This window comes from Saliniramus fredricksonii, from assembly GCF_900094735.1.
Taxonomy (GTDB): Bacteria; Pseudomonadota; Alphaproteobacteria; order Rhizobiales; family Beijerinckiaceae; genus Saliniramus; species Saliniramus fredricksonii.
Genome location: NZ_FMBM01000002.1, coordinates 1,304,546 through 2,217,500, shown reverse-complemented (window position 1 = coordinate 2,217,500; position 912,955 = coordinate 1,304,546). Strand labels below are relative to the sequence as shown.

Below are 912,955 nucleotides of genomic sequence, written 5' to 3'. Positions count from 1 at the left end.
TGCGGGATGGACCGGGCGCGTTGAAGCATGAGGTGCGGATGTAGTGATGCATCCGCAACCATGGTCTTTGAAGTTCTGATCATGCGGACGACTGCCGAGTAGTCCGTATGGAGGGCTGCATGCGCCGGCTTGATGGCGTGTGTGGTTGATATGATGTGTGCGTACTGCCTTGCGGCGGCGCGCGTACAATTCTGGTTGATACGAACCGCCTTGCGGCGGCGCGTATGGATCATGAGAGCAATCAAGTGTGATAAGGGCATCTGGTGGATGCCTTGGCGCTAAGAGGCGATGAAGGACGTGGTACGCTGCGATAAGCCCTGGGGAGCTGCGAACGAGCTTTGATCCGGGGATTTCCGAATGGGGCAACCCACCTTCAGTGACCAGTGAACAGTGGGCAGTTGCCGGAGCGATCTGGTGGCTGGTTACTGTTTACTGGTTGCTATGAGAAGGTATTTGATCCTGAATACATAGGGGTCAAAGGCGAACCCGGGGAACTGAAACATCTCAGTACCCGGAGGAAAGGACATCAACGAGACTCCGTCAGTAGCGGCGAGCGAACGCGGACCAGGCCAATGCTCACATTCTTCTCAACCGGAACCGTCTGGAAAGTCGGGCACTATGGGTGACAGCCCCGTACGGGTTCAGGGAGGTGTGGGATACGAGTAGGGCGGGACACGTGAAATCCTGTCTGAACATGGGGGGACCACCCTCCAAGCCTAAGTACTCCTTAGCGACCGATAGCGAACCAGTACCGTGAGGGAAAGGTGAAAAGCACCCCGACGAGGGGAGTGAAACAGTCCCTGAAACCGGATGCCTACAAACAGTGGGAGCCCAAGGTTTGTCCTGGGTGACCGCGTACCTTTTGTATAATGGGTCAGCGACTTGAAGTAGCGAGCAAGCTTAAGCCGTGAGGTGTAGGCGCAGCGAAAGCGAGTCTGAACAGGGCGTTCAGTTCGTTGCTTCAGACCCGAAACCGAGTGATCTAGCCATGAGCAGGTTGAAGGTGCGGTAACACGCACTGGAGGACCGAACCGGTGTCTGTTGAAAAAGCCTCGGATGACTTGTGGTTAGGGGTGAAAGGCCAATCAAACTCGGAGATAGCTGGTTCTCCGCGAAAGCTATTTAGGTAGCGCCTCGCGTTTATGCTCCAGGGGGTAGAGCACTGGATGGGCTAGGGCTGTCCACAACGGTACCAAACCTAACCAAACTCCGAATACCTGGAAGACTTGCGCGGGAGACACACGGCGGGTGCTAACGTCCGTCGTGGAGAGGGAAACAACCCTGACCTACAGCTAAGGCCCCCAATTCGTGGCTAAGTGGGAAAGGATGTGGGAACCCCAAAACAACCAGGAGGTTGGCTTAGAAGCAGCCATCCTTTAAAGAAAGCGTAACAGCTCACTGGTCTAAACAAGGGTTCCTGCGCCGACAATGTAACGGGGCTCAAGCCACGAGCCGAAGCTTAGGATCTGGTGACCAGTTATCAGTGAACAGTGAACAGAATGAACTTTGATGCGCGTAGCGGCAAGCGTTGGGACGCGGAAGATCTGGAGGTCTTTCGTCGTGCTTATGCATTGTCGCTGGAGCTTCATGGCGTGAGCCTGGAGTTTCCCAAGAGTGAGCAATATGGCGGTCTCGCCGATCAGCTCAGACGATCTTCGCGATCGGTCTGTGGATTGATTGTCGAGGGTGCCGGTCGACAGCAGGCCTCTCCCCGGGAGTTCGGGCGCTATCTCGTGATGGCGATCGGCTCTGCCGAGGAGACGCGTCTGTGGTGTCGGTATTGCGCGGATCTCGGGTTTGTTGCGCATGAACGTGCGGAAGACTGGCGCGACGAGTTGCGTCAGATCGTGCGGATGTTGCAAGGTTTGAAGAACAGTCTCGCCGACCGCTGACGGTCTCGAGGCATCTGGTCACTGATTACTGATAACTGGTCACCGGGTGGTAGCGGAGCGTTCCGTAGGCCTGTGAAGGGATACTCGTGAGGGGTCCTGGAGGTATCGGAAGTGAGAATGCTGACATGAGTAACGACAAACAGCGTGAGAGACGCTGTCGCCGAAAGTCCAAGGGTTCCTGTGTAAAGTTAATCTGCGCAGGGTTAGCCGGCTCCTAAGGCGAGGCCGAAAGGCGTAGTCGATGGGAATGCGGTGAATATTCCGCAGCCTGCGGGTGGTGACGGATCTGAAGTGTTGTGCATCCTTACTGGATTGGGTGTGCTTCTGGATGGTCCCTGGAAACAGCCCCCGTATTATAGACCGTACCCGAAACCGACACAGGTGGACTGGCAGAGTATGCCAAGGCGCTTGAGAGAACGATGCTGAAGGAACTCGGCAAATTACCTCCGTAACTTCGGGATAAGGAGGCCCTGTCATCGGGCAACCGGTGGCGGGGGGCACAGACCAGGGGGTGGCGACTGTTTAGCAAAAACACAGGGCTCTGCGAAATCGCAAGATGACGTATAGGGTCTGACGCCTGCCCGGTGCCGGAAGGTTAAGAGGAGAGGTGAGAGCTTTGAATCGAAGCCCCGGTAAACGGCGGCCGTAACTATAACGGTCCTAAGGTAGCGAAATTCCTTGTCGGGTAAGTTCCGACCTGCACGAATGGCGTAACGACTTCCCCGCTGTCTCCAGCATCGACTCAGTGAAATTGAATTCCCCGTGAAGATGCGGGGTTCCTGCGGTCAGACGGAAAGACCCCGTGCACCTTTACTGTAGCTTTGCGCTGGCATTCGTGTCGGCATGTGTAGGATAGGTGGAAGGCTTTGAAGCATGGGCGCCAGCCTGTGTGGAGCCGCCCTTGAAATACCACCCTTGGCGACATGGATGTCTAACCGCGATCCGTTATCCGGGTCCGGGACAGCGCATGGCAGGCAGTTTGACTGGGGCGGTCGCCTCCCAAAGAGTAACGGAGGCGCGCGACGGTGGGCTCAGACCGGTCGGAAATCGGTCGTTGCGTGCAATGGCATAAGCCTGCCTGACTGCGAGACGGACATGTCGAGCAGAGACGAAAGTCGGCCATAGTGATCCGGTGGTCCCGCGTGGGTGGGCCATCGCTCAACGGATAAAAGGTACGCCGGGGATAACAGGCTGATGATCTCCAAGAGTCCATATCGACGAGATCGTTTGGCACCTCGATGTCGACTCATCACATCCTGGGGCTGGAGCAGGTCCCAAGGGTTCGGCTGTTCGCCGATTAAAGTGGTACGTGAGTTGGGTTCAGAACGTCGTGAGACAGTTCGGTCCCTATCTGCCGTGGGTGTAGGAGATTTGAGAGGATCTGTCCCTAGTACGAGAGGACCGGGATGGACGTACCTCTGGTGGACCTGTTGTGGCGCCAGCCGCAGTGCAGGGTAGCTATGTACGGACGGGATAACCGCTGAAGGCATCTAAGCGGGAAACCCACCTCGAAACGAGATCTCCCTTGAGAGCCGTGGAAGACCACCACGTCGATAGGCCGGGTGTGCAAGCGCAGCAATGCGTTGAGCTTACCGGTACTAATCGCTCGATTGGCTTGATTGCCTCTCATGATCCATGCGCGCTTTTTGATGAGCCTCAAACGCCGGCGCGGACGTCCGTCCGCTTGGCTTTCCGCGCCACGCGGCGCGGCGGCCGTTCGGCCTTGCGGGCCTGACGGCCCGACGCTCATCACAAACGTTGCAGGATCACTCGTTTATTGTTGGCCTCAAACGCCGGCGCGGACCTCCGTCCGCTTGGCTTTCCGCGGAACGATCCGCGACGCGCGTTCGCGCTTGCGGCGCTGCGCGCCGGGGCTGATTAAAAAACGTCAGATCCAGAAAGACCGTCACCAACCTCATGCTTCACCTCAGACGGTTCAGCCCGACCCGGCGCAACGCGCCGGCAAGGCCGAACGGCCGCCCGCGCTCATGCGCGGAAAAGCCAAGTGGGCGGACGCCCACGCCGGCGCTTGAGGCCTGCGTAAAAACCAGGCCGAAGGCCCAAAGCGCGAACGCGCGTCGCGGACCATTCCGCGGAAAAGCCAAGTGGGCGGACGCCCACGCCGGCGCTTGAGGCCTGCGTAAAAACCAGGCCGAAGGCCCAAAGCGCGAACGCGCGTCGCGGACCATTCCGCGGAAAAGCCAAGTGGGCGCACGCCCACGCCGGCGCTTGAGGCCTGCGTAAAAACCAGGCCGAAGGCCCAAAGCGCGAACGCGCGTCGCGGACCATTCCGCGGAAAAGCCAAGTGGGCGCACGCCCACGCCGGCGCTTGAGGCCGACCAGAAAGTCGGCGTCTGAGGCTAAATCAATCAATCAAGTTTGCTGCGCAAACTTGTCTTTCGCCGGCCCGGTGGCTCGAGCGAGGCGCATAAAACCCGATCCCATCCCGAACTCGGCCGTTAAACGCCTCAGCGCCAATGGTACTGTGTCTCAAGACCCGGGAGAGTAGGTCGTCGCCGGGCCCGCAAAAGACAAGACAATCACGCAAAAAAGCAAAAAACCATCATCCTCTCACAAGCCCCCACAAACAACACACCTCACGCGGGGTGGAGCAGCCCGGTAGCTCGTCAGGCTCATAACCTGAAGGTCGTAGGTTCAAATCCTACCCCCGCAACCAGCTTTAATTGCCTCTGCGCATCCTGCGCCTTCGCGCCAGCCGCAAGCGCCAGGATCCCGGCAAGATCCCCTTCCAGATCAATCTGATAGCCGTGCGTGGCGCCGTCATCCGGCGTGAGACGCACGCGGGTGATCAATGCACGGATGCGCTCACGCGCCGCGTTGTTCTCGTGCGGTGCGTCTGCCTGCGCCGCGAGGCCGTGCAAAAGTTCGCCGACACGTTCACGATAGGTCTCCGAGAGGCGCGGGTGCAGGCGGACCGGTTCGGGCCTCGCAGAGGCCGCGATCTCGGCTTCGAGCTCGGCCTTGCGGCTGTTGGCGGCTTCCATCCGTGCAGAGACCGTCGCGTAGGGTGCCCCGTCGGCAATCGCCTGCACGATGTTGTCGATCTGCCGGTTCACCCGCCGCAGTTCGGATTCGAGGGCGTCGATCCCGGCACTCGCCTCACGCATAAGCCGGTTGCGCTCGCGGGTGTATTCCTCACAGAACGTCTTTACCAGCTCGGGTTCCATCAGATGATGATGCAGGGCATCGAGAACGGCTGCCTCGACGACCGCGTACTTGATCGTGCGGCGGTTGCTGCAGACCGCCTCACCCTTGTTGCGCGTCGTCGAGCATCCGATCCTGTCGGCAGAGACCTTCGAGAAGCCACCGCCACAGCAGCCACAGGCGATCAATCCGGACAGGAGATGGACCGGGCGGCGCCTTGTTCAGGGACCGGCATCTGGCGTCCCCTCATCACTTCGCTTCAAGGCCGTCGCCTCCTGACGCTGCTTCACGGCTTCCCAGAGCTCGTCGGGAATGATGCGCAGATGCGGGACATCTGTGATCACCCATTCTTCCGGCGGGTTCGCCCGCGAGATCCGCTTGCGTGTTCTCGGATTACGGACATAGCGCAGACGGTTCCAGACAAGGCGTCCGATGTAAAGCTCGTTGTTGAGTATGCCTGTGCCACGGGTCTTGTTGCCATTGATCGTCGAATGCCCCCAAGCGGAACCGCGTGGACCTTCAATGCCCTCTGTGTTGAGGCGACTCGCGATCGCTCTGGGTGAAACGCCGCTGGCATATTCCTCGAAAATCCGGCGAACGATCCGGGCCTCGTCGTCGAGAATCGCCCGCTCACCGTGGATTGGATCACCGCTGTGCGGACATGTCCGGTTCACGACCTGGTAGCCATACGCATTGCCGCCTCCCGACGCCCCCTGCTCGACGCGTCCGCGCAGGCCCCTGTAGGGGAATCGCATTTGAGAATTTTGTGTGGCGTGTTGGGATAAAATGGATTCTTGAGGGGCTTTCATGCATTGGGAGCCTTCGATGTCAGGATCGTGGTTTGAAGCGGCTTTTTCGGCTCTGCCGGACCCGCGAACCGGAAATGCCAAGCGCCATGAGCTTCTTGAGGTCTTGACGATTGCACTGACTGCGGCGGTTTGCGGGGCGGAGCATTGCTCGGACTTCGCGGATTTCGCGGTTGATCGGGAAGCGTTGTTCCGGGAGTTTCTGGAGCTGCGAAACGGTGTTCCGAGCCACGACACGTTCTCGCGGGTGTTCCGGCTTCTCGACCCGAGCGCCTTTGCGATGTGCTTCGGGCGGTTCGTAGACGAGTTGGGCGCGGCGGGCGAGGGCGTGGTGGCGATTGACGGCAAGACGCTGCGCCGGTCGTTCGACGCTGCGGCGGGGCGCTCGCCGCTGGCCGTGGTGTCCGCCTTCGCCTCGGCGACCTCAACCGTGATCGGCCAGACGGGCTTTCGCGCCGCCGACGGCGACAGCGAGATCGTCGCGGCGCGCGCATTGTTGCGCTGCCTCGATTTGACAGGCCAACTCGTGACTGCGGACGCCATCCATTGCCAGAGCGAGACCGCGCAGACGATCCTTGATCGCGGTGGAGACTATCTCCTGCGGTTGAAGGCGAACCGACCGGCGCTGCACGAGATGGTCGCGACATACTTCGCCGATGGACAGATCCGGGCCGCGCTCCCGACATGCGCCACGACGGATGCCGATCATGGCCGGGTCGAGACGCGCCGCGCCTTCGTTACCCACGACCTCGCCTGGCTGCGCGGCTCCAGATCCGCGTGCACCGAGCCGGTTCTCCTGCCGGGGCTTGCCTGCCTGGGAATGATAGAGAGCACCGTGACGCGCGGCGGCAAGACCACGACCACCCGCCACTACCACGTCGCCTCCCGCCAACTCACCCCAGAAGCCTACCTCGCTGCCGCGCGATCCCACTGGTCAATCGAAAACGGTCTCCATTGGGTCCTCGACATGACTTTCGACGAGGATCGCGCCCGCAACAGAAAGGATAACGGCCCAGAAAACCTCGCCATCCTCCGAAAACTCGCCCTCAACGTTCTCAAACGCGCCAGACCCAAAATCTCTATCCGACGAAAAAGAAAACGCTCCGGATGGTCCGACGACTTCGCACGATCCGTCATCGGCCAAATGCGATAGCCCTACAGGCCCCTGCGTGTCTTCTTGCCGAGATCATCGATATAGTAGGCGTTCATGGTGCCCTTGAAGCCGACATGCATACGCGAAACTGGCCCTTTGGCGACGGTGACGATCTCGCTTCCCAGAAACTTCACCTCATCGTAAAGGTCCGCAATATGGCCTTGCCCGCAGCTGAGCCGATCCAGCGCTTCGGCGACGAGGACCGCACGCGGGTTTGCGCTCAGCGCTTCGATCGCAGCGTCGAGCCCCGAACGCGAAATCTGCGTCCCCGAGGTTGCTGCGTCGCTGAACGTCGCGACCACCGCCATACCGAGACGTTCCGCATACGCGCGACACTCGCGGATCTGATCATCGATCGAGTGCGGACGCTGCAGATCGCTCGAATAACGCGCATAGATGATTGCCAGTTCATGTGTCATCGTCGTTCTCATGATCGTGGGGTGACCCGATATCGGCTCCCGCGTCGTCGCATTCAAGGCCACGGCCTTCAAGGTCACCGCATTGGCGAAGATGCTTGGCATGATCGCGCCGTGCCGCTTCCCGCGCAAGCTCCTTGACGAGGTCGCGGATTGCGTCGCGCCCTTTCTTGTGCAACGATGTAACCGTGCCGTCAGGATCAGTGTTCAAGTCGGGGTGACTTGATGGTTCGTCATCTGCAATAGACATCGTATCGGCTCTTGATCAAGAAAACGCCGCTGCAGAACGCCATGCGCTCCCGCTGACCTGAAAAGCAAAGCTGAAATGCCCACAGAGAAAGCATCAGCTGAAATTAAGAAAGTTGCAAATACATTAATTTAGAAAATTAATGATAAAACGAAAATTCGTAAGGGTCACGGGACTGAGATCCGCGCTCCGTTAATCAGTACAACGTGCCATGATGTGTATGAAGCGGCAGGTGGATTAGGTCGAAGGCGTCACAGAAAATGGTTATTACAATCGGTACAGGTGGGGATAAAATATTCCGGGATCAATCGCTGTATGACTGCTACGCGCCCCTGTGCAGACGTTCACAGTCCGGAGCGTAGCGCCTGTTACCGGTCGGTCAGCTTTGTCCGTTTTTCGCTGAATTAAACATTCGGTGGTTTGTTTGTGATGGCGGTCTCGTGATGCTGCAATCCCGAACCTGTCGATGCATCGACCACCCACGGCGCGCAGACCGCACTTCCCGATTCCGTTCGCTCGACCCTGACTGGAACACCATACACATCGGTCAGCCGCGATGCGGTCAGAACCTTCTCCGGCGGGCCATCGGCGAGGATAACGCCCTCGTGCATCAGGATGACGCGGGCATCGAGCGCGAAAGCCTGGTCGGGGTCGTGTGTGGACAGGATGACGCCATGGTCGCCGGCTCGGGCGAGATCGGCGATCCGGGTCAGGACCCTTGCCTGGTTACCGAAATCGAGACTTGCGGTCGGCTCGTCCATGATGAGCAAGGGCGCCTGCTGGGCGAGAGCCCGCGCGATCATGACCATCTGGCGTTGCCCGCCGGACAGGCGAGAGTAATCCGACTGCGCCAGATCGGCGATTCCCAATCGTGCGAGTGCTGCGCGCGCGATGTCCCGGTCGCCCGCCGACGGCGCCGATAGCGGGCCGATCCGGGCGGTTCGCCCCATCAGCACGACTTCTTCCACCAGATACGGAAATGGGGGCACATGGGCCTGCGGCACATAGGCCACCGCCCGCGCGATATCGCGCCGTCTCAGAGCTGCGATATCGCGCCCACCGATGGCAATGGCTCCGGTGATCGGCGGTATCAGCCCGAGAAGTGTGCGAAACAGGGTGGTTTTGCCGCAGCCGTTCGGCCCCAGCAGGCAGATGACTTCGCCGAGGGATATGCTCAGCGATAGGCCCTGGCCAACCACGGTCGCACCATGTCCGATCGTGAGTTCCCGGGCCGTTATCATGTCCAGCCTCGCCTTCCGCGTGCGAGCAGATAGAGAAAGAACGGCGCTCCCAATACTGCCGTCAGAATGCCCAGCGGAATTTCGATCGCTGCGAGGGTACGGCACAGGGTATCCACCAGAAGAAGATATCCGGCGCCGATGATGGCCGCCGCCGGGAGCAAGGTGGAGAAGGAGGGGCCGACGATCATTCGGGCGATATGCGGAATGACGAGTCCAACCCAGCCGACCACCCCGGCGATCGCGACGACCGAGGCCGTAATCAAGGTCGCCGCCGCAATGACCAGCATGCGCAGCCGCGGAGCATCGACCCCGAGGGCACGCGCTTCGTCGTCACCGAGGGAGAGCAGGTTGATGCGCCAGCGAAGCAGGATCAGCGGAACGAGGCCGATCAGCACCGCCGGCAGGACCGGGGTCAGATCCGCCTGCGTGGTGCTGGCCAGGCTCCCCAGAAGCCAGAACGTGATTGCGGGCAACTGATCATAGGGATCCGCCATGACCTTGAGCAGCGAGGTCGCGGCGCCGGCCAGCGCCCCGATGACGACGCCGGTCAGCACCAGAACCAGCGTCTGGTCGACCCCGCGCACCGCCCGCGAGATGAAGATCACCAGCGCGACGGCGCCCAAGCCGCCGAGAAAGGCGAATCCCTGTATCGCGATCACCGGAAGAGACAGGAATATGCCGATCACCGCACCGAGGGCGGCCCCGGACGACACGCCCAGAATATCCGGCGAAACCAGCGGATTGCGAAACAGGATCTGATACGAGGCCCCCGCGGAGGCGAGCGCCGCTCCGACCAGCATCGCCGCGAGCACGCGCGGCAGCCGGATGTTCCAGATGACGATTTCGCCCATACCGCCGGACGGCATCAGCAGTTCCGTCACCACCTGGGTGACGGGAACAGGATAGGGGCCGATGGTCAGTGCGAGTCCCGCCCCGGCGAAAAGAAGGAGCCCCAGTCCCGCGATGACGGAGAACCGGCGGATCACCGCATGATCATGGGGACCGGCGATGCTCTTCATGGCAACAGCGTGTCGAGTTGATCATCGCTGAGATCGAGATGATACCAAAGCTGGTAGAACTCCCGCGTGCGGGCCCGGAGGTCGATCGCATAGGTATCGGGAAAGAAGGTCGCGGCGATCCAGTCCAGCCCGATCAGACGGTTGATCGATGGTGGTCGGTCGATCCAGCCGAAGGGCAGGATAGGTGACAGATGGACACGCCCCTCCCGCACGGCCCGCATCCGTGCCCAGAGCGGATCATCGCGGTGGGTTTCGTAGAACTGGCGGTCCCAGGTGACGATGATGTCCGGATCGGCTGCAAGCAGGGCCTCGAAATTGACCCTGACCAGACCGCGTGCCGCATCGCTGCGTCCGAGCACATTGATCCCGCCGGCCCATTCCAGGATTTCGGTATTGATAGACCCGACGACTCCGCTTTCCAGCCCGTCCGGACCCCGCGCCAGATAGGCGCGAGGGCGTTCGGCATCGGCAATGCGCTCGTTCAGTTCATCGATACGGGCAAAGCTGGCCTCGGTATCGCGTGCCAGCGCTTCACCTCGCTCGGGGATGCCCAGCGCCTCGCCCAGAAGGCGCAAGGCCGCCGGGGTGTTTTCGAAACGGCCGTCGATCAGCAGATAGGGAATCCCCGTCTGTTCCTGCACCCTGTCGGCCAGATCGACATAAGTGTCGCGCACCGAGCCGAAATCGATGATCAGATCGGGGGCGAGGGCGAGGACCCGTTCGAGATTGGCCTCTCCGCCCTGGCCGGTCAGGGTGCCGAGCTCGGGCAGATCGGCATAGGGGCGGGCGAGGAAATCACGTTCGTTCGCCCGATTGGCCTGCGGCCAGCCGAGCATCCGTTCCGGCGCCATGACGTAAAGCAGGATCGCTGCCGGCGGGCCGGCGGCAACGACGGTGTCGATCCGGGCAGGCAGATCCACGGTTCTCCCGGCGCTGTCGGTGATGCTCTGCGGCGTCCCGGCAATGCCGGGCGCCGCGATCAGAAGAAGGCCGAGAATGGCCATCAGGATACGCATCATGGTCTGGTTCCCTCTTCTGCGATATTGCCCACCGGTTCGAATCCATACGCCGCGAGGCGGGTCTGGATCTCTTCCGAGAGAAGTGCTTCGGCAAGTTCCTGCGCCTCGGCGACGTCGGGCCTGAAGGTGAGGGCGTAGCTGGCAAGGACCGAAAGGTGTCGCGGCAATGCAAGCATGTGCAGTGACGGTGTGTCCGCGCGGGCCGCGATCGCGTTGCTGCGATAGGTCAGGAAAAGATCTGCCATGTGTTGCGTGATCAGCCAGGCATAGGGATTGCGGTCGCTCGGCGTCACGGGGCTGTCAGGCGCGCCTGTCAGCGCTAATGCACGCAAGGCGGCATCGCCATCCGGGGATCGGGCATCGAGCCGGCGCAGGATCGCCATCGCATAATCGCCCGAGGGGTCGTTGCCCGGTGTCGAGATGCCGAGGCGCAAATCCGCGCGTTGAATCAGGGCGACCGGATCGGCGTCTTCGAACCGATCCGGAACGATGAGACAGAGTTGGTTGTGGCAGAAGTGTTGCGGCGATGCCCCCAATCCTGCTTCGGCAATCGCGGCCGGATGACCCTTATCGGCGCTGATGAAGACGTGCCAGGGCGCTCCGGCGAATATCTCCGCCCGCAACAGGCCTGAGGGACCGAAACGGGCTGCAATGCGATATCCTGCCACCGGCGCGATGCCACCGAGAGGCTCCTTCAGGCTTCCTGCCGCGAGGAGATGCAGGGTCTCAACCATTCCACTGCACCTTGCCGAGATCCGCAATGTCGTAGCCGCCGAGATAGGCGGCTCGGCGGGCGAAGGCCTCGCTGCGGGCGAAGGTGAGCAAGGTCTGGATCGCCGGCTCGAAATAGTCGCGCCGGGCCATGGCGAGGTCGAAGCTTTCGTCCGCGATCAGCGGCAGGAAGCCGAGATGGGCCGCCGCCGATTGCAGGCCGAAGCCGCAATCGGCCTCCCCGCTCTCGATCAGTGCGGCGAGATCGGCATGGGTGTCGACCGGGGGCGCGGCCATGTTCAGATCGGCGGCGGACAGGCCGTGGCGCGCCAGCAGGATGTTCAGGAGGCGTTGCGAGCCGGCCGCATCGGTGCGCAGCGCGAAGCGCAGGCCGCGTGCGGCGGCGTCTTTCAGATCGGTGATACCCAGCGGATTGCCGGGAGCGCAGATCAGCCCCTGCGTCCGGCGCGCCCAGTGGATCAGGATGTGACGCGCCCCAGGCAGATGCGCCTGCACCGCAGGCAGATTCCAGGTGCCGCTTTCCGGGTCCATCAGATGGCAGCCCGCGAGGACCGCCCGCCCGGCAGCGAGTTCCGTGAGCCCGTGGGCCGAGCCCGAGGCGAGCACCGCGAGGCCCGAGCCGGATTGCCGCAGGGCCCATTCCAGCAACGGATCGTTCGAGCCGGCATAGATCGGCGGCGCTGGGGCGATCCCCGCCTGCGGCAATTCGGTCTGGGCCTCGAGCCAGGTATCGATAAGCCAGCGGGGAAACAACAGCTTGCCGGTAGCGCGGGTGAACGGGATCGTCTGGCGCGAAACCATCTCATAGATCGTGCGCTCCTTCACCCGCAGATATTCCGCGACTTCCGCAGTCGTCATGAGGGATGAAGCGGAGCCTGTCGCAGCGGCATCGTCGAGATCGTCGGAGGAGGTCAGGGTTTCCATGCTGGCTCTCTGCATTATCATGCATAATACTGCAAGAATTATATATTTGAATTGTAATCTGTTTTTTGCTTTCCTTCCAGCCGATTTATGAGGATTCCTCGTGGGCGGCCCCTTCACGACAGCCTTTGCGCTGATCACCTCCGGCGATCCGGCCCTGATGCAGATCATCGGGCTGTCTCTGCGCGTGACGGTCACCGCCGTGCTGATTGCCTGTCTGATCGGATTGCCGCTCGGCGCCGGGCTGGCACTGGCGCGATTTCCGGGGCGATCGCTGGCGATCATCCTGTTCAATGCGCTGATGGGGCTTCCCCCTGTGGTCGCGGGCCTCGTCGTCTATCTTTTGCTCTCGCGCTCGGGGCCACTCGGATCGCTCGCGCTTCTGTTCACCCCCACCGCGATGGTCATCGCCCAGACCATCCTGATCCTGCCGATCCTGATCTCGCTGACCCGCTCGGTCGTCGAGGATCTGTGGGGAGAGTATCGCGAGCAGCTGCGCTCGCTGGGTGCCAGCCGCCTGCGGGCGGTGCCGACACTGCTCTGGGATGGCCGCGTCAGCCTCCTCACCGGCGTGCTCGCTGGCTTTGGGCGGGCGAGCGCGGAAGTCGGGGCGGTCCTGATCGTGGGCGGCAATATTGCAGGCCATACCCGCACCATGACGACAGCCATCACGCTGGAGACCGCGCGCGGCGAGCTCGGCCTCGCCGTGGCGCTCGGCATCATCCTGCTCACGCTGACGCTGAGCCTGAACGCGCTCGCCTGGGGCGCCGGCCAATGGGCGAAGGGGAGGCTCGGATGAAGCGCGAAGGCGATCTGCATCCCCCGATCCTGCCATTGCAGCTTGAACAGGCCGGCTATGCCGTGGCCGGGGCGGCACTGCTGGAGGAAATTTCGCTCGCCATTCCCGCCGGGCGGCGCCTGATCGTGATGGGCGCAAACGGCGCCGGCAAGAGCCTGTTGCTACGGCTTTGCCACGGGCTGATCGAGCCGACGACGGGGCGACGCATCTGGGCGAATGGCGAAAGGCGTCCGCAAGCGCAGGCGATGGTGTTCCAGCGCCCCGTCCTGCTCCGGCGCTCGGTCGCGGCCAATCTCGCCTATCCCTTGCGCCTGCGTGGCATGGGTCGCTCGGCCTGCCGGGACATGGTGGCCCGGACGCTCGAGCGGTTCGGATTATCCACTCTCGCCGAGCGCCCCGCACGCCTGCTTTCCGGAGGCGAGCAACAGCGGCTCGCCCTCGCTCGGGCCTGGACCATGCGTCCGCAGATCCTTTTTCTCGACGAGCCGACCTCGGCGCTCGATCCCTCCGCCACCCGCACCATCGAGGCGATGATCGAGAGCTTTTCTGCGGAGGGCATCACCATCGTGATGAGCACCCACAATCTCGGCCAGGCCCGGCGCCTTGCTCAGGACATCGCCTTCCTGCATCGGGGCCGCCTGATCGAGCACGGCCCGGCCGACATTTTCTTCGAGGGGCCCAAAGCCCCGGAAGCGCGCGCTTTCCTGGCGGGCGACCTGATCTGGTAAGAGCAATCTGGAGGAAACAATGACGACCAACCGACGCACTCTGCTTCTGGGCTCCGTGACGGGCCTTGCATCCGGCATCGCCATGCTGGTGGCGCTGCCGCTCGCCACCCCCGCCCAGGCCCAGGACTTCATCACCGTGGCCTCGACCACCTCGACCGAGAATTCCGGCCTGTTCGGCCATATCCTGCCGCTTTTCCAGGAAGAGACCGGGATCGAGGTCCGTGTCGTCGCGCAAGGCACCGGGCAGGCGCTTGAGACCGGGCGCCGGGGCGACGCGGATGTCGTCTTCGTCCATGCCCGTGAGCTCGAGGAGGCCTTCGTTGCCGACGGTTTCGGCGTGGAGCGCCTCGACGTGATGTATAACGACTTCGTCATCGTCGGTCCGGGCGCGGATCCCGCCGGGCTGGAGGGTGCCGATGATGCGGCTTCGGCCATGGCTGCGATCGCTGAGGCCGAGGCGCCCTTCGCCTCGCGTGGTGACGACAGCGGCACGCATGTGGCGGAGATGAACCTGTGGAAGGCCGCCGGTGTCGCACCGGAGGGTCAATGGTATCTCTCCACCGGCTCCGGCATGGGCGCGACCCTGAACACCGCCGCCCAGGTGCCCGCCTACGCCCTGACCGATCGCGCCACCTGGCTCTCCTTCGCCAATCGCGGATCGCTGGAGATCGTCTTCGAGGGTGATCCGGTGCTTTTCAACCCCTACGGCATCATTCTCGTCGATCCCGAACGCCATCCGCACGTCAAGGCGCAGCAGGGGCAGGCCTTCATCGACTGGGTGGTCTCGCCGGCAGGGCAGGAGGCGATCGCGAGCTTTACAGTTGCGGGTGAGCAATTATTCTTCCCCAACGCCGAGTAATACCAACCCGCAATGATCAGAACCGATGAGCCCAGTCTCGCAGCCCGATGGCCATGATGCGCCATGGCTGGTCGATGATGGCGTTCCAGGCCTGGCAGCACAGGTCGAGGAGTTGGTCATAGGAGGCGAAGACTCGGTTGGAGAGGAGATTGTCGCGCATGAACTGCCAGAGGTTTTCGACCGGATTCAACTCGGGCGATTTTGGCGGCAGCGGCAGGAGGGTGATGTTTTGCGGGATCTCGAGGCCTTTGGCCATGTGCCATCCGGCCTGATCGAGAATGAGGATGGCGTGTTTGCCCGGGGCGACTGCGGCGGCGATCTCCACGAGATGAAGGTTCATGGCTTTTGTGTCGCAGCGCGGCAGGACGAGAGCCGCCCCTTTTCCCTCCTGCGGGCAGATCGCCCCGAAGATGTAGGTCGAGGCGGTGCGCTGATCGTGCGGCGCCGAGGGGCGGGTTCCGCGCTTGGCCCAGCGTCGGGTGATCTTGTTCTTCTGGCCGATGCGGGCCTCGTCGGCGAACCAGACCTCTATGTCATCGGGCGCGAGGCTCTGGTGGGCGGCGATTTCGTCCAGGCGGGCGGGGAAACTTTTTTAAAATCCTCGATGGTATGCGTGTCCTGCGCATGATGGCGCGGCCTCGCCGAGAGCTTGCGATAGCCCATCTTGCGCAGGGCCCGGCTCACCGTGTCCTCGCTCGCTGCGATGCGGAACTCCTCGTAGAGCCATTGCGCGAGATCGACGATCCGCCAGCGCACCACGCCATGGACGGACGGGATCGGTCCTTCGTCCACCCGCCGTGCCAGGGCCGCCAGATGATCGGGGCCGAGCAGAGGAGCCTTGCCCGGCGCCTTGCGGTCGACGAGCCCCTCCGGTCCCTCTCGGTTGAACCGCTCAACCCAGTCGCGGACGATCTGCGCCGTCACGCCGCCGAGCCGGGCCGCCTCCGCCCGGCTCGATCCCTCATAGATAGCCGCGATAGACAGAAGCCGGCGCGTTTGCGCCCCATCCTTCGAGCGCCGCGCCGCCGCACGGCAGCGTTCCGCGTCAAAATCATCCCGCAAGGGCAAAGCAGCCATGGCGAACTCCTCCGTTCGCCACCTTGAATCTGATTTGCGCCTCGGAGGGAATCCCCCGAGTCAATTTCAATGCGGATTGGTATAAGGGCGCTGCGCATTGCGGGGGGGCATGTATTGATTCGCATTGCCTGCCCGCAACACTTCCTCCAGGCTCTTGCTGGAACGCTTCAGATCATTCGACCAAGGTTGCGATCATGTCCCCTTGCGTGGTTAGCTGACGGTCGGCCAAAAACGATACAGCGCAGCGTGTGTAAAACCCTACAATAATACGGCAGCTATCCAGCTCTCGATCGCCGGCAGCCGAATTTCTCCTTGCGGCCCCCAATCTGACGGATCGCTACGCGACCCATTCCGGTCATTCATCGCCAATTCCACATACCCTGAAACCCGGCGGTCTGCTTCATACGAAAATTCCGCAGTCGGGTGAAATGCGGTGATTGCCCCAATTCAGGCGTACAGCTGGAACTATTACTATTCTGTATCCCCATCGGTGGATCGGCATTGGGGCGGCATCGACCGGCGTCGTTAGAGGACAAGCAAGGATCCGTTATCAATGCATAATTGAAGTGGGCCTTGGGTCCCGTCGGAAACGTTTCCGCAATTAACCACCGGATTCCCCCTAAGATCTTTCGCCAAAAAGTAAGTAAAATTTCAAAACTGGCAAGTATACAGAAAATTTATTTAGCCAACTTATCGTATCAATTGATTAATATATCGTAAAATATGCGTCACGCTGCTGTAACATTGAGATATTAATTGGTCGCTCAAAGAGTATGTATCTCCGAACAAATCGTACCGATGAGGCTGACATGTTTCGCCGGGTAACCTTTGCGCTCATTGCAGCGTCAGGAACTATCGCGTTGTCCTCAAACATCGCTCACGCCGATTGGCGTGACGAGATGCCCACCTTCCGTGTCGGCCTCCTCGGAGGCGAGAACGAAGCGGATCGCTTGCGCAATAACGAGTGTTTTCGTGTCGCCATGGAAGAGCGCCTCGGGGTGCCGGTAGAAATGTTCCCGGCCCCTGATTATGCCGGTGTCATTCAGGGGCTCGTTGCCGGGCAGCTCGATTATGCCAGTCTCGGCGCTTCTGGCTATGCCGCAATCTATCTGCAAGATCCGGAAGCAGTGGAACCGATCTTCGTTTCCGCCGAAGCGGATGGGTCGCTCGGCTACATCGCCGCGATGTATGTCCGGTCCGACAGTGACATTCATTCTCTTGAGGGGATGGAAGGCTACAGCCTCGCCTATGCCGACCCGAACTCAACCTCTGGCTATCTCATTCCGCGGGCCGAGCTCAGGGCTGCAGGTATCAATGATGCGGAGTTCTTCTCTCGCACTGGCTTCGGAGGCGGTCATGAACAGGCCGTCATCGCCGTACTCGAAGGGCAATATGATGCCGGTGTGACTTGGGTTTCCGGTCAGGGTAATCCGGCTGACGGCTACACTCGGGGCAATCTGCGCCGGATGATCGACAACGGACTTCTCGATATGGCCGATTTGCGCGTGATCTGGGAATCCAATCTGATCCCCAATGGCCCCGTGGTCGTACGCAAATCGATGCCGGATGAAGCCCGCGAGATCATCGTAGACTATCTCGCCAACCAGCTCGAAACCGATCCGCAGTGTTACTATGATATTTCCTTCGGCGAGGGGCAGGGCTGGCAGCCCGTCGATCATTCGTTCTTCGAAGGTATCGTGGCTATGCGCCGCGCCGAGCTGGAAGGCTCGCGCTGACGACAGTGAAAGGCGGCCTTTCGCGGTCGCCTTTTTCTTTTCGCGAAGAAATCTCTAGCCCTGTCGATCGCGATTGATCGACGCTCATCCCATATCGGAGTTCAAACATGAAAAGCGCCCTTGGTGCAGCCGCGTCGATCGTGCTGCTTGCCTCCTTCGCCATGCCCGCCGAAGCCGATTGGCGTGCGGATTTCGGCACCTACAACATCGGTCTGCTCGGTGGTGAAAACGAAGCCGACCGCCTGCGTCGCTACGATTGCTTCGCAAATCTGATGTCGGAGGCGCTCGGCGTCCCCGTCGAGCTTTTTCCGGCGGCTGACTATGCTGGCGTGATGCAGGGGCTCCTGTCCGGTCAGTTGCATCAGGCGGGCATGGGTGCCTCAGGCTACGCCGGCGTCTATCTGCAGGATCCGGATGCGGTTTCCCCGGTTTTGGCGACCAAGAACGTTGACGACTCCCTCGGCTATTACGCGGTGATCTACGTGCGTGCCGATAGTGATTTTCACAGCCTCGAAGATCTCGAGGGCGCGTCTCTCGCCTATGCCGATCCGAATTCGACATCGGGTTACCTGGTCCCGCGTGCGGAGCTGGCACAGTCCGGAATCGACGATGAAACGTTCTTCGCGCGCACCGGTTTCGGCGGTGGCCATGAGCAGGCGGTGATCGCGGTTTTGAACAACCAGTATGATGCCGGTGTGACCTGGACCTCGCTGATGGGCGACGTGGAAAGCGGTTATACCCGCGGAAACCTCCGCCGCATGGTGGATAACGGCCTCCTCGACATGGCGGATCTTCGCATAGTCTGGGAATCGAACCTGATCCCGAACGGGCCGACCGTGATGCGCAACGACTTGCCGCAAGAGGCCCGTGAGCTTGCGCGTGACTTCATGCTCGGCATGAAGGATAGCCACCCGGAATGCTATGCCGATACGGTTGGCGGCGACGGTAACGGCTATGCGACGGTCGATCATAGCTTCTACGCGGGCATTGTCGCCATGCGCGAAGCGGAACTCCAGGGGTCACGCTGACGGGCCGGACCAAAACCTTGCGCCCTCCCGTTTTCGGGGGGGCGTTTCATCTTGCCGGACTGCGTTTCTCGGCTTTTCGCCTGCTGCTGAAAAGGGGCATCCCATGCTCGACTTTGAAAACGTGACCAAGCGGTTCGGGACGACGACCGCCGTCGATGGCGTGACTCTGTCCATTCCCCAAGGGCAAATGGTCGGCGTGATCGGTCGATCCGGTGCTGGAAAATCCACGTTGTTGCGCATGATCAACCGACTGAATGATTCAAGTTCCGGCAAGATCCTGTTCGGTGGACGCGAGATCACTGCGCTGAAAGGGAGCGATTTGCGCCGGTGGCGAAACGAATGCGCCATGGTTTTTCAGCAGTTCAATCTCGTGGGGCGGCTTCAGGTGGTCACGAACGTCATGTCCGGGCGTTTGTTCCAGCATGGCTTCGCCTCGTCGATGCTGGGGCTTTTTTCAGCGAGGGAACGGGCTTTCGCGATCCGCGCGCTCGACCGTCTGGGAATGGCGCATGCGGCGCTTCAGCAGACGGATACGCTTTCAGGCGGGCAGCAACAGCGCGTAGCCATCGCGCGGGCACTCGTCCAGGAGCCGAAAATCATGTTGGCTGACGAACCAATCGCCTCTCTCGATCCGCTCAACGCGAAGGTCGTTATGGATGCCTTGCGCAGCATCAATCAGGAAGACGGTCTCACGGTCATCTGCAATCTCCATACCCTTGATACCGCACGTGCATATTGTGACCGGATCATCGGCATGCAGGATGGTCGTGTCGTCTTCGACGGACCGGCGCGCGCGCTGACTGACAGCGTCGCCCGCGAAATCTACGGTGCCGAAGCCGAATCCGCATTCTCCGAAGCCGTAACCTCGACAGCGCTCAATGGGCACGGGCCGGGGCAACCGAAGATGCCGGAGCCGCAAGAGCAAGCAGAGGAACAGCTTGCAGCGGCGCGGGCGGCGCTCTGAGCCATGATTACGGCAATTCAACCCGCCCGGTCGCTGGAGAGTGATCCCGTCAGCCAGTTCGAGAGTCACCGTCGTCAGCTGATCCGGGACAAGCTCGCCGCGAATATCACGCTGTTCGTCGTCTTCCTCCTCTTCCTTGGCTGGTCGATATATATCTCGCGTTTCTACCCCGACCGCCTGGCGACGGGATTGCCGCGAATCTTTGAGTATTTCGGCTCCGTCATGCCCTCCTTTCAATGGGAGGTTCTCTTCGAAGGGCGCAACGAGCAGGGGAGTTTTCCGCAAGGATCAATAGGCTTCTGGTACTCCGACTTCTGGAAGTACCTCGCACTGATATGGGAAACGATCCTGATGGCGGTCACAGCCACGGTACTTGGGACGGCGTTGGCTGTTATTCTCAGTTTCACGGCTGCGAGAAATTGTACGCCATTCCCTTGGCTCGGTGTTGCTTCACGTCGATTTCTGGAGTTCTGCCGCGGAGTTCCGGAAATACTCTTTGCTCTGATCTTCGTCTTTGCTGTCGGGATTGGGCCGCTTGCGGGTGTGCTCGCCATCACGATCCACGCTACAGGTGCCTTGGGGAAACTGTTTTCCGAAGTGGTCGAAAATGCATCGATGAGGCCGGTCGATGGTATCACGGCCGTAGGTGGAGACTGGTTCGAGCGCATGCGCTACGGGATTCTGCCTCAGGTCCTTCCGAATTTCACATCCTACGCCCTGTGGCGATTCGAGATCAACGTGCGTGCTTCGGCCGTCGTCGGCTTCGTCGGCGCGGGCGGGATCGGCGCCGAATTGAACCACGTCATCAGCTTTTATTCGGATGACCGTGTTACCGCAGTGCTTCTGCTCGTCGTGCTCACCGTGACCTGCATCGATCTGATTTCGGAACGCGCGCGTCATTCGCTCATCGGTAAGGAGGCCTTGAGATGAGTACGCTGCGTTTCGATGCCATGACGGATGCTGACATAGCGCGCATCCGCGAAAGCCATCCGGGGGCCTTCAGGAAATCATTCGTCGATGTGCTGAAGGTAGGGAGCTGGGCGGCCCTGGTCGCCTATGTGGTCTATTCGTTGCATCTTTTCGAATTCGTCAAACTGCTTGACAGTTCAGAGCGTGCGTTGCGCCTGATGACACGCATGGTCGTATGGGAGGACATGGCGGGTTGGAATTACTCTGCGATTTATACAGGGATTGCCCAAACGATCGCGATGGCTTTTCTGGGAACGCTGCTGGGAACGATCTTTGCTCTGGCGCTGGGTTTTCTGGCAGCCAAGAATACAATGCCGATTGGCGTCATACGCCACGCCGTACGCCGCCTTCTCGATGTCTTTCGCGGAATCGACGGGGTCGTGTGGGGGCTCGTCTTCGTGCGGGCGGTCGGGCTTGGTCCCCTCGCGGGCGTTCTGGCCATCTTCATCTCGGATATGGGCAACCTTGCCAAGCTCTATTCGGAGGCAATCGAGAACATTGATCGCAAACAGGTCGAGGGTGTGCGAGCGACCGGGGCTGACGGCGCCCGCGTGATCCGCTTCGGCTACCTGCCCCAGATACTTCCGGTATTCGTCTCGCTCTCCCTTTACAGTTTCGAGAGCTCGACGCGCTCGGCGACGATCCTGGGGCTCGTCGGTGCAGGGGGAATTGGCATGATCATCATCGAACGCTTCCGTGCCGGCCTGTTCGATCAGGTCGCCTTTGTCGTGCTCAACGTGCTTGTGGTTATCGCAATCATCGACTGGGCCTCCGGCCTCCTGCGCAGACGATTTATCGGCGAGCGCGGCCATTGATGGCAGTTCCAGGCGATTGCTGTGTATCGGATAGCCCAGACCGGCAAAGCGTGAAGGCATCGGATAGCCGGATACAGACCCTCGAACTGAAGAAAGCCGATGAAGAAGCTCTCACCCGACCGTCCGTTGCTCCATCCCGGCGCTCGAATCACGCAATCGGAATTTGGTCCCTACACGGAAGTCGGGCCGGACTCGGTCATCCTCAATACGACTTTCGGCGCCTATTCCTATTGCACACGCCTTTGTGATATCGCCAACACGACGCTGGGCAAGTTCGTCAATATTGCCGCAATGGTGCGCATCGGCCCGACCGACCACCCTATGTGCCGCGCAAGTCAGCACCATTTCCTGTATCGCTCGGCTGATTATTGGCTTGATGCAGCGCACGACACAGCTTTCTTCGCCGCACGAGAGGCCCGGCGCACGACAATCGGGCATGACGTCTGGATTGGCCACGGAGCCATTATACGGCCTGATGTTGCTGTTGGTGATGGGGCCGTCATAGGCGCAGGCGCCGTCGTCACCCGCGATGTTCCCGCCTATACTATCGTAGCCGGTATACCGGCTACGCCCCTGCGGCGGCGGTTTCCAGAAGACATAGCCGCCCGCCTACAGGCGCTGGCATGGTGGAGCTGGGACCATACGATGATTCGCGCCGCTCTGGATGACTTTCGCACACTTTCGGTTGAGGCTTTCCTTGAAAAGCATGGAGGATGATCGAAAGATTTCGTATTTCTGTCAGGGCTGCAAATGTCAATGAAATTGATATATGCACAAATGCTGTCGGGAGACCCTTTATCCATGCATGGACCCGTTGAGAAGACGGCACGTACTTCATAGTGCCAACGCCTTTCGGGGCCGAACGCCTACTGTTATTCATGCTCAACTTTCCGCATGAAGCGACCGGGTATCATGCCGCGTCACTATGCTGATAAAGCGTTTATTGTGCTCTAGCGAACGGCGTTGTCCTTCTGGCCAATGGTGGCCAAAGGAGACGTGTTATTGGACATTCACGATTTGATCCTGCTTCTCAGGGGCGGCGAGCCTCGAACGCAGGAAAGAAGGTTGGTGCGAAACGGGCCTTGAAACCGCGGCAGGTATGGGCGATCCGCTTCTTCCTCGATCGAGAGAGGCGGTTGCGAGATCGCGCGCTGTTTGATCTCGCCATCGATAGCAAATTGCGGGGTTGCGATCTCGTAAAGATCAAGATCGGTACCTTGGTCAGTGGACCGGAGATACGAAAGCGTGCGCTCGTGATCCAGCAAAAGACCGGCCGCCCCGTTCAGTTCGAACTGATGGCTGACGCACGAGCGAGCCTTCTCGCCTGGCTGGAGCGGCGTGGTGGAACGATAGACGATTATGCGTTTCCCAGCCGGATCGACCATACACCTCGATGGCCACCCAGGATCACACCGTTGACGGCACTGAAATTACACCAGCTCCTTGGACGCTACCTTTTCTTGCCCGCGTCATAGCCAGAGATCCCGCCGCTTTCCGTGGTTTTGACCGACTGACTGTCGATGACACCGGCAGTTGGAGAGGCCTCGCGTCCTTCCAGTTCCCGCGTGGCTGCGACAAGGATGTGGTTTATCGTCTGCCAGAGGTCGGTATCGCGCCAGGAATAGAAATAGCCTCGCACGGTGGAGGCTGGAGGAAAGTCCTTCGGCAGTGCCCGCCACTGACAGCCGCTGCCCGCGATATAAAGGATCGCGTTCACCACCTCTCGCATATCGGTCTTGCGTGGACGACCGCCGGATTTGGCCGGAGGGATCAGCGGCGCCAAAATCGCCCATTCCCGGTCCATCAAATCACTTGGATAACGCAGATGGTCCCGGTTATGCTGCCGGCGAGTGATATCATCCCAGGGCATTCGATCCTCCATCTTCTCGACAAAGACGGTTGAATCACAACCCTTTGATATCACTCAACTACTTTTAGATCCGGCTCTCAGGTGTCGGGTGATGGCGGCTCGGGCGCGGTAGAATTCCGAAGTCCCGTGCGTGGCCTCACCGATTGCGACAACGCGGGCATCCCTGATCCGGTCGAACATTGCCCCAAAGCCGGAAGCTCCGATCTCTGGAAGCGGCTCGGCATGGCGCGCGATCAATGCGGCAGGATCGGTCGGGGCATTCGGTGCCCCCATCTGGACCGCGCGCGCTGCGGCACCCCCGACCGCGCGCGACGTACCTTTCCCCTCCGTGGGGTGCACGATTTCCTCGCAAGCTGGGTCGCGCCATCCACCGACGCCTATCAGCGGTACAAAAGCGACAGGGCCAAGATCCTCCTGCTTGATGCGATTATCGCCGGTCTTGCGAATTCGCAGCAGATGCTGGTAACGATGAACCGGCCCAACGGGGATGATCATGCGTCCGCCCGGTGAGAGCTGTTCGATCAGGATCTCGGGGATTTCGGGTCCTCCTGCAGCGACGAGGATCACATCGAAAGGGGCTTCATCCGCAGCGCCCTGCGTGCCATCGCCGATGCGAAGGTCGATATTGTCGTAACCCAAAGTGTCAATGGCCTTGCGCGCAGCTTCAGTGAGTTCGGCGTGGCGTTCGATTGACACAACCTTTCCGGCGATGCGGCTGGCCAGTGCCGCCGCGTAGCCTGAGCCGGTTCCTACATCCAGAACTTTCTCGCCAGGAGCAATTTCGGCTGCCTCAAGCATCATGGCAACGATATAGGGCTGGGATATGGTCTGGTCCGCGCCGATGGGCAGAGGCGTATCCTCATATGCGAACTCGGCGAGTTCGGCTGGCACGAAAACTTCCCGCGGTACCGCCAGCATCGCCTCGCGGACGTTGGGATCGCTGACGCCCCGTGCCGCGATTTGGCGCGACACCATGTATTCGCGTTTGGCTGCCATGCTTTCGCCACCCGCTCCTGATGACCGTCCCCGCGCGATCTGCATACCAGAACCTCTTTTCCCGCCCCTTTCAAAAATCAGATTTCGTCCTCCAAACGCCACCCGCCACGCGTTGTTCCATGGCGGAGGCAATAAACACACTGGATGGCAGTCGATCGTGCCCACCGTCCTGGTCCAGAATGTGAGTTCATGGATGAAATTTCGGGTTGAAGACTTTAACAGTGAAAGACAAGTATAAATTCAGCGTAAATTTCTGATAAATTTACTACAGAGAATACATCAATAAATCTTATAATATTATAGTCATTATTTTGCTTAATTCATCGCCATATAATATTTTGATACTTAGATTTATTGATCAAATTCAAATCAGAGCTACTACAAGTTTTACTTTTTGTGGTGAGAGAAAATCGATACGATCACCATTCTCGTTGGCGGACTTCACTCTCGCTTGGAAGTGCTGCCAATGGCTTTCTCAGCGAATTGACGACCTGCTGCACAGGGTGGTGGGCGATATTCCGACCGAGATGCCCGAACTGCGATAATCGTACAGCCCTGCCGTCCCCATCATCACCAGCGTGTCTCCGGCAGCGATCTCGCCCGGGCTTCAAGGTCTGCGTATTCGACCGCAGGAACAATATCACGCCGACGGCTTTGAATATTTCAGGTCGAAGTTTTTTGCATGAAAAAGCAGCGGGGGGTCCATGAGCGCGGACATCAGGAACATTTTCGTCGTGGGTCTGGATCCTTTCAATCTTCAATTGCTACGCGGCGTCCGCAACGCCGATGAGTATGTCTTTCACAGCTTGCTCGATTACGAAGAAATCGCCGCTGCACGCAGCTTCGATGTGGAGGCCCTGCTGACCAAAGCGCGTCAGATTCTGGATGCATTTCACGACGAGGTCCACGCCATTGTCGGCTACTGGGATTTTCCGACGATTCTGATGATGCCGATCCTGCGCGCGGAACGCGGCCTGCGCGGCCCAAGCCTCGAAAGCGTGCTGCGGTGCGAGCACAAATATCTCAGTCGCATCGTGCAAAGGAACGTCGCACCCGGTCTGGTGCCGCGCTTTGTCCTGGTTGACCCGTTTGAACCGCAGACGGAGGCGGGGATCGACATGAATTACCCCTACTGGATCAAACCGGTGAAGGCGCATTCCTCCCGCCTGGGATTTCGGATCGACAGGCTGGAAGACCTGCAAGGCGCTCTCCCGCATATCCGTGCGGGCATCGACAGGTTTGCCACCCCCCTGGACGCAATCATGCGCCATGCGGATCTGAGCGCGGACGAGGCCCGGGTTCATGGCGCCTATTGCATTGCCGAAGCGATCATCTCGAAGGGTCGCCAATGCACGCTGGAAGGATATGTCTTCGAGGGTAAGGTGGAGGCCTATGGTATCGTCGATACGCTGCGCGGCCCCAACGGCGCGAGCCTCGAGCGTTATGAATACCCCTCCAGCCTTCCCGATCCAGTCAAGAGGCGCATGCGCGACGCGGCGCGCCGAGTTATTGAAGCAACGGGTCTGGATGACAGTCCCTTCAACATGGAATTCTACTATCGAGAGCACGATGACAGTATTGCCCTGCTTGAAATCAATGCCCGTATCTCGAAATCACACAGTCCGATCTTCGAGAAGGTTGAGGGGGTCCCGCACAAGGAGGTGATGATCGACGTGGCGCTCGGGAAATGCCCGGATTACCCGGCCCGCCGCGGGCGCTTCACCATCGCCGCCAAGTTCATGCCGCGCGTCTATGGTGAACGCGATGCGAAGTGCGTCACCCATGCCCCGGATGAAGACGCCGTTCGGGAGATTGCTTCAGGCTTTCCCGGCACCGACATCACGCTGCATGTTCACGAAGGCATGCAATTGCGCGAGCTGAGCGACAATCACCGTGATTCCTACAGTTATCAGATCGCAGATATTTTCATGGGCGCGGATCAGCACCAGGCTCTGGAAGAAAACTACGCCGCCCTTATGGAAGCGCTCGACATTCGCATCGACGGCGAAAGGATCAGCCCGGCATGAGTGATATGCTGCAGACCAGAGCCGATTTCCCTCACCGGGTCCGGCATGAGGAAAACCTCTTCATCACAATGCGCGACGGCACCCGCCTCGCTGCACGGCTGTGGCTTCCCGAGGATGCCGGCGAGCACCCGGTCCCGGCAGTGCTGGAATACATTCCCTATCGCAAGCGCGACATGACCCGCCACCGCGACTCGATCATGCATCCTTATATTGCCGGACATGGCTATGCCTGTCTGCGGGTCGATATTCGTGGCAGCGGTGATTCCGAAGGCGTGCTGACCGACGAATATACCGCTCAGGAACTCCAGGACGGCTACGACATCATCCAATGGATCGCCGCGCAGCCCTGGTGCAGCGGAAATGTCGGGATGATCGGCATTTCCTGGGGCGGATTCAACGGTCTCCAGATTGCCGCCCTGCAGCCACCGGCACTGGCGGCCGTGGTCACACTGTGCTCGACCGATGATCGTTACGCCGATGACATCCACCATATGGGCGGCTGCCTGCTCGGGGACAACCTCTCCTGGGCGTCGGTTATGTTCTCCTACAATTCGCTGCCGCCCGATCCCGAGATCGTCGGTGAGGGATGGCGCGAGATGTGGCATCAGCGTCTGAACGGCAGCGGTCTGTGGCTGGAAAACTGGCTGCGGCACCAGCGCCGCGATTCCTACTGGCGCCATGGCTCCATCGCCGAAGACTATGCTGCCGTGACCTGTCCGGTCATGGCGGTGAGCGGCTGGGCGGATGGCTATTCGAATGCGGTCTTCCGCCTGATGGAAAATCTGAAGGTGCCGCGTCAGGGGTTGATCGGCCCCTGGAGCCACAAATATCCGCATATCGCCGTGCCCGGCCCCGCCATAGGTTTTCTGCAGGAGGCCTTGCGGTGGTGGGATCACTGGCTCAAGGGCATCGACCGGGGCGTTATGGAGGAACCGGTCCTGCGTGTCTGGATGCAGGATTCAGTGCCGCCCACCACGAGCTATCGTCACCGTCCCGGGCGGTGGGTCGCCGAGCCATCATGGCCATCGCCCAACGTCACGACCAGATCTCTTGCGCTCGGGCGTCGGCATATCCTTTCGGCTGAGGCTGATGCCGGCAAGGATGAGCGATTGCGCATCCGCTCGCCGCTGACCGTGGGGCTGTTCGCCGGGAAATGGTGCTCCTATGCCGCCGGGCCCGATCTGGCGCACGACCAGCGCGAGGAGGATGGTGGCGCGCTTGTCTTCGACAGCGAGCCGCTACCGGAAACCCTGGAGATTCTGGGCGCCACCGTTGTCACGTTGGAGATATCGTCAGATCAGCCTCTGGGCATGGTCGCAATACGCCTGTCGGACATCGCCGTGGACGACAAGATCACCAGGGTCAGCTACGGAATGCTCAATCTGACGCACCGCGATTCGGCCGAACATCCGGCGCATCTGGTTCCCGGTGAGCGCTATACGGTGTCTGTATCGCTGAATGGCGTGGCGCACAGCTTCCCTCAAGGACACAGGTTGCGGATCGCGGTCTCGACATCATATTGGCCGCTGGCATGGTTGCCTCCCGGTCCGGTCGGCCTGACTGTGCATACTGCGGGAAGCCGGGTGGCACTCCCGGTCCGCAAGCCCCGCGCGGAAGATGCACGCTTGCGCGTCTTCGGCGCCCCCGAGGGCGCGCCGCCGGCACCGCGCCGTCAGCTCGAACCGGGCAGGCATAACTGGCTTGTTCATCGTGACCTTGCCAGCGATTTGTCCACGCTCGAAGTCATCAATGACAACGGCGTGGTTCATCTGGAAGATATCGATCTCATCGTCGAGAACCGCGCTTTCGAATGGTATCGTACCCATGCCGACGATTTTCATTCCGGGCGAGGTGAAACCCTGTTGCAGCGCGGGTTACGCCGGGGCGACTGGTCGATACGCACCAGGGCTCATACCGTTCTGACCGCAACGGAGACGGCGTTTCACATTACTGCCGATCTGGATGCCCATGAGGGTGACAAGCGCGTCTTCTGCCGTAGCTGGGACGTCACCATCGCGCGCGACTTCGTCTGATCGGCCTGGACAGGCTTGTCGGGTGGCGCGCCCCGTCTCAGGCTCATGCTGCAAGAGCTTCGATGCGGAACCCGGGACGACCGCTTCGACTGTGCCGTCCCAAGCCTGTAATTCAACTCTTTACGAAACCGGTCTCATCGATGACCAGAACGCCGTTGTCCCCCAACGCATCGACTGCCTGATCGCGGATGAGGGTGCAAAGCTGATCACTGTCCCAACTGCTTCGACCGAGAAGGGACTGGATCCGGTAGGGACGCTCAAGACCCGCCTGCTCCGCCAGCATCCAGCCCGTCTTGCGTTCGACACCGGACAGCACACCATCAATGAAGGCCCCTGCCGATCGCCATGTTTCCACACGCGGAAAAATCGGCGCCAGCGCTTGCTTGAAAGCCACCAACGCCGCCGCCCAGTTCACCGATGTTCCAGACCAGTCCGAAATACCCATGCCCGAACCTCCTTGATTCGGACACAGAATCAGAATGCAAAGGAATACGCAACTGTAGTACTAGTACTACAGTTGCTTTTTATTCTTCCTGCGTCGTTTCCTGTGGCTGATGGCCGCCTGTTTTTGATGCTGCCTTCGCCAGAGGGACCATGCCCATATGAATGCGGTGGCGATAGGTTCGGTCAGGATGAGGCGTGCGATCAGGCGGCGGATTTCCGAGGTGGACATCAGCCCGGCAATGGCGCCGATCATGCGGCTGTTCGGTCCGGACTCGTTTTGTCCCGTTTGCTCTCAGCATCGGTGGCGTAGGCGGTCTTTCGTTGTTCTGCGGCGATCTGTGCGAGGAACAGGGCTGCGGCCATGACGAGGGCCATGTGTCGGTGCCAACCATGCCAGGAGCGGGCCTCGCAATGATCGAGGCCAAGATCGTCCTTGGCACGCAGGAAGCATTCCTCGATGGTCCATCGCAACCCGGCAGCGCCTGCCATGTCGGCAAGGCTCGTTCCCTCTCGGACGAAAGCGAAGTAGTAGGCGATTTCATCGCGATTGCGCAGATTACGGCGCATGAGAAGCCACCTCTCGAACCCCTCCGGCGTGGCCCAGCCCAATGAGACCCGTGCCCAATGATACAAACGGGGGCCCTTGGCACCTTCGCCCGCACTGAGCGCCGTCCAGGCTTTCTTGGGAAGTTCCGCCGCAATCGTTGCCGGATCTGTCTGGATCAGGCCCCAGTCGGCCTGCAGGAAGCGCAGGTGTTGGTTGGATCGGACCGCGAGAACATACGGCTGCCCGCGATCCTCCAGCATTCGGCGAAGCGTGTAATCGCTTCCATAGACTGAATCGGCGAGTACGAACGCACATTGCAGGCCGCTATCGAGAGCGCTTGCGATCATCTCGCGGGCGATGGCCGGCTTCGTGGAGAAGGCAATGTCGTCGGGAATCCCGACACGCCGACGACGCTCGATATCCTCCGCCCAAGCCTTCGGCAGATACAGCCGCCGGTCGATCAATGTCTGGCCGTAGCGGCTGGCATAGGCGCAGAAAACGCCGATCTGGCAGTTCTCGATCCGGCCGGCAGTTCCGGAATACTGACGCGCCACCCCGACCGAGCGATCGCCCTTCTTCACGAAACCGGTCTCATCGATGACCAGAACGCCGTTGTCCCCCAACGCATCGACTGCCTGATCGCGGATGAGGGGTCGCGTCCGTCAAGCTGGTGTAATTTTCTGGATGGCCTGAGGTCATGATCAGGCGGCTTTTGTGGTTATGCTGAGGATGGGATCGATCTCTTCCTTGTCGATCTGTGCGAATGCCTCGACCATCATGTAGCGGCTTGATGTCTGCCATTCGTCATTCTGCTCGAAGAGCACGGCGCCGATCAAACGCATGATGGATGCTTCATTGGGGAAGATCCCGACGACGTCGGCGCGTCGCTTGACCTCCTTGTTCAGACGTTCAATTGGGTTCGTGCTGTGCAGTTTGGTGCGATGCTGGCGCGGGAATGACATGTAGGCCAGCACGTCGTGCTCGCTGGCATCCATGAGATCGGCCAGTTTTGGCCAGCGCGGGCGCAGTTGCTCTGCGACCTTGCGCCAGGTTTCGCCGGCATGGGTGCGGTCGGGTTGATCGAAGGCCTGTCGGATGGCAGCGGCGACGACAGTATGCTGACCACGCGAGACATGGGCCAGGGCGTTGCGCATCCAGTGGACGCGACAGCGTTGCCAGGTTGCTTCGAAGACCCGGGCGATGGCGGCTTTGAGGCCTGTATGCGCGTCGCTGATGACCAGTCTGACGCCCCCCAGGCCGCGAACGCGCAGGGATCGAAGGAACTCGGTCCAGAATGTCTCGGCCTCGGACGGGCCGATACCGAGGCCGATGATCTCACGGCGTCCCTCGGTGTTGGCGGCCACGGCGATTATTGCGGCGACTGGTACGATCCGTCCGCCCTGGCGCACCTTCAGATAGGTGGCGTCGAGCCAGAGATAGGGCCATTCGCCGGTGAGCGGGCGGTTCAGGAACTCGCCGACACGTTCGTCGATGTCCTTGCACAGCTTCGACACCGTGCTCTTCGAAATGCCGCTCAGCCCCATGGCCTGCACCAGCTCATCGACGCGACGGGTCGAGACACCACTGATCCACGCCTCCTGGATGACGGCCACCAGCGCCTGTTCCGAGGTCTTGCGCGCTTCGAGAAAGCCCGGGAAGTAACTGCCTTGACGCAGCTTGGGGAGCTATGCGGGATTTTGGGTGATACGGCCTGATCAGGCGGCGCGGTTTTCGGTACCGTTTACGGCGACACCGTTGGTGAATCTGACACCTTCGATGACCATTGGCAACTGCTTCGCGCCCTTCAGGCGGCGCCATGTCTTTGCGGCGGCCTGAACGAGCTTGAAGACCATGAGCTTCGCGGTCTTCTGCGACAATGCTCCCTTGGTCCGCACGGTTCGATGCCTGACGGTGGCGAACACGCTCTCGATCGGATTGCCGGTGCGCAGGTGATCCCAGTGATCGGCGGGGAAACCGTAGAATGCCAGCAAGGCTTCGCGGTCTTTGGTGAGACAGGTCACGGCCTTCTCGTATTTGGCGCCGTATTTCTCGGCGAAGGTGTCGATGGCGGTTTCCGCCGCGGCGCGGGTTTCGGCCTGCCAGATCTCGCGCAGATCGGCCTTCACCGCCGGCTGCATGGATTTCGGGAACTTGTTCAGGACGTTAGCCGTCTTGTGAACCCATGTATGGATGCCCCCGTTCGTGCAAGAGGTTTCTGCTCGGCTCAAGCGCGTGATCGGGTGCGGTCATGTATCAGGCCTTGAGATGCGGCTCTGAACGGACCGCGGGCCAGTATGGAGATACGCGGATCGAGTGCACATCAACAGCGCGAGCTCGAGGCTCTTTGGGTTCAAATGCTTTTCTCGATCCCGATCTGACCGATCGTTTGCCCTTACCTTGCTGTCGACTTCCTCACACGCCCAACGGCCCGGCTGCCTCGGCTGATGTCGTCATCAGACCGCGGCGACCGGACCCCTGAAGTTCTCTCCCCGCGTCGACATCGCCCAGATCCCGCGCGCCATCTTATTGGCCAGCGCGATGGCGACGACCATGCGTGGCTTGCGGGCCAGCATGCGTGCGAGCCAACTGCCTTCCGGCGCGCCCTTCCTGACGGCCCAGCGGACCACCGACATCGCGCCGATGATCAGGAGACGCCGTATGTCGCGCTGCCCCATCTTGGACGTTCGTCCGAGGATCTGCTTCCCACCGGTCGATCGCTGGACAGGGACGAGCCCCGTCCAGGCTGCGAAGTCGCGTCCACGCCTGAACGTCTCCATCGGCGGGGCGAAGGTCTGGACCGCCATCGCAGTCAGCGGGCCCACGCCAGGCATGGTCATCAGTCGTGCGGTGTCTTCTTCCCGCGCCGCTTCGCGCTTCAGCACCTTGTCGAGATCCGCGATCCTGCCGGAGAGCAGTTCGATCTGCTCGAGATAGAGGCGCCCCAGCTCGATCACGAGCGTCTCGAGACGCGAGCCGGCTGCCTCCAGCGCGTCCGCCAGCACCTTGACATGAGCCGGCCCCTGCGGCGCTATGAGGCCGTGCTCGGCGAGGTGGCCCCGCAGTGCGTTGATGAGCTGCGTGCGCTGCTTGACGAGGAGGTCCCGCGTCCGGAAAGCCATCGCCTTCGCCTGCTGCGCCTCGGATTTGACCGCGACGAAGCGCATGGTCGGGCGACCCGCCGCCTCGGCTATCGCCTCTGCGTCGGCCGCGTCGTTCTTCTGCCGCTTGACGAACGGCTTGACGTAGATCGGCGGGATCAGGCGGACCTCGTGACCGAGCTCGCCGATCGCGCGGCCCCACTCGTGGGCCGTCGCACACGCTTCCATAGCAACGATGCAGCGCGGCTGCTTGGCAAAGAAGCCGAGAACCTGCGAGCGACCCAGCTTCTTGCGGAAGCCGACGCTACCGTCCGCTCGCGCGCCGTGCGCCTGGAAGACCCGCTTTGCGAGGTCAAGGCCGATGATGCTAATGTTGTCCATGGATGCTTCCTCCTCTCGTGAATGACCTGCAGATCACCACGTTGGCACATTGCGATGCCGTTGGGAGGGGGCATCCAATCCATCAACAGCGCTGATGATGCGTTCCCGGGAAGACCTCGTCGAGGGCCTTCCAGAACCCCATGCCGCCATCGCCCACGGCGATCTCGGGCGGCACCTTGAGGCCGCGGGCCTTGATGTCGACCAACAGTTCGCGCCAGCTCTGCGCGCTCTCGCGCATGCCGACCTGGAAGCCGACGAGCTCCTTCTTCCCCTCCGGCGTGGCGCCGAGAATGACCAGTATGCACTCGGCCTGCGGTTCCATGCGGGCCTGCAGATAGACACCGTCGGCCCAGATATAGACATACCGCCGGGCCGAGAGATCACGGCCCTGCCAGCGATCGTATTCCTGCTGCCAATCGCCCGTCAGACGGGAGATGACACCAGGCGACAGGTTCGGTGCATCTACCCCGAGCAACGCTGACAGCGCTTCCTGGAAATCGCCGGTGGAGATCCCGCGCAGATAGAGCACCGGCAGCAGGGCATCGAGGCTTTTCGACCGCCGGGCCCATTTCGGCAGGATGCTTGAGGTGAAGCGGACCTTCTTCTCCGCGGGCATATCGGTGGCCCGGTCGCGGACTTTCGGGCGGCGCACGTCGAGCGGACCGATGCCGGTCTGAATGCTGCGCTGTGGCCCATAACCATGCCGGACGATCCGTTGCCGGCCATCCGGCAAAGCCTCCTCGGCATATTGCTCCACAAAGGTATCGGCTTCGGCCCGAAGTGCCGCCGCAAGCATCCTGCGGGCGCCGTCACGGGCAATTTCTGTCAGAGGATCCGCAACAGATCCGGGCTGGTACAGCGGGGTAATCGTGATATCATCTTTCATAGGCGTATCGTTCCTTTTGGAAGTTCTGGCAGGCTTCAGCACCCGCCACGATACGCCACCTCCTCAAACTGCGTCACCCAGATTCGCGTATAGCTCTATGCACTCGGCCTGCGGTTCCATGCGGGCCTGCAGATAGACACCGTCGGCCCAGATATAGACATACCGCCGGGCCGAGAGATCACGGCCCTGCCAGCGATCGTATTCCTGCTGCCAATCGCCCGTCAGACGGGAGATGACACCAGGCGACAGGTTCGGTGCATCTACCCCGAGCAACGCTGACAGCGCTTCCTGGAAATCGCCGGTGGAGATCCCGCGCAGATAGAGCACCGGCAGCAGGGCATCGAGGCTTTTCGACCGCCGGGCCCATTTCGGCAGGATGCTTGAGGTGAAGCGGACCTTCTTCTCCGCAGGCATATCGGTGGCCCGGTCGCGGACTTTCGGGCGGCGCACGTCGAGCGGACCGATGCCGGTCTGAATGCTGCGCTGTGGCCCATAACCATGCCGGACGATCCGTTGCCGGCCATCCGGCAAAGCCTCCTCGGCATATTGCTCCACAAAGGTATCGGCTTCGGCCCGAAGTGCCGCCGCAAGCATCCTGCGGGCGCCGTCACGGGCAATTTCTGTCAGAGGATCCGCAACAGATCCGGGCTGGTACAGCGGGGTAATCGTGATATCATCTTTCATAGGCGTATCGTTCCTTTTGGAAGTTCTGGCAGGCTTCAGCACCCGCCACGATACGCCACCTCCTCAAACTGCGTCACCCAGATTCGCGTATAGCTCGCCGCCGGGTGGGGGGGCGCAGATCTGTTCCGGAACCGGCCTCTGTTCGCACGTGCGCGATTCACTTCCCGTTCGGCGATCGCGTCAGCGGCGGGCCTGAGCAAGCTGATCGTTAACGGTGGCTTGCTCGCTGTTTCGTCCAGCGCCGCCGGTCTCTTGCCGGCCCCAAACCCGAAGTGCGGTGACATCACCCCTTCCTGCATTTTCCGACACAGTACCTGTCCATCCAGTTGTGCGATGAATTTTTACTGCACTCTTGGCTCCGCAAGCCTTCGCGAGGACCGTGCCCAGTTCCGCCACGCGGGCTCGCATGGTCACCGCATCCATTGCCGCCAGCGATCCTGCCAGCGTGGCAGTACCCAGCGTCCTGAAGTCCAAAGGGCGCGGACCAGCTTCCAGCCCCGTTATCCGCCTGCCCCGGAAGGCCCAAGCACCAAAGAAGGGGATGACTTTCAGGGTAGCCCCTCACGCAGCCCCGCCGCTTCCTTCCTGCTCCTCCGTGATGGCCGGCTGCACTTGCCCGTGGCAGCAACTGGTCATGCGGCGCGCTGGCCCGGAAGAATACGCGAGGGCTCACACCCGCTTCACCGATTGCACCGTCCTCGACGGTGAGCCGACTTCGCATGCCGGTCATTTCGAGTGCCTCCACGATCACCCGCCTCATTGAGAAGCCAGACCATCAGGGGATGCACCTGCCTGGGCCGCCCTCCCGGGTCGGCGTTTGCGCGTCTGCCCTGTCAGTTGCCGATTGTGGAATGCCCGCGTCGTCGCCTTCACTATCGGCGGGCGGTTCTGCCCTGCCATCCCTGCTTACGGGCGTGAGCCGCGCGCGCGATCTGTGTTGGGATACGCTCACGCGCCGCGCTGCGCTAGCTTTGGCGGTGTGCCGGGTGTCGCAGCGGCATCTGCCATGGCGCGGCATCGCGACCTTCGATATTGCCGCTGTGGGTGTATCGAGCGATGTGATGCGGGACGTGCTGCGCTTCGATCGCGACAAGAGGCGTGCTGCCATCGCCATGGCTCTTTCCCGTGCGTCGACCCGTGCGCCCGGCGACGCGCCGGGTCCAGACGCGCCGACGGCGCACGTGACGCTTCGTCATGTCATATGCTTGTAGCAAAATCCGGATAGTTAGCCGGGCGCTGGATAGGCTGTGCAGGTGAGCGGTTATGGATATGAAAACCGGCGAAACGCATTCCGGACGTGGGGAGCCGGCCCTCGAAGCGATCGGAATCGGCAAGACCTTCGCGACGACGCCGATCCTCAAGGGCATCGATCTGCGCATCGCACCGGGCGAAGTCGTGGCTTTGCTCGGCCCGTCAGGCTGTGGCAAGACCACGCTCCTGCGCATCGCTGCCGGACTGCTCGCACCGTCTGCGGGGCGGATGCGTATCGCGGGTCAGCTCGTCGCGGATGGTGCGCATCATGCGCTTGCGCCGGAGGCGCGCGGCATAGGCATGGTGTTTCAGGATTATGCCCTCTGGCCGCATCTGAACACGCTCGCCAATGTGGCTTTCCCCCTGCGCATGCGCGGCCTCCCCAAGGCCGAGCGTAACAAACGTGCGCATGACGCGCTCGCACGGGTCGGGCTCGCCGATATGGCAGAGCGCTTTCCGGGTACGCTTTCGGGCGGGCAGCAGCAGCGTGTGGCGCTCGCACGCGCGATCGTCGCCGAGCCACCCCTCGTTCTGTTCGACGAGCCTTTGTCGAATCTGGATCGCGAGTTGCGCGAGAGCCTTGCGCTGGAAATGGGTACGTTGCTGCGCGAGTTGAACCTGTCGGCGGTCTACGTCACCCATGATCAGGCGGAAGCCTTCACCATCGCCAATCGTGTGGCCGTGATGCTGGGTGGCGAGATTGCCCAGATCGCGACGCCGGAGGCGTTGTTTTCGGATCCGGCGACGCCCGAGGTCGCACAGTTTCTCAATATCGGCGCGCTGATCGACGGCGAAATCCGCGCCCGCGAATTCCGCTGTCACGGGCGGATGGTGCGCGTCACCGCGCCGGGCGAAGACCATGCGGACGGGCCGGCCCGGTTGCTGATCCCGCGCACGGCGATTGCCAGGTCCGATCACGGGCCGCTCAAGGCGCGCGTGGCACGCTGCCAGTTTCAGGGCGATCGCTACCTGCTGCATCTCGATTTCGGCGAGGGCGATCGCAGCCTCGTCTGCCCTTCCGATAGTCCGGTCGCTCAGGGTGAGATGATCAGTCTCGCTCTGAACGCCACGCGCCTGCGTCTGTTTGCGCATGCGTGAACCAACCACTCACAAAAGGAAACCTCCCATGATCCGCAGATTCATGCTCGCCGCCTCAGTCAGCCTTGCCGCAACGCTCGGCTTTGCGGCGCAGACGGTTCAGGCCGATACACTGACCTTCTACACCGCCGGCCCCGGTGGTCTCGCCGATGCGCTGGCTGAAGCCTTCACCGCCGAAACCGGTATTGCCGTCAACGTATTCCAGGCCACGACCGGGCAGGTGATGGCCCGTCTCGAGGCGGAGGAAGCCAATCCGCAGGCGGATGTCGTGGTCTCGGCGAGCTGGGGTTCGGCGCAGGACATGCACGAGCGCGGCCTCCTGATGGAATATGTCTCGCCCAATGCCGAAATGGTTCCCGATTTCCTGAAGGACAGCCATTACGTGGCGCAGGGTGTCTCGGCTCTGGCGATCGCCTGGAATACGCAGAGCGGCACACCGCGACCGAACGAATGGGCTGATCTCGCGGACGAGGCCTATCGCGATCTCGTCACCATGCCCGATCCGTCGCAATCCGGCTCGGCTTTCGATCTCGTCGCCGGGCTCGAAGCCGCGATGGGCGAAGAAGCCTGGACTTTGCTGGGAGATCTCGCCGAAAACGGCATGATCGTGCCCGGTCCGAACGCGGCGGCGCTCAATCCGGTCCTGCAGGGCGCCAAGGCCGTCGTCTTCGGCGCCGTCGATTACATCAGCTATGGACGTGCCGCGAGCGGCGAGACCATCGAGGTGATCTCGCCGGAGAGCGGCACCGTGATCGCCCCGCGTCCGATCATGATCCTCGAATCGGCGCAGAATCCGGATGAGGCAAAGGCCTTCGTCGATTTCGTGCTTTCCGATGCGGGGCAGGCGCTCGTTGCCGAGACCTTCCTGATGCCGGCGCGGACGGATGTCGAGGGCCGTCGTCCGGGTATCAATGACCTGACCATCATTGACGTCGATGCCGATGCCGTCTCTGCACGGCGCGACGAGATGATCGCGCGCTTCAACGAAACCGTGATGGCGCGCTGATCGTTCTCGTTCCCGCTTCCCGGTCCCCGGCATGCCCTGCCGGGGACCTTTCTCTTTTGATGGCAGATAAACGGCATGCCGAAACCCGCATCCTTCCTCACGGCAGCGGCGGCGCTGGCGCTGATCGTGCTGGTCGGTCTGCCGGTTCTGTTCATTCTGCTGCAGGCGATTTTCCCCGAATTCGCGCGCGGCTCCTTTGCGGGGCCGTTTTCCAAGCTCGCCCTGATCACCGAGAACGAGCGGCTGCTGACCCAGGCGCGCAATACGCTCATGCTCGCCTTCGTGGTCATCATCGGCTGCCTGATCTTCGGCCTGCCGATCGGCATCCTGCGCGGGCTCTATGACGTTCCCGGCGCACGCATCTGGGATGTCATCTTCCTCGTGCCGTTCCTGATCCCGCCCTTCATCGCGGCGATCGCCTGGATGATGACGCTGCAGCCGCGCGGCTATCTGGAACAGCTGACGGGCATCGATCTCGGCGGCTTCCTCTTCAGCTTCGTCGGTGTCGCCTTCGTGATGACGCTCAATCTGTTTCCGCTTGTGTATTTCGCCGTTTCACGCGCCTTCGAAGCCGTCGGTGGACGCTTTGCCGCTGCGGCGCGGGTGCATGGAGCCGGGCCCTGGCGGGCTTTCTTCATCATCACCCTGCCGCTGAGCATCCCGGCGATCGCAGCGAGCCTGCTGATCGTCTTCGCCATGTCGATCGAGGAATTCGGCACCCCGGCGGCGCTCGCCGCGCGCACGGGTTTCGAAGTGCTGGTGACGGGTATCTACACCCGCCTTTCCGACTGGCCGATCGATCTGTCGGGGGCGGCCCTCGGCTCGGTGATGCTGATGGCGCTGGTGCTCGCGGCCTTCATCCTGCAGAACTGGATCGCCACGCGCCGCTCCTATATCAGCCAGGGCGGCAAGCCCGCCGATATCGAGAAGGCGCGGCTCGGCACATGGCGCTGGCCGGTTCTGGGCCTGTTCTGGCTGGTGGCGTTGATCGGCGTGGTGATCCCGCTCGCGGCGATCAGCGTGACGTCGCTTCTGGGAACGATTTCCGGCGGGCTCAGCTGGAGCAATCTCGACCTGCGCCACTACACCCCGCTCGTCGCGCCGGGTTCCCGTGCCGCGCAGGCTCTGATGACGAGCGGCTGGCTCGCGCTGCTGACGGCGCTCGCCACAGCGGCGATCGGCGGCATTGTGGCCTATATCGTGGTGCGCGGGACGGGGCGCGGGCGGGCCGTGATGGACGGCCTGTCGGTCCTGCCCAATGCGATCCCGGCGATCGTGCTGGCCGTCGGCGTAATTCTGGCCTGGAACAGCCCGTTCCTGCCGATCACGCTCTATGGCACGGCGGCGATCCTGCTCGTGGCCTATATCGGCATTCTGCTGCCCTATCCGATACGTTATGCCGTGGCCCGGCTGCGTCAGATCAGCGGTTCGCTCGATGATGCAGCGCGTGTGGCGGGCGCCAGCCGGGGGCGGGCCATGCGCCATATCACCCTGCCACTCATGGCTCCTTCACTGATCGCGGCGATGATGCTGGTCTTCGCCATCGCGTCACGTGAACTCGTCGCCTCGATCATGCTGGCGCCGGCCGGCATGCGCACGGTGGGGACCTTCGTCTTTGCGCAATTCGAGCAGGGCTCTGTTCAGACCGGCATGGCGATGAGCGTGATCGCCATCACGATCACCTCGGGAATCCTGCTCGCTGTCAACCTCTGGCTGGCGCGCCGGGGCGGCAACGCCTTTACCGGCTGATGCCGGTCAGGGTGCGATGATCCGCGCGCGTGCCTTTGCGTCAAGGTCGCTCACCTCATCCGGTCGCGTCATGCGCTCGACAGGGTCACGCGGGGCGAGGGCGAGCGTATGCGTCACGGCACCATGCCCATCGAGGTGATGGATCTGCATGGCAGGTGCTTCGGGCGTATGGGCGTGGGGGGCATCGGGCACGAGCGCCAGAGCCAGTGTATAGCCCAGAGGCGGGGCCGTGCTCACCGCGATGCCATTGACGACACCCTGGACCGACCGATGCGTGTGGCCCGCCACCAGACGCACCCGCGCGGCATGCCTTGCAAGCAGCCGCATCACGGCATCCGCACCGGGGAAGGGTGCATCGTCGTAACGCGGCATCCCGGTCCTGAAGGGCGGATGGTGCAGGCCGATCAGGACCGGGCCGGCGCTGTCGCGCAGAACGGCTTCGAGCCATTCGCATTGCGCGGCCTCGATGGCGGCGCCGCCGTCCGGTCCGTTGCTGTCGAGGCCGATGACGAGCCCGTCGGAGCAGGCATGTGCAAGATCCGCCTTGCCCGGCGCGCAGGCGCGACGATCCGCAAAGGCGGCACAAAACGCCTCCAAGTCATCATGATTGCCCGGCAGCGGCAGAAGCGGCACGTCGAGCCTGTCGAGCATCGGGCGCACAAGACCGTAATCGCGGGTGCTGCGATCGAGCATGTCGCCGGTGAAGAGTACGGCATCCGGGCGGGGGCGCATGCGGTTGATCACCGCGATAGCCGTTGCCAGCGTGTCGCCGGGATCGTGCCGGGGATAGCAGCCGTCCGCGCGCAGATGCAGATCACTCAGTTGCACGATGATCATGAACCGCCTCTTTCGTCGTTTCCGATTCGGAAAAACCCCATCCGCGACAGGACATGGGCGCATTGTCGTGAAAGCTTCATGAAACAGCGTTTTGCTCGCCGGGAATTTCGTCAAGGGAAAGTCGGGATGGACAAGCCAGTGATGCCGGGGGCCGATGATGCGATGCCGGTGAGATCCCCGGAGGCTGCGGCGCTGCTGGCCGAGCTCGAACAGTTGCGCGCAACGATCCTGCATGATGCCGCGCCACTCCTGGCCCGCTTCGAAGCCCGTGCGGGCGGTGCGCATCCCGCCTTGACCAATCTCGCGCATTATCTGGTCCTGCGCCACCACGATATCCGCCCGCTGCAACGGCGGTTGATGCGGCTGGGATTGTCGTCGCTCGGCCGTGCCGAGAGCCGGGTCATGCCGACGCTCGATGCCGTGATCGCTGCCCTGCACGCCCTGGCCGGCAAGACCTGCCTGACGGCAGCTCCGGACGAGCAGAGCTTCTTTGCCGGGGAAATGCGCCTCAATCAGGCGACCGATACCCTGTTCGGCGCGCCGCGGCCGCATCGTCGCAACCGGATCATGGTGACCTTGCCGAGCCAGGCCGCGCAGGATGCCGATCTCGTCATGGCGCTGGCGCGCGCCGGTATGGATGTTGCGCGCATCAACTGCGCTCATGATGATGCGCAAGGCTGGCGCGCCATGGTCGGGAACGTGCGCAAGGCGGGTCTTGCGGTGGGGCGGGACCTGCAGGTTCTGATGGATATTGCCGGGCCGAAACTGCGTACGGAGGCGGTTATTTGCGATCCGGCCGATGCCCGCCTGTTCCCGGGCGCGCGTTTCCGGCTGGTGGCGCATGGCGCGCCCCATACCGGCGATGGCATCGCCGTCGCCGCCGGGGTCAGCGCGCCGGAAATCGTCACGCGGCTGCGTGTTGGCGACCGGGTCTCCTACGATGATGGCAAGATCGGCGGGATCGTGGAGCATGCCGAAGACGGCGAAGCGGTCATCCGGGTCGTCCGGGCCAGGCCGAAAGGCAGCCGGATCAAGCCGGAAAAGGGCCTCAACTGCCCCGATACCAGCCTCGGGCTGGCGCCGCTCACCGCCAAGGACGAGGCGGATATCGCCACCGTCATCGCCTGTGCCGACATGGTCGGCTATTCCTTCGTCAGCCGCCCGGAAGACATCGATCTGCTCGATGCCGCGCTCGCCCGCTATCCCCGCGCGGATGCACCGCTGGGTCTCGTGGCCAAGATCGAGCGGCCCGATGCGGTGAAAAATCTGCCGGATCTGATCGCCCGCGCCATGCCGCGCGGGCCTTTCGGCGTGATGATCGCGCGCGGCGATCTCGCGGCGGAGCTCGGTTTCGAGCGCATGGCGGAAATGCAGGAAGAGATCCTGTGGATCTGCGAAGCCGCCGGCGTTCCCGTGATCTGGGCGACACAGGTCCTCGAAGGGCTCGTCAAGGACGGTGTGCCCTCGCGCGGCGAGATGACCGATGCGGCGATGGCCGCGCGCGCCGAATGCGTCATGCTCAACAAGGGGCCGGCAATCGGCGAGGCGGTCGCCCTGCTCGACCGCCTGCTCGGTCGCATGGAAGATCACGCCTTCAAGAAGACACCGACCCTGCGGGCCCTGACCGCGTGGTGATCATGCGGTAACGGCCCGCCGACGGATTCTCAGCAGGCGAGGCCGCGCTGCTCGAGCCGCGAGACCGTCTCGGGCAGGCGCGCGTGATCACCTTGCACTTCCAGGATGAGGCGCGGATTCTGCGGGCAGGCTCTGAGCGCGGAGAAGACCGGACGCCACGGAATCACGCCGTCGCCGGGATGCCAGTGCCGGTCGGCATAGCCGTCGGCATCCTGCAGATGCACATGGCCGAGACGCGCGGCGGAGGCAGCGATGAAATCGACGACGGGCGGGGCGCCGTAGCGCCCGTGGGCGAGTTCGGCATGGCCGGTATCGAGGGAGACCATCAGATTGGGATGCTCGATCATGGCGACGAGTTCCGTGCGGTCACGCGGGTCGGTATCGTCGATATTCTCCAGCATGACCGTGCAATCGATCTCCGCAGCACGGGCCAGAACCGGTGCGAGGCATTCGGCTGCACCCTCGAACAGGACGCCGCGCAGGAAGGCGTAATTGGCGTAGTTCAGCGTGTGCCAGAAGGTGAAGGGGCTGTGGATCACCATATGCGTCGCACCCAGCGCGCCGGCCACGTCGAGCCCGGCCATCAGGCGCTCTTGCACGACGGCCCGGATGGCCGGGTCGGGCGCGGCGATGTCGAGGCTGAAGAAGGGCCCGTGGATCCCCCGCAGCCCGCGATGACCTTCCAGCCGCTCGCGCCATTGCGCGATCAGGCCGGAATGATCGGCGCCGATCACGGAGGGATGAACGAAATCCTGGATCTCGATGGTGCGGTCGCTCTCGCAGATCCAGTCGCGCAGAATGTCGAAGCTGTCCAGCGTCACGGCGGCGCCAAGGCGGGGCAGGGTCATGGAGGGATCCTTTCTATTTGATGCCGGCGCGCATGAAGCTCTGCACGAACTGGCGCTGGAAGAGCAGGAAACCGATCAGCAGGGGCCCGGAGGTGATCAGCGTCGCCGCCGTGATCACGGACCATTCGATGCCGCTATCGGTGGTCGAGAAGATCGACAGGCCCACGGTGAGCGGGCGCGTCTCCACCGAGGAGGTGATGATCAGTGGCCAGATGAAGTTGTTCCAGTGATGGCTCACCGAGACAAGGGCGAAGGCGAGGATCGTGGGTTTGGCCAGCGGCACATAGACCCGCCAGATCAGGCCGATCAGCGAGCACCCCTCGATGCGAGCCGCCTCGTCGAGCTCCTTCGGGATCGTCTTGAAGGTCTGGCGCAGGAGGAAGATGGCGAAGCCGCTGGCGAAATAGGGCAGGCCGATCGCCAGGATGGTATCGACCAGCCCGAGCTGCGCCATGGTGGCGTAATTGCGCACCAGCAGGATGTCAGGCATCACCATCAGCTGCACCAGAACCAGGGCGAAGAGGATATTCTTGCCAGGAAATTCCAGCCTTGCGAAGGCGAAGGCCGCATGGATGCACAGGATCAGCTGGGCAGCGAGGATCATGCTCACCAGCATGATGGTATTCAGGAAATAGCGCGCGAACGGCGCCGCGTTCCAGGCGCGGGTGAAGTTCTCGAAGGTCAGGGGCGCGAGCAGCACGAAACGCGTCTCGTAGGCGCTGGGATGGATCGCCGTCCAGATCGCATAGGCGAGCGGCAGGATCCAGACGAGCGCGAGCGCCCAGGCGCCGGCGACGAACAGGGCGCGGTCGAAGCGGGTCTGTGTGACGACGAGCGTGCTCATTTGTAGTGCACCCGCCGGTCCATGAGGAAGAACTGGCCGATTCCGACGATTGCCAGGATCACCACCATCACCACGGTCAGGGTGGCGGCATAGGCCGAATCCCAGAAGCGGAAACCCTGCTCGTAGATGTAGTAGAGCAACAGCATCGAGGCATTGTTGGGCCCGCCCTGGGTCATGACGAAGACATGGTCGATCATGCGAAACGCGTTGATCGTGGCATTGACCGAGAGGAAGAGCGTGGTCGGCATCAACAGCGGCCAGATCACGCGCCGGAAGAAAACCCAGCGCGGCGTGCCCTCGATTGCCGCCGCCTCACGCAGGGAATCGGGGATGGTCTGCAATGCGGCGAGATAGAAGATCATGAAGAAACCCGCCTGATTCCAGATCGTGACCATCATCACGGCATAGAGTGCGCTGTCGGGCGAACCCACCCAGTTGCGCGGGCTCAGGCCGATCAGCCCCCTCAGCTGTTCGAACAGGCCGAATCCGGGCAGGAAGAAGAACAGCCAGATATTCGCCACCGCGATCAGCGGCAGCACCGTCGGCGTGAAATAGGCCATGCGCAGGAAGGCCCGCCCGGCAATGTGCCGGTGCACGAACAGGGCCATGGCGAGGGCGAGGCCGATCGAGACGGGGATCGTGATCGCGGCATAGATGGCATTGTTGACCATGGCCCGCATGAAGGTCGCATCGGCCAGAAGGCGCTCGTAATTGGCCAGCCCCACGAAGACGGACGGCCTGCGGCCCCGCGCCGTCGAGAAAAAGCTGTCGATCACCGTCTGGACCGCCGGCAGATGCGTGAAGGCGAAGAGCAGCACGAGCGCGGGCGCAAGCAGCAATCCGGCATGGATCCATTCGCGGCGCATGGGTTCTCCGGGACGCATGGTTTCTCTGAGGGGCGCAGAAAGATTTCGGGCGGCCCTGGCGGCCGCCCGATCGTCTACGTCAGGCTGGTATCAGCGATAGGCGGCGAGAATCGCATCCGCCTGGCTCTGCGCATCGGCCATCGCATCTGCCGGTGTCATGTCGCCCACGATCGCGGCAGCGATGGCATCGTTGATGATCTGCGTGATGCGCGGCCCCTCGAAGGTCGAGAGCTCGGGAACGGCGAATTCGAGCTGGTCACGCGCGACGAGGGCGCCGGGGACCTCCTCGGCATAGGCGCGCATCGCATCCGTTTCCCAGGTATCGGGGCGCGGCGCGACATAGCCTGTATCGATCGACCAGCTGGCCGCCTGCTCCGGCGCCGTGGCCCATTTCACGAAATCGACCGCCGCCTGGAGCTGTTCGTCGCTGGAACCTTCGAAGAGGTAGAAATTGCCGCCGCCGGTGGGCGCGCCGCGACGGACATTGGCCGGCAGCATCGCGACACCGAAATCGAAGGGGGCATTGCTGCGGATATTGGTGAGGTTGCCCGTCGTCGTCCAGGCGATGGCGCTCTCGCCATCCATGAAGGCACGCGGCGTCGCACCCCAGTCGAGAATGCCCGGCGCCATGATCTCGTGCTCATCGGCCAGCGAGACCAGATATTCGAGCGCGCCGATCACTTCCGGCGTGTCGAAATAGACCTCGGTGCCCGCGTCATTGGCCAGACCGTCCTGCCCGTTGGAGGCGACGAGACCGGTAAACAGCCAGGAGGGGAAGCCGGATGACGGAATGCGCACGCCCCATTGGGTGACGTTGCCGCTGTCGTCGCGCAGGGTCAGCTCGCGACCCATCTCGACCATTTCGTCCCAGGTCGCGGGCGGGGTCTCGGGATCGAGGCCGGCAGCGGCAAAGGCTTCCTTGTTGTAATACATCACCGGCGTGGAGCGCTGGAAGGGGATGCCCCAGGTCTGGCCACCGGTCTGGCTGTTGCGCATGAAGGAATCGTAGAACCCGCCGATCCAGTTCTCCTGCTCTTCTTCGGTGACGAAATCGTCCCAGGGCAGGATGATGTCCTCGTCGATCAGCGCGAACATGTCGACGGAAAGCAGAATGGCGAGCTGGGGCGGATTGCCACCGCGCGCCGCCGTGATCGCCCGCGTCGTGGTATCGGCATAGCTGCCGGTATAGATCGCGTTGATGGTGACGCCGGGATTTTCTTCCATATAGGCGCTGGTCATCCCTTCGATGATACCGGCGGCATCACCGCCGACAGCGACGGGGAAGTAGAATTCGAGGTCGACGGCGGAGGCGCTCGCCGGCAGCATGGCTGCGCTGGCGAAGATCGAGGCCGCAGCGAGGAGGCGGGTTTTCATCAGGCGTGTCATCAGTGCATTCCCTGGATGAGTTGCTGGGTGAGACGGTTCATTGGGTGAACGAGGTGATCCGCTGGCCGTCGGCGCCGAACAGATGTTCGGCTTCCGTATGCCAGCGCAGATGCAGTCCGGTATCGCCGAGTGCTTCCCGGGCCGGCAGGCGGGCGTGAAGGCGGGTCGGTGCGGTTTCGGGCCCGATCTCGAATGTGGCGAGTTGATCGGCGCCGAGATATTCGATATCCGCCAGGCGCGCCGGCACGCCGTTTGCGCCGATCGCGATATCTTCCGGCCTGATCCCGAGCATGCTGCCTTCCGGCAGCGCGCGCTGCCCTGCAAGCGCATGGGCCGGGATCAGGTTCATCGGCGGCGTGCCGATGAAGCGCGCGCAGAACGTGTTCGCCGGCGCGGCATAGAGCTCGCGCGGCGTGGCGACCTGCTGCACGCGCCCCTTGTCGAGAACGACGATATGATCGGCCATGGTCATCGCCTCGACCTGGTCATGCGTGACATAGACCATGGTGAGGCCGAGGCGCTTTTGCAGGGCCCGGATCTCGACGCGCATTTCCGCGCGCAGCTTGGCGTCGAGATTGGATAAAGGCTCGTCCATCAGGCAGACGGGGCGCTCGGAAATCACGGCGCGGGCGAGCGCCACACGCTGCTGCTGCCCGCCCGAGAGCTGCGAAGGCCGGCGATCGAGCAGCTCCCACAGGCCCATCATCCGCGCCACCCGCTCGAGGCGCTGCCTCTGCTCGGCCTTGCGCACCCGTCGTACCGACAGACCGAATAGGATGTTCTCGGCGACGTTCAGATGCGGGAACAGCGCATAGGACTGGAACACCATCGACAGATCGCGCTCCGCCGGTGGCAGCCGGGTAATGTCGCGGCCGGCGAGGCGGATCACGCCGGATGTCGGCGTGTCGAGCCCGGCGATCAGGCGCAGCAGCGTGGATTTCCCGCAGCCGGAAGGCCCGAGCAGCACGGAAAACCGGCCTTCGGGAAGACTGACCGCAACATCGTCGAGCGCGACGGCACTGTCGAACCGACGGCTGACCTGATGCAGGCTCAGCCCTGCGGGCAGGGGTGATGCTTCCCCTGCGTCACTTGGCGGGCGCGTCTGATCGAAGGTGCTGGCGGATGCTGCGTAGGTCATCTTTCAATCGCTAATCCAGCCGGATGACAGTTGCATGACGCTTTGACGAACGCATCCGGCGCCTGCAACCTTACCGATATCGCGCATGTCGAATCGTAATCATCCGGCGTGCAGCCTTGTCGATCGAGCACTGCACGCCGGTTCGTGACGCTACGGTTTACCGTGCCAACTCGCCGCGCACGGTATCGGCCAATGCGTCCAGCGTCTCAGCCGGATCGGCATCGGTGTCGAGCACATCACGCAGGCTGCTCATGATCGTATCGGTCACGCGCACGCCACGTTCCCCGGGATAGGCGAACCAGGGGCCGAGAAAGGCGACCTGGTCGCGCGTGGCCTGATGGTTGGGATTTTCCGCATAGAAGTCACCCAGGAATTGCGGATCATCGGCGGCACGCTGGTTCGTGGGCGCGTAACCGGAATTGCGCACCACGATGGCTGCGCCCTCGGGGCCGGCGGCGAAAGTCATGTAGCGCCATGCGGCTTCCTGCCTGGCTTCATCATCGGTGAGCATGACGACGCCGGAACCGCCGGTGGGAAGCCAGCCGTTCTCACGGTCGGCGATGGGGAAGGATGCGACGCGCAGATCGAAACGATCGCCGACGCCGTCCTCGAGGCGGGCGAGGAATGCGGAGGAATCGAGCATGATGCCGAGCCGCCCGGCCTGGAACGATTGCTGGGCCGCGCTGCGATCATAGGCCGGCATGTCGGCCTCCTCGCGAAACTGCGCCAGCAGGGCAGCCGCCCGGTGGCCGCGTTCATCGTCGAACAGAACCTCTTCCTCGGCGTCGTCCATGAGTTCGCCGCCAAAGGAGCCGACCGCTGCCTGCCACATCCAGTCACTGCCCCAGAAATGATAGTAGATCCCGTCGGTATCCTCGCCGAGCGCGTCGATATCCGCTCCCAGAGCAATCAGATCATCCCAGTTGTCGGGGAAGGAATCCGGGTCGCCGCCGGCCTGGGCAACGAGATCGGCATTGTAGTAGACCACGGGCGTAGAGGCCGCGAAGGCGAGGCCGTATTGCTCGCCCCGGACCTGACCAAGGCCGAGCAGGCTTTCCGTGAAACCCGCCTCGGCAAAGGCTTCCTGGTCCTCGATGAAGGGCGCGAGCGGCTGGGCCAGTTCGCGCTCGGCCAGGATGCGGATGCGGTTGAGGCCGACATAGACGATATCGGGGGTATCGCCGCTCATGGATTCGCGCAGAACGCGCTGCACACCGTCCTCGTAGCTGTCGGAGGGTGAGCGGAAGGTGACGCGCACATCCGGATTCTCTTCCATGAAGCGCGCAGCGATTTCTTCCTGGATCTCGCCGAACACGCCGGGCATGGCATAGTGGACGACGATTTCGGTCTCTTGCGCCTGGGCGGGGAGCGCGAAGGCGCCCGCGATCAGCGCTGCGGCAGCGACGCTTGTCGAAAACCGTTTCATTGGTGAACCTCCTGGTTGGGCTTGTCTTTCGACGCGTTGCCCTGGCGGTCAGCCCTTGACGCCGCTCAGGGTGATGCCCTCGATGAAACGCCTCTGCGCGAGCAGGAAGACGATCACGAGGGGAGCCGTGATGATGGTGGTTCCGGCCATGAGGGCGCCGTAATCGGAGCCGGCCTCCTGGTCGCGGAAGAAGAGAATGCCAAGAGGCGGTGTCGCCAGCGCCGTGTCGGTCAGCACGATCAGCGGCCAGAACAGGTCGTTCCAGTTGGCGACGACGGAGAAGATCGAGAAGGCGGTAATCGCCGGCCAGGCGGTGGGCACCACGATGCGCCAGACGATCGAGAATTCCGACAATCCATCGACCCGCGCGGCATTGATCAGATCATCCGGCACGCTGCGGAAGAATTGCCGGAACAGGAAGATCGCGAAGACCGAAACGGCAGAAGGAATGATCAGAGCCCAGTAAGTGTTGAGCAGCCCCAGATTGGCGAAGGTCAGATAGAGCGGGATCGCCGGGACATGCGAGGGGATCATCAGCCCGACGAGAACCATGCCGAAGACGATGGTGCCTCCACGAAAGCCGAGCTTCGCCAGAGCATAGGCGCAGGGTACCGCCGTCACGATCTGGAAGAACAGGATGCCCGTGCAGACGATGACGCCGTTGAGCAGGAAGCGCAGCATCGGCACCTCGGTGAAGGCGCGGGTATAGTTCGCAAGCGCGTTGAAATCCTCCGGCCACAGGCTGAACCCGGCGGCGAAGATTTCCGAGGGCGATTTGAGCGACGTCGCCACCATCCAGACGAAGGGCGCCAGCATCACCACGGCGCCGGCCCCGAGCAAGAGGACCCGCAGCGCTTCCAGGGCGATCATGCGAAGCTGGCGCGCGCTCATGCGTAATGCACCCGGCGGTCGATCACGCGGATCTGGATGAGTGTCAGGATCAGGATGAAGGCGAGGAAGACGATCGTCAGCGCAGCGCCGTAGCCGGCGCGGAAATAGACGAAGCTCTCGCGATACATGGTGAAGAGCAGAACCTGCGAGGCGTTGCCGGGCCCGCCCTGGGTGAGCACGGCCACCGATTCGAAGACGCGGAAGGAGCGGATCGCGGTGATCACGATCACAAACAGCGTGGTCGGGCCGAGCATCGGCCAGGTCACGGTGAGGAACTTGTCGAGCGGGCGGTGCGCGCCATCGACCTCGGCTGCCTCGTAGAGATGCCCCGGTACCGCCATCAGGCCGGCGAGGAAGAGGATCATGTTGTAGCCGATCGTCTCCCAGATCCCGATCCCGGCGAGGGTGAACAGGACCAGACCCCGGTCCGTCAGCCAGCTCGGGCCCGCCAGCCCGACGAGGCGCAGCATCTCGTTGACCAGGCCGAGATTGGGGTGGAGCATGAATTGCCAGACCGTCGCCATGGCGACCAGCGTCGAGGCGACCGGCAGGAAATAGGCGGTGCGGAAGAAGGTGCGCCCGAAGCGTCCACCCTGTATGAGCAGCGCCACGCCGAGCGCCAGCGCCACGGAGACCGGCATCACCACGCCCACATAGACGAGCGTGTTGATCAGCGACCGCCGGAAAACCGGATCGCCGGTCATCTCGGCATAATTGTCGAGCCCGATGAAGGCGAAGCTGCGTGCGCCGAACCCCCAGTCCGTCAACGAGAGAAAGCCGACGGCGAGGGTCGGCCCGATGAGCAGGGCCAGCATCAGGGCCGTTGCCGGGGTCGCAAGGGCAATCCCCGTCAGACGGTCGCGCAGCGGCGCCTTTGTGCGGGAGGGGCCGGTCCGGGGCGCGGCTTGTTTCGCAGGTGCCGCAGATATCGCCGGCGCACGATCAGCCATGGACTTCACTCCGCAGCGGCAGGAAGGCGGGCATGGGCTGATCCCGACTGGCATGCGCCTCCTGGAAGCGGATGCGGGCGCCGTCGGAATTGAAGAGCAGAAGGGTTTCGGGCCGTGCCGTGAGGCTGATCGTATCGCCGGTTGCAAGGTGATCGATTTCCTCGGGATGACAACGCATCTGTACCACCGGGAGGCCCGGCAGATCCGGTTCGAGCGAGAGGATGGCCTCCGCACCCAGAAATTCGATCCGGGTGATGCGTCCGGCGACGAGTGCCGTATCGGCATCGGCAATCTGCAGAGCCTCCGGGCGGATGCCGCAAATGCAGCTGCCGGACATGGCGACGGCGTTCGGTAGCGTGATCGCACGCGTGCCGATCGCGAGGCGCGCATCCTCGAGCCGCGCCGGCAATGCGTTGATCGGTGGCGAACCGATGAAGCCGGCCACCCGCAGATTGACGGGATCGGCGTAGATCTCCCGTGGCGGCGCGACCTGCTGGATGACACCGTCCATCATCAGGGCGACCCGGTCGGCCATGGTCATCGCCTCGATCTGGTCATGCGTCACATAGATCGTGGTGACCCCCGTGCGCGCATGCACGGCGACGATCTCCTCACGCATCTGACCGCGCAGCTTCGCATCGAGATTGGACAAGGGCTCATCGAGCAGAAAGACGTCCGGATGCCGGATCAGCGCGCGCCCGACCGCGACACGCTGTTTCTGCCCGCCGGAGAGCTGCGCCGGCCTGCGATCGAGCAAGGGCTCGAGCCCGAGCATGCGCGCGGCTTCCCGGACCCTCAGGTCGATCGCGGCGCGACGGCGGCGGTAACCGGGGGTGAAGCGACCGACGAGCGGCAGGCGCTGCCATGCGGCAAGGTCGCGCATCGCAAGCGGCAATGCGAGATTTTCGTAGACGCTCATATGCGGGTAGAGCGCGTAGGACTGGAACACCATCGCGATGTTGCGCTCGGAGGGGCGCTCGTGGTGCAGGGCGCGTGATCCGATATGCAATGCGCCCGCGCTTTGTGCATCCAGCCCGGCAATGATCTTCAGAAGTGTCGACTTGCCACAGCCGGAGGGGCCGAGCAGGGCCACGAATTCGCCATCGGCGACTTCGAGATCGATCCCGCTCAAGGCCTGGTGGGCATCATACCGCTTTTCGATTCCCTGCAGGGTGACAGCTGCCATGAACGCTTTCCGCCATACGCCGATCGGCGCCTGTTTGATAGAAAACGTTCATAATAGCCCTTGATGATAGTTTAATGACAGGGCCGTGACCATTCATGCAGGCGGCATCGCGACGGTTTCACGGCTGAAGACCCGGGCGGCGAGGCGGTCGAGCGCTTCGTCGATATCGATGCACCGGATTGCGCCCTCCACCTCGGGGGCCGCGTCGAGGGTGAGCACGAGACGGCCGTAATGCAGGCCGAACGCGATTTCGGACAATGTCCCGTATCCGCCACCGACGGCGATCATCGCGAAACAGGCGCGCGCGATGATCGCATTGCGGGCATTGCCGATTCCGGTGGCGATCGGAATGGCGACGTAGTCGTTCGCGGCGCGCCAATCCTCGTCCGGCAGCAGGCCGATCGGCAACCCTCCGGCCTCGGCATGCCCGCGACAGACGGCTTCCATCACGCCGCCCTTGCCGCCGCAAAGCAGTGTCAGGCCCAGATTCGCGAGTTCGCGTCCCAGAGTCTCGGCGATTGCGCATTGCCCGTGGGTCGCCTCCCGTGGCCCGATCACACCGACAGGCAGCCGGCGCATGGGCGCCGTCTCATGCAGATGGCGCAGGGCGTCGCGCGCGTTTATTCCGCGCAGCTCCCGATGCTCTTGCGCCTCGCCGTCTTCCCAGGTGAACCGCCACGGGTCGAAAACGGCATCGCCTGAGACAATTTCCCCCTCGGAGTCGATCCATAGCTCCGCCATGCTGTAGTCCCTCGTCATCATCCGCCATCCGACCGAGCGCACCGCGCCATCTGCGCAGCCTGCGGACGGTTCTAGGTTGCCATGCTCAATGTGTAAATATTCTTCCAAAAAAATCTGCGATCTGGTATGGCGGATGCAGTGATGGAGTGCCCATGTCCCCTTCGACTGTGAGCAGCGCCCTTTCGGTTTCGCTGAGCGCGCGGCAGCGTGCAATCCACGATCATATCGCCCGCCACGGCTTCGCCACGCTTGATGCGCTGGCCGCCCTTCTGGGTGTTTCGGTACAGACCGTACGCCGGGAGGTGATCCATCTCGATCGGCTCGGTCTCGTCGAACGCTTCCACGGTGGCGCCGGTGCCGTCGACAAGGCGAGGCGGCGCGACTACAGCGAAAAGAAGACGCTCGCGCGCGAAGCCAAGCAGCGGATTGCGCAGGCGATCATGGTGCAGCTGCGCGCAAACGAGACCGTGTTCCTCGATGTCGGTACGACGGCCGAGACGCTCGCGCAAACGCTCGCGCTGGAAGATATGCCGTTGCGTGTCGTGACCGCGAGCCTGCCGGCTGCAATCGCGCTTTCCGGGGCGCGGCAGATCGAAACCCATGTGGTCGGCGGCGTGATCGGTGGAGCTGATGGATCGCTCATTGGTGCGGGGGCAGCGGATGCGCTGTCGCAGTACCGCTTCGATACCTGCGTGATCGCAGCCTCTGGCTATGACGATGCGTGGGCGCCGACGGACTTCGATCTTCAGAAGATTTTCCTCAAGCGTCTCGTGATCAAGCGAAGCCGGATGGCGCTGCTGGCGATGGATGCCGGCAAGTTTGCGCGTTGCGCACCGATTGCCATCGCTCCGCTGGGCAGCTTCGACAGGCTGGTGACAGACACCCCTGCGCCGGCAGCCTTCATGGAGGCCGCACGCGATCAGGGTATCATCGTTCAGACAAGTCTGCCCGAGACGCAAGGAGCGGACTGATCCGGTCATGCCATCGGATCTGATGCCCTGAAGGTCGACGCTATGGTCGCAAGAGCGCGGTGAGATTCTCCGGAGAGACACGCACTGCGCCACCATAGGGTGAGGCGTGCAGGGCGACGAGCCAGATACTCAGGCAAGCGGCGACCGTGAAGAGCGCGATGGCGGTCCTGCCGGCGCGCAGACGGTCGCGATGCACGAATGCGATCGCTATCTGTGAAAGCAGGGCCAGAACCACGACCAGTGCCCATTTCAGCTCCGCCACATGGCGCTGGCCGATGGCGAGGCGCAATTCCCGCGCGTCCTGCAACTCGTCGAAATCCACGACCATCTTGGCGATGACGGGCTCGGGAATATCCGTGCGGGCTACCTCCAGCAGCGCGAGGCGAATGGCCTGCACGGCTGCGTCGGCGCGTGGGTGCGGTTCGCCATTGGCCGCAGCGCCCCATTCGTCTTCCGTCACGGCGGCGACGTAATCCGCAAGCCCCACCCGCAACGTGAACAGATCCAGCGCTTCGACGGCCGCGCTGCCGTAAAGCCGCTGGATTGAGGAGCGTTCGGCGAGCGAGGCTTCGACGGCGCGATTGTTCGTTTGCCAGACTTCTGCTGCGACGAAACCGAAGATCAGCGCCCAGATTGTGGTGACAGCGGTGAAATAGGCCGGCACGGGAAGGCGTGCGCCTTCACCCTTCAGCCGACGATGCATGATCTTCAGTATCAGGAGGGCAAATCCGTATGAAACCGCCCCGGCCATCAGGATGATCGCGAGCAGCATCAGACTGTCGAACGAAAAGGCCTGGACCAGCATGAGGATTCCGCATCGGGTGGCTGAGCAGGGGCGCGACGCCCTGCATCATAGAGGCACCGCTGATGACGGCAAGACGGGGAACGAAGCGCCCCGTCCGATCACCCGGTCGATCCGCGCTCTTGCCTGATCGTTTCGATGAACGCCTCGACCGTCGGCAGCATGCGTTCGACCATGACGGCGACACCTTCCCGGTTGGGGTGGATGCCGTCATCGAGATTGAGGGTGGCCTCGCCGGCCACGCCGTCGAGGAAGAACGGATAGAGCATGACGTCGTGCTCGTCGGCGAGATCGGGATAGATCGCGTCGAAGGCCTGTGCATATTCCGGCCCGAGATTGCGCCCGGCCATCATCCCGGCGAGCAGAACCGGAATGTCGCGCTCTTGCAGGCGGGTGATGGTGGCGTCCAGAGCGTCGCGGGTGCGGGAGGGATCGAGGCCGCGCAGCATGTCGTTGGCGCCCAGTGCCAGAATCACCCCGTCGGTGCCGTCCTCGACCGACCAGTCGACCCGGTCCCGCCCGCCGGATGCGGTATCGCCCGAGACGCCGGCATTGACGATCGTGACATCGTGACCGCGATCGCGCAGCGCCGTTTCGAGCCGGGTCGGGAAAGCCTCGCTGGCAGGCAGATTGTAGCCGGCGGTAAGCGAATCGCCGAGAGCCACGAGCGTAATGGGCTCACCGGCGCGCGCCGGCGCGAGGGCAAGGGTGGCGACCGTCATGATGGCGAGCCCTCCGGCTGCCGCGCGCCGCGCGGATTTCGCGCAGATGCGAAAAAAAACGGCTGTGAAGCGGTTCATCGACAAGGCCGAACTGGCAGATCACGCGTAAACCCCCATATCAGAACGCAACGGGTGCAGCTTTTCGCTGCACGTCAGACAACGCCTGCCAGGACAGATTGGATCCCCGTTCATGCCGGACAAGGCCATCGCCCTCGAAAATCTCGACCTCTCCCTCGGCTCGGGCGCTGCGCGCGTGCATATCCTGAAGGGCATCTCGCTCGATGTCGATGCGGGCGAGGCGATCGGGCTGGTGGGACCCTCGGGCTCGGGCAAATCGACGCTTTTGATGACCATGGCCGGGCTGGAGCGCCCTGATTCGGGGCGTATCACCATTGCCGGGCAGAATCTGGCAGGGATGGACGAGGATGCGCTGGCGCGGTTTCGCGGTCGCAATATCGGCATCGTCTTCCAGTCGTTTCACCTCGTACCGACCATGACGGCTTTGGAGAATGTCGCGCTGCCGCTCGAACTCGCCGACCGCCCCGACGCCTTCGCGCGGGCGGAGAAGGAATTGCGCGCGGTGGGGCTGGGCGAGCGGCTGAACCATTATCCAGCCCAGCTTTCCGGCGGCGAGCAGCAGCGCGTGGCGATTGCCCGCGCCATCGCCCCGGATCCCGCGATCATCGTGGCAGATGAGCCCACCGGCAATCTCGACGAAACCACCGGCGGTTCCATCGTCGATCTGCTGTTTGCCATCAAGCGCGATCGCGGCGCGACGCTGGTGCTCGTCACGCATGATACCGCGCTGGCACGCTCCTGCGACCGGATGGTGCGGTTGCGGTCGGGGCGGATCGAGGAACCCGATACACCTGCGGGGAATACGATGGCGGATCGCGGGGAGGCGGATTGATGCACGGCACCCTGTCCCGGCCCGACGATACCCCGCGCGGAGGGCGCGCCGCGCGCCTGCCGCTGGTTCTGCGTCTGGCCTTGCGCGAAATGCGTTCGGGCCTGCGCGGTTTCGGCATTTTCCTCGGCTGTATCGCGCTCGGCGTCGCCGCGATCGCGGGCGTCTCCTCGCTCTCGAGCGCGTTGACCGAAGGCATGGCACGGGAGGGCCGTACCATTCTGGGTGGTGATCTGGCCTATTCGCTGCTCCAGCGTGAGGCGACACCGGCCGAGCGTGATCTGCTCGCAGGCTATGGCGAGATTTCCACCATCGCCACCCTGCGCGGCATGGCGCATGCGGATGAGAACGGCTCGGCCCTGGTCGAGATCAAGGCGGTCGGCCCCGATTATCCGGTGATCGGGGAGATTGCCACCACGCCGCAGGCGCCGATCGGGGAATTGCTGGCGGAGCGTGACGGTGTTTTCGGCGCCGTCGCCGATCCGGTGCTGCTGTCGCGGCTCGATCTGGAGACGGGTGACGAAATCCGCATCGGCACGTCGCGTTTCGAGATCCGCGCCGCGCTGCAATCCGAGCCCGACAAGGTGGCCGAGGGGATCGGTTTCGGCCCGCGCCTCCTGATGACCGTTCCGGCCCTGCGCGAGAGCGGGCTGATCCAGCCCGGCAGTCTCGTACGCTGGACCTATCGCATTGCGCTGCCCGGCGGGGCCGGCGACGATGCGCTGCTCGCGCGCGTCGAGGAGGCGATCCACGAAGCGGCCCCCGAGGCTGGCTGGCGTGTGCGCTCGCGGCTCAATGCCGATCCGCAATTCCAGCGCAATATCGAGCGTTTCGCGCAGTTCCTGACGCTTGTAGGGCTCACCGCCCTGATCGTCGGCGGGGTGGGCGTGGCCAATGCGGTGCGCGGTTTCGTCGATCGCAAGCGCGATTCGATCGCGACCCTGAAGGGCCTCGGTGCGCCGGGCGGGCAGGTGGTCGGAATCTATCTGACGCAGGTGATGACAATCGCCGGGCTGGGCATCCTCGCCGGTCTCGCCATCGGCGCCGCCATCCCCTTCGCTGCGGCCTTCCTCCTGCGCGACGTCCTGCCGATCCCGATCGCGCCGGTACTGGCCTGGAGCCAGCTCGGCATCGCCGCGCTTTATGGCGGGCTGATCGCGCTCGCCTTCGCCATCCTGCCGCTGGGCCGGGTGCATGATATCGAGGTGACGCACCTGTTTCGTGACCAGATCGACCGGGATCGTCGCTGGCCGCGCAAGCGCTACATTGCCGTCGCGCTCGCCGCTGCGGGCGCGTTGATCGCGCTGTCACTGGGTGCTGCCTATGAACCGCGCGTGGCGTCGATCTTCATCGTCGCCATCGCCATCGCCTTCGTGCTGCTGCGCCTCGTCGCCGCCGGCCTGATGGCCCTGGCGCGCCGCCTGCCGCGGCCGCGCCGCGCCGGCCCGCGTCTCGCGCTCGCCAATATCCATCGCCCCGGCGCGCTCACGCCCTCGCTGGTGCTGTCGCTGGGGCTTGGCGTGACATTGCTCGTGACGATCGCCCTGATCGACGCGAACATGCGCCGCCAGCTCACCGAGAACCTGCCGCAGAACGCGCCGAGCTTCTTCTTCGTCGATATTCCCTCGGCGGAGGTTGAAGCCTTCCAGAGCTTCATGCGTGACGCGGCGCCTGACGGGACGCTGGAGCGCGTGCCGATGATGCGCGGGCGTATCGTCTCGCTGGGCGGGGTGCCGGCGGAAGAGATCGATGCACCGGAAGATGTGAACTGGGTGCTGCAGGGCGATCGCGGCATCACCTATGCGCAGGATCCGCCGGAGGGTTCGCGCATCGTCGAAGGCGCATGGTGGGGCGACACGCCGGACGAGAATCTCGTCTCCTTCGACGCGGAGATCGCCGAAGGGCTCGGAATCGGGCTCGGCGATTCGATCGTCGTGAACGTGCTGGGCCGCAATATCGAGGCGCGCATTGCCAATCTGCGCGAGATCGAGTGGCGCTCCATGGGCATCAATTTCGTCATGGTCTTCTCGCCCAACACCTTTGCGGGCGCGCCCCACATGCATCTCGCGACGCTGACTTTCGGGGATGAGGAAGACCGCGCCCGCGAGCCGGCGCTGATGCGTGATATCGGCCAGGCCTTCCCGACGATTACCAGCGTGCGCGTGCGCGACGCACTTGAAGCCGTCAGCAACCTCGTCGGCCAGCTCGCCATCGCCATTCGGGGCGCATCGAGTGTCGCGGTGGCGGCGAGCGTGCTCGTCCTCGCCGGTGCGCTTGCGGCAGGACACCGGGCGCGGCTCTATGACGCGGTCGTGCTCAAGACCCTGGGAGCGACCCGCTCCCGGCTGCTCGGCGCCTATGCGCTGGAATACGGCGCGCTCGGCCTCGTTACCGCGATTTTCGGCCTGATTGCGGGCGGACTCGCGGCCTGGGTGATCGTCACGCGCATCATGCAGCTCGAATTCGTCTTCGTCTGGGAGGGGGCGCTGGGTGCGGCGGTGCTGGCGGTCGGGGTCACGATTTCACTGGGATTGCTGGGCACATGGAGAATATTGAGCCAGAAGCCGGCGAGCTATCTGCGGAATTTGTAGGCAGCAGGCCAGATTTTACGGAATTAAACCGTATAATGCCACCGCGATTCGGGGCTGCGGCGTTTTTCATCTTCGATTCACGCTGATTGCGACCCGAAAACCCTTGCGCGGGAGCGTTACATTTTCCATATTACCAGAGAACGTCGCTTCCGGCGCGAGCCGGGCCAATGCCGTCATGTCTGGATGGACCGATCCCGGTCCTACGGAAGGGACGGGGTGCCCGATGCGAATGCCGGACAGGCATCTTCTGTAGAGGAATACGATGCAAATCAACGAACAGAACCGTCATACCCAAGCTGCCGCCGCTGCTGCCGCGAGCGGGACCCGGGCGCGGTCGCAGGCCGAGATCGATCAGGGCCTGCGCGCGTTCATGCTCGGCGTCTACAACAACATGGTGATCGGCCTCGGCATCACCGGGCTGGTCGCGCTCGGCACCTACATGCTTTCCGTTGCCAGCTCCCCGCAGGAGGCGGTCGCGGTATTGAACGGCGTCCCTCTGACAGCGATTGGGGCAGCCGTCTACGATAGCCCGCTGCGCTGGGTGCTGATGCTGTCGCCGCTGGCCTTCATCTTCTTCTTCTCGTTCAAGATCGAGACCCTGCAGCCACGCACGGCATTGATCATGTTCTTCGCCTTCGCGGCGCTGATGGGCATCTCGATGTCGTCGATCTTCCTGGTCTTTACTGGCCAGTCGATCGTCCAGGTCTTCTTCATCACGGCCGCCGCCTTCGGCAGCCTGAGCCTCTACGGCTACACCACGACGCGCAGCCTGTCGGGGATGGGCACGTTCCTGTTCATGGGTCTGATCGGTCTGGTCATCGCCATGGTCGTGAACATCTTCCTCGAATCGAGCGCTCTGGCTTTCGCCGTCTCGGTGATCGGCGTCCTGATCTTTGCCGGCCTCACCGCCTGGGATACGCAGCGTCTCAAGGAGATGTACCTGTTCAACAACTTCGACGCCGCCACCGCCACGAAGGCATCGGTGATGGGTGCGCTGTCGCTCTACCTGAACTTCATCAACATGTTCCAGTTCCTGCTCATGCTGCTCGGCGATCGCGAGTGAGGAACGCACCGGTTCGACCGGTCGCGGAATGATGCGAAAGCCCCCGATCCCGCCCGGATCGGGGGCTTTCTGTTGGAAATCCAAAAGCTTGGACGGTTCATGTTGCGGGCGGGCGACAAGCCTCTTGCGCGATGTTGCATCGCATATAAACTCACGCGGCAATCACGCGCTGAGGGATATGCGTCATGTCTGCAAACCGTCCGATCGCCAGGATTCTCGTGGCCAACCGCTCGGAAATCGCCATCCGGGTGTTTCGCGCCGCCAACGAGCTGGGGATTCGCACCGTCGCGATCTGGGCGGAAGAGGACAAGTACGGCCTGCATCGCTTCAAGGCGGATGAATCCTATCAGGTCGGGCGCGGTCCGCATCTGCCGCGCGATCTCGGGCCGATCGAGAGCTATCTCTCGATCGAGGAGGTGATCCGCGTCGCGAAGCTCTCCGGCGCCGACGCGATCCATCCCGGTTACGGCCTGCTCTCGGAGAGCCCGGAATTCGCGCAGGCCTGCGCGGATGCCGGCATCATCTTCATCGGCCCGACGCCCCGGACCATGACGGCGCTCGGCAACAAGGTGGCTGCGCGCAATCTCGCCATCGAGACCGGCGTTCCCGTGATCCCGGCCAGCGAGCCCCTGCCGGATGACATGGCGCGGGTGCGCGAAATGGCCGATGCGATCGGCTATCCGGTCATGCTCAAGGCCTCATGGGGCGGCGGCGGGCGCGGCATGCGCACGATCCGTTCCGCTGACAGTCTCGAGCGCGAGGTGCTCGAGGGCAAGCGCGAGGCGAAGGCCGCTTTCGGCAAGGACGAGGTCTATCTCGAAAAGCTCATCGAGCGCGCCCGCCATGTCGAGGTGCAGGTGCTGGGCGACAGGCATGGCAATCGCGTGCATCTGTTCGAGCGCGACTGCTCGATCCAGCGCCGCAACCAGAAGGTCGTCGAGCGCGCGCCCGCACCCTATCTCGACGCCAGCCAGCGCGAAGAGATCGCCGGCTACGCGCTGAAACTCGCGGATGCGACGGATTATATCGGCGCCGGCACCGTCGAATTCCTGATGGATGCCGATACGGGCCAGTTCTATTTCATCGAGGTGAACCCGCGCATCCAGGTCGAGCATACGGTGACGGAGGAGGTGACCGGCATTGATATCGTCAAGGCGCAGATCCGTATTGCCGAGGGGGCCGCGATCGGTGAGCCGGAATCCGGCGTGCCGGAACAGGCCGATATCAGGCTCCACGGCCACGCCCTGCAATGCCGCATCACGACGGAAGATCCCGAGCAGAATTTCATCCCCGATTACGGGCGCATCACCGCCTATCGCGGCGCGACCGGGTTCGGTATCCGCCTCGATGGCGGTACGGCCTATTCCGGGGCGGTGATCACGCGGTTCTATGATCCGCTTCTGGAGAAAGTCACCGCCTGGGCGCCCAATCCGGAAGACGCGATCGCACGGATGGACCGGGCCCTGCGTGAATTCCGCATCCGCGGTGTGGCCACCAATCTCACCTTCCTCGAAGCGGTGATCGGCCACCCGCAATTTCGCGCCAATGCCTATACCACGCGCTTCATCGACGAGACGCCGGAGCTGTTCACCCAGGTCAAGCGGCAGGACCGCGCGACGAGGCTGTTGAACTATCTGGCCGATGCCAGCGTCAACGGCCATCCCGAGACCCGCGATCGCGCCCGCCCGGACGCGGAAGCGGCGGCGCCCGTGATTCCCTATTGCCCGGATGAGCCGCGTGCGGGCACGAAGCAGCGCCTTGATGCGCTGGGTCCGGAGAAATTCGCCGCCTGGATGCGTGCGGAAAACCGGGTGCTTTTTACCGATACCAGCATGCGCGACGGCCACCAGTCGCTGCTCGCCACGCGCATGCGTACGCATGACATCGCCCGCATTGCCGGAACCTATGCGCGCGCCCTGCCGGAACTGTTCTCGCTCGAATGCTGGGGCGGGGCGACTTTCGACGTCGCCATGCGCTTCCTCACCGAGGACCCCTGGGAGCGGCTGGCGCTGGTGCGCGAGGAGGCGCCGAACATCCTCCTGCAGATGCTGCTGCGCGGCTCGAACGGTGTGGGCTACACCAATTATCCCGACAATGTCGTGCGCTATTTCGTCAGGCAGGCGGCGGCGGGCGGGATCGACCTTTTCCGGGTGTTCGACTGTCTCAACTGGGTCGAGAACATGCGCGTCGCCATGGATGCGGTGCGCGAGGAGGGCAGACTGTGCGAGGCGGCGATCTGCTATACCGGCGATCTCGCTGACGCGAGCCGCCCGAAATACGATCTCAAATATTACGTCGCGCTCGCCCGCGAGCTGGAGGCGGCGGGGGCGCATATCATCGCCATCAAGGATATGGCGGGACTGCTGAAACCGGCCTCGGCACGGGTCTTGTTCAAGACCCTGCGCGAGGAGACGGACCTGCCGCTGCATTTCCACACGCATGACACATCGGGCATCGCGGCAGCCACCGTCCTCGCGGCGATCGACAGCGGTGTCGATGCGGTGGATGCGGCGATGGATGCTTTGTCCGGCAATACCTCCCAGCCCTGCCTCGGCTCGCTGGTCGAGGCCCTGCGCGGCCATGAGCGCGATCCCGGGCTTGATCCGGAATGGATCCGGCGGATCTCGTTCTATTGGGAAGCGGTACGCAACCAGTATGCCGCGTTCGAGAGCGATCTGAAGGGTCCGGCCTCGGAGGTCTATCTGCACGAAATGCCCGGCGGGCAGTTCACCAATCTCAAGGAGCAGGCCCGCTCGATGGGGCTGGAGAGCCGCTGGCACGAGGTGGCGCAGGCCTATCACGACGTGAACCTGCTCTTCGGCGACATCGTCAAGGTGACGCCGTCATCCAAGGTGGTAGGCGATATGGCGCTGATGATGGTGGCGCAGGATCTCACCGTGGCCGACGTGGCCGATCCCGACAAGGATATCAGCTTCCCCGATTCCGTCATCGCCATGCTGCGCGGCGATCTCGGCCAACCTCCCGGCGGCTGGCCCGAGGCGATCACCGCCAAGGCGCTCAAGGGCGAGGCGCCCGGTACCGAACGCCCCGGTGCGCTGCTCGCGCCGGCCGATCTCGACGCCGATCGCAAGACGCTGGAAGGCGAGCTCGAACGCCCGGTCAGTGACGCGGAATTCGCCTCCTGGCTGATGTATCCGAAGGTTTTCACCGATTTCGCCCGCGCTTCGGAGGAATACGGCCCGGTCTCCCGCCTGCCCACGCCAAACTTCTTCTATGGCATGGCGCAGGAGGAGGAGATCCTCGTCGAGATCGAGCGCGGCAAGACGCTCGTCGTGCGCTGCCTCGCCTTCGGTGAGACCGACGAGACGGGCATGGTCACGGTCTTCTTTGAGCTCAATGGCCAGCCCCGGCGCATCAAGGTTCCCGACCGGGCGCACGGGGCGGGGACAGGCAAGGTCAGGCGCAAGGCGACGCCGGGGGATGTCACCCATATCGGCGCGCCGATGCCCGGCATCGTCTCGACCATCGCCGTTGCCGCCGGTCAGAAGATCCAGGCGGGCGACGTGCTGCTCTCGATCGAGGCGATGAAGATGGAAAGCGCCCTGCATGCCGAGCGCGACGGCAGCATCGCGGAGGTGCTCGTCCAGCCTGGCGAGCAGATCGACGCCAAGGATCTGCTTATTGTCTATGCTGCGCAGTGAAAGCAGTTGGCCAGGGGCAAGTCTGCCAGCGGCAAGTCTGCCAGGGGCAAGTCTGCCAGGGACACTTGGCGCGCGATGATTGCTTGACCCGTTCAATACGCCTGCTAACCATCGGCGATGCGGGGGGCGTATTGCATGACCATTCCCAATCTGATCACGATCTTTCGCCTCGTTCTCGTGCCGCTCGTCATTCTGGCAATCCTGCAGGGTGCCTGGGGCCTGGCCTTTGCCATGTTCGTGATCGCAGGCATTTCTGACGGCGTCGATGGTTATATTGCGCGGCGGTTCGACATGCGCAGCGAATTCGGCGCAATGATCGACCCGCTCGCCGACAAGGCCCTGGTGATCTCCATCTTCGTGACACTCGCACTGGTCGGCGAAATTCCGGTCTGGATCGCCATCCTGGTGGCGTTTCGCGATGCGATGATCGTCATGGCCTTCTTGGTGGCAGGGCAGCTGACGCGCCCGATGAAGGTCCGACCGCTGATGATCTCGAAAGTGAACACGGCCTTGCAGATCGCTTATGTGGCGCTGGTTCTGGGCCTGCTCGCGCTTGGCCTCGCCGCGCCGCAAGTCGAGACTTTCATGCTGTGGGGTGTTGCGGTCTTGACCGTCATCACCGCCGGCGCCTATCTCGTGATCTGGTTGCGGCACATGACCCGGTGACCAGATCCTGCGCGTTCGCGCCGCTTTTGCCGAGGGTTCGATGACCATACAGAAGCAACTCGGATTCTGGATCGCGGCGCTCGTCGTCTTCGTTCTGTTCCTGTGGCTTTTCAGCAGCATCCTGCTGCCTTTCGTCGCCGGGCTGGCTCTGGCCTATCTGCTGGATCCCGTTGCCACGCGGCTCCAGCGTCTGGGGCTGGGGCGGCTCGGGGCGACGCTGCTGATCCTCAGCCTGTTCGTCATCGTCTTTGTGCTCGTCCTCATCATCGCCGTTCCGCTGGCGGTGCGGGAATTGAATGCCTTCCTGCAGATGCTGCCGTCTTACGTCGGCCAGCTCCAGCGCCTCGCCTACGAGCATGGCGGACCGCTGCTGGAACTGGTCGGGGGCGCAGAGGCCGGGCGGGACGTCGAAAGCTCCATCCGTGACATGGCCGGAGATGCCTCCGGCTACCTGCTGACGCTGCTCGGATCGATCCTCGCCGGCGGACAGACATTGCTGTCCGTCATGTCCCTGCTGGTCGTGACGCCGGTCATCGCCTTCTACCTCCTGATCGACTGGCACAAGATGGTGGCCAGGGTCGATTCCTGGCTGCCGCTGCGCCATCGCGACACCATCCGGGGGCTGGTTCGCGAGATTGATACGGCGCTCGCGGGTTTCGTGCGCGGGCAGGCGGCCCTGTGCCTGATTCTCGGCGCTTTCTACGCCATCGGGCTGAGCCTGATCGGGCTGAATTTCGGTGCGCTGATCGGCATTACTGCGGGATTGCTGAGCATCATCCCCTATGTCGGCTCGTTCGCCGGGCTGTTGCTCTCCGCCGGCGTCGCGATCGTTCAGTTCTGGCCGGAATATTTCTGGATCGTGATGACCCTCGTCATCTTCTTCTCCGGGCAATTCGTCGAGGGCAACGTGCTACAGCCGAAACTGCTGGGTGCGTCGGTGGGTGTGCATCCGGTCTGGCTGATGTTCGCGCTGTTCGCTTTCGGGTCGCTGTTCGGTTTTCTGGGCCTGCTGATGGCGGTACCACTCGCGGCGGCGGTGGGTGTTCTGATGCGCTTTGGACTGCGCCGCTATCTCGCCAGCAGCTATTATCGGGGGAGAGCGAGGCGGTTACAGAGGTTGCGGAGCCGCGTCATGAATGAGCGCCCGCACCGGGCCCGCCGCAAACCGGCGCAGGCGGATCAGCTCGCCCTCGATCTCGCCCTCGAGCCGCGCTATGGCGGCGAGGATTTCCTCGTCGGCCCCTCCAATGAGCACGCCCATGCCCTGATCGAATCCTGGCCGGACTGGTCCGACCGGATCATCCTGATCGAGGGTCCGCCCGGCAGCGGCAAGACGCATCTCGCCGCGATCTGGGCCGAGCGCGCCCATGCCTGGACGGTGGATGCCGCGCAGATCAGCATGGCGCGGGTGCCCTATCTCGTCTCGAACCGGGCGCTCGTGATCGAGGATGCCGATCGCGGACCCCGCGACGACTCGGCTTTCTTTCACCTGCTCAATCTCGCGCGCGAACAGGGCACCAGCGTGCTGATCACCGCGAGCGCCCCACCTTCCGCATGGGAACTCGCCACGCCGGATCTGCTCTCGCGCCTGCGGCTCGCCCCCGGCGCGCGGATTGATCCGCCAGATGAAGGGCTCTTGAAGGCGGTGCTGGTCAAGCTCTTCGTCGATCGGCAATTGCTCGTCGATACGCGTGTCGTCGATGCGCTCGCCCTGCGCATCGACCGCTCGCTGGCCCAGGCGGGGCGGGTCGTCGCGGCGCTCGACAGGGAAGCCCTGCGGCGGGGACGACGGCTGACGCGTAATCTCGCACTGGAAATTCTCGCCGACTTGCCCGACTTCGCGGCGGATGAGGGTGATGAATCCGGCGAAGAAGATGGGGATGGGGTTTCCTCCGGGGGCGACAGCGAAACATGATCGATTAAGATGCCCCCGTCGCCAGAATGTCGCAAAGGCGCGTCAGATTGCGATTTTTGGGTGACGAAGAAGGAGAGAACCGGTGCGCGCCAGCCTCAGTACAGCAGCCGATGCCGATGAGATCGCCAATGTCGAGGATCCGCCGGTCGTGCAGAAGGGCGCGCCGCCGCAGGGCCGCGATCTGCTGGGAACGCCGCATCGCTTCGTCAACCGCGAGCTCTCCTGGCTCGAATTCAACCGCCGCGTTCTGGAGGAGGCCTCCAACCGCAATCATCCGCTGCTGGAACAGCTGCGCTTTCTCTCGATCTCCGCCAACAATCTCGACGAGTTCTTCATGGTCCGCGTCGCCGGCCTCAAGGGGCAGGTGCGCGAGGATCTCACCGCCGTCTCGCAGGACGGGCTGACGCCGAGCGAGCAATTGGCGCGCATCGGCCAGGAAGTCGCCACGCTCACGGTCGATCAGCAGGCGCGCTGGCGGGAATTGCGTGACGAATTGTTGCGCGAGGCGATCGCCCTCATCGGTGAGGATGATCTGTCGAAATCGGAATCTGTCTGGCTGGAAGACCACTTCCTGCATCACATCTTCCCGATCCTGACCCCGCTCGCCATTGATCCGGCCCACCCCTTCCCGTTCATCCCCAATCTCGGCATGTCGCTGGCGCTGAAGCTGCGCCGGCAGAGCGACGGCAAGCTGCTCAATGCGCTGATCCGCTTGCCCTTGAAGATCGACCGGTTCATCAAGCTGCCCGATTACGGCGATCACGGCGGCATGCGCTTCATCACGCTGGAACAGGCCATCGTGCTGCATATCGGGCGGTTGTTTCCCGGCTACGAAGTGATCGGCCAGGGTTCCTTCCGGGTGATCCGCGATTCGGATATCGAGATCGAGGAAGAGGCTGAGGATCTGGTGCGCGTCTTCGAGACGGCACTGAAGGAGCGCCGGCGCGGCTCGGTGATCCGGCTCGAAATCGAGGAGCGCATGCCCGAGGATCTTGGCGCTTTCGTCGCCGCCGAGCTGCATGTCGCGCCGGAAGAACGCGTGACCATCGATGGCATGCTGGCGCTGGGAGAATTGTCGCAACTCGTCGCGCTGGAGCGGCCGGATCTGAAGTTCAAGCCTTACAAACCCCGCTTTCCCGAGCGCATCCGCGACCAGGGCGGGGATTGCTTCGCGGCGATCCGCGAGAAGGACATCATCGTCCACCACCCTTACGAATCCTTCGATTCGGTGGTGCAGTTCCTCAACCAGGCGGCGCGCGATCCACATGTGGTGGCGATCAAGCAGACGCTCTATCGCACCTCGAACCAGTCACCGATCATCGCCGCTCTGGCGGAAGCCGCCGATGCCGGCAAATCGGTCACGGCTCTGGTCGAGCTGAAGGCGCGATTCGACGAGGAGGCCAATATCCGCTGGGCCCGCGATCTGGAGCGCGCCCATGCGCAGGTGGTCTTCGGCTTTATCGAGCTCAAGACGCATGCCAAGCTCTCCATGGTGGTGCGCCGCGAGGGCGGCCAGCTTGTCACCTATTGCCATGTCGGCACCGGCAATTATCACCCGATCACCGCGCGGATCTACACGGATCTGTCCTATTTCACCGCCGATCCGGTGATCGCGCGCGACGTGGCGCGAATCTTCAACTTCATCACCGGCTATGCCGAGCCCGCCGAGCTGGAGCGCATGGCGGTCTCACCCTACACGTTGAAGAAGCGGCTGCTGCAGCACATTGCGGAAGAGATCGAGCACGTCCGGGCCGGGCGCCCGGCGGCGGTCTGGCTGAAATGCAACGCGCTCGTCGATCACGAGATCATCGACGCGCTTTACGAGGCGAGCGGCGCCGGCGTGCAGATCGATCTGGTCATCCGGGGTATCTGCTGCCTGCGGCCCGGCATTGCGGGCCTGTCGGAGAATATCCGGGTCAAGTCGATCGTCGGGCGCTTCCTTGAACACAGCCGCATCTATGCTTTCGGCAATGGCGAGGGACTGCCCGGGCCGAAGGCGCATGTCTATATCTCCTCCGCCGATCTGATGCAGCGCAATCTCGACAGGCGGGTGGAGGCGCTGTTGCCGATCCACAATCCGACGGTCCATCAGCAGGTGCTGGAGCAGATCATGCTGGCCAATCTGCTTGATAACCAGCAGAGCTGGCGCCTGCTCTCATCCGGGGCGGGCGAGCGGATCAATCCGGAGCCGGAGGACGAACCCTTCAACGCCCACAAGTTCTTCATGACCAATCCCAGCCTGTCAGGCCGGGGCGAGTCCCTGAAAACCTCCAGCCCGAGGTCACTGCTGCGACGTGGACAACGCAACTAAGAATTTTCTGATGCGCGACGAGGCTCCCGGTCGGCTCAAGGTCGGGCGTCCGGTCGGCATCATCGATATCGGTTCGAATTCGGTGCGCCTCGTGGTTTATGAGGGGCTGACCCGCGCGCCGACACCAATATACAACGAGAAAGTGCTCTGTGGCCTGGGTCGTAATGTGGCTTCAACCGGAAGGCTCGACGAGGAAGCGGTGGCGCGCGCGCTCCGCGCGCTGGCCCGGTTCAAGGCTTTATGCGCCACGATCAAGGTCGGCAAGGTGCATGTGCTTGCCACCGCCGCTGCCCGCGATGCGCAGAACGGTCCCGATTTCCTGGCCGAGGCCGAGGGCATTCTCGGGCAGGAAATTGAACTCCTCTCCGGCGCCCGCGAGGCCGAACTCTCGGCGCTTGGCGTGATTTCCGGCTTTCACGAGCCGGACGGGATCGTGGGTGATCTTGGCGGCGGTTCGCTCGAACTCATCGACATCAAGGGCGCGCGCGCCACCCCCGGTGTCAGCCTCAAGATCGGCGGGCTCGCCCTGCAGGACATGTCCGGCGGTTCGCTCAAGAAGGCGCGCAAGCTGGTCCAGACGGCCCTGCAGCGCGCTGCGCCGCTCTCATCCCTGACCGGGCGCCCCTTCTATGCCGTCGGCGGCACCTGGCGTGCCCTCGCCCAGGCACATATGGCGCTGCGAAACTATCCGCTGCGGGTGATGCATGATTACCGCATCGCCCCCGATGACGCGCTCGCCTTTCTTGCCGAATTGCAGGCGAGCGACGACGATGCGCTCAAGGCGATCGAAGGCGTCTCCTCGGCGCGGCGGCCGCTGATGAAGATCGGCGCCGTGATTCTCGAAGAGATCATCCACGCCGGGCAGCCTTCGGCCATCGTCGCTTCGGCGCTCGGCGTGCGCGAAGGCGTGCTCTATGAGCGGCTCGATGACGAGTTGAAGGGCGCCGATCCGCTGATCACGGCCGCGGCGGATTTCAATCTCCTGCGCGCTCGCTCGCCTGGCCATGGCGTCGAGCTGATCTCCTGGACTGGCCATCTTTTAGAGACGCTGAAACTGGCCGAGACACCCGCAGAACAGCGCCTGCGCCACGCCGCCTGCCTGCTCGCCGATATCGGCTGGCGCGCGCATCCCGATTATCGCGGCGAGCAGAGCCTCAATATCATCGCCAATGCGGCTCTTGTGGGAATCGACCATCCGGGCCGCGCCTATCTCGCCCTGTCGAGCTTCTTCCGCCACGAGGGCCTGTCCATCGACAAGGCGAGCCCGCAGCTGAAAAGCCTCGCAACGCCGCGCCTGATCGATCTCGCGCGCATCCTCGCCGGAGCCTTCCGCGTCGCGTATCCGATCTCGGTGGCGATGGAAGGCGTCCTGCCCAAGACAGCTTTGTTCGCACGCGGCGACCGCATCGTGCTCGGCCTGCCCGATGACATGGCGCCGCTGGCCGGTGAGCGGCTGCACGGACGCATGCGCCAGCTCGGCAAGTTGCTGGGACGCGAACCGCGCATCGAGGCCGGCTGAGCCCTGCCTGTCATGTGATGCGCCAGCCGGGTTTGCATGCACGCGATCTCGACAGCAGCCTGGCGCGGGTGCAGGATGGCGTTTCGTCACGGTTTTGCCGGTTCGCCACGCGAAACGCCTGAAGGAATGCCATGAACGCGCCCACCCGCATCGAGCGCCGCTCCTCCACTTGCCCGCATGATTGCCCCTCTGCCTGCGCGCTGGAAGTCGAGGTCATCGACGGCACCAGCATCGGCAAGGTGACGGGCGATGCCGAGCAGAGCTACACGGCTGGGGTGATCTGCGCCAAGGTCGCGCGCTATGCCGAGCGAATCCATCACCCGGAGCGGCTGACGCAGCCCTTGCGCCGTGTCGGTCCCAAGGGCTCGGGCGAATTCGCGCCGATCTCCTGGGACGAGGCTCTCGATATCACCGCGAAGGCCTTCCGCGAAGCGGAAGAGGCGCATGGGGCGGAGGCGGTCTGGCCGTATTACTATGCCGGCACGATGGGCCTTGTCATGCGCGACGGCATCAACCGGCTGCGCAATGTCAGGAAATATTCCGGCCAGTATAATACCATCTGCACGACCATGGCCTGGACCGGCTTCATCGCCGGAACCGGCATCCTCGCCGGGCCCGATCCGCGCGAGATGGCGAAATCGGATGTGGTGGTGATCTGGGGCACGAATGCCGTGCATACCCAGGTCAATGTGATGACCCATGCCATGCGCGCCCGCAAGGAGCGCGGGGCGAAGATCGTCGTCATCGACATCTACGACAATGCGACGATGAAGCAGGCCGATCTCAAGCTCGTGCTCAAGCCCGGCACCGATGCGGCCCTGGCCTGCGCAGTGATGCATGTACTCTTCCGCGACGGCCATGCCGATCGCGATTACATGGCGCGCCACGCCGATTGTCCCGACGAGCTGGAGGCGCATCTGAAGAGCCGCGATCCCGCCTGGGCCTCGGCGATCACGGGATTGCCCGTGGAGGATATCGAGGCCTTTGCCAGGCTCGTCGGCGAGAACAAGCGCACATTCCTGCGTCTCGGCTATGGTTTCTCACGCCAGCGCAACGGCGCCATCGCCATGCATGCCGCGAGCTGCATCGCCACGGTGGCCGGGCACTGGCCATATGAGGGTGGCGGCGCCTTCCACAATAACGGCGCGATCTATCATTGGCGCAAATCCGTGATCGAGGGGCTCGACGCGCTCGACATGAAGGTGCGCAAGCTCGACCAGTCGCAGATCGGGCGCGTGCTCACCAACGACCCGGAAGCCCTGCGCCACGGCCCGCCGGTCAAGGCGATGCTGGTGCAGAATACCAACCCGGTCTCCGTCGCGCCCGAGCAGGAACTGGTGAAGCAGGGTTTTGCGCGCGAGGATCTGTTCGTCTGCGTACACGAGCAATTCATGACCGAAACGGCGCGCTACGCCGATATCGTGTTGCCCGCCACCATGTTCATGGAGCATGACGATCTCTATCAGGGCGGCGGCCACCAATATATCCAGCTCGGCATGAAGCTGATCGATCCGCCGGGCCAGTGCCGCTCCAATCACGAGGTGATCTGCGCCCTGGCCGAGCGGCTGGGTGCCAAACATGAGGGCTTCACGCTGACGCCGCGGGAGCTGATCGAACGCACGCTCGCCGATTCCGGCTGGGGGAGCCTCGCGGATCTCGAGGCCGGGAAGTTCATCGACGCCCAGCCCTCCTTCGAGCGGGCGCATTTCATCAACGGCTTCGGCTATCGCGACGGGAAGTTCCGCTTCAGGCCCGACTGGCCGAAAGTGCCTGCGGCCAATGCCGGGCCCATGGGGCCGATCGACGCCGTGCCCGGCCTGCCGGATCACTGGGAGGTGCTGGAGGAGGCGAATGCGGAATACCCGTTCCGCCTCGCCACCAGCCCCGCGCGGCATTTCCTCAATTCCAGCTTCACCGAGACACCGGGCTCGCTCAAGCGCGAGGGTCATCCCGACGTGATGATCCACCCGGAGGATGCTGCGCAGCAGGGCATCGAGGACGGGAGCTGGGTGCGGCTGGAGAACGGGCGTGGCGCGGTGATGCTGCGCGCGCGTCATTTCGCCGGTCTGCGCCGGGGCGTGCTCATCGCCGAATCGATCTGGCCGAACGCGGCCTATCCGGACGGTCGCGGCATCAATACCCTTACCGGCGCGGATGCGACGGCTCCGTTCGGCGGCGCTGCCTTCCACGACAATCATGTGGCGATCACGCCGATCGCGGCCCCGGCTGACGCAGCCGCCGGCGCCTGACGCGTTTTCAACAGAGGATCATCCATGCGTTTCGAGGGAACGAAGGATTATGTCGCGACCGAGGATCTCAAGGTCGCCGTCAATGCGGCGATCGTGCTGGAGCGCCCGCTTCTGGTGAAGGGCGAGCCCGGCACCGGCAAGACGGTGCTGGCCGAGGAGATCGCGCGCGCCGTGGGCGCGCCGCTCCTGACCTGGCACGTGAAATCGACCACCAGGGCGCAGCAGGGGCTGTATGAATACGACGCGGTCTCGCGCCTGCGCGACAGCCAGCTCGGCGATCCCCGCGTCAGCGATGTGGCCAACTATATCCGGCGCGGCAAGCTCTGGGAATCCTTCGTCGCCCCGCAGCGCCCGGTGCTTTTGATCGATGAGATCGACAAGGCGGATATCGAATTCCCCAACGATCTCCTGCTCGAACTCGACCGGATGGAGTTCTTCGTCTACGAGACCGGCGAGACGGTGCGCGCGCAAAACCGCCCGATCGTGGTGATCACCTCCAATAACGAGAAGGAACTGCCCGACGCCTTCCTGCGGCGCTGTTTCTTCCATTATATCAAATTCCCCGACGACGCGACGATGGCAAAGATCATCGACGTGCATTTCCCCGGCATCAAGAAACGCCTCGTCGAGGAGGCCCTGCGCGTCTTCTTCGCGACCCGCGACGTGCCCGGCCTGAAGAAGAAACCCTCGACTTCGGAACTGCTCGACTGGCTCAAGCTGCTGCTCTCGGAAGACATCGCCCCCGAGACCCTGCGCGAAACCAATTCCCGCAAACTGATCCCGCCGCTGCACGGCGCGCTCCTCAAGAATGAGCAGGACGTGGCGCTGTTCGAAAAACTCGCCTTCATGAGCCGGCGGGGGTGAAGGTCGAGCGGTTGCATAAAGGCTGGATAAAACCGTTTTCAGAACATTGGTTTTTTGCTGCAATTCTCGCCGACCACACCTAGCCTTATTGGGTTGCCAGTGATGTCCGCTTGCCTTTTGGGGTCACTTTTTTGTTGCAGATGAGTTTTTGAGATGCATGATCGCGGTAACACCACTGGCAGCTATGCTGATCAGTCTGAAGGCCCTCAGGAGAGATCGTGGGGGCCTTCAGTTTTTGGGGTCTTTCATGCGTACCATTTTTTAAATTGATGGGTTCAACCTCTATCAGTCTCCCCTGAAACGCAATCGTGGGTATCGTTGGCTCAACCTGCTCACCCTCGCGAGGAGATTGGTGGCCGATGACGAAACGGTCGTGCGCGTCAATTTCTACACCGCTTATGTCTCCGGACGCGTCGACGCTGATGCAGTTGGCAAGCAGCAGGCCTATCTCGCGGCATTGAAGACGGTGCCGGAGATTCATATCGAGTCCGGAAATTTCGTTATCAGCGATCGCTGGGTGAGGCTCGTGCACCCACCGGCAGCGCGTCCGGATGGCTGTCCATGGCCTGAACCGCATCCTCATTTTGTCAAGGCCAGTATTCCGCAAGAGAAAGGCAGCGACGTCAAACTTGGTGTTCATCTCGTGCGCGATTCGTTTCAGGATGCTTACGATGTTGCTTACGTGCTGACGAATGACAGTGATCTGGAGGAACCGATTCGTATTGCCGCACAGGAACTCGAAAAACGAGTTGTGATCGTGCCGCCAATCTTGCCCCGCAGTCCGCAGGCTCCAGTGCCCGCGCCGTCCTTGCGGCGGGTGGCCAGGGGCGTCTGTTTCATTCAGGACGAAGATCTGCGAGAGGCGCAATTCCCTGACGAGGTTGTACGTGAGGGCAGGAGTACGCTGATGCGCCCACCCGGCTGGAGCTCGACGCGTTACGACGATTGAAAGCTGATCCCCCACACGCGGCCCTGTGCCCTCTTGTCTCCACCCGCCATCCGGGTTCAGATGCGGGCAACAACATACCCGGAGAGAACGAGGACGCGCGACGATGGATTTCGCACTGTCGGACGAAGAGATCATGATCCGTGATGCGGCACGGCGCATCGCGGCGGAGCGCCTCGCGCCCGCCGCCGAACGGCTCGATCGCGGGGAGGGGCGCGAGGCGCTTTTGGCCAATCTCGGGCTTCTGGCCGAGAACGGCTTCGCCGCGCTCAACGTCAAGGCGGAGTATGGTGGTAGCGAAGCCGGCACCGTCGCTTTCGCGCTCGCCATCGAGGAGCTCGGCCATGCCTGCGCGTCGACGGCGGTCTCGACTTCGGTGACCAACATGGTGGGGGAGGTGATCCAGGCCGTGGGCTCGCCCGCGCAGAAGAGCGCCTATCTGCCGCGCCTCGCCGACGGGACCTACAAGGCGGGCTCGTTCTGCCTCACCGAGAGCGGCGCCGGTTCCGATCCGTCCCGCATGAAGACGCGCGCGCGCCGCGAGGGCAATGGCTGGCGCCTTGACGGGGAAAAGATCTACATCTCCTCCGCCGAATATGCCGGGCTCTTTGTGGTCTGGGCCGTGACGGAGCCGGATGCGCGCCCGGGCAAGGGCATCTCCTGCTTCCTTGTCGAGGCGGGCGCGCCCGGTCTCGTCATCGGCAAGGCGGAAAAGAAGATGGGCCAGCACGGCTCGCCCACCAATGTGGTGCATCTCGATGATTGCCGCATTCCCGCCGAGAATATCATGGGCGCGGAGAATGACGGGTTTCGCGTGGCCGTGGCCGAGCTCGCCGGCGGGCGTATCGGCGTCGCCGCGCTCTCGCTCGGCATTGCCCGCGCCGCGATGGATGCGGCCAAGGCCTATGTGAAGGAACGCAAGCAGTTCGGCCAGGCCATTGCCGAGATGCAGGGCCCGCAATGGATGATCGCTGACCGCGAGGTTGATCTCGAGGCCTCGCGGCTGCTCATCCTCAACGCGGCGGCGCGCAAGGATCGCGGCGAACCCTTCGCCAAGGAGGCCTCGATGGCCAAGCTCTTCGCCTCCGAAGCCGCGCATCGCTGCACGGATACCGCGATCCAGCTCTTCGGCGGGGCCGGCTATTGCGCCGATTATCCGGTGGAGCGCTATGCCCGCGATGCGCGCATCACCCGGATCTACGAGGGCACCTCCGAGATCCAGCGCCTGATCATCGCCCGTGAGACACTGAAGGCGGTGGCGTGAGGGATCGCCTGTCATACGCCCCGCAGCAAGAGGCCGCAGCTTTGGCATGACAGCGCGGCCCGTGATCTTCTGCTTCTCCGGGCAGGGCGCGCAATACCGGCACATGGCGCGTGACCTGATGGCGGAGGACGCCGTCTTCCGACATTGGATGGAGGAGGGCGAGGCGCTGGTGCGCGCGCGGTTCGGTTTCTCGGTTCTGGGCGAGATCCATGATCCCGATCATCCGCCCGGCGCGCCGTTCGAGCGGCTGGAAGCGACACATCCGGCGCTGTTCATGGTGCAATATGCCGCAGCAAAGGCGATGATGGCGCGCGGGCTTCATCCCGATCTCATGCTTGGCGTGTCGCTCGGCGAATTCGTCGCCATGGCGTTGTCCGGCGTGATTGGCTTCGAGGAAGCGCTCATCCGCATCGCCCGGCAGCCCGCGCTCCTGCATGAGCGCTGCGCGCGGGGCGGGCTGATCTCGGTTCTCGCAGGGGATGGGCTATGGCACGACGACGCGTATCTTGCGGCGCATAGCCATCTCGCGGGGCGCGGCTCGGGACAGAATTGCGTGCTGGCGGCTGCGCACGCGGCCATCGACCCCGTCTGCGCGCACCTCGCGGCACGGGGCGTGACTGCGGTCGTGCTGCCGGTGCCTTACGGATTTCATTCGCCGCTGATCGATCCGGCGGCGTCCGCCTGCCGGGCGATGTTTGCCGAGATTACCCCGCGCAGGGGCACCATTCCCTGCCTGTCGGCCTGCTTCGGTGACGTTCTCGACCCGGATGCGCCGGATCTGCTCTGGCGCATCGTGCGTGAGCGGATGGATGTGGTGCGCGTCTGCGGTGCCGCTCAACTCGCCGAGGGGGCGAATTACGTCGATCTCTCGCCATCGGGCGCGCTGGCCGCGCTGATTCGCCAGAACACGCCGCCGGGCCCGGCGCGCCGCATCGCGATCACGCTCTCGCCGATGGGCGGCAATGCGGGGCGATTCGATGCCGTGGCGCGGCGATTCGTGCGATCGGGCTGAGCACCCGCCTCACGCCATCCCCAGCGCCTGCATGTAGAGCTCGAGCACTGCTTCCTGCTCCTGGCGCTCGGAATGGTCCTGCTTGCGCAGCCGCACGATCTGGCGGACCGCCTTGGTGTCGAAACCACGCCCCTTGAGCTCGGCATAGACATCCTTGATGTCGCTGGCAATGCCGGCCTTTTCCTCTTCGAGACGCTCGATGCGCTCGACGAACTGACGCAACTCGTCGGCAGCAACGCCGGAATCCGCAATATCCGCAGCCATGAAAACCATCCTCACCAAACGAGACGCCGCGCCGGAGCAGGGCGGCGTCGAACACCGTCGCGGCAGGGATTAGGCAATCCGCGCGCCCGTGTCCAGAGGGGCGGGAACGCTCCATGTGGATGGAGGCGCAGACCGGCGCCTGCGCGCGCTTGGATGGCTGCACAGGCCAGGCGCCTGCGCTCAATGGGACGGCTTGCCGGCTTCGAACGCGGCCTGCTGGTCGGCGCTGGCGGGCGCCTGATGCTGCGCCTTCCAATCCTCGTAAGGCATGCCGTAGACGTATTCGCGGCTGTCATCCTTGCTGATGCCGAGACCGCGCTCATCGGCGGCATCCTTGAGCCAGTTCGACAGGCAATTGCGGCAGAAGCCGGTGAGATTCATCATGTCGATATTCTGGACATCGGTGCGGTTGCGCAGATGGGAAACCAGCCTGCGAAAGGCTGCGGCTTCGAGCGCGACGCGGGTTTCTTCGTCGAGGTTCTTCATCACTCACTCCTGATCAAACGGCGCAACGCCAGCTTTCTGCCACCGGCGTTCCCTTCTGATGCAACGATGGTCCCGCATGTGCGCGCATGCAAGAGCGAGCGTCACCGAAAGGGCTGCGGCGGTTGTGGCATGCCTTTCGGCCGCATTCTCATTGATTGCTTTATGCGTTAATTAATAATTTAAAATTGTATCATACAGCCTGTAGCAGGGTTGCATCAGGACTTTCCCCGAGCGACGCCATCGGCTAAACCTAGCGCGCTTACAAATTTCGTACAGTCAAAAATCGCGGGTGAAACATGGCGGACAACACGGCGGAGACGGCATCGACCGGTATTCTCGCAGGCAAGCGTGGCCTCATCATGGGTGTGGCCAATAACCGGTCGATCGCCTGGGGGATTGCCCGTGCGGCCCGCCAGCAGGGCGCGGAACTCGCCTTCACCTATCAGGGCGACGCCCTGAAGAAGCGCGTCGGCCCGCTGGCCGAGCAGCTCGACGCCATTCTCGTCGGCCATTGCGACGTCACGGACGGTGCGAGCATCGATGCGGTCTTCGCCGAGGTCGAACGGGCCTGGGGCAAACTCGATTTCATCGTCCATTGCATCGCCTTCTCGGACAAGGACGAGTTGACCGGTCGTTACATCGAGACGAGCGAGGAAAATTTCAACAGGTCGCTCAATATCTCCTGCTATTCCTTCACCGCCGTGGCCCAGCGGGCCGAAAAGCTGATGCGTGACGGCGGCTCGATGCTGACGCTGACCTATTACGGTGCGGAAAAGTGGATGCCGCATTACAATGTCATGGGTGTCGCAAAGGCGGCTCTGGAGGCCTCGGTGCGCTATCTCGCCGCCGATCTTGGCCCCGACAACATCCGTGTGAACGCGATTTCCGCCGGCCCGATCAAGACGCTCGCGGCCTCGGGCATCGGCGATTTCCGCTACATCCTCAAATGGAACGAGTACAACGCACCCCTGCGCCGGACCGTCACGATCGAGGAAGTCGGTGAGACGGCGGCTTTCCTGCTCTCCGATCTTTCGCGCGGCGTCACCGGCGAAGTGCTCCATGTCGATGCCGGCTATCACGTCGTGGGCATGAAGAATCCGGAAGCCCCCGACATGTCCCTCGACAAGGATTGAGGCAAGCCGCAACCCGGTCTTTTCCCTTCCACAAGTGAGTGTCGGATGTCAGCGACGATCTTCTTCATCCGCCACGGCGAGACGGATTGGAATGCCGAGGGACGCCTGCAGGGCCAGCACGACATTCCGCTGAACGCGCGGGGCGTCGGGCAGGCCGAGACAGCGGGGCGCATCCTGGCAAAGCTGGTGCCAAAGCCGGGGCATCTGCCCTGGCTGGTCAGCCCGCTGACGCGCACCCGCAAGACCGCCGAGCATGCGCGCGGCGCGCTGCGGCTCGATCCGCTGGGTTACGAGACCGATGAGCGCCTGATGGAAATCCGTTTTGGCGACTGGGAGGGGCTGACCTGGCCGGAAGCCACCGCCCGCGATCCGCAGTGGGCTGCCGCGCGCGAAGCCGATAAATGGGGTTTTCGTCCACCGGCGGGCGAGAGCTACGACGATCTCGTTGCGCGAATCGCCCCCTGCTTCGATGGGCTTGAAGGAGACAGCGTCGTCGTCGCCCATGGCGGCGTCGCCCGTGCGGTTCTCGCGCATCGCTGCGGCGTCGCGCCCGAACGCGCCCCGCATCTCGACATCTGGCAGGGGCGCGTCCTGGTGATCGGCGAGCGGCAATATCGCTGGGTGTGACCGGATGTCGCCGGGGCCTCAGCGCGGCAATGTGCCCTCCAGCACATAGGTCAGGATCTGCACGACCTGCGCGGGATGCTCGACCACCGCGAGCGCCGCCGCGTCGACCTCCTTGAGTGCATGCCCGTGTTCGGGCGGATGCATCACCACGATGGCCTTGCCGAGCGCCGAGGCATAGCCGGCATCGAAGGCTGCGTTCCATTGCCGGTAGCGCTCGCCGAAACGCACCACGACCAGATCGGCGCGGGCGATGTCGCGGCGGGTGCGGATGGCATTGAGCTTCGCGCCCTTGTGATCGGCCCAGAAATCCTCTTCCTCCGGTCCCATGATGGCGACGCCGCAATCATCGGAAGCCGCGTGATCGGTGACGGGCGCGCTGAAAGCGATATCGAGATCGCGGGCGCCATTGATGATCTCGTTGCGCCAGTCGGAATGAATTTCGCCGGCGAGATAGACCTGCAGGGTCATGATCGGTCCCTTCGCTTGTTGCCTGAACGGATCTTGCACCATGATCGCCTGCCCTGCGCCGCGTTGCAAATCCATAAGCGGGCCGGCCTTGCAAATCCGTGTCACCCTGCTAGGCAGAATGGCGCGAGGCTCCCCGTGCTGATCATCCGATCCGCATATGTGATGCTGCGCCGCGCATTGCGCAGATCCGCCCGGGGCATCACCCCGATTGCGGGAGAGGGCGTTCAAGGTCGAGTTGATGAAACGCAGATCCCTTCCACCGCAAGTCCGCTCGCGCGGGGTGACCGCCGTTCTGGGGCCGACCAATACGGGCAAGACCCATCTCGCCATTGAGCGCATGCTGGCCCATTCCTCCGGCATGATCGGCCTGCCGCTGCGTCTGCTGGCCCGCGAAGTCTATCAGCGCGTGGTCGATCGCGTCGGGTCTGACGCGGTGGCGCTCGTCACCGGCGAGGAGAAGATCAAGCCGCGCAAGCCGCGTTACTGGGTCTGCACGGCGGAGGCGATGCCGCGCGATCTCGATCTCGCCTTCGTCGCCATTGATGAGGTGCAACTCGCCGCCGATCTCGATCGCGGCCATGTCTTTACCGATCACCTGCTCAACCAACGCGGACGCGAGGAGACGCTGCTGATCGGGGCCGGCACGATGAAGCCGTTGATCGAACAGCTGATTCCCGGTGTGCACGTCACCTCGCGCCCGCGCCTCTCGCAGCTCGTCTTCACCGGCGAGCGCAAGGTTTCGCGCCTGCCGGCGCGCTCCGCCATCGTCGCCTTCTCGGCGGAGGAGGTCTATGCCATTGCCGAGCTGATCCGGCGCCAGCGCGGCGGCGCGGCGGTGGTGCTCGGCGCGCTCTCGCCCCGCACGCGCAACGCCCAGGTGGCGCTGTATCAGTCGGGCGAGGTGGATTACCTGGTCGCGACCGATGCGATCGGCATGGGGCTCAACCTTGATGTCGACCATGTGGCCTTCGCCGCATCACGCAAATTCGACGGTTTTCGCTTCCGCGCTCTGCAACCGGCGGAGATCGGACAGATTGCAGGGCGCGCCGGGCGGCATCTGAACGATGGCAGTTTCGGCACGACCGGGCGCTGTGACCCCTTCGAGCCGGAAATCGCCCAGGCGGTCGAGGCGCATGCCTTCGAGCCCTTGCGCGTGCTGCAATGGCGCAATCCCGATCTCGACTTTCGCACCCTCGCGCGTCTTCAGGCCTCGCTCGCCGATGTGCCGCGCGAGAATGGGCTGACGCGCGCGCCGATCGGCGAGGATATCGCCGCCCTCGATATCGTCGTCCGCGACCGGGAGTTGCGCGACATCGCCTCCAGCCGCGATGCCGTCGAACGGCTCTGGGAAGTCTGCCAGGTGCCCGATTATCGAAAAGTGTCGCCCGCGAGCCACGCTGATCTGGTGGCGGCACTGTACCGTTTCGTGATGTCTGACGGGGGCATTCCCGATGACTGGTTTTCCAAGCAAATCAAGCAGTTGGACAAGGTCGAGGGGGATATCGACACCCTCTCTTACCGGATCGCGCAGGTGCGGACATGGACCTTCGTCGCCAACCGTGATGACTGGTTGCGTGATCCGGAGCATTGGCAGAGTGTCACCCGTAAGGTAGAGGACAGGCTGTCCGACGCTCTGCACGACCGGCTGGCGAGCCGTTTCGTCGATCGGCGGACGAGCGTTTTGATGCGGCGCTTGAGAGAGAACGCGATGTTGGATGCGCAGATTTCGGCCACCGGCGATGTCACCGTCGAAGGCCAGCACGTGGGACAACTCCACGGATTTTCCTTCGTGCCGGATCCGGGTGCGGACAGTGCCGAGGCCAAGACGCTGCGCCATGCTGCGCAAAAGGCGCTTGCGGGCGAGATCGAGCAGCGGGCGGAGCGTTTCGCCTCGGCTGCGGATACGCTGTTCGTGTTGTCGAATGACGGCACCATCCGCTGGAGCGGCGATCCCGTCGGCAAGCTGGAAGCGTCCGAGAAGATCTTCGAGCCGGAGATCCGCATCATCGCGGACGAGCATCTCACCGGCCCGGCCCGCGAGAAGGTGGAGACCCGGCTGAAAGCCTGGCTCAAGGCCTATATCGTGCGCACGCTCGGCCCCGTGATCGAGCTCGAGGATGCCCAGGATCTGACCGGCATCGCGCGCGGCATCGCCTTCCAGATCTCCGAATCGCTCGGCGTGCTCGAGCGCGCCAAGGTGCTCCAGGAAGTGCGCGGTCTTGAGCAGGAAGGCCGCGCGGCTCTTCGCCAGAAGGGCGTGCGATTCGGCGCCTATCATCTCTACATGCCGCTGATGCTCAAGCCGGCGCCGCGTACGCTGGCAGCCCAGCTCTGGGCCCTCAGGCATGGCGGTCTCGACCAGAAGGGCATCGACGAGATCGCCCATCTGGCCGGTTCCGGGCGCACCTCCATACCGGTCGATCCGGAAGTCGCGCGCGGGCTCTACCGGGCTGCGGGCTTCCGGGTCTGCGGCGGGCGCGCAGTGCGCGTCGATATTCTGGAGCGCCTGGCTGACCTGATCCGCCCGGCCATCGCCTATCGCCCCGGCGAGACGATCGGTGAGCCGCCGGCGGGCGCTGCCGACGGCGACGGCTTCGTGGCGACGGTGGCCATGACTTCGCTGGTCGGCTGTGCAGGCGAGGATTTCGCGACGATTCTGAAATCGCTCGGCTATACCTCCCAGACCCGTACCGGCCCGGCCATTACCAGCGAGATCCTGCTGCCCGTGGCGACGACGCCGATCTCGGCCAAACCCGCCGGCAATGGCGAGCCAGCCGAGGGTGAGACGCCGGCAGGGGAGGCTGTGACGGGACAAGCCGAAGCCGGTGAGGCCAGGCCGGACGCGCCGGAGGCGGGCGATCCCGCAACGGATGCGGCGTCCGATACCGCACCGGCAGAGGCGGCCGATGCGTCATCGCAAGAGAGAGCGCAGCAAGAGAGAGCGCAACAAGAGAGCGTGCAGCAAGAGCCTGCGCCGGAGGAGGGCAAGCCCGGGGAGAGCAAGCCTGAGGAGGGTGCGGTTGAGGTGCCTGCATCTGCGCAGCCCGCGCCTGCCACTGCCGACGTGATGGCCGAGGCGCCGGCTGAGTTGGCATCGCCGCCGCAGGGCGGCGCACCTTCTGCGGCGGAGGCCGAAGAGGCGCCGAACCTGGAGCCGGAAACCATCGAGATCTGGCGGCAGAACCGGCAGCCGCGAGGCGGGCAGCGTGATGCGCGCCGCCGTGGCGGGCAGAACCGGCGGCCCCCCCGGGTGCCGGGCAGGCATCGCCCGGGCAGGATGGTGCCGAGGCGGGCGCCGCCGGCGGGCAGGCCGCGCGGCGGGGCGAACAGCGCGCCCGCGAGCTCGGCAAGTTCGGCGAAGGCAATTTCCGTCGCGGCGGCAAGGGCCCCGATCAGGGCGGCGGCAAGCCTCACGAGAAGGCCCATGGCGAAGGTGGCTTCAAGGGGCGCGGCAAAGGACCCGATCAGGGCAGGGGCAAACCCGGTGGCAAGGGCAAAGGCAAGCCTGCGACATATTCCTCCGGCCCCGATAACCGCAAATCGCGTCAGGCTGACCCTGATTCGCCCTTCGCCAAGCTCGCTGCCCTGAAGGCGCAGCTGGAAGACAAATCCTGAGGCAGGCCGGGCATGCGGGAAGATCGCCAGCGCCTCGACAAATGGCTCTGGTACGCCCGATTCGCCCGCACGCGTACGGCCTGTGCGAAACTCGTGGAGGACGGGCGTGTGCGCCTCAACGGCACGCGCATCAAGCAGCCTTCCAAGGGGATCGCGGCGGGTGACGTGCTCACGGTGGCGGCGGAGCATGGCACCATCGTGGCGCGCGTCACGGCGCTCGGAGAGCGGCGCGGCAATGCCGATGCGGCACGGGCACTCTATGAGGCGATCGACTCTTGATGGGGTGCGCGGGGGGAACTAGTTGTGCATTGCGGGCGGACGCGATAAAGCGATGTCCGCGCCCCATGCCCGCTCCCTGCGGGCATCCACCATGGGACGAGCGAAAGCCGGACGGAACTGTGTCATGACCTATATTGTCACCGAGAATTGTATCAAATGCAAATATATGGATTGCGTCGAGGTCTGCCCGGTCGATTGCTTCTATGAAGGGGAGAACATGCTCGTCATCCATCCCGACGAATGCATCGATTGTGGCGTCTGCGAACCCGAATGCCCGGCCGAGGCGATCAAGCCGGATACGGAGCCGGGGCTGGAGCAATGGCTGCAGATCAATACCGATCTGTCCAAGACCTGGCCCAACATCACGCAGAAGAAGCCGGAGCCGCCGGATGCGAAAGAATATGATGGGATGGAAGGTAAATACGAAAAATTCTTCTCGGCCAATCCCGGTGACGGCGATTGATGACAGTTTGACGTCAGCCGTTTTGATTTTTCATGGGTTTTGTGCTAGGGTCTGATTACCGTCGAGAATGAGCGACGGGCACCACACTTATTGTGAGCCCAGCCTATCATGATCATCTTCCTGACCGCCATCGGATCGGACCTTGAACGCTTTGATTGCCGATGGCGCCGGGGGCTTTTCTCGACATCTTGACGCGCATTTAGGGGGTGTGGACCACGGATCGCGATCCGGGGGCGACTTCGGTGCGCTTGCTCCACACTTGATCTTCCGGACTGCCGGACCCCTGCCGGCGGCTCCATTATCGTCGACGCGACCCTGATAACGTCGCGCGGCATCCATGCAGGAGGCCTTCATCGCATGACGACCGCCAAGAAGAACGCCAAGCAACTCGGTTTCAAGGCAGGTGAAGCAGTCGTGTATCCGGCGCACGGCGTCGGTCGCATCACGGCGATCGAGGAGCAGGAGATCGCCGGCTTCAAGCTCGAACTTTACGTCGTCAGTTTCGAAAAGGACAAGATGGTCCTGCGCGTCCCGACCAGCAAGGCCGAGAGCGTGGGCATGCGCAAGCTCGCCGAATCGGGTCTCGTGGAAAAGGCGCTCACGACCATGGCGGGCCGCGCCCGGGTGAAGCGCACCATGTGGTCGCGTCGTGCGCAGGAATATGAAGCCAAGATCAATTCCGGTGATCTGATCTCGGTGGCGGAAGTCGTGCGCGATCTCTATCGCTCCGATGCCCAGCCCGAGCAGTCCTACAGCGAGCGTCAGCTCTACGAGGCCGCTCTGGAGCGTGTCGTCAGCGAAATTGCATCGGTCAATGCTGCGACCGAAACGGAAGCGCTCAAGCTGATTGAGGAAGCGCTCGCCAAGTCGCCGCGCCGCGCCAAGGGCGCCGAGGATGCCGATGGCGCGGAGGCTGCCGAGGGCGATTCCGATAACGGCGATCTGCAGGAAGAGGCCGCCTGAGGCGCTTCCGGCTGAATTCAACGGCAATGTGAGAGCGGATCCGGTCCATGACCGGGTCCGCTTTTTCATGGGGCCCGGCGCCTGCCTCAGCCGGCGGCGCCCGCCTGCGCGATGGTGAGCAGCCCGTCGCAGTCGCAATGCGCTTCCAGGTGATCGGCGAGCGCGTCCAGCGCGGCATCCACCTGCGCTTCATAGGCGAAATCGGAGGCGCGACCGGAGGCTTGTGCGCCGATCCGGTTGAGAAAGGTGCGGCGGAACGCGTCTTCGCCAAACAGACCATGCAGATAACTTCCCATTGCCCGTCCATCCGCCGAGACCGCGCCCTCCGGCGTGCCGTCGCGATCGAAAAGAGGCCGTGCCCGGTCCGGCCCGTCGCTCTCGCCGATATGGATCTCGTAGCCGCTCACCGGCGTATCGGAGGCGATGTGGCGCGCGCGGACCTGTGTGACGTGCTTGTCGTGCCGCATCACCGTGTCGATGGCGAGATGGCCGAGGCCGGGGCTCGTCCCCGCCGGCCCCTCGATGCCCTCCGGATCGGCGATGCTTCGGCCCAGCATCTGATAGCCGCCACACAGGCCGAGCACCCGCCCGCCCCGGCGCAGGATCGCCGCAAGATCGATATCCCAGCCCTGCTCGCGGAAGAAGGCGAGGTCGCCACGTGTCGATTTCGAGCCGGGAATGATGACGAGATCGGCGTCAAGCGGGAGCGGGCGTCCCGGCGCCACCACCTCCACGGACAGCGCCGGATCGAGGGCGAGCGGGTCGAGATCGTCGAAATTGGCAATCCGCGACAGGCGCGGCACGACGATGCGGAAAGCGCCATCGCCGCGTTTGGCGGCGATGTCGAGGGCATCCTCGGCGGGGAGTTCATGGGCGCGCGCGAACCAGGGCAGCACGCCGAAACCGCGCCAGCCGGTGCGGTCAGTGATCGCCGCGTAGCCGTCGTCGAACAGGCGCGGATCACCGCGAAACTTGTTGATGAGAAAGCCCTTGATCAAAGCCGCATCCTGCGGATCGATCACGGCTTGCGTGCCCACGATCTGCGCGATCACCCCGCCGCGATCGATATCGCCGACGAGCACGACCGGCACGCGCTCCGCCTGCGCGAAGCCCATATTCGCGATATCGCCGGCGCGCAGATTGATCTCGGCGGGAGAGCCCGCGCCCTCCACCAGCACCAGATCCGCCTCGCGGCGCAGGATCGCGAAGCTCTCGCGCACGCTTGCGAGCAGTTGCGGCTTGAGCCTGGCGTAATCGCGCGCCCGCGCCGTGGTCAGACGCTGACCCTGGACGATGACCTGCGCGCCGGTCTCGCTTTCCGGCTTGAGCAGGACGGGGTTCATGTGGATCGATGTCGCCACGCCCGCCGCGCGTGCCTGCAGGGCCTGGGCACGCCCGATCTCGCCGCCGCCATCATCGGTGACGGCGGCATTGTTTGACATGTTCTGCGGCTTGAACGGGCGCACGCGCAGCCCGCGCCGGGCAAAGACCCGCGCGAGCCCGGCAACGAGCATGGATTTGCCGACATTGGAGCCGGCGCCCTGGATCATCAATGTGGCGCTCATGAAGGCATGTTCACTTGATCCGCAACGGCTGACCGGCCACGACCAGCACCACTTCATCCGCGACCGCGCCGACATCCTGCGCGAGCCGCCCCGCCGCATCGCGGAACTGTCGCGCCAGACGATTCTCCGGCACGATGCCGAAACCGACCTCGTTCGTCACGAGCACGATCGGACTCTTCTGGCGAACGAGCGCGGCGCAGAGCGCTTCGCCCTCAGCCGCGAGATCGCGCTCGGCAAAGAGCAGGTTCGTCAGCCACAGCGTCAGGCAATCGACGAGACGCGGGCCCGCGCCATCGGTGACATCGAGCGCACTGACGAGATCGAGCGGGGCGGGATGGTCGCCCCAGCGATCATCGCGGCGTGCCTGATGGGCGGCGATACGCGCACGCATTTCGTCGTCGAGGGCCTGGGCCGTGGCGATATAGACCGGGCGCCCCGGCATGGCCAGCACGCGCTCTTCGGCATGGCGACTCTTGCCCGAGCGCGCGCCGCCGGTAATCAGGATGATGCTCATGCGGATGGTTCTAGCCCAACAGCGCACCGGATGCGAGGCGCGGATTCACCCGGCGCCGCGCGCAACCGCTGGCGGGACCGGCGAGCGGTGTGTATTGAACAGTCCATGACCGCGCCGATGGGGGCCCGCGCCCCGAAACCGCATTCCGTTTCGAAGAAGCCTGTCGCATGAGCCTGATCGGTTTCAGCGCCGCCGCGATGGCGCTCGCCATGCTGATCGATGCCGCCATCGGCTGGCCGGCGCGGCTCTATGCGTGGATCGGCCATCCGGTGACCTGGATCGGCGCGGTGATCAGCGGGTGCGACAGGCGACTCAACCGCGAGGGGGACCCGCCGGCGCGACGGGCGCGGGCGGGCATGCTGGCCGCACTCGCCGTGATCGTCCTGGCCAGCCTGCCCGCGCTGGTCGCTGCGCTGGTTCTGCCGCATGATCTCGCAGGACTGATCGTCACGGCGCTGCTCGCCTGGCCGCTGATCGCCACGCGTTCGATGCATGACCATGTCACCGCCGTCGCCACACCGCTCAGTGCCCGCGATCTCGACGGCGCACGCGCGGCTGTAGCGATGATCGTGGGGCGCGACCCCGCGCTGCTCGATACGCCGGGGGTGACCCGCGCGGCGATCGAGAGCCTTGCGGAGAACACCTCCGACGGGATCGTGGCGCCGCTCTTCTGGGGTCTGCTGCTCGGCCTGCCCGGCATCGTGGCCTACAAGGCGATCAACACCCTCGACAGCATGATCGGCCACCGCAATGCGCGCCATACGGATTTCGGGCGCTTCGCGGCGAAGCTCGACGATGCGGTGAACTGGCCGGCGGCGCGGCTGACCGGCCTGCTCTTCGCGCTCGTCTCGAAGCGCCCGCTGCGCGCGCTCGCGGTGATGCGCCGCGATGCGCGTCATCATCGCTCGCCCAATGCGGGATGGCCGGAAGCGGCGATGGCGGGGGCGCTCGGCGTGCGGCTTTCGGGGCCGCGCAGCTATGGCAGCGGCATCCGGGACGAGCCCTGGCTCAACGGCGCTGCGCCCGATCCACAGGCGCGCGATCTCGAAGACGGGCTCGCACTCTATCGTCGGGCCATGGTCGCGCTGCTGATCATGCTCCTTGCCATTGCGACACTGCTTGCTCTCGCGTGAGGGATTGCGCAGAAAGGGCGGCATGACGGGTGATCAGATCGAAATCCGCGATCACGGCGGCGATCTCGACCGCGCGCGGGTGGCCTATGGCGGCGCGGCGGGGGAGTGGATCGACCTCTCCACCGGCATCAACCGGTTGCCCTATCCGATGCCGGCGCTCGGCCCCGCGGATCTGTGCGCCCTGCCGCAGCGCGCCGCGCTCGATGATCTGATCGCGGCTGCGCGCGATGCCTACGAGACCCGCGCCGCGATCCTGCCCCTCGCCGGCGCCCAGGCCGCGATCCAGCTCGTGCCCGCTCTCGTGAGGGAGCGCGTGGCCGGCGCTGTCGATGCGCGGGTCGTGACGCCGACCTACAACGAACATGCCGGCGCGCTCACCGGGGCCGGCATCGCCGTGCGCCCGGTCGCGGGGCTCGACGATCTCGTCGGGGCGGACGTGACGGTCGTGGTCAATCCCAACAATCCGGACGGACGCGAATATCCGCCGGCGGAGCTGATCGCATTGGCGAAAAATGTCGGCCTGTTCGTGATCGATGAAAGCTTCGCCGATGCGACGCCGGGCCTGTCGCTGGCGCCGCATCTCGGCGAGAGCGGCCCGGAAAACATCCTCGTCCTGCGCTCCTTCGGCAAGTTCTACGGCCTTGCCGGCCTGCGGCTCGGCTTCGTGCTGGGCGCCGCACCGCTGATCGCCCGCCTCAAAAGCATGGCCGGGCCCTGGGCGGTTTCCGGCCCGGCCATCGCGGCGGGGCGGATCGCCCTGCGGGATGCGCCCTGGCGCGCGCGCAGCATCGCGCGACTCACGGAGGATTGCGCCCGGCTCGACGCCCTCGCCATCGCACGCGGCTGGGACCTCGTCGGCGGCACGGCCCTGTTTCGCACCTATACGATCCCCGGCGGGGCGGCATCAGCGCAGGAACGGCTCGCCCGTCGGCGCATCTGGAGCCGCGTCTTCCCATACGCTGACGACTGGCTGAGGCTCGGTTTGCCGGGCGATGAAGCGGAGTGGCGGAGGGTGGGGGAGGCGTTGCAGACCCGAACCATATACGGTACGTACTGTGAATGATTTGAAGCGTTCCCCAAGTGCTTGAAGGGTCTTGGGCAATGAATAATGATATCGAACACGGCAGGCTCGGCCAGAGCTTCGATGATTTCCTCGCCGAGCAGGGGACTCGCGAAAGCACGACCGAGACGGCCATCAAGCGGGTTATCGCATTTCAGCTGGCCGAGGCGATGGCTGTGGAGCGCATCAGCAAGGCGGAGCTCGCCCGCAGGCTGGAGACGAGCCGCTCGCAGGTCGATCGTCTGCTCGATCCCGACAATGACGGGGTCACGCTCGGTGCGCTCAGCCGAGCCGCGCATGCCGTCGGGCGTTCGTTGCGGCTGGAACTGTCCTGATCGAGGCTATGCCGGTTTCAAAAACCCTTCTCGCATTCGCGCCGGTTTCGCGCGTGCGCCCGAGCGGTTAATCAGCTGCAACGCCCGCAATCCGAGGATGATTCCGTGACGCTTTCCGCCGCTTCGCCTTACGCCTCCCGCCGCTCGCCGGTTCTGGCGCGCAACATGGTCGCGACCTCACAGCCGCTCGCCGCGCAAGCCGGGATCAGCATGCTCGGGCGCGGCGGGAACGCTGTTGATGCTGCGCTGGCGACGGCAATTACGCTGACTCTTGTCGAGCCCACAGGCAACGGGCTGGGCAGCGATGCTTTCGCCATTGTCTGGGACGGCAAGGAATTGCACGGGCTCAACGCGTCCGGCCGCTCCCCTGCCGCCTGGAATCCGGAGCGATTCCCCGATGGCATGTCCGAGCGCGGCTGGGAGAGCGTCACCGTGCCGGGCGCGATCAGCGCCTGGGTCGATCTCTCGCAGCGTTTCGGCAAACTGCCTTTCGAGACCCTGTTCGAACCCGCCATCCGCTACGCGCGCAACGGCTTCCACGTTTCGCCGGTGATCGCCGCGCTCTGGGCGCGCGGGGCGGATCTTCTGGGCAGGCAGCCGGGTTTCGCGGAAGCGTTCATGCCAGGCGGGCGGGCGCCGCAGGCGGGTGAAGTGTTCCGCAATCCGGCGCTGGCCGCGAGCCTCGAGCAGATCGCGCGGACGCGCGGCGAGGCCTTCTATCGCGGGGAGCTTGCGGAAAAGATCGCGGCTTTCGCGCGCGAGCACGGCGCGGCGCTCACCATCGACGACATGGCCGCGCATGAGAACGACTGGTGCGGCACGGTGCATGCGTCCTATGGCGATGTCGCCCTGCACGAGATCCCGCCCAACGGCCAGGGCATCGCCGCCTGCATGGCGCTCGGCATGCTCGAACATTGCGATCTCGCCGGCCACGCCCCCGACAGCGTCGCCGCGCTGCATCTCCAGATCGAGGCGATGAAGCTCGCCATGCGCGATGCCGAGGCTTATGTCGCCGATCTCTCGGCCATGCAGGATGTGCGGGTGCAGGATCTGCTCGATCCCGCCTATCTGAAGGCCCGGGCGAAGCTGATCGATCCCGCCCGCGCCACGGATTTCGGCGCCGGCGCGCCGCGCCATGGCGGCACCGTCTATCTGACGGCGGCGGATGAGAGCGGCATGATGGTCTCCTTCATCCAGTCGAACTATGCCGGATTCGGCTCCGGCGTGGTGGTGCCTGGCACGGGGATCTCCTTGCAGAATCGCGGCTACGGCTTCGTCACGAGGGAAGGCCATCCCAACCGGGTCGGTCCGCGCAAGCGCCCCTTCCACACCATCATTCCCGGATTCCTGATGAAGAACGGCGCGCCGCAGATGAGCTTCGGCGTGATGGGCGGGCCGATGCAGGCGCAGGGCCATGTGCAGATGACATTGCGCACGCAGCTCTGGGGCCAGGATCCGCAGGCCGCTGCCGATGCGCCGCGCTGGCGCGCCACCAGGGGGCTCGGCGTTGCCATCGAATCCTCGGCAGGTGCGGATGTGCTGGCCGGGCTGGCCGATCTCGGCCACGCGGTCACCAGCGAGGAGCCGGAATCGAGCTTCGGCTTCGGCGGCGCACAGCTGATCCAGCGCATCGAAGGCGGCTATATCGGCGGCTCCGATCCGCGCAAGGATGGCTGCGTCATCGGTTTCTGAAGGTGCCTGGGAGCGTTCCGTGCGTCATTGGCAGGTGGGTTTTCGCGCCTGCGCGCAACCATGCGCGGCAATCGCCGTATTTCGATAAATGTCGCAGCAAATGGCATGATCGCGTGCGCTTCGGCGTCAGCCTGCCCTGAAACAGGCGTCACGGGCCCTGTGGTGGCGCCGCGACAGCCATGACGGGCTTCGACTTTCGATGGATTTGGTAATTTGCCCCAGTCCGTCTGGGTTTTTGTCGCCCGTGGCGGATCGCCATTTCGCGCTATCCTTGATGCAGGCGCCGCTTTCGGCAGGCGCCTTACGCTCTGGCCTGCGGGCAAGGTGGAGCACGGCAGAAACGGGGAGAAGCGCCATGGCCGAAATCTCCGGGCAGCTCGAAGGCCCTCTCACCCTCGAATGTGATCTCGTCATGCGTGGGCGCGTCAAGGGCACCGTGACGGTGCCTTCCGGCTCGCGCCTTGATCTCGAAGGGGTGATCATGGGGGATCTCGTCGTCGAGGAGGGCGGTGCGGCCATCGTCCACGGGGCGGTGGCCGGAACGCTGGTCAATCACGGCGGTGACGTGGAAGTGCGCGGCACGGTCAATTGCGTGCATGATTACGGTGACAGGCTCACCCGGTTCGGGCGCGACGCCAAGGTCGGTTTCGACCGCGCCAGGACGGCGAAGACGGCGACCGGGCCGGCGCAAGACTGAGATGCCCGATCACGGCATGGCCAGAACGAGAATCCCGAGATTGAGCGCGCTGGCATAGGCCACCCAGAGCGCGTAGGGCACCATCAGCCATGCAGCGATCCGGTCGAGGGGCCGGAAGGCGACAATCATGGCGAGAATCAGGGCCAGCAACACCGCGATCACGATGAGCCCGAAAGGCGGGCTCTGCAGCGTGAAGAAGGCAATGCTCCACAACGCGTTGAATCCGAGTTGCAGATAGAACAACGTCATGGCGCGATGCCTGGGCCGGGAGGGCTGAAGGCCGAGCACGCGCCATGCGGCGACCATCATCGCGATATAGAGGATCGTCCAGACCGGGCCGAAGAGCCAGTCCGGCGGGGTGAAGAAGGGGCGCTCCAGTTCCTGATACCAGGCCATGCCCGGCGCCGTCGCGATCCCGGCGATCCCCCATGCGACGAGAACGGGCAGGATGGCGGCGGCGAGCCGGACCCATCGCGAAGGCGGCTCTTGCCCGACAAAATCCGCACCCTGGCTGGTTTCGCTTTCACTGGATACCTGCACGGCTGCACTCCTCTCGTTACCCGGTCCTGATCGGCGAATCCGACCTTTCGGTCGCGCCGCATGACGGTGCACAAACCGACGGCGCACAAAAGCGCATCGCTTCCCCGCGCAATCTGTTGTAATCCGCCGGACAGATATGCGCGCCGACCAGAGACCGGAACGGAACCCATCATGACCGACGACAGCTTTTCGCGCCGCAGCCGCACCGTCCAGGCCCTGGGCCGGATCGACGAGACAACGCGCGCCGTCGTTCCCCCGATCCATGTGGCGACCACGTATATCCGTGATCCCGACAATGCCTATTCCTCGGGCTATGTCTATGGCCGTCCCGACAATGCAACAATCCGCGAGGCGCAGGACGTTCTGGCCATGCTCGAGGACGCGCATGGCGGGGCAATGCTGTTTGGCTCCGGGATGGCGGCGGCCACCGCCGTCTTCCGCGCCCTTGATCCGGGCGATCACGTGGTGGCGCCGAAGGTGATGTACTGGGCCCTGCGCCACTGGCTCGCCGGCGAGGCCACCCGCTGGGGGCTGCGCATCGATTTCGTCGCGACCGAAGACCCGGATGCCCTGCGCGCGGCGGTCATTCCCGGTGAGACGAAGCTCGTCTGGGTGGAAAGCCCGGCCAATCCGCTCTGGAGCGTCACCGATATCGCGCAGGCAGCACGGATCGCCCATGATGCCGGCGCCCGGCTCGCCATCGATTCGACCTGCGCCTCGCCGGTGCATACCCGGCCCCTGACGCTCGGCGCCGATATCGTGATGCATGCGGCAACGAAGATCCTCAACGGCCATTCCGACGTGGTGGCCGGCGCGCTCGCCTTCGCGACGCAGGACGCCTTCACCGATCGCGTCGCCATGATCCGCAAGGGCGAAGGCGCGATTCTCGGGCCGTTCGAGGCCTATCTGCTGATTCGCGGCATGCGCACCCTGCATCTGCGGGCAGAGCGACAGGCGGCGAGTGCGCTGGCGCTGGCCACACGCCTGCAGGCGCATCCGGATGTGGCGCAGGTGCTCTATCCCGGTCTGCCGGATCATCCCGGTCACGCCATCGCCGCGCGCCAGATGGAGAACGGTTTCGGCTTCATGCTCTCGATCCGCGTGCGTGGCGGGGTCGAGGCTGCGATCGCGACGGCGGCGCAGGTGAAATTGTGGAAGCGCGCCACCTCGCTCGGCGGGGTCGAGAGCCTGATCGAGCACCGCGCCTCGATCGAGGGGGAGGGCACGCCCTGCCCGGATGACCTGCTGCGGCTTTCCACCGGCATCGAGGATGCCGAGGATCTCTTCGCCGATCTCGACCGGGCCTTGCGCGCTGCGCAGGGTTGAGGCGCCGCCCGGTCAGGCGCCGGCATCGCCCCCGCCCCAATCGGGATCCGCCAGCACGTCCTGCGTGTGTTCACCGACGCGCGGAGATGGCGCTTGCGCCGTCATGCGGGTGCCGTCGATCACCATCGGCGAGGCGACGCCAGGGATCGTGCCGCCCTGTGCTTCGGGCGCCGGAAGCGCAACCTGCATGCCGCGCGCGATGATGTGGGGATCGGAGAAAACATCCTCGACCGTATTGATCGGCCCGGCCGGCACGCCGACGCGCTCCAGCGCGGCCAGCAGATCGGCGCGGGTAAAGCGGCTTGTCGCATCCGTGATGATGGCGGCGATATCCTCGCGATGGTTCACGCGGGAGGTGTTGTCGGCAAAGCGCGGATCAGCTGCGGCCTCTGCCGCACCGATCACGTCCATCAGGCGCTGGAACTGGCCGTCATTGCCGGTGGCGATGATCACGTGCCCGTCACTCGCCGGAAAGACCTGATAGGGCACGATATTGGGATGGGCATTGCCCATCCGCATCGGCGCGCGCCCCGAGACGAGAAAATTCATCGCCTGGTTGGCGAGTACCCCGGTGAGGCTGTCGAGCAGCGCCATGTCGATATGGGCGCCTTGGCCGGTGGCATCGCGCTGGCGCAGGGCGGCCTGGATGGCGATGACGCCATAAAGCCCGGTGAAGATATCGGCGAAGGCGACGCCGATCTTCTGCGGCTCACCGCCCGGTTCACCCGTGAGATCCATGATGCCGCCCATGCCCTGGATCAGGAAATCGTAGCCGGCGCGTGACGCATAGGGGCCGCTCTGGCCGAAACCGGTGACAGAGCAATAGATCAGACGCGGATTGACCGCCTTCAGGCTCTCGTAATCGAGCCCGTATTTCTTCAATCCGCCGACCTTGAAATTCTCGACCAGGATGTCGGCATTGGCCGCGAGCCGACGGATGACCTCCTGGCCTTCTTTCGTGTCGAAGGCGACCGCAATAGAGCGTTTGCCGCGATTGCAGGCATGAAAGTACGCCGCAGAGAGATCCGTGCCGTCGGTGCCCGGCACGAAGGGCGGACCCCAGGCGCGGGTATCGTCGCCCTTGCCCGGCCGTTCGACCTTGACCACATCCGCACCGAGATCGGCCAGTGTCTGTCCGATCCAGGGGCCGGCGAGGATGCGTGCGAGTTCCAGTACCCGGATGCCCTTCAGCGGCTTGGTCTGCGTACCGGCTCCGAGGGTTCCGTCATCGTTCATGGCTCACATCCCGCAGATTGCGCCGGTGGCGCTGTGCTTTCGATCGTGCACCGCCCCTAGCATTTCCGGTCCCGGCTGGATACGCAGCCGCGCGCCAGATCGATTGCGTGGTTTGCCCCATCCGCGTGCCCGCGCATCCGCAAACGTGTACGAAAACGGCTTCGCCTGTCCCGGCAAAGCCGGTAAGGTCCGCGACGATCCCGCTTCAGCCCGCGTGAAAACCCGCCGCATGACCATACCCACGCCGACGCAGACCGCCAGCATCGAACCGGGCCAGATCGGCGCCTTCGCCGCGCTTGTCGCCGGAGCCGTGGCGATGGGCGTCTCGCCGGTCTTCGTGCGCTTCGCTGCCGCCGATATCGGCCCTTTCGCCAGCGCCTTCTGGCGGGTGTTTCTGGCTTTGCCGGTGCTCTATGCCTGGATGCGCATCGACGAGGCGCGCCATCCCGGCCTTGCCGGGCGCGCTTCCTGGAGCAGGGCGACGGTGTTTGCCGGGTTTGCCTTCGTGGGCGATCTGATCTTCTGGCATCTGGCCATCCTCAATACCACGGTGGCGAACGCGACCTTCTTTGCGACCACCGCGCCGCTTTTCGTCATCCTGATTTCCTGGGCGGTTCTGCGCGTCACCATCGCGCGATCGACGCTGGCGGGGCTCGTCCTGTGCATGCTCGGCGGTGCGGCGCTGATCGGCCAGAGCATGCAGATCGCGCCCGCGCGCCTCGCGGGAGACGTCTATGGCGTGATCACGGCCTTCTTCTTCGCGCTGTATTTTCTGGGCGTCGAGAAGGCGCGGCGCTCCGGTGGCAGTGCCGGGCGGGTGACTTTCGAGCTCAGCCTGGTGACGGCGGCGGGGCTGTTCGTCGTCGCCATCATCGCCGAGCGCCAGATCCTGCCGACGACGCCGGAAGCGATCTTGGCGCTCGTCGCGCTCGCCTTCATCAGCCATGCGGGCGGGCAGGGGCTGCTCTCGGTGGCTTTGGGGCGTCTGCCAGCGGTATTTTCCTCGCTGGTGATCTTCATCGAGGCCGTCGCGGCGGCCGTGTTCGGCTGGCTCGTCCTCTCGGAAGCGCTGACCCTGATCCAGGCCATGGGCGGCGCGCTGATCCTCGCCGGGATCTTCGTTGCCCGCCCGCGCCGCAACCGCCCGCCATTGCCGGCAAGAGCAAAGCCTTGAGCAGGCAGACACTTCGCAAAGCGAGACATTCCGAATATCGCGCGAGAACAATCCGGAGGCCGCATGATGCCGACATCCTCTCGTGAGAAGCTGCGCTGCATCTTCGATGCCGCTGTCGCAGCCGCCCATCCGCAGAGCTGCCTGTCGGCACATCTGCCGATTGCACCGCCGCATGGGCGCATCATCGTGCTCGCCGCCGGCAAGGCGGCTGCCAGCATGAGCGAGGTCGCGCTGGCGCATTATCGTGATGCGGGCGTGGAGGATGCCCGCATCACCGGCCTCGCCGTGGCCCGCCACGGCTATGGCGGACAAGCCGGGCCGATCAGGATCGTCGAGGCCGGGCATCCGGTTCCCGACGAGGCCGGTATCGCGGCGACGCGCGAGGCGCTCGCCCTCGCGCGTTCCGCCGGCGCGGAGGATCTCGTTCTGGTGCTGCTCTCCGGCGGTGGCTCGGCCAACTGGATCGCGCCGGCTGACGGCATTGATCTCGCGGAAAAACAGGCGATCACCCGCGCGCTCCTGCGCTCCGGCGCTCCCATCGATGCGATCAACACCGTGCGCAAGCGTCTGTCGCAGATCAAGGGCGGGCGGCTCGCGCGGGCAGCGGCGCCGGCGCGGATGGTGACGCTGGCGATTTCCGACGTGCCCCGCGACGATCCCGCCGTGATCGCATCCGGGCCGAGCGTGCCCGATCCCACGAGCCATGCGCAGGCCCGCGCCATCATCGCGCGCTATGGCGTGGTGCTTTCCGATGCGGCGCAGGCCCTGATGCGCGATGATGCGCCCGAGACACCCAAACCCGGCGATCCCGTCTTCGACAATACCGCTTTCAGCATCATTGCCCGCCCGCAGGAGGCGATGGATGCCGCCTGTGCGCAAGCGCGGCGCCTGGGCTATGAGCCGATCCTGCTCGGTGCCGATCTCGAAGGCGAGGCCAGCGCCGTCGCGGCAGCCCATGCGGGGGAAGTACGCGATATCCGCAGGGCGGGGCGGCGCGCGGCGCTGATCTCGGGGGGCGAGCTCACGGTGACGATCCGGGGGGAGGGGCGCGGCGGTCCGAACCAGGAATACGCCCTCGCACTCGCCATCGCCCTCGACGGGCTGCCCCGCGTGGCGGCGCTTTCCGGCGATACCGACGGCACCGATGGCGGCATCGGCGCGGCGGATGACCCCGCCGGCGCGATCATCGACGACACCACATTGTCACGCGCCCATGCAAAAGGGGTCGACGCGCAAACGTATTTGTTGGACAACGATTCGACGGGTTTCTTCACGATTCTCGACGACCTGTTGATACCGGGGCCGACACGAACCAATGTCAACGACTGCCGCATCATCCTCATCGATTGATCCGTCCCTGCACCGGCGCATGCGCTCGGTTCCACGCCGCGCGAGCCGGCAGATCCTGCGTCTTGTCGTCGTGATGGCCTTGATCGCAGGCAGCCTGCCTTTCCTGGCCGTGCCGGCTCACGCCGATCTGCGCCTGTGCAACATGACCGGCAGCCGCGTCGGCATTGCCATCGGCTACCGTGATCCGCAAGGCTGGGTCACGGAAGGCTGGTGGAATTTCGAGGCGCGCGAATGCGAGACGATCTTCGCCGGTGCCCTCACGGCGCGCTACTATTACGTCTATGCCGTCGATTACGATCGCGGCGGGGAATGGGGCGGGAGCTCGTATATGTGTACCCGCGAGCGGGAATTCACCATTCGTGGCATCGAGGATTGTCTTGTGCGCGGCTATGATCGCAACGGCTTCTTCGAGGTTGATACCGGCCAGCAGCGCAGCTGGACGATCCAACTCACCGATCCTGACAGGCAGGGAGCGCCGTCGCCATGAAACGTTTGAGACGCACCAAGATCGTGGCGACGCTGGGCCCGGCTTCGAACACGCCGGAGATGGTGGAGAACCTGCATCGCCTGGGTGCGGACGTGTTTCGCATCAATATGAGCCATCTCGATCGCGGGCAACTCGCCGCGCAGGTCGCGATGATCCGCGAGGTGGAAGCACGGGTGCATCGCTCAATCACCGTGCTGGTTGATCTGCAAGGCCCGAAGCTGCGTCTGGGGCGCTTCGCGAACGGCGCGGCGGAACTCGAACAGGGCGCGCATTTCACCCTCGATGACAACGACGCTCCGGGCGATGCCTCGCGGGTGCATCTGCCGCATCCCGAGATCCTCTCGGCGCTGGAGCCCGGCCATACCATCCTGATCGATGACGGAAAGCTGCGGCTCGAAGTCGAGGAGGTCGCGCCCGGCCATCGTGCGAAGGCGGTGGTACGCGTCGGCGGGAAGGTCTCCGACCGCAAGGGCGTCTCGCTGCCCGATACGACGCTGCCGCTCGCCGCCATGACCGACAAGGACCGGGCCGATCTCGAAGCAGCGATCGAGATCGGGGTGGACTGGATCGCGCTCTCCTTCGTGCAGCGCCCGGAGGATATCGCCGAGGTCAAGAAAGTGGCGCGCGGGCGCGCGCAGGTTCTGGCCAAGCTGGAAAAGCCGCAGGCGCTGGCACGGCTCGACGAGATCATGGATGTCTCCGATGCCATCATGGTGGCGCGCGGCGATCTCGGCGTGGAGATGCCGCTGGAGAAGGTTCCGGGCCTGCAAAAGCGCATCACCCGCAATGCGCGGCGCGCCGGCAAGCCGGTGATCGTGGCGACGCAGATGCTCGAATCGATGATCACCGCGCCGGTGCCCACCCGCGCCGAGGTCTCCGACGTCGCCACCGCCGTTTATGAGGGCGCGGATGCGGTGATGCTCTCGGCGGAAAGCGCGGCGGGGCAGTATCCGCAGGAGGCCGTCGCGCAGATGAACCGTATCGCCGAGGAAGTCGAGCGCGACAATCTCTACTGGACCATCATCAAGGCGCAGCAGGCCGAGCCGGAGGCGACGGGGTCCGACGCGATCGCCGCTGCGGCCAACGGCATCGCGGCGACGCTCGGCATCTCCACCATCGCGGCCTGGACGTTTTCCGGCGCGACAGCGCTCCGGCTCGCCCGCGAGCGACCGGATTCGACCATTCTGGCGCTTACGCCCAAGCGCGAGGCGGCCCGGCGGATCAACCTGGCCTGGGGCATCCATGCGGTGGTCACCCGCGATGCCAGCGATGTCGACGACATGACCTTCCGCGCCTGCAAATTCGCCGTGCGCTCGGGCCTCGCCAGGGTCGGCGAGCGCATCATCGTCATCGCCGGCGTCCCCTTCGGCACCCCCGGCGCCACCAACATGATCCGCATCGCCTTCATCACCGAAGAGCATGCGGCGGCGGCGTGAGGATCACGTGCGACCGGATTCCCTTGCGGCACGCTATCTGCGCTTTGCCCGAACGGAAGCCAGAGGGCGTTCGGCCATCTATGAAATCCTGGCGCGGCATGTGGCGCAATCACCGCGCGTGCTGGCTTTTCTCGACCGCCTTCCCCCGGACCGGCAACAGCCCAACCTCCTCTTCGCTGCCATGCGGCTCGTCGCCGGAACGCCGGCCTCGCCGGATGCATTTGACGCGGCGATCGCCGACCAGGCGGAGGCGATCGCCGGGATCATGCGTACACGCACGACCCAGACCAATGAGCCCGGGCGCTGCGCCGTGCTTTTGCCGGCCCTTGCCCGGATCGAGGGGCCCCTGGCCTTGATCGAGGTCGGCGCCTCTGCCGGCCTTTGTCTCCTGCCGGACGCCTATGGTTACGATTGGGGGCATCAGACTCTTGCGCCGCCGGAGCGATTCACGGCGTCGGCGCCGGTCCTGGCCTGCGCGGCCACGCCGAATACGCCGCTGCCATCGCGCCATCCCGAGATCGTGTGGCGGGCCGGCCTCGATCTGAACCCGCTGGACGCCTCGAAGGATGAGGATGTCGCATGGCTCGAACATCTCATCTGGCCCGAACACCATGAGCGGCTGGCGCGCTTGCGCAAGGCGATCGCGATTGCGCGCAGCGAACGCCCCCGCGTCGAGGCGGGAGATCTCCGGCGCGATCTGCCGGACCTGATCGCGGCGGCGCCGCGTGATGCGACTGTCGTGGTATTCCACACCGCTGTCTTGAGCTACGTCGCGCAGCAGCATGACCGGGATGCATTCGCTGAAAGCATGATGAACGATCCGCGGGTCTTCTGGCTCAGCAATGAAAGTCCGCGCGTCTTTCCGCGATCGGCTGCAGCCGCCGGGCAGGTGCATGACGATATGTTCCTGTTAACCGGCAACGGCGAACCCCTGGCCTGGACCGGCCCGCACGGTCAGGAAATCCGATGGCTGTGGTGAGATGATCCGGCAGTGCGAGGCGGCGGGGTGCCTCTCGCTGGCGGGGGTCGCGCGACCTGACCACCGGTATCGCACGATGATGCCTGGGCGCAGACGGAATCGGAGCCGCCCGCGTGAAAGCCGCTACCGCCCCTGATCAAGAAAAGCGGCGCCGGAAGCGCCGCTCTTGTTCGTGTTCGTCGAAAACGCCGCAGCTTACTCCGCTGCCGCCTTCACGTAATTGGCCGGATCGTAGTTGAGCACCGGCGCCAGCCAGCGCTCCATCTCCTCGATATCCATGCCCTTGCGCATGGCATAATCCTCGACCTGGTCGCGCTCGACCTTGGCGACGCCGAAATAATACGATTCCGGATGGCCGATATAGAGGCCGGAGACGGAGGAGCCCGGCCACATGGCCTTGCTCTCGGTGAGCTCCACGCCGATGCTCTTTCGCGCGTCGAGCAGTTCGAACAGCGTGTCCTTCTCGGTGTGATCGGGCTGGGCGGGATAGCCCGGAGCCGGGCGGATGCCGGCATAGCCCTCGGTGATCAGTTCCTCGTTGGAGAGCGTCTCGTCCGGCGCATAGCCCCAGAATTCCTTGCGCACGCGCTGATGCATGCGCTCGGCAAAGGCCTCGGCAATACGGTCGGCCAGTGCCTTGACGAGAATCGAACCGTAATCGTCGTTGGCGCGCTCAAAGCGCTCGGCGATGCGCACTTCCTCGAGCCCGGCCGTGACGACGAAGGCGCCGACATAATCCTTCACGCCGCTGTCTTGCGGCGCGACGAAGTCCGACATGCAGACATTGGGACGATCGCCACGCTTGGTGAGCTGCTGGCGCAGACCGTGGAAGGTGGCCAGCGTCTCCTCACGGCTCTCGCCCTTGTAGAGGCGGATATCGTCGCCGACGCTGTTGGCCGGCCAGAAGCCGATCACGGCCTTGGGATTGAACCAGCGTTCCTCGACGATCTTCCTGAGCATCTCCTGCGCATCGTCGAAGAGCTGGCGCGCCACCTCGCCCTGCTTCTCGTCCTGAAGGATATCGGGATAGCGCCCCTTCAGCTCCCAGGTCTGGAAGAAGGGCGTCCAGTCGATATAGGGCACGAGATCGGCAACATCGTAGCTGCGGAACACGCGCGGGCCGAAGAAGCTCGGCTTGACCGTCTCATAGCCGCTCCAGTCGATCTTGACCGGGTTGGCGCGGGCCTTGGCCAATGGCAGGCGCTGCTTGTCCATCTCGGCGCGGGCATGCGCATCGGCGACCTTGGCGTATTCCTTCTTGATGCCCTCGATATAAGGCTTGCACTGGTCTTCCGAGAGCAGGTTGGAGACGACACCCACTGCACGGCTGGCATCGGTGACGTAGATGGCCTGGCCGCGATTATAGGACGGGTGGATCTTCACCGCCGTATGCACGCGGCTGGTGGTGGCGCCACCGATCAGCAGCGGAATGTCGAAGCCCTCGCGTTCCATCTCGGCGGCGACGTTCACCATCTCGTCGAGGGAGGGCGTGATCAGGCCCGACAGGCCGACCACATCGACATTGTGCTTTTTGGCCTCGTCGAGGATCTTGGCGGTGGGCACCATCACGCCGAGATCGATGACCTCGTAATTGTTGCAGGCGAGCACGACGCCGACGATGTTCTTGCCGATATCGTGGACGTCGCCCTTGACGGTGGCCATCAGGACCTTGCCGGCGGCTGATTGCTGATCAAGCCCGGCTTCTTCCTTTTCCTTCTCCATATAAGGCATCAGATGGGCCACGGCCTGCTTCATCACGCGGGCGGATTTCACCACCTGCGGCAGGAACATCTTGCCGGCGCCGAACAGATCGCCGACCACGTTCATGCCGGCCATCAGCGGCCCCTCGATCACGTGAAGCGGGCGCTCGGCGCTCTGGCGGGCTTCCTCGGTATCCTCGACGACGAATTCCGTGATGCCGTTGACGAGCGCATGTTCGAGGCGCTTCTCGACGGGCAGCTTGCGCCATTCGAGATCCTGCACCTTCGCCGCGCCGGAGCCGTCGCCCTTGAAGCGGGCAGCGGCATCGAGCAGCCGCTCGGTCGCGTCGCTGCGGCGGTTGAGGACGACATCCTCGCACAGTTCACGCAGCTCGGGATCGAGATTCTCGTAGACCCCGAGCTGGCCGGCATTGACGATGCCCATATCCATCCCCGCCTTGATGGCATGGTAGAGGAAGACGGTGTGCATCGCCTCGCGCACGGGCTCGTTGCCGCGGAAGGAGAAGGAGAGGTTCGACACGCCGCCGGAGATATGCGCATGCGGCAGGGTCTCGCGGATGGTGCGCGTCGCCTCGATGAAGTCGTTGCCGTAATTGTCGTGTTCCTCGATCCCCGTCGCCACGGCGAAGACGTTGGGGTCGAAGATGATGTCCTCCGGCGGGAAGCCGATCTCTTCGGTCAGGAGCTTGTAGGCACGGGTGCAGATCTCGATCTTGCGCGCCGCCGTATCGGCCTGGCCTTCCTCGTCGAAGGCCATGACCACGACCGCAGCCCCGTAATCGCGGCAGATGCGGGCGTGCTTGAGGAATTCCTCCTCGCCTTCCTTCATCGAGATCGAATTCACGATCGCCTTGCCCTGCACGCATTTCAGGCCGGCTTCGATGACGTGGAACTTGGATGAATCGACCATCACTGGAACGCGCGAGATATCGGGCTCGGCGGCAGCGAGGTTGAGGAAGTCCACCATGGCCTTCTCGGAATCGAGCAGGCCCTCATCCATGTTGACGTCGATCACCTGGGCGCCGTTGGCGACCTGGTCGCGGGCGACGTCGAGAGCGGTGTCGTAGTCACCATTGGTGATCAGCTTGCGGAATTTCGCCGAGCCGGTGACGTTGGTGCGCTCGCCCACATTGACGAAGGGGATGTCCGGCGTGAGCGTGAAGGGCTCGAGGCCTGACAGGCGCAGCCAGGTCTTGGGCTTGACGATCTCGCGCGGCTTCTTGCCGGCAACCGCCTCCGCGATGGCGCGGATATGAGCGGGCGTGGTGCCGCAGCAGCCGCCGACGATGTTGACCAGGCCCGCATCGGCGAATTCCGCGAGCATGCCCGCCGTCGCTTCCGGGCGCTCGTCATAGAGGCCGAATTCGTTGGGCAGGCCCGCATTGGGATAGGCGCAGACGAAGGTGTCGGCGATGCGCGAAAGCTCGGCGATATGCCCGCGCATCTCCTTGGCGCCGAGCGCGCAATTGAGCCCGATGGTGAACGGATCGGCATGGCGCACCGAATTCCAGAAGGCCTCCGGCGTCTGGCCCGACAGGGTGCGGCCCGACAGATCGGTGATCGTGCCGGAGATCATGATCGGCAGATCGACGCCCTTCTCCTGGAAGACCTGGCGGATCGCCACGATCGCGGCCTTGGCGTTGAGCGTGTCGAAGATGGTCTCGATCAGGATCAGATCGGAGCCGCCATCGACGAGGCCGCGCACCTGCTCGGCATAGGCATCGCGCACTTCGTCGAAAGTGACCGCGCGAAAGCCCGGATTGTTCACATCCGGCGAAATCGACAGGGTCCGGTTGGTCGGGCCGATGGCGCCGGCGACGAAGCGGCGGCGGCCATCCTTCTCCTGCGCGATCCCGGCAGCGGCGCGGGCAACCCGCGCGCCTTCCAGATTGAGTTCGTAGACGATCTCCTCCATGCCGTAATCGGCCTGGGCGATACGCGTGCCGGAGAAGGTGTTGGTCTCGACGATATCCGAGCCCGCGAGGAAGTAATCCAGGTGGATGTCGCGGATCGCCTCGGGCTGCGACAGGATCAGAAGGTCGTTGTTGCCCTTCTGGTCATGCGCGTGATCCTTGAAGCGCTCGACGCGGAAATCCTCCTCGGAGAATTTCTTGTCCTGAATGGCGGTGCCCATGGCGCCGTCCAGCACCAGAATGCGCTCGGACGCCGCCGCGCGCAGGGCTTTGCGGACCTCTCGACCATCGGCGTGCTTGATCTGCGACATGAAAATTCTTCCCGGTTTGTTTTACGGCGAACGGTCGGGCATGCCCGACCGCTGCATTTCGTGAATGTGTGAGCGTCGCGCGCCTTACGCGGCGTGCTGCAAGGGCTGATCGGGGCGCATGCCGAGCAGATGGCATACGGCATAGACGAGATCAGCCCGGTTCATCGTATAGAAGTGGAAATCCTCCACCCCCTCGTCGATCAGCCCGATGACCTGCTCTGCCGCAACGGCTGCCGCGACGAGCTTGCGGGTCGCCACATCGTCTTCGAGTCCCTCGAATCGCGCGGCGAGCCAGTCGGGCACGCTCGCCCCGGTGCGTTTGGCGAAATTCGCCGTCTGCTTGAAATTCTGCACCGGCACGATACCCGGCACGATCGGAATATCGATCCCCCTGGCGCGCACCTTGTCGAGATAACGCAGATACAGCTCGTTATCGAAGAAGAACTGCGTGATCGCCCGCGTCGCGCCGGCATCGACCTTGCGCTTGAGCGCATCGATATCGGCATCAAGGCTCGCAGCATCGGGGTGCTTCTCGGGATAGGCCGAGACGGAGATCTCGAAATCGCCGATCCTGCTGATGCCATCGATCAGGTCCCAGGAGGTGGCATAGCCGCCCGGATGGGGCGCGTAAGCCGTACCCGGTCCCTCGACCGGATCGCCGCGCAGGGCCACGATATGGCGCACGCCGGCATCGTGATAACCCTTGACCACCTCGTCGACGTCTTCGCGCGTGGCGGCGACGCAGGTGAGATGCGCTGCCGGCTTGAGATCCGTTTCCTTGACGATGCGCGACACGGTGTTGTGCGTGCGCTCGCGGGTGGAGCCGCCGGCGCCGTAGGTCACGGAGACGAAAGTCGGGCCGAGCGGAGCCAGACGCTCGATGGACGACCACAGGGTCGCCTCCATTTCCGGCGTCTTGGGCGGAAAGAATTCAAATGAAACCGAACGAAACGGCGTGCCGTCGGTAGCGCGCGAGCGAGCTTGCATCAGGCGACCTCTCTGTTTTTTGATTGCAGGGGCCAGTCAGTCCGCACGCGGCGGTCCTGGCCGAGCCAGATTGAAACGGTAAGTGCATCCCTGATCCCCGCAGGCGGGGGCAGGTCGCGGGTGAGCGTACAATCGAGACCGGCTTCCTCGAGCCAGTCACCGATCTGTTCGTGCGAGAAGCCGAGGCGGCGATGGGCCTGCTTCTCGCGGAGGAATTCGAGCCCGTGGGGGGCGAAATCGACGATCAGCATGCGCCCGCCCGGCGCCACGAGACGCGCCGCCTCGCGCAGGGCGCGGGCCGGATCGTCGAGATAGTGCAAGACCTGATGGATGATCACCAGATCGAAGGCGTTTTCCTCCACCGGGGGTGCATGGATATCACCCTGGCGCAGTTCGACCCGCCCGACGCCGGACTTCTCCAGATTGGCGCGCGCCACCGAAAGCATGGCGTGGCTGGCATCGAGGCCGACCGCCCGCGCGGCGAGGGGCGCGAGGCGTCCGAGCATGCGCCCGGTGCCGGTGCCCAGATCGATCAGGTTGAGAACCGGCTTCTCGCCGATCACCTCGGCGACGGCTTTCTCGACATCGCTTTCCGCCGCATGCAGCGAACGCAGTTCGTCCCATTTCGGCGCGATGCGTGCGAAATAGGCCTGCGCGGCTTCTGCGCGCTGACGACGCTTGGCCTGAAGCCGTGCCTTGTCGGCGGCGACATGCCGGTCGGCACCGTCGAGCGCATCAAGCAGCGGATGCAGAAGCTGCGTCGCGGTCGCCCTGTCCGCGAGCCGGAAAAAGGCCCAGGCCCCTTCGCGGTGGCGCTCGACCAGACCCGATTCGACCAGCAGCTTGAGGTGGCGCGAGATGCGCGGCTGCGACTGCCCGAGAATGTCGGTGAGATCCGATACGGACAGTTCCCCCGCAGACAACAGCGCGAGGATCCGCAGGCGCGTTTCCTCTCCCGCCGCGCGCAGAGCGACGAGCGCTTCGTTCATCGAGAGGTTCTGTTCTGGCCGCATCATCCACCGTTCCGTCCATATCGTCCCAGGGAGATGACATGGTGCGATTGAGATATAAAGATATCTTTATATTAAAACGAGCGGGGCATCAAGAGGGAATGTCGGAACTGAAGAACGCTGCGGAGTGTTGCCTTGATGCATCAGGAATCGGAAAGCCGTTACCGGGTGATTTACCAATCCTGCGCTATTGGCTATCGCAGGGCCGCAGGGATGCGGTCTGGAGACAGATGGCTTCGACGGGCGGGTGTCAGCGGAATTGTCATGCAGCATAACAATCACGATATGAGTCTGGCGAATGCCGGTATGCGAAGCGGCCCGGCGCCGTCCTTCAAGCGCGCCGCGATGGGCTTCGCTGCTTCGATCACCGCCCTGTGCGTGGCCGCCTTCTTTCTCGGCAGTCTCTGAATCGGTCTCCGAACGATGCGGATTCGCCGGTCATGGCGGCGAATCGCGCCTTGCAACGGCTCACATGGTCCTGTCGACCAGCGTGAGGAAGCGGTCGACCATGGCCTCCTGCGTGGCGAAGGACGTGACCAGCCGGTAGATGCCTTCATCCGGGCCCAGCGCGTCGTCCGGGGCGAGATTCGTCGCCGTCCAGGGATGGAAGGCACAGCCCTGCCCGCGCAACGCCTCAGCCTGCGCCTGCTTCATGACCACGAAGACCTCGTTGCCCGCACGCTGCCAGGCGAGACGCAGGCCTTGCCCGGTGAGCCCGTCGGCGAGGCGGGCGGCCATGGCGTTGGCGTGACGGGCATTGTCGCGCCAGTGATCATCATCGAGATAGCCCTTGAACTGTGCGGCCAGCAGCCTGCCCTTGGACAGGGTATGCCCGCCGCGCTTGCGCAGCCAGGGCATCGCCTTCGCGTCCTGCGGATTGAAGAAGATGATGGCTTCCGCCGCGAGGCAGCCGTTCTTGGTGGCGCCGAAGGTGAGCACGTCGATCCCCGCCTGCCAGGTCATCTGGGCCGGCGTGCAGCCCAGACTTTCCAGTGCATTGGCGAAACGCGCCCCGTCCATATGCACCTTCATGCCGTTGCGATGGGCGATCGCCGAGAGCGCGGCGATCTCGTCGCGGCCATAGGCCGTGCCGCATTCGGTCAGCTGCGACAGACTCAGCGCCTTCGGCGGCATCTGCTTGACGCTGGATGAAAGACCCGCCAGCCAGCTCTCCAGGGTCTCCGGCGCGAGCTTTGCCCCCGTGCCCGGCAGTCCGGCGAGCTTGGCCGCATGCATGAAGAATTCCGGCGCACCGCATTCATCGTCGATCACATGCGCCTCGCGATGGCAGACGCACAGCCCCCAGGGCGGTACCAGCGCGGAGAGTGCCAGCGCGTTGGCGCCGGTCCCGGTCGCACAGAGAAAGACGGCGACCTCGCGCTCGAAGATCGCACCGAGCCGTGCCTCGATCTCCTGCGTCAGCGGATCGTCGCCATAAGCCGGCAACGGTCCGGCATTGGCTTCGACCAGGGCCCGCAGCACGGGCTCGCTGGCCCCCATGATGTTGTCGCTGGCGAAATTCATCGTGATCGTTCCTCGTCATTGGCACCGCGTCAGGTGAGCCGGCCCGACCCCGCCCGTCAAGCCGCGAGAACCGATTGCCGAATGGGAAAGCTTGCGGGTTTCCCGCAGATCATGGTGCCGCAGGGTGATCTTTTTCGCGTCTGCCGCGTTGACCCTCACACGCCGCAGCGCGGCAGAAACGGAGGTCATCATGTCCTGGAACAAACCGGACCCGGAAACCAACGCCCCGCATTCGCATGATTCGGAGAAGCCCGATCCGGTGAAATCGGCACCGCTTCCGGCGGGTGAGAAGCATGAGGATGTGAAGGACGAAGCTCTGCGTCACAACGCCGATCGGCCTCGCGATGAGAAATCCGGACCGATTGCGGGGCGTCCCGGACGCTCAGAGGAGGATGTCGACGAGGCGCTGGAAGAGACCTTCCCGGCCTCCGATCCGCCTTCCTTCAACCGGACCACCGGGGCGGGAAGCCGCTGACCGGCTTTGCGCGATGTGCTCAGCCCTCGCGCAGAAGCGGCTCAAGCGCCGCGCGCGTCGCGTCGGGGATGGGGAAGGGTTTGCGCGTGGTCTGATCCATCACCACGCAGACGCCTTCTGCCTCGGCAACGAGCTTGTCCGCGCTCATGATCTTCTGGCGCACGCGCAGCGACGAGCGGCCCAGATGTTCGAGCCAGGTCGCGGTCAGCGCCTCCCCCGGATAGAAGGCCTCGGCCTTGAAGTCGATGGCGATGCGCGCGATCACGAAGAAGGTATTGCCCGGCAGATGCGGGGTCACCCGCTTGCGGAAATAATCCACCCGGCCCGATTCGCACAGGACGGTGAAGACCGAATTGTTGAGATGGCCGTTATCGTCCATGTCGTTGTAGCGCAAGATGTCGCGCGTCACGAGCACGCGTTCATCCGCAATCAGCGCCTGCCAGTCATCCATGCCGAACATATTCATTGGTCGAACCTGCTCATCGCTGTTCGCTCCCCGATCACGCGTGGCCCGCGTCACACCATGCCCAACGCCCTAACGCGAAGGCACTGCCCGTTCCATGCGCATTCGCGCGCGCCGGATCAGGCGACTTCGCGGCTCTTGTCGGCGCGCTTGCGCACGGTGGGATCGAGCAGCACCTTGCGCAGGCGGATCGATTTCGGCGTGACCTCGACGAGTTCGTCATCCTGGATCCAGGCGAGCGAACGCTCGAGCGTCATGCGGATCGGCGGCGTCAGGCGCACCGCCTCGTCCTTGCCGGTCGAGCGCACGTTGGAGAGTTTCTTGCCCTTGAGCACGTTCACTTCGAGATCGTTTTCGCGGTTATGCTCACCGATGATCATGCCCTGATAGACCTTCCAGCCCGGCTCGATCATCATCGGACCGCGATCTTCCAGATTCCACAGGGCATAGCCCACCGCCTCGCCGGAATCGTTGGAGATCAGGACGCCGTTGCGCCGCCCGGCAATCTCGCCCTTGTAGGGCTCGTAAGCCTTGAACAGGCGGTTCATGATGGCGGTGCCGCGCGTATCGGTCATCAACTCGCTCTGATAGCCGATCAGCCCGCGTGTCGGCGCGTAGAAGACCAGGCGCTGGCGGTTGCCACCCGAAGGCTTCATCTCGACCATGTCGGCCTTGCGCTCGGACATCCGCTGCACGACCACGCCGGCATGTTCCTCGTCGACGTCGATCACGACTTCCTCGATCGGCTCCAGCCGCTCGCCGGTGGATGCGTCCGTCTTGAAGACGACGCGCGGGCGCGAGACGGCGAGTTCGAAACCCTCGCGGCGCATGGTCTCGATCAGGATGGCGAGCTGCAATTCGCCGCGCCCCGAGACGAAGAAGCTGTCCTTGTCGGCGGATTCCTCGATCTTGAGCGTGACATTGCCTTCCGCCTCCTTGATCAGGCGGTCGCGGATCATGCGGCTCGTCACCTTGTCGCCCTCGGTGCCCGCGAGCGGGCTGTCATTGACGATGAAGGACATGGTGACGGTGGGCGGGTCGATCGGCTGGGCGGGAATCGCCTGCTCGACCGAGAGATCGCAGAAGGTGTCCGCCACGGTTCCCTTGGTCAGGCCTGCAATGGAGACGATGTCGCCCGGCTCGCCCAGCTCGATCGGCTGGCGCTCGATGCCGCGGAAGGCGAGGATCTTGCTGACCCGGCCCTGCTCGATGGTCTTGCCGTCCTGGCCGATCACCTTGATCGTCTGGTTCGGCTTTACCGTGCCGGCGGTAATGCGCCCGGTGATGATGCGCCCGAGGAAGGGATTGGCCTCCAGGATGGTGCCGAGCATGCGGAAGGGACCCTTTTCGGCTTCGGCCTCGGGGACATGGGCGAGTACCTGGTCGAACAGGGGGGCAAGTCCCTCATCCCGCGGGCCTTCCGGGGCCGTCGCCATCCAGCCGTCGCGGCCCGAGCCGTAGAGGATCGGGAAATCGAGCTGCTCGTCGGTGGCGTCGAGCGCGGCGAAGAGATCGAAGACCTCGTTGATCACCTCGATATGGCGCTCGTCCGGACGGTCGATCTTGTTCACGGCCACGATCGGGCGCAGGCCGATCTTCAGCGCCTTGGCGACGACGAATTTCGTCTGCGGCATCGGCCCCTCGGCCGCGTCCACCAGCACGATCGCACCATCCACCATGTTGAGGATGCGCTCGACCTCGCCGCCGAAATCGGCGTGGCCGGGTGTGTCGACGATGTTGATGCGGGTATCCTTCCAGACCACCGAGGTGGCCTTGGCGAGGATGGTGATGCCACGCTCTTTCTCGAGATCGTTGGAATCCATCACGCGTTCGGCGACGCGCTGGTTTTCGCGAAAGGCGCCCGACTGGGCGAGGAGCTGGTCGACGAGGGTGGTCTTGCCATGGTCGACATGGGCGATGATCGCGATATTGCGCAGTTTCATGAAGCGTCCGCCTGAAGAAGATATCGGTCCGGAACGATCGCAACCCACGCCGGAGCGCGGAATTTCGCGCCGCCCTCAGGCACTCTGACTATGATGCGACGTCGGGATGTTCGGACCTTTCGCAGTGCAATACGTGCTTTGCGCGCATCTTGCAAGGATTTCCGCGCTCTGATTCGTGGTGTGGTGAATTCTGCTTGTAGCTGGAGGATGGCCGTGCCGAGGCCCGGATCAAGGCTTTTCTCGAAGCATTTGCGCGACGCGGCAATGCGGCTTGATCCACGCCGCCTTTGTCGGACACAGCCAGTTCAGGATTTTGAGGCACCGTGCATAATCGACCGACAGATCACGCCGAAATATCGGTTCATGATGCCAGATTCGGTTGCGAAAGTCGGCAATTGCGCTTGTTTCACGGTGAATCGCTCGCAGGGTGGTCGTACTGTCGAGATGCGGAAAAGCGGCGTAGAGATGCCGACTCCAGATCGGCGGATAATATCTCGGAGCGAGCATCGCAACCCAGAAGCCGAATGACAGGCCGGCAATGATCTGACCTGTAATCATTGGTCTGTTCTTGCTCCTCAGGCGTCTTCTTGTAACTTCGATGTCATCGATCCGCTTTCCTTGAACCGTTGACAGGAAGGCGTCGTTTCGCCACCATTCCTGTCCGAAGGCCATCCGCAGTCCGTCGCTGACACGATTGCGCAAACCGACTTCGACGGCCTGGATGGGAAGATGGAACGCCTCGCCGATTTTCGCATTCCACAGATACAGTTGCAGAGCCCGGTCCACATCGTGCCCAGCAGCGTTCAGATAGGTGCCGAGACGAAGCGGAGAAATAACTTCTGCTAATGCATGAATCGGGGGGTGTGGATAAACCCGATGTTGACCATTGTCTGCCATATGCCTATTTGTCCCTCGTGAGCCGATTTCTGTCACTGCGCGCATACAGACTCGGACTTCTAGAGCCCCGCGACAGCTTCGGCCCTCGCGGGGCTTCGTATTTTTCGACCGGAACGCGGGTTCGTACTAAGCTTGCCGGACAAGCTTGCAGCATGGCGAGAAAATGCGTTTCTGACCAGAGTCGCGACCGTTATTGCAGTTCAGGATTGCTGAAATTTCACCTTCCATGTCTGAGATATGGTCTGAGGGCGCATCGATGCTCCGCTGAGTGATCGCCCTCGGGCGGGCAATCTTGCCCATGACACCATCGCGCCGCCTCCCTTGACGCGCGGGCGGGTATGGATCACCGGTGGGGGTATATTGTAAGGCAGGTCGCGGATCTCGCGCGGCGATATTCCGGCACCAATCGAGGACAGGCAGATGGCTGACGACAAGGCTTTGAAAGACGATTCCCAAGTGGTGGCCGCGCTCGGCGCGGCGGAAAAGCACCATGACGGTGCGCTGGGACGCCTGTTCGACTGGCTGCGCATTCCCTCGATCTCCACCGACCCGGCCTATGCCGAATCCTGCCGCGAGGCGGGTTCCTGGCTGGTGCGCGAGCTGGAGGAACTCGGCTTTGAGGTCTCCCTGCGCGAGACCCCCGGCCATCCGGTGGTGCTCGGCCATTACCGCGGCGAAGCCGGCGGGGAGAAACGCCCGCATGTGATGTTCTACGGCCATTACGACGTGCAGCCCGTCGATCCGCTGGAATTGTGGCAGGAACCGCCTTTCGAGCCGCGCATCGCGACGATTCCCTTCGACCGCAAGGTGATCGTGGCGCGCGGCGCTGCCGACGACAAGGGCCAGGTGATGACCTTCATCGAGGCCTGCCGCGCCTGGAAGGCGGCCACCGGCACGCTGCCCGTCGACGTCACCGTGCTTGTCGAGGGCGCCGAGGAGGATGGCTCGAAGCATCTGCCGGAATTCGTCGAAGCCAACCGTGCGGAACTCGCCGCCGATCTCGCGCTGGTCTGCGACACCACGATGTGGAATTCAATGACCCCCGCAATCACCATCTCCCTGCGCGGGCTGGTCTATTGCGAGGTGGTCGTGCGCGCCGCCGACCGCGATCTGCATTCGGGAATGTTCGGGGGGGCTGCGCGCAACCCGATTCATGTTCTGTCGCGAATCATCGCCGATCTGCACGACGAGAACGGCGCGGTGACGCTCGCCGGTTTCTATGACGGCGTGGCCGAGCCGCCGGCGGATGTGCGTGCGCAATGGGAAAAGCTCGGGCTGACGCCGAAAAAGTATCTCGGGCCGATCGGCCTGAGCGAACCCGCCGGCGAGCGCGACCGGATGCTGATCGAGCAGATCCAGTCCCGCCCGACCTGCGACGCCAACGGCATCATTGCCGGTTATACGGGGGAGGGGACAAAGACCGTGATCCCGTCGCAGGCCAGCTGCAAGGTCTCCTTCCGCCTGGTGGGTGATCAGGATCCGGAGGCGGTCGCGGCGGCCTTCCGGGCGCATGTGGAGGCGCGGATTCCCGCCGATTGCTCGGTCGAGATCATAGAGCACAAGGGTTCGCGGGCGATCGCGCTGCCCTATGACATGCCCGCCCTCGATGCGGCGCGCGAAGCACTCGCGGATGAATGGGGTCGCGAGCCGGTGGTGATCGGCAATGGTGGTTCGATCCCGATCGTCGGCGACTTCAAGCGTACGCTGGGGCTCGATTCCCTGCTGATCGGTTTCGGCCTCGACGATGACCGGGTGCATTCACCCAACGAGAAATACGATCTCGTCAGCTTCTACAAGGGCACCTGCTCCTGGGTGCGCGTGCTCGCGGCTCTGGCCAAGCGCGGGGTCTGAGGCAGCGCGGGGTCTGAGGCAGCGCGGGTGCTGAACCGGGCGGATCCGGTCAGCCCGGCGCATCGGCGCGGGGAAACCCGTCGGTGCGCCTGAGCGCCTCGCCGAGCATCATCCCGGCACAGACGGCGACATTGAGCGAGCGCATCCCCGGTGCCAGTGGAATGCGGATGCGCGCGTCGCAGGCTTCGTGCACGTAATCGGGTGCGCCGGCCGATTCGCGGCCCATGATGATCGCGTCGTTCTCCGCATAGCCGAAATCGGTATACGGTACGGATCCCTGCACCGTGGCGAGCACCAGCCGCAGGCCGTTCGCGCGGCTCCAATCATGGAATGCGCGCCATGAGGGGTGGCGAATGATTGCCACGCGATCCAGATAATCCATACCGGAGCGCCTGAAATGGCGGTCGGAAACGTCGAAGCCGGCGGGTTCCACGATGTCCACCGCGACCCCCAGACAGGCGGCGAGGCGTATCATGGTGCCGGTATTCTGCGGAATATCGGGCTGGAACAGGACGAGCCGCATCGGCGATGTCTCCGGTGAAGATCAGGTGTCGGGCGCAAGGGCGCGACGGTTATCGTCGCGCTGCGGCGCCGGCGCAAGCAACAGGAAAAAGACCATGCTGGAGCGCGCCGAGCGCCGCATCGACCCTTTCGCGCCCTTTGACCGGGAGGAGACGCCGCCCGACCGGGTGAGCGCCTTCGCCTGGCATTATCTGCGCCCGGTGCGCGGCTGGCTGGGGGTGCTGGTCCTGATCTCGCTGGCGGTGGGTGTGCTCGAATCGGGGCTTTATCTGCTCGTCGGCTGGTTTGTCGATCTGCTCTCCACCGCGGATCCGCAGACGGTCTATGCCGATCACGGCACGGCGCTGCTGCTCGCGGCTTTCGCCGTGATCGTGATGCGCCCGCTCCTCCACATCACGCACGATATCATCACCAACCAGGTGATCGTGCCGCAGACCACCAACATGATCCGCTGGCGCACCCATTCCTATACGATCGGCCATGCGCTCGGCTATTTCCAGGGCGATTTCGCCGGACGGCTGGCCAACCGGATCGTGCAGGTCGGGCCGGCAGTGCGCGAGATCGCGGTGACCCTGCTCGACACGCTGCTCTATGTCGGCATCTTCGCCATCACGGCCTTTTTGCTGTTTTCATCGATCAGTCCTTGGCTCGCCCTGCCCATGGCCTTGTGGATGATCGGCTACGGGCTGCTCCTGCGCTATTTCATTCCGCTGGCGCGCGATCGCTCCCTGAAGAACGCCGATACCCGCTCCGTGCTGGTGGCGCGGGTGGTGGACACCTATACCAACGCGCTGACGGTGAAGCTGTTTGCCCGATCGGAAGACGAGCGCGCCTCGGTGCGCGAGGCGCTTGCGCGCAATACCCGCGCCTTTCTCGATCTCGGGCGTGTAATCGTGGCCTCTGCCGGAACGCTTGCGGTGATGAACTCGGCCCTGCTCGCCGCCATCGCCACGCTCTCGCTGATGCTGTGGCGCGAGGGCGCGATGTCGACCGGCGAGGCGGCGGCGGGGCTTGCGCTCGTGATGCGCATCCTCGCCATGTCGGGCTGGGTGATGCGCTCGGTGCGTGGCGTGTTCGAGAATGTCGGGGTGGTGCAGGAGAGCATGCGCACCATCGCCCAGCCGCACAAGGTGACCGACATGGCGGCAGCGCGCCCGCTCGGAGTGCGTGACGGCGCGATCCGCTTCGAGGATGTGAGCTTTCATTACGGCGCCGAGGCGGAGGTTCTGGAGCGCTTCGACCTCGCCATCGCGCCGGGGGAGAAGGTCGGGCTGGTGGGGCCGAGCGGGGCGGGGAAATCCACCATCGCCGCGCTGCTCCTGCGCCTGCACGATCTCGAAGGCGGGCGAATCACCATCGACGGGCAGGATATCGCCCGCGTCACCCAGGACAGCCTGCGCGCGCAGATCGGCGTGGTGACGCAGGATACCTCGCTATTGCACCGCTCGATCCGCGACAACATCCTCTACGGGCGCCTCGAGGCCACGCAGGAGGAGGTCGAGCGCGCGGCGAAGCTCGCCCATGCGCATGAATTCATCACGGCGCTGGAGGATCATCGCGGACGGCGCGGGTACGACGCCCATGTGGGCGAGCGCGGGGTGAAGCTCTCCGGCGGCCAGCGCCAGCGCATCGCCATCGCGCGGGTGATTCTCAAGGATGCGCCGATTCTCGTGCTCGACGAGGCGACCTCCGCCCTCGATTCGGAGACGGAGGCCGCGATTCAGGATTCGCTGGAGAAGCTGATGCAGGGCCGCACCGTGCTCGCCATCGCCCACCGGCTGTCCACCATCGCGGCGCTCGACCGCCTGATCGTGCTCGACCGGGGCCGTATCGTCGAACAGGGGACGCATCACGAACTGCTCGCGCGCGACGGCCATTACGCAAGGCTCTGGGCGCGGCAATCCGGGGGCTTTCTGGAGGTGGCCTGAAGGCGTCGCCGGAAAGCCACGCCAGGTAAAAATCGTTCAAAACCGGATTTGCTGGACCGATTGGGCATTCCTGCGCTATGGACACGAAGGCGTGAGCGTGTCAAAGACCGCGCCGCGTGGCGACGCCGGGTCGCATTGCCGGCGCGTGGGGGCTCGTGCATGACACATGGTGCGAATTCTCACGCTTGTGTGGAACTCCGGCGACGCCGGGGCGCGGCCCTCGACGCGTTCGATTTGTGGAAACTGATGCCGGGAGAGTGACGTGGCTGAGACCACCCCGACCGCCGAACCGACAAGGCGCGATTTTCTGTTCATTGCCACCGGCGCCACTGCGGCGATCGGTGTCGCCGCCGTTGCGTGGCCCTTTGTCGCGCAACTCGCACCCGATGCCGAAGTCATCGCCGCCGGCGCACCGATCGAAGTCGATCTGTCGCCGATCGCCGAAGGCCAGATCGTGCGCGTGTTCTGGCGCGATGCCCTGATCTTCGTCCGTCATCGCACGGCCGAGGAGATCGAGGCGGCGCAACAGACGCCGCTATCCGATCTCATCGATCCGGAACCCGATGCCGATCGCGTGGTCGAGGGGCGGGAGCAGTGGCTGATCATTTACGGCAACTGCACCCATCTCGGCTGTGTGCCTCTGGATTTCCAGGGTCAGTATCGCGGCTGGTTCTGCCCGTGCCATGGTTCCGTCTTCGATACGTCCGGGCGCGTCCGCGTCGGCCCGGCGCCGATCAATTTGCCGCTTCCGCCCTACGAATTCGTCGATGATACGACGATCATCATCGGCGAAGAGGCCTGACGGGTTCGCATCAGACGGGCCCTATGGTGGGCACGCAAGTACTAGCAGGCGAGACAGATGAGCACGCATTCCCCTTCCTATGTCCCCAAGAGCGCCGGCGCCAAGTGGCTGGAGAGCCGCTTGCCGATCATCGGGCTGGTGCATTCCTCCTTTGTGGTTTTCCCGGTCCCCCGGAATCTCAACTACATGTGGACCTTCGGCGCGATCCTGATGATCATGCTGGTTCTGCAGATCGTCACGGGCATCGTTTTGGCGATGCATTACACGGCGAATGCAGAGCTGGCCTTTTCCTCGGTCGAGCACATCATGCGTAACGTGGAATACGGCTGGTTGATGCGTTACCTGCATGCGAACGGCGCCTCATTCTTTTTCATTGCCGTCTACATCCACATGTTCCGCGGCCTGTATTACGGCTCCTACAAGGCGCCGCGCGAGGTCCTCTGGATCCTCGGCGTGATCATCCTGCTGCTGATGATGGCGACGGCCTTCATGGGCTACGTGCTGCCCTGGGGACAGATGTCCTATTGGGGCGCTACCGTGATCACCAACCTGTTCTCGGTGATCCCCGTCGTCGGCGACACCATCGTCTCCTTCCTCTGGGGCGGTTACTCGGTGGGCAATCCGACGCTGAACCGCTTCTTCTCGCTGCACTATCTCCTGCCCTTCATGATCTTCGGCGTGGTCCTGCTCCACGTCTGGGCGCTGCACGTGCCGGGCAACAACAATCCTGCCGGCATCGACGTGAAGACCAAGAAGGACACCGTGCCCTTCCACCCCTACATGACGGTGAAGGACACCTTCTCGGCGATGCTGTTCATCATCGTGCTGTCCTGGTTCGTCTTCTACATGCCGAACTATCTGGGCCACGCGGACAATTACGTGCCGGCCAACCCGTCTGTGACACCGTCGCATATCGTGCCGGAATGGTATTTCCTGCCCTTCTACGCGATCCTGCGGGCGATCCCGAACGCGTTGCTGGGCGTGATTGCCATGTTCGCATCGATCGCGGTGCTGGCCTTCCTGCCCTGGCTCGACACCTCGCGTGTGCGCTCCGGCTCCTATCGCCCGCTCTTCAAGATGTTCTTCTGGCTCTTCGCGATCGTCTGCATCGGGCTCGGCTATCTCGGAGCGATGCCGGCGGAAGGGGCGTACGTGATCTGGGCCCGCATCCTGACGGCGCTCTACTTCGCGCATTTCCTCGTCTTCCTGCCGCTGCTGGGTCTGCTCGAGAAGCCGAAAGCGCTGCCGAATTCGATCGCGGAATCGGTGCTGAAGAAGAGCGGATCGGGCATGCCGCAGGGCGCAGCCGCAAAGCCTCAGGACGCGTGAGGGCAGCCACACCTGACCGCGCCCCTGTTCAGGCGGCGCGGTCGTGACGGGAATGACAAGAACCAGGGTTCGTGACAATGAAGAAGACCCTCCTCCTCGCCGGTGCATTCGTCGCCGCCCTCGCCATGCCGAGCGGCGCGGCCCATGCAGCCGGTGAATATCTGAAACCCCCGCTGCAGGACTGGAGCTTCTCCGGGCCGTTCGGCACCTTCGATCGCGAGCAGCTGCAGCGTGGCTTCCTCGTTTTCCGCCAGGCTTGCTCGTCCTGCCATGGCCTCGAATACGTGTCGTTCCGGAACCTGGCGGAAGCGGGCGGGCCTGAATTCAGCACCGGGCAGGTCGAAGCCTTCGCAGCCGAGTTCCGCATTCCGGATGGTCCCGATGCGTCCGGCGAGATGTTCGAGCGTCCTGGGGAGCTCTCCGATCGCTGGATCAGCCCCTTCCGCAACGAGCGGGAAGCGGCGGCGGCCAATGGCGGCAAGGCTCCGCCGGATCTCTCCGTGATGGCCAAGGCCCGCACCTTCGAGCGCGGCTTCCCCTGGTTCATCACCGACATGTTCACGCAGTATAACGAAAACGGTGTCGATTATATCGCCGCCTTCCTCAAGGGATTCGAGGAGCCTCCGGCGGATATGGAAATCGCGGCCGGGAACTACTACAACCCGTATTATCCCGGCCAGATCGTCGCCATGCCGAACGTGCTTTTCGATGGCGCCATCTCCTACACGCCGGAAGGTGCCAATCGTCCGGTCGCGCCCGAGACGGTTGAGCAATACGCCAAGGACGTGACCGCCTTCCTGATGTGGACGGCGGAGCCGCATCTCGAGCAGCGCAAGCGCATCGGTTTCCAGGTGATGCTGTTCCTGATCGTGTTTGCCGGTCTGCTCTACTTCACCAAGAAGAAGATCTGGGGCCGCCTCGGCGAGGATGGCGCACCGGAATTCCGCGCCTGACCGGCGCAGCCACGGCCCTGAAGACTGCCCCCCGGATGCTGCGAGGCATGCGGGGGTTTTCTTTTGCGGCACCGGCGGGATACGCGCCGAGCGCAGGAGGCAACCCGCGCATTGGTCGCTTGGCGGATTTGCGCGCGCAGGTCTTGACAATCCCCCGGGCTCGGCGACCCTCGCAGATACGCAACCAGGCGCGCCGAGCATGAACCGGCGCGGCGATCCGAGGAGGACGACGCATGAAGCCGCAACCGGCGCCCACCCCCGCCTTCGTCACCCGCCTCGGCAATGCGACCATTGCCGGTGTCTATGACGGCAAGCGTGTCATGCCGCTTGGAGACAGCTTCGTCGCCAATGCGCCGCGCGCAGCCGTGGCTGATGCGCTCGCAGCGGGCATGCGCGCCCGCGACACGATCGAGATTCCGTTCACGCCGCTGCTGCTGCGTCTCGATGACGGGCTGGTTCTTTTTGATACCGGCAACGGCCCGCAGGCGGAGGGGACGGGGTTCGGCCTGCTCCTGCCCAATCTGCGCGCCATCGGTGTCGCGCCGGAAGATATCGATACGATCGTCATCTCGCATTGCCATGGCGACCACGTGAACGGGCTGCGCGACGCGTCCGGGCAGCCGCTGTTTCCCAATGCACAGGTGCTCGTGCCGCGCCGCGATCTCGCCTACTGGCTCGATGCCGACGAGGCTGCGCGCGCGCCGGAATTCTGGCAGGCCAATTTCGCCAATGTGCGGCGCATCTTTGACAATCCCGCCCAGCCGGCGCTGGCGCTCCTCGAATACGAGGATGGCGATGAAATCGCGCCCGGCGTGACGGCGCTGGCAGCGCATGGACATTCGCCGGGCCACATGGCCTTCCGGATCGCTTCCGGCGACGCGACGATGCTGCTGATCAGCGATGCCGCGCATCTGCCCGAGCTGTTCGTGCGCCATCCCGACTGGCAGCTGATGTTCGACATGGATCCGGATGCCGCTAGGGAAACGCGGATGCGCCTGCTCGACATGGCTGCCCGGGAAGAGCTTCCCGTCGCTGGTTATCACTGGGGCCTGCCCAATATCGCGCGGGTGCGGCGTGACGGCGAGGGTTTCGCATTCTCACGCTTGCCATTCCCCTGAGGGAGCACTCTGGCATCAGCGCGAAATCGCATTATCCTCAGGGAAAATCGAAAGACGGGTTCGGTGATGGATGGTGTGAAGACAGGGCAAGGCGAGGGCGATACGGAGCGCATGGCCGATGATGTGTCGCGGCCCCTGCGGCATGTACGCCAGGCGCTGCCGCATGATTCGGCCCTGCGGCACGTGCAGGGCAATGCGCAGTATATCGACGATATCCGCGAGCCGGAGGGCACCCTGCATATCGCCATCGGCATGGCGCCGAAAGCGCGCGGGCGCATCACCGCGCTCGACCTCGCCCCGGTGCGGGACGCGCCCGGTATCGTCACCGTCCTCACCGCTGCCGACATACCTGGCCCCAACGACGTCTCCCCCGCCATGGGCGATGATCCGATGTTTGCCGAGTCTCGCGTCGATTTCCATGGCCAGGCGCTCTTCGCCGTCGTTGCGACCACCCGCGACGCCGCCCGGCGCGCTGCGCGCAAGGCGCATGTCGAAATCGATGCCGAGCGGCCCTCCGTCACCGTCGAGGATGCCGAGGCGCGCGACGAGACCGTGCTCGCCGATTACGGCTTCGGGCGCGGCGATGCCGCTGCCGCGATCGCGCAAAGCCCGCACAGGCTGGAAGGCTCGCTGCGCATCGGCGGGCAGGAGCATTTCTATCTGGAAGGGCAGGCCGCGCTCGCAGTGCCCGGCGAGGAAGGCGATATCCACGTCACCTCCTCCACCCAGCATCCCACGGAAGTCCAGCACGTGATCGCCCGGGTGCTGGCCCTGCCCGATGCCTATGTCACCTGCGAGGTGCGCCGCATGGGGGGCGGCTTCGGCGGCAAGGAGAGCCAGGCCACGCAATGGGCTGCGATCGCCGCGCTCGGCGCGAAGGTTACCGGGCGCCCCTGCAAGATCAGACTCGACCGCGATGACGATTTCGCCCTCACCGGCAAGCGCCACGACATGCGCTGCGATTACGCGCTCGGCTACGACGATGACGGCGTCATCCAGGGCTACAAGGTCGCGCATCTGGTGCGCTGCGGCTATTCGGCGGATCTGAGCCAGGGCGTGGTCGATCGCACCATGTTCCATTCCGACAACGCGTATTATCTCCCCGCCGTGCGCATCGACACGCGGCGGCTGAAGACCAACACCGTCTCGAATACCGCCTTTCGCGGTTTCGGCGGGCCGCAGGGCATGCTCTCGATCGAGCGCGCCATGGACGAGATCGCCTGGGCCACGGGGCGCGATCCGCTGGATGTGCGGCTGGCCAATCTCTATGCGGCGGGGCGCGACATCACCCCCTATGGCCAGAAGGTCGAGGATCCGCAGATCATGCATGCGATGATCGCCGAGCTTGCCGAGAGCGCCGATTACCGCGCGCGCCGGGCCGGGATCGCCGCCTTCAACGCGTCGTCGCGCATCCTGAAGAAGGGGATCGCGCTCACCCCGGTGAAATTCGGCATCAGCTTCACCCTGATGCATCTGAACCAGGCCGGGGCGCTGGTGCATGTCTATCAGGACGGCTCGGTGCATCTCAACCATGGCGGCACCGAGATGGGCCAGGGGCTTTATATGAAAGTGGCGCAGGTGGTGGCGGAGGAGTTCGGCATCGCCATGGAGCGGGTGCGCATCACCGCCACGACCACCGCGAAGGTCCCCAACACCGCCCCGACGGCGGCCTCCTCCGGCTCCGATCTCAACGGCATGGCCGCGAAGGTTGCCTGCGAGGCGATCAAGGCCCGGATGACGGCTTTCGCTGCGGAAAAGTATGGCGTACTGGCAGAGCAGATCGATTTCCGCGACGACCGCGTCTTCATCGGCAATGAGAGCCTCAGCTTCCCCGAACTCGCGCGCGCTTGCGTCCTCAACCGGGTGCAGCTCTCCCATGCCGGGTTCTACCGCACGCCGGAAATCTGGTGGGACCGGGAGAAGGCGCAAGGCAAGCCGTTTTTCTATTTCGCCTATGGCGCGGCCTGTGCCGAGGCGGTGATCGACACGCTCACCGGCGAGAACCGCATCACCCGCGTCGATATCCTCCACGATGTCGGCAAATCGCTCAATCCGGCGGTGGATATCGGCCAGATCGAGGGCGGGTTCGTGCAGGGCATGGGCTGGCTGACGACGGAAGAGCTCGTCTTCGACGGCGAGGGGCGGCTGCGCACCCACGCCCCCTCGACCTATAAAATCCCCGTCGCCTCCGACGTGCCCGAGCATTTCAAGGTGACGCTCTATCCCAATGCCAACCGCACGCAGACGATCTACCGCTCGAAAGCCGTGGGCGAGCCGCCCCTGATGCTCGCCAATGCCGCCTTCTGCGCCATCACCGATGCCGTGCGCGCCGTGGCCCCGGAAGGCGCGCGCGTCCCCCTCGACGCACCGGCGACGCCGGAGGCGGTGCTGCGGGCCTGCGCGGCGTTGCAGGGTGAGGCGCTGGATGGTGAGTCGCTGGAGGCGGGTAAGACGGGGGCGGGAGCGCAGCCGTGAGCGGGGCGGCAAACCCCTTCGCCCGCCTCGCCGCCATGGTCGAGGAAGCCGGCGCGGCGGCTTTCGCGCGCATCCACGCCGTCAAGGGCTCCGCCCCCGCGAAGCCGGCGCCTGGCTCGCGGTCCGCCCCGACGGCGCCTTCGCGGGCACGATCGGCGGCGGCCGCCTCGAATGGGACGTCCTCACCGATTGCCGCAAGGCCCTTGAGGCCGGCCGGGGCCCCGCGCTTTTTCTCGACTACGCACTCGGCCCCGATCTCGGCCAATGCTGCGGCGGACGGGTGATGCTTTCGATCGAGACCTTCGACGGGCGGGATCTGGAGGATCTGCGCGCGCTGGCGGGGATGGAGGGGCGGTTCGAGGTGGCGTGTCGGGTGGATGAGGGGGGACGGGTTGTGCGGGGGTGATGGGATGCTTGTTCAGCCTGCGACATGGGCATTTCCAAGTGCCGTCGCTTCCGCCTGAAAGTGTTGTTCGCACGCAGACCTGGTCAGAATCCCGGAGACGACCCCACACGCTGATGTTCTGCGCGATGACCGGCCCTGCCGCCGCAGGTTCAATGAAGACGGAGGCAGGGGCGGCACATACCGGCGCCGGTTGCGGCGGACGGCGCGGAGACCCTGAAGATGCAGGACGGATGATGATGATCTGTTCCCGAGGCTCCCACGCGTCACGGCATTCCTGATTCAAGTCACTTCGATGCCATAGACAAGAGCGAGCAGCACCAGACCCAGGAGGATGCGATATATGACGAACGGCGTATAACTCGCATCGCGCAGCCAGCGCATCATCAGGGCGATCGCGGCCCAGGCGGCGATGAATGCAAGCCCCCCGCCGATCAGGGCATCCGCCGTCATGCGTGTGTCGCCTTGATCGTACAGTTCATAGGATGCAAGAATGCCGGCTGCGGCAACGGTCGGCATGGCCAGAAGCAGGGCGAAGCGGGCGGAGAGTGGACGATCGAAACCAAGGAATCGCCCGGCTGTCATCGTAATGCCGGATCGGCTGACGCCGGGAATGATGGCAAGGCATTGCATCAGCCCGATAATGAGGGCATCGCGAAATGTGACCGCTTTGGGTTCGTGCTTGGCAATAGGCGTCCGATCCGCCACCCATAGCGCAATACCGAATATGATCGTCGCCCACGCCATGATCTCCGTCGCCCGCAAGAGATCGCTGACGATGTTCCTCGCAAGAAAGCCCACGATCAGGATGGGAACGGTCCCGGCGGCGACCAACAGCAGCAGGCGTGATCGTTCACTGCCGTGGCCTCTCAACAGATCGATCAGACCTGACACCATTTCGCCGACGTCCCGGCGAAAATACAACAGGACGGCCCCGAGCGAGCCGACGTGCAGCGCAATGTCGAAGGCAAGTTCATCGGCTGCCGTTCCTTGTGAGGGCGGAAGCCCGATCGCACTCATCAGATCGCGCCCGAGAATGAGGTGAGCCGAAGAGCTGATGGGCAGAAATTCCGTGATTCCCTGAACGATGGCGAGGAAAATCAGATAATACATGGCCATCGGATTGTCAGACTCTCATTCGCTGGCGGCGCCCTGACATGGATGGGCTTCGACAGTCCGGCCCGCACCATACGCGCCAGGGCGAGATGTGCCGTCCCCGCTGCGCCCGAGGTCGTTCCGAATGTCTCTTACCCGCAGATCCGCTCCGGCTCAAGTGCCGCGTATCATTCGCTTCCGCCTGAGCCGGCGGGATGTTGTTGTCAGCTGCAGACAGCGGGAGATTTTTCCGCGCGATCCGTTCCGACCCGGCCTGTTCCTGGGCGCGCCCTGTTTATGTCGATCAGTGCGAGATGCCGAAGCAGCGCCGCAGGGCGGCAGCAGCCCATGGCAGCCTCCGACAGGCACGACTGGTTTTCCGCGCTGAATGCCCGGAAACCGGGAAGGTCGGGTCTTGGCTCCACCTTTTCAGCCGAGCAATCGGTCGCGAGGACCGATCCGGAACCCATCCCCCTCCACAAATGTTGACCCCCGCACCACAGCTGCGGTTAGCTCTTCTGGCCGTGTTGCGTTTGGGGAGGGTGATGGCTTTGGATGATCGGGATGAGGATGAACGGGGGGATGGCCCGCGTGATCGCGACAGCGAGCGGCGGCGCTCGCCTGTGGATGACGAGATTGCGGCCTTCATCGATGATCTGCTCTATGGGCGCGGTCGGGAATTCCTGAAGGCGGCGCGGGGGCATGCGGCGGATTATGCGCAGCGGCGCAAGGGGGATGCGGCGCGGTCCGTGGAGGATGTCGCGCGCTCCTTGCGCGATTCCGGGCATGCTTTCGACGACAGGCCGCATATCCGCGATTTCGTCGATGCGGCAGCGCTCGGGCTGGAGAACCTGGCCGATGATATCCGCACCCGCAGCTTTCGCGACATGGTCGATGCGGCGGAGGATTTCGCGCGCGAGCGTCCGGTGCTCGTCGCGGCGGCGGCGGGGCTCGCGGGTTTCGCGCTGGCGCGCTGGCTGACCCGCCCGCGCCGCGAATCCGCGCCAATGCGCCCCCGCGCGCCGATGCGCCCCCATCCCGATGATGCGTGGAGTGAACCCGATGACCGAGCATGATCCGCGCGACGACGACCGGGACGCGCCCCGGCCAGGCGGCACCGGGCCAGACGGCACCGGCTATGGCGGCGGCGATGATCGCGGGCCGCGCGCGCTCTACCAGCTCATCGCTGATGCCCTGCGTGAGGCGACCGAGCTGGCGAGCAAGGAATTCGCGCTGTTTCGCGCCGAACTCGCGGAAAACATCTCCCGCCTGATCGCCGGGATCGTGATGCTGATGATCGCCGCGATCTTCGGCGTCGCCACCATCGTGCTGCTCACCTCCGCCCTGGTCGAATGGATCGCGGTGCTGGTCGGCTCGGATGCGCTTGCCGCGTTGATCGTGGCCGGGGTGACGCTCGCCCTCGCCATCATCTTCGCCCTGATCGCCCGCAACCGCCTCTCGCTGACCACGCTCGAGCCGAAGCGCACGCGCGAATCGGTGAACCGCGACGGGGATATCTTCTCCGGCAGGAGGCGCAGATGAGCCGGCGCATCGAGGAGATCGAGGCGGATGTGGCGCGCTCGCGCGCGCGCCTCGAACAGACGCTCCAGCGCATCGAGCACAAGCTCTCGGCCTCCGGCATGGTCGATGACGCGCTCGCCTCGCTCAGGCGCACCCGCCACGGCGATGTCGTGGACCGGGCGATGGGCGCCCTGCGCGACAATCCCGTACCGGTCCTCGCGGTGATGGCGGGAATCGGCTGGCTGATCGGGCGGGCCGGGAGCGCGGAGCGCGATGCCGCCCGCGCTGCGCGGGCGCGGGAGCGTGCATACCGGCGCGAAGCGAACGCTGCATCGAAGGACGCATCGAACTCTTCACGCAGTGACGCGTTCTCTGAGGGAAGACAGGCGCCGGATCCCGCGTCCGGCATGTCTCCAGGCGGGCGTGTCCCGCCCGATGTGTCACCACAACCGCGCAGCTGAGGAGTATCGGCATGGCCGACGACAAAGACAAGAACGCACCGGATGAGGGGCAGGAAATCCCCAATCCGGCCGGCACCTATTCCGCAAGACCGTCGGCGCGGATACGCCAGAGCGCACGCTCGGCGTCGAAGATCGCCGAGAAGGCGCGTCGGCAGGCGCGGCACGAGGTCGAGGAAGAGCTCGAATCCCTGCGCGCACAGCTCGACACCTATGCCGAGCACGCCGACGAGGCGACCCGCGAGGCCGTCGAGGCGGCCCGTCGCCGCGCGCGCGAAGCCTATCGCGACCTGCGCGAAAGCGCAGCGGAAACCTACGACGATTTGCGTGAGCGGGCGGAACACGGCCTGGACGAAGCCGGCGAATGGGCCCGCGAGCATTACGAGGATGCGCGCGAATGGGCGCATGAGCATTACGACGAGGCCGTCGATGCCGGTCGGCGCGGCTATCGCCGCAGCCGCGCCTATGCCCGACAGCACCCGCTCGCAATCGGCGCGCTCGGCCTCGCCGCCGGGCTCGTGCTGGGTGCGCTGCTGCCGCGCCGCGATCCGCCCCACCCGCCGCGCTGGTACGAGCCCGAGCATTACGGCTACGAGCGCGATCCGCGCCGCGCGCGCCGGCGCTGGTAAGACGGGGCGGGGAGGCGCGTGCGGGTCAGGCGCGCTTCTTTCCCGCCTTCGGGGCCTGATCGCCGCTTCGCGCGGGCGCGTCACCGGCCAGGGCTTCGCCAAAGCGCGCAGTCAGGGCGGCGAAGACGGTATCGAGCATGCTTTCGATATCATCGAGCTCTGCGGCATCGGGGCTGATTGCCTCCTGCTGGGCGGCGGTTTCCATTGCGCCGAGACGATCGACGAGGGGCAGGGCGCCGATATTCGCGCTCATGGATTTCAGCGCATGCGCCGCGCTCGCAATCTGCTGCGGATCGCCGTGTGAGGCCGCCTCGCGCAGATCGCCGAGCGCTTTGGGGGCATGTTCGAGATAAAGCCCGAGAACCCGGCGCAGGAAGTCCGGCCCCGCGGTTTCGCCCATCTGCTGCAACTGGCCGATCAAGTCCTCATCAAGGACGGGGCGCGCGTCGGCATTATCCTGCTCCTGCTCCTGCGTGGCTGCCGCGACGACCTCCGGCACGCAGGACGGTGCGGTCGCCGCTTCGCCCGGCTCACCCTGGTCTTCCGGCTCCGACGTCTCCGTCGGTTTTTGCGCCAGCACCGTGACATAGGATTGCAGCGGAATGGCCGTTTTCGCCGGTACGATATCGGCCTGCCCGGCCAGGTCCGGCTCCTGCGGGACTTGCTCCGTATCATCCAGAGACGCAGCCGGCGGACCGGCCTCGATCTCGTCCGGGGCGGCCTGTCCGATATGGCGGCTGAGGGTCTCGCCGAGCTGGGCGATGGTGAAGGGCTTGTGCAGCACCCCGTCCATCCCGGCCTCCTGCCAGCCGAGCGCCTCGGCGCCCACCACATGCGCGGTCAGGGCGACGATGCGTTTGGGCGCGCGCCCCTTGCGCGCCTCGTCCTGGCGGATACGGCGGGTTGCCTCGTAGCCGTCCATCTCCGGCATGGAAACGTCCATCAGGATCAGATCATAGTCCGCCACATGTGTCTGGCGCAGGGCCTGGAGGCCGTCGCTGGCGAGATCGGGGTTGATGCCGAAACGGGCCAGGGCGGCGCTCGCGACCTCGCGATTGACCGGGCTGTCATCGGCGACCAGCACGCGGGCCTGCGCGAATTGCGGCAGTGAATCGCCATCCGCGCCCGGTTTCGGCGCAGATGCAACGAGTGGCTTCCCGGCGCGCATCCGTTCGAACAGGGTAGCGGCCTCGTTGATGCTGACGGGCAGGCGCATCACCGCATCGGCCAGCCCGCGCCCGAGCGCGATCTCGCCGGCTTCCGCGCCGATGGGGGCGAGGGCGATCACGGCTTTGGCGCCCTTGGGGCGCGCTTTGCGCGCGACGAGGCCCTCGGCGCTGATCAGCCAGAAACCCGTTATCGTGGCGCGCCCGTAACCGCGTTCCTCGTGGGTCTCCACGAGGGCGAAGCCCGATCGCGACGCGACCGCCGCCAGGGCCTGGCGGCTTCCGGAGCCGGCGGAGCCCAGCATGAGCGGCAGCGCATGTGGCTGCGGCGGCGGCGCTTCGCGATAGGCCTCGCCGACGGGGATCTGCAGCGGTATGTCGAAGCTGAAGGCGGAGCCCTTGCCGACCTCACTGGTCGCGCCGATCTCACCATCCATGGCTTCGACCAGCCGCTTGCAGATGGTCAGCCCCAGCCCCGTCCCGCCGAAACGTCGCGTCGTGCTCTGGTCCGCCTGGGAGAAGGCGGAGAAGATTGTGGCGAGTTTGTCCGGTGCAATGCCGATACCGGTATCCTCGATGGCGATCCGCAGCCGCGTGCGCATGCCGTCAGCACAGGCAAGGCGGATCACGACATGGCCCTTCTCGGTGAATTTGAGGGCATTGCTGGTCAGATTGGAAATGATCTGTGTGATCCGCGTCGGATCGCCGATGACATGGCGCGGGGTGCCAGGTGCGATGACGGCGGCAAGATCGATCCCGTTCTCGCGCGCCCGCGCGCCGAACAGGGCGGTGACCGTATCGGCGACTTCGTGGAGATCCACCGGCACGCGCTCAAGTTCGAGCTTGCCGGCCTCCACCTTGGCGAAATCGAGGATGTCGTTGATGATGGCGAGGAGCGACTGCCCCGAGCGGGTGATGACTTCCGCCTGCCGCCGCTGACGTTCGGGCAGGTCTGATTTCGCCAGCAATTCGGCCATGACCAGCATGCCGTTCATGGGTGTGCGGATCTCGTGGCTCATGGTCGCGAGAAAATCGGACTTGGCCCGGCTGGCCTGCTCGGCGACCTCCTTCGCGGCCAGAAATTCGCGTGTGCGCGCCGCCACATCCTGCTCCAGCTGATCGCGCTGGCGCGCCAGCCGCGTATCGCGTTTTCGGATCTCGCCAATCATGGTGTTGAAGCTCTTGGCGAGATTGCCGATCTCGTCATCGGTCTCTGCGGCGACATAGGCTTCGTAATCGTGACTGAGCCGGATGCCGGCCATCGCGTGCGCAAGGTTCAGGAGCGGTCGGGTGATGTGGCGCTGCATCTTGATCGAGATGAGCAGCCCGATCGCGGCGGCGAGTGCTGACGCGGTGACGGCCACGAGCAGCATATCCTTCATTCGTTCTGCAAGATCGCTGGTATCGCTGATCAGGGTCAGACTCCCGATTGTCTCGCCGCCATTGTCGATCGGAACCTCCGTGCGGACGCTGCGGCTGCGGATCAGCCGCGTCGCATTGACCCGCTCTCCGGGGCGGATCATGACGTCACGGTCGTCACTGAGCAGGATCGCGGCGCCGAGTTCGGCCAGGAGCCTGCCCTCTGCGTCATGGACAACGGCATAATTCATCTGGGGAACGCGGCTGATGGCACGGATCACGGAAAGGATCTGAGCGCGGTCGCGTGCCTCAACCGCCTCGGCGGCGGCGGCGGCGAAGACATGGGCCGTGGTGGCGAGTTGTTCATGCTTTTGCTGGCCGTAGCGCTCCACCTCGCGCCACAGGTTGATCGCCGTTCCGCAGATCAGCGCGATGCCCACGGCGACAAGCACGAGGCGCCCCAGCTTGAAATTGATCGATTGATTCTTCTGCACGCCTGAACCCATGGTGTTTTCGAAATGGCACTATCATAGATTTCCGTAAGCAAGGAATTAACCGATGCATTTAAGTGGATAGTCATATTTAAAGTTGTAAATAGCGGCATCGAAGGGACGCATTCCATGCTGCTAGGACGATCCGAACAGGGCTTCATCTATGTCTTCGAGGAGCCGGTGCGCATCCTCGCCGTCGACGATGATCCGATCATGCGTGAGATGGCAACAGCCCAGCTCTCGCATCCGGGCGGGGAGATCGTGACTGCGCAGAATGGCCAGGAGGCCTGGGATATTCTGGCCGCCGATCCCGGCTTCGATCTCGTGCTCAGCGATCTCGAAATGCCTCAGATGACGGGCTTTGCCCTGTGCACGGCAATCCGGGAGGATGCGCGGCTCGCACGCCTTCCCGTCGTGGTTCTGACCGGGCGTGAGGACATGTTTGCCATCGATCGTGCCTACGAGGTCGGTGCGACCTCGTTCGCGACCAAACCGGTCAATTGGCGCATGCTCGGCTATCAGTTGCGATATGTGCTGCGCAACAGCCGCGACAACGAGGCAGCGCTGGCAGCCGTGCGGCAAGACCTGCGGCAAGACCTGCGGGCGGGTGGTGTCGAGGGCGGTGCCGAAATCGTGCAGATGCCAGCCCGGGAAGCCGCCCGCGCGGAGGCTCCGGTCGGGCCCGATCCGACCACCTGCCTGCGCATTCTTCTGGATCAGCCGCCGGAAAAGATCGCCGGGATCGTCGCGCAATGCGCGCTTTCCGATGATGCGTCCGGTGATACAGGCGCGATCCTGCGGCGCTATGCCGATCTGGTCGCGGCGCGGCGGGCCCGGGAAGCGGCGGCCATGCGCGATGCGGTCGAACCGGCGAGCCCGCCGGTTCCCCGGGAGGCGCGTGCCGATGACACCGCCGATGACACCGCCGATGAACACGCGAGGACTGCTGCACCTTTCGTTCAGGACGAACCCGCATCCGGGGCGGTCGCCGGCGATCCCGTCGCGGCGATGCGCGCGCAGCTCAGGCAGTCCGGATCGGGCCGTCCCGACCCGGATCCTGCGCCGCGCAATCCTGCGCGACCCTTCCGTTTTCTGGCAAGTGGCGGACGAACATGAGGCGAGAGGAAACGATGCACAAGGCGGATACGAACGGCATGGCGGCGCTGCGCAGCGACGGGATGGTGCGTGGCGCGCAGCTGCAGCACTTTCTTTCGGATGTCCGGGGCGGCATGGCCATGCTGTTTTCGCTGGCGCTGATACCGCTTCTGGGTTGTATTGCGCTCGCTGTCGATGTCAGCACCTGGCATTCCGCACGCACCGAGCTGCAGAAGATCGCCGATGGCGCCGCGATCGTCAGCGCGCGGGAACTGCGCATCGGCGCCGCCCGCCCGGAGGTGCTGCAGGAAGCCGCGCGGCTCTATGCCCAGGCCGTGATCGAGGCCGGGGCGAGCTTCGTCGAGAATCCCGAAGTCTCGGCTGAAATCTCAGCCGAGCGCGATTCGGTGACGATCGCAGTGGAAAGCACGGTCAGTCCGATTTTCTCCCGCCTTTTCAATACGGGGCTTTCCAGCGTCCGGGTGAATGCGACCGCACTGCTCGCCGGACGGGAGCCGATCTGCATGATCAGTACCGATTCGAGCACTTCCCATGCGATGGCCCTGTTCGACTATGCCCGGCTCGATGCGGAGGATTGCGGGATATATGTCAATTCGCGGTCATCAGGCGCGCTGCGCCTTGATGGTTCGGTCAATCTGGAGGCCAGCCTGATCTGCGTCCATGGCAGTGTTTCATACGACGGCGGCTCGACCAGCCCGGGGCCGGTGATCGGTTGCCCGCGTATCGGCGACCCGCTGACGCACAGGATACCGTCTTCATCCTGTGGCAGCGATGACGAGGAGCCGTACAAGGTCACGGGAAACCAGACCCTCTATCCGGGTCAGTATTGCGGTGGCATCGAAATAAGCAGTTCGGCCCCGATCACTTTCCAGGCCGGGACCTATCATATTGGTGGAGACGGGCTGGAGGTCGAGGATGGGGCGCGCATGACTGCGCATAATGTCACGTTTGTTTTCCATAATGGCGCCGGCGCTGAGTTTGGTCCCGATACCACCCTCAGCCTCTCTGCAAGCCGCGAGGGACGGTATGCCGGCATCCTCTTCATCGAGGCCGGATCGGGTGACGATGCGACCTTCCGGATCAACTCGAACAATGCGCGCACGCTGCTTGGCACGATCTATCTGCCCAAATCGAAGCTTCTGATTGATGCGGATCAGCCCGTTGCCGGTGATTCCGCCTATACCGTCGTCGTGGCGCGCGAAATCGAGATCGCCAATCGCTCGCGGCTCGTGCTCAATACCGATTACGCCGCGACGGATGTGCCCGTCCCCGAGGGTGTCGGGCCGCATTCGGAAATCATGCTCTCGCAGTGATCTGCGCTTGCGACCGGCGGTGATACGCCGCCGGTCGCTGCTTTCCTCTTCACGCAATCAGCCGATGCGCTTGCCGGCGCGCGGATCATGCTTTGCAAGACGCGAAAGCAGATAATCCACCTCCGCGCGGGCCGTGGCGGAGATCGCACCGCCCGGCTTGCGCTGGGCCTGAGAGGAAATGATCCCGCGCCGTTGCAGCACGTATTTGCGCACGGCGAGACCGGCGCCCGGCTGCTGCTCATAGCGGATCATCGGCAGATGCGCATCGAACAGGTCATGCGCCTCCTCGCGCTTGCCGGCCTGGGAGAGCTTGACGACATCCACCAGCATGTCCGGGAAGGCGTAGCCGGTCATCGCGCCATCTGCGCCACGCTCGCATTCGAAATCGAGGAACAGGCCGCCATTGCCGCACAGGATCGAGATGTGGCGCATGGAGCCGTCCTGCTCGAAGCCACGCAGCGCCGAGATCTTCTCCAGACCCGGCCAGTCCTCATGCTTGAGCATCACGGCAGAGGGGTTGTCCTGCACGATCCGGCGGATCACGCCCGGCGTCATCACCACGCCGATCGCGAGCGGATAGTCCTGGATCACGAAGGGGATGTCGGGGCCGATCGCCTCGACGGCCTGTGCGTAGTAATTGACGATCTGGTCATCCGTCTTGAGCGAGGAAGGCGGTGCGATCATCACCCCGGCGGCGCCCGCATCCATCACCGCGCGCGAGAGCGTGCGCATGGCGGCAAAACCGGGAGCGGACACACCGATCACCACCGGTGTGTTCCCCGCGCGCTTGATGATCCGGCTCGCAATGGCGCGCGCTTCCTCGCCGTCGAGCTTCGGGGCCTCGCCCATCATGCCGAGCGCCGTGATACCGGTGCAGCCCGCTTCGAGGAAGAAATCCGTCATCCGGTCGATGGAAGCGTCATCGACGCGGCCATCATCATGGAAGGGGGTGGGGGCGATGACGTAGACGCCCTTGGCGTTGGCATCGAGCATGATCTGATCCTCGGCATTCACAATTTGCGGATCCGGCACATGCCGACCGCTCCGGCTCTTGGTAAGCCGGTGCGCCTTGCCCGCGCAACCATTGCGGCTGCCAACCTCGTCTGCGCGAAACGGCGCGATCGCCGTTCAGGCAAAATCGCGCAGGAGTTGCGCCTCCACGACACCCATCGCATCCTTGCTCTCTGCTTGCCTGACCCCCTGCGGTGCGAAGACAGCTTCGAGCACGGCACGCCGCTGCAGATGCCTGGAAATGGCATAACATACCGCCTGATGAAACCGGGCTTTCGGCGTATGACCTTCATCAAGTGCATGCCAGGCATCTTCGTGAGCACGAAAGAACGCGCGCACGCCATGCGTCTCGATGAGTTGTCGTGCATGCAGCTGGACGCGACGGCGTGTTGCGCGCCATTGCCAGCGATCGATAATATACATATCGAACCTCGAAAATTTTATTTTGCTCGCCCACCCAGCCTGATAATAAATTATTATTCAGTCCGGTTCCATCTTCAATGGTAATTTGATTATTTATTGTGGAATACATGCATTTAATAAATTCTTATCGATTCTTGACTTGTTGCAAACTTGTCTCTTTACAGGGCAAACGTGGCGTTATGGCGGAGCTAAACAAGTCATCCGCCACCTGTACCTTTTCCCTTGCGGTTTCTGGAATCTGCGCTGCGGGTCGTGCGCCGTGTCGCGCATCGGAGCGAATCACGACCCGCAGGTGGCGGGCAGTTGCCTTTGCGTGGCAACCCGATTCCGGTCATCGCCCTGGAGCGCGTTGCGACCTGACGAAGTCAGGCCGGGCGCCCCAGGTCATTGTTTAGCGCAACATTTTCTCCGTCAGCCGGTATCTACCTGACGGCATGATGCTCTAGACAGCGGCTTTCCATCAAAGCCGACGTGCCTAAAAGCTCCAGCTGGCGCGCTGGATGACCACGCGATAGCCATCAGGGTCCTCGAACGTGCGACCGGAGCGATCCCAATACGGATTGAAGGCCGGCACGGCCATGAACCCGGCATCCTCCATTCGATCAATTGCCGCCTGCCATTCGGCCGGTTCCGGCAAGTAGAATACCAGAAGGTGATCTCGTGTCGGCGCCCGACCGGCTGCGTGCCCTAGCGATCTGGTGAACTCGAAATGATATGGTGCATCGGAACGGCCAAGCATCACACCATCGAAGCCATCGTGACCGTCAAATCGGTGGAGAATGTCAAAACCCAGTCCGTCTCTGTAAAACGGAATGAGTGCCTCGATGTCATCAGTCGGTCGTGCGACGCGAAGCTTGGGACTGATCATTCTATCCTCCTTATTAACATGCTTTTCCCGATATGGACGCTGCAACCCCGTCTGTCTGCAATCCCCCGCCTCCATCGCCCTCGGTCGCGGCGAAGCGCGCATCGGAGCGTTCCGGATCGGGACATCGTTTGCAACCCGACCCCTTGGCGTGATGCATGACCGCTGCGGGCGGTTTCGATCTGGCATCCATGCGCTACATGCTGCTAGTCAGCTGCGCGATCGCATGCGTTGCGTGTGCGACAGGTCCGCGTCAAACGCTCCGAGGTCCCTGAATGCCGCACGATCACGGCCATGTGCATATCGATCCGAAATCCGGCGATCGGCGCGTCTCCGTCGCAATCTGGGCGAATGCCCTGCTCACGGTCGCGCAGATCATCGGCGGTATCCTCTCCGGCAGTCTCGCGCTGATCGCCGATGCGCTCCACAATTTCTCCGACATGGCATCGCTGGTAATTGCCTTCGCCGCGCGCAAGATCGCGCGCCGACCGCCTGATTCGCGCATGACCTTCGGCTACGGGCGGATCGAGATTGTCGCGGCCCTGATCAATTACGTCACCCTGATCCTGGTCGGCTTCTATCTGATCTATGAGGGCGGCATGCGGATGATCGATCCGCCGGAGGTGGCGGGCTGGACCGTGGTCATTCTGGGGATCATCGCCCTCGCGGTCGATCTGCTGACGGCGTTGCTCACCTGGTCGATGCAGAAAGGCTCCCTGAACATTCGCGCGCTGTTTCTGCACAACCTGTCGGACGCGCTGGCTTCGGTTGCCGTGATCTTCGGCGGTGCGCTGATCCTGCTCTATGATCTGCGCTGGGTGGATCCCGCGATCACGATCCTCATCGCGCTCTACATCCTCTATCTGGCCTTCACCGAGATCGGCAATCCGATCCGCACGCTGATGCTCGGCAGCCCGCCCGATATCGACAGCGCGGGCGTGATCGCGGCCATGCGCAGTGTCGAGGGCGTGCATGACGTGCATCACGTGCATCTCTGGCAGATGCAGGAGCATGAGGCTGCGCTCGACTGTCACGTGGTTGTGTCGCGGGAAGCCTGGACGCGGCTCGAAACCGTCAAGGCCGCGATCAAGAAGGAGCTGAAGCAGGCCCATGGTATCGGGCATTCGAGCCTGGAATTCGAGCATATCGATCACGCCCATGCCAACGCGGCTCTTTACGGCCACGGCATGGCGGGCGCGGAAAACGGCGGTGGCGGGCATGCCGGTCACGAGCATCATTGATCCCGTCTGGCCGGGCGCAGGCGCATTGCGGTGAATTCAACCGGGACAGGCCCGGGAGAGATCTTTCCCGGCCTGCCCGCATAGCCTACATCTGACCCATGACCGATCCCGCCGACGATACGCCGATTCCCGCCGGGCAATCCGCCGCGCCGCCATCGCCACCCGCCGCAGCGCAAGCGGGCGAGACGGACATGACCGAGAGCGGTATCAGCGGCACCGGCATGGAGGTGATCCGCCGGTTCTGGGCGACCTTGCCCAACGCGCCCGGCGTCTATCGCATGATCGATGCTGCCGGCGAGGTGCTCTATGTCGGCAAGGCCAAGAGCCTGAAGAACCGCGTCGGCTCCTATGCGCGCGGCCAGGGCCATTCCAACCGCATCATCCGGATGATAGCTGATACGGCGCAGATGGAATTCGTGACCACGGGCACGGAATCCGAGGCGCTCTTGCTTGAGGCCAATCTGATCAAGCAGCTGCGCCCGCGCTACAACGTGCTCCTGCGGGACGACAAATCGCTGCCCTATATCCTCGTCACCGAGGATGAGCGCGGGGCGCAGCTCACCAAGCATCGCGGTGCGCGCAACCGCAAGGGGCGCTATTTCGGCCCCTTCGCCAGCGTCTGGGCGGTCAACCGCACCATGACGGCCCTGCAACGCGCCTTCCTCCTGCGCACCTGCTCGGATTCCTATTTCGACAACCGCTCGCGCCCCTGCCTGCTCTACCAGATCAAGCGCTGCGCCGGGCCCTGTACCGGCGAGATCGCGCCGGAGGATTACGCGGCGCTCACCCGCGAGGCGGTGGATTTCCTCTCCGGCAAGAGTTCACGGGTGAAGGAGCGCCTTTCGGCCGAGATGCAGGAGGCGTCGGACGCCCTCGAATTCGAGCGGGCCGCGCGCTATCGCGACCGTCTGGCCGCGCTCTCGGCCATCCAGTCGAGCCAGGGGGTGAACACGCAGAGCGTCGAGGAGGCCGATGTCGTCGCCATCGCGGAGGAGGGCGGACAGTTCTGCGTCGAGGTGTTCTTCTTCCGCAACTGGCAGAACTGGGGCAACCGCGCCTATTTCCCCAAGGCCGACAAGTCGATGAGCGTCGAGGAAGTGCTCACCGCCTTCCTCGTGCAGTTCTATTCCGACAAGCCGCCGCCGAAGCAGATCCTGCTCTCGCATGATTGTCCCGAGCGCGAGGTGGTCGCCGCCGCGCTCGCGGTGCGCGCCGGCCACAAGGTCGATGTGGCGACGCCCAGGCGCGGCGAGCGGCGCCAGATCGTCGAGAATGCCGAGCGCAATGCGAAGGAGGCGATCGGGCGGCGTCTCTCGGAGACCGCCTCGCAACAGCGCCTGCTCGATCTCACCGCCGATGCGCTGGGGCTCGCGCGCAGCCCGCGCCGGATCGAGGTCTATGACAATTCGCATATCCAGGGCGCCAATGCGGTGGGCGCGATGATCGTCGCCGGGGCCGGCGGTTTCATGAAAACGCATTACCGCACCTTCAACATGCCGGTGGAGAAGGTCACCGCCGGCGACGATTTCGCCATGATGCGCGAGATGCTGCGCCGGCGTTTCGCCCGGCTGGTCAAGGAGCAGCCCCGCGCGGCTGATCAGGAGAATCCTGCGGAAAAACGGAACGGCAGGGGCGATACCGGGCAGGATCGCCCGCCGGACGATCCGGCCTTTGCTGATGATTCAGCCGATGAATTTCCCGCCTGGCCGGATCTGGTGCTGATTGATGGCGGGGCGGGCCAGGTCTCCGGCGTGCGCGCCATCCTGCGCGAACTCGGGGTGACGGATATCCCGGTGATCGGTGTCGCCAAGGGCGCCGATCGCGAGGCGGGGCGGGAGCTGTTTCATGTGGAGGGCAAGGCGCCGTATCGCCTGCCGCCGCGCGATCCGGCGCTCTATTTCATCCAGCGCCTGCGCGACGAGGCCCACCGCTTCGCCATCGGCACCCATCGCGCCAAGCGCAAACGCGATCTGACGAAGAACCCGCTCGACGAGATCCCCGGCATCGGCCCGGCCCGCAAGCGCGCGCTCCTGCACCATTTCGGCACCGTCAAGGCCATCCGCCACGCCAGCCTCGACGACCTCGCCCGCACCCCCGGCGTCAATGCGGCGACGGCGCGGGCGGTGCATGCTTTCTTCAATGAGGGGTGATGAGGGCAGAAGCCCGGGCCGAAACGTAAAAACCCCGCCGAAGCGGGGTTTGAACCATAAGGCCATTGCAGAATTGTTTTGAATTGCTCCCATTCCGGGCGTCAGCAGTGTGTGTTGGCTACTTAAAGTGCAAAGCGCAGGCGGTCGGCTTCCAGCACACGAGTTGATTTGCAATTATTTATTGTGTTAAATGAATTAAGGGGTCGCTTGGTGCAACCCTGTCGCTACGAAAATTCTAGGAATCTCGCATGTCGCAAGAAAATAGCGAGCGCAAAGGCTGGCCCTTCTATATTGCTTGGGCAATGGTATTATTACCAAATGTGATAAGTGTAGGGCAGACGCGTGTAACAACTCAAAATGGTTGGGTAATAGAGTGCTCTGCAAACTATTACTGGGCTGCAGTGTTAGGTCTGATTGCTCTTGTTATTGTAACAATGAATTGGAAGTCTTGGGGTAAATGGTCGTATGCATTGGGATTTTCAGCAATATTTACGATTGCATACGGATTTAATATCGGTGACATGCTATGCCCGGAATATGTTCCTCCCAGCGCGCCTGCACGACCGATGCCTCCATTCTAAGATAAATTTAGACACAATTGGTTAGTACGAATAATTTTCTACCGTAAAACACTATTATGATATTCATGGAAATTGGCAATGCGTTTTTTTAAGCATCGGAAATTCAATGGCTAATTCTCATGCAGAGTCATCGAGCCAATATTGAACGCTGAAATGATAGTCCTCGACTCGAATTGCCCATCGATGTGATAAAATGAATATTGCTCATATTTGAAAAATTTCGTTCATTCGCCAAAAATCTGATCACGCCTTCTTCCCCCACCGTCCGTTCTCGTCCTGCTGCCAGTAGGTCGCCTCGTGGCCGGCGGCCTTGACTTCCTTCCACTGGGCGCGGGCGCGGGCGAGCTGGTCGTCGTCATCGCCGTCGAAGATCACGATGATGCGCTCGTAGCGGGCGGCATCGGGGGGCAGGGCGGCGCCGTCGACGAGGAAGCGGATCGCGGCATCGTTGGGATTGGTGAAATCGAGCGCGATCACGATCGGATGCTCATGCGCATCCGCCTCATCGGCGCGCCCGTGAGCGAGGAAGCTTTCCTCGTCGTAGCTCCACAGATGATCGTCGAGGGCAGCGGCGCGCTCCTCGCTGGTGACCTGGATCGCCGCCCGCCAGCCACGTGCGCGCGCCTTTTCGAGCAGCGTCGGCAGGACGCGCTCGAGCGGTTGGCGTTGAAGGTGGTAGAAAAAGACCTCACTCATGCTTCGTCACGCAGGATGCGGCGGATGACCTTGCCGGTGGTGGTCAGCGGCAGGGAATCGCGAAAGGCGATCTCGCGGGGATATTCATGCGCGGAGAGCCGGTTGCGCACAAAGTCGCGAATGTCGTCGGCGAGCGCCGCGTCGGGATGGATGCCGTCGCGCGGCACGATGAAGGCCTTGACGATCTCGGTGCGGACGGGATCCGGCTTGCCGACGACGGCGGCGAGGGAAACGGCGGGGTGGCGCAACAGACAATCCTCGATCTCCGTCGGCCCGATCCGATAGCCCGAGGAGGTGATGACGTCGTCGTCGCGCCCGACGAAGCGGATATAGCCGTCGGCATCCATCACGCCCTGATCGCCTGTCGTCATCCAGTCGCCGATGAATTTCGCCTGCGTCGCTTCCGGACGGTTCCAATAGGAGAGAAACATCACCGGATCGGGGCGCGCGACAGCGATCTGGCCGGGCTCGTCCGGCGCGCAGATGCGCCCGTCATCGGCGATCACCGCGACGCGGTGGCCGGGAACCGGGCGGCCGATCATGCCCGGCTTGCTCACCCCGATCGCGGCGCAGGAGGCGACGATGAGATTGCACTCCGTCTGGCCATAGAACTCGTTGATGGAAAGCCCCAGCGTCTCGCGCCCCCAGGCGAAGGTCTCGGCGCCGAGCGCCTCGCCGCCGGAGGCGAGTGTGCGCAGGGCTAGGTCGTAGCGCCCGCGTGGGTTGTCCACGCTGCGCAACAGACGCAGGGCCGTGGGCGGGATGAAGGCGTTGCGCACGCCGTGATCCGCCATCAGCCGGAAGGCGGCTTCCGGATCGAATTTGGCAAAGCGCCGGGCGATGACCGGAACGCCGAAATGCAGGCCCGGCAGCAGCACGTTGAGCAGCCCGCCCGCCCAGGCCCAGTCCGCCGGCGTCCAGAACCGGTCCCCCGGCCGGGGCATGAATTCATGCGGCAGGGAGACGCCGGGGAGGTGGCCCGGCAGCACCCGATGCGCATGCAGGGCGCCCTTGGGATTGCCGGTCGTGCCGGAGGTGTAGATCATCAGGGCGGGATCATCGGCCAGCGTATCGACCGGGGTGAATTCCGCGCTCTCCGCCGCGCTCGCCTCGTGGAAACCCTCAGCACCGGCATCCGGACCATCGATGCTCAGAATCACATCCGGATGCTCGAAATCATCCTCGGCATCGGCAAATTTCGCAAGGCCGCCGGCATGGGTGATCAGGGCGCGGGCGCCGGAATCGCCGAGCCTGTAGCGCAGGGCGTCGATGCCGAAGACATCGGCAAGCGGCAGCGCGATGGCGCCGAGCTTGTAGATCGCCACATGCGCGATCGGCACGGCATGGCCTTGCGGCAGCAGCACCGCGACGCGATCACCGGGACGAATGCCGCGTTTGCGCAGGGCATTGGCGAGGCGGTTCGAGGCGTCGCGCAGCCCGGCGTAATCCAGCACCCGCGTCTGTCCCTCCGGCGTGACTTCGATCACGGCGGGGCGCCCGGCATCAATCGCTGCCCAACGGTCGCAGATATCGACCCCGATATTGTAGTGCTCGGGAACCGCCCAGGAAAAACGCGCGTACAGGCCCTCGTAATCGCGGATATCCGGAAGCATGCCGTGCCTCTTGCTCGATGATGCCGCCCCGGGGGGGCGGGCGTGTAACCGCGCGACGATCTATAGCATTATTGCGCCGGGAAAATACCGTGTAGGAGGCAATTGTCTCAGGCAGGGCACGACAGAGGCAGATGAAAACGCCCGCCACTCCTTTCGGGAATGGCGGGCGCGATCGGATTGCTCGTGCAGGGCCTCAGTTCGGTGCCGTCTCGTTCTCCGAATCAGTGCTGAGGAAGGCGTCGAGCTGCTCGCCACGCAGGAAGGCAAGGGCGGCGAGAAGCTGCTTGTCTTCCTCCTGATCGGTGGGGACGTAAGCAGAGGAGCCGGCCGCTTCCTCGTCCTCGCCGCTGAGATGCCCGCGCAGACCGGCTTCGCCCTGCGTCTCGTCGCGTCCGCGCAACTCCTCGGGGATCTCCTGTAGGACGACGATATCCGGATCGATGCCGCGCGCCTGGATCGAGCGACCCGACGGGGTATAGTATTTCGCCGTCGTCAGGCGCAGGGCGCCGTTGCCACCCAGCGGAATGATGGTCTGGACCGAGCCCTTGCCGAAGGAACGCGAGCCGATCAAGGTGGCGCGCTCGTGATCCTGCAATGCACCGGCGACGATCTCGGAAGCCGAGGCGGAGCCACCATTGATCAGGACGACCAGCGGCAGACCGTCTGTCAGATCGCCGGACTTGGCCGAGAAGCGCTGTGTCTCTTCCGGGTCACGCCCGCGCGTCGACACGATCTCGCCGCGATCGAGGAAGGCGTCGGAGATCATGATTGCCTGATCCAGCAGGCCGCCGGGATTGTTGCGCATATCGATGACGAAGCCCTGAAGCCGGTCTTCACCGATCTCATCCGTCAATTCCTCGACCGCGCTGCGCAGATTGGCGAAGGTCTGTTCGTTGAAGGAGGTGACACGCAGGTAGCCGATATCATCCTCGACGCGGGCACGGACCGGGCGCACGCGGATGATGTCGCGCGTGATGGTGACCTCGATCGTGTCGGCGGCATTGCCGCGCTGGATGCGCAGGGTGACGTCCGAGTCGACCGGGCCGCGCATCAGCTCGACGGCCTGGCTCAGCGTCATGCCCTGAACCTGCTCGCCGTCGATATGCGTGATCAGATCGTTGGCCATGACCCCGGCATCGAAGGCCGGTGTGTCGTCGATCGGAGCGACGACCTTGACGAGCCCGTCCTCCATCGTGACTTCGATGCCCAATCCGCCGAACTCACCGCGCGTCTGCACCTGCATGTCGCGGAAGGAACGCGGATCCATGTAGCTGGAATGAGGGTCGAGCGAGGTGAGCATGCCGTTGATCGCGGCCTCGACCAGATCGGCCTCTTCCGGCTCTTCGACGTAATCCTGGCGCACGCGCTCGAAGACGTCGCCGAACAGGCTCAGCTGGCGGTATGTTTCGGCAGAGGCGGCGACGGCCGTGGTCGATGTGAGCACATGTGTCTGCGACACCAGCGTCGCCATGCTGGCGCCGACCAGCGCGCCGATCATCAGTATTGGAAGCTTGCGCATTATCCGCGAACCTTTTCGCTTGGCGTAACGTGACGCGATTCCTGTATCGTATCCTGCCACCAGGGTGCGGGATCGATCGCCCCGCCATCCTTGCGGAATTCAACATAGAGCACCGGACCCTCCGCGTCGACGAGTCCCATGGCCGGAGAGACCGAAGCGCGCGCCCCCATCATGGCGACCGGCTCCCCTGCGAGAACGAATTGCCCGACATCGACGGTGACATTCTCCATGCCCGACATCATCACATAGTAGTCATCGCCGGCATTGATGATCAAGAGACGCTCAAAGGAACGGTAGGCCCCCGCAAATGCGATCCAGCCATCCGCCGGAGCCGTGACGATCTCACCGGAGCGTGTCGAAATCACGACGCCCTGCATGCGCCCGCCGATATCATCAGGCTCGCCGAAACGCCGTGTGAGCGAGCCGGAAACCGGCAACGGCAGACGCCCGCGGGCCTGTGCGAAGGGGATCTGTGGTGAAAGCCTGGCGGGATCGAGGTTTGCGGCCTCGGCGAAACGCGCCTGGGTTTCTGCGCGCAGGCGCGCATCCGCAGCCCGGGCGGCTTCCGCAGCCGCACGGGCTGCGGCGATCTGCTCTTCCATTCCCGTGATCAATTCTTCGAGATTGCCTGCCTCGGCCGCCAGGGCCGCCGCTCTTTCGCTCTGTTCGAGAAAATCGCCTTGCGCGGCACGCAGCCGCTCCTGACGCGCTTCGATCAGCGCGGAGAGGCGGCGGCGCTCGCTGTCGAGCTGGGCGAGTTCGACGGCGAGCGCCTCGCGATCCTGCGCGATCATGCGCCGCAGATCGACCAGTTCCTGCAGGTCGGCGGCGAGGGCGCGCGTCTCTGCCCGCAATTCCGGGACCACGGCGCCGAGCAGCATCGAGGTGCGCACCGCCGCGAGGATATCCTCCGGGCGAACCAGCACCGCCGGAGGCGGGCGCCGGCCCATCCGCTGGAGTGCGGCAAGAACCTCGATGATCACGTCGCGCCGCGCCTCCAGCGAGCGCCGGATCGCGGCTTCCGAAGCGATCAGTGATTCGAGTCGCTCGGTGAGCGCTTCCGAGCGCGCCTCGTTGTCGCGGATGCGCGTGGTTGCCTCGATCAGCGCCTCGGCCAGCGCCGCGCGATCCTCCTGGAGCGCGGCGATTTCCTCGGCCAGTTCCTGCTCCGCCTGTGCGGCGCGCTCCAGATCGCGGCGCACCTCTTCCAGCTCGCGGGCGCGCAGATCGCGGGCTGCCTCACCGGGCGCCATCACCGGCTCCGAGGCCTCGTCTTCCTGCGCGAGGGCTGGGGTCGAGAGCGGTAGCACAGGAGAGGATACGGCGCCGGCGAACAGCGCGAGAACCAGCAGGGATATCGCAGTGAGGCCGCGCTCGACGCCCCACGCGCGAGGGCCGCCGGGCGCGCCGGCATCAGGGCGTCGGATGGTCCTTGCTTCGCCTTGCCCATGCATGCGCATGTCCTGCCTCCAGCCATGCCGGAATCGTGCTTTCAATCGCCGTGACCGGTGCGATGATAAGGATGTCCGCCCATGATGGTTAACGCACGGTAAATCTGCTCGGTCACCAGCACCCGCACCAATTGATGCGGCAGGGTCAGCCGTCCGAAGGACAAGATCAATCCCGCTTCCTGCGCGAGCGACGGATCGAGCCCGTCCGGGCCGCCGATGACGAAAGCCGCCGCCGCGATCCCGTCATCGCGCCAGGAGCCGAGCTGTTCCGCGAATGCCGCGCTCGATACGGATTTGCCGCGTTCGTCGAACAGGATCAACCGTCTGTTCCCGCCGTTGCCGGAACCGTTGCCCGTGCTGCGGCCGAGCTGATTTCGGATGGCCATCGCTTCTTCGCTGCGCCGGTCATCCTCCCGCCGCGCGCGTGATTCGGGGATCTCGATCATCTCCGGCCCGCTCAGGCCGAGCGGGCGGGCACTCGCGGTGATGCGGGTGCTGTAACGCGCGACCAGTTCGCGCTCGGGGCCTGCCTTGAGACGCCCGATGGCGAGTAGCGTCAGCTTCACCCGTTCTCTCCACGCGCTTGCGCTCGATACGTCGCGCGCACTCGCAAGAGCTGGCGCCGCGCCACGCCCTCGCACCGCGCCACGCCCTCGCAACGCGTTTCGGCGCCGCGCTGCCCGAGCGCGCACAAGATCTGCGGCTCAGCCGCCCGTCGCTTCCGTCGGACGGTCCGCGCCCCACATCTTTTCAAGATTGTAGAAGCCGCGGACTTCCGGGCGGAAGACATGGACGATCACATCGCCGGTATCGATCAGCACCCAGTCACAGGCCGGCAAACCCTCGACACGGGCGGTCCCGTAGCCATGATCCTTGAGATCCCTGATCAGCCGGTCTGCGATCGCGCCGACATGCCGGTCGGAGCGGCCCGTGGCGACGATCATCGCATCGGCGATGGAGGTCTTGCCGGCGAGATCGATCTCGACGAGATCCTCCGCCTTCATGTCCTCAAGGCCCGAGCGGACCAGCGGGAGCAATCCTTCCAGATCGGGAGCGGTTGCGCCGTTCTTCGGGGCGGTGGTGGAAGCTTGCGCTTCATGATCGGACACTGCAGTCAGCGCCATACCCTTTCCTTCTTCGCGGCAACGGGAATCGCTGCCTTCTTGTGCAGGATGCGCGTCTTTGTGGCTAAATTCAATGCGGGTCGACGCGGATAAACACGAAAAGCCCCGCCGGCATGCGCCGGCAGGGCGTGCTTCCTGTATGGGCCGATCCGGGGCGGGAAGCGCCGACGGCGCCTCAGTCGTCCGCCTTGACCGTCAGGACCTGACGACCGCGATACATGCCGGTCTTCAGATCGACATGATGCGGACGGCGCAGTTCGCCGGAATCCTTGTCCTCGACATAGGTCGGCTTCTTGAGCGCATCGGCGGCACGGCGCATGCCGCGCTTGGATGGCGTGGTTTTTCTCTTCGGAACAGCCATTTCACTTCTCCGGTCACTGGACGCGCCTGCCTGCCATCAGTCACGACAGGTATGCGCGCATTCATGCGTGGTGGCTTGCCCTGTGGCTTTCGCGAACCGCCGCGCCGGCATTCGCTCCAGGCACAAACTCAAACGCCCACATGTCAAAAACAATCGGGGCGCCGCAGGCCGCAGCGCCCTGATCGATCCGATTTCGAGGCGGCTTATACGCGCTCGCGTGCCCTATGGCTAGTCCTGTTAGCCGTGCCGGCGCGAAAATTCCGTAATTCCCGCGCCCGGTCTCGCCGCCTTACTCGCCGGGCTTGTGCAGATCGTTGGCGAAGAAGAAGCCCCACACGAAATCCGTCTGCAGCGCTTGCAGAGCCGGCGGCTGCTGGCTGGAGATGAACCAGTTCGGATCCGGCGTGCCGAGCGAGCCCTCGCCATAGCCGATCGTATCGACGGTATTGTCGAACACGCCCAGCACGCTCGGCTTGCCGTCGGGCCCGACATGGGCGCGGGCATGGCAGGTCATGCAGGATGAGGACATCATGAAGCCGCCTTCGGTGACCGAGTTGCCCAGAAGGATGCGATGGCCGGTCGATTGCACGAAATCGACCTGGCTGCCCTTGAGGCGATAGCTGCGCCAGGCGCGATCCGATGCGCTCGGCATGGTGGGATCACGCGCCTCGGTGGTGCCGATGTCGAGCCCGTCGAGCACGCCCTTCAAGCCCGCGCTGATCGGCCCGGAGGCGTAGGTTCCGCCCGGATCGAAAATCGGTGATGCGATCGGCAGATCATCGCTCATCACATGCGGGCGGGTGAAATTGTCGGCGGCGCCCTCGGGCACGTCGTCCGGCGAGGCGAAGCCGTAGGAATCGTTGCAGCCGGTATAGTCGCAGCGCCCCGGATTGTTGATGTGCTCGAAGGTCAGCCAGACCCAGTTGGGGATGTCCTTCGAGGAAACGTGAAACGACACGAGCCAGTGCTCGCCGGGCTCGAAGATCTGGGCATTGTTGTCGGTGACCGCTGATTCCACCTCCATCTTGATGAATGGGTGATCGGGATCATTGCGGATGCCCAGCACTTCCGCCCGCTCGGCGCTGATCCAGTTGCTCTTGATCATCACCGCATCGACCGGGAAATCGATCCGCGCGCTCGCACCACCCGCATTGGCGCTATGGAACGGCGCATCCTGGCGCATCACCCGGGCATTCTCGGCAAACACCTTCGCCAGACCGTCGGCATTGTAGAGGTCCTGCTCGAAGACGTAGTCGAACATCGGCTTGTTGCGGAAGACGAATTCCGCCATGGATTGCCGGATGACGCGACCCGGATCGATCGCATCGATCTGCTGCGGCGTGACCCGGCGCAGATCGTCCTCGAATTGCGTGACATGCGCCTTCGACAAGGGCTGCGCGCGCGGCAGGGGTGGTGTGGTGCCGGCGGCGCGGTGGTCACCGGGGAAGTAAGGGCAATGCAGGGCCGGGTTCTCGGCGTCGTCATAGCCCGGATTCTCCAGCGAATCCGGTGTGCAGCAGGTGGTGACGTCATCGCCCGGCTGGCACATCGCATAAGGCTCGCCGGGCCAGGTCTGCTGGTCGGCAGCCCAGTTCTTCCAGAATTCCTGCGAAACCACCTCGGTGAACAGTTTCCACGAGAACATGTCCGGGCAGGTCATGGACGGATTACCGATGGCTGGATCAATGACGATCGTGCCATCGACGATGCTCATCGCGCAATCGGCCGCATCACGCACGTCGGCATTGAAATACATCGCGAAATCGATGCTGCCAGGGGCCGTCTGATCGTCTGCGGCGAAGCCGCCGGCCGGCGCGAGGCCGATCAGCAGCGCCGAGGCTGCAATAGTCTTTTTCGTCATGGAAAGCGTCTCCGGGGCAGGCGTGATGGAGATTCGCCCGGCCAGCCGCAGCCGGTGCGAATCAGGGATGCGTCACTGTAACGCAGGATTGCTTAATCCGGAACGCTCATGCTCGTTTAAATTGTATATAATCAGGCGGCGTCGGCGACGACCTGGTTGCGACCCTGATCCTTGGCGCGGTAGAGCGCGAGATCGGCCCGCTTGAGCATGTCTTGCGGGGAGGTGTCGCCGGGCTGGCGCGAGGCGACGCCGATCGAGACCGTCACGGGAACGCGCCGGGTTTCGCTATGAATGGCGAAGGTCTCGCCTTCCACATGGGCGCGGATGCGTTCCGCCACGATGCGGGCGATGTCGAGCCCGGTATCGGGCACGAGCACGACGACCTCCTCACCGCCGAAGCGTGCGACGATGTCGATGCCGCGTGTCTGCGAGCGGATGCGCTTGGCGAATTCGCGCAGCACCTCGTCTCCCGCATCATGACCAAAGGTGTCGTTGATCGGCTTGAACTTGTCGATATCCATGACGAGCACCGACAAATGCTTGCCGCGCCGCAGTGATTCGTCGAAGAGCGCGGTGAACTGGGTGTCGAGATAACGCCGGTTATGCAGGCCGGTGAGGGCATCGGTCACCGCCATTTCCATGGATTCCTGCACGGCCTCGCGCAATTTGTCCGAGAAACGCTTGCGCCGCGTCTGGCTGCGCACGCGTGCCAGCAATTCGTTCCGGTCGACGGGGCGCGTGAGGAAATCGTTCATGCCGATCTCGAGGCCGCGCAGAATGCGTTTCTGGTCGTCGGCTTCGGCCAGCATCAGCACGGCGATGTTGCGGGTGCGCTCCAGCGAGCGCAATTGCGAGCCGACGCGCAGCCCGTCGGCATCGGCGAGGTCGAGGCTGATGATGGCGACGTCGAATTCTTCTTCAGCCGCGCGCGCCAGCGCCTGCGCGGCATCCGTCTCGACGGTGACCTGATGGTATTGCGACAGCGAGCCCGCCAGCCGTTCGTAGGAAGAGGGGCGATCATCGACGAGCAGGATCTTGCCGTCAAGTCCGTTTTCCGCCGTCGCGAGTACCAGCGGATCACCGATCAGCCCGTATTCCCGTGAAGCGAGGGCGCGCGTGCGCAATTCATCGGTCACGGCCTTGAGGCGCACCAGACTGCGTACCCGCGCGAGCAGGGCGGTGTCGTCGACGGGTTTGGTGAGGAAGTCGTCGGCGCCCGCATCGAGCCCCTTCAGCCGGTCGCTCGGCTGGTCGAGGGCGGTCACCATCACCACCGGCAGATGCGCCGTCTGCGGAGAGTTCTTCAGCCGACGGCAGACCTCGAACCCGTCCATTCCCGGCATCATCACGTCGAGCAGCACGATGTCGCAAAGACCCTGTTCGCAGATGGTCAGTGCGTCCGGCCCGTTCATGGCCGTGACCACGTCGAAATATTCCGCCGTCAGCTTGGCTTCCAGCAGCTTGACGTTTGGAAAGATGTCATCGACGACGAGCACTCTGGCGGTCATTTTCTGTCCTTTCAGCCCGCATCCGCATAGGTGCGGACTGTCTCGATGAACTTTGCCACGGAGATCGGCTTGGAGAGATAGGCCTCGCAACCTCCCTCGCGGATGCGTTCCTCATCACCCTTCATGGCGAAGGCGGTGACGGCGACGACGGGGATGGATTTCAGATCCTCGTCCTCCTTGAGCCATTTGGTGACTTCGAGGCCGGAAACTTCGGGCAGCTGGATATCCATCAGGATCAGATCCGGTCGGTGGGCGCGGGCGAGCTCCATCGCCTCGATCCCGCTCGCTGTCTTGAGCGTGGCATAGCCATGGGCCTCCAGCAGATCGTTGAAGAGCTTCATGTTGAGCTCGTTGTCCTCGACGATGAGCACCGTCTTCTGCATGGGTCGATCCCCGTTTGCGCCAGCCGGCCCCCGATAAGCCCGTTGCCGGCATTCTCCCGTTCCGCAAAGCATAGTAAATCGGTACCCATGAACGAATGGCAAACCGAATCGGGATTCTCATGAAACTGCCTTCACCAGACCAGGCCCGCGAAACCGCCATCGCCGTGTTTGCGCGCATCGTCGCCGACGAGGAGCGTCTCGGACGCTTCTTCGATCTGACCGGCTTGCGCCCGGACGGGATCCGTGAGGCCAGCACGACCCCGCAATTCTTCGAAGCCGTTCTCGATCACGTGGTCAATTACGAGCCCCTGCTCGTCGAGATCGCCGCAGAACTCGATATGGATCCGCATGCCATCGTCGCAGCCCATGCCTGCCTCGCGCCGCGACCACCGGAATAGAGGTCGTGCATGCAGGATAGACCGCCGATCGGGGCTTATCTGTGTCGGGATTGTCTTTGGAACGGGCCGGTCCCCGGCGGGTCACGCCCGCGCTGCCCCGCATGCGGTTCGCCGCGCGGGCTCGTCCATGACGAGCGCGACAGTCTCGCCATCGCGCATATCGATTGCGACGCCTTCTTCGCGGCGGTCGAGAAACGCGAGAACCCGGAACTCGCGGACCGGCCGGTGATCATCGGCGGCGGGCGGCGCGGGGTGGTTTCCACCGCCTGCTATGTGGCGCGCATCTATGGGGTGCGCTCGGCCATGCCGATGTTCAAGGCGCTCGAAGCCTGTCCGGATGCCGTGGTGATCCGTCCGCGCATGGCGCTCTATGCGCAGGTCGGCCGGCAGGTGCGCGATATGATGCGCGCGCTGACCCCGCTGGTCGAGCCGCTCTCCATCGACGAGGCCTTTCTCGATCTCGGCGGCACAGAGCGCCTGCACGGGGCGAGCCCGGCCCTGACCCTGGCGCGGTTTGCCAAAAGCGTCGAGGAGGAGATCGGCATCAGCGTCTCGGTCGGGTTGTCCTACAACAAGTTTCTCGCCAAGATCGCCTCGGATCGCGACAAGCCGCGCGGTTTCTCGATCATCGGGCGCGCCGAGGCGAAGGCGTTTCTCGCCGGAGAGCCGGTGGGTATCCTGCCGGGTGTGGGCAGGGTGGCGCAGGAACGGCTCGCCCGCGCCGGCATCCGCCGCATCGGTGACATCGCGGCCCGCTCACTGCCCGATCTGATGCGCATCGCCGGCAATGACGCGCAACGCCTTGCAAGGCTCGCCACGGGCGAGGATGCCCGCCGCGTCGAGCCCGAACGCGCGGCCAAGAGTATCTCGAGCGAAACCACCTTCGATGCGGATATCGCGGGGCTGGATGCGCTCGAGCCGATCCTCTGGGAATTGGCCGAGAAGGTCGCCACGCGGCTGCGCGCGGGCAGCATTGCCGGGCGCACTGTGGTGCTCAAGCTGAAGACGCGTGATTTCCGCAACCGCACCCGGACCGTCTCCGGGCTGGCACCGACCCAGCTCGCGACGCGCCTCTATGCCGCGGCGCGGCAGATGCTCGCCGCCGAATGCGACGGCACCGCCTTCCGGCTGATCGGTATCGGCGCCGCCGATCTCGTCGACGGCGCGCTCGCCGATCAGGGCGATCTCGCCGATCGCGAGGTGGTGCGCGAAAAAAGCCGCGAGACGGCCATCGCCGCCCTGCGCGAGCGCTTCGGCGACAGCATCGTCAAACGCGGCCTGAGCCTGCGCAACGCCCCGCCGGCGAGCGGGGGGCGCAAGCGCGACGATGGTAATGACGGGTAACTCCCTGGCGAAGCGCATGTCGCCCGGATGATCTCCCCGCAGCGTGATCGTAATCGTGATCCGGCCCGGACAAATCTGCAAACCGCATGCGGCGCCGGAGGGGTCAACCCCGAGCCAGCGCCTCCGCCGCACGCTTGAAGACGCGGGCGCCGCAGAGCATGTCGTCGATCTCCATCGCCTCGTGCGGGTTGTGGGAGCCATTCTGGTTGCGCACAAAGAGCATGCCGGAGGGCACCCCCGCCTGCGAAAACACGGCGGCGTCGTGGCCGGCGCCGCTCGGCACCGTCTCCGCCGGAAGCTCCTGCGCCTCGCAGGCGGCGAGGAGGGCGGCGAGCACATCCTTGTCGAGGAAGGCCTCGCTTGTATGGACCGGCTCGTCGAAGACGAAGCGCACGCCGCGTTCGCGGGCGACGATCTCGCATTCGGAATGAACCAGCGCCTCGATCGCGCGCAGGGTCGTGGCCTGCTGGCTGCGCGCCTCGAAGCTGAAGCTCGTCTCGGCCGGGATGCGCGTCATCGCGTCATTGGCGGCATTGGTATGGAGGACGCCCGTGGTCATGACGAGATCGCCGCCATGCAGCTGGATCGTCTGCCAGTGCTCGTCGAGGCGCATCAGCAGATCGGCGGTCGCGACCACCGCATCCTTGCGCAGGTAGCGCGGCACCGCGCCGGAATGGCCCGCTTCGCCGATACAGCGCACGTTGCGATGGCGGATATTGCCGCGAATGCCCGTCACCGCCGCGATTGGCCAGTTGCGGTCGATCAGCAGCGGGCCCTGCTCGATATGCAGCTCCAGAAAGAAAGCGAGCTGATCTGCCGCGATCAGCGGCTCGCCGGCGGCGACGCGTTCCATATCGACACCGCAGGCAGCCATCGCATCGCGCAGGATGCGCCCGTCGCGGTTGTCGCGCGCATCGAGAGCCTTTTCGTCGAGCAGGCCGAACAGCGCCTTCGAGCCCATATAGGGCAGCCCGAAACAGGCGCTCTCCTCGCCGCGCAGGGCGATGACGCGCACGGGAAATGCCGTGTCGACGCCCTCGCGTTCCATCGCGATCAGGGCCAGCATGGCGGTGACCACACCGGCGAGGCCGTCGTAGTTGCCGCCCTGGGGCACCGAATCCACATGCGAGCCGATCAGCCCGCAGCGCGTATCGGCTGCGGAATCGCCAGGGCGCGCCATGATCAGACTGGCCCCCGCATCGCGCCAGGTGACGAGCCCCTGGGCGCGGGCTACCTCGTCGAGATAATCGAGCACGAGGCTCTCCACCGGCGACCAGGCCGGGCGGGTGACGCCTTCCGCATCGGGCGAGAGTTCGCGGGCGCGGGTGAAGATCGCCTCGGCCAGCGCGCGGCCTTCGCCGCCGATGAAATCGCTGTCGGGCGCGGTTGTCGCCGGCCCGATATCGGACATGGCCCGGCTCATGCCACGCCCTCCCAGTTGATTGCCCCCGCTTGGCCGGATTTCGGCTTTTCCGTGCCCATATCCGCCCCCCAGTTGCGCGCCCCTTCATCGCCGGCTTCCGCGAGATCGCCCACGATGTCCGACACGCGCGCCACGCCGTTCTGTGCGCACCAGGCTTCGATGCCGGCGATCACGTCGAGCATGGCGGATGGGTGGATGAAGGTGGCGGTGCCGACCTGTACGGCGCTGCAACCCGCGAGCATGTATTCGATCGCGTCCTCGGCACTCATGATGCCGCCGCAGCCGATCACCGGGATCGTGACTGAGCGGGCGCATTGATAGGCCATGCGCAGGATGATCGGCTTCACCGCCGGGCCCGAGAGCCCGCCCATCACCTTGCCGAGCGAGGGTTTGCGGCTGGTGATGTCGATGCTCATGGCGAGAATCGTGTTGGCGACGACGAGCGCATCCGCGCCGCCGGCCTCGGCGGCCTGCGCCACTTCCTGGATCTCGCCGGCATTGGGCGTGAGCTTGGCCCAGAGCGGCAGATCGCTGGCTGCGCGCAGCTTGCGCATGACCGCGAGGGTCGGCTCCGGGCGCATGGCGAAGGCGCGCCCGTCATCCTCGATATTGGGGCAGGAAATGTTGACCTCGATGGCGCTGATGCCGGGCACGCTGACCATTTCGCAGAGTCTTGCGAATTCATCGGGCGTATTGGCCGAGATCGAGGCGACGAACGGCGCCTTGAAGGCGCTGTAGAGCGGCACGGTCTCGGCCAGGAAATGCTCCGGCCCCTTGCAGGGAATGCCGATCGAATTGAGCATGCCGCCGGGCACCTCCGCCACGCGCGGCGTCGGATTGCCGATGCGCTTGTCAGCGGTCACCGTCTTGATGACGAGTGCGCCGAGGCGATCGACATCGAAGACCTGCGCCAGCTCATGGGCGAAGGTGCCGGAAGCCGGCATGACCGGGTTGGCGAGCCGCAGCCTGCCGATATCGACGGAGAGATCTACCATCCCAGAGCCTCCTCCAGCGCAAAGACCGGACCCTCGCAGCAAACCCTCCGATGCACGGTCGCATCCCCCTCGCGGAAGGCGCGCACGCAGCAGAAACACATGCCGAGCCCGCAGGCCATCTGCTGCTCCATGGCGACCTCGCCGAATAATGCATGGCGCGCGGCATGCGCCTGTGCGAGTTTGAGCAGACGGTTCGATCCACACGTATAGAGCGCGCCCATACGGCCCTTCGCGTGCAGATCGTCGAGCAGGGCCGCGACATGGCCGGTATCGGAATTGCCTTGCGCGTCCGTGACGGCGATCGCCTCGGCCCCGGCTGCACGGGTTTCTTCCAGCGACATCAGGAGAGCGGGGCTGCGCGCGCTCAGGATCGCGGTGACGGCGTGGCCCGCGCTGCGGGCGAGGCCCACCAGCGGGGCGAGGGTGGCGAGGCCGACACCCCGGGCGAGGATCACGATCGGGGTCTTGTGCCCGGTCGCGGTGTCGGGGGGCAGCGAGAAGCCGATGCCGAGCGGGCCGAGCATGTCGAGCCGCTCACCGATTCCGAGCTTCGCGAGCGCCTTCGTGCCGGTGCCCGTAACCTTGTAGAGGAAGGAGATCCGTCCGCCCTCGGCGTCGATCGCATAGATGCTCATCGGGCGGCGAAAGAAGGGTTTGAGCACATCGTCCTGCGGGCAGAGCAGGTGGAAGAACTGGCCCGCGCGGGCGCGCCGCGCCTGATCGGGGGCGGCGACCTGCATCAGGCGGTATTCCCCGTTGACGGCCTCATGGCGCAGGATTTCCGCCCGTTCTTCCAGAACGGGGAGGGAATCCGGCTGCGGCGGCACGGCGTGCATGGCTTGCATGGTTGTCGATCCTTATCCGAGCAGCAGGCGCGGCAGGAAGGTCGAGAGATCGGGCACGTAGGTGACGACGACGAGCGTGCCGATATTGATCCCGACGAAGGGCCACACCCCTGCGATCACGGCGGAAACCGGTTTGTTCAGGGTCGATGACGCGACGAAGATGTCGAGGCCGAAGGGCGGCGTGATCATGCCGATGCAGATGTTCAGGCAGACGATCAGACCGAAATGGACCGGGTCGATCCCGAAGGCCAGCGCCACCGGATAGAAAGCCGGGACGAGCACCAGCAGTGCGGAATTGGGATCGATGAACATGCCCGCGATCAGGAAGACCAGGTTGACTACGATCAGGAAGACGATCCAGTTCGCCTCGATGGTCTCCATGAAGGAGATCACCAGGCCCGGCACCTGCGCCAGCGTGATGAAATACGAAACCAGGCTGCCCATGGCGAGCAGCACGAAGATCACCGAGGTGGTGATCGCGGCCTGTCCGGCGATGGTATAGACGTCGCGCAGGCTCATCTCGCGATAGACGACGCGCTCCACCAGAATGGCGTAGATCACGCTCACCGCAGCGGCTTCGGTCGGCGTGAAGGTGCCGGAATAGATGCCGCCGAGGATGATCACCGGCAGGCCGAGCGCCCAGATGGCCGCCCTGACGGCGCGCATGCGGTCCGGCCAGGGCATCGGCGCGCTGCCGGTGCGCCCGGAGAGCTTGCCCTCGACCATGACATAGGCGGCGAAGGCCAGCGAAAGAAAGATACCGATCACCAGCCCGCCGGCGAAGAGCCCGGTGATCGAGGTGCCGGTGAGCCAGCCATAGATGATCAGCGTGATCGAGGGCGGGATCAGGAGCGCTGATTCCGCTGACGAGACGATCAGCCCGAGCGAGATCTTCTCACCGTAACCCGCCTTGCGCAGCTCCGGATACATGATCCGCCCCATCGCCGCGACGGTGGCCGGCGCCGAACCCGAGACCGAGCCGAAGGCGGCGGAGCCCGCGATGGTGGAATAGCCCATCCCGCCGGGACGATGGCCGAGAAAGCCCTTCACCATCGTCGTCAGGTGACGCGCGATATGCCCGCGCGCCATGATCTCGGCGGCGAAGAGAAAGAACGGGATGGCGAGCAGGGTCGAATGATTCACCCCGCCAAGGATGCGCTGGCCGATGGCAATATCGGGCAATCGCGTGAAATAGAGCTCCTTGATCAGGAGCCCCGGCACGCCGAGCACCAGCAGCATCTCGAAACCGAGAAACAGCAATACCAGCGCGAAGACGGAAATGAAGGCAACACCCATGTCAGTGTCCTTCCAGCGTCGCGGCATCCGCATCGCGCGCGTTCCAGCGGTCGATCAGGCCGAACAGGCTCAGGGCATAGCGCAGGGCAAGCAGCGCAAAACCGGCGGGCAGGCTGCCATAGAGGATGCCGGCGGAGATGCCGAGCGTCGGGCTGTTCTGCCCGGTCACGGCGACGCGCTGGGCGATGTCGAGGCCGATCCAGGTGATATAGAGACAGAAACCGAGGCCAACGAAATCGATCAGCTTGCGCAGAATCTGGCCGAGACGATCACCAAGCCGGTCGCGGAACACGCTCATGGCAATGTGACGCCCGCGGGCCAGCGCGAGGCCCAGCCCCAGAAACACCATCCAGACCATCATGTAGCGCGTCGCTTCATCGACGAAGGCGACGTTGCGCGACCAGGCGGGGGCGAGCTCGCGCACGGCGATGCCTGTGGCATAGAGCGCCACCATGCACAGCATCAATGCGGCGATCAGGAAGAATTCAAGCTTCTCCAGAGCCTTCAGCGCAGCCGACACGAAACCCTCCACCGCCGGAAAAGAAAAAGCCCGGACGGCGCCGCGAAGACGCCGTCCGGGCCGGATCGCGGCATCACTCGACGATGCGCTCGTATTCGGCCTCATAGACCTCGACGATGGTGTTGGCGACCGCACCGGTCTGCGCGACATAAGCGTCGCGGGCTTGCGGATACATCATCTCGCGCAGCGTGTTGCGCTCTTCATCGGTGATCTCGCGGATATTCATGCCCGCCTCTTCCAGACGCTCACGAGCGGCGGTTTGGGAGGCTTCCTTGATCTCCTCGACCTGCGGGCGGACCTCGTCGAAGGCTTCGACGATGATGGTCTGGTAATCCTCCGGAAGCGAATTCCACCATTCGGGATTGAACATCACGACGTCTTCATTGGCGCCGTGCTCGGAAACGAGCAGGTTGGTCTGGACCTCGTCGTAACGCATCGCCGAAATCGTATCGAGGGCGTTTTCCTGACCATCGACGACGCCGGTCTGCAGCGCGGTGTAGAGCTCGCCGAAGGGAAGGGCGATGGCGGAGGCGCCGACGGCTTCGAACTGCGAGATCAGCACGCGCGAATCCATCACGCGGAATTCCTGACCGGCGAAATCCTCAATGGAATCAAGCGGCTTGTTCGAGGTGAAGCTCTTGCGCCCGTTCGGCCAGATGGCGATGGCGTTGACGCCGATCTCGTCGAAAGTGGCCAGAACGGCCTCACCGAAGGCGCCTGTGCGCAATGCATTCGCCGCTTCGCGATCGGCGGGGTAGATGAAGGGCACGTCGAGAATCGATACGGCCGGGTTGAAGCCCGAGAGGAAGGCCGCCGGCGAGACGGTGCCCTCGATCACGCCGAGCTGCACGCCCTCGTTCATCTCGCGCGCCTGGCCGAGCTGGCCGGCGGGGAACAGTTCGAACACGACATCGCCGTCGGTGCGCTCGCGCACGAGTTCCGCGACGATTTCGAGGCCTTGGTGGCGGGCCTGTTCGGCGCGCTCGAGATGGCCGATGCGGGCCGTGTATTCCTGCGCCGCAGCGCCACCGGCGAGGCCGAGCGTGATGGTCAGAGCCAGCGCACTGACCGCAGTCTTTGAAAGTGTCTTCATGGTGTGATCCCCTCGCATGCTTGTTGCTTACGTAGCGCCATGAAGCCGCGAGGCCTGGGGTGTGTCAAGCGATGATCTCATTTTTGAGACCACGGAGCAGGCAGTGATTGCCGCATGTTTGAGCAGGTCAGGACGTGCCGATGCCGTAGCGGCGGATCAGATCATCGAGGTAATCGGCGCCCTCGGAGCCGCGAAAGGCGCGCTGCCAAAGCTGTTGCGCGATGGATTCGTGCAGCTCCAGCGCCTCGGGGCCGAGGTGATCAATGCTGCGCCGACGCGCACATTGGGCTGTTCGCCCAGACGGAATGGGCTGATTGCCAGAACCGCGCGATCGGGCTGGCGGAAGATCTGGAAGCTTGTTGCGGGGATGGTCTCGCGCACGATTCCCACCTGCACGCCGATCGGCGGGTCGCGCAGAAGATCGCGGATGGCGCGGGTCTCCGCGAGCGCCTCGCGGCGGCGGCGGGCGATCGTTTCGGGCAAGAGGTCGTGGCGCCCGACGAGGCCGTGCAGCAGGAAGCGCTCGATATCGGCGGAGGAGACGAGGCTCGCGATCAGCGGGCGCTTGCGCCGATAGGCGGCCTTGCGTGCCGCGAGCACGTCCATCAGCGTCTCCACCGCGTTCAGGGCCGGCGCGCGCCCCGACCCGGTCTCGGTGATGCCCTCGATCAGCACCTCGCGCAGGGTGGCGTCATACGTATCGGATGTCAGCAGATAGGAGATCGGGCCGAACAGGCCGACGATCTGGTGGCTGGTTTCTTCCAGCTGGCGCATGCGCTCGAAAAAGGCGATGGCCGTATCGACATATTCGATGCCGACGCCCAATAGAGTGGGCAGCGAGACGCCGAGTACATCGGAGATTCGGGTCAGCGTCTCAATTTTTGGAATTTGCCCCTTCTCGGCCCGGTAGAGCGCCGCGCGCGAGATTCCGAGCCGCCCCGCGAGATCCTCCGGCGCAAGTCCGCGCCCCATGCGAAAGGCCCTGAGCCTCTCGCCGATCTCACTGAAACGGATCGGGGCGGACGATTCCTGCATGGGTTTTCAATAGAGAGCGCCGCTGGCGAAGTCAAAACGCCGCGCCGCGCATCCGGGGGAGGCCCTGCTCGGCATGCGGATTTCTATAAGATTTATATAAAAAGTTAAAATGAATGATAAAAAATCATGCTTGATATAATTAATTTATATTAATATAGTTAATGCATCGTTACGTACGCCCATAGCGTGCCCTTGGGTCTGATTTGTTTTCTGGAGTTTTGATCATGGTGAGTATCGGTCCGCTTTCTCCGTCTCCTGTTTCGCCGCACGCGTCGTCCACGACGGCTTTCAAGCCGGCGGTCCCAACGCCACCGCAAGCACCGACGCAGACCCCGACGGGAACAGGTACCACCGGCACGGGCCCGCTCGCGCCGCATTTCAACGGATCCCGCAACGACGCCGTTGCGGCGATGACGGACCGTGCCCATACGGCCTTGTTCGGCAATCTGGGTCAGCAGGCTCTTGCTGCCGTCACGCGCGGGCCCGATTTCAGCGCCGATCATGCCCTGACGGCGCTTCGCTTCGAAAACCGCGACGCCTTTGCGGAGATGGCCGAACGGCACGACCATGCCGGGCAGCGGCGCATTGCCGGCGAAGTGGCCGAAGTTCTGGTCCAGACTTTCACCCGTGACGGGATCAGCGGTGTCTTCGGCTATCACACGATGTCGCGCGGCCAGCAGGACAGCCTGCTCGCCCACGCCATGGCCGCCGCCCTAGACGAAGACCAGATCATCCGTAGTGAGGATCGGGGCGGGTATATGCCCGCTTCAACGCGGAATCCGCACACGGCCTCACCGCAAACCCCGGAGCGCGATCCGTTCGAACATGCCGTTCCCGATCTCGGCCCGACGACGGGCGGGAGCGAAAATCCCCTGGGCATTTCGCCTCAGAATACCCGGCCCGTCGAGTTCCGAGAGTTTCCGGATCAATCGCCGATACGCGAGACCCCCACACCTTCGCCTGAGCAGGTTGCGGCGGAAGCGGAGCTGGCGCGGGAAGCGCTCCTGCGCGAGGGCGAGGCGGGTGCTCTGCAAGAAGAAGTCGGCGCGATGCACAGGGGACGGCGTGCGGTCATCGTCGAGGGACGCGCGCGTGATGCAATTCGCGACGAAGAGCGTAACCTGCGTGGCGGCGGCGGCCTGAATTTCGAGACCGGACCGCTGACTGATCCGGCCTCCATCGCACAGCTTTTCGGCAATCTGCGTGAGCGCGCCGATGCATCCCGGGCGGATGGTCGGGCGGATATTGCGGACGCGATCATGCGCCAGTTGAGCGAGCGCTATCGCGATTTCGCCGGGCAGGCCGGAGGCGGCGTGCAGGGGCCGGACAGCGTACGCGACGGTTCCGGTGCGGGTGGAGGCCTCCTGCGCGAACTGGAAGAAGCCAGCCGCAGAACCGGCAGGCCGCTTGAGGAGCTCGTGCGCGAACGCGCGGAGGAACTGCGCGCCGCCGGCCAGGGTGAGCAGGCGCTGGAACTGCAGCGGGCCTTCGCACATGCCTATCCGAACCTCGCGGGGCCGACCGGTGGCAGAGCGAATGCACCCGTCGAATCCTCGGCGGAACTCAACCGCATCCGCCAGACCGATCCGCAGGAACTCGCCGGCGAGATCAACGGGGCCGGGGATCTGTCCGGCTATCACGAGGAAGAGTTGAAGGCGATCATGCTGCGTCTGCTCGGCGCGCAATCGGGCAGCGAGGACATCACCGCCGCGCTGGAGCGCATCGGGCGGGCGGCACCGCAGGTCGCGAATGCAATGGCTCAGGAGCGTTTCTCAACGGAGGCCGCACTGATCTTCGAGATGATGAATCTTGCGGAAATCTCGCAGCGGATTGATGAGAAACTGATTGCTATTCTACGGGATCCACAAAGTGCAATCGAGAGCTTTACTCCGGACGAGTCCGCAGCAGTGCAGCGCTTGATGAGCCAGCATTATCCGGAACTGCAGAGTCCTGAAGATATTGCCCGCTTCCTCATCCAGATGTTCGTCAATCCGGTATCGGGGCTGAAGAACGCGAATGCGTTGCCGCTTGTCGCGCAAGAGGGACATCACCTGATTGTGGCCGAGTTTGGCGGCGGAAAATCCGTTAACGAAACGCTGAGCCACAAGCATGGGGACGATTTCATCGCCGGTGGGATGGCCGAGATCGCCCGGGTCGTAACCGAGGCCGGTGGCCAGGTCCTGCACCCTAACGGCGCAACGGCGGTTCTCGTCCTGTCGCCGGATAATGTGGAGGCCACGCTCGAACGTCTCGATGAGGTATTCCGCGATCTTGCGATCGGGACCGGAGATATCGGGCCCGGCGGTGAGGTATTCAAACCGGGTATCGCCTGGTTCGACACGGGGGCGATCACCGATACGAGCATTCCGGCCTTAGAGGAGCAATTTGCGCGCGGACGCAGAGAGATAGACGACGTCAAGGCTGGGCGCGTGGAGGAGGGCCTTTATCCGGCACGTGGCTCAGACGTTTTCGAGCCCTACAACCCTGAAATCCATTCGAATGTCCGTCCGCTGGAAGGAACGGCTGACGTGCCGCCAACGGGTGCGCGAAACGCCCAGAATGAACCTATTCGTCGAGAGTACGATGCGGCGCTCGAAGCCATTCGGGCCATGCCGAACAACGAGCAAGGCTTGCTGACCCAGCGGCTGATCGAGGAGCGTTTTACTCACGCGACCGGCATCTTGAACGGCGCGGCGTCGCTCGAAGCGCCGCGAGATGCCGATGGGCGTGTGCCGGAAGGCTACGTCCACGCGCAGGGTGACATGTCCAAATTGTCGGTGCTGAACAACCAGCTTGGCTGGGATGTGGGTGATGCCGCAATCGGCCACCTTAACGCTGCCCTCGAGGCCGCAGCCGCCGCCTATCCGGACGTTACCTTCCAGAAATATGGCGGCGATGAGTGGGAGGCGATCGGTCCGCGTGACTCTGCGGAAGCAGCGGTTGCGCTGATCCGCCAGTATCTCGCGGATGTGACGATCTCCTTCCCCAATCCGAACAATCCGGCGGAGACCTGGACCCTGCACGGTCTCGGCGTGCAGATCGGTATTCTCGATATCGAGCGGGATTCCCGGACCGGGCGGGCCCCGTCAGATGAGCTTGAGCACACCATGGGGGAAGACAAGGCGCGTCGCGGCTATACGCTCGACATCCGCGACGAACAGGGTCGTCCGGTACAGCCGTGAGCCCGAGTGTGCAGCCAGCCTCTCCCATACGGGCCGGCTGCACACGACCGCATGACGCTGCGCCCCGCCCTGATATCAGGGCGGGGCGGGCGGCGTGAAATCCGGCGCTCCGAGGCCAAACCCGCCATCATCTTCCAGCCCCGGCAACCGCAGATCGTCGAGGCGTTGCTCGACCTCTCCCGCCGTGAGGCCCGGCCCGGTGCGCTGGTAATGGGTCACCATCTGCGGAAAGGCCAGCACGATGGCGATCATGGCGAGCTGGATCAGGACGAAGGGAAAGGCGCCGCGATAGATCGCGAGCGTATCCACCCCTTGCCGCCGCTCCCCCGTCTGCGGATCGGGCCCATCCTTCGCGGGCACCACGGAGCGCAGATAGAACAGGGCGAAGCCGAAGGGTGGTGTCAGGAACGAAGTCTGGAAGGCGAGCGCGAGCAGCACGCCGAGAAAGATCAGATCAACGCCTAAAGCCTGGGCGGGCACGATCAGAAGTGGCACCAGAATGAAGACGATCTCGAAAAAATCGAGAAAGAAGCCGAGCGCGAAGACAAGCAGCGCCACGAAGACGAGAAAGCCCGTCACGCCGCCGGGAAGCATAAGCAGCAGGTCCTTCACCCAGATATGACCGTCGACGCCGTAGAAGGTGAGCGCGAAGACGCGCGCGCCGATCAGGATGAAGATCACGAAGGAGCACAGCTGCAGCGTGCCCTCGCAGGCCGAGCGCAGCAGCGGCAGATCGAGCCGGCGGCGCGCCATTGCGAGGATGAGCGCGCCCAGCGCCCCGAGCGCCCCGCCTTCGGTGGGTGTGGCGATGCCGACGAAGATTGCCCCCAGCACCAGCAGGATCAGCGCCAGCGGCGGCACCAGCGCCAGCAGCACGCGCTCGGCCAGCGGCGCGATCAGGCCGGGCAGGAGATGGCGGCTCACGAGCGCGATGGCGAGGGCCGCAAGCGCGCCGATCGCCCCGCCATAGACGAGCGGTGCACGCGCCACATGCGGTGCAAGCGCCCAGGTCGCGATCAGGGCTGTCGCCGTGGCGATGGCCAGCGTCACGATCAGTGAAACGAGTCCGGTTTCGTCGGAGCGCGCCTCGGGCGGCAGGGCGGGGGCCATTCGCGGGCGGATGAGGCTGATACCGAAGACGTAGAGGGCGTAGGATCCGGCGAGCGCCAGCGCGGGCAGCAGCGCGCCGGCATACATGTCGCCGACGGAGCGCTGCAACTGGTCGGCCAGCACGATCAGCACAAGCGAGGGCGGCATGATCTGCGCGAGCGTCCCGGATGCGGCGATCACCCCGGTGGCGAGGCGCGGATCGTAGCGGTAGCGCAGCATGATCGGCAGCGAGATCAGCCCCATGGCGATGACGGCGGCGGCGATCACGCCCGTGGCGGCGGCAAGCAGGGCGCCGACGACGATGACCGCATAGGCGAGCCCCCCGCGCAACGAACCGAAGAGCTGCCCCATCGTGTCGAGCAGATCCTCCGCCATGCGCGAGCGCTCCAGCACCAGCCCCATGAAGGCGAAGAAGGGGATGGCGAGCAGCGTTTCGTTGGCGAGAACGGCAAAGAGCCGGTCCGGCAGAGCCTGCAGGAAGCCGGGCGGAAACAGATCGAGCCAGATCCCCAGCATCGCATAGGCCAGCCCGAGCGCGGCGAGGGAAAACGCGATCGGGTAGCCCAGGATCATGATCGCGATCAGCGAGCCGAACATGATCGGCGCCAGGTTGGCAATGATGAAGGCTGTCATGACCGGCGTCGTCTCGCCCCTTGCGCCCGCGCCGCGCCGCGCACCGGTCGTGCAGGCGCGAGCGCGCGCTCAACGTGGCGGGGCCGGCGCGGCCCGTCAATCCCCGCGCCGGTCTTCAACCGCCTCAATCCGCCTCAATGCGCCAGCAGAAGGGGGGTGCGTGCATGCTCCATCAGCGTCCGGGTGACGCCGCCGAGCACCCATTCCCGCAGCCGCGAATGGCCGTAGCCGCCGGCCACGATGAGATCGGCATCGCTGCTCCTGGCTTCCGCGAGGATTGCCTCGCCCGGATCCGCGGAGCGCAATTCGTTCAGGGTGACCTTGACGCCGTGGCGATCGAGGTGGCTGGCGAGGCGGGTATCGAGCGTATCCTCCGAGGGGTGTTTCTCGGCGGTGACCACCACCACTTTCGCCGCCTTTTCGAGGAAGGGCATGGCTTCGGCCACGGCGCGTGCGGCCTCCCGGCTGCCATTCCAGCCGATCACGACCGTCTTGATCGGGCCCGGATCCCGCTCCGGCGCCGCCAGCAGGACGGCGCGCCCGCTGCCGAACAGGACGGCCTCGATCAGTCCCGTCCAGCGCGGTGCGGCTTCGGACGGGCGCAGGCCGATGAACAGATCCGCGTGGCGCGTGGCGCGCGCGGCCTGATAGCCCGCCTGGTCGTCGACAGCGTCGATGCGCTGCAGATCATAGGGGAAACGAAGGCCTTCCAGCCTCTTGCGGATCGTCTCTTCGGTGCGGTCTCCCTCGGCGGTGGCGCGCTCGACCAGTTCGGCCATGGCGATCGCGCCGGTGCCGGCTGCATCCGCCGAAATCGAAAAGCCCGGATAGGCATTCACGAACAGCGCCCCGATATGCGCCTTGTAGCGATCGGCCAGCGCTTCCGCGAAACCGAGGCGATGCGTATCATCCGCGCCGCCGTCGAGGTGAACCATCAGATCCTTGAGCATCACGGCAATATCCTTTCATGGCTCGCGCCATCCTCTGCCAGGCGCAGACCCGGCGCCTTGAGATTTCGCAATTTCCGCAAGGCAAAGCAAAAGACCGCCACCTGATGAAGGGTGGCGGCCGTTCTGTGCAAGCCCGTTCAGTGCAAGCCCGTTCAGGCAACATGCGTCAGCGCTGGTGTTCAGGCATCTCGTTCAGCGCTTCCTCGGTCACATCCACATAGAGGCGCAGATCATCGGCGTCGTCATGCAGGATCGTCACCTCGTCGAGGCCGATCGCCACGGTATGCTCGCCGAGCCCGAGGAAGCCGCCGACATCCACGACGACATATTCCAGCTGGTTATCGGCGCCGGCCATGACGTCATCGACATTGCCGACATCCTCGTCGTTCACGTCATACACATTGGCGCCGAGCAACTCATCGACCGAGAAGTTGTCCGCCTCGGCGCGGCCGTAGCCCTCGCGCTGGAGGTCCGGGGCGGTGAACATCTCGCGGCCCTGACGCCATTGCTCTTCACCGGCATCATGGGCGGGGCGCGACTCGGCCATCATGTCTTCGCGTTCCGCGTCCTGCCCGGCGGTTTCGTCCTCGTCGGCCTCCTGCTCAGCGGTTTCCCGATCGGCGAGGCCCGCGCCCTCCGCTTCGTCCCCGGTGCCGTTCATGACCGTGAGATTCTCGAAGGCCTCACGGTCGAATTCAGGCGCCTCTTCCAGCGACTGCACGTCGATTTGCGCCAGCACCATCACGCTTTCCGGATCATCGGCATCGCGGGCAAAACCGAGCTGGTCGAGGCCGAGCACCACTTCGCGCTCACCGATTCCGAGAAAGCCGCCGACACCGACGATGATGCCGCGGATATTGCCATCGCGATCGATCAGCACGTCCTGAACGCCGCCGATCTCCTCGAGATTCTCGCGCTCATCCGCATTGATCATGCGCACGGCACGCATGTCCGTGCTCCCGGCATCACTGCTCATTGCAAGATCGTCACCATGAGCAAGGACTGAAGCTTCCATGATTTCGCTGGCGAGCACATCAGCTTCATGTGCTGTTTCGATGAACGTGGCCATGGAGCGCGTTTCATCAGTCATCTGAGCGTCATTATTTGAAGTCTGCCCGATTGCAGGCATACTGACCAATAGAGCAATGGCAGACGTAGCGATAAGATGTTTCATGTTGCACCTCCTGATGCTAATTTTTCAGAAACGACGCTTGTCATTCTGTATTCGGAGGGACAACAGCCGGTCGAACATTCTGTTCCAGATAATTCTACGGCCAAGTTTGCTTTTATTTATATGAAAATTGCAAGAAACGATTTCATGGCGCAAATATCTGGCCATTCAGTTTCTGATTGTGCGCAACCAAACTGACATGCAGACGGGACTGCTCAATCGTCACCCGGCAGGTCCAGCCCGGCATTGCGCGCATAGACCTTGGCCACGGCGGCATCGTCCTCGCGACCGAGCCCGGAGCCGGATGCGGCGAGGAATTGCTGCAGGGCGGCGGCGGTGAGCGGTGCGGAGAATTTCGCGCCGCGCGCGATCTCGAGCACGATGCCGAGATCCTTGGGCCAGATATCGACGGCGGAATGGGGCGTATAATCACCCGCGACGATATGGGGCGCACGATTCTCGAACATCCACGAGGTGCCGGCGCATTGCGGGATCACCTCCAGCGTCTTCTGCGGGGAGATCCCCTGCGTCATGCCGAAGGTGACCGCCTCGGCCATGGCCGCGATATGCACGCCGGCGAGCATCTGGTTGATCGCCTTCATTGCCGAACCGGCTCCGGGCTCGGGCCCGAGATCGAACACGGTCTCGGCAACCGCATCGAGAACAGGCTTTGCCGCAGCAAAGGCCTCCGGGCTTCCCGACGCCATTACCGAGAGCGCCCCGCGTGCCGCCTTGGCGGCGCCGCCGGAAATCGGCGCGTCGAGATAATGCAGGCCGCATTCGCTGCAGCGCGTGGCGAGAGCGCGGGCCTGGTCGGGAGCGATGGTCGGGCAGGCGATGATCACCGCGCCCGGGCGCAGATGTGCGGCGATGCCGTCCGCGCCGAACAGCACCGCTTCGAGCTGCGCGGCATTGAGCACGACAATTACCGCCGCATCCGCCTGCGCGCCCGCTTCCGCAATACCGGCCCGCCGCCCGCCCTCGCCGACGAGCTTCCCGACGGGACCGGGGGCCACGTCGAAGCCGAAGACGGTAGCGCCGGCACGGATCAGCGTCGCGGCCATGCCGTAGCCCATGGAGCCGAGGCCGAAAAAGGCGATGGTCTGATCGGAAAGGCGCATGGCGGGGCTCCCGGCGATTGTCGAAGACGTTTCTGCGATTGTTTCATGCTGCGCCTGCGCTTTGAAGCCGTGCAGATCGCCTTTGCCCCTTTGGGCTTTCACGGATGCTGCGGTGCACAACCCGGGCGCGAAATTCATGCGCCGCAGCATTGACAGCGTTCAAGCCGCGCCGGTACTTTTCTCCCGTGCCGGCGATGCGATCCGATCGGCGCGCACAATGTTTCGCAAAACAAGGCCAACAAAACCCGCAAGCGAAACAGGCAGGCCCGGCGCGGCAGCGAACCGGGCGGTTTCGGGCAGGACGCTGACGCGCGATGATCCTCTACACATACGATCCCTGGCTGGTGCTGGCATCGGTTGCCATCTCGATGATGGCGGCCTTTACCGGGCTGACCCTGACGCAGGGTCTGTCGCGCCTGACGAAGGGTCAGCGTCAGGCGCGGATCGTGATGGCGGCGATTGCGCTCGGCGGCGGCATCTGGTCGATGCATTTCGTCGCCATGCTGTCGATGCGCTTTCCGGTTCTGGTCCATTACGACATCCTGCCGACGACCGCCTCCGCCCTGATCGCGATCCTGCTGGCGGGAATCGCGCTGCTGCTGATGCATTTCGGTCCCCGCACGCACGCACGCATGGGGCTCGCCGGCGCGATCCTCGGCACCGGCATCGTGACGATGCATTATGTCGGCATCAACGCCATCGAGGGCTGCCGGCCGGTCTATGAGCCGGCCGGATTCGTCATCGTCGGCCTGATCGCGGCCGGGATGGGGGCGGCGGCGATCGGCATCGCCTATGGTCGGCGCACGCGGCGCAACACGTTGCTTGCCACCCTCGTTTTCGGTGCCAGCGTGGTGGTGGTGCATTTCTCGGCGATGAACTGGACCGATTTCGTGGAGGTGAGCCGCGCCGCCTTCGACGCGCCCGCGCTCGCCAATGCCCAGATCGCCCTGATCGTGCTTCTCGCCGGATTCGTGATCTCCGGCGCCTTCCTGCTCACGGCGGCGAGCCTGCTCGACGGCCCGGCGGAGGCGGTCGCTGCGGTGGAAGCGATGCCAGAGGATACGCCTCCTGCGGTGCCCGCCGCGCCGCCTGATCCAGCCTCCAAAGAGGGGGAGCCGGCGCCGCCCCGGATCGAGAAGCCGCACGATCCTGCACCGGCGGCGCAATCTTCCGCTTCCATACGTGTGCCTTATGAGAAAGACGGGACGACCTTCTTCGTGCCCGCAGGCGAAGTCTTCGCCCTGCGGGCGGAGGGGCATTATTCCATCGTCTACATCGCCTCCGGGCGGGTCTTCTGTCCGTGGTCGATCTCGGAGGCGCAAAAGCGCCTGCCGGCCCAGTTCCTGCGCGTACACCGGTCCTATCTGGTCAACGCCGCCCGCGTCGCGGGTTTCCAGAGGCGCAAGGATAACGGCTATTGCCTGCTTGACGGCAGCCCCTCTCTCGACCGCGTCCCCGTCGCTCGTTCACGCATTCCGGAATTGCGTGCGGCGCTTGGGTTGACCTGACCTTTTCGCGCGCCGGATCGCGCGCTGCATGCCCGGCGCGCGATTGGGCCGTCAGCGCTGCGCCTCCTCCGACCCGGGATCGTCGCGGGTTGCCACGCGACTGGGGAGAATCAGGATCGCGGCGAGTTGCAGTCCGGCCAGCGTGCCGAAGACGGCGCGGTGGGCGAAGACGCGGTCCGCCCCCTCCCAGGGATCGAGCAGCACGCCGACGAGCCATTGCAGCAGGAAGGCGCTCGAAAAGACCAGCATGTTCACGGAAGTCGAGACCCGCCCGCCCAGTTCCGGCGGGAAGGCCGCGTTGAGAACCGCGAAATAGAGCATGCTGCTCAAACCGAAAAAGGCGAAAGCCGTCCACAGGGCGATCTCGGGCACCGGCAATCCGAAGACGAGCGCCGCCTGCACCGCGATGAAGGCGAGCGAAAAGCCGAGTGCCGTGCGCAGAACAGGCACGCCGCGCTGGCGCAGCCGGTCGGCGATCAGCCCGGTTCCGAGTGAACCGAAGATGATCCCCGTCGTCGCGATTCCGAGAATCGCCGCGACATCGGCGGCGGGTACCCCGGCGACATCGCGCATCCAGATCGCGGCCCAGAGTCCGTGATAGGCCAGAAACGTCGCCTGGCTCAGCACCACGAGGGGCGCGATACGCAGAAAGACCGGCGAGCGAAAGATGCGCGCTGCGCCGCGAATCGCCGCGCCCCAGCTCTCCGACTGGCCCGCTTTTGCGTGACGCGGCCCCACTGCGAAGAGCAGGACGGCGACCGCAACCGTCATCACCGCGAGCGCAGTGAAGATCATGCGCCAATCCGTCACCGTCAGCGCGATCTGCACGGGCGTCGTCGCGGCGATGGCGCCGAGACCACCCATCGCGATGATGATCCCGTTGGCCAGCGGCAGACGGGCGGCGGGAAACCATTGCACATTGGCCTTGAGCGCCGCCATCAGGCAGGCCGAGACGCCGAGCCCGATCAGACCGCGTCCGATGGCCAGCGCCGTGATCGAATCGGCCATGGCGAAGACGAGTGCACCCCCGGCGGCGACGACCAGCAGGGCGGCCTCGACGATGCGCGGGCCATAGCGATCAAGCAGGATGCCCAGCGGTATCTGGAAGAGCGCGAAGGTGAGGAAATAGGCGCTCGTGACCAGGCCGAGATCGCCCGGGGTGAGATCGAGCGACGCTGCGATTTCCGACCCTGCGACGGCATTCACGGTGCGATAGAGGAAGCTGAAGAAATAGGCGATGCCGAAGGGCAGCAGGATCCGCCCGATCAGGGCAGCCGTACTCGTTCCGCCGGACGGGGGCGTGATCGCGGGCATGTGCGCCCTCCCTGTTCGCCGCCTGGTTGGAATTGCTGTATCATGCGCGATACGCCACCCGGTTGCGACATGCCGGGCCGGCAGCATGGATATTCCCGCTGGCAGCCTGGTGCAAGGCTGCCCGCCGCGCGCAGGTGCCGATTCCCTTCGGGCCGCTTCGCGCGTGTGGTTTTGCGGCGCGGTGGCCGGTCATGTATGGAGGTGACCGGTGGCGGTGATCGTGCGCGCGGTTTCACCTCACCCTTGATCCCTCCCCTGAGGCGAGGGAAACCGGTCGGGCCCTTCATGACGGGGATGGAAATGGCATGAACCGCTTCGATGACGGCGAGGAATCCGGCGCACATCGCCCGCACACGGCGTTGACAACCTATCGGGCCATGTTCGATGCCGAGCATGAGGAGGCTATTGACGAACTCGCGCGGCCCGCAGTGGCGCTGTTTTCTTCCGGCGTGATCGCGGGGATGTGTGCCGGCATCAGCGTGCTGCTGCTCGGGATGATCGTCGGCGCATATGGCGGCATGATCGGCGAGCCGCTGCAACGGCTGCTCTTCGGCTGCGCCTATGCCGTGGGCTTCATCATTGCCATTATGGGGCGCACCGATCTCTATACGGAATATACCACCATCGCGATCTTCCCGGTCCTGACCGGTGAGCGCGGCGTCGGCACGCTGTTGCGGTTATGGGGACTGGTGCTCGGCGGCAATCTCGCCGGCGGCTTCGTGCTTGCACTCTTCATCACCGCCATGGCCCCGGCACTGAGGATCGCCGACCTCGATGATTTCGTGCTTTTTGCCGTCTATCTCGGAGCTTATCCGCTCGGCGTGATCGCCTTGAGCGCGGTGCTGGCCGGATGGCTGATGGGGTTGCTCTCCTGGCTGATTGCGGGCGGGCGCGATTCGACCAGCCAGTTTCTCTTCATCTCGGTGATCGGCGTCACGATCGGCGCCCTTGGTCTGCATCATTCGGTTACGACGTCGATTGCGCTGTTTGCCGGGATGATCTCGGATTCGCCGATGGGCTGGCTGCGGGCAGCAAGTGTCTTTGCCGCGATCGTCATCGGCAACGCGATCGGCGGGCTTATCTTCGCCGTGCTGGTGCGCGAGGGGGTCAAGCTCGACGTGCGCGCGGGCCGTGAGCGCGATCGCTGAATCGGAAGACGCCTCAGAATTTCCCCGGGCGCACCACCTCGACCTTGCTCTTCAGCAGGACCGAGCCGTAAGCCTCCAGGACCGGCGAGAGCTCACGGGTGAAGGCCTCGGCCTTCTCGCGATTGCACACGGTGGTGAAGAGCACCTTCGAGGCGGCCCCCGTCACCTGGTCATCGCGCCAGCGCCCGCTGCGCCCGGAGCCGCTGAGCGTGGGCAATACGGTCCAGCCGGTGAGGCCGTGGCGTTCAGCGGCTTCCTCGACCCGCCGCACCAGCGGCGAATCGAGCAGGATTTCGACCTTGATACGCTCGAGATCCACGGGATCCGGGTCGCTCATCACACCACCTGCGTCGCGAGGAAGACGAAATACGGTATGCCGATGGTGATGTTGAACGGAAAGGTCACCGCCAGCGACATGGCAAGATACAGCCCCGGATCGGCCTGGGGAAGAGCCAGCCGCATCGCCGCCGGCACGGCGATATAGGAAGCACTTGCCGCCAGCATGCCGAGCGCCGCTGCGCTGCCCGTATCGAGCCCGATCAGCGCGCCGATCAGCACGCCGATCGTGCCGTTGATCACGGGGAAGATGATTCCCAGCCCGGCCAGCCGCCAGGTCAGCGCTCGCGATTCGCGCAGGCGGCGTATGGCGACGAGGCCCATATCGAGCAGGAAGAGGCAGAGCATGCCCGTGAAGATATCCTGAAACAGGGGCGCGATCGGCGCAAACCCGTCCGTCCCCGCGATCAGCCCGATGATGAAGGAGCCCATCAGCAGAACCACCGAGCCGTTCAGAAGCGTCTCGTGCAAGAGCCCGTTCCCGGACTGGACCTGCACGCCGCCGCCGCGCCGGGCGAGCATCAGCCCGACGATGATGGCCGGCGTCTCCATCAGGGCGAGCACGGCGACCATGTAGCCCGCCGGCGGCATCCCGCCCGAGCCGAGCACCTGCGATCCGGCGACGAAGGTCACCACGCTGACGGAGCCGTAATGCGCCGCGACCGCTGCTGCATTCACGGTATCGAGCCGCCCGATCCGCTTCAGGGCGAGAAACAGCGGTATCGGAATCAGGAAGGAGAGAACAAGCCCTGCCAGGGCCGCCAGAGCCATGTCCGGCGTGAAACCGCTCTGCGAAACCTCGACGCCACCCTTCAGGCCGATCGCGGCCATCAGATAGAGCGAGATCCCCTTGGCAACCGCCTCCGGTATCGCCAGGTCCGATCGCAAAGCCGCTGCCAGCGCCCCCAGTATGAAGAACAGGATGACTGGAGAGAGCAGCGTTTCGAAACCGGCAGGCATCAGCGTCCTTGACCCTTGCAGTGAGCGTCGCGCGTGGATAGGCCCTGATCAGCAGTCGCGCAAGGCTGTTTTCGCAATTCCACACCGGAAATCCGTGTTCAGGCTTCGGGAGGCAGAACGCTGCTCCAGGTTGTCGCCCGATCATAGGCGTGAGCGATTTCGAGCAGGGCGCGCTCCCCGTGATTGGGCCCCCAGATCTGCATCCCCATGGGCAGGCCGGCCTCACTGAAACCGACCGGCACGCTGATTGCCGGACAGCCCGACATGGTCACGGGCACCACCACCTCCATCCAGCGGTGATAGCTGTCCATCTCCCGCCCGCCGACCCTGCGCGGCCAGGTCTCTTCGATGGCGAAGGGGAAGACCTGGGCGGTGGGGAGCAGCAGGAAGTCAAAGCGCTCGAACAGGTTGCGCACATACTGGTACCAGGCACTGCGCCGCGTCGAGGCTGCCGTGATATCGAAGACGCCGAGCTTCAGCCCGTTCTCGATCTCCCAGACGGCCTCGGGCTTCAGCTGGTCCCGGCGCGACCGATCCTGATAGAGCGGCAGCAGGCCGGCGCCGACCTGCCAGTGCCGCAAGGTGCAGAAGGCCTGCCAGACATCCCCCATGTCGTAATCGACCGAAACCGCCTCGACATGGCAGCCGAGATTCTCGAAGACCGGCAGCGCCGCCTCGCAGAGTGCAATGATCCCCGGCTCGAAAGGCAGCCTCCCGTCGAGATCGCCCAGCCAGCCGATGCGCAGCCCCGATACGTCCCGATCGAGCGGGGCGGCGAATTCCGCGCCGTCGCCGTCGAGGCCGAGCGGCTGGCGCGGATCGTAACCCGCCTGCACCGCCAGCAATTGCGCCAGATCGGCGACATTGCGCGCCATCGGCCCGTTCACGCTCATGCCGGGCAGGAAGACATCCTCGGTATTGGCGGGAACGCGCCCGAAACCGGGCCGTAGACCGTAGACGTTGTTGAAGGCGCCGGGATTGCGTAGCGACCCGCCGAAATCACTGCCATCAGCCACCGGCAGCAGCCGCGCCGCCAGTGCCACCGCCGCACCGCCGCTCGAGCCGCCTGCGGTATGGGCGGGGCTCCAGGCGTTGGCAGTGGGGCCAAAGACAGGGTTGTAGGTATTGGAGCCGAGCCCGAATTCCGGCACGTTGGTCTTGCCGATGATGATCGCGCCCGCATCACGCATGCGTGCGACATAAGACGCGTCGCTGTTTGCGACATTCTCCTTCAGGAGCGGCGAGCCCCTGGTGGTGGGCAGGCCGGCCGCATCGGCGAGGTCCTTGATCGCCTGGGGAAAGCCGTGCATCCAGCCGCGCGACTGGTCCGCAGCGAGTTCATCATCGCGCTCTCGCGCCTCGCGCATCAGTTCCTCGCGCGGGCGCAGCGAGACGATGGCGTTCAGCTTCGGATTGAGCGCATTGATGCGGTCGAGATAGGCCGCCATCACCTCGGTGCAGGAGAAATCGCGGGCATGGATCGCGCGTGACAGCGCGACGGCGTCCATCATCGGAATGTCGGCAGGCTGGCTCATCGGGAATCTCCACAGGCGAGGAGGCTCCAGAGTGTCCGCGCGCGGCCCGGTTTGGAAGCGCTGCCCCCGCAAGCCCGGATGCGCGCCCGGTCACCGCGCCCGAACGCTCATCCCGGTGTGCCGAGGATCGCCAGCCAGATCACCGTCGTGAGCATGGCCATCACGGTGGTCAGGAACACCCCGCCCGAGGCGAGCGCCACGCCTTCGCGATAGCTCTGCGCCAGCAGGTAGGCGTTGATACCGGTCGGGCAGGCCGCCAGCAGCACCGCCGTCGCCGCCCAGACCGGCGGCAGGGCGATCAGATGGAAGACGATCACATAGACGATCAGCGGCTGCACGACGAGCTTGAGCACAGTGATCAGGGCCGGCCGGCGCCAGTCACCGCCCAGCCCGTAGCGATGCAGGGCGATGCCGGTGGCGACCAGCGCGCAGGGCACCGCCGCGCCGCCGAGGATTTCGAGCGTGCGCCAGACCGGTCCCGGCAGGTCAAGCCCGGACATGCGCATGGCCGCACCGGCGAGGATTGCCAGAATGATGGGATGGCGCAAGAGCTTGAGCAGGATTGCCCGCCAGGAGGTCTGTCGGCCTTCCAGAAACAGCGTCGCGACGGTCAGGGTGATGGGCAGATGAATGCCGATGAGCAGAAACAGCGGAGCCGCCGCCGCCTCGCCATAGGCCGAGAGCACCAGTGGAATGCCGATCAGCACCAGATTGGCCTGGCCGGCGGTGAAGCCGGCCACCACCGCCCCGGCATGGCTGTCGGCGAAGAAGAAGCGCGCGGCGAGATCGGCAATCGCCCAGACCACTGCGAGCGCGAAGAAATAAGCCCCCCAATAGGCCCAGGGCTGCACATCCGGCAGATCGGACCGCGAGAGCGTGGAAAAAAGCAGTGCCGGGATCGCCATGATGAAGACGAAACGCGAGAGCGTCTCTCCGAGACCGTCATCGACAAAGCGCCCGCGGCGCACGCCGTATCCGAGCGCGATCAGGGCAAAGATCGGAAAGACGATCGCAATCGAGGCGAGCATGCAAAATCCGCCGGGTTCAGCGCCCGGAGCCCTGCGCGAATCGCGTCGGTCCGCCGGCACGTTCGATCAGTTCATTGATCTCGTCACGCTGCTGGTTGAACAAGGCGAGGTCTCTCCCGTCCAGCTCGCGGCTGCGGGGGACGCGAATCTTCAGCGGATCGACGAAATCGTCGTTGACCAGAACCTCGTAATGCAGATGCGGTCCTGTGGAAAGCCCGGTACTGCCCAGCGCACCAATGACCTGCCCCTGGGTCACTTCTGTCCCGACCTCGATCCCGCCAGCGATCCGGCTCATGTGGGAATAGGTGGTCACATACCCATTGGCGTGCTCGATCTCGACCCGGCGCCCGTAGCCGCCGGACCAGCCTGCCTTGATCACCCGTCCATTCCCCGCTGCGAAGATCGGTGTCCCGGTGCGCGCGCCGTAATCGATTCCGGTATGCATGCGGGCATAGCCGAGAACCGGATGGCGACGCATGCCGAAACCGGAGGTCAACCGCCCCTCCGCCACGGGTTTGCGCATCAGGAACTTGCGCAGGGAGCGCCCTTCGGGGTCGAAGAATTCGATGGTTCCGTCTTCCGGATCGGTGAAGCGGTAGACCCGGCGCGTTTCTCCGCCGATGGTCAGCGCCGCCGAGAGCAATTCCGGCTCGGACAGGTCTTCTCCCTCCGTCATGAACAGGTCGATCGAATCGCCGATCGAGACGCGACGCTGAAAATCGAGATCATAGGCGAAGATCTGAATCAGCGTCTCGACGAGTTCCGGCGAGAGGTCGTGCTTGAACGCGGTCTCATAGAGACTGTCATGGAGCCTCGCCCCGGACGCGCGCCCGGAGCGGTCGTCATTGCCGGCATCCGCGATCTGGAAATCCGCCTCGGTGACATGCACTTCCGCGAAGCGCCCGCGATCATCGGCCGCAATGATCGCATTGACCCCGCTCTCGCCATAGAGGACGAGGCGCCTGAGGTCCCGCGCGGCGTTCGGGCGCTCGGCGGGAGCGACGAGGGCGCGCGCAGCGAGGCCCGGCTGCATGGCCGCGACCGCATCTTCCCCGCCGATCATGCCGATCGCCTCCTCGATCCGGTCGCGCGCGACGCCCTGTGCGGCGAGTTGCGCGACGAAGGGCTCACCGGGCAGGACGTCGATGCTGATCTCGCCCGGGCGACCCTCACCCGCACGGCTGCGCCTTTTGGCGACGGTGGAGACATTCTCGGGGATGATGCGCACTTCGATCGCATCGAAGGGTTCCGTCGTCGGCTGTGACAGGCCTGCGAGATCACCGAAGCCTGGCTGGACGGCGCCCAGGGAGCGACTGAGGAAGGTCTGGGCTCCCATCGGTGCAATCGGACGGCGTCGTGATTCGCGCATGAGCGACAATTCCTCCATCACCTGTGCCGCCGCCTCGTTGTCGCTCAGCGCGGGAGCGGAATCCGTGAAGGCGTCGTGATCGAGCGTGCGGCGCATGAAGGAGACCTCGGCCTCCTCGATGCGCGGCCCGACATCGGCGACACGGCTGACGCTCTCCGAATCGTCTCCCATCAGGCTCATCGGATCGAAGCGTGGTATATCCGTGGCATGTTGGCCGGCGGTGAGGGAGAGATTGGTGGCGATACGGGTGAATCCGCGAATCGAGACCACCTCGCGATCACCGACCTGCGTGGTCACCGGTGTGCGGTAGGTGTTGCGGGCTGCGACAGTGTAGTCGGTGCGTACCAGCTTGTCGTCCTTGACCGCCGTCTCGGCGGGCTCGCCTGCGGATGGCATGAGCGCGGCGAGGGCGAATTGTGGTGTCAGGATCGGCGTGGAGCGCCCTTCGAGGGCTATGTAGATGGCGCTGCCGAGCAATGCCGCGCCCGTCATGGCCGTCATCACCGCGCCGGCGAGCCAGCGCAGGTTAATGCCGCGCCGGCCTTCCTCGAAACGCGTTGCGCCGGTGGGATCAAGGGGCGGCTCATGCCCGACGGGACCTTCCCCGTCGTCCGCTCGGGCGCGGATGCCGCGCCGGATCGTTGCGTTGCCGCGTAATCGCGCCATGTTGCCGCTATGCATATTCATGAGGCTGCTGTCGCCATGTTCCCGTGAACCATGCTTCTGGCAATTTCCGACGAAGGCGGGCCGCATACGGCACGATGAAGCTGCAACATGCCCTTTCGCATTGACGAAATCAACGCAATCGACGCCTTCACCCCTGATGCCCGCCTTTGGCGACGAAAATGCGGCAGACGCGAAGGCTTTCTGCAAGCCCTCGCGCAACCCATCAGCACCCGTGCCGGATGATGCTGTCGCGAACGGGTGCGGGGGCTTGTTCCATTATCGATGGTTTTGGTCTAGACGAGCGCCGGGGCGCCGGTTCGCGCCCCGGATTCGGAGCCGCATGATGTCACGACCGGTCGTTACCCGTTTTGCCCCTTCGCCCACGGGCTTCCTGCATATCGGAGGCGCGCGCACGGCCCTGTTCAACTGGCTCTACGCCCGCCGCATGGGGGCAGGATGCTGTTGCGCATCGAGGATACTGATCGCGCGCGTTCGACTGAAGCCGCGATCACGGCAATTCTCGACGGTCTCTCCTGGCTGGGGCTCGATCATGACGGCGAAGTCTTCTATCAGCATGCCCGCGCCGACAGGCATCGCGAAGCGGTCGACCAGCTGCTCGCCGCCGGCAAGGCCTATCATTGCTACGCCTCGCAGGACGAACTCACCGCCATGCGCGAGCAGGCGCGCGCCGAGGGGCGCCCTATGCGCTATGACGGGCGCTGGCGTGATCGCGATCCCGCCGAAGCGCCGGACGGCGTGAAACCGGTCGTGCGCCTCAAGGCGCCACAGCAGGGTGAGACCGTGGTCGACGATCAGGTCCAGGGCCGCGTCTCCTGGCAGAACAGGGATCTCGATGATCTCGTGCTGCTGCGCTCCGACGGCTCACCCACCTACATGCTCGCCGTCGTGGTCGATGATCACGATATGGGCGTGACCCATGTGATTCGCGGCGACGACCATTTCACCAACGCCGCCCGCCAGACCCAGATCTACGAGGCGCTCGGCTGGGAGGTGCCCGTGATGGCGCATATCCCGCTGATCCACGGACCGGACGGCGCCAAACTGTCGAAGCGGCACGGTGCGCTCGGGGTCGAGGCCTATCGCGAGATGGGCTATCTGCCGGAGGCCTTGCGCAATTATCTGGTGCGACTCGGTTGGGCGCATGGCGACCAGGAAGTATTCTCGACGCAGGAGATGACCGAGGCCTTCGACCTGCCGCAGATCGGGCGCTCGCCGGCGCGGTTCGATTTCGCCAAGCTTGAAAATCTCAACGGCATCTACATGCGCCAGAGCGACGATGCGCGGCTTCTCGAGGCGCTGGAGGCGATTTTGCCGCAGATCGGTCCCGAACGCGGCCTGTCCGCACCGCTTTCGCCGGAATTGCGCGCGAAATTCCGCGCTGCCATGCCCGGCCTGAAGGAGCGGGCCAAGACATTGGTCGAATTGCTCGATTCCGCATCCTTCCTCTACGCTGAACGGCCATTGCAGCTCGACGCAAAGGCTGCGAAAATTCTCGATGCGGATGCATCTGCGCGGCTGGCGGCCATCCTGCCCCGGCTGGAGGCCATTGCCGACTGGAATATGGAGACCACCGAGGCAGCCGTGCGCGCCCATGTGGAGGAGACAGGGATCAAGCTCGGCCAGATCGCCCAGCCTCTGCGCGCGGCGCTTACCGGCAAGGGCACGTCGCCGGGATTGTTCGACGTGATGGCGGTTCTGGGGCGGGAGGAATGCCTGGCCCGGATCGCCGACCGGATCACGGGCTGAATGCCGCGCTGCACAATCAGCCTGCAGCCTTGTCATGCGGGTGGTCCGGGTCGCGTTTTTGTGCGTAGCGGGAATGCGCCCGCGCGCTTGAATATGGCGGGTGGATCGGGTACCGAGACGCCAACGCTTCAACAGCGCCGCCATGCGGGGCGCGGGCCCAGTGCACCATGAAGGTACGGGCCGGCCTCGACGCTGCGGTACATAACGAAAGGGCCATTGTCATGGACGGCAAGGACAGCACGCTCAAACTCGGTGGAAACGAGGTCACGCTCCCCTACAAGGAGGGTACGATCGGGCCCGGTGTCGTCGACATTTCGAAGCTCTACGCCCAGACCGGCGCCTTCACCTATGATCCCGGCTTCACCTCGACGGCGAGCTGCGAATCCTCGATCACCTATATCGATGGTGACGAGGGCACATTGCTCTATCGCGGCTATCCGATCGAGCAACTCGCCGAGCATGGCGATTTCCTCGAGACCTGCTACCTGCTGCTCTATGGCGAATTGCCGACCCCGACGCAGAAGGCGGATTTCGACTATCGCGTCACGCGCCACACCATGGTGCATGACCAGATGAACCGCTTCTTCCTCGGTTTCCGCCGCGATGCGCATCCCATGGCGATCATGGTGGCGGTGACCGGCGCGCTCTCGGCTTTCTATCACGACTCGACCGATATCTCCGATCCGAAGCAGCGCATGATCGCCTCGATGCGCATGATCGCGAAGATGCCGACCATTGCGGCGATGGCCTACAAGTATTCCGTCGGCCAGCCCTTCATCTACCCCAAGAACGATCTCGACTACGCGGCGAATTTCCTGCGCATGTGCTTTGCCGTGCCTTGCGAGGATTACAAGGTCAATCCGATCCTCGCGCGCGCGCTTGAGCGGATCTTCATCCTGCACGCCGATCACGAGCAGAATGCCTCGACCTCGACGGTCCGCCTCGCCGGCTCCTCCGGCGCCAACCCCTTCGCCTGCATTTCGGCGGGCATCGCCTGCCTGTGGGGCCCTGCTCATGGCGGCGCCAACGAGGCCGCCTTGAAGATGCTCGAAGAGATCGGCACCCCCGATCGCGTGGCGGAATACGTCGCCAAGGCGAAGGACAAGAACGATCCCTTCCGCCTGATGGGCTTCGGCCACCGGGTCTACAAGAACTATGATCCGCGGGCGCGCATCATGCAGAAGACGACGCATGAGGTGCTCAACGAGCTCGGCGTCAAGGACGATCCGCTGCTCGAAGTCGCCATGGAGCTTGAGCAGATTGCCCTGCGCGACGAATATTTCATCGAGAAGAAGCTCTATCCGAATATCGACTTCTATTCCGGCATCACCCTCAAGGCGATGGGCTTCCCCACCACCATGTTCACGGTGCTGTTCGCGCTCGCGCGCACGGTGGGCTGGATCGCCCAGTGGAAGGAAATGGTCGAGGACCCCTCCCAGCGCATCGGTCGCCCGCGCCAGCTCTATATCGGCGCTGACAAGCGCGAATACGTGCCGATCGCCCAGCGCGGCTGAGCCCGGCGCGATCGACCGGTCGTTTCGTCTTAGGCCGCCCTCCCGCAGGGCGGCCTTCCTTGATTCTGGGCGCCTGGGTCGGGGAAGGCGAAGCAGAAACTTTAAAAAATCTTGCTGAAGGAAAATTTTTCGTATACCCTATTACATATTATTATTAATAATGAAATTAAGGTGTTTTCATGATGAATGTACACGGTTTTTCTTCATCGGATCCAAAGATGGGCAATCTGGCGCCAAGAGAGAAAACAGATTTTTCGCTCCCGCGCGAAAAGAGCGCTCAGTCCGCCGGGGCCATTGCGTCGGGTTGTGTCCCGCCGGGGTCGCAGAGCGGCAATGCTCCGATCGCAATACCGCTTGATAGCCCGTTTACGGATTACATTATCAATCAGGCCGCCCGGAACCTTGACAGTCCGGCGGAATCACTCGTGCTCTCGTATAACCCGAACGGCCAAAACGCCAGCAACTTGCAGGCCGTGCTGCAGCGCGTTCTCGGCACGGTCGTGAAAGAGGACGGCGTTGTGGCGATCGTCGGGAGCGATAGATCTTTCTCCGTCGAAGAGTTTCGGCAGTTGTCTCGGGAGCATGGAACGACCTTCGTCCTCTCTCCGGACGGTGGAAACACTGCTCTGGTCATAGAGCCAAACCGGCCGGATCGTTTGGACCGGGAGGCCTCGATCCACGATGGCGGCGTGCATTCCGGGTGCGGCGGTGTCCCTTCGATCCGGTTGAGCAATTGATCGGTGCCCCGCACCCTCACGCCTCGGTGCCCGCCCCGCAAGTTCTTCGCGGGGCGGTGCTCCAGAGCATCATTCCGGCAGGTGGATACCGGTTGACGGAAAAATGATGTGCTGAGCAACCACTCGGAGCGCCCGGCCTGACTCCGTCAGGTCGGAACGCGCTGCAAGCGGTGACATTGCCGACAGCCACGATCCTTCGATTCTCCTGCCGATGCACGCCATTTCAACGCGGCAACGTGCTCGACCCCATCAGCGTCTCGTCTATGGCGCGCGCTGCCTGGCGGCCCTCGCGGATGGCCCAGACCACGAGGGACTGGCCGCGGCGCATGTCGCCGGCGACGAAGACCTTCTCGGCATTGGTCCGGTAATCCTTTTCGTTCGCGACCACGTTGCCGCGCTTGTCGAGGGCCACTTCCGCCTCGCTGACCATGCCATCATGCACGGGGCTGGCGAAGCCGATGGCAATGAAGACGAGATCGGCCTTGATCACGAATTCCGTGCCCGGGATCGGCTGGCGGCGCTCGTCGACGCGCGCGCATTTCACGCCCGTGACCTTGCCTTTGCCCTTGCCCTTGGTCTTGCCCTCGATGGCGAGGGTCGCCGCCTGGAATTCGCGCTCGGCGCCCTCTGCCTGGCTGGAGGAGGTGCGCATCTTCGTCGGCCAGTAGGGCCAGACCGCGAGCTTGTCCTCGATCTCGGGCGGGCGCGGGCGGATATCGAGCTGGGTGACCTGAAGCGCGCCCTGGCGGAAGGCGGTGCCGATACAGTCGGAGGCCGTATCGCCGCCGCCGATGACGACGACATGCTTGCCACCGGCGAGGATATCCTCGACCTCCTCATCAGCCGGCTCGCCGTTCACGCGCTTGTTCGACTGTGTGAGATAGGGCATGGCATAATGCACGCCGTGGAACTCCATCCCCGGCAATTGCGGATCACGCGGGTTCTCCGCGCCGCCGGCCATCAGCACTGCGTCGAATTCGTTGTGCAGGCTCGCGAAGCTCTTCGACACGCCGATATTGACGTCGCAATGGAAGATGACGCCCTCGGCTTCCATCTGCTTGACGCGCCGGTCGATGTGATACTTCTCCATCTTGAAATCCGGAATGCCGTAGCGCAGGAGCCCGCCGGGCTTCCCCTGGCGCTCGAAGACATGCACCTCGTGGCCGACCCGGGCGAGCTGCTGCGCGGCGGCGAGGCCGGCGGGGCCGGAGCCGATCACCGCGACGCGCTTGCCGGTGAGGCGGGTCGGCGGCTCGGGCTTGATCCAGCCCATATCCCAGGCCTTGTCGGCGATGGCCTGCTCGATCGTCTTGATGGCGACGGGCGCGTTCTCGAGATTGAGCGTGCAGGCTTCCTCGCAGGGGGCGGGGCAGATGCGACCGGTGAATTCCGGGAAGTTGTTGGTGGAATGCAGATCGCGCGCCGCCGTCTCCCAGTCGCCCTGATAGACGAGGTCGTTCCAGTCCGGGATCTGGTTATGCACCGGGCAACCCGTCGGCCCGTGGCAGAACGGGATGCCGCAATCCATGCAGCGCGCCGCCTGCTTCTTCAGATCGCTCTCGTCCGGCGGCAGGGTGAATTCGCGAAAATGGCGAATCCGATCGCCGGCGAGCTGATACTTCTGATCCTGACGATCATATTCGAGAAAGCCCGTGACCTTGCCCATGTTCATACCCCTGTCGAAATCCGCGCCGATGGTACAACGTGGCGCGTGGTGCGTGCGTGATTCGAGATTGCTGTGCTGGCGGCACGCAGTAACAGCCGAGTGCATTTTCCGGTTGTAGTTTTCGAAGAAATATGATTAAAAAACATCGTTAATTCATTTATTGAGCAATTTTGGAGATTTCTATGATTTCTGCGATCTCGCCTGCTGCGCCGAAAATGCAGCCGCTGACGTCTGATGCCGACCAGACTTTCAGTCTGGCGAAAGCCGCGGCGCTGCCAGTCGGTAATCAGGGCGCCGTTGCACAGGTCAATCTTTGCGCCGGTCCGGATGAGCCGGATCCCAGCACCTTTGCCCATCTGGCCTACCTGACGACATTCGGAATGCCGGACTACCAGCGCAACCCGGAAGAAGCACTCGAGGTCCTGCGGGAGCAGATGACCACAGATCCGCGTGGCAACATAATCTTTGCAGTGATGGGCAATGAGGTCGAGGATTTCGGCCTTCAAAACCTTTCCGAGTTCATCCGCATGGCGCATGCCGAAGGTCTTGTTCCCGAGGGGACGACCCTCGGCATCGCAGGCTATTATCAGCCCGGGCGCACTGAGGAGATGCGCGATCTTGCGCGTGAACTCAATATGACGATCGCTTTCGACTGGCAAGCCACCGAGCATAAACCTCCGAGGGAGGAGTTTCGACAGTTTGGGGGCGTCCGTCAGACGGACGTGGGTGCCTACGTCATTCGTCCGGACGGATCCTCCGGTTACGACATGCGCGCCGATGTCGATTACGGCGCGCATGGATCGCGTTGCGCGACCGAGCCGAAAATTGTCATTCCCGAGTAATACCGTGCACCGCTTACGCCTCTCTGCCCGGTTTCCAACCCGGAGCAGGGAGGCTGAAAAGTGCGTCCGATGCACGCGGTTCGCCATATCGCCAGTATGGTGTCGCCGGCTGCTGATCGGCTTCAAAAACCGTGCACTCCGCGCTTTGCTTGGCGCGGAGCCACTCGCCGGAGCTGCAATATCCGCCCGGACCATCAGCACCCTCACTCCGCCGCCGCCGGCATGCGCGCGCGTTCCATCTCGCGAAGCGCCCGGCGGTATTCGACCGGCATCACCTTCACGAATTTGGTGCGATAGGCTTCCCAATCGTCGAGGATCGCCTTGGCGCGGGTCGAGCCGGTATAGTTGAGGTGGTTGGTGATGAGCTGGCGCAGGCGCTCCTCGTCCTTGCCCGACATGTCGGCCATGACGTCGATGCGGCCCTTGGTCTCCAGATCGCCGCCATGGTGGTGCAGCGAGACCATCAGATCCTCTTCCGCCTCGACGGGTTCGAGATCGACCATGGAGAGGTTGCAGCGCTTGCCGAAATCGCCGGCCTCGTCGAGCACATAGGCGATACCGCCCGACATGCCCGCCGCGAAGTTGCGCCCGGTCTGGCCGATCACCACGACGACACCGCCGGTCATGTATTCGCAGCCATGATCGCCGGTGCCCTCGACCACCGCGACAGCGCCGGAATTGCGCACGGCGAAGCGCTCGCCGGCCACGCCGCGGAAATAGCACTCGCCGGCAATGGCGCCGTAGAGCACCGTATTGCCCACGATGATGGCGTTCTCGGCCTCCACCTTGCTCTCCTGCGGCGGGCGGATGACCAGCTTGCCGCCCGAGAGGCCCTTTCCGACATAGTCATTCGCCTCGCCCTCGAGATCGAGCGTGACGCCGGCGGCGAGCCAGGCGCCGAAGCTCTGGCCGGCGGTACCCTTGAGCTTCACCGTAACCGTGTCGTCGGGCAGACCCTCATGGCCGTAGCGCTTGGCGATCTCGCCGGAAAGCATGGCGCCGACGGTACGGTCGGTATTGGCGACCTGCGCCTCGATCAAAACCGGCTCCTCATTCTCGATGGCCGCGCCTGATTGCGCGATGAGCTGGCGGTCGAGCACGTCGTCGATTGGGTGGACCTGCCGCTCGGTATGGCGCGTGGCGATCTCGGCGGGGACCTCGGGCCGCGTGAAGATGCGCCCGAAATCGAGCCCCTTGGCCTTCCAGTGGGCGATGGCGTCGCGCTTCTCGATGAGATCAGAGCGTCCGATCAGCGCGTCGAGCGTCGCATAGCCCATCTGCGCCATCAGTTCGCGTACTTCCTCCGCGATGAAGAAGAAGTAGTTGATCACGTGCTCGGGCAGGCCCTTGAAGCGCTTGCGCAGGACGGGATCCTGCGTGGCAACGCCCACGGGGCAGGTATTGAGATGACACTTGCGCATCATGATGCAGCCCGCCGCGATCAGGGGCGCCGTGGAGAAGCCGAACTCGTCTGCGCCGAGCAATGCCCCGATCAACACGTCGCGCCCGGTGCGCAGGCCGCCATCGACCTGCAACGCCACGCGCCCGCGCAGATGGTTGAGGACGAGCGTCTGATGCGTCTCGGCAAGCCCCATTTCCCAGGGCGAGCCGGCATGCTTGAGCGAGGTCAGCGGCGAGGCGCCGGTGCCGCCTTCAAAACCGGAAATCGTGATGTGATCGGCGCGCGCCTTGGCCACGCCGGCCGCGACGGTGCCGACACCGACTTCCGAAACGAGCTTCACCGAGACATCGGCTGCCGGATTGACGTTCTTCAGATCGAAGATCAGCTGGGCCAGATCCTCGATGGAATAGATGTCGTGATGCGGCGGCGGCGAGATCAGGCCGACGCCGGGGGTCGAATGGCGCAGCCTGGCGATCACCGCATCGACCTTGTGACCGGGCAACTGGCCGCCCTCACCGGGCTTGGCGCCCTGGGCGACCTTGATCTGCATCTGGTCGGCATTGACCAGATATTCCGTCGTCACGCCGAAACGGCCCGAGGCGATCTGCTTGATCGCGGAGCGCTTGGAGCGCCCGTTCGGCAGCGGCTTGAAGCGCCCGGCATCCTCGCCGCCTTCGCCCGTATTCGAACGCGCGCCGATCTCGTTCATGGCGAGCGCCAGCGTCTCGTGCGCTTCCTTGGAGATGGCACCGAGCGACATGGCGCCGGTGGCGAAACGGCGCACGATCGCAACCGCCGGCTCGACTTCGTCGAGGGCGAGGGGCTTGCGCCCGATATCCTCGGCCTGCTTGAGGCGAAACAGCCCGCGAATGGTGGAGAAGGCGTTCTCCTGCTCGTTCACGAGCCGGGCGAATTCGCGATAGCGATCATCGGCCTTGAGACGAACGGCATGCTGCAGCGTGGCGACCGTATCGGGGGTCCAGGCATGCGATTCGCCGCGCAGGCGATAGGCGTATTCGCCACCCACACCGAGTGCATCACGGTAGACCGGCGAGGTGCCGAAGGCCTCGTCGTGACGCGTTGCGGCCTCGCGCGCGATCTCGGGAATGCCCGCACCCTCGATCATCGTCGCCGTGCCGAAGAAATACTTGTCGATCAGCTCGGATTTGAGCCCCACGGCGTCGAAGATCTGCGCGCCGCAATAGGATTGATAGGTCGAGATACCCATCTTCGACATGACCTTCAGGAGGCCCTTGTCGATCGCCTTGATGTAGCGGTGGATGACCTCATCCTCGTCGATCTCGGCGGGAAGCTCGTCCTTCATGGCGAGCAGCGTGTCGAAGGCGAGATAGGGGTTGATCGCCTCGGCGCCGTAGCCGGCCAGGCAGGCGAAATGGTGCACTTCACGCGGCTCGCCGCTCTCGAGAACGAGCCCCACGGAGGTGCGCAGGCCGCGCCGGATCAGATAGGAATGCACCGCCGCCGTGGCGAGCAGCGCCGGGATCGGCAGGCGATCGGGTCCGACCTGGCGATCGGAGAGGATGATGATGTTGTAGCCGCCGCGCACCGCGGCCTCGGCGCGGTCGCACAGGCGCTCGACGGCGCCCTCCATGCCCGCCGCGCCCTGCTCGATCGGATAGGTGATGTCGAGCGTCTTGGTATCGAAGCGGTCCTCGAAATGGCCGATGCAGCGGATCTTCTCGAGATCCTCGTTGGTCAGGATCGGCTGGCGCACTTCAAGGCGCTTGCGCCGGGAGGTGCCCTCGAGATCGAGGATGTTCGGACGCGGCCCGATGAAGGAGACGAGGCTCATGACGAGCTCTTCGCGGATCGGGTCGATCGCCGGATTGGTGACCTGCGCGAAGTTCTGCTTGAAATAGGTGTAGAGCAGCTTCGCCTTGTCGGACAAAGCCGAGATCGGGGTGTCCGTGCCCATCGAGCCGACGGCTTCCTGGCCGGTGACGGCCATGGGTTCCATCAGCAGCTTGAGATCTTCCTGCGTGTAGCCGAAGACCTGCTGGCGATCGAGCAGCGAGACGTCGGTGCGGCTGGCGCGCGCCTGGACCGGGCGCAGATCCTCCAGCTTGATCTGGGTCCGCTCAAGCCATTCGCGGTAGGGCAGCGCCGTGGCGAGCTGCGTCTTGATCTCCTCGTCGGAGACGATGCGGCCTTCTTCGAGATCGATCAGCAGCATGCGGCCCGGCTGCAGCCGCCACTTGTCGACGATCTTCTCCTCGGGGATCGGCAGCACGCCGCTCTCCGAGCCGAGCACGACGAGATCGTCATCCGTGACGAAATAGCGCGCCGGGCGCAGGCCGTTGCGATCGAGGGTCGCGCCGATCTGGCGGCCATCGGTGAAGCAGATCGCCGCCGGGCCATCCCACGGCTCCATCAGGGCGGCATGGTATTCGTAGAAGACGCGCCGATCCTCGTCCATCAGCGGATTGCCCGCCCAGGCCTCCGGGATCAGCATCATCATGGCATGCGTCAGCGAATAGCCACCGCGCACCAGGAATTCGAGCGCATTGTCGAAACAGGCGGTATCCGACTGGCCCTCGTAGGAAATCGGCCAGAGCTTGGAGATGTCGTTGCCGAACAATTCCGAATCGACGCTCGCCTGACGCGCGGCCATCCAGTTGACGTTGCCGCGCAGCGTGTTGATCTCGCCGTTATGCGCCACCATGCGATAGGGATGCGCCAGCTGCCAGCTGGGGAAGGTGTTGGTGGCGAAGCGCTGGTGCACGAGCGCGAGCGCGCTCTCGAAGCGCGGGTCGGCCAGATCCCGGAAATACGAACCGAGTTGGGTAACGAGCACCATGCCCTTGTAGACGATGGTGCGCGACGACAGGCTCACCGGATAATAGCCGGCGGTACGCGAGTCTTCCAGGTCGTAAACAGTGTTGGAGATCACCTTGCGGGCGAGGAACAGGCGGCGCTCGAAAGCGGCTTCGTCCTCCTCCTTGGCCTTGCCGATGAAGACCTGCCGGTGCAGCGGCTCGCTGGCTTTCACATTCTTTGAAAGATCCGCATTGTCGACGGGGACGTCGCGCCAGCCGAGCAGGGTAAGGCCTTCATCGGCGACGACTTTCTCGACGATCTCGACGACCCTGGCATAACCCTCCTCGTCGCGCGGCATGAACAGCTGGGCGACGCCATATTCGCCGGGCTCGGGCAGCCAGATACCGAGTTTGGCGCATTCAGCAGCGAAGAAACGATGCGGAATCTGGATCAGGATGCCGCAGCCATCCCCCATTTTCGGATCGGCGCCGACGGCGCCGCGATGGTCGAGATTGCGCAGGATATCGAGGCCCTGCTGCACGATCGCGTGGCGCTTTTCGTTCTTCATGTGGGCGATGAAGCCGACACCGCAGGAATCATGCTCGTTGGCCGGATCATAAAGCCCCTGTTTCCCGGGCAGGCCGGGAATGGTAATGCGGCGTGGCGTTGCCGCCAGCGTCTTCGCAACCTGTGCGCAGCCGTCATCCGCCCGCTTCGCGGCGTTCGCGTCACCCGGCATCTGATCCGTCATGATCCTGCTCATCGTCGATCCTCGTTCTTCCGGCCTAACCGTATCGAAGCTGGCGCATTGTAGCGCGCCCCGGGTGGCGGTGCCGTCGCCCGGCTCATCTGAAGCCGCAGCCGCATCGCTCGGTTTTCTTTCTGGAGGCTCGGTTGCGCCGTTGCCGGGTCACCCGCGCCTCGCGCGGGCGCCGTGGGCGTTACAGACCCGCACGCACCCGCGACACCCGCGTCAAACGGGTGCTCGGTTTGTGATCTCGTTTCGGGGCGCCATGCGCCATGACCATAACCTCGAGACCTGCACACGGACAGGCAACCACGCCGCGTCCGAAAAGATTGGACAGTAATGCTGTCCTAACGCGCGGCGGAAGTTGCCAGATTTTTCCGCATGACACAAGCGTGTTTTCAACGTCCCTTTGTACGAAGATTTCGCGCCATTGGGAAGACTGCGCAATAATGCGACAAATTGTTGCCCCGCGCCGAAGTCTTCCACAACGGCTGCGATCAGGCGCCGCCAGCCGCAGCGATCTTTTCGCATTTGCGAATACTGTTTGGTCGCACAGGCGGCGTCAACACGCTGGAATCGCGGGCAGGCGGAAAGGCGGGCTGCCTGCGCCGACGCAGTTCAGCGCAGGCGCGCCAGGACCTCGGCTTCTAGAAAACCGGCCAGATCGCTGGTGATGTAATCGATATGGGGCGCCTCGACGGCTTCCTGCTCGAAATCTTCGCGAAACGGATCGAGCGTGGCGGGGGTGACGAGGGTGGTGGTCATGCCCGTATCATGGGGCACGACGAGGTTCTTGGCGATATCCTCGAACATGGCCGCGCGCGACGGATCGACGGTATGGCGCGCGAAGAACATCTCGTAGGCGCGCCGGTCCGGCTTGGGGATGAAATCGGCGGCGATGATATCGAAAACATCCTCGAAATGATCGAGAATGCCGATCTTGGCCGCGACGTTCTCGGCATGCTTGCGCGAGCCGTTGGTCAGGATCAGCCGCCGGCCCGGAAGCGCCTCGATCGCCTTGCCCAAAGCCGGGTTCAGATCGATGGCGGAATGGTCGATATCGTGGGCGAAATCGAGAAAGGCGTAAGGGTCGACACCATAGACATCCATCAGCGCCTTCAGTGTGGTGCCGTGCTGATGGTAGAAATATTTCTGCAAGGCGCGCGCCGACATGCCGTCAATGCCGAACAGATCCGCCACGAAGGCGGTGATGCGCGCATCGACCTGCGGCCAGATCCGCGCCTCATGCGAATAGAGCGTGTTGTCGAGATCGAAGATCCAGGTCTCGACATGCGCGAAGTCACGGGCATCGGGGGCGGTGAAGTGTTTTCGTGATGGGCTCGGTGTATCTGACAAGGGATATTTCCGTAGAGGAAGGGGGCGCCGGTGCTCCGGCTGTTGTACAGATATAGTCCCTTGCCGTTGCAGATGCGAGCAGTGTTGCTTTCAGCGCCCCGACAAAATCTCCGCAACAACCTCCGGCAGCAAATCGAAATGGGCGATGACGCGGTCGGGCTCGTAGGTTTCGACGGGCTGATCGGTATAGCCGAAGGGCACCGCGATGACGGGGATCCGCGCGGATTGCGCGGTGGCGATGTCGGTATGCGAATCGCCGATCATCACCGCGCGGCGTGCATCGCCCTTTGCCATCGCGATCGTCTCGGTCAGATGGCGCGGGTCGGGCTTGCAGAAGGCGAAGGTGTCGCGCCCGCAAATCGCGGCGAAGCGCTCGATGATGCCGAGTTGATCGAGCAGCAGCCGGGAATGGCTTTCCACCTTGTTGGTGCAAACGGCCAGGGTGAAGCCCGATCGGCTGAGGCTGTCCATGGCCGCCACGACGCCAGGGAAGAGCTGCGTCTCGTTGCAGATATTCTGCCGGTAGAGCGTCAGGAACTCCTGGAAGAGCAATTCATGCCGTTCCGGCGTCAGTTCGAGTCCCGCCGATTCGTAGCCGCGCGCGATCAGTGCCCGCGCGCCGGCCCCGATGAGCGATTTCGCGCGCGATACCGGCAGCGTGGGCAGGCCCTCCTGCGCCAGCAACGTGTTGAGCGTCGCCATCAGGTCGGGGGCGGTGTCGGCGAGGGTGCCGTCGAGATCGAACACGACGATGGGATTCATGGGGATTTCCGTCTGGTTGGCGCGGTGGGCGTGCGCATGGCGGCTGCCTTCATAGACCAGCGTGCCGGTGCTGAACAGCGGGGATGAATGCGATCGCGCCTTGCCTTCCGAGCCGTCAGCGCAGGAGATCGAGCCGCGACAGCGTGAGCCGACACTGCCTACACAACTGCTCATTCCTGCCGCCGCGATAATAGCTCAACGCGATCACGGCCCCGTAGAGCGCCCAGGCCTTCGCGCGAAGCCAATCACTGTCGCTCAACTCCAGGACATCTCTGAACGTGCTCCTGGCCGAGGGCTCTAACCAGGACCATGCCGCAGCATAGTCTGTCGCCGGATCCCCGACCGCCGACAGACCCCAGTCGATGACACCGGCCAGGTTTCCGTCAACCGCGATCAGATTGTCCGCCTTGAGGTCGCCATGCAACCAGACGCCGGCAGCGTCATGTGTCAGGGACGCGGCATCTTCCCAGATTGCGAGGGCGGCGGCGGTGTCGATCTCGTCCGACACCGTCTCGATTGCCGCAACGGTCCGGGCGGTCATATCCGCGAGCGGAACCCCGCGCGAATTGTTGGATGGGCCTGCGACAGGTGCGCCGTCGGTCGCCACGCCGTGGAGGGCTTCGAGGAAACCCGCCAGGGCGATGGCGGCCCGATCCGTATCAGTGATCGCTTCAGGCGTGGCCGTGTCCCCGTGGATCCAGTCGAATATGCCGAATTCCCGATCGATCTCGGGGGCGACATGGCCGCGATATCGCAAAGTCGGGATCTTCAAGGGGAGGCCATCGAGATGCGCAAGCCAGTCGAGCTCTTTCGATAAGAGTGCGACCGCGCTTCGATGCCGTGGGATCCGCAGAACCAGCTCGCTGCCGATCCGGAACATCGCATTATCGGTGCCCGAGGAATCGACGCGCTGCAGGGGCAGGGCCGCCCATTGCGGCGCATGCTGCGTCAAGAGCGCGCGGATCATGGCATCGTTCATGGTGAGATCGTCAGGATGCATCACAGTCTCCGATCAAGATGCTTCTACGACACCCATAAGACAATGATACTTCTCCACACCCGGGCTCGACAGTCTGATTCCGGCGGCGCGTGACGCTCGGGGCAAACTGATCCTGCGCAGGTTTTCGCAACGACATGCCAACATGGGTATCTTTACCTTTCGCTAACCATGTTGCCGCAAGGTTGAGCCTGATCCGTTCCAACCGATCCGCGAGCCGGAGACTGGCCCCATGTTCCGACGCATTTTCATCCGCGCGCTCGCTGCGGGCCTGCTGAGCGCCAGCGCCGCGCCCGTATTCGCATCCGCCTTCGATTTCGTGCCGGCCCCGCAGACCGACCTCAACCGCGTCTACCGCATCGACAAGGTGACCGGCGCGGTCTCGTCGTGTCAGTACGGGCTGAAGGAAGGCACTGTCGGGATCACCCTGTGCTTCGGGCCGGGCGAGGGCGCGAAGGCGCAGGATCCGGGTGATTATGGTCTGATCGCCTCGCGCCATGAGCGCGAGGGCGGCGTGTTTCGCGTGAACTATCGCACCGGCGAGATGAGCGTCTGTTACGTTTTCGAGGAGCAGGTCGTCTGCACCCCACCCGAAACGGTCACGGCGACGGTCGCGGAAGGCGAGGGCGACACGCCGCAGGTGACGGGCTCCACCAGCGACTGATTCGGGGCGTCACACCAATCCGGCCCTTGCACCGCAAGCCATTTCGTTCGATACCGGGGCCGTGATCCGGATCAGCGAAGGGGCGACGCGCAGTGAGTGGGGATGATCTGAAACGAATGGCGGCGGCGCGTGCCGTCGAAGCCGTCACCGATGGCATGCGTCTGGGACTTGGCACGGGCTCGACGGCGCACCATTTCGTCGCACTTCTCGGCGAGAAGGTGCGTGGCGGCCTCAAGGTCACCGGCGTTCCCACCTCCGAAGCGACGCGTGCCCAGGCGCTGGCCGAGGGCATCCCGCTCACCACCCTCGACGAGACGCCGGGGCTCGATCTCACCGTGGACGGTGCCGACGAGCTGGACGCAACCCTGCGCCTGATCAAGGGCGGTGGTGGTGCCTTGTTGCGCGAGAAAATCGTTGCGGCGGCCTCCACGCGCATGATCGTGATCGCCGATGCGAGCAAAAAGGTGGAAACCCTCGGCCGCTTTGCACTTCCCATCGAGGTCAATCCGTTCGGGCTGGAAGCGACGCGCCGCGCCGTGGCACATGTGCTGGAAACACACGGCTTGCCGACGACGCTGCGCCTTAGAACCGCCGCAAAAGACAAGGCATTCGTCACCGATGGTGGGCACTTCATCCTCGACGCGGAACTCGGTGCGATCGATGCGCCCGAGGCTCTGGCCGAGGCGCTCGTCGCGGTGCCAGGTGTCGTTGAACACGGCCTGTTCATCGGGCTGGCCACCGGGGCAATTCTCGCCGGCGATGACGGGGTCGTCGAATACGGCACGATCTGATATGCCCGCTTCGAGAAGAACCGCGCCGCCAGCGCTCCAGTTTGCCGCCAGCGCGGCCATGCATGCGAGAGAGACTGCCAATGAAACGTCCTTCATCCGCCCTTGCCGTTTTCGGCCTCGTCTTTGCGCTCGCTTTCGGCGCATTCGCCGGCGCGGCCAATGCCCAGGAAGAGGTCAGCGAGAGCCATCTGCAGGCTGCGCGTGATCTCGTCACCAATGCCGGGCTGACCGATTCCTTCGACGGGATGGTGCCACGCGTCACGAACTCCGTGGCCGGGCGCTTCGTCAATCGCGGCATGCCCAGCGACATGATCCGCGAGGTGATCGACGACCTTCAGCCCGAGCTCGATCTGCAGCGGCGTGTCATCCTGAACCGGGCCGCGCGGATCATGGCGAATCGCTTCACCGAAGAAGAGATCGGCGAGATCAACGCGTTCTTCGAGACCCCGGCCGGGGCGAAGTTCGTCGATCAGCAGCCGGGCTTCGTCGATGACGTCCTCACGACCACCGGTGAGTGGACCGAGGAGCTCGTGGAATATGTCGAAGTGCGCATGCAGGCGGAGCTGTCGCGCCGTGGCGCCGAGAGCGCTGCGGAAGAAGAAACGTCCGGTGCGACCGAGTAATGCGTCCCGTTGACGATTGCGGCAGATGATGTGAGCGAGAGCCGAGAAAGCAGGCAGGATGAGCGATTTCGACGTTGATCTCTTCGTGATCGGAGCCGGTTCGGGCGGAGTGCGTGCGGCGCGCATCGCAGCCGGCTACGGCGCCCGCGTCATGATCGCGGAGGAGTACCGCGTCGGCGGCACCTGCGTGATCCGCGGCTGCGTCCCCAAGAAGCTGATGGTGATCGCCTCGCGCTTCTCCGATGATTTCACCGACGCCGCCGGTTTCGGCTGGAATGTCGGTGAGAGCAGCTTCGACTGGTCGGCCCTGATCGCCGCCAAGAACCGCGAGATCGATCGCCTGGAGGGGGCCTATCGCGCCAATCTGGATCGGGCCGGTGTGGAACTTGTCGAGAGCCGCGCCGAGATCGTCGATGCGCAGACCGTGCGTCTTCTGGCAACCGGCGAGACCCTGCGCGCGAAGCGTATTCTCGTCGCAGTCGGCGCTGCGCCCGCCATGCAGCCCGCCATTCCGGGGATGGAGCATACCATCACCTCGAACGAGGTCTTCGATCTGCCGCAGCAGCCGGAGCGGGTCCTGGTCATCGGAGCGGGTTATATCGCGGTGGAATTCGCCGGGATATTCGCCGGGCTCGGCTCGAAGACGACGCTCGTCCACCGTGGCGACAAGCTTTTGCGTGGTTTCGACGACGATCTGCGCACCCGCCTCGGTGAGGCTTACGCAGCACGCGGGATCGAGGTGAAATATTCCACGACGCCGCTGCGGATCGAGAAGCAGGAAGACGGCACGCGTGTCGTCAGCTTTTCCGATGGGAGCGCGGGGCATTATGATCAGGTGCTTCTCGCCACGGGTCGCGTGCCGGCAACGAAAGGGCTCGGCCTCGAGAATGCCGGTGTGCTGTGCGATGAGCTCGGCGCGATCGTGGTGGATGCCTATTCGCGCAGCGAGATTCCGTCGATCTATGCGATCGGCGATGTGACGAATCGCGCCAATCTGACCCCGGTCGCGATCCGCGAGGGTCATGCCTTCGCCGATACCGAATTCGGTGGCAAGGATGCGCATGTCGATCACAGCCTGATCCCCACCGCCGTCTTTTCGACGCCGGAAATCGGCACGGTCGGCCTGACCGAGACTGCCGCGCGCCTGCGTTTCGAGAGGGTCGCGGTCTACCAGGCGGCGTTCCGGGCCATGCGCGCGACGCTTTCGGGTCGGGAAGAGCGCGTCTTCATGAAGATCATCGTGGATGCCGAGACAGACAAGGTGCTCGGCGTGCATCTGCTTGGCCCGGATTCGGGCGAGATGATCCAGCTCGCCGGTGTCGCCGTGACCATGGGCGCGACGAAGGCCGATTTCGACCGTACCATCGCAGTGCATCCCAGCGCCGCCGAGGAGCTCGTCACAATGCGCGAACCGTATGCCGTCTATGACGGCAGCAAGGCGGGGGTGCTATGACGCGCCCGCTCAGATCTCGCCATGGGCCTCCGTCTCGGTAAAATGCGGTGCATATGAACCGGTCGAGCGGCTCGATTCAGTCTCGAACAGCATGATCGGCTCGGCCTCTACCATGATGGCGCTGCCGGTATTCGCCTGCTCCAGCGTGTAACCGAGCCCGTTGGCCGTGAGCGCAATGCCGCCGGCGAGGACCAGCACGACCGCAGCACGGCAGGTAAGGCAGAAGCGTAACGGTTCCTCGCTCATACGGCGTTTCCCGAATTCGAGCCGCTTTGACGGGCGTGACGCGAATCAGCCGCACGTCTTCATTGCAATGTTCGGCTCCGTGTCCGGCGCGGGCGTGACAAAAAGTTGTCGAAATCGTGATTGCGATACGCGCCTGGGGCGAAGGCGGGTATCCATGCGCCTGCAGCTTGGAAAATGCCCCGATGGCGTTCGCGCGCAAAGGCACTATGCTCCACAGCGAGTCATTGCTTCGTCTGCTGGGAGTCCGTCATGCAACAACGCCGCCTCGGTCGTTCCGATCTCGTCGTCACGCCTCTTTGTTTCGGCGGCAACGTCTTCGGCTGGACCGCCGATCGCGCGACTTCGTTGCGCCTGCTGGACGCCTTCCTCGATGCAGGCTGCAATTTCGTCGATACGGCCGACGGCTATTCGCGCTGGGTGGAGGGGCATCAGGGCGGTGAATCGGAGACGATCCTCGGCGAATGGTTCGCCGCCCGCGGCAACCGTGACAAGGTCGTGCTGGCCACCAAGATCGGCTGCGACATGGGCCCCGGGCGCCAGGGGCTCTCACGGGAGCGGATCATCAGCGGCGTCGAGGATTCGCTGCGCCGGTTGCGCACCGATTACATCGATCTCTACCAGACCCATTTCGACGATGAGAACACCCCCGTTGCCGAGACGCTGGAGGCCTATCACTCACTGGTCAAGGCAGGGAAGGTGCGGGTGATCGGCGCCTCGAACATGCGCAGCGAACGCCTGCAGGAATCGCTCACGACGTCGCATGAGCAGGGGTTGCCGCGTTACGAGACGCTGCAGCCGGAATACAATCTTTGCGAACGCCAGACTTTCGAAAGCACCTTCGCGCCGCTCTGCGCCAAGGAACAGATCGGCGTGATCCCGTATTTCTCCCTCGCCGCCGGCTTCCTTACCGGGAAATACCGCTCCGAATCCGATCTCGCAGGGCGGGCGCGGGCGGCGCGGGCCGGGCGCTACGTCAATGAACGCGGCTTTCGCATTCTCGACGCGGTCGACAGCGTCGCGGCGGATCTGGACATCAAACCCGCGCAGGTCGCGCTGGCATGGCTGATGGCGCGCCCCACCGTCGCCGCGCCGATCGCGAGTGCCACCAGCCTTGATCAGCTGGCGCAACTCGTCGGTGCGCTCTCCGTCAAGCTTCCCTCGGAGGTGATGGTGAAGCTCGACGCGGCGAGCGCCTGAGGCGCCGCCGGTCGCTTCGGTCAGCTCAGAGCCAACCCTGCAATTCGCGCCGCACGATGTGTTCGATCACGCGCATGCCCTCGGTGCTGTCATTGAGGCAGGGCAGATAGGCGAATTGCTCGCCGCCGTGCTCCATGAAGATCTCGCGGTTCTCGCCGTCGAGCTCTTCGAGCGTCTCCAGGCAATCGGCGGAGAAGCCGGGGGCGACGAGGGCGATCTTCTTCACGCCGCTCTCGGCGAGCCCCTTCACCGTCTCGTCGGTATAGGGCTGCAGCCACTCCTCGGGCCCGAAACGCGACTGGAAGGTCAGCTTCCAGCGATCCGCCGACCAGCCCATGCGCTCACGCAACAGGCGCGAGGTCTTGGCGCATTGGCAATGATAGGGGTCGCCCTTCATCAGATAGGATTTCGGCACCCCGTGGAACGAGGTGAGGATCACGTCGGGCTCGAAATCGAGCTTGGCGAGCGACGCCTGCATCGAATCGGCGAGCGCGTCGATATAGACCGGATCGTCGTGATAGGGCGGCGCCACGCGCACGCTCGGCTGCCAGCGCATCTGCATCAGTGCCTCAAAGGCCTTGTCGCAGGCGGTGGCGGAGGTCGCAGCGGAATATTGCGGGTAGAGCGGCACCAGCAGGATCCGGTCGCAGCCCTCGGCGAGGAGCTTCTCGAGCGCGTCCTTTACCGGGGGCTTGCCGTAGCGCATGGCCCAGTCGACGCTGATGCGATCGCCGAATTCGTCCCTGAGTGCAGCCATCGTCTGCTCGGCCTGGGCGCGGGTGATGGTCTTGAGCGGGCCTTCGTTCTTCTCGTGATTCCAGATCGTATCGTAGTCGCGACCCTTCTTCTTGGGGCGCGTCTGCAGGATGATCAGATTGAGGATCGGCCACCAGAGCCAGCGCGAGGTCTCGATCACACGCTGGTCGGAGAGGAATTCCTTCAGATAGGCGCGCATCGACCAGTAATCCGTCGCCTCGGGCGTGCCGAGATTCATCAGGAGAACACCGACTCGTCCGGCCTTCACCGGCGGATGATCCTCCGGCAGGCGGATGGCGCGGTACTCCGCTTCGCGCGCGGGGTCAACGGCGAGGGCGGCGGGTTTGACGGCTTGATTCATGATGCTCTTCTTCGGTTCTGCAATCGCTCTGGGCACGGTTTCCGGGCGCTGCGCGAGAGATAGGGCTTTTGTGGCTGTCTGGAAAGCATCGCGACTGGAAAAGGCCCGGCTCGGGCATTCCGGCAGGCATGCCGGTTCGGCGGCATGGCTCCAGAATAAGGTTTTTCTATATTATAAATATGTATACATCATTAGAAATTATATTTGATATATATAGTTAATAATGTTATTTGTGCACGCGATTTTCCGTGTAAGGAGTTTTCAAATATGATTGCAGGTCTTTCCAATCCGGTTTCGAACCTCCAGACCAATCCTGTTGCGCAGCCCAAGACGGCTGCCACGGATCAGGCCTTCGCCAGCGCGCTGCAGGGCGTCGGAGGCGTCAAGTCCGACGGCCCGGCTGTGCCGGTGAGTCTCGTGGGGACGTTGCTTCCGGAGATGCGTGCGGGTGACTTCGAACAGGTCATGCTCGCTGTGCGCCGCGATGACCCGTCGGCGCTGAACTCACGGGTTCAGGAGTACGCGTTTGATGTGGTGAAAACCCTGCAGGAAGCTGGTATTCCTGTCGACAACAGCGGCAACGCCTATCTGCGCGAGGATGACCGCACGCTTGCCGTTCTTGCCGGGATCATCGCGGGTTATCCGTTCGCGCCGAACGAGGGTGGCGGCTTTCCGACTTATCATCCCCCCACTGATATCGGTCCGCGCCTGAAGGAACATTTCAGCCCCGCATTCGTCGATCGCATGCTGGAGGGCGCAGCGAATTACAGAGATCCGACGCGTCGCGACAACGCGATCTGACCGACGCGCTTCTATGCCGGGGTTGCTTCATCCCGTCGCAGCCGGCAGCGTCTCGATCGCTGTCGGTTGTGCTGTTTCGGGGGCATTGCGATGATCGGTGGGGTCATCCTGGCTATGCGGGGCAATGCACTATCCGCTTGCGCGCCCAGCGCGGCGCCCACCATCTTGCACCGCACGGCCAAACCGTGAGACCTTCCGGCGAAACATCCGGAGGGACGCATGAAGGCGATCGTCATTGAAAAGACTGAAGCCGGCACCAGCACGGCTTTGAAAGATTTTCCACAGAGCGAATTGATGGAGGGCGACGTCACCGTACGCGTCAGCCATTCCACGCTCAATTACAAGGACGGCCTCGCCGTGACCGGCAAGGCGCCGGTGGTGCGCCGGTTCCCGATGATCGCGGGGATCGATTTCGCCGGGATCGTCGAGCAATCCGACCATCCCGAATTCAAGCCGGGTGACGCGGTCATCCTCAACGGCTGGGGGCTCGGCGAGACGCATCTGGGCGGCTATGCCGAGATGGCGCGGGTCAAGGGCGACTGGCTGGTGCGCCTGCCCGAGGGCATGACCCCGGCCCAGGCCATGGCGATCGGCACTGCCGGCTATACGGCGATGCTGTGCGTGATGGCGCTCGAACAGCACGGGCTCACGCCGGATCAGGGTCCGGTCGTGGTGACCGGTGCCGCCGGCGGCGTCGGCTCGGTGGCCATCGCGCTGCTGGCCAGGGCCGGCTGGGAGGTGATCGCCTCGACGGGCCGGGTGAGTGAAGCGGATTATCTGAAAGGCCTCGGCGCGACGAGCGTCATCGATCGCGAGGAGCTTTCGCAGAAGCCGCGCCCGCTCGGCAAGGAGCGCTGGATCGCGGGCGTCGATTCAGTGGGCTCGACAACGCTCGCGAACGTGCTCTCGATGACGCGCTATGGCGGGGCCGTCGCCGCTTGCGGGCTCGCGGGCGGCATGGATCTGCCGTCGAGCGTCGCCCCGTTCATCCTGCGCGGTGTCGCGCTTCTGGGTGTCGATTCGGTGATGTGCCCGATCGCGCGCCGCCGCGCGGCCTGGACGCGGCTCGCGCATGATCTCGATGCCGGCGCGCTCGAAGCGATGGCGACGACGATCGGCCTCGACGAGGTCATCGACCGCGCCCCCGACATTGTCGCCGGCAAGATCCGCGGGCGGGTCATCGTCACGATCTGAGGCTGTTGACAGCCGGTGCCGGATCCGCGCGCGGGGATGTATCGCGCGCGCGGACGGCTTATGCTGAGACCTTGCGAATCGGGCGTCATGGGCGCCCGGTCCCGTCATTCGTCGAGACCGCCACAGCATGAGCGTCATCCGCCGCCTCGATCCCGTCCTGATCGACCGCATCGCCGCCGGCGAAGTTGTGGAGCGCCCGGCTTCGGCGGTGAAGGAACTCGTCGAGAACGCCATCGATGCCGGCGCGCGCAGCATTGCGGTCGAGATCGGCGATGGCGGGCGGCGCCTGATCCGCGTCACCGATGACGGGCGCGGCATGGACGCGGGCGATCTCGTGCTCGCAGTAGAGCGCCACGCCACCTCCAAACTGCCCGAGGGCAACCTCTCCGATATCCGCACGCTCGGCTTTCGCGGCGAGGCGCTGCCCTCGATCGCGGCAGTGAGCCGGCTCAGCATCACCACCCGCCGCGCCGATGCGCCAAGCGGGCTGATGCTTCAGGTTGATGCCGGCACACGCGGCGAGCCGCGCCCGGCTTCCGCTATGCCCGGCACGCGGATCGAGGTGGCAGATCTGTTCATGGCCACGCCGGCGCGGCTCAAATTCCTCAAGAGCGATCGCGCCGAGGCGCAGGCGGTGGCGGAGGTGGTCCGCCGCCTCGCCGTGGCGCATCCGCAGATACGCTTCTCACTCACCGGCGAGCATCTGACCGATTTCACCTGGCCGGCGGAGGAGGGGGATCGCGACGGCAACGGGAACGGCCTGACGCGCCGCCTCGGGCGGGTGCTGGGGCGCGATTTCCCCGACAATGCCATTGCCGTCGATGCCGCACGCGAGGGATTTGCGCTCGCTGGGATGATCGGCCTGCCGACCTATCATCGCGGCAATGGCGCGCAGATCCATTTCGTCGTCAATGGCCGCCCGGTGCGCGACAAGCTGCTGCTTTCGGCGGTGCGTGGCGGTTATGCGGATGTGATGGCCTCTGATCGCCATCCCGTGCTGGCTTTGTTCATCACCTGCGATCCCGCCATCGTCGACGTCAATGTCCATCCGGCCAAGACCGAGGTCCGCTTCCGCGAACCGGGGCTGATCCGCTCCCTCATCGTCTCCGCAATTCGCGATGCGCTCGCCCGCGCCGGTCATCGCGCGGCGACGACAGGCGGGACGGAGATGCTCGGGGCGATGCGGGCGCATGTTGGAGGATACGGCGGCGGATACGGCGGATACGGCGCGCGCGGCTTCACCCCGCCGCCGCGACCATCGCGCGACGCCGCGCTCGCCGATAGCTGGCAGGCGCCGCATGAAGGCTTTCAGGGATATGAGGCGGGCGGCTTCGCCGAGGCCGGGCAGGCGGCTTTCGAGGCCTTCGCCCCGGGGGCGGATGGTCGGCAGGTGGATGTCGTCGGGTCGAATCCCGAAGCCGGGGAGCGCGCCGGGGAGGATGCCGGGGAGCCCGCCCGCGAGGCCTATCCGCTCGGCGCCGCGCGCGCCCAGCTGCACGAGACCTATATCGTCTCGCAGACCCGCGACGGCATCGTCATCGTCGACCAGCATGCCGCGCATGAGCGGCTCGTTTATGAACGGCTCAAGCGCGAGCGGGCGCAAAGCGGCATCGCGCGGCAGATCCTGCTCATCCCCGAGATCGTCGAGCTTGATCCGCTGGATGCCGCACGTCTGGGCGATGCGGGGGAGGCGCTGGCCCAGCTCGGCCTCGTGCTCGAACCATTCGGGCCGGATGCGGTTGCGCTGCGCGAGGTGCCCGCCGCGCTCGCCGAGGGCGATCTCGCGGCGCTTGTGCGCGACGTTGCCGATGCGCTGGCCGAGACCGGCGAGGCGGCGCCGCTGACGCGCCGGCTCGATGCGGTGCTTTCGCGCATCTCATGCCACGGCTCGATCCGCGCCGGGCGCCGTCTGCGCCCGCAGGAGATGGATGCGCTCCTGCGGGAAATGGAGGCGACGCCGCTCTCCGGCCAGTGCAACCACGGCCGCCCCACCTATGTCGCGCTCAAACGCAGCGATATCGAGCGCCTGTTCGGGCGGCGGTGATCAGGCGCCGGCGGTTCCGTTCGCCTCCTCCTCATCCGGATAAAACCCGCCGCATTCGCGCTCCCATCCGAGCATCAGCGCCGGCATGTCCGGCGTGTCGAGCTCGCGCGCGCACCAATCGGCATGCAGATTGTCGATGATCTCCTGCGGGTTTTCGCCATAGGCATATTCCGGATCATATTCGTAATCCCCATAGCCATAGGTCATCGGCACCATGCCGTGGCCGATCAGGACGGTGAGCAGGTAGAGCTTGGCCTCGACGAGCTCTTGGCCTTCGAATCCGAAGTTTGTTGCGAGATCATGGTTTAGATGATGGATATCATTGGGAAATCCGCCTTCCCAGTCTCCAATTTTCATACGTATATACTCCCTGAAATTCATGGAATCGTCGTAGATCATTTTTGTCATTTTGCCGAAAGTGACCATTTTTACAGCGTGATGCCGAATGAGTGCATGCTGCACGTCAGAATATTCCGGAAAGAGTTGGTTCTTCTGCATGAATTCGAAGCCCTTCCAGTCAATGCGACTTTGGAAATGTACTTTATGGATTCTTCCAGATGCACCTCCTGGCCAGCCTATATCGAGCGTCAGGCCATTGCTTCCCCGGCTGTAGCGCACATTCACCGAGACGCCGTCCGGCCTGATATAGACCTCGCCCCGGCCCATCGGCGCTTCGATCCGGCGCGCGCCGCGTGTCAACTGCGCCAGAAGCTGTGTGAACTGGCTGCGATTGACGGTCCTGATATTCGCATCGCGTGTGCCATGGACGTGGCCAACCGGCCTGCCCAACGGGTAGAGGATATGGTTGATGTTCTGCTCCCGCAAGAAGACCGGGCGCAGTTCCTGGAGGCGTTGCAAAGCCTGGTCGCCGCGATATTGCTGGTCGCGGATGGCGCCCGGAAGTCCCTGCGAGATCGACGGGTTCGGGCGCCAGTTCGGGTCATATTTGCGGACCAGATCCGTCAGCATGTTCGCGCGCCGCGCGCTGCTGTGATAGGCGATGTATTCCTGACGCGTGACCTCGATCCGCCTTCCCTGATGCATGACGATCTGGTTTCGCGGCGCCGTGCCACGATTCTGCGGATTGTTCCGGCGCGGCGTGCGACTCACACGCTCCACACGCGCCCCGCCGCCACCACCGCCGGATGTCCATTGTCCGCCATCGGGAGACCCCGCCGGAACGCGCGGCTGCGTGCGCCAGTGTTTGGGGAGTAACGGATCGGCGGTCGCGTCGTTTGCGTGGTCCGGCCCGGTTTCGCGCAGACTCGCCGTCAACCGCGAGAGGGCAAGGCGCGCCGTGATTCCGGCGATCTCGGATTTCAGGCGCAAGCCCGCCCAGTGGTGAGCATCAGAGGTCGTATCTCGGCTCATATCATGTCCTTTGCATGCATTGCTCGGGACAGTTAGGCATCATAGGAATATTTTCAAGTCTGTGATTCAGTATCCCGGCCAGGGCGCCCCCCGGACGCCCGCGCTTCTGCGGATCCGGGTGACGGCTTCGCTGATCGCCGCGTTTTCGCGCACGGCCCGGCGCCCGGCTTCGACGACGAGATCGACCTGCCTTGCATCGAGGGTCAGGCGCGTCGGCACGCGGTTGAGCTCCTGCTGATATTCCGGTTCGAAATCGCGGAAGGAGAGCAGTTCGACGGTGATGCTCACGTCACGGCAATCCCACCCCGCCGCGCTGCCGCGCAGACGCGCGACCTCGCGTGCGGACAGGCTGCATCGGAAGTGGATGATCTCCTCCTGCCACGCGCGCACGGCCATGGCCAGCGCATCGAAACCCTTGCGCACGGATGAGCTGATCGCGGTATGCGACAGGGCTGGGACGAGCTCGGCGAGGCCGGGCCCGCGCTCGCGCATGCCCCATTCCGGCGCCGGTGCCTTGCCGGCATCCGTGACGATGAAGAGCAGCTTTTGCAGCTTCACCGCCTGCTCCGCCGTCAGCGGCCCGAAGGGCGTATCGGCGCTCGCGCGTTCCAGCGCGAACCCGGTCACGCCGATATTGTCGGTCAGCCCGCCATCGAGAAGGCGCACCGTCGCAAGCCGGTCATCCTCGCGGTATGTGCCCAGCGCCTCGGCATGCGCCCGCAGCCGCAGCGAGGCGTGGGGATCGTCGATGGCGCGGGTGAGCCAGGACGGCCTGGCATAACCGCAATCCGGACCGTTCGCCGCGACGTCGATCGGCGCGAAGGCGACGGGGAAGGCGGCGGAGGCGGCGACCGCATCAGCGATGCGCACCTGGTCGAGGTCGCTGCACAGGGCGGCGAAGGTGTCATGGGTGAAGATGAAAGGCACGCCGTTATAGATATCCGAGGCTGTCAGCCAGATTTCCGGCGCGCGATCATGGTTGAAATGCGCATAGGTCGTGCCGTCGAACAGGTTGCCGTCGAGCCAGTCGGCGAAGCCGCTGCGGTCGTTCACGCCGCCTTGCCAGGCGCGGATCAGGTTGCCCGGCGCGGCCATGCTGGTGCGCAGAGTGGCCTCGACGTCCTGTGCGAGAAACCGCTCACGGAAATCGTGGAATTCGCCCGGTCCGCGATAGCCGAAATAGGCTGCCGTTACGGCTCCGCCGGAGGTGCCCGAGACCATGCGGATACTGTCGGTCACCTTGCGCCGGCGCGGCTCCTCGTCGATCACCGTCTCGTCGAGGGCGCTCAACACGCCATGCGCGAAAGCCGCCGCGCGCATCCCGCCCCCGGAGAAGGAGACGCCGACGACAAGCGCGCCGTCATCGCCGAAATCATTGATGAAATGCGACGAGACCTGCGTCACCTGCGGGGTGAAGACGTTGATCGGCCCGGTATCGCGGGTCGCGCAGCCGCTGATCGCGAGCATCAGGGCGAGGCAGCCGATGAGGCGCGACAGGGGCTTCGCCATGCGGCCTGATCGCGCAACCGCGCCGGATGCAGAGGGTCTCAGCCCGTATCCATGCAAGGAATGACCCGGCAAATCCGCCCCCGATACCCACCGGCACGCCGCATCCCGGGAATCGGAGCGACTATCCGGCGCAATTCTTACGCAGGATGGTGATGGCGGTAAAGCGCCGCCGGGACGCCCGGCGACATCCGGCGGTCGCGCGTTGCCAGCGTGCCGCACCGGGGCGATGGTGACCCCGGCAACCTGCCTTTGCGCACCCTCACGCGACGACCAGCCAGGCCAGCAGCAGCGGCAGGCTGATCAGAGTGACGAGCAGCGAGGCGATGATCGCGATGGTCGTCTCGTCTTCGAAATAATCGTATTTCGCCGCGAAGACAAAGACACCCGCGCCGATCGGCTGGGCGGCCATGACCACCGCGCAGACAAACCAGAGATCGCGCAGCTCCATCCCGAACAGATAGAGCCCCGCGAGCAGGGTCACGAGCGGCTGCATCAGGACCTTGATGGCGATCAGGGGCAGAATCGCGAAGACGCGCCCGAGATCGCGCAATTTCGCCGCATCAAGCTGGGCGAGGCCGAGCCCGAGGGCGAAAAGGGCCGAGGCGCCCCGCCGCCGCGCCGAGGAAATCGGCAAAACGTGCAACGCCTTCCGGCAGGGGCATGCCCGTGATCGAGACGATGGCGCCCGCGACGACGGCGACGGTCAACGGATTGGTCAGTGTCGTCTTCAAGGCGCCCCCGATCGCTGCGAGGCCCCCTCCGCCGCCGTTGCGCTGCGCGAACAGGTCATGTGCGAGAATTACGGCGATGATGACGGGAATGTTGTGCAGGATCGTCGCGATCGCAGCCGGCACCGCAGCTGGCGCACCCAGAACGGCGATGACCAGTGGGACGCCCATATATCCGGTCGTGCCATAGGAAGCCGCCATGGCGGGAATTGTCGCCGCCGGCCAGCGCACACCGGTCGCGCGGATGGCGGCGAGACCGGCGATGAAGGCAACCGCGATCCCGATCAGGGTCGCGCCCATGAAATCCCACTGGCGCAATTCCGCCGGGTCGGCGCGCGCAACCGCGATGAAGAGCAGGGCGGGCAGGGCGACGAAAAGCACGTAATCGTTGAGGAGCCGCGTCCCCGCCTTGTCGATGACGCGGGTGCGGGCGAAAAGGTATCCCGTCAGAATGACGGCGAAGATCGGGAGAACGAAATCAAGCACGTGGTATCCGAAAATGTGGGCAGCGAATCGCGCAAACAAGCAGAATAATAACTATAAATAGCTTGATTATAAAAATGCTATTTAAAATATATATTATTCCGAAATTCGGATTGAATTCAATCTTGAATGGCGCATTTATCTCCTTGAAGTACGATCGTCTCATCTCACAATTGCATTCGCGAAGCCCCATAGGCCCCTCTTGCCGCCCATCCACCCGCGACCGGCGCGGCATCGCACCCGCTTGCAATTATCCGCCTGATCCGCCACTTCATCCCCCGAAGCGGGCGCATGTGATGGCGCGGCGGGATGTGAGGGTGGCCGGATGAGCGGAGATGCGGGGCTCGGCATGCAGGGTGAGGCGGCTGCGCCGATCGAGACGGATGTGGTGATCATCGGGGCGGGGCCTGTCGGCCTCTTCGCCGTGTTCGAGCTCGGTCTGCTCGATATCGAGGCGCATGTGATCGACATCCTGCCCAAGATCGGCGGGCAATGCGCGGAACTCTATCCCGAGAAGCCGATCTATGACATTCCCGCCTTCCCGGTGGTCACGGGGCAGGGGCTGATCGACAATCTGATGCAGCAGATCGCGCCCTTCGAGCCCGGCTTCCATCTCGGCGAGATGGTCTGCGCTGTCGAAGCGCTCGGCAGCGCCGAGGCGCCGCGTTTTCGCGTCGAGACCGATGCGGGGAAGGTGTTTCACTGCAAGGCCGTGGTGATCGCCGCTGGCGGCGGTTCCTTCGTGCCGCGCAAGCCGCCGGTTCCGAAGATCGCGGAATTCGAGGATGTCAGCGTGTTCTATGCCGTGCGCGAGATCGAGCGCTTTCGTGGGCGCAACGTGCTGATCGTCGGTGGTGGCGATTCGGCGCTGGACTGGGCGGTCAACCTCCAGCCCGTCGTCTCGCGGCTTGCCCTGATGCATCGCCGCGACGCCTTCCGCGCCGCCCCCGACAGCGTCAACAAGATGCGCGCGCTGGTCGAGACCGGGGCGATGGATTTCCATCTTGGCCAGATCACCGGGTTGAAGGGGGATGCGCCGAATCTCGAGGCGGTCGTGGCGCGCCGCGATGACGGCGCCAGCTTCGAGATCCCCTGCGACACGCTGCTGCCGTTCTTCGGCCTGTCGATGAAGCTCGGCCCCATCGCCGATTGGGGGCTCGATCTCGATCAGCAACTGATCCCGGTCGATACCGAGCAATTCGAGACCTCGTCGCCGGGCATCTTCGCCATCGGCGACATCAACACCTATCCGGGCAAGCTGAAGCTGATCCTCTCGGGCTTCCACGAGGGTGCGCTCGCGGCGCAGAAGGTGCACCGCTACGTGCATCCCGACAAGCGGCTCACCTTCGAGCATTCCACCTCGTCACCGAGCCTGCATAAAAAACTCGGCGTGGCCTGAAGGGTCAGGCCGCCTCGTCTTCGAGCCCGTATTCCTTGAGCTTGCGGTAGAGCGTCGAGCGCCCGATGCCGAGGCGGCGCGAGACTTCCGACATGTGGCCGCGGTAATGGCGCAGGGCGAAGCGGATGATCTCGGCTTCGAGGTTGTCGAGCGTCTTGATGTCGCCCTCGTCGTCGATGAGCGGGAGCGCGTTGGGATCGCGCATCTCGACGCGCACGATCTCCCGCGCCGGCGCCTCCGCCGTGCCGGTTTCGGAAAAGACCGGGGCCGGGGGGATCTCGACGCCGTAGCCGTCCATCTGGGCCGCGATCTGGGGAAATTCCGAGACGGTGAGCTCGTCGCCATCACAGAGGACCACGGCGCGGAACATGGCGTTTTCGAGCTGGCGCACGTTGCCGGGCCAGGAATAACTCTGCAACAGTTCCATCGCCTGCGGCGCCACCCGACGGATGCGTTTGCCCTCCTCGGCCGCGAAGCGCACGACGAATCCTGCGGCGAGTTCGGGGATGTCTTCGCGGCGCTGGCGCAGGGGCGGCAGCGTCATCGGGAAGACGTTGAGGCGGTAATACAGATCCTCGCGGAAGCGCCCCTGCTTGACCTGGTCGAGCAGGCTCTTGTTGGTGGCGGAGATCAGGCGGATATCGACGCGCACGCTCTTCTTGCCGCCGACGGGATCGACCTCGCCCTCCTGGATCGCGCGCAGGAGCTTGACCTGCGCATCGAGCGGCAATTCGCCGATCTCGTCGAGGAACAGCGTGCCGCCGCTGGCCTCGACGAATTTGCCGACATGTTTCTCCGTGGCGCCGGTAAAGGCGCCCTTCTCGTGGCCGAACAGGGTCGATTCCACCAGATTCTCGGGGATCGCACCGCAATTCACCGTGACGAAGGGCTTGCCCTTGCGGTCGCTCGAGCCCTGGATGGCGCGGGCCAGCACCTCCTTGCCGACGCCGGATTCGCCCTCGATCAGGATCGGGATGTTGGATTTCGCCGCGCGCTCGGCCAGACGAATGACACGGCCCATCTCGGTGCTGCGCGAGGCCAGATCCTTGAAGGTGAGCGTGCCGGAAGCGCGCCGGCGCATGCGCCGGATCTCGTCCTCGAGGACATCCACACGCAACGCGTTCTGCAGCGAGACTTCGAGCCGCTCTGCGCCGACGGGCTTGACCACGAAATCGATGGCGCCCGCGCGCATGGCCGAGACGACGGTGTCGATCGAGCCATGCGCGGTCTGCACGATGACGGGCACCTCACTGCCATTCGCGCGCATGCGCTCCAGCATGCCGATACCGTCGAGATCGGGCATGACGAGATCGAGCACCACCACCTTGATGCGCCCGCCATCCTCTGCCGCGAGCAGGTTCAGCCCCTCATCGGCGCTCGACGCGACCAGCGGATCGTAGCCGAACCGGCGGATCATCGCCTCCAGCAGGCGGCGCTGGACGGGATCGTCATCGACGATCAGAACGGTGGTGGGCATGGGGGCTCCCGGTTGCTGCGGTTGTGCGATTGTCTCGTTTCGATGCAATTTGCGACAGGAAGGTAAAGCGGGTGTTAAGAACAAAGCCGATGCGGCATTCTCGTCGGCGTATTTGTACCGAATCGGCATGCTGCGTTAAGAACGGCTTAAGCCGAATTCCGACAATCGGCGCCACCGGAGCAATGCATGCGCAACCTGATCCGTGATCTCATGCCCCGCTCCGCCGCTCCGGTCGATCCCGAGCGCGTCGAGATCGCGCATCGCGACAGCGTTTATCCCGTGCGTCTGCGGCGCAATGCGCGGGCGCGCCGGATCAGCCTGCGTGTCAGCCAGGCCAGCGGTGAGATCATCCTGACCATGCCCGAAAACGCGGCGCTGGAACAGGCGCTCGCCTTCGCACGGGCCCATGGCGGCTGGATCGCGAGCCGGGTGGACAGGCTGCCCGATCGCGTGGCGCTGGAGCACGGGGCACAGGTGCCGCTTCGGGACGTTGCCCATCGTATCGTGCACTGGTCGCGGGTGCGCGGTCCGACGCGCGCCACCAGCGATGCGCAGGGCGCGCCGATCATCGCGGTGGCGGGAGAGGCCGAGTTCGTGGGCAAGCGCGTGCGCGAATTTCTGCAGCGGGAGGCGCGCAGCGATCTCACCGGGGCAGTCTCCCGGTACACCGCTGCGCTCGGTCGCCCGGCCCGGCGGATCAGCCTGCGCGATACGCGCTCGCGCTGGGGATCGTGTACCGCGCGGGGGGATCTGTCATTCTCGTGGCGGCTGGTTCTGGCGCCGCCGATGGTGCTGGATTATCTCGCCGCGCATGAAGTGGCGCATCTGGCGGAAATGAACCATTCGCCGCGGTATTGGACGGTTCTGCGCGGGCTGTGTCCGCACACGGATGCTGCGGAAGCATGGCTCAAACGCCATGGCAGCGCGCTGCACCGTTACGGTTGAACATCATCGCCGATCCTGCGGCGCAGGCGGGCCGCCGCGTGATGGGCCGCGAGGCGTCGGCGCGCGAGCGTGGTCGGCATCCGCTCGCGCTCGTCAATGCAGGCGCGGATCTCATTGATGGCGGCATCGACGCTGCGCACCAGGCCGCCATTCGGAGGCCCGGAACCCTCCGGGGCGGCGGAGGCGGTCCGTTCGTAAGCAGGGCTGTTCGTGTGCGTGGTCATACGCGTCACCGATCATTGATTCCGCGTCGCCCGGTGCGAAACGCATCATCGCGCCGGATAAGCGGTGAATCAGGCTGAATCGTGATGCTGATCATGCGAAAACAAGATGAATATTGATTTAAGATTGTATTTTACCGCCAGGATTGGTTCTTGATTCCAACGAATGCGCGTCTGCATTTTCGGCAAGGGGCTCAAAAAACGGGCAGCGATGCTGACCTTTTGACCTTGGATAACAGGCGGGCAGGGACTACATTATTGCAGTGCGGTAACGCGACGGCGTCGCGGTACTCATCGCCCTCCTTGGGCGTTTCCTCCCTAGACTTGGGTCGCTCTCCGGAGCGGCCCTTTTTTTGCGCCCGCCATGGCTGCGACTGTGCAAGGGGGCCGACCGCAGATGGGTGGTGGATTTCCACAGCCGGACTGATGCAGCGCATGCCCGATCTCCCCCCTCAGGGGAGGGTGTCCGGGACGCGCCAAGTTGTGCGCCAATACAACCAAAACCCCTCTTTCCAATGCCTGATACGTGTTTTACTGTCGCCACAGGGTCGGCGAAATTCGGCTCCGGGGCGTAGAAACCCCTTCCTCTAGCGGTCGGTGCGACCGAAAAGGCACCTCCTCGACCTTCATGGCCGGGGAGGCGCTGGCGTATGTCCAAGGCTCCGGTCTAAAGGCCAGTGCGGTCGTCTAGAGGCGGCTTTCTAACTCCCCGGTCACCAGAGCGATCCTCTGGTGACCACGCGAACCTGATTTCAGGACCGGTCTTCGGGGAGTTCGAGCATGGAAGAGACGACATTCTGGCAGGCATTCTTCATCACCTATCAATCGCTGACGGACTGGATCAAGGCGCTGTGGCTGATCATCCCGCCGGTGTTCATCTTCGCCATGACGGCACTCATCCTGCGCGGGCGACGCGCCCCGCCGCAGGCTGATGGCGAACTCGTCTACACCGTCCACCGCGACGCCACCGGCCAGTACCGCATCCTGCGCCACACATCCCCCGCCACCACCGACGACGCCCCGACCTACCTGCCCCTCGACGACGACCAGCCAATGCTGATCCCGCCAACATGGCGAGGGCGAAGCGGCTGATGCAGCGCGATCTTCCCTCTCCCGCCGTGGGGGCCAGGGGTGAGGAGCGTTGATGATTATGCTCTGCCGTGGATGACGGTCGCGCTTCATCACGCCCGCGCATTATTCTGATACGCCCCTCACCCCCAACCCCTCTCCACCAGGGAGAGGGGAGTTCGGGCGCGCGCTTCATGGCGGGCGGGCCTCGCCTGCCACGAGGGGCATCCGCTCATGCGAGCGGTCGATGCAGCGCGATCTCCCCTCTCCCTCCGCGGAGAGGGGCCGGGGGTGAGGGGCGTTGATGATTATGCTCTGCCGTGGATGACGGTCGCGCTTCATCACGCGCCGCGCTTTATTCTGATACGCCCCTCACCCCCAACCCCTCTCCACGAGGGAGAGGGGAGTTCGGGCGTGGCCTTCATGGCGGGTGTGGGCGCGGGGGTGGCGTGGATGGGGGATTGCGGTATTCTTGATCCGATGATGACCCGCACCGATTCGCCCTCGCCGGAACCCGGCGTCGCGCAAGACGCGTTTGGACACGGTGTTTATGACGCCGGCAAGGCTGTGCGGGTGGTGGATTTTCCGCGCGACGTTACGCCCGTGAGGCAAGTGCAGGAATTTCATTAGCCAGTTTCAGGGAAGGCTGTAGAAGGTGTCGCGTCGGTTCAGAATTGAAAAAGATCGATTGCCTGATCTTCCAGCAATGATGCTCGCTATTGTCGAGGCTTTACGATCTATTGGTGGATCAGCATCGATACAAGAGCTGGATGAAAAGGTAATAGAACAGGAGGGCGTTACGGAGGCTGAGCAGTCTTATGTAATGCAGCGAGATGAAAACAGATCGCGCGTAAACTACTATCTTGCTTGGGCCAGAACTTATCTGAAAAGAGGAGGTGCAATAATAAATTCATCACGCGGAATTTGGTCTCTTACGGAACATGGCTCCAAAATCGCATCCTACAATGACGTTCAAGCGATCTTTCAGCAGGTGCAATTGGAAGAGCGTGAACGTGCCCGAGAAAAGCGTATTGAACAAAAGCTCAGTGCGAAGGAAGTTGACACCACGGATATTGTGGAGCCGCGCACTGATACAGAAATACCTCAAAACGAACCCGAGGGAGAAGAAAACTGGAAGTCTGTGCTTCTGGAGCGGCTCGGAGCCATCGCCCCTGATGCTTTTGAAAGATTGGCTCAACGTCTCCTTCGTGAAGCCGGCTTCACGAAAGTAGAGGTGCGTGGGAAATCTGGCGATGGGGGAATCGATGGAGTTGGCGTTTTGCGCGTAAACCTTGTCTCTTTCCAAGTGTATTTTCAGTGCAAGAAATGGAAAGGCAGTGTCGGCGCAAAGGAGATCCGTGATTTTCGGGGGGCGATGCAGGGAAGAGCTGATAAAGGAATTCTGATAACAACGGGACATTTCACCTCTCAAGCCTCTGAAGAAGCAACAAGAGACGGGGCGACAGCTATCGATCTGATCGATGGGGATCGCTTGTGTGATCTCCTGAAGGAAAATCGACTCGGCATTTCTACGGAAATGATCGAGCGCGTGAATATCGATCATGAGTGGTTTGGCAAGATCTGAGACGGTTTAACGTCCCCCCACATCACCGCCCCCGCCGCCCCTTAAACTTCGGCGCCTTCCCCGGCTGCCCCTCGCTGCTCCGTCCCGCTGGCCGCACATAACCCTCCGCGCCGAGCGGCCTTTCGCGATCCGTGCCCGGGCCCATATCGTCGAGGCCGGGCTTGGCCGCCCGGCTCGCGCCGCCGCCGCGCCCTTTCCCGCGTCCCTTGCCTGATCCGCCGCCGCCACCATAGCGTCCCGCGCCGTCCTCGATGGCGCTCTGGCGGGACATGGGGTCGTCGCCGATCATGAGTTCGGTTTCCTGGAGGCGCTTGAGTTCGTCGCGCAGGCGGGCGGCTTCCTCGAATTCGAGGTTGGCGGCGGCCTCGCGCATGCGCTTTTCGAGATCCTCGGTGACGGCCTTGAGATTGTGGCCGACGGTCTCGGCATCCCTGGCGAGGCCGGTATCGACGCGGACATGGTCGCGCTCGTAGACGCTCTGGAGGATGTCGCCGATATTGCGCTTGACGCTCTCGGGCGTGATCCCGTGCTCGGCATTCCAGGCGAGCTGCTTCTCGCGGCGGCGGCTGGTCTCGGCCATGGCGCGTTCCATGGAGCCGGTGATCTTGTCGGCATAGAGGATGCAGCGCCCGTCGACATTGCGCGCGGCGCGGCCGATGGTCTGGATCAGCGAGGTTTCCGAACGCAGGAAACCCTCCTTGTCCGCATCGAGAATGGCGACGAGGGCGCATTCGGGAATGTCGAGCCCCTCGCGCAGCAGGTTGATGCCCACCAGCACGTCGAACGCGCCGAGCCGCAGGTCGCGCAGGATCTCGATGCGCTCCAGCGTGTCGATGTCGGAATGCATGTAGCGCACACGCACGTTGTTCTCGTGCAGATATTCGGTGAGATCCTCCGCCATGCGCTTGGTCAGCACCGTCACGAGCGTGCGGTAGCCCGCCTGCGCCGTCTCGCGCACCTCGCCCAGCAGATCGTCCACCTGCGAGCGCGCGGGACGGATATCGACGGGGGGATCGACGAGCCCGGTGGGGCGGATGACCTGCTCGGCAAAGACGCCGCCGGTCTGCTCCATCTCCCATTTGCCGGGCGTGGCCGAGACATGCACCGATTGCGGGCGCATGGCGTCCCATTCCTCGAAGCGCAGGGGGCGGTTGTCGAGGCACGACGGCAGGCGAAAGCCGAATTCGGCGAGCGTCGCCTTGCGGCGGAAGTCGCCGCGATACATCCCGCCGATCTGCGGCACGGTGACGTGGCTCTCATCGGTGAAGACGAGGGCATTGTCGGGCAGGTATTCGAACAGGGTCGGCGGCGGCTCGCCGGGGCGGCGGCCGGTGAGATAGCGCGAATAGTTCTCGATGCCGTTGCAGGCGCCCGTTGCCTCGATCATCTCCAGATCGAAGGTGGTGCGCTGCTCCAGCCTTTGCGCCTCCAGCAGCCGGCCCATCCGGGTGAGCTCCTGCACCCGCCATTTCAGCTCCTGCTTGATTCCCTTCACGGCCTGCTGCAGCGTCGGGCGCGGGGTGACATAGTGGCTGTTGGCATAGACCTTGACGAATTCCAGCTCCGCCGTCTTCTGCCCGGTGAGCGGGTCGAACTCGACGATCTGCTCGATCTCGTCGCCGAACAGGCCGATGCGCCAGGCGCGATCCTCCAGGTGGGCCGGGTAGAGTTCGATCACGTCGCCGCGCACCCGGAAGGAGCCGCGCTGGAAATCCGACTGGATGCGCTTGTATTGCAAAGCCACCAGATCGGCGATGATCTGGCGCTGGTCGATGCGCTCGCCGACCTTGAGCGAGAAGGACATGGCGGTGTAGGTCTCGACTGAGCCGATACCGTAGATGCACGAGACCGAGGCGACGATGATGACGTCGTCGCGCTCCAGTAGTGCCCGGGTGGCCGAATGGCGCATCCGGTCGATCTCCTCGTTGATGGAGCTCTCCTTCTCGATGAAGGTATCGGAGCGCGGCACATACGCCTCGGGCTGGTAGTAATCGTAATAGGAGACGAAATACTCCACCGCATTGTCGGGGAAGAAGCTCTTGAATTCGCCGTAGAGCTGCGCGGCCAGGGTCTTGTTGGGCGCGAGGATCAGCGCCGGACGCTGGGTTTCCTCGATCACCTTGGCCATGGTGAAGGTCTTGCCGGATCCGGTGACGCCGAGCAGCACCTGGTCGCGCTCGTTCTCGCCCACGCCCTTGACCAGTTCCTTGATCGCCTGCGGCTGGTCGCCGGCGGGCTCGTATTCACTCTTCATGGTGAAGCGGTAGCCGCCCTCGGATTTCTCCGGACGCTCGGGCCGGTGGGGCACCCAGGTCTTGCCGTCCCGGAAGAGCGGATTGCCCTCCATCAGCAGCTTTTCGAGGGATTGCATCGTGGCGGAGACGGCGTCGCTGGCGAGGACGGGGGTGGAATCGCCCGCCGCGAACCCGGCCTGCGGCGCTTCCTCCATCGCGCCGGGGGCCTTGCCGCCGGGCAAGTCATAGGCGCTGACATGGGGCTTGTTGAGCGCCGGATTGAGCAGCTCCGCCAGATGCGCGTCAAGCGGCTTCAGCTCGGGTTTGGAAGCCTTGCTCGCGGGAGCCTTGCCGGATTTCGCGGGGGATTTGGCCGGAGCTTTCGGCGCCTTGCGCGCGGGCTTGCTCGCGGCGGAATCGTCGCTCGAAACGTTGCGGGGGGAGGGGGATGTCTTCTGTCTCGCCATCCGCGCAATATGGGATAGCCCGCCCGGAACGAAAAGAGCTAATCCGGCGCTATCCGATCCAGTCGCCGCGCACCGCCTGAACCAGGGTCAGTGCCGCGACGGCGGCGGTATCGGCGCGCAGGATACGCGGGCCGAGCGCGAGGCGCACGGTGTTCGCGCGCTCCAGAAGCAGCGCGCGCTCCTGCGGGTCGAAACCACCCTCCGGCCCGATCAGCACCGCGAGCGATCCGGCGGGCGCAGCCTGCAATGCGGCGACGGGATCGGCGATCGGCGCATCCTCGTCGCAGAAGACGAGCACCGTCTCGTCCGGCAAAGCCGCGATTGCGTCGCCGAGGCGCGTTTCGGGCAGAACGTCCGGCAGGGCGAGGATGCCGCATTGCTCCGCCGCCTCGATCGCGTTGGCGCGCATGCGATCGAGATTGACCCGGTTGGCCTGGGTGCGCCGGGTCAGGACCGGCTGCAGCCGGCCCGCGCCCATCTCCACCGCCTTCTGGGCCATGTAATCGAGCCGGGCATGCTTGAGCGGCGCGAAGAGATAGACGAGCTCGGGGGCAGGGCTCTGCGGGCGGGTCTGCTGCAGGGTGAGCAGCGAGCCGCTCTTGCGCCCCTCGACGCTGATCCGCGCCCTCCATTCGCCGTCGCGCCCGTTGAAGACGAGGATTTCCGCCCCCTCGCCGAGGCGCAGCACGTTGAGCAGATAATTTGCCTGGGCGCGCTCCAGCGCAATCCGCGTGCCGATGGCGAGCGGGGTATCGAGGAACAGGCGCTGGGTGCGGAAATCGTAACTGGCCAAATCTCTCTCCTGCCGTCTGCGCCGGTCTCCGTCGCATATCTGCGACAATGCCGCCATAATTTCATGCTGCAAGACCTGACCGGCATGGCGGCAATCCGCAGGGTCGGCACAAGGATGCGTGCGTGCGCGATTGGCACCGTCGCGTCACATCTGATATGAGATGCGGGCCGGTGTGAGACAGGGCCGGCGATTACGGGATCCGATCGATCATGAAGCGTATCACTTTCTCCATCATCGCGGCGGGGCTCGTGGCGGGTTTTGCCACGATCGGCCCGCAATCCGCCTCGCCCGTGCAGGCGCAGGGCATGTCGTGTGACGATATCAATCCGATGCTCGAAGCGCGCTCGGGGCTTGTCGAGCGCATCAATGCGCTGGGCACCGAGGATGTCGACCCGCGTCAGGCCTGCCCGATCTTCCGCGAGCTCGTCGCGAACGGCGAAGAGGTCATGGGATTCGTCGAGGAGAATCAGGCCTGGTGCCAGATTCCGCAGAGCTTCGTCGATGGTTTCACGCAGGACCACGAACAGGTAACCGGGGTGCGCGATCAGGCCTGTCAGGCGGCGGCCGAAATCAATCGCCTGGAAAACCAGGCTCGGCAAGAGCAGGAAGAGGGGCAACTCGGCGGGCCGGGCCTGACCGGGCGCTTCCCGATGCCGCAGGGTGCGCTCTGATCGTTCCCCTTCGTCATCCGCGCGTCCCGCGCCGGCCCGACGCCGCTCCGGAGTAGATCGTGTTTCGTTCACCATTTGCCGACAAGGGGGTGCCCGATGCCGTGAAGGGGCATTGGGTCGATCGCAATGCGCCAATGTTCCTGCGGCCCTATCTGCGGCTCGCGCGGATCGAGCGCCCGATCGGCTGGTGGCTGCTGCTGCTCCCGTGCTGGTGGTCCGCCGCGCTCGCCGCGGCTGCGGCGGGGGCCTCCTATCCCGATCCCTGGCATCTCGTGCTTTTCCTGATCGGCGCCGTCGCCATGCGTGGGGCGGGTTCGACCTATAACGACATCGTCGATCGCGAGCTCGATGCGCGGGTCGCGCGCACCCGCGACCGGCCGCTGCCCTCGGGGCGGGTGAGCCTGCGCGGCGCCGTGATCTTCGTGGGCCTGCAATGCCTCGTGGGATTGCTGGTGCTGCTCCAGTTCAACGCTTTCACCATCGCCCTCGGCTTTGCTTCGATCGGGATCGTTCTGTTCTACCCCTTCATGAAGCGCTTCATCTGGATGCCGCAATTCGTGCTCGGCCTGTGCTTCGCCTGGGGTGCGCTGATGGGCTGGGCGGCGGAATTCGGTGCGCTGGCCCTGGCGCCGCTGCTGCTCTACGCCGCCGCGATCACATGGACGATCGGTTTCGATACGATCTACGCGATCCAGGATATCGAGGATGACGAGATCGTCGGCATCAAATCCGCTGCGCGCTATTTCGGCGAGAACGTGAAGCCGGCGGTTGCCGGCTTCTATGCGCTGAGCGCGGCCCTGGTGGCGGGTGCCGTCGCGGCGAGCGGAGTTGGCCTGATCGGCTATCTCGCCGCCGCCGCCTTCGCCGCGCATCTCGCCTGGCAGGTCGTCACCATGGATCGCGCGGACGGCCCGCGCGCGCTGAAGCTGTTTCGCTCCAACCGCGATGCGGGCCTGATCCTGTTTGCCGGTTTCTCGCTGGCGGCATTGCTCGGCTGAGCCGTCAGGCGGCATCCTCGTTGCGCAGGACGTCGAAGAACTGACGCACTTCCCGCGAGAGCAGAGAGGATTGTGCGGAGAGTTCCGTGGCCGCCTGTGTCACCGAAGAGGCCGAGCGGTTGGTCTCGCTGATCGCTTCATTCACCCCGGCGACATTCTCCGAGAGCGTATGCGTGCCGCTCGCGGCGCGCTGGATATTGGTGGAGATCTCGCCGGTGGCCGCGCTCTGCTGCTCGATCGCGGCAGCGACGCTGCCGGTGACGTTTTCGATCCGGGTCATGATGCTGGCGATCTTTCGGATCGATTCGACCGATGTCGTCGTCGAGCCCTGAATGCCGTGGACATGGCGGGCGATTTCCTCCGTCGCCTTCGAGGTCTGGCTGGCCAGCGCCTTCACCTCCTGGGCGACGACGGCGAAGCCGCGTCCCGCCTCGCCGGCGCGCGCCGCCTCGATCGTGGCGTTGAGGGCGAGCAGGTTGGTCTGTTCGGCGATCGCCTGGATCAGCGAGACGACTTCTCCGATCTGGCGTCCGGCCTCGGCGAGGCGCTCGACTTCGGCGGTCGAGGCTTCCGTCATTTCCGATGCTTCGCGCACGATACTGCTCGCGCCGTTGATCTGGTCGGCGATTTCATTGACTGACGCCGTCATCTGTTCGGTGGCGGAGGCGACACTCTGCACATTGAGCGAGGTGTCGCGCGACGCATTGGTCGCCGAATCGGCTTCGCGACCGGCCTGTTCGGCAACACTCGTCAGCGAGGTCGCGGTTTCCTGCATCCGCGCCGTATTGGTGTCGAGCGTGCCGAGGATGGAATCCACCGAACCGCGGAAATTCTCGATCGCGCCGGCAATCGCGTCATTGCGGCGCTGGCGTTCCTCGATCAAAGCGGTCTGATAGGTCGAGATGGCATAGTCGAGGTCGAGCATCACCACCTTGTTGAGCGCCGCGATATAACGCGCGAGCCGGCTCGGTGCGAAACGGTTCTTGCGCACGACGATGGCGCTGAGCTCGTTCAGGAGGAACTGATAGCCGGCAATGTACCAGCGCGGCTCGAGCCCGATGCGCACATGCGCCATGCCGATCCGGCGGATGCTCGCGACATAATCCGCGTCGAACTGCCCGCCGAACAGCCGTTCCCAGTGTTTCGCCTGCGCGGTTTCCAGCCCGGCCTGCTTGTCGCCGAGAAGCTGGCTGAGATGGGGCTCGGCATGTGCATGCGCGTAGAACCGGCTCAGCACGCCGGGCAGGTCCGGCGCGACCTGCTGCCAGATCGCGGGAAGGTCGGCGCGCGTCGTGGCATCGATGCGGGCATAGCGCAGGCGTGTCTCGTGATCGGCTTTGTCGAAGCTCTGGGCGGCGGCGCTCTTCATGGGTTTACCAGTGCGTTGGTGTTGCGTAGATCAAGGTTTCCAGCGGCTCTCTTGCGGAATTAAGCTTTATTAAAAATTCCCACATTGCGATTCTGTTTCTGGTTTCTGTCTGATTCCCAAGCGTCAGGTTGCCGTGCAAACTTTAAGGAGTTCTGAATGCTGGAGTAAGGACGATTACGAGGCGCGTCTTGCGAAATGTTATGGATTGAATACTTCAGTAAACAATCAAAAATAGCTATAATGATGGATTTTCAGTTTTCCCCGCACCGTCATCCACAGCCTGTGCAAACCGGGGAAAGCGGGTGCGGCCGGTCGAATCATCGCAATGGCCGCGCGCTTCCTCTACCCTGACGCTCGACAGCAAAACGATTCGGACGGGACCCACGATGGCGAATGCCAATGCGCTGGTGGCGCAGCTTGATCAGAACGAGGCGGAGTACCGCATTGCGCCGCATAACCTCGATGCGGAGCAGGCGTTGCTGGGTGCCATCATCGTCAACAACGAGGCCTATTACCGTGTTTCGGATTTCCTTGAGCCCGAGCATTTCTACGAGGATCTGCACCGGCGGATATTCGAGGTCACATCGAGCCTGATCAAGGCCGGCAAGGTCGCGACGCCGATCACGCTGAAGACCTTTCTGGGCGATCAGGATCTGGGCGGCATCACCGTCTCGCAATATCTGGCGCGGCTGGCCGCGGAGGCGACGACGATCATCAACGCCCTCGATTACGGGCAGACGATCTATGATCTCTCGATCCGCCGCAAGCTGATCGCCATCGGTGAGGACACGGTCAATTCCGCCTTTGACGCGCCGGTGGATTCGACGCCGCGCGCGCAGATCGAGGAGGCCGAGCGCAAGCTCTTCACCCTCGCCGAGACCGGGCGCTACGATGGCGGCTTCCAGCGTTTCGCCGATGCGCTCACCTCCGCTGTCGACATGGCGGCGAAGGCCTATCAGCGCGAGGGCAAGCTTTCGGGGATCTCGACCGGCCTCGTCGATCTCGACCGCATGCTCGGCGGCTTGCAGCCCTCGGATCTGGTGATCCTCGCCGGGCGCCCGGCCATGGGCAAGACCTCGCTCGTGACCAATATCGCCTTCAACATCGCCAAGGCCTATCGCGGCGAGAAGCGACAGGACGGTGTGATCGAGACGGTGAATGGCGGCATTGTCGGCTTCTTCTCGCTGGAAATGTCCTCCGAACAGCTCGCCACCCGCATCATCGCCGAGCAATCGGGGATACCGTCCTACAAGATCCGGCGCGGCGATATCCGCGAGGACGAGTTCTACAAGCTCACCGATGCCGCGCGCGAAATGCAGACCATGCCGTTCTACATCGACCAGACCGGCGGCATCTCCATCGCCCAGCTCACCGCCCGGGCGCGCCGGCTCAAGCGGCAGAAGGGGCTGGATCTCCTCGTGGTCGATTATCTTCAGCTGCTTTCCGGCTCCGGCAAGCGCGGCGAGAATCGCGTGCAGGAACTCACCGAGATCACCACCGGGCTGAAGGCGCTGGCCAAGGAATTGTCGGTGCCGCTGATCGCCCTGTCGCAGCTCTCGCGTCAGGTCGAGGCGCGCGAGGACAAGCGCCCGCAACTGGCGGATCTGCGTGAATCCGGCTCGATCGAGCAGGATGCCGACGTGGTGATGTTCGTCTATCGCGATGAATATTATCTGCAGAACCGCGAGCCCAAGCCGGGCACGGAAGAGCATTTCAAATGGCAGGCGGAGATGGATCAGGCGCATGGCAAGGCCGAGGTGATCATCGGCAAGCAGCGCCACGGCCCCACCGGCACCGTCCAGCTCGCCTTCCAGGCGGATATCACCCGCTTCACCGATCTCGCCGACGATGACAAGTTGCCGGAGCGGATCGGTGACTGAGGCTGCCATGATCGGCGATTTCGCCGTGATCCCCCCCGAGGAAGCCGGCGCACGCCTCAGCATTGATCTCGACGCGCTCGCCTTCAACTGGCGCCTGCTGCGCGATCGTGCGGGCGGGGCCGATTGCGCGGCGGTGGTGAAGGCCAACGCCTATGGCATCGGCATCGAAATGGCGGTGCCGAAGCTCCTTGCAGCCGGCTGCCGCACGTTCTATGTGGCGCATCTGGCTGAAGCCAGACGCGTGCGCGCGCTCACGGGCGACGCCGTCATCTATGTGCTCAACGGCTTCCTCACCGGTACAGCGCCGGTCTATGCCGCGCATGGCCTGCGCCCGGTACTGGGCTCGCGCGAGGAGATCGTGGAATGGGGCGAATACGCTGCCGCGCATCCGGATGCACCGCCGGCAGCGATCCATATCGATACCGGCATGAACCGCCTCGGCCTGTCGCCGGAGCAGGTCGCGGAGGTGGCGCGCGCCTTGCCTTTCAGGCCGGTGCTGATCCTGACCCATCTCGCCAGCGCCGAGGATCAGGCCGATCCCTCCAATGCCCGCCAGCTCGCCGATTTCACCCGGTTGCGTAAGCATTTCCCGGACATCCCCGCCTCCTTCTGCAATTCCTCTGGCGCCTTCATCGAGCCCGTGGCGGCCTTCGACCAGACCCGCGCGGGGGTTGCGCTCTATGGCGCCAATCCGGTGCCCGGCCAACCCAATCCGATGCGGGAGGTGGTGCGGCTCGAAGCGAAGATTCTGCAAATCCGCGATGTGCCGGACGGGGCCGCCGTCGGCTATAACGGCAAATGGACGGCCCGCGGCCCGCGCCGCCTCGCGACGCTGTCGATCGGCTATGCCGATGGTTATCTCCGCTCGGCCAGCGGCTGGGATTCCAAGGCCGCGCAAGGCATCAAGGCGGGTATCGCGCTGGTGGGCGGCGTGGCCTGTCCCTTCGCCGGATCCGTCTCCATGGATCTGATCGTCATCGACGTGACCGACGTGCCGCAAGACGCCGCGCGGCGCGGGGGGCTCGCCGTGATGATCGGGGACGGGCTCCCGCTCGACGAGGTCGCGGCGCGCGCAGGCACCATCCCCTACGAGATCCTCACCAGCCTCGGGCGCCGCTATGCCCGCTTCTACCGCAACGCCTGAGCGAACGGGACGGGACATTGGCCAAGCGACGCGCGACTTATCTCTGCCAGGAATGCGGCGCGGTCTATAACCGCTGGATGGGTAAATGCGAGGCCTGCGGGGCCTGGAATTCCATCGTCGAGGAGGTCGGTGGTGACGCTTCCGCCAGCCTTCCCGCCGCTTTGCGCAGCCCGCGCTCCAAGGGGCGCGTCTTCGCGCTCGAAGGGCTTGAGGGCGAGAGCAGGGAGCCGCCGCGTACGCCGTCGGGCATTGCGGAACTCGACCGCGTCACCGGCGGTGGTTTCGTGCGCGGCTCGGTGATCCTGATCGGCGGTGATCCGGGAATCGGCAAATCCACGCTCCTGATGCAGGCTTCGGCGGCGCTCGCCAATGCGGGGCGCCGCGTCGCCTATATTTCGGGCGAGGAGGCGGTCGGGCAGGTGCGCCTGCGCGCCGAGCGGATGGGGCTGGCCGGAAGCCCGGTCGAGCTCGCTGCCCAGACCAATGTCGAGGACATCATCGCAACGCTCTCGGAGGGGGCGGTGCCGGCGCTGGTGGTGATCGATTCGATCCAGACCATGTGGACCGATACGGTGGAATCGGCGCCCGGTACGGTCACGCAGGTGCGTGCAAGCGCCCAGCATCTGATCCGCTACGCCAAGACCAGCGGCGCGGCGGTGATCCTCGTGGGCCATGTTACCAAGGACGGGCAGATCGCCGGGCCGCGCGTGGTCGAGCACATGGTCGATGCCGTGGCCTCCTTCGAGGGTGACAGCGCGCATCATTTCCGCATCCTGCGTGCGGTGAAGAACCGCTTCGGCCCCACCGACGAGATCGGCGTGTTCGAGATGACGGGCAAGGGGCTCGCCGAGGTGGCCAACCCCTCGGCCCTGTTTCTGGAAGGACGCGATACGGCGGCGCCGGGGACGGCGGTCTTCGCCGGCATGGAGGGCACGCGCCCGCTGCTGGTCGAGATCCAGGCGCTGGTCGCGCCGACAGCGCTGGGCACGCCGCGTCGCGCCGTGGTCGGCTGGGATCCGGCGCGTCTGTCGATGGTGGTGGCGGTGCTGGAGGCGCATGCGGGGCTCAAGCTCGGCATGCACGACATCTATCTCAACGTCGCCGGCGGCATGCGTGTCAGCGAGCCCGCCTGCGATCTTGCGGCTGCTGCCGCGCTGGTCTCCTCGCTTTCCGGCGCGGCGCTGCCGGCGGATTCGGTCTATTTCGGCGAGCTCGGCCTCTCGGGGGCCGTGCGCCCGGTGTCCCAGGCGCCGACGCGGATGAAGGAAGCGGCGAAGCTCGGCTTTTCCACCGCCGTGATACCGGCCCTGCGCGGCGAGGCCGATGGCGGCACGCCCTTGCGCAGCAATGTCGTCGGCCATATCACCGAGCTCGTTGCGCAGATCGCGGCGCGCGGGCGTCATCGAAATGCCGCATCAGGGTGAAAGCAAGGGTGACGAACGGCGCGCGGCGGGTTATACAGCGCGCGCGACAACCATTCGTCTTCCCGCTTTGCCCGCCCTCGAGCGTTTTGTAGGCCTTGTCCGGAATGCCCATACCGATACTCGATCTCGTCGTCATCGGCGTCGTTCTGATTTCCGCCTTGCTCGCCGCAGTGCGCGGCTTCACGCGCGAGGTCCTGGCGATCTTCGCCTGGATCGCGGCCGCGCTTGCTGCCTGGTCGTTTCATCCGCTGCTCTTGCCCTATACGCGCGAATATATCGGCAATGACGATATCGCCCTCGGCGCGGCGATCGCGGTGGTGTTCCTTTTGACGCTGATCATCGTCTCGCTGATCACGGTAAAGATCTCCGACATGATCCTCGATTCCGCGATCGGCGCCATCGACCGCACGCTCGGCTTCGCCTTCGGCGCCGCACGCGGGTTTCTGATCTGCATCATCGCCTGGTTCTTCTTCAGCCACCTCACCGACGGGATGATGCCCGGCTGGGCGGAGGAGGCGGCAACGCGTCCGATGCTGCAAGCGGGCAGTGACGGGCTGGTCGGCATGTTGCCGGGGGATATCGACGCATTGCTGCAGCGCTTCGATCGCGGCCCGGAAGGCGATCCGGGCGAGCCAGCGGAACTGGTGCCGGAGCAGCCGACCTGACGGCGCGGTTCGCGCCGCCGGACCGGGCGTCGGTGTGGTGCCGGCGCCGTCTTTCGTTTCGGAGAACCGAAACAGAAACGGAATGACGATCATGAGCGAGACTTACGCCAGCTATCCGCCCGTCGGAGCGGATCACGATTTCGATCTCGATGGCGATACGCTGCGCGAGGAATGCGGCGTCTTCGGCATTTTCGGACATCCCGACGCGGCGGCAATCACCACGCTCGGTCTGCACGCGCTCCAGCATCGCGGCCAGGAAGCCGTGGGCATGGTCTCTTTCGACGGCAAGCGCTTCCATGCCGAGCGCAAGCTCGGGCTGGTGGGTGATTCCTTTTCCGACCGCGCCGTGATCGAGCGGCTGGAGGGCGCCTCCGCCATCGGCCATGTGCGCTATTCCACCACCGGTGAGACGGTGATCCGCAACGTGCAGCCCCTCTTCGCCGAGCTCGATGGCGGCGGCTTCGCGGTGGCGCATAACGGCAATCTCACCAACGGAATCACCCTGCGCCGCCAGCTGATCAAGGACGGGGCGATCTGCCAGTCCACCACCGATACTGAGGTGATCCTGCATCTGCTCGCGCGCAGCCGCAAACCGCGCCTGATCGAACGTTTCCTGGATGCCGTCCGGGCGCTGGAGGGCGCTTATGCGCTGGTGGCGCTGTCGAACAAGAAGCTGATCGGCGCGCGCGATCCGCTGGGCATCCGGCCACTCGTGCTGGGTGAGCTCGACGGCAAGTACATTCTCGCCTCCGAGACCTGCGCGCTCGACATGATTGGCGCGCGTTTCGTGCGTGATATCGAAAACGGCGAAGTGGTCGTCATCTCGGAGGATGGTGTCGAGAGCCTGCGCCCGTTTCCGCCATGCCCGGCGCGCCCCTGTGTCTTCGAATACATCTATTTCGCCCGCCCCGATTCCATCGTGAACGGGCGCAGCGTCTATGAGGCCCGCAAGGCCTTCGGCGCGCAGCTCGCCATCGAGAACCCGGTCGATATCGACGTGGTGGTGCCGGTGCCCGATTCCGGCGTGCCGGCGGCGATCGGTTATGCCCAGAAGGCGGGCGTGCCCTACGAGCTCGGCATCATCCGCAACCATTATGTCGGGCGCACCTTCATCCAGCCGACCCAGGCGATCCGCGAACTCGGGGTGCGGCTCAAGCATTCCGCCAACCGCGCGGCGATCGCCGGCAAGCGTATCGTGCTGATCGACGATTCGCTGGTGCGCGGCACCACCTCCGTGAAGATCGTGCGGATGATGCGCGAGGCCGGCGCGAAAGAAGTGCATTTCCGGCTGGCCTCGCCGCCGATCACCCATCCCGATTTCTACGGGATCGACACGCCCGAGCGCGACAACCTGCTCGCCGCCACGCATGATCTGGAGGCGATGCGCGCCTATATCGGCGCCGATTCGCTCGCCTTCCTCTCGGTCGAGGGATTGTATCACGCGCTCGGCTTCCCCGGTCGCGATCCGCATGCGCCGCAGCTGACCGATCACTGCTTCACCGGCGATTATCCCACGCCGCTTTCCGATCTCGAAGTCGCCAGCCCGCGCAAGCTCTCCCTGCTCGCAGAAGCCGATTGAGTGCCCTCATGACGAAACCGTTTCAGGACCGTATCGCCGTCGTCACCGGTGCCTCGCGCGGAATCGGGCGCGCTGCGGCGCTCGCCCTCGCCGAGGCCGGGGCGCATGTCGTCGCGGTGGCGCGCACGCAGGGTGCGCTGGAAGAACTCGACGATGACATTCGCGCGGCGGGGGGATCGCCGGCGACGCTGGTGCCGCTGGACGTCACCGATCTCGACGCGCTCGACCGGCTCGGCCTCGCGCTCTACGAGCGCTGGGGCAAGCTCGACGTGTTTCTCGGCAATGCCGGCGTGCTGGGCGCGCTGACGCCGCTGGCGCATCTCGACCAGAAGGTCTGGGACCAGACCATGGCGGTGAACGTCACGGCGAACTGGCGCCTTTTGCGCTCTTTCGATCCGCTCCTGCGGGCCTCGGATGCGGGCCGTGCCATCCTCGTCACCTCGGGTGCGGCGCATCTGGGGGAGGCGTATTGGGGGCCCTATGCGGCGTCGAAAGCGGCGCTCGAGGCGCTCGGGCGCGCCTATGCCGCCGAGACCGTGAAGACGAAGATCCGCGTGATGATGCTCAACCCCGGCCCGCTGCGCACCCGCATGCGCGCCTCGGCTTTTCCGGGCGAGAAGCCCGAGACGCTGCGCACGCCGGAAGATCTCGCCCCGGAGATCCTGCGGCTGGCCTCACCGGACTGGAGCGAAACCGGCAAGATCTTCGATTTCCCGTCAGGCAAGGTTCTGACGCATCGCGCGCCGGAATGAGCGGCTGCGGGGCGCCGGCCATGCAGGTCAGTGCCGCGTATCCACGCAGGGATCGAGCCGCACGGCATTCGCCGCGCTCGGCATATCCGGTATCGGTCGCGCCTCGCCCTGGCCGCGCGCCGTGCCGTTGATCGAGCCCGTAACCTGCGGATCCTCACCCCGCGCAATCCGCTCCAGCGTCGCGCGATCAGCGGCGTTATAGGCATATTGCCCCGCCGCCAGTGTCAGAAGGCCGATAAAAATTGCCGCCTTGAGCGTCCGATAAAACATCCCGTCCTCGCCCCATATCCGGCGCACCCCGGCGCCAATCCGGTCAAGCTTGGGGGAACGTGGTAAATATGGGGTTGATGGGATGGGGAGGATTTGAGGCAATCGGTTTACCGCATGCGAAACCGCGTGCGCAGGCCGAGGCCGAGGAAGAACAGAAGCGGCAACGACAGCACCGTCTGCGCGGCGGAGAGGACCTTCAGCGACGCGGGAAGCTCACGCAGGAAACCAGGTTCGAAATAGGTGCCGGTGAAGCCGAAGAAGGGGAAGAGGTTGCTGAAGCTGAGGGCTGCGGCTGTAGTGGTGACGACGGGTAGTGATTCGATCAAGCCAATTGTTGATCTTGCATCCGTAAGGCCGGTTGCGAGGCCGATTGAGCCGATGAACCACATCAAGATTAACGCGATTGTCGGTCTCTGGATTGAGTACCCGTAATCCGAGAAAGCGCCATAGGTGTGATACGGAAGACGCTGCCAAATTGAACCAACTTTTCCCGTGAAATGCATTTCACGACGGAAGAAAAAATGGGCATCTTCGGTAAGACCCAGACTTGTCAGAGCATGACGAAACCTTGCGCAAGACGACAAGGCTGTTCGTGGATTGGCAATGTTGTGCTTTGGCCAAAAATTTTCTTCAGAAGTAATTATAAATTTTTCCGAAATCGATGCGCCATGAAAATTTGGATAATATTTCAGAAATTTTGTTTTCCAAAGAGTAAGAGAGTCTGAGAACTTACAATAGGTAAATTTTATTTTTTGACAAAATTTACTTTCAATAAATTCAACTCTTCTCTTAAATTCGACGTCATAAAAATCTACATCTGACTCAAATTTACATGTCTCAAATTTGGTATCGCAGTCAAAAGTTGACATTGTGAATTCTATTTTTTCTTTAAATATGCAGTTTCTTACGAATATTTCTTCATGGCATCGCATAAAAGCAAACTCAGATTCGCATAATGTATTATTAAACATGCAGAATCCTTTAACAAACATCGATTCTCTTAAGTCCATCAAGCCATGAAAAAAATTGCCTGAAATATCGAGATAATTTTTGAAGTAAGCGTTTGATGCAATAAATTTTTTATTGAATTTTGATCCGGAGATGCCGAAAAAATTTGGATATATAAATCCACTTATGCAAAAATTTTTGTTAAAATAGTTTTTTGATAAATTAATGGACGAGTGCGAATGTGGAATTTTTAATTCGTTATTATTGCCTCTTTCCTTCCAAGTTTTTTCAAGAAGGCCGATTGGGTCATCGTTTCTGCTTTGTAATTCCTCGATGCTCGCTATGCTCTCCCTCGTTATGCGAGAGATGTTATCCAAGTCATCACCTTTGATTTGTTTTGCGATCCATGAATTCCAGGCTCGCCTATTCTTCTTATGCAGTTCCCAATCAATCTCATCCCCCTCCTGCTCGCCATACAGCGTCATCAGGATGTACCACGGGTTCTGGTTGGCCGGGGTCAGCTTGCTTGTGTCTATATCAAATTCCGTATCGCTCATGCTGCGTCGTTCCGCTTCCGTTCGTCACGGAACACGCTGGCACAATGAAAGCCTGCGGAAAAGGACCTTGCACACGCTGTCCACAGGGAGATCGGAATAGCCGGAATGCTGACTTGTGGCGCTAACCCGCCGCTCAACCAGCCTGAGTCATCCGCGCCATCGCCTTCGCCGCAGCCTTCTTTGCCGCGATGTAGGTCTCGCGGCGGATTGACACGACCTTGCCGCCTGATGGCGTGTTCCGGGTCTGGAATGTGCCGGATTTCGCATCACGTGCGACGGTCTGTACGCGGAAGAATGTGTTCTTGCGCCCGCTGATCATCCAATCGATCCCTTCTCCGCACGCATGCTAAAGTGCGCAGGGCTGCCTTGCCAGCCTGCCTCCGAATTGAGCGGAGCGAAGCGCGTCCCACGCCGACCGGATCAGCTGATCCCGAATCGCTATCAGAAACTTATCGTGAACAATATTACCAATTCAGGATCGCTTTTCAACACTGCATAGCCGATTTTCTCACCCCCTCACGCCGGCACCCCGCTCACACCCCCACTCCCGCTCCCCTCACGCACCCGCCTGAACCGCATTCCACCCCTTCGCATCAGCAGGAACGAGATGATCGCGATGTTGAGGAGGTTCCAGGCGACGCCGTTGAGGAAGGCGACGTCGTAGGAGCCGGTCCAGTCGAAGATGGCGCCGGAGAGCCAGCCGCCGAAAGCCATGCCGAACAGGGTCGCCATCAGCACCACGCCGACGCGCATCCCGGCCTCGCGCTGGGGGAAATATTCGCGCACGACGATGGCGTAGCTCGGCACGATGCCGCCCTGGAACAGGCCGAACAGGGCCGAGATGATGTAGAGCGCGGCCATGCCGTCGAAGAGCACGAAGAGGACGATGGCAAAGCCCTGCAGGCTGGAGCCGAGCAGCAGCGTGGCGAGCCCGCCGATCCTGTCGGCGATGAATCCGGAGGCGATGCGGCTGACGATGCCGAAGGCGAGCATCAGCGAGAGCATCTCCGCCCCGCGCGCCGCGCCGATATCGAGATCGGTGCAATAGGCCACGATATGCACCTGCGGCATCGCCATGGCGACGCAGCAGGACACGCCCGCGACCAGCAGAAGCGTCTGCAGCGTCCCCGTCGACAGACCGAGCCCCTCGCGGGCCGGATTGGCGATGACGGCGCCGGGAACCGGCGCGGGCAGGGCGGGGGCGCGTTTGCGCAGCAGCATCGCCAGCGGAATCATGGTGACGAGGCAGAACAGGCCGATGCCGATATGCGTCGCCCGCCAGCCGGCCTCCGCGATGAAGAACTGCACCACCGGCGGCCAGAACGTGCCCGCGAGGTAATTCCCCGAGGCGCAGACCGCCACGGCGATGCCGCGCCGTTTCTGGAACCAGTGCGAGATCTCCGCGATCAGCGGGCCGAAGGAAGCCGAGGAGCCGAGCAGGCCGATCAGGATACCGTGAGCGAGCGCGAATTGCAGGATGCTGGTCGAGAAGCCGGCGAGGATATAACCGAGCGCGAGCGCGCAAGCGCCTCCGACGAGCGGAAAGACAATGCCGAACCGGTCTGCGATCCGGCCCATCAGGATACCGCCGAAGGCAAATCCCACCATGGCCAGCGCATAGGGGAAGGAGGCGCCGGCGCGCTGCACGCCGAACTCCTCCTGCACGGCGGGCAGCGCCACCACCACCGACCACATCCCGACCCCGCCGATGGCGCTCAGCGCGACGGCGATCCCGAGCCGGATCCAGGCGCGGCGGGAATCGATATGGGAATCGTCGTAGATCGGGGCTGGATTCGACAATGCAACCATCCGTCAGCACAAGGGGCGCATTCTTTTATCATCATCCGCCGCGACGGCACCAGCGCGCGCGGAGCATGGCCCCGATGGCCGTTTGTGCACGGCTGTGAGTGACTTTACGCTTTTTTATCTTCGCTCTGGCAATGCTTCTCCCTGAACAAGGAGCCCCGCATGCTGTCGCGCAGCAGTCACAGCCGGATCATCTATTACAGCCGCTCCGTGCTCGATTCCGACATCGAGCAGCGCAAGGAGCAGATCGCGAACCTGATCCGCACCAGCCGGCGCCAGAACGAGTTCTCGCTGATGACCAGCATTCTCGTGCTCGACAAGGGCTGGTTCACACAGATGCTGGAAGGCGATCGCGACGCGCTCAACCAGACCTTCAACCGCATCGTGCAGGACAGCCGCCACAAGGAAGTGCGCATCGTGGAATGGCGCGAAGTGCCCCGGCGCGAGCTCCTGCCGTCGCTGGAACTGATCGACCGCGAAGGCGGCTTCAACGATATCCTCGACCGGTACAATCTCGAAGAAGCCTATACGCGCGGCACGCCCAAGGCCGGGTGGCTGCGTGAATTCATCATCGAACTGCAATCGAGCCTGCTGGCGCAGCGCGGCATCGAGGTGCTGACATGAGGGTGGCGATGCCGGCATTTGGCAAAGGGGGAGGGTAATCCATGGCGGACGATCCGTTTCCCTCAGTCCTGATCATCGACGACAACCACAAGATCGGCAAACTCGTCGTCGAGATCTTCAACCGCCTTGGCTTCGAGGATGTCGAGATGACGACGTCCGGCGTCGAGGGGCTGGAGATGATCCGGCGCGGCCAATACGGGCTGATCGTCTCCGATCTCGATCTCGAGCCGGTGGACGGGATGCAGATCCTCAAGGCGGTCAAGAGCGACGAAAATCTCTACAAGATCGCCTTCATCCTCACCGAGACCTCGATCACCTTCGAGCAGGTCACCACGGCCCATGCGGCGGGCGTCGACGCCTTCCTTCTGAAGCCGTTCGACATCACGCTTCTGAAGAGCAAGCTCAAGACGGTGCTGCGCCGGCGCGCCAAGCGCAAGCGCCTCGTCAATGACTGGACCTCCGGCGGCGGGTTGAAGGAAATCGCCTGATCGTTCCGGCTCCCGGGCCGCGCGCACCAGCCTCCATCTTTCCCATGCGGCAATCAAACCGCAACCCCGCGCATTGTCAGCCACCCGGTGCTGACATACCCTCGCAGTCATATGGTTCGAAAACGCATGCCTGCCGCTGCGGGGAGGGGTTTCCATTGCGTCGTTTCATGCTCGCCGTGCTGCTCGCGCCGACGTTGCTCGCCGCTCCCGCCGCCGCGCAGGACCTTCAGGGCCATGGCGGCCCGGTCAGCGCGCTGGCGGTCGAGGGTGCGGCGGTGCTGTCGGGCTCGTTCGATACCCGCGCCATCGTCTGGGACGGTGAGAGCGCGGTGGCGCGGCTGGTCTTGCGCTTCCATGACGGCAGCGTCACCGCCACCGCCTTCCTGCCCGATGGCGGTTTCGCCACGGCGGGTCAGGACGGGCGTATCGCCCTGTGGGACGAGGATGCGCGCGAGCCGCGTTTCACAACCGCCCTGCATCAGGGGCCTGTCGCCGAACTCGCGGTCTCGCCCGATGGCACGGTGCTTGCCGCTGCGAGCTGGGACGGGCGTATCCAGCTCGTGGATCTCACCGCAAACGAAGCCCGGCTCGTCGATGCACATCAGGGCATGGTCACCGGCATCGCCTATCGCGCTGATGGCGATCTGCTCAGCATCGGCTCGGATCTGCGCCTCGTCACATGGCGGGACGGAGAGTCGGCGCACACTCTGGGGCTGCCCGATTCGCCGAATGGGCTTGCGGTTCTCGATACGGGAGTGGCCGTGATCTTCGCCGATGGCGCATTGCGTGTCTTCGACGGCGACGGGATGAGCGGCGAGCGCCAGCTTTCACAGCGCCCATTGGTGAGCATCGCCAGCAGCAACGGGGTTCTGGCCGCTGCGGCGGTAACGGGGGAGGTCTGGCTGCTCGATGCCGGTAACCTCGCCAGCCGTCATGCGATCCTGCCCGAACAGGGCGCCATCTGGTCGCTCGCGATTACCGGTGATGATCTGCTGACCGGCGGGGCGGACGGGCTGATCCGGCGCTGGGATCTCACGACGGGCGCGCCGCGCGGCAGCGGCGAGGCGCCGACGGAAATCGCTTTCGATGACGGCAGCCGTGGCGCGGAAGTCTGGCGCTCCTGCGCGCTCTGCCATGCGCTCACCCCCGATGACGGCAACCGCGCCGGGCCGACCATGCACGGCATATTCGGTCGCCGCATCGGCACGGCGGAGGGGTATGATTATTCGCAGGCCCTGCGCGAGATGGATATCGTCTGGACACCGCGCACCGTGGCCGAGTTGTTCGAATACGGCCCCGAAGCCTACACGCCCGGCACGCGCATGCCCGAGCAGCGCATCCCTTCGGATGATGACCGCGAAGCGCTGGTGGAATTTCTCGCGCGGATGACGGAGTGAGGCGCGGCGGGTTCAGCCGAGCAGCCAGTCAGGCAGGTGGTCCTGGGCGATGAGATTCTCATAGGTGTCGCGCTGGCGCACCACCTCGTAGCGATCCCCGCGCACCAGCACTTCCGGCACCAGCAGGCGCGTATTGTAGGTGCCGGCCTGCACCGCGCCATAGGCGCCCGCCGTCATCACCGCGATCAGATCACCCGGCGCGAGGGCAGGCAGGTCGCGCGCCTTGGCGAGGTAATCGCCGCTCTCGCAGACCGGGCCGACGACATCGGCGGTGACGGTGCCCGCGCCCGTCGCTTCCGAGACCGGCTTGATGTCGTGATGGGCCTCGTAGAGCGTCGGGCGGATCAGGTCGTTCATGGCCGCATCGACGATGATGAAGATCTTTCCCTCGCCCTGCTTCACGTAGATTACGCGGGAAACGAGGATGCCGGCATTGCCGGCGATCATCCGCCCGATCTCGAAGACCGGCCGCAGGCCGAGCCCGTGCGCATGCTTGCGGATCACCTGCGCGAAACGCTTTGGCTCCGGCGGCGGCGGGTCGCTCTCGCGATAGGGGATGCCGAGCCCGCCACCAAAATCGATATGATGCAGATCATGCCCGCTCGCCATCAGATCGCGGGCGAGTTCCACCAGCAGCGCGGCGGCATCGTCGAAGGGAGTGAGATCGGTGATCTGGCTGCCGATATGCATGTCGACACCGACGGTGCGGATGCCGGGCAGGGCGAGCGCCTTCGCATAGGCGGCCCGGGCATGCGAGATCGGGATGCCGAACTTGTTGTCGAAGCGGCCCGTCGAGATCTTGGCATGGGTGCGCGCATCGACATCCGGATTGACCCGCAGTGAAACCGGCGCCTCGACACCCATGGCGGTCGCGACCTGCGAGAGCGCGTCGAGCTCGGGCTCCGATTCGACGTTGAAGCACATCACCCTGGCCGAAAGCGCGGCCTCCATCTCGCGGCGGGTCTTGCCGACACCGGAAAAGACGATCCGCTCGCCGGGAACACCGGCGGCGAGCGCCCGGCGCAATTCGCCCTCCGAGACGATATCCATGCCCGCACCGCGATCCGCCAGCGTCTTGATCACAGCCTGGTTGGAATTGGCCTTCATCGCATAGCAGACGAGGGCGTCGTCTCCGGCGAAGGCCTCGGCGAAGACGTCGTAATGGCGCACCAGCGTGGCGGTCGAATAGCAGTAGAAGGGCGTGCCGACCGCTTCCGCCATCCGTGAAAGATCGACATCCTCGGCGTGCATCACACCGTTGCGATACTGAAAATGGTGCATGGGGGCGGGGGCTCGCTGGCGGGAGGGGGATCAGAGCAGGGCGTCGAGCACGAAGGGGCGATCAGGCCGGGCGGGGCCGGTGACGTCGCGACCGTCCTGCTGCTGCTCGCTCTCGATCACCTGACGTTCAGCGGCAGCGGGCGGCGCTTCTGGCGCACCGCGCCGCCCGCAAGCGGCGAGGGTGAGGACGACGGCTGCTGCGACGAGAACGGCGCGCCCGCCGGGCGATAACAGGGTCATGGGGAGCCTCCGGAATGCGCGGCAAGCTGGATCACATGACAGGGGATAGGCGAGTCCGGCACGCGGTTCAATCCACCACCCGCAATTCTTTTTCGAGCACCTGGAGAACGCGCCGGAGCTCATGCCCGCGCTTCATCACGCGTCCGGTTCCGGCAACGACGGAAAAGGCGCCCTGACGGCGTGCGGCGCGCGGATCCTTCTCGATGCGATAGAGCGGAGTTTCGGTGGTGCGCCGGAAGACCGAGAAGACCGCCTTGTCGCGGGTGAAGTCGATGGCGTAATCGCGCCACTCGCCGGCAGCGACCTTGCGACCATAGACGTTCAGGATCTCGCGCAACTCGTCGCGATTGAAGGCGATACGGGGCTGCGTCTCGCGCTTGCCGGCAGACGCCTCGCCGCCGGACGGAAAGGACACCACGCTTGCGCCGGGAGGATGCCCTCTCGCAGCATATCCGTTCGCGATATGAGCCTTCTTCGCCTTGTCACTCTCGCTCATCAAGCCTCCTGGCGGACCTGAGCGCACGCCCGCGTGCCGACAGGTCGGATTATCACTGTGGCCAGCATGATGGCGATGCCGAGACTGCGTGGCAAGAGTGCGTGGCAAGAGTGCGTGGCAAGAGTGGGTGGCAAGAGTGCGTGGCAAGAGTGGGTGGCAAGAGTGCGTGGCAAGAGTGGGTGGGGCGGGTGCGCCTGCACGCCGCAGAGCCCGCAGCCGTTATTCTGTGCATGGCTGCTGCAAAACGGGGCAGGGGCCCTGGTTTTTCTGCTATGCGAATCGCGTTTTTTCGGACACCATCTTCATGTCGTCAACAAACGAAAGGAGGTGATCCAGTGTCTCATTGTCTGTGTCCGCGGTCCGCCGCTCCCGTGACCTGGGTCCGTACCTTCGTGGGGATCCGCGCCGTGTGATCATCACGTCGTCATGGTCGATGCCGGCCGTGGTTTGGCAATGCGAAGGCCGCCCCCCCGCAGGGCGGCCTTCTTTCGTTTTACGGGTCATCCCTCACCATGCGCGAGACGATCGGCAATCGTCTCCAGCGACGGTAAGGTCCCGATCGGGCCGATGGCGGCGAGCGTCGGCCAGCTTTCGAGCAGATGCGCCCCCGCAGCGCGCACCGCATCCACCTCCAGCGCCTCGACCTTGGCGACGAGATCGTCGATTGGCACGACGCGCCCCCAGGCGAGGATCTGGCGCGCCATGCGTTCGATCCGCCCGCCGGGCGTCTCCATCGCCGCCTGCAGCCCGACCTTCATCTGCGCCTTGGCGCGCTTCAATTCGCTGTCGTCCAGCGCCAGCGTGGCTTCGCGCATTGTGTCGATGGTGACATCGAGAAATTCCGGGATATCTGACCCGGCGACGCCCGCGCCGATACCGAAAACGCCGGTATCGCTGAATGGCCAGTGGAAGGCGTCTACGGAATAGGCCAGCCCGCGCTTCTCGCGCACTTCCTGCCACAGCCGCGAGGAGAGCGAACCGCCCAGAACCTGCGCGAAGATCTGCGTGGCATAGTATTGCGGATCGGTGAAGGAGCGCCCGTGCAGGCCGATGACGAGATTGGCCTGTTCGTGGTCGCGCTTCAGCCGCGCCTCGCCGCCATGATAGAGACCGGGCAGCAGCGCGTCGGGCAGATGCGGGCCGAGCCCGCCGAAGAAGCGCCGCGCCGCGTCCACCACGCGGGCATGCTCGACATTGCCGGCGGCGGTGACGACCATGCGTTCTGGCGCGTATTCGCGCGCGCAGAAGGCGCGGATCATGTCGGGAGTGAAGCTGCGCACGGTCTCGGGCCGCCCCAGGATCCGCCGCCCCAGCGCCTGGCCGGGAAAGGCCGTTTCCATCATCACATCGGTGACGAGATCATCAGGCATGTCCTCGACCGAGGCAATCTCCTGGAGGATCACCCCGCGCTCGCGCGCAAGCTCGGCCTCGTCATGCACCGAATCGGTGAGGATATCGCCGAGCACGTCGAGGGCGACACCGATATCCTCGCCCAGAACCCGCGCCGTATAGCAGGTATATTCGACGCCGGTCGCCGCGTTGATGTCACCGCCGACATTCTCGATATCCTCGGCGATGGCCCGGGCCGAGCGTCGTCGGGTCCCCTTGAAGGCCATATGCTCGATCAGATGCGAAAGCCCGTGCTCATCCTCGCGCTCGTTGCGCGCCCCGGCACCGACCCAGATGCCGAGCGCCACCGTGGCGATCGAGGGCATCGATTCGGTGGCCACCGTGAGCCCGTTTTCGAGCACGGTGATCTGCATGTCGCGATGGCTGCTCATGATCAGCCGCCGGCCACGATGCGCGAGCGTTCCCGGATGAAGCGCTCCACCGCGCCCTGGTCGTTCGCGACCACGGAGAAACGCTCGTCGCGCTTATAGAGATCGGCCAGATGCGCCGGCAGCTTTGGTCGGATGCCGCTGGCCTTCTCGACCGCATCGGGGAATTTCGCCGGATGGGCGGTGGCGAGCACGACGCGCGGCGTGGCGGGATCATGCTTGAGGGCTGCGCGGGCCGCGCGCACGCCGATCGCCGTATGCGGATCGAGCAGGTAGCCGGCTTCGCGCCGCGTCACGCCGATTTCCTCGGTAACGTCCGGCTCGGGGACGGCGCATGCAGAGAATTCCGCACGGATGCGCGCCAGCGGCTCGGGAGCGATGGTGAAGGCGCGCGCTTGCGCGAGCTGCCCCATCAGCCCCCGGATGGCGGCGCCGTCGCGGCCATAGGCCTCGAAGAGAAGCCGCTCGAAATTGGAGGAGATCTGGATATCCATCGAGGGCGAGATGGTCGGCATCACGCCCTTGATGGCGTATTCGCCGCTCTCCAGCGCGCGCGGCAGGATGTCGTTGGCATTGCTCGCGATCTGGAGATCCGCCACCGGCAGCCCCATCGCTTTCGCGATATGGCCGGCGAGGATATCGCCGAAATTGCCCGTTGGCACGGTGAAGGAGACGGGACGGTGCGGGCCGCCCAGTGCCACCGCGGCGGTGAAGTAGTACACCGCCTGCGCTGCGACGCGGGCCCAGTTGATGGAATTCACGCCCGATAGCAGCAACTCGTCGCGGAAATCGGCATGGTTGAACATGCCTTTCACGATGGCCTGGCAATCGTCGAAATTGCCCTCCAGGGCGATGGCATGGACATTGGGCGCTGCCACCGTCGTCATCTGGCGGCGCTGGACCTCCGAGACGCGGCCATCGGGATAGAGGATGAAGATATCGACCTGATCGAGCCCGGAAAACGCCTCCACCGCCGCTGAACCGGTATCGCCGGAGGTGGCGCCGACGATGGTGGCGCGCTGGCCGCGTTCCTTCAAGACGTGATCCATCAGCCGCGCGAGCAACTGCATCGCCACATCCTTGAAGGCGAGGGTGGGGCCGTGGAAGAGTTCGAGCACGAAGAGATTGTCGCCGATCTGCACCAGCGGGCAGGTGGCGGGGTGGCGAAACACCGCATAGGCACCCTCGACCATGGCGGTGAAGGCGTCATCGGCGATCTCGCCATCGACGAGCCGGCCCAGTACGTCGCGCGCCACCTCCGCATAGGGGCGCCCGGCATAGCCGGCAATGGTCTGCGCATCGATCTGCGGATAGCTTCTCGGCACATAGAGCCCGCCATCGCGCGCGAGCCCGGTGAGCAGCGCATCGTTGAAACCGATCGCGGGCGCTTCGCCCCGGGTGGAGATATGCAGCACGGCCCGTCATCCTCGTCATCTGGCTGCGCCGCGCCCTCGGCGCCACGCGGGCCGGACCATATTCCTTCACCCGGCAGGCGACAAGGCTTGATCGGGGGCGGCTCAGGGCAATCGGGTGAAGAATGTCGTGACAACGCGCTGAAGTGCTGAATCTGTCGAAGTCCTCTGATTCGCTTGGGAGGAGATTTCGATGGTGGAGCATGAGGGCGATTTTGTCGCGTTGGCCGAGACGACGGTTTTTCTGGCGTATTTCAAGGACATGCCGGACCATAGGCAGCCGGGGAAGGTTCAGCATCCGCTGGACGAGGTGCTGCTCCTGTGCCTGCTTGCGGTACTCGCGGGGGCGGAGACGTTCACCGACATCGCGCGGTTTGGCGAGAGGAAGCCTGATCTTCTGCGCCGCTTCAGACCCTTCGCGAACGGCACGCCGTCGCACGATCATCTGGGCGATATCTTCGCGACGCTCGATGCGCAGGCCTTCCAGCGCTGCTTCGTTTCGTGGGTTGCGGCGCTGACGCGGACGCCGGCGGACGTCATCGCCATCGACGGCAAGACCTCCCGGCGTTCCGGGAGCAGGAAGGGAGCGAAGGAACCGATCCACATGGTCTCGGCCTTTGCCGCCCGCCAGCGCCTCGTGATAGGACAGGTCGCCGTCGCCGCAAAGTCCAACGAGATCGTCGCCATCCCCGCACTTCTGGACATGATGGCAATCGAAGGGGCCGTCGTCACCATCGACGCCATCGGCGCGCAGCGAAGCATCGCCGCCAGGATCATCGCCGGGAAAGCCGATTACATCATCGCCCTCAAAGGTAATCAGGGAACGCTGCACGAAGATGTGAAGCTGTTTGCCGCAGAGCAGCAGGAAAACGGCTTCAAGGATGCGGCGATCAGCCGGTTCGAGACACTCGACGGCGAGCACGGACGCATCGAAACACGACGATATACTGTGATCCATGATGTCGAATGGCTGCGCGAACGCCATGACTGGCCCGGGTTGAAAGGTATCGTCGTCGTCGAGAGCCAGCGCGAGATCGACGGCACGACGGCCCGTCAGACGCGCCTCTACATCACCTCCCTGACCCTCGGGGCCAGCGCCGTCGGACCGATGATCCGCGATCATTGGGCCATCGAGAACAGCCTCCACTGGGTGATGGATATGGTCTTTCGCGACGACGAATGCCGCGTGCGAACGGAAAACGCACCCGCAAACTTCACCACGATCAAGCACATGGCCAGCAATCTCATCCGCAGAGCCCCCGGAAAGGACTCCCAGCGCCTCCGGCGAATGACGGCAGCCTGGGACGACGATTTCCTCGCAAGCCTCGTCAAGGCGTAGATGCGTTCACCCGATTCTTCTGGGGGGCGGCTGGCGCTTGATGCAGGGCGATCTCCCCCTCCCTCCGTGCAGAGGGGCCGGGGTGAGGGGCGGTGATGATAATTCTCCGGCGTCGATGCCGTCCGCGTGCTTTATCGACCTCGTGATTTATCCTGATACGCCCCTAACCGCCAACCCCTTTCCCCGACGGAGGGGGGGGGAAGGCGGAGCCCGGCAGCAACCTCGTTCGCATGATTGTTAACAAGAGATTCTAAAACCACGATTTGCACGTACGTCACTTTTCATCAAAACTATTTCTGGTTGATTCACGCGGTGTGAGGCTGGCAGGTGAAGACGAGCCGATTGCGCCGGGCGCTGGCAGGCGCCCTCGATCCTGATCTGCGGCCTCGGCCCGGGCTCTCCCCGCTCAACCGGGCCATCATCTGGCTCATCCTGATCTCGCTGCTTCTCGTCGTGCTTGAGACCGAGCCGGCGCTGCATGATGCCTATTTCACCCTGCTTTACAGGCTCGAACTGCTGATTCTGACGGTCTTCGCGGTGGAGTATGTCGCGCGCCTGTGGGTCTGCGTCGAGAATCCCCGCTTCCCCTCGCGTATGGCCTATGCGCGCCGCCCGATGGCGCTGCTCGATCTCTTCGTGATCATCACGATGGCGGTTTCGCTCGTGGGTTTCGAGGGCGCGATCCTGCGGCTTTTGCGCCTCGCGCGCCTGTTGCGGGTGGCGAAGCTGGGGCGTTTCGCCGAGGCCTTTCGCACCATCGGGGAGGCGGTTGGTGCGCGGCGTTACGAGCTCGGCGTCAGCCTCGCGATCGCCGTTGCGCTGCTGATCGTCTCGGCTTCGGCCTTGTACCTGCTGGAGGGCGGGTTGCAGCCCGATGCCTTCGGCTCGATTCCGAGGGCGATGTGGTGGGCGGTGGCGACGTTGACGACGGTGGGCTACGGCGATGTGGTGCCGATCACGCCAATGGGCCGGGTCTTCGCCACGCTGACGGCGATTACCGGCGTCGGCCTGATCGCCATGCCGGCGGGGATCCTCGCCTCGGCATTCAGCGACGCGCTTCAGCGCCGGCGCGAACAGGACAGCAAGGAGGACGGGAATGGCGTTTAGGTTCCAGCGCAGGGTCAAGCTGATGCCGGGCGTGCGGCTGAACGTGTCGAAGAGTGGCCTCGGCCTCAGCGTCGGCACGCGCGGGGCCTCGGTCTCGATCGGTCGGCGCGGCGCCCACAGCCATGTCGGCATTCCGGGAACGGGGATTGCCTTTCGGCAGAAACTGTCTTCGGCCGGTGCTGCCAAGCGCGGGGGTGGCGGGGGCGGTGGGCGCGCGAGCGCGGGCAGTGCCACTGATCCCGTCGACCTCGAAGACGTCGTGCTGCGGCTCGACAGCGAGGGCAAGCTCAGTCTTCACTTCGCGGACGGCTCACCGCTTCCGCCGACCCTGGTGCGCAAGGTGCGCAGCACCCACGCGGATGCACTGCGCGAGCATCTCGAAGCCTGGGCGGCGACGCGCAACGAAGAACTGCACGCATGCCTCGGCATCCATCTCGACACGCCGGCGCCGCTCTTCGAGCCCTACCATCCCGCCGAGCCGCCGCCGATGCGCCCGCAAGAGCCGGTCATGCGGGAGGTCGGTTTCTGGGAGCGGCTGTTCCTCCAACGCGCGCGGATCGAGGCCGAGAACGCCAAGGCGCAGGCGCGTCACGCGGAGGCGGTGGCCGCCTGGCAGACCGAATCGGAGGCCTATGCCGCGATGCTGGCCGAGCTGGAAGCGCTCAACAACGCCTTGCATGAGGGCGAGGCTGAAGCGATGGCTGCCCAGATATCGAGTCGCCTCTCCGCCATCGCCTGGGCGCGCCCGACGGAGGTCTGCTTCGATTTCGGCGACGATCTCGCGACGCTCGCCCTTGATATTGACCTTCCCGAAGGCGATGCAATTCCCGACACCGAATGGGAGGTGGCCGCGCGGGGTCTTTCAGTGCGTGAGAAGAAGCGCAATGCCACGCAAAAGCGCCGGGATTTCTCCTATCTCGCCCATGCCAGCCTGTTCCGCATCGCCGGCGAGGCTTTCGCGAGCCTGCCAACCCTGCAGGAAGTGACCCTCGGCGGTTATACGCAACGCCCCGATCCAGCGACGGGCGGCACGCGCGATGTCCATATTCTCTCAGTGCGGATCGCGCGGGCGCAATGGAGCGATATTCGTTTCGACCGGCTGGAACTGGTCGATGTCGCAGAGGCGCTCGCCCGCTTCGACCTGATCCGCGATCAGACCCGCACCGGCGAGTTGCGCGAGATCACGCCGCATGCCGGGTGAGTGCTTCGCCGCGCGGCCATCATCGCCAACCCGAACGCTTACCGCCCTTCCTTGATGATGCGCGAGAGGACGCGGGCGGTGTAGTCGACCATGGGGACAATCCGGGCGTAGTTCAGGCGCGTCGGTCCGATGACGCCGAGGACGCCGACGAGTTTCTGCTGCGGATCGTGGAAGGGGGCTGCGATCAGCGAGGAGCCGGAGAGCGAGAACAGCTTGTTCTCGGAGCCGATGAAGATGCGCACCCCCTCACCGTGTTCGGTGCGGGTGAGCAGTTCGACGACATCGGTCTGGGTTTCGAGATCATCAAAGAGGAGGCGGATGCGTTCGAGATCCTCGATCGCTTTCAGGTCTTCCAGGAGATTGGCCTGGCCGCGCACGATCAGGTGGCGCGCCTCGCCGCTCTGGGCCGGCATGGCGACGCCGGCTTCGATCAGCCGGGCGGTGAGCGCATCGAGCTCCTGCTCCATGGTCTCGCGCATGGCCTGGGCTTCATGCTTGATATCGCCCAGCGTCTTGCCGCGAATGCGGGCATTGAGGAAGTTGCCCGCCTCCACCAGCGCCGAGGCCGGCAGGCCGGGTGGCAGATCGAGCAGGCGGTTTTCCACCGAGCCGTCCTCCGAGACGAGGACGACGAGGGCGCGCGCAGGGTCGAGGCGTACGAATTCGATATGCTTGAGCGGTGCATCCTGCTTCGTCGTCGCCACCACCCCGGCCCCGCGCGACAGGCCCGAGAGCATGGCGGAGGCCTGGGCGAGCGCGCCCTCGAAATTCTGCTCCATGGCGGCGGCCCGCATCTCCACCTCGATGCGCTCGCGCTCCGTCCGGTCGAGATCGCCGATCTCCAGCATGGCATCGACGAAAAAGCGCAGGCCGCTCTCCGTGGGCAGGCGCCCGGCGCTGGTATGCGGGGCATAGATCAGCCCGGCATGTTCGAGATCCGCCATGACGTTGCGCACGCTCGCCGGCGAGAGCGAGACCGAGAGCAGGCGCGAGATATTGCGCGAGCCGAGCGGTTCGCCCGAGGCGAGATAATTCTCGACGATCTGCCGGAATATCTCGCGCGAACGCTCATTGAGATCGCTCAGCGTCTGGGCCCGCGCGGCGCTGGCGCGGGAAGCGTCGTTTTCATTGGCCATGATCCGTGCCGATACCCTGCAAGCGAAAAAGCGAAATGCCCAAACAGCTTACACCGCACCGCCGAACCCGCCAACACTTCCGGAACCTTTGCACGATGCGCGATCAGGCCGCCTGGGCCGCGCGGGCATCGCGGGCATCGCGGATCAGCTTCCACAGCACCTGCGGCGTCGCCGGCATGTTCACATGGTCGATCCCGAGCGGACGAACGGCATCGACGATGGCGTTCATGATTGCCGGCAGCGAACCCGCGCAGCCCGCCTCGCCGCAACCCTTGGCCCCGAGCAGATTGGTGGTGGCGGGCACGGAATGGCTGTCGAAATCGAAGAACGGCACATCCTCGGCGCGCGGCAGGGCGTAATCCATGAAGGAGCCGGTGACGAACTGGCCGCTCTCGTCATAGACGACGCGCTCCATCACCGCCTGGCCGAATCCCTGCACGATGCCGCCATGCAACTGGCCCGTCACCAGCATCGGATTGACGATGATGCCGAAATCATTGACCGCGACATAGCGGTCGATGCGCACCATGCCGGTCTCGGGATCGATCTCGATCTCGGCCACGTGGCAGCCATTGGGATAGGCCGAGGGCGCGCTCTCGTGCACATGGCTGACATCAAGGCTGTCGGGCACGTCCTCGGGGAGCGCCATGCCCTCGCGCAGCTTCGCGGCAAGCTCCATGATGCCGATCGTGCGGTCAGTGCCAACAATGGCGAAGCCGCCCTCGGAGAATTCGATATCGGCAGCCGCCGCTTCGAGCACATGGGCGGCGATGGCGCGGCCCTTCTCGATCACCTTGTCGCTTGCCTCAAGGATGGCGGCGCCGCTCGCCATGATCGATTTCGACCCGCCGGTGCCGCCGCCGGCGATCAGTTCGTCACTGTCGCCCTGGAGCAGGTTGATCTTGTCGAAGGGCACGCCGAGCCGGCTGGTGAGCACCTGGGCGAAGGCGGAGGCGTGGCCCTGGCCGTAATCGAGCGTGCCGGTGATGATCGTCACCGTCCCGTCCTTCTCGAAGCGGATGCCGCCCATCTCGTTGACCGGCGGGGCGGTGACCTCGAGATACTGGCCGATGCCGATCCCGCGCAGCATGCCACGCTTCTCGCTCGCGCGGCGGCGCTTGCGAAAGCCCTTCCAGTCGGCGGCGTCCAGCGCCTTGTCGAGGAGCGCGGTGAACTCGCCGCTGTCATAGAGCGTCTCGACCGGCGTCGCGTAAGGCATCTGCGCGGGTTTGATGTGATTGCGCCGGCGCAGGGCGACGCGGTCGATGCCCATCTCTGCTGCCGCAGTATCGATCAGCCGCTCCATGACGTAATTCGCATCCGGGCGCCCGGCCCCGCGATAGGGGCCCATCGGCGAGGTATTGGTGAGCACCGCCGCGACATCGATCTCGACGAGCTTCGTGCGATAGACGCTGACCACGTTCTTGGCGAGGTTGAGCGTCGAGAACATCGGCGCGACATGGCACAGATAGGCGCCCATATCGGCAAAACCCTCAAGCTTTACCGCGAGAAACCGCCCCTTCTCGTCGAGCGCCAGCGATGCTTCGAGCTCGATGGCGCGGCCATGCGTGTCGGAGACGAAGCTCTCCGAGCGCGTATCGGTCCATTTCACCGGGCGTCCAAGTGCGCGCGCGGCGTGCAGCAGGCCGACATATTCAGGATAGACCGCCGATTTCATGCCAAACGAACCGCCGACATGGCGCGTGCGGATGCGCAGCTTGTCGGTCTCGACACCCAGCACCTGTTTGGCCAGAAGCGCGCGCATGCCAAACACGCCCTGGCTGCCCATATGCATGGTCCAGCGCCCGCCATCCGCATCGTATTCCGCAATCGCCGAACGCGGCTCCATCGATGCGACGATGACGCGGTTGGAGACGATTGGCAGGCGCGTCACGTGCGCGGCTTCACTGAAAGCCTTGCCCACCGCATCCGCATCACCGTAATGGAAATCGACGACGCGGTTTTGCGGGATGTCGTCATAGATCTGCGGCGCATCGGGGCTCATCGCCTGCGAGGGTTCGACCACGGCATCAATGGGATCGATATCGACTTCGACCGCCTCTACCGCATCGCGCGCCTGTTCCGGCGTATTCGCCACCACCATGGCGATCGGATCACCGATATAGCGCACCTTGTCGGTGGCGAAGGCGGCGCGTGCGACATTGTTCATCGGCGAGCCGTCGCGATTCCTGAAACCGAGCGTCGAGACGATCGGCCCGTAGCCGGCCTCAGCGAGATCCTGCCCGGTGATCACTGCGACGACGCCCTCCATCTCGAGGGCCACACCGGCATCAATGCTGCGGATCATGCCGTGCGGATACTGGCTGCGCACCAGAGCGGCATGGAGCTGGCCTTCGAGATTGACATCGTCGGAATAGCAGCCCTCACCGCGCACCAGCACGGGATCCTCCTTGCGCGGGACGCTCTGCCCCACACCAAACTTCATCGTGGCGATGGAATCGAGATCAAGCGGCTTGTTCATATGCGATCAGCTCCGGAAGATTCCCGACTTAACGTGGACATCACGGGCCTGCGAGGCAACAGCGCGAATGCCAGAACCCGCTTGCAGCGATGAACGAACCTGTCCTGCGCCGCTCCTTGCGCTATAAAGCAGACCATGATGCCACGCGCCGAGGAACTGCTCACCCTGACGCCGCAGGGGCTGTATTGCCCGGCGGGGAGTTTTCATATCGATCCGCTGCGTCCGGTACCGCGCGCGCTCGTCACCCACGGCCATGCCGATCACGCCCGGCCCGGCCATGATCACGTGCTCGCCACGCCACAGACCCTCGACATCATGGCTTTGCGCTATGGTGAGACTCACGCGCAGACGACGCAGAGCGCGGCTTATGGCGAGGCGATCCGCATCGGCGATGTGAGCGTGCGCTTCATCCCTGCGGGCCATGTCCTTGGCTCGGCCCAGATCGTCATCGAGCGCGGCGGATTGCGCCTCGTCGTGACCGGCGACTACAAACGCGGCGAGGATCCGACCTGCGCCGCCTTCGAATGCGTGCCCTGCGATGTCTTCATCAGCGAGGCGACCTTCGGCCTGCCCGTCTTCCGGCACCCTCCGATTCGCGATGAGATCGCCAGGCTGATCGCCTCGACGCAGCTCTTTGCCGATCGCGCCCATCTCGTGGGGGCCTATGCGCTCGGCAAGGCGCAGCGCATGATCGCGCTGTTGCGCGGGGAGGGCTATGACCGCCCGATCTGGCTGCACGGGGCGCTGGAGAAGCTCAGCGATTACTACGTGGCGCAGGGTATCGAGCTCGGTCCCCTGCGCAAGGTGGCGGCAGAGGATCGCGCAAGGCTCGCCGGCGAGATCGTGATCTGCCCGCCCTCGGCCATGCAGGACCGCTGGTCACGCAAGTTCCCCGATCCGATCGCCTGCTTCGCCAGCGGCTGGATGCGGGTGCGTGCCCGTGCGCGGCAAAAGGGCGTCGAGCTGCCGCTCGTCGTCTCCGATCACGCCGATTGGGACGATCTGATCGCCACCATCCGCGAGACAGGGGCCGGCGAGGTCTGGCTCACCCATGGTGAGGCGGATGCGCTGGCGCATTGGTGCGCAGGCGCGGGAATCGCGGCCCGCCCGCTCAACCTGCTCGGCTATGGCGAGGAGGAGGCGCAATCATGAGCGTGCGGATTGCATCACCTCGGCAGGGATTTCCGTGATGCAGGATTTCGCCGCCCTGCTCGACCGGCTCGCCTTCGAATCGGGGCGCAATGCCAAGATCCGCCTGCTGGCCGACCATTTTGCGCGCCGGCCCGATCCGGAACGCGGCTATGCGCTCGCGGCGCTGACCGGCGGTCTCGCATTCCGCGAGGCCAAGGCCGGGCTCATACGCGCGCTGATCGCGGAGCGGGTCGATCCGGTGCTGTTCGAGATGTCCTACAATTATGTCGGTGACCTTGCCGAGACGGTGGCCCTGCTCTGGCCGCAGCCGGACGAGGCCGTGCCGGAGGAGCCGGCGCCGAACCTGTCGGAGGTGGTGGCGGGTCTCTCGGAAACCGGCAAGGCGCGCCTGCCCGCCCTGCTTGCCGGCTGGCTCGACCGGCTCGACGAGAACGGGCGCTGGGCGCTGCTCAAGCTGATCACGGGCTCCCTGCGCGTCGGCGTCTCGGCGCGCCTCGCCAAGGTCGCGCTGGCCGAGCTCGGCCCGCTCGCGCCGGATGACATCGAGGAGGTCTGGCACGGGCTGGCGCCGCCCTATGAAGCGCTGTTCGCCTGGGCGCAGGGTACGGGCGAGCGCCCGCAGAGCCGCGACCCCGTCCCCTTCCGCCCGCCCATGCTGGCCCACCCGCTGGACGAGAGCGATCTCGCGGGGCTCGATCCGGGGGCTTTCGTCGCGGAATGGAAATGGGACGGCATTCGCGTGCAGGCCGCTTGCGCGCGGGATGGCGAGGGGCGGCTGGTGCGGCGGATCTATTCGCGCACCGGCGAGGATATCTCGCCCGCCTTTCCCGATCTGCTCGAAATCCTGCCGGAAGAGACCGTGATCGACGGCGAGTTGCTGGTTTTGCGCGAGGGGCGCGTACAGAGTTTCAACGTGCTGCAGCAACGGCTCAACCGCAAGAGCGTCTCGCGCAAGCTGATGGCGGATTATCCCGCCCATATCCGCGCCTATGATCTGCTCGCGCGTGGCAGTGAAGATCTGCGCCCGCTGCCCTTCATGGAGCGCCGCGCCGCGCTGGAGGCGGCGGCAGCGGGCTGGGCCTGCGCGCGCATCGACGTGTCGCCACTCGTTCCTTTTGCCGACCGGGATGCGCTCGCCGCCGCGCGCATCGCTCCGCAGGAGGCCGGAGCGGGTGCGGATGCCACGGCGGTCGAGGGGCTCATGCTCAAGCGCGCCGACAGCCCCTATCTGCCGGGCCGCCCGAAGGGGCAATGGTTCAAATGGAAGCGCGATCCGCATCTTGTCGATGCCGTGCTGATGTATGCCCAGCGCGGCCATGGCAAGCGCTCGTCCTATTATTCGGATTTCACCTTCGGCGTCTGGCGCGAAGAGCCGGAAGGCTGGCGTATCGTACCGGTCGGCAAGGCCTATTTCGGCTTCACCGATGCCGAACTCGGCCAGCTCGACCGCCATGTCCGCGCCCATACCCGCGCGCGCTACGGCCCGGTGCGCGAAGTCGCCCACGGGGGCGATGAGGGGCTCGTGCTCGAGATCGCCTTCGAGGGATTGCAACGCTCGCCACGCCACAAATCCGGCATCGCCATGCGCTTTCCGCGTATCCACCGCATCCGCTGGGACAAGCCCGCCGCGCAGGCCGACAGCATCGACAGCCTGCTTGCCATTCTGGAAAAAGGCGAGCGCGAAATGCATCCGCTTGGTGATCCGCCTCCGGATCAGGCGCAGGCCGGCTCTGCCGACATGACCGGATCCGGCAGGGTTTCGAAACCGGGTCGGGCGAAGAGATAGCCCTGTTGGAGTGCGATGCCGAGATCGCACAAAGCCGCGCTCTCGCCCACCGTCTCGACACCCTCACCGATGACGGCAATGCCGAGATCATCGCAGATGCGCATGATTCCCGAGACGATGACGCGCCTCACCCGATCCTGATCGATGCCGCGCACGAGTTCCATATCGAGCTTGACGATATCCGGCTGGAAGCGGGCCAGCAGGTTGAGGCCGGAATAACCGGCGCCGAAATCGTCGATCGCGGTCTTGAAGCCCATCTTGCGATAGCTCTCGACGATCCGCGTCAGATGGCCGGCATCGGCTACCGCTTCGCCTTCAGTCAGTTCGAAAATGAGAGAATCGATCGGATAATCGACGCGGGCCGCCGTCTCCAGCGTGGTCCGGATACAGGCTTCCGGGCGGTAGACGGCGTTGGGCAGGAAATTGATCGAGAGATTCGCCGCCTTGCGGGGCAGGTCGAGCCGTGCCGCGAGCTCCAGCGCTCTCACCCGCGCGGCCTGGTCGAAGGCATAGCGGTTGGTGTCATCGACCGTACCGAGCACGCTGCCCGCGCCTTCCCCGGCGGGGCCGCGCACCAGTGCCTCATAGGCAAAGACGGCGCCGGTGACACGGTTGACGATCGGCTGGAAAGCCATGGAAAAAGGCGTTTCGAAGGCATTGCCGTCGCGGCAGGCGCGACAGATGGAAGCATGATCAGCCAAAGCATCATTCCCGGAGAAACCACGAAGAGGCGGTATTATTCCGAGCGGAAGTTAACGATCTGTACTTGGCTGTAGGCTGCAACAGCCGATGATTGCTGCATTGCAATATAATTGCTTCTCACACCAAAGTTGCATTTCACAAAAAAAGGCAGAGAATGCGGGATCAGAGCAAAAGAACAGTTTTTATCCGGGGGGATAATGGCTTTGGATGGCGAAACGACCATCATCATAGCGGATGATCATCCGCTGTTTCGGGGCGCGCTGTGTCAGGCACTCGCGCTCGCCATGCCGGGGGCGCGGATACGCGAAGCCGGTGATCTTGATGACCTGATAAGGGCACTGCGCGAAGATGATGCGGCTGACCTGATCCTGCTCGATCTTGCCATGCCAGGGGCTCAGGGCTTTTCCGGCCTGATCTATCTGCGGGCGCAGCATCCCGCGATACCTGTCGCGATCGTATCGGCCAGTGAGGATGCGGCCAATGTCCGCCGCGCCATGTCGTTCGGCGCGGTCGGCTTCATTCCGAAATCAGCCGATAGCGCACGCATCGCCGAGGCGGTTGCCGCCATTCTGGCCGGCGGGACCTGGGTCGATCCCGATCTGCCGGAGACCGGTCAGGATGATGCGGTCGATGCCATCGCCCGGCGCCTCGCCAGCCTCACCCCGCAGCAGGTGCGTGTGCTGATGATGCTGTCGGAGGGCCTCCTGAACAAGCAGATCGCCTATGAACTCAACGTGTCCGAGGCGACGGTGAAGGCGCATGTCTCCGCGATCTTGCAAAAGCTTGGGGTCGACAGCCGCACCCAGGCGGTGATCACCGCCGCGAAGGTCGGTGCGGCTCCGGATTCGGCTAGCGCCGCCTGACCTCACGGATGTGAGCGCCGCCTGCGCGCTCACTCCGCAGCATCACGCATCATGGCCGTGAACCTGGCATCGCTATGCAGCTCGATCACGTCCTCGAGCTCATAGAGCATGTCGGTCAGAGCCTTCAGACCATCCTCGCTCACGGGCCAGAATTCGATCAGCCGCGGGGCCAGCGCAAGAAACTCGCCATGGCTCAGGGCTTCGATATCGGTCTTGCCGTAGCGCGCCGCCATGGCGGCATAGACCTGCGAACCGATGCCGAGATCATAGGCCTCTTCCTGCGCGATATATCCGGCGGGGGCGACGAGATCGATGGCGCGGTGCCAGGCCGCGAGAATACACTGTTTGGTATGGCGCATACGCGTCACGAGCACCGTTTCCGGGTCGATCGCGATGCGTGCCATCCGGTCGAGGGTCTCGAACACCGCGCGGCAGACGTGCCCCGCAGGCTGCGACAGCGCGACGGCGAGCTCGGCGGCATCGATCCGGGCAGGATCGAGCTGAAGCAGCTTGCGCAGCTTCACGGCGCTGTCGTGATTGCCGGCGATGAAGGTTGCGAGCTTCTCGGCAGAGCAGCAGAGCAAGGTTTGCTCCAGTTGCTCGGCCGGGATGTCGAAACAATCGGTCAGCGCGGCAATGAAGGTTGCGAGGCTGGGGCTGTCGGCGACTGCATCGCCCGTGGCCGGCAATTTACCCGAATTATTCGTTTTCGCGTCGATCATGGCTCGTCCTCTTGGGCAATCCGAATGTCCGTACAATCGCCGAGGACCCCGAATGAGTCAAACAAAAATAATAGAACTTCATGAACTATAATTTATAATCATGCATTAATGGTAAATTATTGCCTCACCCACATAATTCGCGCAATCCAGGAGATATCTGCGACTGGAATCGTGCGGCTGGGATGCGCAGAATTGAGTGATCTCAGTTCCACATTGCGGAGAGTCTGCCTCTCCAGCTCCTTTGCCATAACCTCACCGTTATGCAATCGCACCACAACCCTGTCCCCACGACGTATACCTGCATCGGGAGAGACGATCAGAATGTCACCGTCGCGATAAAGCGGCTCCATGGAATCGCCGGATACCTCGACGGCGAAGAGCTTGTCGGGGCCGGCATCCGGAAAGGCGATTTCCTCCCAGCCGGAACCGGCGGGCATCCCGTCTTCGGTGAACAGCCCGCCCGAACCTGCCTGCGCCCAGCCGACAAGCGGAACCGCCATGCGCGGTGGTGGCGCAGACGGCTCCACGAGATCGACGAAACCGCGCAGATCCGTGCCGGTGGCGGCCAGAATCTTGGCGATCGATTCGCTCGAAGGCCAGCGCTCGCGTCCGTCGGAGGCGACACGCTTCGATTTGTTGAAGCTCGTCGCGTCGAGCCCGGCCCTGCGGGCGAGCCCGGAAGCAGACATCCCGTTTGCTTCTGCCAGGCGGTCGATCGCCGCCCAGATCTGGGTGTGGGTCAACATGAACCTGCTCCGGCGCTGGAGGACCAATCACCCCACGAAGGAGGCGTAAAGATTTACGAATATCACCTTATATTAGGAAATATAGCAAAGCGCATATCCCTGCGCAAACGCTTTCCGCGCGTCGCCAAGATTTTTCACGCGCCATGGAGACAATTTTCCCCACCAGCCGGCGACCAGCCTCCGTCATGCTGCCGAGGCTTGCATGCATCGACGGGGCTGCCTATAAGCCTGATCCCGAGCGACGACCCGCGCAGCGACGATCGGAGACAGGCATGAACCGGCAGGATGGCACCCCCGATCCGCGCGATCCCGACCTCGTCTGGAAGATCGCCCCGCGCACGATGTGGGAGCAGGCCGAAGCGTCCGGGCGCTTCGACGGCGCTCCGGTGGATCTTGCCGACGGGTTCATCCATTTTTCCACGGCCTCGCAGCTGCGCGAAACGGCGGCCAGACACTTCTCCGGCCAGAGCGATCTCCTGCTGATCGCTGTGAACGGCCCGGCGCTCGGACCGGCCTTGAAATACGAGCCGTCGCGCGGCGGCGATCTGTTCCCGCACCTTTACGGGCCCCTTCCGCTCAGCGCCGTGCGCGCGGTCATGCCGCTGCCCCTCGATGCGCAGGGCCGGCATGTCTTTCCGGAGGGCGTTGCGTGATCGGGGCGCTGTTTTCACTCGCCCGTCCGGCGCTCCATGCCCTCGACCCGGAAACTGCCCATCATGCCTCGATTCGTGCGCTGTCGCTGCTGCCGCCGCGCAGGCCGACGCCCGACGATCGGCGTCTCGGGATGACCGCCTTCGGCCTTGATTTCCCCAATCCTCTCGGCCTGGCTGCCGGATACGACAAGCAATGCGACGTGCCCGACCAGTTGCTCGGGCTCGGTTTCGGCTTCATCGAATGCGGCGGCGTCACCCCCCTGCCGCAGCCGGGCAATCCGCGCCCGCGGGTCTTTCGGCTGACGCGCGACGGGGCAATCATCAACCGCTTCGGCCTCAACAGCGACGGCCTCGCCGCCATATCCGGACGCCTGCGCCGGCGGCGCGGACGCCCGGGAATCGTCGGCGTCAATCTCGGCGCCAACAAGGAATCGCGCGACCGTATCGCCGATTACGTGATGCTGGTGACGCGTCTGTGCGGGCTCGCGCAGTTTCTCACCATTAACATCTCCTCCCCCAACACCCCCGGCCTGCGCGATCTCCAGGGCGAGGCCTTCCTCGACGAGTTGCTCGCCCGCTGCACCGCTGCGCGCGATGAGGCCGATGCCGCGATCGGCAGCCGCACGGCACTGCTGATCAAGATTGCTCCGGACATGGACGAAGCCGCGCTCGACGGGCTCGTCGCGACCGTTTGCGCGCGCGGCATCGATGGCATGATCGTTTCCAACACCACCATTGCCCGCCCTGCAGGCTTGACGGAGAAAGCCATGGCGGGCGAGGCTGGCGGCCTCTCCGGGCGCCCGCTCTTCCTGCGCTCGACCCGGGTGCTGGCGCAGACGGCGCTGCGCGTCGAGGGGCGCGTTCCGCTGATCGGCGTGGGCGGCATCGATTCGCCACAGGCGGCAATCGCCAAGCTGCGCGCCGGCGCGAGCCTGCTGCAGCTCTATTCCGCCTTGGTCTATAAGGGGCCGGGGCTCGTCGGCGCCATCAAGCAGGGTATCTGCGATCATCTGGAGCGCACGGGGGCAGCGGGGCTCACCGACCTGATCGGACGTGATGTGGCCGACAGCGCCCGGGATCCCCGGGCCGCCCTCGCTGCTGCCGGCGCAGATCGATCTGCGTGAGAACAACCCTCCGACCGGTCACCATGTCCCCGGTCTGTACGCCCATGATGAGAGGGGATACTGCGACCCCCATGAAGGCGCGCTGGCCCCCGCTCAATACCCCCGGGCGCGATCGACCAGGTTGCGCAGGGTGCCGCCTGATTCCACCTTCCTGATCTGGTCGGCGATCTGGGCGGCGATGGCGTCGGGGGCGCTGAGTGCGGCGTTGTGGGGGGTGATGAGGATTTCCTCGCGCTTCCACAAGGGCGAATCCGGCGGCAGCGGCTCCTCGACGAAGACATCAAGGCTCGCGGCTTTGAGCTTGCCGTCATCAAGGGCGCGCAGGATATCGGGCTCGTTCTGCAGCCCGCCGCGTCCGGCATTGATCACGACCGGGCCGCCGAGCCGCCCGTCGCGGGGAAGCTTCGAGAGGAGTTCGTAATCGAGAATGCCCTGCGTCGCATCGGTCAGCGGCAACAGCACCACGAGAATGTCGGTGCGCCCCAGAAAGGCATCGAGCCCGGCTTCGCCGGCAAATGTCGGGAAATCGTCGATATCCTTGGGCGAGCGCGACCAGCCAGCCACGTCGAAACCCATCATCCTGAGCTTGCGTGCGGCATCGATGCCGAGCACGCCGAGACCCATCACGCCGACGCGGACCTCGTGGGCGGCGGGCTGGGAGCGGTCATCCTCCCAGACGCCGCGGCGCTGCTGCGCCATGTAGCGCGGCTGCTGGCGCAGATGCATCAGGGCATGCATCACAACATATTCGCTCATCCGCCCGGTGAGATCCTCATCGACCACACGCACGATCGGCACGTCCGGCAGGCGGTCATCGCCCATCAGGTGATCAACGCCGGCGCCGAGGGAGAAGATCGCGGCAAGATTGGGCAGGCCGGCCAGCGAGCCGGGCGGGTGCTTCCAGGTCACCGCGTAATGCACCTCGCGCCGGTCGAAGGGCTCGCCGAGGGCGACGACATTACGGTCGGGCAGAAGCGCGGCGAAACGATCGACCCAGGTCTGGGCATCCCATCCCGAAAGTGCGACGAGCAAGGTCACGGGCGTTCATCCTCTTCGACGGGGCCTCACGCCGCTCAGCCGCCGATACGATCGGCGACGAGTGCTGCGGGGCCGGGTTGCATATCGGCGATCGTGAAGGCGGCGAGGATACGCGCGCAGGCGGCACGCGCCGTTTCCTCGTCACGCGCATGCACGCGCGCCAGTATGGTGCCAGCATCGACCTTCGCGCCGCATCCCGCAAGCGCATCGACGCCAACCCGGTGATCGATTTCATCCCCCGGCTGCACCCGCCCGCCGCCGAGCGCGACCACGGCGAGGCCGATCTCGCGGGTGGCGATGCGCGCGATGTAGCCCGCGCGCGGCGCCGTGACGTCGCGCATCACGGGTGCAGCCGTGAGGTGCGTTTCGGGATGCTCGACCAGATCGGCGGGGCCGCCGAGTGCTGCGACCATGCGCGCGAAACGCTCGGCTGCTGCGCCCGAGGCGATCGCCCGCGCGATCATCGCCTCGCCCTCGGATGTGTCGCTGGCGAGGCCGCCGAGCGCGAGCATGGCGCCGCCGAGCGCGCAATTCACCGTATGAAAACGCGAATCAGCATGCGCGCCCTTCAGATAGGCGATGATGAAGGCCACTTCGCGCGCATTGCCGGCGACGGGGGCAAGCGGTTCGTTCATGTCGGTGATCAGCGCCCGCGTCGGAAGCCCGGCACCCTCGGCCACATTGACGATGCTTTGTGCGAGCGCCCGCGCTCCGGCGAGATCGGGCATGAAGGCGCCGGAGCCGGTCTTGACGTCCATGACCAGCCCGTCGAGCCCCGCTGCGAGCTTCTTGGAGAGGATCGAAGCGGTGATCAGATCGATCGATTCGACCGTGGCGGTGACGTCGCGGATGGCGTAGAGGCGCCGGTCCGCCGGGGCCAGATCCGCCGTCTGGCCGATAATGGCGCAGCCGGCCTCGCGCACCGTCTTGCGGAAGGCGTCGAGCCCGGGCTGGGAGACATAGCCGGGGATCGAATCGAGCTTGTCGAGGGTGCCGCCGGTATGGCCAAGGCCGCGCCCGGAGATCATCGGCACGTATCCGCCGCAGGCCGCCACCGCCGGCGCGAGTGCGAGGCTGATGCAATCGCCCACGCCGCCGGTGGAATGCTTGTCGAGGACGGGCCCGGGCAGATCCCAGGCCAGCACCCGGCCCGATTCGGTCATGGCGCGCGTGAGCGCCACGCGGCCTTCCCGCGACAGACCCCGGAAGAAGACCGCCATGGCGAAAGCCGCAGCCTGGCCCTCGCCAACACGCCCATCCGTCAGCCCCGCGATGAAGCGCGCGATATCCTCGGGCTGTGGCTCGCGCCCGTCACGCAGCGCCCGGATGGTTTCCTGCGGGAGAAAATCCGCTTCGCTCATCGACCTTCCCCCGATCGTGCGGGGAGCGATGCGACGAAGCTGGCCAGCAGCGCCCGCAGATCCCCGCTCGCCTGCGCCGCAACGCGTTTGGTCTCATCATGCGCCGGCGCGATCGGCGAAAGCCCCGCCGCCATGTTGGTAATGGTCGAAATGCCAGCCACGCGCAGCCCGTAGTAACGGGCGAGGATCACCTCCGGTACGGTGGACATGCCGACGAAATCGGCGCCCATCACCTGCGCCATGCGGATCTCCGCCGGCGTCTCGAAGCTCGGCCCGGAAAACCACATGTAAACCCCGCGCGCCAGCGTCACCCCGGTCGCGCGCGCCGCGTCTTCGAGCAAGGCCGCGAGACCGGGATCGTAGGCCTGCGACATCGGCACGAAGCGCCGCTCATCCGTCTCGCCGATCAGCGGGTTGAGCCCGGAAAAGGCGATGTGATCGGTGATCACGGCCAGCGTTCCGGGCGGGATTTCCGCGCGGGTGGAGCCGGCGGCGTTCGTCAGAACGAGCGGCGGGGCCCCGAGCGCTGCGAGGAGGCCGATCGGCACCCGCATCGCCCTGGCATCGCCGGTTTCGTAATAATGCTTGCGCCCCTGCATCAGCAGCACCCGCCGCCCGGCGAGCATTCCCGAGACGAGCCGTCCGGCATGGCCGCTCACTGCGCTTTGCGGAAAATGCGGGATCGCGGTGTAATCGAGGCCGATCGGGTCTTCCAGATCATCGACGAGGTCACCGAGCCCGGTCCCGAGCACGATGGCGCAGGCATGATCGCGCGGAAAATCCGCCCGCATGAGCGCCGCGCGCGCTGCGGCGATGGCGGCGTCGTAGTCCTCGCTCATCGGATCTCGTCCTTGAGATTGGCAGGGCCGAAGGCGAGCGGCAGCAATTCTTCCAGTGAGAGGCTGTGGCGTGAATCCGTCGCCGGATCGTGCAAATGGATGCGGGTATCGGCATCGGCGAATTCGCGGATGCGCTGTCGGCAACCGCCACAGGGCGTCGTCATGGCCGCGCCGGAGCCGATCACGGCGATGGCGCGGATCCGTCTGCCGCCGGAGGCCACCATCGCCGCGATCGCCGCCGCTTCGGCGCAGATACCTTCGGGATAAGCAGCATTCTCGACATTGCAGCCGGTATGAAGCGCGCCGGTCTCGTCGATCACGGCGGCGCCGACGCGGAAGCGCGAATAGGGCGCATGTGCGCGCTCGCGCACGGAGCCGGCGGCGTCGAACAGGGCATCGATTGGTGTCTTGCGATCGGATTCGGTCATGGTCCCAGTATGCGTGCAATGACCCGGGAAACGGAAGTGCAAGATATCCGTGTCACGATCATTTCCGTTGATAGCGGAGATCCAAGTTTGTCAAAGCGCGATTTCATGGAGATCCACGAGCTGGAGCGTGGCTTCGCGGAAGTCTACCGGACGCGGCTGCGCCCGCGTCTCGACACGTTGCAGCGGCAGCGCAAAGCGGTCGTGCGGCGAACGCTGCTCGAACTGGCGGCCCTGATCGCGCTGGCACTCTTCGCCGGTTTCCTGACCTGGGACTATTTCGGCGAAGATTACCTCGGCCGCCTCGTCTTAGGCGAAGCGATGGTCGGCCTTGCCGGCTACATGCTGGTGCGGCGTCGTGCGCGCGGCTGGCGCGACCGGATGTTCGCCATCGTGATGCCCGAGATCACCGGCTTCATCGGCAATCTCGATTACAGCGCAAGCGCCCGCGATCCGAAATTCGCCGAGGTGTTTCGCACACGCAATCTCGTCGGCGGACACAACCGCGCCGATATCGAACATCACGTGAGCGGCAGTCGCCGCGGCACGCCCTTCGAGGTCGCGCAGGCCCATCTCGAGCAGGTGACGCGCGGGCGGAACAGCAGCCGGCGAACCGTCTTCAAGGGGCTCCTCGTGAAGGTGCGCGCGCCCTATCCCGTCTCGCCCATGATCCATGTCGCGCGTGATTACGGCGGGATGCTCAACCGCGTCGCCGAGGCGCTGACGCTCGGCCATCGGCGCCACCGGGAACGCGTGATGTTCGACGATGCGGCATTCGAGGAGCGATTCGCGGTCTATAGCGCCGATGCCGATCTGGCCCGCGCCACCATCACGCCTGGGCTCGCCCGCGCGCTGATCGCCATCGATGACGAGATCGGCGGCCAGGGCCGCGATGCGCCGCTCACCGCCGTGTTCGACGGGGACTGGTTCTATATGGCGATTCCGCGCCGCCAGGATCTGCTGGCCATGCCCTCGATCCTGCGCAGCGAGATCGATCTCGAAGCGGCGATCCACGACATTTTCGCAGACATGACCCGGCTGCAACGCCTGATCGACCGGCTGCACGGGTACTGAAACGGCGCGCCTGTTCTGGTGCTCGCGCGGAATCTGGTATATTGTTACATTCATGATCACACGCGATCTCAGCCTTGGAGGCAAAATGGTCGAGAGCCTGTCGGATCATGGCCACAGCCATGACCATCATGACCATGAACACGGTCATGACGGCGCACTCTGCCGCCATGCGCGCGAGCGGGCTGCGGAAGCCGGCGAGGCGCTGGCGCGCGCGGAGGCGATCTGCCGGGAGCGCCGGCAGCGCCTCACCCCGATGCGGCGTGCCGTGCTCGGGGCGCTCTATGACACGCACAAGCCTGTCGGCGCTTATGAAATCATCGACATTCTCGGCCCGCAGGAGGGCAAGACGCTCGCGCCGATCACGATCTATCGCGCCCTCGACTTTCTGATCGCGCAGGGGTTCGTGCATCGCCTTGCCAGCCGCAACGCCTTCATCGCCTGCCCGCACGGCCACGGCCCGGAGGATCTCGTCGCTTTCCTGATCTGCGACGCATGCGGTGGCGTCGACGAGCGCTGCGCACCGCCCCTGTCGCGGGCGCTGGTGCAGATGCTCCAAGCCGAGCAGTTCAAGCCGCGTCATCCGGTGCTCGAGATTTCCGGCCTGTGCGGACATTGCAGCGAAAAGCACGGCGATGCTTGACGCGCGGGTCTGATCGCATCACTTACTCACTGGGTTCATTGCTCAGCGTATTTCCGGAAGCAACATGTCCGATATCGAAGCCTCCACCGCCGGTCCGGCGCCACGCCAACGCAGTGTCGGCGTACCCGTCGGCCATGTCATGGTCGGTGGCGGGGCGCCAATCGTCGTCCAATCCATGACCAACACCGATACGGCGGATGTCGATGCCACCGTGGCGCAGGTAGCGGCGCTTGCCAATGCCGGCTCGGAAATCGTGCGTATCACCGTCGACCGGGATGAATCGGCTGCTGCCGTGCCGAAGGTCCGCGAGCGGCTGGAGCGCCTGGGCATCAATGTGCCGCTCGTCGGCGATTTCCATTATATCGGCCACCAGCTCCTGAAGGATCACCCGGCTTGTGCCGAGGCCTTGGCGAAGTACCGGATCAATCCGGGCAATGTCGGTTTCAAGGACAAGAAGGACAAGCAGTTCGGGATGATCGTCGAGCAGGCGATTCGAAACGACAAGGCGGTGCGCATCGGCGCCAATTGGGGTTCGCTCGATCAGGAATTGCTCACGCATCTGATGGACGAGAACGCCCGGAGCGCGCACCCGCTCGATGCGCGCGCCATCACCCGCGAGGCGATGGTGCAATCGGCGCTGCTCTCGGCGGAGCGCGCCGAGGAGATCGGCCTGCCGCGCAACCGCATCATCCTCTCGGCCAAGGTCTCGGGCGTGCAGGATCTGATCGCGATCTATCGTGAGGTGGCACGGCGCTCGGATTATGCCATCCATCTGGGCCTGACCGAGGCCGGTATGGGCTCGAAGGGCATCGTCGCCTCTTCCGCCGCCCTCGGCATCCTCCTGCAGGACGGGATCGGCGATACGATCCGCTTCTCGCTGACGCCCGAGCCCGGCGGCGACCGCACGCTGGAGGTGAAGGCCGCGCAAGAGCTCTTGCAGACCATGGGCTTTCGCACCTTCGTCCCGCTCGTCGCCGCCTGTCCCGGTTGCGGGCGCACCACCTCGACGGTCTTCCAGGAACTCGCCCGCGATATCCAGAACTGGATCAACACCTCCATGCCCGGCTGGCGCGAGACGCATCCGGGTGTCGAGGAGCTCAACGTGGCGGTGATGGGCTGCATCGTGAACGGGCCCGGCGAATCCAAACACGCCGATATCGGCATCTCGCTCCCCGGCACCGGCGAACAGCCCGCCGCCCCGGTCTTCATTGACGGCAAGAAGGCGGTGACCCTGCGCGGGCCGCAGATCGCCAACGAATTCAAAGAGCTCGTGGTCGACTATATCGAGAAGCGCTACGGCAGCGGTCGCGACGCGGCGGAGTGACGCTCAGCGCGGCGACCCGCTTGCTGGGGGCGTCACGCGGCTGCGCGATCGCATGAACGCCTCGAATGCTTCGCGGTCGCGCTCTGCCGCCTGCGCGCGCAGATGGTCCTCGAAAGCCCTGGCATCCTCGTCGAGGCGGCGCAGGGTTTCCTCGTGGTGGGCGGCGAAGGCGGCGTTGTCGAAGGCCGCATTGTTGAAGGTGCTTGCCTTGCGTGAGCGGCTGCGGCAACCACCGCTCCTGCTCCCCGCCTTGCCACGCCAGAGCATCCACAGAAGCAGGGCGAGGCCGAGTGGCCAGAAGGCGATGAAGCCGAGGACGATCGCCGCGATCCAGGCGCCGCGTCCATGGTCGTCCAACCAGGCTTCGATTCTGGCGGGTGAGAAATCATTGAGAGTCACGGTTTCCTCCTTTCGTTCCTGAGCCAGGGTCACGTTTGAAATCGAATCGGATCATGCGGGGATAAGCGGATATCCGGCGAGCGCCTGGATCCAGACGATCAGCGTCAGCGCCGCATAGCCGAGCATGCCCTGTCGTACCCGCTTTTCGCACCAGCCGAGGCGATCGGCGGCAAGGCCGAGAAGCGGGCCGGCCTGCATCGCGTGCAGGGCGAGGAAATGCGCCACCCGCTGGTCACCCGCCGCGAGGGACCAGCCGAGAAGCGGCACGCTCGCATCCGTGTCGGGCGTCCTGATCACCGGGCCACCCGTCAGCGAAATACTCCCGCCGACGAGGATCGTCAGGGCCGCAGCCCAGACGAAGCCGTGAAGCACGCCGCTGCGCAGGCCGGGGGAAAGGCGCGCCTCCCGGTCACGCGCGGCAATCACTCCGATCACGCCGGCGCAGATCATCAGCGCGACCGCACCGATCCCCATCAGCATGAAGGCGATTTCCGACGCGATGCTGCTGAAATTGAAATGGGAGGAGACGCCCCGCGCGGCCTGCAGCGAGATGTAGCCCATCTCGTAGAGAAAGGCGGTGACGAGCACGGCGAGGGTGATGCGGATAGTGCGTGCGTGCAGCACACTGTCGGAGAGCCGCGCCGCGACGAGGAAGAGTGTCGCGAAGAAGAGCGCAAACGAGGCCGCAAACTTCGCAGGCTTGGCCCAGATGGTCGCCCCGTAGAGCATCCGGTCATCGAAGCCGGCGGCGGGGAGGGTCATCAGCAGCGTCACGAACGAGAGGCCGGTCAGCGCGCCGAGCGTGGCGATGGTATCGCCTGCGGACCCGTGCCATGCGGGCTGCGCGGTGCGCGGCATATCGCCGGGGCGCGTCAGGGGGAAGGACATGTATGACATGGTTCAGACATCCTTCGGCAATTGGTCGCGCCAGCGTGCGCCGGCTTCGGTCGCGAGACCGAGCAGCCAGCCCGCCGGGCCGAACAGGAAAGTCGCGATCAGCGCAGGTATCTGGAGCAGGCGGTTGACGCCGGCGCGGTCCATGCGCTCGGCGATGAGCACGCCGATCAGAAGGTCGAAGGCGAGAAAATGCGCCCAGCCGGCGAGCAGCATCGGATCGGATGACAGCAGCGCACGCACCGACGCGAGCGAACCGTAGCCACCGCTCGCACCGGCGAAATGCGCCGCGATCAGTCCGGTATAGACCAGCGCGATCACGCCCGGCACGACATAGCGCGGGACGAGACCGAGGATGCGCCAGTCACGCGGTGCGCAGATCAGGATCAGCCAGCCGCTTATGGCCATGGCATTGAGAAGCGTGAACAGGGTTTCAAAGGATATCTGCCAGGTCATGATGAGCCTCCCTGGCCGGCCCGGTTGCGGCGGCGGACGAAGAGCCGCTTCAGCCGCCCCCATTGCCAGAGGATCAGCCCGGTCAGGGCGATGACCGGGAAAACGCCGTAGAGCACGGCGGCACGAGCCTCCGGAATCATGCTGAGCGGCGAGTAGAGAAATCCGCCGAGGCAGGCGGCGAGCAGGATATGCGCCCATTGTATGGTCTTGCGGCGTGTCGCATCGTGCATGAGATGCTCCCTTGTCGCTGGCATCGCTGGGTCACGGCCTTCAGCGAGCCGGGATCATCCACCAATGTTTCCAATGGAAACTTATGTGCCTGAAGGCAGGCCTGGCGTCAAGCAAAAAGTTGACGGCGGAAACATCGCGGGCCACAATCGATTCATGATCGAAAAACCCTACCACCACGGCGATCTCAAACAGGCGCTCGTGGATGCCGGAATCGCGCTGCTGGAAGAAGTCGGGCCGGAGGGCCTGTCATTGCGGGCGATCGCGGCGCGGGTCGGTGTCAGCCATGCGGCGCCGCAACGCCATTTCGACGGGGTGCGGGGATTGAAGACGGCGATCGCCGCCGAGGGCTTTCGCCGCCACGCCGCCTTCATGCGCGCGGGCCTGCCCCCCGATGCAGATCGCCAAGCCCGGCGCTTCGCCGCGATGCAGGGCTATGTGCGTTTCGCGACCACGCATCCGCATCTGTTCACGCTGATGTTTTCCACCCGTGACGCGGAATTCTCTGATCCCGATCTGCAACAGGCCGGCGCGGAGAGTTACGGCGTACTCGCTGATATCGCCGAGGGGCTGGAGCCGCTCTATGACGGCGCCCCAGATGCAAGGCGGCGCGCGGAAATCCTGCTCTGGGCCATCGTCCACGGTTACAGCCAGCTCGCCCTTACCGGTCTCCTCTGCGCCGATGAAAACGGCCCCGCTTTGCCGATCGAAGCGGTCATGCCGGCGCTGATCGGTCAGGTCGACGATCCGCCTTCCAGATAATGCTGGAACAGCTTGCGCACCATCTTGCGGGTGTCGGCGAGTTCTTTTTCGAGGCGCTCGAGATCGGGCACGCCGGCTTCCGCCGCGAGGCGGCGCAGGATCGGGGCGGGGGCGGATTCGGGGTCGAAACGGCCCTCGATGGTCAGGCGCTCCCAGTGCAGGATGCGCGAGAGCAGGCTCTGGGCATTCGACAGGTCCGTGGCGTGCTCGGGCTTGATCAGGCCGAGCTCTCCGGCGCGCTGGAGCACCAGGGCCGGCAGGCAGTGGATCAGATCGGGGTGCTCTGATGCGTGGCCGAGGATCAGCGCCTGGGTGAGAAAATCGAGATCCGTGAGCCCGCCCGCCGCGAGCTTGAGATCCCACGGATCATCCTCGCCCTTCTCCTGCGCGATCAGCTTGCGCATCGCGGTGACCTCGCGCGCCACCTCCGTGAAATCGCGGGGCAGGGCGATGATCTGCGCGATGACGTCCTCCACCTGCGCCGCAAAATCGGCATCGCCTCCCACGACGCGGGCGCGGGTGAGCGCCATATGCTCCCACAGATCGGCTTCGTTCTCCTGATAATGGCGAAAGCCGCGGAACTGGCTCGCCACTGGTCCCTTGCCGCCCATCGGGCGCAGGCGCAGATCGACCTCGTAGAGCGCGCCGCGCCGGGTCGGCGCGGTCAGTGCCGAGACGAGACGCTGCGTCAGGCGCTGGTGATAGGCGATGGCGTCGAGCGATTTGCGCCCGTCGCTCTCGCGGTTGTCGGGGTCGAAATCATAAATGATGACGAGATCGAGATCGGAAGTGGCGGTGAGATCACGCGCGCCCAGCCGCCCGAGCCCGAGAATGGCGACCCGCCCGCCGGGGATCGTGCCGTAATCCGCCTCGAACGCCGCGCGCACGCGCTCGAACGAGGCCTGGATCACGGCCTGGGCCACGGCGGCCTGGGCCGCGCCGGCGCGCTCGGCGGTGAAGACGCCCGAGAGCATCCGCGCGCCCGCGACGAAATTGAGCTGGCGCGTGGCGTCGCGGGTGCGGTCGAGAAAATCCTCGAAAGAGGGTGGATTGCCGATGATCTCGCGCACCTGTTCGGCGATGGCTTGCTCATCCACCACGGGATCGGTGAAGGCGGGGTCGATCACCGCATCGAGCACATGCGGGCGCCGCGCCACGGTCTCGGCCAGACGCGGCGCGGTGCCGAGGAGATCGGCAAAGAGCGTGAGCAACTCGTCATGGTTGATGAGGATCATCATCAGCTCGACCGCCGCCGGCATCTTGCCGAAGGCGTCGTCGAGCCGCGCCAGCGCGCCATCGGGATCGGCGGTGCCGCCAAGCGCCGCGAGGAGCGCCGGGGTGAGTTCGGTGAGAACCTCGCGCGCGCGGGCGCTGGTGATGGCGGAACGGCGCCCGAAATGCCAGCCGCGCACCGTCTCCGCCGCGCGTTCGGGATCGCGAAAGCCGAGCCGCTCCAGCGTGGCGATCGTCTCCGGATCGATTTCGGAGCCGGTGAAGATCAGGCTGCCTGCCTCCGAGGCGAGTTCGGGGCCTTCCTCGAAGAGCAGGGCGTAGTGCTTCTGCACATTGCGTGCATGGTCGGTGAGTGCTTTGGAGAAGGCCTTCAGCGTCTTGAAGCCGGCAAATTGCGCGAGATCCGTCAGCGCTTTCTCGTCTGCGGGCAGGCGCTGGGTCTGCTCGTCGGCGACCATCTGGATGCGGTGCTCGATGGTGCGCAGGAAGCGATAGGCGCTCGCGAGCTCCGTGCGCGCTTCCTCGCTGATCCAGTTATCCTTATGCAGCCGGTCGAGCATGTCGAGGGTGCGCCGTCCGCGCAGATCGGGGCGCCGACCGCCGAAGACCAGTTGCTGGGTCTGGACGAAGAACTCGACCTCGCGGATGCCGCCACGCCCGAGCTTGATGTCGTGCCCGGCCACTGCGATCTCGGCATGGCCGCGCACCGCCTGGATCTGACGCTTCATGGCATGGACATCGGCGATGGCGGCGAAGTCGAAATACTTGCGCCAGATGAAGGGCGCGAGATCCTTCAGGAAATCCGCGCCGAGCGACAGGTCGCCGGCGATCGGGCGCGCCTTGATGAAGGCGGCGCGCTCCCAGTTCTGGCCGACGGTTTCGTAGTAGGAGTAGGCTGAGGGCAGGGCGATCGCCACCGGCGTCGAGCCGGGATCGGGACGCAGCCGGTAATCGACACGGTGGACATAGCCGTGCCCGGTCCGTTCGCTGAGCAGTTTCACGAGGCCCTGCGCGAGGCGCGAATACAGTTTCGGCGCTTCGTAGATATCAGGCAGGGATTGCGCCTGCGGGTCGTAGAAGACCACCAGATCGATATCGGAGGAATAATTCAGCTCACCCGCACCGTGCTTGCCGAGCGCCAGCACGACGATGCCGGAGCCGGGGCCCGGATTTTCGGGATCCGCCAACGTGATCCTGCCGCGCCCGGCGAGCTCGGTCAGAAGCAGGTCGATGCCCCCGGAAACGGAAGCATCGGCGAATTCCGACAGCACCAGGATGACCTGGTCGACGTCCCAGACGCCGCCGATATCGGCGAGGGCGACGAGCAGGGCGTGCTCGGCGCGTGCCTTGCGGAAGGCCTCGCCGGCCGCATCGAGATCGATGCCGCTGTCGTGCTGCGTGCGGAAGAAATCGCGCTGGGCCGAGACGATCCGGGCATGGCTCTCCTGTGGCGCATCGCGCAACAGCGGCAACAGCCGCTCGGGGCGTGAGGCGAGGCGGGAGAGGAAGGGGGAATGGTCGAACAGGGCCATGACGAGATTGGCCACTTGTTTCTCTGCGAAGAGCGCTTCGAGCGCATCGGCAATCTTCGCATCATCCGCCTCGCGGGCGTTTTGTGCGAGCTCGTCGAGGCGTGCCCGCGCGGCTCTCGCATCGCGCAGCGGGATGGTGGTGGTGATCTGCTGCGCGAGCGGTGCATGCTTCGCGCTGTTCTTGCCATCGCTCGTCATTACGGCCCGATCCTCTCGAATGGCGCTTTCGACAGCCTTATCGCGATTTCACACACCCCCACAAGCCGCCCTCACACGGCACTCCCCTCTGGCGGATTGCAGGGCTGCGGCGCCGAGAACGGTGCCGGCCCGAGCCCCTCGGCAGCGGCGGCGCGCTCCACCGCCGGCAAGGCCTCCAGCCGCAGGGCGAGCCGATGCAGGTTGGGAAAGGCGCCAGGCGAGAACCAGTCGGTCCCGCCGGGCCCGTAGAGCGCCGACCAGCGCATGCATGACGCGATATAGAAATCGGGCGCAGTCGGAGCAGGGCCGTTGAAGAAGCCATGCCCCGCCCCGGCAGCTTCGTCGAGAATGGCGTAGTGCCGGCAAAGCCGCTTCGTGACATGCGCGTGCAGGTTGGCCTGCAGCGCGTGGTCCTCGCCGACACTGTCCTGCGGGTAGAAGACGAGGCGCAGATCGGCATGCAGGGTGTTGGCGGCAAAGAACAGCCATTTCAGGAAATCCCCGCGCCCGGGCGCCCCCGGGGGCGGTGCGTTGCCCGTATGGGTCTCCTCAAGCCAGAGCAGGATCGCGGCTGTTTCGAAGATCACGCCGCGCGGGGTCTCCAGAGCCGGGATCTTGCCAGCCGGATTGAGCGCCCTGTATGCCGTGCCTTCATGCGCGCGCACCGCGCGATCGACGAGGCGTGTCTCGTATGCGCAGCCGAGCGATTCGAGCAGCAGGCGCACAGCGAGGGAGGCGTTGTCGGGGGCGTAATGCAGGCGATACATCGACAATTCCGTTTTTACGCGCGATGCCGCCTTGGCCTCGTGCCCGCCAGAGCCTAGTCTCCCGGGACGTTGAAAGGGAGCCCGAAAATGGAGCGTATCGCCGCCTTGCGCTTTCCGGCCTTCATCTGTGTCGCTCTGGTTGCCCTTGCCGCGATCGCCAAACCGGCGCGAGCCGAGCCGGTGCTGATCGGCGTGGCGGGGCCAATGTCCGGGCCGCTCGCGCCTTATGGCGCGCAGATGATCGAGGGGGTGGAGCATGCCGCCGAGCAGATCAATGCGCGTGGCGGGCTCGGTGGCCGGGAGGTCGAGATCGTTATCGCCGACGATGTGGCCGATCCGACGCGCGTGGAGTCCGTGACAGACGATCTGATCGGGCGCGGCATCTTCGCCGTGATCGGGCATTTCACCTCGGGCACCTCCGCAATCGCGGCGCCGCGTTATGCCGATGCGGATATCCTGATGCTGACGCCGACGGCGACCGATCCGCTGCTGACGCAGGATGGGGGCTGGAACCTGTTTCGGCTCGCCCCGCGCGACGATGCCCAGGCCCAGGTCTCGGGGCGCTACCTGGCGACGGAATATGCCGGTCGCCGGGTTGCCGTCGTGCATGACAAATCCGCCTTCGGCAAGGGCCTCGCCGACCGCACGCGGCAGGTGATGAACGATCTCGGCCTTGAGGATGCGCTCTATAGCGGGATCGATCCAGGCGAATCAGACTATGGCGCGCTGATCCGCAGCCTGGCGGAGGCGCAGATCGATGCGCTCTATTTCGGTGGCATGGCGGAGGAAGCGGGAATCATCCTGCGCCAGATGCGCGAGGCGGGGCTGGAGGCGACCTTCGTCACGGGTGAGGGGGCGATCTCGCCGCAATTCACCGAGCGTGCGGGCGATGCTGCGGAAGGCGCGCTGATGACGGCGGCGCTGCCGCGCGATTCCTACGACCGCCCCCTGCAGGAATCGCTCGATGCGACGGGGCTCGAAGGCGGTCGCACCGCGCTGATGAGCTTCGTCGCCCTGCGGGTTCTGGAGGAAGCGCGCGACCATGTGCCGGAGCTGGAGGCACAGGCCGTCGCGCAATATCTGCGCAGCGGTGCCATGCTGATGACAGAGATCGGCCCCGTCGCCTTCGACGCACAGGGCGATGCGAGTCTGGGCGAATACGGGCTTTTTGCCTGGCGCTCAGAGCCGGGGCGCGATTTCATCGATTTCGAGGGCAATCTCGTCGCGCGCTGAGGGTGCGAATGGGCGGGATTATCGCTGAAAGGGAGCGCCCGGTTCCCGGGCATCGGATCCGGCTTCGAACAAGCCCCGATCCGTTTCGATGGTGCGGCCGAGAGGATTTGAACCTCCACCCCCTTTCGAGGACTAGCACCTCAAGCTAGCGCGTCTACCGATTCCGCCACGGCCGCAACGCAGCCCCTTTTCCCGGGGCGCGGCGCAGCATCTAGCAGATCGATTTGACGGCTACAAGCGCTTTCGCGGCGATTGCGGAAAAATCGGGGGAGGGGGGTGGTGAAGCGGTGGGTCAGGCGTTCACCACGGCGGCCACATTGCGCAGCAGAGCCAGATCTGCGGGTGCCTCCTGCCGCACCAGCGTGTCCTCGATCTCGCCGATGACGGCCTTCATGAAATCGCTCTTCCTGAGCCCGGAGGCTCGCATCAGCTGGTCCACCCGCGCATCAGTTGCCGGGGAGATTTTGCAGGAGAGACGTTTGCGCGGGATATTCACCCGGTTCGGGCCTTTACGCGCAGAAGCAAACTGTTTGTTTTTTTCGGCGAGCCTTTGCGGCGCCTCCGGGTCGTCTTCGAGGCGCTTGAGGAAGTGGGCGATCAGCGATTTGCGAAACCGCGCCGTCGCCGCCTCATCAATGCGCCATGCCACAAAATCCAGCACTGCCAGATCGCGCGCCGAGACAGAAACTTCGAGCGTGATCTCCGCATTATCCCGCGCCCGCTTGATCGCCGGTGTCGATTGCGCCGGTATGGCGACGACAGCGTCGCAGTTGTCACAGACCGCGACGAGAATATCCTTGACGTTCCCGCTCCCGTCATCGAAAGGGACGTCACGGTATTTGAATGTGGTCGGGACGAGGGATTTGCAGTGTTCGCAAATCGCTTGCGATTTCTCGCCTGCTTCGTAAATTTTCATGATGCTTCTCATCTGTGTACGCTGATAAATACGGTTTCAGGATCATTGAGAAAGAAGAATTTTATATACCAGCCATCAATCTTGATCACATGAACTTCAATATCCGCCACCTGGTGATGCGGTGACGAAGAATGATGCTGGCCTTTGCTTCGAAGCAGAACTGCACTTAATGCTTGTGCAGAAATCTGCCCCGTCTGGAGCTGATTTTTGGTTTCAATTTCATTGCGTGCAGCATTTTGGTATTGCCCGCCATCAAGTGCGGCGATGACCCGCCGCTTCGCCTCACTAAACCCTAATCTCTGCATTATACGAACATCCTCGTAATGTCAATCTGATCGTGATACCGAGGTGGTGCATCACGGCCGAATGCGCAATATATGATTGCCAGGTTTTCCAGTCGTATGTGGCGGCCAGCAATATGGGGCTTCGCTTCTGGATGACAGCCGCAAGGATTTACCGCGTGGAAAGCCTTTCGCGGTGCGTGCAACACGCGCGAACACAGACGATGCAGCCCCGCCTGGGCGCAGGCCGACGATCACCACCCAACCGAGCTGGCTTCATTCGCGACGGTTCCACCTGCGGATCCGCAGTTTCTGTCGAAACGTCATGATGTCATGGACGCCCCGCGTGACAGCTTCGGCGAGGGTGATCCGACCTCGCCCCCCCTCAATGCCCCCGCAAAACGCAGAAATCGACGGTCTCGACCAGCGCATCCTTCATCGGACCCTGGGGGAAGATGGCGAGCGCGTCGCGGGCCATGGCGCCGTAATGGCGGGCGCGTTCGACCGTGTCTTCGAGAGCGCCGCATGTCTTCATGATGGCGACCGCGTGTTCGAGGTCGCCGTCGCGGATATCGCCCTCTTCGAGAGTGCGGCGGAAGAAGGCGCGGTCTTCGTCGCTGCCGCGACGGAAGGAGAGCACGATCGGCAGGGTGATCTTGCCCTCGCGGAAATCATCGCCGGTATTCTTGCCCAGATTGGCCGAGGCTCCGCCGTAATCGAGGGCGTCGTCAATGAGCTGGAAGGCGATGCCGAGATTCATGCCGTAGCTGCGGCAGGCGGCGATCTCCGCCTTGGGGCGTTCGGCGATGACGGGGCCGACCTCGCAGGCGGCGGCGAAGAGCTCCGCCGTCTTGCCGCGGATGATGGCGAGATACTCGTCCTCGTTGGTCTCGGTATTCTTGGCGGCAGCGAGCTGCATGACCTCGCCCTCGGCGATCAGGCAGGCTGCGGCGGAGAGGATTTCCAGCGCGCGCAGGCTGCCCACCTCGACCATCATGCGGAAGGCCTGGCCGAGCAGGAAATCGCCGACGAGCACGCTCGCCTCGTTGCCCCAGCGGATGCGCGCTGCGATCTTGCCACGCCGCATGTCGCTTTCATCGACGACATCGTCGTGCAGCAGGGTTGCGGTGTGCATGAATTCGACGGCAGCGGCGAGCTTGACGTGACCGGCGCCCTCATAGCCCGTCAGCTGGGCCGTTGCCAGGGTCAGCATCGGGCGCAGCCGCTTGCCGCCCGACGAGATCAGATGGTTGGCAACTTCCGGGATCATGGTGACGTCGGAGCCGGTCCGCGACAGGATCATCGCGTTGACACGCTCCATATCAGCCCTGGTCAGATCGACGAGACGCCCGATGCCGGGCTCGGCCTTGTCTTCGAAAGGTACGACGACGCCCACGCGCTCCATCCTTGTCATGACGGGTTTGGTTGCCCGGTCGGGAGGTAGCGCGTCCATGCCGCCTTTCCAACCCGTAAATTCACCTCTAGACTGCAACGCGAAATATCCCTCTCGCGCGCGGTCAATGCAAACTGCCACGCGGGGCCGGGAGAAGCAACGCGCGTGTGCGCCGCAGCGAGCGCTGTCCCGATGATCGCCCGCAACCGGTCCTGCTGCGCCGCTTTCGGGAATACGATCGTTGCTGCGGCGCATTCTGCGGTCCATGGAGTCGAAATGGTCGAACTGATTCGCGCCAATGATCCTGTCCTGCTTTCCTTCGCCGAATCGCTGCTTGCCGATGCCGGGTTCAACGTGCTGCTCGTCGATACGCATATGAGCGTGCTCGAAGGCTCGATCGGCGCGATTCCGCGCCGTCTGCTGGTGGTGGAGGACGAGGCTGATGGCGCGCGCCGCCTGCTGCGCGATGCCGGCCTCGCCGATGAATTGCGTGACCCGCCTTGATGAATCCGACCATGACGGCCCCCGATCCGGCTTCGTATTCGCACGACACGCTGTTCTCCGGGCGTATCCGCCTGATCCAGCGCGCGCGCGGCCACAGGGCCGGGACGGATGCCGTGCTGCTGGCTACCGCACTCGTCCCGGGGCGCGGGGAGTGGATCGCCGATTTCGGCGCGGGCAGCGGCGCGGTGGGGCTGATGGCAATACACGAGGCAACGGATTGCCGCGTCGTCATGATCGAGCGCGAGCGCGAACTCGCGGATCTGTGCCGGCTCAATGCGATCGCCAACGGCCGCGCTTCTCACAATCTCGTCGTCTGCGCCGATCTCCTCGCCGGGCCGGCGCTGGATCATGCCAGCATCGACCGGGTCTATACCAACCCGCCTTTCTTCGAGCCGGACGAGGCGCCGGTCTCGCCGGAGCCGGGGCGGGCGCGGGCGCATGTCACCCTTGAGGGCGGGCAGGCGCTCTGGCTCGGCGCCGCGATCCGAGCCTTGCGCCCGCGCGGGCGGCTCGCGCTGATCCAGCGTGCCGACAAGCTCGATTCCTGCCTCGCGGCCCTGGTGCCGCGTATGGGGGCGATCGTGGTGACGCCGGTTCTGCCGCGCGCCGGGGCGCCGGCCACGCGGGTCCTGATCACGGCGATCAAGGGCGCGCGCACGCCCTTGCGGATCAACCCGCCGCTCGTCCTGCACGGCGATGACGGGCGCTTCACGCCCCGGGCCGAGGCGCTGCATCGCGGCGAGAGCGTGCATTTCGGATGGGGCGCCTGAGATGACGTCGCGGCGGCCAGCCCTCCGGCGCATTCGCCGCGCCTATCCGGGTGAGACCGAAGCGCTGTTCGCCATCTGGGAGGCGGCGGTGGCGGCGACGCATGATTTCATCGCCCCTGCCGACCGCGCCTTCTATGCCGAACTCGTGCGCGAGCGTTACCTGCCGCGCGCGCATGTTGCGGTGGCGGCGGGAGCCGGTGATGCGCCACTCGGTTTCATCGGTATGGCGGCGGAGCATATCGAGGCCTTGTTCGTGCATCCCGATCACGCACGCTGCGGGGTTGGGCGCGCCCTCGTGGCGCATGCACGCAAGCCGCCGGGATGGCGGGGTGTCGGGACCGGGCTGCGCGCCGTGCGGGTCGATGTGAACGAGCAGAACTGGCCGGGGCGCGCCTTTTATGCCCGGCTCGGTTTCAGGCCCGCCGGACGCTCACGGCTCGATGCCTGCGGACGCCCCTATCCGATCCTGCATCTGCGGCTGGAGGCCGATGCGCCATTCCCTTAGGGAAGCTTCACCCGATTCTAACCTTTGCCGTGAGAGGGTGTACCTGCCCCGGGTCTACCTGCCCCGGGTGTACCTGCCCCGAGGGCAGTTCTTGCGGAGATGGGATTGATGGCGGCCTCACGTTTACAGGTGGATGGGATGGAAGGTGACGGCAAAAGCCGTCCGCCACAGCCCGTCATGCCGGACGCCTCGATTCCGGCAGAACCTTCTCCACATGAAATTCTGCCGCATCTTCTGTTGCAGATGGTGCAGGGGGTGATTGTCATCGCCGCTGATGGCCGGCTCATCCTTTGCAACCCGCGCGCCGCAGAGGTGCTGGGCTGGCCTTTCCCCGTACAGCCGCACCTGCATGATCGCGCGGCGCTTGATGCGCGAGAAAGCGCGATCGGCCTCGGGCGCGCGGGTGCGCGCCGTCATGTCGGCCGCTATCCGCTGCCCGACGGTGGCGAATTGCGGCTCTACAGCGATCCCGACTGGCTGCGCCGTCCCGTCGACCGCGACATGCTTGATGCCGGCGACGGCGACAGCCTGTTTCGCAACAGCGTCATCGGCGTCTATCGCTCCAGCCTCGACGGCAAGCAGGTGCGTGCCAATCCCGCTCTCGTCAAGCTCAACGGCATGGAGAGCGAGGAAGAACTGATCGCGACCGTCATCGATATCGGCAACGAATGGTATGTCGATCCCAGGCGCCGAGACGAGTTCGCGCGTCTGATGCATGAGCATGGCGAGGTCACCGATTTCGTCTCCGAGGTGATCACCACGGGTTCGCGTCGGCGGATCTGGGTGTCCGAGAATGCCTGGGTCGTGCGTGACGCCGAAGGCAATCCGGCTTTCTACGAGGGTACCGTCGTCGAAGCCTCGCAGCGCATTCGCGACGAGGCGCGCAACGCGCATCTCGCCCGCCATGACGGGCTGACCGGGCTGGCCAACCGCACGCATTTCCATGAAGAATTGCGTGGTGCGCTTCAGGCCCGGACCCTGCAGGCCGAGGCGCGGCAGATCAATGCGATCGCACGCGAACCCGAGGCCGCCATCGCGCTCGTCTGCGTCGATCTCGACCGGTTCAAGGACGTCAACGACACGCTCGGCCACGAGGCCGGCGATGCGCTGCTGCGCGCGATCGCGGAGCGTCTCGCCGCGGCTGCGGGCGGGCGCGATTGTGCCGGACGGCTGGGCGGGGACGAATTTGCGCTGATCCTCGAGCAGATCGCTGATGGTGATGCCCTCGAAGAGCGGCTCGACAGGCTGATCGCCGCCCTGCGCGCGCCGCTCTACCTGGCCGGGCGTGAATATCACCCCTCCGTCAGCATCGGCGCCGCGCTGGCGCCGCGTGACGGCGCGGAGGCGGATGATCTCTATCGCAGTGCCGATGCCGCGCTCTATGCCGTCAAGGCCGGAGGGCGCGACGCCTGGCGGGTCTTCGATGGCGATCTGCGCCGGCAGGCCCTGCGGCAACGCAGCCTCGCCCGGGCGCTGGCCGGTCTGCTCAACGATGGGGATCCCGCCGGCAAGGCGGGCGCGATGATGCCTGCGCCTTTGCGGCTTGCCTATACGCCGTTCATCGCCATGGCTGACGGGCGCCATGCCGGTTTTTCGGTGACACCGGTCTGGCAGCATCCGGAGGGGGAGGTGGCCGGGCGCGAGCTTCTGGCCATTGCCGAGGCGAGCAACCTCGCCGGCAACCTGTTCGAGCGGATGCTGGCCGAGGTGATCGCCATGCGCGGGCGGCTCCTCGCGCAGGGGCATGATCCGGGTCTGTTCAGCCTGCCCGTATCCGCCGCGTTGCTGCGCGATCCGCAGCGCGCGGCGGCGATCGAGGCGGTGTTGCGCGATGCCGGGATCCTGCCCGTGCATCTCGAACTGGCCTTGCCCGAAGAGGCCCTGCATGAGCGTTCCGCCGACGTCATCCGCGATGCGCTGGTTTATCTTTCGCAGGCCGGCATGCGGATCGCGCTGGAGGATTTCGGCTCGGGCCATGCCTCGCTGACGCAATTGCGGCGTTTCCCGGTCGATGTGGTGCGCATGGGTGAAGCACTCATCGCGGGTATCGACCGGCCCGGTGCCGAGGCCGATCTGCCACAGACGATCCTTGCGCTCGCACGCGGTTTCGGCCTCCAGGGTGCCGCCGGTGGCGTTGCGCGACAGGCGCAGTTCGACCAGCTCGCGCGCTGGGGCTGTCACTACGTGCAGGGCGATCTGCTCAGCCCGCGCCTGGAGCGCGACGGCGCCGTCACGGCCTATCTCGCCGCGCGCGCAGCGATCATCGATAACGCCGACGCTTTCCTCGTCTGAATCCGGCTGCGCGGGAGGGATGGCGCCAATGCACAGAAGGCGCGAGCGACTATTCATTTACGTATTTAATTTATAGTTAACAATTATTTTTAGTTGTTTAAAATCATTTGCGATCATACATAGGATAAGCTATCAAGAATTGCGGTATCAAGAATATATGGGAGTTATGTGATGAGCGAGTTGATGGTTCTCGAACGGACGAGTCGTGTCCATGACAACGGAGCCCTCCGTGACCAGGGGGGGTCTGAAGAATTCCGCAGCGCGATTTCCGGTTCGATGCAGCAATCCGGAGCTGTTCCGGGCGCCACGAGTGATCAGGGCGCATTCCCGAGTGATCAGGCGGAGGTCTATGCACAGGGATATCTGGCCGGGCTTCGTGATGCCGGGCTGAATGATGCCGGGCCTCACGTCGCGGATCCGACCATGATGACGGGCGGGGGCGGTCGCGTTGGTGACCTCGACCCTGATGCGATGGGTTTCGATGCAGATCGGTATGCCATGCGCTCGCCTGAGGTCGACGCGCTTTCCGGTATGCAGGGCATGGGCCCGGGTGTTTCGGACGAACTGGCCGGCGCGATTCTCTTTCTCGAGCGCATGATGCAACTGGTCACCATGCTGGAGCGGTTGAGCAACCAGCCCCCCGGCGGCTCACAGTCCGGGGGCATGCAGTTCCCGGACATGATGACGCCGGGCGGTCCGGGTTTCGACCCGCGCGGAAACCCCGAAATGTCGATCAGGCCGGGTGGTGATCACGCCGGGAACGTCGCGGACAGCATTCCTCTCGATGAGCGCGCATCGGTTTCCGGTGGCCAGGATGTGAACCTCACCCCCTATCAGCGTGACGTGAACGAGGCCACCCGCACCGGTGAGGGTTCCATCCCGCTCATCACCGAAACGCCGCCTTCGGAAGAGGGGTATATGGCCGGGCCGTTCTCCTACGATGACCTGAACGAAATCCTCGACTACGCAATGCAGGATCCGACCGCCATGCGCGAGGCGACATTCGCCGAACTGTCAGCCCGCGCGTCGGATCGCGGTGCGCCGGACAACATCGTGACGGCATACGAGGAATTGTTCGATCTCCTTGATGCAGGGGATGAGGAAGGATTCAGGAACGCCTTCCTGAACCTGGGGCATACGGATCTGGGTGAATTCCCCGTCTGGGGTGCAGTCGATGTCGCCGACTCCGTGCGGCGTGAAGAGGAGGGCGGCGCGCCGTCCAATCCCGCTCTTGATGACCTCGACGGCAACATCGCCGATGGGCTTCCGATCGACATGAATGCATCGGAGGACCTCGCAACGCAGGAACTCGCAACGGAGGATATGCTCGAAGAGGAAGTCGGCTGATACGGGCAGGCGATGCCATGTCGACCCAGGAGACGGCCTCCCCCGTGTGGGGAGGTCGTTTTATTTTAATTTTCGCAAAATATATAATTTTTAGTTATCTAAAATATATTGAAATTATTCAGAAAATTTACCACAGTGCTTTCATTATTTCATTGGTTTCAGGAGACAGATATGAATCTCAATATGCCGAACGTGCTTTCCACTGTAGGCCAGATCGCTAATGAACCGATTCTGGAGAAGGGGGCTCAGGCGTTTTCTCTCGCGACGCAACGCTTCGACTCCTCTAATCCTCTGGGGTCCATGCTTCCGACTGCTTCGGGGGTTTTTAACGTTTTCAACGAGGGAGAGTTGTCGAGGCAGGTTGATGAGCTTATGGTTCGTCTCACGAGCGGTCAGATGAAGCCGGAAGATCTTTTTGGCGCATTCGAAGCGGCCGGGTTTGCTCCGACCGATTTCCGGCTCGCTGCAATCGTTGAGTTCCTCCCGCAGGTCCTCGACGATCGAGGGAACGAAGATTTAGTCACGAGCCTGATCTCCATGTTTCTGCAACAGAATCAGGGGGCCCTCGGTGAGGTTCTGTCCTTGTTGAACGGGCGGGAACAGGCAAATGAGATCCTTAATCGGGACATGTCGCAGCGGCAACATCACCCGCTTGTTCCCGGTTCGGGGCCATCGATCGATCAGTTGCCCAATATGAATAATGCAAGCGGAATTCCGAACCTCATCGGCTGACCCTCGCCCTTCCTATCGCCATGACAGGCCGCCCGGTGGAGTTTCTCCGCCGGGCGTTTTTCGTTTTACGGAAAAGCCCCTCTTGTGCGCCACGGCGTGACCGGACTTGAACTTTGCCGTATCAGATTGCATGACGATAGTGTCGGGCGCGCGGCGGGGTGGTCGCCGCACAGGGTTTACGCGGCGTTAATGTTTCCGTTCGAATGTCGCGCATGGCAGGATCGGGTGCGCGGAGTCTGCGGATGCGCAGAACCGGTGGCGGGAGGCGAGTAGAAATCGTGGGATCGGGGCGGATCAGAGCGTTTCTCGGCCGTGTCGGCGCGCGTCGTGTCATGGCTCTGGCCCTGTCCCTCGTGCTCGTGATCGCATTGACCCGGGGCACGCAGGATGCGGTGGCCAATGGCGATACCCGCACGCTCGAGATCATCCAGATGCATACCGGCGAGCGCGTCAGCGTCACCTTCCGGCGGCACGGGCGCTATGATCGCAGCGGTCTGCGCCAGCTCGACTGGGTGATGCGCGACTGGCGCCGCGACGAGGCGAAGGAAATGGATCCGCGCCTCTATGATCTGCTCTGGGAAGTGCATCGCTCGACCGGCTCGCGTCAGCCGGTCCATGTCGTCTCCGCCTATCGCGCACCCCAGACCAACGAGGCGCTGCGCCGCCGCTCCGGCAATGTCGCGCAGCAAAGCCAGCATACCGTCGGCAAGGCCGTCGATTTCTACCTGCCGGACGTCCCGGCGGAGCGCATCCGCACGATCGGCCTGCGCATGCAGCGTGGCGGTGTCGGCTATTACCCGCGCGCCAACACGCCCTTCGTGCATCTCGATACCGGTGGCGTGCGCCACTGGCCGCGCATGAATCGCCGGCAACTGGTCGGCCTGTTCCCCGATCAGCGCACTGTCCATATTCCCTCCGACGGCAAGCCGCTCGCCGGGTTCGACCAGGCGCGCCGCGAGATCCTCGCCGCCGGTGGCACCGTGATGGGTGAGACTGGGCGTCAGGTGGCCGAGGCGCCGACACGCCGCCGCAGCCTCTGGCGCGCCCTGTTCGGCATCCCCGAAGAGAGCGAGCAGGATATCGCCGAGGCGGATTCACTGCCTGCCCGCGCGTCGGCATCATCCGCGCCCGCGCCCGCGAGCGTCGCCGAGGCGCCACAACGGGTCACGCCTTCTCTGCCCGAAGCACCGCCGGCGCCGCCACCTGCACCGCGTCCGGCACAGACCGGCCCCTCGCCGGATGATGCGGCGCCGTCGCGCGATCTCGCCATGGCGCAAGCCCCGCCGCTGCCGGCTCCGCGTCCCGCCGAACTCGGCCCGGCCATGGCCTGGCAGCAGGGTCCGGAAGCACTCGTCTCCGCCGATGAGGCTGAGGGTCGCGTGGTTGAAACCGGGATCGCCGACGCGTCGCAAGCTGGCGATTCGGGTGGGATGCCCGCCTCCCTCGCCAGCCTTGATGCGCTGCCGATGCCGCCGCGCCGCCCGACCTCGTTCGAATCCATCGGCACGCTGGTCACCGCCTTCGCCGATCCGGCGACCGAGGCGGCTTCGGACGATCCGTTGACGCAACTCGGCCTGCGTGGCGAGATCCGCGACGACACCCCCGCGCAGCAAACGGCAACGCAGCAAAAAGCTGCGGAGCAACCCGCCGAAGCCTCCGATGGGCGCATTGCCGTTGCCGCGCTCGAAGCGCCGCCGCCTGTGGCGCGAGAAGCGATTACCGCGACGGCCTCGACCGGCAGACCCGGTGCGCCGTCATCGCGCGATCCTGTCACCACCGCCCGCGATCCGCGTGCCAGCTGGCGGGTGCTCTTCACCGGGCAGCCCCATGCGGATGAGGCTGTGCGCCGTTCCGCCGCGAGCAACGGCGCCTTGCGTTTTGCGCAGGCGAAGCCTCAGGGCCGCGAGGCGCCGACCGGCTTCGTCGGCGTGCGCGAGGCGGGTCTCGCGCTCGGCTTTGCGAAGGAGAGCGTGCCCGGGCCGACAATCGGCGCGTTTTCCGGCCCCGCCGTGGCGCCACTGCCGGTCCGGCAGTAAGCCGATTCAGCCCTCCAGCAGGGACTTGATCTCCGCGCGCAATTGCGGGCCGAGCGTCTCGTCCTCCAGCCCGTAGGCCAGGTTCGCCACGAGGTAGCCGAGCTTCGAGCCGGTATCGAAGGTGCGCCCGTCATAGCGCATGGCGAAGAAATCCTGGCTTTCCGCGAGCCGTTTCATCGCATCGGTAAGCTGGATCTCGTTGCCCGCTCCCGGCCCCTGATCGGCCAGCAGATCAAAGATCTCCGGCTGCAGGATGTAGCGCCCCGAGATGATCAGGTTCGATGGCGCCTCGCCCTGCGGCGGCTTCTCGACCATGCCGGTGATGCGATAGGTGCGTCCGGCCTCGTCGTCGCGGAAGGCCTCGTCCACGGCGACGATGCCGTATTTGTGGGTCTCGTCCTCGGGCACTTCCTCGACCGCGATGATGTTGCCGCCATGGCGACCGTAAGCTGCGAGCATCTGGGTCATGCAGCCGCGCGAGAGCATGTCGGGCAGGATCACCGCGAAAGGCTCGTTGCCGACGATGTCACGCGCGCACCAGACCGCATGACCAAGGCCGAGCGGCGCCTGCTGGCGGGTGAAGCTCGTCGCGCCGGCTGCCGGCAGATCCGCCATCAGCGCGTCGTATTCCGCGGTCTTGCCGCGCTCGCGAAGCGTTGCCTCGAGCTCGTAGGCCATGTCGAAATGGTCCTCGATCGGACCCTTGTTGCGCCCGGTGACGAAGACGAAATGCTCGATTCCCGCAGCACGCGCCTCATCGACGACATGCTGCACCACCGGGCGATCGACCACGGTGAGCATTTCCTTGGGAACCGCCTTGGTGGCGGGCAGGAAACGGGTGCCGAGGCCCGCGACGGGAATGATGGCCTTGCGAACAGGCTGCATGTGAGTTCCACCCCTTTCTTGCACTGACGTTCCGGCTTGATCCTGCCGTTAAGGAACGCGTGATCTTTCATCTCTAGATTGTCCGACCAGAGCTGCCCCATGTTCGTGACGAAGCCATGATATGGCGGCGCTTGTCGGATAGAAACCCGTGAAACGGCGGAGAGTTGCAATGACAGTGCTGGTGACCGGCGGTGCGGGCTATATCGGCAGCCATATGGTGCTCGCACTGCGCGATTCGGGGGAGCGCGTCGTCGTTCTCGACGATCTCTCGACCGGCCACCGCGATGCCGTGCCCGAGGGCGTGCCGCTGATCATCGGGGATGTCAGCGATCAGGCACTGGTGCGCGATATCGTCGCGCAGCACGGCGTGAGCGCGCTGGCGCATTTCGCGGCGCGTATCGTGGTGCCCGATTCGGTGGCCGATCCGCTCGGCTATTACGAGGCGAACACCGTCAAGACCCGCGCCCTCATCGCCGCCGTGCAGGATGCCGGGGTCGGGCAGGTGATCTTCTCCTCGACCGCCGCAATCTATGGCGAGCCGGAGGAATCGCCGGTGAGCGAGGAGGTGCCGCCGGCGCCGATCAACCCCTATGGTCGTTCCAAGCTGATGAGCGAGTGGATGCTCGCCGATGCGGCGCATGTCCTGCCGCTGCGCTATGTCGTCCTGCGCTATTTCAACGTGGCCGGGGCCGATCCGCAGGGGCGATCGGGGCAGTCCACACCCAACGCCACGCATCTGATCAAGGTCGCCTGCGAAGCCGCGCTCGGCAAGCGCCCGGGCCTGTCGATCTTCGGCACCGATTATCCGACCCCGGACGGGACCTGCCTGCGCGACTATATCCACGTCACCGATCTCGCCGATGCGCATCTGCGCGCGCTCGCCCATCTGCGCGGTGGCGGCGACAATCTCGTGCTGAATTGCGGCTACGGCCATGGCTTCTCGGTGCGCGAGGTGATCGCCATGGTGAAGCGGGTCTCAGGAAGCGACTTCCCCGTCACCGAGGCGCCGCGCCGCGCCGGCGACCCGGCGGCTCTGGTCTCGCGCGCCGACAAGCTCCCCGGCCTGCTCGGCTGGAAACCGCGTCACGATGATCTCGAGACCATCGTGCGCCATGCGCTGGAATGGGAGCGGCGGCGGGCGTGAACGCGCGGGCGAAATCCGCTTCGCACAGTGGCGGAGCGACTCGACGACGTTCGTGTTCTGGTCCATGTTCGGCGCATGAGTCGGCCCGATGATCACGAGAGAGTGCCGCCCGCTCGAGGCGGTTCCATTTCCGCGCGCGCCCGCGCTGCGGCTTCCCCGCCTGCCATCTATCTGGAAGGTCTGAACGACGAGCAGCGTCGCGCCGTCGAGGCGACGGAGGGGCCGGTTCTGGTGCTGGCCGGCGCAGGGACGGGGAAGACGCGGGTGCTCACCACGCGGATCGCGCATCTGATCGCCACGGGCAAGGCGCGCCCCTTCGAGATCCTCTCGGTCACCTTCACGAACAAAGCCGCGCGGGAGATGAAAGAGCGCATCGCCGCGCTGATCGGCGAGGTCGGCGAGGGCATGCCCTGGCTCGGCACCTTCCACTCGATCAGCGCCAAGATCCTGCGCCGGCATGCCGAGCTCGTCGATCTGCGCTCCGATTTCACCATCCTCGCCACCGACGACCAGCTGCGCCTGCTCAAGCAGATTCTCCAGGCCGAGGGGATCGACGAGAAACGCTGGCCGCCGCGCCAGCTCGCCGGGCTGATCGATTCGTGGAAGAATCGCGGGCTCGGGCCCGACAAGGTGCCGCCCGGCGAGGCCGGCGCCTTCGCGCATGGGCGCGGGGGCGAGCTCTATGCGCTCTACCAGCAGCGCCTGAAGACGCTCAACGCCGCCGATTTCGGCGATCTCCTGCTCGAATGCCTGCGGCTGTGGCGCGAGAATCCGGATATTCTGGAGCTCTACCAGAACCGCTTCCGCTACATGCTGGTGGACGAGTATCAGGATACCAATGTCGCGCAGTATCTCTGGCTGCGGCTGATCGCGCAAAAGCGCAAGAACCTGGCCTGTGTCGGCGATGACGACCAGTCGATCTATGGCTGGCGCGGGGCCGAGGTCGACAACATCCTGCGCTTCGAGCACGATTTTCCCGGCGCCACCGTGGTGCGGCTGGAGCGCAATTACCGCTCCACCGGGCATATCCTCTCCGCCGCCTCGCATCTCATCGCCTTCAATGAAGGCCGTCTCGGCAAGACGCTCCATACAGAGGACGAGCCCGGCGAGAAGGTCACTGTCACCGGCGCCTGGGATTCGGGCGAGGAGGCGCGCGCCATCGGCGAGGAGATCGAGGCGCTGCAGGCCAACCGTCACGCGCTGTCGCAGATCGCCGTGCTGGTGCGTGTCTCGGCGCAGATGCGCGAGATCGAGGATCGCTTCGTCCAGCTCGGGCTGCCCTATCGCGTCATCGGCGGCCCGCGCTTCTTCGAGCGCGCCGAGATCCGCGATGCGCTGGCTTATCTGCGCTGCGTGAATTCGCCGAGCGACGATCTTGCTTTCGAGCGCATCGTCAACACGCCCAAGCGCGGGCTGGGCGATGCGACCTTGCAGATCCTGCACAACCACGCCCGTGCGGCTCAGGTGCCGCTGATGCAGGCCACGCGCTTTCTCGTGGAGACGGACGAGCTCAAGGCGAAGCCGCGCAACACCCTGCGCAATCTGATGGCGGCTTTCGAGCGCTGGAGCGCGATGCGGGAGACCATGCCGCATCACGAGCTCGCCGAGGTGGTTCTGGAGGAATCCGGCTATACCGACATGTGGCAGAAGGACAAATCCGCCGATGCCCATGGCAGGCTGGAGAACCTGAAGGAATTCGTCCGCTCGATGGAGGAATTCCCCGATCTGCTTTCCTTCCTCGAACATGTCTCGCTGGTGATGGAGCGCAACGAGGCCGATAACGAGGACCGCGTCAGCCTGATGACGCTGCACGCGGCCAAGGGGCTCGAATTCGACACCGTCTTCCTCCCCGGCTGGGAGGAGGGGCTGTTTCCCAACCAGCGCGCCCTCGATGAAAGCGGCCTGTCGGGCCTCGAGGAAGAGCGCCGCCTCGCCCATGTCGGCCTCACCCGCGCGCGCCGCCGGGCCAAGATCTTCTTCGCCTCGAACCGGCGCATCCACGGCATGTGGAACGCCACGGTGCCGAGCCGCTTCGTCGACGAGCTGCCGGAAGAATCCGTCGAGGTGACGGAGGCGCAGGCGCAGTTCGGTGGGGGATTTGGTGGTGGTTTCGGTGGACGCCCGGGCGGCTCGCGCTTCGACCAGATCGAAAGCTTCGGCTCCAGCTACGAAACCCCCGGCTGGCAGCGCGCCCAAAGCCGCAAGGCCGCCGGCGGCTTCAGCGATGCGGGCGGCGGCGGCTGGCGCGGCGGCGGCGGACGATCCGGCCCGACGGTGATCGAGGGCGAACTCGTCGCGCGTTCAACGGGCACGGAATCGACTTTCGAGCCCGGCGCGCGGGTGCTGCATATGAAATTCGGGCCGGGTACCGTCGCGGCGGTGGACGGCAACAAGCTCACGGTGGAATTCGACAAGGCGGGGCGGAAGATGGTGCTGGATAGTTTTGTGGAGCGGACGTGAGGGGGGGCAAAGAATGTAGTCGACTTCATTTCAGCAAGTCGCTTCGACGGCGTCGGTACCCAAAAACTTCCCAACCATTCAATTCAAATACTGTAATGGTCAGGATCTCTTTTCGGCCATGTCAACCGAAAAGCGCTTTCTCTGTTCAGGTGTATTTCGAATTTTATAGCGTTCTAAATGCAATCAACTAATGTAATGCAAAATAATTATGTATATACAAGCAATTACTAAGGCCAAGAGGAAACCGAATTCAAAGTATCAACAATGTCTTCAAAGTGATCAGCTGAGTCATGCGCTTTTTTTAGATGAGCGCCGCGTACACCATCGCCAGAATTACAGTAAAAAATGGGCTTCTTGGCATCCATTGAGTACGGAACAAGGCTGTGAAGATTCGGAATCATGCCTAGCTTATAGTCATCATCAGTCCAAAATTGGACTTGATTCAGCGGGGTGAGCTTGTTGATGATGTTTTCTTGAATCGCAGGCTCGAGTTCGTTCCCATAAATTTGCCAGCCTTCCGTCATTCCAGCTGCATTTGTACGGATATTATGTTGTTGAACAACATAGCCAAGGTAGGTTGGTTTCCCCTTCGGAATCGACAGGGTGGGATCCTGCCATGCAGCGTTAGTTTGATCCCACTCATTTCGCCATGCGACGAGCTTGTTGCCGAGGTTTTCGGTTCCTTTGATGGAAAATAGGTCGGGAGCCAACGGCGTAATGAAATAATCCGCTGAGGCAAGGACGGCTCGGTTCAGTGCGCCTAGATTGGGGCCAAGATCCAACAACACCAAGTCTGCGCCTACTTTCTCGCTCGCCCATCTAATGTAGCGATGGATTGCAGATTGAGCTCGCACCGCCGGCTCATTACCGCCTCGTGCGGCACTCCAAGTGTCTCCCAATGTATCTTCGAAATCGCTCAGGCGAAGGTCTCCGGGCACGAGGTATAGCTTGCCCTTAGCATGTGGAACAGGACTAGGTTGCCTCTGGCGAATGTCGCCGATGCCTCGTGCAACACGCTCAAGTGCTCGGTAGATGCTGTTGCCGTCCGGGCCCCAGGAGTGTCGAATTGCAGTGTCGCCGAAGCAATACGCAGTAAGATTGCACTGACTGTCGCAATCAACCATCAGCACGGTGAGCCCACGCGCGGCGAGAAGATGCCCAACGTGATACATGTATGTCGTTTTTCCGACGCCGCCTTTGTTATTGAAAATCGCAATGCTTTTGGTCATTCGAGACTCCTATCAATCAGCATATGGGCGTACGCAATCTAGGGTACGTTTCCTGCAGATGTAAAATTAGTTTTCCGGAACTGCAGAAAAAATGTAGGGATGTCCACAAGTCTCGGCATGGACAGCCGTTTAGTCGTGGGCGTTAGCAGCGCAAGATAGGCTTTCGATCCAGCCGTTCTCGTTGACGTGCTTCGAATGGTGATACGTCGCATGCTGAGATCGCGCAGCCCGACCGCTTCCCATCCCAAGTCATGCCCCAACGCGCAGGGTAGCGTCCAAGGAGCTGGTGTAATTTCAGTGCCGTCAACGGTGTGATCCTGGGTGGCCATCGAGGTGTATGGTCGAGGTGGAGTTTGCTGACTTCAACCCCGGACCACATGGAGACCCCGATGACCAAGACGAACATGGACCTGTCCGAACTTCTGGCCAAGCACGATCAGGGAGACTTTCTGCGCAGCGTTGCCGAGGCCGTCCTGCAGCTGATCATGGAGGCGGATGTCGAAGGCCTGATCGGCGCTGGCAAGCACGAGCGCAGCGGCGAACGCACAACGTGGCGTAACGGGTATCGAGAGCGCGCTCTCGATACCCGTCTGGGCACGCTGAACCTGCGGGTTCCCAAGCTGCGTCAAGGCAGTTACTTCCCGGGCTTTCTCGAAGCGCGCAAGACCTCGGAACAGGCGCTGGTGGCCGTCATCCAGGAGGCGTGGATCAGTGGTGTCTCGACCCGTCGCGTCGATGAGCTGGTGCAGGCCATGGGGCTGAGCGGCATTTCGAAGAGCACGGTGTCGAAGCTGTGCAAGGACATCGACGAACGTGTCGGCGAGTTCCTGAACCGCCCGCTCACCGGCGAATGGCCCTATCTCTGGCTCGACGCCACCTATCTGAAGGTGCGCCAGGGCGGACGGATCGTACCAGTCGCCGCAATAATCGCCGTGGCCGCCAACACCGAGGGACGCCGTGAGATCATCGGCCTCGGTATCGGCCCGTCCGAGGCCGAGACATTCTGGACCGAGTTCCTTCGATCCCTGCGCGTTCGCGGCCTGGGGGGCGTCAGACTGGTCATCAGCGACGCGCATACAGGCCTCAAAGCCGCCATCGCCCGGGTCTTCGAAGCAACCTGGCAACGCTGTCGCGTCCACTGGATGCGCAACGCCCTGGCCCATGTCTCGCGTGGTCAGCATACTGTCGTCGCCGCTGCCATCCGACAGGCCTTCGATCAACCCGACCGCACCCATGCCGGCGAAACCTGGCGCAAGGTCGCAGAGCAACTGCGCCCGCGCTGGCCAAAACTGGCCGATCTCATGGATGCCAGCGAGCACGACGTGCTGGCCTACATGTCATTCCCGCGCCAGCATCGCACCAAACTGCACAGCACGAACCCAATTGAACGTCTGAACAAGGAGGTCAAGCGACGCGCCGACGTCGTCGGGATCTTCCCCAATGAAGCATCCATCATGCGTTTGATCGGCGCCGTGCTCTTCGAGCAGAATGACGAATGGCAGACATCAAGCCGCTACATGATGGTCGAGGCATTCGCACAGATCGACAAGGAGGAGATCGATCCCATCCTCAGCATAACCACAAAAGCCGCCTGATCATGACCTCAGGCCATCCAGAAAATTACACCAGCTTGACGGACGCGACCCAACGCGCAGCTCGCCGGACGCCAGCTCTCAGAAATTCGGGTGAGAAATACCAACCCCCACAAAGACGCATACCTGTTAACCGCCTTATCCCCCAAAAACTCCCCCGCCCTGCGCGCCCCTGACGCCGCCGGGCGGGAATCCTTCGACACCGGAGTCGATCTGCGCCCCCCGCCCACCCGGCGACAAAACTAATCATTGACATCGCATAGCACTGCCTCTACTAACAGTGTCATCGATATTTGCTTGCTGAGCTTTGGTTATCGCGCGATTTCTGTCGCGCCCGGACGAACCTCCCTTTCAAAAATCGTTATCCTGAGCCGCAACGCGCTTCTGCGTGGCGGCGGTCACTCTATGCTATGAAAGGGATCGTCATGGTCACCGGCACAGTTAAATGGTTCAATTCCACCAAGGGCTTTGGTTTCATCCAGCCGGATGATGGTGGTGCTGACGCATTTGTCCATATCTCGGCCGTCGAGCGCGCTGGTATGCGCGAAATCGTCGAGGGCCAGAAGCTCAGCTACGAGCTGGAGCAGGACCGTAAGTCCGGCAAGATGTCGGCTTGCAACTTGCAGGCTGCGTGAATCGGGATCAGCTCTCCTTTGACCACGGATGTACTGGCACTGTCGAGAGTATGAGACTGAGAGAGGTCAGGCATTTGCCTGGCCTTTTTTATTGCCGCTCGTCATCAGGCGAGCCGGAGGGATGATCATGTCGCAATATAGCAAGCCCCGCGAGCAGGCGGAGAGCGCCTTCACGAAGGTGCAATCGCAGCTGATGGCGCGAAACCGCGTCATTGAAGAAATCGACACGATGGCACAGGCGCGCGAGGACAAGACTTCGCGATTGAAGAATGCCCGCCTGGCAAGGGAAGCGGATGACCGCACGCGGGCGACAGCCGCGCTCAAATCGAGGCGGGCCATCAAGGCCTGAGCCCAGCGTGACCAGAATCGAAACGGAACAGAGACTTGAAGAACAAGAAAGACAATGATTTCGCTGACCGCCGCAGCGCCGCTGCCGAAGCGAAGGCCGCTCTGCTGAAATCCTATCGTGCCGCAAAGGAAGCCGCTGAGCCGACCCGGCTCGCACGCGAGGCAGAACGCAAGGCTATCGCTGCGGCCAGGGAAGAACGGCAGGCGGAGAAAGAACGCCTGAAGCGCGATGAGCAGGCGCGGATCGAGGCTGTCGCGACGGAGCGTCAGGCCGCCGCCGATGCCGCCGCCAAGGCCGAAGCTGAAGGCCGTGAGAAGGCCGAGAAAGACCGCGTCTCGCGCGTCATCGAGGATGAGGCCGCGCGAAAGGCCGCACGCGATGAGCGCTACGCAAACCGCAAGGCGCGACAGAAATAACGGGATCGCGCTGTTTTGGGGGATCGGTCGGGCGATGACGGGCAGCCATACTGCCCGCTTCCCCCTCTATCCGCCCAGAAAATCCCCCGCTACACTCCCCCCATGATCAGAGCCCAACCCCTCGACCCCGCCAGTTTCGCGCCCTTCGGCACCGTCCTGAGCGCGCCTGACGGGCCCGGGCGGGATTATTTCGATGCGGGGCTTTCCAACCTGCGCCCCGAGGCGAAGCCGAGCCTGAGCATTGCCCGCGTGGTCGAGCCGGTGGTGCTTCCCTTCGCAGTGAAGCTGATGGAGCGGCATGAATTTTCGTCGCAGAGCTTCGTGCCGATGCAGGCGGCGCGCTGGCTCGTCGTGGTGGCGCCGCATGCGGCGAATGGCGGGCCGGATATCAAGCGGATGCAGGCTTTCATTGCCGGGCCGGATGCGGGGATCATCTTCGGCGCGGATGTCTGGCATCACCCGCTCACCGTGCTTGACGGGCCGGGCACATTTGCGCTCGGGATGTGGCGCGCCGGCGATGACGGAGACGAGGAATTCGTCGATCTGACGGAGCCGGTCATCGTCTCGGGCTGACGGGGCGGCGTGCAACACGTGCGACTTTCGGCGGGTGCGCGCGATTTGTGCAGTGCAGCAGGAGACATTTGCGAAGCTTTGCTTTATATTTGCTGATGATGTTGAGCGCACTTGTCCATTCCCGCGCCGGGCCCGAGGCCCTCGCCGCAACGCTTTCCGCCCTGGTCACCGGGGTGGCCGAGGGCGTCGTGGCAGACGCCGTGGTCATCGTCGAGCAGGAAAGCGAGGCAATCGATCTGATCATCGAGGCGACCGGCGCGCATCATGTGGTGATCGCAGCCGGGTCTGACCCGTGGTCCGCCGGCGCCGCGCTCGCACGACGCGACTGGTTCATCTGCCTCGAAGCCGGTGACATTCCTCTGGAAGGCTGGATCGGCGCGGTCGACCGCTTCGCCTTTATCGCCGAACGCGAGGGCTATCCGATCGGGCGGCTGGCGCGCCGGGCGCCGGATTGGCGGGAATGGCTGCGTGAGCGCGTCGGCCGCCTGTCGCGCGCGATCCGCGCCGGCGACATCGTCCACCGCTCAAAGCTCGACGGGGCTGCAGCCAGACGCCCGCGCATCGCCGGTGTCGAGGCGCAGATCCTGCGCCAGCCTGCACCCCAGCCCGAGCGCGATCTCGCCCCAGCCGGGTGAGGGCGGTCGCTCAGGCGTCGCGCAATTTGCCGCGTTTGAGATGCTCGTCGAGGCGGGGCATGATCTCGACGAAATTGCACGGCTGATGGCGATAATCCAGCTGCGGCTGCAGGATCCCGTCCCAGGCATCCTTGCAGGCGCCGGGCGAGCCGGGCAGCACGAAGATGTAGGTGGCGTTCGTCACCCCCGCCGTGGCGCGCGATTGCAGCGTCGAGGTGCCGATCTTGTCGTAGCTGATGCGATGGAAAACGGCGGAAAAACCGTCCATCCGCTTCTCGAAGAGTGGCTCGATCGCTTCCGGCGTCACATCGCGACCGGTGAAACCCGTGCCGCCGGTGGTGATCACCACCTCGATGGCGGGATCGGCGATCCAGGCCGAGACCTGCTTGCGGATGGCCTCGACCTCGTCGCGCACGATAGCGCGATCGGCGAGCGTGTGGCCGGCTTGCGCGATGCGCGCGGCGAGCGTATCGCCGGAGCGGTCCTGCGAGAGATCACGCGTGTCGGAGACGGTCAGCACGGCGATCGCGACGGGAATGAAGGGCTGGGACTCGTCGATTTTCATGATCTGCTCGGTGGTGTGGCCTTGTTTCTCATAATTGCGAAAGCAACCTTTAAGCAGAATGTAAACTTTCCCGGCGAGAATTCCAGCGCCAATCGCATCCTCTTGGTGGTGCGACAGATGGATTTTACAATGGAGCATGGTTCACAGCAGGATGACACGATCGAAAGCCGGCTCGAACTGCTCGTCAGGCAGGGCGGCGGCTATGAGGGTGCGTTCGACCTGCTCGTGGATGTGCTGATCGAGCGCGGCCCGCAACTGCCCGATTCCCGCCGCGACGATTGCATGGATCTGATCATCGCGGTCGCGCCGCGTTGTTCGGCGCGCACGATCGGCGAGGCGACCCGGCGCATGGCCCTGCACGAACACGCCCCGCGCACGTTGATCCTCGCCCTCGCCCAACTGGCCATCGCCCGGGAGGCGCGTGAATCCGGAGAGAAGGCGCCGCCTGCCGCCGAGGCCCAGCCCGAGGACGAACTCACGCGGCTGATCGCCGAAGCGCCGGCGGAGGCGTTGCGCGATCTGGCGCGTCGCGAGGATCTCCATGCGGGCGCCTGCGCCAGGCTCCTGCAGCGCGGCGACCAGGAGGCCATCGCGGTCTGTGCGCGCAACCGCAAGGCGCGCTTCGACCGCTCCGGCTTCGCCGAAGTCGCCGCCATGGCGGTCGAAGACGATGATATCCGCGCCGCGCTGTGCCACCGCTGGGATATTCCGGAAGACGACGTGGCGCGGTTCTGGGGGGCCTGTGTCGACCAGGACAAGGCGCGGCTGCTCGTCTCCGGATTCAGCGCGGATGAAGAGCCGCAGCTCGACGACATGCCGCCACTCGGCCTGAGCGACGAGGAGGAGGCGGTGCTCGAAACAGAGCGACAGCTGGCCGAGCTGATTCTCGAACATACCCGTCCCAGCTCGCTGCCGCGCGCAGCGCGCAAGCTCGCCGAGGCGGCGGGGATCGATGACGGTCTCGCCTTCGATCTGATCTGCGGCTCCTATGAGCGCGGGGTGGTGTTGCTTGCGCGCGCGGCGGGGATGGACGAATGGGCTTTTCTGAAGCTCGTCTGCTCGCGGCTCAAACAGATCGCCTCGACCACCACACCCCACCGCGCCTTGCGTCATTTCCGCGAATGCTCGCGCGAGGAGGCGGGCCGGATCCTCGCCAGCATCACCGATGTCAAATCGCTGATCGCGCAGGAGCGGGCCGCAGCGAAGGCAACGGCGCGCGCGCAGGCGAAAGCTGCAAGAATTCGCAGCCTGCAGGGTCTGGAGCCGCAAGCTGAAGATGCCTCACCGCCGGTCGCGTCGCCGCAGCCCGTCGCCGCTTCCGCCTGACCTTATCCCGCGTCACCCCCGATCACCGTCGCAGCGATCCAGTATTCCGGATACCGCGCGTGTAACTGCGCGGCGGCCGCGTCGCGCGTGGCATCATCGGCAAACAGCGCAAAGACCGTCGCGCCCGAGCCGGACATGCGCGCGAGCAGGCAGCCGGGGCAGGCGGCCAGAGTCTCGCGCAGGACCGCAATGGCCGGGGCGATGGCCTCGGCCGGGCCGGCGAGATCATTGCGCCCCGCCTTCAGCCGCGCGATCCAGCCAGCGCGATCATGCGCACCAGGCCAGGCCTCGGGTTCGGCGGGGAGCGCGTCATCCATGTCACCCGGCGGCGTGAAACGCGCGCCCGGCGCGAGGGCGAGCCCGCGGAACACCTCCGGTGTCGGTACGGCGATGCCGGGATTCGCGAGCAGGGCCGGGAAGGCCGGGAGGGTGAGCGGCGGGCCGAGATCGGCTCCGGTGCCATACATCACCCGGCTGCGACCGGCGAGACAGACGGGCACATCCGCGCCGATTTCGGCCGCTGCGCGCAAGAGTGCCGGATGGTCAGGAAATATCCCGGCCCCGTCGGCGAGGAGGCGCAGCGCCGCCGCCGCATCAGCCGAGCCCCCGCCGATGCCGGAGGCGACCGGCAGATGCTTGTCCAGAATGAACCCGCCTGCCGGCAGATCCGGCAGGTGTCGATGGAGAACCGCCCGGGCGCGGGTGACGAGGTTTCCCGCCCCGGAGCCGCCATCGATCAGCGCCGACGCCATCGGCCCGGTCAGTTGCAGGGATTGGTCGCTATCGGCCACGAAAGTGAGCCGGTCGCCGGTCGCCGCGAAGCTCACCAGGCTTTCGAGATCATGATAGCCATCCGCACGGCGTGCGCGCACATGCAGGATCAGATTGATCTTGGCGGGGGCGAAGGCGCTTGCCTGCACGCCCCGACCTTCGGCTTCAGCCACCCTCGCGCGCCCCGTCGGTCGCTTCACCGGCCTCGCTCTTGCGTGAATCGGCCTCGGCCTCGTCGAGCCCGATTTCGAGCTTGCGTTCGATCATCTCGCGGTCATCCTCCCCGGGATCGTTGGCCAGAGCCCGCTCCCATTGGAACCGCGCTTCCAGCCGGCGCCCGACGCGCCAATAGACGTCGCCGAGATGATCGTTGACGACGGGATCATTGGGCAGGTGCTCGATCGCGCGCTCCAGTTCGCGCACCGCATCCTCGTAGCGGCCGAGCTTGAAATAGGCCCAGCCGAGGCTGTCGATGATGTGGCCGTCATCAGGGGCGAGCTCGATCGCCCGCTGGATCATGGTATAACCTTCATCAAGGCGGATATCCATGTCGACCCATGAATAGCCGAGATAATTGAGGATCTGGGCCTCGCCCAATGGTGATGTGTCGGGCACGAGATCCAGTGCCTGCCGCAGATCCGCCTCCGCACGCTCCCACTCGCCCATACGCTCGAGCGAGGCGCCACGGAAGAAGAACAGGGTCCAGTCGCCCGGACCGGGATCCCCCAGAAGCGCGATCGCCCGCGTATAGGCTTCGGCGGCCTCCGGAAAATTTCGGCGCATGCGCTGGATATTCGCCAGAGCCACATGGGCCTCGCGGTTTTGCGCGTCGCGCGCAATCAGCGCCTCAAGATGCGCGACGGCATCCGCCTTGCGGTCGAGCTGTTCGAGCAGCATTCCGATATCGACCTGTGCGCCGGATTGAAGCGGAGAAGCCGCCGGAATCGCATTGAAGGTTTCGATCGCGGCGGCGTATTGCGCGCGCGATTCGAGGAGTTCCGCGAGCGTCGCCAGCGCCATGTCATGGGCCGGAGCGAGGTGGATCGCCAGACGCAGATAGATCAGCGCGATGAGATCATCACCATCGCTGATTCCCACCGAGCCGAGCCCGTAGAGCACTTCGGAAGCACCTTCGTTCACACTCGACACGGCGCGGGGCAGGCTTTTGTCATCCCGCAGGGCCTCGAGATTGGCATGGGCAATCGGGTGACGCGGGAAGGTTTCCAGAAAATCCTCATAGGCGGCGATGGCTTCGTCCGTGCGCTCGTCCCGGGCGGCGAAGCGGGCATAGGCATCGACGATGCTGAGCGCGCTCGGCTGCGCTTCGAGGGCCGCTGAAAAGCGTGTGCGCGCGATCTCGGTCTCACCGAGAAAACTCGCGATCAGCGCACCGTGATAGAGCCGGAAAATCTCGTAACCCGCTTCACCTTCGAGCCGGTCGACGGTGAGAAGTGCGTCCTCTTCGAGGCCGCTGCCGGCATAGGCCCATGCCCGCAGCAGGGTTGCCGTGAGATCCGCAGTATTGCCGCGCCCACCTTGTTCGAGGCGCGAGCGGGCTACGGCGAAGCGACCCTCCCGGATATCCCCGACGGCCTGGGCCAGCTGTGCGAGGCTGTTGCCGGGATCGCTCTCCAGAATCCGCTCGGCGGCGCGCAGGGCATAGCTCATGTCGCCATCCGCCAGAAAGGCGATGAAGGCGTTTTCAAGCAGTGCTGGATCGTCCGTCACCATGTCGAAAAGGCGGCGGTAGAAAGTGGCGGAGGCGGTGGTGTCTCCGGCGAATCCGGCGACATGGGCCGCGAGAAAGTTTCCCGCCACACTGCGCGCAGGGTAGGGGATCTCGCGCAGATCATCGAGACGCGGCGCTTCCGGCGCTGCCTGCGCCGATGCGGCGCCTCCCCACGGGCCCGCATTGATCGTGACGGCGAGGGCGAGCACCGCAGCGCCCCGTATCAGGATCTGCATGAAAGAGGTGATGTGGTCAGACGGCTGGCGAGCGAACACGAGGGCGATAACTCCTGGGTTCCGGCGGTGCCGGCGCTGGGCGTGCCGGCCCTGACCGCCTCCCGCAGCGCGGCGGGTCGAATATGCTTCAAACGCGAATCCTGGCCACAGCATGGCCTCTTCGCCCCGCCGCTTCAAGGTGTAAGGTTGACACGCCCGGAAAATCCGGTCGCCTTCTGCCTTACATGTTCGGATAGACCGGTCCGCCGCCGCCTTCCGGCGTGACCCAGTTGATGTTCTGGGCCGGATCCTTGATATCGCAGGTCTTGCAGTGGACGCAGTTCTGCGCGTTGATCACGAAGCGCGGATTGGTCTTCTTCACCTCGTCGTCATAGACCACCTCATACACCCCCGCCGGGCAGTAGAGCCGCGCCGGCTCACCATATTTCGGCAGGTTCTGCGCGATCGGGATGCTGGAATCCTTCAGCGTCAGGTGGCAGGGCTGCTCTTCCTCGTGATTCGTGTTGGAGAGGAAGACCGAGGAGAGCTTGTCGAAGGTCAGGACACCGTCCGGCCTGGGATAGCTCAGATGCTTGACCTGGTCGATCGGCTTGAGCGTCGCGTGGTCCGGCTTGCCGTGGCTCATCGTGCCGAAGAACGAGCTCTTGAAGAGCTGGTTCATCCACATGTCCAGCCCGCCCAGCCCGATGCCGAGCAACGTGCCGAATTTCGACCAGAGCGGCTTGACGTTGCGCACGGGCTTGAGATCCTCGCCCACGGCGGAGCTGCGCCAGGCTGCATCATAGCTCGCGAGCTCGTCATTGGCGCGCCCCTCGCGCAGGGCGCTGACGAGATGCTCGGCGCACAGCATGCCCGAATGAATGGCGTTGTGGCTGCCCTTGATGCGCGGCACGTTGACAAAGCCCGCCGCATCGCCGACGAGACAGCCGCCGGGGAAGGCGAGCTTCGGCACCGATTGCCAGCCGCCCTCGACAATGGCGCGCGCACCGTAGCCGATGCGCTTGCCGCCCTCGAAGGTCGGCGCGATCATCGGATGCGTCTTGAAACGCTGCATCTCGTCAAAGGGCGAGAGCGTCGGGTTTTCGTAATTCAGATGGATGACGAAACCGACCGAAACCAGATTCTCACCGTAATGATACAGCCAGGAGCCGCCGCCGGTGCGGTTGTCTAGCGGCCAGCCGAAGGAGTGCTGCACGAGGCCCGGGCGATGCTGCTCGGGCGAAATCTCCCAGACTTCCTTGATGCCGATGCCGTATTTCTGCGGCTCGCGTCCGGCATCGAGGTCGAACTTGCGGATCAACTGCTTCGTGAGATGGCCACGCGCGCCCTCGGCGAAGAGCGTGTACTTGCCGCGCAATTCCATGCCGCGGGTGAAATTCGGACCCGGATTGCCCTCGCGATCGACGCCCATATCGCCGGTGGCGATGCCGAGCACGCGCCCCTCGTCATCATGCAGCACTTCCGCCGCCGCGAAGCCGGGATAGATCTCGACCCCAAGCGCCTCGGCCTGGGGCGCCAGCCAGCGGGCAACTTCGCCCAGGGAGCCGATATAGTTGCCGTGGTTGTTCATCAGCTTCGGCATGGCGAAATTGGGCAGGCGGATGCCGCCGCCCGGGCCGAGAAAAAGAAACTGGTCTTCGGTGACCTGCGTTTTCAGCGGGCAGTCGGCATCCTCGCGCCATGCGGGCAGGAGCGCGTCGAGGCCGCCGGGATCGATCACCGCGCCGGAAAGGATATGCGCGCCGATATCGGCGCCCTTTTCCACCACGACGACAGAATAATCCTCGCCCGCTTCGGTCGCGATCTGCTTGATGCGGATGGCGGCTGCCAGCCCGGCAGGGCCCGCGCCCACGATCACGACGTCGAAATCCATCGATTCGCGTTCGGGCAGCTCGGCCCCGTTCTGCGTAGTCATGCCATTGCCTCCTTTGGAGCGCTTTTCCGGTTTGCTCTCGAGCGCGTCTGCGATGGATGCACCGCCGTTTCGCTGCCACGGGACATGCGCCTTGAAGACGCCGCCATATCGCAACGGAACGCGCCAGACCATAATGCTTCCAGATAATCCGTCCAGCGGCATCTGTCGAACGGGCAAAGCATCGCGCCGCGACCCAGCCATGGTCGATCCCCAGCGACCGTGGTACGAAACGGACCGGAGGGCCACTGGATCGGGTCTGGGGCCCACTTGATCGGGTCTGGTGCCCACTTGATCGGGTCTGGGGCCCACTTGATCGGGCCTGGGACCCACTTGATCGGGTCTGGGGCCCACTTGGCGAAATCCGTCATGCGCATGACAATCGAGGGCGCTGGTGCTGACGCAGAAGACGCTTTGTCTGTTGCCTAACACAGCTGCGCACGCTATGAGAATCGCTGAAACTCACAGGTTCGGGTTGAAATGGCCCGTGTGATGGCTTTCAGATTGCCGGATCGGCGGATTTGCAGGAGTCGGGTTTGTCGGATTACTTCCCTGACGGGAGTCTGATCTTGCCATTGCTGCGCCCCGATGCGCGGGAATTCATCGGCAGCCAGGCCTTGACGCGCAACATGCAGGCCGGGGAGGTGATCTTCGAGCCGACCGGCACATTGTCTCATGCCGTATTCCCGCATTCCGGTCAGATTTCGCTGCTCGCCATCCGGGATGACGGGCGCGTCGCGGAGCAGACCGCCATCGGTCCGGAGGGCATGATCGGGCTGTCCATGATCCTCGGCGGCGGTGCCACTCTCAGCCGATCGGTCACCCGCATACCCGGCATCGCCACCTGGATTCCGCTCGCGACGATGACCGAGGCGCTGGAGCGTTTTCCCTGTCTCTATACCGCCCTTATCCTCTACGGGCGTTCTTTGATCATACAGTTGATGGAAAGCGTCGCCTGTAACTCGCTGGGGCATGCACCGGAGCGGGTGGCGCGCCGGTTGCTGCATGCTCACGATGCCGTCCATGGCGATACGATCCTGATCACGCAGGAGAGCCTGGCCGAGGCTCTGGGCCTGCGCCGCGCCACGGTGAACGCCGCCTGCACCGAACTCTCACGTGACGGCATCATCACTTATACGCGCGGCAAGGTGATCGTGAACGACCGGGCAGGGCTTGAGGCACGCGCCTCGGATGCATACCGCCGCATCGTGGCCTCGTATTCCTGGCAGTCTCAGGATGCGTTCGACGCCCATGTCTATAAAGCTCGGAATCGTTTCCGGTAACAGGGCCCGATGCCTGATATTCGCGCTGAAGCCGGCAATCGGGATGCGCGCAGGCACGCACCATGCTGCGCCCGCTCCGCTGTTGCGTCCTGCGACCTGACCGGAACTAGTCTCGCTGCGGTTTGATCGTGTCCTTGCCACCGCCGATCTGGTCGACACCGAGTTCCTCGGCACCTTTCGGCGCGGCCACCGTCTGCTTTTCCTCGCCGGGGCGATGGTCGAAGCTGACACCGGCCCGCTCACGCATATCGGCGAAGGCTCTCGACTGCAGATATGGCGCCAGATACCAGGCGATTGGAATCGCCAGGATGAATGTCGCGATCGTCGCGATCGGAATCAGCGTTTCCGAATGGGCCGTCAAGGCCGGTATCGTCATGATCGATACGAACTTTATTCCGAAGAGAACCGCGTTGACTGGAAGATAGACCAGCGCGGCGACGATGAGGCGCTTGCGCATGACGTCACTCCTTTCACTGATCAGGCCAACGCCTGGAAGCGTTCAGAGTTTCCGATCATTGGCCAGGTTTCCCCTCGCCAACCGCTTCGTTTTGCGATTCCGGCTTGGCCTGGGAATTTTCCAGGGCCGGAAATGACGTAATTGAAGAAACTTTGAATCGGTTTATAATTGTATCTTTTTGATACAATGATGGTCAGTGATGAGACATATTGCACGATATCATGCGATCTGCTGCAATCCGGATTCCGGATATGACCAGAAATGAAACAGTTCATGTGAATTGAATACACGCGATAATACGCTTCATCTTGGGTTGTATTACGATTTATTGGAGATGCGTAAAATTTGAATCGTGCAAGCAATAAAGAGTTTGCAGATTTTTCCGAGAGTCAGCGCCAGTGACCATGGAGGCGCCCGGATGAAACGCTTCATTTCTGATACGCGCGGCAACGTGGCGATGATCTTTGGGCTGACCCTCATTCCCGTCATGGGATTTGCCGGGGCTGCGCTCGATTACAGCCGCGCGACCGCCGTGCGGGAGGAGTTGCGTCTGTTCGCCGATCAGACCGCACTCAATGTCGCCCATGCCGGAAACCCGTCTTCGGCCCCCGCCATTCTGGCGAAGGCCGAAGACGAGCTGCGGGGAAAGCTGCGGGAGAACCTCGAGGATGTGCAGATGCAGGGCCGCTGGCTCGACGGTGCGCATTATCAGGTGAAGATCAGTGCCGATTTGCGCTCCTCGCTTCTCGCCGGCGTGCCCGGCATGCCGAAGACGATCGCTGCGCAGGTCATCACCGTCGCGCACCGAATCCCGCCGACTTACAGGGTGCTGCCGCCCGACATGTCGATGCTCGACCCGGAAGCGGGCGATTACAACCGCATCTACATGTATTGCTACGACCCCTTGCGCGCGGCAGAACCGGGGGCTGATCCGGATGAATTCCGCACGCAACTCACCGCCATCGCCGATAATTCCTCGACCACGGTCTATGATACCGAACTTCCCGAATGTGGTGCGGGTGAGCATGTCTCCTACATGCTGCGCAACGTGCGCGGTGCACGCACCAGCCCCAATGCATGGGATGACCCGTCGCGGGAAGTCTACAACTATTTCACCGACACGGTGCTCGATCCGAATACGCGCGTGCTGGAGCATGACGTTCAGGGCTATCGCGTGCGCCACGGCCATACTTTCGAGAAGATCGACATGGACGACGTCGGTCTCATCGAGACCGTGCATTGTCGCGATACCGAAGAATGCAAGGTTGAAACGCAGGGTGGCGTCATCCCGTATCCGGGCAAGGGACGCACCCCTGAGCAGGCCACGGCTTCCTGTGAGGACGGGCAGTACATGTATTTCGGTTGGGAGGACCGCCCGGTCTATCCGCAAGGCCATCCCCGTCACGGTCAATGGACGGATGCCGATTTCGACGATATCCGCCTGATCGTCTCCTGTCCCGAAATCATCGCGACCGATCGCACGGTGCGCCTCGTGCAATAACCCCTGCGCCGTGACGAGCAGCGCGCGGCCCCTGCGATCAGGACGCCCGGATCCCGCCCCGATCCGGGCGTTTTCCGTTTCGCCCCCTCAAGCAGCATCGCCGCCGGATACGCTGACGCAACGGAAGGCGTTTCTATATTCAAGGTAGCATATTTTTTATGAATCGGTTCTATGAATGCTTGCATGAGGATCCTTGATGGTGGGTTGCCGAATATGCATGCCCTGATGCAAATGCCCGAGATTCATCACCACGATGGCCCCGATCGCGACCTGCTCGGTCTCGACAGGCGTGGAAACGTCGCGATTGTCTTCGCTCTGCTGCTCGTGCCGGTGGCCGGGCTGGCGGGCGCGGCGCTGGACTATTCCCGGGCGCATTCCCTGCGCAGCGAATTGCGCGTTCTGGCCGACAGTACCGCGATCGCGATCGCCATGGCGAAGGACCCGCAGCGCACGGCGCTGTTGCATGAGCAGGCGCGTGAATCCGTGATGGAGCGCCATGGCAACAGCGTGGAGCATGTCACGGTGCGTGGCGAGTGGGTCGACGAGATGCATTATCGCATCAACATCGAGGCGGACCTGTTCGCGACGCTTGCGGCCGCCATGCCCGGCATGTCGCGTTCGCTGACGGCGGGTGTGGAGACGGTGGTACGCCGTCCGCCCATGGTCCAGGTGATGCCGCCACCGGATTTCAGGCAGCTCAATCACGAGGCCTCCGATTACGACCGTGTCTACACCTACTGCTTCAATCCGGACCGGACGGATGATCCCGATGGTGGCCGGCGCAATTTCGTGCCGTTGGCCGACAACGCAACACCGCCAACGGAATACGAGCAGGAATTCGCTGAATGCGGACCGGGAGAATTCATCAGCTTCATGTTGCGCAATGTGCATGCTGCGCGTGAAAACCCCGAACAATGGGACGATCCCAGCCGGCGCGTGTTCGTCTATTATGCCGATACCACGATCAATCCGGAAACCGGTGCATTGGTGCACGATGTCTCCGGATACCGCGTACGCGACGGCTGGCGCTACGAGGAGATGGATCTCTACAGGCAGAATCTGGAGACAGTGCTCTGCGACACGCTTGAGGAATGCGTTCGCCTTGATGAGGGCGGCATATTGCCCAATCTGGAAACCGATCGGGATCCCGAGATCGCCGAGGAGGTCTGCGAGCCGGGGAAGTACATGTATTACGCTTGGGAAGACCGCAGCAAGGGCTATGGCTGGACGGATTACGATTACAACGACATCCGTATGATCATCGGCTGCCCGACCTTCCAGGAAGCCGGTGGCGGACTGATCCGGGTGGTGCGCTGAGCCGCATCCCGATCGCCCGCATCCATCTGCCGGGGACCTGCGTAAGCTGATACCGTGTTGCAATTCAAATGGTATCGGGGTGCATGATGGATCGCGCGGTTCTGGTGACGGGGGCGGCAAAGCGCATCGGGCGGGCGATCGCGCTGGCGCTGGCGGGTGAGGGTTACGCGGTCGCCGTGCATTACGGGCGCTCGCGCGAGGCCGCCGACGCACTCGTCGCGGAGATCGAGGCTATGGGCGGGCGCGCCTGTGCGGTCCAGGGCGATCTCGCCGATGCGCAAGCCGTGGCGCGGCTGGTGCCGGAGGCGGCGTCCAGGCTGGGGCGAGCGCTCACCATGCTCGTCAACAACGCCTCCGAATTCGAGCCGGATGCACTCACCGCCCTCGATCCCGAACAATGGGAGCGCCATTTCGCCATCAATCTGCGCGCGCCCGCCTTTCTGGTGCGCGATTTCGCCCGGCAATGCCCGGACGGTGCGGACGGGCTCGTCGTCAATATGCTCGATCAGCGCGTGTGGAAGCCCACGCCGCATTTCTTTTCCTACCAGCTCACCAAATCCGCCCTGTGGACGGCGACGCAGACCATGGCGCAGGCGCTTGCCCCGCGCGGCATCCGCGTCAACGCGATCGGGCCGGGGCCGACCGTCTCGAATACACGCCAGGGCGATGCGGATTTCCGCAAGCAGACGGAGGCGACACCGCTGAAGCGCGGTGCCACGCCGGAAGAAATCGCCAGGGCCGTCCTCTTCCTTGCCGCGACGCCGGCCATGACGGGCCAGATGCTCGCCCTCGATGGCGGCCAGCATCTGGCCTGGGAGACGCCGGATGTGGTGGGGATCCGCGAATGAACATCATCCCCTCGAGCAGGGTACGGCGGCTGGTTGAAATCATCGGGCCTGAAAGGGATCGAGAGCCTCCGCTCCGGCTCTGTCCGGCCCGGAGCGCTGCGACGCGCGGGGATGTACGAAACGATCCTGGGGGAGGCCGGGGCCTGTTCTGCATGGCGCCTGACAAGTCATGGCCAGCGGATCTTCGCGTAATTTCACGTTTAGTGGATGTTATTTAAATGCTCATCAGAAAATGCCACTAATAATTGTAGTCTTGGCCAAGATGAGCTAAAATATATATTTGTTTTGGCGAAGATTTTACTCTTCATAAATGATTATCTGTGACATCTGTCTGGAATACGACCAAAACGAAGCCGAGCTGATGCTATCCATTCGTCGATCCAGCCTCCTGTTCACCGGCCTTGTGGGGCTGGCCGTCCTCGTGGCCGCAGGCTTCGTCATCGGTCAAGAGATGCGGCGTCTGTCGTCCGCGACGCAGACCGGCAACGCCGTGACGGCCTTGTCCTATCTGAACAAGGCGACGATCGAGATATCGCTCGAACGCTCACTCTCGCAGGTCGGCCTCGCCCTGCCCGGACCGTTCCCGGCGCGATTCCAGGACGCGCTCGCGGAGCAGCGGCGGCGTTCGGAAGCGCTGTTTGCCGAACTGGATGCGCATCTGGCCTCCGTCGCATTGCCGCGTGAGGGAGAGCTCGTCGAAGCTCTGGGGCAGTACCGGCAGGCTCTTGCGGCAATCCGGGCGCGTGTGGATCCCGACCTGCGGGTGGCCGCGGATGAACGGGCAGCAGGCGGCTCCGACGTGATCGAGCGCATGAAAGCCACCATTGCCGCCATCAACGATCTGGGTGATCTCGTCCGCCCGCCGACCGACAGCACGCCCGCAGCAATCGCCGCCAACGATCTCCTGATGCAGCGCGCCTGGATCATCCGCGAGTTCGGCGGGCGCGAGCGCACCTATTTCGCGATCGCAACGGCACTGCAGCAGCCGCTGACATCCGCCGACTTGCCCGAAATGCATGAATCCCACGGGCGCGTCCTGCAGGCATGGGGCCTGTCCCAGAGCCTCGCCACACGCGCGGAGCTCGCGCCCGCCGTGGCGGAAGCCTTCCAGCGCATGCGCCGTCTCTATTTCGAGGATTATGAGACCCTTCGGCAGGATCTCTACGCTGCCGCAGAGACCGCCGATTATCCGGTCGATTTCGAAACCTATTTTGCCCGCTCTACCGAGGCGCTCGATTCGGCGGTCGATCTCGTCGTCGAGGCGGCTGCCGCCAATCTCGCGCTTGCCGAGGATTTGCGCAGCGAGGCTCGCGGCAAGCTCTGGCTGACCATTGCCTTGGCGCTCGTCGCCCTCGGCGTGACCGGGATGGCCGTGCGCTATTTCCAGAACCGCGTTGCTGGCCGGATCAGGCGGGCGACGCAAGTCATGCAGCAGCTGGCGGCCGGCACGAATGACGTCGATCTCAGCGCGCTCGCAGGCGCGGACGAGGTGGGCGATATGGGGCGCGCGCTTGCGGTGTTCCGCGACAACGCCCTTGCGCGCACGCGCCTCGAATCCCAGGCGCAGACGGATCGTGACAAGGAATTGCTGCGCCAGGACAAGATCGAGAGCCTGATCCAGCGCTTCCGGGAAGAAACGGCGCATGTACAAGAGGGGCTGACCGTCGAGATCAGCCAGCTGGGGCAGACATCCGCGCGCTTGACGCGCGTCAGTGCCGACGCCTCGGAGCAGGCGCTCGAAGCCGGAAATGCCTCGCGCGAGGCGGATCGGCACGTCCAGTCTGTCGGCAGCGCCGCCGAGGCCCTGGCCGGATCCATCCGCGACATTACCGACCAGGCGCAGGCCACTTCCGGCAAGGTCGCGCATGCGGAAACCATCGCCGACGCGGCGACGGCCACGGTCGGCGAGCTCGCGCGCGGTGTGGAGACGATCGGCGAGGTCGTCGCGCTGATCCGTCAGGTGGCGGATCAGACCAATCTCCTCGCGCTCAACGCGACGATCGAGGCGGCCCGCGCCGGTGAGGCGGGGCGCGGCTTCGCCGTCGTCGCGGCGGAAGTGAAGGCGCTCGCGGGGCAGACGGCCGCGGCGACCGAGGAGATCTCGGCGCAGATTGCGGGTATCCAGAGCAAGACCGGCGATGTCGTCGGCTCGATCGACGGCATTGCCGGCACGATCGGCGAGATTGCGGATCTGGCCAGGGCGCTGGCCCAGGCGGTGGCCATGCAGGACGAGGCGACCCGCAGCATTGCCGGTTCGATCAGCCTCACCGTGAGCGGTTCGGCGACCGTGGCGCGCAATCTCGACGCGGTCTCCGGCGCCATCGAAAACGCGCGTGTCGAGGCGGATCAGGTGCGCTCCGTGTCCGACCGGGTCGATCAGGTTGCCCAGCAAATGGCCCGGTCGGTCGATGCCTTCGTCAGCGGTGTTGCCGAAGATGTCGATGACCGCCGCAGCGAGACCCGCATCCCGGCGCGCGATCCCGTCGAAATCCGAATGGCGGATGCCGTGATGCCGGCGCGTCTCGTCGATGTCTGCAGTTCGGGCCTGAAGATCGCATTCGAGCCGCATCTGCAGGAAACCGGCGCAATCGTCCCCGGCGCTGCGGTCACGGTCGTCTGGGCAGACGGGACGCGGATTGCCGCGCAGATCGTCTGGGCCTCACGCGCCCAGGCGGGGATGGTGTCGGAGGCGATGAGCAGCGTCGTCGAGCGCTATCAGCAACTGGCCGCGTGAAGTCCTGGCCGTTGGCTGCGCCGGCGCAGGCGCTTCAGTCGGTGAGCGCGATCGCCGAGATCAGCCGCCCGTGGCCCGGCTCCGGGCGGTGGGTGTGGCGGCGGTAGGAGTGGAAGTGCTCCGGCTCCGCATAGGTGCAGCGGGCGATATCCTCGAAGGCGGCGATGCCGGCGGCGTCGAGCCGGGCGCCGATGAAGCCCGGCAGATCGAACTGCGCGCGGCCCGCAGCATTGGGCGTGAAGAAACGCTCATGGGCGGGATCGGCCTCGCGGAAGGCCGCGACGAGCTCGGGGCCGACCTCGTAATGCGCCGCGCTGATGGTGGGGCCGAGCGCCGCGACGATATCCCCGCGCCGCGCCCCGAGCGCTTCCATGGACGCGATCGTCGCCTCCAGAACCCCGGCCAGCGCCCCGCGCCATCCCGCATGCGCCGCGCCGATCACGCCCGCGCGCGCGTCATAAAAGAGCACCGGCCCGCAATCCGCTGTCGCGATCGCAAGCGCAATCCCCCGCCGCCGCGTCACCAGCGCATCCCCCCGCGGCCGCGCCTCATCCGCCCAGGGCGCCTCGACCGTGACGACATCGGGCGAATGCACCTGCTTGAGGCCGACAAACCCATCAGCCGAAACCCCGATATCGCGCGCCAGCAAACCCCGCTCCTCGACGGGCGCCGCGCGGGTGAAGAAGGCATGGGCTACGCCGTGATGGTCAGAGAGGGCAGAAACCTGAAGCCGCATGGGGGAGGGGTCCGTGTGATGAGGCGCTCAGGGGGTGATAGGGGAATTTGGGGGGTGAGGGAAGGGTGGGGGATAAATGAAAAAGAGATGGCACTTTTCATAGACAACGGCTCGTCGCATTCCATTCCACTATAGTGAATATCTACCTGCAATAAAATTTATGGGGTAAATATCACCTTTAAAATTCATAATTCGCATTATAAAACCTCAAAGATAATATAAAATAAAATACTAGCTGATAACACTATTTTCCTTTTCAACTTTCTCAATCAATAAATCAATAATACTTACGAGCTCACTGTGATAATCCTTTGGATCATACTTTATGCACTTAATATTTCTATTAGTACGAAGGGATTCCTCTAAGTCCTCAGAAATTTTGCTGCTCGTAACAAGATAGTGGGGCTTGGATTGTGGAAATTTAAAATTCTGATTTTCCAACATAAGATTTATATCAGGATCATTTACGCCACATCCGATAAAAAGAAATGTATGAGATAGAATCGCGGCATCTAGTACATGATAAAATTCCGAAAATTCTGTCCTTGCTTTTGCATAGTCAAATTGTGTAAAGATAATACTCGCAGGAGATTCAATAGTGCCATGAACCTTTATGATGTAGTCTGATCCGTCTCTTAAAAATTTATAAACATCACCATCATAATATTTTTTGGTAAATGTTTTTCCTCCAGTCAAACTTGATACAAATGTTTCATAGATATTATCTATATTCATAGAAAGAACAACTCTTTGGTCGAGCCGTAGTATACGATCGTGTAAATTAGAAGGTTTAAATGAAGGGGACAAGAACTGTTCAGTTAAAAAATTTTCCCAATCATCGTCAAATTTCTTCTTCATCCACTCGCAAGCGTGCAGATAATCGCCAGCCTTAAGTGCTGCTCTAATATGATTTGTTCCCTTTGGACCAATATGATCAAGGCCAGCGCGAAGGAACTCCTCCCATAGCGGCGGACGCTTGTCGCCAGACTCTGAGACAGAATTCTTGGAAACTCCAGCCCCGATGACGATCACAACTCGCCGTTTTGCGAGGTCATTTACTAATGTTGATGGCCACAATCTGCTCATTTTTCTTCCAGGTTATTCAGGATCTGACGAGATATCTCCGAAAAGATGACCTTCGAATCTTTCACCTTTGCAAAGTGCGCTCCGCGCACACCATCTCCGCTTGCCAATGAAAATATTGGCTTTCGGCTTGATTGTGAAAGTGGAATTAAACTAAATAAGTTTGGGATTGTTCCTAAGTTATAGTTTTGCTCATCATGTAATAGATTTATGCCGCCATGGAAATTTTCACGAATTATATTATCAACTTGAGAAATGATTTTCTCGTACGCTGATACCGGGCGCCTATTGCCTGTTGTGTCCTTCTTCGCCATGTACTGCTGAGTAACATACCCAAGAAATGTAACTGATTCTGGAATATAAACAGGAATATCTCCTTCATCAGCATCGCTATTTTCTAATCCACTTTTCCATTTCTTGGTCCAGTCAGCAAACCAGGTTGCTATATTTTCAATAGCTTTTAAGCTAAAAATATCTGTTGACATCGGACTTAAAAAATAATCGCTACCCAAAAGTACAGCGCGATTAATAGATCCGAGTGAAGGGCCAACATCGAAAAAAACTAAATCATAGTGTTTGTATCTTTGAAGTAGTTCAAGAAAAAGTACTGATGTTCTAATACCCCGTGTGTCGCCGGAAGTAGCAGATCCCCAATCTCGAGCTAGCAAATCCTCAGTCAAGGCTAATCTGGGGTCCCCAGGAATAACATCGACACCAAAATTCTTACTTCGTTGTATCTTAACTTCCTTCGAGTACCCGCGACCCTGAGCAAGAGGTCGAACCACGCTATAGATCGTAAATGTGCTGGTTTCATCATAGAGATATGACAGGTGTTTGTCGTCAAACATGTATTGTGTAGCATTGCACTGTGGATCCGCATCAATAACTAGTACATTCATATGCATTTCGGTGGCGAAATAGGCCGCTAAATTGCAGAGAAGAGTTGTTTTTCCAACCCCACCTTTATTGTTAAAAAATGTTATTGATTTCATGGCTTGCGTCCGATCACACAGATTTTTCCACAGTGCGCCAGATTTCCTCTAATAGGGTACGTAACTTCTGCCGAGCAAACCCCGTAGTTGCTTGACAAGAGCACCGTACGTTTAAGGAAAATTGCGGTCCTGAAGGGAGAGCAAAATCACGCACATTTTAATACCAATACAACCCCTCCGTTTTCCCCACAATCCCCTATCCCCAAAAAATCCACCCCATCCCCACCCGCGTAAACCAAATCTTCGCTGCACCGCCGTAAAAACCGGCGTGATCCCCCTTGCCAGCGCCGCTTCCACGGGTTATCTCCTGCTGAACTGTACCGTCTGGTCGGTAAAGTCATGCCGTGATCCGCCGCTTGTGGCGGGAAGGCGACGAATCAGGTTTTGGGGGCGGGTGGCGTGCAGGCCGCGTGCGTTTCGCGAAGCGCTGATCCGGGCGGGTAATGTCGCAGGAAGGTTCGAGGCGGGAGCTCATGCAGCAATCAGCGACAGCGCGGGATGGAATTCTCGATGCGGCGCAGCGCGTCGCGGCGCGGGACGGGGCGGGGCATGTCACGCTGGATGCGGTTGCGCGCGAGGCCGGGGTGAGCAAGGGCGGGGTGCTCTATCACTTTCCCGGCAAGGATGCGCTGATCGCGGGCATGCTCGAGCGGCTGATCGCGGAATTCGAGGCGGAGATCGAACGGCTGCGGGCGGAATTTGCCGGCGGGCCGAATCCGTCGCTTCGCGCCATGATCGCGGCCTGTGGCGCCATGTGCGATATCGAGCGGCCCGTCGCCATGGCGATCCTCGCCGCCGGCGCGCAGAACCCGGATCTGCTCGCGCCCCTGCGCGCCTCCATCGGCGCGCATCTCGAACAGCTCGCGGCGGAATGCGGCGATCCGGAGCGTGCCTTCCTGCTCTGCGCGGCGGCGGACGGGATGATGTTGCATCACATTCTCGGCATCGCCCCCTATGACGCGGACCGGCGCGAGCGCCTGTTCGCCCGCCTTGCCGCCATGGCGGAAGCGCCGGATGCGCCATTTCGACCCGGCAAGGCTTTGGCAACGGACGCGCCTTATCATGCGAGCGCGCAGGAGGCCCCCGATGACAACGACTGACGGCAACACTTTGGATGACCGCACGCGCCGCTTCCTGCGCCCCGTCTTGCGCCGCTTCCTGCGCCCCTTGCTGCGCCCTTTGGCCTTCATCGCCCTCGCCACGCTCGGCCTTGCCGCCTGTCAGGAGGGGGCTGCGATCGAAGAGGCGGAGCTGATCCGGCCCGTGCGGCTGATCACGGCGGGGGAAACGGAGGATCTGACCGCGCGGCGCTTCGTCGGGCGCGTCGATGCGGTCTCGACGGTGGATCTCTCCTTCCAGGTCGGCGGGCGGATCGCGGATATCCCGGTGCGCCAGGGCGCCCTCGTCGCCGAGGGCGAGACCATCGCGACGCTGGAGCCGGATGATTACGAACTCGCCCTGCGCGAGGCGCAGCTGCAATACGATCTCGCCGAGCGCGACATCGAACGCAAGCGCGAACTCGTCGCCCGCGAGTCGATCTCGACGGCGGCTTTCGAGCAATCCGAAATCGAATACCGGCTGCGCCGCGTCGCCCTCGACAATGCCGAGCGCAACCGCGACCACACCACCATCGCCGCGCCCTTCGACGCGCTGGTGACGCGCCGGATCGCCGATCCTTACGCCAATGTGCAGGCGGGCACGCCCATCGTGCGGGTGCAGGACGTGACGGAATTGCGGGTGCATATCAACGTGCCGGAGAGCGTCATCGGCCTTGTCTCCAACCCGGACATGTTTCGTATCGAGGCGGTCTTTCCCGATCGCCCCGATGAGCCGCTGCCGCTGACCTATCGCGAACACGCGACCGAGCCCGACGCCATCGCCCAGACCTACGAGGTGACGCTCGCCCTCGACGTGCCCTTCGACGGCACGATCCTGCCGGGCATGACCGTCTCCGTGCGCGTCAGCCTCGCCGCTGCCAGGGCGCAGGAGATGATGACGCTGCCGGTCTCGGCCATTGATACGGATCCCGGGGGCGATTTTCGCATCTGGGTCTACGATCCGGATACGCAGCGTGTGGCCCCACGGGAGGTCGCGCTCGGCAATGTGGGTGAGGATCGTATCGCCGTGCGTGACGGTGTGGCGCCGGGCGAGCGGGTCGTCGCGGCAGGTGCGCATCTGATGCGCGAGGGCATGCGCGTGCGCCCCTTCGAGAGCTTCTGAAGGGCGTCACCCCATGGATATCGCGCGCGCGGCCATCGACAAGCCGGTCAATACCTGGATCATCGTGCTGATCTGCCTGCTCGGCGGGATCTGGGGGCTTCTGACCGTGGGACGGCTGGAAGACCCGTCCTTCACCATCAAGCAGGCGGTGGTGCTCACCGAATATCCCGGCGCCACGGCGGAGGAGGTGGAGGAAGAGGTCACCGAGCGGCTGGAATCCGCCATCCAGCAGATGCCGCAGCTCGATCGCGTCACCTCGAAATCGATGCCGGGCATGTCGGAGATCGAGGTCGAGATCAAGATGACCTATGACGGCACGCAGCTCCCCCAGATCTGGGACGAGTTGCGCCGCAAGGTCGGTGATGCCCAGCGCCGCCTGCCCAACGGCGCGGGGCCCTCCGTCGTCAATGATGATTTCGGCGATGTTTTCGGCATCTTCTATGCGGTGACCACGCCCGGCTTCTCCGCGCGCGAGAAGCGCGAGATCGCGAAATTCCTGCGCCGGGAAGTGCTCACCGTCCCCGATGTCGCCAAGGTCGCCACCGACGGCGAGCGCGAGGAGGCCATCTATATCGAGGTCTCGAACGAGCGCCTGGCGAGTCTGGGCATTTCCGTCGATCAGATCCTCGCCACGATCCAGTCCGAGAACGCCGCCGAACCGGCGGGCGCCACGCGGGTCGGGGATGCGCGCCTGCGCGTGGCCGTGCGCCCCGGCCTCGACACGGTGCGCGCCATTGAGGCGCTGCGCGTCGGGCGTCCGGGCACGACCGAGCAGCTGAGCCTCGTCGATATCGCCGAAATCACCCGCGAGCCCGTCGAGATCCCCGATCAACTGGTGCGCTTCAACGGCATGCCCGCCTTCACCCTGGCGGTCTCGGGCGTGGCCGACAGCAACATCGTCGCCGTCGGCCAGGCGGTGGAGGCGCATCTGCGCGCCATCGAGGACCGTCTGCCAGTGGGGGTGGAAATCCACCCGATCTACGAGCAGCACCGGGTCGTGGACGAAGCGATCAACGATTTCATCGTCAATCTCGCCATGTCGGTCGTCATCGTGATCGCGGTGCTGATGCTGTTCATGGGCTGGCGCGTGGGCATGGTCGTGGGGGCGACGCTGCTTTTGACGGTGCTGGGCACTGTCTTCTTCATGCGCGTGTTCAATATCGAGATGGAGCGGATCTCGCTCGGCGCGCTGATCATCGCCATGGGGATGCTGGTCGATAACGCCATCGTCGTGGCGGAGGGCATGCTCATCAACATGCAGCGCGGCGAGAAGGCCCGCGAGGCGGCGCGGGAGGCGGCCAGACGCACCCAGGTGCCGCTTCTGGGTGCGACGGTGATCGGCATCATGGCGTTTTCCGGAATCGGCCTTTCGCCGGATGCGACGGGGGAATTCCTGTTCTCGCTCTTTGCGGTCATCGGCATTTCGCTGCTGCTGAGCTGGGTGCTCGCCATCACCGTGACGCCGCTCTTCGGCTGCTATCTTCTGAAGGTGGCACCGGATTCGCGCGAGCGCGATCCCTATGCGGGGCTGATCTACCGGATCTACAGCGCCGTCCTGCGCGGGGCATTGCGGGTGCGTATGCTCACGGTCGTGCTGCTGGTGGGGATGACGGGGGCGAGCATCTGGGCGTTCCAGTTCGTCGATCAGGCCTTCTTCCCGGAATCGAACACGCCGCTCTTCTACGTCAATTACACGCTTCCCCAGGGCGCCGATATCCGCGCCACGGCGCGCGACATCGATGAGATTACGCAACGGGTGATGCAGGAGGAGGGCGTCGTCTCGGTGGCGAGCTTCGTCGGGCGCGGCGCGGCGCGGTTCATGCTGACCTATGCGCCGGAGCAGCCGAATACGGCCTATGGCCAACTCATCGTGCGGGTGGAGGATCGCGCGATGATCGATCCCCTGGCCGCGCGTCTGCGGGCGGATCTGGGCGTCGATTTCCCGCAAGCCGAAATCCGGACCGAACGCCTGTTCTTCGGGCCGGGGGGCGGCGCGCGGATCGAGGCGCGGTTCTCGGGACCTGATGCCGCGACGTTGCGCAGGCTGGGTGAGGAAGCCGCTGGCCGCATGCGCGCCGATGGCGGATTGATCGATATTCGCCAGGACTGGCGGCAACGCCAGATGGTTATCGCGCCCGTCTTCAACGAAGAGCGCGCCCGCATTGCGGGTCTGGGGCGGGCCGATCTTGCGCAGGTGATGAACTTTTCGACCACCGGGGTGCGCGCGGGCACCTATCGTGAGGGCGAGGAACTGATCCCCATCATCGCGCGTCCGCCGGAGCGCGAACGCCTTGATCCCGGCCAGTTGCAGGATCGCCTTGTCGCCAGCACCCGCGGCGGCGCCTTCGTGCCCGTCGCGCAGATCGTCGATGGCTTCGAACTGGTCGCGGAGGAGACACTGATCCGCCGACGCGACCGGGTGCGCACGCTCACGGTTCAGGCCGATCCCCTGCCGGGCCTGACGGCCGACGAGGCGCGCGGGCGAATCCTCGATGCGATCGAGACGATCGAACTGCCGCCGGGTTATCGCCTGGAATGGGGCGGTGAATATGAAGCCTCGGCCGAAGCGGAGGAATCGCTCGGCCGGCAATTGCCGCTGGGATTCCTCGTGATGCTGATCATTTCGATTCTGCTCTTTGGCAGGGTCCGGCAGCCGCTGATCATCTGGCTGGTGGTGCCGATGTCGGTCTGCGGTGTGGTTCTGGGTCTGCTCGGCTCCGGGCTCGCCTTCGGCTTCATGGCATTGCTCGGCTTCCTCAGCCTGTCGGGCATGCTGATGAAGAACGCGATCGTGCTTGTGGACGAGATCGATGCGCAGATCGCCTCGGGGCGCGAGCGCTTCAAGGCGCTCGTGGATGCCTCCGTCAGCCGTCTGCGGCCGGTGACGCTCGCGGCAGTGACGACGATTCTGGGCATGGCTCCGCTTCTGACGGACGCGTTTTTTCGCCAATATGGCGGTGACGATCATGGCCGGCCTGGCCTTCGCCAGCGTACTCACCCTGATCGCCGTGCCGGTATTGTATGCAATTTTCTTCCGGATCCGGCGCGGTGACGATCTTGTGTACGAGCCGAAAGCGCATGACGTAGCGCAACCCCTGCAGGCGTGAAAGAAGCCATGTGTCAAAGACTTGCCGCGTTGCAGCATAGGTGCGACCGGTGGAGATTGGCGGGCGCTGCCCTGCGTTGTACGCATGGGTGTACCGCGTATCGGTCATGACAATATTATTGCGATATCTGCACAGATATACGACAAATGCTCCTAACGACGTGCGCATTTACGTAATTCAATAACGCACGCTTTGGAGTGAAGTCATGAGCCGTTTCGATTGGGACGATCTGCGCTTTTTTCTGGCCGTGGCGCGGGTCGGTCGACTGACCGTGGCCGCGAGGCGGCTGGGCGCTGATCATGCAACCGTATCGCGCCGCATCACCGCGCTGGAAGACGCCCTCAAGGCCAAGCTGTTCGAGCGCCGCCCGCAAGGCTATGCCCTGACCGAGCATGGCGAGAGGCTGCTCTCGAAGGCGGAGGCGATCGAGACGCAGGCGCTCGCCGTCTCCAGTGAGATCGGAGGTGCGGATCTCGCCCTGTCAGGCACGGTTCGCATCGGGGCGCCGGACGGGTTCGGCGCCATGTTCCTCGCCCCGCGCACCGCCAATCTCGGTGAGCAATATCCCGATCTCGAAATGCAGATCGTGGCCATGCCGCGCCTCCTGTCGCTTTCCAAGCGCGAGGCCGATATCGCGATTTCGCTCGCGCCTCCGAAAGAGGGCAAGATCGTCGCCCGGCGCCTCACGGATTACAGGCTCGGCGTCTTCGCCACACAGGCCTATCTCGATGCGCACAAGCCGATCAACGAGCCCGACGATCTTCAGGATCACACCGTCATCGGCTATATCGATGATCTGATCTTCACCCCCGAGCTCGATTATCTCGACGAAGTCTCCAAGGGCATGCGGGCCAAGTTGCAGAGCTCCTCGCTCGTCGCCCAGATGCAGGCGGCCCTGGCCGGTGCCGGCGTGGTGGTCCTGCCCTATTACGTCGCTGCGGCTGATTCCCGGCTGGTCCAGATCCTGCCGGAGAAGGCGACATTCACGCGCGCCTACTGGCTGATCGTCCATGCCGACCTCAAGGATATCGCCCGCATCCGCGCCACGATGGATTTCCTCGTGCGCGAGGTGAAATCCGCGCGTCAGGAATTCCTCCCGGATGACCGCCCCTGAGCGGCTGCGACGATGCCGGAGCTTGGGTTGCAGCGCAAACATGCTATGCAACGAGCGTGATCGTTGAAGGAGACACGCTCGATGCAGGATGTTGCCGCCAATCCGTTGCTTGCCGACTGGGATACCCCCTTCGCCGCACCGCCCTTTGCGAAGATCGCGCCCGAGCATTTCCCGCCGGCTTTCGAGATCGCGCTGGCGGAGCACCGGGGGGAGGTGGACGCGATCCGCGATCAGGCGGTTGATCCGGATTTCGACAATACGATCGCCGCGATGGAGCGCGCAGGCGAGCGCCTGAAGCGCACCGCCGGCGTGTTCTTCAATCTGTCGGGGGCGCATACCAATCCCGAGATCCAGAAGATCGAGCGCGAGATCGCGCCGAAGCTCTCGCGGCATTCGAGCGCGATCTATCTCGATCCGAAGCTGTTTGCGCGGATCGCCGCGATCTTCGAGGCGCGCGAAAGCGCCGGCCTGACGCCTGAGCAGATCCGCCTGGTCGAGCGCTATCATCTCGGCTTCACCCGCGCCGGCGCGCATCTGGGCGAGGCGGAGCGCGCGCGGCTGGCGGAAATCGCGCAGCGTCTCGCCGAGCTCGGCACTGCCTTCTCGCAGAACGTGCTGGCCGATGAGAGCGGCTTCACGCTCATGCTGGAAGGGGCGGCGGATCTCGCGGGCCTGCCCGATTTCGTGATCCGGGCGGCGGCCCGCGCGGCGCGCGATCGCGGCCTGGGGGAGGGGCGGTATGTGATCACGCTGGCGCGTTCCTCGATCGAGCCGTTCCTGCAATTCTCGTCGCGCCGCGATCTGCGCGAGAAGGCATTTCGCGGCTGGACCATGCGCGGTGACGGCACCGCGCATGACAATGCCGCCATCATGAGCGAGACCTTGCGCCTGCGCGACGAGCGGGCCAAGCTTCTGGGCTACGCCGATTACGCCGCCTACAAGCTCGACGATACCATGGCGAAGACGCCGGAAGCCGTGGCGGATCTGTTGAGCCGCGTCTGGCAGCCCGCCGTGGCGCGCGCCGATGCAGAGCGCGAGGCGCTCGCCGCCCTGGCCCGGGCGGAGGGCGCCAATGATGCGATTGCGCCCTGGGATTGGCGTTATTACGCCGAGAAGGAGCGCCAGCGCGCCCATGCGCTCGAAGAGGCCGAGATCAAGCCGTATTTCCAGCTCGACAACATCATCCAGGCTGCCTTCCATGTGGCGCAGCGCCTGTTCGGCCTCCAATTCACGCCGCGCGACGATGTCCCCGTCTACCATCCCGATATCCGGGCCTGGGAGGTGCGCGACGCGGATGGCGCGCATATGGGGCTGTTCTACGGCGATTATTTCGCGCGCGCCTCCAAGCGTTCCGGCGCCTGGGCCTCGAGCTATCGCGGCCAGCGCAATCTCGACGAACGCGTGCGCCCGATCATCGTCAACGTGATGAACTTCTCGGCTCCCGCAGAGGGTGAGCCGGCGCTTCTGTCATTCGATGACGCGCGCACGCTGTTCCATGAATTCGGCCACGCCCTGCACGGGCTTTTGTCCGACGTGACCTATCCGTCGCTCGCAGGCACGAACGTCTCGCGCGATTTCGTGGAACTGCCCTCGCAGCTCTACGAGCACTGGCTGGAGGTCCCCGAAATTCTCGAGCGCTTCGCCGTGCATGCACGGACCGGCAAGCCGATGCCCGCGGAACTGCGCGATCGCCTCGCGGCAGCGCGCAATTTCAACCAGGGTTTCGCCACGGTGGAATATTGCGCGAGCGCGCTGGTCGATCTCGACATGCACGCCAATGCCGCAGATGCCGCAGCCGATCCCATCGCCTTCGAGCGCGCCGCCCTCGCGCGGATCGGCATGCCGGATGCGATCGAGATGCGCCACCGCAGCCCGCATTTCCAGCACATCTTCGCGGGCGAAGGCTATTCCGCCGGGTACTACTCGTATCTGTGGTCGGAAGTGCTCGATGCCGACGCGTTTGCCGCTTTCACCGAGGCGGGCGATCCCTTCGACCCGCAGGTGGCACGCCGGCTGCATGATTTCATCTATGCTGCGGGCAATCTGCGCGATCCGGAAGACGCCTACCGCGGCTTCCGCGACCGCCTGCCCGATGTCGGGCCATTGCTGGAAAAGCGCGGGCTGGCGTGATCGGGGGCGGGGCGGGCGCCCCGCTTTCCCGGGTCAGATATCCAGATCGAGATCGGTGGCGAAGGCGGCGCGGTCCTGGATGAAGCTGAAGCGGGCTTCGGGCTTGTTGCCCATCAGCCGCTCGATCGCATCGCCGGTGGCCTCGCGGTCATCGCCATGCACGGCGACGCGCAGGAGCGTGCGCTTTTGCGGGTGCATGGTGGTTTCCTTGAGCTGTGCCGGCATCATCTCGCCGAGCCCCTTGAAGCGGCTCACCTCGACCTTGGCATTGGCCTTGAATTCGCTCTTCATCAGCGCTTCCTTGTGCGCGTCGTCATGCGCATAGACGGTCTTGGCGCCGTGGGTGAGCTTGTAGAGCGGCGGGATGGCCAGATAGAGATGCCCCTTGTCGATCAGTCTGGGCATCTGCCGGTAGAAGAAGGTGATCAGCAGTGACGCGATATGCGCGCCGTCGACATCGGCATCGGTCATGATGATGATCTTGTCGTAGCGCAGATCCTCGTCGCGGTATTGCGCGCCGGTGCCGCAGCCCAGCGCCTGGACGATATCCCCGAGCTGCTGGTTCGCGGCGAGCTTGTCGCGCCCGGCGGAGGCGACGTTGAGGATCTTGCCGCGCAGGGGCAGGATAGCCTGATAGCCGCGATCGCGACCCTGCTTGGCCGAGCCGCCGGCGGAATCGCCCTCGACGATGAAGAGCTCCGAGCCCGCCGCACCCGCATTGGTGCAATCGGCGAGTTTGCCGGGAAGGCGCAATTTGCGCGTCGCGGTCTTGCGCGCGACTTCCTTCTCCTTGCGCCGGCGCAGCCGCTCCTCGGCGCGATCCACCACCCAGTCGATCAGGCGCGCGGCCTGGTTGGGGGAGGCGGCGAGCCAGTGGTCGAAGGCGTCGCGGATGGCGTTCTCGACGATGCGCGAGGCTTCCAGCGTGGCAAGCTTGTCCTTGGTCTGGCCCTGGAATTCCGGCTCGCGAATGAAGACCGAGAGCATGGCCGCGCAGGTGGTCATCACGTCATCGGCATTGACCTGCGCCATGCGCCTGGACTGGTTGACGCGCTCGGCATGGTCGCGCAGGCCCCGCAGCAGCGCCATGCGCATGCCGCTCTCATGCGTGCCGCCCTCAGGCGTCGGGATCGTGTTGCAATAGGAGGAGGAAAATCCGTCCTCGACTCCGCCCAGCCAGGCGATGGCCCATTCCAGCGAGCCGTGGCCGCCGGGCTTCTTTACCTTGCCGGCGAAGATCTGATCGGCGACGAGTTCCTTGCCCGCGATCTCGGCGGCGAGATAATCCTTGAGCCCGTCGGGATACTTGAACACCGCCTCGGTGGCCACGCCGTCGCCGGCGAGCTCGGGCGCACAGTGCCAGCGGATCTCGACACCGCCGAAAAGATAGGCTTTCGAGCGCGTCATGCGCAGCAACCGCGCGGGCGAAAACGTCGCGCCATGGGCGCCGAAAATCTGCGCATCCGGCTTGAAGCGCACCTTCGTGCCGCGTCGGTTATGCACCTTGCCGACCGTCTCGAGCGGGGTCACCGCGTGGCCGCGCGCGAAGACCTGGCGATACAGCATCTGCCCGCGCGCCACCTCGACCTCGAGCCGCTCCGACAGGGCGTTGACCACGGAGACGCCGACGCCGTGCAGGCCGCCGGAGGTCTCATAGACCTTGGAATCAAACTTGCCGCCCGCATGCAGCGTGGTGAGGATGACTTCGAGCGCGGATTTATCCGGGAATTTCGGATGCGGATCGACGGGGATGCCGCGCCCATTGTCGATCACTGTCAGGAAGCCCTCGGCATCGAGCGTGACGTCGATGAAGCTGGCATGCCCGGCCACGGCCTCGTCCATGGCGTTGTCGATGACTTCGGCGAAGAGGTGGTGCAGCGCCTTCTCGTCGGTGCCGCCGATATACATGCCCGGGCGCCGGCGTACGGGTTCGAGTCCCTCCAGCACCTCGATCGTGGCGGCATTGTAGCCGGCTTCGTCCATGGTTCCTTCAGGAGTGTGATTCTGCGCGGCACGCTTCTTCGTGGCGCGTGCGCTGGCGGCTGGCGCGCGCGCATCCGCCGCTTCGTCCTCCGCCTTCGCGGCCGCGCTACCGAACAGATCCGCTTTGCTCATTATCCGCTCGCTCTCGCCCTTGCTCGACCGTACAACCCGATAGCGGGCTGCGTTCCGGGTGCTGCTGATTCGCGCCATACGCCTTGCTTTGTGCTTCTAGCGCGCGCCCATGGCGCGAGGCAAACGCATTGCATCACCATGCATCACCGTTCTGGATAACGCGCCCGTCGGCTCACGACCAGCGCCGTCCCCGGCTTCTCCACTGCCAATTCGTCGCTCGTCAAAGGCCGGCAAGCGACCTTGTCATGATGGCAGCGGCTCCTGTAGGCAAAAGGCGAAAGCGCAAGAAAGGGCTCAAGATGCAGGACGAAGACACGGTCACACGCCTCCAGCAGGAGATGCCCGTCTGGTGTGCTTCCCTGCGCGACCGCATCTGCGCCGCCTTCGAGGCGATCGAGGCGGAGGCCGAGGGGCCCTTCTTCCCGGAAGCCGAGGGGCCCGGGCGCTTCGAGCGCACACCCTGGGAGCGCAAGGATCATTCCGGCGCCAAGGGCGGCGGCGGCGTCATGGCGATGATGAAGGGGCGCGTCTTCGAGAAGGTGGGCGTCCATATCTCCACCGTGCACGGCGAATTCGCCCCGGAATTCCGTGGGCAGATTCCGGGTTCCGATACGGATCCGCGCTTCTGGGCCTCGGGCATTTCGCTGATCGCCCATCCCTGGAACCCGCATGCGCCGACGGTGCACATGAATACCCGCTTCGTCGTCACCACGAAGCCCTGGTTCGGCGGCGGGGCCGATCTCACGCCGGTACTCGATCGCCGGCGCGTCGAGGGGGATCGCGACGCGCAGGCCTTTCACGGGGCGATGCGCGCGGTCTGCGAGAAGCATGCGGCGGTGGCCGATTACCAGCGCTACAAGGAATGGTGCGACGAGTATTTCTTCCTCAAGCACCGCAACGAGGCGCGCGGCATCGGCGGCATCTTCTACGATTATCACTGGTCCGGCGATCCGCAGGCGGATTTCGCCTTCACCCGCGATGTCGGCGAGGCGTTTCTGGCCACCTATCCCGGCATCCTGCGCGCCAATATGAACACACCCTGGAGCGAGGCGGACCGGCACGAGCAGCAGGTGCGGCGGGGGCGTTACGTGGAGTACAATCTGCTCTACGATCGCGGTACGATCTTCGGTCTCAAGACCGGCGGAAACGTCAATTCGATCCTGTCGTCAATGCCGCCCACGGCGCGCTGGCCCTGATCGGCGCAGGATATCAATCTGGGGAGGAAAAACCATGAGCAAGAGCTTCGCCTCGACCGGCGACATGAGCAAGAAGAACGTCACCTTCGCCGAGATCGGTCCCGATCTCTACGCCTATACCGCCGAGGGTGACCCGAATTCCGGCGTCATCGTGGGCGAGGATTGCTGCATGGTCATCGATGCGCAGGCCACGCCCGCCATGGCGAGCGACGTGATCGCGCGGGTGGCGAAGATCACCGACAAGCCGATCCGCTATGTGGTGCTCACCCATTACCACGCGGTGCGGGTGCTGGGCGCTTCCGCTTATGACGCGCACGGGGTGATCGCCTCCGATGCAACCTACCGGCTGATCGAGGAGCGCGGGCAACAGGATTGGGAATCGGAATTCGGACGCTTCCCGCGCCTGTTCCAGGATGCCGAGAGCATTCCCGGCCTGACCTGGCCCAATCTCGTCTTCGGCGAGGAGCTCACCGTCTTCCTCGGCAAGCGCGAGGTGAAGCTGTATCATCTGGGCGCCGGCCACACGGCAGGCGATATCGTGGCCTGGGTGCCGGATGCGCAGGTCATGTTCTCCGGCGATCTCGTGGAATTTCACTCCGCCTGCTATTGCGGCGATGCGCATCTGCGCGACTGGCCGGGCACGCTCGACATGATCCGCGGCTTCGATCCGAAGGCCCTCGTCCCCGGGCGCGGCGATGCGCTGACCAACCGCGCCACCGTGCACGAGGCGATCGCGATGACGCGCGATTTCGTCTCGTCGCTCTATACCACGGCGGAGCTCTCCGTGGCGCGGGGGCGCAGCCTGAAGGAGACCTATCAGGAAGCGCGGGCGGTGATGGATCCGAAATTCGCCGATTTCGCCATCTACGAGCACTGCCAGCCCTTCAATGTCGCACGCGCCTTCGACGAGGCCTCGGGCATCGACCATCCGGTGATCTGGACGGCGGAGCGTGATCGCGAGATGTGGGCCGCGCTGCAGGGCTGAGCGCGGGAGCGCCGCAGGAAGGGCGCCGGCGGATTTTACGCCCGGCGTCCGCGCTCCCGGATCAGGCTTTGACGGCGCCGGCGAGATGATCGATCGCCGCCTGCACGCCGCCGCGCTCATGCGGCACGTCGAGCGCCTGCAGGGCCATCTCGACGGCGCCGAGCATGCCGAGCACCATCGGCGCATTGGTATGGCCCATATGGGCCAGCCGCAGTGCCTTGCCGGAGAGTTCCCCGATTCCGACGCCGACGACGACGCCGCAATGCGTCTTGCAATATTCGAGGATCGGCTCCGGCATGTAGCCGTCGCCCATCAGCACGCAGGTCACCGAATCGGCGCGGGCCTGCGGCACTTCGATGTTGAAATCGAGCGCACCGCCGCGCGACCAGACCCCGACCGCCGCCCGCGTCGCCTCGGCGAGCAGGCGATGGCGGCGCCAGACGGCATCGAGCCCTTCCTCGAACAGCATGGCGAGCGCTTCACGCAGGCCGAAGAGCATGTGCTCGGGCGGCGTGCCGCAATATTTCTGATAATGCTGCGGGCCGTGGCGCTCGGTCCAGTCCCAGTAGCGCGTGCGCAGATCGGCGCGGGCATGGACATCGAAAGCGCGCTGGTTATGCGCGACGAAGCTCAGGCCGGGCGGGGTCATCAGGCCTTTCTGCGAGCCGGAAAGCGCGACATCGATACCCCAATCGTCCATCGAGAAGGGCACGGTGCCCAGCGAGGCGATGGTATCGACCATGTAGAGCGCCGGGTGGCCGGCAGCGTCTATGGCCTTGCGGATGGCGGCAATGTCGTTGGCGACGCCGGATGCGGTGTCGATCTGCACCACCAGCACGGCCTTGATCGCATGTGCGGTATCGGCGCGCAGCCGTGCCTCGACTGCCTGGGGATCCACAGGCCGGCGCCAGGATTGCTCCAGCACTTCGACATCGAGGCCGAGCAGCCCGCCCATCTCGCCCCATCCCATCGCGAATCGTCCGCTTTGCAGGACGAGCACCTTGTCGCCGCGCGAGAGCACGTTGGTCAGTGCAGCCTCCCAGGCGCCGTGGCCGTTGGCGGCATAGATATAACAATGGCCCGTGCTCGTGCCGAAGATCCGTTTCAGCCCGGCGAGGCAGTCATCCGTGGTGGCGAGCAGGTCGCCGGCATAGATGTCGATGGCCGGGCGATGCATGGCGGAGAGGACACGGTCGGGAACCGTCGTCGGGCCGGGTATCGAGAGAAGCTCACGCCCGTTGGCAACTGTCATCGTGGAATCCGATCATGCTTGACGATAGGTATGCATGATCGTTGGCGAGGCATGACGCAAAGTCCAGCCCACATTTGTCGCAGCGCCCATGGTGTCTGTGCACGAAATACCCGCATATGCGTGCCATTTCGCCACGGCTGCATGTACCTTCGGATTTCTTTCCGGCACCCATGACCGGATGAGGAGCGCGAGACGCGCGAAACCAACTGCGATACACAATCATAAGATGAAAAATTGAAGCAATCCGCGAAAATTGCGGATCGTGTCGTCGCCCTCAGCGGAACATGTAGCCGAGATAGCGTTTGGAATCGATCGGATCGTAGCCGAGTTCGGTGCGCAACTTCTTGCGCAGCTTGCTGATATGGCTTTCGACCACGCATTCATCGACGTTTTCGTTGAAGACGCCGTAGATCGCGTTGAAGATCTGCGCGCGCTGGACACGTTTTCCGCGATTGCGCACCATGTATTCGAGAATACGACGTTCGCGCCGCGGCAGCATCAGTGTCTCGCCACGGATCTCCGGGTCGCGCCCGTCGAAATAGATCCGCATCTCGTCGATCTCGCACATTTCCGCGCGCTCGAGCGTCCGGCGATTGAAGGCGCCCACACGGGCCATGATTTCCTTCACATGGATGGGCTTGCGCACCACGTCGTCGACACCGGCGGCGAAGAGGCCGAGCGTCTGCTCCAGCGAATTGGTGTCGTTCATGGCGATCACCGGTGCCTGGCAACGGCTCTTGGCGAGACGCGGGTAGCGTTCGCGCTCGGCACAATCGCCCAGCAGGACCGCTTCGATCGCGGAGACGTCCGGATCATCGGCTGCGCTGATCCAGTCATGGAAATCGCCCGGCTTGAAGCCCATGGCGGCCACGCCCTCGCGATCGAAGCCGGTTCGATACCCGGTCGTCACGAGGTCCCTGTCATCAACAATGACGTACATCGATTACCCCCTTCTTGGTTGGTAATCGTATTGGTAGTCATCCGAAGAACGATAGCAAACGGAAAGGTATTAATTTTCGTTAGTAAATTTGCGCAAGGTTCAGACAGGTTTTCGTCTCACGGCACAATATGTCTCAAACTTATCCGAAATTTGTTTCTTCCTGAGGCGTGAATGTCCTGTTCCAATACAGTTTCGTCTTGTAGCCGACTTTGGCGCGCGCGAATAGCCGCGCTGCAACGGCTTTGTACACAACGGTTAAGCCCTTCTGAAACGAATTGCAGAGATCGCTTGCCCGGGCCTGATGCCGGAGCTGGTCTCGTCCTTGTGGACGCCGCCCGGGAGCTGTTGCGCGATGGCTCGCCATATGCGCAATTCGCGCTAGAATCGGGTGACCAGGTCCATATGCATGAGGGAGCGCGCTTCGTGGCCTTGAATCTGCTGAAGCTCTGTGTCGGGGCCGAGTCGATCCGCGATCTGGAGGAATGGATCGAGGAGACCCGTATCCTCGCGAAACGTCTGGGCCGCCCCTTCGAGCAGGCGCATACGACGCGTATGGTGCCCAAACGCGCCGGTGAGATCGTCGGCGGCGGCTCGCTCTACTGGGTGATCAAGGGGCAGATCAGTGCGCGCCAGAACCTCAAGGCGATCCGCCCTTTCAAGGATACGGCCGGTATCGGACGCTGCCATCTCGTGCTCACGCCGAAGGTGATCCCAGTCGAGCCGCGCCCGTGCCGCCCGTTTCAGGGCTGGCGCTATCTGGAGGCGAAGGATGCGCCTGCTGATCTCACCCGTGAGGCGGCGCAGGGGCTCGCCGCGATGCCGGAGGATATGCGCCGCGAACTGGCCGAGCTCGGCTTGCTGTGATCGCGTGCCTTGAACCGGTGCGGCAAATGGCTAGGCTGTGTGGCAGGCGACACGGATGGGGGATTCGCCTTGGCTGAACGACTGGCGGAGCAAGTGTACGTGAGCGGTGATCAGGCGCAGAAAGTCGCCGCACTGGAGCGTGCCCTGCGCGACAAGGGCGTGCGCATCACGCGCCAGCGCGCAGCCCTCCTCAGTGTTCTGGCCGCCGCAGGCGATCATCCGGACGCGACCGAGCTGCATCGCCGTGCCCGGGAGATCGACGCCTCCGTCTCGCTCTCCACCGTCTATCGCACGCTCAGCCTGCTCGAGGGCCAGAGCGTCGTCCAGCGCCACGCTTTCGAGGGGGCGCCCTCGCGTTTCGAGACGGCGGACGCAGCGCATCACGACCATATCATCGACCTCGAAACGGGCGATGTGATCGAATTCTACTCGGAACGCATCGAGCGCCTGCAGGCGGAAATTGCGGCGGAGCACGGCTACGAGCTGGTGCATCACCGCATGGAGCTGTATTGCCGCAAGGCCGGCCCGCGCGCGGGGAAGCGCGGACGCCGTCGGCGAAGCGAGGGCGATTTCGAAGGCTGATCGCCCCTCAGCCGCGCCCCAACCGGATTGCCGCCATGCTCGCCGCAACCGCGCCTGCGCCGAGCATCGCCGCACCAAGCGCGAAGAGCGTCATGTGGCTCTGCGTCAAGCCGAAGATCCAGCTCATCAGATAACCGCCACCGGCCTGAGCCAGCGCGAATGCGATGGTCATCGCCCCGAACAGCCGCGCCTGGGCCGGCCCGTGCGCCAACATCGCCGCGAGCCCCGCCGCGAGCGCGACCATGCCCGGCGTCAGCGCCCCGACGAGGAAGGCGGAGAGCGCCAGAACGGGCGCCTGCGTCGCGACGAGCGGCAGGGCCACGGCGGTGGCCTTCAGCAGCAGCGCGCCGATGAAGCTCGGCATCAGCCCGAAACGGCTTGCGATCAGCCCGCAGGTCGGCGCGCCGATGACGGCACCGACGCCGAATACGGCCCAGTAGATGCCGCCGGCGAATTCTCCCTGATCGAGACCGCGCGCGACGAAATCCGAGAGGAACAGCGTATGCGGCACGAAACCGATTCCGTCACTCGCATAGGCGAGGATGACCAGGAGCACCGTCAGCCGGCCGGGCAGGGCGGCAGAGGAGGGGACGGAAGGCAGCGCGGCTTGCGGCCAGAGCCGCCAGGTCGCGGCAGTGAGGGCGCAGGCGGCAACCCCGAGGGTGAGCCAGGCAACCACCAGCCCCGAGGCGGCGATGGCCGGCAGGAGCGTTCCCGAGAGAATGATGCCGAGACCGACGCCCACGAAGATCATGCCCGAGACCCGGGGCCGCGCTTCGGCGGAGGTGGCGGCGAGGATCGTGGCCGGGCCGAGCACCATGATAAAGGCGCCTGCCATCCCCGCCACGAAACGCCACGGCGCCATCCAGAAGAAACCCAGCGGCCAGGCGCAGGCGATCAGGCTGATTGCCGCCGCGACCAGTGCGCCGTTGAGGATGGCGATGCGCTCGGGGCGGGCAGCGAGCGCCTGCGCCACGAGCGCGCCGGCGAGATATCCTGCCAGATTGGCCGCACCGGCATAAGCTGCCTGCGTCTCGCTCAGCCAGTCCTGCGCGACCAGCGCCGGCAGCAGCGGCGTATAGGCGAAACGCCCCAGCCCCACGCCGACGAGCACGGCCAGCAATCCGGGAAGCCAGAGCGGGTTGCGGGCGATGGACATGCTGTCGGCTTTCGATCCTGATCAGGCGGGTGAGGACATGCGTAACGCATCCTCTAGCGCCGATCGGCGCCGTGGAATACCCGTTTTCGCATCGCGCCGGGCTCAGTAGGTGGCGCGTCCGCCCGAGAGATCGAAGACCCCTCCGGTGGTGAAGGAATTGTCCTGCGAAGCGAGCCAGGCGACCATTGCTGCCACTTCCTCGGTCTGCACGAAACGCCCGCGCGGAATCTTGGAGAGCATGAAGTTGATGTGCTCTTCGCTCATCTGATCGAAGATGCGCGTGCGTGCCGCCGCCGGGGTGACAGTGTTCACCGCGATATCGTGCCCGGCCAGTTCCTTGCCCATGGATTTCGTCAGCGCGATCACTGCCGCCTTGGACGCCGAATAGGCCGATGCATTGGGATTGCCCTCCTTGCCGGCCACGGAGGCGATGGTGACGATGCGCCCGTATCCGGCCTCGATCATGCCCGGGATCAGCGCCCTGCAGCACAGCCAGGTCCCGTCGACATTGATGCGCATCACCCGGTTCCATTCGTCGATCGGGTATTCCCAGCTCGGCGCATTGGCCCCGGCAATGCCGGCGGAGGTGACGAGGATCGCGACCGGCCCGTCTGCGCCCGCCGCCTGCGCCGCCGCCTCGACCGAAGCGTGCTCGGTCACGTCGACCGCGCGGGCGCTCACGCCTGCGCCGACCGCCTGCGCGGTCTCTTCCGCGAGCGCGCCGTCGCGATCCCAGATCTCGACCTGCGCGCCCCCGGCGACCAGCCGCTCGACCACCGCGCGTCCGATCCCCTGCGCGCCACCGGTCACCACCGCCTTGCGGCCCTTCACATCGATCTGGTTCATGATCGTCCTCCCCGATTGGATTGTTGTTGATGCCGGCCCCCTCCCCTGAAGGGAGGGAAATCACGCCCTTCACGCAGCGCTCGCCCTGACCTCTCTCCCCAGTGGAGAGTTAAGATTGCGCCCGCCATCAAGCGCTTGTCGCAATTTCCCACAGAATAGGCGCCCGCGCAGTGGTGGATAGGTGCGCGCATGCGTGAAGGGCATTGCCCTCGGCGCGCAGCAACGCGCGGCCCGGCCCGTTGCGCCGTCGGCGGGCGCGGTGCAGCATCATCGGGAACGACGCGGATGCATGCTGGGGAGATGCGCGATGGTCATGGTGAGAGACGAGATCGAAGCCGGCGCACGGGCGATCCTGTCCGCCCTCGATGGCGTTCACCAGATACCCCGTTTCAGCACGCGGGAACCGGCGCCCGATCTGGATGAGGCCTATGCCATCGCCGCCGCCGTCGTGGCGCAGCGCGTGGCGCGGGGCGAGCGGCCCGTCGGCTGGAAGGTCGGTTTCACCAACCGCACGATCTGGGACGAATACGACGTGCATGCCCCGATCTGGGGGCCGATCTATGATTCCGGCATTGCGCCCGCCGAGGACGGCGTCGCGCAGTGCAGCGCCGCGCTGTTCTGCGAGCCGCGCATCGAGCCGGAGATCGCCCTGCGGCTTGCGCACGTCCCCGATCCGCAGATGGATGACCGTGCGCTGCTGGCTTGCGTCGATGGCATCGCGCATGGGTTCGAGGTCGTGCAATCGCTCTTCGCCGATTGGCGCTTCGCCGCGAGTGACACGGTGGCGGGCTGTGCCCTGCACGGCTGCTACCGCCACGGGCCTTTCACTCCGGTCGATGATGCGGATGCCGATGCCTGGTGCGAAAAGCTCTCGCGTTTTCGCATCGCGCTCGGCTGCGACGGCGTCGCCATCGACGAGGGCGGGGCGGAGAATATCCTGGGCGGGCCTTTGCAGGTGCTGCGTCACCTGGTGCAGGGGCTCGCCGACAATCCCCATGGCTGGGAACTGCGCCCCGGTGACATCATCTCGACCGGAACCGTCACACGGGCGTTTCCGGTGAAGGCGGGGCAGCGCTGGGAAAGCACGATCACCGGTCTGCCCCTGTCCGGCCTGATCCTCGACATCCGCTGAGCCGGTCCCCGTCGCCGAACAGGAGTGAAATCATGAGCCTGCCTGAGGATCTCCGGATCGATCTCGGTCGTTTCGCGCAAACTCTCGAAGCCTCCTCGTGCATCGGCGCCGGGCGCGAGGGCGGCATGGCGCGCCTTGCCCTGAGCGATGCCGATCGCGAGATGCGCGATCTCTTCGTCACCTGGTGCCGGGAGGCGGGACTCGCGGTGCGTGTGGATGAACTCGGCAACATCTTCGCCCGCCGGGCCGGGCGCGAGAATGATCTGGCGCCGGTCCTGGTCGGAAGCCATCTCGACACGCAGGCCAATGGCGGGCGCTTCGACGGGATCGTTGGCGTACTCGGCGCGCTGGAACTGGTGCGCCGACTCGATGATATCGGGTATGAAACCCGGCGCCCGATCGAGATCGTCAACTGGACCAACGAGGAGGGTGCGCGCTTCTCGCCGCCGATGATCTGCTCGGGCGCTTTCGCCGGCGTTTATGATCGTGACTGGGTGCGCGCGCGTCGCGCCGATGACGGGCCGACGCTCGGCGAGGAATTGCAGCGCATCGGCTATGCCGGCGCGGCGCCGGTCGGGGGCTTCGTGCCCGATTCCTGTTTCGAGTTGCATATCGAGCAGGGGCCGATCCTTGATGCCGAGGGTATCGATGTGGGCATCGTCACCCATGCCTACGATTCGCACGGTTTTCGCGTCCAGTTTTCGGGTGAGACCGCCCATGCCGGCCCCTGGCCGATGGAGCGGCGCCGCAATGCCCTCGTCGCCGCCGCGCGGTTATGCGTGCTGGTCGACGATATCGGCTGGGATTTCGCCGAGAGCGGGGGCAAGTCGACGACGGCGCGGATTGCCGCCTGGCCGAACAAGACCGGCATCGTCTCTGACTGGTCGGAAGTGAATGTTGATGTGCGCCACGATGATCCGCGCATCGCGGGCATCATGGCCGAGCGAATCGTGCGGGCGGTGGGGCAGGCCGCGGCGCGCGCCGGCTGCACGGGCGAGATTGTCGAGCGTTGGAACTGGGGCGGCGCGATCTTCGATGCCGGCCTGGTCGCGGGCGTGCGTGAACAGGCTTTGCGTCTGGGTCATGCCACACGTGACCTGCCAAGCCAGGCCGGGCACGACGCCTATTTTCTCGCACGTATCTGCCCGACCGCGATGATCTTCACGCCGTGCCGGGACGGGATCACGCACAATCACCGCGAGGACGTCGCTCTGGAACGGTTGCGCGCGGGGCTGGATACGCTGATGCATGCCGTCGTCGCAAGGTCGCAGGCCTGAGGGCAGGGCGGGAAGATTGCCTGAAAGCGCTTGCGAATTCGTGATGGTCGTCGCGAGATCGACCCCGATATGCACGTGCAACGAGGCAAAGCGGCAAAATTTCGGCACTTGCCATGGCAAAACACCTCTGCTTACTCTGCTTTCGCGACGGAAGGTTCGCGTTCCGAGCAGGCCGTGCTTTTGCGTGAGCCTTGTGCTGGCTTTGCCATGTCGGTGGGTTTGCATGAGACATCTCGAAGCGGAAAGCCGATAATGCGCGTGGACCATCCGAACGGAATCAGCGAGCGCGGTCCCCGTCCGGGGAGCCGTGTCATCGCGCGAATCGGGCGTATAGCTGGGGAACCCGCCAGCCTCGCGTTCGAAGAAAAAAATGGAAATCATGAGGAGAACAGGGATGAAGACAAGGTTCAGCACACTGGCTCTGGCGGCAGCGCTGCCATTGACCATGATGGCGGCTGCCCCGGCATTGTCGGACGATCTGCGGATCGGTCTGAGTTCGGAGCCGTCCTCGATGGACCCGCATTTCCACAATCTGGGGCCGAACAACGCGCTGCGTCAGCACATTTTCCAGTCGCTGACCTATTCCGACGAGAACATGCAGATCCGGCCTTCGCTGGCCACGGCATGGGAAGCGACGACCGACACGACCTGGGAATTCACCCTGCGTGACGACGTGAGCTTCTCCAATGGCGATGCATTCTCGGCCGAGGACGTGATCTATTCGATCTGCCGCGTGCCGATGGTCGAGGGCTCGCCCTCCTCCTTCACCAGCTTCGTGCGCGACATCGTCGGCGTGGAGGTCGACGGTTCGACCATCACCTTCACCACGGACGGCCCGTCGCCGCTTTTGCCGACCAACATGTCCTCGGTGGCGATTCTCAACGCCTCGGTCTATGGCGGCGAGGGCGTGGAATTCTCCGCCGATGGCTGCGCCAATATGGGCGATCTGCCGGCTTCGACGGATTTCTCGAGCCCCGAGACGGCGATCGGTACCGGCCCCTACACGCTGGAGAACTTCGTGCCGGGCGACCGTATCGAACTCACCCGCAACGCCGATTACTGGGACGGCACGCCGAGCTGGGACAACGTCACCCTGCGCCCGATCGCCAATCCGGGTGCCCGCGTCGCGGCGCTGCTCGCCGGTGACGTGGACGTCATCGAGACGCCGCCGATCCAGGATTTCGACACCATCCGCGAGGCCGGTTTCCAGATCGACCAGGGCCTGTCGAACCGCGTCATCTATCTGCACATGGATAGCGGCGAGGAAGTGCCCCCGGGCGTGTCGGGCACCGACGGCGTCAATCCGTTTGCCGATGTGCGCGTGCGCGAGGCGATCTCCAAGGCGATCAACCGCGACGCCATCGTCGAGCGCGTGATGGGCGGCGTGGCCGTGCCGGCGGGCGAGCTTCTGCCTTATCCGCTGTTTGGTACCCGCGAAGACGCCGAGCCGGACGTGTATGATCCCGAGCGTTCGGCCGAGCTCCTGGAAGAGGCCGGCTTCGGTGACGGTTTCGAGATCACGCTCTCGTCTCCCAACGACCGCTACATCAACGCCGAGCGCGTGGCCCAGGCCGTGGCGCAGTTCCTGTCGCGGATCGGCATTCGCACGGGTGTCGATGCAATGACGGCCTCGACCTTCTTCTCCAGCCGCAACAACCAGGAATTCGGCATGTGGCTGGCCGGCTGGGGGGCGGCTTCGGGTGAGATGGCCAACTCGCTCACGGCGCTGGTCGCGACCCGCGATCCCGATACCGGCATGGGTTCGACCAACCGGCAGCGTTATTCCAACCCCGCCATCGACGCGCTCGTCATGGAAGCCCGCCGCACCGTCGACGACGATGCCCGCGAGGAAATCCTGCAACGCGCCTCGATCATGGCAATGGAAGACTACGCCACCGTGCCGCTGCACTTCGAGGTCACCCCCTGGGCCTTCGCAGAAGGTCTGGAACTCACGCCCCGCGTCGACCAGTACACCATCGCCATGATGGTCCGCCCCGCCGAGTGAGGCTGACGCGTCAGACGAAAATCACCGGCCGCCCACGGGCGGTCGGTTGCTTTTGACGATTGCCTTGACGACTGCCTGGCGCGGCGCGATTCTACGGTGATGAAACGCCTCTATTTCGCCTACGGCTCCAATCTCGAATTGCACGACTGGCGCGCCTATTGCCGCCGCCACGGGTTCCATGCCGACGGGCTGCAACCCCTTCATCCGGCCGTCGCGCCCGATCACACGCTCGCCTTTACCCGCTACTCGCAAAAACGCGGCGGCGGCGTGCTCGACATCCTGCCGCGTCGCGGCGCCGCCGTTCCGGGCATGCTGTTTTCCGTGTGCGATGCGACGCTCGCCGCCCTCGATCACAAGGAGGGTGCGCCGCGGGCTTATGAACGCGTGCCGATCACGGTGCTCGACGAGGACGGCGCGGAGATCGAAGCCTTCACCTACCGGGTGAGGCCGCAGGATCGCTTACCCTTCGTGGCACCGCATGCGGATTATCAGGCGGTTTGCGCGTCAGGGCGCGCGGCTTTCGGGATCGACGCGCGCATTCTGGAGGATGCGGCGGCGGGGCGCCCGGCCGGAGATATCCACACTGCCTTCGTCTACGGCACGTTGATGCGCGGTGAGCGCGGAGATCATCACTGGGCGCACGAGGCGGCGCCGCCGGACCCGCGCCCGGCGCGGGTGGCGGGCCTGCTCAAGGATTGCGGGCCTTATCCGGGCATGGTGCGCCCGCTGCCGCAGGAGGCAAGTCCCGAGGCGCACGTGCGTGGCGAACTGCTCGCCTTTGCCGATATCACGAGCGTGCTCGATGCTTTCGATGGTTATGAAGATTTCGCCGGTTATGGTGCGCTTGGCAATGTCTATCGTCGCGTGCCCGTGACAGCGCGGGAGGAGGCGGCATCAAGACCGGATGCCGCAATCACCGCCTGGGCCTATATCCTGCTCGACCATGACCGTTTCCCGATCATTGCCGGCGGCTGCTGGCGCAGTCACAGGCGTGCCGGCTGAACGCGCTTCAGGGCCTTTGGCACAGGTCGATCTGCGCGTTTGGCGCTTAAGCTGTCCGTCTCCGCCTGTATGATCCTGGTTCCATGACAGCGCCCCGGCGGGCAGGAGGGTACGCCATGACCGGTCCCGCGATTCTCGACATAGCCGATCTCGGCGCACGCATCCCCGACGGGACGCATCTCGCGATCGCGCCGGATTACAGCGGCTGCGCCATGGCCGTGATCCGCACGCTGCTGCGCCGACGCATCAGCGATCTGCGGCTCGTGGCGGTGCCGACGGCGGGGTTTCAGGCAGATATGCTGATCGGCGCCGGTTGCGTCACGCAGATCGAGGCGGCTGCCGTCTCGCTCGGGGAATACGGCCCCGCCGGGCGTTTCAACGCGGCCCTGCGCACGGGCAAACTCGCCATGCGCGACGCCACCTGCCCGGCGATTCATGCCGGCTTGCAGGCAGCGGAAAAGGGGATTCCCTTCATGCCGCTGCGCGGCATCATCGGCTCTGATCTCGTGGCGCAGCGACCGGACTGGAAGCTGATCGACAATCCCTACGGATCGCAGGGCCGCGACCCGATCCTGCTGGTGCCGGCCATCACGCCGGAAATCGCCCTGTTCCACGCCCCCGCCGCCGACCGGGACGGCAATGTCTTCATCGGCGTGCGGCGCGAGCTCATGCTGATGGCCCATGCCGCGCGGCGCACGCTCGTGAGTGTCGAGCGCATCGTCGATACCGATTTTCTGGCCGACGAGGCGCGTGCAGGCGCCACCATCCCCGCACTCTATGTCGAGGCGATCGCGCAGGCGCCGCGCGGCGCCGATCCGGTCGGCCTGTTCGGTGCTTATGGTGCGAACGAGGCGGCGCTCGGCGCCTATGCGCAGGCATCGCGCGATGATGGCGCCTTTGCCGCCTGGCTCGCGGGGGTCGACGCTGACGCATCGCAGACGGTGCCGGCATGAGCGGTGCGGCAGAGATCCACATCCGTGAAATCCTGATCGCGCGCATCGCGGCCATGCTCGATGGCTGCGGCCATGTCGCGGTGGGGGCGAGTTCACCGATACCAGGTGCTGCGGCTCTGCTCGCGCAGGCGCGCAGTCACGGGGCGATGCGCGTCTCGGTTCTGGGCAGCACGCGGCACAATTTCTTCACCGATGGCGGGCGCGAACTGTTCGATTGCGCCGCGCAGGGTCGCATCGACGCGTTCTTCCTGTCCGGCGGGCAGATCGACGGGGCGGGCAATATCAATCTGGTGGGGATCGGCGACCCGGCGCAGCCGAAGGTGCGTTTTCCGGGCTCTTTCGGCTCGGCCTATCTGGCCTTCCTCGTGCCGAAGATCATCCTGTTTCGTGAGGAGCATACGCCGCGCACGCTGGTGGAGCGGGTCGATTTCATCTCGGCGCCCGGCACCTCCGGCCCTGACATCTACCGCCCCGGCGGGCCCCGCGCTCTGGTGACGGGGCGGGCCGTGTTCGCGTTCTCGCCGGAGCGGGCGGGTTTCACCCTGCGCAGTGTGCATCCCGGTCAGACGCCGGAATCCGTCGTGGCGCAGACCGGCTTTCGCTTCGATATGCCGGACGCCGTGCCACACACGCCGCTTCCCGATGCCGATACGCTCGCGCTGATGCGCGGCGATGTCGCGCGTGCCGTGGCAGAAACCTATCCCGGTTTCGCCGCGCAATTGTGGGATCTCGCCGCCTGAAGCGATGGCGGCGGCTGCATGTCAGCCCTTCGAATCGTCCTCATCCGCGCCGCGCTTCAACCCTGCCAGCGCGCCGAACGGGTTTTCGCGTGATTCGGCCGGGGCGGGCTCCTCGAACACCACGCCCGGTTTGCGCGGGAACGGGTCGAGTCCGAGCGCGAGGAATTCGGCGGTGACACGACCCAGATCGATCTTGCCGTTGATGATCTCGTCTGGCGGGTCGATCCGGCGCTGCTCTTCTTCTTCCGGCGTCAGCTTGCGCCGTTGCGCGGCAGCGAAATCGAGATCGACCTCTTCCTCGATCTCGGTCTCGAACGGATCGAGCGACACGCCGCAAATCTGGCTCACACGCGCACGGACGATCCCCGTGACGCGTGCGCGCTTGCCCGAGCCCTCGACGCTGAAGACGCCTTCGAGGGCGTGGATCGCCGGGATGTCGAGCGCCTCGGCGAGCGCGGCCATCTCTTCGGCATCGGCAGTTATGGTAATTTCGGTCCCGTGGCGGGGCAGGCGCTCTGCATCAATCAGGCGCGCCAGCGGGCCCGGCTCGGGGGTCGGGGCGGCGGATCCCGTGGAATCCTCTCGGTCACGCGCCATGGTGATCTCCTGACGCCGCAGGCAGGGCGGTGGCGTAATCGGGACCATCGCGCAGCAGGGTGGCGAAATCCTGTTTTTCCAGAGCCGCTTCCGCCGCGATCATGTAGGCAGCCAGCGCCTGTGCCGGATCGCCGCGCTCCGTGACGTTCCGGTCGAGGGCATCCTCCAGCGCGGCGCGGTCGCCGTCGTCGAGGGCGCTGCCGTAGCTGCGGGCGCGTCCGTAGAAAGCCGTGACGAGTTTCTTCATGCGCTTGGGCACGGCGAGATCACCGACGCCCATGTCCCGCAGGGACATGTCGAGCCATTTGAAGAAGGCATCGACGAATTCCTGTGCGAAATCATCTGCCGGCGGCGGCAGATGCCGCAGGCGGCGCAGGATCAGCGTCATGTGCAGGATGACGGCTTCATAGCGGCCTTCCAGCGTGTCGGGCACGCCGAGATCGGTATAAAGCGGTTCTGCGCGCGATGCGGCGATCACGCGGGTGAGCATCGTCTGTACCGGGTCCTGGACGCGGTCCTTGCGAAACCAGTTGAAGATCATCGCCTCAGCTTTCCGGGCGCGCACGCCCTTGTCAAAAGATTCCAGTCGGGTTACGCCATTCACCCGGCCGGGCGCAAGTTCCCCGAAGCCGCAGTTCGAACGGACCAGCGCCGGAAGCGAGTCGCCATGAAGATGATCACCCGCCTTGCCGCCGTCATTCTGATCGCAGGCCTCACCTCGGCCTGCATGCAGGGTGAAACGTTCCAGCGCGGCTATATAGTTGATGAAGAGGCTCTGGAAAGTGTAGAGCCCGGCATGTCCGCCGAGCAGGTGCTGGAGACGCTGGGCACGCCTTCGACGGTGTCTACCGTCGGAAACCAGTCCTGGTATTACGTCAGCCAGACTGCGCGGCAGCAATTCGCCTTCCAGAAGCAGGAAATCGTCGAGCAGCAGGTCACGGCGGTTTATTTCACGCCCAACCTGCGTGTGGAGCGTGTGGCGCTCTACGGGCTGGAAGATGGTCAAATCTTCGATTTCATTTCGCGCACGACGCCCACGGGCGGGCAGGAGCAGAGCTTCCTCGCCAATCTCTTCCGGGGTGTGGTCGGCTTCAATCCGCTGCGCTGATCGATTTGCCGAAAGCCGAAACGCCGCTGCGCAAAGGTGACGCGGCGGCGTTTTCGTGTCGGAGATTGGCGGGCTGATCAGTCGCGGCGCAGCAGCCGCTCGAAATAGTCGCGTTCTTCTCCCGGAAGGCCGGGATCGGCCAGACGGTCGCGCAACTCTTCGAGAATGCGGCGAGCACGCCGCGCGGGGCTCTCATCGGCGCCGGGCACGCGGACATCGCTCTCGAAACGTCCCTGGTCACGGGTCGGGCGGCCCAGCGGATCGGTATCGCGGCCTTCGCGCCCCTCCATCCGCCCCATACGCCCTTCACTGCCTTCACCGCGCATCTCGCCCGGCTGGCCGCCGCCTTCGCCCTGACCCTCGCCGAACATTTGCTGCATCTGATCAGCCATGCCCTGGAGACCCTGTTGCAGGCCTTCGAGGGCGCGCCCCTGCGCATCGACGGCATCGTCAGGGCTGCCCTCGCCGAGGGCGCTTTCCGCCTCGCCCATCGCGCCCTCGGCATTGTCGAGACCCTGCTCGCCCTGCATGCCGAGTTCGCGCATGCGCTCCTGCAATTCCTGCAGACGGTCGCGCAAGGCCTGTTGCTGCTCGGAGAGGTCGCCTTCGCCGTCTTCCTCGCCCTGATCGCGTTGCGCCTGTTCACCGCGGCGCTGGCGCTGCGCGTCGCCGAAAGTCTCGTCGCGCAGTTGCTGCTGCTCGCGGGTGATGGCGTCGAGCTCGTCGAGCTGGCGGTTCAGTTCACGGGTATGCGGATCGGAGGACATGTCGCCGCGCTGGGCGGTCTGGAGGTTCTGCATGATGTTGCGCAGTTCATCCATCAGGCGCTGCGCCTCGGCCATGTCGCCGCGCTGCATTACGTCCTGCATGGCGTCCATCATGTCCTGCAGATCCTGCTCGGTGATCGTCTGCTGCTCGCCCGACGGCATGCGCGGCGCTTCGGCATTGTCGGATTCGTCCATCATTGTGCGCGCGAGTTCGCGCATATAGGCGTCCATCGCCTCGCGCAGTTCCGCCATCAGTTGAGCGAGTTCTTCCTCGCTCGCGCCCTCGTCCATGGCCTGTTGCAGACGCTCCTGCGCGGCGCGCAGGGCCTGCTCGGCATCGGACATGCCGCCATCCTCGATATCGAGTGCCATCGCCCAGAGCCAGTCGGCGATGGCGACGAGATCCGCGTCGCTGCGCGCCTGGGCGAGCCGGTTCGTGGCGCTGCGCAGGCCGAGCCAGACGCCCCAGGGAATCTCGAAACGCTCCGGCGCGATCATCAGCGCTTCAAGGGCGCCGAGCACCCTGTGGCGATGTGCGGGTTCGAGAACGAGGTTGCGCCGCTGCTCGACGAGCGCGCGTGCCAGTGGATCGTTGAAGGGGCGTTGCGGCAAGGTGAAATCGATGACCTCGGAATAGCCGGTTTGCCCGGCATCGTCGCGCGCTTCGAGCTGGAGGGTCACCCGCGCACCCGCCCAGGGGTGATCGGTGCGGTCGAAATTCGTCGAGGCGATGCCCTCTTCACCGCTGCGCCCGAGCGAAAGGGACAGGTCCGGCGGCGGGACGAGCGGGGTATGCGCGTCGCGCTCCGGCGGGAGGGCGACGAGGGCGCGCGCTTGCGCAACGCCGTAATCATCCTGCAGCGCGTAGGCGAGGGTGAAAGCGCCTCGCGCCTGCACTTCCGGCGATCCGTCAAAGCTGATCTCCGGCGGGACATCCGGGATCGCGGTGATGCTCAGGCGGTGCGCGGGAGCGGTTTCGGAGCCGATTTCGAGCTGCGCATCTGCGTGAATGCGAAAGCGTTGCTCGTTCAGGCCTTCGCCGGCCTCGCGACCGGCGCCGTCGAGGGCGTCGAGCCCGGTCACGGCGGCGATGCGCGGGGGCGCTTCCCCTGCCACCCGAATCACGATGACCGAATCCTGCGGCACGCGCAAATGCTGCGCCTCACGGTTGAAATCGAGCATCAGCGGGGCGATGTCGGTATAGCCGGGCGGGTCGATCCAGCCGTCGATGCGCATGGCGGGTGCTTGCGCCGTCGGGGCGCGCCAGTCGAAAGCGGCGTTCAGCCGTGCGCCGATCTCCGGACCGGCGACGAAGGCGCTGGCGACGACGGCGAGCACGGGCACGGCGCGCAATGCGTAGCGGTCGCGTTGCGGCATGGCCGGATCGGGAGCGTCGAGGCGCATGCCCGCAAGGGCGTTTGCTGCGCGGCGGCGATGGATCTCCCAAAGTGCCATGGCGGCGGGATCGCGATCACCGAGGGCGAGGGAATCGTCGAGGGTGCGCGCCGGCCCGTGTTCGAGCCGCGAATCACGCTCGAGCCGCGCCAGCGCCGCCGCGCGACCGGGCGCGCCGCGCAGAACCCGCACCAGCGCGCTGATCGCGGGGATGCAGGAGGCGATGAAGGCGATGGCCACGATAGCGACCACGGCGATTCGCGCCAGGGTCGGTATCTGCTGGAACAGGCCGAGCCAGGCCAGGGTCAGGAAGGCGGCGATGACGGAAAGCGGTAGCCAGAGGCGCGGCCAGAGCAACTCGATGGCAAGCGTTGCGCGCGCCCGTCCGACGAGGCGGTCGAGCCGCGTGCGCAGGCGGCGCTGCTGTACCACCGGATCAGCGTCTGGCTCTGGCGGGTTCTCTGGCCGAAAGCGGTGAAACAGGGCTCGCAGCCCTTGCGGGAGAAGTCGCATACGGCGTCCCTGCATCTCGTTTCTCGTCGGGCGCGCACGGCCTTTCGACCGATCCGACCTCAGTCTAACGCTTCCTCTTTCATGGTAACACGGTTATTTCTGGGCGAAAGCACTCCGGTCGCGGCGATTGCCCGCAGCAGCGCCATGCTCAGGCATGCAAGACAAGGACCCCGTAATGCGCGAAACCCCGGACACGACGCTCCGCGCAAGCCCGGATCACGCCCTCGCCGGTGTGATCGCGAACGGCGTCCATCGGCTTCGGCTGCGGGTCTATTACGAGGACACGGATTTCTCCGGGATCGTCTATCACGCCAATTATCTGCGCTATTGCGAGCGCGGGCGCAGCGATTGCCTGCGCCTTCTCGGCATCGACCAGTCGCGCCTGCATCGTGAGGAGGGCGGGCTCGCCTTCGCCGTGCGGCGCATGGAGATCGATTTCAGCCGCCCGGCGCTGATGGATGACGTGCTCGACATCGAGACGCGCATCATCGAGACGGGCGGGGCCTCGCTGACCATGGATCAGGCGGTGATGCGTGCGGGGGCGTTGCTCGTCGGCGTCCGGGTCGTCGTCGCCTGTATCCGCGACGGCAGGCCCGCCCGGATCCCGACATCCTTGCGCAAGGTGCTCGCGGGAATGCTGGCGGAAAGCGGGAACGGGTGAGGGTGATGCGGGACCCTCTCCGGGGCCCCGCATGCATGATCGCGCGCTCAGATCACGTAGCTCTTCAGTGGCGGGAAGCCGTTGAAGGCGACGGCGGCATAGGTCGAGGTATAGGCGCCCGTGCCCTCGATCAGCACCTTGTCGCCGATCGAAAGTGAGACCGGCAGGTCATAGGGAATGCGCTCATACATCACATCCGCCGAATCGCAGGTCGGGCCGGCGAGCACGCAGGGCGTGGACGCCTCACCGTCATGCGGCGTGCGGATGGCATAGCGGATCGCCTCGTCCATGGTCTCGGCGAGACCGCCGAACTTGCCGATATCGAGATAGACCCAGCGGATTTCGTCTTCCGCACGGCTCTTCCTCGAGACCAGCACCACTTCCGCCTCGATCACGCCGGCATTGCCGACCATGCCGCGACCCGGCTCGATGATGGTCTCGGGAATGCGGTTTCCGAAATGCCGCGAAAGTGCCTCGAAGATCGACTGGCCATAAGCCTCGACCGCCGGGATCTGCTTGAGATAGCGCGTGGGAAACCCGCCGCCGAGATTGACCATGGACAAGCGGATGCCACGTTCGGCGCATTCGCGGAAGATCGCGGCGGAGGCCGCCAGCGCCTGGTCCCAGGCTTGGGTATTCCCCTGCTGTGAGCCGACATGGAAGGACACGCCATACGCGTCGAGCCCATGCCTCCAGGCATGCTCCAGAACCTCGACCGCCATTTCCGGCGCGCAGCCGAACTTGCGCGAAAGCGGCCATTCGGCGCCGGCGCCGTCGCACAGGATGCGACAGAAGACGCGGATATCCTGCGCACCGGTGAGCTCCGCCGCACGGGCGATCTTCTCGACCTCGGCCTCGCAATCCACCGCGAACAGGCGCACACCGAGTTCGAGGGCGCGTGCGATGTCGCGCTCCTTCTTGATGGTGTTGCCGAAAGAGATCCGGTCAGCCGTGGCGCCGGCTTCGAGCACGAGCTTCATTTCCTGCACGGAGGCCGTGTCGAAGCACGAGCCGAGCTCGGCCAGAAGCGCAAGCAGTTCCGGCGCCGGGTTCGCCTTCACCGCGTAGAACACCCGTGTATCGGGCAGCGAGCGGGCGAATTGCAGGTAGTTGTCGCGCACGACGTCCCGATCGACGACGAGGCACGGCCCGTCATCGTCGCGGGTGCGCAGAAATTCGTGGATGCGCGCAGTCATGGCGCCCTCCTGACAAAGGTTCGACGGACGGCGTCGTGCCGTCACGGCCAGAATTCAGGTGGCTGCGGGCCACCCAGCTCGGGGGTCGGACTGCGCCGACGCCGGACATGCTGTGGAGACATGAGCGGCGTAGGGCGGGTCGAACCCGTCGTGCTGCCTTCGTTTGGAACGGAAAAATCCGATCCGCACATGCGGCAATGATGAGACAAGCCTCTTCGGTTGCCGACCTGTGGAGGGCCGACGGAGACCAAAAAAGCCCGTGTCGTCGTTGCTTTAAGCCGCGCTGGGCGTCGTATTGCGACACCACAGGCCGGTTGCCTCCGGCACCAGTCGCTTTCCGTGAGCCTGATAAGCTCGCGGGCGTCGCGATCAACCTGATCGCTTCCGCCGACCGGCACGCGACCACAGGCACGTGCGAAATTGGGCAAGGCGGTCAGTACAGCCATCGCCCGGATATTTCAAGAAAAATCGGATCTGGCGCGTCGTTTTTTCGTCGCACCCGGCACCATCGCGACGCAGCGCCGAGTCCGTTGCACTTTCGCCCGCGCCGATGTCGGCGTAGGCTCGTCTTGCGCATCTATGGCGCAGTATGGGAGGACATCATGCTGAATTTCGCGGAGATCATGCGCAACGCGCAGGGCGGGGCGGCGATCGAGAGTTTCGCTGCGCAGTTCGGCATGAGCCACGAGGATACGCGCAAGGCGCTGGCCGCCCTCGCGCCGGCCTTCGCGCTCGGCTTGCAGCAGCAGCGCGAGAAGCCGGACCATCTGCGCGATCTCACCGAGGCGATGGCGCGCGGCGCCTATGCGCCGTTCTTCGAAAGCGCGGCGGAGGCCTATTCGCAGGATGCCCGCCGGCGCGGCGAGGAAGCGCTCGGCGCCCTGTTCGGCTCGCCTGATCTCGCGCGCAATCTCTCCGATCAAAGCGCGAAACTCGCCGGCCTCTCCCGCGAGACCATGTCCCAGATGATGCCCTACGTGGCTGCAACGCTGATGGGCGGCATGGGCGAACGCATGCGCAGCCAGTCTGATGCGCGGCGTGACCGTGCGTCGGATAACCCCTACGAGATGATGTTCTCGGCCATGTTCGGCGTCGAGCCCGAACCCGCGCCTCCGCCCAAGAGCGAGGGCGAGAAGGCGGTCGCGGAGATGTTCGGCCACTGGGAGCGTTTCATGCAGCTCGGGCGCGAAATGCAGGATACGCAAATGCAGATGATGCGCGCCGCCTTCGAGGAGGCCGCGCGGCAGATGGCGCATGCGGCGCCGGAGACGGGTGCACAGGATCAGTCTCGACCGCCGAAGGACGAGGGCTGACGGGAGGCCTCAAACCAGTTTCTTCAACGCATAAAGCCGCTCCAGCGCCTCGCGCGGGCTGAGCTCGTCCGGATCGATCGCGGCGAGGGCTTCGTGCAGCGGGTCCGGCCCGGGCGCGACTTGCGGCGGGGGCTGGCGCGCCGGTGCGGCGAAAAGGGGGAGGTCGTCGAACCGGGCGGTGGAGGGGTTCTCGAGATCGGCGCGCTCCAACTCTTCGAGGATGGTGCGTGCGCGCGCGATCACCGGCGCGGGCAAACCGGCGAGGCGCGCCACCTGCAGCCCGTATGAGCGGTCAGCGGCGCCTGGCACCACCTCATGCAGGAAGACCACCTCGCCCTTGTGCTCGGCCACCTTGAGGGTGACGTTCGACAAACGCGCCAGCCGCTCGGCGAGGCGCGTGAGCTCGTGGAAATGGGTGGCGAAGAGGGCGCGGCAACCATTGACGTCATGCAGATGCTCGATCGCCGCCCAGGCGATGGAGAGACCGTCGAAGGTCGCGGTGCCGCGCCCGATCTCGTCGAGGATGACGAGGGAGCGGCGGCTGGCCTGGTTGAGGATCGCGGCGGTCTCGACCATCTCCACCATGAAGGTGGAGCGGCCCCGCGCGAGATCATCCGCTGCACCCACGCGCGAAAACAAACGGTCGACCAGCCCGATATGCGCGTGACGCGCGGGCACTCGCGCGCCCATCTGCGCGAGAACCACGATCAGCGCGTTCTGGCGCAGATAGGTGGATTTGCCGCCCATGTTCGGTCCGGTAATGACGCTGATATGCCCCGCATCGGCGCCGGAGAGATCGGCATCATTGGCGATGAAGCTCTCGCCGGCACGGGCCAGCGCATCCTCCACCACCGGGTGGCGCCCGCCTTCGATGGCGAAGGCGAGGCTGTCATCGACGATCGGGCGCGTCCAGCCGCGCGTCTCGGCGAGCTCCGCCAGGGCCGCCGTGACATCAAGCGCCGAGAGCGCCTGCGCGATGGCGTTGATGCCTTGCGCCTGCGCCACAACGAGGTTGGAGAGCTCGGTGAAGAGCGCCGTCTCGATGGCGCGGGCGCGCTCGGCGGCGCCGGCGATGCGCGCTTCGAGCTCACCGAGCTCCACCGTGGTGAAGCGCATGGCCCCCGACATGGATTGCCGGTGGATGAAGGTCTCCTTCATGGCGTTGCGCAGCCAGGCCTCGCCGGTGGCCTGGGGCACCTCGACATAATAGCCGAGCATGTTGTTGTGCTTGATGCGCAAGGTCCGGCACTCGGTCTCCTCGGCATAGCGGCCCTGCAATCCGGCGATGAAGCGGCGCGAATCGCCTTGCAGCACACGCGCCTCGTCGAGGCCGGCATCGCGCCCCTCGCGGATGAAGCCGCCATCGCGGCGTGCGAGCGGGGGATCCTCCACGAGTGCTGCCGCGAGGGTATCGGAAAGGCTTTTATCCACGGTATCCAGCGCGGCGCGGGACGCGGCCAGCGCCTCGGGCAGGCTGTAGGCCGGAGCCGGCGTGGCGTCGAGCAGGGCGGCGATGGCGCGCGCGGCGATCAGCCCGTCGCGGATCGTGGCGAGGTCTCGCGGCCCGCCGCGATCCAGCGCCAGCCGCGAGAGCGCCCGGGTGATATCGGGTGCTCCGGCGAGTGCGCCGCGCAGGCGCTCGCGCAGGGCGGGGTCGTCCACCAGGAAATCGAGTGCGTCGAGCCGCGCGCCGATCTCCGTGAGATCAGTGGAGGGGCCGGCAAGGCGCTCGGCGAGGAGCCGCCCGCCGCCGGGGGTGACGGTCATGTCGATGGTGGCGAGGAGCGAGCCGGCGCGCTCGCCGGCGAGGGTGCGGGTGAGTTCGAGATTGGCCCGTGTCGCGGCGTCGATGGCGAGGCTCGCGCTCACCGCTTCCCGGCGCGGTGGCTCCAGCGCCGGGCGCGCGGCGATCTGGGTGCGCGCGACATAGGCAAGCGCCGTGCCCGCCGCAATGATCTCGGCGCGGGTGAAATCGCCGAAGGCATCCAGCGTGGCGACACCGAAATGATCGCACAGCCGGTTCTCGGCGGAGGTGGCGTCGAGCCCGTCGCGCGGGAGCGGGCAGAGCGGGATCTGCGTCTCGCGCCAGAAGCCGGCGAGCGCCGGATCGTCGAGGATGGTATCGGCCAGCACGATCTCGCGCGGATCGAGCCGCGCCACCTCCCCGGGCAGGCCAGCGGCATCGGTCTCGGCGACGCTGAAGCGACCCGTCGAGATATCGACTGCGGCGAGGCCGTAAAGGGCGTGATCATCGCCGGCGCGGCGTCTGCCGATGGCGAGCAGGAGATTGGCGCGCCCGGGTTCGAGCAGGTTCTCCTCGGTGATGGTGCCGGGCGTGACGAGGCGTACCACGTCGCGGCGCACCACCGATTTGTTGCCCCGCTTCTTCGCCTCGGCGGGATCCTCCATCTGCTCGCAGACGGCGACGCGGTGGCCCAGCCCGATCAGGCGCTGGAGGTAATCATCGGCGCGCTCGACCGGCACGCCGCACATCGGGATATCCTCCCCGCGATGCTTGCCGCGCTTCGTCAGCACGATGCCGAGCGCGCGCGAGGCGATCTCGGCATCCTCGAAGAAGAGCTCGTAGAAATCGCCCATGCGATAGAACAGCAGCGAATCCGGATTGGCCGCCTTGATCTCGATATATTGCGCCATCATCGGCGTGACACGTTCGGGCGCGACGCTCGCCACAGGCGGACCTGCGGGCGCCTCCTGGCTCTGCGTCTCATGTTTACGCGTCTTCGTCGCGACCACGCCACCCTCGCCGGAATCCGGAACCGGGTTCTCTTCTAGCAAAGCCCGCACCGCGATGCGATGCGGGCCGGGACTTGTCCACCGCAACTGTGTTGCGGTGGACGGAGGGGGTTACGCTTCATGACGCTCCGGTCGCTCCATGAGCAGTTCGACGGGGACGTTATGCAGGGTTCCGTCAGCGAGATACTGCGGCACCAAGATCGGGCCTTCCGTCGGCGCGTTCGGATCATCGATGATGCCGTCGCGCGCCAAGAGATGGTGGATAATGTGAGCCTGAAGAATTTTCATATTTTCCTTCGTGAACTCATCCGGATTGAGCCTCATTTCCCGCGCCGCTTCCATCATTGTCCAGATTGCCGGAGCTATGAGGTGCGGCGCTCCGTGAGCATACATCTGATCTTGAGTCTGCTGATTAAGTTGCGTTTGAAGTACGCTCACTTCTTGTCTCAACATCTGCTCAGCGCGGCTTTGATCCCTTGTGTCATTGAGAACAATGTCTTCAATTCTGAACTGCTCCGGGAAGCTCAAGCTAAGATTTGTGAGTCCACCATTCTCATCCAAAACAGGTATATCGATCGGTCCGCGTTCGCGGGCGTTCGGATCATTAATTTTTCCGGTGCGGCTGAAGAGATGATGCAGGATATGCGGCGGCGCCATCTCCATTACATTTCTTTCGAAAATGTGGGCGGGCAGATCCAGCATCTCTTCCGCTGCATTTTCCAGAAGCCGTTTTGCCAGGGGGGCCATTTCCGGTGCACCGTGGGCGTTCATGATGGTTTCCATGTTCGCCAGCGCGCCATCCAGCACTGCCCGACGATGCGGATCCATCACTGCAGCCTCATTCCCTGCCGAGGCGGTGGTGGTCGCGGCAGTTGTGGCCGTCATTGCGGCACCGAAACCGGCCGCGTCCTGATTAGGGCTTTCAACCGGAGTGTAAGCACCGGAGGGCTGATTATTCGTAACTTGCATAACTCACTCCCTTGTACGCATGTTTGAACGATTTTAAGTATACTGATGGTTGTAAAAATATCAATCAATTATTAAATATACTTTATTAATAGTTAATTTTTTAATTTAATGCATGAGAGCTATGCGGGCATCCCGTGCAGCGCTGCCCATCTTCGCGTGACGGCAGCTGTCGTGACAGGCGGTCCGCATCGCGCCACCATGCTCGCATCTTGCAAGCGGCGTGATGCCGGAGGGGAGAGAAGGATGCGTATCGCGGTCGGGGGATTTCTGCACGAGACCAATACCTTCATCGCCCGTCCCACGGGCTGGGAGGATTTTGCAGAAGGCGGGCCGTGGCCGCGTCCGACCACGGGGGAGGCGATCTTCGATGCGTTCGAGGGGCTCAATCTCGGCCTGTCGCATTTCATTGCCCGCGCCCGTGAGGGCGGCCACGAGATCCTGCCGCTGGCCTGGGCCTGCGCCATGCCGGGCGGGCGGGTCACCGATGAGGCTTTCGAACATATGGCGCGCGCGCTCACCGAGCCGTTGCGCGGGGAGGCTATCGATGCGGTCTTTCTCGAACTCCACGGCGCCATGGTCACGCAGAGCGCCGATGACGGGGAGGGCGCGTTGCTGGCGCGGGTGCGCGAGGTGGTCGGGCCGGATATCCCGATCCTCGTGGCGCTCGACCTGCATGCCAATGTTTCGCCCGAAATGGTCGCACGCGCGGATTTCCTGACCTCCTACCGCACCTATCCGCATAACGATTGGGGCCCGACCGGCGGGCGCTGCGCGCAATGGCTCGATCGGCTGATGCGCTGGCGCGCGGCAGGGCTGCCCAATGCCCGCGCGCTGCGCCAGGCGCCCTATCTGATCCCCATCCCCGCCGGCTCGACCTATCTCGACACCTCACGCGGGCTCTATGAGGCGCTGGAGGCGATCGAGGCCGAGACCGGCGTGCATCTCGCTTTGAATATGGGCTTTCCCCCCGCCGATATCCGCGATGTCGGGCCGAGCGTCACGGCCTATGGCCCCGATCAGGCGGCGACCGATGCCGCTGCCGACAGGCTCTTTAACGCGCTTCTCGAGGCGGAGGCGGACTATGCCCGCCATCAGCCCTTGCCCGCGCCGCAAGCCGTGGCGCAAGCCGCGCGGATCGCGGCGGGGACAAGCCGCCCCGTCATCATATCCGATACCCAGGACAATCCCGGCGCGGGTGCGTTCTCGAATACGACCGGGATGATCGCGGAGCTTTTGCGCCAGGGCGCGCAGAACGCCGTGGTCGGGATCTTTCATGCGCCGGAAATCGCGAAGCGCGCCCATGATCTTGGCATCGGCGGCGTCATCGAGAGCCTGTCGGGGCCGGGTGCCGGGCCGGGTCAGGAACCCGTTCCCGGACCCTGGCGGGTGGAAGCGCTCAGCGACGGGCGCTTTCGCGGCACCGCGCCGATGCTGCGCACCCCGATTACCGAGATGGGGCCGACGGCGGTGCTCGCGCAGGGCGGCGTGCGGGTGCTCGTCGTCACCATCCGCCAGCAGCCGATCCACCGCGAGACCTTCAGCCATATCGGCATCGATCCGCAGGCGGCGGATATCATCGTTTTGAAGAGCTCGGCGCATTTCCGTTCGGGCTTCCAGGAGATCGCCGAGACCGTGCTGATCGGGCTCGCGCCGGGCACCAACCCGGACGACCCGCAGAGCTTCGCCTTCACGAAAATCCGCCCCGGCCTGCGTCTGAGGCCGGGGGCGGGGTGATCAGGCTGATCGGTGCCGGGACGGATTTCGCTTCCCGGCATCAGCCGCTCTGGTTCAGGCGCTCCATCGCAACCTCGACGAAATGAAGCTCGCCGGATGGCAGGTGTTGCGGGACCTGGATCGGGCCTTCGCGCGGAGCGGTCGGGTCATCGATGTTGCCGTTGCGCGCAAGCAGGTGGTGGCCGATATGGGCCGCCATGATCTCGAGGTTCTGCCCTGCGAAGGGATTGTTGATATCCGGGCCGCCGGCAGTCGCCTGCAGGAAGAGCATCTGTGCCTCGCCCTGCAGATGCGGGGCGCCATGGGCTGCCATCTGCTCGGCGATTCCGCGCGCCAGTTCACGCCGCTTCTCCGAAAGCGCGATACGCTGCGCCTCCTGCGCTCCGATTCCGGGCTGTAGCGAGACACCTTCGGGAGCCGCAGCGCCGGGGGCATCCTCCGCAGCGGGAATCTCGGGGAAGGCCACCAGATAGGTGTCCAGCGTGCCGTCTTCGCGATGTCGGGGTACGGAGATCGGGCCGGCCAGCGGGGCAGCGGGATCCTCGATGAGACCGGCGCGCACCAGCACATGATGCAGCACATGGCCGCGCAGGATATCGAGATTCTGCGCGAAATCGGCACCGGGATCGGCCAGCAGGGTCTGCGCGCCATCGCGCAGGATCTGCTGCGCGATTCCGGCGAGATGGCCGCCGCCATGGGCGTGCATGTCGCGCCCGATCTGCCCGATCGCGGCGTCGAGCAACGCCTGATTCTGCGTATCTTTGGCGGCTGCCGCATCGACATCCGAGGCTTTGGCTGCCCGTGCGCGCGCGAAGGCAACAGCTGCATCGGCGTGGTCGGTCGTCTGAGCCGGCTGGTTGCTCTGTGGTGAGGTATGGACTTGCATGATGATCTCCAGTGCAGAAATTCGCAGATTACAATTTTTAATATGGAAAATCCGGATTTTATTCAATGATTTCATTTACCATATGAAAATCATAGTTAATTTCTAAAAACGATAATCAAGTTTTATTCTCTGCTTTGTTTTCCCGGATATCCGTTGAAGCAGGGCTACGGGTTTCGCGACGCTGCACGGCGCTCTCCCGCGCGACCGGGTCTTATCCGGTCGCGACGGCGGTGAGGCGCGCGTATCGCGCACGTCGCTCTTCAATGGTTCTCGTGGCAGAGTGGGTGGGGCGTGCAGGGCGGGGCAGCTTGCGCTTGCCAGCCTCGGCTCACGCCCTCGTATCGTCGCGTCACATGGCGCGTTCGAGCACCAGTTCGCCGCGTGGGCCGTCCAGAGTGAGGCGATTGCCCTGCATATCCCATTCGCGTGCAGCCCGCAGCGCTTCGAGAAAGCCGCGCTCGGCGCTCATCACGTCACGCGCGCATTCGCGGTCGGTCAGGGCAAAGGGCCCGACCGCGATGCCCTGTTCGAGCTGGGGATAGGCGATGGCGGAGTAATTGTTGCAGCCACCGAAACCGCGCAGACGGAAATTCGTGTCCAGCGTCATCGCCGGGTTCTCGCCGGGAAAGGCGCGCCCGTTCAGGCTGATCACCGTATAGGAGACGTTGATCGGGAACTGCTTCTCGCGCATCGGCTGCGGCACGAGGTTCTCCTCCTGCTCCTCGCTCTGCGCTTGCACGGCGGGTGGCGCCGCCGGCAGGGCGAGGCCGGCAATGAGGCACAGGGCGGCGACGCGTAACGCTTTCATGGATCAGATACTCCCTCGAGCTTTGCGGGCGCGATACAGTTGCGACGATAACGGCTCACACCCGCCTCATGCAATGCACCCGTTCGCATCTCATCGCCATACGCGTGCGGCGTTTTTTTGTTCGCGCAGGATGCCGGGTGCGTGTTGCCCCGGATTTGCGCATCCTGTGTGAGTCCTGCCGTCATGCTTGATGAATCGTCAAGCGCAATTGCGCAAATAGCGGCTTTCCTGTGCCAGAACGAGTGGATACGCCCCGTTTTTCATCTTGTGTCAACGCAGTTTAAGCGCAGTGAAAGTATTCTTGCCAGGTGATTCACCGACAATTTTAGACGCGTTTTTACGGCTTCCCGGCAATGATCCGTTCATGACGAGGCGCGAAGGGACGGGCCTCGCGGGACGATCGGACGGATGATCCGGATCGCGAGAGAAAAGGGGATGCGTCATGGCCAGATACGATATGGCGAGATACGAGCCGGACACGATTGCACTGGCACGGACCGGGACAGGAGCCACCGACATCGTCACGCCGGGGCGCGATGTCGAAGATGGGCGCGCGTTCTACGAACTCGGCTTGATGTATGCCGCCGGGCGAAGCGTCGCAATCGATCTCGTGAGCGCCCACAAATGGCTCAATGTCGCCGTTTTCAAGGGCTGCCGCGATGCGATCGCCCACCGCGCCGAACTCGCCGGCGAAATGTCGCGCGAGGAAATCGCCAGCGCACAGCGTCAGGCCCGTGAATTCCTGATGTTGCACTGAGGGCTGCTGACCAACGGCGCTCACGTCGGCTGCGACAGACGCAGCCTGTAGGCGAGGAAGCCGTTTTCCGCCGCACCGATCGGGGTCAGCGGCAGATCCGCCGGCTCCCTGCCGCGCGCATGGGCGCCGGTTTCGAAGATCACATCGAGCGCGCTGCCATCGGCGCGCGACGAGGGCGCAAAGCGCCAGTTGCGGATCCCGCGCGGTGAAACGGTGCCGCGCGCGCGGACATGTTCCGCCACGACCTCGCGCACCATCTGCGTGCTCTCGGCGATGACGGGGGCGGGCATGCCGCCGAAGAAGGTGCCGCCGCCACCGGCACGGTAATTGTTCGTCGCGACGAGGAATTCCTGCTCGGGCCGCACCGGCACGCCCTGATGCAGCAGCTGCGTGATCCGCTGCGCCTCCGGCGCGACGAGGATACCGTCGCGGTTGTGGCGCGCGGGAGCGCAGAGATCGATCGTATAGGTAAGGCCGAAGATCACGTCGAAATGGTAGGATGGAAAGCCGTGGCGCAGGAGCTGCTGGTCCGCCGGTCCTTGCGGGTCGATCTGCCGGAAGATGCCGCTTGATCGCTCGAGCCATTCGCGCAGCTGCGCCCCGGTGACGCGCACCACGCTGACCGTATTCGGATAGAGATAGAGATTGGCCAGGTCGCGCAGGCTGAGCGGGCCGGGATTGATGCGGGTGTAATACTGTGCGCCGCCCCTCCCGCCGGCCTTGAACGGTGCCGCAGCCGAGAGCAGGGGCAGATCGCGCGCGTGCAGATCCTGGTCGGGCAGCGCATCGATCAGCGCAAGAGCGGCTTCGCGCTGGGCTTCGGCCACGAGCTCCATGGCGGAATTGTCGCCCAGTAGCGCGAAATGGGAATCGAGCGCGCCGCGCGTATGGCCGATTCCTGCGCGCATGGTGGCGAGTGTGCGCGCATGATCGGGCTCGGTGACGCTCAGGATCGCCGCCCGTGCCGGACAATCCGCAGCCGCATGGGCCGCCCCGTCGGCCAGATCCCGCAGACGCAGGATCGTCACCTCGTGCCCGGTCACCCGCCAGACGCCGTCATCATGCGCGAGAGCCAGATCCATCAGGCCGAGCGCCGCACCGTATGCGCCCGGCATCATTGCCGGTATTCCGTCGATCGTACCGGCGGCATTGTCGATGCCGGGCAGGGCGTCGAATTCGCGTGATCCGGGAAAGCGCAGATGCTGGTGGCCAGCGATAATCGCATCGATACCGGAGATGCTGCCGAGATGGCCTGCCGCATTCTCCTGGCCCTCGCGATAGCTGCCTCCGACAATGCCGGAATGGCACAGGGCGATGACGAGATCGGCACCCGCGCGCCGCAACGCGGCGGCGGCTTTACCCGCTGCGGCGCGGATATCCGTGACACGCACCCGGCCATGCAGGTGGCTGCGATCCCATTGCAGGACTTGCGGCGGCAGCAGGCCCATCAGGCCGATGCGCAATGGCGTTTCCACCTCTGGATCGCCCAGCGGCAGCATCCGGGTGATGATCGTCGATGTCGGCACGAAGGGCGTGCCGTCGCCGCGTTCCAGATTGGCGCAAAGCACCGGGAAGCGTGCATAGGACAACGCATGGCTGAGATAATCGAGGCCGTAATTGAATTCGTGGTTGCCAAGCGCGGCGACGTCGTAACCCATTGCGTTCATCGCCGCGATGACCGGGTTGTCGTCGCGCGCGCCCTCGGCATAAGCCTGCGCGGCAACATCGCCGAGCGGCGCGCCCTGCAGGAAGTCTCCGTTATCGAGAAGCAGGCTGCAGGGATGTCCGGCCCCTGCCTCGGCAATGAAAGGTGCGAGCGCTGCAAGCCCGACCGAGTCGTCCGCGCGATCCTCGAAATAATCGTAGGGGCGCACATGCATGTGCAGATCAGAGGTGGCGATGAGGCGCAGGCTCGGCATGGAACCTGTATGGCGCGCGTGCGGCGCTTCTGGCAAGGCCGCGATGCGGTTTGCGGCGAAAGACGGTAAAGGCGTTCTGGAGATTTGCCGGCTCATGAGCCCGGCGGCTCGATCTGGTCGTTTTCGGCCTGCTCCGGCTGCTTTTGCGAATCTCCGGGAAGATTGACCCGGTCGAGGCAGCCATGCGCGTCGAGGGTGCGGTAGGCGGCGATGTGTTCCGGCACCCCGGCAGCGCAGGCTTCGTCGAACGCAGCAAGGCATGCGCTGCCGCGATCCGCCATTGCCGCGCGGCGCGCCACCGCCTCACGCCAGCTCTCCAGTCCGACCCTGCGCGCTACCAGCGCCATCGCTCACACTCCGATCCGAGTCTGGTCACCTGCATCATGCGCGTGCAAACGCGTCACCCTCGATCACGATCATGGCCCGGCCAGGCGAACCCGGCAAGCAAGGGAGTGCATGGATCAATCGGAGCGCGTAGTCGTAGCGCCATAATATAACTTTAAATTGTTTCGGGTAGGTACGTATGACCCCTGCCGACATGCCTTTCCCTTACCCGAAAGATGAGACATGCCCGACCGAGCGAAAGCCGATCCCTTCGAGCGCAAGCTCGCGCGCTATGCCGAGACCATCGTGCATGTCGGTCTCGCGCTCAAGCCGAAGCAGCAGCTGATCATCACGGCACCGATCGATTCCATGCCGCTCGTGCGCGCGGTCACCCGCGCCGCCTATGAGGCCGGGTGCAGCTATGTCATGCCGGTCATCGATGACGATATCGTCAAGCAGATCCGCTACCGCCACGGGTCGAAGAAGAGCTTCGACGTGGCGCCTGCCTGGTTTTACGAGGGCATGGGCGTTGCTCTGCGTGCAGGTGCTGCGCATCTGACGATCAGCGGGTCGGATCCGTTCATGCTGAACGGCGAGGATGAGGACGCAATCGCTCGTGGAACGAAAGCGTTGCGCGAGGCATCCGTACCGGCGATGCGCGTGACGCAGCAGCTTCTGACCAACTGGTCCGTCGTCGCCTGTGCGACGCCGGGTTGGGCGAAGGCGGTCTTTCCCGAATTGGGCGATGCCGATGCTCTCGAGCGCCTGTGGGAGGCGATCTTCGCTGCGGCGCGGGTCGACAACGACGATCCGATCGCCGCCTGGAAGGCGCATAACGCGGCGTTGCATGCGCGTGTGAAGATGCTCAACAGGAAGAACTGCGCCGCCCTGCATTTCCGGGGGCCCGGCACGGATCTGCGCGTGGGCCTCGCCGAGGGGCATCGCTGGTGTGGCGGTGCGGAGCGCATGAAGAACGGGGTGGTGTGCAATCCCAACCTGCCCACGGAAGAAGTCTTCACCATGCCGCATGCAATGAAGGTGGAGGGATATGTTCGCGCCACGCGCCCGCTCTCGTATCAGAATACCCTGATCGAGAACATCGCAGTGCGCTTCGAAGGCGGGCGGATCGTGCATGCACGCGCGACACGCGGGGAGGAGGTGCTGCATTCCCTGCTCGCGAGCGATCCGGGCGCGAGCCGGCTCGGGGAGGTGGCACTCGTGCCGCATGCCTCGCCGATATCGCAAAGCGGGATCCTCTTCTTCAATACGCTGTTTGACGAGAATGCCGCGAGCCATATCGCGATTGGCAGTCCTTACCCCCACTGTCTGCGCGGAATCGAGAAGATGAATGCCGGCGAGATGATCGCGTGCGGGGTCAATGACAGCCGCATTCATCTCGACTGGATGATCGGTTCCGGCGAGGTCGATGTGGACGCCATCGCCGCTTCAGGCGTGGCCGAGCCCCTGATGCGGGCAGGTGAATGGATTAACTGACAAGGGTTTGCGCGGAATTTCGCAAGATTGCCTCAAAACCTGCCGAAAGCGGTAGCATAGGTGAAAATGCTGCATTACACTCCACCCCCGACCACCAGATGGGAACTGGTCGCAACAACCACAACGTCAAACGTGGAGTGGAAACGATGAAAAAGCTCATGCTTGCTACGGCGGCTTCCGCGCTGCTCGTAGCAGCCCCGACCGCGAAGGCCGATAGCGTCAATGTCGGTATCCTCCTCGGCTTTACCGGGCCGATCGAGTCGATCACGCCGGCCATGGCCGCAGCCGCCGAGCTCGCCTTTTCCGAGGTCAACGAATCCGGATTGCTCCTCGATGGCATGACCATAGAGGCTGTTCGCGGGGATTCGACATGTGGTGATGCCGCTGCAGCAACCGCTGCCGCCGAGCGCCTGGTCACTTCGGACGATGTCGCTGCGATCGTCGGCGCCGATTGCTCCGGCGCGAGCATCGCTGTCGCCAACAACGTGGCAATCCCCAACGGTGTCGTGATGGTCTCCCCGTCATCGACCTCGCCGGCGCTCACCACGATCGACGATGACGATTATTTCTTCCGTACGGCGCCGTCGGATGCACGTCAGGGCCAGGTCGTCGCTGATATCGTGTGGGAGCGCGGCATCGACACGGTCGCCATCACCTATACCAACAACGATTATGGCCGCGGCCTGTCGGAAGCTTTCACAACAACGTTCGAGGAACTTGGTGGAACCGTCGCGATCAATGCGGCGCATGAAGACGGCCGCGCGGATTACTCTGCGGAAGTCGGCGCCCTCGCGGCTGCAGGTGCCGATGATCTGATCGTGTTCGGTTATGTTGACCAGGGCGGTCGCGGCATCATCCAGGCCTCGCTTGATATCGACGCCTTCGAGAACTTCGTCCTCGCCGACGGCATGTTCGGTGACAGCCTGATTGAGGCGATCGGCCCCGAGTTGGACGGGCGTGCTTTCGGGACGGTTCCGGGCAGCGATCTGGAAGGCGCTGACATCTTCCTCGAGCTGGCTGAAGAAGCCGAATTCGACGGCTCGTCCTCGTTCACCGGCGAATCCTACGATGCCGGTGCGCTGATCGCGCTCGCCATGCAGGCGGCCGGCTCCACGGATCGGACCGCGATCCGTGATGCGATGATGTCGGTCGCGAATGCGCCGGGTGAGGAGATCCTTCCGGGCGAGATCGCCAAGGGTCTGGAAATCCTCGCGAATGGCGGTGAGATCGATTACGTCGGCGCCACCGGCGTCGAATTGATCGGCCCCGGCGAAGCGGCTGGTCGTTACCGCATCTACGAGATCGATGACGGCGACTTCCAGACCATCGAGTTCCGTTGATCACCTGATGGTGGCATTGCCGGCCCGGGGCCCTGCTCCGGGCCGGCATGTGTCGAGGGCAGAAAATGATACGCGTCGAAGATGTGCATATGCACTTCGGGGGGATCCGCGCGGTCAACGGAGCGACGCTGGAGATCGCCAAAGGGTCGATCACCGGGCTGATCGGGCCGAATGGTGCGGGCAAGACCACCCTGTTCAACTGCATAGCCGGCCATTACGCGCCCACTTCCGGAAAGATCTTTCTGGACGGTGAGGAGATTACCGGCCTGGCGCCGCATGAATTGTTCCACAAGGGACTGCTGCGGACCTTCCAGATTGCCCATGAATTCGCCACGCTGACCGTGCGCGAAAATCTGATGATGGTGCCCGGCGAGCAGATGGGCGAGCGCCTGTGGAACACCTTCTTCCACCGCAAGGCCATTGCCGAGGAAGAGGCGGGTGTGCGCGCGCGCGCCGACGAGGTGATCGACTTCCTCACGCTCAACCGCGTCGCGGACGAGCTGGCGGGCAACCTCTCCGGCGGACAGAAGAAATTGCTCGAACTCGGGCGCACCATGATGGTGGATGCCAAGATCGTCTTCCTCGACGAGGTCGGCGCGGGCGTCAACCGCACCCTGCTCAAGACCATCGCGGATGCGATCCGCCGGCTCAACCAGGAGCGCGGTTATACCTTCTGCATGATCGAGCACGACATGGATTTCATCGGCGACCTCTGTGACCCGGTCATCGTCATGGCCGAAGGTACGGTGCTGACGCAGGGCCATGTCGATGAGGTCAAGAACAACGAGCAGGTCATCGAGGCCTATCTCGGCACCGGCATGAAGCAGCGCCCCAACCGGGCGAAGGCGGGCGCATGAGGCTTCCCAAATGAGTTTTCTGATCGGAGAGGGGATGACGGGCGGCTATGGCGGCGCGGACATCCTGCATGACTGCACGATCTCGGTCGACAAGGGCGAGGTTGCGGTCATTGTCGGGCCGAACGGCGCCGGCAAATCCACGGCGATGAAGGCCATTTTCGGCATGCTGAACCTGCGCGAGGGCGCGGTTCGGCTGGGCGAACGCGCCATTACCGGGATGACGCCACAGGAGCGGGTACGCGCCGGGATGGGCTTCGTGCCACAGACCGGCAACGTGTTTCGCACGCTCACCGTGCAGGAAAACCTCGAAATGGGGGCCTTCATTCGTGACGATGATTTCTCGGACACCATGGAGCAGGTCTTCTCGCTGTTTCCGGTTCTCGCCGAGAAGCGCCGCCAGCCTGCCGGCGAATTGTCCGGCGGGCAGCGCCAGCAGGTCGCGGTCGGGCGCGCGCTGATGACCAGGCCCGACGTGCTGATGCTCGACGAGCCGACGGCGGGCGTCTCGCCGATCGTCATGGACGACCTGTTCGACAAGATCATCGACGTCGCCAATACCGGCATCGCCATTCTCATGGTCGAGCAGAATGCCCGTCAGGCGCTCGCCATCGCCGACAAGGGCTATGTGCTGGTGCAGGGCCGCAACCGTTTCACCGACACCGGAGAGGCGCTTCTCGCCAACCCGGAAGTCCGTCGATCCTTCCTGGGGGGCTGAGGGTGGAAGACATTCTCAATGCATCGCTGGTACTGGCGAATTTCGTCATCATTCCAAGTCTCGCCTATGGTGCGCAGCTCGCGCTGGGCGCGCTCGGCGTGACCTTGATCTACGCCGTTCTGCGTTTCGCCAATTTCGCCCATGGCGACCTGATGGCTTTCGGAACCATGGCCGTGATCCTCGTCACCTGGTTCTTCCAGGCGCAGGGGATCGGGCTGGGACCGCTCCCCACGGCGCTGCTGGCGCTGCCTTTCGGCATCATCGCCGCCGTGCTCCTCGCCATGGGGACGGATCGCTTCGTCTACCGCTTCTATCGCAAGAAACGTGCTGCGCCGGTCACCTTCGTGATCGCCTCGGTCGGGGTGATGTTTGTCTATAATGCGCTGACGCGTATCTTCATCGGCACCTCCGATATCCGTTTCGAGGATGGCGAGCGTTTTCTCATCAGGGCCCGGGAATCGCGCGAATGGATGGGGCTGGCCGAGGGGCTCGCCCTGCGTTCCAGCCAGGCTCTGACCCTCGTCGTCGCCATCATCGTGGTCGTGGCCCTGTTCTGGTCCTTGCAGAAGACGCGCACCGGCAAGGCCATGCGCGCCTATTCCGACAACGAGGATCTGGCGCTGCTGTCGGGTATCAATCCCGGGCGCGTCGTGCTGATCACCTGGGTGATCGCGGCCACGCTGGCAACGATCGCCGGCACGCTCTACGGGCTCGACAAGAGCTTCCGCCCGTTCAACTATTTCATGCTGCTGCTGCCGATCTTCGCGGCAGCGGTGGTGGGCGGGATCGGGCAACCGTTCGGGGCGATCGCAGGTGGTTTCGTCGTCGCCTTCTCGGAGGTGAGTATCACCTATGCCTACAGGCGGGTCCTGTCGCATATCCTGCCGGAGGAGTGGATGCCCGACGGGCTCGCCCAACTGCTTTCCACGGATTACAAATTCGCCGTGTCGTTCATCATTCTCGTGCTTGTGCTGCTGGTGCGACCGAACGGCATCTTCAAGGGGCGCGTGATATGAGGACGGTTGAAACGAGCAATTATCGCATGCCATTGCTCTATGCGGCGATGGCGCTGGCGCTGATCCTGGTCGGCGTCTTCCAGAGCTGGACGGTGGCGCTCGCGATCTTCAACCTGTGCATGATCTCGGCGATCATGGCGCTGGGTGTGAACATCCAGTGGGGCTATGCCGGCCTGTTCAATGTCGGCATCATGGGTTTTGCGGCGCTCGGCGGGTCGGCGGCGATCATCGTCTCGATGCCCCCGGTCACCGAAGCCTGGGCGGTGGGCTGGCAGGGGCTGGGTCTGGCCGCCTTGATGCTGGTGATCACCATCGCCGCCGCCATTTTCCTGAGGCGCCGCTATTCCGGGTCCGGGCGCAATATCCTGACAGCCGCGATCATCATTGCCGGCTATTTTGCCATCCGCCATTTCGCTGATCCGGCGACGGATGCGATCGAGGCGGTGAATCCGACCTCGCAGGGCTATCTGGGCGGAATGGGGCTGCCTGTGATGCTGTCGTGGATCGTCGGCGGCCTGTTTGCGGCTGCGGCGGCCTATCTGATCGGGCGTGTGACGCTGGGCCTGCGTTCCGACTATCTCGCCATTGCGACACTCGGCATTTCCGAGATCATCCTGTCTGTGCTGAAGAACGAGAACTGGCTGACGCGCGGCGTGAAGAACGTCACTGATATTCCGCGTCCTGTACCGGATGAACTGGACTTGCAGCGTTCCGAGTGGTTCGCCAATCTCGCCGTGCAGCTCGACATGCCGGTGTCGGTGCTCTCCTCCATCGCCGTGCGTGGCGCCTTCGCGGTGATCTTCATCGTCGTGCTGGTGCTGATCATGATCCTGTGTGAGCGGGCGCTCAACTCGCCCTGGGGCCGGATGATGCGCGCCATCCGCGACAACCGCGATTCCGCCGCCGCCATGGGCAAGGACATTACGGGGCGCCATCTTCAGGTCTTCGTGCTCGGCTCCGCCGTGGTCGGCATTGCCGGCGCCATGCTGGTGACGCTCGACGGCCAGTTCACGCCCACCACCTATATCCCGCTGCGCTACACCTTCCTTATCTGGGTGATGGTGATCGTCGGCGGCTCGGGCAACAATTTCGGCGCCGTGCTGGGCGGCTTCGTGATCTGGTTCGTCTGGATCCAGGCCGAGCCGGCAGGCCTGTGGCTGATGCGGGCCATCACGGACACCTTCACCTTCGGCCCGGCCATGCAATCACATCTCGTCGACAGCGCGCCGCATCTGCGCATGCTCCTGATGGGCGTGATCCTGCTGACCGTGATGCGTTTCTCGCCGCGCGGGCTCATTCCGGAAAAGAGTGCGGCGAAACCGCTGCGCTGAAAAAACGAAAACCCGCCGGCGTCATCCGGCGGGTTCGTCCTTGCGGAGGGCGACCGGGTTATGCGGTTTCCGCAGGCTGTTCGCTCACAGCTTGCGCTTCGGTCACCTTCTCGGCAAAGGTCGCGAAGAATTTCGCCGCGAGCTTCTTTGCCGTGCTCTGCACCAGCCGCGAGCCGAGCTGCGCCAGTTTGCCGCCGATCTCGGCCTTCGCATCGTAGCGCAGAAGCGTCTCCTCACCACGATCCTCCAGCTCCACCGTGGCGCTTCCCTTCGCGAAACCTGCCGCACCGCCGGAGCCTTCGCCGACCAGCGAGAACTGCTCCGGCGCGCCGGACGGGTCGAGTGTGACATTGCCCCCGAACCGCGCCTTCACCGGTCCGATCTTGAGCACGACCTTCGCTTCCAGCTCGGTATCGGAATGCTTGATCAGTTCCTCGCAGCCGGGGATGGATTCCTTCAGGATTTCGGGGTCATTGAGCGCGGCATAGACCTGGTCGCGCGGCGCGGGGATAAGGATTTCTTCTTTCAGTTCCATGGTTTCCTCCGTTATTGGTTGAGGTTTGAGAGGGTTGGGGCGAGCCCCTCATGAAGCGGCGTGCCGCGCATCACGATCACGCCTCCGCGCGCTGGCCGGCGCGGCGGTGGGCGATCATTTCGGTCAGGATCGACAGGGCGATTTCCTCGGGCGTGATGGCGCCGATATCGAGGCCCGCCGGGGCATGCAGGCTGTCGAAGCGCGCTTCCGCCACACCGTCCGCGACAAGCCGCTCGCGCAAAGCCGCGACCTTGGCGCGCGAGCCGACGAAGGCGGTGTAGCTCGCCGGAGCGGCAAGTGCGGCGCGCAGGGCCGCCTCGTCGCCGCGCCCCTGAGTCGAGACGACGATGAAGCGTGAACCGTTGCTGATCCCGTCAATGGCAAAACCCTCGACGCGCCGGGCATGATCGGGCATCGCTGCGAGATCCGCCGCCGGGGCGCAGGCGGTGACGGCAAAGCCGAAGCGTGGGGCGAGATCGGCCAGCGCGCGGGCGACGGGGCTTGCGCCGCAGATGACGAGTTCCGGGCGCGGCAGGACCGGCTCGATGAAGATATCCATCGTGCCCTTGCTGGGGCACATGTTGCGCGCATAGGCCACGCCATCGCGCTCCTCGCCGGCGGTGACACCCCGCGCCGAGAGCACGTCCTCCGGCTGGACCGAGATCAGGCGTGGCTTGCCATCCGCGAGCGCTTCGCGGGCCGCACGCAGGACCGCGCCCCGCGCACAGCCGCCGCCGATCCAGCCTGCCGAGAGCACGCCATCAGTGCCGATCACAGCCTTTGCCCCCGCCTTGGCGGCGGTGACGGAGACAGTGCGCACCACGGTGGCGAGGGCAAAGGCCTCGCCGGCGGCCTTGAGAGCGTTGACGCGTTCGAGAATATCGGTGTCGCCGGTCATGGGTCTAAAGCCTCACCAGTTCGGGTTCGAGATCGGCCAGCGATTGCAGGGTGTTGGCGGGGGCGAAAAGATCGAGATGCGGCAAAGCCGCCGCCATGCCGCGCGCCACCGGCTCGTAATCCTTCCAGCCCTTGAGCGGATTGAGCCAGATGATGCGGCAGCCGCGCTGCTTCAGCCGTGCGAGTTCGTCGCCGATCAGCTCCGGCGGGTCGGTGTCGTAGCCGTCGGAGAGGATGATCACGACGCTGCGACCGGAGACGAGGCGCTTGGCGTAATTTCGATTGAAAATCGCAAGATTGCCGCCGATCCGTGTGCCGCCGCCGAAGCCCTGCGCGAGCAGTGACAGGCGTGTCAGCGCGCGCAAGGCGTCGCCGTCACGCAGGGCATCGGTGATGCGCACGAGCCTTGTGTGGAAGAGATAGGCATCGGTTTCGCCGTCGGCCTGCATCAGGCCCTTGAGGAAGGCGAGGAAGATCCGGGCATAGAGCGCCATCGAGCCGGACACGTCGAGAATGGCGGTGATCCGGGCCGGGCGCTCGGGGCGCTTGCGGCGATAGAGCCGCAACGGCTCGCCGCCCGTGGCGATGGAGGCGCGCGCGATGCGGCGCAGATCGAGGCTCTCGCCACGCCGATGGGCGCGCTTGCGGCGCGAGCGCCGGTCGCGGATGGCGCGGGCGATGCGCATCGCGACCTGCTCGGCGGCGGCGATATCCTGCGGGGTCACCAGCTGACGAAGATCGACCTGCATGAGATTGCGCATGCGCGCACCCACAAGCCGCCCTTCGCCTTCATGCGCAGCCTCGCCCTCGCCCGCATCATCCGGCGCTTCCGGGCGCCCGGCGCCCGATCCGGCGAGGCCCTCGATCTCCTGCGCGCGATGCTGGTTACGCGCGCCTGCACTCTCACCCGGGCGGACCGAGACGCGCTCGCGCCCGCTATTGCGCCAATAGGCGTCGAAGAGATCGTCGAACCGGGCAAATTCCTCGCGATCCCCGCAGCAGAGCGCCTTGAGGGCAAGCTGCGCCTCGCGCGGATCCTGAGCCTCGACGCAGGTCAGTGCTTCCAGCGCGGCTGCGGTCTCGGAGGGGCCGAGGCGTAGGCCGCCATCGCGCAGATGGGCGATGAAGCCCGCCATGCGCGCGCCCGGGCCGGATGCCCGTGCGGGAAAACGGGTGATCGCAGTCATGCGGCCACTCCGGCGAGGCGCTGCGCGACTTCGATCGGCAGGGCATCGCGGTCACGGCGGGTCTTGAGCAGGGTGACGAGGCTCGCCTGGAGCGCGGCGGGATCGCTGGTAATATCGTTGACGCCGAGCCCCGCCAGCGCGGCGGCGAAGTCGAGCATTTCGGCGACGCCGGGCTTCTTCTCCAGATCCTCCTTGCGCACGGATTGCACGAAACCCACGATCTGACCCATCAGATCCGCCTCGATATCGGGGCGATGGGCGGCAAGGATGGCGATCTCGGTGGCGCGGTCGGGGTAATCCACATAGGAGTAGATGCAGCGTCGGCGCAGCGCATCGGAGAGATCGCGCGTGCCGTTCGAGGTGAGGATGACGAGCGGACGGGCCGTCGCGATGATGGTGCCAAGCTCGGGGATGGTGATCTGGAAATCGGAGAGGATCTCGAGCAGATAGGCCTCGAATTCCTCATCCGCCCGGTCGATCTCGTCGATCAGGAGAACCGGCGGCGCGTCCTGCCGGATGGCTTCGAGCAGCGGGCGCTCCAGCAGGAATTCCTCCGAGAATACCCGCGCCTCCATGCCGGACCCGGCCTCGCCGGCTTCCGAGGCGGCGCGGATGGCGAGCAGCTGGCGCTGGTAGTTCCATTCGTAGATGGCGTGGCCCGCGTCCAACCCCTCATAGCATTGCAGCCGGATCAGCTTCGCTTCGCGGATCGCGGCCAGAACGCGCGCGATCTGCGTCTTGCCCACACCGGCGGCGCCTTCGAGCAGCAGCGGACGACCGAGGCTGATCGACAGATGCAGCGCCATGGCGAGATCGTCGGAGGCGACATATCCCGCCTGCGCCAGATTTCGTTGCAGATCGCGCCATTGGGCCATGGCTGGAACCTCCGGGCCTTGAATCAGGAAACAGATTGCCCGTGACCGCCCCGCCATGACGGCGGAGCGGTGCTTCGGGTCTGTGGAAGGCGGTCTTATGTCAGCCGTGCAGGCCGAGACTGTTCGCCGTCTTCCAGATACGCCAGTGATCATGCGGCATGTGCGACTGTTTCAGGCCGAAGGCCCGGAAAGCGTCATGCACGGCATTGGAGAAAGCCGGCACGCCGCCGACATTGGGGCTTTCGCCCACACCCTTCGCCCCGATCGGATGATGCGGGGAGGGGGTCTCCGTGTGATCGGTGACGTAGTTGGGCGTCTCCCATGCGGTGGGCAGGAAGAAGTCCATCAGGGTGCCGGTCTTGACGTTGCCCATCTCGTCATAGGCGATCTCCTGGCCCATGGCGATGGCGAGCGCCTCGGTGAGGCCGCCATGCACCTGCCCCTCGATCACCATCGGGTTGATGCGCGTGCCGCAATCATCCAGCGCGTAGAACTGGCGGATATCGGCCACGCCCGTATCCACATCGACATCCATGACGCAGATATAGGCTCCGAACGGATAGGTCATGTTCGGCGGATCATAGTAGCTCACCGCCTCGAGCCCGGGCTCGAGACCCGGAATCGCCTGATTGTAGGAGGCATAGGCGATCTCGGCCATGGTCTTGAAGCGCTCGGGCGCGCCCTTGACCACGAAGCGATCGACATCCCATTCGAGATCGTCGTCATGCACTTCGAGCAGATAGGCCGCGATCATCTGCGCCTTCGCCCGGATCTTGCGGCCCGCGAGCGCCGTCGCGGCACCCGCCACCGGGGTCGAGCGTGATCCGTAGGTGCCGAGCCCGTAAGGTGCGGTATCGGTATCACCTTCCTCGACGGTGATCTTGTCGGCGGAGATGCCGATTTCCGAGGCGAGGATCTGCGCAAAGGTCGTCGCGTGACCCTGGCCCTGGCTGATCGTGCCCAGCCGTGCGATGGCTGATCCAGTGGGGTGGATGCGGATTTCGCAGCTGTCGAACATGCCCATGCCGAGAATGTCGCAATTCTTGACCGGGCCGGCACCGACGATCTCGGTGAAAAAGGTCAGGCCGACCCCCATCAGCTTGCGGGTCTCGCCACGCTTGAAGGCTTCGAGCCGCTCCGCCTGTTCCCGGCGCAGGCCTTTGTAGTCGACGGCTTCGAGGGCCTTGTCCCAGGCCGTGTGGTAATCGCCGGAATCGTATTCCCAGCCGAGCGCCGAGTGATAGGGGAACTGCTCCTTTTTGATGAAATTGATCCGGCGCAGCTCGGCGGCATCCATGCCGAGCTTCTGGGCGAGGATCTCGATCATGCGCTCGATAAAGTAAGCCGCTTCCGTCACGCGGAAGGAACAGCGATAGGCCACGCCGCCCGGCGCCTTGTTGGTATAGACGCCGTCCACGCCGACATAGGCGACCGGGATGTCGTAGGAGCCGGTGCAGATATGGAAGAAGCCGGCGGGGTACTTGGTCGGATCAGCGCAGGCGTCGAAGGCCCCGTGATCGGCGGTGACGTGGCACCACAGCCCGGTGATCTTGCCTTCCTTCGTCGCCGCGATCTTGCCCTGCATCCAGTAATCGCGGGCAAAGGCCGTGGCCATCAGGTTGTCCATCCGGTCCTCGATCCACTTCACCGGCTTGCCGGTGACGATGGAGGCGACGATGGAGCAGACATAGCCGGGATAGACGCCGACCTTGTTGCCGAAGCCGCCGCCGATATCGGGGGAGACGACGCGGATATTGTGCTCGTCGATGCCTGAGAGCAGCGAGGCGACGGTGCGCACCACATGCGGTGCCTGGAAGGTGCCGTAGAGCGTGAGCTTGCCGTTGATCTTGTCCATCGAGGCGACGCAGCCGCAGGTCTCCAGCGGGCAGGGATGGGTGCGGTGGTAATAGACCATCTCCTCGGCCACGACATCGGCGGAGGAGACGACCTCCTCGGTGGCGGCCTTGTCGCCCTCTTCCCAGAGGAAGATGTGGTTGGGATGGCGGCGCGGCCCGTGGGCGCCTTCCTTTTTATCGGCGATATCCTCGCGCAAAACCGTGGCGCCGTCTTCGAGCGCCTTGAACGGATCGGTGATGACGGGCAGATCGTCGTATTCCACCTCGACCAGCTCGATCGCATCGGCGGCGACATAGCGGTCGCTCGCCACCACGAAGGCGACTTCCTGGCCCTGGAACAGCACCTTGCCGTCAGCGAGCACCATCTGCTTGTCGCCTGCGAGGGTGGGCATCCAGTGCAGGCCGAGCGGCTCGAGATCCTTGGCGGTGAGCACCGCGATCACGCCCGGCAGGGCGAGAGCGGCTTCCGCATTGATCGACTTGATGCGGGCATGGGCATAGGGCGAGCGCACGAAATCGCCGAACAGCATGCCCGGCAGCTTGATATCGTCGACGTAATTGCCCTTGCCCTGGGTGAAGCGGGCATCCTCGACGCGCTTGCGCTTGCAACCGAGGCCCTTGAGATTGGCGACGCGTTCGTCGCGATTGGGGGTCATGTCGTTCATTATGCGACCTCCTCGGGGGTCTTGACCGCGTCATCGGCTGCCGCGTCGCGCCCGTTCATGATGGCGGCGGCGGCGAGGATCGCCTTGATGATGTTCTGGTAACCGGTGCAGCGGCAGAGATTGCCGGCCATGCCGAAGCGGACTTCTTCCTCGGTGGGATCGGGATTTTCCTGCAACAGCCGCCACGCGCGGGTGATCATGCCGGGCGTGCAATAGCCGCATTGCAGCCCGTGATGCTCGCGGAACATCTCCTGGAGCACATGCATGCCCTCGGGGCTGGCCAGCCCCTCGACAGTGGTGATGGTCGCCCCCTGCGCCTGGGCGGCGAAGAGCGTGCAGGCCTTGACGGACTTGCCGTCGAGATCAACCGTGCAGGCCCCGCAATGCGAGGTCTCGCAGCCAATATGCGGCCCGGTGATGTTGAAACGCTCGCGCAGCACGTGAATCAGCAATTCACGCGGCTCGCACAGGGTTTCGAACTGCTCGCCATTGATGGTGAGCTTGAGATGCATTTTATCAGCCATGTAATCCTCCCCGCTCAGGCGCGATCGACAGCGCGCGCGATGGCGCGGCGCAGGATCACGCCGGCGACGTGTTTCTTGAATTCCACCGGACCGCGATTGTCTTCGGTCGGATCGATATCCGCGAGCATTGCCGCGACCGCTTTATCCAGCGCCTCGCCGGTCCCGTCGGTCCCCGTGAGCGCGTCGCCGGCGGCTTCCGAGAAGATCGGAATGTCGGAGAGGTTGGTCATGGCGATGGAGGCAGAGGTGATCTTGCCTGCATCCTTGCCGATCAGCACCGCCGCGGCAGCGGTGGCGTAATCGCCGATCTTGCGCTTCTGCTTTTCATAGGCGTAGCCGCCGGCAGGGCGCGCGAAGCTGATCGCGGTGAGGATCTCGTCATCCTCACGGGTTGTGGTATAGGCCGCCTCGTAGAATTCGCGGGCAGGGACGTCGCGGGCGCCGTCGGGGCCGACCAGGGTGAAGGTCGCGTCGAGGCATTGCATCAGGCCGGGCATGTCGTTGCCGGGATCGCCATTGGCGACATTGCCGCCCACCGTGCCGCAATAGCGCACCTGCGGATCGGCGATCTGCAATGCGGCCTCGCGCAGGATCGGCGCGGCTTCGGCGAGCGCCTCGTCGTTGATGAGATCGTGCTGGGTCACCATCGCGCCGATGCGGATCGTCTCGCCGACGCTGATGCCCTTGAGATCGGCGACGTCCTGGAGATCGATCAGATGGGCGATCTCGACCATGCGCAGCTTCATCATCGGGATCAGGCTGTGCCCGCCCGCAATGACGCGCGCCTCGTCGCCATGCTCGGCGATGACACCGAGCGCCCCGGCAATATCCGTGGGCCGGTGGTATTCGAAGGCTGGGGGTATCATGCGATCAATTTCCTCCCTTGGCTGGCAGCGCCCATACGGCGCCGAATCCCGAATCGCGGCTTATGCCGCTTCTTGCATCAATCGAAACGATGTTGCTTCGATGGAACCGTTCTTGACTGGATACTGCGCCAGAGCGCGCCATCGCGCCGCAGCCGAGGCACCAGCCGAGAGCAAAATTTCACCAGATGCGCGTCTTCTGCACGAAATGCGATTGTGCGGCGCCGAACGCATTTCATGAAATGCGACCAACTTTCGATGGTTCTGAGGCGAATCGATTCGCTACAGGGTTGCCATGAGCCTGTTGCGGTGCATGATCGACTTCGTGAGTTTTGCGCCGATCTGCCACGGCGCAGCGTTGGGCCGAGGGCGCGGATGGAGACGACCGAGAACGGGGCGGGCGGCGCCGTTGGCGCGGGATCGGGGCCGCCTTCACGCTGGCGGGCCCTGCTGGCGCGGGGCGCGCGCATCAGCCTGCCGGCACTGCGATGGTCCCGGATGCGGTTGCCCGAGGCGGATCTTGCGCAGACCGCGCGGGCGGGTCTTGGCCTGATCTATCCGCCCTCCTGCATCGCCTGCGGTGCAGCGGTCGATCGCCCGCAGGCACTGTGTGCCGATTGCTGGACGACGATCCGTTTCATCGAGCGCCCGTATTGCGAGCGACTCGGCACGCCATTCGCCCTCGATATCGGCGGCACGCTGCATTCGCCCGCCGCGATCGCCGATCCGCCGGTCTTCCAGCGCGCCCGCGCCGTCGCGGCCTATGACGGGGCTGCGCGGTCGCTCGTCCACAAGCTGAAATACAACGACCGTATCGAGCTTTCCGAGGCGCTGGGCCGGATGATGCTGCGCGCCGGCAGCGAGCTTCTCGCCGATGCGGATCTGGTCGTCCCGGTGCCGCTGCATCGCTGGCGGCTGTGGCGGCGGCGCTTCAACCAGGCGGCGGCGCTCGCGCAGGTCATTGCGCGCCATGCGCAGATCCCTTGCGACATGCAGGCCCTGCGGCGTGTCAAGATCACCCGCAGCCAGGTCGGCCTCACCCGCAGCCAGCGCCGTGACAATCTCTCCGGCGCCTTTCGTGTGGCGGAGAGCGCGCGGCTGCGGCTCGCGCAGAAACGGGTGCTCGTCATTGATGACGTCGTCACCACGGGCTCGACGGCGAATGCCGTGGCGCGTGCGCTTCTGCGCGGTGGTGCGCAAACGGTCGACGTGCTTTCGTTCGCATGTGTCGTGACGGAGAGCTGAAAATGCTTATATTGCAAGATGACACTTCGTATCGGAGACGCTGTACCCATGTCTGACACACCGGCCACGATCACGATCTATTCCCGCAGCTGGTGCTCCTATTGATGGAGTGGATGCCCCCACCCGACGGCATCGCAATGTGCCAAAATGGTGATGCTGAAGTCATCACAGAAGGAGGAGGCATCCATGGGTGAGATTAGCATCGTTGGCGTCGACCTGGCAAAGCAGGTTCTCCAGGTTCATGGGGCAGCGGCCGATGGACAGGTGCTGTTCCGCAAGAAGCTGTCACGGGCGCAGTTTGCGAAGTTCATGGCGTCGCTGCCGCCTTGTGTGGTGGCGATGGAGGCATGCGCAACGGCGCACTATTGGGGTCGTGAGCTCTCCCGTCTGGGTCATGAAGTGCGGCTGATCCCGCCCATTTACGTGAAGCCATTCGTCAAGCGGCAAAAGAACGATGCCGCTGATGCTGAGGCCGTGGCCGAAGCTGCGCAGCGTCCGACCATGCGTACCGTGGCGGTGAAGACGGCGGACCAACAGGCACGGGCAATGTTGTTCCGCACCCGGGATCTGCTGGTCGGCCAGCGAACCCGTCTGGTGAACGCCCTACGCGGGCATCTTGCTGAGCACGGCATCATAATCGGTCAAGGCGTTGGCAATATCGCTCGCTTTGCTGCCTGCCTCGATCAGGACACGCTTCCGGACCTGGTTCGCGATCTCGGGCGGCTTTACCTCGATCAGATTGCTCAAATCAGCGACGAGATCGACAAGCTCGATAAGCGGATCGCAACTGCAGCCAGGGAAAACAGCACAGCACGCCGGCTGCAGACGATGCCGGGAATCGGCCCGGTCTGCGCCCTGGCGATCGCATCCTTTGCACCGGAGATGCGGGAATTCCGCCGTGGGCGCGATTTTGCGGCGTGGCTTGGCCTCGTTCCACGACAGCACTCCTCCGGTGGCAAGCAAAAGCTTGGTCGCACTTCCAAGATGGGTCAGCGCGATATTCGACGCCTGCTGATCATCGGCGCCATGTCTGTCGTGCATTGGAGGGGCCGGCACGGTGGCCGACCGGGATCGTGGTTATCGCGCATGCTCGCACGCAAACCACGCAAACTGGTCGCCATCGCACTGGCGAACAAAATGGCGCGTATGATCTGGGCCATGCTCGCCGGCGAGACTGATTACAGGGATCCGACCGGCGCGATCTGCTGAACGCGGCTGTCGGAGCCTCGGGGATGTGAGGAGGGCAATGACCTGAATGGGCAAATGATCGATCAGATCCGGGTCGGGTAAACCAGTGGAGTGCAACGAGCCTCGAGCTCGCCCTATTGATTTGGTACCTGATCCGCGTATCACCATCCCGGCCCGCGGCGTGCGAAAGCCGCACTTGTGAGGCCTGAAACATGACCGCACCCGATCACGCGCTCAGACAGGCAAAAAAATCCTTGCATCAAAGGGGGCATCCAAACATGCGCTGCGGCCAAGGCGCTGCTGGCGAAGAAGGGCGCGGAATTCGAGGAGATCGACATCGAAGCCGTACCCGGCGCCCGCGCGCAGATGCTGGAGCGCGCCGCCGGACGCACCTCCGTGCCGCAGATTTTCATCGGGGATACCCATGTCGGCGGTTACGACGAGATGGCCGGGCTCGAGCGCCAGGGCCGCCTCGACACCTTGCTCGCCGGGGGCGTGTGAGCCATGGCCGGGACGCGCGTCGCCTGTGTCCAGATGCGCTCCGGGCGCGATCCCGCGACGAACCGCGACGATGCCGTGCGCCTCGTTAGCGAGGCGGCGGATGCGGGGGCGGTCTTCGTGCAGACGCCGGAAATGACCTCCCTCGTCGAGCGTGAGCGCAACCGGCTGTTCGAAAACATCCATCGCCAGGAGGACGACATTGCGCTGGCTGCCCTGCGCGAGACGGCGCGGGCGCACGGCATCACGCTGCAGATCGGTTCGCTCGCCGTGCGCGACGGTGACAAGGTGGCCAACCGCGCCTTCCTGATCGATCCGCAGGGCGAGATCGCGGCGCAATACGACAAGATCCACCTCTTCGACGTGGATCTGCCCAATGGCGAGACCTGGCGCGAATCGCGCACCTATCAGGGCGGCGAGCGGGCCGTGCTCGCACGCACCGCCATCGGCCGGCTCGGCCTGTCGATCTGCTACGATATTCGCTTCCCCTATCTCTACCGCGCCTACGCGCAGGCGGGCGCCGAGATCATCGGGGCGCCCGCCTGCTTCACGCGCCAGACCGGCGAGGCGCACTGGCACGTGCTCAACCGCGCCCGCGCCATCGAGACCGGCTGTTTCATGATTTCCGCCGCGCAGGGCGGCCTGCACGAGGATGGCCGCGAATCCTACGGCCATTCGCTGATCATCGACCCCTGGGGCCGCATCCTCGCCGAGGGCGGGACGGAACCGGGCGTGATCATGGCCGAGATCGATCTCGACGATGTCACCCTTGCGCGCGGACGCGTTCCCAGCCTGCGGCATGACCGGGATGTGGGGATGCAGGTCTTGTGAGCGATTGCCGGGGAGGGTGCCGCGAATTTCACCATCCTCGCCACTTTCCACGGGTGAAGCCCTGCCGCTAAGCTGAGCAAGTCATCACCCGGGGGATTCCCATGGCCGCTTATGACCTCGCCATCCGCAACGGCACGGTCGCGACCGCGTCGGACGTGTTCAAGGCCGATATCGGCATTCGCGACGGCAAGATCGCGGCAATCGCCGATGTGATCAGTGATGCCGCCGAGGAGATCGACGCGACCGGGCTGCTGGTTCTGCCCGGCGGTATCGACAGCCATGTCCATATCGCCCAGAAACAGGGGGAGGGGATCGTCATGGCCGACGATTTCGCCTCCGCCACGGCTTCTGCGGCGGCGGGCGGGAATACCATGGTCATGCCCTTCGCGCTGCAGGAGCGCGGCACCAGCCTGCGGGCCTGTGTCGAGGAATACCGCAAGCTGGCGGAGGGAAACTGCGTCATCGACACGGCCTTCCACCTGATCATTTCCGATCCGACGCCGGAAGTGCTCGGCCAGGAACTGCCTGCACTTCTGAAGGACGGCTACACCTCCTTCAAGGTCTTCATGACCTATGACGATCTTGTCCTCAACGACCGCCAGCTGCTCGACGTGTTCGACGTCGCCCGCCGTGAGGGCGCGCTCGTCATGGTGCATGCGGAGGGCTATGACGCGATCCGCTACATGACCGAGAAGCTGGAGCGGGCCGGCGACACGGCGCCGTATTACCACGCCGCGTCGCGTCCCGAACTCGTGGAGCGCGAGGCGGCGCATCGCGCCATCAGCCATGCGGAACTCGTCGATGTGCCGCTGATGATCGTCCATGTCTCGGGGCGCGAGGCGATGGAGCAGATCCGCTGGGCGCAGCAGCGCGGGCTCAAGGTCTATGGCGAGACCTGCCCGCAATATATCTCGCTGACGGCCGAAGACCTCCAGGCGGCGCAGGGCGGCGATGCGATGAGCGGCGCCAAATACGTTTGCTCACCGCCTCCGCGCGATCATGAGAGTTGGGATGCGATCTGGGAGGGTATCCGCACCGGCGTGTTCCAGACCTTCTCCTCCGATCATTGCCCGTTTCGCTACGACAGCACCGAGGGCAAGCTCAATCCGAAGGGGCGCACGTCGTTCCGCTGGGTGCCCAACGGCATTCCCGGTGTCGAGACGCGGCTGCCGATCCTGTTTTCCGAGGGGGTCTCGAAGGGCCGTATCAGCCTGCAGCGTTTCGTCGAACTCAGCGCCACCAACCATGCCAGGATCTACGGGCTCTATCCGGGCAAGGGGGCGATCGCGGTGGGTTTCGACGCCGATATCGCCCTGTGGGACCCGGTGCGCAAGGAGACGATCCGGCAGGAGATCCTGCATCACGGCGCGGATTACACGCCGTGGGAGGGTTTCGAGGTCACCGGCTGGCCGGTCATGACCATCGCCCGCGGCGACGTCGTTGCCCGCGACGGCACTGTTACCGGCCAGCCGGGGCGGGGGCAGATCCTTGAGCGCGGCCTGTCGGAATTTGCCCGGCCCTGAGGGCCATGCGCTGCTGCACATCTGCAAGTCTTAAGCAAGAATAAAGGATTTATGGTGCGCTATAGGGCTCAATGCGCAGTTCCAGTATGATTCGAAGAGGCGTGGTGGCAGCGACATGAGCGATTCGAAAGCCCTCACTCCGGTCGCCGAGGCCGATTACGACGCCATCGAAAGTGCCGTGATGGAGACCCAGCGCGGGCGCTGGTTCCTGAAGGAATATGCGCGCCGCAACCGCGCCGCCGACACGCAGATGCTGCTCGGCGCGATCGCGCGCCTCGAAGGCATGATGGTGCAGAACCGCGAAGCGCAGGAGAAGGATCGCCTGCGCATGGATCTGCTCGAAATGTCGCGCGCCATTTCGCGCACCAAGCACGAGATCAGCACATTGCGGCCCCAGGGCGCGCAGCCCAACGAGCTCGGCGTGGCCTCCGAAGCGCTGGACGCGATCGTGCGCACCACGGAACGCGCCACCTCCGACATTCTCGAAGCCGCCGAGCAGATCCAGGAAGCCGCCTGGACATTGCGCGAGGAAGGCGCCAGCGAGGCGATGTGCGACGAGCTCGACCGCCGCGCCACGGATATCTACACCGCCTGTTCGTTCCAGGATCTGACCGCCCAGCGCACCACCCGCATTGTCGACACGCTGCGCTTCCTCGAAGGGCGCATCAACGCCATGATCGAGATCTGGGGTGACGGCGAGACCGGCGAGGCAGCCGATGGCGGGCGTGAAGGGGCGCAGGACGGCATGGATGATGCCGGGCGCGCGGCGCGCCAGCGCGATCTGAGCGACAGCCTCGAGGATTTCAACGGGCTCTGCCAGGACGGCATCGACACGATGATCGTCGATGATGCGATGGCCGACCCGGTTGATGCCTATTTCTTCAATCGCGGTGCTGAAGCCGAGCCGCCGCGCCTCGCAGAGGAAATCGACTTCGTCGTCAGCCCCGAAGCTGCGGGTGCCGATATCGCTGCGGCTGAGGCCGATGAGGCTGAAGAGGCAGTGTCCGACCCGCAGAGCCTCGTCGCCAGCTTGCCCGATCTCGATGATGCTGCGGATATGGTTGACTTCGCCGAGATCGAGGCCGGGGATGAGCACGAGGGCGAGACGGAAGGGCGGGCCGATGTGACGCCCGAGCCGGAAGCAGAGGCGGATGTCATCGCCGCAGACACTGATGAAACCGGTTCGCAGGGTCCCGCCAGCGCGGATGTCTCCACCGGCCCCTTGCCCGATATCGACGCCTTGCCCGCCCGCGAGAAGCTGCGCCGCTTTTCCTGAACGCGCCGCGCCGTTTCGCTTCAGGATATTCCGCGCAACAGCCCCGCAACGCTGCGGAATGCCGTAACCAGCGCGGCGCGGTCGTCCTGCGGCATCCGCGTGATCGCATCCACCGCATCATCAGGCAACAGCGAGGGTGCGCGCGCCAGAATCTCCGCCCCTTGCTGCGTCAGCCGCGAATGCACGATGCGCCGGTCCGTCGGCGAGCGATAACGCTCGACGAAACCGCGTTCGGCCAGCTTGTCGAGGATCGCGACCACAGTTCCGGGGGAGAGATCGACATGGCGCGACAGGCTGTTGGTGGTCACTTCGCCGAGATCGCGGATGCCGGCCAGCACCACGACCTGCGGGATGGTCAGACCGGACAGGCGCGCCATCGCCTTCGATCGCGTGTCGATTGCCTGCGCGATGACGCGGATCGCCTTGACGAGCGCGCCGAGATCATCACCCACGTTACCTTCATGTTGCGATGGAACCATTTCGGATAATCCGGCATTTTTTTCTGGCAAGGCCCGTCGTCGTGTCGCCACCAGGTGGCTCGCGTGGGAGTGCGTCGTGTCGGTCATTTGAATCCTCCACGATCATTTGACATCAAATTGTTCGTGCTGTAAAGATTTGTGTACGAATTAGCTATCGGCAGAGCGTTGTCCGGGTGAGCCGGGCAGCGCGATATCGCTGACAAGACGAGAGCAGAACGTAGCTATGTGCGGCATTTGCGGCGAAATCACTTTTGACGGAAGCCCGGCTTCCCCCCATATCACCGAACGCATGACGGATTGCCTGGTGCCGCGCGGCCCCGATTCCGGTGGCATGCTCAACCGCGGGCGCGTCAGCTTCGGCCATCGCCGCCTGAAGATCATCGATCTGTCGGACAAGGCCGAGCAGCCCATGGTCGATTCCGAACTGGGTCTCAGCATTGCCTTCAATGGCTGCATCTACAATTATCCAGAGCTGCGCGAAGAGCTTCAGGGGATGGGCTATCGCTTCTTCTCGCATGGCGACACGGAGGTGATCCTCAAGGCGTATCACGCCTGGGGCCTCGATTTCGTGCAGCGCTTCAACGGCATGTTCGCCTTCGCCATCCATGAGCGGGATAGCGGTCGCGTCATCCTCGGGCGCGACCGTTTCGGCATCAAGCCGCTCTACCTTGCCGAGCAGGGCAAGCGGCTGTTCTTTGCCTCCTCGCTGCCGGCGCTCGTCGCCACCGGTGAAGTCGATACCACGATCGACCCCGTCGCCCTGCAATTCTACATGAGCTTCCACGCCGTGGTGCCGGCGCCCTATACCATGCTCAAGGGCGTGCGGAAGCTCCCGCCTGCCACCCTGCGCGTGATCGAGAAGGACGGCGCCTCCAGGGATATCCAGTTCTGGAAGCTGAATTACGGCGGCAGCGCCGAGGATGCCGAGCGTCCCTTCGAGGAATGGCGCGACATGGTGCTCGACGAGCTGCGTCGCGCGGTCAAGCGCCGCATGGTCGCCGATGTGCCCGTGGGCGTGCTGCTTTCCGGCGGTGTCGATTCGAGCGTGATTGTCGGGCTTCTGGCCGAGCAGGGACAGAAGGGCCTCAAGACCTTTTCCATCGGTTTCGAGGAAGCCAATGGCGAGAAGGGCGACGAGTTCGTCTATTCCGATCTCATCGCCGAGCGCTTCGAGACGGATCACGCCCGAATGATGATCCCCTCCGCCGACATGCTGGAGGCGCTTCCCGCGACGATCCGCGCGCAGTCGGAACCGATGGTCTCCTATGACAATGTCGGCTTCTACCTGCTCAGCCGCGAGGTGGCCAGGCATGTGAAGGTGGTGCAGTCCGGCCAGGGCGCGGACGAGGTCTTCGCGGGCTATCACTGGTATCCCAAGCTGACCAATTCCAACGATCCCGTCGAGGATTACGCCAACGCCTTCTTCGACCGCTCGAACACGGTGATGCGCCAGCATGTGGCGCCGCACTGGCATGCCGACCGTGACGAGGTGCGGGCCTTCGTCGAGAATCATTTCGCCATGCCGGGCGCCGACGATCCGGTCGACAAGGCCCTGCGTCTCGATGCCAATGTGATGCTGGTCGATGACCCCGTGAAGCGGGTCGACAACATGACCATGGCCTGGGGCCTGGAAGCGCGCGTGCCGTTTCTGGATTACGAGCTTGCCGAGCTCGCTGCCCGCATTCCGTCGCGCCACCATCTCGCCCATGGCGGCAAGGGTGTGCTGAAGGAAGCGTCACGCAAGGTCATCCCGAGCGAGGTGATTGACCGGCCCAAGGGCTATTTCCCGGTGCCTGCGCTGAAATACATCCAGGGCCCGACGCTGGACATGGTGCGCGACTCGCTCACCTCGCAGAAGGCGCGCGAACGCGGCCTGTTCAACCAGGATTACCTCGATCGCCTCTTTGCGGACCCCACCAGCGCCATCACACCGCTGCGCGGCTCGGAATTGTGGCAGGTGGCGCTGCTCGAAATGTGGCTGCAGCAGCATGATCTTTGAGCGGAAAATGCAGCGAGTGTCCGGTTTCCCTACCCTCACGGGAGGGAACAAGGGTGGGGTGGACCCGCGTGAAAAATCGCCTCGCACAACCCTGATTTCGCGATAAGATCAAGCCCCTGACGAGAGGGTCACAATGACCAGAACGCGCTCAACCAGGTCGGAACGCTCGCTGCGGCAGGAGCGCGATCAGCGCCGCCAGCCTGCCTATGCCGAGCCGGATCAAAGCCATACCCCGCAACCGAACGCGATCGTCGATTGCGGTTGGGGGCGCCTGCTCTTCGGGCAGACATTCGACGATCACGAGGAACTCGTGGAAGCGATGCGCGGAGAACGCCCGGACCGGCGTGATATCGCCGTCTATGTGCAGGATCCGCATGTGGCGCTGGCGAGTGCGCCGCAGGAGATGTTTCTCGATCCTTCACATACCTTCCGGCTGCACCTGTCGCGCTATCGCACCTCGCGGCGCCGACCGGGCGGCTTCTTCATTCGCCGGCTATCCTCCGCCTCGGATGCCGAGGCCGTCAACCGGATCTATGCCGCGCGCCACATGGTGCCGGTTCCGCCGGAATTCTTCTGGTCGAAGCGCGACAGCCGGGCGATCACCTATTTCGTCGCCGAAGACGAGGCGACCGGCCAGATCATCGGCACGGTCACCGGCGTGGACCATTATCATGCCTTCGGCGACCCGGAGCACGGCTCGTCGCTCTGGTGCCTTGCGGTTGATCCGCAGGCCATGCCGCCGCGCATCGGAGAATGGCTGGTCCGCCATCTCGCCGAGCATTTCAAGGCGCGCGGCGCGGCCTTCATGGATCTTTCGGTGATGCATGACAATGAGCACGCGATCGCGCTCTACGAAAAACTCGGCTTCGAGCGGGTGCCCTTCTTCACGCTCAAGCGCAAGAACTTCATCAACGAAAAACTCTTCGCCGGTCCCGGCCCGGAGGCGGAGCTCAACCCCTATGCCCGCATCATCGTCGACGAGGCACGCCGACGCGGCATCGATGTCGAGGTCACCGATGCGGAAGGCGGCTTCTTCCGGCTGTTCTATGGCGGGCGTTCGATCCATTGCCGCGAGGCGCTGAGCGAACTCACCAGTGCCGTCGCCATGTCGATCTGCGACGACAAGGCCGTCACGCGGCGTATGGTGGAGCGCGCTGGCGTCACGGTCCCCGAGCAGCTCGTCGCCGGGGATAAGCAGGCGATGCGTGAATTCCTCGAACGCCATGGCAGCGTCGTCGTCAAGCCGGCGCGCGGCGAGCAGGGGCGGGGGATCGCCGTCGGTGTCGAGACCATGAACGAGCTCGAAGCAGCCGTCGAAGACGCGCGCAATTATTGTGACCGTGTGCTGATCGAGCAATGCGTCACCGGCGAGGATCTGCGCCTCGTGGTGATCGATTTCCGGCTCGTCGCGGCAGCGGTGCGCCGTCCGGCTCAGATCGTGGGTGACGGTGCGACGACCATTCGTGAACTGATCGAGCGCCAGAGCCGGCGGCGCATGGCCGCAACGGGGGGCGAATCGTCGATCCCGCTTGATGGTGAGACGGAGCGGACCGTTGCGGCGGCGGGCCATGATTTCGAAACGATCCTGCCGGAGGGCACCGCCCTGAACGTGCGGCGCACCGCCAATCTGCATACGGGCGGCACCATTCATGACGTGACGAGCCATGTGCATCCACGTCTGGTCGATGCCGCAATCCGCGCCGCACGGGCCATTGACATTCCCGTCACGGGGATCGATTTCATGGTGCCCTCGCCCTACGAGCCTGAATATGCTTTCATCGAGGCGAACGAGCGGCCTGGTCTGGCGAATCACGAGCCGCAGCCGACGGCGGAGCGTTTCATCGATCTGCTCTTTCCGCTCTCCATCCCGGCCGCCGTGCGCCAGGCGGCCTATCTGGAACGCAAGGACAAATGCAGCGACTGACGATCGACACCGATTATCTGCGCGAGCGGCTGGCCAACCTGCTCGCGATTCCTTCCCCCACCGGTTACACCGACAGCATCGTCAGACATGTCTGCCAGGAGATCGAGAAGCTCGGGCTGGGTTACGAACTGACTCGGCGCGGTGTGATCCGCGCCATTCTGCCGGGATACGAGAAGCGCCCCGCCCGTGCCCTCGTTTCCCACCTCGACACGCTCGGCGCGCAGGTGATGCAGCTCAAGGATAACGGGCGGCTCGAACTCGTCTCGATCGGCCATTGGTCAGCGCGCTTCGCCGAAGGTGCGCGTGCCACCATCTTCTCCGACAAAGGGGCCTATCGCGGCTCGATCCTGCCGCTGAAGGCGTCGGGGCACCGCTTCAACGAGGAAGTGGACACGGCCCCGATCGGCTGGCCGCATGTCGAATTGCGCGTCGACGCCATGTCGCGCGACAAGCGTGACCTGCAGCGTCTGGGCATCGATGTGGGCGATATCGTGGCCATCGACCCGGGGCCCGAATTCCTCGATAACGGTTACATCGTCTCGCGCCATCTCGACAACAAGGCGGGAACTGCCGCGATGATGGCGGCGCTCAAGGCGATGGTCGAGGAAGGCGAGAAGCCGCCGGTTGATATCCACTGGCTGTTCACCATCGCCGAGGAAGTGGGCGTCGGGGCCTCGGCGGCGCTGACGCATGACGTCGCCGCCATCGTCTCGGTCGATAACGGCACCACGGCGCCGGGACAGAATTCCGACGAGTTCGGCGTGACCCTCGCCATGGCGGACCAGACCGGGCCGTTCGATTTCCATCTCACGCAGAAACTCGCCAAATTGTGCAAGGACAACGACATCCGCTACCAGAAGGACGTGTTCCGCCATTACCGTTCGGATTCGGCCTCTGCGGTTGTTGCGGGCCATGACGTGCGCGCGGCGCTGATCACCTTCGGCGTGGATGCCTCGCACGGCTACGAGCGCATCCACATGCATGCCCTGCGCTCGCTGGCGGAACTGATGACCGCCTATGTCGGCAGCCCGGTCGAGATCACCCGCGACGTGCACGAGATCAAGAAGGGGCTCGGCGGCTTCACCCGCCAGCCCATGTCGGCGGCAGATGTCGATGGTATCCTCGAAGAGGTCGAGCATCTCGTCGAGGAAGAGGTCAACCAGAGCGCTGGCGGCGTCTGAGGCGGCTGGTGATGCGTCGCCAACGAGGTCGCCATGGTGCCAACGAGGTCGCCATGGCGCCGTGACCTTCTGTCGGCAAATCCAGGGCAGCACATTATGGGCGACCGGATCTGTGGTATTGAAGGCACAGCGTCGCGGGAATCCCCACGGCTTCGTGAATTGCCATAAAAGTGCCCAAACGGTCATACTTGATCAGGGTCGCTCATCCTTCGTTAAGGACGATCCTTCATCCTCGCCAGCGTTCCTCTTCCGGAGCGTTGCGTCAACACGGTAGACGAAGTGCCCTCGATCATGTCCTTCCGCGCATTCCTTCTGACTGGCTGCGTCGCAGCAGCCGCGCTGGCTTTCGGCGGTGCCGGGTTCACCCAATCCGCTTCTGCCCAGAACCTTGCCTTCGGCTCGCAGGCCGAGTGGGTGCAGAATTACGAAGCGGTCTCACGCACCCGCGTGGCACGCTCGGCAACGCCGATACTGTCTCCTGAAACGCTTGCGGCGACAGAGTCGATGGTTGATCGCTATCGCGATATCGTCGCGCGCGGCGGCTGGGGCCGGATCGCGGATGAGCGTCTGCGTATGGGCTCTACCGGCGAAGCGGTAGCGCAGCTGCGCCAGCGCCTCATCATCAGTGGTGATCTCGATCGCAGCGCTGGCGGATCGCAGACATTCGATTCCTTCGTCGAGGCCGCCGTGCGCAGCTTCCAGGCCCGTCACGGCCTCACGCCAACGGGCGCGCTGAACGGCTCGACCGTCGCTGCGCTGAACGTGCCGGCTGACGTGCGCCTGCAGCAACTCGAATTGAACGTCACGCGGCTGCGTTCCTATTCCGGCAATCTGGGTGATCGCTACGTCATCACCAATATTCCCTCGGCCAGCGTCGAGAGTGTGGCGCAAGGTGAGGTGGTCGGACGCCATGCGGCTGGTGTCGGCATGATCGACCGGCAGTCGCCGATTTTCAATTCACGCATTGTCGAGATCAACTTCAACCCCTACTGGACGGTGCCGGTTTCGATCATCCGCAAGGACCTCATTCCGAAAATGCGTGAGGACCCGGATTATCTGACCGATCACAAGATCCGTGTCTTCACCTATCAGGGCGAGGAACTTGATCCGAGCAATATCGACTGGAATACGGACGAGGGGACGCGCTACATGTTCCGTCAGGATCCGGGCGGCGACCTGAATTCGATGGGTTTCGTGCGGATCAATATTCCTAACCCGCACGGTGTCTACATGCATGATACGCCGTCGCGCGGTCTTTTCGGCGAGGATTTCCGCTTCGTCTCCTCCGGCTGCGTGCGCGTTCAGAGCGTGCGTGACTTCGTCACGTTCCTGCTTGCGGAAACCGACGGCTGGGATCGCGGTGCGATCGACGATGCTTTCCGCTCCGGCGAGCGCCTGGATGCGCGCCTGTCAAGCCCGGTGAATGTCTACTGGACCTACATCACGGCATGGGTAACGCCTGACGGGACGGTGAATTTCCGCGATGATATTTACGAGCGCGACGACATCCAGGGCGTGCCTGTCGCCAGCGCACCGGGCGAGGCGATGCCCGTCCATTGATTTCTTCAAGCTGCGCGATCGCCTGGTCGCCTGCCGCGTTGAAGCCGTATCGAGACCCGACTGGCCCGCCATCCCGGCGGGCCATTTTTCATGGTTCAGCGGGAATCGGGCTCGAGTTCAACCCAGCCGTCACCGGTCAGGACCGGAAGCTCGGGGTGAAAGGCCTGCACGACGAAGGCGAAGGTGATGTCGTGGACGAGCGGCGCGTCGTCGCCGGTGTTGCGAACGGCGATCGCGCCGACCTCGCGGCCATCGCCGATGCTGGCGCTGTCGAGGACCGAAGCGACACCCTCCCGCCAGGTCAGACGCGTATCGTCGACGATGATCTCACCCTCGTTGCGCAGATGTGCGAGCGTGACCATGGTGCGTACATCCGTGCCATCACGCACGACGATCACACGCGCCATCGGCTCCATGTTTGCCGGCAGGGCGCCGGTATAGAGCGGGTAGGGGCCGCTGCGCCCGTCATAGCCCGTATAGGGGTTGCGGCCATAGGCGCGGGCGCTCCAGTCATTCGGCACGAGGACATCGCCATCGGGATGGCGCGCGCGAAAATCCGCGAAGGCGACGGTGCGCGAGGGCACCATCACGAGGCGGTCGCCCGCATGCCGGCCGACGATGGCCTCGCCGGTGAATTGCTGCCACCAGCTCTCCGTCCTGCGATCATACATGACGAGATCCGAATTGCGCAGGAGGCCCGTGGTGCCGAATTCCACCGGCTCGCCGTCGAGCACGCGTTCGAATACCATGGCCGAATTGCAGAGCGGACAATAGGTGATCGCCAGCGGGCGTGCGTCGATCGTGTCGTTGACGATTTCGTGCCAGATCAGCACGCTGAGCGGATAGGCGCGCGGCGGCAATCCCTCGACCATGATCTCGATGACCGGTTCGCGCTCGGAGAAGCGATCGGCCTCGCGCGCCGTGACGAAGACCGGATCGTCAATCGCGGGAATACCGTCCTTGGGCGGACCGCCGGGGATGATCTCGGAGAATGGAACTTCCGTGCGGCTGAAATCGGTGTTCCAGCCGGCGGCCTCCCACGCGACCGGATCGGCGGATGCTGCGGTGATTGTCGCGCAGGTTACGGCTGCAAGGAGGCCTGCGGCGATCGCGAGGCGGCGCATGGTGGTGAAGCGCATCGGCTGGACGCTACGGTGATGCATGATCGGACTCCCGCATTCAGGCTCTATGGGGACCATTCGTCGCGACGGGGGAAGCGTTTCACCGCTCACGAAAACGTGCGCAGGCACGTTTCCAAAACGCGGGCGCCTGTCCTGCGGTGCACCGGCCCGGCTTGACTTGCGCCTCGCCGCGAGGCACCGGCTGTCACGCACCGCATCGTGCGCCTTCAGGGACAGTGTCCGCCATGAAATTCGAAAAACCCCTCGTCAGCGGGCGCCTGCTGCGTCGCTACAAGCGCTTTCTGGCCGATATCAGCCTCGATGACGGAAGCGAGATCACGGCGCATGTGGCCAATCCCGGTGCGATGCTCGGGCTCGAAGCGGAAGGGGCGCGGGTCTTCCTGTCGCGCAGCGACAATCCCAAACGCAAGCTGCCCTATTCCTGGGAGATCGTGGAGGCGGCGCCGATGCATGGCGGTGCGGCCCGGCTCGTCGGGGTGAATACCGCGCAGCCCAACCGGCTCGTCGCCGAGGCGCTCGCTGCCGGGGCGCTGGCGCCGTTTCGCGATTACGCGCATGTGCGCCCGGAAGTGCGTTACGGCGAGGCAAGCCGGGTCGATTTCCTGCTGAGCGGGGAGGGGCGTGCGCCCTGCTATCTCGAGGTCAAGAACGTGCATCTGATGCGCGCGGACGGGCTCGCGGAATTCCCCGATTGCAAGGCGGCGCGCTCGGCCCGCCACATGCGCGAGCTCGCCGCCATGTGCGCGCAGGGCGCACGCGCAGCCCTCGTCTATGTGGTGCAGATGCAGGCCGAGCGCTTCGCGGTCGCCGCCGATCTCGATCCCGCCTATGCAGCAGCCTGTCACGCGGCGCGGGAGGCGGGAGTCGAGATCCACGCATATCGCTGCGATGTGACGCCGGAGGCGATCACGATCGCCGAGCCGATCACCGTGATGCAGTAGGCCTCAGGTCGTCTCGCGCGGATCGCGCACTCAGATCGTCTCGCGCGGATCGCGCACTCAGATCGTCTCGCGCGGATCGCGCACCAGGCGAAGCGTCAGAAGATCCAGCATGTCGGCGAAGCGGGTCGAGGAGAGATACATCAGTTCACGCATCCGACGATCGGCCAGCGGATCGTCGGGCGCGTGCGCATCATCGGGATAGCCCGGGCGGCAGGTGACCATCGGCGCGGGGCCGGGATATTGGCAAAAGCGTTCGAAATCATGCCAGACAGGGTAGGTTTTCGTGTTCTGCACGAAGCCGGAAAAGCCGCGATTGACGGGATAGCCGCGTCGCGACGCCTGATGGCGAAAGCCCGTCGCCAGCGCCGATGCGGCGCCTGCCTGCCATTTCGCGCGCCCGCGCCGCATGATCGCGCCCGCCCGCTCCGTCGGGTCGCAGAGCCAGAGGCCGGCGATCTGCAGACGCTCCAGCGCAAGGAAGAGCGCCCCCCGCCCCATCGGCCAGCTATGGAAGCCGAAGCGGCCCGTGATGAAATCCGGGGCGCGCCCGGCAACATCGTGGAAGGCGGCGATCTGGCGGGCGAAGTCGCGAGCAAGTTCAGCGCGCGGCGTGCGCAGAAGGTATGACACCGCCGCGAGGGGGCTGCGCGCACAGCCAGGCTCCAGCATCAGGCCGATCCCGGCTGCATCGTGCTGCGCCATCAGCGCCGGCCCCTGCACCCGCCACTGGGTCCCGGTTGCAAGCACCGCCACGGCGGAGACGCGCCGCATGTCGATCAGGTCGAGAATCGCATGGCAGATGCCGGCGCTCAGACCAAATTCATGCGCGCAGATGATCAGCCTGGTCGGCGATGCGGATGCCACAGTGTCCCTCGTTGCGAATCGCCTCTCGATCGTCCCACGATAGTATATCGCCTTGAATGCACCACGGGTGTGTCTGCGGCAGAGAGCGAATCGGATCTTCCGCTGCGGGACAGCTTGACGCAGCCATGTGTTCCAAACTAGCCTAAGCAAAATTCCACGGAATGGAACAAGGGGCGGGCAACGCTCCATCAGGGAGGAAATGACGTGGCCGAGGCGCAGGTCTCATCCGTCAAGACCATCGGGCGCGCCGCGCTGGTGCTGCGAGCGCTTGCCGCAGGGTCGGCCGATGGTTCACGCCTGACCGATGTCGCGGCGGCGACGGAACTCGGCAAGGCCACGGTGCATCGCCTGCTCGGCGCCCTCGCCGAGGTCGGTTTCGTTGATTTCGACGATCAGGAAAAGCGTTACCGTCTCGGCTACGCACTGTTCGCGCTGGGCGCCTCGGCGCGCGCTTTCCACGTTGTGGATCTTGCACGACCGAGCCTCGTGCGCCTTGCCGCAGAAACGGGGGACACGGTCTATCTCTCGGTGCGCGACGGGGACGAGGCAATCTGCGTCGATCGTTGTACGGGCTCGTTCCCGATCCGCACGCTCACGCTGGATGTCGGCGACCGGCGCCCGCTGGGGATCGGTGCGGGATCGCTGGCGCTGCTCGCCTTCGAGAGCGAAGCGGAGATCACCCGTGTCATCCGCACCAACGCTCATGCGCGACGCGACTACGCCGCCTTCGACGACACCACCCTGCACACACTGATCACCCAGGCCCGGGCGCAGGGATACGCCTTCAATGACGGCAATATCGTCTCCGCCATGAGCGCGATCGGCGTGCCGGTCATCGATGATGCGGGGCGGGTGCTGGCGGCTCTGTCGATTGCCGCGATTCGCGAGCGGTTTGCCGGCAAGCGGCTCGCGGAACTGGTGGCGCTTCTGCAAGAAGAAGCGCGGGAACTCTCAACAGCTCTGACGCATGCGGCGCTGGGGCCTGACGAACCGGGGGCGCGAACGCGCCGGACACGAATCAGGGAGGATGTCGCGTGACGACACTGCAAGCGGTGGCGGGAGAGGCCGGCGCCAATCTGGATACCGATCGCTTCACCGCGATGCTCGATATGATGTGGCGCATCCGCGCCTTCGAGGAACTCGCCGTGCGCTCCCTCGACGAGAAGCTCGTGCTCGGCGCGATCCATCCCTCGATCGGGCAGGAGGCCTGCGCGGCGGGGATCTGCTGCAACATGGAGCGCGCTGATCTGCTGCTCTCCACCCATCGCGGCCACGGCCATACTTTGGCCAAGGGCGCCGATGCGCTCGCCATGATGCGGGAATTGTTCGGGCGCGACGGCGGCACTTGCGGCGGCAAGGGCGGCTCGATGCATATCGCGGATTTCGATGTCGGCATGCTGGGTGCCAATGGTGTTGTCGCGGCCAATATCACCATCGCCGCCGGGGCGGCGCATGCGCTGAAGCTGCGCGGCGAGAAGCGCGTCGTGGTCTGCATCTTCGGTGATGGCGCGATCAATCGCGGGCCGTTCCTGGAGGGGCTGAACTGGGCCAAGGTCTTCGATCTGCCGGTGCTTTTCGTTTGCGAGGACAACAACTTCTCCGCCACCACCCATACCGGGGTGATGACGGCGGGACCGGGTGCGGCGGCGCGGGCGCAGAGCCTCGGCCTGCCGGCCCGGAGTGTGGACGGCAACGATATTCTCGCCGTGGATGCCGCGACGCGTACCGCCCTGGCTGCGCTTCATGCGGGGGAGGGGCCGCAATTCCTGCATTGCAAGACCTACCGCATGACCGGCCATACGGCGGTCGATCCCGCCGGCTACCGTGATCAGGCGGAAGTGGAGAGCTGGCGTGAGCGCGATCCGATCGCGCGGCTCGGCGAAGCGCTGCGGCTGGCCGGGGTGAGCGCCGCGCGGCTCGAAGAGGCCAGGACAAAGGCCTATGCGGAGATGGAGGAGGTCTATGCCACGGCGCGTGACACGGCCTGGCCGGATGTCGCCGGCGCCTATCGCGACGTGCAGGATTGCGGCGATCCGCAGGTGAGGGCCTTTTCATGAGCACCATCAACTATCTCGAAGCCGGCACGCGTGCGGTACGCGAGGAAATGCAGCGCGACGCGAGCGTCTGGGCACTCGGTGAGGATCTCGGGCGCGGTGGCGTGTTCGGGCAATACAAGGGGCTGATCGACGAATTCGGTCCCGCGCGCATCGCCGATACGCCGATTTCGGAAGCCTGCATCATGGGCGCTGCGGTGGGCGCGGCGATGACGGGGACGCGACCCATCGTTGAGATGCGCTTTTCGGATTTTGCCCTGTGCGCCATCGACGAACTCATCAACCAGGCGGCGAAGGCGCGCTTCATGTTTGGCGGGCAGATGCGTGTGCCGATGGTGGTGCGCGAGCCGATGGGGATGTGGCGCTCGTCGGCGGCGCAGCATTCGCAATCACTCGAATCCTGGTACACGCATATTCCGGGCCTCGTGGTCGTCGCCCCGGCGACGCCGGCGGATAATCTCGGCCTGCTGAAGAGCGCCATCCGCAACGACGACCCGGTGGTCTATCTCGAGCACAAGCATCTCTGGCCGCTCGAAGGCGCGGTGCCCGACGGCGAGCATCTGGTGCCGCTCGGCGAAGCCGAGATCGTGCGCGAGGGGCGCGATCTCACGCTCGTCACCTGGTCGGCGACGCGCCATACCTGTGTCGCGGCTGCGCAGGCGCTGGAAGAGCAGGGGATCGATGCGGAAATCATTGATCTGCGCACGCTCTGGCCCTGGGATCGCGACCGCGTCTTCGCCTCGGTCGAGAAGACCGGGCGGCTGATCGTGGCGCATGAGGCGGTCGCGGTGTCCGGCTTCGGCGCCGAGATCGCGGCGACGGTCGCGCAAGAGCTGCATCATCGCCTGAAGGCGCCTGTGCAGCGGCTTGGCGCGCCACGCATTCCGATTGCCTACGCACCCCCGCTCGAAGACGCGGCGCGGGTGACGTGCGAGAAGATCATCGATGCGGCAACGGCGCTCTGCCTGCCCGTTACCGCATCCTGATGCGCCGGCTGCCCGCTGGGTCGTCGGCAACACTAGGGAGGAGAAAACAATGAAACTGGTCAAGTCACTCATGGCAGCCGCAACGGCTGTCGCAATCCTGGGTGCCGCCCCCGTCGCGGCCCAATACAAGGACGAATACCGCGTCTCGACCGTCGTGCCCGCGCCATTCCCCTGGGGTATTGCGGCCGAGCGCTGGGCCGAGCTCGTGGCCGAGCGCACGGATGGGCGCATCACCATGCAGATCTATCCCGGCGCGCAGCTCGTCCAAGGCGAGCAGACGCGTGAATTCACGGCCATGCGCCGTGGCGTGATCGACATGGCGGTGGGTTCCACCATCAACTGGTCACCGCAGATCGCCGAGCTGAACGTCTTCTCGCTGCCCTTCCTGATGCCCGATTACGAGGCGCTCGATGCGCTGACGCAGGGTCCGGTCGGCGAGCGGATCTTCGAGCTGATCCAGGAAAACGGCGTCGTGCCTCTGGCCTGGGCGGAGAACGGTTTCCGCGAGGTGACGAACTCGCAGCGCCCGATCCGCACCCCGGAGGACATGGACGGGCTGAAGATGCGCGTGGTCGGCTCGCCGATCTTCAACGACATCTTCACTGCGCTGGGCGCAAATCCGACGCAGATGAGCTGGGCTGACGCACAGCCCGCGCTGACGACCGGTGCGGTCGACGGGCAGGAGAACCCGCTGACCATCTACTCGGTGCTCAACATGCACGAGCTGGGCCAGACCAATGTGACCCTGTGGCGCTATCTGGCCGACCCGCTGATCTTCGCGGTCAATCAGGAAGTCTGGGATTCCTTCACGCCGGAGGATCAGGAGATCGTGCGCGAAGCGGCGATCGAGGCCGGCGCGCATGGTATCGAGGTGGCGCGTGCGGGTCTCACCGATGACGACCAGAGCCTGATCGAGGAGATCCGGGGCTACGGCGTCGACATCGTCAGCCTGACGGATGAAGAGCGTCAGGCCTTCATCGATGCGACGCGCCCCGTCTACGAGGAATGGCGTGAGCGCATCGGTGCCGAGATCGTCGATATGGCGGAAGAATCCATCGCCAATCGCTGATCTGCGGCTGAACGCCTGCAAGACGGGCCGCGCCGTGTGGCGCGGTCCGACCCCCGCGCTGTTTCCCGACAACGTCCCACCCGCCGACCGGAGCCATCCGTGATGAGCGACGACCGCGATATTCCGCACACGCCACAGAGCCCGGATACGGGCGCGGACCACGTCATCGTGTCCGTCAAGATCGAGGAGGCGCTCGGTGCCGCAGCCATGGCGCTGATCTGCCTGATCTCCATTGGCAACGTGCTGGCGCGCTACTTCACCAACATCTCATTCGCCTTCACCGAGGAATTCTCGGTGGTGCTGCTGGCCTTCATGACCTTTGTCGGCGCGTCGGCCGCCTTCGCCAGCAACGAGCATATCCGCATCACGTTCTTCCTGCAGCGCATGCCGCGCCCGCTGCGCTGGCTGTGTGAACTGGTCACGGTCCTCGTCACCACGATCATGTTTGCGATGATCGTCTATTACGGTGCGCGGGTAACCTATGACGAGTGGTTCTGGGGCGAGACGTCACCGGGCCTCGGTAATTCCGTCTGGCTCTACACGATCTGGCTGCCGATTCTCTCCATCGCCATCATCCTGCGGGTTCTCGGGCGGGGTTATGACCGCCTGATCCGCCGTGCCGGCAGCGTGTGAGGCGGTCATGATCGACGCGAACATCCTGCTGCTCCTGACCTTCATCATCCTGATGCTGATCGGTACGCCGATTGCGGTGGCGCTCGGCATCGGCGGTGTGATCGGGATCGCCGTCGGACTCGACACGGCGGCGCTCGGGACGCTCGGCACCAACACCTACAATGCGGTGGCGAAATATCCGCTGATCGCCATTCCGCTCTTCATCCTGACGGGCATGGTGTTCGAGCGCTCCGGCGTGGCGGCACGTCTCGTCAGCTTTGCGCAGGCCTGTATCGGTCCGCGACGGGGCGGGCTGGCGCTGGTGGCCGTGCTGGTCTGCCTGATCATGGGCGGCATGTCGGGCTCCGGCCCGGCCGATGCGGCGGCGGTGGCGACCGTGATGCTGCCTTCGATGATGAAGGCGGGCTATCCGAAGCCGTTTTCCGCCAGCGTCATCGCGGCCTCCGCCTCGACCGCGATCCTGATCCCGCCCTCGATCGCGCTGATCGTCTATTCGGTGCTGGTGCCGGAAACCGATCTGCGTGCGCTCTTCGCCGCCGGTCTGATCCCCGGCCTTCTGGTTGGCCTGTCCATCGCGATTCCGACGCTGATTCTTTCGCGCAAGCATGATTTTGGCGCCGATGAAAGCCCGGACCGACCGGCTTTCTGGCCGGCCCTGTGGCAGGCGCTGCCGGGATTGATGGCGCCGGTGATCATTCTCGGCGGCTTGCGCAGCGGTCTCTTCACGCCGACCGAGACGGCGGTGGTGGCCGTGTTCTACGGGCTGCTCGTCGGTACGGCGCTGTATCGCACCATGGGTTTTCGCGACATCTACCAGGTGCTGGTGGAGAGCGCGAAGATCTCCGGCGTACTGATGCTGATCATCTCGCTTGCCGGCATCTTCGCCTGGGCCGGCTCGACCATGGGCGCCTTCCGCAATACGGCGCAGTTGATCCTGACCATCAGCGACAATCCCTGGATCATCCTGCTGCTGATCATGGGTGTGCTGCTGCTCGCGGGCATGGTGCTCGACGGGGTGTCGATCTATCTGATCACCCTGCCGTTGCTGGTGCCGGTCGTGCAGGCCTTCGAATGGTCGTTCGTCTGGTTCGGCGTGGTGATGGCGATCAACATTGCCATGGGTCAGTTCACGCCCCCTGTCGCCGTCAACCTGATGGTGACGGCGCGCATTGCCGGGATTCCGCTGGAGAGTACCTTCCGCTGGGTCGGCTGGCTGCTGCTCTCGATGGGCGGCGCGCTCGCGCTCGTGCTCGCCTTCCCGGAAATCGCGCTCTGGCTGCCCAGAGTGCTCGGTTATCGCATCACATAACAAAGAAACGAGGACATCATGAGCGATCAGGATCGCGCCAATGAAATGACGGGTGGCGAGGCGCTCGCCCGGATGCTGATGGCACACGGTGCGGGACCGATGTACGGCATGGGCGGCTTCCAGCTCCTGCCCTTCTACGATGCCGCGCGCCGGCTCGGGCTGCGCCATACGCTGATCAATGACGAGCGCTGCGGCGTCTTCGCGGCGGATGCCTATGCCAAGGTTTCGGGCCGGGTCGGACTCGTCGATGCCACGCTCGGACCCGGCGCGACCAACCTTGTCACGGGGCTGGTCGAAGCGCTCAATGCCGGTTCGCCGATCGTGGCGATCGTCGGCGATACGCACCGCGCCCATTCCTGGAAAAACATGACCCAGGAGGCCCATCAGGCCGATATCCTGCGCCCGGCCTCGAAGGAGGTGATCCGCGTCGAGATGATCGAGCGGCTGCCAGAGCTTGTGCGTCGCGCCTTCATGGTAGCGACGACGGGGCGCCCGGGGCCGGTCGTGGTGATCGTGCCGGAAGACATCTGCCATGACAGCCATCCCTTCGACTCGGAAGCGCTCGTCGCCGATGAGCGCTATCAGGCGGCACCCGCCCTGCGCGCGCGGCCTGATGCGGATGATCTGGCCAAGGCGGCAGCGTTGCTCGCCAAGGCGGAGAAGCCTCTGATCCTGGCTGGCGGCGGCGTGCATATCTCGCAGGCCGCCACGGAACTCCAGGCCTTCGCCGAGGCGCATGGCATTCCGGTAGCGCATACGCTCAGCGGCAAGGGCGCCATCGCCTGCACCAGCGATCTCTCGGCGGGGCTGTTCGGGCGCTATGACCGCATCGCCAATGCCATGATCAGCGAAAGCGATTGCCTGCTGGTGATCGGCTGCAAGCTCGGCGAGATCGCCACGAAGCGTTACACGGTGCCCGAGCCGGGCAAGGTGCTCATCCATCTCGAATGCGTGGCCGAGGAAATCGGGCGCACCTACGCGCCGACCGTGCCGCTCTGGGGAGACGTCAAGGCCGGCATTGCGGATCTCGACGCGGCGATGAAGGCGCTCGGCTCGAACGCCGCGTCGCGTGCCGACTGGTGCGCGCAGGTGCCGGTCCGCATGGCAGCCTGGCGCGAGAGCGCGCGTGAGCGGCTGGAAAGCGAGGAGACGCCGGTGGGCATGGGCAGGCTCATGGGCGAGCTCAATAATATTCTCGCCGATGACGCGATCCTGATTGCCGATGGCGGTTTCGCCGCGCATTGGGGCGGTCTGCTCTACGATTCAAAGAAGGCCGGGCGCGGTTTCGTGCCTGATCGCGGTTTCGCGTCGATCGGCTATGGCCTGCCCGGCGCCATCGGCGCGAGCCTCGCCGCGCCCGATCGCCAGGTCGTGGCACTGACGGGCGATGGCGGCTTCAACATGGTACTGGGTGAGCTCGAGACGGCGCGCCGGATGGGGCTCTCGCCGGTGATCATCGTCGTCAACAATGCCGCTTCCGGCTATGTGAAGGCGTTGCAGCATCTGATGTACGGGGAGGGGGCCTACCAATCCTCCGATCTCGCCGAGACGAATTACGCCGATGCGGCGCAGGCACTGGGCTGCCGGGGCATCCGCGTCGAGGAGCCGGGCCAGCTCGCCGGCGCCTTGCGCGAGGCCCTGGCCGAGGGTGGTCGCCCGACGGTGCTCGACGTGATCGTCACCCGCGATCCGGCGAAGATGCTGCCCGCCGCCGATAATCGCGCGGTGAAGGTGAAGAAGGGCGACCGCGTTGCGTGAGCCGGATGCCCCGATCCTCGCCGACAGCATCACCCGCCTCGGCCCGGAAGCTGCCGAGGCGGTGGTGGTGACGGGGTCGCATGGCGGCGTCTATGCCGCCTGGCTCGCCCGCAAGGCGGGATGCCGCGCGGCGATCTTCAACGATGCCGGCGTGGGGCGCGACGAGGCCGGGATCGGCGGCCTCGCCTGGCTCGACGCACACGGCATGGCGGCGGCGGCCATCGACCATCGCAGCGCCGATATCGGCGACGCGGCGGCGATGGTGCAGCACGGCATCGTCTCGCATGTGAATGAACTCGCCGCTGGCTGCGGCGTAAAGGCCGGGCAGGGCTGCACCCAGGCAGCCCGCCTGCTCGCCGCCGCACCGATCCCGGATGGAGACGTCGAGACGGTAAGCGAGGCGCGTGAGGAAATCGTTCCGGAGGGCGCCCATCGGCGCGTCGTCCTGATCGATTCGGCCTCACTGGTCGCGCCGCGCGATGCGGGGCAGATCGTCATCACGGGCTCGCACGGCGCCCTGTTCGGCGATAATCCGATGAATGCGCTCAAATTCGACGCCGCTTTCGCCGCTTTCAACGATGCTGGCGGCGGCGTGGGCGTCTCGCGATTGCCGGCATTGCAGGGGCGCGGCATCGCCGCAGTGACGGTTTCCGCTGCATCGGCGCGAATCGGGGATGCCCGCTCCACATTCGAGGACGGCACCGTCTCGGCGGCCAACCCCGCAGCCCTCTCATGGGGCGTGAGGATCGGCGAGAAACTACACGATTGCGTGATCCGGCTTGCCGCAATGCCGTAGCGGAAAGTGTGGTTACGGAACATAAACCATCCTGTTGCATTCTCATCACAGGATTAACGCTCACGCAGAAGTCAGCGGAAACGGCGCGACTTTGCCTCTATTGAGGCATTGTAGCTTGAGCCGTTGTTGTCTTTTGCCAAAAGGATGTCATGTCCCAGTTCCGCGCTTCCCAACTCACCCGTCGCGTCTTCCTGGCGGGCCTGCCGCTGACCCTTGCCGCTTGTGCTTCCGGCGGTCGTTCGGCGCCACCGTCGGTCGAGGCCGCGAATGTCGTTGATCCGTTCTATGCATCCATGTACAGCGCGATCCACGACGAGCCGTTCCCGGTTCCCGCCATCGACGTGGCACAGGTCGACCCACGCTTCCTGCGTCAGGAGGTGGAATTCACGGGGCCGGAATCGCCGGGGGAAATTGTCGTCGACCCGTCACGCCGCTTCCTCTATCTCGTCCGTGAAAACGGACGCGCCTTGCGCTATGGCTGCGGCGTAGGCAAGGCCGGCTTCGATTATCAGGGCGATGCGGTTATCGCGCGAAAGGCGGAATGGCCCCGTTGGACGCCGACGCAGAACATGATCCGTCGCGAGCCGGAGCGCTACGGCCCCTTCGCCGGTGGCCAGGAGGGCGGGCTCGACAATCCGCTGGGTGCCCGCGCGCTCTATCTGTTCAAGAACGGTCGCGATACGCTCTACCGGATTCACGGCACGAATGAACCCTGGTCGATCGGACAATCCGTCTCGTCGGGCTGCATCCGCCTGTTCAATCAGGACATCATCGATCTGCATCGGCGTGTACCGATCGGCACGCGGGTGATGGTGCTGACCGATGGCGCAGCTCATCGCACGCGCGAGGCGCTGGTCTGAGCTTCCGGCCCGCAGATGGGGCGGGCCGGTTCCATTTTCGGTTCAGTGGTTGTCGCGCGGTGCGCCCTGACTCTGGGCGATCCGCTGATATTTCACCGCCGGCTTGAGCACCATGCCTTCCGAGAGCTGGTCGACCATCGCGCGCTGGATCTCCTGCCACGGGGTCTGGCTGGCCGGATACGGGTAGCCGCCGCGCGCCGCGAGATCGGCGCGGCGACGCTCCAGTTCCTCGCTCGAAATCAGAATATCGGCGCTGCGCTTGCGCAGATCGATGCGGATGCGGTCGCCGCTCTGCAACAGGGCGAGCCCGCCGCCGACTGCGGCTTCCGGTGATGCGTTCAGGATCGAGGGCGTCCCGGATGTGCCGGATTGGCGTCCATCGCCGATGCAGGGAAGGGAGAACACGCCGCGGCGGATCAGTTCCCCCGGCGGCTGCATGTTGACCACTTCCGCCGCGCCCGGATAGCCTATCGGCCCGGTGCCGCGCATGATGAGGAGCGTATTCTCGTCGATGCCGAGAGACGGATCATCAATGCGGTCGTGATAATCCTCCGGCCCGTCGAACACCGCGACCTTGCCCTCGAAGGCATCGGGATCCTGTGGATCGTCGAGATAGCGCTTCTGGAATTCGGGCGAGATCACGCTGGTCTTCATGATGGCCGAATCGAACAGGGTGCCCTTGAGATTGAGGAAGCCTGCCTGCTCGCGCATCGGATCGTCATAGGGGCGGATCACGTCGCGATCCCAGGTGAAGCGCTCGCGATAATTCTCGCCGGCGGTGCGGCCATTCGCCGTCAGCGCGTCTTCATGAATCCTGCCCTGCGCGATCAGTTCCGCCATCACCGCAGGCAGGCCGCCAGCGCGGTAATATTCCTCGGCCAGATAGTCGCCCGCAGGCTGCACGTTGACGAGCAGCGGGATGTCGAAGCCGACCTTCTCCCAGTCATCACATGAAAGCGGCACGCCCATATGGCGCGCAATGGCGTTGAGGTGGATCGGCGCATTGGTCGAGCCGCCGATGGCGGAGCAGGCAACGACGGCATTCTCGAACGCCTCACGGGTGAGGATGTCGGAGGGTTTGAGATCCTCCCAGACCATTTCCACGATCCGCTTTCCGGTATCATAGGACGCCTGGCCGCGCTCACGATAAGGGGCCGGAATTGCCGCCTGTCCGGGCAGGCTCATGCCGAGCGCCTCGGCGAGCGCATTCATGGTGGAGGCCGTGCCCATTGTGTTGCAATGGCCGTTCGAAGGTGCGGAACTGCGAACGATTTCGAGGAATTCCTCGTAATCGATCTCGCCGGCCGCGTGACGCTCGCGTGCCTTCCAGACCACGGTGCCCGAGCCGACGCGTTCGCCGTTCATCCAGCCGTTGAGCATTGGGCCGACATTGAGATTGATCGCGGGGATGTTCACCGTCGCCGCCGCCATCAGCAGGGCGGGAGTCGTCTTGTCGCAGCCGGTGAGCAGCACCACGCCGTCGAGCGGGTAGCCGTAGAGCACTTCCACCAGCGAGAGATAGGAGAGGTTGCGGTCCAGCATCGCGGTGGGACGCTTGCCCGTTTCCTGGATCGGATGGCAGGGAAATTCGAACGCGACACCGCCCGCTGCGGCAATGCCCTCGCGTACCCGCTTGGCCAGATCGGTATGATGACGGTTGCAGGGTGAGAGGTCCGAGCCCGTCTGGGCGATGCCGATGATCGGCTTGCCGCCCTGCAATTCCTCGCCGGTGAGGCCGTAATTGAGATAGCGCTCGATATAGAGCGCGGTCATGCCCGGATTGTCCGGATTGTCGAACCATAGCCGCGAGCGCAGCTGCTCCGGCGTGATCACCTTCGCACGGCTTGATTTCTGATCGTCCGAAGCGCTCTTGAACATTCCGCATCTCCTCCCGTCATTGGCTCGAGCCACCCCGGCGGCGTCGGGCGCCGTCTTCTTCGCGGGGGTGGCTCGTCTTCGCTGATGACGACAGGAGAGCACGAGCCCGGCGGTCAGACAATCGCCGGGAAATGCCAATACCGCCTCGGGGCATCGCGCCCGCCGACGGCGCCGGCTTACAGCCCGAGCATCAGGCGGATGTTCTGCACGGCGGCCCCCGACGCGCCCTTGCCGAGATTGTCCAGCCGCGCCACCAGCACGGCCTGGGCGTATTCGGGGTGGGAAAAGACGCGCAGTTCCATCCGGTCAGCGCCGTTAAGCGCTTCCGGTTCGATGCGGGTCTCCTCCTGCGTCGGGATCACCCGCACCAGACCGCCATCGCCGTACCAATTGGCCAGTGTACGCTCCAGATCCGCCGCACTGGCACCGCCGAGGAGATCGAGATGCAGCGGGATCGAGATCAGCATGCCCTGATGGAACTTTCCGACAGACGGGACGAAGATCGGACGCCGCGCCAGCTTGGTGTATTTCAACAACTCCGGCAGATGTTTATGCGAAAAGTTCAAACCGTAGAGCGTGAAGTTCGGTGCTTCGCCCTGCTCATATTGTTCGATCATCTGCCGCCCGCCGCCGCTATAGCCGGACACGGCGTTGATCGTGACGGGGAAATCCTCCGGCAGGACGCCCTTCTCCACCAGCGGGCGCAGCAGCGCGATTGCGCCGGTCGGGTAGCAGCCCGGATTGGCGACACGGTCGGCCGCCGCGATCATCTGCGCCTGGCCCGGCTCCATCTCGGCGAAGCCATAGACCCAGGCGTGATCGGTGCGATGTGCTGTCGAGGCATCGAGAATGCGCGGCCGCGCGCCTTCAAGCGAATCCACCATCGCGACCGCTTCGCGGGCCGCGTCATCGGGCAGGCAGAGCACGACCAGATCGGCTTCCCGCATCATTTCGCGCCGCGCCTGCGCGTCCTTGCGCCGAGCCGGGTCGATGCTGATGATCTGCGCACCGGCCACGGCGCCGAGCTTCTCGCGGATTTCGAGCCCGGTCGTACCGGCTTCACCGTCAATGAAGATCTTTTTCGTCTGATTGTCCTGCGGGCTGGTCATGGTCGTGTTCCGTCTCCTGGGCGATGCTGTCGCGGGTTCAGTTCGGTCAATGATTACGGCTGGGGCAAGTATCGCGCGCGCAACAAAAAAGCCGCACGAAACGCGCGGCTTGCATGGGCGGATTTCAGAAGAAAACGCGCGTCATCGCAGCCGCTGGCGGGCGGTGATCATACGTCGGCTGCGGGGTTCGAAATGCGTCTTCATGGCGTGATCAATGCGTTCGCTTGGACGATTTGTCAAGCGAAAGTAGTGGCCCGACAGGGGCTCAGGCGCGAGATCAGTTCCTGGGAAAGAACATTCCCTTGATGCAGGCCGGGTTTCTCACGGTGATCTGGACGTGGCTCCTGCGATGAATGCCGCTTCGCGGAAAGGCCTTGCCGCCTTCGACGAACATGCCGCGCACGGTATCGAAGGGTTCTGTGTCAGGATCGTTCTCGATCGTTCGGTGCAGGTGGCGAAACACCGCGCAATCGAGATAGCACAGCAACAGATCACCATTCTCTGTGCCATCCGGGTTCCGGTTGTTCGGTATCTCCAGCCCGGCGCTCTCCTGGATTTCAACGAAGGCCTCGTATGCAGCCTTGACCAATTCGACGTCTTCCCGCGAGACCAGATCGAGGCAGTTTCGCAGATCGATCACGGCGCCGATGACGCTCGGATTCTCGTATTCGCCTCTCTGCTTCTTCCACTGCGCCCATTCGAGTGCACGAAGCGGATCCGATTCCCAGAAATAGGCGCCGGGTCCGAGCCAGTCGTAGTCCTTCTTGCTCTGGATGATATCGGCCCCGTCGAGCACTGCCGCCCTTGCAACGGAAGCATCACAGCCGTGGAAGCCGAGAACGAAGGATGTGGCGAGGCGTCCCAAGGTCGTTTACGCAGTAACCGACTTCTTTCCCTTGCCACCGACGTTTTTTCCGCCAACGGACTTGACCCCGCCGGACTTGACCCCGCCGGACTTGACCCCGCCGGACTTGCCACCACCGAACTCGGCCCGGAGTTTTCCCTTCTTGGTATAAATGCCTTCGTCGATGAGCATCTGGCGAGCAGCCTGCTTCGAGGTCAGTGCCTGTTTCGTGCGCTCGGCGATAGCCTTGAGAATTTTCTCGTTGCGCTGTGCCCGGTCCATCATTCGCCCGCTACCTCCACAATGACTTCCACAATGACTTCAAAAATACTCGCATTGATTGTGTATAACTCGGATTACCGAGTTTTGCAGGGTTTTCCTTTGCCGACAAGCCTCCGCATGCCCTGCGCGACGAAAGAGGCCCCGGATCGCTCCGGGGCCTCGTATTGCGTTATCGGCGCGGGGCCGGGAAGCCGGATCAGAAATCCATGCCGCCCATGCCGCCCATGCCGCCACCGCCCGGCATGGCGGGGGCCGATTCCTTCTTCGGCAACTCGGCGACCATCGCTTCGGTGGTCACGAGCAGGCTTGCGACGGAAGCCGCATCCTGGAGCGCGGTGCGCACGACCTTGGCCGGATCGACGATCCCGGCTTCGAGCATGTCGACGAAGGTTTCGGTCTGGGCATCGAAGCCGAAGGTCGCCGAGGAGTTCTCGTTGATCTTGCCGATCACGATCGAGCCTTCGACGCCCGCATTGGCCACGATCTGACGCAGCGGAGCTTCGAGCGCCTTGGAGACGATCTTGATGCCGGCCATGATGTCGTGGTTGTCGTCGGTGAGCTTGTCGACCGCGCCCTTGGCACGCAGGAGTGCAGTGCCGCCACCGGGAACGATGCCTTCCTCGACCGCCGCACGGGTGGCGTTGAGGGCATCGTCGATGCGATCCTTCTTCTCCTTCACCTCGATCTCGGAGGAGCCGCCGACGCGGATCACCGCGACGCCGCCCGCGAGCTTGGCCAGACGCTCCTGGAGCTTCTCACGGTCGTAATCGGAGGTGGTTTCCTCGATCTGCGCCTTGATCTGGGCGACGCGGGCCTCGATGTCGTCCTTCGAACCGGCGCCATCGACGATGGTCGTATTTTCCTTCTCGATGCGCACGTTCTTGGCGCGACCGAGCATGTCGAGCGTCACGTTCTCGAGCTTGATGCCGAGATCCTCGGAGACGGCCGTACCGCCGGTGAGGATGGCGATGTCCTCGAGCATGGCCTTGCGGCGATCACCAAAGCCCGGCGCCTTGACAGCGGCGATCTTCAGGCCGCCACGCAGCTTGTTGACCACGAGCGTGGCGAGCGCCTCGCCCTCGATGTCCTCGGCGACGATCAGCAGCGGCTTGCCGGACTGGACGACGGATTCGAGGATCGGCAGCATCGGCTGCAGCGAGGTCAGCTTCTTCTCGTGGATGAGGATGTAGGGATCCTCGAGCTCGGCGACCATCTTCTCGGAATTGGTCACGAAATACGGCGAGAGGTAGCCGCGATCGAACTGCATGCCCTCGACGATGTCGACTTCCGTTTCGGCAGTCTTGGCTTCCTCGACGGTGATGACACCCTCGTTGCCGACCTTCTGCATGGCATCGGCGATCATCTGGCCGACCAGCTTGTCGCCATTGGCGGAGATGGTGCCGACCTGCGCGACTTCGCCGGAGGAATTCACCGGACGGGCGCGGTTGCGGATGTCCTCGATGGCGGCCTTGACGGCCGTGTCGATGCCGCGCTTCAGGTCCATCGGATTCATGCCGGCGGCGACCGACTTGGCGCCTTCCTTGACGATGGCGTGAGCCAGCACCGTGGCGGTGGTGGTGCCGTCACCGGCGGCGTCGTTGGTCTTCGAGGCCACTTCGCGCACCATCTGGGCGCCCATGTTCTCGAACTTGTCGGAAAGTTCGATCTCCTTGGCGACCGTCACACCATCCTTGGTAATGCGCGGCGCGCCGAAGGACTTCTCGATCACGACGTTGCGGCCCTTGGGGCCGAGCGTGACGCGTACGGCTTCAGCGAGAATTTCGACGCCGCGCAGCATCTTGTCGCGCGCTTCCGTCGAGAATTTGACTTCCTTGGCAGCCATTTTGACACTTCCTCTTGGAATTTCGGGATCACCGGACGCCCGGATCGGGCCGGGATCCCATCTGTTTCAACGTTGCGGCGGCGCCGTGCGATGCGTCTCGCCACCGGGTTCGACAGCGGGCCGTGCTTACGCGACGACGCCCATGATGTCGGATTCCTTCATGATCAGCAGGTCTTCGCCGTCGATACGGACTTCGGTGCCGGACCACTTGCCGAACAGAACGCGGTCACCCGCCTTGACGTCGAGGGCGGCAACCTTGCCGGTCTCGTCACGCGCACCGGGGCCGACGGCGACGATTTCGCCTTCCTGCGGCTTCTCCTTGGCGGCGTCGGGAATGATGATGCCACCCTTGGTCTTCTCTTCCGCTTCGATGCGGCGAACCACGACACGATCGTGCAGGGGACGGAATTTCATGTGTGCGTCCTCGTTTTCTCTGGCGTTGGGGCCCGCTATGCGTTACGCGAGACCCCGATTGAACACGCTGCTAGCACTCTCTATCAGTGAGTGCCAGCGCTGAGCCGGAGATAAGCGCGGCGCGGCATTCTGTCAAGACATTCGCGCGCGTCAGATGATTACGGGGCCTCCGGTTTGCCGAGGCGCATATGGGTCTTGTGCGCGCGGGCGGTTGACCCGCGTCGGATGCAGCCCAGAATGACGGGAAACCGGTCGTTCCTGACAACAAGGCGCAAACATGAGCGAAACGCCCCGCACCCATGAATCCGCAGCCGGACAAGCCCAGGCCTCTCCGGCCAGGCCGCCGCGTGTCGGTCTGTTCGTCACCTGCCTCGTCGATCTGATGCGCCCGTCGGTGGGATTCGCCGCAGCGCGGCTGCTGGAGGAGGCGGGCTGCACGGTGCATGTGCCGGCGCAGACCTGCTGCGGCCAGCCGGCCTATAATTCCGGTGATCGCGGCACCACCCGCGATCTGGCAGAGCAGGTGATCGATGCGTTCGCGGGCTTCGATTACGTCGTTGCACCGTCGGGATCCTGCGCCGGCATGATCCGCACGCATTATCCCGAACTCTTCCACGATGATCCGAACTGGCTGCCGCGCGCCAATGCGCTTGCCGCCAAGACCTACGAGCTGACGAGTTTTCTCGTCGATGTCATGTTTCATACCCGCACCGGTGCGCGCTTCCGCCGGCGCGTGACCTATCACGATTCCTGCGCCGGCTTGCGCGAGCTCGGCGTTCAGGGCCAGCCGCGCAAGCTGCTCGCGGGGGTCGAGGGGCTCGAACTGGTCGAGATGGCGGAATCCGACGTCTGCTGCGGTTTCGGCGGAACCTTCGCGGTCAAATACGGCGAGATTTCCAACGCCATCGTCGAGGCGAAGACGAAGAATATCACCGAATCCGGCGCTCCGGTCCTGCTCGCTGGCGATCTGGGTTGCCTGATGAACATGGCGGGCAAGCTCTCGCGTGACGGCAAGACGGTCGAGGTGCGCCATGTCGCCGAGGTGCTCGCCGGCATGACGGACGAACCGGCGATCGGGGCGCAGGACTGACGGCGATCTGCCGAGGCCTCACCCGGTGATGCCGAGCGCCGCATCGGCGCCATTGCAATTCGCGGCGCGATGGTTCAAACGGATGCGCAAAACCGGCCCGGCTTCCGGCGCATGTCCCGTGGTCGGCGCCCGGCCTCAACGCCGTCCAACTGGCACATATCCATGACCGATCAGACCCGTCCCGACGATCCCGTTTCGATCCGTCGCACCTTCGCCATCATCTCGCACCCTGATGCGGGCAAGACCACGCTGACCGAGAAGCTCCTGCTCTTCGGCGGCGCAATCCAGCTCGCCGGCGAGGTCAAGGCGAAACGCAACCGGGTCAATACGCGCTCGGACTGGATGAACATCGAGCGCCAGCGCGGCATCTCGGTCATGACCTCGGTCATGACCTTCGAATATGACGGGCGCGTCTTCAACCTGCTCGACACGCCGGGCCACGAGGATTTCTCGGAAGACACCTACCGCACGCTGACCGCAGTCGATTCCGCCATCATGGTGATCGACGCCGCAAAGGGCATCGAGGACCGCACGCGCAAGCTGTTCGAGGTCTGCCGCCTGCGCGACATCCCGATCGTCACCTTCATCAACAAGATGGACCGCGAGACGCGCGATCCGTTCGATCTGCTCGACGAGATCGAGAAGACCCTCGCCCTCGACACCGCGCCGGTGACCTGGCCGATCGGGCGCGGCAAGGATTTCGCCGGCACCTACAACCTCGCGCAAAACACCATCCGCCGTCTTGATGGGGAGGTGGAGGCCACGCCCGTATCGGGGCCGGAAGACAAGCTGTTCGACGAATTGCTCTCGCAATACGATGTCGATGAATGGCGCGAGGAGGTGGCGCTGGCGCGCGAGGGTTTGCGCCCCTTCGATCTCGCCGCCTTCCGCGAGGGCCATCTGAGCCCGGTCTTCTTCGGCAGCGCGTTGCGCAATTTCGGTGTGCGCGATCTGATCGATTCGCTGGGTGCCATCGCGCCGCCGCCGCGTGCCCAGGAGGCCGAGGGGCGCATGGTCGAGGCGGATGAGCGCAAGATGACGGGCTTCATCTTCAAGATCCAGGCCAATATGGACCCCAACCATCGTGACCGCATCGCCTTCATGCGCGTCTGCTCAGGCAAGCTGACGCGTGGGATGAAGGCGAAACTGGTGCGCACCGGCAAGCCGATCACCCTGTCTGCGCCGCAATTCTTCTTCGCCCAGGACCGTGCCATCGCCGATGAGGCCTATGCCGGCGACGTGGTCGGCATTCCCAATCACGGGACTTTGCGCATCGGCGACACGCTGAGCGAGGGCGAGCAGATCGTGTTTCGCGGTGTCCCGAGCTTCGCCCCCGAGCTCATGCGCCGCGTCAAGATCGGTGATGCGATGAAGCAGAAGAAACTGCGCGAAGCATTGCAGCAGCTCGCGGAGGAGGGCGTCGTCCAGCTCTTCATCCCGTTCGACGGCTCGGGCGCCATTGTCGGCGTGGTCGGTGCGCTGCAGCTGGATGTGCTCAAGGAACGGCTGGGAGCGGAGTATAATCTGCCGATCGATTACGAGCCCGTTCGGTTCAGCATCTGCCGCTGGGTCGAGGCGGATGACCGGGCCGAACTCGACAAGTTCATGACCGCCAACAATTCCGCCATGGCCAACGACCTCGACGGCGCGCCCGTCTTCATGGCGCCCTCGCCCTTCTCGTTGCAATACGATGCCGAGCGCTGGCCGGCGATCCGCTTTACGGATGTGAAGGATTATCAGCGCAAGTCGGATTGAGCGGCCACTACGTATGTATCGCGATGGCGGGCGGATGGCGCGGATGCGACAAGGGTAGCCGACGCAACCCTTTCCGCAGTGCTCCCCCATGGACAAGAAGACACAGTTCAATATCTGGTACTGGGTCGCGGCCTTTGCCGGGCTGATGCTGCTGCAATTCTTCCTGACGACGGGCCAGGTCGCGCAGATCAGCTATTCCGAATTCGAGCAGTATTTGCGCGAGGGCCGCATTACGCAGGTGGAGGTTTCCGAGCGCCATCTGCGCGGCAATCTCGATCCGCCGCTTGCCGGTGGCGAGAACCAGTTCTCGACCGTGCGCGTCGAGCCCGAGATCGTTGATCGCCTGGCGGAGCATCAGGTCGAGGTGGTCGGGCGAATCGAGGATACGTTCCTTCGCGATCTGCTTTCCTGGATGCTGCCGCTGCTGCTCTTCATCGGCATCTGGATCTTCCTGCTGCGCCGGATGGCCGGCGGCATGGGCGGGGGGATGATGCAGATCGGCAAAAGCAAGGCCAAGATCTACGTCCAGACCGATACCAAGGTCAGCTTCGATGATGTCGCGGGCGTCGATGAGGCCAAGGACGAGCTCAAGGAGATCGTCGATTTCCTGAAAGACCCGGTGGATTATTCGCGGCTGGGTGGGCACATGCCCAAGGGCGTGCTGCTCGTCGGCCCGCCGGGTACCGGCAAGACGCTGATCGCGCGCGCCGTGGCGGGCGAGGCGCAGGTGCCGTTCTTCTCGATCTCGGGCTCGGAATTCGTCGAGATGTTCGTCGGCGTCGGCGCGGCGCGGGTGCGCGATCTGTTCGAGCAGGCCCGCAAGCACGCGCCGGCGATCATCTTCATTGACGAGCTCGACGCGCTCGGGCGAGCGCGCGGCGCGGGGCCCAGCATGGGCGGGCATGACGAGAAGGAGCAGACGCTCAACCAGCTGCTCGTCGAACTCGACGGGTTCGATGCCTCGATCGGCGTGGTGCTGCTGGCGGCGACCAACCGCCCCGAAATCCTCGATCCGGCGCTACTGCGCGCCGGGCGATTCGACCGGCAGGTGCTGGTCGACCGGCCCGACAAGATCGGTCGCGCGCAGATTCTGCGCGTCCATATGAAAAAGGCGAAACTTGCCGATGATGTGGATCCGGAGAAAGTCGCGGCGCTGACGCCCGGGTTCACGGGCGCGGATCTGGCCAATCTCGTCAACGAGGCGACGCTGCTTGCCACCCGCCGCAAGGCGGATTCGGTGACGCTTGATGATTTCAACAACGCCATCGAGCGTATCGTCGCGGGGCTGGAAAAGCGTAACCGGCTGCTCAATCCAAGGGAACGCGAGGTCGTCGCCTATCACGAGATGGGCCATGCGCTGGTCGCACTTGCGCTGCCCGGGATCGACCCGGTCCACAAGGTCTCGATCATTCCGCGTGGCGTGGGTGCGCTCGGCTACACCATCCAGCGCCCGACCGAGGATCGCTTCCTGATGACGCGGGAAGAACTTCTCGACAAGATGGCGGTACTGATCGGGGGCAGGGCGGCGGAGTGGGTCGTCTTCGGGCATCTCTCCACCGGCGCTTCCGACGATCTCGCCAGGATTACCGACATTGCCCGCGCCATGGTCACCCGCTACGGCATGTCGGAGAAGCTCGGCCATGTCGCGCTCGAGAAGGAGCAGCGTGGTTATGTGGTGCCGGGGAGTTATGGCTATGGCAATGGCCATGATTACGGCGCGGCGACCGCCGATGCCGTCGATGCGGAGGTGCGTGCCATCATCGACGAGGCTTTCGCCCGCACGGTCGCGCTGCTCGAAGCCAACCGCGAAACGCTCGATGTCACGGCGAAGCGGCTTCTGGCCGAGGAGACGCTGGATGCGGATGCGCTGAAGGGCATGGTCGGCAAGTTGCACCGGGTTCCGGCCTGAAATACGATGCCGCCCGGCACGGGGACCGGGCGGCTTTCATCAGGCAATGCCGGTGGTGATCACTCGGGGATCAACACCGTGTCGATGACGTGGATCACGCCGTTGGAGGCCTCGATATCGGCCGTCACCACCATCGCCTCGCCGACCCGCACGCCGTCAGTGGCATCAATGGCGAGCTCCGCGCCCTGAACCGTCTCGACCGAGAGGGTCTGGCCGGCAATGTCGGATGACATCACGGCACCGGGGATGACGTGATAGGTCAGGATGGAGACGAGCTGATCGCGGTTTTCTTCCTCGAGAAGGCTCTCGACCGTGCCGTCGGGGAGCGCCGCGAAAGCCTCATCCGTGGGTGCGAAAACAGTGAAGGGGCCTTCGCCCTTCAGGGTGTCGACGAGGCCCGCAGCCTGGACGGCGGCGACGAGCGTCTCAAAGGAACCTGCCGCGATTGCGGTATCGACGATGTCGTCGGCCTGGGCCACGGAGACCGACATAAGCATAGCCGCCGAAGCAGCAGCGATCGTCTTGCCAAAACGCATTTTCGTTTCCTCTCGTAAAAACATGTGCATGTTCTGCAACACATGAATACTTACGTTTGACGAGTGATTCCGGATGATGCAAAAGTGAAAAACCGATTATCACATCGCCGTGATGCGTTGGTGAGCAGCGCGTGAACGCATAATTCATGTGTATGCCGGGGGTTGGCCAGAGGCCTGCGAACATGCTTCCCTGTGGCCTGGAAACAGGCAGGCCCGTGCGGTGCATGGCTCGCGCCAAGCACGGCGGGCACGGCGGGACGAGCGCGCAGGAGGTGTCATGACGGTTTCTTTCGCCGGGTTTCTCGATCGAGACGGCATGCGGCGCCGGTCAGGCCTCGGCCCCCTGGTGGCGATCATGGCGGCACTGCTGCTGCTCGTGGCCGGTGGGACCGATGCCCGTGCCGAAACGCCCATATTGCAGATTACCGGCGCGGTCGCGAATCAGACCCCGATCACCCTCACGCGGGCGGATCTCGAAGCCCTGCCGCAGCAGGTTATCGAAACGCATACGGTAGTCACGGACGGTCTGCGCCGCTTCGAGGGCCCGCTGATGCGCGATCTGCTCGCCCATTTCGGCGCCGAGGGTGACGAGGTAGTCGCGCGCGCATTGAACGATTACGAGATCACCATTCCCGTCGCGGATTTCGAGGATTACGATGTCGTCGCCGCGCTGACGATGGATGGCGAGCGGCTCTCGCCGCGTGATCGCGGACCGATCTGGATCGTCTATCCGCGTGACGATCACGCCGCGCTTCAGGATATCCGCTACGATTACCGCTGGGTCTGGCAACTCGCGAGCCTCGAGATCCGATGAAGGGCGCCGGCCCCTTTCTGCGCAGCTATGGCGGGCCGGCCCTGCTGATCGGCCTCTGCGTGGGGCTTTTGATCTTCGCGCTCTGGCGCCTTGCCGTGATCGAGCGGGATATGCGAATCGAGGCGACGGAGAACATGCTCTGGGTGATCAGCCAGACGCAGATGGAGGCGTTGCGGCTCGACAAGGCGATCTCGGATCATGCACGCGGCACGGCGGATGAGGACCGCGTCGTCTTGCGCTACGCGCTGCTGCTGTCGCGTCTCGACCTCCTGCTGCAGGGGCCTCAGCAGCGCTATCTGGCGCGCATTGAAGCCTCTGAAACGATTGCTGCGCATGATACGGCCATCCGCAACGCGGATCCGGAGACGGTCACCGGTGATGCGGCGGCTTTTGCCGTGACCAATGCGCGCCTCGAAGAAAACCTCGCCGGTCTCCATGCCACGCTCAATCGCGCGGCGAATGACACGATGGTGCGCGAATGGGAGGCGATCGCCGAGCGGCTCGACGCTTATCGCGCCGCCGTCTGGCAGGTGATCGGCTCGGTGATCGGCGTGCTGGCCGGCTGGCTGATGATCGGCTGGCGGCTCATCGCCAACGAGCGTCAGCTGCGCCGTGCGGAGGAAGAGCGCAGCCGGGCGCTCACGCTGGAGCAGGCCTTGCGGCGCGAGAGGGCGGTGAGCGCCTATTACCGCGACTTCGCGGCCATCGTCTCGCACCAGTTCCGCACCCCGCTCGCCATCATCGACAGCGCGGTGCAGCGTCTGGTGCGGCGTGGCGATGCTGTGACCGCTGCCGATGTCGCGCGGCGCGAGGGCGCGATCCGCGACGCGATCCACCGTCTGACGCGGCTCGTCGACACGGCCCTGCTCGCGGGGCGACTCGATAGCGGCCAGGTGAGCGTCAAGCCGCGTCATTGTGATCTCGCCGTGATCGTGCGTGAAAGTTGCGCGCAGTTCCGTGCGCTCAATCCGGAGCGCGACATCCGTTTCGCCAGCGCCGCTGCAACCACCACCGCCTGGTGTGACCGCGATCTCGTCGATCATATCCTGGCCAATCTCATCGCCAATGCGCTGAAATACAGCCCGGAATCCGCGCCTGTGGAACTGAGGCTGTTCAATACAGGTGCAAAGATCGCCGTCGCTGTCACCGATTACGGGCCGGGCATCGCACCCGCCGATCGCCCGCACGTCTTCGACCGCTTTTATCGCGGCGAGACGGGCGGCCACAGCGAGGGCAGCGGGCTTGGCCTGTCACTTGCGCGCGATCTCGCGCAGTTGCAGGGCGGCGATCTGGGCTTCGAGACATGGACCGGGCGCGGCAGCGTGTTTACGCTTGGCCTGCCGCGCATGTTCGATCCCGATACGCTCCCGGGGGAGGAAGGTACGCAGGTGGAGAGCAGGTTGGTCAATGACGAGAAGGAGCCAGCGCGATGATTGACGCGCCGCTGATTCTGGTTTGCGAGGACGAGGCGGAACTGCGTCGCGACATCATCGAGGAATTGTCGGAGGCAGGATATCGCACGGTCGAGGCCGCCGATGGCAAGGAAGCACTCGTGCAGCTCGCCGCCTGCCGTCCCGATCTGACCCTGTGCGACATCACCATGCCGCGTCTCGATGGCTATGGTGTGCTCGCGCAGGTGCGGCGCGACCACCCCGAACTCGCGCGCATGCCCTTCGTCTTCCTCACGGTCTTCGCCGATCCCGCCGATATGGTCGAGGGCAAGCGCGCGGGGGCGGATGATTATCTGGTCAAGCCGATCGATTACGATCTCCTGCTCGCCACGGTCGAGGCGCGGCTGCGCGAGATCGCCCGCTGGCGCGCCCACGACGTCGATGCAATGGCGCAGCCCCGCGCCGCCCTCGAAGCCATGCGGGGCGATGGCGCGCTCGCGGTGCTCGACACCATCGCCACCGGAATCATGCTCATGGGCAGCGGCGGCAGGATCCTGCACGGCAACGAGGCCGCCACGCGCCTGCTGGCGACGCAATACGGTCAGAGCGACCCGGCGCGGCTGCCGCCCGGTTTCGGCGGTGCCGGCCTGCGCTCTCTGATCGATCGGGCCGAGCAGGCCAGTCGTGCCTCAGAGGCGTTTTCCGGGGCGATGGCCCTTGATCCGCCCGAATCCGGCAAGCCGGTGCCGGATGGCGGCACACTGATGGTGATGGTCGCCGCGCTGCCGGGCCGTGATACGGTGGAGCAGGGCGATGCGCAGATTGCGCTGTTCCTCGTCGATTCCGCGCGCCGCACGCGCCTGTCCGATGCCATGCTGGCCCAGATCTTCGGTCTCACGCCCACTGAGAGTGCCGTGGCGGGGCGACTCGCGGCGGGTGAACGGCTCGATGCGATCGCCGGTGCGCTCGGGATCTCGCAGACGACGGTATCGTTCCATCTGCGCAACATTTTCGGCAAGACCCGCACCAACCGCCAGGCCGATCTGATCGCGCTGATGCTTTGTGCGCCGGTTCTTGGTGGCTGCGGTGCGCCCGCCATCGATCCCGCGCTTGCGCCGGCGGCACGGCTTTGACAGGGTGACGCCGACCGGGACACCGGTTTTCGATGAAGGATAACAGCAGATGATCAAGGCAATCGTGACGGGACATTCGCGCGGGCTCGGTGGCGGGATGGCGCAGGCGCTGCTGGCGCGCGACGTCCGTGTGCTCGGGGTGTCGCGCCGGTCGAACGCCGCGTTGGCGGAGCGCTTTTCGCAGAATCTTCAGGAGGTCACGCTCGATCTTTCAGATGCGCAAGCAGCGCAATCCTGGCTCGCCGGCGCCGAAATGCGCGATTTCCTGGCCGATGCGCAGACCGCGATCCTGATCAACAATGCCGGCATCGTCCAGCCGATCGGGCCCAGCGGCGCGCTCGACATCGCCACCATCGCGCAGGCGGTGACGCTCAACATTGCCGGGCCACTGATGGCGGCCAATGCCTTCATCGCCGCGACGGAGAAGGTTGCGGACCGGCGGATCATGCATATTTCCAGCGGTGCGGGACGGCGCCCGATGCCGGGCTGGTCGATCTATTGCGCCACCAAGGCCGCACTCGACCATCATGCCCGCTCCCTCGCCGCCGATACCGTACCGCATCTCGCGATCGAGAGCCTCGCCCCCGGCGTGATCGATACCGACATGCAGGGCGAGATCCGCGCGACGACGCCGGAGCAGTTCACATTGCGTGAGCAATTCGTCGCCATGAAGCAGAACAACGACCTGTCCAGCCCCGAAAGCTGCGGCGAGGCCATCGTCGCGCATCTCCTCGGCCCGCGCTTCGGCGCGGAAGTGATCACCGATATCCGCCAGCTCGGCTGATGCGCAGGCCGCGCGCAAGCGCACTCATTCCGGCTTGAGCAGCACGTGGCGCTTTTTGCCAAAGGAGAGCTTGACAACGCCGTCGCGCAGATCGGCACCGGTGAGGCTGAGCCGTTCATCGGTGACGACCGTGTCGTTCACGCGCAATCCCCCCGCCTTGATCTGACGGCGGCCCTCGCCCATCGAGCCGGTGAGGCCGGCATGGTCGGGGCCGAAGGCGGCGAGGACGGAAAGGCCCTGTTCGATCAGGTTTGAGGGGATCGTCACCGTGGGCAGGCTCGCGGCGGTCTTGCCCTGTTCGAAGGTCTGGCGGGCGGTCTCGGCGGCCTGTTCCGCCGCCTCACGCCCATGCATCAGGGCGGTGGCCTCGTCGGCGAGCTTTTTCTTGGCCTCGTTGATCTCCGCACCTGCGAGCGCCTCGTAGCGGGCAATCTCCTCCATGGGCAGCAGGGTGAACAGGCGCATGAAGCGGCCCACATCGCCGTCTTCGGTGTTGCGCCAGAACTGCCAGTAATCCCAGGGGCTGAGCATATCGGCATTGAGCCAGACGGCGCCCGACGCGGTCTTGCCCATCTTGGCGCCGGATGCGGTGGTCAGGAGCGGGCAGGTCAGCGCGTAGAGCTGGTGCGTGCCGAGCCGGCGCCCGAGATCGATGCCGTTGACGATGTTGCCCCATTGATCCGAGCCGCCCATCTGCAGATTGCAGCCGTAGCGCCTGGCCAGTTCGACGTAATCATAGGCCTGGAGGATCATGTAGTTGAATTCGAGGAAGGAGAGCTCGTGCTCGCGCTCCAGCCGCAGCTTCACCGAATCGAAGGAGAGCATGCGGTTGACGGAAAAATGCCGGCCCACGTCACGCAGGAATTCGATGTAGTTGAGCTTCGTCAGCCATTCCGCATTATCGACCATGACCGCGTCGCCTGCGCCATCGCCGAAGCTCACGAAGCGGCGGAAGGTCTTCTTGATCTCTTCCTTGTTGGCGTCGATCTGCTCGATGGTGAGCAGCTTGCGGCTCTCGTCCTTGCCGGACGGGTCACCAACGCGGGTGGTGCCGCCGCCCATGAGCGTGATCGGCTTGCCGCCGGTCTTCTGCAGCCAGTGCAGCATCATGATGGAGAGCAGATGGCCCACATGCAGCGAAGGTGCGGTGCAATCATAGCCCACATAGGCGACGAGCTCCCCGGCGCGCGCCTTTTCGTCCAGCCCTTCCATGTCGGAGCACTGGTGAATGAAGCCGCGTTCGGTCAGGATGCGGAGAAAGTCGGATCGGGGCGCGCTCATCGCGGGTCTCTTCTGCCTGGTTCTTGCTGCTGACGCCGGGGCGTTTAACAGCTTACTGCGCAAAGATCACGGGAATTTGCAAGAATGAATGCCGCAAAGCCGCCAATCCGCCGCGCCATCGGGCTGATGAGCGGCACCTCTCTCGATGGTGTCGATGTCGCGCTGATCGAGACCGATGGTGAGGTGATCGCCGGATTCGGCCCGACGGGCTATCGCGCCTATACGGCGGATGAGCGCGCCGTGCTCGCCCGCGCCCTTGATGAAGCCGGCGGGCTCACGGATCGCGCTGCGCGGCCCCCGGCGCTCGCGGAAGCCGAGGCGGTGGTGACGCGTGCGCATGCGGATGCGGTGGCCGCGTTTCTCGTCGAGAGCGGGCTCACGCGCGCGGATATCGAAGTGATCGGCTTTCACGGCCAGACGGTGCTGCATCGGCCCGCGCTGGGGCTGACGGTCCAGCTCGGTGACGGGGCGGCGCTGGCGCGGGCAATCGGGATCAAGGTCGTGCATGACCTGCGCGCGGCGGATGTCGCGGCCGGCGGGCAGGGGGCGCCGCTGGTGCCGGTCTTCCATCGCGCCATCGCCCGCATGGCCGGGATCGCGCCGCCGCTCGCCATCCTGAATATTGGCGGCGTGGCCAATGTCACCTTCATCTTCTCCGACGAGAGCATGCTCGCCTTTGATACCGGCCCCGGCAACGCCCTGATCGACGATCTCCTGCGCGAACGGCTCGGCCTGCCCTATGACGATGCCGGTGCCATCGGCGCGCGCGGGTCGCCGGAGGAGCCGCTTATCGACTGGCTGATGCGGCATCCGTATTTTGCGGCGACGCCGCCGAAATCCCTCGATCGCAACTGGTTTTCGCATCGCATGGTCGGCCATCTCGACACGCCCGATGCGGCGGCGACGCTCACCGCCTTCACCCTGCGCAGCATCACCGCCGCGCTCGATCATGCCCGGGAGAAGCCCGCACGCTGGATCGTCGCCGGGGGCGGGGCGCGCAACACCGCCTTGTGCGAGGCGCTCGGGCAGCATCTGCAAACGCGCCTGACGCGTGCCGAGGCAGCGGGCTGGTCGGGTGATCACCTCGAGGCGCAGGCCTTCGCCTATCTCGCCATGCGCGCCCTGCGGGGCCTGCCGATCACCTATCCCGGCACGACCGGCGTGGCGGCGCCGATGACGGGCGGGGTGCTGGCGGAGCCTGATGCGGAGGAGGGCAATCTGCCTGAGAATTGAGCAGCGATTGCCTGCTTTATGCCGGGTTGACGCGATTGTCGGAAGGGAAGGGCGGTCATAAGATCATCGCATCGAAGCGCGTCGGTCGCGCGTGATCATGCGGGAGTATCAAGCCATGTCGCCATCGCCTCACGGCCCCCTGCGCGTCGGTATCGGCGGCCCGGTCGGCTCGGGCAAGACCGCGCTGATGGAGGCCCTGTGCAAGCGCTTCGCCGGCATCTACGACCTGTGCGCGATCACCAACGACATCTATACCAAGGAAGACGCGCGGCTGCTCACCGTCGCCGGGGCGCTGCCGGAGGAGCGTATTCTCGGGGTCGAGACCGGCGGCTGCCCGCATACGGCGATCCGCGAGGACTGCTCGCTCAACCTCTCCGCCATCGAGACGATGCGCCGGAAATTTCCTGATCTGGAGCTGATTCTGGTGGAATCGGGCGGTGACAATCTCGCCGCGACCTTCTCGCCGGAACTCGCCGATCTGACCATCTACGTGATCGACGTCGCAGCCGGCGAGAAGATCCCGCGCAAGGGCGGGCCGGGGATCACGCGCTCGGATCTGTTCGTGATCAACAAGATTGATCTGGCCCCGCATGTCGGCGCGGATCTTTCGGTGATGGAGGCGGATACGCTGCGCATGCGGCCCAAACGCCCCTTCGTCTTCACCAACATGCACAGCGGCGAGGGCGTCGATGTCGTCGCGCGCTTCATCGAGGAGGCGGGCGGCCTCAAGGCCAGGGCTGCGTGACGTCACAGAATCGGCAAAGAGGGGACCGGGTATGATGAAACGCTTTTTTGCCACCGCAAGCGGCGCGACAGCCTTTCTCGCGCTCACGACCGGCGCGGCGCTCGCCCATCCGCATCACCATCATGGCGAAGCGGCGGGTTTTCTGCCCGGTTTCCTGCATCCGCTGACGGGGCTCGATCACATACTCGCCATGGTCGCGGTCGGCATCTGGGCGGCGCTCATCGGCGGGCGGGCGCTGATCGCCTGGCCCGTGGCCTTCGTCATGACCATGGCCGTGGCCGCGCTGGCCGGGATGGCCTATGGCGGCATTTCCGTGATGGAGATCGGCATCGCACTCTCGGTGGTGGCGCTCGGGCTCGCGGTCGCCTTGCGCGTGCGCGCGCCGCTGGTCCTCGGCGGCGCCGTGATCGGGCTGTTCGCGATCTTCCACGGCTATGCCCATGGCGCAGAATTGCCGGCTGAAACGGGAGCGCTCGGCTATATTGCGGGTTTCGCGCTCGCCACGGCGCTGCTCCACGCGACCGGTCTCGCGCTCGGCGTCCTGATCGGGCGCAGCCCCGGGATCTGGGCGTCGCGCGTGGCCGGGGCCGGGGTCGCGGCGATCGGGATGGTGCTGCTCGTGGCGTGAACGGGGCCGGCTGCGCGGCTCAAGCGCCCCAGGTCCTTTCGAGCACACGCAGCCAATTGCCATAGCAGAGCTTTTCCATCAGCGGCTCGCTGATGCCGTGATCGCGCATGGCGCGCCGCAGATTGATCAGTCCGGCGCAGTCGGTGATCGCATCGGGGACGGTGGCGCCGTCGAAATCCGAGCCGAATCCGACGCGATCCTCTCCCAGCCGTTCGACGAGGTGATCGAGGTGGCGCATGATCACGTCGAGCCCGACATCAGGGTCCATGCGTCCGTCCGGGCGCAGGAAAGCGGCGGCGAAGTTGATCCCGACCATGCCGTCGCTCTCGCGAATCTGATCGAGCTGGCGATTGGTCAGGTTGCGCGCATGCGGGCAGATGGCATGGGCATTGGAATGGGTGGCGACGATGGGCGCGTCGCTGATCGCGGCGAGATCGCGGAAGCCGGCTTCGTTGAGATGCGCAACGTCGAGCATGATCCGCAGCCGGTTGCAGGCCTTGACCAGCTCCTTGCCGGCATCGGTGAGCCCGCCGCCGGTATCGCCGGTGGAGGGGAAGCGGAAAGGCACACCATGGCCGTAGATGGTCGGGCGGCTCCAGACCGGGCCGAGCGAACGCAAGCCTGCGGCGTGGAGGGTCTCGAGGGCGTGGAAATCCGGGTCGATCGCCTCGGCGCCCTCCATGTGGAGGATGGCGGCCATGCGATCCGATTCGATCACTGTGCGCAGCTGGGCGGCATTGCGGCAGATGGTGACCGCGCCCGCCGCTTCGAGCCGATAAAGCCAGGCGATTTCGCCGAGCGCGACCTTGATCGCTTCCTCGAAGGGGATGCGCGGCGGCAGCGCGATGTCGTAGCGGCTCTGTCGCATCATCGCATCCGCGTCCTCGGCACTGCCGGGGCTGGGTACATAGACGGCGAAGAAACCGCCGGCGAAGCCGCCATTGCGGGCGCGGGGCAGGTCGATATGGCCGTCACCGTGGCCGCGCAGGACCGCTTCGACGCTGACCTCCCCGCGATAGAGCTTCAGCAGGAGATCGTTGTGGCCGTCGAAGATCGGCGGTGTGGCGTGGCGACTCATGGAAGACACTCCAGCTATGGCCCTTGCCTGATATGAGGCAGGGTTCGGTGCTGCCTCATGCGTTTCGAATACGGCGCGATTCGCATTTGGCGCGTCATGATCTATGCACGAAACGGGCCGGTCCCGTCGAGACGGCTGTCGCCATTCCCGTCACGGGGAATTGCCCGACCCGCTCAGGCCGCCTTAGCCGCCCGGCGCCGACGGGCGAATTCGGTGAGCGCCTCATCGGCTTCGTCTGGAAGTCTGATCTCCAGCGTCACCAGGAGATCCCCGGTCTGTTTCTTGCCTGGCAGGCCCTTGCCGCGCATGCGGAAGGTGCGCCCCGAACTCGACATGGGCGGGATCTTCATCTCCACCGCGCCGGTGAGCGTCGGTACCCGCAGCGTCGCACCGAGGATCGCGTCTTCGAGCGGCACCGGCAGGCGATGGCGCAGATTGTCGCCCTCGACCGTGAATTTCTCATGCGGGATGATATCGATGCGCAGGAGCACGTCGCCGGGTTCGCCGATCGGGTTCTCGCCGCCGAGGCCGCGCAGGCGGATGGTCTGCCCGTCGCTGACGCCTTTGGGCAGATTGACCTCGACCTCGCGATCATTGGGCAGCAGGATGCGCTTCTTCGCGCCAGCGGCTATGTCTTCGAGGGTGACGCTGAGGGAGGCGTTTATATCCGCACCTTTTCCCGCGCCTCTACCGGCCGCGCCGCTCCGCGCACCGGCCTGCCCGGCCTGCTGGAACGGGTTGGGGCCCCGTCCCGCCTGGCGGAAGGCATCGCCGAAGAGCTGCGAGAAGATGTCCTCAGCGCCGCCACCGCCACCTGCTCCGGGACCGCTGCGCCAGGCGCCGCCGCGCCCGCGCGCCGCCGCTGCGGGATCGAAGTCGAAACCTTCGAAGCCCTCATAGCGACGCCCGCCGCCCGCACCGAAACCGGAAAAGCGCGGTTTGCCCTCCGCGTCGATCTCCCCGCGATCGAACTGGCCGCGCTTTTCCGCATCGCCCAGCAATTCATAGGCGGAGTTGATCTCGGCGAAGCGCGAAGCTGCCTTGGCATCCTTGTTCTGATCCGGGTGCCATTTCTTCGCGAGCTTGCGGAAGGCAGACTTGATCTCCGCCTCGCTCGCCGATCGTGACACGCCGAGAATGTCGTAAGGGTCGCGCATGTTTGGATCCTGCCGCGCATGGATTGCGTGAAACTGGAGGGTCCGGAAGCCGCGTGTGGCGCCCAGACCGGCTACGATCCGGATATGGGATAGGTGTTGCCGTTACGCAACTCCCGTGCTGGAACGCGATATTCCGCCGCGTGATTCAGAGTGCGTCAGCCGCATCGTTTTCCGCGGAAAAGCCGTCGATGCGCCAATCCGCCTCCGACATGCGACAGGCAATACCTTTGCCGGTACGCGGCGGCTTTTCGGCGAAGGACAGATCCGCCTCGAAATCCCGACAGACCCGGTCATCGCGCACATAAGGGTTCGATGCCGATTCGAATGCACCGGCATTCCCCGTCTCCGGATTGTCCCAGCCGACACGTGTTCCGGACCCCTGCGGATCAAGGGCGACGGCAAGTGCAGCCCGCGCGCGGCGCCAATCCTCATGATCATGCGCATCGGCCAGCGGCGAAACCGGGCCGATCGAGCCCGTCGTGATCGGGTCCGGTGTGGCGCCGAAGGGGGAAAGCGGCATGCTGAAGCTGCATGCGGCGAGGGGGATATACAGAATCCCGGCCAGCAGGGCGCGCCGTACCGCACCTGCCGAGGAGCGCCCATCGTGACGCGTCACGATCGCGCCTTCGCGAAGGGGCGGTGAAGACCTATATAGAGTGTTGCGGGTCGGGGCCGATCCCTTGCGCGCCGATTCGCGCATCATGTTTCGCCTCCCGTTTCGCGACATGCTGCAATACCGGGGATTAAGACATTGAAACGTTTAACAACCGGTGACTTCACCGAGGCCTCCGCTCCCTTCGCGCTGTTCACCGAATGGCTGGAAGATGCGAAGGCGAGCGAGCCGAACGACCCCAACGCCATGGCGCTGGCCACCGCCGATGCTGACGGCATGCCCAATGTGCGCATGGTGCTGTTGAAGGGTTTCGACGAGGACGGCTTCGTCTTCTATACCAATACCGAATCCAATAAGGGCAACGAGCTCGCCGGCAACATGCAGGCGGCCCTGTGCTTCCACTGGAAGAGCCTGCGCCGCCAGGTGCGTGTGCGCGGACGGGTGGAGCAGGTCCCGGATGCGGAGGCCGACGCCTATTTCGCCTCGCGCCCCCGCGACAGCCGCATCGGCGCCTGGGCCAGCCAGCAATCGCGTCCGCTGGAGAGCCGCTTCGCGCTGGAGAAGGCGGTGGCGAAGAACGCCGCGAAATACGCCATCGGCGAGGTGCCGCGCCCGCCCCACTGGACCGGCTTCCGGATCCTGCCGCAAAGCCTTGAATTCTGGATGGACAAGCCGTTTCGCCTGCATGACCGTGTCGTTTTCTCGCGCATGGATGATGGCGGCTGGGAACGCACGCGCCTATATCCGTGAAGGAAGAGCGGCCCTGCGCGCTTTCGCCGATGCGCCGGGGCCCGAAATCGCCTAATGTCGCCTTCGTCTGTTCCTGGGAGCGATGCACGTGTCCAACGCCTCGAATACCAAAGCACCCCGCCGGGTGATGCTGCTGACCGGCGCCAGCCGCGGCATCGGCCATGCCACGGTGAAGCGCTTCTCGGCTGCCGGCTGGCGTGTGATCACCGCTTCGCGCCACGCCTTCCCGGAAAACTGCCCCTGGGAAATGGGCCCGGAGGATCATCTCCAGGTCGATCTTTCCGATTCCCGCGATACCTTGCGCGCCATCGACGACGTGAAGCAGCGTCTCGAAATCGAGGGCAGCAAGCTTCATGCCCTCGTCAACAATGCCGGTATTTCGCCGAAGGCGCCCGATGGCGGACGGCTGAATGTGCTGAACACGCCATTCGAGGACTGGTTGCACGTCTATCAGGTGAATTTCTTCGCCACGATCCTGCTCGCCAAAGGCTTGAGCGCCGAGCTCGCGCGGGCGCGCGGCTCGATCGTCAACGTTACTTCCATCGCCGGCTCGCGGGTGCACCCTTTCGCGGGCTCCGCCTATGGCACGTCGAAAGCCGCGCTCGCATCGCTGACAAGGGAGATGGCGGCGGATTTCGGCCCGCTCGGTGTGCGCGTCAACGCGATCTCGCCGGGCGAGATCGATACCTCGATCCTCTCGCCCGGCACCGACAAGATCGTGGAGCAGATCCCGATGCGCCGACTCGGCACGACGGACGAGGTGGCCAAGGCGATCTATTTCCTGTGTACCGAATCGAGTTCCTATGTCAGCGGGACCGAAATCCACATCAATGGCGGCCAGCACGTCTGAACACCGGTTTCAGGCAAGGCTGGGCGCGTAAGCACCACGATCATGACACGCAATCTTCTCGATGATCTCGCGCCCGTTCCGGGCGAAGGCGGTGACGGCGCCCCGAAAACGGTCGATCCCGTTGCGGCGGCGCGCATCAACATGCGCGCCAATCTGCCCAGACGCTTCTACGAAACGGCTGCGCTCGCGCAGGAGCCGGGCGGCTACGTGCTGACGCTGGACGGGCGCCCCGCGCGCAGCCCGGCAAAGAACCCGCTGCGGCTTCCCAGCCGCGCGGTGGGGGATGCGGTCGTCGCCGAGTGGATGGCGCAGAAGGAGCATATCGATCCCGCCCTCATGCCGATGACGCGGATCGCCAACTCCGCCATCGATGGCGTCGCCGTGCAGATGCAGGCGGTGCGCGAGGAAATCGCGAAATACGCCGCCTCCGATCTCGTCTGCTATCGCGCGGCAGAGCCCGAGGGGCTGGTCGCGGGGCAAAGGGAGGCCTGGGATCCCGTGCTGGCGCATTTTCGTGCGCGGCACGGGGCGCATTTCGCGCTCGCGGCCGGGATCATCTTCGTTGAGCAGCCGCCCGAGGCGCTGGCGCGGGTGGCGGCGCTCGTCGATGCCCATGATTGTCCGTTTCGCGTCGCGTGTCTGCACGTGATGACGACGCTGACCGGCTCGGCCCTGATCAGCCTCGCCACGACTGACGGGGCGCTCTCCGGCGCGGCGGCCTGGCGGGCGGCGCATGTGGACGAGCATGTCCAGGAATCGCTCTGGGGTACCGATGAGGAGGCGCTCGCGCGCCGCAAGCGCCGGCAGGTCGATTTCGATGCGGCCTTGCAACTCTATCGCCTGATGGAAGCGCGCTGACGGCACGCCAAACGCTCTTGCCGGCAAAACGGGGCTTTTGAATCCCGTCGGTTTCCGCTAATCCATGCGAAGGGTTCAAGGCATCCGCCCGGTTGCACGGGCGGCGTGATGACAAGCAGGGGCACAGAGGCTGATGAAGGACATGCTGGACAGGCTCGAGGAGCGGCGTGAACAGGCGCGCGCCGGTGGTGGCGAAAAGCGCGTCGCGGCGCAGCACAAGCGCGGCAAGCTCACCGCCCGCGAACGCATCGAGCTCCTGCTCGATGACGGCTCCTTCGAGGAGTTCGACATGTTCGTCCAGCATCAATGCGCCGATTTCGGGATGCAGGACCAGAAGATTCCCGGCGACGGCGTCGTGACCGGCTGGGGCACCGTGAACGGCCGCACGGTCTTTGTCTTCTCCAAGGATTTCACCGTCTTCGGCGGCTCGCTCTCGGAAGCGCATGCGCGCAAGATCATGAAGGTGCAGGATATGGCGCTGCGCATGCGCGCGCCGATCATCGGTCTGTTCGATGCCGGTGGCGCGCGCATCCAGGAGGGCGTCGCGGCGCTCGGCGGCTATGGCGAGGTGTTCAAGCGCAACGTCGTGGCCTCGGGCGTGATCCCCCAGATCTCGGTGATCATGGGCCCCTGCGCCGGCGGCGACGTCTATTCTCCGGCCATGACCGATTTCATCTTCATGGTGCGCGATACCAGCTACATGTTCGTCACCGGGCCGGATGTGGTGAAGACCGTCACCAATGAAACCGTGACGGCGGAGGAACTCGGCGGGGCCAAGGTCCACACCACAAAATCCTCCGTCGCGGACGGCGCCTATGACAACGATCTCGAGGCGCTCCTGCAGGTGCGCCGCCTGATCGATTTCCTGCCGGCCAACAATCTCGACGGCGTGCCGGAATGGCCGAGCTTCGACGATCCCTCACGCGAGGACCCCTCCCTCGATACGCTCGTGCCCGACAATCCGAACATGCCCTACGACATCAAGGAATTGATCACCAAGGTGGTCGATGAGGGCGATTTCTTCGAGATTCAGGAAAGCTACGCGAAGAACATCGTCACCGGCTTCGCCCGGGTCGAGGGGCGCACGGTCGGGATTGTCGCCAACCAGCCGATGGTGCTGGCCGGCGTGCTCGACTCCGACGCTTCGCGCAAGGCGGCGCGGTTCGTGCGTTTTTGCGATGCGTTCAGCATCCCGATCATCACCTTCGAGGACGTGCCCGGCTTCCTGCCCGGCACGTCGCAGGAATATGGCGGGCTGATCAAGCACGGGGCCAAGCTGCTTTTCGCCTATTCCGAGGCGACGGTGCCGCTCGTCACGGTGATCACCCGCAAGGCCTTCGGCGGCGCCTATGACGTGATGGCCTCGAAACATGTGGGCGGGGACGTGAACTATGCCTGGCCGAGCGCGCAGATCGCGGTGATGGGGGCCAAGGGCGCCGTCGAGATCATCTTCCGCGCCGATCTCGACAATCCCGAGAAGATCGCCGCGCGCACGCAGGAATACGAGGACCGCTTCATGTCGCCCTTCGTCGCGGCCGAGAAGGGCTATATCGACGAGGTGATCATGCCGCGCTCGACCCGCCGGCGTCTCGCCCGGGCGCTCGCCATGCTGCGCGAGAAGGAAACCGAGCGGCCCTGGAAGAAGCACGATAATCTTCCATTATGAGCCAAATCGGGTGCGCCACCGCATCCGGTCACCTGAACGATCCTGAAGACCCGGCCTCTGTGCCGGGTCTTTTGCGTTTGGGGCGCAGGTGCGAGCGGGCAGAGGGAAGGACCACGTTAACCTTAACAAAAGCTTTGCCTCAACTTGAGTTGGAATAAGTAATATAGTTAATTATCATTTAAAATTATTTAAAAGTTCTTGATAGATGCTCTGTGATTTTATATATGTATTTTAGTAATTCAGGAGTGAGGCGTGTCATGAACTTCCATAGCTTTCCTAATTCAAATGTATGGCGAAGCGCAGGCGCGCCGAACCAGGCGCAGGGCTTTTCGACGAACGCGCAGGTTCAGAGCTGGGGCGCACGTGGCCCGTCTGTCGCCAGCGACAATTCCGGTTTCCAGGCCGGCAACAAGTGGGGTAACTCCGGCGGCAATACCGATACCCGCAGCTGGGGCGGTCGCGGCACGGGTGCCCCCGCCTTCGCAGATGATCAGGCGCATGCTGGTGGCGGGAACAAGTGGGGCGCGCGCGGGCCGTCCGTCGTGAGCGGCAACCATCAGTCCCCGCCCGCGCCGAGCTGGAACGGTGGAACGTCATGGAGCACTCCGGGCTCCGATCGGGCATGGGGGGGAGCCGTCTGGGGATCCTCGCACGCGCCGCATCAGATGCCGACCCAATCGGCGCCGCAATGGACTCCCCGCAACTCACCGGAGGTCAGACCCGCGCCGCCGCCGGCGAAGCCCGTTGCGGACTGGTCCTGGGCCAATTCCGGCGCGGCGTCGACCAACGCGCCGAAAGATACGGCATCCGGTTCGGCCAATTGGGCGGCGGGCAACCCGTCCGGCACGACGAACGGATCCGGCGCCCAGGGTGCCGGGATGGGCTGGGCCAATGGTGAAACCGGTTCGCCCGTCGGCGGCGGATCGCAGAATGCCGGCGACGACGATACAACGAGCGGTTCTGGCGCCCAGGGTGCCGGGATGGGCTGGGCCAATGGTGAAACCGGTTCGCCCGTCGGCGGCGGATCGCAGAATGCCGGCGACGACGATACGACGAGCGGTTCTGGCGCCCAGGGTGCCGGGATGGGCTGGGCCAATGGTGAAACCGGTTCGCCTGTGGGTGGCGGATCGCAGAAGCCCGGCGGCAACGGCACGACGAACGGATCCGACGCCCAGGGTGCCGGGATGGGCTGGGCCAATGGTGAAACCGGTTCGCCTGTGGGTGGCGGATCGCAGAATGCCGGCGACGACGATACGACGAGCGATTCTGCTTCCGGCGATGGCGGCACCAGCGACTGGGTCAATGCGGGAAGCGGCAGCGAGAATACCGGCGCTGCCGAAGAGGCCGGCGAGAGCGATCAGACAGATGACGCGACAGCCGACGATGGCGCCGACAGCGATCACACAGATGACGCTACAACCGAAGATAGCGCCAACAGCGACGGGAGCGATTGGGTCGATGCCGGCGAAAATGCGGGCGAGTCGGGAAATGATGCAACCGATTCCGATGCGGGCACGGGAGAGGCCGGCGACGACACCGGCGCTGACGGTGGCGGTGAAAGCGGATCAGGTGAGACCGGATCAGGTGAGACCGGATCAGGTGAGACCGGATCAGGTGGCGAGACCGACACGCAGCCGGTCGAACTCGATTCCACGCAGCAAGTCGATAATATCCGGTTCCTGAGCGGTCTCGTCGGCAATGAATCGCCCAGCGAAGCCGAAGCGACCCGTGTCGTTGAGATCTACAACAGTTTCCGCCTGTCACCGGCGGAGCTGACGAATCTGCAGACAATGGCCCAGAATGCCGCCACCCGGATGTTCGCGACGGAAGGGCAGGACTTCGCCACACATGCACAGAACTGGGCGAATTATTCCGACGAGGAGCGCCAGGGAGCCATAACGGCGTTCTTCGAGGGTATCCGTGACGATCTGGGGCTGGAGACTCCGATCAATTTCTACAATACACCACCCACAGATTCAGGGATGGTCAGCCACGGGCACTACAATCCGGATGATAATTCGCTGAGCGTGAACGTCAATTCGGAGGTTCATGAAACATTTCCGGAAGTGATGACGACCGTGTTCCATGAAATCGTTCACGCTTCGTATTATCAAGATACCGCAGATGTTGCTACTGACGATGTTCCGGCATTGCTTGAGAATGGCGATTTGACATATGCGCAGGCATTGACGCATCTGAATGTCTTTCCACCTCTCTATATCTCGGAAGAGCAGCATGGTCTGGTGAACTACACGCTCAACCCGCATGAGCAGCTGGCCTTTACGGGACAGTATCTCTTCGACCAGGCGATCATTGATGCCGGCTACGATCATGAGCGTGTGATCGAGAGCGGCAACCCACTCTTCGTCAACATGCAGCAACACGGCTTTGCGTGATGTGATCGGTGAACATGGCGGCCATCTCGTCGCCCTGTTCACCGGAGCGCAATCATAAACTGCGTAACCTGCATAAATCGTGCAGGCCGGTACATGACAGGAAAGGATCAGGCATGAGCAACATCACACTTCCCGACGAGATCGCCGAACTGATCGAAGGGCCCATCACGCAAGAGACGCTCGCGCAGTTGCGGGCACATTACAGCATCGAAGCGGGTATCAATGCGCAGAAGAGCAACGAGCTTTTCGAAATCGCCGCCCGTGTCGGCGATCGCGGCGGGCCGGAATTCAAGGCCTTCCTGAGCGAGACCATGGCGGCCTTCCTGATGCGCGGATTCTCGCCGTTGCGTTCGCAAGCGCCGGGGTGAGGACGAGTGGACGGCGGGCCCGGAATAGAAGGCCCACCGTTGCATATAGTCTGCAACAATGCTTAAAAATTATATAAAATATAAATTTATATATAAAATAATCATTTTAAATATGTTGATTTATGTTTAATTGTTAGTTAGTATTCTTTTGAATTATAGTGAGGTTTATCCAATGAGCGTTCAATTCTCGCAGCGTGTCCAAGTCAGCTTTGGTTCTGGTCAGCCGCCCAGTGAGGTCGGAGTTCCTTTCTCGTTGCAGGGGCGCGGCGCGGGAGTGCAGACATTCGCTCAGAGGACGCCACAAAGTGCGCCGACCATCGCACTCAGCGATTCGCACAATCTGCTCCGAGGGCTCGGAGGCTTCGGAAGTTCCGGCGCGCTCTCGGGTCTCATTGAACGGTTCATGCAAAGAGCCGAGCAGCAATTCCAGCAGTTTTCGCTCGCCAACCTTCTTCCAGGCGGCTTCTCCCAGGTCGGCTTCTCCCAAGGCGGCTTCTCCCCCGGCTTCTCCCAGGTCGGCTTCTCCGAAAAACATGTTCGGCATATCCGGATAGAGCCACGGTCATCGTCCCAAACGCCACCGTTCGAACCGCCCGTGCGCCTCCCGCAGCAGCCCGTCGACAGACCATCGACGGACAAGCCCTCGCAGGGCACGGCGCCACCCGCGTCCGAGCCGAAGCCCGAGCCGGCACCAACTCCGAGACCGACGCCCGAGCCGGCACCTGCGCCCAGGCCCAAGCCTGAGCCCAAGCCCGAGCCGAAGCCCGAGCCGAAGCCCGAGCCCAAGCCCGAGCCCAAGCCGGAGCCTGCCCCGATTACGACACCGACACCCGCTCCTGCGCCGGAGCCGAAGCCCAAGCCGGAACCTGTGCCCGAGCCCGTCCCCGCGCCGGGCGCCGGGGCGCCCTCATCCGGTATCGACAAGGACGAACTCGCCACCGTCGAAGCCGTCGACGACATTCTGAAGGGCAGCAATTACGGCAATTCCCTTGGCCAAAGCGATATTGCCGCGTTGAGCAAGATCTATGATGATTTTCGTCTTACCGACAAGACGACGCATCGCTTGAACGATTACGCGACGACGGCGGCTGAAGCCTTCTTCGAAGACACGGCATTCATCGAACATGCGCAGAACTGGGACAATTACAGCCCCGAGCAACGCACGCAGGCTGCACGCGATGTCTGGAAGACCATCAGCCATATCCTGAACGTGCCTGACACGGTCGAATTCGGGACTGTTTCCATGCCGCGTGATAACAAAGGTTTCGGGATCGGCGGATATTACGACAGCAGAAACGAAACAGTTGTCGTCAATGTGCATGACACCGCTCACCCGAATTTCGCCAAGATGACATCGCTCGTTCTGCATGAGGCGACGCATGCCTTGTGGGAACGCGAACTGTCCCATATCCCGATCAACAAGGCCGCTGATATGTTCCGGGATGGTGAGATCACCCAAGAGCAGTTCATGCTCCGGGCCAATCTTCCGCTCTATCTGGATCCCAGAAATGTTTCCTTCGACAAATACACCAGGAATCCGCATGAACAGCTCGCATTCACAGCCGAGATGCTTTACCGCGACGATCTGCGTAACGGCGGGGTCGAGGTCAGGGACAGGCTCCCGGCAGGCGATCCGCTCCAGCAGCGCTTGCGCGACATGAACCTGATCGTGCCGGGCATGGCCATGACTTAAGGGGATCGTAAGAGCTTCGTGCAATCATCGGTCATCTCGATATGACGCGATGCACGAGGTTCCAGCGATGTCCACGTCCGTGACCGTTCCGCCAGACATGGCCGCTCTGGCCCGGCCCGATCTGAGCCCGCAGGACGTTCTTGCCCTGCGGCGACACTATTTCGCGGATAACGCCATCTCCCTGCGCGAGGGCGGGGAGCTCTTCGCCATTGCCGGGAAGATCGGCGATGCGGGCTGCCGCGAATGGCACCAGTTCTTCGCCGAGGCGATCACCGAATTGCTCGTGCACCAGGTCAGCCCGCCGGGCTATCTTTCCGATGAAAACGCGCGCTGGTTCATGGATCGGATCATGGAAGCCGGCCATGTGCTTCTCAAGACCGAATTCGAGACGCTCCTGCGCGTGATGGAGCGCGCGCGCCGGGTCCCCGACTGCCTCGCCGCCTTCGGCCTGAAGCTCGTGGCCGATGTCGTGCTCAGCGGTGACGGCGCCTCCGTGACCGGTGAGCAGCATGCGCCGGGTATCGTGACGAAGGCGGATGTGGAGGCATTGCGTCGGGTGCTCTTTGTCGCGAGCAGCGAGGGATTCGGTGCCGTCTCCCGGGCCGAGGCGGAGGTTTTGTTCGATATCGCCGATGCGACGGCGGATGCCGGGAATGATCCCGCCTTCGCCGATCTCTTCGCGCGCGCCGTCGGCAATCACGTCCTGTGCGGCATTGGCCGGCATGCGCCTTGTCCGGACGAGGCGCGCCGGCGCGAGACCTGGCTGGACGAGAGCCGTTCGTTGAGCAGCGGTATCGGCTCGATCCTGCGCAGCATGTTCGGCACGCGCACGACACCGCCGGTTGCGAGCAGCCAGGCCACGGCTTTCGGCGACGAGGTCGTTTGCGCCGAGGAGGCGCAATGGCTCAAGGGGCGTATCCGGCGCAACGGCAAGATCTGCAACGCGCAGCGCGAATTGCTGCATTTCCTCACGCGCGAGGCACGCCATATCGATCCGATGCTCGACCGGCTGATCGCGGAGGCACGCGCTGCGGAAATCGCAGCCTGATCGGCGCGACCGGGGGCTGGTCAGATCGGCGCGAACCTGCTTGATTGTGCCTGCGCCTCGCGCAGCCCGCCACCGAGCAGACGGATCGATCGATGAGCAAGCAGAACACGGCCCAGAACGACACGCGCGCCAACGCGGACCATGCCGATATTGCAGCCTTGCCGTTCGAAAAGGCGCTCGCCGAACTCGAAGACATCGTGCGCCAGCTCGAACAGGGCAATGTCGCGCTCGCTGATTCGATTCGCATCTACGAGCGCGGCGAGCAGCTCAAGGCGCATTGCGATGCGCTGCTCAAACAGGCCGAGGCGCGTATCGAAAAAATCAATCTCGGCGCCGGCAATGCGCCTGCCGGGACGAGCGCGTTCGATCCGGACGGCTGATTACTCTTTCAAATCCCCGTCCTCGCTTTGCGGTATACCGCTTTCCTCCGGGATGTCGGTGGCCAGATCCGAAAGATTTTCGTCGGTAGGCCGCGCGCTGTCGCGCCGCCGCGCCGCCTTCGCGGCAAGCGCCTTGCGCTCGTCCGGATTCTGCCGTGCCAGACGGAAGGGCGGGGCGGTACCCTCCTTGTCCTCGCCCGCATAGAGGGTGAGGTGCGGGAACGGGATCTCGATGCCGCGCTCGTCGAAAACCTCCTTCACCACCTCGTTATAGGCGCGCCCGGTCGCCCATTGCTGGCCGGGCTTTGTCTTGATGCGCCCGCGCACGATAACCGCGCTGTCAGCGAGTTCGGTCACGCCGAACATCTCGAACGGGCCGATGATGTTCTCGCCATGGTCGGAATCGGCGCAAAGGCGGTCGAAGGCTTCGTGCATGGCCGCCTTCACTTCGGCGATGTTCTCCCGATAGGCCACGCCGATATCGGCCACATGATAGGAGAAGTTGCGCATCATGTTGGAGACCATGTCGACGCTCGAGAAGGGGATCACATGGTAGACCCCGTTCAGATCGCGCATCGAGACCGAGCGGATGGTCAGCCGTTCGACGACGCCGGAAATGCCGCCTGCCGTGACGACGTCACCCTCGTTCATGGCGTTTTCCAGCTGGATGAACACGCCCGTGATCACGTCCTGCACGAGTTTCTGCGCGCCGAAGCCGACGGCGAGGCCGATCACACCGGCACCGGCGAGAAGGGGGCCGATATTCACGCCGATTTCCGAGAGCATCATGATCGCGACCACGACGCTCAGCGTCACGGTGAAGGCATTGCGAAACAGCGCCAGCAGCGTGCGTTCGCGCGCCGTCGGCACCGTGCCGAAATCGGGATTGAGCCGGTACTCGATCCAGGAGGAGACGATCACATAGAGCGCGAAGCCGACGATCAGGATCAGGAGGACGGAAGCCAGTGAGGTGGCGATCAAAGCCCCGGCCCCGCTGGTGATCCATCCCACGAAATCGAAAAGGTCCCAGGCGTGGGCGATCGCGACGACGACGCCCAGCAGCACCGTGATCCGCAGCCCGTAGAGGGCTTTCGGGACGAAGGCGTTCAGCCGCTCTTCGAGCAATGGCATGCGCCGCTTGATATCCTCCGACAGATGCATGCCGCCGGAGATCAGCCGTGAGATGAAGGCGAAGATCAGCATGCCGACGATGACGGCGGCGATGCTCTGTGCGGTAGAGGCTGCCATGAAATTGATTGCGGTACGCGGATGGGCGACCCAGACCATGAAGAAAGCGATGAGATAGATGATCGCCACGATGTGCCAGATCTGCGCCAGCCCCTGTGACAGGCGTCCCACCGTATCGGTCTCGCCGCGCGCCACCCGGCGCTTGAGCAGCGTGGCGACGCTGTTGCGGTTTTGCGCAACCAGCATGATGCCGATGACACAGGCGCTGAAGATGGCAAGCGTACGGATCGCGTCGCCGGATGCGACCGTGAGATTCCAGGTCACGATCGGGGCCACGAACAGAAAGGCATAGACGATCAGGCTGACCAGCCGTGACAGCCAGAAATACCAGTAATGCGCCGTCGCATCGTTCAGCGGGATGAGGCGCAGGGTATCCTTGCGCGGCATCAGGAGCGCACGCATCGCAACCTTGATCCCTTCGGCCACGAGAAACGCATTCAGAAACAGTGTCTGATTCAATGCCGTGATCGTATTGGTGGCAAGCTGGATCGACAGGGTATGGCCGATCAGCCAGGCCAGCGCCACAGTGCCGGCATCGAAGGCGATGGCGCCCAGCGCAAGAGGTGCGCGCCGCAGGATCGGCCGCGATTCGGCCTTGATGGCGAGACGGACGCGCGCCCGATCGGACACAAGACGCAAGAGCCAATAGGCGAAGAGTGTTCCCACGATCACGATGAAGAGCGTGCCCAGCATCCGCATCAGCAGGTCAAAATCCGCCGTCGTCGTATCACGCCACAGGGCGGCTACCGAATCGGCAAAATTCCCCGCCACGCGGAAAAGGCCGGAAATGCTCTCGGCGACGGCCCGCGTCTGCTCCGCCACCTGCCGCGCGAAAGGCACATGTTCGGGCTCCGGCTCGACCGCCGGCGCCGCACTGCCGCGCAGGCGTTCGATCAGCTGTGCGCGTGCTTCGTCATTCTCGAGCAGTTCGATCAGGGCCTCGGTCTGCTGGTCGAGCTCGTTCGTCGCGGCTCCTGCGGCATCGGTCTGGGCCAGCAACGGCTGTGCCGATGCGATCAGCAGGAGGGCCGCCGCAAGGATCGCGATGAGCTGCGCCTTGAGGGTTGCGCCGGCGCGGTCTCGGTCCGTGGCGGGGCAGGGGCGGAACGGGAGGGATGTCAGCATGGTGGTCATGATCAGCCAGACGGGGACGCCGAATGCGCTGCGAGGTCTCGGGAGAAATTGCCGCGCGCACAATGATTGCCGGCAAGCATAGGGGTGGAGGGTCATTATGCAAGGGCATCCCTGCAAAGGGATAGCGGCACCGATACGGTGCCTGCGATCACGAAAAACCGCTCCGCCGGGGGCTTCGGCGGAGCGGCTGGTCGTGCTAGGCTTAGGTTATAAAAAGTTATTGATAAAAACTTGATAATGCATTTGGTTAATCAATGATTATTTTTTAGCATCGTTAACTATAATCGTCAATCAAAAAATCATATTGATAACAAAATATTTTTGAGTATGCATTTAAATTATTCAAAAGATATATATAATTACATTTTTAGCATTATTACGCTGGCGATGCAGTGGATTTGGCCTGAAGCGCGTACGTGCTTTCTGGTTCGCACAAAAAAAATGCCCCGGAGCCGGAGCTCCGGGGCGTTTCACCAGACCTTGGTTATGAAAGACATAAAAAATATAAAAGCAATAACTTGGTGTGATCAATAATTATTTTATAGCATGGTTAATTTCTGATTGCAAAGGAAAACTGATCGGGCGTCACTCGGCCGTGACGCGCGCGACGATGCGGCGAACGAAGGGGGCGACGACGAGTACGGTGGGAAATGCCACGGCCCAGGAACCGAGCCATGAGATCAGCCAGGCCATCGGGAAATCCGGCCCCAGGCCCAGCGCCCGCGCAGTGGCGATGCCCGAGACGATCAGGGACATAAGTCCGGAGAGCAGGAGCCCGAACAGGACCGGCGCGAATGATTTCGGGAGTTTCTTCGACACGGAGAGAGCACCTCGCTTCAACATGCCCCGCCCAAAGGCTTCGGGGACTTGCGCCCGCCGCGGTCGGCGGGCAAGAGTGACGGGATGCAGGCGCCCGAGACGCCCGCCTTTCGACTGGCAATCTGCCCGCTCGCCCGCCCGTGCTCAAGGGCAGGGCAACGGATCGTGAATAACCCATCGAGGAAAACCGGTGACATCTCCCGAGATCTACCTCGCCACCCCGCTGATCGATGCCGGCGCCGAGCCGGCGGCCTTGTGTATGCAGTTGCGCACGATTCTGTCGCTGCTCCCCTGCGCCGCACTGCGTGTGCGCCTCGCCGCCGGCGATGAGCGCGGCCTGACGCGTCTGCTCAAACCGTTCTGCGCTACGGCGCATGAAGCGGGCATCGCCGTGATTCTCGATATTGATGCCGCTCCTGATGCGCTGGCGGGGCTCGACCTTGCCCAGATCGTCACCCGCGGCGGCGCGGACGGGCTGCATCTGCGTGATCTCGCTGCCGCGCGTGACGCGATCGCGCGTTTCGGCGGTGACCGTGCGGTGGGGCTGGCCAATCCGCGCACGCGGCACGAGGCGATGGAGGCCGGGGAGGCGGGGGTCGATTACCTCTCCTTCGGCGAGCCACGCCCCGACGGATCGATGCCGCCCTTCGACGCGGCCTGCGAGCGCGCTTCCTGGTGGGCGGAGATCTTCGAGACCCCCTGTGCCATTTTTTTGCCGGGCCTGGGCGATATCGATGCCGCCCTCGCGACGGGTAGTGAATTCCTCGCTGCCGGAGACGTGGTCTTCGCCCATACCGGCGGGCCGGAAGAGGGCGCGCGTGCACTCGCGGCGGCGCTGGGCGCATCCGGCGATGATCGCCATGACGGTTGAAAGAACAGGTAAGCGCGCGTGACGGGACCGGTCGGGACACATAGCAGCTGGAAATTGCGTGGGCTTCGCCGCATGGCCGCCGCCATCTCCGTTCTTGCGCTGTCGGTGATGCCTCTCCCGCCGGCGGTCTTCATCGCCGCGACGGCAATGGCGCAGGACGCCGGTCCTGACGCAGCCCCCGATGGTGCGATGATTCCTTTCAGGGATGATCCGCTCGCGCCCGAGATGCTGGAACCGGCATCGCCTGCGGATTCGGCGGTGCCCTTCGATGCGCAGGATGACGCGCTGCCCAGCCCCGTCGGCCCTGTGCTGGAGGGGCGTTCGGTGGAGACGGAGGAGGGCGGTGACGCTGCCTATGCCGCCTTCCAGCGCGGCCTTTTTCTGACTGCCTTCATGCGCGCGGCAGACCGCCTGGAAGGCGATCCGGATGATGCGGCGGCGATGACCCTGATCGGGGAATTGTATATCCAGGGACTCGGCCTGCCGCAGGATTTCGAGCGCGCGGCGGAGTGGTTCGCGCTCGCAGCCCGGCTCGACGATCCGGCTGCACATTTCGCGCTGGGCACGTTGCGGCTGGCAGAGGATGGAATTGGTCGCGATACGGCCGCAGCGCGCCGCCATTTCGAAGCCGCCGCCGCAGCCGGACACGCGCCCGCCTCCTATAATCTTGCGCTGATCCTTCTGGAAACCGGCGGCGAGGAGGGGGCGGAGGAGGCGGCACGGCTCTTGCAGCACGCCGCTGATTCCGAGATTCCGCAAGCCCAGCATGCACTCGGGCTGCTCTACCGTGAGGGGCGCGGCGTCGCCGAGAACCCGGCGCGTGCCACGGCCCTGTTCCATCGCGCGGCACGCAACGGAGATCTGGAGGGCATGGTCGAATATGCCACCGCCGTGTTCAACGGGATCGGCGTCGCCCCCGATGAGGAGCGTGCGGCCGCCTGGTTCCGTATCGCCGCCTGGCGCGGAGATGCAACCGCGCAGAACCGGCTCGCGCTGATCCATGCCTTCGGGCGCGGTGCCGAGCAGGATCTGGTCGAGGCGGCATCCTGGCACCTGCTCGCGGCAGGGCAGGGGCTCGATGATGAGCGGCTCGACGAGGCGCTGCGTGATCTTTCAGACGAGCAACTTGCCCGGGCCGAGGCGCTGGCGCGCGATCGCAGCTGGCCCTGATCGCGCGCCGGGGGGGCGTCCCTATGGCCTCGACCCGCCGTCACGGTCGAGCGATTCGTCCGCAGGCGTGGCCTCGTCTTCCGGCTCGTCGCGAAACACCGTCCAGGCGAGAGTGAGCCGGGACAGCGCCGTCATCGCCACGAGGCCGGCGAAGAAATAGGCGATCAGCGCGAAATGGGCGGGAAACAGCATCATCGCGACAAAGGCGATGATGGTCTCGGTACCCTCGGCCAGCCCGATGGTGAAATAGATCGACTTCAGCCCGCGCACCTTCGAATCCATTTGCCGCTTGGCCGCGACGGCAGAGAAGGCGAGGAAGCTCGCGCCGTTCACATAGAAGGTAAAGAGCAGGATCACGGCGGGCATGGCGTTCGCCTGCGGATCGCGCAGCGCGAAGGCCAGCGGAATGGCGCCATAGAAGGCGAAATCGAGCACGATATCCATATAGCCGCCGCGATCCGTCGGCGTGGTGCGCCGCGCCACCGCGCCGTCGAGCCCGTCGCAGAGCCGGCTGAGAGCCAGCGCCAGAAGCGCCGCCGCATCCGCTTCGATCGCCACGCCAAGTGCGCTGACGAGACCAAGCGCGAAACCGGTGAAGGTGACCGTATCGGCGCCGATCCCGCGCAGGACGAGCCGTCCGGCGATCCGGTCCAGCACCGGGTCGATCAGACGGCGCATCATCCCATCCAGCATGGCTTTTCCCCGCGTTGACGAATACTGCGCTGCGGCTTACCACCTTTTTCAGGTTCTTGTCCCCCGATACGAGGTCACGATCATGTACGAGGCCGTGAGCAACGGTGTGCGCATCACAGTCGAGCCACGTTATCTCGACGAGGAATCGCGTCCGCAGGACAGGCGATACTTCTTCGCCTATACGGTCGAGATCGCCAACCTGACCCCCGAGCCGATGCAGCTCCTGCGCCGCTATTGGCGCATCACCGACGGGCTGGGCCGCGTCGAGGAGGTGCGTGGTGACGGCGTCGTGGGCGAGCAGCCGGAAATCGGCCCGGGCGACAGTTTCAGCTATACCAGCGGCTGCCCGCTCGGAACACCGGACGGTACAATGCAGGGCCACTACGAGATCCTGCGTGCGGACGGGTCGCTGTTTCTGGCCGAGATTCCCGCCTTCTCCCTCGACTCACCTCATCTGCGCCGCTCGGTTCATTGACCGAATGCGCCGCTTCGCCAACCGACGGGTATTTCATGAATTCCACACGCCGCACGCCGCTCGACCTGCTCGAGCGCCTCGTTTCCTTCGATACCGAAAGCAGCAAATCGAACCGCGCGATCATTGAATTCATTGCAGCCTATCTCGATTCGTACGGCGTGCCGTATCTGCGCGTTCCCAATGAAGCGGGCGACAAGGAATCCCTCGTCGCCACGATCGGCCCGCTGGTCGAGGGCGGTATCGTCCTCTCCGGTCATACCGATGTGGTACCCGTGACCGGGCAGGTCTGGACGAGCGATCCGTTCGCGTTGCGCGTCGCTGATGGCCGGGCCTATGGGCGCGGCGCGGTCGATATGAAGGGGTTTCTCGCCCTGATGCTGGCTCTGGTACCGGATTGGTGTGCGGCTGACCTCGCCCGCCCGGTGCACCTTCTGTTTTCCTATGACGAGGAGATCTCGTGCCTCGGCGTGATCGATGCGATTGCGCAGTTCGGCGCTGCATTGCCGCGCCCGCGCGCCGTCATCGTCGGCGAGCCGACGGGGCTCGAGGTTGCCGATGCCCACAAGAGCGTGACCGTCTACACCACCCGCGTGCATGGTTTCGAAGCGCATTCCTCAAAGCCCGCACTCGGCGCCAATGCGGTGACGAGCGCCGCCGAACTCGTCTGCGAGATCAACCGGATCGGCGATGCGCTGATGGCGGAGGGCGATTCGAGCGGGCGCTTCGACCCGCCTTATTCGACGGTATCGGTCGGCACCATTTCCGGCGGCACAGCGCGCAATATTCTGGCCAAGGAATGCGTCTTCAACTGGGAAATCAGGGGCTTGCCGGATCTCGATGTCGCAGCAATCGAAAAGCGTTTCTTCGCCTTCAGTGAGACGATCGAGCGTGAGCGCCTCAACCGCTTCGGCGATTACGGGCGGATCGAGACCAGCATCGATGTGCATGTGCCGGGCCTCGCCCCGGTGCCGGGCTCGGAGGCGGAGAGCCTCGCGCTGCATGCTGCGCGCCGCAACGCCACGATCAGCGTCCCCTTCGGCACGGAGGCCGGGCGCTTCCAGGACGCGGATCTCCCCGTCGTCGTCTGTGGCCCGGGCAGCATCGACCAGGCGCACCAGCCTGACGAATTCATCACCCTCGACGCGCTCGCCGCGGGCGAGGCCTTCATGCGGCGGCTGACCGGAATCTGACGGGGGCGCCGCTGATCGCGGCGGGGCTCATTGCATTCAGACCTTGCGATCCTCATGCGCGATGTCGTCTGATGCGTCTTCCTGCTCATGATCCGGGTCATGACCATAGGCGCGCAGATTCAGCGCATCGGCGGCGGAGACCGGTTTCGATTGCTGATCCGTCGTGGCGAGAGAATGTGCGCCTGAACGACGGGCCTTCGCGAGGGTGAGGGCGCGCTGCATGAGGCTGGCGAGTGCGCCCTGGCGTTGGCTCCCGGCGCGGATTTCGAGCTGCATTGCAGCAGAGCGCTCCACCTGCTGAACGGCGGCATCCTTGGGCAACTGCGTGCGCACGGCTGCAGCCGACATCGGCGCATCGGTGCGCTGCAGGGCCGATTGCGAAGACGGCGGTATCGGTTTGGTGACGCCGGAAAATTCCATGCCGCGCCCTCCCTTGCAGCGGTCATGCCCGGACCGCCGAAGACAATGATCCTGTGATCATGCTCCGGAATCGTGAATCAATCGTAAAGAAAATATGAACGCCTGTTGCATTTCAGGCCATCTCATCGCCCCTCGCAGGTATCCAGTCCGCGCTGAAAGGCCATGCCCCTGCGGAATTCGTAGCGGATATTGATGATGTTCATCGAGCCGTCGGCGAGGAAATTGCGCTGGATCGTGATCAGATCCGGCGGAGAGCGATCGAAATCGATGCAATAAGAACCGGCGACATCAAAGACCGGTCGCCAGCGTCCGTCCTGTGACAGGGTGACGTAGGTCCGGCAACCCGGTTGCATGCAGACCGCACCGGGGCGCAGTCCGTCGCACGCAAAACGGTTTTCGTCGAGGATGATATCGGGCATGCCGTCGCGATCGAAATCGGCGAAGGCGACCGCATCCATGGGATTACCGGCATTGCCGCCGAGCAGTGAGCAGCGCCGCGACAGATCGAAGAGCTGGTTGCGGATACGCTCCGGCAAATCGTTGAAACCCAGCCCGTCATCCGCGTGGATAGCCGGTGCCGGAAGCAGGATTCCGACGATGATCAGGAGCAGCCATGGCCGTTTACGCAGCGACATGTCATGAGCATGCCTCGAATCCCTTAAGACTTTGCTTGCCGAGCAAGCGGCCCGCTTCACTCGAGCAGGCCAATTGCTGTCTCGACAGCGTGGATCACCGCCCCCGAGCGCACCAGCGCCAGCGCATCGCCCATTTCCCGCGCGTACCAGCGATCGCCCTCGAGGGCAGGCGGGATGGTTTCGCGGATGGCGTCCAGCGCAGCCTGCGAGCCCTTGCCGAGCGGATAGCCGTCGGCGACCTCCGCAACGAGGCTGAGCGCCTGCGCCGCCATCAGCAATTCGCCGGCGACGATCTGCTCGACATTCTCCACGATGGTGCGCGCCTTGCGCCCGCACCAGGTGGAATTGGAGACGTGGTCCTCGGCATTGCTCTTGCCGGGGATGCTGTCGACCGAGCCCGGTGTGGCAAGGCCGCGATTCTCCATCACCAGCGCCGACATGGAGCATTGCACCGTGGCGTAACCGGTATTGAGCCCCTGCTTGCCGGCGAGCAGGTTGCGCGGCAGGCCGTAGCTCATGCCGGGATCGATCAGCCGCGCGAGGCGACGCTCGCTGATGGCGCCGAGATCGGTCATGGCGATGGCGAGCACATCCATGGCCTGTGCCATGTACTGGCCGTGGAAATGTCCACCCGAGAGCGAGACATAGCCGCCGGCGCCGTCATCGACGATCAGCGGGTTGTCCGTCGCTGCGTTGAGCTCGACCGATACCAGCCCCTCGACATAATCCAGCGCATCATTGGCCGGGCCGTGGACCTGGGGTGCGCAGCGCAGGGAATAGACATCCTGCACGCGCGGCGATGCGGGGGTGCCCGGCGCGCGGTTTTCCTCCGGGAATACCACGTCCCGCGCGGCCTGTGCGCAGCGCTGCGTCCCGTCGAGAATACGCAGGATGTTGCGGGCCACCTTCATCTGACCGGGATGGGGGCGGGCGCGCTGGAGGCGCGGATCGAAGGCGGCGCGTTCGCCGCGCATGGCCTCGAGCGAAAGACACAGCGCAATATCGGCGGTCTTCATCAGGCGCCGCGCATCGTGCGCGGCAAGGGCGGCCAGCGCGAGCGAGGTGGTCGAGCCATTGATCAGGGCCGAGGCATCCTTGGCGCCAAGCCGGATATCGGGATCAAATCCCGCCTGGGCGATCGCCTCGCGGGCCGGCATGCGCTTGCCGCGCCAGGTCATTTCGGCCTCGGGGAAGCCGCAGACGGCAGCGGCGAGGTGGGCCAGCGGCGCGAGATCGCCGGAAGCGCCGACTGAGCCCTTCTGCGGGATCACCGGATGCAGGCCGGCATTGAGGAAGGCGAGCAGCCGCTCGACCAGTGCGACCTGCGGGCCGGAATAATTCGAGGCGAAGGCGTTGGCGCGCATCAGCATCATGGCGCGGGTGACGTCCTCGGCGAAGGGCTCGCCGATACCGGTCGCATGGGCGTAGACCGTCTTCTTTTGATATTCCGCCATGTCGGCGATGACGATGCGCTGGTCCTTGAACAGGCCGACGCCAGTGTTGAAGGCATACATCAGCGGCGCACCGTCATGCATCCAGGTCTCGTCGATATAGGCGCGCGTCGCCGCGATGCGCTCGCGGGCGGCGGGGGCAAGTTCGGCATGCGCGTAAGTGCCCTGCGCATCCGGGCGTGCCACACGAGCGGCATCGGCGATGGTGAGGCTGGCGCCGTCAAGAGCGATGATCATGGTCGGCTCGTTTTCGTTGTCATGCTCCAGCGATAGCCTGCGCCGCCGGTGCCGACAAGTATAGCCGGTCGGCGCGGCACGAAACGACGCCCCCTGAGCCGGGCGCATTGCGGCATGCAGCGATACCCGGCAATTCTCCGGAACCCTTGCCAGGCTTGCTGGTTTTGACGGAAACTTCACCAAGCAATGATCGAATAATAAAATTTTTTACAATCTTAAATTTTATAAAACAGGATTTAACATTATATGCGTGTTATACGGTCCTCACCATTCCAAGGCCTTGTAACCCGGGCAAAAAATTATACGCGACAGACAATGTCCGGCAGCGCGCAAGGGCATTATTTCGGTGTTTAGAAACATTTTCAGATTGCATATATTGGAATTTGTTACTCTGGAATTCAGGAAAATGGCGAAATCGCGTTAACGACTTGTTGAGTCGGGTGGTCGAGCATGGTTGCCACAGGGATCTGGCTGCGGTGCAGGGGGCGCCGTTGCAGCAACCTTCCCTGATCCGTAGGAGCGATGAGCCAGCCCGAACACCATGATGCGCCGTCTCATCAGGCGATGACATTAGCGGACTGCCACCCAGCCGATGCAATGGTGGCCGGTGACGCGGCGGGCGATGCTCTGCGTTACCTTGCATTGCTGGAGGCTGGGGGTGGGCTGATCTGGCAGGCCGATCCGGATGGGCGAATCCGGGCCGTCCCCACCGCCGGGCATGTCGGGAGGGCTGCGATATCCCTGATGCAGGGGCATGGCTGGCTTACCCTGTTTCATCCTGATGACCGTTTCCGCTTTCTCTTGCAGGCCGGTCGTGCGAGGCGGGTCGGGCGCGCGTTCGAAGGCAGGTGGCGCATCGGCATCCCGGCCGGATTCTGGCGCTGGCACCGGATCCGTGTCGTTCCGCTCATGAATGAGGATGGGCGCATTCATGAATGGGTCGGCAACGCTCTCGATATCCACGAGCGGTATCTGGCCGAGGGCCGAATCGCCGGATCGGAGGCGCGGCTTCGTCTGGCGCTTTCCGCCGCACGTATGGTTGCGTGGGAGTACGATCCCGAGGCGGGCAAGAGCAGCCGCACCGACAATTCCTGGACCATACTCGGCGTAGCTCCCGACGATTTCGATGGCTATATCGCAAACATGCATCCCGATGATCGGGCCGTCTTTCACGCAGCCTATGTGAAGGGTGGCAGCATGCGCGTGCCCGAATTGCGTTATCGGCACCCGGATGGGCGCATGCTCTGGCTTTCCTCCCGTGGCCTGGAGCGGCGCGATGCGGACGGACGACGCCGGATCATCGGTGTGACTTACGATATCACCGATCGCAAGGTTGCCGAGGAGGAGATCTGGCGTGCGGCCAATCATGACCCGCTCACCGGCCTGCCCAACCGGGCGTGTTTCCTCGCCAGCCTGAATCAGCATGTCGGGAATGACGCTGACTGCGGCTCCGGCGTGGCCATCGCCTTGCTCGATTATCTTGATTTCAGGGCGCTTGACGCGGCACTCGGCCATGAGGGCGCCGACGCATTGTTACGGCGCACGGGCGTGCGTTTGCGTGAAAAACTCGGTCGTGACGATATCGTCGCCCGCATCGGCGGCGACGAGTTCGGTGTCGTCCTCACAGATGCCGTGAGCGCCGAAGAGGCGGTTGCTGTCGCCCAGGCGCTCACCGAGACGCTGGCCGAAGATATCTACCAGGCCGATCACATACTCACGGCGCGCGTCTGTGTCGGTCTCGCCTGGTCGACCCGCAGCGAGGCAGAGGGCGAAACCCTTTTTCGGCAGGCCCAGACTGCCCTGCATGCGGCAAAACAGAGTGCGCGGCGTGGCGCTGCTTCGATTCTGCTGTTCGATCAGGAACTGGCGCGAGGCGGCGCGCGCCGTGTCGGCATGGCCGCACAGATCGCGCGCGCCCTCGATGCCCGTGAAATCATCCCCTATTATCAACCCAAGATTGAACTCGATTCCGGGCTCGTTTGCGGCTTCGAGGCGCTGGCGCGCTGGCGCCACCCCGAGCGGGGCGTGCTGACACCCTCAGTCTTCGGCTCGGCCTTCGACATGCCGGAACTCGCACGCGCTATCGGGCGTGAAATGGCCCGGCAGGTGCTCGATGATCTGCGGGGCTGGATCGATGCCGGGCTGGCGGCGGGGCCCGTCGCGCTCAACCTGGCTGCAGCCGATTTCGGTGAGGGCGGGCTCGCCTGGACGCTGCCGGACATGCTGGCCGAAAGCGCCATTCCCGCGCGCTACTGTGCCGTTGAGGTGACCGAGCGCGTCTTTCTCGGCGAGGGCGGGGGCGCCGTCGCGGGCGCGTTGACCTATCTCGACCGCGCCGGAATACGCATTGCCCTCGATGATTTCGGCACGGGCTATGCGTCACTCGTACATCTGAAGCAGTTTCCTGTTTCCGAAATCAAGATCGACCGCTCCTTCATCCGGGATCTGGAAACGGATGCGGAAGACGCCGCCATCGTCGCCGCCCTGCTCGGCCTCGCGCGGGCGCTCAGTCTGGACGTGACCGCGGAAGGGGTGGAAACCGAGGCTCAGGCCGCTTTTCTGCGTGATCATCATTGCGAAATGGCGCAGGGCTTTCTCCTTGGGAAACCCATGGGCCGCGATTGCGCAAGCGCCCTTCTGACCCGGCAGGCGCTCGATCGAAGCATTTCCCACCGCCGCAAGCGGGTGATCGACGCCGAAACTCCCGGCCCGGTTCAGCCGTTGCTGGCGGGGCAAGGCTAGGGTTCCACTGTCGCGAAACATGCCTGCTAAAGCAGAAAAACCTTGTCGCGGGTGCGCATGACTTCTCGCGCGATCAGATAGCTCTCGATTGCCGCATCGTCGAGAAGCGGTTTGCTGATCAGTTCACCCTGCGCAAAATCGCAGCCGGCCATGGCCAGGCTGTCGAACTGGGGCTGCTGATCAACGCCCGCCGCGATGACACCGATCCCGAGATTATGCGCCATGTCGATGATGGTGCCCGGGATCCGCGCGGATTCGCAAGCCGTCCCGATGGCCCTCACGAAGGACGGATCGATCTTCAGGCGCGAAATCGGAAAGCTCGTCAGATGGGAGAGCGAGGTGGCGCCTGTGCCGAAATCATCGAGCGCGATCGTGGCTCCCAGGGTATCGAGTGCCGCAAGCGCCTCGCGAACGGTTTTTGCGCCGCGATCGACGAGCGTGTTCTCGGCAATCTCGAACTCGAGGCGGTTGGGCGAGAGGCCGAACCGGTTCAGCATTGCCGCGACGCGCGGAACAAAGCTTTCATCCTTGAGCTGTGTCGCGGAAATGTTGAGTGCGAGACGACCGGGATCATTCCCATCCGCGACGAATCGCGCGAGGCGCGAAAGGCCGACCTCGAGGAGTCGGTCGCCGATCGCCTGGATCTGGCCGGTATCCTCGGCGATCGCGAGATAGTCGCGCGAGAGAAAGACCGGTTCCGCCTCATGGGTGAAGGCCAGCGCTTCGAAGCCGGAATGCTCACCGGTATCGAGGCGGATCTGAGGCTGGAACGCGATTTCGAGCCCGCCTCCGACAACGGCCTCCTCAATCGCATGACCGATCTGCTTGCGACGGGCGATGCGTGCGCGCAGATCGGCATTGAACAGGCTCCAGGTGTTTCGTCCGGTTGCCTTGGCATGATAAAGGGCGCTGTCCGCGTTGCGATAGAGCTCTTCCACCGAGGCTCCGCCGGCTGGCCGCAATGCGATACCGATACTCATTGAAGGGTTGAGCGCGCGCCCGTGCAGCATGAACGGCTCGCGGATACGTGCCAGCAGCGTCTCGGCGACAGTCTCGATATCCTCTTCCCTGCGCATGTCGCGCAACAGAATCGCGAATTCATCACCGCCCAGCCGCGCCACCAGATCACCGTCACGAACGCTCTCGCGCAGGCGGTGGGCGATTTCATTGAGGAGTTCATCGCCGGCGATATGGCCGAGGCTGTCGTTGATCTCCTTGAAATAATCAAGATCGAGCAGAATGAAGGCGCCACTCCCGCTGCGCTCACGACGATCACCGGCAAAGTGCTCGAGTTGCTCCATCAGCGCCGCTCGGTTGGCCAGGCCCGTGAGCGCATCCTCGCGCGCCTGGCTGAGGATACGCGCCTCGTTCGCCATCCGCTCGGTGATATCGGTCACGGAGCAGACGACCCGGGCGCGTGTTCCGTTTGTCTGTTTGAGCGGGGCGGCATTGATCGACAGGACACGGCGCCGGCCATCAGGCCAGACGATGGCGTGGCGCACGTCATAGACCGGCTCGCCGGTCTTCATGACGCGAATGAAGGGCAGATCCTCCATGGGGAATGGGCCGCCATCGAGATCGGTAATACGCCATTCCGGCGCATCGAAGCTGCGCCCCTCGACATCGGAATGGGCGATGCCGAGCACGCGTTCCGCTTCGTCATTGGCAAAAACGATGGCGCCATCGGCATCGAGGGCCGTGATGGCGGAGACACTGGTGGCGTTGATCTGAGCAAGGAAATCCCGCTCCGCTATCAAGGCGGCCTCGAGAGTCTTGCGGGCACTGATGTCTTCGATGATCGTCCAGATCAGCTTGCGACCCATTGAATCATGCACGAGCATGCCGTTCAGCAGAACCGGATAGCGGTGACCATCGTTGTTGATGTATTCCTTTTCAAACGGCCCGAAACGCCCGGTGCGTTGCATGCTGTCGAGCTGTTCCTTTTCGGCCTCTGCGTAACCCTCAGGTGTGACGTCCCAATAGCTGAGCCTGAGGAATTCCTCGCGGGTATAGCCCGTCGAAGCGAGCAGGGCATCGTTGACGTCTATGAAGGCACCCGTCTCGAAATCATTCAGGGCGATGCCGACCGGGGACAGTTCGAACAGGCCGCGCAGCAATTGCTCCTGATGTTCCAGTTCGATCTCGGCCTGCTTGCGCTCGGTGATGTCGAGATGGGTCCCAGACATGCGCAACGGTTTGCCGTTTTCGTCGCGTTGCGAAACGCGTCCGCGATCGAGCACCCAGACCCAGTGCCCGTCCTTGTGACGCAGCCTCACCTCGCATTCGTAGAACTCGGTCTCCCCGCGGAAATGGGCTTCGAGACACGCGCGGGCCCGGGCAATGTCGTCCGGATGGCTGATGCGTCGCCAGAAATCGATCGTTGCCGGCAGGATTTCCTCCAGGCGGTAGCCGATGATCTCGGCCCAGCGGTCATTGTAGGACATGACATTTTCGGTCATGTCCCATTCCCAGGTGCCGACATTGGTGCCCGCGATGATGTCGGCCAGTCGCTGCTCCTGGCGCTTGAGATCGGTGATGTCGACGCGCATGCCGACGCGACCGCCATCGCGGGTCTCGGTCTCGATGATGCGTAGCCAGCGACCATCCCGGATCGGCTGCTCAACGAGGGAGCGGGGCAGGGCATGGGCGGCGAGACGCTCGGCCATCCACTCCTCTTCACGTCCCTCGGCTTCCGGGAAATTGCCGCGCTTCAACGACAGGCGCACGAGATCCTCGAAATGCGCGCCCAGTTGCACCGCATCGGCCATGTTGGGATAAAGACGCCGGTGCTGTTCGTTGAAGGCGACGATCCGGTCTTCCTTGTCGAACAGAACGAAACCGTCAGGCAGCGCTTCGATGGCATTCTGCAGCTCTTCGCGTGCGCGGCGGGCCTCCTCGCGCGCCGTGTAGAGCTCGGTGATGTCCTGGAAGGTGCCGAAGACGGTGGTAACGGTCCGGCCGTCATGCTCTGCGCCGCCGGTGGCGCGTCCGAAGCGTTTTTCGCCGGCAGCGGTCATGAAGGCGAGTGTCAGGTCAAAAGGAGTGCCCTGCGCGATCAGTTCTGCGATTGCAGCCCGCAGGACCGGTTCGTCTTGCGGGTCGAACAAGGCCAGTGCCGATTCGAGATCCGGGCGGAAGCGCTCCGGATCAAGGCCGAAAATCGTATAAGTCCCGGGTGACCAGATCAGTGCCTGCATGCTGGGATCAAGCTCCCAGCTGCCGATACCCGATATGGCCTCCACCTGTCTGGCATGGGCCAGCTGGCGCCTCTCGCAGGTGATGTCACGTATGGAGGCGTGAATCAGGCCGTCATCCGCGACGCGTGCATACCATTCGAACCAGCGATAGCTTCCGCTGCGGCTGCGATAGCGGTTGACGAACCGCGTCACCGAAGCGCCCGAAAAGAGCTGCACGGCCGCCTCACGGGTGGCTTCGAGATCCTCGGGATGCAGAAGGTCGAGATAGCGTTGTCCGATCAACGCATCGGGGTGCCAGCCGAGCACGCCTTCCCAGTCACCGTCGAGGGACACGAAACAGCCCTCGCGCGTGGCTGTGCAGAGCAGATCGAAGATCCCCTCATTCAGCCGTGTCGACCGTCCGGGTTGAGCATGTTCGGATTCAGGCATCGGATTCAAACGTTTCTTTCATTTAGCCTCAGACAACATGATTCGTCTGAAAAAGTCTTTAATCGGGACACAACCTTTCGGCGCTTCGCGTTGGCGACATGCTTTTAAATTGCATCCCGGTCCATCGGGCAACTATCAGGAGGGCTGATCCGGAGCACTCTCGTAGTATTACGGAGGGCTTGGTATTATGGATGGCTTGCGTGTCGCCATTCGCCGGATTCGGAGCGTGAGGTCGAGCATGACCCTTTCCCTCATTGGACGCGATCGGCAAACACGTCAGCCATGTCATCCGCATGCCGGGACTGTGGCGCGGCAGGCGCTGTTCAATCCGTATCCCCGGATCGACGGCGTGCTATGCCGTTCAAGGCAATCGACTTGCCTGGCAGCCTTGCCGCACCACCTTGGTGCACTGCCTTGCCGGTTCGCCTGATCGCAGTGCGCCTAGCCGCAGCCGGTCGTGATCGCGACGGCGAGCGTTCCGTCACGATCCATATCTTGGCCGAGGGGGAATGCCGACTCGGGGACATCCGCATCGCCGCGCATCAAGAGCCCATCGTCGGATTGCGGCTTTGCGGATGACGATTGCGTCGTCTGATCCGTCGCAGTGACGTTTCAGGTTTCGATGAAGGGACGGACGGCGATATCCTTGGCAATGAGCGCGTCACGTACGGCGCGGGCCATGCCGATGGCGGCGGGATTGTCGCCATGCACGCAGATCGAATCGATCTGCGCCTTGATCTTGCCGCCAGTCACAGTGGTGATCTCACCATCCTCGATCATGCGCAGCACCCGGGCCGCCGCGAATGTGGGATCATGGATGATGGCGCCTTCAACCTTGCGGCTGGTGAGGTTGCCGGTATCGTCATAGGTGCGGTCCGCGAAGGCCTCGCGCGCCATGGCCAGGCCGAGCTTCTCCGCCGCGCGCTCGGTCGCCTGGGTGGGCATCACCATATAGACCAGCGTCGCATCGACGCCCTTGATGGCGCGTCCGATCGCCATGGCGATGTCGTCATCAGCCTGGGACAGATTGCCGAGCGCCCCGTGCGGCTTGACATGGGTGACCCTGTGTCCGGCGAGACTTGCGCAGGCCTGCAGCGCCCCGATCTGGTAGGCGACCTGCTTCTCCAGATCGTCCATGGAATGGCCTGCGATCACGCGCCGCCCGAAGCCCCAAAGATCGTTGAAGCCCGGATGTGCGCCGATGGCGACTCCCTTGTCCTTCGCGAGCGCCGCTGTGTGATGCATGATCCCGGGGTCACCCGCATGCCACCCACAAGCGACATTGGCTGAGGTGACGATGTCGAGCATGGCGTCGTCGTCGCCCATCTTCCATGCGCCGAAACCCTCGCCCATGTCGCAATTGAGATCGACGCGCATCATGCTGTCTCCGTTTCGAAAAAGTCTGCCCCCGCATCGACCATGCCGCTGATGAGGTTGAGCGACAAGAGCCTTTCGCTGGTGAGATCCATCGCACCGGCAGGGATCAGCCTGTCGCGCAATTCTGCACGCCATTGTGCCGCCTCGCGCGCCGCCATCACGGCCTCCTCCTGCGAGACCGCCTGAAACCGTACCGGATCACCCGGACGCAACTGCGCAAAACGCCCGAGATCCGCGCTGATGATCGTCGCGATCTTCGGATAACCGCCCGTGGTCTGGCGATCGGCCATCAGCACGATCGGTTCACCGGAGCCGGGCACCTGGATGGCGCCTGTGACGATGCCGTCGGAGATGATGTTGAAGCCGTCTGCATGTTCGATGACCGGGCCGTTGAGGCGGTATCCCATGCGATCTGCCTGACGCGACAGGGTGTAGGTGCTGTCGAAGAAGGTCGCGAGACCGGCCTGCGTGAAGTGATCATCCTGCGGGCCGGGCAAGACGCGAATGGGGCCGCGCGCTGCTTCCGGCGGATCGGGCAGGGTGAGATCGTCACCTGCCGGGGCGTCCTGGCGCAGCGACAGGATGGCGCCGGCCTGGAGCGGTTTGCCGTCGAGGCCACCAATGGCGGCGCGCCGGTGCAGCGAGCGGCTGCCGAGCATCGATTCGACGGCGAGGCCGCCGGCAATGGCGAGCATGGCATAGACGCCTTGCCGCGCAGGGCCGACGCTGAATGCATCCCCGGCTCGCAGCGTGATACTGGTCTGCGGCGGGACGGGCTCACCCTCAATGGACAAGGTCGCATCCGCCCCCGCCAGCGCGATGCGGATCTCACCCTCCTTCACCTTGAAACGCCCACCGAGCCCGGCGAATTCGATCGCCGCCTCGTCCGGATCATTGCCGACGAGCAGATTGGCGAGGGTGAGCGCATCGCGGTCCATCGCGCCCGCAGGACCGACACCGTAACGCTGCAATCCGTAACGCCCGGCATCCTGAATCGTGGTTGCAGGGCCGCAATCAATGACCTCGATCTCAGCCATGCCCGGCCTCTTTTTCGCTCTGTTCTCTCTCGACCTCTTGCACGATCCACTCGCCTGCAGCGGCTGCGGCGTCGAGTTGCGCCCAGTCACTTTCCGGGATCGGCGTGAAGACGATTTCGTCGCCGGCATCGATCAGGAAGGCGGGATCGCGCGCCGGCATGAAATTGCGCAGGGGCGTTCGCCCGATCAGATTCCAGCCGGAGGGCGCCTCGATCGAGGCAATGTTGGCCTGATCACCCCCGATCGCGATCGTACCCGCCGGCGTGACCTCGCGCGGATCGGTGCGGCGGGGCGTGGCGAGCGCGGGATCGAGCCCGGCGAGATAGCAGAAGCCGGGCGTGAAGCCGAGCATCGCCACTGTATAGACGGCCCCGGCATGCCGCGCGATCACGTCATCCGGTGTCAGCCCGCGTGCCTTGGCGAGATCTTCCAGATCGACGCCGTAGGACCCGCCATAGACCACGGGCACCCGCCAGCGGCGCGGTGTCTTGGCGCTGCTTGCAAGGTCTCCGAGCAGCGCGCTGATGGCTTCTTTGATCTGTGCATGGTCGGTCACGAGCGGATCGAAATGCACCAGCAGCGCACGATAGGTCGGGACTGTTTCCAGAAGCCCTTCCGGCGGCGCTGCCGCGAGTGCGGCATCGAGATCAAGGGCGAGCGCGTTGAGTCGCGGATCGACAACGCGCCCGAATTCGACGCTCAGAGCCGCATCTCCGCAAGGCAGAAAGGCCGGATCACCGGTTGTCACGCGTTCCTCCCGCGGAGAGCATCTGGCCTCATCCCCGGATTCGAGGTGGCCATAAGGTCAAGAATATCGATATTTTATCATCACTTTATCGATAAGCAAGCAATCATGTTTCAACTTTCCGAATCGACGCGCCACGCATCAGGGCTTCCAGCCATAAATCCAGGAATAGCGCTCGGCCATTCCTTCGGCTCCCAGCTTTCGCATGACGAGGTCGCGCCCGAGCCCGGCGAGGAGACCCGCATGATAGACTCGTCCATTGCGCCGCGCGGTAGCCTGTATCCGACGCACCCGTTGAAATCGCAACTTAGCATAGCGATTTAACGCATCAACCGGTTTATGTGGCATGTCCGCGAGCGCAGAGCCCATTATGGCCGCATCCTCGATCGCCATCGCGGCACCCTGTGCCATGAAAGGCAGGACGGGATGAGCGGCGTCGCCGAGCAGCGCGACCCGCTCGCGCGCGAGCGCGCCCACGGAGAGGTCGTGCAGCGACCATAACAGCCATTCCTGCGGTGCGGCGAGAAGGCCCTGCAGGGGCCTGGCGGCACCGGCAAAGGCGGCGAGCAGTTCGGCGCGTTCTCCCGGTTCCGACCAGCCGATCGCGGCTTTCGGCTGGCGGCGGATCGCCACGATGTTGAGCTTGCGACCGGCGCTGACGGGATAATGCACGATATGGCCCTGCGGCCCGAGCCAGAGGCCGGTTTCCTCACCGGCCAGTTCCGGTGGCGCATCCTTGCGCGCGATCGTGGCGCGCCAGGCGACATAGCCCTGAAAGGCCGGCACGCGGGGATCACCGATCAGGGGGCGGGTCTTCGACCATGCCCCGTCGGCCCCGATGACGAGGGTGCTCGTCATATCTTCGCGTTTCGCGCCCGAGCGCGTGAAACCGAGCCCGACATGGCCGTCCTGCTGGTCGAGATGTTCGAGCGTGCGCCCCATCAGCAGGCGGATATTCGGTTGCGCACGCACGGCGTCGAGCAGGATCGTCTGAAGATCGGCGCGGTGGATGACGTAATTCGGTGTTCCGAAGCGCTCGCGCATATACGCGCCCTGAGCGACTTCCCCGATCTCGCGTCCCGAGCGCACCGCACGCACCACGACGCGCTGTGGCTCGCAGGCCTGGCGGGCGAGCGCCTGGCCGAGGCCGAGATCGCCGAGGATGCGTGTCGCGTTCGGCGAGAGCTGCAGCCCGGCCCCGACCTCGGTGAAACCGGTGCGGCGCTCGACGAGCGTCACCTGACGTCCGATTCGCGACAGGGCGAGGGCAGCCGTCAGACCGCCGATACCGGCGCCGATCACGGTCACGTCATGCAGGGACATGGGTTATGCCGGTTTCAGCGCGCGCCGCCCGCGAGCAGTTTGTCGGGCGTGGTGGCGCTGCCGTCCCACAGGCATTCGGCAGGCTCGACCTTGCCCGGGCCGAGCTCCGGCTTGTAGCGATACAGCGTCGAGCAATAGGGGCAGATCGCCTCGTCGGCGCCGCCCATGTCGATGAATTCATGCGGGTGATCGAAGGGCGGCTTCGCTCCGATGCACATGAATTCCTTCGAGCCCGTATAGATCACGCGCAGCCCGTCTTCGTTGTGGAAATGGGGGGTGCCGGTTTCTGCCATGTGTCGCTCGTCCGATTATGCCCTGATGCGGGGATCACTTGCGGCGCACCATAATGCGCGCGGGAGCGGGCGGCTAGTGTGAACCGCAAAAAACCGCGCGGCTTACAGAAGCAGCGCGATCATGCCGCCCGCCACCACGAGAATGATGAGCGTCGTCACCACGATGCTCAGCGCATGGCGCCAGCCCAGCGCCGCAATCGCCCGCACGGAGGTGCCGAGCCCCAGAGCGGCGATCGCGATCAGCAGCCCCCATTGCGAGACGGCGACGAGAAAGCTGCGCACGGGTTCGTAGACGGGCGCGAGCGCCGGCTGCGTCAGGGCGATGGAGTTGATCACGCACAGAACGAGGAAGACGATGGCGAAGACCGGAACCGGCACTTTCGCCGCAGCCTCGCCTGCCATACCGCCGGCGCTTGCGCGTGTCCGCGCGGCGAAATACCAGCCGATGACGAGCACGACCGGCAGCAGCAGGAACACGCGGAACAGCTTGACGATCACCGCCGTATCGCCGGTTTCCGGGGAGATCGCGTAACCCGCGCCCACGACCTGCGCCACATCGTGGATGGTGGCGCCGAGCATGATGCCGAGATTGCGTTCGTCGAGGCCGAGGATCGCGCCGAGCACCGGGTAGAGCACCATGGCCAGCGTCGAAAGCGCGTTCACCGCCACCACGACGAAGGCGATATCGGCCTCCTTGCCCTTGTATTGCGGCACCACCGTCGCGGTAGCGAGCGTCGCGGAAGCGCCGCAGACGGCGGTGGCGGCACCAGCAAGCGCGCCGTAGCCGGTCTCCTGGCCCATCGCCCGTGCCATGGCAAAGCCCGCGATCACCGTCACCACCATGGAGAGGATCACGATCAGCGCCGTGGCCAGGCCGAGAGCGGCGATATCGCCCAGCGCGATCCGCAGACCAAGCAGCGCTACCGCGATGCGCAAGAGCCGCTTCACGGCGAGACCCATGCCCGGCTCGAAGAGCGGGCGCGCGGCGAGCGGGTTCAGCGCGACGCCGATCAGCAGCGCGATGACCATGGCCGGCAGGGGCAGCAGATCCGGCAGGCGCGGCGCCAGCCAGACCGCGACGATCGCCACGACGAGCGAGAGCGCCAGTCCGGGCCAGTTGGAGGAGATGAACGCGCGCGCGTCGCCTTGCAGCATACGCCTAGACAAACGCAACATGACGCTGCGTCAATCATCGCGACGCGACAATCGCGCCCAGACGCTTTTCGCGTCACGCCACGACGCGCGCTTTCACGGAAGCAGGCCGAGGCGTTCCGCGAGGGCGGTGAGCCAGACGATGCCCGCGAGCACGATGGCGAGGAACACCGCCGCCGAAGCGGAATCCTTCACCGCGCCGATTCGCGGATGGAAATCCGGCGTGACGTGATCCGACAGGCGCTCGATCGCGGTGTTGAGCAGCTCCGTCACCATGACCAGGACCAGCGAACCGATCATGGCGACGTACCAGGCGGCGTTCGGTGCGATGAAGAATCCAAGGACGAGGCAGAGCACCAGGATGATCGCTTCCTGCCGGAACGATTCCTCGCTGCGCAGATTGAAGCGCAACCCGGCAAGGGAAGAGAACGCGGCGCGCTTCAGGCGATTCATCGGATGCCTCAGTTCTTGCTGCCCGGCAGCGCCGGCGGCGGATCGTCCGTAATGGCGACGACCTTGCCGGGGTTGAGAATGTTGCGCGGGTCGATCGCCTGCTTGACCGCCTTCATCATATCAACGGCGACCGGATCCTTGTAGAGCAGCAATTCATCGCGCTTGATCAGACCGACCCCGTGTTCGGCGGCGATCGAGCCGTTCATCTTCGCCACGATATCATGAACGATGCGGTTGAAGTGCTCCCATTGCGCCAGAAATTCCGCCTTGTCCATGCCGACAGGCTGGCTGAGATTGAAATGGATGTTGCCGTCGCCGAAATGGCCGAAGCCGCACACGCGCACGCCGTCCATGGCGGCCTCGCAGGCGGCGCTCGCCTCGGTCAGGAAATCCGCGACGCGCGAGACCGGCACGGAGACGTCGTGCTTGATCGAGCCGCCTTCCTTGCCCTGCACCTCCGACATCAGCTCGCGCAGCTTCCACATTCCGGCCACCTGCGCACCGCTGGTGGCGAGCGCGGCATCCTCGACGAGTTCATCCTCGATCGCCTGGCCGAGCACGGTCTCGGCGAGTGTCTGCAGATCCGCATCCGGCTGGGGGGAGGTGAGTTCGATCAGCGCATAGGCGGCGTGCTCCCCCTGAAGCGGGCGGGTGACGTCATGGCCGTGCTTCATCACCATGTCGAGACCGAAGCGCGGGATGAATTCATAGGCGGTGAGCTGGTCACCCGCTGCCGCGCGCAGGCGCTCGAAAATCGTGAGCGCCGTGCGCGGCCCGTCGCAGCCGATGAAGGCGGTGACCTGTGACTTCGGCGCGGGATAGAGCTTGAGCACCGCCGCCGTGACGATGCCGAGCGTGCCTTCCGAGCCGATGAAGAGATGCTTGAGATCGTAGCCGGTATTGTCCTTGCGCAGGCCGCGCAACCCGTTCCAGATACGCCCGTCAGGCAGGACGACTTCGAGGCCGAGCACGAGATCACGGGTATTGCCGTAGCGCAGCACGCCGGTGCCGCCGGCATTGGTGGCGATGTTGCCGCCGATCTGGCAGGTGCCCTCGGAGCCCAGCGAGAGCGGAAACAGCTTGTCGGCCTCTTCCGCTGCATCCTGGATGCTCTTGAGCGTGCAGCCGGCCTCCGCCGTGATCGTCGCATTCGAGGCATCGACCTCGCGGATGGCATTGAGGCGCGAGAGCGACAGCACGATCCCGCCGAACGGGACCCCGCCGCCCACGAGCCCGGTATTGCCGCCATGAGGCACGACGGTGACGCCTTCCGCGTGGCAGGTCGCCATGACGAAGGCGGCCTCCTGCGCATCCTTCGGGCGCACCACGGCACCGGCCAGACCGCGATAGAGCCCGCGTGTTTCGACGAGATGCGGCGCCATGTCTTCCGGCTCAGTCAGAACATGTTCCGCGCCGAGCCGTCGGGACAGGCTCGCGAGAAATTCAGGGGTGGGGGTGGATGCTGGCGCCGACACGATCTGACGTTTCCCTATGGGTTGCTGTGTTTCGAACCTGAGAGCTTCCTGTTAGCAAACCGTGCGGCACTTGCATACGGTCGCTTCGCCAAGGCGGGGGTTGAACCTTGTCCCGGGTCCAGCCCCGCCTCAGGCGGCGCCTGCCTCATTCGCCGGTCGCACGCGACGCGATCGCCTCGAAACGGGCATCGATTTCCTCGGCGATGACAGCGAGCTCATCACCGCCTTCGTCGAGATAGGGCGCGAAGACGAAGCTTGGAGTCTTCCAGCTCAGCGTCGCGTTGCCGTCGTCGTTCTCGGTGACGTAGAACCGCAAAGGCGCCTCGATCATGGCGGCGGTGCTCATGTCGAGGATACGCACGGCATAGTCGTTGTTGAACACGCCGACGACCCGGTTCTCGGGGATTTCGATGCCGCGCTCGCGGGCAACTGCGGTCGGGCCGGCCTCGGTGACCACGCCCATCTTCTCGGCGGGAACGGCCTCGAGCAGGCGATCCAGCAATTGTGCATGGGCCAGATCGGTTTCGATGATGCGCCAGCCTTCGCGTGGTGCGATGTCACCGGCATCGGCCATCGTCGGCAGCAGGATGACGGCTGCGCAAAGAAGCTTCAGCGGATTGTGCATTGTTTCCTCCATGATCAGGTGTGGCAGGATGACGTTTCGACAGTCACTGGCTGCCTTGTGGCCGGGTTGGTTGCCAGCATGTGAGTGACCGCGCTGGTGCTCCGGTGCGGTAGAGCAAGGGGCAGTGCGGCATCCCCCTGAACCGCTCCGCATCCGCGTTGGCGCCTGTGCCGGGCACAGCCATCACAATGATGGCGCTCCAGTGGAAACTTTGTCACGGTGCTGTTGGTTCACCAGACCGCGCGAAATTTCCAATGAACAGACAGGGCTGAACGATGATAGCGAGACATGTGCATGTGACGGGCCGTGTCCAGGGTGTCTGGTTCCGGGCATGGGCGCGTGAACAGGCCCTGGCCGAAGGTGTCTCCGGATGGATCCGTAACCGCCCAGACGGTGCGGTCGAAGCCGTTCTGGCCGGCACCGAAGAAGCGGTCGAGACCCTGATCGCGAAGCTGCATGACGGCCCGACAGCCGCAAAGGTGGAAAACCTCCGCGTGGCGGATACCACGGTGCCGGACGAGACCGGGTTTCACATTGTCGGTTGAGCACGCAAGACAAGCACGGGAGACTGGGTTATCCGCTGGTGCGGATCCGTTTGTGGGAGGCGCGCCATGTCGGCGTTCTGGGAACTGGCAGGCATGTTCGTCTCGGCTTTCACCTCCGCGACATTGTTGCCCGGATCATCCGAGGCGGTTCTGGCCGGAATCGTCGCCCTCGGCACTGCGAGCGCGACGAGCGCCGTCATCGTGGCGACGCTCGGTAATACGGTCGGTTCCGTCGTCAACTGGGCGATGGGACTCTTCGCCGCGCGGTTCCGCCACCACCGCCGTTTCCCGCTGACGCCGGAGCAGTATGAGCGTTACGCGGCAATCTATGCAAAATGGGGCGTATGGAGCCTGCTGCTCTCCTGGACTCCCGTGATCGGCGATCCGCTCACGGTTGTAGCCGGTGTGATGCGCACGCCGTTATGGATCGTCGTGCCATTGGTGATGCTCGCCAAGGGCGCGCGCTATGTCGCCGTCGCCGGCGTGGTGGTGATGCTCTGACCCGTCAGAGTTCCAGCATCGCCGTCACCGGCGCGTGATCGGAGGGGCGCTCCCAGCCGCGCGCCTCGCGCAGCACCTCGACGGAGCGGCAGACGGGAGCGAGATCCGGCGAGAGCCAGATGTGATCGAGCCGGCGCCCCTTGTCGGCCTTGCTCCAGTCCGGCGAGCGGTAGCTCCACCAGCTGTAGATCTTCTCGGGCTCGGGGCGCAGGTCGCGCATGGAATCGACCAGCCCGGCCTCCTCGCGCAGGCGCTCCAGCGTGCTGGTCTCGAGCGGCGTGTGGCTGACGACGTCGAGAAGCTGCTTGTGGCTCCACACGTCGTGCTCCAGCGGGGCGATGTTGAGATCGCCCACGGTGACGGACGGCGCCCGCGACACCGCCGCGCGATCGGCCCAGCCGCGCATTTCCTCCAGAAATTGCAGCTTGTGCGCGAATTTCGGATTGACCGCCGGATCGGCCACGTCGCCACCGGCGGGGACATAGAAATTATGGATGGCAAGCCCCGCCGCTTCCCCGGCCTGCGGGCCGAGGCGCAACGAGATATGGCGCGCATCCTCCTTTTCGCAGAAGCCGGTGACGGCGATGTCGGCCACCGGAAAGCGCGAGATGATCGCGACGCCGTTATAGCCCTTCATGCCCGCAAAGGCGATGTGCTCGTAGCCGGCGGCGCGGATCGCCTTCTCCGGAAACTTGTCGACCGGGCACTTGGTCTCCTGCAGGCAGAGCACGTCCGGGCTCTGTTCGCTCAGGAAGCGGGTGACCTGATCGATGCGCAGGCGCACCGAGTTGATGTTCCAGCTGGTAATCGAAAACCGCACGTCGCCTCGCTCCCCTCCCGTAATGCCGAACGTCTTGGCTACGCTACGCGCGCCGCCGGGGAACCCGGTTTCGGGAGTTATCCAGAAGCTGCGCCTCACGCCCGCAGCGCGTCGATGATGCGCAGCTTGCCTTCAAGCGGCACCTGGCCGTCATAGATCCACGGGCCGATGGCGAAGGAGGGGGTGGCGTTGATGTTGAGGTTGTTGCCGGCACTGATGGCCGCTTCCATGGCCATGGTGACGAGATCGGAATCGGCGAATTCGACGAGTTCATGCCCGTCGGCACCCAGCTCCATGGCGACATCGAGCGCGCGCTGGCCGTTCTTCACGCCCCGGCGCGCATGGAGGCCGAGATGGAAATCGCGGTAATGATCGTTGCCGTAGAGGCCCTGGAAGGCGAGGGCGATCCGCGTCGCTTCCACCGAGGGCTCGCCGAGGATGGCATAGTTGACGAGGACATAGCCGAGATGTTCGTCGATATCGAGCAACTGGCCCATATCCTGCGCCGATTGGTGGCAGAAGGGGCAGTTGTAGTCGAAGAATTCGATCATGATCACATCGGGGTGCTCCGCACCGACATAGGCCGCCCCCGGAAGCGCCAACGCATCCTCGACGAGTTCGTAGGGTACCCGGCGCGCATCGCGGGCCTGCGCAGGCAGGCCGATCACGGTGGCGGCGGGCAGGGTGACGAGGCCGGTGAGCAGGTCGCGGCGGGAGAGTTGCAGACGCGATGAGAACGGCATGATCGAAACACGCTCCGATGGCTTGGACTGGATTCCGGACGAAGCCGAATCTGATCAAGCTTTTCGCCCCGGAAGCTGCAGCGGGCAAGCCTCGTCGGCCGCCGCTCGCGGCCTCGTGATGATCAGGCCGGATCCATCAGCGTCTCGACATGCGCGGCGACTGATTTGGCAAGGCCGACCAGATCGTAGCCGCCTTCCAGAAGCGAGACGACGCGGCCCGCGCAGGAGCGCTCGGCCACCCGCATCAGCGCCCGCGTGGCATAGGCGAAATCGGCCTCCGTCAGGTTGACGCTGCCCAGTGGATCGCGCCAATGCGCGTCGAAACCGGCGGAGATGATGAGGAGATCAGGCGCGAAATCGGTGATACGGGGCACGACGGCAGTGGTCATCACCTCGCGGAACGTGTCGCTGCCATCGCCGGGTGAGAGCGCGATGTTGAGGATGTTGTCATGCGCGCCGCGCTCGTTCGGGTCACCCGTGCCGGGGAAGAGCGGCATCTCGTGGGTCGAGATGTAGAGCACGTCGGGATCGTCCCAGAAGATGTCCTGCGTGCCGTTGCCGTGATGCACGTCCCAATCCATGATCGCGACGCGCTCCGCGCCATGATGATGGCGCGCCCAGCGCGCGGCGATGGCGGCGTGGTTGAAGAAGCAGAATCCCATCGCCACCCTGTGCTCGGCATGGTGACCGGGCGGGCGCATGGCGCTGAAGGCGTTGCGTACCTTGCCTGTCATGACCTCGTCGACCGCCAGCGTCGCCGCGCCTGCGCCGCGCAAGGCCGCTTCCATGGTGCCGGGAGAGAGGATCGTGTCGGAATCGATCTGTACCAGCCCCGATTCAGGCGAAGCTTCGAGCAACGCCTCCACATAGCCGCGATGATGCGCCAGCGCCACCGCCTCGATATCGGCCACGGGCGCCGCTTCCCGGGCGAGCATGGCAAAGCGCTCGTCCTCGAGCGCGGCCTCGACGGCCTTGATCCGATCAGCGCATTCGGGATGGCCGGTCGGTGTCTCGTGATCGAGGGCAGCGGGATGGGTGAGGAGGAGTGTTGTCATGGCGCTTTCTTCATGGACCGCCATGCTGGCGCGCAACGGCCCGTCTGTCCATACCCGGATATGCCACAGGGCGGATGAAGCTTACTCGGGCAGGGTCCCGTTCGAGGCGAGCACGGCGCCGGCAAGGTAGAGCGAGCCGCAGATCAGCACCCGCGGCGGTGTCTCCCAGGGCGTATCGCGCAGACCGGCAATGGCGCTCTCGACACCCGCCGCAGTCGAGGCGACCAGCCCGGCGCGGGCGGCGATCGAGGCGACTTCCATGGCCGGACGGCCCGCAACCTGCCCCGGTACGGGCACGGCGATCAACTCGCGCGCGAGCCCGGCGAAATTGCGCAGGAAGCCCTCGCCGTCCTTGGTGCCGAGCATCCCGGCGATCAGCACCAGCGGTGCTTCGGAGCGCTCGGAGAGATCCGCCATTGCGGCGGAAAGCGCGCGTCCGCCATCGGGGTTGTGTCCGCCATCGAGCCAGAGTTCGGCACCTTCCGGGGCGAGGCCGGGCAGGACGCCTCGGGTGAGGCGCTGTAGCCGACCCGGCCACTCGGCGGCGCGGATGCCGGTCTCGAAACCATTTGGCGAAAGACGATGAAATCCGGCCGCGCGCAGGGCGGCGATGGCGGTGCCCGCATTGCTGATCTGATGCGCGCCGACGAGGCGCGGCAGTGGCAGATCGAGCAGGAGGTCTTCATCCTGGTAGATGACGCGTCCGTTTTCCTCATGGGTGGAGAAATCCTGGCCGCCGATCAGGATCGGCGATGCGCCGCGCTGTTCGGCCACGTCATGCAGGACGCTCTCCGCCGCCGCGTAATCCTGGCGGGCAATGACCGTGGGACGCCCCGGCTTGATGATTCCCGCCTTCTCGAAGGCGATCTTCTCCACCGTGTCGCCCAGATATTCGGCATGGTCGAGGCCGATCGGCGTGATCACCGCGCAGGCGGGATCGGCGACGACATTGGTCGCGTCGAAGCGCCCGCCGAGGCCCACTTCCAGCAGCAGCACATCCGCCGGGGCCTCCGCGAAGAGATGGATCGCGGCGACTGTCGTGATCTCGAACACGGTGATCGGCGCCCCGGCATTCACCTGGTCGCAGATGCGCAGCGCCCCCACCAGACGCTCCTCGTCGACGAAGCGCCCGCCGCCGGGCTGGCCGAGCCGGATGCGCTCGTGAAACCGCACCAGATGCGGTGAGGTATAGACATGCACCACGAGGCCGGCCGCTTCCAGCATGGCGCGCATGAAGGCGATGGTCGAGCCCTTGCCGTTGGTGCCGGCAACGTGAATCACCGGCGGCAGGCGGTGTTCGGGATGGCCCAGAGCCGCGAGCAGCCGCTCGACGCGGCCCAGCGACAGATCGATGGATTTGGGATGCAGGGCGAGGAAGCGCGCGATCAGCGCGTCTGAGGATTCCATCGTGGCTCGCTCCACTCGGGGGAATGGCGTTGGTCTCAGCAGTGTCCGTGCCGCGCGTTGCGTCTCAGGCGCCGCAGGCGCGTGAAGGCGTCACTGCGGCTTCTCGCCCGCCTCCGCCGCTGCTTCTGCGGCCGGGGCAGGCGGGTTGGCGGGAGCGGATTTCGCGCTGTCGTGTGGTGGGGAGGTCTTGGCGGAGGTGCCCGCGCCGGTCCCGCCATCCGATGTCGCGGCAGGCTTGTTCTCGACCTTTGGCGGGTTGCCAGAAGAGGCTCCGGCATCGGGTGCCGGCTGCTTCATGAAGATGCGCGCGAGATTGGCGATCGTCGCCTTCAGCTCCGTGCGCGGCACCACCATGTCGACCATGCCGTGATCCTTGAGATACTCGGCGCGCTGGAAGCCTTCCGGCAGCTTCTCGCGGATGGTCTGCTCGATCACACGGGGGCCGGCAAAGCCGATCAGCGCGCCGGGCTCGGCAATATGCACATCGCCTAGCATGGCATAAGAGGCGGTGACGCCGCCGGTGGTGGGATTGGTGAGCACGACGATATAGGGCAGGCGCGCCTCGCGCAGGCGCCGCAGCGCCACCGTCGTGCGCGGCATCTGCATCAGCGAGAGGATGCCTTCCTGCATGCGCGCGCCGCCGGAGGCCACAAAGAGCACGAAGGGCGTGCCGCGTTCGCGCGCCGTATCGGCGGCGGTGACGATCGCCTCACCGGCGGCCATGCCGAGCGAACCGCCCATGAAGGCGAAATCCTGGACCGCAACCGTCATCAGCGTCCCGTCGACATTCCCGACGGCGACCTTGACCGCATCCTGCATCCCCGTCTTGGCGCGCGCGTCGCGCAGACGGTCGGCATAGCGTTTCTCGTCGCGGAATTTCAAGGGATCGGCGGCGACGCTGCGCAGGGGGATGTCCTCGAACCGGCCGTCGAAGGTGATCTTCAGCCGATCAGCTGCGTTGAGACGCAGGTGATGGTTCGAGCCGGGTATCACCCACAGATTCGCCTCGACTTCCTTGTGGAAGACCATCTGCCCGGTATCCGGGCATTTCACCCAGAGATTCTCCGGCGTCTCGCGCTTGAAAAGCGTCTTGATGCGCGGACGGACGACGTCTGAAATCCAGTTCATGCTGCAAAGGCCCCGGATGCTCTCGTGTGGGCTGGTTACCCGACCAGCGCGCGTTGCATAAAGCATCCGCGCGTGAATGCCAAATCCGATATGGGGGTGATCGGGGGCGGGGCAACGGCTACTGTCGATTCTTTCAATGTCGCGTGCCTCGGCGCACCGTTTGATGTTCCGGGCCGGCATGGACGGGGTCGGACCCATGGAGAACCGCAATGGACGAACTGGCGCTCCTGACGGATCTGCACGCGGGCAATACAAGGCAGGGGCCAGGTGGCGACGACGAAACCCGCTTCGCCATAGCCCTCGCCGGACTGGTGGCACAGACCGGATTGCGGATTGCGGATATCGGTTGCGGAACAGGGGCTTCGGCGCTGATCCTCGCGCAGGATCTCGATGCCGACGTAACCGCCGTGGACGCCCTTCCCGGTTTCCTCGCAGCGCTGGAGGGCCGGGCCGCACGGGCCGGTCTGTCCGGGCGCATCACGACGCTGGCCGCGTCGATGGACGATCTGCCGTTCGCGGCGGATTCGCTCGATGCGATCTGGTCCGAGGGCGCGATCTACAATATGGGCTTCGAGAACGGGATCCGGGCCTGGCGCCGTTTCCTGAAGCCGGGAGGAGTGCTCGCCGTCTCCGAGCTGACCTGGTTCACGGCGGACAGGCCCGCCGAAATCGAAGCGTACTGGAGCAGGGAATATCCGGAGGTCGGTCGCGCCGGCGCCAAGATCGCACTCCTTGAAAAGCACGGCTACACGCCGATCGGCTATCACGCGCTCCCGGAAGCCTGCTGGCGGGAGAATTATTTTCGACCCCTTGCACAGGGCTTCGAGGCCTTCCTCGACAGGCACGGGGCCGATGCGGGAGCGCAGGATGTGATCCGTGCGCAACGCGAGGAGATCGCCCTGCATGACCGTTATGCGCGCTATTTCGGTTACGGCTTCTATATCGCGCGCAAGACCGCCGCGTGATGCGATCCCCGATCGCCCGATCATCGACGACCTGCGCCGGCGCTTCGTCCGGCCTTGTGCGCGAGATCGCCGGGGCGGACATGCGTTGCGACGCGGCTGCAGGATGGTGCGCCGTTCTTCATGAGCACGATAAAATGAATGGTGCCCAGGGACGGAATCGAACCGCCGACACTGCGATTTTCAGTCGCATGCTCTACCAACTGAGCTACCTGGGCGAACGGGGCATCAGCCGCCATCGGTGGGGGGTATAAGCACGCCTGCGCGCGCTGTAAACTGCTTTCTTGCGCGGCTGGGGAAAAATCATGCCGGCTGCGTATCCCGGCAGCGTTCGCTCTTGCCTGCGCTTTCTTCCGGCGCACTTTCGTTTGTGGCTCTTGCCTGACGTAACGCGAGCATGCTCATGCTGACGCGAAGGCGAATCGGCCCGCGCGGGCCGTGTCGGGGGATGCAGAGCATGTACGTTCAGCTATCGCGGGACGGGGCGGGCATGATGCTGCGCCGGATCGCGGCGATCGTCGCGATATGGGTCGGGCTGGTGATCATATCGATGCCGGCGTCGGCGCAGGACGGACCCTGTGCGGCGCGGCTTTTCGATGATGCGCGCTTCACTGTCTGCACCATCGACCCGGCCACGCATGACATTGTCCTCTACACCAGCGACGCGCAAGGCCGCGCCTATGCGGGATTTTCGCGCCTGCCGCAGGAGCGGGAGGGAGCTCCGCTGGTCTTTGCCATGAATGCGGGCATGTATCACGCCGATCTCTCGCCGGTCGGCCTGCATGTGGAGGAGGGCGAACAGATCAAGGCGATCAACACCCGCCCCGGGCCCGGCAATTTCCACATGCTTCCCAACGGAGTCTTCTACATGACGGGCGACACGGCGGGCGTCGCAACGACCGAGCATTTCCTCGCGCGCGGCATCGCGCCCGATCTCGCCACGCAATCGGGCCCGATGCTGGTCATCGACGGCGCGCTTCATCCGCGCTTCATCCGGGACTCGACCTCGCTGCGCCGGCGCAACGGGGTTTGTGTCGGCGATAGCGGCGCCATATCCTTTGCGATCTCGGAGCAGCCGGTGAATTTCCACCATTTCGCGCGACTGTTCCGTGACGGGCTCGGCTGCCGCAATGCGCTTTATCTCGACGGAACCATGTCGAGCCTGCATGCTCCGGCGCTCGGGCGCTCGGATGCGATCCGCCCGATGGGGCCGATCATCGCGGCCTATCCACGCCAAAGGTGATGACGGCCACGGTTTCGCCGTGATGGCGTGGCCTCCATGCAACGCTCACGGTTTCGTGTGTCGCGAAAGCCTCGTTCCAGCGCCATCGTCCATCAATCATTCATGCTTGATTTCGTATTTCGTGGAACTCATGCGATGCTCTTGTGCTTGCAATCAGGCGAGATCGGTTTAACCAATCGCCGGTGCGTTGGGCAGGGCTTGCGCGCAACCAACCTGTCTCTGGCCTGAGGGGAGGGCCGTTCGGCGATGTCGGATGCTTTTGCAGTCTTTGGTGCGCTCGTGGCACTGTCCGCGCCGCTCGTGGCAGGTCCCGTCGGTTTTGTGGAGCCCGAACACGCCATCGTGCTCGGCCAGAGCGAGCGTGCCGGGGCGAGCGCCTCGGCCCCGGCTTTCTATGCGGGCGGCGAGGAAATGGGCCGGCTCGGGGTCGATAACCCCACAGTGACCTTCGAAGATCTACCGGAAACCTTCATCAGGGCGCTCATTGCGGTGGAGGATACGCATTTCGAGCAGCATATGGGTGTCGATCCGGTCGGTGTGACGCGCGCGGCGACCGGTCTGGCGCGGGGGCAATTCGCCGGCGGCGGTTCGACACTGAGTCAGCAGCTCGCCAAGAACGTCATCACGGGTGCGCGCCAGACCATCGATCGCAAGATCGAGGAAGCCTATTCCGCCGTCGTGACAGAGACGCTGGCCGAGAAGGAAGAGATCCTCGAATCCTACGCCAACGCCGTGTTCTTCGGGCGTCGTTCGGATGGCGCCGCGCGCGCTGCGCAAAACTGGTTCGACAAGGAATGGGACCAGCTCTCGCTTTCCGAATATGCCTTCCTCGCCGGCGTCCTTCAGGCACCCTCGGCGCTCGATCCGCTGCGCAATCGCGAGCGCGCTGTGGCGCGGCGCGACCATGTGATCCGCCGTATGGAGCAGGTCGGCTTCATTACCTCCGAAGAGGCCGCCGATGCCATGGCGGAGCCGCTGGAGGTCTCGCCGGGGCCGCGCCCCGTGCGCTCCAGCATCGCCATCCCGGACGCTGATTTCTGGGCCCTGTCGGAGGCGCGCCGCTTCATCGTCGGCGAGAATCTGGCCGCTCTCGCCGAGCGCGGGGGCTATGTCAGCACCATCCGGCATGATGCGCAGGTCATGGTGCAGGAGGTTCTGGCCGAGCAACTGATGCGGCTCAATGGTCAGGTCCCGCATCAGCCGCTCGGCTTCGTGCCCGCAGAAGCGCTTGCGGAGAACGATCAGACCGGGATCTGGCGCGCTGCCCGTGAGGCTGTTTCCTTCATGCCCGAGGGCGCCTGGCGCGTCGTGGTCAATGGCGACGATCTGCTGATCGAGGATCGCCCCGCGCTGGGTGAAGTTCCCGAGATCGAAAGCTGGCCGAACTGGCTGCGCCCGCGCGGCGTTTATGTGCTCAAGCCCGATGGCAGCATCATGGGGCGCCCGAACGTGCAGGGCGCCGCAGTCGTGATCGACACGGCGACCAACGAGACCATAGCCTCCGTGGGCGGTTTCGCCACCTGGGCGAGCCAGTTCGACCGCACCCGCGCCATGCGCCAGCCGGGCTCCTCGATCAAGACCCTGATCTGGCTGGCCGCACTCGAATACGGCTACAACGCGGAAGGTTATATCTCGGATGAGCCGCTGACCTTCCGCGATGGCGACGGCTGGTGGACGCCGCGCAATTACGGACGCGAGACGCTGGGTCTCGTGCCGTTCTTTACCGCCTTCGAGCGCAGCCTCAACGTCATAGCCGTGCGGATCGCCGATTTCGTCGGGATGGAGCGCATCCGCCCCTTCCTCGAGGACTCGCAGCTCTACAGTTACGGCGAGCCGCGCCTGAGCAATCTCTCAACCGCGATCGGCGCGGTCGAGACGACACCGGCAGCCATGGCGATGGCAATGGCGCTGCTCGACCCGCGCACCAGTGATCTCGCCTCCCGCTCGGCCTTGCAGGAACTCGAATCGATGATGGCGGGCGTGGTTGTGCGCGGCACCGCCGCCGGCGCCTTCCGGGATGGCCCCAAGGGGGTCGTCGGCAAGACGGGCACGTCGCAGGATCATCGCGATACCTGGTTCGTCGGGCGCACCGGCGACCTCGCCTTCGCGATCTGGATCGGTCGCGACGATGATCGCACGCTGCCCAATCTCGATGGGCGTCGTCCGACCGGCGGCGGCTTTGCTGCGCCCGTGGCTGCACGAATCGTCACCGAATTGCGCGCGATGGGGCTGAGCGATGAAGAGCTCAATCCGCCGCTTTTCCCGCCAAAGCCGATCATCCCGATTCAACCGGTGCAGCCGATCGAGCCGGATCCGCGCTATTCCGCCGGGAATGACAACCGGCCATTTTCGGTGCGCTGAATTGGATTTGAACCGCTTGACGCAGCAAAATCAGGAATATCGTCGATGATCGCGACGCGTGCAGCGCTTTTCGCAATGCTGAGTGCCGGCATCCCGCTGGCTTCCGGTCACGTCTCCTCGTTGGCCCTTGCCCAGGCAGTGAGCCCGGACATCCTCACGCAGGACCTTCCTTTACTGGTCGAGGAGGATGACGGCCTTGCCGAAGCGGATATCCGCGCTGCGCTCGAAGGGTTGCATCCGGTCTTCTCCGCCGCAGCCTGGGAGGCGGTTCGTCCCGGTGCCGAGACGGCTCTGCCGATGCTGCAGGACGCCTTCCTGCCGGAAGGCTTTGCCGCAGGTGCTCCGCAATTCAGCCTCGAGGGCGTGGCACTCGCGGTAGCGCAGCGCGAGACGCGCATCCTCGCCGCGCGCCTCTTCATGCTCGATGGCGCCATCGTGCTCACCGACGTGACGCTGAGCAATCTGGCTGGAGAGGCGCGTGCGGAGACGATCGTGCTCGCACATGAGACGATCGGTCATCTCGGCGATTTTCTGACGGCAGAGGCCGAATCGCGGATCTATCCTGCGGATGCCGGTTTCGTCACGGCGCTGGATCTGCGCCTCGATACCCGAGAGATCGTGCGCGAGGATCGCCCCGGCCCGGCCTTCAAGGCAATGATGCAGACCGAAGGCCTTCTGGTCGAGGGTTTGCATGTGCGTTTCCCCGATGATCCGCGCGATCGTGCGCAAGAAAGCGGGGAAGAAAGCGCGGATGACGCGCCGGAGGGGGATACCGGGGAAGTCGTGCCCGAGGATTCGGAAGCCGAGGCAGAGGCGCCGGTCACGACCGGCGCCGGCGCAAGGCGTCTTTTCGTGGAGCGGATACTGGGTGGTGCGACGCGCGGCGAGGCTGTCTTCGCCGGCGAGGCTTCGTTTTCTCTTGCGCGCTTCGAGGGTGCCGTGTCCGGTTCGCTCGAGGCCCTGTCACCGCGCCGCCTTCTGGCGCATCTGGAGCAGGAACCGGCTCATTTCGCCACGCAGCCCGCCGGCGAGGGGCGTATTGATGTCGATCTCAGCGATTTTGTCATGCAGGTCAGCGGTCGGCGCGGCGTTGGCGCGAATTCAGCCCCGCCGGCACCGGTGGATATGTTGATCGGGGAGGGCGCCTTGTCCGTCGCGGTCGAACGCGATGGCGTCGTCACGCTGGCTGGCCATGTCGGTGCCGCCGAGGCCGCGCCACAGATCCTTGCCGGGACCCCGCTCGAGGCAGCGGCGATTCAGGTCGCCGCGACAGCGAGCACCTCTGCCGACAGGCTGTTCGGTGAAGGGCGCCTGCACGCGCGGCTCGCGCCGGGTTATGGCGTGGATCTCGATCTTTGGCTGGACGCGCCGGGTCTGCTTACGCTGCGCAATGCTGCAGACGTCGATCTGCCTGACAATCTGCGCGCCTCGTTGCGCGGCGGGCGCATGGCAGCCTTGTTGCCGCTGATTTTCGAATCGACCGCGCGCCGGCTCACCTTCGCGATGATCGACGAAGGGCTCGGCGCCCTGGTCGAGGCAGGGACGGGCCGCAGCCTGCGCGAATGGGTTGCCGATGCGGTGGCCGCCGAGGCACCGGCCGGTGGTGGCGGTGGTATGGAGGCCATGACGCTGCAACTTGCGCTGGGACAGCTCGAAGGCGTCTTCGTCATGCTCGAGGATGAGGGTTCGGTTCGTCTCGAAGCGACGTCCGAGCGCCCCGCAAGCCTGGTGCTGCAGGCGCTCGAATTCCTGCGCTCGGCCCGTCCGGTGGCTGAAAAGGCCGAAATCCGTCCGTGAGCACACCTGCGCTTGCCAGGCGCCCGTGCATCGGGCGGCGTCATCTTTCCCTTGCGGAATTTCTTGTGATTGTCACAAGCGGGTAACATGGTGGCGTTAATGCGTGCGGAGGCAAACAAGCACCGGGGAGTGACCTTATGACGAATGACCGCGTGACCTTCAAGCGCGCCGCGATGATCGCCGCGACGCTCGGTTTCATGTTTTCTGCCGGCTCCGCTCATGCTCAGAGCGGCGATCTGGTGATCTACACCTCGACTCCGACCGAGCAGATGGACGAACTCGTCGCGCGGTTCAACGAGACCTATCCCGACGTTAATGTGGAATATTTCCGCTCCGGGACGACCGAGGTGATCAACCGCCTGCAGGCGGAGTTCGCCGCTGACGCGCCGCAGCCGGACGTGCTGCTGATCGCCGATACCGTGGTGATGAGCCAGCTCAAGGCTGATGAGCGCCTCATGGCTTATGCGGATGCCCCGATCGCGGGTACTGATGCCGCCCTGCACGATTCCGACATGACATTCTTCTCCACGAAGCTGATCACCACCGGCTTCATGGTCAATACCGACAACGTGGCAGAGCCCGTCACCTCTTGGGCGGATCTCGCGGATGAAGCCATTGCCGGGCGTCTGATGATGCCGAGCCCGCTCTATTCCGGCGCTGCCCTGATCCATGTCGGCACCGTAACCAATCTCGATGGTTTCGGTTGGGACTTCTACGAAGCGCTGGCTGATGGCGGTGCCGTGGCCGGGCGTGGCAATGGTGGCGTGCTCGATGCGGTCGCACGCGGTGAAATGGATTACGGCGTGATTGTCGATTTCATGCCGCTCAACGCGAAAGCCGATGGTTCGCCGGTCGATTTCATCTTCCCCGACGAGGGCGTGACGGCGGTCACCGAGCCGGTCGCCATCCTTTCTACTGCGAACAATGTCGAGGCTGCGCAGGCCTTCGTCGACTGGCAGCTCTCCGAAGAAGGTCAGCGTTTCCATGTCGAGCAGGGCTACCTGCCTCTGCGTGAGGGGATCGCGCCCCCGGATGTGTTTCCGGCCATGGATGCGGTGAACGTCATCACGATCGACCCGGCCCTGCTGATGGAGCAGACCGAGGAGATCAAGCGCCGCTTCGCTGACCTGTTCGGCGGCTGATCCAACAGATGTCGGTCGCGCAGCGGGATCATCCGGGCGCGCTCCGGCGCCGCTTTCCCGTCATGGGGGCCGAGACGCTGATTCTGTCGGCGCTCGGCCTCTATGTCGTGGTGCTCTGCATCTGGCCGCTCGCCCGCCTGCTCGCTACCGTCTTCGCCGATGGCGCGGCGGAGGGCATTGCCTTCATCGGTGAGGTCTGGTCGGGGCGCGCAGCCCGGCGTGCGACCTGGAACACGCTCGAGGCGAGCTTTCTCGCCACCATCGTCTCCGTCCTGCTCGGCGCCGCCACGGCGCTGATCGTGGCGCTGACGGATCTGCGCTACAAGGCGCTACTCGTCTTTCTGCTGCTCCTGCCGCTTCTGATCCCCCCGCAGATCTCGGCATTGGCCTGGCTCGCGATGATCGGACCCCAGAGCCCCCTCTGGCTGATACCGGGGCTCGAAGCGGTTCGTCCGGAGCGTAATCCGTTATTGGGGCGCGATGGGATCGTTCTGGTGATGGGGCTCGAACACGCACCCATGGTCTTCCTCGCGGTGCGCGCGGCGCTGCGTTCGCTGCCTGCCGATCTGATCGATGCGGCGCGCGCTGCGGGCTCACGTCCGATGGGTGCATTGATGCGGGTGATCCTGCCGCTGATGTTGCCCGCGATGACCGCCGGCGCGGCGCTCGCCTTCGTCTCGGCGATCGGGAATTTCGGTGTTCCGGCCCTGCTCGGCATACCGGGGCGTTATCCGATGCTCTCCACGCTGATCTATCAGCGGCTGTCGGGATTCGGCCCGGGCGCCCTGCCGGAAGTTGCCTCGCTCGCCCTTATTCTCGCCGGGATGGCGGTGATCGGCATCGCGGCCCAGACGCTGATCCTGCGCCGCCATGCTGCCGCCGTGGACCGGGTCGGCGCGATGCACGGCGGTTTCGCCCTGGGGCGCTGGTTCTGGCCTGTGACAATGGCCGTCTGGGCGCTGATGCTGCTGATTGCCGTGATGCCGCTGGTCTCGCTCGCCGCCTCGGCGCTGGTGCCGTCTGTGGGGATGCGCCTGACCTGGCAGACGCTGACCTTCGATAATCTGATCTATGTGGTGACGGGGCTGGGCAGCGCGCAGCGCGCCTTCGTCAACAGTCTCTTCCTCGCCGGCACTGCTGCGGTGATCACCATCTGCATCTGTGCGCCACTGGCCTGGCTGATGGTGGCGCGGCGTTCGCGCGTGGCGCAATGGTTGAACGTCGCGGCGGATGCGCCCTATGTCCTGCCGGGTATTGTTCTTTCGATCGCGGTGATTCTCGTGCTGCTGCCTCCTTTGCCGATTCTCGGGATCAGCCTCTACAATACCATCTGGATCCTGCTCTTCGCCTATCTTGCGCGTTTCCTTGCGCTTGCGCTGCGCCCGGTCGTCGCCGCCATGGCACAGATCGATCGGGCTGGCGAGGAAGCCGCGCAGATGGCGGGGGCGCGGCCCGTCCGCCGGCTGCGCACGATCATTCTGCCGCTGCTCGCCCCGGCGCTCGGAGCGGGTGCGATCCTGGTCTTTCTTGGCGCGTTCTCCGAGCTGACCGTCTCGGCGCTGCTCTGGTCGCGGGGCTCGGAGACGGTGGGCGTCGTGATCTTCAGCCTGTATGACGAGGGGAATTCGACCGCTGCCGCTGCAGTATCGGTCTGGGTGCTCGCGATCATACTCGGGCTCGCCCTCACCGTGACGGCCCTGGGGCGACGTCTGCCGGAAGGAGTTTTGCCATGGCGCATGTGAGCCTGCGCAACGTCACCCGCATCGCTGCGGGGCGGCGCATCGTCGATGACGTGTCGCTCGATATCGCCGATGGCAGCTGCCAGGCGCTGCTCGGCCCCTCGGGTTGTGGCAAGACCACGCTTTTGCGCCTGCTCGCGGGGTTCGACGCCCTCGATGGCGGTGAGATCCGTTTTGACGACGATGTGGTCGCGCGCCCGGGGCGCCAGCTCGAACCGGAGGATCGGCGGGTCGGCATGGTGTTTCAATCCTATGCCCTGTGGCCGCATCTCGATGTGGCCGGCAATGTCGATTACGCCCTGCGCGTGCGCAAGGTCGCCCGGGCGGAGCGGCGCAGGCGCGTCGAGGAGGCGCTGGACATTGTCGGGCTGCCCGGTTTCGCCGAACGCAAGGTGCAGAACCTGTCGGGCGGTCAGCGTCAGCGTGTTGCGCTTGCGCGCTGCCTCGCCATGCGCCCGCGCCTCGTTCTGCTCGACGAGCCGCTGGCCAATCTCGATGCGCATCTGCGCGAGACCATGATCGACGCGTTCCGCGCCTTCCATGCGGCGAGCGGCGCGACGATGATTTACGTCACGCATGATCAGGCCGAGGCGATGGCGCTGGCCGACCGAATCGCGGTGATGGATCAGGGGCGCTTGCGGCAGGTGGATACGCCGGTACGGCTCTACGATGCCCCCTGCGATGCCATGGTGGCGCGCTTCATCGGGCAGGGGCAGCTCGTGCCCGTGGAGGTGCTGGCGCCGCCCGTCTCGGGGTGGGCGCGGGTGCGGCTCTACGGTTGCGAGACCCTCCTGCGCTGTGATGCGCGCACGGCCAGCGGGGCGGCGACGGCCTGTCTGCGCCCGGATGCACTCGCCATCGCCGAGCCGGAAGCGGCGCCGGCGGGCGTGCCGGCGCATATCCGCGACGTGCGCTTCGAGGGCGCTTCACGGCTGGTGCGGATCGCACCGGAAGCAGCGCCGCAGGCCCAGCTTGTGCTGCGCGCACGCGGGGCCGTTCCCGCTGTGGGGGCATTGGTGCATGTCACGGTCGGTGACGGCTGGATCCTGCCAAAGGCGGAAAACGGGGCGATTGCAATCCCGCAGGCGCAGGCGGCGGAGTAGGGGGGGTGGCTCACAGACGCCGCAGGGCCACTTCCTCGATGCGGTGGCTTTCGCCCTTGCGCAGGATCAGGCTCGCGCGCTGACGGGTGGGGAGCACGTTTTCATGCAGGTTGACGAGGTTGATCCGGCTCCACAATCCATCCGCTATGGCGACGGCCTCTGCCTCTTCGAGTTCCGCATATTTGTGGAAATAGGATTTCGGGTCGCGGAAGGCCGTGTGGCGCAGCCGCAGGAAGCGATCGATATACCAGCGATGCAGATCCGCCTCGTCGGCATCGAGGAAGATCGAGAAATCGAAGAAATCCGAAACGAACGGAATCGCCTTGCCGTCGCGCGGCATGCGTGCCGGCTGGAGCACGTTGAGGCCTTCGACGATGAGGATGTCGGGCCGGTCGATCACGACCTCCTCGCCGGGCACGACATCGTAGACCAGATGCGAGTAAAGTGGTGCCTTGACGGCGGCGCGTCCGGCCTTGATGGCGTTGAGGAAGCGCAGGAGCTTGCCGGTATCATAGCTCTCGGGAAAGCCCTTGCGCTCCATCAGCCCCTGGCGTTGCAGCTCGGCATTGGGCAGAAGAAAACCGTCGGTCGTGAGGAGATCGACCTTGGGCGTATTCGGCCAGCGCGCCAGCAGCGCCTTGAGCACGCGCGCCGTGGTCGACTTGCCGACGGCGACGGAGCCGGCGACGCCGATGATATAGGGGGATTTGCGCTCGTTCTCGGCCATCAGGAAGCGTTGCGTGGCGCGAAACAGCCCCTGCGTCGCCGCAACATAAAGCGAGAGCAGGCGCGAGAGCGGCAGATAGATCGCGATGACTTCCTCGAGCGAGATCGGATCGTTGAGCGATTGCAGCTGCATGACCTCATCGCCCGAGAGCGTCATCGGCTGATCGGCGCGCAATCCCGCCCATTCCTCGCGCGTGAAGGTGCGATAGGGCGAGAGGGCCGCGTCGTCACTGCGTTCGCCGATTTCCCGGGCCAGGTTGACGTTCATGGCGCTGCTTCCGTTCAGGCGGCTGGGCCGCGCGAGGCTTTCTCGGCGAGGCCCGATTGCGCCGTGCGCCGCTCCAACTCCGCCATCACCGCATCAAGCGACACATCGCGTGCCGCCAGCAATGCCATCAGATGATAGAGCACATCGGCGCTTTCGGCGATCAGTGCTTTCGGATCATTCTCCACCGCTGCAATCACCGCTTCCACCGCCTCCTCGCCGAATTTCTTCGCCGCGCGGGCGGGATCGGCGGCGAGCCGGGCGGTGTAGGATTCCTCGGGCGAGGCTTCGGCGCGCGCAGTGACGATCACGGCGAGATCGGCGAGGGTGAAACCGCTCACATTTGCCTCCTCAGACATCAAGCCGCACCGGCAGGCCGGAATCGGCCATGGCGCGCTTGGCCTCGCCGATCGAGTATTCGCCGAAATGGAAGATCGAGGCGGCGAGGACCGCATTGGCGCCACCATCGCGCACGCCCTCGACCAGATGATCGAGCGTGCCGACGCCGCCCGAGGCAACGACCGGCACAGAGACGGAATCGCAGATCGTGCGCATCAGTTCCAGATCGTAGCCGGATTTGGTGCCGTCGCGATCCATCGAGGTGACGAGCAGCTCGCCGGCGCCGAGATCGGCGACCTCGCGGGCATAGGTGATCGCATCGATCCCGGTGGGATTGCGCCCGCCATGGGTAAAGATTTCCCAGCGGGGCGGTTCACCGGGCGCGGAGACACGCTTGGCGTCGATGGCGACGACGATGCATTGCACGCCGAATTTCTCGGCGGCGCGGCGCACGAAATCGCGGTCCTTCACCGCCGCCGTCATGATCGAGACCTTGTCGGCCCCCGCCAGCAGCAGCGCGCGGATATCCTCGATACTGCGCACACCCCCGCCCACGGTGAGCGGCATGAAGCAGGCTGCAGCCGTGCGGCTGACGACATCGAGCAGGATGCCGCGATCTTCGTGGCTCGCGGTGATGTCGAGGAAGCACAATTCATCTGCCCCGGCGGCGTCATAGGCCATGGCGCATTCCACCGGATCGCCGGCATCGCGCAGATCCACGAATTGAACGCCCTTGACGACACGACCGTCCTTGACGTCGAGGCAGGGAATCAGACGGGTCTTCAGCATGGCCGCAAGGGTCCTTTTCGCAATGCGGTATCCCGGCAACATCCTTGCGCAACTTCCCGAGGGTGCGTCAAGGAACAATTCGCCAGACGGGATTGGGATTGCGGCGCGCTACCGCGTCCGCCGGCGGCCATCGGGGCAGCCGGCGGTCAACGGGTCGGCCCGCGCGGATCAGCGCCCCGTCTTGATCCGTGTCCAGGCGCGGGTGATCAGGCGCTGCGTGCGCGCATCATGAGCCGTTGTAATCAGCAGGCCGTCCATGGTCTCGTCATCGGGGTAGATCCCGGGATCGTTCAGGATCGCCTCGTCGATCATCGGCTTGGCCGGCAGCACGCCGGACGCATAGGCGACGTAGTTGACGTTCGCCGCCGCGATCTCGGGGCGCAGCATGAAATCGATGAAGGCATGGGCGTTTTCCGGATTGGGGGCATCGGCGGGGATGGCGAAGGAATCGAACCACATCACCGCGCCTTCACGCGGCACGAAATAGGCGATATCGATTCCCGAGCCGGCTTCCTCGGCCCGGTCACGCGCCTGCAGGATGTCGCCGGAATAGCCTACCGCGACGCAGATATCGCCATTGGCGAGGGCGTTGATGTATTCTGAAGCGTGGAAGCGGCGCACATTCTGGCTCATCTGCGAGAGCAGTTCCGCAGCTTGGTCGATCTCGCCGGGATCGCGCGAATCGTGCGGCAGGCCGAGATAGTTGAGCGCGGAGGGGAACATGTCGTCAGCGGCATCGACGATATAGATGCCGCAATCGGACAGCTGCGCAGCGATCTCGGGATCGAAGACGAGCGACCACGTATCGAGCGGCGCATCCTCGCCGAGGCGTTCGCGAACCATGTCGCGATTCACGCCGATACCGGTGGTGCCCCACATGTAGATCACCGAATGCGCGTTGCCGGGATCATAGATCGCGGTGCGCTCGGCGATTTCGGGCCAGACATTGTCGAGATTGGAAAGCTGGTCCTGATCGAGCGTGGCCAATGCGCCGGCCTGGATCAACCGCTCGATATAGGGGCCCGTCGGCACGACGATGTCGTAACCGGAACGCCCGGCGAGCAGGCGGGTCTCGACGATCTCGTTGGTGTCATACGTATCATAGACCACGCGGATGCCCGTTTCTTCCGTGAAGGCTTCAAGCGTGGCGGGATCGACGTAATCCGACCAGTTATAGACATTCACGACCGCATCCTGCGCCCGCGCGGCGTCGCTTGCGCTGATCGCGAGGGTCAGGGGCAGGGCAAGCGCCGTGCAGGCGATTGTGGTGGTGAGAAGGGTGCGCAGCATCGCGGGCCAGCTCCGGTGCTCGTAGGGGGGGACGGGGTGATCTGCCATCCAGACGACAGGCGGACGCAGGGTAGAAACTCATCCCCGCGCCCGCAAGCACCATATCGCGTCGAGCGGTCCGAAACCGGGCTCAACGGCAGACGCGGCGACGATCCGTCACCCAGCCGCGTCCGTCCCAGTAGCGCTCGGTGCGCACCGTGCAGGACTGGCTGCGGCTGCGGCGGTCATCGCGCCAGCGCCGGTCGCGCCGGTCGTAGCGGTTCTGGTCGCGCCAGTGCGAACGCTGATCGCGCCAGTGCGAGCGGTCATCGTAGCGCGGCGGCGGGGCGGCTTTGCGTTGCGGTGCAGTTTGGCGATGCGGTGCAGCTTTGCGCTGTGGCGTGGCCTGGCGATGCGGCACGACCGGGCGATGCGTATACGGAGTCACCGGCAGGGCCTCGCGATGGTCGTTGTGGCGCACGATCGGCGGCTGACCCGTACCGAAGGTGATCGAGAAATCGAGCGCCCTCGCAGTGTCGGCGCCGAAAGTCAGCGTCGCGATGGCGATGGCGATGGCGGCGAAACCGAGCGTGATCTTGCGCATTGTGCTGTCTCCCGTGGCGCGGCACGCCATTGGCCGTGCCGGATCTGATGGCCTCCTTTGTAGAGCGTCGCGACTGAACCGGCCCGACATGCTGCGTTCATCCGGCATTCAGGCGGAAAAGCCGGACTGCGCGGCTTTGGCGCTTGCTGGCGTGCTTGCCGAAAGCCCCGGTTGCCACTACTTCCGGAAGGCGTTTCGCGCGGTGACGCCTTGAAACATGCGAGAGGAGCGGAATTTGTCGAGTCTGACGGATCGTATCGCGGCCATCCTTCCCGGAGCGGTCGTCGGTCGCAAACCCACGATTCCGGTGGTGCGGCTGAACGGGGCGATCGGCATATCGGTCGGGCTGCGTCCGGGTTTGTCGCTGGCGAGCGTGGCGCCATTGCTGGAGCGCGCCTTCAGCTACCCGCGCGCCTCGGCGGTAGCGATCGCGATCAACTCGCCCGGCGGCTCGCCGGTCCAGTCGCAACTGATCCACACCCGCATCCGGGCCCTGGCCGACGAGAAGAAGATCCCGGTCTTCGCCTTCTGCGAGGATGCCGCAGCCTCAGGCGGTTATCTGATTGCCTGCGCCGCTGATGAAATCTTTGCCGATGCCTCCTCGATCGTGGGTTCCATCGGCGTGGTTTCCTCAGGCTTCGGTTTCCACGAACTGATCAGCCGCTACGGTATCGAGCGCCGGCTTTACACCACGGGTGAAGCCAAGGCGATCCTCGACCCGTTCCAGCCGGAGAAGGCGGAAGATGTCGCGCGGCTGCGCAAATTGCAGGAGCGCGTCTTCGACGCCTTCAAGCAGCTCGTGCGCGACCGCCGGGGCGCCAGGCTGCCGCAGGATCTCGATCACGAGCTCTTCTCGGGCGCCTTCTGGGCGGGGGAGGACGCGAAAGCGCTCGGGCTGATCGACGAGATCGGCGACATGCGCAGCGTCCTGCGCGCGCGTTTCGGCAAGAAGCTGCGGCTGCGCCCGATTCAGGCGCAGCGCCCCGGACTGATCGCGCAATTCATGCGCCAGCCCCCTGGCGCCGGCGAAATGCGCAGCCTGATCGATCCGCGCGAGGCGCTCGCGACGCTCGAAGAACGCGCCCTGTGGTCGCGGCTGGGCTTGTAGCCGCGACGAGACGTTTTGGGGGGCATCTCCCCTTGTGCAACCGGCGACATGGGTAACATTATGGACCGGGAACATGGGTACAGTTTTCTCTGTTTTTATCGGGTCCGGCTTTGCCGCACCCCGGCCAGGGTGCCGCAAAGCGGTGGAGTTTTTCGGTCTTGCGGCCGATGATGCCGAGATCGAGATCGCAGAAGCGCACGATCCAGTCGCCGTTTTCGGTTTCCGCGATACCGAAAGGCTCTCCTGCCACGGCCTCGCTGACGAAGATAAGATTGCCACGCCATTTGATCTCGCCGTTCGGGCGCAGCCTGCGCACGGCATGATCGGCGCTGTACCAGGGCTCGGGAATGCGATCGGGATAGGGGCGTGTTTCGGGCGCGTAATGCGCGGCGGGCGGCCTCTGGCCCAGCGCGTCGTGCGGGTGCACCGTGTTGTAGATCTCACGGAAGCGGTCGAAGCGCGCCTGTTGCTGCTGCGGCGTTGCGGCAGCCGGAACCGAGGTCTCCTGCTTGAGGGTGCGGTGCACCCGCTCGTGACGCCGGTTCTGCTGCGGCTTGCCGGGATCAATCCGCTCCAGCCGGATGCCGAGCTTCACAAAGCTCACCGCCAGACGGGTCAAGCCCGCCGCACCCTGCGTGGCGAAGGGCGGGTCATTATCCGTGCGCAACGCCATCGGCAGGCCATACTCCCGGAAAGCCCGCTCGAAGACCGGCGCAACACCCTTGCCGGTCGGCGCAACAATGTCGCAACACAACAGATACCGGCTGCGCGCATCGCTGATCGTCAGCGGATCGCAGCGGATCCCGTTACGCGTGCGAAACCAGCCCTTGAAATCGGCGCACCACACGTCGTTGGGCCCGCGCGCCTGCGAGAAAGGCTGCGTCACGGGCCGGCCTTGTTGGCGACGAGGTCGTTCACAGACTAGGCCGCGCCGTTTGAGCAGGTCCCCGATGCCGCTCGCCGCAGGCCACGACACGTCTGTGCGCGTGCGCTCCAGATGCGCCTTCAGCTTGCGCGGACCCCGGAACGGATGGTCCCCGCGCAAATCCACGATCGCCGCCGCGCCCATTTCTGATACGCCCCTCACCCCCAATCCCTCTCCACGGCGGAAGAGGGGAGTTCTGGCGCGGTCTTCATGATGGATGCGCCTTTCCGGCGCTCAGAATTCCCTTGAGACGAGCAGCGGGGCGCTCTTGCCGCCATAGGCGCTGCGGGCGCGGCCGGGAGCGTAGCCTTGCGGTGCTTGTGCGCGGGACAGTTCTTTGGAGATGCCCTTGACCAGATTCTCGGAAACGGCGCGGGCGGTGGCCAGGACGATCTGGTTTGTTTCGATGGCGCGGGCGAAGGCAGCATGACGCGCCCTCAGCTCTTCCAGCGGCGCGGGGGCGAAACGGGCGAGCGCGACGGCATTGGCCTTGAGTGCTTCGAGCCCGCGCAGATAGGCGCTGGTCAACTCGCTCTTGCGGCTCTCGTTCGCGAGTCCTTCGCTGATACGTCCGACGCGGACATGCTCGGTCTCGACGGTGAGGATCTTCTCGAGCGCCGCCATGGTGGCGCTGATATCCTCGATCAGACCGCGCGCCTCCGTCGGGCCCGTCACCCGGATCGCGGCGCCTTCGGCGTTTTGCTGATCGGCCCACATGGCATCACCCTTCCTGCATCTTCAGCAATTCGGAATAGATCTGGTCCGAGAGGCCGATGCCGCCGGACTTGTTGACCATTCCCGCATATTCGGAGACCAGCATCGAGCGGTAGACGTCGGAGCCGGGACCGGCTTCGCCGAAGGTCCCCTCGTCACCATTGGCACTGAAGACCTGGCCGAACATCTGCTCGAGAAACATGGTCTCGAAATCGTCAGCCTGGGCGCGCAGGGCTTCGCGCCGCGCGCTAGAAACTTCGCTTGCGCCCTCTGTGCGCGCATCCGTCCGCGCCTGTGAGGCGCGGGCCATGCCCATCGAGACTTCCAGAGAAAGTGCGCTCATCACATCACCTCGATATCGGCCTGGAGGGCGCCGGCGGCCTTGATCGCCTGGAGAATGGCGATCAGATCGCGCGGCCCGATCCCCAGCGCGTTCAGCCCGTCGACGAGTTCGCGCAGGGTTACGCCTTCCGGTACGACGGCGAGCTGGCCGTCCTCGCCGAAGACCTCGATGGCGGTACGCGGCACCACCGCCGTCTCGCCATCGCTGAAGGGCAGCGGCTGTACGACCTGCGGCTCCTCCGTGATCGTCACGGTCAGATTGCCCTGCGCCACGGCGACGGTGGAAACGCGCACGTCGCGGCCCATGACGATGATGCCGGATCGCTCGTCGACGACGATCTTGGCCGGCTGATCCGGCTCGACGCGCAGCTGCTCGATCTCGGTGAGCAACTCGATCATGTTACCGCCATAGCTTTCGGGAATACGCAGATGCACCGTCGAGGGGTCGCTCGGTGCCGCAGCATCATCGCCGATGAAATCGTTGATCGCGGTGGCGATGCGGCGCGCGGTGGTGAAATCCGGGTTGCGCAGGGCCAGCCGGAGATGGCGCTTCTCGGCCAGCGAGAACTCGATCTCGCGCTCGATCAGCGCACCATTGGAGATGCGCCCCACCGTCGGCACCCCGCGCTGGATGCGCGCGGCATCCCCCTCGAAGCCGAAACCGGCAACGGCGACCGAGCCCTGCGCGACCGCATAGACCTCGCCATCGGCGCCCATCAGCGGCGTCACCAGAAGCGTGCCGCCTTCCAGCGAATTGGAATCGCCCAGCGCCGAGACGGTGACGTCGAGCCGCGTGCCCTGGGTAGAGAAGGCCGGGAGGTTGGCCGTGACCATCACCGCTGCGACATTCGCGGTACGCAGATTCGCCCCGCGCGTATTGACCCCGAGGCGTTCCAGCATGCCGGTCAGGGATTGCCGGGTGAAGGGCGAATTGTTGAGCGAATCGCCGGTACCCTGAAGGCCAACGACGAGTCCGTAGCCGACGAGCTGGTTCTGGCGCACGCCCTCGACTTCGGCGAGGTCCTTGATGCGGGACATGTTGGATGTCGGGCGCGCGACATCGGCCTGTGCCGTGGCGGCATCGAGCAACGGGCCCGCCGTGAAGGCCAGGGCGCAGATGAGCGTGATGGCTTTTCGCATCGTCTTCTTCATGATCGCACTCTCGTCGCTGGTGGCCAGATTACCATGGCAAGCACCGTGCCAGCGGATGAGCGGGCCCGTCGAAGGCGAGAAAGGTGAAGGATTTCTTGTATTTATCTGCTGAATTCGCGCTGCTGTGCGAAGTCGGGTTCACGGTTGCGCGGCAGAATTTGCCGAAAATACCCTGAGGCACTGTCCGACGCGGCGCGTACCCGGCAGAAAATGCCGCCTGGTTAACGGGCGATTAACCATGTTGCGTCAGCCTCCATGCGGGCAAAGCCGGAGGACGCGCCATGCGCATCGATCCCAAGACCACCGCATCACCGATCGCCGCAGCCGCAGCGCGTCGCCGCACATCGGGCAGCAGTTTCGCGGTCTCCGATGCGAGCGATGCGCGCCCGGCAGCATCTGCCGCGAGTGCCGCGCCAGTCGGCTCGCTCGACGCCCTGCTGGCCCTTCAGGAGGAATCGGATGAAGGCGAGCGCAGGCGCAAGGCAGCGCGGCGTGGCCACGATATCCTCGATTCGCTTGATCGGTTGAAAGCGGCCCTGTTGAGCGGGAAGGTCCCCGCGCGCGATCTCCAGACGATCGTCGCGCGCTTGTCCGAGCGCAATACGTTCAGTGGTGATCCGCGGCTCGATGAAATCATCGCGCATATCGAATTGCGCGCGAAGGTCGAGCTGGCCAAGCTGGGTGCCGAATCCGAAGCGGCGAAGACGGGCAGCGGACCATATCAGCAGCGCGGCTGAAAGCCGGGAATCATGGCGCGCGATTGGTTTTTGATCGCAGGTCCGGAGCGTGGTGATCGCGTCACGCCCCACGGCCATGGTTAAGAAAAATGCCGCTTCACCGCAATTGCGTCGATGCGTTCAACCAATGCTTAACCTGAATCGGCGTTTAATCGGATTTCAATGTTGCGTAGAACACCAGGTGCGCCGATGAGTTGTCTGCACGGTTCCGGCCGTTTCTCCCTTCTCTCGCGGGTGATGGTGATCGGTCTCGTTTCCGGTCTCATGGCCGCATGCAGTTCAGATACGATGCGCTTTGCGGGCGATCCCTTCGGGAACCCCTTCGCGTCGAATCGCAGTGAGCCGCTTACCACGGGCAGCATCAATCCGGACGATGCGTCTTCTTCGGGAATCATCGAGGCTTCGCCGCTCGCGGCGCCCGGTTCCGCGCCGCCGCAGGTGATTTCTGCCCAGACATCCGCACCGGCCCGCAATCAGCAGCGTTCGACAGGCCCTGCCGGCTGGACAGCGCTGGGCGGCACGCCGATCGTGGTGCGCGAGGGGCAGACGCTGGAGGCTCTCTCCAATCGTTACAATGTTCCCACTTCCGCGATCCTTTCGGCCAATAACCTGCAGGGCCCGGCGGATGTGCGGCCCGGATCCACCGTGGTGATCCCGGTCTACAATGCGGTCGGCACGCAAACGGCTTCGGCACAGCCGGCCCAGACGCGCAATGATGCTTCGCCGGCGCGGGAGCAGACGCAATCGGGTCAGAGTTCCGACGCGCCGCCTGCCCAACCCTCCGTCGCCCCGCCCCCGCGCCCGCGTCAGCTGGCCAGTGCGGCCGGGCCTGCCACGCAGCCACAGACGCGTCCGGAAGCACAGACGCGCCAGCAGAACGCCGCAGCCTCGGCCCCGGAAGCAGCGCCGCGCGTTCAGCAGGCAAGTGCACCGCAGCCCCAGCCCGAGGCCTCGCAGCCGAACGCGACTGCCGCCGGGCTCGACTTCCGTTGGCCGGCACGCGGGCGCGTCATTGCCGGCTTCGGCACGGGTGGTAACGAGGGTATCAATATCGCGCTGCCCGAAGGCACGCCGGTGCGTGCAGCCGAAGGCGGCACGGTCGCTTATGCAGGCAGCGAGCTGAAGGGTTACGGGAACCTGATCCTCATCCGGCATGACGACGGCTATGTCTCGGCCTATGCGCATAACCGCGATCTTCTGGTGAAACGCGGCGATAATGTCCGTCGCGGGCAGGTGATCTCGAATTCCGGGCGTACGGGCAACGTCAACGCACCCCAGCTGCATTTCGAGATTCGCCGCGGCTCCGACCCGGTCGACCCGATGCCGTATCTCCGCAGTTGAGCGGCACTCGCCTGGATTTCGCCTGGATGAAAGCCACGCCGCTCCCAGGGGTCGGGCGCGGCGTGGCTGTCACGAAACTGATACATAAAAAGATTAAGCGATTTCAAAGCAAAATTCTTGAATTCCCGTGTCTTTGAGTCTAGATATCCGGCATTGGCGAAGTACGAACTATTTAGTCGGCTTCTTTTACTTGTTTTGCGTGTATTCTTTCTGGTTGTTTATTTGAGGATTTGAACCATGCATGTTCGCTTCGATGCGTCGGCACCCGTTTCCGCGCTCCACTCCGACCGGAATCCCGCTGCGTTCGAGCTCGCCCAGCGGCATGACCATCGCGAGGGCGTGCCTTTTGACAGGCAGCCCTTCGGCAATCTCGGCCACATCTTTCAGGTCCGTAACGCTGACGGTGACTACGAGCTCTATTTCGAATCGCGTATCGGCGAGACCGGGCTCGTCTGGACCAATCGCGGGCGCCCGCTCGATATGCGCGATGACTACAGCTACACCGTCCGTTTTCCCGACCCCCGTTTGCGCGGCACGCCCTTCGCCGAGCGCCTGAACGAGGTCGCGCGCGAACTCGATCAGCGTGCGCGCCAGGCGACGGAAAACCCGGAACGGCCCCTGTCGGAAAATCCGTTCGTGCGGTTCGGCAATGCGGTAGCCGGGGCCGTAACCTCCTTCGCCGTCGACCCGCTCGCGACACTGGCTGGCGTTGCACCTTATTTCGCGGTCAGTCCGATCATGCTCCAGGATCCTGCGACGATGGGCATCGCGCGCGATCTCAGTCGCCGGGGCAGCGGCGCAGTCTACGCGCAGGCCCGTGAATGGTTGGATTCGGTCGGGATCGGTGTCGATACCGCGGAGTTCGAATTCGGTCTCAACGCCTTTCGTGTCGCGAGCTTGTGCGCCGCAGCATATGGGCTTGGTGAGGGCGCCTTGCGGCTGGTGCACGCCAATGCAGGTGTACGCGTCGCCGGGCAGAACGCGCATGTGCTGGCTTCCTTCGAAAATCTTTCACGCGCGAATATCGGGCGCGTAGCGCGCTTCATCGACGATCTGAGCCCACAGGATGTCGCCGCCTTCGATCCAGCGCTTCTCAGGGCCATGCGCGCCGGTCTGGCCCGACATTCGGGCGATGCGACGGCCCGCGCCGCGCTCTCGCGTCTTGACGACCTCACGCGCGGACGCCTTGTGGTGCGCGGCCCCGAAAGCGGTGGGGCGCAGGCGGGAGGCGGGCCTTCGCCGCAGGCGCCGATTGCGCCGCGTCTGGCCCCGGGACAGGGCGATCCGATTACATTCGACCCCCATCCCGGCGCGCCGCGCGGTGGCGGCGGGCCGAACACCCGTCCGGGACGTCAATCTCCGGGACACGATGCCAGCGCGAACATCGCAGCCCATGCCCGCCAGGTGGCCGAAGCCGATGCGGCGCGCAATGCCGCTTTGCGGCAAGCGGCTGATCGCCACCCAGTGCCCACAGCGGACGACGTTTCGATCGCGCGACCTCTGGAGAACTGGGATGTCGCCGGGCGTGTCGCGCGTGAGCACAATGCCAATACCGATCCACGCGACATCGTCGTGCGCGTGCCGCTCGAGCGGCGTCTCGGCCCTGATGAAGGCTTGCGGGAGATCGCGTTGCTGCGCGGCGACGCGATCGCGCTGCAGCAGCAAATCGGGCGCTTCGTCGAGGCGGGAACCATGAATCCCGATTTCGATCTGGCAGATGCGGCGCGGCAGGTCGGAATCAACTGGGAGGCGGCGCAGCTTGCGGCGGCGCAGACACGGGTGGTCAGCGTGGCGCTCGATCAGCCCTTGACCATCGCGGGATATACGACTTTCGCGATGCCTGATGCCGCACGGGCGGAAAGCGAATCGCTGCAATGGAACGGGTCGACGCCGGATGAGGGCATGGTCGCGCTGCCGCTGGTGATCATGCGTGAGATCGCAGATGGGGCCGGGGGCACGATTCCGGCGAGATCGCAAGAGGTCTGGTTCGGTCCTCCAGAGCGCGCACGCGGTGCCGTCGAAGCGCTGTCTGCACAGGGGCGCCTTGCGGGTGATCAGAGCCTTGCTCATATCCTGGCCCGCGCCGGGTTGAGCGACAGTTTCGCCACGCGCGAACAGGCCGGGCTCGATCTGCGTGCCGCGCAGATCGAAATGGCGCAGCCCACGCGGTTCGATGGCGTTGATATCGGCATCCAGCCGAGCCGTGAAGCGGCGATTTCCGCCGTCCTCGATCACAATGCCGAGGCGCGGCCCGGCTTCGATCCGCAATGGCTGTATCTGCCGTTGGAAAACCGTATCACCGGCCCCGGATTGCCGCAGGATGCGCGCGGGCGGGTCCACGCGATCTATGCCAATGCATCTTTCGACCAGCTTGAAGCGTTCTATCAGCGCATGCGTGAGACGGGCCGCATCGGCCCCGATGTGAGCTTCGAGATGCTTCTGCGCGAAGCCGGAATCGCAGGGCGCTTCGCAGCCGCGCGGCAGCAGGAAGCAGATGATCAGGCGCAAAGGCAGAACCCGCAAGCGAGCGGAATCGTGCCGTCTCGTCCGGAGGATTCCGGGCAGACGCCAGGCGCTCCGCCAGCGATACGGGTTGCCCCCGCCGCATTGACCCTATCGCCTGAAATCAATTTTGAGGATCCTGGCGAAATCATGGATTTCGTGCGCGATCGGCGGCTCGACAGCTGGGAGGGTGACGGGATCGATGATCTCGACCCGGATGCGCTCGACGCCGCAGCAGCGACGCTCTACGCGCTCGATTTCAGTTCGCCAGGCGGAATCGGTTTCTTCGACGATGATCTGCGCATGGCAATGGATGCGATCCGCCGTGCCGGCGGTCGGGCTTTCCCCGATCCGGTTGCGCCCGGTGAGCCCGGTTACGAGGACATGCCGCGTGCGTTCGATTACGGCCTGCCGGATCGGGGCTACGTCTATGCCGGCATGGACGATGCCGGCCATCCCGTCTGGCGCGGTGAAGACGGGCGGCATGTCGGTCCTTTCGCCCGCGAGCCGATCGGTGCCTTTGCCAATCAGGCGCCGGAACCGGGACCCACGCCGATCCGGTTCCCGTTCAACCCGACGGCGCCCGGCGCGCTCATGCCGCTGGCGCCGCCCGGAGCACTTGCCGGTTACGATCCGGGCATGGCGGTCGAACCGGTCACGCGCGAAGATCTGCCGCCGGAATCGCGCGATATGCTGGATACTCTGATCGGCATGATCCGGGATGCCGGTTTCGATCTGCGCGCCGGGCTGAACGTGTCGATCGTTGATCCATGGGCGGGGTTGCAGGTTTTGCGCAGTACAGGCGCAGTCGGACTCGACACGCTGCGTGCGCTGAATGCGCGACGTGGTGATATCATGCAGGCAGCGGCAGCGGGTGATGTACGTACGCTGCTTGATATCTTTGCCCATGCGCTGGGCGTCGGCGCGCGCATCGGCGAGGGGGTGCACGAGCCTCAACTCGTGCGTCTGGCGCTGCAGGAACTCATCGGTTTGCGCGGGCTGGGGATCAATTCGGCGCTGCAATGGAAAGCACCGGCACTTGAAGGCTATGCCGAGCGCTCTTTCCTCGGCGAGGAAGCACCCTTCCGGTTCACCCCGGATACCGAAACTCTTGCTATTGATCGGGAGAATCCCGGATTCGCGGAAGTCGAAGGCCGCCTCGGCCTCGATGTCACGCCACTGACGCCCGAGGAAGCCGCCGGGACGGTCGATGTCTTCGGCAACAGCGACAGCGCTTTGTACAGACTCAATGCCGATCTGCGCATCAGCAAGACGATGTTCGAATTCTACACGCCATCGCTCGAGATCGGTCCTTTTGCCATTCCAAGCGCGGAGTATCGCGAGGAACTGGCCCAGGATCTCGTGATTCCGGCCGGCAGCATCCTGCCGCGCGAACTGGTTGCGGTGATTGATCGCGCCGTGGGCGACGGCCGCTTCGGGATGCGTTTCCAGACGGCCTATACCGAAGATCCGCAGGAGCAGGCCGCGCTTCTCGAGCAGGTCCATGCCGGCCTGGCAAGCGGTGAGCCACTTGCAGGGCAGCCGGGTTTCCTCGAGAGCTTCGGGCGTGAGAATGTCGAGGCGACGCATATGCCCGGGCTTCGTGCCCGATTGTCGGCGCCGCCAGGGCGTATGCTTTGCGGGCGCGATACAATTGACGCAAATTGTCTACCCTCTGAGCATTTCGTGAACTGGATCGTCTCGCTCGTGACCGGCGGGGCGGTGCATCTGCCGATGGACCGGGCCGTGCCTGGTGAATTCGATGTCGCGGCGCGCTTTGCCCCGGATGCGCTTCACGGCTTTGCCGACAAGGTCCGGATCAAGCTCAAGTTCGGACTGGCGATGGAGTTTGGCGACATTCTCGGGTTGAGCACCGCGTTCTACTATGTACGCGAATCGCGTCCGGATGCGCGCACCGCACTGATGCGCTCCACCGAAACCGCGACCGTGACCTTCGAAGACAGTTTTGCGCAGCAGCGCCAGATCGACGTGCCGGTCTGGCTGTCCCTGATGTTGGGGGAGGCGGTTGCGCCGGGGCAGGTTGAGGCTGCGCTCGGCTTGCAGCCGTTGCCGCCTGGCGGCATTGTGATACCGCCCGGCGGGAGCGAGAGCGTTCGTGATCTGCTGCAGCGTGCCTGGCATGAGGTGGGTCCGCAGGAGCGCGATGCAGTCGCCTCATTCATCGCCGATCACCTCGCCGGCGCGGCGCCTGATTTCGTCGATGGGCATACCCTGATGCCGCAACTGAAGGACGAACTGATCGACGTTCTCTATCGCATCGCCAAACCGCAGGACGCGCTCGCACAGCCGGAGCAAGAGAACCCGCCGCCATCTGCGCCCTGAGTGAACGCCCGTCACGCCGCTGCGCTCATGTGCCGGCGTGACCAGGCGCGCGCGAGCGGTCATGCCTTGTAGCGCAGTGGCACGAGATCGTCTTTCCAGTGGCCGGCTTCGATAGTTGTTGCGGAAAGTGACGGAATTTATTATTATGAATTTATATTAATTATTAATTTTTAGGTGAGCTATGAGTTTCTCCATGCTAGGCGTATCGCAGGCCTCTTCGAATTCTGACCTCAAGGGGTTGAGCGGGCAAGCTCCTCGGGGCTTCTCGCTTGAGGGATCGGCAAAGGGCGCACCGGCCAATACACAGCTTGTCGCGAGCAATTCCAACCGCGCGCCCGCTCCGGATCTGGACGATGTAAGGCTCAGATCGCCGGATGGATACGGGATTCCGGTGATTCCTTTCGCGGCGGAGCAGGTGGTCCACTACCAGAGCGCGTCCGCAATGATTGCCGAGGATATTGAAACAAGGCTCGCGGAAAACCCTGATATGCGAATTGTCGTCATGGGTGAGGGACACTCGTCCACGGCGCAATCCGTCTTTGATTTTCTCGCCTATTACTTGCTCACGGGTGATTCTGGTCGCGAATTCGTTCTCGCATTCGAGGCCTTCACCACACCTCACGTGAATGATCTCATCGATCAGCTCTATGATGGCGTGATCGAGCCTGACGAATTTCTGGCGCGCGCTTCCGTCGATCTGCAGCTACGCTATCTGAGCGCTCTGGCGCATCACGAGGATGCGACAGGCGAGACTGTCGCGGAGCCGGCTACAATCGATACGTGGCGGAATACGCTGGAACGGGACGTCATTCGCCATTTCAATGACGGCAACCGCGTCGCCCTGCTGGATGTCAACCGCTACGACTTCGAGGATGATACCGGGCGCACGGCGAACCGCACGGCGGGGATGGAGCAAAGTCTCCTGGGACTGGCTGCGGAGCACCCGGACAGTGTCATTCTGGCCCAGATCGGGAAACTGCATGTCCTTCCGGAATTCGTCGGCACCCCTGATATCGTCGAAAACGGGCCGGTGAATTTCGGCGTGCCGGTTGGCCGAATTCCGGCGGAGCGCGCTCTTATGCCGGCCCTGAGCGAAGAGCTGGGACCCGAGAACGTGTCCTTTTTCATTGGTTCCGAGTACCGTGAATGGGCTGAGCGACACGGTGTTCCCGATCCGTATCACGGCAAGCCCACCTTGCCGAATATGGACCCGCGTCCGGACCGTGAATACGATGTCGAAGCAACGCGACAGCGGATGATCGAAAGTCGAAACTGTCCGCCAGAGGAAGACTCTTGCTGGCGTTTCGGTGATTCTCCCAACGCAACGTATTACATCTTCCATCACCCCTTCTTTAATGACCCCTCAGGTCGTGACATCCACGACATTCCGGATTTTGACGGCGTCGAATAATGCCAACGCTGCTGCCCGGGAGTACACCTTCGGGACTGACCCTGATCGGGCGCGGCATGGCAATTTCCGGCATGATCGTCTCCGCAGGAGAGGCGTTCATGCCACGCATCGGTTTGTTGTCTTCGCATGGTGCGCCAACGGGGCTCCAACCGCCAACTTACCCCTTCAGGTAATCATCCGTTGTGCGCACCTTGCGCATTGATTCATCGTGCGGATCGAAGCCTTCGTTGACGACGGCCTCGACCCGGCAATCCTCGCACATCTGCAGGACGCGGCGGCGTTGCTCGCCGGAGGGGCCGGAGAACATCCAGTGGCCGCTCAGCTTGGCCTGCACCCGCTCGATGCTCGCCTTCGTGCCAAACAGCTTGCCGCAGCTGATACAGGCGAAGGGCTCTTCCTGCTTGAGCAGCTTCTTCGGCTCTTCCCAGGCTTCGAAATCGAGCTGCGGCACGAGGCTGATCGCGTCTTCCGGACAGGTCGTCTCGCACAGGCCGCATTGCACGCAGGCGCTCTCGGTGAAGCGCAGCATCGGATAATCGGGATTGTCGGAGAGCGCGCCCGTCGGGCAGACACCGACACAGGCGAGGCAGAGCGTGCAGGCATTCGTATCGAGCTGTACTTCGCCGAAGGGCGCGCCCTCGGGCAGCGCGATCACGGTGGCGGGCTGCGGCGCATGGCGGTTCATCTGCGTCATCGCCAGGGTCAGGAGCCCGCGCTTGTCCTCAGGCGCGAAGAACGAGGCGCGGCTCTCCGGCATCGCGACGGGTTCATCGGCGAGCGCGGCTTCCAGCGCATCGGGATCGTCGGTCTGGATCAGGGCGAGCGTTTCAGGGCCATGGCCGGTTCCGTTGGTGATCGTCCCCATCAGGGTGAGCGTGCGCTCCAGCCCGTCAATGGCGTGACGGGGGCGTTCGCGGGTGAGGATGCGCAATCCGCCGGCGCCCCATGCGAGCGAAGCGGCGATGATCTCGGGGCCGATCTGCGTCGCCTCATTGACGGTGAGCGGGATGACATGCGCGGGCAGGCCGTTGCCGAACCGGGCGCTGGCATCGATCAGCGGCGTGCCGTGATCATCATCGTGCAGGAGCAGCACCGGCGCGCGATTCCCGCCCGCATCATACCATGCACGCAAGGCCGCGCGGATGCGCCGGGCGAGGCTCTCCACCGTCGGAAGCGCGTAAGCTGCCGCGCCGGTGGGACAGATTGCGGCACACTGGCCGCAGCCGGCGCAGATATTGGGATCGATCGCCACGCTGTCGCCGGCGGGCTCGATGGCGCCGGCGGGGCAGAGATCGAGACAGCGGGTGCAGCCCGTCTGCTGGTTGCGCGAATGGGCGCACAGATCCGGGGCGAAATTGATGAAGCGCGGCTTGTCGAAGGTTCCCACCATCTGCTGGGCCTTCACGACGAGCTTCGCCACCGCCACCGGATCGGAGGGATCAGCGCGGAAATAGCCCGGACGCAATTCGCCGGCGGGAAAGAGCGGCTTGCCGCCCGTCAGATCAATGACGAGATCGCAACGCGACACCGCACCGTTGCGCGTCTCCCCGAAGACGAGCTTGCCCCGAGAGGATGGCGACGGGCTGGCATAGGCATCGACGGTGAGCGCGAACGCGCCCAGATGCCCGCTCGCCCGGGCGATACGCCCCTGCAGGACCGGAAAGGCGTTGCGGCGCGGCGGCGTGATCTCGGCGCCGGGGGTGACGAGAACCGTGATGTCGAGATTGTCGAGGAGATCGCGCGCGGCCTCCAGCGCCACTTCGTCACGGCCCAGGATCAGCGCCACGCCACGGCTCTCCATCGAGACGACCTCGAAGGGCTCGGCTTCCTCCGCCGCCTGCGCGATCAGCGCCGCCATCTTGGGCCCGGCAGCCTGCGCATCGCTGGACCAGCCCGCCGTCTCGCGGATATTGACGAAGCTGATATCCGGCTCGGGCGCGTCGGCGTCTCCGGCTTCTTCTTCTGCGGCGGCCTGCGCGAAATCTGCAGCGACTTCCTCGAAGAGGGGCTGTTCCTGGGTGCAGGTCACCGTCATCGGGCGCCCCGTGGCAAGCGCCTCGCGGAAACGGTCGAGTTGCATGCGACAGAGCTGATGCGTGGTCTCGGGCAGTTCCCCGCAGCCGGAGGCGGCGATGGCATCGCGATCGACGGGCATGGTGCCCTCGCAACTGCAGGTGAGAACGAGGCGGTCGCGCTGCTTCATCGGTCACTTCCTCCGGGGTCGCGGATTCGCGCTGTTTTTGCTCTTTGCGATGCGCGGTCTGATCACTACTCTATAATTCATCCAAACAAGGAAAAAAGGGAGAGGCCCGGTGCCGCCTTCCGAAAATCATCGTGACCGGGGAGAGAGTGCATGAGCGAGGGGCGGACCGGCAACGGTCAGGCGGAACCGCAGCAGGCATCACGCAGCCTGCCGAGGCGCGACGTGACAGCGCCGGAAGCCGATGATGCACTGCGTCGTCTGGTGCTGCCGCCGCCTTATGATCAGCATTATCATGCCGATGGCGACGTGCTCGACGAGGCCGTCCGACGCGCGCCGGAGGAGGGCGCGGGCACGCTCGTCTGGCGCAAGAGCGGCGGATTGCTCGCCTTCGCGGTGGTTCTGGAGCCGGAAAAGGCGCTGCGCGAGGCACGACTCGCCTTCTTCGCGGGCATGTCGGCGCTGGGTGATGCGCTGGCCGCCCATTGTGCGCCGGACAAGCCCCTGCGCTTTGCTTTCCCCGATACGGTGCTCTTCGATACCGCACGTCTGGGCGGCGCGCGTTTCGTCACGCCGGAAGGCTGTGGCGAGGACGATGTGCCGGACTGGATGGTCTTCGCGGTGGAACTGATCGGAGATCGCGACCATCTGCCGCATCCGGGTATGTTCCCCGATTCCATCTCGCTGGCAGAGGAAGAATTCGAGGAGAGCGAATTGATCGTCGAGAGCTTCGCCTCCTATCTGATGCTGTATTTCGACCGCTGGACGCATCAGGGTTTCGAGGCGGTGGTCAGGCCCTATCTGGAGCGTCTGGAGCCGACGCTGGAGACCGGCGCCCGTGCCATTGCCGATGGCGATCTGATCGAGCGCCTGCCCGATGGCGAGACGCGCCGCCTCGGGCTGGTCGAAGGGCTCGCCGCCTGTGTCTGGCGTGACGCAAAGGGGCCGAAACTGTGATTCTGCTGCCACGCACCATCCGCCTCGACGCCTCCGACGCCGTCGTCTTCGCCCGCGCCGCCGAGCCGGGGGAATGGGCGGTGCCGGGGACCTTCCTCTTCGCCGGCCGCGATCCGGCACAATTCTCGCGCAAGGAGCAGATCGCCTTCCGCTCCGGCTTTCTCGGCGTGGACAGCTTCGGCTTCTCGACGCTGATCATCGCACAGCAGGCCAGCGCGGAGGAGCGCGCGCAGATGGTCACCGCGCTCGCACGGCAACTCGTGGCGCATCTCGGCGCGCCGAGCGAGGCGATCGCCCGCCCCGCCGCCGAGGAAGAGGTGGCGCTCGCGCAGGATCTGTGCCGGGGGCATGCGGAGAACACGCTGGTCGCGCTGCATCGCAGCCTCAATGAGGATGGCGCGATCCATGAGCAGTTCCGCACCCTGAAATCCCGCGACGAGACGGCCTTCGGCGCGGGTTATCTGCGCGGCCATGATCGTGCCTTCTATATCGTCGAGAGCGACGAGGGCGAGGAGGCGGGCGATCCGGCGCATCATGTGGATCTGTTGAATTTGCGGGGGCAGGGGCGATGAGGGAATTCTGGGTCGCGAGCGGCCACCAGCTTACCCGCCTCGATGCGCAGGGCCGGATGATCGTCACCGATGAATTGCTGCTCGCATGGCTCGCCCGCCCGGAAGTGCTGCCGCCAGAGGAGGCCTGCGAGGCCGAGCGGGCGCTGCATGCGCGGCTGATGCGCGCGCCGCGCGATCGCGTCAGCGAGGCGGATATCACCGCCATGGCCGATCCGGATGCGCATGAGAACTGGCGATTCCTGATCGCCCTGCGCGATCGTCTGCTGGAGGCCGGCACCATCGAGGAGGGTTATCTCGCGATCATCCGCGAGGGGCTGCGGCTGCCGGTGGTGTTCTACGATCAGCTCGTGCAGCTGATCCTGCGCAACGCGCTCGAGGGTTGCGAGGATGTCTGGACGTTGCGGGCGGCCGAGATGCTGTTTCGTGCCCAGCGCGGGCATGTCTCGGACGGGGCGCTGATCCTCGCCGATGACGAACTCGTGGCGGAGATGGAGGCCGAAAAGCAGCTCTCGCCCCTCAATGCGATGTTTGCCGGCGGCGCCGATGATCTTGATGTTCTGGTTGAAGAAAATGCCTGGACCTATTGGAGCCGCTCGGATGCGCATACGATGGCGCTGCCCTTCGGCGCCTCGTCTCAGGCCCGTGAGGGGCTGGCCCGGGCGCTTTGTGCCTTCGTCACGCATTTGATGGGCACGCGCGTGCGCATCACGCCCCTGACCAGCGTCGAGGATGTTGATCTGCGCTGGTATGTCGGGCTCGACCAGATCGGCGTGAAGATCGGCGATGCCTTGTGGCGCGGTGAGGAGCCCGCCGGGGCGCTGATCGGCCTGTTCCGGCTTGAATTCGATGATGCGCAGGTCGTGATCGAGGATGTGCGCGGCGCACCCGTCTGGCTGATACTCGGGATGGGCGATGACAAGACCATACGGATGAAGCCGCAGAATCTCATCATGGGACTGCCGCTCGTCGCGCTGGCGACGACGCATTAGGGATGACCAGATGGCCAGGGAAGTGCTCAAATTCGGTGTCGTGGCGCAATCGCGCCCGCCGGTGACCAAATGGGCCGGGCGCCAGGTTCGGCCCTATGCGGTGCTGCCGTCGGTCCCCGATGCCGCGCCGCATACGCTGCTCAGCGACGAGAACGGGATCGAGACCTGGTATCTCGGCACGCATGACCTGATCCTGCATACCGGTGATACCAGCCATTATCAGGACAATCTGATGAGCCGCCGCCCGGGCGTCTGGGTGGTGATTCCGGAAGTCGAGGATGCGCGCAAGGCGGATATCCGGCTGGTCACCGTCGACCCCTATGAAGGCGAAGGGCTCGCCCTCGATACCGGCGTCGTGGTCGAGGTCGTCGGCATGCCGGATGTGCTGCGCATGAAACTGGAAGATTTCATCGCGCGCCACCATGTCGACATCCCGTTCAAGAAGCGCAAGCGCAAGCCCGTGGATGTCGAGAAGGATCCGCGCGCGCCGCGAATCCTGCAGCCGCAAGACAAATGGGTGCGCAAATGAGTGGCGGTTTCCTCGGCCGCTGGTCGCAACGCAAGCTTTCCGAAAAGGAGAAGCAGGAGGCGCAACGCAAGGCCGCCGACTCGGCTGATCCCGCCGAGGCAGCGCCGGAAACAAGCGAGTGCGGCAATCAGCCGCAGGATGATGCGCAGGATATTTCTGCCGCGCCGCAGCAAGCGGAGATGCTCAGCGAGCAGGAACTTGCCGCACTCCCGTCGCTCGACTCGATCACGACGCAGACGGATCTGCGCCAGTTCCTGCGCAAGGGCGTGCCGGGGGCGTTGAAAAACGCGGCCCTGCGCAAGATGTGGCTGCTCGATCCGGCCATCCGCAACCATGTCGATTATGCCGTCGACTATGCCTGGGACTGGAATGTGCCCGGCGGCGTGCCGGGTCATGGTGGGCAGATCGCGGGCGAAAGCGTGGCGAAAATGCTCGAAAAACTGCTCCCGAAGCCGGTTTCGGATGAAACGGCCACGCTCGCGGAAGCGCCGGATCAGGCTCCGGCACCGACGGGCGGGGTGGCTGAAGCGCAGCCACGCGATCCGGAGGGGCAACCAGAAGATGATCCAGCCGATCGTGTGGCGGAGTCGACCGGCTCGCAATTTCAGGACGCTGAAGGCAATCATGGGTTTTGTCATGAGGGTGCTTCAGGATACCCGGATGGTCCGCAATCTTCGCCCGCGACCCGCGCCGACAGCGACTCCGTGTCACGCTCCGCAGATTCGGGGCGCATCCGGCATCGGCGTCACGGCGGCGCCCTCCCGTCATGAATTCGCAATCATTTTCAAAGCTTTGAGCCGTCTTACCCTGCGATACTGATCTGCGATTTTGCTGCACCGCAAACCACATATGTGTATTCACTTTAGAAAAACTCCATGGTAGCGTTTCGACATGGAGGAGTCGGATCAGGTTCGTGATCAGGTCCGGCACACAAGCAAAAGATGAACGAGAACGTGACCAACCCGATGCCGCGCTGCGGCAATGCCTGCTCTCGCAGCGTGCCCATGGAGGCTCGCTCATGAGCGAAGAGCAGCTGCGCGCCCAGCATTACGGATTTCTGGCCCGCCTTTTGAGCGAGGCGCCGAACGGTGAATTGCTTGGGCAGATCGCGACCATGGCCGGCGACGAGACCGCCTTCGGCCAGGCCTACGGGGCACTGGCGCGCAAGGCAGCTCAGGTTTCGCCCGAGGCTGTTGCGAACGAGCATTTCGAGCTTTTCGTCGGGGTCGGGCGCGGTGAGCTCCTGCCCTACGCCTCTTTCTATCTCACGGGCTTCCTCAACGAGCGCCCGCTTGCCGAGCTGCGCGCGGATCTGCGGGTCATGGGTGTCGAGCGCGCGCCGGGGCGCTACGAGCCCGAGGATCACATCGCCTTCATTCTCGAGGTGATGGCGCAGCTGGCGCGCGGCGAGATCGCCGGCAACCAGGCGCGCTTCTTCGACAAGCATATCGGTCCCTGGGCGGCACAGTTCTTCGATGATCTGGCGATTGCCCCCAGCGCCGACTTCTATCGCCCCGTCGCGGAGATCGGGCGGCAGTTCATGGATATCGAGGCTCGCGCCTTCGCTCTGGCGAGCGCGTCCGGGTCGCGAGGGTAATGGCAGTTGGAAATCAGCGGTGCGGCTTGGCCCATCGCGTTCGGGAGGATGGTCATGAGTGTGAATGATCAGGATACGCGCAAGAAGACCGGCATCGGTCGTCGCGGCTTCTTCGGAGCCGTGGCCGGCGCCGGCGCCGCCGCAGCGATGAGCGTCGGGGGTGCGGTCCCCGTGGCAGCACAGCAATCGACGGATGAACGCAAGCGCGCACGCTACCAGGAAACGGAGCACGTGCAGGCCTTCTACCGCACCAATCGCTACTACACGGGAGAGTGACCGATGCTCGTCAAACGCAAGCAAGGTGAGGCCGCGCGCGGGCGTCTCGCTTCAATGGCGGCCGGGATCGCCACCAAGACGATCGACCGTCGCAGTTTCCTGCGCAATTCCGGTCTCGCAGTCGGCGGCCTCGCCGCTCTCGGCACGATCAAGGCCGGCATGACCCGGCAGGCTGAAGCCGGCCCGACGGATCACAGCCGTCCCATCGAGCTGCGCAAGAACATCTGCACGCATTGCTCGGTCGGCTGTACGGTCATCGGCGAAGTGCAGGACGGCGTCTGGGTCGGTCAGGAGCCTGCCTGGGACAGCCCGATCAACCGTGGCACCCATTGCGCCAAGGGCGCGTCTGTGCGCGAGCTGGTCCATGGTGATCGCCGCCTGAAATATCCGATGAAGAAGGTTGGCGGCCAGTGGCAGCGCATCAGCTGGGATCAGGCGATCGACGAAATCGGCGACAAGATGCTCGAGATCCGCGAGCGCAGCGGCGCTGACGCGGCCTACCTTCTCGGCTCGGCCAAATTCTCCAACGAAGGCGCCTACCTGTTCCGCAAGTTTGCCGCCTTCTGGGGCACCAACAACGTCGATCACCAGGCCCGCATCTGCCACTCCACCACGGTGGCGGGTGTCGCGAATACCTGGGGCTACGGCGCCATGACGAACAGCTACAACGACATCCGCAATTCCAAGACCATCATCTTCATGGGGTCGAATGCTGCGGAAGCCCACCCGGTGTCGATGCAGCACATTCTCACCGGCAAGGAAGAGCAGCGCGCCAACGTGATCGTGTTCGATCCGCGCTTCACCCGCACCGCCGCCCACGCCACCGATTTCGTGCGTATTCGTCCCGGCACCGACATCCCGGTGATCTGGGGCATCATGTGGCATATCTTCGAGAACGGCTGGGAGGACCAGGAATTCATCGCCCAGCGCGTCTGGGGCATGGATCAGATCCGCGAGGAAGTCGCCAAGTGGACGCCTGACGAGGTCGAGCGCGTCACCGGCGTTCCGGAAGCGCAGCTGCGCCGCGTGGCGGAGAAGTTCGCCAAGGAACGTCCCTCCACCTTCATCTGGTGCATGGGCGGCACGCAGCACACGGTCGGTACCGCCAACGTGCGCGCCTATTGCAACCTGCTTCTGGCCACCGGCAATGTCGGCGCCATGGGCACGGGCGCGAACATCTTCCGTGGCCACTGCAACGTGCAGGGCGCGACCGATTTCGGCCTCGATATCGGTAACCTGCCCTGCTATTACGGCCTCGCGGAAGGGGCCTGGCGCCATTGGTCGCGTGTCTGGGACGTGCCGTACGAGTATTTCGTGGACCGTTTCGATGCCGTGCCGGCCAAGGGCGGTCGCGATCCGCGCTCGCCCGAGCAGAACATGAACGTGCCGGGCATCCCTTCCACCCGCTGGTTCGACGCCACCACGATTGATGCGGAAGAGGTCGATCAGCGAGACAACATCAAGGCGATGATCGTCTTCGGTCATGGTGGCAACACGGTGCCGCGCATGGCGGATGCCCGCGAGGGCATGAACGCGCTCGACCTGCTGGTCGTCGCCGATCCGCATCCCACCACCTTCGCGGCTCTCCACGAGCGCACGGACAACACCTACCTGCTGCCCGTATGCACCCAGTTCGAGTGCTCCGGCAGCCGCACGGCCTCGAACCGTTCGGTGCAGTGGGGCGAGAAGATCGTCGATCCGATCTTCGAATCCGACAACGACTACGCGGTGATGTATCGTCTCGCGGAAAAACTCGGCTTCGCCGAGGAGATGTTCAAGCCATACGAGATGGTGCAGGGCAAGTTCTCGCAAGAGCCGACGCCGGAATCCATCCTGCGCGAGATCAATCGCGGCGGCTGGTCGGTCGGCTATACGGGTCAGAGTCCCGAGCGGCTCAAGGCGCATATGGCCAACCAGGACAAGTTCGACCTGGTCACCCTGCGCGCGCCCGCCGATGCTGACGAAGTGGGCGGTGATTTCTACGGCTTGCCCTGGCCCTGCTGGGGGACTGCGGAGTTCCGCCATCCGGGCACGCATATCCTCTACAATCCGAATGTCCCGGTGAAGGATGGCGGCGGCGCCTTCCGCCCGCGCTTTGGCCTCGAACGCGACGGCGAGACGCTTCTGGCCGAGGGCAGCTTCCCGCCCGAATCCGAGATCGAGGACGGCTATCCGCAATTCACCATGGGCGTGCTCAAGCGTCTTGGCTGGGATGAGGATCTGACCGTGCAGGAGCGTGCGGTGATTTCCCGGATCGGTGAATTCGACGAGGAGAAGATCGACGCGGTCAGCTGGTCGCTTGATCTCTCGGGCGGTATCCAGCGCGTCGCCATCGAGCATGGCTGCGTACCCTACGGCAACGGCAAGGCCCGCGCCGTGGCCTGGAACCTGCCGGATCCGATCCCGGTGCACCGCGAGCCGATCTACTCGCCGCGCCCGGATCTCGTGGCGGACTTCCCGACCCGCGAGGATGGCCGTCAGTTCCGTATGCCGAATATCGGCCATACCATCCAGCAATCGGTCGTCGATCGCGGACTGCACGAGAGCTTCCCGATCGTGCTCACCTCCGGACGTCTCGTGGAATATGAAGGCGGCGGCGAGGAAACGCGCTCGAACCCCTGGCTTGCCGAATTGCAGCAGGACATGTTCGTCGAGATCAACACCCGCGACGCCGAGTCGCGCGGGATCGCCGATGGCGGCTGGGTCTGGGTCAACGGGCCGGAAGGCAATCGCGCGCGGGTCAAGGCCCTCGTCACCGAGCGCGTCGCGTCGGGTACGGCCTTCATGCCGTTCCACTTCGCCGGCTGGTTCCAGGGCGAAGACCAGCGCGGGAACTACCCGGAAGGCACCGATCCCATCGTTCTCGGTGAATCGGTGAACGTCGTCACGACTTATGGCTATGACCCCGTGACGGGCATGCATGAGGGCAAGGTCACGCTTTGCCAGATCGAAGCTGCCTGAGGGAGGATGATACAATGGCGAGAATGAAATTCCTCTGCGACGCCGATCGCTGCATCGAGTGTCAGGCCTGCGTGACCGCGTGCAAGAACGAGCATGAGGTTCCCTGGGGCATCAACCGTCGGCGCGTCGTCACCATCAATGACGGCCTGCCGGGCGAGCGTTCGGTCTCCATGGCCTGCATGCATTGCGACGACGCGCCCTGCGCCGCCGTCTGTCCTGTCGATTGCTTCTACACCACGGAAGATGCCGTGGTGCTGCACTCGAAGGATACCTGCATCGGTTGCGGCTACTGCTTCTACGCCTGCCCGTTCGGCGCGCCCCAATATCCGCGCGTCGGCAATTTCGGCACCCGCGGCAAGATGGACAAGTGCACCTATTGCTCCGGCGGGCCGGAAGCGGACATGAGCCAGGCGGAATACGTCAAGTACGGCTCCAACCGCCTGGCCGAGGGCAAGCTGCCGCTCTGTGCGGAAATGTGCTCGACCAAGGCGCTTCTGGCCGGTGACGGCGACATCATCGCCGACATCTACCGCGAGCGCGTGGTCACCCGTGGCTACGGCTCGGGCGCCTGGGGCTGGCGTTCGGCCTACGGCGAAACGATCTCCGTCTGATCGGGGATAACCGATCGGATCGAAAGGGGAGGAAATCTCGTGGTACAGACATTGCTCAAACGCGCCGCCACGCTGTTCGCCGTCGTCGCGCTCATCACCTTCGCTGCGCCGGAGCTCTCGGCGCAGCAGGTCAATCCGACGGAAAGCGCCGTGCAGGAGGAGCAGCTCATGCGCGCGCTCCAGTCCGGCGAGGCCGTCTCCGGGCGCATCACCATTCCCGATGCGCGCGCGGGCGATCTGATCAAGCCCGACAACAAGGGCTGGGCCGATACACATGGCGGCACGGTGAAGACCGTGAATGTCGCTGCCATTATCGGGATGCTGGTGCTGCTGATCGGCTTCTACATGTATCGCGGCAGGATCCGCATCGATTCAGGGCCGTCCGGGCGTACGATCCAGCGCTTCAACGCGGTGGAACGCTTCGCGCACTGGCTCCTGGCCGCAACCTTCATCATTCTGGCCCTGACGGGCCTGAACCTGCTGATCGGTCGAGCGATCATCCTGCCGATCGTGGGCGAGAGCGCCTTCGGGACCCTCTCGGGATGGGGCAAGATCGCGCATAACTACCTCGCCTGGCCGTTCATGGCGGCTCTGGTCGTCGTTTTCATCGCCTGGGTGTTGCAGAACATCCCGGACAAAACGGACATCGAATGGATCAAGAAGGGTGGCGGTCTGTTCACGAAGGGCATTCATCCCCCGGCAAAGAAGTTCAATGCCGGCCAGAAGGTCATCTTCTGGTCCGTGATCATTGGCGGTGCGGCGCTTTCCTTTACCGGCGTGATGCTGCTCTTCCCCGAGATCGCCGGCACCTCGGCGCAGTGGCAGTTCTATCAGGTCATTCATGCCATCGTGGCGGGTATCATGACGGCGATCATCATTGCCCATATCTATATCGGCTCGGTCGGCATGGAGGGCGCGTTCGACGCCATGGGCTCCGGTCAGGTCGATGTGAACTGGGCCAAGGAGCACCATTCGCTCTGGGTCGACGAAAAGCTCGCGCGCGAAGGCAGGGCGGCTCCGTCATCCGGCGGCGGCGCACCGCAGCCTGCAGAGTGAGACCGGTTCGGCGCTGCACATCCGTGTCGGCGCCGGGCGACTGTCTGAGACGACGGTCCGGGCTGTGTCCGGGCCGTTTTTTGTCACAACAGGTGTGAGACTTTTCTTCCATGGCGCAGGATGAGGCATTGACGGCAGAGGCGCGTGCGGCCCTTGCCGCGATCGCGCTGCCCGATGGCGGCAGGCTCGGCGACACCACCCGCCTCGCGGCGGTGAGCGCCAGCGCGGGGCGCGTCACGGCCATGATTGCAATCGCGCCGGACGAGGCCGAGACCTTCGCAGCCGTGCGCGATGCTGCCCAGGCGGCGCTGGAGGCGCTGCCAAGGATCGAGAAAGCGCTGGTGGCGCTCACTGCAGAGAGTTCGGCACCTTCGTCTGAACCGCAACAGAAGCCAACCGGCGCCCTCGGAACGACGCCCGGCGCGGCGCCGGCATCGGGCACATCGCGCAAACCGGTCGCCATGGCCGGGATCACGCATATCGTGGCCGTCGCCTCGGGCAAGGGCGGCGTCGGCAAATCCACGACGAGCGTCAATCTGGCGCTCGGCCTGCGCGCGCTCGGCCTGAAGGTGGGCATCCTTGATGCCGATATCTACGGCCCGTCGCTGCCGACCCTGCTCGGCCTGCGCGGCCAGCCGCGCGTGGGCACTGATCGCAAACTCCTGCCGATGCAGAGTTACGGGCTCAAGGCCATGTCGATCGGGCTGCTGGTCGACGAGGAGACCGCCATGGTCTGGCGCGGGCCGATGGTGATGTCGGCGCTGACGCAAATGATGGCGGAGGTCGCATGGGGCAGGCTCGACATCCTGATCATCGACATGCCGCCCGGCACAGGGGATGCCCAACTCGCCATCGCGCAGGGCACGGATCTGTCGGGTGCGGTGATCGTCTCGACGCCGCAGGATCTTTCGCTGATCGATGCCCGTCGTGGCATCACCATGTTTCGCAAGGTGGATGTACCGATTCTGGGTGTTGTTGAGAACATGTCGCACTTCATCTGCACGGATTGCGGTGCGCATCACGCGATTTTCGGTGAAGGCGGGGCAGAGCAGGAAGCCGGGCGTCTCGGCGTGCCCTTCCTCGGTGGTGTGCCGCTCACCATGGAATTGCGCCGCGCCTCCGATCTCGGCCAGCCGGTCACGGCGATGGCGCCTGACGGAGTGCTCGGCCGCATCTATACCGGCCTCGCGGAGCGCTTGCTTGCGGGGCTGCAATAGGCGATTATGCCAAGGTTGGGACCGGTGCTCCGGCTTCCAGAAAGAACACAGGGAGACCAAGGGGATGAAAGCGTTCGTAGCCGCAGCCATCTTTGCGATTCTGGCCGCCGTTGGCGCGGCGTTCCTGCTTGATGGCAGTTTCCAGACGACGGCCTATCAGGCCTACGCGACGGAGGGCGTGCGTCTGGGCGATCCGGGCTCCAATCTCGTCGATTTCTGACCCGGATGCCGGATCTGTCCGCGCATCGCGTTTCAGATCCCGAATCCCGCATAAGGCATGAAGCGCACCGGGTCTCCCGGTGCGATCTTCTGTGCGCCGTCGCCGATCTCCACCAGTCCCGTCGCCCATGACAATCCGCTGATCCGCCCGGATCCCTCCGAGGCGAACACTTCCGCGTGCCCCTTTGCATCAAGCCGTGCCCGCAGATATTCGCGCCGTCCGGGTTTCTTGTTCTTCGAGAAGGCGGCGGGCACGGTGAAGGCCAGAGGTTCGCTCCAACCCGCGCCTGAGAGCGCGGCCAGCGCAGGGCGGGCAAAGATCAGCGCGCAGACGAAGGCCGCGACCGGGTTGCCGGGCAAGCCGAAGACCGGCGCTCCGTTCCACAGGGCCAGCGCCAGTGGCCGCCCCGGCTTGATGGCGATGCGCCATTCCTGCAAGGCCCCGGTCTCGCGCAGAAGCGCGGAGACGTGATCCTCGTCACCGGCGGAGGCGCCGCCCGAGGTGAAGATCACATCCGCCTCGCGTGATGCCGCGTCGAGCCGCGCGCGCAGCGCCTCCCGGTCGTCACCCACATGGCCCAGATCGACCGGCTGGTAATGCCAGGCCTGCGCGAGAGCAAGCAGCATGGGCCGGTTGGCATCGTAGATCTTGCCCGGCGCGAGCGCTTCGTCGCCGAAATAGCCCACGATCTCCTCGCCGGTGGAGAGGATACCCACGCGCAGGCGGCGATGCACCGCCACCTCGCCGATGCCGAGCGCACTGAGCAGTGCGAGATCGGCGGGGGTCAGCGAACGCCCTGCGGGCAGGGCTGGCGCGCCGGCGGGGACATCCTCCCCCGCCTTGCGGGTATTGGCACGCGGCTTGATCGGGCCGTTGAAGGCGATGCGCGCGCCGTCCGTGGCGCAATCCTCTTCCAGAACCACCGTATCGACGCCCTCCGGCAGGATCGCGCCGGTGAGGATGCGGATGGCCTGACCATGCGGGACCTTGCCGCTATAGGGCACGCCGGCTGCGGCGCGGCCAGTGATGAGCGGCAATTCCTGAAGCCCATCCCCGGTTGCAGCATGGGCGAAGCCGTAGCCATCGACTGCGGCATTGGGTGCGGGCGGGTTGGAACGGCGTGCGATCGTATCGTGCGCCAGAACGCGGCCGAGCGCAGCGGCGGTGGGCAGGGTCTCGATCCCGGTAATCGGGCGCAGTGCGGCCCGCAGCAGCGCGAGCGCATCGTCCACGGGTGTCCAGTCAACGCCCGGCGGCAGGGCGAAGCAATCATTCTGCAGGCGTGGCGGTTCAAGCGCGCTCATGCCGGTCGCGATCCCCAAGGCTGTTTCCTGCAGCAGAATCTCGCACCCCACGCCAAGAATCCAGCCCTCTTCACACAAAATTGCCTCGGATATGCCGATCGCGCGCATCGCGGCGGGGATGGCATCGCGCGCATGCGCGCGCAGCGTCGCGGCGAGGAGCCTGACCTGCACCGCATCCTTGATCGCATCAGGATCCCGGGTGAGCACCTGGTTGACTGCCCCGTCGAGCAGCGAGGGATAGATCTCGGCCAGCGTGATCGGCGCATCACGGTTTTCAAAGGGCCAGACCGTGAGCGCAGCGCCGAAGCGTTTCCTCAGCGCGTGCAGGCGCGCTATGCCGAGCAGGGCCTGCGAACCGACGGAGCCGGTGGTGAAGAGTTTCCAGCAGGGCTGCGCGCGGGGGAGGCGTTCCTCCACGAGGCGCCGCTCGGGCAGGCCATGGCCGTGACGCAGCGTGCCGCGTTCGGGCAGATCCGGGAGATCCTGCCCGGCGGGGCGGCCCCAGAACGGGCCGATCCCGGGAAAGCGGCGGTTGAGATCAGCAGCGATCGCGAAGCGGTTATTGGCGTTATCGTCACGGTCTTCGATCTGCCGCGCAAGCCGTTCCCAAAGCGCGAGCGCCTCCGCACGCCCGGTCAGGGCCTGCGCGAAGCCGCGCGGATAGCCCAGCGGAAAATCGAAGCCGATCAGCAACCGCTCGCCCGCAGCGAGAGCTTCCTCGCACAGCGTCTCGAGCACCGCCATCGCCTCCGTCCGGCTGCGGCAATAAAGCGGTTTGCGATCACCCTCGGCATCGCTGATCCCGATCCAGATCGCATCGGCGCGCGGGCGGGCGGGCATGCGCGTGGAAGCGGCGGACCAGTCCACGATGACGACACGGTCGAACCCGTTCATGCCAGGCCGCATTCCGCGAGCACGAAATCAGAGATCGCCGCCGTGTCGTCGAGATCGAAGACGGGAAGGGCGATATCGTCGAGCGGCGTATCGGAGGCGATGGCGCGGATCGTCGGCAATTCGTGCGCCAGCAGCCCGCGCGCGCCCCCGCCCGCGTGGCGATAGGCCTCGATCTTGGGGTGGCTCTCACGCTTGTAGCCCTCGACGATGACGAGATCGACGGGGGCGAGCTTCGTCACGATCTCCGCGAGGGCGGGCTCGGACACGCCACGCAGTTCATGCATCAGGGCCCAGCGATTGGCGGAAGCGAGCACCACCTCCCGCGCGCCGGCCTCGCGGTGGCGATACGTATCGCGGCCCTTTTCGTCGATATCGACGTTGTGATGCGCATGCTTGATGGTCGAGACGCTGTAGCCGCGCCCGGTGATGTCGGCGACGAGGCGCTCGACCAGCCCGGTCTTGCCGGCATTCTTCCAGCCGGTGACACCGTAGAGGCGCTGGCCTGCAATGCCCGTTTTCGGATCGATCATTCGACGCCGCTTTCCTTACGCGCGCCCTTGCGCCGATGCTTGCGCTCCTCTTCCGGCGCGCTGGCGGGATCCGCGTCGCGGATCAGCCGCTCCTCGCCGGAGAGGCAGACGAAGCGTTGCCCGCGCATGCGCCCGATCAGAGTCAGCCCGACCTGTCGGGCAATCTCGACGCCCCAGGCGGTGAAGCCGGAACGCGAGGCGAGCGCGGGAATGCCCATCATCGCCGTCTTGATCACCATCTCGGAGGTCAGCCGGCCCGTCGTGTAGAGAAGCTTGTCCCCGGCACTCTCGCCATGCATCAGCATCCAGCCGGCGATCTTGTCGACAGCGTTGTGTCGACCGACATCTTCCATATAGACGAGCGGCGCGTCGCCCCGGCAGAGCACCGTGCCGTGGATCGCGCCTGCTTCCAGATAGAGGCTCGGCATGGTGTTGATCTGTCTGGCGAGCGCGTAGAGCCAACTGGTGCGCAGCGGCGTTTCAGGCAGGGTGAGCCCGTCCAGCCCCTCCATCATGTCGCCGAAGACGGTGCCGACGGCGCAGCCGGAGGTGCGGGTCTTCTTTTGCAGCTTTTCCTCGAAATCGGTCTCGGTCTCCGTGCGCACCACCACCACTTCGAGGTCGTCGTCGTAGTCCACCCCGGTGACCACATCGTCGATCTTGAGCATGCCCTGGTTGCGCAGGAAGCCCAGCGCCAGATATTCCGGGTAATCGCCGATCGTCATCGCCGTGACGATCTCGCGGCTGTTGAGAAAGATGGTGAGCGGGCGCTCCTCGACCACGCGGATGGTGACTTCCGCACCGGTATGATCGCGCCCGGTGACGGGACGCGTGAGGCGGGGATCGGACGGGTCGGGGAAGATCTTTTTCATGATCCTGCAACGTCTTGCGACGCGATATTCGCGCGCACCGACACTGCATCAGCCCGCAGGCCTTGTCCAGATATCACAGATGCGCTTCACACCGCGCCCATCAGCGCGCCACCGATCGCGGCGACGATAACGACGCCCCAGGGCGGCAGCTTCCAGACCATGAGCAGCAGGAAACAGGTGAGCGCGAGCGCGAAGGAGCCCGGCCCGATCACGGCACTGGTGAAGACCGGCGTGTAGAGCGCAGCACCCAGGATCCCCACCACGGCGGCATTGGCGCCGCGCATCAGCGCCTGCGCGGCAGGGCGCGCGCGGAAGGCGTTCCAGAACGGAATCACCCCGACCAGCAGCAGGAACCCGGGCAGGAAAATCGCTGCGAGCGCGATCATCGCCCCAAAAACGCCGTTCGCTCCGATGCCTGGTATCGGCTCGATGGCGGCGCCGAGATAGGCGGCGAAGGTGAAGAGCGGGCCGGGCAGGGCCTGTGCCGCACCGTATCCGGCGAGGAATGTGTCCGCGTCGATCCAGCCGGTGCGGACGGTCTCCGCTTCGAGCAGCGGCAGTACGACATGGCCGCCGCCGAAGACGAGCGCGCCGGCGCGATAAAACGAATCGAACAGCGCGATCCCCTGCGGCGCGCCTGCGGCGTTCACGAGCGGAAGGCCGATCAGCAGGGTTGCGAAGGCGGCGAGGCAGACAACGCCTGTGGCGCGCGACACGGCGAAGGGGAGGGCGCTGCCGGTCTCGCCGCGCGGCTCGCGGCTCAGGACGAGACCGAGCAAGGCGCCGACAGCGATGGCCAGCACCTGCATATACGCGCCCGCCGGGATGAGGGCGATCAGCACCGCGCCGAGCGCGATCCCAGCGCGGGTGCGATCCGGACAGAGCTGGCGCGCCATGCCCCAGACCGCATGCGCGATGATGGCCACTGCGACGATCTTCAGCCCGTCGATGATGCCGGCGCCGACCGGTCCGGCGAATATGAAGGCGCCATGGGCGAAGGCGATCATGATTAGCGCCGAGGGCAGGGTGAAGGCGAGAAACGCCGCCGCTGCGCCCGCTGGACCCGCCCGCATCAACCCCAGCGCGAAGCCGACCTGGCTTGATGCCGGGCCGGGGAGGAACTGGCTCAGTGCGACGAGATCGGCATAGCCCTTTTCATCCAGCCATTTGCGGCGTGTGACGAATTCGTCACGGAAATAGCCCAGATGCGCGATCGGCCCGCCAAAGGCGGTCAGCCCCAGCTTGCCAAAGGCAGCGAAGACTTCGCCGACGCTCCCCGATCCGCTCCCGCTGGCACCGGTCACCTGCGCCGCCTTGTCGTCATTCATCGTATATATCCTGGGCCGCGTCGGGGTCCGAGTGGTGGTTTACGACCCGACCATGACAGGAGTGCAACTTCAGCGATTGATTTTCCATACCGAATTCCGCTATTTCCCATGAGCGGTCACAACCGCGATTCCTCGCCTGAGGCGCAGGGCCCGTAGCTCAATGGTTAGAGCCGGCCGCTCATAACGGTCTGGTTGCTGGTTCGAGTCCAGCCGGGCCCACCAATCCCAGGCAAGGCGTCGGATCGTCAATCGGCAAGCGGGAAGAACAACTGCTCACCATCGATGGTATAACCCGCGATCGCCTCCTGCCCCGCCTGCGAGACCACCCAGTCGATGAAGGCCTGCCCCTGCTGCGCCTTGACGTGCGGATGGCGTTCGGGATCGACGAGAATGATGCCGTAGGGGTTGAACAGCACCGGATCACCCTCGAAGACGATCTCCAGCGATCCGCGATTGGCGAAGGAGAGCCAGGTGGCGCGATCGGTCAGGGCGTAGGCGGGCACCTGGGCGGCGGTGTTCAGGGTCGCGCCCATGCCGGAGCCGGTGGAGAGATACCATTGACCCTCCGGTGCGACACCGGCGGCCTTCCACAGGTTCATCTCCGCCACATGCGTGCCGCTGTCGTCACCACGCGAGGCGAAGGGCGCCTCGGCCTCAGCGATCGCAGCCATGGCCGAAGCCGCATCATCGGCACCCTCCAGCCCGGCGGGATCCGCGCCCGGACCGACGATGACGAAGTCGTTATACATCACGTCGAGGCGCTCCACGCCGAAACCGTCGGCAACGAAGGCCTCCTCGAGCTCACGGGCATGGACGAAGACGACATCCGCGTCGCCCCGGCGCCCGGTCTCAAGCGCCTGCCCGGTGCCTTGCGCGACGACACGGACCTCGATCCCGGTCTCTTCCTGGAAAAGCGGCAGGATATGATCGAACAGGCCGGAATTCTCGGTCGAGGTGGTCGAGGCCACGGTGATGAAGTCCTGGGCCTGTGCGGGGGTGGCGAGCGGCAGCGCCACCAGCATGGCAATGCCGGATGCAAGGCCCGTCACGGAGCCCAGAAGCAGAGTGCGTCGGTTGGTCGTCATTGTTTCCTCCAGATTGCTCTTACCAGATCAGGTCGCCCGCCAGGAAGGCGTGCGCTTCCGGGGCTTTGGGCCCCTCGAAGAAAATGTCGGCCGGGCCGTGCTCGATCAGGCGGCCCCGATGCAGGAAGGCGATGTCCTGAGCAAGGCGCCGGGCCTGGCCGAGATTGTGGGTGCTCATCACGATGGTGATGCCCTCCGCCGAGAAGCTTTCGATCATCGCCTCGATGATGCGGGTGGCCGAGGGGTCGAGCGCCGATGTCGGCTCGTCGAGAAACAGGATCTGCGGGCGCATGGCCCAGGCACGGGCGAGGGCGAGGCGCTGTTGCTCGCCTCCGGAAAGCAGGCGTGCGGGGCGGCCCGCGAGGGCGGCGAGCCCGAAGCGCTCCAGTGTCTGCGTGACGATCTCCCGGCAGGCGGCGCGGCCCATGCCACGCAGACGCAAGGGATAGGCGAGATTGGCCGCGACCGAGCGCCGGAGCAGGACGGGGCGCTGGAACACCATCGCCTGTACCTGCGGACGCGTCTCGCCATTCGCCCAGATCCGCCGTCCGGATGTCGGTTCGATCAGGCCATGGCAGAGCCGCAGCAACAGGCTCTTGCCGGCGCCGTTTGCGCCCATCACGATCAGGCGCCGCCCGGCGGGAATGGCGAGCGAAATTTCCTCCAGCAGTGCCGCCCCGGCCACGGCATAGCCGGCCTGTTCAAGCTGCAATGGCAGGATCGGGGGATGCAGATCGCCTTCGCGCTTCATCCGAGCCTCCCCTTCGCCCATTGGCCGGCGCCCCAGGCGAGCGCGTTCAGGCTCAGCGTCAGCGTGAGCAGGATGATGCCGAGCGCCACGGCGAGGCCGAGCTCGCCGCGCGCGGTCTCCAGCGTGATGGCTGTCGTCATGGTGCGGGTATGGCCTGCAATATTGCCGCCCACGATCAGGACCGCCCCGACTTCCGCGCTCGCCCGCCCAAAGCCAGCGAGCACGCCGGTGAGGAGGCTGACGCGGCCATCCCAGAGCAGTGTCGGCACCGCCCGCAGGCGGCTGGCACCCAGCGAGCGCAGCTGCTCGCGATACTCTCCCCACAGATCCTCGACGACCGAGCGGGTCAGCGAGATCAGGATCGGCAGGATCAGGATGGTCTGGGCGATGACCATCGCGGTGGGGGTGAACAGAAGCGCGAGCGATCCGAGTGGCCCCGAGCGCGAGAGCAGAAGATAGACGACGAGGCCCGCGACCACAGGGGGAAGCCCCATCAGCGCATTGAACAGGATGATCGCCAGCGATCGCCCGGGAAACCGCGCCAGTGCCAGCCCGGCGCCGAGCGGCAATCCGATCAGACAGGCAATCAGCACGGCGGTGACCGTCACGCGCAGAGACAGCCCGATGATCTGCATCAGGGCCGGATCGCCGGAGGTGATCAGCGCAAAGGCTGTCGTGAAGGGGCCGCTCAATCAGAAGAATCCTGCATTGGATCTTGAAATCAGAGCAAAAAACAGAATAGATGGCAACAATGTAATTGATGCAGGATATTGCGCGATTATGCAGTCGATATCAATTGACGAGAAGCCCGGATCGAGCCCCGTGATTCCGTCATCGCTGATGACGACGACGGAGGTGGCCGATTATCTGCGTGTCAAGGAGCGCACGATCTACGAGATGGTCTCGCGCCAGACCATCCCGTTCACGCGCGCCACCGGCAAGCTCCTCTTCCCCAAACGGCTCGTCGATGCCTGGCTCGAAGCGCAGACCGAGCTGCCGTAAACCGGAATCGCCCCGCCTCCACCGATCTATGCGGGTTCGAACGATCCGCTGCTCGAATGGGCCCTGCGGCAATCCGGATCGGGGCTCGCGGTGCGCGTCGCTGGCTCGACGCAGGGGCTGGAGGAACTCGCGAGCGGGCGCGCTCTTCTGGCGGGCTGCCACCTCATCGATCCTGCTTCGGGCACCTGGAACATCCCGGCCGTCAGAAGCCACCTGACCGGCGCGTCGCATGTGGTCATCCATTGGGCGAAGCGGGTACAGGGGCTGATCACGGCGCCGGGGAACCCGCTCAAGATCACGGGGCTCGAGGATGCCGTCCGGCGCGGATGCCGCTTTGCTCTGCGTGGGCCGGGGGCGGGATCGCAATTATTGCTGGAGATGCTGCTGGCACGGTGCGGGCTGAGCCGCGACGCGCTGGTCGTCGCGCCAAACCCTGTCGAGACCCATGCCGATCTCGCTGCGATGATCGCCACCGGCGACGCGGATTGCGGGCTCGGCCTGCAGGCTGCCGCAGGCGCGCTCGCCTTCCTGCCGTTGCTGCACGACGAATGTTTTGATCTGGTCATGGCGCGGCGCGACTATTTCGAGCCGCCGGTCCAGGCGCTCATGGCGTTCGCCGCAACACGGGAATTCACCCGCCGGGCCGACTATCTGGGTGGATATGACATCGCGCAATGCGGGGCAGTGCGCTGGAACGGGTAATCTGACGGATATGGGCGTCGGGTTTCCGGTACAGGAGCTTGGCCAATCCGCGCGGACCATGTTTGTGGGGAGGCCGCTTGCATCCCGCCGTTTCATGGGAGGGGCGGGTCGAAGCGGATACGCAGTGAGCCAAGCTTGACGGTTTCGCCGTCGACGACGGCTCTGACACGGATGCGACCGTCTTCCGGTATCTCCAGCGGTGACAGGATTGTATGTTGGACGAGTACAAATTGCGATTCGTCGCCTGTGCCGTCGGGTTCAACCCGGTCAAGAGCCTTTTTGTGTGCGCCTTCGGGAATATCCAGCGTGGCCTCGAACAGGGTTTTGTCGCCTGGCACGAAATCAACCCTGACATCGATCTTTCGCGGCGCCATTTCGGCGGGAAAGACAAGCTTCGCTTGAAGCCCGAGCTTGGCAAGCGTCGCAGGGGCCTGGTCATGGACGGTCATCTCACCGATGTAACAGCCGACAAGCGTTATCTTCCCGCCGAGCTCCTGTCTGATATCGTCGCAGAATGTCACGAAACCTTTGATGATCATTCGGTATGGCCTTGCAGAAATGTTGTAGGCCCGCTGGAAACCGTCGTTGTTTCTTCGGCTCCGATCGCGCCGAGATCGCCGAACGACACAACATGTGTGGCAGCAGAAGCGTAGTTCCGGCGATCATCCCTTTCTGCCTTCTCCAGCTTGAAAGCGATATCGCCATAGCCCATCGCCCAGGCGAGTTCGGCAACAGATCGCAGCGTCAGATTCGTTTCGCCGGACAGTTGCCGGCTGATCATCGACGCATTGACGCCGAGGCGCTCTGCAATCTCGTTTTGCGTCAGACCGCGCTCGTTCTTTTCGGTGAGGAAGGCATCGACGAGTTCACGCCGTACACGGCTGATGAAGCGGGCCGCGCATGCGCTCTGCTCATCGATTTCGAATTGAAATGACTGCATTTTCCTCAGTCTCCCATACACAACACGTGTCATCGGCACCGCATTCTAGGCGCCGCCGGGTTATCTCGTCACGGTATCCGGCATAGAGGCCGTGTTCCTTTATCCTGTCGGCCCAGTCCCCGAATATGCCAGCAAATTGATCTTTCGCGATAAACCAGCCAAAAATGCGCAAATCCGGTGTCTTGAGTTCCCACACGGCATCATCTGTCGGTCGCATGATGTGAAATTGGTTGTCGGTTCTCAGAGTTTCGCCAGTTATGAAGACCCGAAACAGTTCATATAACTGCTCCTTCGGTGTCAGATCGGCTTCCCACCTGGTCGGTGGGTCATTCACCTGAATGTCAGCCAAAAAAACCTGAAGCGCGCGAGAGGCATAAATGGTACGCCATGTTTCCTCCTTGTCTCCCAACCGGATGCTGATCGACCGGAGATCAAACTCCGATATCACTGTCTCTGAAATTGCCATATATGTCAATTTCTCCGTTGGTCAACGGAGTATAGTATGAATGAAAAGTTGTTTCTGAGCAATGATACGCTTTCAGGGTGGTGCTGGTGCCTCCACGGCGCGCCCCTCACCCCATCTCCACCAGCGTCGCCTGTATTGCCTCGACATCGCTGAGCGCGGGCAGGCTCGTTTCGTTGCCGAGATGCTGGATCGCATAGGCCGATGCGGCGCGGGCGAAGCGGAAATGGTCGGCCCAGGTGGCTTCGGGGTGGGCCAGCGCCGAGTAGATATAGGCCCCGTGGAAGATGTCGCCGGCGCCGTTCGTGTCGACGACCTTTTCCGAAGGCACGGCCAGTGCCGGCATGTGCTGCCGGGTGCCGGTTTCGTCATACCAGAGCATGCCGCGCTCGCCCATGGTGACGCCGCCGATATGCACGCCGCGCGTCTTCAGATAGGCCAGCATCTGTGCCGGAGTCAGGTCCATCTGCTCGCATAAGCGCTCGGCGACCACGGCGACATCGATATAGGCGAGCAGCTCGTGCGTGTTCTCGCGCAGCCCGCCCCCGTCGAGCGAGGTGAGGATGCCGGCCTGGCGGCAGGTATGGGCGTAGTGAAGCGCCGCATCGGTCTGGTGCCCGTCCACATGCAGCGCCCGGCACTTCTCCAGATTGAGCGGCGGGAACGGGTGCAGATAATCGTCATCGCGGCAGCGCACGATGGCGCGCTTGTCGCCGCGCGGCATGATGAAGGAGAGGGAGGATTCGCGCACTTTGCGATGGTGCACGCTGATACGGTATTGCGCGGCCATGTCGATGAACATGCGCCCGAGCCAGTCATCGGCCACGGAAGCGAGCAGATCCGGTGCGATGCCGAGCTTCGCGCAGGCGAAAGCCGCCGTGACGGCGTTGCCGCCGAACGAAACCGCGTATTCGCGCGCGACTTTCTTCTCGTCGCCGCTGGGCAATTCGTCGGCGACGAAGGTGACGTCGATATAGGCTTGGCCGATGAACAGCGCTTCCACGATCGCAAACTCCTTCGCTCAACCGCTGCCCGATTCCGGATGAAACCGGACAGCCTCCATAAACGAACGAGTTTACAGGCCGATTGCAACCCCGCCGCCGCGCAAAAATGCCTTCGGCGTGATCAGCCTGCAGCTGCCTCCTCAGGCGGCGCCACGACTTTCTGATACAGACGCCAGCTGGCATGGCCGAGCGCAGGCAGGATGATCAGCAGGCCGAGGAAAAAGGGGATCGAGGCGAGAATCAGCCCCAGCACGATAAATAGACCCCAGCCGATCATGGGCTTGGGATTCATGACCACGCTCTTCACGCTCGCGATCATCGCCGTGATGAAATCGACATCCCGGTCGAGCAGGAGCGGGAAGGAGATCACCGTCAGCGAGAACAGGCCGAGTGCCAGCAACGCACCGACGACATTGCCGACGAGCAGAAAGAGCAGTCCTTCTGGCGTGGTGAAGACCACGTTGAGGAAGTCGCCGAGGGTGGCAAAGGACTGGAATCCGAGGAACAGCGCAAGCAGCAGTCGCACCTGGTAGAGCCAGATGATCAGCACGAACAGCGTGACGAAGGCCATCCAGCCGAGCTCGCGCTTGCTCTGCGAGAAGATCACCCCGAGAATCGGCCCCCAGGCCAGCTTTTCGCCATGATCACGCCTGCGGCTCACCTCGTAGAGACCCACGGCGACGAACGGGCCGATCAGCGCAAAACCCGCCGCGAGCGGGTAGGCGAGATAGACCGCGTCGAGGGCGATCACGAGGGCCAGCATCAGGATGCCGCCGGCGGCATAGACGGCACCGAAGAACAGCCCGTAGGCCGGAGCGGCGCGGAAATCGTTGAGGCCTTCATAGAAGGCGGCCTGAACGTCTTCCATGGTGATTTCGCGAATCACCGGCTGCGGCGCGGGCTTGTATTCCGGCACCATCGCCGCTGCCTGCCCCTGCACCTGATCCTGGCCGGTCGTTTCCTGAGCCATCTGCGCTTCTCCCCTGCACGCGCCCCGCCATTTCTGTTGCGCCGAATCCGGCACGCCGAGGGCGGATGCCATGCGAACCGTATTATTGTTACGATAAACCCGCAACCACACCATACGGCGCCCTACTTACGCGGCGCGCCGCATTGGTTTTCATCCCTGCCGCGACCGTCGGGGGAGGGCCGGTCGCGGTGCGGCCCGGCTTCAGCCGAGCCGTCCGCTGGCATGGGCCAGCATTGTATAGACCTTGCCCGTCTCGGAGACGAGATAGGTGCGCGTCAGGATCTGATCGCGATCATCGCGGGCGACCTCACGCAGCAGGCGCTCGAACTCCTCGACATAGCGATCGACCGTCTGGCGGAATTCCGCATCGCGCCCGTATTTGCGGCGGATCTCCTCGAAGGTCTCGCGACCCTGCGCGGTGTAGATGTTGCGGTCGAACACGCCGTTCTCGCCGCGATTGAAACGATCCCAGGCGGTCACGACGGCGCTGTGCTCGACCATCCGGGCGATATCGACCGAGATCGCGTTGAGGGAATCGAGCGCGGTGGCGCCGGAATTGCGCGATCCGCCGGTGTCGCCGCGTGACGGTTCCACGCGCGGCTGAGGCTGCGCCGGCGGAGCCGGTTCGACTTTCGCCGAGGGGGCATCATCGTCGTCGCGCGAGGCGCGCAGCAGCAGGTCCGAGAGCCAGCCGCCATTATCGCCGCCCTGACGGGCCGTGCCGGATCGCGGTGCCTGCGTGTCGGTTCCACGCAATTGCATCGGCGCGGGAGCGGGAGCCGGCGCGGGCGCTGAAGGTTGGGCCGCAGGCTGCGCCGCCGGTTGCGGAGCGGGACGCTGTGGCGCCGGTTCCGCCGCGCGCGCCTGCGGCGGCGCGGCGGGCTGCGGTGTCGTCTGGGCGGGGCGGGAGACCGCCTCCGCCACGGCTGCCATCGCGCCTTGGGATGCCGCACTCGTGGCCGCGCTCTTGGCGACGCCCGGAGCCGGGCCCGACGTTCCCGTCATGCGCGTTGCCTGACCGCTCTGTGCGCTCTGCGTCGCGAGGCGCGCGGCATCGGCCTGAGCCACGTCTACCGCCTTGCCGGAACGGCTGACCAGCGAGGAGAGCTCATTGAGCGCCTTGATCTGGTCGGCGACCACGCGCCGCATGCTGGTCGTGGTCTCCTCCGTATCCTTGGGGAGTTCCGCGAGGCTGCGCTTGAGTTCGTTGCGCGTCGTCTCCAACTCGCGCTGGATCTGCGCGGTCATCGCGCGCAATTCGTCCGTCGCTTCGCGGAAGCGCTCGGCGGTGCCTTCGAGCGCACCCTGCATGTCGCGCGCGACATCCTCATAGGCCGAGCGGATCGCCGCGCTGGTGCGGCTGCGCTCGCCATCCGTCGCCTGACGGATTTCGGCGAATTGCTTCGTGATCGCTTCGCTGCTGGCCTGGGCACTGTCGGCGAGCACGCCGCCAATCTGTCTGGCCTTGCTTTCGGCCTCGGTCAGCGAGCCTTCGATCAGCCCGGTGAACTGCCGGCTGATCTTCTCCATCTCGCCGGCGCGCTCCTCGACCCGCGCGAGCAGGCCTTCGAGCGCTTCGCTGCGGCCATGCAGGCCGGTGCCCATGCGCTGTTCGAGCTGCTCGAGCATCCGCGTCGCCTCGCCGAGCGCCGAGACCTGGCGCTGTGCGCTCTCGGCAGCCGATTCGCCGCGCGCATCGAGCGTCTTGGCGAGTTCTCCGGCCTCGTAGAGAGCGCCGGAAGAAATCGAGCGCAGGGCCTGCGCCTGTTCGGCGATCCGGCCTGTGGCCGCGTTGGTCTGTTCGGCGACCTCTCCGAGCAGGCCGGAAATCTCTGTGACACGGGCTGAGAGGTTGCTCTCGACCTCGCCGAGATTGCCGCCGGCGCGGCGGGCGACCTCGTCGAGCACGCGGTTGGCGTCGTGCAGACGCACGAGCACGCTGCCGAGTTCACCGCGAATGCGTTCGTTGGTTGCGACCAGTGCATCGATCGCCTGCTGTGCGCCCTCGTCGATGGCGCCCTTGAGCGCGTCGCTGGAGCGGCCATAGACATCCTGAAGCTCGGCGCTGCGCTCGCGCAGCGTGTCGAGCAGGCGACCGCCCTGCATTTCGAGGGAGCGCACGACATTGTCGCCGGCATCGGCGATCTCGCGGGCGAGCCCCTGGCTGCGCTCGCCCAGCGCATGGACGAGGCCTTCACCGCGTATGTCGATCAGGCTCTCGAGCTGGCTGACCTTGGCGCCGAGATTGCCCACCAGCGCGTCGCCGCGTGTGTCGATGCGCTCGCTGAGTTCACCGCCGCTGCGCTCGATCAGATTGGCGAGATTGCCGACCGTCGTCTCGATATCGGCGATCAGGGCCTGACCGCGCTGGTCAAGATTGTTGCTGAGCGCGTTGCCGCCCTTCTCAAGCAGATAGGCGAGCTGGCCGAGGCTGGTATTGAGCTTGGCGACGACTTCCTCGCCACGCGCATCCAGCGTCGCCGTGAGGCGCTCGCCGCCGCCGTCGAGCAGGGCGTCGATGCGGGCGATGCGCCCCTCGAGTTCCTGCACGAAGGCGTCGCCGCGCTGATCGAGCAGCTTGCCCAGATTTTCGCCGCCATTCTCCAGAAGGCTCGCGATCCGCGAGATACGGCCCTCCAGGATCGCGACCATGGCCTCGCCACGGGCGTTCAGATTTGCGCCGATGCGCTCGCCGCCCTTGTCGAAGATCGCCTGCAACTCGTCGACGCGGGTACCGAGCGTGCCGACCAGCGTCTCGCTGCGCTCCTCGATCATGCGGGCGAGGCCGTCCGACTGCTCGTTGAAGCTCTGTGTCGCCGCCGCGATGCGCTCCCCGAGCGAGACCACCATGTTGCGACCACGCTGGTCAATGACCTGGCCGAGCATTTCTGACGAGCGATCGATCAGGGTCGAGAGCTCCTCGATCCGGTTGCCCAGATTGGCGCTGATCTCGCGCCCGCGCGTCTCCAGCTGCTGGCCGGCATCGCGGCCATGGCTGTCGAGCGTGTCGGAAAGAGTGCGGGTCTTCTCGTCGAGAATGGTCGCCAGTGATTCGGTGGAGCCGCCGATCGCCTGGGCGATCTCCTGACCACGCGTCTCGAACAGTGTGACGATGTCGTCGACGCGGCTGCCGAGCAGGGTTTCGAGGCTGGTACTGCGCTCGCCGATACTGCCGGCGGCGGTTTCGAGCCGGGCGAGGACATCGCCTTCGAGGCGGTTGACGCTGGTATCCAGCGCCTGGACGATCTCGCCGGAGCGGCTGCCCAGCCTCGCCTCGATCTCATCGGCCTTGGTGGAGAGCGTGTCGGCGATGGAGGCAGTACGGGCCGTGACGATCTCGCCGATCTCGTCGACGCGCTTCTCCAGCGCCTGCGACACGTCGCGACCGCCTTCGGCCAGGACGCGGGCCATCTCGCCGGTGCGCACGACCAGCGCCTCGTTGAGCGCATTGGCGCGCGCGCCGAGGGTGGCATCGACTTTTCCGACAATATCGTCGAAGCGGGTGGTGATCTCGGTGCCGCGTTGCGTCGCGCGGTCTTCGAGCTCGCGCAGGCGGTTTTCGATCATGTCCGCCGCATCGCGGGTGCGGTCGCCGAGCGTGTCGGCCAGCGCCTTGCCCTCAATGTTGATGACGCGGTCGATCTCGGAGAAGCGCCCGGAAATCACGCCGCTCATGGTCTCCACGTCGCGCGAGAACTTGTCGACCAGCGCGCCGCCGTCGCGCAGCAGCGCCGTCTCGATACGCGCGAGATTGTCGCCGATCACGCCGGACAGCTTGTCGGAACCGGCATTCACCGCCTGCTCGAAAGCCTCCATGCGGGTGCCGATGGCGCCGGTCAGCGCTTCGCTGCGGGCATCGATCGTCGTCTCGAGGCTGCGCGTGCGCTCCGTGAGTGCTTCGGTGAGGGCTGCCGTGTGCGTGCCGAGGCTCTGCTCGATCTGTTGCGTGCGCTCGCCCAGCTTGCCGGTAAGCATCTCCGTGCGGCTGTCGATCGTCGTCTCCAGATCGTGCGAGCGTGCCGTGAGGGCCTCGGTCAGGGCTGCCGTGCGTGTGTCGAGGCTTTGCTCGATCTGCCGGGTACGCTCGCCGAGATCCTGCTCCAGCTTGCCGCCGCGTTCGACGATGATGGTTTCGAAGCCGGCAAGGCGATCGCCCAGCAGCTTTTCGATCTCCCCGGCCTTCTCGCCGACAAGGCCGGAAACCGTTTCACCGGACTGACGCAGCGCATCGTTGATGCGTGTGCCCTGGCCAGCAATGGCGAGCGCGACGCTCTTGCCGGTATCGGCCAGCTTCTCGCGGGTCTTTTCGGTGTGTTCGTCGAGATTGCGGTTGAATTCCTCGCCCGAGCGCGAAATCCCCGCTTCCATGCGCTGGCTCGCCTCGTCCAGGCGCGCGACCGCCTCCGTGCTCTTTTCGGCGAGGCGGGCAACCACCTCGTCCCCGCGCCTGCCGAGATCCTCGCCGATCTCGCGCAGGCCGGCGGAGATTTCCTCACGCATGCGGGTGCCACGATTGCCGAGCTCTTCGGCAATGCCGTGACCCGTCGCTTCGAGGCGTTCGTTGATCTCGCTGCCGCGTGCGGCAAAGCTCTCTTCGAGCTTGCTCGCGGTGCTTTCCAGATTGCTGCGCAACTGCTCGCCCTGATCGGCGAGGGAGCGGTTGACCTGATCCCCGGTCTCGGCCAGCGAGCGCGTGACGCTCTCGGCACTCTCCAGGATCTTGCCGGAAAGCGCGCCGCTGGTTTCTTCGAGCGAGGCGCGGAATTCGTCGGCGCGGGCCATGATTGCGGCGGCGAGTTCCTCGCCGGCCTTCGAGATGCCGGAGCGCACTTCATCGGTGACGCCGCCGAGGCGCTGTACCAGTTCCTCGCCGCGTGAAGCCATGTCGTCGACGACCTGTTCGCCGGCGCGGCCAAGAGCGGTGGTGATGTGTTCGCCACGGCTTTCGATCGAGCCGCTGACGCGGTCGCCCGTGGCAGAGATCGCCTCGACGATGCGCTGGGAGGCCTTGTCGAGATCCTGCGCGAAGGTCTCGTGCGAGCCGGAAATCGCCCCGCGGACGCGCTCGGCATTGGCGACGATCGCCTCGCGCTGGGCGATCAGCTCGTCAACCAGTGAACGGATGCGGATTTCGTTGTCGGAATAGGCGCGCTCCAGCGTCGAGATTTCGCTGCGCACCAGCGTTTCGAGCTCCCCGGCGCGGGCCAGCGCCCGCTCGATACCGTCACCGACGGCCGCGACTTCGCGGCGCACAGCCTGTGAAACGGTCAGAACGGCGTCGGTCGAGAAGCTCTCGGGCTCCGCCAGACGCATGGCGACTTCGCCCATGGACCGCGCGACCAGCTTCATTTCCTGCGAGCGCACTGCCAGAACGGCGGCGGTGAAGAAGAAAATTGTCGGCACCAGCATCACCGCACCGGCGATCGCCGTCTGCGCGGCACCCCAGCCGGCAATCATGCTGCCGAGCCCGCCATCAAGGCTCGCGAGCCCGATCAGCGCGCCGATCCAGGCGAGCGAAGCCATAGCTGCATAGCCATAGGGCTTGCGGGAGGGGCGCACCTGCATGGCCTGCATCAGCATGCCGATGCTCTGGCGGTCGTCATTCGCCACGCGCGTGCGGTCGGGACTTACCACGCCGGCCTGACGCTCGCCTTCCGCGCGGCGGGCGGAGAGTTCCTCATCGAGGGCATTGCGGTCGAAGCGGCGGGTCAGCTCGTCTTCCTCGATCGCGGGAAGGCGCGGCTCGTCCGGCGCATCCTGCGATTCGTCTTCGGTCTGGGCGGCACGGCCTGGACCCTTCACATCCGCGCTCGCATCGGCCTTTGCAGGTGATGCATTGGAGGATGAATCCGTTTCGTTGCGCTCGGACTTCTTGTCCGCCGCATCGTCCGGTCCCAGGTTCAATGCCTGCTCGACTGCCGACAGCGCCGCTTCCGCCGGATCCTTGAGCTTCTTTTCCGTTGCCATGTCGCCGCCTCGATAACGCAACCATTCGCGGGGTCATGCCTTAGCGCCGGCCGGTTAATGCTTCGCGCCGTGCATGGATGAAACGCGTCTCACGCCGCCTCCATGCGTGCAAGAACGCTACCCACGATTTTCCATCGCCGAGTGTAGTCCCCTGCAAACTCAATGAAAACCGGCCCGGCACGCGATTTTAGCCTTTCATTAACGATATGGTTACCAAACCAGCAAAAGTTAGTCTGCACAAGGGTTTCACGCACCACATAACTGTGGACCGGGCGCGCGGTGGCGGGCAGAATCGCAATCTGGCCCGCGATGACACACGCTTCGGGCCAATGGAGGCGGGGAGTGATGATGAAAGCGGCTGCTGCATCAGGGTGGGACATGCCCCTTCTCGACAGCGACTATCTCGCCACCGCGACCTTCGATGACGAAGCGCTGGCGGGCGAACTCCTCGGTCTTTTCGAAGGGCAGTGCGATGCGCTGGCGCCGGTGATCGCACGTGAGGGTGGCGCGCTGCAGGAGCGCATCGATGCCGCCCACACGCTCAAGGGCGGCGCCCGTGCCATCGGCGCTCGCGCCGTCGCCGATGCCGCCGAGCGGGTCGAATCCGGCCTGCGCAGCGAGGGGGTCCTTCCGCGCGCCGAATGGGCACGGCTCGAAACCGTCATTCAGGAGACACGGGCCGTCATCGCCCGGCGCGGCGCGGCATAGCGCGGTTTTTGCGCGTGCCTTTTGCGTTGCGAAGGCTGGCATCCTGTTTTGAATTGACCTAAGTACCCCCCGGATCAAGGCGCCGGATGCACGGGCGCGATGCCGGATCGGCCCCGAAGGGCCAAAGGGGAGCAGTTGATGGTCAAGATCAATTTCGTCGATTTCGAAGGCAACAGTCGCACGGTCGAGGCGGAACCGGGCGCTACGGTCATGGAGACGGCGATCCGCAACGGCATTCCCGGCATTGATGCCGAATGCGGCGGCGCCTGCGCCTGCGCCACCTGCCATGTCTATGTCGACGACGCCTGGAGCGAGAAGGTCGGCGGCCCTGAGCCGATGGAAGAGGATATGCTCGACTTCGCCTTCGCCGTGAAGCCGACTTCCCGTCTCTCCTGCCAGATCCGCATCACCGAGGAAATGGACGGCCTGACCGTCCACACCCCTGAGATGCAGGGCTGATTGCCCGGACGCCTATTCCGCCGGGAGCTTCGGTGGAACGGGTTGCGGGAGGTTGGTGGCAAACCATCCCGTGGTCGTCTCGAATCCGGCTTCCGGATGGCGCGGCACCAGGAAGGCGAGGCTCAGCGAGATCAGGGCGATGAAGGCGCCGATCATGAACACGGCGCTGGGATCCGTCATCCAGATCACGCCGAAGACCACTGGAATGAACACGGCCGCGATATGGTTGATGGTGAAGGCCACGCTCGCGGTGGGGGCGATATCGGCGGGATCGGCGATCTTCTGGAAATAGGTGCGCTGCGCGATGGTCAGCGTGAAGAAGATGCCGTCCACGATGAAGAGCGCGCCTGCGACCACCGCGCTTCCGGTGAGCGCGTAGCCGAGAAAGACCACGATCAGCGAGACATTCTCGATGATGATGGTCCTGCGCTCGCCGATCAGGCCGATCAGCCGTCCGAGCAGCGGCGCCACGAAGATGTTCACGGCACAGACCACGAAGAGCAGCCGGGCCATGCCGGCGACGTCGTAGCCGAAGCGCTCGACCAGGAGGAAGCCGCCGAAGGCCATGAAGAGCTGCCGGCGCGCACCCGAGAGGAAAGTCAGCACGTAATACAGCCAGTAGCGCGAGCGCAGGACGAGCCCCTTGTTCTGCGGCACGCTGCCCTGGAAGCGCCTGAACACGCGCATCGCCGTGATCGCCAGCAGGATCGTGGTGCCGCCGGCAACGAGGAACAGTGCCTCGAAACTCGGCTCCATCAGGAAATACACGGCCCCGATGCCGCCATAGGCGGTGAGCTGCGCCGCCGCATTCGCCCCGTGGATCTTGCCGAGCCCGCCCGGCGCCTCCTTCTTCGAGAGCAGCTGCAGGGCCAGCGCCTGGTTCGCCGTCTCGAAATAATGAAAGCCGATCGACATGATGGTGGTGGTCAGCAGCAGGCCGTAGAAACTGGGGAAATACCCGGTCATGGCGATGCCGATGCCGAGGATGATCAGGCTGAGATAGGCGAGCATCTGCTCGCGCATCACCATGAAGAGAAGGATGGCTGTGAAAGCGAGGAAGCCTGGGATCTCACGCACCGATTGCAGCACGCCGATCTGGAATCCGGAAAAGCCCGCTTCCTCCTTCGCGAAATTGTTGAGCAGGGCCTGCCAGCTCGCAAAGCCGATCCAGTTGATGAAGGCCAGCGTCATCAGGAAGACGATCGGCGAGGCGAAGACGGCGCGCTCGCGCCAGGGGGCGTTGGAAGCAGGCAGCACGGAGCGTTTCCAGGATGCGACGGGAGACAGGACTTTGCGCCGCAGGACGACGCCCGTCAAATCCGCGATGGGCTTGGACCGGGGCACAAACGCGACGTTTGACGTGCGTCAAAGCCCGGAGCGCGACGGCATGCGAACGTGCAACGCCAAGGTTCGGCAATGCCAGGACCCGGACACACCGCAAGAATCCACACCGGAAGAATCCACCCGGCAAGAATCCGCCCGGCAAGAATCCATCCGGTCAGCCAGTCAGGAGCTCCCCCATGTATGAGACCATTCTCGTCCCCATCGACATCGCCGATCCCGACACCTCGAAGCCTGCCGTCACGCGCGCTGCGGCCATGGCGAAGGCCGGGCAGGGGCAGCTTCGCCTCGTTTATGTGCGCTCGATCATGCCGGTCACCTACATGGAATTCGTGCCGCCCCAATTCGACGAGCAACAGCAGCGCGAGGCTGAGGAAGCGCTTGCGGAGCTGGCCGCCGGGGTCGATCTGCCCGATGAATGCGTCTCCTCCGTCGTGCGTCTGGGCTCGATCTATCACGAGGTGCTCGACGAGGCCGACAAGTGTGGCGCGGATCTGATCGTGATCGGTTCACATCGCCCGAGCATGTCGACCTATCTGCTCGGCTCCAACGCCACGACGATCGTGCGCCACGCCAAGGTCTCGGTGCTGGTCGTGCGCTGACGCGCCCGCGTGACCGGGCCTTGCAAGACGGGAAGGGCTGATTTGCGCCGGGTGGATGCGCGCGGGCTTGCCCTGTGGCGCAGCCCGGCGTAACTGATGCGCGACGCAATCAGATCCGACCTCGCCGAAGGCCTTACATGACCGCCAGTTCCAGACAACAGCAGCCCCAGCCTCCGGTACCCGGTGCGCGCATCCTCGTCGTCGAGGCACGTTTCTACGATGATCTCGCCGACGAGCTTCTGCGCGGCGCGCGCGCCGCCATCACGCAGGCTGAAGGCGTGGCCGAGGTCTTCACAGTGGACGGTGCGCTGGAAATTCCCGCCACCATGGCGATCCTGCTCGACCGGGCCGAGGCGTCCGGCACGCCCTATGATGCGGCAGTGGCATTGGGCTGCGTGATCCGGGGCGAGACGGGGCATTACGAGATCGTTGCCGGCGAAAGCGCGCGGGCGCTGATGGATCTCTCCGTGGCGCGCCGCTTTCCTCTTGGGAATGGTATCCTCACTGTCGAGAATGACGCCCAGGCACGGGCACGGGCGCGCGTCGACGAAATGAACAAGGGCGGTGGTGCAGCTGATGCGGCGCTCGCGGTCCTGCGCATCAAGCGCGGCCTGGTGACGGGGTTCTGAATATGGCCAAGAGCAATCCCGGTAAAGGCAATCCTGGCAACAACCGAGCCAGCGAGCGCAGCGCCGCCCGCCTCGCCGCCGTCCAGGCGATCTACCAGATGGAAGTGTCCGGCAAGGGCGTGGTCGAGGTCACCGCCGAATTCGAGGCGCACTGGATCGGGCGCGAGATCGAGGGCATGACCTTCAATGCCTCCGACATGCCTTTCTTTCGCGACCTTCTCTCCGGCGTCGTACGCGAACAGCGCGCAATCGACCGCGCCACCGACGAAACCCTCGCCGAGGGCTGGCCGTTGAAGCGGATCGAGGCCGTTCTGCGGGCGATTTTCCGCTGCGCCGTGTTCGAACTGATGATGCGCCGCGACGTGCCGGTACGGGTGGTGATCAACGAATATGTCGAGGTCGCCAATGCGTTCTATGAGGGCGAGGAGCCGGGCATGGTCAACGGCGTGCTCGATGCCATCGCCCACAAGACGCGGCCCGAGGAATTCGAGGGCAAGGGGCGCGGCCAGTCGACCCGTCAAAAATGACGTAGTGTCCAGCGTATCGCCGATCGTCCGGACAGGTTGTCCGCTTCGCCGGATCGGCAATTTCAGCGTTGTCGGCCCGATTGACCTATGGTCACAGGCAAATATTGCGTTGATTGCTCTTTTGCGACCCGGTATCTGAACAGCGGCTCGCCTGTCCCGCGAGCACCGGGGGGTATCGAGAATGGATACGGATCGGCGCCTGAGTGAAGACGAACTGATCGCCCGTTATTTCGCCCCGATCGCCGGCGAGGGTGGTTTCGGCATGCGCGATGACGCGGCTGCGCTGACGCCGGGAGAGGGGAATGATCTCGTCGTCACGGTCGATGCGATCGTGGCCGGTGTGCATTTCCTGCCCGATGATCCGCCAGCCGCCATCGCGCGCAAGGCGCTGGCGGTGAACCTGTCCGATCTCGCGGCGAAGGGCGCACGCCCGCGTGGGCACGTGCTCTCGCTGGCGCTGGAGGAGGGCTGGCGGGAGGATTGGCTGGCGGCCTTCACCCAGGGGCTCGGCCATGCCGCACGCGCATTCGGCTGTCCGCTGCTCGGTGGCGATACGGTGCGCGCCAATGGCGCGTACTGGCTCTCGATCACGGCTTTCGGCGAGGTCCCGCATGGGGAGATGGTGCACCGCTTCACCGCGCGGGACGGGGATGTGCTCTGCGTCAGCGGCACGATTGGCGATGCCGCGCTCGGTCTCGCCTTGCGCTCTGGTGTGACGGAACCCTGGGCTCTGCATATCGGTATCCAGAGTCGTGTCTTCCTTACCGATCGCTTTCTGCATCCCCAGCCCCGCATCGCGCTGGCCGATATCCTGCGCCGCCGGGCGCGTGCGGCGATGGATGTCTCCGATGGGCTCGCCGGCGATCTCGCCAAGATGTGTAAGGCGAGCGGTGTCTCGGCGGAGGTGGATCTGGAGAAGCTGCCGTTGTCCGGCGCGGCCCGGACCCTGTCCGGGTCGCATCCGCAACTGCGCGACAGGCTGGTGACCGGGGGCGATGATTACGAGATCCTGTGCAGCGTTGCACCGGACGATCTCGACGATTTTCTGAACGAATGCGGGCAAGTCGGCATCGCCATGACTCCGATCGGATATTTCAGGCCGCGCGATTTCGCGCAAAACGATTGTTCGCCAATCTTCAGTGACGCGAACGGACGGAAGCAGTACGAGAAGGGTTCGTATAGCCATTTCTGAGATTGCTTCATGACCATTCAGGCCGCCGTGACACCGACCACCGATCCCGACGCTCTCGCCAAGCGCAATGCCTGGGTCCTGGCCGGCGCGCAGGCGCTGGGCGGGGCCAATCCGGCCATCGTGATCTCGATCGGCGGGCTGGTGGGGCTGATGCTCGCCCCGCGCGAATCGCTGGCGACGCTCCCTGTCAGCCTGCTCAATCTCGGTCTCGCCGCCGGCATCATCCCCGCAGCGATGGTGATGCGCCGGTTCGGACGCCGCAACGGCTATATCTTCGGTGGGCTGCACGGGGTGGTGGGCGGCTCGATCGCGGCGCTCGCGATCGTCTGGGGCGATTTCGTGATGTTCTGCATCGGCACGCTGATCGCCGGGTTCTATGGCTCCTACGTTCAGAGCTACCGCTTCGCCGCGACCGATGCGGCGACATCCGCTTTCCGGGCACGGGCGATCTCCTACGTGCTCGCCGGCGGTCTCGCGGCGGGAATTCTTGGGCCGCAGGTGGTGATCTTCACCCGCGACATGGTTCCCGGCGCGACCTTCGCAGGTTCCTTCATGGCACAGGCGCTGCTCGCTCTGATCGCCATCGTGGTGATCTCGTTTCTGCGCACGCCGCCCGTTCCGGTGACGACGCCGGCGCCCGGCGATGCGCCGACGGCATCCGGGCGGCCGCTTGTGACGATCATGTTGCAGCCCCGTTTCATCATCGCGGTGACGGCGGGCGTGGTTTCCTATGGCCTGATGGCCTTCCTGATGACGGCGGCGCCGCTGGCCATGGTTGAATGCGGCCTGCCACTGGAGACGGCGGCATTGGGGATTTCCTGGCACATCCTCGCCATGTTCGCGCCGAGCTTCTTCACCGGCAAGCTGATTGATCGCTATGGCAAGGAGATGATCACCGCCATCGGGCTCGTGATGATCGCGGTCTCCGCCGTGATCGGACTCTCGGGGCTGACCGTGGCGCATTTCTGGACCGCGCTGATCCTGCTCGGTGTCGGCTGGAACTTCGGTTTCATCGGCGCCACGGCGCTGGTGACGGATACCTATCGTCCGGAGGAGCGCACCAAGGCGCAGGCGGCGAACGACTTCATCGTCTTCGGCTCGGTAGCCGTTGCCTCCTTCTCCTCGGGCCAGCTGCTGGATGCCGGGGGCTGGGAGATCGTCAACTGGCTCTCCTTCCCGCCGCTCGCCGTGGCGCTGGTTCTGGTCGTCGCGCAGGCGCGGATGCGCCGTCACGCGCCGGCTTGAGCAACAAGTGGCATGTTGCACTGCACAAACATGCAACATTTTGCATAAATGACGTTTGCCGATAGCTGAAAATTTTGGCAGGCTCCGTCCACCACCCTGGGGGCGGACGTTTGGGCGGCGCTGAATCCGCATGCGCCGGCGCGTTGATCGTCTGGACCCCCCAAAGGCAAGGACGGTCACATGTTCGCATTGTTCCTGATCATCATACTGGGCGCGTTGTCGATCGCGTACGGCCTGTGGGCCATCAACGACGTGATGAAGCGAGATGCCGGCACGCAACGCATGCAGGAGATCGCTGCCGCGATCGCCGAAGGCGCGCAGGCCTATCTCTGGCGTCAATACATCACCATCGCCGTTGTCGGCGTGGTGCTGTTCGTGGTGCTCATCTTCCTGCTCTCGATCTGGGTTGCGATCGGCTTCGCCATCGGCGCGGTTCTCTCTGCTGCTGCCGGCTTCATCGGCATGAACGTCTCGGTTCGCGCCAATGTGCGCACGGCCCAGGCGGCCTCGCAATCGCTCGCCGGCGGGCTCGATGTAGCCTTCAAGTCCGGTGCGGTGACCGGAATGCTGGTCGCTGGGCTCGCCCTGCTCGGCGTGGCTGTCTACTATCTCATTCTGACGCGCACCCTCGGGGCTGATCCCGGCGGGCGCCTCGTCATCGATTCGCTCGTCGCCATGGGCTTCGGCGCCTCGCTGATCTCGATCTTCGCCCGTCTCGGCGGCGGTATCTTCACCAAGGGTGCGGATGTCGGCGGCGATCTCGTCGGCAAGGTCGAGGCGGGGATCCCGGAGGATGATCCGCGCAATCCTGCCACCATCGCTGACAATGTGGGCGACAATGTCGGCGATTGCGCCGGCATGGCGGCCGATCTGTTCGAGACCTATGTCGTGACCTTCGTCGCCACCATGGTGCTCGCCGCGATCTTCTTCGCCGGTCAGGCGAATCTCGAGACCATGATGCTGTATCCGCTTGCCATCGGCGCGGCCTGTATCGTGACCTCGATCATCGGGACCTTCTTCGTCAAGCTCGGCCAGGATCAGTCGATCATGGGTGCGCTCTACAAGGGCTTCATCGCCACGGGCGTGTTGTCGATCGCTGCCGTCGCCGTGGCCAATGTTGCATTGTTCGGCGGCTTCGGCACGACGATGGAAGCACGCGTTCCGATTATCGGCGGCGGCGTCGATGCGGTGAGCTTCACCTCTCTCTCGCTCCTGCTGTGCGCGATTATCGGCCTCGTCGTCACGGGGCTGATCGTGGTGATCACCGAATACTATACGGGCGTCGGTTTCCGGCCTGTGCGCTCCATCGCCCAGTCATCGGTGACGGGCCACGGTACCAACGTCATCCAGGGGCTCGCCATCTCGCTCGAATCGACGGCGCTGCCCGCTTTGGTGATCATGGCGGGCATCATCACCTCGTACATGCTCGCAGGCCTGTTCGGCATCGCCATCGCGGTGACGGCCATGCTGGCGCTGGCCGGTATGGTGGTCGCCCTCGACGCCTTCGGCCCTGTCACCGACAATGCCGGCGGGATCGCGGAAATGGCGGGGCTGCCCAAGGAGGTGCGTCAATCGACAGACGCGCTCGACGCGGTCGGCAATACCACGAAAGCCGTCACCAAGGGCTACGCCATCGGTTCGGCGGGTCTCGGCGCGCTGGTCCTGTTCACCGCCTATACGGCGGATCTGAACTACTTCATCTCCGCCGCGAACGAACCCGGCTCGACCAGCTACCAGTACTTCGCCGGGGTCACGCCTGATTTCTCGCTTTCCAACCCCTATGTCGTGGTCGGACTTCTCTTCGGCGGACTGATCCCGTTCCTGTTCGGCGGGATCGCGATGACGGCGGTCGGGCGTGCGGCGGGTGCCGTGGTCGAGGAAGTGCGCCGGCAATTCAAGGAAAAGCCCGGCATCATGGAAGGTACGGAGCGCCCCGATTACGGGCGCGCGGTCGATATGCTGACCAAGGCCGCAATCAAGGAAATGGTCGTGCCGTCGCTGCTGCCTGTGCTCGCGCCGCTGGTCACCTATCTCGTGATCTATCTGATCGCGGGCAAGGACCAGGCCTTCTCGGCTGTGGGAGCCATGCTGCTCGGCGTCATCGTGACGGGGCTGTTCGTCGCCATCTCGATGACCTCTGGCGGTGGCGCCTGGGACAACGCCAAGAAATCCTTCGAGGACGGCTTCGTCGACAAGGATGGCGTCAAGCACCTGAAGGGTTCGGAGGCGCACAAGGCTTCGGTCACGGGTGATACGGTCGGCGATCCCTACAAGGACACGGCCGGCCCGGCGGTGAACCCGCTGATCAAGGTCACCAATATCATCGCGCTTCTGCTGCTCGGTGTGTTGGCCGCAATGTAAACCGAACAGATGTCGGGCGGCGCCAAACAGGAGCCGCCCGATTCTGTCTCAGGCCGAATTATGTTGAAATAGTTGGATGTTTTTGTTAGGTGGCTCGCGGTTTAAGTATTTTGGAGTTCATAGCAATGATTTCTTTAAGTCCTTCACAGGGCCGGCTGGCAAGTGACGATATCTGTCAGGCTGGGCCGCATCGGTTCAATGCCGCGATGCAGGCAGCCGCGACTTCCGATCCGCTCGATCCGCGCAGCCTGTCGCAGATCGAGAAGCCCAAAACCGACAAGGACAAGGACGTGCCGCTGGATGACAATCCGGGTCGCCGGACCAATCCGAATTTCGTCATTCCCGATGAGTTCCGGATCAATCCAGGCGCTTTCCTTGAGAACCATATTCAGTATGCCGAGATACCGCGCGTTATGCCACGGGCAGGCGAGTAATCATCGGCTTCGATCCGCCCTGCGGTCCTGTCCGAGGCCTCACGCCTTCCGAATCCGAAAAACCAGCAGATCGCCTTCGCGGCTCTGCTCCTCAATATGGTCCCCCGTATCGCCGATCAGATGCGGGATGTCGATTGCCGCCATCGGATCGGTGCATTCCACCCGGATGACGGTGCCCGCAGCGACGCGCGAGAGCGCCTTGCGCGTCTTGAGCGCGGGGAGGGGGCATTTCAGCCCGCGAAGGTCGAGCAGGGTGTCGCTATCGGCCATGATCCGCCTGTCTGATCTGTTGCCAACTTGCATGAGATGGCGCCGGGGCGGGCGGTGATCAGCCCGCGCTCCGCGCTCACGCCTGCAGCCGCTCTACGGCTTCGCTCACCTTCGCCCGGCGCGCCAGCGCGGTTTCGCGCCGCTCGCGCTGCTCCTCGACGACCTCTTCCGGGGCGCGTTTGAGGAAATCGGCATTGCCGAGCTTGGCATCGATCTTCTTCACTTCGCCGTCGAGCTTGGCGATCTCCTTGTCAAGACGCGCGCGTTCGGCTGCGATATCAACGACGCCTTCGAGCGGCAGGGCCGCGACTTCGCCGCGCACCAGCAATTGCACGCTCGCTTTCGGCGCGGCCTGCGCCGTATCGATCGTCTCCAGCCGTGCCAGACGCTTGAGCATGTCACCCCAGCGCGCGACGCGGGCCGCGGCATCCGCACTCGGATTGATCAGCTGAAGCGTGATTTGCGCGCCGGCAGGCACGTTGGTCTCGGCGCGCGCCGAGCGGATCTCGCTGACGAGATCGACGATCCAGCCGATCTCGGCTTCTGCGGCGTCATCACGCAGATGCGACAGCGACGGCCAGGTGGCGAGCGCGAGCAGCGTCTCGTCGCGGGCGGGGCCGGTCTCGCCCTTCACCGCCCAAAGCTCCTCGGTGAGGAAGGGCATGAACGGGTGCAGCAGCTTGCAGATCTGGTCGATGACATAGGCAGTCGTCGCGCGCGTCTCGTCCTTGGCCGGGCCGTCCTCGCCCTGCAGGACGGGTTTGGCGAGTTCGAGGTACCAGTCGCAGAACACGTTCCAGACGAAGCGATAGGCCGCGCCCGCCGCCTCGTTGAACTTGTATTCGCTGATCCCGGCCTCGATCTGCACCGCCGCGCTCGCGCATTCGGAAAGTACCCATTTGTTGAGGGTGATCTCGACCTTTGCCGGATCGAATCCCTCCACGCGCTCACAGCCATTCATCTCGGCAAAGCGCGCGGCGTTCCAGATCTTGGTCGCGAAATTGCGATAGCCCTCGACGCGCTGCATGGACAGCTTGATGTCGCGCCCCTGCGCGGCCATGGCCGAGAGCGTGAAGCGCAGGGCATCGGCGCCGTATCGCTCGACCACGTCGAGCGGATCGATGACATTGCCCTTCGATTTCGACATCTTCGCGCCCTTCTCGTCGCGGACGAGGGCGTGGATGTAGACCGTGTGGAAGGGCGTCTGATCCATGAATTGCAACCCGGCCATCATCATTCGGGCGACCCAGAAGAAGATGATGTCGAAGCCGGTGACGAGCACGTCGGTGGGGTAATACCGCTTCAGCTCCGGCGTCTCGTCCGGCCAGCCGAGCGTGGAGAACGGCCACAGGGCGGAGGAGAACCAGGTGTCGAGCACGTCCTCGTCGCGGCGAAGCGGCACATCGCGACCATGCTTTTCGCGCGCCTGTGCCTTCGCCTCAGCCTCGTCATAGGCGACGAAGACATTGCCGTCCTCGTCATACCAGGCCGGTATCTGGTGACCCCACCAGAGCTGGCGCGAGACGCACCAGGGCTCGATATTCTCCAGCCACTGGAAATAGGTCTTTTCCCAGTTGTTGGGCACGAAGCTGGTGCGCCCGTCGCGCACGGCGGCCATGGCCTTCTCGGCGAGCGGCTTGACATCGACATACCATTGATCGGTCAGATAGGGCTCGATCGGCACGCCGGAACGGTCGCCATGGGGGACGGTATGGGTGTTGTCCTCGATCTCGGCAAGGAGTTCGCGCGCCTCCATCATCGCGACGATGCGCTTGCGGGCCTCGAAGCGATCGAGACCGTGGAGGGTCATTGTCTCGGTCAGATCGGGGCTCTCGGAAAGACCTTCGAGAAAGGCATCGTTGCCTTCGAGCCAGATTCGCGCCTCCGGATCGAAGATGTTGACCATGCGCAGGTTCTGGCGCTTGCCCACTTCGAAATCGTTGAAATCATGCGCCGGCGTCATCTTGACCGCGCCGGAGCCGATTTCCGGATCGGAATATTCGTCGGCGACGATGGGGATGCGGCGGCCGACCAGCGGCAGGATGACGTGCTTGCCGACGAGATCCCTGTAGCGCGCGTCCTCCGGGTGCACCGCAACGCCGGTATCGCCGAGCATGGTCTCGGGGCGCGTTGTCGCGACGGTGATGAAGCGCCCCGGCTCGCCCTCGATCGGGTAGCGGAAGTGCCAGAGATGGCCCTTGATCTCGAGCTGCTGCACTTCGAGATCGGAAATCGCCGTCTGGAATTTCGGATCCCAGTTCACGAGCCGCTTGTCGCGATACATCAGCCCCTGGCGGTAGAGCTCGACGAAGAAACGCAAAACCGCCTTCGAAAGGCCATCATCCATGGTGAAGCGCTCGCGCGACCAGTCGCAGGAGGCGCCGATGCGCTCGAGTTGCTGGCGGATGCGCCCGCCGGACTCTTCCTTGAAGGCCCAGACCTCTTCGAGGAATTTCGCCCGACCCAGGCTGCGGCGGTCGGGGCGGCCCTCGGCGGCGAGCTTGCGCTCGACCACCATCTGCGTGGCGATGCCGGCATGATCCGTGCCCGGCTGCCAGAGCACGTCGCGCCCGCGCATGCGTTCGAAACGGCAGAGGATGTCCTGGATCGTGTTGTTGAGCGCGTGGCCCATATGCAGCGAACCGGTCACGTTCGGCGGCGGGATCACGATGGTGTAGGGCCTGGCGTCCTTGCGCTCGGGGCGTCCGGCGCGAAAAGCGCCCGCATCATTCCAGCGCGCGGCGATACGCGCCTCGACGGCAGCGGGGTCGAAGGTCTTGTCCATCATGCTTTGAGCCGGTCGTGTCCGTGTTGACGAAAATACAGAGTTCGTAGCGCTAGAAAAAGCAGCGGCGCCGACAAGTCAACCGGCACGAACGACGCTTCCGGCGCGACATACGGCTTGCGTAGTCGGGGCAGGGGCCTTCATCGTTCTCTCGGAGTGCCGGGTTCAGCGCCCGCCGCCGCGTGAGACCCGCTCGATCTCGGCCCGGACCATGCGCTCGACAATGGTTGGCAGATTGTCGTCGAGCCAGACCTTGAGCATCGGGCGCAGCATCTCCTTCACCAGATCGTCGAGGGTGCGCCCGTTATTGGAGAGCACCGTATGGGCGAGCTGGTTGAAGGCATTGCCGACGGCCTCGTCGGTGGCCTGCGAAATAAGGCGGTCCTCGTCGATGAAGGCGTGTTGCGCCGGCGTGGCATAGGCGGGCTCCGGCTCGGGTTCATATTCGGGCTCGGGTTCAGGCGCGGCTGCGGGCGCGAAATCCAGCCCGTCATCATCCTCTTCGCCATCGGTGCCGATCGCATCAAAAGCCGCGTCAACGGCGTCCTGCCCGGCCAGTTCTTCCGTTTCTTCTTCGCTTGCGCCGGTATCGATGGCATCGAAATCGATCTGTTCGTCTTCATTGCGGAAATCGATATCGTCATGTTCGAGCGCGAGATCAGCCGGCGGGACGGCTTCGCCGACCTCGGCGAGATCGAGCACGTCATCGTCGTCGTCTTCCTCCGGCTGCTGTGGCGCGGCGTCGTATGCCTCCGGCATTTCCGAACCGTCATCGCCGATCGCTTCCGCCATCGCCGCCTCGAACGGATCTTCCTCGTCACCCTTGTTCGCAGCTTCCTGATCATCGGCGATGATGCGCCTGATCGAAGCCAGAATTTCTTCCATCGAGGGTTCGTCGGTCTTCGGATTGGCCTGGTTCATGCGAAACTCTCACCGCGATCGAGTGCGCCGACGACGAGAATCACCCGTCGCGTCATGCATTATATGGTTAAACGATGCGGGCGCGATGCGCAAAGGGGCGAAGGCCTTTCACCCACAGGCGTTTATCAGTCGCCAGACGGTGTGGAGGTGCCCCAGATGCGGTTGCGAACCTGCTCGTAATGCTCGCGGGAATCGTATTCGGCAACGGCGAGGCCGAGCTGATGGGGCGTCAGGCGACCCATGGCCTGGACCAGCGAGAAGGCCGCGACGACCCGGTCACGCTGTGCGGTAATCAGGTTGACACGCGCATTCAGCAGTTCCTGCTGCGCATTGAGCACGTCGAGCGTGGTGCGCTGGCCGACGCGAGCCTCCTCGCGCACACCGGTCAGTGCTGTCTCTGCCGCGTCGACCTGGATCTCGGCGGCCTGAATCTGCGCGGATGCGGCCTCCAGCGAGCCCCAGGCCGTGATCACATTGGCGCGCACTTCCTCGCGGGCCTGTTCGAGTTCGAAACGGAACTCGTTCACGGTCTCTTTTGCCGCGCGAACCCGCGCGGAGACCTCGCCGCCCTGATAGAGCGGCACGGTCAGTTGCGCCGTGATCGAGGCGCTGGTCTGGCGATCGCCGCGCTGCTGCGTGTCGAAACGCCGGTCGATCGAGCCCCGCACGCTGGCGCGCGGCAGAAGTTCCGCCTCCGCGACCTTCACCGCGATCTGGGCGCCGTCGAGCGCATGGCGCGCGGCGATGATCGACGGATTCTCCGTCAGGCCGAAATGGAGGGCGCTGTCGAGATTGCCGGGAATCAGGCGCTCGGGGGCGCGCCCGGCACCGAGTTCGCGCGGTTGCGAGCCGATGATCTGACGATACCGGCCGATATTCGCGCGCAGATTGGCTTCGGCCAGGCTGACCTGCGAACGCGCGGAAGCCAGCCGCGATTCGGCCTGCGCGACATCGGTGCGGGTGACTTCGCCGACTTCGAAACGGTCCTGCGATTGCCGCAACTGTTCGTCGAGAACCTCGACATTGTTGCGCTGCAGATTCAGGATCGCCGTGTCGCGCAGGACGTTCATGTAGATCTCGGCGCCGTTAAACAGCGTCTGCTGCACGGTGGCTTCCAGCCGCATGCGCGCGGCGAGGACCTGAGTCTCGGCGCGGCGCACGGCATTGCCGGTGCGCCCGCTATCGAAAATGTTCTGCGTGACTTCGAGGCCGATCCCGCGCGGATCGCGTGACCGAGAATCGATTGCGCCGGTGACCGGGTTGGGCCGCCAGGTAATCTGGCTGCCGATATCGGCGGTGGCGTTGATGCGCGGACGATAGCCCGAGCGCGCCTGCGGCACGCCTTCATTGGTCGCGCGCAGGCTGGCGCGGGATGCATTGATGATCGGGCTATTCTGATAAGCGCGGGCGAGGGCGGTATCGATCGTCTCGGCATGCGCCTGATGCCAGCCGGGCAACGCCAGCATCGCAAAGCCCGTCAGCAACAAGGCTCTCGTCGCGACGAACCTGACGAAAGAACGTGGTTTTGCTCTGGTCACAAATCGTTTCCCGTTGCTGCGCCACCATGACGAACGCGCGGAATCACCCATCCGGGCCCCGACTGTCAACGAAACCTAAACCTTTCTCACGACGCGTGGAAGGCGCGTGTGGCACCCGACGCAATTGCGGCAGGAGCGTGGCATTTGAGCAACGCCTCAGAAAACGAAACCGGGCTCTTCGCGGAAGGCCTTCAGGGGCTGGGCTGCGGCGTCGAAGAGCGGGCGGTCGCCGATCACCTCCCCTGAGCGCACGAACAGCGTCACCCGGCTCGTGCGACCGCCATCGCCCATCACCGTGACCAGACGACCGCCATCGGCGAGCTGTGCGAGCAGCGCTTCGGGGCGCTTCTCGACGGCTGCATTGACCAGGATCGCGTCAAAGCCGTCCGCCACGCCGAAATCGGCATCGAACGGCTTGTCGATGATGGTGACGTCGTCGCTCAGTCCGGCCTGCGCCAGATTCTGCCGGGTTTTCTCGGCCAGCGCCGCATCCGGTTCGACAATGCTGACGGATACGCCCAGCTGCGCCGCGACGGCGGCCTCGTAGCCAAGCGCGCCGGCGAGGATCAGGAGACGCTCGCCCGCATTCAGATCGAGATTCTGCAGCATCCGGGCGAAGACCATCGGCGCGAGGAAATGGCGCGTCTCGCCGTCTTCGGCCTGCGCGATCACCAGCGGGCGGTCGGAATAGGCGAGATTTGCCATATCCGCCGGCGCGAAGATCTCGCGTGGCACTTCGTTCATGGCCGAAAGCACGCCGAGATCGCTGATATCATAGGTCCGCAGCTGGTTGTCGACCATCATGCGGCGGACTTTGGCGTAATCGATCATGGCTCGTCTCTCAGCATGGCTTCCGGCCCCGTGCCGGCAAGCCGGGTTTTGTGGCATCAGCGCGCAAAACGCAAGACTCTGTGCACATGACCCGGCACGCAAGGCCTGCAGCGCAAGCAGGTCGGCATCTGCGCGCCGATGTCAATCATCGTTGCCCGTGTTCAGATCATCGGGACGTTTCCCCTCGTCAAAGCCTTGCCCGCGCAGATGGCCGCGCGCCAGCAACCACTCGGCGATGATGCGCGTGGCCAGGTCCTGCCGCGAAGGCTGCTCCGGCTCCGATTGCCGGGCGTGATCGAGCCCGGCCAGAAGCGCGGAAGTCAGGATGATCGTGTCGTTTCGCTCGTCAGTCATGCAGCTGTGCTCGCCGATTTCGAGAGTTGCGGATCAAGCGGACAGGGAACTCAATCCAGGTGGAACTTGTCGAAATCGCGGTGTTCGGCATGGATGGAGCGCACCGTGCCGGTGGCCGAGCGGTAGACGACCGTCTCGGTCTCGATCACCTCGGGGCCGAAACGCACACCGGAGACCAGCGCACCGTCGGTCACGCCGGTCAGCGCGACGATGACATCGCCGGAAGCGAGCTCGGTCATGTCGTATTTCTTTTCGGGATCCGTGACGCCCATTGCCTTGGCCCGCGCCCGCGTATCCTCGCGATCGAGGATCAGGCGGGTCTGCATCTGGCCGCCGATGCAGCGCAGGGCGCCCGCCGCAAGCACGCCTTCCGGCGCGGCGCCGATGCCGAGATAGATGTCGATCCCGGTCTTCTCCGGCATCGCCGTGTAGATCACGCCGGCCACGTCACCGTCGCTGATCAGCCGCACGCTCGCGCCGGTGGCGCGGATGGCGGCGATCAGTTCATGGTGGCGCGGGCGATCGAGGATCAGGGCGGTGATGTCGGAGGGGGCCACGCCCTTTGCCTTTGCGAGCGCGTGGATATTGTCCTGCGGGCTGGCATCGAGATCGACCACGCCCTTGGGATAGCCCGGGCCGATGGCGATCTTGTTCATGTAGACGTCGGGTGCGGCCAGCAGCGTCCCGGCTTCCGCCATGGCCATGACGGCAACGGAGCCCGGCATGTCCTTGGCGCAAAGGGTGGTGCCTTCCAGCGGATCGACGGCGATATCGACCTTCGGCCCGTCGCCGTTCCCGACCTTCTCCCCGATGAAGAGCATCGGCGCCTCGTCGCGCTCGCCCTCGCCGATGACGACGGTGCCGTCGATCTGGAGCTTGTTGAGTTCGCGGCGCATGGCATCCACCGCGGCCTGGTCGGCGGCTTTCTCGTCGCCGCGCCCGCGCAGACGCGCGGCTGAGACGGCGGCGCGTTCGGTCACGCGGACGAGTTCGAGGGTGAGGATACGTTCGATGAACGGGTTGGGGGTGATTTTCTTGTCAACCATGGGGGCCAGCCTCCGAATGTGATCGCCGTCCGGCGACCGCGATTTCTCTTATTCTCTCTCGATCCGGATGACTTGCGCATCCTCGGCGATCAAGCCGTCCTCGGCGATCTGCCGGATCGCCTCGCGCACCGCGCCCTCGCTCGTCGCATAGGTGATCAGCACCACCGGCACCGGCGCGCCGGAGCGCCCGGTCGGATCGAGCGCGGCGGCCTCGGAACGGCGTTGCAGGATGCTCTCCAGCGAGATGTCATTCTCGGCCATGTGCCTTGCGATTCCGGCGGCGGCGCCCGGGCGATCGTAGACAGCAAGGCGTACATAGTAGCCGCCCTCGTGGCGCTGCATCGGCGCGCGCTCGGCCAGCTCCATCTGCGCGACGGGCCAGCCGAATGGCGGGCGCGGCGGCGTGCCGGCGACATCGGCGATATCGGCCAGAACGGCGGAGGCCGTAGCGTCACCGCCCGCCCCGGGCCCGATCAGGGTGAGTTCACCCACCGCATCGGCATCGATGGTCACGGCGTTGGTGACGCCCATGACCTGCGCGATGGCCGAATCCCGGGGCACCATCGTCGGATGGACGCGCTGCTCGATCCCGGTCCTGGTGCGCTCGGCGACGCCGAGCAGCTTGATGCGAAAGCCGAGATCATCGGCCATTTTCAGATCGAGCGGGGCGATGGCCGAAATCCCCTCGACATAGATCGCATCCGCATCGACCTGCGTGCCGAAGGCGAGACTCGTCAGGAGCGCCAGCTTGTGCGCCGTGTCATAGCCCTCGATATCGAAGGTCGGGTCGGCCTCGGCATAGCCGAGCCGCTGGGCATCGGCGAGGCATTCGGCGAAGGAGAGGCCCTCCGCTTCCATCCGCGAGAGGATGTAGTTGCAGGTGCCGTTGAGGATGCCGTAGAGCCGCGTCACACGGTTGCCGGCCAGCGCCTCGCGCATGGTCTTGACGATGGGAATTCCGCCGGCAGCCGAGGCCTCGAAGGCGAGATGCACGCCGTTTTCCTCGGCCAGAGCCGCGAGGGCATTGCCGTGCTTGGCCAGCAGCGCCTTGTTGGCGGTGACCACATGCTTGCCGGATTTCAGTGCCGCCTCGACGGCTTCGCGCGCCGGCCCCTCGTCCCCGCCGATCAGTTCGACGAAGCAATCGATGTCGGCGGAGCCGGCGAGGGCGACCGCATCGTCGAACCAGGCGAGGCCGGAGAGATCGATGCCGCGATCGCGCTTGCGGTCGCGGGCGCTCACGGCGGTGATGGCCATCGGGCGACCGGCACGTGCGCCTATCGCTGCGCCGTGCATCTGGAGAAGCCGCACAAGGGACGCTCCGACTGTGCCGAGTCCGGCCAGGCCGATCCGCAATTGCTTCGTCATCAATCTCACCCAAATCAGTCCGACGCGCATGGTTCCGGAAGCTGCCGGCCTTGGCGTCGATTGGTGCCTGTCTTGCACGGTTTTTCCGTGCGGTTCAAGGAAGTGAAGCAGCGATTCGCCGCTCATGCACATATCTGCCACGATGGCGTCGCCTCCGGAGGAGGGCGGGGATCACTGCGTTGACGCTTCCGGTGTGTTCTATTAAAAGAACGATCGTTCTTTACAAGGCACGAATTTGCGCATGGCGCGTTCGGGCAACAATTCCGCGCCAGGCGCGCAAGGGAGATGCAAGCGATGACAGAACAAGTGCCCGGTTTCGATACCCTCGCCATTCATGCCGGTGCGACGCCGGATCCCGCGACCGGCGCGCGCGCCACGCCGATCTACCAGACCACCTCCTTCGTCTTCGACGATGTGGATCACGCGGCGTCGCTGTTCGGGTTGCAGGCCTTCGGCAATATCTATTCGCGGATCACGAATCCGACCTGCGCCGTGCTGGAGCAGCGCGTCGCGGCGCTCGAAGGCGGTACGGCGGCGCTCGCCGTGGCATCCGGCCACGCGGCGGAGTTCCTGACGCTGCACGCGCTGATGGAGCCGGGGGACGAGTTCATTGCGGCCAAGAAGCTCTATGGCGGTTCGATCAACCAGTTCACCCATTCCTACAAGAATTTCGGCTGGCAGGTGAAATGGGCCGATACGGAGGATCCCGCCACCTTCGACGCCGCCGTCACCGACAAGACCAAGGCGATTTTCATCGAATCGATCGCCAATCCGGGCGGCGTGATCGTCGATATCGCGGCGATCGCCGAGATCGCCAAGAAGCACAACATTCCGCTCATTGTCGACAACACCATGGGCACGCCGTATCTCGTGCGGCCCTTCGAGCACGGCGCCGACATCATCGTGCATTCGGCGACGAAGTTCCTCGGCGGCCACGGCAATTCCATCGGCGGGCTGATCGTCGATGGCGGCAGCTTCAACTGGGTCGGCGACAAGCGCTATCCGATGCTCTCGGCGCCGCGTCCGGAATATAACGGCATGGTGCTCGGCGAGACCTTCGGCAATTTCGCCTTCGCCATCGCCACCCGCGTCCTCGGCCTGCGCGATCTCGGCCCGGCGCTCTCGCCCTTCAACGCCTTCATGATCCTCACCGGGATCGAGACGCTGCCTTTGCGCATGCAGCGCCATTCCGACAATGCGCTGGCCGTGGCGAAGCATCTCGCTGCCCATCCGGCGGTGGAATGGGTCAGCTATCCGGGGCTGGAAGGCGATCGCTACAACGCACTCGCCAAGCGCTATTGCCCCAAGGGCGCCGGCGCCGTCTTCACCTTCGGCCTCAAGGGCGGCTATGATGCGGGCGTCTCGCTGGTTTCCAACCTGCAGCTGTTCTCGCATCTGGCCAATATCGGCGATACCCGCTCGCTGGTCATCCACCCGGCCTCCACCACCCATCGCCAGCTCACCGACGAACAGCGCGTCGCCGCCGGCGCCGGCCCGGAGGTGGTGCGCCTCTCCATCGGCATCGAGGACGTGGCCGACCTGATCGCCGATCTCGATCAGGCGCTCGCGGGGTAAGGCCAGCGGAAAAGAGGACCGGCGCCCGGATGCGGGGCGCCGGTTGGGTTTCGGGGTGTGTGCCGCAATTTTCTGGTTGTGTCGTTACAGAAATCCAGTTGTTTCTCGAGAAACGATTCGTCAATGCGCGCGAAGCGTTGTTCAATGACATGTCGAATCGAGGGAGGTGGAAATGACGGGCGCCCTTTCGGAGCTGATCGAAGCCGCGCGGCGGATCAGGCAGTCCCCCGAACAGCGAGAAGAGCAGCGCCGGAGTTTCGCCTACGGCAATACCGCTTTCGAAAACAGCCGGATCACGCGGGAGATGGTCGCCGAACAGTCCGAGCGTCTTGCGCGTGAGGCGAAGGCACAAGGCGATGATGGCCAGCGGTCCTGACAAGCGGGACAGTCGCGCATTCGAGCCGCAACTGATCAGTGATCCTGTCGAAAAGGCCGAGGTCGAGGCCAGAAACGGTCTCAGGCAATACGATGCCGGAATTGCGACGGTTCAGTCGGCGCTCGAGCGGGGTGGGTGCTTCAGATTGCGGGTCTCCTTGATCCTGAGCCTTCATCGCGAGGCCCTACAGGGCTTGAGCATGTTTGCCGGAAATTTTCGCCCGGCCGGCGTTTCGATTGAGGGCAGTGCACATACTCCACCCGACTCCCACATCGTTCCTGAACTCGTCGAGGAGATGTGCGATTACGTGAACGCAAATTGGGTGGACGCAACGTCCCTTCATCCGGGCGCTTATCTTATGTGGCGCCTGAACTGGATACACCCGTTCGCGGATGGCAATGGCAGGACATCCCGGATCCTCTCCTACGTCGTAATGTCGATCAAGACCGGTTATGTCCTACCCGGAACCCCGACCATCCCAGACCAGATCGTCGAGCGGCGGCAGCCTTATTTCGATGCGCTCGATGCCGCTGATCGCTCTTGGTCAGAGGGGCGCCTCGACCTGTCGCATGGAGGAGCTTCTCGGCAACATGCTCGCAACCCAGCTCCTTAGTGTCTACAGAGCGGCTGGTGGTATCGTTTCCGATGACGCTGGAAGCCTGGGTTTCTAGGTCAATTGCAGGCCAGGGTTTGCCGAAGCGGCATATCGGTTGAATTGGCGTCGCGGAGACCGCGTCTCTTTGGTAGAAACAGTGCTTGCGGAAATGGGGGTATCTGCATTTACTGGGCTCGCCAGCTATGCAAGCCCCCCTCACAACACCTCCAGCAACGCCGCCGCCGCCGCCTCACCGCTGTCGAAGGCGGCTTCGACGCGCGGGCCGAGGCACCAGTCGCCGCAGGCGGCGAGGCGGCGGGCGGGGTCGATGAGGCAGGGCTCGCCGAGGGGATCGGTGACCTGGGCGTAGCGCCAGCGATGCAAATCGCCGTGGACCGGCTCGTCCATGATGCCGGTGATGCCGACATGGCGCGCATAGAGTTGGCCGATCACATCCTGCATATCGGCGTCGAGATGCGCGCGCGACCATTCCGGCGTGGCGTGGATCACGACGCAATGCATGTCGGATTCGCCGCGCGGCAGGGGCCGGTCGGGCTTGCTGCTGTTATCGGCGATCCAGGCGATGGTCTCGTCCTCGATCGCCATGAAGGCAGGCAGGTCCAGGGGCTCGGGATAGCCGAGCATCAGGGTCAGGCAGGGGGCGTGACGCGCGGGCACGAGCGCGGGTGGGTTCCAGTCGGCGGTTGCCGCGAGCGTGTGCGCCTGGGCCGACGGGATGGCGATCAGGACCGCGTCGAACAGGATATCCGGTGCGCCCTCCGCCGCGACGCGCCAGCGGCCACCTTCCGCGTGAAGGGCGGTGACCGGATTGCCGGTATGGACCGGCAGATCGCCGATCAGCGCCTTGACCGGCGCGTTCATCGCAGGTGTGCCGACATAGCGCGGCTGCGTGTCCAGGTCGGCGTGATCGGCATCCCAGACGGCGACGAGCCCGGCTTCCTGCCAGCCCTGGACGGAAGCGGCGAAGCGCGGGTTGCGGGCGCGGAAGAACTGCGCGCCGTGATCGAAAACACCTCCGTCGAGCCGCCGCGTCGCCATACGCCCGCCGGGGCCCCGGCTTTTCTCGAACAGGGTCACGGCGAGGCCGGCATCGGCGAGGCGCCGTGCGGCGGCGGCTCCGGCCATTCCTGCCCCGATGATCGCGACATGCGCACGGCTTTGCATATTCCGTCTCCCGGATGATCGGCGGCGGGCCGGGGCTTTGCTCCCCTGCGACCGTTTGTGCCTGTCTGCGCGCAATCTGCGCACAAGGTTCATGCGTATGATGGTTAGCAAGGGGAGATGAACGATGCAAAGACGTCATGCTCAGGAATACCGGTCGCTGGCCCGCTACATGGTGAAGCAGGCCCGCATGCTCAAGCAGATGGGGCTCGCGGCGAAGGCTGGGGCGCTGGTCGAACGGGCGCTCGCCTATCACCGTCTCGGCTGGTCGCTGCAGGGGCGTGAGCCGGCCTTGCAGCCGGTGCCGGTGCGGGTGCGCAGCCGGCGCTGAGCGCTCCCGGCTTACCGATCGGCAAGGCGCGGGCGTACTTCGCCTCGTGCCGTGTCGCCCGAACCGGTGACGAGCGCGCAGGCCAGCAAGCGGGCCGGATCAACCGGGCCCGGCAATCTGAGCCGCCCGGGTGGGACGGGTTCGAATCCGAACCGTCGATAGTAAGCGCAATCGCCGACGAGCAGAACCATATGCTCACCCCGTGAGCGCGCCTGCTCCAGCGCATGGCGCACCAGCGCACCGCCGATCCCGCGATCCTTGAAAGCGGGCTCGACCGTCAGAGGCCCAAGAACCAGCGCCGGGACGTCTCCCGCCCAGACGGGACTGAGGCGTATGGAGCCCACGAGCAGCGTTCCGACATGCGCGGCGAAAGACAGCGAGAGATCGTGATCGACGCCTTCGCGCAGGCGGAAGGCGGTGCGGGCAAAGCGGCCGGGCCCGAAGGCCCGCGCGTGAAGCCGCTCGATCGTCGCGTGGTCGCCCGGTTGCTCGGGGCGGATGGTCAGCGTCAGTTCGGTCATGGTTCCGTCAGTCGCAATTGCCCGTCGACGCTGTGCCTCCGGGAGCCGAAACCAACGCGACGAAGAGGCGCATAGCAGTCGCCTTCGCATGGCGCAACGTCCGCAGGGGCATGCCGACTCCGCTACCATTGCGCGGCCGGCGCACGCCCCTCTCGCCATTCGGCGATGCGCCGCAGCGTGGCGGGCGATGTGCCCTCAGGCAATGCGTCGGGTGCAAAGAAGCCGCGCTCGGCGATTTCGAGGTGCGGGCGCGGCGTGTCGAGACGGGTGATCGCAGCCGCGTGATAGAGTGCGACATGATCGCGCTGCGATGCGGCGCGATTGTGAAAGAGGCCCAGCAGCTGCGGTGTATCGGCAAGCCCGATGGCGGCTTCCTCGCGCAGCTCGCGTTCGAGCGCTTCGAGTGTGGTCTCTCCGGGCTCGACGCCGCCGCCGGGCAACAGCCAGCCGGGCGTATAGGTATGGCGTACGAGGCAGATGCGCCCCCGTTCGTCCGTGACGATGGCGCGCACGCCGAGCGTCATGCCACGCGTCAGACGCCAGAACAGATGCAGCGGGATGCGCAGGAAAGGGGTCAAGGCCGAACGGCTCCATACCAGTATCGGGAAGCGGCGAAGATGCTGCGAGACGCCGTCACGAAAAATGCACGCTTGCGTACGAAAAGCAAAGCCGCATCCGCCCTTCGCGCTTGACGTCGCGGGCCGGGCGCGCGAACTCTGCAAGGCTCACGGCGTTATAGGACACAATGTTTCGCATCGCACATCTGACCGATCCGCATGTCGGCCCGCTGCCCCGCCCGCGCCTGCGCGAATTGATGGGCAAGCGGCTGACCGGCTTCATCAACTGGCATCGCGGGCGTGATCGCGCGCATGACATGGAACTCCTCGCCGCGCTCGTGCAGGATATGCGTAACCAGCGCCCCGATCATATCGCCTGTACGGGCGATATCGCCAATATCGGGCTGCCCCAGGAATGGGATGCCGCGCGCGAATTCCTCGCAAGCCTCGGTGAACCCGATGCCGTGAGCTTCGTGCCCGGCAATCACGACGCCTATATCGAGGGCGCGCTGGCGGGCTTGCTCACGGTCTGCGGTCCGTGGACGCGTGATGATGCGGGCGAGGAAGGGGTGTTTCCCTATGTGCGCCGGCGCGATCATGTCGCGCTGGTCGGCCTGTCCTCGGCAATCCCGACGGCGCCCTTCGTCGCCAGCGGGCGCATGGGGCAGACGCAGCTCGATGCCGCCGAGAAACTGCTCGACGGGCTGGCGGAGGAGGGGTTGTGCCGGGTCGTGATGATTCACCACCCTCCGCACGTGGCGGGCGCCTCGGCCGGTCGCAATCTGACCGATTCGCGCAAATTCGAGGAGATGATCGCCCGCACCGGGGCAGATCTGGTGCTGCATGGGCACAACCATATCGGGACGGTCGCCACGATTCCCGGACCGGACGGGCGTGTCCCGGTGATCGGGGCGCCCTCGGCCTCGTCGCGGGGCGGGACCATCGCGCATCGCGCCGCCTATTATCTCTTCGACATCGCGCTCGCCGATTACGGTTTCACCGTCAAGGCGCAGATGCGCGGGCTGAAGGCGGATGGCAGTATCGGTTTTCTCGAGAACGTCTCGCTGGCGCGCAAGAGCGGCGGTTTGCGGGAATCGCTCAAGCGCGGGAAACACGCGCGTCAGTGACGATCTGAAGGGGAGGGGCCAAGGGGCCATGAGGGAGAATCTTCCGGATGCCGCGCTGCGTGTCGCAGCCGCAGCTGCTGAACTTGGTCTGGCGATCGAGATCGTTCTGATGCCGGATTCGACGCGCACTGCCGAGGATGCTGCCGCAGCCTGCGGGTGCCGCGCCGGCCAGATCGTGAAATCCCTGGTCTTCACCGGTGCGCAGAGCAGGCGCGATGTGTTGTTGCTTGTCAGCGGAGACAATCGCGTCGACGAGGCTGGCGTCGCGGTGCATCTCGGTGAGGCGCTGGAGCGGCCTCGCGGCGCATATGTGCGCAAGGTGACCGGCTTCGCTATCGGCGGCATCCCGCCTTTCGGCCATGCTGCCCCGCTGGCGACCTATATGGACGCGGATCTGCTCGCGCATGATGTCGTCTGGGCGGCAGCGGGCACGCCCAATGCGGTATTCTCGGTCGACCCGCGAGCGCTTCAGGCTGCCACCGACGCGCAGATCATCAGCGTGAAAGGCTGATGTCGCTTATGAGCCGGCCCAGCCGACGATTTCGATCAGAGCCTGTGACAGCGCGGCGTCGAGCGCGCGCACGGCGCCCGGGCCGGTGACGGCGCCGACAGGCGCGCTGGCACGGAAGACGCGCGCGCGGGCGATGCGTCCATCCGATTCGCGTGTGGCGCGCAGGGAAAGCTCGACAACGGCCTCGCCGCGCGTCGTGTCGATCTCGAAACGGCGGATCTCCGTGTTGATCTGGAAATCCGGGCTCACGCGGTCGCCCGGGCGGCTGACGGCGCCGATGCGCGAAGTGTTCTCGAAGGTCGCCACCATGCGGGACTGGACAAGGGCGGGCAGCTGATCGGCCCATTGCGTGCCGGGCAGGTAGCTCAGTGATCCGTCACCCCCACGTACCACAATGCGCTCGCTGTCGAGGATCTGGATCGTCGACGGCTCGGCGATCAGCAGCAGGCCGGGCAGACTGCGCGCGGCGTCGATGCGCTGTTCCGGCGCACTGAGGCTGAAGACGGTGAGCGCCGGTGCAGCACCACATGCGCCGACGAGGCCGGACAGGGCGATGGCCGCGAGCAGGGTGCGCAGGCTGCGGAGCCCGAACCGGCTCCCGTGCGACCGGCCTACCCGTTTTTCTGACGATCTGTCGGACACTTTCCCCACGCTCCCGTTACATTGTTCCTCAGCACCTTGTCCGAAAAACCTCATGGAAAATCTCTGCACCATCCTACCGTCGCGCGCCGCCGTATTCCGGCACGTTCGACTCTCCGCCGAAGATGATCTGCTGCGGATTGCGTTCGATCGCCCGCACCGCGCGGCTGATATCCTGCAAGGTCCGCCGCCCGTCATCCGCGAGCGCGCGATATTCCTGCAGGCCCGGCCCGGTGAAGCGGTTGATCCCTGCCGTGATCTCCTGCGTGCGCGCATCGAGATTGTCGGCCAGCGTACGGATGGCCACCGCAGCCTCCCGGATGTCCTCGAACAGCCCTTCGCCAGCTTCGTCCTCGGCGGTACCGAGGAAACTCTGTGCCGCCTCCAGCACGCCGTCGATGCGATCGGCGGATTCGTTCAGCTTTTCCGAAATCGAGGCGGCATTGGAGATGATCTGGTCTGCATCGGCGCTGCGATCTCCGAGGACCTGCGCGAAGCGCTCGACGTTATCGAGTGTCCCGGTGAGCTGCTGCGGGTCGATCGCCCGGGTCAGACCGGCGAGATCCTGCATCACCGTGTCGAGATTGCCGCGATTCTCCGCGAGCGTTCCGGAGAAGGCGGAGACATTCGCCAGAGTCTCGCGCAGGACTTCGCGATCGATCGCGGCGACGAGCCCGTTGATCTCGTCCAGCGCGCTGTCGACCCGCGCGCGGGTCGCGCCGAGATCGTCGGTAAGTGTGGCGACGTTGTCGATGATGCGATCCGTATCCGCGCTTCGAGCGCTGAGGACGGAGGTGAAGCTCTCGGCATCCGCAACGATGCGGCTCAGGCGGTCCGGGTCGAGCGCGCCGGCGATGCGGGTTGCGTCCTGGATGATCGCGTCGAAATTCTCGCGGTTGTCGGCGAGCGTGCCGCTGAACTCCCGGATATTGGCCAGCGTCTGCGTCACGTCCTCGCGATCGACGGCATCGAGCAGGCTCGTGACCTGCGCAACCGCGCCGTCGATCTGCTGTGCCGTGGTGTTGAGATTGTCGGTCAGCGTCGCGGCATTGGCGATGACCTGCGAGACCTGATCGTTGTTGTCCGCCAGCATCTGCGAGAAGCTCTCGACATTGGTGATGGTGGCGTTGATCCGGTCGGCGTCGATTGCCTCGATCCCGGCCGCCACGGAATCCAGCGTCTGCTCGAACTTGATCGAGGTCTGGTTCAGGCGATCGGCCATCGAACTCGCATCGGCGAAGATGGTGTCGATCTGGTCGCGGCTATCGGCGAGGGTCTTGGTGAATTCCTCGACGTTACGCACTGTCTGCGCCACCACTTCCGGATCGACGGCCGAGACGATGGCATTGGTCGAGCGCGACAATTCGTCGAGTGAATCGGCGAGCGGGCCGACACGTTCCGCCGCCTGTCCGACCTGATCGAGGAAGTGATCAATACCGGGTGCATTGTCACTGAGCGCCTGCGAGAACGCCTCGACATTGCTGATCGTCGCGGTGATCGTCTGCTGATTCTCGTCCACGAGCGCGTTGACCCGCTCCAGCGTATCGGCGGCCTGGCGCGCAATATCGCGCCCGGATTGAATGAGATCCTGAAAATCCGAGCGCGCCGCGATGATTTCGGGAGGAGGCTCACCGGGGGTGTAGGTCAGGTGGGGCGCATCCGGCGTGCCGCCGGTGAGCGAGATGTTCGCAATGCCGGTCAGCCCCTGATATTCCAGCTGTGCGCGCGTATCCGCACGAATGGGCGTATCCGCCATGATCTGGATCTGCGCCACGACCCTGCTCGGGTCATCGTCGTCGAGCCGAAGGGATTGCACGTCACCCACACGCAGCCCGTTGAACGTCACGGGGGAGCCGCGCGAGAGCCCGGCCACCGAATCGCGGAACACGATTTCGACGGTCATTCGCTCCTGGCCGCGCTCGCTGACGGCAAACCAGTAGACGAACAGAAATCCCGCTGCGACGACGAGCAGCGTGAACAAGCCGATCAGAGCGTAATTCGCCCGGGTCTCCATTCCGTCAATGTCCTTCCTGCGCCGCAGTTTCCACCGCGCGCGCCCGCTTTCCGTGGAAATAACTCTTTACCCACGGATGATCCGATTCGAGCATGGTGCGCATCGGACCCTCACATACAACCTTGCCGTCCGCCAGTGCCGCGATCCGGTCGCAGACCGTGAAGAGACTGTCGAGATCATGAGTCACCATATAGACGGTGAGGCCCAATGTCCGTTGCAATGTTGCAATGAGGTCGTCGAAATCCGCAGCGCCGATCGGATCGAGCCCGGATGTGGGCTCGTCGAGAAAGACAATATCCGGGTCGAGCGCGAGCGCCCGCGCCAGAGAGGCGCGCTTGATCATGCCGCCGGAGAGTTCCGACGGGAGCTTGTCGGCGGCATCCGGCTTCAGCCCGACCATGTCGATCTTGAGCATGGCAAGCTCGTCCATCAGCCTGTCGGGCAGATCGAGATGCTCGCGCATCGGTACCTGGATGTTCTGTTTCACGGTCAGTGCGGAAAACAGCGCGCCCTGCTGAAAAAGCACACCCCAGCGCCGTTCCATCGCGCGGCGCTCCATGTCGCTCAGGCTGTCGAGGTCGCGACCGAATACCTCGATGGAGCCCGCGCGCTTCGGGATAAGGCCGAGAATCGCGCGGGTGAGTACGGATTTGCCTTGGCCGGAACCGCCGACGAAGCCGAGAATCTCGCCGGGAAAAACGTCGAGATCGAGATCCTTCATGATGGTCTTGGTGCCGAACCCGACCTCGAGCCCGCGCACACGGATGATGGGCTCCCCTTTCGCGGGTGGCGTCGGCCTTTCCGGCGTGGTCGCGGTTGCGTTCATCCGGGCTCCTCAATAATCGATCGCGGCGAAGAAGATGGCGAAAACCCCGTCCATCACGATCACCATGAAGATCGCCTTGACCACCGAAGATGTTACCCGGCGCCCGAGCGATTCGGCGGAGCCCTGCACCGCCATGCCCTCGATACAGGCGATCACGCCGATCACCAGCGCCATGAACGGCGCCTTGATCAGGCCCACGAAGAAGGTGTTGAGCGCGATGCCCTCCCGCAGCCGGTCGAGAAAGACGTCCGGCGTGATGCCACCATAGATCCAGGCCACCACCATCGCCCCGAACAGGGCAGACATCGATGCCAGGAAAGTGAGCAGCGGCAGGCCGATGACAAGCGCGAGCAGGCGCGGCACGATCAGCACTTCGATCGGATCCAGCCCCATGACCCGGATCGCATCGATCTCCTCGCGCATCTTCATCGAGCCGATTTCGGCCGTGAATGCCGATCCGGACCGCCCCGCCACCATGATCGCAGTGAGCAGGACGCCGAGTTCACGCAGAACGAGGATGCCCACGAGATCGACGACAAAGCTCGTCGCGCCGAAGCGCTGCAGCTGAAAGATGCCCTGCTGCGCGATGATGGCGCCGACGAGGAACGAGATCAGCGTGATGATCGGCACACCCTTGAACGCGATCTGTTCGAGCTGGTTGACGACCGCCGTGCCACGGAACCGGCGTGGATGAAGGGCAAGCCGGCCCGTCGCCGTCAGGACTTCGCCGAGAAACGACACGCCGGTCAGGATATCGCGCCCGCTCTCGACCATGACGCCGCCGACATCTTCGAGCATGTCGACGAAGCGGGATTTGTGTACCTGGCGCGGCGGCTCGGTCTGGCGGCGCCCCACCTCGCGCAGCAGGATCGCCTGTTCCTCGCGCTGGTTGACGAGGGAGACGGTCGTCCCGCCGTTTTCCCATTGCGCCTTGGCTTGCGACAGCATCAGTGCGCCCAGCGTATCGAAGCGCGTCAGCCCGGCGAGATCGACCTCCACCTGCTTGTTGCCGGTGATCTGGCCGGCCATCCCCTCAATTGCAGCGGACACAGCCTCCCCATGCGCTGCGACCCAATCGCCGGACAGCGCAAAACCGGCTTCACCGGTACGTTCCGCACGTGGCTCGTGCTCTTTTGCAGCTGCGGATCGGGAGTGAGCCGTCAAGGAGAATTCGCTCTTTGTGGTGGTCGCATGGCGCAATGGTGATAGCCTGTCAGGCAATGCCGAGTCGAGGCGTAAACGAATCCTGAAGACGGTGAAACAATGAAACGGAGTCTGGAAGTCGCGATCGAAACCTTTCCAATCGCGGGAAAATTCACGATCTCGCGGGGATCGCGGACCGAGGCCGTCGTGGTCACGGCGACGATTCGCGAGGGCTATGGCACGGGGCGAGGCGAATGCGTGCCCTATCGCCGTTATGGCGAATCGGTCGAGGGTGTCGTCGAGACCATCGAGACGGCACGCGACTTGATCGAATCCGGCGGTGATCGCGCCGCGCTGCTCGAAACGCTGCCCGCCGGAGCAGCCCGCAACGCGCTCGATTGCGCATTGTGGGATCTCGAGGCGAAGCTGAGCGAGGTCCCCGCCCATGTCAGCGCCGGGATCGATCGCCTCCCGCCGATCACCACCGCCTACACGATCAGCCTCGACACGCCGGAAGCGATGCATGCGGCAGCGGCCAGGGCATCATCGCGGCCGATCCTGAAGATCAAGCTCGGCGCACCGGATGGTGACATCGAGCGCATCCGCGCCGTGCGCGAGGCGGCGCAGGAGGCGGTGCTGCTCGCCGATGCCAACGAGGGCTGGCCGGCGGAAGACGTGCAGCGCTATATCGATGCCTGCGCCGAGGCCGGGTTCTCGCTGGTCGAGCAGCCGCTCCATGCCGATGCGGACGAGGCGCTGCGGGATGTCGCGCGCCACGTTCCGCTCTGCGCGGATGAGAGCGCGCATGATCGCACGAGCCTGCCGCGGCTCGTGGGGCTCTACGACCTGGTCAATATCAAGCTCGACAAGACCGGCGGCCTCACGGAGGCTCTGGCCATGGCCGAGGCGGCGCAGAAACGCGGCTTCGGTATCTTCGTCGGCTGCATGCTCGGCTCGTCCCTCGCCATGGCGCCGGCCATGCTGCTGACGCCGCAGGCCCGGTTCGTCGATCTGGACGGGCCGCTTCTGCTGGCGAAGGATCGCGACAACGCCATGCATTATCACGACGGGCTGGTTCATCCGCCCGAACGTGCGCTCTGGGGCTGATCGTCGTTTACGCGTAACAGGGCCGCGCCGCGCAACACGAAGGCGCCGCCGATCAGCGCGGGCGGGATCATCAGCAGATAGGTCGCAGTGCCCAGATCGGGATAGGCCAGCCCGCTCACCACCATGCCGGTTGCGGTCGTGAGTGCCATTGCGGCGGCAAACAGCCCCTGTGCCTTGCCACGCGCACCAGCCGGCGCGTGACGCGTCAGCGCCGACATCATGCCAAGATGCGTCGCACCGAAAGTCAGGCCGTGAAGGACCTGCAGCGCGATGGTGAGGCCGAGTCCCGGCGCGAGCGCGAGGCCAATGAAGCGGACCACTGCTGCGCCTGCGCCCAGCAGCATCAGCGTGCGTGTCGCACCGCCACGCCCGACGCCGCGCCCGATCAGCCAGAACAGGATGATCTCGGCGATCACGCCGATCGCCCAGAGCCAGCCGATCAGGGCTTCGGAAATCCCCTGCGCGCGCCACGCGATCGAGCCGAAGCCGTAGAGCGTCGCATGCGCGGCCTGGATCAGCGCACCGCCGATGATCAGCCAGATCAGACCTGCCGGCAATCCGGGGCGTCTGCCCTCGGCATCCACCGCCGGCGTTTCGCTGACCCGCTGCGGTGCGGCCCGGGAGACGGCGGCGGCGATCAGCGCGATTCCCACCAGCGCGATGATTGCGGCATCGGCCGGTGCCCGCTCAAGGAGGTACCCGGCGCCGATATTGCTGGCGAGAAAGGCGAGCGAGCCCCACAGGCGGATCCGGCCGTAATCAAGCCGCGCATCCGCTCGCACGGCATCCGTGGTGAGAAGTTCGGATGTCGGGGCGAGCGGTGCCTGTGCGAGCGCGACAAGAATCACGACGAATCCGATCGCCAGGGCGCCTTCCAGCCCGAGCAGGATCATGTAGAGCAGGGCGAGAGCGAGTTGCGCCAGCATCAGAAGCCGGCGCGCCTCGACACCTTTTTCCGTGAGCGCCACCAGCGGCGTCGTCGCAATGATTCGCACGACGAGCGGCAGCGCCACGATGATGCCGATCGCCGCCGGCGAGATATCCCGCGATTCGAGCCAGACGGGAAAGAACGGCATATAGATGCCGATTCCGGCGAAGATCGCCGCGCTCAGGGCCGATAGCCGCAGGGCGGGGGAGGGCGGCAGTTTCGAGCGCGGCATGCTGGACGATCAGTTGCGGGAATGGCCGGGGTGGGTCGGTGCAGAACCATCGACCATACGAAGGTTCATAGCACGGAGTGACAGTCGCGGCGCAATCTCCGACTGACGAGACGAGTCCGCATTTGCACCACGCGAATCGGGCGTCATGCTGGTCGCTCCGGGCAGACGCGACACTGAAATCCGGGTTCTCGCCCGATGGCGGGCTGCCGAAGCAACGTCACCGCACCCCCGGATAACTGCCTATATATGCATTGAAACAAAAGAACTTTGCGCCACCGTGAGGGCAAGTCCTTATTGACCGTCGGGCCTTCTGCACAAATCTTGGCACTTGTTAACGCGGTTCCCCCCTTGAACCTGAGACGAGAAGAGTGTGCGCATACATATCGTAGAAGACGATTACGGCGTTCGGGACGCGTTGATCGAACTCGTCAGCGGGCAGGGCCACAAGGTGCTCGCCTATGCCGATGGCGAAGCGTTCATGAACGGCTGCTCACCGAAGGGAGGCGATCTCGTCTTCGTCGATCTCGGCTTGCCTGGGATCGGCGGCGCCGACGTGATCGACTGGCTCGGTCGCCTGCCGGAGCCACCGCGCGTGGTGGCGATCACGGGACGTCCGCGAATCGATATCGACTTGATGCTGCGGCGCCTTCCCGCAGACTTGCAGCTTATGCGCAAGCCCCTCGCTCCGGAAGCGATTTCGGCGCTTCTCTGATTTCGGATTTTGCGCTGAATCAAGGCGCATTCAGATTTCCGTAAGCACGTCGGTGGTCGATCCAAGCACATGATTCAAAAACGTTTTTCGCGCCATGCCGAGCCTCCGTGCTTTTCCCATCGTGGCACTGCTTAAGGGCAAACACCGATGCGTTCATGGCAGGGCGAATCTACACAAGGCGCATCAACCGCTCCGTTCCCCCGGGCGATTTCGAGGACGATGCCATGGATGCGATTATTTCCCGTCAGGACGCCGAAACCGGCGGCTTCAGCAATACCAAATTCGATGCTGGCTGGCAGATTTCCTTCGAGGCCGATCTCAAGGCGCCGCGTGTTGTGGAGGCCCGTGTCGCCTCCTACCCGCCGCGCTCGCTGATTGTCGATGAGGGCGACGAGACGACCAATGTCTATGAGGTCGTCGAAGGCGGCGTCCTGCTTTTCAAACTGCTGCCCGACGGGCGCCGCCAGATCATCGAAGTGCTCGGTGTCGGCGATGTGTTCGGCCTCGCGCCGAACGGTGTTTCCGATGTCGGCGCGGAAACGCTGACCAAGGCGCGCGTCGCTATCTACGAAAAGCGCCGCGTGGACGCGGATACCGCTTTGCGCGACAGGATATTCTCCCGCCTGCGTGCACAAATGTGCGCTCTGCATGATCACGCCTTGCTGCTTGGGCGCAAATCCGCGCAGGAGCGGGTTGCGACCTTCATCATGAGGCTCGTGCCCGGACGTGGCGGTCATGCCTGTAGCGGCCCGCTCGGCGGCTGCGACGAGACGCATGTCGATCTTGCCATGACACGCCAGGAAATCGCGGATTATCTGGGTCTCACCATCGAGACCGTCAGCCGCGCCTTCTCTGCCCTGCGCAGGGCCGGCACGATCGCTTATGAGCGGCAGGACCGCGTCGCGATTCCCAGCGTCTGTCAGCTCTGCCGACTCACCGGTTCGCATTGAACCCCGGCGGTCCGGTCACGAGGATGGAGCGACCGCGCTCGGTGGTTTGTTCGACGCCTTGATTTTTCGTCGCTTTCAAGACCGCTTCGCAAGAGGCGGTCTTTTCTTTTGAGCGATAAAGCGGGATAAGTAGAGCGCCCGACGCGACTCCCCCGAGATCACGCCGGGCGCTCACGGCGGTCTGTCGCCTGGTAGCGTTCCGCCGTGAGCACCTTTTTAGCGCATGGCGCGAGAGCCTCATTGATCGATCGCAAGACGCAGCAGAATTGTGAGCATCCGTTTTTTTCGTCGCGCCGCACTTTCGACCGGTCAACTCCTCGCAGCCATCGCCTTCGGCGGCCTGTTCCACAGTCTCGGCATTCCGGCGGGATGGCTTTCCGGCGCCATTATCGGCGCGATCGTCTGGGGCGTGATCCTGCCCTCTGGCATGGCTGACGAGGCTCGTTTGCCGCGCCCGCTGATCGAGGGGGCCATGATCCTTGCCGGCGTGGTCATGGGCGCGGGAATAACGCCGGCGGCGCTCGCCACGATCGGCGCCTATCCGCTGAGCCTGCTCGCCCTCTTTCTTGCGGTCGTTTGCGTGACCCTCGCCTGCAGCCTGTTTCTGATCCGCGTTTACGGCTGGCGTCGCGATGATGCGGTGCTGGCCTCACTTCCCGGTGCACTGGCGGCGGTTCTGGCAGTGGCCGTCGAGCGCAAGGTGAATCTCGCGCCGATCGCCATCGTGCAATCGTTCCGCCTGCTGGTGCTCGTTGCGCTCCTGCCGTTTCCGGTTTCGCTGACCAGCGATGGCGATCCGCGGGCCCTGGTGGGGGCCGGTGAGGAAATCGCGGGGCCGGGCGCCTTTGCGCTCATGGTTGCAGCCGGGCTCGTCGTCGGGCTGATCTTCCGGCGACTGGGTGTCGCGGCGCCGCTTCTCCTGGGCGCAACGCTGGCTTCGGCGCTGCTGCATGTTACCGAGATCGCACCCGGTGTGGTGCCACCGGAAATCGCGACTGCGGCATTCGTCGTGATCGGTGTGTTCATCGGCGAGCGCTTCACGACGCTGGAGCGTCGCTCTTTCCTGCCGCTGTTCGGCGCAGCCTTCGGCGTCTTCGCCATCGGCCTCGTCATTTCCGCCGGATTCGCCCTCGCGACAGTCTTCCTCGTCGGCGTGGGGACGGGTGAGGCGCTCGTCGCCTTCGCCCCCGGCGGGCTCGAGGCGATGATCGTTCTCGCGCTCGTGCTGGGGGTCGACCCGCTCTATGTCGGAGTGCATCACACGGTTCGCTTCATCGGGATCGGCATGGCGCTGCCGGTGCTGTTCCGCCGCGATTCGCCACCTTGAAATCGTGCCGCGTGGGGCGGCATAATTCCGCGTCCAGGATAAAGCGAGGAATGAGCGTATGTATGTGGCGATGAACCGGTTCAAGGTGGTCAGGGATCGCACCGAGGCTTTCGAAGAGGTCTGGCGCGGGCGCCGAACGCGGCTCGACGAGATGCCGGGCTTCATCGCCTTCCATCTGCTGCGCGGCCCCGAGCGCGAGGATCATGTGCTCTATGCCTCGCACAGCCTGTGGATCGACGAGGCGAGTTTTCTCGCCTGGACGCGCTCGGAGCAGTTCCGCGCTTCGCACCGGAATGCCGGTCAGAACCGTGATCTCTATCTCGGGCCGCCGGAATTCGAGGGTTTCACGACGATTCTGGCCGAAGGTCAGCCGATTGGCCGTGACGCGTGACCTCTGCCGCAGGGATCGGATCTCAGTCGAGGGGGGTGCTGAACACGTCGAGGCCCGCAAGCTGGTTGCGCGCCTCGTCTTCGAGGCCCGGATCAACGGGACGATACCGCGTGTTCTCACCGGGCCGTGCACGCACACGGCGGCGTTCGACTTCACGCTCGAAGGAAATGTAGGCCTCGATCTCGCCATCGGCATTGCGCAGCGGGCGGATGTCGAGTTCGCAAAGATAGGGTGAGCCGTCAGCGCGGTAATTCGTGACACAGGTATGGAACGGGCGCCCGGAACGCAAGGCAGCGCTCATGGCCTTGCGTGTGAAGGGGCTGGTGGCTTTTCCCTGCAGAATTTTCGGCGATCGCCCGATAACGCTCTCACGCGGATGGCCGGTAAGTGCTTCTACCGCAGGGTTGGCATAGAGGATTTTTGGTCCGGCAGCGGAGAAATCCGTATCAGTGACCAGAACGGTCGTATTCAGGTCTTCAGCAAAGCGGCTGACATGCCCCACGACAGTCATGATGGTCCCTTCCAGACAAGCCCAACCAGATGGCGATTTCAGAACTCAATTAGCGACGTTACGTCATCTTTGGTGAAGATGGCATAAGAATGGTTTCCCGAATATCTGATACATCTTTTCAAATGGTTCACCAATTTTGCAGCCTTGGCCCTGGCGCTCAATTTTTGGGCAATTTCAGCGTTTTGGGCGGGTGGGAAATTGCCTGATCCATGTTGTCTTTCCTGCATGGTCTGATTATGGTCGGCCAGCCCTCGCAACGGTTCGCGCGCTTCATTCCGCATGCGTTGGTCGGGGCATAAGAAATGAACCGGGGCGGGACGCAAAAGAAAACGGAGGGTTTAGAATGGAACGTCGTCAATTTCTGAAAGGTGCGGCCTTTGGTGGTGTCGCTGCGGCCTCGACGCTGGCCACGCCTGCGATCGCGCAGGGTGTGAAGCGTCTGCGCATGCAGACGACATGGCCGCGCAACTTCCCGGGCCTGGGTACGGGCGCGAACGTGCTCGCGGAAATGATCAACAGATTGTCCAGCGGTGCGATCGAGATCGAAGTGCTCGGCGGTGGTGAAGTGGTGCCGCCTTTCGAGACGATCGACGCTGTCGAGGCCGGTACGCTCGATATGGGTCACGGCGCCTTCTACTATTGGAAGGGCAAGGTCCCCGCGACCGAGTTCCTTGGCGTGATTCCGTTCGGCTTCAATGCGGCCGAGACGAATGCGTGGTTCCGTTTCGGCGGTGGCCAGGAACTCGCTGACGAAGCGTATGAGCAGATGGGCTGCAAGGTCTTCCTTTCGGGCAATACCGGCAACCAGATGGGTGGCTGGTTCTCGCGTGAAATGGAGAGCATCGAGGATTATCGCGGTCTGCGACTGCGTCTGCCGGGTCTCGGCGGCGAGGTCAGCGCGGCTGCCGGCGCTTCGGTGGTGAACCTGCCGGGCGGCGAAATCCCGCCGGCCATGGCATCCGGTGCGCTGGATGCAGCCGAGTGGGTCGGTCCTTATAACGATCTGGCCCTCGGCATGCACCGTTCGGGCTGGTACTACATGTATCCGGGCTGGCAGGAGCCGGGCACGGGTCTCGACAACTTCATCAATCTCGATGTCTGGAATTCGTTCACGGATGAAGAGAAGGCGATCGTCGAGGCGGCCAACGCCTATGCCAACGATTACGTGCTCTCCGAGTTCATGGCGAACAACAACGACGCCCTCAACACCATGGTGACCGAGCATGATGTCGAGTTGCGTCGCTTCAATGACGAAATCCTGATCGCCCTTGCCGAGCTCTCCGCTGACGTGCTGGATCAGCTTGCCAATGCAGATCCGCTCAGCCGCCGTGTCTATGACAGCATTCTGCGCTTCCGTGCGCAGGCGACTGACTGGGCGTCTGTTGCCGAGGGTGCGATGGCACAGGCGCGGGCGCTTGACTATCGCTTCTCGCAGCCTTCAGACTGATCACGGCTGTGTGATCGCCAATGCGCGACGAGCGATCCTGAACGAGGAGGCAGTGGCATCAGCCGCTGCCTCTTTTCATTGGGTCCCCGCCCGAAAGAAAGGGCCGGCATCAATGCCGGCCCTGATTCATTTCTGGTCATTGCAAAGACGTGTCGTCACGAAGTGGCATGCTGCGCCCGGTTTCCCGCGAAGCGTCAGATCTCCGCGTAGCGGCGCGCCGTCGTATCGATGTCGTAGCGATTCAAGCCGACATCGGCGAGCTCGCGTTCGCTCAGGCGACTAAGCTCGTTCAGCGTCTGGCGGTAACGCAGCCAAGCCCGATAGCGTTCGAGCAAATAGGTGATGAACATGTGCGGTACTCCTCGATCAATTCCTGCGGGCGCAGATGCGCTGCCCTGTTTGATCGCAATATGGCGATGTCAGAGGAAAAGACCATGGTTGTTTCAGCGCGTCAGCCATGCATGAGGTGCATGATGCTCTCAAGTCGGCGCCATCAGCCCGCCGCAATTGATTCCCCGGTCACAATGCCGTCACACTGGTAAATTTGCCTCATTCTGCGGCAGCCCGCGTTTTAGGCGGTCTGCGAGCGAGCACATCCCGCAGGAATCGGCCGGTATAGCTCTCTTCACAGGCTGCGACCTGCTCGGGTGTGCCTTGCGTCACGATCATGCCTCCGCCATCGCCACCTTCCGGGCCCATGTCGATGATCCAGTCGGCGGTCTTGATGACCTCCAGATTGTGCTCGATCACCACGACCGTATTGCCCTGCTCGACCAGTTCATGCAGAACCTCCAGCAGCTTGGCGACATCGTGGAAGTGCAGGCCGGTGGTCGGCTCGTCGAGGATGTAGAGCGTGCGCCCGGTGGCGCGCTTGGACAATTCCTTCGACAGTTTCACGCGTTGCGCCTCTCCGCCCGAGAGCGTGGTCGCCTGCTGGCCGACCTTGACGTAATCGAGGCCAACCCGGGCCAGCGTCTCCATCTTGTCTCGGATGGAGGGAACGGCCTTGAACAGGTCGCGCGCTTCCTCGACGGTCATGTCGAGCACATCGGCGATGGATTTGTTGCGATATTTGACCTCCAGCGTCTCGCGGTCGTAGCGTTTGCCCTTGCAGACATCGCAGGTGACGTAGACATCGGGCAGGAAGTGCATCTCGATCTTGATGACGCCGTCGCCCTGGCAGGCCTCGCAGCGCCCGCCCTTGACGTTGAACGAGAAACGCCCCGGCTGGTAGCCGCGCGTCTTCGCCTCGGGCAGGTTCGCGAACCATTCGCGGATCGGCGTGAAGGCGCCGGTATAGGTGGCCGGGTTCGAGCGCGGGGTGCGCCCGATCGGGGACTGGTCGATATCGATCACCTTGTCGAGATGCTCCAGCCCCTCGATGCGATCATGCGGCGCCGGATTCTCACTCGCGCCGTTGAGCTTGCGCGCAATCGCATTGTAGAGCGTATCGATGACGAGGGTTGATTTGCCGCCACCGGAAACGCCGGTGATGCAGGTGAAGGTGCCCAGCGGAATATCCGCGGTGACATCCTTGAGATTGTTGCCGCGCGCGCCGACGAGGCTCAGCATACGGCTCTTCATCGGCTTGCGGCGTTTCGCCGGCATGCGCACAGCCATCTCGCCGGTGAGGTATTTGCCGGTCAGCGAGGCCGGATCGGCCATGATCTGGGATGGCAGCCCCTGCGAGACGATCGCCCCGCCATGAATGCCGGCGCCTGGGCCGACATCGACCACGTAATCCGCCTGCAGGATCGCATCCTCGTCATGCTCGACGACGATGACGGTATTGCCCAGGTCGCGCAGGCGCCTGAGCGTGCCGAGCAGGCGCTCGTTGTCGCGCTGGTGCAGGCCGATCGAGGGCTCGTCGAGCACATAGAGCACGCCGGTCAGCCCCGAGCCGATCTGCGAGGCGAGGCGGATACGCTGGCTCTCACCACCCGACAACGTGCCGGAGGCGCGCGCGAGCGTGAGATATTCGAGGCCGACATCGAGCAGGAAGCGCAATCGCTCGATGATTTCCTTGAGGATACGCGCGGCGATCTCGTTCTGCTTGGTGTCGAGCCGCTCGGGGAGGGCGGTGAACCATGCATGCGCCTCGCGCACCGACAGGCGGGTGACGTCGCCGATATCGCTGGCGTCGATCTTCACCGCGAGCGCCTCGGGCTTGAGCCGCTTGCCGCCACATGCCGCGCAGGGGGTCGCCGCCATGTAGCGGCTGATCTCGTCGCGCGACCAGTCGCTCTCGGTCTCGCGATAGCGCCGCTCCAGATTGGTGACGACGCCCTCGAAGGGTTTGCGCACCTCGTAGGAGCGCAGGCCGTCATCATAGGCGAAACGGATCGATTCACCGCCGGAGCCGTAGAGGATCGCCTCACGCGCCTTTTCCGGGATCTCGTCCCATGGCGCGGTCATCTTGAACCCGTAATGCTTCGCCATCGCTTCCAGCGTCTGACCGTAATAGGGCGAGGTCGATTTCGCCCAGGGCGCGATCGCCCCCTTCTTGAGGCTCGCGCGCGGATCGGGCACGACCAGCGCCGGGTCGATGCGCATTTCGTGACCAATCCCATCGCATTCCGGGCAGGCGCCGGTGGGGTTGTTGAAGGAGAACAGGCGCGGCTCGATTTCCGGAATGGTAAAACCGGAGACCGGGCAGGCGAATTTCGCCGAGAAGACGAGCCGGCGCGGGGCACCCTTGTCGTCCTTCTCGTCGGCAAATTCCACGAAGGCGATCCCGTCGGCGAGTTCGAGCGCCGTCTCGAAGGATTCGGCCAGGCGTGGCGCCATGTCCGGGCGCACCACGATGCGATCGACCACCACGTCGATATCGTGCTTGTATTTCTTGTCGAGGGCGGGGGCGTCGTCAATCTCGTAGAAACTGCCGTCTATCTTGACGCGCTGGAAGCCCTTCTTCTGAAATTCCGCCAGTTCCTTGCGATACTCGCCCTTGCGCCCGCGCACCACCGGCGCGAGCAGATAGAGCCGCGTCTTCTCCGGCAGGGCGAGCACCCGGTCGACCATCTGGCTCACGGTCTGGCTCTCGATGGGCAGGCCCGTGGCGGGCGAGTAGGGGATGCCGACACGCGCCCAGAGCAGGCGCATATAGTCGTAGATCTCGGTGACGGTGCCGACCGTGGAGCGCGGGTTCTTCGAGGTGGTCTTCTGCTCGATGGAAATGGCCGGCGAGAGCCCGTCGATCTGGTCAACATCGGGCTTTTGCATCATTTCGAGGAACTGCCGCGCATAGGCCGACAGCGATTCGACGTAGCGCCGCTGCCCCTCGGCATAGATCGTGTCGAAGGCAAGCGACGACTTGCCCGAGCCCGACAGGCCCGTGAAGACGACGAGCCGGTCGCGCGGCAGCATCAGATCGACATTCTTCAGGTTATGCTCGCGCGCGCCCGTCACCGAAATGACGCGGGCATGCGGGTCGCCGGCCCGGGCGCGGTCGAACAGCGCATCGATCTCGCCACTGCCCGAACCGCGCACCGGCGCCACGCGCGTGCTCTTCCCGGTGGCGCGCGCGCGTGCAGGTTTCTTCGCTTTCGATGAGGTGGTCGAGGGCATGGTCGAAGCTCTGGGTTCGTCGGATCGGAACGCAAGCGTATTTCGCAACGCGGCACCAGCGGGTCACATAGTGCACGGGCCGCGTCAAGGCGACCCCGGAAACTCTAGAACAAATCACGTACAACGAGCAAGTGCGTGAATGCGGTCTTCGTAATGCCGTCGCGGGTCCTGATCGCGTACGTACCGGCAACCATGCCTTGTCATTGGCATCGCTTTGGAACACTGGCCGCATTCACCTGTTGATATAAAAGGAAAAACGAGGTGGCTGGTGCAAGCCGAGGCAGCACGTTATTTCAGCAATCCGGCTCAAACAGAGCATCCCGTTCGTCGCATACCCGCGCTATCATCGCTGCGAATCGGCAGCATCACAGCGTTTGCAACCAAGAGGGACCATGGCCAGAATGCCGTCATCTGCACATCCGCGTATCTATTACCTCCACCATCGCGCGGTCGGAGCGCACGATGCGTTGGGCGGTTGGCTGGATCACGCCCGGGATCTCGGCTTCGACCATGTGGCGCTCGCGCCGCTCTTCCGTGCGGGGCGTACAGGCGATGTCTTCTTTCCCGTCGATCATGATGCTGCGGATGAGGGGCTGGGCTTCACCGACGCGCTGCCGCTCGCGCTGGAGCACATCGCGCGCGAGGCTCAGAGCCGGGGGCTTTCGCTGCTGATCGATTTCGCGCCCCAGCAATTCGCGCTGGAGCATCCCGAGGTGGAAGCGGCACCGGATCGCTTCACGGTGCGGCGTGAGGTGGCGGGCGGGCCGGTCGATCCGCGCCGCCCGGCCACGGCGCAGGGGGCGGCCTGGTCGCGGCTCGATGCAGATGCGATCGCATGGCTGAAGGCCTATTGGGAGCCCCGGATCGCCGCCTGGGCACAGGCCGGGGTGAAGGGTTTTCGTGCTGTACGTCCCAACGCGGCATCGGCTGATCTGTGGCGCTGGGTCATTGAGACAATGCGCGCGCATCGCCCGGACGCGCTCGTCATTGCCGATCCGACGGGCCTTCCGCGTTCTGACGCGCTCGGGCTTGCCGGCTGCGGCTTCGATTACCTTCTCTCCTCGTTGCCGTGGTGGGACGGGCGCGCGCCCTGGCTCGTCGAGGAACATGCGGCCCTGTCCGCCATCGCGCCGGTCATGACCATGCCGGAAGCGCCCTTCGCCACCCGTCTGGCGGAGCGCATCGGGGATGCGCGGGGGCTGCTGCCGGCCTATGACCGTGCCTTGCGGCTCGCGGCGGGGCTCGGCTGCGGCATGCTGATGCCGATGGGTTTCGAGCACGCGGCCCGCCGCCCGCTTGATGCGATCGAGAGCCGTCCGGAGGATGGCGCGCAGATGGCCCAGGAAGCGCCGGCAGAGATCGCGCAGCGCGTGCGCGATATCAACGCCCTGATCGCGACGATTCCGGCGCTCGCGCAGCCGGGCCTTCTGCGCGCGCTGACCGGCCCCTCCGCCCAGGCGACGGGGATCCTGCGCACGCCGGCTGATCCGCGCGTCGCGCAGGAAGCCCTGCTCGTGCTCGTCAATCCCGATCTGCATGAGGGTCACGATGTCGGCGCGACCAAGCTGCGGGCGCAGATGGGTGGGGAATTTGCCGGTTTCGTGCCGCTCGAGGGCGGTGACGCCAGCGATTCAGCCGGCGATACCTTCACTCTCGAGCCCGGCGCGGTGCTGCTCGCGAAAGCGACGCGTGCGAAGCCCGTGAAACTCCCCCGCGCCACCGGCAAGCGCGCCGCCAAGGCGGCGGGAGCGGCGCCGCGCATTGTCATCGAGGCCCTGTCGCCCTGTATCGATCAGGGGCGCTATCCGGTGAAACGCATCGTCGGCGATTCCATCACGGTGGAGGCCGATGCCTTCATGGACGGCCACGAGGTGCTTGGCGTCGAACTGCGCTGGCGCGCGCTCGACGAGGATCTCTGGCGCACGGCCCCGATGTTGCCGCAGGGCAATGACCGCTTTCGCGCGGCGCTGCATCTGGAACGGATGGGGCGGCACGAATACGTTGTCGAGGCCTGGTTCGACCGCTATGCGACCCATGCGCGCGATCTCGGCAAGAAGAGTGATGCCGGGGTGGATATCGCCCTCGACCTGAAGGAGGGGCGGCTGCTGGTCGAAGCGGCGCGGGGGCGCGCCAAGGGCGATCTGAAGGCGCGGCTCACCGATATTCTCGTCGATCTCGATCATGCCGATCAGGCCGGGCAGGTCGAGATCCTGCTCAGTATCGAGGCCCGCGCGCTGATGCAGGAGGCCGATGATCGCCCGTTCAGGGTACAGAGCGTGGTCCAGCCGGTCGATGCGGAGCGCCAGCAGGCCCTGTTCGCGAGCTGGTACGAGATCTTCCCGCGCTCGCAGACGGATGATCCGGCCCGCCATGGCACCCTGCGCGACGTAATCCCGCAATTGCCACGTGTGCGCGACATGGGCTTCGACGTGCTTTATTTCACGCCGATCCACCCGATCGGACGCAAGAACCGCAAGGGCCGCAACAATACGCTCACGCCGGGGCCCGACGATGTCGGCTCGCCCTATGCGATCGGCTCGGAGGATGGCGGGCATGACGCGCTGCATCCCGAGCTCGGCACGCTGGAGGATTTCAGGGCCTTGCGCGACGCGGCGATGGCGCACGGGCTCGAACTCGCGCTCGATTTCGCCATCCAGTGCTCGCCGGATCACCCCTGGCTGAGAGAGCATCCCGGCTGGTTCGATTATCGCCCCGACGGCACGATCAAATATGCGGAGAACCCGCCGAAAAAATACGAGGACATCGTCAATGTCGATTTCTACAAGGACGAGGCGATCCCCGATCTCTGGCTCGCGCTGCGCGACGTCGTGCTGTTCTGGGTCGGGGAGGGGGTAAAGACGTTTCGCGTCGACAATCCGCACACCAAGCCGCTTCCCTTCTGGGAATGGATGATCGGGGAGGTGCGCACGCGCCATCCCGACGTGATCTTCCTCTCCGAGGCCTTCACCCGGCCCAGGATGATGTACCATCTGGCCAAGGTGGGTTTCTCGCAAAGCTATACCTACTTCACCTGGCGCAATACCAAATACGAGCTGCAGAGCTATCTGGAGGAGTTGGCACAGGAGGCGCCGAAGGATTTTTACCGGCCGCATTTCTTCGTCAACACGCCCGATATCAACCCGGTCTACCTGCAGCGCTCGGGCCGCGCCGGCTTCCTCGTGCGTGCCTGTCTCGCGGCGACGCTGTCGGGGCTGTGGGGCGTGTATTCCGGCTATGAACTGCTCGAATCCGAGCCGGTTCCGGGCAAGGAGGAATACAAGGATTCGGAGAAATACGAGATCCGCGTGCGCGACTGGAATGCACCGGGCAATATCGTGCCCGATATCGCGCGGCTCAACCGCATTCGCAAGGCCAATCCGGCCCTGCACACGCATCTCAACGTGCGCTTCTACAATGCCGCGAACGAGCATATCCTCTATTACGGCAAGCCCTCGCGCGAGGGTGACGAGATGATCCTCGTCGCGGTCAATCTCGATCCGTATCACCCGCAGGAAGCCGGGATCGAAATCCCGCTCTGGGAGTTCGGGATCGGTGATGACGGCGCGCTCGATGTCGAGGATCTGATCACTGATCGCGCCTTCACCTGGTGGGGCAAGCACCAGCATATCCGCCTCGACCCCGCCGATTACCCCTTCGCCATCTGGCGCATCCGTCCGCACAGGAGAAGCTGACGTGTCCTCCAAGAAGAAGATCGCCAATATCGACAACGATCCGCAATGGTACAAGGATGCGGTCATCTATCAGCTGCACGTGAAGTCGTTCTTCGATGCCAATGATGACGGCATCGGTGATTTTGCGGGGTTGATGAAGAAGCTCGACTATGTTGCCGAGCTGGGCGTCACCTGCATCTGGCTGCTGCCGTTTTATCCCTCGCCGCGGCGCGATGACGGCTACGACATCGCCGATTATCGCGGTGTGCATCCGGAATACGGCAAGATGGGCGATTTCAAGCGCTTCGTGCAGGAAGCGCACAAGCGTGACATCCGGGTGATCACCGAACTCGTGATCAACCACACCTCGGATCAGCATCCCTGGTTCCAGAAGGCGCGCAAGGCCAAGCCGGGCTCGGCGGCGCGCGATTTCTACGTCTGGTCGGATACGGACAAGAAATATACCGGTACGCGGATCATCTTCCTTGATACGGAGAAGTCGAACTGGTCCTGGGACGAGGAGGCGCAGGCCTATTACTGGCACCGCTTCTACAGCCACCAGCCGGATCTCAATTTCGACAATCCGCGCGTGCTCAAGGAAGTGCTCAGCGTGATGCGCTTCTGGCTGGATATCGGGGTCGACGGGCTGCGGCTCGATGCGGTGCCCTATCTCGTCGAGCGCGAGGGCACCAATAACGAGAACCTGCCCGAAACCCATGACATCCTCAAGCAGATCCGCACCGAGGTGGACAGGACCTACCCGGATCGCATGCTCCTGGCCGAGGCCAATCAATGGCCGGAAGATACGCAGGATTATTTCGGTGATGGTGACGAGTGCCACATGGCTTTCCACTTTCCGCTGATGCCGCGCATGTATATGGCGATCGCCCAGGAAGACCGGTTCCCGATTACCGACATCATGCGCCAGACACCGGAGATCCCGGAGAATTGCCAATGGGCGATCTTCCTGCGCAACCATGACGAGCTGACGCTTGAAATGGTGACTGACAAGGAGCGTGATTACCTGTGGGAGACCTATGCGTCCGATCGGCGCGCGCGCATCAATCTGGGCATCCGCCGCCGTCTCGCGCCGCTGATGGAGCGCGACCGGCGGCGCATCGAGCTGATGCATTCCATGCTCTTCACCATGCCCGGCACGCCGGTAATCTATTACGGCGACGAGATCGGCATGGGCGACAACATCTATCTGGGCGATCGCGACGGCGTGCGCACGCCGATGCAATGGTCGAGCGACCGCAATGGTGGTTTCTCGCGCTCCGATCCGGCGCGGCTGTCGCTGCCGGTGCTGATGGACCCGCTCTACGGCTATGACCGTGTCAATGTGGAATCGCAATTGCGCGATCCCAACTCCCTGCTCAACTGGATGCGGCGCATGCTCGCCGTCCGTAAGCAATACAGCGCTTTCGGGCGCGGTACGGTTCGCTTCCTGCGCCCGGCCAACCGCAAGATCCTGGCTTACCTGCGCGAGCATGACGGCGAGCGTATCCTGTGTGTCGCCAACGTCTCGCGACAGGCGCAGGCGGTGGAGCTCAATCTGGCGGAATTCGCTGGCAAGACGCCGGTGGAAATGTCGGGCGGGGCGTCCTTCCCGACGATCGGGCAATTGCCTTATCTGCTCTCTCTGCCGCCCTTCGGATTCTACTGGTTCGAACTGAGTGACGGGGTCGAGCCGCCGGCCTGGAGCACCGCGACGGCGGGGATGGAGCCCGAGCATCTCACCTTCGTGCTGCGCAGCGGCGTCGCCGACGTGCTCAGGCCCGGCACCCGCGAGAAGACGCGCGAGACGCTCGAGAGCGACGTCCTGCCGCAATACATTCCGCAGCGACGCTGGTTCCAGGGCAAGGATTCCGCCTTCAAGAGCGCGCGTGTCGATGCGGCGGTGACGCTGGAGAGCGCGGACGGGCCGGTGATCCTGACGGTTTGTGATGTCGAGACGGATGCCGGTGTCGAGAAATACACCCTGCCGCTCGCCGTCGCCTGGGATGACGAGACGATGCCGCCCTTCGCACCGCAACTCGCCATGGCGCGTGTGCGCCAGAACCGCCGCGTGGGCTACCTCACCGACGGCTTCGCCATGCCGCGCCTCGGCCATGCTCTGATGGACAAGCTGCGTACCAGTGCGGTGATGCCGGTCGAGCGCGGTGAACTGGTCTTCGAGCCGGAAGGGACGCTTGCGGCGCTCGACCTGCCAGGCGATGCCGAGATCGAATGGCTGGGCGCCGAGCAGAGCAATTCGACGCTGATCGTGGGGCGCGCGGTCGTCATCAAGCTGCTGCGCAAGCTGACCAGCGGTGCCCATCCCGAAGCCGAGATGAGCCGCTACCTCACCCGCGCCGGCTTTGCCAACACGGCGCCGCTGCTCGGCGAGGTGCGCCATGTCTCGGCGGAGGGCGTGCCGACGACTCTCGCCATCGCGCAGGGCTACCAGCTCAATCAGGGTGATGGCTGGGACTGGACGCTGAACTATCTCGACCGCACCATCGACGAACTCTCGACCATGACCGAGGAGGAGGTCGATCAGGCGGAGGATCTGTTCGAAACCTACCGCATCTTCGCGGGCACTCTCGGCACGCGTCTGGCGGAGATGCATCGCATGCTCGCCGCCGCGCCTGTTGAGGAGGGCGCCTTCGCCCCCGAGATCGCGGGCAAGGCCGATGTCACGGCCCTGCGTCGCTCGGTCGAGAGCCAGGTGCGCGCGGCGTTCAAGGTGATCGAGAAGCGGGAATGGGGCGCAGACGAAGCCGAGGATGCGGCAACGCTGGTCGCCCGTCGCGACGAATTGCTGGCGCTGATCGACGAGCGGGCCGCGATGTTCGACGGGCGGCTGCGCACGCGCATCCACGGAGATCTGCATCTCGGGCAGGTGCTGGTTGCCGGAGGCGATGTGGTCTTCATCGATTTCGAGGGCGAGCCCGCCCGTCCGCTGGAGGAGCGCCGCGCCAAGGTCAGCCCGCTGCGCGACGTGGCCGGGCTGATCCGCTCCTTCGATTATGCGGCCTCGAATCTGGTCAAGCACCGCCATACACCGCGCGGGCCGATCACGGAGCATCGCATCGATCATCTGCGCGACCTGTTCCGGGCCGAGGCCGAACAGGCCTTCACCGCAGCCTATCGCGCGGGCAATCCGGAGGAAGTCTCCGAGCAGAACCTGCTCGACCTCTTCATTCTGGAGAAGGCGGCTTATGAAATCTGCTACGAGGCGGCGAACCGTCCCGTCTGGCTCGACGTTCCCCTTCAGGGCTTTGCCGGCGTCGCCCGGCGCCTGCTCGACGACGGAAAGGAGACTGCGTGAGCGATATTCGCCATCCCGCACTGCATGGTCTGGAACATGCTGCCCTTGACGCCCTGTCGGGCCGGCTGACAGACCCCTTCGCCTTTCTCGGGCCTCATGACAGTGAGGCGGGCTGCGTCGTGCGCAGCTTCCAGCCCGGGGCGCAGAAGGTCGAGGCGGTGGCGGGCGACGATTCCGCCGTGCTGGCCACGCTCGATGAGGTCAGTGACGGGCTGTTTGCCGGGATCATCGGCGCGCGTCGGCCCTATCGCCTGCGCGTGCACTGGCCCGCCGGCGTGCATGAGGCGGAGGATCCTTACGCGTTCGGCCTTATTCTGGGCGATCTCGATCTGCATCTGATGTCGGAAGGCGCGCATTGGGAGCTGCCCGAGCGCCTCGGTTCGGTCGTGACCGAGGTGGAGGCCGTGCCGGGCGTCGCCTTCTCGGTCTGGGCGCCGAATGCGCGGCGCGTTTCCGTCGTCGGTGATTTCAATTCCTGGGACGGGCGGCGCCACCCCATGCGCCTGCGTCACGATTCCGGGGTCTGGGAATTGTTCGTGCCGCGCCTGAAGGCAGGCGAGCGCTATAAATACGAGATCGTGGGGCGCGAGGGGCAGACCCTGCCGCTCAAGGCCGATCCGCTGGCCCGGCGCACGGAAATGCCGCCGGCCACGGGATCGATCGTGGCGGAGCCATTCGCCTTCCGCTGGACGGATGAGGCGTGGATGGCGGATCGCGCGGCGCGTCAGGCGCCGGATGCGCCCATGGCGATCTACGAGGTGCATCCCGCCTCGTGGCTGCGCCCGGAGGGTGACCATACCGGCGTGCTGGACTGGGATGCGCTGGTGGAGAGGCTGATCCCCTATGTCGCCGATCTCGGCTTCACGCATATCGAATTCATGCCCATCGCCGAGCACCCGTTCGGCGGATCCTGGGGCTACCAGCCGCTCGGCCTGTTCGCGCCGAGCGCGCGATACGGCACTGCGGAGGGGTTCGCGCGCTTCGTTAATGCCGCGCACCGCGCCGGGATCGGGATCATCGTCGACTGGGTTCCTGCGCATTTCCCCACCGATCCGCATGGCCTTGCGCGTTTCGACGGGACGGCGCTCTACGAGCACGAGGATCCGCGCGAGGGGTTTCATCAGGACTGGAACACCTATATCTACAATCTCGGTCGCCGCGAGGTGCAGGGCTTCCTCATCGCCAGCGGGCTCTACTGGCTGGAGCGTTTTCATGTGGACGGGCTGCGCGTCGATGCGGTCGCCTCGATGCTCTATCGCGATTACAGCCGCGAGCAGGGGCAATGGGTGCCCAATATCCATGGCGGGCGCGAAAACCTGGAATCGATCGATTTCCTCAAGCGCTTCAACACGATCGTGCGCGAGCGCGCGCCCGGCGCGGTGACGATCGCGGAGGAATCGACGGCCTTTCCGGGGGTGTCGCATCCGGTCGCGGAAGGCGGGCTCGGCTTCGATTACAAGTGGAACATGGGCTGGATGCACGACACGCTGCAATATGCCGCCCGCGAGCCGCTTTATCGCTCCTACCACCATAACGAGCTGACCTTCGGCCTCGTCTATGCCTTCTCCGAACATTTCGTCCTGCCGATATCCCATGACGAAGTCGTCCACGGCAAGGGTTCGCTGCTCGGCAAGATGCCCGGCGACGCCTGGCAGAAGCTGGCTAACCTGCGCGCCTACCTGTCCTTCATGTGGAGCCATCCCGGCAAGAAGCTGCTCTTCATGGGCTGCGAGATCGGCCAGCATCGCGAATGGGGCCATGACGGCGAGATCGACTGGGCGCTGTTGCAGGACGAGGGCCATGCCGGGCTGCAGATGCTGGTGCGCGATCTCAACCGGCTCTATGCCCGCGAGCCGGCCCTCCATCGCCTCGACGCCGATCCTGCGGGCTTCGCCTGGGTGATCGGCGACGATGCGACGAACAGCGTCTTCGCCTGGCTGCGCAAGGCCCCGGATGCGCCGACGCTTCTGTGCGTGCTCAACATGACGCCGGTAACACGGACGCATTACGCCGTCGGCGTGCCGCAGGCGGGGCGCTGGCGCGAGGTGCTCAATTCGGATGCCGGGATCTATGGCGGTTCGAATGCCGGCAATGGCGGCGCCGTCGCCACCGATGCGGCGCCGGCCCATGGTCATGACCAGTCGCTCGATCTGACCCTGCCGCCGCTCTCCCTCACCATCTTCCGCTTCGAAGGATGAGATAAAACATGCCGACCCTGCCAGACAGGCTTTCACCTGGCTCGCCTTACCCCCTCGGTGCGACCTGGGACGGGCTCGGCGTGAATTTCGCGGTCTATTCCGCGCATGCCGAGCGAATCGATCTGTGCATTTTCGACGAGACCGGGCGGCGCGAGATCGCGCGCTACGAGATGCCGGAATGGACCGACGAGATCTGGCACGGCTATCTGCCGCATGTGCGCGCGGGGCTGCTCTACGGCTACCGCGCTCACGGGCCCTACGAGCCGGCGCGCGGGCACCGCTTCAACCCCAACAAGCTGCTGATCGACCCCTATGCCAGGGGTCTGCACGGGGAGACGCGCTGGAGCGACGCCCTGTTCGGCTACCGCGTGAACTCGTCGCGCGCCGATCTCTCCTTCGACCGGCGTGACAGCGCGCCCGCCGTGCCGAAATCCGTCGTCATTGATGACAGTTTCAACTGGGGCGACGACCGCTCGCCGGATATCCCATGGGAGGAGACGGTAATCTACGAGGCCCATGTGAAGGGCCTCACCAAGCTGATGGAAGAGGTGCGTGTGCCCGAGCGCGGCACCTATGCGGCGCTCGGGCACCCCGCCGTCATCGCCCATCTCAAGCGGCTGGGCATCACCAGTATCGAACTGATGCCGATCCACGCCATCCTTCAGGACCGCTTCCTGCAGGAGAAGAAGCTGACCAATTACTGGGGCTACAACACGCTCTCCTTCTTTGCGCCGGAAAGCCGCTACATGGCGAAGCCGGGGGATCAGGACGAGTTGCGCATCGCCATCCGCGAATTGCACGCGGCGGGGATCGAGGTGATCCTCGACGTCGTCTACAACCACACCGCCGAAGGCGGCGAGCTTGGGCCGACGCTCTCCTGGCGGGGGCTCGACAATGCCAGCTATTACCGTCTTCGGCCGGAGAATCCGCGTCATTGCATCAACGATACCGGCACCGGCAACACGGTGAACCTGTCCAACCCGCGCGTCCTGCAGATGGTGATGGACAGCCTGCGCTACTGGGCGACATCGTATCGTGTGGACGGGTTCCGCTTCGATCTCGGCGTAACGCTCGGGCGTGAGCCGCACGGCTTCGACCCCGGCGCCGGCTTCTTCGATGCGCTGCGTCAGGATCCGGTGCTCCAGCGCAAGAAACTGATCTCGGAACCCTGGGATATCGGCCCTGGCGGCTACCAGCTCGGCCACCACCCGCCGGGCTTTGCCGAGTGGAACGATCGCTATCGCGACAGCGTGCGCCGCTACTGGCGCGAGGATCCGGGCCTGCGCCCGGAAATGGCCTCGCGGCTGACCGGATCCGGGGATCTGTTCGATCGCCGCGCGCGCCGGCCCTGGGCTTCGCTGAACTTCATCGCCGCCCATGACGGCTACACCGTCGCGGACATCACGGCCTACGAGGAAAAGCACAACGAGGCCAATGGCGAGGATAATCGCGACGGCCATTCGGAGAACTATTCGCGCAACTGGGGCGCAGAGGGCGAGACCGATGACGAGACGATCCGCGAGACGCGCCTGCGGGTGATGCGCTCGATGCTGACCACGCTGTTTGCCTCCCTCGGCACGCCGATGCTGCTTGCCGGTGACGAATTCGGGCGCAGCCAGGGGGGCAACAACAACGCCTATGCCCAGGATAACGAGATCTCCTGGATCGACTGGTCCAAGGCCAGATCCGAAGAGGGCGAGGCGCTGACCGATTATGTGGCGCGCCTGATCGCGCTGCGACGCACCTATCCCGGCCTGCGCTCGCGCCGCTTCCTCTATGGTGTCGACCTGGCGCCGGGGATCAAGGATATCGACTGGTTCGACGAAAACGCCTCCGTACCCTCGCCGGAGGATTGGGACGATGCCGAGCGCCGGGCCCTGACCATGCGCCGGGCGCGCGTCAAGCCGGACGGACGTATCGAGATGGTGCTTTTTCTCATGAATGCATCAAGCTCCGCCCTCGATTTCCGCTTGCCACAACCGCCTGCCGCATGGCGTCTTCTGATCGACAGCGCCCGTCCGCAGGAGCCGGAAGCGCCTGTTGAAGGGGAGACCTACGGGGTGAGTGAGCGTTCCGCCGTGCTGCTGGTGGCGGAATGCGAAGGGGGAGAGGAATGAGCGCTTTTCAGTTTCCGATCACGGCGGGGGCCCTGATACAGGCGCGCAACCGGACACGTTTTCGTTTCTTCGCGCCGGCGCAGGAGCGCGTGGCGCTGATGGTGGAGGACTGGGATCCGATCCCGATGCAGCGTGACGAGGCCGGCTGGTTCACGGTCGAGGCGGAATGCGGCGCAGGCGCGCGCTATCGCTACCGCCTGCAGGACGGCTTGCTCGTGCCCGATCCCGCCTCGCGGCTGCAAACGCCTGACGTGCATGACCGCAGCATTGTCCATGATGCGGAAACCTATGCCTGGCGCTGCCCCGAATGGAAGGGGCGCCCCTGGCAGGACAGCGTCATCTACGAGTTGCATACCGGGCTGCTCGGCGGCTATGCGGGCGTCGCCGAACACCTTCCGGCCATCGCCGATATCGGCGTGACCGCCATCCAGCTGATGCCGATCGCCGATTTTCCCGGTCGCCGCAGCTGGGGTTATGACGGGGTGCTGCCCTTCGCGCCCGATACCGCCTATGGCGATCCGCATGATCTCAAGGCGCTGATCGACCGGGCGCACGAGCTGGGGCTGAACATCTTCCTCGACGTCGTCTACAACCATTTCGGCCCTGACGGGAGCTACCTGCACGCCTATGCGCCGGACTTCTTCCGCGAGGATATCGAGACGCCATGGGGCGCTGCGCTCGACTTCCGCCATCCGGAACTGCGCCGCTTCTTCAAGGAGAATGTGCTCTACTGGCTGATGGAATACCGCTTCGACGGGCTGCGCTTCGATGCCGTCCACGCCATCCATGACGGCGACTGGCTCGACGAGGTCGGGCAGGCCGTGCGCGAGACGGTGGAGGAGGGGCGCCACGTCCATCTCATCCTCGAAAACGAACACAATGATCCCGAGCCGCTCGGAGGTCCCTTCGATGGACAATGGAACGACGATTTTCATCACTGCGTGCATGTGCTGCTGACCGGCGAGAGCGCGGGCTATTACGGCGGCTTCACCGAGGGGACGACGCAGAAGCTCGCCCGCTCGCTGGCGCAGGGGTTTGTCTATCAGGGCGAGACACCGCCCGGATCGGACGAGCCGCGTGGCGGAGCGAGCGCGCATCTGCCGCCGACCGCCTTCGTCAACCATCTCCAGAACCATGACCAGATCGGCAACCGCGCCTTCGGCGAGCGCCTCACCACCCTGGCCGACAAGCCGGCGCTGGAAGCGGCGATCGCCCTGCTGCTGCTGGCCCCGCAGATCCCGATGATCTTCATGGGCGAGGAGACCGGCTCGACCGAGCCGTTTCTCTTCTTCACCGATCACCATCCCGGGCTGGCGCCGCTGGTGCGCGACGGGCGCCGGAAGGAATTCGCTGCCTTCCCGGAATTCGCCGATCCGCACAAGCGCGAGATGATCCCCGATCCCAACGATCCCGAGACCTTCGAGCGCTCACGCCCGGTGATTGCGGGGGAGGGGGTGACATGGCCCGCGAGGATCTCTACCGCACCCTCCTCGGCATCCGCCGCACCCGCATCGCGCCGCATCTCGATGGCGTGGAATCAATGGGGGCCGAGGTGATCGGCGACAAGGCCGTGATCGCCCGCTGGCGGCTCTCCTACGGGGGTGTGATGACGCTGGCCTGCAATCTTTCCAGTGACCCGGTGAAACCTCCGGGCAAGGTATTTCCGGAAGTTGCACCCTCGCATTGGGTCGGGCGAGGAATGGTGCGCAGGGAACTTCAGGGCCACTCGACCATTCTCTGGTTAGAGGAGAACGCTTGACGATGACCCATTTGCGCGATCTCGCCCAGGCCGCCGGCCTGACACTCGCCTGGACTGATTATCGAGGCGAGCGACGCGAGGTCGGCGACGATACATTGCGCGCGGCGCTCAACGCGATCGGCTACGCCGCCGGGTCGGAGTCGGAGATCGGGGAGAGCTTCGCCGCGCTCCACGATATGCAATCTGGAGTAGGTTTACGCTTTCTGACGACGGATTGCGGCGTGCCCACATTGCTGCCGCCCGACCTCGGCCATCACGCGCTCGCGCAATTGCGGCTGGAGACCGGCGAGCGTCGCGAGATGCGGCTGGTGCCCAGTGCCGGCGGCATGACCATCCCGCCCATCCTCGAGCCTGGCTATCACCTGGTCGAACTCGACGGTGATACCCTCACCCTGGCGGTCGCGCCGACCCGTGCCTATGGTCTCATCGACGCGTTCGGGGAAACGGATGGCGATGCCCGCAGGGCGTTCGGCGTCGCAGCGCAGATCTACGCCCTGCCGCCGACGCCCTATTCGAGCTTCGGCGATGCCGGCTCCCTGCGCGATTATGCCCGGGCTTTGGGCGAAGCCGGGGCGGATGCCGTGGCCGTCAGCCCGTCCCATGCGCTCTATGCTGCCGATCCGGGGCGTTCGAGCCCCTATGCGCCCTCGACGCGGCTGTTCCACAACGTGCTCATGGCCGATCCGGGGGCCGTGTTCGACGCGGATTTTGCCGCCATCGCCCGCTGTGACACGCCCGGTGCGCCCTTGATCGACTGGGCCCGCGAGGGGCGGAGCAAGCGCGATGCGTTGCGCCGTCTCTTCGAGCGCTTCACCGCCGAGGGGCCGCCCGATCTGCGCGCGGATTTTGCCCGCTATCGCGCCGAGGGCGGGGCGCTGCTCGAAGAGCATGCGACCTACGAGGCGCTGCACGCACATTTTGCCCGGAGCCTCGGCGAGCCGCGCGGCTGGCAGGGCTGGCCGGAGGCCTATCGGCACCCGCAGGCGCCTGCCGTGCAGGCATTTGCGCAGGAGCATGCACATGAGGTCGTGTTCCACGCTTTCCTGCAATGGCTCACCGAGCGCTCCCTTGGTTCGGCCCAGAGCGCGGCCCGGGAGGCGGGAATGGGAATCGGCATGATCGCCGATCTCGCGGTCGGGATGGATGCCGGCGGGAGCCATGCCTGGAGCCGTCCCGACGATATCCTGCAGGGCGTCAGCATAGGTGCGCCGCCGGATCCGCTGGGTCCGCTCGGGCAGGATTGGGGTCTCACGACCTTTTCGCCCAAGGCCCTGCAGGAACACGGCTTTGCGCCATTCATCGCCACGTTGCGTTCCGCGATGCGCACGGCTGGCGGTGTGCGCATCGATCATGTGATGGGGCTGTCGCGGCTCTGGCTGGTGCCATGGGGCATGCCTTCGACGGAGGGCGTCTATCTGCAATACCCGCTCGACGACATGCTGCGCATCGTCTCCCTCGAATCGCATCGCAATCAGGCCATCGTCATCGGCGAGGATCTCGGCACGGTGCCCGACGGGTTCCGCGGGCGCATCGACCAGGCCGGGGTGATGGGGATGCGGGTGCTGTTGTTCGAGCGCGAGGATGACGGGCGCTTCCGCGCGCCGCAGCACTGGGACGTCAATGCGGTGGCGATGACCACGACGCATGATCTGCCCACCATCACCGGCTGGTGGCAGGGCAACGACATCGCCTGGCGCGACAGGCTCGGTCAGCTTCCCAGCACCGAGGATGCCGGGATCCAGATGGCCGAGCGCCATTATGACCGGCTCCGCTTCTGGGAGAGTGTATCCGATTACGGGCTGACACAGGAATCCATTCCGGATGTCGCGCATCCCGATGCGGTGATCGATGCCGCCCTCGACTATATCGCCCGCAGCGCCTGCACCCTCGCCATCGCGTCGGCGGAGGATATCGCCGGTGCACGCGAGCAGCCGAACCTGCCCGGGACCATCGATACCCACCCCAACTGGCGCAGGCGCCTTCCGGAAGAGCCCGCGACGGGCCCGGTCGCGAAGGCGCGTCTGGCGCGTCTGGCGGCTGCGCGCCCGCGTGCACAAGGCAAGCGTGAGAAGGAGCAGGCATGACGCCGCGCGCGACCTATCGGCTGCAATTCAATGACGTCTTCACGTTCGCCGATGCATGCGCGATCGTGCCCTATCTGGCGGGTCTCGGGATCAGTCACGTCTACGCCTCGCCGATCCTGTCCTCGCGCAGCGGATCCTCGCACGGCTATGACGGAGTCGATCCGACGCGGGTCGACGAGGAACTCGGCGGCGAGCCGGGCCTTCGCGCTTTTGTTGCACAATTGCGCGCCCATGGCATGGGGCTGATCGCTGATATCGTGCCCAACCACATGGCTGTGGGCGGCGCGGATAATGCGTGGTGGCTCGACGTGCTCGAAAACGGGCAGTCAAGCCCCTATGCCTCGTTCTTCGACATCGACTGGGATACGCCTGATGAGGCCCTGAAGGGCAAGCTGCTGGCGCCCTTCCTCGGCGAGCCCTATGGCACGGTGCTCGCGGCGGGCGATCTCGCTCTCGTCTTCGATGAAGCGCTGGAGAGCTTCACCATCGCCTATCACCATCACCGCTTCCCGATTCGCCCGGAAGATTACCCTGCGATCCTGCGTGCCGGCGGGGAGGATTTCGAGGCGCTGGCGCAGCGCTTCGACGCGGCGGAAGGCCGCGCCGGTTTCATCGAGGCCTGCCGGGTCACCGCCTCGATGGGGGATCGGCTTGGGGCTGTGCTCGATGCGCATCGCGACCCGCAGATCCTGCATGCGCTGATGGAGCGCCAGCATTTCAGGCTGGCCTGGTGGCGGGTTGCCGGCGACATGATCAACTGGCGTCGCTTCTTCGACATTACCGAGCTTGCCGGCTTGCGGGTCGAGGACCCGCGCGTTTTCGACATGATCCACGCCACCATCCTGCGGCTCTATCGCGAGGGCCTGGTCGACGGGCTGCGCATCGATCACATCGACGGTCTGCGCGACCCGGCCGGCTATTGCCAGCATCTGCGCGAGCGCCTCGACGCCCTGACGGAACTGCGCCCGAAAGAGGCGGGTCGCGAACGGGCCTGGCTGATCGTCGAGAAGATTCTCGGACGCGACGAGACCCTGCCGCTCGACTGGGATTGCGACGGCACCACCGGATACGAATTCATGGATCGCGCCAGCGCCGTTTTGCACGATCCGCACGCCGCCGATGCGCTGTCGGAATTGTGGAGCGAAGTCAGCGGGCGCTATCCCGATTTCGGGAGCGAGGAGGCGGATGCGCGCAACGAATTGCTGGTGCGCGACTTTTCCGGCCAGCTCGACGCCTGCGCCCGCGCCTTCCACGCCATGACACAAGCCTCGCTGGAGACGCGCGACATCACCCTCGCGGCGCTGCGCCGGGCGCTGACCGCGTTGATCGTGGCCTTCCCCGTCTACCGCACCTATGCGACCGAAGGCGCGTCACCGGGATCTGATGCGCCCCATCTCGCGCAAGCGGTTGATGCCGCGAGGGCAATGAGCGCGCCCGGCGAGGAGGGCGTCGTCGACCTGGTCGCCGGCTGGCTTTCCGGCATCGGGACAGCGGATGCGCAGGCGCGCGGGGAGGCGGTGGCGCGCTTCCAGCAACTCACCGCGCCGATCGCCGCCAAGGCCGTGGAGGATACGGCCTTCTATCGCTACGGGCGCCTGATCTCGCGCAATGATGTCGGCTTCGATGTCGATGCGCTCGCCATTGCGGTCGATGATTTTCACATGGCTGCGAGCCGGACCGCGACCGAGCACCCCGCCGGTATGGTCACCACCGCGACGCATGACCACAAACGCGGCGAAGATGTGCGCGCGCGGCTCGCGGTGATCAGCGAGGATCCCGGCGGCTGGGCGGAGGCCGTCGCGGAATGGTTCGAACGCAACCGCCGGCTCTCCGGCGAAGTGATCGACCCGGCTGATGAATACATGCTCTATCAGATGATGGTCGGCGCCTGGCCGCTCGACCTCGCGCCCGATGATGCGCAGGGCCTCGCAGCCTTCCGCGAACGCCTTGCCGGATGGCAGGAAAAGGCCTTGCGCGAGAGCAAGCTGCGCTCGTCATGGCGCGAGCCTGACGCGGAATACGAAGCGGCCTGCCGTGCGTTTCTCGAAAAGATCGGTGATCCCGATCGCAGCCTGCCGTTTCTTGAGTCGATGCACGGCCATGTGCAGCAGATCGCGCCGGCCGGTGCCCTCAACGGGTTGAGCCAGGCCTTCCTGCGCAATCTCGTGCCGGGCGTGCCCGATCTCTATCAGGGGTGCGAATTCTGGGATTTCTCGCTGGTCGATCCCGATAACCGCCGCCCGGTGGATTACGCCGCGCGGATGACAGCGCTCTCGCGAGAGCCTTCGCTCGAAATGCTTTTGCCGCATTGGCGCGACGGACGCATCAAGCAGGCGCTGATCGCACGGCTCCTGAAACTGCGCAGCGACGCGCCGGCGCGGTTTGCGGCGGGCGAATACGTGCCGCTCGAGGTGGCAGGCACCCGCGCGGGCCATGCCATCGCCTTCGCACGGCGGTATTCGTCCTCGCTGCTGATCGCCGTTGCACCGCGTTGTGCGAGCGGCGCCGTCGATGCCGGCGCAACGCCGCTGCCCGATCCGCAATGGTGGGGCGATACGCGCATCCTGATCCCGCCGGACATGCAGGGCACCCAGATGCGCGATGCCTTGAAGGGGGCTTCGAGCGATGTCGCGGAAGCGCCCCTGGATCCGGAACTCCCCCTCGCGGAGCTTCTGGCGACGCTGCCTTTCGGATTGAAGGTGAGCAGTTGATCCGCATGGATCCCCCGGCTCACTCCAAAGCCTGCGGGCGCGGGCCGCCGGTGGCCCAGTCGAGCAGTTCGGCGGTGTGAACGATGGGGATTTCGGTGCCCTTGCCGATCTGCGTCATGCAGCCGATATTGCCGGTGGCGATGATGTCGGGGCGGGTGCGCTCGATATTGCCGACCTTGCGGGCGCGCAATTGTTCGGCGATTTCCGGCTGCAGGATGTTGTAGGTGCCCGCCGAGCCGCAGCAGATATGGCTCTCGGGCACGTCCTTCACCTTGAAACCCGCCTTCTTCAGAAGCTTCTTCGGCGCCTCGCGAATCTGCTGGCCGTGTTGCATCGAGCAGGCGGAATGATACGCGACGGTGAGCTTGTCCGCCTCGCCCGTCGGTTGCAGCGTCAGGGTTTCGAGATATTCGGTGATGTCCTTTGCCAGCGCCGAGACCCGGGCCGCCTTCTCGGCATAGTCCGCATCCTCGCGGAACATGTGGCCGTAATCCTTGATCGTGGTGCCGCAGCCCGAAGCCGTGATGATGATCGCGTCGAGGCCGTTCTCCTCGACCTCGCGGATCCAGACGTCGATATTGCGGCGGGCGAAATCGTGGCTGTCTTCCGTACGCCCCATATGGTGCACCAGCGCCCCGCAACAGCCCTCGCCGGCCACCTGCGTGACGGTGATGCCATGACGGTTGAGCAGGCGGATCGTCGCTTCGTTGATGCCGGGATCGAGCACGGTCTGGGCGCAGCCCTGAAGGATCGCCACGCGCCCGCGTTCTTCGCCTTGCGCGGCGAACACCCCCGGCCCCTCCTGGGCCGAGCGCGTGGGCAGGCGCCCCGGGGCGAGATCGAGCATCGCGCCCATGCGCGGCCCCACTTTCGGCAGCGCCTTCGCCACGCCCTTGAAGGGCTTGCCGAGATAGGCGCCGAACAGGGCGAGGCGGAATCGGCCCGGATAGGGCAGGATGGCCGAGAGCAGGCTGCGCATCAGCCGGTCGTGCCAGGGCCGCTGATAGGTTTCCTCGATATGCGCGCGGGCATGATCGACGAGATGCATGTAATGCACGCCCGAGGGGCAGGTGGTCATGCAGGACAGGCAGGAGAGGCAGCGGTCGATATGGGTGACGACCTGCTCGGAAGCCGGCTTGCCGTTCTCCAGCATGTCCTTCATCAGATAGATGCGCCCGCGCGGGCTGTCGAGTTCGTCGCCCAGAAGCAAATAGGTCGGGCAGGTCGCCGTACAGAACCCGCAATGCACGCAGGTGCGCAGGATCGTCTCTGATTCCCGCATATCCGGATTTTCGAGCAGTTCAGGTGCGAAATTGGTCTGCATGGATGCGACTCACAAATCGGGAAACGGGCGGGCGGGTGGCGAGCTCAGATGCCGGCATACATCCGTCCGGGATTGAAGATGCCGTCGGGGTCGAATCGGGTCTTGATCTCGCGCGAGATCCGCATCAGCGGCTCGGGAAGCGGTTCGAACACGTCGATGGCGGCGCGCAATTCCGGCATGGCGCGCATCAGGGTAGCGTGACCGCCATGGGCTCGCGTTGCGGCGCGAACGCTCTCCGCCGCTTCGTCATCGGCGGGCGTCGCGATCCAGATCAGCCCGCCGCCCCAGTCGAAATAGTGCCAGCCCTGGACCTTCGCGCGAATCCCGGCGGCGAGCGCCGGGCCGGCGCCGGGGCGCGTCGAGATGCGCCAGATCGCCTGATCCGACAGGCTGATCAGCGGCCCGCCATCGCGCAGCCCGCGCCACAGCGCATCGCCGCTCTCGCCCGGCAGCGTCGCCGGATCGCCGTAATCGGCCAGCGCGTCGCGCAATTCGCCAAGGCGGTAATCGACGGAGGGTTCGAAACCCTCGATGCGGATCAGCGTCTGCGCCGTCTGATAGCCTTCGCCGACCGGAATATGCGCCGCGCCCGTCACCTCGAAGGGGGAGCCCAGCGCCTCGGACAAGGCGGCGATCGCGCGCTCGTCGTCGAGGCCGGAATAGACCAGCGTGGCGGAGGTTTCCGGGATCGGCAGGACCTTGAAGATCACTTCCGTCAACAGCCCCAGCGTGCCCCAGGAACCGCCCATCAGCTTGACCAGATCGAGCCCGGTGACGTTCTTCATCACCCGCCCGCCATTCTTGACGATCTCGCCATGGCCGTTGACGAAACGCACCCCGATCAGCGCGTCGCGCGCGGCCCCCGCCATGATCCGGCGCGGCCCGGAGAGATTGGCCGCGGCCACCCCGCCGATCGTGGGCTCGCCTTCGGTGCCGAGCAGCGCGCGGTAATCCGGTGGCTCGAAGGCCAGGCGCTGGCCCTTTTCTGCGAGCGCCGCCTCGATCTCGGCCAGCGGCGTGCCCGCTTGCGCGCCGATCACCAGCTCCGCCGGCTCATACAGGGTGATGCCCTTCAGCTTGCGCGAGGTGAGCGTCGCCGCCGCCTGCACCGGCCGCCCGATTCCCGCCATGGTATCGCCACCGGCGAGGCTCAGCGGCATGCGATCTGCCCGGGCGGCGACGACGATTTCCGCGACAGCTTCCTCGCTCGCCGGTTCATGCACGCTGGTCATGCGCTACGCCTTTCCGGTTGGGGTGTCCTCGAGGGGGTGATGAAGGGCGGCTCCCCTCTCCCTCCGTGGAGAGGGGATGGGGGTGAGGGGCGCTCATGAAGGTTTGGGCGATCGATCATCACGCGCCCCGGTTCCACCCTCACCCCCGGCCCTCCACAAGGAAGAGGGGAGAGTTCCCGCACATGCCCCATCATGCCGCGTCCCGCCCTTCGAGCGGGAAGACCTTGGCGGGGTTGAGCAGCCAGCCGGGGTCGAAGACGCCGCGCACGCGCAGTTGCTGGGCGAGATCCTGGCTGTTGTACTGGTAGGTCATCAGGTCGCGCTTCTCGATCCCCACCCCGTGCTCGCCGGTGAGGCAGCCGCCGACCTCGACGCAGAGCTTGAGGATGTCGGAGCCGGCATCCTCGGCCTTCTGCATGTCGCCGGGTTTGGCCGCATCGAACATCACCAGCGGATGCAGGTTGCCGTCGCCGGCATGGAAGACGTTGGCGACGCCGAGCCCGTAGGATTTGACGATTTCGTCGATGCGCTTGAGCACATGGGGCAATTGTCCGGTGGGGATGGTGCCGTCCATGCAGATGTAATCGGCGATGCGCCCGGTGGCGCCGAAGGCGGATTTGCGGCCCTTCCAGATCGCGGCGGATTCCGCTTCCGATTGCGCCACCTTCAGCGTCTGCGGCGAGAAATCCTCGGCGATGGCGACGATGCGGGCGAGCTGGTCCTCGATCTCCGCGTCCGAACCCTCGACCTCGACGATCAGCATCGCCTCGACATTGAGCGGGTAGCCGGCCTTGGCGAAGGCCTCGCAGACCTGGATGGCCGGGCGGTCCATGTATTCGAGCGCCACCGGGATGATGCCGGCGCCGATGATCGCGGCGACGCAGGCGCCTGCGGTCTCAGCCGAATCGAAACCGATCAGGGCCGGGCGCGCGCCCTCCGCCTGGCGCAGGATGCGCACCGTCGCCTCGGTGACGATGCCGAGCTGGCCCTCGGAGCCGGTGATCAGGCCGAGCAGGTCATAGCCCGGCGCATCGAGATGCGGGCCGCCGAGCTCGACGATGGTGCCGTCGACGAGGACCATGGTGACACCGAGCAGGTTGTTGGTGGTGACCCCGTATTTCAGGCAATGCGCCCCGCCGGAATTCATGGCGATGTTGCCGGCAATGGTGCAGGCGAGCTGGCTCGACGGGTCGGGGGCGTAGAAGAATTGCTCATGCGCCACCGCCCCGCTGATGGCGAGATTGGTGATGCCGGATTGCACGCGCGCATAGCGATCAGCGAAATTCATCTCGATCACGCCGGCGAGCTTGGCCACACCGATCACCACCGCATCCTCCTGCGGGATGGCGCCGCCGGCGAGCGAGGTCCCGGCGCCGCGTGCGACTACCTTGACGCCGTTCTCGTGGCAGAAGCGCATCACGTCTGACACTTCCTGCGTCGTGCGCGGCAAGGCGACGGCGAGCGGCATCTTGCGATAGGAGGTCAGCGCATCGGTATCATAGGCGCGCCGCTCATCCTCGGAAGTGACGAGGCATTCGGGCGGCAACAATCTCGCGAGCCCGGCGATGATCTCCTCGCGGCGTGCGACAATCCCGGCATCGGGCTTGGGAAACGCGATCGACATGGTGTCCTCCCGTCCAACGAAACGTCGGTGATTTTCTTTGCAATATAGCGCGAATTCGCGGGCTGTGCAGGTGATGAGATCGCGGTAGATTGTTTCCGTGATGGAAATAATCGCCGAATGAAAAAGCACCATGCGGCGAATCAGGGGGAAGCGATGGACCGGTTCGGCGATCTCGACATTTTCGCCCGCGTCGTAGCTGCGGGCAGCATGTCACAGGCGGGGCGCGAGACGGGTCTGTCCCCGGCGGTGATCTCGAAACGCATTCGGCGGCTTGAGGAGCGGCTCGGGGTGCGCCTGCTGCAACGCACGACCCGCCAGCTCTCCCTGACCGAGGCGGGGCAAGGGTTTCACGAACGCGTCGTGGGCATACTCTCGGCGATCGAGGAAGCGGAGTCGGAAGCCGGGCAGGGGGCTGCGGAAGCGCGGGGATTGCTGCGCATATCCGCACCGACATCCTTCGGGCGTCTGCATATCGCCCCTTTCATGCAGCGCTTTCTGGATGCGCATCCCGCCGTCAGTCTCGACATGACGCTGACCGACGCCTTCGTCGACATTATTGGCGAGGGCTATGATCTCGCGATCCGTATCGCGGATCTCGGTGATTCGAGCCTGATTGCAAGGCGGCTCGCGCCCGCCCACCGCGTGCTGTGCGCCGCGCCCTCCTATCTCGCCCGCGCTGGCAAGCCGCAGGGCCTGGGTGATCTCGGCGATCATGCCCTCCTGATCCATAACGGCTCCGAATGGCGGCTCGAGGGACCGGAAGGGCCGGCCACGGTGCGGATCACGAGCCGGCTGCGCACGAATTCGAGCGAGGTCGTGCGCGAAGCGGTTCTCGCCGGCGGGGGCATCGCGCTGCGCTCGACCTGGGATGTGGGGCCGGAGCTGAAATCCGGCGCGCTGGTGCGCGTCCTGCCGCAATACGGGTCTTCGGCGCGGCTGGGCGTGCACGCGCTCTATCCATCGCGCCGGCATGTGGAGCAGAAGCTGCGCGTCTTCATCGAATTCCTGCAGGCACTCTACGGCCCGACACCCTACTGGGATGCAGGGCTCGATCTTTAGAGGCTCACTCTTCCAGCTTCTCGCCGGTCAGTTTCGGACGCCAGCGCCGGTGCATCCACAGCCATTGTTCGGGATTGTCGCGCAGCCAGCCCTCGACGACGCGGGTCATCGCCTGCATGGCGCCGGGCACGTCGATCTCGCCATTCGCGTCGCGCGGGAGGTCGAGGGGCGGGGTGAGTTCGAGGCGAAAGCGCCGCCCCGGCAGACGCACGACGCGCACCCCGTGGACGGGGCATTCGAAGCGTTTGGCAAATTTCGCGAGGACCGGATTGGTCAGGGCGGGGCGGCCCATGAAATCGACAATCACGCCCCGGGTGAAGTGCTGGTCGATCAGCATGCCCAGATGTCCGCCGCGCTCCAGAACCCCCTGCATCGCAAAGGCCGCGCCCTGCCGCGCGGCTTCGAGCCCGCCCATGGTCTGGCTGCGCACCTCGTGAATCGCCTTGGCAACGGCGATCGCATTGGGTGCGCGAAACACCGCCGTGGCTTCGAGCCCGTAACGTGCGGCGCAGATCGCGGGCAGTTCCCAATTGGCGAAATGGCCGGCGAAGATGATGCCCGGCTTGCCGTCGTCCCGCAGCGCCTCGAAATGATCAATGCCGCTGATCTCGACATTGCCGGCATCGGGATTGTCCGGGTCGAAATTGATCAGGGTGTCGAGATGGGCGTATTCGGCGGCGGTGCGGCCGAGATTGTCCCAGGCTTCGTGCGTGATCCGCTTCACCTCGGCCGCGCTGATGCCAGGGAAGGCGCGGCGGATATTGTCCTTCGCCGTACGGTGGGCGGGGAAGAGCGGGCCGAGATTGCGCGCGAGAAAGCCGCCGAGATCCGCCGCGCGGTCGGCCCCGAGAGAGCGCGCGAGAGCAAACAGGATCCGGATACCGAAGGCGGCGAGCAGATCGAGGCTGCGCGCGGCGAAACGGGCAAGGCGAAGGCGCCAGGCGAACACGCTGATCTTGTTCCTTGAAGACGGGAGGAGACGTTGTGACACCGTCTCTTCACCATCACGGCGACGCGGTCAAGTCCGGGCAGCAAAAGACGCGGGTGTTTTGCCGCAATCGGTGCCGAAATGCTTGACATGGAGGGGCATCTCGCCACATCCCGTCTAGGATGGATACGCCGATGAAAAAACCTTTGCCGCCGCTATCGATTCTGCTGTGCGCCCCGCGCGGTTTCTGCGCTGGCGTGGTGCGCGCGATTGATGCCGTGGAAAAGGCGCTGGCGATCCATGGCGCGCCGGTCTATGTCCGTCACGAGATCGTGCACAACAAATACGTGGTCGAGAGCCTGCGCAACAAGGGCGCGGTTTTCGTCAAGGAATTGCACGAGATTCCCGATGGCGACGCGCCGGTGATCTTCTCGGCGCACGGCGTGCCGAAATCGGTCCCGGAAGAAGCGATGCGCCGGCGCATGTTCGCCATCGACGCGACCTGCCCGCTCGTTACCAAGGTGCATCGCGAGGCAGCAATCCACGCCAAGCGCGGGCGCCATGTCCTGCTCGTCGGCCATTCGGGTCATCCGGAGGTGGTCGGCACGATGGGGCAGCTGCCGGAAGGTACGATCACGCTGGTCGAGACGCTCGACGACGTCGCCCGGCTCGATCCGCCCGATCCCGACAATCTCGCCTTCGTGACGCAGACGACGCTCTCCGTCGACGATACCGCGCAGATCGTTGCGGCTCTGCAGGCGCGCTTTCCGAAGATGATCGCGCCTCACAAGGAGGACATCTGCTACGCCACCACCAATCGCCAGGAGGCGGTGAAGAAGGTGGCACCCATGGTGGATGCGTTGATCGTGGTCGGTTCGCCCAATTCCTCGAATTCCCAGCGCCTGCGCGAAGTGGCCGAGCGCGCCGGCTGCCCGCTCGCGACGCTGGTCAATCGGGGCGAGGATATCGACTGGACGCGCTATGGCGCGATTTCCACGCTCGGGATCACGGCGGGCGCCTCGGCGCCGGAAGTGCTGGTCGAGGAGATCATCGATGCTTTCGCGCAGCATTACGCTGTCACCGTCGAGACGGTGACCACGACGGAAGAAGACGTGTTCTTTCCCCTGCCGCGCGAATTGCGCGACGCGGCTGCGGAGTGAGCCGTGGCGGTTTATACCGAAGTCCCGGAGGACGCGCTCTTCGCTTTCGTGGCGCAATACGAGATCGGCGATGTGCTCGCCTTCAAGGGTATCGCCGAAGGTGTCGAGAACACGAATTACTATCTCCACACATCGCAGGGCGATTTCATTCTCACGCTCTATGAAAAGCGCGTGCGCGAAGACGAGTTGCCGTTCTTTCTCAATCTGATGGAGCACCTCGCCCGGCGCGGCCTGAATTGCCCCCAGCCCCTGCGCACGCGCGACGGAGAGAAACTCGGGCGGTTATGCGGACGCGCGGCGGCGATCTTCACCTTCCTCGAAGGCCTCGCCATCCGCCGGCCCAACGCAACCCATTGCGGTGCGCTCGGGGCCGCGCTCGCGCAGATGCATGAGGCCGGAGCGGATTTCGGGATGCGGCGCACGAATGCGCTCTCGCTGACCGGCTGGCCGCCGCTCTTCGCCGCAGCGGAGGATCGCGCCGAGCAGGTCGCTCCCGGCCTGACGCGGCGCATCCGCGAGGAACTCGCCTTTCTCGAACTGAACTGGCCGCGCGGTCTGCCCGAGGGCGTGATCCACGCGGACCTCTTCCCGGACAACGCCTTCTTCATCGGGGAGGAGGTGTCGGGCATCATCGATTTCTACTTCGCCTGTACCGATTATTTTGCCTATGACCTCGCCATCTGCCTGAACGCCTGGTGCTTCGAGGCCGATCACAGCTTCAACGTCACCAAGGCCAAGGCGATGCTCGCCGGCTATGAGCGCGTGCGCCGGCTGGAGGATGCGGAGGCCGGGGCGCTGCCGATCCTGTGCCGGGGTTCTGCCCTGCGTTTCATGCTCACGCGGCTGGTCGACTGGCTGAACGTGCCACCCGGCGCGTTGGTGCGCCCGAAGGATCCGCTGGAATACGATCGCAAGCTCGGCTTCCACCGCCGTGTGGAATCGGCGCGCGATTACGGGCTTGTGCGATGAACCAGCGCGTGACGGTCTATACGGACGGAGCCTGCAAGGGCAATCCGGGCCCCGGCGGCTGGGGGGCGCTACTGATCTATAACGGCAAGGAGCGCGCGCTGAAGGGCGGCGAGGAACTGACCACCAATAACCGCATGGAGCTGATGGCTGCGATCATGGCGCTGGAGACGCTCAAGCGCCCCTGTGCGGTCGATCTCTTCACCGATTCCCAATATGTCCGCCAGGGCATCACCAGCTGGATGCAGGGCTGGAAGGCGCGGGGCTGGAAGACGGCGGATCGCAAGCCGGTCAAGAACGAGGATCTCTGGCGCCGCCTCGACGAGGCCCGCAACCGCCACGACGTGTCATGGCACTGGGTCAAGGGCCATGCCGACGATCCGCTCAATCACCGCGTTGATGCGCTCGCCAATGAGGGCATCCCGCCGCGCTGAGCGGGATCAATACTCCGTCGTCTTCTTCGTGCGATAACGGAACGTGCCTTCGCCGAAGGCGACCATGACGCCATCTGAATCGAACACTTCTGCCGAAGCGAAGAAGGTGTTGCGCCCGCCGCCGCGTTTCTTGCCGATGGTCCGCAGCACGCCCGCGCGGGCCGGCGCCGTGAAGCTGGTGGTCAGCGACAGGGTGGCGACGCCACGTTGTTCGCCTGGCGTGTCGGTATAGGAGCCGCAGAAGCCGCAAGCCGTATCGATCAGGGCGGCCAGCACGCCGCCATGGACGACGCCGACCCGGTTGCGGTGCTGCTCGGCGATCTCCATTTCGAGCACGGCCTCGCCCTCTCGCCATTCGGCCAAGCGATAGGCCATAGCGCGCTGGAAACCGGTGGGGCCTTCTCCCGTCATGGCGAGCAGGCCGGGATCCTCGAAATCATCCGTTTTCATCATCGTTTTCTTCGTTCGTGGCCCTGGCGGGCGATCAGGCAATGGTCACACCGCCATCGACCGTGACGACGGTGCCCGTCATGAAGGCGGCGGCGGGGGAGGCGAGGAAGGCCGCCACGCCGGATATATCCTCCGGATCACCTATCCGGCGCAAGGGGGTCGTCTCCTCACGCAGCGACCGGCGCTGCGGATCTTCCCAGAGCGCGCGGGCGAAATCGGTCCTGATCAGACCGGGCGCGATGCAGTTGACACGGATGTTCTGCGGCCCCCATTCCGCGCCGAGCTGGCGGGCGAGCGCGAAATCGGCGGCCTTGGAGATGCCATAGGCGCCGATATTGTCGGAGGCGCGCAAGCCCGCGATCGAGGAGATGATCACGACGGCGCCGCCGTTTTTTGCGAGATGGGGCTGCGCATCGCGGCAGAGCCAGAGATTGCTCCTGACGTTTGAATTCATCACCTTGTCGAAGGCGCCGTCATCAATCTCCGCCAGCGGCCCGTAATACGGGTTCACCGCCGCGTTGCAGACGAGGATGTCGATGCCGCCATAGGCCTCGACCGTGCCCGCGATCAGTGCGGTGACTTCCTCGCGCCGGGAGATGTTGCAAGGCAGGACGATCGCCTCGCCGCCGCGCTCACTGATCTCCTGCGCCACCGGCTCGCAGGCTTCGCGCTTGCGCGAGGAGATCACCACCTTCGCGCCGAGATCGGCCATGGTCATGGCAATGGCGCGCCCGATCCCCTTGCTCGAGCCGGTGATGATCGCGCGCTTTCCCGTGAGATCGAAGGGATGGCGCGCACTCATGCCGCGCCTCGCGGACGTTGCTGCATGTGTTTCTTGAGTTCGAGCTTGGCCACGGTCTCGCGATGCACCTCGTCCGGCCCGTCGGCGAGGCGCAGGATGCGCGAGCGGGCATAGGCATAGGCAAGGTGGAAATCCTGGGCGACACCGCCGCCGCCGCAGACCTGGATGGCACGGTCGATCACCTTCTGCGCCATGTTGGGGCCGACCACCTTGATCATGGCGATCTCGGCCCGCGCGGCCTTGTTGCCCACCGCATCCATCATCTTGGCCGCATGCAGCGTGAGCAGGCGCGCCTGGTCGATCTCCATGCGCGATTCCGCGATCCAGTGGCGGGTGACGCCGTGATCGGCAATGGCGCGGCCGAAGGTCTCGCGCGACAGGGCCCGCTTGATCATGGTCTCGAGCGCGCGCTCGGCCACGCCGATGGCGCGCATGCAATGGTGGATGCGCCCCGGCCCGAGGCGCCCTTGGGCGATCTCGAAGCCGCGCCCCTCGCCGAGCAGGATGTTGGAGGCGGGGACGCGGACATTGTCGAAAGTCACCTCGGCATGGCCGTGGGGCGCATCGTCATAGCCGAACACGGTCAGCGCGCGCTCGACGGTGACGCCGGGCGTGTCCATCGGCACGAGGATCATGGATTGCTGCTTGTGCTTCTCGGCATCCGGATCGGTCTTGCCCATCAGGATGGCGATCCTGCAACGCGGATCCATGGCGCCGGAGGTCCACCATTTGCGCCCGTTGATGATGTAATCATCGCCGTCGCGGCTGATCAGGGTACGGATATTGGTGGCGTCCGACGAGGCGACATCGGGCTCCGTCATGGCGAAGCAGGAGCGGATTTCCCCTTCGAGCAGGGGCTCAAGCCAGGCCTTCTTCTGCTCCGGCGTGCCGTAGCGCGCGATCGTCTCCATATTCCCGGTATCGGGAGCCGAGCAGTTGAACGGCTCGGGGCCGATCGGCGAGCGGCCCATGACTTCGCAGATATGGGCGTATTCGTAATTGGTCAGGCTGTCGGGATATTCGCGCCTGGGCAGGAACAGGTTCCACAGGCCCTTCGCCTTCGCCTTCGCTTTCAGCTCTTCCATGATCGGCGGTGCGCTCCAGCGCGAGGACGCGGCATCAAGCTGTTCCTCGAAGACGCTCTCCGCCGGATAGATATGCTCTTCCATGAAGGCGATCACGCGTTCGCGCAGTTCGTGCGCACGCGCTGAAAACAGCGCGTCTTCCATCATTCCCGATTCCCCCGACATGGATCCCCCGTCTTGCTCATTCCCCGATCACGCCGCCGAGATCGGCGAGCCGCGTGGTGTAGTGGTCGGTATCGCCGAACAGCTTCTCGATCATGGTCGCACGCTTGAAGGAGTGCGCCACCTTGTATTCCATGGTGACCGCCACCCCGCCATGCAGCTGCACTGCGTTCTGGCCGACGAAGCGGCAGGAATTCCCGATCTGCACTTTCGATGCGGCGATGGCGCGAGCGCGCTCGCGGGCATCTTCCTCCTGCACCATCATCGAGGCGAACATCGCCATGGAGCGCGCCTGTTCGAGCGCGATGAACATGTCGGCTGCCGCGTGCTGGAGCACCTGGAAGCTGCCGATATGGGTGCCGAACTGGTTACGGACCTTCATGTATTCGACGGTCGCCTCGTGCATGTCCGCCATCACGCCGACGGCTTCGGCGCACAGGGCCGCAATGGCTTCCTCGATGACGCGCGCGATCACCGGGAAGGCCTCGTCGCGGGTGCCGATCAAGGCAGAAGCCGGGACGCGCACATTGTCGAACGTGACTTCTGCCCCGCGCGCGCCGTCTTGCGTGGCATAGCCGCGCCGGCTCACGCCTTCCGCCTTCGCATCGACGAGGAAGAGCGAGATGCCCGCCTCGTCGCGCTGGTTGCCGGAGCTGCGCGCCGAGACGATCAGCCGATCGGCGCTGTCGCCGGAGAGCACCAGCCCCTTCTCGCCGGAAATCACGTAATGCTCGCCATCGGCACGCGCCATGGTGGCGACGTCATGGAGATCATAGCGCGCCTGGCGCTCGTGATGGGCGAAGGCGTAGAGTGTCTCGCCGCCGGCAATGGCGGCGATATGCTCCGCGCGCTGTTCGGGCGATCCGGCCCGGCGCAGGATGCCGCCGGCAAGGATCACGCTTGCGAGATAAGGCTCGACCACGAGGGCGCGCCCGAACGCCTCCATCACGATCATGGTCTCGACCGGGCCGCCGCCCATGCCGCCGTCATCCTCGGAAAAGGGCAGGGCCAGCAGGCCCATTTCCGCAAAGGCGCTCCAGATCTCGCGGTCGAAACCCTCGGGCGAATCGGAAATCCTGCGGCGTTTGTCGAAATCGTAGCGTGCGCCGAGCAGCTTCTCGACGCTGTCCTTGAGCATGCGTTGTTCGTCGTTGAGATCGAAATCCATGACCTGTCCTCAGAGCCCGAGTATCGCCTTGGCGATGATGTTCTTCTGTATCTCGTTCGAGCCGCCGTAGATCGAGACCTTGCGGGTGTTGAAATAGTTCGGTGCGATCATCTGCGCCCATTCCGGCCCGATCGGAGGCTCGTTGCGGCCCTCTTCCTCGGGGGTGAAGGGCAGGGCGTAGGGGCCGACCACGTCGAGCAGGAGCTCCGTTGTCGCCTGCTGGATCTGCGAGCCCTTGATCTTCAGGATCGAGGAAGCCGGGTCCGGCTTGTCGGAGGGGCGGTTGCGCGCCTCGGCCACGACGCGCAGCTGCGTCATTTCCAGTGCCTTGAGTTCCACTTCAAGCGCGGCGAGCTTCTCGCGGAAACGCGGATTCTCGATCAGCGGACGCTCGCCCGCCTTTTCGGCGCTGGCGAGGCGGCGGATGCGGCGCACGCGCTCCTTGGAGATGCCGATCCTGGCGATGCCCGTGCGCTCGTTGCCGAGCAGGAATTTGGCGTAATCCCAGCCTTTATTCTCCTCGCCGACGAGGTTCTCGGCGGGCACTTTCACATCGTCGAAGAAGATCTCGTTGACCTCATGCCCGCCATCCAGCGTCTGGATCGGGCGCAAAGTGACGCCGGGGGATTTCATGTCGATGAGCAGGAAGGAGATGCCCATCTGCTTCTTCGGCGCATCCGGATTGGTGCGCACCAGGCAGAAGATCCAGTCGGCATGCTGGCCGAGCGTGGTCCAGGTCTTCTGGCCGTTGACGATGTAATGATCGCCCTCGCGCACGGCGCGGGTCTTCAAAGAGGCGAGATCGGAGCCGGCGCCGGGCTCGGAAAAGCCCTGGCACCACCAGTCATCCATGTTGCGGATGCGCGGCAGAAAATAGTCCTTCTGCTTCTGGTTGCCGAAGGTGTAGATCACCGGCCCGACCATGCTGACACCGAAGGAGAGCGGTTCGGGGGCGGGTGCGGCAAGGAGTTCCTCGCGGAAGATGTATTGCTGCACCGGGTCCCAGTCCGTGCCGCCATATTCCACCGGCCAGTGCGGCGCAGCCCAGCCTTTCGCATTGAGGATGCGCATCCAGGTGACCATGTCGTCCCGGGAAAAGTGTTTGCCCAGCGTCAGCTTGGTGCGGATCGATTCCGGCAGGTTCTCGCGGAAGAAGGCGCGGACCTCGTCGCGAAAGGCGATTTCTTTCTCGGTGAATCTCAGATCCATCTGTCTCTCCTTCCGCAGAGCTGCCCGTGCCTGCCGCATTGTTGCAAAGGATTGCGCGAGCGGATGGCGACTTGCAAATCATCTATATTTCGCATAGCAAAACCATGTTTTGCAGTGCGTTCGAAACTAGGAAGGCGGTCTGCGCTTGTCAACGCGACATCGCGCAATCACATCGGGTGTGTTCGCCCAATCCGCGTTTTCGCAAATGCCGCGCACGCGAACACGCCGGCTTCGGCATAGTGCCGCGAGAAAACCGGTCAGATTCTGCGACAGAAGCGCCCGCGCGACGGGCGCCGTTTCGAGGAGGATATCATGCGCGAGGCCGTCATCGTCTCCACCGCCCGCACGCCGATCGGCAAGGCCTATCGCGGCGCCTTCAACGACACCCAGGCCCAGACGCTCGGCGGCCATGCCATCGCCCAGGCCGTGGCGCGCGCCGGGGTCGAGCCTGGCGAGATCGACGACGTGATCATGGGCGCGGCCCTGCAACAGGGTTCGACGGGCTACAATATCGCCCGCCAGAGCGCACTCGCTGCGGGCCTGCCGGTGAGCGTCGCCGGCATGTCGCTGGACCGGCAATGCGCCTCCGGCCTGATGGCGATCGCGACCGCCGCCAAGCAGATTGTCGCGGACGGCATGATGACGGCGGTCGGTGGCGGGCTCGAATCGATCTCGCTCGTCCAGAACGACAAGGCCAACCGCTTCCGCGCGCAGGATCCCGCCCTGCTGGAACGCGTGCCGCACATGTATATGGGCATGCTGGAGACAGCGGAAATCGTGGCGAAGCGCTACGGCATCTCGCGCGCGGCGCAGGACGAGTATGCGCTGCAATCGCAACAGCGCACCGCGCAGGCGCAGACAGAGGGGCGCTTCGATTCCGAGATCGCGCCGCTGCCCTCCAGCATGCTCGTCATCGACAAGGCGACCGGCGAGACCTCGCGCCGCGATGTGACACTGGAGCGCGACGAGGGCAACCGCCCGCAGACGGTGCTCGCCGATCTCGAAAAGCTGCAGCCGGTCTTCAAGGACGGGCAGGTGATCGCGGAAGGCGCCTGTATCACCGCCGGCAACGCCTCCCAGCTCTCCGATGGCGCGAGCGCGAGCGTTCTGATGGAGGCGCGCGAGGCGGAAAAGCGCGGGCTGACGCCGCTCGGCGCTTATCGCGGCATGGCCGTGGCGGGTTGCGAGCCCGACGAAATGGGTATCGGCCCGGTCTTTGCCGTGCCCAAACTGTTGAAGCAGCACGGGCTCAGCGTGGATGATATCGGCATCTGGGAACTGAACGAGGCTTTCGCCGTGCAGGTGCTTTATTGCCGCGACAAGCTCGGCATCCCCAATGACCGGCTCAACGTATCCGGCGGCGCGATTTCCATCGGCCATCCCTATGGCATGTCGGGCGCGCGCATGACGGGGCATCTGCTGATTGAGGGCAAGAGGCGCGGCGCGAAATACGGCGTCGTGACCATGTGCGTCGGCGGCGGCATGGGCGCTGCCGGCCTGTTCGAGATTTTCTGATCGCGCCGCGAGATTTGAACCGATAACGAGATACTGGAGACCACCATGACCGCCATCAATGACGTCGTGGATTTGACCCGCGAAGGCGAAATCGCCGTCATCACCCTCGATTCCCCGCCCGTCAACGCGCTCTCGGCGCAGCTGCGCGCCGGCATCGCGCAGGCGGTCGAGCAGGCCGTCGCGGATGATGCGGCGAAGGCGATCGTGCTGACCTGCGCGGGCCGCACCTTCTGCGCCGGCGCCGATATCACCGAATTCGGCAAGCCGCCGAAGGATCCCAGCCTCTCCGCCGTGCAGGCGGTGATCGAGGCCGCGCCCAAGCCCGTGATCGCGGCGATCCACGGCACGGCTTTGGGTGGCGGGCTGGAGCTGGCGCTCTCCTGCCATTACCGCGTCGCGGTGCCCTCGGCCAGATGCGGCCTGCCGGAAGTCAAGCTTGGCATCCTGCCCGGTGCGGGTGGCACGCAGCGCCTGCCGCGCATCGTCGGTGCCGAGCAGGCGCTCGAGATGATTACCTCGGGCGCGCATGTGACGGCAAAGGACGCGGCGGCTATGGGTCTGTTCGACAAGCTCGTCGCGGAAGGCAATCTGCGCGAGGATGCCATCGCGTTTGCGCGTGAGGTCATCGCTTCCGGGGCGCCCTTGAAGAAGGTGCGCGACCTCGACGAGGCGATTGCGCCTGCGCGCGGCAAGCCGGAGATCTTCGCGGAATTCCGCAAGAAGAACGCCCGCAAGTTCCGCGGCTTCGAGGCCCCCGAGGCCTGCATCCAGGCCGTCGAGGCCGCTGTCGAGAAGCCGTTCGAGGAGGGGCTCAAATTCGAGCGCGCGTTGTTCGAAAAGCTCGTCGCCAGCGAGCAATCGGCGGCGCAACGCTACGCGTTCTTCGCCGAGCGCGAGGCGGCCAAGATCCCGGATATCCCCAAGGACACCCCCACCCGCGAAATCGCCCGCGTCGGCATGATCGGCGCCGGGACGATGGGGGGCGGCATCTCGATGAATTTCCTCAATGCCGGCATCCCCGTCACCATCGTCGAGACGAATCAGGATGCGCTTGATCGCGGGCTCGCCACCATCCGCAAGAATTACGAGAATTCCGCCAAACGCGGGCGGCTTTCCATGGAGGATGTCGAAAAACGCATGGCGCTGATCACGCCGAGCCTTGCGCTCGATGATCTGGCCGATTGCGATCTCGTGATCGAGGCGGTGTTCGAACTGATGGAGGTGAAGAAGGAGATCTTCACGAAGCTCGACGGCATCTGCAAGCCGGGCGCGATCATGGCGAGCAACACCTCCTATCTCGATATCGACAAGATCGCCTCGGTCACGAGCCGCCCGGGTGACGTGCTCGGCATGCATTTCTTCTCGCCGGCCAATGTCATGCGCCTGCTCGAAGTGGTGCGTGGCGAGAAGACGGAAAAGGACGTCGTCGCCACGGCGATGGCGCTTGGCAAGCGCATCGGCAAGGTGGCGGTCTGCGTCGGCGTCGCGCATGGCTTCGTGGGCAACCGTATGCTCTCGGAGCGCCAGCGCGAGGCCAACAACCTGATCATGGAAGGGGCGATGCCCTGGGATGTCGACCGGGTGCTCCATGATTTCGGCCTGCCCATGGGCCCCTTCGCCATGGCCGATCTCGCCGGGCTCGATCTCGGCTGGACGCCGGAGAATTCCACCGGCGAGACCGCGAAGGAGCGGCTGTGCGAGATCGACCGGCGCGGCCAGAAGAACGGCAAGGGCTTCTATGATTACGACGAGAACCGCAAGGCGACGCCCTCAAAGGTGACCGAGGAGATCATCCTCGATTTGTCGCGCGCCAAGGGGATCACGCGCCGCGCCATCAGCGACCAGGAGATCCTGGAGCGCTGCATCTATCCGATGATCAACGAGGGCGCGAAGATCCTGCAGGAGGGCAAGGCCCTTCGCGCTTCCGATATCGATATCGTCTGGCTGACGGGCTATGGCTGGCCGGTCTATCGCGGCGGCCCGATGTTCTATGCCGACACGATCGGCCTCGACAAGGTCGTCGCGGCGCTCGAAACCTATGCAAAGAGCCTTGGCCCCGATTTCGAGCCGGCGGAATTGCTGGTACGTACCGCGAAAGAGGGCAAGCGTATCAGCGAAATGTGAGGATCGTGCGCGGTCTCAGAAGATATCGGCGAGCCGGAGATATTCCACCGGTTCGCCGGCTTTCGCCTCCGGGGCGAAGGGCGCGCGGATGAGAAGCGCGTTGGCGCGGGCGAGGTGGCCGAGCATCGAGCTGTCCTGGCGCGCGAAAGGCTCGACCAATGGAAGCCCGCCGGGGCGCGGCGTGAGCTTTGCGCGCATGTAATCCTCGCGCTTGTCATTCGCCTTGAGGTCAATGCCGAGAATGGCCGGGTGGCGCGGCGCGCCCTGCGGCGCCAGCGGGTCACCGAGCAGTGCGCGGATCGCGGGGGCGAGGAAGAGGATGGCGCAGACCATGGCCGAGACCGGGTTACCCGGCAGGCCGAGGAAGAGCAAGCCGCCGAGCTTGCCGTGCATCAGCGGCTTGCCAGGCCGCATGGCGATGCGCCAGAAGCCGAGTTCGAGCCCGATGCCGCTCAGGGTCTCCTGCACCAGATCATGCGCGCCGACCGAGGCGCCGCCGAGCGTGATCAGGATATCGGGCTCCGATGCGCGCGCCGCATCGACGACGCGCAGGACATCCGCGCGCGTGTCGCGGGCGATGCCGCAATCGATCGCCTCACCCCCGGCACGGGTGATGATCGCGGCGAGCGCGTAGATATTGGAAGCAACGATCTGATCCGGCCCCGGCTCCTCGCCGGGCAGCACCAGTTCATCCCCCGTTGCGATGATGGCGACGCGTGGCTTGCGGCGCACGGGCAGGCTCGCATGATTCATCGCGGCAGCGAGCGCGATATCGCCGGCATCAAGGGCCCGCCCGGCTTCCAGGAGAATGGCGCCTTGCGCGAAATCGAGCCCGGCGGGGCGCACATAATGGCCGACAGGGGGCGCCTCGCGGATCTCCACCCGCCCGTCGTCGAGGGCCTGCGTATCCTCCTGGATGACGATCGCATCGGCGCTCGTGGGCAAGGGTGCGCCGGTGAAGATGCGCACCGCCTCGCCCGGGCCTATATCGCCGCGATAGCCGCGCCCGGCGGCGCTCTCGCCAATCACGGTCAGCGTTGCGGGAATGGTCGCGCAATCAGCGGCGCGCACGGCGTAGCCGTCCATGGCCGAGACAGCGAAGGGCGGCTGCGTGCGCCTTGCTGCGAGATCGCGCGCGAGGCTGCGCCCGTGGCAGGCGGCGAGCGGTACCATTTCCTCCGGGACGGGCCCGTCGATGCTCGCCAGAACCTGCGCCAGAGCGTCGGCGACGGGGAGCAGCGCCATGCTGGTCAGCCTTCCGCCTTGTAATGGCCCGAGCGACCGCCGGCCTTCTCGAGCAGGCGCACGCCCTCGATGACCATCTCCTTGTCCACCGCCTTGACCATGTCGTAGATCGTCAGGCAGGCGACGGAGACGGCGGTCAGCGCCTCCATCTCGACCCCGTCTGCCCGCCGACACGCACCTCGGCGGTAACGCGCACGCCGGGGAGTTCTTCATCGACGACGCAATCGACCTTCGCCTTGGTGATCATCAGCGGATGGCATAGCGGGATGAGCTCATGCGTGCGCTTGGCCGCCATGATGCCCGCGAGCCGCGCGGCGCCGAGCACATCGCCTTTCTTCGCGTCACCCGAGCGGATAATGGCGATGGTTTCGGGCCGGGTGATGATGCGCCCCTCGGCGATGGCCACGCGGGAGGTGACCTGCTTTTGCGAGACATCGACCATATTGGCCTGGCCGGAGGCATCGAGATGGGTGAGATCGCTCATGCGGCGGCTCCGTCCTCCAGCGACAGCAAGGCCTTCGTGGCCTCCGCGACATCATCCTGCCGCATCAGGCTCTCGCCGACGAGGAAGGTTTCGATCCGCACCTTGCGCAGGCGAGCAATGTCAACGGGCGTGAAGATACCGCTCTCGCCCACGATGATCCGGTCATCCGGGATCAGCGGCGCGAGCGTCTCGCTCGTCTCCAGCGAGACCTCGAAGCTGCGCAGGTCGCGGTTGTTGATGCCGATCAGCTTCGCCGGCAGGGTCAGGGCGCGGTCGAGCTCAATGCGGTCATGCACCTCGACGAGGCTGTCCATGCCCAACGCATCGGCCGTCTCGATGAGCGCGCGCGCTTCCTGGTCGGTGACGCTCGCCATGATCACCAGGATGCAATCGGCGCCCCAGGCGCGGGCCTCCCAGACCTGATAGGGCTCGAACATGAAATCCTTGCGAAGCGCCGGCAGGCCGGACGCCTCGCGGGCCTGGCCGAGATATTTCGGTTTGCCCTGGAAGGAGGGCTCGTCGGTCAGGACCGACAGGCAACTCGCCCCGCCCTCGGCATAGGCGCGCGCCAGCGCCGGCGGATCAAAATCCTCGCGGATCAGCCCCTTGGACGGGCTCGCCTTCTTGATTTCCGCGATCAGCGCCGGGCGGCCCTGCGCGATATGCAATTCGATCGCATCGGCAAAACCACGCGGCGGTGAAGCCGCGGCGGCGAAGCGCTCGATTTCGGCCTGCGAGACCATCGCCTTGGCGATGGCGATTTCCTCGCGCTTGTAGGCCTCGATCTTCTTCAGGATATCGGCCATCGCATCAGGCTCCGGAAACGGCGACGAGCTTGTCGAGCGTGGCTTTGGCCGCCCCGGAATCGATCGCCTCGGCGGCCATGGCGACGCCCTCCTTGAGATCGCGCGCCTTCTCGGCGACGACGAGAGAGGCGCCGGCATTGATCACCGCAATGTCGCGATAGGGCGATTTCTCCCCGTCGAGCACGACGCGCATCGCCCTGGCATTGTGCTCGGGATCGGCGCCCTTCAGGTCGCGCGGATCGGCCAGCGCAATGCCCACGCTTTCCGGGTGGATGGTAAAGCGCGAGAATGTGCCGTTCTCGATCGCCGCGACATGGGTCTCGCCGGTGGTGGTGATCTCGTCGAGCCCGTCGGAGCCGTGCACGACCCAGACCTTCTGCGAGCCAAGCTGTCCGAGCACTTTCGCCAGCGGCTCGATCCAGACATCCGAGAACACGCCCAGCAGCTGGCGCCGGACACTGGCCGGATTGGTCAGGGGCCCGAGCAGGTTGAAGATCGTGCGTGTGCCGAGCTCCACGCGCAAGGGCCCGACATGGCGCATCGAGGCATGGTGCGTCTGCGCGAACATGAAGCAGAGATTGGCCTGTTCGAGGCAGCGTTCCAGCGTATGCGGTTCACGCCCGATGGTGACGCCGAGCGCGCTCAGCACATCCGCCGCGCCCGATTTCGAGGAGGCGGCGCGGTTACCGTGCTTGGCCACCGGCACGCCGCAGGCAGCGACAATAAAGGCGGCGAGCGTGGAGATATTGTAGGTCCCGGAATGATCGCCCCCCGTGCCGACGATGTCGATCGCATCGGAGGGCGCCTTGACCGGCAGCATCCGCGCGCGCATGGCCGAAGCCGCGCCGGTGATCTCGTCAAGCGCCTCGCCGCGCACGCGCAGGGCCATCAGGAAGGCGCCGGCCTGGGAGGGGGTGACCTCGCCGGAAAGCAGCGCGTCGAAGGCCGCGCGGGCTTCTTCCTGCGAAAGCGTCGCGCCGGTGGCGACCTTGGCGATATAGGGTTTGAAACTGTCCATGCTCACATCTGCCGGGTTCAGGCGGGGGCGGTCGCGGCGGCGGGGGCCCGGTTGCGCCAGCGCGCCGCCTTGTCGAAGAAATTGCCAAGCAGCGTGCCACCATCCGGCGTCATGATGCTCTCGGGGTGGAACTGCACGCCACAGACGGGCAGGGTGCGATGCTCGACGCCCATGATCAGCCCGTCATCGCTTTCGGCCGTGATCACGAGTTCCGCCGGGCAGCTCTCGCGCGCGATCACAAGAGAATGGTAGCGCGTGGCTTCCAGCGATTCCGGGCACCCGGCGAAGACGCCCTCGCCGCGATGGCGGATGGGGCTGGTCTTGCCGTGCAAGGGCAGTGGCGCGCGCACGATATCGGCGCCGAAGGCCTGGCCGATTGCCTGCATGCCCAGACAGACCCCGAAGATCGGCACGCGGCCCGCGCCTTCGCGGATCAGATCAAGGCAGATCCCGGCTTCATTGGGGGTGCAGGGGCCGGGCGAGAGCACGATCGCGTCATGGCCGCTATCCAGCACGTCCGATGCGCTCGCCTGATCATTGCGCAGGACGGTGATATCGCGCGTGAAGCGGCTGATCAGATGCACGAGATTCCAGGTGAAGGAGTCGTAATTGTCGATGACGAGAACCCTGCTCACCGCTTCCCCCCTTGCCTGACTGGTGTTTATCCTTGCCGTTTGCATAGCAAGAGCACGGGCGTGGGGGAAGGGTAAAAGGCGGGGGGCGTGTTTCGCGTAAGGCCGAGATGCTTGAAGCTCAATTGCTACTCATCGCTTCAAACGAAAAGCGAGCGATAAATGAGGTTTATTGCGTGCGGAGAAACGGTTTTGAATTTTAAAAAATGGCATACAGTTTTGTAGTAATCAGCAGGAATTTCTGTTGCGTTTATTTTTTGCGTTGAGGTTTGTTTCCCGTTTTCGTAAAATCTAACTATCTGGAGGCCAAAATCAAATGCAAGAAACTCATTTGCATAAGGGAGAAGAATTTTCCGAAATGACTTTTCAGAGTCAGTCAGTGGATAGCCCTGCGCGTCAGCAATATTATCGTAATCGTCATGCGCTTCAACGAGCGGACTCATTCGCCTAAGCCAAAACACGAGATGAGCTGCCTGCTTGAAATGGTCCAAGCCCTGACTCAAGTTCGGCTCGTGCTCCTGAACCCGGGTCAAATCGTTGCGCCAAGCACCCCTTACCTCGATCAAACGCGGGCGGGATAGTTTTGGTGTAAGTCGTGCTTCGCGTAACTTCGCATCAGCAAATTGTTTGTATATTTCTACAAAAGTTTCTTTACCCGCCATAAGACCAGGTAAAGTCTGATTTGTTATTTTCATTATCGCCCCCGAATGTAAATTCTTTTATGTGCTCATGTAAAATATTACGTTTCTTCCGCACTAAAGGGGTTTCGTGCAATTTCTAGTTCAAAACCATCGGGAACTTCGGGTAAATGATTCTTGGGATATCCATATTCAGGATCGGGGCCATGAACGAACTGCTCATCGAACCAGCCAGACAAAAAGGCACTGGTTTGTGAACGGTCTTCAAGTCGCTGTTCTGAGTCAAGATTTTCCGACATTGTAGTCACTCCTCTATTTGGGGCGCCATATATGATTGCGGGCCACCTTTTGTCAACATTGAGAATGGCGAGGCCATAAAGATTCTTGCAAATAGTGCGCCACACTTCTGCGCGAAACTCGAAAAAATTGTTGATATCCTCCTTTCTCATCGCCGTGGATATTGGCCATGCGCCGTAAACCACGCCTTCAGCCGCGCCAGCGCCGGATGCTCCAGATTGCGGGCGAGATAGGCTTCGATGCGGGGGATGTGGTCGAGATAACCGGGTTTGCCGTCGCGGATGTCGAGGCGGGTGAAGATGCCGAGGATCTTGGTGGCGCGCTGGGCGCCCATCAGGGCGTAGACTTTGGTGAAGCCGGGCAGATCAAAGCTCTCGTCGGCCTCCCGGCGAAGCCTGCAATATTGCGAGAGCAGCTTGATTTCGAGCGATGCCGGCACGTCGATGCGCGCATCCTGCAGGAGCGAGACGAGATCATAGGCGGGCGGGCCGATCACCGCGTCCTGGAAATCGATCAGCCCGACCCGCGCGAGCCCCTCGCGCTCGGGGAGCCAGATGAGATTGGGCGAATGGTAATCGCGCAAAACCCAGCTCTGCGGACCGTAGAGCGCGGGCTCCAGCGCATCCGCCCAGGCATTGAGGAATTCGGAGCGTGCTGCGCCCGAGGCCGTCGTGCCGATCCGGTATTTCAGGTACCAGTCAAGGAACAGCTCAACCTCGATCAGCATGGCCTGCGCATCATAGGGCGGGATCACGTGTTCGAGATCATCGCCGACGGGCAGGACATGTGGCAGCGGCGTCTGGTGCAATTTCGCAAGCAGGGCCGCCGCCTCCGCATAACGCTCCGGGATCGGCCCGTTCGCATCGACCACGCCGCCGGGGCCGAGATCCTCGATCAGCAGGAGGCCGATATCGAGATCCTCGCCATAGATCTTCGGCGCGGAGAAGTTGAGCGCGCGCAGGCCGCGATCCATGGCGACAAAGGCGTGGATGCTCTCCGCCAGCCGGGCGAGATCGCTGTAGGAACGCCCCATACGGATCGCGGGCCCGTCCGGGCGGCGTGGGGAGATCATCAGGATCGCGGTCGCACCGTCGGCGCGGGTGAGGCGCTCATAGGCGCGCGACGAGGCATCCCCGGTCATCGGCGTGCGCTCGGCCTGGTCCCAGCCGGTGCGCAACAGCATCGCCTTGAGCGCGCGGGCCCGGGTGACGCGTTCGCCGAAGGCGCCGGTCCCCACCATGATCGCGACGCGCCCGCCGCCCTGTTCGGGCGGGATCATGTCGAGGGTGATCTCGAGCCGCGAGCGCGCCAGCGCCTCCTCGGCCCGGTCGGGCCATTCCACCAGCGTGATCGCGGATTCGGTGGCTTCCTCCCAGCCCATTTCGAGAAGTTCGCCCGGGCCGGCAATGCGGTAGAAATCGGCATGCACGACCGGGCAGCGTTGGCCGTCATAGATCTGCATCAGGGTGTAGGTCGGGCTGGGAACCTCCATCCCGGGGTCCCCCGTCAGCGACCGGATCACGGCGCGCGCCAGCGTCGTCTTGCCGGCCCCGAGTCCACCAGAGAGCGTCACCACGTCGCCGGGGCGCAGTTCATCCGCGATGAAGCGCGCCAGATCGAGCGTCGCTTCCTCATCCGCGAGCGTCAGCTCCCAGACCGGTACATGCGGGTCAGGGCCGGGAGGCAGGGCGGAGAGGCCGGAATCGGCCGGTTTCGAAGCCATCGCACTCGTCTCGTTGCTGCCCGCCGGCTCACTCTGCCGCAAGCCGGCGCGGGCCGTCAGCCGGGAAAACGCAAGTCACCGTGGTTCCGGTTCCCGGTGACGATTCGAGCTTCACATGCCCGCCATGCAATTCGACAAAGGAGCGCACGATCGAAAGGCCCAGCCCGACGCCGCGATGCGTGGTGCCGCCGGTATGGCTTTCGAATCGCTCGAAAACCCGTGCGGCGACGTGTTCGGGCATACCCTGGCCCTGATCGGCGACGCTGAAGACGATCTCGTCGTCGCGCCGCTGCGCCGACACGCGAATGCGCCCGCCCGCCTCGGAGAATCCGATTGCATTGGATATGAGATTGAAAAGCACCTGCCGGATGCGCTTTCCGTCGCCGGTGAAGCTGCCGATGGTCTCGTCGACGGTGATATCGAGATGCAGATCGCTCTCGGCGATGCGATCCTCCAGGCCGCGCACGGCCGCCTCGATCGTCTCGCGGATATCGATCTCGCCGGGTTCGAGCGCGAGCGAGCCGGTATCGATGGAGGCAAGGTCGAGGATGTCGTTGATGATGGCAAGCAGCGCCCCGGAGGAGCGCATGATATGGCCGGCATATTCGCGCTGGCGCTCATTCAGTGCGCCGACGGTTTCGTCCGAGAGCAGTTGCGTGAAGCCGATGATCGTGGTGAGCGGCGAGCGCAGCTCGTAGGAGACGTGGTGCACGAATTCGTCGCGCAGCTGCGCCGCCCGCTCAAGCGCGTCGTTCTTCTCCGTGAGCGCGCGCTCGACATTCACGCTTGCGGTGACATCGATGAAGGTGAGCAGCATCGCGCCATCGGGCAGCGGCTGGCCCGCACAGTCGAGCACGATCCCGTCCTTGCGTTCCATGCGCAGCGCAAAGCCGGTGCGCCCGTCCGCGCCGCCCGCCACAGCTGCGCGGATCTCCGCCCAGGGCTCCTCGGCCGGCACGTTCTGCTGACAATGCGCGATGACCGCATCGAGATGCGGGTTGTCGGTGGTGAGCGCCTCGGGCAAGCGCCAGAGGCGGGCGAAGGCCTGGTTCGACAGGCGCAAGCGTCCGTCCGAGCCGAACACGGCCACGCCCTCGGCCAAAGTGTCGAGCGTCTCGCCCTGTACGCGCAGCAACGCGTTGAAGCGCGATTCGAGTTTGATGTGATCGCTGACATCGTCGAAGAGGTAAGTCAGCCCGCCATTGGGGTTGGGATTGGCGACGACGCGCAGGGTGCGCCCGTCCGGCAGGTGCCACCAGGTCTCGCGCGGCTCGATGCTGCGATAGGCCGAGAGCACATCCGTCTTCCAGCTGCGGAAATCCGCCTGTTCGGGGAGTTTGCGCATGCCGCGCAGACGGTCGAGAATCTCGTTATCGGCGGGGCCGCTATCCAGGAAGGGCTGATCCAGCCCCCAGAGCTGACGATAGGCGGTGTTGTGGAAGGTCAGATGCTGGCTGGCGTCGAAGATGGCCACGGCGGTGGGGAGCTGGTCAAGCGTGCGCACATGCGCTTCCATCTCCCGGTTGAGGTCCGTGCGCAACTGCTCGACCTCGCTGACATCGATGGCGACGCCCGCCGCACCGCCGGGGGAGGGGGTCTCGGTCACGTCGAGCATGCGGCGTTTGCCGATGACGATGGCTGCGGTGCGCGCGGCGAAACGCTTGCCGGCCTCGCGCTGCTGCGCGGCCTGGGCCCGCGCTGCGGAATCGAGCAGTTCCAGTTTGCGACCGCGTGCGTCCTCGACGCTCTCGGCCTCGATCGCGGCGAGATAGGCTGCATTGGCCCAGGCGAGCTTACCGTCACCATCGCGCAGCCAGACCGGCTGATCGACGGAATCGAGCACCGTGCGCAGCCGCTCCAGTTCATCATGAATGCGCTTGAATTCGCGCTTGACCTTCATCAGTTCGGCCCGCTCGCCGGTGACGTCGCGCAGGCGCAGGATCGCCCGACCGCCGAGTGCGCGGCCCTCGGCATCGATGAAGCGCCCGGCATTGGTCTTGAGCGTCATCCGGAAAGCTTCGCCGCGTTCGCGCAGGCGTTGCAGTGCCGCCTCGATCGCGGAGGCATCGGCGGCGCCGAGCCAGGAGCCGAATGCGAGGATACGCCGCCCTCCGATGCCGGTGCCCAGTGTCGTCGGATCGCCCTCGATGCGCGGCTGTGCGTCGCGGCTCTCCCAGCTGACGACGATCTGACTCTCCGCGCCGATCAGGATCTCGGCGCGGTCATGCGCGCTGCTCAACTCGGCCAGCTCGGCCCGCATGCCCGCTTCGCGCGCGCGCCAGTTGCGCAGTTCCATGCGATAGAACACGGCGGTGGTGAGGACGAAGATCGCGCTTCCGGCAACGAAGGCGAAGGAAACCGCGAGATGCGGCTCTGTGAGCGTGGTGAGAAAACCGTCCGCGCGGGTATTGGCGGGCGCGGCCAGCGCGGGCGGGGCGATGGCGATGCTGGCGAGTGCCGTCATGCTGCGCAGCAAGAGCCTGTGACCCGATGCAGCGACGCGCGTCGTCCGGTTGCGGATGGCTGCTTCCAGCATCCCCGTGCCATTGCGTCCCGCGCCCCGCCATCTCCTGATCATGATCGAGAATCACTCCGCTCGCCACCGCGCGAATCCGCGTCGCCGAAGCACGCGAATCCGAATCAGAGGGATACACTATTCCGCATCCCAGTTCGCCCGAAAGTGGGTTAAGGGATGTTTAATGTGCAAATGCGCGGAGGCGGTCGCTCTTGCCGTGCCGCCCGGCGGTTTTTGCTGTCCCGGTCGTGGCGCGATTTGCTCAGGGAGCGCCGGAGCTTGACGACGGGTGCGTTCATGCGCACTTCAATCCTCGAAGGCGCGCCGCGCCGCCTGTGGAATCAGCATCGACCCGGAGATAGAGCAGTGGACCGTATCAGGGCGTTCGTCGAATCGCGCCTTCTGGAGCGCATCATCATGACGCTGATCGCGGTGAACGCGGTCACGCTGGGGCTGGAAACCAGCGCCTGGGCGATGGCCAATTTCGGGCCGTTTCTGCTGGCGCTCGACCAGGTCATCCTGACGATCTTCGTCATCGAGATCGGCCTGCGGCTCGCGGTCTACCGCCTGCGTTTTTTCAAGAACGCGTGGAACGTGTTCGATTTCACCGTCATCGCCATCGCGCTCGCGCCCGCCACCGCCGCCTTCTCGGTGCTGCGTGCGCTGCGGGTGCTGCGTCTGTTGCGCATGATCACGATCGTGCCCTCGCTCAAACGCGTCGTCGGCGCGCTGATCGGGGCTTTGCCCGGCATGGGCTCTATCGTGCTGCTGTTGAGCTTGCTGTTCTACGTCTTCTCGGTGATGGCGACGAAGCTCTTCGCCGCCAGCTTCCCGGACTGGTTCGGCACCATCCCGCATTCGGCCTATACGCTCTTCCAGGTGATGACGCTGGAGAGCTGGTCGATGGGGATCGTCCGCCCCGTCATGGAGGTCTACCCCTATGCCTGGGCCTTCTTCCTGCCCTTCATCCTCTCCACCACCTTCACCATGCTCAACCTGTTCATCGGTATCGTGGTGAATGCGATGCAGGTCGAGCACGAGGTGGCGCATGAGGAAGAGCGCAAGGCCGAGGAGGCGAAGCAGCAGGCCGCCCAGGATTCGCGCGAGGTGCTCGCCGAGGAGATCAAGGCATTGCGTGCCGAGATTGCGGAACTGCGCGGGGCGATCGGCAGCCGCACGCCCGCGCAGTAGGGGCGCCTCACAAAGCCTTCAGATGCCGGATCGGCCGCCCCGGCGCGATCATTTCTGCAGCCGCGACAATGCCTTGCGCGTCGATGCCGTAATGCCGGTGGAGATCGGCGATGGTGCCGGTCTGGCCGAAATGCTCCACGCCGAGCGAGCGCGTGCGGTGGCCATGAACGGCGCCGAGCCAGCCCAGCGTGGCGGGGTGGCCGTCGAGCACGGTGACGATGCCGCAATGGGGCGGGATATCGGCCAGAAGCCGCTCGATATGGCTGCGGGCATGCACGAGGCCGCGCTCGCGGGCCCGCTGCGCCGCCGTCCAGCCGGCATTGAGCCGGTCCGCCGAAGTGACGGCGAGCAGGCCGACATCGCGGCGATCCTCCGCCATCAGCCCTACCGCCTCGATCGCCTCCGGCGCGATCACCCCGGTATAGGCGACGATCACCTGCGCATTCGGGCCCGGTTCGCGTAGCCAGTAAGCGCCATCGACAATGCCCTGGGCGAGTTCCGGCGTCATCTTGCGGTTGGGCTGTTCGATTGCCCGCGTCGACAGCCGCATGTAGATCGAGCCGCCGGTCTCGTCGCGCAGCCAGGTGCGCTCGTCCGGTTCGCCGGAGCCGTCGCGCTGGACGTATTCGAAGGCGAAACGCATGATCTCGGCCAGCTCGTCCACATAGGCCGGCTCGAATGAGGCGAGCCCGTCCTGCGACATGCCGATCAGCGGTGTGGCGATGGATTGGTGCGCCCCGCCCTCCGGCGCCAGCGTGATTCCGGATGGCGTCGCGGCCAGAATGAAGCGCGAGTCCTGATAACAGGCATAGTTCAGCGCATCGAGGCCGCGCGAGATGAACGGATCGTAGAGCGTTCCGATCGGGATCAGCCGCTCGCCGAACAGCGAATGCGACAATCCCAGCGCCGAGAGCTGGATGAACAGGTTCATCTCGGCAATGCCGAGCTCGATATGCTGGCCCTCGGGCTTGAAATCCCAGTTGAAGGTGGAGGGGATGCGCTCCGCCTTGAAGGTATCGGCGAGGCTCTGGCGGGCAAACAGCCCGCGCCGGTTCACCCAGGGCCCGAGATTGGTCGAGACGGTCACGTCCGGCGAGGTGGTGACGATCCGCTCGGCGAGCGGCGTGTCGTTGCGGCCGAGTTCGTTGAGGATCATGCCGAAGCCCTGCTGCGTCGACAGGCTTGCCTGGTGCGGCACCGGGAAATCATCCGGCACAGGCAGGACCGGCGCGCTCAGGCGTCGCTCGCCACCGGCGCGGAATGGCACCTTGTCGAGGAAGGCCTCCAGCGCGTCTTCGGGCAGCGAGAGCCCTTCGAAGCGATCCCATTCATGCCCCTCGCGCACGCCCGCCTGCTCGCGATAGGTAGCGAATTGCTTGGGCGTGAGCAGGCCGGCATGGTTGTCCTTGTGGCCGGCGAGCGGCAGGCCGAAGCCCTTGATCGTGTAGGCGAGGAAGACGACGGGGCGATCATGGTCGATCCCCTCGAAGGCCTCCAGCAATGTCGGCAGATCGTGGCCGGCGAGGTTGGTCATAAGCCGCCCGAGCTCTTTGTCGGAGCGCTTTTCGATCAGGGCCGTGAGCGGGCCCTGATCGCCCAGATCATCCATCAGCCGCTTGCGCCAGGCAGCGCCACCCTGGAAGGTCAGCGCGGAATAGAGCTGGTTCGGGCAGGTGTCGATCCAGTCGCGCAGCTTGTCGCCGCCGGGCTCGGCGAAGGCTTCTTCAAGCAGCGAGCCGTATTTCAGCGTCACGACATCCCAGCCGAAGGCGCGAAACAGCGCCTCGAACCGGGCATAGAGGCCTTCACGGATGACGGCGTCGAGGCTCTGACGGTTGTAATCGACGATCCACCAGGTGTTGCGCACGCCCTGTTTCCAGCCCTCCAGCAGCGCCTCGAAGATGTTGCCCTCATCCATCTCGGCATCGCCGACGAGGGCGATCATGCGGCCCTCGCGGCGATCCTTGGCCCAGCCATGCGCCTTCACGTAATCCTGCACGATGCTGGCAAACAGCGTCTGCGCCACGCCCAGCCCGACGGAGCCCGTCGAGAAGTCCACGTCATCGGCATCCTTGGTACGCGAGGGATAGGATTGCGCCCCCTTGAAGCCGCGAAAATTCTCCAGATTCTCCCGGCTCTGCTTGCCGAACAGATACTGGATCGCGTGATAGACCGGGCTCGCATGCGGCTTCACCGCGACGCGATCCTCGGGCCGGAGCGCGGCCATGTAGAGCGCCGTCATGATGGTGGCGAGCGAGGCCGATGACGCCTGATGCCCGCCGACCTTCAACCCGTCCGCACTCTCGCGCAGATGGTTCGCATTATGGATCGTCCAGGTGGACAGCCACAGGATCTTCTTTTCCAGCTCGGCGAGAAACGGCAGACGCGGATCGCTCATGGTCGGGGGGCTCCTGAAGGGCGCGCTGCGGCTGATGCGACCGCGGCGACGATTTCCCCGATGTTGTAGCGCGGGATGCGACGTCAAGGGAAGGGTGCCGGAGACAAGGCGCACTTGGCAATGCGCAATCTCGATCAGCTTTGCTCGGGAGCGTTTGCGCTGGTGCTGCCGGTGAGGATTGAACTCACGACCTCTCCCTTACCAAGGGAGTGCTCTACCACTGAGCTACGGCAGCGAAAGGGCGAGGCGCGTGGCGTCTCGCTTGCGGCGGGTGGATATCGGATTGCGCGGGGGCTGGCAAGAGCGGCGGGGCTGTTTCGATGAAGAAAATGCTCCGCACCGGGATTTCGCGCATTCCGGGCCGTCACGCCCCTCATTCGGCGGCGTGGCGGATCTCGTGCAGCGGCAGGCCGAGCGCCTCCCAGGTCTCCAGCAGTGCGTCGCGCAGATGGCCGATATGCGCTTCGCCGTGGAGCGGTGTCGGGGTGATGCGCAGGCGCTCGGTGCCGCGCGGGACGGTGGGGTAGTTGATCGGCTGGATATAGATGTCGTGCCGCTCCAGCAGACGGTCCGAGGCCGCCTTGCAGGTCTCGGCGTCGCGCACCATCACCGGAACGATATGCGTCGGCGTCAACAGTACCGGCAGGCCGGCCTCGCCGAGAACTTGCTTCACGCGCGCGGCCTGGCGCTGCTGGCCGTCACGCTCGACCTGCGAGGCCTTGAGATGGCGCACGGAGGTCGCGGCCGCCGCGCAGATCGCCGGGGGCAGGGCGGTGGTGAAGATGAAGCCGGGCGCATGCGAGCGGACCGCGTCGATCACCGCCGTGCGTCCGGTAATATAGCCGCCGAGCACACCGAAAGCCTTGCCGAGCGTGCCCTCGATCACGTCGATGCGATGCATCACCCCGTCGCGCTCGGCGATGCCGGCGCCGCGCGGGCCGTACATGCCCACCGCATGCACCTCGTCGATATAGGTCATGGCGTTGTAGCGCTCGGCCAGATCGCAGATCTGTGCGATCGGCGCGATATCGCCATCCATGGAATAGACGCTCTCGAAGACGATCAGCTTCGGCTTGTCGCCGGCGGCGATGAGCAACTCTTCGAGATGGGCGAGATCGTTGTGGCGGAAGATCTGCTTCTCGCAACCTGCATTGCGCACGCCCTCGATCATCGAATTGTGGTTGAGCGCATCCGAAAGAATCACGCAGCCGGGAATCAGCCGCGCGATCGTGGCGATGCCGGTCTGGTTCGAGACATAACCGGAGGTGAAGACGAGGGCGGCTTCCTTGCCGTGCAGATCCGCGAGCTCGGCTTCGAGCCCGACGATGGGATGGCTGGTGCCGGAAATGTTGCGGGTGCCGCCGGCGCCCGTGCCGCAATGCTGCGCCGTCTCGGCCATGGCCGCGATGACGGCGGGGTTCTGCCCCATGCCGAGATAATCGTTGGAGCACCATACCGTGATCTCGCGCACGCCTTCCGGACTGTGCCAGCGCGCACGCGGGAATTCGCCGGCGATCCGCTCAAGATCGGCAAAGACCCGATACCGGCGTTCCTGCTTGAGGCTGTCGAGGGCGTTTTCGAAATAACGGACGTAATCCATCGCTTCACCGGGGGATGAGCCGCGCTGCGCGCGACGCTGTACCGAACTTTCGCATCACGGGCGTTGTCGCACATTGCGATCCGTCAATGCGAATGATTCCAATATAGGGGGATTGGCGCTTGAGAGAGCCCGTGTAAAGCCTTATTCCGGTTCGAAGCGACGAAGGGTCGCAAAACGGGCGGTCTCCGGGGGTTGGCGGATGGCGGATCAGGGGCGCGAGGCGCGGCTCAAGGCGGCGTTGCGGGAGAATCTGAAACGGCGCAAGCAGCAGGCGCGCAAACGCGCTGCTCCGGATCTGCAGGCTGGTTCGAGCAAGGCAGGCGGCGCGGCAGAGCAGCCGGATGCCCAGGCCGGGACGGACAAGAAGCCGGGTGAGGCGGGCGAGTCATCTTGATCTCGCCGTTTTTGCCGGCTCAAAACGACGACGCGGCGGCATGTCGCGGCAATGATTTCGGTGGGGGTTAGAGGGCATGGATCGCATCATCATCCGCGGCGGGGCGTCGCTCAACGGCGCGATACCGATTTCCGGCGCGAAGAATGCGGCTTTGCCCCTGATGACGGCGAGCCTGCTGACAGCCGAGACGCTCGAACTCGCGAACGTGCCGCGCCTTGCCGATGTGCAGCTGCTTTTGCGGATTCTGGGCAATCACGGTGTCGATCACACCATCGTGGGGCGCCGCCCGGGCGAGAGCGCCGAATCGGGCCAGACCCTGCGGCTCCAGGCCTCCACCATCATTGATACCACCGCGCCCTATGAACTCGTCTCGCGCATGCGGGCGAGCTTCTGGGTGATCGCGCCGCTGCTCGCGCGCTTCGGCGAGGCCCGTGTCTCCCTGCCCGGCGGCTGCGCCATCGGCACGCGCCCGGTCGACCTCCTGATTGATGCGCTCCAGGCGCTCGGTGCCGAGATCGAGATCGATGCGGGCTATGTGGTCGCCCGGGCGAAGGACGGCCTGCGCGGCGCGCGGATCGCCTTTCCCAAGGTGACCGTGAGCGGCACGCATGTGGCGATGATGGCAGCAGCTCTGGCGCGCGGCGAGACCGTCATCGAGAATGCCGCGCGCGAGCCCGAAATCGTTGATGTCGCCGATTGTCTCAACGCCATGGGCGCAGAGATTACCGGCGCGGGCACGCCGCGCATCACGATCGCGGGTGTGACGAGCCTGCACGGGGCGCGCCACGCCGTGCTGCCGGATCGTATCGAGACGGGCACTTACGCGATGGCCGTCGCCATGGCGGGCGGCGATGTGACCCTGGAGAACACGCGCGCGGATCTGCTGCAATCGGCGCTGGATGTGGTCGCGCGCACCGGGGTCGAGATCAGCCAGACGCCCTCGGGCATCCGCGTGCGCCGCCAGGGCGGCAGATTGGCGCCGGTGCACGTGACGACCGAACCGTTCCCCGGCTTCGCCACCGATCTGCAGGCGCAATTCATGGCGCTGATGACGCGGGCCGATGGCATCTCGCATATTCGCGAGACGATTTTCGAGAACCGGTTCATGCATGTGCAGGAGCTCGCCCGCCTCGGTGCGAAGATCCGCCTCGACGGTGATCTTGCCATCGTCGAGGGGGTGCCGGAACTGCGCGGGGCGCCCGTGATGGCGACGGATCTGCGCGCCTCGGTCTCTCTCGTCATCGCCGCTCTGGCGGCTGAAGGCGAGACCACGATCAACCGGGTCTACCATCTCGATCGCGGTTTCGAGGCGCTGGAGAGCAAGCTGACGCGCTGCGGGGCGCAAGTGGAACGCGTACGCGCATAAGATGTGGAACGCGTACGCGCCAGGAGAAGAACACGGGCCGGCAAGGCTCGACGGAGAAAGCGTCTCGCCTTGCGCGCAGGCCTGTGCTAGTCGAGCCGCTTGATCAAAATGCGCATCGGCGCGCCGAATATCGAACAGGTCAGGCAATGAACGAGTTTTTCCGCGAGGTCGACGAGGAATTCCGCCGCGACAGGGCCATGGCGTTCTGGAAGCGCTGGGGCGGTGTGTTCGTGGCGGTTGCGGTGCTGGTCGTGGCGGGCGTCGGCGGCTGGCGGTACTGGGAATATATCGAGACGCAGCGCGCCCACGAGGCTTCGGCGCAGCTCTTCGATGCCCAGCAGATGATCAACGAGGGCAACCGCGACAGTGGCATCGCCATGCTGGAGGAACTGGCCGAGGGCGAGCGCGGCGGTTTCCCGCTGCTGGCGCGTTTCCGCATTGCAGCTGCGCTCGGTGAACAGAGCGCGTCGCGGGGGGCGGAAGCCTTCGACGATCTCGCTTCAGATGCGAGCGTGCCGACCAGCATGCGCGATCTCGCCAGCCTGCGCGCAGCCATGTTGCGGCTCGATACCGATCCCGCAGCGGCTGCTGCCGCGCTGGAAGAGCTCGCCGTTCCGGATAACGCCTACCGCCATTCCGCGCGCGAGGCGCTCGGGCTCGCGGCTCTGCGCCGCGACAATTACGACGAGGCCGGGCGCTGGTTCGACGAGATGGCCGCCGATCCCGATACGCCTTCGGGCCTGCGCGGGCGGCTCGAGATCTATTCCGCACTCGTGGCCGCCGGGCCTGTCGAGACCATGTAAGCCGATAGCGGCGACCAACCGCGTATACGCGAAAGCGCAAGGCCATGCAGCCCACCGTCGCCATTGTCGGCCGCCCGAATGTGGGCAAGTCGACCCTGTTCAACCGCCTCGTCGGCCGGCGTCTCGCGCTCGTCGACGATCTGCCTGGCGTCACCCGTGACCGCCGTGAGGGCGAGGCGCGTCTGGCGGATCTGCGCTTTGCGATCGTCGATACGGCCGGGCTGGAGGAGGCGGATTCCGGCAGCCTGCTCGGGCGCATGCGCGCCCAGACCGAGGCGGCGATCGAGGATGCCGATGCCGTGCTGTTCGTCATCGACGCCCGCACCGGCCTTCTGCCGACGGACGTCCCCTTCGCCGAACTGGTGCGCAAATCCGGCAAGCCGGTGATCCTGCTCGCGAACAAGGCGGAGAGCCGGACCGGGATCGCCAATGTCTACGACGCCTACGAACTCGGCCTCGGCGAGCCCATCGCCTTTTCCGGCGAGCATGGAACCGGGCTCGACGAGCTCTATGACCAGTTGCGCGAACTGCTGCCCGATGCGGTCGAGGACGATGAAGCCGAGCGCGGCGATGACGACCCGGTGCGCATCGCCATTCTCGGGCGCCCGAATGCCGGAAAATCCACGCTGATCAACCAGCTGATCGGATCGGAGCGTCTGCTCACCGGGCCCGAGGCCGGGATCACCCGCGATGCGATCACCATCGACTGGACCTGGCGCGGGCGCCACGCCAAGCTGATCGACACGGCGGGTCTGCGCAAGCGTGCCCGCATTGACGACAAGCTGGAAAAGCTCGCCACATCCGACGGGATCCGCGCCATGCGTTTCGCCGATGTCGTGGTGGTTCTGCTTGATGCCACGATTCCGTTCGAGAAACAGGATCTGACCATCGTCGATCTGATCGAGCGCGAGGGCAGGGCGGTGGTGATCGGGCTCAACAAATGGGATCTCGTTGCCGATCAGCAGGGACTCCTGAAGGATCTGCGCGAAAAGGCGACGCGGCTTCTGCCGCAGGTCAAGGGCGCGCCGGTGGTGCCGCTCTCGGGCCTCGCCGGCGAGGGGCTCGACCGCCTGATGCAGGCTGTTTTCAAGGCCCACGAGACCTGGAACACGCGCATTTCCACGGCGAAGCTCAACCAGTGGCTGGGCGAGGCGGTGGAGGCCAATCCGCCTCCGGCGGTCTCGGGGCGGCGGATCAAGATCCGCTACATGACCCAGATCAAGGCCCGCCCGCCGCATTTCGCCTTCTTCGGCAACCAGCTCCACGCCCTGCCCAAGAGCTACACGCGCTACCTCGTCAACGGCCTGCGCGAAGCCTTCAACCTGCCGGGCACCCCGATCCGGGTTTCCCTGCGCACGGGCAAGAACCCGTACGACAAGGGCCGCGGGTGATTGATTGCCCTGCATGAAGGCCGCGCCCGGCCTCCCTCCCCAGCGCGGTGTACAGACCGGGGAGATGATGAATATTTTGAGGTATGAGCGGGGGCGAAGAGGGGAGTTCTGGCGCGGCCTTCATGCGGCAGGGGGCGCGTGGCGGTCCTACTCCGCTGCCGCGCGGCGTTCCGGGTAGAGGCCGAGCAGGCCCTTGCGGCTGGCCTCGCAGATGCCGCGCTCGGTGATCAGCCGGGTGACGAGGCGGGCAGGGGTAACGTCGAAGGCGGGGTTGCCCGCAGGCGAGCCCGGCGCCACGACGCGGATCGTCTCGATCGTCCCGGAATCGGTGAGACCGGTGAGATGCGTCACCTCGCGCTCGGCACGCTCCTCGATCTCGATGCCGCTCACACCGTCATCGATGGTCCAGTCGATCGTGGAAGCGGGGAGGGTGACGTAGAAGGGCACGCCGTTGTCACGCGCGGCGAGGGCCTTGAGATAGGTCCCGATCTTGTTCGCCACATCACCCGTGGCCGTGGTGCGGTCGGTGCCGGTGATGCACATGTCGACCTTGCCGTGCTGCATCAGATGGCCGCCGGCATTGTCGACGATGACCGTATGCGGCACGCCGTGGCCACCGAGCTCGTAGGCCGTCAGCGCCGCGCCCTGGTTGCGCGGGCGGGTCTCATCCACCCAGACATGAACCGGAATGCCCGCATCATGCGCCTGATAGATCGGCGAGAGCGCGGTGCCCCAGTCGACGCAGGCGAGCCAGCCGGCATTGCAATGGGTGAGGATGTTGACGGGGCGCCCGGTCTCGCGGTGGCGCTCGGCGATCAGCGTCATGGCATGGGCGCCGATCTGCCGGCATTGCTCGACATCCTCGTCACACAGCGCAGCCGCCTCGGCGAAGGCGCGCTCGGCACGCTGCGAAGTCGGAACGGCGCTGAGGCAGCGCTCCATGCGCGAAAGCGCCCAATGCAGGTTGACGGCGGTGGGACGCGTCGCGGTGAGGCGGCGGATGGCGCCGGCCAGCGAGGCATCGGAGGGATCGGCGCGCATCTGCATGGCGACGCCGTAGGCCGCCGTCGCGCCAATCAATGGGGCGCCGCGCACGACCATGGTGACGATCGCCTGTGCAGCCTCGTCCATGTCGCGCAGGCGCAGCAATGCAAAGGCGAAGGGCAGCCTGGTCTGGTCGATGACCATGATCCCGTCGCCATCCTCGGCGGGAAAAATCGTGCGGTAATGAACGCCATCGATCTTCATGGCGGGTCCCCTTCACAAGCAGGTTGACTCAGTATTCGATCTCGAAGCCGATACCCACGGAGGTATCGCCATCAGCGCCGACCTGCGACTGTAGCCGCAATCGGCGGCTGAGGTCGATATCCACGGAGACCCCGGTATCCTCCGGTCGCGCGCCAGCGCGGATACCGACGCGGACATTGTCGGCGATATAGCGCGAAACGCCCACGGCGGGAGCCTCCGCATCGGCCGTGATGTCGAGGCTGTCGACGCCGAGCGCCCGGCGCAGCTGGTCGAAGGCGCCGGGGCCTCCACCGGTGAGGGTGGCGATGCCTTGCGCGAGTTGCAGCGCCTGCGCGGCAGACAGCCCGCCCGAGGCCTGATCGAACAGGATGCGCGAGAGGATCTCATCCTCGGGCAGGGAGGGAACCGAGCTGAGAATGAAGGAGGGATCATCGGCGGGGCCCGAGACCCTGATGCTGACCGTTGCGTCACTCACCTGCGTCTCGGCGACGAAATCGATGAAGGGCACAAGATCGCCGGCGAAATCGAGCGTGCCGCGCGTCAGGTCGAGCCGCTGGCCGAGCAGGTCGAAGCGACCGCGCCGCAATTCGAAGCCGCCGATCGCAACCGGATCGCGGCTGGTTCCGCTCAGGCGCAGCGCACCGCCAAGCTCCGCATTGATGCCGCGCCCTCGAATGAAGATGCGGTTCGGGCTGTCGATGGTGAGGTCGAGGCGGGCATTGAAGCGCACGCCGCGCTCGCGACCCGCTGCATCCCGCAGGGCCAGACGTGCAAGCACGTTTTCCGGTGCGCCGACATGGCGGGTGCCGGGAAGCGGCTGCAATGTCGTGGGGAGGCGGTCGGGGACGGTGATGTCGAGCGTCGTCAGGGTCACGCCGCCGGAAATCAGCGGCTGCGTCACCAGGGCGCCGGTGAGCGAGAGGTCGAGATCGACTGTCGCGGTCGCGAGATCGTTCGAGACGAGGCGCGCATTGCGCCCGGTGATGCGCAGATCGCCGGGGAAATTCGCAGCAGGATCGATGCGCACCTGTCCGGATGCGGCGAGCGTGCCGTCATTCGGGGTGGCGGCGCTGAAGGAATCGATGCGCAGCACGTCGCCCTGCGCAACCAGCCTGGTATTGATCGCGGAAATATCGAGGCCCAGCGATTCGTCGGTGAAACGCCCCGCACTGACCGTCGCCGTCCCGTCGATGCGCGGCGCCGCGCTCATGCCGCGAATCGTGACATCGACCTGCGCGGCGCCGGTCAGCCGCCGGCCCTGCGGTGCGAGGATGATATTCGCCGCCGCGAGATCGAGATTGCCCTGCGCACGCAGATCGAGCGCATCGGTCTGATCGATCGGGACACTCCCGGTGATGCGCAGATCCGCTGCGGCGGCGCTGATCCCGGCATCGACGCCGATGCGCTGATCGGCAATCGTGCCGGAGGCGGTGACGTTGACGCTGGGAATACCCGCTTCGCGTAATTGCGGCAGGGCGACATCGGAGAGGCTGAGCCGGTAATCGCCCTGCGGCGCATCCGCGCTTCCGCGCAGTCGCGCCCCGCCTTCCGCCGTCCCGGTCAGGCCGAGGCCGGGGACGAAGATCTCCGAGATCGACAGGGGCAGGGCGGTGATGTCCACGGCGAGATCGAGGCTCTCGCCGGCAGCGCCTGCGATGGTGATGCGCCCGCCATTGGCCGCGATGGTGACATCCTCGAACGTGGCGCTGCCATCGGCAATGATGATCTGCGCGGGCTGCCGCAGTGCAAGGCTGCGCTGGCCGCGCGTGGCGGAGAGGACGTCGAGCCCGATCACGAAATCCGAATCGCGCGGCGTGAGGCGCCCGCGCGCATCGAGATCGAAACCCTGCGCCCGCGCCTCGGCGGTGAAACGTGTCTCATCCGCAACGCCTTCGGCGGTCAGCGCCACGCGGCTGAATTCCTGGCCGGCGACGGCGAGGCTCTCCGCCCGTGCCGTGCCGGCGAATGCGGGGGCCCGCAGGAGGTCGCTGCCCTGCATGTCAGCCTCAAAGACCGATACGGTGATATCGCCGAAACCGAGCGCTTCACCACGCGCGTCAATCCGCGTATCCTGGCCGCCATCGGCGATGGCGAGATCAATCGTCGCGGCAAGACTGCCGCCGAGCTCCGTCAGCAGCAGCGCGCTCAGATCGTCGAGATCCTCTGCATCGAGCGCGATGCGCCCCTCGGCGCGGTTGTCGGCATCGAGGGTCACCGCGCCGTCAAGGCGGGCGGAGCCGATGGTGATCGCGAGATCTTCCAGCGCATATCCGCCTGCGGCACGCGCGCGCAGCCGCAACCCGCCTTGCGCGGCATTGCCGGCGACGCGCCCGTCGAGTGCGAGGCGCAGATCCGGAAGGCCGGTGAGATCGGTCCCGTCCAGCGTCAGGGCGAGCCGTGGCACCGAACGATCGAGGGCGATCATGTCCGCGATTTGCACTGTGCCGCTCAGATCAGGCTGTTCCAGCGATCCCGTCAGGCGCAGATCGCCATCGAGCCGCCCGGCGGTGATGCGGGGATCGAGGGGCGCGAGATCGGCCACGCCGACATCAAGGCGAATGTCGGCCGCGCCGTCATCGGCCCGCCCGTCGAGCTGCGCGGTGAGATTGCTGCCCGCAAGACGCAGTTCATCGAAGGAGAGACCGCCGGGGATCTGCGCGACGTTGCCGCTCAGCCGCGTCGTCTCGCCGAGCAGGCCGTCGATCATGTCGTTGCCGGTGCCGAAATCACGCAGATCGCCGGACAGGGCCACGACGACCTGCTCGATCGACGGGTTGCCCGCCATCCGCGCCGTCAGATCCGCCGCGCCGCGCAGTGGCAGGCCGGCGAGCCCTGAGAACGGTGCCAGATCGGCGATCATCGCGCTCAGCGTCGCATCGAGCGATTCGCTGCCGACGCTGCCGGTGAGATTGCCGGCGAAGGTCGGCGTCATCAGTCGCGCTTCGGCCAGATCGGCAACGCCATCGGTGCCGAGCACGCCATGGGCTGCGATTTCGAGGCTGCCGCCGAGTGCCCTGTCGAGGGCCGAATCGGCCAGCGCGATACCTTGCGCATCACCGTTGACGCGGAAATCGAAGCGATCGGCGCCATCATCCCCGGTTGACCGAGCGGTTTGCGGATTGATCGCGATGTCGAGATCGAGCCGTTCGAGCGCGGCTCGCGGCGTCTCGACTCCCGCTGCCTCGATCGTACCGTCAAGGGCAGGTGCCGTCAGCGGGCCCGCCACCTGCAGATCGAGGGCGAGTGTGTCCACCGCCACGTCACCGGCACGGCTGACGCCGTCACTGCCGGGGAGTGCGCGGCCCGTGACCCGGACATCGAGATCGCGATCAGCTGAGATCGTGCCGCCGATGGTGAGCCGTGCAACCTGCGTGCGCAGGCTCAGATCATCGAGCCGAAATGCCGTATCATCGCGCAACTGCGCATCACCGGTCAGCCGCGTCTCGCCCTCGAAGAAGGGCGCGACCGCAGGCGGCATCAGGCCGGCCAGGCGCGCGGCGAGGTCGAGGTCGAAATCGTGGGCCGCGTCGTTGCGCACCACCCGCGCCTGACCGCGCGCCCCGATTTGCGGGCCAGCGCTGAAATCGAGCCGGGCGTCGAAATCATCGAGCGGATCATCACCGCTCACGGTAAGATTCACGGGTGGACGACCAGGCAGATCAAGGAGCGTGCCGACAAGCCCGCCGGCGGGCTCGGCGAAGGCGAGATCAATGGTCAGCCGGTTGTTTTCCGGAATATAGTCGAGTTCCAGATCAAGAGCGGCGTCATCGTCGAGGCGGCGCGCGGCGAAGCTGAGATCGAGACCCTCTGACGGGTCTGCCAGCCGGGCGGAACCTTCGGCGGTGAAGCGTGCTTCTTCCCCAGAACCGGCGCGCCCACGATCAACTCATCGAGGTTGAATGCATCTATGCGCACCTCGAGCGGCAATTCGGGAAAGAGTGGCCCGCTTTCGGCGGCGTCCTGCTCCTGCGGTGGCGTCTGCGCCGGGCGCAGATATTCCACCGTGCCGATATCCAGCGCGTTCACCTGCAGACGCCGCCGCAGCAGCGAGGCGCGGCTCCAGTCGAGGCTGACCCGATCCAGACGCAACCAGGGGCCTTCCTCGTCGGAGATGGTGATATTCGAGATCACGGCCGTCGATGACAAGGCGCCATCGATATCGCCGATGGAGACACGTGTCGTCGGCGTGGTCAAAAGGCGCGAGATCAGCGAGGCCAGCGCGCTCTGGTCGTCATCGGCCTGACCGGGCGTGGCGAAGACGAGCCAGCCGCCGACGAGCACGGCGAGAACGAGGGCAGCGATGCCGGAGAGGGTGCGGATCGGTTTCATCATCAAAAGGCCTGCCCGATGCCGATATAGATGCCATAGCCGCGCTGACCATCCTCCTTTTGAAGCGGGACGGCGAAATCGAGGCGGATCGGACCGATCCCGGTATGATAGCGCAGACCGAGACCGGCGGCGAAGCGCAGTCGCTCCCCGAAATCCGGATAGCTCTCGCGGAAAGCGCCGCCGGCATCGATGAAGGGCACGATGCCGATCGTATCGGTGATGCGGATGCGCGCCTCGAGCGAGCCTTCGATCAGGGAGCGGCCGCCGATCGGATGGCCGGCACGCATCGGGCTCAGGCTGCGATAGGCATAGCCGCGTACCGATCCGCCACCACCGGCAAAGAAACGCCGGTTGGCCGGGATTTTCTCGAGATCAGGCCCGACGATGGAGCCGAACCCGATACGCGCAGCGAGGATGTAGCGGGCGCGATCATCAAGCGCATAGTAGGTCGACAGGTCGAAGCGTGTCTTCACCATGTTCAGGGACGAGCCAAGCGCCCCCGCGTAAGGTGTCACACCGGCACTGAGCCGAATGCCCTCGGTCGGCTCCAGCCGGCTGTCGGAGGAATCGAATTCCAGCGTGAGCGGGATGCCGACGAGGCGGTAATCGCGCTTGCGCGTGTCATCCTTGGTGATGCCGTGCTCATACTCGATCCCGGCCTGGATGTTGAACGTGTCCGAAAAGCGATGGCGGAGACCGGCGGTCACGTTCACGAGCCGTGTGTCGAAACCGTCTGCCCGGTCGCGCTCGATGCGGGCATCGGCGAGGAAATCATTGCGCGTACCCCACAGGGCGGGCTTCATGAAGCTCGCGGAAACACGCCCGCCGAGATCGTCGAAGACATTGCGCCGCCGGTCGAACAGCGCGCCGCCGCCCTGCGTCAGATAGAAGGCCGAGGCTTCGAGGCGCAGTCGCTCGGCGCCACCGAACAGGTTGCGATGTGTCCAGTAGACGCGCGTCGAGGGGCCGTCCGTGGTCGAGAATTGCGCCGAAGCGCCCAGCACGCGCGGCAGCCGCTCGGTCACCTCGACATCAAGGGGCAGATTGCCGTCGGCATCGAGGGTGTCGCCATGGCGCACGCGCACTGAGGCGAGGGCGTCGATCCGCGTGACGGTGGTGCGAATTCCTGCCAGCGCCTCGGGCGAATAGGGATCGCCGGGTTCGGTATAGATGAAGGAGCGGATCACCCGCTCGTCGACATTCTCGTTGCCCGCGATCGTGATCGGCCCGAGGCCGGCGACGGGGCCGGGGGAGACCGCGATGGTCAGATCCATGACCCGTTCGGGATGGTTCACCACCGGGTCGATCTCGACGATATCGGCGAAGGGGCGCGATTGCGCGCGATAGTAATCGACGATGCGCGCCTGTGCGCTCAGAATATTCGCGGCGGAAGCGGGATCGCCGGGGGCGAGGGCAACGACATCCTCGGGGATCGCCGTCGGGCCGAGCCGCTGGCCGGTTCCCGCTTCGACGATTGCGACGTTGCGAATGGTGAAGCGTTGCGCCGGATCGATGGCGATGCGCACGGGCACCCGCGCGCTCCCGCGAAACGGACTTGCCGCATCGTTTGCCGCATCGACCCGATCCGTCCCCACACGCATGGTGACCCCGGCCACTTCGATGGCGACGCTGGCATTGTAATAGCCCAGCCCCCACAATGCGTCGATCAGGGGAAGAATGTCGCCCTGCGCGCGCCGGGCGAGCGCCTGGGCATCCGGCGGAGCATCGCTGCGCAGCTGATGCAGCGTCGAAATGTCCTCGATCGCGGTGCGCAGCTGCGAATCATCGCCGACAACATCGATCTGCAAATCATAGGGGAGCGCGTCGGCGCTCGGTTCGGGCAGGGTCTCGCCACGCCCGAACAGGCCGAAGAAGTCGAACGCATACGCGCTCCCCATCGGCATCATACCGAGCATGAGGGCGAGGCAAAACGCTTTCCAGACAGGCGTTCGGGACACTGGCCCGCAGACGCGCTTCATTCACATACTCCAGAGATTCCCGCTGCCCCCGCTTGGCGGAAATCTGTACCCTTCATGACTGCGTAGCGCAGAATTGAGAGTATTTCTTTAACGCCCGTGCAGCCCGCTGGCAAACCCGCAAGGGCCTTCACGGATGTGTGATCGTGTAACGAATCGCTGCATTGCGGCGTATAGGTGACAGTGCGCCCCGTCTCGGCGTGCAGCGATGTTCGAAATCCGGGAGATATCTGCGTGACAAGCATGGAACGGCCAAGGCGCCGATGGTTCGGCGCAATCGCAATCGCAGCGCTTCTGCTCTCATCAGGCGCAGCGAAGGCTCAGAATGGCGCGCCGGATGCGCTTTCGAGCTGGGACGAGATCGTGGCGGCGGCCGAAGGTCAGACCGTCTACTGGAATGCCTGGGCGGGTGACGAGAGGGGCAACGCATTCATCGCATGGGCCGGTGAGCGGGTGCGCGAGCGCTACGGTGTGCGCATCGAGCACGTCAAGCTGACCGATACCGCCGAGGCGGTTGCGCGGGTCGTGGCCGAGCGGGCCGCCGGGCGAGACGAGGGTGGTACGGTAGATCTGATCTGGATCAACGGCCCGAACCTCTTCACAATGAAAGATCAGGATCTGCTTTTCGGGCCCTTTACGGGAGCGCTACCCAACTATGCATTGGTGGACGAGCGGGGCAAACCTTCCAACGTGGTCGATTTCACCATTCCCGTCGATGGCATGGCGGCGCCGTGGCGCGTGGCCCAGGTTGCCTTTGTCTACGATTCCGCCCGCGTCGATCGTGAGGACCTGCCCGGATCGATCCCCGACATGCTTGACTGGGCGCGGGAGAATCCGGGGCTGCTGACGCATCCAAATGCGCGCGATTTCCTGGGCGCCACCTTCCTGAAACAGGCGCTCTACGAACTGACGCCCGATCCCGCATTGCTGCAGGAAGAGGCGACGGATGCGACTTATGCCGATGCCACGGCGCCGTTCTGGGCGTGGTATGAGGCGATCCGTCCGCATTTCTGGCGGGGTGGCACGGACTTTCCCGGCTCCAGTGCCGATCTCGATCGCCTGCTTGACGACGGCGAGATCGAGATCGCGGTGACGTTCAACCCGGCAACGGCGGCGCTTCTGTCCGAGACGGGGCTTCTGCCTGATACGGCGCGGGTCTATTTCCTCGATGGCGGTACCATCGGCAACACTTCCTTCGTCGCGATACCCTATAATGCCGCGAACAGGGAAGGTGCGATGGTCGTCGCGAATTTCCTGATGTCGCCGGAGGCTCAGGCGCATGCGCAGGATCCGACCGTGCTCGGTGCCTTCACCGTGCTCGATACGGACAGGCTGGACGCGGATGCGCGCGCGCTGTTCGCGCAAACATCGCAGCACCCCGCCATGCCAGGCCCTGAAGAGATTGCCGATGTGCTGCTTGAGCCGCATCCCTCCTGGATGACGCGGATCGTCGAAGATTGGGAAGCGCGGACGGCGCGCTGATCCGATGCTGCGTCTCGCGCCGGTCCTGACCCTGCTGATCCTGCTCGCGCCGATCGGCGCGGGGCTGCTCTGGACGCTCTTGCCGGCCTTCGGCTATCTGCCGGTGCTGGGTACGCGCGATTTCTCGCTCGATCCCTGGCGCGAGCTCTTCGCCTATGCAGGTTTTCGCTCGGCGCTGTGGCTGACGATCTCCGTGGGCTTCGGTGCAAGCCTCATCTCGCTGATCCTCGCGATCGCGCTGTGTGCCACCAGCGTGGGCACGCGCGCCTTCGAAATCCTGCGCGCGGCGCTGCCACCGCTTCTGGCGACGCCGCATGTCGCCATCGCCATCGGCTTCGCCTTTCTGGTGGCGCCGAGCGGTCTGATCGCGCGCGGCTTCTCGCCCTGGGCCACCGGCTGGGAGCGCCCGCCCGGCATCGCCACGGTGAACGATGCCTATGGGCTGAGCCTGATTGCCGGGCTCGTCCTGAAGGAGACGGTCTATCTCATCCTGATGATCATCGCCGCGAGCACGCAGGTGGCGCTGCGCCCGATGCTGCAGGCGGCTGCGGCACTGGGATACGGGCCGGCGCGGGGTTTCGTCGCGGTGATCATGCCGCAGATCTACCGCCAGATCCGTCTTCCGATCTATGCCGTGCTCGCCTTCTCGCTGGCCAATGTCGAGATGGCGCTGATCCTCGGACCCGGCAATCCGCCGCCGCTCTCGGTGGTGGCGGCGCGCTGGTTCGCCGGCTATGATCTGGGCATGTATTACCCGGCTTCTGCCGCCGCAACGCTGCAATTCGCCATCGTCGTCGCCGGGATCGGCCTGTGGCGGCTGATGGAGATCCCCGTCGGTGCAATCCATCGCGCCTGGCTGGCGCGCGGTGTCCGGCGTGGCGCCGGTGAGCCGTTCTGGCGTGGCGCGGCGCTGATCGGCTGGGCGGCCGGCGTTCTGGCGCTGGCGACGCTCGTGGCCATCGCGGCATGGTCCTTCGCGCATCGCTGGCGCTATCCGGATTTTCTGCCGCAGAGCTGGTCGCTTCGCATCTGGGAGCAGCATGCGGGTAACGTCGCGGCCCTGGCCGGAGTTACGGCGGTGATCGCCGCCGCTGCGACGCTGGTGGCGATGGTTCTGGCGCTGGCTTGCCTCGAGAACGAGCAGCGGCGCGGATTGACGGTGGGGCAGGGAGCCTTGTGGGCTCTCTATCTCCCGCTGCTCGTGCCGCAGATCGGCTTTCTCTTCGGGGCCCAGATGTTGCTGGTGCATTTCTCCCTTGATGCGACGCTGTTCGCGGTGATCTGGGCGCATCTCATCTTCGTGATGCCCTATGTCTTTCTCTCGCTCGCCGATCCGTTCCGCACGCTCGATCCGCGTTATGCGCGCAGCGCGGCGGCTCTGGGGGCGTCTCCGCTGCGGATCTTCTTCAGCGTGAAGCTGCCGATGCTGGCGCGACCGCTGGCGATTGCGTGCGCCATCGGTTTCGCCGTGAGCATTGCGCTCTATCTTCCCACATTGTTCGCTGGCGCCGGGCGCATCGCCACCCTGACCACCGAGGCGGTGACGCTGTCGAGCGGCGGCGACAGGCGGGTGATCGGCGTCTATGCGTTCATCCAGGCGCTGCTGCCGCTCGCCGTCTACGCGATCGCGCTGGCCCTGCCGGCGCTGATCTACCGCAACCGCAAGGGACTGGCATGATGGATGGAGCCGTTGTGACGAGGCAGGCCAAACCAGCGGGTGAGGACGGTTCTGCGGCGGGGCTCGTTCTGCGCGACATTTCCATCAGCATCGACGACGCGGCGCTGCTGGACGGGCTCGACCTCACCGTTCCGCCGGGCGACGTGGTGACCGTGATGGGGCCGAGCGGGTCGGGAAAATCGACGCTGCTCGCCTATGTGGCCGGTTTTCTCGACAAGGCCTTCACGGCGCGCGGCGACGTGCTGCTCGATGGCGCAAGGATCACCGCGCTGCCCGTGCAGCAGCGGCGGCTGGGGATCCTTTTCCAGGATGACCTGCTCTTCCCGCATCTGAGCGTCGGCGCCAATCTCGCCTTCGGCCTCGATGCCGGCGTCGGGGGAAGGCGGGCGCGGCGGGAGCGGGTGGAGGAGGCGCTGGCGCAGGCGGGGCTCGGCGGCTTCTACGAGCGCGATCCGGCGACGCTCTCGGGCGGCCAGCGCGCCCGCGCGGCCTTGATGCGCACTCTGCTGGCATCGCCGCGCGCGCTTTTGCTCGACGAGCCGTTCAGCAAGCTGGATCGGCCCCTGCGCAAGGAGATCCGCGACTTCGTCTTCAGCCATGCCCGCGCGATCGGCCTGCCGACGCTGCTCGTGACGCATGATCACGAGGATGCCGATGCCGCCGGCGGGCCGGTGGTGACGCTCGTGGTGTGAGAGGTGTGTCGCCTCAGGGTGCGAAACGGGTATCGTAATCCAGCACCGCGTTGAGCAGAACCTGCGCGCCGGCGCCGCAATCGGCGAAGGTCGCGTTCTCCGCCTCGTTGTGGCTCAGCCCGTTCTCGCAAGGCACGAAGATCATCGCCGTCGGCGCGATCGCGGCGGTATAGGTGGCATCGTGGCCGGCGCCGGAAAGCATCTCGCGGCTCTCGTATCCCGCCTGCTGCGTGCCACGCCGCACCGCCTCGATGCAATCGGTATCGAAGACCACGGGCGGGTTGTCGGTGACGCGGCGGTGTTCGGCTGCGAGGCCGATTTCGCCCGCGACGGCGTCGATCGCCTGATGAAGCGCGGTTTCCATCGCCTCCAGAACGGCTGTTTCGGGATGCCGGAAATCGACCGTGAGAAAGACCTCGCCGGGGATGACGTTGCGGGAATTCGGGCGCACCTCGACCATGCCGACCGTGCCCACCGCATGCGGCGCATGCGCATGGGCGATGGCATCGACGTGCTCAATGAGGCGGGCCGCGCCGAGAAGCGCGTTGCGGCGCAGCTTCATCGGCGTGGTGCCGGTATGGGATTCGCGGCCCGTGAGGGTGATGTCGTACCAGCGCATGCCCTGGACGCCGGTAACGATACCGATGCTCTTGCCCTCTGCCTCCAGGATCGGACCTTGCTCGATATGCAGTTCGAACATGGCCGAGAACCGTGTCTGGCCGACGGGCACGTCGCCGCGATAGCCGATCCCTTCGAGTGCCTCGCGCAGGCTCACACCGTCACGATCGGTGATCGCCTCGGCCATGTCGGGCGCATAGAGCCCCGCATGCACGCCGGCGCCGAGCATGGAGGGCGCAAAGCGTGCGCCTTCCTCGTTTGTCCAGTTGACGAGCATGATCGGCGCGTTGGTCTCGTAGCCGAGATCATGCAGCGTGCGCATCACTTCGAGGCCGGCGAGCACACCGAGCACGCCGTCGAACTTGCCGCCGGTGGGCTGGGTGTCGAGATGGCTGCCCATGGCGATCGGGGCGATGTCGTCGCGCTTTCCCGGGCGCACGGCGAACATGTTGCCCATCGTGTCGATGCCGACGCTGCAGCCGAGAGCCTCGCATTCCACGCGAAACCAGTCACGGATCTGGCGGTCGAGATCGGTCAGGGTAACCCGGCAGATGCCTCCCTTCGGCGTTCCACCAATCTGCGCCGTCTCCATCAGCGTATCCCACAGGCGCTGTGGATCGATGGTGAGATTCTGCATGTCGACGGCCCCTGTGCTGATCGTATGCGGCGCAGGTTCGGGCGCGTTTAAGCTGCTCGCAAGGGGAAGCTTGGGGGAAGGGGCCTGTGCGTTCATGCACTATCGTCTGGCTTGTCGAGCCACGGCGTGAATTGGTTAAATGCTTCGGTAAGCGTGGGGCGCAAATGAGATGGACACAATCTGTCTCAAATTGTACTCAACAGGCCGAGCTTAGGGTGGAGTACGAGCGATGGCGTTTTTCGTGCACTGGTGCCTGCTGAACCGCGAGGGGCGGATTCTCGAAAGCGGCTGTTTCGATGCCCGCTTCACGCGTCGCGAAGGCGCCGTGCGTTTCGTGCTCGAACGGCTGGATGCCGCACCGCATTATGGTTTCTGCGCAGGTCCGGATTACTGGTGGCTGTCGGGAGCGCGCGATGGCGGGCTTGAAACCCGGCTCTGGATAGATGCAGATGCAACGATCTCTGCGCAGCATGCGGATGCAGGATTCGTCTGAAGCCGCTACGCCGCCACCGCGTCCTCGCGCACGAGACGCACGCCGGCAATCTTCCAGCTGCCATCCGGTTGCTGTTCCATTGTATACAAAGCTAGCCAGGACTGCCCGTTCGCATCGATCAGCGTGACTTCCTGTACCGGCCCCTGCGGGGTCTGGCGCAAGGCGCCGAAATCCCGGCTGCGCGGGCGATAGACCGGCGGATAACCCTGGCGCACCATACCCATGAAACGCTCTTCGCCCGGAAACAGGCGCTGAATTCCCGGCGCTGCGAAGCTGTAGGCGCGCGTGGCGTCGTCGGCGAGGAAGGCATCGAGCTGGCGCGTAATGACGTCGCGGATGGCCGCGTCCTCCCCGCCTTCCTGAGCGAGAACTGCAGGGGTCGAAGTCAGTCCCGACAGCAAAACCAGAGCCGCGAGGATTTTTGCAAGTTGCCGCATCGTCGTCTCCTCTTGCGTCATGCCGCGCAGGTGGCGCGCTCATAACGGCGATCAGGCTACCAGGGCAGGCGCTCGCCGCGATAATCAAAGAAGCCGCCGCTTTCCTCACTGGTGAGCCCGTCGATCACGGCCAGCATCTCGCCGACTGCGACATCCGGCTCGCGCACGTTCAGGCCGCTCTTGGCGAAGGGTTGGGTCAGCGGGGAATGCACGGTGCCCGGATGCATGGCGACGCAAACAGCTTCGCGCCAGCGCCGGCCCAGTTCGATGGAAGCGCAGCGCATGATCTGGTTGAGCGCCGCTTTCGAGGCGCGGTAGGAATACCACCCGCCGATGCGGTTATCGCCGATGGAGCCGACGCGAGCGGAGAGCGTGACGAAGGCCGCCTTGCCCTCGCGCGGCAGGAGCGGCAACAGATGCTGCATCAGCAGTGCCGGGCCGATGGCGTTCACGGCGTAGGAATAGGCCATGTGACCGGCATCGAGATCGCGCCACGACTTTTCCGGCATGCGTTCATTGTCATGCAGAAACCCCGTCGCGTCGATGACGAGACGGATGCGCGCGCCCTCAAGGCCGCTGGCGAAATCGGCGATGGCGGCAGGATCGAGCAGATCCAATGCGGCATCGTTGCTGCGCGCGGCGGCGACCACCCGGCTGAAGTGTCCGGAGGCTTCGAGCGCGCGCACGAAGGCGGCGCCGATGCCGCCGGTTGCGCCGGCAACGACGGCGATACCGTCATCGGGAAAGGAGGTGAGGTGGTGATTTGGTTCAGCCATCACCGCGACATATCGCGGTGTGGCGTCAAGGCAAGATCATCATTGCGAAGGGCGCTGCGATCCTGTCTCCCTGCGGGCTGCGCCGTCAGGTCTCAATTCGCACCGAAAGCCGAGCGGATCAGCCATTGCTGCGCAGCGACGGGGCTGTCGTTATTCGGACGCGTGGGCTCATCCGTCGAAATCAGCTTGTCCAGGTGCAGGATACGCGCATGCAGGCGCACGGAATGCCCGATCAGATCCTTCAGGCGCGGGGGCAGGGAGGCGGTGTCGAAGACGGGGCTTGCCGGTTCCGGCTTGGTGAGGCGCACCCGGGTCTGTTCCTGCAATGCCTGTTCCGGTGAGATCTCGCCCTCGGCCACGGCGCGCTGGACCAGCAGCCACGAAGCAATCTGCATCAGACGGGTGGTGAGCCGCATGCTCTCGCTGGCATAGGTCAGCGATGCCTGGCGCGACAGCAGCCGCGATTCCTCGCGCCCGTCACCGTCGAGATAGGCCGCCGTCTCCTCGACGAGTCCCATGCCTTCGCTGAACAGAGCGCGGAACGCCTCCGAACCGACGAAGTTGCGTCCGAAATCGACCGGATCGCCTTCTTCCCGAAAAGTGATGTCCGCGTTCATGTCTCGCCTCCTGCATTGCGCATTGTCGTGTCCTGTCCCAAACGAAAACGCTGGGACGCGGTTCATGCGGAACGAGGCAAAACTAACGCCGAATGCGGGAGGGCGCGCTGTTTACATTGGGTTAGGGTTAACGCTGTGGATGAATCAAAAAAGAGCCGCCTGGAAAGGCGGCTCTGAAGTCTCAACAGGGAGGCGTCAAACAGAGTGGACAGGAGCCACTCGACATCCAGAAGTCTGGAATGTCTGATTCATAAACCGGAAAGCTTAAGGGTTGGTTAACGCCGCGTTTCCAATTGAGATTCATTGCGTGAAAATGACACACGGCCAAGCTTATGCCTTGAACACGGCATCCGCTGCTGATTTTGACGCCTGCTTTTGTGCGCGCATCTGCTCCAGCCGGGTGATCTCCTGCCGCAGAGCCGCAATTCGCTCGTCGATCTCCTCGATCGACAATGTCGAAAGATCCTGGCCGACGACGTGATTGCGGGCCTGCGCCTGGGGGCGCACGGTCTCATCCGCGAATGGATCGAATGCCATGGCCATCTCCTCTGCTTGTCGTATTCTGCCCACAGGGTAAGCCACATGACCCGCGCTTGCCAATGCCGTCGGGGCATGCGACCCCCGATCAGCGACCTGAAACCGGGCGAGCCGGAACGAAAAGCCGGTATCAGACGAGGAGAAAGCCATGACACATCCCGCAACGATGCGTGCCGTCATCGCCGATGGCGGCGGCGGTCCCGAAGTCCTGAAACTGGTCGAACGCCCGGTTCCGCAGCCCGGGCAGGGCGAAATCCTGGTTCGCGTGCATGCCGGCGGCATCAATCGCCCCGACGTTTTCCAGCGGCTGGGCAATTATCCGCCGCCCCCCGGCGCCTCCGATATTCTCGGGCTCGAAATCGCCGGCGAAGTCGTGGCCTGCGGCGAGGATGCGACGGATTTCTCGCCTGGTGACCGGGTGATGGCGCTGGTCGCTTCGGGCGGTTACGCGGACTATGCGGTGGTGGCGCAGGACAATGCGATCCCCTTGCCGGAAGGCCTCTCCATGGTCGAGGCCGGGGCGATCCCCGAGACCTATTTCACCGTCTGGACCAACATGTTCGATCGCGGCGGCCTCCGGGCCGGCGAGACCGTGCTCATCCATGGCGGGTCATCGGGCATCGGCACGACGGCGATCCAGCTCGCCAAGGCTTTCGGTGCGACCGTGTTCGTCACGGCCGGCTCGCAGGAAAAATGCGAGGCCTGCGTGAAGCTCGGTGCCGATCGCGCGATCAATTATCGCGATGAGGATTTCGTCGCGGTGGTGAAGGAAGCGACAGATGGCAAGGGCGTACCCCTGATCATCGACATGGTGGGCGGGGATTATATCGGGCGCAATTACGACGCCGCCGCCACCGAGGGCCGCATCGTGCAGATCGCCTTCCTGAAGGGCGGCAAGGCGGAGGTCGATTTCCGCCGCCTGATGGTCAAGCGTCTGCACCATACCGGCTCGACGCTGCGCCCGCGCTCGGTGGCGCAGAAGGCGGAGATCGCCCATTCCCTGCGCGAGAAGGTCGTGCCGCTGCTCGCAAAGGGCGCTTGCAAGCCGATCATCGATTCCACCTTCAAGCTGGAAGATGTCGCCAAGGCGCATGCGCGGATGGATTCGAGCGCGCATATCGGCAAGATCGTGCTGACCATGGCGGATTGAGTTCCGTTACGCCCCAATAACCCAAACACGTCCAAAACCTGTCTACGCAAGATGAGAAGCAACGGAAATCAACTCTGAACGGGTTCTTCTTGAAGTAAGTCAAGTCAGCTGCTTGCCGCTTTTGGAAGCAGCTGACTTGATCCGAATCACTCTGTGGGTCTGCCGAAAACGAATGAAGACGAGTTCGCACGTGGATTGACCTGGGCTTCACCTGCGGGAACTTTCCGGTCAGGGAGCGAAGCATGATAGTTTGACTGGAAGCTTCCGGACATAATCCCCAAGCGCGCATCAACGCCGGTATTTCCGGGGTAATCACCTGCATGAGCTTGGCCACCGAACACCAAGTATTTTTCGTCCTCGGCGAGCTCGCTCATGTGGCCTTGAATAACCTGTGTCCAGTGCGGGTTCGAGGTTTCGAGACGGTCATCGCCGGAGAACGGGATATCGATCCCAACAACCTCGATTCCCTGCTGGCGCGCTGCGTCTATGACGTCGATAACCGAATCGATCCAGCCAGGGCCCTTGTCCCAGCCCGGGTGCAGGTAGTCGATTAGTTCGCTTCTGTCGCCGGTTTCCATGAATCGATTCAGGATATCCTGATCTGCTGAGTTGATCATTTCGATGAAAAAGACGCCGACACCTTCATTGCGGAATTGTGGCATGTTCGTCTGGAGGAATTCCGTGATGTATGTATCTCCATGAAGGTCGCCAATCATGAACCCCTGCGCTTGTTCCAGACCATAGCGAATTGCCGCCATCGGCCCGCCTTCGATGATTCCGCGCTCGTCGGTGGCCAGATCCGGTCCCGCGACCGGTCGGGTATGCGTCTGGGCAATCAGCGGCGAAGATGCAGACGAATCGGCACGATCTATATGACCCGCTTGGCTGAGCGTTGAGTTTCCGAATTGCTTCGTGAACACAGCTTCATTTTCGTTTTCCCGATACCCGCTGGATACGGTCAAAGGAAACGCTAGTTTTTCATTCATCGAAGACATAAACATAATATTTCCTCATAAATAATGCATTTATGTAATTTACAATAGCTGAAATCCTCAGCCGAAGTCAAATTTTTTGTTAAGAGCCGGATCTAAAAGTAGTTGAGTGATATCAAAGGGTTGTGATTCAACCGTCTTTGTCGAGAAGATGGAGGATCGAATGCCCTGGGATGATATCACTCGCCGGCAGCATAACCGGGACCATCTGCGTTATCCAAGTGATTTGATGGACCGGGAATGGGCGATTTTGGCGCCGCTGATCCCTCCGGCCAAATCCGGCGGTCGTCCACGCAAGACCGATATGCGAGAGGTGGTGAACGCGATCCTTTATATCGCGGGCAGCGGCTGTCAGTGGCGGGCACTGCCGAAGGACTTTCCTCCAGCCTCCACCGTGCGAGGCTATTTCTATTCCTGGCGCGATACCGACCTCTGGCAGACGATAAACCACATCCTTGTCGCAGCCACGCGGGAACTGGAAGGACGCGAGGCCTCTCCAACTGCCGGTGTCATCGACAGTCAGTCGGTCAAAACCACGGAAAGCGGCGGGATCTCTGGCTATGACGCGGGCAAGAAAAGGTAGCGTCCAAGGAGCTGGTGTAATTTCAGTGCCGTCAACGGTGTGATCCTGGGTGGCCATCGAGGTGTATGGTCGAGGTGGAGTTTGCTGACTTCAACCCCGGACCACATGGAGACCCCGATGACCAAGACGAACATGGACCTGTCCGAACTTCTGGCCAAGCACGATCAGGGAGACTTTCTGCGCAGCGTTGCCGAGGCCGTCCTGCAGCTGATCATGGAGGCGGATGTCGAAGGCCTGATCGGCGCTGGCAAGCACGAGCGCAGCGGCGAACGCACGACGTGGCGTAACGGGTATCGAGAGCGCGCTCTCGATACCCGTCTGGGCACGCTGAACCTGCGGGTTCCCAAGCTGCGTCAAGGCAGTTACTTCCCGGGCTTTCTCGAAGCGCGCAAGACCTCGGAACAGGCGCTGGTGGCCGTCATCCAGGAGGCGTGGATCAGTGGTGTCTCGACCCGTCGCGTCGATGAGCTGGTGCAGGCCATGGGGCTGAGCGGCATTTCGAAGAGCACGGTGTCGAAGCTGTGCAAGGACATCGACGAACGTGTCGGCGAGTTCCTGAACCGCCCGCTCACCGGCGAATGGCCCTATCTCTGGCTCGACGCCACCTATCTGAAGGTGCGCCAGGGCGGACGGATCGTACCAGTCGCCGCAATAATCGCCGTGGCCGCCAACACCGAGGGACGCCGTGAGATCATCGGCCTCGGTATCGGCCCGTCCGAGGCCGAGACATTCTGGACCGAGTTCCTTCGATCCCTGCGCGTTCGCGGCCTGGGGGGCGTCAGACTGGTCATCAGCGACGCGCATACAGGCCTCAAAGCCGCCATCGCCCGGGTCTTCGAAGCAACCTGGCAACGCTGTCGCGTCCACTGGATGCGCAACGCCCTGGCCCATGTCTCGCGTGGTCAGCATACTGTCGTCGCCGCTGCCATCCGACAGGCCTTCGATCAACCCGACCGCACCCATGCCGGCGAAACCTGGCGCAAGGTCGCAGAGCAACTGCGCCCGCGCTGGCCAAAACTGGCCGATCTCATGGATGCCAGCGAGCACGACGTGCTGGCCTACATGTCATTCCCGCGCCAGCATCGCACCAAACTGCACAGCACGAACCCAATTGAACGTCTGAACAAGGAGGTCAAGCGACGCGCCGACGTCGTCGGGATCTTCCCCAATGAAGCATCCATCATGCGTTTGATCGGCGCCGTGCTCTTCGAGCAGAATGACGAATGGCAGACATCAAGCCGCTACATGATGGTCGAGGCATTCGCACAGATCGACAAGGAAGAGATCGATCCCATCCTCAGCATAACCACAAAAGCCGCCTGATCATGACCTCAGGCCATCCAGAAAATTACACCAGCTTGACGGACGCGACCCAAGAAAATCAAGGGACGCAAGCGCCATATCATCACCGACACGCTCGGCCTGATGCTGTTCGTACTGGTTCATGCCGCCGACATTCAGGACCGGGACGGCGCGCCCGATGTTCTGAAAGCCATCCGGCACCGGTTCCCCTGGCTGCGCCATGTCTTCGCCGACGGCGGCTACGCAGGCGACAAGCTGCGCACCGCATTGATCGGCTGCGGCACGTGGACCATCGAGATCATCAAGCGTTCAGATGCTGCCAAAGGCTTCCACGTCCTACCCCGGCGATGGGTGGTGGAACGCACCTTCGGATGGTTTGGACGATGCCGCAGGCTCGCAAAGGACTGGGAGAAATCCGTCGAAAGCGCCACCGCATGGGTCATAGTCGCCAGCATCAGGCTCATGACACGCAGGCTCGCAACCTATTGTGTAATAACATAAACTTTTGAATCCGACTCAAAGAGGCGATCATGCCGGTACTGGAGCGTTACGGCCATAATGTGCGGTACAGGGGTTGCGCAGACTGGGACCGCTTCTGGGAAGATCAGGTGCAAATATCCAGCCCGCACAGTTTCATTCATGTCGATATGTGGGTGGAAATGACCCAATTTTCCGATATCTCCGACGCCGATCCCAAAGGTCTTTTCGGTATAGGCTTTACACCGATGGAAAACGGTAGGACCGATCTGTTTTTCATCACGACCGAGCGCCTGGCACTCGCAGAGAATGAGATAAGAGAGAATATGGGTGCCATTGTCAAAACACTGCGAAAAATTTCCGTCGTTTTCGAGAATGATACGGATGACGAGATTGGCTTGGAATTTGGCCCGGCTCACGTCGACGGGGCAGAAATATCCCGGGGAGACCGGATTACCGTTCCAGCCAATGCTTCGATAACTGTCGTACCGTTCGATGACCATGTCGAAGAACTGGTCGGCGATATTCCGGAAAAATTCGCCTCGATTATTGTTTCGAGATGATCGGCTCCGCTTCCGCGTGATGAAGCGCAGGTGGGGCGATGAAGCGCGCGGGGCGATCCGACATTGGCTGTCGAGATGCCCGAGCGCCATCTGTTCTTCGTTCGTCACCAAGCCCGGCGTGATGGCGAAGGTGCTCGCACGGTTTGGCGCGCGTTGCATGCCGCGGCTGAAGCGCTGCGAGGAACTTGCGCATGCACGACATTTCGGAACAGGCATTACGATTTGATACAGGTACTACGATGGCCCGCATGCGTGATGCATCCAAGCAGGATTCGCCACGGCCGGTTTCTTCGCATGGCCGGTACCGCCTCGGCTCCTCGCCGCTGATGCGCGCACGTGGGGTCTGATCGGAGCTATGCGGGATTTTGGGTGATACGGCCTGATCAGGCGGCGCGGTTTTCGGTACCGTTTACGGCGACACCGTTGGTGAATCTGACACCTTCGATGACCATTGGCAACTGCTTCGCGCCCTTCAGGCGGCGCCATGTCTTTGCGGCGGCCTGAACGAGCTTGAAGACCATGACCCAACTTAAACACCTGATTTCCGATAATTATGGATTTTCAATGGGATAGGGGGCGCCTTCGCGCTTTTAGCACCACGGTCGGAGGGTCGTGCGGTCAAGCAGCTTCGGTTTCGGCGATGTTCGGCGGCAGCGCCACGCCGACGGCGCGGAATACCGGCCCGACCTGACCGCTTACCGGGGTACGGATGGCAATGCTGCGTCCGTCCTTTTCGATTTTGCCGCTCTGCAGGCGGTCGAGATCACGCAGGAGCGGGCGCCACTCGGGTTTGATCCCGGCTTCGGTGCAGCGGTCGAACAGCTCCTTGTGCAGCATCAGGGCGAGGAAGGAGCAGAAGACGTGGCCGCGGATGGCGGCATCGGATGAATGGAAGATCGGACGTGTCGAGAGCGTCGCCTTGGCGACACGAAACAGCGTCTCGACGGTGAGCAGGTCCCGGTAGCGCAGCATCGCCTGAAGCGGAGAAATCCTCGCGTTGGTGCGCAGGACGAAGATCCCGTCATAGCGGGCTTCCTCGGCGATCTTGCCGGCATCGATCTCGAAGGCATCACGCGTCGTGGTGTTGAGATAACGCCTGTAGGCGGAGTTGCCGACGAGCGCCTTGTCGCCCTTCTTCAACTGCGTATCGAGGGCAGCGATGATGGCCTGGCGGTCCTTGCGGTCCTTCTCGGCCTGCGCCTCGTTGCGGCAGACGATGTAGCGGACCCCGTCGACGACGACCTCCTTGGCGAAGAGCTGCGTCTCGCCCTGGCTGCGCTCGACGAGGAGCGGCGTGAGGGGTTGCGGATCGTCGAGAACCCGGCGCATGCGTGCGTCGGTGCGCTCGCGCACACCCAACACATATTCCAGACCCTGTTCCTCTAGCGCCGTGATCGTGGCCTGCGAGATCATGCCCCGATCCGCCACGATGCAGGCTCGGGTGATACCGAAACGGCTGCGCAGCCGCTGCACGATCGGCAGCAGGATGGCGACATCGGCGGTGTTACCTGGCATCATCTCGGTGCAGACCGGGCGGCCATCGGCATCGACGATGACGGCGAGGATCATCTGGTTGAGATCAGGGCGATGGTCCTTGGAATAGCCCCGTGCCCCCAGCGTCTCGCCGCCTTCGCCGTGGAAGGACAGGGAGGTCGTGTCCATGAAGACGATGGAGAGATCGGTAAACAGGTCGCGCCGGCGCGCAAACAGCGCCTCCTCGATCACGTCCTTGACGGTACGCGGCGAAAAGGGCGTCGCATCCTTCTGCTCGTCCTTTGGCAGATCTTCTCCGAGCCAGGCCATGGCCCGATAGAAATGGTGCAGCGACAGATCGTCGGCACCGGGAATGTCGTAATCCTGCATCCAGGACGCGCAGTCGCGATCCGAGCCGGAGACGAACAGACGGTGCAGCGTCGCGGTGAACACGGCCCGCTCCACCGGGAATTCGAAGCCGCGTTCCCCAAGCTGATCAGCGATCACCTGATCGATGCCGAGTTGCTGCCACAGGCGCCCGAAGAGCAGCGGCCCGCCGATGCGACGAGCTTCGTATCGCGCCACATCACCGTTGTTGATGGCATCCAGGACCATGGCCCGTTCCGTGAACCGTCCGACCGAGGCGGCCAGGCGATCGAGATCCTTGCTGGCGAGAACCGTTTCCTTGCGTCCGAGATTGCGGATGATGCGCTGCTTCGTGCGGCCACCCTCGCGGACATTCTCCACAAGGTAGATGTAGGTGTAGCCATTGATGGTCTTCTCGCGCACGAACATGCCGAATTAGCATCTCAGAAACCTCCATTCGTCAAGCAATGAAACGCCTATTCTTACATTATTTAGCACCACACAAACTGACGCCCACCGACCCCACCTCAATAACATCAATGGCTTACGGAAAAATGTTCCCGCTTCGTCCAATTCAACTGTTCAACTTGGGCATGACCTTTCGAGCTGTTCCCTAGTCCGCGCATCGCGCACAACATTTCGGTCGAACTTCTCTACCCAAAACTCAGTATTGGTCTTTGGCGTGGTGGCGACCTTGCAGCCTCGATGGCGGTGCCAGAAACAGCCGTGGACGAAGATGACAGTCTTATAGCGCGGCAGGACGATATCAGGCTTGCCTGGCAAGCCCTTGCTGTGAAGCCTGAACCTGAAGCCGAGGGCGTGCATAGCGCGACGTAGCGCAACTTCCGGCGCAGTGTTCGACGAGCGGATCCGCGACATGCGCTCCGATCGCTCCGAAGGGCTCAGGAAATCGACCACCGCGTCTTCCTACTGCTCAGCAGCTTCCCGGGTCCGTATGTGCTCGAAGAATGGGTAGCCCCTTATGAATTCGCCTGGGCCATCGAAAGACTTGTAGAGGCATTGGTGGTTTCCCAGGCCCTTTATGCGCTCCGCCATTTCGGCCGCGGTAGCCGTTAGGCCCAAAGCCGACAGTTCGGCGGTCGTTATGTTAGGTACTTTATGAATGAACCAAGTAAGCAGTGGCTCCCGGTAGTCGGTGCCACCAGACTTGAAATGCCGAAGATACTGGGAGGCCAAGATGACGCCGGTCCCGAATTCACGCCCCTGAAGCAGTAGCTTTCTCAGCACGTCAAACTCATAGCGCATGATGTTGTCTGCTTCGTCGACAAGTAAGTAGGAATCGATTGCTCGCAGCTGCGGATCCTTACCAAGAAAGGGCCGCTTTGGGGTCCGGAGCATGTTCTCATAGAACATGTTCAGCAGTACGGCGACGAGCATATTTTTGCTGTGGTCGTCCTGACCAAGAGCATCAAGCGCGATAACGACGACTCCGTCGAGGAAAGTGTCGAACTGTACAGTTTTTGATTGATCTTCCTCGAAAATCTCCATGTCGAGCATGTCGCCGATGATCGACATCGGGGAGTCGGGCTTACCGTCGACAATTTCGTGGTAGGCGGTGTGCACCTCGCGCAGTGTAGGTGGAATGCCCGGAGCTGCTCCATCATAGGCTTCCTTGACCGCACGCTTCAGCTTGTCACGCTGCACAGTGCCAATCCCAGAATAGATCTTTCCGAGCACATCGGCAAAGAACCGGAACCGATCAAACCACGGTGCAGGGACGTCGCCGCTAGTACGAGTGTCGAATAGGTTCAGGGGTATGCGGTGCGGCCGGACGACGCGGGCGCCAGTGGCGGCGACAAAGTCGTCGCTACTGTAGTCCCGCTTGTAGTCGAAGATGAGGAATCTCGGTGGATGCCCGCGGTTCTCTGGACCCGACGACGCGATTTGGGCGATCAGGGATTTCAGCAGCTGTGTTTTGCCAGTGCCGAGGTCGCCCACTACACCGATGTTGAGCTGGTTGAGGCGAGTGTCCGATATGTTCAGCTCGAGGTCGCGGGGGCGAAAGCCATCGATCGTCTTCCCGACATCAAGTATGACACCCTTGCTCACGGGCTCTGGGGGGCGTTGGTCGCCTTCTCCGCGCAATGGTTGGGCGGGCGAAGGCATGACCTCGAGATCCTCACTAGTCACCCCAACCTGATCTGGAACCCCGGCAGGCGCTGCCTCCTCGGGAGCATCTGCGGTGGCCCGAGTTTCAGCTTCGGGCCCTGAGCCTGGCATTAGCTGCCAGTCGTCCAGACGCGCTCGAACCGTATCGTAGAACGCAGCCGGGTCGCCAGCCACTACCTCACCGGCGTCCCCGCGACCGATTACTATGGTCTCCTCAAAGCCATCGTTGTCGAAGTCCTGCGGCTTGCTCGAGGGGTTGTCGTCCAGAATGATCAGTCGCCCGCGAGTATCGACCTCCACGCAGTTGCTTCCGTCGAGGATTGCGCGGGCAATTCGCTCGTGGAACTCGGACCATCGTGCAGTGTGGCCGACGACGTCAGGATGTTGACTGTACACGCGCAGCCCAAAACCGATCATCGAAAGAAGCAAGTGCTGGTAAGCAATGGCCCACAGCCGAGGCTGTTCGTCGTGGCGCTGCATTGCGGACAGGAGGTGTGACAGCGCTTTTGCTTGATCGAGCGCCTCGACTGCCTCGTTGGCGCTGAAACGGGAAGTTGGCCGGCACTTGACTTCGATCGGCGTGATCTTAACCCGGACATTTCCACCCGAGAGATCGATGCCAACAACGACAAGGTCTGGCCGAAGTTGCGTTAGGTCGCCCCGTTCCTTTCCGAGAGCTCGGCAAAGGTCCCCAATGTAGCCGCGAAACGGATCGACGGGCACGACAATCGCAATAGTGGCGTCCTCGGCCGTTCCCCCAATTACAGGCAAAAGTCCGTCGCCTATGTGATGGTCGCCTCGGAAGCGGTCCTGAAGGAGACGCACGCCCACGAATATTCCGAGGTCCCCCGTTGCCCCGCTGTCGTCGCCCGCGAGGCCCTTTATGGTCGGGATACCGCGCCGCGCGACCTCCAAAAGGACGTCCTGCACTTTCTCCGGGTCCAGTTGGTCGCAGCCAGGCAGCCGCGCAAGAGCGAGCGACAGCGAGTCCCGGTCCGCGTCGGTAACCTGGGACAAAAGGTAGTAGCCATTCGTGTCACCCGCTCTATGGGAATAAGATGGTAGGTCGAAGTCCCAAAGATAGGCACCGTCGAGCCAGCCACCGAGGAAGCAAGCTGGGTCGATTGCCGCCGATGACACCGCGACGAAGTCGGTACGGCGCTCCCTGAGCATATGCTGGATCTCGTGAACGTTTGGCGCGAACTGCAAGCCCGTACGGAGTGACCCTAGGTTCTCCACCGCGGAAAGCAGGGCCGCAACCTTGTCGAGCAGAATATCGCCAGTGGGTTCGGATGTAGTCGACTGGCGAGACTCGGCGAGGAACGCACCCGGCAGTTGCCTTCTGACGCGATGCCTGATCATCCCCCCAGCGCTGAGAGGCGTACGGCCGTCCATGCTTTCTGAACGGGGCTCAGACATATCCAACTGGGCGATGATGCCAAGGTCCGGTACTGCGCCCGCGGGTTGGCCGGAATACCACCGGACACTATTGCCGGTGTCCTCCGACAGGTTCGAGAGCGTCGCCTCATCTGGCCGTGAACCATGCGGGCGGTCGTCAAACACCTCTACGAACCTGGGGCCGACGGACCTACTCCTTGGCCTCCGGGAATCCTCCTGAAACCGCGAGGTACACCATTCCACCAGCCCTTCATTGCACGCGTCCGTAGTTCCGCCCGCGCTCGAGACTGCAACTGCTACGACAGGCTTCGCCGAAAGCAAGTCGGACACGTCGTCGAGGGCGCGCATGACTTGCGCGGCACTGAACCCATGTATGGATGCCCCCGTTCGTGCAAGAGGTTTCTGCTCGGCTCAAGCGCGTGATCGGGTGCGGTCATGTATCAGGCCTTGAGATGCGGCTCTGAACGGACCGCGGGCCAGTATGGAGATACGCGGATCGAGTGCACATCAACAGCGCGAGCTCGAGGCTCTTTGGGTTCAAATGCTTTTCTCGATCCCGATCTGACCGATCGTTTGCCCTTACCTTGCTGTCGACTTCCTCACACGCCCAACGGCCCGGCTGCCTCGGCTGATGTCGTCATCAGACCGCGGCGACCGGACCCCTGAAGTTCTCTCCCCGCGTCGACATCGCCCAGATCCCGCGCGCCATCTTATTGGCCAGCGCGATGGCGACGACCATGCGTGGCTTGCGGGCCAGCATGCGTGCGAGCCAACTGCCTTCCGGCGCGCCCTTCCTGACGGCCCAGCGGACCACCGACATCGCGCCGATGATCAGGAGACGCCGTATGTCGCGCTGCCCCATCTTGGACGTTCGTCCGAGGATCTGCTTCCCACCGGTCGATCGCTGGACAGGGACGAGCCCCGTCCAGGCTGCGAAGTCGCGTCCACGCCTGAACGTCTCCATCGGCGGGGCGAAGGTCTGGACCGCCATCGCAGTCAGCGGGCCCACGCCAGGCATGGTCATCAGTCGTGCGGTGTCTTCTTCCCGCGCCGCTTCGCGCTTCAGCACCTTGTCGAGATCCGCGATCCTGCCGGAGAGCAGTTCGATCTGCTCGAGATAGAGGCGCCCCAGCTCGATCACGAGCGTCTCGAGACGCGAGCCGGCTGCCTCCAGCGCGTCCGCCAGCACCTTGACATGAGCCGGCCCCTGCGGCGCTATGAGGCCGTGCTCGGCGAGGTGGCCCCGCAGTGCGTTGATGAGCTGCGTGCGCTGCTTGACGAGGAGGTCCCGCGTCCGGAAAGCCATCGCCTTCGCCTGCTGCGCCTCGGATTTGACCGCGACGAAGCGCATGGTCGGGCGACCCGCCGCCTCGGCTATCGCCTCTGCGTCGGCCGCGTCGTTCTTCTGCCGCTTGACGAACGGCTTGACGTAGATCGGCGGGATCAGGCGGACCTCGTGACCGAGCTCGCCGATCGCGCGGCCCCACTCGTGGGCCGTCGCACACGCTTCCATAGCAACGATGCAGCGCGGCTGCTTGGCAAAGAAGCCGAGAACCTGCGAGCGACCCAGCTTCTTGCGGAAGCCGACGCTACCGTCCGCTCGCGCGCCGTGCGCCTGGAAGACCCGCTTTGCGAGGTCAAGGCCGATGATGCTAATGTTGTCCATGGATGCTTCCTCCTCTCGTGAATGACCTGCAGATCACCACGTTGGCACATTGCGATGCCGTTGGGAGGGGGCATCCAATCCATCAACAGCGCTGATGATGCGTTCCCGGGAAGACCTCGTCGAGGGCCTTCCAGAACCCCATGCCGCCATCGCCCACGGCGATCTCGGGCGGCACCTTGAGGCCGCGGGCCTTGATGTCGACCAACAGTTCGCGCCAGCTCTGCGCGCTCTCGCGCATGCCGACCTGGAAGCCGACGAGCTCCTTCTTCCCCTCCGGCGTGGCGCCGAGAATGACCAGTATGCACTCGGCCTGCGGTTCCATGCGGGCCTGCAGATAGACACCGTCGGCCCAGATATAGACATACCGCCGGGCCGAGAGATCACGGCCCTGCCAGCGATCGTATTCCTGCTGCCAATCGCCCGTCAGACGGGAGATGACACCAGGCGACAGGTTCGGTGCATCTACCCCGAGCAACGCTGACAGCGCTTCCTGGAAATCGCCGGTGGAGATCCCGCGCAGATAGAGCACCGGCAGCAGGGCATCGAGGCTTTTCGACCGCCGGGCCCATTTCGGCAGGATGCTTGAGGTGAAGCGGACCTTCTTCTCCGCGGGCATATCGGTGGCCCGGTCGCGGACTTTCGGGCGGCGCACGTCGAGCGGACCGATGCCGGTCTGAATGCTGCGCTGTGGCCCATAACCATGCCGGACGATCCGTTGCCGGCCATCCGGCAAAGCCTCCTCGGCATATTGCTCCACAAAGGTATCGGCTTCGGCCCGAAGTGCCGCCGCAAGCATCCTGCGGGCGCCGTCACGGGCAATTTCTGTCAGAGGATCCGCAACAGATCCGGGCTGGTACAGCGGGGTAATCGTGATATCATCTTTCATAGGCGTATCGTTCCTTTTGGAAGTTCTGGCAGGCTTCAGCACCCGCCACGATACGCCACCTCCTCAAACTGCGTCACCCAGATTCGCGTATAGCTCGTCTGATCGTCGCGCTGCGAGTAGACGCCATTGATCCGGTCGCGCGCGGGACGGTCGGACGAACCGGGCCGGTCCGGATCAATGGCCTGCCAATTCCTGATTGCGAAAATGGTATGAGGATTGCTCCAGATCACTTCAGACTTTGGTAATGTTTCGGTTTTGCGCGGGGCTGTGCTAAACTGAAACAGAGTACAGGAGTATCCAGCCATGCTTCATCTTCTTCTGAGTGCTTGTGGCATCGCGATCATCGCCGCCTTGCTGGTGCAGAACGACGCGCCGGTTGCGTTCACGGCTCTTTCGATCGCGTTCGCGTTCGTTGCCGCAATCATCTACAATCTGCTCACGGATGCCTGACAAGATCGCGTCATTTCGTCTGGCGCGCGTTGCGCAACGTGCAACTTTTTTGATGCATGGCGTTTCAACCGTGATATAGAGCCGCGAAACCGGAGAGCGGGGCGCAGGCGCCGCATGCGCGGGCGTGGCGGAATTGGTAGACGCGCTGGATTTAGGTTCCAGTGACGCAAGTCGTGGGGGTTCAAATCCCTCCGCCCGCACCATTGTCGCCATGAATGCGCCGTATCTCCGGGCTGCTCCTTTCGTCGGCCTGTCCGACGTGCTAGGGGCTCGCTCCGGTGCAGGCGTTGCCTGCATCGGCTCACGAGGTCAGAAAACGGGTTTTTGAAGATGCAGGTGACGGAGACGCTGTCGCAGGGTTTGAAGCGGGAGTTCCAGGTGGTTCTGCCAGCCTCGGAGCTGGAGGAGCGGCTGACCAGCGAGCTCTCTTCCCTGAAGGATCGTGTACGGATCAACGGATTTCGCCCGGGCAAGGTCCCGGTGGCGCATCTGCGCCGGCTCTATGGCCGTTCGGTCATGGCCGAGATGGTTCAGACGCTGGTGGGCGAGGCCGAGCGCAAGATCGTGGATGAGAATGCGCTGAAGCCGGCCGGCCAGCCGCGCTACGAGTTCCCGGAAGACAAGGAAGAGATGGAAAAGGCGCTCGACGCCAAGGCCGATCTCTCCTTCAAGGTTGCACTGGAAATCCTGCCGCAATTCGAGCTTGCCGACATGTCGGACATCACGGTGCGCAAGCCCGTGACCGAGGTGACCGACAAGGAAGTGGACGAGACGCTGCAGCGCATGGCGGCGCAGAACCGCAGCTTCGACAGTGCCGAAGGGCGCGTGGCGGAAAGCGGTGATCGCGTCATGGTCGATTTCGTCGGCACCATGGATGGTGAGGCCTTCGAGGGCGGTACGGCGCAGGATATCTCCGTCGATCTCGGCTCCAACACCTTTATCCCGGGTTTCGAGGATCAGCTCGTCGGTGTGAAGGCCGGTGACGAAAAGACCGTGACGGTGACCTTCCCGGCCAATTACGGCGCCGAGCATCTCGCCGGCAAGGAGGCGAGCTTCGCCGTCACCGTCAAGGACGTTCAGGCGCCTGCAGAGGCAAAGATCGACGACGACCTCGCCAAGCAGTTCGGCATGGAATCGCTCGACGCGATGAAGGATGCCATCCGTGAGGCGGTGAAGCGCGATCTCGACGCGCAGTCGCGCCGCAAGGTGAAGAAGGCGCTGCTCGACGCGCTGGACGAGAAATACGATTTCGAGCTGCCGCCGAGCCTCGTCGAGCAGGAGTTCAACGCTGTCTGGTCGCAGGTCATGTCCGACCTGCAGAACAATTCGAAGACCTTCGAGGATGACGGTACGACCGAGGAAGAGGCCAAGGCGGAATATCACAAGATCGCCGAGCGCCGCGTGCGTCTGGGCCTCGTCCTCGCGCAGATCGGCGAAAAGGGCGAAATCCAGGTCACCGACGACGAGGTCACCCAGGGCCTGGTCGAGCGTGTGCGCCAGTTCCCCGGCCAGGAAAAGCAGGTCTGGGAATTCTATCAGAAGAACCCTCAGGCTCTGGCGGAGATCCGCGCCCCGATCTTCGAGGAGAAGGTCGTCGACCATATCCTCAACGAGGTGACGGTCGAGGAGGAGAAGGTTGATCGCGACACGCTCTTCGCCGATGAAGAGGAAGAGGGTACCGCCGCTTCGGAAGAGAAGCCGAAGGCCAAGGGGGCTTCGAAGAGCAAGGCCAAGTCTGCGGATAAGTCTGCGGATAAGTCTGCGGATAAGTCGGAAGACAAGTCCGAGGGCGCGGTTGAGCCGAAAGCCGCATCCAAGGCCAAGAGCAAGTCCGAACCCAAGACTGAATCGGGTGAAGGCGAGGAGGCGGCTCCAGCCAAGAAGCCGCGTGCCAAGGCCAGGAAGGCCGAGGATTGAAGCACTGTCCAGACCGAGTGTGATGTTCGGTAACGGTGATTTCAGTCTGGATTGCGGCCGGTCACGGCCCTAGGTTATCAATATCTCTGGCCGCGCCCTCATCAGGCGCGGCCTAATTTTCAGGAGCGGTGAGACGATGAGAGATCCGATCGAGGTCTATAACAGCACGCTGGTGCCGATGGTGGTGGAGCAATCCAGCCGCGGCGAGCGGTCCTTCGACATTTATTCGCGCCTTTTGCGCGAACGCATCATTTTCCTGACCGGGCCGGTCGAGGATCACACAGCTTCGCTGGTCGTGGCGCAATTGCTCTTTCTCGAGGCAGAGAATCCGAAGAAGGAGATTTCCTTCTACATCAACTCGCCCGGTGGCGTGGTCACGTCTGGCCTGTCGATCTACGACACGATGCAGTTCATCCGCTGTCCGATCTCGACGCTCTGCGTCGGCCAGGCAGCTTCGATGGGCTCGCTCCTGCTCTGCGCCGGTGAACCTGGGCAGCGCTTTGCCCTGCCGAACGCCCGAATCATGGTGCACCAGCCCTCCGGCGGCTTTCAGGGGCAGGCCACCGACATCCTGATTCACGCCCGCGAAATAGAGGCGTTGAAGCGTCGCCTGAATGAAATCTACGTGAAGCATACCGGTCGTGACATCGCCGCGGTCGAGCAGGCGCTGGAGCGCGACAATTTCATGACGGCCGAGGCTGCGAAGGAATTCGGCCTGATCGACGATGTGATCAGCAAGCGTGCGGAGGCGGAGGGCTGAGGCCTGATGCCGGGAATACCGTCTCGCTGGGCCTCTCGCGCCACGAGCCGCGACGGTCGGTCTCTGCGCATCGGGGAGAAAACGCTTCCCGGTGCGCTTGACCTATTGATCAAGGGGGCGCAGCGTGATTGCATCGAAATTCGGCGATTCAAACACCACCATCCGTGGTTCTGCCTTTAGGGCTACATTTTGTTAGTCCGGCGCATATATGGTGAGATAGCCGGTCGTCGTTGCGGATCGGCGCCGGAAATTGGAGAGATAGTATGAGCAAGGCTGGCGGAAACGATTCGAAGAGCACGCTGTATTGCTCGTTCTGCGGCAAGAGCCAGCACGAAGTGCGCAAGCTGATCGCGGGTCCCACGGTTTTCATCTGCGATGAATGTGTCGAGCTGTGCATGGATATCATCCGTGAGGAATCCAAGACCTCGCTGGTCAAGTCCCGGGACGGGGTGCCCACACCGAAGGAGATCCGCAACGTTCTCGACGATTACGTGATCGGGCAGAATCACGCCAAGAAGGTGCTTTCTGTCGCAGTGCACAATCACTACAAGCGCCTCGCTCACGCGCAGAAGCATGCCGAGGTCGAGCTGGCCAAGTCGAATATCCTGCTGATCGGTCCGACCGGTTCGGGCAAGACGCTGCTCGCGCAGACGCTGGCGCGCATCCTCGACGTGCCGTTCACCATGGCCGATGCGACGACGCTGACCGAGGCGGGCTATGTCGGTGAGGATGTGGAAAATATCATCCTCAAGCTCCTGCAGGCGTCTGATTACAACGTCGAGCGCGCCCAGCGCGGCATCGTCTATATCGACGAGATCGACAAGATCTCCCGCAAGTCCGACAATCCGTCGATCACGCGGGACGTCTCGGGTGAAGGTGTGCAGCAGGCCCTGCTCAAGCTGATGGAAGGCACTGTCGCCTCGGTTCCGCCCCAGGGCGGGCGCAAGCATCCGCAGCAGGAATTCCTTCAGGTGGACACCACCAACATCCTCTTCATCTGCGGCGGAGCCTTTGCGGGTCTCGACAAGATCATCTCGAGCCGCGGCAAGGGCACCTCGATCGGCTTCGCAGCGCAGGTCTCGGGCCCCGATGATCGCCGTATGGGCGAAATCTTCCGCGAGGTGGAGCCGGAAGACCTGCTGAAATTCGGCCTGATCCCGGAATTCGTGGGTCGTGTGCCCGTGCTTGCGACTCTGGAGGACCTTGACGAGGCCGCGCTGATCCAGATCCTCAGCGAGCCGAAGAATGCGCTCGTCAAGCAGTATCAGCGGCTGTTCGAAATGGAAGATGTCCAGCTCACATTCCAGGACGAGGCGCTGAGCCTGATCGCCCGCAAGGCCATCGAACGCAAGACCGGTGCGCGCGGGCTGCGGTCTATCCTCGAGACGATCCTGCTCGATACGATGTACGATCTGCCAGGCATGGAATCGGTCGAACAGGTGGTGATCAGTCCGGAGACGGTTGAAGGCAATGCCGGCCCGCTGATCATCCATGCCGATCGCGGCAACGAGTCTTCCCAGACGGCGAGCGCGTAACGACACGCTGCCTGGAAGGCGACTGGCTGCGTTTCGCGGATCGGCCAACGGTTGAAATATCCGGATACGGACGCCACTTATCGAGTATCCCGTTCGCCATGCTTCGAAGAAGGTGGCGAACTGCAGGCTCTCCAGCGATCTCTCCGCGAGAGCCCGTCCAGCGCGATAGCACATTCCGTGGAAACGGCTGGACGTTCAAAAGGCTAAAGGACGTCGTTTAATGACACAGTCGAAAAACCGCACTCCGATCGAGCCCGGCACCGAGGGCGTCTACGCGGTTCTTCCCCTGCGCGACATCGTGGTGTTTCCCCACATGATCGTGCCGCTCTTCGTCGGTCGGGAAAAGTCGATCCGCGCGCTTGAGGAGGTGGTCAAGAACGATCAGCACATCGTTCTCGCCACACAGATCAACGCGACGGAAGATGACCCAGCGGCCGACGGCATCTACAAGGTCGGAACCATCGCCAGCGTGTTGCAGCTTCTCAAGCTTCCCGACGGCACCGTGAAGGTGCTCGTCGAGGGGGCAGGGCGTGCGCGCATTGATGAATATGTGCCCAACGAGGAATATTATGAGGCCCGGATCACGGCCCTGCCCAACGAGGTGGGAGACCGGATCGAGGCCGAAGCGCTGGCGCGCTCGGTGCTCAATGAGTTCGAGGGCTATGTCAAGCTCAACAAGAAGGTCTCCCCGGAAGTCGTGGCCGCCGTGTCGCAGATCGAGGATCCGGCCAAGCTTGCCGATACCGTTGCCTCGCATCTCGCGGTGAAGGTGTCGGAGAAGCAGGAGATCCTGGAGCTTGCCACCGTGGCCGAGCGCCTTGAGCGCGTTCTGGGCCAGATGGAGAGCGAGATCTCCGTTCTGCAGGTCGAGAAGCGGATCCGCACCCGCGTCAAGCGCCAGATGGAGAAGACGCAGCGCGAGTATTATCTGAATGAGCAGATGAAGGCCATTCAGAAGGAACTCGGCGACGAGGACGGTCGCGACGAGCTCGGGGAGCTCGAAGAGCGCATCAACAAGACGAAGCTGTCCAAGGAGGCCCGCGAAAAGGCGACGGCCGAATTGAAGAAGCTGCGCCAGATGTCGCCGATGTCGGCCGAGGCCACGGTCGTGCGCAATTATCTCGACTGGATGCTGGGCATCCCCTGGGGCAAGCGCTCCAAGGTGAAGAAGGATCTCAATGCGGCGCAGAACGTGCTCGATACCGATCATTTCGGTCTCGACAAGGTCAAGGAGCGCATCGTCGAGTATCTTGCCGTGCAGCAGCGCGCCAACAAGCTGACCGGGCCGATTCTCTGCCTCGTCGGCCCGCCCGGCGTGGGCAAGACCTCGCTCGGCAAGTCGATCGCGCGTGCGACGGGGCGTGAATTCGTGCGCATGTCGCTGGGCGGCGTGCGTGACGAGGCCGAGATTCGCGGCCACCGGCGTACCTATATCGGCTCGCTGCCCGGCAAGATCATCCAGTCCATGCGCAAGGCGAAGACGATCAATCCCCTCATCCTGCTCGACGAGATCGACAAGATGGGCCAGGACTTCCGTGGTGATCCTTCTTCGGCACTGCTGGAAGTGCTTGATCCCGAGCAGAATTCCACCTTCGCCGATCACTATCTGGAGGTAGAATACGATCTGTCGAACGTGATGTTCGTCACCACGGCCAACACGCTCAACATTCCGGCGCCGTTGCTCGACCGCATGGAGACGATCCGCATCGCGGGTTATACCGAGGACGAGAAGCAGGAAATCGCGCGCCGTCACCTGATCCCGCAGGCCATCAAGAAGCATGGCCTCAAGGCCGAGGAATGGGCGATTGATGATAGCGGGCTGCTGCTGCTGATCCGGCGCTATACGCGCGAAGCGGGGGTGCGCAATCTCGAGCGCGAGCTTTCGAACCTGGTGCGCAAGGCCGTCAAGCAGATCCTCACGGAGAAGATCGAGAAGGTCGTCGTCACCGAATCCAACCTGTCCGATTATCTGGGCGCGCCGAAATATCGTTTCGGCGAGGTCGAGGCGGAGGACATGGTCGGCGTCGTCACCGGGCTCGCCTGGACCGAGGTCGGCGGCGAGTTGCTGACGATCGAGGGCGTGATGATGCCCGGCAAGGGCAAGATGACCGTCACTGGCAATCTGCGTGACGTGATGAAGGAATCGATTTCCGCCGCGGCCTCCTATGTCCGCTCGCGGGCCATCGATTTCGGCATCGAGCCGCCTTCCTTCGACAAGCGTGATATCCACGTGCACGTGCCGGAGGGCGCCACGCCCAAGGACGGGCCGTCTGCGGGTATCGCCATGGCGACGGCGATCGTGTCGATCCTCACCAGCATTGCCGTGCGGCGCGATATCGCCATGACCGGCGAAGTGACGCTGCGTGGGCGCGTGCTCCCCATCGGCGGCCTCAAGGAGAAGCTCCTGGCCGCACTGCGCGGCGGCATCAAGAAGGTGCTGATCCCGGAGGAGAACGTGAAGGATCTCGCGGACGTGCCGGCCAACATCAAGGCCGGGCTGGAGATCGTCCCCGTATCGCGGATGGAGCAGGTGCTGGAGCATGCGCTGGTGCGGATGCCCGAGTCGATCACCTGGGATGAAGCGACGCAGGCAGAGAAGGTCTCGACCGTGGTCGATGATGACAATCCGGGCATGGTTGCGCACTGAGCTGCGTCGGCTGCCCTGATGGAAGCGTTGCGGGCGCGCTGTGGACGAATCGTCCGCAGCGCGTTCTCTTTTGCGGTGCAACTTTCCGACGCTGACGGTGCCTGATTGCGACACTATCCCGCCATCCCCCGATTTTCCGGCCCGAAATCCGGATTTCGACTTGCGATCACGCCTCGTTGCGGTATCACCGAAGGCATCGAAATGCCGTCTGGACAAGGCTTCCGGTCGGCAGATCCAGTTGGAGGAAGATGCGATGAACAAAGGTGAGCTCGTCACCGCCATGTCCGAGAAGACCGGCCTGTCCAAGGCGCAGACCGGCGAAGCTCTGGACGCTGCTCTCGACACCATTCAGGAAGCCCTGTCCAAGGGCGACGAAGTGAAGATCGTCGGATTCGGCACCTTCGCGGTGGCCCACCGTGCCGCTGGTGAAGCGCGCAACCCGCGCACCGGTGAAAAGGTTCAGGTTCCGGCCAGCAAGACGCCGAAGTTCAAGGCGGGTGCCGGCCTCAAGGATGCCGTCAACAAGTAATCCGATATCGGCGGCATGGATCAGATGATCCATGCCTGTCGGGACCGGCCGGGGGTGGCCCGGTCGGGTCGAGCGTGCAGAAAGGCCGCATCACTGTCGGATTTCAGGCGTTGCGGCCCTTGCCACTGGAGCGGCCTGCGGTTCTGCGGTCGCCCGGTTTGCGTTCCCGCTGAAGCGGGCAGGGCGGTTAGCTCAGTTGGTAGAGCATCTCGTTTACACCGAGAGGGTCGGCGGTTCGAGCCCGTCACCGCCCACCATATATTCCGCGTCAGATGCCGCCGGTTGCTCAACTGGAAATTCCTGCGTGGGTTTCGCGATGGGCGGAGCACGCGGCGGGTGATTCTCTACGGGGCATGCCAGGCGGAGTTCATCCCAGGCGCAGTTTATTTCCGGCTGATGGGCTCGGCTTATTCCGCGCTGAGATTGGTGACGGCGATTGCGCTGGGAAAGAGCGTATCGCCAACATTCAGGACCTGCATCCGAAGGGTCACCGTTCCGCCGGGCGCGACACGCACAGATGGGCGAGCGAGGAAAGGGAGTGCTGATCGAGATTGAAGTGACTTGAAAGGTGTTGCGCCGCCAGAACCGCTGGCTTGTTCCCATGCTTTCAGCAGTGGCGCCGGTAAGTTCTGGACTGGAATAAAATTACTTCGGTTCACAGTTTCTCTCAGCGGATAAGCCTGCCCGCCTAGTGTATGGAGTGATATCATTCCGCGATCATTATACTGAGTGCCAACAAATTCAGGATATTCAGTTGTTATGAAGCTTCCAAAGCCAGTAAGATAAAACCGGTTCACCCCTGCAGCCATGACAAAATCTTTTTCCACGATTGTCTGTCTACGACCTGCATTGTTGACCGTATAAATCCTTGTATTGGCCGGTGACCGCAGGCTGCCGATTGAATTGCCGTGTTGTTGTAGATTGATCGCCTCGTCGCCCTCGACCAACCTGAATTGGCTCTCAGCTTGGACTGCATCTTGAGTGACGAACAGATCGTTTGCAAGGGTATCAGAATTTCTTGGAGTTGGAGGGTTATGGCTCGTATTGCCATTTCCCACTGTTGATATATTGCTTGTAACGACAGAGTAAGCATTTCCCCTGGCTGTATTTACTCTCGCCCAGTTGGTTACTGTTCTGCCTGGTTGACTGCGCGTCGCCAAATTATCTAAGGTATCTTTCAGGCTATCTATTTTGTGATTCGCGTTTATGCTCCCTGGCAGAATGTACTCAGTGCCCTGCTGGCTTCCCAACATTACAGCAAAATCAAATCCAACATTGAAACTAATAAAATTATGACCTGTATTTCCTCGAAGATTCGCCTGAACGAAATTCGAGCCTAATGTGTTAAAGCCAATTCCGCGACGATTTGATTGGTAAGAAGCTTCCTGCGCTAACCCCCCTCCAAGTGAGTGGCCCACGAATGTTGCTTTCATGTTTTTCTGTTTGACCGTTCTTCCAACCAATTTAGCTAGTCTGTATTGCTGCGAAATAGGAACTATTAATTGTGTTGCTGCTGCATCCAGATCTTGAAAATTATCTGAACCAGCAAAAGATATCATGTAATTGCCTTCTATGTCTTTGTAAATTGCTCCCTTGAAGCCAGAAGTCTCAACAATATTATTGATTTCGTTCGGACTATCACTGTTTTCTACTAAAAAATCCCCAAGTGATTGATGAAATCTGAAGCCACTGATAGAACGCTTTTCACCGGGCGAGTATGCAGCCTCGGCAAATTCCAGATACTTCAAGGCCACCGTCGCCGCTTCCTGCATATTCAATACAGCGCGATCGGATTGTCTCGGCGCGATACCCTGTGCCTGGCCCGTTGCCGGAACGAGTGCCGTCCCGGCCATGATCATCAGGATTGCAAGCGGGTAGCGTCCAAGGAGCTGGTGTAATTTCAGTGCCGTCAACGGTGTGATCCTGGGTGGCCATCGAGGTGTATGGTCGAGGTGGAGTTTGCTGACTTCAACCCCGGACCACATGGAGACCCCGATGACCAAGACGAACATGGACCTGTCCGAACTTCTGGCCAAGCACGATCAGGGAGACTTTCTGCGCAGCGTTGCCGAGGCCGTCCTGCAGCTGATCATGGAGGCGGATGTCGAAGGCCTGATCGGCGCTGGCAAGCACGAGCGCAGCGGCGAACGCACGACGTGGCGTAACGGGTATCGAGAGCGCGCTCTCGATACCCGTCTGGGCACGCTGAACCTGCGGGTTCCCAAGCTGCGTCAAGGCAGTTACTTCCCGGGCTTTCTCGAAGCGCGCAAGACCTCGGAACAGGCGCTGGTGGCCGTCATCCAGGAGGCGTGGATCAGTGGTGTCTCGACCCGTCGCGTCGATGAGCTGGTGCAGGCCATGGGGCTGAGCGGCATTTCGAAGAGCACGGTGTCGAAGCTGTGCAAGGACATCGACGAACGTGTCGGCGAGTTCCTGAACCGCCCGCTCACCGGCGAATGGCCCTATCTCTGGCTCGACGCCACCTATCTGAAGGTGCGCCAGGGCGGACGGATCGTACCAGTCGCCGCAATAATCGCCGTGGCCGCCAACACCGAGGGACGCCGTGAGATCATCGGCCTCGGTATCGGCCCGTCCGAGGCCGAGACATTCTGGACCGAGTTCCTTCGATCCCTGCGCGTTCGCGGCCTGGGGGGCGTCAGACTGGTCATCAGCGACGCGCATACAGGCCTCAAAGCCGCCATCGCCCGGGTCTTCGAAGCAACCTGGCAACGCTGTCGCGTCCACTGGATGCGCAACGCCCTGGCCCATGTCTCGCGTGGTCAGCATACTGTCGTCGCCGCTGCCATCCGACAGGCCTTCGATCAACCCGACCGCACCCATGCCGGCGAAACCTGGCGCAAGGTCGCAGAGCAACTGCGCCCGCGCTGGCCAAAACTGGCCGATCTCATGGATGCCAGCGAGCACGACGTGCTGGCCTACATGTCATTCCCGCGCCAGCATCGCACCAAACTGCACAGCACGAACCCAATTGAACGTCTGAACAAGGAGGTCAAGCGACGCGCCGACGTCGTCGGGATCTTCCCCAATGAAGCATCCATCATGCGTTTGATCGGCGCCGTGCTCTTCGAGCAGAATGACGAATGGCAGACATCAAGCCGCTACATGATGGTCGAGGCATTCGCACAGATCGACAAGGAGGAGATCGATCCCATCCTCAGCATAACCACAAAAGCCGCCTGATCATGACCTCAGGCCATCCAGAAAATTACACCAGCTTGACGGACGCGACCTTGCAAGCGGGGTCAGTATGCCTCGGTTCCGGAGACGGGGCGCGGAGGCGGGCAGGCGTTTCACTGGCATCGTCGTGGCTTTCTGCGCAGGTGAGTCCGGTCAGTTCAGGTCAGAATTCGAGGTTGGCGGAGAGGGTGAACTGGGCTCCGATGAAGCGTCTCGTCTGGCCCGTCAGAAACACCCGGTCTTCGTTGAGGTGCATCGCTTGCGCTCTGGCCGTGAGCGTTGCGCCGGAATCGTTGGCGAGGGTCAGATGGGGCCCCACCATCCATCGGGTGCGGGCGGGGATGAAGAGATCGCTCTTCGGATCGTAGTCATTGGCCGTGCGCCGAAGCACCGAGCCAGCAAGGCCCCAACGGCCCCAGCTGCGGGCCTGTGACCAGTTCAGGCTGAGTTGCAGGATATCACCGGCGGAGCGCGCCTCTTCGCGTTCGAAGTTCCCGGTGAACGGATCGAAAAAATGGTTGCGCCTCTGGCGCGTCACCGACCATTGGGCCTCGACCTGCTGCCCCTCGCCAAAGGCGCGGGCGGCCGTACCGAAAACCGTCCAGCCGTCGCCGGGACGGAAGTACTCGAAGCCTTCGATAAGCGAACTCGTCTGGCTGCCAAAGCGGAAGCCGATGCTCGCGCGACCGGTGTCTGCCTCATAAGCAAGGTCCGTCGAAGCGACGATCTCGTCACCGGATTGAAAGCGGAAGGGGAAGTTGCCGTCCGGCACATAGGGGCCTGAAAACTTGTAGGTCGCCGCTGTCGTCAGCGACCAGCGGTCGTCGGCATGCCATGTGACACCGCCGCCGATCTGCGTGTTCAGGCCTTCACCAAGGCGCGTATGACCCACAAGATCACCATCCATGATGGCGTTCTTCTCGCGTCCAAACAGTGTCGATCGTCCGACGGGCAGGTTGGCCGAAGCTGTCAGGAACGGGAACAGCGTCCCTTGCGCCGTGGCGAATGTAAGTGTCGCGTTGAAGGTGGCATCAGTGGGCCCTTGCGCGCGACCGGGGCGCCAGGGCGTGCTGCGCTCGGAGCGAATGAAACCGACCCGGTTGGCATATTCGAACATGACCGCATCCGTCATGGCGGTACTGGGTCGTCAGAAGCGATGTCCACTGATGTCCGCGCTCCTGGGCCGCCAATTGGCGCCAGCTGTAAAACCGGTTCTCGTATTCAAGCTGCAGGCTTTCCTCAGCAGCGTGTGCACCGGCCGGCGCGAAAGGCACGAGGGAATTCTGTGCCGGTTGCTGGGCTGTATAGGGCGCCGCGCAGAGCAGGGCCGCAGCGAACCAGGCCTTGCGGATATGGGGCAGACGAAACGGCATGGTGTCTTCTTTGATCGATTCTCACACAATCAAAGACTGTTTTATTAAGGTTAATGCATGATGAATTTCAGATTGCGCCACTTTGCAGCATGGCCTGTTTCCAGCCTGTTTTTGTCGTTGGGACGCGTGTGCCGGATAGGAATGCGCGGGTCTCGATATTGATATTCACGCATTGTTTCGCTTGGCATCAATGAACGGCTTGCAGGTCGAAGCCGAAACAGTTGGTTGTCGCACCGGCTGGTCCTGCCCCCTGCTACAAGTCGCGCAGCATGATTGGCAGAGGCGGTGCTTCGCCGGATCGCAAAATGCTTTGCCCAAGTGACATGCCCGGGTGATTCTCTGAACGGCAAGGCTCGCCATCGCTCAGCCACGATGTACAAGCTGTTGGGAAAAGGCATGAAAGATCATTTTCATGCTTCTTTCGTCTTCGCATGATCCTATCTGGCGCGGCGGGGCGTCTTCGCGATTGTGCAAGGCGGGACGCTTCGCTATAAGGCACGCAAGCCGAGGGGGCAGCCGACGGCGCGCAGGCGCCGCAAGGGCGAACGACAAAGGATCACGATGACGAACACGGTTATCGAAACGTCCTATCGTCCGAGTGAGGACGAACCGTTCATGAACGAGCGCCAGCGCGAGTATTTCCGGCGCAAGCTCATCCAATGGAAGCAGGACATCATCCGGGAAGCGGCGGTGACGTTGACCACGCTGCAGAACGAGAACGAGAATCATCCCGACATTGCTGATCGCGCTTCATCCGAAACGGATCGCGCGATCGAGTTACGCGCCCGTGATCGCCAGCGCAAGCTGATCGCCAAGATCGATGCCGCTCTGGCGCGGATCGAGGATGGCAGCTACGGCTATTGCGAGGAGACCGGCGAACCGATTTCTCTCAAGCGACTGGAAGCGCGGCCGATCGCCACCCTGTCGCTGGAGGCGCAGGAGGCTCACGAGCGCAACGAGCGGGTCCATCGTGACGATTGAGCGCGTCGCGTTAAGGCGTCAGGCAGTGGGTGGATCGGGGTTTCTGCCGGTTTCACACGGCACTGCGCCCATCGCGACCGACTGGCGCGGGATTGACATCGGGTGCGATGACCTGCGTCGCTGTTTGGCCGGGCGCCGAGTCGCGATTATATTGGCGGGAATTCCTTGTTTTCGCCTCGTCGCGCCAATAGGTTTGTATGTAACGAGGTTTGGTTGAACGCCCGAGGGCGTCCTGGGAGGTTGGTTATGAGCCCGAGTATTTGGCAAATCATCATCGTCGGCGTGCTGCTCGTCCTGCTCTTCGGGCGCGGCAAGATTTCGGAAATGATGGGCGACGTGGCGAAGGGCATCAAGGCCTTCAAGAAGGGCATGAGCGAGGATGAAATCGCCGCTGCCGAGGCTGAGGAGGAGAAAAAAGATCCCCCCAAGGCCATCGAGCATCAGAATACGGCGACCGCCGAGACCAGGGACAGCAAGGTCGCGCAGAAGAAGGCGGGCTGAGGCCGGCTTAACGGATGCGGTGACGCGAGAGTGCGGTGAGATGCGGCATGCCCGGCATGCCGGTGATTCGCCGCGCAGGCTGTGAGGCGGCGGAGCATGTTGAATTTCAGCTGGATGGAGATTCTGCTGATCGGGGCGATCGCGCTGATCGTGATCGGCCCGAAAGAGCTGCCCGGTACGCTGCGCACGATCGGGCGCATGATCGGCAAGGTCCGGCGGCTGGCTTCCGATTTTCAGGGACAGTTCAACGAGGCTCTGCGCGAGGCCGATCTCGACCATGTCCGCAAGGATCTCGATAATCTCAACAAGCAGACGACCCGGGCGCTGAATCCGGCCAAATCCGTTCGCGACGAGGTCGCCGGGGTGCGCGATCAGGTCAAGGGCGCGATCGACGGAAGCGGGACGAAAGCCGCCGATGCGGGCGCGGCGACGGCGGCAGCGAGTACAACGGAAGCGCAACCCGGCGCATCTGCCGCAACGGGACAGGGTGCGCCAGCCAAGTCGGGTGCCTCCAAGTCGGGGGCCTCCAAGTCGGGGGCCTCCAAGTCGACTGCCTCCAAGCCGGCTGCCTCCAAGCCAGCCTCTGCGAAACCATCTCCTGCGAAGCGCGCTTCCGACAAGCCTTCTGCTACAAAATCAACGGCCTCCAAATCCGGCCCAGCCAAATCCACCGCCAAAGCGACCGCCAGGGAAGAGAGCAAGACGTGACGACGCATGTGGACGAGGACGAGATCGAAGCGTCCCGCGCGCCTCTCATCGAACATCTCATCGAGCTGCGTCAGCGCCTGATCCGGGCGATGATCGCCTTCGTGGTGATGTTCGTCCTCTGCTTCACCTTCGCGCGCACGATCTACAACATCCTCGTCCAGCCCTATGTGCAGGCGCTCGCCACGCCGGAAGAGGCGCGGATGATCTACACGCACGGGCTGGAATATTTCTTCACCCAGCTGCAGGTCGCCTTCTTCGGCGCCGCCTTCCTCGCTTTTCCCTATGTCGCGATGCAGATCTACAAATTCATCGCGCCGGGGCTCTATAAAAACGAGCGCAACGCCTTCATCCCCTATCTCGTGGCGACGCCGCTGCTATTCGCGCTCGGCGCCTGCGTGGTCTATTTTGTGGCCATGCCGCTCCTGATGCTTTTTTCCGTCGGTATGCAGCAGCTCGCCACCGAGGGGCAGCCGATGATCGAATTCCTGCCCAAGGTGGGGGAATATCTTTCGCTGATCATGATGCTGATCTTCGCCTTCGGCATCTGCTTCCAGCTGCCGGTGATCCTGACCTTGCTCGCCCGCGCCGGGCTGATCGATTCGGATTATCTCAGGGCGAAGCGCAAATATGCGGTGGTGCTGGTCTTTATCGTGGCCGCCTTCTTCACGCCGCCGGACGTGATCAGCCAGTTCGCCCTTGCGATACCGACGCTGCTTCTTTACGAGGCAAGCATCTTCTCCGTCAGGATGGTCGAGAAGAAGCGGGCGGAAGCCGAGGCCGCGCGCGACGCCGAGATCTGACGTAGCCCTTGCGTCGATCCGGCGAGGTCAGTCCCGGCGCCGAGTCGATGAGCCATGCACGATATCCGCGCGATCCGCGAAAACCCCGATGGATTCGATCAGGCGCTGATGCGCCGCGACAAGAGCTTCGCCGGTACCGCCGCCGGGCTTGTTGCCCTCGATGACGAGCGCCGGCGCATCATCGGCGAATTGCAGACGCTCCAGGAGACGCGCAATGCGCGCTCCAGGGAGATCGGCAAGGCCAAGGCGGCGAAGGACGAGGCGCGCGCGCAGGAACTGATGGCGGAGGTCTCCGCGCTCAAGGAGCGTGCTCCGGCGCTCGAGGCCGACCAGCGCCGCGTCGAGCGCGAGATTCACGACGCGCTCGCAGCCCTGCCCAATCTGCCCGCCGACGAGACGCCCGATGGCGCGGACGAGGCGGAGAATGTCGAGAGAAGCCACTATGGCACGCCGCGCGAGGGCGAGGCGGCGCAGCATTTCGAGCTCGGCGAGGCCATGGGCCTGATGGATTTCGAAACGGCCGCCAAGCTCTCCGGCTCGCGCTTCGTCGTGACCAAGGGCCAGATCGCACGGCTGGAACGCGCGCTCGGCCAGTTCATGATCGACCTGCATACGGGCGAGCACGGCTATACCGAGGTCAACCCGCCGCTGCTCGTGCGCGACGAGGCCATGTTCGGTACGGGGCAGCTTCCAAAATTTGCGGAGGATCTTTTTGAAGTCATTCGGGAGTGGCGACAATTCCAAATGGAATTGGGTCCAAAAATACTTCAGAATAACGAGCGCAAAAGGGCGATGGATATTTTAGAAAAATTCAATAGCTCGCTTAATGCGCGGATGCAGGACGCAAAAAGTAAGGGGCTCAATGTCTCTTGGGTGGGGCCGATTTTCCAAGATTTAACTGATGCATTTGGTCAATATAAGGATGAATTCGGCGAGTTCCGAGATGCGTTTGATCAGCTGATACCGCGTGAGAAAGAGTTAAGCCAGCAACGCCTTAAGGGTTCATACCTCATCCCCACAGCCGAAGTCCCGCTCACCAATCTCGTGCGCGAATCCATCCTCGCCGAAGAAGAGCTTCCCCTGCGCTTCACCGCGCTGACGCCGTGCTTCCGGGCGGAAGCCGGCTCGGCGGGGCGCGATACGCGCGGCATGCTGCGCCAGCACCAGTTCTGGAAATGCGAGCTCGTCTCGATCACCGCGCCGGAGACATCGCGCGACGAGCACGAGCGCATGCTCGCCTGCGCCGAGGCGGTGATGCAAAAGCTCGACATTCCCTATCGCGTCATGACCTTGTGCACGGGCGATATGGGCTTTGCCGCGCAGAAGACCTACGATATCGAGGCCTGGCTGCCCGGCCAGCAGGCCTATCGCGAGATCTCCTCCTGCTCCGTCTGCGGCGATTTCCAGGCACGGCGCATGGGCGCGCGCTTCCGCCGCGACGGCAAGCCGCACTTCGTGCACACGCTCAACGGCTCCGGCGTTGCCGTCGGGCGCGCGCTGATCGCGGTGATGGAGAATTATCAGAACGCTGACGGCTCCGTCACGGTCCCGTCAGCACTCGCGCCCTATATGGGCGGGATCACCCGTATCGAAAGGCAGCCCTGAGACCATGCGCATCCTCTGCACCAATGACGACGGCATCCACGCTCCCGGCCTGAAGGCGCTGGAGGCGATCGCGCGGCAATTGTCGGACGACGTCATCGTCGTTGCGCCCGAGACGGACCAGAGCGGCGTCTCGCATTCGCTCTCGCTCAACGATCCGCTGCGCCTGCGCGAAATATCCGAGCGTCATTTTGCCGTGAAGGGCACGCCGACGGATTGCGTCATCATGGCGATGCGCTCGATCCTGGCCGATCGCAAGCCGGATCTGATCCTCTCCGGCGTCAATCGCGGCCAGAACGTCGCCGAGGATGTCAGCTATTCGGGCACCATTGCGGCGGCGATTGAGGGGACCATGCTCGGGGTGCGCTCCATCGCCCTGTCGCAGGCCTATGGGCCGGGCGGGCGCAACAAGGTGAAGTTCCACACTGCCGAGCATCATGGGCCGGGTATCGTGCGCAAGCTGCTCGAGATGGAATGGCCGCGCCATTCGCTGGTCAATGTGAACTTCCCCGATTGCGAGCCCGACGAGGTCGTCGCCACCGTCGCGACCAACCAGGGCCTGCGCGACCAGGCGTTCCTCAAGATCGACGAGCGCGAGGATGGGCGCGGCAATCCGTATTACTGGATCGCCTTCGCAAAGACCGATTTCACCCCCGGCCATGGCACCGATCTGTGGGCGATCCGCAGCAACCGCATTTCGATCACGCCGCTCAAGCTCGATTATACTGACGAGCCGACGCTGACGCAGTTCGCGCAGGTCTTTCGCTGAGAGGGTGAGCCGCCGCCTTCACGGGCTGCGGTTCTCACCGCCCTCGGCGATGAAGGTCTTCAGCTCGTCGAGCGAGGCGAAGTGGTAATCGCCGTCGGGCGTTTTTGCGTCGATCGAGCCGTCGGCATACATCGTGTAGGTATTGCCGCCGGATTCGTAGGTGCCGACGACGCTGAGCTCCGGCGCCGGAGCGGGTTCTTCCGGTTCCGGTTCGGGGATGGGCGCCGGTTCAGGCTCGTGGGCAGGAACGGGTTCGGCCACGGCTTCTGCTTCGAGCTCGGGCTCCGCCTCCGGTTGTGGGGCGGGTTCCGGCTCGGATTCGATCGCCGCAGGCAGGCGTTCCGTCTCCGGGATGATCTCCGGTTCCGGCTCGGGCAGGGCAGGGGCGTATTCCGGCTCCTCGGTCGCGGTCTGCGCCTCCAGAAGCGTGGCGAAGCGCTCTTGCTCCAGGGAGACGGCAGCCTCGTGCGAGACAGCCTGATCGGCTTGCAGATCCTGCGCGGCCCGCTCATCGGGCGCATCCATCATGTCGGCCGAGGGTGCCGGCTGATCGACCTCCTGATCATCCGGCAGGACGGTTGCGGCTTTCTCCGACGAGGGCTCCTCGACCGTGACGGGCTCGGAAACCTCCGGCGCGGCGCTCACTGGCTTTTGCGCATCGGGTGCGGGCGGAACCGTATCGACAGGCGGGAATTGTTCGGGCGGCTCCGCGCCGCGTGATTCTTGCGGCGTCGCGGCGGGCGGGAGATCTTCCGCGAACAGCGCATCGGCGACGGCATTGCGCAGCCCGTCCTCGCTATCCGGTACTTCGCCGACCGGTTTGTCGCGCACAACGTCATGGCCGATAGCGCTCTCAGGCGCGGATTGCGCAACGAACGGGTCTGTCGAGTCGAGCGTTTTGGCCTCTGGCGCGCGGGTGAGGAAATCGTCGGCGTTGCTTGGCTTGGGCTCGGGTGCCTTTTCCACATCTGCCAGCGCCGTTTGCGGCGCTTGCGGATCGGGCAGCGACACTGTCTCGACGGCCTTGCTCGTCCCGGCTTTGCCGGCGAAGGCACCCTTCGCCTTGTCGAGACCGGCAAGCGCCATCGCGGCTGCCCCGGTGCGCGCAGCGCTGGCGGATGCGCTCTCGGCGGGGTCATACTGGGGGGAACCGCGGTGCGCGCGCAGGCTTGTATCGAGCTTGCGCAACTCGCTCGCGAGGAAGGCGATGCCGGCGAGGATGACGCCGCCGGTCGCGACGATGATCCCGGAGAGGACCTGCGTCCAGCCGCGTTCCAGAATGACGATTTCCCAGCCCGCGAAAACGGAATAAATGCCGCCGAGGACCATCGCGGCGGCGACGCAGTACAACGCGATGATCATGCGAATCCTCGTCACGCGAAAAACAGACTTGTGCAAAGGTTAAAGCTCTTGGGCGCCTTTGCCAATGACGCAACCCTGCGCAACGGCGATCTGCGTCCCGCGCAGGCGAAAAATCGGGCCCTGATGCAACGGAATGCGGGGGGTAACCGTTGCCGTGGCGTGCAATGGGGCTTACCTAAGCTTCGCAGTGCGCCCGCTTCATGCGCGGCGAACGGAAATTCGAATCAGGAGAGGAAATCACCATGTCCTTCAGCCTTCCCGATCTGCCCTACGCCTATGACGCGCTTCAGCCCTACATGTCGGCCGAGACGCTTGAATACCATCACGACAAGCACCACAACACCTATGTCACCACCGGCAACAAGCTGCTGGAGGGCTCGGAATTCGAGGGCAAGAGCCTCGAAGAGATCGTGAAGGGCTCGCACGGCGTCAACCAGGCGCTGTTCAACAATGCCGGCCAGCACTTCAACCATCTGCATTTCTGGAACTGGATGAAGCCCAATGGCGGCGGCGCCATTCCCGGTGCGCTGGAGAAGAAGATCACCGAGGATCTCGGTGGCGTCGACAAGATGAAGGAGGACTTCATCCAGGCCGGCGTGACGCAGTTTGGCTCCGGCTGGGCCTGGATCGCGGTGAAGAACGGCAAGCTCGAGATCATGAAGACCCCCAACGGCGAGAGCCCGCTGGTGCACGGCGCCACGCCGATCCTCGGCGTGGATGTGTGGGAGCACTCCTACTACATCGATTATCGCAACCGTCGCCCGGATTACCTCAAGGCCTTCATCGAGAATCTCGTCAATTGGGAATATGTCGAGAAGCTCTACAACGAGGCCGTCTGATCGATCGCACGACGATCCGGTCCCGGGGTGCATCCGCCTCCGCGAGAAAGCCCGCCGTCATGGCGGGCTTTTTTCTTTGTCCGCGGAGAATGATTTTTCCGCGGCCCCGCTTGCTTGCACGTGTCCGGCAATTACGATCAGCCGCCATGCCTGACACGACAACTGCGATCACATTGGCGCCCGGCCTCGTCTACCATCCGGGCTACCTTTCCCGCCCTGAGCAGGAAGCGCTCCTCGACAGCCTGCGGCAGGTGCTCCATGACGCGCCGCTCTACACCCCGCGCATGCCGCGCTCCGGCAAGCCGTTCTCGGTGCGCATGACGAATTGCGGGGCGCTCGGCTGGGTCGCCGATCAGGCCGGCTATCGCTACCAGCCGCACCACCCGGAGACGGGCCAGCCCTGGCCGGCCATGCCGCCGCGCGTGCTGCGCGCCTGGGAGGATCTCGCCGGCTATCCGCATCCGCCGGAAGCGTGTCTCGTCAATTATTACGCCGAAGCGGCAAAGATGGGGCTGCATCAGGATCGCGACGAGGCGGATTTCGACGCCCCCGTCGTCTCGCTCTCGCTGGGCGATACCGCCGTCTTCCGCTATGGCGGTACGCAGCGCGGCGATCCGACGAAATCGGTGAAGCTCGCCTCCGGCGATGCCATCGTCTTCGGCGGCGAATCGCGGCTCATCTTCCACGGCATCGACCGCCTGCAACGCGGCTCCTCGACGCTGCTCCCCGATGGCGGTCGCATCAACCTCACCCTGCGCCGCGTGAGCGCGCCGGGTGGGTGAGGCGTCACACCAGCCGGCTCTGCACCAGTGCCGCTTCGATGAAACTCGCAAACAGCGGATGCGGTTCGAAGGGGCGGGATTTCAGTTCCGGGTGGAACTGGACGCCGACGAACCAGGGGTGATCGGCGAGCTCGACGATTTCGGGCAGGAGGCCGTCCGGCGAGAGGCCGGAGAAGAGCATGCCTTTCCTCTCGAGATCCTCGCGATAGGCGAGATTGACCTCGTAGCGGTGGCGGTGGCGCTCGGAGATCGTCGTGGCGCCATAGATCTGCGCCACTTTCGAGCCGGGCTGGAGCGCGGCGTCATAGGCGCCGAGCCGCATCGTGCCGCCGAGATCGCCCTGTGCGGCGCGTTTCTCGAGCTCGTTACCGCGCAGCCATTCCGTCATCAGGCCGACGACGGGTTCGTCGGTCGGGCCGAACTCGCTCGATCCCGCCTTCTCGATGCCGGACAGCGAACGCACCGCCTCGATGACCGCCATCTGCATGCCGAAGCAGATACCGAAATAAGGTGTCTGGCGTTCGCGGGCAAAGCGCGCCGCACGGATCTTGCCTTCCGAGCCGCGATGGCCGAAGCCGCCGGGGACGAGGATGCCGTTCAGGCCTTCGAGGAAGGGGGCCGGGTCCTCGTGCTCGAAGACCTCGCTCTCGATCCATTCGAGATTGACCTTGACGCGGTTGGCAATGCCGCCATGCATCAGCGCCTCGATCAGCGATTTGTAGGCGTCCTTCAGCCCGGTATATTTGCCAACAATACCGATCGTGACCTCGCCTTCCGGGTTGGCGATGCGTTGCGAGATCGTGGTCCAGCGCGTCAGATCCGGCTCTGGCTCTTCCTTGATGCCGAAGGCGGAAAGGACTTCGTCGTCGAGCCCCTCGGCATGATAGGAGAGCGGCACGTCATAGATCGAGGGCGCGTCCTGCGCCTCGATCACCGCCGTCTCGCGGACATTGCAGAACAGCGCGAGCTTGCGCCGTTCATCCGGCGGGATCGGGCGATCGCAGCGGCAGAGCAGGATGTCGGGCTGGATGCCGATCGAGCGCAATTCGGCCACGGAATGCTGCGTCGGCTTCGTCTTGAGCTCGCCGGCGGAGGGGATGAAGGGCAGGAGCGTCAGGTGCACGAAGATCGACTGGCCGCGATCGAGATCGTTGGAGAGCTGGCGGATCGCCTCGAAGAACGGCAGGCCCTCGATATCGCCCACTGTGCCGCCGATCTCGACGAGGACGAAATCATAATCCTCGTTGCCGGAGACAACGAATTCCTTGATGGCGTTGGTGACATGCGGGATCACCTGGATCGTGGCGCCGAGATAGTCGCCGCGCCGCTCCTTGGTGATGATGTCGAGATAGATCCGCCCCGTGGTGATGTTGTCCTGCTTGGAGGCCGGCACACCGGTAAAGCGCTCGTAATGGCCAAGATCGAGATCGGTCTCCGCGCCATCGTCGGTGACAAAGACCTCGCCGTGCTGATACGGGCTCATCGTGCCCGGATCGACGTTGAGATAAGGGTCGAGCTTGCGCAGCCTGACCTTGTAGCCGCGCGCCTGGAGCAGCGCCCCGAGAGCCGCCGAGGCGAGGCCCTTGCCGAGCGATGAAACCACGCCGCCGGTGATGAAAACGTACCGCGTCATGGACTGGTATCCATAATCGAGCCCCGGCGATTCGCAAGCAGCGAATGCGTCACGCGGGCGTCATCCACACAAAACAAAGGGGCCGGTCGCCCGGCCCCGCGAAGGCCCTGCCTTCCGACAATTCGCACTTAGCGCGACTGCGGAACCTGAGGCGAGTCGGGCTCGTCGCCCTGCTGGCGCTGGAGCTGCTCCAGAATGCCCGGTCCGGCACCATCTGGCGCTTCCTCGCCCGGCTGGGCGGGCGGAGCAGTGAGGCCGCCGGGAGCGTCGAAGACCGAAGTCGGCTGGCTTGCCTGACCTGCAAGGATCGCCAGCGTGAGGCTCGTCGCGAAGAAGGCCGCAGCCAGGATCGCCGTCGCACGCGTCAGCGCGCTGGCCGAGCCGCGCCCGGTCATGAAGCCACCCGGCCCGCCGCCGCCACCGCCGCCACCGGCGCCCATACCGATGCCGCCCTCAGAGCGTTGCAGCAGCACGACGCCCACGAGCGACAGCACGATGAGCAGATGGATGATGATGATGACCGTTTGCATGCTCTACCCTTCAGCGTCCTGCCGGTCTGGCCGATCGGCTTGCCGCGCGCCCGTCGATGCGCCGACATGAGACACAACAACGCGGCGATTCCACGGCATGGCCGTGACCGCGACAGCCTCCATATGCAATCGCAAAACCCGTCTGTCCAGCGCCGATCACAAAAAAAGGCATACGCCCGCAGCCTCTCGACCGCGGGCGTCGATCATGAACCGCTTACGCCTCACCCCTCACGCGGTCGGTTCATGAAATGCTGGATCATGTCATTCAGAAAACCACGCGCCAGAACCTCGGATTCCTTGACGAAGCGCAGGCGGTCGACATCGGAGGGCGGTAGCGGGCTCTTGGCGGCGACCTCGTCGACGATCTTTTCCAGAATGTCGTTCATCAGGACCAGTTGCTCATTGGTGTCGAACAGATCGTCGATCATCATGTTGCGCACTGGAAGCGATTGCAGATCGATGTCGTGTTCCTGCTGGAGATGATCGCGCACGACACCTTCGGTCTCCGGCGTGACAGGGCCACGATCAGTCGCGCCAGGCTCGCCGAAGCTGCCGAAATCAGCCCGGTCCGGTGGAGCCGACATGCGGATCCGGCTCCAGTCGTTGTTCTTTTCGACGGCGTGTTGGAACACGTCGATCAGATTTGGATTGGCATGGGGCGTGAGATGGCCATCAGCTGCGAAAATCGCACGATGGGCAGGATCCAGATGCGGGATCGTCTCCTGTGTCGTCGGGCCCGTCGCCGTGCGCGCCTGCCGGGTCGGCGCGTCCGCCTGGGCGGATGCTCCGTCCGTCAACGAATCGGGATTTTCCGAACCGGGCAGGGACCCGTCATCCGCTTGCCCTGATTCCGCGTCCAATACGTAATCGGATCGCGCCGGCGCCGGTGTATATGTCCTTGCTTCCTCGTTGGCGACATGGCGGCTGAGCGAATGCAGCATGCTCATCTGTCGCGCGCTGTCGGGCGCGGGGGCTTCCGCAAAAGTCCGCGCGAGATCATTCGCCAGAGCGCCGATCGTGGCGCCCGACGAAGCGCTGGCATTCCCGACGAGCGGGCCGGGAATTGTCGTCGCCGATGGCGCGGTGGTCTGCGCCGACGGCGCTCCCGCTCCGGAAGCCTGCATGGCCTGCGTGAAGGCCGGATCGCGCCAGACATTCGGCGATGTGCCGGCCTGCTCGGCAGCGCCACCCGTCAAATTCCGACTGCCGTTCGAGGCTCGCTCTGCCGCCGATGGCTGCGTCGCCATTTCGTTGCGCGGCTGAAACGACATCGACATCAACACTGACATGGGATGACCTCCAGATATCTTGTGCGCCTGGAGGTTGTGGCAACTTAAAATCGATATCAATGAATAAATGACTATAGGACGCAGTAACCAGAAATTTACCTTAATGACGGGGCTGCCGCCGCGCGATTTCAGGCGCGACAGGCCCGGGCGATGGCGAGGAAATCCGCTGCTACGAGGCTCGCGCCACCGACCAGCGCGCCATCGACATCGGTGGCGGCCATCAGTTCGCGGGCATTCGCTGGTTTGACCGAGCCGCCATAGAGCAGCCGTACCTGAGCCGCTTCGTCCGCGCCGATTGTCGCGGCGATCGTCTCGCGAATGGCGGTATGCATTTCCGCGACATCCGCGACCGTGGGCGTCAGGCCCGTGCCGATGGCCCAGACGGGCTCGTAGGCGATGCAGGTATTAGCGCCGGTCACGCTGTCGTCGAGCAGCGCCGCGACCTGCTTGCGCACCACATCGAGCGCCTTGCCCGCCTCGCGCTGGTCCTGTGTTTCGCCGACACAGGCAATGGCGACCAGCCCGGCGCGATGCGCCGCTTGCATCTTGGCGGCGACGGCGGCGTCGTCCTCGCCGTGATATTGACGTCGCTCGGAATGGCCGACGATGACATGCGTGGCGCCGCAATCGGCGATCATTTCGGCGGAGACGTCACCGGTGAAGGCGCCACTTTCCTTCGCATGGCAATCCTGACCACCGGCGCCGATCGAGGACCCTTCGAGCGCCGTCGCCACGGCGGCAAGCAGTGTCGCAGGGGGGCAGACGAGCAGGTCGGTATCGGCAATGCCTCCGGCCGCACCCACGCGCAATTCCGCGACCATATCGAGGAACGAACGTGTTCCGTTCATCTTCCAGTTGCCGGCAACAAGCTTGGGGTTTTGACCTGACGCCATCGTGACCACTCCTTTCGCGGAAAACGCCCTGCGGAGATAGCAGTTCCCCGGCAGTGCGGCAATCCGCCCGCTCCGCGCCATATTTATGCGCTCGATTGCGGCTGCGCCCTTTCCCCGTGATGGAAACTACGCTATCGCGGGCACTTACAGGCGGTGCCCGCCCACATGCAACGAAGAAGACGGAACGCCCATGCTTCGCAATATGCGCAATGCCGGTCGCACCTGGGTCGGAAAGGCCGTCGCCGGTGTGCTGTTCACGCTGCTTATCCTCAGCTTCGCGGTCTGGGGGATCGGCGACATCTTCCGTAGTGGCGCCAGTGCCACGATCGCCCGTGTCGGTGAGACCGAGATCACGGCTGAGATGGCCCGCCAGAGCTATCAGGATCAGGTGCGCCGCCTGAGTGCGCAGATTGGTCAGCCGATCACGCCCCTGGAAGCGCAAGCTTTCGGCCTTGATCGCGAGATCCTGTCGAATCTTGTCACCGAGGCGACCCTCGACGAGCGTGCACGGCAACTCGGTATTTCGGTATCGGACCAACTCGTCGCACGTTCGATCATGGATGATCCCGGCTTTCAGAATTCAGCAGGCGATTTTGATCAGGGTCGCTTCCAGCAATTGCTCTTTTCCAACAATCTCAGTGAGCAGGGCTATGTCGCCCAGCAGCGTGACGCGATCGCCCGCCAGCAGATCATTGCGGCGCTCGCCGCCGATATCAGCGCGCCGGTTGCCGCCATGGAGGCTGTGCATCGCTACGGCGCCGAGCGGCGCGAGGCCCGCTTCCTGATCCTCGACGAGGCTGATGCCGGCGAAATTCCGTCGCCGACAGAGGATGAGCTCGCCGCTTTTCACGAGGAGAATATCGGTCGCTACCGTGCCCCCGAATTCCGCGCGGCCACCGTTTTGCGGATCGACCCCGCCGCTCTTGCCGACCCCGCCGCCGTGCCTGCGGAGCAGGTCCGCAGCGTCTATGAGCAAGAGGGCGAAACCCGCTTCGGTGCGCCCGAGCGCCGTGAGGTTCAGCGCATTCCGTTTCCCTCCGAGCAGGAAGCAGCGGATGCCGCATCGCGACTGGATATCGGCGATATCGATTTCGAAGGCCTCGCAGCCGAGCACGATGTTGCTGACGATGTTCTGAACATGGGCATGATGACACGCGATGCATTCATTGATCCCGCGATCGGCGAGGCGGCTTTCGCGCTCGGGGAGGGGGAGAGTTCCGGCCCGGTTTCCGGACGTTTCGGCCATTCCCTGGTGCGTGTCGTCAGCATCGAGGAGGGTCAGGTGCTGCCCTTCGATGACGTAGAGGCCGAGATTCGCGAGCAGATCGCGGTCGATGAGGCGCGAGACCGCATGCGCTCCGTCTATGACGAGATCGAGGATCAGCGCGCCACCGCGCGCCCTCTGGCGGATATCGCCCGCGAGAGGGGCTTCGAGCCACGTCTCGTCGAAGCGGTTGATGCTCAGGGCCGCGATCCGGCGGGTAACCGGATCGATCTGCCGCGTGCCGAGACCCTGGTGTCCGAGATATTCGAGTCGGATATCGGCATCGACAATGCGGCGCTTCGCACCGATGACGGCGGCTATATCTGGTTCGACGTCACCGGCGTCGAACCCGCCCGCAACCGCGGGCTCGACGAGGTTCGCGAAGAGGTGATCGCCGATTGGCGCAGTGATCAGATTGCGCAGCGTCTGCGTGAGCGGGCCTCCGACATGGTTTCGCAGCTCGATACGGGCGCGGATCTCGAGGCGCTGGCGCAGGAGGCGGAAGGCGGTGTTTCAGCGATCGATGAGTTGTCGCGCGGGGAGGTTTCCGAGCCGCTCGACGAGCCCGCCGTGCGCGCCGTATTCGCCACCCGTGTCGGGGAGCATGGCACCGCGCCGCTCGGCGAGACGCGTCGTGTGGTCTTCACCGTCGAAAGCGCCCGCGCCACGCCGTTCCTGACGACAACGCCGGCGGCGGATACGATCGGCGAGCGGCTGCAGGGCGACATCGCCGAGGATCTGCTGACGCAGTTCATTGCGCAGTTGCAGGACGATGTCGGTGTGAGCATCAACGAGGACGCCTATCGCGAAGCGATCGGTCTCGATTTCTGAGGCTCATGATGGACGTCACGCCCGCCTTCGATGATTTCGCGCACAAATATCAAGCGGGCGCGGCCACGCTCCTGCGGACGCGCCTGATTGCCGATCTGGAAACCCCTGTCGCGGCTTATCTGAAGCTGCGTGCGGCCCATGCCGGGCCGGCCTTCCTGCTGGAATCGGTCGAAGGCGGCGCGGTGCGCGGGCGCTATTCCATGATCGGTCTCGCCCCCGATCTGATCTGGCGCTGCCATGACGGCGCCTGCGCGATCAACCGTGCCGCGCTGTCGGGCGAGAGCGCCTTCACGCCTGATCCGCGCCCCCCGCTGGAGAGCCTGCGGGCCCTGATCGCCGAGAGCGCCATCCCGGAAGAGGCGGATCTGCCTCCGATGGCGGCGGGTCTGTTTGGCCATCTGGGTTACGACATGGTCCGCGCCATGGAGCGGCTTGGTCCGCCCAACCCGGATGTGCTGGGCGTGCCCGACGCGACCATGATCCGGCCCACCGTGATGGTCGTCTTTGATGCCGTGCGCGACGAGATCACGCTCGTCACGCCGATCCGCCCAACTGCCGGCGTGAGCGCCAAGAGCGCGCATGAGACCGGCATCGCGCGGCTTGAGGCCGTGATCGATGCGCTCGAGAAGCCCGTCATTGCGCCTGTTGCGGCGGACCCTGCCGCGCTTCCGCCCGTGGCTGCCCGCTCCAATACGGGGGATGCGGAATATGAGGGTATGGTGGAGCGCGCCAAGGAATATATCCGCGCCGGTGACGCCTTCCAGATCGTGCTCTCCCAGCGCTACGAGGCCGATTTCCCGCTCCCGGCCTTCGCGCTCTATCGCTCCCTGCGCCGGATCAACCCGGCGCCGTTCCTGTGCTATCTCGATTTCGAGGACTTCCAGATCGTCTGTTCCTCGCCGGAAATCCTCGTGCGCGTGCGCGATGGGGAGGTCACCGTGCGCCCCATCGCCGGCACGCGTCCCCGGGGCGCCACGCCGGAGGAGGATCGCCGCCATGCCGAGGATCTGCTGGCCGATCCGAAGGAACGCGCCGAGCATCTGATGCTGCTCGATCTCGGGCGCAACGATGTCGGGCGTGTGGCGCAATACGGCACCGTGGAGGTCACCGACAGCTTCTTCCTCGAATATTACAGCCAGGTGATGCACATCGTCTCCAATGTGACCGGGCGCCTCGATTCACGCCATGACGCGCTCGAAGCGCTCGTCGCGGGCTTTCCCGCAGGGACGGTCTCCGGTGCGCCGAAGGTGCGGGCGATGGAGATCATCGACGAGCTTGAGAAGGAGAAGCGCGGGCCCTATGCCGGCTGCATCGGCTATTTCGGCGCCGACGGGCAGATGGATACCTGCATCGTCCTGCGCACCGCCGTGGTCAAGGACGGCAGGATGTATGTCCAGGCCGGCGCCGGCATCGTCTATGACAGCGACCCGGTTTCCGAGCGGATCGAATGCGTCAACAAGTCCAAGGCCCTGTTCAAGGCCGCAGAGGACGCCGTACGCTTCGCCAGCCGCGGCCAGCGCGGCCAGTAAGGCGCCGCGATCCACACCTTGCGGGCGCGATATGCGTCGTACCCTTGTGCCGAACCCTTGCGGCGGGCCTGTGCCCGGTCTATCACCACGGCCTCAACAGGAGACCAGAATGCGCCCATCCAAACGCCAGCCCGACCAGTTGCGCCCCGTTACCCTCGAGCGCGGTGTCGCGCGCTATGCGGAGGGCTCGTGCCTCGTTTCCTTCGGTGAGACCAAGGTGCTCTGCGCCGCCTCCCTCGAAGAGCGCGGCCCGCCCTGGCTGCGCGGGACGGGCAAGGGCTGGGTGACGGCAGAATACGCCATGCTGCCGCGCGCCACGCATGAGCGCACCCGCCGCGAGGTGAATTCCGGCAAGCCCTCCGGACGCACCCAGGAGATCCAGCGCCTGATCGGGCGTTCGCTGCGTGCCGTAGTCGATCTGCATGCCTTCGGCGAGCGCCAGATCGTGGTCGATTGCGACGTGATCCAGGCCGATGGCGGCACCCGCACCGCCGCGATCACCGGGGCCTGGGTGGCGCTCAACGATTGCTTTGCCTGGATGATGAGCCGCTCGATCATCTCGATCAATCCGCTCAAGGATCACGTTGCGGCGATCTCCTGCGGCATCTACCGCGACATGCCGGTGCTCGATCTCGATTATGCGGAGGATTCCACCGCCGAGACCGATGCGAATTTCGTCATTACCGGCAAGGGCGGCATCGTCGAGGTGCAGGGCACGGCGGAAGGCAAGCCGTTCTCGGAAGAGGAATTCCTCTCGCTGCTGCGCCTCGCGCGCGGTGGCGTTGAGGAGCTCGTCGGCTTGCAGAAGCAGACCATCGCCTGAAGCCCGACGACCTCCCCAAGCAACAGACAGAGCCCGGCGATCTCCCGCCGGGCTCTTTGTTTTTTGCTGACGTGTCGGTTCACACGGCGGGGACGGTGGGGCGCTCGGTTCTGCCGCGCCCCTGCATCGCCATGATCGTGCCGATCCCGGTCACACCGAGAATGGTGGCGAGGAAGACGTAGAGGCCGGCATCGCCGATCACGCCCATCACCAGGGCCGCCACCGTCGGGCCGACGGTCGTGCCGAGGCAGAAGGCGATCAGGAGCGCGCCGCCGGCGCGGACGAAATCACCCGGATCGAGCTGGTCGTTCACATAAGCCAGACCCAGCGCATAGACCGGATGGCTCAGGCCGCCGACGATCAGGCTGAGCAGGGCGAGACCCCAGAAGCCCGGCGCGAAGACGGCGATGGCGAGGCAGGCGAGCGCCGAGCCGATTGCGGTCAGCAGCAGCATCGAGAGCCGCCCCATCCGGTCGGCCACTGCGCCGACGACCGGATGGGCGATGGTCGGGCCGATCAGCATCGCCGCGATGAAGAAGGCGATCTCGGTCTGTGACAGGCCGGCGCGCTCGCCATAGACGCCCGACATCCCATAGAAGGCGGCGTTGACGGTGCCCGAGACGAAGCAGGCAAGGACGCCCAGCGGCGCGCTGGTGATCAGGCTGAGGAAGGGCATCGAACCGGGCGGGTTCTGATGCGGCTCCTCCAGCGGGCAGAGCATCAGCGGGATGATGGCGATGATGAAGAAGACGCCTGCAAGCACATAGGGTTGCGCGCCAAGGCCGAAGCCGAGGATGAAGGGGCTCGCCGCAATGCCGAGCATCCGCACCGCTTCATAGAGTGACAGGCCGCGCGCCCTGGCGCCGTTGCTGGAGGAGTAGTTGATCCAGCTCTCGACCACGACATAATAACCGCCGAGGCAGAAGCCCGTCACGAAGCGCAGCGCCACCCAGACGGAGATCATGTCGGTCATGGCCAGCCCGATCGTGCTCACACCCGCCGTTGCGGCGAGGAGCGCGAAGGTGCGCACATGACGCATCCGGCGGATGAGCTTTTCGGTCAGGATGGCGCCGGCGAAGGTTCCTGCGAAGAAAACCGAGGTGATCAGGCCGATCACCAGATCGCTGGCACCGTTCTCGTAGAGCCGGATTCCGATCAGCGGAAACAGGCCCCCGGTCGCCAGCCCGAAGGCGAGAACGCCGCCGAGGATGTAGCTGAAGTGACGCACGATCTGCGGAAAGGTCGCATGGGCGGGCATGACGATGCCGCGACGTGCGGTATTTGGGGTGACTTCGGTGGGAGACATGGGCGTGGCTTTCGAGAAGAGTTTGATGAACGAGGGGCGGGCACCCCGCCGCAGCGGGGCGCCCGGAAATCAGCTCAGATGAAGGCGGGCTCAGGAGCCGGATCTTCCTGCTCGCCGCTATCGCGTTCGAGCATCCGCATGCGGCTCAGCACCTCGGATGTGTCGAGATAGCAGCCCTGCAGATGGCGCCCGCCGGTCGTGGGGTCGAAGGATTTGCGCCCGTGCAGCATCCGGCGGTTGTCGAAGACGAGCATCTGGCCCGCATTGAGCTTGAGTGTGATCAGGAAGCGCGGATCCTGCAGGTATTCCAGGAACAACCGGATCGCGGCCCGCAATTGCGGCATGATTTCCGGATCGGCATCCAGCGGTGCGAGTGTGGAATTCGACCAGTTCACGAAGATCGGATTCTGCGCCGCATCGCATTCGATGATCCGATGGCGGCTGTTGTAATCGCCATCCGCATCCTGGAAACGGAAGGGAACCGAAACCTGGCTCAGCAACCGGAAAACTTCCGGATGGTGGTCACGCATCAGATTGGCGACAGCAATCCCATCGGAAAGCAGGCTCTCGCCGCCGACCGCATCGTTGCGCAGGCAGTGCAGGATCTGCGTCCCGGGCGGCAGCTCATAATGCGGCATATCCGTATGCAGCGGCAGATCCGAAGCCGTATAGGCATTCGAAATCGGTACCGCCTTCGACATCACGTCAAACTGGAAGCCGAAATTGCTGGAGCGGACGACACCGATCCGGGCGCCGAGGCGGGTGGAGAGGTCATGCTCATCCGGCGCACCGGAAATAACGGACCAGCCGGTTTCGAGATAATCGCGCAGCCAGACACGCAGCATGGCGTCGGAATGCATCACCGCGCTCCAGTAAGCCGGCTGCGGTGTCAGGCTGGCGTGATGGCGGGTCGGGTTGGCGATGAAGCGGTGCCGGGTATAGCAATGGGCGCGCAGCCATCCCGCATCGAAGCGGCTGACCGGCTGGTTTTCGAGATCCCAGCTGATGGCCAGTGCGACCGGTGATTCGAGGGTCACGCTCTTGGGCCGGATGTCAGCGGGAATATCCAGCGGCGAGACCAGCCGTTCCCGGGAATGGGGATGGCGGGAGGCGGGATCGGGGCTGTTCTCGCGCAGCCAGCCGTGATGAAACCGGCTGATCGTGTCGTCTTCCCAGGTGATCGTGACCACAGCATCGTCGAAGCTGACGGCGCGCATGGTGCTGACCAGCGGGTAGCGGGTGAGATCGGCCATGTCCGGGCGGGACGGTTCTGGCTGCGGGCAGCGGCAATTGCCCTTGCAGGCGCCGTTGCAACGGTCGCGCGCATGCTTGGTGGCGGGGCCGAATGTGTCGGTGGTGATTTCGTGACGGGTGTTGATCTCGTGACGGGTTTTCATGGCGACATCCTCAATGCTTGCGTTTCGTGTCAGACTTTCGAGTGCGTGGGGTTGCATTCTTGAGGAGAAGGTCGCCTAATTCCTGTCTCATGCGAATTCGCTCATTCCGACCAGCATCTGTCGATTGCAGGAACAAATGGATCGCTACAGCGATATGGCCGTCTTCGTGGCCGTCATAGAACAGAAGGGTTTTTCGCCGGCGGCGCGTGCACTTGGCATGACCCATTCCGCCGTCTCGAAGCGCGTCAGCCAACTGGAACAAAGGCTCGGCACACAATTACTGGTGCGCACGACGCGCTCGATGCGGCTGACTGAGGCCGGAGAGGCCTATATCGGGGAGGCACGCCGCATCCTTGATGCGATCACGGCCCTCGAGCAGGGGTTGGGTGACAGCGCGCAGGAGCCCCGCGGGGTGCTGCGAATCAGCGCCTCAAACGCATTCGGGCAGCGGCATATCGTGCCCGCCGCGATCGATTTCATGCGTGCGCATCCCCAGGTCCAGATCGATTTGACACTGACGGATCAGATGATCGATCTCGTCGCCAGCGGGACGCATGTGGCGATTCGCAGTGCTGCGCTCACGGATTCATCGCTGGTGGCGCGCAAGCTGGCACTGAACGAGCGCATCGTCGTGGCGAGCCCGTCCTATCTCGCGGCACGGGGAGCGCCGCGTGACCCCGGCGATCTGGAGGCCCGCGATTGCCTGCTGCTCAATCACGAGACGCGTTTCAATGATTGGGGATATCGCTCACCGACCGGGCGGCGGCTGAAACTGCAAGGGGCTTTCGCCTGCAATACGGTCGAATCCCTTCATGCCGCAGCGCTGGCCGGCGTGGGCATTGCCCGCCTGCCGGCGTTTCTGATCGGGGAGGATGTGGAGGCGGGGCGTCTGAAGCCGATTCTGGAGGAATACCGTCCGCCGGCAGAGAGCGCGATCTATGCGGTGCGCCCGGGCGGCGGAATCACGATGCCGGCTGCGCGGGTCTTCATCGATTTTCTCGTCAGCCGCTTCCAGCCCGTACCGCCCTGGCAGATGCGCGCAATCGGCTGACGTGAGGCTGTGCCACCGGCGGCGAGGAGAGCCCCGCCGCCGCGCTGGATCTGATCAGGCCGCGTCGGCGGCGACCTTCATGGAGACGATCTTGTCGGGATCCTGAACCGGCTCGCCGCGCTTGATCTGGTCGACATTCTCCATGCCTTCGCTGACCTGACCCCAGACCGTGTACTGGTTGTCGAGGAAGCGGGTATCGCCGAAGCAGATGAAGAACTGGCTGTTGGCGGAATGCGGCGCCTGGGTGCGGGCCATCGAGCAGATACCGCGCACATGCGGCTCGGCGCTGAACTCGGCGCGCAGATCCGGCAGATCCGAGCCGCCCATGCCGGTGCCGGTGGGGTCGCCTGTCTGGGCCATGAAACCGTCGATCACGCGGTGGAACGGTACGCCGTCATAGAAGCCCTGACGGGTCAGCGTCTTGATGCGTTCGACATGGCCGGGGGCCAGATCCGGGCGCAGTGTGATGACCACGCGGCCCTTGGTGGTTTCCATGATGATGGTGTTCTCGGCATCGGCCATGATGTCGTCCTTTGTCTCGATTCGAGGTTGGTTTTTACTGGGTGTCGGCGAGAACGCGCATGCTTTCGATCCGGTCGGGATTCTCCACCATGCCGCTCTGGCCCGCACCCGGCGCGATCTGGTCGATCGCCTCCATGCCGCTGACCACTTCGCCGATCAGGGTATATTCGTTGTCCAGCCAGTTCGCGCGGTCATAGACGATGAAGAACTGGCTGTTGGCGGAATTCGGATTTTGCGCGCGCGCCATGCCGACGCTGCCCCGCGTGAAGGGCTCCGAGGAGAATTCGGCCTGCAGATCCGGCAATTCGGAGCCACCCATCCCGGTCCCGGTCGGATCGCCGGTCTGGGCCATGAAGCCGGGGATCACCCGGTGGAAGGGTACGTCGTCATAGAATCCCTCACGGGTGAGGGTAACGAGGCGCTCGGCATGGGCGGGCGCGATATCGGGCCGCAGCGCGATGACCACCTCGCCATGCGGCGTTTCCATGACGAGCGTGTTCGCCGGGTCATCGGCGGTCTGCGCCTGTGCGGGCAGCAGGGCTGCGGCGAACAGGGCGGCGGCGAGGGCGAGAGATTTCATCGCGGGCAAGCTCCGTTGGGCTGATGTTCGGGACGCCGGATCAGGCCGCACCGTTACCGAGCTTCTCGGTCAGGCGCGCGACCACGACGGGCGGTGCAAAGGCGGAAACGTCGCCGCCCATCTTCGCGATCTGGCGCACCAGCGTGGCGGTGATGTGGCGCACGGAAGGGGAGGCGGGCAGGAACACGGTCTGCACCTGCGGCGCCATGGTGGCGTTCATGCCGGCCATCTGCATCTCGTAATCGAGATCCGAACCGTCGCGCAGACCGCGAAGGATCACGCCTGCGCCGGCGCGACGGGCGGCATCGACGGCGAGATCGTCGAAGGTGATGACGTCGATGGCGACATTCTCCGCCTGCGCGATACCGGCACAGGCTTCGCGCAGCATCGCTTCCTTCTCGGCGGGGGAAAACAGCGGCGTCTTGCCCGGATGCACGCCGATCGCGAGCACGATCCGGTCGCACAGGCGTGCGCCCTGGGCGATCACGTCGAGATGGCCATTCGTGACCGGATCGAAGGAGCCGGTATAGAGGGCGGTGCGCAGGCGTGGCTGCTGACTGGTTTGCTGCGTCATGGCGCAAGGCTTAGCCCGTCCGACGGCACGCTTCAAGCACCATCGCTTTCCAGCCCGTAACGCGCGATCACGTCAGGCTGGCAGACCTTCGCATGCAGGGTAAGCAGCACCAGCTGCGCATCGAGGCTGTCGCCATCCTCAAGCGCCCGCTCGATCCGGGCCTCTATCCGGTCGAGCAGGTCGGGCGGGTTGCTCGCGGCCAGTGCAGCCGGGCCGAGCATGCAATAGGCCACGATTTCCGCCGCCGGCGGATAGGCCTGGGGCGCCGGGTGCCTGCCGATGGCATGGTCCTTGAGCAGGTTCACGATCGTGAGCTTGATCGCTTCCGGAACGACATTGGGGTGCAGGTCGACAGCGCGCAAAGCGGCGTCGAGCTGCTTCAGATCGTGCGAGCGCCCGAACATGCCCATGAAGCCGAGTGAGGAAAATGAAGGTCCCATCGTGGCAGTCTATGATCTCACAAGCGATCGCGCCATATCCGATGACAGCGCAGTCCAGTTGCGCAGCGTGCCCTGCGCCTCGCGATAGGAGGCGACAATGCGCTCGGCAAGCTGCGAGGTGGCCGCGATCTCGTCGATGATCTCGCCTGCCGCTTCCCGCGCCGCGCTGATCAGATCGCCGGGAAAGGCCTCGATCGAGACATTGCCGGTGGTGAGCATCGCATCGAGGGCGCGGGCATTGTCCTGATGCGCATCGGCCAGCGCCAGCGCATGCTCGGCGCGTGCCCCCTCCGCGACGATGGCGCGCAGATCGTCCGGCAATTGCTGCCAGGCCGCATCCGAGATCAGCAATTCGCTCGGTCCGTTCGGCTTGTTGAAACCGGGCGCGTAATAATACGGCGCGTGCTGGTGCAGCCCGGTATCGTAATCGCTCGCCGGAGCGAGGAATTCGACACCGTCGATCGCCCCGCGATCGAGCGCAGTGACCATCTCGCCAGCGGGCAGGTTCACCGGCGTGGCGCCGAGCTTCTCGAAGATCTGCGCGCCCAGCCCGACGATGCGGATGCGCCGTCCGCGCAGATCCGCGAGGCTCGCGATGCGTTCACGGAAGAAGCCGCCCATATTCGGTCCCGGATTACCCGCCATGAAGGCGCGCACGCCATAGGGCCGGTAGAGTTCGTCCCAGAGTTCCTGGCCGCCGCGCAGGGCGATCCAGGCCTGATGCTCGATCGGGCCGAGGCCGAAGGGCACCGTGGTGAAGAAGCTCGCGGCGGGCATCTTGCCCTGCCAGTAGATCGCGGCCGAATGGCCCATTTCGACGGTGCCTTCCGACACGGCATCGAGCACGCCGAAGGCCGAGACGATCTCGCCGGCGGCGAAGAGTTCGACATGCAGCCGTCCTTCCGCCATGCGGTTGATCCGCTCGGCCACCCGCTGCGCGGAGACACCCGGCCCGGCACGCCCGCGCGGCCAGGATGTCACCATGCGAAAGCGCAGCCCGTTCTCGCGTGCGATGGCGGGGGAGGCGATAGCCGCGCTCGCGGCGAGGCCGCCGACGGTCAGACCGAGCGCGTTGCGGCGGTTGATCATGATGTCACCAATAGCTGTGGAAATGGTGGACGGGGCCATGCCCGTGTCCGATATCGAGGTCGCGGCCCGCCGCGATCGCGGCGCTGATATAGGCCTTGGCCGCCTCGACGGCGGGGTGCAGCGTGGTGCCCTGTGCCAGTTTCGCGGCGATGGCCGAGGAAAGCGTGCAGCCGGTGCCGTGGGTGTTCTTCGTCGCGATGCGCGGGGCGGCAAAGCGGTGGATGTTGGTCGATTCGATCAGGAGATCAGTGCTCTCGGCGCCCGAACCGTGCCCGCCCTTGATCAGCACGGCAGAGGGGCCCATGGCGAGGATGCGCCTGCCCTGATCGCGCATGGCCTCCTCGTCCTGTGCCACATCCTCACCGAGGATAGCTGCGGCTTCGGGCAGGTTGGGGGTGACGATGGCGGCGTGGGGGAGGAGCACGGTGCGCAAGGCCGCGATCGCATCCTCGCTGAGCAGGCGATCGCCGGAAGCCGCCACCATGACCGGGTCGAGCACGACGCGCGAGATGCCGTGGCGTTCGATGCCTGCGGCGACGGTCTCGATCACGCCGACCTGCGAGAGCATGCCGATCTTCACGGCGTCGACCTTCAGATCGGAAAAGACGCTGTCCATCTGCGCCGCGATGAAATCAGCCGGCACGTCGTGGATAGCCTGGACGCCCTGCGTGTTTTGCGCGGTGAGCGCCGTGATCACGCTGGCGCCGTAGACCTTGAGGGCGGAAAACGTCTTCAGATCGGCCTGGATACCCGCGCCACCGCCGGAATCGGAGCCTGCGATGGTCACTGCAATGGCGGTCATGCTCGTCTCCTCATGCTTCGAAACCCGATAGCCCGGTTCACGCCCCGCGCTCCGCCAGGGCCGCGTCGATGGCCTGGCGCAACCCGTGCGCGGCGCCGGCGACATCTTCCTGCGCAAACAGCGCCGAGATGACGGCAACCCCGTCCGCGCCGGCGCCGATCACGCTGCGCAGATTGGCCAGATTGATCCCGGCAATCGCGCCGACCGGCATGCCGGGGCGCGTTTCGCGTGCGATCGCGGCGACCTGTGCGAATCCGGAGAGCCCCACCGGCGTTTCGGGATTGTCCTTGCTGGTTGTGGCGAAGACACCGCCGATGCAGGCATAATCGACGGGCTGGTCTGTGAGCGCGCGCGCATGGGCCTCGGTCTTGAGGGTAATCCCGATGATCTTCGACGGCCCCAGCAGCCGGCGGGCATCCACCGGATCCATGTCGCTCTGGCCGAGATGGACGCCATCGAGATCGGCGGCGAGCGCGATGTCGACGCGGTCGTTCACGACGAGGCTGACGCCGGTCCCCGCGAGCGCGGCCTTCAGCGCCCGGGCTTGCTCGACGAGCAGGCGCGCATCAGCGTGCTTGTCGCGCAGTTGAATGATGGTGGTGCCGCCCTCGGCGGCGGCGCGGGCGCAGGCGGCGATGGCGCGCTCGCGCGTATCCTGCGGTCCGAGAATGCCGTAGAGCCTGATATCGACCGGGTTCATGCCGTTCTCGCTGATTGTGCAATGGTGGCGCCATCGAGCGCATAGAGCGCATCGAGGAAGGCGGGCTGGAAGCTGCCCGGCCCCGCAGCGCGGCTGCCTGCGATCTCGCCGGCAATGCCGAGCGCAAGCAGGGCCGAGGATGCGGCGATGAGCGTATCCGCCTCGCGGCTCGCAAAGGCCGCGATCAGGGCGGTGCCGGCGCAGCCCATGGCGGTGATGCGCGCCATCAGCGGGTGGCCGTTACGGATCTCGAAGAACCGCTCGCCATCCGTGACGAAATCGACGGCGCCCGTCAGCGCGATCACGCAGCCGCGCCGGGAGGCTTCGCCGCGCAGCGTATCAGGATTTGCCGACGCGCCCGTCAGCGCCTCGAATTCGGCAGCGTTGCAGCGCAGGATCGCGGGTTGCGCGGCGAGAAGTTCGCATGCGAAGGCGAGGCGGGGCGGGGAGCGATCGACGAAGACGGGATCGAGCACCACCGGACGCCCGGCCTCGTGCGCCGCCGCCATGGCACGGGGGATGGCGATCTTGCGCTCTTCATCGAGGGTGCCGAGATTGACGAGAAGCGCATCCGCGCGCTGCGTGAAGGCCTCGACCTCGTCGCGCGCATGGGTCAGCGAGGGGATCGCGCCGGCGGCGAGCAGCAGGTTCGCGGTGAAGACCTGGGCGGCAGCATTGGTAATGGCGTGGATGCGGGTGGGTTGCGCGGTGATGCGCGCCAGCAGCGCGGCGCATGCCGGGGCGAGGCCGGCGGCATCCGCGACTCCATCATCACGCCGGGGGAGGCAGGTTTCAGATTCGCGTTCAAATGTCTTCGAGAAGGTCGTATCGGCCATCTCTCATCCCTCCGCCGGCATGACCCGGATCAGGTTCGATGGGTTGACGCACCGCGCCTCTCAGCCCCCGACCGGGGCACCCCATGGAGATTATGTCTGTTTCATTACAGTTAAGCCCTTGCATCATCCGACGCAAGGGCAGGGCGGCAATTCCTTGTGCCGCAATGCGCCGACGCATGCTGCGTGATTGGGGCAATCCGATCAGAGATTGAAGCGGAAATGCAGCACGTCGCCGTCCTTGACGACGTATTCCTTGCCTTCCAGCCGCAGCTTGCCCGCCTCACGTGCGCCGCTCTCGCCGTTGAGTGCCACGTAATCGTCATAGGCGATGGTCTCGGCGCGGATGAAGCCCTTCTCGAAATCGGTATGGATCACGCCTGCCGCCTGCGGCGCACGGGTGCCGGCGGTGATGGTCCAGGCGCGGGCTTCCTTGGGGCCGACGGTGAAATAGGTGACGAGGCCGAGCAGCCTGTAACCGGCGCGGATCACGCGGTTGAGGCCGGGTTCCGAGAGGCCGACAGCTTCGAGGTAGTCGCGCCGCTCCTCTTCCGGCATCACCGCGATCTCGCTTTCGATCTTGGCGGACACGACAACGGCCTGCGCGCCCTCGGCCTCAGCGCGCTCCATCACCTGCTGCGAGAAGGCATTGCCCTGATCAGCCGATTCTTCCTCGACATTGCACACATAGAGCACCGGCTTGGCGCTGAGCAGGCCGAGCATGCGGAAGGCCTTTTCCTCATCATCAGCGACCTCGACCAGCCGCGCCGGCTTGCCTTCGCGCAGCAATACCAGCGCGCGATTCATCAGATCGAGGCTGAGCTTGCCTTCCTTGTCGCCGCCCTTGACCTTCTTCTCCAAAGCCGTGGCGCGCTTTTCGAGGCTGTCGAGATCGGCCAGCATCAGCTCGGTCTCGATGGTCTCGATATCGGCGATGGGGTCGATCTTGCCATCGACATGGGTGACGTCGCCATCCTCGAAGCAGCGCACCACATGGGCGATGGCATCGACCTCGCGAATGTTGGCGAGGAACTGGTTGCCGAGCCCCTCGCCGCGCGAGGCGCCGCGCACCAGGCCGGCAATATCGACGAAGGTCAGGCGGGTGGGGAGCACCTGCGCGGATTTGCCGATCAATGCGAGCTTGTCGAGGCGCTCATCGGGCACCGCCACATCACCGACATTCGGCTCGATGGTGCAGAACGGGTAATTCGCCGCCTGTGCGGCAGCCGTCTGCGTCAGCGCGTTGAAGAGTGTCGATTTGCCGACATTCGGCAGCCCGACAATGCCCATGCGGAAGCCCATCTTGTCTCACCTCATCTGACGGGAAACGGATCGGGCCCGGCCCGCCGTCTCACCTCAATCCCTTTTATCATCCTTGCCGCCCCAGCCGCGATCGGCCATGGCGAGATGAACCTTGTTCTGGAAGGCGGCGTCCTCTCTGCGCGCCAGCAAGCCGGCATGATCGGCGCAGGCGCGGGCGAGATCTTCCACCCAGGGCTGTTCCGCCTTGGCGAAATCGCTCAGCACATAGGCATGCACGGCTTTCTTGTCGCCGGGATGGCCGATGCCGAGTCGCACGCGGCGGTAATCATTGCCGCATTGCGCGGTGATCGAGCGCAGCCCGTTATGCCCGGCATTGCCGCCGCCCTTCTTCACCCGCAATTTGGCGGGCGCAAGGTCGAGCTCGTCATGGAACACGACGATATCTTCGAGCGCGATCTTGTAGAAGCGCTGCGCCTCGGAGACGGCGCGCCCGGATTCGTTCATGTAGGTCTGCGGCTTGAGCAGCAGCACGCGCTCGCCGTCGAGCGTGGTCTCGGCGATCTCGCCCTGGAACTTGCGCCGCCACGGTGCCGCACGCGCAGCCCGGGCGATCTCCTCGATCACCATGAAGCCGATATTGTGGCGGTTATCCGCATAGCGCGCCCCGGGATTGCCGAGGCCGACGAGGAGACGCATTGGCCCCGCTCCCTCGCTGACGGAGAAGCGCTCCGGTCGTGAAACCGGAGCGCCCCAGCCGAACAGTTTTTTCAAAAGTGCGAGGATTATTCCTTGCCCTCTTCTTCGCCGCCTCCGGTTTCACCCTCTTCGGCCTCTTCCTTGAAGCCGGCCGGGGTGGCGATGGTGGCGATCGTGAAGTCGCGATCCTGAATCGTCGGCGAGCAGCCTTCAGGCAGCTTCACGGCCGAGATGTGGAGCGAGTCACCCATCTCCAGATCCTTGATGTCGACTTCGATCGAATCCGGAATGGCATCGGCGGGAACGAAGAGCTCGACCGTGTGGCGCACGACGTTGAGCGTGCCGCCGCGCTTGATGCCGACGCAGGTTTCCTGGTTGAGGAAGTGCACCGGGACCTCGACCGTGACCGTCTGCCCCTTGGCGACGCGGAAGAAATCGATGTGGATCGGCATGTCCTTGACCGGGTCGAGCTGGTAGTCGCGCGGGATCACGCGCTCCTTGTCGCCCTGGATGTCGATCTCGAACATCGTCGTCATGAAGCCGCCATCATAGATCAGCTTCTTGGCTTCCTTGAACTGGATCGCAATGGCCTTCGGGGGCTGGCCTGTGCCGTAGACGACGGCGGGAACATAGCCCTGGCGGCGAATGGCTCGGGCGGCCCCCTTGCCGACCCGATCGCGCGCCACAGCCGAGAGCTTCTTCATATCACTCATGGTCGTGGTCCTTCGATAAGATGTCATGAAAGACGAAAGGGCCGCATCGCGGCCCCGGCCTTTCCGCGCTCACGCCTCCAAGGGTGTCGACGAGCGCGTGGCGCTTATACGGCGCAAACTCTGTGAGGGCAACCTCTAAAGCGTTCCGCCCGATGCATCGGTGGCTTGCAGCGCCGCAGATATTGAAACGCGCCCGGAATCGCTCCCGGACGCGTTCATCATTGAAGCTGAAGCGTGCGCTTACTCGCCGCCGCCCAGCGCGTGGACATAGATGGTGAGCGACTTGATGGTGACGTCGTCGAGACGTTCGCCGAAATGCGGCATCATGGCGCCGCGTCCGTTGACGATGCCCTCATAGATCGTTTCGCGATCCGAGCCGTAGAGCCAGATCCCGTTGACGAGATTCGGCGCTCCCAGCGCCCGCATGCCTTCCCCGCCTTCGCCATGGCAGGCCGCGCAATTCGCCACATAGACCTCTTCGCCGAAAGCGAGATCGGCGTTGTCGGCGACAGGCAGACCAGCCATGTCGCGGACATAATCGGTTGCAGCCCAGGCTTCGTCGCGATCAAGGATACCGTCACGCACGAAGGCGGGCATATCGCCGAAGCGCGTCTCGTCATGGGTCGAGCGAATGCCGAAGGCCACAGTCTGATGGATGTCGTCGAGCGCGCCACCCCAGAGCCAGTCGTCATCCAGCAGATTGGGGTAGCCCGGACCCCCGCCGCCGCCTGCACCGTGACAGCCGGCGCAGTTGTCGCCGAAAGCCGCCGCCCCGTAGGCCTGGGCGAAGCTCGCCATCTGCGCATCCGCCACGATCTCGTCGAGTTCGGCTTCCCGGATCGCCGCGTAATTCGTCCCACGGGTCTCGTTGAGCTGCTCCAGATCCGTGACCACGGCTGCGCGCGAATGCCAGCCGAGCAGACCCGTCGTCGAAGAGCTGATCAGCGGAATGGCGGGATAGGCGAACATGTACAGCACGGAGAAGGCGATCGAGGCGTAGAACACCCACAGCCACCAGCGCGGCAAGGGATTGTTCAGTTCCTTGATACCGTCCCATTCATGGCCGGTGGTCGAGACGCCCGTGACCTTGTCGACATCTTTCTTGTGATCTTGCGAGGCCATGGGATCAATCCTCATCCAGCGGAATACGCGATGCCCTGTCGAACGTGTCGCGTTTGGAAGGCAGGAGCGCGTAGACGATGGCCAGAAGGAATCCGATCACGAAGGCGGCGAAGCCCCAGGTCTGCGCGATGTTGGCGAGAAAGGTATAGGTTTCCATGGGTGTGCTCCTTTCTCAGCGGATGTTGGTCTGGTTGTCGTACTGCTCGAAATCGACCAGCGTCCCCAGCATTTGCAGATAGGCGACAAGCGCGTCGCCCTCGGTGATCACGCCGTCGGTGCGCCCCGAGAAGCTGCGGACCTGCGCCTTGGGATAGCGCTCCAGGAAATCGAACATGTCCGGATCGTCGTTCGTGCCCTGGATATCGACGTCGAAACGCGCATTGACGATCATCTCTTCATCATAGGGCACACCCATGGCAGCCTGCACCCGCAGATTGCGCTCGATATTGGAATAGTCGAGCGGCGTCTCGAACAGGAACGGGTAACCCGGCATGATTGATTCCGGCACGACCGAGCGCGGATCGATCAGGTGGCGCACATGCCATTCGTCGGAATACTTGCCGCCGACACGGGCAAGATCCGGCCCGGTACGCTTCGAACCCCACTGGAAGGGCCGGTCATACATGGACTCGGCTGCCAGCGAATAATGCCCGTAGCGTTCCACCTCGTCGCGCAGGGGGCGCACCATCTGGCTGTGGCAGTTGTAGCAACCTTCTCGGACATAGATGTCGCGTCCGGCCAGTTCGAGCGGGGAATAGGGCCGCATGCCCTCCACCTTCTCGATCGTGTTCTTCAGATAGAAGAGCGGCACGATCTCGACGATGCCCCCGATGGAGATGGCGACCACGATGCCCGCCACCAGGATGCCGGAGTTCTTCTCCAGGATTGCGTGTTTGTTCCAGAGTGACATATCTCCGCCCCCTTATTCTGCCGGCGCAAGCGCGGGGCGCGACTGAGCCGCTTCCACGGGCCGCACGGTCCGGACGGTCATGATGAGGTTGTAGACCATGATCAGGGCGCCCGCGAGGAAGAGCACGCCGCCGAGTGCGCGGATCACGTAGTAGGGATGCATCGCGTCCGAGGTCTCGATGAAGGAATATTCGAGGAAGCCGAGGCTGGTATAGGCGCGCCACATCAGACCCTGCATGATCCCGGCAACCCACATCGAGGTGATGTAGAGCACGATACCCAGCGTCGAGATCCAGAAGTGCCAGTTGACGAGACGCAGGGAGTACAGCCCCTCGCGCTTCCACAGCCAGGGAACCAGGCAGTAGATGGCGCCGAAGGAGATGTAGGCGACCCAGCCCAGCGCACCCGAATGCACGTGGCCGACGGTCCAGTCGGTATAGTGCGAGAGCGAGTTGACCACCTTGATCGACATCATCGGGCCCTCGAAGGTCGACATGCCGTAGAAGGCCACGGAGACGACCATCATGCGCAGCACGGGGTCCGTGCGCAGCTTGTCCCAGGCGCCCGAAAGCGTCATCAGGCCGTTGATCATGCCACCCCAGGAGGGCATCCAGAGCATGATGGAGAAGACCATGCCCAGAGTTTGCGCCCAGTCAGGCAGGGCGGTGTAGTGCAGGTGGTGCGGGCCCGCCCAGATATAGAGGAAGATCAGCGCCCAGAAGTGGATGATCGAGAGCCGGTAGGAATAGACCGGGCGATCGGCCCGCTTGGGCACGAAGTAGTACATGATCGCGAGGAAGCCGGCGGTCAGGAAGAAGCCGACCGCGTTATGGCCGTACCACCATTGCACCATCGCATCCTGCACGCCCGACCAGGCGCTGTAGGACTTGTAGGAGAAGGCCGAGACCGGCAGCGTGGCGTTGTTGCCCAGATGCAGCACCGCAATCGTGACGATGAAGGCAAGGAAGAACCAGTTCGCCACATAGATATGCGGCTCCTTGCGTTTCCACAGCGTCGCCATGAAGACGAGGAAGAAGGTGACCCAGACCACCGTCAGGAACAGGTCCGCGTACCATTCCGGCTCGGCATATTCCTTCGACTGGGTGATGCCGAGAAGATAGCCCGTGCCGGCGATCAGGATGAAGAAGTTGTAGCCCAGCACCACGAACCAGGGTGAAATGTCACCGGCGAGGCGCGCGCGCGATGTGCGCTGGACGACGTAGAGCGCCGTCGCGATCAGCACGTTGCCGCCAAAGGCGAAGATCACCGCCGAAGTGTGCAGCGGGCGCATGCGCCCGAAATTCGTCCAGGGAAGATCGAAGTTCAGCGCCGGATACGCGAGCTGGAAGGCGATGACCACGCCCACGAGAAAGCCCGCGATGCCCCAGAACATCGCCGCCACCACGCCGAATTTCACGGGGCCCATATTGTAGTTGGGCTTGCCGTCGATTTCCTGCGGAACCGGTTCCGCAGGGCGATCATAGTAACGGTTGATGATCGCGAATACGGAAGCGATGCTCGCCGCTGCGAAAAGATAGGCATGAAAAGCGTATTCCGCTTCCCAAGCATTCGCCGCCACGATGATGGAGAACAGCGCCAAGGCCGCCATCGCGACCGCCGTGCCCCCTTCACCGATGGTCATGCGCTTGCCGGATCCGACCGGTGACGCGCCGATTGAGGCCATCTTCAATCCCCTGAACTGTTTGCCGGTAATTGGCTCCGCCCGACGAGATTCGGGCGCTCGCGGCAGTTTCAGCAGGGATGGCACCCCGCCGCCTTGATCTTTGTCAACAATGTGGCGGCGGATGTGTCGCAGGGGCCGGCGTGTCGCAGATGCGCAACGGGCGAGCGGAAGACGAATTTCCGATCGGATATTGTATTTCCGTTCAGGATACCGGCCTTGCCACTTCAAGGGCAGAACCGCGCCTCACCCCCTGCCCAAACCCGCACACGCGCCGTTGGTCACCTGCCCGTGGACCGCGCGCGCCTGTGGCGCCACAATGCGCGGCAAATAACGGGAGGATGCCTTAATGCGACTGATCGACAAGACTGCCATCGTCACCGGCGCTGCGCGCGGCTTCGGCTTCGGGATCGCGGAGCTCTTCGCGCGCGAGGGGGCGCGGGTCGCGCTGCTCGATCTCGACGAGGAAGGGGCGATCGCCGCTGCGGGCCAGATTGGCGGCAATGCCGTGGCGCTGCGCTGCGATGTGGCCGATTTCGCCGATGTCAAACGCGCCATCGATGCAGTGATGGAGAGCTTCGGGCGCATTGACATTGTGGTCAACAATGCCGGTATCAGCCACCACAACAAGCCGATGCTGGATGTGACGGAGGACGAATTCGACCGCGTCTTCGCCGTCAACGTGAAATCGATCTACAACATGACCCATGCAATCGTACCGCTGATGCGTGCGGAAGGCGGCGGCAACATCCTCAATATCGGCTCCACTGCCGGCATCCGCCCGCGCCCCGGCCTGACCTGGTACAACGCTTCGAAAGGCGCTGTGAATCTGTTGTCGAAATCCATGGCCGTCGAGCTCGCGCCGGATCGCATCCGTGTCAACGCGCTCGCCCCGGTCGCCGGTGAAACGCCGCTTCTCGCGACCTTCATGGGAGAGGATACGCCGGAAAAGCGTGCCGCTTTCGTCGCGACGGTTCCGCTGGGTCGCCTGTCAACACCGCGCGATATCGCCAATGCCGCGCTGTTCCTTTGCTCGGACGAGGCCGAGATGGTCACCGGTGCCGTGCTCGAGGTCGACGGCGGACGCTGTATCTGATGCTCAGGAAGCCGTATCCGTATCGTTGAGTGGGAACGGGGTGCAGCGTGCAGACAGGGCACGCTCGGTGGCCGTTTCCGCGAGGCCGGGCAGGGGAGCGAGAACGCGAAAGGCGACGAAACCCTGGGGTTCGGGGGCCGTGACCCGTATGACCCCTGCGAGCGGGTCCTGCGCGCGGACTGTCGGCGCCCGGTCTTCTGCGTCTGCCGATGCAGCGCGCCGGGCCTCGTCTTCGAAGCGTTGTTCCGGCGTCATGATCAGAACGTCCATCTGGGTGCCTTCGACGGCGCGGTCGGTGAGCGTGAAATAGACGCCGCTGCCCCGGCTGTGGAACGATGCCGATTGAAAATGCGCCCCCGTGCCGAAAGTCACCCGCAGAGGTGCCTCACTCAGATCATAGGCGCAGGCGGAAAGCGCGGTTGCCGGGTCGTGATGCGTCGACCAGCCGCGCGTTTCCGGGCCCGACAGCAAGACCGCTTCACCATCCACCCGCACCGGCTGGAGCCGCGAGAGCGCGTCCTGCTGCGAGACGAAGGGGAGCAGCAGGATCGCGCCGACATGGGCGATCGAAGCGAGGACCAGTGCGCAGAGCGTTGCAAAGGCGAAACGACCGACGATGCTCATTCCGGACATTCCACGCGCGTGATTTCAGGCAGCATCTCCGCAGTGAAGCGGGTCAGCGTGCCGCTGGCCGGTGTATCATACAAGCGCAAGGCGATGCTGAAGCCGCCATCGGGTGCCTGCAGCCAGTTGCCGGCCCGGGGCTGCGGAGAGATCGCAATCCGCAATGCGCCGTCTTCGGGGCGCGTGATGCGCACCGATGTGGTCGCGAACCGGTCGTTCTGCCAGCCATCGGGCAGGCGACCGCTCGCATCCTGCAGCGTCAGGCTCCAGAAGCGCGCAGATGGTGTGGTGCCGGTGATGCTGTAGACGCAATCACTGCGCAGCGGACGCGCAAGCGAATCGGTGTTGGCACGAAAGGTCAGGCCTTCGCCGGCGGCAAGTGGAATATCGGCGCTGCGGGCGAGACTGGCGCGGGTATAGGGATCGATAGCGCGTGTGCCGATTTGCGGGTGGACGTGCCAGGGGCCGGCCTGCTGCACGCCAAAGGCGAACTCGCTCTCGACCACGCGATAGGCGCTGTAGAGGCCGAGCGCCGCGCCACCCGCGACCGCATAGGCGACGAGCAGAATCGTATAGACGGAGGATGTGAATTCGCGGATGCTCCGGCGCATCGATCCGGCCCGTGCAGGGATAAAGGGATCAAAGGGTTAACCCGACGACCGGGGCTGTTCAAGGCATCGCGATCCGAAAGGCCCCATCGGGCGCGGACTTGCCAGCTCCCGCGCGGGCCGCTAACCCCGAAGCAGGGTGCGGCAAAGACGGAGCTGATGCGCGATGAACATCCTGTCGATCCAATCGCATGTCGCTTACGGGCATGTCGGTAACGCCTCTGCGGTTTTCCCGATGCAGCGGCTCGGCTGCGAGGTCTGGCCGATCCATACCGTGCAATTCTCCAATCATACAGGTTACGGCGACTGGACGGGACGCGTCTTCGACGGGCCGGCGATCGAGGAACTGGTCGACGGCATCGCCGCGCGCGGTGTTCTCGGGCGCTGCGACGGCATTCTGTCGGGCTATATGGGCTCGTCCGATATCGGCAACGCGATCCTCTCGACGGTGGGGCGGGTCCGCGAGGCCAATCCGGCAACGCTCTACGCCTGCGATCCGGTGATCGGCGATGTGGGGCGGGGCGTCTTCGTGCGGCCCGGCATCCCGGAATTCATGCGCGACCAAGCCGTGCCTGCGGCAGATCTGATCACGCCCAACCAGTTCGAACTGGAATATCTCTCGCAGATGGAGACGCCAACCCTCGCTGCGGCAAAGGACGCCATCACGCGCATTCATGCCCTGGGCCCGCGCGTCGTGCTCGTCACCTCGCTTCATACGCAGGACACGCCGCCCGATGCGATCGACATGCTGGCCGGGGAGGACGGAGCCTATTGGCGGGTGCGCACACCCAAACTGACGGTCTCGGTGAACGGGGCGGGCGATGCGATTTCGGCGCTGTTTTTCGTGCATTATCTGCGAACACGCCGTGCCGACACGGCTCTGGCCGAGGCTGCGGCATCAATCTACGGGCTGCTCCATCGTACAGAGGCGGCGGGCTCTCGCGAGATCCTGACTGTGGCGGCGCAGGACGAATTCGTCGCGCCGTCACGAAAATTCTCCATCGAGCCCGTCTGAGCGTGACGTCAGGCGGGCCCCGAAGGAAGGTTACCGGACCATGTTGATGGTGGCTTCCATCAACTGCTGGGATGTCGTCACCACGCGGGTATTGGCCTGGTAGGCCTGTTGCGTGACGATCATCTTGCTGAATTCCTCGGCAATATCGGCGTTCGACTGCTCCACCGCACCACCGATGATGCGTGCGCCCTCCGGTGAGAAGGTCGGCTCGCCGGAATCGATGGTCTGCTCGAATGTCCCGCCATCGCGCGATTTGAGCATGTTCGGTGCGGCGAATTGCGCGACCGCAACGCGTGCGATGGCGAAGGACTGCCCATTCGAGTAAATCCCGGAGATGCGCCCGTCGCTCGAGATCGAGATATCCTGCAGCACGCCCGCCGGGTAACCGTCCTGGCTGAGTTCGAGGCCCTGGAGCAAGTTGTTCGGTACGGCGAACTGGCGCAGGCCCTCGGTGCCGAAGTTGATGGATACATCTTCTGACAGAGCCTGACCGTTAATGGTTGCACCTGCGGCCATTTCGAAGGATTGTGGCGAGCCGGCTGACATTGTGCCGTTCGGTTCGAAATTGATCGCGTTGTTGCCGCCACCGTCTTCAAGCCGTGTCCACATTGTGTCGGTGCCCGAGGCACTCGAATCGTTCTGATAGAACAGCGCCCACTCGTCTTCGTCGACTTTGCCCCAGCGCAGCTGGACGTCGATCGGTGCGCCGGCATCATTGTATACCACGACCGAGCCGCCGCTGATCGTGCGGGAGAGGAAATCCGATGATTCGGAGGCCTCGATTGCTTCGTCGTCGTTGAAGGGCGCGCCGGTTGCGGGATCGTCGAAGAGCGTATCGACATTGTTTGCATTATAGAAGTTCGTGCCCGCCGTCGATGGAAGCACGGCCGAGTAGTCCACTTGCTCCGTCGAACTGGCCGGGACGGTGGTATCCGTGATGCGCAGGATGCCGTTGGTGCTGGTGATCAGGCCGTCGAGATTGATGGAATCGCCGCGCAGATACATGCCGGCGCCGTTGACGAGATAGCCGTCCTTGTCGAGCTGGAAATCGCCGCGACGGGTGAAGAGGTTGTTCTCGCTGAAGACCGGCTGGCCGTCACGGAAACCCGATATCTGGCTCACCGAGATGAAGCCGGAGCCGTTGATGGCGATATTGGTGTTCTCGCCCGTTGGCAGGATGTCGCCCTGCAGGCTGATCGCCTGATCGGATTGGGCGCGCACTGAACCGGCAATGGCCTGGTCGCGCGGGCGGTCGATCACGAGATCGACGAAGCTGGTATCCATGCGCTTGTAGCCGACGGTCTGGGAATTGGCGACGTTACCTGAAATATTCTCCATGCCGTAGGACTGCGAACGCAACCCCGCAACGGCGGTTTGAAGAGCCCCGAAGATACCCATAACTCACTCCTGACACACAGCGATGTTGCAGATTGATCAGCAACCGGCGTGCCAGTGTGCGGGAAATTGGGGGATTTCTGGAAATACTATTTATTTCAATAACTTGTGCGGATGTGGTGATGCGGTGCCATGCCGTCATCCGCGTGCGGGGCGCGCAGTGGGCGCCATTCCTGCCGGGCGGGCGGCAGATCCTGCCGGGTGATTTCTGCCCGGCGGGCCGATCTTAAGGCTTCGTTAACGCAGATTGCGCTTTGATTAATCCCATCGAATCGACACCGCGCTGGAAACACGCAAAGCCATGGCAGCAACCGCTCTCACCGAAACCGAAAAGCCCTCGGACGGGATCGACGACAGCGCCGAATTCGACTCGCTGACGGGTCCGCAGCGCGCTGCATTGTTTCTCCTCATGCTCGGCGAGGAACACGGGCGCACAATCTGGGCCATGCTCGACGAGGAAGAGGTGCGCACGGTCTCGCATGCCATGGTGCAGCTGGGAACCGTGGATGCGAGCACGGTCGATCGTCTGATCGTGGATTTCATCCATCGCGTCTCGAATTCCAGCGTATCCGGCTCGGTCGAGCGCACCGAGCAGCTTCTGATGAAGGTGTTCCCGCCGGATCAGGTCGCCACCATCATGGCGGAGATCTACAACACCTCCGGCAAGCGGATCTGGACGCGGCTATCGCAGATTGATGCGGAAATCCTGGCCAACTACCTGCGCAACGAGTATCCACAGACCGTCGCGGTGGTGCTTTCACGTGTGCGTCCCGATCACGCTGCGCGGGTGCTCACCATGCTGCCCGACGAATTCGCGATGGATGTCGTCAACCGGATGCTCAAGCTGGAGACGGTGCAGAAAGAGGCGCTGCACCATATCGAGGAGACGTTGCGGCTCGAATTCGTCGGCGCCGTCGCCCAGACCTCGCGGCGTGACGCCCACGAGACCATGGCGGAGGTCTTCAACGCTTTCGATCGCCAGACTGAAACCCGCTTCCTCTCGGCGCTCGACGACGTCAACCGCGAGGCGGCCAAGCGTATCCGCGAGCTGATGTTCACTTTCGAGGATCTCACCAAGCTCGATGCCGGCGGCATGCAGACACTGATCCGCTCCGTCGAGCGCGATGTGCTCTCGCGGGCGCTCAAGGGTGCGCCGGAACCGGTGCGCGCCTTCTTCTTTTCGAACATGTCCCAGCGTGCGGCCAAGAACCTCCAGGACGAGATGGACGGGTTGGGTCCGATCCGGCTCAAGGAGGTCGACGAGGCCCAGCTTGCGATGGTCAACAAGGCGAAGGAGCTGGCGGATTCCGGCGAGATCATGATCTCCAAGAACAACGCCGACGACGAACTGGTCTATTGACCCGGCTCAGCCGACGAAGGCCCGCTCGACCACATATTCGCCCGGGCGCGCATTCGAGCCCTCGTTCAGGCCGGCCTTCTCGCACAGGGCCTTGCAATCGGCGATCATCTCCATCGAGCCGCAGATCATGACACGGTCATGCGCGGGATCGAAGGGGGCAACGCCCAGATCTGCGAAGAAGGAGCCGTTTTCGATCGCGGTCGTGATGCGCTGGCTGCGCTCGTAGGGCTCACGGGTCACGCTGGTCCAGTGGCGCAGGCGTCCGGTGGCGAATTCCGAGACAAGCGGATCATCCTTGATCGCGGCGACGAGATCCTCGCCATAGCGCAGCTCCGCGATTTCGCGGGTGGTATGGGTGAGGATGACCTCCTCGAATTTCTCGTAGGTCTCCGGGTCGCGGATCAGGCTGGCGAAGGGGGCGATGCCGGTACCCGTCGAGAGCATGTAGACGCGCTTGCCGGGAAGCAGTGCATCCAGCACGAGGGTGCCCGTGGGCTTTTTCTTCATCAGGACGGTGTCGCCGACCTCGATCTTCTGCAGATGCTCGGTCAGCGGGCCGTCCGGCACCTTGATCGAGAAGAATTCCAACTCGTCATCCCAGGAGGGGCTGGCGATGGAATAGGCGCGAAAGACCGGACGCTCGGCATTGGGCAGGCCGATCATGACGAACTCGCCCGAGCGGAAACGCAGGCTGGCAGGACGCGTGATGCGAAAGCGAAACAGCCGGTCGGTGTAATGCTCGACCAGAGTCACCGTCTCGGCATGGGTGTTGGCCGGGATCGGGAATTGCGTATTGGTGCTCGCCGGTACCGCCTGATCCATCACGCTCTCCTTCGCCATTATCGCGCGGCTTCTACTTAGCATCCCTGACACCAGCGTAAACCTTCAAGGGCGCCAATCTCCCATGCGTACGCGGTATGGCGGCACGGACCAAAGGAAGTTGGCAGTTTGGCGACAGGGTAAGAATCAATTAAAGTATGAGCAGCTTGGAGACGGCAAATGGCCAGAGTTGATCGTTGTAAAGAATGTGGGAGTGCCTACATGGTGATCTCGGTCCACCTACCGATTGATGAGAATGAGGAGGAAATCCGTTGTCCGTATTGTGATCACTGTCGAACAGAAAGGATCCGCGGGTTTTTCGAGACTCGTGCGCTGACGCCGGAACAAGACGCTCAATGGCGCAAGTCAACGAAAAATTTACATTAGATATCAGTTAAATCTGCTCGTTCATGTGTAAATTTGCTGCCGAGCCACATGTAATATCCCGTTGCGGCCGTTATTGCTGGAAATAATGGTTCGTATATATCAAAAAAATCGGCTGGAACATATATTAATAGAAAGACAATTATTGCCTTGAAAAAATCCCAAGGTTGATAAAATATCATTCGCCCAGAATAAATTAATGATGTGAATATCATTATATAGTAAAATATCGTATAGGCATTTCCCAATATTATTAATATTAGATTTATAAATGTCGATGTTGCCCAAATGACGCCGATTAGTAAATAAAATTCGTATCGGAAAGTCTTTCTCGCCCTCCTAAATATTTCTCTGTTACTCTTAAAATCCGCGTCTTGCATAAAAACAACTCCGTTGAACGGACGCTTTTCTGACTTATTTGGTCTCAGTGGAAAACTTGCTTCTACGAGGTATCTTAGCCGAACAGGCCAGATTGCGCTACAAAATGAAGTGCTAGAGTGGCCCCAATGGGCTCCCCGGGTGCGTGCCGCGCTGAACGATGTTGCGTATCGCGGTATTATGCAAGTCAGGGTGTGATTCTTGCCTTGTCCCGCTTCCGGAAGGGGTTTAGGGGATGGCGTCATCGCCGGTGGTCATGTAATCCCTTACATCGCAAATATCTTGTGGGTGCGATACGAGCGCACCACCTCGGCTGAACGGACGGTGCCGCCGCCCGCAACAGGAGCCCTGATATCGTGATCCAGAAGACGAAGACCTTCACTCTCGCCGCCCTCGGTCTGATCCTCGCTGCACCCGCAGCGCTCGCTCCCGCGCATGCGCAGGATCAGGAATTTCGCATCGGGCTGATCACGCCGCCGGCGCATGTCTGGAACCAGGAAGCCGCTGCGCTGGGCGAGACGCTCGCCGAATTGTCCGACGGGCGCTTCAGCCTGTCGATCTACCCGTCGGGCCAGCTGGGCAACGAGAGCACCATGCTGCAGCAATTGCAGACCGGCGCGCTCGACATGGCCTGGCTCACCACGGCGGAAGTGACCACGCGGGCGCCCGACATCTCGGCCCTGCACGCGCCCTTCCTCGTCGAGAATATCGCTGATGCGGCGAAGGTGCTGCGCAGTGACGTCGCGCGTGAAATGCTCGACACCCTGCCGTCCGCCACCGGGGCGGTCGGCGTCTGCTATGCCATGACCGGCATGCGCCAGCTGATGACGCGCAATCCCATCGACGATGTGTCCGATCTCTCCGGCATGCGTTTCCGCATCACCCCCGCGCCGCCGATTCGCAGCTTCTTCGAGATGCTCGACGCGGCGCCGGCGCCGATGCCGCTGACACAGGTCTATGACTCGCTCGCCAATGCGCAGATCGACGCGATCGACATGGATTTCGAATCGATCATCAATTTTCGCTATTACGAGCACGCGCCCAACATGATGGTCACCAACCACCACATGTTCGGCATGGTCGCGCTGATCTCGGGCCGCGTCTGGGCGCGCCTGTCGCCGGAGGATCAGGCGATCCTGCGCGAGGCGGTGCAGCTGCATTGCGATCGCACCATCGACCGTTTCGTCGAGGAGGAAGACGACAAGCTCGACCGCCTGCGTGAGGCCGAGGGGCTGAGCATCACCGAGGATGTGGGGCCGGAATTCTTCGGCGACATCGTCGAACGCTGGGATGCCGAATGGGCAGAGCGTACGCCTTATGTCGCGCGTCTGCGTGAACTCGTGGCGGATTTCTGATGGGTGGTGGTAGCCCGCTCCGGGCGCCGGTGTGACCGGCATCGTGCGGGGAACGGTCATGTTCGAGGCGATCGGCAAAGTCTCGCGCTTGCTCGCGGCGGTCGACCGGGTGCTGCTGACGGCGTTGATCGCCGCGATCACGCTTCTCGTGCTGGCCAATGTCGGTGCGCGCAGCATGGGCTTCACCATTGCCTGGGCGGATGAACTCGCAGTCTATGCCATGATCATGGCCGGTTTCGTCGGCGCATCGCTGATGCTGCGCCTGCGCACCGCGCCGAGCGTGACGCTGCTGCACGAGATCCTGCCCGAGCGCGTCGTGCGGCTCCTGCGAATCCTGATCGCGCTCACCGCGCTCGTCTTTGCGGGGCTCCTGCTCTGGATGTGCTGGCTCTGGTTCGATCCGGCAGGCCTCGCCGCAGCGGGTTTCGACATCCGCCGATTCGAGGGCACGACCTTCAACTTCATCTATACCGAGACGACGCCGGTGATGGGGCTGCCGGCTTCGTGGTTCTTCCTCATCATGCCCTGGTTTGCGCTGACGGCTTTGGTTCATGCCATGACCAATCTGGCGGAAGATGCCGGCATGATTGCGCCGCCGCCGGAAGCGCCCGGCGCCGATGCGAACGGGGAGGGGGCGGCATGACCGGGATCACGCCGCTGGTCTTCATCATGCTGCTCGTCATCGGCGTGCCGATCGGCCTGGTTCTCTGCCTGGCCGCCTTCGTCTATATCCTGGCGAGCGGCAATGCCGTCCTGCTCGATTCCTACCCGCTCAAATTGTTCTCCAGCCTCGACAATTTCGGTCTGCTGGCGATCCCGCTCTTCATCCTGATCGGCGAGATCATGAACGGGGCCGGGATCACCACGCGGCTGGTGCGGCTCGCTTCCGCCTTCATCGGGGCGGTGCGCGGGGGACTAGCCTATGTGAACCTTCTGGCGAACATGTTCGTCGCCTCGATCCTCGGCTCGGCCACGGCCCAGATCGCGATGATGAGTCAGGTGATGGCGCCGGAAATGCAGCGTGCGGGCTATGATCGCGCCTTCGCCGTCGGCGTCACCGCTTTCGGCGGCCTGCTCGGCCCGATCATTCCGCCCTCCATCGTCTTCGTGGTCTATGCGGTGCTCGCGCAGGTCGCGGTGCGCGACATGCTGATCGCGGGGATCCTGCCTGGCCTGCTGATGACGGGGCTGTTTCTGGGCACCGTCGCGCTGATGGGGCTGCGCTACAATTATCCGCGCGGCGAACGCTTGAGCTGGGGCGAGCGGGGCAGGGCGCTTCTGCGCGCGCTCCCCATGCTCGCCATCCCCGCTGTCATCGTCGGTACCATCCTCGCCGGCATCGCCTCGCCGACGGAGAGCGCTGCGATCGGGGCGCTGGTGGCGGCGCTGATCGGGCTGTTCTACACCCGCTCTTTGAAACTCTCCGACTTCCCGGCGATTCTCCTGCGCACCGGGCTGAACACGGCGCTCGTGCTCTTTCTCGTGGCGGCGGCAGGGGTCTTCTCCTGGGTGCTGATCTTCGGGCAGGTGCCGCAGACGGCGGCGCTCTGGATTCAGGACGTGGCGACAACGCCCACGGCCTTCATGCTGCTCGTGCTGGTCATGCTCCTGATTGTCGGGACGGTGATCGACGGGATACCCGGGCTGATCATGGTCGTGCCGATCCTGCTGCCGATCGCCACCGGAATCTATGGTATCGACCCGCTGCATTTCGGCGTCGTCGTGTCGATCAACCTGATTCTCGGCCTTCTGACGCCCCCCGTCGGGATCGGGCTCTATGTCGCGGCGAGCGTGACCAATGTCAGCGCCTTCCGCGTCTTTCGCATGGCGCTGCCGTTCTTCCTCGTCGCCTGTATCGCGCTGATCGTGCTGGCTTTGGTGCCGTGGTTCTCGCTGGCGCTGCTGTGAGCCTCCTTACCCGGACCGCCTGAACTTGACCTCCTGAACTTGACGTCTTGAACTTGGCCACTTTCCTGGAACGCGGCTGCGTGGCATCCTGTTGTCAGGGGATCACAGGATGGGACCATGCCGATGACCGACCTTGCGTTACGCCCCGACGACGCGTTTCTCGTGACCGATCTGCAATACGACTTCCTGCCCGGTGGGGCGCTGGCCGTGCCGGACGGGGACGCGGTGATCGCGCCGATCAACGCGCTGGTAAAGCGGTTTCAGCGTGCGGGTGCGCATGTCCTGCTGACGCAGGACTGGCATCCGCCCGGCCATTTCTCCTTCGCTTCGAGCCATGAGGGCAAGGAGCCGTTCGCACAGGTCGAGATGGCTTACGGCCCGCAGATCCTGTGGCCGGATCATTGTGTTCAGGGCACCCGCGGCGCAGAGATCGTACGCAATCTCGAGGCCGATTGCGCCGAGCTCGTCATCCGCAAAGGCTACAACCCCGCCATCGACAGCTATTCCGCCTTCCGCGAGGCCGATCACGAGACCATGACCGGGCTCGCCGGTTATCTGCGCGAGCGCGGGCTGCGGCGTGTCTTCCTTGCCGGTCTCGCGCTGGATTTCTGCGTTTTCTGGAGTGCGCGCGATGCGGTCGAGGCGGGATTCGAGACGGTGCTCGTCACCGATGCCTGCCGCGCCATCGACATGGACGGATCGCGCGAGAAGGCACTTGCGGATATGCGCGAGAAGGGTGTCGTCTTCTGCGAGACCGGGGATATTCTCGGCAATGGCTGACGCGCCGCGGCTCCGTCCGCCGCGCGCTCTCATCAGCGTGTTGACGGATCGCCCGTGCCAATCGGCGCGTCCTCGCGCGACGCCCATTCCGTCCATGACCCGTCGAACAGGGCCTGCGGCGGATGGCCGATGCGCATGAAGGCGAGCGAGAGGATCGCCGCCGAGACGCCGGAGCCGCAGGAGGTGATCACGGGTTTCGTCGGGTCGATGCCGTGGCGCCGCAGCGCATCCTGAATGCTCTGGGGATCTTTCAGAAAACCGTCTTCCACCACTTCCGTATGTGGCAGGTTCACGCTGCCCGGCATGTGTCCCGAGGGCAGCCCGGCACGCGGCTCTGGCGCCTCGCCGCGGAAACGGGCGGCGGAGCGGGCATCGACGACCTGGATCGTCGGATCCGCGAGGGCAGCTTCGATGCGTGGCAGATCGGCGACGGCCTCACGGTCGAGCCGAGCCGTGAAACGGGCAGGCTGGCGCGGACGCGCGGGACCTTCCTCGATCGAGCCGTCGGCCGCGCGCCAGGCCGGGAAACCGCCTTCCAGGATGGAGACGTTGCGCGCGCCGAAGATCGTGAACATCCACCATACGCGCGGCGCCGAAAACAGGCCCGCGCCATCATAGACGACGATGCGGCTGTCATCATTGATCCCCTTCGCGCCGACCGCCGAAGCGAAATCCTCCGCGCTCGGGATCATGTGCGGCAGTGGATTGGCGAGATCCTTGATCGAATCGATATCGAAACGCACGGCGCCGGGTATGTGCGCGGCGAGAAACTCGGCTTCGGCGTCCCGGTTCATTGCAGCCAGATAATACGAGCCATCGACGACGACGAGGTCTGGCGTGTCGATATTCTCCTTCAGCCAGTCGGCGCTGACGAATGGGGCATTGCCCGCATCCGGTTTGTCGGTGGCGTTCATCTGGTATCTCCCGTCGGTTTCTCGGCACGCGGCCTCACGCGAGCACGATGCGCACGCGTCGGTTCTGCTTGCCCTTCTTCTGGATCTGCGTGACCTGAACGCTGCCGATCTCGGCCGTGCTCTTCACATGGGTTCCGCCACAGGGCTGGTAGTCGATCCCGTCGATCTCGATCATGCGAATGCGCCCGGCGCCGCGCGGCGGTTTCACCGACATGGTCTTGACGAGATCGGGATTGGCGTCGAGTTCTTCATCAGTGATCCATGATTCGCGGATGGCCGCATCCCGACCGACGAGTTCATTGAGTTTCGCGGTGATCTCGTCCTTGTCGAGGCCGGCATCCGCGATATCGAAATCGAGCCGGCCCTCGCCATCCCCGATCGCGCCGCCGGTGACCGGATAGGGCAGGACGACGCTGAGCAGATGCAGGGCCGAGTGAATCTTCATGCGCGGCAGACGGGTCTCCCAATCGAGCTTGCAGGTGACCCCGTCGCCCTCCGCGAGCGCCGGCGCGCCATCGGTGGGGACATGGATGATCTGCTTGCGATCCTCCGCATAGAGTGTTGTTTCAATGGGAATTTCCCGCCCGTCTTCCGTCACGAGGACGCCCCGGTCACCGGGCTGGCCACCGCCTTGCGGATAAAAGATCGTGGCGTCGAGAATGTAACCACGCTCGTGCACGGAGGTCACGGTTGCGCCGGCTTCGGTGAGGTAGGCATCGCGGTAAAGCGGTTCGGTCACGCTCAAATCTCCGTTTGAAATCATCTGGCGGGAGACTATCATGCAAGCCGGTCGGCACAAGGTGCGACGATGGACATGCCGGACGGGGAAGGCATCTTGTGATCGATAAATTTTTGTCTTCAAAAATTAATGGCTTTTCGCTATTAAATCATCGGCATAGCTTGATCCGATCGGTTCGCTGGCGCGTATTGCGATCATGACCAAACAAAACGCGCGCGGGACACCGCGCATGGTGAGAGATGTGACGACGCAAGAAATCAATCATCACGAAGAGACGGCTCTGGACACGCTGCTGGCGCACTATGCCCGTGGTGCCCTGAGTGCGCCGCTGCATGTCCTGGTTGCAAGCCATCTGGAACTCCGGCCTGAAAGCCGTCGTTTCGTCGGCGCATTGGAAGGCGTGGTGGCGTCGGCAATCGTACAGGAAGATCCGGTCCACATCAGTGACCGCGATGCGCGCCTCGCTGCGATCTTCGCCGCCGAGGCTGAGAGCGAGACTCCGGTGCGTGCCCGCTCCGCTTACTCTGGGATCTCCGGTGACGTGCCGCACCCGCTCGCGCGCTATCTCGGCCAGTCCCTGACGGAAGTGCCCTGGCGTTCGCTGTTGCCCGGTGTGAAGGAATACCGCATCGAGGATAACGAGGAAGGGGAGGCGGTGCTCTACTGGATCAAGGGCGGGCGCAAGATGCCTTTCCATACCCATGAGGGTTCTGAATACACCCTCGTGCTCAAGGGCGCCTTCAGTGATCTCAACGGCCATTACGGGCGTGGCGACATCGCCATCGCGGATGCGGATGTCGATCACCGTCCCATAGCCGATCCGGATGCGGATTGCTTTTGCTTCGCCGTCACGGATGCGCCCCTGAAACTGACCGGCCCGATCGGACGAATCGTGCAACGCTTCTTCATCAAGCACTGAACGCGTGAAACAGGTCCGGGGCACGCCTGTCTTCGCGGGCGTGCTCCGTGTCATGAATTGGGATCGTGGCGTTTTCTCCATATTGGTGGCGCGGGCGCGATAAATCGGGGGGCTTCCGCGTTTTGCCTTGCAGCCGTTCTTGCATCGGCGAGATCGCTCGTGCGGGGCGAGGCATTTGCGAAGCAGATCAGTCAGGGATTCATGCGAGTCATCATCGACGTAGCCATGGATTACGCCGTTACGCAGGCCGATCCCCCGGTATTGGCGCTGACGGCTGCGGAGGTGGCGGGTCAATCCGTGCGCGAAAGCAGGCTCGATATTGAAAACGCCGCCCTGCGTCGCGCGGAAGGCGAGGGCGGCATCGGGGAGCGTATCTGGGCGTTTCTCCAAGGCACGCAGTTGAGCCTGCGCTATCGCGCCACTGTCGATGTGGAGCGCCGCGCTTGTGTGCTGAACAGCCTGGGCGCCGAGCCTGTGCATGCGCTTCCGGATGATGTTTTTACATTCGTGCGCCCGTCGCGGTATTGCCCTTCCGATCTCCTCGCTGCTTTTGCCGAGAGGGAATTCGGTCATCTGCAGGGCGGTGAAAAGATCGCTGCGATGGCGCATTGGATCGCCGGCGCGCTCACATACAGTCCCGCAAGTTCGGGGCCTGCGACCACCGCAGTCGACACATTCGTATCCCGTGAGGGGGTATGTCGGGATTATGCTCACTTGATGTGCGGCCTGGCCCGCGCCGCTTCCGTTCCGGCGCGATATACTTCCGGTTACAGCGCCGGTGTCGTCCCGCCGGATTTTCATGCGGTCGCCGAAATATGGCTGGATGGCGCCTGGCATCTCGTCGATCCGACGGGAATGAGTTCTCCCACGGATTTCGTCGTCATTGGCTCGGGCCGCGATGCCGGCGATGTTCCGTTCATGGAAACCGAGAAACCGGCATTCCTCATTCGCCAGAATGTCGCTGTCACAAACGATATCCCTGTCTGACGGCAGAGACTTCAACGAAGCCCCGAATCGCCCAGGTTCTCTTTGCATCACCCCCCTGGCGCGAACCGTCCGGAGATGGCTACCGAACTCCCCGGGCCGTTCACGCCGGTCGAGGCCGCAAGATGGGCGTCGAGATGTGTGACCAGTGCGGCGATGATGCTCTTCCCAAGTCCGGTTTCGCTCGGCCTGTGATCGCCGATCGGCGCACCGATTCCGTTATCGGAAACGACCAGGTGCCAGTTCTGTCCCTCCGACATGATAAGTCACCGTGATTCGACCATCAGTATCGGCGATGAAAGCGTGCTTGAGGGCATTGATCACCAGTTCGGTGACGATGAGCCCCAGACTCATGGCAATTTCCGCCGGCACCATGCGCGCATCCGCATCGACCTTGATCGCGATACACGTGGAATCCGCGACCACCGATTCCGTCAGACTCGCGCAGAGTCGATGGAGATAGGTGGCAATTTCGACATCGTTGTCTTCATGTGGCAACTGGAGTTGCTGCTCCATGGTCGCCACTGCCAGAATCCGCCGATGTGCGTTCTCCAGATGCCGGCGTGCCTCCAAAGACTGCATCCGTTACTTCGGTCGCGCGATGCCTGGATCAGAAGATCCCCAACAGCGACAGGATAAAAACGACGATTACGACGAAGCCGACAACATAGATGATACTGTTCATGACGTGATCCCTCTTGATTAGGCACAGACTTAGTCTTTCCGAAAACGCGTGGTTATCGCGGCCCGAATAAATTGCAGCGTCCACTGCTTGAAAGGGAAACTATCAAGGTGCAATGAGGTTCCCGATACGCATAAAAACGCTCGAACAGGAACCCTTGGGAAGAAGCGTAAGAATCATCTGAGGATATCGCGGTTTTCCAACAGACGCCCGCCGCCGGAAGGCTCGCTGTCGGCATTTGTGATCGGGGGCATGCTGGCGCATCCCGAAAGGGTGCCTTGCAGGCTGATCAGGCGGCATCGACAGCCTCGACCAGCATGGCCCTGACTTCGGTCGCGATCTGGTGGAGTGCCGCGTTGTCGATGGCCTTCATCGAGATGACGGGATCGACCGCACTGATCTCGACACCGCCCTCGACCGCGCGCAGGATGACGTTGCAGGGGAGCATGGCTCCGACCCGTGGCTCGATCCCGATGGCCTTGTGCGCCATCGACGGGTTGCAGGCGCCGAGGATACGATAATCATCGAGATCGACGTCGATTTTCGCCTTCAATGTTGCTTTGACGTCGATTTCCGTGAGAACGCCAAACCCGCGTTCCGCCAGTGCCGCCCGTACGCGCGCGTCCACGGCGTCGAACGAAGCCGCTTCGATCATCCTGTCATGGGTATAGCTCATGGCCAGTTCCTTTGGGTTTGTGCGGATGGTACTTCAACCACACGACAAAGGCGGCGGAGGAACGAAGTTCCGCAAGACTTTCAATAATACTGGGACGATATCAAAACCGCCGCGATAGGCACGCCGGGTCCCGCCAATCGCATCATCGCGGCTGCGCGGTCCGGGTCAGGCAAATACGCGCTCTGGCCGGTCTACCTCATCGATCCGATTATCTTCCTCCAGATGGTAGGGGGCGATCAGCGGCTCATGACCTCGGAGGCAGGGCTCTTGCCACCGATGACTTTCCCAGATCAGTCTGTTTGAATGCGCGCGTGGCCATGTATTCGCGGATCCGGCGCATTGATCGGGTAGTGTTTGCTCTCATGCGCCTCGATGAGGTCGGTCAGGACGTCGAAACGGTCTGCCGCCGGCGTGCCACGTGCGGGCGGGTTATCGAAATACTGTTCGACCTCGGTCAGCGCCCGCTCAAGATCTGCGTGGTTCCTGATCGGCTTCACGTCCATCAGACCTTCTCCACATTGATCGACCCTGACTGTTAAGGTCACCCCGCCTTGCGCTCCCGCTCGCCCTTCTCCCAGCCCTCTTTCGTCTGCGCGATGAAATCCTCCAGCCGCTCCTCGCGGATCGCCTTGCGCAGGCCGGCCATGAGGTCCTGATAATAGGCGAGGTTGTTCCAGGTCAGGAGCATCATGGCGAGGATTTCGTTGGCGCGCACGAGGTGGTGGAGATAGGCGCGGGAATAGCCGTTTGATGCGGGGCAGGTGGATTCCGGGTCGAGGGGGGAAAGGTCTTCGGCGTAGCGGGCGTTCTTGAGATTGAGCCGGCCTGCCCGGGTATAGGCCATGCCGTGACGCCCGGCGCGGGTGGGCATCACGCAGTCGAACATGTCGACCCCGCGCCGCACCGCCTCGACGATGTCGTCCGGCGTGCCGACGCCCATCAGGTAACGCGGCTTCTCGCGCGGCAGATGCGGCTCCACCGATTCGATCATGGAGAGCATGACATGCTGCGGCTCACCCACCGCGAGCCCGCCTATGCCGTAGCCCTTCAGATCAAGCCCGACGAGCTCGCGCGCGCTCTCGACGCGCAGATGCGGCACGTCACCGCCCTGGACGATGCCGAACATCGCCTTGCCGGGTTGCTCGCCGAAGGCGATCCTGCAGCGCTCTGCCCAGCGCAGCGACAGATGCATGGCTTTCGCGACCACCTCCTCGGAGGCGGGGAGTTTGACGCATTCATCGAGCTGCATCTGGATGTCGGAGCCGAGCAGCCCCTGTATCTCGATCGAGCGCTCGGGCGTCAGCACGTGGCGCGAGCCATCGATATGCGACTGGAAGGTGACGCCGCTCTCCTCGATCTTGCGCAGGCCCGCGAGCGACATCACCTGGAAACCGCCGGAATCAGTCAGGATCGGATAGGGCCAGTTCATGAAGGCATGCAGCCCGCCGAGCCGCGCGACGCGCTCGGCGCCCGGGCGCAGCATCAGGTGATAGGTATTGCCGAGCACGACGTCGGCGCCCAGCACCTTCACCTGATCGGGATACATCGCCTTGACGGTGCCCGCAGTACCCACCGGCATGAAGGCGGGGGTGCGGATGACGCCGCGCGGCATGCGGATTTCGCCGGTGCGCGCCGCGCCGTCCGTGCCCGTCAGCGTGAACATGAATTCATCAGCCATCAACGTCATCCTTCATGCCGTCCTGCCCGGCGGCGTCACGAAACAGCAGGCTCGAATCGCCGAAACTGTAGAAGCGATAACCCGCTTCCACCGCATGGTGATAGGCCCGGCGCATGGTGTCGAGGCCGCTGAGGGCGGATACGAGCATCATCAGCGTGGATTTCGGCAGGTGGAAATTGGTCATCAGCGCATCGACCGCGCGAAAGCGATAGCCGGGCGTGATGAAGATGTCGGTATCGCCGGCAAAGGGCGCGATGGTGCCGTCCTCGGTCGCCGCGCTCTCCAGAAGCCGCAAGGAGGTGGTGCCCACCGCCACGATGCGCCCGCCGGCTGCGCGCGCCGCATTCAGCGCATCCGCCGTTTCGCGCGAGACGAAACCCGTTTCCGCATGCATCCGGTGATCGCGCGTATCCTCCACCTTCACCGGCAGGAAGGTGCCCGCGCCCACATGCAGGGTAACGAAATGGCGGGCAATGCCGCACGCATTGAGCCGCGCGAACAGGTCGTCGGTGAAATGCAGACCCGCCGTGGGCGCGGCGACGGCGCCTTCCTCGCGGGCATAGATCGTCTGGTAATCCGCCCGGTCACGCGCATCCGCCGCGCGTTTGCCGGCGATATAGGGCGGCAGCGGGAGTTCTCCGATGACGGCGATGGCCTCGTCGAGGGCGGGGCCGGCAAGGTCGAAATCGATCGCGACGTCGCCGCCCTCGGCTTTCCCGGCGATCGTGGCTTCCAGCCGTCCCGCCTCGCAGACGGGGCCCGCGCTTTCCGATCCGAAGACGAGGCGATCGCCCGGCTGGAGCTTTTTGGCCGGGCGGGCGAAGGCGCGCCAGCGCGCCGCGCCCTCGCGCTTGTGCAGCATGATCTCGACGCCAGCCACGATCTCGCCGCGCACGCGCTTCGCATACAGGCGGGCGGGAATGACGCGGGTATCGTTGAGGACGAGCACGTCGCCGGGTGCAAGCAGATCGGGCAGGTCGCGCACCTGCGCGTCGCTCAGCTCCGGCGTGGTGCCGGGGCGCACGACGAGCATGCGCGCCGCATCACGCGGCTCGACCGGGCGTAGCGCGATCCGGTCCTCGGGCAGCTCGAAATCGAATTCGTCGACGCGCATCGTCAGGTTCCCGTCTGGAATATCGCGCATGGCAGGCGAACGGGTGCCGTAATGCATCCCGCTTGCAAAACCCGCAAGCCCGTTTTCCGGGTTCAGCTGAAACGATTGGTCTTGGGGAAACCCTTCGGTGGCAGGCGTCCGGCCTCGGCGCGGTTGCCGAGCCAGCCGCCGGCGAGATCCTCGGGTGTGACGGTCCAGGTCCGTCCCGACGTATCCAGCCAGGTGAGCCCTTCGGCGAGGGTGAAGACCTTGGCGTCGGAGACGCCGCCATCCTTGTAGCGTTGCAGCCGCACGCCCTTGCCGCGTGTCATTTCCGGCACCTGGTCGATCGGGAAGGCGAGCAGCTTGCGGTTCTCGCCGACGATGGCGATGTGGTCGCCCGCAGCCGGCGTGCAGATCACGGCCTTCGCCTTGCCGTCGACATTGAGCGCCAGCTTGCCCTTGCGCGTATTGGCGACGAGCTGGTCCGTGGGTGCGACGAAGCCACGCCCGTCGGAGGCGACGAGCAGGACCTTTGTTCCGGGCTCGTGCACGAAGGCGGTGACGATCTCGGCATCCTCCTCGAGATCGACCATCAGCCGGATCGGGTCGCCGAAGCCGCGCCCCCCGGGCAGCTTGGCCGCATCGAGGGTAAAGACGCGCCCGTTTGAGGCGAGCGTGAGGATTTTCGAGGTGGTCTGCGCATGGAAGCCGAAGGCAAGGGCATCGTCCCCCTTGAATTGCAGATTGCCCAGATCGTTCTGATGCCCTTTCAGGGCCCGGATCCAGCCCTTCTTTGAGACAATCACGGTGATCGGCTCGCGCTCGACCATGGCCTGGGTGAAATCGATATCGGACGTGTCGGGCGCATCCGCGAAGCTGGTGCGGCGTTTGCCGAGCGTGGTCTCTGCCCCGAAGGCCTTGCGCACGTCCCGGATCTGCTTCGCGACGACCTTCCACTGTTTCGTCTCGGATTCGAGCAGCGCCTCGGTCTGCCGCTTTTCCTCGGTGAGTTCGTCGAATTCGCGCTTGAGCTCCATCTCCTCCAGCTTGCGCAGGGCGCGCAGGCGGGTATCGAGAATGGCGTTGGCCTGCAGCTCGGTGAGCTCGAAGACGCGCATCAGTTCCTGCTTGGGCTCGTCCTCCTCGCGGATGATCTGGATCACCCGGTCGAGATCGAGATAGATGATCAGGAGCCCGCCCAGGATCTCGAGCCGGTGCTCGATCTTGCCCAGCCGATGGCGCGAGCGGCGAAGCAGCACCTCGCGGCGATGGTCGAGCCAGGCGCGCAGGGCCTCGGCCAGGCTGATCACGCGCGGCACCGTGCCGCCCATCAGCACGTTCATGTTGAGCGGAACCCGCGATTCAAGATCGGAGAGCTTGAACAGCGATTCCATCATCAGCACGGGATCGACATTGCGCGCGCGCGGCTCGATGACGACGCGCACATCCTCCGCCGATTCGTCGCGGATATCGCCCACGAGCGGCAATTTGCGTTCCTGGAGGAGCTCGGCGATCTTCTCGATGAGCCGCGCTTTCTGGATGCCGTAGGGAATCTCGGTGATGACCGCCGCCCAGGAGCCGCGCCCGCCATCCTCCTTCTCCCAGCGCGCGCGCACGCGAAACCCGCCGCGCCCGGTGCGATAGGCCTCGGCGATCATCTCCTTGCGCTCGACGATGATGCCGCCTGTGGGGAAGTCAGGGCCCGGGACGAAGGTCAGGAGCTGGTCGGAACTGGTATCGGGATGCTCGATCAGATAGAGCGCGGCATCGCATAACTCGCCCGCATTATGCGGCGGGATCGAGGTGGCCATACCCACGGCGATGCCCTGCGAGCCATTCGCGAGCAGGTTGGGGAAGGCCGCCGGAAGCACCGAGGGCTCGTCCGTCGAGCCGTCGTAATTGGCGCGGAAATCGACCGCATCCTCGTCGATACCTTCGAGCAGCAGCCCTGCCACCGCCGTCAGGCGTGCTTCCGTGTAGCGATAGGCGGCGGCCCCGTCGCCGTCGATATTGCCGAAATTGCCCTGGCCGTCGACGAGCGGATAGCGCGAGGCGAAATCCTGCGCCAGACGTACCAGCGCATCATAGATCGCCTGATCGCCATGGGGATGGAAGGAACCCATCACGTCGCCGACGACCTTGGCGGATTTCTTGAAGGCGGAATTGGGCGCCAGCCGCAGCAGCTGCATGCCGTAGAGAATGCGCCGATGCACGGGCTTGAGCCCGTCGCGGGCATCGGGCAGCGCGCGGTGCATGATCGTCGAGAGCGCATAGGCCAGATAGCGCTCCTCGAGCGCGCTCTTGAGCGCAACGCTCTCGATTTCGCCGTCAGATGGCGGATTTACGGGCTTGCCCATCGATCTCTCCGTTCGCGACCCCTCAGGCGGGATCCTCCTCGCGGGTCAGGCTTTCGACGAAGCGCGCACGCTCGGGCGGGGGCGCCCGGTCCTGCGGCTCGTAGATCCAGCGCTGGAGAAAGTAGCCGGTCAGCGCGAAGGCTTCAGCCAGCGCCTGCGGCGAAACGCGGTTTGCAGGCCCCTCATACACAAGAAATCCGGGCAGCGTTAAGAGTTTTTCACGATACGGCTCCCCCGCCTGTGCACTCACCGCCCGCCCGGTGCGCGGCGAGACATAGACGAGGTTCTCCTGCGTGCCCGTCGCGGCGCAGCTGTCGAAGTCGAGGCCGAAGCCGAGCTCGGCCAGAAGCCGAAGCTCGAATTCTACGAAAAGCGGCCCCACGCTCTCGGCATCGGGCAGCGCCTCGCTGAGATGGATCACCGCATCGAAAAGTGCCGGATGCGGATCGCGCTCGGGCAGGAAGCGCAGGGAGGCGGCCAGCGCAGCGAAGCCGTAGAGCGCGTGCGGGGCATTGATGAAGCCCGGCGCACGCAGCCGGGTCGCCTCCACGGAGAGGGTGCCGAGATGCTGGTCGAGCCGCGCCCGCCAGGTCACGGCCAGGCTGTTCCCCGGCTGGATCAGTGGCAGCGTCTTGCGCGAGCGCCCGCCCGGCAGGAAGCCGAAATGCCGCCCGTGGTCGCGCGTCAGCAATTCGAGGAGCACCCCCGATTCGCCGTGCCGGCGCACACCCAGAACGATAGCCTCGTCGCTCCACTCCATCGCGCTCTGATCTCCTTGGGGTGGTTTAGGAGATTGCGGGGGTGGATGCCAGCGGGGTGTGCCCATTCTGCCCCTGGAGGTATTCTTCCGATACATCACCCGCCCTGATAGATTTGGTTGAAACCGGGGAGATTCGATGGCCTCACGCACCACACTCAATGCGGCGAATCTGAAGGCTCTGGGCGCAGAGCGTCTGGCGGAACTGCTGATCGAGATCAGCACTGGTGACGCAGCGGCGAAACGCAAGCTGCGTCTCGCGCTGGCTGGTGCGCAAAGCCCGAAGGACGCCGCGCGCGAAGTCAACAAGCGGCTGACCAGCATCGCTCGCGCCAGAACCTTCGTGAACTGGCAAAACCGCAAGAAGCTCGTTGACGACCTGGAGACGCAGCGCCGCGCCATTGTCGACCAGATCGCGCCAGCGGATCCGCAGGAGGCACTCGATCTGATCTGGCGTTTTCTCGCAGTCGCCGATCCGGTTTTCGAGCGCTGCGACGACAGCAGCGGTACGGTGATCGGGATCTTTCATCAAGCGCTTTCCGATCTCGCCGATATCGCGACGAAAGCGGAGGCGGATCCCCGGGTCACGGCGGATCGCGTCTTCGCCGCTTTGCAAGATAACGGGTTCGGTCAGTATGATGGCATCATCACGATCCTCGCTCCCCTGCTCGGCGAAACCGGGCTCACCCATCTGGAACAGCGCATCACGGAATACGGGCGCGAAGAGATCACGGTTCCGCCGCCGGAGGAGCGGCGCGCGGTTGCGTATGGGCTGAACATCACGATCTATGCAGATGAGATGCGCGCGCGCCAGCGCGACAGCATGGTCCGGATGGCGCTCATGGAGATTGCCGATGCGAGGGGCGATGTCGATGCCTTCATTGCGCAATATGATACCGAGACCCGCGCGGTCCCGCAGATCGCCGCCGAGATCGCCATCCGTCTCCTCGAAGACGAGCGCCCGGAGGAGGCGCTCGGCTTTATCGAGGGCGCGCAGCGTGAGGACGGGCGGTTCGTTCCAGAGGCCTGGCACGCGGCGCGTCTGGCGACGCTCGATGCGCTGGGGCGTCGGGATGAGGCGCAGGCTGCGCGCTGGCAGCTGTTCGAAAATGAACTGTCAGTCGCCTTTCTGCGCGATTATCTGAAGAATCTGCCCGATTTCGACGATATCGAAGCCGAGCAAAAGGCCATGGATCATGCCGCTGCGCACAAGGATCCACTCGTCGCCCTGCATTTCTTTCTGGAATGGCCCGCGCCCGATCGTGCTGCAGCGTTACTGATCGCGCAGCGCGCGAAGATCAACGGGGATCACTACGAAATCCTCACGCCCGCTGCCGAGGCCCTTCGCAACGCTCATCCGCTGGCCGCGACCATAGCCTTGCGGGCGATGATTGACTTCACCCTGACGCAAGCGCGCTCCTCGCGCTATGGCCACGCGGCGCGGCATCTGGCGACATGTGCTGATCTCGCCAAGCAGATTGCGGATTTTGGGGGAATCGAGGACCATGAGACTTATCAGTCCCGGCTGAAGCGGGAGCATGGCCGCAAGCAGGCGTTCTGGGCGCGTGTATCCGGAGGCTGATGATCCGTCAGCCGAGGCGCGGCGCATAGGAGATGGATAAACGTGTTCGCTATAAGAGGAGCGTATCGTGAACCAGCCAAACCTCCAATCCGTCGACTGGTCCGCCATCTCCGCGCCCGAGGATGACGGCGCGGCGGCGCATCTGACCGGGGCGCGCATGCCCGATATCACGCTTCCGGCGACGGATGGCAGCGAAGTCGCGCTTGGGCGCCTGAATGGCTGGAGCGTGCTCTTCTTCTATCCGATGACGGGGCGGCCGGATCAGCCCCTGCCGGACGGATGGGACCAGATCCCCGGGGCACGCGGCTGCACGCCGCAATCCTGCGCCTTCCGCGATCTCTCACGCGACCTCGCCGATTGCGGCGTCTCGTCGCTCTACGGCATCTCGACGCAAACGACGGCTTATCAGCGCGAAGCGGCGGAGCGCCTGCATCTGCCGTTTCCGCTGCTATCGGATGCCGATCTCGCCCTGGCCGAGGCGCTCTCGCTACCAACCTTGCAGGTTGAAGGGATGGTCCTGATCAAGCGGCTGACGCTTATTCTGCGCGATGATCGCATCGAGAAGGTATTCTACCCGGTCTTCCCGCCGGACCGGAATGCCGGTGATGTACTGGCCTATCTGCGGGCGCAGTGACGTCGCGCCATGTCCGGCTGAGATGCGGCGGCGTACAATCTACGATGAAGTGTTCATACGTATATCGGATGTATAAATTCATGCCTTTTTGAGTTAGACTGCGGGCCGAGCCAAGCATCGTTGCGATGCGCCGAAAGCGGCGGGAGGAATCGCCATGGCCAACTGCTATCTCATCATGACATCGGAGACGGGCGACAGGCTTCGCCCCTGCCTGTTCGTTGCCGTCGCCGAGGACGAAGCCGACGCGATCGATGCATTCGTGCGCGGGTTCTCCGATTACATGGCGCTCGGCGAGTCGGCCTCGATCGCGGGCCGCTGCGAGCCGGTTGCGGCGCGCAAGATGGGCGTGCCGCTGGAGCGTCCCGGCTACGCCGCGCCACTCGCGCAGCACCTGCAGTGATGGATTGCGTACCGCACCCACCGCACGATCGCGCGGGCGAGTGTGGATGAGTCGTTAAAACTAACCAGAAAAGAAGTATGGAGGCCTCGCCCGGAATCGAACCGGGGTGCAAGGATTTGCAGTCCTCTGCGTAACCACTCCGCCACGAGGCCTCTCACGCTCGACCGGAATCGCTCCATGCCCAGCGCCTCCCATATCCGACACGCGGATGAAAAATGCAAGGGTGCGCCTGCGCATTTTTCACAGGGTCGTGAGCGCCGCGCGCGTCAGGTGATGATCTGCTTCAGGAACAGTTTCGTGCGCTCGTGCTGCGGATTGGAGAAGAAAACGGAGGGGGGGTTCTCTTCGACGATTTCACCGTAATCCATGAAGATCACCTTGTCCGCGACCTGACGGGCGAAGCCCATTTCATGGGTCACGCAGAGCATGGTCATACCCTCTTCGGCGAGCTCGACCATGGTGTCTAGCACTTCCTTGACCATTTCCGGATCGAGCGCCGAAGTCGGCTCGTCGAACAGCATCAGGCGCGGGCGCATGCACAGGGAGCGCGCGATCGCGACACGCTGCTGCTGGCCGCCGGAGAGCTGGGCGGGGAATTTGTGGGCCTGCTCCGGGATCTTCACCTTGCCGAGGAAATGCATGGCGATCTCTTCCGCCTCGGCCTTGGGTACCTTCTTCACCCACATGGGCGAGAGCGTGCAGTTCTCCAGGATGGTGAGATGCGGAAACAGGTTGAAATGCTGGAACACCATGCCGACTTCGCGGCGCACCTCGTCGATCTTCTTGACGTCGTTGGTCAGCTCGACCCCATCGACGATGATCGAGCCCTTCTGATGTTCTTCCAGCCGGTTGATGCAGCGGATCAGCGTGGACTTTCCCGAGCCGGACGGCCCGCAAACCACGATGCGATCCCCCTTCATGACCTTCAGGTCGATATTCTTGAGGACCTGGAACTCCCCGAACCATTTGTTCACGCCGATCATCTCGACGGCGACATCCCCCGCCGGGGCCGCGTCGCTATCGATCCGTGCTGCATGCGAATCCGCCATTATCCCCACTCCGGTTCACGCCGTCCTTGCGCGCAACGGGATGGTTGCACCCGCAGCGTTTCTATCGTCAGGATATGATGCTGTGCGCGACAGGGGAAGCCCAAGCTTTGCCCGTTATCCGCCGTCTCGTTGCGCAGGTTGCCGCGTGCCAAGGCAGATCGCCGACGCGCCGCGCTCGCGGCTCGACGTCAGCGAATTGGCTGCCCGTATTGCAGGCCGCCGCGCGTCCACAGCGCATTGAGGCCGCGCTGGATGTTGAGGGGGGAGGCGTCGCCGATATTGCGCGCGAAAACTTCACCGTAATTGCCGACATGGGCGATCACTTCCACAGCCCAACCCTCATCGAGCCCGAGCATGGCGCCGAATTCTCCCTCTATGCCGAGCAGCCGGCGGATAACCGGCGTGGGATCATTGGCGGCCCGTTCACGCGCATTCTCCGCAGTGACATCGTGCTCTTCGGCATTCAGCATGGCGAAATGCACCCAGCGCACGAGATCCGCCCATTGCGGATCATCGTCACGCACCGCCGGGCCGAGGGGTTCCTTGGAGATCACTTCCGGCAGGACGACATGCTCATCAGGATCGGAGGCGCGCATGCGATGGGCATAGAGCCCCGAAGCATCCGTGGTATAGGCGTCGCAACGCCCGTTCAGATAGGCATCGATCGTCTCGAGGGCAGAGCCGAACACGACCGGTTCGTAGCGGATGCCCTGGGCGCGGAAATAATCGTCCAGATTGAGCTTCGTCGTTGTTCCATCCTCGACACAGACGGTCGCACCGCTGAGTTCCCGCGCGGAAGAAACGCCCAGTTGCTTGCGCACCAGGAAGCCCTGGCCATCGAAATAGGTGACGACCGGAAAATCGAGCGGCATCCCGGCATCCCGGGCCATGGTCGCCGTCGAATTGCGCAGAAGGACGTCGATCGTGCCGTCCGTCAACGCGTCGAAGCGCTCGCGGGCATTCAGCGGAACGAAATCGACGGCCTCCGGATCGGCAAAGATGGCTGCGGCAATGGCGCGGCAATAGGCGACGTCGAAGCCGCTCCAGCGTCCGTCGGTATTCTGGGTGGCAAATCCTGGCAGACCGGGATTCACGCCGCAGGAGAGATGACCGCGCTCGCGCACCTGAGCGAGTGTCGCGCCGGGCTCGGCCGAAGCGGGGAGGGCGCCTGCCATCGCGGTCACGATTCCAGAGACGACCATTGCAAGGCCGAGAAAGATACGCCGGAGAAAGCCCGTCTCCATACCGTAATGCCACCCGGATCTTCGGCGCGCATCACGGCATCATCCCGACTGGTCAGACTCCGCCGATGACACGCTGCACATGAGCCCCAAGCTCCTCGCGGAGACGGTCATGCGAATTTCAACATTCTTCGTGAATGACAAACGCACCGAGGTGCGTCAATGCCAAAATCCGGATGGAGCCGGTAAGAGGTGATTGTAAATGCCTGTGAAAGCGTGTCATCTCGCCTGACAGATGATCTCGACCGCACGATTGCGGTCGGGCTGACGATATCCGTATGGGGGAGCGTGGCGATGGAAAAACGCGGTGGTGGGCATTGGGGCGAACGGACGAAGCTGGTCCATGCAGGGCGCGATCCGTCGGAGCAGTTCGGTTTCGTCAATACGCCGATCTATCGCGGCTCGACCGTGCTCTATCCCAGCTATGACGCCCTCGTCAGCAAGGACAGCCGTTATACCTACGCCACCAAGGGCACGCCGACCACCGAGGCGCTGGAGAAGGCCTGGACCGATATTTCGGGCGCCGCAGGCACGGCACTGGCGCCATCGGGCCTCAGCGCCATCGCGCTGGCCATGATGTCAGTGGTCAAGGCGGGTGATCACGTGCTCGTCACCGATTCGGTCTATCGCCCGACCCGTGAATTCTGCGCGGAGCATCTGACGCGATTCGGCATCGAGACGACCTATTACGATCCCCTGATCGGCGCCGGCATCGCCGATCTCATCCGTGACAATACCAGCGTTGTCTGGACCGAGGCGCCGGGCTCGCAGACCATGGAGATGCAGGACATCCCCGCCATCGCCGAGGCGGCGCATGCGCGCGGCGCGGTAGTCGCGATGGACAATACCTGGGCAACGCCCCTGTTCTTCCCGCCCCACGCCATGGGCGTCGATCTCGCCATCGAGGCCGGGACGAAATATCTCTCCGGCGGCTCCGATCTGCTGATGGGGCTTGTCTCCGCCAGCGAGCGTTGCTGGAAACAGCTGCGGCGGACCTACGAGCTGTATTCCTCCTGTCCGGGTCCGGAGGACGTCTTCCTCTGCCTGCGCGGCATCCGCACCATGAAACTGCGCCTGCATGAGCACGAGAAACAGGCGCTGGAGATGGCGCGCTGGCTGGAAGCGCGCCCGGAAGTCGCCCGGGTGATGCACCCAGCGTTGGAAAGCGATCCCGGCCACACAATCTGGAAGCGCGATTTCAAGGGCGCTTCGGGTCTGTTCTCCATCGAACTGAAGCCGGCTTCGAAACAGGCTGTCGCCGCCATGCTGGACGGGCTCGAACTGTTCGGGATGGGCTTTTCCTGGGGCGGCTTCGAGAGCCTCGTGACCCCGTTCAACTGCGCCTCCTACCGTACGGTGACGGAGTTTGCACCGGCTGGGCCATGTCTGCGCTTCCATGTCGGCCTCGAGGATCTTGATGATCTCAAGGCTGATCTTGATGCGGGGTTCACACGGCTGCGCGCCACGATCTGAGCAGGGCGAGCCCGCCGAAGCAGGGTGATGCGGGGGGAGCTCTGCGCGTCGAGAACCATTGGTTCGGCAAGCTGCTACGGCTACCTTGATGCTGTGCCGAGCGAACATGAGTATATTATTATGACCGGAAACACCCTTGGCTCCTGTTTGTGCGGCACTGTTAAATTTCAAATCTCGGGTGAACTCGAGAGCTTCTTGCTGTGTCACTGCAAGCGCTGTCGAAAGGACACGGGGTCTGCACATGCCGCCAATTTGTTTTCGTCGACAGCGAAGTTAACCTGGTTTTCCGGTCATGAATCCGTTCAGACCTATCAGGTTCCAGACACCCGACATAAAAAGAGCTTTTGTAGTAAATGCGGATCTGCTCTTCCAGTTGTTCAATCAGACGGTGATTCCATTGTTGTGCCCGCAGGAAGTATTGACAGTGCGATCGATATCCGACCAAGTCAGCATATCTGCTTTGAAAGTCGAGCAGATTGGGACATGCGCTTGGAAGATGTACCAAAGATAGATGATATTCCAATTTAGATTCATTTAAATCTATGTATTTGCATTATTTTTATATGCTGCGCGGCTGATTAAGTGCCGAAAAATGAATAATCGAATATTTGACCGGGGTTTCGATGCGGAAATTGTTCTGCGGTCCTTTTGCCCAAGGTTGGATTGCCGCCCGCATCCCCTGACGCGCCAATCGAGAGACACCGGTCCGGCATGGCAAGGTGCGCCATGTCTGGCGGCACAAAGTCGCCAACAGGTTCCAAATGCTCAGGAACTGGATATGCGTGCACACACGCCGGTACTGACGCACCACATCCGTGTGTTCGTCAATTTCTGGCTCGGTCAATGCGCCCCAGGCCTAATGCGCAGCTTTTACTGCGCTCACGACATCGTTGATCAGATCGCCCTGGTGCTCCAGCCCGGCCGAGAGGCGCAGCATGCCCTCACTGATACCGATCGCCTCGCGCTCCTCCCGGCTGAAGCGCTGATGCGTCGTCGTGGCAGGGTGGGTGACGAGGCTCTTGGCGTCGCCGAAATTGTTGGAGATCCTGACGAGCTCCAGCGCCTTGCCGAAGCGGAACGCCGCCTCCTTGCCGCCTTCGAGTTCGAAGGCGAGCACGCTGCCGCCGCTCTTCATCTGCTTCTTGAAGATTGCTGCCTGCGGATTGTCCGGCAGGCCCGGATAGAGCACCTGGCTCACGCCGCGAAGGCGTTTCAGGGCATCGGCCAGGGCGCGGGCATTGCGTGCCTGTCTGGCAATCCGCAGCGGCAGTGTCTCCAGCCCCTTGAGCAGGACCCATGCATTGAAGGGTGACAGCGCCGGGCCGGTATGGCGCAGGTAGTTCTTCAAGTGGGTCTCGATGAATTCTTCGCTTGCGAGCACCAGCCCGCCCAGACATCGTCCCTGGCCGTCGATATGCTTGGTCGCGGAATAGGTCACGACATCCGCGCCGTGTTGCAGCGGATTCTGGATCAGGGGCGTGCCGAGCGCGTTGTCGACGATCAGGATCGCGCCGGCCTCGTGCGCGATTTCGGCGGTCTCGGCGATATCGATCAATTCGGTGGTGGGATTGGCTGGACTCTCGATGAAGAAGGCACGGGTGTTGGGCCGCAGGGCCGCGCGCCAGTTCTCCGGGCGCGTGCCATCGATGAAGGTCGATTCGACGCCGAATTTCGGCAGGATCTCGCCGAGGATCACGGCGCAGGAGCCGAACAGCACCCGCGAGGTGATGACGTGATCGCCCGCTTTCAGATAGCCGAGCAGCGCTGCGGCCACCGCCGCCATCCCGGTTCCCGTCGCGCGCGCGGCCTCGGCGCCGTCCAGCGTGGCCATGCGCTGCTCGAACATGGCGACGGTCGGATTCGAGAAACGCGAATAGATGAAGCCGTCGGGGTCTTCGCCGGCGAAGCGCCGCTCGGCGCTTTCCATATCGGGATAGACGAAGCCCTGTGTCAGAAACAGGGCTTCACTCGTCTCGCCGAAGGGCGTGCGCATGCCGCCCGCATGGACTGCCAGCGTTTCCGGATGGAGATGGTCGGTTAAACCGGAACCGACCGCGACCTCGGTACGTTCGTCATCGAAAGGGCTGTCGACAGGCATGGTCAAGCGCACTCCGCAATCTCGAACCGTTCGTTTAAACGAACAAAATGTCCAGCGCAAGCGTCCGATTCTACGCATTGTCATCATTCAGGGTTACATTAGTAAATTAATATTAGATCTGGAGTTGTATCATCTCGTCAATGCCGCATTTCGGGGCAATGATGAGGAGGGGTCGCCATGAGGATCTTCGATAATCCGCATTTCGATGCGCATGAGTCCGTCGTCTTCGTTCATGACGCCCGGACGGGGTTGCGCGCCATCATCGCGATCCATGATACGCGGCTCGGTCCGGCTGCGGGTGGATGTCGGTTCTGGAATTACGAGAGCGAAGACGCCGCGATCGCCGACGTGCTGCGGCTTTCGCGTGGCATGACCTACAAGAACGCGGTTGCCGGCCTTGATCTCGGCGGCGGCAAGTCGGTGATCATCGGTGATCCCAGAGCGATCAAGACACCACAGCTCATGCGCGCTTTCGGGCGGTCGGTCGAACGTCTCGGCGGGGCCTATACCACGGCAGAAGATGTCGGAGTGGATGTCGAGGACATGGAGCATGTGCGCGAGACCACCCGCCACGTCGCCGGTCTGGCGCATGGCGCTCATGCCAGCGGCGACCCCTCGCCAACCACGGCGAAGGGCATTGTCAACGGTCTTCGCCGGGCAGTGGCGCAGCGACTGAATCGCGATGATCTCGGCGGTCTGCTGGTGGCGGTACAGGGCCTCGGCCATGTCGGCTGGCATGTCTGCTCGCGTCTGCACGAAGGCGGCGCGAAGCTCATCGTCAGCGATATCGACGCCGCTCGGGTCGAGCGCGCCGTCTCGGAATTCGGCGCGACGGCTTGCGCTGCGGAGGCTGTCCTCTCCGTTGAGGCGGACGTGTTCGCGCCCTGCGCGCTGGGGGCGGTGCTGAATGCGCGCAGCATCCCCGCTCTGCGCGTCGCCATCGTTGCGGGTGCCGCCAACAACCAGCTGGAGGACATCGCCGATGCGGACAGGCTGCACGCGCGCGGTATTCTCTACGTGCCCGATTTCGCCATCAATGCCGGCGGCATCATCAGCGTCTCACGTGAGATCGCCGGTGTCGCCGATCCCGACTGGATAGCCGGGCGCATGCACCAGCTCGACGCGAACATCGCCGCGATCCTCGCCGAAGCGGAAGCGGAGCGCGTCTCGCCGCATCACATCGCCATGCGCTTCGCCGAAAGACGGCTGGACGCGGCGGGGCGGTGAGTCCGCCGCCTGATCAGCGCAACTGCGCGACATCTCCGAGGAACGGATGCACCCATTCGTGATCGAGAAGGGCGGGCCCGAGCCGCAGGCACTTCTGCGGGTTCTCGCCGAAATCTAAGCGGCATTCATCATTCCATTGCATCAGGCCATTGCGGAAATTCGGTCCGGGAATTCCGTCGATTGCCGCAGTGTAGTAGCCGTATTCGGCCATGATGCGCTGCGCCTCCCGCACGGTCTCGCGTGAAAACGTTCCGATGACGGCGTCCACGCGCTCATTATGAAAATCAAGGGACTCAATGTAACCACCCGCCTGCAGAATCCGCGCGGCGGCGTAGTGCCGGTCGGGGCTGTCGTAGTATTGATCGACGAATAACGCGTAGACGAGGGCAGGCTCCCATTGGTACCGGATACCCGGCGCGGCCACTGCGTGATGCATGCCGGTTGCGGCCTCATCGCGGTCTTCGACTCCGAAATCAAGCGTGCCGTTTTCGATGGACAAGGCGCAGTTGGACCTGATCTCTGCATAAGCCTTGGCAACATTGGTTGCGGCCTCCATGTCGGGCGTCAGCGTACCGGTCTCGCCGCCGGTGATGCCCGCTCTGATCACGTCACGCGACCAATCCATCAGATCACGCGCGACCCGTTCGCGATCAGGCAGATCGACAAAGGACTTGAAAAAGCGGTTGGTGGGGGTGTCGTCGGCATCAGGATCGTCGGACATGCCGAAGAGGCCGGCACCCCCGATGCTGGACCTCGTCTTACATGGTGTGAAGCTCGCCGGGCGCTGGCCGGCCAGATGAATCACGTGGGCCGGTGCGAATCCGGCCTGCGAGGCGCGTTCGACAAACGCGTCGGCTTCGTTGCGCAAACGTGGCGCAATGCTGCGGATCGGATGAGCATCCCGCTCACTCCACTCCTCCAGACCAAAATGAGCGATGCTCTGCGGATAATTCTGCTGGTGAGCCCTGAACTGATCGGTCCAGTCCCAGTGCTCGGTCTGGTAGCGGCCGAGATAGGCAAAGGCGGTCATCGCGCCGGGGTCGCCCGATTCCGCATCGGCCCTTGCCGTATCGAGAAATGCACGCAAGGGCGCCTCGTGGCCGAGCATCAGCATCTCGATGCCGATCAGCATCCAGATATGATCGACCCTCCAGGCTTTCGGATCGTCACGCTGATACAAATCTGCGACGCGGTCATCCAGATAAATTTCGATCACCCGCGCGAATTCATCCTCATCGCGACAGCCGTTCTCGAGCATGGTTTCGAGCGCGAGTAACGGGGATACGTGGCGCGCCTGGGGATTGACGAAGTATTCCTGCGAAAACGATTCGACCGAATGGGCCCCGATGTTGCAGCTCTCATCGGCGCGCGCCTGATTGCTTAGCGCAGTTGCGAGGAGGCAAGCCGTGCCCACCAGGATCTGTATGGATTTCGTCATAATACCTCCCGGTAGCTCATGCGGGGCTCAGTATCCCGTCAGGCATGCGGCGGGATCCGGCTTGAGGTTTGTAAATCGTGCAGACCCGGTTGACCGCACAAACGGATCCGGAGACACATTCTAAGGAATATTTCGATGAAATTATGCAATCAAAACGTCGTGGCGACAACCAAAAATAATATTCCGATAAAAAATTATCGTGATGAACGTCGACGAATCACCCCTCAAAGGCATAGCCCGCGCCGCGCACGGTGCGGATCGGATCTGAACCCGATTGCGCCTTGACGGCCTTGCGCAGACGCCCGACATGGACATCGACGGTACGCTCGTCGATATAGACGTCGCGCCCCCAGACATTGTCGAGCAGCTGCTCGCGGGTGAAGACGCGCCCGGGCGTGCGCATCAGGAATTCGAGCAAGCGGAATTCCGTCGGGCCGAGATGCAGTTCGGTGCCGTTGCGGCGCACGCGGCGGCTGTCGCGGTCGAGCTCGATATCGCCGGCGACCAGCTTGTCGGTCAGCAGGTTGGGATCAGTGCGGCGCAGCAGCGCTTTCACACGGGCGACGAATTCCGGAACGGAAAACGGCTTGACGATATAATCGTCGGCGCCTGTTGCGAGACCGCGCACACGGTCGCCTTCCTCGCCGCGCGCGGTGAGCATGATCACCGGCAGGCGGCGCGTGTTTTCCCATGCCCGGATACGCCTGCAAAGCTCGATGCCGGAAATCCCGGGCAGCATCCAGTCCACGATGGCGATATCCGGCACATGTTCCTTGAGTCTGATTTCCGCGTCGTCACCACGCATCACGCAATCGACCTCGTAGCCTTCCGCTTCGAGATTGTAGCGCAGGAGCAGGGTCAGCGCTTCCTCGTCCTCGACCACCAGAACCTTCGTCGACATCGTGTCATCGCCTCATGCTGCGGCACGTACGGGCGCCGCCGGTTGCTTCATGCGGGGCAGGGGGGGCAGGCGCAACTCACTTGCCCGTATGTTCGACATGCTCGAGGGAGGTACGATCCTTCTTCGGGCGCTCGGCCGTCAGCGGTTCGCCCTTGACGAGGTAATGCACCGTCTCCGCGATATTGGTGGTGTGGTCGCCAATACGTTCCACATTCTTGGCGCAGAAGAGCAGATGCGTGCAGAAGGAGATGTTGCGCGGATCTTCCATCATGTAGGTGAGCAATTCGCGAAACAGCGAGGTATAGAGCGCATCCGTCGCTTCGTCGCGCTCCCAGACATCCATCGCCGCCTCGAGATTGCCCTGGGTATAGGCATCGAGGGCATCCTTGAGCTGCGCCTGGACAAGTTCGCTCATCCGGTTGACACCGAGCACCACCTTCTGCGGCTCGAACTGGCCGGAGACGGCCAGCGTGCGCTTACCGATATTCTTGGCCATGTCACCGATACGCTCGATATCGCTGGCGATGCGGATGGCGGAGATCACCTCGCGCAGATCCACCGCCAGGGGCTGGCGCTTGGCGATGGTGAGGATGGCGCGCTCCTCGATCTGGCGCTGCAGATCGTCAAGGCGGTCATCCATGGCGACCACGGCCTGGGCCTGGTTGACGTCGCGGCGCACCAATGCGGTGGTGGCATCGAGCAGCATCTTTTCCGCGATCCCGCCCATCTCCATGATGGCCGAACGCAGGCCCTGCAATTCATCATCGAAAGAGGAAACGGTATGATCGACCATGTTCGGGTTCTCCTGCAAATCGTTGTGCGGTTCAGCCGAAACGGCCCGTAATGTAATCCTGCGTCCGCTTCTCGCGGGGGCTCGTGAAAATCCCCTCGGTCGGCCCTTCCTCGACGAGATAGCCGAGATGGAAGAAGGCCGTCTTCTGCGAGACGCGGGCCGCCTGCTGCATGGAATGTGTCACCATGACGATGGTGTAGTTCGTCCGCAGCTCGTCGATCAGTTCTTCGACGCGCGCCGTTGCGATCGGATCGAGCGCCGAGCACGGCTCATCCATGAGGATGACGTCGGGATTCACGGCAATGGCGCGCGCGATGCACAAGCGCTGCTGCTGGCCGCCAGACAGTCCGGTGCCGGGCTCCTGAAGCCGGTCCTTCACCTCCTCGAAAAGGCCTGCGCGTCGCAGGCTGCCCTCGACGATCTCCTCGAAATCGGTCTTGCTGCGGGCCAGGCCATGAATGCGCGGCCCATAGGCGATGTTCTCGAAGATCGATTTCGGAAACGGATTCGGCTTCTGGAAGACCATGCCGACCCGCGCACGCAACTCCACGACGTCCAGGTCGGGATCATAGATGTCGCGCTCGTCGATGGCGATGCGCCCGGTCACCCGCGCAATGTCGATGGTGTCGTTCATGCGGTTGATGCACCGCAGGAAGGTTGACTTGCCGCAGCCGGACGGACCGATGAAGGCCGTGACGGCCTTCTCGGGAATGTCCAGCGACACGTCGAAGATCGCCTGTTTCTGACCATAGAAGACATCGACACCCTTGGTCTCGATCTTCGTCCTCGCCCGATTCGGCATCGGCGATCGCACCGTCCTGATGGGTGCATCCCCGGAGGATTCGGGCTGCGGCGCAGGAGCGATGGCTGCGGCAGTGGCGGCTGATGCGGCGGCGGTAGCGGCTGTGGCAGTCATGGCAGGGTCCTCGAAAAACGGGTTCACCAGGTGCGTTCGATGCGCTGTCGCAGATAGACGGCGATCGCGTTCATTGTGATCAGAAAGCCCATAAGGACCAGAATACCGGCGGAAGTTCGCGAGACGAAGCCGCGTTCCGGGCTGTCGGCCCAGATGTAGATCTGCGTCGGCAGCGCGGTCGATGATTCCAGCAGGCCACCCGGCGGGCTGGTGATGAAGGCATTCATGCCGATGAGCAGCAGCGGGGCGGTCTCGCCCAGCGCCTGGGCCAGACCGATGATGGTGCCGGTCAGGATGCCCGGAAGGGCCAGCGGCAGCACGTGATGCATCACCACCTCGTGCTTCGAGGCGCCCACGCCGAGCGCCGCTTCGCGGATCGACGGCGGGACCGCCTTGAGGGCCGCGCGGGTAGCGATGATGATCGTGGGCAGGGTCATCAGGGAGAGCACCATCCCGCCGACCAGCGGCGCCGAGCGCGGCAGACCGAACCAGCCGAGGAAGACGGCGAGGCCGAGCAGGCCGAAGACGATCGACGGCACGGCCGCGAGATTGTTGATGTTGACCTCGATCACGTCGGTCCAGCGATTCTTCGGCGCGAATTCCTCCAGATAGACTGCCGCAGCAATGCCGATCGGAAAACTCAGAATGAAGCAGACGAGCAGGGCGAAGAACGAGCCGGTAATGGCGCCGGCAAGCCCGGCAAGCTCCGGGAAGCGGCTGTCGGCATTGGTGAACAGCGCGAAATTGAACGGCGTGGACACGCGTCCCTGCTCGACCAGCTGGTCGAACAGCGCGACCTCGAAATCATCCACCCGCCGCTGCGCTTCCGGCGTATCCCGGTTGACCTGCCCCTTGTTGAGCTGGTCGAACGGATCCGAGGCCGGGATCTCCAGCGTCACCGTCTCCCCGATCAGACCCGGATCTTCCATCACGGCGTTGCGCACAAGGAAGGGTGTATTGTTGGTCAGGATCCGCACCGCCGTGCGCAGATCCTCCTCCGGCAAGTCCGGAAACAGCGCCGCCACGGAGCGGCTGGTGATCTCGCGAAAGTTGCCGCGCTGGAGGTTGTCCTGCGAAACGACCTCGGGATCAATGTAGAACGGCACCTCGACCTTCGTCTGGACGAAGGCCGTATAGCCGTTGAGGATCAGCGAACCGAGCAGCAATGCCAGCAGGGACAGGGCCGCCGTGATCGCGGCGATGCCATAGGCGCGCAGCCTTTTTTCCTTGGCATAACGTTTCGACCGGCGCGCCTTGGCGTGCCCGGAACCCCAGTCGAAATCGGCCATGGCGGGAGCGGCTGTATCAGTCATACTGCTCTCTGTACTTCTGGACGATGCGCAGCGCGATAACATTGAGGCCGAGCGTCGCGATGAACAGGACGAGCCCCAGCCCGAAAGCGGCCAGGGTTTTCGGATTGTCAAAGGCGGTGTCGCCGATCAGCAGCGTCACGATCTGAACGGTAACCGTCGTCACGGAGTCGAGTGGATTGAAGGTGAGTGTCGCTATCAGTCCGGCCGCCATCACCACGATCATGGTCTCGCCGATTGCGCGACTGACGGCGAGGAGGATGCCGCCCATGATGCCGGGCAGGGCGGCCGGCAGCAGCACCTTGGTGATCGTCTCCGCCTTGGTCGCGCCGAGCGCCAGCGAGCCTTCGCGCAGGGAACGCGGCACCGCGCGCAGCGCATCGTCGGAGAGCGAGGAGATGAACGGGATCAGCATGATTCCCATCACGCTGCCGGCCGCGAGGGCCGTATTCGGCGAGATCGGAAGACCCAGAGCCGTGCCGGCGTTGCGCAAGGCGGGGGCGACCACGAGGATGGCGAAGAATCCGTACACGACTGTCGGGATACCCGCGAGGATTTCCATCAACGGCTTGACTGTGCGGCGCAGGCGGTCGCTGGCGAATTCCGCCAGATAAATCGCCGAGAACAGGCCGATCGGGGTCGCCACGAACATGGCGATCGTGGCAATCAGCAGCGTGCCGACGAAGACGGGAACCGCACCGAACGCGCCGGCGCCGGCGACCTGGTCAGCGCGGATCGCGATCTGCGGTTCCCAGTTCAGACCGAACAGGAATTCCGTGGGCGGAACCAGCGAAAAGAAGAACCAGGCTTCGAAAAGCAGCGAGGCGATGATCCCCACCGTCGTCATGATGGCAATGACCGAGCAGGTGACCATCAGGATGGTGATGCCGCGCTCGAAACCCTGACGCGCGCGAAAGCGCAGGGACAAGCGGGCCTGTGCGACGAAGAGCGTGATAATCATCAGGCACAGCGCGACCACGACCATGGCCCAGCGGGCAATGCTCACCCAGCGCTCGTAGCGCTCCGCAGCAGCAGAAATGGCCGGCTGCGGTTCACCGAAGATGATGCCATTGGCGACGTTCTTGATTTCGGAAAGATAGAGATCCAGCTGCGTGGACGATGCGTCGCGCGTCAATGTCTCGGGAAGGCTCGCGATGATCAGGCTGTCGATGACGGTGCCTTGAAAAACCAGCCAGAGCATGACGAGGACAAGGGCCGGAACGCCTACCCAGATGGCGACGAACGCCCCATGATAGACCGGGCGTGAATGCAGCTTCTGCGATGGCCCGGCCTCGGCAAACCGGCGCGCCTGGAGCCGCCCGACCATGAATGCCAGCACGGACAGGATCAGGATGGCAAAGAAGACATTCGTGAGCATCGCACCGGACCGTTCGTCAGAAAACAAAAGGTCGCGGCGGTTTGTCCACCGCCGCGACCGGAGACCACTGGCCTCATATCACATTGCGTAGCGATCGAAAGTCACGCTGTCAGCAACTTCCTGCTGGGTCTCTTCACGGGCAGCATCCGGGAGCGGAACCATGCCACGCTCGGAGAGCAGACCACCAGGGCCCATCACGTCTTCGCTGACGTAGAGTTCAACGAACTCCGTCAGGCCGGGGATCACACCACGATGCGCGTTCTTGATGTAGAAGAACAGCGGGCGCGATACCTGATACGAGCCATCGGCAATCGAGTCGAATGTCGGCTCGACGCCTTCGACCGAGACGGCCTTCAGCGTGTCCTGGTTCTCGTAGAGGAAGGAGTAGCCGAAGATGCCGACGGCATTCGGATCCTGCTGCAGGCGCTGCACGATCAGGTTGTCGTTTTCGCCCGCCTCGACGAAGGGGCCGTCCTGACGCATGCGCGAGCAGATTTCTTCCCAGCGATCCTCGTCGGAATCTTCGAGGGCGGCGATCACTTCGAATTCGTTGCAGCCTGAATGCATGGCGAGTTCGACGAAGGCGTCACGCGTACCAGAGGTCGGCGGCGGGCCGAATGCAACGATCTCGGCATCGGGGAGCGAGGAGTCGATTTCGCTCCAGCGAGTGTAGGGGTTCTCGACGATTTCGCCATCGACCGCGACTTCGGCGGCCAGCGCCTGGAAAATCTGCGCGAAAGTAAGGTTGAAGCTCTCGCCGTCCACGGACTGGGCGATCGAGAGGCCGTCCGAGCCGATCTGGGCTTCGGTGACTTCGGTGACGCCGTTCTCCTGGCAGAGCGCCCACTCGGATTCCGTCATGGCGCGCGAAGCGCCCGTGATGTCCGCCGTGTTGGGGCCGACACCTTCGCAGAAAATCTGCATGCCGCCGCCCGTGCCGGTGGATTCGATGACCGGAGCAGGGTTGCCGGTGACGTTGGCATATTCTTCCGAAGCCGCCTGGCTGTAGGGGAAGACAGTCGATGAGCCGACGATACGAATCTGGTCGCGCGTCTGGGCCTGGGCAGCGCCGGCAACCATGATGCCGGCGGTCGCGAGGGCAATCGCGCTGGTAAGGGTGGTGAATTTCACGGGTCTACTCCTTGTCGGAATGCATGTCGCTTCGATCGCGTCGCGATCTGCATGAAGCAGCGTCCGTATAGACGGCCTAAATGACACTTGCATGACAAGCGTCGTCAAGCACCTTGATCGTTGCGCTTTATCGCAGATGAAGCTTCGCAACGCTCCGGAACCGATCAGAGCTGAGCAGGCAAAACTTTGAATTCAGTTCAAAAATTTCTATCCTGGAAGCGGTGTTTTGTTGAATGGATCGCATTGTGAGAGGGGCGTGCGGGCTACGTATTTCTACGTTTCCGTAGCGTCGACAGCTGTTGCGCCTCGATGACATTGATAATTATGGGTAATTAATTGTTCTTTTGCTGCATTCATGATTGTATAAATTTCCGGCGCTCCGGACATCTTCCGTTGCCGCGCGAGTCCCGTGTGCAAGTCCCGTGTGGGAGAAAACCGTTTTCCGCCGGTTGGCAAAAATGCATACGACGCCATCGCGCCGATGCGGTCCATGCCCAATTGTCGCCTTGGCTCTCGCTTGATGCTACGGGTGCTCAGGGCAGGGGAAATACACCTCAGATGGCCCGCTTCGACGCCATCTCCGCGGCTTTCTTGCGGGCCAACCCGAGACGGTGTTCGCGCCAGATGACGAAGATGCCGGCTGCGATGACGATGGCGGCGCCGGTCAGCACAATCGCCTGCGGCCAGTCGCCGAAGACGAACCAGCCGAGCAGCAGCGCCCAGATCATGGTGGTATATTCGAACGGCGCAATCAGCGAGGCATCGCCGAAGCGATAGCTCTGGGTGAGCAGGATCTGGCCGATCCCGCCCAGAATGCCGATCACGACGAGAATGCCGAAATCGATCAGGCCCGGCATGTTCCAGCCGAAAACGATCGTCGCGAGACCGATCAGGGTCGAGAAGACCGAAAAGTAGAAGACGATGGCGCCGGTACGCTCGGTCGCGGTGAGGCGGCGGACCTGGATCGTCGCGCCAGCGGTACACAGGGCGGCGAAGATCGCGAAGGTCGCGCCCAGTGCCCGATTCTCGTTGGCGATTGCGGCATCGACCACGCCGAATTGCGGCGTCAGCATCAGGATCACGCCGACGAAGCCGATGGCGACGGCGCTCCAGCGATAGGCGCGCACCGTTTCCTTGAGAACGAGCGCCGCGAGCACGACCACGATCAGCGGCGCAGCATAGCCGATTGCCACCGCATCGGAGAGCGGGAGATAGCTCAGCGCCGCGAATCCGCAGAACATGCCCGTCACGCCGATGATGCTGCGCAGCAGGTGGCCCTTCAGGTTGTGCGTGCGCACCGCGTTCACCATCACGTCGCTCCAGGCGAGCCAGATCAATAGGGGGATGAGGGCGAAGGCGGAGCGGAAGAAGATCAGCTGTCCAACCGGAAACGAATCACTGACGAGCTTGATCGTCGCCGCCATCATCGTGAAGGCGAAGGCCGAGAAGATCTTCAGAAGGATGCCGATGAGGGGCTGCACGGGATAAGGGCCGGGAGAGAAAAACCGCCTGCAGCAAACCATGCGCGGGGCGCGACGGGAAGCGCTTTCGGCGCAACGGCAGATGCGCGCCCCGCGCATGGCGGAGCAGTGGCGTTCTCAGAAACGGTCGGCGCGAAACCAGCCCGTGTCGACCACCGGATCCTCGCCCGTCATCATCTCGGCAAGGATCCGCCCGGTGACCGGTCCGAGCGAGAAGCCGTGATGGTTATGGCCGAAGGCGAACCAGATCCCGTCATGGCGCGGCGCCGGCCCGATGACGGGGCGCATGTCGGGGAAACAGGGACGCAATCCCATCCACGGTTCCGGCTCGTTCGGCGGGCCGAGCGGGAATATCTCCCGCGCGAGTGGCTCGCAGCGCGCGATCTGGATCGGGCTCTTTGGCGCATCGCGGGGGGCGAATTCGATCCCGGTCGTGAGCCGGATGCCCTTGTTCATCGGGGCAAGCACCACCCCGGCATCGACATCGAGCACGGGATGATTCAGGACCGCGTTGCCCTCGGCGGCGTAATGCAGATGGTAGCCGCGCTTGGCTGCAAGCGGCATGCGGTAGCCGAGCCGCTCGTAGATGTCGTTCGACCAGGCGCCCATGGCGACGACCACGTCATCGGCGGAGATCTCGCCTTCCCCGGTGGTGACGCGCCACCCTGCCTTGCCGTTGCCGCCATGCGCTTTGAGCGAGCGCGCATCGCCGCTGATGAAGCGCCCGCCCTTGCGTATGAACAGATCGGCATAAGCCTTGGTCAGACCGCCGGGATCAGGGCTGGTATTGGGATCACGCAGATGGATTGCGCCGATGACGCGGTCGCTCAGATGCGGCTCGCGCTCCTTCAGCCCGGCCCGGTCGAGCAGATCATAGCTGATCCCGTAATCACGGGCGAAGCGCTCGGCCTCCGCGGCTTCCGCGTCGAGCCGTGCCTGGCTGCGCGCCGCCTTGATCCAGCCCCTGGGGCGCATCAGCGGGGCGACACCCGCCTCGGCGACGAGATCGGCATGTTCCTCGACGCAGCGCTCGATCAGCGGGCGCATCGCGCGGGTCGCCTCCGCGTGGCGGTGCGGCGATGAATGCCACCAGTAGCGCGCCAGCCAGGGGGCGATCCTGGGCAGGAAGGAGATCTCGTAGCGGACTTCCGTGGAGCGGTTGAGCCCGTATTTGACCAGCGAACCGAGATCGCGCGGGAAGGCATAGGGCTCGATCGTGGCGCGTTCCATCAGGCCGGCATTGCCGTAGCTCGCCTCCTCGCCGGCGCCGCGACGGTCAACCAGCACGACGTCACGCCCACGGCGCTGCAGATGCAGGGCGGTGCTGACGCCGATGATACCTGCGCCGAGTACGATCACATCTGTGCGCATCCGCACCTCCCGGAGACTTGTTCCAACCACGCCGTTCGGGATATGGGATGAGACGGCGCAGGCCAAGGCGGAAATTGTCGCCCCCGTCCGTGCGCCGAAGCCGACGCTGGCATTCGCGTCCCGCCGCATGCATGTCCCGGAGCCGTCTTGCCGATATGTCGTTTCTGATCCGAGCCCTCGCCCTGATCGGTCGATATGCGACCCAGGGTTTTGCGATCAGCATCATGGTCGGCCTGATGCTCCCCCAGTTTGCCGCTGCCGCGCGTCCGTTTCTGCCGGTTGCGATCTTCGTCTTCGTCGCCATGACCTTCGCGCGCGTCGATCTGCATGCGCTGCGCGCCATCCTTCGCGCGCCGTCGGGCCTGATTTTCGCGCTGATCTGGACGACCCTCGCGCCGATCCTGCTCGTCGGCGGCGCTCTCGCATTGGTGGGGCGCGACAATCTCGATCCGGGGCTGGTTCTCGGGCTCGCCATTCTCGCTGCCGCGCCGCCGATCATGTCGTCCCCCGCCATCGCCATGGTGCTCGGTCTCGCGCCGACCATGCTGCTGACGGTGGTGCTGGTCATGACCGCGCTGGCGCCGCTCTATTCGCCGATTGCCGCAGAGTTCGTCGCCGGTGTCGTCGTGCCGATCGATGTCGGCGTGCTGGTCACGCGTATGATGCTGCTGATCGGAGGTGCGATCATCACGGCACTCGTGATCCGCCTCGTTCTCGGCGAAGGGAGTATTCGCAAGCACAAGGCGAGTTTCGACGGGCTCGGTGTCGTCACCTACTTCCTCTTCGCCGTCGCAGCGATGGATGGTGTGCTCCATGCGGTCATGGATAACCCGCTGCGCGTTGCCGGCTATCTCGGTATCGTCTTTGCCATCGCCTTTGCCGGAATCCTCTCGGCGATGCTGATCCTGCGTCCGCTCTCGCCGTCGGATCGGTTCGTGCTCGGCTACGGGACCGGGCAGCGAAACATGGGGCTGCTGATCGCGGCGCTGGGCGCAGCGACGCCTGACACGACATACCTTTTCTTTGCGCTGGCCCAGTTCCCGATCTATCTGATGCCGCAGATCGTCAAGCGCTTCTCGCGACGATACGTGGTCGCGAACTGAGCACTCATGCGCTTTGCGATAGCGGGTGCAGGTCGCGCACCAGCGCCTTCATCCGCTCGTCGAGGACATGGGTGTAGATCTGCGTCGTCGAGATGTCGGCATGGCCGAGCAATTCCTGGATCATGCGCAGATCCGCGCCGTTCTGCAGGAGATGGCTGGCGAAGGCGTGGCGTAGCACGTGGGGTGAGACGGCGCGGGGGTCGAGTCCGGCCTTCATGGTGATGCTCTTGAGATCGCGGGCGAAGGCCTGGCGGGTGAGATGGCCGGTTTCGCTGTCGGCGGGAAACAGCCAGGGGCTGACCGCCTGCGCGCTGGCCTTCGTCTTGCGCGCGGCTGCGGCTTCCTCACGCGCTGCGAGATAGCGCGAAGCCGCCGCCTTCGCCGATGCGTTGAGCGGAACGAGACGCTCCTTGTTGCCCTTGCCGCGCACCACGATCAGCGAATCGCGCGTGCGCGCAGCGGATCGGGGCAGGGCGACGAGCTCGGAAACGCGCAGGCCCGTCGCATAGAGCAGTTCGAGCAGGCAATGCATGCGCAACGCCCGCAGATATTTCCCCGGCGAGAGATCCGGCGCGTCGCAGGCCTTGCGGGCCGTCTCCAGCAAATGCTCCACATCGGTGATTCCGAGCGTCTTGGGCAGCGAGCGCCCCTTGCGCGGCCCGCTCAGCGTGGCGGAGGGATCGGCGCCGAGATGACCCTCGCCATAGAGAAACTTGTGGAACTGGCGCACCGCCGAGAGCCGCCGGGCGGCGGAAGCGGTACCGAGGCCGCGAAGACCGAGATCGGTCAGATAGTCGCGCAGATGGTCTTGTCCAACCTGCGCAAGGGCGAGTCCCCGTTCGCCGAGGAAGCCGGCATAATCGGCGAGATCACGGCCATAGGCAGCAAGCGTGTTCTTCGCTGCGCCGCGTTCGACGGCGAGCATGTCGAGAAACAGGGTGACGAGGCGATTCGTATCGGTGGCCATGCGGCGAGTCTGGGGATGCGGCCTTAACAATCGCTTCACGCCATGGCGCGGCAAGACGGATTATCGCGGCAACAGCCGCGTCGGCGGGATGTTGGTGGACATCTCACGCGGCTGCGGCTCGACGAAAGTGGCAAGCCCCCACATCCCCGCATAGCCGAGACCTGCGAGGATGGTGAGGATCACGATCAGGCGAAACAGCGTTGGCACGATTGCGACCGTGTTCGGTGGACGACATCGCGGCCATTACGACCACGTCCATGCGCGCAAGGCAAGCCTTGTTGCAAAGCGTTGAGCGCCGGTTCAGACCGGCTCGCCGTTGCGGATCGGCGGCTGGAAGGACAGGCCCATATCCCAGGGGAAGTAGATCCAGGTATCCTGGCTGACTTCCGTCACGAAGGTGTCGACCAGCGGGCGCCCGGCAGGCTTGGCGTAGACCGTGGCGAAATGTGCCTCGGGCAGCATCTCGCGCACGACCCGCGCGGTCTTGCCGGTATCGGTGAGATCGTCCACGACCAGCACGCCCGCGCCCTTGCCGTTGCCGAGATTGCGCACCGCCGGGGCGATATCCTTGATGACCTGCAATTGCCCCTGCTTCTGGTAATCGTGATAGCTGGCAATGCACACTGTCTCGATCAGCCGCAATTCGAGCTCACGCGCCACGATCGCCGCCGGCACCAGCCCGCCGCGGGTTATGCAGACGATCCCCTCGAATGGGCCGGCGGCGGAGAGCCGCCAGGCCAGGGCACGGGCATCACGGTGGAACTGGTCCCAGGAGACCGGAAAGGCTTTGTCTGCGGGGTTGGTCATTCTTGCTTTCCTCGAACCAATCAGGGCTTTTGAACGGGTTTTCTGTGCTTACGCCGGCGCGTTGTCGCCCGTAGTGCGGTCGAGCAGGGCGCGGATATCGGCGAGCGCTGCGTCGATCGCGGCGCGATCACGCCCGCGCACGACGATCTGGTTGCGGAAACCGGCACCGGTGAAGGAGGGGTAGGAGCCGATCGAGACGCCGGGATGCGCCTTGTCGATCTCCGCGAGCGCGCTGGCATACGCGCCTTCCGGCAGGCCCTTGGCGTCGATCGTCTCGACCATCACCTTCACGCCGCTCGCGAGATACTGGCTCACATCGTCGAGCATCGCCTGCATGATCGAGGGCACGCCGGCCATGGTGATCACGTTCCCGATCATGAAGCCCGGCGCCTTCGAGATCGGGTTTTCGATCAGCGTCGCGCCGAAGGGGATGCGGGCCATGCGCATGCGGGCCTCGTTGAGTTCGCCCGGCGCATAGCGCTCGCGCATCATGGCGAGCGCGCGCTCGTCGTAATCGATGCCGACACCGAGCGCCTTGGCGATGCTGTCGGCGGTGATGTCGTCATGGGTGGGGCCGATGCCGCCGGAGGTGAAGACATAGGTGTAGCGCGCCCGCATGGCGTTCAGGGCGGCGACGATCTCCTCCTCGATATCGGGCACGATACGCGCCTCGCGCAGATCGATGCCGCGTTCGGTGAGGTAATCCGCCAGATAGCCGATATTCTTGTCCTTCGTGCGCCCGGAGAGGATTTCGTCTCCGATGACGAGCATGGCGGCGGTGATGGCGGGCTCGGACATGGTTGCGTTCTTTCGATTGTCGCAGTTGCTTTAACGTCGCTGCGCGACGGGCTCAAGCCTCGCGCAGCGGCGGAGGACGGGAATGATCGTCCGAAGACATACACCCTACGCAGCGCGCCGCACTCCGGACCTGATTGCTGCCGTGCCTCAGGCCGGCTCCGGCGTCTCGCCGGCCAGAACCCGCGCGGCCACGCCACGATCGATATTGCCGCCGCACAGGATCACGCCGACGCGTGCGCCCTCGGGAAAGACGGCATCGCCGTTGCGGATCTCCCGCGCGAGTGCCGCCAGCGGCGCGGCGCCGGCGCCCTCGGCCAGGTTGTGCGTATCCTCGTGATAGATCCGGATCGCCTCCGCGACTTCCGGGTCGCTGACGCGCACGATGCGCGCCGCGCCGGCTCTGATGATCGCAAAAGCATCCGGATCGGGCTGGCGTGTGGCCATGCCGTCGGCGAAGGTGCGGGAGGTCTCGGTGGCAATGATCTCGCCCGCCTCGAGTGAGCGGGCATAGGCATCCGCGTTCTCCGAGACGACTCCCACGATTTGCGTGTCGAGCCCCAGCGCATCGCGCGCGGCGATCAGGCCGCAGATGCCGGAGCCGAGGCCGATCGGGACATAGACCGTGTGAAGGTCGGGGCAGGCGGTGAAGAGTTCGAGCGCATAGCTCGCCACGCCCGCGACGAGATCGGGATGAAACGACGGGACCACTTCGTAACCGCGCTCTTCGGCGAGCTGCGGCAGGAGGCTGCGCGCGGCTTCGAAGTCCTCGCCGTGCTCGATCAGCTCGGCACCGAAGGCGCGCATGGCGGCGTTCTTCTCGCGGGCATTGCCGTGCGGCGCGACGATGGTGACTGGAACGCCGGCGCGCGCTCCCGCGAGTGCGAGGCTCTGGCCGTGATTGCCGCGCGTGGCGCTGACAATGCCGCGCACATCCGGGCGCTCGCGGCGCAGACGGTCGAGATAGACGATCCCGCCGCGCACCTTGAAGGCGCCGGTGGGGGTATGATTCTCGTGCTTGACCACGACCTCGACCCCGAGACGCGCCTTCAGCAGCGGCCAGGCATATTGCGGTGTCGCAGGCATCACGCCGTGAACGAGAGCAGCGGCTTCTTCCAGTTGCGCGCGTGTGATCTTCGTCATCTCGTCCCCCGATCCGTAGCGTCTCGTCTCAGCTGCCGTCCGCAGCCAGGCGTGTGATCGGCCCGGCGCGGCGTTTCTCTTCGTATTCCGCGAGCCAGTCACGCACCAGACGGCGTTCTTCCAGACTCATATGGGTGATGTTGTTCGGCGGCATGGCGCGGGTATCGACGGTTTGCGCGCGGATCTGGGCGGCGAAGCGCAGGATCTCGGCCTCACTCTGCAAGACGACGCCTTTCGGCGCGGAGGCGATGCCCGGCCAGAACGGCTCGCTCGCGTGACACATGACGCAGCGCCCCTGCAAGGTCAGTACGGCTTCCTCGAAGAGCGGCGTGCGCAGCTCGACCGGCGCCGCACCGGTGGTGAAATCGGCGTCATCGAGGCTCGGACGTCCCGCGAAGGAGAGCCATATGGCGAGCGCCATGCTCAGTGCGGTGAGACCCCAGGTCCATGTGACGGTGACGCCGGGCGTCTGCGTTCCGGCATGGTGGGTGTTGAAGAAATGCCGGATCGCGGCGCCGGCAATCAGCACCAGCCCGATGATCGCGATCGCGTAGCTGCCCGACCAGGCCAGCGGATAATGGTTCGAGAGCATCAGGAAGATCACCGGCAGGGTGAGGTAGTTGTTGTGCAGCGAGCGCTGCTTGGCCTGTTTGCCCAGCGCCGGATCGGGCGTGCGCCCGGCGATCAGATCAGCCACCACGATCTTCTGATTGGGGATGATCACCCGGAAGACCGAGCCCGACATCCAGGTCGCGATCAGCGCGCCCGTATGCAGATAGGCCGCGCGCGGCGAGAAGACCTGGAAGAAGAACCACGCCGCCAGCAGGATGAAGGCGAAGAGTGCGATGCCGAGCAGCATGTCATCGTGCCCCAGAGGCGATTTGCACAGCCCGTCATAGATGAACCAGCCGGCAATCAGTGCCCCGATCCCGATCACGCCGGCCTGCCAGGGCGCGAGTGCCATCACGCCCGGATCGATGGTGTAGAGCTCGGCCTGGAGATAATAGATCCAGATCAGCAGGAAGAAACCCGAGATCCAGGTCGCGTAGCTTTCCCATTTGAACCAGGTCAGCTCCTTCGGCATGTGCGCCGGCGCGACCATGTATTTCTGCATGTGGTAGAAGCCGCCGCCATGCACCTGCCAGGCCTCGCCGCCGACGCCCTCGGGCAGGCTCTCGCGCTTCTTCAGGCTGAGATCGAGCATGATGAAGTAGAAGGACGAGCCGATCCAGGCAATGGCGGTGATCACATGCAGCCAGCGCAGCAGCTGACCGGTCCATTCGGTGAGGGCGGCATCGAGCATCAACGGGCATTCCCTTCAGGCATTCCCTTGCGAAAAGAGGCGGGCGGCGAGCCGGTATTCCGGTTCCGCCATGTGAGCCCAGCCGTAGCCTGCTTTCAAGCGGCAAGTTTTCAATTGCTGCCGCCCGCCTGTGCAACACCTGACGCAATGATGCCCTGCAAACGCCCGTTCGTGCGGCGTCACATCAGGACGTCGACTCGCACGGGCGCCACACCGGTGCTCACCATGCCCACCGCTGCAGCCGCACCCCGCGACAGATCGATGATCCGGTTGCCGATGAAGGGGCCGCGATCGTTGATGCGCACGACGACCGAGCGGCCGTTGCGCTCGTTGGTGACGCGCACCCGGGTGCCGAAGGGAAGCGAGCGATGTGCCGCCGTCAGTTGGTTCATGTCGAAACGCTCGCCATTCGCAGTCGTGCGTCCGTGGAACTTGCCGCCATACCAGGAAGCGGGGCCGGAGAGGGTCCTGGCCACACGCATATTCTCGGAGGCCGTCGCCTGCGGCATTCCGGGGCCGGATTGGCCGGGCACGAAGGCGATGGGGGAGGCGGCCAGGACGAGGCCGAGGGTCGCGATCGCACTGAGCGCGCGCAGGGGGGATTTCACGAATGTCATTTCGGATCGGTCCGTTCACGTTGATCGGTGAGCGCTCTTTGGCGCGCCAGCCGTCTCACGGTCCGATGTGGCGAGAACGTGCAAGGGGCGGGGCAGGGCAGGGGCGATTTACGGGCGCCCCTGCCCGAAAGTCCGGTCAGCCATAGCGACCGTGACGCTGCAGGACTTCGATCTTGTAGCCGTCCGGATCCGCGACGAAGAAGAATTTCGCCATCAGCGCGCCATCGCGGTGAAACGCCTTGATGGGCTTCGGAGACAGCCCTTCGCGCGCGAAACGAGCATGTTCCGCCTCGATATCCTCGACCGCGAAGGCGATATGGCCGTATCCGTCGCCGAGATCATACGGTTCGGTGCGATCATGGTTGATCGTCAGTTCCAGCTCGAATCCGCTCGAGGCGTTGCGCAGATAGACCAGCGTGAAGCCCTCGAAAGGGAAGCGATCGGCGATTTCGAGGCCGAAAGCGCGGCTGTAGAAATCCACCGACCGTGTCTCATCGAGCACACGGATCATGCTGTGGATCGGCTTGGGAACCGTGATGGCGGCAGACATGCGTCCTCCGTTGCGGGTGAAAATCTCTCATTTCGGCGGGCTCGGCGCTCCAGGCGCGCCGGTATCGATATGCCCCGTCATGCCGGCCTTGCAAAGACCATCTGGCGGACATCAATATTCGCCGTAGTGAAGCCGACCTCGCAATAAGTCAGATAGTAGTTCCACAGCCGGCGGAAACGCTCATCGAAACCGAGTGGTGCGATTTCCTTCCACGCCGCTTCGAAGCGCTCGCGCCAGATGGCGAGCGTGCGCGCGTAGTCGAGGGCAAAACCGGCATCGGAGACGATCGGCAGGCCCGAGCCATGCGACAATTTCTGCATGATCGAAGGAGACGGCAGCATGCCGCCGGGGAAGACATAGGTGCGGATGAAATCCATCTCCTTGCGGTACGCCTCGAACGCCTCGTCGCGGATGGTGATGAGCTGCAACCCGGCTCGCCCGCCGGGCAGGAGGCAGGCGCGCATCTTCTCGAAGAAGCCCTGCCAGTATTGTTCGCCCACGGCCTCGAACATCTCGATCGAGACAATGCGATCATAGCGCGCGGTCTCGTCACGATAGTCGCGCATCGCAATGGTGACCCGGTCCGACAGCCCCGCCTGCGCGATGCGCTGCGTGGCGTGATCGTATTGCTCCTGCGAGATGGTGAGGCCGGTGACGCGGCAGCCGATCTCGCGCGCGGCGTATTCCGCGAAGCTGCCCCAGCCGCAGCCGATTTCGAGAACATGGTCGTCGGGTCCGATACCGGTCTCGGTGGCGAGCCGCGCATATTTGCGCCGCTGCGCACTCTCCAGATCGTTGTCGCCGGGTGCGAAGATCGCCGAGGAATAGGTCATCGAACGATCGAGCCAGCGTTCATAGAAGTCGTTGCCGAGATCATAATGCGCATGGATGTTGCGGCGCGAGCCCCGGCGACTGTTGCGGTTCAGGAAATGCCGGATCCGCTGCCACACGCGCAGCCCGGGACGGCCCAGCGTGAGCTGCCCGCCGGCCATGTGATTGGCCAGGAACAGCAGCAGGAGCGCCCTCAGATCCGGGGTATCCCATTCGTTTTGAAGGTAGCCTTCGGCAAAACCGACATCACCGGCGATCAGGAAGCGCCGCAGGCAGGTGGCGTCATGGATGACGAGGCTCGCCCGCGGACCCGGATCCGTCCCGGCGAAACGCAGGCGCCGACCGTCGGGGAGGGTGAGGTCGAGCGTGCCGACAGGCAGTTGTGCGGCAATCGACAGCGACTTTCGCAAGAGAAACGGCAGCCCGCGCAGAACTTCGCCGAGACGGTCGGAAGTCACTGTCATGAATTCATCACCGGTATCATGCTCGTCTGCGGTGTGTTGCATGGCGCGCCTCCCTGCGCTGCTTTCCCCGGATGGTGTCCGGAGCGTCTGTAGACCGGTAATTCTCTAAACCATGGCCTAAAGGTATCGATCCCGTCTGCGAGGATTACCCCGCACATCAATTGTGGCAAGCGGAAAAACCGGCGGATCCGACTCGCGTCATGCTCAGCGGCGTTTGATCGTCTCGAACGCGTCCAGCGCGCGCTTGCGCGCATCTTCATGCACCACGATCGGCTTGGGGTAGTTTTTCCCCAGGACCACGCCGGCCGCCTTGAGCGCATCGGGCTTCGCCTCCCATGGGCGATGAATGACACGGTTCGGCAAACCGGCAATTTCAGGCACCCAGCGGCGGACGTAATCGCCTTCCGGATCGAATTTCTCGCCCTGCGTCATCGGATTGAAGATCCTGTAATATGGCTGCGCATCGGCGCCAGAGCCGGCGACCCATTGCCATCCCGCAGGATTATTGGCCGGATCGGCATCGACGAGCGTGTCCCAGAACCAGGCTTCGCCCGCTTTCCAGTGAATCAGCAGATGCTTGGTGAGAAAGGATGCCACGATCATGCGCACGCGGTTATGCATGAAGCCCTGATGCCACAATTGCCGCATCCCCGCATCGACGACGGGGAAACCGGTGCGACCCCGCTGCCAGGCGTGCAGTTCGGCATCATCCTCGCGCCAGGGCATGGCGTCAAACTGGTCGTTCATGTTGCGCGTGTGCAGCGGCCCATGGGTAAAGAGCAGCTGATAGCTGAAATCGCGCCAACCGATCTCGGCCCGAAACGAGTCGTAATCCTGCGCATCGACACGATCGGCGGCGCGCGCCGCCAGCGCCGCGTGGATCGCCTGACGCGGGGTGATTTCGCCGAAGCGCAGATGCGCAGAGAGCCGCGAGGTCGCGTCGAAATCGGGCCGGTCGCGCTCACGCGCATAGCCGGACAGATGCCTCGAGACGAAAGCCTTCAGGCGCTCATGCGCTCCATCCTCGCCGCGCTTTGCCGCATCGGCCTCCCAGGTCTCGCGCAGACCGCCGGCCCAATCAGGCGTGCGCGGCTCCAGAGCGAGTTCGTTCAAGGTGACGCTCAGATCGTCGAGGGCGCGCGGGAAGGGCGCGCGGGGGAGGTCGCGCGGTGCGCGCAGGGGTTCCGGCGGCGGGTCATGCGCCACTGCGGCGCGATTGAAGGGGGTGAAGACCTTGTAATGGCCGCCGCTCTGGTTGAGCACGCTCCCGGGCTCGTAAACCAGCCGTCCCGGAAAGCTCTTCACCTCCAGACCGTCATCGCGCAGGCGCTTCTTGAGCCGCGCATCGATCTCGCGTTCGGGGCCGTAGCGGCGATTCCAGTAGAGCGCTGCGGCATCCGCCTCCGCGACGACGCGCGGCACCAGTTCCTCCGCCGCGCCCGAAAACAGATGCAGGCGGTTGCCCCGCTTCTCCAGATTGTCCGATAGGTTCGCGAGCGCTCCGTGCAGCCACCACCGGGCCGCGCCACCGAGCGGGCGGATCTCGGGGGAGGCATCGTCAAAGACATGGAAGCACAGGACAGGTCGCCCGCTATCGAGCGCCGCGCGAAGGGCCGCATTGTCGCCGACGCGCAGATCATCACGAAACCATACCAGAACCGGCTGCGCCATGCATCGTTTCCCCTCTCCCGAGCCGCTCTCGGCCCGGGTTCGCGGCTTGCAGATAACGCGAGCCTGCGAGAAGGCAAGCGGCGCGGGGCGGAAGAATCGCGTGACGGCTCCCGGATCAGCCGCGTGACATGTCCAGCGGGGGCTGGACGCCCTCGGGGATCGGCGAAACATAAGGAGTTTTCGTCGTGCGCGCCTTGTGATCGGCCTTCACGCGGGCCAACAGATCGGGATCGGTGAGCACCGCCACCCCGGTTCCGGCCATGGCCTTGGCGACATGCACCATTGCCTTGTGAGCATGCGCGGACTTGCCCTGTGCCACAACCTGCCAGGTATGCAGCGGCGTGCCGATCGCGATCGAGGGCGCATGCGCCTGTACCGTGGGTACGGCCCACGAGACGTCACCGACATCGGTGGAGCCGATCATCAGGTTGCGCGGCTGGTCGAGCGGGACGGTGAAATCCGCGAGCGGCGCATCGCTGGGCTCGCGCCCGATCACCTTCCAGGGGGCGGCGCGATCCTCCTCGGACAGGGTTGCGCGGATTTCGCGGGCAAATTCCCTGTCGGCCTCGTCGAAAGGCGGGGGGCCGAGTTCCTCCAGCATGGATTGCAGGGTTTCTTCGAGCGGGCGGTTGCCGAGGAGGTTGGAGACCGCCGAGATGATCTTCATCTCCATGCGGGTCTCGGTCATCAGCGCCGCGCCCTCGGCGATCTTGCGTACGCGCTCGACGAGTTCGCGCATCCCGTTGAGCTCGCCGGCCCGGATCGAGTAGCGCACCCGCGCATGGGATTGCACCACATTCGGGGCAATGCCGCCGGTATCGAGCACGGCGTAGTGCACGCGCGCATCACTCGGCATGTGCTCGCGCATGTAATTCACCCCGACACTCATCAGTTCGACCGCGTCGAGGGCCGAGCGACCGAGATGCGGCGAGGCGGATGCATGCGAGGTGCGGCCAAAGAAGACGAAATCGGCGCGGGTATTGGCGAGCGAAACCGGCGGGAAGATTTCCCAGAAGCTGTTGGGATGCCAGGAAATCGCCACATCGACATCGTCGAAGGCGCCGTCGCGCACCATGAAGGCCTTGGCCGCGCCGCCTTCCTCGGCCGGACAGCCGTAATAGCGCACGCGTCCCGGAATGCCTTGCTCGGCGAGCCAGTTCTTGAGGCCGACAGCGGCGAGCATGGCGGCGGAGCCGAGCAGATTATGACCGCAGCCATGGCCGTGGCCGCCTTCCTCGATCGGGCGATGCTCGGCGATGCCGGCTTCCTGGCTGAGGCCCGGAAGCGCATCGTATTCGCCGAGAATGGCAATCACCGGCCCGCCTTCGCCCGCTTCACCCATCACGGCAGTGGGGATGTTCGCCACGTTCTCGGTGACGCGGAAACCCTGATCGCGGAGCTCACGCGTATGCTCGGCGCAGGAACGCTCCTCCGTATAACAGACTTCCGGCATGCCCCAGACGCGATCCGCGAGCGCGATCAGGCGCTCCTTCGCGGCGTCGACCTGACGCCAGATATCGCGGCGATTATCCATTTTCGTTCTCCTTGCGGCGCAATTGTCACGCCTTTCGCATTCCATGCACGGGATCGTCTCTGATTTGGCTTTGGCAGGGCGGGGTGACAAGCCGCGCCGACGCGCATACCGTCCATGTGCGGGTGCAATATCCGCCCGGTGAGCGCGCCTTCGCTTCGGCTTGCAGGATTTCGTGATGAGTGATGCATTTTCGAATGAAGAGAAACAGTTGCTGGCCGAACTTCGTGCGCGCATTGAGGCCGAGCTCGCTGAAATCGATCAACTTCTCCAGGAAACGCAAGCGGATTCCGCCCCGGTGGCGCTGGATCAGCAGAGCGTCGGGCGCCTTGCCCGGATGGATGCGATGCAGGTTCAGGCCATGGCGCAGGCTGCGCAGACGCGACGTCAGGGGCGCCGGCAGGGATTGCTCTTCGCGCTGCGGCGCATGGATGACGGCGAATATCTCGATTGTCAGGCCTGCGGTGAGGAGATCGGCGCCGGGCGGCTGCGCGCGGATCCGACCTTCCACCTATGCGTGCGCTGTGCGCGCTGAATCGACTCCGCAACTGGCCGAGGCTGATCAGCGATCTTTCGCTCCTGCCCCCATAGCGCTTTTGTCCTGATCCGCAGCGAGGGCGGCTGAGCGTGCCAGCGCACGCCGGCTGCGCCAGGCCCGCAGGCGCGCGATCATCCGCCCGGTCGGCGTCGCCGGTTTTTCATCGGGTTCCTCGAATTCCACGGTGACTGCGGCAACCTCGTCGTTCCGGATGGCGGTAGCCATCAGGAAAGCCGGTTCGATGGCGATGCGGTCTCCGACATCGACCCGATCCTCGAAGCGCTCGTCGAAGGCTTCGGCGATGCTCAGTTTCTTCAGATCGGCGGGCACGTGCAGACCATAGAGCCGCGCGACGTCCGCGACCGTGGCGTCGCCGGAGAAGCTGAACATTCCCAGCGCCGGCGGCTTGCCGCCATCGCCGGAGGCGAACAGGCGGTCGAGCCGCGGGACACGGGCCGGCGGCGCGAGAAAATAGCCGTAATCACCGGCGCGCAGCGGCCCGGCCGCCTCCGGCGTCAGTACCTCGCCATCGCGCACGATCATCACCACGCGCATCCACGAAGGGTAAACCGCGCGGGCGAGAACGGGACTGTTTTCGGTAATCGGATAGCCCACCATTTCGAGCTCGAGCTGGCCGGGCAGATCAATTTCGAGCCGTTGGGGATCGGCAATCGCCTCACCCGATTGCTGTCCGAGCCGCGTCGCCATCCAGCCGACGCTCCAGCCCTGAACCAGAAGCGAGATGAGCACCACGAAGAAGGCTATGTTGAAATAGATCTCGGCATTGGGCACCGCCGTGAGCGTCGGGATCGCGGCGAGGAAGATCGAGACCGCGCCGCGCAGCCCGACCCATGAAATGAAGTTCTTCTCGCGCTTGCCGAAGCCGAACGGAGTCAGGCACAGCCATACGGCGAGGGGGCGGCCGATCACGATGAGGAAAGCCGAGATGAGGATGGCGGGCAGGGCGTAATGCACCAGCGTCGACGGCGTCGCGAGCAGTCCCAGGACGAGAAACATCACGATCTGGCTCAGCCAGGTGGCCGCATCATGGAAACTCAGGATCGTGGGGAAGGCGCGCACCGGGCGGTTTCCCACGATCAGGCCGGCGAGATAGACCGCGAAAAAACCTGACCCGCCGAGCACGGAGGTCAGCGAGAAGATCAGGATCGCAGCGCTGACGGCGAGGAGCGGGTGCAGACCGTGGGGCAGGGTGAAGCGGTTGAGCGCCCAGACGAGGGTCATCCCGCCCAATACGCCGAGCGCCGCACCGATCACGGCCTGTTGCAGCAACAATGCCCCGATCGCCCAGCTCGTATCCGTCTGTTGCACCAGCAGCACCTCGACGAGCGCGATGGTGAGGAAGACCGCGACCGGGTCGTTCGTGGCGGATTCGATCTCGATCGTGTTGTTGACGCGCCGGCGCAGCTTCATGCCCTTCGAGCGCATCAGGAAGAAGACGGCGGCCGCATCCGTGGAGGAGACGATGGCGCCGACGAGCAGACCCTCGACGAGGCTGAGCCCCAGGATCAGAGTGGCGGCGGCGCCAGTGGCCAGCGTCGTGATCAGGACGCCGAAGGTGGCGAGCATGGCGGCGGGGGCGAGCACGCCGCGAAAGCTCGCCAGCCGGGTGCGCAGCCCGCCATCGAAGAGGATGATGGCCAGCGCGGCGGAGCCGATCAGGTAGGTTGCCCGAAAATCATCGAAGACGATGCCGCCGATGCCGTCCTGGCCGGCGAGCATGCCGAGCACGAGGAAGATCAGGAGCAGGGGGCGCCGAAGCGCGACGCGAGGAGGCTCGATGCGATGCCGATCAGCACGAACAAGGCGCCGAGCAGAAGCGCAATGTTGGCGATCGTCAGGTTCTCCATTCGTCGATTCCCCGATCAATAAAGACACTCGACCGTCGCGATCCGGCGCCCGGACCCGGCATTCGGTACGATTTGGGCCGGAGCACAACAAATGCGTTGCAACAATCAACGTGCGGGCATTGCGAAGAACCGCGATCATACCCTGCGCATGATTACGGAATCTTTACCATGACCGGCGAGAGTTGCCACATGGTGATCCGAGCCCGAGCCCGCGCAATCCTGATTCCCCTGGCGCTCTATGCGGCAACCGGGCTCACTGTCGCTTATTTCCTGCATCATGCCAATATCGGCCAGCGTGGCCTCGAGGCGAAGCGCGAACTCTCCGTACAGATCGAACAGACGCGTGCGGAGCTCGACGAACTCACCCGCGAACGCAAGGAATGGGAGCGCCGTGTCGCCCTCGTGCGCAGCGACCAGATCGACCGGGATCTGCTTGAGGAGCAGGCCCGCATGATGCTGGGCAGGGTCCATCGCAACGATCTCGTGATCCTGCTCGATGCGGGTGAGTGAGGAAATTTTTGAATTAACTGAAATCTGATTAATTTTAAAAACATGTTTCAAGGCAAGTGCTTACTCCATGTTGCGCTGCGGTCGTCGGTGCCATCCCGCCCCTCGCTTTTCGACTTTCGTTGAGCTATGTAGGGAGAGAGGAACATCTCGGAGGGATTGCATGGCCACGGCTGCGCGCAAATCTGGAGGTGCCGCGTCCAAGTCCGCAAAGGGCACAACGCGTCGCACCACCCGCAACACACCATCACTGTCGAAAGACGAGGAATTCCAGGCCTATCGCGACATGCTGCTGATCCGGCGCTTCGAGGAGAAGTCCGGCCAGATGTACGGCATGGGGCTGATCGGCGGTTTCTGCCATCTCTATATCGGGCAGGAAGCGGTTGTCGTCGGCATGCAGATGGCGTCGAAGGACGGGGATCAGGTGATCACGGGATACCGGGATCACGGGCACATGCTCGCCACGGGCATGGACCCCAAGGGCGTGCTCGCCGAACTGACCGGGCGCAAGGGCGGCTATTCCAAGGGGAAGGGCGGCTCGATGCACATGTTCTCCAAGGAAAAGCACTTCTATGGCGGCCATGGCATCGTCGGCGCGCAGGTCCCGCTCGGCACCGGCATCGCCTTCGCAAGCCGGTATCGCGGCGAGGACAGTGTCTGCCTGACCTATTTCGGAGACGGCGCGGCCAACCAGGGCCAGGTCTACGAGAGCTTCAACATGGCCGCCCTGTGGAAGCTGCCGGTGGTCTACGTGATCGAGAACAACCGCTATGCCATGGGCACATCGGTCAGCCGCGCTGCGGCGCAGACGGATTTCTCGCGGCGCGGGCTCTCCTTCAACATTCCCGGCGAGCAGGTCGACGGCATGGATATCCGCGCCGTGAAGGAAGCGGGCGAGCGCGCCATCGAGCATGCCCGTTCCGGCGAGGGGCCCTTCATCCTCGAAATGCTGACCTACCGCTATCGCGGCCATTCCATGTCCGACCCGGCGAAGTATCGCACCAAGGACGAGGTGACGCGCATGCGTGAGGAGCAGGATCCGATCGAGCAGGTCCGCCGCCGCCTTCTCGGCGAGTGGGAGGTCCCGGAAAAGGATCTGAAGGAAGTCGACAGCGAGATCCGCAAGATCGTCAACGAGGCGGCCGATTTCGCGACCAACGATCCCGAGCCCGATCCGTCGGAGCTCTGGACCGACATCCTGCACTGATTCCCGATCAACCCGTCGCGCTCGCGACAGCGCGCGCTCAGCGGAGAGCTTCGAGCCCATGCCCATCGACGTATTGATGCCCGCATTGTCTCCGACCATGGAGCAGGGCAAACTGGCCAAATGGCTTAAGAAGGAAGGCGATTCCGTCAAACCCGGCGACGTGCTCGCCGAGATCGAGACCGACAAGGCGACCATGGAGGTCGAGGCGGTCGACGAGGGAACGCTGGCCAAGATCCTGATCGGCGACGATACCGACAACGTCGCCGTCAACACGCCCATCGCCATCATCGCCGAGGAAGGCGAGGACGTGAATGAAGCCGCCAAGGCCGGCCCGAAAGCATCCGCGCCGGAGGGCGGGGCGTCGCAGGAGGCGGAGCCCGCCGAGGAGAAATCCTCCGAATCCGGGAGCGATTCCGCGCCCCCGGCGGCCCCGGCGGTCGCGCGCTCCGCGAATGCCTATGACGCCTCCGACGAGGTGCCGGAGGGCACCGAAATGGTCGATACGACCATCCGCGAGGCTCTGCGGGACGCCATGGCGGAAGAGATGCGCCGGGACGAGAAGGTCTTCGTCATGGGCGAGGAGGTGGCCGAGTACCAGGGCGCCTACAAGGTCACGCAGAACCTGCTGCAGGAATTCGGCGAACGCCGCGTCGTCGATACGCCGATCACCGAGCACGGTTTCGCCGGCCTCGGCGTCGGCGCGGCCTTCTCGGGCCTGCGTCCTGTGGTCGAGTTCATGACCTTCAACTTCGCCATGCAGGCGATCGACCAGATCATCAATTCGGCGGCCAAGACGCTCTACATGTCCGGCGGTCAGCTCGGCTGCCCGATCGTGTTCCGTGGCCCGAACGGCGCCGCCTCGCGCGTCGCGGCGCAGCACAGCCATGATTACGCCGCATGGTATTCCAACGTGCCGGGGCTGAGCGTGGTGATGCCCTATACGGCGGCGGATGCGAAGGGGCTCCTCAAGAGCGCCATTCGCGATCCCAACCCGGTGATCTTCCTGGAGAACGAGGTTCTCTACGGGCAGAGCTTCCCGGTGCCGAAGCTGGATGATTTCACGGTCCCGATCGGCAAGGCGCGGGTGCATCGCAAGGGCGACGACGTCACCATCGTCTCCTTCGGCATCGGCATGAGCTACGCCATCAAGGCGGCGGAGGAACTGGCCAGGGAGGGGATCGAGGCGGAGATCATCGATCTGCGCACCATCCGCCCGATGGATTCCGACACGGTCATCGCCTCGGTGATGAAGACCGGGCGCTGCGTCGCGGTGGAGGAAGGTTTCCCGCAATCGGGTGTCACGGCGGAGATCGCCACCCGGATCATGGAGCAGGCCTTCGATTATCTGGACGCGCCGGTGGCGCGGGTCACCGGCAAGGACGTGCCGATGCCCTACGCCGCCAATCTCGAGAAGCTCGCCCTGCCGAGCGTCGCCGAGGTCGTCCAGGCCGCGAAAGCCGTCTGCTACAAGTGAGCGATATGAGCGACAAGCCGCAATTCCACGAACTCGCCGTTCCCCCCGATGTCGCCGAAAAGGGCGGCCACGAGGTGTTGCGGGCGAGTGTGGTGGAGGGCGAGGTGAGTATCGCCCTGCGGCGCTCGTTCGACGATCCATTCACCTGGGGGGTGCTGTTCTCGGACCTCGCGCGCCATGCCGCGCGGGTCTATGCGCTTGAGACGGGTATCGACGAGGCGGAGGCGCTGGCCCAGATCCGTGCCGGATTCGAGGCCGATGTCGAACCGCCCGACGATTCCGGCTCCACCCCTTCCCTCAACTGATTTCAGCTCAGGATCACAAGCCCGATGCCGATCAAAGTCCTGATGCCCGCCCTGTCGCCGACGATGGAAAAGGGCAATCTCGCCAAATGGCTCAAGCAGGAAGGCGACAGCGTCAAGCCCGGCGATGTCCTCGCCGAGATCGAGACCGACAAGGCGACCATGGAGGTCGAGGCGGTCGATGAAGGAACGCTGGCCAAAATCGTCGTGCCGGAAGGGACGTCCGATGTCCCCGTCAACGATCTCATCGCGCTGATCGCGGAGGAGGGCGAGGATCCGGCCAAGGTCGAGGTGCCCGCTGATGGCGGTGGCGCGCCGACCAGGCCGCAGGACGAGGCTCCGAAAGGTGAGGCTCCCAAGGCTGAATCCAAGGCGGAAGCCGAGAAGGAGGCCCCCGCCGCGCCCCCGGCCATGTCCGAGGCGGCACCCGCTCCCTCCAAGGCGCCGCCCGTACCGAAGACCGGCTCCGGCGAGCGCATCTTCGCCTCGCCGCTCGCGCGTCGCATCGCCAGGGATGCCGGGCTCGATCTGAAGGCGGTGAAGGGCTCCGGCCCGCATGGGCGCATCATCGAGCGCGATGTCCGCGCTGCGGTCGAGAAGGGCGTCGGCAAGGCGGAGGCGGCTGCGCCCGCCGCGAAGCCCGAGGCGCCGAAGGCGGCGGCTCCTGCCGGTGCGATGGCGCAAGGCATGTCGGTGGATCAGGTCAAGGCCATGTATCCGGCGGATTCCTACGAGGAAGTCAGCCTCGACGGCATGCGCAAGACCATCGCCAAGCGCCTGCTCGAATCGAAGCAGACCATCCCGCATTTCTATCTGACGCTCGATATCGAGCTCGATGCACTGATGGCCCTGCGCAAGCAGCTGAACGACGCCGCGACCAAGGACAAGGAGGGCAAGCCCGCCTACAAGCTCTCGGTCAACGATTTCGTCATCAAGGCGCTGGCGCTCTCACTGCAGAAGGTACCCGATGCCAACGCCGTCTGGGCCGAGGACCGGATCCTGCGCTTCCGGCATTCCGATGTCGGCGTCGCCGTGGCGATCGACGGGGGCCTGTTCACCCCGGTGATCCGCGCGGCGGAGACGAAGTCGCTCTCGGCGATCTCGGCGCAGATGAAGGATCTTGCGGGCCGCGCGCGCAACAAGCGGCTCAAGCCCGAGGAATACCAGGGCGGCACCACGGCGGTGTCGAATCTGGGCATGTTCGGCATCCGCGAATTCTCCGCCGTGATCAACCCGCCGCATGCGACGATTCTCGCCGTCGGCGCGGGTGAGAAGCGCGTCGTTGTCAAGGATGACGCGCCAGCGGTGGTGCAGGCGATGAGCGTCACGCTCTCCTGTGATCACAGGGTGGTGGACGGCGCGCTCGGCGCCGAATTGCTGCAGTCCTTCAAGGGGCTGATCGAGAATCCGATGGGTATGCTCGTGTGAGCGCCCGATGCGGCCGGGGCTTGCCCGGTCGCGGTTTTCCTTTGATCTGAGCGCCCGCTGCGTGACGGTGCGGCGCGCCCGGCAGGACGGGAGTTTTGCGCATGTCCGATTACGATATCATCATCCTCGGTGCTGGCCCCGGCGGTTACGTGGCCGCGATCCGCGCCGCGCAACTCGGCTTCAGGACGGCGGTCGTCGATCGCGAGCATCTCGGCGGCATCTGCCTGAACTGGGGCTGCATCCCGACCAAGGCGCTGCTGCGCTCGGCCGAAATCTTCCACTATTTCGAGCACGCCAAGGATTTCGGCCTGTCCGCCAAGGACGTCTCTTTCGACATGGAAGCGGTGGTGAAGCGCTCGCGCGGCGTCTCCGGGCGCCTCAATGGCGGCGTCGGCATGCTGCTGAAGAAGAATAAGGTCGATGTGATCTGGGGCGAGGGGGCGATTGAGGCGCCCGGCAAGGTGACCGTCAAGAAGGCGACAAAATCGGTCGAGGGCCCGCCCAAGGAAGCGCCGAAGGGCGCGCTCGGCCCGGGCTCCTACAGCGCCAAGAACATCATCGTCGCCACCGGTGCCCGCCCGCGCGTGCTGCCCGGGATCGAGCCGGACAAGGATCTGATCTGGACCTATTTCGAGGCGATGGTGCCCAAATCTATGCCGAAATCCGTGCTGGTGATGGGCTCGGGCGCGATCGGTATCGAATTCGCCTCATTCTACCGTACCATGGGTGCCGAGGTGACGGTGGTCGAGCTGCTGCCGCAGATCCTGCCCGTCGAGGATGCCGAGATCGCAGCCCATGCGCGCAAGCGCTTCGAGAAGCAGGGCATCAGGATCCTCACCGGCGCCAAGGTCTCCAAGGTCGAGAAGGGCAAGGGCAGTGTCACCGCCACGATCGAGGACGACAAGGGCAAGCAGACAATCACGGCGGAGAAGCTGATCTCGGCGGTCGGCGTTGTCGGCAATATCGAGAATCTGGGCCTCGAGAAGCTCGGCGTGAAGACCGATCGCGGCTGCGTCGTCACGGACGGGCTCGGCCGCACCAATGTGCCCGGCATCTACGCCATCGGCGATGTCGCCGGCCCGCCCATGCTGGCCCACAAGGCCGAGCATGAGGGCGTGCTCTGCGTCGAGACCATCAAGGGCCTGCATACGCATGCGATGGACAAGGCGATGATCCCCGGCTGCACCTATTGCCACCCGCAGATCGCCTCTGTCGGCCTCACCGAAGCCAAGGCCAAGGAGGCGGGTTACGAGCTCAAGGTCGGGCGCTTCCCCTTCCAGGGCAACGGCAAGGCGATCGCGCTGGGCGAACCCGAAGGCATGGTGAAGACGATCTTCGACAAGAAAACCGGCAAGCTGCTCGGCGCCCACATGGTCGGCACCGAGGTGACCGAGCTGATCCAGGGCTATGTCGTCGCCATGAACCTGGAGACGACCGAGGAAGAGCTGATGCACACGGTCTTCCCGCATCCCACGCTCTCGGAGATGATGCATGAGAGCGTGCTGGATGCGTATGGGCGGGTGATACATAGCTGAGCGAACTTATGGCGATTGGTGAATGCCGGGCGGGCGCCCCGCCCGGCATTCTGTGCCTCATTGAGGCATCGTCTCCTCGAATGGCTGCCTCATGTCGACCGGATCGCGATATGTGCCTTGGAAAACATTCCGGACGAATTCATGATCCTCTTCCCTCATTCCCAGCGCTCGTAAATGCTCCGGCGGCATGTCCTGCCAGCCTTCTCCAGCAAATCCAAAGAATTGGGCGCTATTCTCGTGGCTAATGACCTGAGAGCCGAAATCAAGATCGTATAGATTACCAAACCGGTTGTCCGTGAAACCCGGTACTTCAATACCATGAATATGATTCAATACGTGGACTGCGTCGTAGACAGCTCCAAAATCTTCATAATTCCGAATGCCGTGTGCAATTATGCTTTGTACGTCAGGCGGAAGCATGTAGGCAATCGGCATTGCAACTTCTTGGGTGAAACGATTTATTTGCGAAGCGAGTTCAATGACACTGTTGCCGTAGGTTTCACCGCCCAAGCTGCGGGCCAGTTCGAATGGGTTGGCGCCGTTGATCAGACGGCTGGTAATGTTTACATTCTCAATGCTCTCATCGTTGTCCGGGTTTTCGAGAATGGGGATTTCGGGTAGCCGATCGGGTGAAAATGCGTTCAGGATCGCCTGTTCGAGATCGATTTCCTGGCTTCCCTTCATGAAAGTCATTTCACCGTTTTCGTCGACAACAAGCGCTAGCCGGAATCCGGCCCCGACCTTCACGTCAAAGAAATCGTTGGCCAGCTCCAAGATCTGGGAGCCGCGCATCATGCCCTGTCCTAGGGCCGCTACCGTCGGCTTCGGAACGGCAGATGCGACGCGCCCCAGCTCACGCAGGGCAACTTCAACTGGCTGCATTGCCGATCCCGCTACGCCAAAATTCATCGAATAGGTTCCGGGCGGAACTTCGGAGATTTCGCCACGCGCAAACTGCTCCAGGGCATCCTGTGTGACGCCGTCGCTGGATCTCAAATTGAAGAAACCGAGCACGGTCATGCCATTGATCTTTGCCGAAACTGTTCCTCCGACACCGCCCTCGATAGTAAGATCGGGTCTTGACAAGCGCACACCCTCGGCACCCTCGGCATCATCCGGCGATCCGAGTTCCGGTCTGATAGTGCTGACGAGACCGATACTGCAGTTGAGCGGCCCGCAAGGGAAAGGACGAAGCGGTTGCGCGACAAAAAGTGATGGCGTTCCGCCATTCGTCGGTATCGTGGCAAAGGCCGCGCCTCCGGGGCCAATCCCGCTACCCGCGAGTGCTTCCGTGGCCAGGCTCTCAAGTCCTCTACGGGTTGCCGGACCCTGAGTCACACCCACTACCCATGCGTCTGGGCCTAATTCCACTTCTTGTGAGGGGTCTTCCATCGGGATCAGCGGCATAATCTCGATCTCGGCCTCCTCGGATTGCTGTACTTGTTTTGCCTCCTGCTGGCGCGCGAGTGCGAAAGCGGCTCCTTGGGTCTCTTGTCTCGATTGCAACGCAGTGGTCCTGTCGAGATTCATCACGACGTTCATATTGTAATCTCCCTGAAATATAAAAAATATATTAGAAAATATTTTCTAGCATACAAAATTGCATTTTTAAAACTAAAATATATTTTATAAGGTTATACATAGAGAAGAGTATCTGTAGTTTCCGTATAGTCTGCGCATCCCGACAGGTCGTGACGGATCGCGCAGGGTAATCCGTTTTTCAACGAATAGGTTGCATCGCCTCACCCCTGGCCGGTCACCGCACCCACTCATCCATCAACAGGGCCCGGATCAACGCGTAATCGGTGGGGCGCGCGCGGTTGGCTTCCTGCAGCTCCGGAATCCCGAAATCGACGTAAGGATTGGCCAGTGCCGCGATCAGCCGCTCCCGGTCCTGCGGCAGAACGGCGTCGACGAGGGCGTGGATCACCGTCTGCGTATCTGCGTAGCTGGTCATGCCATAGGCATAGGCGCTGCGCGCCTCGTCGCCGAGCATGGAGAAATACATCGGGATCACCGCATCCACCGCGCGCCGGATCTGCGCCACGGTTTCGAGCGCGGCATGGCCGCCCGTCTGCCCGGTCTCGCGATAGAGCGCGAAGGGGGAAGTGCCGTCGATGAGGTGCAACTGGTCGGTGATGCTCGCGAAGATGTTCCCCGAATCGGCATTGCGGGCGGGAATTTCCAGGCGCGGCTCTTCGCCGTCACCGAAGAACAGATGCAGCAGATACTCCGGCGTGACCTCGTTGCCGCGATGGACGAGCCGCGTTTCGCCGGAAACGGTATCGTGCTCCAGGGTCATCGGCAGGCCGCCCCCGACAAAGGTGCGGGCGTAGAGATTGGCGTTGTCGATGCCGGCGGCGAGGCTCTCGAGCTTGCGTGCTCCGGCCTGGCTGTGCAGGCTCGGTATCAGCATCAGACCGCGCGACATCAGCCGCGCGAGCGATCCGACGATCTGTTCCGGCGAAATCCCGGCCCCCACGGTCACCGAGAGGCGCATGACGCCGTCACTGTCGGGATAGGCGCTGACGCTGGTCTCGTCATCGGCCTGCATGTAGGAGCGTGCATTGATATAGACGAGCATGGTCGGCAACCCGATCGGGTCCAGGACGAAGACGGCGCCGGTCCCGATATCGATCCGCCCCGCATCATTGATGATGCCGAGCGTGCTGAATGACAGGGCCGTGGTCGGGCTCGTTTCCAGGAAGATGAGCTTGTGCGAATTGTAGAGCCCGTAATTGTCGGTATGGGGATCATATGTCGCGAAAACGCCCTGGGAAAGATATGTGAAGCCAACGAAATATCCGAAAGCCGGCACATCCTCGGTGCGCAGGAGCAGCTAGCCCAAGGGACCGACTTCGCGAACATCCTCAAGAAAATTCGCCACTTCACGCTCTGCGGATACCGGTCCGCTCGCTTGTATGACCGTTTCGGCGCGGGGCGGTGCGATCAGGCCGTGAGAAGCCGCAGACGGGCTCGCGGCGCTGGCGCGCACCAGCGCGAAGGGCCCATGCTCAGAGTTGTGAAGATGGGCCGTCCCGGAATTGCCGCCAGCCGCCATGAGGGAGGGATTCGGGCTCTTTGCTGATAGTGATGCCGACATCAAATTATCTCGAAACATATGTGATATCCTCAAAAAAGCTTTTTCTATCTGCGTTAATTGAAGTTCCCGCAACCCTTGCTATGCATAAAGATGTCTCTTTCGCGATCAAATTTCGTGCGCCGGGGCAGCGCTTCCGCGCGGATCTTCCTTGCGGAACGACGCGATCCGGTCGTCCGGAATCCGGCGAAAGCTCTTCCGGCCACGCCTGCCGCGGGTTGCCAGACGGGCCGCATCGGCCTATGTCGGAGAGGTCGCGACCCCGTTCACGTTTGCGGAATTTTTTGACATGGCCGTTGTTCTCGATCTCCTCAAGAAGGATACCCGTCCCCGTCATCCGGAAAAGGCGCATCGGCCCGATCAGCCGATCCTGCGCAAGCCGGAATGGATTCGCGTCAAGGCGCCCGGTTCGCCGAAATGGGCGGAGACCAACCGGATCGTGAAGGAGAACAAGCTCGTCACCGTCTGCGAGGAAGCCGGTTGCCCCAATATCGGCGAATGCTGGGAAAAGAAGCACGCCACCTTCATGATCATGGGCGACACCTGCACCCGCGCCTGTGCCTTCTGCAACGTCAAGACCGGTCGCCCCGAGGCACTCGATCCGCATGAGCCGGAAAATGTCGCCAAGGCCGTCGAGAAGCTCGGCCTGCGGCACGTCGTCATCACCTCCGTCGATCGTGACGATCTTGCCGATGGCGGCGCGCAGCATTTCGCCGATGTGATCCACGCCATCCGCGCGCGCGCGCCCGGGACGACGATCGAGATCCTGACCCCCGATTTCCTGCGCAAGGACGGCGCGCTGGAGGTCGTGGTGAAGGCGCGTCCGGACGTGTTCAACCACAATCTCGAAACAGTGCCTTCGAAATATCTGACGGTGCGCCCCGGCGCGCGCTACTTCCACTCCATTCGCCTGCTCCAGCAGGTGAAAGAGCTCGATCCGACCATTTTCACCAAGTCGGGCATCATGGTCGGGCTCGGCGAGGAACGCAATGAAGTGCTCCAGCTGATGGATGATCTGCGTGCTGCGGATGTGGATTTCATGACGATCGGCCAGTATCTCGCGCCGACCCGCAAGCACCATCCCGTGATCCGTTACGTGACGCCGGCGGAGTTCAATGCTTATGCGACGACGGCGCGGGCCAAGGGCTTCCTGCTGGTCTCCTCCACGCCGTTGACGCGCTCCTCCTATCATGCCGATGAGGATTTCGCGAAGCTCAAGGCGGCGCGGTTGAGCAGCAACGCGGGTTGATGGCCCAGCCATGCCGGCATTCCACACTGTCAAGAATGTTCCGCACACGCCGGTCCAGATGTTCGAACTGGTGGCGGATGTGGAGAAATATCCGGAATTCGTTCCGCTCTGCGAGAGCCTGCGCGTGCGCCGCAGGACGCAGAGTGGCGACGGGATAGAGATCCTCGTGGCCGATATGAGTGTCGGCTACAAGTCGATCCGCGAAACCTTCACCACCCGCGTCACCCTTGATCGTCCGCGCCTGCGTATCGATGTTGAATATATTGATGGCCCGTTCCGGTTTCTGGAAAACCGCTGGAAGTTCCTCAACCAGGGCGACAATGGATGCGAAGTGGATTTCCACATCGCCTATGAGTTCCGCAATTTCGCGCTCGGCATGCTGATGGGCGCGATGTTCGATCGCGCCTTCCGCAAATTCACCAGCGCCTTCGAGGCCCGCGCCCGTCAGGTCTACGGCTGAGCATCACGCCTCGGCGATCGCCGCTTCGAGCAGCCCGAGCGCGTCGTCGATGGTCATCAGCCGGATCTCCCCGCGTCCGCGATCGCCATAGCGCCTTTCGAGATGCACGGTCGCGCCACGCTGGCGCGCGCAGGCGAGATGGACGAGGCCGACGGGCTTCGCCACCGTCCCGCCACCCGGCCCTGCGACGCCGCTGACCGCGATTGCGACGTGCGCCCGCGACTGCGCGAGAGCACCTTCGGCCATGGCCCGCACCACCGTCTCGCTGACGGCGCCATGGGCTTCGATGGTCTCTGTCGGGACGCCGAGAAGCTCGTTTTTTGCCGCGTTCGAATAGCTGACGAAGCCCCGCTCGACCACGCGGGAAGAGCCGGCGATTTCGGTGAGCAGGCCGGCAATCAGCCCGCCGGTGCAGGATTCCGCCGTGGCGATCATCAATCCGCGCGCCGCAAAGACTTCGAGCAGGTTTGCGGCGCGGGTTTCGCGTTCCTCCGTGAAGATCATGCCGTGTCTCCTGATTGCCTGGTAACGGGAAGCCGGATCGTTGCTGCCGCCTGCGCCGCGATGCCTTCGCCGCGCCCGGTGAAGCCGAGTTTTTCGGTGGTCGTCGCCTTGATCGAGACGCAATCGGCATCGATTCCGGCGATCTGTGCGATCTGCGCGCGCATGGCCTCGCGATGCGGCCCGATCCTGGGGCGCTCGCACAGGATGGTGGCGTCGAGGAAGTCGATCACGCCGCCGCGTTCGCGCACGCGCGCCGCCGCGAAAGCGAGAAAGCGGTCCGAAGACGCGTGGCGCCATTGCGGATCGCTCGGCGGAAAATGCGTGCCGATATCGCCCTCGGCAAGCGCGCCGAGCACGGCATCGGTGAGGGCGTGCAGCACCACGTCACCGTCGGAATGGGCGACGACGCCATGCGCATGCGGCACGGCCACGCCACCCAGCATGACGTGGTTACCCGGACCGAAAATGTGGACGTCGAACCCGGTCGCCATACGGCTGATCATGCGCGGCACTCCATCGTTCTCGGCATAACGAAGAAAATCGGCTTCATGCGTGAGTTTCACATTGTCCGGATCACCGGCAAAGACATGGACATCCATTCCAGCCCATTCCGCCAGCGCACCGTCATCGGTGAAACCGGTCATGCCCGCATCAAGGGCGCGGCGATGGGCGGCGAGGAGGGGCGCGAGCCGGAATGCCTGCGGCGTCTGGACGGCCCGCAGGCCGTCACGCGGCGGCGTATGCGTCACACGACCGTCATCGGTGACCTGCTTGATCGTATCCGTTACCGGGATGCCAGGAAGGGCGGCGTCGTGCCTGACGAGGGCCATGCAGGCGCGTTGAATCAGGTCGCGGGAAAGGAAGGGGCGGGCCGCGTCATGCACGAGGACATGTGGGCAGGTGGATGCGTCGAGCACACAAAGGCCAGCATGGACGGAAGACTGGCGCGTCGCGCCGCCATGAACGGGTGGGAGCAACCGCGCACGTTCCGACTCGTCGAGAGCGGCGATACATGCGGCGTAGAGCCCTTCGTCGTCGGGGTGAATCGCCACGACGATGGTCGCGATGGCCGGTTCCGCGCACAGGGCCCGCAGAGTCCGTGTCAGAACCGGGATACCGTCGAGAAAGCGGTATTGCTTCGGGATACCGGCCCCGGCCCGCGTACCCCGTCCGGCGGCAACGACGAGCGCGGCGATCGTTTCGCGAATGGGCTTTCCCATGGGGTCTCCCTGATGGCACGGCAGTTTCGTGGTGATAGACCCGCCCTGTGATGAAGGCAATTGTCGCATGGCTGATCAGCCTGTTTTGCGGTATTGCACTTTTTTAAGGCTCGTCTATTTGTTAAGCAGATGCGGCGATGCGGTATTGAGCGGCATGCTGTAAACGGGGGCGGTGCGGTGCGGATCGGAAATGTCGAAATAGCGGGGCGCGTTGCGCTGGCGCCGATGTCCGGAGTGACGGATATCCACGCCCGCAGGATCGCCTCGCGTTTCGGCGCAGCGATGGTCGTCTGTGAAATGGTGGCGTCGGAGGCCTATGTCCATGGTGCGGAGGAAGCGCGGATCCGCGCGGAGGGGCAGGGGATCGATCCGCATATCGTTCAGCTCGCCGGATGCCGCGCCGGCTGGATGGCCGATGCCGCACGCATGGCCCAGGATACCGGTGCCGACATCGTCGACATCAATATGGGATGCCCGGCCAAGCACGTCTCCGGCGGCATGGCCGGCTCGGCGCTGATGCGCGACCTCGACCACGCCTGCGGGCTGATCGAGGCGGTGGTCGGGGCGGTAGAGGTGCCGGTCACCGTGAAGATGCGCCTCGGCTGGGATCACGCGCATATCAACGCGCCGGAACTTGCGCGCCGTGCCGAGTCACTCGGCGTCGCCGCGATCACGGTGCATGGGCGCACGCGCCAGCAATTCTACAAGGGCGAGGCGGATTGGCCGGCGATCGCCGCCGTGCGCGCGGCGACGACGCTTCCTCTGATCGCCAATGGTGATATCTGCGATGCCGATGATGCCCGCGCCGCGCTGGCGGCTTCCGGGGCGGATGCGGTGATGGTCGGTCGCGCCACGCTCGGAAAACCCTGGCTGATTGCCCGTATCGAGGCGCAGCTCGCCGGGTTGCCCTGGGCCGAACCTGATATGGCGACGAAAACCGCGGCAATTTCGGAGCATTACGAGGGGTTGCTGAGCCTGTACGGCCATCGCGTCGGCATCCGGCATGCCCGCAAGCATCTCGCCGCCTTTGCCGATCATGCGGCTGAAGAGGGTCACGCTCTGGCGCCGGATGCGCGGCGCGAGCTCGTCACCACGACAGAGCCGGCGCGGGTGCTCGCGCTTTTGCATTCGATCGTGAACGCCCCCGAGAAGATCGGAGCCGCCGCATGAGCCTGCCAACGCCCGAGGCGATGATGAACGCCCTGCCGCTCCCGGTTCTGACCATCGGGCCGGATAACGAAATCCTGCGGGTCAATGCCGCAGCGGAGGCGTTTCTGGAGAGCAGCCAGCGGGTGCTGGAGCGCAAGAAACTCAGTGATTACATGCCTTTCGGTTCGCCGGTTCTGGCGCTTGTCGACGAAGTGCGCCTGCGTGGGTCCAGCGTCAACGAGTACCGCGTCGATGTGGGCGGGCCGCGTCTGGGGATGGAGCGGATCGTCGATGCCTTCGCAACGCCTTTGAGCGATGCGGGCGGAATGGTCGTGCTGATGCTGCAGGAGCGCACCATCGCCGACAAGATGAATCGCCAACTGACCCATCGCAGTGCCGCGCGTTCGGTGACGGCGCTCGGTGCCATGCTGGCACACGAGATCAAGAACCCGCTCTCCGGAATTCGCGGTGCCGCGCAGCTGCTCGAGCAATCCGCCGACGAGGATGACCGGTTGCTCACCCGGCTGATCTGCGACGAGGCCGACCGGATCGTCAAACTGGTCGAGCGGGTGGAATTGTTTGGCGAGGCGGCGCCCGGCGCCGATCGTGGTCCGATCAACATCCATGCCGTGCTCGACCACGTGAAGCGGCTGGTCCAGTCGGGCTTTGCCCGCCATGTGCGCATCGTCGAGAACTACGATCCGTCGCTGCCGCCGATCTACGGATCGCGTGATCAGCTTGTGCAGGTTTTCATCAATCTGCTCAAGAATGCGGCAGAGGCGATCGGCCCGGACGCGCTGGAAGGGGAGATCGTGCTCTCCACTGCATTCCGGACAGGCATGCGTCTGCAGACGCCGGGCTCTTCCGAGCGGGTGAGCCTGCCTATCGAGATTGCCGTGCGCGATAACGGGCCCGGCATTCCCGACGAGTTCATTTCCGAGATGTTCGATCCCTTCGTCACCACGAAGGAGAACGGAAGTGGCCTTGGACTTGCTTTGGTCGCCAAGATCGTCGGCGACCATGGAGGTATCATCGAATGCGATCCCGCACCGCGACGCACCACATTCCGGATCCTGTTGCCGATGTTCAGTGAGAAGACGACGACGGAAACACCAGCGAGCGCGCCTCCGGCACAATCCCAATCGTAAAACGGAATCGAGACCGTCCCATGCCCAGCGGAAACATTCTCCTCGCCGATGACGATGCGGCCATCCGCACGGTTCTCAACCAGGCGCTCTCGCGTGCGGGTTATGAAGTCCGCTCGACGGGCAATGCCGCGACGCTCTGGCGCTGGGTGTCGCAGGGTGACGGCGATCTTGTGATCACCGATGTGGTGATGCCCGACGAGAACGCCTTCGACCTGCTGCCGCGAATCAAGCGCATGCGCCCCGATCTGCCCATCATCGTGATGAGCGCGCAGAACACCTTCATGACCGCGATCAAGGCCTCCGAGCGCGGCGCTTACGAATATCTGCCCAAACCCTTCGATCTGAAGGAGCTGGTCTCGATCGTCGGGCGCGCGATGTCGCGCCCGCGCGGCAAGGTGACGACGCCCGAAGGTGAGGGCGAAGACATTCCCCTGATCGGGCGCTCCCCCGCCATGCAGGAAATCTACCGTGCCCTCGCGCGGCTGATGCCGACCGATCTGACGGTGATGATCACGGGTGAATCGGGCACGGGCAAGGAACTCGTGGCCCGGGCGCTGCATGATTACGGCAAGCGGCGCACGGGCCCCTTCGTCGCGGTCAACATGGCGGCAATTCCGCGTGATCTGATCGAATCCGAGCTGTTCGGGCATGAGAAGGGTGCCTTCACCGGCGCTACCCAACGCAGCGCCGGACGTTTCGAGCAGGCGGAGGGCGGGACGCTCTTCCTCGACGAGATCGGCGACATGCCGATGGAGGCACAGACGCGCCTGCTGCGCGTGCTCCAGCAGGGCGAATACACGACCGTGGGCGGGCGTACGCCGATCCGCACCAATGTCCGCATCGTGGCTGCCACGAACAAGGATCTGCGGATCTCGATCCAGCAGGGTCTGTTCCGCGAGGATCTTTATTTCAGGATCAATGTCGTGCCCCTGCGGCTGCCGCCGCTGCGCGAGCGCATCGAGGATATTCCCGATCTGATGCGGCATTTCTTCTCGCTGATCGAGAAAGAGGGGCTCGCCCGCAAGCAGATCGACGCGGAGGCGATGGACCGGCTCAAGCGCTATCGCTGGCCGGGCAATGTCCGGGAGCTGGAAAATCTGGTGCGGCGACTTGCTGCGCTCTATCCGCAGGACACGATCACCGCGCCGATCATCGATGGCGAGCTCGACGTCAAACCGATCGAGACCGGCATGTCGGCCGTCAGCGAAACACCGGGCGAGCCGGAGACGCTGGCGGGCTCGGTGGAGCGCCATCTCAATTCCTATTTCCGCCAGTTCCGCGACGGTCTGCCGCCGCCGGGGCTGTATCATCGCATTCTGCGTGACGTCGAGGGGCCGTTGATCGGCGCGGCGCTGGCCGCCACCCGCGGCAACCAGATTCGCGCGGCAGAACTGCTCGGCCTCAATCGCAACACATTGCGCAAGAAGGTTCGCGATCTCGATCTGCCGGTGATCCGCACCAGCAGGTGACCTGGCCAACTCATCGCTGTGCATCCGCCCCGCAACTTCGCCCTCGCAACAAGGCCGGACGCAGTGTATTAGTTTCGCCACACTGTTGTGATCTTGCATCAGCGTGACGGATGCACGAGTCGCGCCGGTCGCTGCGGATGAGGCGAGTTTGAGCACGCAAAGCGAAGCCATCGAGAGACGCGCGCGCGCCCGGCGCACAGGCGGGCCGGACGGGCTCGGACCTGTCGGTCTGACGGCGGTGCTGCTCGCTCTGTTTTCCGCCATTGCGACCTTCATCGTTCTCGCCGGCCTGACGCCTGTGGAGCCGAGCGATGGTGTGACCATCGTCATGCTGTCGATCAACGGCGTGCTCGCAACGCTTCTGCTGATCATGGTCGCGCGCCAGGGTATCAAGCTTTATCGCGCAAAGAAGGCGGGGGTGGCCGGGACGCGGCTGCATCTGCGTTTCGTGACCATCTTCGCCGCCATCGCGACGGTCCCCGTCGTCGTCGTCGCACTGGTGGCCTCGATCACGCTGTCGCGTGGGCTCGATCCCTGGTTCAGTGGCTGGATCAACAATCTACTCGAGAATACCGTCGAGATCGCCCATGCCTATCGCGAGCTGCAATGCCGCTCGCTGGCGCGTGAGACGACGCTGATGGCGGCCGATCTCGATCGGGCGCGCATGCTCTACGATGCCGATCCGCAGGTTTTTCGCGATTTCATGCAGGCGCGTTCGGTCTTTCTCGGTTTCCCCGTGCTTGCCATCGTCGAACCGAACGGCGAGGTGGTCGAGCGCATCCAGAATGTGCAGATACCAGGCGCCCGCATCCCCGATCAGGCCGAGCTCGAACAGGCGGACACACAGGATGCCCTGTGCCTCGTTCCGGCTGAGGGCGAATTGCTGCATGCGGTGCTGCGCCTCTCCGCGCACAACGATCGCATTCTGGTCGTGACCCGCCTGGTCGACCGGCGCGCGCTGGATTATCCGGAGGAAGCCGAAGCGGGGATTTCCTATTACCAGGCGCTTGAACGGCTCAGCGTCGCGATGCAGGTGGCGTTCGCGGCGATGTTCGGGATCGTCGCGGTGATCATCCTGCTCGCATCGGTCTGGTTCGGCCTGACTTATGCGAATGCCTTCGTCGGTCCGATCCGGCGTCTGATCAACGCGACGCAGCAGGTCGCGACCGGCAATTTCTACGTCCAGGTGCCGATCCGCAAGAAGGAGGGTGATCTCGCCGCGCTCAGCAGCACCTTCAACAAGATGACCTCGGAGCTGCGCAGCCAGCACGACAGCCTCACCGCCGCAAGCAACCTGATCGATCGGCGCCGGCGCTTTACGGAGGCGGTGCTTTCGGGGGTCTCCGCCGGGGTGATCGGTGTCGATGCCAGGGGACGGATCACCATCGTCAATCCGACGGCGGAAAAACTCTTCGGCGTGCATGCCAATGATCTGCTCAATCAGGAAGCGCGCAGTCATCTGCCCGAACTCGCGACGCTGCTCGACGAGGCGGCGCAATCGCGTCAGCGCGGGCTGAACCAGCAGATCAGCCTGAATCGCGAGGGGCGCGAGCGTATGCTCAATGTGCGCCTCACCCGCGAGCAGGCGCATGGTGGCGATGATGGCGTGGTGATCACCCTCGACGACATCACCGATCTCGTCACCGCACAGCGCACCTCCGCCTGGGCCGATGTGGCGCGGCGCATTGCGCATGAAATCAAGAACCCGCTGACACCGATCCAGCTTTCGGCGGAGCGGATTCGGCGCAAATACGGCAAGGTCATCACCGAGGATCGCGCCGTCTTCGACCAATGCACCGACACGATCGTGCGCCAGGTCGAGGACATCAAGCGCATGGTCGACGAATTCTCGTCCTTCGCGCGCATGCCCAAACCCGCCATGGGCCGAGACGACCTCGCCGATACCGTACGTCAGACCGTCTTCATGATGCGCATGGGCTATCCCGATATCACCATCAAGGATGAAGTTCCGCCGGGGCAGGTGCTGGCGCGCTTTGACCGCCGCCTCGTCGCACAGGCCCTGACCAACATCATCAAGAATGCCAGCGAGGGTATTGCCGGGCTCGAAGGGCAGGATGACGAATTCGAGGGCATGATCACCGCACGGCTTTTCATCGACGACAGCCATCACGCCGTGATTGAGGTCGACGACAACGGCAAGGGCTTTCCCACGGAGAACCGGGCGCGGCTACTGGAGCCATATATGACGACTCGCGATGGCGGGACCGGACTTGGTCTGCCGATCGTCGCGAAGATCTTCGAGGAACACGGGGGCGGGGTCGAACTGCTCGACAATCCCGCCGGTCGCGGGGCGCGGGTGCGTCTGTGGTTCCCGCTCGATCCTCCCGATAATGTTGACGCGGATCTCCACGAGGGGGATCGCATGAGTGTGGATGTGAAATGAGCGCCGATATTCTGATCGTCGATGACGAAACCGATATTCGCGAACTGGTTGCCGGTATCCTCGAAGACGAGGGCCACCGCACCAGGACGGCGGGGTCATCCGACGATGCCCTTGCCGCCATCGAATCGCGCAGACCGCACCTCGTCTTTCTCGATATCTGGCTGCAGGGCAGCCGGCTTGACGGGCTGCAGGTGCTGGAATTGGTCAAGAAGCAGCATGCCGACCTGCCGGTGGTCATGATTTCGGGCCACGGCAATATCGAGACGGCCGTATCGGCGATCAAGCTCGGCGCCTATGACTTCATCGAAAAGCCCTTCAAGGCCGACCGCCTGCTCCTCGTCGCCGATCGCGCGCTCGAGGCCTCACGGCTGAAGCGTGAAGTGCGGGACCTGCGCGCCCGCTCCATCCAGGCCAGCCGGATCGCCGGACGTTCGCCCATTGTGGGGCAGCTGCGCCAGACGGTCGAGCGCGTCGCGCCGACCAATGCGCGCGTGCTCGTCACCGGCGCACCCGGTTCCGGGAAGGAACTCGTCGCACGCACGATTCACAGCATGTCAACGCGCTCCAACGGCCCGTTCGTGATCATCAATGCGGCGACCATCACCCCGGAAACCATGGAGATGGAGCTGTTCGGCGTCGAAGCCGGGGAGGGGCGCGAGCGGCGGGTCGGCGCGCTCGAAGAGGCGCATGGCGGCACACTCTATCTCGACGAGATCGCCGATATGCCGCGCGAGACGCAGGATCGGGTCATGCGGGTGCTGGTCGAGCAGAATTTCCAGCGCGTCGGCGGCGGCACCCGCGTGCACGTGGACGTGCGCATCATCTCCTCTTCCAGCCGCGATCTCCAGGCCGAGATTGCCGCCAACCGCCTGCGGCAGGATCTGTTTCATCGCCTGAGCGTCGTGCCGATTCGCGTGCCGTCGCTCTCCGAGCGCCGCGAGGACGTGCCGGAGCTGATCACCTTCTTCATGGAGCAGATTTCGGCGGCGACCGGCCTGCCCAAACGGCGCATCGGCGATGATGCGATGGCCGTTTTGCAATCTCATGACTGGCCGGGAAACATCCGGCAACTGCGCAACAATGTCGAGCGCCTGATGATTCTCGCCAGCGGCGAGGCCGAGGAAGAGATCACGGCGGATATGCTGCCCAACGAAATCGGCGCGATGGTGCCCACCACGCCCTCGGGTGCAGGCGGCGAGCGCCTGATGAGTCTGCCGTTGCGCGATGCGCGCGAAATCTTCGAGCGGGAATATCTGATGGCTCAGATCGCGCGGTTTTCCGGCAATATCTCGCGCACGGCGGAGTTTATCGGCATGGAGCGATCAGCTCTCCACCGAAAGTTGAAATCTCTCGGTGTGAATGCATGAGCAGGGCGGTGAGGAAATAAGCGCGATTGCATGTGAAAAATGCGATTATCCGGCAATAGGCACTTGCTTAATGGGCGGTTGCGCCATGTAATGGCGAGGCCGGTTCAGGGCCATGCGCGGATGGTCGATCGATAACTGGGATCCTGGCGACCAAGGACCGGCGGCGACAGGATGGCGAGGCAAACTCATGGCGGGCGAGCGCGCGCAAAATCTTCAGGACACGTTTCTCAATCATGTCCGCAAGAACAAGGTTCCACTGACGATTTTCCTCGTGAACGGCGTGAAGCTGCAAGGCGTCGTGACCTGGTTCGACAATTTCTGTGTTTTGCTGAGGCGGGATGGTCATTCCCAGCTCGTCTACAAACACGCGATTTCGACCATCATGCCGGGCCAGCCCGTGCAGCTGTTCGAGCCGGCCGACGAGGGTGGCGACAAGGCGTGATTCGTGTCCACGCCTGATTCGCCCATCGGAGAGGGGTTCACGCCGGAACCCGATACGGATGTATCGGCGGGAACCCGGACGCTGGTCGTCGGCCCTTATGTTTCGCGCAAACAGCGCGCTCTGCCCGACGGCGCCCCTGCTGCGGCGGAGAATCTGCGCCCCTTCGAGGCGCGGCTTGACGAGGCTTGTGGGCTCGCCGCCGCGATCGATCTCGACGTGGTCGAGGTCCATCTGACGACATTCCCGGCACCGCGTCCGTCGACCTATCTGGGCAAGGGCAAGGTCGAGGAGGTGAAGCTCCTCGTCGCGGCGAAGGACATCACGCTGGTGGTGATGGATTGTGCGCTCTCACCCGTACAGCAGCGCAATCTGGAGCGCACATTCGGCGCCAAGGTGATCGACCGCACCGGCCTGATCCTCGAGATCTTCGGGCGCCGGGCGCGCACGCGCGAGGGCACGCTGCAGGTCGAACTCGCCCATCTGGCTTATCAGAAAAGCCGGCTCGTGCGCTCATGGACCCATCTCGAGCGCCAGCGCGGCGGTTACGGCTTTCTCGGCGGCCCGGGCGAAACGCAGATCGAGGCCGACCGACGGCAGATCCAGGAGCGCATGACCCGGATCGAGAAGGAGCTCGAAGGCGTCACCCGCACCCGCGGCCTGCATCGGGCCAGCCGGCGCCGCGTTCCCTATCCGATCGTCGCCTTCGTCGGCTACACCAATGTCGGCAAATCCACCCTGTTCAACCGCATGACGCGTGCCGAGGTGATGGCGCAGGACATGCTCTTCGCGACCCTCGACCCGACATCACGCGCCGTGGCGTTGCCCCATGGCGAGAAGGCGATCCTCTCCGACACGGTCGGCTTCATTTCCGATCTGCCCACCATGCTGGTTGCCGCTTTCCGCGCGACGCTGGAGGATGTGATCGAGGCGGATATCCTCTTGCATGTGCGCGACGTTTCCCATGGCGAGACGGAGGCGCAGGCGGCGGATGTCGAGTCCGTCCTGCGCGATCTCGACGTCGACCCGTCGGATACGGCGCGCATCATCGAGGTCTGGAACAAGGCCGACCTGCTCGACGCGCCCGACCGCGAACGCCTCGCGACACGCGCTGCGCGGCTGCCCGAGGAGGCGCGCCCGGCGCTCGTCTCGGCCCTGACGGGGGAGGGGATCGACGCGCTGCTCCAGACCATCGAGGATCGCATCGCACGCGGGCGCCCGCAATATCACGTGCTGCTCGATCCCGCTGATGGTCAGAATCTCAACTGGCTCTACGAGAACGCCGAGGTGATGGGGCGCGACGACCGCGACGCTGCCATCGCCATGCGCGTGCGTGTTGCGCCGGAGAAGGAACCGCGGCTGTTGCGGCGTTTTCCGAAGGCGCGCCGCAGCAAGGGCTGAGGCGGAGCGGCGCGTTCTACGCTTTCTCGCCGCGTTTGGCCGCCTGCCAGGCCGCTTCCATCTCCGCAAGATCAGCTTCTTCGAGGCTGCGTCCAGCTTGGCGCAGCGTCGCTTCGATCGCCCCGAAACGACGCATGAATTTCACATTTGTGGCGCGCAAGGCCGCTTCCGGGTCGATGCCGTGGTGGCGCGCGAGATTGGCGACGGCGAAGAGCAGATCGCCGATCTCCTCCGCGATCGCAGCATTGTCGCCGGACGCCATCGCCTGCGCGACTTCCGTGCGCTCCTCCTCGACCTTGGCCATGACCTGAGCGGGATCGGGCCAGTCGAAGCCCACCTTCGCCGCGCGCCGGGTCAGCTTGTCGGCATGCATCAGCGCCGGCAGGCTGCCGGGAACGTCGTCGAGCAATCCCGGCGCGCCGTCACCGCGACGCGCCCGGCGCCCGGCCTTTTCGCCCTGCTTGATCGTTTCCCAGATCCGCTTGATCGCTTCGGGATCGCGGCTGTCGACATCACCGAAGACATGGGGATGGCGCCGGATCAGCTTTTCGGTGATCGCCTCGACCACGCCACCGAAATCGAAGATCTCCTGCTCCTCGGCCATGCGCGCATGAAAAACGACCTGCAGCAGCAGATCGCCGAGTTCTTCGCGCAAATCTTCAAGGTCCCCGCGCGCAATCGCATCGGCCACTTCGTGGGCTTCCTCGATCGTATAGGGGGCGATGCTGGCAAAATCCTGCCGGATATCCCAGGCGCAGCCGGTCTCGGGATCGCGCAAGGCGGCCATGATCTCGATCAGGCGGGCAATATCTCGTGAGGGCTGCAAGGGCGGCTCCGGATCGTGAGGAGGGGCGGTTCACCTGCTCTTAACGCAACGCACCCAGACTGAACATCGATTCGCGTAGCAGTAACCAGTAGTGAGTAGCGTCAGCATGAGTGACTCGCAAGATTCCGGCGATCGGGACAACACCCGCGCCCCCTTCGAAGGTCCCGCCACCAGCAGCATCGCATCATCGAGCGGTCGACCCTCCCTGTTCACACCGCGCACTGCGACGATCGTCCGCTTTCCCGGCGGTCGCGGCAGTGCAAGCCCCTTCCGCGATCAGAAGAGCCTGATGGATGCCGTCTACAGTGCCGGCTCGATCCCCGTCAGCGCGACGGACCGCGCGACCAAGCGCATGGCGGCGCGGTTGCAGGTTCTCGGCTTTTTCGAGATCAACGAGGTGACCGGCGACGGCGCCCTGCGACGCCTGCGGCCCTCCGAGGCGATCCTCGCCGAAGACCTTCGGCCCTGGCGTATTGCGAAACCCGCTTTCCACGACGCGACCGGGCCCGACGCCGCTACGCTGCCTGCGTGACGGGTGGGGCGCAGGTCTGATAAGCCGAACTTATCGCGGGCGGTATGAAGCGGCGCCGCGCCGTTTCAATGACCAGCCAAGATGATCGCTGCTGGGGGGCGTGCCCGAGATCGTTCCCCTGATAAAATTCCTATAGGACCAGGGTCCTGCAGGCCGATATCGACCGTCGACGAATGGGCTTTTGTCGACGCCTGCAGAAATCTTGCGCTTGTGCAAAGTCTGCGGCTCGGTCTGCGGCGGGCCGCATGGCCCCCGGAAGGCGCAGCTCGCCTACCGTCGCCGATCATCGATGAATTGGCCGGCCACTTCCATGCCCTTCGTATACAATCTGCTTTTCCATGCGCAGCAGCTCCTGCGCCGCGCGCAACGGAGCCGGAAATCTTCTGCGCCTCGCGCACGAGGGTGATCGGTGGAAGCCACCCGGAAAACACTCAAAAGTCAGTTATTGTATTAAAAAACAATCTATGATCTTATGCGATAGGCTTGGCTGAGAGGAGGGGTTGATGTGCCCCACGGGCGAACCGATCCATTATTGAATGACGATATCGGCCTTGCCGAATATATCGCCTGCGCGCGGCGAGACGGCAGCGTTACGATCGATTCGCCGGACGGGAAGCTCTTCCTCGTCGCTCCAGACATCCGCAGGGACGGTGTGCAGCTTCCTTTTACGGAGGCAGGTTCGCTGCTTGCGCTTCCTCTTTTGCGTGCCGCCTACTCGGATCGCATGGCCTGGGTCATGTCGGTCCTGTCGGGCCTCGCTTATCTGCCCTTCGAGCGCGACGACGAGTCTTACGAGGAACTTGCGGCAGCGCTGGCACAGGCGGATCTGGCTCTCACTGCCGTTTTCGACAGCCCGGAAACCGGGACGCGCGGCTATCTCGCCCATCGGACCGACGCTTACGGTGTGCTGGTTTTTCGCGGGACCGAGAAGGACCGCAAGGATATCGTCACCAATCTGAATGCGCGCTTCTACGAGACGCCGAGCGGCAAGATGCATCGCGGGTTCTCGCTTGCCTATGAAAGCGTGCGCGGGCAGATCGAAGCCGCTGTGCAGAAGCTGCGCGAGCGCGATCCGCATTGCCAACTCTTCGTGACGGGTCACTCATTGGGTGGCGCGCTGGCGCTCAGCGCCACCTGTCATCTCGAGAAAAGTCACCTCATCGCGGCCTGTTATACCTTTGGCAGTCCCCGCGTCGGCGCGCCAGAATGGTCGGACGGGCTGAAGACGCCGGTCTATCGTGTGGTCAATGGTGCCGATTGCATCCCCACGGTGCCGGGAGGCGCGGTCTCGGAATGGCTGATCGGTCTTCTGCCCGAATGGCCGCTCATCGGTTGGCTCAAGCGGCGTGCCGAGAAGGGTTTCGTGGGCTTCCAGCATGCCGGTGACCTTCGCTTTCTCGCCGATCACGAGGGGAGGCCGTGGTTGAAGATCGGCGCCGCAGCGGGCTGGTTTCGTTTCAAATACTTCGTCTGGGGAAAGCTCATCGGCGCGGTCATGCAGCTTGCGCCCGGGCGCCTTTCTGCGCTTTTTGCCGATCATGGCATCGCGGCCTATCAGCAGAAGCTTCAAAGCATCGCCCGTCGGCGCAATGCCGGAAGCCCGGAATGAGGCGTGCCCCGGTTACCGCGTCGGAGGACGCGCCTCATGCCTCTTCAAGCGCCCTCCGCAGCTTGCGGATCAGGGCGCGCTTGCCGCGAGCATCAGCCTCGGCCTCGATGGCCTCGTTCAGATCGAGGATGAGGCGCGACATCTCGTTGCTCCAGTCCTGATGCGCCACGGCCTCGTGCGGCACGCGCGGGTGGTGCCCGGTCTCGTAAAGGGCAGCGCCATCCGGCGTGAGGGTGAAGCAATCGTCCAGCTGTGGCATGTGGATGCGCTCGTGCGGTACGATATCCGCAATGCGATCGGCCAGCCCGTTCAGGGCCGATTCCTCGCCATGGGTGAGGAAGATGCCGCCATTGATCGGCAGGCGATCGGCGATCCAGTCGCGCAGGCCCGCACCGTCGGCATGGCCGGAATAGAGGTCGAGCGTGCGGATGCGGGCGCGCACGCGGATTTCGTCCCCCATGATCCGCACCCGATCCGCGCCTTCCTGCAGGATCCGCCCGAGCGTGCCCTGGGCCTGGAAGCCGACGAACAGCACCGTCGCCTTGCTCTTCCACAGCCAATGCTTGAGGTGGTGGCGCACGCGGCCCGCATCGGCCATGCCGCTGGCCGAGATGATGATGTGAAAGCCGCCGAGCCGGTCGAGCGATTTGGAGGCCTCGACGCTCTCGGTGAAGCGCAGATAGGGCGCGCGCATCGCCTCGCGCAGCGCCTCGCCGTGTTCGAGCTCATGGGCGTGCGCCGCAAAGGTCTCGCTGGCGCGGGTGGCGAGTGGTGAATCGATGAAGATCGGCGTGCGCGGGATGGCGCGGCTGTCGATCAGATGGGCGAGATCGACCAGGATCTCCTGCGTGCGCTCGACGGCGAAGGAGGGGATGATCAGCGCCCCGCCGGCCTCCATCGCGCCGACCACCTCCTTGCGCAGCAATGCGCGCCTTTGCGCCTCGCTCGCATCGCTGCGGTCACGATCGCCATAGGTGCTCTCGCAGATGACATAATCGACGCCGCTCGGCGCATCCGGATCCGGATGAAGCAGCTTGAATTCTGGTCCGATATCGCCGGATGCCAGCAATCGGAGGGGCTTGCCACCATTCCCTGAAGCGATTTCGAACTCGACCGAGGCCGAACCGAGCAGGTGGCCGGCATTCCAGAAGCGGATCCGGATGCCCGGCGCGACGCTCTGCCAGCTCTCATAGGCGACCGGCGAGAACTGCGCCAGCGCCTGCGTGGCAGCCTGTGCCGTATAGATCGGCGTGACCTGCTTGCGCCCGCGCCGCGCGTTGCGGCGGTTGAGCTGTGCAACTTCCATCTCCTGGATATGGCCGGAATCCGGGAGCATGATGCGGCACAGATCTGCCGTCGGCGCCGTGGCGAAGATCGACCCGGAGAATCCCGCGCCGGTCAGTTTGGGCACGAGGCCGGAATGGTCGATATGCGCATGGGTCAGCACCAGCGCATCGAGCGCAGAAGGGTCAAAGGGGAAGGGGCGATAGTTGAGTTCACGCTCCGATTTCGCGCCCTGCACCAGCCCGCAATCGATCAGCACCTTTGCCGCGTCGGTCTGGAGCAGAAAGCACGAGCCGGTGACCGCATGCGCGGCGCCGTGAAATGTGAGCGTGACCATCAATGTCCCCCGGAGCGCGGGCTATTGCCGCTTTTTGATTCTTCGGAGAGTTTAGACGCGCAAACGGCGGCGCGCGAGGCTCACCGCTGATCCTCGCAGCGCTTTACCACCTCCTTGACCTCAAGGAAGCTGTCGGGCGTCACGGAAATCGTATCAATCCCCTTCTCGACGAGGAAGGCGGCGAATTCCGGATGGTCGCTCGGCGCCTGGCCGCACAGGCCGATCTTGACGCCGGCCTTGTTGGCCGCCTCGATCACATGGCCGATCATCCATTTCACCGCCGTATCCTGCTCGTCGAACAATTGCGACAGGCTGCCCGCATCGCGATCGACGCCGAGCGTCAGCTGGGTGAGATCGTTGGAGCCGATGGAAAACCCGTCGAAACGCTTGGCGAATTCCTCGGCGAGGATGACATTGGAGGGGATCTCGCACATCACATAGACCTGCAAACCCTTCTCGCCACGCAGCAATCCGTTCTCCGCCATCACTTCCAGCACCTTGTCGGCCTCTTCGAGGGAGCGGCAGAAGGGGATCATCACCACGACGTTGTCGAGGCCGATCTCCTCGCGCAGCTTGCGGATGGCGCGGCATTCGAGCGCAAAACCGTCGCGATAGCGATCGGAATAATAGCGCGAGGCGCCCCGGAAGCCGAGCATGGGGTTCTCTTCCTGCGGCTCGAACTGGGCGCCGCCGATCAGCCCGGCATATTCGTTGGTCTTGAAGTCGCTCATGCGCACGATGGTGGGCTTTGGGTAATAGGTCGCCGCGATCTTTGCGAGCCCCTGGGCGAGCCGATCGACGAAATAGTCGCCCTTGTTCTCGTAGCCACGCGTCAGCTCCTCAATCGTCTTGCGCGCCCCGTCATCTTCCAGCTTGTCGAAGCGGGTAAGGGCGACCGGATGGACCTTGATCCAGTTGTTGATGACGAATTCCATGCGTGCGAGGCCGACGCCCTCCGCCGGCAGGCGCCACCAGCGGAAGGCGGCGGAGGGGTTGCCGACATTGAGCATGATCTTCGTGCGCGTCTCGGGAATGTCGTCGAGGGAGAGTGTCTCGACGTCATATTCGCCGATCCCCTCATAAACGAAGCCCTCATCGCCCTCGGCGCAGGAAACGGTGACCTCCTGCTCGTCGTGCAGGGTCTGAGTCGCGTCGCCGGTGCCCACGAGCGCCGGCAGGCCGAGCTCGCGGCTGACGATGGCGGCATGGGAAGTGCGCCCGCCATGGTCGGTGACGATCGCGGCGGCGCGTTTCATGATCGGCACCCAGTCGGGATCGGTGGTGTCGGTGACGAGGATCGAACCATCGACGAACTTGTCGATATCCTTGACGCTCTTGATCACGCTGACTTCGCCGGTGACGACGCTGTCGCCGATGGCGAGACCGGAGACGAGGGCCTTGCCCTTCTTCGTCACCGTATAATGCTTCAACTCACCGGCATCGAGCCGCGATTGCACGGTCTCCGGGCGCGCCTGGACGATGAACAGCCCGCCATTCTGGCCATCGCGGGCCCATTCGATATCCATCGGGCATTCATAGTGACCCTCGATATCACGCGCCCAGCGCGCGAGCTGGATGATCTCCGCGTCGCTGAGCACCTGTGCATCACGCTCCTTCTGCGATGTGTTGACGTTGCGCACGGGATTGTCGCCAGATTTCGCGTAGATCATCTTGATCTTCTTGGAACCGCGCTTCTTCTCGAGGATCGGCATCAGATTCTCGTTGTCGAGCAAAGGCTTGAACACGGTATATTCATCCGGATCGACAGCGCCCTGCACCACGTTCTCGCCAAGCCCCCAGGCGGCATTGATCAGCACGGCGCGATCGAAACCGGTTTCGGTATCGATTGAAAACATCACGCCGGATGCGCCGATATCGGCGCGCACCATCTTCTGCACACCGACCGAAAGCGCGACCTTGAAATGGTCGAAACCCTTGGCCTTGCGGTAGCTGATCGCGCGGTCCGTGAAGAGCGAGGCGTAGCAGCGCCGGCAGGCATCAAGCAGCGCCTTCTCGCCGGTGATGTTGAGGAAGCTCTCCTGCTGGCCGGCAAAGCTCGCATCGGGCAGGTCTTCTGCGGTGGCACTCGAACGGACAGCGACATCCGCCTCGTTCATATCATATTTTCCGGAAAGCTCACGATAGGAGGCGAGGATCGTCTCGGCCAGATCCTTCGGCCATGTCGCCTTCACGAATGCCTTGCGGATGGCCTTGCCGGTCTCGGCCAGACTGGCATCGCCATTCTCCCAGGCACCGATCTGATCGGCGATGAAATCGCGCAGGTCATTGGCATCGACGAAGCGCCAATAAGCGCCGGATGTCGTGGCGAAACCGTCAGGGACGTTGATGCCATGGCCCTTGAGTGTCTGGACCATCTCGCCGAGCGAGGAATTCTTGCCCCCGACCTTCTCGCCATCCTTGCGCCGCAGACCCTCGAACCAGATCACGAATTCCTCGGATGCAGCCATGATGATCTCCCCGTTTGCATGTGTGCGACAAGCTCTTGATTGCACACAGCCTGCCTTGCAGCGGGCAATGGCGCCTTGAGAAAGGTCAAGCCGTGCACCGGGAGCAACGCCTCACAAGCGCGGGGGTTTCACCGGATTTGCGAACGTGGCTGCCAGCCCGATCCGGGTCTGCAGGGTTGCGAGATTCGCATTGCTGAGGCCCGTGCCAGCGCCTTCATGACGGATTACCGGGATATCCGGATGGGTGCGCTCCAGCCGGTCTGCGAAGGCGGCGAAGGCCGCATCGGTGCGCGCGTCGCTGGCACCGGGGATGTCGAGCAGCACGGCATCCGGCTCCACGATCGAAGCGAAGACATGCGGCGCCGCTTCGACGGAGGTGGTGATGCTGGCATATCCCAATTCGGCCAGTTCGGCTGAAAGGGCTGCCTGCGGTTCGCGATCGCCGTTATCAACGACAATTATACGCTTGAGATCTGACATGCCATGTCCAGAGCCGGGTGTGATCGGTAGCCACCTCGACAACGACGCTAGCCGCCACGCGTTCCGGAGTCGAGTATGAAATACCCACATTCTCCGGCAATTTGATGCAGTGCAAAGCCGCGATCAGGCTTCCGGATCCGAGCCGGAGGCAGGGGCGCGGGTTACGCCGATGACGATTCCGGCAAAAACCTCTGCAATGAACCCGCAATCACGCCAGATGTCCGCCTCGACCGGCGGTGTCCGCCCGTCGAGCGGTGCGGCCTGCGCCGCCATGCCGCGAAACTGGATGCGTCCATCCGCCTCACGCCGTACAGCCAGCATGGAAGCATCCGCATCCGGTCGGTCGAGCGACAGGGCGAAACGCCCCCGCGCATCGCGAGGCTGGGTGAGAAGGGCGATTTCGCCGAAGGCGAGGGCGTCGGTCACGCCATGCGTGAGGGGCGTCTGGGCCTTGAAGCGGACAGGCGCCTGATGCACCAGCACAACGCCACAGAGATTCTCCGGGAAGTCGAGCCGTGCGAGATCCGCCTCCATCCAGCCGGGTGCGACGAGCCGCAAGGGCTGCTCGCCAGGGAGGCTCTGCGCCAGCGCATCACTCGAAAACAGCCCGTGCGCCTCCAGCCCGCAGCCGCTGACCAGCGCCGCCATCAGACCGGTGGTGAGCCCGCGATGATCATCCTGCGCGATCAGCGTGAGCAGCCGCTCCCGTGGCGACATGTCTGTCGCGGCAACGAAGCTGTCGGCTGCCGCACGGGCCGAAGCCCAGCTGCGAAACCATGCCACCGGCGCGCCGTCCGCCTCACCCTCGGACCGATCGAAGCTGACATAGCCCGACGGTCCCGGCGCATCAGCAGCCGGATCGGCCGAAGGCGGAGCCGATATTGCGGATTGCGCCATCACCGCGTCGAGATCGGTGAAGCCGTCGGGAACGGCGGGGCCGAAAGCGCTGAGGAAACGCAGGCCGAAATAGCGCATGGCGAGGTCGCGCCATTCCAGTGCCGGGTTCAAGTCGCCGATGCGGCTCTGCGTCGCGACGCCGGCAAGGCCGAGGCTTTCGACAACGGCGCCGATCTGCTCCGGGGACCATGAGAGCGGGATCAGGCAGGGCGTGAGGCCGGCGCGATCCAGCGCGGCGATGGTGAGGCAGGCCTCTGGCCCGGCGGGGAGGGCGACGCCGAACAAGGCACGTGCCGGCAAGCCAAAGGCGGCAAACTGGGCTGCGAGCCGGGAAGCCGCCATCTCGGCCTCGGCATTGGTGAGCGAAATTTCTTCGCGCCCCGACCATTGCATGCCGCCGGGTTGCGGGAGGAGGGCGACCCCACCGGGATCGGCCAATGCGCGCCGCGCGAACAGGGCAGCGGGGCCGTTCGCGTCTGCGTCAGCCGGCGATGGGAATTCCTCGCCGGTATCCGGCGCCCAACGTTCCTGTGCGGGCGATTTCATGAACACCGCGTCCCCCCGTTTTGCGATTCGTCCGAGGTTATCATGCCGCGTCACTCCGATTCGCGCCACCACAGTTCCGGCGGCAGGCCCATCATCGGTACCGCATCCGGTCGCCGCAGCCCGGCATCATGGGCAAGCCACAGATCGGGCTGGTGCATCAGAGGGATGGCGTAGAAGCCGGAGAGCAGCACACGATCGAGTGCGCGCACGGCGGCGACGAATTCCTCGCGGTCATGTGCTTCAAGCATCGCATCGATCATCGCGTCAATCGCCGGTTCGCGTGCGCCGGCGAAGTTGAGCGAGCCGTCATTCTGCGCGGCGACGGAGCTCCAGCGGTTGCGCTGCTCGTTGCCGGGCGAGGCCGAAACGCCCCAGGTCCACTCGATCATGTCAAAATCGAAGGAGGCGAGCCGACGCCAGTATTGTGCGTCGTCCACAATGCGCACACGCATGTCGATGCCGAGCCGGCGCAGGTTCTGCGCATAGTTCAGCGCGAGGCGTTCCTGCGCGCGGGATACCGCAAGAAATTCAAAAGCGAAGGGCTCACCGCTCTCGCTGTGGCGCAGCGCGTTGCCATCGAGACGCCAGCCGGCGTCAGTGAGAAGATTCATGGCAAAACGCGCCATCGTCCGGTCACGCCCGGAACCATCGGGGCCGGGTGGCTGCCAGGTTCCGTCCATGATCTCGGGGCGCACCGCATCGGGGAAGGGGGCGAGCAGGTCGCGCTCGGCCTCTGTCGCCGCATGGCCGATCGAGGCGAGATCGGAGCCCTCGAAATAGCTCTGCGTGCGCGCCATCAGCCCGTAGGAGAGATTGCGGTTGACCCATTCGAAATCGAACAGCGCCGTCAGCGCCTCGCGTACGCGGATATCCGAAAACAGATCCCGGCGGGTGTTGAAGACGAAGCCGTTCATGCCGCGCGGCTGATCGATCGGCACTTCCGCGCGCGCGATGCGCCCGTCATTCAGGCCGGGAAAATCATAACCCGTGGCCCAGCGTGTGGCATCATTCTCGATGCGAAGATCATAAAGTCCCGTCTTGAAAGCCTCGAACATCGTATTGCCATCACGAAAGAATTCGTAGCGGATCGTGTCGAAGTTGTACTTTCCGCGCCGGCTCGGTAGTTCCGCGCCCCAGTAATCGTCACGCCGGGTGAGCGTGAGCCGCTCCCCGGGGCGCACTTCGCTGACCTCATAGGGCCCGGAGCCGACCGGGCCCTCCAGGAAGGTGGTCTGGAACGTCTCGGCATCCATGGCATGGGCCGGCATCACCCGCATCAGGCCGAGCAGCAACGGCAATTCGCGATCATCGGTCTGTGACAGGTCGAAGCGGATGGTGCGATCATCGATGATCTCCACTTCCGCGACCTGCCCGTAATTCGCACGGAAATAGGGGCGCCCGTATTCCTTGAGCGTCTCGAAGCTGAAGGCGACGTCATCCGCCGTCACCGGTTCGCCATCGGCGAAACGGGCGGCGGGATTCAGCCGGAACGTGATCGACGACCGGTCATCCGGCAGCGCCACGGCCTCGGCCAGCAGCGGATAGAGCGAGAATGGCTCGTCGAGGGAGCGCGCCATCAGCGGCTCGAGAACGTAATTCGGCACTGCATCCGGCGCCACGCCGCGCACGATATAGGTATTGAGGCTGTCGAAGGTGCCATGCAGCGCCCTGGTAAAGCGCCCGCCCTTCGGCGCATCCGGATTGGCGTAGGGAAAATGCGAAAAATCCGCCGGCAGCTCCGGCTCACCATGCATCGCGATCCCGTGGCTCCAGGTGACGGTTTCATCCTGTGCGGCGGCCTGATCGAATCCGAGCAGGGCGGTCACGGCCAGGGCAAGGGCTGCAAGGGCTGCAAGGACGCAACGCCGGGGAAAAACGGCACGGGAAAAGGCGGGTCCGGGCATGGGATTGTCCTTCGATGCGACGCAAGTCTCGAATCACTTTGAGCGTAACACGATTGCGGCCTGCGAAAACGACTGGAAAGCGGCGCAGTGACACGCTAGAAGGGCGTCGCCGATGCCATCGCTTCGCCGCATTCGGCGATCACGGCGTGGTATCAGAAGGATCACAGGGTCGCAGCGGCGGCGTAGAAGGCGGCGCCGGGCACCATCGAACCATGAAGGATCAACGCATGGCATTCTCGACGCGCCCCGCGAAAATGCGGACCTCCCTGGGACTGGTTGCAGCCCTGGCCATTGCGGGCTTTGCGTTCGCTCCCGGCGCCGCGCTCGCGCAGACGCCTCCGCCGGAGCCCGCGCCCGGAGGGCAGGGTCAGGCTCCCATGGCTCCCGCGCCCACACAGGATGGCGGCCCGGTGACTGTCCCTGTCGTCCCCGAGCCTTCGCAAACGGAGTGGACCAAGGTCTGCGGCACCGATCCCGCGACCGAGGCGGAAATCTGCTACACCACGCGTGACTTCGTCTCCGAGGATGGCGAACCGCTGATGGCCGTGGCCGTCTATGATATCGAAGGCGGTGATCCGGATGAACCGAACCAGGTCGTGCGCATGCTGATGCCGTTGGGTCTGTTGCTGCAGCCCGGCATCCGCTTCGCGGCTGACCAGAACCGCCCGACCAACGGCAGCTACGCAATCTGCTTCCCCAATGGCTGCTTCGCCGAGGCGAATATCGATGGTGACGTGGTCGACCAGTTCAAGGCGGGCGAGACGCTCAATGTCAGCGTTCAGAATCAGGTTGGCCAGGTCGTGACCTTCGCCGTGCCGCTGGAGGGTTTCACGGCGGGTTTCGAGGGTGATCCGATCGACCCGCAGGAGCTGGAAGAGCAGCAGCGCCGTCTTCAGGAAGAGCTGCAGCGCCGTTCCGACGAGATGCGCGAGCGCCTTCAGCAGCAGGCGCAGTGATTTCCCTGCGCCGTTGTGAGCATAAAGAAAGCCGGGTTTCGCGACCCGGCTTTTTCATTGGGCGCGCGGCCTGACCTCAGTTCGCGGTGCCGGCTTTCGGACGATAGGCCCCGTCGGGCTGGCGCTCGAACATCGAGGGTACCATCGGATGGCGCAGGGGGGCGTCGGAATCGTCGGGCACGAGGTTCTGTTCCGAGACATAGGCGACGTATTCCGTCTGCGCGTTCTCGGCGAAGAGATGGTAGAATGGCTGCTCCTTGTGCGGGCGCACATCCTCCGGAATCGCCAGCCACCACTCCTCGGTATTGGCGAATTCCGGATCGACGTCGAAGATGATGCCCCGGAACGGATAATACCGATGCCGAACCACTTGTCCGATCGAGAATTTGGCGACGCGTACTGTCATGCCTGACCCCTTTCGCTACAGAAAATAGGCACTTTCCCTGCGAAATCAAAGGCCGAATGGCGTGTGATCCCGCATATTCGCGCAGGTTGCCGGAAGCCGTGTGGGCGTTATTCGTCGGTTGTCGAAACGCCGCCTGCCCGATTAGGGTGAGCGGCCGTTCGCCTCGCCCTTGTTCCGGAGCAACCCAGCATGTCCGATCTGATCGGGCTTCTCGATCTGATCGCCCCGTTCTTCGGGCTGATCACCATAGGATTCGTTTGCGCGAAGCTCGTCGATCTGGAAAAGGGCGGGCTCGCCTGGATGCAGTTCTTCCTGATCTATATCGCTTTGCCCTGCCTGTTTTTCCGGCTGGTCGCCGACAAGCCGATTGATGAGCTCGCCAACTGGCCCTTCGTCATCGCGACGACGCTGGCGACCTATTGCGCCTTCGCGCTCGCTTTCACCGCCGGCTGGTGGTTCACGCGTGATCTGCCCCAGGCGGTGATGCAGGGTGTGGCGGGGTCGTATTCGAATATCGGCTATATGGGCCCACCGCTGATCCTTGCCGCTCTGGGCCCGGCCGCGACGGCGCCGGTGGTGCTCATCTTCGTCTTCGACAACCTGTTGCTGTTCACGCTGATCCCGCTCCTGATGGCGATTGCCGGTGTCGAGAAGCAGGGCCCGCTGCGGATGGCGGGGGAGGTGGCGTTTCGCGTCGTCACGCATCCGTTCAACATCGCGACGGTGCTGGGCGTGGTCTTCAGCTATTTCGCGCTGCCTGTACCCTCCACCATCGACACCATGACCGAATGGCTCGCCAACGCCGCCGCGCCCTCGGCACTGTTTCTGCTCGGCGTGACCGTGGCGCTGACCGGCGGGGGCGGCGCGAAACGGATCCCGCCGGAGGTGCCGTTTCTCGTGGTGATCAAGCTGATCATCCACCCCTTGCTGGTCTGGGTGCTGCTCTCGGCGTTCGGGGTGTTCGATCCGATGTGGGTCTTCGCCGCGATCGTGATGGCGGCGCTGCCGCCGGCGCTCAACATCTTCGTGATCTCCACGCAGTACAATGTCGGAATCGAGCGCGCCTCCGCCTGCGTTCTGGCCGGGACGGTGGTCTCGGTGGTGACGCTGACGGCCTTCCTCTGGCTCATCCGCAGCGGCCACCTGCCGCATGATCTGTTTCCGATGTGAGAGTGAGAGAGGGGGATATAGTGTAGTCAAAGCAGATGTTTATAGTATTTTTTTGATAAAATGATTATACTCCATGAAGGCCGCGCCCGAACGCCCCTCTCCCGCCGTGGAGAGGGGTTGGGGGTGAGGGGCGTATCAGAATAAAGCGCGAGCGTGATGAAGCGCGCAGATGTCATCGACGTCGGGGATAATCCTGCACCGCCCCTCACCCCCGGCCCCTCTCCACGGAGGGAGAGGGGCGATTGCGCTGCATCGACCGCTCGCATGAGCGGATGCCGCTCGTGGCAGGCGAGGCCCGCCCTCCATGAAAGCCGCGCCCGAACTCCCCTCTCCCTGGTGGAGAGGGGTTGGGGGTGAGGGGCGCATCAGGATAAAGCGCGAGCGTGATGAAGCGCGAACGTCATCCACGGCAGAGTATAATCATCAACGCCCCTCACCCCCGGCCCCCACGGAGGGAGAGGGGAGATCGCGCTGCATCAGCCGCTTCGCCCTCGCCATGTTGGCGGGATCAGCATTGGCTGGTCGTCGTCGAGGGGCAGGTAGGTCGGGGCGTCGTCTGTGGTGGCGGGGGATGTGTGGCGCAGGATGTGGTACTGGCCGGTGGCGTCGCGGTGCACGGTGTAGACGAGTTCGCCATCAGCCTGCGGCGGGGCGCGTCGCCCGCGCAGGATGAGTGCCGTCATGGCGAAGATGAACACCGGCGGGATGATCAGCCACAGCGCCTTGATCCAGTCCGTCAGCGATTGATAGGTGGCAAACAACGCCTGCCAGAATGTTGTCTCATCCATGCTCGAACTCCCCGAAGACCGGTCCTGAAATCAGGTTCGCGTGGTCACCAGAGGATCGCTCTGGTGACCGGGGAGTTAGAAAGCCGCCCACAGACGACCGCACTGGCCTTTAGACCGGAGCCTTGGACATACGCCAGCGCCTCCCCGGCCATGAAGGTCGAGGAGGTGCCTTTTCGGTCGCACCGACCGCTGTGGGAAGGGGTTTCTACGCCCCGGAGCCGGATTCGCCCGGCTCTGTGGCGACAGTAAAACACGTATCAGGCATTGAAAAGAGGGGTTTTGGTTGTATCAACGCACAACTGGCCGCACCCGTGATGAAGCGCGCGCCCTGACTCCCCTCTCCCACCGAGGAGAGGGGCTGGGGGTGAGGGGCGCATCAGAATAGAGCGAGGCGGTGATGAAGCGCGCAGATGTCATCGACGTCGGGGATAATCCTGCACCGCCCCTCACCCCCGACCCCTCTCCACGGAGGGAGAGGGGAGGTTGCCTGCATCGACCGCTCGGCAGTGAGGGGTTGGCATGGCGGGCGGGGCGGGCGATACTGCGCGGGAAGGTTGCAAGGGGCGGATATGGCAGACGATGCGGCAGAACAGGCCTACGCGGCGGCGCTCGAAGAGATTGCGCGGGTTGAGGCGGCTGATGAAAGGATTTTGGACCTGTCTGGTGAGGCCTTCCATGCGCTTACCAGCATCCCGCCAGAGTTGGCCAGTCTGACAAATCTGGAATGGCTCGATCTCGGCAACACACAGGTCAGCGATCTCGCGCCGCTGGCCGGCCTAACGAATTTGAATAGGCTTGATCTCGACAACACACAGGTTAGTGATGTTGCGCCACTCACCAGGTTGTTAAAGCTAAATATACTTCGTATAAGAAATACAAATGTTAGAGATCTCACACCACTTTCTGAAGTTATAACACTGGAAACAATTGATCTTGACAATACTCAGGTTAGCGATCTTGGGGCGCTGGCCGGCCTAAAAAATCTTCAGACGCTTGGATTGAATAACACGCAGGTTAGCGATCTCATGCCACTGAGCAATCTGGAAAAGTTGCAGGTGCTCTGGCTAGACAACACGCGAGTTAGCGACCTTACGCCGCTAGCCAATCTGACAAAGCTGGAAACGCTATGGCTAGACAGCACTAGTATTAGTGACGTCACGCCATTGAGCAATTTAATTAATTTGGACGCGCTTTGGCTTGATAGAACGCAAGTCAACGACCTCACGCCGCTGAAATTGTTGACGAAACTTGAAACGCTTAGGCTGAACAGCACTAAGGTCAGCAACCTCACGCCACTGGTCGGCCTCGCAGAGTTGCAAGTGCTCTCCGTTAGCTACACGCGCGTCAGTGACCTATCACCGCTGGCGGGCATGACGAATCTGCGGACGTTGGACCTCGACGAAACAGACGTAACTGATATTGCGCCACTGGCTGGCCTCACACGCCTCCAGTCCCTTGCTCTTAATGCTACAAAAGTTAGCGATCTCGCCCCGCTAGCCGGTCTCACAAACATAGAGACGCTCGAACTGAATACGACAGAGGTCGGCGACCTAGCACACGTGGCTCGCCTGGAAAATCTGGAGGCCCTCCATCTCGGTAATACGAGGGTTAGCGACCTGGCGCCGTTGACCGGTCTCACAAATTTGCGGACACTCGAACTAAACAAGACGCAAGTCACCGACCTCGGTCCGCTAGCCGAGATAAAGAATTTAAATACGCTCTGGCTAGACGATACGAATGTCAAAGACCTAACGCCACTGTCTGACCTCAAAGAGCTTGAGGCTCTTACGCTAGACTGCTCACAAATCAGCGATATTGAGCCAATTAAAAATCTGAAATCACTTACTTCACTTAAAATTGGCGATGTACAGATAAATGATCTCACTCCCATATCAAATCTTAGTAATCTACAAAGGCTATGGCTCGACGGAAAGAAGGTTTACGACCTTGCGCCACTGAGTGAAATGGTAAATTTACACACTCTCTGGCTTCAAAAAACAAATATAAATGATTTAACGCCGCTGAAAGAATTAATAAATATTGAAACGCTGAGACTCCACAGTACGCAAGTTAGTGATCTCTCGCCGTTGGTTGGCCACAAGAATCTCAAAACGATTACACTTGACAACACTTCGGTCTACGATTTGCGCCCGATAGCATCGTCAAAACGACTTGCCACAGGATCATCTCACCATTCAAGTGCCCCTGAGTTTGGCCTTTCTTACGCAAACACCCCCGCCACAGCCCGCGATGGCTCCCTCGCCGAACTCTCCGAAATCGAAAACGACGACGAACGCACCCGCAAAACCCTCGAATATCTCCGCAGCCTGCCGCCATGGCCCGAGCCCTATACGCCGGCATACACCCCGGATGGCAGCCCGCCGCAGCCGATCGGGAGCGCGCCTGAGGCGCCCGAGGCGGATGCGCAGCCTCGTCTGCTCCTAACCACTGACGACCGAATCGACATCGCACCGATCCTTCCGGGCGAAGCAGAACTCGATGATCCGGTTCGCCGGCGGTTGTACGAGCGCCTGCCGCGCGCGCTCGATAATCTTCTGAAAGCGGTCAATCGCTATCCGGAAATCGACGGTCCGGTTCGATCTCTGAAATACATGAGCGAGGCGGCTTTCGAAGACGCAGATTTCCTGATGATACATCTGGATATCAATGCACTGACGGATCTGCGCCAAAGCCAGTACAACAGGCCCGATGACGAAAAGCTTGATCCTGACTGCCTTGCTGCGCTGGACGCCGTCTTGCGCATAGGGCCGGGTATCACGATGGGCCATCCCGATATCGAGGCGCTCGAGAAGCGATTGCGGGATTATGAGCGCAGCCGCGTTGGCGAGGGCGTTGCCGAGCACGAGCGCAAGATTGTCGGCGCTCTCAGCGACAGCGCGCTGGCGACGGAGCGCACGCAGCACGTTGCTCGAATGACAGCCTCTGCGGGCACGACCGGCCGAGTTGCCGAGACGCGACGTGGTTTTACGAAGAATACAATACTCCTTATGGTACTTATCGCCGAAAGGTCACTCGATGCTGTAGTCGGGCATGTCCTTGGTGGCCAAACCATAGCGGCGGCGCAATTCCTTGTCGCACAAAGCCAGGCCATTCTCGCCATCGCGCCGACATGGGGGCATTCCGCGCTCGCTTGGGCGGAATATGTACTTCTTCAAGCGCAGAAAATCATCGATGATGCGAAGCGACGCGACTGAAGCATCCCATCAACCCTCTTGACCCACCCCCGGCGCCGCTTTAAACACAAGAACAAAGGATAAACATCATGAGCAGCGACACTCTGAAAATCGATTATGTCGAGTTCAGCTCGCCGGATATGGCGGCCACGGAAAGCTTCTTTGCGCAGGCTTTCGGCTGGAGCTTCGTGGAATACGGGCCGGATTATCGCGATATCCGGGAGGCCGGGCTGGGCGGGGGGATTGCGCGCAGCGAGGCGCAGGTGGCGCCGCTTGTCGTGCTGAAGGCCGAGGATCTTGAGCAGGCGCTTGAAACGGTGCGGCAGGCGGGCGGCGAGATCACGAAGGAGATTTTTGCTTTTCCCGGCGGGCGGCGGTTCGCGTTCAGGGAGCCCGGTGGCACGCTGATGGCGGTCTGGAGCGATCCGTGAGCCGGCGAAAGGGCGTGCCTGATCAGCCGCTTTCCCTAGCGGCAGCGCTTGTATCGTTTGGCGTATGGCGTTGATTTCCCACCATTCCCGCTTGATCCACGCCCTTGCATTGGGCATGGTGCGTTCGTAGCTTCAAACGCTCGTTCCTTGTTACGAACGGGCCGGTGGATTGGTGATCATGGGTGTTGAAGGCCGAGAGCGGACCCGGGAGCTCGAATCGGGAGCGCAGCAATTATCGGGGCAGCTGGGCAAGACGATCCAGCGTCTGCGCAAGGCCTACAACCTGTCGCTTTCCGAGCTCGCCGAACAATCCGGCGTCGCCAAGTCGATCATCAGCCAGATCGAGCGCAACGAGACGAACCCCACCCTCGCCACGATCTGGCGCCTGTCGCAGGCGCTCGATGTCTCGATCGAGCGGGTGCTCGCGAGCGCCGAGGACGAGCCGTTCCTGGAGAAATCCAACCGCCGCGACACGCCGATCCTCGTCTCGGAAGACGGCAAGATGCGGCTGGCCATCATCGGCTGGATCAAGACCGTCGAATGGCTGCAATGGTACGATATCTCAGCCGATCCCGGCGGGGTGCTCGAATCGGATGCGCATCAGCGCGGCTCCGTCGAGACGCTCTCCGTGCTGGAAGGCGATTTCGAAGTCGAGGTGGCCGGCGTTGTGCAAACCGCGCGCACCGGGGAGACGCTGCGCTATCGTTGCGACCGTCCGCATGTGGTGCGCTGCGTCGGCGACAGGCCCGGCCGCGCGACCATGGTCTGTATTCTCAAGGCCGCCGTGATGGATTGAGGGGTGGCGCCCGGTGGAAAGCGACGCTTCGTCGCTGCCATTTCGCAACGAAAACCACTATGTAGTGAACATGAGCGACCGTCATTACGATATCTGTGTCGTCGGCGCCGGCGCGGCGGGACTCGCGGCGGCCCTGACCTTTGCCCGCGAGGGCTATTGCGTGGCCGTGATCGGGCATGCGCATGCTCCACGTGACGGGCGGACCGTGGCCCTGCTTGACGGCTCCGTACATCTGATGGAGCGCCTCGGCATCTGGGAGGCGCTCGCGCCCCATGCCGCGCCGCTCGAAATCATGCGGCTGATCGATGATACCGACAGCCTGTTTCGCGCACCGGTCGTCGATTTCAAATGCCGCGAGATCGGGCTCGACGCCTTCGGCTGGAACGTCGAAAACGCCACTCTGGTCCAGGTTCTGGCCGATGCCGTGCAGGCGCAGAGCGAAATTGCCAGCTTTTCCAGCATGGCGACGGGCATCGGATCACAGGATACCGTGACCCCCGGATCGCATGATCAGCGGATCACGATCTCCCTGGATGACGGGAGCCGCATCGCTGCTTCGCTCGTCATCGCCGCAGACGGGCGCAACTCGCCGATGCGCCGCGCCGCCGGTATCCGGGCGCGCAGCTGGGCCTATCCGCAGGCGGCGCTGACCACGATCCTCACCCATGAGCGCGAGCATCGCGACATTTCGACGGAATTCCACACCCGCCACGGCCCGTTCACGCTGGTGCCGCTTCCCGGGCGCCGCTCCAGTCTCGTCTGGGTGACGGAGCCCGACAAGGCCGCGCATCTGCGCCATTACGAGGATGCGGCGCTGGCGCGCGTGATCGAGCGGCAGGCGCATGCGATCCTCGGCAAGATGGTCATCGACGGGCCGCGCGGGGTGGTGCCGATGAGCGGGCTCGCGGTTGATCGCTTCCGCGCCGATCGCCTCGCGCTCATCGGTGAGGCCGCGCATGCTTTCCCGCCGATCGGCGCACAGGGCCTCAATCTGGGCCTGCGCGACGTCGCCGCCCTGCGTGATGCGGTGGTGGGCACCGACGGCGGGGCTGACCCCGGAAGCGCCGCGGCGCTGGCGCGTTATGATCGCGGTCGCCGCTTCGACGTGCGCAGCCGCACGCTCGGCGTCGACATGCTCAACCGCACTCTGCTGTCGGGCCTGCTTCCCGCCGATTTCCTGCGCGGCACGGGCCTGCGCGCGCTCGCCGCCATCACGCCGCTGCGCCGGATGATGATGCGCGAGGGCGTCAGTCCGCGCCTTGCCACGCCGCAACTGATGCGCCGTGAAGCGTCTTCCGTGCCGGCCCCGTTGTAAGCGGCCTCAACCCGTCATCCGGCGCGGCGCGCGCAGGCTGTGCGCTGCCTCCTCGCGCTCGCGCAGAGTGGCCTCGTTGCGTGTGATGTAATCACGCGTCATTGGCAGCGTATCAACCCGCTTGGCCAGCTGGATCTGAAAGACGACCAGGTGCTCGAAGCGGAACGCCGCCTCGGAGGCCGCGAGGTAGAATTCCCACATCCGGCAGAAGCGATCATCGTAGAGCGCTTCGGCCTCGTCGTGTCGCGCCATGAAGCCTTCGCGCCAAAGTCGCAGCGTCTCGGCATAGTGCAAACGCAGGATCTCGACATCCGTCACCCGCAGGCCGGACGCCTCGATTGCCGGCATGATCTCGGAGAGCGACGGCAGCCGGCCGCCGGGGAAGATGTATTTCGCGATCCAGGGATTGACCGGCCCCGGCGTCGTCGTCTTGCCGATCGTATGGATGAGCGCGACGCCGTCATCGCCGAGCAGCCGCGCGCATTGCTCGAAGAAGGTGGCGTAGTCGCGCAAGCCCACATGCTCGAACATGCCCACCGATACGATCCTGTCATAGGGGCCCTGCGTCTCGCGATAATCTTCGAGCGCGAAGGCGAGCCGCTCCTCCAGACCCGCCGCCTCGGCGCGGGCGCGGGCGATACCGAGTTGCTCGCGGGAGAGCGTAATCCCGGTGACGCGCCGCGCCTGTGCGTATTCGGCGAGATAGAGTGCCATGCCGCCCCAGCCGCAGCCGATATCGAGCACGCTGTGCTCTCCGTTAATCGCCAGCTTCGCCGCGATATGGCGCTTCTTGGCGCGCTGGGCGCTATCCAGATCGCGCTCGGAATCGGTGAAATAGGCGCAGGAATATTGCTTGTCGGCATCCAGGAAGAGATCGTAGAGCCGCCCATCGAGATCATAATGGTGGGCGACGTTGTCACGCGATCGCAGAATGTCATTACGCCCGCTGATACGCTCCAGAAAGGCGCGCACCCTGCGACCGATGGCCGGTCCGAGCAGGTTGCGCTGGCCCGGCGCGCTGTCCATCACAAGCGCCAGCATATCGTAGATCGAGCCGCTTTCGATGACGAAGCGCCCGTCCATATACAATTCTCCCAGCCGCAGCGCCGGCCTCGTGAGGAGCTGGCGCACGGCCTCGGCATCGGTGAGCCGTGCTGCGACCTCCGGCGCGCCGCCATCGCCGAAACCGTGAACCGTTCCCGATGGCATGGTCAGGGTGAGGCGGCCCTTGCAGATGAGCCGGTCGAGACATCTGGACAGGATCGTTTCCATGGCGATCACTCCCTCGATCGCCGCATCCGTCCCGCTTCCCCCTCGACGAACGCGCCTGTCATCAGCAGCGTGGTGCGGTCGATGCGGTTTGCTTGCCTGCGTGACGTCGCAGCCAGCTTCGCATGCCGGTTCGCGATGTGCACACGCACCAAACGTAAGGCAAGCGTCGCGGTTCCGTCGAAGCCGTAATTATCCGGGCTCGTCGTTGGCCTCTCCCGGTCGCATGACCCGGCGCGGGAGATCTTTCGCGCGGCGCAATCCGGGGGCGATCGGCAGGGTCGCAATGGGTATCGTGCGCCCCGTGCCCGCTTCCGGCATCTGCGCCGCCACGTCGAACAGACCGCGCGCGACGAAATGCGGATCCGCGCGCGCCTCGGCCAGCGAGCGCACGATCGTACAGCAGCAATCGCGCGGCTCCAGTAGCGCGCGCCAATGCGCCGCATCACGGGATCGGATGATCCTGTGAACCGCGAGGCGGGTGGCCACCGGGTCCTCCGCATCGCTGCGCAGGGGGGCGGGCAGGGCGATGGCGTCGCAGAATGAATCCCAGAATTTCTGCTCCAGCGCGCCGACGGCGAGGAAGGCATCATCCGCCGTTGGATAGAGCTGGTAGCGCGGGCTCGCGCCCGTGAGCATGGTATCGCGTGATCCGGGGAAGCCGTGATCCTGTGCTTCGCCGCCTTCCTCGACAGCGCCTGCGGCATGCGCATGCCCCTGCGCGAGGGCGAGCCAGGCGAAGGTGAACATCGCGTCGGCCATGGCGATATCGATGCGGCAGCCGCGCCCGGTCAGATCGCGCCGGCGCAGGGCAAGCAGGATATTGATCACTGCCGGCATGGCCCCGCCGGCGATATCGGCCGTCAGGGCGGGCGGGATTGTGGGCGCCTCAGGCATTCCCGGCGAAAGCGAGAGAAGTCCGGTCAGCGCCTGGTAATTCAGATCATGCCCCGCCTCGGCGCTGCGCGGCCCGTCCTGGCCATAACCGGTCACAGCACAATAGATCAGACCCGGATGGCGTTCGGTCAGCGCCGCCGGATCGAGGCCGAGGCGCGCCATCACGCCGGGGCGGAACTGCTCGATCACGATATCGGCCTGCGCGATCAAGGCCGCGAGGCGGTCGCGATCGGGCTCCTGTTTCAGGTCGAGGGTGATGCATTCCTTGCCCGCATTGAGGACGGCGAAGGGCGCGGACCAGGGCCCGAGCTTGGGCGGAAAATGACGCATATCCTCGCCGCCGGGCCGCTCGACCTTGATCACGCGCGCGCCGGCCTCGGCGAGCATCAGCGATGCCAGCGGGCCGGGCAGCAGCGTCGAGAGATCGACCACGGTGATGCCGTCAAGCGGCAGAGCGTCGTTTTGCATCGTCGTTTCCTTCGGGCGCCCGCGAACTGCCGCACAGGGTTGCCACTCTATGTCACCAGCTGGCTCCCCTTGGGGAATGAGCGTCCGATTCACACGCAAGACCAGCCGTTTGTCCAGCCATCTTTGATGACCGGGCGGATGCGGGGCGGCATGGGATACGTGGTCATGCCGTCATGCCCGCATGGTGGCGCGTCCGCAGGTACACGTGTGAGGGCTTGCCTGCATAAGGGCTTGCCCACATGAGGGCCTGCCTGCGTGAAGGCATGGCAGCTTGAAGGCATGGCAGCTTGAAGGCATGACGGCGTGAGTGCGCGACAGCGTGGCGGCCTGTCGGCATTCTGGCTTGATCGAACCGGATGGCCCCGATGAGCAGGCAGGCCGCGTGGGCCGGATCTGGCCGGATTTGGCCGACGGAGATGACATCGGGTCCGCCGGCTCAGCCTTCATAGGAATTGTGCAGATGCCAATGTCTGTGCCCGGATTCGATCGGCGCGCGCATTCGGCGGGCACAGCGCCGCTCTTCCGGGAGCCATCGACCGCCTGAAGCGGGACTGCGTCGCCGGCTGCCCAGCCCCGGAAAGGCTTTGGAATCGTCGCCTTGGTCAAGCCGGGGCAGGGGATACGTTTCCTGATGGGGGACGAACAGCATGGCGAGATCAATACGCATCCAAACACGCCCACATGTGGGCAGGCCAGCATGTGGGCTTGCATTCGAGAGCGCAAGCATCCAAAGTTCCAAATCTCCAAGCCGCGAACCTCCAAGCCGCGAGCCTTCAGGCCTGCAAGCCCACATGTCTGCACGTGTAAACGCTGCATATCCGTATACGCGCCCACAAGTCGGCACGTCGGCGCGCCGCCATGCCTGCATGCGCGGGATCGATTTCCCTTCCGCCGGGCCCGGACCCGGACATCAGAAAGCGACGGCCATGATCCCCAGAATGACAATCAGCAAGACCATGAGCACGAGTGCACCAAGAAAAACCGCCTTGCGCAGCGGCGTGCGCAGGATGATTTCTCCCTGGCTCACATCCTGTGCCGAATGGGTGTTCCGGTCGCGTTTTTCGTCGGGGCTGTTCGGTGCCATGATCAGTCTGATGCCTCCGTGTCGGGCGCGCCCTGCGCCTCATGATGGTGCGACAATGTGTTGGGAGGGTCGTCGCGGCAGCCGGACACCACTCTACGGTCAGGATGATGTGCCCAACGATCACTCCGAAGCGCCCGCTCCCGCGTTGCCGGGGCGGCTTGCACTCTGACATGATAACGCAAGGTCGCGATTGAAGTTCATCCATTCCCGGCAATGAAACCTTGGAATGCTGATCCACCTCGAAAGCAGTAGCCTCGGCCTGCTTTGCTGGAAGTCGTTGGGTTATTTTCAAAAGCAGGTCACGCAAGCATGCCTGCATACCGGCACGACTGCGTGTTGGCATGAGGGCGTGTCGGCATGAGGGCGTGTGGACATATAGCCTTGTCTGGGTATCAATGATTGCGTCGGAATCCGGTCAATCCCGAAGCGGCGCTTCCCCGGATTGTTGCCATTGGCTGAAGCCCCTGAGCTGCATGATTTGGCACGTCGATGAATCTGGCGAAGCCGGATCGCGGGCTCCATGACCGTGTTCTGGCGCATCAATCAATACGTTGGCCGGCACCCGGCTGAACGAATGATACGCCAGAAACGCCGGTTGCGCGCATATCGGCATGCGCGTCCGCCCGCGACGTTCCCAGAACGATCGAGAGGGTGGGGCGATATCGTCAGGGCAGATGGCCTGCCCGAGAGCCCGCCGGGTTGATGTCGCGTGCCGCAGACGAGAAGACCGGGCGGACCGCGACACTCCCGTGCTTTCGGATTGGCAAAAAACCGCGCCGGCAAGAGGGCGCGTCGCCATGCGGGCGCGCTGGCACGAAGGCTTGCCGGCATGCCGGCATGCCGGCATGAAGGCTTGCGGACGTGTCGGGATGAAGAAATCTGATCATCGGACTGCACCGTGATGAGCGTTCCCGCACATGGGCCTCCCGCGGGTATAGGGGGCGCGGGGCTGGGTAGCGTCCAAGGAGCTGGTGTAATTTCAGTGCCGTCAACGGTGTGATCCTGGGTGGCCATCGAGGTGTATGGTCGAGGTGGAGTTTGCTGACTTCAACCCCGGACCACATGGAGACCCCGATGACCAAGACGAACATGGACCTGTCCGAACTTCTGGCCAAGCACGATCAGGGAGACTTTCTGCGCAGCGTTGCCGAGGCCGTCCTGCAGCTGATCATGGAGGCGGATGTCGAAGGCCTGATCGGCGCTGGCAAGCACGAGCGCAGCGGCGAACGCACGACGTGGCGTAACGGGTATCGAGAGCGCGCTCTCGATACCCGTCTGGGCACGCTGAACCTGCGGGTTCCCAAGCTGCGTCAAGGCAGTTACTTCCCGGGCTTTCTCGAAGCGCGCAAGACCTCGGAACAGGCGCTGGTGGCCGTCATCCAGGAGGCGTGGATCAGTGGTGTCTCGACCCGTCGCGTCGATGAGCTGGTGCAGGCCATGGGGCTGAGCGGCATTTCGAAGAGCACGGTGTCGAAGCTGTGCAAGGACATCGACGAACGTGTCGGCGAGTTCCTGAACCGCCCGCTCACCGGCGAATGGCCCTATCTCTGGCTCGACGCCACCTATCTGAAGGTGCGCCAGGGCGGACGGATCGTACCAGTCGCCGCAATAATCGCCGTGGCCGCCAACACCGAGGGACGCCGTGAGATCATCGGCCTCGGTATCGGCCCGTCCGAGGCCGAGACATTCTGGACCGAGTTCCTTCGATCCCTGCGCGTTCGCGGCCTGGGGGGCGTCAGACTGGTCATCAGCGACGCGCATACAGGCCTCAAAGCCGCCATCGCCCGGGTCTTCGAAGCAACCTGGCAACGCTGTCGCGTCCACTGGATGCGCAACGCCCTGGCCCATGTCTCGCGTGGTCAGCATACTGTCGTCGCCGCTGCCATCCGACAGGCCTTCGATCAACCCGACCGCACCCATGCCGGCGAAACCTGGCGCAAGGTCGCAGAGCAACTGCGCCCGCGCTGGCCAAAACTGGCCGATCTCATGGATGCCAGCGAGCACGACGTGCTGGCCTACATGTCATTCCCGCGCCAGCATCGCACCAAACTGCACAGCACGAACCCAATTGAACGTCTGAACAAGGAGGTCAAGCGACGCGCCGACGTCGTCGGGATCTTCCCCAATGAAGCATCCATCATGCGTTTGATCGGCGCCGTGCTCTTCGAGCAGAATGACGAATGGCAGACATCAAGCCGCTACATGATGGTCGAGGCATTCGCACAGATCGACAAGGAAGAGATCGATCCCATCCTCAGCATAACCACAAAAGCCGCCTGATCATGACCTCAGGCCATCCAGAAAATTACACCAGCTTGACGGACGCGACCCGGGGCTGTTTTCGCTTATTGCAGCCACCGACTGCGTTTCCATTCACGTATTGCGGCGAAATACGCGCAGTGTCTTTACAGCCATATCCAAGGACATCTTGGCGGATTTTCTTTGCCGGCGCCGGAACCGGGTCTCGCGTCTCGGGGGGCGCAGTGCTTGCCGGCACCAGCGATAACCGGCGCTGCGTTCGTGGCGCACTCCGCAATGACGGGTCCGCCGCCTGGTCCCAGCCGTACTGGCGCAACCATGCCGGAGGGCCAATTGCGCGCCGTTCGTTCAACGCGCACGATTTCCGTCAGGCCGTTTCGGCGCATCTTCGGCGCGCTCGGGTCTTTCGCCCGGGCCTGAAGACGCATGAAGCCCGGCAAATGAAGTCATGCAGACATGCACATATGCCGGCGCGCAGACATGCAGGGCGCATGGTCTTCAAGGTCGTGATGCCATGGGTTGAGCTATACGCGAATCTGGGTGACGCAGTTTGAGGAGGTGGCGTATCGTGGCGGGTGCTGAAGCCTGCCAGAACTTCCAAAAGGAACGATACGCCTATGAAAGATGATATCACGATTACCCCGCTGTACCAGCCCGGATCTGTTGCGGATCCTCTGACAGAAATTGCCCGTGACGGCGCCCGCAGGATGCTTGCGGCGGCACTTCGGGCCGAAGCCGATACCTTTGTGGAGCAATATGCCGAGGAGGCTTTGCCGGATGGCCGGCAACGGATCGTCCGGCATGGTTATGGGCCACAGCGCAGCATTCAGACCGGCATCGGTCCGCTCGACGTGCGCCGCCCGAAAGTCCGCGACCGGGCCACCGATATGCCCGCGGAGAAGAAGGTCCGCTTCACCTCAAGCATCCTGCCGAAATGGGCCCGGCGGTCGAAAAGCCTCGATGCCCTGCTGCCGGTGCTCTATCTGCGCGGGATCTCCACCGGCGATTTCCAGGAAGCGCTGTCAGCGTTGCTCGGGGTAGATGCACCGAACCTGTCGCCTGGTGTCATCTCCCGTCTGACGGGCGATTGGCAGCAGGAATACGATCGCTGGCAGGGCCGTGATCTCTCGGCCCGGCGGTATGTCTATATCTGGGCCGACGGTGTCTATCTGCAGGCCCGCATGGAACCGCAGGCCGAGTGCATACTGGTCATTCTCGGCGCCACGCCGGAGGGGAAGAAGGAGCTCGTCGGCTTCCAGGTCGGCATGCGCGAGAGCGCGCAGAGCTGGCGCGAACTGTTGGTCGACATCAAGGCCCGCGGCCTCAAGGTGCCGCCCGAGATCGCCGTGGGCGATGGCGGCATGGGGTTCTGGAAGGCCCTCGACGAGGTCTTCCCGGGAACGCATCATCAGCGCTGTTGATGGATTGGATGCCCCCTCCCAACGGCATCGCAATGTGCCAACGTGGTGATCTGCAGGTCATTCACGAGAGGAGGAAGCATCCATGGACAACATTAGCATCATCGGCCTTGACCTCGCAAAGCGGGTCTTCCAGGCGCACGGCGCGCGAGCGGACGGTAGCGTCGGCTTCCGCAAGAAGCTGGGTCGCTCGCAGGTTCTCGGCTTCTTTGCCAAGCAGCCGCGCTGCATCGTTGCTATGGAAGCGTGTGCGACGGCCCACGAGTGGGGCCGCGCGATCGGCGAGCTCGGTCACGAGGTCCGCCTGATCCCGCCGATCTACGTCAAGCCGTTCGTCAAGCGGCAGAAGAACGACGCGGCCGACGCAGAGGCGATAGCCGAGGCGGCGGGTCGCCCGACCATGCGCTTCGTCGCGGTCAAATCCGAGGCGCAGCAGGCGAAGGCGATGGCTTTCCGGACGCGGGACCTCCTCGTCAAGCAGCGCACGCAGCTCATCAACGCACTGCGGGGCCACCTCGCCGAGCACGGCCTCATAGCGCCGCAGGGGCCGGCTCATGTCAAGGTGCTGGCGGACGCGCTGGAGGCAGCCGGCTCGCGTCTCGAGACGCTCGTGATCGAGCTGGGGCGCCTCTATCTCGAGCAGATCGAACTGCTCTCCGGCAGGATCGCGGATCTCGACAAGGTGCTGAAGCGCGAAGCGGCGCGGGAAGAAGACACCGCACGACTGATGACCATGCCTGGCGTGGGCCCGCTGACTGCGATGGCGGTCCAGACCTTCGCCCCGCCGATGGAGACGTTCAGGCGTGGACGCGACTTCGCAGCCTGGACGGGGCTCGTCCCTGTCCAGCGATCGACCGGTGGGAAGCAGATCCTCGGACGAACGTCCAAGATGGGGCAGCGCGACATACGGCGTCTCCTGATCATCGGCGCGATGTCGGTGGTCCGCTGGGCCGTCAGGAAGGGCGCGCCGGAAGGCAGTTGGCTCGCACGCATGCTGGCCCGCAAGCCACGCATGGTCGTCGCCATCGCGCTGGCCAATAAGATGGCGCGCGGGATCTGGGCGATGTCGACGCGGGGAGAGAACTTCAGGGGTCCGGTCGCCGCGGTCTGATGACGACATCAGCCGAGGCAGCCGGGCCGTTGGGCGTGTGAGGAAGTCGACAGCAAGGTAAGGGCAAACGATCGGTCAGATCGGGATCGAGAAAAGCATTTGAACCCAAAGAGCCTCGAGCTCGCGCTGTTGATGTGCACTCGATCCGCGTATCTCCATACTGGCCCGCGGTCCGTTCAGAGCCGCATCTCAAGGCCTGATACATGACCGCACCCGATCACGCGCTTGAGCCGAGCAGAAACCTCTTGCACGAACGGGGGCATCCATACATGGGTTCACAAGACGGCTAACGTCCTGAACAAGTTCCCGAAATCCATGCAGCCGGCGGTGAAGGCCGATCTGCGCGAGATCTGGCAGGCCGAAACCCGCGCCGCGGCGGAAACCGCCATCGACACCTTCGCCGAGAAATACGGCGCCAAATACGAGAAGGCCGTGACCTGTCTCACCAAAGACCGCGAAGCCTTGCTGGCATTCTACGGTTTCCCCGCCGATCACTGGGATCACCTGCGCACCGGCAATCCGATCGAGAGCGTGTTCGCCACCGTCAGGCATCGAACCGTGCGGACCAAGGGAGCATTGTCGCAGAAGACCGCGAAGCTCATGGTCTTCAAGCTCGTTCAGGCCGCCGCAAAGACATGGCGCCGCCTGAAGGGCGCGAAGCAGTTGCCAATGGTCATCGAAGGTGTCAGATTCACCAATGGTGTCGCCGTAAACGGTACCGAAAACCGCGCCGCCTGATCAGGCCGTATCACCCAAAATCCCGCATAGCTCGCCATGATGCGTTCTACTGGCTCATGCAGATTGCGTTGATCGCAACCGCATGGGCCTTCTGGAGTGCCGTCTTCGACACCCGTGATGATGCACTGGAGACGCTTTCCGCAAGCGCCGCAGTGGCCGGTCTCGCGGGGCAGATGGGGCTGATCGGCGCGGTGCTGACCTTCGCGCCGCAAGTCCTCTATCCCGAACATCTTCCGCTCACCGCCCCGTTCGGCCTGACGCCGCTGGCCGATCAGCAACTCGCCGGGCTGATCATGTGGGTGCCGGGCATGCTGCCGATGGCGGTGCTGACGGCCTTCCTGCTGCGGCGCGGCTGGAGCCGGGGATTCGCCGCATGATCGCGTTTCTCAAGGCGTTCCATATCGCGGCTTTGTCGATCTGGTGCGCGGGGCTCGTTCTGCTCCCCGTTCTGATGCAGTTCAACGGCCGCGGCGAAGCGGTTCGCCACCAGGAAGGCTACACGCAGTTCCGGCGGATCAGCCATTTCGGCTACACGATGGTGATCACCCCCGCCGCCATCATCGCCGTCGTGGCCGGAACTACGCTCATTCTGGTGATCGATCTGGTCGCGCCGTGGCTGCTGGCCAAGCTCGTCGCCGTATGCGGGATGGTACTCGTCCACGCCTGGCTCGGGCATCTGATCGTGCGGAGCGGGGAGGGCGCGGGCGATTATCGCATGCCACCGCCCCTGATTGCCCTCATGATCGGCGCACCGCTGATGCTGACGGTGCTCTGGCTGGTTCTCGCAAAGCCCGATCTGACCGGTCTGACCGCCCTGCTACCAGGTTTTCTGCGCGAACCTCAGGGCCGCGACTTGCCCGGAATCCTGACGCCGATCTGATAATCAAAAACGAGTTTTCCGCCATGCCAACCGGTAATTCCCGTCATTCCTGCTGCGACGAGCGACAACAAAAGCCCCCAGGGCAGCACCGCGCCCTCGGGATCGCCGATGCGCAGCAACCAGTTGGCGGCGAGGATCGAAAGCAGCATCACCGCGAGGATGAAATGCGTCCAGCTCGCGGAGCGGTTGCGGATGGCGGGGACGATCAGCAGTTCGACCGTCCCGGTCACGCCGGCGATCACCCCCATCAGGAAGGCGCCGAAAGCGGCCCAGCCGGCGACCCGTGTCCAGAACACGTCCGCCGTCCACCAATAGATGAGATCCGCGCCCAGAACGCACATGGTCAGGGCGATCGGGAAGGCGACGAGCATAGCATGGAGCGGGTGGCCGGCTATGGCGATCCGGGATTCCGTGTCGTAGAGCGCGCGCCGCTCCTCGATTGGATCGACCAGCATCTGATGTGCGGTTTCGCCATGCTCTTCAGCCATATGCGTATGCTCCTTGATGTGCTGCCTCATCCGGTCAAGCGTTTGGCCCCGCTCACGGTTCCGCTCGGGCTCGCGGGATGCGATGGCGGCCTCTCCGCGCTCGCCCCGGCGGGGCCGAACGCCGCCGAGATCGCCTGGCTGTGGTGGGCTCTGCTCGCCGGCGCCACGCTTCTGACGCTCTTCGTTCTGGCGCTCCTGCTGATGGCATTCGGCCCGCCGCGCGCGGTTTCCGAGCGGCGCTGGACGCACGGGCTGGGCCTGGGATTATCGCTCGGCGTGCTGACAGCCGTGCTCGCCACCGGCCTGTGGGTGGGTGAGCGTATCCTGCCGCGCGATGATGGCGCGATCGAAGTGCATGCCCACGCCTATCAATGGGGCTGGCGCTTCACCCAGCCGGGGGCGGATGGCCCGGTCGAGACCGAGGGCGTGCTGCATATTCCGGCGAACCGTCCGGTCGATGTTCTGGTCACCACGGAGGATGTCATCCACGCATTCTGGGTGCCGCGGCTTGCGGGCAAGATCGACGCAATACCGGGGCGCACCAACAGGTTACGGCTGGAAGCTGATACGCCGGGTGCATTGTCGGGGATCTGTGCCGAGTTCTGCGGCATCGGGCATGCGGGCATGCGTTTCGAGGTGATCGTCCATGCCGGCGAGAATTGGCCGGACGCGCTTCCCGCAAGCGCGAGTGATTCCGATGAGTGAGGCGAAAACCATGCCCGACATCACGCCCAATGCCCCGCAACGCGCGCTCGCCCTGCATCGCGGGCTTGACCGGGTCTGGCGCAACGACCGGGGGCTGTGGGGGCAGATTACCGCCGTCAACCATACGACGCTGGGTCTGCGCTTCATGGGGACGGCGCTGGTCTGTTTCGCCATCGGCGGCATTCTGGCGATGCTGATCCGCGCGCAACTCGCGACGCCGCAGGGCGCGTTCCTCGATTCGGAGCGCTATAACCAGATCTTCACGATGCATGGCAGCATCATGATGTTCCTCTTCGCCATCCCCATGCTGGAAGGATTGGCGATCTACATGCTGCCCAAGATCCTCGGCACCCGCGACATGGCGTTTCCGCGCCTCACGGCGCTGGGTTACTGGTGCTATCTGTTCGGCGGGCTGATCCTGCTCTTCGCCTTGCTTGCCGGCGTTGCGCCGGATGGCGGCTGGTTCATGTATACGCCACTCTCGGGCGCAACCTACTCGCCCGGCATCAACGCCGATATCTGGCTGCTCGGCATCACCTTCGTGGAAATCTCGGCGATCTGCGCGGCGGCGGAGATCACCGTGACCATTCTGCGCCAGCGCGCGCCGGGCATGAAACTCACGCAGATGCCACTGCTCGCCTGGTATCTTCTGGGCACTTCGGTGATGATGCTGGTCGGCTTCCCGCCGCTGATCCTCGGCTCGATCCTGCTCGAGATCGAACGCGCCTTCGACTGGCCGTTCTTCGATGTGGCGCGCGGGGGCGATCCGCTCTTGTGGCAGCACCTGTTCTGGCTGTTTGGCCATCCCGAGGTCTACATCATCTTCCTTCCGGCAGCGGGGGTGCTGTCGACGATCATACCGGTACTGTCGCGCACCCCGATTCTCGGCTATGGCGCGATCGTGGCGGCGATCGTGGCACTGGTCTTCCTCTCCTTCGGGCTCTGGGTGCACCACATGTTCACCGTGGGGATCCCGCATATGGCGCTGGCTTTCTTCTCCGCCGCCTCGGTTCTGGTCGCGGTGCCGACGGCAGTGCAGGTCTTCGCCTGGATCGGGACGATGTGGAAGGGGCAGCCGCAGCTGCGCCTGCCGATGCTGCATGTGATCGGCTTCTTCCTGACCTTCGTCATGGGCGGGCTGACGGGCGTGATGCTCGCGATCGTGCCGTTCAACTGGCAGGTGCATGACACCGCCTTCGTCACGGCGCATCTGCATTATGTGCTGATCGGCGGCTTCGTCTTTCCGATGATGGCAGCGGCCACTTACTGGATGCCGCAGATCACCGGGCGTGCGCCGATCAAGGGGCTCGGCGCCGCCGCTTTCTGCGTGATCCTGATCGGTTTTCATGGCACCTTCTTCATCATGCATCTGACCGGTCTCATGGGCATGCCGCGCCGTATCGACGTCTATCCCGGCAATCCGGAATGGACTTGGCTCAATCTGACTTCGTCGATCTTCGGCTTCGTGATGACGATCGGTTTCGCGCTGTTTGCGCTCGATCTGATCCTGCAGGCGCTGATGGGGCGGCGCAGGTCGCGCAATCCCTGGCAAGCGCCGACCCTGGAATGGGCGATGGCGCTGCCCACGCCGAGCTATACCTTCGCCTCGCTTCCGCTCCCGGCGCAGCAGCATGCCGATGCCCGTCTCGTACTCGCGCGCGGGGAGGGGGCGTTGCCCGGGGCGCCGCGTGGCCTGCGCGAACTCCTCGTGACGGAGGCAGGATCCGCCCGGCCCGATCACGTTGCGGTCCTGCCGGGCAATTCCGCCTTGCCGCTCGGACTTGCCGCAGCGATCGGCCTGTTCGTGCTGATGATGCTCGCCGGCCTCTACTGGATGACGCTTCCCGCACTTGCGCTGGTCACGGTGCTGGTCTGGCGCTGGGGCAGGGGGATGGCCTTCGCGCGTGATCATGATCCCGTGCCCGTGGCGCCGGGGCTCGATCTGCCGGTCCAGTGCCACAAACGGATGACGCTTGCGCATACGGGCGCGGTCTGCCTGCTGGTGGCGAACGGGACGTTGTTCGCCTCGCTGCTCTTCGGCGTCGGCTTCCTCTCCGTGGTCGCCCCGGGCTGGCCGGCTCCCTCGCCGGGTCAGGGTGGCATGCCGGAAGCGCTGCTGATCGGCGCGATCGTGCTCGCGCTCGCGATCGGTATGCTCGCGGCACGCTTCGCGGATGCGGCCCGCAGGCGCGCAAAGCCGGTCTTTGCCGGGGCGGGGGCGGGGCTCACCGCCAATCTCGTCGCGCTCGCCCTCGTCGGCTGGCTCGCCGCGACGGCGCTCGACGATCCGACCGCGCACGCGCGCGACGCCCTGCACGGCGTGCTGGCCGGCTATGTCGGCCTGCATGCCTTCATCGTGTCCGGGTTTGCAGGCTTCGCCTTCGATCAGGCACGGCGGGGCGAGATCGCGCGCACGCGCCCCGGGAGCCTTCCCGGATGACGGCTGTGGCAGGATTATACCGCAGCGACGACGCTACTCGTGGCAGCCGTGGTGCTCTGGCAGGGAGGTACGGCATGAGGCTGCTCGCCTGGACTTTGGCCGGCCCGGCCATCTGGGCCGTGGTCTTCAGCCTCGTCTATGCGCTGCACGGGGCCGGCTGCGCGCTCGGCTGGCAGCATGTCGAGGCCCCGCTCGGCTCGATGCACCGGCTCGTTCTGACTTTGGCCTGGAGCGCGGGCCTCGGCGCCTGCGGCGTGCTTCTGGCCGTGCGACCTGCCGGGGAGGGGCGCGAAGCCTATCTCCCGCGCGCCGGCGCCTGGATCGGGCTGGGCGCGACGCTGTTCACGCTGTTTCCGGTGGTGTTTGCGAGCACGTGTTGAGGGAGGCGAGGGCTTGAGAAGTTGCGTTTCCTGCTGAACCCGGCAGCGCCATACGCCCATGCACCCATGCACCCATGCGTTAATAATTAACAATCATTTATGACAAAAATTGCAAGAAGCACTCCAGTATTGTGATATCGACGCCAACAAAGCAATTCAACACGTCCGGGAGATCGGACCTGAGCGCTCGATCTTGCATCGACAGATCGGATAGCGTTGGTGCACGATCTTGAGGGCCCCAGGAGGTTATGATGCGGCGCAGCCTACCATATTCCCTGATATTGGTGCCGGTATTTTCAGGTCTTATCCTATATCAGATTTTATATACACCCAGTCCAGATGAGTTGCTTGCACCCACATACGACAGTGGTGTGGGTTCATCAGTTGATTATATATTCAATAATATGGCGGCTATTTTTACTGTAACGTCAATCTCATTATATTTTACAGCATTTATAATACTTTTGATACTGGAGTCTCTATTCTTAAATTTATCTAAAAGATGGCTTGTATTGCCAATATTATACTTTGGCTTTTTTTATACCATGCTTATATACGAATTTACTGTCAAATCTACAATCGAATCATCTGGTGAATATCAAAATCGACAAAATCGGCTTGTTCTTGATTGGAGCAGAGTTAGATTGGTTACCAAGGGCATTCAGCACTGGTTCTTGGTTAACTATGATTTGCCAGTCACTTTCGAAGAGACGGCTTTAGGACGAGATGGCTATCTTGCACACAGAATAGTTCCAATTGAGCAATGTGATGATATTCGAGATCGGAATCTACATAAAATTATAGAAGGGTTGTTTTTGAGGCAATTGTATCAAGACGGCGCGAAGAGCGAAGATTATTGCCTCGTATCGAACTCCGAAAAACCACAAGGTCGAACAATACATGTCTCCCGCGAGGTGAATCCGATCCGTAATATATTTGTAAATTTGAAGAAAATTGATTTCATTATCCGTGATTGGGGAGATAATGAGTACAGGATTTTCGCCGGCACCTCGCCGACATTGTTTCCGTTCCCGATTCCTCTGGTAAATTGCATGCCGCAGGAGCCGCAGGAGCCGCAGGAGCCGCAGCCGAGCTGGCTGGGTTGTCGCTTCGAATTCGCCCGTTTCCAGGGTGATCCGTTCGAAACCCGGTTTGAAACCGAGGAGCCGCAATGGCGCATCCTTGCCGATCACCTGCAGCTTGAACCGGTATCAATCCATGATCGGGAGATTGCTGATACACGCCGGTTGATGCAAGAAATGCATATGGTGGCGGGTGCCATTCTTGTAAACGAATTTTCGAAACTTTCAGAAGCCATAATCAATCCTGACAAGAGTATTGACGATCCTGACTTACGTATTCTGACTGCATCGCCTGAGTTTATTGCGTTGGGAGCTGAACGGTTCTCTCTGGGCATTCTGAGAAATCTGGAGCACCATCGAAGTGGAAAGGGAAATTCCAGCAAGAACATCCAGATTCTATCACAGGTTCTTGCACACACACCGACGGAAAAACTGGCCGAACGCGGCGCGCTTATCCTCGCGCTCTACGAAGATGCCGATGAAAACGATCTGATCTGGCAGCAGACTGCATTGCTTGGGGCGATCGGCGCCATCGGCGAAAGTGCGTTACCGGTGATCTTGCGTGCACCGGAAGAATCGTGGAGGCAGGATCAAGCGAAAATCGCGGGAATTTGCCGTGTCGGGCATGCGGCCCTGCCTGAGGCGGAAGCGTTCCTGAGCCGGATGTGGGAACAAGATCATGCGGGCGATGGCGTGCTCACCATCAATGTTCTATACGCTGCGATACGCCGTACCGGAATGGCGGTGCCCGAGTTTCATTCGAGGATCGAGAGGCACGAACGGCGGCTGACCAGGCGCTTCGGTGATATCACGCCCGAGTCGGATATCTCCATCTGTGACGGAGCATTGAGGCATTAGGGCATCATTCCGTCCGGTGGAGACCGGCTGACGGAGAAAATGATGCGTTGAGCAGTAACTTGAAGCGCCCGGCCTGACTCCGTCAGGTCGGCATGCGCTCTGGAGCGCGCCCTCGGGTCGCATGCTTGTTCCGCAAGTCATGGTGCCCGGGCTCACGCAGAGCATTGCCTTCTGCATGAACCGGGGCAATCCTGTGCGGATGAGTGAACATCGCGAAAATCCCCGCCTGCGGATTCGCATCGTTTTCGGTGAGCGCGGCATGATCGGGCCCGGCAAGGCGGAACTGCTGGAGCGGATCGATTCGGCCGGGTCGATCGCAGCGGCGGGCCGCGCCATGGGCATGAGCTACAAGCGCGCCTGGATGCTGATCGAGACCATGAATGCCATGTTTCGCGAGCCGGTGGTCGAGAGCACGCGCGGCGGGGCGCAGGGTGGCGGGGCGCGCCTGACGGATACCGGGCACAAGGTCGTCGCCGCCTATCGCGCCTTCGAGGCGGAAGCGGCATGCAGGGGCGAGGCGCATCTTGCGGAGTTACAGGGGTTGCTCGTCGATATTTCCGGCGGGAAATAGCGCTTGATCTTCGGCCCGGATCATCGATATGTTTGGGCGTACATATCAAGGGGGAATGATGTTTCGCCGGATTTGCCGCCGCGCCACAGCTGCCCTTCTTGCATCGGCGCTGTTCATCGCAGCGCCGGCGCAGGCCGATGACCTCGTCGTTTTCGCGGCTGCCAGCCTGACCAACGCCCTGGAGGCCGTTGCCGCGCGCTGGATGGACGAGACCGGCAGCCGTGTCGTGATCTCCTTTGCCGGCTCCTCCGCCCTCGCGCGGCAGATCGAGGCGGGCGCGCCGGCGGATATCTTCATTTCGGCGAATACCGACTGGATGGACGCGCTTGCCGCTGCGGGTGAGCTGCGCGAGGGGTCGCGGCGCGCCATTCTGGGCAACAGCCTCGTCCTGATCGCCCATGGGGGCGATGCGTCACCGGTCACGATCGACGAAAATCCCGATCTCGTCAGCATGCTCGATGGCGGGCGACTGTCGATGGCGCTGGTCGATTCCGTTCCTGCCGGCATGTACGGGCGCGAGGCGCTCACCACGCTCGGGCTGTGGGGCGATGTCGCGCCGCATGTGGCGCAATCGGACAATGTCCGCTCGGCGCTCGCCTTCGTCGCGCTGGGGGAGGCGCCTTTGGGAATCGTCTATGCATCAGATGCCCGGGTGGAGGATAGCGTAAGCGTGATCGCGACCTTTCCGGAGGGCAGCCACACGCCGATCACTTTGCCCGCCGCGATCACGGCACAAAGCGAGCATCCGCGCGCGCAGGACTTCCTCGATTTCCTCTCTTCCGATATCGCCGCCCCGATCTGGCGCGAATACGGCTTCAGCGTTGCCGGTTGATGCTGGAGGCGATCACCACATGGCTCGGGCCGGATGAATGGCAGGCGGTGCGGCTGAGCCTGCGGGTCGCCTTCTGGGCGACGCTGGTCAGCCTTCCATTTGGCATTTTCGTGGCCTATGCGCTGGCGCGCTGGGAGTTTCCCGGCAAGCAGGTCCTGAACGGGCTCGTGCATATGCCGTTGATTCTGCCGCCGGTGGTGACGGGCTATCTGCTCCTGATCACCCTCGGCCGGCGCGGACCGGTGGGGCAGTTTCTCGATCAATGGCTCGGCGTCGTCGTCTCGTTTCGCTGGACGGGAGCGGCCATTGCCGCCGGGGTGATGGCCTTTCCGCTGATGGTGCGCGCCATCCGGCTGGCCATCGAGGCGGTCGATCCGAAGCTTGAAGCGGCGGCGGGCACGCTCGGCGCATCGAAGCCCTGGGTGTTCGCCACGGTAACGCTGCCCCTGATCCTGCCCGGCGTCGTCGCCGGTGCAATCCTCGCTTTCGCCAAGGCGATCGGCGAGTTTGGCGCGACCATCACCTTCGTTTCCAGCATTCCCGGCGAGACCCGCACGATTCCGTCGGCGATCTACGCCTTCCTGCAGGCGCCGGGGGGCGAGGCGGCGGCGGGGCGGCTCGTCATCGTGGCGATCGTCATCGCCATGGCCGCGCTGATTCTGTCGGAATTCGTCGCACGGCGCGTTGTGAAGAGGGTGTCCGGTTCATGATCCTCTCCGTCGCGCTCCGCCATGCCTTCCCGGGATTCGATCTCGATGTCGCCTTTGAGGCGCCGCCCGGCGTGACGGTGCTGTTTGGTCCTTCGGGGTCGGGCAAGACCACCCTGATCAATGCGGTGGCCGGACTCCTGCGCCCGGATACGGGGCGTATCGCCGCTGGCGACTGGGTGCTGGTCGATACCGCCAGCCGCCGCTTTCTGCCGCCGCATCGCCGGCGTCTGGGCTATATCTTCCAGGAGGGGCGACTGTTCCCGCATATGAGCGTGCGGCAGAACCTGCTCTACGGGCGCTGGTTCGCGCCGCGTGACGCAAAGCGCGAGGATTTCGGGCAGGTCGTCGATCTGCTCGGCATCGGCCATCTCCTCGAGCGCCGCCCGGCTGCGCTCTCGGGTGGTGAGAAGCAGCGTGTGGCGATCGGGCGTGCGCTGCTCGCCGCGCCGAAGCTGATCCTCGCCGACGAGCCGCTCGCGGCGCTCGACGAGGCGCGCAAGGCCGAGATCCTGCCCTATTTCGAGCGCCTGCGCGATGCGGTGGATATCCCGATCCTCTATGTCAGCCATTCCTCGGCGGAGGTGGCCCGGCTCGCCACCACCGTCGTCGCCCTGCGCGACGGCAAGGTCGCGGCCACGGGATCGCCTCAGCAGGTTCTGGGCGATGTTGCCGCGATGGGTGCGCGCGGCGCTGCGTCGATCCTCACCGTCCGTGTCATCGCGCATCACGCGGACGGGCTGAGCGCGCTCGATGGCGCCGGTGGCAGGATGTGGCTGCCGCGCGTTTCCCATGCGCCGGGCGCGGTGATCCGTGTGCGCATCGCGGCGCAGGACGTGCTCCTCTCGCGCGCCCGACCGGAAGGCCTTTCCGCGCTCAACATTCTCACCGGCACCATTGCCGAGATCCATTCCGGCCAGGGCCCCGGCGCGCTGGTGACCCTCGCCATGGGTGAAGAGCGGCTGATCGCACGGGTGACGCGCCGGGCGGTGGCGGCCATGGGGCTTGCGCCAGGCCAGACCTGCCATGCCGTGATCAAGAGCGTCGCCATCGCCCCGCAGGATGTGGGGACTGGCGCGGCACGGCAGGTGAATTCATGACTCGGCCTCGCCGCCCCGGGCTCTCTTTCGGGATCGGTGCGCTCGTGGGAACCGCCGGCGGGCTGATCGGGCTGGGCGGCGCGGAGTTCCGGCTTCCGGCGCTGGTCCGGTTGCTGCGTTTCAACGCCCGCGAGGCCGTCGCGGTGAATCTGGTGGCGAGCTTCATCGTGCTCGCCGCGGCCTTTCCGTTTCGCGCCGCAGCCGTCCCGTTGAACGAGATCGGACTGCATCTGCCGGCGGTGCTCGGCATGCTGGCGGGTTCGATGACGGCGGCCTGGATCGGCGCCGGCTGGCTGCGGCGGGTCTCGGAGCGCCTGCTCGGGCGGCTGATCCTGATCCTGCTGGTCGGATTGGGGCTGGTGCTCATCGCCGAGGGGGTATTCGTGGCGGAGCCGACCCGGCTGGTCGGGGAGGGGGCGATGGTGACAATCGCCGTCGCGGCGGCCTGCGGCATCGGTATCGGCCTCACACGTCATTTCGGCACGGGAGCGGTGCTGCGTGAGGGGCCGGTCTGGCGGGCCACCATCCTGCCGCTGGGGCTCGGCTCCGTGCTCGGCGCCGTGATCGGCGCCTTGACGGTCGCCTATGTTCCCGCACAAGCCCTGAAGATCGGGCTGGGCATCATCCTGATCTGGTCCGCATGGGGCGTGTTCCGGCATCTGCCGCAGGGGCATGATGCGAAGAGCACGCGGTGATCCCGGGATCCGCAGCGTTCTATGCCGGGGCGCGGGCAGCGCGACGCATGGCGCTTTCCAGGCCCTGCAGAAAGCGTGAGCGGTCTGCGCTCGTGAAAGGCGCCGGGCCGCCGGTTTCATGACCGGCGCTGCGCAGATCGGTCATCAGATTGCGCGAAGCCAGCGCCATGCCGATGCGGCTCTCGTCGAGGATCTCGCCCTTCGGCGTCACGGCCTGACCGCCGGAGCCGACGCAGCGGGCCGCGAGCGGGATATCGGCGGTGACGACGACACTGCGCGGCACAGCGCGCTCGGCGATCCAGTCATCGGCCTTGTCGAGTCCCTCATCGACGATGATCAAGGCAATCTGCGGATCACGCGGCACGCCGATGCGGCGATTGGAAACCAGATAAACCTGCGAACCATGGCGCGCAGCCACGCGGTAGCATTCGTCCTTCACCGGGCAGGCATCGGCATCGATGAAGAGGGTAGGGCCGCGCGTTTCGCTCATAAGCCCGGTCTTAAGGGCGTGGCGAAGCGTCCACGTGCCTCAATGCAGTCATCGGTATCCGGCGGGCTCATGAAATCGTCCTGGCGGCAGAGCAGGGCGTCGAAGCTGCCTTCTGCCATGGCCGAGGCATCTTCGAGATCAAGATCGTCGAAGCGGATATCCGCATCACGCGGCGCATCGGTACTGACGAAGAAGGGCCCTGACAGACCATCGGGGAAGAAGCTGACATCGGCATCCATGATATCGTTGCCCATGAGCGAAATATCCATGGACAGAACATTGCTCATGAGGCTGTCGCCGCCCCGTTCATGACCCTGGATCGAAACCATGGTCATCGGCCCGAAATCCGAAAATTCCGCAGTCGCGGTCCCTTCCGAGGGCACTTCGAGCGTATCCCAGACAAAGGCCTGATCACCGATCTCGCCGGTGATCTCGCCGATCGGATCCTCGGCGAGGGCAGGGGCTGCGCCAATGGCCAGGATGATGGCGGCAAGGCCTGATATGCGGCGCGTCACCGGCGTGACGAAAGGCAGGGGCTGAAGCATCTCGACCTCATGGCAGGTGCCGGAACGGGTCTCGTCCGTTCGGTGTTCGTTTGGTCATGGCTCTTGATACCGCTTGCATGCCGGTTGGGCAATGCATCCGCACATATCTCGCAGCAGCCCGGATCAGCCGCGTAACGCCCTGGCGACGAAACCGGCAATCATCACGATTCCGCCAGCGGCCAACCCGAAAAACGCAATGAACCCCAAACCTTGCGCATTGCCGACGATACGTCCCTCGGGATCGAAAAAGATGCCGGCCAGCAACGGCACGACACTGATGATCACGATACCGGGGCCAATCAGGAGCAGATTGCGCGCCAGACCGCGCGGCGCGCGCAGTCCAAGCCACAGACTGACAACGGCCATCAAGACAACAATGCTACCGATCATAAATGCCCTCCATCAATTGAGAGTGTAATCCGGCAATCGGATTCGCGCCAGCATGGAGAAGCAAAACAGTTCGAATTTCGGCGCCGGTGCCGCGGGTAGAGCACCGCATGCGGGGAGGGCGCCCGGTGCCTGATATCCGCAATGGATATCGCGCCCGGCGATGACGAACTGAATGCACCACTGGAAAGGCTATCCTCCGCAAGCAGCCTGCCCGGTCGCCATGCCGGATTCCGCGCGCTGACCGCCACTTGGACCGCCACTTGGATCACTACTTGGATCACTACTTGGATCGAAATCCGCACCCGCGCAACCGTTCAGCCTGATCTGCTCAGGCAAGCGTGCAGTGTGCCGGCAATTGCGGGGAGTGCGGCCCCGGTTCGATCGATCCGGCCTGAACTGATCCGGGCTGCCATGGGCGGCACCGCTGACACGCTATTGGTTTTCGCATAAGATATATTATGGAACCAAAAAGATGCAGGGAAAGCCTTTTCAAGACAATGGCTTGCGTCGAGCGCCTGGTGCCCGGGCTTGCGGCGCACACGCGTTGGTGCGCGCCGCCCGACCGGCATCGCTCTCCATACGCTTCAGGCGCAGCGTCAAGGATGCAGCAGGATCTTGCCAAAATGGCGGTTCGCGCGCATGTGCTCCAAAGCCGCGCCGGCCTCCGCGAGCGCGAAGCTGCGATCGATCGGCAGATGCAGCGTGCCGTCACAGATAACCGGCCAGAGATCGCGCTTCACGCCGGCGACGATGGCGCGGATCTCCTCGATCGAGCGCGTGCGGAATGTGACGCCGATATAGCGGATGCGCTTGAGCGCATGCAGGTCGCAATCGAATTCGGTCGTGCTGCCGCCGAGGCGCCCGACATTGACGATACGTCCGCGCACGGCAGCGGCCTGCATGGCCGGTGTTACCAGCGGCCCGGAAATCTGGTCGATGATCAGATCGACGCCGCCATCAGTCAGCGCGCGCACCTGTTCGGGCCAGTCGGCCTCGCTTGTGTCGATGGCGTGATGTGCGCCGAATTCCGTCAGTTTCGCCCGGCGCGCATCGTCGGTCGACGAGCCGATCACGACGCGGGCGCCCAGATGGCGCGCGATCTGCTGGCCCATCAGCCCGACGCCGCTGCTCGCGCCGAGGATCAGGACGCTGTCGCCGGCGCTCATGCCGCCATTCTCGACGAGCGCATTATGCATGGTCTGGAGCGCCAGTGGCAGGGTCGCCGCGCGGTCGAAAGCGAATCCCTCGGGGATCGGCAGCGCCCGCAGATGATCGGTGACGGCATATTCGGCATAGCCGCCAGCGCCACTGCACATGACGCGGTCGCCGACCTTCCAGCCGGTTACGTGGCTGCCCAGGGCCGCGACCTCACCGGCGAATTCCAGGCCCGGAACGGTTCCGCGCCCGCCCATCGCCCCATGGGCGGCGCCTGAAGCGACGGCGAGATCGGCCCGGTTGAGCGCTGCCGTGCGCACCCGCACGAGGATCTCTTGCGGTTTCGGTTCCGGGCGTGGCACGTCGCCGATTTCGAGCCCGTCCTCGCCGACGTAAGCTGCCTGCATCGTTGCGCCCATCATGGCCTTGATTCCCTTTGACATCAATCCTGGCAACCCGGAGCGAGCCCCCTGCCCGCGCTGATGGCGCCGATGTATCGTCGGACCTTGCAGCCCACAGGCCAAGGCCCGTGACACCCATGCGGGTTTGCGCGGCTGCGCGCGACAGATCAAAGGCTCAATCGGAAATCGCGATGCGCATGCCGTCGAAGGCCGGCTCGACGTGATCGGGCAGTTGCCGGGCGAGTTCGCGATAGTCGAGATCGGTATGCAGGTTGGTCAGAACGGCATGGCGCGGTCGTACGCGCTCGATCAGATCGAGGGCGTCGGCGACATTGAAATGAGTCGGGTGCGGGTTGTAGCGAAGTGCATCGATCACCAGTGTCTCGAGCCCGTGCAGCTGCGCCTCGGCGGCCTCGGGCATGGTGCTGACATCCGGGGCATAGGCAAAATCATGGATGCGAAAGCCCAGCGCATCCGTGCCGCCATGGATCATGCGGAAGGGCCAAGCGCGGATCACGCCGCCCTCCCCTGTGACCTCGACGGGCATGTCTTCGGCGATCAGGCGGGAATCGAGGATCGGCGGATAATTGCTGCCGTCAGGCGTTTTGAAACAATAGTCGAAGCGCTCTTCGAGGATCTCCGTCGTCTTCTGATCCATATAGACGGGAATCCGGCGACGCATATGGATCACGAGCGGGCGCAGGTCATCGATGCCATGGGTGTGATCGGCATGTTCGTGGGTGAAGACCACCGCATCAAGATGGCGGATTTCGGCGTCGAGCAACTGTTCACGCAGATCCGGCGAGGTGTCGAACAGGATAGCGGTTTCGCCGGCGGAATGGCTGCGGCTGACGAAGAGCGAGCAGCGCCGGCGCCGGTTACGCGGCTCGGCCGGATCACAGGCGCCCCAGCCGGTGCCGACTCGCGGCACGCCGCCCGATGAGCCGCATCCGAGAATGGTCGCGACCAGCGCCATGATCAGGCGCCTGCCCTGCCATCGGCCTGCGCCGCCTTGGCGAACAGGTTGTAGAAATTCTCCGTCGTCATCGCTTCGAGCTCCGCCGGCGGCATGTCGAGGGTTTCGGCCAGGATGCGCAGGGTGTGCGCCGTGTAGGCCGGCTCGTTGGTCTTGCCACGCACCGGCTGAGGAGCGAGATAGGGCGCATCCGTCTCCACGAGAAGACGCTCGCGCGGGATCTTGCGGGCAATGGCGCGCAGTTCCTCCGAGCGCTTGAAGGTGACGATGCCGGAGAACGAGATGGCGAAGCCGAGCTCGATACCTGTCAAAGCGAGCTTTTCGCCGGATGAAAAGCAATGTAGAACAGCCTTGTAGGGCCCCTTGCTGAACTCATTCCTCAGGATCTCGATCATCTCCTCATCCGCATCGCGCGCATGGATGACGAGGGGGAGGCCAGTTTCGCGCGCGGCGGCGATATGGGTGCGAAAAACGCCGCGCTGCACCTCGCGCGGGCTTTTATCGTAATAATAATCGAGCCCCGCCTCCCCGATCGCGACGCAGCGCGGGTGCGCCGACAGGCGCACGAGATCGGCAACCGGCACATCCGGCTCCTCGCCGGCATTGTGGGGATGGGTGCCGACGCTGAAGAAGATACGCCGGTCGCTCTCGGCGAGGGCGCGGTAAGTGTCGTATTTGGCCACCCGCGTCGAGATCGTGACCATGCGCCCCACACCCGCCTCCTCCGCGCGGGCGAGCACGCCGGGCAGGTCCTCGGCGAATTCCGGAAAATCGAGATGGCAATGGCTGTCGACGATCATGGGCGGCTCACGAGGCTTCCGGCTCGATGAATCGGGGGAAGACCGGTTGCGGCGCCGGGAGCGCTGCGCCAGGCGCGAGACGACCGTCCTCCCCGATCGCTGCGATGCGGCGTTGATCAGGGGAAACGGCGAGCAAATCCAGGAGCTTGGACGCCGAATCCGGAATGAAGGGTTGAACCAGGATACCAACGATCCGCAGCACTTCCGCCGTGACATAGAGCACGGTGGCCATGCGCGCCGGGTCGCTCTTGCGCAGGGCCCAGGGCTCCTGCGAGGCGAAATAGCGATTGGCTTCGCCGACCACGGCCCAGATCTCGGCGAGCGCCTGGTGCAGGGCGAAATCCTCCATCGCCCCCCTCACCTTCTCCGGCAAGGCCTCCGCCTGGTCGAGCATGGCGCGGTCGGCCTCGCTGAAGGCGCCGGGCTCGGGCACAGCCGCTGCGCAATGCTTGCCTATCATCGAGAGCGAGCGCTGCGCCAGATTGCCGAGATCATTGGCGAGATCGGCATTGATGCGATTGACGATGGCCTCGTGCGAATAGTTGCCGTCCTGGCCGAAGGGCACTTCGCGCATGAAGAAGTAGCGCAGCGGATCGACGCCGTAGGTGTCGGTCAGGGCGAAGGGATCGATGACATTGCCGACCGATTTCGACATCTTTTCCCCGCGATTGAAGAGAAAACCGTGGCCATAGACGCGTTTGGGCAGGGGCAGTCCGGCGGACATCAGGAAAGCTGGCCAGTAGATCGTATGGAAGCGCACGATATCCTTGCCGATGATGTGCACATCCGCCGGCCAGTAACGCCATTTCGGGCTGTGCTCGTCGGGGAAGCCGCAGCCGGTGACGTAATTGTTGAGCGCATCGACCCAGACATACATCACATGCTTGGGATCACCCGGTACCGGCAGCCCCCAGTCGAAGGTGGTGCGGCTGATCGAGAGATCCTGTAGCCCGCGCCTGACGAAGGAGACGACCTCGTTGCGGCGCGTATCGGGGCCGATGAATTCCGGATGCTCCGCGTAATGCGCCAGCAGGCGATCCTGATAGGCGGAAAGGCGGAAGAAGTAGCTCTCCTCCGCCACCCACTCCACCGGCGCGCCGGTCGGCGCGAGGCGGCTGCCGTCGGGCTGCAGCGTGAGTTCGCCCTCGTCGAAATAGGCCTCGTCACGTACCGAGTACCAGCCCTCGTATTTCGAGAGATAGATGTCGCCGGAATCCTGCATCCGCTTCCACAACTCGTGCGTGGAGGGCAGGTGATCGGGATCCGTGGTGCGGATGAAACGGTCGAAGGAGCAATTCAAACGCTCGCCCATCGCCTCGAATTGCGGGGCGAGCCCGTCCACGAATTCCTTTGGTGAGACGCCGTTCTTGCGCGCCGTCTGCTGCACCTTGAGGCCGTGCTCGTCTGTGCCCGTCATGAAGAAGACGTCGTAGCCATCGATACGCTTGAAGCGTGCGATCGCATCGGCCGCGACAACCTCGTAGGCATGGCCGATATGGGGCGCGCCATTGGGATAGGAAATCGCGGTGGTGATATAGTACGTCTTCGCAGCCATCCGGCGCAACCTTCTGAAGAGACTGGCAAAACGATCTCAATCAAGCGCCGTGACGGCGCCGGCGAGATCGCCGAACATGGTGAGCACGAGCGGGCGTCGATCGAGATTGTAGATATCCGCCTCCCGCGCCGCGCGGGCGATCTTGTCACATACCTCGACCAGCGGCGCAAGCCGCCGCGCACCGGCATGCGCATGGCGATGAAGAAGCTCCGAGACCCAGCTCTGCAGCGTTTCCAGCGCCAGTGCGAACTCTTCTTCGGCCCCCTTGCGGGCCATTTTTTCCGCGAAGGCGAGCACACGCCCGGTATCCTCGCGCGGCAGGGCCGCCAGCAATTGCTCCATCGTCTCGACAGTCTCGCGCTTGGCCGGATCGAGGAGCTCGAAGGCGCGCCGCGCGGATCCCTCCGCCCGGGTCACGGCGGCAGCGATCGCCTCGGGCCCGTCCGTCACCGTATCGATCGATCCGAGCACACGGGTCAGATCCGCCGGTGACAGTGGCGCCAGATCGAGCCGGCGGCAGCGCGAGCGGATCGTCGGCAGAACCCGGCGCGGCTCATGAGCGAGGATCAGGAAGAGCGAGCGCGGGGGTGGCTCCTCCACCATCTTCAGAAGTGCATTGGCGCTGGGTGGGGTCAGATCCTCGGCACTGTCGACGATGCAGATACGATAGCCGGCAGCCGCGGCGGTGGAGCCGAACAGATGCAGCGCCTTGCGCACCTGTTCGACCGGGATCGTCGTCGTTGCGGCCTTCTTCTCCGTGGCGGCGAGCCGCCGCAGGATGAAGAGATCGGGATGCGACAGGGCCGCGACCTGACGCGCCGCCGGATGGTCCGGACTAATGGCAAGATCATCGGGAGCGCGCTCGGGCGCATGGCCATAAGCGAGCACGAAACGCGCGATCCGATAGGCGAGCGTAGCCTTGCCGATCCCCTGCATACCGCCGACCAGCCAGGCGTGATGCAGGCGCCCGCTGCGAAATCCAGTGAGAAAGGCACGCTCTGCGGCCTCCTGGCCGAACAGCACGGAACGGTGGCGCGGATGCGGGGCGCCGGAGAGTTGATCAGGGTCTGTGGCTTGCGGCATAATCTCTATTTTTCAGTGGCTTGCATGGCGATATTCAATTCCCTTGCGAATTTTCCCTTGACGCATTGCCAGATGGCGAATTCCACCTCTTCGGCGTCGCGATCGGCGGCGATCACCCGATAGCGCTGCGGGTCCGCCTTGGCAAGCGCCTGAAAAGCCTCGCGTAAGCGTTTGTGAAAGTTCAGATTCTCGGCTTCGAAGCGATCCGCTTTCTGATCCGGGCTGCCGCGCCGCGCATTGGCACGCGCCAGCCCGGTCTCTGCCGGCAGATCGAGGATGAGCGTCAGGTCGGGCCGCGTTTCGCCGATCACGACCCGCTCCAGCGCGGCGAGTTCGCCATCGTCGATCTCGCCGAGCGCCCCCTGGTAGGCGCGGGTGGAATCGGAAAAGCGGTCACACAGCACGATATCGCCACGTGCGAGCGCCGGACGGATTGTCTGTGCGAGATGATCGAGACGCGCGGCGGAGAACATCAGCGCCTCGGCGAAGGGCCCGTAAGGCTTGCCCTCCCCCGCCAGGATCGCCTCGCGGATCCGCTCGGCATAGGGCGATCCCCCTGGCTCGCGGGTAACCACCACACGGTGACCGAGTGCCTCCAGCCGTGCGGCAAGGCGCCTGATCTGCGTCGACTTGCCGGCCCCCTCCCCGCCTTCCAGCGTGATGAACAGTCCGCTCATCCGCTCTCGCTTCCGAAGATCGCCCGTCGCACGGCCCCGGAGCCGAGCTCCCACAGCGCATCGAGCGCCCGCTGCGAGAGCGTTCCCAACCCTACATCCTGTGCTGCCTGCAGGGGCATTTCGAGGGCGAGCGCATCACCGCGCATCACGCGCAGCATCGCGACCTCGTCTCCAGCGCGCACCGGCACTGCCAGCGGCCCGCGATAGACGATCTGCGCCGAAAGGCGCTCATCCGTGCCGCGCGGCAGCAGCACGCGCACGTCCCGGCTGGCGATGAGAGGGACATAGTTGATCTCCCCACCATAGACGCGCGCACTGCCGACTTCGTCACCCGCTTCGAACAGGGTGCGCGGCTCGAAGGCGCGAAAGCCCCATTCCAGCAGACGCCGCGCCGCCAGCGCGCGGTCACGGGCGTTCTCCAGGCCGTTCACGACGACAATCAGCCGCTGGTCGAGTTGCATGGCGGAACCGACCAGCCCATAGCCCGATTCGGAGAGAAATCCGGTCTTTACGCCATCCGCGCCGATTCCCATGGTGAGCAAAGGGTTGCGGTTGCGCTGGCGAATGTCGTTCCAGACGAATTCCTCTTCGCCGTAGAGTGCGTAGATCTCCGGCGATGTTTCGATGAAATGCCGCGTCAGCAAGGCGAGTTCGCGGGCGGTCGTCACCTGATCGGGATCGTGGTAGCCGGTCGCGTTCGTGAAGAAGCTCTGTGTCAGCCCGAGTTCGCGGGCGCGCTGCGTCATCATTCGCCCGAAAGCGCCCTCGGACCCGGCAATCGTCTCTGCGGCGGCGATGGCGGCATCATTTCCCGAATGGATGATGATGCCGCGCAGGAGGTCCCAAAGTTTGATGGCGCTGCCGATTTCGGCAAACATGGTCGAGCCGCGCGACGGCGCACCGCCGCGCCGCCAGGCATCTTCTGAAATGACGAATTCCGTGTTCTCGTCGATCCGCCCACGTCGGATCTCCTCGGCGATGACCTCGACCGTCATGATCTTGGCCATGCTGGCCGGAACCATGAGATCGTCCGCGTTCTTGGCAAAGAGAACGGCGCCGGTTTCGGCATCCATCAGGAAGGCCTGCGCGGCGCGCGTCTCGAAATTCTGCGCTGCCGCATCCGGCACACCGACGAGCATGCCCGGCACGAGCCAGAGACAAACGAGAATGAGCAAGACCCGCAATTTGTGCACGAATTCCGACCCGTCGTCTGAGCACGCATCCAGGCGACAATGTGCGGCTTGACGACCGATTAATCAACGCTTTTCGGCGTCTGGTGCCGCGCCCGCGCGAAACTAGTGTCCGCGAAATCGCATCATTGCGTGCGGCGCAGGCTGCGCTGATTGGCTGTGGCGAGGCCACCGAAGGCGCTGTCGCGCGAAAGCGCCTGCGTTTCGACCTCAGGATCGGCGAAGAAAAGGCCTGCAAGAACCGATCCGCCGCCATTCCCTGTCGAAGGCCGGGATTGCCGCGATGCCGCACTTTCCGGCTCCGCCTGCGCAAAGCTCGCATGCGTGACCGGCGGCTCGCTCTGCTGCTGCGGCCCGGACTCGGCCAACATTGTTCCCCCCGGGCGGGTATCATGATCCGGCAACTGCGCCATCTGCCCGTCGGTCCGCAGCGTCGAGACCAGAATCTGGTCGTCGCTGCCGTCGACATGCGCCGGCCCGACATAATCCACCTGCACCCGCCCGACGCCGTCCTGGCGGAAATCGAGCGCCTCGGCGACGGTCTTGGACACATCAATGATGCGGTTGCCGTGGAAAGGCCCGCGATCGTTGACGCGCACGATCAGTGAGCGATTGTTCTCGAGATTGGTGACGCGGGCATAGCTTGGCAGTGGCATCGTGGTATGTGCCGCCGAGATCGCGTATTGGTCGAACACCTCGCCATTGGCCGTCTGGCGCCCATGGAAGCCGGGTCCGTACCACGAGGCGAGCCCGCGATTGCTGTAATTTTCGTCGCGACGCGGCGTGTAGGTGCGCCCGGCGATCGTGTAGGAGCGACCGACCATCTCGCGACCGCCGCCACGCGGTATCTCGCTGCCGTCGCTGACGACGAGCGGGCTGGCCGCGACCCCGTATTTCGGATCGACTTTCGCAGTCGGCGTTTGGCCAGAGCAGTTGGCGAGCGCCAGACCGAGCCCCACGACCAGAACCACCCTGAAAGCGCCCCCGCGCAAACCCGTCACCGGTTCGGCGTCGCGGCGCATTCCGAAAGCAACTGCATCTGGCATGTCGACCTTTCCCGTCCCATCCCGTGCCAGCATGCGGCAGGGATACGAATACGAAGTTAACCCGCAGCGCCGGGTGAAGTCAGCCCTCGGGCAGCCCGCGAAAGCCATACCGCTTCGACGCCAAATGGGTCGAAATTGGGGCAGCCCGCAGACAAAGCGTCTTTCGCCGTAGCGGTCAAGCGTCGGGAATTTCTTACGAAATCGTTAAAGGATCACAGGCGCGCAGCACGCCTGCCGGGTTTTTGCCATGATGCCAGGGCTGTGGTAGAAAAACCGCATGCAGCGCGAAAAGCACTTGAAGTGATCCGGCAGAGATCAAAACGACCGCCGGCGCGATGCGCCAGCGGGTTCGCAGGGCAAAGCCCCGGAGGGCCTGCGCGGCTTCTCTCAGCCGTATGGACCGTCGTGCCGGCCCTGATCCTCCATGAGCTGGCGGATCGACCGGGCGCCCCGCTGCCGAAACAGCATGTCGAGGGCTTCGAGCATCAGCGGATGGATCTTCGTGCGCTCGACATGGGCGATATCCCGCAATTGGTCATAGACCGGTGGTTCGAGATAAACCGACATCTGCTTCGCGCGCTGTTTCAGCGTCCTTGCTGCAGGTTCCGGTTCATTGGCGATGACGCGTGGGGGCGTTCTGTGCTCGAGAGCAACCGGCGCCGGCGCAGATGCGGCGACGATCGACCTGAGACTCACTTTATGCAACTTTGACATTCGTTAAGGCCTGACCCTTGTTCTGATTATTGAAGTTGGTGCGCTTCTCGATCCATCCCCAGAGCTTGCGCACTTCGCGCGCGGCCTGCCCCTGCGGATTGAATTCGGTGACGCCCTGGCCCATGCCGATCGCATCCTGATGGTCGTTGCGCATCACGATGTTAACATCGGGCAGAACGCCGAGCACGGCGAGACCGTCGGCGGCGTCGCGGTTGCGATAGCTGCGCGGCGGCGTCTGGTTGAGTACGAAGGCGAAGCGCTTCTCAAGCCGGTAGATCGCGGCCAGGGTGGGCTTGAAAGCGCGCAGATCAGCCGGTGTCGGTCGACACGGAATGACACACAGATCGGCAGCCCGGATAGCCGAGAGCGTGCCGGGGCTGTCGACGCCGGGTGTGTCGATGAAGACGTAGTCGTAATCATAATCGCGCAGGCGATCGACGACGTCATCGAGCTGCGTCGCATCGATCTGGGCGACCTCGGGCCCCTCACCGTCGCGGTGTTCCGCCCAATCGGTGATTGTGGCCTGACGATCCATCTCCAGGATGCAGACCGAGCTGCCGGCTTCCATGGCGGCGATGGCGAGGTTGATGCACAGCGTACTCTTGCCGCTTCCACCTTTTTGCGTAACGAAAGCGATAGCTTTCATGATGATATCCCTTGTTTGCGTGAAGGCCGGGGGCGGTCTTGCGGGAAGAATTTTGCGCCCCTCCCCGTATCCACCGATCCTGTGATCAGCCGATACCGGGATGCCTGTGATGCAAGCTGCGCGATTATGGTTAACGGCTGGTTAATCGCTGGATCGGGTGATCCTGCCATCCTGTGATCACTGGCCAGCGGCAATGATATGTGCCGGGCTCCCTGAGAAAATATTCAAGTTTTTTCAGCCTCTTCCGGTCCGGACAAGGGCACCTGTCAGCGCGCGAGAACATGGCATGCGATCACAGGATCGGATGATTTCCGGGCGGATGGCGCCCTTTGCCTTGCGCCGGTGCGGCGAATCGCCGGATCGGCCGGAGCCCGGGTGAGCAGGATCCTGTAATCCTGTGATCCGTCGATCCCGGGACGACCGCGAGGCCATGGCGACAGCGTCACAGCATGAAAGATGAAAAACCCGTCAGCGCAGCCCGCACACTCTTCCCACCGCCGCCGCTTTTCGCTATGACCGGATCACAACGGAAGGGTGGCCGAGTGGTTTAAGGCAGCGGTCTTGAAAACCGCCGTGCGGGCAACCGTACCGTGGGTTCGAATCCCACCCCTTCCGCCAATTCTCAGAATTAACGCATTGGAAATTAATAGATATTTTTATTCTACCTGGAGGCAACCCACCTTTATCCCCACCGGAGTGCCCTCATCGGGGGCTTTCCTGAGCAGGAAGTGGGTTTGGCTCCGCGAGTATCGGTGCCAAATGAAATTCCATTCTCATGATTGGCGTTACACTTCCCGATGAAGCGAAACGGGCTTTGCGGACCTAACCGCCTTTATGCATCGCGGCCTGATCATGGGCGCGTTTCGCCGGATGGTTGGATTTTTCGAGAAGCCGGCGCAGGGTGATCCGCCCCGCCGCTTTTCGGTGGCGGAGATGGTGTAAGGGGCGGGGTTTGCAGGTTGCGGTCGCGGGGTTCAAAAGGGGCGCCAACGTCCCCGGTGGCTACATGGCGAGACGTGGTATCCGGCTCAGCACGATGCGCAGGATCGCATGGTCGGGACATGATGTCGGCAGATGCAGGCAGATCCGCGTCTTCATTTCGACCACGCGGGCGGCGATCTTGATGAGGCGCACACGCAAGGTGTCGAACTGCGCCAGGCGCAAGGCCGCACGTTTCGGCATCGCCGCACGCAGCCCCCACATGAGCCAGTAGGCCCCCGCATGCAGGAACAGCCGGAACTGGTTTGCCGTCGCCTTGCTGCACGAGGTCCGGTCGGCGGCGAGATGGGTCTTCCAGGACTTGATGTGGTTCTCGGCCATGCCCCGGCGGCAATAGACACGCTCATACAATGTCCTGGCGCGTCCACCCGGGAGATTGGTCACGATGAAGCGCGTGTCGCAACCCTGCGACCCCACCTCGACACGGGCGATGATCCGCTCGGTACGGCTCCAGCTCGCCGCCCCGTCATGGAATTCCTTGAAGCGCCGGACCCTGGTCTTCGTCTTCGCCCTCTCGAAGCGCCGGGTCGTGCTGGCCTCGACGGTTGCCACGCGTTTGCGCAGCGTGCTGGTGGTCGCCACGCCGAAGATGAAGGCAATGCCGTTCGCCCGGCACCAGTCGAGCACCTCGGGAGCGCATGTTTGGATGCCCCCTTTGATGCAAGGATTTTTTTGCCTGTCTGAGCGCGTGATCGGGTGCGGTCATGTTTCAGGCCTCACAAGTGCGGCTTTCGCACGCCGCGGGCCGGGATGGTGATACGCGGATCAGGTACCAAATCAATAGGGCGAGCTCGAGGCTCGTTGCACTCCACTGGTTTACCCGACCCGGATCTGATCGATCATTTGCCCATTCAGGTCATTGCCCTCCTCACATCCCCGAGGCTCCGACAGCCGCGTTCAGCAGATCGCGCCGGTCGGATCCCTGTAATCAGTCTCGCCGGCGAGCATGGCCCAGATCATACGCGCCATTTTGTTCGCCAGTGCGATGGCGACCAGTTTGCGTGGTTTGCGTGCGAGCATGCGCGATAACCACGATCCCGGACGGCCACCGTGCCGGCCCCTCCAATGCACGACAGACATGGCGCCGATGATCAGCAGGCGTCGAATATCGCGCTGACCCATCTTGGAAGTGCGGCCAAGCTTCTGCTTGCCACCGGAGGAGTGCTGTCGTGGAACGAGGCCAAGCCACGCTGCAAAATCGCGACTACGGCGGAATTCCCGCATCTCCGGTGCAAAGGATGCAATCGCCATGGCGCAGACCGGGCCGATTCCCGGCATGGTCTGCAGCCGGCGTGCTGTGCTGTTTTCCCTGGCTGCAGTTGTGATCCGCTTGTCCAGCTTGCCGATCTCGTCGCTGATCTGAGCAATCTGATCGAGGTAAAGCCGCCCGAGATCGCGAACCAGGTCCGGAAGCGTGTCCTGATCGAGACAGGCAGCAAAGCGAGCGATATTCCCAACGCCTTGACCGATGATGATGCCGTGCTCAGCAAGATGCCCGCGTAGTGCATTCACCAGACGGGTTCGCTGGCCAACCAGCAGGTCCCGGGTGCGGAACAGCATCGCCCGGGCTTGTTGGTCCGCGGTCTTCACCGCAACGGTACGCATGGTCGGACGCTGTGCTGCTTCCGCCACGGCCTCAGCATCAGCGGCATCGTTTTTTTGCCGCTTGACGAAGGGCTTCACGTAAATGGGCGGGATCAGCCGCACTTCATGACCCAGACGGGAGAGCTCACGACCCCAATAGTGCGCCGTTGCGCATGCCTCCATCGCCACCACACAAGGCGGCAGCGACGCCATGAACTTCGCAAACTGCGCCCGTGACAGCTTCTTGCGGAACAGCACCTGTCCATCGGCCGTTGCCCCATGAACCTGGAGAACCTGCTTTGCCAGGTCGACGCCAACGATGCTAATCTCACCCATGGATGCCTCCTCCTTCTGTGATGACTTCAGCATCACCATTTTGGCACATTGCGATGCCGTCGGGTGGGGGCATCCACTCCATCAATAGTGACTGTCACCCCTGATCAGGATCCGGGTATGGGGCCAGTGTCGGCGGATCGACCGGACGAGACGGCGCAGATGAGCACGGATCTCGCGGCCACGCGGGCGTTTGGCCGGGCGCAGGACAGCGGCCACGAAACGACCCTCGTCGTCGAACACCACGATCGGTTGGAAGCCGTATTCATCGTGATGTGCGTTGAACAGCCGCAATTGCTGCTCCCCGTGAACGGTATCGAAGGTGTCGTCGATATCGAGCACGATCTGCGACGGCACTGTCCGGAACGAGCGGCAATACAGGCCGATCATGGCATGACCCATGGCCAGAAGCATGCGCCGGTCGGGCAGGTTCTCCAGGCGGCAGATTGTTGATTGGGAAGCAAGATCCTCATCGCAGGGAAGTCTGCCGCCTGCCATCTTGAAGAGGGGATCGGTCCGCAGGCGGGAGGCGTCATTGGCATCTTCATAGCCGGCTGCGATCATGCCCATCCGGAAGCCGATCATCTCGTCGAGCCTGTGGGAGATCATATCGGGGCGCCGCGGATCATCGATACATGCAGCCAGCGTCGCGGCAACACGCAAGCGCTTGTCCACCTCCGCCAGAGCGATCAGGCCGCTATCCGATGACAGGCTGCCGCCGTCAAACCGGGCGACGATGGCCTTGCCATTCACGGGTGACAAACCCTCCAGCGGCAGCGTAGGATCATTCATGGCGGATGTGGCCTCCGTGAAACTGCAAGATTCGGCGTTAGCACCCAAATCTTACGCTATTTCAACGGCTTGCGCTACATCCGCCCGGCCACCATGAATTTTCTGGGCTAGCCTCCGATTCTCGAAAATCGTCACCCACCCCAGATCCGGCGCCGTTGTGATCAGATCGAGCGGCTGTTGCGGGTTTGCCGGCGTGGCGAGGGTGACGCCCTCCTGCCGCACCTCCGGCGTGACGAAGATCAGCGGGAGCTGGTCGGCGGCAGGCGTGATCACCGTCATGCCGTCGTTGCGGTGCTCGGTGAAGCCCTCGTTGCCTTGCCCGAACAGTGCGTCCGCAAGATCGATTGCCTGTCTCGGGCCGATGGGCACGATGCCGCCCAGGCCGTCCTTCTGATAGCCACCGACCACGACGTAGCCGTCGCTGGTGCGCACCATATCGAAGGCGAATTCGTTGCCGCCGGCATCCGTCGCCGTCATCACCGCGCTTGATTCGCCCGGCTGGTTGCGGATCTCGATGACAGAGCCGTCGACGCCCTCGATGCGCTCGACCGTCATGTCGCCGAAGCTGCCAGAGGGATAAAGCAGTGCCGTCAGGAAGGCGGCTGCGCTGGTCGCGCCGAGCGCGGCTCCGCGCAGGACCGTTGCCCCGTAGCGTGCCCCGATCTCCGCAAGCTGCTGCGGACAGATCGCAGCCGCCTCCGCATGGGCGCGCGAGAAGATCAGATCATGCAGGTTGAACCCGCGACGGCCCGGCGCAATGCAGGCGTTGAGTTGCTGAGCGGGCGGTTACCAGCCTCAGCCGCAGGAGAGATTCAGATGCTCAAAGAGCGGGTGCGCGTGTAACACGCTATATCGAGGATATTAGATCAGCAGACAGTCATATGCAATCTTAAATGAATCGTTTCGCAAGAAAAAATTTTCGATTGCATTGAAGAACCTTGCATCATCACCTGCGCCAATCGATGCTCGACGGGCCGATGAGGCCGATGTTCAGGCTGCCGCCAGCCTCGTAGAACGAGCCGCGCTACTGGACGGTATCCGCTTCGAACTCTCCGCTTGCAGTGCCCGTACCAAGAAGACAAAATTGAATAGCTACAACTCAAACCCAACTTAAACACCTGATTTCCGATAATTATGAATTTTCAATGGGATAGGGGGCGCCTTCGCGCTTTTAGCACCACGGTCGGAGGGTCGTGCGGTCAAGCAGCTTCGGTTTCGGCGATGTTCGGCGGCAGCGCCACGCCGACGGCGCGGAATACCGGCCCGACCTGACCGCTTACCGGGGTACGGATGGCAATGCTGCGTCCGTCCTTTTCGATTTTGCCGCTCTGCAGGCGGTCGAGATCACGCAGGAGCGGGCGCCACTCGGGTTTGATCCCGGCTTCGGTGCAGCGGTCGAACAGCTCCTTGTGCAGCATCAGGGCTAGGAAGGAGCAGAAGACGTGGCCGCGGATGGCGGCATCGGATGAATGGAAGATCGGACGTGTCGAGAGCGTCGCCTTGGCGACACGAAACAGCGTCTCGACGGTGAGCAGGTCCCGGTAGCGCAGCATCGCCTGAAGCGGAGAAATCCTCGCGTTGGTGCGCAGGACGAAGATCCCGTCATAGCGGGCTTCCTCGGCGATCTTGCCGGCATCGATCTCGAAGGCATCACGCGTCGTGGTGTTGAGATAACGCCTGTAGGCGGAGTTGCCGACGAGCGCCTTGTCGCCCTTCTTCAACTGCGTATCGAGGGCAGCGATGATGGCCTGGCGGTCCTTGCGGTCCTTCTCGGCCTGCGCCTCGTTGCGGCAGACGATGTAGCGGACCCCGTCGACGACGACCTCCTTGGCGAAGAGCTGCGTCTCGCCCTGGCTGCGCTCGACGAGGAGCGGCGTGAGGGGTTGCGGATCGTCGAGAACCCGGCGCATGCGTGCGTCGGTGCGCTCGCGCACACCCAACACATATTCCAGACCCTGTTCCTCTAGCGCCGTGATCGTGGCCTGCGAGATCATGCCCCGATCCGCCACGATGCAGGCTCGGGTGATACCGAAACGGCTGCGCAGCCGCTGCACGATCGGCAGCAGGATGGCGACATCGGCGGTGTTACCTGGCATCATCTCGGTGCAGACCGGGCGGCCATCGGCATCGACGATGACGGCGAGGATCATCTGGTTGAGATCAGGGCGATGGTCCTTGGAATAGCCCCGTGCCCCCAGCGTCTCGCCGCCTTCGCCGTGGAAGGACAGGGAGGTCGTGTCCATGAAGACGATGGAGAGATCGGTAAACAGGTCGCGCCGGCGCGCAAACAGCGCCTCCTCGATCACGTCCTTGACGGTACGCGGCGAAAAGGGCGTCGCATCCTTCTGCTCGTCCTTTGGCAGATCTTCTCCGAGCCAGGCCATGGCCCGATAGAAATGGTGCAGCGACAGATCGTCGGCACCGGGAATGTCGTAATCCTGCATCCAGGACGCGCAGTCGCGATCCGAGCCGGAGACGAACAGACGGTGCAGCGTCGCGGTGAACACGGCCCGCTCCACCGGGAATTCGAAGCCGCGTTCCCCAAGCCCAAGTTGAACAGTTGAATTGGACGAAGCGGGAACATTTTTCCGTAAGCCATTGATGTTATTGAGGTGGGGTCGGTGGGCGTCAGTTTGTGTGGTGCTAAATAATGTAAGAATAGGCGTTTCATTGCTTGACGAATGGAGGTTTCTGAGATGCTAATTCGGCATGTTCGTGCGCGAGAAGACCATCAATGGCTACACCTACATCTACCTTGTGGAGAATGTCCGCGAGGGTGGCCGCACGAAGCAGCGCATCATCCGCAATCTCGGACGCAAGGAAACGGTTCTCGCCAGCAAGGATCTCGATCGCCTGGCCGCCTCGGTCGGACGGTTCACGGAACGGGCCATGGTCCTGGATGCCATCAACAACGGTGATGTGGCGCGATACGAAGCTCGTCGCATCGGCGGGCCGCTGCTCTTCGGGCGCCTGTGGCAGCAACTCGGCATCGATCAGGTGATCGCTGATCAGCTTGGGGAACGCGGCTTCGAATTCCCGGTGGAGCGGGCCGTGTTCACCGCGACGCTGCACCGTCTGTTCGTCTCCGGCTCGGATCGCGACTGCGCGTCCTGGATGCAGGATTACGACATTCCCGGTGCCGACGATCTGTCGCTGCACCATTTCTATCGGGCCATGGCCTGGCTCGGAGAAGATCTGCCAAAGGACGAGCAGAAGGATGCGACGCCCTTTTCGCCGCGTACCGTCAAGGACGTGATCGAGGAGGCGCTGTTTGCGCGCCGGCGCGACCTGTTTACCGATCTCTCCATCGTCTTCATGGACACGACCTCCCTGTCCTTCCACGGCGAAGGCGGCGAGACGCTGGGGGCACGGGGCTATTCCAAGGACCATCGCCCTGATCTCAACCAGATGATCCTCGCCGTCATCGTCGATGCCGATGGCCGCCCGGTCTGCACCGAGATGATGCCAGGTAACACCGCCGATGTCGCCATCCTGCTGCCGATCGTGCAGCGGCTGCGCAGCCGTTTCGGTATCACCCGAGCCTGCATCGTGGCGGATCGGGGCATGATCTCGCAGGCCACGATCACGGCGCTAGAGGAACAGGGTCTGGAATATGTGTTGGGTGTGCGCGAGCGCACCGACGCACGCATGCGCCGGGTTCTCGACGATCCGCAACCCCTCACGCCGCTCCTCGTCGAGCGCAGCCAGGGCGAGACGCAGCTCTTCGCCAAGGAGGTCGTCGTCGACGGGGTCCGCTACATCGTCTGCCGCAACGAGGCGCAGGCCGAGAAGGACCGCGAGGACCGCCAGGCCATCATCGCTGCCCTCGATACGCAGTTGAAGAAGGGCGACAAGGCCCTCGTCGGCAACTCCGCCTACAGGCGTTATCTCAACACCACGACGCGTGATGCCTTCGAGATCGATGCCGGCAAGATCGCCGAGGAAGCCCGCTATGACGGGATCTTCGTCCTGCGCACCAACGCGAGGATTTCTCCGCTTCAGGCGATGCTGCGCTACCGGGACCTGCTCACCGTCGAGACGCTGTTTCGTGTCGCCAAGGCGACGCTCTCGACACGTCCGATCTTCCATTCATCCGATGCCGCCATCCGCGGCCACGTCTTCTGCTCCTTCCTCGCCCTGATGCTGCACAAGGAGCTGTTCGACCGCTGCACCGAAGCCGGGATCAAACCCGAGTGGCGCCCGCTCCTGCGTGATCTCGACCGCCTGCAGAGCGGCAAAATCGAAAAGGACGGACGCAGCATTGCCATCCGTACCCCGGTAAGCGGTCAGGTCGGGCCGGTATTCCGCGCCGTCGGCGTGGCGCTGCCGCCGAACATCGCCGAAACCGAAGCTGCTTGACCGCACGACCCTCCGACCGTGGTGCTAAAAGCGCGAAGGCGCCCCCTATCCCATTGAAAATTCATAATTATCGGAAATCAGGTGTTTAAGTTGGGCCAAGCTGATCAGCGATCACCTGATCGATGCCGAGTTGCTGCCACAGGCGCCCGAAGAGCAGCGGCCCGCCGATGCGACGAGCTTCGTATCGCGCCACATCACCGTTGTTGATGGCATCCAGGACCATGGCCCGTTCCGTGAACCGTCCGACCGAGGCGGCCAGGCGATCGAGATCCTTGCTGGCGAGAACCGTTTCCTTGCGTCCGAGATTGCGGATGATGCGCTGCTTCGTGCGGCCACCCTCGCGGACATTCTCCACAAGGTAGATGTAGGTGTAGCCATTGATGGTCTTCTCGCGCACGAACATGCCGAATTAGCATCTCAGAAACCTCCATTCGTCAAGCAATGAAACGCCTATTCTTACATTATTTAGCACCACACAAACTGACGCCCACCGACCCCACCTCAATAACATCAATGGCTTACGGAAAAATGTTCCCGCTTCGTCCAATTCAACTGTTCAACTTGGGTCAAACTATGAGCAAAAAATTTTAGGATTTTTATAATATATTTATTCAGTAACAATATCATTCTTTTTGAAAAGACAGAAATGCATCATATTTGAAATAGAATTTGCATGCGTTTACGATTTTAATATTATCAATCTCGACTCCTTGATGTGAGATGTTTTCAATCACTGACCTAATATCGCTTATCTGCAAAAACTCTGAAATATTCCTCTCCTTGGCAATTTTGGGAGTGAAGCCATCATCTGATAGCTCCGCAATATCCGGATTTAGAACGGCGCACTCGGAGTCGAGATTGATATCGCGATCTACATTAAGATAAACCCAGTCATTCCATTCAAACGAATCCAGTCGTTCAATGATATTCTGGAAGTTCATTTTCCTTACTCCGTTCCCCAACCAGAGAAACCACCAGTCCCTCCGGGATGCAAACTATCCTGCACTGGACCTGGCGCCTGGTGATGACTCCGTGGCACCAACTGCATCTGTCCGGGTGCCGTACCGTGGTGCCAAGTAAGTTCTGGGGTAGGTGACGACCTCGGATACGCGCCGCGTTGGCCGGGGCGGACACCCTGTAAGATGCCAGGATAGAGCGCTTCCATCTGTCTTGCAAAGTCAGGATTTGCTCGAAACGCCTCATCAAGTGCCTGATTGGATAGCTGATTATGACGCTGTCTAGAAACTCCGGGAAATGCCGACATAGGCAATTGTACCTCAAACGCAGTTGTATACTGAGGGCTTGCATTTGGACGTACAACTGCACCGGAACTTGTGGTAAATTGCGTTTCAGCCGAAACACCACTCCTCACCACCCCTGCCCCACGCGCAATCACGCGTGACGCGGCACTGACACCTGTGAAGATGCCGGCGAGTTCGGTGGCGGTGCCGACGGTGACGGTGTCACGCGAATCGCGCGGGTTCGCGTAGAAATAGATCCCGGTGACGGCGTTGCGGTAGAGGAAGCGGCCCTGCGCATCCATGGCCGTGAAGGCCTCGCCCTCCTCGTTCTCGCCGAGAATCACCGGGCCGCCCTGCATGGCGTGGAGGTTGCCGATCGGCTCGGCGAAGGCGTTCGTGATTGTCAGGCCTTCGACCCAGCGCTGCAACTCGCTCGGCTTGCGCTCGCCGATGGCGAGGTAGAGCTCCAGACACTGCTCGGTTTCCTCGCGCGTGAAATGAATGACCTGGCCGTCATTCGTTTCGATCCGGCAGGTGACTGCCGCATGTGCGGGCGAAATCAGCCAGTGCAACAGGTTGAAGCCGTGCTGCGGGCGGCACGCGCCCAGCTGCGCGATGATTGCCTCGTCGGTGAGAGCGTCCCGCTCGAGCGCATCCGCGATCTGATCGAAGCCCTCCGAATCCATGTTGCGGAAGGCTTCCTGCGTGATCTCCGAGAGCGTACGACCGATAAAGTCGACCGCCTCCACCGCCGCGCGCACCGACGAATCACTCGCATAGAACCGCACCCCGGCCCGCTCGTCGCGCAGGGTCTCGCGGGCCATGTCGAGGTCGCGGTTCAGCGCCGCTACCTCGCGCGTCTCACCCGCTTCTTCGCGTGCGCGTTGTGCGTCTTCGTCGCGGATGGTGATGGTGCCCTCGCCGATCGTGGCGCGGGTGATGGCGTCGGTGGCTTCGTGGGCGAGTTCGCCTTCGACGCCGATGCTGGGGGAGCCGCCGTCGCCGAGGCCGAGGCTCACCGTGGCGCGGCGGCTGTCGCTGCGGGCGCGCTCGTCGATATCCGAGAAGCCGAGCGTGCCCGTATCGAGCGACAGATCGCCGTTGAGCGAAGCGATCAGGCCGCCATCGAGCTGGGTGTGGCCTTCGACGTAAGCCTCAAGGCGCTGATCGGCGATGATGGCGGTCTGCTGGTTGATCAGCGACGAATCGGCCCGCTCGCGCCCGCCGCCAAGGCTCAGATCGAGGCTCGAACCGGCGCCGGGCATCAGGCCGATCGTCAGGCCGAACCCGGCATTGAAGGAAGAGCCACGCAACCGCGACGTGTCCGCCCGCGAGGCGACATGCAGGTCACCGCCGATATCGAGCAGGATATCGCGTCCGCGCAGCTGCGCACCGGCGATCAGCGCGTCATTGCCGGTGAGGAGCGCGAGCCGCTCGCCCGCCCGCAGATCCGAATCGACCTGGCTTGCCGCCGTGCCGGACTGGTTGCCCCGGGCGTGATTCGCGCTGAGCGAGAGCCCCAGGCTCTGACCACCGGCTACCGACCAGCCGAGATCAAGCCCGAGCGCGGCGGAGGTGGCGGAATGGCGCAGGCTCTGCGATTGCGTCGCAAGCGCCGATTCGATGGCAAGATCACGGCCCGCATAAAGATCGAGATCGCCCCCGGCGCGGGCCTGCAGCGCCGCCACGGCGAGGTCGCGCCCGGCGGCCAGGGCGAGATCCCCACCCGCATCGATACGCGCGGGCACCACCCCGTCGAAACGCGATTGCTGTTCGAAACGCGAGGCGGAATACCCGATCGACAGGCTCGCCGAGATGCCGGGATTGGACAGATCCCGCACCGCATCGACGCCCTGGAGCACGCCCGAGACCATGCCGAGCGCCTCGTAACGCGCATCGCCATGGCCGGAGCCAAAGACATCGACCGCATCACCCAGACGCTGCGCGGCCCCCACCACATTGGTGCCGACACTCGCCGTGATCCCGGCAGAATATCGAGATCGCGCCCGCGCAGCTGCGCCGGGGCGTATCACAGTTCAACAGATCAAAGAGCGGGGTGGCTGCCGGGGGTCACGAGAGACAGGGAGAGGGAGAGGGGAATGGACCGGGGCAGCCGGGGGAAGGTGGTCAGGCGCTGATTGCGGTTTCGGCCTGTTCCAACAGGGGGAAGAACTGGCGCAAGCGCCGATTCGTGGCGATGCGTTCAATCACGGCCCGGTGTTCGGGGATCAGGGGGAAATCGGCGCGGTCGATCTCACGGACGAATTCGGCGAGCACGTCCTTGGGGATATTGAGCAAGGCGTCCTCATCGAGCAGCTGAATCAGGCGGTCGAAGAGATATTCCATGTCGATGGGTTCTGGACCGATCTCGGTGTCCGGATCGAAGACATGTTTGTTGGTGCTCAGGATATACAGCGTGCTGGCGGCGATGGCGGTGTTGCAGAGGCCGAGGAAATAATCCGGATTGCAGAATTCGCTTATGGCGAATACCTCCAGATAAACACGCGGGATTTCGCGCGCGACATAATATCTGGCGAAGGTCATGAGGATATCCAGATCGGCCTCATTGTAACCGCGCGGGCTATCGGCGGAGAAAACCGTCCCCTGCGCGACATCGGCCTGCAGGAAGACACGCACGACACGCTCGCCACGATGGAAGATGTCGCAATAGGGCGGATCGTGTTCGGGGCTGCGAAAGGCAAGGATCTCAAATTGCCGGAACTGCATGGCTGCACCCTCTCAATCAAAACCTGTGTCGGGAAGCTAACACCATGCGGGGTGATCGCCAAGGGGTCAGGGCGAAAAATTTGGGGGTGGGGATGGGGAGGCGTGACGCTCAAGGATGGCGCGTTGCTGTTTAGTTAGTGGCAGATCCGCGATTTCAATTTCGTGCACGAGCTCGTGAATAACTTCAATCGGCACATTCTCCAAATGCCCCGAGTCCAACAGAGAAATAAAATTTTTAAACAAATATTCCATGTCAATAAAATCGTCAAATAAAGTATTTTCGTCAACCATCAAGCATTCATTTAAGCTTGCTATGTATAATAAACTTGCTGATATAGCGCTATTATACAAACTGAATATAAATTGCTTTTTATTATGCATTATTTCTATATACCTTACAAGATAATTCTTTGGGATTGATTTTTTAATATAATACGAACAGAAATCAAGCACCGCAGTAAAATCACCCAGTTCAATATCGCATTTATTTGATTCATAAAGAATAACCTTATTTCCATATTCGTTATCATTATATACTTCCGCTATAGTGTATCCATCGATTGATACTTCGCAATATGGATGATTATAATCCATTCTACTAGTAACGATTATTTCGAATCGATTGTAAATCATGGCTCGAGAAAACCAATAAACTCACCATTCGTTGAAAAGCGAAGGCCACGATTATCAGGTGCACGAACTTCAAGAACGGGTCCGAACCTTCCAGTTAAGCGTTCCTTAATCGAAGAATTTGGATTGTTGAGGATTTCTCTCACAATTTTCTTGCCCTCGATATTGATTTGTGCAGGACCGCCACTAATTTCAGGAAAGACGCTGCCCTGCCTACCTCCATGCTTCTGGAGCGCGCGCCCTGCTTTCGTCAGCTGCCCGCCGCGATCTGATGGATCCGGTTGGCTGCTCGTTTCTAGCAGCTGTCGGACCTCATTTGAAGACAATCTCCGATTCTCCCACGCCGTCACCCACCCCAGATCCGGCGCCGTCGTAATCAGATCGAGCGGGCGTTGCGGGTTGGCGGGCGTGGCGAGGGTGACGCCCTCCTGCTGCACTGGCGGCGTGACGAAGATCAGCGGGAGCTGGTCGGCGGCAGGCGTGATCACCGTCATGCCGTCATTGCGGTGCTCGGTGAAGCCCTCGTTGCCTTGCCCGAACAGCGTGCCCGCAATGTCGATCGCCTGCCTCGGGCTGATCGGCACGAGGCCGCCCAGGCCGTCCTTCTGATAGCCACCGACCACGACGTAGCCGTCGCTGGTGCGCACCATATCGAAGGCGAATTCGTTGCCGCCGGCATCCGTCGCCGTCATCACCGCGCTTGATTCGCCCGGCTGGTTGCGGATCTCGATGACAGAGCCGTCGACGCCCTCGATGCGCTCGACCGTCATGTCGCCGAAGCTGCCGGAGGGATAAAGCAGTGCCGTCAGGAAGGCGGCCGCGCTGGTCGCGCCGAGCGCGGCTCCGCGCAGGACGTTTGCCCCGTAGCGTGCCCCGATCTCCGCGAGCTGCTGCGGACAGATCGCAGCCGCCTCCGCATGGGCGCGCGAGAAGATCAGATCATGCAGGTTGAACCCGCGACGGCCCGGCGCAATGCAGGCGTTGAGTTGTGCGGCGACTTCCGGATCACTCGCGGCTTCAAGGAGGACTTCCGCAACCAGCGCTGTGATCGCATCCCGGTCTTCGTCGGCGAGCTCATTCTCCTCCTTGATGTCATCGGCGATCTTCTCGGCGTGATCTGCCGCATCCGCCTCGGGATCGAGATTTTCCGCGATCTCCTCCGCGCGGGCGCGGTCCTCCGGCGAGAGCGCTTCGAGCGCCTGTGAGAGGATTTCGGCGGCGGCGGCGATGTTTTGCCGCGTCTGAGCAAACCCGGAGGCGAGTTCGCGTACCGATGAATCACTCGCATAGAACCGCACCCCGGCCCGCTCGTCGCGCAGGGTCTCGCGCGCCGCATCGAGGTCGCGGTTCAGCGCGGCGATGTTCTCGGTCTCACCCGCTTCTTCGCGTGCGCGTTGTGCGTCTTCGTCGCGGATGGTGATGGCGCCCTCGCCGATCGTGGCGCGGGTGATGGCGTCGGTGGCTTCGTGGGCGAGTTCGCCTTCGACGCCGATGCTGGGAGCGTTGCCGCCGAGGCCGAGGCTCACCGTGGCGCGGCGGCTGTCGCTGCGGGCGCGCTCGGTGATATCCGAGAAGCCGAGCGTGCCCGTATCGAGCGACAGATCGCCGTTGAGCGAAGCGATCAGGCCGCCGTCGAGCTGGGTGTGGCCTTCGACGTAAGCCTCAAGGCGCTCATCGGCGATGATGGCGGTCTGCTGGTTGATCAGCGTCGAATCAGCCCGCTCGCGCCCGCCGCCGAGGCTCAGATCGAGGCTCGAACCGGCGCCCGGCATGAGGCCGATCGTCAGGCCGAACCCGGCATTGAGGGAGGAGCCACGCAACCGCGCCGTGTCCGCCCGCGAGGCGACATGCAGGTCACCGCCGATATCGAGCAGGATATCGCGTCCGCGCAGCTGCGCACCGGCGATCAGCGCGTCATTGCCGGTGAGGAGCGCGAGCCGCTCGCCCGCCCGCAGATCCGAATCGACCTGGCTTGCCGCCGTGCCGGACTGGTTGCCCCGGGCGTGATTCGCGCTGAGCGAGAGCCCCAGGCTCTGACCACCGGCTACCGACCAGCCGAGATCAAGCCCGAGCGCGGCGGAGGTGGCGGAATGGCGCAGGCTCTGCGATTGCGTCGCAAGCGCCGATTCGATGGCAAGATCACGGCCCGCATAAAGATCGAGATCGCCCCCGGCGCGGGCCTGCAGCGCCGCCACGGCGAGGTCGCGCCCGGCGGCCAGGGCGAGATCCCCACCCGCATCGATACGCGCGGGCGCCACCCCGTCGAAACGCGATTGCTGTTCGAAACGCGAGGCGGAATACCCGATCGACAGGCTCGCCGAGACGCCGGGATTGGACAGATCCCGCACCGCATCGACGCCCTGGAGCACGCCCGAGACCATGCCGAGCGCCTCGTAACGCGCATCGCCATGGCCGGAGCCAAAGACATCGACCGCATCACCCAGACGCTGCGCCGCGCCCACCACATTGGTGCCCACGCTCGCCGTGATCCCGGCAAAGCTCTGGCTCTCCACCCGCCGATGCCGCTCGACGATCGCGCCGGGCAGAATATCGAGATCGCGCCCCGCAATCAGGGCGATATCGGCGGGAGAGGTGATCTCGGCGGCGATGACGGCGAGATCGCGCCCGGCCTCCAGCAGAACGCCCTCCCCGCCCCCGATGAGCGAACCGACATCGCTGTCGCGCCGGCGCTCATCGAGCAGGCGCTCACGGGCGAGGCCGAGGGAGACGGAAGCGCCGCCGCCCCCGGAGGAGAAGCCGAAGCCGAAGCCGCTGGTACGCTGCTCGAAACGCCGCGCCTGGGCTTCCCCGCCGGGCGTCAGTGCGAGATCGCGGCCCGCGAGGATCTCGGCGACACCGCCGGCCCCGACCACGGAGCCCTGCAGTGCGATATCGCCCGGCGCGGTGACGAGAATGTCCCCGCCCGCGATCAGGCTGGAGGGCGCGTTGTCGCCGCGCAGATTGTCTTCACGGGTGCGGGTGGAGCGGTAGAAATCGAGGCGACCGCCGCCCGTAAACAGGCCGAAGCCGCTGCTGCGGTGCTCGAAGAAGCTGGTCGCGACGTCCCGCCCGGCGGTGATGGCGATGCCGGCATCGGTGCGGGCGCCCTCGCCGACACCGGCGGCGAGACGCAGGCGCTCCCCGGCGGCGAGTTCGCTGGCATGGACGGCGATGTCGCCACCGGTGGCGAGGGTGACATCGCCACCGGCGCCGATCAGCGAGGCGCGGTTGGTGATCTGGCGGCTGCCGGTGGTGGTGCGCGACGAGCGCAGCAAGCCGCGCGAGGAGCGCATATGCACGGTCTCGACGTCATCGACCACGGAGGCGATGGTGATGCCGTCGCGCGCCTGGACGGCGATATCGCCCCGGGCCGTCAGTTCCGAGCCGCGCAGGGTGAAGCCGCCATCGGCGACGATGGTCATGTCGCCGCCGCTGCCCGCCGAGGCGGCGGTGTGGATCACGGAACGGGTGCGGGTGATGTTGCGGCGATTGACGGCGGTGATGATGTCGTTGGCGACGCGCTGGGCCTCGAAGCGGATATCGTCGCCGGCCATCAGGGTGACGGCGTCATCGCCCCAGAAGGTGCCGCCGCGATTGATCAGATCACCCTCGGTGAGGATCGTGAGATCGCCGGCAATGACATTGCCGCCAGCCTGGGCCGCATAGCGGCGCTGGGTGCCATACATCGTGTATCCGGCAACGCGGCGCTCGTTGATGAATTCGTCGGCGACGATGCTCAGCCCGGCGCGCGCGACCAGCGAGCCGGCATTGTAGACGCGGTCGCCCTGGATCATCAGGCTCTCGCGCGCCTCGATCGAGCCGCCCGGACGGTAGGCATAGGCGCGGAGCTGGTCCTGCGGGAGGATGAGCTCGGGGGCGAGCACGCGCACGCCGTCGACCATGCGGGTCGAATACCAGAGCATCGGCACTTCGGCGGCGGCACGCTGGGCGGCGGTCAGCTGGTCGCCGAGGCGGATCTCGGGATTGGCGAGGAGGAAATCGACAGTGCCCTGATAGAGCGCCTCCTGCTGGGCCTCGGCGCTGTCGAATTCCGGGGCGAGCATGGTGCGCCCGGTCTGCTCGACCAGGGCGCGCTGGATCAGCATGCGCTCGGTCAGCGGATCGGCCAGGAAGGTGATGGCGGACCCGTCATTGCCGCGCGCATCACCGACCTGGCGCAGGATCCAGGAGGGTTCACGCTCGGAGACCGGCAGGCCCTCGGCATCGTAGCGCGGACGCCCGGCGAGCGGCGCGGTGATGAGATAGCGCGGCCCGTCCGGGCTGATCGCCGTCGGCACGGGACGGGCGGCGGATCCGGGCAGGGAGATGGCGTAGCGGGCCAGGTCGATCACCGGATCCGGGACCGAGGGCGGCGCGGTGTAGACATTCGCATCCGTCACGCCGACGCTGATGCTCGGCGCGATGACGCTGACCTGATTGCCGATGATGGAGCCGGAATTGCTGGTGGCGCCCGAGGCGTTCAGCGCGAGATTGCCGCCGGCGCGGATCAGCGAGGGGGTGGCGGACCAGGTGCCCTGGTGCACGCGGCCGCGATAGCCGGTCTTGGCGCCCGTGAGCTTCCAGTAATCGTAGTACTGACGCAGCTGGCGTGCATTGTTGCTCAGCGTGCCGGTGGTGATGCTCAGATCGCCGCCGGCCGCCAGCGTCGAGGCGGTGACGGACACCGCGCCGGAATTGATCGCGAGATCGCCGGCCACGTTGAAGATCGCCGGATCGGCGCGTTCGTATTCACGGTAGTAACGGTGCAGCCAGAGCTGGCTGCCCTGAATATATTGCTCGTGGCTGTAGCTGTATGTCGGGCCCCGTGCGCGGTTCAGCAGGAGCGTACCGCCGAGATCGACAGTGGCGCTGCCCAGAACCTCGACAGCGGAGGAATAGACCAGCATGTTGCCGCCGGCGGTGAAATGGGCATCACCGAGCGTGAACAGCCACGCATTCTGCGGATGGGTGGTACCGCTGGCACCAACGCTGATCGAACCGCCCGGCGCCGCGAGCACCAGATCGCCGCCGGCGGCGATGCCGCCATGCACGCTGATGCCCTGGTGGAAATTCAGGCTGAGATCGCCATAGGCCATGATCCGCGCGCCATCGGCCAGATGCAGGGCCTGCCCGGTCATTTCCAGCGCGAGCTGCTCGCCGAAGCTGAAGCGACCCTGGGCGATGCTGTTCGAATTCGTCAGATCGAGGTTGCTGCTCCTTGCCGCGATATTCGTCTGCCTGCGCGCTTCGAGCACCGCATGACTGCCCAGACTGATCGCTCCGCCTATGCGCAGGAGCAGATCCTCGCCGCTCATCCAGGCCTGCGCACCGGAGTTCGCCCCGCTGTTAATCAGCGCACCCGCCTCGATCGCGAGCAGTCGGTCACTGCGGATCAGGCCGTGATTGGCGAGCGTGCCGGTAACCGCGAGATTCACCTGCGGCGCGATGATGCGCCCGGCGCTCGTGCTGGTGAGCGCGCCTGCCGCAATATGGAAGGCACCGTCGCTACGGATCTCGCCGCTATTGGTCAGCGCACCGCCGACCGAGAGGCCGAAATCGGCCGGCGCCAGCGCGCCCTCCTCCGCCACGGCGCGCAGCGCACCGCCCTGATCGAACGCCCCGCCGATCTCGCCGATGAAGAGTTCCGTCGCCGCGATCTCGCCGGCGCTCCCGCCATCGCCGGCGACAGTGAGATCGATATTGGGCGCCAGCATCTCGCCATCGGCTCCGAAAGCGAGGCTGCCCAGATCGAGGGTGATCACGCTCCCGGCCCGCAGGCTGCCTGCGCCGCTCGCATGCCCGCTGGCGGTGAGCCTCATGCCGCCATCCGCGAGGAGCGTTCCGTCAATACCCAGATTGCGGCTCGCCGTCAGGGTGAGGCCGGGGCCATAGAGCACCGCATCGACGGCGTTGACGAGATCGCGCCCACTGATCGTGAGGCCTGCATCGCCGATCAGCAGACCGGCATTGGCGGCATCACCCGAGAGCGTGAAGCCGGCGCTGCCAGCGGCATAGATCACGCCATCGGCGCTGCTCGTCATGCTTCCGGCGGCGACGGTGAGATCGCCATCGACAAAGACGGTGCCGCTGTTGTCGAAGGCCTCACTGAGCGAGAGGCTCAGTCCCGGCGCATCAAGAACACCGTCCGCCGTGTTGATCAGGCTGCGCGCGAGCATGGAGGCGCCGGCACGGCTCTGGATCAGCCCGTGATTGACGATGTCGCCCGGCACGATCAGCGCGTGGGCATCGCGCAGAAAGGCACCGCTCGCGGCATTGATGAAGGAGCCGCCGATCGAGAGGGAGAGATTGTCGTGATCGAGGATGGTGGCGTTGGTGAAATCGCGCCGTGCCGTGACGAGGAAGCGATCGCCCGCCGCATAGCCGGTTCCTTCGCCCAGAGTCACGTCCTCACCGGTGATCGAGAGGCCGCGCAGGGCGGCGAGGGCCGCATCGCGAATGATCAGGTCGTGCTCGGCCACGATGTCGGCGGTCTCGCCGCCGATCTCGATCGCCTCGGCAAGGAGCCGGTCGCCCTCGAGCGCCACGCGCCCGCCTGCGAGCAGCCGCCCGCGTGCCGTCAGCGCCGCTTCGGCGACCAGGCTGATCGCGGAACCGGCGAGGATTTGCGCATCCGCATCGAGATCACCCCGCGCTTCAAGCACGACGGCATCGGCTGCGGCGAGGTTACCGTCGCGGATCGTGATGGTCTGCGCGTCACCGCGCAGCCGGCCCGCGACATCGAAGGTGCCGCCGAGCGCCAGATTGCCTTCGGCGTCGAGGCGCAGATCCGCAGCGCTCGTCGCGGCTTCGGTCTGCAGATCGCCCATTGATGCGATGACGATGGCTTCGCGGGTGCTGGTCAGCCGACCGTCCAGCGCGACACCGAGATCGACATCGCGCGACAGGATCGAAATCGCGCCGGCGGCGATGACACCATCCGGCGTCGAGACAATCGCATCGCCGGCGAGCGCCGGAGCGCCGGCAATATCATCGGCCAGATCGCGGCCGGGATCGTAATGCATCGCCCCCGCGCGCAGCCGGATGCGATCTTGTGCAACGACAGGCGCCTCGATGGCGATCTGGCGTCCGATCAGATCAATCTGATCGATGGCGCGCTGGCCCGGGACGGCTGACACGCCCCTGCCTGCGATATCGATCGCGCCGTGGCGCACGTCGAAGGCGACAGTGCCGGCGCGGTAGTCCGGAATCGGCACACCCGTCGACAGCGTGACGCGGCCGGCATTGATGAAGCTGCAGCCGACGCAGCCGATCCCGTTGGGATTGGCCACGATCACATCCGCGCGCCGACCGAATACCTCCGTCGGTCCCGCGAGCGTACTCGCGCCGGTGCCGGTCACCTCGTTGAGGATGGTTCGGGCCGGCTGGCGACCGACGAGATTGGGATTCGCGGGGATTGCGCCGCCGAGGATCGAGTCCCCGCTCAATCCGGAATTGTTGAGAATCAGGCCATTCGTATCGACATTGTAGCTCTCGAAGCGGTTATGCGAGAGACCACCGAAGGATGGGGCCGTGATATCGACGACGGGAACGCCGTTCGGCGCGCTGCTCACGGCCGGGCGGAACGCGATCGGTGCCGTCGGATCGGAGATCACCTGCGCCTGGGCCAGATTCAGGGTGATCGGCTGCAGGCCGAGCCAGATAGCCGCGACAATCGCCGCTCCTCGCCCGAGCCGTGATGCCGCCAAGCGCGTGACGCCGGGCCGCAACGCGTGCGCATTATCCTGAGATGCTTTATACTTGCTTGTCATTATCAAAGATTGCTTTTGAAGATGCACCCAAGGCAGATTTCGGGCTAGAGACGGATTTCGGGTCAGAGACGGATTTCGATGATGTGACGATGCTCGCTCACGCGTCAGCAACTCTGTGATGCATCACAAACAGCACGGCAATCAATAGGAGATTGTCGTGATTCCGACGTCACTCCTGATGTTTTTCGACCGACAAGGCATCAATTTTCATTCAATCCTCGACACCTCGTCGGATAGGTCCCCAGCGTCCTCGCTCACATCGTTTTCGGGCGCCCAATCCCGCGCCGCGCGCTGTGCCGTGCGCAGTTGCTCCGAGGAGAGTTGATCCGTGACCCGGGCGAGCGCCGCACCGGCATCGGGATGGCGGCGTGCTGCGGCGAGGTTGTAGTGCTTGTGCGCCGTGACGAGATCGATCTCTCCCAGTGCCCCGGCCTCGTACAGAGCCCCCAATTCGAAGAGCGCGACGGGATTGCCCAGGGCAGCCGCCTGCTCGAAATGCGCCGTCGCGGCATCCAGCGAGGCGTCCGGGATCGCACCATCGAGATGGGCGTAGGCGAGTGCGTTCATGGCGCCGATATGCCCGGCTTGCGCCGCTGCGCGGTAATGCTCGAAGGCGCGACCCGCAGCCTCTTGCGGATCTTCGTCATCCGCGAGGCCGAGGCCTTCGGCGAGCATGCCGGCGCAATTGAACAGCGCATCGCGATCACCGGCCTCGGCCGCCTCGCAGATCATTGCGCGCGCCATCTCGAAATCCTGCAACACCCCCTCCCCGCGAAAATGCATCAGCCCGACACGATTGAGCGCTCGGGCGCTGCCGGCATCGGCTGCGGCGAGGAAGAGAACTCGCGCGGCTTCGGGATCCGGCGACACACCGAGCCCGAGTTCCGCCATGCGCGCCAGATAGAACCCGGCATCGGCTTCGCCGCTCTCGAAACCCGCATTGAAATGGCTCAAGGCATCTTCGAAGCGCTCTTCTTCCAACGCCGCGAGCCCCTCATCGAGGACGCTTGCATGGACCGCCTCCGCTGCGCTGAGCGCAAGCGCGAAGGCGGCGGGAAGGATCAGGGCACCGCCCGTTACGCGGGATGAAAAGACATCGCATAGACCAGTGAGAGCTTCGAGGTAACGCATTGCATTTCCTTTAGAATATCTTGAATGTGAAGTTCAGTCCGAAATCCGGGCTGCCGCCGGCGGGACGGCGAATCACCGCCTCGGGCCGGCGCGTTTCGTCGAGGAGCGGATAGGCGACACTGGCATCCAGGCGCGAGCGCCCGAGCGCGAAACGGATGCCGATCCCGGCGCCGATCCGCGACACGGTGCGCTGCTCGGCGATGTTCTCGCCGTGCCCCAGATCGAGAAAGGCGTAGGGGCGCGTGGCATCAATCACGTCAGACGCGAAAGCCCAGTCTTGCGCACGCTCACCGAGAACGCGTTTCGACGGCAGGGCCAGGGTGAATTCATTGCGCATGAACCCTCCGCGATCGGCACGCGTGGTGCGTGCGCCGAAACCGCGAATGCTCGCCGCCGATCCAAGGACGAGCTGGTCGTCGGCATAAAGCGGCGTAGTGGTAAACTGCCCTGATACCGTGGTCTGCCAGATACCGAGATCTTCAAAACCGCGCACATATTGCGCGAAACCATCGAACTTCCAGAATTGCGCGCGCGGCGTATCCGGCATCAGGATCGCCGGATCGCGGGTCGCATTGAAGAAGGTGAGCCCCCGACTGATACCGAAGCCCGTGGTGAATTGCTGGCGCTCGCCCGGCGTCGCGCTGCGGGTCAGTCCGAGGCGGGCGACGGTGAATTGCTGCGGCGTCAGCCGCGCTTCATTGACGAAACGGTCACCCCGACGAATGTCGAGACGCGTGTCGAAGCTCAGGCTGCGCTGCGCGTCACGCAGGACTTCGCGGTCGTATCGCAGGGACAGGATGCTGTTTTGCGTGAACAGCCCGGCAAAGGGCGTGATCTGCTGGTACGATTCGGAGTAGCTGCCGTCGATGCTGAAGCGCGAGAGCCGCCACGGCACCACGATTCCCGCCGACATTTCATTGGAATTCTCGCCCCCCGCCAGCGTGAACCGCCAGGCATCGTTGATACCGACGAGATTGTCCTTGGCCAGATCGAAGCGCAGTCGCTGGCTGATCGTGCGTCCCGACCCGGCCAGCGCCGCGGCGTTGCGCTCATAGCCAAGATCGAGGCGAAAAGCGTCTTCCGGCGTGTTGTCGACGACGATGACGGAAGTCGCTGGCTCATCGCCGGGCTCGAGACGCGCCCGGGCGCGCCCGGAGGCGACGGCGTTGATGCGCTCGATACCCTGCTGGACATCCTCGATATCGAGAACGTCGCCCGGCGCAGCCGAAAAGCTCGCACGGGTCTTTGCCCCGGGCCGGCGCGCGCCGTCGATTGCCTGGAAGCGGTCGAGCGGATCGTCGATGATGGCGAACAGGGCCGAGATGTTGCCGAGGAAATCCCAGGGCCCCTGCGAAGCCGCGATCGCCTCGCGCGCATGGTCGAAGCGTGCGCCAAGCCCACGCCCGGCAATGCCGTGATCCTCGCGATAGTCGATCGCGGCGATGCGACCGGGTATCACGTCGATACGCAGGCTGCCGCTGGCGCGAATATCCTGCTCCGGCAGATAGCCCTGCGTGGTGATCAACCCGGCTTCCGCATGCGCTTCGTTGATCGCCCCGACCACGCCCTGTGCGACCTTCATACCCACACAGTCGGCCGCGTGAGGCGCAACCGCATTGCGGATCGTCTCACGCGGGATCAGGAATTCGCCGGCGATCACGATCGTCGCGACCGGAAAGCACTGCCCCGCATCGGGGCTGTCGCGTGATTGCGCGGTGATCACGATCGGCGCATCAACAGCCGCCTTTGCCGCGACCTCCGCAAGCGCAGCTTTCGGCATCGCGAGCAGCGCCAGGCAGGCGGCGAGACGCAAGGCGGAACGCGGACGGCGCAACGCATCTCTCTGGCGCGCATTCTTCATGGCAACCAATCCGCAAACAGGCCGATGCGCTGCGCCGCCACGCCACCTCTCGGCACGCGGTTTTCGGGACGAATGATCCCGGCTGTGGCCGTGACGCCGACGGAACCATCGATTTCTCCGGCAATGACGCGTACGGGCAGCGTGCTTCGAAGCAGCACTTCGCCACCCGAGCTCACGATCGTCCCACCTTTCGGATCCTGCGCGAAGACCGCACGCGGTCCGGCGAACAGGTTGTGCAGGCCGATGGGCAGGTTCATCATCGAGGGCAGGAAGCGCGCCTCGGTGGAAATGAACGGCGCATCGAGCTCCATATTGCCGAGGGCGAGGAGCGAGCCGGAATCATTGCGGATCGACTCGCTGGCGGTGATTTCGAGCCCGGATGCCGCGCTTATCGCGCCACCCAGAACGTCCGCTGTGGAAAAGCCGCGCGACCAGCAGACGATGCGGCAGCGTTTGACCAGCGAAAACGCCCCCGATGGTGCAGCCAGATTGTGCACCCGCGCGGCATTGATGATCGCAGGGCCGTCTAGCGCGAAGATATTGCCGCTGTTGAAGATATCCGGGGCGCTGATGCGAATGCTCTCGCCGGCGATACTCGCGATTTCGCCAGGGATGGCGGCGCGCCCGAAATCCCGGCTCGTCCGGACGGTTCGCGGTCGCCCGAAGAAAAAGGAGAACAGCCCCCGCGGACGGTGCAGGATTTCGACGCGCGGGCGGCCCGGTGCAATGACGCGGGTGACGTTGTCGATCCGGCTTGAGGCCTCCAGATCAATGGTCGCATTGGCCAGAAGCCGGGCATTGTCGTTGTGAATCCGATCAGCCCGCGCATGGAGGTCACCATCAGAGGCGAAGACAATGGTGAGACGGTCGGCGCTCTCGCCGATAAGATTGATCGCATCGGATGCCAGCAGCGTGACGCCACCCCGCGAATCCGGATCGGCCCCGGACCGGCTCACCCCGGTTACCCGGCCCGTGATCGCGATATCCCCCAGATCCGCCCGCAGGGTGACGGCACCTGACAGCGATTCGACCCGCGCCTCGCGCTCCGGGGCATTGAGGATGGCGATGTCGCGCGCGCGGATGGCGAGATCGCGCTCGGCGCGTGCGGTGCCCCCATCGAGCCGCACCTGCCCCTGGCTGTCGATGGCGAATTCGCCGATCGAGGCAAACCCGGTCCCGGCGAAAGATACACCGGCACCTGCGGCCGAGACGGCAACCGACACCCGGCTCGCCGTCAGCGAACCGCGCGGGGTGACGTCGACCAGCACGGTGCTGTCTGCGCCTGGCAAATCCGTGCGGGTGGCAAAGGCTGACGTCGTCGTGCCGGGAATGACGTTCGAATCATGGGTCAGCTCGGCATTGCCGGCAACGAGCGCGATATCGGCGAAGGGGCTGGTATTCTCGTTGAGCACCGGCCCGTCGATGCGCAACCGTCCGGCCGCAAGCTGCAGGCTCGTCATCGCCCCTGAAAGCCCTTCGGGCCCGATCAGGATGCCGGAATCCGGGTCAGTGCGCGTCACCACGTTCGTCTGCCCGCCCGAGACTTCGAGGCGCGCCGTGCCGGCATTCAGGGTCACACCGCCGGTATTGATGAAACGGCCGCCATCGACGGTGATTCCGTTCGGATTGGCCAGGATGAAATGCGCGCGCGTGCCGAGCACTTGCAGCGGCCCGCTGATCACGGAGCGGTTGGCCGAGGTCACCTCGGAGAGGATGGTCCGCGCACCGACGAGGCGGTTGTCGAGATCGACGCCGGCGGTCCCCACCGAGAAATCCGTGAAGCTGTTGCGGCTGATATCGCCCGCCCCGGCAGGGGCGATCCCGACCGTGGTGCGCCCGCTGCCATCGACGGTCACGGTCGTGGCGGTACCGCCATCGGGCACGACCTGCGCAGATGCAGGCAATGCCGCAGATGCAGCGATCATCAGAAGGCCGAAGCCGAGGGCGCGCCGGAAATCGCCGTTCATGGGCCGCGCTCCCGCAGGGCCTCGAAGGCGGCGGTGAATCCGATCAGGGAGATGTCCAGATCCACGGGTTCGTCGCGCGCGGTCCAGACCCGGAACCGCGCCCTCAGCCCGGCGCGAAATGCTTGAAGAATTTCGCCTTCGAGGGGAAAGCCGGCATGGCAACCGGATGGATCGCAGGTCTCGTAGAGGATACCGACTGGCGCGCGCTCATCGATGCGCAGCTCGATCCCCGGTGCGAGATAGCCGCGCAACGGTACCGAAACGATCGCCACATGGCTGCCGGGCGCATCACCCGGCAATCCGGTCAGGAGGAAAACTGTCTGGCCGCTCTCTGCAACGGCAAGGCGCTGGCTGATGCGGCAATCCCGAGAGCCCCCCTTTGCCTGCGCGGCTTCATCGGCATCAGCGCCGGCATCCTGCGCCTCGGCCGACCGGCACACCAGCTCCCAATCATCAAAGCGCTGCGTCTCGACCGCAGCCTGCGCCGGGTCAGGCGTAAAGGCGAGGGCGAATGCGAAGCAAAACAGGGGCAACGCCAAAGCGACGCGGGTCGCCGTACACCGTGCAAGCGTGCGCGCGGCGCCGCCATCAGTCGGCGTGCGCGCGATACCGAGCCCGTGTTCAACCCTGCGGAGAAAAAGCGCATATGCCTTCATCTGAAAAATCGACCCATACAAGCAGCACAATCAGAGCTCGCATTCTCAGGGTCGGATAGACGACGGAGGCGGATTTCTCAACCCCCTGTCAATTAAAATTAAACAAAAATGATTTATAGTTGCATGGTCAACCGCCGACGTTCCGCGAAATGTCGCTCTGCGCCGTTCTCAGCGCATCATCCGTTGTGGTCGAACAACAACGACACGCGCATGCCAGCGGTGCAGGCCGGAGAACGTGCGCAGCCCGGCCCCGCCTTTGCGATCACGGCATCGGGATTTCGCCCACCGCCTTGGGGACGTGATAGCCCTTTTGTACCGCCGGGCGGTTCGCAATCTCGGTGTACCAGCGCTTCACGTTCGGAAATTGCGCGAGATCGATCTGCTGCCACTCATAGCGCGAGATCCACGGCCAGGTGGCCATATCCGCAATCGAATAATCACCGGCGAGATAGGCGCTGCCGGCAAGGCGCTCGTCGAGCACGCCGTAAAGCCGCGCCGCTTCCTTCGCATAGCGCTCCTCGGCATAGGGGGCCTTGCCGGGATTGAATTTGAGGAAATGGTGCACCTGGCCGAGCATCGGCCCGACACCGCCCATCTGCCACATCAGCCATTCGATCACGCGGTAGCGCGCCTCGCCCTCGCGCGGCAGGAATTGGCCTGCCTTGTCCGCGAGATAGATCATGATCGCCCCCGATTCCATCAGCGCCATACCGTTATCATGATCGACAATGGCCGGGATCTTGTTGTTGGGGCTGATCTTCAGAAATTCCGGCGCGAACTGGTCGTCATTGCCGATATTGATGGCGTGTGCCGTATAAGGCATGCCCAGCTCTTCGAGCAGGATCGAGACTTTACGCCCGTTCGGCGTCGTCCATGTGTAGAGATCGATCATGCGTGGCTTCCTTCCCTGATCTTGTTGCCTGCGCATTCATAACACGATGCGCGCGACGACAGAGGCAGGCCGGCGCAAGGTCCGTTTTGCCGGAATGCCGATGCGGCAATCAGAATCAGGCGATCCGGCTCAATCCACGCTTCTCGAAGACGGCATTGATTCCCTCGACCAGCAATTCCTGTACGGTCGTCTCCTCATCGAAGCCGATGCGCTTGAGTTGCCTGAGCGCTTCCGGCTCAAGATAGACGGTGGCGACGCGCTTGCCCTCACGGGTCTTCGCCACGGGATATTTGCGCTTCGGTTCCGGCTCTGCTGCGGGAGCCGGGGAAGCAGGCGAGGCGGTCGCCGACGTAGCAGAGACCTCTCCGGTGACTGCTGCGGTATCATCGTCTTCGACGAGTTTCGGCCCGCGGGCCCCGAACAGACTGGCGCGCTTGCTCATGGTTCAGTCTCCCTTTCGATCCGGTCGCCGCGCGTTACGCGCTTTTGCGCATTTTCGAGCCCGGAAGGCGCGAATCCAGCTCGATTTCCTTGCAGGCCCATGCGTAGATGTCGCGCAGCTCGCCTGCAGCCTTGCCGAAGGGCTCGAACTCCATCGCGGTGCGCCCGTCGATCACGCTGTGCGAGAAAGCGACGCGCTGATGCAGCACGAACGGCGCGACCCGACGACCATCCGCCTCAAGGCCAAGCCGCGATTCCTCGACCAGCGGCGAGCGCACCGGCGCGGAGGAGAGCAGCACCCAGGCCGGACGGCGTGCGAGATCCGCGAGATCGCAGGTCGCAGCGATCGCATCGAGATCAAAGGCGGCGGGCCGGCACGGGATCAGGATCAGGTCCGCAGCCCGCGCCGCCATCAGCGATGCCCTGTCGGCATTCGGCGCGGTGTCGATGACGAGCAGATCGGCGCCGTTGTTCTTCGCCGCCTCCGTGAGGAACGGCAACCGCTCGGCATGATCACCGACGACCTCGGGCTCGTCCCGGCGCTTGTCGGCCCATTTGCGCGCCGTCGCCTGCGGGTCGAGATCGATCACCGCTGACCGATGGCCGGCGAGATGCGCGCAGACCGCGAGATGAACAGCGAGCGTCGTCTTGCCGGCGCCGCCTTTCTGGGAAATGATCGCTATTGTCTTCATGTCTTCACGCTGGCTGGAGGACCTGCCCACATGCCCCCGCGCAGACAGCTTAGCGAATCGCGTTGCCTGAAAGCGCGGCAGCCGTGGGATGCTCATAGTGTTTCCGGTTCGTTGATTCGGAGCAAGTGCGTTCACATCATGAATGTGCCCCTGGCAGAATTCCATGTGGATGAGGGTGGTGCCTGTCGGCCCGACATTGCTGAAACAAATTACGAACAAAATATCAGAGTGATGTCGTAGAGATAACTTCCAAGGCATCACGCAAGTGCAGAAACAGAGAATCGTTTCAAATTGTTGCCAGAGAATGCAAAAATTGAATAAATATTTATCCAACAACAGATTCGCCCGCAAATTAAACTATTTATAAAAATGATATAAATTGTCTCAATTCATCAAGTCTCCACCAAAAATTGAATGAGACAATTCAGCAATTTTTAATTTCGTGAACAAAAATCAAACGTCGTCGATTCGAATTGTCGGATTTTGACGCAAGCGGCGCTGATCGTCGCTCATCCTAGGCGGCGCATCATGGGCAACGCCTCGAAAACGGCAGGAAGGCTCATCCCGGAGCGCGCCTCCCCCCGAAGGCGCCGCCTTCCCGGAGCGTGAGCGTCACGAGCGCCAGCCAGATCACCCCGAAACAGAGATACGTCGCTGGCGTCGCGACCTGCCCGTAATAAACATACGATACCACCAGCTGCGTCGTCGGGAGGACGAACTGCAATGCGCCCATATTGAAGGCGCCGAGCCTGCGCGCAGCAAATGCGAACATGACGAGCGGTGCGAGCGAGACGATTCCGGCCGTCACCAGCCAGGGATAGGCGAGCAACTGCGAGGCAGCCGGGGCGTGCGCGCCGAAATCAATCCAGATCGAGGCCAGAGCCAGCAGCATCGCGAGAACGGCGGTCTCGACGAAGAGGCCCTCGATCGGCGACAGGGGCGTGCGCTTCTTCAAGAGCGTATATCCGCCCCAGCTGGCCCCGATGGTCCAGTAGACCCAGTGCTCCAGCCTGCCCGCCGTCATCACCAGGGTGACGAGAGCGAGCAGGATGATCGCGATGCAGGCGATCCGTGGGCCGGTTCGCGGCTCGGCGAGAAAGAACAGCCCCGTCAGCATCACGAAGACCGGCGCGAGAAGATAGCCGAGGCCGCTCTCGATCACCGCCCCCTGCAGCGATGCCTGGATGAAGGTACCCCAGTTGATCGCCACAAGGATGGCCGCCGCCACGTGGAGCCCCACGACGCGCCCCGACAACCGCCGCAGCGAATCGTTCCCACGCATGACGAACCAGCCGACGAGCAGACCGAGCAGGATCAGTGAGAACGCGATCCGCCAGATCACGAGAACGACGGGCGATAGCCCGACAAACAGATGCCAGTAGATCGACGAGGCGCCGAGAATGAAATTGGCCAGAAAGGCCATCGCAAACGGGAGAAAGATACGCGCGGTCATGTCAGATCCGCCAGTTCGGAGCGCAGGACACGCGAATATCGGCTGTCACGCTGTAACGTCGCGCCAGTATCACTGCGCATCGAGGATACGGCGCTGAAAAGTCACCAATGTCGCGGGTAAAAGGTGATGAGAAGAGTGGCTCCCCGAGCAGGACTCGAACCTGCGACCGAGCGGTTAACAGCCGCTTGCTCTACCAACTGAGCTATCGGGGATCGCTGGGGAGCGTATAGCTGGACGTGTTTTGTGATGCAAGCCCGTTTTTTCAAGCCCTCCCGATTTTTTCAATGTCGTGACGAAAACCCTTTGCGGCACATGCTTTGCCTCGACAGCGTCGCGCGGACGGGGCATCTTCGCTGCGGTTCCAACGGATTCGGCATGCGTTTCATCCATACGGCAGATTGGCAGATCGGGAAGGTGTTTCGCCGTTTCGGCGAGCGCGAGGCGCTGTTTCGGCAGGCGCGGCTCGATGCGATCGACGCGCTCGGCGCGCTTGCGATGCGCGAGGGGGCCGCGCATGTGCTCGTCGCAGGCGACGTCTACGACATGGAGACCCCCCTCCCCGCCACGCGCCGTGCGCCGCTGGAGCGCATGCGCCGCTTCCCGCATGTGACCTGGCATCTGCTCCCCGGCAATCACGATCCGCACCGGCCCAACGGGCTGTGGGACCAGATCGCAGCCGATGATCCGCCAGTGAATATCCGTCTTCATCTGAGCCCCGAGCCGACCGCCATCGCCGATGGCGTCTGGCTCCTGCCCGCCCCGCTCACCCGCAAGAGCGCGGTCGACGATCTCACCACCTGGATGGACCGGGCGCCGACACCGCCCGGCGCCGTCCGCATCGGTCTCGCCCATGGCTCGGTGCAGGGTTTCGACAGTGCCGGCGAGGCCGCGAATCTGATCGACCCGCAGCGCCCCGAGCGCGCCGGGCTCGCCTATCTCGCCCTCGGGGACTGGCATCGCACGCTGAAGATCACGCCACGCGTGCATTATGCCGGCACGCCGGAGCCCGACCGGTTCGACAGCCAGATCGCGGGCAAGGCGCTCGTCGTCACCCTGCGCGGTGGCGCTGAGCCGGAGGTGCGCGAGGAGATCACCGGGCGCTATTGCTGGCAGCGCCTGCGGGCGGACCTGCAGGCGGATGAGGCGGTGGCCGATGAAGCCGCGCGCTGGCGCGCCATCGAAGCTTTGCCGCAGGCGGTGTTGCGTCTCGATCTCACCGGCACGCTGTCGCTTGCCACGCGGCAGGAACTGGAGACGACACTTGAGCGGCTCGAGGCGGCCTGTGCGCATCTCGAATACGATCTGGCCGGCCTGCATCTTCGCCCGAGCCGCGCCGATATCGAGGCGATCGATTTCGACGGGGCCTTGCGGCAGGTGGCCGAGGAACTCGGGCGGCGGATCGACGATGCGAGCGCCGACCCGCAGGCGCGGGCGGTGGCCGAGGCGGCGCTGACGCGGCTCTACACCCTCGTGACGACGGGGGAACGGGCGTGATCATCACCGGAATCAGCGTCAACGGCGTCGGGCGCTTCACCCGCGAGACCCGGCTGACGGGCTTCTCGCCCGGTCTCAATATCCTCAGCGCGCCGAATGAGGCGGGGAAATCGACGCTGTTTCGGGCTTTGCGCGTGGCGTTGTTTCACCGGCACAATAGCAAACGGGAACCGATAAAAAAAATTGCAACAGAACATGCAGCCTTGCCGGTGGAGATCACGGTCGATTTCCGCATTGATGAGCATGATTACTGCCTCACAAAGAAATTCATGCGTAGCGACAAGGCAGAACTCAGCCGCGACGGCGCGGTCATCGCGCGCGGGGCTGAGGCCGACGAGGCGGTCTGGAGGCTGCTCGGGATCACGCCGGGGAGCGGTCGTGGCGAGCCGGATATCGGTGCGCTCGGCCTGATCTGGGTCGAGCAGGGGGACTCCTTCGAAGCCCATCAGGCCTCGGCAACCGCGCGCAACACGCTGGCCGATCTGGTGACGGCGGAAGTCGGCGCGCTGGTCGGCGGTGACCGGGCGCGGCATGTCTTGGAGCGGGTCGAAGCCGATCTCGATGCACGCATGACATCGCGCGGCCCCAGGGCTGGCGGGCCTTTGAAGCACGCGATCGATGCGGCGCAGGCGGCGCGGGCGCGCGAGCAGGATCTCGCCGCCAGACATCAGGCGCTCGAAGAGGAATTCGCTGCGCTCGCGCGCCTGCGCGCAGACCTCGCCCGCGCCCGCGATCCAACCCGCGAAGCCGATCTGCGCGCAAGGCGCGAGGCCGCGATCCGTGATCTCGAAACCGCGCGCGCGGCGCGGGCGAAGCTGGAAACAGCGCAATCGCAACTCGCTGCCCTCACCAGCCAGCGCGAGATCGCCGCCTCCCGCCTCGCTGATGCCAAGGGCTACCAGGACCGTCTCGCGGAAGCCGAGACCCGGCTGGCGACGCTCGAAGACGATCTCGCCGCGCAGGTGCAGGCGGAAGAGCAGGCGCAGACCGATTGCACAAAGGCGGCAGAGGCCGTTCAAGCCCGGATCGATGATCGGGACGCTGCGCAACGGGCCCTCGCCGCAGCAGAGACGGCGCAGAGCCTGGCGGAAGCCGCGCAGGCCCGGGCCGAGGCGCGGGGCGTGATCGCGAACCTGCGTGAGAGCCTCGCCGAGATCGATCGTCTGCGCACGGAACTGCATGACAAACGCGCGGCGCGCAAGGCCATCACGGTCACCCGCGAGCGGCTCGACACCGCGCGGGCAGCGCATGACATGGTCGTGCAGATCAGCGCGCGGCTTGAAGCGCAGGCCCCGCGCCTCGCCGTCTCGCTCACGCCCGAGGGCGCCGGGCGCATGAGCATCGACGGCACCCCCCTCCCCGATGGCCACGAGCGGCCGCTCACCGGTGAGACCGCCATCGCGGTCGAAGGCATCGGTTCCCTGCGCATCATCCCCGCCGGCGGCGCGCACGACCGGAACGCGCTGGAGGACGCGCGCGCGGAATATACCAAGGCGATAGGCGCAATGAACGTGGCCGATCTCGGCCAGGCCGAGGCGCAACTTGACGATGCCCGTGCGCTCATCCGCGAGATCAAGGCGCTGGAGGAGCGCCTCGCCATGCTCGCCCGGCAGGCCGGCGGTGATGACGCAGATGTCGATGCTGCCCGCGCCGGGCTGATCGAGCGGATCAACGAGGCGCAAGCGCTGATTGCGCAGGAAGATGAAGACGGTCCCGCGCCGGCGGAAGATCCGGCGGCATTACGTGCGGCGACGCGCGCGTGCCGCGAGGCGATGGACGAAGCGCGCACGGCGCTCGAAACTGCGCAACGTGCGGAGCAGGCGAAGCGCGAGCGGCTGATCGAGGCACGCACGCGCAAATCCGGCACCGCACGCCAGCGCGACGACGCGGTGGCGGCCCGCGATGCGCTCGCTCTCAAGGCCGCCGAGCAGGCCGCGCCGGAGCGTATTGAACAACTCCAATCGGCGCTCGCGGAGGCGCAGGCGGCGCAGGCCCGCCAGCAGGCGGAGGTCGAAGCGCTCGCAGCCGCGACGCCGGATGAGGATCAATTGCTGATCGCGCAGGAGCGGGTGCAGCGTACCGAGGAGGCGCGCGACAATCACCGCGCCCATCTCGCCGGCCTGGAGCGTGACGCGGCGCGCCACGAGGAAGCCATCCGCCGGCTCGGGGCGGACGGGCTTGAGGAAGAGCTTGCCAGTGCACGCGAGGAAACCGCTCTTGCCGCGCGCGCGGAGGCCCGCGAGCAGCAGAATACACAGGCGCTGCAGCTCCTGCAGGAAACCATCACCGGGACGCTCGAGGCCGGGCGCGAGCGTTTTCTCGCGCCGGTGAAGCAGCATCTCACGCCCTATCTCGCCACGCTCTTTCCCGGCGCCGAGATCGATCTGAACGACGATTTCGCCCCGACCGGCCTCGCGCGCGCGGGGACGCCGGAGGGATACGATCAGCTGTCGCACGGCACCCGTGAGCAGATCGCCGTGCTGGTCCGCCTGGCGCTCGGCACCATGCTCGCCGAGAAGGGCCGACCCGCTCCGATCATCCTCGATGACGCCCTCGTCTTCTCCGATGACGGACGCATCGAGGCCATGTTCGACGCCCTCACGCGCGCCGCCCGGCACCAGCAGGTCATCATCCTCACCTGCCGCGACCGCGCCTTCACCGCACTGGGTGGCGCAATGTTGCGGATAGAGGGAATGAACCCCAACGATTGACTTGCAGATGTCACATCATGGTTCAGGAGAGAGCCCCATGCTCATCGAGGCCCATCGTTCGATCCTGCTGATCGTCGATTTCCAGGAGCGCCTGATGCCGGCGATTCATGCGGGTGCCGCTGTTGCCGAACGGGCCGGGATCCTGATCCGCTCCGCCGACGCCCTCGCAATCCCGGTCGCGGTGACCGAGCAATATCCGCGCGGGCTGGGGCCAACCATCGCGCCGATCCGCGAACTCCTGCCCGCGACTGCGTTCATCCACGAGAAGATCACCTTCTCTGCGCAGCGCGACCCTGCCTTCGCCGCGCATTTCGCGGCCCTGCGGGAAGTCGGGCGCGACCAGATCGTCGTCGCCGGCGCCGAAGCGCATGTCTGCGTGCTGCAGACGGCGCTCGATCTGCAGGCGGCAGGCTATCAGATTTTTCTTGTGGCCGACGCGGTCGGCAGCCGTGTGCCGGAAAGCCGCGAATGCGCCATTGATCGTGCGCGACAGGCGGGATGCGTCGTCGTCAACAGCGAGATGGTGGTGTTCGAATGGATGGAGCGCGCAGGCACCGAGACTTTCCGCGCGCTCTCGCAACTGATCAGGTGAGGCCACCGGCGAGACCGGCAGCCAGTGCCCTCATTCCAGACCGCCGATATGCTTCTGGGCGTAGAGCTGCACGCCAACCTGCTTGATCAGTTCCTTCTGCGTTTCGAGGAAGTCGATATGGCCTTCCTCATCTGCCGCGAGTTCCTCGAACAGGTTCTTCGAGACCCGATCCGAGACGCTGTCGCAGTAATTGGCCGCTTCCAGATAGAACGCGCGCGCCTCGACTTCGGCTGCGAGGTCGCAATCAAGAATTTCCTCGATCGACTGGCCAATGCGCAGCGGGTCGAGCTCTTGCAGATTGGGGAAGCCTTCAAGGAACAGGATCCGCTCGACGAACTTGTCCGCGTGGTGCATTTCCTCGATCGATTCCTTGCGCCAGAACTGCGCGAGGTCCTTGTAGCCCCAGTCATCGAGGATGCGATAATGCAGCCAGTACTGGCTGACCGCCGTCAGTTCGCTGCGCAGCCCGCGGTTGAGATACTCGATGACCTTCTTGTCGCCCTTCATTAAAGCACTCCAAATTTAGAATCGTTCTAAAAATTCTAGTACGCTGCGCTGGGGCGTTCGTCAATAGCCTCGCTCGCGCCACGGAATGCCGGGTCACGACACATGTCAGCCGGCATGCTCCATGGCTTCGTCATGATGCGTTTCGCAGGCGGCGGGACAGCCTGCGCACGGGTCGATTCCGGGCAGGGTCGCATCCATGATCTTGCGAATCGTCCGGGCGCAACGCCCGCACTGGGCAGAGCACCCGAGACAGCGATAAACCTGGGCAGGGGTGCGCGGGCAATCCGCGCCCGGGTTGAGACAGCCGCGCACATCGCGGTCCGAGAGGACGTTGCAGGAACAGACAATCATCGCGCACTCCAGTTTAGAAGCTCTCTAAACTATTGATATCACTGTCTTTTTCATACCCACTCCAATAAGGCGGCGCAAGCGAAAACAGCTTGCGTCCGGTTGCTGAAGACAGGATGTCGCACCAGGCCGGCGGGATGCGTCGGAACCGGATATCTGCTACGCATCTTCGCGGACGGGATGATCGGAAGGAGTGTCGCGATGGCCGGAATCGAAATCAGGAAGCTGCACCGCGATGACCGCGAAGCATGGGAGCCGCTTTGGCAGGGCTATCTCACCTTCTACAAGACATCGGTCTCGGATCAGGTGACGCAGACGACATGGGATCGCCTGCATGATCCCAACGAACCCATGTACGCCCTCGGCGCCTTTCTGGGCGAGGAACTGGTCGGCATCGTGCACTACATCTTCCATCGTTCGACCTGGACGATCGGCGACTACTGCTATCTGCAGGATCTCTTCACCGTGCCGCAGGCGCGCGGCAAGGGAGCCGGGCGCAGGCTGATCGAGGCAGTCTATGCACGTGCGCGGGAAGCCGGCGCGGCGCGTGTCTACTGGCTCACGCAGGAAAAGAACTACGAGGCGCGGATTCTCTACGACCAGGTCGCGGACCTGCCGGGCTTCATTCAATATCGCAAGATCTTCTGAGCACCACGCACCCCGATGAATGACCTGTCATCACGTCCCTTCGCCACCGCCTCCCCCGGGCGACCCTTTCCCGGTACAAGCCGCACCGCTTCCGGGCGCAGTTGGGCTTACCGGCTGGATGAGCGTGGCGAGATGCTTGCGAGCGCGTTGGCGCAGGCGCATGGGCTGCCCGATCTCGTGGCGCGGGTGCTGGCGGGACGCGGGGTCACCTTGGACGCGGTCGAGGGCTTCATGACGCCACGTCTGCGCGATCTGCTGCCCGACCCGGACACCCTGCGCGACATGCAGCCCGCCGTGGATCGGCTCGTCCAGGCCGTGCACAGCCGCGAACCCGTGGCGATCTTTGGTGATTATGACGTCGACGGGGCCTGTTCCAGCGCCTTGCTGGCGAGCTTCCTGGAAGCCTGCGGCGTGGCCGTGCGCATCCATATTCCCGACCGTATCACCGAAGGCTACGGCCCCAATGCCCAGGCGATCCGGGCACTGGCCGAGGACGGCGCGCGGTTGCTGGTCAGCGTCGATTGCGGCACGGCGAGCCACGAGCCGTTCGCCGAGGCGCGCCGGCTCGGCCTCGACGTGGTGGTGCTCGACCACCATCAGGCCCCGGAGGCGCTGCCCGAGGTCATGGCTCTGGTCAATCCCAACCGCCAGGACGATCTCTCCGGCCTCGGTCATCTCTGCGCGGCGGGCGTCGTCTTCATCACTCTTGTCGGCCTTAATCGCGCCCTGCGCAACACCGGCCACGCACCTGCGGAAGAAGCTTTTGCGCTGATGGGCGCGCTTGATCTCGTGGCGCTGGCGACCGTCGCCGACGTGGTGCCGCTGATCGGGCTCAACCGTGCCTTCGTCCGCCAGGGCCTCACGGTGATGCGCCAACGCGGACGCGTCGGCCTTACGGCGCTGCTCGATGTTGCAGGGCTTGAGACGGCACCGCAGGCCTGGCATCTCGGATTTCTGGTCGGACCACGTATCAATGCCGGCGGGCGCATCGGCGATGCGGCGCTCGGCGCGAAGCTGCTGATGACGCACGATCCCGGTGAGGCGCAACGCATCGCCGGCGAGCTGGATCAGCTCAACCGCGCCCGCCAGGCCATCGAGCAGGATGCCGTCGCCGAGGCGGTGGCGCAGGCGGAGGCGGCGCTTCACCAGGATACGCAGGCGGCACTCCTCGTGACGTCCTCACCGGAATGGCATCCCGGAATCGTCGGCCTCGCCGCATCACGCCTGAAGGAGCGCTTCCGACGCCCTGCTTTCGCCTTCGCGATCGATGAAGCGGGCATCGCAACGGGCTCCGGGCGCTCGATCATCGGCGCCGATCTCGGCCGTGCAGTCCGCGCAGCCGTGGATGCCGGCATCGCCCGCAAGGGCGGCGGCCATGCCATGGCAGCGGGCGCGACGGTCTCCGCCGATGCCCTTGGTGCTTTCGCGGCGTTCATCACCGAACGACTCGCCACTGATGTCGCCGATGCGGCGGATAACGATCGCCTGATGCTCGATGCACCACTCACGGCAGCCGGCGCGCAGGTCGCGCTGATGGACGCCCTCGACCAGGCGGGCCCCTATGGTGCGGGCTGTCCGGAACCGGTCTTCGCGCTTACCGAGCATCGCATCGTGAGTGTCAGGGAGGTCGGCAGCAACGGGCATCTGCGCGCACGCCTCGCCGATGGTGGCGGCGCGACCATTGATGCGATCGCCTTTCGCGCGGCGGGGACGGATCTGGGCAACATGATCCAGGGTGCGGTCGGCACGCCGCTGCACGTCTGCGGGACGCTTTCACGCAACGCGTGGGGTGGTCGCGAGCGGGTCGAGATGCGTCTCATTGACGCCGCGCGACCGGGGTGAAAAATTTTGAATGAAGCGTGCGAGAGAGGCTTGCCCCCCACCCGAATCCCTTCTATACACCCCCCGTCGCGCCGAGCCGCGACCCGCGCCCTTCGTCTAGCGGTCTAGGACGTCGCCCTTTCACGGCGAAAACACGGGTTCGAGTCCCGTAGGGCGCGCCATTTTTCCAAGAAACCGTTAAGAATAAACGCTTTTCGCCATGTCTGCGGCTTGAAACGCCGCGAAATGCATAACATTCTGCATAACATGGCGCATAACATGGCACTCCCTACCCACGTCACGAAACGCAACGGCATCTACCAATACGTGCGTCGCGTCCCTGACGATGTGGCCGGTCATATCGGTCGCACACGCATTCAGACATCTTTGAAAACGCATGACATGCGTATCGCCCGGGAGCGGGCATTCGAACTCGACCAGGCATGGGACCGCCGCTTCGATGAAGCCCGCCTCGCGATCGGAAATGTGTCGAGGGACGGTGATACCGGGACATGGCTCTCGACGGTAAAGTGGAGCCGCGAGGATTGGACGAATCTCGCAAAATGGGTCGAATTGACTCTCATCGAGGAAGACTGGATTGCCCGTGTTGGGCGGGCACCAGGTGCCCTGCTCGTTTCCGACCCCAACCCAAGAGACATCCCCGTCGATGATGACGAGACCTTTTCGAGGAATCTCAAACGCCTTCGAGCGTTGAAGGAATTCACGGCTGAGACGTACATCGCGGAGCGGCGCGCATTCATCGCAAGACTGGTCAGGACCCTTGGTGTTCATCTCGACCCGAAGAGCGGTCTTTACGGGCATTTCATGCTCGAATGCCATCGTGCTGAACTGAGATTTTTCGAGACATACCTGCTGCGCAACCAGCATCGGGGCGGCATCGGAAATCCTCATCCGAACACCATCCAGGGGCCTTGGCGAGTTGCTGCACCATCAGAGCCGACCACCGGTCAAACTGCGCCGGTGACGGCCGCTCCGACACGTTCCCTCGCGGCATCGGGTTACACATTCGATGACTGCATCGATAAGTGGCGAGCCCTGCGAAAAGCTGCTGGCAAACCGGAGAACGAGCGATACCTGGAGGAAATGCGAAAGACCGTGAAGCTGTTCTCGCGTCGCTACAATATCAGGGATATCGCTCAGGTGACCCGACGCGACATCGTCGATTTCCGTGATAACCTCGCAGCCGGCTCGATGGCGGTGGCAACCGTCAACAAGAAAGTCGGCTACATCACCGCACTGATCAACACCGCGAATCACGCGGGCTGGATCGAGCATCGCTTTGCCGACAATATCTATCTGACCGTCCCGGATACGCAAGGCAAGCGAGACCCCTACCCCGACGAGGTTATCGGCCGAATTTTCGGCAATCGAATTTTCACGGCGGGCTTCCGACACAAGCGTGCAAAAGCCTGTGCCGAGGTTCAGTTCTGGCTTCCGCTGATCGCCTGTCTCCACGGGATGAGCTCTTCCGAAATTTTGCAACTGGGTCCGGACACCGTGGGGCCAAACCCAGATGATCCGGATATCCTGTGTTTTAATATCACGAACGCAAATTCACGCCGCATCAAAGAAAATGCCCGCAAACGGTACGTTCCAATTCGGCATGAACTGGTCGAACTAGGATTTCTTGATCTCGTTGAGAAGGCCCGCAGGCAAGACGATATCAGCCTGGTTTTGACTTATGGCGAAAACCTAAGACGCGGCGATCACCAATGAAGCAGCGCTCCGGGTTCGCTCCGCGGACCCCTACCCCGCCGGGCTCTCGAACCGGATCGCTCCACCCGGCGCCGCTGCCCGCCCTCGCGTCACCGCCTGTCATGTACCAGGTTTGGAACCGGAGCAGTCGTCGGGGCTGATCTTGACGCCATGCCTCGGGAAATCAGGCCGCGCCGATTCTAGGCGTTTGTGGTATGATTGGGTTTGCGGCGGATATGGTGATGCGCCGAGGCTGCGCTCCCTCGGAAGCAAGGATATCCAGAATGCAGAAGAGCGTCGCGACTTACGCGGTCGATGACGTGGCGCATGCGCCCGCCTCACCGAAGTGCGCGGGGCCGTTCGAAGGACTGGCGACCGTCGATGCTCCGGGCCGCGTGCAATCAACCTGATCCGGATGCGTGTCACTTTACCTGAGGAGTTTTCATGAATTCTTGTTTTCGCATGCTGGGGTTGGGGGCGATTGTCCTGAGCCTGACAGCAGCGGTCGCATCGGCAAGCCTCGCCCGGGACCGAGCACTTTCAGATCCTGCGCCGATGGCGAGCCCGGCTGACAGGCTCGGGTCCATGGGCAATCATGACACGCTTTCATCCGCCCTTGATGCAACGGCTGTCTGGCGTGATCTCTCCGTCGATCGTCCCCTGACGTTGTTCGCGCCGACGGATCAGGCCTTCGAAGTGATGCCGGCGGAGCGCAGAGACATGCTCCTTCTTCCCGAGAACCGGGAACGGCTGAAGACCGTTCTGGCCTATCATCTGGTGCCGGGCCGGATCACGGCGGAAGAACTGGAGCAAGCCGTTCGCGACGGGAGGGGGCGTGCGACCCTGCGCACGATTTCCGGCGCGCCGCTGAGTGTCCGGATTGTCGGGGGCACGCTGGAGATCACGGATCACGAAGGCGGGCGGGCAAGAATCATGAAACGCGACCTCGCCCATTCAAAAGGCATCATCCACGCCATCGACGCGGTCCTGATCCCACGCAACATCGAACGCGGCTTTACCCCCTATAGATGACGACCCCGCGCGTCCTCGACGAGAACCATCATTCTCGCGGCCAGGGCTGCTACCCGTGGCTCACGTCACGCGCCCCCTCAATGTGCCGAGCGCCATCGGATGAGGCTGAGCACCCAATTGCGACTTGCGGCCTGAAAAGCAAAACCCGATACCGACTTGTCAAGGCCGTAAACCTGTCCGACCAGTACGACCCGCCTCAAAAGACCGCAACGACGGCGCGCCGGCAGCGGATTGGTGCCCTTGTCGACGCGCCGTCTGTTGACGCCCGTCATGCACGTCGCGAGCCCGGATCTCATGAGACCGCGATTTTCTTCGAGCCGTTCGGTGCCTCCTTGGGCAAGTTCAATGTCAGGATTCCATCTTCGTATTTTGCCTTGACCTTCGCTTCGGACACTGCTGCCGGGAGCGCGAAACTGCGCTGAACCGAACCATAATAGCGTTCGGAGTGCACCAGTCTCTCATCGTCGGTCTCAGCGTCATGCTGTTTTACCTCGGCCTGGATCGTGACGACATTCCCGTCGACCGTCACGTGAATGTCGTCTTTTTTCAGACCGGGCATTTCTGCATGAACCGTGAAGCTCCTGGCATTGTTCTTCACATCAATCTTGATCTGCTCCGGTGCCGGCAGAGGGTCTCCATGCAATGGCTGTATTGAATAACTGGACGGGAAATCACGGAAGAGCTGATCGAGGAGACGATTACGATTTACCAGCGGATTCATGGCAGCTTCCTTTCCTGTCAGGGTTTTCAGTCAGGCCCAACGCTTGTGGACGGCAAATGTTTCGATATAACCTGACGAAATCGGAGGAAGGGTGAGCAATTTCTCGCGGATCACTGTCCAGGTTCTGTAGTGGGCCCTGCAGCTAGCCATGACAGCCGCATTGAATTACCCGAACGTCAAGGCAGCGCGCGCCCGTTGGACTGGCGGATCGGAATATGCGCATCAGCTGCCTCGGCGAGGAGAGAAAAAGAGCGTTCGATATCGTCCACGATAGCGGCCTGGGCGGTTCTTGCATCGCCGCGCCGGGCTGCGTCGAGGATGATCTCGTGGATGTCGTTGCCCTTGCCGATATCCGGCCCCGCGCGGCGCATGATCAGATTGAGATAGGGGCCGTAGCGCAGCCACAGGCCCGCGATCAGGGGCAGCAGCACGGGCGAATCCGCCTTTTGATACAAGGTGAAGTGAAAACGGTAATTCTGCGAAAGATCGGGCGTATCCCGCCCTGCGCCATCCTCGGCTTCCTCGGCGAGGATGGCTGCAAGCACCTCCAGCGTCCCATCGTCCATGCGCTCCACCGCGCGTCCGGTGACGAGCGGCTCCAGCGCGATCCGCGCCAGTTTCAGATCCTCCATCTGGCGCAGATCGAAATCGGGAACCCGCAGGGACCGTGACGGCGCGTCGATCAGCGCCCCCTCAGCCACCAGCCGGCGCACGGCCTCGCGCACGGGGGTCATCGAGGTGCCGAGCCGCTCGGCCAGCCCGCGCAGGTTCAGGCTGTCGCCGGGGGCGAACTGTCCGCGCGTGAAGGCGTCATGCAATTGCGCATAGACGCTCTCGCGCATGGTCATCTGGTCGATGCGCCCGAAAACCGGCCCGCTCATCCCGCTCTCCCCACAATTGCCGAGACGCGTCCATATTGACGCTTCGTTAACGCAGCGTCTAGTGTGATCACATATCACAAATAACGAACCGGGCCATGCCGATGCGCAGGACCCGGTCGCCGAGGGACGAAGCCGTGATGACGCAACGAGGTGCAGATACCGACGCGGAGGGTTTCTGGCTGTACGACCTCAAGGTCGAGACGGTGATCGGCGATCGCCCGCCGGTCTGTCGCCACATTGCCGGCGAGAGCTTTCGCGTCGAGGGCGAGAACCTCGTCTTCGAACCGGGGCAGAAGGTTTCCATGTATGCGCTCGCCGCGCTGCTGCCGCTGCTGCCGGCCAAGCAGCGCGAGACCAGCGCGCAGGACTGGATGACGACTGATGCCGAGATTGCCTGCCCGGATCCGCATTGCGGCGGACGCTTTCGCATAACCCGCACCGGTCGGCGCTTCTTCCGCCACAGCGAGACGACCGGCCTGCCAGACAAGCGTGGCACGCCCTATTGGGCCGGTGAAACAGACGAGGATACCAGCCCATGAGCGTCGAGACCACGCATCTGCGCCCCGATCATCCGATCTCCCGCGTGATCAAGGGCTGCTGGCAACTCGCCGGGGATCACGGCCCGGTGGATCGCGCAGCGGCGATCGCGGATATGGAAGCCTTTCTGGATGCGGGCATCACCACTTTCGACTGCGCCGATATCTATACCGGCGTCGAGGAGATGATCGGCGCCTTCATCGCTGATCTGCGCCAGCGGCGCGGGCGCGCGGTGGCTGACCGGGTCTGCGTGCATACCAAGCTCGTGCCGGATCTGGGCCGGCTGTCCGAGATCGGGCCGCAGGACATCGAGGCGATCATCGACCGCTCTCTGAAGCGGCTGCGGCTCGAGCAGCTACACCTCGTGCAGTTCTTCTGGTGGGACCTCGCCACCGGCGACGTGATGCGTGCCCTCGAAGCGCTCAAGCGGGCGCAGGACAAGGGCAAGCTGCGTCATGTCGGGGTGACCAACTGGGATCATGCGCCGATCGAACGGTTCCGCGCCGCCGGTGTCGATATCGTGTCCGCGCAGGTGCAATATTCGCTGCTCGACCGGCGCCCGGAAGGTACCCTCGTGCCCTGGGCGGGTGCAAACGACGTGCATCTCCTGTGCTATGGTACGCTTGCCGGCGGGTTCCTAACCGAATCCTGGCTCGGTCGGGCCGATCCGGGCTTCGCCTTCGAGAATCGTTCGCTGGTGAAATATCGTCTGATCATCGACGAATTCGGCCCCTGGGAGCTGTTCCAGGAATTGCTGGCGACACTGGCGCGGATTGGTGAGAAACATGGCGTCTCGCTCTCAGCCGTGGCATCGCGGCATGTGCTCGACCAGCCGCAGGTGGCCGCAGTCATCGTGGGCGCGCGCTATGCCCGCCATCTCGACAAGACCCTGCAGATCTTCCGCTTCTCCCTCGACGATGCTGATCGCGCAGCGATCGCAGCCGTGCTGGCGCAGGCGCGTGGGCCGAACGGGCCAGTCTACGGGCTCGAGGGCGATCGTCAGGGACGGCACGGGCGGATCATGAAATACGATCTCAACACCCGCCCCGATGCGCCGGTCCATGCCGCGCAGCCTGGTCGGAACTGAGAGGGGCCGATGAGACCTGCCCCGCTCCGTCAAGCTCTGGGTGTCACGGCGAGCCTGATCCGTCGGGTGCTCGCACCGGTGGCGGCGTTGATGATGTTTGTGATCATGGCCCTGATGGTCGCTGATGTGGCGGGGCGCTATCTGTTCAATGCGCCGATACGGGGTGCCTACGAGATCATCGAATTCCTCATGTGCCTGATGATCCTGTCAGCGCTGCCACTGGTCAGCCTGCAGGGGCGGCACGTCGAGGCGTCGCTGGTCGCGGATCTGGTCCCACGCGCGGCCACGCTGCTGCACTGGCTCGCCGGACTCATGGCTGCGGGATTGTTCGCCCTCCTTGCCATGCTGCTTTGGAACTATGCCGCGCAACTGGACCGGCAGAACGCACAATCGCTGTTCGGCGGCATTCCCCATGCGCCGTTTGCGACCTTCATGGCGGTGCTGTTTGGCGTCGCCGCCATCGCAGCCCTCATCGCCATGGTGATCCGCAAGCCGGGTGACGGCCCGGCTGTCGAGTGAGGTCAGGCGATGGAGGCGGGATTCGGACTGATCATCGTCTTCACCCTGATCATGCTGCGCGTGCCGGTGGGTGTCGCCATGCTGGCGGTCGGGATCGGTGGCTTCGCCATGCTGACGAGCTGGCGCCCGGCAGCCTTCATGACGGCGCAGACGGCCTATGCACTGGTCAACAATTACGGGCTGTCGGTGATCCCGCTGTTCCTGCTGATGGGCAATTTCATCAATCGCGCGCGCATCGGCAACGAGCTCTATGATGCGGCCCATACGATGGTCGGCCATGTCCGCGGTGGCCTGGCCCAGGCCACGATCCTCGCCTGTGGCGGCTTTGCCGCGATCTCGGGATCCAGCATGGCCACCACGGCGTCCATGGCGCGGGTGGCCTATCCCTCGATGCGCCGCTACGGCTACGCGGATATCCTCTCCGCCGGCTCGATCGCCGCCGGGGGCACGCTGGGCATTCTGATCCCGCCGAGCGTGGTGCTGCTCGTCTACGGTATCCTCACCGAGACCTCGATCAGCAAGCTCTTCATCGCCGGGATCGTGCCCGGGCTGATCGCGGTGGGGCTCTACATGCTCACCATCCTCGTGGTCACCCGGATCAGACCCGCCTGGGGCCCGCCCGGGGAGCGGGCTTCATGGGGCGAGCGGGGGCGCGCGCTGGCGAAGGTCTGGCCGGTGATCGCGCTGTTCGTCATCGTCATGGGGGGCATCTATGGCGGCATCTTCACACCGACGGAGGCGGCCGGAATCGGCGCCTTCGGGGCATTCCTGTTCGCCCTGGCGCGCGGGGCGCTGAGCTGGAACGGGCTGGTCGAGACGCTGGTGGAAACTGCGGTGACCTCGGCGATGATCTTTTTCGTGATCATGGGCGCGCTGGTGCTGGGCAACTTCCTCAACATGGCGGGCCTGCCGCGCATGCTGGGTGGTTTCGTGCGCGGGCTCGACCTTTCACCCTTCTGGATCCTGATGATCATCTGCGGGATCTATATCCTGCTCGGCATGGTGCTGGAGAGCATGTCGATGATCCTGCTCACCATTCCGATCATCTTCCCTGTCATCGTCTCGCTGGGGATCGATCCGGTCTGGTTCGGGATCCTGATCGTGATGGTGGTCGAGATCGCGTTGATCTCGCCGCCGATCGGGCTCAACGTCTACATGCTCCGCTCGGTTCTGCCGCATATCGGTTTGCGCACGCTTTTCGCCGGGGTGCTGATCTTTCTCGTGCCCGACATCCTCAAACTGATCCTCGTCATCGCGTTTCCGGGGATCGTCCTGTTCCTGCCCTCGCTGATGTGAGCGGCGGAATGACGTAGCCGAACAAAACCATCAACAGAGGGGAAAAAGACATGCATATCAGACAATTCCTGACAGGCTCCGCAGCCGGACTCGCTCTTGCCGTATTCGGCGCGGGCGCCTCGGTCCAGGCGGAGGACATCGTCCTGCGCTACTCCAACTGGGTGCCCGCCACCCATCCGATCATCACGCGGGTGATCGAGCCCTGGGGGCAGGAGCTCAGCGAGGCGACGGAGGGCCGCGTCAGCGTCGAGGTCATGCCCGCGCTCGGGCCGCCTCCCGGCCATTTCGATCTCGTCGCCAACGAGGTGGCCGATCTCGCCTTTTCGGTTCACGGCTACACGCCGGGGCGGTTCGTGCTGACCCAGCTCGGCGAATTGCCGCTCACGCACAACCATGCCGTGGTCAATTCGCTGGCCTACTGGAACACCTATGAGCGTTACTTCATGGATGCGAACGAGCACGAGGGCACGCGCCTGCTCGGCCTGTGGACCAACGGCCCCTACCAGCTGACCATGAACGGGGACCTGCTCACCAGCATGGATGCCGTCGAAGGCAAGCGCATCCGCGTGCCGGGTCCCGTGGTCGAGCAGGTGACCAATACGCTCGGCATGGTGCCGATCTCATCCTCCGTGACCGATGCCTACGAGCAGATCTCGCGCGGTGTCATCGACGGAATGTTCCAGCAGCTGGAGACGGTCTACAACTTCAACCTCACCGAATACCTTACCCATGTCTCGATCATTCCCGGCGGCTTTGCCCATTCGAGCCAATATGTGGTGATGAGCGAAGCGGCTTATGAGCGCCTTTCCGATGCCGACAAGGCGGCGCTGGATGCGCTCAGCGGCGAGGCGCTGGTGCGCCGTTTCGCCGAGATGTGGCAATCGGAGGAAGAGGAAGCCATCGGCAAGCTCGAAGAGGGCGGGACCGTATTCTATGATCTGCCGCCGGAATTGCAGGAAGAAGTCGGCGAGGCCCTGGCCTTCATCCGTGACGAATGGGTCGAGGCTGCCAATGAGCGCGGTGTCGATGGTGAGGCGGCGCTGGCCTTCTACGAATCCGAGATCGAGCGCATCGCCGCCGAGCTCGGCGTCGAGAACTGAAGCAGTCGGATCTCGCCCGGCGCATTGTGATGCTGCCGGGCGTGATCAATGTCGCAATCACATCGTCGCGGCTCAGAGCCCTTTGCGGCCCGACTCTGTCGGGCCGGGAGTTCTAACCCGTTATCGACACATCATCCGGCCTCAGCACGGCCACGGCGAACCATCCGTCGTCGTCAGTCAGGAACTCGGCGACCGTCCAGCCGCTCGCCGCCGCCATCTCCGTCAGGCTCTCACGGGTGTATTTGTGGCTGTTCTCGGTATGGATGCTCTCTCCGGCCTTGAACGACACAGTCTCCGGGCCGAGCGGCACATCCTGATCGGTTCTGCTCACGAGATGCATCTCGATGCGTGACTTTTCCGCATTCCAGCGTGCCTCATGCCCGAAACTGTCCGGATCGAAGGCTCCTCCCGCCTCCCGGTTGAGCCGGGCGAGGATGTTGCGGTTGAACGCGGCGGTTACCCCCTGCGCGTCGTCATAGGCGCGTTCGAGGACCCGCGAATCCTTCACGAGATCGATGCCGAGTATGAGCCCGGCAATACCGGGCCAGCCGCGTACCCGGCGCAGCAGGGCGCGTGCTTCGGGTGGCTCCAGATTGCCCAGGGTCGAGCCGGGAAAGAAGCCGACGATGGGCCGCCCGGCCACGATGCCGGGCAGGGTCAGATCTTCCATCAAGTCGCCGGCGAGCGGCACGACTTCGAGGCCCGGATAGCTGCGATCGATATCCTGCGCCACGGATCTGAGGAAGTCCTCCGAGATATCGACCGGGACATAGGTGCCGACGGCGTCCAGCGCATCAAGCAGGATGCGGGTCTTCGTGCTGGCGCCGCTGCCGAGTTCGACCAGCGCCGTACCCTCCGGCACATAATCCGCGATCATTCCCACATTGTCGCGCAGGACGGCGCGCTCCGTCCGGGTCACGTAATATTCCGGAAGCGCGGTAATCTCCTCGAACAGGGTGCTGCCCCGGCTGTCGTAGAACCATTTCGGCTGCAGTTCCTTCGGGGTGGCGCGCAGTCCCGCGAGGGCCTCCCTCAGGAGTTCGGTATTTTGCGTCACCGTCTCGTTCATGCCCGATATCCTGTCCATCTCAAAGGTCCCTCGCCAGCCGCAGGCCCATCATCTGCCAGCGCTGGTGCGGATAGAAGAACGTCCTGTAGGTCGGACGCATCTGTGCGGCGGGCGTGGCGCAGGAGCCGCCGCGCAAGACCAGCTGGTTCACCATGAACTTGCCATTGTACTCGCCGATCGCGCCTTCCGGCGGGCGAAAGCCCGGATAGGGGGTGAACGGACTCTGCGTCCACTCCCAGACATCGCCCCAGGGCCCGTTGCCGGGGAGCGGCCGGAACTGCGATTTCTCGAGGAAATTACCGGTTATGGGCTGATCACGGAACGAGACCTCCCACTCCGCCTCCGTGGGTAGCCGCGCGCCGGCCCAGCGCGCGAAGGCATCGGCCTCATAATAGCTGACATGGCATACAGGCGCATCCGGATTGATGGGCTGGGGGCCGCGCAGGGTGTAGTTCCACCAGGCATCGTCCTGATGCCACCAGTAGAGCGGCGTGTCCCAGCCCTCGCGCTGGCAGCAGGCCCAGCCGTCGCTCAGCCAGAGCGCCTGGTTCTCATAGCCGCCATCCTCCATGAACCGGATCCAGTCCCGATTCGTCACCGGTCTTTGCGCAATCGCGAATGGCTCAAGCCAGGTCTTGTGGCGCGGCCCCTCGCAATCATAGGCGAAGCCGTTTCCGTCATGGCCGATCTCGACGAGCCCACCCTCGCGCCGGGTGAATTCCAGCGGCACCTCGCCGGTGACCGGCATCGGTTCGGGGGCGCGATAAGCCGGCAGGAGCGGGTTATGGGAAAGACCGTGGAGCAGGTCGGTCACGAGCAGTTCCTGATGCTGCATCTCGTGATGGCAGCCGAGTTCCACCAGTTCCGCGATCTCGTCGCCGTCATCGCGGTCGCCGCCGAGCAAGCTCCCGAGCGCCTCGTCGACATGGGCGCGATAGGCCATGACCGCCGCATTGTCCGGACGGGAAATCATCCCCCGCTTGTCACGGGCGTGTCGTGGGCCGGCTTGCACGTAATACGAATTGAAAAGAAAGGCGAAGCGATCGTCGATCGCGCGATAATCCGGAAGATACTTTCTCACGACGAACTCTTCGAAGAACCATGTCGTGTGCGCGAGATGCCACTTGGCGGGGCTGGCATCCTCCATCGACTGCAGCATCAGGTCTTCCGGCACGAGAGGCGCGACAAGCGCCTCGGTCTGTGCGCGTGTGTCGGCGAAGAATGCGATGGCCTCATCGGGGGCGATGGCGGCGGCTTTGGTGCTGTTCATCTTCAAGCGACTCCTCTTCCTGCTGCGCGTTTCCCTACGACACGACGCAAATGCACGCGATAACGTCACGGTTCCAAAATATGGCTCATCGATCAGGTTGTGGGGCAGAGCCCAAACGGACCACTGACGGTCGATTGATGTCAATTCATGCAGAATGTCGCAGCGGAATTTTGGTGTGGTTCCGGCCCCGGTTTATTCTGATCCGCAAGGCCGGTGCCTGTTCCGCAGCGGCGGAGCATGCCACTTTTACATCTTTTGATAGCTTTTCTGGAAACGCATCAGCAGGATTCCGGGGTCGAGCCTCAGGGCAGGAAGATCGATTTTGCGCTGACGAATTCCTTCATGCCAAAGTCGCCGTGTTCACGGCCGCATCCGAAATCCTTGACCCCGCCGAACGGCATATTCGGATCGGCGGCACCGAAAGAGTTGATGTGGATCATGCCCATGTCGAAGTGCTTGCGGGCAAGCGCGAGGGCCAAGCATTCCCTCCCCGCGTGAGTGTTGAGGTGAAATGCGCCGGGCAGGACCGTTTCACCAGGCAGGCGCACCGGCGCGCGCATCCTCGCAACGGACCTGCCGAGGACGACGGTACGCAACCAAACCGCCGCGAAATCATTGTCCGCCCATCAGCGTTTTGCGGAACAAGGACCCGACATGAGCAAGGCACTTTTCATTACCGGCGCTTCGAGCGGTATCGGAGCGGCGACGGCGCGTGCGGCAGTCGCACAAGGCTGGCATGTCGGTTTGTTTGCGCGATCGAGCTATGCGGGATTTTGGGTGATACGGCCTGATCAGGCGGCGCGGTTTTCGGTACCGTTTACGGCGACACCGTTGGTGAATCTGACACCTTCGATGACCATTGGCAACTGCTTCGCGCCCTTCAGGCGGCGCCATGTCTTTGCGGCGGCCTGAACGAGCTTGAAGACCATGAGCTTCGCGGTCTTCTGCGACAATGCTCCCTTGGTCCGCACGGTTCGATGCCTGACGGTGGCGAACACGCTCTCGATCGGATTGCCGGTGCGCAGGTGATCCCAGTGATCGGCGGGGAAACCGTAGAATGCCAGCAAGGCTTCGCGGTCTTTGGTGAGACAGGTCACGGCCTTCTCGTATTTGGCGCCGTATTTCTCGGCGAAGGTGTCGATGGCGGTTTCCGCCGCGGCGCGGGTTTCGGCCTGCCAGATCTCGCGCAGATCGGCCTTCACCGCCGGCTGCATGGATTTCGGGAACTTGTTCAGGACGTTAGCCGTCTTGTGAACCCATGTATGGATGCCCCCGTTCGTGCAAGAGGTTTCTGCTCGGCTCAAGCGCGTGATCGGGTGCGGTCATGTATCAGGCCTTGAGATGCGGCTCTGAACGGACCGCGGGCCAGTATGGAGATACGCGGATCGAGTGCACATCAACAGCGCGAGCTCGAGGCTCTTTGGGTTCAAATGCTTTTCTCGATCCCGATCTGACCGATCGTTTGCCCTTACCTTGCTGTCGACTTCCTCACACGCCCAACGGCCCGGCTGCCTCGGCTGATGTCGTCATCAGACCGCGGCGACCGGACCCCTGAAGTTCTCTCCCCGCGTCGACATCGCCCAGATCCCGCGCGCCATCTTATTGGCCAGCGCGATGGCGACGACCATGCGTGGCTTGCGGGCCAGCATGCGTGCGAGCCAACTGCCTTCCGGCGCGCCCTTCCTGACGGCCCAGCGGACCACCGACATCGCGCCGATGATCAGGAGACGCCGTATGTCGCGCTGCCCCATCTTGGACGTTCGTCCGAGGATCTGCTTCCCACCGGTCGATCGCTGGACAGGGACGAGCCCCGTCCAGGCTGCGAAGTCGCGTCCACGCCTGAACGTCTCCATCGGCGGGGCGAAGGTCTGGACCGCCATCGCAGTCAGCGGGCCCACGCCAGGCATGGTCATCAGTCGTGCGGTGTCTTCTTCCCGCGCCGCTTCGCGCTTCAGCACCTTGTCGAGATCCGCGATCCTGCCGGAGAGCAGTTCGATCTGCTCGAGATAGAGGCGCCCCAGCTCGATCACGAGCGTCTCGAGACGCGAGCCGGCTGCCTCCAGCGCGTCCGCCAGCACCTTGACATGAGCCGGCCCCTGCGGCGCTATGAGGCCGTGCTCGGCGAGGTGGCCCCGCAGTGCGTTGATGAGCTGCGTGCGCTGCTTGACGAGGAGGTCCCGCGTCCGGAAAGCCATCGCCTTCGCCTGCTGCGCCTCGGATTTGACCGCGACGAAGCGCATGGTCGGGCGACCCGCCGCCTCGGCTATCGCCTCTGCGTCGGCCGCGTCGTTCTTCTGCCGCTTGACGAACGGCTTGACGTAGATCGGCGGGATCAGGCGGACCTCGTGACCGAGCTCGCCGATCGCGCGGCCCCACTCGTGGGCCGTCGCACACGCTTCCATAGCAACGATGCAGCGCGGCTGCTTGGCAAAGAAGCCGAGAACCTGCGAGCGACCCAGCTTCTTGCGGAAGCCGACGCTACCGTCCGCTCGCGCGCCGTGCGCCTGGAAGACCCGCTTTGCGAGGTCAAGGCCGATGATGCTAATGTTGTCCATGGATGCTTCCTCCTCTCGTGAATGACCTGCAGATCACCACGTTGGCACATTGCGATGCCGTTGGGAGGGGGCATCCAATCCATCAACAGCGCTGATGATGCGTTCCCGGGAAGACCTCGTCGAGGGCCTTCCAGAACCCCATGCCGCCATCGCCCACGGCGATCTCGGGCGGCACCTTGAGGCCGCGGGCCTTGATGTCGACCAACAGTTCGCGCCAGCTCTGCGCGCTCTCGCGCATGCCGACCTGGAAGCCGACGAGCTCCTTCTTCCCCTCCGGCGTGGCGCCGAGAATGACCAGTATGCACTCGGCCTGCGGTTCCATGCGGGCCTGCAGATAGACACCGTCGGCCCAGATATAGACATACCGCCGGGCCGAGAGATCACGGCCCTGCCAGCGATCGTATTCCTGCTGCCAATCGCCCGTCAGACGGGAGATGACACCAGGCGACAGGTTCGGTGCATCTACCCCGAGCAACGCTGACAGCGCTTCCTGGAAATCGCCGGTGGAGATCCCGCGCAGATAGAGCACCGGCAGCAGGGCATCGAGGCTTTTCGACCGCCGGGCCCATTTCGGCAGGATGCTTGAGGTGAAGCGGACCTTCTTCTCCGCGGGCATATCGGTGGCCCGGTCGCGGACTTTCGGGCGGCGCACGTCGAGCGGACCGATGCCGGTCTGAATGCTGCGCTGTGGCCCATAACCATGCCGGACGATCCGTTGCCGGCCATCCGGCAAAGCCTCCTCGGCATATTGCTCCACAAAGGTATCGGCTTCGGCCCGAAGTGCCGCCGCAAGCATCCTGCGGGCGCCGTCACGGGCAATTTCTGTCAGAGGATCCGCAACAGATCCGGGCTGGTACAGCGGGGTAATCGTGATATCATCTTTCATAGGCGTATCGTTCCTTTTGGAAGTTCTGGCAGGCTTCAGCACCCGCCACGATACGCCACCTCCTCAAACTGCGTCACCCAGATTCGCGTATAGCTCTGCGCGATCCGAAGGCAAGCTGAAGGCTCTCGTCGACGAACTCGGCGAACAGGCCGTCATCCTGCCGGGGGACGTGACGGATCTGAAGAGCCAGGAAGCAATGATGGCAGAATTCGCGGGCAGGGCCGGTGGAATCGATGCGGTTTTCGCCAAAGCCGGCATGGGGCTGTCGGCGCCCGGGACCGATGCGGGCGATCCGGAAGAATGGGAGCGAATGGTCCGGGTGAACGTTCTGGGAGTTCTCTGGACCGTGAAGGCGGCGATGCCGCATCTGAAGCAGCGGGTGGGACACCTCCTGCTGACCGGATCAGCTGCGGGACGGCGCCATATCCCGGGATCGGTTTATGGCGCCTCGAAATGGTTCGTGCACGGATATGGCGGCAATCTTTCCGAGGAGATGAAACTTTTCGGGGGACGGTGCACGATTATCGCGCCGGGCATGGTTGATACGCCATTCTTCGACGAGCCCAAGCCGGACAAGTTGAAGCCCGAGGACGTGGCCCGGGCCGCGCTCTTTGCCCTCGACTCCGATCCGCGCTGTGGCGTGAACGAGATTTTCCTGATGCCGACACAGTGAGAATGCGTTGCGGGTGAAGCTGATCACTGATGAAGGGGCTGGTGTGGTGAACCGCGACGGCAATGGCTGAGTCCCTTTGAGCTGCTCCATATCCGTTGGACAGGGTCCGGCGTGATTTAGGCTCCTCTTTGCATCTTCTGATAGTGTTGGTTCTGAGCGATGCGCTGCCGATAGATCGTCGCAGGCGGTTTTCCGCCATCTTTGACATCTTCATTGGGTGGAATGCGGATCATGTCCCGAGGCGTGGTGCAGCTGCCGGATGGCCAGTGACGATATCCGACAGAGCCGGCGTGATCCAGACCGGGTAGCACGCAAGGATACTCTGTGCATCGTCGCGATCGAGCCGCGCACTCTCGACCTTGCCGCCGAAGGCGAGTGCGGCAAGCCGCTCCGCAAAGAGCGTATGGCCGTCCGGGCCAATATCGAGGCGCTTTCGCATCATCGCCGGAAGCAGCGCCCGTGCCGCTTCGCACAAGCGCTGATCGTCGGGTTCGGGGAATGTGCGCGCCGGTCCGAGTTGCGCCAGCCGGGCCCGATCCCGGGCGATCACGGCATCGAGATCGGGAAGCCCGGCATCCGGTGAGAGGGTCGTTTCATCAGAAGCGTCCAATGCGCTGCGCCCGAACAGCCTGCGCAGTAGCACCCAAATCCTCGTGATCAGCCCCGCCAGACCACCGGGAGCAGACTCCGGTGATCTTGACTCCACCTCGGGCGGCAGCCGATCGCGGATGCGCCGGGCGCGCTCGACATGCTCGGACAAGCGCAGATCGATCGCTTCTCGCTCACGCTCGGCCCGGCGGATCGTCTCGCGTTCCTGCGCGAGCCTGTGCAGATCCGCGAATCGCTCCTCGACGCCGAACCCGTCATCATCCAGGGCTGGCATCTGCTGCGGTGCGTCGGCGAGGCGCTGCAGGATATCGACGAAGCCGGTATCCTGCTCGCCCCCTTGATCACGCGTACGGACCACGAAAGGCCGGTCGGGAGCGAGGCGGACAAGGCGCTCGCCGACCTCGTCAAGGGGCTGGTGATTGCGCGAGGCGAACAGCACGGAATGCCCGGTCATGGCAAGCGTTGCGATCAGCGAGACGATCACCTGGCTCTTGCCCGTGCCGGGTGGCCCCTGAATCACCGTTAGCGGATTATTGAGCGCCGTCGTCGCGGCGTCGCGTTGCGAGGTCGACAGCGCATCGACGTTCAGAACGACGCGCGCTGCAGGCCCTGCCGGATCGGTATCCTGGCGCCCGCCCGCAGCAGGCGCCTCATCGAGCATGGCGCCCAGCGCACAGGCGCGCCGTGCCTCCTCTTCCCAACCGGCCATGCGCGCAACGTCGTCGGCAGCGGCGCGGGTGAAGCTGCTCTCGTCCGGGAGGAAGAGTGCCGCGGCATTGTGGATGCCCTCCTGCGCCGTCGAGCAATGCCCTGCGAGCTCTCCGGGTCGCAACGGCTGCGCCAGATGCGTCGCCAGCGCGCGCGATAGATTGTCGACGAGGGTCGTGAGCGCAGGCGCGGGGTCGTCACCCAGAATGCGTTGCGCGAGCACCTCCTGGCGCTGACGGCTGCGGCGCGCCATGAGTTTCAGCCATCTCGGGTTGAGACTGGGCGCGTCGTCTGCGACGCTCACGCGCCACTGGCCATCCGCAAAAGCCCAGCGCGCGGGGATCAGCAGGGCGGGCAAGAGCGTGGTGACACTGTCTTCCTCGAAGACGGATAGCGGATATCCCAGCGCCAGGACCCGGTCATTGCGGCGGGCGAGGGCTTCACGCAGGGTCGCAGGCAAGGCGTCTTCGGCTATTTCGAGGGCGGCCTCGTGCCACCAGTTGCCGGCAGCCCGGAAAAGCTGGAACTGCGTGCCGTGGCGATCGGCAAATTGCTCAATGCTGCCACGCGGATCGAGCCGCAGGGTTGATTCGTAATAGGAAAGCAAAGCCTGCCAGGGCGGCGCCGGCGCGGGGGAAGCAGGATCCGGCGCTTCGGCCGCATCAGCGCCTGCAACATCGTCCGACATATCCCGTGACGCCTGCGCCGGCATGCTGCTTAACGGCATCGCCGTGAGGACCGCTTCCGGCGCTTGCGGGGAAGCTCCCGCGCCGCCGGCGCGCAGATTCGCACTTGCAGCGCCCGTATCCTTTCCCGAAAGGTGGCACATGGTCCAGCGACCATTGCGATCCAGCACGACTTCACCGCTATGCTGGAGCGCCTGCAGACCAGCGAGGAGTTGGTCGCCCGAAACGCGGATACCCCCGGCTTTCAGGCGCCAGATCAGCTGATCGCTCGTTTGCCCGCGCGGCGAAAGCGCCAGAATGCGCCGGATCGAATCAGCCCCCATGATTCCCTTGTCGTTCGCTACAGCAACTAATGCGCGAATTTTTATGAATGATCAGGTTGTTCGGACTCGAAGAGATTCGCAAGGAGAACAGTTGTGCACATAGCGCCCTGCAACCTTGAAAGAATGAACGTATGCTCCGCGCATCGCCGGGCGCTGAAAGAGGGAACGGGCGGGCGACGAAGGGGACATGGCTGCGATCGCCGATTGGGTCTGAAAAATGCCGTGAGGCCTGAGCATCGCGACGCAATGCTGGATACCAGGGTCTTGAGATACCACACAGCTTTTGCAAGCTCCGTTGGCCTGGATATATCGTCTTCAACGATTCAGCGCTTTCCTCGTCCGGGCCGAAGCCCGAATATCTATGATCACGGGGTTATCTCCTCTGCAGCCATCGGACAGCGCCCGAAACGCCCCCGTTGCAGATGCCTTCGCCCCCCCTTCACGCCGCGCCGTTTTCGCGCCATATCGTCGGCATGAATTCACTGCTCGTCTTTGATCGCAATCTGGTGCGCCGTCGTCTCGCCCGGGCGCATGCACAGGGTTATGAGGATTTCCTTCTGCGCCACGCCCTGGACGATCTCGATCTGCGGCTGATGCCGGTAATGCGTGATTTCGCCCTCGCCCTCGATATCGAGAGCCCGGATGCCGGCGTCGCGCGGCATCTGCGCGCGCGTGGGCATGCGCAGACGGTTTTCCGGGTGGCAGCGGCAGACCATCCGCGAGAGCAGACGGGTAACGGCGATACGGTGATCGGCGATGCCGAGGCGCTACCTTTCGCGCATGAGCGCTTCGATCTCACCGTGTCGCTGCTCGCCCTGCATGCGGTGAACGATCTGCCCGGTGCGCTGATCCAGATCAGGCGCGCCCTGAAGCCCGACGGGCTGTTCATCGGCTGTCTCCTCGGCGGTGCGACGCTGCATGAATTGCGCGCCGCCCTGACCGATGCCGAGAGCGAACTCACGGGCGGGCTCAGCCCCCGCGTCGCTCCCTTCGCTGATGTGCGCGATCTCGGCGGCCTGATGCAGCGCGCCGGTTTCGCGCTACCCGTCACCGATCTCGAGACCCTGCGCGTGCGCTATGACAACGCCTTCGCGCTGATGCAGGACCTGCGGCGCATGGGCATGACGAACACGCTGCTGGCCCGCCGCCGCACGCCCGTGACACGCGCGCTGATGCTGCGCGCCGCGCAGATCTATGCCGAACGCTTCGCCGATTCCGATGGTCGCATTCCCGCGACCTTCGAGCTGATCTGGCTCTCCGGCTGGTCGCCGCACGAGAACCAGCAGAAGCCGCTGCGCCCCGGTTCCGCAAAGATGCGCCTCGCCGATGCGTTGGGCACGGTCGAGCACAGTGCCGGGGAGAAGGCTGCGCCTAAAGGGTGATGTGAGATCCTCAGGCTCCTGCATCGGAACGTGATGATCAAGCCTTGAGGCTTATCCCGGGAACGTTCGCAAGTCGCGGGCACCTTTCCTTCACGCATGCTCGCCGACATGGTGAGTGTGGACCTCGGCCGGCGCATGATTCGTTCGGCGATCTGGCAGCCAGACACCGAAGACGAGCCATTACTCGTGAATCAGACGAGGCCAATGATGGCGCACCCGCTTCGAAACATGATGCACCGGAATATGGTCGCCACCATGCGAAATGGGCTTTTGGGCGCTTTCAAGTCGCCGAACATCATTGCAGAGGGCCTCGCTGCCCACCGGATAGCGCTCGATGCCCCTGCGCGGGTGGTCTCGGTTTCAGTTCCGGTTGGCGTGCCCATCGATGAGATGATTTGCGAGGCCCATCTCTTTCTGGGCTGAAACTCCCCGGCAGCGTTCACAGCAGGGCTACCCGCGCGCGATCAACGACCTGGAAACGGTGAAGACACCAATCGCCACCTTGTGGAGCTTCAATGGCGGGCGGACTGACCCTCAACCCACCAGACTTTGCCTCTCGTGCACGGCCGCAACAGCCGGCGTGATCCGGCCCGGGACTGCTGCGATCAGGGTCTTCGTATACTCCTCCTGCGGGTCGCCGATGATCGCATCCGTGGGCCCGGTCTCGACGATCCTCCCGGCGCGCATCACGGCGATGCGGTGGCACAGGCGCTCGACCACGGCGAGATCATGGCTGATGAAGAGGAACGAAAGTCCAAGCCGCTGCTGCAGCGCCTGCATCAGCTCGGTGATCTGCCGGGCAATGGAGACGTCGAGCGCAGCGACCGGTTCGTCGGCGATGATCAGTTTCGGCTGGACCGATAATGCGCGTGCGATGCACAGCCGCTGGCGCTGGCCGCCGGAATACTGGTGCGGATAGCGGTCGAGATGTTCGGCTCCGAGGCCGACCTGCTCGAGCAAAGCCGCCGCCATGTCGCGCCGGTCGTCTCGTGCGACAGTGGCGTGGATGCAGGCCGGTTCGGTAATCAGATCCCAGGTCGGCAGGCGCGGATTGAGCGAGGCGAACGGATCCTGGAAGACCATCTGCACCTTGCGCCTGACCGGAAAAAGCCGGCGCTCGGAGAGGCGGGTGATATCCTGGCCGTCAATCGCGATCCTGCCCGATGCCACGGGCGTCAGGCGCAGGATCGCCCGCGCGATCGAGGATTTGCCGCAGCCCGATTCGCCGACCAGCCCGACGCTCTCCCCCTGCGCGACATGGAGCGAGACGCCATCGACGGCCCGGGTTCGTGTTCGCGCCGCCAGCGGATGCGGCCGGCGTCCGGCATAATCGACGACGAGATTGTCGAGCGCGAGTGCCGGAGATCGCCCGGTTTCCGGCAGCAGTGCGGGGCCACCGGCACCAAGCCGGGGCGCGGCATCGACGAGCATGCGCGCATAGGATTCCTGCGGGGCGGTGAGAATACGGCGCGCGGGGCCGGTCTCGACGAGACGCCCGTGGCGCAGGACGCCGACGCGGTGGGCCATTTCGGCGACGACACCCATGTCGTGGGTGATGAAGAGCACGCTCATGCCCCGTTCGGCCTGCAAATCGCGGATCAGGGCGAGGATCTCGGCCTGCGTCGTCACGTCGAGGGCGGTGCTCGGCTCGTCGGCGATCAGGAGACGCGGATTGCAGGCGAGCGCCATGGCGATCATCACACGCTGGCGCTGGCCGCCGGAGAGCTCGTGCGGATATTGCGACAGCCGCGCCGCTGCCTGGGGAATCCGCACCCGTTCGAGCTGTTCAATGGCCTTGTGTTGCGCCTGCGCCTGGCTGACGGGCTCATGCCGCAGAATGGTCTCGGTCAGTTGCCGCCCGATGGTCAGGACCGGATTGAGCGCCGTCAGCGGCTCCTGGAAGACCATGGCGATATCGCGTCCACGTACCGTCTGCATCTGCTCGTCGGAAAGCTCCGTGAGACAGACCGGCGCCTCCTTGCGGAAGACGATGCGCCCATGCGTGATGCGCCCGCCCTCGCGCTCGATCAGACGCAGGATGGCGAGCGCCGTGGCCGATTTTCCCGAGCCCGATTCCCCCACCAGCGCAAAGGTTTCATGATGCCCGATCTCGAAACTGATACCGCGCACGGCCTGCGTCGCGCCGAACGCGATATGGAGATTGTCGATGCTCAGGAGGGATGACGTCATGATGCGACCCTCTCGCCTGCGGCGGCATGGGTTTCACGCGGCCATTGCATCACGGGCTTCCAGCGCGTTGCGGCCGGGGCAAAGCGCGCCTCGAACGGATCGCGCCCGAAGACCTGCCAGCGGATATCGTCGCCCAGCGTGATCACTCCCCAGGCGCCTGCCGGTTCGCCGGATGTGGTGAAGCTCTCGGTGAGGGATTGCTGGGTGAGATAGGTGATGCCGTTATCCGCAGCGAGTGTATTCCAGTGGACATGGCCGGAGATCGCGGCGACGGGCACGCGCGCCTCGCCCAGAGCGCGGCGCATCGCGGCTGCCTGCGGGAAGGCCCCGCATTGCGGTATGTTCTCGAAATAGAAGTTGCCGGTCATCGGATGTGGCGAGACCGGCGTATGGCTCGCGATCAGGAGCGGACGGGTCGCCTGTTTCGCGACATCGGCGAGCCAGGTGAAGTCATCGTCCTTGAGTTCCAGACTGCGGATCCCGTCATTGCGCGTCGCCGGATCGGCCTGCCAGAGCACGAGATCCCAGGCGCCGAGCGGAACGATGCGATGCCCGGCCTCACGCCCCAGGATCCGGGCGTTGTCGGCGCGGTCGAGATGGATCAGGTCGTGATTGCCGTCGAGATGGTGGCGCGGCATGGCGAGGCCGTCGAGCAGCCGCGCGACCTCTGCCATACTGGCATGATCGGTGGCCGGATCGACGTCGGAAATCCGGTCGCCCAGCTCGAGCACGGCATCGACGCCCTGTTCGTTGGCGAAACGCACGAAATCCGCCGTCAGCGCGAGGGCGGCATCGCCGCGCTTGGTCTGTGTCGGCGGGCCGTGATGGATATCGGTGATGACGGCGAGGCGAAGGGTCATGATCTGTCTCTTCGGTCTGGAATGACGGGAGATGGGATCGCGCCGCCCCGGGGCGGGGCGGCGCGATCGTCGTGTCAGGACTCGTTCTCGCTGATGCGCCCGGCGCGGAAATCGAGCACGTAAGGGATATGCGTGGCAGCGGGAGCCCAGTCGATCTCGGCGCGCATGCCCCAGGCCTCGAACGGGCGGTAGAGCGGCAGCACGGGCGGATCGGCGGCGATGCGGTCCATCAGTTCCGCATAGGCCTCGCGGCGGGTGGCGGTATCTTCCGAGAAGCGGAATCGCTCCCAGGTCTCGGCATAGGCCGCATCCGTATTGAACCGCTCGCAGCTCTCCGAGGGTCCGCCCGGCGCCCACATGACGCCGAAGGAGCCGAAGGGATCGGCGAAATACATCGGGTTCGACCAGGTGCGGGTCATCATCTCGGACGAGCAGCCGGTCCAGCTCTCGCGCGGGTTGATCACGCCGTTGATGCCCACAGCGTCCCACATTTCCATGATCGCCTGGGCGGCAAGCAGATCATTGGTGTAATAAGAGGGCGAATGGATGTCGTAGGTGATCTCGGCACCGTCATAGCCGGCTTCTTCGAGAAGGCGACGCGCTTCCTCGGGATCGTGGCGGAAGGTTTCGAGCTCGGGCATGTAGAGATCGCCGAATTCCTCCATCGTGTGGGACGACGGCACCTCGGCCATGCCGAGCCAGAGCGCTTCGTTGAGAAGATCGCGATCAATGGCGAGGCTGAGTGCCTGGCGGATGCGCGGATCGGCGATTTCGGGATGGTTCGCGTTCATGATCATGACATGGAACAAGGGCGTCACCGATCCTTCAGTCTTGAAGGCCGGATCACTCTCGATCAGTTCGATCTGGTCGGGGGCGATATTGGTGATGATGTCGACCTCGCCCGAGCGCAGGGCCGTGACGCGGCTCACGGTCTCGGGGATGCGGGTGACGATGACGCGCTCATAGGGGGCCGGCTCGCCCCAGAATTCCGCGTGGCGCTCATAGACGATGCGCTCGCCGGGAATGAACTCGGCGATGCGGTAGGGGCCCGTGCCGACAGGGGCGAGGCCGAAAGCCTCGTAGGCCGCGATCTCGTCGGCTTGCGGATGTCCGGCGAGGCCCATCAGATAGGCCTGGGGCACGATCATGGTCTGCTGCATCGAGAGCAGGGTCTCGAAGAGCGGCTCGGGCTGGGCGGTATAGACGCGCACCTTGCCGTCCGGGCGCAGCTCGGCACGGGTGAAATTGCCCAGACGGTCGCGCTTGCGCACCATGTAGGGCGGGTAAGTCGGGGAAAACATGCGGTTGAGGGAGAAGACGACGTCATGCGCCGTCATCGGCGTGCCGTCATGAAAGACGACGTCCTCACGGATGGTGAATTCGATCACCTGCGGCGAGATCTGCTCCCATTCGGTCGCAAGCCCGGGCACGAAGCCGCCGTCGCCGGCATGATCACGCGCGATCAGCGTGTCGAAGGCGTTGTAGTAGAATTGCGAGCCGACATTCGAGTGATCCTCGCCGGGATCGAGATAGTTCGAGACGTTCTGCGCGCCGACGCGCAGCTCCTGGGCGAGTGCCGGCGAGAGGCCTGAGAGAGCGGCGAGGCTGAGCGCGAGGGCCGTCCCTGTAAAAAAGCGTTTCATGGTCTTGCTCCGAATAGCCGTGTTGCAGGTCAGTGGGGCGGCACCGTGCCGCCGTTTCGCACTACCGGTCGCGCAGGCGGACATCGGCGCGATCCCGCAGGAAATCGCCGAGGATCTGCACGACCAGGGTGACGAGGAGGATCAGGAGAGCCGGCGTGATCACCAGCCAAGGCGCATTCGGCATGTAGGCGCGGCCATGGCCGACCATGGAGCCGAGTGTCGCTGTCGGCGGTCGCACGCCGAGACCGAGAAACGACAGGGTGCTCTCCAGAAGAACGATGGTGGCGAAGCTCAGCGCGAACATCACCACGAGCGGGGAAACCAGGTTGGGCAGGAGATGCTTGACCGCCAGCCGCCAGGGAGAGGCGCCGGCCGCGCGGGCCGCTTCCATGAAGGGCTGGTCGCGCAGCTTGATCACCTCGCCGCGCACCACGCGCCCGAAGGTCTCCCAGCCGGCAATGCCGAGCACCAGCACCAGCACGATCAGATCACCCCCGAACAGCGCGACCGCGAGCAGCGCGATCAGGGTGAAGGGCACCGCGATCTGGATGTCGATCAATCCCGCGATCAGGTCATCCACGATGCCGCCGACGAGACCGGCGATCAGGCCGAGCGTGAGGCCGAGCAGCATGCCGAGCGTCGCGCCGGCAAGGGCGAGGCCGATGGTCAGGCGCAGGGCATGCAGTGAACGCGAGAGGATGTCGCGACCCAGCTCATCCGTGCCCAGCCAGTAGCCGGAAACGGCACGGTCGAAACCCAGGGGCGGGCGCAGGCGCGCCAGCAGGCTCTGCGCATTCGGATCGACCGGCGCGATATACGGGGCGAACAAGGCCGCTGCGAGCAGGGTGAGCCCCAGGATGAAGGCGCCGCGTTCGAGCAGGCCGGCATCGTGCCACAGGGCGAGCGGGCCGCCGGACCCGGCCCGGGAAGAGAGTGCAATCGGTGTCGTCATGATGTCCGCGCTCCCAGCCGCACGCGCGGATCCACCAGCGCGTAGGCGATATCGGTGAGGATGTTGATGACGATGACGGCGCTCGCCACGGCGAGGACACCGAATTGCAGGACCGGGTAATCGCGCCGGATCGCTGCCGTGACGAGGAGATCGCCGATTCCCCGCCAGGAGAAGACGGTTTCGATCACCACGGCACCCGCAGAGACCAGGGCCGTCACCATCAGGCCGAAGACGGAGAGCACCGTGATCAGGGTGTTGCGCATGGCGTGACGCGTGATCACCGTGCGCTCGGGCAGCCCCTTGGCCCGCGCCGTGCGCAGGTAGTCCTGGCCGAGCACGTCAAGGGTGGCGTTGCGGGTGTAACGGATCAGCGCCGCGATATAGGTCAGCGAGAGGGCCGTGACCGGCATGATGAAATGCGCCCCGCTGCCGTTGCCCGCGCTCGGGAGAAGGCGCAGCCAGTAGGAGAAGACCAGCAGCAGCAGCGTCGCCATCACGAAATTGGGCGTGGCGTAACCGATGAAGGCGCCGGTCATCACCGCCTTCGCTCCGTTCGACCGGCGCCGGATCGCGGCATAGATGCCGGCGGGGATGGCGATCACGAGGGTAACGAGGATGGCCGTCCCGACCAGTTGCAGGGTCGGTCCGACCCGCTCCAGGAAGATCGTGGTGACCGGGCGGCGCTCGATCAGGGAGAGGCCGAATTCGCCCTCGATCATGCCGCGCAGGAAGCGCCAGTACTGGGTGACCATGTCCTCGCGCAGGCCATAATAGACGATCAGCTCGGCCCGGCTCTGGGCGTCGAGCGCGTCACCGCCGATGAAATCGATCGCATCGCCGGACAGACGGGTGGCGAAGAAGACGATGGTGACGATCACGAAGAGCGTCACGGCCATCTTGGCGAGGGCACGCAGGAGAAAGATCAGCATGAGGTTCTCTCCGTGGCGGTCGCCGCCCGCTCCATGATCGCCGCGGCGCCTCTTGCGGGATCAACGAGGATGAAGGGGATGCCGAGCGCGCGGGCGCCATGCCCGTCAGTCGCGTCGTTGTCGCCGATCATGACGGCTTCCGACGCGCGCAATCCGGCCCGGGCAAGGGCGATGTCGAACAGGGTGGGTGCCGGTTTGCCGAGGCTCTCGAACGGGTGATCGGGCAGCACGGCATGAATGGCGGCGAGCAGGGCGCCGGTCTCGGGAACGGCGTCGCCTTCCGCAGATGGGTGACAGGTGTCGGGATTGGCGACGACGAGCCGCGCGCCAGCCTGTAGCTGGCGCAGCGCCCGGGCGAGGCTTGCATAGGTCATTCCGGTATCACGACAGAGCACGACCGTGTCCGGATTCGCGTTCGTCAGCCGCAGGCCGATCCCTTCCGCGAATGCCGCCATGACCGGCGCGGCATGCAGGGCGATCGCCGGCGCCGGCTCCACATGCGCGAGACGCCGCAGCGTCTCGGCGCCGGCGAGGATGATCCGCTGCGCCGATACCGCGATGCCGAGACGCTCCAGCCGCAGCGACAGGCTCTCGGGCGTGTCGGTGGAATTGTTCGACACGATCCAGAGCCGGTCACGGTGCTGCGCGATGAAGGCGGGGATTCCCGGCAGCACGCGGTCCCCACAGATCAGGCATCCGTCGAGATCGCACAGGATCGCCTTCGCCGTGGCGATGCGGGATGTGTCGGGAAAATCGTCGTGCGGTCGCTTCATGCCTCGTCCCTCTCGATACGGAGACGATGGGCTGCGGCTTTGACATTCCTGTTACAGACGAAAGCTAGACTTTCATCCGCGTTAAGAACTTGTTGGGAATCGCGCCATGAAACCCTCACCGGCTGCGCGGCGGGCCTTGCAGGCCGTCGCCCTGAAGGGCTCCTATGCAGCCGCTGCACGCAGTGTCGGCGTTTCGCAGCCTGCGATCACGCAACAGATCCGCGAGCTGGAGCGACAGAGCGGCGCCATCCTGTTCGAGCGCTGTGACGGGCGCCTGATACCGACACCGTTCTGCTCGGAACTGGTCGGCCTGTTCGAGGAAATCGAGCATCTCGAGGCCCGGGCGGAGCAGGTTCTCGCGCGCCGGCGTGCCACCTCGTCGGGCCTGTTGCGCATCGGTCTGGGCAACGCCATGCCCGGCATGGCCCTGATCGGCGCCTTTCAGCGTGGTTATCCCGGCGTGCAGATCGAGGTGATCTCGCACGATTATGCCGGCATCATCGATGCGGTGGTGGAACGGCGGGTCGATATCGGCATCCTGCCCAATCTGCCGCCGGATCAGCGCTTCGAGCGCGAGACCCTGATCGAGCAGGAAGTCGTCGCCATCGCGCATCCGGGCGATCCGATCGCGCGGTTCGACAATGTCGATTGCCAGCAGCTGGCCCGGCTGCCGCTGCTTTTCCGCAGCAGCGGCTCTTCGACGCAAAGGCTCGTCGACAGTGCATTCCGCAAGGCCGGATTGTCACCCAGGCCACGTCTCGTCCTCGATACGCGTGACGCCGTCTATGAGGCAGTCGTCAACCGCATGGGCGTCGGTTTCATGTGGCGCCACGGGACCGGTCGGACCGATGCCATCCGGCGCATCGGCGTGATCGGCATCGCTCCGCCCTGCGCCGAATCGGTGTTTCGACTGAGCGGTCCCGCCGACATTCTCGTCACCGCCTTCTTCGCCGCCGCACGCGCCTTCCATCGCGACGGGCGCGTCAATGCGATGTCCGGGCTTGGGTGAGGATCATGCCGGGGAAACGCGGATTTCAGGCTTGCCTTTCCCAAGGTGAGCTCGAAACATTATTGCGTCTATTAAGTGTCAGAAATCTTATTTAAAGTATCCATCGTCACAAAATTGATGCTCAACTGATTCATAAGCAAGTTTCCAGGACAAATAATTCCATTAGCTGGCTCAATCATCTGGAGGGGCGCAAGTATGAATCGCAAACTTGTCACAGGAGCAGCCATGCCTGCGATCAACCGTCGACGGCTACTGCAAATTGCCGGTGCGACCATGGCGGTTGCCAGTGCCGGCGTATTCACAATGCGTTCCCCGCGCGCAGGAAACGGGCAGCAGGTGCATATCCTGCATATCAACGACATGCACAGCCGGCTGGAACCTGTCGCGGCCAGCACCGGCGCCTGTGGCGGGAGCGCGCTTGAAGAGGGCAATTGTTTCGGCGGTGCCGCACGGCTTGCCAGCGCAATTCGGAAACGGCGCGAGGCGATCGCGGAGACGGGTGTGCCGGTCCTCACGCTCGACGCCGGCGACCAGAGTCAAGGGACGTTGTTCTACACCACGTTCGGCGGCAAGGCCGAAGTGGAAATGATGAACATGATCGGTTTCGACGCGATGACGCTGGGCAACCACGAGTTCAATCGCGGTCCTGATTCGCTGGCGGAAATGCTGGCCACGGCGCAATTCCCGATCGTCTCGGGCAATACGCATGTCGAAGCCGGGCACCCGCTGGCCGAACTGGTGCGCGACCATCTCGTGATCGAGCGCGCGGGCGTGCGCATCGGCATCCTCGGCGTCACGACGCCGGATACCGTATTCCTGTCCTCGCCCGGGGAAGTGGTGTCGTTTGCAGACCCGGTCGAACATTTGCGCGAAGCCGCAGCCCGGCTGAAGCGCATGGGTGTCGACAACATCATCGTTCTCTCGCATCTGGGTTTCGTGCAGGATCAGGCCCTGGCCGCGTCGGTCGACGGCATTTCCCTGATCGTCGGCGGGCACAGCCATACCCTGCTGTCGAATGCCGTGGCGGACGCACCTGCCTATGCCACGATGGTGGCCAGCCCGTCGGGCCGCGCCGTGCCGATCGTTCAGGCTTATGCCTTCTCGCGGTACCTTGGCGATCTCGCAGTCGAGTTCGACGAGGATGGTGCCGTCATCGCGGCATCCGGTGATACGATCGAATTGACGATGGTCGCCTATGACGAAGCCGGAGACGTCGCGGCCCGCGTCGCTGCACTGGCCGGGCCGATCGACGAACTGCGCCGCACGCCCGTTGCCGAACTCGGTGCGGGGATTGATGGCAGCCGAGAGAGTTGTCGCGCCGGTGAGTGCGAGATGGGCAATACGGTGGCCGATGCCATGGTTGCGCGCATGGCTGCAGCCGGCGTGACCATGGCGATCACGAATGGCGGCGGGCTTCGCGCCTCACTCGAACCTGGAATGGTTACGGTCGGCGACGTTCTGACGGTCCTCCCGTTCCAGAACACGCTCTATACCCTGGATGTCTCGGGTGAGGCGATCCTCGCGGCCCTGGAGCATGGGGTCAACGGCATCGAAGAAGGCGCCGGTCGGTTCCCGCAGGTCTCCGGGCTGCGTTTCAGGCTCGATCCCACCATCCCCGCAAATTCGGGGCGCGTTTCCAACGTGGAAGTCGCGACGCCCGACGGCTGGACCCCGATCGATCCGGGCGCGACCTACACGATCGCCACCAACAATTTCATGGCACGCGGAGGTGACGGCTACGCCATGCTCGAAAGCGCGGGGAGAAACGGCTACGACACGGCGATCGACATTGCGGATGTGTTAGCCGCGTATCTGGCTGAAAGGCCGGACTTTGCTCCCGGTCTCGACGGGCGGATCGTCCAATAGAGCCCGCCTCAGCCTGACACGCACCCGGACCGGTCGCTCTCAATGGAGTTGCCCGGCCCGGGGCGCACACGAACGTGCCGGATTTTTTCCGCGTTTCGCATGTGCCACCTGCGCCAGATGGACTTGTGCCGGGTGAACCGGCGTCACGGCATGGGCCGGAACGCGACCGGCATGGTTCCGTCGATCGGGTCGATCACCCAGGTGAAGCCGCTCGTCCCCGGTCTGGGCGCGCCCTCCTCGCCGAGGATCGCGTCATCGGGGAAGGCCGCAGTGATCTGTTAGCGGATCAGCGCCTCGATCGCTCGGTCGGCATGGCTGACCACGTCCTGCGCTGTCGCCTTGGTCTCGACCGCGAGTGTCTCGCGCCGTTCGAAGAAGTCGAGCGCTGGGGCACCTGCGTGCCTCGCGAGGTCACAGGCATAATTTTGGCGATCTGCGATGGCTTCGTTCATTCTTTTTGCTTCAGTCGAGACGCGTAATGCCGGCAGGGTCCACGGCGATGCCGACAGGGTCACCGGGTGCGAAGCGCGGCTCGTCGATCGGTCGCGAGACCAGCAGTGTCGTGTTGCCACTCCTGACAGCATATTCCATGCGGCTACCCAGATAAGTGGCGCTATCAATACGGGCCTCGGGTCCTGTCTCGGATCTGGTGGAAATTCCCTGGCGATGTGCTCCAGGCATGTGAAGGTTTCGCCGCTCGGGCGGCGAGGTCAAGCGTGATCGGATTGATCGGTTGAGAGAGGGTATTCGATCCATCAACCTTGCGCATCTGGATCCGAGCGGAGGCAAGCAGCAGCGCCGAGAGCAGCATCGAAAAGTTTTCGCCGCAGTCGTCGCGTCAGCGTCCGATCACGGCCGCAAGCTCTTCTTCGAACAGCGCCTCAATCGTAGCGCGAGTGTTCTGCCGAAGCCGTTCCTCGATGGAGTCGTAACAGGCGTTGCTGCACAGTAGCACGCTTGGTCGTGTCTGTAGTCTGGTTCATGGCATTATCTCCCTGGCGGTTGCCGACGCCGGTTGGATGGGTTGGAACACCTGGAGATTACGCCGCCATCAGATTGCCACCACCTTCGCGACAAGATCGCCCCCTTGCGGTCAAATGCTCGCGCAATGTCGCAATCCCTATGCCCCGGACCCATCGGTCAAGGGCTGAATATCACCGGAGCCGCGCAAGCCTTCACGAGCGCACATCTTCGGGCCAGCGCCGAAACAGAAGCTCAAGCACGATCGGCGCCACGAGGCAGGTAAGCACTGATACCAGCACGAAAGCGGCAAACAACTCTGCAGGGACGGCCCAGTCGCCGAGCTGTCGCCCACGTTCCATGATGATCATGGTGATTTCCGCGCGCGGCACGAGGCTCACGCCAATCAGGGTCGACCCGACCGAACCGGTGGTGAGCAGGCTGGGGATGGCAGCGCCGAGAACCTTGCCCGCGATCGCGACCAGCGTCAGTACGAGGCCGATCCAGAGCGCCGCCCCGATCGCGTCAACCTCGACGGCGAGCCCGATGCCGATGAAGAAGAAAGGCGCGAGGAGATGATAGACACCGCTGAAACCGGCATCAATATTGACGGCTTCAGGATCACGGCTGAATGCCAGCCCGGCGAAAAGCGCGCCGAGCGCTGCGGAAAATTCGAGCCATGCGGCCACACCGGCAATCAGGATCGCGATTCCGGCCACGAAGACCATCAGTTCCGGCTGTGAGGCAAATCGCTTGAACGCCGTCGTCAGGCGCTCCTCGCCGTAGCGGGCGAAGGCGATGCACAGGCCGGCAAAGAGGACGAAGTTCAGAAAGAAGGCACCACCCGTACCAAGCAATGCCCGGAAAATTTCGCCGTTTGCCGAAACAGCGCCCTCCGTCTCGCGCAACACCGGAAGAATGGCAAAAAGCAGGACCATCAGCGCCACCCCTGACAGATCATCCATCTCGGCGACATCGGTCAGGATCTGCCCCTTGCGCGTCCCGAGCGCCTCGTGCTGACGCCACATGGCCAGAGAGACACCGATGCTCGTCGCCGTCAGAGCGACGGCGGCGATCAGGCTCGGAATCTGCGCAAAACCAAGCAGATAGATCATCACGAGGTAGCCCAGCCCCGCGCTGAGCGCGACGTTGCCGATCCAGATCACGCTCGCACTGCGCAATTGTCGACGAAGCCCCTGCAGATCGCTCTCCAGCCCGACGCGGAACAGCAGCACGATGATCCCGAGCTCGGCCAGAACCTCGAAGGTGAAATCAGCACGCTCTGACAGAATGCTCCACCTGTCATCCGCCAGGCGCAGGGCGAAGCCGAGCGCCATGAAGCCGATCAGCGCAGGGACGCGCGTTCGATCAAGCAATGCCTTCGCGACAAGAGCCGTGGCAACGAGCGCACCAATCAGAAAGATCAGGAAAGAGACGGACTGAATCGACTCGGTCATGCGGCCTCCTGGCGCCGATCAACCGAACCCGGTTTCTCCCATACAGGCCTTGCCGGCGCTTTCCGGGAAGAACATGCGATGGATGTGACGCCTGCACTGGCAGTTGGAACCGAAACCGGGTAAGTGTCTCCGTTGAACTTGGTTCCAGTTCCGAGCGGCAGCGACGCCGGACGCGCGTCACAGGCTCCGGGCCTGATGATACTGTCGGGAGCATGAACGGCATGCCTGACGATGCGCAATATGGAGCATTCGGCTCAAGCCGGGCCTTCGCTGCGGGGTTGCGCGGGGTTGCGCGAGGTTGATTGTCATCATGCCAGGATGGCGGAAAGCACTCTAAGAGTGCACCTCAAGATGCTGCAGTGCCGTGTCGCGTGTCTTCTTTTCAGGCCTGCTTCCGCCGAGAAGCAGAACCACTTGCGTGCGATTGGTCACCTTCAGCTTGCGCATGATCTGCGTCAGGTGCATCTTCACCGTGTTGTCCGACAGGCCGAGTTCCGCTGCGATCACCTTGTTGGCATTGCCTTCGAGCACACCGGACGCCACCTCACGCTCGCGTGGCGTGAGCCTGGCCCAACCTTCCGCCGGCGGCGTGATCGGATGCGCAGATTCTTCCCGGGTCTCCACCCGCAAGCCACAGGCCGCTCCGATCATGAAGAGCAGGGCATCGAGTGAGGGTGGCAGTTTCACCGTGTCCGCAATGCCGATATTGGCCACGCCGTCGAGCATGAGCATGACGATGCGGGTTCCGGGGAAAGCTGCACTCAGGAACTGCAGGCTGTTATGCGCATCCGAGTGACTGGCATCGACGATCAGAATGTCTTCACCTGCCGGCTCGAAGGCGTTGGCAGCCTCGACCGTTGCGGCATGCAAAATCTGTGTGAGCGCATACTTGCGCAGTATTTCGGCCTGGATGCATTCCCGCACGAGCTGAAGCGCACTCACAATGATGAGGCGCCCCCCGAACCCGGTCTGTCGTCCGCTTATTGCACTCAGTTTCAGATCACGCATCTGACTACCCAAATTCTGTTGACGATGTGTTTTAGAAAACCCATTTGACGATCAACGAGCGCATGTCGACTACCCTACACTGGTTTTGATTAAACACAGAATCAAAATGTATGATGAAATTCAAATTTCTTGATACAATTCGATTTCAAGGATATTTGGACAGGAAAGAAAATCTCAGATTGTTTTGCGCCGCAATAGCCTCATCCATGATCATCACTCCTCCCTGAATGCCCTCGCCATGCTGTCCTTGACCGGTTGCAGCAGATATTCGGCGAAACTGCGCTCGCGCGTCTTGATATACACTTCCGCCGGCATGCCCGGCGTCGGTGCGAAATCGCTCACTTTGGCGAGAGAGCGCGCGTCGAGCCTTATCCGGGCCACGAAGCCATCCTGCCCGCTCGCCTCGCGTCCCAGTTCCGCCGGCAGCGCATCCGCCGAGACATAAGTCACGCGCCCTTCCACCATCGGCGTCGTGCGCTTGTTGAGCGCAGTGAGGCGCACCGAGGCGCTTTGCCCGATGCGGACGCTGTCGATATCCTGCGGGCGCACGCGTGCCTGGATGACGAGATCAGCATCAAGCGGCACGATCTCCGCGACCGGGCTCCCGGCTTCGATGACACCACCCGGCGTGTGATAGCGCATCTTGACGATGATGCCGTCCTCCGGGGCGATGATCGCGCTGCGCTCGACCATGTCCGCAGCGGCCCGGCGGCGCTCGCGCACGTCCTTCAACTCGGCCTCGACCTCCTGCGATTGCTCCACCGCGACCTTGGCCGCAGCGTTGCGCACGGAGAGGATCTGCTCGTTGATGCGGGCGATGCGCTCGCGCGAGTCACCCATGTCACCCACCAGCCGCCCGACCTCGCCATCAAGGCCGGCCTGTGCGCGACGCAGGGCGAGCACTTCCGGGCGGCGCACGAAGCCGTCGCTGAGGAGCTTCTCCTTGCCTTCCAGCTCTTCGGCAATGATGGCGATCTGCCGCTCGATCGCCGCGCGCTGCGCCTCGGCACCCATGATGCGCTCGTTGAGCCCGTCGATGCCGGCAGAGAGCGTGGATATCTCGCTCCCCACATGCCGCCGGCGGGCCTCGAAGGTCTCCGTCTGCGCCGCGATGATCTCGGCGATATCCGGATCCGCCTGCGCTTCGGCGAGCAGTGCCTCGGAGAAGCTGATGCGTGTCGCACCGGCGATCTCGGCATCCAGCCGCGCCTTGATGGCCGCGAGGCGCGCCGCGCGCAAATCGAGCCGGCGCAGCTCTGCTGCGGCGGCGGTCTGGTCGAGGGTGATGATCTCCTGCCCCTTGCGCACGAGATCGCCCTCGGACACCAGAATCCCGGCGATCACGCCCCCTTCGAGATGCTGCATGATCTTGTTCTGGCCCGAGGCGACGAAATAACCGGTGGAGACGACAGCGCCGGAGATCGGTGCGGCGATGCCCCAGACGCCGAAGACGGAGACGAAGACCGCAATCACCGCAATCCCGTAGAAGATGGCGCCGCGCGTGCTGCGGGGAATGTCGGCGCTCCAATCGTCCATCATGGCTCATTCTCCCGGTTGCGGGCCGCTATCGGGCCGTTTGTCGTTCCTGCCCTGATCCTGCGGCTTGCCACCCTGATCGGGACGCGGCGCGACGGGTTTCGTGGTGGAGAGCCGGCGCAGGATCTCGTCACGCGGCCCGAGTGCCTCGACGGCGCCGTTGCGCAGGACGAGGATCTTGTCGACGCTGCGCAGGAGCGCGGGGCGCTGGGTGATGGCGATGACGGTGATGCCGCGCTCCTTGGCACGCCCGAGAGCCCGCGCGAGCGCCATCTCGCCGGGCGTGTCGAGGTTGGAATTGGGCTCGTCGAGGATGACGAGGCGCGGGTTGCCGAAGAAGGCCCGCGCGAGGCCGATCCGCTGCTTCTGCCCGCCCGAGAGCGGCGATCCGTCGATCGAGACGAGCGTTTCGTAGCCCTGCGCAAAGCCGGAAATCATCTCGTGCACGTCGGCGAGCTCGGCGGCGGCGAAGATCGCGGCATCATCGGCATCAGTGCGCATGCGCGCGATATTGGCCTTGATGGTGGCGGGAAACAGCTGCACGTCCTGCGGCAGATAGCCGACGCTCTCGCCGAACTGGCGCGGATCCCAGTTGCGCAGATCCATCGCATCGAGCCGCACCGAGCCCGCCGTCGGGGTGATCGCGCCGACGAGCATGCGCCCCAGTGTCGACTTTCCAGCACCGGACGATCCCACCACCGCGAGCGTCTCGCCGGGCTCCAGCGAGAAGCTCACGCCGTTGAGGATCACCTGCTTGTTGGGCGGCGGCACATAAAGCACCCGCTCGACATCGAGCCGGCCCTTCGGATCGGGAAGGCGCAGGCGCGGCTGGTTCAGCGGCGTGGTGTGCAGGAGCGAGCGGATGCGCTGGAAGGCCGAGCGGGCCTGCACCAGATGGCGCCAGCCCTCGATCGTCCCCTCCACCGGCGAGAGCGCGCGCGAGGCGATGATCGAGGCGGCGATCACCATGCCGCCGGTGAGCTGATCCTGCAGCGCAAGAAACGCCCCCCAGCCGAGGATCGCGACCTGGGTGCAAAGCCGCACGAATTTCGACAGGCCCGTCATGGCGATGTTGCGATCCTGCGCCGAGACCTGCGAGCGCAGGGATTCGGCGGTATCGCGCCCCCACAACCCCACGCCTTCGGGGATCATGCCCATGGCATTGATCACCTGCGCATTGCGCGCCATCGAGTCCGCCTGGAGATTGGCGCGCCCGGCAAAGGCATTGGCGCGCGCGAAGCTCATCGCCGTCAGTCTCTGGTTGAGTCCGGCCACAGCGAGCAGCGCAATGCCGGTCGCGGCGACGATCATGCCGAGATCGGGGTGGATCAGGAAGATCACCAGCAGATAGATTGGTGCGACCGGGGCATCGAGGATGTTGAGCAGCACGCCGCCGGTGAGGAAGGAGCGGATCTGCTGGAGATCGGGCAGCACCTGGAACTCGCGAATCGAGCCGCCCTGCGCCGCCTTCGCCGCCGAGGCGAGAACCGGCGAGCCGAGCCGGCTCTCGAAATCCACCGCCACCCGCATCAGCATGAAGCGGCGGATCATGTCGAGCACCACATGGGCCAGCAGCGCGGCGACGACGATCGCTGTGAGCATGATCAAAGTGTCGATGCTGCGGCTCGACAGAACCCGGTCGGAAATCTGAAAGAGATAGATTGGAATCGACAGGACGAGGATGTTCACGAAGAAGGAGAAAACGACGACGACCCAGAGATTGCGGCGCACGCCTGCAAGGCCGCGCCCGAGAATGTCGCGAAAGTCACCGCCTTCGCGCCGGCTCTCAAGCCGGGGCGTGCCGCCTCCTCCGCCACCGCCGCCGGTTTCCTTGGGCGGAGGCGGCTTGTCGCCACCCGAAGCGTCGCGCTTGAGCGGCAATTCGCGGATATTGTCGTGATGGCGATCAGGCGGAAGGGGGGCTTCGCCACGCATTTGCTTGCGGCGCATCTCTTCAGGTGCATTCGGTACAGGGGCAGCCGGCGCCTTTCCCGCAGCGAGCGCGCGGATCTCGGCCACGCGTAGCCGGATATCCTGCTCAAGCGCATTCATCACCGCCTCCTGGCTGTCGGATCCCTGCGCCGGATCCGGCGCGAAACTGTCGCCGAGCTTGTTCATGATGCCCCTCCCCCGCTTTCCTGGTTTCGTCTCCCCTGATCAGTCGCGCGCTCAGGCCATCACCGACCCGAACGCGTCCTCATGCTGGAGCGCCACCGACGGTGCCGGCGCGACAGAGTCCTCCTGGACCAGTTCCTGATCCAGAAATGCGATGAACTCGGTGGCGAGCATCTGCGTGTCGCCCGCGCCATTCCCTTGCGCGATCATTGGCTCGCCGCTGTCATAGGCGATGTTGGCCTGAAACAGCATCAGGTCCTGATAGACCTCGCCGCCCGCATGTTGGGCGTGGAAGGCGCCGAAATCGACGATGGTGGCATTGTTGACGAGCATGTTGCCGCCGGTGACGACCTCGCCCTCTTCCTCGCCGGTCATTGCGATGAAATCCCGATCCGACAGCATGTTGACCTGCCAGAGCACCGAGACGTCGTACCAATCGCCCGTCACCACGAGGATATCGAGCTGCCCCGTCGCGGCGCCTGAGATCCCGGCAAAAGCCTCCATGCCCGGATCCGCGCCGGCGGCGAGTTTCGCGAAGAGATCGGCTGCATCCGGGTCCACCCCCGTCCAGTCCTGTTCGCCGCGCTTGTCGATGCGTGCCTCGTTGAAGACGGTATTCGGCTCGGAGCGGTAATCGAGCGCGGCTTCGCCGGGCGGACCGAACAGGGCGGTGAGGTCGTCGTCGGCGAGGATGTTGATCTGGCCGATAAAATTCAGCGCGTAATAACTGCCCATCACCACAACGAGATCATAGCTCTTGCCGAGATCGGCGAGCCGCGCCGCATTGGCCTGGAGATTGCCGCCGAAGCCCATCATCGACCAGGCATCGGTGCCGCCCCAGGATATCCGGTCGCCGTCATCGGCGAGGTTTTGCTGGAACAGCGTCCTGACGTCGAAAATGTCCTGATCGGCGATATCGACATTGACGGTGAGCCCGTTCGGATTGAGCCCGGTGGCGGCAGGCAGCGTCACCGGATTGTGCGACACGATCGCCAGATTGGTGATCGTGTCGTCATGTCCCTGATCCTTCATCGCGGACTGGATCGCGCCGTTCATCGCCACGATGTCGGTATTGGAATGCACGTTGATCTGCATGATGGCATCGCGCTGGAAGACATCGCCCATCACGGCGAGCGTGCGCGCGGGGATGAGCGCGTCGATCAACGCGGCTTCGTTGACGAGCGCATTGCCGCCGCTCGCCGCCGCCGTGCCGAAAGCATCGGGGGCCGGGCGCGCCATCAACTGGATCTCCGCGCCGGTCTCGGCGTCCGGATCGAGCGCGCCGGAGAGCGAAAGTGTGGTCAGCGGCGATTCCGGCGCGTCATCGGCCTCGATGCGCGCGCCGTCGCGAAAGACGCCGTCGCGCGGGGCCGGTGCGGCGGTTTCGTCCGTATCACCAGCATTCTGCGCCGCGAAAGCCGTCTCGGCCTCACCGACGAGGAAGGCGGGAAAGGATATGCCCTGCCCCGGCAGATCGCTCGCCCAGACGGGCATCGCGTCGCGCGCTTCGCTCATCATCTCCGTCAGCACGAATGCGCTCTCCTGAGCGATGCGCGTGTCAGTGAGGAGATCGATGGCAAGCAGCGTGTCGATATCGGTGAGCGCATTCGATTGCGCGAGCTCGACGAGACGGCTGTCGCCGCCGGAGCCGAAGCTGATCTTGTAGAGCGGGCCGGTATCGCGGCTCATGAGCATGAACGCACCGGTCGCGGCACCTTGAACGCTCATCACGAAGGGCATCAGCGGGCCGAAGAAAGCGGGTAACGGCAGAAAGGAAGCGAAGTCGCGTCCTTCGAACCAGTCGCTCTTGAAAGGCGCGCCGGGGCCGGCCTGGAAAAGGTTGATGCGGATCGCCGCGAGATCATCGGCGGGATCGCCCGGAGGCGCCTCGATCCATTCCGCAGGGTCCTCGTCGAAAGCGAGTGCCGGCAGTGGCGGCGTCTCGCCCGCGAAATCCGCACGTTCGGCATTGATGGTCTTGAAGATCTGCAGATAGCCTGCGAAATGCCAGATGAGTTCGGTGGTGACGATCATGCTCATGGCGGCCTCCCGGTCCGGGACGCATCCCCGCACGCGCGGCGCGCGCGGGGATGCAGATCAGTATCAGGCGCGGATCACGCGGCCAGATCGTCGCCGGCGGTCATCGCGGAATTGCCGCCCACGACCGAGGCATCCAGAGCGTTGAACTGGATGTTGTTGCCCATCGCGATGGAGAGGTTGAAGGCCTCCTGGCCGACCATGGCATCGGCATCGCCGACGGCCTGGAAGGCCATGTCCTCGGCGGAATCGACCCCGAAGCCGTCCTTCGCATAGATACCGGTCGCCTCGCCGCCATTGGCGTGCGCGTGCTGGCCCCATTCGCTGTTGCTGTTCAACGTCGGATGGTGGAGGGTATCGTTGTCCATGATCTCGCTGATCTGGTTTGACGAGAAAGCGAGATTCATGCCGTCGCCCTTGAGCGCGTCCTTGATGGCGCTGATCGCGTCGAAGGTCGATCCCTCCACCGCGATCATGCCGTCAACCGAGCTGTCCGTCGATTCATTCAGGCTGTCGCTGATCCCGACATCAATGCCGACATCGGTGTTGAACGAGTCGTCGGCATTGCTGGACTGGTCGATCTCGTTGAAGGAATTGTTCGCCGTGCTCGACTTGTCGTTCCCCATATCCTCCATCGCCACATCGACGGAATTATCCGACTGGTCGTTGAAGGAATCCGTCACGCTCTTGTCGTTCTGGGCATCCTGCAACACGGTGCTCGTGCTGTTGTCGGAATTGTCGTTGTAGGAATCCTCCAGCTCCGTTGTGGTGCTGTTGTCGGACTCGTCGTTGAACGAGTCATCAACCGAGTTATCCTCGCTGGAGACATCGGTGCTGTTGAACGAGTCGTCGATATCCTCGTGATCGAGATCGAAGCCGAGCGCAAAATACTGCGAATTGTCGGCATTGTTCGTGTTGTCCGAATTATCCGAATTGTCCGTCGCATTGAAGGAGCCATTCGCATTATTCGTCGTCGACTGATCGTTCAGGCTGTCATCGATATCGACATCGAGATCAGCATTTTGCGATTGATCGACGTTCTGGGTCTGATCGATATCGGTGTCCGTCGAGTTATCGTTGAAACTGTCGTTGTAATACTCGTTTTCGGACTGGTTGTCGTACGCGTTGTTCGCGTTTGTCGCATTGAAGGAATCTTCAGCGCTCGCGTTGAAGGAGTCGTCAATGCCGTGCGGATGATTGCTCATGACGTTCATTCCCTTTCGGTTATGCTCACGTCAGCCCAAGGAGCCGGGTTGCACGAACGCATGGCGTTCGCACAAGAAGACATGAGGCCGTTGCTGCGAATAAGCCGGACCAGGACCGGGGGTGGCGCCCGGTACCTGGTCCGGCAGTGACCGGCAAACAGACGAGCTCGTTCGAGCACCGAAGCGACTTCGGCGGTCGAGGGGGCGGTGAGCCTGCAGTTCACGATTGGTCACTTGCGCATTCAGTCTTCCCGAGCTGAATGCAGGGGAAGTGTCCCGCTAACAGGGTTAACGATCAATCTACCGAATCCGGTAGTGTGCGCCGCAAATTGGAGCCAAACCGTCAGTACGTATATTTACAAGATTGCTTGACGATTGCAAAATCACCAATCGAATCAGCATCCGGTGACGGTTTCCGAACAAGCAAACCAACGAATACACGCCTGATGACAAAAGCTGTCTGGCTGAAAACTAGGTGTTTATACGTTGCAATCGAGCGTAATCTGACGCCTCGGCGCCGCTCACGCGTAAAACCGCGCACACCGATTCTGGTAGATTGTTAAAATTTAGTTACCCCCGCAGGCTCCATCCACGAAATCAGAGGCGAAAAAGGCGTGTATTGGCCTGTAAATGCCTGATCGTGGAGGCTGGACATGGCGTCGATAACCGAAAACGGCATCGATCTGCGCGCAGGCAGCAAGCGTGCGGCGCGAAGCATTCTGGTGACGGGCGGAGCCGGGTTTCTCGGCTCACATTTGTGCGACCTGCTGCTGAAACAGGGTCACGAAGTCATCAGCCTGGACAATTATTTTACCGGTTCAGTCACCAATCTCGGTGATGCCTTTGAAAGCGCGCGTTTTCGTGCAATCGAACACGACATCATCCTGCCGATCCCGGAGGAGCTGCCGCGTTTTGACGAGATCTATAACCTTGCCTGTCCGGCATCACCGGTTCATTACCAGCTCGATCCACTGAAGACGGCGCTGACCTCCGCAGGCGGGGTCTGGAACGTGATGGCTCGGGCGCGCCGCGACAATGCGCGGATCTTCCACGCCTCTACCTCGGAGGTCTATGGCGATCCCACGGTGCACCCGCAGCCGGAATCCTATCACGGCAACGTCAATCCCATCGGGCCGCGCGCCTGCTACGACGAAGGCAAGCGGTTCGCCGAGACGATCCTGAGCGATTTCACCCGCTCCACCGGCCTGCCGGTGCGGATCGCGCGCATCTTCAACACCTACGGCCCGCGCATGCATCCGGAAGACGGGCGCGTCGTCTCCAACTTCATCGTCCAGGCCCTGCTGGGGCGCGATCTGACGATCTATGGCTCGGGTCGGCAAACGCGTTCATTCTGCTTCATGGATGATCTCATCGCCGGTTTCGATGCGCTGATGCACGCGCCCGGGGCCACGGCGGAACCGGTCAATCTCGGCAACCCGCACGAAATCACCGTGGTCGAGCTCGCCGAGATGGTGCTCGACATGGTGGGCGGGCGCTCGCGCATCCTGCGCCTGCCCCTGCCCGTCGATGATCCGCAGCGCCGCCGGCCCGATATCAGCCGCGCGAAGAACATCCTCGGCTGGAAGCCGCGCGTGCCTCTTGAGGAGGGGCTCGCCGCAACAATCCGGTATTTCGATCGGCGCCTTGCCGAGGAACAGACGCGCCCGCGCAAGCGTGTCGCGGCGGCAGTCGCACCACCCTTCGCAGCCGCCATCTGATGCATGGCATCGCGGCAGTTCAAGCGTAATCCGGGGGAGAGTATCATGGAAATCACCATTCTCGGTGCGGGCTATGTCGGCCTCGTCAGTGCGGCATGCCTTGCGGATCTGGGGCACCACGTTACCTGTATCGATCCGAACGAGAGCCGGATTGCCGCGCTGCTCCGGGGAGACATCCCGATTTACGAACCCGGTCTCGCGGCGATTGTTGCACGCACGGCTTCGAACGGCCATCTGCGCTTCGACACGGATCCTGCCCGCGCGCTTGCAAGGGCGGAAACGGCGTTCATCTGTGTCGGCACACCCCCGCGCCCGGAGGACGGCGAAGCCGATCTCGGCTGCGTCGTCACGGCGGCCCGCGACATCGCCCGTTATGCGCGCGACGAGATCATCGTCGTGATGAAATCGACCGTTCCCGTCGGCACCGGCGACATGATCGAAGGCCTGATCCGGCGTATGCGACCGCAACTCGAATTCGGCGTGGTTTCCAATCCGGAATTCCTGAAGGAGGGCGCGGCGATCGCCGATTTCATGGAGCCTGACCGCATCGTCATCGGGGCCCAGACAGCCCGTGCCGGCAATATCGTCGCTTCGATTTACGCCCCGCTGGCGCAAAAAGGCGTGCGAATTCTGCGCACCCGACGCCGCTCGGCGGAGGCGATCAAATACGCCGCCAACGCCTTCCTCTCGGTCAAGCTCTCCTTCATCAACGAGATCGCCGATTTCTGTGAAGCCTGGGATGCCGATATCGGCGATGTCGCCACCGGAATCGGCCTTGATCGCCGCATCGGCACCGACTTCCTGCAGCCCGGCCCCGGATACGGAGGTTCGTGCTTTCCCAAGGACCTGCGCGCGCTGCTGCACAGCGCCCGCGAGCGTGCGGTGGGGCTGCGCATGGTCGAGACGGCCAGCGCCGTCAACGAGGCACGCAAATGGGCGATGGGGCGCCGCATTCGTGCGGCCATCCGTGGCGATGTCAGTGCATGCCGGATCGCGGTGATGGGTCTCACCTTCAAGGCCGAGACCGATGATATGCGTGAATCCCCGGCGCTCGCCATTATCAAGGCCTTGCGGCGCGAAGGCGCGCAGATCCGCGCCCACGATCCGCGCGGCATGGAGGCGGCCCGCGATCTGATTGAAGGTGTGAGCTTCGCCGAGGATCCGGCGGCCTGCCTGCGCAATGCCGATATCCTCGTGATCGCCACGGGCTGGCGCGAATATGCGGCGCTGGATCCGCGCGCCGTCGCCGGTCTGATGCGCGGGCGCAAGGTCTTCGATCTGCGCAACATCCTCGCGCCTGCTGCCTGGCGCGCCGCCGGTTTCGATCTGCACCGCATCGGTGAAGCGCACCCACCGGTTTCAATCGCCTTCACGGCGGATGAGCCACGCCGCGATCACGCGCCGCTCGGATCTGTTGCGCGACAGAGCTTTCGTCATCCCGCGTCATCGGTCGGAGAGCCCCTCGTCCATCACGCGGCGATGAAGCCGGCGGAGTGAATTGCCGAGAAGCTGGCTCCGGGGCGGGGCGAAAGCGGAGCGCGGGAGAGAGGTGGCGTGTCATGGCGGTATCGGGCATATCGGGTCCATTGCAGGGTGCGCGCCAGCTGCGCTCTCACGCGGCGCCTGCACGCGCGGACAAGCCATATTTCGTCCCCGTCTTCACCGGCTGGCGCAAGGCGGTCAATCTCGCCGGAATCGCCTTGTGGATCGCCGCTCTGGCATCTTTCTGGATCTGGTGGTTTCAGCCGGGCCACATCCATACGCCGGGACGCTGGCTGCTGGTCACCTTCATCCTGGCCTGGATCACGCTGATCCCGTTCTATTATATCGCGTTGTTTGCCCGTGCCCGCCTGTGCGTGGCCGATGCCCGCGATTTGCCTGGCGAGCCGCGTACCGCGATGGTGGTGACGAAGGCGCCGTCGGAACCTTTCGCGATCGTGCGCCGCACGCTCGAAGGCGCGCTCGCCCAGCGCCTTCCCGATCACCGCTTTCGGTACGACGTCTGGCTCGCCGACGAAGATCCGGACGAGCAGACTCTCGCCTGGTGCGCCACGCATGGCGTGAAGGTGTCCTGCCGCAAGGGCATCCCCGCATATCATCGCACGCAATGGCCACGTCGCACGCGCTGCAAGGAGGGCAACCTCGCCTATTTCTACGACACTTACGGCTACGATCACTACGACTTCGTCGCTCAATTCGACGCGGACCACGTGCCGCAGCCCCAGTATCTGGGCAATACGCTCGCACCGTTCACGGATCCGGCGGTGGGCTATGTCTCGGCACCGAGCATCTGCGACACCAATGCCGGCGCGAGTTGGTCGGCGCGCGGGCGCCTGCATGTCGAGGCCAGCATGCACGGTGCGCTGCAGACCGGATATAATGACGGCTACGCGCCGCTTTGCATCGGCTCTCATTACACAGTGCGCACCGCAGCCTTGCGCGAGATCGGCGGACTCGGTCCCGAACTCGCGGAGGATCACTCCACCACGTTGATGTTCAACGCCCATGGCTGGCGTGGCGTGCATGCGGTTGATGCCATCGCCAATGGTGCGGGGCCGGAGAGCTTCGCTGATCTCGTGGTGCAGGAATTCCAGTGGTCGCGCAGCCTCGTGACCATCCTGCTCGGCTGGTCGCCCGGGCTCATTCCCCGTCTCGATGCGCGCCGTCGTTTCCAGTTCGGCTTTTCCCAGCTCTGGTATCCGATGTTCTCGGTGATCATGGGACTGACGATCTTTCTGCCGATCTTCGCCCCCGTGACCGGCGAGCATTTTGTCAACGTCACCTATGCCGATTACTTCCTGCACATGCTGCCGCTGGCGCTGGTACTGATCCTGCTCGCCTTCTGGTGGCGCGCGACCGGGCTGTTTCGTCCCGCGCGCGCGCCGATCTTCTCCTGGGAGGGGCTGGCCTTTCTCTTCCTGCGCTGGCCCTGGGCCCTTATGGGATCACTTGCGGCTTTGCATGATCATCTGCGCGGGCGCCCGGCCGATTTCCGGGTGACGCCGAAGGGCTCGGACAGCGCCGATCATCTGCCCCTGCGGGTTGTCATGCCCTATTGCGTCATCGCGCTGGCATCGGGTTGGACGGCCTATGCCGTAACGGATCCGGGCAGCGCTGCGGGGTTCTACGTCTTCGCACTCGTCACAGGCGCGATCTATGCAGGCCTCACCCTGCTCGTGCTGTGGCGCCATGCGCGCGAGAACGAACTGGGCTTCCTGCCCCGCGGTTATGCGGGCGTCGTGATCGCCACCTGCCTCGTCGCGATGCTCTCCGGCCTCTATGCCGCGGCCGAGCGCAACGGCGCGAAAGGCCTGCATGCGATCTCGCTCGGCATCACTGCCTTCACCCTCACCGAAATACGCTTCACGCCATCAGGCGCCGGACACGGGACCGAACCCAGCATTCATTTCAATCCACGCTGGCGTGGATTCGGGGGCGAATAAGCATTCCTACGCAGCAAATGGAAGGAGAATTCAGATGAATACCTCGAAAAAATCAGATAATATCACAAATGGTGGCGCAAATATCCTGAACGCCTTTGGGGGCATCCAAGGAGAAAGCGTGATGTGCAGCGTATCCAATCGGATCACCCGCAGGGGAATACTGTGTGGTACCGCAACGGCAGCGATGGCTGCTGCTCTTGCTCCCATGGCGGTCGGCACGCGCCCGGCCATGGCGCAACCGGCCTCTCTCGCAGGACGTGACTTGCTGCGCGACAAGCGCCCCGTCCTGCATGAGGCCGGCACGCTGTTCGGCGCCTACGATCCGTATGGCGACTTCTCCGAGGACGACAGGCTGGCCACCGAGCACCTCTTCCTGCCTTGGGAAGACATCGAGCTTGGCGGGCTGGGCGTCGCCGATGAGTATGCCCGCGAGCGGGGGCGCAAGATCCTGATCACAATCGAGCCATGGTCCTGGGCGCTCGACTGGAACGTGAGCGAAGCCGAGCTGCGCGAACTCGTTCTCGGCGGCTTCCGCGACGAGAACATGCGTTCGATCCTGCGCGCGGTCGCCGGCTTCCGCAGTCCGCTGATCATTCGCTGGGCTCAGGAAATGGAGAGCACCACGGGCCGTTTCTCCTGGCAGAACTGGGCGCCGGCTGATTACATCGAGGCCTATCGGCGCATGGCCGCGATTACCCGCGAGATGTTGCCCGAGGCGCAGCTGATGTGGTCGCCCAAGGGCGAGCCTGCACTGGTTGACTACTACCCGGGTGACGATGTCGTCGACATCGTCGGCCTCTCCGTCTTCGGCCTCGATGAATACGACGAAATCGAATATGGAGGCCCGCGCAGCTTCGCCGAGAGCCTGCAGCAGGGCTACGATCTGACCGTCGGCTACGGCAAACCGATCTGGGTCGCGGAACTCGGATACGAAGGCGCGGAGCCCTATCTCGCCTCGTGGGCTGACGACGTCACCCGCCCCTTCGACGCATTCACGGAACTGCGCGAGGTCATCTACTTCAACGATCAGGAAGTCCATCCCTGGCCTTACGATCTCGGGCTACCGAACTGGCGCGTCATGCGTGACCGCCCGATCTACCCCGTTCGCCGCTGAGGAGCGTGTCATGTTGGGAACGCAGCTGAAGAAAACGGCAATTCCGGCAGCGGCGCTTGCCGGCCTGCTGCTTGCGGGATGTCAGGATACGGGCCCCGGCGCGGTGCAGGGAACCAGCGAAATCGCCCGTGAAGCGATGGCCGCAGAGCCGCTGAACATCGCGTCGATGCAACGCATCTATGGCAACCGCACCTGGATATGGGATGACGGCGCAGGCTTTCTGAACGCTCGCGACCGGACCTTCGTCGCCTGGACGGGAAGCGGGGCGGACGCCTCCTATGCCGATGGCAACTGGTTCATGACGCAGACTGGCAATCTGTGCTTTCGCGCAAACTGGGCATCGGTGGGCGGTGAAGGTGTCGCCGCGACCTGCTTCGAGCACCGTACCGACGGCGCGCGGATATTCCAGCGCCGGCAACCGGATGGCGAATGGTATGTCTTCGCCGACAGCCCGATTCGTCCGGGTGACGAGATCAACAAGCTTCGTCCGGGCGATGCAGTGTTCTCGCGTTACGATCGCAACAAGGCCGAAGTCGCACGCCGGAGCGGCTCCTGACGCTGCGCCGCTCGCGCGGCGTTCAGAGGCAACGGTCAGGCATCAGCGGGCAGCAAGACGCTGCAACGCCGATGTCTGGACGGCGCGCCATTGATCCGGCGTCACCCGCCAGTCCGGCGAACCCAGACCGAAGGGCCAGTAATGCGGTTCCTTGTCGTTGAAATAGACCACTGCGCGCAGGGCGCGGAAGCTCTCGGAACGCGCCAGCGTCTCGAACAGCGAGCGCAACCAGTTTTCGCGATAGTTGCGGTCACCGGATACGCCGAGCTCGGCGATGATCACCGATTTGCCGAAACGCGCCGCGCGGTCATACTTTTCGCGGAAGCTTGCGGGAAAGTCGCGCACGCCGCGATGGAAGCGCTCGTCATAGCTCTGCAGGCCCCACAACGAGACGCCCACGAAATCGACATGGGCGGGGCCCGGGTAATAGGCGCCCATATTGCGCTCGCCGACCGGGCTCCAGACATACCGCGTTTCGGGTGCCATGCGGCGGCACTGATCGACGAAATGGCGGAACGCCGCCTGATAGCCGCGCGCATCCCGGCGTGCCCAGGGATATCGGCCAGTGGGCTTCTCCATCTCGTGCCCCCAGCGCACGAGAACGCGCCCGCCGAAATCGCCGAGCGTGCCGCAGATTGTCGAAATCTCATCACGATAACCGCCCCGCAGGATCTCCTGAAACAGCTGGTCCCCGCCATCGCGCCAGTTCGGCGCCCGCGTAAACGGCTCCACGGTCACCATCATGATCCGCCCGCTCGCCCGCGCCTGGTCGAGGCGATGGCGGAAATCACGCAGATCGAGCGCCTGCCAGAAGACGAAGATATGCTCGATCGCCGGCTCGCGAGCACCGGCAAAGCTGCCATGCGGGTCATAGACGCCGAAAGCGACGTGATCGAGGGGCGAGGCCTCGGCGGGCCCGGAACCCTCCCCGGATCCATTGAAGGGCGCGAACATCACCATCAGGCCTGTGAGCAGAAGACGCGCGACCAGATTGCTCATTCCCATGCGTCGCAAGCATGGCCGGATGACATCGGACATGGGGCCACCGTTTTCTTTCACCATCAGGTGAGATCTGCCACAAAACCAGCTCATGAACACTGGCAACGAAACCTGAATGAAATGAAAACGCGCAAGTGTGATATTTATCCACCGCTAAGTCGTGCATCGAAACGGCACAGTCACAATACAAAACATATGAGGGCGGCATGAGCACGGTTCTCATCACCGGCGGCGCCGGCTATATCGGTGCACAGACCTGCAAGGCCCTCGCGAGTGCCGGCTATCACCCTGTCGTTTATGACAATCTCGTTTCGGGGCATCGCGCGGCTGTGCGCTGGGGTCCGCTCGTCCATGGTGACATCACCGATCGCGCCACCCTCGATGCCGCGATCCGGCAATACCGACCGCAGGCGGCCATTCATTTCGCGGCGCATGCCTATGTTGGAGAATCGATCGCGGATCCCGGCAAGTACTACCGCAATAACCTCGCCGGTTCCCTGACGCTGCTGGAGGCGCTGCGCGACGGGGGTGTTGGCAAGGTCGTTCTGTCGAGCACCTGTGCCGTCTATGGTGAGCCGTCGCAGCTTCCGATCACCGAGAGCACGCCGACGCGACCGATCAATCCGTACGGCGCCTCTAAGCTGATGGTCGAGCACATGCTCGCCGATTTCGAGCGCGCCCACGGCCTGCGCTGGCTGGCTTTGCGCTATTTCAACGCCGCCGGCGACGATTTTGATGGCGAGATCGGTGAGGATCACGCACCGGAAACGAGGCTCGTACCGCTCGCCCTCGAAGCCGCTTCGGGCGGGGAGCCGCTGACGGTTTTCGGCATCGACTATCCAACCCACGACGGCACCTGCATTCGCGACTATATCCACGTGGCCGATCTGGCCGATGCGCATCTGCGCGCGCTCGCGGCGCTCGATTCCGGCATCGCCTCGCAGCCGCTCAATCTCGGCGCCGGTCGCGGCATGTCCGTGCGCGAGATCATCACCATGGTCGAGGCTGTAACCGGGCGCCAGGTCGAACTGCGTTACGGCCCGCGCCGCCCTGGCGATCCGCCGGAGCTCATCGCCGATGCGCAGCGCGCGCACACTCTGCTCGGCTGGAGCGCACGTTACAGCGACCCGTTACGCATCGTCGAAAGCGCCTGGTCCTGGCATTGTCGCAAGCGCGAGCGGATCAGTTGAATGCGGAACTGCTGCGCCCGCGCAACTGACAGGACGCCGTACGACCGAAGCCGCTCGGCGTGCATACATAAGGCGCACGTCCAAGGGGACGACGCCCGATACCTGATCGCGTGCGCGCGCGCTCCCGCGTGTCGAACGGCGCCGCCGTGTTGCGCTCGGCCTGCTGCATGGTTGTCGCGGAGACCCGGTCATTGGCGGAGGCCGTGCCGGTGAATACGGGCACCGATGCCAGCAACACGCAGCCCAGAAGGGCGAGGCAGGCGCGTGATGGCCTGAAGGATCCTGCGCAAGGCACAAGGCTACGCCGACGGTGAGATACCGTACCAAAAGCAGTCATTAAGATGAATCCTCTCCGTAATTTCCAGCGAAGCTGTGTCGTGGACGTTACGGCAGGAACGACCGCCCCCGGCATTCCTACCCCAGGCAGCAGAAAGTATTTTCCGCTGCAGAATGTATTCAGCCCGCAAACCCTTAACGAAACGTAATCTGACCCGCAAGCCGTCGATTTTCGGCTTCCACAGCCTGAACAATCTGCGTAAAAACGGTAACGTCTTAGTGTCTGACTCATAATTTCAGTCCGTTTAGCAGTATCTTGCGAGCCGTCGCGTAACGATGCGGATGTGGGCGACGGTCAGCCATGCAGTGGTGCTCTCGATGGTTTTCTCCCAGTCCTTTGCGAGGCGGCGGCATCGACCGAGCCAGGCGAATGTTCGCTCGACGACCCATCTGCGGGGCAAGACCTCGAAGCCCTGCGCCGTATCGGATCGTTTGACGATATCGATGTTCCATTTGCCCATTCCGGCAAGCGTCTTGGGTAGCGTCCAAGGAGCTGGTGTAATTTCAGTGCCGTCAACGGTGTGATCCTGGGTGGCCATCGAGGTGTATGGTCGAGGTGGAGTTTGCTGACTTCAACCCCGGACCACATGGAGACCCCGATGACCAAGACGAACATGGACCTGTCCGAACTTCTGGCCAAGCACGATCAGGGAGACTTTCTGCGCAGCGTTGCCGAGGCCGTCCTGCAGCTGATCATGGAGGCGGATGTCGAAGGCCTGATCGGCGCTGGCAAGCACGAGCGCAGCGGCGAACGCACGACGTGGCGTAACGGGTATCGAGAGCGCGCTCTCGATACCCGTCTGGGCACGCTGAACCTGCGGGTTCCCAAGCTGCGTCAAGGCAGTTACTTCCCGGGCTTTCTCGAAGCGCGCAAGACCTCGGAACAGGCGCTGGTGGCCGTCATCCAGGAGGCGTGGATCAGTGGTGTCTCGACCCGTCGCGTCGATGAGCTGGTGCAGGCCATGGGGCTGAGCGGCATTTCGAAGAGCACGGTGTCGAAGCTGTGCAAGGACATCGACGAACGTGTCGGCGAGTTCCTGAACCGCCCGCTCACCGGCGAATGGCCCTATCTCTGGCTCGACGCCACCTATCTGAAGGTGCGCCAGGGCGGACGGATCGTACCAGTCGCCGCAATAATCGCCGTGGCCGCCAACACCGAGGGACGCCGTGAGATCATCGGCCTCGGTATCGGCCCGTCCGAGGCCGAGACATTCTGGACCGAGTTCCTTCGATCCCTGCGCGTTCGCGGCCTGGGGGCGTCAGACTGGTCATCAGCGACGCGCATACAGGCCTCAAAGCCGCCATCGCCCGGGTCTTCGAAGCAACCTGGCAACGCTGTCGCGTCCACTGGATGCGCAACGCCCTGGCCCATGTCTCGCGTGGTCAGCATACTGTCGTCGCCGCTGCCATCCGACAGGCCTTCGATCAACCCGACCGCACCCATGCCGGCGAAACCTGGCGCAAGGTCGCAGAGCAACTGCGCCCGCGCTGGCCAAAACTGGCCGATCTCATGGATGCCAGCGAGCACGACGTGCTGGCCTACATGTCATTCCCGCGCCAGCATCGCACCAAACTGCACAGCACGAACCCAATTGAACGTCTGAACAAGGAGGTCAAGCGACGCGCCGACGTCGTCGGGATCTTCCCCAATGAAGCATCCATCATGCGTTTGATCGGCGCCGTGCTCTTCGAGCAGAATGACGAATGGCAGACATCAAGCCGCTACATGATGGTCGAGGCATTCGCACAGATCGACAAGGAGGAGATCGATCCCATCCTCAGCATAACCACAAAAGCCGCCTGATCATGACCTCAGGCCATCCAGAAAATTACACCAGCTTGACGGACGCGACCGCGTCTTGCGCAGTTTGGGGCCGGCATAACCCCCGTCGGCGAAGACGTGGCGCAGCCATGGATAGGAGTGAGGTGCCCCCCATTCGTCGGACAGGTTCGCGGCTCAGATAAGCTGGTATCGTGCTTTGGTTTTCAAGCCGCAAGTTGGAGATGGGGTTCGGCCTGATCCGGGGTTAACTCCGGATCAGGCTGGGCGCCGTTTTGACCATATGCCTCATCGGGGGTCGCCCCGCCAAGGGCCGAGTGCGGTCGATCGGCATTGTAGTAGCTGATCCAGTTTCCGAGCCCCGCCCGCAATGCGGTGCCGGCTTTGAGCGCATGGATGTAAACGCACTCGTATTTCAGTGGCCGCCAGAGCCGCTCGATGAACACGTTGTCCGTCCAACGCCCCTTGCCGTCCATCGAGATCCGGACCCCGGCATCGAGCAGTACGTCGACGAAACGGGGGCTGGTGAACTGGCTGCCTTGATCGGTGTTGAAGATCTCCGGCTTGCCATAGCAGGCCATCGCTTCCTCCAGCGCCTCGATGCAGAAGTCGGCCTCCATGGTGTTCGACAGCTTCCAGGACAGGACCTTGCGTGTCACCCAGTCCATCACCGCGACCAGATACAGGAACCCGCGTCGCATCGGAATATAGGTGATGTCGCAACACCACACATGGTTGGGCCGGGTGATGACCAGATCCTTCAAAAGGTACTTGTATTTCCTATGTTCCGGGTGCTCAATCGTGGTCCTCGGCTCCTGGTAGATCGGCGTCAGGCCGATCTTCGCCATCAGCCGACGGACCCGTTTGCGACCCACCGCATGGCCTGCCCGGCGCAGATGACGGACCATCTGACGCGAGCCGTACCACGGCGTCGCCATGAACTGCTCGTCGATCAGACGCATCAGATCAAGGTTCGCCGCCGCCTTCTCCGCAGCTTGGGGCGCTGGCTTGTGATACAGCCCGGAGCGGCTGATCGAGAGCAGTTTGCATTGCGCCACGATCGACAGCCGGGGATGGTCTGGTTCGATCATCGCCCGCCTCCGGTCCAGGCTCATCGACCGAAGGCTTTCGCCAAAAAAATCGCGTTCCACCACGAGCTGGCCGATCTTGGCGTGGAGCTTCTCCACGTCGGCCTCCCGGCTCGCCTCCGCAGCTTCGGCCTTGCCGGAGAACACCGATGCCATCCCGTCCATTGCCTGCTTGCGCGAAGTGGAGAGCCCACCAGGTCGAGATCATCGTCTGATGAACCCCGTGCCTGGCCGCCAGCTGCGCCAGCGTCAGCTCCCCCTTCAACGCTTCAAGGGCCACCTTCGCCTTGAAATCCGCCGAATACCGCTTCCTCGTGTTCGCCATCGATATCGTCCTCTCGTCAGATCGATACCAGCTTATCTCCCTGTCCGAAATCCGGGGGCCACCTCACTTCCCGTGAGCCGCACAGGGCACCTGCCCCTGCTCCGACCGGCAGAGAAGAAAGGATGAGCGGGACAATATGTCAGTAGCCTGATTCTGAATATATACTTCAACGACATAGGGTCGTGTCGCGAAGGTGGTGGAAATTTGAAGGCGGCGTAATCTCCGGGTGATTCAACCCACCCAACCGGCGGCAGCAACCGCCAGGGAGATCACGCCATGGACCAGACTACAGACACGACCACGCCAGCGCTACTGTGCAGCGACGCCGGCTACGATCCCATCGAGGATCGGCTTCGGCAGAACATCCGCGCTACGATCGAGGCGCTGTTCGAGGAAGAGCTTGCAGCCGTCATCGGGCGCTGCCGCTATGACCGCGGCGGCGGCTTGAAGAAGGGCTATCGGCACGGCCATCGCGACCGCCAGCTCGTCGGCACCTTCGGAACCGAAACGGTCAGCGTGCCGCGCGCGCGGATCGAGAACGAAGAGGGCAAGATCACGGAATGGCGATCACGGGCGCTGCCGCGTTATCAGCGTCTGACGAAGAAGGCCGAGGCCCTGATCGCCTCGGTCTATCTGGCCGGCACGAACACGCGGCGGGTCAAGCGCGCGCTGTTCGGCCTGTTTCAGGGGGCGGTCGGCAAGGATGTCGTCAGCCGGGCCTGGCGCAAGGTGAAGGTCGACTGGGACGCGTGGTGCGCACGCAGCCTCGCCGATGAGGACATCGTCCGTCTGATCCTGGACGGCACCGTCATCAAGACCCGTCTGGACCGCAAGGCCACGAACATCTCGGTGCTGGCGGCAATCGGCGTGCGCCGCGACGGGCAGAAGGTGTTGCTCGCCATCAAGAACATGGGCGGCGAAAGCAAGGCGGCATAGGGCGGGTTCCTCGGGCGGGTTCCTCGCCGATCTCGATGCGCGTGGCCTGAAGCGACCGGACTTCGTCATTGTCGATGGCGCTCCCGGGCTGGAAGCCGCCCTCATTGCGCTCTGGGGCGAAGAGCTGCCGATCCAGCGGTGCACGGTGCACAAGCACCGCAACCTTCTCGGCCATGCCCCGAAGCTCATGCACGACGAGCTGACCGAGGACTACCGCGACATGATCTACGCCGACACCGCCGCCGATATCGAAATCCGGCGCAAGGCGTTCCTGCGCAAATGGCGCCTGAAATGCCGTGCGGTCGCCGACAGCCTGGAGGAGGCCGGGGATAGGCTCTTTGCCTTCACCTGCCTCGATCCGTCCCAGTGGAAGTCGGCACGAACAACAAATGCAATCGAGCGGCTCAACGAGGAATTCCGCCGCCGCATCAAGACGCAGACCGTGCTGCCCTGCGCCGAAACCGTGCCGATGCTGCTCTGGGCACTGCTCGCCTCCGGTCAGATCCAGATGCGCAAGGTCGATGGATGGGAGACGCTTTCTCAACCGATCGAGCCGATCACGCTTGACCTCGCCGCCTGAGAAGCGGAACCTTCACATGCCCGGAACTCGTCGCCAGGGAATTTCCACCAGATATAAGACACGACCTCCCCACGTGCGTGGGGAACACTCGAACCAGCGCTGCGGACGATAGTAGAAATGCGGTTCATCCCCACGTGCGTGGGGAACACGCATGACATGCCCCGCGTCATCCAATTCGCGCCGGTTCATCCCCACGTGCGTGGGGAACACCGGCAGTCGGCGGCGCATGCGGGCCTCCAGTTCGGTTCATCCCCACGTGCGTGGGGAACACTGTCGTCATCGATCGTCGGGGCTGACGAAAACCGGTTCATCCCCACGTGCGTGGGGAACACAGCGTGCGCGCCGATGTCGATACGGGTGAGCCCGGTTCATCCCCACGTGCGTGGGGAACACCATTGTCGCGGGTGCGGTGAGACTGGACGTGGCGGTTCATCCCCACGTGCGTGGGGAACACAGCGGAGCGGCGCCGCGCTATGGCGCACGAGGCGGTTCATCCCCACGTGCGTGGGGAACACCGGGGGCTATGCTCTATGCTCATGTCGCGGATCGGTTCATCCCCACGTGCGTGGGGAACACTTGCCGCGCCTCCGTTGCATCTGGCGGGTTGGCGGTTCATCCCCACGTGCGTGGGGAACACTTGGTCGAATAACGCCGACGGGCGCGGCGAAACGGTTCATCCCCACGTGCGTGGGGAACACAGTGCGCGGTGGGGTCGGTTGATTGGGTTGGGCGGTTCATCCCCACGTGCGTGGGGAACACGCGTTCATCTGGCGCTGGCGCCGGTCGTTGAGCGGTTCATCCCCACGTGCGTGGGGAACACTAGCGGATTCCGTTGATGATGGCCTTCATGGTCGGTTCATCCCCACGTGCGTGGGGAACACGGTGTCCAGCACCTCTGGCACGTAGACGAATTCGGTTCATCCCCACGTGCGTGGGGAACACGGCGTACGCGCGCCCGCGCCATTTGCCGTAGACGGTTCATCCCCACGTGCGTGGGGAACACGCGGATCACTCGCAGCCCGTCATCCTCTGACCACGGTTCATCCCCACGTGCGTGGGGAACACGTCACCTCGAACCGGTTGATTGCTCCCATGACCGGTTCATCCCCACGTGCGTGGGGAACACGGCGTGTTTGCGGGTCACGAACTGGGGCAGCGCGGTTCATCCCCACGTGCGTGGGGAACACAGATGCTGCCCCGTTCTGATACCGCGCACACGCGGTTCATCCCCACGTGCGTGGGGAACACGAGTATGAGATTGCCGGCGGGCTCGATACGGCCGGTTCATCCCCACGTGCGTGGGGAACACAGGGCCGAACAAAAAAATGCACTCACTGGCAACGGTTCATCCCCACGTGCGTGGGGAACACTATCTGCGCATCGGAGCGGGTGTTGTACTCGCCGGTTCATCCCCACGTGCGTGGGGAACACTCTTCCGAGAAGCTGTTGATTTCACGAATCAATTTCGATGTCAAAGAGCCTACCAACTAATTCTTGTTTTGTTCCCGCCGGTTGTCAACCCGATTCGCGCGGCGTCTGCGGCAGAAATGAGACCAGTGTGAAGCCGTCGAAATCGGAGGGGATGCGGCGATTGGTTCCGCAGGTCTCGAAGGCGAAGCCCGCATCGTTGGACGCACTCCAGGCGATCACGCCATTGCCGTCGCCGATGCCCGTGACAACCTGTTCCCAGATCCGCTCGCGCGTGCGTTTGCCATAGCGTCCGACATAAACCCCGGCGCGGATCTCGAGCAGCCACACGGCGAGACGCCCGCGCAGACGTGGCGGGGCGTTTTCAACCACGATGACCATCATTCCCGCTACCCTCCCCGTCCGACAAGGCGGGCGGCTGCGAATCCTCTGGCGCCTGCGGCTTCGCGAGCCCGCCCGCATCGAGAATTTCCTCGATCGTCGGGATGATGCGCTCGAGCAATTTCGTGCGCCGGAACGCATCGCGACAGGCAAGGCGCACTGCCCGATCGGGCGCTTCACGCAGTTGGCCCCTGGCGGCCTTGCCCGCAACCTCGAACGCGACCGGCACAACGGTCTCGAATTTGAACAAATCGGCGATGTCGTAGACGAAGGAGAGCGGGCGGCCTGCATGCAGGAAGCCGATCGCGGGTGCATACCCCGCCGCGAGCACGGCAGCCTCGCTCAGCCCGTGAAGGCAGGCTGTTGCAGCGGAAAGGCAGCGATTGGGAATGTCGGAGGCCTCCCAATCGCCGGCATCATAGCGCCGGCGCTGCCAGTCGACACCATGTCGCTTTGCCAGATTGTCGTAGAGCGCACGCACCCGCGCACCCTCGATCCCGCGCAGCTGATCGACGGAGCGCTTTTCCGGTGCAGGCTCGCCGAAGCGCTTTTCGAACATGGCCCTGACCACGCGCAGCCGGCTCTCCGGATCGAGAGCGAGCTGTGCCTGGTAGAGCAGCTTGTCCGAGCGCGCGCCGCCGGGCTGTCCGGCAGCGTAGAGCCGCACCCCGGCTTCACCGACCCAGACCAGCAGCGTCCCTGCCCGCCCGGCCAGCGCGATCGCCGCATGGCTGACGCGTGTACCAGGTTCGAGCATCAGGCAAGCAAAGCCACCGAGCGGTATATGCGTGCGCACGCCCTGCGCATCGAGTGCAACAAAGGCCCCGTCGATCACGTCGATCTGCGCACGCTCGACGAACAGGATCGAAGCGCGCTCCTTCAGCGGGATCGGGCGTGGCGGAGCAAGTCCCGGAAGTGGGGAAGCACCGCTCATCCCTTACGCCCGACGGATCAGCATCAGCCCGCAGCCATAGGCCTTGGCGCGGCCAAAACCCTTGCCGAGTTGCGCGAGGAATAGCTGCGGATCGGTGACTTCGAGGAGGCCATCGAAATCCAGCACGGAGATGCTGCCCTTCGGGCCGAGCCGCGCGAACGACCAGCGATTATAGCCGTCGATACGCATCGGGCTGCCCAAATCGTCGTCATCGTCATCCGCATCCGCGAACGTGGAGATGACCGGCCTGAACCCCGCCTTCTCGCCCTGGCGGGTGAGCCAGTCCAGACCCGCCTCGTAGATGACCGCCCGACGCTTTTCCGCGCGCGCGCCCGCAGGGATGCCGGCTCGGGTGAGCGCATCCATCACGACATCATGGCGCTTGAGGCGCCCGTTGGTATCGTTGCGGGTTACGGTGGCATTGGCGCGCAGGGAAAACTGCAGGCGATCGCCCGGGGCGAGCACCGGCGCGAAGGGCTTCGTCTCGACTTCCATCACCGGATGGTTCGCATCGGGCGGCCTGTCCGAGAGGACCATGAAGGTCGCGCGCTCGCCGAGCCGGCCCGGCGCCTGCGTCTCGCGAAAGAGAAAGCAGCGCTCGGCCTGCGCGTCGCCGGCAAACAGAGACCAGATCAGCCGATGTGCGGCATTTGCTCGGGCGCTGTCTTCATCGGGCAGCAATTGCGGGGCGATTGCCGCGACGCTCGCATCCTGCCGCAGACGGGCACGTGAGAGGAAATGCGCCGCCATCACGCCACTCCTGCTGACGCCGCATCGGCTATGGGCCGCATCAGAACACCGATATGCTCCTCGCGCGGACCGAAGCGCCAGCGCGCCCGGTCGATCGGCATGTCCCGCCGGGTTTCGACGCGCTGCATGTTTATGGTGCCTTCGAGGCCATCGCGGCGATAGGCGGCGTCGAGGACAATGGTGGCTTCGCCCTCCCCAGCTCCGATGAGGGCGCGGCGCAGCTCCGACCGCGCCGGGGCCGCATCCTCCTGCGCATCATAGGCGGCCAAAGCTTGCGGCAGATCCGGCGCATTGATGACACAGGCCGATGGCGGCAGGCTGAGGGGACAGGCCTTGCGGCCCGCACTGAGCACGAATTGCGGGCGCGCAAGCGCCTGTGCGATCTCGTCCAGATCGAAAGGCAGCTCGCTTTCCGCATCAGCCAAGATGGCTGCGACGGTGAAGGCGGCATCAGTGAGATATGCGCGCTGCGACAGGATCGTGTTGAGCTCCTCCTTCGGCAGCGTGAGCGCCTCACGGCGCGTGGCGAAGCGCCGGTTGCGCCGCGCCGGCGCGGTCTGCGTCGTGTGGTAATCGACGAGCGGCGCGCCCGACGCATCGACGCGTATGGCGAAGGCGAGACTGCGCCCGAGCCCGTCCTGACGCGGATCGTCCCGGGTCAGGCCGAGCGCGGCGGCCATCATGCCGGTCAGCGCCGAATGGCTCGGACGCGCCGCGCTCACCCGCCGTTCGCCCGGCGCGACGTCACCGAAGGCCATCAACGGTGCGGCCAGGGTGAAGACGAGAAACCGCGTCATCACAACCCGTCCGTCACGAAATCACTGATTTCCCTGATCGAACCGGAGCCGTCCGGGACGCTGAATGCGGCGGATGCCGGCGCGTCGTCGGGATAGGCCCGATCGAAGGCGTCCTTCGTCTCTGCGAGCTTCCTGATCGATGCCGCGAGAAGATCGTTGGGCTGGGGATCGATCCGGTCGACCGGCTCGACGAAGGCGCCGGCAAGCGTGCGCGGCGCCCCGTCGCCCCGCTCGGCCAGCATGTAAGAGGTGCGGGCATAGCTGCCGAAACTCTTGGCCTTGCCGCGCGGCCCGACCGTGGCAGCCGCCGTCACGAGCGCCTCCAGCGCCTTGCGCGCCACACCGGCATCGCCGCCGAGATTCTCCAGAAGCAGCGCCCGGTCGATGCACAGGTAGAGATAGAACACGCCCGAACCGAAGCCCGCCTCACCGATGAACCCCGCCCCGGCATCCTCGGCGGATTTCTTGAGATCGTCGACCGCAGTATAATAATCATCCTCCACCACCACCCGATGGGTCGTCACCGCATGCGCGACGGAGACCGCCGCCTCGCGGTTGAAATCGGGGTGGCTGGCGAGCATCCGCCCGAACATGGCGACATCTGCCGCGGTATCGCGCTCGGTCAGGACCATCGGCGCGATCTTGGCCAGATCGGTCTCGTCCGCGCCATCGGCGCGGGCATCGGCCAGCGCGAGCGCCTTCTCCTGCTCGCCGGGAGAGATGAAGGCGAGCTGTTCGGTGAAAGTGGGATTGGGATCATCCTCCTTCTTCAGCTTGCCGAAGATCGAGGCGATGTCGCGCGCCACGCTGCGCGCCTTGGCGGCATCGCGGCCCTTCTCCAGAAGGTGCTTCTCGACGAGGGCGCCGATGCGCGCCGTGCGCTTGCCGAGATATCCGTCGAGCGCCTGCGCAAACGCATCCGACTCGCGCCAGGATCGCTTCAGGGCCTGCGACGACACCCGCAGGCGCGGATACCCGCCCATCACGGCCGTCTTCGGCCGCCCGGTATCATCCCGGTTGAGGTTGGCGGGCGGGTAGAATGTCAGCAGATGCAGCTGAATGAAGCGGTCGGCGATGGCAGGCATGTGTTTTCCTCGAAACGATCAGGAAGCTGCGGGATCGGGCTGGCCGTCTTTTGTGCCAGGGCGCGCATCCGTATGCGCCGGCGCGGCGAAACCGGCCCCGTAATAAGCGAAGGCGAGATTGCGGCGTGTTTCCTCGCGATCGAAATAGAAAACGGTTCGCGCCAGATCGACGACGTTCACCGTGCCGCCGAGGATCGCGATCGCCCGGCGGAAGGCGCGTGCAATCTCATCCTCGCCATCGGCGGCAACCAGGCGCTCGAACCGCAACGGTTTGAGCGCGGCGCTGTCGCCCTTGTCGAATTCGGTGCGCCCGATGGCGCGGGCGAAGGGTGTGCGCGGATCATCCGCGCGGATATGCGCGAGCAGGGTGGCAAGCGTTGCCACGCGCGGCAGATCGCGCTGCGACAGGCCCGGGCGCACCTTGCGCAGTTGGCGAAACAGGCGAAACGTCGCCTCCTGCATGGCCGCCTCAAGCGGTGAGGCGCGACGCAACCGGGCAAGGGCTGCACGCTCTCCGGGGCGGCGCAGCTGCGTATCCGGCTGAAGCGAGCGCCACCAGTCGCGCGCGATCGTCCCCACATCATCGGGGCGCGGCGCGGACTGGCCTGGAGTGGCGGGTTGATCGACCTTGGCGGATGTTCCGGAATCGGACATCGCATAGCTCCTCATGCGGCCTGTCGGCGGCGATATGTTCAGGCGGCAGCTTTGCCGCTCGTCTTCTTCTTGCCGCGCTTGCTTTCGGGCGGCGGCAGGCCGAGATGCGCGAACAGTTTCTCGCCATCCTTGCCGTAGCCGGCGAGCAGCCAGACCAGGTTACGCCGCGCCGCGACCACCTTGCCCATATCGGCCAGCCGGCCGGATTGCGCGGAGAATGGCGCGTAGCGATCAAACAGATCATAGGCGACCGGTTCGAGCGCCCGTTTTCGGAAATCGGCACCCGCCACGGCAATCGCATCCGCGTCATGCGGATCTGCATCCAGCCGCGCGGCAAGGCCGGCCAGCGTATCGAAGAAGGCGCCCTGCGTGCGGTGTTGAAACGATTCCGCGACCGCATCGAGCCGCGCGGCGCCCGCATCGGCGATGGTCAGTGCATGGCGCAGATTGCGCAGCAGACTGCCGTTGACGAGATTGGCCGCCCCGACGAGAGCGCGCGCGGCATGGCCGAGGCGTGTATTGGCGTCGTCATCGGCGAGGATGAAAAGCGGAAACTGCGCCTCGACGAAACCGCGCGCCTTCATGTTGTCCATGTCGTAGCCAGCGGCCCGCAGGCGGGTTCCACCGGCGCGCAGGGCCTGCAACCGGCGCCGTGCAGTCAGTACGGCCGGCGCGGGACGGCGCAGGTAATCGCTGCCTTCCGGCGTCAAGGCCAGATCGATCCAGTGGCGATAGGTGAGCCCGCCGGGCTGGGGATGGACATAGAGCCATTCGGTGCTCGTCGCCTTCTGGCGATACATCGGCGAGAGCGGATGGCGCAGCGTGCCGTAATTCATGCCCCACGGCTTCGTGCGATAAGTGCGCACGCAGGTGGTAACAGGCTCCCCGGTGATGGCACAGGTTCTGGCACAGGTCACGCCTTCCCCGCCGGCCGCGACATCCAGCCGGATGCGCCGGGGCATGCCCCAATAGACCCCGCGCGGATCGATATCGTCTTCCCCCAGAGGCGGCTTCTTGCCCTCGGAGGTCCGGGTCGGGGCGAGCCAGGGGAAGATGCGCGGCAGGGTCTGCGGCGTGATTTCGGGTGCTTGCGCGGCAGCATTCTCCAGATTGAGCCACAAAAGATGCCACAGGGCCGGCTTGTCCGGCGGGGCGAGCACCAGCGTCGTCAGCGGGCCGCCGCCGCGCAGGGAGGTGCGGTGCCCTGCCCCGCCGCTCGGCGCATAGGCCTGCAATGTGAACAGCGCCATGGCCGCGGCCGGCAGCGACAGGGCGGGAAACCGTCCCCGCTTCTGGAAAAGATCGCCGTTGTTGCGTTCGGTATTGGCGCCGGGCGCCTCGATCATCAGGCCGGAAACGGGAACCGCCTCGCCTGCAAAATCCTCGCAATCCTGCATGAAGCGGGGCCCGTCCCCGGTCAGTGCGAAGGCGGCGGCGAGGGGCGCGAAACGCGCGGCGAGTTCCTCGGAACCGGGCGGCGCCTGCCACCAGCCGCGCCAGGCGCGATCATCCTGCGGCTGACAGCTGCAGGCGAGCAGCCCGATCATGAACTCGACCGCCGCCGCATCGAAATCCGCCCTCCCCCAATCGAAGGCGATGACGGGATCCTCCGCGAGGCCCGACACGACTCCCGCCGGCGTAACCCATTCCCGCGCGCCCGAGAGCCGCCGCACCGGCAACCAGCGCTCGTCCAGCAGATTGAAAACGCCTTCAGCCATGAGCCCCCGCGAATCACGCGCCTGCGCTGCAATCAAGCTTGTCGTATTGGATCAGGATTGCAAGAACATCAGACGGATTACACACAAATGATTGCAGATGCCCCTCACGATCCATCGCCGCGCATCCGCGCTTCAAGAGCTTGCACCGTGAGGGGCAGCTTGGTATCCTCACTTTTGTGAGGTTTGGTGTAGAATATTAGAATCGTCTATGGCGGTTCCATTTTGCACCTCCTTTCGCACCAACCGCGTCTGAGCTTTCCGGGCACGGGACGCGGCACCCACCATAGCCGACCGCTTCATGCGGTCGGCTGCTCCATACGTTGCCATAATCAAATTCGATACAAAAAAGCATGTATCGATAATAGCAGCGTAAGATCCCAATTACCGAACTTAGGGCGCCAAGTCAACCCACGTGTGCGCGCCCGGAATTCCCCTACCCCAGAAATCTGAGGAACGCTCGTACGCCGCTGTCGTCGAAACATGCGGGTCATCCCCGGGGGAACCGCTCCATTTCGCACAACATCCCCACCCCGGTCCAGTCCCTGCGGGCTATGATCACCGCGCGCCAGCCGGTTCGATCTCCCGCACCTCGATCGGCAACGGCCCATCGCTCGGGTCAGGGTCCGCAACCCAGATTATCGCAGCGTGCGCGGGTTTCACGCGCGCGATTCCAAAGCCTCGCCATAGCCGGCATCCATTGCGGTTCATCCCCACGTGCGTGGGGAACACCCCTTCTTTGAGACGACCAAGGCGCCGGTGATCGGTTCATCCCCACGTGCGTGGGGAACACAAAGACTGCCGAAACGTGGAAGTTTATGCGAGCGGTTCATCCCCACGTGCGTGGGGAACACGGTGCTTCGGCAGTCCGACGCGACAATTAAACGCGGTTCATCCCCACGTGCGTGGGGAACACTCATTACCCTGCGAAAGCACGTTGACCATCGACGGTTCATCCCCACGTGCGTGGGGAACACCCTGGCCTTGCGGGCCGTGGTCGAGATCATCTCGGTTCATCCCCACGTGCGTGGGGAACACCACGTATTCGAACTGATCGTTCTCATAGACGACGGTTCATCCCCACGTGCGTGGGGAACACGGCCAACTGGACATGCCAGCGCGCGCTGGCGCCGGTTCATCCCCACGTGCGTGGGGAACACTCGAAAACACCCCAAGCAGACGTTTGTTTATGCGGTTCATCCCCACGTGCGTGGGGAACACTCCGGTGGATGCGATGAGGTGGCCGGCTTGGGCGGTTCATCCCCACGTGCGTGGGGAACACTCAGGCGAGGACAAAAAACATTTCTCCAGCACTGGTTCATCCCCACGTGCGTGGGGAACACGGTCCAGAGCAGGATCGTCGCGCCCATGCCGACGGTTCATCCCCACGTGCGTGGGGAACACATCCGCATCGGATTGCAGACGATGCACGATGGCGGTTCATCCCCACGTGCGTGGGGAACACAGCATTGCGAGTTCGCCCTGTGCGATCAGTCCCGGTTCATCCCCACGTGCGTGGGGAACACAATGACGTGCAAGCCCGCGTCGGATACCGGGGCGGTTCATCCCCACGTGCGTGGGGAACACGTTCAATGGTACCTCAGCGGCGATATTGAAAACGGTTCATCCCCACGTGCGTGGGGAACACTCGCCCTACCAGACATACTCGATCACGCCCTACGGTTCATCCCCACGTGCGTGGGGAACACGACGCCCCGGCGGATTATGACCGCCGCGCGTTCGGTTCATCCCCACGTGCGTGGGGAACACCAGGATTTCAGCCTCACCCCCACCAACACCGGCGGTTCATCCCCACGTGCGTGGGGAACACGCAATCAACCGGTTCGAGGTGAGCTAAATGGACGGTTCATCCCCACGTGCGTGGGGAACACGTGATGACCTGCTAGAACGACTGAAACATGTACGGTTCATCCCCACGTGCGTGGGGAACACAGTTCAAGGGCTGCTCGGTCGGGTGCCACTGCCGGTTCATCCCCACGTGCGTGGGGAACACTGGCCGCACCTGCATATCGTCCTGCGCACGCCCGGTTCATCCCCACGTGCGTGGGGAACACCTGCGGTATTTCCTCCGCTACGACGGAACGGACGGTTCATCCCCACGTGCGTGGGGAACACCAGTTCGCGACACGCTGCAGCGGTCTTTACTCCGGTTCATCCCCACGTGCGTGGGGAACACATCGGCATGAAGTGGTAGCGCGATGCCGTCGCCGGTTCATCCCCACGTGCGTGGGGAACACGTGCACTGGCGCATCATGGCATCCGAAGACGGCGGTTCATCCCCACGTGCGTGGGGAACACTCGAACCTGTAATTCGACTGCGCCATGACGTACGGTTCATCCCCACGTGCGTGGGGAACACCCGGGCGCGGAGCCGAATCGCTTGAGCTTGAGCGGTTCATCCCCACGTGCGTGGGGAACACATCCAATGGTACCTCAGCGGCGATATTGAAAACGGTTCATCCCCACGTGCGTGGGGAACACAAATCTCCCTCTATCTGGATATTCGCACGCATCGGTTCATCCCCACGTGCGTGGGGAACACGGGGACCCCCTGTGTCCCTCCTACCACGGTAGTCGGTTCATCCCCACGTGCGTGGGGAACACGGTCGTTCGGATCGAACCCGTCGGGCTGCTGCCGGTTCATCCCCACGTGCGTGGGGAACACACACCCGCATCGCCGCGCAGGCTGCGCCCCCTCGGTTCATCCCCACGTGCGTGGGGAACACATGAACTCCTGATCGGTCATGTCGGCGATCGCCGGTTCATCCCCACGTGCGTGGGGAACACTCTTCCGAGAAGTTATTGATTTCACGATTCAATTTCGATGTCAAAGAGCCTACCGGCTGATTCCCGGTTTGTTCGTGAGCATGAATCTGCCCTGAAATCGGGATGAATTGCAAGCCGGTTGGCGCGCAGCCGGGATGGAACGGAATTTGTTGTCAGGGTATCGAGGATTGCGTAAACCATCCGCATACAGGCGCGCTTCATCGGCGAATCGCGCCGGGGTTTGTATTTGCAGCTGGATCCATGTTGAACACGCTCAGCCTTTTCTGGACACGAATCCGCTATCCATTGGGCGCGATGGTGGCATGGGTGGCCACTCTGGTCGGCCTGGTATCCGGCTCTGCAACGATCATCTTGCTGGTTTGGGACACGGGTGGCATGCGGGAACTCGTCCAGGCTGCAACGCTGTCGTCGATTACAATCATCGCTTTCATTGCCCTCGCGGTCCAGAATTTCCGACGAACATATGCGGATACCTTCGTGCGCAATATCGGTGAACTGACGCGGGCAGCCGAAATCCAACGCAAGATCAATACGCTGCTCGAAAATTTAATCGAGCAGGGCGAGGAAGAATCAAAACCCCAGAAGAAAGATACCGATCGGATAATGCACCTTTTTCGAGAGCTGCTCACGATCTATGCAACGATCTACTCATCGATCACAGGCACCCGCTGTCGTTTTTGCATCAAACTTATTCGTCCATCAGACGATCAAACTGGCGCTGTTCAGGAATTTTATCTCTATAGCTTGGCGCGCGACGCGGCTTCATTCGAAGAGGAAAAGCAGCATGATCGGATACGGGACCAGAAATCCATTGATGCGTTGAGGAACAACACTGATTTTCTGAAATTATGGGACCCGAGTCAGCCGAGCGAAAACTACTTTATCAGCGACGATCTTTCAAAGGAACATGGATACAAAAATACCAGCATTCACTACCGTCAAAACATACAGAGCAACCCCAACAGTCAGAACAGCACGAAATGGTCACTGTGGTATCGCTCGACAATCGTCTGGCCCATCCGGCAGGATGCCGACGCGCTCCTGGGCATCGAAGACACGATGCCGCACGGATTCCTCGCGGTAGATAGCCGCGTTCCCAATACCTTCGACCGCGGTACACACGTCGCCCTCGGACGAACATTCGCGATTTCACTCTACCCGCTTATCGATCTGTACACGCGGGTGCTGGAATGATAGCACCGACAAATGGAGGTTCTGGTCATGTCAGATAAACAACCTGTACGGTCGCGCGGCTATGATCTCGGTGGCGTCGAGAAAGCTCCCGGTCGGAACGAGTATTATCTGACGATCATGCGTGATGGAAAATCCGTGGGGCGCGTACGGGTGCGGGCGCCGATGAACCCGCCTACCTTTTACGGGGACGATGACACCGTCTATTGCGAACCGGAGGGGCAGCATCACAGCCCTGTCGAGACATCCGGCGCGATGGAGCTCTTGCCGAAGCCCTGACGCGCCGACGCTTTCGGCCCCGGATATGGTTCATTCCCATCGGGAAACGACCATATCGCGCGATACGAAACACGCACGACCAGCGCCCCGACGCCCAATCGCCAGCACGTAAAGCCGCGCTCATCCCCAGTTGAGCTGGAAGCACCATTGCCCGCTGAGCCGGACTTGACCGGTGAACGGTTCATCCCCACGTGCGTGGGGAACACGATGCGGCGCTCGTAGTCGGTTTGCGCGGCGACGGTTCATCCCCACGTGCGTGGGGAACACCGGCGTTTCTTCCGGTCCGGTTTCCGGTTCGGCGGTTCATCCCCACGTGCGTGGGGAACACAGCGGCAGCGGCAACCCAAACCGTTCGCCCAGCGGTTCATCCCCACGTGCGTGGGGAACACGGCCGCACCACGGCTGAAATGCGCGCCATTTGCGGTTCATCCCCACGTGCGTGGGGAACACTATTCCGGCAAGGGCTCGATCGCGCACGATGACGGTTCATCCCCACGTGCGTGGGGAACACGGCAATGCGCCCCCGATGCAAAGCGCCCCGGCCGGTTCATCCCCACGTGCGTGGGGAACACTGTTGCCGTGCTGGACGTGTTGCGGGACAACGCGGTTCATCCCCACGTGCGTGGGGAACACTGCAGCACCCCACACCGGCTCAACGTTCTCGCCGGTTCATCCCCACGTGCGTGGGGAACACCCAGCCGACATTGACGGTTGCGGCCTTTGGACCGGTTCATCCCCACGTGCGTGGGGAACACTGTGAAAGGCGGGGGCGCGGCCTCACGCGCGGCGGTTCATCCCCACGTGCGTGGGGAACACTTGATGAAAGCCGGTTGCGACGTTTGGGCAAGCGGTTCATCCCCACGTGCGTGGGGAACACCATCACATCGTGGTCATCACGCACGCGTTCATCGGTTCATCCCCACGTGCGTGGGGAACACAATAAGTGCGGCCTCTTTCGCTGCGTTGTCGTCGGTTCATCCCCACGTGCGTGGGGAACACGATGGGATCGCAATCCATCACGCCGATTCCCAC

At 64.0% G+C, this 912,955-nt stretch carries 777 protein-coding genes, 11 tRNA genes, 2 rRNA genes, 30 pseudogenes, 3 CRISPR repeat arrays and 1 riboswitch (1 of these 824 only partly in view); of the genes and pseudogenes, 397 read left to right on the top strand and 423 right to left on the bottom strand.

Annotation, left to right across the window (positions count from 1 at the left end; genetic code table 11):
• Positions 1 to 239: 239 nt before the first annotated feature.
• The 3 genes from GA0071312_RS16590 (at position 240) to GA0071312_RS16580 (ending at position 4,569) form a co-directional block, all read left to right on the top strand.
• Positions 240 to 3,515, top strand: a 23S ribosomal RNA gene (locus tag GA0071312_RS16590).
• Between the two features lie 783 nt (positions 3,516 to 4,298).
• Positions 4,299 to 4,414 (top strand): 5S ribosomal RNA (rrf, locus tag GA0071312_RS16585).
• Positions 4,415 to 4,492: 78 nt separating this feature from the next.
• Positions 4,493 to 4,569: transfer RNA gene (locus tag GA0071312_RS16580), tRNA-Met, on the top strand.
• On the opposite strand, the gene GA0071312_RS20635 is transcribed toward GA0071312_RS16580, so the two are convergent.
• Positions 4,526 to 5,245, bottom strand: a complete 720-nt coding sequence (locus GA0071312_RS20635; RefSeq protein WP_420819975.1) for a recombinase zinc ribbon domain-containing protein — start codon at positions 5,243 to 5,245, stop codon at positions 4,526 to 4,528. The two genes, GA0071312_RS16580 and GA0071312_RS20635, sit on opposite strands and share 44 nt — an antisense overlap.
• Before the next feature lie 33 nt (positions 5,246 to 5,278).
• Positions 5,279 to 5,866, bottom strand: coding sequence for a recombinase family protein (locus GA0071312_RS16570; protein WP_083204638.1), 588 nt, complete (start codon positions 5,864 to 5,866; stop codon positions 5,279 to 5,281).
• 16 nt (positions 5,867 to 5,882) lie between these two features.
• On the opposite strand from GA0071312_RS16570, the gene GA0071312_RS16565 reads away from it, so the two are divergent.
• A complete protein-coding gene (locus GA0071312_RS16565) occupies positions 5,883 to 7,016 on the top strand; it encodes an ISAs1 family transposase (RefSeq protein WP_074443596.1) in 1,134 nt (377 codons plus the stop codon).
• Between the two features lie 2 nt (positions 7,017 to 7,018).
• Here GA0071312_RS16565 and GA0071312_RS16560 read toward each other — a convergent pair whose 3' ends face one another.
• From GA0071312_RS16560 to GA0071312_RS16535, 7 genes are all read right to left on the bottom strand, one after another.
• Entirely contained in the window at positions 7,019 to 7,435 is a 417-nt protein-coding gene (locus tag GA0071312_RS16560; RefSeq protein ID WP_165604064.1) for a recombinase family protein, read from the bottom strand.
• The gene (locus GA0071312_RS20155) at positions 7,425 to 7,682 is read right to left on the bottom strand and encodes a hypothetical protein (RefSeq protein ID WP_165604063.1); all 258 of its coding nucleotides are present in this window, start codon (positions 7,680 to 7,682) and stop codon (positions 7,425 to 7,427) included. Before GA0071312_RS20155 ends, GA0071312_RS16560 begins: the two co-directional genes overlap by 11 nt.
• Before the next feature lie 401 nt (positions 7,683 to 8,083).
• A complete protein-coding gene (locus GA0071312_RS16555; protein ID WP_074445858.1) occupies positions 8,084 to 8,920 on the bottom strand; it encodes an ABC transporter ATP-binding protein in 837 nt (278 codons plus the stop codon).
• Positions 8,917 to 9,939 carry a FecCD family ABC transporter permease gene (locus GA0071312_RS16550; protein ID WP_074445857.1) on the bottom strand — a complete coding sequence of 341 codons (1,023 nt, stop codon included), beginning with the start codon at positions 9,937 to 9,939 and terminating at the stop codon, positions 8,917 to 8,919. Before GA0071312_RS16550 ends, GA0071312_RS16555 begins: the two co-directional genes overlap by 4 nt.
• The gene (locus GA0071312_RS16545) at positions 9,936 to 10,958 is read right to left on the bottom strand and encodes an iron ABC transporter substrate-binding protein (protein ID WP_074445856.1); all 1,023 of its coding nucleotides are present in this window, start codon (positions 10,956 to 10,958) and stop codon (positions 9,936 to 9,938) included. Before GA0071312_RS16545 ends, GA0071312_RS16550 begins: the two co-directional genes overlap by 4 nt.
• Positions 10,955 to 11,692, bottom strand: coding sequence for a substrate-binding domain-containing protein (locus GA0071312_RS16540; protein ID WP_083204637.1), 738 nt, complete (start codon positions 11,690 to 11,692; stop codon positions 10,955 to 10,957). Before GA0071312_RS16540 ends, GA0071312_RS16545 begins: the two co-directional genes overlap by 4 nt.
• Positions 11,685 to 12,614, bottom strand: coding sequence for a helix-turn-helix transcriptional regulator (locus GA0071312_RS16535; protein ID WP_083204636.1), 930 nt, complete (start codon positions 12,612 to 12,614; stop codon positions 11,685 to 11,687). The genes GA0071312_RS16540 and GA0071312_RS16535 overlap by 8 nt, the downstream gene beginning before the upstream one ends.
• Positions 12,615 to 12,771: 157 nt before the next feature.
• On the opposite strand from GA0071312_RS16535, the gene GA0071312_RS16530 reads away from it, so the two are divergent.
• From GA0071312_RS16530 to GA0071312_RS16520, 3 genes are all read left to right on the top strand, one after another.
• On the top strand, positions 12,772 to 13,410 hold the full coding sequence (locus GA0071312_RS16530) for an ABC transporter permease (protein ID WP_083204590.1): 639 nt from the start codon (positions 12,772 to 12,774) through the stop codon (positions 13,408 to 13,410).
• Positions 13,407 to 14,138 carry an ATP-binding cassette domain-containing protein gene (locus tag GA0071312_RS16525; protein WP_074445853.1) on the top strand — a complete coding sequence of 244 codons (732 nt, stop codon included), beginning with the start codon at positions 13,407 to 13,409 and terminating at the stop codon, positions 14,136 to 14,138. The genes GA0071312_RS16530 and GA0071312_RS16525 overlap by 4 nt, the downstream gene beginning before the upstream one ends.
• 82 nt (positions 14,139 to 14,220) lie before the next feature.
• Positions 14,221 to 14,997, top strand: a complete 777-nt coding sequence (locus tag GA0071312_RS16520; RefSeq protein ID WP_074446284.1) for an ABC transporter substrate-binding protein — start codon at positions 14,221 to 14,223, stop codon at positions 14,995 to 14,997.
• Positions 14,998 to 15,013: 16 nt separating this feature from the next.
• Here the strand turns inward: GA0071312_RS16520 and GA0071312_RS19260 are convergent.
• Positions 15,014 to 16,074 (bottom strand): IS630 family transposase gene (locus tag GA0071312_RS19260; protein WP_420819944.1). Its coding sequence is split into 2 segments (ribosomal slippage): positions 15,014 to 15,585 and positions 15,585 to 16,074, totalling 1,062 coding nucleotides; the frame shifts between segments, so codons are not numbered across the junction.
• A gap of 809 nt (positions 16,075 to 16,883) precedes the next feature.
• Here GA0071312_RS19260 and phnD (GA0071312_RS16505) point away from each other — a divergent pair.
• The 7 genes and pseudogenes from phnD (GA0071312_RS16505) to GA0071312_RS16475 form a co-directional block, all read left to right on the top strand.
• Positions 16,884 to 17,810, top strand: a complete 927-nt coding sequence (gene phnD / locus GA0071312_RS16505) for a phosphonate ABC transporter substrate-binding protein (protein WP_074446283.1) — start codon at positions 16,884 to 16,886, stop codon at positions 17,808 to 17,810.
• 107 nt (positions 17,811 to 17,917) lie between these two features.
• Positions 17,918 to 18,838, top strand: coding sequence for a phosphonate ABC transporter substrate-binding protein (gene phnD / locus GA0071312_RS16500; RefSeq protein WP_074445852.1), 921 nt, complete (start codon positions 17,918 to 17,920; stop codon positions 18,836 to 18,838).
• Between the two features lie 103 nt (positions 18,839 to 18,941).
• Positions 18,942 to 19,802: a phosphonate ABC transporter ATP-binding protein gene (gene phnC / locus GA0071312_RS16495; RefSeq protein ID WP_074445851.1), complete on the top strand. Its 861-nt coding sequence runs from the start codon at positions 18,942 to 18,944 to the stop codon at positions 19,800 to 19,802.
• Positions 19,803 to 19,805: 3 nt separating this feature from the next.
• Positions 19,806 to 20,732, top strand: coding sequence for a phosphonate ABC transporter, permease protein PhnE (gene phnE / locus GA0071312_RS16490; RefSeq protein WP_074445850.1), 927 nt, complete (start codon positions 19,806 to 19,808; stop codon positions 20,730 to 20,732).
• A complete protein-coding gene (phnE, locus tag GA0071312_RS16485; protein WP_238947264.1) occupies positions 20,729 to 21,586 on the top strand; it encodes a phosphonate ABC transporter, permease protein PhnE in 858 nt (285 codons plus the stop codon). The genes phnE (GA0071312_RS16490) and phnE (GA0071312_RS16485) overlap by 4 nt, the downstream gene beginning before the upstream one ends.
• A gap of 99 nt (positions 21,587 to 21,685) precedes the next feature.
• Positions 21,686 to 22,303 (top strand): DapH/DapD/GlmU-related protein, encoded by a 618-nt coding sequence (locus GA0071312_RS16480; protein WP_074445849.1) that lies wholly within the window; start codon positions 21,686 to 21,688, stop codon positions 22,301 to 22,303.
• A 284-nt stretch (positions 22,304 to 22,587) separates the two neighbouring features.
• Positions 22,588 to 22,971, top strand: a pseudogene (locus GA0071312_RS16475) (site-specific integrase); the annotation flags it as partial.
• A 71-nt stretch (positions 22,972 to 23,042) separates the two neighbouring features.
• On the opposite strand, the pseudogene GA0071312_RS16470 reads toward GA0071312_RS16475, so the two are convergent.
• Positions 23,043 to 23,456: pseudogene (locus GA0071312_RS16470) on the bottom strand (IS5 family transposase); the annotation flags it as partial.
• A gap of 54 nt (positions 23,457 to 23,510) precedes the next feature.
• Complete coding sequence (locus tag GA0071312_RS16465) at positions 23,511 to 24,452, bottom strand: protein-L-isoaspartate(D-aspartate) O-methyltransferase (RefSeq protein ID WP_074445848.1); 942 nt, start codon at positions 24,450 to 24,452, stop codon at positions 23,511 to 23,513.
• 704 nt (positions 24,453 to 25,156) lie between these two features.
• Between GA0071312_RS16465 and GA0071312_RS16460 the strand changes: the two genes are divergently transcribed.
• Both GA0071312_RS16460 and GA0071312_RS16455 read left to right on the top strand, forming a co-directional pair.
• Positions 25,157 to 26,479, top strand: a complete 1,323-nt coding sequence (locus GA0071312_RS16460; protein ID WP_074445847.1) for an ATP-grasp domain-containing protein — start codon at positions 25,157 to 25,159, stop codon at positions 26,477 to 26,479.
• Entirely contained in the window at positions 26,476 to 28,512 is a 2,037-nt protein-coding gene (locus GA0071312_RS16455) for a CocE/NonD family hydrolase (RefSeq protein WP_238947263.1), read from the top strand. The genes GA0071312_RS16460 and GA0071312_RS16455 overlap by 4 nt, the downstream gene beginning before the upstream one ends.
• A gap of 118 nt (positions 28,513 to 28,630) precedes the next feature.
• Here GA0071312_RS16455 and GA0071312_RS16450 read toward each other — a convergent pair.
• From GA0071312_RS16450 to GA0071312_RS16415, 8 genes and pseudogenes are all read right to left on the bottom strand, one after another.
• Positions 28,631 to 28,957 (bottom strand): annotated as a pseudogene (locus GA0071312_RS16450) (transposase); the annotation flags it as partial.
• A 66-nt stretch (positions 28,958 to 29,023) separates the two neighbouring features.
• A complete protein-coding gene (locus GA0071312_RS16445; protein WP_074443744.1) occupies positions 29,024 to 29,209 on the bottom strand; it encodes a hypothetical protein in 186 nt (61 codons plus the stop codon).
• Positions 29,206 to 30,153, bottom strand: a pseudogene (locus GA0071312_RS16440) (IS701 family transposase); the annotation flags it as partial. The gene GA0071312_RS16445 and the pseudogene GA0071312_RS16440, both read right to left, overlap by 4 nt.
• 51 nt (positions 30,154 to 30,204) lie before the next feature.
• A pseudogene (locus GA0071312_RS16435) lies at positions 30,205 to 31,188 on the bottom strand (IS256 family transposase); the annotation flags it as partial.
• 30 nt (positions 31,189 to 31,218) lie between these two features.
• Positions 31,219 to 31,686 (bottom strand): annotated as a pseudogene (locus tag GA0071312_RS16430) (transposase); the annotation flags it as partial.
• A 270-nt stretch (positions 31,687 to 31,956) separates the two neighbouring features.
• Entirely contained in the window at positions 31,957 to 32,982 is a 1,026-nt protein-coding gene (locus GA0071312_RS16425; RefSeq protein ID WP_074443356.1) for an IS110 family RNA-guided transposase, read from the bottom strand.
• 85 nt (positions 32,983 to 33,067) lie between these two features.
• Positions 33,068 to 33,868: pseudogene (locus tag GA0071312_RS16420) on the bottom strand (IS256 family transposase); the annotation flags it as partial.
• A gap of 96 nt (positions 33,869 to 33,964) precedes the next feature.
• Positions 33,965 to 34,552 (bottom strand): annotated as a pseudogene (locus GA0071312_RS16415) (transposase); the annotation flags it as partial.
• Between the two features lie 1,263 nt (positions 34,553 to 35,815).
• Here GA0071312_RS16415 and GA0071312_RS16400 point away from each other — a divergent pair.
• The 3 genes from GA0071312_RS16400 (at position 35,816) to GA0071312_RS16390 (ending at position 39,656) form a co-directional block, all read left to right on the top strand.
• On the top strand, positions 35,816 to 36,901 hold the full coding sequence (locus GA0071312_RS16400; RefSeq protein ID WP_074445841.1) for an ABC transporter ATP-binding protein: 1,086 nt from the start codon (positions 35,816 to 35,818) through the stop codon (positions 36,899 to 36,901).
• A 28-nt stretch (positions 36,902 to 36,929) separates the two neighbouring features.
• Positions 36,930 to 37,907 carry an ABC transporter substrate-binding protein gene (locus GA0071312_RS16395; protein WP_074445840.1) on the top strand — a complete coding sequence of 326 codons (978 nt, stop codon included), beginning with the start codon at positions 36,930 to 36,932 and terminating at the stop codon, positions 37,905 to 37,907.
• A 75-nt stretch (positions 37,908 to 37,982) separates the two neighbouring features.
• The gene (locus tag GA0071312_RS16390; protein WP_074445839.1) at positions 37,983 to 39,656 is read left to right on the top strand and encodes an ABC transporter permease; all 1,674 of its coding nucleotides are present in this window, start codon (positions 37,983 to 37,985) and stop codon (positions 39,654 to 39,656) included.
• A 6-nt stretch (positions 39,657 to 39,662) separates the two neighbouring features.
• Here GA0071312_RS16390 and GA0071312_RS16385 read toward each other — a convergent pair whose 3' ends face one another.
• Complete coding sequence (locus GA0071312_RS16385) at positions 39,663 to 40,493, bottom strand: metallophosphoesterase (RefSeq protein ID WP_074445838.1); 831 nt, start codon at positions 40,491 to 40,493, stop codon at positions 39,663 to 39,665.
• A gap of 126 nt (positions 40,494 to 40,619) precedes the next feature.
• Here GA0071312_RS16385 and GA0071312_RS16380 point away from each other — a divergent pair, with 126 nt between their 5' ends.
• Positions 40,620 to 42,128: a pyruvate kinase gene (locus tag GA0071312_RS16380; protein ID WP_238947262.1), complete on the top strand. Its 1,509-nt coding sequence runs from the start codon at positions 40,620 to 40,622 to the stop codon at positions 42,126 to 42,128.
• A 29-nt stretch (positions 42,129 to 42,157) separates the two neighbouring features.
• Here GA0071312_RS16380 and GA0071312_RS16375 read toward each other — a convergent pair whose 3' ends face one another.
• The 10 genes from GA0071312_RS16375 to GA0071312_RS16330 all read right to left on the bottom strand — a co-directional run bounded on the left by GA0071312_RS16375 (position 42,158) and on the right by GA0071312_RS16330 (position 52,404).
• The gene (locus GA0071312_RS16375; RefSeq protein WP_074445837.1) at positions 42,158 to 42,976 is read right to left on the bottom strand and encodes a sugar phosphate isomerase/epimerase family protein; all 819 of its coding nucleotides are present in this window, start codon (positions 42,974 to 42,976) and stop codon (positions 42,158 to 42,160) included.
• 13 nt (positions 42,977 to 42,989) lie between these two features.
• On the bottom strand, positions 42,990 to 43,820 hold the full coding sequence (locus GA0071312_RS16370; RefSeq protein ID WP_074445836.1) for a carbohydrate ABC transporter permease: 831 nt from the start codon (positions 43,818 to 43,820) through the stop codon (positions 42,990 to 42,992).
• A complete protein-coding gene (locus tag GA0071312_RS16365; protein ID WP_238947261.1) occupies positions 43,817 to 44,686 on the bottom strand; it encodes a carbohydrate ABC transporter permease in 870 nt (289 codons plus the stop codon). Before GA0071312_RS16365 ends, GA0071312_RS16370 begins: the two co-directional genes overlap by 4 nt.
• A 90-nt stretch (positions 44,687 to 44,776) precedes the next feature.
• Positions 44,777 to 46,072: an ABC transporter substrate-binding protein gene (locus GA0071312_RS16360; protein ID WP_074445834.1), complete on the bottom strand. Its 1,296-nt coding sequence runs from the start codon at positions 46,070 to 46,072 to the stop codon at positions 44,777 to 44,779.
• 37 nt (positions 46,073 to 46,109) lie between these two features.
• On the bottom strand, positions 46,110 to 47,210 hold the full coding sequence (locus GA0071312_RS16355; RefSeq protein WP_083204631.1) for an ABC transporter ATP-binding protein: 1,101 nt from the start codon (positions 47,208 to 47,210) through the stop codon (positions 46,110 to 46,112).
• Between the two features lie 157 nt (positions 47,211 to 47,367).
• The gene (locus GA0071312_RS16350) at positions 47,368 to 48,636 is read right to left on the bottom strand and encodes an ABC transporter substrate-binding protein (protein ID WP_074445833.1); all 1,269 of its coding nucleotides are present in this window, start codon (positions 48,634 to 48,636) and stop codon (positions 47,368 to 47,370) included.
• Positions 48,637 to 48,684: 48 nt separating this feature from the next.
• Positions 48,685 to 49,527 carry a carbohydrate ABC transporter permease gene (locus GA0071312_RS16345; RefSeq protein WP_074445832.1) on the bottom strand — a complete coding sequence of 281 codons (843 nt, stop codon included), beginning with the start codon at positions 49,525 to 49,527 and terminating at the stop codon, positions 48,685 to 48,687.
• Entirely contained in the window at positions 49,524 to 50,477 is a 954-nt protein-coding gene (locus GA0071312_RS16340; RefSeq protein ID WP_074445831.1) for a carbohydrate ABC transporter permease, read from the bottom strand. The genes GA0071312_RS16345 and GA0071312_RS16340 overlap by 4 nt, the downstream gene beginning before the upstream one ends.
• Entirely contained in the window at positions 50,470 to 51,663 is a 1,194-nt protein-coding gene (locus GA0071312_RS16335) for an ABC transporter ATP-binding protein (RefSeq protein ID WP_074445830.1), read from the bottom strand. The genes GA0071312_RS16340 and GA0071312_RS16335 overlap by 8 nt, the downstream gene beginning before the upstream one ends.
• A gap of 93 nt (positions 51,664 to 51,756) precedes the next feature.
• On the bottom strand, positions 51,757 to 52,404 hold the full coding sequence (locus GA0071312_RS16330) for a TIGR00725 family protein (RefSeq protein ID WP_074445829.1): 648 nt from the start codon (positions 52,402 to 52,404) through the stop codon (positions 51,757 to 51,759).
• 152 nt (positions 52,405 to 52,556) lie between these two features.
• Here GA0071312_RS16330 and GA0071312_RS16325 point away from each other — a divergent pair, with 152 nt between their 5' ends.
• A complete protein-coding gene (locus GA0071312_RS16325) occupies positions 52,557 to 53,375 on the top strand; it encodes a DeoR/GlpR family DNA-binding transcription regulator (RefSeq protein ID WP_083204630.1) in 819 nt (272 codons plus the stop codon).
• 40 nt (positions 53,376 to 53,415) lie between these two features.
• Here the strand turns inward: GA0071312_RS16325 and GA0071312_RS16320 are convergent, their stop codons facing one another.
• Positions 53,416 to 54,180 carry a bestrophin-like domain gene (locus tag GA0071312_RS16320; RefSeq protein ID WP_074445827.1) on the bottom strand — a complete coding sequence of 255 codons (765 nt, stop codon included), beginning with the start codon at positions 54,178 to 54,180 and terminating at the stop codon, positions 53,416 to 53,418.
• Positions 54,181 to 54,278: 98 nt separating this feature from the next.
• On the bottom strand, positions 54,279 to 54,899 hold the full coding sequence (locus tag GA0071312_RS16315) for an arylesterase (protein ID WP_074446278.1): 621 nt from the start codon (positions 54,897 to 54,899) through the stop codon (positions 54,279 to 54,281).
• A gap of 190 nt (positions 54,900 to 55,089) precedes the next feature.
• Between GA0071312_RS16315 and GA0071312_RS16310 the strand changes: the two genes are divergently transcribed.
• The 13 genes and pseudogenes from GA0071312_RS16310 (at position 55,090) to GA0071312_RS16250 (ending at position 75,868) form a co-directional block, all read left to right on the top strand.
• The gene (locus GA0071312_RS16310; RefSeq protein ID WP_074445826.1) at positions 55,090 to 55,809 is read left to right on the top strand and encodes an ABC transporter ATP-binding protein; all 720 of its coding nucleotides are present in this window, start codon (positions 55,090 to 55,092) and stop codon (positions 55,807 to 55,809) included.
• On the top strand, positions 55,809 to 58,397 hold the full coding sequence (locus tag GA0071312_RS16305) for an ABC transporter permease (RefSeq protein ID WP_074445825.1): 2,589 nt from the start codon (positions 55,809 to 55,811) through the stop codon (positions 58,395 to 58,397). The genes GA0071312_RS16310 and GA0071312_RS16305 overlap by 1 nt, the downstream gene beginning before the upstream one ends.
• A 262-nt stretch (positions 58,398 to 58,659) precedes the next feature.
• On the top strand, positions 58,660 to 59,460 hold the full coding sequence (locus tag GA0071312_RS16300) for a Bax inhibitor-1/YccA family protein (RefSeq protein ID WP_083204629.1): 801 nt from the start codon (positions 58,660 to 58,662) through the stop codon (positions 59,458 to 59,460).
• Between the two features lie 185 nt (positions 59,461 to 59,645).
• Complete coding sequence (pyc, locus tag GA0071312_RS16295; protein WP_074445824.1) at positions 59,646 to 63,122, top strand: pyruvate carboxylase; 3,477 nt, start codon at positions 59,646 to 59,648, stop codon at positions 63,120 to 63,122.
• 135 nt (positions 63,123 to 63,257) lie between these two features.
• Positions 63,258 to 63,788, top strand: coding sequence for a CDP-alcohol phosphatidyltransferase family protein (locus tag GA0071312_RS16290; protein ID WP_074445823.1), 531 nt, complete (start codon positions 63,258 to 63,260; stop codon positions 63,786 to 63,788).
• Positions 63,789 to 63,828: 40 nt separating this feature from the next.
• Positions 63,829 to 64,929 (top strand): annotated as a pseudogene (locus GA0071312_RS20630) (AI-2E family transporter); the annotation flags it as partial.
• 856 nt (positions 64,930 to 65,785) lie between these two features.
• Positions 65,786 to 68,014, top strand: a complete 2,229-nt coding sequence (locus GA0071312_RS16280) for an RNA degradosome polyphosphate kinase (RefSeq protein ID WP_074445821.1) — start codon at positions 65,786 to 65,788, stop codon at positions 68,012 to 68,014.
• A gap of 10 nt (positions 68,015 to 68,024) precedes the next feature.
• Positions 68,025 to 69,533: an exopolyphosphatase gene (ppx, locus tag GA0071312_RS16275; RefSeq protein ID WP_074445820.1), complete on the top strand. Its 1,509-nt coding sequence runs from the start codon at positions 68,025 to 68,027 to the stop codon at positions 69,531 to 69,533.
• A 131-nt stretch (positions 69,534 to 69,664) separates the two neighbouring features.
• Positions 69,665 to 71,782 (top strand): molybdopterin-containing oxidoreductase family protein, encoded by a 2,118-nt coding sequence (locus GA0071312_RS16270; RefSeq protein WP_074445819.1) that lies wholly within the window; start codon positions 69,665 to 69,667, stop codon positions 71,780 to 71,782.
• Positions 71,783 to 71,806: 24 nt separating this feature from the next.
• A complete protein-coding gene (locus tag GA0071312_RS16265) occupies positions 71,807 to 72,646 on the top strand; it encodes an AAA family ATPase (protein ID WP_074445818.1) in 840 nt (279 codons plus the stop codon).
• A gap of 352 nt (positions 72,647 to 72,998) precedes the next feature.
• On the top strand, positions 72,999 to 73,595 hold the full coding sequence (locus tag GA0071312_RS16260; protein WP_074445817.1) for an NYN domain-containing protein: 597 nt from the start codon (positions 72,999 to 73,001) through the stop codon (positions 73,593 to 73,595).
• 103 nt (positions 73,596 to 73,698) lie between these two features.
• Positions 73,699 to 74,856 carry an acyl-CoA dehydrogenase family protein gene (locus GA0071312_RS16255; RefSeq protein WP_074445816.1) on the top strand — a complete coding sequence of 386 codons (1,158 nt, stop codon included), beginning with the start codon at positions 73,699 to 73,701 and terminating at the stop codon, positions 74,854 to 74,856.
• 46 nt (positions 74,857 to 74,902) lie between these two features.
• The gene (locus tag GA0071312_RS16250) at positions 74,903 to 75,868 is read left to right on the top strand and encodes an acyltransferase domain-containing protein (RefSeq protein ID WP_074445815.1); all 966 of its coding nucleotides are present in this window, start codon (positions 74,903 to 74,905) and stop codon (positions 75,866 to 75,868) included.
• A 9-nt stretch (positions 75,869 to 75,877) separates the two neighbouring features.
• On the opposite strand, the gene GA0071312_RS16245 is transcribed toward GA0071312_RS16250, so the two are convergent.
• Together GA0071312_RS16245 and GA0071312_RS16240 are read right to left on the bottom strand one after the other, a co-directional pair.
• The gene (locus GA0071312_RS16245) at positions 75,878 to 76,132 is read right to left on the bottom strand and encodes a DUF2312 domain-containing protein (RefSeq protein WP_074446276.1); all 255 of its coding nucleotides are present in this window, start codon (positions 76,130 to 76,132) and stop codon (positions 75,878 to 75,880) included.
• A gap of 180 nt (positions 76,133 to 76,312) precedes the next feature.
• Complete coding sequence (locus tag GA0071312_RS16240; RefSeq protein WP_074445814.1) at positions 76,313 to 76,618, bottom strand: DUF1244 domain-containing protein; 306 nt, start codon at positions 76,616 to 76,618, stop codon at positions 76,313 to 76,315.
• A gap of 296 nt (positions 76,619 to 76,914) precedes the next feature.
• Between GA0071312_RS16240 and fabI the strand changes: the two genes are divergently transcribed.
• Together fabI and GA0071312_RS16230 are read left to right on the top strand one after the other, a co-directional pair.
• Positions 76,915 to 77,751: an enoyl-ACP reductase FabI gene (fabI, locus tag GA0071312_RS16235; protein ID WP_074445813.1), complete on the top strand. Its 837-nt coding sequence runs from the start codon at positions 76,915 to 76,917 to the stop codon at positions 77,749 to 77,751.
• 45 nt (positions 77,752 to 77,796) lie between these two features.
• Positions 77,797 to 78,378 (top strand): histidine phosphatase family protein, encoded by a 582-nt coding sequence (locus tag GA0071312_RS16230; RefSeq protein ID WP_074445812.1) that lies wholly within the window; start codon positions 77,797 to 77,799, stop codon positions 78,376 to 78,378.
• An 18-nt stretch (positions 78,379 to 78,396) separates the two neighbouring features.
• On the opposite strand, the gene GA0071312_RS16225 is transcribed toward GA0071312_RS16230, so the two are convergent.
• A complete protein-coding gene (locus tag GA0071312_RS16225; RefSeq protein ID WP_074446275.1) occupies positions 78,397 to 78,846 on the bottom strand; it encodes a YtoQ family protein in 450 nt (149 codons plus the stop codon).
• A 238-nt stretch (positions 78,847 to 79,084) separates the two neighbouring features.
• Here GA0071312_RS16225 and GA0071312_RS16220 point away from each other — a divergent pair, with 238 nt between their 5' ends.
• From GA0071312_RS16220 to GA0071312_RS16205, 4 genes are all read left to right on the top strand, one after another.
• Positions 79,085 to 82,435, top strand: coding sequence for a helicase-related protein (locus GA0071312_RS16220; protein ID WP_338056866.1), 3,351 nt, complete (start codon positions 79,085 to 79,087; stop codon positions 82,433 to 82,435).
• A gap of 38 nt (positions 82,436 to 82,473) precedes the next feature.
• Positions 82,474 to 82,740 carry an RNA-binding S4 domain-containing protein gene (locus tag GA0071312_RS16215; protein WP_074445811.1) on the top strand — a complete coding sequence of 89 codons (267 nt, stop codon included), beginning with the start codon at positions 82,474 to 82,476 and terminating at the stop codon, positions 82,738 to 82,740.
• Between the two features lie 124 nt (positions 82,741 to 82,864).
• Positions 82,865 to 83,203, top strand: coding sequence for a ferredoxin FdxA (gene fdxA, locus GA0071312_RS16210; RefSeq protein ID WP_074445810.1), 339 nt, complete (start codon positions 82,865 to 82,867; stop codon positions 83,201 to 83,203).
• Positions 83,204 to 83,560: 357 nt separating this feature from the next.
• Positions 83,561 to 84,166, top strand: coding sequence for a CarD family transcriptional regulator (locus GA0071312_RS16205; RefSeq protein ID WP_074445809.1), 606 nt, complete (start codon positions 83,561 to 83,563; stop codon positions 84,164 to 84,166).
• Between the two features lie 86 nt (positions 84,167 to 84,252).
• Here GA0071312_RS16205 and GA0071312_RS16200 read toward each other — a convergent pair whose 3' ends face one another.
• Together GA0071312_RS16200 and cobU are read right to left on the bottom strand one after the other, a co-directional pair.
• Entirely contained in the window at positions 84,253 to 85,731 is a 1,479-nt protein-coding gene (locus tag GA0071312_RS16200; RefSeq protein WP_074445808.1) for a cobyric acid synthase, read from the bottom strand.
• Between the two features lie 10 nt (positions 85,732 to 85,741).
• On the bottom strand, positions 85,742 to 86,245 hold the full coding sequence (gene cobU, locus GA0071312_RS16195; RefSeq protein WP_074445807.1) for a bifunctional adenosylcobinamide kinase/adenosylcobinamide-phosphate guanylyltransferase: 504 nt from the start codon (positions 86,243 to 86,245) through the stop codon (positions 85,742 to 85,744).
• A gap of 167 nt (positions 86,246 to 86,412) precedes the next feature.
• On the opposite strand from cobU, the gene cbiB reads away from it, so the two are divergent.
• The 5 genes from cbiB to GA0071312_RS16170 all read left to right on the top strand — a co-directional run bounded on the left by cbiB (position 86,413) and on the right by GA0071312_RS16170 (position 91,162).
• Positions 86,413 to 87,378: an adenosylcobinamide-phosphate synthase CbiB gene (cbiB, locus tag GA0071312_RS16190; protein WP_074445806.1), complete on the top strand. Its 966-nt coding sequence runs from the start codon at positions 86,413 to 86,415 to the stop codon at positions 87,376 to 87,378.
• A gap of 43 nt (positions 87,379 to 87,421) precedes the next feature.
• On the top strand, positions 87,422 to 88,441 hold the full coding sequence (gene cobD, locus GA0071312_RS16185; protein ID WP_074446274.1) for a threonine-phosphate decarboxylase CobD: 1,020 nt from the start codon (positions 87,422 to 87,424) through the stop codon (positions 88,439 to 88,441).
• Between the two features lie 38 nt (positions 88,442 to 88,479).
• A complete protein-coding gene (locus tag GA0071312_RS16180; RefSeq protein ID WP_074445805.1) occupies positions 88,480 to 88,773 on the top strand; it encodes a helix-turn-helix domain-containing protein in 294 nt (97 codons plus the stop codon).
• 165 nt (positions 88,774 to 88,938) lie between these two features.
• Complete coding sequence (locus GA0071312_RS16175; protein WP_074446273.1) at positions 88,939 to 90,465, top strand: gamma-glutamyltransferase family protein; 1,527 nt, start codon at positions 88,939 to 88,941, stop codon at positions 90,463 to 90,465.
• Positions 90,466 to 90,820: 355 nt separating this feature from the next.
• Positions 90,821 to 91,162 (top strand): bactofilin family protein, encoded by a 342-nt coding sequence (locus GA0071312_RS16170; RefSeq protein ID WP_074445804.1) that lies wholly within the window; start codon positions 90,821 to 90,823, stop codon positions 91,160 to 91,162.
• A gap of 9 nt (positions 91,163 to 91,171) precedes the next feature.
• On the opposite strand, the gene GA0071312_RS16165 is transcribed toward GA0071312_RS16170, so the two are convergent.
• Complete coding sequence (locus GA0071312_RS16165) at positions 91,172 to 91,702, bottom strand: TspO/MBR family protein (RefSeq protein ID WP_074445803.1); 531 nt, start codon at positions 91,700 to 91,702, stop codon at positions 91,172 to 91,174.
• A 171-nt stretch (positions 91,703 to 91,873) separates the two neighbouring features.
• On the opposite strand from GA0071312_RS16165, the gene GA0071312_RS16160 reads away from it, so the two are divergent.
• Entirely contained in the window at positions 91,874 to 93,028 is a 1,155-nt protein-coding gene (locus GA0071312_RS16160; RefSeq protein ID WP_074445802.1) for a trans-sulfuration enzyme family protein, read from the top strand.
• 12 nt (positions 93,029 to 93,040) lie between these two features.
• On the opposite strand, the gene GA0071312_RS16155 is transcribed toward GA0071312_RS16160, so the two are convergent.
• Positions 93,041 to 94,264: a CaiB/BaiF CoA transferase family protein gene (locus GA0071312_RS16155; protein WP_074445801.1), complete on the bottom strand. Its 1,224-nt coding sequence runs from the start codon at positions 94,262 to 94,264 to the stop codon at positions 93,041 to 93,043.
• Positions 94,265 to 94,493: 229 nt separating this feature from the next.
• Here GA0071312_RS16155 and GA0071312_RS16150 point away from each other — a divergent pair, with 229 nt between their 5' ends.
• The 5 genes from GA0071312_RS16150 to GA0071312_RS16130 all read left to right on the top strand — a co-directional run bounded on the left by GA0071312_RS16150 (position 94,494) and on the right by GA0071312_RS16130 (position 99,690).
• Complete coding sequence (locus GA0071312_RS16150) at positions 94,494 to 95,438, top strand: DMT family transporter (RefSeq protein WP_074446272.1); 945 nt, start codon at positions 94,494 to 94,496, stop codon at positions 95,436 to 95,438.
• A gap of 63 nt (positions 95,439 to 95,501) precedes the next feature.
• On the top strand, positions 95,502 to 96,788 hold the full coding sequence (locus tag GA0071312_RS16145) for a glycerate kinase type-2 family protein (protein WP_074445800.1): 1,287 nt from the start codon (positions 95,502 to 95,504) through the stop codon (positions 96,786 to 96,788).
• A gap of 73 nt (positions 96,789 to 96,861) precedes the next feature.
• A complete protein-coding gene (locus tag GA0071312_RS16140; RefSeq protein WP_420819974.1) occupies positions 96,862 to 97,275 on the top strand; it encodes a DUF1036 domain-containing protein in 414 nt (137 codons plus the stop codon).
• On the top strand, positions 97,272 to 98,711 hold the full coding sequence (gene pyk / locus GA0071312_RS16135; protein WP_074445798.1) for a pyruvate kinase: 1,440 nt from the start codon (positions 97,272 to 97,274) through the stop codon (positions 98,709 to 98,711). Before GA0071312_RS16140 ends, pyk begins: the two co-directional genes overlap by 4 nt.
• 7 nt (positions 98,712 to 98,718) lie before the next feature.
• Positions 98,719 to 99,690, top strand: coding sequence for a DUF2332 domain-containing protein (locus GA0071312_RS16130; protein WP_238947260.1), 972 nt, complete (start codon positions 98,719 to 98,721; stop codon positions 99,688 to 99,690).
• Between the two features lie 195 nt (positions 99,691 to 99,885).
• Here the strand turns inward: GA0071312_RS16130 and metH are convergent, their stop codons facing one another.
• The 3 genes from metH to GA0071312_RS16115 all read right to left on the bottom strand — a co-directional run bounded on the left by metH (position 99,886) and on the right by GA0071312_RS16115 (position 105,635).
• The gene (gene metH / locus GA0071312_RS16125; protein ID WP_074445796.1) at positions 99,886 to 103,635 is read right to left on the bottom strand and encodes a methionine synthase; all 3,750 of its coding nucleotides are present in this window, start codon (positions 103,633 to 103,635) and stop codon (positions 99,886 to 99,888) included.
• A gap of 84 nt (positions 103,636 to 103,719) precedes the next feature.
• The gene (gene metF / locus GA0071312_RS16120; RefSeq protein WP_074445795.1) at positions 103,720 to 104,622 is read right to left on the bottom strand and encodes a methylenetetrahydrofolate reductase [NAD(P)H]; all 903 of its coding nucleotides are present in this window, start codon (positions 104,620 to 104,622) and stop codon (positions 103,720 to 103,722) included.
• A complete protein-coding gene (locus tag GA0071312_RS16115; protein WP_074446271.1) occupies positions 104,622 to 105,635 on the bottom strand; it encodes an ArsR/SmtB family transcription factor in 1,014 nt (337 codons plus the stop codon). The genes metF and GA0071312_RS16115 overlap by 1 nt, the downstream gene beginning before the upstream one ends.
• A gap of 261 nt (positions 105,636 to 105,896) precedes the next feature.
• Here GA0071312_RS16115 and GA0071312_RS20140 point away from each other — a divergent pair, with 261 nt between their 5' ends.
• Positions 105,897 to 106,040 (top strand): hypothetical protein, encoded by a 144-nt coding sequence (locus GA0071312_RS20140; RefSeq protein WP_165604062.1) that lies wholly within the window; start codon positions 105,897 to 105,899, stop codon positions 106,038 to 106,040.
• A 60-nt stretch (positions 106,041 to 106,100) separates the two neighbouring features.
• Here GA0071312_RS20140 and GA0071312_RS16110 read toward each other — a convergent pair whose 3' ends face one another.
• Entirely contained in the window at positions 106,101 to 107,156 is a 1,056-nt protein-coding gene (locus GA0071312_RS16110) for a threonine aldolase family protein (RefSeq protein ID WP_074445794.1), read from the bottom strand.
• 190 nt (positions 107,157 to 107,346) lie between these two features.
• On the opposite strand from GA0071312_RS16110, the gene GA0071312_RS16105 reads away from it, so the two are divergent.
• Positions 107,347 to 107,631, top strand: a complete 285-nt coding sequence (locus GA0071312_RS16105; protein ID WP_131817847.1) for a hypothetical protein — start codon at positions 107,347 to 107,349, stop codon at positions 107,629 to 107,631.
• Between the two features lie 19 nt (positions 107,632 to 107,650).
• On the opposite strand, the gene GA0071312_RS16100 is transcribed toward GA0071312_RS16105, so the two are convergent.
• The 3 genes from GA0071312_RS16100 to GA0071312_RS16090 all read right to left on the bottom strand — a co-directional run bounded on the left by GA0071312_RS16100 (position 107,651) and on the right by GA0071312_RS16090 (position 110,934).
• Complete coding sequence (locus tag GA0071312_RS16100; protein ID WP_238947258.1) at positions 107,651 to 108,097, bottom strand: acyl-CoA thioesterase; 447 nt, start codon at positions 108,095 to 108,097, stop codon at positions 107,651 to 107,653.
• 116 nt (positions 108,098 to 108,213) lie between these two features.
• Positions 108,214 to 110,037, bottom strand: coding sequence for a translational GTPase TypA (gene typA, locus GA0071312_RS16095; RefSeq protein ID WP_074445792.1), 1,824 nt, complete (start codon positions 110,035 to 110,037; stop codon positions 108,214 to 108,216).
• A 228-nt stretch (positions 110,038 to 110,265) separates the two neighbouring features.
• Positions 110,266 to 110,934, bottom strand: coding sequence for a hypothetical protein (locus GA0071312_RS16090; RefSeq protein WP_131817846.1), 669 nt, complete (start codon positions 110,932 to 110,934; stop codon positions 110,266 to 110,268).
• 420 nt (positions 110,935 to 111,354) lie between these two features.
• Between GA0071312_RS16090 and GA0071312_RS16085 the strand changes: the two genes are divergently transcribed.
• Positions 111,355 to 112,785: a M20/M25/M40 family metallo-hydrolase gene (locus GA0071312_RS16085; protein ID WP_074445790.1), complete on the top strand. Its 1,431-nt coding sequence runs from the start codon at positions 111,355 to 111,357 to the stop codon at positions 112,783 to 112,785.
• Between the two features lie 49 nt (positions 112,786 to 112,834).
• Here the strand turns inward: GA0071312_RS16085 and GA0071312_RS16080 are convergent, their stop codons facing one another.
• Complete coding sequence (locus tag GA0071312_RS16080) at positions 112,835 to 113,308, bottom strand: tRNA (cytidine(34)-2'-O)-methyltransferase (RefSeq protein WP_074445789.1); 474 nt, start codon at positions 113,306 to 113,308, stop codon at positions 112,835 to 112,837.
• Positions 113,309 to 113,402: 94 nt separating this feature from the next.
• Here GA0071312_RS16080 and GA0071312_RS16075 point away from each other — a divergent pair, with 94 nt between their 5' ends.
• From GA0071312_RS16075 to GA0071312_RS20135, 7 genes are all read left to right on the top strand, one after another.
• Positions 113,403 to 115,235: an ABC transporter ATP-binding protein gene (locus GA0071312_RS16075; RefSeq protein ID WP_074445788.1), complete on the top strand. Its 1,833-nt coding sequence runs from the start codon at positions 113,403 to 113,405 to the stop codon at positions 115,233 to 115,235.
• Positions 115,236 to 115,497: 262 nt separating this feature from the next.
• Complete coding sequence (petA, locus tag GA0071312_RS16070; protein ID WP_074445787.1) at positions 115,498 to 116,037, top strand: ubiquinol-cytochrome c reductase iron-sulfur subunit; 540 nt, start codon at positions 115,498 to 115,500, stop codon at positions 116,035 to 116,037.
• 57 nt (positions 116,038 to 116,094) lie between these two features.
• Positions 116,095 to 117,366 (top strand): cytochrome b, encoded by a 1,272-nt coding sequence (locus GA0071312_RS16065; protein ID WP_074445786.1) that lies wholly within the window; start codon positions 116,095 to 116,097, stop codon positions 117,364 to 117,366.
• Between the two features lie 77 nt (positions 117,367 to 117,443).
• Entirely contained in the window at positions 117,444 to 118,319 is an 876-nt protein-coding gene (locus GA0071312_RS16060) for a cytochrome c1 (RefSeq protein WP_074445785.1), read from the top strand.
• Positions 118,320 to 118,552: 233 nt separating this feature from the next.
• Positions 118,553 to 119,437, top strand: a complete 885-nt coding sequence (locus tag GA0071312_RS16055; RefSeq protein ID WP_074445784.1) for an MBL fold metallo-hydrolase — start codon at positions 118,553 to 118,555, stop codon at positions 119,435 to 119,437.
• Between the two features lie 111 nt (positions 119,438 to 119,548).
• Positions 119,549 to 121,912 carry a xanthine dehydrogenase molybdopterin binding subunit gene (xdhB, locus tag GA0071312_RS16050; RefSeq protein WP_074446269.1) on the top strand — a complete coding sequence of 788 codons (2,364 nt, stop codon included), beginning with the start codon at positions 119,549 to 119,551 and terminating at the stop codon, positions 121,910 to 121,912.
• On the top strand, positions 121,863 to 122,318 hold the full coding sequence (locus GA0071312_RS20135) for an XdhC family protein (RefSeq protein WP_074445783.1): 456 nt from the start codon (positions 121,863 to 121,865) through the stop codon (positions 122,316 to 122,318). Before xdhB ends, GA0071312_RS20135 begins: the two co-directional genes overlap by 50 nt.
• Before the next feature lie 279 nt (positions 122,319 to 122,597).
• Here GA0071312_RS20135 and GA0071312_RS16040 read toward each other — a convergent pair whose 3' ends face one another.
• Positions 122,598 to 123,428: an undecaprenyl-diphosphate phosphatase gene (locus GA0071312_RS16040; RefSeq protein ID WP_238947257.1), complete on the bottom strand. Its 831-nt coding sequence runs from the start codon at positions 123,426 to 123,428 to the stop codon at positions 122,598 to 122,600.
• 527 nt (positions 123,429 to 123,955) lie between these two features.
• On the opposite strand from GA0071312_RS16040, the gene GA0071312_RS16035 reads away from it, so the two are divergent.
• Genes GA0071312_RS16035 through GA0071312_RS16020 form a run of 4 tightly spaced genes read left to right on the top strand, consistent with a single transcriptional unit; the run spans position 123,956 to position 126,018 of the window.
• On the top strand, positions 123,956 to 124,486 hold the full coding sequence (locus GA0071312_RS16035; RefSeq protein WP_074445781.1) for a hypothetical protein: 531 nt from the start codon (positions 123,956 to 123,958) through the stop codon (positions 124,484 to 124,486).
• A complete protein-coding gene (locus GA0071312_RS16030) occupies positions 124,473 to 124,952 on the top strand; it encodes a phage holin family protein (protein WP_083204625.1) in 480 nt (159 codons plus the stop codon). The genes GA0071312_RS16035 and GA0071312_RS16030 overlap by 14 nt, the downstream gene beginning before the upstream one ends.
• Positions 124,949 to 125,392, top strand: a complete 444-nt coding sequence (locus GA0071312_RS16025; RefSeq protein ID WP_074445780.1) for a DUF3618 domain-containing protein — start codon at positions 124,949 to 124,951, stop codon at positions 125,390 to 125,392. Before GA0071312_RS16030 ends, GA0071312_RS16025 begins: the two co-directional genes overlap by 4 nt.
• An 11-nt stretch (positions 125,393 to 125,403) precedes the next feature.
• Positions 125,404 to 126,018 carry a hypothetical protein gene (locus GA0071312_RS16020; protein ID WP_074445779.1) on the top strand — a complete coding sequence of 205 codons (615 nt, stop codon included), beginning with the start codon at positions 125,404 to 125,406 and terminating at the stop codon, positions 126,016 to 126,018.
• 25 nt (positions 126,019 to 126,043) lie between these two features.
• Here GA0071312_RS16020 and GA0071312_RS16015 read toward each other — a convergent pair whose 3' ends face one another.
• A complete protein-coding gene (locus GA0071312_RS16015) occupies positions 126,044 to 129,037 on the bottom strand; it encodes an ATP-binding protein (protein ID WP_165604061.1) in 2,994 nt (997 codons plus the stop codon).
• A gap of 126 nt (positions 129,038 to 129,163) precedes the next feature.
• Between GA0071312_RS16015 and GA0071312_RS16010 the strand changes: the two genes are divergently transcribed.
• Complete coding sequence (locus GA0071312_RS16010; protein WP_074445777.1) at positions 129,164 to 130,150, top strand: response regulator; 987 nt, start codon at positions 129,164 to 129,166, stop codon at positions 130,148 to 130,150.
• A gap of 14 nt (positions 130,151 to 130,164) precedes the next feature.
• Positions 130,165 to 131,463 (top strand): pilus assembly protein TadG-related protein, encoded by a 1,299-nt coding sequence (locus GA0071312_RS16005; protein WP_074445776.1) that lies wholly within the window; start codon positions 130,165 to 130,167, stop codon positions 131,461 to 131,463.
• A gap of 57 nt (positions 131,464 to 131,520) precedes the next feature.
• On the opposite strand, the gene GA0071312_RS16000 is transcribed toward GA0071312_RS16005, so the two are convergent.
• The gene (locus GA0071312_RS16000) at positions 131,521 to 132,459 is read right to left on the bottom strand and encodes a dihydrodipicolinate synthase family protein (RefSeq protein WP_074446267.1); all 939 of its coding nucleotides are present in this window, start codon (positions 132,457 to 132,459) and stop codon (positions 131,521 to 131,523) included.
• Positions 132,460 to 132,495: 36 nt separating this feature from the next.
• On the opposite strand from GA0071312_RS16000, the gene GA0071312_RS19760 reads away from it, so the two are divergent.
• Positions 132,496 to 132,981: a hypothetical protein gene (locus GA0071312_RS19760; RefSeq protein ID WP_131817844.1), complete on the top strand. Its 486-nt coding sequence runs from the start codon at positions 132,496 to 132,498 to the stop codon at positions 132,979 to 132,981.
• A gap of 391 nt (positions 132,982 to 133,372) precedes the next feature.
• Here GA0071312_RS19760 and GA0071312_RS15990 read toward each other — a convergent pair whose 3' ends face one another.
• Positions 133,373 to 133,765 carry a VOC family protein gene (locus GA0071312_RS15990; RefSeq protein WP_074446266.1) on the bottom strand — a complete coding sequence of 131 codons (393 nt, stop codon included), beginning with the start codon at positions 133,763 to 133,765 and terminating at the stop codon, positions 133,373 to 133,375.
• Between the two features lie 272 nt (positions 133,766 to 134,037).
• On the opposite strand from GA0071312_RS15990, the gene GA0071312_RS15985 reads away from it, so the two are divergent.
• The 3 genes from GA0071312_RS15985 (at position 134,038) to GA0071312_RS19755 (ending at position 137,734) form a co-directional block, all read left to right on the top strand.
• Positions 134,038 to 135,003: a cation diffusion facilitator family transporter gene (locus GA0071312_RS15985; RefSeq protein WP_074445774.1), complete on the top strand. Its 966-nt coding sequence runs from the start codon at positions 134,038 to 134,040 to the stop codon at positions 135,001 to 135,003.
• 98 nt (positions 135,004 to 135,101) lie between these two features.
• Complete coding sequence (uvrC, locus tag GA0071312_RS15980; protein ID WP_074445773.1) at positions 135,102 to 137,153, top strand: excinuclease ABC subunit UvrC; 2,052 nt, start codon at positions 135,102 to 135,104, stop codon at positions 137,151 to 137,153.
• Positions 137,154 to 137,401: 248 nt separating this feature from the next.
• Positions 137,402 to 137,734 carry a hypothetical protein gene (locus GA0071312_RS19755; RefSeq protein WP_131817843.1) on the top strand — a complete coding sequence of 111 codons (333 nt, stop codon included), beginning with the start codon at positions 137,402 to 137,404 and terminating at the stop codon, positions 137,732 to 137,734.
• A gap of 243 nt (positions 137,735 to 137,977) precedes the next feature.
• Here the strand turns inward: GA0071312_RS19755 and GA0071312_RS15975 are convergent, their stop codons facing one another.
• From GA0071312_RS15975 to GA0071312_RS15930, 10 genes are all read right to left on the bottom strand, one after another.
• Positions 137,978 to 138,430, bottom strand: a complete 453-nt coding sequence (locus tag GA0071312_RS15975) for a DNA polymerase III subunit chi (protein WP_074445772.1) — start codon at positions 138,428 to 138,430, stop codon at positions 137,978 to 137,980.
• Positions 138,427 to 140,043: an acyl-CoA synthetase gene (locus GA0071312_RS15970; RefSeq protein ID WP_074445771.1), complete on the bottom strand. Its 1,617-nt coding sequence runs from the start codon at positions 140,041 to 140,043 to the stop codon at positions 138,427 to 138,429. Before GA0071312_RS15970 ends, GA0071312_RS15975 begins: the two co-directional genes overlap by 4 nt.
• A 193-nt stretch (positions 140,044 to 140,236) precedes the next feature.
• Entirely contained in the window at positions 140,237 to 141,562 is a 1,326-nt protein-coding gene (locus GA0071312_RS15965; protein WP_074445770.1) for a S41 family peptidase, read from the bottom strand.
• A complete protein-coding gene (locus GA0071312_RS15960; RefSeq protein WP_238947256.1) occupies positions 141,562 to 143,022 on the bottom strand; it encodes a murein hydrolase activator EnvC family protein in 1,461 nt (486 codons plus the stop codon). The genes GA0071312_RS15965 and GA0071312_RS15960 overlap by 1 nt, the downstream gene beginning before the upstream one ends.
• A gap of 32 nt (positions 143,023 to 143,054) precedes the next feature.
• Complete coding sequence (rlmH, locus tag GA0071312_RS15955) at positions 143,055 to 143,579, bottom strand: 23S rRNA (pseudouridine(1915)-N(3))-methyltransferase RlmH (protein ID WP_074445769.1); 525 nt, start codon at positions 143,577 to 143,579, stop codon at positions 143,055 to 143,057.
• Positions 143,580 to 143,717: 138 nt separating this feature from the next.
• Positions 143,718 to 144,137: a ribosome silencing factor gene (gene rsfS, locus GA0071312_RS15950; protein WP_083204623.1), complete on the bottom strand. Its 420-nt coding sequence runs from the start codon at positions 144,135 to 144,137 to the stop codon at positions 143,718 to 143,720.
• Between the two features lie 175 nt (positions 144,138 to 144,312).
• Entirely contained in the window at positions 144,313 to 144,498 is a 186-nt protein-coding gene (gene rpmF / locus GA0071312_RS15945) for a 50S ribosomal protein L32 (protein ID WP_074445768.1), read from the bottom strand.
• Between the two features lie 289 nt (positions 144,499 to 144,787).
• Positions 144,788 to 146,359, bottom strand: a complete 1,572-nt coding sequence (locus GA0071312_RS15940) for a hypothetical protein (RefSeq protein WP_074445767.1) — start codon at positions 146,357 to 146,359, stop codon at positions 144,788 to 144,790.
• 131 nt (positions 146,360 to 146,490) lie between these two features.
• Positions 146,491 to 147,867: a PleD family two-component system response regulator gene (locus GA0071312_RS15935; protein ID WP_074445766.1), complete on the bottom strand. Its 1,377-nt coding sequence runs from the start codon at positions 147,865 to 147,867 to the stop codon at positions 146,491 to 146,493.
• Between the two features lie 11 nt (positions 147,868 to 147,878).
• Positions 147,879 to 148,250 carry a response regulator gene (locus GA0071312_RS15930; protein WP_074445765.1) on the bottom strand — a complete coding sequence of 124 codons (372 nt, stop codon included), beginning with the start codon at positions 148,248 to 148,250 and terminating at the stop codon, positions 147,879 to 147,881.
• Between the two features lie 119 nt (positions 148,251 to 148,369).
• Here GA0071312_RS15930 and GA0071312_RS15925 point away from each other — a divergent pair, with 119 nt between their 5' ends.
• Both GA0071312_RS15925 and GA0071312_RS15920 read left to right on the top strand, forming a co-directional pair.
• A complete protein-coding gene (locus tag GA0071312_RS15925; protein WP_074445764.1) occupies positions 148,370 to 148,648 on the top strand; it encodes a DUF3572 domain-containing protein in 279 nt (92 codons plus the stop codon).
• A gap of 9 nt (positions 148,649 to 148,657) precedes the next feature.
• A complete protein-coding gene (locus GA0071312_RS15920; RefSeq protein ID WP_074445763.1) occupies positions 148,658 to 149,992 on the top strand; it encodes a DNA polymerase IV in 1,335 nt (444 codons plus the stop codon).
• 103 nt (positions 149,993 to 150,095) lie between these two features.
• Here GA0071312_RS15920 and GA0071312_RS15915 read toward each other — a convergent pair whose 3' ends face one another.
• The 9 genes from GA0071312_RS15915 to GA0071312_RS19745 form a co-directional block, all read right to left on the bottom strand.
• Positions 150,096 to 151,415, bottom strand: coding sequence for a hydantoinase/carbamoylase family amidase (locus GA0071312_RS15915; RefSeq protein WP_238947255.1), 1,320 nt, complete (start codon positions 151,413 to 151,415; stop codon positions 150,096 to 150,098).
• A complete protein-coding gene (locus GA0071312_RS15910; protein WP_074445762.1) occupies positions 151,412 to 152,410 on the bottom strand; it encodes a dihydroorotate dehydrogenase in 999 nt (332 codons plus the stop codon). Before GA0071312_RS15910 ends, GA0071312_RS15915 begins: the two co-directional genes overlap by 4 nt.
• Positions 152,404 to 153,255, bottom strand: coding sequence for a dihydroorotate dehydrogenase electron transfer subunit (locus GA0071312_RS15905; protein ID WP_074445761.1), 852 nt, complete (start codon positions 153,253 to 153,255; stop codon positions 152,404 to 152,406). The genes GA0071312_RS15910 and GA0071312_RS15905 overlap by 7 nt, the downstream gene beginning before the upstream one ends.
• Positions 153,256 to 153,267: 12 nt before the next feature.
• A complete protein-coding gene (locus GA0071312_RS15900) occupies positions 153,268 to 154,551 on the bottom strand; it encodes a TRAP transporter large permease (RefSeq protein ID WP_074445760.1) in 1,284 nt (427 codons plus the stop codon).
• 1 nt (position 154,552) lies between these two features.
• Entirely contained in the window at positions 154,553 to 155,071 is a 519-nt protein-coding gene (locus GA0071312_RS15895) for a TRAP transporter small permease (RefSeq protein WP_165604060.1), read from the bottom strand.
• Between the two features lie 73 nt (positions 155,072 to 155,144).
• Positions 155,145 to 156,164, bottom strand: a complete 1,020-nt coding sequence (locus GA0071312_RS15890; RefSeq protein WP_074445758.1) for a TRAP transporter substrate-binding protein — start codon at positions 156,162 to 156,164, stop codon at positions 155,145 to 155,147.
• Positions 156,165 to 156,320: 156 nt separating this feature from the next.
• A complete protein-coding gene (locus GA0071312_RS15885; protein WP_238947254.1) occupies positions 156,321 to 157,199 on the bottom strand; it encodes a helix-turn-helix domain-containing protein in 879 nt (292 codons plus the stop codon).
• A gap of 158 nt (positions 157,200 to 157,357) precedes the next feature.
• Positions 157,358 to 157,897, bottom strand: coding sequence for a hypothetical protein (locus GA0071312_RS19750; RefSeq protein ID WP_131817842.1), 540 nt, complete (start codon positions 157,895 to 157,897; stop codon positions 157,358 to 157,360).
• 93 nt (positions 157,898 to 157,990) lie between these two features.
• Entirely contained in the window at positions 157,991 to 158,695 is a 705-nt protein-coding gene (locus GA0071312_RS19745) for a hypothetical protein (protein ID WP_131817841.1), read from the bottom strand.
• On the opposite strand from GA0071312_RS19745, the gene GA0071312_RS19740 reads away from it, so the two are divergent.
• Entirely contained in the window at positions 158,618 to 160,381 is a 1,764-nt protein-coding gene (locus GA0071312_RS19740) for a hypothetical protein (RefSeq protein WP_131817840.1), read from the top strand. The two genes, GA0071312_RS19745 and GA0071312_RS19740, sit on opposite strands and share 78 nt — an antisense overlap.
• Before the next feature lie 75 nt (positions 160,382 to 160,456).
• On the opposite strand, the gene GA0071312_RS15875 is transcribed toward GA0071312_RS19740, so the two are convergent.
• The 4 genes from GA0071312_RS15875 to ltnD all read right to left on the bottom strand — a co-directional run bounded on the left by GA0071312_RS15875 (position 160,457) and on the right by ltnD (position 165,366).
• Positions 160,457 to 162,124 (bottom strand): TRAP transporter large permease, encoded by a 1,668-nt coding sequence (locus GA0071312_RS15875; RefSeq protein WP_074445756.1) that lies wholly within the window; start codon positions 162,122 to 162,124, stop codon positions 160,457 to 160,459.
• Between the two features lie 134 nt (positions 162,125 to 162,258).
• Positions 162,259 to 163,074 (bottom strand): universal stress protein, encoded by an 816-nt coding sequence (locus GA0071312_RS15870; RefSeq protein WP_074445755.1) that lies wholly within the window; start codon positions 163,072 to 163,074, stop codon positions 162,259 to 162,261.
• A gap of 166 nt (positions 163,075 to 163,240) precedes the next feature.
• Positions 163,241 to 164,164, bottom strand: coding sequence for a PRC-barrel domain-containing protein (locus GA0071312_RS15865; RefSeq protein ID WP_074445754.1), 924 nt, complete (start codon positions 164,162 to 164,164; stop codon positions 163,241 to 163,243).
• Positions 164,165 to 164,460: 296 nt separating this feature from the next.
• Positions 164,461 to 165,366, bottom strand: coding sequence for an L-threonate dehydrogenase (gene ltnD, locus GA0071312_RS15860; RefSeq protein ID WP_074446262.1), 906 nt, complete (start codon positions 165,364 to 165,366; stop codon positions 164,461 to 164,463).
• Positions 165,367 to 165,680: 314 nt separating this feature from the next.
• On the opposite strand from ltnD, the gene GA0071312_RS15855 reads away from it, so the two are divergent.
• Positions 165,681 to 166,874, top strand: a complete 1,194-nt coding sequence (locus GA0071312_RS15855) for an MHYT domain-containing protein (protein ID WP_074445753.1) — start codon at positions 165,681 to 165,683, stop codon at positions 166,872 to 166,874.
• Positions 166,875 to 166,925: 51 nt separating this feature from the next.
• Here GA0071312_RS15855 and GA0071312_RS15850 read toward each other — a convergent pair whose 3' ends face one another.
• Positions 166,926 to 168,188 (bottom strand): MFS transporter, encoded by a 1,263-nt coding sequence (locus GA0071312_RS15850; protein ID WP_074445752.1) that lies wholly within the window; start codon positions 168,186 to 168,188, stop codon positions 166,926 to 166,928.
• A 305-nt stretch (positions 168,189 to 168,493) separates the two neighbouring features.
• On the opposite strand from GA0071312_RS15850, the gene GA0071312_RS15845 reads away from it, so the two are divergent.
• Positions 168,494 to 169,336, top strand: coding sequence for a formate/nitrite transporter family protein (locus GA0071312_RS15845; RefSeq protein WP_074445751.1), 843 nt, complete (start codon positions 168,494 to 168,496; stop codon positions 169,334 to 169,336).
• Positions 169,337 to 169,349: 13 nt separating this feature from the next.
• Here the strand turns inward: GA0071312_RS15845 and GA0071312_RS15840 are convergent, their stop codons facing one another.
• The 5 genes from GA0071312_RS15840 to GA0071312_RS15820 form a co-directional block, all read right to left on the bottom strand.
• Complete coding sequence (locus tag GA0071312_RS15840) at positions 169,350 to 169,673, bottom strand: DUF190 domain-containing protein (protein WP_074445750.1); 324 nt, start codon at positions 169,671 to 169,673, stop codon at positions 169,350 to 169,352.
• Positions 169,673 to 170,632: a sodium-dependent bicarbonate transport family permease gene (locus tag GA0071312_RS15835; RefSeq protein WP_074445749.1), complete on the bottom strand. Its 960-nt coding sequence runs from the start codon at positions 170,630 to 170,632 to the stop codon at positions 169,673 to 169,675. Before GA0071312_RS15835 ends, GA0071312_RS15840 begins: the two co-directional genes overlap by 1 nt.
• A 98-nt stretch (positions 170,633 to 170,730) precedes the next feature.
• Positions 170,731 to 172,167, bottom strand: a complete 1,437-nt coding sequence (locus tag GA0071312_RS15830; RefSeq protein ID WP_074445748.1) for an amidase — start codon at positions 172,165 to 172,167, stop codon at positions 170,731 to 170,733.
• Between the two features lie 107 nt (positions 172,168 to 172,274).
• The gene (locus GA0071312_RS15825; protein WP_074445747.1) at positions 172,275 to 173,195 is read right to left on the bottom strand and encodes an AEC family transporter; all 921 of its coding nucleotides are present in this window, start codon (positions 173,193 to 173,195) and stop codon (positions 172,275 to 172,277) included.
• Between the two features lie 16 nt (positions 173,196 to 173,211).
• Positions 173,212 to 175,251, bottom strand: coding sequence for a M23 family metallopeptidase (locus GA0071312_RS15820; protein ID WP_131817839.1), 2,040 nt, complete (start codon positions 175,249 to 175,251; stop codon positions 173,212 to 173,214).
• Between the two features lie 322 nt (positions 175,252 to 175,573).
• Between GA0071312_RS15820 and gltX the strand changes: the two are divergent.
• From gltX to GA0071312_RS15805, 3 genes and pseudogenes are all read left to right on the top strand, one after another.
• A pseudogene (gene gltX, locus GA0071312_RS15815) lies at positions 175,574 to 176,997 on the top strand (glutamate--tRNA ligase).
• A 221-nt stretch (positions 176,998 to 177,218) separates the two neighbouring features.
• The gene (gltA, locus tag GA0071312_RS15810; RefSeq protein ID WP_074445746.1) at positions 177,219 to 178,511 is read left to right on the top strand and encodes a citrate synthase; all 1,293 of its coding nucleotides are present in this window, start codon (positions 177,219 to 177,221) and stop codon (positions 178,509 to 178,511) included.
• Between the two features lie 179 nt (positions 178,512 to 178,690).
• Positions 178,691 to 179,248: a hypothetical protein gene (locus GA0071312_RS15805; protein ID WP_131817838.1), complete on the top strand. Its 558-nt coding sequence runs from the start codon at positions 178,691 to 178,693 to the stop codon at positions 179,246 to 179,248.
• 223 nt (positions 179,249 to 179,471) lie between these two features.
• Here GA0071312_RS15805 and GA0071312_RS15800 read toward each other — a convergent pair whose 3' ends face one another.
• Positions 179,472 to 180,914: a glutamate synthase subunit beta gene (locus tag GA0071312_RS15800; RefSeq protein WP_074446260.1), complete on the bottom strand. Its 1,443-nt coding sequence runs from the start codon at positions 180,912 to 180,914 to the stop codon at positions 179,472 to 179,474.
• A gap of 182 nt (positions 180,915 to 181,096) precedes the next feature.
• Here GA0071312_RS15800 and GA0071312_RS15795 point away from each other — a divergent pair, with 182 nt between their 5' ends.
• A complete protein-coding gene (locus tag GA0071312_RS15795) occupies positions 181,097 to 181,756 on the top strand; it encodes a hypothetical protein (RefSeq protein ID WP_074445744.1) in 660 nt (219 codons plus the stop codon).
• A gap of 203 nt (positions 181,757 to 181,959) precedes the next feature.
• On the opposite strand, the gene gltB is transcribed toward GA0071312_RS15795, so the two are convergent.
• The 4 genes from gltB to GA0071312_RS15775 all read right to left on the bottom strand — a co-directional run bounded on the left by gltB (position 181,960) and on the right by GA0071312_RS15775 (position 189,769).
• Positions 181,960 to 186,687, bottom strand: a complete 4,728-nt coding sequence (gene gltB / locus GA0071312_RS15790) for a glutamate synthase large subunit (RefSeq protein ID WP_083204712.1) — start codon at positions 186,685 to 186,687, stop codon at positions 181,960 to 181,962.
• A 615-nt stretch (positions 186,688 to 187,302) separates the two neighbouring features.
• Complete coding sequence (locus GA0071312_RS15785) at positions 187,303 to 188,040, bottom strand: pyrimidine 5'-nucleotidase (protein ID WP_074445743.1); 738 nt, start codon at positions 188,038 to 188,040, stop codon at positions 187,303 to 187,305.
• Between the two features lie 90 nt (positions 188,041 to 188,130).
• A complete protein-coding gene (locus GA0071312_RS15780; RefSeq protein WP_074445742.1) occupies positions 188,131 to 188,802 on the bottom strand; it encodes an HAD family hydrolase in 672 nt (223 codons plus the stop codon).
• A 115-nt stretch (positions 188,803 to 188,917) separates the two neighbouring features.
• Positions 188,918 to 189,769, bottom strand: coding sequence for an aminoglycoside phosphotransferase family protein (locus tag GA0071312_RS15775; protein ID WP_165604059.1), 852 nt, complete (start codon positions 189,767 to 189,769; stop codon positions 188,918 to 188,920).
• A 262-nt stretch (positions 189,770 to 190,031) separates the two neighbouring features.
• Between GA0071312_RS15775 and GA0071312_RS15770 the strand changes: the two genes are divergently transcribed.
• The 4 genes from GA0071312_RS15770 to gor all read left to right on the top strand — a co-directional run bounded on the left by GA0071312_RS15770 (position 190,032) and on the right by gor (position 193,330).
• Positions 190,032 to 190,463: a hypothetical protein gene (locus tag GA0071312_RS15770; RefSeq protein WP_074445740.1), complete on the top strand. Its 432-nt coding sequence runs from the start codon at positions 190,032 to 190,034 to the stop codon at positions 190,461 to 190,463.
• A gap of 92 nt (positions 190,464 to 190,555) precedes the next feature.
• Positions 190,556 to 191,254 carry a ribose-5-phosphate isomerase RpiA gene (rpiA, locus tag GA0071312_RS15765; RefSeq protein ID WP_074445739.1) on the top strand — a complete coding sequence of 233 codons (699 nt, stop codon included), beginning with the start codon at positions 190,556 to 190,558 and terminating at the stop codon, positions 191,252 to 191,254.
• Positions 191,255 to 191,334: 80 nt separating this feature from the next.
• Positions 191,335 to 191,877: a DUF2059 domain-containing protein gene (locus GA0071312_RS15760; protein ID WP_074445738.1), complete on the top strand. Its 543-nt coding sequence runs from the start codon at positions 191,335 to 191,337 to the stop codon at positions 191,875 to 191,877.
• A 58-nt stretch (positions 191,878 to 191,935) separates the two neighbouring features.
• A complete protein-coding gene (gene gor / locus GA0071312_RS15755) occupies positions 191,936 to 193,330 on the top strand; it encodes a glutathione-disulfide reductase (RefSeq protein WP_074445737.1) in 1,395 nt (464 codons plus the stop codon).
• Between the two features lie 9 nt (positions 193,331 to 193,339).
• On the opposite strand, the gene GA0071312_RS15750 is transcribed toward gor, so the two are convergent.
• Positions 193,340 to 193,576: a hypothetical protein gene (locus tag GA0071312_RS15750; protein WP_074445736.1), complete on the bottom strand. Its 237-nt coding sequence runs from the start codon at positions 193,574 to 193,576 to the stop codon at positions 193,340 to 193,342.
• A 249-nt stretch (positions 193,577 to 193,825) separates the two neighbouring features.
• Here GA0071312_RS15750 and GA0071312_RS15745 point away from each other — a divergent pair, with 249 nt between their 5' ends.
• Positions 193,826 to 194,773 (top strand): aldo/keto reductase, encoded by a 948-nt coding sequence (locus GA0071312_RS15745; RefSeq protein ID WP_074445735.1) that lies wholly within the window; start codon positions 193,826 to 193,828, stop codon positions 194,771 to 194,773.
• 25 nt (positions 194,774 to 194,798) lie between these two features.
• On the opposite strand, the gene hemH is transcribed toward GA0071312_RS15745, so the two are convergent.
• Complete coding sequence (gene hemH, locus GA0071312_RS15740; RefSeq protein ID WP_074445734.1) at positions 194,799 to 195,890, bottom strand: ferrochelatase; 1,092 nt, start codon at positions 195,888 to 195,890, stop codon at positions 194,799 to 194,801.
• A 204-nt stretch (positions 195,891 to 196,094) separates the two neighbouring features.
• Here hemH and GA0071312_RS15735 point away from each other — a divergent pair, with 204 nt between their 5' ends.
• The 3 genes from GA0071312_RS15735 to mutL all read left to right on the top strand — a co-directional run bounded on the left by GA0071312_RS15735 (position 196,095) and on the right by mutL (position 199,929).
• Positions 196,095 to 196,691, top strand: coding sequence for a hypothetical protein (locus tag GA0071312_RS15735; RefSeq protein ID WP_131817837.1), 597 nt, complete (start codon positions 196,095 to 196,097; stop codon positions 196,689 to 196,691).
• Between the two features lie 219 nt (positions 196,692 to 196,910).
• Positions 196,911 to 197,885, top strand: a complete 975-nt coding sequence (acuI, locus tag GA0071312_RS15730) for an acrylyl-CoA reductase (NADPH) (protein ID WP_074445732.1) — start codon at positions 196,911 to 196,913, stop codon at positions 197,883 to 197,885.
• A 127-nt stretch (positions 197,886 to 198,012) separates the two neighbouring features.
• Complete coding sequence (mutL, locus tag GA0071312_RS15725; RefSeq protein WP_074445731.1) at positions 198,013 to 199,929, top strand: DNA mismatch repair endonuclease MutL; 1,917 nt, start codon at positions 198,013 to 198,015, stop codon at positions 199,927 to 199,929.
• On the opposite strand, the gene GA0071312_RS15720 is transcribed toward mutL, so the two are convergent.
• From GA0071312_RS15720 to GA0071312_RS15710, 4 genes are all read right to left on the bottom strand, one after another.
• Complete coding sequence (locus GA0071312_RS15720) at positions 199,930 to 200,898, bottom strand: hypothetical protein (protein WP_131817836.1); 969 nt, start codon at positions 200,896 to 200,898, stop codon at positions 199,930 to 199,932.
• 468 nt (positions 200,899 to 201,366) lie between these two features.
• Entirely contained in the window at positions 201,367 to 202,809 is a 1,443-nt protein-coding gene (locus GA0071312_RS15715) for a patatin-like phospholipase family protein (protein WP_074445729.1), read from the bottom strand.
• Between the two features lie 259 nt (positions 202,810 to 203,068).
• Positions 203,069 to 203,359, bottom strand: a complete 291-nt coding sequence (locus GA0071312_RS20385) for an AEC family transporter (protein ID WP_238947253.1) — start codon at positions 203,357 to 203,359, stop codon at positions 203,069 to 203,071.
• 10 nt (positions 203,360 to 203,369) lie between these two features.
• Positions 203,370 to 204,023 carry an AEC family transporter gene (locus GA0071312_RS15710; RefSeq protein ID WP_238947252.1) on the bottom strand — a complete coding sequence of 218 codons (654 nt, stop codon included), beginning with the start codon at positions 204,021 to 204,023 and terminating at the stop codon, positions 203,370 to 203,372.
• Between the two features lie 322 nt (positions 204,024 to 204,345).
• On the opposite strand from GA0071312_RS15710, the gene GA0071312_RS15705 reads away from it, so the two are divergent.
• Entirely contained in the window at positions 204,346 to 205,419 is a 1,074-nt protein-coding gene (locus GA0071312_RS15705) for an NAD(P)/FAD-dependent oxidoreductase (protein WP_238947251.1), read from the top strand.
• Between the two features lie 4 nt (positions 205,420 to 205,423).
• On the opposite strand, the gene GA0071312_RS15700 is transcribed toward GA0071312_RS15705, so the two are convergent.
• Complete coding sequence (locus tag GA0071312_RS15700; RefSeq protein ID WP_074445728.1) at positions 205,424 to 206,896, bottom strand: sigma-54-dependent transcriptional regulator; 1,473 nt, start codon at positions 206,894 to 206,896, stop codon at positions 205,424 to 205,426.
• 186 nt (positions 206,897 to 207,082) lie between these two features.
• Here GA0071312_RS15700 and GA0071312_RS15695 point away from each other — a divergent pair, with 186 nt between their 5' ends.
• Positions 207,083 to 207,841 carry a M48 family metallopeptidase gene (locus tag GA0071312_RS15695; protein ID WP_238947250.1) on the top strand — a complete coding sequence of 253 codons (759 nt, stop codon included), beginning with the start codon at positions 207,083 to 207,085 and terminating at the stop codon, positions 207,839 to 207,841.
• On the opposite strand, the gene GA0071312_RS15690 is transcribed toward GA0071312_RS15695, so the two are convergent.
• Entirely contained in the window at positions 207,832 to 208,065 is a 234-nt protein-coding gene (locus GA0071312_RS15690) for a hypothetical protein (protein WP_074445727.1), read from the bottom strand. The two genes, GA0071312_RS15695 and GA0071312_RS15690, sit on opposite strands and share 10 nt — an antisense overlap.
• Positions 208,066 to 208,842: 777 nt before the next feature.
• On the opposite strand from GA0071312_RS15690, the gene GA0071312_RS15685 reads away from it, so the two are divergent.
• The 3 genes from GA0071312_RS15685 to GA0071312_RS15675 all read left to right on the top strand — a co-directional run bounded on the left by GA0071312_RS15685 (position 208,843) and on the right by GA0071312_RS15675 (position 210,715).
• Positions 208,843 to 209,154, top strand: a complete 312-nt coding sequence (locus tag GA0071312_RS15685; RefSeq protein WP_074445726.1) for a hypothetical protein — start codon at positions 208,843 to 208,845, stop codon at positions 209,152 to 209,154.
• A 390-nt stretch (positions 209,155 to 209,544) separates the two neighbouring features.
• Positions 209,545 to 209,760: a hypothetical protein gene (locus GA0071312_RS15680; RefSeq protein WP_131817835.1), complete on the top strand. Its 216-nt coding sequence runs from the start codon at positions 209,545 to 209,547 to the stop codon at positions 209,758 to 209,760.
• 25 nt (positions 209,761 to 209,785) lie between these two features.
• Positions 209,786 to 210,715, top strand: a complete 930-nt coding sequence (locus tag GA0071312_RS15675; protein ID WP_074445724.1) for a restriction endonuclease — start codon at positions 209,786 to 209,788, stop codon at positions 210,713 to 210,715.
• A gap of 22 nt (positions 210,716 to 210,737) precedes the next feature.
• On the opposite strand, the gene uvrB is transcribed toward GA0071312_RS15675, so the two are convergent.
• Both uvrB and GA0071312_RS15665 read right to left on the bottom strand, forming a co-directional pair.
• Positions 210,738 to 213,416, bottom strand: coding sequence for an excinuclease ABC subunit UvrB (gene uvrB, locus GA0071312_RS15670; RefSeq protein WP_074445723.1), 2,679 nt, complete (start codon positions 213,414 to 213,416; stop codon positions 210,738 to 210,740).
• 49 nt (positions 213,417 to 213,465) lie between these two features.
• The gene (locus GA0071312_RS15665; protein ID WP_074445722.1) at positions 213,466 to 214,209 is read right to left on the bottom strand and encodes a 16S rRNA (uracil(1498)-N(3))-methyltransferase; all 744 of its coding nucleotides are present in this window, start codon (positions 214,207 to 214,209) and stop codon (positions 213,466 to 213,468) included.
• 209 nt (positions 214,210 to 214,418) lie between these two features.
• Here GA0071312_RS15665 and GA0071312_RS15660 point away from each other — a divergent pair, with 209 nt between their 5' ends.
• Entirely contained in the window at positions 214,419 to 214,880 is a 462-nt protein-coding gene (locus tag GA0071312_RS15660) for a hypothetical protein (RefSeq protein WP_074445721.1), read from the top strand.
• Positions 214,881 to 214,939: 59 nt separating this feature from the next.
• Positions 214,940 to 215,878 (top strand): 4-hydroxybenzoate octaprenyltransferase, encoded by a 939-nt coding sequence (gene ubiA / locus GA0071312_RS15655; RefSeq protein ID WP_074445720.1) that lies wholly within the window; start codon positions 214,940 to 214,942, stop codon positions 215,876 to 215,878.
• A gap of 4 nt (positions 215,879 to 215,882) precedes the next feature.
• Here ubiA and GA0071312_RS15650 read toward each other — a convergent pair whose 3' ends face one another.
• Entirely contained in the window at positions 215,883 to 217,247 is a 1,365-nt protein-coding gene (locus GA0071312_RS15650; RefSeq protein WP_074445719.1) for a globin-coupled sensor protein, read from the bottom strand.
• Between the two features lie 386 nt (positions 217,248 to 217,633).
• Between GA0071312_RS15650 and GA0071312_RS15645 the strand changes: the two genes are divergently transcribed.
• From GA0071312_RS15645 to GA0071312_RS15620, 6 genes are all read left to right on the top strand, one after another.
• Entirely contained in the window at positions 217,634 to 219,127 is a 1,494-nt protein-coding gene (locus GA0071312_RS15645) for a replicative DNA helicase (RefSeq protein WP_074445718.1), read from the top strand.
• 7 nt (positions 219,128 to 219,134) lie between these two features.
• Complete coding sequence (alr, locus tag GA0071312_RS15640) at positions 219,135 to 220,271, top strand: alanine racemase (RefSeq protein WP_074445717.1); 1,137 nt, start codon at positions 219,135 to 219,137, stop codon at positions 220,269 to 220,271.
• Positions 220,272 to 220,288: 17 nt separating this feature from the next.
• Complete coding sequence (radA, locus tag GA0071312_RS15635; RefSeq protein WP_074445716.1) at positions 220,289 to 221,695, top strand: DNA repair protein RadA; 1,407 nt, start codon at positions 220,289 to 220,291, stop codon at positions 221,693 to 221,695.
• Positions 221,696 to 221,799: 104 nt separating this feature from the next.
• The gene (locus GA0071312_RS15630; protein ID WP_074445715.1) at positions 221,800 to 222,360 is read left to right on the top strand and encodes a CvpA family protein; all 561 of its coding nucleotides are present in this window, start codon (positions 221,800 to 221,802) and stop codon (positions 222,358 to 222,360) included.
• An 82-nt stretch (positions 222,361 to 222,442) separates the two neighbouring features.
• Complete coding sequence (gene purF, locus GA0071312_RS15625; protein WP_074445714.1) at positions 222,443 to 223,939, top strand: amidophosphoribosyltransferase; 1,497 nt, start codon at positions 222,443 to 222,445, stop codon at positions 223,937 to 223,939.
• 8 nt (positions 223,940 to 223,947) lie between these two features.
• A complete protein-coding gene (locus GA0071312_RS15620; RefSeq protein WP_074445713.1) occupies positions 223,948 to 224,691 on the top strand; it encodes an SDR family NAD(P)-dependent oxidoreductase in 744 nt (247 codons plus the stop codon).
• Between the two features lie 27 nt (positions 224,692 to 224,718).
• Here GA0071312_RS15620 and GA0071312_RS15615 read toward each other — a convergent pair whose 3' ends face one another.
• The 4 genes from GA0071312_RS15615 to GA0071312_RS15595 form a co-directional block, all read right to left on the bottom strand.
• Positions 224,719 to 224,961, bottom strand: coding sequence for a hypothetical protein (locus GA0071312_RS15615; protein WP_074445712.1), 243 nt, complete (start codon positions 224,959 to 224,961; stop codon positions 224,719 to 224,721).
• Positions 224,962 to 225,068: 107 nt separating this feature from the next.
• Positions 225,069 to 226,466, bottom strand: coding sequence for a pentapeptide repeat-containing protein (locus GA0071312_RS19440; RefSeq protein WP_108721887.1), 1,398 nt, complete (start codon positions 226,464 to 226,466; stop codon positions 225,069 to 225,071).
• Positions 226,467 to 226,599: 133 nt separating this feature from the next.
• Positions 226,600 to 226,785 carry a hypothetical protein gene (locus tag GA0071312_RS15600; protein ID WP_074445711.1) on the bottom strand — a complete coding sequence of 62 codons (186 nt, stop codon included), beginning with the start codon at positions 226,783 to 226,785 and terminating at the stop codon, positions 226,600 to 226,602.
• A gap of 197 nt (positions 226,786 to 226,982) precedes the next feature.
• Positions 226,983 to 228,266, bottom strand: coding sequence for an MFS transporter (locus tag GA0071312_RS15595; RefSeq protein ID WP_420819965.1), 1,284 nt, complete (start codon positions 228,264 to 228,266; stop codon positions 226,983 to 226,985).
• A gap of 168 nt (positions 228,267 to 228,434) precedes the next feature.
• Between GA0071312_RS15595 and GA0071312_RS15590 the strand changes: the two genes are divergently transcribed.
• The 3 genes from GA0071312_RS15590 to GA0071312_RS15580 all read left to right on the top strand — a co-directional run bounded on the left by GA0071312_RS15590 (position 228,435) and on the right by GA0071312_RS15580 (position 230,781).
• Positions 228,435 to 228,896 carry a BLUF domain-containing protein gene (locus GA0071312_RS15590; RefSeq protein ID WP_074445709.1) on the top strand — a complete coding sequence of 154 codons (462 nt, stop codon included), beginning with the start codon at positions 228,435 to 228,437 and terminating at the stop codon, positions 228,894 to 228,896.
• A gap of 41 nt (positions 228,897 to 228,937) precedes the next feature.
• Positions 228,938 to 229,384: a response regulator gene (locus GA0071312_RS15585; protein WP_074445708.1), complete on the top strand. Its 447-nt coding sequence runs from the start codon at positions 228,938 to 228,940 to the stop codon at positions 229,382 to 229,384.
• A 155-nt stretch (positions 229,385 to 229,539) separates the two neighbouring features.
• A complete protein-coding gene (locus tag GA0071312_RS15580) occupies positions 229,540 to 230,781 on the top strand; it encodes a c-type cytochrome (protein WP_238947248.1) in 1,242 nt (413 codons plus the stop codon).
• 12 nt (positions 230,782 to 230,793) lie between these two features.
• On the opposite strand, the gene lysA is transcribed toward GA0071312_RS15580, so the two are convergent.
• From lysA to thrC, 5 genes are all read right to left on the bottom strand, one after another.
• Complete coding sequence (gene lysA / locus GA0071312_RS15575; protein ID WP_074445706.1) at positions 230,794 to 232,062, bottom strand: diaminopimelate decarboxylase; 1,269 nt, start codon at positions 232,060 to 232,062, stop codon at positions 230,794 to 230,796.
• 30 nt (positions 232,063 to 232,092) lie between these two features.
• Positions 232,093 to 232,302 (bottom strand): lipoprotein, encoded by a 210-nt coding sequence (locus GA0071312_RS19435; protein ID WP_108721886.1) that lies wholly within the window; start codon positions 232,300 to 232,302, stop codon positions 232,093 to 232,095.
• 67 nt (positions 232,303 to 232,369) lie between these two features.
• A complete protein-coding gene (locus GA0071312_RS15565) occupies positions 232,370 to 232,798 on the bottom strand; it encodes a DUF2794 domain-containing protein (protein WP_083204614.1) in 429 nt (142 codons plus the stop codon).
• Positions 232,799 to 233,298: 500 nt separating this feature from the next.
• Positions 233,299 to 234,579 (bottom strand): M16 family metallopeptidase, encoded by a 1,281-nt coding sequence (locus tag GA0071312_RS15560; protein ID WP_074445703.1) that lies wholly within the window; start codon positions 234,577 to 234,579, stop codon positions 233,299 to 233,301.
• A gap of 2 nt (positions 234,580 to 234,581) precedes the next feature.
• Positions 234,582 to 235,991 carry a threonine synthase gene (gene thrC / locus GA0071312_RS15555; protein WP_074445702.1) on the bottom strand — a complete coding sequence of 470 codons (1,410 nt, stop codon included), beginning with the start codon at positions 235,989 to 235,991 and terminating at the stop codon, positions 234,582 to 234,584.
• A 190-nt stretch (positions 235,992 to 236,181) separates the two neighbouring features.
• Here thrC and GA0071312_RS15550 point away from each other — a divergent pair, with 190 nt between their 5' ends.
• The 3 genes from GA0071312_RS15550 (at position 236,182) to GA0071312_RS15540 (ending at position 239,635) form a co-directional block, all read left to right on the top strand.
• Positions 236,182 to 237,327: an ISAs1 family transposase gene (locus GA0071312_RS15550; RefSeq protein WP_165604058.1), complete on the top strand. Its 1,146-nt coding sequence runs from the start codon at positions 236,182 to 236,184 to the stop codon at positions 237,325 to 237,327.
• Between the two features lie 327 nt (positions 237,328 to 237,654).
• A complete protein-coding gene (locus GA0071312_RS15545; RefSeq protein WP_238947247.1) occupies positions 237,655 to 238,434 on the top strand; it encodes a potassium channel family protein in 780 nt (259 codons plus the stop codon).
• Positions 238,424 to 239,635 carry a DUF4236 domain-containing protein gene (locus GA0071312_RS15540; protein WP_074445701.1) on the top strand — a complete coding sequence of 404 codons (1,212 nt, stop codon included), beginning with the start codon at positions 238,424 to 238,426 and terminating at the stop codon, positions 239,633 to 239,635. The genes GA0071312_RS15545 and GA0071312_RS15540 overlap by 11 nt, the downstream gene beginning before the upstream one ends.
• A 38-nt stretch (positions 239,636 to 239,673) precedes the next feature.
• Here the strand turns inward: GA0071312_RS15540 and hrcA are convergent, their stop codons facing one another.
• Both hrcA and GA0071312_RS15530 read right to left on the bottom strand, forming a co-directional pair.
• Entirely contained in the window at positions 239,674 to 240,771 is a 1,098-nt protein-coding gene (hrcA, locus tag GA0071312_RS15535) for a heat-inducible transcriptional repressor HrcA (protein WP_074445700.1), read from the bottom strand.
• A gap of 103 nt (positions 240,772 to 240,874) precedes the next feature.
• Positions 240,875 to 243,253, bottom strand: a complete 2,379-nt coding sequence (locus GA0071312_RS15530; RefSeq protein WP_074445699.1) for a xanthine dehydrogenase family protein molybdopterin-binding subunit — start codon at positions 243,251 to 243,253, stop codon at positions 240,875 to 240,877.
• A gap of 135 nt (positions 243,254 to 243,388) precedes the next feature.
• Between GA0071312_RS15530 and GA0071312_RS15525 the strand changes: the two genes are divergently transcribed.
• Positions 243,389 to 244,405, top strand: coding sequence for a ligase-associated DNA damage response exonuclease (locus tag GA0071312_RS15525; protein WP_074445698.1), 1,017 nt, complete (start codon positions 243,389 to 243,391; stop codon positions 244,403 to 244,405).
• A gap of 37 nt (positions 244,406 to 244,442) precedes the next feature.
• The gene (locus tag GA0071312_RS15520) at positions 244,443 to 246,191 is read left to right on the top strand and encodes a cisplatin damage response ATP-dependent DNA ligase (RefSeq protein ID WP_074445697.1); all 1,749 of its coding nucleotides are present in this window, start codon (positions 244,443 to 244,445) and stop codon (positions 246,189 to 246,191) included.
• Here GA0071312_RS15520 and GA0071312_RS15515 read toward each other — a convergent pair.
• Complete coding sequence (locus tag GA0071312_RS15515; RefSeq protein ID WP_074446253.1) at positions 246,119 to 246,826, bottom strand: EAL domain-containing protein; 708 nt, start codon at positions 246,824 to 246,826, stop codon at positions 246,119 to 246,121. The genes GA0071312_RS15520 and GA0071312_RS15515 overlap by 73 nt on opposite strands.
• 264 nt (positions 246,827 to 247,090) lie before the next feature.
• Here GA0071312_RS15515 and GA0071312_RS15510 point away from each other — a divergent pair, with 264 nt between their 5' ends.
• Entirely contained in the window at positions 247,091 to 247,756 is a 666-nt protein-coding gene (locus GA0071312_RS15510) for a response regulator transcription factor (RefSeq protein ID WP_074445696.1), read from the top strand.
• A gap of 29 nt (positions 247,757 to 247,785) precedes the next feature.
• On the opposite strand, the gene GA0071312_RS15505 is transcribed toward GA0071312_RS15510, so the two are convergent.
• Positions 247,786 to 248,478, bottom strand: a complete 693-nt coding sequence (locus GA0071312_RS15505; RefSeq protein ID WP_074445695.1) for a hypothetical protein — start codon at positions 248,476 to 248,478, stop codon at positions 247,786 to 247,788.
• Between the two features lie 116 nt (positions 248,479 to 248,594).
• Positions 248,595 to 249,224 carry a S24 family peptidase gene (locus GA0071312_RS15500; protein ID WP_074445694.1) on the bottom strand — a complete coding sequence of 210 codons (630 nt, stop codon included), beginning with the start codon at positions 249,222 to 249,224 and terminating at the stop codon, positions 248,595 to 248,597.
• Between the two features lie 272 nt (positions 249,225 to 249,496).
• Between GA0071312_RS15500 and GA0071312_RS15495 the strand changes: the two genes are divergently transcribed.
• Together GA0071312_RS15495 and GA0071312_RS15490 are read left to right on the top strand one after the other, a co-directional pair.
• Positions 249,497 to 249,877, top strand: a complete 381-nt coding sequence (locus tag GA0071312_RS15495) for a DUF952 domain-containing protein (protein ID WP_074445693.1) — start codon at positions 249,497 to 249,499, stop codon at positions 249,875 to 249,877.
• Positions 249,874 to 251,001 (top strand): quinone-dependent dihydroorotate dehydrogenase, encoded by a 1,128-nt coding sequence (locus tag GA0071312_RS15490; RefSeq protein WP_074445692.1) that lies wholly within the window; start codon positions 249,874 to 249,876, stop codon positions 250,999 to 251,001. Before GA0071312_RS15495 ends, GA0071312_RS15490 begins: the two co-directional genes overlap by 4 nt.
• 93 nt (positions 251,002 to 251,094) lie before the next feature.
• On the opposite strand, the gene GA0071312_RS15485 is transcribed toward GA0071312_RS15490, so the two are convergent.
• The 4 genes from GA0071312_RS15485 to GA0071312_RS19735 are packed head-to-tail and all read right to left on the bottom strand — an operon-like array spanning position 251,095 to position 254,667.
• Positions 251,095 to 252,039: a 2-hydroxyacid dehydrogenase gene (locus tag GA0071312_RS15485; RefSeq protein WP_074445691.1), complete on the bottom strand. Its 945-nt coding sequence runs from the start codon at positions 252,037 to 252,039 to the stop codon at positions 251,095 to 251,097.
• A gap of 35 nt (positions 252,040 to 252,074) precedes the next feature.
• The gene (gene deoA, locus GA0071312_RS15480; RefSeq protein WP_074445690.1) at positions 252,075 to 253,400 is read right to left on the bottom strand and encodes a thymidine phosphorylase; all 1,326 of its coding nucleotides are present in this window, start codon (positions 253,398 to 253,400) and stop codon (positions 252,075 to 252,077) included.
• Positions 253,397 to 254,239, bottom strand: coding sequence for a purine-nucleoside phosphorylase (locus GA0071312_RS15475; protein WP_074445689.1), 843 nt, complete (start codon positions 254,237 to 254,239; stop codon positions 253,397 to 253,399). The genes deoA and GA0071312_RS15475 overlap by 4 nt, the downstream gene beginning before the upstream one ends.
• Entirely contained in the window at positions 254,236 to 254,667 is a 432-nt protein-coding gene (locus tag GA0071312_RS19735; protein WP_074445688.1) for a cytidine deaminase, read from the bottom strand. Before GA0071312_RS19735 ends, GA0071312_RS15475 begins: the two co-directional genes overlap by 4 nt.
• Before the next feature lie 87 nt (positions 254,668 to 254,754).
• On the opposite strand from GA0071312_RS19735, the gene GA0071312_RS15465 reads away from it, so the two are divergent.
• The 3 genes from GA0071312_RS15465 to ispG all read left to right on the top strand — a co-directional run bounded on the left by GA0071312_RS15465 (position 254,755) and on the right by ispG (position 257,702).
• Positions 254,755 to 255,738 carry a DUF3137 domain-containing protein gene (locus GA0071312_RS15465; RefSeq protein WP_165604057.1) on the top strand — a complete coding sequence of 328 codons (984 nt, stop codon included), beginning with the start codon at positions 254,755 to 254,757 and terminating at the stop codon, positions 255,736 to 255,738.
• Positions 255,739 to 255,790: 52 nt separating this feature from the next.
• Positions 255,791 to 256,378 (top strand): transcriptional repressor, encoded by a 588-nt coding sequence (locus GA0071312_RS15460; RefSeq protein WP_238947246.1) that lies wholly within the window; start codon positions 255,791 to 255,793, stop codon positions 256,376 to 256,378.
• A gap of 64 nt (positions 256,379 to 256,442) precedes the next feature.
• Positions 256,443 to 257,702: a flavodoxin-dependent (E)-4-hydroxy-3-methylbut-2-enyl-diphosphate synthase gene (ispG, locus tag GA0071312_RS15455; RefSeq protein ID WP_074445686.1), complete on the top strand. Its 1,260-nt coding sequence runs from the start codon at positions 256,443 to 256,445 to the stop codon at positions 257,700 to 257,702.
• Positions 257,703 to 257,705: 3 nt separating this feature from the next.
• Here ispG and GA0071312_RS15450 read toward each other — a convergent pair whose 3' ends face one another.
• Genes GA0071312_RS15450 through GA0071312_RS20130 form a run of 4 tightly spaced genes read right to left on the bottom strand, consistent with a single transcriptional unit; the run spans position 257,706 to position 259,681 of the window.
• Complete coding sequence (locus tag GA0071312_RS15450) at positions 257,706 to 258,101, bottom strand: DUF2852 domain-containing protein (RefSeq protein ID WP_074446251.1); 396 nt, start codon at positions 258,099 to 258,101, stop codon at positions 257,706 to 257,708.
• A gap of 51 nt (positions 258,102 to 258,152) precedes the next feature.
• On the bottom strand, positions 258,153 to 258,998 hold the full coding sequence (locus GA0071312_RS15445) for a hypothetical protein (protein WP_131817833.1): 846 nt from the start codon (positions 258,996 to 258,998) through the stop codon (positions 258,153 to 258,155).
• A 3-nt stretch (positions 258,999 to 259,001) separates the two neighbouring features.
• Positions 259,002 to 259,451, bottom strand: a complete 450-nt coding sequence (locus GA0071312_RS15440) for an ABA4-like family protein (protein WP_074445684.1) — start codon at positions 259,449 to 259,451, stop codon at positions 259,002 to 259,004.
• Positions 259,448 to 259,681, bottom strand: coding sequence for a hypothetical protein (locus GA0071312_RS20130; RefSeq protein WP_074445683.1), 234 nt, complete (start codon positions 259,679 to 259,681; stop codon positions 259,448 to 259,450). The genes GA0071312_RS15440 and GA0071312_RS20130 overlap by 4 nt, the downstream gene beginning before the upstream one ends.
• A 154-nt stretch (positions 259,682 to 259,835) precedes the next feature.
• Here GA0071312_RS20130 and GA0071312_RS15430 point away from each other — a divergent pair, with 154 nt between their 5' ends.
• Positions 259,836 to 260,441: a TetR/AcrR family transcriptional regulator gene (locus tag GA0071312_RS15430; protein ID WP_074446250.1), complete on the top strand. Its 606-nt coding sequence runs from the start codon at positions 259,836 to 259,838 to the stop codon at positions 260,439 to 260,441.
• Here GA0071312_RS15430 and GA0071312_RS15425 read toward each other — a convergent pair.
• Together GA0071312_RS15425 and GA0071312_RS15420 are read right to left on the bottom strand one after the other, a co-directional pair.
• Positions 260,414 to 263,404, bottom strand: a complete 2,991-nt coding sequence (locus GA0071312_RS15425) for a bifunctional [glutamine synthetase] adenylyltransferase/[glutamine synthetase]-adenylyl-L-tyrosine phosphorylase (RefSeq protein ID WP_074445682.1) — start codon at positions 263,402 to 263,404, stop codon at positions 260,414 to 260,416. The two genes, GA0071312_RS15430 and GA0071312_RS15425, sit on opposite strands and share 28 nt — an antisense overlap.
• A 71-nt stretch (positions 263,405 to 263,475) precedes the next feature.
• Complete coding sequence (locus GA0071312_RS15420) at positions 263,476 to 264,171, bottom strand: glutathione S-transferase family protein (RefSeq protein ID WP_074445681.1); 696 nt, start codon at positions 264,169 to 264,171, stop codon at positions 263,476 to 263,478.
• Between the two features lie 87 nt (positions 264,172 to 264,258).
• Here GA0071312_RS15420 and GA0071312_RS15415 point away from each other — a divergent pair, with 87 nt between their 5' ends.
• Positions 264,259 to 265,404, top strand: a complete 1,146-nt coding sequence (locus tag GA0071312_RS15415; RefSeq protein WP_074445680.1) for a branched-chain amino acid ABC transporter substrate-binding protein — start codon at positions 264,259 to 264,261, stop codon at positions 265,402 to 265,404.
• An 89-nt stretch (positions 265,405 to 265,493) separates the two neighbouring features.
• On the opposite strand, the gene GA0071312_RS15410 is transcribed toward GA0071312_RS15415, so the two are convergent.
• The 4 genes from GA0071312_RS15410 to GA0071312_RS15395 form a co-directional block, all read right to left on the bottom strand.
• Positions 265,494 to 265,580 (bottom strand) — tRNA-Leu (locus GA0071312_RS15410).
• Between the two features lie 116 nt (positions 265,581 to 265,696).
• On the bottom strand, positions 265,697 to 266,320 hold the full coding sequence (locus GA0071312_RS15405) for a hypothetical protein (RefSeq protein WP_131817832.1): 624 nt from the start codon (positions 266,318 to 266,320) through the stop codon (positions 265,697 to 265,699).
• Between the two features lie 8 nt (positions 266,321 to 266,328).
• On the bottom strand, positions 266,329 to 266,625 hold the full coding sequence (locus GA0071312_RS15400; RefSeq protein WP_074445678.1) for a hypothetical protein: 297 nt from the start codon (positions 266,623 to 266,625) through the stop codon (positions 266,329 to 266,331).
• A 361-nt stretch (positions 266,626 to 266,986) separates the two neighbouring features.
• Positions 266,987 to 267,997, bottom strand: a complete 1,011-nt coding sequence (locus tag GA0071312_RS15395) for a polyprenyl synthetase family protein (protein WP_074446249.1) — start codon at positions 267,995 to 267,997, stop codon at positions 266,987 to 266,989.
• Between the two features lie 273 nt (positions 267,998 to 268,270).
• On the opposite strand from GA0071312_RS15395, the gene GA0071312_RS15390 reads away from it, so the two are divergent.
• The 7 genes from GA0071312_RS15390 to GA0071312_RS15360 all read left to right on the top strand — a co-directional run bounded on the left by GA0071312_RS15390 (position 268,271) and on the right by GA0071312_RS15360 (position 276,180).
• Positions 268,271 to 268,498, top strand: a complete 228-nt coding sequence (locus GA0071312_RS15390) for a putative signal transducing protein (RefSeq protein ID WP_074446248.1) — start codon at positions 268,271 to 268,273, stop codon at positions 268,496 to 268,498.
• A gap of 11 nt (positions 268,499 to 268,509) precedes the next feature.
• A complete protein-coding gene (locus tag GA0071312_RS15385) occupies positions 268,510 to 269,268 on the top strand; it encodes a tRNA1(Val) (adenine(37)-N6)-methyltransferase (protein WP_108721924.1) in 759 nt (252 codons plus the stop codon).
• 1 nt (position 269,269) lies between these two features.
• Positions 269,270 to 269,773: an acetyltransferase gene (locus GA0071312_RS15380; protein ID WP_074445676.1), complete on the top strand. Its 504-nt coding sequence runs from the start codon at positions 269,270 to 269,272 to the stop codon at positions 269,771 to 269,773.
• A gap of 108 nt (positions 269,774 to 269,881) precedes the next feature.
• Positions 269,882 to 272,065 carry a putative bifunctional diguanylate cyclase/phosphodiesterase gene (locus GA0071312_RS15375; RefSeq protein ID WP_165604056.1) on the top strand — a complete coding sequence of 728 codons (2,184 nt, stop codon included), beginning with the start codon at positions 269,882 to 269,884 and terminating at the stop codon, positions 272,063 to 272,065.
• A gap of 276 nt (positions 272,066 to 272,341) precedes the next feature.
• A complete protein-coding gene (locus tag GA0071312_RS15370; protein ID WP_074445674.1) occupies positions 272,342 to 273,412 on the top strand; it encodes a hypothetical protein in 1,071 nt (356 codons plus the stop codon).
• Between the two features lie 171 nt (positions 273,413 to 273,583).
• Positions 273,584 to 274,144, top strand: a complete 561-nt coding sequence (locus GA0071312_RS15365) for a hypothetical protein (protein ID WP_074445673.1) — start codon at positions 273,584 to 273,586, stop codon at positions 274,142 to 274,144.
• 242 nt (positions 274,145 to 274,386) lie between these two features.
• Complete coding sequence (locus GA0071312_RS15360) at positions 274,387 to 276,180, top strand: peptidoglycan L,D-endopeptidase MepK (protein ID WP_165604055.1); 1,794 nt, start codon at positions 274,387 to 274,389, stop codon at positions 276,178 to 276,180.
• Between the two features lie 6 nt (positions 276,181 to 276,186).
• On the opposite strand, the gene GA0071312_RS15355 is transcribed toward GA0071312_RS15360, so the two are convergent.
• A complete protein-coding gene (locus GA0071312_RS15355; RefSeq protein ID WP_074445671.1) occupies positions 276,187 to 277,065 on the bottom strand; it encodes a UTP--glucose-1-phosphate uridylyltransferase in 879 nt (292 codons plus the stop codon).
• A 169-nt stretch (positions 277,066 to 277,234) separates the two neighbouring features.
• On the opposite strand from GA0071312_RS15355, the gene galE (GA0071312_RS15350) reads away from it, so the two are divergent.
• Together galE (GA0071312_RS15350) and GA0071312_RS15345 are read left to right on the top strand one after the other, a co-directional pair.
• Positions 277,235 to 278,209, top strand: a complete 975-nt coding sequence (gene galE, locus GA0071312_RS15350) for a UDP-glucose 4-epimerase GalE (RefSeq protein ID WP_074445670.1) — start codon at positions 277,235 to 277,237, stop codon at positions 278,207 to 278,209.
• Positions 278,210 to 278,284: 75 nt separating this feature from the next.
• Positions 278,285 to 280,669 carry an ATP-dependent helicase gene (locus tag GA0071312_RS15345; protein WP_074445669.1) on the top strand — a complete coding sequence of 795 codons (2,385 nt, stop codon included), beginning with the start codon at positions 278,285 to 278,287 and terminating at the stop codon, positions 280,667 to 280,669.
• Positions 280,670 to 280,896: 227 nt separating this feature from the next.
• Here GA0071312_RS15345 and GA0071312_RS15340 read toward each other — a convergent pair whose 3' ends face one another.
• The gene (locus GA0071312_RS15340; protein WP_074445668.1) at positions 280,897 to 281,898 is read right to left on the bottom strand and encodes a ParA family protein; all 1,002 of its coding nucleotides are present in this window, start codon (positions 281,896 to 281,898) and stop codon (positions 280,897 to 280,899) included.
• Positions 281,899 to 282,287: 389 nt separating this feature from the next.
• On the opposite strand from GA0071312_RS15340, the gene GA0071312_RS15335 reads away from it, so the two are divergent.
• The 6 genes from GA0071312_RS15335 (at position 282,288) to GA0071312_RS15310 (ending at position 286,098) form a co-directional block, all read left to right on the top strand.
• Entirely contained in the window at positions 282,288 to 283,493 is a 1,206-nt protein-coding gene (locus tag GA0071312_RS15335; protein WP_074444054.1) for an IS256 family transposase, read from the top strand.
• A gap of 422 nt (positions 283,494 to 283,915) precedes the next feature.
• Positions 283,916 to 284,125, top strand: a complete 210-nt coding sequence (locus GA0071312_RS15330) for a cold-shock protein (RefSeq protein ID WP_074446247.1) — start codon at positions 283,916 to 283,918, stop codon at positions 284,123 to 284,125.
• Positions 284,126 to 284,252: 127 nt separating this feature from the next.
• Positions 284,253 to 284,474, top strand: a complete 222-nt coding sequence (locus GA0071312_RS15325) for a hypothetical protein (RefSeq protein WP_074446246.1) — start codon at positions 284,253 to 284,255, stop codon at positions 284,472 to 284,474.
• Positions 284,475 to 284,509: 35 nt separating this feature from the next.
• A complete protein-coding gene (locus GA0071312_RS15320; protein WP_074445667.1) occupies positions 284,510 to 284,890 on the top strand; it encodes a DUF6481 family protein in 381 nt (126 codons plus the stop codon).
• Between the two features lie 102 nt (positions 284,891 to 284,992).
• Entirely contained in the window at positions 284,993 to 285,463 is a 471-nt protein-coding gene (locus GA0071312_RS15315; protein WP_074445666.1) for an ureidoglycolate lyase, read from the top strand.
• Positions 285,464 to 285,561: 98 nt separating this feature from the next.
• Entirely contained in the window at positions 285,562 to 286,098 is a 537-nt protein-coding gene (locus GA0071312_RS15310) for a hypothetical protein (protein WP_238947314.1), read from the top strand.
• 10 nt (positions 286,099 to 286,108) lie between these two features.
• On the opposite strand, the gene moaB is transcribed toward GA0071312_RS15310, so the two are convergent.
• On the bottom strand, positions 286,109 to 286,663 hold the full coding sequence (gene moaB, locus GA0071312_RS15305; RefSeq protein ID WP_074446245.1) for a molybdenum cofactor biosynthesis protein B: 555 nt from the start codon (positions 286,661 to 286,663) through the stop codon (positions 286,109 to 286,111).
• A 129-nt stretch (positions 286,664 to 286,792) separates the two neighbouring features.
• On the opposite strand from moaB, the gene GA0071312_RS15300 reads away from it, so the two are divergent.
• On the top strand, positions 286,793 to 287,989 hold the full coding sequence (locus tag GA0071312_RS15300; RefSeq protein ID WP_074445664.1) for a DUF2336 domain-containing protein: 1,197 nt from the start codon (positions 286,793 to 286,795) through the stop codon (positions 287,987 to 287,989).
• A 2-nt stretch (positions 287,990 to 287,991) separates the two neighbouring features.
• Here the strand turns inward: GA0071312_RS15300 and GA0071312_RS15295 are convergent, their stop codons facing one another.
• The 3 genes from GA0071312_RS15295 to GA0071312_RS15285 form a co-directional block, all read right to left on the bottom strand.
• Positions 287,992 to 288,933, bottom strand: a complete 942-nt coding sequence (locus GA0071312_RS15295) for a 4-(cytidine 5'-diphospho)-2-C-methyl-D-erythritol kinase (RefSeq protein WP_238947244.1) — start codon at positions 288,931 to 288,933, stop codon at positions 287,992 to 287,994.
• Positions 288,926 to 290,764: a tetratricopeptide repeat protein gene (locus tag GA0071312_RS15290; protein ID WP_165604054.1), complete on the bottom strand. Its 1,839-nt coding sequence runs from the start codon at positions 290,762 to 290,764 to the stop codon at positions 288,926 to 288,928. The genes GA0071312_RS15295 and GA0071312_RS15290 overlap by 8 nt, the downstream gene beginning before the upstream one ends.
• A gap of 181 nt (positions 290,765 to 290,945) precedes the next feature.
• Positions 290,946 to 292,640, bottom strand: coding sequence for an electron transfer flavoprotein-ubiquinone oxidoreductase (locus GA0071312_RS15285; RefSeq protein ID WP_238947243.1), 1,695 nt, complete (start codon positions 292,638 to 292,640; stop codon positions 290,946 to 290,948).
• A gap of 566 nt (positions 292,641 to 293,206) precedes the next feature.
• Here GA0071312_RS15285 and GA0071312_RS15280 point away from each other — a divergent pair.
• A complete protein-coding gene (locus GA0071312_RS15280; protein WP_165604053.1) occupies positions 293,207 to 293,920 on the top strand; it encodes a Crp/Fnr family transcriptional regulator in 714 nt (237 codons plus the stop codon).
• Positions 293,921 to 294,026: 106 nt separating this feature from the next.
• Here GA0071312_RS15280 and GA0071312_RS20380 read toward each other — a convergent pair whose 3' ends face one another.
• Positions 294,027 to 294,377: a hypothetical protein gene (locus GA0071312_RS20380; RefSeq protein ID WP_074445661.1), complete on the bottom strand. Its 351-nt coding sequence runs from the start codon at positions 294,375 to 294,377 to the stop codon at positions 294,027 to 294,029.
• A 418-nt stretch (positions 294,378 to 294,795) separates the two neighbouring features.
• Here GA0071312_RS20380 and GA0071312_RS15270 point away from each other — a divergent pair, with 418 nt between their 5' ends.
• From GA0071312_RS15270 to GA0071312_RS15255, 4 genes are all read left to right on the top strand, one after another.
• A complete protein-coding gene (locus tag GA0071312_RS15270; RefSeq protein ID WP_074445660.1) occupies positions 294,796 to 295,878 on the top strand; it encodes a TadE/TadG family type IV pilus assembly protein in 1,083 nt (360 codons plus the stop codon).
• Positions 295,879 to 296,103: 225 nt separating this feature from the next.
• Positions 296,104 to 297,195 (top strand): Tad domain-containing protein, encoded by a 1,092-nt coding sequence (locus GA0071312_RS15265; protein ID WP_165604052.1) that lies wholly within the window; start codon positions 296,104 to 296,106, stop codon positions 297,193 to 297,195.
• An 86-nt stretch (positions 297,196 to 297,281) separates the two neighbouring features.
• Entirely contained in the window at positions 297,282 to 298,043 is a 762-nt protein-coding gene (locus tag GA0071312_RS15260) for an SDR family oxidoreductase (protein ID WP_074446242.1), read from the top strand.
• A 361-nt stretch (positions 298,044 to 298,404) separates the two neighbouring features.
• Positions 298,405 to 300,777, top strand: a complete 2,373-nt coding sequence (locus tag GA0071312_RS15255; protein WP_165604051.1) for a methyl-accepting chemotaxis protein — start codon at positions 298,405 to 298,407, stop codon at positions 300,775 to 300,777.
• 34 nt (positions 300,778 to 300,811) lie between these two features.
• On the opposite strand, the gene pgeF is transcribed toward GA0071312_RS15255, so the two are convergent.
• The 3 genes from pgeF to GA0071312_RS15240 form a co-directional block, all read right to left on the bottom strand.
• The gene (pgeF, locus tag GA0071312_RS15250) at positions 300,812 to 301,513 is read right to left on the bottom strand and encodes a peptidoglycan editing factor PgeF (RefSeq protein ID WP_074445657.1); all 702 of its coding nucleotides are present in this window, start codon (positions 301,511 to 301,513) and stop codon (positions 300,812 to 300,814) included.
• Between the two features lie 231 nt (positions 301,514 to 301,744).
• Positions 301,745 to 302,599 carry an SIR2 family protein gene (locus GA0071312_RS19240; RefSeq protein WP_083204606.1) on the bottom strand — a complete coding sequence of 285 codons (855 nt, stop codon included), beginning with the start codon at positions 302,597 to 302,599 and terminating at the stop codon, positions 301,745 to 301,747.
• Positions 302,596 to 303,588, bottom strand: a complete 993-nt coding sequence (locus tag GA0071312_RS15240; protein ID WP_074445655.1) for a ParA family protein — start codon at positions 303,586 to 303,588, stop codon at positions 302,596 to 302,598. The genes GA0071312_RS19240 and GA0071312_RS15240 overlap by 4 nt, the downstream gene beginning before the upstream one ends.
• Before the next feature lie 473 nt (positions 303,589 to 304,061).
• Here GA0071312_RS15240 and GA0071312_RS15235 point away from each other — a divergent pair, with 473 nt between their 5' ends.
• From GA0071312_RS15235 to GA0071312_RS15215, 5 genes are all read left to right on the top strand, one after another.
• Positions 304,062 to 304,688 carry a TetR/AcrR family transcriptional regulator gene (locus GA0071312_RS15235; RefSeq protein WP_165604050.1) on the top strand — a complete coding sequence of 209 codons (627 nt, stop codon included), beginning with the start codon at positions 304,062 to 304,064 and terminating at the stop codon, positions 304,686 to 304,688.
• Positions 304,675 to 305,808, top strand: coding sequence for an efflux RND transporter periplasmic adaptor subunit (locus GA0071312_RS15230; protein ID WP_165604049.1), 1,134 nt, complete (start codon positions 304,675 to 304,677; stop codon positions 305,806 to 305,808). The genes GA0071312_RS15235 and GA0071312_RS15230 overlap by 14 nt, the downstream gene beginning before the upstream one ends.
• Before the next feature lie 13 nt (positions 305,809 to 305,821).
• Entirely contained in the window at positions 305,822 to 308,860 is a 3,039-nt protein-coding gene (locus GA0071312_RS15225; RefSeq protein WP_238947242.1) for an efflux RND transporter permease subunit, read from the top strand.
• Positions 308,861 to 309,120: 260 nt separating this feature from the next.
• Positions 309,121 to 310,029: a LysR family transcriptional regulator gene (locus tag GA0071312_RS15220; RefSeq protein WP_074445653.1), complete on the top strand. Its 909-nt coding sequence runs from the start codon at positions 309,121 to 309,123 to the stop codon at positions 310,027 to 310,029.
• Between the two features lie 81 nt (positions 310,030 to 310,110).
• The gene (locus tag GA0071312_RS15215) at positions 310,111 to 312,159 is read left to right on the top strand and encodes a M3 family metallopeptidase (protein ID WP_074445652.1); all 2,049 of its coding nucleotides are present in this window, start codon (positions 310,111 to 310,113) and stop codon (positions 312,157 to 312,159) included.
• A 33-nt stretch (positions 312,160 to 312,192) separates the two neighbouring features.
• On the opposite strand, the gene parE is transcribed toward GA0071312_RS15215, so the two are convergent.
• Positions 312,193 to 314,274, bottom strand: coding sequence for a DNA topoisomerase IV subunit B (parE, locus tag GA0071312_RS15210; protein WP_074445651.1), 2,082 nt, complete (start codon positions 314,272 to 314,274; stop codon positions 312,193 to 312,195).
• 299 nt (positions 314,275 to 314,573) lie between these two features.
• Here parE and hemF point away from each other — a divergent pair, with 299 nt between their 5' ends.
• Both hemF and GA0071312_RS15200 read left to right on the top strand, forming a co-directional pair.
• Entirely contained in the window at positions 314,574 to 315,470 is an 897-nt protein-coding gene (gene hemF / locus GA0071312_RS15205; protein ID WP_074446240.1) for an oxygen-dependent coproporphyrinogen oxidase, read from the top strand.
• Between the two features lie 34 nt (positions 315,471 to 315,504).
• Positions 315,505 to 316,455: an MBL fold metallo-hydrolase gene (locus tag GA0071312_RS15200; RefSeq protein ID WP_074445650.1), complete on the top strand. Its 951-nt coding sequence runs from the start codon at positions 315,505 to 315,507 to the stop codon at positions 316,453 to 316,455.
• A gap of 61 nt (positions 316,456 to 316,516) precedes the next feature.
• Here GA0071312_RS15200 and GA0071312_RS15195 read toward each other — a convergent pair whose 3' ends face one another.
• Both GA0071312_RS15195 and GA0071312_RS15190 read right to left on the bottom strand, forming a co-directional pair.
• The gene (locus GA0071312_RS15195) at positions 316,517 to 317,707 is read right to left on the bottom strand and encodes a pyridoxal-phosphate-dependent aminotransferase family protein (protein ID WP_074445649.1); all 1,191 of its coding nucleotides are present in this window, start codon (positions 317,705 to 317,707) and stop codon (positions 316,517 to 316,519) included.
• A 274-nt stretch (positions 317,708 to 317,981) separates the two neighbouring features.
• Positions 317,982 to 318,647, bottom strand: coding sequence for a response regulator transcription factor (locus GA0071312_RS15190; RefSeq protein WP_074445648.1), 666 nt, complete (start codon positions 318,645 to 318,647; stop codon positions 317,982 to 317,984).
• 423 nt (positions 318,648 to 319,070) lie between these two features.
• Between GA0071312_RS15190 and GA0071312_RS15185 the strand changes: the two genes are divergently transcribed.
• Complete coding sequence (locus tag GA0071312_RS15185; protein ID WP_074446239.1) at positions 319,071 to 319,511, top strand: DUF1489 family protein; 441 nt, start codon at positions 319,071 to 319,073, stop codon at positions 319,509 to 319,511.
• 99 nt (positions 319,512 to 319,610) lie between these two features.
• Positions 319,611 to 320,093 carry a Fur family transcriptional regulator gene (locus GA0071312_RS15180; RefSeq protein WP_074446238.1) on the top strand — a complete coding sequence of 161 codons (483 nt, stop codon included), beginning with the start codon at positions 319,611 to 319,613 and terminating at the stop codon, positions 320,091 to 320,093.
• 7 nt (positions 320,094 to 320,100) lie between these two features.
• Here GA0071312_RS15180 and GA0071312_RS15175 read toward each other — a convergent pair whose 3' ends face one another.
• Positions 320,101 to 321,252, bottom strand: a complete 1,152-nt coding sequence (locus GA0071312_RS15175; RefSeq protein ID WP_074445647.1) for a YbfB/YjiJ family MFS transporter — start codon at positions 321,250 to 321,252, stop codon at positions 320,101 to 320,103.
• Between the two features lie 102 nt (positions 321,253 to 321,354).
• Positions 321,355 to 322,098, bottom strand: coding sequence for an SDR family NAD(P)-dependent oxidoreductase (locus tag GA0071312_RS15170; protein WP_074445646.1), 744 nt, complete (start codon positions 322,096 to 322,098; stop codon positions 321,355 to 321,357).
• A 307-nt stretch (positions 322,099 to 322,405) separates the two neighbouring features.
• On the opposite strand from GA0071312_RS15170, the gene GA0071312_RS15165 reads away from it, so the two are divergent.
• The 6 genes from GA0071312_RS15165 (at position 322,406) to GA0071312_RS15140 (ending at position 329,207) form a co-directional block, all read left to right on the top strand.
• Positions 322,406 to 323,230, top strand: a complete 825-nt coding sequence (locus GA0071312_RS15165) for a 2-keto-4-pentenoate hydratase (protein WP_238947241.1) — start codon at positions 322,406 to 322,408, stop codon at positions 323,228 to 323,230.
• Between the two features lie 32 nt (positions 323,231 to 323,262).
• Complete coding sequence (locus GA0071312_RS15160) at positions 323,263 to 324,507, top strand: Zn-dependent hydrolase (protein WP_074445645.1); 1,245 nt, start codon at positions 323,263 to 323,265, stop codon at positions 324,505 to 324,507.
• A 394-nt stretch (positions 324,508 to 324,901) separates the two neighbouring features.
• Positions 324,902 to 326,512, top strand: a complete 1,611-nt coding sequence (locus GA0071312_RS15155; protein WP_074445644.1) for an ABC transporter substrate-binding protein — start codon at positions 324,902 to 324,904, stop codon at positions 326,510 to 326,512.
• A gap of 99 nt (positions 326,513 to 326,611) precedes the next feature.
• Entirely contained in the window at positions 326,612 to 327,514 is a 903-nt protein-coding gene (locus GA0071312_RS15150) for a gamma-glutamylcyclotransferase (RefSeq protein WP_074445643.1), read from the top strand.
• A gap of 116 nt (positions 327,515 to 327,630) precedes the next feature.
• Entirely contained in the window at positions 327,631 to 328,467 is an 837-nt protein-coding gene (locus GA0071312_RS15145) for a CoA transferase subunit A (protein WP_074445642.1), read from the top strand.
• Entirely contained in the window at positions 328,464 to 329,207 is a 744-nt protein-coding gene (locus GA0071312_RS15140; protein ID WP_074445641.1) for a CoA-transferase, read from the top strand. Before GA0071312_RS15145 ends, GA0071312_RS15140 begins: the two co-directional genes overlap by 4 nt.
• A gap of 21 nt (positions 329,208 to 329,228) precedes the next feature.
• On the opposite strand, the gene GA0071312_RS15135 is transcribed toward GA0071312_RS15140, so the two are convergent.
• The gene (locus tag GA0071312_RS15135; RefSeq protein WP_074445640.1) at positions 329,229 to 329,804 is read right to left on the bottom strand and encodes a YceD family protein; all 576 of its coding nucleotides are present in this window, start codon (positions 329,802 to 329,804) and stop codon (positions 329,229 to 329,231) included.
• Positions 329,794 to 330,345, bottom strand: coding sequence for a ubiquinol-cytochrome C chaperone family protein (locus GA0071312_RS15130; RefSeq protein ID WP_074445639.1), 552 nt, complete (start codon positions 330,343 to 330,345; stop codon positions 329,794 to 329,796). Before GA0071312_RS15130 ends, GA0071312_RS15135 begins: the two co-directional genes overlap by 11 nt.
• A gap of 126 nt (positions 330,346 to 330,471) precedes the next feature.
• Here GA0071312_RS15130 and GA0071312_RS15125 point away from each other — a divergent pair, with 126 nt between their 5' ends.
• Positions 330,472 to 330,912, top strand: coding sequence for an outer membrane protein assembly factor BamE (locus GA0071312_RS15125; RefSeq protein WP_074445638.1), 441 nt, complete (start codon positions 330,472 to 330,474; stop codon positions 330,910 to 330,912).
• Between the two features lie 77 nt (positions 330,913 to 330,989).
• Here the strand turns inward: GA0071312_RS15125 and GA0071312_RS15120 are convergent, their stop codons facing one another.
• Positions 330,990 to 333,506 carry a TIGR02302 family protein gene (locus GA0071312_RS15120; protein WP_074445637.1) on the bottom strand — a complete coding sequence of 839 codons (2,517 nt, stop codon included), beginning with the start codon at positions 333,504 to 333,506 and terminating at the stop codon, positions 330,990 to 330,992.
• A gap of 256 nt (positions 333,507 to 333,762) precedes the next feature.
• On the opposite strand from GA0071312_RS15120, the gene ybgC reads away from it, so the two are divergent.
• Positions 333,763 to 334,248: a tol-pal system-associated acyl-CoA thioesterase gene (ybgC, locus tag GA0071312_RS15115; protein WP_083204604.1), complete on the top strand. Its 486-nt coding sequence runs from the start codon at positions 333,763 to 333,765 to the stop codon at positions 334,246 to 334,248.
• 47 nt (positions 334,249 to 334,295) lie between these two features.
• Here the strand turns inward: ybgC and GA0071312_RS15110 are convergent, their stop codons facing one another.
• On the bottom strand, positions 334,296 to 335,444 hold the full coding sequence (locus tag GA0071312_RS15110; RefSeq protein WP_074445636.1) for a type III PLP-dependent enzyme: 1,149 nt from the start codon (positions 335,442 to 335,444) through the stop codon (positions 334,296 to 334,298).
• A 602-nt stretch (positions 335,445 to 336,046) separates the two neighbouring features.
• Here GA0071312_RS15110 and GA0071312_RS20125 point away from each other — a divergent pair.
• Positions 336,047 to 336,757, top strand: a complete 711-nt coding sequence (locus GA0071312_RS20125; protein ID WP_165604048.1) for a DUF937 domain-containing protein — start codon at positions 336,047 to 336,049, stop codon at positions 336,755 to 336,757.
• Between the two features lie 9 nt (positions 336,758 to 336,766).
• On the opposite strand, the gene mutS is transcribed toward GA0071312_RS20125, so the two are convergent.
• Together mutS and GA0071312_RS15095 are read right to left on the bottom strand one after the other, a co-directional pair.
• Entirely contained in the window at positions 336,767 to 339,415 is a 2,649-nt protein-coding gene (gene mutS / locus GA0071312_RS15100; protein WP_108721922.1) for a DNA mismatch repair protein MutS, read from the bottom strand.
• Between the two features lie 207 nt (positions 339,416 to 339,622).
• Positions 339,623 to 340,480 (bottom strand): hypothetical protein, encoded by an 858-nt coding sequence (locus GA0071312_RS15095; protein ID WP_131817829.1) that lies wholly within the window; start codon positions 340,478 to 340,480, stop codon positions 339,623 to 339,625.
• Positions 340,481 to 340,723: 243 nt separating this feature from the next.
• Here GA0071312_RS15095 and GA0071312_RS15090 point away from each other — a divergent pair, with 243 nt between their 5' ends.
• Positions 340,724 to 342,214 (top strand): M81 family metallopeptidase, encoded by a 1,491-nt coding sequence (locus tag GA0071312_RS15090; RefSeq protein WP_074445632.1) that lies wholly within the window; start codon positions 340,724 to 340,726, stop codon positions 342,212 to 342,214.
• Positions 342,215 to 342,254: 40 nt separating this feature from the next.
• Here GA0071312_RS15090 and GA0071312_RS15085 read toward each other — a convergent pair whose 3' ends face one another.
• Positions 342,255 to 343,100: a hypothetical protein gene (locus tag GA0071312_RS15085; RefSeq protein ID WP_074445631.1), complete on the bottom strand. Its 846-nt coding sequence runs from the start codon at positions 343,098 to 343,100 to the stop codon at positions 342,255 to 342,257.
• Between the two features lie 349 nt (positions 343,101 to 343,449).
• Positions 343,450 to 343,908, bottom strand: a complete 459-nt coding sequence (locus GA0071312_RS15080) for an META domain-containing protein (RefSeq protein WP_074445630.1) — start codon at positions 343,906 to 343,908, stop codon at positions 343,450 to 343,452.
• A gap of 442 nt (positions 343,909 to 344,350) precedes the next feature.
• Between GA0071312_RS15080 and GA0071312_RS15075 the strand changes: the two genes are divergently transcribed.
• Positions 344,351 to 344,665: a hypothetical protein gene (locus tag GA0071312_RS15075; protein ID WP_108721882.1), complete on the top strand. Its 315-nt coding sequence runs from the start codon at positions 344,351 to 344,353 to the stop codon at positions 344,663 to 344,665.
• A 20-nt stretch (positions 344,666 to 344,685) separates the two neighbouring features.
• On the opposite strand, the gene GA0071312_RS15070 is transcribed toward GA0071312_RS15075, so the two are convergent.
• Positions 344,686 to 346,584, bottom strand: a complete 1,899-nt coding sequence (locus GA0071312_RS15070) for a bifunctional 2',3'-cyclic-nucleotide 2'-phosphodiesterase/3'-nucleotidase (protein ID WP_165604047.1) — start codon at positions 346,582 to 346,584, stop codon at positions 344,686 to 344,688.
• Positions 346,585 to 346,676: 92 nt separating this feature from the next.
• Positions 346,677 to 346,931: a hypothetical protein gene (locus GA0071312_RS20120; protein WP_074445628.1), complete on the bottom strand. Its 255-nt coding sequence runs from the start codon at positions 346,929 to 346,931 to the stop codon at positions 346,677 to 346,679.
• A 220-nt stretch (positions 346,932 to 347,151) separates the two neighbouring features.
• Here GA0071312_RS20120 and GA0071312_RS15060 point away from each other — a divergent pair, with 220 nt between their 5' ends.
• From GA0071312_RS15060 to GA0071312_RS15035, 6 genes are all read left to right on the top strand, one after another.
• Positions 347,152 to 348,402, top strand: coding sequence for an aminopeptidase (locus GA0071312_RS15060; RefSeq protein WP_074445627.1), 1,251 nt, complete (start codon positions 347,152 to 347,154; stop codon positions 348,400 to 348,402).
• 146 nt (positions 348,403 to 348,548) lie between these two features.
• Positions 348,549 to 349,742, top strand: a complete 1,194-nt coding sequence (locus GA0071312_RS15055) for an ABC transporter substrate-binding protein (RefSeq protein ID WP_074445626.1) — start codon at positions 348,549 to 348,551, stop codon at positions 349,740 to 349,742.
• A 65-nt stretch (positions 349,743 to 349,807) separates the two neighbouring features.
• Positions 349,808 to 350,599 (top strand): ABC transporter ATP-binding protein, encoded by a 792-nt coding sequence (locus GA0071312_RS15050; protein WP_074445625.1) that lies wholly within the window; start codon positions 349,808 to 349,810, stop codon positions 350,597 to 350,599.
• A gap of 10 nt (positions 350,600 to 350,609) precedes the next feature.
• Entirely contained in the window at positions 350,610 to 351,314 is a 705-nt protein-coding gene (locus GA0071312_RS15045) for an ABC transporter ATP-binding protein (protein ID WP_074445624.1), read from the top strand.
• Between the two features lie 2 nt (positions 351,315 to 351,316).
• On the top strand, positions 351,317 to 352,330 hold the full coding sequence (locus tag GA0071312_RS15040) for a branched-chain amino acid ABC transporter permease (protein WP_074445623.1): 1,014 nt from the start codon (positions 351,317 to 351,319) through the stop codon (positions 352,328 to 352,330).
• A 26-nt stretch (positions 352,331 to 352,356) separates the two neighbouring features.
• Positions 352,357 to 353,661, top strand: a complete 1,305-nt coding sequence (locus tag GA0071312_RS15035; RefSeq protein ID WP_238947240.1) for a branched-chain amino acid ABC transporter permease — start codon at positions 352,357 to 352,359, stop codon at positions 353,659 to 353,661.
• A 58-nt stretch (positions 353,662 to 353,719) separates the two neighbouring features.
• Here GA0071312_RS15035 and GA0071312_RS15030 read toward each other — a convergent pair whose 3' ends face one another.
• The 7 genes from GA0071312_RS15030 to GA0071312_RS15000 all read right to left on the bottom strand — a co-directional run bounded on the left by GA0071312_RS15030 (position 353,720) and on the right by GA0071312_RS15000 (position 361,066).
• Entirely contained in the window at positions 353,720 to 354,196 is a 477-nt protein-coding gene (locus tag GA0071312_RS15030; RefSeq protein ID WP_074445621.1) for an SRPBCC family protein, read from the bottom strand.
• A 76-nt stretch (positions 354,197 to 354,272) separates the two neighbouring features.
• Entirely contained in the window at positions 354,273 to 355,094 is an 822-nt protein-coding gene (locus GA0071312_RS15025) for an XdhC family protein (protein ID WP_074445620.1), read from the bottom strand.
• A 4-nt stretch (positions 355,095 to 355,098) separates the two neighbouring features.
• Positions 355,099 to 356,280 (bottom strand): vWA domain-containing protein, encoded by a 1,182-nt coding sequence (locus tag GA0071312_RS15020; protein ID WP_074445619.1) that lies wholly within the window; start codon positions 356,278 to 356,280, stop codon positions 355,099 to 355,101.
• The gene (locus tag GA0071312_RS15015) at positions 356,277 to 357,155 is read right to left on the bottom strand and encodes an AAA family ATPase (RefSeq protein ID WP_074445618.1); all 879 of its coding nucleotides are present in this window, start codon (positions 357,153 to 357,155) and stop codon (positions 356,277 to 356,279) included. Before GA0071312_RS15015 ends, GA0071312_RS15020 begins: the two co-directional genes overlap by 4 nt.
• A 100-nt stretch (positions 357,156 to 357,255) precedes the next feature.
• Positions 357,256 to 359,676: an aerobic carbon-monoxide dehydrogenase large subunit gene (locus GA0071312_RS15010; protein WP_074445617.1), complete on the bottom strand. Its 2,421-nt coding sequence runs from the start codon at positions 359,674 to 359,676 to the stop codon at positions 357,256 to 357,258.
• Positions 359,676 to 360,200 (bottom strand): (2Fe-2S)-binding protein, encoded by a 525-nt coding sequence (locus GA0071312_RS15005; protein ID WP_074445616.1) that lies wholly within the window; start codon positions 360,198 to 360,200, stop codon positions 359,676 to 359,678. Before GA0071312_RS15005 ends, GA0071312_RS15010 begins: the two co-directional genes overlap by 1 nt.
• A 14-nt stretch (positions 360,201 to 360,214) precedes the next feature.
• Positions 360,215 to 361,066, bottom strand: a complete 852-nt coding sequence (locus tag GA0071312_RS15000) for an FAD binding domain-containing protein (RefSeq protein ID WP_074445615.1) — start codon at positions 361,064 to 361,066, stop codon at positions 360,215 to 360,217.
• A gap of 495 nt (positions 361,067 to 361,561) precedes the next feature.
• On the opposite strand from GA0071312_RS15000, the gene GA0071312_RS14995 reads away from it, so the two are divergent.
• The 6 genes from GA0071312_RS14995 (at position 361,562) to GA0071312_RS14970 (ending at position 367,624) form a co-directional block, all read left to right on the top strand.
• Positions 361,562 to 362,308, top strand: a complete 747-nt coding sequence (locus tag GA0071312_RS14995; protein WP_074446234.1) for a ComF family protein — start codon at positions 361,562 to 361,564, stop codon at positions 362,306 to 362,308.
• A 186-nt stretch (positions 362,309 to 362,494) separates the two neighbouring features.
• On the top strand, positions 362,495 to 363,517 hold the full coding sequence (locus GA0071312_RS14990) for an IS110 family RNA-guided transposase (RefSeq protein ID WP_074444170.1): 1,023 nt from the start codon (positions 362,495 to 362,497) through the stop codon (positions 363,515 to 363,517).
• A 237-nt stretch (positions 363,518 to 363,754) separates the two neighbouring features.
• A complete protein-coding gene (gene grxC / locus GA0071312_RS14985) occupies positions 363,755 to 363,997 on the top strand; it encodes a glutaredoxin 3 (RefSeq protein WP_074445614.1) in 243 nt (80 codons plus the stop codon).
• 3 nt (positions 363,998 to 364,000) lie between these two features.
• Complete coding sequence (locus tag GA0071312_RS14980) at positions 364,001 to 364,825, top strand: carbon-nitrogen hydrolase family protein (RefSeq protein ID WP_074445613.1); 825 nt, start codon at positions 364,001 to 364,003, stop codon at positions 364,823 to 364,825.
• Between the two features lie 101 nt (positions 364,826 to 364,926).
• Entirely contained in the window at positions 364,927 to 366,348 is a 1,422-nt protein-coding gene (hydA, locus tag GA0071312_RS14975) for a dihydropyrimidinase (protein WP_074445612.1), read from the top strand.
• Positions 366,349 to 366,463: 115 nt separating this feature from the next.
• Complete coding sequence (locus GA0071312_RS14970; protein WP_074445611.1) at positions 366,464 to 367,624, top strand: hypothetical protein; 1,161 nt, start codon at positions 366,464 to 366,466, stop codon at positions 367,622 to 367,624.
• A gap of 20 nt (positions 367,625 to 367,644) precedes the next feature.
• Here the strand turns inward: GA0071312_RS14970 and GA0071312_RS14965 are convergent, their stop codons facing one another.
• A complete protein-coding gene (locus tag GA0071312_RS14965) occupies positions 367,645 to 368,103 on the bottom strand; it encodes a MarR family winged helix-turn-helix transcriptional regulator (RefSeq protein WP_074445610.1) in 459 nt (152 codons plus the stop codon).
• A gap of 223 nt (positions 368,104 to 368,326) precedes the next feature.
• On the opposite strand from GA0071312_RS14965, the gene GA0071312_RS14960 reads away from it, so the two are divergent.
• The 4 genes from GA0071312_RS14960 to GA0071312_RS14945 all read left to right on the top strand — a co-directional run bounded on the left by GA0071312_RS14960 (position 368,327) and on the right by GA0071312_RS14945 (position 374,767).
• On the top strand, positions 368,327 to 370,102 hold the full coding sequence (locus GA0071312_RS14960) for an N-acetylglutaminylglutamine amidotransferase (protein ID WP_074445609.1): 1,776 nt from the start codon (positions 368,327 to 368,329) through the stop codon (positions 370,100 to 370,102).
• A gap of 133 nt (positions 370,103 to 370,235) precedes the next feature.
• Positions 370,236 to 372,026, top strand: a complete 1,791-nt coding sequence (gene ngg, locus GA0071312_RS14955; RefSeq protein WP_083204599.1) for an N-acetylglutaminylglutamine synthetase — start codon at positions 370,236 to 370,238, stop codon at positions 372,024 to 372,026.
• On the top strand, positions 372,014 to 373,207 hold the full coding sequence (locus tag GA0071312_RS14950; RefSeq protein WP_074445608.1) for an osmoprotectant NAGGN system M42 family peptidase: 1,194 nt from the start codon (positions 372,014 to 372,016) through the stop codon (positions 373,205 to 373,207). The genes ngg and GA0071312_RS14950 overlap by 13 nt, the downstream gene beginning before the upstream one ends.
• A gap of 291 nt (positions 373,208 to 373,498) precedes the next feature.
• Positions 373,499 to 374,767, top strand: a complete 1,269-nt coding sequence (locus GA0071312_RS14945; protein ID WP_074445607.1) for a L,D-transpeptidase family protein — start codon at positions 373,499 to 373,501, stop codon at positions 374,765 to 374,767.
• Between the two features lie 95 nt (positions 374,768 to 374,862).
• On the opposite strand, the gene GA0071312_RS14940 is transcribed toward GA0071312_RS14945, so the two are convergent.
• Entirely contained in the window at positions 374,863 to 375,930 is a 1,068-nt protein-coding gene (locus tag GA0071312_RS14940; RefSeq protein ID WP_238947239.1) for a DUF3179 domain-containing protein, read from the bottom strand.
• A 203-nt stretch (positions 375,931 to 376,133) separates the two neighbouring features.
• On the opposite strand from GA0071312_RS14940, the gene sfsA reads away from it, so the two are divergent.
• Positions 376,134 to 376,850, top strand: coding sequence for a DNA/RNA nuclease SfsA (sfsA, locus tag GA0071312_RS14935; RefSeq protein ID WP_074445606.1), 717 nt, complete (start codon positions 376,134 to 376,136; stop codon positions 376,848 to 376,850).
• A 57-nt stretch (positions 376,851 to 376,907) separates the two neighbouring features.
• Here sfsA and GA0071312_RS14930 read toward each other — a convergent pair whose 3' ends face one another.
• Positions 376,908 to 377,714 (bottom strand): ChbG/HpnK family deacetylase, encoded by an 807-nt coding sequence (locus GA0071312_RS14930; RefSeq protein WP_074445605.1) that lies wholly within the window; start codon positions 377,712 to 377,714, stop codon positions 376,908 to 376,910.
• A gap of 204 nt (positions 377,715 to 377,918) precedes the next feature.
• On the opposite strand from GA0071312_RS14930, the gene GA0071312_RS14925 reads away from it, so the two are divergent.
• The 9 genes from GA0071312_RS14925 (at position 377,919) to GA0071312_RS14885 (ending at position 387,179) form a co-directional block, all read left to right on the top strand.
• Entirely contained in the window at positions 377,919 to 378,752 is an 834-nt protein-coding gene (locus GA0071312_RS14925; RefSeq protein WP_074445604.1) for an IclR family transcriptional regulator, read from the top strand.
• Positions 378,749 to 379,771 (top strand): thiamine pyrophosphate-dependent dehydrogenase E1 component subunit alpha, encoded by a 1,023-nt coding sequence (locus GA0071312_RS14920; RefSeq protein ID WP_238947238.1) that lies wholly within the window; start codon positions 378,749 to 378,751, stop codon positions 379,769 to 379,771. The genes GA0071312_RS14925 and GA0071312_RS14920 overlap by 4 nt, the downstream gene beginning before the upstream one ends.
• Positions 379,768 to 380,754 (top strand): alpha-ketoacid dehydrogenase subunit beta, encoded by a 987-nt coding sequence (locus GA0071312_RS14915; protein WP_074445603.1) that lies wholly within the window; start codon positions 379,768 to 379,770, stop codon positions 380,752 to 380,754. Before GA0071312_RS14920 ends, GA0071312_RS14915 begins: the two co-directional genes overlap by 4 nt.
• 49 nt (positions 380,755 to 380,803) lie before the next feature.
• On the top strand, positions 380,804 to 381,823 hold the full coding sequence (locus tag GA0071312_RS14910; protein WP_074445602.1) for a DctP family TRAP transporter solute-binding subunit: 1,020 nt from the start codon (positions 380,804 to 380,806) through the stop codon (positions 381,821 to 381,823).
• 102 nt (positions 381,824 to 381,925) lie between these two features.
• Positions 381,926 to 382,456 carry a TRAP transporter small permease gene (locus tag GA0071312_RS14905; protein ID WP_083204597.1) on the top strand — a complete coding sequence of 177 codons (531 nt, stop codon included), beginning with the start codon at positions 381,926 to 381,928 and terminating at the stop codon, positions 382,454 to 382,456.
• A 7-nt stretch (positions 382,457 to 382,463) separates the two neighbouring features.
• Complete coding sequence (locus tag GA0071312_RS14900; protein ID WP_074445601.1) at positions 382,464 to 383,765, top strand: TRAP transporter large permease; 1,302 nt, start codon at positions 382,464 to 382,466, stop codon at positions 383,763 to 383,765.
• Positions 383,766 to 383,783: 18 nt separating this feature from the next.
• A complete protein-coding gene (locus GA0071312_RS14895; protein WP_074445600.1) occupies positions 383,784 to 385,523 on the top strand; it encodes a thiamine pyrophosphate-binding protein in 1,740 nt (579 codons plus the stop codon).
• Complete coding sequence (locus GA0071312_RS14890) at positions 385,516 to 386,319, top strand: hypothetical protein (protein WP_074445599.1); 804 nt, start codon at positions 385,516 to 385,518, stop codon at positions 386,317 to 386,319. The genes GA0071312_RS14895 and GA0071312_RS14890 overlap by 8 nt, the downstream gene beginning before the upstream one ends.
• A gap of 149 nt (positions 386,320 to 386,468) precedes the next feature.
• Positions 386,469 to 387,179 (top strand): L,D-transpeptidase, encoded by a 711-nt coding sequence (locus GA0071312_RS14885; protein ID WP_074445598.1) that lies wholly within the window; start codon positions 386,469 to 386,471, stop codon positions 387,177 to 387,179.
• 42 nt (positions 387,180 to 387,221) lie between these two features.
• Here the strand turns inward: GA0071312_RS14885 and GA0071312_RS14880 are convergent, their stop codons facing one another.
• From GA0071312_RS14880 to groES, 6 genes are all read right to left on the bottom strand, one after another.
• Positions 387,222 to 389,057 (bottom strand): IlvD/Edd family dehydratase, encoded by a 1,836-nt coding sequence (locus tag GA0071312_RS14880; protein ID WP_074445597.1) that lies wholly within the window; start codon positions 389,055 to 389,057, stop codon positions 387,222 to 387,224.
• 176 nt (positions 389,058 to 389,233) lie between these two features.
• Positions 389,234 to 390,166: an N-acetyl-gamma-glutamyl-phosphate reductase gene (gene argC, locus GA0071312_RS14875; protein ID WP_074445596.1), complete on the bottom strand. Its 933-nt coding sequence runs from the start codon at positions 390,164 to 390,166 to the stop codon at positions 389,234 to 389,236.
• Between the two features lie 277 nt (positions 390,167 to 390,443).
• Positions 390,444 to 391,031, bottom strand: a complete 588-nt coding sequence (locus GA0071312_RS14870) for a hypothetical protein (RefSeq protein WP_074445595.1) — start codon at positions 391,029 to 391,031, stop codon at positions 390,444 to 390,446.
• A 6-nt stretch (positions 391,032 to 391,037) separates the two neighbouring features.
• The gene (locus tag GA0071312_RS14865) at positions 391,038 to 391,295 is read right to left on the bottom strand and encodes a hypothetical protein (protein ID WP_074445594.1); all 258 of its coding nucleotides are present in this window, start codon (positions 391,293 to 391,295) and stop codon (positions 391,038 to 391,040) included.
• Positions 391,296 to 391,488: 193 nt separating this feature from the next.
• A complete protein-coding gene (gene groL, locus GA0071312_RS14860; protein ID WP_074445593.1) occupies positions 391,489 to 393,135 on the bottom strand; it encodes a chaperonin GroEL in 1,647 nt (548 codons plus the stop codon).
• Positions 393,136 to 393,261: 126 nt separating this feature from the next.
• A complete protein-coding gene (gene groES / locus GA0071312_RS14855) occupies positions 393,262 to 393,549 on the bottom strand; it encodes a co-chaperone GroES (protein ID WP_074445592.1) in 288 nt (95 codons plus the stop codon).
• 277 nt (positions 393,550 to 393,826) lie between these two features.
• Between groES and GA0071312_RS14850 the strand changes: the two genes are divergently transcribed.
• From GA0071312_RS14850 to ftsH, 3 genes are all read left to right on the top strand, one after another.
• A complete protein-coding gene (locus GA0071312_RS14850; RefSeq protein WP_074445591.1) occupies positions 393,827 to 394,639 on the top strand; it encodes a (Fe-S)-binding protein in 813 nt (270 codons plus the stop codon).
• Between the two features lie 162 nt (positions 394,640 to 394,801).
• The gene (locus GA0071312_RS14845; RefSeq protein ID WP_074445590.1) at positions 394,802 to 396,394 is read left to right on the top strand and encodes a peptide chain release factor 3; all 1,593 of its coding nucleotides are present in this window, start codon (positions 394,802 to 394,804) and stop codon (positions 396,392 to 396,394) included.
• Positions 396,395 to 396,482: 88 nt separating this feature from the next.
• Positions 396,483 to 398,303, top strand: coding sequence for an ATP-dependent zinc metalloprotease FtsH (ftsH, locus tag GA0071312_RS14840; protein ID WP_074445589.1), 1,821 nt, complete (start codon positions 396,483 to 396,485; stop codon positions 398,301 to 398,303).
• Positions 398,304 to 398,362: 59 nt separating this feature from the next.
• Here ftsH and GA0071312_RS14835 read toward each other — a convergent pair whose 3' ends face one another.
• A complete protein-coding gene (locus GA0071312_RS14835; RefSeq protein WP_074445588.1) occupies positions 398,363 to 398,839 on the bottom strand; it encodes a fasciclin domain-containing protein in 477 nt (158 codons plus the stop codon).
• 277 nt (positions 398,840 to 399,116) lie between these two features.
• Between GA0071312_RS14835 and GA0071312_RS14830 the strand changes: the two genes are divergently transcribed.
• The 4 genes from GA0071312_RS14830 to GA0071312_RS14815 are packed head-to-tail and all read left to right on the top strand — an operon-like array spanning position 399,117 to position 402,961.
• Positions 399,117 to 399,653 carry a putative pterin-binding protein gene (locus tag GA0071312_RS14830; RefSeq protein ID WP_238947237.1) on the top strand — a complete coding sequence of 179 codons (537 nt, stop codon included), beginning with the start codon at positions 399,117 to 399,119 and terminating at the stop codon, positions 399,651 to 399,653.
• Entirely contained in the window at positions 399,650 to 401,086 is a 1,437-nt protein-coding gene (locus GA0071312_RS14825; RefSeq protein ID WP_074445587.1) for a sensor histidine kinase, read from the top strand. The genes GA0071312_RS14830 and GA0071312_RS14825 overlap by 4 nt, the downstream gene beginning before the upstream one ends.
• Positions 401,083 to 402,177, top strand: coding sequence for a response regulator (locus GA0071312_RS14820; protein ID WP_074445586.1), 1,095 nt, complete (start codon positions 401,083 to 401,085; stop codon positions 402,175 to 402,177). The genes GA0071312_RS14825 and GA0071312_RS14820 overlap by 4 nt, the downstream gene beginning before the upstream one ends.
• Positions 402,178 to 402,226: 49 nt before the next feature.
• On the top strand, positions 402,227 to 402,961 hold the full coding sequence (locus GA0071312_RS14815) for an SDR family oxidoreductase (protein WP_074445585.1): 735 nt from the start codon (positions 402,227 to 402,229) through the stop codon (positions 402,959 to 402,961).
• Between the two features lie 24 nt (positions 402,962 to 402,985).
• Here the strand turns inward: GA0071312_RS14815 and tyrS are convergent, their stop codons facing one another.
• Positions 402,986 to 404,242 carry a tyrosine--tRNA ligase gene (gene tyrS / locus GA0071312_RS14810; RefSeq protein WP_074445584.1) on the bottom strand — a complete coding sequence of 419 codons (1,257 nt, stop codon included), beginning with the start codon at positions 404,240 to 404,242 and terminating at the stop codon, positions 402,986 to 402,988.
• Between the two features lie 84 nt (positions 404,243 to 404,326).
• Between tyrS and GA0071312_RS14805 the strand changes: the two genes are divergently transcribed.
• The 3 genes from GA0071312_RS14805 to GA0071312_RS14795 all read left to right on the top strand — a co-directional run bounded on the left by GA0071312_RS14805 (position 404,327) and on the right by GA0071312_RS14795 (position 406,848).
• Positions 404,327 to 405,475, top strand: a complete 1,149-nt coding sequence (locus GA0071312_RS14805; RefSeq protein WP_238947236.1) for an anhydro-N-acetylmuramic acid kinase — start codon at positions 404,327 to 404,329, stop codon at positions 405,473 to 405,475.
• A 115-nt stretch (positions 405,476 to 405,590) separates the two neighbouring features.
• Positions 405,591 to 406,220: an urease accessory protein UreG gene (ureG, locus tag GA0071312_RS14800; protein ID WP_074445583.1), complete on the top strand. Its 630-nt coding sequence runs from the start codon at positions 405,591 to 405,593 to the stop codon at positions 406,218 to 406,220.
• A gap of 31 nt (positions 406,221 to 406,251) precedes the next feature.
• Positions 406,252 to 406,848, top strand: a complete 597-nt coding sequence (locus GA0071312_RS14795) for a HupE/UreJ family protein (RefSeq protein WP_083204596.1) — start codon at positions 406,252 to 406,254, stop codon at positions 406,846 to 406,848.
• Positions 406,849 to 406,867: 19 nt separating this feature from the next.
• Here the strand turns inward: GA0071312_RS14795 and GA0071312_RS14790 are convergent, their stop codons facing one another.
• The 3 genes from GA0071312_RS14790 to GA0071312_RS14780 all read right to left on the bottom strand — a co-directional run bounded on the left by GA0071312_RS14790 (position 406,868) and on the right by GA0071312_RS14780 (position 409,786).
• Positions 406,868 to 407,926, bottom strand: a complete 1,059-nt coding sequence (locus GA0071312_RS14790) for a dipeptidase (RefSeq protein ID WP_074445582.1) — start codon at positions 407,924 to 407,926, stop codon at positions 406,868 to 406,870.
• Positions 407,927 to 408,099: 173 nt separating this feature from the next.
• Positions 408,100 to 409,083, bottom strand: a complete 984-nt coding sequence (locus GA0071312_RS14785; RefSeq protein ID WP_074445581.1) for a DnaJ C-terminal domain-containing protein — start codon at positions 409,081 to 409,083, stop codon at positions 408,100 to 408,102.
• Between the two features lie 145 nt (positions 409,084 to 409,228).
• The gene (locus GA0071312_RS14780; RefSeq protein WP_165604046.1) at positions 409,229 to 409,786 is read right to left on the bottom strand and encodes an RT0821/Lpp0805 family surface protein; all 558 of its coding nucleotides are present in this window, start codon (positions 409,784 to 409,786) and stop codon (positions 409,229 to 409,231) included.
• 48 nt (positions 409,787 to 409,834) lie between these two features.
• On the opposite strand from GA0071312_RS14780, the gene pdxH reads away from it, so the two are divergent.
• The 9 genes from pdxH to GA0071312_RS14730 all read left to right on the top strand — a co-directional run bounded on the left by pdxH (position 409,835) and on the right by GA0071312_RS14730 (position 419,705).
• Positions 409,835 to 410,446, top strand: a complete 612-nt coding sequence (gene pdxH, locus GA0071312_RS14775) for a pyridoxamine 5'-phosphate oxidase (protein ID WP_074445580.1) — start codon at positions 409,835 to 409,837, stop codon at positions 410,444 to 410,446.
• A gap of 127 nt (positions 410,447 to 410,573) precedes the next feature.
• On the top strand, positions 410,574 to 411,296 hold the full coding sequence (locus GA0071312_RS14770; protein ID WP_238947312.1) for an SDR family NAD(P)-dependent oxidoreductase: 723 nt from the start codon (positions 410,574 to 410,576) through the stop codon (positions 411,294 to 411,296).
• A 42-nt stretch (positions 411,297 to 411,338) separates the two neighbouring features.
• Positions 411,339 to 412,154, top strand: a complete 816-nt coding sequence (locus GA0071312_RS14765) for an ATP12 family chaperone protein (protein WP_074445578.1) — start codon at positions 411,339 to 411,341, stop codon at positions 412,152 to 412,154.
• Positions 412,155 to 412,287: 133 nt separating this feature from the next.
• The gene (locus tag GA0071312_RS14760) at positions 412,288 to 413,820 is read left to right on the top strand and encodes an acyl-CoA carboxylase subunit beta (protein WP_074445577.1); all 1,533 of its coding nucleotides are present in this window, start codon (positions 412,288 to 412,290) and stop codon (positions 413,818 to 413,820) included.
• Positions 413,821 to 414,077: 257 nt separating this feature from the next.
• A complete protein-coding gene (locus GA0071312_RS14755; RefSeq protein ID WP_165604045.1) occupies positions 414,078 to 416,216 on the top strand; it encodes a hypothetical protein in 2,139 nt (712 codons plus the stop codon).
• A gap of 113 nt (positions 416,217 to 416,329) precedes the next feature.
• Entirely contained in the window at positions 416,330 to 416,584 is a 255-nt protein-coding gene (locus GA0071312_RS14750) for a hypothetical protein (RefSeq protein WP_074445575.1), read from the top strand.
• Positions 416,585 to 416,756: 172 nt separating this feature from the next.
• Complete coding sequence (locus GA0071312_RS20375; protein ID WP_238947235.1) at positions 416,757 to 418,277, top strand: hypothetical protein; 1,521 nt, start codon at positions 416,757 to 416,759, stop codon at positions 418,275 to 418,277.
• A 67-nt stretch (positions 418,278 to 418,344) separates the two neighbouring features.
• A complete protein-coding gene (locus GA0071312_RS14735) occupies positions 418,345 to 419,325 on the top strand; it encodes a hypothetical protein (protein ID WP_131817827.1) in 981 nt (326 codons plus the stop codon).
• Positions 419,326 to 419,417: 92 nt separating this feature from the next.
• The gene (locus GA0071312_RS14730; protein ID WP_074446225.1) at positions 419,418 to 419,705 is read left to right on the top strand and encodes an exodeoxyribonuclease VII small subunit; all 288 of its coding nucleotides are present in this window, start codon (positions 419,418 to 419,420) and stop codon (positions 419,703 to 419,705) included.
• Here the strand turns inward: GA0071312_RS14730 and GA0071312_RS14725 are convergent, their stop codons facing one another.
• Both GA0071312_RS14725 and GA0071312_RS14720 read right to left on the bottom strand, forming a co-directional pair.
• A complete protein-coding gene (locus GA0071312_RS14725; protein WP_083204704.1) occupies positions 419,706 to 422,078 on the bottom strand; it encodes a mechanosensitive ion channel domain-containing protein in 2,373 nt (790 codons plus the stop codon). It lies immediately after the preceding gene.
• 594 nt (positions 422,079 to 422,672) lie between these two features.
• Positions 422,673 to 422,906: a DUF2798 domain-containing protein gene (locus GA0071312_RS14720; protein ID WP_338056855.1), complete on the bottom strand. Its 234-nt coding sequence runs from the start codon at positions 422,904 to 422,906 to the stop codon at positions 422,673 to 422,675.
• A gap of 190 nt (positions 422,907 to 423,096) precedes the next feature.
• On the opposite strand from GA0071312_RS14720, the gene GA0071312_RS14715 reads away from it, so the two are divergent.
• Both GA0071312_RS14715 and GA0071312_RS14710 read left to right on the top strand, forming a co-directional pair.
• Positions 423,097 to 423,777 (top strand): thiamine phosphate synthase, encoded by a 681-nt coding sequence (locus GA0071312_RS14715; protein WP_074445571.1) that lies wholly within the window; start codon positions 423,097 to 423,099, stop codon positions 423,775 to 423,777.
• Positions 423,778 to 423,849: 72 nt separating this feature from the next.
• A complete protein-coding gene (locus tag GA0071312_RS14710) occupies positions 423,850 to 424,947 on the top strand; it encodes a tetratricopeptide repeat protein (RefSeq protein ID WP_074445570.1) in 1,098 nt (365 codons plus the stop codon).
• A 21-nt stretch (positions 424,948 to 424,968) separates the two neighbouring features.
• Here GA0071312_RS14710 and GA0071312_RS14705 read toward each other — a convergent pair whose 3' ends face one another.
• Positions 424,969 to 425,640: a CDP-alcohol phosphatidyltransferase family protein gene (locus GA0071312_RS14705; RefSeq protein ID WP_074445569.1), complete on the bottom strand. Its 672-nt coding sequence runs from the start codon at positions 425,638 to 425,640 to the stop codon at positions 424,969 to 424,971.
• 82 nt (positions 425,641 to 425,722) lie between these two features.
• Between GA0071312_RS14705 and apaG the strand changes: the two genes are divergently transcribed.
• Together apaG and argE are read left to right on the top strand one after the other, a co-directional pair.
• Positions 425,723 to 426,115 (top strand): Co2+/Mg2+ efflux protein ApaG, encoded by a 393-nt coding sequence (apaG, locus tag GA0071312_RS14700; RefSeq protein ID WP_074446223.1) that lies wholly within the window; start codon positions 425,723 to 425,725, stop codon positions 426,113 to 426,115.
• Positions 426,116 to 426,150: 35 nt separating this feature from the next.
• Positions 426,151 to 427,305 (top strand): acetylornithine deacetylase, encoded by a 1,155-nt coding sequence (gene argE / locus GA0071312_RS14695; RefSeq protein WP_074446222.1) that lies wholly within the window; start codon positions 426,151 to 426,153, stop codon positions 427,303 to 427,305.
• Positions 427,306 to 427,341: 36 nt separating this feature from the next.
• Here argE and GA0071312_RS14690 read toward each other — a convergent pair whose 3' ends face one another.
• The 3 genes from GA0071312_RS14690 to GA0071312_RS14680 form a co-directional block, all read right to left on the bottom strand.
• A complete protein-coding gene (locus tag GA0071312_RS14690; RefSeq protein WP_074445568.1) occupies positions 427,342 to 427,725 on the bottom strand; it encodes a hypothetical protein in 384 nt (127 codons plus the stop codon).
• Positions 427,726 to 427,847: 122 nt separating this feature from the next.
• Positions 427,848 to 428,360 carry a hypothetical protein gene (locus GA0071312_RS14685; RefSeq protein WP_074445567.1) on the bottom strand — a complete coding sequence of 171 codons (513 nt, stop codon included), beginning with the start codon at positions 428,358 to 428,360 and terminating at the stop codon, positions 427,848 to 427,850.
• Positions 428,361 to 428,416: 56 nt separating this feature from the next.
• Positions 428,417 to 430,048 carry an HAL/PAL/TAL family ammonia-lyase gene (locus GA0071312_RS14680; RefSeq protein ID WP_074445566.1) on the bottom strand — a complete coding sequence of 544 codons (1,632 nt, stop codon included), beginning with the start codon at positions 430,046 to 430,048 and terminating at the stop codon, positions 428,417 to 428,419.
• A 522-nt stretch (positions 430,049 to 430,570) separates the two neighbouring features.
• Between GA0071312_RS14680 and GA0071312_RS14675 the strand changes: the two genes are divergently transcribed.
• Positions 430,571 to 432,790: a putative bifunctional diguanylate cyclase/phosphodiesterase gene (locus GA0071312_RS14675; protein WP_083204595.1), complete on the top strand. Its 2,220-nt coding sequence runs from the start codon at positions 430,571 to 430,573 to the stop codon at positions 432,788 to 432,790.
• 26 nt (positions 432,791 to 432,816) lie between these two features.
• On the opposite strand, the gene GA0071312_RS14670 is transcribed toward GA0071312_RS14675, so the two are convergent.
• The 10 genes from GA0071312_RS14670 to GA0071312_RS14625 all read right to left on the bottom strand — a co-directional run bounded on the left by GA0071312_RS14670 (position 432,817) and on the right by GA0071312_RS14625 (position 444,896).
• Positions 432,817 to 436,416 carry a PAS domain S-box protein gene (locus tag GA0071312_RS14670; RefSeq protein WP_074445564.1) on the bottom strand — a complete coding sequence of 1,200 codons (3,600 nt, stop codon included), beginning with the start codon at positions 436,414 to 436,416 and terminating at the stop codon, positions 432,817 to 432,819.
• A 612-nt stretch (positions 436,417 to 437,028) separates the two neighbouring features.
• Positions 437,029 to 437,793 carry a LamB/YcsF family protein gene (locus GA0071312_RS14665; RefSeq protein ID WP_074446221.1) on the bottom strand — a complete coding sequence of 255 codons (765 nt, stop codon included), beginning with the start codon at positions 437,791 to 437,793 and terminating at the stop codon, positions 437,029 to 437,031.
• Positions 437,793 to 438,830 (bottom strand): 5-oxoprolinase subunit C family protein, encoded by a 1,038-nt coding sequence (locus GA0071312_RS14660; protein WP_074445563.1) that lies wholly within the window; start codon positions 438,828 to 438,830, stop codon positions 437,793 to 437,795. Before GA0071312_RS14660 ends, GA0071312_RS14665 begins: the two co-directional genes overlap by 1 nt.
• Positions 438,823 to 439,578, bottom strand: a complete 756-nt coding sequence (pxpB, locus tag GA0071312_RS14655) for a 5-oxoprolinase subunit PxpB (RefSeq protein ID WP_074445562.1) — start codon at positions 439,576 to 439,578, stop codon at positions 438,823 to 438,825. Before pxpB ends, GA0071312_RS14660 begins: the two co-directional genes overlap by 8 nt.
• A 138-nt stretch (positions 439,579 to 439,716) precedes the next feature.
• Positions 439,717 to 440,898 (bottom strand): FAD-dependent monooxygenase, encoded by a 1,182-nt coding sequence (locus tag GA0071312_RS14650; RefSeq protein WP_074445561.1) that lies wholly within the window; start codon positions 440,896 to 440,898, stop codon positions 439,717 to 439,719.
• Positions 440,899 to 440,912: 14 nt separating this feature from the next.
• Positions 440,913 to 441,191, bottom strand: coding sequence for a zinc-finger domain-containing protein (locus GA0071312_RS14645; RefSeq protein ID WP_074445560.1), 279 nt, complete (start codon positions 441,189 to 441,191; stop codon positions 440,913 to 440,915).
• A gap of 102 nt (positions 441,192 to 441,293) precedes the next feature.
• Complete coding sequence (locus GA0071312_RS14640) at positions 441,294 to 442,367, bottom strand: YeiH family protein (protein WP_083204594.1); 1,074 nt, start codon at positions 442,365 to 442,367, stop codon at positions 441,294 to 441,296.
• Positions 442,368 to 442,439: 72 nt separating this feature from the next.
• Entirely contained in the window at positions 442,440 to 442,796 is a 357-nt protein-coding gene (locus tag GA0071312_RS14635) for a diacylglycerol kinase (RefSeq protein WP_074445558.1), read from the bottom strand.
• A gap of 8 nt (positions 442,797 to 442,804) precedes the next feature.
• Positions 442,805 to 444,271 (bottom strand): FAD-binding oxidoreductase, encoded by a 1,467-nt coding sequence (locus GA0071312_RS14630; RefSeq protein WP_074445557.1) that lies wholly within the window; start codon positions 444,269 to 444,271, stop codon positions 442,805 to 442,807.
• Between the two features lie 145 nt (positions 444,272 to 444,416).
• Complete coding sequence (locus GA0071312_RS14625) at positions 444,417 to 444,896, bottom strand: DUF302 domain-containing protein (protein ID WP_074446220.1); 480 nt, start codon at positions 444,894 to 444,896, stop codon at positions 444,417 to 444,419.
• Positions 444,897 to 445,171: 275 nt separating this feature from the next.
• Between GA0071312_RS14625 and GA0071312_RS14620 the strand changes: the two genes are divergently transcribed.
• Both GA0071312_RS14620 and GA0071312_RS14615 read left to right on the top strand, forming a co-directional pair.
• Positions 445,172 to 445,441 carry an acylphosphatase gene (locus GA0071312_RS14620; protein WP_074445556.1) on the top strand — a complete coding sequence of 90 codons (270 nt, stop codon included), beginning with the start codon at positions 445,172 to 445,174 and terminating at the stop codon, positions 445,439 to 445,441.
• Between the two features lie 66 nt (positions 445,442 to 445,507).
• Entirely contained in the window at positions 445,508 to 445,942 is a 435-nt protein-coding gene (locus GA0071312_RS14615; RefSeq protein WP_074445555.1) for a YqaA family protein, read from the top strand.
• 4 nt (positions 445,943 to 445,946) lie between these two features.
• Here GA0071312_RS14615 and xth read toward each other — a convergent pair whose 3' ends face one another.
• The 5 genes from xth to accD form a co-directional block, all read right to left on the bottom strand.
• On the bottom strand, positions 445,947 to 446,762 hold the full coding sequence (xth, locus tag GA0071312_RS14610; RefSeq protein WP_074445554.1) for an exodeoxyribonuclease III: 816 nt from the start codon (positions 446,760 to 446,762) through the stop codon (positions 445,947 to 445,949).
• Between the two features lie 95 nt (positions 446,763 to 446,857).
• Positions 446,858 to 447,505, bottom strand: coding sequence for a thioredoxin domain-containing protein (locus GA0071312_RS14605; protein WP_074445553.1), 648 nt, complete (start codon positions 447,503 to 447,505; stop codon positions 446,858 to 446,860).
• Between the two features lie 122 nt (positions 447,506 to 447,627).
• Positions 447,628 to 448,560, bottom strand: a complete 933-nt coding sequence (locus GA0071312_RS14600) for a histone deacetylase family protein (protein ID WP_074446219.1) — start codon at positions 448,558 to 448,560, stop codon at positions 447,628 to 447,630.
• Positions 448,561 to 448,641: 81 nt separating this feature from the next.
• Positions 448,642 to 449,967, bottom strand: a complete 1,326-nt coding sequence (locus tag GA0071312_RS14595) for a bifunctional folylpolyglutamate synthase/dihydrofolate synthase (protein WP_074445552.1) — start codon at positions 449,965 to 449,967, stop codon at positions 448,642 to 448,644.
• Between the two features lie 90 nt (positions 449,968 to 450,057).
• Positions 450,058 to 451,095 carry an acetyl-CoA carboxylase, carboxyltransferase subunit beta gene (accD, locus tag GA0071312_RS14590; RefSeq protein WP_083204593.1) on the bottom strand — a complete coding sequence of 346 codons (1,038 nt, stop codon included), beginning with the start codon at positions 451,093 to 451,095 and terminating at the stop codon, positions 450,058 to 450,060.
• 209 nt (positions 451,096 to 451,304) lie between these two features.
• Between accD and GA0071312_RS14585 the strand changes: the two genes are divergently transcribed.
• Positions 451,305 to 452,060, top strand: a complete 756-nt coding sequence (locus GA0071312_RS14585; protein ID WP_074445551.1) for a class I SAM-dependent methyltransferase — start codon at positions 451,305 to 451,307, stop codon at positions 452,058 to 452,060.
• 139 nt (positions 452,061 to 452,199) lie between these two features.
• Here the strand turns inward: GA0071312_RS14585 and GA0071312_RS14580 are convergent.
• A tRNA-Phe gene (locus tag GA0071312_RS14580) sits at positions 452,200 to 452,275 on the bottom strand.
• A 239-nt stretch (positions 452,276 to 452,514) separates the two neighbouring features.
• Here GA0071312_RS14580 and GA0071312_RS14575 point away from each other — a divergent pair.
• From GA0071312_RS14575 to GA0071312_RS14550, 6 genes are all read left to right on the top strand, one after another.
• The gene (locus GA0071312_RS14575; protein ID WP_238947234.1) at positions 452,515 to 453,300 is read left to right on the top strand and encodes a phosphodiester glycosidase family protein; all 786 of its coding nucleotides are present in this window, start codon (positions 452,515 to 452,517) and stop codon (positions 453,298 to 453,300) included.
• Positions 453,301 to 453,546: 246 nt separating this feature from the next.
• Entirely contained in the window at positions 453,547 to 455,661 is a 2,115-nt protein-coding gene (locus tag GA0071312_RS14570; RefSeq protein WP_074445550.1) for a transglycosylase domain-containing protein, read from the top strand.
• 45 nt (positions 455,662 to 455,706) lie between these two features.
• Positions 455,707 to 457,458 carry a hypothetical protein gene (locus tag GA0071312_RS14565; RefSeq protein ID WP_074445549.1) on the top strand — a complete coding sequence of 584 codons (1,752 nt, stop codon included), beginning with the start codon at positions 455,707 to 455,709 and terminating at the stop codon, positions 457,456 to 457,458.
• Positions 457,459 to 457,595: 137 nt separating this feature from the next.
• A complete protein-coding gene (locus GA0071312_RS14560) occupies positions 457,596 to 458,600 on the top strand; it encodes an ABC transporter substrate-binding protein (RefSeq protein WP_083204592.1) in 1,005 nt (334 codons plus the stop codon).
• A gap of 8 nt (positions 458,601 to 458,608) precedes the next feature.
• On the top strand, positions 458,609 to 460,342 hold the full coding sequence (locus GA0071312_RS14555; RefSeq protein WP_074445548.1) for an ABC transporter permease: 1,734 nt from the start codon (positions 458,609 to 458,611) through the stop codon (positions 460,340 to 460,342).
• Entirely contained in the window at positions 460,330 to 461,442 is a 1,113-nt protein-coding gene (locus GA0071312_RS14550) for an ABC transporter ATP-binding protein (protein ID WP_074445547.1), read from the top strand. The genes GA0071312_RS14555 and GA0071312_RS14550 overlap by 13 nt, the downstream gene beginning before the upstream one ends.
• A gap of 10 nt (positions 461,443 to 461,452) precedes the next feature.
• Here the strand turns inward: GA0071312_RS14550 and coaA are convergent, their stop codons facing one another.
• From coaA to GA0071312_RS14525, 5 genes are all read right to left on the bottom strand, one after another.
• A complete protein-coding gene (gene coaA, locus GA0071312_RS14545) occupies positions 461,453 to 462,436 on the bottom strand; it encodes a type I pantothenate kinase (RefSeq protein WP_074445546.1) in 984 nt (327 codons plus the stop codon).
• A gap of 14 nt (positions 462,437 to 462,450) precedes the next feature.
• Positions 462,451 to 462,774, bottom strand: coding sequence for a phosphoribosyl-ATP diphosphatase (locus tag GA0071312_RS14540; RefSeq protein ID WP_074446216.1), 324 nt, complete (start codon positions 462,772 to 462,774; stop codon positions 462,451 to 462,453).
• A 10-nt stretch (positions 462,775 to 462,784) separates the two neighbouring features.
• Positions 462,785 to 463,561, bottom strand: coding sequence for an imidazole glycerol phosphate synthase subunit HisF (gene hisF, locus GA0071312_RS14535; RefSeq protein WP_074445545.1), 777 nt, complete (start codon positions 463,559 to 463,561; stop codon positions 462,785 to 462,787).
• A gap of 168 nt (positions 463,562 to 463,729) precedes the next feature.
• A complete protein-coding gene (locus GA0071312_RS14530; RefSeq protein ID WP_074446215.1) occupies positions 463,730 to 464,851 on the bottom strand; it encodes a polyamine ABC transporter substrate-binding protein in 1,122 nt (373 codons plus the stop codon).
• Between the two features lie 130 nt (positions 464,852 to 464,981).
• Positions 464,982 to 465,434: a hypothetical protein gene (locus GA0071312_RS14525; RefSeq protein WP_074445544.1), complete on the bottom strand. Its 453-nt coding sequence runs from the start codon at positions 465,432 to 465,434 to the stop codon at positions 464,982 to 464,984.
• An 88-nt stretch (positions 465,435 to 465,522) separates the two neighbouring features.
• Between GA0071312_RS14525 and GA0071312_RS20510 the strand changes: the two genes are divergently transcribed.
• Complete coding sequence (locus GA0071312_RS20510; RefSeq protein ID WP_275262205.1) at positions 465,523 to 465,648, top strand: hypothetical protein; 126 nt, start codon at positions 465,523 to 465,525, stop codon at positions 465,646 to 465,648.
• Positions 465,649 to 465,651: 3 nt separating this feature from the next.
• On the top strand, positions 465,652 to 466,542 hold the full coding sequence (locus GA0071312_RS14520) for a S49 family peptidase (protein WP_074445543.1): 891 nt from the start codon (positions 465,652 to 465,654) through the stop codon (positions 466,540 to 466,542).
• A 58-nt stretch (positions 466,543 to 466,600) separates the two neighbouring features.
• Here GA0071312_RS14520 and GA0071312_RS14515 read toward each other — a convergent pair whose 3' ends face one another.
• The 4 genes from GA0071312_RS14515 to GA0071312_RS14500 form a co-directional block, all read right to left on the bottom strand.
• Positions 466,601 to 467,428: an integrase core domain-containing protein gene (locus GA0071312_RS14515; protein WP_165604044.1), complete on the bottom strand. Its 828-nt coding sequence runs from the start codon at positions 467,426 to 467,428 to the stop codon at positions 466,601 to 466,603.
• A gap of 273 nt (positions 467,429 to 467,701) precedes the next feature.
• A complete protein-coding gene (locus GA0071312_RS14510) occupies positions 467,702 to 468,184 on the bottom strand; it encodes a hypothetical protein (protein WP_074445541.1) in 483 nt (160 codons plus the stop codon).
• 4 nt (positions 468,185 to 468,188) lie between these two features.
• A complete protein-coding gene (locus GA0071312_RS14505) occupies positions 468,189 to 468,524 on the bottom strand; it encodes a rod-binding protein (protein ID WP_074445540.1) in 336 nt (111 codons plus the stop codon).
• Complete coding sequence (locus GA0071312_RS14500; protein WP_108721877.1) at positions 468,524 to 469,675, bottom strand: flagellar basal body P-ring protein FlgI; 1,152 nt, start codon at positions 469,673 to 469,675, stop codon at positions 468,524 to 468,526. Before GA0071312_RS14500 ends, GA0071312_RS14505 begins: the two co-directional genes overlap by 1 nt.
• Before the next feature lie 281 nt (positions 469,676 to 469,956).
• Between GA0071312_RS14500 and GA0071312_RS14495 the strand changes: the two genes are divergently transcribed.
• The 4 genes from GA0071312_RS14495 to GA0071312_RS14480 all read left to right on the top strand — a co-directional run bounded on the left by GA0071312_RS14495 (position 469,957) and on the right by GA0071312_RS14480 (position 478,009).
• Positions 469,957 to 470,412, top strand: coding sequence for a flagellar assembly protein FliX (locus GA0071312_RS14495; protein ID WP_074445539.1), 456 nt, complete (start codon positions 469,957 to 469,959; stop codon positions 470,410 to 470,412).
• A gap of 189 nt (positions 470,413 to 470,601) precedes the next feature.
• Positions 470,602 to 471,753, top strand: a complete 1,152-nt coding sequence (locus GA0071312_RS14490; protein ID WP_074445538.1) for a peptidoglycan DD-metalloendopeptidase family protein — start codon at positions 470,602 to 470,604, stop codon at positions 471,751 to 471,753.
• 237 nt (positions 471,754 to 471,990) lie between these two features.
• Positions 471,991 to 476,598 (top strand): hypothetical protein, encoded by a 4,608-nt coding sequence (locus GA0071312_RS14485; RefSeq protein WP_074445537.1) that lies wholly within the window; start codon positions 471,991 to 471,993, stop codon positions 476,596 to 476,598.
• A 193-nt stretch (positions 476,599 to 476,791) separates the two neighbouring features.
• Complete coding sequence (locus tag GA0071312_RS14480) at positions 476,792 to 478,009, top strand: hypothetical protein (protein ID WP_131817826.1); 1,218 nt, start codon at positions 476,792 to 476,794, stop codon at positions 478,007 to 478,009.
• Between the two features lie 157 nt (positions 478,010 to 478,166).
• On the opposite strand, the gene GA0071312_RS14475 is transcribed toward GA0071312_RS14480, so the two are convergent.
• Positions 478,167 to 480,212, bottom strand: a complete 2,046-nt coding sequence (locus tag GA0071312_RS14475; RefSeq protein WP_238947232.1) for a 4Fe-4S binding protein — start codon at positions 480,210 to 480,212, stop codon at positions 478,167 to 478,169.
• Between the two features lie 150 nt (positions 480,213 to 480,362).
• On the opposite strand from GA0071312_RS14475, the gene GA0071312_RS14470 reads away from it, so the two are divergent.
• The 12 genes from GA0071312_RS14470 to GA0071312_RS20115 all read left to right on the top strand — a co-directional run bounded on the left by GA0071312_RS14470 (position 480,363) and on the right by GA0071312_RS20115 (position 491,194).
• Positions 480,363 to 481,166, top strand: coding sequence for a biotin/lipoate--protein ligase family protein (locus GA0071312_RS14470; protein WP_083204591.1), 804 nt, complete (start codon positions 480,363 to 480,365; stop codon positions 481,164 to 481,166).
• On the top strand, positions 481,163 to 481,738 hold the full coding sequence (locus GA0071312_RS14465; RefSeq protein ID WP_074445535.1) for a DUF6505 family protein: 576 nt from the start codon (positions 481,163 to 481,165) through the stop codon (positions 481,736 to 481,738). Before GA0071312_RS14470 ends, GA0071312_RS14465 begins: the two co-directional genes overlap by 4 nt.
• Positions 481,735 to 482,727: a DUF6352 family protein gene (locus GA0071312_RS14460; RefSeq protein ID WP_074445534.1), complete on the top strand. Its 993-nt coding sequence runs from the start codon at positions 481,735 to 481,737 to the stop codon at positions 482,725 to 482,727. The genes GA0071312_RS14465 and GA0071312_RS14460 overlap by 4 nt, the downstream gene beginning before the upstream one ends.
• A gap of 10 nt (positions 482,728 to 482,737) precedes the next feature.
• A complete protein-coding gene (locus GA0071312_RS14455; RefSeq protein WP_074445533.1) occupies positions 482,738 to 483,256 on the top strand; it encodes a DUF3305 domain-containing protein in 519 nt (172 codons plus the stop codon).
• Positions 483,253 to 484,026, top strand: a complete 774-nt coding sequence (locus GA0071312_RS14450) for a DUF3306 domain-containing protein (protein ID WP_165604043.1) — start codon at positions 483,253 to 483,255, stop codon at positions 484,024 to 484,026. Before GA0071312_RS14455 ends, GA0071312_RS14450 begins: the two co-directional genes overlap by 4 nt.
• A gap of 248 nt (positions 484,027 to 484,274) precedes the next feature.
• Positions 484,275 to 484,853: a TorD/DmsD family molecular chaperone gene (locus GA0071312_RS14445; protein WP_074445531.1), complete on the top strand. Its 579-nt coding sequence runs from the start codon at positions 484,275 to 484,277 to the stop codon at positions 484,851 to 484,853.
• Positions 484,854 to 484,907: 54 nt separating this feature from the next.
• Positions 484,908 to 485,129, top strand: coding sequence for a hypothetical protein (locus GA0071312_RS14440; RefSeq protein ID WP_074446211.1), 222 nt, complete (start codon positions 484,908 to 484,910; stop codon positions 485,127 to 485,129).
• Between the two features lie 3 nt (positions 485,130 to 485,132).
• A complete protein-coding gene (locus GA0071312_RS14435) occupies positions 485,133 to 488,090 on the top strand; it encodes a formate dehydrogenase subunit alpha (RefSeq protein ID WP_074445530.1) in 2,958 nt (985 codons plus the stop codon).
• A 14-nt stretch (positions 488,091 to 488,104) separates the two neighbouring features.
• On the top strand, positions 488,105 to 488,701 hold the full coding sequence (gene fdh3B / locus GA0071312_RS14430; protein WP_074445529.1) for a formate dehydrogenase FDH3 subunit beta: 597 nt from the start codon (positions 488,105 to 488,107) through the stop codon (positions 488,699 to 488,701).
• Between the two features lie 39 nt (positions 488,702 to 488,740).
• The gene (locus GA0071312_RS14425; protein ID WP_074445528.1) at positions 488,741 to 489,757 is read left to right on the top strand and encodes a formate dehydrogenase subunit gamma; all 1,017 of its coding nucleotides are present in this window, start codon (positions 488,741 to 488,743) and stop codon (positions 489,755 to 489,757) included.
• A gap of 110 nt (positions 489,758 to 489,867) precedes the next feature.
• Entirely contained in the window at positions 489,868 to 490,974 is a 1,107-nt protein-coding gene (locus tag GA0071312_RS14420; protein WP_074445527.1) for an Mrp/NBP35 family ATP-binding protein, read from the top strand.
• Positions 490,975 to 491,038: 64 nt separating this feature from the next.
• Positions 491,039 to 491,194 (top strand): hypothetical protein, encoded by a 156-nt coding sequence (locus tag GA0071312_RS20115; RefSeq protein WP_165604042.1) that lies wholly within the window; start codon positions 491,039 to 491,041, stop codon positions 491,192 to 491,194.
• A gap of 32 nt (positions 491,195 to 491,226) precedes the next feature.
• Here the strand turns inward: GA0071312_RS20115 and GA0071312_RS14415 are convergent, their stop codons facing one another.
• The 4 genes from GA0071312_RS14415 to chrA all read right to left on the bottom strand — a co-directional run bounded on the left by GA0071312_RS14415 (position 491,227) and on the right by chrA (position 496,122).
• Positions 491,227 to 493,392 (bottom strand): molybdopterin-binding protein, encoded by a 2,166-nt coding sequence (locus tag GA0071312_RS14415; protein WP_074445526.1) that lies wholly within the window; start codon positions 493,390 to 493,392, stop codon positions 491,227 to 491,229.
• Positions 493,389 to 493,922, bottom strand: a complete 534-nt coding sequence (gene mobB, locus GA0071312_RS14410) for a molybdopterin-guanine dinucleotide biosynthesis protein B (RefSeq protein WP_074445525.1) — start codon at positions 493,920 to 493,922, stop codon at positions 493,389 to 493,391. The genes GA0071312_RS14415 and mobB overlap by 4 nt, the downstream gene beginning before the upstream one ends.
• Complete coding sequence (locus GA0071312_RS14405; protein ID WP_074445524.1) at positions 493,919 to 494,794, bottom strand: formate dehydrogenase accessory sulfurtransferase FdhD; 876 nt, start codon at positions 494,792 to 494,794, stop codon at positions 493,919 to 493,921. The genes mobB and GA0071312_RS14405 overlap by 4 nt, the downstream gene beginning before the upstream one ends.
• Before the next feature lie 86 nt (positions 494,795 to 494,880).
• On the bottom strand, positions 494,881 to 496,122 hold the full coding sequence (chrA, locus tag GA0071312_RS14400; protein WP_074445523.1) for a chromate efflux transporter: 1,242 nt from the start codon (positions 496,120 to 496,122) through the stop codon (positions 494,881 to 494,883).
• 146 nt (positions 496,123 to 496,268) lie between these two features.
• Here chrA and GA0071312_RS14395 point away from each other — a divergent pair.
• Positions 496,269 to 496,344, top strand: a tRNA-Ile gene (locus GA0071312_RS14395).
• Between the two features lie 23 nt (positions 496,345 to 496,367).
• Here GA0071312_RS14395 and GA0071312_RS14390 read toward each other — a convergent pair.
• From GA0071312_RS14390 to GA0071312_RS14380, 3 genes are all read right to left on the bottom strand, one after another.
• The gene (locus tag GA0071312_RS14390; RefSeq protein WP_238947311.1) at positions 496,368 to 497,144 is read right to left on the bottom strand and encodes an ABC transporter substrate-binding protein; all 777 of its coding nucleotides are present in this window, start codon (positions 497,142 to 497,144) and stop codon (positions 496,368 to 496,370) included.
• 82 nt (positions 497,145 to 497,226) lie between these two features.
• The gene (locus GA0071312_RS14385; RefSeq protein WP_074445521.1) at positions 497,227 to 497,958 is read right to left on the bottom strand and encodes an ABC transporter ATP-binding protein; all 732 of its coding nucleotides are present in this window, start codon (positions 497,956 to 497,958) and stop codon (positions 497,227 to 497,229) included.
• Positions 497,955 to 498,593: an ABC transporter permease gene (locus GA0071312_RS14380; protein ID WP_083204590.1), complete on the bottom strand. Its 639-nt coding sequence runs from the start codon at positions 498,591 to 498,593 to the stop codon at positions 497,955 to 497,957. The genes GA0071312_RS14385 and GA0071312_RS14380 overlap by 4 nt, the downstream gene beginning before the upstream one ends.
• A 145-nt stretch (positions 498,594 to 498,738) precedes the next feature.
• Here GA0071312_RS14380 and GA0071312_RS20110 point away from each other — a divergent pair, with 145 nt between their 5' ends.
• Positions 498,739 to 498,960, top strand: a complete 222-nt coding sequence (locus tag GA0071312_RS20110) for a helix-turn-helix domain-containing protein (RefSeq protein WP_165604041.1) — start codon at positions 498,739 to 498,741, stop codon at positions 498,958 to 498,960.
• A gap of 6 nt (positions 498,961 to 498,966) precedes the next feature.
• Positions 498,967 to 499,662, top strand: coding sequence for a substrate-binding domain-containing protein (locus tag GA0071312_RS14375; protein WP_083204588.1), 696 nt, complete (start codon positions 498,967 to 498,969; stop codon positions 499,660 to 499,662).
• 92 nt (positions 499,663 to 499,754) lie between these two features.
• Here the strand turns inward: GA0071312_RS14375 and GA0071312_RS14370 are convergent, their stop codons facing one another.
• From GA0071312_RS14370 to GA0071312_RS20105, 6 genes are all read right to left on the bottom strand, one after another.
• Entirely contained in the window at positions 499,755 to 500,201 is a 447-nt protein-coding gene (locus GA0071312_RS14370) for a DUF6941 family protein (protein ID WP_074445519.1), read from the bottom strand.
• Positions 500,198 to 500,635: a helix-turn-helix domain-containing protein gene (locus GA0071312_RS14365; RefSeq protein ID WP_083204587.1), complete on the bottom strand. Its 438-nt coding sequence runs from the start codon at positions 500,633 to 500,635 to the stop codon at positions 500,198 to 500,200. The genes GA0071312_RS14370 and GA0071312_RS14365 overlap by 4 nt, the downstream gene beginning before the upstream one ends.
• Positions 500,636 to 501,174: 539 nt before the next feature.
• A complete protein-coding gene (locus tag GA0071312_RS14355) occupies positions 501,175 to 502,068 on the bottom strand; it encodes a sugar kinase (RefSeq protein ID WP_074445516.1) in 894 nt (297 codons plus the stop codon).
• A 122-nt stretch (positions 502,069 to 502,190) separates the two neighbouring features.
• The gene (locus GA0071312_RS14350) at positions 502,191 to 502,988 is read right to left on the bottom strand and encodes a DUF2189 domain-containing protein (RefSeq protein WP_074446210.1); all 798 of its coding nucleotides are present in this window, start codon (positions 502,986 to 502,988) and stop codon (positions 502,191 to 502,193) included.
• A gap of 252 nt (positions 502,989 to 503,240) precedes the next feature.
• Positions 503,241 to 509,006 carry an apolipoprotein A-IV repeat region-like domain-containing protein gene (locus GA0071312_RS14345; RefSeq protein ID WP_074445515.1) on the bottom strand — a complete coding sequence of 1,922 codons (5,766 nt, stop codon included), beginning with the start codon at positions 509,004 to 509,006 and terminating at the stop codon, positions 503,241 to 503,243.
• Between the two features lie 89 nt (positions 509,007 to 509,095).
• Positions 509,096 to 509,386 carry a hypothetical protein gene (locus tag GA0071312_RS20105; RefSeq protein ID WP_165604039.1) on the bottom strand — a complete coding sequence of 97 codons (291 nt, stop codon included), beginning with the start codon at positions 509,384 to 509,386 and terminating at the stop codon, positions 509,096 to 509,098.
• Here GA0071312_RS20105 and GA0071312_RS14340 point away from each other — a divergent pair.
• Entirely contained in the window at positions 509,385 to 509,714 is a 330-nt protein-coding gene (locus GA0071312_RS14340; RefSeq protein WP_165604038.1) for an Hpt domain-containing protein, read from the top strand. The two genes, GA0071312_RS20105 and GA0071312_RS14340, sit on opposite strands and share 2 nt — an antisense overlap.
• Before the next feature lie 138 nt (positions 509,715 to 509,852).
• On the top strand, positions 509,853 to 510,173 hold the full coding sequence (locus GA0071312_RS14335) for a 2Fe-2S iron-sulfur cluster-binding protein (protein ID WP_074445513.1): 321 nt from the start codon (positions 509,853 to 509,855) through the stop codon (positions 510,171 to 510,173).
• Between the two features lie 12 nt (positions 510,174 to 510,185).
• Here GA0071312_RS14335 and GA0071312_RS14330 read toward each other — a convergent pair whose 3' ends face one another.
• Positions 510,186 to 511,430 carry an MFS transporter gene (locus GA0071312_RS14330; RefSeq protein WP_238947231.1) on the bottom strand — a complete coding sequence of 415 codons (1,245 nt, stop codon included), beginning with the start codon at positions 511,428 to 511,430 and terminating at the stop codon, positions 510,186 to 510,188.
• 263 nt (positions 511,431 to 511,693) lie between these two features.
• On the opposite strand from GA0071312_RS14330, the gene GA0071312_RS14325 reads away from it, so the two are divergent.
• The 7 genes from GA0071312_RS14325 (at position 511,694) to GA0071312_RS14295 (ending at position 518,504) form a co-directional block, all read left to right on the top strand.
• Entirely contained in the window at positions 511,694 to 512,116 is a 423-nt protein-coding gene (locus GA0071312_RS14325; RefSeq protein WP_074445511.1) for a universal stress protein, read from the top strand.
• Between the two features lie 137 nt (positions 512,117 to 512,253).
• The gene (gene ribH, locus GA0071312_RS14320) at positions 512,254 to 512,745 is read left to right on the top strand and encodes a 6,7-dimethyl-8-ribityllumazine synthase (protein ID WP_074445510.1); all 492 of its coding nucleotides are present in this window, start codon (positions 512,254 to 512,256) and stop codon (positions 512,743 to 512,745) included.
• A 2-nt stretch (positions 512,746 to 512,747) separates the two neighbouring features.
• Positions 512,748 to 513,272 carry a transcription antitermination factor NusB gene (gene nusB / locus GA0071312_RS14315; protein ID WP_074445509.1) on the top strand — a complete coding sequence of 175 codons (525 nt, stop codon included), beginning with the start codon at positions 512,748 to 512,750 and terminating at the stop codon, positions 513,270 to 513,272.
• Positions 513,273 to 513,453: 181 nt separating this feature from the next.
• The gene (thiL, locus tag GA0071312_RS14310) at positions 513,454 to 514,464 is read left to right on the top strand and encodes a thiamine-phosphate kinase (protein ID WP_074445508.1); all 1,011 of its coding nucleotides are present in this window, start codon (positions 513,454 to 513,456) and stop codon (positions 514,462 to 514,464) included.
• Positions 514,465 to 514,473: 9 nt separating this feature from the next.
• A complete protein-coding gene (locus GA0071312_RS14305; RefSeq protein WP_074445507.1) occupies positions 514,474 to 515,709 on the top strand; it encodes an MFS transporter in 1,236 nt (411 codons plus the stop codon).
• Positions 515,710 to 515,889: 180 nt separating this feature from the next.
• Complete coding sequence (locus GA0071312_RS14300; protein WP_074445506.1) at positions 515,890 to 518,070, top strand: sodium-translocating pyrophosphatase; 2,181 nt, start codon at positions 515,890 to 515,892, stop codon at positions 518,068 to 518,070.
• A gap of 89 nt (positions 518,071 to 518,159) precedes the next feature.
• Positions 518,160 to 518,504 carry a hypothetical protein gene (locus tag GA0071312_RS14295; protein WP_131817823.1) on the top strand — a complete coding sequence of 115 codons (345 nt, stop codon included), beginning with the start codon at positions 518,160 to 518,162 and terminating at the stop codon, positions 518,502 to 518,504.
• A gap of 39 nt (positions 518,505 to 518,543) precedes the next feature.
• Here the strand turns inward: GA0071312_RS14295 and GA0071312_RS14290 are convergent, their stop codons facing one another.
• From GA0071312_RS14290 to GA0071312_RS14255, 8 genes are all read right to left on the bottom strand, one after another.
• Positions 518,544 to 518,774, bottom strand: coding sequence for a sulfurtransferase TusA family protein (locus tag GA0071312_RS14290; protein ID WP_074445504.1), 231 nt, complete (start codon positions 518,772 to 518,774; stop codon positions 518,544 to 518,546).
• Between the two features lie 76 nt (positions 518,775 to 518,850).
• Positions 518,851 to 521,562 carry a valine--tRNA ligase gene (locus tag GA0071312_RS14285; RefSeq protein ID WP_074445503.1) on the bottom strand — a complete coding sequence of 904 codons (2,712 nt, stop codon included), beginning with the start codon at positions 521,560 to 521,562 and terminating at the stop codon, positions 518,851 to 518,853.
• Positions 521,563 to 521,724: 162 nt separating this feature from the next.
• A complete protein-coding gene (locus GA0071312_RS14280) occupies positions 521,725 to 522,480 on the bottom strand; it encodes a PopZ family protein (protein WP_074445502.1) in 756 nt (251 codons plus the stop codon).
• Between the two features lie 125 nt (positions 522,481 to 522,605).
• The gene (locus GA0071312_RS14275) at positions 522,606 to 523,964 is read right to left on the bottom strand and encodes a TolC family outer membrane protein (protein WP_238947230.1); all 1,359 of its coding nucleotides are present in this window, start codon (positions 523,962 to 523,964) and stop codon (positions 522,606 to 522,608) included.
• 210 nt (positions 523,965 to 524,174) lie between these two features.
• Entirely contained in the window at positions 524,175 to 524,849 is a 675-nt protein-coding gene (locus GA0071312_RS14270) for a protein-L-isoaspartate O-methyltransferase family protein (protein ID WP_074445501.1), read from the bottom strand.
• A gap of 141 nt (positions 524,850 to 524,990) precedes the next feature.
• Complete coding sequence (locus GA0071312_RS14265; RefSeq protein WP_074445500.1) at positions 524,991 to 525,203, bottom strand: hypothetical protein; 213 nt, start codon at positions 525,201 to 525,203, stop codon at positions 524,991 to 524,993.
• A gap of 50 nt (positions 525,204 to 525,253) precedes the next feature.
• Entirely contained in the window at positions 525,254 to 526,249 is a 996-nt protein-coding gene (gene glpX, locus GA0071312_RS14260; RefSeq protein ID WP_074445499.1) for a class II fructose-bisphosphatase, read from the bottom strand.
• Positions 526,250 to 526,297: 48 nt separating this feature from the next.
• On the bottom strand, positions 526,298 to 527,617 hold the full coding sequence (locus GA0071312_RS14255; protein ID WP_074445498.1) for a homoserine dehydrogenase: 1,320 nt from the start codon (positions 527,615 to 527,617) through the stop codon (positions 526,298 to 526,300).
• Between the two features lie 294 nt (positions 527,618 to 527,911).
• Here GA0071312_RS14255 and GA0071312_RS14250 point away from each other — a divergent pair, with 294 nt between their 5' ends.
• The 3 genes from GA0071312_RS14250 to GA0071312_RS14240 all read left to right on the top strand — a co-directional run bounded on the left by GA0071312_RS14250 (position 527,912) and on the right by GA0071312_RS14240 (position 530,181).
• Entirely contained in the window at positions 527,912 to 529,192 is a 1,281-nt protein-coding gene (locus GA0071312_RS14250; protein ID WP_074446208.1) for an O-acetylhomoserine aminocarboxypropyltransferase, read from the top strand.
• Positions 529,193 to 529,364: 172 nt separating this feature from the next.
• Positions 529,365 to 529,568: a hypothetical protein gene (locus tag GA0071312_RS14245; protein WP_074445497.1), complete on the top strand. Its 204-nt coding sequence runs from the start codon at positions 529,365 to 529,367 to the stop codon at positions 529,566 to 529,568.
• Entirely contained in the window at positions 529,549 to 530,181 is a 633-nt protein-coding gene (locus tag GA0071312_RS14240) for a Fic family protein (protein ID WP_338056853.1), read from the top strand. The genes GA0071312_RS14245 and GA0071312_RS14240 overlap by 20 nt, the downstream gene beginning before the upstream one ends.
• Before the next feature lie 198 nt (positions 530,182 to 530,379).
• Here GA0071312_RS14240 and GA0071312_RS14235 read toward each other — a convergent pair whose 3' ends face one another.
• Positions 530,380 to 531,348 (bottom strand): NAD(P)/FAD-dependent oxidoreductase, encoded by a 969-nt coding sequence (locus GA0071312_RS14235; protein ID WP_074445496.1) that lies wholly within the window; start codon positions 531,346 to 531,348, stop codon positions 530,380 to 530,382.
• A 124-nt stretch (positions 531,349 to 531,472) separates the two neighbouring features.
• On the opposite strand from GA0071312_RS14235, the gene GA0071312_RS19730 reads away from it, so the two are divergent.
• The gene (locus GA0071312_RS19730; protein WP_131817822.1) at positions 531,473 to 531,676 is read left to right on the top strand and encodes a hypothetical protein; all 204 of its coding nucleotides are present in this window, start codon (positions 531,473 to 531,475) and stop codon (positions 531,674 to 531,676) included.
• An 11-nt stretch (positions 531,677 to 531,687) separates the two neighbouring features.
• On the opposite strand, the gene GA0071312_RS14230 is transcribed toward GA0071312_RS19730, so the two are convergent.
• Positions 531,688 to 532,197: a GNAT family N-acetyltransferase gene (locus GA0071312_RS14230; protein WP_074445495.1), complete on the bottom strand. Its 510-nt coding sequence runs from the start codon at positions 532,195 to 532,197 to the stop codon at positions 531,688 to 531,690.
• 122 nt (positions 532,198 to 532,319) lie between these two features.
• On the bottom strand, positions 532,320 to 532,775 hold the full coding sequence (locus GA0071312_RS14225) for an NUDIX domain-containing protein (RefSeq protein ID WP_074445494.1): 456 nt from the start codon (positions 532,773 to 532,775) through the stop codon (positions 532,320 to 532,322).
• A gap of 167 nt (positions 532,776 to 532,942) precedes the next feature.
• On the opposite strand from GA0071312_RS14225, the gene GA0071312_RS14220 reads away from it, so the two are divergent.
• Positions 532,943 to 533,881, top strand: coding sequence for a metallophosphoesterase family protein (locus GA0071312_RS14220; RefSeq protein ID WP_074445493.1), 939 nt, complete (start codon positions 532,943 to 532,945; stop codon positions 533,879 to 533,881).
• Positions 533,882 to 533,909: 28 nt separating this feature from the next.
• Complete coding sequence (locus tag GA0071312_RS14215) at positions 533,910 to 534,392, top strand: YbaK/EbsC family protein (protein ID WP_074445492.1); 483 nt, start codon at positions 533,910 to 533,912, stop codon at positions 534,390 to 534,392.
• 6 nt (positions 534,393 to 534,398) lie between these two features.
• Here GA0071312_RS14215 and GA0071312_RS19225 read toward each other — a convergent pair whose 3' ends face one another.
• From GA0071312_RS19225 to GA0071312_RS14195, 4 genes are all read right to left on the bottom strand, one after another.
• Entirely contained in the window at positions 534,399 to 535,034 is a 636-nt protein-coding gene (locus tag GA0071312_RS19225) for an ABC-type transport auxiliary lipoprotein family protein (protein ID WP_165604037.1), read from the bottom strand.
• 73 nt (positions 535,035 to 535,107) lie between these two features.
• Positions 535,108 to 537,045, bottom strand: coding sequence for an MlaD family protein (locus GA0071312_RS14205; RefSeq protein WP_074445491.1), 1,938 nt, complete (start codon positions 537,043 to 537,045; stop codon positions 535,108 to 535,110).
• Between the two features lie 4 nt (positions 537,046 to 537,049).
• Positions 537,050 to 537,871: an ABC transporter ATP-binding protein gene (locus tag GA0071312_RS14200; RefSeq protein ID WP_238947229.1), complete on the bottom strand. Its 822-nt coding sequence runs from the start codon at positions 537,869 to 537,871 to the stop codon at positions 537,050 to 537,052.
• A gap of 9 nt (positions 537,872 to 537,880) precedes the next feature.
• The gene (locus GA0071312_RS14195; protein ID WP_420819973.1) at positions 537,881 to 538,957 is read right to left on the bottom strand and encodes an ABC transporter permease; all 1,077 of its coding nucleotides are present in this window, start codon (positions 538,955 to 538,957) and stop codon (positions 537,881 to 537,883) included.
• Between the two features lie 177 nt (positions 538,958 to 539,134).
• Here GA0071312_RS14195 and dgcA point away from each other — a divergent pair, with 177 nt between their 5' ends.
• Positions 539,135 to 540,121 carry an N-acetyl-D-Glu racemase DgcA gene (gene dgcA, locus GA0071312_RS14190; protein ID WP_074445490.1) on the top strand — a complete coding sequence of 329 codons (987 nt, stop codon included), beginning with the start codon at positions 539,135 to 539,137 and terminating at the stop codon, positions 540,119 to 540,121.
• Here the strand turns inward: dgcA and GA0071312_RS14185 are convergent.
• Complete coding sequence (locus GA0071312_RS14185) at positions 540,091 to 541,281, bottom strand: MFS transporter (RefSeq protein WP_074445489.1); 1,191 nt, start codon at positions 541,279 to 541,281, stop codon at positions 540,091 to 540,093. The two genes, dgcA and GA0071312_RS14185, sit on opposite strands and share 31 nt — an antisense overlap.
• A gap of 370 nt (positions 541,282 to 541,651) precedes the next feature.
• Here GA0071312_RS14185 and GA0071312_RS14180 point away from each other — a divergent pair, with 370 nt between their 5' ends.
• The 4 genes from GA0071312_RS14180 to hmuQ all read left to right on the top strand — a co-directional run bounded on the left by GA0071312_RS14180 (position 541,652) and on the right by hmuQ (position 544,661).
• On the top strand, positions 541,652 to 541,993 hold the full coding sequence (locus GA0071312_RS14180) for a response regulator (protein WP_238947228.1): 342 nt from the start codon (positions 541,652 to 541,654) through the stop codon (positions 541,991 to 541,993).
• 155 nt (positions 541,994 to 542,148) lie between these two features.
• The gene (locus GA0071312_RS14175; RefSeq protein WP_108721876.1) at positions 542,149 to 542,943 is read left to right on the top strand and encodes a helix-turn-helix domain-containing protein; all 795 of its coding nucleotides are present in this window, start codon (positions 542,149 to 542,151) and stop codon (positions 542,941 to 542,943) included.
• Positions 542,944 to 543,211: 268 nt separating this feature from the next.
• Positions 543,212 to 544,270, top strand: a complete 1,059-nt coding sequence (locus GA0071312_RS14170) for an AbrB family transcriptional regulator (RefSeq protein WP_238947227.1) — start codon at positions 543,212 to 543,214, stop codon at positions 544,268 to 544,270.
• A 58-nt stretch (positions 544,271 to 544,328) separates the two neighbouring features.
• Positions 544,329 to 544,661, top strand: coding sequence for a heme-degrading protein HmuQ (gene hmuQ, locus GA0071312_RS14165; protein ID WP_074445488.1), 333 nt, complete (start codon positions 544,329 to 544,331; stop codon positions 544,659 to 544,661).
• Between the two features lie 22 nt (positions 544,662 to 544,683).
• Here hmuQ and GA0071312_RS14160 read toward each other — a convergent pair whose 3' ends face one another.
• Positions 544,684 to 545,172: a PAS domain-containing protein gene (locus GA0071312_RS14160; protein ID WP_074445487.1), complete on the bottom strand. Its 489-nt coding sequence runs from the start codon at positions 545,170 to 545,172 to the stop codon at positions 544,684 to 544,686.
• 343 nt (positions 545,173 to 545,515) lie between these two features.
• Between GA0071312_RS14160 and GA0071312_RS14155 the strand changes: the two genes are divergently transcribed.
• Positions 545,516 to 546,619, top strand: a complete 1,104-nt coding sequence (locus GA0071312_RS14155) for a TRAP transporter substrate-binding protein (protein WP_074445486.1) — start codon at positions 545,516 to 545,518, stop codon at positions 546,617 to 546,619.
• 194 nt (positions 546,620 to 546,813) lie between these two features.
• Here GA0071312_RS14155 and GA0071312_RS14150 read toward each other — a convergent pair whose 3' ends face one another.
• Together GA0071312_RS14150 and uvrA are read right to left on the bottom strand one after the other, a co-directional pair.
• A complete protein-coding gene (locus tag GA0071312_RS14150; protein WP_074445485.1) occupies positions 546,814 to 546,969 on the bottom strand; it encodes a DUF1127 domain-containing protein in 156 nt (51 codons plus the stop codon).
• Between the two features lie 199 nt (positions 546,970 to 547,168).
• Complete coding sequence (gene uvrA, locus GA0071312_RS14145; protein WP_083204582.1) at positions 547,169 to 550,186, bottom strand: excinuclease ABC subunit UvrA; 3,018 nt, start codon at positions 550,184 to 550,186, stop codon at positions 547,169 to 547,171.
• A gap of 401 nt (positions 550,187 to 550,587) precedes the next feature.
• On the opposite strand from uvrA, the gene GA0071312_RS14140 reads away from it, so the two are divergent.
• From GA0071312_RS14140 to treY, 8 genes are read left to right on the top strand one after another with little or no spacing between them, the layout of a single operon-like run.
• Positions 550,588 to 553,878, top strand: coding sequence for a maltotransferase domain-containing protein (locus tag GA0071312_RS14140; protein ID WP_238947226.1), 3,291 nt, complete (start codon positions 550,588 to 550,590; stop codon positions 553,876 to 553,878).
• Between the two features lies 1 nt (position 553,879).
• Positions 553,880 to 557,170: a maltose alpha-D-glucosyltransferase gene (gene treS / locus GA0071312_RS14135; protein WP_074445483.1), complete on the top strand. Its 3,291-nt coding sequence runs from the start codon at positions 553,880 to 553,882 to the stop codon at positions 557,168 to 557,170.
• Positions 557,167 to 559,368: a 1,4-alpha-glucan branching protein GlgB gene (gene glgB / locus GA0071312_RS14130; protein ID WP_074445482.1), complete on the top strand. Its 2,202-nt coding sequence runs from the start codon at positions 557,167 to 557,169 to the stop codon at positions 559,366 to 559,368. The genes treS and glgB overlap by 4 nt, the downstream gene beginning before the upstream one ends.
• 8 nt (positions 559,369 to 559,376) lie before the next feature.
• Positions 559,377 to 561,485: a glycogen debranching protein GlgX gene (glgX, locus tag GA0071312_RS14125; RefSeq protein ID WP_074445481.1), complete on the top strand. Its 2,109-nt coding sequence runs from the start codon at positions 559,377 to 559,379 to the stop codon at positions 561,483 to 561,485.
• Positions 561,482 to 563,041 (top strand): malto-oligosyltrehalose trehalohydrolase, encoded by a 1,560-nt coding sequence (gene treZ / locus GA0071312_RS14120; RefSeq protein WP_238947225.1) that lies wholly within the window; start codon positions 561,482 to 561,484, stop codon positions 563,039 to 563,041. The genes glgX and treZ overlap by 4 nt, the downstream gene beginning before the upstream one ends.
• On the top strand, positions 562,945 to 563,244 hold the full coding sequence (locus GA0071312_RS20370; RefSeq protein ID WP_238947224.1) for a DUF3459 domain-containing protein: 300 nt from the start codon (positions 562,945 to 562,947) through the stop codon (positions 563,242 to 563,244). Before treZ ends, GA0071312_RS20370 begins: the two co-directional genes overlap by 97 nt.
• 2 nt (positions 563,245 to 563,246) lie before the next feature.
• Positions 563,247 to 565,328: a 4-alpha-glucanotransferase gene (malQ, locus tag GA0071312_RS14115; protein ID WP_074445480.1), complete on the top strand. Its 2,082-nt coding sequence runs from the start codon at positions 563,247 to 563,249 to the stop codon at positions 565,326 to 565,328.
• Complete coding sequence (gene treY / locus GA0071312_RS14110; RefSeq protein ID WP_074445479.1) at positions 565,325 to 568,039, top strand: malto-oligosyltrehalose synthase; 2,715 nt, start codon at positions 565,325 to 565,327, stop codon at positions 568,037 to 568,039. The genes malQ and treY overlap by 4 nt, the downstream gene beginning before the upstream one ends.
• 19 nt (positions 568,040 to 568,058) lie before the next feature.
• Here treY and glcF read toward each other — a convergent pair whose 3' ends face one another.
• From glcF to GA0071312_RS14095, 3 genes are all read right to left on the bottom strand, one after another.
• Positions 568,059 to 569,363, bottom strand: coding sequence for a glycolate oxidase subunit GlcF (glcF, locus tag GA0071312_RS14105; RefSeq protein ID WP_074445478.1), 1,305 nt, complete (start codon positions 569,361 to 569,363; stop codon positions 568,059 to 568,061).
• Between the two features lie 44 nt (positions 569,364 to 569,407).
• Positions 569,408 to 570,595 carry a glycolate oxidase subunit GlcE gene (gene glcE / locus GA0071312_RS14100; protein WP_074445477.1) on the bottom strand — a complete coding sequence of 396 codons (1,188 nt, stop codon included), beginning with the start codon at positions 570,593 to 570,595 and terminating at the stop codon, positions 569,408 to 569,410.
• 190 nt (positions 570,596 to 570,785) lie between these two features.
• The gene (locus GA0071312_RS14095) at positions 570,786 to 572,219 is read right to left on the bottom strand and encodes an FAD-linked oxidase C-terminal domain-containing protein (RefSeq protein WP_074446200.1); all 1,434 of its coding nucleotides are present in this window, start codon (positions 572,217 to 572,219) and stop codon (positions 570,786 to 570,788) included.
• A 153-nt stretch (positions 572,220 to 572,372) separates the two neighbouring features.
• On the opposite strand from GA0071312_RS14095, the gene GA0071312_RS14090 reads away from it, so the two are divergent.
• On the top strand, positions 572,373 to 573,278 hold the full coding sequence (locus tag GA0071312_RS14090) for a LysR family transcriptional regulator (protein WP_074446199.1): 906 nt from the start codon (positions 572,373 to 572,375) through the stop codon (positions 573,276 to 573,278).
• Positions 573,279 to 573,282: 4 nt separating this feature from the next.
• Here the strand turns inward: GA0071312_RS14090 and GA0071312_RS14085 are convergent, their stop codons facing one another.
• The gene (locus tag GA0071312_RS14085) at positions 573,283 to 574,227 is read right to left on the bottom strand and encodes a lipid A biosynthesis lauroyl acyltransferase (RefSeq protein WP_074445476.1); all 945 of its coding nucleotides are present in this window, start codon (positions 574,225 to 574,227) and stop codon (positions 573,283 to 573,285) included.
• A 173-nt stretch (positions 574,228 to 574,400) separates the two neighbouring features.
• On the opposite strand from GA0071312_RS14085, the gene ispH reads away from it, so the two are divergent.
• The 3 genes from ispH to rnhA are packed head-to-tail and all read left to right on the top strand — an operon-like array spanning position 574,401 to position 576,766.
• Positions 574,401 to 575,366 carry a 4-hydroxy-3-methylbut-2-enyl diphosphate reductase gene (gene ispH, locus GA0071312_RS14080; protein WP_083204696.1) on the top strand — a complete coding sequence of 322 codons (966 nt, stop codon included), beginning with the start codon at positions 574,401 to 574,403 and terminating at the stop codon, positions 575,364 to 575,366.
• A 3-nt stretch (positions 575,367 to 575,369) separates the two neighbouring features.
• Entirely contained in the window at positions 575,370 to 576,335 is a 966-nt protein-coding gene (locus GA0071312_RS14075; protein ID WP_074445474.1) for a homoserine kinase, read from the top strand.
• Positions 576,332 to 576,766: a ribonuclease HI gene (gene rnhA / locus GA0071312_RS14070; RefSeq protein ID WP_074445473.1), complete on the top strand. Its 435-nt coding sequence runs from the start codon at positions 576,332 to 576,334 to the stop codon at positions 576,764 to 576,766. Before GA0071312_RS14075 ends, rnhA begins: the two co-directional genes overlap by 4 nt.
• 6 nt (positions 576,767 to 576,772) lie before the next feature.
• On the opposite strand, the gene GA0071312_RS14065 is transcribed toward rnhA, so the two are convergent.
• The 5 genes from GA0071312_RS14065 to pimC are packed head-to-tail and all read right to left on the bottom strand — an operon-like array spanning position 576,773 to position 581,642.
• Positions 576,773 to 577,219 carry a PaaI family thioesterase gene (locus GA0071312_RS14065; protein WP_238947222.1) on the bottom strand — a complete coding sequence of 149 codons (447 nt, stop codon included), beginning with the start codon at positions 577,217 to 577,219 and terminating at the stop codon, positions 576,773 to 576,775.
• Positions 577,220 to 577,250: 31 nt separating this feature from the next.
• Positions 577,251 to 578,018: an SDR family NAD(P)-dependent oxidoreductase gene (locus GA0071312_RS14060; RefSeq protein WP_074445472.1), complete on the bottom strand. Its 768-nt coding sequence runs from the start codon at positions 578,016 to 578,018 to the stop codon at positions 577,251 to 577,253.
• Entirely contained in the window at positions 578,015 to 579,247 is a 1,233-nt protein-coding gene (locus GA0071312_RS14055; RefSeq protein WP_420819972.1) for an acyl-CoA dehydrogenase family protein, read from the bottom strand. Before GA0071312_RS14055 ends, GA0071312_RS14060 begins: the two co-directional genes overlap by 4 nt.
• A gap of 37 nt (positions 579,248 to 579,284) precedes the next feature.
• Positions 579,285 to 580,433 carry an acyl-CoA dehydrogenase family protein gene (locus GA0071312_RS14050; RefSeq protein ID WP_074445470.1) on the bottom strand — a complete coding sequence of 383 codons (1,149 nt, stop codon included), beginning with the start codon at positions 580,431 to 580,433 and terminating at the stop codon, positions 579,285 to 579,287.
• 9 nt (positions 580,434 to 580,442) lie between these two features.
• Positions 580,443 to 581,642 carry a pimeloyl-CoA dehydrogenase large subunit gene (pimC, locus tag GA0071312_RS14045; protein ID WP_074446197.1) on the bottom strand — a complete coding sequence of 400 codons (1,200 nt, stop codon included), beginning with the start codon at positions 581,640 to 581,642 and terminating at the stop codon, positions 580,443 to 580,445.
• A gap of 312 nt (positions 581,643 to 581,954) precedes the next feature.
• Between pimC and GA0071312_RS14040 the strand changes: the two genes are divergently transcribed.
• Entirely contained in the window at positions 581,955 to 583,157 is a 1,203-nt protein-coding gene (locus GA0071312_RS14040) for an acetyl-CoA C-acyltransferase (protein ID WP_074445469.1), read from the top strand.
• Between the two features lie 54 nt (positions 583,158 to 583,211).
• Positions 583,212 to 585,281, top strand: a complete 2,070-nt coding sequence (locus GA0071312_RS14035; RefSeq protein ID WP_238947308.1) for a 3-hydroxyacyl-CoA dehydrogenase NAD-binding domain-containing protein — start codon at positions 583,212 to 583,214, stop codon at positions 585,279 to 585,281.
• Positions 585,282 to 585,296: 15 nt separating this feature from the next.
• Here the strand turns inward: GA0071312_RS14035 and GA0071312_RS14030 are convergent, their stop codons facing one another.
• The 9 genes and pseudogenes from GA0071312_RS14030 to GA0071312_RS14000 form a co-directional block, all read right to left on the bottom strand.
• Entirely contained in the window at positions 585,297 to 586,526 is a 1,230-nt protein-coding gene (locus GA0071312_RS14030; protein ID WP_074445467.1) for a molybdopterin molybdotransferase MoeA, read from the bottom strand.
• A gap of 5 nt (positions 586,527 to 586,531) precedes the next feature.
• Positions 586,532 to 586,968: pseudogene (moaC, locus tag GA0071312_RS14025) on the bottom strand (cyclic pyranopterin monophosphate synthase MoaC).
• A 38-nt stretch (positions 586,969 to 587,006) separates the two neighbouring features.
• The gene (trpC, locus tag GA0071312_RS14020) at positions 587,007 to 587,816 is read right to left on the bottom strand and encodes an indole-3-glycerol phosphate synthase TrpC (protein WP_074445466.1); all 810 of its coding nucleotides are present in this window, start codon (positions 587,814 to 587,816) and stop codon (positions 587,007 to 587,009) included.
• 4 nt (positions 587,817 to 587,820) lie between these two features.
• Positions 587,821 to 588,834: an anthranilate phosphoribosyltransferase gene (gene trpD, locus GA0071312_RS14015; RefSeq protein ID WP_074445465.1), complete on the bottom strand. Its 1,014-nt coding sequence runs from the start codon at positions 588,832 to 588,834 to the stop codon at positions 587,821 to 587,823.
• Positions 588,835 to 588,851: 17 nt separating this feature from the next.
• Positions 588,852 to 589,469, bottom strand: a complete 618-nt coding sequence (locus GA0071312_RS14010) for an anthranilate synthase component II (RefSeq protein ID WP_074445464.1) — start codon at positions 589,467 to 589,469, stop codon at positions 588,852 to 588,854.
• A 137-nt stretch (positions 589,470 to 589,606) separates the two neighbouring features.
• Complete coding sequence (locus GA0071312_RS19725; protein ID WP_131817821.1) at positions 589,607 to 590,161, bottom strand: hypothetical protein; 555 nt, start codon at positions 590,159 to 590,161, stop codon at positions 589,607 to 589,609.
• A gap of 44 nt (positions 590,162 to 590,205) precedes the next feature.
• Positions 590,206 to 590,403, bottom strand: a complete 198-nt coding sequence (locus GA0071312_RS19720; RefSeq protein ID WP_131817820.1) for a hypothetical protein — start codon at positions 590,401 to 590,403, stop codon at positions 590,206 to 590,208.
• 146 nt (positions 590,404 to 590,549) lie between these two features.
• A complete protein-coding gene (gene tsaE, locus GA0071312_RS14005) occupies positions 590,550 to 592,124 on the bottom strand; it encodes a tRNA (adenosine(37)-N6)-threonylcarbamoyltransferase complex ATPase subunit type 1 TsaE (RefSeq protein WP_083204695.1) in 1,575 nt (524 codons plus the stop codon).
• A gap of 28 nt (positions 592,125 to 592,152) precedes the next feature.
• A complete protein-coding gene (locus GA0071312_RS14000) occupies positions 592,153 to 594,702 on the bottom strand; it encodes a sensor histidine kinase (protein ID WP_238947221.1) in 2,550 nt (849 codons plus the stop codon).
• A 303-nt stretch (positions 594,703 to 595,005) separates the two neighbouring features.
• On the opposite strand from GA0071312_RS14000, the gene GA0071312_RS13995 reads away from it, so the two are divergent.
• The gene (locus GA0071312_RS13995; protein ID WP_074445463.1) at positions 595,006 to 595,830 is read left to right on the top strand and encodes an ion transporter; all 825 of its coding nucleotides are present in this window, start codon (positions 595,006 to 595,008) and stop codon (positions 595,828 to 595,830) included.
• A 7-nt stretch (positions 595,831 to 595,837) separates the two neighbouring features.
• On the opposite strand, the gene GA0071312_RS13990 is transcribed toward GA0071312_RS13995, so the two are convergent.
• The 3 genes from GA0071312_RS13990 to hemA form a co-directional block, all read right to left on the bottom strand.
• A complete protein-coding gene (locus GA0071312_RS13990; RefSeq protein ID WP_074445462.1) occupies positions 595,838 to 598,228 on the bottom strand; it encodes a transketolase in 2,391 nt (796 codons plus the stop codon).
• Positions 598,229 to 598,388: 160 nt separating this feature from the next.
• Positions 598,389 to 598,463, bottom strand: a tRNA-Thr gene (locus GA0071312_RS13985).
• Between the two features lie 138 nt (positions 598,464 to 598,601).
• Positions 598,602 to 599,828, bottom strand: a complete 1,227-nt coding sequence (gene hemA / locus GA0071312_RS13980; RefSeq protein WP_074445461.1) for a 5-aminolevulinate synthase — start codon at positions 599,826 to 599,828, stop codon at positions 598,602 to 598,604.
• Between the two features lie 199 nt (positions 599,829 to 600,027).
• On the opposite strand from hemA, the gene GA0071312_RS13975 reads away from it, so the two are divergent.
• The 4 genes from GA0071312_RS13975 to der all read left to right on the top strand — a co-directional run bounded on the left by GA0071312_RS13975 (position 600,028) and on the right by der (position 603,782).
• Complete coding sequence (locus GA0071312_RS13975) at positions 600,028 to 600,222, top strand: hypothetical protein (protein ID WP_074445460.1); 195 nt, start codon at positions 600,028 to 600,030, stop codon at positions 600,220 to 600,222.
• A 76-nt stretch (positions 600,223 to 600,298) separates the two neighbouring features.
• The gene (murA, locus tag GA0071312_RS13970; protein ID WP_074445459.1) at positions 600,299 to 601,588 is read left to right on the top strand and encodes a UDP-N-acetylglucosamine 1-carboxyvinyltransferase; all 1,290 of its coding nucleotides are present in this window, start codon (positions 600,299 to 600,301) and stop codon (positions 601,586 to 601,588) included.
• 146 nt (positions 601,589 to 601,734) lie between these two features.
• Entirely contained in the window at positions 601,735 to 602,391 is a 657-nt protein-coding gene (locus tag GA0071312_RS13965) for a tetratricopeptide repeat protein (protein WP_074445458.1), read from the top strand.
• A gap of 44 nt (positions 602,392 to 602,435) precedes the next feature.
• Positions 602,436 to 603,782 carry a ribosome biogenesis GTPase Der gene (der, locus tag GA0071312_RS13960; RefSeq protein WP_074445457.1) on the top strand — a complete coding sequence of 449 codons (1,347 nt, stop codon included), beginning with the start codon at positions 602,436 to 602,438 and terminating at the stop codon, positions 603,780 to 603,782.
• A gap of 147 nt (positions 603,783 to 603,929) precedes the next feature.
• Here the strand turns inward: der and mtnA are convergent, their stop codons facing one another.
• From mtnA to GA0071312_RS13945, 4 genes are all read right to left on the bottom strand, one after another.
• Positions 603,930 to 605,030, bottom strand: a complete 1,101-nt coding sequence (gene mtnA, locus GA0071312_RS13955; protein WP_074445456.1) for an S-methyl-5-thioribose-1-phosphate isomerase — start codon at positions 605,028 to 605,030, stop codon at positions 603,930 to 603,932.
• Between the two features lie 28 nt (positions 605,031 to 605,058).
• On the bottom strand, positions 605,059 to 608,658 hold the full coding sequence (locus GA0071312_RS13950) for a translocation/assembly module TamB domain-containing protein (protein ID WP_131817819.1): 3,600 nt from the start codon (positions 608,656 to 608,658) through the stop codon (positions 605,059 to 605,061).
• A gap of 86 nt (positions 608,659 to 608,744) precedes the next feature.
• A complete protein-coding gene (locus tag GA0071312_RS19220) occupies positions 608,745 to 609,362 on the bottom strand; it encodes a hypothetical protein (protein WP_083204577.1) in 618 nt (205 codons plus the stop codon).
• Complete coding sequence (locus GA0071312_RS13945; RefSeq protein ID WP_238947220.1) at positions 609,362 to 611,257, bottom strand: autotransporter assembly complex protein TamA; 1,896 nt, start codon at positions 611,255 to 611,257, stop codon at positions 609,362 to 609,364. The genes GA0071312_RS19220 and GA0071312_RS13945 overlap by 1 nt, the downstream gene beginning before the upstream one ends.
• 321 nt (positions 611,258 to 611,578) lie before the next feature.
• On the opposite strand from GA0071312_RS13945, the gene GA0071312_RS13940 reads away from it, so the two are divergent.
• The 3 genes from GA0071312_RS13940 to GA0071312_RS13930 are packed head-to-tail and all read left to right on the top strand — an operon-like array spanning position 611,579 to position 615,187.
• On the top strand, positions 611,579 to 612,817 hold the full coding sequence (locus GA0071312_RS13940) for an ABC transporter substrate-binding protein (RefSeq protein ID WP_074445454.1): 1,239 nt from the start codon (positions 611,579 to 611,581) through the stop codon (positions 612,815 to 612,817).
• Positions 612,818 to 612,821: 4 nt separating this feature from the next.
• Complete coding sequence (locus GA0071312_RS13935; RefSeq protein ID WP_074445453.1) at positions 612,822 to 614,495, top strand: ABC transporter permease; 1,674 nt, start codon at positions 612,822 to 612,824, stop codon at positions 614,493 to 614,495.
• Positions 614,495 to 615,187, top strand: coding sequence for an ATP-binding cassette domain-containing protein (locus tag GA0071312_RS13930; RefSeq protein WP_074445452.1), 693 nt, complete (start codon positions 614,495 to 614,497; stop codon positions 615,185 to 615,187). The genes GA0071312_RS13935 and GA0071312_RS13930 overlap by 1 nt, the downstream gene beginning before the upstream one ends.
• A gap of 13 nt (positions 615,188 to 615,200) precedes the next feature.
• Here the strand turns inward: GA0071312_RS13930 and GA0071312_RS13925 are convergent, their stop codons facing one another.
• Positions 615,201 to 616,442: a M20 family metallo-hydrolase gene (locus GA0071312_RS13925; RefSeq protein WP_074445451.1), complete on the bottom strand. Its 1,242-nt coding sequence runs from the start codon at positions 616,440 to 616,442 to the stop codon at positions 615,201 to 615,203.
• A gap of 229 nt (positions 616,443 to 616,671) precedes the next feature.
• Between GA0071312_RS13925 and GA0071312_RS13920 the strand changes: the two genes are divergently transcribed.
• On the top strand, positions 616,672 to 616,935 hold the full coding sequence (locus GA0071312_RS13920; RefSeq protein WP_074445450.1) for a hypothetical protein: 264 nt from the start codon (positions 616,672 to 616,674) through the stop codon (positions 616,933 to 616,935).
• 5 nt (positions 616,936 to 616,940) lie between these two features.
• On the opposite strand, the gene GA0071312_RS13915 is transcribed toward GA0071312_RS13920, so the two are convergent.
• The 4 genes from GA0071312_RS13915 to GA0071312_RS13900 all read right to left on the bottom strand — a co-directional run bounded on the left by GA0071312_RS13915 (position 616,941) and on the right by GA0071312_RS13900 (position 619,302).
• Entirely contained in the window at positions 616,941 to 617,372 is a 432-nt protein-coding gene (locus GA0071312_RS13915) for a DUF4864 domain-containing protein (protein ID WP_074446194.1), read from the bottom strand.
• 56 nt (positions 617,373 to 617,428) lie between these two features.
• Positions 617,429 to 618,148, bottom strand: a complete 720-nt coding sequence (locus tag GA0071312_RS13910) for an SDR family NAD(P)-dependent oxidoreductase (protein ID WP_074445449.1) — start codon at positions 618,146 to 618,148, stop codon at positions 617,429 to 617,431.
• 92 nt (positions 618,149 to 618,240) lie between these two features.
• Positions 618,241 to 618,765 (bottom strand): protease adaptor protein RcdA, encoded by a 525-nt coding sequence (gene rcdA / locus GA0071312_RS13905; RefSeq protein ID WP_074445448.1) that lies wholly within the window; start codon positions 618,763 to 618,765, stop codon positions 618,241 to 618,243.
• 330 nt (positions 618,766 to 619,095) lie between these two features.
• Positions 619,096 to 619,302: a DUF1192 domain-containing protein gene (locus GA0071312_RS13900; protein ID WP_074445447.1), complete on the bottom strand. Its 207-nt coding sequence runs from the start codon at positions 619,300 to 619,302 to the stop codon at positions 619,096 to 619,098.
• A gap of 148 nt (positions 619,303 to 619,450) precedes the next feature.
• Between GA0071312_RS13900 and GA0071312_RS13895 the strand changes: the two genes are divergently transcribed.
• A complete protein-coding gene (locus GA0071312_RS13895) occupies positions 619,451 to 620,452 on the top strand; it encodes an NAD(P)H-quinone oxidoreductase (RefSeq protein ID WP_074445446.1) in 1,002 nt (333 codons plus the stop codon).
• 146 nt (positions 620,453 to 620,598) lie between these two features.
• Here the strand turns inward: GA0071312_RS13895 and GA0071312_RS13890 are convergent, their stop codons facing one another.
• A complete protein-coding gene (locus tag GA0071312_RS13890) occupies positions 620,599 to 621,447 on the bottom strand; it encodes a TraB/GumN family protein (protein WP_131817818.1) in 849 nt (282 codons plus the stop codon).
• A gap of 160 nt (positions 621,448 to 621,607) precedes the next feature.
• On the opposite strand from GA0071312_RS13890, the pseudogene GA0071312_RS13885 reads away from it, so the two are divergent.
• The 4 genes and pseudogenes from GA0071312_RS13885 to GA0071312_RS13870 all read left to right on the top strand — a co-directional run.
• Positions 621,608 to 622,021 (top strand): annotated as a pseudogene (locus GA0071312_RS13885) (IS5 family transposase); the annotation flags it as partial.
• Positions 622,022 to 622,144: 123 nt separating this feature from the next.
• Positions 622,145 to 623,350, top strand: a complete 1,206-nt coding sequence (locus GA0071312_RS13880; RefSeq protein ID WP_074444054.1) for an IS256 family transposase — start codon at positions 622,145 to 622,147, stop codon at positions 623,348 to 623,350.
• 51 nt (positions 623,351 to 623,401) lie between these two features.
• Positions 623,402 to 623,830: pseudogene (locus GA0071312_RS13875) on the top strand (IS5 family transposase); the annotation flags it as partial.
• 29 nt (positions 623,831 to 623,859) lie between these two features.
• Positions 623,860 to 624,369 carry a hypothetical protein gene (locus tag GA0071312_RS13870; protein WP_074445444.1) on the top strand — a complete coding sequence of 170 codons (510 nt, stop codon included), beginning with the start codon at positions 623,860 to 623,862 and terminating at the stop codon, positions 624,367 to 624,369.
• Positions 624,370 to 624,752: 383 nt separating this feature from the next.
• Here the strand turns inward: GA0071312_RS13870 and GA0071312_RS19425 are convergent.
• The 7 genes and pseudogenes from GA0071312_RS19425 to GA0071312_RS13835 all read right to left on the bottom strand — a co-directional run.
• Positions 624,753 to 624,893, bottom strand: a pseudogene (locus GA0071312_RS19425) (IS256 family transposase); the annotation flags it as partial.
• 94 nt (positions 624,894 to 624,987) lie between these two features.
• The gene (locus tag GA0071312_RS13860; protein ID WP_074444604.1) at positions 624,988 to 626,637 is read right to left on the bottom strand and encodes an IS1634 family transposase; all 1,650 of its coding nucleotides are present in this window, start codon (positions 626,635 to 626,637) and stop codon (positions 624,988 to 624,990) included.
• 153 nt (positions 626,638 to 626,790) lie between these two features.
• Positions 626,791 to 627,126: a very short patch repair endonuclease gene (locus GA0071312_RS13855; protein WP_476707470.1), complete on the bottom strand. Its 336-nt coding sequence runs from the start codon at positions 627,124 to 627,126 to the stop codon at positions 626,791 to 626,793.
• Positions 627,127 to 627,135: 9 nt separating this feature from the next.
• On the bottom strand, positions 627,136 to 629,901 hold the full coding sequence (locus tag GA0071312_RS13850; RefSeq protein ID WP_238947072.1) for a hypothetical protein: 2,766 nt from the start codon (positions 629,899 to 629,901) through the stop codon (positions 627,136 to 627,138).
• 475 nt (positions 629,902 to 630,376) lie between these two features.
• Positions 630,377 to 631,402 carry an IS110 family RNA-guided transposase gene (locus GA0071312_RS13845; protein WP_074443356.1) on the bottom strand — a complete coding sequence of 342 codons (1,026 nt, stop codon included), beginning with the start codon at positions 631,400 to 631,402 and terminating at the stop codon, positions 630,377 to 630,379.
• A gap of 85 nt (positions 631,403 to 631,487) precedes the next feature.
• A pseudogene (locus GA0071312_RS13840) lies at positions 631,488 to 632,288 on the bottom strand (IS256 family transposase); the annotation flags it as partial.
• Positions 632,289 to 632,323: 35 nt separating this feature from the next.
• The gene (locus GA0071312_RS13835; protein ID WP_131817817.1) at positions 632,324 to 632,593 is read right to left on the bottom strand and encodes a hypothetical protein; all 270 of its coding nucleotides are present in this window, start codon (positions 632,591 to 632,593) and stop codon (positions 632,324 to 632,326) included.
• Here GA0071312_RS13835 and GA0071312_RS20100 point away from each other — a divergent pair.
• The 8 genes from GA0071312_RS20100 to GA0071312_RS13800 all read left to right on the top strand — a co-directional run bounded on the left by GA0071312_RS20100 (position 632,592) and on the right by GA0071312_RS13800 (position 640,383).
• Positions 632,592 to 632,738 (top strand): hypothetical protein, encoded by a 147-nt coding sequence (locus tag GA0071312_RS20100; protein WP_165604035.1) that lies wholly within the window; start codon positions 632,592 to 632,594, stop codon positions 632,736 to 632,738. The two genes, GA0071312_RS13835 and GA0071312_RS20100, sit on opposite strands and share 2 nt — an antisense overlap.
• 118 nt (positions 632,739 to 632,856) lie before the next feature.
• Positions 632,857 to 632,941: transfer RNA gene (locus tag GA0071312_RS13830), tRNA-Leu, on the top strand.
• Positions 632,942 to 633,068: 127 nt separating this feature from the next.
• Positions 633,069 to 634,655, top strand: a complete 1,587-nt coding sequence (gene tig, locus GA0071312_RS13825; protein WP_083204576.1) for a trigger factor — start codon at positions 633,069 to 633,071, stop codon at positions 634,653 to 634,655.
• Positions 634,656 to 634,791: 136 nt separating this feature from the next.
• Positions 634,792 to 635,415 (top strand): ATP-dependent Clp protease proteolytic subunit, encoded by a 624-nt coding sequence (locus GA0071312_RS13820; RefSeq protein WP_074445441.1) that lies wholly within the window; start codon positions 634,792 to 634,794, stop codon positions 635,413 to 635,415.
• A gap of 263 nt (positions 635,416 to 635,678) precedes the next feature.
• Complete coding sequence (clpX, locus tag GA0071312_RS13815; RefSeq protein WP_074445440.1) at positions 635,679 to 636,950, top strand: ATP-dependent Clp protease ATP-binding subunit ClpX; 1,272 nt, start codon at positions 635,679 to 635,681, stop codon at positions 636,948 to 636,950.
• Positions 636,951 to 637,170: 220 nt separating this feature from the next.
• Positions 637,171 to 639,597: an endopeptidase La gene (gene lon, locus GA0071312_RS13810; protein ID WP_074445439.1), complete on the top strand. Its 2,427-nt coding sequence runs from the start codon at positions 637,171 to 637,173 to the stop codon at positions 639,595 to 639,597.
• 253 nt (positions 639,598 to 639,850) lie between these two features.
• On the top strand, positions 639,851 to 640,126 hold the full coding sequence (locus tag GA0071312_RS13805) for an HU family DNA-binding protein (protein ID WP_074446193.1): 276 nt from the start codon (positions 639,851 to 639,853) through the stop codon (positions 640,124 to 640,126).
• 181 nt (positions 640,127 to 640,307) lie between these two features.
• Positions 640,308 to 640,383 (top strand) — tRNA-Val (locus tag GA0071312_RS13800).
• Between the two features lie 150 nt (positions 640,384 to 640,533).
• Here GA0071312_RS13800 and GA0071312_RS19715 read toward each other — a convergent pair.
• A complete protein-coding gene (locus GA0071312_RS19715) occupies positions 640,534 to 642,039 on the bottom strand; it encodes a Tle-like phospholipase domain-containing protein (RefSeq protein WP_131817816.1) in 1,506 nt (501 codons plus the stop codon).
• An 82-nt stretch (positions 642,040 to 642,121) separates the two neighbouring features.
• On the opposite strand from GA0071312_RS19715, the gene GA0071312_RS13795 reads away from it, so the two are divergent.
• Entirely contained in the window at positions 642,122 to 643,327 is a 1,206-nt protein-coding gene (locus tag GA0071312_RS13795; RefSeq protein ID WP_074444054.1) for an IS256 family transposase, read from the top strand.
• Between the two features lie 160 nt (positions 643,328 to 643,487).
• Here GA0071312_RS13795 and GA0071312_RS13790 read toward each other — a convergent pair whose 3' ends face one another.
• Positions 643,488 to 644,441: a hypothetical protein gene (locus GA0071312_RS13790; protein ID WP_131817815.1), complete on the bottom strand. Its 954-nt coding sequence runs from the start codon at positions 644,439 to 644,441 to the stop codon at positions 643,488 to 643,490.
• An 817-nt stretch (positions 644,442 to 645,258) separates the two neighbouring features.
• On the opposite strand from GA0071312_RS13790, the gene dksA reads away from it, so the two are divergent.
• The 6 genes from dksA to surE all read left to right on the top strand — a co-directional run bounded on the left by dksA (position 645,259) and on the right by surE (position 650,058).
• A complete protein-coding gene (gene dksA, locus GA0071312_RS13785; protein WP_074445437.1) occupies positions 645,259 to 645,678 on the top strand; it encodes an RNA polymerase-binding protein DksA in 420 nt (139 codons plus the stop codon).
• A gap of 246 nt (positions 645,679 to 645,924) precedes the next feature.
• Positions 645,925 to 646,179 carry a twin-arginine translocase TatA/TatE family subunit gene (locus GA0071312_RS13780; protein ID WP_074445436.1) on the top strand — a complete coding sequence of 85 codons (255 nt, stop codon included), beginning with the start codon at positions 645,925 to 645,927 and terminating at the stop codon, positions 646,177 to 646,179.
• A gap of 96 nt (positions 646,180 to 646,275) precedes the next feature.
• Complete coding sequence (tatB, locus tag GA0071312_RS13775; RefSeq protein ID WP_074445435.1) at positions 646,276 to 646,887, top strand: Sec-independent protein translocase protein TatB; 612 nt, start codon at positions 646,276 to 646,278, stop codon at positions 646,885 to 646,887.
• Complete coding sequence (tatC, locus tag GA0071312_RS13770; RefSeq protein ID WP_074445434.1) at positions 646,884 to 647,687, top strand: twin-arginine translocase subunit TatC; 804 nt, start codon at positions 646,884 to 646,886, stop codon at positions 647,685 to 647,687. Before tatB ends, tatC begins: the two co-directional genes overlap by 4 nt.
• Before the next feature lie 54 nt (positions 647,688 to 647,741).
• The gene (gene serS / locus GA0071312_RS13765; protein ID WP_074445433.1) at positions 647,742 to 649,292 is read left to right on the top strand and encodes a serine--tRNA ligase; all 1,551 of its coding nucleotides are present in this window, start codon (positions 647,742 to 647,744) and stop codon (positions 649,290 to 649,292) included.
• Positions 649,293 to 649,296: 4 nt separating this feature from the next.
• The gene (gene surE, locus GA0071312_RS13760; RefSeq protein WP_074445432.1) at positions 649,297 to 650,058 is read left to right on the top strand and encodes a 5'/3'-nucleotidase SurE; all 762 of its coding nucleotides are present in this window, start codon (positions 649,297 to 649,299) and stop codon (positions 650,056 to 650,058) included.
• An 18-nt stretch (positions 650,059 to 650,076) separates the two neighbouring features.
• Here the strand turns inward: surE and GA0071312_RS13755 are convergent, their stop codons facing one another.
• The gene (locus GA0071312_RS13755; RefSeq protein WP_074445431.1) at positions 650,077 to 651,420 is read right to left on the bottom strand and encodes a DUF308 domain-containing protein; all 1,344 of its coding nucleotides are present in this window, start codon (positions 651,418 to 651,420) and stop codon (positions 650,077 to 650,079) included.
• A gap of 242 nt (positions 651,421 to 651,662) precedes the next feature.
• Between GA0071312_RS13755 and GA0071312_RS13750 the strand changes: the two genes are divergently transcribed.
• Both GA0071312_RS13750 and GA0071312_RS13745 read left to right on the top strand, forming a co-directional pair.
• Entirely contained in the window at positions 651,663 to 652,259 is a 597-nt protein-coding gene (locus GA0071312_RS13750; protein ID WP_074446192.1) for a superoxide dismutase, read from the top strand.
• Positions 652,260 to 652,405: 146 nt separating this feature from the next.
• Positions 652,406 to 653,041 carry an alpha-ketoglutarate-dependent dioxygenase AlkB family protein gene (locus GA0071312_RS13745; RefSeq protein ID WP_074445430.1) on the top strand — a complete coding sequence of 212 codons (636 nt, stop codon included), beginning with the start codon at positions 652,406 to 652,408 and terminating at the stop codon, positions 653,039 to 653,041.
• 4 nt (positions 653,042 to 653,045) lie between these two features.
• Here GA0071312_RS13745 and GA0071312_RS13740 read toward each other — a convergent pair whose 3' ends face one another.
• The 4 genes from GA0071312_RS13740 to tpiA form a co-directional block, all read right to left on the bottom strand.
• The gene (locus GA0071312_RS13740) at positions 653,046 to 654,674 is read right to left on the bottom strand and encodes a CTP synthase (protein WP_074445429.1); all 1,629 of its coding nucleotides are present in this window, start codon (positions 654,672 to 654,674) and stop codon (positions 653,046 to 653,048) included.
• Between the two features lie 128 nt (positions 654,675 to 654,802).
• Positions 654,803 to 655,204 carry a preprotein translocase subunit SecG gene (gene secG, locus GA0071312_RS13735; protein ID WP_074445428.1) on the bottom strand — a complete coding sequence of 134 codons (402 nt, stop codon included), beginning with the start codon at positions 655,202 to 655,204 and terminating at the stop codon, positions 654,803 to 654,805.
• A 221-nt stretch (positions 655,205 to 655,425) separates the two neighbouring features.
• Positions 655,426 to 656,493: a hypothetical protein gene (locus GA0071312_RS13730; protein WP_131817814.1), complete on the bottom strand. Its 1,068-nt coding sequence runs from the start codon at positions 656,491 to 656,493 to the stop codon at positions 655,426 to 655,428.
• 128 nt (positions 656,494 to 656,621) lie between these two features.
• Entirely contained in the window at positions 656,622 to 657,386 is a 765-nt protein-coding gene (tpiA, locus tag GA0071312_RS13725; RefSeq protein ID WP_074445426.1) for a triose-phosphate isomerase, read from the bottom strand.
• A 190-nt stretch (positions 657,387 to 657,576) separates the two neighbouring features.
• Between tpiA and GA0071312_RS13720 the strand changes: the two genes are divergently transcribed.
• From GA0071312_RS13720 to rph, 3 genes are all read left to right on the top strand, one after another.
• Entirely contained in the window at positions 657,577 to 659,481 is a 1,905-nt protein-coding gene (locus GA0071312_RS13720) for a peptidylprolyl isomerase (RefSeq protein ID WP_074445425.1), read from the top strand.
• Positions 659,482 to 659,489: 8 nt separating this feature from the next.
• Positions 659,490 to 661,010, top strand: a complete 1,521-nt coding sequence (gene trpE, locus GA0071312_RS13715; protein ID WP_074446191.1) for an anthranilate synthase component I — start codon at positions 659,490 to 659,492, stop codon at positions 661,008 to 661,010.
• A 109-nt stretch (positions 661,011 to 661,119) separates the two neighbouring features.
• On the top strand, positions 661,120 to 661,833 hold the full coding sequence (gene rph / locus GA0071312_RS13710; RefSeq protein ID WP_074445424.1) for a ribonuclease PH: 714 nt from the start codon (positions 661,120 to 661,122) through the stop codon (positions 661,831 to 661,833).
• 79 nt (positions 661,834 to 661,912) lie between these two features.
• Here the strand turns inward: rph and GA0071312_RS13705 are convergent, their stop codons facing one another.
• Together GA0071312_RS13705 and GA0071312_RS13700 are read right to left on the bottom strand one after the other, a co-directional pair.
• The gene (locus GA0071312_RS13705; RefSeq protein ID WP_074445423.1) at positions 661,913 to 663,139 is read right to left on the bottom strand and encodes an MFS transporter; all 1,227 of its coding nucleotides are present in this window, start codon (positions 663,137 to 663,139) and stop codon (positions 661,913 to 661,915) included.
• A 74-nt stretch (positions 663,140 to 663,213) separates the two neighbouring features.
• Entirely contained in the window at positions 663,214 to 664,536 is a 1,323-nt protein-coding gene (locus GA0071312_RS13700; RefSeq protein WP_165604034.1) for a TauD/TfdA family dioxygenase, read from the bottom strand.
• Positions 664,537 to 664,672: 136 nt separating this feature from the next.
• On the opposite strand from GA0071312_RS13700, the gene GA0071312_RS13695 reads away from it, so the two are divergent.
• The gene (locus GA0071312_RS13695; protein ID WP_074445422.1) at positions 664,673 to 665,587 is read left to right on the top strand and encodes a LysR family transcriptional regulator; all 915 of its coding nucleotides are present in this window, start codon (positions 664,673 to 664,675) and stop codon (positions 665,585 to 665,587) included.
• Between the two features lie 54 nt (positions 665,588 to 665,641).
• Here the strand turns inward: GA0071312_RS13695 and GA0071312_RS13690 are convergent, their stop codons facing one another.
• From GA0071312_RS13690 to ccoN, 15 genes are all read right to left on the bottom strand, one after another.
• The gene (locus tag GA0071312_RS13690; protein WP_074445421.1) at positions 665,642 to 666,109 is read right to left on the bottom strand and encodes a peptidylprolyl isomerase; all 468 of its coding nucleotides are present in this window, start codon (positions 666,107 to 666,109) and stop codon (positions 665,642 to 665,644) included.
• 34 nt (positions 666,110 to 666,143) lie between these two features.
• Positions 666,144 to 666,689 carry a peptidylprolyl isomerase gene (locus tag GA0071312_RS13685; RefSeq protein WP_074445420.1) on the bottom strand — a complete coding sequence of 182 codons (546 nt, stop codon included), beginning with the start codon at positions 666,687 to 666,689 and terminating at the stop codon, positions 666,144 to 666,146.
• 40 nt (positions 666,690 to 666,729) lie between these two features.
• A complete protein-coding gene (gene coaD, locus GA0071312_RS13680; protein ID WP_074445419.1) occupies positions 666,730 to 667,263 on the bottom strand; it encodes a pantetheine-phosphate adenylyltransferase in 534 nt (177 codons plus the stop codon).
• A gap of 32 nt (positions 667,264 to 667,295) precedes the next feature.
• Positions 667,296 to 667,703, bottom strand: coding sequence for a hypothetical protein (locus GA0071312_RS13675; protein WP_074445418.1), 408 nt, complete (start codon positions 667,701 to 667,703; stop codon positions 667,296 to 667,298).
• Between the two features lie 9 nt (positions 667,704 to 667,712).
• The gene (locus tag GA0071312_RS13670; protein WP_238947219.1) at positions 667,713 to 668,831 is read right to left on the bottom strand and encodes a TRAP transporter substrate-binding protein; all 1,119 of its coding nucleotides are present in this window, start codon (positions 668,829 to 668,831) and stop codon (positions 667,713 to 667,715) included.
• A complete protein-coding gene (gene thiD, locus GA0071312_RS13665; protein WP_074446189.1) occupies positions 668,797 to 669,594 on the bottom strand; it encodes a bifunctional hydroxymethylpyrimidine kinase/phosphomethylpyrimidine kinase in 798 nt (265 codons plus the stop codon). The genes GA0071312_RS13670 and thiD overlap by 35 nt, the downstream gene beginning before the upstream one ends.
• 37 nt (positions 669,595 to 669,631) lie before the next feature.
• Positions 669,632 to 670,294, bottom strand: a complete 663-nt coding sequence (thiE, locus tag GA0071312_RS13660; RefSeq protein WP_074445416.1) for a thiamine phosphate synthase — start codon at positions 670,292 to 670,294, stop codon at positions 669,632 to 669,634.
• The gene (gene thiM / locus GA0071312_RS13655; protein ID WP_083204573.1) at positions 670,291 to 671,130 is read right to left on the bottom strand and encodes a hydroxyethylthiazole kinase; all 840 of its coding nucleotides are present in this window, start codon (positions 671,128 to 671,130) and stop codon (positions 670,291 to 670,293) included. The genes thiE and thiM overlap by 4 nt, the downstream gene beginning before the upstream one ends.
• A riboswitch (TPP riboswitch) is annotated at positions 671,120 to 671,224 on the bottom strand. It overlaps the preceding gene by 11 nt.
• A 107-nt stretch (positions 671,225 to 671,331) precedes the next feature.
• Complete coding sequence (gene ychF / locus GA0071312_RS13650; RefSeq protein WP_074445415.1) at positions 671,332 to 672,429, bottom strand: redox-regulated ATPase YchF; 1,098 nt, start codon at positions 672,427 to 672,429, stop codon at positions 671,332 to 671,334.
• Positions 672,430 to 672,483: 54 nt separating this feature from the next.
• Positions 672,484 to 673,086, bottom strand: coding sequence for an aminoacyl-tRNA hydrolase (gene pth / locus GA0071312_RS13645; protein WP_074445414.1), 603 nt, complete (start codon positions 673,084 to 673,086; stop codon positions 672,484 to 672,486).
• An 86-nt stretch (positions 673,087 to 673,172) separates the two neighbouring features.
• Positions 673,173 to 673,799, bottom strand: coding sequence for a 50S ribosomal protein L25/general stress protein Ctc (locus tag GA0071312_RS13640; RefSeq protein WP_074445413.1), 627 nt, complete (start codon positions 673,797 to 673,799; stop codon positions 673,173 to 673,175).
• 240 nt (positions 673,800 to 674,039) lie between these two features.
• Positions 674,040 to 674,921: a cytochrome-c oxidase, cbb3-type subunit III gene (gene ccoP, locus GA0071312_RS13635; RefSeq protein WP_074445412.1), complete on the bottom strand. Its 882-nt coding sequence runs from the start codon at positions 674,919 to 674,921 to the stop codon at positions 674,040 to 674,042.
• 4 nt (positions 674,922 to 674,925) lie between these two features.
• A complete protein-coding gene (locus GA0071312_RS13630) occupies positions 674,926 to 675,078 on the bottom strand; it encodes a cbb3-type cytochrome c oxidase subunit 3 (protein WP_074445411.1) in 153 nt (50 codons plus the stop codon).
• Between the two features lie 15 nt (positions 675,079 to 675,093).
• Positions 675,094 to 675,831 (bottom strand): cytochrome-c oxidase, cbb3-type subunit II, encoded by a 738-nt coding sequence (ccoO, locus tag GA0071312_RS13625; RefSeq protein ID WP_074445410.1) that lies wholly within the window; start codon positions 675,829 to 675,831, stop codon positions 675,094 to 675,096.
• Positions 675,832 to 675,843: 12 nt separating this feature from the next.
• Positions 675,844 to 677,514, bottom strand: a complete 1,671-nt coding sequence (ccoN, locus tag GA0071312_RS13620; protein WP_074445409.1) for a cytochrome-c oxidase, cbb3-type subunit I — start codon at positions 677,512 to 677,514, stop codon at positions 675,844 to 675,846.
• Positions 677,515 to 677,860: 346 nt separating this feature from the next.
• On the opposite strand from ccoN, the gene GA0071312_RS13615 reads away from it, so the two are divergent.
• On the top strand, positions 677,861 to 678,607 hold the full coding sequence (locus GA0071312_RS13615) for a glucose 1-dehydrogenase (RefSeq protein WP_074445408.1): 747 nt from the start codon (positions 677,861 to 677,863) through the stop codon (positions 678,605 to 678,607).
• Positions 678,608 to 678,610: 3 nt separating this feature from the next.
• Here the strand turns inward: GA0071312_RS13615 and GA0071312_RS13610 are convergent, their stop codons facing one another.
• Together GA0071312_RS13610 and GA0071312_RS13605 are read right to left on the bottom strand one after the other, a co-directional pair.
• Complete coding sequence (locus GA0071312_RS13610) at positions 678,611 to 679,231, bottom strand: DUF1254 domain-containing protein (RefSeq protein ID WP_074445407.1); 621 nt, start codon at positions 679,229 to 679,231, stop codon at positions 678,611 to 678,613.
• Positions 679,228 to 679,842, bottom strand: a complete 615-nt coding sequence (locus GA0071312_RS13605; RefSeq protein ID WP_074445406.1) for a DUF1214 domain-containing protein — start codon at positions 679,840 to 679,842, stop codon at positions 679,228 to 679,230. Before GA0071312_RS13605 ends, GA0071312_RS13610 begins: the two co-directional genes overlap by 4 nt.
• A gap of 163 nt (positions 679,843 to 680,005) precedes the next feature.
• On the opposite strand from GA0071312_RS13605, the gene pdxY reads away from it, so the two are divergent.
• Entirely contained in the window at positions 680,006 to 680,854 is an 849-nt protein-coding gene (gene pdxY, locus GA0071312_RS13600) for a pyridoxal kinase PdxY (RefSeq protein ID WP_074445405.1), read from the top strand.
• 30 nt (positions 680,855 to 680,884) lie between these two features.
• Here the strand turns inward: pdxY and GA0071312_RS13595 are convergent, their stop codons facing one another.
• Positions 680,885 to 682,252: a flagellar hook protein FlgE gene (locus GA0071312_RS13595; protein WP_074445404.1), complete on the bottom strand. Its 1,368-nt coding sequence runs from the start codon at positions 682,250 to 682,252 to the stop codon at positions 680,885 to 680,887.
• A 298-nt stretch (positions 682,253 to 682,550) separates the two neighbouring features.
• Between GA0071312_RS13595 and fliG the strand changes: the two genes are divergently transcribed.
• The gene (gene fliG, locus GA0071312_RS13590; RefSeq protein ID WP_074445403.1) at positions 682,551 to 683,609 is read left to right on the top strand and encodes a flagellar motor switch protein FliG; all 1,059 of its coding nucleotides are present in this window, start codon (positions 682,551 to 682,553) and stop codon (positions 683,607 to 683,609) included.
• Between the two features lie 6 nt (positions 683,610 to 683,615).
• On the opposite strand, the gene GA0071312_RS13585 is transcribed toward fliG, so the two are convergent.
• Positions 683,616 to 684,431 (bottom strand): ferredoxin--NADP reductase, encoded by an 816-nt coding sequence (locus GA0071312_RS13585; RefSeq protein WP_074446187.1) that lies wholly within the window; start codon positions 684,429 to 684,431, stop codon positions 683,616 to 683,618.
• Between the two features lie 177 nt (positions 684,432 to 684,608).
• On the opposite strand from GA0071312_RS13585, the gene GA0071312_RS20625 reads away from it, so the two are divergent.
• The 5 genes from GA0071312_RS20625 to pncA all read left to right on the top strand — a co-directional run bounded on the left by GA0071312_RS20625 (position 684,609) and on the right by pncA (position 689,233).
• A complete protein-coding gene (locus GA0071312_RS20625) occupies positions 684,609 to 684,815 on the top strand; it encodes an MJ0042-type zinc finger domain-containing protein (RefSeq protein WP_083204572.1) in 207 nt (68 codons plus the stop codon).
• A 731-nt stretch (positions 684,816 to 685,546) separates the two neighbouring features.
• Complete coding sequence (locus tag GA0071312_RS13580; RefSeq protein ID WP_238947218.1) at positions 685,547 to 686,545, top strand: TRAP transporter substrate-binding protein; 999 nt, start codon at positions 685,547 to 685,549, stop codon at positions 686,543 to 686,545.
• A gap of 58 nt (positions 686,546 to 686,603) precedes the next feature.
• The gene (locus tag GA0071312_RS13575) at positions 686,604 to 687,188 is read left to right on the top strand and encodes a TRAP transporter small permease (RefSeq protein ID WP_074445402.1); all 585 of its coding nucleotides are present in this window, start codon (positions 686,604 to 686,606) and stop codon (positions 687,186 to 687,188) included.
• A complete protein-coding gene (locus GA0071312_RS13570) occupies positions 687,185 to 688,453 on the top strand; it encodes a TRAP transporter large permease (protein WP_074445401.1) in 1,269 nt (422 codons plus the stop codon). Before GA0071312_RS13575 ends, GA0071312_RS13570 begins: the two co-directional genes overlap by 4 nt.
• Positions 688,454 to 688,570: 117 nt before the next feature.
• Positions 688,571 to 689,233: a bifunctional nicotinamidase/pyrazinamidase gene (pncA, locus tag GA0071312_RS13565; RefSeq protein ID WP_074445400.1), complete on the top strand. Its 663-nt coding sequence runs from the start codon at positions 688,571 to 688,573 to the stop codon at positions 689,231 to 689,233.
• Between the two features lie 32 nt (positions 689,234 to 689,265).
• Here the strand turns inward: pncA and sseA are convergent, their stop codons facing one another.
• A complete protein-coding gene (sseA, locus tag GA0071312_RS13560; RefSeq protein WP_074445399.1) occupies positions 689,266 to 690,147 on the bottom strand; it encodes a 3-mercaptopyruvate sulfurtransferase in 882 nt (293 codons plus the stop codon).
• A gap of 34 nt (positions 690,148 to 690,181) precedes the next feature.
• Positions 690,182 to 690,886, bottom strand: a complete 705-nt coding sequence (locus GA0071312_RS13555; protein ID WP_074446185.1) for an alanyl-tRNA editing protein — start codon at positions 690,884 to 690,886, stop codon at positions 690,182 to 690,184.
• A 241-nt stretch (positions 690,887 to 691,127) separates the two neighbouring features.
• On the opposite strand from GA0071312_RS13555, the gene GA0071312_RS13550 reads away from it, so the two are divergent.
• Positions 691,128 to 691,805 carry a ChrR family anti-sigma-E factor gene (locus GA0071312_RS13550; protein ID WP_074446184.1) on the top strand — a complete coding sequence of 226 codons (678 nt, stop codon included), beginning with the start codon at positions 691,128 to 691,130 and terminating at the stop codon, positions 691,803 to 691,805.
• A 159-nt stretch (positions 691,806 to 691,964) separates the two neighbouring features.
• A complete protein-coding gene (locus GA0071312_RS13545) occupies positions 691,965 to 692,792 on the top strand; it encodes a transglutaminase-like domain-containing protein (RefSeq protein WP_238947217.1) in 828 nt (275 codons plus the stop codon).
• A gap of 216 nt (positions 692,793 to 693,008) precedes the next feature.
• On the opposite strand, the gene GA0071312_RS13540 is transcribed toward GA0071312_RS13545, so the two are convergent.
• The 7 genes from GA0071312_RS13540 to recO form a co-directional block, all read right to left on the bottom strand.
• A complete protein-coding gene (locus tag GA0071312_RS13540) occupies positions 693,009 to 693,371 on the bottom strand; it encodes a histidine kinase dimerization/phosphoacceptor domain -containing protein (RefSeq protein WP_074445398.1) in 363 nt (120 codons plus the stop codon).
• Between the two features lie 389 nt (positions 693,372 to 693,760).
• Complete coding sequence (locus GA0071312_RS13535) at positions 693,761 to 694,147, bottom strand: DUF302 domain-containing protein (RefSeq protein ID WP_074445397.1); 387 nt, start codon at positions 694,145 to 694,147, stop codon at positions 693,761 to 693,763.
• Positions 694,148 to 694,437: 290 nt separating this feature from the next.
• On the bottom strand, positions 694,438 to 694,650 hold the full coding sequence (locus GA0071312_RS13530) for a helix-turn-helix domain-containing protein (RefSeq protein WP_074445396.1): 213 nt from the start codon (positions 694,648 to 694,650) through the stop codon (positions 694,438 to 694,440).
• A gap of 38 nt (positions 694,651 to 694,688) precedes the next feature.
• Positions 694,689 to 695,825 carry a tRNA guanosine(34) transglycosylase Tgt gene (gene tgt, locus GA0071312_RS13525; protein WP_074445395.1) on the bottom strand — a complete coding sequence of 379 codons (1,137 nt, stop codon included), beginning with the start codon at positions 695,823 to 695,825 and terminating at the stop codon, positions 694,689 to 694,691.
• On the bottom strand, positions 695,818 to 696,939 hold the full coding sequence (gene queA / locus GA0071312_RS13520; RefSeq protein WP_074446182.1) for a tRNA preQ1(34) S-adenosylmethionine ribosyltransferase-isomerase QueA: 1,122 nt from the start codon (positions 696,937 to 696,939) through the stop codon (positions 695,818 to 695,820). The genes tgt and queA overlap by 8 nt, the downstream gene beginning before the upstream one ends.
• 92 nt (positions 696,940 to 697,031) lie before the next feature.
• The gene (gene parC / locus GA0071312_RS13515) at positions 697,032 to 699,278 is read right to left on the bottom strand and encodes a DNA topoisomerase IV subunit A (protein WP_074445394.1); all 2,247 of its coding nucleotides are present in this window, start codon (positions 699,276 to 699,278) and stop codon (positions 697,032 to 697,034) included.
• Positions 699,279 to 699,300: 22 nt separating this feature from the next.
• Positions 699,301 to 700,038: a DNA repair protein RecO gene (gene recO / locus GA0071312_RS13510; protein ID WP_074445393.1), complete on the bottom strand. Its 738-nt coding sequence runs from the start codon at positions 700,036 to 700,038 to the stop codon at positions 699,301 to 699,303.
• A gap of 136 nt (positions 700,039 to 700,174) precedes the next feature.
• On the opposite strand from recO, the gene GA0071312_RS13505 reads away from it, so the two are divergent.
• From GA0071312_RS13505 to GA0071312_RS13495, 3 genes are all read left to right on the top strand, one after another.
• Positions 700,175 to 701,617 carry a DUF6880 family protein gene (locus tag GA0071312_RS13505; RefSeq protein ID WP_074445392.1) on the top strand — a complete coding sequence of 481 codons (1,443 nt, stop codon included), beginning with the start codon at positions 700,175 to 700,177 and terminating at the stop codon, positions 701,615 to 701,617.
• A 67-nt stretch (positions 701,618 to 701,684) separates the two neighbouring features.
• Positions 701,685 to 702,251, top strand: a complete 567-nt coding sequence (locus GA0071312_RS13500) for a peroxiredoxin (RefSeq protein ID WP_074445391.1) — start codon at positions 701,685 to 701,687, stop codon at positions 702,249 to 702,251.
• A 154-nt stretch (positions 702,252 to 702,405) separates the two neighbouring features.
• Positions 702,406 to 702,651, top strand: coding sequence for a hypothetical protein (locus GA0071312_RS13495; RefSeq protein ID WP_074445390.1), 246 nt, complete (start codon positions 702,406 to 702,408; stop codon positions 702,649 to 702,651).
• Between the two features lie 78 nt (positions 702,652 to 702,729).
• Here GA0071312_RS13495 and GA0071312_RS13490 read toward each other — a convergent pair.
• The 3 genes from GA0071312_RS13490 to GA0071312_RS13480 form a co-directional block, all read right to left on the bottom strand.
• A tRNA-Cys gene (locus GA0071312_RS13490) sits at positions 702,730 to 702,803 on the bottom strand.
• Positions 702,804 to 702,917: 114 nt separating this feature from the next.
• Entirely contained in the window at positions 702,918 to 703,700 is a 783-nt protein-coding gene (locus tag GA0071312_RS13485) for an amino acid ABC transporter ATP-binding protein (RefSeq protein WP_074445389.1), read from the bottom strand.
• 188 nt (positions 703,701 to 703,888) lie between these two features.
• Positions 703,889 to 704,944 (bottom strand): amino acid ABC transporter substrate-binding protein, encoded by a 1,056-nt coding sequence (locus GA0071312_RS13480; RefSeq protein WP_074445388.1) that lies wholly within the window; start codon positions 704,942 to 704,944, stop codon positions 703,889 to 703,891.
• A gap of 291 nt (positions 704,945 to 705,235) precedes the next feature.
• Between GA0071312_RS13480 and metC the strand changes: the two genes are divergently transcribed.
• Together metC and GA0071312_RS13470 are read left to right on the top strand one after the other, a co-directional pair.
• Complete coding sequence (gene metC / locus GA0071312_RS13475; RefSeq protein ID WP_074445387.1) at positions 705,236 to 706,414, top strand: cystathionine beta-lyase; 1,179 nt, start codon at positions 705,236 to 705,238, stop codon at positions 706,412 to 706,414.
• A gap of 27 nt (positions 706,415 to 706,441) precedes the next feature.
• A complete protein-coding gene (locus GA0071312_RS13470) occupies positions 706,442 to 706,942 on the top strand; it encodes a GFA family protein (RefSeq protein WP_338056846.1) in 501 nt (166 codons plus the stop codon).
• Between the two features lie 328 nt (positions 706,943 to 707,270).
• Here the strand turns inward: GA0071312_RS13470 and metZ are convergent, their stop codons facing one another.
• On the bottom strand, positions 707,271 to 708,512 hold the full coding sequence (metZ, locus tag GA0071312_RS13465) for an O-succinylhomoserine sulfhydrylase (RefSeq protein ID WP_083204571.1): 1,242 nt from the start codon (positions 708,510 to 708,512) through the stop codon (positions 707,271 to 707,273).
• Between the two features lie 177 nt (positions 708,513 to 708,689).
• On the opposite strand from metZ, the gene GA0071312_RS13460 reads away from it, so the two are divergent.
• On the top strand, positions 708,690 to 709,739 hold the full coding sequence (locus tag GA0071312_RS13460; RefSeq protein ID WP_074445386.1) for a Glu/Leu/Phe/Val family dehydrogenase: 1,050 nt from the start codon (positions 708,690 to 708,692) through the stop codon (positions 709,737 to 709,739).
• 13 nt (positions 709,740 to 709,752) lie between these two features.
• Here GA0071312_RS13460 and GA0071312_RS13455 read toward each other — a convergent pair whose 3' ends face one another.
• The 9 genes from GA0071312_RS13455 to GA0071312_RS13415 form a co-directional block, all read right to left on the bottom strand.
• Positions 709,753 to 710,871, bottom strand: coding sequence for a peptidoglycan-binding domain-containing protein (locus GA0071312_RS13455; RefSeq protein WP_131817813.1), 1,119 nt, complete (start codon positions 710,869 to 710,871; stop codon positions 709,753 to 709,755).
• A 523-nt stretch (positions 710,872 to 711,394) separates the two neighbouring features.
• Entirely contained in the window at positions 711,395 to 712,078 is a 684-nt protein-coding gene (phoB, locus tag GA0071312_RS13450) for a phosphate regulon transcriptional regulator PhoB (protein ID WP_074445384.1), read from the bottom strand.
• Positions 712,079 to 712,154: 76 nt separating this feature from the next.
• Positions 712,155 to 712,871, bottom strand: a complete 717-nt coding sequence (phoU, locus tag GA0071312_RS13445; RefSeq protein WP_074445383.1) for a phosphate signaling complex protein PhoU — start codon at positions 712,869 to 712,871, stop codon at positions 712,155 to 712,157.
• Between the two features lie 31 nt (positions 712,872 to 712,902).
• On the bottom strand, positions 712,903 to 713,673 hold the full coding sequence (gene pstB, locus GA0071312_RS13440; protein WP_074445382.1) for a phosphate ABC transporter ATP-binding protein PstB: 771 nt from the start codon (positions 713,671 to 713,673) through the stop codon (positions 712,903 to 712,905).
• Positions 713,674 to 713,810: 137 nt separating this feature from the next.
• A complete protein-coding gene (gene pstA, locus GA0071312_RS13435) occupies positions 713,811 to 715,100 on the bottom strand; it encodes a phosphate ABC transporter permease PstA (RefSeq protein WP_074445381.1) in 1,290 nt (429 codons plus the stop codon).
• Positions 715,093 to 716,475 carry a phosphate ABC transporter permease subunit PstC gene (gene pstC, locus GA0071312_RS13430; protein WP_074445380.1) on the bottom strand — a complete coding sequence of 461 codons (1,383 nt, stop codon included), beginning with the start codon at positions 716,473 to 716,475 and terminating at the stop codon, positions 715,093 to 715,095. The genes pstA and pstC overlap by 8 nt, the downstream gene beginning before the upstream one ends.
• 78 nt (positions 716,476 to 716,553) lie before the next feature.
• Positions 716,554 to 717,606 (bottom strand): substrate-binding domain-containing protein, encoded by a 1,053-nt coding sequence (locus tag GA0071312_RS13425; RefSeq protein ID WP_238947215.1) that lies wholly within the window; start codon positions 717,604 to 717,606, stop codon positions 716,554 to 716,556.
• Between the two features lie 554 nt (positions 717,607 to 718,160).
• Entirely contained in the window at positions 718,161 to 719,087 is a 927-nt protein-coding gene (locus tag GA0071312_RS13420; protein WP_238947214.1) for a DMT family transporter, read from the bottom strand.
• 117 nt (positions 719,088 to 719,204) lie between these two features.
• On the bottom strand, positions 719,205 to 720,458 hold the full coding sequence (locus GA0071312_RS13415; RefSeq protein ID WP_074446177.1) for an NAD(P)/FAD-dependent oxidoreductase: 1,254 nt from the start codon (positions 720,456 to 720,458) through the stop codon (positions 719,205 to 719,207).
• Between the two features lie 155 nt (positions 720,459 to 720,613).
• Between GA0071312_RS13415 and GA0071312_RS13410 the strand changes: the two genes are divergently transcribed.
• Complete coding sequence (locus GA0071312_RS13410; RefSeq protein WP_131817812.1) at positions 720,614 to 721,561, top strand: sodium:proton symporter; 948 nt, start codon at positions 720,614 to 720,616, stop codon at positions 721,559 to 721,561.
• A 4-nt stretch (positions 721,562 to 721,565) separates the two neighbouring features.
• Here the strand turns inward: GA0071312_RS13410 and GA0071312_RS13405 are convergent, their stop codons facing one another.
• The 11 genes from GA0071312_RS13405 to GA0071312_RS13355 all read right to left on the bottom strand — a co-directional run bounded on the left by GA0071312_RS13405 (position 721,566) and on the right by GA0071312_RS13355 (position 732,243).
• On the bottom strand, positions 721,566 to 722,528 hold the full coding sequence (locus GA0071312_RS13405; RefSeq protein WP_074445379.1) for a site-specific tyrosine recombinase XerD: 963 nt from the start codon (positions 722,526 to 722,528) through the stop codon (positions 721,566 to 721,568).
• A 60-nt stretch (positions 722,529 to 722,588) separates the two neighbouring features.
• Complete coding sequence (locus tag GA0071312_RS13400) at positions 722,589 to 722,735, bottom strand: histidine kinase (RefSeq protein ID WP_074445378.1); 147 nt, start codon at positions 722,733 to 722,735, stop codon at positions 722,589 to 722,591.
• Between the two features lie 93 nt (positions 722,736 to 722,828).
• Entirely contained in the window at positions 722,829 to 723,335 is a 507-nt protein-coding gene (gene gpt / locus GA0071312_RS13395; RefSeq protein WP_074445377.1) for a xanthine phosphoribosyltransferase, read from the bottom strand.
• Between the two features lie 48 nt (positions 723,336 to 723,383).
• On the bottom strand, positions 723,384 to 724,133 hold the full coding sequence (locus GA0071312_RS13390) for a competence/damage-inducible protein A (protein WP_074445376.1): 750 nt from the start codon (positions 724,131 to 724,133) through the stop codon (positions 723,384 to 723,386).
• Between the two features lie 147 nt (positions 724,134 to 724,280).
• Complete coding sequence (locus GA0071312_RS13385) at positions 724,281 to 725,273, bottom strand: threonine dehydratase (protein ID WP_074445375.1); 993 nt, start codon at positions 725,271 to 725,273, stop codon at positions 724,281 to 724,283.
• A 28-nt stretch (positions 725,274 to 725,301) separates the two neighbouring features.
• A complete protein-coding gene (locus GA0071312_RS13380; protein ID WP_074445374.1) occupies positions 725,302 to 726,576 on the bottom strand; it encodes a urate hydroxylase PuuD in 1,275 nt (424 codons plus the stop codon).
• A 179-nt stretch (positions 726,577 to 726,755) separates the two neighbouring features.
• Positions 726,756 to 727,085 (bottom strand): septal ring lytic transglycosylase RlpA family protein, encoded by a 330-nt coding sequence (locus GA0071312_RS13375; RefSeq protein WP_238947304.1) that lies wholly within the window; start codon positions 727,083 to 727,085, stop codon positions 726,756 to 726,758.
• Between the two features lie 244 nt (positions 727,086 to 727,329).
• Positions 727,330 to 727,743 carry a VOC family protein gene (locus tag GA0071312_RS13370; protein ID WP_074445373.1) on the bottom strand — a complete coding sequence of 138 codons (414 nt, stop codon included), beginning with the start codon at positions 727,741 to 727,743 and terminating at the stop codon, positions 727,330 to 727,332.
• 77 nt (positions 727,744 to 727,820) lie between these two features.
• Positions 727,821 to 729,080, bottom strand: a complete 1,260-nt coding sequence (locus tag GA0071312_RS13365; RefSeq protein WP_074445372.1) for an SAM-dependent methyltransferase — start codon at positions 729,078 to 729,080, stop codon at positions 727,821 to 727,823.
• 162 nt (positions 729,081 to 729,242) lie between these two features.
• On the bottom strand, positions 729,243 to 730,709 hold the full coding sequence (locus GA0071312_RS13360; protein ID WP_074445371.1) for a cryptochrome/photolyase family protein: 1,467 nt from the start codon (positions 730,707 to 730,709) through the stop codon (positions 729,243 to 729,245).
• Between the two features lie 115 nt (positions 730,710 to 730,824).
• Entirely contained in the window at positions 730,825 to 732,243 is a 1,419-nt protein-coding gene (locus GA0071312_RS13355; RefSeq protein ID WP_074445370.1) for a M20 family metallopeptidase, read from the bottom strand.
• A gap of 175 nt (positions 732,244 to 732,418) precedes the next feature.
• On the opposite strand from GA0071312_RS13355, the gene GA0071312_RS13350 reads away from it, so the two are divergent.
• Complete coding sequence (locus GA0071312_RS13350) at positions 732,419 to 732,775, top strand: TraR/DksA family transcriptional regulator (RefSeq protein ID WP_074446174.1); 357 nt, start codon at positions 732,419 to 732,421, stop codon at positions 732,773 to 732,775.
• Positions 732,776 to 732,802: 27 nt separating this feature from the next.
• On the opposite strand, the gene GA0071312_RS13345 is transcribed toward GA0071312_RS13350, so the two are convergent.
• On the bottom strand, positions 732,803 to 734,518 hold the full coding sequence (locus GA0071312_RS13345) for a potassium/proton antiporter (RefSeq protein ID WP_238947303.1): 1,716 nt from the start codon (positions 734,516 to 734,518) through the stop codon (positions 732,803 to 732,805).
• 317 nt (positions 734,519 to 734,835) lie between these two features.
• Here GA0071312_RS13345 and GA0071312_RS13340 point away from each other — a divergent pair, with 317 nt between their 5' ends.
• The 6 genes from GA0071312_RS13340 (at position 734,836) to lpdA (ending at position 741,099) form a co-directional block, all read left to right on the top strand.
• The gene (locus GA0071312_RS13340; protein ID WP_074445369.1) at positions 734,836 to 735,156 is read left to right on the top strand and encodes an FtsB family cell division protein; all 321 of its coding nucleotides are present in this window, start codon (positions 734,836 to 734,838) and stop codon (positions 735,154 to 735,156) included.
• 160 nt (positions 735,157 to 735,316) lie between these two features.
• Positions 735,317 to 736,360 carry a pyruvate dehydrogenase (acetyl-transferring) E1 component subunit alpha gene (gene pdhA, locus GA0071312_RS13335; RefSeq protein WP_074445368.1) on the top strand — a complete coding sequence of 348 codons (1,044 nt, stop codon included), beginning with the start codon at positions 735,317 to 735,319 and terminating at the stop codon, positions 736,358 to 736,360.
• Between the two features lie 58 nt (positions 736,361 to 736,418).
• Positions 736,419 to 737,834 (top strand): pyruvate dehydrogenase complex E1 component subunit beta, encoded by a 1,416-nt coding sequence (locus tag GA0071312_RS13330; RefSeq protein ID WP_074445367.1) that lies wholly within the window; start codon positions 736,419 to 736,421, stop codon positions 737,832 to 737,834.
• 5 nt (positions 737,835 to 737,839) lie between these two features.
• Complete coding sequence (locus GA0071312_RS13325; RefSeq protein ID WP_074445366.1) at positions 737,840 to 738,139, top strand: DUF5076 domain-containing protein; 300 nt, start codon at positions 737,840 to 737,842, stop codon at positions 738,137 to 738,139.
• A gap of 24 nt (positions 738,140 to 738,163) precedes the next feature.
• Entirely contained in the window at positions 738,164 to 739,564 is a 1,401-nt protein-coding gene (locus GA0071312_RS13320; RefSeq protein ID WP_074445365.1) for a pyruvate dehydrogenase complex dihydrolipoamide acetyltransferase, read from the top strand.
• Between the two features lie 101 nt (positions 739,565 to 739,665).
• Entirely contained in the window at positions 739,666 to 741,099 is a 1,434-nt protein-coding gene (gene lpdA, locus GA0071312_RS13315) for a dihydrolipoyl dehydrogenase (protein ID WP_074445364.1), read from the top strand.
• Between the two features lie 57 nt (positions 741,100 to 741,156).
• On the opposite strand, the gene GA0071312_RS13310 is transcribed toward lpdA, so the two are convergent.
• Positions 741,157 to 742,641, bottom strand: a complete 1,485-nt coding sequence (locus GA0071312_RS13310) for a hypothetical protein (protein WP_074445363.1) — start codon at positions 742,639 to 742,641, stop codon at positions 741,157 to 741,159.
• Between the two features lie 214 nt (positions 742,642 to 742,855).
• Positions 742,856 to 743,917, bottom strand: a complete 1,062-nt coding sequence (locus GA0071312_RS13305; RefSeq protein ID WP_074445362.1) for a hypothetical protein — start codon at positions 743,915 to 743,917, stop codon at positions 742,856 to 742,858.
• Positions 743,918 to 744,488: 571 nt separating this feature from the next.
• On the opposite strand from GA0071312_RS13305, the gene lipA reads away from it, so the two are divergent.
• Together lipA and GA0071312_RS13295 are read left to right on the top strand one after the other, a co-directional pair.
• Positions 744,489 to 745,448, top strand: a complete 960-nt coding sequence (lipA, locus tag GA0071312_RS13300; RefSeq protein ID WP_074445361.1) for a lipoyl synthase — start codon at positions 744,489 to 744,491, stop codon at positions 745,446 to 745,448.
• 10 nt (positions 745,449 to 745,458) lie between these two features.
• Positions 745,459 to 745,908, top strand: a complete 450-nt coding sequence (locus tag GA0071312_RS13295) for a type II toxin-antitoxin system RatA family toxin (RefSeq protein WP_074445360.1) — start codon at positions 745,459 to 745,461, stop codon at positions 745,906 to 745,908.
• Between the two features lie 3 nt (positions 745,909 to 745,911).
• Here the strand turns inward: GA0071312_RS13295 and GA0071312_RS13290 are convergent, their stop codons facing one another.
• The gene (locus tag GA0071312_RS13290; RefSeq protein ID WP_074445359.1) at positions 745,912 to 746,412 is read right to left on the bottom strand and encodes a CinA family protein; all 501 of its coding nucleotides are present in this window, start codon (positions 746,410 to 746,412) and stop codon (positions 745,912 to 745,914) included.
• The gene (locus GA0071312_RS13285; RefSeq protein WP_074445358.1) at positions 746,409 to 747,632 is read right to left on the bottom strand and encodes a bifunctional 2-C-methyl-D-erythritol 4-phosphate cytidylyltransferase/2-C-methyl-D-erythritol 2,4-cyclodiphosphate synthase; all 1,224 of its coding nucleotides are present in this window, start codon (positions 747,630 to 747,632) and stop codon (positions 746,409 to 746,411) included. Before GA0071312_RS13285 ends, GA0071312_RS13290 begins: the two co-directional genes overlap by 4 nt.
• Positions 747,633 to 747,761: 129 nt before the next feature.
• On the opposite strand from GA0071312_RS13285, the gene dusB reads away from it, so the two are divergent.
• The 7 genes from dusB (at position 747,762) to hflX (ending at position 757,009) form a co-directional block, all read left to right on the top strand.
• Positions 747,762 to 748,802 (top strand): tRNA dihydrouridine synthase DusB, encoded by a 1,041-nt coding sequence (gene dusB / locus GA0071312_RS13280; protein ID WP_074445357.1) that lies wholly within the window; start codon positions 747,762 to 747,764, stop codon positions 748,800 to 748,802.
• On the top strand, positions 748,799 to 749,929 hold the full coding sequence (locus GA0071312_RS13275) for a two-component system sensor histidine kinase NtrB (protein ID WP_074445356.1): 1,131 nt from the start codon (positions 748,799 to 748,801) through the stop codon (positions 749,927 to 749,929). Before dusB ends, GA0071312_RS13275 begins: the two co-directional genes overlap by 4 nt.
• Positions 749,930 to 749,949: 20 nt before the next feature.
• Positions 749,950 to 751,398: a nitrogen regulation protein NR(I) gene (ntrC, locus tag GA0071312_RS13270; RefSeq protein ID WP_074445355.1), complete on the top strand. Its 1,449-nt coding sequence runs from the start codon at positions 749,950 to 749,952 to the stop codon at positions 751,396 to 751,398.
• A gap of 148 nt (positions 751,399 to 751,546) precedes the next feature.
• Positions 751,547 to 753,802: a sensor histidine kinase NtrY-like gene (locus GA0071312_RS13265; protein WP_238947213.1), complete on the top strand. Its 2,256-nt coding sequence runs from the start codon at positions 751,547 to 751,549 to the stop codon at positions 753,800 to 753,802.
• The gene (gene ntrX / locus GA0071312_RS13260) at positions 753,799 to 755,169 is read left to right on the top strand and encodes a nitrogen assimilation response regulator NtrX (RefSeq protein ID WP_074445353.1); all 1,371 of its coding nucleotides are present in this window, start codon (positions 753,799 to 753,801) and stop codon (positions 755,167 to 755,169) included. The genes GA0071312_RS13265 and ntrX overlap by 4 nt, the downstream gene beginning before the upstream one ends.
• 187 nt (positions 755,170 to 755,356) lie before the next feature.
• Positions 755,357 to 755,611 carry an RNA chaperone Hfq gene (gene hfq / locus GA0071312_RS13255; protein ID WP_074445352.1) on the top strand — a complete coding sequence of 85 codons (255 nt, stop codon included), beginning with the start codon at positions 755,357 to 755,359 and terminating at the stop codon, positions 755,609 to 755,611.
• A gap of 3 nt (positions 755,612 to 755,614) precedes the next feature.
• Complete coding sequence (gene hflX, locus GA0071312_RS13250; RefSeq protein WP_074445351.1) at positions 755,615 to 757,009, top strand: GTPase HflX; 1,395 nt, start codon at positions 755,615 to 755,617, stop codon at positions 757,007 to 757,009.
• A 16-nt stretch (positions 757,010 to 757,025) separates the two neighbouring features.
• Here the strand turns inward: hflX and mazG are convergent, their stop codons facing one another.
• Complete coding sequence (mazG, locus tag GA0071312_RS13245; RefSeq protein WP_074445350.1) at positions 757,026 to 757,835, bottom strand: nucleoside triphosphate pyrophosphohydrolase; 810 nt, start codon at positions 757,833 to 757,835, stop codon at positions 757,026 to 757,028.
• 106 nt (positions 757,836 to 757,941) lie between these two features.
• Here mazG and GA0071312_RS13240 point away from each other — a divergent pair, with 106 nt between their 5' ends.
• Both GA0071312_RS13240 and GA0071312_RS13235 read left to right on the top strand, forming a co-directional pair.
• A complete protein-coding gene (locus GA0071312_RS13240) occupies positions 757,942 to 758,367 on the top strand; it encodes a hypothetical protein (RefSeq protein ID WP_074445349.1) in 426 nt (141 codons plus the stop codon).
• A gap of 532 nt (positions 758,368 to 758,899) precedes the next feature.
• Positions 758,900 to 759,976, top strand: a complete 1,077-nt coding sequence (locus GA0071312_RS13235) for a lipase family protein (protein ID WP_074445348.1) — start codon at positions 758,900 to 758,902, stop codon at positions 759,974 to 759,976.
• Positions 759,977 to 760,010: 34 nt separating this feature from the next.
• Here GA0071312_RS13235 and GA0071312_RS13230 read toward each other — a convergent pair whose 3' ends face one another.
• From GA0071312_RS13230 to GA0071312_RS13210, 5 genes are all read right to left on the bottom strand, one after another.
• Positions 760,011 to 761,597: an MBL fold metallo-hydrolase RNA specificity domain-containing protein gene (locus GA0071312_RS13230; RefSeq protein WP_074445347.1), complete on the bottom strand. Its 1,587-nt coding sequence runs from the start codon at positions 761,595 to 761,597 to the stop codon at positions 760,011 to 760,013.
• A gap of 80 nt (positions 761,598 to 761,677) precedes the next feature.
• Positions 761,678 to 764,065, bottom strand: a complete 2,388-nt coding sequence (gene ppsA, locus GA0071312_RS13225; protein ID WP_074445346.1) for a phosphoenolpyruvate synthase — start codon at positions 764,063 to 764,065, stop codon at positions 761,678 to 761,680.
• 111 nt (positions 764,066 to 764,176) lie between these two features.
• Positions 764,177 to 764,545: a hypothetical protein gene (locus GA0071312_RS13220; protein ID WP_074445345.1), complete on the bottom strand. Its 369-nt coding sequence runs from the start codon at positions 764,543 to 764,545 to the stop codon at positions 764,177 to 764,179.
• A gap of 123 nt (positions 764,546 to 764,668) precedes the next feature.
• Positions 764,669 to 765,988 carry a hypothetical protein gene (locus GA0071312_RS13215; protein ID WP_131817811.1) on the bottom strand — a complete coding sequence of 440 codons (1,320 nt, stop codon included), beginning with the start codon at positions 765,986 to 765,988 and terminating at the stop codon, positions 764,669 to 764,671.
• A 50-nt stretch (positions 765,989 to 766,038) separates the two neighbouring features.
• Complete coding sequence (locus tag GA0071312_RS13210) at positions 766,039 to 767,892, bottom strand: extracellular solute-binding protein (protein WP_074445343.1); 1,854 nt, start codon at positions 767,890 to 767,892, stop codon at positions 766,039 to 766,041.
• A gap of 227 nt (positions 767,893 to 768,119) precedes the next feature.
• Between GA0071312_RS13210 and GA0071312_RS13205 the strand changes: the two genes are divergently transcribed.
• Positions 768,120 to 768,848, top strand: a complete 729-nt coding sequence (locus GA0071312_RS13205; protein WP_074446173.1) for an invasion associated locus B family protein — start codon at positions 768,120 to 768,122, stop codon at positions 768,846 to 768,848.
• A gap of 76 nt (positions 768,849 to 768,924) precedes the next feature.
• Here GA0071312_RS13205 and hspQ read toward each other — a convergent pair whose 3' ends face one another.
• Positions 768,925 to 769,254: a heat shock protein HspQ gene (gene hspQ, locus GA0071312_RS13200; protein ID WP_074445342.1), complete on the bottom strand. Its 330-nt coding sequence runs from the start codon at positions 769,252 to 769,254 to the stop codon at positions 768,925 to 768,927.
• 189 nt (positions 769,255 to 769,443) lie between these two features.
• Here hspQ and GA0071312_RS13195 point away from each other — a divergent pair, with 189 nt between their 5' ends.
• Complete coding sequence (locus GA0071312_RS13195; RefSeq protein ID WP_074445341.1) at positions 769,444 to 770,424, top strand: AEC family transporter; 981 nt, start codon at positions 769,444 to 769,446, stop codon at positions 770,422 to 770,424.
• 476 nt (positions 770,425 to 770,900) lie between these two features.
• Here GA0071312_RS13195 and GA0071312_RS13190 read toward each other — a convergent pair whose 3' ends face one another.
• Entirely contained in the window at positions 770,901 to 771,212 is a 312-nt protein-coding gene (locus tag GA0071312_RS13190) for a hypothetical protein (protein WP_074445340.1), read from the bottom strand.
• 569 nt (positions 771,213 to 771,781) lie between these two features.
• Here GA0071312_RS13190 and GA0071312_RS13185 point away from each other — a divergent pair.
• The 4 genes from GA0071312_RS13185 (at position 771,782) to GA0071312_RS13170 (ending at position 776,948) form a co-directional block, all read left to right on the top strand.
• Positions 771,782 to 774,427: a leucine-rich repeat domain-containing protein gene (locus GA0071312_RS13185; RefSeq protein WP_074445339.1), complete on the top strand. Its 2,646-nt coding sequence runs from the start codon at positions 771,782 to 771,784 to the stop codon at positions 774,425 to 774,427.
• A gap of 68 nt (positions 774,428 to 774,495) precedes the next feature.
• On the top strand, positions 774,496 to 774,837 hold the full coding sequence (locus tag GA0071312_RS13180) for a VOC family protein (protein WP_108721874.1): 342 nt from the start codon (positions 774,496 to 774,498) through the stop codon (positions 774,835 to 774,837).
• Between the two features lie 178 nt (positions 774,838 to 775,015).
• Positions 775,016 to 775,633 (top strand): helix-turn-helix domain-containing protein, encoded by a 618-nt coding sequence (locus GA0071312_RS13175; RefSeq protein ID WP_074445338.1) that lies wholly within the window; start codon positions 775,016 to 775,018, stop codon positions 775,631 to 775,633.
• 70 nt (positions 775,634 to 775,703) lie between these two features.
• The gene (locus GA0071312_RS13170) at positions 775,704 to 776,948 is read left to right on the top strand and encodes a UbiH/UbiF family hydroxylase (protein WP_074445337.1); all 1,245 of its coding nucleotides are present in this window, start codon (positions 775,704 to 775,706) and stop codon (positions 776,946 to 776,948) included.
• A 6-nt stretch (positions 776,949 to 776,954) separates the two neighbouring features.
• Here the strand turns inward: GA0071312_RS13170 and GA0071312_RS13165 are convergent, their stop codons facing one another.
• From GA0071312_RS13165 to GA0071312_RS20095, 3 genes are all read right to left on the bottom strand, one after another.
• Entirely contained in the window at positions 776,955 to 778,220 is a 1,266-nt protein-coding gene (locus GA0071312_RS13165; RefSeq protein ID WP_238947212.1) for an SAM-dependent methyltransferase, read from the bottom strand.
• A 189-nt stretch (positions 778,221 to 778,409) separates the two neighbouring features.
• Positions 778,410 to 779,582: a CaiB/BaiF CoA transferase family protein gene (locus GA0071312_RS13160; protein ID WP_074445335.1), complete on the bottom strand. Its 1,173-nt coding sequence runs from the start codon at positions 779,580 to 779,582 to the stop codon at positions 778,410 to 778,412.
• A gap of 910 nt (positions 779,583 to 780,492) precedes the next feature.
• Complete coding sequence (locus GA0071312_RS20095) at positions 780,493 to 780,666, bottom strand: hypothetical protein (RefSeq protein ID WP_165604031.1); 174 nt, start codon at positions 780,664 to 780,666, stop codon at positions 780,493 to 780,495.
• A gap of 1,074 nt (positions 780,667 to 781,740) precedes the next feature.
• Between GA0071312_RS20095 and GA0071312_RS13150 the strand changes: the two genes are divergently transcribed.
• From GA0071312_RS13150 to GA0071312_RS13125, 6 genes and pseudogenes are all read left to right on the top strand, one after another.
• Positions 781,741 to 782,946 carry an IS256 family transposase gene (locus tag GA0071312_RS13150; protein ID WP_074444054.1) on the top strand — a complete coding sequence of 402 codons (1,206 nt, stop codon included), beginning with the start codon at positions 781,741 to 781,743 and terminating at the stop codon, positions 782,944 to 782,946.
• 596 nt (positions 782,947 to 783,542) lie between these two features.
• Positions 783,543 to 784,343, top strand: a pseudogene (locus GA0071312_RS13145) (IS256 family transposase); the annotation flags it as partial.
• Positions 784,344 to 784,428: 85 nt separating this feature from the next.
• Positions 784,429 to 785,454: an IS110 family RNA-guided transposase gene (locus GA0071312_RS13140; protein ID WP_074443356.1), complete on the top strand. Its 1,026-nt coding sequence runs from the start codon at positions 784,429 to 784,431 to the stop codon at positions 785,452 to 785,454.
• A gap of 270 nt (positions 785,455 to 785,724) precedes the next feature.
• Positions 785,725 to 786,192 (top strand): annotated as a pseudogene (locus GA0071312_RS13135) (transposase); the annotation flags it as partial.
• Positions 786,090 to 786,569: a cytochrome c oxidase assembly protein gene (locus GA0071312_RS20505; RefSeq protein WP_083204566.1), complete on the top strand. Its 480-nt coding sequence runs from the start codon at positions 786,090 to 786,092 to the stop codon at positions 786,567 to 786,569. The pseudogene GA0071312_RS13135 and the gene GA0071312_RS20505, both read left to right, overlap by 103 nt.
• Positions 786,566 to 787,072, top strand: a complete 507-nt coding sequence (locus tag GA0071312_RS13125) for a CopD family protein (RefSeq protein ID WP_074445332.1) — start codon at positions 786,566 to 786,568, stop codon at positions 787,070 to 787,072. Before GA0071312_RS20505 ends, GA0071312_RS13125 begins: the two co-directional genes overlap by 4 nt.
• Here GA0071312_RS13125 and GA0071312_RS13120 read toward each other — a convergent pair.
• Positions 787,033 to 787,560, bottom strand: a complete 528-nt coding sequence (locus tag GA0071312_RS13120) for a DUF2231 domain-containing protein (RefSeq protein ID WP_074445331.1) — start codon at positions 787,558 to 787,560, stop codon at positions 787,033 to 787,035. The two genes, GA0071312_RS13125 and GA0071312_RS13120, sit on opposite strands and share 40 nt — an antisense overlap.
• On the opposite strand from GA0071312_RS13120, the gene GA0071312_RS13115 reads away from it, so the two are divergent.
• The 9 genes from GA0071312_RS13115 (at position 787,561) to GA0071312_RS13075 (ending at position 796,930) form a co-directional block, all read left to right on the top strand.
• Positions 787,561 to 788,265 carry a cytochrome c oxidase subunit II gene (locus GA0071312_RS13115; RefSeq protein WP_238947210.1) on the top strand — a complete coding sequence of 235 codons (705 nt, stop codon included), beginning with the start codon at positions 787,561 to 787,563 and terminating at the stop codon, positions 788,263 to 788,265.
• Entirely contained in the window at positions 788,258 to 790,705 is a 2,448-nt protein-coding gene (ctaD, locus tag GA0071312_RS13110) for a cytochrome c oxidase subunit I (protein WP_074445330.1), read from the top strand. Before GA0071312_RS13115 ends, ctaD begins: the two co-directional genes overlap by 8 nt.
• A 74-nt stretch (positions 790,706 to 790,779) precedes the next feature.
• Positions 790,780 to 791,085, top strand: a complete 306-nt coding sequence (locus tag GA0071312_RS13105) for a hypothetical protein (RefSeq protein WP_074445329.1) — start codon at positions 790,780 to 790,782, stop codon at positions 791,083 to 791,085.
• A 248-nt stretch (positions 791,086 to 791,333) separates the two neighbouring features.
• On the top strand, positions 791,334 to 793,025 hold the full coding sequence (locus tag GA0071312_RS19710) for a hypothetical protein (RefSeq protein WP_131817810.1): 1,692 nt from the start codon (positions 791,334 to 791,336) through the stop codon (positions 793,023 to 793,025).
• A 199-nt stretch (positions 793,026 to 793,224) separates the two neighbouring features.
• Positions 793,225 to 793,596 (top strand): winged helix-turn-helix domain-containing protein, encoded by a 372-nt coding sequence (locus GA0071312_RS13095; protein WP_074446170.1) that lies wholly within the window; start codon positions 793,225 to 793,227, stop codon positions 793,594 to 793,596.
• Positions 793,597 to 793,654: 58 nt separating this feature from the next.
• Positions 793,655 to 794,428 (top strand): molybdate ABC transporter substrate-binding protein, encoded by a 774-nt coding sequence (gene modA, locus GA0071312_RS13090; protein ID WP_074446169.1) that lies wholly within the window; start codon positions 793,655 to 793,657, stop codon positions 794,426 to 794,428.
• Positions 794,428 to 795,138 (top strand): molybdate ABC transporter permease subunit, encoded by a 711-nt coding sequence (gene modB / locus GA0071312_RS13085; RefSeq protein WP_074445327.1) that lies wholly within the window; start codon positions 794,428 to 794,430, stop codon positions 795,136 to 795,138. The genes modA and modB overlap by 1 nt, the downstream gene beginning before the upstream one ends.
• Positions 795,135 to 796,235, top strand: a complete 1,101-nt coding sequence (gene modC / locus GA0071312_RS13080) for a molybdenum ABC transporter ATP-binding protein (RefSeq protein WP_074445326.1) — start codon at positions 795,135 to 795,137, stop codon at positions 796,233 to 796,235. The genes modB and modC overlap by 4 nt, the downstream gene beginning before the upstream one ends.
• Positions 796,232 to 796,930 (top strand): TSUP family transporter, encoded by a 699-nt coding sequence (locus tag GA0071312_RS13075; RefSeq protein WP_074445325.1) that lies wholly within the window; start codon positions 796,232 to 796,234, stop codon positions 796,928 to 796,930. Before modC ends, GA0071312_RS13075 begins: the two co-directional genes overlap by 4 nt.
• A gap of 19 nt (positions 796,931 to 796,949) precedes the next feature.
• Here GA0071312_RS13075 and GA0071312_RS13070 read toward each other — a convergent pair whose 3' ends face one another.
• The 3 genes from GA0071312_RS13070 to GA0071312_RS13060 all read right to left on the bottom strand — a co-directional run bounded on the left by GA0071312_RS13070 (position 796,950) and on the right by GA0071312_RS13060 (position 798,355).
• On the bottom strand, positions 796,950 to 797,420 hold the full coding sequence (locus GA0071312_RS13070) for a YaiI/YqxD family protein (protein ID WP_074445324.1): 471 nt from the start codon (positions 797,418 to 797,420) through the stop codon (positions 796,950 to 796,952).
• Positions 797,417 to 797,965 (bottom strand): hypothetical protein, encoded by a 549-nt coding sequence (locus GA0071312_RS13065; protein ID WP_074445323.1) that lies wholly within the window; start codon positions 797,963 to 797,965, stop codon positions 797,417 to 797,419. Before GA0071312_RS13065 ends, GA0071312_RS13070 begins: the two co-directional genes overlap by 4 nt.
• A gap of 123 nt (positions 797,966 to 798,088) precedes the next feature.
• Positions 798,089 to 798,355 (bottom strand): hypothetical protein, encoded by a 267-nt coding sequence (locus tag GA0071312_RS13060; RefSeq protein WP_131817809.1) that lies wholly within the window; start codon positions 798,353 to 798,355, stop codon positions 798,089 to 798,091.
• 141 nt (positions 798,356 to 798,496) lie between these two features.
• Here GA0071312_RS13060 and GA0071312_RS19705 point away from each other — a divergent pair, with 141 nt between their 5' ends.
• Positions 798,497 to 798,805, top strand: a complete 309-nt coding sequence (locus GA0071312_RS19705; protein WP_131817808.1) for a hypothetical protein — start codon at positions 798,497 to 798,499, stop codon at positions 798,803 to 798,805.
• Positions 798,806 to 798,951: 146 nt separating this feature from the next.
• On the opposite strand, the gene GA0071312_RS13055 is transcribed toward GA0071312_RS19705, so the two are convergent.
• The 10 genes from GA0071312_RS13055 to GA0071312_RS13010 all read right to left on the bottom strand — a co-directional run bounded on the left by GA0071312_RS13055 (position 798,952) and on the right by GA0071312_RS13010 (position 808,598).
• Positions 798,952 to 799,917 (bottom strand): zinc-binding dehydrogenase, encoded by a 966-nt coding sequence (locus GA0071312_RS13055; RefSeq protein ID WP_074446168.1) that lies wholly within the window; start codon positions 799,915 to 799,917, stop codon positions 798,952 to 798,954.
• Between the two features lie 169 nt (positions 799,918 to 800,086).
• Positions 800,087 to 800,887 carry an MBL fold metallo-hydrolase gene (locus tag GA0071312_RS13050; RefSeq protein ID WP_074445321.1) on the bottom strand — a complete coding sequence of 267 codons (801 nt, stop codon included), beginning with the start codon at positions 800,885 to 800,887 and terminating at the stop codon, positions 800,087 to 800,089.
• Positions 800,888 to 800,889: 2 nt separating this feature from the next.
• A complete protein-coding gene (locus GA0071312_RS13045; RefSeq protein WP_074445320.1) occupies positions 800,890 to 801,687 on the bottom strand; it encodes a TatD family hydrolase in 798 nt (265 codons plus the stop codon).
• A gap of 7 nt (positions 801,688 to 801,694) precedes the next feature.
• Positions 801,695 to 803,242: a methionine--tRNA ligase gene (metG, locus tag GA0071312_RS13040; RefSeq protein ID WP_074445319.1), complete on the bottom strand. Its 1,548-nt coding sequence runs from the start codon at positions 803,240 to 803,242 to the stop codon at positions 801,695 to 801,697.
• 36 nt (positions 803,243 to 803,278) lie between these two features.
• Positions 803,279 to 804,325, bottom strand: a complete 1,047-nt coding sequence (locus tag GA0071312_RS13035; RefSeq protein ID WP_108721873.1) for a DNA polymerase III subunit delta' — start codon at positions 804,323 to 804,325, stop codon at positions 803,279 to 803,281.
• Positions 804,326 to 804,330: 5 nt separating this feature from the next.
• The gene (tmk, locus tag GA0071312_RS13030) at positions 804,331 to 805,002 is read right to left on the bottom strand and encodes a dTMP kinase (RefSeq protein ID WP_074445317.1); all 672 of its coding nucleotides are present in this window, start codon (positions 805,000 to 805,002) and stop codon (positions 804,331 to 804,333) included.
• Complete coding sequence (locus GA0071312_RS13025; protein ID WP_074446167.1) at positions 804,999 to 806,141, bottom strand: D-alanyl-D-alanine carboxypeptidase family protein; 1,143 nt, start codon at positions 806,139 to 806,141, stop codon at positions 804,999 to 805,001. Before GA0071312_RS13025 ends, tmk begins: the two co-directional genes overlap by 4 nt.
• 176 nt (positions 806,142 to 806,317) lie before the next feature.
• Positions 806,318 to 807,238 carry a septal ring lytic transglycosylase RlpA family protein gene (locus tag GA0071312_RS13020; protein WP_238947208.1) on the bottom strand — a complete coding sequence of 307 codons (921 nt, stop codon included), beginning with the start codon at positions 807,236 to 807,238 and terminating at the stop codon, positions 806,318 to 806,320.
• A 387-nt stretch (positions 807,239 to 807,625) separates the two neighbouring features.
• Complete coding sequence (locus tag GA0071312_RS20620) at positions 807,626 to 807,952, bottom strand: ribbon-helix-helix domain-containing protein (RefSeq protein WP_074445315.1); 327 nt, start codon at positions 807,950 to 807,952, stop codon at positions 807,626 to 807,628.
• Positions 807,936 to 808,598 (bottom strand): ParA family protein, encoded by a 663-nt coding sequence (locus GA0071312_RS13010; protein ID WP_074445314.1) that lies wholly within the window; start codon positions 808,596 to 808,598, stop codon positions 807,936 to 807,938. The genes GA0071312_RS20620 and GA0071312_RS13010 overlap by 17 nt, the downstream gene beginning before the upstream one ends.
• Before the next feature lie 528 nt (positions 808,599 to 809,126).
• On the opposite strand from GA0071312_RS13010, the gene GA0071312_RS13005 reads away from it, so the two are divergent.
• A tRNA-Ser gene (locus GA0071312_RS13005) sits at positions 809,127 to 809,216 on the top strand.
• A 384-nt stretch (positions 809,217 to 809,600) separates the two neighbouring features.
• Here the strand turns inward: GA0071312_RS13005 and GA0071312_RS13000 are convergent.
• From GA0071312_RS13000 to GA0071312_RS12980, 5 genes and pseudogenes are all read right to left on the bottom strand, one after another.
• Positions 809,601 to 810,230, bottom strand: a pseudogene (locus tag GA0071312_RS13000) (transposase); the annotation flags it as partial.
• A 264-nt stretch (positions 810,231 to 810,494) separates the two neighbouring features.
• Complete coding sequence (locus GA0071312_RS12995) at positions 810,495 to 811,517, bottom strand: IS110 family RNA-guided transposase (RefSeq protein WP_074444125.1); 1,023 nt, start codon at positions 811,515 to 811,517, stop codon at positions 810,495 to 810,497.
• Positions 811,518 to 811,601: 84 nt separating this feature from the next.
• Positions 811,602 to 812,306 (bottom strand): annotated as a pseudogene (locus GA0071312_RS12990) (IS1380 family transposase); the annotation flags it as partial.
• Positions 812,307 to 812,357: 51 nt separating this feature from the next.
• Positions 812,358 to 812,861 (bottom strand): hypothetical protein, encoded by a 504-nt coding sequence (locus tag GA0071312_RS12985; protein ID WP_074445312.1) that lies wholly within the window; start codon positions 812,859 to 812,861, stop codon positions 812,358 to 812,360.
• Positions 812,862 to 813,505: 644 nt separating this feature from the next.
• Positions 813,506 to 814,852, bottom strand: a pseudogene (locus GA0071312_RS12980) (IS1634 family transposase); the annotation flags it as partial.
• Positions 814,853 to 815,015: 163 nt separating this feature from the next.
• On the opposite strand from GA0071312_RS12980, the gene GA0071312_RS12975 reads away from it, so the two are divergent.
• Positions 815,016 to 816,665 (top strand): IS1634 family transposase, encoded by a 1,650-nt coding sequence (locus GA0071312_RS12975; RefSeq protein WP_074443290.1) that lies wholly within the window; start codon positions 815,016 to 815,018, stop codon positions 816,663 to 816,665.
• 94 nt (positions 816,666 to 816,759) lie between these two features.
• On the opposite strand, the pseudogene GA0071312_RS12970 reads toward GA0071312_RS12975, so the two are convergent.
• From GA0071312_RS12970 to GA0071312_RS12905, 15 genes and pseudogenes are all read right to left on the bottom strand, one after another.
• A pseudogene (locus tag GA0071312_RS12970) lies at positions 816,760 to 817,068 on the bottom strand (IS1634 family transposase); the annotation flags it as partial.
• A 220-nt stretch (positions 817,069 to 817,288) separates the two neighbouring features.
• The gene (locus GA0071312_RS12965; protein WP_074445310.1) at positions 817,289 to 817,606 is read right to left on the bottom strand and encodes a DUF7716 domain-containing protein; all 318 of its coding nucleotides are present in this window, start codon (positions 817,604 to 817,606) and stop codon (positions 817,289 to 817,291) included.
• A gap of 5 nt (positions 817,607 to 817,611) precedes the next feature.
• Positions 817,612 to 819,939, bottom strand: a complete 2,328-nt coding sequence (locus GA0071312_RS12960; RefSeq protein WP_131817807.1) for a hemagglutinin repeat-containing protein — start codon at positions 819,937 to 819,939, stop codon at positions 817,612 to 817,614.
• Positions 819,940 to 820,033: 94 nt separating this feature from the next.
• Complete coding sequence (locus GA0071312_RS12955) at positions 820,034 to 820,633, bottom strand: hypothetical protein (RefSeq protein ID WP_074445308.1); 600 nt, start codon at positions 820,631 to 820,633, stop codon at positions 820,034 to 820,036.
• 66 nt (positions 820,634 to 820,699) lie between these two features.
• Positions 820,700 to 821,227, bottom strand: a complete 528-nt coding sequence (locus tag GA0071312_RS19700; protein WP_131817806.1) for a hypothetical protein — start codon at positions 821,225 to 821,227, stop codon at positions 820,700 to 820,702.
• A 35-nt stretch (positions 821,228 to 821,262) separates the two neighbouring features.
• Positions 821,263 to 828,969 (bottom strand): hemagglutinin repeat-containing protein, encoded by a 7,707-nt coding sequence (locus tag GA0071312_RS12950; protein ID WP_165604030.1) that lies wholly within the window; start codon positions 828,967 to 828,969, stop codon positions 821,263 to 821,265.
• Between the two features lie 270 nt (positions 828,970 to 829,239).
• Positions 829,240 to 830,163 carry a tetratricopeptide repeat protein gene (locus tag GA0071312_RS12945; protein ID WP_083204563.1) on the bottom strand — a complete coding sequence of 308 codons (924 nt, stop codon included), beginning with the start codon at positions 830,161 to 830,163 and terminating at the stop codon, positions 829,240 to 829,242.
• A 10-nt stretch (positions 830,164 to 830,173) separates the two neighbouring features.
• On the bottom strand, positions 830,174 to 832,024 hold the full coding sequence (locus tag GA0071312_RS12940; RefSeq protein WP_074445306.1) for a ShlB/FhaC/HecB family hemolysin secretion/activation protein: 1,851 nt from the start codon (positions 832,022 to 832,024) through the stop codon (positions 830,174 to 830,176).
• Positions 832,021 to 833,991: a filamentous hemagglutinin N-terminal domain-containing protein gene (locus GA0071312_RS12935; RefSeq protein WP_074445305.1), complete on the bottom strand. Its 1,971-nt coding sequence runs from the start codon at positions 833,989 to 833,991 to the stop codon at positions 832,021 to 832,023. The genes GA0071312_RS12940 and GA0071312_RS12935 overlap by 4 nt, the downstream gene beginning before the upstream one ends.
• On the bottom strand, positions 833,988 to 834,647 hold the full coding sequence (locus tag GA0071312_RS12930) for an invasion associated locus B family protein (RefSeq protein ID WP_083204562.1): 660 nt from the start codon (positions 834,645 to 834,647) through the stop codon (positions 833,988 to 833,990). The genes GA0071312_RS12935 and GA0071312_RS12930 overlap by 4 nt, the downstream gene beginning before the upstream one ends.
• Positions 834,648 to 834,909: 262 nt before the next feature.
• The gene (locus GA0071312_RS12925) at positions 834,910 to 835,539 is read right to left on the bottom strand and encodes a glutathione S-transferase family protein (RefSeq protein WP_074445304.1); all 630 of its coding nucleotides are present in this window, start codon (positions 835,537 to 835,539) and stop codon (positions 834,910 to 834,912) included.
• A 115-nt stretch (positions 835,540 to 835,654) separates the two neighbouring features.
• Entirely contained in the window at positions 835,655 to 835,981 is a 327-nt protein-coding gene (locus GA0071312_RS12920) for a ribbon-helix-helix domain-containing protein (protein ID WP_074445303.1), read from the bottom strand.
• A gap of 34 nt (positions 835,982 to 836,015) precedes the next feature.
• On the bottom strand, positions 836,016 to 837,008 hold the full coding sequence (locus GA0071312_RS12915) for an AAA family ATPase (RefSeq protein WP_275262153.1): 993 nt from the start codon (positions 837,006 to 837,008) through the stop codon (positions 836,016 to 836,018).
• A gap of 223 nt (positions 837,009 to 837,231) precedes the next feature.
• Positions 837,232 to 838,125 (bottom strand): EamA family transporter, encoded by an 894-nt coding sequence (locus tag GA0071312_RS12910; protein ID WP_074445301.1) that lies wholly within the window; start codon positions 838,123 to 838,125, stop codon positions 837,232 to 837,234.
• A 136-nt stretch (positions 838,126 to 838,261) separates the two neighbouring features.
• Positions 838,262 to 838,337, bottom strand: a tRNA-Asn gene (locus GA0071312_RS12905).
• A 163-nt stretch (positions 838,338 to 838,500) separates the two neighbouring features.
• Here GA0071312_RS12905 and GA0071312_RS12900 point away from each other — a divergent pair.
• From GA0071312_RS12900 to GA0071312_RS12890, 3 genes are read left to right on the top strand one after another with little or no spacing between them, the layout of a single operon-like run.
• Positions 838,501 to 839,619 carry a metallophosphoesterase family protein gene (locus GA0071312_RS12900; protein ID WP_074446163.1) on the top strand — a complete coding sequence of 373 codons (1,119 nt, stop codon included), beginning with the start codon at positions 838,501 to 838,503 and terminating at the stop codon, positions 839,617 to 839,619.
• On the top strand, positions 839,616 to 842,330 hold the full coding sequence (locus GA0071312_RS12895) for an AAA family ATPase (RefSeq protein WP_074445300.1): 2,715 nt from the start codon (positions 839,616 to 839,618) through the stop codon (positions 842,328 to 842,330). Before GA0071312_RS12900 ends, GA0071312_RS12895 begins: the two co-directional genes overlap by 4 nt.
• Positions 842,331 to 842,367: 37 nt before the next feature.
• Positions 842,368 to 842,922, top strand: a complete 555-nt coding sequence (locus tag GA0071312_RS12890) for a hydrolase (RefSeq protein ID WP_074445299.1) — start codon at positions 842,368 to 842,370, stop codon at positions 842,920 to 842,922.
• Positions 842,923 to 842,952: 30 nt separating this feature from the next.
• Here the strand turns inward: GA0071312_RS12890 and bfr are convergent, their stop codons facing one another.
• The gene (gene bfr / locus GA0071312_RS12885) at positions 842,953 to 843,429 is read right to left on the bottom strand and encodes a bacterioferritin (RefSeq protein WP_074445298.1); all 477 of its coding nucleotides are present in this window, start codon (positions 843,427 to 843,429) and stop codon (positions 842,953 to 842,955) included.
• 105 nt (positions 843,430 to 843,534) lie between these two features.
• Complete coding sequence (locus GA0071312_RS12880; protein ID WP_074445297.1) at positions 843,535 to 843,780, bottom strand: (2Fe-2S)-binding protein; 246 nt, start codon at positions 843,778 to 843,780, stop codon at positions 843,535 to 843,537.
• A 198-nt stretch (positions 843,781 to 843,978) separates the two neighbouring features.
• Here GA0071312_RS12880 and GA0071312_RS12875 point away from each other — a divergent pair, with 198 nt between their 5' ends.
• The 6 genes from GA0071312_RS12875 to GA0071312_RS12855 all read left to right on the top strand — a co-directional run bounded on the left by GA0071312_RS12875 (position 843,979) and on the right by GA0071312_RS12855 (position 848,994).
• Entirely contained in the window at positions 843,979 to 844,425 is a 447-nt protein-coding gene (locus GA0071312_RS12875) for a GNAT family N-acetyltransferase (RefSeq protein ID WP_074445296.1), read from the top strand.
• Positions 844,426 to 844,440: 15 nt separating this feature from the next.
• A complete protein-coding gene (recJ, locus tag GA0071312_RS12870; protein ID WP_083204559.1) occupies positions 844,441 to 846,267 on the top strand; it encodes a single-stranded-DNA-specific exonuclease RecJ in 1,827 nt (608 codons plus the stop codon).
• Between the two features lie 85 nt (positions 846,268 to 846,352).
• Positions 846,353 to 846,428, top strand: a tRNA-Glu gene (locus GA0071312_RS12865).
• Positions 846,429 to 846,525: 97 nt separating this feature from the next.
• Positions 846,526 to 847,983, top strand: coding sequence for a DUF6538 domain-containing protein (locus GA0071312_RS12860; protein ID WP_131817805.1), 1,458 nt, complete (start codon positions 846,526 to 846,528; stop codon positions 847,981 to 847,983).
• 263 nt (positions 847,984 to 848,246) lie between these two features.
• Complete coding sequence (locus tag GA0071312_RS20500; RefSeq protein ID WP_275262151.1) at positions 848,247 to 848,372, top strand: hypothetical protein; 126 nt, start codon at positions 848,247 to 848,249, stop codon at positions 848,370 to 848,372.
• A gap of 175 nt (positions 848,373 to 848,547) precedes the next feature.
• A complete protein-coding gene (locus GA0071312_RS12855) occupies positions 848,548 to 848,994 on the top strand; it encodes a fasciclin domain-containing protein (RefSeq protein ID WP_074445294.1) in 447 nt (148 codons plus the stop codon).
• 292 nt (positions 848,995 to 849,286) lie between these two features.
• Here the strand turns inward: GA0071312_RS12855 and GA0071312_RS12850 are convergent, their stop codons facing one another.
• Positions 849,287 to 849,715: an Hsp20/alpha crystallin family protein gene (locus GA0071312_RS12850; protein WP_074445293.1), complete on the bottom strand. Its 429-nt coding sequence runs from the start codon at positions 849,713 to 849,715 to the stop codon at positions 849,287 to 849,289.
• Positions 849,716 to 849,891: 176 nt separating this feature from the next.
• On the bottom strand, positions 849,892 to 850,596 hold the full coding sequence (locus GA0071312_RS12845) for a GntR family transcriptional regulator (protein ID WP_074445292.1): 705 nt from the start codon (positions 850,594 to 850,596) through the stop codon (positions 849,892 to 849,894).
• 137 nt (positions 850,597 to 850,733) lie between these two features.
• Between GA0071312_RS12845 and GA0071312_RS12840 the strand changes: the two genes are divergently transcribed.
• From GA0071312_RS12840 to GA0071312_RS12820, 5 genes are read left to right on the top strand one after another with little or no spacing between them, the layout of a single operon-like run.
• Positions 850,734 to 851,135 carry a TIGR04076 family protein gene (locus tag GA0071312_RS12840; RefSeq protein ID WP_074446161.1) on the top strand — a complete coding sequence of 134 codons (402 nt, stop codon included), beginning with the start codon at positions 850,734 to 850,736 and terminating at the stop codon, positions 851,133 to 851,135.
• Positions 851,132 to 852,220, top strand: coding sequence for an aldo/keto reductase (locus tag GA0071312_RS12835; protein ID WP_074445291.1), 1,089 nt, complete (start codon positions 851,132 to 851,134; stop codon positions 852,218 to 852,220). The genes GA0071312_RS12840 and GA0071312_RS12835 overlap by 4 nt, the downstream gene beginning before the upstream one ends.
• 9 nt (positions 852,221 to 852,229) lie before the next feature.
• Positions 852,230 to 852,739, top strand: a complete 510-nt coding sequence (locus GA0071312_RS12830; RefSeq protein ID WP_074445290.1) for a TRAP transporter small permease — start codon at positions 852,230 to 852,232, stop codon at positions 852,737 to 852,739.
• A gap of 9 nt (positions 852,740 to 852,748) precedes the next feature.
• Entirely contained in the window at positions 852,749 to 854,035 is a 1,287-nt protein-coding gene (locus GA0071312_RS12825; protein ID WP_074445289.1) for a TRAP transporter large permease, read from the top strand.
• 50 nt (positions 854,036 to 854,085) lie between these two features.
• On the top strand, positions 854,086 to 855,135 hold the full coding sequence (locus tag GA0071312_RS12820; RefSeq protein ID WP_074445288.1) for a TRAP transporter substrate-binding protein: 1,050 nt from the start codon (positions 854,086 to 854,088) through the stop codon (positions 855,133 to 855,135).
• Positions 855,136 to 855,247: 112 nt separating this feature from the next.
• On the opposite strand, the gene egtD is transcribed toward GA0071312_RS12820, so the two are convergent.
• The 3 genes from egtD to GA0071312_RS19420 form a co-directional block, all read right to left on the bottom strand.
• Positions 855,248 to 856,204 carry an L-histidine N(alpha)-methyltransferase gene (gene egtD / locus GA0071312_RS12815; RefSeq protein ID WP_074446160.1) on the bottom strand — a complete coding sequence of 319 codons (957 nt, stop codon included), beginning with the start codon at positions 856,202 to 856,204 and terminating at the stop codon, positions 855,248 to 855,250.
• Between the two features lie 19 nt (positions 856,205 to 856,223).
• Complete coding sequence (gene egtB / locus GA0071312_RS12810; RefSeq protein WP_074445287.1) at positions 856,224 to 857,474, bottom strand: ergothioneine biosynthesis protein EgtB; 1,251 nt, start codon at positions 857,472 to 857,474, stop codon at positions 856,224 to 856,226.
• Positions 857,475 to 857,776: 302 nt separating this feature from the next.
• Positions 857,777 to 857,953 (bottom strand): aldehyde dehydrogenase family protein, encoded by a 177-nt coding sequence (locus GA0071312_RS19420; protein WP_238947207.1) that lies wholly within the window; start codon positions 857,951 to 857,953, stop codon positions 857,777 to 857,779.
• Positions 857,954 to 858,128: 175 nt separating this feature from the next.
• Between GA0071312_RS19420 and GA0071312_RS20615 the strand changes: the two are divergent.
• A pseudogene (locus GA0071312_RS20615) lies at positions 858,129 to 858,236 on the top strand (SDR family NAD(P)-dependent oxidoreductase); the annotation flags it as partial.
• Positions 858,237 to 858,265: 29 nt separating this feature from the next.
• On the opposite strand, the pseudogene GA0071312_RS12800 reads toward GA0071312_RS20615, so the two are convergent.
• The 3 genes and pseudogenes from GA0071312_RS12800 to GA0071312_RS12790 all read right to left on the bottom strand — a co-directional run.
• Positions 858,266 to 858,733, bottom strand: a pseudogene (locus GA0071312_RS12800) (transposase); the annotation flags it as partial.
• Between the two features lie 270 nt (positions 858,734 to 859,003).
• Positions 859,004 to 860,029 carry an IS110 family RNA-guided transposase gene (locus tag GA0071312_RS12795; protein ID WP_074443356.1) on the bottom strand — a complete coding sequence of 342 codons (1,026 nt, stop codon included), beginning with the start codon at positions 860,027 to 860,029 and terminating at the stop codon, positions 859,004 to 859,006.
• A gap of 85 nt (positions 860,030 to 860,114) precedes the next feature.
• Positions 860,115 to 860,915, bottom strand: a pseudogene (locus tag GA0071312_RS12790) (IS256 family transposase); the annotation flags it as partial.
• A gap of 16 nt (positions 860,916 to 860,931) precedes the next feature.
• On the opposite strand from GA0071312_RS12790, the gene GA0071312_RS12785 reads away from it, so the two are divergent.
• Positions 860,932 to 861,588, top strand: a complete 657-nt coding sequence (locus GA0071312_RS12785) for an SDR family oxidoreductase (RefSeq protein ID WP_074445286.1) — start codon at positions 860,932 to 860,934, stop codon at positions 861,586 to 861,588.
• Between the two features lie 229 nt (positions 861,589 to 861,817).
• Here GA0071312_RS12785 and GA0071312_RS12780 read toward each other — a convergent pair whose 3' ends face one another.
• On the bottom strand, positions 861,818 to 863,914 hold the full coding sequence (locus GA0071312_RS12780) for an AAA domain-containing protein (protein ID WP_074445285.1): 2,097 nt from the start codon (positions 863,912 to 863,914) through the stop codon (positions 861,818 to 861,820).
• 473 nt (positions 863,915 to 864,387) lie between these two features.
• On the opposite strand from GA0071312_RS12780, the gene GA0071312_RS12775 reads away from it, so the two are divergent.
• Both GA0071312_RS12775 and GA0071312_RS12770 read left to right on the top strand, forming a co-directional pair.
• Positions 864,388 to 865,296, top strand: coding sequence for a methyltransferase domain-containing protein (locus GA0071312_RS12775; protein WP_074446159.1), 909 nt, complete (start codon positions 864,388 to 864,390; stop codon positions 865,294 to 865,296).
• Positions 865,297 to 865,392: 96 nt separating this feature from the next.
• Positions 865,393 to 865,719, top strand: a complete 327-nt coding sequence (locus GA0071312_RS12770; protein ID WP_074445284.1) for a hypothetical protein — start codon at positions 865,393 to 865,395, stop codon at positions 865,717 to 865,719.
• A gap of 111 nt (positions 865,720 to 865,830) precedes the next feature.
• Here GA0071312_RS12770 and GA0071312_RS12765 read toward each other — a convergent pair whose 3' ends face one another.
• The 6 genes from GA0071312_RS12765 to GA0071312_RS12740 all read right to left on the bottom strand — a co-directional run bounded on the left by GA0071312_RS12765 (position 865,831) and on the right by GA0071312_RS12740 (position 872,643).
• Positions 865,831 to 867,486, bottom strand: coding sequence for an ABC transporter ATP-binding protein (locus GA0071312_RS12765; RefSeq protein ID WP_074445283.1), 1,656 nt, complete (start codon positions 867,484 to 867,486; stop codon positions 865,831 to 865,833).
• Entirely contained in the window at positions 867,483 to 868,346 is an 864-nt protein-coding gene (locus GA0071312_RS12760; protein WP_074445282.1) for a metallophosphoesterase family protein, read from the bottom strand. Before GA0071312_RS12760 ends, GA0071312_RS12765 begins: the two co-directional genes overlap by 4 nt.
• Before the next feature lie 74 nt (positions 868,347 to 868,420).
• Positions 868,421 to 869,989: an ABC transporter substrate-binding protein gene (locus tag GA0071312_RS12755; protein WP_074445281.1), complete on the bottom strand. Its 1,569-nt coding sequence runs from the start codon at positions 869,987 to 869,989 to the stop codon at positions 868,421 to 868,423.
• A 61-nt stretch (positions 869,990 to 870,050) separates the two neighbouring features.
• Positions 870,051 to 870,941 (bottom strand): ABC transporter permease, encoded by an 891-nt coding sequence (locus GA0071312_RS12750; protein WP_074445280.1) that lies wholly within the window; start codon positions 870,939 to 870,941, stop codon positions 870,051 to 870,053.
• On the bottom strand, positions 870,938 to 871,870 hold the full coding sequence (locus tag GA0071312_RS12745; RefSeq protein ID WP_074445279.1) for an ABC transporter permease: 933 nt from the start codon (positions 871,868 to 871,870) through the stop codon (positions 870,938 to 870,940). The genes GA0071312_RS12750 and GA0071312_RS12745 overlap by 4 nt, the downstream gene beginning before the upstream one ends.
• Positions 871,864 to 872,643 carry an HAD-IIA family hydrolase gene (locus GA0071312_RS12740; RefSeq protein ID WP_074445278.1) on the bottom strand — a complete coding sequence of 260 codons (780 nt, stop codon included), beginning with the start codon at positions 872,641 to 872,643 and terminating at the stop codon, positions 871,864 to 871,866. The genes GA0071312_RS12745 and GA0071312_RS12740 overlap by 7 nt, the downstream gene beginning before the upstream one ends.
• A 106-nt stretch (positions 872,644 to 872,749) precedes the next feature.
• On the opposite strand from GA0071312_RS12740, the gene GA0071312_RS12735 reads away from it, so the two are divergent.
• Both GA0071312_RS12735 and GA0071312_RS12730 read left to right on the top strand, forming a co-directional pair.
• Positions 872,750 to 873,652: a LysR family transcriptional regulator gene (locus tag GA0071312_RS12735; protein ID WP_074445277.1), complete on the top strand. Its 903-nt coding sequence runs from the start codon at positions 872,750 to 872,752 to the stop codon at positions 873,650 to 873,652.
• A 225-nt stretch (positions 873,653 to 873,877) separates the two neighbouring features.
• On the top strand, positions 873,878 to 875,518 hold the full coding sequence (locus GA0071312_RS12730; RefSeq protein ID WP_074445276.1) for a bifunctional metallophosphatase/5'-nucleotidase: 1,641 nt from the start codon (positions 873,878 to 873,880) through the stop codon (positions 875,516 to 875,518).
• Positions 875,519 to 875,661: 143 nt separating this feature from the next.
• Here the strand turns inward: GA0071312_RS12730 and GA0071312_RS20610 are convergent, their stop codons facing one another.
• From GA0071312_RS20610 to GA0071312_RS12690, 10 genes and pseudogenes are all read right to left on the bottom strand, one after another.
• Positions 875,662 to 875,793, bottom strand: a complete 132-nt coding sequence (locus GA0071312_RS20610) for an inositol monophosphatase family protein (RefSeq protein WP_420819971.1) — start codon at positions 875,791 to 875,793, stop codon at positions 875,662 to 875,664.
• A 3-nt stretch (positions 875,794 to 875,796) separates the two neighbouring features.
• On the bottom strand, positions 875,797 to 875,970 hold the full coding sequence (locus GA0071312_RS20605; RefSeq protein ID WP_420819964.1) for a hypothetical protein: 174 nt from the start codon (positions 875,968 to 875,970) through the stop codon (positions 875,797 to 875,799).
• Positions 875,971 to 875,980: 10 nt separating this feature from the next.
• On the bottom strand, positions 875,981 to 876,199 hold the full coding sequence (locus tag GA0071312_RS12720; RefSeq protein ID WP_074445275.1) for a TOBE domain-containing protein: 219 nt from the start codon (positions 876,197 to 876,199) through the stop codon (positions 875,981 to 875,983).
• Between the two features lie 160 nt (positions 876,200 to 876,359).
• Positions 876,360 to 876,501, bottom strand: a pseudogene (locus tag GA0071312_RS20360) (IS256 family transposase); the annotation flags it as partial.
• A gap of 192 nt (positions 876,502 to 876,693) precedes the next feature.
• Positions 876,694 to 877,935 carry a cation:proton antiporter gene (locus tag GA0071312_RS12715; protein WP_074445274.1) on the bottom strand — a complete coding sequence of 414 codons (1,242 nt, stop codon included), beginning with the start codon at positions 877,933 to 877,935 and terminating at the stop codon, positions 876,694 to 876,696.
• A 333-nt stretch (positions 877,936 to 878,268) separates the two neighbouring features.
• Entirely contained in the window at positions 878,269 to 878,943 is a 675-nt protein-coding gene (locus GA0071312_RS12710; RefSeq protein WP_074445273.1) for a helix-turn-helix transcriptional regulator, read from the bottom strand.
• A 213-nt stretch (positions 878,944 to 879,156) separates the two neighbouring features.
• Complete coding sequence (locus GA0071312_RS12705) at positions 879,157 to 880,482, bottom strand: HlyD family type I secretion periplasmic adaptor subunit (RefSeq protein WP_074445272.1); 1,326 nt, start codon at positions 880,480 to 880,482, stop codon at positions 879,157 to 879,159.
• 3 nt (positions 880,483 to 880,485) lie between these two features.
• Entirely contained in the window at positions 880,486 to 882,597 is a 2,112-nt protein-coding gene (locus GA0071312_RS12700) for a type I secretion system permease/ATPase (RefSeq protein ID WP_108721872.1), read from the bottom strand.
• 51 nt (positions 882,598 to 882,648) lie between these two features.
• The gene (locus GA0071312_RS12695; RefSeq protein ID WP_074445271.1) at positions 882,649 to 884,634 is read right to left on the bottom strand and encodes a hypothetical protein; all 1,986 of its coding nucleotides are present in this window, start codon (positions 884,632 to 884,634) and stop codon (positions 882,649 to 882,651) included.
• A 74-nt stretch (positions 884,635 to 884,708) separates the two neighbouring features.
• Complete coding sequence (locus GA0071312_RS12690) at positions 884,709 to 885,836, bottom strand: hypothetical protein (protein ID WP_131817804.1); 1,128 nt, start codon at positions 885,834 to 885,836, stop codon at positions 884,709 to 884,711.
• 653 nt (positions 885,837 to 886,489) lie between these two features.
• On the opposite strand from GA0071312_RS12690, the gene GA0071312_RS12685 reads away from it, so the two are divergent.
• The 5 genes from GA0071312_RS12685 (at position 886,490) to GA0071312_RS12665 (ending at position 892,667) form a co-directional block, all read left to right on the top strand.
• Positions 886,490 to 887,554, top strand: coding sequence for a UDP-glucuronic acid decarboxylase family protein (locus tag GA0071312_RS12685; protein WP_074445269.1), 1,065 nt, complete (start codon positions 886,490 to 886,492; stop codon positions 887,552 to 887,554).
• Positions 887,555 to 887,599: 45 nt separating this feature from the next.
• Positions 887,600 to 889,051, top strand: coding sequence for a UDP-glucose dehydrogenase family protein (locus GA0071312_RS12680; protein ID WP_074445268.1), 1,452 nt, complete (start codon positions 887,600 to 887,602; stop codon positions 889,049 to 889,051).
• A 62-nt stretch (positions 889,052 to 889,113) separates the two neighbouring features.
• Complete coding sequence (locus tag GA0071312_RS12675) at positions 889,114 to 890,997, top strand: glycosyltransferase (RefSeq protein ID WP_108721871.1); 1,884 nt, start codon at positions 889,114 to 889,116, stop codon at positions 890,995 to 890,997.
• A 184-nt stretch (positions 890,998 to 891,181) separates the two neighbouring features.
• The gene (locus GA0071312_RS12670) at positions 891,182 to 892,111 is read left to right on the top strand and encodes a glycoside hydrolase family 26 protein (protein ID WP_238947206.1); all 930 of its coding nucleotides are present in this window, start codon (positions 891,182 to 891,184) and stop codon (positions 892,109 to 892,111) included.
• Between the two features lie 10 nt (positions 892,112 to 892,121).
• Positions 892,122 to 892,667, top strand: coding sequence for a DUF995 domain-containing protein (locus tag GA0071312_RS12665; protein WP_074445267.1), 546 nt, complete (start codon positions 892,122 to 892,124; stop codon positions 892,665 to 892,667).
• Positions 892,668 to 892,709: 42 nt separating this feature from the next.
• On the opposite strand, the gene GA0071312_RS12660 is transcribed toward GA0071312_RS12665, so the two are convergent.
• Positions 892,710 to 893,666, bottom strand: coding sequence for a glycoside hydrolase family 26 protein (locus GA0071312_RS12660; protein WP_074445266.1), 957 nt, complete (start codon positions 893,664 to 893,666; stop codon positions 892,710 to 892,712).
• A gap of 206 nt (positions 893,667 to 893,872) precedes the next feature.
• Between GA0071312_RS12660 and galE (GA0071312_RS12655) the strand changes: the two genes are divergently transcribed.
• Entirely contained in the window at positions 893,873 to 894,856 is a 984-nt protein-coding gene (gene galE / locus GA0071312_RS12655) for a UDP-glucose 4-epimerase GalE (protein WP_074445265.1), read from the top strand.
• A 581-nt stretch (positions 894,857 to 895,437) separates the two neighbouring features.
• Here the strand turns inward: galE (GA0071312_RS12655) and GA0071312_RS12650 are convergent.
• Positions 895,438 to 895,662 (bottom strand): annotated as a pseudogene (locus tag GA0071312_RS12650) (transposase); the annotation flags it as partial.
• Positions 895,663 to 895,791: 129 nt separating this feature from the next.
• On the opposite strand from GA0071312_RS12650, the pseudogene GA0071312_RS12645 reads away from it, so the two are divergent.
• Positions 895,792 to 896,996, top strand: a pseudogene (locus tag GA0071312_RS12645) (IS256 family transposase).
• Positions 896,997 to 897,026: 30 nt separating this feature from the next.
• Here GA0071312_RS12645 and GA0071312_RS20355 read toward each other — a convergent pair.
• A pseudogene (locus GA0071312_RS20355) lies at positions 897,027 to 897,149 on the bottom strand (IS5/IS1182 family transposase); the annotation flags it as partial.
• 29 nt (positions 897,150 to 897,178) lie between these two features.
• A pseudogene (locus GA0071312_RS12640) lies at positions 897,179 to 898,385 on the bottom strand (IS3 family transposase).
• A gap of 276 nt (positions 898,386 to 898,661) precedes the next feature.
• Between GA0071312_RS12640 and GA0071312_RS12630 the strand changes: the two are divergent.
• A pseudogene (locus GA0071312_RS12630) lies at positions 898,662 to 899,901 on the top strand (IS256 family transposase).
• Between the two features lie 59 nt (positions 899,902 to 899,960).
• Positions 899,961 to 901,332: a CRISPR direct-repeat array (repeat unit 29 nt; unit sequence CGGTTCATCCCCACGTGCGTGGGGAACAC).
• An 84-nt stretch (positions 901,333 to 901,416) separates the two neighbouring features.
• On the opposite strand, the gene cas2e reads toward GA0071312_RS12630, so the two are convergent.
• From cas2e to casA, 7 genes are read right to left on the bottom strand one after another with little or no spacing between them, the layout of a single operon-like run.
• A complete protein-coding gene (gene cas2e / locus GA0071312_RS12625) occupies positions 901,417 to 901,713 on the bottom strand; it encodes a type I-E CRISPR-associated endoribonuclease Cas2e (protein ID WP_074445263.1) in 297 nt (98 codons plus the stop codon).
• The gene (gene cas1e / locus GA0071312_RS12620; protein WP_074445262.1) at positions 901,694 to 902,644 is read right to left on the bottom strand and encodes a type I-E CRISPR-associated endonuclease Cas1e; all 951 of its coding nucleotides are present in this window, start codon (positions 902,642 to 902,644) and stop codon (positions 901,694 to 901,696) included. Before cas1e ends, cas2e begins: the two co-directional genes overlap by 20 nt.
• Positions 902,645 to 902,647: 3 nt before the next feature.
• A complete protein-coding gene (gene cas6e, locus GA0071312_RS12615) occupies positions 902,648 to 903,394 on the bottom strand; it encodes a type I-E CRISPR-associated protein Cas6/Cse3/CasE (RefSeq protein ID WP_074445261.1) in 747 nt (248 codons plus the stop codon).
• Positions 903,394 to 904,191 (bottom strand): type I-E CRISPR-associated protein Cas5/CasD, encoded by a 798-nt coding sequence (cas5e, locus tag GA0071312_RS12610; protein WP_074445260.1) that lies wholly within the window; start codon positions 904,189 to 904,191, stop codon positions 903,394 to 903,396. Before cas5e ends, cas6e begins: the two co-directional genes overlap by 1 nt.
• Positions 904,191 to 905,276, bottom strand: a complete 1,086-nt coding sequence (cas7e, locus tag GA0071312_RS12605) for a type I-E CRISPR-associated protein Cas7/Cse4/CasC (RefSeq protein WP_074445259.1) — start codon at positions 905,274 to 905,276, stop codon at positions 904,191 to 904,193. Before cas7e ends, cas5e begins: the two co-directional genes overlap by 1 nt.
• Positions 905,277 to 905,294: 18 nt before the next feature.
• Positions 905,295 to 905,930, bottom strand: coding sequence for a type I-E CRISPR-associated protein Cse2/CasB (gene casB / locus GA0071312_RS12600; protein WP_074445258.1), 636 nt, complete (start codon positions 905,928 to 905,930; stop codon positions 905,295 to 905,297).
• Positions 905,931 to 905,968: 38 nt separating this feature from the next.
• Positions 905,969 to 907,648 carry a type I-E CRISPR-associated protein Cse1/CasA gene (gene casA, locus GA0071312_RS12595; RefSeq protein WP_074445257.1) on the bottom strand — a complete coding sequence of 560 codons (1,680 nt, stop codon included), beginning with the start codon at positions 907,646 to 907,648 and terminating at the stop codon, positions 905,969 to 905,971.
• Between the two features lie 700 nt (positions 907,649 to 908,348).
• A CRISPR array of direct repeats spans positions 908,349 to 910,453; the repeat unit is 29 nt; unit sequence CGGTTCATCCCCACGTGCGTGGGGAACAC.
• 102 nt (positions 910,454 to 910,555) lie between these two features.
• On the opposite strand from casA, the gene GA0071312_RS12590 reads away from it, so the two are divergent.
• A complete protein-coding gene (locus GA0071312_RS12590; protein WP_131817802.1) occupies positions 910,556 to 911,647 on the top strand; it encodes a hypothetical protein in 1,092 nt (363 codons plus the stop codon).
• Positions 911,648 to 911,674: 27 nt separating this feature from the next.
• The gene (locus tag GA0071312_RS12585; protein WP_131817801.1) at positions 911,675 to 911,923 is read left to right on the top strand and encodes a hypothetical protein; all 249 of its coding nucleotides are present in this window, start codon (positions 911,675 to 911,677) and stop codon (positions 911,921 to 911,923) included.
• Positions 911,924 to 912,100: 177 nt separating this feature from the next.
• Positions 912,101 to 912,955: direct repeats of the CRISPR family, unit length 29 nt; unit sequence CGGTTCATCCCCACGTGCGTGGGGAACAC (it continues 697 nt past the right edge of the window).

Coding starts and splice junctions, on each gene's coding strand:
- GA0071312_RS16570 (WP_083204638.1), bottom strand. CDS start 5,866: ATGAAAGCCCCTCAAGAATCCATTTTATCCCAACACGCCACACAAAAT.
- GA0071312_RS16565 (WP_074443596.1), top strand. CDS start 5,883: ATGTCAGGATCGTGGTTTGAAGCGGCTTTTTCGGCTCTGCCGGACCCG.
- GA0071312_RS16560 (WP_165604064.1), bottom strand. CDS start 7,435: ATGACACATGAACTGGCAATCATCTATGCGCGTTATTCGAGCGATCTG.
- GA0071312_RS20155 (WP_165604063.1), bottom strand. CDS start 7,682: ATGTCTATTGCAGATGACGAACCATCAAGTCACCCCGACTTGAACACT.
- GA0071312_RS16555 (WP_074445858.1), bottom strand. CDS start 8,920: ATGATAACGGCCCGGGAACTCACGATCGGACATGGTGCGACCGTGGTT.
- GA0071312_RS16550 (WP_074445857.1), bottom strand. CDS start 9,939: ATGAAGAGCATCGCCGGTCCCCATGATCATGCGGTGATCCGCCGGTTC.
- GA0071312_RS16545 (WP_074445856.1), bottom strand. CDS start 10,958: ATGATGCGTATCCTGATGGCCATTCTCGGCCTTCTTCTGATCGCGGCG.
- GA0071312_RS16540 (WP_083204637.1), bottom strand. CDS start 11,692: ATGGTTGAGACCCTGCATCTCCTCGCGGCAGGAAGCCTGAAGGAGCCT.
- GA0071312_RS16535 (WP_083204636.1), bottom strand. CDS start 12,614: ATGGAAACCCTGACCTCCTCCGACGATCTCGACGATGCCGCTGCGACA.
- GA0071312_RS16530 (WP_083204590.1), top strand. CDS start 12,772: ATGCAGATCATCGGGCTGTCTCTGCGCGTGACGGTCACCGCCGTGCTG.
- GA0071312_RS16525 (WP_074445853.1), top strand. CDS start 13,407: ATGAAGCGCGAAGGCGATCTGCATCCCCCGATCCTGCCATTGCAGCTT.
- GA0071312_RS16520 (WP_074446284.1), top strand. CDS start 14,221: ATGCTGGTGGCGCTGCCGCTCGCCACCCCCGCCCAGGCCCAGGACTTC.
- phnD (WP_074446283.1), top strand. CDS start 16,884: ATGTTTCGCCGGGTAACCTTTGCGCTCATTGCAGCGTCAGGAACTATC.
- phnD (WP_074445852.1), top strand. CDS start 17,918: ATGAAAAGCGCCCTTGGTGCAGCCGCGTCGATCGTGCTGCTTGCCTCC.
- phnC (WP_074445851.1), top strand. CDS start 18,942: ATGCTCGACTTTGAAAACGTGACCAAGCGGTTCGGGACGACGACCGCC.
- phnE (WP_074445850.1), top strand. CDS start 19,806: ATGATTACGGCAATTCAACCCGCCCGGTCGCTGGAGAGTGATCCCGTC.
- phnE (WP_238947264.1), top strand. CDS start 20,729: ATGAGTACGCTGCGTTTCGATGCCATGACGGATGCTGACATAGCGCGC.
- GA0071312_RS16480 (WP_074445849.1), top strand. CDS start 21,686: ATGAAGAAGCTCTCACCCGACCGTCCGTTGCTCCATCCCGGCGCTCGA.
- GA0071312_RS16465 (WP_074445848.1), bottom strand. CDS start 24,452: ATGGCAGCCAAACGCGAATACATGGTGTCGCGCCAAATCGCGGCACGG.
- GA0071312_RS16460 (WP_074445847.1), top strand. CDS start 25,157: ATGAGCGCGGACATCAGGAACATTTTCGTCGTGGGTCTGGATCCTTTC.
- GA0071312_RS16455 (WP_238947263.1), top strand. CDS start 26,476: ATGAGTGATATGCTGCAGACCAGAGCCGATTTCCCTCACCGGGTCCGG.
- GA0071312_RS16445 (WP_074443744.1), bottom strand. CDS start 29,209: ATGATCGGCGCCATTGCCGGGCTGATGTCCACCTCGGAAATCCGCCGC.
- GA0071312_RS16425 (WP_074443356.1), bottom strand. CDS start 32,982: ATGGACAACATTAGCATCATCGGCCTTGACCTCGCAAAGCGGGTCTTC.
- GA0071312_RS16400 (WP_074445841.1), top strand. CDS start 35,816: ATGGATATGAAAACCGGCGAAACGCATTCCGGACGTGGGGAGCCGGCC.
- GA0071312_RS16395 (WP_074445840.1), top strand. CDS start 36,930: ATGATCCGCAGATTCATGCTCGCCGCCTCAGTCAGCCTTGCCGCAACG.
- GA0071312_RS16390 (WP_074445839.1), top strand. CDS start 37,983: ATGCCGAAACCCGCATCCTTCCTCACGGCAGCGGCGGCGCTGGCGCTG.
- GA0071312_RS16385 (WP_074445838.1), bottom strand. CDS start 40,493: ATGATCATCGTGCAACTGAGTGATCTGCATCTGCGCGCGGACGGCTGC.
- GA0071312_RS16380 (WP_238947262.1), top strand. CDS start 40,620: ATGGACAAGCCAGTGATGCCGGGGGCCGATGATGCGATGCCGGTGAGA.
- GA0071312_RS16375 (WP_074445837.1), bottom strand. CDS start 42,976: ATGACCCTGCCCCGCCTTGGCGCCGCCGTGACGCTGGACAGCTTCGAC.
- GA0071312_RS16370 (WP_074445836.1), bottom strand. CDS start 43,820: ATGAGCACGCTCGTCGTCACACAGACCCGCTTCGACCGCGCCCTGTTC.
- GA0071312_RS16365 (WP_238947261.1), bottom strand. CDS start 44,686: ATGCGCCGCGAATGGATCCATGCCGGATTGCTGCTTGCGCCCGCGCTC.
- GA0071312_RS16360 (WP_074445834.1), bottom strand. CDS start 46,072: ATGACACGCCTGATGAAAACCCGCCTCCTCGCTGCGGCCTCGATCTTC.
- GA0071312_RS16355 (WP_083204631.1), bottom strand. CDS start 47,210: ATGACCTACGCAGCATCCGCCAGCACCTTCGATCAGACGCGCCCGCCA.
- GA0071312_RS16350 (WP_074445833.1), bottom strand. CDS start 48,636: ATGAAACGGTTTTCGACAAGCGTCGCTGCCGCAGCGCTGATCGCGGGC.
- GA0071312_RS16345 (WP_074445832.1), bottom strand. CDS start 49,527: ATGAGCGCGCGCCAGCTTCGCATGATCGCCCTGGAAGCGCTGCGGGTC.
- GA0071312_RS16340 (WP_074445831.1), bottom strand. CDS start 50,477: ATGGCTGATCGTGCGCCGGCGATATCTGCGGCACCTGCGAAACAAGCC.
- GA0071312_RS16335 (WP_074445830.1), bottom strand. CDS start 51,663: ATGGCAGCTGTCACCCTGCAGGGAATCGAAAAGCGGTATGATGCCCAC.
- GA0071312_RS16330 (WP_074445829.1), bottom strand. CDS start 52,404: ATGGCGGAGCTATGGATCGACTCCGAGGGGGAAATTGTCTCAGGCGAT.
- GA0071312_RS16325 (WP_083204630.1), top strand. CDS start 52,557: ATGTCCCCTTCGACTGTGAGCAGCGCCCTTTCGGTTTCGCTGAGCGCG.
- GA0071312_RS16320 (WP_074445827.1), bottom strand. CDS start 54,180: ATGCTGGTCCAGGCCTTTTCGTTCGACAGTCTGATGCTGCTCGCGATC.
- GA0071312_RS16315 (WP_074446278.1), bottom strand. CDS start 54,899: ATGACGGTCGCCACCCTTGCCCTCGCGCCGGCGCGCGCCGGTGAGCCC.
- GA0071312_RS16310 (WP_074445826.1), top strand. CDS start 55,090: ATGCCGGACAAGGCCATCGCCCTCGAAAATCTCGACCTCTCCCTCGGC.
- GA0071312_RS16305 (WP_074445825.1), top strand. CDS start 55,809: ATGCACGGCACCCTGTCCCGGCCCGACGATACCCCGCGCGGAGGGCGC.
- GA0071312_RS16300 (WP_083204629.1), top strand. CDS start 58,660: ATGCAAATCAACGAACAGAACCGTCATACCCAAGCTGCCGCCGCTGCT.
- pyc (WP_074445824.1), top strand. CDS start 59,646: ATGTCTGCAAACCGTCCGATCGCCAGGATTCTCGTGGCCAACCGCTCG.
- GA0071312_RS16290 (WP_074445823.1), top strand. CDS start 63,258: ATGACCATTCCCAATCTGATCACGATCTTTCGCCTCGTTCTCGTGCCG.
- ppx (WP_074445820.1), top strand. CDS start 68,025: ATGCGCGACGAGGCTCCCGGTCGGCTCAAGGTCGGGCGTCCGGTCGGC.
- GA0071312_RS16270 (WP_074445819.1), top strand. CDS start 69,665: ATGAACGCGCCCACCCGCATCGAGCGCCGCTCCTCCACTTGCCCGCAT.
- GA0071312_RS16265 (WP_074445818.1), top strand. CDS start 71,807: ATGCGTTTCGAGGGAACGAAGGATTATGTCGCGACCGAGGATCTCAAG.
- GA0071312_RS16255 (WP_074445816.1), top strand. CDS start 73,699: ATGGATTTCGCACTGTCGGACGAAGAGATCATGATCCGTGATGCGGCA.
- GA0071312_RS16250 (WP_074445815.1), top strand. CDS start 74,903: ATGACAGCGCGGCCCGTGATCTTCTGCTTCTCCGGGCAGGGCGCGCAA.
- GA0071312_RS16245 (WP_074446276.1), bottom strand. CDS start 76,132: ATGGCTGCGGATATTGCGGATTCCGGCGTTGCTGCCGACGAGTTGCGT.
- GA0071312_RS16240 (WP_074445814.1), bottom strand. CDS start 76,618: ATGAAGAACCTCGACGAAGAAACCCGCGTCGCGCTCGAAGCCGCAGCC.
- fabI (WP_074445813.1), top strand. CDS start 76,915: ATGGCGGACAACACGGCGGAGACGGCATCGACCGGTATTCTCGCAGGC.
- GA0071312_RS16230 (WP_074445812.1), top strand. CDS start 77,797: ATGTCAGCGACGATCTTCTTCATCCGCCACGGCGAGACGGATTGGAAT.
- GA0071312_RS16225 (WP_074446275.1), bottom strand. CDS start 78,846: ATGACCCTGCAGGTCTATCTCGCCGGCGAAATTCATTCCGACTGGCGC.
- GA0071312_RS16220 (WP_338056866.1), top strand. CDS start 79,085: ATGAAACGCAGATCCCTTCCACCGCAAGTCCGCTCGCGCGGGGTGACC.
- GA0071312_RS16215 (WP_074445811.1), top strand. CDS start 82,474: ATGCGGGAAGATCGCCAGCGCCTCGACAAATGGCTCTGGTACGCCCGA.
- fdxA (WP_074445810.1), top strand. CDS start 82,865: ATGACCTATATTGTCACCGAGAATTGTATCAAATGCAAATATATGGAT.
- GA0071312_RS16205 (WP_074445809.1), top strand. CDS start 83,561: ATGACGACCGCCAAGAAGAACGCCAAGCAACTCGGTTTCAAGGCAGGT.
- GA0071312_RS16200 (WP_074445808.1), bottom strand. CDS start 85,731: ATGAGCGCCACATTGATGATCCAGGGCGCCGGCTCCAATGTCGGCAAA.
- cobU (WP_074445807.1), bottom strand. CDS start 86,245: ATGAGCATCATCCTGATTACCGGCGGCGCGCGCTCGGGCAAGAGTCGC.
- cbiB (WP_074445806.1), top strand. CDS start 86,413: ATGAGCCTGATCGGTTTCAGCGCCGCCGCGATGGCGCTCGCCATGCTG.
- GA0071312_RS16180 (WP_074445805.1), top strand. CDS start 88,480: ATGAATAATGATATCGAACACGGCAGGCTCGGCCAGAGCTTCGATGAT.
- GA0071312_RS16175 (WP_074446273.1), top strand. CDS start 88,939: ATGGTCGCGACCTCACAGCCGCTCGCCGCGCAAGCCGGGATCAGCATG.
- GA0071312_RS16170 (WP_074445804.1), top strand. CDS start 90,821: ATGGCCGAAATCTCCGGGCAGCTCGAAGGCCCTCTCACCCTCGAATGT.
- GA0071312_RS16160 (WP_074445802.1), top strand. CDS start 91,874: ATGACCGACGACAGCTTTTCGCGCCGCAGCCGCACCGTCCAGGCCCTG.
- GA0071312_RS16155 (WP_074445801.1), bottom strand. CDS start 94,264: ATGAACGATGACGGAACCCTCGGAGCCGGTACGCAGACCAAGCCGCTG.
- GA0071312_RS16150 (WP_074446272.1), top strand. CDS start 94,494: ATGACCATACCCACGCCGACGCAGACCGCCAGCATCGAACCGGGCCAG.
- GA0071312_RS16145 (WP_074445800.1), top strand. CDS start 95,502: ATGATGCCGACATCCTCTCGTGAGAAGCTGCGCTGCATCTTCGATGCC.
- GA0071312_RS16140 (WP_420819974.1), top strand. CDS start 96,862: ATGGCCTTGATCGCAGGCAGCCTGCCTTTCCTGGCCGTGCCGGCTCAC.
- pyk (WP_074445798.1), top strand. CDS start 97,272: ATGAAACGTTTGAGACGCACCAAGATCGTGGCGACGCTGGGCCCGGCT.
- metH (WP_074445796.1), bottom strand. CDS start 103,635: ATGTCGCAGATCAAGCACGCCGATGGTCGAGAGGTCCGCAAAGCCCTG.
- metF (WP_074445795.1), bottom strand. CDS start 104,622: ATGCAAGCTCGCTCGCGCGCTACCGACGGCACGCCGTTTCGTTCGGTT.
- GA0071312_RS16115 (WP_074446271.1), bottom strand. CDS start 105,635: ATGCGGCCAGAACAGAACCTCTCGATGAACGAAGCGCTCGTCGCTCTG.
- GA0071312_RS20140 (WP_165604062.1), top strand. CDS start 105,897: ATGCAGCATAACAATCACGATATGAGTCTGGCGAATGCCGGTATGCGA.
- GA0071312_RS16110 (WP_074445794.1), bottom strand. CDS start 107,156: ATGAATTTCGCCAGCGACAACATCATGGGGGCCAGCGAGCCCGTGCTG.
- GA0071312_RS16105 (WP_131817847.1), top strand. CDS start 107,347: ATGTCCTGGAACAAACCGGACCCGGAAACCAACGCCCCGCATTCGCAT.
- GA0071312_RS16100 (WP_238947258.1), bottom strand. CDS start 108,097: ATGAATATGTTCGGCATGGATGACTGGCAGGCGCTGATTGCGGATGAA.
- typA (WP_074445792.1), bottom strand. CDS start 110,037: ATGAAACTGCGCAATATCGCGATCATCGCCCATGTCGACCATGGCAAG.
- GA0071312_RS16090 (WP_131817846.1), bottom strand. CDS start 110,934: ATGGCAGACAATGGTCAACATCGGGTTTATCCACACCCCCCGATTCAT.
- GA0071312_RS16085 (WP_074445790.1), top strand. CDS start 111,355: ATGGCTGACGACAAGGCTTTGAAAGACGATTCCCAAGTGGTGGCCGCG.
- GA0071312_RS16080 (WP_074445789.1), bottom strand. CDS start 113,308: ATGCGGCTCGTCCTGTTCCAGCCCGATATTCCGCAGAATACCGGCACC.
- GA0071312_RS16075 (WP_074445788.1), top strand. CDS start 113,403: ATGCTGGAGCGCGCCGAGCGCCGCATCGACCCTTTCGCGCCCTTTGAC.
- GA0071312_RS16065 (WP_074445786.1), top strand. CDS start 116,095: ATGAGCACGCATTCCCCTTCCTATGTCCCCAAGAGCGCCGGCGCCAAG.
- GA0071312_RS16060 (WP_074445785.1), top strand. CDS start 117,444: ATGAAGAAGACCCTCCTCCTCGCCGGTGCATTCGTCGCCGCCCTCGCC.
- GA0071312_RS16055 (WP_074445784.1), top strand. CDS start 118,553: ATGAAGCCGCAACCGGCGCCCACCCCCGCCTTCGTCACCCGCCTCGGC.
- xdhB (WP_074446269.1), top strand. CDS start 119,549: ATGGCCGATGATGTGTCGCGGCCCCTGCGGCATGTACGCCAGGCGCTG.
- GA0071312_RS20135 (WP_074445783.1), top strand. CDS start 121,863: ATGGTGAGTCGCTGGAGGCGGGTAAGACGGGGGCGGGAGCGCAGCCGT.
- GA0071312_RS16040 (WP_238947257.1), bottom strand. CDS start 123,428: ATGTATTATCTGATTTTCCTCGCCATCGTTCAGGGAATCACGGAATTT.
- GA0071312_RS16035 (WP_074445781.1), top strand. CDS start 123,956: ATGGCTTTGGATGATCGGGATGAGGATGAACGGGGGGATGGCCCGCGT.
- GA0071312_RS16030 (WP_083204625.1), top strand. CDS start 124,473: ATGACCGAGCATGATCCGCGCGACGACGACCGGGACGCGCCCCGGCCA.
- GA0071312_RS16025 (WP_074445780.1), top strand. CDS start 124,949: ATGAGCCGGCGCATCGAGGAGATCGAGGCGGATGTGGCGCGCTCGCGC.
- GA0071312_RS16020 (WP_074445779.1), top strand. CDS start 125,404: ATGGCCGACGACAAAGACAAGAACGCACCGGATGAGGGGCAGGAAATC.
- GA0071312_RS16010 (WP_074445777.1), top strand. CDS start 129,164: ATGCTGCTAGGACGATCCGAACAGGGCTTCATCTATGTCTTCGAGGAG.
- GA0071312_RS16005 (WP_074445776.1), top strand. CDS start 130,165: ATGCACAAGGCGGATACGAACGGCATGGCGGCGCTGCGCAGCGACGGG.
- GA0071312_RS19760 (WP_131817844.1), top strand. CDS start 132,496: ATGCCGACCGCTCCGGCTCTTGGTAAGCCGGTGCGCCTTGCCCGCGCA.
- GA0071312_RS15990 (WP_074446266.1), bottom strand. CDS start 133,765: ATGATCAGTCCCAAGCTTCGCGTCGCACGACCGACTGATGACATCGAG.
- GA0071312_RS15985 (WP_074445774.1), top strand. CDS start 134,038: ATGCCGCACGATCACGGCCATGTGCATATCGATCCGAAATCCGGCGAT.
- uvrC (WP_074445773.1), top strand. CDS start 135,102: ATGACCGATCCCGCCGACGATACGCCGATTCCCGCCGGGCAATCCGCC.
- GA0071312_RS19755 (WP_131817843.1), top strand. CDS start 137,402: ATGTCGCAAGAAAATAGCGAGCGCAAAGGCTGGCCCTTCTATATTGCT.
- GA0071312_RS15975 (WP_074445772.1), bottom strand. CDS start 138,430: ATGAGTGAGGTCTTTTTCTACCACCTTCAACGCCAACCGCTCGAGCGC.
- GA0071312_RS15970 (WP_074445771.1), bottom strand. CDS start 140,043: ATGCTTCCGGATATCCGCGATTACGAGGGCCTGTACGCGCGTTTTTCC.
- GA0071312_RS15965 (WP_074445770.1), bottom strand. CDS start 141,562: ATGCGCAAGCTTCCAATACTGATGATCGGCGCGCTGGTCGGCGCCAGC.
- GA0071312_RS15960 (WP_238947256.1), bottom strand. CDS start 143,022: ATGCGCATGCATGGGCAAGGCGAAGCAAGGACCATCCGACGCCCTGAT.
- rsfS (WP_083204623.1), bottom strand. CDS start 144,137: ATGGCGCTGACTGCAGTGTCCGATCATGAAGCGCAAGCTTCCACCACC.
- rpmF (WP_074445768.1), bottom strand. CDS start 144,498: ATGGCTGTTCCGAAGAGAAAAACCACGCCATCCAAGCGCGGCATGCGC.
- GA0071312_RS15940 (WP_074445767.1), bottom strand. CDS start 146,359: ATGACGAAAAAGACTATTGCAGCCTCGGCGCTGCTGATCGGCCTCGCG.
- GA0071312_RS15935 (WP_074445766.1), bottom strand. CDS start 147,867: ATGACCGCCAGAGTGCTCGTCGTCGATGACATCTTTCCAAACGTCAAG.
- GA0071312_RS15930 (WP_074445765.1), bottom strand. CDS start 148,250: ATGCAGAAGACGGTGCTCATCGTCGAGGACAACGAGCTCAACATGAAG.
- GA0071312_RS15925 (WP_074445764.1), top strand. CDS start 148,370: ATGAAACTGCCTTCACCAGACCAGGCCCGCGAAACCGCCATCGCCGTG.
- GA0071312_RS15920 (WP_074445763.1), top strand. CDS start 148,658: ATGCAGGATAGACCGCCGATCGGGGCTTATCTGTGTCGGGATTGTCTT.
- GA0071312_RS15915 (WP_238947255.1), bottom strand. CDS start 151,415: ATGAGCCGGGCCATGTCCGATATCGGGCCGGCGACAACCGCGCCCGAC.
- GA0071312_RS15910 (WP_074445762.1), bottom strand. CDS start 152,410: ATGGTAGATCTCTCCGTCGATATCGGCAGGCTGCGGCTCGCCAACCCG.
- GA0071312_RS15905 (WP_074445761.1), bottom strand. CDS start 153,255: ATGCAAGCCATGCACGCCGTGCCGCCGCAGCCGGATTCCCTCCCCGTT.
- GA0071312_RS15900 (WP_074445760.1), bottom strand. CDS start 154,551: ATGGGTGTTGCCTTCATTTCCGTCTTCGCGCTGGTATTGCTGTTTCTC.
- GA0071312_RS15890 (WP_074445758.1), bottom strand. CDS start 156,164: ATGAAGACACTTTCAAAGACTGCGGTCAGTGCGCTGGCTCTGACCATC.
- GA0071312_RS15885 (WP_238947254.1), bottom strand. CDS start 157,199: ATGCAGGAATCGTCCGCCCCGATCCGTTTCAGTGAGATCGGCGAGAGG.
- GA0071312_RS19745 (WP_131817841.1), bottom strand. CDS start 158,695: ATGTGCGAAGGCCCGCTGCAGTTCCAGCGCCTGCTCACCCTGGCCGGC.
- GA0071312_RS15875 (WP_074445756.1), bottom strand. CDS start 162,124: ATGACAGCCTTCATCATTGCCAACCTGGCGCCGATCATGTTCGGCTCG.
- GA0071312_RS15870 (WP_074445755.1), bottom strand. CDS start 163,074: ATGCTCAAGGATCTGATGGTTCACCTCGACGGCGGCGCGGATGATACG.
- GA0071312_RS15865 (WP_074445754.1), bottom strand. CDS start 164,164: ATGACTGATGAAACGCGCTCCATGGCCACGTTCATCGAAACAGCACAT.
- ltnD (WP_074446262.1), bottom strand. CDS start 165,366: ATGCGCCTTTCCGATCAGACCATCGCCTTTTTCGGCCTCGGCTCCATG.
- GA0071312_RS15855 (WP_074445753.1), top strand. CDS start 165,681: ATGATCCTCTACACATACGATCCCTGGCTGGTGCTGGCATCGGTTGCC.
- GA0071312_RS15850 (WP_074445752.1), bottom strand. CDS start 168,188: ATGCCCGCGATCACGCCCCCGTCCGGCGGAACGAGTACGGCTGCCCTG.
- GA0071312_RS15845 (WP_074445751.1), top strand. CDS start 168,494: ATGAACCGCTTCGATGACGGCGAGGAATCCGGCGCACATCGCCCGCAC.
- GA0071312_RS15840 (WP_074445750.1), bottom strand. CDS start 169,673: ATGAGCGACCCGGATCCCGTGGATCTCGAGCGTATCAAGGTCGAAATC.
- GA0071312_RS15835 (WP_074445749.1), bottom strand. CDS start 170,632: ATGCCTGCCGGTTTCGAAACGCTGCTCTCTCCAGTCATCCTGTTCTTC.
- GA0071312_RS15830 (WP_074445748.1), bottom strand. CDS start 172,167: ATGAGCCAGCCTGCCGACATTCCGATGATGGACGCCGTCGCGCTGTCA.
- GA0071312_RS15825 (WP_074445747.1), bottom strand. CDS start 173,195: ATGCTCGCCTCGATTGCGATCGTCTTTCCGATCTTTGCCCTGATCGCG.
- GA0071312_RS15820 (WP_131817839.1), bottom strand. CDS start 175,251: ATGAATATGCATAGCGGCAACATGGCGCGATTACGCGGCAACGCAACG.
- gltA (WP_074445746.1), top strand. CDS start 177,219: ATGGACGGCAAGGACAGCACGCTCAAACTCGGTGGAAACGAGGTCACG.
- GA0071312_RS15805 (WP_131817838.1), top strand. CDS start 178,691: ATGATGAATGTACACGGTTTTTCTTCATCGGATCCAAAGATGGGCAAT.
- GA0071312_RS15800 (WP_074446260.1), bottom strand. CDS start 180,914: ATGGGCAAGGTCACGGGCTTTCTCGAATATGATCGTCAGGATCAGAAG.
- GA0071312_RS15795 (WP_074445744.1), top strand. CDS start 181,097: ATGATTTCTGCGATCTCGCCTGCTGCGCCGAAAATGCAGCCGCTGACG.
- gltB (WP_083204712.1), bottom strand. CDS start 186,687: ATGACGGATCAGATGCCGGGTGACGCGAACGCCGCGAAGCGGGCGGAT.
- GA0071312_RS15780 (WP_074445742.1), bottom strand. CDS start 188,802: ATGAATCCCATCGTCGTGTTCGATCTCGACGGCACCCTCGCCGACACC.
- GA0071312_RS15775 (WP_165604059.1), bottom strand. CDS start 189,769: ATGATCCGCGCGCTCTTGACGCAGCATGCGCCGCAATGGGCGGCCCTG.
- GA0071312_RS15770 (WP_074445740.1), top strand. CDS start 190,032: ATGTTCCGACGCATTTTCATCCGCGCGCTCGCTGCGGGCCTGCTGAGC.
- GA0071312_RS15760 (WP_074445738.1), top strand. CDS start 191,335: ATGAAACGTCCTTCATCCGCCCTTGCCGTTTTCGGCCTCGTCTTTGCG.
- gor (WP_074445737.1), top strand. CDS start 191,936: ATGAGCGATTTCGACGTTGATCTCTTCGTGATCGGAGCCGGTTCGGGC.
- GA0071312_RS15750 (WP_074445736.1), bottom strand. CDS start 193,576: ATGAGCGAGGAACCGTTACGCTTCTGCCTTACCTGCCGTGCTGCGGTC.
- GA0071312_RS15745 (WP_074445735.1), top strand. CDS start 193,826: ATGCAACAACGCCGCCTCGGTCGTTCCGATCTCGTCGTCACGCCTCTT.
- hemH (WP_074445734.1), bottom strand. CDS start 195,890: ATGAATCAAGCCGTCAAACCCGCCGCCCTCGCCGTTGACCCCGCGCGC.
- acuI (WP_074445732.1), top strand. CDS start 196,911: ATGAAGGCGATCGTCATTGAAAAGACTGAAGCCGGCACCAGCACGGCT.
- mutL (WP_074445731.1), top strand. CDS start 198,013: ATGAGCGTCATCCGCCGCCTCGATCCCGTCCTGATCGACCGCATCGCC.
- GA0071312_RS15720 (WP_131817836.1), bottom strand. CDS start 200,898: ATGCTGACGGATCTGGTCCGCAAATATGACCCGAACTGGCGCCCGAAC.
- GA0071312_RS15715 (WP_074445729.1), bottom strand. CDS start 202,809: ATGGCGAAGCCCCTGTCGCGCCTCATCGGCTGCCTCGCCCTGATGCTC.
- GA0071312_RS15705 (WP_238947251.1), top strand. CDS start 204,346: ATGAGCGGAGATGCGGGGCTCGGCATGCAGGGTGAGGCGGCTGCGCCG.
- GA0071312_RS15700 (WP_074445728.1), bottom strand. CDS start 206,896: ATGCCCACCACCGTTCTGATCGTCGATGACGATCCCGTCCAGCGCCGC.
- GA0071312_RS15695 (WP_238947250.1), top strand. CDS start 207,083: ATGCGCAACCTGATCCGTGATCTCATGCCCCGCTCCGCCGCTCCGGTC.
- GA0071312_RS15690 (WP_074445727.1), bottom strand. CDS start 208,065: ATGACCACGCACACGAACAGCCCTGCTTACGAACGGACCGCCTCCGCC.
- GA0071312_RS15685 (WP_074445726.1), top strand. CDS start 208,843: ATGGAAGAGACGACATTCTGGCAGGCATTCTTCATCACCTATCAATCG.
- uvrB (WP_074445723.1), bottom strand. CDS start 213,416: ATGGCGAGACAGAAGACATCCCCCTCCCCCCGCAACGTTTCGAGCGAC.
- GA0071312_RS15660 (WP_074445721.1), top strand. CDS start 214,419: ATGAAGCGTATCACTTTCTCCATCATCGCGGCGGGGCTCGTGGCGGGT.
- GA0071312_RS15650 (WP_074445719.1), bottom strand. CDS start 217,247: ATGAAGAGCGCCGCCGCCCAGAGCTTCGACAAAGCCGATCACGAGACA.
- GA0071312_RS15645 (WP_074445718.1), top strand. CDS start 217,634: ATGGCGAATGCCAATGCGCTGGTGGCGCAGCTTGATCAGAACGAGGCG.
- alr (WP_074445717.1), top strand. CDS start 219,135: ATGATCGGCGATTTCGCCGTGATCCCCCCCGAGGAAGCCGGCGCACGC.
- GA0071312_RS15630 (WP_074445715.1), top strand. CDS start 221,800: ATGCCCATACCGATACTCGATCTCGTCGTCATCGGCGTCGTTCTGATT.
- purF (WP_074445714.1), top strand. CDS start 222,443: ATGACGATCATGAGCGAGACTTACGCCAGCTATCCGCCCGTCGGAGCG.
- GA0071312_RS15620 (WP_074445713.1), top strand. CDS start 223,948: ATGACGAAACCGTTTCAGGACCGTATCGCCGTCGTCACCGGTGCCTCG.
- GA0071312_RS15615 (WP_074445712.1), bottom strand. CDS start 224,961: ATGTTTTATCGGACGCTCAAGGCGGCAATTTTTATCGGCCTTCTGACA.
- GA0071312_RS19440 (WP_108721887.1), bottom strand. CDS start 226,466: ATGAGCGATACGGAATTTGATATAGACACAAGCAAGCTGACCCCGGCC.
- GA0071312_RS15600 (WP_074445711.1), bottom strand. CDS start 226,785: ATGATCAGCGGGCGCAAGAACACATTCTTCCGCGTACAGACCGTCGCA.
- GA0071312_RS15590 (WP_074445709.1), top strand. CDS start 228,435: ATGCTGTCGCGCAGCAGTCACAGCCGGATCATCTATTACAGCCGCTCC.
- GA0071312_RS15585 (WP_074445708.1), top strand. CDS start 228,938: ATGGCGGACGATCCGTTTCCCTCAGTCCTGATCATCGACGACAACCAC.
- lysA (WP_074445706.1), bottom strand. CDS start 232,062: ATGCACCATTTTCAGTATCGCAACGGTGTGATGCACGCCGAGGATGTC.
- GA0071312_RS19435 (WP_108721886.1), bottom strand. CDS start 232,302: ATGACCCTGTTATCGCCCGGCGGGCGCGCCGTTCTCGTCGCAGCAGCC.
- GA0071312_RS15565 (WP_083204614.1), bottom strand. CDS start 232,798: ATGAGCGAGAGTGACAAGGCGAAGAAGGCTCATATCGCGAACGGATAT.
- GA0071312_RS15560 (WP_074445703.1), bottom strand. CDS start 234,579: ATGAGCAGCCATCGCGACATGCAGATCACCGTGCTCGAAAACGGGCTC.
- GA0071312_RS15550 (WP_165604058.1), top strand. CDS start 236,182: ATGGTGGAGCATGAGGGCGATTTTGTCGCGTTGGCCGAGACGACGGTT.
- GA0071312_RS15540 (WP_074445701.1), top strand. CDS start 238,424: ATGGCGTTTAGGTTCCAGCGCAGGGTCAAGCTGATGCCGGGCGTGCGG.
- hrcA (WP_074445700.1), bottom strand. CDS start 240,771: ATGGCCAATGAAAACGACGCTTCCCGCGCCAGCGCCGCGCGGGCCCAG.
- GA0071312_RS15530 (WP_074445699.1), bottom strand. CDS start 243,253: ATGAACAAGCCGCTTGATCTCGATTCCATCGCCACGATGAAGTTTGGT.
- GA0071312_RS15525 (WP_074445698.1), top strand. CDS start 243,389: ATGATGCCACGCGCCGAGGAACTGCTCACCCTGACGCCGCAGGGGCTG.
- GA0071312_RS15520 (WP_074445697.1), top strand. CDS start 244,443: ATGCAGGATTTCGCCGCCCTGCTCGACCGGCTCGCCTTCGAATCGGGG.
- GA0071312_RS15515 (WP_074446253.1), bottom strand. CDS start 246,826: ATGGCTTTCCAGCCGATCGTCAACCGTGTCACCGGCGCCGTCTTTGCC.
- GA0071312_RS15510 (WP_074445696.1), top strand. CDS start 247,091: ATGGCTTTGGATGGCGAAACGACCATCATCATAGCGGATGATCATCCG.
- GA0071312_RS15505 (WP_074445695.1), bottom strand. CDS start 248,478: ATGATCGACGCGAAAACGAATAATTCGGGTAAATTGCCGGCCACGGGC.
- GA0071312_RS15500 (WP_074445694.1), bottom strand. CDS start 249,224: ATGTTGACCCACACCCAGATCTGGGCGGCGATCGACCGCCTGGCAGAA.
- GA0071312_RS15495 (WP_074445693.1), top strand. CDS start 249,497: ATGAACCGGCAGGATGGCACCCCCGATCCGCGCGATCCCGACCTCGTC.
- deoA (WP_074445690.1), bottom strand. CDS start 253,400: ATGAGCGAAGCGGATTTTCTCCCGCAGGAAACCATCCGGGCGCTGCGT.
- GA0071312_RS15475 (WP_074445689.1), bottom strand. CDS start 254,239: ATGAGCGAGGACTACGACGCCGCCATCGCCGCAGCGCGCGCGGCGCTC.
- GA0071312_RS19735 (WP_074445688.1), bottom strand. CDS start 254,667: ATGACCGAATCCGATCGCAAGACACCAATCGATGCCCTGTTCGACGCC.
- GA0071312_RS15460 (WP_238947246.1), top strand. CDS start 255,791: ATGATCACACGCGATCTCAGCCTTGGAGGCAAAATGGTCGAGAGCCTG.
- ispG (WP_074445686.1), top strand. CDS start 256,443: ATGTCCGATATCGAAGCCTCCACCGCCGGTCCGGCGCCACGCCAACGC.
- GA0071312_RS15445 (WP_131817833.1), bottom strand. CDS start 258,998: ATGTCATACATGTCCTTCCCCCTGACGCGCCCCGGCGATATGCCGCGC.
- GA0071312_RS15440 (WP_074445684.1), bottom strand. CDS start 259,451: ATGACCTGGCAGATATCCTTTGAAACCCTGTTCACGCTTCTCAATGCC.
- GA0071312_RS20130 (WP_074445683.1), bottom strand. CDS start 259,681: ATGCACGATGCGACACGCCGCAAGACCATACAATGGGCGCATATCCTG.
- GA0071312_RS15430 (WP_074446250.1), top strand. CDS start 259,836: ATGATCGAAAAACCCTACCACCACGGCGATCTCAAACAGGCGCTCGTG.
- GA0071312_RS15425 (WP_074445682.1), bottom strand. CDS start 263,404: ATGACGAGCGATGGCAAGAACAGCGCGAAGCATGCACCGCTCGCGCAG.
- GA0071312_RS15420 (WP_074445681.1), bottom strand. CDS start 264,171: ATGTATCGCCTGCATTACGCCCCCGACAACGCCTCCCTCGCTGTGCGC.
- GA0071312_RS15415 (WP_074445680.1), top strand. CDS start 264,259: ATGGAGCGTATCGCCGCCTTGCGCTTTCCGGCCTTCATCTGTGTCGCT.
- GA0071312_RS15405 (WP_131817832.1), bottom strand. CDS start 266,320: ATGAAAATTTACGAAGCAGGCGAGAAATCGCAAGCGATTTGCGAACAC.
- GA0071312_RS15400 (WP_074445678.1), bottom strand. CDS start 266,625: ATGCAGAGATTAGGGTTTAGTGAGGCGAAGCGGCGGGTCATCGCCGCA.
- GA0071312_RS15390 (WP_074446248.1), top strand. CDS start 268,271: ATGGTCGAACTGATTCGCGCCAATGATCCTGTCCTGCTTTCCTTCGCC.
- GA0071312_RS15385 (WP_108721924.1), top strand. CDS start 268,510: ATGACGGCCCCCGATCCGGCTTCGTATTCGCACGACACGCTGTTCTCC.
- GA0071312_RS15380 (WP_074445676.1), top strand. CDS start 269,270: ATGACGTCGCGGCGGCCAGCCCTCCGGCGCATTCGCCGCGCCTATCCG.
- GA0071312_RS15375 (WP_165604056.1), top strand. CDS start 269,882: ATGGCGGCCTCACGTTTACAGGTGGATGGGATGGAAGGTGACGGCAAA.
- GA0071312_RS15370 (WP_074445674.1), top strand. CDS start 272,342: ATGCAGCAATCCGGAGCTGTTCCGGGCGCCACGAGTGATCAGGGCGCA.
- GA0071312_RS15365 (WP_074445673.1), top strand. CDS start 273,584: ATGAATCTCAATATGCCGAACGTGCTTTCCACTGTAGGCCAGATCGCT.
- GA0071312_RS15360 (WP_165604055.1), top strand. CDS start 274,387: ATGCGCAGAACCGGTGGCGGGAGGCGAGTAGAAATCGTGGGATCGGGG.
- GA0071312_RS15355 (WP_074445671.1), bottom strand. CDS start 277,065: ATGCAGCCTGTTCGCAAGGCCATCATTCCCGTCGCGGGCCTCGGCACC.
- galE (WP_074445670.1), top strand. CDS start 277,235: ATGACAGTGCTGGTGACCGGCGGTGCGGGCTATATCGGCAGCCATATG.
- GA0071312_RS15345 (WP_074445669.1), top strand. CDS start 278,285: ATGAGTCGGCCCGATGATCACGAGAGAGTGCCGCCCGCTCGAGGCGGT.
- GA0071312_RS15340 (WP_074445668.1), bottom strand. CDS start 281,898: ATGACCAAAAGCATTGCGATTTTCAATAACAAAGGCGGCGTCGGAAAA.
- GA0071312_RS15335 (WP_074444054.1), top strand. CDS start 282,288: ATGACCAAGACGAACATGGACCTGTCCGAACTTCTGGCCAAGCACGAT.
- GA0071312_RS15330 (WP_074446247.1), top strand. CDS start 283,916: ATGGTCACCGGCACAGTTAAATGGTTCAATTCCACCAAGGGCTTTGGT.
- GA0071312_RS15325 (WP_074446246.1), top strand. CDS start 284,253: ATGTCGCAATATAGCAAGCCCCGCGAGCAGGCGGAGAGCGCCTTCACG.
- GA0071312_RS15315 (WP_074445666.1), top strand. CDS start 284,993: ATGATCAGAGCCCAACCCCTCGACCCCGCCAGTTTCGCGCCCTTCGGC.
- GA0071312_RS15310 (WP_238947314.1), top strand. CDS start 285,562: ATGTTGAGCGCACTTGTCCATTCCCGCGCCGGGCCCGAGGCCCTCGCC.
- moaB (WP_074446245.1), bottom strand. CDS start 286,663: ATGAAAATCGACGAGTCCCAGCCCTTCATTCCCGTCGCGATCGCCGTG.
- GA0071312_RS15300 (WP_074445664.1), top strand. CDS start 286,793: ATGGAGCATGGTTCACAGCAGGATGACACGATCGAAAGCCGGCTCGAA.
- GA0071312_RS15285 (WP_238947243.1), bottom strand. CDS start 292,640: ATGACTACGCAGAACGGGGCCGAGCTGCCCGAACGCGAATCGATGGAT.
- GA0071312_RS20380 (WP_074445661.1), bottom strand. CDS start 294,377: ATGCGCAAGCGCCTCATCGTCGCCGCGCTGGTCTATCTTCCAGTCAAC.
- GA0071312_RS15270 (WP_074445660.1), top strand. CDS start 294,796: ATGAAACGCTTCATTTCTGATACGCGCGGCAACGTGGCGATGATCTTT.
- GA0071312_RS15265 (WP_165604052.1), top strand. CDS start 296,104: ATGCAAATGCCCGAGATTCATCACCACGATGGCCCCGATCGCGACCTG.
- GA0071312_RS15260 (WP_074446242.1), top strand. CDS start 297,282: ATGGATCGCGCGGTTCTGGTGACGGGGGCGGCAAAGCGCATCGGGCGG.
- GA0071312_RS15255 (WP_165604051.1), top strand. CDS start 298,405: ATGCTATCCATTCGTCGATCCAGCCTCCTGTTCACCGGCCTTGTGGGG.
- pgeF (WP_074445657.1), bottom strand. CDS start 301,513: ATGCGGCTTCAGGTTTCTGCCCTCTCTGACCATCACGGCGTAGCCCAT.
- GA0071312_RS19240 (WP_083204606.1), bottom strand. CDS start 302,599: ATGAGCAGATTGTGGCCATCAACATTAGTAAATGACCTCGCAAAACGG.
- GA0071312_RS15240 (WP_074445655.1), bottom strand. CDS start 303,588: ATGAAATCAATAACATTTTTTAACAATAAAGGTGGGGTTGGAAAAACA.
- GA0071312_RS15235 (WP_165604050.1), top strand. CDS start 304,062: ATGCAGCAATCAGCGACAGCGCGGGATGGAATTCTCGATGCGGCGCAG.
- GA0071312_RS15230 (WP_165604049.1), top strand. CDS start 304,675: ATGACAACGACTGACGGCAACACTTTGGATGACCGCACGCGCCGCTTC.
- GA0071312_RS15225 (WP_238947242.1), top strand. CDS start 305,822: ATGGATATCGCGCGCGCGGCCATCGACAAGCCGGTCAATACCTGGATC.
- GA0071312_RS15220 (WP_074445653.1), top strand. CDS start 309,121: ATGAGCCGTTTCGATTGGGACGATCTGCGCTTTTTTCTGGCCGTGGCG.
- GA0071312_RS15215 (WP_074445652.1), top strand. CDS start 310,111: ATGCAGGATGTTGCCGCCAATCCGTTGCTTGCCGACTGGGATACCCCC.
- parE (WP_074445651.1), bottom strand. CDS start 314,274: ATGAGCAAAGCGGATCTGTTCGGTAGCGCGGCCGCGAAGGCGGAGGAC.
- hemF (WP_074446240.1), top strand. CDS start 314,574: ATGCAGGACGAAGACACGGTCACACGCCTCCAGCAGGAGATGCCCGTC.
- GA0071312_RS15200 (WP_074445650.1), top strand. CDS start 315,505: ATGAGCAAGAGCTTCGCCTCGACCGGCGACATGAGCAAGAAGAACGTC.
- GA0071312_RS15195 (WP_074445649.1), bottom strand. CDS start 317,707: ATGACAGTTGCCAACGGGCGTGAGCTTCTCTCGATACCCGGCCCGACG.
- GA0071312_RS15190 (WP_074445648.1), bottom strand. CDS start 318,647: ATGTACGTCATTGTTGATGACAGGGACCTCGTGACGACCGGGTATCGA.
- GA0071312_RS15175 (WP_074445647.1), bottom strand. CDS start 321,252: ATGTCCATCGCCCGCAACCCGCTCTGGCTTCCCGGATTGCTGGCCGTG.
- GA0071312_RS15170 (WP_074445646.1), bottom strand. CDS start 322,098: ATGAACCAGATCGATGTGAAGGGCCGCAAGGCGGTGGTGACCGGTGGC.
- GA0071312_RS15165 (WP_238947241.1), top strand. CDS start 322,406: ATGGTCATGGTGAGAGACGAGATCGAAGCCGGCGCACGGGCGATCCTG.
- GA0071312_RS15160 (WP_074445645.1), top strand. CDS start 323,263: ATGAGCCTGCCTGAGGATCTCCGGATCGATCTCGGTCGTTTCGCGCAA.
- GA0071312_RS15155 (WP_074445644.1), top strand. CDS start 324,902: ATGAAGACAAGGTTCAGCACACTGGCTCTGGCGGCAGCGCTGCCATTG.
- GA0071312_RS15150 (WP_074445643.1), top strand. CDS start 326,612: ATGAAACGCCTCTATTTCGCCTACGGCTCCAATCTCGAATTGCACGAC.
- GA0071312_RS15145 (WP_074445642.1), top strand. CDS start 327,631: ATGACCGGTCCCGCGATTCTCGACATAGCCGATCTCGGCGCACGCATC.
- GA0071312_RS15140 (WP_074445641.1), top strand. CDS start 328,464: ATGAGCGGTGCGGCAGAGATCCACATCCGTGAAATCCTGATCGCGCGC.
- GA0071312_RS15135 (WP_074445640.1), bottom strand. CDS start 329,804: ATGGCGCGTGACCGAGAGGATTCCACGGGATCCGCCGCCCCGACCCCC.
- GA0071312_RS15130 (WP_074445639.1), bottom strand. CDS start 330,345: ATGATCTTCAACTGGTTTCGCAAGGACCGCGTCCAGGACCCGGTACAG.
- GA0071312_RS15125 (WP_074445638.1), top strand. CDS start 330,472: ATGAAGATGATCACCCGCCTTGCCGCCGTCATTCTGATCGCAGGCCTC.
- ybgC (WP_083204604.1), top strand. CDS start 333,763: ATGCGCGAAACCCCGGACACGACGCTCCGCGCAAGCCCGGATCACGCC.
- GA0071312_RS15110 (WP_074445636.1), bottom strand. CDS start 335,444: ATGACTGCGCGCATCCACGAATTTCTGCGCACCCGCGACGATGACGGG.
- GA0071312_RS20125 (WP_165604048.1), top strand. CDS start 336,047: ATGCTGAATTTCGCGGAGATCATGCGCAACGCGCAGGGCGGGGCGGCG.
- mutS (WP_108721922.1), bottom strand. CDS start 339,415: ATGATGGCGCAATATATCGAGATCAAGGCGGCCAATCCGGATTCGCTG.
- GA0071312_RS15095 (WP_131817829.1), bottom strand. CDS start 340,480: ATGCAAGTTACGAATAATCAGCCCTCCGGTGCTTACACTCCGGTTGAA.
- GA0071312_RS15090 (WP_074445632.1), top strand. CDS start 340,724: ATGCGTATCGCGGTCGGGGGATTTCTGCACGAGACCAATACCTTCATC.
- GA0071312_RS15085 (WP_074445631.1), bottom strand. CDS start 343,100: ATGCAAGTCCATACCTCACCACAGAGCAACCAGCCGGCTCAGACGACC.
- GA0071312_RS15080 (WP_074445630.1), bottom strand. CDS start 343,908: ATGAAAGCGTTACGCGTCGCCGCCCTGTGCCTCATTGCCGGCCTCGCC.
- GA0071312_RS15075 (WP_108721882.1), top strand. CDS start 344,351: ATGGCCAGATACGATATGGCGAGATACGAGCCGGACACGATTGCACTG.
- GA0071312_RS15070 (WP_165604047.1), bottom strand. CDS start 346,584: ATGCCGAGCCTGCGCCTCATCGCCACCTCTGATCTGCACATGCATGTG.
- GA0071312_RS20120 (WP_074445628.1), bottom strand. CDS start 346,931: ATGGCGCTGGTAGCGCGCAGGGTCGGACTGGAGAGCTGGCGTGAGGCG.
- GA0071312_RS15060 (WP_074445627.1), top strand. CDS start 347,152: ATGCCCGACCGAGCGAAAGCCGATCCCTTCGAGCGCAAGCTCGCGCGC.
- GA0071312_RS15055 (WP_074445626.1), top strand. CDS start 348,549: ATGAAAAAGCTCATGCTTGCTACGGCGGCTTCCGCGCTGCTCGTAGCA.
- GA0071312_RS15050 (WP_074445625.1), top strand. CDS start 349,808: ATGATACGCGTCGAAGATGTGCATATGCACTTCGGGGGGATCCGCGCG.
- GA0071312_RS15045 (WP_074445624.1), top strand. CDS start 350,610: ATGAGTTTTCTGATCGGAGAGGGGATGACGGGCGGCTATGGCGGCGCG.
- GA0071312_RS15035 (WP_238947240.1), top strand. CDS start 352,357: ATGCCATTGCTCTATGCGGCGATGGCGCTGGCGCTGATCCTGGTCGGC.
- GA0071312_RS15030 (WP_074445621.1), bottom strand. CDS start 354,196: ATGGAACTGAAAGAAGAAATCCTTATCCCCGCGCCGCGCGACCAGGTC.
- GA0071312_RS15025 (WP_074445620.1), bottom strand. CDS start 355,094: ATGACCGGCGACACCGATATTCTCGAACGCGTCAACGCTCTCAAGGCC.
- GA0071312_RS15020 (WP_074445619.1), bottom strand. CDS start 356,280: ATGACTGCGATCACCCGTTTTCCCGCACGGGCATCCGGCCCGGGCGCG.
- GA0071312_RS15015 (WP_074445618.1), bottom strand. CDS start 357,155: ATGGCCCAATGGCGCGATCTGCAACGAAATCTGGCGCAGGCGGGATAT.
- GA0071312_RS15010 (WP_074445617.1), bottom strand. CDS start 359,676: ATGAACGACATGACCCCCAATCGCGACGAACGCGTCGCCAATCTCAAG.
- GA0071312_RS15005 (WP_074445616.1), bottom strand. CDS start 360,200: ATGGCTGATAAAATGCATCTCAAGCTCACCATCAATGGCGAGCAGTTC.
- GA0071312_RS15000 (WP_074445615.1), bottom strand. CDS start 361,066: ATGATACCCCCAGCCTTCGAATACCACCGGCCCACGGATATTGCCGGG.
- GA0071312_RS14995 (WP_074446234.1), top strand. CDS start 361,562: ATGCGGTTGCCCGAGGCGGATCTTGCGCAGACCGCGCGGGCGGGTCTT.
- GA0071312_RS14990 (WP_074444170.1), top strand. CDS start 362,495: ATGGGTGAGATTAGCATCGTTGGCGTCGACCTGGCAAAGCAGGTTCTC.
- GA0071312_RS14980 (WP_074445613.1), top strand. CDS start 364,001: ATGGCCGGGACGCGCGTCGCCTGTGTCCAGATGCGCTCCGGGCGCGAT.
- hydA (WP_074445612.1), top strand. CDS start 364,927: ATGGCCGCTTATGACCTCGCCATCCGCAACGGCACGGTCGCGACCGCG.
- GA0071312_RS14970 (WP_074445611.1), top strand. CDS start 366,464: ATGAGCGATTCGAAAGCCCTCACTCCGGTCGCCGAGGCCGATTACGAC.
- GA0071312_RS14965 (WP_074445610.1), bottom strand. CDS start 368,103: ATGGTTCCATCGCAACATGAAGGTAACGTGGGTGATGATCTCGGCGCG.
- GA0071312_RS14960 (WP_074445609.1), top strand. CDS start 368,327: ATGTGCGGCATTTGCGGCGAAATCACTTTTGACGGAAGCCCGGCTTCC.
- ngg (WP_083204599.1), top strand. CDS start 370,236: ATGACCAGAACGCGCTCAACCAGGTCGGAACGCTCGCTGCGGCAGGAG.
- GA0071312_RS14950 (WP_074445608.1), top strand. CDS start 372,014: ATGCAGCGACTGACGATCGACACCGATTATCTGCGCGAGCGGCTGGCC.
- GA0071312_RS14945 (WP_074445607.1), top strand. CDS start 373,499: ATGTCCTTCCGCGCATTCCTTCTGACTGGCTGCGTCGCAGCAGCCGCG.
- GA0071312_RS14940 (WP_238947239.1), bottom strand. CDS start 375,930: ATGCATCACCGTAGCGTCCAGCCGATGCGCTTCACCACCATGCGCCGC.
- sfsA (WP_074445606.1), top strand. CDS start 376,134: ATGAAATTCGAAAAACCCCTCGTCAGCGGGCGCCTGCTGCGTCGCTAC.
- GA0071312_RS14915 (WP_074445603.1), top strand. CDS start 379,768: ATGAGCACCATCAACTATCTCGAAGCCGGCACGCGTGCGGTACGCGAG.
- GA0071312_RS14910 (WP_074445602.1), top strand. CDS start 380,804: ATGAAACTGGTCAAGTCACTCATGGCAGCCGCAACGGCTGTCGCAATC.
- GA0071312_RS14905 (WP_083204597.1), top strand. CDS start 381,926: ATGAGCGACGACCGCGATATTCCGCACACGCCACAGAGCCCGGATACG.
- GA0071312_RS14900 (WP_074445601.1), top strand. CDS start 382,464: ATGATCGACGCGAACATCCTGCTGCTCCTGACCTTCATCATCCTGATG.
- GA0071312_RS14895 (WP_074445600.1), top strand. CDS start 383,784: ATGAGCGATCAGGATCGCGCCAATGAAATGACGGGTGGCGAGGCGCTC.
- GA0071312_RS14885 (WP_074445598.1), top strand. CDS start 386,469: ATGTCCCAGTTCCGCGCTTCCCAACTCACCCGTCGCGTCTTCCTGGCG.
- GA0071312_RS14880 (WP_074445597.1), bottom strand. CDS start 389,057: ATGTTCAAGAGCGCTTCGGACGATCAGAAATCAAGCCGTGCGAAGGTG.
- argC (WP_074445596.1), bottom strand. CDS start 390,166: ATGACCAGCCCGCAGGACAATCAGACGAAAAAGATCTTCATTGACGGT.
- GA0071312_RS14865 (WP_074445594.1), bottom strand. CDS start 391,295: ATGATGGACCGGGCACAGCGCAACGAGAAAATTCTCAAGGCTATCGCC.
- groL (WP_074445593.1), bottom strand. CDS start 393,135: ATGGCTGCCAAGGAAGTCAAATTCTCGACGGAAGCGCGCGACAAGATG.
- groES (WP_074445592.1), bottom strand. CDS start 393,549: ATGAAATTCCGTCCCCTGCACGATCGTGTCGTGGTTCGCCGCATCGAA.
- GA0071312_RS14850 (WP_074445591.1), top strand. CDS start 393,827: ATGAGCGAAACGCCCCGCACCCATGAATCCGCAGCCGGACAAGCCCAG.
- GA0071312_RS14845 (WP_074445590.1), top strand. CDS start 394,802: ATGACCGATCAGACCCGTCCCGACGATCCCGTTTCGATCCGTCGCACC.
- ftsH (WP_074445589.1), top strand. CDS start 396,483: ATGGACAAGAAGACACAGTTCAATATCTGGTACTGGGTCGCGGCCTTT.
- GA0071312_RS14835 (WP_074445588.1), bottom strand. CDS start 398,839: ATGCGTTTTGGCAAGACGATCGCTGCTGCTTCGGCGGCTATGCTTATG.
- GA0071312_RS14830 (WP_238947237.1), top strand. CDS start 399,117: ATGACGGTTTCTTTCGCCGGGTTTCTCGATCGAGACGGCATGCGGCGC.
- GA0071312_RS14825 (WP_074445587.1), top strand. CDS start 399,650: ATGAAGGGCGCCGGCCCCTTTCTGCGCAGCTATGGCGGGCCGGCCCTG.
- GA0071312_RS14820 (WP_074445586.1), top strand. CDS start 401,083: ATGATTGACGCGCCGCTGATTCTGGTTTGCGAGGACGAGGCGGAACTG.
- GA0071312_RS14815 (WP_074445585.1), top strand. CDS start 402,227: ATGATCAAGGCAATCGTGACGGGACATTCGCGCGGGCTCGGTGGCGGG.
- tyrS (WP_074445584.1), bottom strand. CDS start 404,242: ATGAGCGCGCCCCGATCCGACTTTCTCCGCATCCTGACCGAACGCGGC.
- GA0071312_RS14805 (WP_238947236.1), top strand. CDS start 404,327: ATGAATGCCGCAAAGCCGCCAATCCGCCGCGCCATCGGGCTGATGAGC.
- ureG (WP_074445583.1), top strand. CDS start 405,591: ATGTCGCCATCGCCTCACGGCCCCCTGCGCGTCGGTATCGGCGGCCCG.
- GA0071312_RS14795 (WP_083204596.1), top strand. CDS start 406,252: ATGATGAAACGCTTTTTTGCCACCGCAAGCGGCGCGACAGCCTTTCTC.
- GA0071312_RS14790 (WP_074445582.1), bottom strand. CDS start 407,926: ATGAGTCGCCACGCCACACCGCCGATCTTCGACGGCCACAACGATCTC.
- GA0071312_RS14785 (WP_074445581.1), bottom strand. CDS start 409,083: ATGCGCGACCCTTACGACATTCTCGGCGTGTCACGATCGGCGAGCGAG.
- GA0071312_RS14780 (WP_165604046.1), bottom strand. CDS start 409,786: ATGATGCGCGAATCGGCGCGCAAGGGATCGGCCCCGACCCGCAACACT.
- GA0071312_RS14770 (WP_238947312.1), top strand. CDS start 410,574: ATGCTGCTGACCGGCGCCAGCCGCGGCATCGGCCATGCCACGGTGAAG.
- GA0071312_RS14765 (WP_074445578.1), top strand. CDS start 411,339: ATGACACGCAATCTTCTCGATGATCTCGCGCCCGTTCCGGGCGAAGGC.
- GA0071312_RS14760 (WP_074445577.1), top strand. CDS start 412,288: ATGAAGGACATGCTGGACAGGCTCGAGGAGCGGCGTGAACAGGCGCGC.
- GA0071312_RS14755 (WP_165604045.1), top strand. CDS start 414,078: ATGAACTTCCATAGCTTTCCTAATTCAAATGTATGGCGAAGCGCAGGC.
- GA0071312_RS14750 (WP_074445575.1), top strand. CDS start 416,330: ATGAGCAACATCACACTTCCCGACGAGATCGCCGAACTGATCGAAGGG.
- GA0071312_RS20375 (WP_238947235.1), top strand. CDS start 416,757: ATGAGCGTTCAATTCTCGCAGCGTGTCCAAGTCAGCTTTGGTTCTGGT.
- GA0071312_RS14735 (WP_131817827.1), top strand. CDS start 418,345: ATGTCCACGTCCGTGACCGTTCCGCCAGACATGGCCGCTCTGGCCCGG.
- GA0071312_RS14730 (WP_074446225.1), top strand. CDS start 419,418: ATGAGCAAGCAGAACACGGCCCAGAACGACACGCGCGCCAACGCGGAC.
- GA0071312_RS14725 (WP_083204704.1), bottom strand. CDS start 422,078: ATGCTGACATCCCTCCCGTTCCGCCCCTGCCCCGCCACGGACCGAGAC.
- GA0071312_RS14710 (WP_074445570.1), top strand. CDS start 423,850: ATGGCCGCCGCCATCTCCGTTCTTGCGCTGTCGGTGATGCCTCTCCCG.
- GA0071312_RS14705 (WP_074445569.1), bottom strand. CDS start 425,640: ATGCTGGATGGGATGATGCGCCGTCTGATCGACCCGGTGCTGGACCGG.
- apaG (WP_074446223.1), top strand. CDS start 425,723: ATGTACGAGGCCGTGAGCAACGGTGTGCGCATCACAGTCGAGCCACGT.
- argE (WP_074446222.1), top strand. CDS start 426,151: ATGAATTCCACACGCCGCACGCCGCTCGACCTGCTCGAGCGCCTCGTT.
- GA0071312_RS14690 (WP_074445568.1), bottom strand. CDS start 427,725: ATGGAATTTTCCGGCGTCACCAAACCGATACCGCCGTCTTCGCAATCG.
- GA0071312_RS14685 (WP_074445567.1), bottom strand. CDS start 428,360: ATGTCGCTGCGTAAACGGCCATGGCTGCTCCTGATCATCGTCGGAATC.
- GA0071312_RS14680 (WP_074445566.1), bottom strand. CDS start 430,048: ATGATCATCGCTCTTGACGGCGCCAGCCTCACCATCGCCGATGCCGCT.
- GA0071312_RS14675 (WP_083204595.1), top strand. CDS start 430,571: ATGAGCCAGCCCGAACACCATGATGCGCCGTCTCATCAGGCGATGACA.
- GA0071312_RS14670 (WP_074445564.1), bottom strand. CDS start 436,416: ATGCCTGAATCCGAACATGCTCAACCCGGACGGTCGACACGGCTGAAT.
- GA0071312_RS14665 (WP_074446221.1), bottom strand. CDS start 437,793: ATGCGCGTCGATCTCAATTGCGACATGGGCGAGGGTTTCGGCGCATGG.
- GA0071312_RS14660 (WP_074445563.1), bottom strand. CDS start 438,830: ATGGCTGAGATCGAGGTCATTGATTGCGGCCCTGCAACCACGATTCAG.
- GA0071312_RS14650 (WP_074445561.1), bottom strand. CDS start 440,898: ATGTCCCTGCATGACGTGACCGTGATCGGCGCCGGTATCGGCGGTCTG.
- GA0071312_RS14645 (WP_074445560.1), bottom strand. CDS start 441,191: ATGGCAGAAACCGGCACCCCCCATTTCCACAACGAAGACGGGCTGCGC.
- GA0071312_RS14640 (WP_083204594.1), bottom strand. CDS start 442,367: ATGTTGCGTTTGTCTAGGCGTATGCTGCAAGGCGACGCGCGCGCGTTC.
- GA0071312_RS14635 (WP_074445558.1), bottom strand. CDS start 442,796: ATGAATCGCCTGAAGCGCGCCGCGTTCTCTTCCCTTGCCGGGTTGCGC.
- GA0071312_RS14625 (WP_074446220.1), bottom strand. CDS start 444,896: ATGCACAATCCGCTGAAGCTTCTTTGCGCAGCCGTCATCCTGCTGCCG.
- GA0071312_RS14620 (WP_074445556.1), top strand. CDS start 445,172: ATGATAGCGAGACATGTGCATGTGACGGGCCGTGTCCAGGGTGTCTGG.
- GA0071312_RS14615 (WP_074445555.1), top strand. CDS start 445,508: ATGTCGGCGTTCTGGGAACTGGCAGGCATGTTCGTCTCGGCTTTCACC.
- GA0071312_RS14605 (WP_074445553.1), bottom strand. CDS start 447,505: ATGCCGTTCTCATCGCGTCTGCAACTCTCCCGCCGCGACCTGCTCACC.
- GA0071312_RS14600 (WP_074446219.1), bottom strand. CDS start 448,560: ATGACAACACTCCTCCTCACCCATCCCGCTGCCCTCGATCACGAGACA.
- GA0071312_RS14595 (WP_074445552.1), bottom strand. CDS start 449,967: ATGGAATCCTCAGACGCGCTGATCGCGCGCTTCCTCGCCCTGCATCCC.
- accD (WP_083204593.1), bottom strand. CDS start 451,095: ATGAACTGGATTTCAGACGTCGTCCGTCCGCGCATCAAGACGCTTTTC.
- GA0071312_RS14585 (WP_074445551.1), top strand. CDS start 451,305: ATGGACGAACTGGCGCTCCTGACGGATCTGCACGCGGGCAATACAAGG.
- GA0071312_RS14575 (WP_238947234.1), top strand. CDS start 452,515: ATGTACGTTCAGCTATCGCGGGACGGGGCGGGCATGATGCTGCGCCGG.
- GA0071312_RS14570 (WP_074445550.1), top strand. CDS start 453,547: ATGTCGGATGCTTTTGCAGTCTTTGGTGCGCTCGTGGCACTGTCCGCG.
- GA0071312_RS14565 (WP_074445549.1), top strand. CDS start 455,707: ATGATCGCGACGCGTGCAGCGCTTTTCGCAATGCTGAGTGCCGGCATC.
- GA0071312_RS14560 (WP_083204592.1), top strand. CDS start 457,596: ATGACGAATGACCGCGTGACCTTCAAGCGCGCCGCGATGATCGCCGCG.
- GA0071312_RS14555 (WP_074445548.1), top strand. CDS start 458,609: ATGTCGGTCGCGCAGCGGGATCATCCGGGCGCGCTCCGGCGCCGCTTT.
- GA0071312_RS14550 (WP_074445547.1), top strand. CDS start 460,330: ATGGCGCATGTGAGCCTGCGCAACGTCACCCGCATCGCTGCGGGGCGG.
- coaA (WP_074445546.1), bottom strand. CDS start 462,436: ATGAACGTCAACCTGGCCCGGGAAATCGGCGAACGCAGTGACGACGCG.
- hisF (WP_074445545.1), bottom strand. CDS start 463,561: ATGCTGAAGACCCGTCTGATTCCCTGCCTCGACGTCAAGGACGGTCGT.
- GA0071312_RS14530 (WP_074446215.1), bottom strand. CDS start 464,851: ATGCTGCGCACCCTTCTCACCACCACAATCGCCTGCACGGCGCTTGCC.
- GA0071312_RS14525 (WP_074445544.1), bottom strand. CDS start 465,434: ATGCGCAAGATCACGCTCGGTTTCGCCGCCATCGCCATCGCCATCGCG.
- GA0071312_RS20510 (WP_275262205.1), top strand. CDS start 465,523: ATGCTGCGTTCATCCGGCATTCAGGCGGAAAAGCCGGACTGCGCGGCT.
- GA0071312_RS14520 (WP_074445543.1), top strand. CDS start 465,652: ATGCGAGAGGAGCGGAATTTGTCGAGTCTGACGGATCGTATCGCGGCC.
- GA0071312_RS14510 (WP_074445541.1), bottom strand. CDS start 468,184: ATGTGGGCCGATCAGCAAAACGCCGAAGGCGCCGCGATCCGGGTGACG.
- GA0071312_RS14505 (WP_074445540.1), bottom strand. CDS start 468,524: ATGAGCGCACTTTCTCTGGAAGTCTCGATGGGCATGGCCCGCGCCTCA.
- GA0071312_RS14500 (WP_108721877.1), bottom strand. CDS start 469,675: ATGAAGAAGACGATGCGAAAAGCCATCACGCTCATCTGCGCCCTGGCC.
- GA0071312_RS14495 (WP_074445539.1), top strand. CDS start 469,957: ATGCGCATCGATCCCAAGACCACCGCATCACCGATCGCCGCAGCCGCA.
- GA0071312_RS14490 (WP_074445538.1), top strand. CDS start 470,602: ATGAGTTGTCTGCACGGTTCCGGCCGTTTCTCCCTTCTCTCGCGGGTG.
- GA0071312_RS14485 (WP_074445537.1), top strand. CDS start 471,991: ATGCATGTTCGCTTCGATGCGTCGGCACCCGTTTCCGCGCTCCACTCC.
- GA0071312_RS14480 (WP_131817826.1), top strand. CDS start 476,792: ATGCTAGGCGTATCGCAGGCCTCTTCGAATTCTGACCTCAAGGGGTTG.
- GA0071312_RS14475 (WP_238947232.1), bottom strand. CDS start 480,212: ATGAAGCAGCGCGACCGCCTCGTTCTCACCTGCAGTTGCGAGGGCACC.
- GA0071312_RS14470 (WP_083204591.1), top strand. CDS start 480,363: ATGAGCGAGGGGCGGACCGGCAACGGTCAGGCGGAACCGCAGCAGGCA.
- GA0071312_RS14460 (WP_074445534.1), top strand. CDS start 481,735: ATGAGGGAATTCTGGGTCGCGAGCGGCCACCAGCTTACCCGCCTCGAT.
- GA0071312_RS14455 (WP_074445533.1), top strand. CDS start 482,738: ATGGCCAGGGAAGTGCTCAAATTCGGTGTCGTGGCGCAATCGCGCCCG.
- GA0071312_RS14450 (WP_165604043.1), top strand. CDS start 483,253: ATGAGTGGCGGTTTCCTCGGCCGCTGGTCGCAACGCAAGCTTTCCGAA.
- GA0071312_RS14445 (WP_074445531.1), top strand. CDS start 484,275: ATGAGCGAAGAGCAGCTGCGCGCCCAGCATTACGGATTTCTGGCCCGC.
- GA0071312_RS14440 (WP_074446211.1), top strand. CDS start 484,908: ATGAGTGTGAATGATCAGGATACGCGCAAGAAGACCGGCATCGGTCGT.
- GA0071312_RS14435 (WP_074445530.1), top strand. CDS start 485,133: ATGCTCGTCAAACGCAAGCAAGGTGAGGCCGCGCGCGGGCGTCTCGCT.
- fdh3B (WP_074445529.1), top strand. CDS start 488,105: ATGGCGAGAATGAAATTCCTCTGCGACGCCGATCGCTGCATCGAGTGT.
- GA0071312_RS14420 (WP_074445527.1), top strand. CDS start 489,868: ATGGCGCAGGATGAGGCATTGACGGCAGAGGCGCGTGCGGCCCTTGCC.
- GA0071312_RS20115 (WP_165604042.1), top strand. CDS start 491,039: ATGAAAGCGTTCGTAGCCGCAGCCATCTTTGCGATTCTGGCCGCCGTT.
- GA0071312_RS14415 (WP_074445526.1), bottom strand. CDS start 493,392: ATGAACGGGTTCGACCGTGTCGTCATCGTGGACTGGTCCGCCGCTTCC.
- mobB (WP_074445525.1), bottom strand. CDS start 493,922: ATGATCGATCCGAAAACGGGCATTGCAGGCCAGCGCCTCTACGGTGTC.
- GA0071312_RS14405 (WP_074445524.1), bottom strand. CDS start 494,794: ATGAAAAAGATCTTCCCCGACCCGTCCGATCCCCGCCTCACGCGTCCC.
- chrA (WP_074445523.1), bottom strand. CDS start 496,122: ATGAATGACGACAAGGCGGCGCAGGTGACCGGTGCCAGCGGGAGCGGA.
- GA0071312_RS14390 (WP_238947311.1), bottom strand. CDS start 497,144: ATGCTGGTGGCGCTGCCGCTCGCCACCCCCGCACAGGCCCAGGACTTC.
- GA0071312_RS14385 (WP_074445521.1), bottom strand. CDS start 497,958: ATGAAGCGCGAAGGCGATCTGCATCCCCCGATCCTGCCATTGCAGCTT.
- GA0071312_RS14380 (WP_083204590.1), bottom strand. CDS start 498,593: ATGCAGATCATCGGGCTGTCTCTGCGCGTGACGGTCACCGCCGTGCTG.
- GA0071312_RS20110 (WP_165604041.1), top strand. CDS start 498,739: ATGCAGTCGATATCAATTGACGAGAAGCCCGGATCGAGCCCCGTGATT.
- GA0071312_RS14370 (WP_074445519.1), bottom strand. CDS start 500,201: ATGATCATCAAAGGTTTCGTGACATTCTGCGACGATATCAGACAGGAG.
- GA0071312_RS14365 (WP_083204587.1), bottom strand. CDS start 500,635: ATGACACGTGTTGTGTATGGGAGACTGAGGAAAATGCAGTCATTTCAA.
- GA0071312_RS14350 (WP_074446210.1), bottom strand. CDS start 502,988: ATGGTGCCGGAATACAAGCCCGCGCCGCAGCCGGTGATTCGCGAAATC.
- GA0071312_RS14345 (WP_074445515.1), bottom strand. CDS start 509,006: ATGGCAACGGAAAAGAAGCTCAAGGATCCGGCGGAAGCGGCGCTGTCG.
- GA0071312_RS14340 (WP_165604038.1), top strand. CDS start 509,385: ATGCCCCTTCTCGACAGCGACTATCTCGCCACCGCGACCTTCGATGAC.
- GA0071312_RS20105 (WP_165604039.1), bottom strand. CDS start 509,386: ATGTCCCACCCTGATGCAGCAGCCGCTTTCATCATCACTCCCCGCCTC.
- GA0071312_RS14335 (WP_074445513.1), top strand. CDS start 509,853: ATGGTCAAGATCAATTTCGTCGATTTCGAAGGCAACAGTCGCACGGTC.
- GA0071312_RS14325 (WP_074445511.1), top strand. CDS start 511,694: ATGTATGAGACCATTCTCGTCCCCATCGACATCGCCGATCCCGACACC.
- ribH (WP_074445510.1), top strand. CDS start 512,254: ATGACCGCCAGTTCCAGACAACAGCAGCCCCAGCCTCCGGTACCCGGT.
- nusB (WP_074445509.1), top strand. CDS start 512,748: ATGGCCAAGAGCAATCCCGGTAAAGGCAATCCTGGCAACAACCGAGCC.
- thiL (WP_074445508.1), top strand. CDS start 513,454: ATGGATACGGATCGGCGCCTGAGTGAAGACGAACTGATCGCCCGTTAT.
- GA0071312_RS14305 (WP_074445507.1), top strand. CDS start 514,474: ATGACCATTCAGGCCGCCGTGACACCGACCACCGATCCCGACGCTCTC.
- GA0071312_RS14300 (WP_074445506.1), top strand. CDS start 515,890: ATGTTCGCATTGTTCCTGATCATCATACTGGGCGCGTTGTCGATCGCG.
- GA0071312_RS14290 (WP_074445504.1), bottom strand. CDS start 518,774: ATGGCCGATAGCGACACCCTGCTCGACCTTCGCGGGCTGAAATGCCCC.
- GA0071312_RS14285 (WP_074445503.1), bottom strand. CDS start 521,562: ATGATGGACAAGACCTTCGACCCCGCTGCCGTCGAGGCGCGTATCGCC.
- GA0071312_RS14280 (WP_074445502.1), bottom strand. CDS start 522,480: ATGAACCAGGCCAATCCGAAGACCGACGAACCCTCGATGGAAGAAATT.
- GA0071312_RS14270 (WP_074445501.1), bottom strand. CDS start 524,849: ATGATCGATTACGCCAAAGTCCGCCGCATGATGGTCGACAACCAGCTG.
- GA0071312_RS14265 (WP_074445500.1), bottom strand. CDS start 525,203: ATGACTGACGAGCGAAACGACACGATCATCCTGACTTCCGCGCTTCTG.
- glpX (WP_074445499.1), bottom strand. CDS start 526,249: ATGGTTGACAAGAAAATCACCCCCAACCCGTTCATCGAACGTATCCTC.
- GA0071312_RS14255 (WP_074445498.1), bottom strand. CDS start 527,617: ATGACGAAGCAATTGCGGATCGGCCTGGCCGGACTCGGCACAGTCGGA.
- GA0071312_RS14250 (WP_074446208.1), top strand. CDS start 527,912: ATGACAGAACAAGTGCCCGGTTTCGATACCCTCGCCATTCATGCCGGT.
- GA0071312_RS14245 (WP_074445497.1), top strand. CDS start 529,365: ATGACGGGCGCCCTTTCGGAGCTGATCGAAGCCGCGCGGCGGATCAGG.
- GA0071312_RS14240 (WP_338056853.1), top strand. CDS start 529,549: ATGATGGCCAGCGGTCCTGACAAGCGGGACAGTCGCGCATTCGAGCCG.
- GA0071312_RS14235 (WP_074445496.1), bottom strand. CDS start 531,348: ATGCAAAGCCGTGCGCATGTCGCGATCATCGGGGCAGGAATGGCCGGA.
- GA0071312_RS19730 (WP_131817822.1), top strand. CDS start 531,473: ATGCAAAGACGTCATGCTCAGGAATACCGGTCGCTGGCCCGCTACATG.
- GA0071312_RS14230 (WP_074445495.1), bottom strand. CDS start 532,197: ATGACCGAACTGACGCTGACCATCCGCCCCGAGCAACCGGGCGACCAC.
- GA0071312_RS14220 (WP_074445493.1), top strand. CDS start 532,943: ATGTTTCGCATCGCACATCTGACCGATCCGCATGTCGGCCCGCTGCCC.
- GA0071312_RS14215 (WP_074445492.1), top strand. CDS start 533,910: ATGAGGGAGAATCTTCCGGATGCCGCGCTGCGTGTCGCAGCCGCAGCT.
- GA0071312_RS14205 (WP_074445491.1), bottom strand. CDS start 537,045: ATGGAGACCCGGGCGAATTACGCTCTGATCGGCTTGTTCACGCTGCTC.
- GA0071312_RS14200 (WP_238947229.1), bottom strand. CDS start 537,871: ATGAACGCAACCGCGACCACGCCGGAAAGGCCGACGCCACCCGCGAAA.
- dgcA (WP_074445490.1), top strand. CDS start 539,135: ATGAAACGGAGTCTGGAAGTCGCGATCGAAACCTTTCCAATCGCGGGA.
- GA0071312_RS14185 (WP_074445489.1), bottom strand. CDS start 541,281: ATGCCGCGCTCGAAACTGCCGCCCTCCCCCGCCCTGCGGCTATCGGCC.
- GA0071312_RS14175 (WP_108721876.1), top strand. CDS start 542,149: ATGGCAGGGCGAATCTACACAAGGCGCATCAACCGCTCCGTTCCCCCG.
- hmuQ (WP_074445488.1), top strand. CDS start 544,329: ATGTATGTGGCGATGAACCGGTTCAAGGTGGTCAGGGATCGCACCGAG.
- GA0071312_RS14160 (WP_074445487.1), bottom strand. CDS start 545,172: ATGACTGTCGTGGGGCATGTCAGCCGCTTTGCTGAAGACCTGAATACG.
- GA0071312_RS14155 (WP_074445486.1), top strand. CDS start 545,516: ATGGAACGTCGTCAATTTCTGAAAGGTGCGGCCTTTGGTGGTGTCGCT.
- GA0071312_RS14150 (WP_074445485.1), bottom strand. CDS start 546,969: ATGTTCATCACCTATTTGCTCGAACGCTATCGGGCTTGGCTGCGTTAC.
- uvrA (WP_083204582.1), bottom strand. CDS start 550,186: ATGCCCTCGACCACCTCATCGAAAGCGAAGAAACCTGCACGCGCGCGC.
- GA0071312_RS14140 (WP_238947226.1), top strand. CDS start 550,588: ATGCCGTCATCTGCACATCCGCGTATCTATTACCTCCACCATCGCGCG.
- glgX (WP_074445481.1), top strand. CDS start 559,377: ATGCCGACCCTGCCAGACAGGCTTTCACCTGGCTCGCCTTACCCCCTC.
- treZ (WP_238947225.1), top strand. CDS start 561,482: ATGAGCGCTTTTCAGTTTCCGATCACGGCGGGGGCCCTGATACAGGCG.
- GA0071312_RS20370 (WP_238947224.1), top strand. CDS start 562,945: ATGGCCCGCGAGGATCTCTACCGCACCCTCCTCGGCATCCGCCGCACC.
- malQ (WP_074445480.1), top strand. CDS start 563,247: ATGACCCATTTGCGCGATCTCGCCCAGGCCGCCGGCCTGACACTCGCC.
- treY (WP_074445479.1), top strand. CDS start 565,325: ATGACGCCGCGCGCGACCTATCGGCTGCAATTCAATGACGTCTTCACG.
- glcF (WP_074445478.1), bottom strand. CDS start 569,363: ATGCAGACCAATTTCGCACCTGAACTGCTCGAAAATCCGGATATGCGG.
- glcE (WP_074445477.1), bottom strand. CDS start 570,595: ATGACCAGCGTGCATGAACCGGCGAGCGAGGAAGCTGTCGCGGAAATC.
- GA0071312_RS14095 (WP_074446200.1), bottom strand. CDS start 572,219: ATGTCGATCGCGTTTCCCAAGCCCGATGCCGGGATTGTCGCACGCCGC.
- GA0071312_RS14090 (WP_074446199.1), top strand. CDS start 572,373: ATGGACCGGTTCGGCGATCTCGACATTTTCGCCCGCGTCGTAGCTGCG.
- ispH (WP_083204696.1), top strand. CDS start 574,401: ATGAAAAAACCTTTGCCGCCGCTATCGATTCTGCTGTGCGCCCCGCGC.
- rnhA (WP_074445473.1), top strand. CDS start 576,332: ATGAACCAGCGCGTGACGGTCTATACGGACGGAGCCTGCAAGGGCAAT.
- GA0071312_RS14065 (WP_238947222.1), bottom strand. CDS start 577,219: ATGATGAAAACGGATGATTTCGAGGATCCCGGCCTGCTCGCCATGACG.
- GA0071312_RS14060 (WP_074445472.1), bottom strand. CDS start 578,018: ATGAGTGCGCGCCATCCCTTCGATCTCACGGGAAAGCGCGCGATCATC.
- GA0071312_RS14055 (WP_420819972.1), bottom strand. CDS start 579,247: ATGGAAGACGCGCTGTTTTCAGCGCGTGCGCACGAACTGCGCGAACGC.
- GA0071312_RS14050 (WP_074445470.1), bottom strand. CDS start 580,433: ATGGATTTCGATCTCAACGACGAACAACGCATGCTCAAGGACAGCGTC.
- pimC (WP_074446197.1), bottom strand. CDS start 581,642: ATGGATCTGAGATTCACCGAGAAAGAAATCGCCTTTCGCGACGAGGTC.
- GA0071312_RS14040 (WP_074445469.1), top strand. CDS start 581,955: ATGCGCGAGGCCGTCATCGTCTCCACCGCCCGCACGCCGATCGGCAAG.
- GA0071312_RS14030 (WP_074445467.1), bottom strand. CDS start 586,526: ATGGCGCTGCTCCCCGTCGCCGACGCTCTGGCGCAGGTTCTGGCGAGC.
- trpC (WP_074445466.1), bottom strand. CDS start 587,816: ATGGCCGATATCCTGAAGAAGATCGAGGCCTACAAGCGCGAGGAAATC.
- trpD (WP_074445465.1), bottom strand. CDS start 588,834: ATGGACAGTTTCAAACCCTATATCGCCAAGGTCGCCACCGGCGCGACG.
- GA0071312_RS19725 (WP_131817821.1), bottom strand. CDS start 590,161: ATGAAAATAACAAATCAGACTTTACCTGGTCTTATGGCGGGTAAAGAA.
- GA0071312_RS19720 (WP_131817820.1), bottom strand. CDS start 590,403: ATGTCGGAAAATCTTGACTCAGAACAGCGACTTGAAGACCGTTCACAA.
- tsaE (WP_083204695.1), bottom strand. CDS start 592,124: ATGGCTTCGAAACCGGCCGATTCCGGCCTCTCCGCCCTGCCTCCCGGC.
- GA0071312_RS14000 (WP_238947221.1), bottom strand. CDS start 594,702: ATGATCAGGAGATGGCGGGGCGCGGGACGCAATGGCACGGGGATGCTG.
- GA0071312_RS13990 (WP_074445462.1), bottom strand. CDS start 598,228: ATGAGCGATCCGCGTCTGCCGTTTCTCGCCGAGCTGGAAAAGAAGATC.
- hemA (WP_074445461.1), bottom strand. CDS start 599,828: ATGGATTACGTCCGTTATTTCGAAAACGCCCTCGACAGCCTCAAGCAG.
- GA0071312_RS13975 (WP_074445460.1), top strand. CDS start 600,028: ATGGCGGATCAGGGGCGCGAGGCGCGGCTCAAGGCGGCGTTGCGGGAG.
- murA (WP_074445459.1), top strand. CDS start 600,299: ATGGATCGCATCATCATCCGCGGCGGGGCGTCGCTCAACGGCGCGATA.
- GA0071312_RS13965 (WP_074445458.1), top strand. CDS start 601,735: ATGAACGAGTTTTTCCGCGAGGTCGACGAGGAATTCCGCCGCGACAGG.
- der (WP_074445457.1), top strand. CDS start 602,436: ATGCAGCCCACCGTCGCCATTGTCGGCCGCCCGAATGTGGGCAAGTCG.
- mtnA (WP_074445456.1), bottom strand. CDS start 605,030: ATGAAGATCGATGGCGTTCATTACCGCACGATTTTTCCCGCCGAGGAT.
- GA0071312_RS19220 (WP_083204577.1), bottom strand. CDS start 609,362: ATGATGAAACCGATCCGCACCCTCTCCGGCATCGCTGCCCTCGTTCTC.
- GA0071312_RS13945 (WP_238947220.1), bottom strand. CDS start 611,257: ATGGGGAGCGCGTATGCGTTCGACTTCTTCGGCCTGTTCGGGCGTGGC.
- GA0071312_RS13940 (WP_074445454.1), top strand. CDS start 611,579: ATGGAACGGCCAAGGCGCCGATGGTTCGGCGCAATCGCAATCGCAGCG.
- GA0071312_RS13935 (WP_074445453.1), top strand. CDS start 612,822: ATGCTGCGTCTCGCGCCGGTCCTGACCCTGCTGATCCTGCTCGCGCCG.
- GA0071312_RS13930 (WP_074445452.1), top strand. CDS start 614,495: ATGGATGGAGCCGTTGTGACGAGGCAGGCCAAACCAGCGGGTGAGGAC.
- GA0071312_RS13925 (WP_074445451.1), bottom strand. CDS start 616,442: ATGCAGAATCTCACCATCGATCCACAGCGCCTGTGGGATACGCTGATG.
- GA0071312_RS13920 (WP_074445450.1), top strand. CDS start 616,672: ATGGCGTTTTTCGTGCACTGGTGCCTGCTGAACCGCGAGGGGCGGATT.
- GA0071312_RS13915 (WP_074446194.1), bottom strand. CDS start 617,372: ATGCGGCAACTTGCAAAAATCCTCGCGGCTCTGGTTTTGCTGTCGGGA.
- GA0071312_RS13910 (WP_074445449.1), bottom strand. CDS start 618,148: ATGGCTGAACCAAATCACCACCTCACCTCCTTTCCCGATGACGGTATC.
- rcdA (WP_074445448.1), bottom strand. CDS start 618,765: ATGAACGCGGACATCACTTTTCGGGAAGAAGGCGATCCGGTCGATTTC.
- GA0071312_RS13900 (WP_074445447.1), bottom strand. CDS start 619,302: ATGGCATTCGATCCATTCGCGGATGAGACCGTGCGCCCCCAGGCGCAG.
- GA0071312_RS13895 (WP_074445446.1), top strand. CDS start 619,451: ATGACACATCCCGCAACGATGCGTGCCGTCATCGCCGATGGCGGCGGC.
- GA0071312_RS13890 (WP_131817818.1), bottom strand. CDS start 621,447: ATGTCTTCGATGAATGAAAAACTAGCGTTTCCTTTGACCGTATCCAGC.
- GA0071312_RS13880 (WP_074444054.1), top strand. CDS start 622,145: ATGACCAAGACGAACATGGACCTGTCCGAACTTCTGGCCAAGCACGAT.
- GA0071312_RS13870 (WP_074445444.1), top strand. CDS start 623,860: ATGCCGGTACTGGAGCGTTACGGCCATAATGTGCGGTACAGGGGTTGC.
- GA0071312_RS13860 (WP_074444604.1), bottom strand. CDS start 626,637: ATGTTCGTGCGCGAGAAGACCATCAATGGCTACACCTACATCTACCTT.
- GA0071312_RS13845 (WP_074443356.1), bottom strand. CDS start 631,402: ATGGACAACATTAGCATCATCGGCCTTGACCTCGCAAAGCGGGTCTTC.
- GA0071312_RS20100 (WP_165604035.1), top strand. CDS start 632,592: ATGCTTCATCTTCTTCTGAGTGCTTGTGGCATCGCGATCATCGCCGCC.
- GA0071312_RS13835 (WP_131817817.1), bottom strand. CDS start 632,593: ATGGCTGGATACTCCTGTACTCTGTTTCAGTTTAGCACAGCCCCGCGC.
- tig (WP_083204576.1), top strand. CDS start 633,069: ATGCAGGTGACGGAGACGCTGTCGCAGGGTTTGAAGCGGGAGTTCCAG.
- GA0071312_RS13820 (WP_074445441.1), top strand. CDS start 634,792: ATGAGAGATCCGATCGAGGTCTATAACAGCACGCTGGTGCCGATGGTG.
- clpX (WP_074445440.1), top strand. CDS start 635,679: ATGAGCAAGGCTGGCGGAAACGATTCGAAGAGCACGCTGTATTGCTCG.
- lon (WP_074445439.1), top strand. CDS start 637,171: ATGACACAGTCGAAAAACCGCACTCCGATCGAGCCCGGCACCGAGGGC.
- GA0071312_RS13805 (WP_074446193.1), top strand. CDS start 639,851: ATGAACAAAGGTGAGCTCGTCACCGCCATGTCCGAGAAGACCGGCCTG.
- GA0071312_RS13795 (WP_074444054.1), top strand. CDS start 642,122: ATGACCAAGACGAACATGGACCTGTCCGAACTTCTGGCCAAGCACGAT.
- GA0071312_RS13790 (WP_131817815.1), bottom strand. CDS start 644,441: ATGTTCGAATATGCCAACCGGGTCGGTTTCATTCGCTCCGAGCGCAGC.
- dksA (WP_074445437.1), top strand. CDS start 645,259: ATGACGAACACGGTTATCGAAACGTCCTATCGTCCGAGTGAGGACGAA.
- GA0071312_RS13780 (WP_074445436.1), top strand. CDS start 645,925: ATGAGCCCGAGTATTTGGCAAATCATCATCGTCGGCGTGCTGCTCGTC.
- tatB (WP_074445435.1), top strand. CDS start 646,276: ATGTTGAATTTCAGCTGGATGGAGATTCTGCTGATCGGGGCGATCGCG.
- serS (WP_074445433.1), top strand. CDS start 647,742: ATGCACGATATCCGCGCGATCCGCGAAAACCCCGATGGATTCGATCAG.
- surE (WP_074445432.1), top strand. CDS start 649,297: ATGCGCATCCTCTGCACCAATGACGACGGCATCCACGCTCCCGGCCTG.
- GA0071312_RS13755 (WP_074445431.1), bottom strand. CDS start 651,420: ATGATCATCGCGTTGTACTGCGTCGCCGCCGCGATGGTCCTCGGCGGC.
- GA0071312_RS13750 (WP_074446192.1), top strand. CDS start 651,663: ATGTCCTTCAGCCTTCCCGATCTGCCCTACGCCTATGACGCGCTTCAG.
- GA0071312_RS13745 (WP_074445430.1), top strand. CDS start 652,406: ATGCCTGACACGACAACTGCGATCACATTGGCGCCCGGCCTCGTCTAC.
- GA0071312_RS13740 (WP_074445429.1), bottom strand. CDS start 654,674: ATGACGCGGTACGTTTTCATCACCGGCGGCGTGGTTTCATCGCTCGGC.
- secG (WP_074445428.1), bottom strand. CDS start 655,204: ATGCAAACGGTCATCATCATCATCCATCTGCTCATCGTGCTGTCGCTC.
- GA0071312_RS13730 (WP_131817814.1), bottom strand. CDS start 656,493: ATGTCAGTGTTGATGTCGATGTCGTTTCAGCCGCGCAACGAAATGGCG.
- tpiA (WP_074445426.1), bottom strand. CDS start 657,386: ATGGCGTCAGGTCAAAACCCCAAGCTTGTTGCCGGCAACTGGAAGATG.
- GA0071312_RS13720 (WP_074445425.1), top strand. CDS start 657,577: ATGCTTCGCAATATGCGCAATGCCGGTCGCACCTGGGTCGGAAAGGCC.
- trpE (WP_074446191.1), top strand. CDS start 659,490: ATGGACGTCACGCCCGCCTTCGATGATTTCGCGCACAAATATCAAGCG.
- rph (WP_074445424.1), top strand. CDS start 661,120: ATGCGCCCATCCAAACGCCAGCCCGACCAGTTGCGCCCCGTTACCCTC.
- GA0071312_RS13705 (WP_074445423.1), bottom strand. CDS start 663,139: ATGTCTCCCACCGAAGTCACCCCAAATACCGCACGTCGCGGCATCGTC.
- GA0071312_RS13700 (WP_165604034.1), bottom strand. CDS start 664,536: ATGAAAACCCGTCACGAGATCAACACCCGTCACGAAATCACCACCGAC.
- GA0071312_RS13695 (WP_074445422.1), top strand. CDS start 664,673: ATGGATCGCTACAGCGATATGGCCGTCTTCGTGGCCGTCATAGAACAG.
- GA0071312_RS13690 (WP_074445421.1), bottom strand. CDS start 666,109: ATGGCCGATGCCGAGAACACCATCATCATGGAAACCACCAAGGGCCGC.
- GA0071312_RS13685 (WP_074445420.1), bottom strand. CDS start 666,689: ATGAAATCTCTCGCCCTCGCCGCCGCCCTGTTCGCCGCAGCCCTGCTG.
- coaD (WP_074445419.1), bottom strand. CDS start 667,263: ATGACGCAGCAAACCAGTCAGCAGCCACGCCTGCGCACCGCCCTCTAT.
- GA0071312_RS13675 (WP_074445418.1), bottom strand. CDS start 667,703: ATGGGACCTTCATTTTCCTCACTCGGCTTCATGGGCATGTTCGGGCGC.
- GA0071312_RS13670 (WP_238947219.1), bottom strand. CDS start 668,831: ATGGCCCCGTCCACCATTTCCACAGCTATTGGTGACATCATGATCAAC.
- thiD (WP_074446189.1), bottom strand. CDS start 669,594: ATGACCGCCATTGCAGTGACCATCGCAGGCTCCGATTCCGGCGGTGGC.
- thiE (WP_074445416.1), bottom strand. CDS start 670,294: ATGAACCCGGTCGATATCAGGCTCTACGGCATTCTCGGACCGCAGGAT.
- thiM (WP_083204573.1), bottom strand. CDS start 671,130: ATGGCCGATACGACCTTCTCGAAGACATTTGAACGCGAATCTGAAACC.
- ychF (WP_074445415.1), bottom strand. CDS start 672,429: ATGGGCTTCCGCATGGGCATTGTCGGGCTGCCGAATGTCGGCAAATCG.
- pth (WP_074445414.1), bottom strand. CDS start 673,086: ATGCGTCTCCTCGTCGGCCTCGGCAATCCCGGGGCGCGCTATGCGGAT.
- GA0071312_RS13640 (WP_074445413.1), bottom strand. CDS start 673,799: ATGAGTGATATGAAGAAGCTCTCGGCTGTGGCGCGCGATCGGGTCGGC.
- ccoP (WP_074445412.1), bottom strand. CDS start 674,921: ATGGCCTCGCAAGATCACAAGAAAGATGTCGACAAGGTCACGGGCGTC.
- GA0071312_RS13630 (WP_074445411.1), bottom strand. CDS start 675,078: ATGGAAACCTATACCTTTCTCGCCAACATCGCGCAGACCTGGGGCTTC.
- ccoO (WP_074445410.1), bottom strand. CDS start 675,831: ATGTCACTCTGGAACAAACACGCAATCCTGGAGAAGAACTCCGGCATC.
- ccoN (WP_074445409.1), bottom strand. CDS start 677,514: ATGGCCTCAATCGGCGCGTCACCGGTCGGATCCGGCAAGCGCATGACC.
- GA0071312_RS13615 (WP_074445408.1), top strand. CDS start 677,861: ATGCGACTGATCGACAAGACTGCCATCGTCACCGGCGCTGCGCGCGGC.
- GA0071312_RS13610 (WP_074445407.1), bottom strand. CDS start 679,231: ATGAGCATCGTCGGTCGTTTCGCCTTTGCAACGCTCTGCGCACTGGTC.
- GA0071312_RS13605 (WP_074445406.1), bottom strand. CDS start 679,842: ATGCGCCGGAGCATCCGCGAATTCACATCCTCCGTCTATACGATTCTG.
- pdxY (WP_074445405.1), top strand. CDS start 680,006: ATGAACATCCTGTCGATCCAATCGCATGTCGCTTACGGGCATGTCGGT.
- GA0071312_RS13595 (WP_074445404.1), bottom strand. CDS start 682,252: ATGGGTATCTTCGGGGCTCTTCAAACCGCCGTTGCGGGGTTGCGTTCG.
- fliG (WP_074445403.1), top strand. CDS start 682,551: ATGGCAGCAACCGCTCTCACCGAAACCGAAAAGCCCTCGGACGGGATC.
- GA0071312_RS13585 (WP_074446187.1), bottom strand. CDS start 684,431: ATGGATCAGGCGGTACCGGCGAGCACCAATACGCAATTCCCGATCCCG.
- GA0071312_RS20625 (WP_083204572.1), top strand. CDS start 684,609: ATGGCCAGAGTTGATCGTTGTAAAGAATGTGGGAGTGCCTACATGGTG.
- GA0071312_RS13575 (WP_074445402.1), top strand. CDS start 686,604: ATGTTCGAGGCGATCGGCAAAGTCTCGCGCTTGCTCGCGGCGGTCGAC.
- GA0071312_RS13570 (WP_074445401.1), top strand. CDS start 687,185: ATGACCGGGATCACGCCGCTGGTCTTCATCATGCTGCTCGTCATCGGC.
- pncA (WP_074445400.1), top strand. CDS start 688,571: ATGCCGATGACCGACCTTGCGTTACGCCCCGACGACGCGTTTCTCGTG.
- sseA (WP_074445399.1), bottom strand. CDS start 690,147: ATGAACGCCACCGACAAACCGGATGCGGGCAATGCCCCATTCGTCAGC.
- GA0071312_RS13540 (WP_074445398.1), bottom strand. CDS start 693,371: ATGCAGTCTTTGGAGGCACGCCGGCATCTGGAGAACGCACATCGGCGG.
- GA0071312_RS13535 (WP_074445397.1), bottom strand. CDS start 694,147: ATGAGCTATACCCATGACAGGATGATCGAAGCGGCTTCGTTCGACGCC.
- GA0071312_RS13530 (WP_074445396.1), bottom strand. CDS start 694,650: ATGGACGTGAAGCCGATCAGGAACCACGCAGATCTTGAGCGGGCGCTG.
- tgt (WP_074445395.1), bottom strand. CDS start 695,825: ATGGCTGATGAATTCATGTTCACGCTGACGGGCACGGACGGCGCGGCG.
- queA (WP_074446182.1), bottom strand. CDS start 696,939: ATGCGCGTCGACGAATTCGATTTCGAGCTGCCCGAGGACCGGATCGCG.
- parC (WP_074445394.1), bottom strand. CDS start 699,278: ATGGGCAAGCCCGTAAATCCGCCATCTGACGGCGAAATCGAGAGCGTT.
- recO (WP_074445393.1), bottom strand. CDS start 700,038: ATGGAGTGGAGCGACGAGGCTATCGTTCTGGGTGTGCGCCGGCACGGC.
- GA0071312_RS13505 (WP_074445392.1), top strand. CDS start 700,175: ATGGCCTCACGCACCACACTCAATGCGGCGAATCTGAAGGCTCTGGGC.
- GA0071312_RS13495 (WP_074445390.1), top strand. CDS start 702,406: ATGGCCAACTGCTATCTCATCATGACATCGGAGACGGGCGACAGGCTT.
- GA0071312_RS13485 (WP_074445389.1), bottom strand. CDS start 703,700: ATGGCGGATTCGCATGCAGCACGGATCGATAGCGACGCGGCCCCGGCG.
- GA0071312_RS13480 (WP_074445388.1), bottom strand. CDS start 704,944: ATGGAGACGGGCTTTCTCCGGCGTATCTTTCTCGGCCTTGCAATGGTC.
- metC (WP_074445387.1), top strand. CDS start 705,236: ATGGAAAAACGCGGTGGTGGGCATTGGGGCGAACGGACGAAGCTGGTC.
- GA0071312_RS13470 (WP_338056846.1), top strand. CDS start 706,442: ATGCGGGGGGAGCTCTGCGCGTCGAGAACCATTGGTTCGGCAAGCTGC.
- metZ (WP_083204571.1), bottom strand. CDS start 708,512: ATGCCTGTCGACAGCCCTTTCGATGACGAACGTACCGAGGTCGCGGTC.
- GA0071312_RS13460 (WP_074445386.1), top strand. CDS start 708,690: ATGAGGATCTTCGATAATCCGCATTTCGATGCGCATGAGTCCGTCGTC.
- GA0071312_RS13455 (WP_131817813.1), bottom strand. CDS start 710,871: ATGCTGATCGGCATCGAGATGCTGATGCTCGGCCACGAGGCGCCCTTG.
- phoB (WP_074445384.1), bottom strand. CDS start 712,078: ATGTCGACGAAGGTTCTGGTGGTCGAGGACGAGGAAGCGCTGACCCTG.
- phoU (WP_074445383.1), bottom strand. CDS start 712,871: ATGGTCGATCATACCGTTTCCTCTTTCGATGATGAATTGCAGGGCCTG.
- pstB (WP_074445382.1), bottom strand. CDS start 713,673: ATGCCGAATCGGGCGAGGACGAAGATCGAGACCAAGGGTGTCGATGTC.
- pstA (WP_074445381.1), bottom strand. CDS start 715,100: ATGACTGATACAGCCGCTCCCGCCATGGCCGATTTCGACTGGGGTTCC.
- pstC (WP_074445380.1), bottom strand. CDS start 716,475: ATGCTCACGAATGTCTTCTTTGCCATCCTGATCCTGTCCGTGCTGGCA.
- GA0071312_RS13415 (WP_074446177.1), bottom strand. CDS start 720,458: ATGCGCACAGATGTGATCGTACTCGGCGCAGGTATCATCGGCGTCAGC.
- GA0071312_RS13410 (WP_131817812.1), top strand. CDS start 720,614: ATGTCGTTTCTGATCCGAGCCCTCGCCCTGATCGGTCGATATGCGACC.
- GA0071312_RS13405 (WP_074445379.1), bottom strand. CDS start 722,528: ATGGCCACCGATACGAATCGCCTCGTCACCCTGTTTCTCGACATGCTC.
- gpt (WP_074445377.1), bottom strand. CDS start 723,335: ATGACCAACCCCGCAGACAAAGCCTTTCCGGTCTCCTGGGACCAGTTC.
- GA0071312_RS13390 (WP_074445376.1), bottom strand. CDS start 724,133: ATGTCCGAGCCCGCCATCACCGCCGCCATGCTCGTCATCGGAGACGAA.
- GA0071312_RS13385 (WP_074445375.1), bottom strand. CDS start 725,273: ATGACGAAGATCACACGCGCGCAACTGGAAGAAGCCGCTGCTCTCGTT.
- GA0071312_RS13380 (WP_074445374.1), bottom strand. CDS start 726,576: ATGCTCGATGCCGCCCTCACCGAATGGACCGGTCAGCTGCTGCGCTGG.
- GA0071312_RS13375 (WP_238947304.1), bottom strand. CDS start 727,085: ATGCCGCAGGCGACGGCCTCCGAGAATATGCGTGTGGCCAGGACCCTC.
- GA0071312_RS13370 (WP_074445373.1), bottom strand. CDS start 727,743: ATGTCTGCCGCCATCACGGTTCCCAAGCCGATCCACAGCATGATCCGT.
- GA0071312_RS13365 (WP_074445372.1), bottom strand. CDS start 729,080: ATGCAACACACCGCAGACGAGCATGATACCGGTGATGAATTCATGACA.
- GA0071312_RS13360 (WP_074445371.1), bottom strand. CDS start 730,709: ATGGCGCAGCCGGTTCTGGTATGGTTTCGTGATGATCTGCGCGTCGGC.
- GA0071312_RS13355 (WP_074445370.1), bottom strand. CDS start 732,243: ATGGATAATCGCCGCGATATCTGGCGTCAGGTCGACGCCGCGAAGGAG.
- GA0071312_RS13350 (WP_074446174.1), top strand. CDS start 732,419: ATGAGTGATGCATTTTCGAATGAAGAGAAACAGTTGCTGGCCGAACTT.
- GA0071312_RS13345 (WP_238947303.1), bottom strand. CDS start 734,518: ATGCTCGCCGGCCAGGACGGCATCGGCGGCATCGTCTTCGATGATTTT.
- GA0071312_RS13340 (WP_074445369.1), top strand. CDS start 734,836: ATGGTGATCCGAGCCCGAGCCCGCGCAATCCTGATTCCCCTGGCGCTC.
- pdhA (WP_074445368.1), top strand. CDS start 735,317: ATGGCCACGGCTGCGCGCAAATCTGGAGGTGCCGCGTCCAAGTCCGCA.
- GA0071312_RS13330 (WP_074445367.1), top strand. CDS start 736,419: ATGCCCATCGACGTATTGATGCCCGCATTGTCTCCGACCATGGAGCAG.
- GA0071312_RS13325 (WP_074445366.1), top strand. CDS start 737,840: ATGAGCGACAAGCCGCAATTCCACGAACTCGCCGTTCCCCCCGATGTC.
- GA0071312_RS13320 (WP_074445365.1), top strand. CDS start 738,164: ATGCCGATCAAAGTCCTGATGCCCGCCCTGTCGCCGACGATGGAAAAG.
- lpdA (WP_074445364.1), top strand. CDS start 739,666: ATGTCCGATTACGATATCATCATCCTCGGTGCTGGCCCCGGCGGTTAC.
- GA0071312_RS13310 (WP_074445363.1), bottom strand. CDS start 742,641: ATGAACGTCGTGATGAATCTCGACAGGACCACTGCGTTGCAATCGAGA.
- lipA (WP_074445361.1), top strand. CDS start 744,489: ATGGCCGTTGTTCTCGATCTCCTCAAGAAGGATACCCGTCCCCGTCAT.
- GA0071312_RS13295 (WP_074445360.1), top strand. CDS start 745,459: ATGCCGGCATTCCACACTGTCAAGAATGTTCCGCACACGCCGGTCCAG.
- GA0071312_RS13290 (WP_074445359.1), bottom strand. CDS start 746,412: ATGATCTTCACGGAGGAACGCGAAACCCGCGCCGCAAACCTGCTCGAA.
- GA0071312_RS13285 (WP_074445358.1), bottom strand. CDS start 747,632: ATGGGAAAGCCCATTCGCGAAACGATCGCCGCGCTCGTCGTTGCCGCC.
- dusB (WP_074445357.1), top strand. CDS start 747,762: ATGCGGCGATGCGGTATTGAGCGGCATGCTGTAAACGGGGGCGGTGCG.
- GA0071312_RS13275 (WP_074445356.1), top strand. CDS start 748,799: ATGAGCCTGCCAACGCCCGAGGCGATGATGAACGCCCTGCCGCTCCCG.
- ntrC (WP_074445355.1), top strand. CDS start 749,950: ATGCCCAGCGGAAACATTCTCCTCGCCGATGACGATGCGGCCATCCGC.
- ntrX (WP_074445353.1), top strand. CDS start 753,799: ATGAGCGCCGATATTCTGATCGTCGATGACGAAACCGATATTCGCGAA.
- hfq (WP_074445352.1), top strand. CDS start 755,357: ATGGCGGGCGAGCGCGCGCAAAATCTTCAGGACACGTTTCTCAATCAT.
- GA0071312_RS13240 (WP_074445349.1), top strand. CDS start 757,942: ATGAGTGACTCGCAAGATTCCGGCGATCGGGACAACACCCGCGCCCCC.
- GA0071312_RS13230 (WP_074445347.1), bottom strand. CDS start 761,597: ATGGTCACGCTCACATTTCACGGCGCCGCGCATGCGGTCACCGGCTCG.
- ppsA (WP_074445346.1), bottom strand. CDS start 764,065: ATGGCTGCATCCGAGGAATTCGTGATCTGGTTCGAGGGTCTGCGGCGC.
- GA0071312_RS13220 (WP_074445345.1), bottom strand. CDS start 764,545: ATGTCAGATCTCAAGCGTATAATTGTCGTTGATAACGGCGATCGCGAA.
- GA0071312_RS13215 (WP_131817811.1), bottom strand. CDS start 765,988: ATGAAATCGCCCGCACAGGAACGTTGGGCGCCGGATACCGGCGAGGAA.
- GA0071312_RS13210 (WP_074445343.1), bottom strand. CDS start 767,892: ATGCCCGGACCCGCCTTTTCCCGTGCCGTTTTTCCCCGGCGTTGCGTC.
- GA0071312_RS13205 (WP_074446173.1), top strand. CDS start 768,120: ATGGCATTCTCGACGCGCCCCGCGAAAATGCGGACCTCCCTGGGACTG.
- hspQ (WP_074445342.1), bottom strand. CDS start 769,254: ATGACAGTACGCGTCGCCAAATTCTCGATCGGACAAGTGGTTCGGCAT.
- GA0071312_RS13195 (WP_074445341.1), top strand. CDS start 769,444: ATGTCCGATCTGATCGGGCTTCTCGATCTGATCGCCCCGTTCTTCGGG.
- GA0071312_RS13190 (WP_074445340.1), bottom strand. CDS start 771,212: ATGGATGAGACAACATTCTGGCAGGCGTTGTTTGCCACCTATCAATCG.
- GA0071312_RS13185 (WP_074445339.1), top strand. CDS start 771,782: ATGGCAGACGATGCGGCAGAACAGGCCTACGCGGCGGCGCTCGAAGAG.
- GA0071312_RS13180 (WP_108721874.1), top strand. CDS start 774,496: ATGAGCAGCGACACTCTGAAAATCGATTATGTCGAGTTCAGCTCGCCG.
- GA0071312_RS13175 (WP_074445338.1), top strand. CDS start 775,016: ATGGGTGTTGAAGGCCGAGAGCGGACCCGGGAGCTCGAATCGGGAGCG.
- GA0071312_RS13170 (WP_074445337.1), top strand. CDS start 775,704: ATGAGCGACCGTCATTACGATATCTGTGTCGTCGGCGCCGGCGCGGCG.
- GA0071312_RS13165 (WP_238947212.1), bottom strand. CDS start 778,220: ATGGAAACGATCCTGTCCAGATGTCTCGACCGGCTCATCTGCAAGGGC.
- GA0071312_RS13160 (WP_074445335.1), bottom strand. CDS start 779,582: ATGCAAAACGACGCTCTGCCGCTTGACGGCATCACCGTGGTCGATCTC.
- GA0071312_RS20095 (WP_165604031.1), bottom strand. CDS start 780,666: ATGGCACCGAACAGCCCCGACGAAAAACGCGACCGGAACACCCATTCG.
- GA0071312_RS13150 (WP_074444054.1), top strand. CDS start 781,741: ATGACCAAGACGAACATGGACCTGTCCGAACTTCTGGCCAAGCACGAT.
- GA0071312_RS13140 (WP_074443356.1), top strand. CDS start 784,429: ATGGACAACATTAGCATCATCGGCCTTGACCTCGCAAAGCGGGTCTTC.
- GA0071312_RS20505 (WP_083204566.1), top strand. CDS start 786,090: ATGGCGCCGCCTGAAGGGCGCGAAGCAGTTGCCAATGGTCATCGAAGG.
- GA0071312_RS13125 (WP_074445332.1), top strand. CDS start 786,566: ATGATCGCGTTTCTCAAGGCGTTCCATATCGCGGCTTTGTCGATCTGG.
- GA0071312_RS13120 (WP_074445331.1), bottom strand. CDS start 787,560: ATGGCTGAAGAGCATGGCGAAACCGCACATCAGATGCTGGTCGATCCA.
- GA0071312_RS13115 (WP_238947210.1), top strand. CDS start 787,561: ATGCGTATGCTCCTTGATGTGCTGCCTCATCCGGTCAAGCGTTTGGCC.
- ctaD (WP_074445330.1), top strand. CDS start 788,258: ATGAGTGAGGCGAAAACCATGCCCGACATCACGCCCAATGCCCCGCAA.
- GA0071312_RS13105 (WP_074445329.1), top strand. CDS start 790,780: ATGAGGCTGCTCGCCTGGACTTTGGCCGGCCCGGCCATCTGGGCCGTG.
- GA0071312_RS19710 (WP_131817810.1), top strand. CDS start 791,334: ATGATGCGGCGCAGCCTACCATATTCCCTGATATTGGTGCCGGTATTT.
- GA0071312_RS13095 (WP_074446170.1), top strand. CDS start 793,225: ATGAGTGAACATCGCGAAAATCCCCGCCTGCGGATTCGCATCGTTTTC.
- modA (WP_074446169.1), top strand. CDS start 793,655: ATGTTTCGCCGGATTTGCCGCCGCGCCACAGCTGCCCTTCTTGCATCG.
- modB (WP_074445327.1), top strand. CDS start 794,428: ATGCTGGAGGCGATCACCACATGGCTCGGGCCGGATGAATGGCAGGCG.
- modC (WP_074445326.1), top strand. CDS start 795,135: ATGATCCTCTCCGTCGCGCTCCGCCATGCCTTCCCGGGATTCGATCTC.
- GA0071312_RS13075 (WP_074445325.1), top strand. CDS start 796,232: ATGACTCGGCCTCGCCGCCCCGGGCTCTCTTTCGGGATCGGTGCGCTC.
- GA0071312_RS13070 (WP_074445324.1), bottom strand. CDS start 797,420: ATGAGCGAAACGCGCGGCCCTACCCTCTTCATCGATGCCGATGCCTGC.
- GA0071312_RS13065 (WP_074445323.1), bottom strand. CDS start 797,965: ATGCTTCAGCCCCTGCCTTTCGTCACGCCGGTGACGCGCCGCATATCA.
- GA0071312_RS13060 (WP_131817809.1), bottom strand. CDS start 798,355: ATGATCGGTAGCATTGTTGTCTTGATGGCCGTTGTCAGTCTGTGGCTT.
- GA0071312_RS19705 (WP_131817808.1), top strand. CDS start 798,497: ATGGATATCGCGCCCGGCGATGACGAACTGAATGCACCACTGGAAAGG.
- GA0071312_RS13055 (WP_074446168.1), bottom strand. CDS start 799,917: ATGCAGGCAGCTTACGTCGGCGAGGACGGGCTCGAAATCGGCGACGTG.
- GA0071312_RS13050 (WP_074445321.1), bottom strand. CDS start 800,887: ATGGCGCTGGTCGCGACCATTCTCGGATGCGGCTCATCGGGCGGCGTG.
- GA0071312_RS13045 (WP_074445320.1), bottom strand. CDS start 801,687: ATGATCGTCGACAGCCATTGCCATCTCGATTTTCCGGAATTCGCCGAG.
- metG (WP_074445319.1), bottom strand. CDS start 803,242: ATGGCTGCGAAGACGTACTATATCACCACCGCGATTTCCTATCCCAAT.
- GA0071312_RS13035 (WP_108721873.1), bottom strand. CDS start 804,325: ATGCCGCAAGCCACAGACCCTGATCAACTCTCCGGCGCCCCGCATCCG.
- tmk (WP_074445317.1), bottom strand. CDS start 805,002: ATGAGCGGACTGTTCATCACGCTGGAAGGCGGGGAGGGGGCCGGCAAG.
- GA0071312_RS13025 (WP_074446167.1), bottom strand. CDS start 806,141: ATGCTCGTCGGTGTGCCGGATGCGGCAGCGCAGAATTTCGAGACGCGC.
- GA0071312_RS13020 (WP_238947208.1), bottom strand. CDS start 807,238: ATGCCAGATGCAGTTGCTTTCGGAATGCGCCGCGACGCCGAACCGGTG.
- GA0071312_RS20620 (WP_074445315.1), bottom strand. CDS start 807,952: ATGTCAAAGTTGCATAAAGTGAGTCTCAGGTCGATCGTCGCCGCATCT.
- GA0071312_RS13010 (WP_074445314.1), bottom strand. CDS start 808,598: ATGAAAGCTATCGCTTTCGTTACGCAAAAAGGTGGAAGCGGCAAGAGT.
- GA0071312_RS12995 (WP_074444125.1), bottom strand. CDS start 811,517: ATGGGTGAGATTAGCATCGTTGGCGTCGACCTGGCAAAGCAGGTTCTC.
- GA0071312_RS12985 (WP_074445312.1), bottom strand. CDS start 812,861: ATGACGGTCGAGCGCATCGAGGGCGTCGACGGCTCTGTCATCGAGATC.
- GA0071312_RS12975 (WP_074443290.1), top strand. CDS start 815,016: ATGTTCGTGCGCGAGAAGACCATCAATGGCTACACCTACATCTACCTT.
- GA0071312_RS12965 (WP_074445310.1), bottom strand. CDS start 817,606: ATGAACTTCCAGAATATCATTGAACGACTGGATTCGTTTGAATGGAAT.
- GA0071312_RS12955 (WP_074445308.1), bottom strand. CDS start 820,633: ATGCAGTTCCGGCAATTTGAGATCCTTGCCTTTCGCAGCCCCGAACAC.
- GA0071312_RS19700 (WP_131817806.1), bottom strand. CDS start 821,227: ATGGATTATAATCATCCATATTGCGAAGTATCAATCGATGGATACACT.
- GA0071312_RS12945 (WP_083204563.1), bottom strand. CDS start 830,163: ATGCGTTACCTCGAAGCTCTCACTGGTCTATGCGATGTCTTTTCATCC.
- GA0071312_RS12940 (WP_074445306.1), bottom strand. CDS start 832,024: ATGAAGAATGCGCGCCAGAGAGATGCGTTGCGCCGTCCGCGTTCCGCC.
- GA0071312_RS12935 (WP_074445305.1), bottom strand. CDS start 833,991: ATGAACGGCGATTTCCGGCGCGCCCTCGGCTTCGGCCTTCTGATGATC.
- GA0071312_RS12930 (WP_083204562.1), bottom strand. CDS start 834,647: ATGAAGGCATATGCGCTTTTTCTCCGCAGGGTTGAACACGGGCTCGGT.
- GA0071312_RS12925 (WP_074445304.1), bottom strand. CDS start 835,539: ATGATCGATCTCTACACATGGACGACGCCGAACGGGCGTAAAGTCTCG.
- GA0071312_RS12920 (WP_074445303.1), bottom strand. CDS start 835,981: ATGAGCAAGCGCGCCAGTCTGTTCGGGGCCCGCGGGCCGAAACTCGTC.
- GA0071312_RS12910 (WP_074445301.1), bottom strand. CDS start 838,125: ATGACCGCGCGTATCTTTCTCCCGTTTGCGATGGCCTTTCTGGCCAAT.
- GA0071312_RS12900 (WP_074446163.1), top strand. CDS start 838,501: ATGCGTTTCATCCATACGGCAGATTGGCAGATCGGGAAGGTGTTTCGC.
- GA0071312_RS12890 (WP_074445299.1), top strand. CDS start 842,368: ATGCTCATCGAGGCCCATCGTTCGATCCTGCTGATCGTCGATTTCCAG.
- bfr (WP_074445298.1), bottom strand. CDS start 843,429: ATGAAGGGCGACAAGAAGGTCATCGAGTATCTCAACCGCGGGCTGCGC.
- GA0071312_RS12880 (WP_074445297.1), bottom strand. CDS start 843,780: ATGATTGTCTGTTCCTGCAACGTCCTCTCGGACCGCGATGTGCGCGGC.
- GA0071312_RS12875 (WP_074445296.1), top strand. CDS start 843,979: ATGGCCGGAATCGAAATCAGGAAGCTGCACCGCGATGACCGCGAAGCA.
- recJ (WP_083204559.1), top strand. CDS start 844,441: ATGAATGACCTGTCATCACGTCCCTTCGCCACCGCCTCCCCCGGGCGA.
- GA0071312_RS12860 (WP_131817805.1), top strand. CDS start 846,526: ATGGCACTCCCTACCCACGTCACGAAACGCAACGGCATCTACCAATAC.
- GA0071312_RS20500 (WP_275262151.1), top strand. CDS start 848,247: ATGCAGAAGAGCGTCGCGACTTACGCGGTCGATGACGTGGCGCATGCG.
- GA0071312_RS12855 (WP_074445294.1), top strand. CDS start 848,548: ATGGGCAATCATGACACGCTTTCATCCGCCCTTGATGCAACGGCTGTC.
- GA0071312_RS12850 (WP_074445293.1), bottom strand. CDS start 849,715: ATGAATCCGCTGGTAAATCGTAATCGTCTCCTCGATCAGCTCTTCCGT.
- GA0071312_RS12845 (WP_074445292.1), bottom strand. CDS start 850,596: ATGAGCGGGCCGGTTTTCGGGCGCATCGACCAGATGACCATGCGCGAG.
- GA0071312_RS12840 (WP_074446161.1), top strand. CDS start 850,734: ATGACGCAACGAGGTGCAGATACCGACGCGGAGGGTTTCTGGCTGTAC.
- GA0071312_RS12835 (WP_074445291.1), top strand. CDS start 851,132: ATGAGCGTCGAGACCACGCATCTGCGCCCCGATCATCCGATCTCCCGC.
- GA0071312_RS12830 (WP_074445290.1), top strand. CDS start 852,230: ATGAGACCTGCCCCGCTCCGTCAAGCTCTGGGTGTCACGGCGAGCCTG.
- GA0071312_RS12825 (WP_074445289.1), top strand. CDS start 852,749: ATGGAGGCGGGATTCGGACTGATCATCGTCTTCACCCTGATCATGCTG.
- GA0071312_RS12820 (WP_074445288.1), top strand. CDS start 854,086: ATGCATATCAGACAATTCCTGACAGGCTCCGCAGCCGGACTCGCTCTT.
- egtD (WP_074446160.1), bottom strand. CDS start 856,204: ATGAACGAGACGGTGACGCAAAATACCGAACTCCTGAGGGAGGCCCTC.
- egtB (WP_074445287.1), bottom strand. CDS start 857,474: ATGAACAGCACCAAAGCCGCCGCCATCGCCCCCGATGAGGCCATCGCA.
- GA0071312_RS12795 (WP_074443356.1), bottom strand. CDS start 860,029: ATGGACAACATTAGCATCATCGGCCTTGACCTCGCAAAGCGGGTCTTC.
- GA0071312_RS12780 (WP_074445285.1), bottom strand. CDS start 863,914: ATGGGGGCTGATTCGATCCGGCGCATTCTGGCGCTTTCGCCGCGCGGG.
- GA0071312_RS12775 (WP_074446159.1), top strand. CDS start 864,388: ATGAATTCACTGCTCGTCTTTGATCGCAATCTGGTGCGCCGTCGTCTC.
- GA0071312_RS12770 (WP_074445284.1), top strand. CDS start 865,393: ATGCTCGCCGACATGGTGAGTGTGGACCTCGGCCGGCGCATGATTCGT.
- GA0071312_RS12765 (WP_074445283.1), bottom strand. CDS start 867,486: ATGACGTCATCCCTCCTGAGCATCGACAATCTCCATATCGCGTTCGGC.
- GA0071312_RS12760 (WP_074445282.1), bottom strand. CDS start 868,346: ATGACCCTTCGCCTCGCCGTCATCACCGATATCCATCACGGCCCGCCG.
- GA0071312_RS12755 (WP_074445281.1), bottom strand. CDS start 869,989: ATGAAACGCTTTTTTACAGGGACGGCCCTCGCGCTCAGCCTCGCCGCT.
- GA0071312_RS12750 (WP_074445280.1), bottom strand. CDS start 870,941: ATGACGACACCGATTGCACTCTCTTCCCGGGCCGGGTCCGGCGGCCCG.
- GA0071312_RS12745 (WP_074445279.1), bottom strand. CDS start 871,870: ATGCTGATCTTTCTCCTGCGTGCCCTCGCCAAGATGGCCGTGACGCTC.
- GA0071312_RS12740 (WP_074445278.1), bottom strand. CDS start 872,643: ATGAAGCGACCGCACGACGATTTTCCCGACACATCCCGCATCGCCACG.
- GA0071312_RS12735 (WP_074445277.1), top strand. CDS start 872,750: ATGAAACCCTCACCGGCTGCGCGGCGGGCCTTGCAGGCCGTCGCCCTG.
- GA0071312_RS12730 (WP_074445276.1), top strand. CDS start 873,878: ATGCCTGCGATCAACCGTCGACGGCTACTGCAAATTGCCGGTGCGACC.
- GA0071312_RS20605 (WP_420819964.1), bottom strand. CDS start 875,970: ATGAACGAAGCCATCGCAGATCGCCAAAATTATGCCTGTGACCTCGCG.
- GA0071312_RS12720 (WP_074445275.1), bottom strand. CDS start 876,199: ATGCCTGGAGCACATCGCCAGGGAATTTCCACCAGATCCGAGACAGGA.
- GA0071312_RS12715 (WP_074445274.1), bottom strand. CDS start 877,935: ATGACCGAGTCGATTCAGTCCGTCTCTTTCCTGATCTTTCTGATTGGT.
- GA0071312_RS12710 (WP_074445273.1), bottom strand. CDS start 878,943: ATGCGTGATCTGAAACTGAGTGCAATAAGCGGACGACAGACCGGGTTC.
- GA0071312_RS12705 (WP_074445272.1), bottom strand. CDS start 880,482: ATGATGGACGATTGGAGCGCCGACATTCCCCGCAGCACGCGCGGCGCC.
- GA0071312_RS12700 (WP_108721872.1), bottom strand. CDS start 882,597: ATGAACAAGCTCGGCGACAGTTTCGCGCCGGATCCGGCGCAGGGATCC.
- GA0071312_RS12695 (WP_074445271.1), bottom strand. CDS start 884,634: ATGAGCATGATCGTCACCACCGAACTCATCTGGCATTTCGCAGGCTAT.
- GA0071312_RS12690 (WP_131817804.1), bottom strand. CDS start 885,836: ATGAGCAATCATCCGCACGGCATTGACGACTCCTTCAACGCGAGCGCT.
- GA0071312_RS12685 (WP_074445269.1), top strand. CDS start 886,490: ATGGCGTCGATAACCGAAAACGGCATCGATCTGCGCGCAGGCAGCAAG.
- GA0071312_RS12680 (WP_074445268.1), top strand. CDS start 887,600: ATGGAAATCACCATTCTCGGTGCGGGCTATGTCGGCCTCGTCAGTGCG.
- GA0071312_RS12675 (WP_108721871.1), top strand. CDS start 889,114: ATGGCGGTATCGGGCATATCGGGTCCATTGCAGGGTGCGCGCCAGCTG.
- GA0071312_RS12670 (WP_238947206.1), top strand. CDS start 891,182: ATGGCTGCTGCTCTTGCTCCCATGGCGGTCGGCACGCGCCCGGCCATG.
- GA0071312_RS12665 (WP_074445267.1), top strand. CDS start 892,122: ATGTTGGGAACGCAGCTGAAGAAAACGGCAATTCCGGCAGCGGCGCTT.
- GA0071312_RS12660 (WP_074445266.1), bottom strand. CDS start 893,666: ATGAGCAATCTGGTCGCGCGTCTTCTGCTCACAGGCCTGATGGTGATG.
- galE (WP_074445265.1), top strand. CDS start 893,873: ATGAGCACGGTTCTCATCACCGGCGGCGCCGGCTATATCGGTGCACAG.
- cas2e (WP_074445263.1), bottom strand. CDS start 901,713: ATGATGGTCATCGTGGTTGAAAACGCCCCGCCACGTCTGCGCGGGCGT.
- cas1e (WP_074445262.1), bottom strand. CDS start 902,644: ATGAGCGGTGCTTCCCCACTTCCGGGACTTGCTCCGCCACGCCCGATC.
- cas6e (WP_074445261.1), bottom strand. CDS start 903,394: ATGGCGGCGCATTTCCTCTCACGTGCCCGTCTGCGGCAGGATGCGAGC.
- cas5e (WP_074445260.1), bottom strand. CDS start 904,191: ATGACGCGGTTTCTCGTCTTCACCCTGGCCGCACCGTTGATGGCCTTC.
- cas7e (WP_074445259.1), bottom strand. CDS start 905,276: ATGCCTGCCATCGCCGACCGCTTCATTCAGCTGCATCTGCTGACATTC.
- casB (WP_074445258.1), bottom strand. CDS start 905,930: ATGTCCGATTCCGGAACATCCGCCAAGGTCGATCAACCCGCCACTCCA.
- casA (WP_074445257.1), bottom strand. CDS start 907,648: ATGGCTGAAGGCGTTTTCAATCTGCTGGACGAGCGCTGGTTGCCGGTG.
- GA0071312_RS12590 (WP_131817802.1), top strand. CDS start 910,556: ATGAATTGCAAGCCGGTTGGCGCGCAGCCGGGATGGAACGGAATTTGT.
- GA0071312_RS12585 (WP_131817801.1), top strand. CDS start 911,675: ATGTCAGATAAACAACCTGTACGGTCGCGCGGCTATGATCTCGGTGGC.